The sequence below is a fragment of the Psychrobacter sp. Marseille-P5312 genome, from assembly GCF_900291405.1.
In the GTDB taxonomy this organism is placed as follows: Bacteria; Pseudomonadota; Gammaproteobacteria; order Pseudomonadales; family Moraxellaceae; genus Psychrobacter; species Psychrobacter celer.
Genome location: NZ_OLML01000001.1, coordinates 2,074,411 through 2,997,156 on the forward strand (window position 1 = coordinate 2,074,411; position 922,746 = coordinate 2,997,156).

745 protein-coding genes, 3 tRNA genes, 1 other RNA gene, 23 pseudogenes and 3 riboswitches (1 of these 775 only partly in view) are annotated in these 922,746 nt (G+C 46.5%); of the genes and pseudogenes, 416 read left to right on the top strand and 356 right to left on the bottom strand.

The features are described 5' to 3' along the window. Nucleotides 1-583: 583 nt before the first annotated feature. From uvrB to C6W44_RS08985, 4 genes are all read left to right on the top strand, one after another. Entirely contained in the window at nt 584-2,695 is a 2,112-nt protein-coding gene (uvrB, locus tag C6W44_RS08975; protein ID WP_105245070.1) for an excinuclease ABC subunit UvrB, read from the top strand. A 243-nt stretch (nt 2,696-2,938) separates the two neighbouring features. Next, on the top strand, nt 2,939-3,193 hold the full coding sequence (locus C6W44_RS13600; protein ID WP_227526402.1) for a hypothetical protein: 255 nt from the start codon (nt 2,939-2,941) through the stop codon (nt 3,191-3,193). A gap of 9 nt (nt 3,194-3,202) precedes the next feature. Beyond that, complete coding sequence (locus tag C6W44_RS08980) at nt 3,203-3,991, top strand: pyridoxal phosphate-dependent aminotransferase (protein WP_227526403.1); 789 nt, start codon at nt 3,203-3,205, stop codon at nt 3,989-3,991. 293 nt (nt 3,992-4,284) lie between these two features. Continuing rightward, entirely contained in the window at nt 4,285-4,659 is a 375-nt protein-coding gene (locus tag C6W44_RS08985; RefSeq protein ID WP_075101559.1) for a hypothetical protein, read from the top strand. Between the two features lie 265 nt (nt 4,660-4,924). Here C6W44_RS08985 and C6W44_RS08990 read toward each other — a convergent pair whose 3' ends face one another. The 3 genes from C6W44_RS08990 to C6W44_RS09000 all read right to left on the bottom strand — a co-directional run bounded on the left by C6W44_RS08990 (nt 4,925) and on the right by C6W44_RS09000 (nt 7,975). Then, complete coding sequence (locus C6W44_RS08990) at nt 4,925-6,622, bottom strand: alkaline phosphatase D family protein (protein ID WP_105245071.1); 1,698 nt, start codon at nt 6,620-6,622, stop codon at nt 4,925-4,927. Nucleotides 6,623-6,805: 183 nt separating this feature from the next. After that, nucleotides 6,806-7,213 carry a hypothetical protein gene (locus C6W44_RS08995; RefSeq protein WP_105245072.1) on the bottom strand — a complete coding sequence of 136 codons (408 nt, stop codon included), beginning with the start codon at nt 7,211-7,213 and terminating at the stop codon, nt 6,806-6,808. Nucleotides 7,214-7,459: 246 nt separating this feature from the next. Continuing rightward, complete coding sequence (locus tag C6W44_RS09000; RefSeq protein ID WP_105245073.1) at nt 7,460-7,975, bottom strand: hypothetical protein; 516 nt, start codon at nt 7,973-7,975, stop codon at nt 7,460-7,462. Between the two features lie 343 nt (nt 7,976-8,318). Here C6W44_RS09000 and recJ point away from each other — a divergent pair, with 343 nt between their 5' ends. Further along, complete coding sequence (gene recJ / locus C6W44_RS09005) at nt 8,319-10,070, top strand: single-stranded-DNA-specific exonuclease RecJ (protein WP_105245074.1); 1,752 nt, start codon at nt 8,319-8,321, stop codon at nt 10,068-10,070. 70 nt (nt 10,071-10,140) lie between these two features. Here recJ and C6W44_RS09010 read toward each other — a convergent pair whose 3' ends face one another. The 8 genes from C6W44_RS09010 to C6W44_RS09050 form a co-directional block, all read right to left on the bottom strand. Then, on the bottom strand, nt 10,141-10,806 hold the full coding sequence (locus tag C6W44_RS09010; protein ID WP_105245075.1) for a trimeric intracellular cation channel family protein: 666 nt from the start codon (nt 10,804-10,806) through the stop codon (nt 10,141-10,143). 241 nt (nt 10,807-11,047) lie between these two features. After that, nucleotides 11,048-11,683 (bottom strand): trimeric intracellular cation channel family protein, encoded by a 636-nt coding sequence (locus C6W44_RS09015; protein WP_105245076.1) that lies wholly within the window; start codon nt 11,681-11,683, stop codon nt 11,048-11,050. Between the two features lie 105 nt (nt 11,684-11,788). Continuing rightward, the gene (locus C6W44_RS09020; protein ID WP_105245077.1) at nt 11,789-12,949 is read right to left on the bottom strand and encodes a multidrug resistance efflux transporter family protein; all 1,161 of its coding nucleotides are present in this window, start codon (nt 12,947-12,949) and stop codon (nt 11,789-11,791) included. Between the two features lie 142 nt (nt 12,950-13,091). Continuing rightward, nucleotides 13,092-13,823, bottom strand: coding sequence for a 7-carboxy-7-deazaguanine synthase QueE (gene queE / locus C6W44_RS09025; RefSeq protein ID WP_105245078.1), 732 nt, complete (start codon nt 13,821-13,823; stop codon nt 13,092-13,094). Between the two features lie 469 nt (nt 13,824-14,292). Continuing rightward, entirely contained in the window at nt 14,293-15,114 is an 822-nt protein-coding gene (dapD, locus tag C6W44_RS09030; RefSeq protein ID WP_105245079.1) for a 2,3,4,5-tetrahydropyridine-2,6-dicarboxylate N-succinyltransferase, read from the bottom strand. A gap of 101 nt (nt 15,115-15,215) precedes the next feature. Next, complete coding sequence (locus tag C6W44_RS09035) at nt 15,216-16,175, bottom strand: alpha/beta fold hydrolase (protein ID WP_105245080.1); 960 nt, start codon at nt 16,173-16,175, stop codon at nt 15,216-15,218. Nucleotides 16,176-16,288: 113 nt separating this feature from the next. Continuing rightward, on the bottom strand, nt 16,289-17,869 hold the full coding sequence (locus C6W44_RS09040; protein WP_227526404.1) for an amidohydrolase: 1,581 nt from the start codon (nt 17,867-17,869) through the stop codon (nt 16,289-16,291). Nucleotides 17,870-18,115: 246 nt separating this feature from the next. Continuing rightward, nucleotides 18,116-18,349 carry a hypothetical protein gene (locus tag C6W44_RS09050; protein WP_227526405.1) on the bottom strand — a complete coding sequence of 78 codons (234 nt, stop codon included), beginning with the start codon at nt 18,347-18,349 and terminating at the stop codon, nt 18,116-18,118. Nucleotides 18,350-18,896: 547 nt separating this feature from the next. On the opposite strand from C6W44_RS09050, the gene C6W44_RS09055 reads away from it, so the two are divergent. The 3 genes from C6W44_RS09055 to C6W44_RS09065 are packed head-to-tail and all read left to right on the top strand — an operon-like array spanning nt 18,897 to nt 22,471. Continuing rightward, nucleotides 18,897-19,910, top strand: a complete 1,014-nt coding sequence (locus tag C6W44_RS09055) for a TAXI family TRAP transporter solute-binding subunit (RefSeq protein WP_105245082.1) — start codon at nt 18,897-18,899, stop codon at nt 19,908-19,910. Then, a complete protein-coding gene (locus tag C6W44_RS09060) occupies nt 19,891-20,415 on the top strand; it encodes a DUF1850 domain-containing protein (RefSeq protein ID WP_105245083.1) in 525 nt (174 codons plus the stop codon). Before C6W44_RS09055 ends, C6W44_RS09060 begins: the two co-directional genes overlap by 20 nt. Beyond that, nucleotides 20,387-22,471 (top strand): TRAP transporter permease, encoded by a 2,085-nt coding sequence (locus tag C6W44_RS09065; protein WP_199774472.1) that lies wholly within the window; start codon nt 20,387-20,389, stop codon nt 22,469-22,471. The genes C6W44_RS09060 and C6W44_RS09065 overlap by 29 nt, the downstream gene beginning before the upstream one ends. 300 nt (nt 22,472-22,771) lie before the next feature. Here the strand turns inward: C6W44_RS09065 and lipA are convergent, their stop codons facing one another. Together lipA and C6W44_RS09075 are read right to left on the bottom strand one after the other, a co-directional pair. Next, nucleotides 22,772-23,815 (bottom strand): lipoyl synthase, encoded by a 1,044-nt coding sequence (gene lipA / locus C6W44_RS09070; RefSeq protein ID WP_105245084.1) that lies wholly within the window; start codon nt 23,813-23,815, stop codon nt 22,772-22,774. Nucleotides 23,816-23,932: 117 nt separating this feature from the next. Continuing rightward, on the bottom strand, nt 23,933-24,343 hold the full coding sequence (locus tag C6W44_RS09075) for a carboxymuconolactone decarboxylase family protein (protein WP_105245085.1): 411 nt from the start codon (nt 24,341-24,343) through the stop codon (nt 23,933-23,935). A 588-nt stretch (nt 24,344-24,931) separates the two neighbouring features. On the opposite strand from C6W44_RS09075, the gene acnB reads away from it, so the two are divergent. The 3 genes from acnB (at nt 24,932) to C6W44_RS09090 (ending at nt 28,795) form a co-directional block, all read left to right on the top strand. After that, nucleotides 24,932-27,535 carry a bifunctional aconitate hydratase 2/2-methylisocitrate dehydratase gene (gene acnB, locus C6W44_RS09080; RefSeq protein ID WP_105245086.1) on the top strand — a complete coding sequence of 868 codons (2,604 nt, stop codon included), beginning with the start codon at nt 24,932-24,934 and terminating at the stop codon, nt 27,533-27,535. Between the two features lie 196 nt (nt 27,536-27,731). Continuing rightward, a complete protein-coding gene (locus C6W44_RS09085; RefSeq protein ID WP_227526406.1) occupies nt 27,732-28,172 on the top strand; it encodes a DUF805 domain-containing protein in 441 nt (146 codons plus the stop codon). A 176-nt stretch (nt 28,173-28,348) separates the two neighbouring features. Next, entirely contained in the window at nt 28,349-28,795 is a 447-nt protein-coding gene (locus C6W44_RS09090; RefSeq protein ID WP_192995658.1) for a PACE efflux transporter, read from the top strand. 97 nt (nt 28,796-28,892) lie between these two features. Here the strand turns inward: C6W44_RS09090 and C6W44_RS09095 are convergent, their stop codons facing one another. Beyond that, entirely contained in the window at nt 28,893-29,690 is a 798-nt protein-coding gene (locus C6W44_RS09095) for an enoyl-CoA hydratase/isomerase family protein (protein ID WP_105245087.1), read from the bottom strand. 392 nt (nt 29,691-30,082) lie between these two features. Between C6W44_RS09095 and C6W44_RS09100 the strand changes: the two genes are divergently transcribed. After that, nucleotides 30,083-30,895 (top strand): alpha/beta fold hydrolase, encoded by an 813-nt coding sequence (locus tag C6W44_RS09100; RefSeq protein ID WP_105245088.1) that lies wholly within the window; start codon nt 30,083-30,085, stop codon nt 30,893-30,895. A gap of 138 nt (nt 30,896-31,033) precedes the next feature. On the opposite strand, the gene C6W44_RS09105 is transcribed toward C6W44_RS09100, so the two are convergent. The 4 genes from C6W44_RS09105 to C6W44_RS09120 form a co-directional block, all read right to left on the bottom strand. Continuing rightward, entirely contained in the window at nt 31,034-32,110 is a 1,077-nt protein-coding gene (locus C6W44_RS09105; RefSeq protein ID WP_105245089.1) for an HpcH/HpaI aldolase/citrate lyase family protein, read from the bottom strand. Nucleotides 32,111-32,481: 371 nt separating this feature from the next. Beyond that, nucleotides 32,482-33,669 (bottom strand): cysteine protease StiP domain-containing protein, encoded by a 1,188-nt coding sequence (locus C6W44_RS09110; RefSeq protein WP_105245090.1) that lies wholly within the window; start codon nt 33,667-33,669, stop codon nt 32,482-32,484. A gap of 53 nt (nt 33,670-33,722) precedes the next feature. Further along, on the bottom strand, nt 33,723-34,541 hold the full coding sequence (locus tag C6W44_RS09115; protein ID WP_105245091.1) for an HAD hydrolase family protein: 819 nt from the start codon (nt 34,539-34,541) through the stop codon (nt 33,723-33,725). Beyond that, nucleotides 34,538-35,785, bottom strand: coding sequence for a phosphoribosyltransferase domain-containing protein (locus tag C6W44_RS09120; protein ID WP_105245092.1), 1,248 nt, complete (start codon nt 35,783-35,785; stop codon nt 34,538-34,540). The genes C6W44_RS09115 and C6W44_RS09120 overlap by 4 nt, the downstream gene beginning before the upstream one ends. Before the next feature lie 439 nt (nt 35,786-36,224). On the opposite strand from C6W44_RS09120, the gene C6W44_RS09125 reads away from it, so the two are divergent. Further along, nucleotides 36,225-36,479, top strand: coding sequence for a hypothetical protein (locus C6W44_RS09125; protein ID WP_105245093.1), 255 nt, complete (start codon nt 36,225-36,227; stop codon nt 36,477-36,479). Nucleotides 36,480-36,544: 65 nt separating this feature from the next. Here C6W44_RS09125 and C6W44_RS09130 read toward each other — a convergent pair whose 3' ends face one another. After that, nucleotides 36,545-37,669, bottom strand: a complete 1,125-nt coding sequence (locus C6W44_RS09130; RefSeq protein ID WP_105245094.1) for an ATP-grasp domain-containing protein — start codon at nt 37,667-37,669, stop codon at nt 36,545-36,547. 448 nt (nt 37,670-38,117) lie between these two features. On the opposite strand from C6W44_RS09130, the gene C6W44_RS09135 reads away from it, so the two are divergent. Then, nucleotides 38,118-39,365, top strand: coding sequence for a TerD family protein (locus C6W44_RS09135; RefSeq protein ID WP_105245095.1), 1,248 nt, complete (start codon nt 38,118-38,120; stop codon nt 39,363-39,365). A 131-nt stretch (nt 39,366-39,496) separates the two neighbouring features. On the opposite strand, the gene C6W44_RS09140 is transcribed toward C6W44_RS09135, so the two are convergent. The 3 genes from C6W44_RS09140 to C6W44_RS09150 all read right to left on the bottom strand — a co-directional run bounded on the left by C6W44_RS09140 (nt 39,497) and on the right by C6W44_RS09150 (nt 41,731). Further along, complete coding sequence (locus C6W44_RS09140; protein ID WP_075101067.1) at nt 39,497-40,105, bottom strand: TerD family protein; 609 nt, start codon at nt 40,103-40,105, stop codon at nt 39,497-39,499. A 46-nt stretch (nt 40,106-40,151) separates the two neighbouring features. Then, nucleotides 40,152-40,904: a TIGR00266 family protein gene (locus C6W44_RS09145; protein ID WP_075101068.1), complete on the bottom strand. Its 753-nt coding sequence runs from the start codon at nt 40,902-40,904 to the stop codon at nt 40,152-40,154. A gap of 251 nt (nt 40,905-41,155) precedes the next feature. Then, entirely contained in the window at nt 41,156-41,731 is a 576-nt protein-coding gene (locus tag C6W44_RS09150; RefSeq protein ID WP_105245096.1) for a TerD family protein, read from the bottom strand. 313 nt (nt 41,732-42,044) lie between these two features. Between C6W44_RS09150 and C6W44_RS09155 the strand changes: the two genes are divergently transcribed. Continuing rightward, complete coding sequence (locus C6W44_RS09155; RefSeq protein ID WP_105245097.1) at nt 42,045-42,704, top strand: 7-cyano-7-deazaguanine/7-aminomethyl-7-deazaguanine transporter; 660 nt, start codon at nt 42,045-42,047, stop codon at nt 42,702-42,704. A 206-nt stretch (nt 42,705-42,910) separates the two neighbouring features. Here C6W44_RS09155 and C6W44_RS09160 read toward each other — a convergent pair whose 3' ends face one another. From C6W44_RS09160 to queC, 8 genes are all read right to left on the bottom strand, one after another. Further along, nucleotides 42,911-43,972, bottom strand: a complete 1,062-nt coding sequence (locus C6W44_RS09160) for a DUF475 domain-containing protein (RefSeq protein WP_105245098.1) — start codon at nt 43,970-43,972, stop codon at nt 42,911-42,913. Nucleotides 43,973-44,207: 235 nt separating this feature from the next. Further along, nucleotides 44,208-44,783 (bottom strand): TerD family protein, encoded by a 576-nt coding sequence (locus C6W44_RS09165; protein WP_105245099.1) that lies wholly within the window; start codon nt 44,781-44,783, stop codon nt 44,208-44,210. Between the two features lie 258 nt (nt 44,784-45,041). After that, nucleotides 45,042-47,339 (bottom strand): bifunctional 23S rRNA (guanine(2069)-N(7))-methyltransferase RlmK/23S rRNA (guanine(2445)-N(2))-methyltransferase RlmL, encoded by a 2,298-nt coding sequence (gene rlmKL, locus C6W44_RS09170; protein ID WP_105245100.1) that lies wholly within the window; start codon nt 47,337-47,339, stop codon nt 45,042-45,044. 127 nt (nt 47,340-47,466) lie between these two features. Next, on the bottom strand, nt 47,467-48,663 hold the full coding sequence (locus C6W44_RS09175; RefSeq protein WP_227526407.1) for a mechanosensitive ion channel family protein: 1,197 nt from the start codon (nt 48,661-48,663) through the stop codon (nt 47,467-47,469). A gap of 158 nt (nt 48,664-48,821) precedes the next feature. Beyond that, nucleotides 48,822-50,318: a dihydrolipoyl dehydrogenase gene (locus tag C6W44_RS09180; protein WP_105245102.1), complete on the bottom strand. Its 1,497-nt coding sequence runs from the start codon at nt 50,316-50,318 to the stop codon at nt 48,822-48,824. A gap of 79 nt (nt 50,319-50,397) precedes the next feature. Next, nucleotides 50,398-50,895 (bottom strand): peroxiredoxin, encoded by a 498-nt coding sequence (locus C6W44_RS09185; RefSeq protein ID WP_105245103.1) that lies wholly within the window; start codon nt 50,893-50,895, stop codon nt 50,398-50,400. A 343-nt stretch (nt 50,896-51,238) separates the two neighbouring features. Next, on the bottom strand, nt 51,239-51,568 hold the full coding sequence (locus C6W44_RS09190) for a hypothetical protein (RefSeq protein ID WP_105245104.1): 330 nt from the start codon (nt 51,566-51,568) through the stop codon (nt 51,239-51,241). A 249-nt stretch (nt 51,569-51,817) separates the two neighbouring features. Then, complete coding sequence (queC, locus tag C6W44_RS09195; RefSeq protein WP_105245105.1) at nt 51,818-52,594, bottom strand: 7-cyano-7-deazaguanine synthase QueC; 777 nt, start codon at nt 52,592-52,594, stop codon at nt 51,818-51,820. Nucleotides 52,595-52,979: 385 nt separating this feature from the next. On the opposite strand from queC, the gene ttcA reads away from it, so the two are divergent. Next, a complete protein-coding gene (gene ttcA / locus C6W44_RS09200; RefSeq protein WP_105245106.1) occupies nt 52,980-54,113 on the top strand; it encodes a tRNA 2-thiocytidine(32) synthetase TtcA in 1,134 nt (377 codons plus the stop codon). 105 nt (nt 54,114-54,218) lie between these two features. Here ttcA and C6W44_RS09205 read toward each other — a convergent pair whose 3' ends face one another. From C6W44_RS09205 to ccoN, 6 genes are all read right to left on the bottom strand, one after another. Beyond that, a complete protein-coding gene (locus C6W44_RS09205) occupies nt 54,219-54,800 on the bottom strand; it encodes a FixH family protein (RefSeq protein WP_105245107.1) in 582 nt (193 codons plus the stop codon). Between the two features lie 306 nt (nt 54,801-55,106). Beyond that, nucleotides 55,107-56,519, bottom strand: coding sequence for a cytochrome c oxidase accessory protein CcoG (gene ccoG / locus C6W44_RS09210; RefSeq protein WP_105245108.1), 1,413 nt, complete (start codon nt 56,517-56,519; stop codon nt 55,107-55,109). Between the two features lie 509 nt (nt 56,520-57,028). Next, nucleotides 57,029-58,174, bottom strand: a complete 1,146-nt coding sequence (gene ccoP, locus C6W44_RS09215) for a cytochrome-c oxidase, cbb3-type subunit III (protein WP_105245109.1) — start codon at nt 58,172-58,174, stop codon at nt 57,029-57,031. Continuing rightward, complete coding sequence (locus C6W44_RS09220) at nt 58,171-58,353, bottom strand: CcoQ/FixQ family Cbb3-type cytochrome c oxidase assembly chaperone (protein ID WP_075101084.1); 183 nt, start codon at nt 58,351-58,353, stop codon at nt 58,171-58,173. Before C6W44_RS09220 ends, ccoP begins: the two co-directional genes overlap by 4 nt. Beyond that, complete coding sequence (gene ccoO / locus C6W44_RS09225) at nt 58,353-58,991, bottom strand: cytochrome-c oxidase, cbb3-type subunit II (RefSeq protein WP_105245110.1); 639 nt, start codon at nt 58,989-58,991, stop codon at nt 58,353-58,355. Before ccoO ends, C6W44_RS09220 begins: the two co-directional genes overlap by 1 nt. A 9-nt stretch (nt 58,992-59,000) precedes the next feature. Then, a complete protein-coding gene (gene ccoN, locus C6W44_RS09230; RefSeq protein ID WP_105245111.1) occupies nt 59,001-60,482 on the bottom strand; it encodes a cytochrome-c oxidase, cbb3-type subunit I in 1,482 nt (493 codons plus the stop codon). A gap of 895 nt (nt 60,483-61,377) precedes the next feature. Between ccoN and C6W44_RS09235 the strand changes: the two genes are divergently transcribed. Next, entirely contained in the window at nt 61,378-61,767 is a 390-nt protein-coding gene (locus C6W44_RS09235; RefSeq protein ID WP_105245112.1) for an SCP2 sterol-binding domain-containing protein, read from the top strand. Nucleotides 61,768-61,947: 180 nt separating this feature from the next. Here C6W44_RS09235 and C6W44_RS09240 read toward each other — a convergent pair whose 3' ends face one another. Next, entirely contained in the window at nt 61,948-62,919 is a 972-nt protein-coding gene (locus C6W44_RS09240) for a hypothetical protein (RefSeq protein WP_105245113.1), read from the bottom strand. Between the two features lie 455 nt (nt 62,920-63,374). Between C6W44_RS09240 and C6W44_RS09245 the strand changes: the two genes are divergently transcribed. The 3 genes from C6W44_RS09245 (at nt 63,375) to C6W44_RS09255 (ending at nt 65,784) form a co-directional block, all read left to right on the top strand. Next, a complete protein-coding gene (locus tag C6W44_RS09245) occupies nt 63,375-64,610 on the top strand; it encodes a lipoprotein-releasing ABC transporter permease subunit (RefSeq protein WP_105245114.1) in 1,236 nt (411 codons plus the stop codon). A gap of 64 nt (nt 64,611-64,674) precedes the next feature. Continuing rightward, nucleotides 64,675-65,355, top strand: a complete 681-nt coding sequence (gene lolD, locus C6W44_RS09250) for a lipoprotein-releasing ABC transporter ATP-binding protein LolD (protein WP_105245115.1) — start codon at nt 64,675-64,677, stop codon at nt 65,353-65,355. A 108-nt stretch (nt 65,356-65,463) separates the two neighbouring features. Next, a complete protein-coding gene (locus tag C6W44_RS09255) occupies nt 65,464-65,784 on the top strand; it encodes a hypothetical protein (protein WP_227526408.1) in 321 nt (106 codons plus the stop codon). An 82-nt stretch (nt 65,785-65,866) separates the two neighbouring features. Here C6W44_RS09255 and C6W44_RS09260 read toward each other — a convergent pair whose 3' ends face one another. Further along, a complete protein-coding gene (locus C6W44_RS09260) occupies nt 65,867-66,448 on the bottom strand; it encodes a DUF2062 domain-containing protein (RefSeq protein ID WP_227526409.1) in 582 nt (193 codons plus the stop codon). A gap of 387 nt (nt 66,449-66,835) precedes the next feature. On the opposite strand from C6W44_RS09260, the pseudogene C6W44_RS09265 reads away from it, so the two are divergent. The 4 genes and pseudogenes from C6W44_RS09265 to C6W44_RS09280 all read left to right on the top strand — a co-directional run bounded on the left by C6W44_RS09265 (nt 66,836) and on the right by C6W44_RS09280 (nt 73,073). After that, a pseudogene (locus C6W44_RS09265) lies at nt 66,836-69,676 on the top strand (ComEC/Rec2 family competence protein). A 242-nt stretch (nt 69,677-69,918) separates the two neighbouring features. Next, nucleotides 69,919-70,974 carry a signal peptide peptidase SppA gene (gene sppA, locus C6W44_RS09270; RefSeq protein WP_105245118.1) on the top strand — a complete coding sequence of 352 codons (1,056 nt, stop codon included), beginning with the start codon at nt 69,919-69,921 and terminating at the stop codon, nt 70,972-70,974. 181 nt (nt 70,975-71,155) lie between these two features. Continuing rightward, the gene (locus C6W44_RS09275; RefSeq protein WP_105245119.1) at nt 71,156-72,106 is read left to right on the top strand and encodes an alpha/beta fold hydrolase; all 951 of its coding nucleotides are present in this window, start codon (nt 71,156-71,158) and stop codon (nt 72,104-72,106) included. A gap of 172 nt (nt 72,107-72,278) precedes the next feature. Further along, nucleotides 72,279-73,073 (top strand): CPBP family intramembrane glutamic endopeptidase, encoded by a 795-nt coding sequence (locus C6W44_RS09280; protein ID WP_105245120.1) that lies wholly within the window; start codon nt 72,279-72,281, stop codon nt 73,071-73,073. Between the two features lie 89 nt (nt 73,074-73,162). Here C6W44_RS09280 and dusA read toward each other — a convergent pair whose 3' ends face one another. The 3 genes from dusA to C6W44_RS09295 form a co-directional block, all read right to left on the bottom strand. After that, nucleotides 73,163-74,134, bottom strand: a complete 972-nt coding sequence (dusA, locus tag C6W44_RS09285) for a tRNA dihydrouridine(20/20a) synthase DusA (protein ID WP_105245121.1) — start codon at nt 74,132-74,134, stop codon at nt 73,163-73,165. 183 nt (nt 74,135-74,317) lie between these two features. After that, entirely contained in the window at nt 74,318-75,571 is a 1,254-nt protein-coding gene (locus C6W44_RS09290) for an MFS transporter (protein WP_227526410.1), read from the bottom strand. A 249-nt stretch (nt 75,572-75,820) separates the two neighbouring features. After that, nucleotides 75,821-77,440 (bottom strand): phospholipase D family protein, encoded by a 1,620-nt coding sequence (locus tag C6W44_RS09295; RefSeq protein WP_105245123.1) that lies wholly within the window; start codon nt 77,438-77,440, stop codon nt 75,821-75,823. A gap of 532 nt (nt 77,441-77,972) precedes the next feature. On the opposite strand from C6W44_RS09295, the gene C6W44_RS09300 reads away from it, so the two are divergent. The 4 genes from C6W44_RS09300 to C6W44_RS09315 all read left to right on the top strand — a co-directional run bounded on the left by C6W44_RS09300 (nt 77,973) and on the right by C6W44_RS09315 (nt 81,925). Beyond that, nucleotides 77,973-79,262 (top strand): O-succinylhomoserine sulfhydrylase, encoded by a 1,290-nt coding sequence (locus C6W44_RS09300; protein ID WP_105245124.1) that lies wholly within the window; start codon nt 77,973-77,975, stop codon nt 79,260-79,262. A gap of 94 nt (nt 79,263-79,356) precedes the next feature. Beyond that, the gene (locus C6W44_RS09305) at nt 79,357-79,686 is read left to right on the top strand and encodes a YbaB/EbfC family nucleoid-associated protein (RefSeq protein WP_075101100.1); all 330 of its coding nucleotides are present in this window, start codon (nt 79,357-79,359) and stop codon (nt 79,684-79,686) included. 183 nt (nt 79,687-79,869) lie between these two features. Then, nucleotides 79,870-80,463, top strand: coding sequence for a recombination mediator RecR (gene recR / locus C6W44_RS09310; protein ID WP_105246608.1), 594 nt, complete (start codon nt 79,870-79,872; stop codon nt 80,461-80,463). A 148-nt stretch (nt 80,464-80,611) separates the two neighbouring features. Continuing rightward, a complete protein-coding gene (locus C6W44_RS09315; protein WP_227526411.1) occupies nt 80,612-81,925 on the top strand; it encodes a ribonuclease D in 1,314 nt (437 codons plus the stop codon). A 55-nt stretch (nt 81,926-81,980) separates the two neighbouring features. Here the strand turns inward: C6W44_RS09315 and C6W44_RS09320 are convergent, their stop codons facing one another. The 5 genes from C6W44_RS09320 to gcvT all read right to left on the bottom strand — a co-directional run bounded on the left by C6W44_RS09320 (nt 81,981) and on the right by gcvT (nt 88,615). Next, on the bottom strand, nt 81,981-82,655 hold the full coding sequence (locus tag C6W44_RS09320; RefSeq protein ID WP_105245125.1) for an esterase/lipase family protein: 675 nt from the start codon (nt 82,653-82,655) through the stop codon (nt 81,981-81,983). Between the two features lie 161 nt (nt 82,656-82,816). Then, entirely contained in the window at nt 82,817-85,714 is a 2,898-nt protein-coding gene (gene gcvP, locus C6W44_RS09325) for an aminomethyl-transferring glycine dehydrogenase (protein ID WP_105245126.1), read from the bottom strand. A 70-nt stretch (nt 85,715-85,784) separates the two neighbouring features. Further along, a complete protein-coding gene (locus tag C6W44_RS09330) occupies nt 85,785-86,543 on the bottom strand; it encodes a nitroreductase family protein (RefSeq protein ID WP_105245127.1) in 759 nt (252 codons plus the stop codon). A gap of 439 nt (nt 86,544-86,982) precedes the next feature. Continuing rightward, on the bottom strand, nt 86,983-87,363 hold the full coding sequence (gene gcvH / locus C6W44_RS09335; RefSeq protein WP_075101105.1) for a glycine cleavage system protein GcvH: 381 nt from the start codon (nt 87,361-87,363) through the stop codon (nt 86,983-86,985). Between the two features lie 67 nt (nt 87,364-87,430). Further along, nucleotides 87,431-88,615: a glycine cleavage system aminomethyltransferase GcvT gene (gene gcvT, locus C6W44_RS09340; RefSeq protein WP_105245128.1), complete on the bottom strand. Its 1,185-nt coding sequence runs from the start codon at nt 88,613-88,615 to the stop codon at nt 87,431-87,433. A 178-nt stretch (nt 88,616-88,793) separates the two neighbouring features. Continuing rightward, nucleotides 88,794-88,951: riboswitch (glycine riboswitch) on the bottom strand. Between the two features lie 50 nt (nt 88,952-89,001). After that, nucleotides 89,002-89,180: riboswitch (glycine riboswitch) on the bottom strand. Nucleotides 89,181-89,428: 248 nt separating this feature from the next. Between gcvT and C6W44_RS09345 the strand changes: the two genes are divergently transcribed. From C6W44_RS09345 to C6W44_RS09365, 5 genes are all read left to right on the top strand, one after another. Then, nucleotides 89,429-89,749 carry a YcgL domain-containing protein gene (locus C6W44_RS09345; RefSeq protein ID WP_105245129.1) on the top strand — a complete coding sequence of 107 codons (321 nt, stop codon included), beginning with the start codon at nt 89,429-89,431 and terminating at the stop codon, nt 89,747-89,749. A 250-nt stretch (nt 89,750-89,999) separates the two neighbouring features. Continuing rightward, a complete protein-coding gene (locus tag C6W44_RS09350) occupies nt 90,000-90,650 on the top strand; it encodes a hypothetical protein (protein WP_227526412.1) in 651 nt (216 codons plus the stop codon). Between the two features lie 311 nt (nt 90,651-90,961). Then, complete coding sequence (locus C6W44_RS09355) at nt 90,962-91,816, top strand: AAA family ATPase (protein WP_105245130.1); 855 nt, start codon at nt 90,962-90,964, stop codon at nt 91,814-91,816. A gap of 92 nt (nt 91,817-91,908) precedes the next feature. After that, entirely contained in the window at nt 91,909-93,132 is a 1,224-nt protein-coding gene (locus C6W44_RS09360; RefSeq protein WP_105246613.1) for a vWA domain-containing protein, read from the top strand. A 344-nt stretch (nt 93,133-93,476) separates the two neighbouring features. Then, nucleotides 93,477-94,685: a globin domain-containing protein gene (locus C6W44_RS09365; RefSeq protein WP_105245131.1), complete on the top strand. Its 1,209-nt coding sequence runs from the start codon at nt 93,477-93,479 to the stop codon at nt 94,683-94,685. Between the two features lie 187 nt (nt 94,686-94,872). Here C6W44_RS09365 and C6W44_RS09370 read toward each other — a convergent pair whose 3' ends face one another. From C6W44_RS09370 to C6W44_RS09380, 3 genes are all read right to left on the bottom strand, one after another. Continuing rightward, nucleotides 94,873-95,685 carry a phosphodiester glycosidase family protein gene (locus tag C6W44_RS09370; RefSeq protein WP_105245132.1) on the bottom strand — a complete coding sequence of 271 codons (813 nt, stop codon included), beginning with the start codon at nt 95,683-95,685 and terminating at the stop codon, nt 94,873-94,875. A gap of 57 nt (nt 95,686-95,742) precedes the next feature. Further along, nucleotides 95,743-97,545, bottom strand: a complete 1,803-nt coding sequence (locus C6W44_RS09375; protein WP_105245133.1) for an FMN-binding glutamate synthase family protein — start codon at nt 97,543-97,545, stop codon at nt 95,743-95,745. 242 nt (nt 97,546-97,787) lie between these two features. Beyond that, the gene (locus tag C6W44_RS09380; RefSeq protein ID WP_105245134.1) at nt 97,788-98,615 is read right to left on the bottom strand and encodes an IclR family transcriptional regulator; all 828 of its coding nucleotides are present in this window, start codon (nt 98,613-98,615) and stop codon (nt 97,788-97,790) included. A gap of 188 nt (nt 98,616-98,803) precedes the next feature. Between C6W44_RS09380 and C6W44_RS09385 the strand changes: the two genes are divergently transcribed. Together C6W44_RS09385 and C6W44_RS09390 are read left to right on the top strand one after the other, a co-directional pair. Continuing rightward, nucleotides 98,804-99,988: an acyl-CoA dehydrogenase gene (locus tag C6W44_RS09385; RefSeq protein ID WP_075101114.1), complete on the top strand. Its 1,185-nt coding sequence runs from the start codon at nt 98,804-98,806 to the stop codon at nt 99,986-99,988. Nucleotides 99,989-100,170: 182 nt separating this feature from the next. After that, nucleotides 100,171-101,370, top strand: a complete 1,200-nt coding sequence (locus C6W44_RS09390; RefSeq protein ID WP_413772321.1) for a CaiB/BaiF CoA transferase family protein — start codon at nt 100,171-100,173, stop codon at nt 101,368-101,370. A gap of 45 nt (nt 101,371-101,415) precedes the next feature. Here C6W44_RS09390 and C6W44_RS09395 read toward each other — a convergent pair whose 3' ends face one another. Next, a complete protein-coding gene (locus tag C6W44_RS09395) occupies nt 101,416-102,186 on the bottom strand; it encodes an IclR family transcriptional regulator (RefSeq protein WP_105245136.1) in 771 nt (256 codons plus the stop codon). A 284-nt stretch (nt 102,187-102,470) separates the two neighbouring features. Here C6W44_RS09395 and C6W44_RS09400 point away from each other — a divergent pair, with 284 nt between their 5' ends. From C6W44_RS09400 to C6W44_RS09410, 3 genes are all read left to right on the top strand, one after another. Continuing rightward, nucleotides 102,471-103,946 (top strand): NAD-dependent succinate-semialdehyde dehydrogenase, encoded by a 1,476-nt coding sequence (locus C6W44_RS09400; RefSeq protein ID WP_105245137.1) that lies wholly within the window; start codon nt 102,471-102,473, stop codon nt 103,944-103,946. A 179-nt stretch (nt 103,947-104,125) separates the two neighbouring features. Beyond that, the gene (gene gabT, locus C6W44_RS09405; protein ID WP_105245138.1) at nt 104,126-105,388 is read left to right on the top strand and encodes a 4-aminobutyrate--2-oxoglutarate transaminase; all 1,263 of its coding nucleotides are present in this window, start codon (nt 104,126-104,128) and stop codon (nt 105,386-105,388) included. 344 nt (nt 105,389-105,732) lie between these two features. Then, nucleotides 105,733-107,175 (top strand): APC family permease, encoded by a 1,443-nt coding sequence (locus tag C6W44_RS09410; RefSeq protein WP_105245139.1) that lies wholly within the window; start codon nt 105,733-105,735, stop codon nt 107,173-107,175. Nucleotides 107,176-107,304: 129 nt separating this feature from the next. Here C6W44_RS09410 and C6W44_RS09415 read toward each other — a convergent pair whose 3' ends face one another. The 3 genes from C6W44_RS09415 to C6W44_RS13660 all read right to left on the bottom strand — a co-directional run bounded on the left by C6W44_RS09415 (nt 107,305) and on the right by C6W44_RS13660 (nt 109,379). Further along, nucleotides 107,305-108,678: an NAD-dependent succinate-semialdehyde dehydrogenase gene (locus C6W44_RS09415; RefSeq protein ID WP_105245140.1), complete on the bottom strand. Its 1,374-nt coding sequence runs from the start codon at nt 108,676-108,678 to the stop codon at nt 107,305-107,307. Between the two features lie 65 nt (nt 108,679-108,743). After that, nucleotides 108,744-108,995, bottom strand: coding sequence for an agmatine deiminase family protein (locus C6W44_RS13655; protein WP_264755635.1), 252 nt, complete (start codon nt 108,993-108,995; stop codon nt 108,744-108,746). A 15-nt stretch (nt 108,996-109,010) separates the two neighbouring features. Beyond that, nucleotides 109,011-109,379 carry an agmatine deiminase family protein gene (locus C6W44_RS13660; protein WP_264755614.1) on the bottom strand — a complete coding sequence of 123 codons (369 nt, stop codon included), beginning with the start codon at nt 109,377-109,379 and terminating at the stop codon, nt 109,011-109,013. 78 nt (nt 109,380-109,457) lie between these two features. Between C6W44_RS13660 and C6W44_RS09425 the strand changes: the two genes are divergently transcribed. Beyond that, a complete protein-coding gene (locus tag C6W44_RS09425; RefSeq protein ID WP_227526413.1) occupies nt 109,458-109,994 on the top strand; it encodes a gamma-glutamyl-gamma-aminobutyrate hydrolase family protein in 537 nt (178 codons plus the stop codon). A 9-nt stretch (nt 109,995-110,003) separates the two neighbouring features. Here C6W44_RS09425 and C6W44_RS13405 read toward each other — a convergent pair whose 3' ends face one another. After that, on the bottom strand, nt 110,004-110,225 hold the full coding sequence (locus C6W44_RS13405) for a hypothetical protein (RefSeq protein ID WP_158676708.1): 222 nt from the start codon (nt 110,223-110,225) through the stop codon (nt 110,004-110,006). 4 nt (nt 110,226-110,229) lie between these two features. Between C6W44_RS13405 and C6W44_RS09430 the strand changes: the two genes are divergently transcribed. Further along, nucleotides 110,230-110,547, top strand: coding sequence for a helix-turn-helix domain-containing protein (locus C6W44_RS09430; RefSeq protein ID WP_227526478.1), 318 nt, complete (start codon nt 110,230-110,232; stop codon nt 110,545-110,547). Nucleotides 110,548-110,559: 12 nt separating this feature from the next. Next, nucleotides 110,560-110,697: pseudogene (locus C6W44_RS13715) on the top strand (cupin domain-containing protein); the annotation flags it as partial. Between the two features lie 211 nt (nt 110,698-110,908). Here C6W44_RS13715 and C6W44_RS09440 read toward each other — a convergent pair. The 7 genes from C6W44_RS09440 to carA all read right to left on the bottom strand — a co-directional run bounded on the left by C6W44_RS09440 (nt 110,909) and on the right by carA (nt 121,612). Continuing rightward, a complete protein-coding gene (locus C6W44_RS09440; RefSeq protein ID WP_227526479.1) occupies nt 110,909-112,306 on the bottom strand; it encodes a glycosyltransferase in 1,398 nt (465 codons plus the stop codon). A gap of 97 nt (nt 112,307-112,403) precedes the next feature. Next, a complete protein-coding gene (locus tag C6W44_RS09445) occupies nt 112,404-113,276 on the bottom strand; it encodes a TIGR03915 family putative DNA repair protein (protein ID WP_105245141.1) in 873 nt (290 codons plus the stop codon). Nucleotides 113,277-113,288: 12 nt separating this feature from the next. After that, nucleotides 113,289-114,557, bottom strand: a complete 1,269-nt coding sequence (locus tag C6W44_RS09450) for a putative DNA modification/repair radical SAM protein (protein ID WP_105245142.1) — start codon at nt 114,555-114,557, stop codon at nt 113,289-113,291. A 206-nt stretch (nt 114,558-114,763) separates the two neighbouring features. Then, nucleotides 114,764-115,648, bottom strand: a complete 885-nt coding sequence (locus C6W44_RS09455; protein WP_227526414.1) for a hypothetical protein — start codon at nt 115,646-115,648, stop codon at nt 114,764-114,766. A 411-nt stretch (nt 115,649-116,059) separates the two neighbouring features. Beyond that, nucleotides 116,060-116,539 carry a transcription elongation factor GreA gene (gene greA, locus C6W44_RS09460; protein WP_105245143.1) on the bottom strand — a complete coding sequence of 160 codons (480 nt, stop codon included), beginning with the start codon at nt 116,537-116,539 and terminating at the stop codon, nt 116,060-116,062. Nucleotides 116,540-116,948: 409 nt separating this feature from the next. After that, nucleotides 116,949-120,212, bottom strand: coding sequence for a carbamoyl-phosphate synthase large subunit (carB, locus tag C6W44_RS09470; protein WP_105245145.1), 3,264 nt, complete (start codon nt 120,210-120,212; stop codon nt 116,949-116,951). Between the two features lie 167 nt (nt 120,213-120,379). Beyond that, nucleotides 120,380-121,612: a glutamine-hydrolyzing carbamoyl-phosphate synthase small subunit gene (carA, locus tag C6W44_RS09475; protein WP_105245146.1), complete on the bottom strand. Its 1,233-nt coding sequence runs from the start codon at nt 121,610-121,612 to the stop codon at nt 120,380-120,382. A 448-nt stretch (nt 121,613-122,060) separates the two neighbouring features. Between carA and C6W44_RS09480 the strand changes: the two genes are divergently transcribed. Together C6W44_RS09480 and C6W44_RS09485 are read left to right on the top strand one after the other, a co-directional pair. Further along, nucleotides 122,061-122,597, top strand: a complete 537-nt coding sequence (locus tag C6W44_RS09480) for a gamma carbonic anhydrase family protein (protein WP_100749255.1) — start codon at nt 122,061-122,063, stop codon at nt 122,595-122,597. 169 nt (nt 122,598-122,766) lie between these two features. Then, a pseudogene (locus C6W44_RS09485) lies at nt 122,767-123,863 on the top strand (RNA-guided endonuclease InsQ/TnpB family protein). 68 nt (nt 123,864-123,931) lie between these two features. Here C6W44_RS09485 and C6W44_RS09490 read toward each other — a convergent pair. Beyond that, entirely contained in the window at nt 123,932-124,354 is a 423-nt protein-coding gene (locus tag C6W44_RS09490) for a hypothetical protein (protein WP_158676709.1), read from the bottom strand. 164 nt (nt 124,355-124,518) lie between these two features. Between C6W44_RS09490 and C6W44_RS09495 the strand changes: the two genes are divergently transcribed. From C6W44_RS09495 to C6W44_RS09550, 12 genes and pseudogenes are all read left to right on the top strand, one after another. Next, a complete protein-coding gene (locus tag C6W44_RS09495; protein ID WP_105245149.1) occupies nt 124,519-125,226 on the top strand; it encodes an HAD family hydrolase in 708 nt (235 codons plus the stop codon). Nucleotides 125,227-125,329: 103 nt separating this feature from the next. Next, nucleotides 125,330-126,425 (top strand): peptide chain release factor 2 gene (gene prfB, locus C6W44_RS09500; protein ID WP_105245150.1). Its coding sequence is split into 2 segments (ribosomal slippage): nt 125,330-125,401 and nt 125,403-126,425, totalling 1,095 coding nucleotides; the frame shifts between segments, so codons are not numbered across the junction. A gap of 43 nt (nt 126,426-126,468) precedes the next feature. Next, a complete protein-coding gene (locus C6W44_RS09505; RefSeq protein WP_105245151.1) occupies nt 126,469-126,753 on the top strand; it encodes a pyrimidine/purine nucleoside phosphorylase in 285 nt (94 codons plus the stop codon). A 190-nt stretch (nt 126,754-126,943) separates the two neighbouring features. Continuing rightward, nucleotides 126,944-128,104, top strand: a complete 1,161-nt coding sequence (locus C6W44_RS09510; RefSeq protein WP_105245152.1) for a DNA topoisomerase IB — start codon at nt 126,944-126,946, stop codon at nt 128,102-128,104. Between the two features lie 466 nt (nt 128,105-128,570). Further along, complete coding sequence (locus tag C6W44_RS09515; RefSeq protein WP_105245154.1) at nt 128,571-130,268, top strand: AMP-binding protein; 1,698 nt, start codon at nt 128,571-128,573, stop codon at nt 130,266-130,268. Between the two features lie 179 nt (nt 130,269-130,447). Then, a complete protein-coding gene (locus C6W44_RS09520) occupies nt 130,448-131,224 on the top strand; it encodes an SDR family NAD(P)-dependent oxidoreductase (protein ID WP_105245156.1) in 777 nt (258 codons plus the stop codon). A gap of 99 nt (nt 131,225-131,323) precedes the next feature. Beyond that, nucleotides 131,324-131,893, top strand: a complete 570-nt coding sequence (locus C6W44_RS09525; protein WP_227526415.1) for a L,D-transpeptidase family protein — start codon at nt 131,324-131,326, stop codon at nt 131,891-131,893. 250 nt (nt 131,894-132,143) lie between these two features. Next, on the top strand, nt 132,144-134,741 hold the full coding sequence (gene clpB / locus C6W44_RS09530; protein WP_105245158.1) for an ATP-dependent chaperone ClpB: 2,598 nt from the start codon (nt 132,144-132,146) through the stop codon (nt 134,739-134,741). Nucleotides 134,742-134,909: 168 nt separating this feature from the next. After that, entirely contained in the window at nt 134,910-136,172 is a 1,263-nt protein-coding gene (locus C6W44_RS09535; protein ID WP_264755616.1) for a PQQ-dependent sugar dehydrogenase, read from the top strand. A gap of 189 nt (nt 136,173-136,361) precedes the next feature. Beyond that, nucleotides 136,362-137,539 (top strand): annotated as a pseudogene (locus C6W44_RS09540) (BCCT family transporter); the annotation flags it as partial. Between the two features lie 196 nt (nt 137,540-137,735). Continuing rightward, entirely contained in the window at nt 137,736-139,364 is a 1,629-nt protein-coding gene (locus tag C6W44_RS09545) for a BCCT family transporter (protein WP_105245160.1), read from the top strand. A gap of 306 nt (nt 139,365-139,670) precedes the next feature. Continuing rightward, nucleotides 139,671-141,324, top strand: a pseudogene (locus tag C6W44_RS09550) (BCCT family transporter). 191 nt (nt 141,325-141,515) lie between these two features. Here C6W44_RS09550 and C6W44_RS09555 read toward each other — a convergent pair. The 3 genes from C6W44_RS09555 to metK form a co-directional block, all read right to left on the bottom strand. After that, on the bottom strand, nt 141,516-141,869 hold the full coding sequence (locus C6W44_RS09555) for a hypothetical protein (RefSeq protein WP_227526416.1): 354 nt from the start codon (nt 141,867-141,869) through the stop codon (nt 141,516-141,518). Nucleotides 141,870-142,073: 204 nt separating this feature from the next. Further along, nucleotides 142,074-142,370 carry a DUF3144 domain-containing protein gene (locus C6W44_RS09560; protein ID WP_075101243.1) on the bottom strand — a complete coding sequence of 99 codons (297 nt, stop codon included), beginning with the start codon at nt 142,368-142,370 and terminating at the stop codon, nt 142,074-142,076. A 144-nt stretch (nt 142,371-142,514) separates the two neighbouring features. Further along, a complete protein-coding gene (gene metK / locus C6W44_RS09565) occupies nt 142,515-143,681 on the bottom strand; it encodes a methionine adenosyltransferase (RefSeq protein ID WP_105245162.1) in 1,167 nt (388 codons plus the stop codon). A 193-nt stretch (nt 143,682-143,874) separates the two neighbouring features. Between metK and C6W44_RS13665 the strand changes: the two genes are divergently transcribed. Next, nucleotides 143,875-144,006 (top strand): hypothetical protein, encoded by a 132-nt coding sequence (locus tag C6W44_RS13665; protein WP_264755617.1) that lies wholly within the window; start codon nt 143,875-143,877, stop codon nt 144,004-144,006. Between the two features lie 60 nt (nt 144,007-144,066). Here C6W44_RS13665 and C6W44_RS09570 read toward each other — a convergent pair whose 3' ends face one another. The 6 genes from C6W44_RS09570 to dnaQ all read right to left on the bottom strand — a co-directional run bounded on the left by C6W44_RS09570 (nt 144,067) and on the right by dnaQ (nt 151,252). Then, nucleotides 144,067-144,663, bottom strand: coding sequence for a DJ-1/PfpI family protein (locus tag C6W44_RS09570; protein ID WP_105245165.1), 597 nt, complete (start codon nt 144,661-144,663; stop codon nt 144,067-144,069). 79 nt (nt 144,664-144,742) lie between these two features. Continuing rightward, a complete protein-coding gene (gene nth / locus C6W44_RS09575) occupies nt 144,743-145,438 on the bottom strand; it encodes an endonuclease III (protein ID WP_105245167.1) in 696 nt (231 codons plus the stop codon). A 52-nt stretch (nt 145,439-145,490) separates the two neighbouring features. Continuing rightward, nucleotides 145,491-146,333, bottom strand: a complete 843-nt coding sequence (locus C6W44_RS09580; RefSeq protein ID WP_105245169.1) for an RnfABCDGE type electron transport complex subunit B — start codon at nt 146,331-146,333, stop codon at nt 145,491-145,493. A 368-nt stretch (nt 146,334-146,701) separates the two neighbouring features. After that, nucleotides 146,702-147,652, bottom strand: coding sequence for an NAD(+) diphosphatase (gene nudC / locus C6W44_RS09590; protein WP_105245173.1), 951 nt, complete (start codon nt 147,650-147,652; stop codon nt 146,702-146,704). A gap of 165 nt (nt 147,653-147,817) precedes the next feature. After that, nucleotides 147,818-149,500 (bottom strand): hypothetical protein, encoded by a 1,683-nt coding sequence (locus tag C6W44_RS09595; RefSeq protein WP_105245176.1) that lies wholly within the window; start codon nt 149,498-149,500, stop codon nt 147,818-147,820. A gap of 162 nt (nt 149,501-149,662) precedes the next feature. Then, nucleotides 149,663-151,252 (bottom strand): DNA polymerase III subunit epsilon, encoded by a 1,590-nt coding sequence (gene dnaQ, locus C6W44_RS09600; RefSeq protein WP_105245178.1) that lies wholly within the window; start codon nt 151,250-151,252, stop codon nt 149,663-149,665. A gap of 468 nt (nt 151,253-151,720) precedes the next feature. Between dnaQ and C6W44_RS09605 the strand changes: the two genes are divergently transcribed. Next, nucleotides 151,721-152,272, top strand: a complete 552-nt coding sequence (locus tag C6W44_RS09605; protein ID WP_199774474.1) for a hypothetical protein — start codon at nt 151,721-151,723, stop codon at nt 152,270-152,272. A 156-nt stretch (nt 152,273-152,428) separates the two neighbouring features. Continuing rightward, on the top strand, nt 152,429-152,734 hold the full coding sequence (locus tag C6W44_RS09610; protein WP_105245181.1) for a hypothetical protein: 306 nt from the start codon (nt 152,429-152,431) through the stop codon (nt 152,732-152,734). A 235-nt stretch (nt 152,735-152,969) separates the two neighbouring features. Here C6W44_RS09610 and C6W44_RS09615 read toward each other — a convergent pair whose 3' ends face one another. From C6W44_RS09615 to C6W44_RS09625, 3 genes are all read right to left on the bottom strand, one after another. Continuing rightward, the gene (locus tag C6W44_RS09615; protein ID WP_093071385.1) at nt 152,970-154,124 is read right to left on the bottom strand and encodes an RNA-guided endonuclease InsQ/TnpB family protein; all 1,155 of its coding nucleotides are present in this window, start codon (nt 154,122-154,124) and stop codon (nt 152,970-152,972) included. Beyond that, on the bottom strand, nt 154,121-154,732 hold the full coding sequence (locus tag C6W44_RS09620) for an IS607 family transposase (protein ID WP_105243882.1): 612 nt from the start codon (nt 154,730-154,732) through the stop codon (nt 154,121-154,123). Before C6W44_RS09620 ends, C6W44_RS09615 begins: the two co-directional genes overlap by 4 nt. 310 nt (nt 154,733-155,042) lie before the next feature. Further along, complete coding sequence (locus tag C6W44_RS09625) at nt 155,043-155,507, bottom strand: YkvA family protein (protein WP_105245183.1); 465 nt, start codon at nt 155,505-155,507, stop codon at nt 155,043-155,045. Nucleotides 155,508-155,944: 437 nt separating this feature from the next. On the opposite strand from C6W44_RS09625, the gene C6W44_RS09630 reads away from it, so the two are divergent. Next, nucleotides 155,945-157,174, top strand: coding sequence for an LD-carboxypeptidase (locus C6W44_RS09630; RefSeq protein WP_105245185.1), 1,230 nt, complete (start codon nt 155,945-155,947; stop codon nt 157,172-157,174). Nucleotides 157,175-157,200: 26 nt separating this feature from the next. Here the strand turns inward: C6W44_RS09630 and C6W44_RS09635 are convergent, their stop codons facing one another. Then, nucleotides 157,201-158,223, bottom strand: a complete 1,023-nt coding sequence (locus C6W44_RS09635; protein ID WP_105245187.1) for a GlxA family transcriptional regulator — start codon at nt 158,221-158,223, stop codon at nt 157,201-157,203. 201 nt (nt 158,224-158,424) lie between these two features. Between C6W44_RS09635 and C6W44_RS09640 the strand changes: the two genes are divergently transcribed. The 4 genes from C6W44_RS09640 to C6W44_RS09655 all read left to right on the top strand — a co-directional run bounded on the left by C6W44_RS09640 (nt 158,425) and on the right by C6W44_RS09655 (nt 163,019). Beyond that, nucleotides 158,425-160,230: an acyl-CoA dehydrogenase gene (locus C6W44_RS09640; protein WP_105245189.1), complete on the top strand. Its 1,806-nt coding sequence runs from the start codon at nt 158,425-158,427 to the stop codon at nt 160,228-160,230. Between the two features lie 56 nt (nt 160,231-160,286). Next, entirely contained in the window at nt 160,287-161,306 is a 1,020-nt protein-coding gene (locus C6W44_RS09645; RefSeq protein WP_105245191.1) for an NADP-dependent oxidoreductase, read from the top strand. A 3-nt stretch (nt 161,307-161,309) separates the two neighbouring features. Continuing rightward, on the top strand, nt 161,310-162,092 hold the full coding sequence (locus C6W44_RS09650) for an SDR family NAD(P)-dependent oxidoreductase (RefSeq protein ID WP_105245193.1): 783 nt from the start codon (nt 161,310-161,312) through the stop codon (nt 162,090-162,092). A gap of 162 nt (nt 162,093-162,254) precedes the next feature. Then, nucleotides 162,255-163,019 (top strand): SDR family oxidoreductase, encoded by a 765-nt coding sequence (locus C6W44_RS09655; RefSeq protein WP_264755618.1) that lies wholly within the window; start codon nt 162,255-162,257, stop codon nt 163,017-163,019. 192 nt (nt 163,020-163,211) lie between these two features. Here the strand turns inward: C6W44_RS09655 and C6W44_RS09660 are convergent, their stop codons facing one another. Beyond that, nucleotides 163,212-164,408, bottom strand: a complete 1,197-nt coding sequence (locus tag C6W44_RS09660) for an aromatic amino acid transaminase (RefSeq protein WP_105245197.1) — start codon at nt 164,406-164,408, stop codon at nt 163,212-163,214. Between the two features lie 125 nt (nt 164,409-164,533). Between C6W44_RS09660 and C6W44_RS09665 the strand changes: the two genes are divergently transcribed. Then, nucleotides 164,534-165,391 (top strand): HpcH/HpaI aldolase/citrate lyase family protein, encoded by an 858-nt coding sequence (locus C6W44_RS09665; RefSeq protein WP_105245199.1) that lies wholly within the window; start codon nt 164,534-164,536, stop codon nt 165,389-165,391. An 83-nt stretch (nt 165,392-165,474) separates the two neighbouring features. Here the strand turns inward: C6W44_RS09665 and C6W44_RS09670 are convergent, their stop codons facing one another. The 3 genes from C6W44_RS09670 to C6W44_RS09680 form a co-directional block, all read right to left on the bottom strand. Further along, nucleotides 165,475-166,059 carry a TetR/AcrR family transcriptional regulator gene (locus tag C6W44_RS09670; protein ID WP_105245201.1) on the bottom strand — a complete coding sequence of 195 codons (585 nt, stop codon included), beginning with the start codon at nt 166,057-166,059 and terminating at the stop codon, nt 165,475-165,477. A gap of 426 nt (nt 166,060-166,485) precedes the next feature. After that, nucleotides 166,486-167,748, bottom strand: a complete 1,263-nt coding sequence (locus tag C6W44_RS09675; protein ID WP_105245203.1) for a YbfB/YjiJ family MFS transporter — start codon at nt 167,746-167,748, stop codon at nt 166,486-166,488. A gap of 331 nt (nt 167,749-168,079) precedes the next feature. Beyond that, nucleotides 168,080-169,279 carry a sugar transporter gene (locus C6W44_RS09680; protein WP_105245205.1) on the bottom strand — a complete coding sequence of 400 codons (1,200 nt, stop codon included), beginning with the start codon at nt 169,277-169,279 and terminating at the stop codon, nt 168,080-168,082. 339 nt (nt 169,280-169,618) lie between these two features. On the opposite strand from C6W44_RS09680, the gene C6W44_RS09685 reads away from it, so the two are divergent. The 9 genes from C6W44_RS09685 (at nt 169,619) to C6W44_RS09720 (ending at nt 176,769) form a co-directional block, all read left to right on the top strand. Further along, nucleotides 169,619-170,323: a hypothetical protein gene (locus tag C6W44_RS09685; RefSeq protein ID WP_105245207.1), complete on the top strand. Its 705-nt coding sequence runs from the start codon at nt 169,619-169,621 to the stop codon at nt 170,321-170,323. 730 nt (nt 170,324-171,053) lie between these two features. Then, nucleotides 171,054-171,968, top strand: a complete 915-nt coding sequence (locus C6W44_RS09690) for a hypothetical protein (RefSeq protein ID WP_105245209.1) — start codon at nt 171,054-171,056, stop codon at nt 171,966-171,968. A 65-nt stretch (nt 171,969-172,033) separates the two neighbouring features. After that, a complete protein-coding gene (locus C6W44_RS09695; RefSeq protein ID WP_105245211.1) occupies nt 172,034-172,618 on the top strand; it encodes an alpha/beta hydrolase in 585 nt (194 codons plus the stop codon). Nucleotides 172,619-172,958: 340 nt separating this feature from the next. Then, nucleotides 172,959-173,594 (top strand): hypothetical protein, encoded by a 636-nt coding sequence (locus C6W44_RS09700; RefSeq protein ID WP_105245213.1) that lies wholly within the window; start codon nt 172,959-172,961, stop codon nt 173,592-173,594. A 41-nt stretch (nt 173,595-173,635) separates the two neighbouring features. Beyond that, on the top strand, nt 173,636-173,890 hold the full coding sequence (locus C6W44_RS13670) for a hypothetical protein (protein ID WP_199774475.1): 255 nt from the start codon (nt 173,636-173,638) through the stop codon (nt 173,888-173,890). Continuing rightward, nucleotides 173,890-174,150 (top strand): hypothetical protein, encoded by a 261-nt coding sequence (locus tag C6W44_RS09705; protein WP_199774476.1) that lies wholly within the window; start codon nt 173,890-173,892, stop codon nt 174,148-174,150. Before C6W44_RS13670 ends, C6W44_RS09705 begins: the two co-directional genes overlap by 1 nt. 188 nt (nt 174,151-174,338) lie before the next feature. After that, on the top strand, nt 174,339-175,454 hold the full coding sequence (locus tag C6W44_RS09710) for a CaiB/BaiF CoA transferase family protein (RefSeq protein ID WP_105245215.1): 1,116 nt from the start codon (nt 174,339-174,341) through the stop codon (nt 175,452-175,454). 97 nt (nt 175,455-175,551) lie between these two features. After that, entirely contained in the window at nt 175,552-175,827 is a 276-nt protein-coding gene (locus C6W44_RS09715; protein ID WP_105245217.1) for a TIGR00366 family protein, read from the top strand. 291 nt (nt 175,828-176,118) lie between these two features. Continuing rightward, nucleotides 176,119-176,769, top strand: coding sequence for a glutathione S-transferase (locus C6W44_RS09720; RefSeq protein WP_264755619.1), 651 nt, complete (start codon nt 176,119-176,121; stop codon nt 176,767-176,769). A 40-nt stretch (nt 176,770-176,809) separates the two neighbouring features. Here C6W44_RS09720 and C6W44_RS09725 read toward each other — a convergent pair whose 3' ends face one another. Beyond that, entirely contained in the window at nt 176,810-178,033 is a 1,224-nt protein-coding gene (locus C6W44_RS09725; protein ID WP_105245221.1) for a siderophore-interacting protein, read from the bottom strand. A gap of 253 nt (nt 178,034-178,286) precedes the next feature. Between C6W44_RS09725 and C6W44_RS09730 the strand changes: the two are divergent. After that, a pseudogene (locus C6W44_RS09730) lies at nt 178,287-178,475 on the top strand (LysR family transcriptional regulator); the annotation flags it as partial. A gap of 172 nt (nt 178,476-178,647) precedes the next feature. Next, entirely contained in the window at nt 178,648-179,484 is an 837-nt protein-coding gene (locus C6W44_RS09735) for a hypothetical protein (protein ID WP_158676710.1), read from the top strand. A 307-nt stretch (nt 179,485-179,791) separates the two neighbouring features. On the opposite strand, the gene C6W44_RS09740 is transcribed toward C6W44_RS09735, so the two are convergent. Then, on the bottom strand, nt 179,792-185,506 hold the full coding sequence (locus tag C6W44_RS09740) for a UvrD-helicase domain-containing protein (protein ID WP_105245225.1): 5,715 nt from the start codon (nt 185,504-185,506) through the stop codon (nt 179,792-179,794). An 835-nt stretch (nt 185,507-186,341) separates the two neighbouring features. Between C6W44_RS09740 and C6W44_RS13410 the strand changes: the two genes are divergently transcribed. Continuing rightward, on the top strand, nt 186,342-186,620 hold the full coding sequence (locus C6W44_RS13410; protein ID WP_158676711.1) for a hypothetical protein: 279 nt from the start codon (nt 186,342-186,344) through the stop codon (nt 186,618-186,620). Nucleotides 186,621-186,820: 200 nt separating this feature from the next. Beyond that, nucleotides 186,821-187,363: a hypothetical protein gene (locus C6W44_RS09750; protein WP_105245229.1), complete on the top strand. Its 543-nt coding sequence runs from the start codon at nt 186,821-186,823 to the stop codon at nt 187,361-187,363. Here C6W44_RS09750 and C6W44_RS09755 read toward each other — a convergent pair. Further along, a protein-coding gene (locus C6W44_RS09755; protein WP_105244334.1) for an IS3 family transposase occupies nt 187,360-188,543 on the bottom strand; the annotation gives its coding sequence in 2 pieces (ribosomal slippage) (nt 187,360-188,270 and nt 188,270-188,543; 1,185 coding nt in all). The two genes, C6W44_RS09750 and C6W44_RS09755, sit on opposite strands and share 4 nt — an antisense overlap. A gap of 256 nt (nt 188,544-188,799) precedes the next feature. Here C6W44_RS09755 and C6W44_RS09760 point away from each other — a divergent pair. The 7 genes from C6W44_RS09760 to C6W44_RS09790 all read left to right on the top strand — a co-directional run bounded on the left by C6W44_RS09760 (nt 188,800) and on the right by C6W44_RS09790 (nt 195,583). Beyond that, complete coding sequence (locus C6W44_RS09760; RefSeq protein ID WP_105244335.1) at nt 188,800-189,792, top strand: IS110 family transposase; 993 nt, start codon at nt 188,800-188,802, stop codon at nt 189,790-189,792. Then, on the top strand, nt 189,785-190,279 hold the full coding sequence (locus tag C6W44_RS09765) for a DUF4010 domain-containing protein (protein ID WP_264755620.1): 495 nt from the start codon (nt 189,785-189,787) through the stop codon (nt 190,277-190,279). Before C6W44_RS09760 ends, C6W44_RS09765 begins: the two co-directional genes overlap by 8 nt. 361 nt (nt 190,280-190,640) lie before the next feature. Then, entirely contained in the window at nt 190,641-191,660 is a 1,020-nt protein-coding gene (locus C6W44_RS09770) for a WG repeat-containing protein (protein WP_105245231.1), read from the top strand. 51 nt (nt 191,661-191,711) lie between these two features. Continuing rightward, the gene (locus tag C6W44_RS09775) at nt 191,712-192,233 is read left to right on the top strand and encodes a hypothetical protein (protein WP_143507134.1); all 522 of its coding nucleotides are present in this window, start codon (nt 191,712-191,714) and stop codon (nt 192,231-192,233) included. A 203-nt stretch (nt 192,234-192,436) separates the two neighbouring features. Further along, nucleotides 192,437-194,077 (top strand): WG repeat-containing protein, encoded by a 1,641-nt coding sequence (locus tag C6W44_RS09780; RefSeq protein ID WP_158676712.1) that lies wholly within the window; start codon nt 192,437-192,439, stop codon nt 194,075-194,077. 64 nt (nt 194,078-194,141) lie between these two features. Further along, nucleotides 194,142-194,750 (top strand): hypothetical protein, encoded by a 609-nt coding sequence (locus tag C6W44_RS09785; protein ID WP_105245235.1) that lies wholly within the window; start codon nt 194,142-194,144, stop codon nt 194,748-194,750. Between the two features lie 143 nt (nt 194,751-194,893). Then, complete coding sequence (locus C6W44_RS09790) at nt 194,894-195,583, top strand: hypothetical protein (protein WP_105245237.1); 690 nt, start codon at nt 194,894-194,896, stop codon at nt 195,581-195,583. Nucleotides 195,584-195,999: 416 nt separating this feature from the next. Here the strand turns inward: C6W44_RS09790 and C6W44_RS09800 are convergent, their stop codons facing one another. The 3 genes from C6W44_RS09800 to C6W44_RS09810 are packed head-to-tail and all read right to left on the bottom strand — an operon-like array spanning nt 196,000 to nt 197,766. After that, complete coding sequence (locus C6W44_RS09800) at nt 196,000-196,293, bottom strand: hypothetical protein (RefSeq protein ID WP_105245241.1); 294 nt, start codon at nt 196,291-196,293, stop codon at nt 196,000-196,002. Further along, nucleotides 196,290-197,534 carry a site-specific integrase gene (locus C6W44_RS09805; protein WP_105245243.1) on the bottom strand — a complete coding sequence of 415 codons (1,245 nt, stop codon included), beginning with the start codon at nt 197,532-197,534 and terminating at the stop codon, nt 196,290-196,292. Before C6W44_RS09805 ends, C6W44_RS09800 begins: the two co-directional genes overlap by 4 nt. A 16-nt stretch (nt 197,535-197,550) precedes the next feature. Beyond that, complete coding sequence (locus C6W44_RS09810; RefSeq protein ID WP_011513303.1) at nt 197,551-197,766, bottom strand: hypothetical protein; 216 nt, start codon at nt 197,764-197,766, stop codon at nt 197,551-197,553. 195 nt (nt 197,767-197,961) lie between these two features. On the opposite strand from C6W44_RS09810, the gene C6W44_RS09815 reads away from it, so the two are divergent. Next, nucleotides 197,962-198,186 (top strand): helix-turn-helix domain-containing protein, encoded by a 225-nt coding sequence (locus tag C6W44_RS09815; protein ID WP_105245245.1) that lies wholly within the window; start codon nt 197,962-197,964, stop codon nt 198,184-198,186. Between the two features lie 428 nt (nt 198,187-198,614). On the opposite strand, the gene C6W44_RS09820 is transcribed toward C6W44_RS09815, so the two are convergent. Continuing rightward, a tRNA-Gly gene (locus tag C6W44_RS09820) sits at nt 198,615-198,689 on the bottom strand. A 282-nt stretch (nt 198,690-198,971) separates the two neighbouring features. Here C6W44_RS09820 and C6W44_RS09825 point away from each other — a divergent pair. After that, nucleotides 198,972-200,642, top strand: coding sequence for an alpha-keto acid decarboxylase family protein (locus tag C6W44_RS09825; RefSeq protein ID WP_105245247.1), 1,671 nt, complete (start codon nt 198,972-198,974; stop codon nt 200,640-200,642). A 444-nt stretch (nt 200,643-201,086) separates the two neighbouring features. Further along, on the top strand, nt 201,087-202,877 hold the full coding sequence (locus C6W44_RS09830; RefSeq protein ID WP_105245249.1) for a potassium/proton antiporter: 1,791 nt from the start codon (nt 201,087-201,089) through the stop codon (nt 202,875-202,877). Here C6W44_RS09830 and C6W44_RS09835 read toward each other — a convergent pair. Beyond that, the gene (locus C6W44_RS09835) at nt 202,874-203,791 is read right to left on the bottom strand and encodes a LysR family transcriptional regulator (RefSeq protein ID WP_105245251.1); all 918 of its coding nucleotides are present in this window, start codon (nt 203,789-203,791) and stop codon (nt 202,874-202,876) included. The genes C6W44_RS09830 and C6W44_RS09835 overlap by 4 nt on opposite strands. Before the next feature lie 185 nt (nt 203,792-203,976). Here C6W44_RS09835 and speB point away from each other — a divergent pair, with 185 nt between their 5' ends. From speB to C6W44_RS09855, 4 genes are all read left to right on the top strand, one after another. Next, complete coding sequence (speB, locus tag C6W44_RS09840) at nt 203,977-204,945, top strand: agmatinase (protein WP_105245253.1); 969 nt, start codon at nt 203,977-203,979, stop codon at nt 204,943-204,945. A gap of 85 nt (nt 204,946-205,030) precedes the next feature. Then, nucleotides 205,031-206,734 carry a 5-guanidino-2-oxopentanoate decarboxylase gene (locus tag C6W44_RS09845; RefSeq protein WP_105245256.1) on the top strand — a complete coding sequence of 568 codons (1,704 nt, stop codon included), beginning with the start codon at nt 205,031-205,033 and terminating at the stop codon, nt 206,732-206,734. A 136-nt stretch (nt 206,735-206,870) separates the two neighbouring features. Further along, entirely contained in the window at nt 206,871-208,277 is a 1,407-nt protein-coding gene (locus C6W44_RS09850; protein WP_105245258.1) for a YjiH family protein, read from the top strand. Nucleotides 208,278-208,367: 90 nt separating this feature from the next. Further along, nucleotides 208,368-209,867 (top strand): aldehyde dehydrogenase family protein, encoded by a 1,500-nt coding sequence (locus C6W44_RS09855; protein WP_105245260.1) that lies wholly within the window; start codon nt 208,368-208,370, stop codon nt 209,865-209,867. A gap of 123 nt (nt 209,868-209,990) precedes the next feature. On the opposite strand, the gene C6W44_RS09860 is transcribed toward C6W44_RS09855, so the two are convergent. Beyond that, complete coding sequence (locus C6W44_RS09860) at nt 209,991-210,524, bottom strand: DUF2058 domain-containing protein (RefSeq protein ID WP_105245262.1); 534 nt, start codon at nt 210,522-210,524, stop codon at nt 209,991-209,993. Between the two features lie 241 nt (nt 210,525-210,765). Here C6W44_RS09860 and C6W44_RS09865 point away from each other — a divergent pair, with 241 nt between their 5' ends. Together C6W44_RS09865 and C6W44_RS09870 are read left to right on the top strand one after the other, a co-directional pair. Beyond that, a complete protein-coding gene (locus C6W44_RS09865) occupies nt 210,766-211,629 on the top strand; it encodes a universal stress protein (protein WP_105245264.1) in 864 nt (287 codons plus the stop codon). A 43-nt stretch (nt 211,630-211,672) separates the two neighbouring features. Then, a pseudogene (locus tag C6W44_RS09870) lies at nt 211,673-212,047 on the top strand (cupin domain-containing protein); the annotation flags it as partial. Here the strand turns inward: C6W44_RS09870 and C6W44_RS09875 are convergent. After that, on the bottom strand, nt 212,023-212,214 hold the full coding sequence (locus C6W44_RS09875) for a chlorhexidine efflux transporter (protein WP_264755621.1): 192 nt from the start codon (nt 212,212-212,214) through the stop codon (nt 212,023-212,025). The pseudogene C6W44_RS09870 and the gene C6W44_RS09875 overlap by 25 nt on opposite strands. On the opposite strand from C6W44_RS09875, the gene C6W44_RS09880 reads away from it, so the two are divergent. Continuing rightward, nucleotides 212,205-212,615, top strand: a complete 411-nt coding sequence (locus C6W44_RS09880) for a LysR substrate-binding domain-containing protein (protein ID WP_105245271.1) — start codon at nt 212,205-212,207, stop codon at nt 212,613-212,615. The genes C6W44_RS09875 and C6W44_RS09880 overlap by 10 nt on opposite strands. 43 nt (nt 212,616-212,658) lie before the next feature. On the opposite strand, the gene C6W44_RS09885 is transcribed toward C6W44_RS09880, so the two are convergent. Then, nucleotides 212,659-213,120, bottom strand: a complete 462-nt coding sequence (locus C6W44_RS09885; protein ID WP_105245273.1) for a hemerythrin domain-containing protein — start codon at nt 213,118-213,120, stop codon at nt 212,659-212,661. A gap of 299 nt (nt 213,121-213,419) precedes the next feature. On the opposite strand from C6W44_RS09885, the gene C6W44_RS09890 reads away from it, so the two are divergent. From C6W44_RS09890 to C6W44_RS09915, 6 genes are all read left to right on the top strand, one after another. After that, complete coding sequence (locus C6W44_RS09890) at nt 213,420-214,346, top strand: bestrophin family protein (RefSeq protein ID WP_105245275.1); 927 nt, start codon at nt 213,420-213,422, stop codon at nt 214,344-214,346. A gap of 253 nt (nt 214,347-214,599) precedes the next feature. Beyond that, complete coding sequence (locus tag C6W44_RS09895) at nt 214,600-215,364, top strand: ABC transporter ATP-binding protein (RefSeq protein WP_105245277.1); 765 nt, start codon at nt 214,600-214,602, stop codon at nt 215,362-215,364. 262 nt (nt 215,365-215,626) lie between these two features. Next, a complete protein-coding gene (locus tag C6W44_RS09900) occupies nt 215,627-216,523 on the top strand; it encodes an ABC transporter substrate-binding protein (protein ID WP_227526417.1) in 897 nt (298 codons plus the stop codon). Continuing rightward, complete coding sequence (gene fhuB, locus C6W44_RS09905) at nt 216,520-218,601, top strand: Fe(3+)-hydroxamate ABC transporter permease FhuB (protein WP_105245279.1); 2,082 nt, start codon at nt 216,520-216,522, stop codon at nt 218,599-218,601. The genes C6W44_RS09900 and fhuB overlap by 4 nt, the downstream gene beginning before the upstream one ends. A gap of 388 nt (nt 218,602-218,989) precedes the next feature. After that, nucleotides 218,990-219,601 carry an IS607 family transposase gene (locus tag C6W44_RS09910; RefSeq protein WP_105243882.1) on the top strand — a complete coding sequence of 204 codons (612 nt, stop codon included), beginning with the start codon at nt 218,990-218,992 and terminating at the stop codon, nt 219,599-219,601. Continuing rightward, nucleotides 219,598-220,752, top strand: coding sequence for an RNA-guided endonuclease InsQ/TnpB family protein (locus C6W44_RS09915; RefSeq protein WP_100749529.1), 1,155 nt, complete (start codon nt 219,598-219,600; stop codon nt 220,750-220,752). Before C6W44_RS09910 ends, C6W44_RS09915 begins: the two co-directional genes overlap by 4 nt. A gap of 268 nt (nt 220,753-221,020) precedes the next feature. On the opposite strand, the pseudogene C6W44_RS09920 reads toward C6W44_RS09915, so the two are convergent. Continuing rightward, nucleotides 221,021-221,409, bottom strand: a pseudogene (locus C6W44_RS09920) (IS5 family transposase); the annotation flags it as partial. 301 nt (nt 221,410-221,710) lie between these two features. Here C6W44_RS09920 and C6W44_RS09925 point away from each other — a divergent pair. The 10 genes from C6W44_RS09925 (at nt 221,711) to C6W44_RS09970 (ending at nt 231,400) form a co-directional block, all read left to right on the top strand. Then, the gene (locus C6W44_RS09925; protein ID WP_105245283.1) at nt 221,711-222,382 is read left to right on the top strand and encodes a 2Fe-2S iron-sulfur cluster-binding protein; all 672 of its coding nucleotides are present in this window, start codon (nt 221,711-221,713) and stop codon (nt 222,380-222,382) included. Then, a complete protein-coding gene (locus C6W44_RS09930) occupies nt 222,379-223,371 on the top strand; it encodes an FAD binding domain-containing protein (RefSeq protein WP_105245285.1) in 993 nt (330 codons plus the stop codon). The genes C6W44_RS09925 and C6W44_RS09930 overlap by 4 nt, the downstream gene beginning before the upstream one ends. A gap of 2 nt (nt 223,372-223,373) precedes the next feature. Further along, entirely contained in the window at nt 223,374-225,887 is a 2,514-nt protein-coding gene (locus tag C6W44_RS09935; protein WP_105245287.1) for a xanthine dehydrogenase family protein molybdopterin-binding subunit, read from the top strand. Nucleotides 225,888-226,001: 114 nt separating this feature from the next. Further along, entirely contained in the window at nt 226,002-227,243 is a 1,242-nt protein-coding gene (locus C6W44_RS09940; RefSeq protein WP_105245289.1) for an XdhC family protein, read from the top strand. Further along, nucleotides 227,236-227,943 (top strand): nucleotidyltransferase family protein, encoded by a 708-nt coding sequence (locus C6W44_RS09945; protein ID WP_105245292.1) that lies wholly within the window; start codon nt 227,236-227,238, stop codon nt 227,941-227,943. Before C6W44_RS09940 ends, C6W44_RS09945 begins: the two co-directional genes overlap by 8 nt. Before the next feature lie 143 nt (nt 227,944-228,086). After that, nucleotides 228,087-229,184: a GTP 3',8-cyclase MoaA gene (gene moaA, locus C6W44_RS09950; RefSeq protein ID WP_105245294.1), complete on the top strand. Its 1,098-nt coding sequence runs from the start codon at nt 228,087-228,089 to the stop codon at nt 229,182-229,184. A gap of 95 nt (nt 229,185-229,279) precedes the next feature. Then, complete coding sequence (moaB, locus tag C6W44_RS09955) at nt 229,280-229,810, top strand: molybdenum cofactor biosynthesis protein B (RefSeq protein ID WP_105245296.1); 531 nt, start codon at nt 229,280-229,282, stop codon at nt 229,808-229,810. A gap of 52 nt (nt 229,811-229,862) precedes the next feature. After that, a complete protein-coding gene (moaC, locus tag C6W44_RS09960) occupies nt 229,863-230,402 on the top strand; it encodes a cyclic pyranopterin monophosphate synthase MoaC (protein ID WP_105245298.1) in 540 nt (179 codons plus the stop codon). A 98-nt stretch (nt 230,403-230,500) separates the two neighbouring features. After that, entirely contained in the window at nt 230,501-230,767 is a 267-nt protein-coding gene (locus C6W44_RS09965; protein ID WP_227526418.1) for a MoaD/ThiS family protein, read from the top strand. 102 nt (nt 230,768-230,869) lie between these two features. Beyond that, nucleotides 230,870-231,400 carry a molybdenum cofactor biosynthesis protein MoaE gene (locus C6W44_RS09970; RefSeq protein ID WP_105245300.1) on the top strand — a complete coding sequence of 177 codons (531 nt, stop codon included), beginning with the start codon at nt 230,870-230,872 and terminating at the stop codon, nt 231,398-231,400. 42 nt (nt 231,401-231,442) lie between these two features. On the opposite strand, the pseudogene C6W44_RS09975 reads toward C6W44_RS09970, so the two are convergent. After that, nucleotides 231,443-232,100, bottom strand: a pseudogene (locus C6W44_RS09975) (IS1595 family transposase). Between the two features lie 458 nt (nt 232,101-232,558). On the opposite strand from C6W44_RS09975, the gene C6W44_RS09980 reads away from it, so the two are divergent. The 4 genes from C6W44_RS09980 (at nt 232,559) to C6W44_RS13735 (ending at nt 236,888) form a co-directional block, all read left to right on the top strand. Then, on the top strand, nt 232,559-233,101 hold the full coding sequence (locus C6W44_RS09980) for a hypothetical protein (RefSeq protein WP_058023649.1): 543 nt from the start codon (nt 232,559-232,561) through the stop codon (nt 233,099-233,101). A gap of 90 nt (nt 233,102-233,191) precedes the next feature. Beyond that, nucleotides 233,192-234,754, top strand: coding sequence for a Dyp-type peroxidase (locus C6W44_RS09985; protein ID WP_105245302.1), 1,563 nt, complete (start codon nt 233,192-233,194; stop codon nt 234,752-234,754). A gap of 66 nt (nt 234,755-234,820) precedes the next feature. Continuing rightward, nucleotides 234,821-235,969 carry a catalase family protein gene (locus tag C6W44_RS09990; protein WP_105245304.1) on the top strand — a complete coding sequence of 383 codons (1,149 nt, stop codon included), beginning with the start codon at nt 234,821-234,823 and terminating at the stop codon, nt 235,967-235,969. Between the two features lie 610 nt (nt 235,970-236,579). Further along, a complete protein-coding gene (locus tag C6W44_RS13735) occupies nt 236,580-236,888 on the top strand; it encodes a transposase (RefSeq protein WP_105245307.1) in 309 nt (102 codons plus the stop codon). Between the two features lie 307 nt (nt 236,889-237,195). On the opposite strand, the gene C6W44_RS10000 is transcribed toward C6W44_RS13735, so the two are convergent. The 13 genes from C6W44_RS10000 to C6W44_RS10060 form a co-directional block, all read right to left on the bottom strand. Further along, the gene (locus C6W44_RS10000) at nt 237,196-237,894 is read right to left on the bottom strand and encodes a HupE/UreJ family protein (protein WP_105245310.1); all 699 of its coding nucleotides are present in this window, start codon (nt 237,892-237,894) and stop codon (nt 237,196-237,198) included. 176 nt (nt 237,895-238,070) lie between these two features. Continuing rightward, nucleotides 238,071-238,724: an urease accessory protein UreG gene (gene ureG, locus C6W44_RS10005; RefSeq protein ID WP_105245312.1), complete on the bottom strand. Its 654-nt coding sequence runs from the start codon at nt 238,722-238,724 to the stop codon at nt 238,071-238,073. Nucleotides 238,725-238,826: 102 nt separating this feature from the next. Next, on the bottom strand, nt 238,827-239,654 hold the full coding sequence (locus C6W44_RS10010) for an urease accessory protein UreF (RefSeq protein ID WP_105245314.1): 828 nt from the start codon (nt 239,652-239,654) through the stop codon (nt 238,827-238,829). Then, nucleotides 239,647-240,261, bottom strand: a complete 615-nt coding sequence (gene ureE / locus C6W44_RS10015) for an urease accessory protein UreE (protein WP_025643652.1) — start codon at nt 240,259-240,261, stop codon at nt 239,647-239,649. The genes C6W44_RS10010 and ureE overlap by 8 nt, the downstream gene beginning before the upstream one ends. An 81-nt stretch (nt 240,262-240,342) precedes the next feature. Beyond that, a complete protein-coding gene (ureC, locus tag C6W44_RS10020; protein ID WP_105245316.1) occupies nt 240,343-242,487 on the bottom strand; it encodes an urease subunit alpha in 2,145 nt (714 codons plus the stop codon). A 32-nt stretch (nt 242,488-242,519) separates the two neighbouring features. Further along, nucleotides 242,520-242,822, bottom strand: coding sequence for an urease subunit gamma (gene ureA / locus C6W44_RS10025; RefSeq protein WP_025643648.1), 303 nt, complete (start codon nt 242,820-242,822; stop codon nt 242,520-242,522). Between the two features lie 157 nt (nt 242,823-242,979). After that, nucleotides 242,980-243,969, bottom strand: coding sequence for an urease accessory protein UreD (locus C6W44_RS10030; protein ID WP_105245318.1), 990 nt, complete (start codon nt 243,967-243,969; stop codon nt 242,980-242,982). A gap of 72 nt (nt 243,970-244,041) precedes the next feature. Then, complete coding sequence (gene urtE / locus C6W44_RS10035; RefSeq protein ID WP_105245320.1) at nt 244,042-244,740, bottom strand: urea ABC transporter ATP-binding subunit UrtE; 699 nt, start codon at nt 244,738-244,740, stop codon at nt 244,042-244,044. A gap of 46 nt (nt 244,741-244,786) precedes the next feature. After that, nucleotides 244,787-245,614, bottom strand: coding sequence for an urea ABC transporter ATP-binding protein UrtD (gene urtD, locus C6W44_RS10040; protein ID WP_199774518.1), 828 nt, complete (start codon nt 245,612-245,614; stop codon nt 244,787-244,789). A gap of 73 nt (nt 245,615-245,687) precedes the next feature. Next, the gene (gene urtC, locus C6W44_RS10045) at nt 245,688-246,767 is read right to left on the bottom strand and encodes an urea ABC transporter permease subunit UrtC (protein ID WP_105245324.1); all 1,080 of its coding nucleotides are present in this window, start codon (nt 246,765-246,767) and stop codon (nt 245,688-245,690) included. 10 nt (nt 246,768-246,777) lie between these two features. Next, complete coding sequence (urtB, locus tag C6W44_RS10050) at nt 246,778-248,583, bottom strand: urea ABC transporter permease subunit UrtB (protein WP_105245326.1); 1,806 nt, start codon at nt 248,581-248,583, stop codon at nt 246,778-246,780. A gap of 121 nt (nt 248,584-248,704) precedes the next feature. Then, nucleotides 248,705-250,054 (bottom strand): urea ABC transporter substrate-binding protein, encoded by a 1,350-nt coding sequence (urtA, locus tag C6W44_RS10055; protein ID WP_105245328.1) that lies wholly within the window; start codon nt 250,052-250,054, stop codon nt 248,705-248,707. A 560-nt stretch (nt 250,055-250,614) separates the two neighbouring features. After that, nucleotides 250,615-251,595, bottom strand: a complete 981-nt coding sequence (locus C6W44_RS10060; RefSeq protein ID WP_105245331.1) for a GlxA family transcriptional regulator — start codon at nt 251,593-251,595, stop codon at nt 250,615-250,617. A 227-nt stretch (nt 251,596-251,822) separates the two neighbouring features. On the opposite strand from C6W44_RS10060, the gene C6W44_RS10065 reads away from it, so the two are divergent. The 5 genes and pseudogenes from C6W44_RS10065 to C6W44_RS10085 all read left to right on the top strand — a co-directional run. Next, nucleotides 251,823-253,079, top strand: a complete 1,257-nt coding sequence (locus C6W44_RS10065) for a M24 family metallopeptidase (RefSeq protein ID WP_105246628.1) — start codon at nt 251,823-251,825, stop codon at nt 253,077-253,079. A gap of 280 nt (nt 253,080-253,359) precedes the next feature. After that, complete coding sequence (locus C6W44_RS10070) at nt 253,360-254,823, top strand: sodium:solute symporter family protein (RefSeq protein ID WP_105245333.1); 1,464 nt, start codon at nt 253,360-253,362, stop codon at nt 254,821-254,823. A 223-nt stretch (nt 254,824-255,046) separates the two neighbouring features. Next, on the top strand, nt 255,047-256,000 hold the full coding sequence (locus C6W44_RS10075; RefSeq protein ID WP_227526419.1) for a DMT family transporter: 954 nt from the start codon (nt 255,047-255,049) through the stop codon (nt 255,998-256,000). 95 nt (nt 256,001-256,095) lie between these two features. Continuing rightward, a pseudogene (locus C6W44_RS10080) lies at nt 256,096-256,263 on the top strand (transposase); the annotation flags it as partial. Further along, nucleotides 256,259-256,894, top strand: a pseudogene (locus C6W44_RS10085) (IS3 family transposase); the annotation flags it as partial. The pseudogenes C6W44_RS10080 and C6W44_RS10085, both read left to right, overlap by 5 nt. Nucleotides 256,895-257,436: 542 nt before the next feature. Here C6W44_RS10085 and C6W44_RS10090 read toward each other — a convergent pair. The 4 genes from C6W44_RS10090 to C6W44_RS10105 all read right to left on the bottom strand — a co-directional run bounded on the left by C6W44_RS10090 (nt 257,437) and on the right by C6W44_RS10105 (nt 261,669). Beyond that, complete coding sequence (locus C6W44_RS10090) at nt 257,437-258,213, bottom strand: DUF6615 family protein (protein WP_158676713.1); 777 nt, start codon at nt 258,211-258,213, stop codon at nt 257,437-257,439. 115 nt (nt 258,214-258,328) lie between these two features. Beyond that, complete coding sequence (locus C6W44_RS10095; RefSeq protein ID WP_105245337.1) at nt 258,329-259,708, bottom strand: phospholipase D-like domain-containing protein; 1,380 nt, start codon at nt 259,706-259,708, stop codon at nt 258,329-258,331. A gap of 34 nt (nt 259,709-259,742) precedes the next feature. Next, nucleotides 259,743-261,368, bottom strand: a complete 1,626-nt coding sequence (locus C6W44_RS10100) for a leucine-rich repeat domain-containing protein (RefSeq protein ID WP_105245339.1) — start codon at nt 261,366-261,368, stop codon at nt 259,743-259,745. Nucleotides 261,369-261,450: 82 nt separating this feature from the next. Then, the gene (locus C6W44_RS10105) at nt 261,451-261,669 is read right to left on the bottom strand and encodes a M48 family metallopeptidase (protein ID WP_264755623.1); all 219 of its coding nucleotides are present in this window, start codon (nt 261,667-261,669) and stop codon (nt 261,451-261,453) included. A 647-nt stretch (nt 261,670-262,316) separates the two neighbouring features. Here C6W44_RS10105 and C6W44_RS10110 point away from each other — a divergent pair. The 10 genes from C6W44_RS10110 to brxL all read left to right on the top strand — a co-directional run bounded on the left by C6W44_RS10110 (nt 262,317) and on the right by brxL (nt 284,458). Next, nucleotides 262,317-263,096, top strand: coding sequence for a hypothetical protein (locus tag C6W44_RS10110; RefSeq protein WP_075101223.1), 780 nt, complete (start codon nt 262,317-262,319; stop codon nt 263,094-263,096). Nucleotides 263,097-263,148: 52 nt separating this feature from the next. Next, nucleotides 263,149-263,634, top strand: coding sequence for a DUF1788 domain-containing protein (locus C6W44_RS10115; RefSeq protein WP_199774477.1), 486 nt, complete (start codon nt 263,149-263,151; stop codon nt 263,632-263,634). A 45-nt stretch (nt 263,635-263,679) separates the two neighbouring features. Continuing rightward, a complete protein-coding gene (gene brxC / locus C6W44_RS10120) occupies nt 263,680-267,174 on the top strand; it encodes a BREX system P-loop protein BrxC (RefSeq protein WP_199774478.1) in 3,495 nt (1,164 codons plus the stop codon). A 56-nt stretch (nt 267,175-267,230) separates the two neighbouring features. Continuing rightward, nucleotides 267,231-270,665 (top strand): Eco57I restriction-modification methylase domain-containing protein, encoded by a 3,435-nt coding sequence (locus C6W44_RS10125; protein ID WP_199774479.1) that lies wholly within the window; start codon nt 267,231-267,233, stop codon nt 270,663-270,665. Between the two features lie 82 nt (nt 270,666-270,747). Next, a complete protein-coding gene (locus tag C6W44_RS10130) occupies nt 270,748-274,209 on the top strand; it encodes an Eco57I restriction-modification methylase domain-containing protein (RefSeq protein WP_105245341.1) in 3,462 nt (1,153 codons plus the stop codon). Next, complete coding sequence (locus C6W44_RS10135) at nt 274,209-277,019, top strand: TrlF family AAA-like ATPase (protein WP_105245343.1); 2,811 nt, start codon at nt 274,209-274,211, stop codon at nt 277,017-277,019. Before C6W44_RS10130 ends, C6W44_RS10135 begins: the two co-directional genes overlap by 1 nt. A gap of 264 nt (nt 277,020-277,283) precedes the next feature. Continuing rightward, complete coding sequence (locus tag C6W44_RS10140; RefSeq protein ID WP_105245345.1) at nt 277,284-278,252, top strand: hypothetical protein; 969 nt, start codon at nt 277,284-277,286, stop codon at nt 278,250-278,252. Continuing rightward, entirely contained in the window at nt 278,249-280,048 is a 1,800-nt protein-coding gene (locus C6W44_RS10145) for a DUF262 domain-containing protein (RefSeq protein WP_105245347.1), read from the top strand. The genes C6W44_RS10140 and C6W44_RS10145 overlap by 4 nt, the downstream gene beginning before the upstream one ends. Nucleotides 280,049-280,090: 42 nt before the next feature. Beyond that, the gene (gene pglZ / locus C6W44_RS10150) at nt 280,091-282,409 is read left to right on the top strand and encodes a BREX-1 system phosphatase PglZ type B (protein WP_105245349.1); all 2,319 of its coding nucleotides are present in this window, start codon (nt 280,091-280,093) and stop codon (nt 282,407-282,409) included. Then, nucleotides 282,410-284,458 (top strand): protease Lon-related BREX system protein BrxL, encoded by a 2,049-nt coding sequence (gene brxL / locus C6W44_RS10155; protein WP_105245351.1) that lies wholly within the window; start codon nt 282,410-282,412, stop codon nt 284,456-284,458. A gap of 677 nt (nt 284,459-285,135) precedes the next feature. On the opposite strand, the gene C6W44_RS10165 is transcribed toward brxL, so the two are convergent. Both C6W44_RS10165 and C6W44_RS10170 read right to left on the bottom strand, forming a co-directional pair. Beyond that, nucleotides 285,136-286,335 carry an IS256 family transposase gene (locus C6W44_RS10165; RefSeq protein ID WP_105245353.1) on the bottom strand — a complete coding sequence of 400 codons (1,200 nt, stop codon included), beginning with the start codon at nt 286,333-286,335 and terminating at the stop codon, nt 285,136-285,138. 227 nt (nt 286,336-286,562) lie between these two features. Further along, nucleotides 286,563-286,889, bottom strand: coding sequence for a hypothetical protein (locus C6W44_RS10170; protein ID WP_105245356.1), 327 nt, complete (start codon nt 286,887-286,889; stop codon nt 286,563-286,565). 251 nt (nt 286,890-287,140) lie between these two features. Here C6W44_RS10170 and C6W44_RS10175 point away from each other — a divergent pair, with 251 nt between their 5' ends. The 4 genes from C6W44_RS10175 to C6W44_RS10190 all read left to right on the top strand — a co-directional run bounded on the left by C6W44_RS10175 (nt 287,141) and on the right by C6W44_RS10190 (nt 293,637). Next, complete coding sequence (locus tag C6W44_RS10175; protein WP_105245358.1) at nt 287,141-287,359, top strand: helix-turn-helix domain-containing protein; 219 nt, start codon at nt 287,141-287,143, stop codon at nt 287,357-287,359. A gap of 255 nt (nt 287,360-287,614) precedes the next feature. After that, nucleotides 287,615-288,178: a hypothetical protein gene (locus tag C6W44_RS10180; protein ID WP_093071417.1), complete on the top strand. Its 564-nt coding sequence runs from the start codon at nt 287,615-287,617 to the stop codon at nt 288,176-288,178. Then, nucleotides 288,171-290,480, top strand: coding sequence for a hypothetical protein (locus C6W44_RS10185; RefSeq protein WP_105245360.1), 2,310 nt, complete (start codon nt 288,171-288,173; stop codon nt 290,478-290,480). The genes C6W44_RS10180 and C6W44_RS10185 overlap by 8 nt, the downstream gene beginning before the upstream one ends. A gap of 496 nt (nt 290,481-290,976) precedes the next feature. After that, complete coding sequence (locus C6W44_RS10190) at nt 290,977-293,637, top strand: site-specific integrase (protein ID WP_158676714.1); 2,661 nt, start codon at nt 290,977-290,979, stop codon at nt 293,635-293,637. A 133-nt stretch (nt 293,638-293,770) separates the two neighbouring features. Here C6W44_RS10190 and C6W44_RS10195 read toward each other — a convergent pair whose 3' ends face one another. The 22 genes and pseudogenes from C6W44_RS10195 to C6W44_RS10305 form a co-directional block, all read right to left on the bottom strand. After that, nucleotides 293,771-294,064 (bottom strand): addiction module antidote protein, encoded by a 294-nt coding sequence (locus C6W44_RS10195; protein WP_178377926.1) that lies wholly within the window; start codon nt 294,062-294,064, stop codon nt 293,771-293,773. Continuing rightward, nucleotides 294,054-294,383, bottom strand: coding sequence for a type II toxin-antitoxin system RelE/ParE family toxin (locus C6W44_RS10200; RefSeq protein ID WP_075101003.1), 330 nt, complete (start codon nt 294,381-294,383; stop codon nt 294,054-294,056). Before C6W44_RS10200 ends, C6W44_RS10195 begins: the two co-directional genes overlap by 11 nt. Nucleotides 294,384-294,777: 394 nt before the next feature. Next, nucleotides 294,778-296,358 carry a DUF3987 domain-containing protein gene (locus C6W44_RS10205; RefSeq protein WP_083608506.1) on the bottom strand — a complete coding sequence of 527 codons (1,581 nt, stop codon included), beginning with the start codon at nt 296,356-296,358 and terminating at the stop codon, nt 294,778-294,780. Next, a complete protein-coding gene (locus C6W44_RS10210; RefSeq protein ID WP_075101001.1) occupies nt 296,315-296,587 on the bottom strand; it encodes a helix-turn-helix transcriptional regulator in 273 nt (90 codons plus the stop codon). Before C6W44_RS10210 ends, C6W44_RS10205 begins: the two co-directional genes overlap by 44 nt. A 118-nt stretch (nt 296,588-296,705) precedes the next feature. Continuing rightward, nucleotides 296,706-297,392, bottom strand: a complete 687-nt coding sequence (locus C6W44_RS10215; protein ID WP_105245364.1) for a hypothetical protein — start codon at nt 297,390-297,392, stop codon at nt 296,706-296,708. 17 nt (nt 297,393-297,409) lie between these two features. After that, nucleotides 297,410-297,793, bottom strand: a pseudogene (locus C6W44_RS10220) (transposase family protein); the annotation flags it as partial. An 8-nt stretch (nt 297,794-297,801) separates the two neighbouring features. Further along, complete coding sequence (locus C6W44_RS10225) at nt 297,802-298,242, bottom strand: transposase family protein (RefSeq protein ID WP_105243994.1); 441 nt, start codon at nt 298,240-298,242, stop codon at nt 297,802-297,804. A 46-nt stretch (nt 298,243-298,288) separates the two neighbouring features. Continuing rightward, nucleotides 298,289-298,657, bottom strand: coding sequence for a hypothetical protein (locus tag C6W44_RS10230; protein ID WP_105245366.1), 369 nt, complete (start codon nt 298,655-298,657; stop codon nt 298,289-298,291). After that, nucleotides 298,650-299,849 (bottom strand): tyrosine-type recombinase/integrase, encoded by a 1,200-nt coding sequence (locus tag C6W44_RS10235; RefSeq protein ID WP_075100999.1) that lies wholly within the window; start codon nt 299,847-299,849, stop codon nt 298,650-298,652. The genes C6W44_RS10230 and C6W44_RS10235 overlap by 8 nt, the downstream gene beginning before the upstream one ends. A 456-nt stretch (nt 299,850-300,305) precedes the next feature. Beyond that, nucleotides 300,306-300,578 carry a helix-turn-helix domain-containing protein gene (locus C6W44_RS10245; protein WP_158676715.1) on the bottom strand — a complete coding sequence of 91 codons (273 nt, stop codon included), beginning with the start codon at nt 300,576-300,578 and terminating at the stop codon, nt 300,306-300,308. A 148-nt stretch (nt 300,579-300,726) separates the two neighbouring features. Next, entirely contained in the window at nt 300,727-301,002 is a 276-nt protein-coding gene (locus C6W44_RS10250) for a hypothetical protein (RefSeq protein WP_105245372.1), read from the bottom strand. 32 nt (nt 301,003-301,034) lie between these two features. After that, nucleotides 301,035-301,538 carry a DNA N-6-adenine-methyltransferase gene (locus C6W44_RS10255; RefSeq protein ID WP_105245374.1) on the bottom strand — a complete coding sequence of 168 codons (504 nt, stop codon included), beginning with the start codon at nt 301,536-301,538 and terminating at the stop codon, nt 301,035-301,037. An 11-nt stretch (nt 301,539-301,549) separates the two neighbouring features. Beyond that, the gene (locus tag C6W44_RS10260; RefSeq protein ID WP_105245376.1) at nt 301,550-302,308 is read right to left on the bottom strand and encodes an exonuclease domain-containing protein; all 759 of its coding nucleotides are present in this window, start codon (nt 302,306-302,308) and stop codon (nt 301,550-301,552) included. Continuing rightward, nucleotides 302,305-302,841 (bottom strand): hypothetical protein, encoded by a 537-nt coding sequence (locus C6W44_RS10265; protein ID WP_105245378.1) that lies wholly within the window; start codon nt 302,839-302,841, stop codon nt 302,305-302,307. Before C6W44_RS10265 ends, C6W44_RS10260 begins: the two co-directional genes overlap by 4 nt. Then, nucleotides 302,834-303,433 (bottom strand): hypothetical protein, encoded by a 600-nt coding sequence (locus C6W44_RS10270; RefSeq protein ID WP_105245380.1) that lies wholly within the window; start codon nt 303,431-303,433, stop codon nt 302,834-302,836. The genes C6W44_RS10265 and C6W44_RS10270 overlap by 8 nt, the downstream gene beginning before the upstream one ends. A 32-nt stretch (nt 303,434-303,465) precedes the next feature. Beyond that, nucleotides 303,466-303,810, bottom strand: a complete 345-nt coding sequence (locus tag C6W44_RS10275; RefSeq protein WP_105245382.1) for a hypothetical protein — start codon at nt 303,808-303,810, stop codon at nt 303,466-303,468. Between the two features lie 147 nt (nt 303,811-303,957). After that, entirely contained in the window at nt 303,958-304,782 is an 825-nt protein-coding gene (locus C6W44_RS10280) for a hypothetical protein (RefSeq protein WP_105245384.1), read from the bottom strand. Between the two features lie 22 nt (nt 304,783-304,804). Next, entirely contained in the window at nt 304,805-305,464 is a 660-nt protein-coding gene (locus C6W44_RS10285; RefSeq protein WP_105245386.1) for an ATP-binding protein, read from the bottom strand. Further along, nucleotides 305,464-305,646 (bottom strand): hypothetical protein, encoded by a 183-nt coding sequence (locus C6W44_RS10290; protein WP_105245388.1) that lies wholly within the window; start codon nt 305,644-305,646, stop codon nt 305,464-305,466. The genes C6W44_RS10285 and C6W44_RS10290 overlap by 1 nt, the downstream gene beginning before the upstream one ends. After that, entirely contained in the window at nt 305,643-305,924 is a 282-nt protein-coding gene (locus tag C6W44_RS10295) for a hypothetical protein (RefSeq protein ID WP_105245390.1), read from the bottom strand. Before C6W44_RS10295 ends, C6W44_RS10290 begins: the two co-directional genes overlap by 4 nt. A 56-nt stretch (nt 305,925-305,980) precedes the next feature. Continuing rightward, a complete protein-coding gene (locus C6W44_RS13415; protein WP_158676716.1) occupies nt 305,981-306,139 on the bottom strand; it encodes a hypothetical protein in 159 nt (52 codons plus the stop codon). Nucleotides 306,140-306,356: 217 nt separating this feature from the next. Continuing rightward, on the bottom strand, nt 306,357-307,049 hold the full coding sequence (locus tag C6W44_RS10305) for a S24 family peptidase (RefSeq protein WP_105245395.1): 693 nt from the start codon (nt 307,047-307,049) through the stop codon (nt 306,357-306,359). Between the two features lie 148 nt (nt 307,050-307,197). On the opposite strand from C6W44_RS10305, the gene C6W44_RS10310 reads away from it, so the two are divergent. From C6W44_RS10310 to C6W44_RS10500, 39 genes are all read left to right on the top strand, one after another. Continuing rightward, a complete protein-coding gene (locus C6W44_RS10310; protein ID WP_105245398.1) occupies nt 307,198-307,449 on the top strand; it encodes a hypothetical protein in 252 nt (83 codons plus the stop codon). 24 nt (nt 307,450-307,473) lie between these two features. Further along, complete coding sequence (locus C6W44_RS10315; protein ID WP_105245400.1) at nt 307,474-308,115, top strand: hypothetical protein; 642 nt, start codon at nt 307,474-307,476, stop codon at nt 308,113-308,115. Then, nucleotides 308,112-309,038 carry a hypothetical protein gene (locus tag C6W44_RS10320; protein WP_105245402.1) on the top strand — a complete coding sequence of 309 codons (927 nt, stop codon included), beginning with the start codon at nt 308,112-308,114 and terminating at the stop codon, nt 309,036-309,038. The genes C6W44_RS10315 and C6W44_RS10320 overlap by 4 nt, the downstream gene beginning before the upstream one ends. Nucleotides 309,039-309,112: 74 nt before the next feature. Continuing rightward, entirely contained in the window at nt 309,113-309,595 is a 483-nt protein-coding gene (locus C6W44_RS10325) for an HNH endonuclease (protein ID WP_199774480.1), read from the top strand. Beyond that, entirely contained in the window at nt 309,592-310,629 is a 1,038-nt protein-coding gene (locus tag C6W44_RS10330) for a hypothetical protein (RefSeq protein ID WP_158676717.1), read from the top strand. Before C6W44_RS10325 ends, C6W44_RS10330 begins: the two co-directional genes overlap by 4 nt. 6 nt (nt 310,630-310,635) lie before the next feature. Next, entirely contained in the window at nt 310,636-311,529 is an 894-nt protein-coding gene (locus C6W44_RS10335; protein ID WP_105245406.1) for an ATP-binding protein, read from the top strand. Next, a complete protein-coding gene (locus tag C6W44_RS10340) occupies nt 311,526-312,374 on the top strand; it encodes a DNA adenine methylase (RefSeq protein ID WP_105245408.1) in 849 nt (282 codons plus the stop codon). The genes C6W44_RS10335 and C6W44_RS10340 overlap by 4 nt, the downstream gene beginning before the upstream one ends. Further along, nucleotides 312,371-312,640, top strand: a complete 270-nt coding sequence (locus C6W44_RS10345; protein WP_105245410.1) for a hypothetical protein — start codon at nt 312,371-312,373, stop codon at nt 312,638-312,640. The genes C6W44_RS10340 and C6W44_RS10345 overlap by 4 nt, the downstream gene beginning before the upstream one ends. Beyond that, nucleotides 312,637-312,882 carry a hypothetical protein gene (locus C6W44_RS10350; RefSeq protein WP_105245412.1) on the top strand — a complete coding sequence of 82 codons (246 nt, stop codon included), beginning with the start codon at nt 312,637-312,639 and terminating at the stop codon, nt 312,880-312,882. Before C6W44_RS10345 ends, C6W44_RS10350 begins: the two co-directional genes overlap by 4 nt. Beyond that, nucleotides 312,879-313,187 (top strand): hypothetical protein, encoded by a 309-nt coding sequence (locus C6W44_RS10355; protein WP_105245414.1) that lies wholly within the window; start codon nt 312,879-312,881, stop codon nt 313,185-313,187. The genes C6W44_RS10350 and C6W44_RS10355 overlap by 4 nt, the downstream gene beginning before the upstream one ends. Nucleotides 313,188-313,210: 23 nt before the next feature. Then, nucleotides 313,211-313,735: a hypothetical protein gene (locus C6W44_RS10360; protein WP_105245416.1), complete on the top strand. Its 525-nt coding sequence runs from the start codon at nt 313,211-313,213 to the stop codon at nt 313,733-313,735. Between the two features lie 213 nt (nt 313,736-313,948). After that, nucleotides 313,949-314,395 (top strand): hypothetical protein, encoded by a 447-nt coding sequence (locus C6W44_RS10365; RefSeq protein ID WP_105245418.1) that lies wholly within the window; start codon nt 313,949-313,951, stop codon nt 314,393-314,395. 35 nt (nt 314,396-314,430) lie between these two features. Beyond that, nucleotides 314,431-314,778, top strand: a complete 348-nt coding sequence (locus C6W44_RS10370; RefSeq protein WP_158676718.1) for a hypothetical protein — start codon at nt 314,431-314,433, stop codon at nt 314,776-314,778. Between the two features lie 253 nt (nt 314,779-315,031). Beyond that, entirely contained in the window at nt 315,032-315,322 is a 291-nt protein-coding gene (locus C6W44_RS10375) for a hypothetical protein (RefSeq protein WP_158676719.1), read from the top strand. Beyond that, nucleotides 315,322-316,113, top strand: a complete 792-nt coding sequence (locus C6W44_RS10380) for a hypothetical protein (RefSeq protein ID WP_105245425.1) — start codon at nt 315,322-315,324, stop codon at nt 316,111-316,113. The genes C6W44_RS10375 and C6W44_RS10380 overlap by 1 nt, the downstream gene beginning before the upstream one ends. Further along, nucleotides 316,110-316,508 (top strand): hypothetical protein, encoded by a 399-nt coding sequence (locus C6W44_RS10385; protein ID WP_105245427.1) that lies wholly within the window; start codon nt 316,110-316,112, stop codon nt 316,506-316,508. Before C6W44_RS10380 ends, C6W44_RS10385 begins: the two co-directional genes overlap by 4 nt. A gap of 46 nt (nt 316,509-316,554) precedes the next feature. Continuing rightward, the gene (locus C6W44_RS10390; protein WP_158676720.1) at nt 316,555-317,373 is read left to right on the top strand and encodes a hypothetical protein; all 819 of its coding nucleotides are present in this window, start codon (nt 316,555-316,557) and stop codon (nt 317,371-317,373) included. Between the two features lie 84 nt (nt 317,374-317,457). Next, a complete protein-coding gene (locus tag C6W44_RS10395; RefSeq protein WP_105245431.1) occupies nt 317,458-318,126 on the top strand; it encodes an HGGxSTG domain-containing protein in 669 nt (222 codons plus the stop codon). After that, entirely contained in the window at nt 318,089-319,591 is a 1,503-nt protein-coding gene (locus C6W44_RS10400; RefSeq protein WP_227526420.1) for a terminase large subunit domain-containing protein, read from the top strand. The genes C6W44_RS10395 and C6W44_RS10400 overlap by 38 nt, the downstream gene beginning before the upstream one ends. Before the next feature lie 54 nt (nt 319,592-319,645). Then, on the top strand, nt 319,646-319,825 hold the full coding sequence (locus C6W44_RS10405) for a hypothetical protein (protein ID WP_105245433.1): 180 nt from the start codon (nt 319,646-319,648) through the stop codon (nt 319,823-319,825). Beyond that, entirely contained in the window at nt 319,816-320,253 is a 438-nt protein-coding gene (locus C6W44_RS10410; RefSeq protein WP_105245436.1) for a hypothetical protein, read from the top strand. Before C6W44_RS10405 ends, C6W44_RS10410 begins: the two co-directional genes overlap by 10 nt. Continuing rightward, nucleotides 320,250-322,628 carry a hypothetical protein gene (locus C6W44_RS10415; RefSeq protein ID WP_105245438.1) on the top strand — a complete coding sequence of 793 codons (2,379 nt, stop codon included), beginning with the start codon at nt 320,250-320,252 and terminating at the stop codon, nt 322,626-322,628. The genes C6W44_RS10410 and C6W44_RS10415 overlap by 4 nt, the downstream gene beginning before the upstream one ends. Before the next feature lie 11 nt (nt 322,629-322,639). Further along, nucleotides 322,640-323,593 carry a hypothetical protein gene (locus tag C6W44_RS10420; protein ID WP_105245440.1) on the top strand — a complete coding sequence of 318 codons (954 nt, stop codon included), beginning with the start codon at nt 322,640-322,642 and terminating at the stop codon, nt 323,591-323,593. A 222-nt stretch (nt 323,594-323,815) separates the two neighbouring features. Then, nucleotides 323,816-324,946: a N4-gp56 family major capsid protein gene (locus tag C6W44_RS10430; RefSeq protein ID WP_105245445.1), complete on the top strand. Its 1,131-nt coding sequence runs from the start codon at nt 323,816-323,818 to the stop codon at nt 324,944-324,946. A 106-nt stretch (nt 324,947-325,052) separates the two neighbouring features. Then, nucleotides 325,053-325,505 carry a hypothetical protein gene (locus C6W44_RS10435; protein WP_105245447.1) on the top strand — a complete coding sequence of 151 codons (453 nt, stop codon included), beginning with the start codon at nt 325,053-325,055 and terminating at the stop codon, nt 325,503-325,505. Between the two features lie 85 nt (nt 325,506-325,590). After that, a complete protein-coding gene (locus C6W44_RS10440) occupies nt 325,591-326,151 on the top strand; it encodes a hypothetical protein (RefSeq protein ID WP_105245450.1) in 561 nt (186 codons plus the stop codon). A 44-nt stretch (nt 326,152-326,195) separates the two neighbouring features. Next, on the top strand, nt 326,196-326,840 hold the full coding sequence (locus C6W44_RS10445) for a DUF6682 family protein (RefSeq protein ID WP_105245452.1): 645 nt from the start codon (nt 326,196-326,198) through the stop codon (nt 326,838-326,840). A 10-nt stretch (nt 326,841-326,850) separates the two neighbouring features. Continuing rightward, entirely contained in the window at nt 326,851-327,474 is a 624-nt protein-coding gene (locus tag C6W44_RS10450; RefSeq protein WP_105245454.1) for a hypothetical protein, read from the top strand. Between the two features lie 87 nt (nt 327,475-327,561). Beyond that, nucleotides 327,562-328,098: a hypothetical protein gene (locus tag C6W44_RS10455; protein ID WP_105245456.1), complete on the top strand. Its 537-nt coding sequence runs from the start codon at nt 327,562-327,564 to the stop codon at nt 328,096-328,098. Then, entirely contained in the window at nt 328,079-328,372 is a 294-nt protein-coding gene (locus C6W44_RS10460; protein ID WP_105245458.1) for a hypothetical protein, read from the top strand. Before C6W44_RS10455 ends, C6W44_RS10460 begins: the two co-directional genes overlap by 20 nt. A gap of 58 nt (nt 328,373-328,430) precedes the next feature. Next, nucleotides 328,431-329,012 (top strand): M15 family metallopeptidase, encoded by a 582-nt coding sequence (locus C6W44_RS13675; RefSeq protein ID WP_264755624.1) that lies wholly within the window; start codon nt 328,431-328,433, stop codon nt 329,010-329,012. Nucleotides 329,013-329,032: 20 nt separating this feature from the next. Then, on the top strand, nt 329,033-330,916 hold the full coding sequence (locus C6W44_RS10470; RefSeq protein WP_105245460.1) for a hypothetical protein: 1,884 nt from the start codon (nt 329,033-329,035) through the stop codon (nt 330,914-330,916). Between the two features lie 8 nt (nt 330,917-330,924). Beyond that, nucleotides 330,925-333,729 carry a hypothetical protein gene (locus C6W44_RS10475; protein ID WP_105245462.1) on the top strand — a complete coding sequence of 935 codons (2,805 nt, stop codon included), beginning with the start codon at nt 330,925-330,927 and terminating at the stop codon, nt 333,727-333,729. Nucleotides 333,730-333,732: 3 nt separating this feature from the next. Continuing rightward, complete coding sequence (locus tag C6W44_RS10480; RefSeq protein ID WP_105245464.1) at nt 333,733-333,915, top strand: hypothetical protein; 183 nt, start codon at nt 333,733-333,735, stop codon at nt 333,913-333,915. A 175-nt stretch (nt 333,916-334,090) separates the two neighbouring features. After that, nucleotides 334,091-334,822: a hypothetical protein gene (locus C6W44_RS10485; RefSeq protein ID WP_105245466.1), complete on the top strand. Its 732-nt coding sequence runs from the start codon at nt 334,091-334,093 to the stop codon at nt 334,820-334,822. Nucleotides 334,823-334,834: 12 nt separating this feature from the next. After that, a complete protein-coding gene (locus tag C6W44_RS10490) occupies nt 334,835-336,748 on the top strand; it encodes a transglycosylase SLT domain-containing protein (protein WP_105245469.1) in 1,914 nt (637 codons plus the stop codon). A 7-nt stretch (nt 336,749-336,755) separates the two neighbouring features. Continuing rightward, nucleotides 336,756-351,143 (top strand): PLxRFG domain-containing protein, encoded by a 14,388-nt coding sequence (locus C6W44_RS10495; RefSeq protein WP_105245471.1) that lies wholly within the window; start codon nt 336,756-336,758, stop codon nt 351,141-351,143. Continuing rightward, nucleotides 351,118-351,318, top strand: a complete 201-nt coding sequence (locus C6W44_RS13420; protein WP_158676721.1) for a hypothetical protein — start codon at nt 351,118-351,120, stop codon at nt 351,316-351,318. Before C6W44_RS10495 ends, C6W44_RS13420 begins: the two co-directional genes overlap by 26 nt. A 129-nt stretch (nt 351,319-351,447) precedes the next feature. After that, nucleotides 351,448-351,837, top strand: coding sequence for a hypothetical protein (locus C6W44_RS10500; protein ID WP_105245473.1), 390 nt, complete (start codon nt 351,448-351,450; stop codon nt 351,835-351,837). A 206-nt stretch (nt 351,838-352,043) separates the two neighbouring features. On the opposite strand, the gene C6W44_RS10505 is transcribed toward C6W44_RS10500, so the two are convergent. From C6W44_RS10505 to C6W44_RS10540, 8 genes are all read right to left on the bottom strand, one after another. Continuing rightward, nucleotides 352,044-353,300, bottom strand: a complete 1,257-nt coding sequence (locus tag C6W44_RS10505) for a tyrosine-type recombinase/integrase (RefSeq protein ID WP_105245475.1) — start codon at nt 353,298-353,300, stop codon at nt 352,044-352,046. A 171-nt stretch (nt 353,301-353,471) separates the two neighbouring features. Beyond that, nucleotides 353,472-353,548 (bottom strand) — tRNA-Ile (locus C6W44_RS10510). Nucleotides 353,549-353,644: 96 nt separating this feature from the next. After that, nucleotides 353,645-354,457: a pteridine reductase gene (locus C6W44_RS10515; RefSeq protein ID WP_105245477.1), complete on the bottom strand. Its 813-nt coding sequence runs from the start codon at nt 354,455-354,457 to the stop codon at nt 353,645-353,647. Between the two features lie 98 nt (nt 354,458-354,555). Further along, on the bottom strand, nt 354,556-355,743 hold the full coding sequence (locus tag C6W44_RS10520; protein ID WP_105245479.1) for a tRNA nucleotidyltransferase: 1,188 nt from the start codon (nt 355,741-355,743) through the stop codon (nt 354,556-354,558). A 212-nt stretch (nt 355,744-355,955) separates the two neighbouring features. Beyond that, complete coding sequence (locus C6W44_RS10525) at nt 355,956-358,277, bottom strand: NADP-dependent malic enzyme (protein WP_105245481.1); 2,322 nt, start codon at nt 358,275-358,277, stop codon at nt 355,956-355,958. A 381-nt stretch (nt 358,278-358,658) separates the two neighbouring features. Next, nucleotides 358,659-360,125: a protein adenylyltransferase SelO gene (locus C6W44_RS10530; RefSeq protein WP_105245483.1), complete on the bottom strand. Its 1,467-nt coding sequence runs from the start codon at nt 360,123-360,125 to the stop codon at nt 358,659-358,661. 121 nt (nt 360,126-360,246) lie between these two features. Beyond that, a complete protein-coding gene (locus C6W44_RS10535; protein ID WP_199774521.1) occupies nt 360,247-361,425 on the bottom strand; it encodes an acyl-CoA desaturase in 1,179 nt (392 codons plus the stop codon). Between the two features lie 469 nt (nt 361,426-361,894). Beyond that, entirely contained in the window at nt 361,895-362,656 is a 762-nt protein-coding gene (locus C6W44_RS10540; protein ID WP_227526421.1) for a glycerophosphodiester phosphodiesterase, read from the bottom strand. A gap of 347 nt (nt 362,657-363,003) precedes the next feature. Here C6W44_RS10540 and C6W44_RS10545 point away from each other — a divergent pair, with 347 nt between their 5' ends. After that, nucleotides 363,004-363,969 carry a hypothetical protein gene (locus C6W44_RS10545; protein ID WP_105245488.1) on the top strand — a complete coding sequence of 322 codons (966 nt, stop codon included), beginning with the start codon at nt 363,004-363,006 and terminating at the stop codon, nt 363,967-363,969. A gap of 105 nt (nt 363,970-364,074) precedes the next feature. Here C6W44_RS10545 and C6W44_RS10550 read toward each other — a convergent pair whose 3' ends face one another. Continuing rightward, nucleotides 364,075-364,686 (bottom strand): cob(I)yrinic acid a,c-diamide adenosyltransferase, encoded by a 612-nt coding sequence (locus tag C6W44_RS10550; protein ID WP_105245490.1) that lies wholly within the window; start codon nt 364,684-364,686, stop codon nt 364,075-364,077. Between the two features lie 198 nt (nt 364,687-364,884). On the opposite strand from C6W44_RS10550, the gene cysS reads away from it, so the two are divergent. The 7 genes from cysS (at nt 364,885) to C6W44_RS10585 (ending at nt 375,864) form a co-directional block, all read left to right on the top strand. After that, complete coding sequence (cysS, locus tag C6W44_RS10555) at nt 364,885-366,345, top strand: cysteine--tRNA ligase (protein ID WP_105245492.1); 1,461 nt, start codon at nt 364,885-364,887, stop codon at nt 366,343-366,345. Nucleotides 366,346-366,664: 319 nt separating this feature from the next. Next, complete coding sequence (locus tag C6W44_RS10560) at nt 366,665-368,626, top strand: mechanosensitive ion channel family protein (protein WP_227526422.1); 1,962 nt, start codon at nt 366,665-366,667, stop codon at nt 368,624-368,626. 438 nt (nt 368,627-369,064) lie between these two features. Continuing rightward, nucleotides 369,065-370,537: an IMP dehydrogenase gene (guaB, locus tag C6W44_RS10565; RefSeq protein WP_105245496.1), complete on the top strand. Its 1,473-nt coding sequence runs from the start codon at nt 369,065-369,067 to the stop codon at nt 370,535-370,537. 238 nt (nt 370,538-370,775) lie between these two features. Further along, nucleotides 370,776-372,146 (top strand): phosphoglucosamine mutase, encoded by a 1,371-nt coding sequence (glmM, locus tag C6W44_RS10570; RefSeq protein ID WP_105245498.1) that lies wholly within the window; start codon nt 370,776-370,778, stop codon nt 372,144-372,146. A 79-nt stretch (nt 372,147-372,225) separates the two neighbouring features. Further along, entirely contained in the window at nt 372,226-372,870 is a 645-nt protein-coding gene (gene pdxH, locus C6W44_RS10575) for a pyridoxamine 5'-phosphate oxidase (protein WP_199774522.1), read from the top strand. A 414-nt stretch (nt 372,871-373,284) separates the two neighbouring features. Further along, nucleotides 373,285-374,400, top strand: coding sequence for an alanine racemase (locus C6W44_RS10580; protein ID WP_105245502.1), 1,116 nt, complete (start codon nt 373,285-373,287; stop codon nt 374,398-374,400). 123 nt (nt 374,401-374,523) lie between these two features. After that, nucleotides 374,524-375,864 carry a D-arabinono-1,4-lactone oxidase gene (locus tag C6W44_RS10585; RefSeq protein ID WP_105245504.1) on the top strand — a complete coding sequence of 447 codons (1,341 nt, stop codon included), beginning with the start codon at nt 374,524-374,526 and terminating at the stop codon, nt 375,862-375,864. A 131-nt stretch (nt 375,865-375,995) separates the two neighbouring features. On the opposite strand, the gene C6W44_RS10590 is transcribed toward C6W44_RS10585, so the two are convergent. From C6W44_RS10590 to C6W44_RS10610, 5 genes are all read right to left on the bottom strand, one after another. Then, on the bottom strand, nt 375,996-376,628 hold the full coding sequence (locus C6W44_RS10590; protein WP_105245506.1) for a glutathione S-transferase family protein: 633 nt from the start codon (nt 376,626-376,628) through the stop codon (nt 375,996-375,998). 66 nt (nt 376,629-376,694) lie between these two features. Next, a complete protein-coding gene (locus C6W44_RS10595) occupies nt 376,695-377,372 on the bottom strand; it encodes a type 1 glutamine amidotransferase domain-containing protein (protein WP_105245508.1) in 678 nt (225 codons plus the stop codon). Nucleotides 377,373-377,541: 169 nt separating this feature from the next. Next, nucleotides 377,542-378,591: an NADP-dependent oxidoreductase gene (locus C6W44_RS10600; RefSeq protein ID WP_105245510.1), complete on the bottom strand. Its 1,050-nt coding sequence runs from the start codon at nt 378,589-378,591 to the stop codon at nt 377,542-377,544. A gap of 100 nt (nt 378,592-378,691) precedes the next feature. Beyond that, nucleotides 378,692-379,909, bottom strand: a complete 1,218-nt coding sequence (locus C6W44_RS10605; RefSeq protein WP_105245513.1) for an iron-containing alcohol dehydrogenase — start codon at nt 379,907-379,909, stop codon at nt 378,692-378,694. Between the two features lie 230 nt (nt 379,910-380,139). Continuing rightward, the gene (locus tag C6W44_RS10610) at nt 380,140-380,757 is read right to left on the bottom strand and encodes a TetR/AcrR family transcriptional regulator (RefSeq protein WP_105245515.1); all 618 of its coding nucleotides are present in this window, start codon (nt 380,755-380,757) and stop codon (nt 380,140-380,142) included. 308 nt (nt 380,758-381,065) lie between these two features. Between C6W44_RS10610 and C6W44_RS10615 the strand changes: the two genes are divergently transcribed. Continuing rightward, complete coding sequence (locus tag C6W44_RS10615) at nt 381,066-382,562, top strand: aldehyde dehydrogenase family protein (protein WP_105245517.1); 1,497 nt, start codon at nt 381,066-381,068, stop codon at nt 382,560-382,562. A gap of 117 nt (nt 382,563-382,679) precedes the next feature. Here C6W44_RS10615 and C6W44_RS10620 read toward each other — a convergent pair whose 3' ends face one another. Beyond that, a complete protein-coding gene (locus tag C6W44_RS10620) occupies nt 382,680-382,910 on the bottom strand; it encodes a hypothetical protein (RefSeq protein WP_100749732.1) in 231 nt (76 codons plus the stop codon). 226 nt (nt 382,911-383,136) lie between these two features. On the opposite strand from C6W44_RS10620, the gene C6W44_RS10625 reads away from it, so the two are divergent. The 3 genes from C6W44_RS10625 (at nt 383,137) to C6W44_RS10635 (ending at nt 385,667) form a co-directional block, all read left to right on the top strand. Then, a complete protein-coding gene (locus C6W44_RS10625; RefSeq protein WP_105245519.1) occupies nt 383,137-384,366 on the top strand; it encodes an NnrS family protein in 1,230 nt (409 codons plus the stop codon). 27 nt (nt 384,367-384,393) lie between these two features. Next, nucleotides 384,394-384,924 (top strand): Rrf2 family transcriptional regulator, encoded by a 531-nt coding sequence (locus tag C6W44_RS10630; protein ID WP_105245521.1) that lies wholly within the window; start codon nt 384,394-384,396, stop codon nt 384,922-384,924. Nucleotides 384,925-385,223: 299 nt separating this feature from the next. Then, nucleotides 385,224-385,667: an SRPBCC family protein gene (locus C6W44_RS10635; RefSeq protein ID WP_058024525.1), complete on the top strand. Its 444-nt coding sequence runs from the start codon at nt 385,224-385,226 to the stop codon at nt 385,665-385,667. Between the two features lie 46 nt (nt 385,668-385,713). On the opposite strand, the gene C6W44_RS10640 is transcribed toward C6W44_RS10635, so the two are convergent. The 3 genes from C6W44_RS10640 to C6W44_RS10650 all read right to left on the bottom strand — a co-directional run bounded on the left by C6W44_RS10640 (nt 385,714) and on the right by C6W44_RS10650 (nt 387,785). Beyond that, nucleotides 385,714-386,025 carry a DUF1244 domain-containing protein gene (locus tag C6W44_RS10640; RefSeq protein ID WP_105245522.1) on the bottom strand — a complete coding sequence of 104 codons (312 nt, stop codon included), beginning with the start codon at nt 386,023-386,025 and terminating at the stop codon, nt 385,714-385,716. Between the two features lie 63 nt (nt 386,026-386,088). Beyond that, the gene (locus C6W44_RS10645; protein ID WP_105245524.1) at nt 386,089-386,832 is read right to left on the bottom strand and encodes a hypothetical protein; all 744 of its coding nucleotides are present in this window, start codon (nt 386,830-386,832) and stop codon (nt 386,089-386,091) included. Between the two features lie 179 nt (nt 386,833-387,011). After that, the gene (locus C6W44_RS10650; protein WP_105245526.1) at nt 387,012-387,785 is read right to left on the bottom strand and encodes a hypothetical protein; all 774 of its coding nucleotides are present in this window, start codon (nt 387,783-387,785) and stop codon (nt 387,012-387,014) included. A 231-nt stretch (nt 387,786-388,016) separates the two neighbouring features. On the opposite strand from C6W44_RS10650, the gene C6W44_RS10655 reads away from it, so the two are divergent. Together C6W44_RS10655 and C6W44_RS10660 are read left to right on the top strand one after the other, a co-directional pair. After that, entirely contained in the window at nt 388,017-388,628 is a 612-nt protein-coding gene (locus C6W44_RS10655) for an IS607 family transposase (protein WP_105243882.1), read from the top strand. After that, nucleotides 388,625-389,779: an RNA-guided endonuclease InsQ/TnpB family protein gene (locus tag C6W44_RS10660; protein WP_105245528.1), complete on the top strand. Its 1,155-nt coding sequence runs from the start codon at nt 388,625-388,627 to the stop codon at nt 389,777-389,779. Before C6W44_RS10655 ends, C6W44_RS10660 begins: the two co-directional genes overlap by 4 nt. A 194-nt stretch (nt 389,780-389,973) precedes the next feature. On the opposite strand, the gene C6W44_RS10665 is transcribed toward C6W44_RS10660, so the two are convergent. Next, a complete protein-coding gene (locus tag C6W44_RS10665) occupies nt 389,974-390,921 on the bottom strand; it encodes a dienelactone hydrolase family protein (protein ID WP_105245530.1) in 948 nt (315 codons plus the stop codon). 641 nt (nt 390,922-391,562) lie between these two features. Between C6W44_RS10665 and C6W44_RS10670 the strand changes: the two genes are divergently transcribed. The 8 genes from C6W44_RS10670 to mmsB all read left to right on the top strand — a co-directional run bounded on the left by C6W44_RS10670 (nt 391,563) and on the right by mmsB (nt 403,343). Further along, a complete protein-coding gene (locus tag C6W44_RS10670) occupies nt 391,563-392,702 on the top strand; it encodes an MFS transporter (RefSeq protein WP_264755637.1) in 1,140 nt (379 codons plus the stop codon). A 311-nt stretch (nt 392,703-393,013) separates the two neighbouring features. Then, nucleotides 393,014-394,684: a fatty acid--CoA ligase gene (locus tag C6W44_RS10675; RefSeq protein WP_105245532.1), complete on the top strand. Its 1,671-nt coding sequence runs from the start codon at nt 393,014-393,016 to the stop codon at nt 394,682-394,684. 231 nt (nt 394,685-394,915) lie between these two features. Further along, entirely contained in the window at nt 394,916-396,955 is a 2,040-nt protein-coding gene (locus C6W44_RS10680; protein WP_227526423.1) for a propionate--CoA ligase, read from the top strand. A gap of 313 nt (nt 396,956-397,268) precedes the next feature. Further along, the gene (locus tag C6W44_RS10685; RefSeq protein ID WP_105245534.1) at nt 397,269-398,753 is read left to right on the top strand and encodes a CoA-acylating methylmalonate-semialdehyde dehydrogenase; all 1,485 of its coding nucleotides are present in this window, start codon (nt 397,269-397,271) and stop codon (nt 398,751-398,753) included. A 207-nt stretch (nt 398,754-398,960) separates the two neighbouring features. Continuing rightward, on the top strand, nt 398,961-400,121 hold the full coding sequence (locus C6W44_RS10690; protein WP_105245536.1) for an acyl-CoA dehydrogenase family protein: 1,161 nt from the start codon (nt 398,961-398,963) through the stop codon (nt 400,119-400,121). 66 nt (nt 400,122-400,187) lie between these two features. Next, entirely contained in the window at nt 400,188-400,970 is a 783-nt protein-coding gene (locus C6W44_RS10695) for an enoyl-CoA hydratase (protein ID WP_105245538.1), read from the top strand. A gap of 61 nt (nt 400,971-401,031) precedes the next feature. Continuing rightward, complete coding sequence (locus tag C6W44_RS10700) at nt 401,032-402,297, top strand: enoyl-CoA hydratase/isomerase family protein (RefSeq protein WP_105245540.1); 1,266 nt, start codon at nt 401,032-401,034, stop codon at nt 402,295-402,297. Nucleotides 402,298-402,389: 92 nt separating this feature from the next. Further along, nucleotides 402,390-403,343, top strand: coding sequence for a 3-hydroxyisobutyrate dehydrogenase (mmsB, locus tag C6W44_RS10705; protein ID WP_105245542.1), 954 nt, complete (start codon nt 402,390-402,392; stop codon nt 403,341-403,343). A 152-nt stretch (nt 403,344-403,495) separates the two neighbouring features. Here mmsB and C6W44_RS10710 read toward each other — a convergent pair whose 3' ends face one another. After that, on the bottom strand, nt 403,496-404,254 hold the full coding sequence (locus C6W44_RS10710) for an IclR family transcriptional regulator (protein ID WP_105245544.1): 759 nt from the start codon (nt 404,252-404,254) through the stop codon (nt 403,496-403,498). Between the two features lie 604 nt (nt 404,255-404,858). Between C6W44_RS10710 and C6W44_RS10715 the strand changes: the two genes are divergently transcribed. Next, entirely contained in the window at nt 404,859-405,740 is an 882-nt protein-coding gene (locus tag C6W44_RS10715) for a hypothetical protein (protein ID WP_105245546.1), read from the top strand. 420 nt (nt 405,741-406,160) lie between these two features. Here the strand turns inward: C6W44_RS10715 and C6W44_RS10720 are convergent, their stop codons facing one another. From C6W44_RS10720 to C6W44_RS10730, 3 genes are all read right to left on the bottom strand, one after another. Continuing rightward, nucleotides 406,161-406,928, bottom strand: coding sequence for a 4'-phosphopantetheinyl transferase family protein (locus tag C6W44_RS10720; protein WP_105245548.1), 768 nt, complete (start codon nt 406,926-406,928; stop codon nt 406,161-406,163). 116 nt (nt 406,929-407,044) lie between these two features. Further along, on the bottom strand, nt 407,045-407,563 hold the full coding sequence (pal, locus tag C6W44_RS10725) for a peptidoglycan-associated lipoprotein Pal (protein WP_105245550.1): 519 nt from the start codon (nt 407,561-407,563) through the stop codon (nt 407,045-407,047). A gap of 204 nt (nt 407,564-407,767) precedes the next feature. Next, complete coding sequence (locus tag C6W44_RS10730; RefSeq protein WP_105245552.1) at nt 407,768-408,448, bottom strand: DUF6231 family protein; 681 nt, start codon at nt 408,446-408,448, stop codon at nt 407,768-407,770. A gap of 517 nt (nt 408,449-408,965) precedes the next feature. Between C6W44_RS10730 and pepN the strand changes: the two genes are divergently transcribed. Beyond that, on the top strand, nt 408,966-411,608 hold the full coding sequence (pepN, locus tag C6W44_RS10735; protein ID WP_105245554.1) for an aminopeptidase N: 2,643 nt from the start codon (nt 408,966-408,968) through the stop codon (nt 411,606-411,608). 261 nt (nt 411,609-411,869) lie between these two features. Here the strand turns inward: pepN and C6W44_RS10740 are convergent, their stop codons facing one another. Continuing rightward, nucleotides 411,870-412,952 carry a 3-deoxy-7-phosphoheptulonate synthase gene (locus C6W44_RS10740; protein ID WP_105245556.1) on the bottom strand — a complete coding sequence of 361 codons (1,083 nt, stop codon included), beginning with the start codon at nt 412,950-412,952 and terminating at the stop codon, nt 411,870-411,872. A 326-nt stretch (nt 412,953-413,278) separates the two neighbouring features. On the opposite strand from C6W44_RS10740, the gene lpxB reads away from it, so the two are divergent. The 7 genes from lpxB to C6W44_RS10775 all read left to right on the top strand — a co-directional run bounded on the left by lpxB (nt 413,279) and on the right by C6W44_RS10775 (nt 423,608). Beyond that, complete coding sequence (gene lpxB / locus C6W44_RS10745) at nt 413,279-414,610, top strand: lipid-A-disaccharide synthase (protein WP_105245558.1); 1,332 nt, start codon at nt 413,279-413,281, stop codon at nt 414,608-414,610. Nucleotides 414,611-414,772: 162 nt separating this feature from the next. After that, nucleotides 414,773-415,624 carry a ribonuclease HII gene (locus C6W44_RS10750; RefSeq protein WP_105245560.1) on the top strand — a complete coding sequence of 284 codons (852 nt, stop codon included), beginning with the start codon at nt 414,773-414,775 and terminating at the stop codon, nt 415,622-415,624. Nucleotides 415,625-415,881: 257 nt separating this feature from the next. After that, complete coding sequence (locus tag C6W44_RS10755; protein ID WP_001029679.1) at nt 415,882-416,703, top strand: TnsA endonuclease N-terminal domain-containing protein; 822 nt, start codon at nt 415,882-415,884, stop codon at nt 416,701-416,703. Beyond that, a complete protein-coding gene (locus C6W44_RS10760) occupies nt 416,690-418,798 on the top strand; it encodes a DDE-type integrase/transposase/recombinase (protein ID WP_000267723.1) in 2,109 nt (702 codons plus the stop codon). The genes C6W44_RS10755 and C6W44_RS10760 overlap by 14 nt, the downstream gene beginning before the upstream one ends. After that, nucleotides 418,795-420,462 (top strand): AAA family ATPase, encoded by a 1,668-nt coding sequence (locus C6W44_RS10765; RefSeq protein ID WP_001276994.1) that lies wholly within the window; start codon nt 418,795-418,797, stop codon nt 420,460-420,462. Before C6W44_RS10760 ends, C6W44_RS10765 begins: the two co-directional genes overlap by 4 nt. A 2-nt stretch (nt 420,463-420,464) precedes the next feature. Further along, nucleotides 420,465-421,991: a TnsD family Tn7-like transposition protein gene (locus C6W44_RS10770; RefSeq protein ID WP_001243518.1), complete on the top strand. Its 1,527-nt coding sequence runs from the start codon at nt 420,465-420,467 to the stop codon at nt 421,989-421,991. Next, nucleotides 421,992-423,608 carry a Tn7-like element transposition protein TnsE gene (locus tag C6W44_RS10775; protein ID WP_000251879.1) on the top strand — a complete coding sequence of 539 codons (1,617 nt, stop codon included), beginning with the start codon at nt 421,992-421,994 and terminating at the stop codon, nt 423,606-423,608. Nucleotides 423,609-423,663: 55 nt separating this feature from the next. On the opposite strand, the pseudogene C6W44_RS13680 reads toward C6W44_RS10775, so the two are convergent. The 6 genes and pseudogenes from C6W44_RS13680 to sat2 form a co-directional block, all read right to left on the bottom strand. Further along, nucleotides 423,664-423,816: pseudogene (locus C6W44_RS13680) on the bottom strand (IS256 family transposase); the annotation flags it as partial. A gap of 22 nt (nt 423,817-423,838) precedes the next feature. Beyond that, nucleotides 423,839-424,216, bottom strand: coding sequence for a hypothetical protein (locus C6W44_RS10785; RefSeq protein ID WP_001271300.1), 378 nt, complete (start codon nt 424,214-424,216; stop codon nt 423,839-423,841). A gap of 409 nt (nt 424,217-424,625) precedes the next feature. After that, entirely contained in the window at nt 424,626-424,997 is a 372-nt protein-coding gene (locus C6W44_RS10795; RefSeq protein WP_000119696.1) for a hypothetical protein, read from the bottom strand. Between the two features lie 60 nt (nt 424,998-425,057). After that, entirely contained in the window at nt 425,058-425,555 is a 498-nt protein-coding gene (locus C6W44_RS10800) for a hypothetical protein (RefSeq protein WP_001444089.1), read from the bottom strand. A 28-nt stretch (nt 425,556-425,583) separates the two neighbouring features. Further along, a pseudogene (gene aadA1, locus C6W44_RS10805) lies at nt 425,584-426,419 on the bottom strand (ANT(3'')-Ia family aminoglycoside nucleotidyltransferase AadA1). Nucleotides 426,420-426,476: 57 nt separating this feature from the next. Beyond that, complete coding sequence (sat2, locus tag C6W44_RS10810; protein ID WP_000704156.1) at nt 426,477-427,001, bottom strand: streptothricin N-acetyltransferase Sat2; 525 nt, start codon at nt 426,999-427,001, stop codon at nt 426,477-426,479. 322 nt (nt 427,002-427,323) lie between these two features. Here sat2 and intI2 point away from each other — a divergent pair. Continuing rightward, nucleotides 427,324-428,301 (top strand): annotated as a pseudogene (gene intI2 / locus C6W44_RS13610) (class 2 integron integrase IntI2). Between the two features lie 187 nt (nt 428,302-428,488). On the opposite strand, the gene C6W44_RS10825 reads toward intI2, so the two are convergent. Then, the gene (locus tag C6W44_RS10825) at nt 428,489-428,728 is read right to left on the bottom strand and encodes a BrxA family protein (protein ID WP_001353740.1); all 240 of its coding nucleotides are present in this window, start codon (nt 428,726-428,728) and stop codon (nt 428,489-428,491) included. A gap of 746 nt (nt 428,729-429,474) precedes the next feature. Further along, nucleotides 429,475-430,140, bottom strand: a complete 666-nt coding sequence (locus tag C6W44_RS10830) for a DUF924 family protein (protein ID WP_105245562.1) — start codon at nt 430,138-430,140, stop codon at nt 429,475-429,477. 90 nt (nt 430,141-430,230) lie between these two features. Between C6W44_RS10830 and C6W44_RS10835 the strand changes: the two genes are divergently transcribed. Further along, nucleotides 430,231-431,448, top strand: coding sequence for a carboxynorspermidine decarboxylase (locus tag C6W44_RS10835; protein ID WP_105245564.1), 1,218 nt, complete (start codon nt 430,231-430,233; stop codon nt 431,446-431,448). A gap of 282 nt (nt 431,449-431,730) precedes the next feature. Then, the gene (locus C6W44_RS10840) at nt 431,731-433,002 is read left to right on the top strand and encodes a saccharopine dehydrogenase family protein (RefSeq protein WP_105245566.1); all 1,272 of its coding nucleotides are present in this window, start codon (nt 431,731-431,733) and stop codon (nt 433,000-433,002) included. A gap of 125 nt (nt 433,003-433,127) precedes the next feature. Here C6W44_RS10840 and htpX read toward each other — a convergent pair whose 3' ends face one another. Continuing rightward, a complete protein-coding gene (gene htpX, locus C6W44_RS10845; protein WP_100749713.1) occupies nt 433,128-434,042 on the bottom strand; it encodes a protease HtpX in 915 nt (304 codons plus the stop codon). A 115-nt stretch (nt 434,043-434,157) separates the two neighbouring features. Then, complete coding sequence (locus tag C6W44_RS10850) at nt 434,158-434,502, bottom strand: transposase (RefSeq protein WP_319830003.1); 345 nt, start codon at nt 434,500-434,502, stop codon at nt 434,158-434,160. Here C6W44_RS10850 and C6W44_RS10855 point away from each other — a divergent pair. From C6W44_RS10855 to radA, 12 genes are all read left to right on the top strand, one after another. Beyond that, on the top strand, nt 434,480-435,724 hold the full coding sequence (locus C6W44_RS10855) for an RNA-guided endonuclease TnpB family protein (RefSeq protein WP_105245568.1): 1,245 nt from the start codon (nt 434,480-434,482) through the stop codon (nt 435,722-435,724). The genes C6W44_RS10850 and C6W44_RS10855 overlap by 23 nt on opposite strands. A gap of 185 nt (nt 435,725-435,909) precedes the next feature. Further along, nucleotides 435,910-436,524: a 6-pyruvoyl trahydropterin synthase family protein gene (locus C6W44_RS10860; RefSeq protein WP_105245570.1), complete on the top strand. Its 615-nt coding sequence runs from the start codon at nt 435,910-435,912 to the stop codon at nt 436,522-436,524. After that, the gene (gene tsaE, locus C6W44_RS10865) at nt 436,514-437,044 is read left to right on the top strand and encodes a tRNA (adenosine(37)-N6)-threonylcarbamoyltransferase complex ATPase subunit type 1 TsaE (protein ID WP_100749711.1); all 531 of its coding nucleotides are present in this window, start codon (nt 436,514-436,516) and stop codon (nt 437,042-437,044) included. Before C6W44_RS10860 ends, tsaE begins: the two co-directional genes overlap by 11 nt. Nucleotides 437,045-437,089: 45 nt before the next feature. Beyond that, entirely contained in the window at nt 437,090-439,018 is a 1,929-nt protein-coding gene (gene mutL / locus C6W44_RS10870) for a DNA mismatch repair endonuclease MutL (RefSeq protein ID WP_105245572.1), read from the top strand. A 172-nt stretch (nt 439,019-439,190) separates the two neighbouring features. Beyond that, complete coding sequence (gene miaA / locus C6W44_RS10875; RefSeq protein ID WP_105245574.1) at nt 439,191-440,342, top strand: tRNA (adenosine(37)-N6)-dimethylallyltransferase MiaA; 1,152 nt, start codon at nt 439,191-439,193, stop codon at nt 440,340-440,342. 370 nt (nt 440,343-440,712) lie between these two features. Further along, entirely contained in the window at nt 440,713-441,207 is a 495-nt protein-coding gene (hfq, locus tag C6W44_RS10880) for an RNA chaperone Hfq (protein WP_105245576.1), read from the top strand. Between the two features lie 224 nt (nt 441,208-441,431). Beyond that, nucleotides 441,432-442,424 carry a KpsF/GutQ family sugar-phosphate isomerase gene (locus C6W44_RS10885; RefSeq protein WP_100749708.1) on the top strand — a complete coding sequence of 331 codons (993 nt, stop codon included), beginning with the start codon at nt 441,432-441,434 and terminating at the stop codon, nt 442,422-442,424. Nucleotides 442,425-442,544: 120 nt separating this feature from the next. Next, nucleotides 442,545-443,111 (top strand): KdsC family phosphatase, encoded by a 567-nt coding sequence (locus C6W44_RS10890; protein WP_100749707.1) that lies wholly within the window; start codon nt 442,545-442,547, stop codon nt 443,109-443,111. Further along, a complete protein-coding gene (lptC, locus tag C6W44_RS10895) occupies nt 443,108-443,689 on the top strand; it encodes an LPS export ABC transporter periplasmic protein LptC (protein ID WP_075100951.1) in 582 nt (193 codons plus the stop codon). Before C6W44_RS10890 ends, lptC begins: the two co-directional genes overlap by 4 nt. A 78-nt stretch (nt 443,690-443,767) precedes the next feature. After that, the gene (gene lptA, locus C6W44_RS10900; RefSeq protein WP_100749759.1) at nt 443,768-444,295 is read left to right on the top strand and encodes a lipopolysaccharide transport periplasmic protein LptA; all 528 of its coding nucleotides are present in this window, start codon (nt 443,768-443,770) and stop codon (nt 444,293-444,295) included. 54 nt (nt 444,296-444,349) lie between these two features. Beyond that, nucleotides 444,350-445,129 carry an LPS export ABC transporter ATP-binding protein gene (gene lptB / locus C6W44_RS10905; RefSeq protein WP_100749706.1) on the top strand — a complete coding sequence of 260 codons (780 nt, stop codon included), beginning with the start codon at nt 444,350-444,352 and terminating at the stop codon, nt 445,127-445,129. A 93-nt stretch (nt 445,130-445,222) separates the two neighbouring features. After that, on the top strand, nt 445,223-446,662 hold the full coding sequence (radA, locus tag C6W44_RS10910) for a DNA repair protein RadA (protein WP_105245578.1): 1,440 nt from the start codon (nt 445,223-445,225) through the stop codon (nt 446,660-446,662). Nucleotides 446,663-446,773: 111 nt separating this feature from the next. On the opposite strand, the gene C6W44_RS10915 is transcribed toward radA, so the two are convergent. After that, a complete protein-coding gene (locus C6W44_RS10915; RefSeq protein WP_075100948.1) occupies nt 446,774-447,388 on the bottom strand; it encodes a septal ring lytic transglycosylase RlpA family protein in 615 nt (204 codons plus the stop codon). A 611-nt stretch (nt 447,389-447,999) separates the two neighbouring features. Continuing rightward, nucleotides 448,000-449,142, bottom strand: coding sequence for a rod shape-determining protein RodA (gene rodA / locus C6W44_RS10920; RefSeq protein WP_105245580.1), 1,143 nt, complete (start codon nt 449,140-449,142; stop codon nt 448,000-448,002). Nucleotides 449,143-449,397: 255 nt separating this feature from the next. Here rodA and C6W44_RS10925 point away from each other — a divergent pair, with 255 nt between their 5' ends. Beyond that, complete coding sequence (locus tag C6W44_RS10925) at nt 449,398-450,345, top strand: D-Ala-D-Ala carboxypeptidase family metallohydrolase (RefSeq protein WP_105245582.1); 948 nt, start codon at nt 449,398-449,400, stop codon at nt 450,343-450,345. 187 nt (nt 450,346-450,532) lie between these two features. Further along, on the top strand, nt 450,533-451,120 hold the full coding sequence (locus tag C6W44_RS10930; RefSeq protein ID WP_105245584.1) for a hypothetical protein: 588 nt from the start codon (nt 450,533-450,535) through the stop codon (nt 451,118-451,120). A 114-nt stretch (nt 451,121-451,234) separates the two neighbouring features. On the opposite strand, the gene C6W44_RS10935 is transcribed toward C6W44_RS10930, so the two are convergent. From C6W44_RS10935 to C6W44_RS13425, 3 genes are all read right to left on the bottom strand, one after another. Further along, nucleotides 451,235-452,761, bottom strand: coding sequence for a M16 family metallopeptidase (locus C6W44_RS10935; RefSeq protein ID WP_227526424.1), 1,527 nt, complete (start codon nt 452,759-452,761; stop codon nt 451,235-451,237). Between the two features lie 47 nt (nt 452,762-452,808). Continuing rightward, on the bottom strand, nt 452,809-454,371 hold the full coding sequence (locus C6W44_RS10940; protein WP_105245589.1) for a M16 family metallopeptidase: 1,563 nt from the start codon (nt 454,369-454,371) through the stop codon (nt 452,809-452,811). Between the two features lie 88 nt (nt 454,372-454,459). After that, the gene (locus tag C6W44_RS13425; protein WP_158676722.1) at nt 454,460-454,621 is read right to left on the bottom strand and encodes a hypothetical protein; all 162 of its coding nucleotides are present in this window, start codon (nt 454,619-454,621) and stop codon (nt 454,460-454,462) included. A gap of 725 nt (nt 454,622-455,346) precedes the next feature. On the opposite strand from C6W44_RS13425, the gene ftsY reads away from it, so the two are divergent. Beyond that, a complete protein-coding gene (ftsY, locus tag C6W44_RS10945) occupies nt 455,347-456,402 on the top strand; it encodes a signal recognition particle-docking protein FtsY (protein ID WP_105246648.1) in 1,056 nt (351 codons plus the stop codon). An 83-nt stretch (nt 456,403-456,485) separates the two neighbouring features. Beyond that, nucleotides 456,486-457,058 (top strand): methylated-DNA--[protein]-cysteine S-methyltransferase, encoded by a 573-nt coding sequence (locus C6W44_RS10950; protein WP_105245591.1) that lies wholly within the window; start codon nt 456,486-456,488, stop codon nt 457,056-457,058. 115 nt (nt 457,059-457,173) lie between these two features. Here the strand turns inward: C6W44_RS10950 and C6W44_RS10955 are convergent, their stop codons facing one another. After that, on the bottom strand, nt 457,174-457,923 hold the full coding sequence (locus tag C6W44_RS10955) for a YebC/PmpR family DNA-binding transcriptional regulator (protein ID WP_105245593.1): 750 nt from the start codon (nt 457,921-457,923) through the stop codon (nt 457,174-457,176). 333 nt (nt 457,924-458,256) lie between these two features. On the opposite strand from C6W44_RS10955, the gene C6W44_RS10960 reads away from it, so the two are divergent. Next, complete coding sequence (locus C6W44_RS10960) at nt 458,257-459,087, top strand: ion transporter (protein WP_105245595.1); 831 nt, start codon at nt 458,257-458,259, stop codon at nt 459,085-459,087. Here C6W44_RS10960 and C6W44_RS10965 read toward each other — a convergent pair. Together C6W44_RS10965 and aroQ are read right to left on the bottom strand one after the other, a co-directional pair. Beyond that, nucleotides 459,084-460,394, bottom strand: coding sequence for an ABC1 kinase family protein (locus tag C6W44_RS10965; RefSeq protein WP_105245597.1), 1,311 nt, complete (start codon nt 460,392-460,394; stop codon nt 459,084-459,086). The two genes, C6W44_RS10960 and C6W44_RS10965, sit on opposite strands and share 4 nt — an antisense overlap. Before the next feature lie 140 nt (nt 460,395-460,534). Continuing rightward, on the bottom strand, nt 460,535-461,062 hold the full coding sequence (gene aroQ / locus C6W44_RS10970; RefSeq protein WP_105245599.1) for a type II 3-dehydroquinate dehydratase: 528 nt from the start codon (nt 461,060-461,062) through the stop codon (nt 460,535-460,537). A gap of 339 nt (nt 461,063-461,401) precedes the next feature. Between aroQ and C6W44_RS10975 the strand changes: the two genes are divergently transcribed. Then, nucleotides 461,402-461,617 (top strand): cold-shock protein, encoded by a 216-nt coding sequence (locus C6W44_RS10975; protein WP_075100936.1) that lies wholly within the window; start codon nt 461,402-461,404, stop codon nt 461,615-461,617. 265 nt (nt 461,618-461,882) lie between these two features. Next, nucleotides 461,883-463,037: a DEAD/DEAH box helicase gene (locus C6W44_RS10980; protein ID WP_105245601.1), complete on the top strand. Its 1,155-nt coding sequence runs from the start codon at nt 461,883-461,885 to the stop codon at nt 463,035-463,037. A 207-nt stretch (nt 463,038-463,244) separates the two neighbouring features. Here the strand turns inward: C6W44_RS10980 and C6W44_RS10985 are convergent, their stop codons facing one another. Beyond that, nucleotides 463,245-464,123: a sulfite exporter TauE/SafE family protein gene (locus C6W44_RS10985; protein ID WP_105245603.1), complete on the bottom strand. Its 879-nt coding sequence runs from the start codon at nt 464,121-464,123 to the stop codon at nt 463,245-463,247. A gap of 112 nt (nt 464,124-464,235) precedes the next feature. Further along, entirely contained in the window at nt 464,236-464,481 is a 246-nt protein-coding gene (gene ccoS, locus C6W44_RS10990; protein WP_105245605.1) for a cbb3-type cytochrome oxidase assembly protein CcoS, read from the bottom strand. A 301-nt stretch (nt 464,482-464,782) separates the two neighbouring features. Here ccoS and C6W44_RS10995 point away from each other — a divergent pair, with 301 nt between their 5' ends. Next, nucleotides 464,783-465,859: an RNA-guided endonuclease InsQ/TnpB family protein gene (locus tag C6W44_RS10995; RefSeq protein WP_105245608.1), complete on the top strand. Its 1,077-nt coding sequence runs from the start codon at nt 464,783-464,785 to the stop codon at nt 465,857-465,859. A gap of 70 nt (nt 465,860-465,929) precedes the next feature. Here C6W44_RS10995 and C6W44_RS11000 read toward each other — a convergent pair whose 3' ends face one another. From C6W44_RS11000 to ilvA, 5 genes are all read right to left on the bottom strand, one after another. After that, nucleotides 465,930-466,763, bottom strand: a complete 834-nt coding sequence (locus tag C6W44_RS11000; protein ID WP_227526425.1) for a YdcF family protein — start codon at nt 466,761-466,763, stop codon at nt 465,930-465,932. Continuing rightward, complete coding sequence (murB, locus tag C6W44_RS11005) at nt 466,747-467,892, bottom strand: UDP-N-acetylmuramate dehydrogenase (protein ID WP_105245610.1); 1,146 nt, start codon at nt 467,890-467,892, stop codon at nt 466,747-466,749. The genes C6W44_RS11000 and murB overlap by 17 nt, the downstream gene beginning before the upstream one ends. Before the next feature lie 93 nt (nt 467,893-467,985). Then, nucleotides 467,986-468,483 (bottom strand): low molecular weight protein-tyrosine-phosphatase, encoded by a 498-nt coding sequence (locus tag C6W44_RS11010; RefSeq protein ID WP_105245611.1) that lies wholly within the window; start codon nt 468,481-468,483, stop codon nt 467,986-467,988. Nucleotides 468,484-468,690: 207 nt separating this feature from the next. Beyond that, complete coding sequence (locus C6W44_RS11015) at nt 468,691-469,134, bottom strand: RNA-binding S4 domain-containing protein (RefSeq protein ID WP_105245613.1); 444 nt, start codon at nt 469,132-469,134, stop codon at nt 468,691-468,693. A gap of 256 nt (nt 469,135-469,390) precedes the next feature. Continuing rightward, complete coding sequence (gene ilvA / locus C6W44_RS11020) at nt 469,391-470,944, bottom strand: threonine ammonia-lyase, biosynthetic (RefSeq protein WP_105245615.1); 1,554 nt, start codon at nt 470,942-470,944, stop codon at nt 469,391-469,393. Nucleotides 470,945-471,200: 256 nt separating this feature from the next. Here ilvA and C6W44_RS11025 point away from each other — a divergent pair, with 256 nt between their 5' ends. The 5 genes from C6W44_RS11025 (at nt 471,201) to rpiA (ending at nt 474,918) form a co-directional block, all read left to right on the top strand. Then, nucleotides 471,201-471,563 (top strand): ArsR/SmtB family transcription factor, encoded by a 363-nt coding sequence (locus C6W44_RS11025; RefSeq protein ID WP_105245617.1) that lies wholly within the window; start codon nt 471,201-471,203, stop codon nt 471,561-471,563. 43 nt (nt 471,564-471,606) lie between these two features. Beyond that, nucleotides 471,607-472,017 (top strand): arsenate reductase (glutaredoxin), encoded by a 411-nt coding sequence (arsC, locus tag C6W44_RS11030; RefSeq protein ID WP_105245619.1) that lies wholly within the window; start codon nt 471,607-471,609, stop codon nt 472,015-472,017. Beyond that, nucleotides 472,001-472,759 carry an arsenical resistance protein ArsH gene (arsH, locus tag C6W44_RS11035; protein ID WP_105245622.1) on the top strand — a complete coding sequence of 253 codons (759 nt, stop codon included), beginning with the start codon at nt 472,001-472,003 and terminating at the stop codon, nt 472,757-472,759. Before arsC ends, arsH begins: the two co-directional genes overlap by 17 nt. A 43-nt stretch (nt 472,760-472,802) precedes the next feature. Continuing rightward, nucleotides 472,803-474,113 carry an arsenic transporter gene (locus tag C6W44_RS11040; RefSeq protein WP_105245624.1) on the top strand — a complete coding sequence of 437 codons (1,311 nt, stop codon included), beginning with the start codon at nt 472,803-472,805 and terminating at the stop codon, nt 474,111-474,113. 145 nt (nt 474,114-474,258) lie between these two features. Then, nucleotides 474,259-474,918 (top strand): ribose-5-phosphate isomerase RpiA, encoded by a 660-nt coding sequence (gene rpiA, locus C6W44_RS11045; RefSeq protein ID WP_105245626.1) that lies wholly within the window; start codon nt 474,259-474,261, stop codon nt 474,916-474,918. Between the two features lie 136 nt (nt 474,919-475,054). On the opposite strand, the gene argF is transcribed toward rpiA, so the two are convergent. The 4 genes from argF to dnaB all read right to left on the bottom strand — a co-directional run bounded on the left by argF (nt 475,055) and on the right by dnaB (nt 480,132). Continuing rightward, nucleotides 475,055-475,978 carry an ornithine carbamoyltransferase gene (gene argF, locus C6W44_RS11050; RefSeq protein WP_105245628.1) on the bottom strand — a complete coding sequence of 308 codons (924 nt, stop codon included), beginning with the start codon at nt 475,976-475,978 and terminating at the stop codon, nt 475,055-475,057. Nucleotides 475,979-476,249: 271 nt separating this feature from the next. Further along, nucleotides 476,250-477,359 (bottom strand): alanine racemase, encoded by a 1,110-nt coding sequence (gene alr, locus C6W44_RS11055; protein WP_105245630.1) that lies wholly within the window; start codon nt 477,357-477,359, stop codon nt 476,250-476,252. A gap of 101 nt (nt 477,360-477,460) precedes the next feature. After that, a complete protein-coding gene (locus C6W44_RS11060) occupies nt 477,461-478,537 on the bottom strand; it encodes an RNA-guided endonuclease InsQ/TnpB family protein (RefSeq protein WP_105245632.1) in 1,077 nt (358 codons plus the stop codon). Nucleotides 478,538-478,728: 191 nt separating this feature from the next. Beyond that, nucleotides 478,729-480,132: a replicative DNA helicase gene (gene dnaB / locus C6W44_RS11065; RefSeq protein WP_105245634.1), complete on the bottom strand. Its 1,404-nt coding sequence runs from the start codon at nt 480,130-480,132 to the stop codon at nt 478,729-478,731. A 359-nt stretch (nt 480,133-480,491) separates the two neighbouring features. On the opposite strand from dnaB, the gene pdxA reads away from it, so the two are divergent. Beyond that, a complete protein-coding gene (pdxA, locus tag C6W44_RS11070; RefSeq protein WP_105245637.1) occupies nt 480,492-481,586 on the top strand; it encodes a 4-hydroxythreonine-4-phosphate dehydrogenase PdxA in 1,095 nt (364 codons plus the stop codon). Nucleotides 481,587-481,725: 139 nt separating this feature from the next. Here pdxA and C6W44_RS11075 read toward each other — a convergent pair. Beyond that, nucleotides 481,726-481,830, bottom strand: a pseudogene (locus C6W44_RS11075) (IS1 family transposase); the annotation flags it as partial. A 76-nt stretch (nt 481,831-481,906) separates the two neighbouring features. Between C6W44_RS11075 and C6W44_RS11080 the strand changes: the two are divergent. The 3 genes from C6W44_RS11080 (at nt 481,907) to C6W44_RS11090 (ending at nt 485,114) form a co-directional block, all read left to right on the top strand. Next, nucleotides 481,907-482,740, top strand: coding sequence for a cation transporter (locus C6W44_RS11080; RefSeq protein ID WP_025644116.1), 834 nt, complete (start codon nt 481,907-481,909; stop codon nt 482,738-482,740). Nucleotides 482,741-483,361: 621 nt separating this feature from the next. After that, on the top strand, nt 483,362-484,225 hold the full coding sequence (gene rsmA, locus C6W44_RS11085) for a 16S rRNA (adenine(1518)-N(6)/adenine(1519)-N(6))-dimethyltransferase RsmA (RefSeq protein WP_105245639.1): 864 nt from the start codon (nt 483,362-483,364) through the stop codon (nt 484,223-484,225). 52 nt (nt 484,226-484,277) lie between these two features. After that, nucleotides 484,278-485,114 (top strand): symmetrical bis(5'-nucleosyl)-tetraphosphatase, encoded by an 837-nt coding sequence (locus tag C6W44_RS11090; protein WP_105245641.1) that lies wholly within the window; start codon nt 484,278-484,280, stop codon nt 485,112-485,114. An 80-nt stretch (nt 485,115-485,194) separates the two neighbouring features. Here C6W44_RS11090 and C6W44_RS11095 read toward each other — a convergent pair whose 3' ends face one another. Then, the gene (locus C6W44_RS11095) at nt 485,195-485,527 is read right to left on the bottom strand and encodes a YnfA family protein (protein WP_105245643.1); all 333 of its coding nucleotides are present in this window, start codon (nt 485,525-485,527) and stop codon (nt 485,195-485,197) included. 54 nt (nt 485,528-485,581) lie between these two features. Next, nucleotides 485,582-485,992, bottom strand: coding sequence for a Cd(II)/Pb(II)-responsive transcriptional regulator (gene cadR, locus C6W44_RS11100; RefSeq protein WP_105246652.1), 411 nt, complete (start codon nt 485,990-485,992; stop codon nt 485,582-485,584). 180 nt (nt 485,993-486,172) lie between these two features. Here cadR and C6W44_RS11105 point away from each other — a divergent pair, with 180 nt between their 5' ends. Next, the gene (locus tag C6W44_RS11105) at nt 486,173-488,314 is read left to right on the top strand and encodes a heavy metal translocating P-type ATPase (protein WP_105245645.1); all 2,142 of its coding nucleotides are present in this window, start codon (nt 486,173-486,175) and stop codon (nt 488,312-488,314) included. Nucleotides 488,315-488,345: 31 nt separating this feature from the next. Next, nucleotides 488,346-489,422 (top strand): RNA-guided endonuclease InsQ/TnpB family protein, encoded by a 1,077-nt coding sequence (locus C6W44_RS11110; RefSeq protein WP_105245647.1) that lies wholly within the window; start codon nt 488,346-488,348, stop codon nt 489,420-489,422. A gap of 415 nt (nt 489,423-489,837) precedes the next feature. On the opposite strand, the gene C6W44_RS11115 is transcribed toward C6W44_RS11110, so the two are convergent. From C6W44_RS11115 to C6W44_RS11150, 8 genes are all read right to left on the bottom strand, one after another. Next, nucleotides 489,838-492,303, bottom strand: a complete 2,466-nt coding sequence (locus C6W44_RS11115) for a site-specific recombinase (RefSeq protein WP_105245649.1) — start codon at nt 492,301-492,303, stop codon at nt 489,838-489,840. 370 nt (nt 492,304-492,673) lie between these two features. Then, nucleotides 492,674-494,458, bottom strand: a complete 1,785-nt coding sequence (locus C6W44_RS11120; RefSeq protein WP_105245651.1) for an acyl-CoA dehydrogenase C-terminal domain-containing protein — start codon at nt 494,456-494,458, stop codon at nt 492,674-492,676. Between the two features lie 268 nt (nt 494,459-494,726). Continuing rightward, the gene (locus tag C6W44_RS11125) at nt 494,727-496,520 is read right to left on the bottom strand and encodes an acyl-CoA dehydrogenase C-terminal domain-containing protein (protein ID WP_100749676.1); all 1,794 of its coding nucleotides are present in this window, start codon (nt 496,518-496,520) and stop codon (nt 494,727-494,729) included. Nucleotides 496,521-496,907: 387 nt separating this feature from the next. Next, complete coding sequence (locus tag C6W44_RS11130) at nt 496,908-498,635, bottom strand: putative bifunctional diguanylate cyclase/phosphodiesterase (RefSeq protein WP_227526426.1); 1,728 nt, start codon at nt 498,633-498,635, stop codon at nt 496,908-496,910. Nucleotides 498,636-498,695: 60 nt separating this feature from the next. Then, complete coding sequence (locus C6W44_RS11135) at nt 498,696-499,550, bottom strand: 16S rRNA (uracil(1498)-N(3))-methyltransferase (RefSeq protein WP_105245653.1); 855 nt, start codon at nt 499,548-499,550, stop codon at nt 498,696-498,698. A gap of 157 nt (nt 499,551-499,707) precedes the next feature. Then, on the bottom strand, nt 499,708-500,556 hold the full coding sequence (locus C6W44_RS11140) for a methylenetetrahydrofolate reductase (RefSeq protein WP_105245655.1): 849 nt from the start codon (nt 500,554-500,556) through the stop codon (nt 499,708-499,710). 11 nt (nt 500,557-500,567) lie between these two features. Next, complete coding sequence (gene ahcY / locus C6W44_RS11145) at nt 500,568-501,992, bottom strand: adenosylhomocysteinase (protein WP_105245657.1); 1,425 nt, start codon at nt 501,990-501,992, stop codon at nt 500,568-500,570. Nucleotides 501,993-502,307: 315 nt separating this feature from the next. Next, nucleotides 502,308-504,281, bottom strand: coding sequence for a TonB-dependent receptor plug domain-containing protein (locus C6W44_RS11150; protein ID WP_105245659.1), 1,974 nt, complete (start codon nt 504,279-504,281; stop codon nt 502,308-502,310). A 415-nt stretch (nt 504,282-504,696) separates the two neighbouring features. Here C6W44_RS11150 and C6W44_RS11155 point away from each other — a divergent pair, with 415 nt between their 5' ends. After that, the gene (locus tag C6W44_RS11155) at nt 504,697-506,628 is read left to right on the top strand and encodes a mechanosensitive ion channel family protein (protein WP_105246656.1); all 1,932 of its coding nucleotides are present in this window, start codon (nt 504,697-504,699) and stop codon (nt 506,626-506,628) included. Between the two features lie 100 nt (nt 506,629-506,728). Here the strand turns inward: C6W44_RS11155 and C6W44_RS11160 are convergent, their stop codons facing one another. The 5 genes from C6W44_RS11160 to C6W44_RS11180 form a co-directional block, all read right to left on the bottom strand. Next, nucleotides 506,729-507,361 (bottom strand): DNA-3-methyladenine glycosylase family protein, encoded by a 633-nt coding sequence (locus C6W44_RS11160; RefSeq protein WP_105245661.1) that lies wholly within the window; start codon nt 507,359-507,361, stop codon nt 506,729-506,731. 132 nt (nt 507,362-507,493) lie between these two features. Further along, the gene (locus C6W44_RS11165; protein WP_105245664.1) at nt 507,494-508,225 is read right to left on the bottom strand and encodes a Smr/MutS family protein; all 732 of its coding nucleotides are present in this window, start codon (nt 508,223-508,225) and stop codon (nt 507,494-507,496) included. A gap of 70 nt (nt 508,226-508,295) precedes the next feature. Next, complete coding sequence (trpC, locus tag C6W44_RS11170; RefSeq protein ID WP_105245666.1) at nt 508,296-509,165, bottom strand: indole-3-glycerol phosphate synthase TrpC; 870 nt, start codon at nt 509,163-509,165, stop codon at nt 508,296-508,298. A gap of 66 nt (nt 509,166-509,231) precedes the next feature. Next, the gene (gene trpD, locus C6W44_RS11175) at nt 509,232-510,353 is read right to left on the bottom strand and encodes an anthranilate phosphoribosyltransferase (protein ID WP_105245668.1); all 1,122 of its coding nucleotides are present in this window, start codon (nt 510,351-510,353) and stop codon (nt 509,232-509,234) included. 127 nt (nt 510,354-510,480) lie between these two features. Further along, on the bottom strand, nt 510,481-511,104 hold the full coding sequence (locus tag C6W44_RS11180) for an anthranilate synthase component II (protein WP_105245670.1): 624 nt from the start codon (nt 511,102-511,104) through the stop codon (nt 510,481-510,483). 453 nt (nt 511,105-511,557) lie between these two features. Between C6W44_RS11180 and C6W44_RS11185 the strand changes: the two genes are divergently transcribed. The 3 genes from C6W44_RS11185 (at nt 511,558) to C6W44_RS11195 (ending at nt 514,370) form a co-directional block, all read left to right on the top strand. Continuing rightward, nucleotides 511,558-511,746 (top strand): hypothetical protein, encoded by a 189-nt coding sequence (locus C6W44_RS11185; RefSeq protein ID WP_105245672.1) that lies wholly within the window; start codon nt 511,558-511,560, stop codon nt 511,744-511,746. A 181-nt stretch (nt 511,747-511,927) separates the two neighbouring features. Continuing rightward, entirely contained in the window at nt 511,928-513,337 is a 1,410-nt protein-coding gene (glnA, locus tag C6W44_RS11190) for a type I glutamate--ammonia ligase (RefSeq protein WP_105245674.1), read from the top strand. Nucleotides 513,338-513,536: 199 nt separating this feature from the next. Further along, entirely contained in the window at nt 513,537-514,370 is an 834-nt protein-coding gene (locus tag C6W44_RS11195) for a DUF4124 domain-containing protein (RefSeq protein WP_105245677.1), read from the top strand. Between the two features lie 127 nt (nt 514,371-514,497). On the opposite strand, the gene C6W44_RS11200 is transcribed toward C6W44_RS11195, so the two are convergent. Beyond that, nucleotides 514,498-515,214: an SIMPL domain-containing protein gene (locus C6W44_RS11200; protein WP_105245680.1), complete on the bottom strand. Its 717-nt coding sequence runs from the start codon at nt 515,212-515,214 to the stop codon at nt 514,498-514,500. Nucleotides 515,215-515,465: 251 nt separating this feature from the next. Here C6W44_RS11200 and ffs point away from each other — a divergent pair. The 5 genes from ffs to serC all read left to right on the top strand — a co-directional run bounded on the left by ffs (nt 515,466) and on the right by serC (nt 521,575). Further along, nucleotides 515,466-515,562: signal recognition particle sRNA small type (gene ffs, locus C6W44_RS11205), an RNA gene on the top strand. A 261-nt stretch (nt 515,563-515,823) separates the two neighbouring features. Beyond that, entirely contained in the window at nt 515,824-516,420 is a 597-nt protein-coding gene (locus C6W44_RS11210) for a LemA family protein (RefSeq protein ID WP_105245682.1), read from the top strand. 47 nt (nt 516,421-516,467) lie between these two features. After that, a complete protein-coding gene (locus C6W44_RS11215; protein WP_105245684.1) occupies nt 516,468-519,404 on the top strand; it encodes a M48 family metalloprotease in 2,937 nt (978 codons plus the stop codon). A gap of 41 nt (nt 519,405-519,445) precedes the next feature. After that, entirely contained in the window at nt 519,446-520,282 is an 837-nt protein-coding gene (locus C6W44_RS11220; RefSeq protein ID WP_105245686.1) for a hypothetical protein, read from the top strand. Nucleotides 520,283-520,423: 141 nt separating this feature from the next. Next, a complete protein-coding gene (serC, locus tag C6W44_RS11225) occupies nt 520,424-521,575 on the top strand; it encodes a 3-phosphoserine/phosphohydroxythreonine transaminase (RefSeq protein WP_105245688.1) in 1,152 nt (383 codons plus the stop codon). A 340-nt stretch (nt 521,576-521,915) separates the two neighbouring features. On the opposite strand, the gene C6W44_RS11230 is transcribed toward serC, so the two are convergent. Both C6W44_RS11230 and C6W44_RS11235 read right to left on the bottom strand, forming a co-directional pair. Further along, complete coding sequence (locus C6W44_RS11230) at nt 521,916-523,127, bottom strand: glycosyl transferase (protein WP_105245690.1); 1,212 nt, start codon at nt 523,125-523,127, stop codon at nt 521,916-521,918. Between the two features lie 297 nt (nt 523,128-523,424). Next, a complete protein-coding gene (locus tag C6W44_RS11235; protein ID WP_105245692.1) occupies nt 523,425-524,366 on the bottom strand; it encodes an HAD-IIB family hydrolase in 942 nt (313 codons plus the stop codon). Nucleotides 524,367-524,930: 564 nt separating this feature from the next. Here C6W44_RS11235 and C6W44_RS11240 point away from each other — a divergent pair. Then, a pseudogene (locus C6W44_RS11240) lies at nt 524,931-525,813 on the top strand (IS982 family transposase). A 99-nt stretch (nt 525,814-525,912) separates the two neighbouring features. Here C6W44_RS11240 and C6W44_RS11245 read toward each other — a convergent pair. Continuing rightward, on the bottom strand, nt 525,913-526,446 hold the full coding sequence (locus C6W44_RS11245; RefSeq protein WP_105245694.1) for a potassium channel family protein: 534 nt from the start codon (nt 526,444-526,446) through the stop codon (nt 525,913-525,915). Between the two features lie 157 nt (nt 526,447-526,603). Beyond that, nucleotides 526,604-527,485 (bottom strand): IS982-like element IS1599 family transposase, encoded by an 882-nt coding sequence (locus C6W44_RS11250; protein ID WP_105245696.1) that lies wholly within the window; start codon nt 527,483-527,485, stop codon nt 526,604-526,606. A 346-nt stretch (nt 527,486-527,831) separates the two neighbouring features. Here C6W44_RS11250 and C6W44_RS11255 point away from each other — a divergent pair, with 346 nt between their 5' ends. The 6 genes from C6W44_RS11255 (at nt 527,832) to C6W44_RS11280 (ending at nt 536,272) form a co-directional block, all read left to right on the top strand. Further along, entirely contained in the window at nt 527,832-529,664 is a 1,833-nt protein-coding gene (locus C6W44_RS11255; protein WP_105246658.1) for an extracellular solute-binding protein, read from the top strand. Nucleotides 529,665-529,773: 109 nt separating this feature from the next. Beyond that, nucleotides 529,774-530,553, top strand: coding sequence for a hydroxyacylglutathione hydrolase (gloB, locus tag C6W44_RS11260; RefSeq protein WP_105245698.1), 780 nt, complete (start codon nt 529,774-529,776; stop codon nt 530,551-530,553). A 20-nt stretch (nt 530,554-530,573) separates the two neighbouring features. Continuing rightward, nucleotides 530,574-531,644, top strand: a complete 1,071-nt coding sequence (yejB, locus tag C6W44_RS11265) for a microcin C ABC transporter permease YejB (RefSeq protein WP_105245699.1) — start codon at nt 530,574-530,576, stop codon at nt 531,642-531,644. Between the two features lie 47 nt (nt 531,645-531,691). After that, nucleotides 531,692-532,723 (top strand): ABC transporter permease, encoded by a 1,032-nt coding sequence (locus tag C6W44_RS11270; RefSeq protein WP_413772341.1) that lies wholly within the window; start codon nt 531,692-531,694, stop codon nt 532,721-532,723. A gap of 16 nt (nt 532,724-532,739) precedes the next feature. Next, nucleotides 532,740-534,422, top strand: coding sequence for a dipeptide ABC transporter ATP-binding protein (locus tag C6W44_RS11275; protein WP_105246660.1), 1,683 nt, complete (start codon nt 532,740-532,742; stop codon nt 534,420-534,422). A gap of 539 nt (nt 534,423-534,961) precedes the next feature. Continuing rightward, nucleotides 534,962-536,272 carry an iron-containing alcohol dehydrogenase gene (locus C6W44_RS11280; RefSeq protein WP_105245704.1) on the top strand — a complete coding sequence of 437 codons (1,311 nt, stop codon included), beginning with the start codon at nt 534,962-534,964 and terminating at the stop codon, nt 536,270-536,272. A gap of 170 nt (nt 536,273-536,442) precedes the next feature. Here C6W44_RS11280 and folE read toward each other — a convergent pair whose 3' ends face one another. Beyond that, nucleotides 536,443-537,039 (bottom strand): GTP cyclohydrolase I FolE, encoded by a 597-nt coding sequence (folE, locus tag C6W44_RS11285; protein WP_172953095.1) that lies wholly within the window; start codon nt 537,037-537,039, stop codon nt 536,443-536,445. A gap of 339 nt (nt 537,040-537,378) precedes the next feature. Between folE and C6W44_RS11290 the strand changes: the two genes are divergently transcribed. Together C6W44_RS11290 and C6W44_RS11295 are read left to right on the top strand one after the other, a co-directional pair. Then, nucleotides 537,379-538,185 carry an enoyl-ACP reductase gene (locus C6W44_RS11290; protein WP_105245706.1) on the top strand — a complete coding sequence of 269 codons (807 nt, stop codon included), beginning with the start codon at nt 537,379-537,381 and terminating at the stop codon, nt 538,183-538,185. A gap of 127 nt (nt 538,186-538,312) precedes the next feature. Then, entirely contained in the window at nt 538,313-538,981 is a 669-nt protein-coding gene (locus C6W44_RS11295; protein ID WP_075100886.1) for a YoaK family protein, read from the top strand. Between the two features lie 187 nt (nt 538,982-539,168). Here C6W44_RS11295 and C6W44_RS13515 read toward each other — a convergent pair whose 3' ends face one another. Next, complete coding sequence (locus tag C6W44_RS13515) at nt 539,169-539,333, bottom strand: hypothetical protein (protein WP_199774483.1); 165 nt, start codon at nt 539,331-539,333, stop codon at nt 539,169-539,171. 422 nt (nt 539,334-539,755) lie between these two features. On the opposite strand from C6W44_RS13515, the gene C6W44_RS11300 reads away from it, so the two are divergent. The 3 genes from C6W44_RS11300 (at nt 539,756) to hrpA (ending at nt 546,214) form a co-directional block, all read left to right on the top strand. Next, nucleotides 539,756-541,177 (top strand): SLC13 family permease, encoded by a 1,422-nt coding sequence (locus C6W44_RS11300; protein ID WP_105245708.1) that lies wholly within the window; start codon nt 539,756-539,758, stop codon nt 541,175-541,177. A 354-nt stretch (nt 541,178-541,531) separates the two neighbouring features. Then, the gene (locus C6W44_RS11305; RefSeq protein ID WP_158676723.1) at nt 541,532-541,846 is read left to right on the top strand and encodes a hypothetical protein; all 315 of its coding nucleotides are present in this window, start codon (nt 541,532-541,534) and stop codon (nt 541,844-541,846) included. 234 nt (nt 541,847-542,080) lie between these two features. Next, nucleotides 542,081-546,214 (top strand): ATP-dependent RNA helicase HrpA, encoded by a 4,134-nt coding sequence (gene hrpA, locus C6W44_RS11310; protein WP_105246662.1) that lies wholly within the window; start codon nt 542,081-542,083, stop codon nt 546,212-546,214. Between the two features lie 250 nt (nt 546,215-546,464). On the opposite strand, the gene C6W44_RS11315 is transcribed toward hrpA, so the two are convergent. The 5 genes from C6W44_RS11315 to C6W44_RS11335 form a co-directional block, all read right to left on the bottom strand. Further along, nucleotides 546,465-546,836, bottom strand: a complete 372-nt coding sequence (locus tag C6W44_RS11315) for an MliC family protein (protein ID WP_105245713.1) — start codon at nt 546,834-546,836, stop codon at nt 546,465-546,467. A 176-nt stretch (nt 546,837-547,012) separates the two neighbouring features. After that, nucleotides 547,013-547,864: a DMT family transporter gene (locus C6W44_RS11320; protein ID WP_264755625.1), complete on the bottom strand. Its 852-nt coding sequence runs from the start codon at nt 547,862-547,864 to the stop codon at nt 547,013-547,015. Between the two features lie 374 nt (nt 547,865-548,238). Beyond that, nucleotides 548,239-548,763, bottom strand: a complete 525-nt coding sequence (locus C6W44_RS11325) for a TIGR00645 family protein (RefSeq protein ID WP_025644264.1) — start codon at nt 548,761-548,763, stop codon at nt 548,239-548,241. Between the two features lie 21 nt (nt 548,764-548,784). Continuing rightward, entirely contained in the window at nt 548,785-550,347 is a 1,563-nt protein-coding gene (gene creD / locus C6W44_RS11330; RefSeq protein WP_105245717.1) for a cell envelope integrity protein CreD, read from the bottom strand. A 195-nt stretch (nt 550,348-550,542) separates the two neighbouring features. Continuing rightward, nucleotides 550,543-550,803 carry a hypothetical protein gene (locus C6W44_RS11335; protein WP_105245719.1) on the bottom strand — a complete coding sequence of 87 codons (261 nt, stop codon included), beginning with the start codon at nt 550,801-550,803 and terminating at the stop codon, nt 550,543-550,545. 76 nt (nt 550,804-550,879) lie between these two features. Here C6W44_RS11335 and C6W44_RS11340 point away from each other — a divergent pair, with 76 nt between their 5' ends. Beyond that, nucleotides 550,880-551,563: a DUF421 domain-containing protein gene (locus C6W44_RS11340; protein WP_105245721.1), complete on the top strand. Its 684-nt coding sequence runs from the start codon at nt 550,880-550,882 to the stop codon at nt 551,561-551,563. Nucleotides 551,564-551,606: 43 nt separating this feature from the next. Here the strand turns inward: C6W44_RS11340 and C6W44_RS11345 are convergent, their stop codons facing one another. Continuing rightward, nucleotides 551,607-552,206 carry an AAA family ATPase gene (locus C6W44_RS11345; RefSeq protein ID WP_105245723.1) on the bottom strand — a complete coding sequence of 200 codons (600 nt, stop codon included), beginning with the start codon at nt 552,204-552,206 and terminating at the stop codon, nt 551,607-551,609. Further along, nucleotides 552,157-552,900 carry a nicotinamide riboside transporter PnuC gene (gene pnuC, locus C6W44_RS11350; RefSeq protein ID WP_105245725.1) on the bottom strand — a complete coding sequence of 248 codons (744 nt, stop codon included), beginning with the start codon at nt 552,898-552,900 and terminating at the stop codon, nt 552,157-552,159. Before pnuC ends, C6W44_RS11345 begins: the two co-directional genes overlap by 50 nt. 286 nt (nt 552,901-553,186) lie before the next feature. Between pnuC and C6W44_RS11355 the strand changes: the two genes are divergently transcribed. The 6 genes from C6W44_RS11355 to C6W44_RS11380 all read left to right on the top strand — a co-directional run bounded on the left by C6W44_RS11355 (nt 553,187) and on the right by C6W44_RS11380 (nt 562,041). After that, nucleotides 553,187-554,332, top strand: a complete 1,146-nt coding sequence (locus C6W44_RS11355; RefSeq protein ID WP_105245727.1) for a beta-ketoacyl-ACP synthase III — start codon at nt 553,187-553,189, stop codon at nt 554,330-554,332. Nucleotides 554,333-554,599: 267 nt separating this feature from the next. Beyond that, a complete protein-coding gene (gene prfA / locus C6W44_RS11360; RefSeq protein WP_105245729.1) occupies nt 554,600-555,691 on the top strand; it encodes a peptide chain release factor 1 in 1,092 nt (363 codons plus the stop codon). 113 nt (nt 555,692-555,804) lie between these two features. Further along, nucleotides 555,805-557,343, top strand: coding sequence for a lysine--tRNA ligase (lysS, locus tag C6W44_RS11365; RefSeq protein ID WP_105245731.1), 1,539 nt, complete (start codon nt 555,805-555,807; stop codon nt 557,341-557,343). Between the two features lie 183 nt (nt 557,344-557,526). Next, nucleotides 557,527-558,786 carry a hypothetical protein gene (locus C6W44_RS11370; RefSeq protein ID WP_105245733.1) on the top strand — a complete coding sequence of 420 codons (1,260 nt, stop codon included), beginning with the start codon at nt 557,527-557,529 and terminating at the stop codon, nt 558,784-558,786. A 69-nt stretch (nt 558,787-558,855) separates the two neighbouring features. Continuing rightward, nucleotides 558,856-560,907, top strand: a complete 2,052-nt coding sequence (gene dnaX, locus C6W44_RS11375; protein ID WP_105245735.1) for a DNA polymerase III subunit gamma/tau — start codon at nt 558,856-558,858, stop codon at nt 560,905-560,907. 234 nt (nt 560,908-561,141) lie between these two features. After that, nucleotides 561,142-562,041: a LysR family transcriptional regulator gene (locus C6W44_RS11380; protein WP_105245737.1), complete on the top strand. Its 900-nt coding sequence runs from the start codon at nt 561,142-561,144 to the stop codon at nt 562,039-562,041. Between the two features lie 313 nt (nt 562,042-562,354). Here the strand turns inward: C6W44_RS11380 and C6W44_RS11385 are convergent, their stop codons facing one another. Both C6W44_RS11385 and C6W44_RS11390 read right to left on the bottom strand, forming a co-directional pair. Next, on the bottom strand, nt 562,355-563,536 hold the full coding sequence (locus tag C6W44_RS11385) for an aspartate aminotransferase family protein (protein ID WP_105245739.1): 1,182 nt from the start codon (nt 563,534-563,536) through the stop codon (nt 562,355-562,357). Between the two features lie 42 nt (nt 563,537-563,578). Further along, the gene (locus tag C6W44_RS11390) at nt 563,579-563,794 is read right to left on the bottom strand and encodes a DNA gyrase inhibitor YacG (RefSeq protein WP_105245741.1); all 216 of its coding nucleotides are present in this window, start codon (nt 563,792-563,794) and stop codon (nt 563,579-563,581) included. A gap of 356 nt (nt 563,795-564,150) precedes the next feature. On the opposite strand from C6W44_RS11390, the gene C6W44_RS11395 reads away from it, so the two are divergent. Continuing rightward, complete coding sequence (locus C6W44_RS11395) at nt 564,151-564,828, top strand: DUF938 domain-containing protein (RefSeq protein WP_105245743.1); 678 nt, start codon at nt 564,151-564,153, stop codon at nt 564,826-564,828. Between the two features lie 162 nt (nt 564,829-564,990). On the opposite strand, the gene C6W44_RS11400 is transcribed toward C6W44_RS11395, so the two are convergent. Further along, nucleotides 564,991-566,385, bottom strand: coding sequence for an ABC1 kinase family protein (locus C6W44_RS11400; RefSeq protein ID WP_105245745.1), 1,395 nt, complete (start codon nt 566,383-566,385; stop codon nt 564,991-564,993). 286 nt (nt 566,386-566,671) lie between these two features. Further along, nucleotides 566,672-568,009, bottom strand: a complete 1,338-nt coding sequence (purD, locus tag C6W44_RS11405) for a phosphoribosylamine--glycine ligase (protein WP_105246664.1) — start codon at nt 568,007-568,009, stop codon at nt 566,672-566,674. Between the two features lie 440 nt (nt 568,010-568,449). Between purD and C6W44_RS11410 the strand changes: the two genes are divergently transcribed. Beyond that, nucleotides 568,450-573,315, top strand: coding sequence for an NAD-glutamate dehydrogenase (locus C6W44_RS11410; protein ID WP_105245747.1), 4,866 nt, complete (start codon nt 568,450-568,452; stop codon nt 573,313-573,315). A gap of 183 nt (nt 573,316-573,498) precedes the next feature. Here C6W44_RS11410 and C6W44_RS11415 read toward each other — a convergent pair whose 3' ends face one another. From C6W44_RS11415 to C6W44_RS11440, 6 genes are all read right to left on the bottom strand, one after another. After that, nucleotides 573,499-577,428, bottom strand: a complete 3,930-nt coding sequence (locus C6W44_RS11415; RefSeq protein ID WP_105245749.1) for an AAA family ATPase — start codon at nt 577,426-577,428, stop codon at nt 573,499-573,501. 64 nt (nt 577,429-577,492) lie between these two features. Next, a complete protein-coding gene (locus C6W44_RS11420; RefSeq protein ID WP_105245751.1) occupies nt 577,493-579,085 on the bottom strand; it encodes an exonuclease SbcCD subunit D C-terminal domain-containing protein in 1,593 nt (530 codons plus the stop codon). Nucleotides 579,086-579,279: 194 nt separating this feature from the next. Then, entirely contained in the window at nt 579,280-580,989 is a 1,710-nt protein-coding gene (gene cobA / locus C6W44_RS11425) for a uroporphyrinogen-III C-methyltransferase (RefSeq protein ID WP_105245753.1), read from the bottom strand. Nucleotides 580,990-581,240: 251 nt separating this feature from the next. Next, complete coding sequence (locus C6W44_RS11430) at nt 581,241-581,879, bottom strand: phosphoadenosine phosphosulfate reductase family protein (RefSeq protein WP_105245756.1); 639 nt, start codon at nt 581,877-581,879, stop codon at nt 581,241-581,243. 66 nt (nt 581,880-581,945) lie between these two features. Then, a complete protein-coding gene (locus C6W44_RS11435; protein WP_105245758.1) occupies nt 581,946-582,542 on the bottom strand; it encodes a DUF934 domain-containing protein in 597 nt (198 codons plus the stop codon). Further along, nucleotides 582,535-584,220: a nitrite/sulfite reductase gene (locus C6W44_RS11440; RefSeq protein ID WP_105245760.1), complete on the bottom strand. Its 1,686-nt coding sequence runs from the start codon at nt 584,218-584,220 to the stop codon at nt 582,535-582,537. The genes C6W44_RS11435 and C6W44_RS11440 overlap by 8 nt, the downstream gene beginning before the upstream one ends. Before the next feature lie 234 nt (nt 584,221-584,454). Between C6W44_RS11440 and C6W44_RS11445 the strand changes: the two are divergent. Next, nucleotides 584,455-585,168 (top strand): annotated as a pseudogene (locus tag C6W44_RS11445) (hypothetical protein). A 109-nt stretch (nt 585,169-585,277) separates the two neighbouring features. On the opposite strand, the gene C6W44_RS11450 reads toward C6W44_RS11445, so the two are convergent. Beyond that, nucleotides 585,278-585,793 (bottom strand): hypothetical protein, encoded by a 516-nt coding sequence (locus tag C6W44_RS11450; protein WP_105245762.1) that lies wholly within the window; start codon nt 585,791-585,793, stop codon nt 585,278-585,280. Nucleotides 585,794-586,077: 284 nt separating this feature from the next. Here C6W44_RS11450 and C6W44_RS11455 point away from each other — a divergent pair, with 284 nt between their 5' ends. From C6W44_RS11455 to C6W44_RS11470, 4 genes and pseudogenes are all read left to right on the top strand, one after another. Continuing rightward, complete coding sequence (locus C6W44_RS11455) at nt 586,078-587,175, top strand: sulfate ABC transporter substrate-binding protein (protein ID WP_105245764.1); 1,098 nt, start codon at nt 586,078-586,080, stop codon at nt 587,173-587,175. Nucleotides 587,176-587,380: 205 nt separating this feature from the next. After that, nucleotides 587,381-588,265 (top strand): sulfate ABC transporter permease subunit CysT, encoded by an 885-nt coding sequence (cysT, locus tag C6W44_RS11460; protein ID WP_199774484.1) that lies wholly within the window; start codon nt 587,381-587,383, stop codon nt 588,263-588,265. Between the two features lies 1 nt (nt 588,266). Then, nucleotides 588,267-589,232, top strand: a complete 966-nt coding sequence (gene cysW / locus C6W44_RS11465; RefSeq protein ID WP_105245766.1) for a sulfate ABC transporter permease subunit CysW — start codon at nt 588,267-588,269, stop codon at nt 589,230-589,232. 94 nt (nt 589,233-589,326) lie between these two features. Continuing rightward, a pseudogene (locus tag C6W44_RS11470) lies at nt 589,327-590,046 on the top strand (sulfate/molybdate ABC transporter ATP-binding protein); the annotation flags it as partial. Nucleotides 590,047-590,169: 123 nt separating this feature from the next. Here C6W44_RS11470 and C6W44_RS11475 read toward each other — a convergent pair. Further along, nucleotides 590,170-590,487, bottom strand: a complete 318-nt coding sequence (locus C6W44_RS11475; protein WP_100749628.1) for an ArsR/SmtB family transcription factor — start codon at nt 590,485-590,487, stop codon at nt 590,170-590,172. Nucleotides 590,488-590,771: 284 nt separating this feature from the next. Here C6W44_RS11475 and C6W44_RS11480 point away from each other — a divergent pair, with 284 nt between their 5' ends. The 3 genes from C6W44_RS11480 to bfr (C6W44_RS11490) all read left to right on the top strand — a co-directional run bounded on the left by C6W44_RS11480 (nt 590,772) and on the right by bfr (C6W44_RS11490) (nt 592,340). Then, entirely contained in the window at nt 590,772-590,963 is a 192-nt protein-coding gene (locus tag C6W44_RS11480) for a (2Fe-2S)-binding protein (RefSeq protein WP_068405488.1), read from the top strand. Between the two features lie 332 nt (nt 590,964-591,295). After that, complete coding sequence (gene bfr, locus C6W44_RS11485) at nt 591,296-591,784, top strand: bacterioferritin (protein ID WP_105245770.1); 489 nt, start codon at nt 591,296-591,298, stop codon at nt 591,782-591,784. 73 nt (nt 591,785-591,857) lie between these two features. Beyond that, nucleotides 591,858-592,340, top strand: a complete 483-nt coding sequence (bfr, locus tag C6W44_RS11490; protein ID WP_100749626.1) for a bacterioferritin — start codon at nt 591,858-591,860, stop codon at nt 592,338-592,340. Between the two features lie 167 nt (nt 592,341-592,507). Here the strand turns inward: bfr (C6W44_RS11490) and C6W44_RS11495 are convergent, their stop codons facing one another. Next, nucleotides 592,508-593,884, bottom strand: coding sequence for a DHA2 family efflux MFS transporter permease subunit (locus C6W44_RS11495; RefSeq protein ID WP_105245772.1), 1,377 nt, complete (start codon nt 593,882-593,884; stop codon nt 592,508-592,510). Between the two features lie 504 nt (nt 593,885-594,388). Here C6W44_RS11495 and yghU point away from each other — a divergent pair. From yghU to C6W44_RS11545, 9 genes are all read left to right on the top strand, one after another. Beyond that, nucleotides 594,389-595,252, top strand: a complete 864-nt coding sequence (gene yghU / locus C6W44_RS11500; protein ID WP_105245774.1) for a glutathione-dependent disulfide-bond oxidoreductase — start codon at nt 594,389-594,391, stop codon at nt 595,250-595,252. 539 nt (nt 595,253-595,791) lie between these two features. Then, nucleotides 595,792-596,898: a DUF1176 domain-containing protein gene (locus C6W44_RS11505; RefSeq protein WP_105245776.1), complete on the top strand. Its 1,107-nt coding sequence runs from the start codon at nt 595,792-595,794 to the stop codon at nt 596,896-596,898. Between the two features lie 496 nt (nt 596,899-597,394). Next, nucleotides 597,395-598,987 carry a DEAD/DEAH box helicase gene (locus C6W44_RS11510; protein ID WP_105245778.1) on the top strand — a complete coding sequence of 531 codons (1,593 nt, stop codon included), beginning with the start codon at nt 597,395-597,397 and terminating at the stop codon, nt 598,985-598,987. A 262-nt stretch (nt 598,988-599,249) separates the two neighbouring features. Continuing rightward, the gene (locus tag C6W44_RS11515) at nt 599,250-600,494 is read left to right on the top strand and encodes a DUF819 domain-containing protein (protein WP_105245780.1); all 1,245 of its coding nucleotides are present in this window, start codon (nt 599,250-599,252) and stop codon (nt 600,492-600,494) included. 210 nt (nt 600,495-600,704) lie between these two features. Continuing rightward, nucleotides 600,705-603,263, top strand: coding sequence for an excinuclease ABC subunit UvrA (gene uvrA, locus C6W44_RS11520; protein WP_105245782.1), 2,559 nt, complete (start codon nt 600,705-600,707; stop codon nt 603,261-603,263). 56 nt (nt 603,264-603,319) lie between these two features. Continuing rightward, nucleotides 603,320-604,063, top strand: a complete 744-nt coding sequence (locus C6W44_RS11525; protein ID WP_105245785.1) for a zinc-dependent peptidase — start codon at nt 603,320-603,322, stop codon at nt 604,061-604,063. 375 nt (nt 604,064-604,438) lie between these two features. Next, nucleotides 604,439-606,202, top strand: a complete 1,764-nt coding sequence (locus C6W44_RS11535; protein ID WP_105245789.1) for a hydantoinase B/oxoprolinase family protein — start codon at nt 604,439-604,441, stop codon at nt 606,200-606,202. Nucleotides 606,203-606,268: 66 nt separating this feature from the next. Further along, nucleotides 606,269-608,350 carry a hydantoinase/oxoprolinase family protein gene (locus C6W44_RS11540; protein WP_105245791.1) on the top strand — a complete coding sequence of 694 codons (2,082 nt, stop codon included), beginning with the start codon at nt 606,269-606,271 and terminating at the stop codon, nt 608,348-608,350. Between the two features lie 185 nt (nt 608,351-608,535). After that, on the top strand, nt 608,536-609,606 hold the full coding sequence (locus C6W44_RS11545; protein WP_105245793.1) for a helix-turn-helix transcriptional regulator: 1,071 nt from the start codon (nt 608,536-608,538) through the stop codon (nt 609,604-609,606). Nucleotides 609,607-609,777: 171 nt separating this feature from the next. Here the strand turns inward: C6W44_RS11545 and C6W44_RS11550 are convergent, their stop codons facing one another. Then, entirely contained in the window at nt 609,778-610,434 is a 657-nt protein-coding gene (locus C6W44_RS11550) for a hypothetical protein (protein ID WP_227526428.1), read from the bottom strand. A gap of 154 nt (nt 610,435-610,588) precedes the next feature. Between C6W44_RS11550 and C6W44_RS11555 the strand changes: the two genes are divergently transcribed. After that, nucleotides 610,589-611,089 carry a hypothetical protein gene (locus tag C6W44_RS11555; protein ID WP_227526429.1) on the top strand — a complete coding sequence of 167 codons (501 nt, stop codon included), beginning with the start codon at nt 610,589-610,591 and terminating at the stop codon, nt 611,087-611,089. Between the two features lie 190 nt (nt 611,090-611,279). Here the strand turns inward: C6W44_RS11555 and C6W44_RS11560 are convergent, their stop codons facing one another. Continuing rightward, nucleotides 611,280-612,200: a LysR family transcriptional regulator gene (locus tag C6W44_RS11560; RefSeq protein ID WP_105245795.1), complete on the bottom strand. Its 921-nt coding sequence runs from the start codon at nt 612,198-612,200 to the stop codon at nt 611,280-611,282. A gap of 197 nt (nt 612,201-612,397) precedes the next feature. Here C6W44_RS11560 and C6W44_RS11565 point away from each other — a divergent pair, with 197 nt between their 5' ends. The 7 genes and pseudogenes from C6W44_RS11565 to C6W44_RS11595 all read left to right on the top strand — a co-directional run bounded on the left by C6W44_RS11565 (nt 612,398) and on the right by C6W44_RS11595 (nt 620,464). After that, nucleotides 612,398-612,550 (top strand): glutathione S-transferase N-terminal domain-containing protein, encoded by a 153-nt coding sequence (locus C6W44_RS11565; RefSeq protein WP_199774485.1) that lies wholly within the window; start codon nt 612,398-612,400, stop codon nt 612,548-612,550. 66 nt (nt 612,551-612,616) lie between these two features. Beyond that, a protein-coding gene (locus tag C6W44_RS11570) for an IS3 family transposase (protein ID WP_413772322.1) occupies nt 612,617-613,692 on the top strand; the annotation gives its coding sequence in 2 pieces (ribosomal slippage) (nt 612,617-612,863 and nt 612,863-613,692; 1,077 coding nt in all). Nucleotides 613,693-613,757: 65 nt separating this feature from the next. Then, nucleotides 613,758-614,267: a glutathione binding-like protein gene (locus C6W44_RS11575; RefSeq protein ID WP_199774486.1), complete on the top strand. Its 510-nt coding sequence runs from the start codon at nt 613,758-613,760 to the stop codon at nt 614,265-614,267. A gap of 40 nt (nt 614,268-614,307) precedes the next feature. Next, complete coding sequence (locus C6W44_RS11580) at nt 614,308-615,435, top strand: zinc-binding dehydrogenase (protein WP_105245797.1); 1,128 nt, start codon at nt 614,308-614,310, stop codon at nt 615,433-615,435. Between the two features lie 359 nt (nt 615,436-615,794). Then, nucleotides 615,795-616,553, top strand: a complete 759-nt coding sequence (truC, locus tag C6W44_RS11585; RefSeq protein WP_105245799.1) for a tRNA pseudouridine(65) synthase TruC — start codon at nt 615,795-615,797, stop codon at nt 616,551-616,553. Nucleotides 616,554-617,308: 755 nt separating this feature from the next. Then, on the top strand, nt 617,309-619,069 hold the full coding sequence (locus C6W44_RS11590) for a hypothetical protein (RefSeq protein WP_105245801.1): 1,761 nt from the start codon (nt 617,309-617,311) through the stop codon (nt 619,067-619,069). 188 nt (nt 619,070-619,257) lie between these two features. Next, a pseudogene (locus tag C6W44_RS11595) lies at nt 619,258-620,464 on the top strand (IS3 family transposase). On the opposite strand, the pseudogene C6W44_RS13740 reads toward C6W44_RS11595, so the two are convergent. The 3 genes and pseudogenes from C6W44_RS13740 to C6W44_RS11605 form a co-directional block, all read right to left on the bottom strand. Continuing rightward, nucleotides 620,452-620,676: pseudogene (locus C6W44_RS13740) on the bottom strand (transposase); the annotation flags it as partial. The pseudogenes C6W44_RS11595 and C6W44_RS13740 overlap by 13 nt on opposite strands. 18 nt (nt 620,677-620,694) lie before the next feature. Further along, on the bottom strand, nt 620,695-621,048 hold the full coding sequence (locus C6W44_RS11600; protein ID WP_105245803.1) for a helix-turn-helix domain-containing protein: 354 nt from the start codon (nt 621,046-621,048) through the stop codon (nt 620,695-620,697). A gap of 290 nt (nt 621,049-621,338) precedes the next feature. Further along, nucleotides 621,339-622,358: a hypothetical protein gene (locus C6W44_RS11605; RefSeq protein WP_105245805.1), complete on the bottom strand. Its 1,020-nt coding sequence runs from the start codon at nt 622,356-622,358 to the stop codon at nt 621,339-621,341. A 261-nt stretch (nt 622,359-622,619) separates the two neighbouring features. Here C6W44_RS11605 and C6W44_RS11610 point away from each other — a divergent pair, with 261 nt between their 5' ends. The 10 genes from C6W44_RS11610 (at nt 622,620) to C6W44_RS11655 (ending at nt 635,405) form a co-directional block, all read left to right on the top strand. Then, the gene (locus C6W44_RS11610) at nt 622,620-623,675 is read left to right on the top strand and encodes a LysR family transcriptional regulator (protein WP_105245807.1); all 1,056 of its coding nucleotides are present in this window, start codon (nt 622,620-622,622) and stop codon (nt 623,673-623,675) included. Between the two features lie 277 nt (nt 623,676-623,952). Continuing rightward, nucleotides 623,953-625,260: an NRAMP family divalent metal transporter gene (locus C6W44_RS11615; RefSeq protein ID WP_105245809.1), complete on the top strand. Its 1,308-nt coding sequence runs from the start codon at nt 623,953-623,955 to the stop codon at nt 625,258-625,260. A gap of 428 nt (nt 625,261-625,688) precedes the next feature. Beyond that, a complete protein-coding gene (gene prpB, locus C6W44_RS11620) occupies nt 625,689-626,582 on the top strand; it encodes a methylisocitrate lyase (protein WP_105245810.1) in 894 nt (297 codons plus the stop codon). A 112-nt stretch (nt 626,583-626,694) separates the two neighbouring features. Beyond that, on the top strand, nt 626,695-627,825 hold the full coding sequence (prpC, locus tag C6W44_RS11625; RefSeq protein WP_105245812.1) for a 2-methylcitrate synthase: 1,131 nt from the start codon (nt 626,695-626,697) through the stop codon (nt 627,823-627,825). 99 nt (nt 627,826-627,924) lie between these two features. Continuing rightward, nucleotides 627,925-630,570, top strand: a complete 2,646-nt coding sequence (acnD, locus tag C6W44_RS11630) for a Fe/S-dependent 2-methylisocitrate dehydratase AcnD (RefSeq protein ID WP_105246671.1) — start codon at nt 627,925-627,927, stop codon at nt 630,568-630,570. 142 nt (nt 630,571-630,712) lie between these two features. Further along, the gene (locus C6W44_RS11635; RefSeq protein ID WP_025646995.1) at nt 630,713-631,024 is read left to right on the top strand and encodes a type II toxin-antitoxin system Phd/YefM family antitoxin; all 312 of its coding nucleotides are present in this window, start codon (nt 630,713-630,715) and stop codon (nt 631,022-631,024) included. Nucleotides 631,025-631,044: 20 nt separating this feature from the next. After that, on the top strand, nt 631,045-631,305 hold the full coding sequence (locus C6W44_RS11640) for a Txe/YoeB family addiction module toxin (RefSeq protein WP_025646994.1): 261 nt from the start codon (nt 631,045-631,047) through the stop codon (nt 631,303-631,305). Nucleotides 631,306-631,494: 189 nt separating this feature from the next. After that, nucleotides 631,495-632,730 (top strand): 2-methylaconitate cis-trans isomerase PrpF, encoded by a 1,236-nt coding sequence (prpF, locus tag C6W44_RS11645; RefSeq protein ID WP_105245815.1) that lies wholly within the window; start codon nt 631,495-631,497, stop codon nt 632,728-632,730. A 44-nt stretch (nt 632,731-632,774) separates the two neighbouring features. Beyond that, nucleotides 632,775-634,628 carry an ABC transporter ATP-binding protein gene (locus C6W44_RS11650; RefSeq protein ID WP_105245817.1) on the top strand — a complete coding sequence of 618 codons (1,854 nt, stop codon included), beginning with the start codon at nt 632,775-632,777 and terminating at the stop codon, nt 634,626-634,628. A gap of 156 nt (nt 634,629-634,784) precedes the next feature. Then, nucleotides 634,785-635,405: a GNAT family N-acetyltransferase gene (locus C6W44_RS11655; RefSeq protein ID WP_105245819.1), complete on the top strand. Its 621-nt coding sequence runs from the start codon at nt 634,785-634,787 to the stop codon at nt 635,403-635,405. 102 nt (nt 635,406-635,507) lie between these two features. Here the strand turns inward: C6W44_RS11655 and C6W44_RS11660 are convergent, their stop codons facing one another. Beyond that, nucleotides 635,508-636,284, bottom strand: a complete 777-nt coding sequence (locus C6W44_RS11660; protein WP_105245822.1) for an SDR family oxidoreductase — start codon at nt 636,282-636,284, stop codon at nt 635,508-635,510. Between the two features lie 258 nt (nt 636,285-636,542). Here C6W44_RS11660 and C6W44_RS11665 point away from each other — a divergent pair, with 258 nt between their 5' ends. Further along, complete coding sequence (locus C6W44_RS11665) at nt 636,543-637,910, top strand: DUF2868 domain-containing protein (protein ID WP_105245824.1); 1,368 nt, start codon at nt 636,543-636,545, stop codon at nt 637,908-637,910. A 171-nt stretch (nt 637,911-638,081) separates the two neighbouring features. After that, nucleotides 638,082-639,590: a DUF3482 domain-containing protein gene (locus C6W44_RS11670; protein ID WP_227526486.1), complete on the top strand. Its 1,509-nt coding sequence runs from the start codon at nt 638,082-638,084 to the stop codon at nt 639,588-639,590. Nucleotides 639,591-639,594: 4 nt separating this feature from the next. Here C6W44_RS11670 and C6W44_RS11675 read toward each other — a convergent pair whose 3' ends face one another. The 3 genes from C6W44_RS11675 to C6W44_RS11685 form a co-directional block, all read right to left on the bottom strand. After that, complete coding sequence (locus C6W44_RS11675; RefSeq protein ID WP_105245828.1) at nt 639,595-640,632, bottom strand: ArsA family ATPase; 1,038 nt, start codon at nt 640,630-640,632, stop codon at nt 639,595-639,597. A 52-nt stretch (nt 640,633-640,684) separates the two neighbouring features. Then, complete coding sequence (locus C6W44_RS11680; RefSeq protein ID WP_105245831.1) at nt 640,685-640,996, bottom strand: cory-CC-star protein; 312 nt, start codon at nt 640,994-640,996, stop codon at nt 640,685-640,687. A gap of 115 nt (nt 640,997-641,111) precedes the next feature. Continuing rightward, nucleotides 641,112-642,794 carry a carbon starvation protein A gene (locus tag C6W44_RS11685; protein ID WP_105245833.1) on the bottom strand — a complete coding sequence of 561 codons (1,683 nt, stop codon included), beginning with the start codon at nt 642,792-642,794 and terminating at the stop codon, nt 641,112-641,114. Between the two features lie 302 nt (nt 642,795-643,096). On the opposite strand from C6W44_RS11685, the gene C6W44_RS11690 reads away from it, so the two are divergent. Both C6W44_RS11690 and C6W44_RS11695 read left to right on the top strand, forming a co-directional pair. Beyond that, complete coding sequence (locus C6W44_RS11690) at nt 643,097-643,765, top strand: hypothetical protein (protein ID WP_105245835.1); 669 nt, start codon at nt 643,097-643,099, stop codon at nt 643,763-643,765. 90 nt (nt 643,766-643,855) lie between these two features. Next, a complete protein-coding gene (locus C6W44_RS11695) occupies nt 643,856-644,416 on the top strand; it encodes a hypoxanthine-guanine phosphoribosyltransferase (RefSeq protein ID WP_105245837.1) in 561 nt (186 codons plus the stop codon). Nucleotides 644,417-644,493: 77 nt separating this feature from the next. Here the strand turns inward: C6W44_RS11695 and recD are convergent, their stop codons facing one another. The 3 genes from recD to C6W44_RS11710 form a co-directional block, all read right to left on the bottom strand. Further along, nucleotides 644,494-646,707 (bottom strand): exodeoxyribonuclease V subunit alpha, encoded by a 2,214-nt coding sequence (recD, locus tag C6W44_RS11700; RefSeq protein WP_105245839.1) that lies wholly within the window; start codon nt 646,705-646,707, stop codon nt 644,494-644,496. Between the two features lie 102 nt (nt 646,708-646,809). Beyond that, nucleotides 646,810-651,399 carry a UvrD-helicase domain-containing protein gene (locus tag C6W44_RS11705; RefSeq protein ID WP_105245841.1) on the bottom strand — a complete coding sequence of 1,530 codons (4,590 nt, stop codon included), beginning with the start codon at nt 651,397-651,399 and terminating at the stop codon, nt 646,810-646,812. An 82-nt stretch (nt 651,400-651,481) separates the two neighbouring features. Next, on the bottom strand, nt 651,482-655,972 hold the full coding sequence (locus C6W44_RS11710) for an exodeoxyribonuclease V subunit gamma (RefSeq protein WP_105245843.1): 4,491 nt from the start codon (nt 655,970-655,972) through the stop codon (nt 651,482-651,484). 375 nt (nt 655,973-656,347) lie between these two features. Between C6W44_RS11710 and C6W44_RS11715 the strand changes: the two genes are divergently transcribed. From C6W44_RS11715 to C6W44_RS11725, 3 genes are all read left to right on the top strand, one after another. Next, entirely contained in the window at nt 656,348-656,893 is a 546-nt protein-coding gene (locus C6W44_RS11715; protein ID WP_105245845.1) for a hypothetical protein, read from the top strand. 260 nt (nt 656,894-657,153) lie between these two features. Continuing rightward, nucleotides 657,154-657,957 (top strand): hypothetical protein, encoded by an 804-nt coding sequence (locus tag C6W44_RS11720; RefSeq protein ID WP_105245847.1) that lies wholly within the window; start codon nt 657,154-657,156, stop codon nt 657,955-657,957. Between the two features lie 71 nt (nt 657,958-658,028). Continuing rightward, nucleotides 658,029-658,104 (top strand) — tRNA-Arg (locus C6W44_RS11725). Between the two features lie 185 nt (nt 658,105-658,289). Here the strand turns inward: C6W44_RS11725 and C6W44_RS11730 are convergent. The 8 genes from C6W44_RS11730 to C6W44_RS11765 all read right to left on the bottom strand — a co-directional run bounded on the left by C6W44_RS11730 (nt 658,290) and on the right by C6W44_RS11765 (nt 665,836). Further along, nucleotides 658,290-658,700 (bottom strand): type II toxin-antitoxin system HicB family antitoxin, encoded by a 411-nt coding sequence (locus tag C6W44_RS11730; RefSeq protein ID WP_105245849.1) that lies wholly within the window; start codon nt 658,698-658,700, stop codon nt 658,290-658,292. 148 nt (nt 658,701-658,848) lie between these two features. Continuing rightward, a complete protein-coding gene (locus tag C6W44_RS11735; protein ID WP_105245851.1) occupies nt 658,849-659,085 on the bottom strand; it encodes a hypothetical protein in 237 nt (78 codons plus the stop codon). Nucleotides 659,086-659,206: 121 nt separating this feature from the next. After that, nucleotides 659,207-660,094, bottom strand: a complete 888-nt coding sequence (locus C6W44_RS11740; RefSeq protein WP_105245853.1) for an ABC transporter ATP-binding protein — start codon at nt 660,092-660,094, stop codon at nt 659,207-659,209. Between the two features lie 277 nt (nt 660,095-660,371). Continuing rightward, the gene (locus C6W44_RS11745; protein WP_105245856.1) at nt 660,372-661,511 is read right to left on the bottom strand and encodes a M14-type cytosolic carboxypeptidase; all 1,140 of its coding nucleotides are present in this window, start codon (nt 661,509-661,511) and stop codon (nt 660,372-660,374) included. 198 nt (nt 661,512-661,709) lie between these two features. Then, a complete protein-coding gene (locus C6W44_RS11750) occupies nt 661,710-662,594 on the bottom strand; it encodes an ABC transporter ATP-binding protein (RefSeq protein ID WP_227526430.1) in 885 nt (294 codons plus the stop codon). A 15-nt stretch (nt 662,595-662,609) separates the two neighbouring features. Beyond that, nucleotides 662,610-663,596: a FecCD family ABC transporter permease gene (locus tag C6W44_RS11755; RefSeq protein ID WP_105245858.1), complete on the bottom strand. Its 987-nt coding sequence runs from the start codon at nt 663,594-663,596 to the stop codon at nt 662,610-662,612. 69 nt (nt 663,597-663,665) lie between these two features. Continuing rightward, nucleotides 663,666-664,523, bottom strand: a complete 858-nt coding sequence (locus tag C6W44_RS11760; protein ID WP_227526431.1) for a heme/hemin ABC transporter substrate-binding protein — start codon at nt 664,521-664,523, stop codon at nt 663,666-663,668. 179 nt (nt 664,524-664,702) lie between these two features. Then, nucleotides 664,703-665,836: a ChuX/HutX family heme-like substrate-binding protein gene (locus C6W44_RS11765; RefSeq protein WP_105245860.1), complete on the bottom strand. Its 1,134-nt coding sequence runs from the start codon at nt 665,834-665,836 to the stop codon at nt 664,703-664,705. Nucleotides 665,837-666,272: 436 nt separating this feature from the next. Between C6W44_RS11765 and C6W44_RS11770 the strand changes: the two genes are divergently transcribed. The 4 genes from C6W44_RS11770 (at nt 666,273) to C6W44_RS11785 (ending at nt 674,313) form a co-directional block, all read left to right on the top strand. Further along, nucleotides 666,273-668,450 (top strand): TonB-dependent receptor plug domain-containing protein, encoded by a 2,178-nt coding sequence (locus tag C6W44_RS11770; RefSeq protein WP_105245862.1) that lies wholly within the window; start codon nt 666,273-666,275, stop codon nt 668,448-668,450. 113 nt (nt 668,451-668,563) lie between these two features. Continuing rightward, on the top strand, nt 668,564-669,826 hold the full coding sequence (locus tag C6W44_RS11775; RefSeq protein WP_227526432.1) for an HmuY family protein: 1,263 nt from the start codon (nt 668,564-668,566) through the stop codon (nt 669,824-669,826). A 190-nt stretch (nt 669,827-670,016) separates the two neighbouring features. Further along, on the top strand, nt 670,017-671,771 hold the full coding sequence (locus tag C6W44_RS11780; RefSeq protein ID WP_105245864.1) for a multidrug ABC transporter permease/ATP-binding protein: 1,755 nt from the start codon (nt 670,017-670,019) through the stop codon (nt 671,769-671,771). A 286-nt stretch (nt 671,772-672,057) separates the two neighbouring features. Then, nucleotides 672,058-674,313 carry a TonB-dependent siderophore receptor gene (locus C6W44_RS11785; protein WP_105245866.1) on the top strand — a complete coding sequence of 752 codons (2,256 nt, stop codon included), beginning with the start codon at nt 672,058-672,060 and terminating at the stop codon, nt 674,311-674,313. 81 nt (nt 674,314-674,394) lie between these two features. Here C6W44_RS11785 and C6W44_RS11790 read toward each other — a convergent pair whose 3' ends face one another. From C6W44_RS11790 to hppD, 6 genes are all read right to left on the bottom strand, one after another. Continuing rightward, on the bottom strand, nt 674,395-675,771 hold the full coding sequence (locus C6W44_RS11790) for an MBL fold metallo-hydrolase (RefSeq protein ID WP_105245868.1): 1,377 nt from the start codon (nt 675,769-675,771) through the stop codon (nt 674,395-674,397). A gap of 393 nt (nt 675,772-676,164) precedes the next feature. Continuing rightward, entirely contained in the window at nt 676,165-677,283 is a 1,119-nt protein-coding gene (locus C6W44_RS11795) for an RNA-guided endonuclease TnpB family protein (RefSeq protein ID WP_105245870.1), read from the bottom strand. Nucleotides 677,284-677,438: 155 nt separating this feature from the next. Continuing rightward, nucleotides 677,439-678,845, bottom strand: a complete 1,407-nt coding sequence (nhaC, locus tag C6W44_RS11800; RefSeq protein ID WP_105245872.1) for a Na+/H+ antiporter NhaC — start codon at nt 678,843-678,845, stop codon at nt 677,439-677,441. Between the two features lie 90 nt (nt 678,846-678,935). Next, nucleotides 678,936-679,277 carry a 4a-hydroxytetrahydrobiopterin dehydratase gene (locus C6W44_RS11805; protein WP_105245874.1) on the bottom strand — a complete coding sequence of 114 codons (342 nt, stop codon included), beginning with the start codon at nt 679,275-679,277 and terminating at the stop codon, nt 678,936-678,938. 62 nt (nt 679,278-679,339) lie between these two features. Beyond that, nucleotides 679,340-680,323 carry a phenylalanine 4-monooxygenase gene (gene phhA, locus C6W44_RS11810; protein ID WP_227526433.1) on the bottom strand — a complete coding sequence of 328 codons (984 nt, stop codon included), beginning with the start codon at nt 680,321-680,323 and terminating at the stop codon, nt 679,340-679,342. A 220-nt stretch (nt 680,324-680,543) separates the two neighbouring features. Then, nucleotides 680,544-681,644 carry a 4-hydroxyphenylpyruvate dioxygenase gene (gene hppD / locus C6W44_RS11815; RefSeq protein WP_105245876.1) on the bottom strand — a complete coding sequence of 367 codons (1,101 nt, stop codon included), beginning with the start codon at nt 681,642-681,644 and terminating at the stop codon, nt 680,544-680,546. Nucleotides 681,645-681,837: 193 nt separating this feature from the next. Here hppD and C6W44_RS11820 point away from each other — a divergent pair, with 193 nt between their 5' ends. From C6W44_RS11820 to C6W44_RS11830, 3 genes are all read left to right on the top strand, one after another. Next, nucleotides 681,838-682,764 carry a LysR family transcriptional regulator gene (locus tag C6W44_RS11820; protein ID WP_105246681.1) on the top strand — a complete coding sequence of 309 codons (927 nt, stop codon included), beginning with the start codon at nt 681,838-681,840 and terminating at the stop codon, nt 682,762-682,764. Between the two features lie 189 nt (nt 682,765-682,953). Then, entirely contained in the window at nt 682,954-684,249 is a 1,296-nt protein-coding gene (fahA, locus tag C6W44_RS11825; protein ID WP_105245878.1) for a fumarylacetoacetase, read from the top strand. A gap of 164 nt (nt 684,250-684,413) precedes the next feature. Continuing rightward, nucleotides 684,414-684,989 carry a VOC family protein gene (locus C6W44_RS11830; RefSeq protein ID WP_105245880.1) on the top strand — a complete coding sequence of 192 codons (576 nt, stop codon included), beginning with the start codon at nt 684,414-684,416 and terminating at the stop codon, nt 684,987-684,989. Nucleotides 684,990-685,042: 53 nt separating this feature from the next. Here the strand turns inward: C6W44_RS11830 and C6W44_RS11835 are convergent, their stop codons facing one another. After that, nucleotides 685,043-685,876: an IclR family transcriptional regulator gene (locus C6W44_RS11835; protein WP_105245881.1), complete on the bottom strand. Its 834-nt coding sequence runs from the start codon at nt 685,874-685,876 to the stop codon at nt 685,043-685,045. A gap of 199 nt (nt 685,877-686,075) precedes the next feature. Here C6W44_RS11835 and maiA point away from each other — a divergent pair, with 199 nt between their 5' ends. Then, entirely contained in the window at nt 686,076-686,723 is a 648-nt protein-coding gene (maiA, locus tag C6W44_RS11840; protein ID WP_198336252.1) for a maleylacetoacetate isomerase, read from the top strand. A 229-nt stretch (nt 686,724-686,952) separates the two neighbouring features. Here maiA and C6W44_RS11845 read toward each other — a convergent pair. From C6W44_RS11845 to C6W44_RS11855, 3 genes and pseudogenes are all read right to left on the bottom strand, one after another. Then, nucleotides 686,953-687,162 (bottom strand): annotated as a pseudogene (locus tag C6W44_RS11845) (IS3 family transposase); the annotation flags it as partial. A gap of 9 nt (nt 687,163-687,171) precedes the next feature. After that, complete coding sequence (locus tag C6W44_RS11850; protein WP_227526434.1) at nt 687,172-687,501, bottom strand: LysR substrate-binding domain-containing protein; 330 nt, start codon at nt 687,499-687,501, stop codon at nt 687,172-687,174. A 6-nt stretch (nt 687,502-687,507) separates the two neighbouring features. Beyond that, a protein-coding gene (locus tag C6W44_RS11855; protein ID WP_105244334.1) for an IS3 family transposase occupies nt 687,508-688,691 on the bottom strand; the annotation gives its coding sequence in 2 pieces (ribosomal slippage) (nt 687,508-688,418 and nt 688,418-688,691; 1,185 coding nt in all). A 256-nt stretch (nt 688,692-688,947) separates the two neighbouring features. On the opposite strand from C6W44_RS11855, the gene C6W44_RS11860 reads away from it, so the two are divergent. Next, on the top strand, nt 688,948-689,940 hold the full coding sequence (locus C6W44_RS11860; protein WP_105244335.1) for an IS110 family transposase: 993 nt from the start codon (nt 688,948-688,950) through the stop codon (nt 689,938-689,940). Nucleotides 689,941-690,073: 133 nt separating this feature from the next. Here C6W44_RS11860 and C6W44_RS11865 read toward each other — a convergent pair whose 3' ends face one another. The 4 genes from C6W44_RS11865 to C6W44_RS11880 form a co-directional block, all read right to left on the bottom strand. Continuing rightward, nucleotides 690,074-690,688, bottom strand: coding sequence for a DedA family protein (locus C6W44_RS11865; protein WP_105245885.1), 615 nt, complete (start codon nt 690,686-690,688; stop codon nt 690,074-690,076). Nucleotides 690,689-690,774: 86 nt separating this feature from the next. Further along, nucleotides 690,775-691,029 (bottom strand): ESPR domain-containing protein, encoded by a 255-nt coding sequence (locus C6W44_RS11870; protein WP_105245887.1) that lies wholly within the window; start codon nt 691,027-691,029, stop codon nt 690,775-690,777. A 368-nt stretch (nt 691,030-691,397) separates the two neighbouring features. Then, nucleotides 691,398-692,957: a sensor histidine kinase gene (locus C6W44_RS11875; RefSeq protein WP_105245889.1), complete on the bottom strand. Its 1,560-nt coding sequence runs from the start codon at nt 692,955-692,957 to the stop codon at nt 691,398-691,400. Continuing rightward, complete coding sequence (locus C6W44_RS11880) at nt 692,957-693,652, bottom strand: response regulator transcription factor (protein ID WP_105245891.1); 696 nt, start codon at nt 693,650-693,652, stop codon at nt 692,957-692,959. The genes C6W44_RS11875 and C6W44_RS11880 overlap by 1 nt, the downstream gene beginning before the upstream one ends. A gap of 214 nt (nt 693,653-693,866) precedes the next feature. On the opposite strand from C6W44_RS11880, the gene C6W44_RS11885 reads away from it, so the two are divergent. Then, nucleotides 693,867-694,427, top strand: a complete 561-nt coding sequence (locus C6W44_RS11885; protein ID WP_227526435.1) for a Spy/CpxP family protein refolding chaperone — start codon at nt 693,867-693,869, stop codon at nt 694,425-694,427. A gap of 91 nt (nt 694,428-694,518) precedes the next feature. Here the strand turns inward: C6W44_RS11885 and C6W44_RS11890 are convergent, their stop codons facing one another. Beyond that, complete coding sequence (locus C6W44_RS11890; protein ID WP_105245895.1) at nt 694,519-696,126, bottom strand: hypothetical protein; 1,608 nt, start codon at nt 696,124-696,126, stop codon at nt 694,519-694,521. Nucleotides 696,127-696,162: 36 nt separating this feature from the next. Next, nucleotides 696,163-698,058, bottom strand: a complete 1,896-nt coding sequence (locus tag C6W44_RS11895; protein ID WP_105245897.1) for a hypothetical protein — start codon at nt 698,056-698,058, stop codon at nt 696,163-696,165. Between the two features lie 158 nt (nt 698,059-698,216). Here C6W44_RS11895 and ggt point away from each other — a divergent pair, with 158 nt between their 5' ends. Further along, on the top strand, nt 698,217-700,145 hold the full coding sequence (gene ggt / locus C6W44_RS11900; protein WP_105245899.1) for a gamma-glutamyltransferase: 1,929 nt from the start codon (nt 698,217-698,219) through the stop codon (nt 700,143-700,145). 1 nt (nt 700,146) lies between these two features. Here ggt and C6W44_RS11905 read toward each other — a convergent pair whose 3' ends face one another. Continuing rightward, nucleotides 700,147-700,971 carry an AraC family transcriptional regulator gene (locus C6W44_RS11905; protein WP_227526436.1) on the bottom strand — a complete coding sequence of 275 codons (825 nt, stop codon included), beginning with the start codon at nt 700,969-700,971 and terminating at the stop codon, nt 700,147-700,149. Nucleotides 700,972-701,346: 375 nt separating this feature from the next. On the opposite strand from C6W44_RS11905, the gene C6W44_RS11910 reads away from it, so the two are divergent. The 9 genes from C6W44_RS11910 (at nt 701,347) to cysE (ending at nt 714,604) form a co-directional block, all read left to right on the top strand. Further along, nucleotides 701,347-702,333 carry a proline racemase family protein gene (locus C6W44_RS11910; protein WP_105245901.1) on the top strand — a complete coding sequence of 329 codons (987 nt, stop codon included), beginning with the start codon at nt 701,347-701,349 and terminating at the stop codon, nt 702,331-702,333. Between the two features lie 115 nt (nt 702,334-702,448). Then, nucleotides 702,449-703,696, top strand: coding sequence for an NAD(P)/FAD-dependent oxidoreductase (locus C6W44_RS11915; protein ID WP_105245903.1), 1,248 nt, complete (start codon nt 702,449-702,451; stop codon nt 703,694-703,696). 91 nt (nt 703,697-703,787) lie between these two features. Beyond that, nucleotides 703,788-704,654 carry a 4-hydroxy-tetrahydrodipicolinate synthase gene (gene dapA, locus C6W44_RS11920; RefSeq protein ID WP_105245905.1) on the top strand — a complete coding sequence of 289 codons (867 nt, stop codon included), beginning with the start codon at nt 703,788-703,790 and terminating at the stop codon, nt 704,652-704,654. A 99-nt stretch (nt 704,655-704,753) separates the two neighbouring features. Next, nucleotides 704,754-706,250 carry an aldehyde dehydrogenase gene (locus tag C6W44_RS11925; RefSeq protein WP_105245907.1) on the top strand — a complete coding sequence of 499 codons (1,497 nt, stop codon included), beginning with the start codon at nt 704,754-704,756 and terminating at the stop codon, nt 706,248-706,250. A 103-nt stretch (nt 706,251-706,353) separates the two neighbouring features. Next, complete coding sequence (locus C6W44_RS11930) at nt 706,354-707,802, top strand: alanine/glycine:cation symporter family protein (RefSeq protein WP_105245909.1); 1,449 nt, start codon at nt 706,354-706,356, stop codon at nt 707,800-707,802. 273 nt (nt 707,803-708,075) lie between these two features. Then, nucleotides 708,076-711,780 carry a DNA polymerase III subunit alpha gene (gene dnaE, locus C6W44_RS11935; protein WP_105245911.1) on the top strand — a complete coding sequence of 1,235 codons (3,705 nt, stop codon included), beginning with the start codon at nt 708,076-708,078 and terminating at the stop codon, nt 711,778-711,780. 221 nt (nt 711,781-712,001) lie between these two features. Next, nucleotides 712,002-712,379: an Hpt domain-containing protein gene (locus tag C6W44_RS11940; RefSeq protein WP_105245913.1), complete on the top strand. Its 378-nt coding sequence runs from the start codon at nt 712,002-712,004 to the stop codon at nt 712,377-712,379. Between the two features lie 42 nt (nt 712,380-712,421). Next, entirely contained in the window at nt 712,422-713,318 is an 897-nt protein-coding gene (locus C6W44_RS11945) for an RNA methyltransferase (protein WP_105246685.1), read from the top strand. Between the two features lie 362 nt (nt 713,319-713,680). After that, a complete protein-coding gene (gene cysE, locus C6W44_RS11950) occupies nt 713,681-714,604 on the top strand; it encodes a serine O-acetyltransferase (RefSeq protein WP_105245915.1) in 924 nt (307 codons plus the stop codon). Between the two features lie 180 nt (nt 714,605-714,784). On the opposite strand, the gene C6W44_RS11955 is transcribed toward cysE, so the two are convergent. The 6 genes from C6W44_RS11955 to pheA all read right to left on the bottom strand — a co-directional run bounded on the left by C6W44_RS11955 (nt 714,785) and on the right by pheA (nt 721,851). Next, nucleotides 714,785-715,348 (bottom strand): 2-amino-4-hydroxy-6-hydroxymethyldihydropteridine diphosphokinase, encoded by a 564-nt coding sequence (locus C6W44_RS11955; protein ID WP_105246687.1) that lies wholly within the window; start codon nt 715,346-715,348, stop codon nt 714,785-714,787. Nucleotides 715,349-715,367: 19 nt separating this feature from the next. Next, the gene (gene folB / locus C6W44_RS11960; protein ID WP_105245917.1) at nt 715,368-715,778 is read right to left on the bottom strand and encodes a dihydroneopterin aldolase; all 411 of its coding nucleotides are present in this window, start codon (nt 715,776-715,778) and stop codon (nt 715,368-715,370) included. A gap of 51 nt (nt 715,779-715,829) precedes the next feature. After that, complete coding sequence (gene rarD / locus C6W44_RS11965) at nt 715,830-716,777, bottom strand: EamA family transporter RarD (protein WP_105245919.1); 948 nt, start codon at nt 716,775-716,777, stop codon at nt 715,830-715,832. 216 nt (nt 716,778-716,993) lie between these two features. Continuing rightward, complete coding sequence (locus C6W44_RS11970; RefSeq protein WP_105245921.1) at nt 716,994-719,306, bottom strand: bifunctional prephenate dehydrogenase/3-phosphoshikimate 1-carboxyvinyltransferase; 2,313 nt, start codon at nt 719,304-719,306, stop codon at nt 716,994-716,996. A gap of 151 nt (nt 719,307-719,457) precedes the next feature. Continuing rightward, nucleotides 719,458-720,600: a histidinol-phosphate transaminase gene (gene hisC / locus C6W44_RS11975; protein WP_105245923.1), complete on the bottom strand. Its 1,143-nt coding sequence runs from the start codon at nt 720,598-720,600 to the stop codon at nt 719,458-719,460. Nucleotides 720,601-720,666: 66 nt separating this feature from the next. Continuing rightward, complete coding sequence (gene pheA / locus C6W44_RS11980) at nt 720,667-721,851, bottom strand: prephenate dehydratase (protein WP_105245925.1); 1,185 nt, start codon at nt 721,849-721,851, stop codon at nt 720,667-720,669. A gap of 570 nt (nt 721,852-722,421) precedes the next feature. Between pheA and C6W44_RS11985 the strand changes: the two genes are divergently transcribed. Both C6W44_RS11985 and C6W44_RS11990 read left to right on the top strand, forming a co-directional pair. Beyond that, nucleotides 722,422-723,363, top strand: coding sequence for a transaldolase (locus C6W44_RS11985; protein WP_105245927.1), 942 nt, complete (start codon nt 722,422-722,424; stop codon nt 723,361-723,363). 96 nt (nt 723,364-723,459) lie between these two features. Next, the gene (locus tag C6W44_RS11990; protein ID WP_105245929.1) at nt 723,460-723,963 is read left to right on the top strand and encodes a hypothetical protein; all 504 of its coding nucleotides are present in this window, start codon (nt 723,460-723,462) and stop codon (nt 723,961-723,963) included. 240 nt (nt 723,964-724,203) lie between these two features. Here C6W44_RS11990 and C6W44_RS11995 read toward each other — a convergent pair whose 3' ends face one another. Continuing rightward, on the bottom strand, nt 724,204-724,770 hold the full coding sequence (locus C6W44_RS11995) for an adenine phosphoribosyltransferase (protein WP_105245931.1): 567 nt from the start codon (nt 724,768-724,770) through the stop codon (nt 724,204-724,206). A 344-nt stretch (nt 724,771-725,114) separates the two neighbouring features. Between C6W44_RS11995 and C6W44_RS12000 the strand changes: the two genes are divergently transcribed. Then, nucleotides 725,115-725,279 (top strand): rubredoxin, encoded by a 165-nt coding sequence (locus tag C6W44_RS12000; RefSeq protein WP_057759803.1) that lies wholly within the window; start codon nt 725,115-725,117, stop codon nt 725,277-725,279. Between the two features lie 26 nt (nt 725,280-725,305). After that, nucleotides 725,306-726,361 (top strand): alpha/beta fold hydrolase, encoded by a 1,056-nt coding sequence (locus tag C6W44_RS12005; RefSeq protein WP_105245933.1) that lies wholly within the window; start codon nt 725,306-725,308, stop codon nt 726,359-726,361. A gap of 152 nt (nt 726,362-726,513) precedes the next feature. Here C6W44_RS12005 and C6W44_RS12010 read toward each other — a convergent pair whose 3' ends face one another. Beyond that, the gene (locus tag C6W44_RS12010) at nt 726,514-727,458 is read right to left on the bottom strand and encodes a WG repeat-containing protein (protein ID WP_227526437.1); all 945 of its coding nucleotides are present in this window, start codon (nt 727,456-727,458) and stop codon (nt 726,514-726,516) included. 249 nt (nt 727,459-727,707) lie between these two features. Here C6W44_RS12010 and C6W44_RS12015 point away from each other — a divergent pair, with 249 nt between their 5' ends. Then, complete coding sequence (locus tag C6W44_RS12015; RefSeq protein ID WP_105246689.1) at nt 727,708-728,640, top strand: DMT family transporter; 933 nt, start codon at nt 727,708-727,710, stop codon at nt 728,638-728,640. A gap of 199 nt (nt 728,641-728,839) precedes the next feature. On the opposite strand, the gene C6W44_RS12020 is transcribed toward C6W44_RS12015, so the two are convergent. From C6W44_RS12020 to C6W44_RS12030, 3 genes are all read right to left on the bottom strand, one after another. Next, the gene (locus C6W44_RS12020) at nt 728,840-729,994 is read right to left on the bottom strand and encodes an RNA-guided endonuclease InsQ/TnpB family protein (protein WP_093071385.1); all 1,155 of its coding nucleotides are present in this window, start codon (nt 729,992-729,994) and stop codon (nt 728,840-728,842) included. After that, nucleotides 729,991-730,602 carry an IS607 family transposase gene (locus C6W44_RS12025; RefSeq protein ID WP_105243882.1) on the bottom strand — a complete coding sequence of 204 codons (612 nt, stop codon included), beginning with the start codon at nt 730,600-730,602 and terminating at the stop codon, nt 729,991-729,993. The genes C6W44_RS12020 and C6W44_RS12025 overlap by 4 nt, the downstream gene beginning before the upstream one ends. 155 nt (nt 730,603-730,757) lie before the next feature. Continuing rightward, a complete protein-coding gene (locus C6W44_RS12030; RefSeq protein ID WP_413772342.1) occupies nt 730,758-732,107 on the bottom strand; it encodes a solute carrier family 23 protein in 1,350 nt (449 codons plus the stop codon). 811 nt (nt 732,108-732,918) lie between these two features. On the opposite strand from C6W44_RS12030, the gene C6W44_RS12035 reads away from it, so the two are divergent. After that, entirely contained in the window at nt 732,919-734,355 is a 1,437-nt protein-coding gene (locus C6W44_RS12035) for an L-serine ammonia-lyase (protein WP_319830006.1), read from the top strand. 428 nt (nt 734,356-734,783) lie between these two features. On the opposite strand, the gene C6W44_RS12040 is transcribed toward C6W44_RS12035, so the two are convergent. The 3 genes from C6W44_RS12040 to xthA all read right to left on the bottom strand — a co-directional run bounded on the left by C6W44_RS12040 (nt 734,784) and on the right by xthA (nt 737,698). Then, nucleotides 734,784-735,182 (bottom strand): DUF4377 domain-containing protein, encoded by a 399-nt coding sequence (locus C6W44_RS12040; protein ID WP_105245941.1) that lies wholly within the window; start codon nt 735,180-735,182, stop codon nt 734,784-734,786. A gap of 393 nt (nt 735,183-735,575) precedes the next feature. Next, a complete protein-coding gene (argJ, locus tag C6W44_RS12045) occupies nt 735,576-736,799 on the bottom strand; it encodes a bifunctional glutamate N-acetyltransferase/amino-acid acetyltransferase ArgJ (RefSeq protein WP_105245943.1) in 1,224 nt (407 codons plus the stop codon). A gap of 74 nt (nt 736,800-736,873) precedes the next feature. Then, a complete protein-coding gene (gene xthA / locus C6W44_RS12050) occupies nt 736,874-737,698 on the bottom strand; it encodes an exodeoxyribonuclease III (protein ID WP_105245945.1) in 825 nt (274 codons plus the stop codon). A 238-nt stretch (nt 737,699-737,936) separates the two neighbouring features. Here xthA and C6W44_RS12060 point away from each other — a divergent pair, with 238 nt between their 5' ends. The 5 genes from C6W44_RS12060 to C6W44_RS12080 all read left to right on the top strand — a co-directional run bounded on the left by C6W44_RS12060 (nt 737,937) and on the right by C6W44_RS12080 (nt 744,737). Beyond that, the gene (locus C6W44_RS12060) at nt 737,937-738,548 is read left to right on the top strand and encodes a thioesterase family protein (protein ID WP_105245950.1); all 612 of its coding nucleotides are present in this window, start codon (nt 737,937-737,939) and stop codon (nt 738,546-738,548) included. Between the two features lie 13 nt (nt 738,549-738,561). Continuing rightward, nucleotides 738,562-739,284: an ATP-binding cassette domain-containing protein gene (locus C6W44_RS12065; RefSeq protein ID WP_158676724.1), complete on the top strand. Its 723-nt coding sequence runs from the start codon at nt 738,562-738,564 to the stop codon at nt 739,282-739,284. Nucleotides 739,285-739,389: 105 nt separating this feature from the next. Continuing rightward, nucleotides 739,390-740,181: an ABC transporter permease gene (locus tag C6W44_RS12070; protein ID WP_105245954.1), complete on the top strand. Its 792-nt coding sequence runs from the start codon at nt 739,390-739,392 to the stop codon at nt 740,179-740,181. A 492-nt stretch (nt 740,182-740,673) separates the two neighbouring features. Next, nucleotides 740,674-742,371 (top strand): AMP-binding protein, encoded by a 1,698-nt coding sequence (locus C6W44_RS12075; RefSeq protein ID WP_105245957.1) that lies wholly within the window; start codon nt 740,674-740,676, stop codon nt 742,369-742,371. Nucleotides 742,372-743,036: 665 nt separating this feature from the next. Beyond that, nucleotides 743,037-744,737: an AMP-binding protein gene (locus tag C6W44_RS12080; RefSeq protein ID WP_105245959.1), complete on the top strand. Its 1,701-nt coding sequence runs from the start codon at nt 743,037-743,039 to the stop codon at nt 744,735-744,737. Between the two features lie 105 nt (nt 744,738-744,842). Here the strand turns inward: C6W44_RS12080 and C6W44_RS12085 are convergent, their stop codons facing one another. Beyond that, nucleotides 744,843-745,187: a transposase gene (locus tag C6W44_RS12085; RefSeq protein WP_319830004.1), complete on the bottom strand. Its 345-nt coding sequence runs from the start codon at nt 745,185-745,187 to the stop codon at nt 744,843-744,845. On the opposite strand from C6W44_RS12085, the gene C6W44_RS12090 reads away from it, so the two are divergent. Further along, entirely contained in the window at nt 745,165-746,409 is a 1,245-nt protein-coding gene (locus C6W44_RS12090) for an RNA-guided endonuclease TnpB family protein (protein WP_105245961.1), read from the top strand. The two genes, C6W44_RS12085 and C6W44_RS12090, sit on opposite strands and share 23 nt — an antisense overlap. A gap of 49 nt (nt 746,410-746,458) precedes the next feature. Here C6W44_RS12090 and C6W44_RS12095 read toward each other — a convergent pair whose 3' ends face one another. From C6W44_RS12095 to sohB, 5 genes are all read right to left on the bottom strand, one after another. Next, on the bottom strand, nt 746,459-747,328 hold the full coding sequence (locus C6W44_RS12095; protein WP_105245963.1) for an SDR family oxidoreductase: 870 nt from the start codon (nt 747,326-747,328) through the stop codon (nt 746,459-746,461). 159 nt (nt 747,329-747,487) lie between these two features. Beyond that, nucleotides 747,488-748,252, bottom strand: a complete 765-nt coding sequence (locus tag C6W44_RS12100; RefSeq protein ID WP_105245965.1) for a histidine phosphatase family protein — start codon at nt 748,250-748,252, stop codon at nt 747,488-747,490. Between the two features lie 56 nt (nt 748,253-748,308). Beyond that, complete coding sequence (locus C6W44_RS12105; protein WP_105245967.1) at nt 748,309-749,592, bottom strand: phosphotransferase family protein; 1,284 nt, start codon at nt 749,590-749,592, stop codon at nt 748,309-748,311. A 159-nt stretch (nt 749,593-749,751) separates the two neighbouring features. Next, entirely contained in the window at nt 749,752-751,002 is a 1,251-nt protein-coding gene (locus tag C6W44_RS12110) for an acyl-CoA dehydrogenase family protein (protein ID WP_199774529.1), read from the bottom strand. Between the two features lie 265 nt (nt 751,003-751,267). After that, complete coding sequence (sohB, locus tag C6W44_RS12115) at nt 751,268-752,242, bottom strand: protease SohB (protein WP_105246692.1); 975 nt, start codon at nt 752,240-752,242, stop codon at nt 751,268-751,270. Between the two features lie 355 nt (nt 752,243-752,597). On the opposite strand from sohB, the gene aspS reads away from it, so the two are divergent. The 7 genes from aspS to C6W44_RS12150 all read left to right on the top strand — a co-directional run bounded on the left by aspS (nt 752,598) and on the right by C6W44_RS12150 (nt 760,578). Then, the gene (gene aspS, locus C6W44_RS12120; RefSeq protein WP_105246695.1) at nt 752,598-754,424 is read left to right on the top strand and encodes an aspartate--tRNA ligase; all 1,827 of its coding nucleotides are present in this window, start codon (nt 752,598-752,600) and stop codon (nt 754,422-754,424) included. Nucleotides 754,425-754,491: 67 nt separating this feature from the next. Continuing rightward, complete coding sequence (locus tag C6W44_RS12125; protein ID WP_105245971.1) at nt 754,492-755,451, top strand: lysophospholipid acyltransferase family protein; 960 nt, start codon at nt 754,492-754,494, stop codon at nt 755,449-755,451. Nucleotides 755,452-755,633: 182 nt separating this feature from the next. Continuing rightward, a complete protein-coding gene (locus tag C6W44_RS12130; protein WP_105245973.1) occupies nt 755,634-756,431 on the top strand; it encodes a glycosyltransferase in 798 nt (265 codons plus the stop codon). Between the two features lie 24 nt (nt 756,432-756,455). Further along, a complete protein-coding gene (locus C6W44_RS12135) occupies nt 756,456-757,439 on the top strand; it encodes a Stealth CR1 domain-containing protein (protein WP_105245975.1) in 984 nt (327 codons plus the stop codon). A gap of 110 nt (nt 757,440-757,549) precedes the next feature. Further along, a complete protein-coding gene (locus tag C6W44_RS12140; protein WP_105245977.1) occupies nt 757,550-758,716 on the top strand; it encodes a nucleotide sugar dehydrogenase in 1,167 nt (388 codons plus the stop codon). Beyond that, the gene (locus tag C6W44_RS12145) at nt 758,716-759,729 is read left to right on the top strand and encodes an NAD-dependent epimerase (RefSeq protein WP_105245979.1); all 1,014 of its coding nucleotides are present in this window, start codon (nt 758,716-758,718) and stop codon (nt 759,727-759,729) included. The genes C6W44_RS12140 and C6W44_RS12145 overlap by 1 nt, the downstream gene beginning before the upstream one ends. A gap of 81 nt (nt 759,730-759,810) precedes the next feature. After that, complete coding sequence (locus C6W44_RS12150; RefSeq protein ID WP_105245981.1) at nt 759,811-760,578, top strand: hypothetical protein; 768 nt, start codon at nt 759,811-759,813, stop codon at nt 760,576-760,578. 2 nt (nt 760,579-760,580) lie between these two features. Here C6W44_RS12150 and C6W44_RS12155 read toward each other — a convergent pair whose 3' ends face one another. From C6W44_RS12155 to glnE, 6 genes are all read right to left on the bottom strand, one after another. Then, nucleotides 760,581-761,705, bottom strand: coding sequence for a glycosyltransferase (locus tag C6W44_RS12155; protein ID WP_105245983.1), 1,125 nt, complete (start codon nt 761,703-761,705; stop codon nt 760,581-760,583). Nucleotides 761,706-761,752: 47 nt separating this feature from the next. Beyond that, nucleotides 761,753-762,847: a glycosyltransferase gene (locus tag C6W44_RS12160; RefSeq protein WP_105245984.1), complete on the bottom strand. Its 1,095-nt coding sequence runs from the start codon at nt 762,845-762,847 to the stop codon at nt 761,753-761,755. 65 nt (nt 762,848-762,912) lie between these two features. Then, nucleotides 762,913-763,779, bottom strand: coding sequence for a glycosyltransferase (locus C6W44_RS12165; RefSeq protein WP_105245986.1), 867 nt, complete (start codon nt 763,777-763,779; stop codon nt 762,913-762,915). A gap of 73 nt (nt 763,780-763,852) precedes the next feature. Continuing rightward, nucleotides 763,853-764,689 carry a glycosyl transferase gene (locus C6W44_RS12170; protein ID WP_105245988.1) on the bottom strand — a complete coding sequence of 279 codons (837 nt, stop codon included), beginning with the start codon at nt 764,687-764,689 and terminating at the stop codon, nt 763,853-763,855. Nucleotides 764,690-764,795: 106 nt separating this feature from the next. Further along, a complete protein-coding gene (locus C6W44_RS12175) occupies nt 764,796-765,725 on the bottom strand; it encodes a branched-chain amino acid transaminase (protein ID WP_105245990.1) in 930 nt (309 codons plus the stop codon). A 193-nt stretch (nt 765,726-765,918) separates the two neighbouring features. After that, entirely contained in the window at nt 765,919-768,789 is a 2,871-nt protein-coding gene (gene glnE / locus C6W44_RS12180) for a bifunctional [glutamate--ammonia ligase]-adenylyl-L-tyrosine phosphorylase/[glutamate--ammonia-ligase] adenylyltransferase (protein WP_227526438.1), read from the bottom strand. 225 nt (nt 768,790-769,014) lie between these two features. Here glnE and tusD point away from each other — a divergent pair, with 225 nt between their 5' ends. The 4 genes from tusD to C6W44_RS12200 all read left to right on the top strand — a co-directional run bounded on the left by tusD (nt 769,015) and on the right by C6W44_RS12200 (nt 770,626). After that, on the top strand, nt 769,015-769,422 hold the full coding sequence (gene tusD, locus C6W44_RS12185) for a sulfurtransferase complex subunit TusD (RefSeq protein ID WP_105245992.1): 408 nt from the start codon (nt 769,015-769,017) through the stop codon (nt 769,420-769,422). A gap of 59 nt (nt 769,423-769,481) precedes the next feature. Further along, nucleotides 769,482-769,805, top strand: coding sequence for a hypothetical protein (locus C6W44_RS12190; RefSeq protein ID WP_105245995.1), 324 nt, complete (start codon nt 769,482-769,484; stop codon nt 769,803-769,805). A 135-nt stretch (nt 769,806-769,940) separates the two neighbouring features. Next, complete coding sequence (locus C6W44_RS12195) at nt 769,941-770,285, top strand: hypothetical protein (RefSeq protein ID WP_105245997.1); 345 nt, start codon at nt 769,941-769,943, stop codon at nt 770,283-770,285. Further along, nucleotides 770,282-770,626 (top strand): TusE/DsrC/DsvC family sulfur relay protein, encoded by a 345-nt coding sequence (locus C6W44_RS12200; protein WP_105245999.1) that lies wholly within the window; start codon nt 770,282-770,284, stop codon nt 770,624-770,626. Before C6W44_RS12195 ends, C6W44_RS12200 begins: the two co-directional genes overlap by 4 nt. A 32-nt stretch (nt 770,627-770,658) precedes the next feature. On the opposite strand, the gene C6W44_RS12205 is transcribed toward C6W44_RS12200, so the two are convergent. Next, nucleotides 770,659-771,210: a tRNA (cytidine(34)-2'-O)-methyltransferase gene (locus C6W44_RS12205; RefSeq protein ID WP_105246001.1), complete on the bottom strand. Its 552-nt coding sequence runs from the start codon at nt 771,208-771,210 to the stop codon at nt 770,659-770,661. A gap of 402 nt (nt 771,211-771,612) precedes the next feature. Between C6W44_RS12205 and C6W44_RS12210 the strand changes: the two genes are divergently transcribed. After that, the gene (locus C6W44_RS12210; protein WP_105246003.1) at nt 771,613-771,753 is read left to right on the top strand and encodes an entericidin A/B family lipoprotein; all 141 of its coding nucleotides are present in this window, start codon (nt 771,613-771,615) and stop codon (nt 771,751-771,753) included. Nucleotides 771,754-771,901: 148 nt separating this feature from the next. Here C6W44_RS12210 and hemW read toward each other — a convergent pair whose 3' ends face one another. After that, nucleotides 771,902-773,152 (bottom strand): radical SAM family heme chaperone HemW, encoded by a 1,251-nt coding sequence (gene hemW / locus C6W44_RS12215; protein WP_199774530.1) that lies wholly within the window; start codon nt 773,150-773,152, stop codon nt 771,902-771,904. A 308-nt stretch (nt 773,153-773,460) separates the two neighbouring features. Here hemW and C6W44_RS12220 point away from each other — a divergent pair, with 308 nt between their 5' ends. From C6W44_RS12220 to accC, 7 genes are all read left to right on the top strand, one after another. Continuing rightward, nucleotides 773,461-773,940: an EVE domain-containing protein gene (locus tag C6W44_RS12220; RefSeq protein ID WP_105246007.1), complete on the top strand. Its 480-nt coding sequence runs from the start codon at nt 773,461-773,463 to the stop codon at nt 773,938-773,940. 156 nt (nt 773,941-774,096) lie between these two features. Next, on the top strand, nt 774,097-775,137 hold the full coding sequence (locus C6W44_RS12225; RefSeq protein ID WP_105246009.1) for a hypothetical protein: 1,041 nt from the start codon (nt 774,097-774,099) through the stop codon (nt 775,135-775,137). A 682-nt stretch (nt 775,138-775,819) separates the two neighbouring features. Continuing rightward, nucleotides 775,820-777,202: an MATE family efflux transporter gene (locus C6W44_RS12230; RefSeq protein WP_105246699.1), complete on the top strand. Its 1,383-nt coding sequence runs from the start codon at nt 775,820-775,822 to the stop codon at nt 777,200-777,202. A 68-nt stretch (nt 777,203-777,270) separates the two neighbouring features. After that, complete coding sequence (locus C6W44_RS12235; protein ID WP_105243882.1) at nt 777,271-777,882, top strand: IS607 family transposase; 612 nt, start codon at nt 777,271-777,273, stop codon at nt 777,880-777,882. After that, nucleotides 777,879-779,033, top strand: coding sequence for an RNA-guided endonuclease InsQ/TnpB family protein (locus C6W44_RS12240; RefSeq protein WP_100749529.1), 1,155 nt, complete (start codon nt 777,879-777,881; stop codon nt 779,031-779,033). The genes C6W44_RS12235 and C6W44_RS12240 overlap by 4 nt, the downstream gene beginning before the upstream one ends. A gap of 419 nt (nt 779,034-779,452) precedes the next feature. Next, the gene (accB, locus tag C6W44_RS12245; protein WP_075102426.1) at nt 779,453-779,881 is read left to right on the top strand and encodes an acetyl-CoA carboxylase biotin carboxyl carrier protein; all 429 of its coding nucleotides are present in this window, start codon (nt 779,453-779,455) and stop codon (nt 779,879-779,881) included. A 179-nt stretch (nt 779,882-780,060) separates the two neighbouring features. Beyond that, nucleotides 780,061-781,422 (top strand): acetyl-CoA carboxylase biotin carboxylase subunit, encoded by a 1,362-nt coding sequence (gene accC, locus C6W44_RS12250; protein WP_105246011.1) that lies wholly within the window; start codon nt 780,061-780,063, stop codon nt 781,420-781,422. A 207-nt stretch (nt 781,423-781,629) separates the two neighbouring features. On the opposite strand, the gene C6W44_RS12255 is transcribed toward accC, so the two are convergent. After that, complete coding sequence (locus C6W44_RS12255) at nt 781,630-782,253, bottom strand: hypothetical protein (protein WP_105246013.1); 624 nt, start codon at nt 782,251-782,253, stop codon at nt 781,630-781,632. Nucleotides 782,254-782,467: 214 nt separating this feature from the next. Continuing rightward, nucleotides 782,468-784,252 carry a 2-isopropylmalate synthase gene (gene leuA, locus C6W44_RS12260; protein WP_105246015.1) on the bottom strand — a complete coding sequence of 595 codons (1,785 nt, stop codon included), beginning with the start codon at nt 784,250-784,252 and terminating at the stop codon, nt 782,468-782,470. Between the two features lie 218 nt (nt 784,253-784,470). Here leuA and C6W44_RS12265 point away from each other — a divergent pair, with 218 nt between their 5' ends. Then, nucleotides 784,471-784,959: an Lrp/AsnC family transcriptional regulator gene (locus C6W44_RS12265; protein WP_100749496.1), complete on the top strand. Its 489-nt coding sequence runs from the start codon at nt 784,471-784,473 to the stop codon at nt 784,957-784,959. A gap of 103 nt (nt 784,960-785,062) precedes the next feature. Here C6W44_RS12265 and C6W44_RS12270 read toward each other — a convergent pair whose 3' ends face one another. The 4 genes from C6W44_RS12270 to C6W44_RS12285 all read right to left on the bottom strand — a co-directional run bounded on the left by C6W44_RS12270 (nt 785,063) and on the right by C6W44_RS12285 (nt 790,075). Further along, nucleotides 785,063-786,382, bottom strand: coding sequence for an ABC1 kinase family protein (locus tag C6W44_RS12270; protein WP_105246017.1), 1,320 nt, complete (start codon nt 786,380-786,382; stop codon nt 785,063-785,065). Between the two features lie 31 nt (nt 786,383-786,413). Continuing rightward, entirely contained in the window at nt 786,414-787,217 is an 804-nt protein-coding gene (locus tag C6W44_RS12275) for a HesA/MoeB/ThiF family protein (RefSeq protein WP_264755626.1), read from the bottom strand. Between the two features lie 47 nt (nt 787,218-787,264). Continuing rightward, nucleotides 787,265-788,146 carry a peptide chain release factor N(5)-glutamine methyltransferase gene (gene prmC / locus C6W44_RS12280; protein WP_105246019.1) on the bottom strand — a complete coding sequence of 294 codons (882 nt, stop codon included), beginning with the start codon at nt 788,144-788,146 and terminating at the stop codon, nt 787,265-787,267. Between the two features lie 96 nt (nt 788,147-788,242). Next, nucleotides 788,243-790,075: an AmpG family muropeptide MFS transporter gene (locus C6W44_RS12285; RefSeq protein WP_105246021.1), complete on the bottom strand. Its 1,833-nt coding sequence runs from the start codon at nt 790,073-790,075 to the stop codon at nt 788,243-788,245. 507 nt (nt 790,076-790,582) lie between these two features. Here C6W44_RS12285 and C6W44_RS12290 point away from each other — a divergent pair. The 6 genes from C6W44_RS12290 (at nt 790,583) to C6W44_RS12310 (ending at nt 797,574) form a co-directional block, all read left to right on the top strand. After that, nucleotides 790,583-791,512, top strand: coding sequence for a LysR substrate-binding domain-containing protein (locus C6W44_RS12290; protein ID WP_105246023.1), 930 nt, complete (start codon nt 790,583-790,585; stop codon nt 791,510-791,512). A 202-nt stretch (nt 791,513-791,714) separates the two neighbouring features. Beyond that, a complete protein-coding gene (locus C6W44_RS12295; RefSeq protein WP_105246025.1) occupies nt 791,715-794,273 on the top strand; it encodes a membrane-bound PQQ-dependent dehydrogenase, glucose/quinate/shikimate family in 2,559 nt (852 codons plus the stop codon). 208 nt (nt 794,274-794,481) lie between these two features. After that, complete coding sequence (locus tag C6W44_RS12300; protein ID WP_105246027.1) at nt 794,482-795,483, top strand: LLM class flavin-dependent oxidoreductase; 1,002 nt, start codon at nt 794,482-794,484, stop codon at nt 795,481-795,483. A 48-nt stretch (nt 795,484-795,531) separates the two neighbouring features. Further along, on the top strand, nt 795,532-795,684 hold the full coding sequence (locus C6W44_RS13435; RefSeq protein WP_158676725.1) for a hypothetical protein: 153 nt from the start codon (nt 795,532-795,534) through the stop codon (nt 795,682-795,684). 127 nt (nt 795,685-795,811) lie between these two features. Continuing rightward, a complete protein-coding gene (locus C6W44_RS12305; RefSeq protein ID WP_105243882.1) occupies nt 795,812-796,423 on the top strand; it encodes an IS607 family transposase in 612 nt (203 codons plus the stop codon). Further along, nucleotides 796,420-797,574: an RNA-guided endonuclease InsQ/TnpB family protein gene (locus tag C6W44_RS12310; RefSeq protein ID WP_105246029.1), complete on the top strand. Its 1,155-nt coding sequence runs from the start codon at nt 796,420-796,422 to the stop codon at nt 797,572-797,574. Before C6W44_RS12305 ends, C6W44_RS12310 begins: the two co-directional genes overlap by 4 nt. Before the next feature lie 226 nt (nt 797,575-797,800). Here C6W44_RS12310 and C6W44_RS12315 read toward each other — a convergent pair whose 3' ends face one another. The 6 genes from C6W44_RS12315 to ispF form a co-directional block, all read right to left on the bottom strand. After that, entirely contained in the window at nt 797,801-798,760 is a 960-nt protein-coding gene (locus tag C6W44_RS12315; protein ID WP_105246703.1) for an AEC family transporter, read from the bottom strand. Between the two features lie 152 nt (nt 798,761-798,912). Continuing rightward, nucleotides 798,913-799,020: a ChaB family protein gene (locus C6W44_RS12320; protein ID WP_158676726.1), complete on the bottom strand. Its 108-nt coding sequence runs from the start codon at nt 799,018-799,020 to the stop codon at nt 798,913-798,915. A gap of 180 nt (nt 799,021-799,200) precedes the next feature. Next, the gene (gene mnmG, locus C6W44_RS12325; RefSeq protein WP_105246031.1) at nt 799,201-801,096 is read right to left on the bottom strand and encodes a tRNA uridine-5-carboxymethylaminomethyl(34) synthesis enzyme MnmG; all 1,896 of its coding nucleotides are present in this window, start codon (nt 801,094-801,096) and stop codon (nt 799,201-799,203) included. Nucleotides 801,097-801,373: 277 nt separating this feature from the next. Further along, nucleotides 801,374-801,901, bottom strand: coding sequence for a hypothetical protein (locus C6W44_RS12330; RefSeq protein ID WP_105246033.1), 528 nt, complete (start codon nt 801,899-801,901; stop codon nt 801,374-801,376). A 183-nt stretch (nt 801,902-802,084) separates the two neighbouring features. Beyond that, nucleotides 802,085-802,435, bottom strand: a complete 351-nt coding sequence (gene grxD / locus C6W44_RS12335; protein WP_075102413.1) for a Grx4 family monothiol glutaredoxin — start codon at nt 802,433-802,435, stop codon at nt 802,085-802,087. Between the two features lie 258 nt (nt 802,436-802,693). Next, nucleotides 802,694-803,191 (bottom strand): 2-C-methyl-D-erythritol 2,4-cyclodiphosphate synthase, encoded by a 498-nt coding sequence (gene ispF, locus C6W44_RS12340; protein WP_105246035.1) that lies wholly within the window; start codon nt 803,189-803,191, stop codon nt 802,694-802,696. Between the two features lie 284 nt (nt 803,192-803,475). Here ispF and mnmA point away from each other — a divergent pair, with 284 nt between their 5' ends. Further along, the gene (gene mnmA / locus C6W44_RS12345) at nt 803,476-804,699 is read left to right on the top strand and encodes a tRNA 2-thiouridine(34) synthase MnmA (RefSeq protein WP_105246037.1); all 1,224 of its coding nucleotides are present in this window, start codon (nt 803,476-803,478) and stop codon (nt 804,697-804,699) included. Between the two features lie 284 nt (nt 804,700-804,983). Next, nucleotides 804,984-806,375, top strand: coding sequence for an adenylosuccinate lyase (purB, locus tag C6W44_RS12350; protein WP_105246039.1), 1,392 nt, complete (start codon nt 804,984-804,986; stop codon nt 806,373-806,375). Nucleotides 806,376-806,538: 163 nt separating this feature from the next. Here the strand turns inward: purB and C6W44_RS12355 are convergent, their stop codons facing one another. Next, nucleotides 806,539-806,733 carry an NF038104 family lipoprotein gene (locus tag C6W44_RS12355; protein WP_100749484.1) on the bottom strand — a complete coding sequence of 65 codons (195 nt, stop codon included), beginning with the start codon at nt 806,731-806,733 and terminating at the stop codon, nt 806,539-806,541. Nucleotides 806,734-806,866: 133 nt separating this feature from the next. Here C6W44_RS12355 and C6W44_RS12360 point away from each other — a divergent pair, with 133 nt between their 5' ends. Further along, nucleotides 806,867-808,039: a cupin domain-containing protein gene (locus C6W44_RS12360; RefSeq protein ID WP_105246041.1), complete on the top strand. Its 1,173-nt coding sequence runs from the start codon at nt 806,867-806,869 to the stop codon at nt 808,037-808,039. 178 nt (nt 808,040-808,217) lie between these two features. Here the strand turns inward: C6W44_RS12360 and C6W44_RS12365 are convergent, their stop codons facing one another. The 3 genes from C6W44_RS12365 to C6W44_RS12375 all read right to left on the bottom strand — a co-directional run bounded on the left by C6W44_RS12365 (nt 808,218) and on the right by C6W44_RS12375 (nt 814,200). Continuing rightward, a complete protein-coding gene (locus tag C6W44_RS12365; RefSeq protein ID WP_105246043.1) occupies nt 808,218-808,910 on the bottom strand; it encodes an aldehyde dehydrogenase family protein in 693 nt (230 codons plus the stop codon). Nucleotides 808,911-808,921: 11 nt separating this feature from the next. Then, entirely contained in the window at nt 808,922-812,146 is a 3,225-nt protein-coding gene (putA, locus tag C6W44_RS12370; RefSeq protein WP_105246045.1) for a bifunctional proline dehydrogenase/L-glutamate gamma-semialdehyde dehydrogenase PutA, read from the bottom strand. 758 nt (nt 812,147-812,904) lie between these two features. Then, nucleotides 812,905-814,200: an NCS2 family permease gene (locus C6W44_RS12375; protein ID WP_105246047.1), complete on the bottom strand. Its 1,296-nt coding sequence runs from the start codon at nt 814,198-814,200 to the stop codon at nt 812,905-812,907. 426 nt (nt 814,201-814,626) lie between these two features. Between C6W44_RS12375 and tolQ the strand changes: the two genes are divergently transcribed. The 4 genes from tolQ to C6W44_RS12395 all read left to right on the top strand — a co-directional run bounded on the left by tolQ (nt 814,627) and on the right by C6W44_RS12395 (nt 818,376). Further along, nucleotides 814,627-815,367, top strand: coding sequence for a protein TolQ (tolQ, locus tag C6W44_RS12380; protein WP_105246049.1), 741 nt, complete (start codon nt 814,627-814,629; stop codon nt 815,365-815,367). A gap of 4 nt (nt 815,368-815,371) precedes the next feature. Then, nucleotides 815,372-815,830: a protein TolR gene (gene tolR / locus C6W44_RS12385; RefSeq protein WP_105246053.1), complete on the top strand. Its 459-nt coding sequence runs from the start codon at nt 815,372-815,374 to the stop codon at nt 815,828-815,830. Between the two features lie 78 nt (nt 815,831-815,908). After that, nucleotides 815,909-816,907, top strand: a complete 999-nt coding sequence (locus tag C6W44_RS12390) for a TonB C-terminal domain-containing protein (RefSeq protein ID WP_227526439.1) — start codon at nt 815,909-815,911, stop codon at nt 816,905-816,907. Between the two features lie 131 nt (nt 816,908-817,038). Further along, nucleotides 817,039-818,376 (top strand): PD40 domain-containing protein, encoded by a 1,338-nt coding sequence (locus C6W44_RS12395; RefSeq protein WP_199774488.1) that lies wholly within the window; start codon nt 817,039-817,041, stop codon nt 818,374-818,376. A gap of 112 nt (nt 818,377-818,488) precedes the next feature. Here the strand turns inward: C6W44_RS12395 and C6W44_RS12400 are convergent, their stop codons facing one another. The 3 genes from C6W44_RS12400 to C6W44_RS12410 form a co-directional block, all read right to left on the bottom strand. Then, the gene (locus tag C6W44_RS12400; RefSeq protein WP_105246057.1) at nt 818,489-819,142 is read right to left on the bottom strand and encodes a c-type cytochrome; all 654 of its coding nucleotides are present in this window, start codon (nt 819,140-819,142) and stop codon (nt 818,489-818,491) included. Between the two features lie 30 nt (nt 819,143-819,172). Then, the gene (locus C6W44_RS12405; RefSeq protein WP_105246059.1) at nt 819,173-820,774 is read right to left on the bottom strand and encodes a flavin monoamine oxidase family protein; all 1,602 of its coding nucleotides are present in this window, start codon (nt 820,772-820,774) and stop codon (nt 819,173-819,175) included. Nucleotides 820,775-821,014: 240 nt separating this feature from the next. Continuing rightward, a complete protein-coding gene (locus C6W44_RS12410) occupies nt 821,015-822,469 on the bottom strand; it encodes a cytochrome c (protein ID WP_105246061.1) in 1,455 nt (484 codons plus the stop codon). Nucleotides 822,470-823,196: 727 nt separating this feature from the next. On the opposite strand from C6W44_RS12410, the gene C6W44_RS13685 reads away from it, so the two are divergent. Continuing rightward, complete coding sequence (locus C6W44_RS13685) at nt 823,197-823,331, top strand: hypothetical protein (protein WP_264755627.1); 135 nt, start codon at nt 823,197-823,199, stop codon at nt 823,329-823,331. A gap of 419 nt (nt 823,332-823,750) precedes the next feature. On the opposite strand, the gene C6W44_RS12415 is transcribed toward C6W44_RS13685, so the two are convergent. From C6W44_RS12415 to C6W44_RS12425, 3 genes are all read right to left on the bottom strand, one after another. After that, on the bottom strand, nt 823,751-824,368 hold the full coding sequence (locus tag C6W44_RS12415; protein ID WP_105246063.1) for a flavodoxin family protein: 618 nt from the start codon (nt 824,366-824,368) through the stop codon (nt 823,751-823,753). An 82-nt stretch (nt 824,369-824,450) separates the two neighbouring features. Further along, entirely contained in the window at nt 824,451-825,407 is a 957-nt protein-coding gene (locus tag C6W44_RS12420) for a polyphenol oxidase family protein (protein ID WP_105246065.1), read from the bottom strand. Between the two features lie 60 nt (nt 825,408-825,467). Continuing rightward, nucleotides 825,468-826,709 carry an RluA family pseudouridine synthase gene (locus C6W44_RS12425; RefSeq protein ID WP_227526440.1) on the bottom strand — a complete coding sequence of 414 codons (1,242 nt, stop codon included), beginning with the start codon at nt 826,707-826,709 and terminating at the stop codon, nt 825,468-825,470. Nucleotides 826,710-827,429: 720 nt separating this feature from the next. On the opposite strand from C6W44_RS12425, the gene C6W44_RS12430 reads away from it, so the two are divergent. From C6W44_RS12430 to yfaE, 16 genes are all read left to right on the top strand, one after another. Beyond that, nucleotides 827,430-828,599: an outer membrane protein assembly factor BamD gene (locus tag C6W44_RS12430; RefSeq protein WP_105246067.1), complete on the top strand. Its 1,170-nt coding sequence runs from the start codon at nt 827,430-827,432 to the stop codon at nt 828,597-828,599. A 155-nt stretch (nt 828,600-828,754) separates the two neighbouring features. Next, entirely contained in the window at nt 828,755-830,902 is a 2,148-nt protein-coding gene (locus tag C6W44_RS12435) for a DNA primase (RefSeq protein ID WP_105246069.1), read from the top strand. A gap of 634 nt (nt 830,903-831,536) precedes the next feature. Continuing rightward, entirely contained in the window at nt 831,537-833,429 is a 1,893-nt protein-coding gene (gene rpoD, locus C6W44_RS12440; RefSeq protein WP_105246071.1) for an RNA polymerase sigma factor RpoD, read from the top strand. Nucleotides 833,430-833,914: 485 nt separating this feature from the next. Further along, a complete protein-coding gene (locus C6W44_RS12445; RefSeq protein ID WP_105246073.1) occupies nt 833,915-834,991 on the top strand; it encodes an RNA-guided endonuclease InsQ/TnpB family protein in 1,077 nt (358 codons plus the stop codon). 209 nt (nt 834,992-835,200) lie between these two features. Next, nucleotides 835,201-835,313: riboswitch (TPP riboswitch) on the top strand. A 124-nt stretch (nt 835,314-835,437) separates the two neighbouring features. Beyond that, nucleotides 835,438-836,085, top strand: coding sequence for a thiaminase II (gene tenA, locus C6W44_RS12450; protein ID WP_105246075.1), 648 nt, complete (start codon nt 835,438-835,440; stop codon nt 836,083-836,085). 126 nt (nt 836,086-836,211) lie between these two features. Beyond that, complete coding sequence (locus tag C6W44_RS12455) at nt 836,212-836,910, top strand: class I SAM-dependent DNA methyltransferase (RefSeq protein WP_105246077.1); 699 nt, start codon at nt 836,212-836,214, stop codon at nt 836,908-836,910. Between the two features lie 81 nt (nt 836,911-836,991). Continuing rightward, on the top strand, nt 836,992-837,369 hold the full coding sequence (locus C6W44_RS12460; protein WP_105246079.1) for a YbeD family protein: 378 nt from the start codon (nt 836,992-836,994) through the stop codon (nt 837,367-837,369). A gap of 534 nt (nt 837,370-837,903) precedes the next feature. Next, complete coding sequence (gene nrdA / locus C6W44_RS12465; RefSeq protein WP_105246081.1) at nt 837,904-840,180, top strand: class 1a ribonucleoside-diphosphate reductase subunit alpha; 2,277 nt, start codon at nt 837,904-837,906, stop codon at nt 840,178-840,180. A gap of 82 nt (nt 840,181-840,262) precedes the next feature. Further along, nucleotides 840,263-840,676 (top strand): hypothetical protein, encoded by a 414-nt coding sequence (locus C6W44_RS12470; RefSeq protein ID WP_105246083.1) that lies wholly within the window; start codon nt 840,263-840,265, stop codon nt 840,674-840,676. Continuing rightward, nucleotides 840,677-840,958 (top strand): right-handed parallel beta-helix repeat-containing protein, encoded by a 282-nt coding sequence (locus C6W44_RS13745; protein ID WP_105246086.1) that lies wholly within the window; start codon nt 840,677-840,679, stop codon nt 840,956-840,958. 188 nt (nt 840,959-841,146) lie between these two features. Next, a complete protein-coding gene (locus C6W44_RS13440) occupies nt 841,147-841,347 on the top strand; it encodes a hypothetical protein (protein WP_158676727.1) in 201 nt (66 codons plus the stop codon). 80 nt (nt 841,348-841,427) lie between these two features. After that, entirely contained in the window at nt 841,428-841,679 is a 252-nt protein-coding gene (locus C6W44_RS12480; RefSeq protein ID WP_105246089.1) for a type II toxin-antitoxin system Phd/YefM family antitoxin, read from the top strand. Beyond that, nucleotides 841,669-841,956, top strand: a complete 288-nt coding sequence (locus C6W44_RS12485) for a type II toxin-antitoxin system RelE family toxin (RefSeq protein ID WP_105246091.1) — start codon at nt 841,669-841,671, stop codon at nt 841,954-841,956. Before C6W44_RS12480 ends, C6W44_RS12485 begins: the two co-directional genes overlap by 11 nt. A gap of 64 nt (nt 841,957-842,020) precedes the next feature. Further along, nucleotides 842,021-842,398, top strand: coding sequence for a hypothetical protein (locus C6W44_RS12490; RefSeq protein ID WP_227526441.1), 378 nt, complete (start codon nt 842,021-842,023; stop codon nt 842,396-842,398). Nucleotides 842,399-842,450: 52 nt separating this feature from the next. Continuing rightward, nucleotides 842,451-843,584, top strand: coding sequence for a class Ia ribonucleoside-diphosphate reductase subunit beta (gene nrdB / locus C6W44_RS12495; RefSeq protein ID WP_105246093.1), 1,134 nt, complete (start codon nt 842,451-842,453; stop codon nt 843,582-843,584). Nucleotides 843,585-843,685: 101 nt separating this feature from the next. Beyond that, on the top strand, nt 843,686-843,952 hold the full coding sequence (gene yfaE, locus C6W44_RS12500) for a class I ribonucleotide reductase maintenance protein YfaE (protein WP_105246095.1): 267 nt from the start codon (nt 843,686-843,688) through the stop codon (nt 843,950-843,952). Nucleotides 843,953-844,043: 91 nt separating this feature from the next. Here yfaE and C6W44_RS12505 read toward each other — a convergent pair whose 3' ends face one another. Next, nucleotides 844,044-845,348 carry a S1C family serine protease gene (locus C6W44_RS12505; RefSeq protein ID WP_105246097.1) on the bottom strand — a complete coding sequence of 435 codons (1,305 nt, stop codon included), beginning with the start codon at nt 845,346-845,348 and terminating at the stop codon, nt 844,044-844,046. A gap of 337 nt (nt 845,349-845,685) precedes the next feature. On the opposite strand from C6W44_RS12505, the gene C6W44_RS12510 reads away from it, so the two are divergent. Beyond that, nucleotides 845,686-846,516 (top strand): Nif3-like dinuclear metal center hexameric protein, encoded by an 831-nt coding sequence (locus tag C6W44_RS12510; protein WP_105246099.1) that lies wholly within the window; start codon nt 845,686-845,688, stop codon nt 846,514-846,516. 983 nt (nt 846,517-847,499) lie between these two features. Further along, complete coding sequence (locus C6W44_RS12515; RefSeq protein WP_105246101.1) at nt 847,500-848,708, top strand: transglycosylase SLT domain-containing protein; 1,209 nt, start codon at nt 847,500-847,502, stop codon at nt 848,706-848,708. A 76-nt stretch (nt 848,709-848,784) separates the two neighbouring features. On the opposite strand, the gene C6W44_RS12520 is transcribed toward C6W44_RS12515, so the two are convergent. The 5 genes from C6W44_RS12520 to C6W44_RS12540 form a co-directional block, all read right to left on the bottom strand. Continuing rightward, the gene (locus tag C6W44_RS12520; protein ID WP_105246103.1) at nt 848,785-851,778 is read right to left on the bottom strand and encodes a LysM peptidoglycan-binding domain-containing protein; all 2,994 of its coding nucleotides are present in this window, start codon (nt 851,776-851,778) and stop codon (nt 848,785-848,787) included. A 267-nt stretch (nt 851,779-852,045) separates the two neighbouring features. After that, entirely contained in the window at nt 852,046-852,540 is a 495-nt protein-coding gene (locus C6W44_RS12525; RefSeq protein ID WP_105246105.1) for a hypothetical protein, read from the bottom strand. Between the two features lie 556 nt (nt 852,541-853,096). Beyond that, nucleotides 853,097-854,251 (bottom strand): RNA-guided endonuclease InsQ/TnpB family protein, encoded by a 1,155-nt coding sequence (locus C6W44_RS12530; RefSeq protein ID WP_100749529.1) that lies wholly within the window; start codon nt 854,249-854,251, stop codon nt 853,097-853,099. After that, entirely contained in the window at nt 854,248-854,859 is a 612-nt protein-coding gene (locus C6W44_RS12535) for an IS607 family transposase (protein ID WP_105243882.1), read from the bottom strand. The genes C6W44_RS12530 and C6W44_RS12535 overlap by 4 nt, the downstream gene beginning before the upstream one ends. 401 nt (nt 854,860-855,260) lie before the next feature. After that, nucleotides 855,261-856,541, bottom strand: coding sequence for a CNNM domain-containing protein (locus C6W44_RS12540; protein WP_227526489.1), 1,281 nt, complete (start codon nt 856,539-856,541; stop codon nt 855,261-855,263). 522 nt (nt 856,542-857,063) lie between these two features. Here C6W44_RS12540 and yajC point away from each other — a divergent pair. The 6 genes from yajC to C6W44_RS12570 all read left to right on the top strand — a co-directional run bounded on the left by yajC (nt 857,064) and on the right by C6W44_RS12570 (nt 863,784). Further along, nucleotides 857,064-857,393, top strand: a complete 330-nt coding sequence (gene yajC / locus C6W44_RS12545; protein ID WP_075102080.1) for a preprotein translocase subunit YajC — start codon at nt 857,064-857,066, stop codon at nt 857,391-857,393. 381 nt (nt 857,394-857,774) lie between these two features. Further along, entirely contained in the window at nt 857,775-859,652 is a 1,878-nt protein-coding gene (secD, locus tag C6W44_RS12550) for a protein translocase subunit SecD (protein WP_105246107.1), read from the top strand. Between the two features lie 9 nt (nt 859,653-859,661). Beyond that, on the top strand, nt 859,662-860,885 hold the full coding sequence (secF, locus tag C6W44_RS12555) for a protein translocase subunit SecF (protein ID WP_105246109.1): 1,224 nt from the start codon (nt 859,662-859,664) through the stop codon (nt 860,883-860,885). A gap of 311 nt (nt 860,886-861,196) precedes the next feature. After that, a complete protein-coding gene (locus C6W44_RS12560; RefSeq protein ID WP_105246111.1) occupies nt 861,197-862,609 on the top strand; it encodes an MATE family efflux transporter in 1,413 nt (470 codons plus the stop codon). A gap of 94 nt (nt 862,610-862,703) precedes the next feature. After that, entirely contained in the window at nt 862,704-863,435 is a 732-nt protein-coding gene (locus C6W44_RS12565; protein ID WP_413772323.1) for an AzlC family ABC transporter permease, read from the top strand. Then, on the top strand, nt 863,425-863,784 hold the full coding sequence (locus C6W44_RS12570) for an AzlD domain-containing protein (protein ID WP_105246113.1): 360 nt from the start codon (nt 863,425-863,427) through the stop codon (nt 863,782-863,784). The genes C6W44_RS12565 and C6W44_RS12570 overlap by 11 nt, the downstream gene beginning before the upstream one ends. A 114-nt stretch (nt 863,785-863,898) precedes the next feature. Here the strand turns inward: C6W44_RS12570 and purF are convergent, their stop codons facing one another. The 11 genes from purF to C6W44_RS12625 all read right to left on the bottom strand — a co-directional run bounded on the left by purF (nt 863,899) and on the right by C6W44_RS12625 (nt 874,632). Beyond that, the gene (gene purF / locus C6W44_RS12575; protein ID WP_105246115.1) at nt 863,899-865,434 is read right to left on the bottom strand and encodes an amidophosphoribosyltransferase; all 1,536 of its coding nucleotides are present in this window, start codon (nt 865,432-865,434) and stop codon (nt 863,899-863,901) included. 275 nt (nt 865,435-865,709) lie between these two features. Next, nucleotides 865,710-866,207 carry a CvpA family protein gene (locus C6W44_RS12580; protein WP_105246117.1) on the bottom strand — a complete coding sequence of 166 codons (498 nt, stop codon included), beginning with the start codon at nt 866,205-866,207 and terminating at the stop codon, nt 865,710-865,712. A 60-nt stretch (nt 866,208-866,267) separates the two neighbouring features. Beyond that, nucleotides 866,268-867,302, bottom strand: a complete 1,035-nt coding sequence (locus C6W44_RS12585; protein WP_075102088.1) for a quinone-dependent dihydroorotate dehydrogenase — start codon at nt 867,300-867,302, stop codon at nt 866,268-866,270. A 119-nt stretch (nt 867,303-867,421) separates the two neighbouring features. Then, a complete protein-coding gene (locus C6W44_RS12590; protein WP_227526442.1) occupies nt 867,422-867,880 on the bottom strand; it encodes a DUF4870 family protein in 459 nt (152 codons plus the stop codon). A gap of 152 nt (nt 867,881-868,032) precedes the next feature. Beyond that, nucleotides 868,033-868,608 (bottom strand): type II secretion system protein GspM, encoded by a 576-nt coding sequence (gene gspM, locus C6W44_RS12595; RefSeq protein ID WP_105246119.1) that lies wholly within the window; start codon nt 868,606-868,608, stop codon nt 868,033-868,035. Between the two features lie 44 nt (nt 868,609-868,652). Further along, nucleotides 868,653-869,888, bottom strand: coding sequence for a type II secretion system protein GspL (gspL, locus tag C6W44_RS12600; protein ID WP_105246121.1), 1,236 nt, complete (start codon nt 869,886-869,888; stop codon nt 868,653-868,655). A 116-nt stretch (nt 869,889-870,004) separates the two neighbouring features. After that, nucleotides 870,005-870,463, bottom strand: a complete 459-nt coding sequence (locus C6W44_RS12605; protein ID WP_105246122.1) for a SixA phosphatase family protein — start codon at nt 870,461-870,463, stop codon at nt 870,005-870,007. A gap of 74 nt (nt 870,464-870,537) precedes the next feature. Beyond that, a complete protein-coding gene (locus C6W44_RS12610) occupies nt 870,538-871,830 on the bottom strand; it encodes an NAD(P)H-dependent glycerol-3-phosphate dehydrogenase (RefSeq protein WP_100749446.1) in 1,293 nt (430 codons plus the stop codon). Between the two features lie 116 nt (nt 871,831-871,946). After that, the gene (locus C6W44_RS12615; protein WP_227526490.1) at nt 871,947-872,531 is read right to left on the bottom strand and encodes a nitroreductase family protein; all 585 of its coding nucleotides are present in this window, start codon (nt 872,529-872,531) and stop codon (nt 871,947-871,949) included. Nucleotides 872,532-872,773: 242 nt separating this feature from the next. Then, complete coding sequence (gene zapE / locus C6W44_RS12620; RefSeq protein WP_105246127.1) at nt 872,774-873,874, bottom strand: cell division protein ZapE; 1,101 nt, start codon at nt 873,872-873,874, stop codon at nt 872,774-872,776. A 101-nt stretch (nt 873,875-873,975) separates the two neighbouring features. Next, nucleotides 873,976-874,632: an alpha/beta hydrolase gene (locus tag C6W44_RS12625; RefSeq protein WP_105246129.1), complete on the bottom strand. Its 657-nt coding sequence runs from the start codon at nt 874,630-874,632 to the stop codon at nt 873,976-873,978. Nucleotides 874,633-874,889: 257 nt separating this feature from the next. Between C6W44_RS12625 and C6W44_RS12630 the strand changes: the two genes are divergently transcribed. The 3 genes from C6W44_RS12630 to xseB all read left to right on the top strand — a co-directional run bounded on the left by C6W44_RS12630 (nt 874,890) and on the right by xseB (nt 877,483). Then, nucleotides 874,890-875,258: a hypothetical protein gene (locus C6W44_RS12630; RefSeq protein ID WP_105246131.1), complete on the top strand. Its 369-nt coding sequence runs from the start codon at nt 874,890-874,892 to the stop codon at nt 875,256-875,258. A gap of 344 nt (nt 875,259-875,602) precedes the next feature. Further along, complete coding sequence (gene xseA / locus C6W44_RS12635; protein ID WP_105246135.1) at nt 875,603-877,165, top strand: exodeoxyribonuclease VII large subunit; 1,563 nt, start codon at nt 875,603-875,605, stop codon at nt 877,163-877,165. A 60-nt stretch (nt 877,166-877,225) separates the two neighbouring features. After that, nucleotides 877,226-877,483 (top strand): exodeoxyribonuclease VII small subunit, encoded by a 258-nt coding sequence (gene xseB, locus C6W44_RS12640; protein WP_105246137.1) that lies wholly within the window; start codon nt 877,226-877,228, stop codon nt 877,481-877,483. A gap of 10 nt (nt 877,484-877,493) precedes the next feature. On the opposite strand, the gene pncB is transcribed toward xseB, so the two are convergent. The 3 genes from pncB to C6W44_RS12655 all read right to left on the bottom strand — a co-directional run bounded on the left by pncB (nt 877,494) and on the right by C6W44_RS12655 (nt 880,850). Next, the gene (gene pncB, locus C6W44_RS12645) at nt 877,494-878,717 is read right to left on the bottom strand and encodes a nicotinate phosphoribosyltransferase (protein WP_105246139.1); all 1,224 of its coding nucleotides are present in this window, start codon (nt 878,715-878,717) and stop codon (nt 877,494-877,496) included. 370 nt (nt 878,718-879,087) lie between these two features. Then, entirely contained in the window at nt 879,088-880,242 is a 1,155-nt protein-coding gene (locus C6W44_RS12650; protein WP_093071385.1) for an RNA-guided endonuclease InsQ/TnpB family protein, read from the bottom strand. After that, nucleotides 880,239-880,850 carry an IS607 family transposase gene (locus tag C6W44_RS12655; RefSeq protein ID WP_105246141.1) on the bottom strand — a complete coding sequence of 204 codons (612 nt, stop codon included), beginning with the start codon at nt 880,848-880,850 and terminating at the stop codon, nt 880,239-880,241. The genes C6W44_RS12650 and C6W44_RS12655 overlap by 4 nt, the downstream gene beginning before the upstream one ends. A 785-nt stretch (nt 880,851-881,635) precedes the next feature. Between C6W44_RS12655 and C6W44_RS12665 the strand changes: the two genes are divergently transcribed. Beyond that, on the top strand, nt 881,636-882,238 hold the full coding sequence (locus C6W44_RS12665) for a hypothetical protein (protein WP_227526443.1): 603 nt from the start codon (nt 881,636-881,638) through the stop codon (nt 882,236-882,238). A gap of 238 nt (nt 882,239-882,476) precedes the next feature. Here the strand turns inward: C6W44_RS12665 and C6W44_RS12670 are convergent, their stop codons facing one another. Continuing rightward, nucleotides 882,477-883,931, bottom strand: coding sequence for a coniferyl aldehyde dehydrogenase (locus C6W44_RS12670; RefSeq protein WP_105246148.1), 1,455 nt, complete (start codon nt 883,929-883,931; stop codon nt 882,477-882,479). A 629-nt stretch (nt 883,932-884,560) separates the two neighbouring features. On the opposite strand from C6W44_RS12670, the gene lipB reads away from it, so the two are divergent. From lipB to C6W44_RS12690, 4 genes are all read left to right on the top strand, one after another. Further along, a complete protein-coding gene (gene lipB / locus C6W44_RS12675) occupies nt 884,561-885,409 on the top strand; it encodes a lipoyl(octanoyl) transferase LipB (RefSeq protein WP_105246150.1) in 849 nt (282 codons plus the stop codon). A gap of 197 nt (nt 885,410-885,606) precedes the next feature. Then, complete coding sequence (locus C6W44_RS12680; RefSeq protein WP_105246152.1) at nt 885,607-886,137, top strand: inorganic diphosphatase; 531 nt, start codon at nt 885,607-885,609, stop codon at nt 886,135-886,137. Between the two features lie 175 nt (nt 886,138-886,312). After that, complete coding sequence (locus tag C6W44_RS12685) at nt 886,313-886,786, top strand: hypothetical protein (RefSeq protein ID WP_105246154.1); 474 nt, start codon at nt 886,313-886,315, stop codon at nt 886,784-886,786. Between the two features lie 98 nt (nt 886,787-886,884). After that, nucleotides 886,885-887,346 carry a hypothetical protein gene (locus tag C6W44_RS12690; protein ID WP_227526444.1) on the top strand — a complete coding sequence of 154 codons (462 nt, stop codon included), beginning with the start codon at nt 886,885-886,887 and terminating at the stop codon, nt 887,344-887,346. Nucleotides 887,347-887,401: 55 nt separating this feature from the next. On the opposite strand, the gene C6W44_RS12695 is transcribed toward C6W44_RS12690, so the two are convergent. The 4 genes from C6W44_RS12695 to C6W44_RS12710 all read right to left on the bottom strand — a co-directional run bounded on the left by C6W44_RS12695 (nt 887,402) and on the right by C6W44_RS12710 (nt 892,427). After that, nucleotides 887,402-888,289, bottom strand: a complete 888-nt coding sequence (locus C6W44_RS12695; RefSeq protein WP_105246158.1) for an SDR family NAD(P)-dependent oxidoreductase — start codon at nt 888,287-888,289, stop codon at nt 887,402-887,404. A gap of 123 nt (nt 888,290-888,412) precedes the next feature. Next, a complete protein-coding gene (gene dusB / locus C6W44_RS12700) occupies nt 888,413-889,459 on the bottom strand; it encodes a tRNA dihydrouridine synthase DusB (RefSeq protein ID WP_227526445.1) in 1,047 nt (348 codons plus the stop codon). A gap of 130 nt (nt 889,460-889,589) precedes the next feature. Then, nucleotides 889,590-891,635 (bottom strand): BCCT family transporter, encoded by a 2,046-nt coding sequence (locus tag C6W44_RS12705; protein ID WP_105246160.1) that lies wholly within the window; start codon nt 891,633-891,635, stop codon nt 889,590-889,592. Between the two features lie 354 nt (nt 891,636-891,989). Beyond that, a complete protein-coding gene (locus C6W44_RS12710) occupies nt 891,990-892,427 on the bottom strand; it encodes an HIT family protein (protein ID WP_075102109.1) in 438 nt (145 codons plus the stop codon). Between the two features lie 223 nt (nt 892,428-892,650). On the opposite strand from C6W44_RS12710, the gene C6W44_RS12715 reads away from it, so the two are divergent. The 4 genes and pseudogenes from C6W44_RS12715 to C6W44_RS12730 all read left to right on the top strand — a co-directional run bounded on the left by C6W44_RS12715 (nt 892,651) and on the right by C6W44_RS12730 (nt 898,353). Then, nucleotides 892,651-893,400 carry a hypothetical protein gene (locus tag C6W44_RS12715; RefSeq protein ID WP_105246163.1) on the top strand — a complete coding sequence of 250 codons (750 nt, stop codon included), beginning with the start codon at nt 892,651-892,653 and terminating at the stop codon, nt 893,398-893,400. A 241-nt stretch (nt 893,401-893,641) separates the two neighbouring features. Next, nucleotides 893,642-894,738 (top strand): annotated as a pseudogene (locus C6W44_RS12720) (RNA-guided endonuclease InsQ/TnpB family protein). 147 nt (nt 894,739-894,885) lie between these two features. Beyond that, nucleotides 894,886-896,796: a dihydroxy-acid dehydratase gene (gene ilvD / locus C6W44_RS12725; protein WP_105246165.1), complete on the top strand. Its 1,911-nt coding sequence runs from the start codon at nt 894,886-894,888 to the stop codon at nt 896,794-896,796. Nucleotides 896,797-897,099: 303 nt separating this feature from the next. Then, nucleotides 897,100-898,353 (top strand): cation:proton antiporter, encoded by a 1,254-nt coding sequence (locus tag C6W44_RS12730; RefSeq protein WP_105246167.1) that lies wholly within the window; start codon nt 897,100-897,102, stop codon nt 898,351-898,353. Between the two features lie 44 nt (nt 898,354-898,397). On the opposite strand, the gene C6W44_RS12735 is transcribed toward C6W44_RS12730, so the two are convergent. The 4 genes from C6W44_RS12735 to C6W44_RS12750 form a co-directional block, all read right to left on the bottom strand. Next, nucleotides 898,398-899,777, bottom strand: a complete 1,380-nt coding sequence (locus C6W44_RS12735) for a serine hydrolase domain-containing protein (RefSeq protein ID WP_105246169.1) — start codon at nt 899,775-899,777, stop codon at nt 898,398-898,400. Nucleotides 899,778-899,986: 209 nt separating this feature from the next. Then, nucleotides 899,987-900,565, bottom strand: a complete 579-nt coding sequence (locus C6W44_RS12740) for a beta-lactamase hydrolase domain-containing protein (RefSeq protein ID WP_105246171.1) — start codon at nt 900,563-900,565, stop codon at nt 899,987-899,989. Nucleotides 900,566-900,692: 127 nt separating this feature from the next. After that, on the bottom strand, nt 900,693-901,607 hold the full coding sequence (locus C6W44_RS12745) for a MaoC family dehydratase (protein ID WP_105246173.1): 915 nt from the start codon (nt 901,605-901,607) through the stop codon (nt 900,693-900,695). 246 nt (nt 901,608-901,853) lie between these two features. After that, entirely contained in the window at nt 901,854-903,254 is a 1,401-nt protein-coding gene (locus C6W44_RS12750) for a 3-oxoacyl-ACP reductase (RefSeq protein WP_105246175.1), read from the bottom strand. A 530-nt stretch (nt 903,255-903,784) separates the two neighbouring features. Between C6W44_RS12750 and C6W44_RS12755 the strand changes: the two genes are divergently transcribed. Both C6W44_RS12755 and ppk2 read left to right on the top strand, forming a co-directional pair. Continuing rightward, the gene (locus C6W44_RS12755) at nt 903,785-905,263 is read left to right on the top strand and encodes an acetyl-CoA C-acetyltransferase (RefSeq protein ID WP_105246177.1); all 1,479 of its coding nucleotides are present in this window, start codon (nt 903,785-903,787) and stop codon (nt 905,261-905,263) included. 239 nt (nt 905,264-905,502) lie between these two features. Continuing rightward, nucleotides 905,503-906,516, top strand: coding sequence for a polyphosphate kinase 2 (ppk2, locus tag C6W44_RS12760; RefSeq protein WP_264755629.1), 1,014 nt, complete (start codon nt 905,503-905,505; stop codon nt 906,514-906,516). A 121-nt stretch (nt 906,517-906,637) separates the two neighbouring features. Here the strand turns inward: ppk2 and C6W44_RS12765 are convergent, their stop codons facing one another. From C6W44_RS12765 to rsmG, 10 genes are all read right to left on the bottom strand, one after another. Further along, on the bottom strand, nt 906,638-906,985 hold the full coding sequence (locus C6W44_RS12765; protein ID WP_105246179.1) for a PilZ domain-containing protein: 348 nt from the start codon (nt 906,983-906,985) through the stop codon (nt 906,638-906,640). A 63-nt stretch (nt 906,986-907,048) separates the two neighbouring features. Continuing rightward, entirely contained in the window at nt 907,049-908,167 is a 1,119-nt protein-coding gene (locus tag C6W44_RS12770) for a DNA polymerase III subunit delta' (RefSeq protein ID WP_105246182.1), read from the bottom strand. A gap of 68 nt (nt 908,168-908,235) precedes the next feature. Beyond that, on the bottom strand, nt 908,236-909,087 hold the full coding sequence (gene kdsB, locus C6W44_RS12775; RefSeq protein ID WP_105246184.1) for a 3-deoxy-manno-octulosonate cytidylyltransferase: 852 nt from the start codon (nt 909,085-909,087) through the stop codon (nt 908,236-908,238). A 102-nt stretch (nt 909,088-909,189) separates the two neighbouring features. Continuing rightward, nucleotides 909,190-910,356 carry a tetraacyldisaccharide 4'-kinase gene (lpxK, locus tag C6W44_RS12780; protein ID WP_105246186.1) on the bottom strand — a complete coding sequence of 389 codons (1,167 nt, stop codon included), beginning with the start codon at nt 910,354-910,356 and terminating at the stop codon, nt 909,190-909,192. Nucleotides 910,357-910,406: 50 nt separating this feature from the next. Further along, nucleotides 910,407-912,194, bottom strand: coding sequence for a lipid A export permease/ATP-binding protein MsbA (gene msbA, locus C6W44_RS12785; protein WP_105246188.1), 1,788 nt, complete (start codon nt 912,192-912,194; stop codon nt 910,407-910,409). A 119-nt stretch (nt 912,195-912,313) separates the two neighbouring features. After that, the gene (locus tag C6W44_RS12790) at nt 912,314-912,745 is read right to left on the bottom strand and encodes an ExbD/TolR family protein (RefSeq protein WP_105246190.1); all 432 of its coding nucleotides are present in this window, start codon (nt 912,743-912,745) and stop codon (nt 912,314-912,316) included. Between the two features lie 78 nt (nt 912,746-912,823). Further along, nucleotides 912,824-913,552, bottom strand: a complete 729-nt coding sequence (locus C6W44_RS12795; RefSeq protein ID WP_226941235.1) for a MotA/TolQ/ExbB proton channel family protein — start codon at nt 913,550-913,552, stop codon at nt 912,824-912,826. A 52-nt stretch (nt 913,553-913,604) separates the two neighbouring features. Beyond that, nucleotides 913,605-914,738 carry a ParB/RepB/Spo0J family partition protein gene (locus C6W44_RS12800; RefSeq protein ID WP_105246192.1) on the bottom strand — a complete coding sequence of 378 codons (1,134 nt, stop codon included), beginning with the start codon at nt 914,736-914,738 and terminating at the stop codon, nt 913,605-913,607. A 117-nt stretch (nt 914,739-914,855) separates the two neighbouring features. Then, nucleotides 914,856-915,635 carry a ParA family protein gene (locus C6W44_RS12805; RefSeq protein ID WP_105246194.1) on the bottom strand — a complete coding sequence of 260 codons (780 nt, stop codon included), beginning with the start codon at nt 915,633-915,635 and terminating at the stop codon, nt 914,856-914,858. A 150-nt stretch (nt 915,636-915,785) separates the two neighbouring features. Further along, a complete protein-coding gene (gene rsmG, locus C6W44_RS12810; protein WP_105246196.1) occupies nt 915,786-916,502 on the bottom strand; it encodes a 16S rRNA (guanine(527)-N(7))-methyltransferase RsmG in 717 nt (238 codons plus the stop codon). Between the two features lie 318 nt (nt 916,503-916,820). Here rsmG and C6W44_RS12815 point away from each other — a divergent pair, with 318 nt between their 5' ends. The 3 genes from C6W44_RS12815 (at nt 916,821) to C6W44_RS12825 (ending at nt 921,648) form a co-directional block, all read left to right on the top strand. Next, complete coding sequence (locus C6W44_RS12815) at nt 916,821-919,571, top strand: ATP-binding protein (protein ID WP_105246198.1); 2,751 nt, start codon at nt 916,821-916,823, stop codon at nt 919,569-919,571. Nucleotides 919,572-919,795: 224 nt separating this feature from the next. Further along, nucleotides 919,796-920,911: a helix-turn-helix transcriptional regulator gene (locus C6W44_RS12820; protein WP_105246200.1), complete on the top strand. Its 1,116-nt coding sequence runs from the start codon at nt 919,796-919,798 to the stop codon at nt 920,909-920,911. An 89-nt stretch (nt 920,912-921,000) separates the two neighbouring features. After that, nucleotides 921,001-921,648 carry a TerD family protein gene (locus C6W44_RS12825; RefSeq protein ID WP_075102129.1) on the top strand — a complete coding sequence of 216 codons (648 nt, stop codon included), beginning with the start codon at nt 921,001-921,003 and terminating at the stop codon, nt 921,646-921,648. Nucleotides 921,649-921,818: 170 nt separating this feature from the next. Here C6W44_RS12825 and C6W44_RS12830 read toward each other — a convergent pair whose 3' ends face one another. Continuing rightward, a protein-coding gene (locus tag C6W44_RS12830; RefSeq protein ID WP_100749413.1) for an ion transporter crosses the window boundary here: on the bottom strand, nt 921,819-922,746 show its 3' portion. Its footprint extends 56 nt past the window's final position; the window shows 928 of its 984 coding nt (coding positions 57-984); the start codon falls outside the window, past its right edge; its stop codon occupies nt 921,819-921,821.

A 922,746-nucleotide genomic window follows, 5' to 3' on the forward strand; every position in this document is an offset into this window, starting at 1 on the left:
ATTGTAAATGAAAAATCATTGGTTTAAGACGGTCTTAAATAGAATACTGAACTTGTTGTTATTGATGTATTCGTGGTCTTGCTGAATGAATCGTTATAAATGATAGCAGTTTGTCACGCAGTTGGAACCGTTAAGCATAGGCTTTATGAAGGGGTCATGTAATGGGTTTGTTAATCATGAAAACCTTTGTAAAGTTTGCAGGCGTTCTGTGAATTTTTATATTCAACTCTATTCAACAAGGGTGACTGACACCGAGATCATGGCAGCAAAATATATCGCCACTTCATCATAGTGTGACTAGGGCGTGTCGTAAGTTCACTCGATAGTTATCTAAATGGGCTAAAAATGGCCAAATTTTGCCAAACATCGTCAAATAGCGGGTTTATATCCCGATATTAACGGTGCTATTTTCCTTGTTTGACCGTAACTTATCTCATTTTTATCATCATTTTTGAAATAACGACACGCCCTAAAAAAGAGCCTTTTGGACGCAAAAAGCTCTAATGGGCAGCGATTGGTTCACCTTTAAAAAAGGCGGATGGGGCCCCATATTGTTATAAACCTTGAGAAGAAGAAAATCAATATGCGAATGCCCGAACCGCGCTCGTCGCGTCAGTTAAATCAATTGGCCTCTCAGCTACAAGGCGAAGCTGAAATCAGTGGTGTCAATGCGTCAGGGACACAGATATCAAGCCGCGCCTTTGAGATGGTGACCGACTTTGAGCCTGCAGGCGATCAGCCACAAGCGATTGAGAAACTGGTCAATGGTGTTAATAAAGGAATGGATGAGCAGCTGCTGCTTGGCGTAACGGGCTCTGGTAAGACTTATACCATGGCTAAGGTGATTAGTGAGTGCCAGCGCCCGACCATTATCATGGCGCATAACAAAACTTTGGCGGCGCAGCTATATGGCGAGTTTAAGTCGTTTTTTCCCAATAACGCCGTTGAGTATTTTGTCAGTTATTATGACTATTATCAGCCCGAGGCGTATGTGGCGGCCAGTGATACCTTTATCGAAAAAGACAGCGCCATCAACGATCATATCGACCAGATGCGTCTGTCGGCAACGCGCGCCCTGCTTGAACGCCGCGATGCTATCATTGTCGCATCCGTCTCTTGTATCTACGGTCTGGGTGATCCTGAGAGTTATCTTAAAATGCTCTTGCACGTCGTCGTCGGTGACAAAATCGATCGTACCGCGACCATCAAACGTCTGGTCGAGATGCAATATACCCGCAACGAGCTGGATTTTGGCCGTGGTACTTATCGTCTGCGCGGTGAGCTACTTGACATCTATCCTGCAGAGTCTGAGCAGCTTGCAGTACGTATTCATCTGTTTGATGATGAGGTAGAAAAAATCACATGGTTTGACCCTTTGACAGGCAAAACCGTGCGCAGCGTACCGCGTATTACTATTTATCCAAAGTCGCATTATGTGACACCGCGTAATCGCCTTGAGGCCGCCAGCGAGACCATTCGTGCTGAGCTTGAGCCGCGCCTTGAGTATTTTCGTGACAACAACAAGCTGGTCGAAGCTCAGCGCCTCAAAGAGCGTACCCAGTATGATCTAGAAATGATTCAGCAGCTCGGTTACTGTAATGGTATTGAGAACTACTCGCAGCACCTCTCTGGTCGACCATGGGGAGAGGCGCCGCCGACGTTGTTTGATTATGTGCCAGAGGATGCGCTGCTGTTTATCGATGAGTCGCATGTGACGGTCTCGCAGATTGGAGCGATGTATAAAGGCGATAGATCACGCAAAGAAAACTTGGTGAACTATGGTTTTCGCCTGCCAAGCGCGATGAATAACCGGCCGATGAAGTTTGAAGAGTGGGAGCGCATCAAGCCCAAGACCATTTATGTTAGTGCGACCCCGGCGCAATACGAGCTTGAGCACAGCGAGCAAGTCGTCGAGCAAGTGGTACGTCCGACGGGGCTGATTGACCCTGAGATTGAGATACGCCCTGTATTGACCCAAGTCGATGATGTGCTCTCAGAGATTACCAAACGCCGTGAGCTTGATGAGCGTGTGCTGATTACCACCTTGACCAAACGCATGGCGGAGGACTTGACCAGCTATCTTCAGGAGTACGATATCAAGGTCGCCTATCTGCACTCAGACATCGATACGGTGGAGCGCATGCAGATTATTCATGAGCTGCGTACGGGTGTCCATGATGTACTCGTCGGCATTAACCTGCTGCGTGAAGGGCTTGATATGCCTGAGGTGTCATTGGTAGCGATATTTGATGCCGACAAAGAAGGGTTTTTGCGCTCTGAGAGATCTTTAATTCAGACCATCGGCCGCGCCGCGCGCCACTTAAATGGTAAGGCAATTCTTTACGCCGATCGTATGACGCCGAGTATGGAAAAGGCGATAGAGGAGACCAATCGTCGCCGCGAAAAGCAGATTGCCTTTAACATAGAGCATAATATCACGCCAAAAGGTGCGCGCCGTAGCATCACCGATAAGATTGATACCGGTGAGAGTATGGATGCCAATGACAATCAAGTGATCCCAGTCAAGAGTAATCTGCCTGATGTTGATATCAGTATCTTGCGTAGCCCTGATTTGCTCGCCAAAGAAATCAAACGTTTAGAGAAGCAGATGCAGCAGCTGTCTCGCGATCTCAAGTTTGAGGAAGCCGCAAAAACGCGTGACAAAGTCTTAGAGCTAAAAGTGCATTTGATCTAATAAATTATTTGTATTGTCATTAACATCCCTTAGTATTTAAATGTTAAAAGGTGAGCTGCATATTTGTAGCTCACCTTTTTTATAATCTGCTAAATATTTGAAAAAATAGGGATTTTTGCCGAATGAAATTAATAACTTATATTTTGGTTTTGGAAAACTTATAATCATACCAAATGCCACTTAATATGAGAAAGGATTAAATTTGATCTTATTCTCCACTGACAGTTAGGCGTATCGTCCATCATGAAAAATAATAAAATGATAGAGTCAAATGCGAACGAAAACTCGCTAGGCATGTCGGATTCTGCCAAAAAAGCCGTTACAGAGTCTTTAAGTGAAGGTTTTCGTTATTCAGATCATGCACGTGCTGCACTCATCAGCAAAGTTGCCAGCATTCACGGCGTGGCAGAAAACCAAATCTCATTGGGCAATGGCTCGACTGAAAATATGCGAGCTACCATTCAGATGCTGCAACATAAAGCATTTATGGAGGGCTGAGAGTTTCAGATGGTAATCCCTGTACCAACGTTTGATTGTGCAGAAATGTATGCAAACTCCATTGGGGCATCCGTAGTCAAGATACCATTAACTGCCGAAAACTATGACTTAGATCTGCAAAGACTGCAAAAAGCGGCCGACGATTTTAACGGTATTAGCTTGTTATATGTTTGTAATCCTAATAACCCAACCGGAACCATTACATCAACGAACCAGCTTAAAACATGGATAGGTAACGCACCAGACAACCATTACTTTTTATTAGATCAGGCTTACTTAGAATACGTGAATGACCCAAGCTTTGAGAGTGGGGTTGAGTGGGTAAAACAAGGATTATCAGACAACCTTATTGTGATTCATACTTTCTCAAAGTTATGTGCCTTGGCTGGTATGCGAGTGGGCTATGCGATTTCTAACCCGCAAACTATTGAAGCTGTCGAAGCATTTATGTCTATGGATAACACCAACTTATCAGGTGCAGTCGCCGCCATTGCGACATTGAATGATGCAGAATTTTTAGAGTTAAGTTTGCGCACGACCAATCAGTCGCGCCAGATGGTTGAAACAGTATTGGACGAGCTTGAACTTCGCTACTTACCATCCCAGACCAATTTTATTTTTCATGAAATCAAAGGTGATTTAAAAACCTACATCGCTAGAATGCGAGACAGTGGCATCAAGGTCGGTCGCGATTTTCCACCTGTCACGGGGTTCAACCGCGTAACGCTGGGCACGCCTGATGAGATGGCAGTATTTATCAAGGTGCTAAAGTCGTTTCGCAAAAAAGGCTGGGTGTGATAAGCCTCTAAACAAGCCGTCCACTTTTACCAACATCAAACGCAGTTTTACATATCCCGCCTTAAAAAACAGCCGTGTCTCTTATAGGATAAAGAAATCAGGCGCGACCTAGCCACCCGATGAAACAAAACCAGTATTGGGCGCTCGTCATAAAAATAAGTATAACGGCAGGGGCAGGCGTGCGACTGTATGGTTGAATCCTATAAAACTGATGCCAGTAGTATTGGCAATATCAGTATTTTTAAAATAAGGACACGCAACAGTAAAAGCTATTAAGAATAAAGGATGGATGTATGTTTGATATCAAGTCATTTTTTAAGCGAGAAGTAGAAAAAAAGCTTATTGATGTGGATGATTATATTTTTATGCCCGAGCGCGTCGAGATGATGCTCGAAGGCGGTCAGTTAAATTGCGTGCTAAACAGTGATGGCCGCGTCGATATTTTTTATAGTAAGCAGGGCGTGACAGAGGTCAGCTCAGCGGCGCGCAAGCATCCCTTTACCGCATTTGAGACCGAGTTACATCACGGTGTTTATGATGATGTGATTCATGATTTGATCAAAGAAGTCGATAAAATCATCGATAGCTCGTCCAAGTATTTTCGCCGCAGTAAAATATTGCCAACGACGGCGGCTTTGCCTAGCAGCTCTGCGGCGACTGATAAGTAATGAGCAGTGAATGCAGCAGATGAGTTGTAAGTTGCTATAAGTATAGAATTGCTAGATATGCTTAAAAACCACAAATAGTAAAAGGGTGCGCCAGCTAACGCACCCTTTTGCTGTTTATATCAAGGCGGCACTGGTATAAATTTTTTTGGCGTGCTGTGTCTGCACCGCTCGATGTTGCATAAAACTCATCCCAGTCTCGCTGTTTCGTTTTTATACTAAAATACTGAACTCACTGTCGTTCAATAGTTCAGTGGGCGCTAAAAATTTACGCCTCGCTCATCGCTGCAGGGTTTGTTGTCGTCTTTTTGACGGATACGGCCTTGTTCGCCGCGGCTAGGGCAGCCACATTGCTGATAGGGCGAGATTGGGCTGCATCAACTAAATGATGGGCGCGTGATTGTGTGACCAATCCTTTGGCAAACTGGGTGCTACTATCACGGACGGTAAGCGTATCGGTATAGTACCATTCACATTGAAACGCCTGCTCGGTGATGTCTAGTAGCATATAGCCGTGGTCGGTTTGGTTGTTAAACTTTTGGTGCGGGTTGACGTCGGGGCCTGTATTTGGCTCAGTAAAGGCTAGTGAAGTGAGGGCGGGGCAAACAAACTCAACCGCCAGCACACCTGCACCAGTTGCTGGATTATAGCTGTCGCTATCAAAAGGATTTTTGGCGACATCAAAGGCAAAAGAGGCGTGATAGTCCCCCGTCAACACGACGGTGTTTTTGATGTCGTTATTGTCAATATAGTCTAATAGGCGATTGCGCGCACTGGCATAGCCGTTCCAGATGTCACCTGAGTTGCTGGCAAAAGCGCCTTTAAAAGGAGACAAAATCACTTGCTGACCCAATATCTGCCATGTAGCGCCGCGGCGTTTGCTCTCAGACATATTCAGATAGAGCCAGTTTTCTTGCTCAAGCCCCAATAGCTGGCGTTCTGGCTCCTGACTGGCGGCCGCATCGAGCTTTTCGCGGCCAAAGATGCGCGTGTCGAGCATGTTTAAATCAAACAATTTACCAAACTCAAAACGCCGATAAATACGTAGCTGGCTGTCAAGCGCATTGCTCTTATCGTCCCGAATGGGCATCCACTCATGATACGCACGGACAGCCGCCATTTTGCGCTCTAAATAGCTGCCTTTGCTGTCGTTATGAAAGCGCGCGCCCCCTTTCCATGAGTTATCAGCGATTTCATGATCGTCCCAAACCGCGATAAAAGGATGCTGGCGATGGCATTCTTGTAGGTCGATATCCGTGCGATAACACGCGTAGCGTTGGCGATAGTCGTTTAAGCTGATGATCTCGTTTTTGGGAAACAATGGGCGCTCTTCTATCAGTGACTGATCGCGATAAAACCCTTCCTTGTATTCATAGATATAATCTCCCAAATGCACCACGGCAGAGATATCGGCTTGTTTGGCGATATGGGCATAGCCATTAAAGTACCCAAAACCATAGTTGGAGCAGGACACCACTGCCAAGCGCACACGCTCTATCTCGCTCGCTGTCATATCAGACGGTGGAATGGTACGGGTACGGCCAGTAGGCGAAAGATAGCCCAAAGCTTCAAAAGCATAATAATATGTGGTATCAGGCTGAAGGGAGGTGGGATCGACTTTGATAGTAAAGTCAGAGGCGGCGGTGGCAATGGCGCGACCTTGGGCGACGATATTGGTCAGATCAGGGTCTGTGGCGACCTTATAGCCGACAGGGATGCTGGTGGCCTCAATACTGCCATCATTGGTGATACGGGTCCACAGTATCACCCTATCTTGTAGTGGGTCGCCACTTGCGACGCCATGTACGAAGGGCTGGGCACCTTGGTAACCCAAGTCATCGACGTCGTCTAGTGCCACCACGGGGCGCTCGTCATCGTCTGATGAGCAGGCGCTCAGCTGTGTCAATAGAGTCCCTGCCACGGTCGCTTGACCGCCTATTTTTATAAAATCACGTCTTTTCATCATTCATCCTTGATCTGATACAAAAGTAAAGTCCATTGACCGATAATCTATCGTAATAGACAGCGTGACGCAATCGTTAACCTGCCTATTGGCGTTATATCTACTGATAAAGGATTTTGATTAATGATAAAGAATTTTGACTAACGGGAGGTATGCTTGAGTAAATCGCATTCCATGACAGTCTGACTATTTCATAAAACTTGCATAGCAGCTCTGCAGTGATTTTGCGACGACTCGGGTAACCAGCTGCGTGCGGTAGCTGGGGTCGATGGCCGCGTTGCCCAGCTCAACGAGGCTAACTTGCTGCGGGGCTTGCTCACTGACGCAGCCACAGACATTGCTTTTTATGGTTTCTTGCTGCGTCTCGGTCATGGCAACGCTAGCGATACGCCACGCATTTTGTTTTTCGATTTGGCTGCGACATTGGTTGTCAATGGCTGCGCGAAACACATTCATACCGATCTCATTGGCGGTACCAATGGCAGTGCCAGCGTCATTATTGACGCTACCTGTGGTGGTACAGCCGCCCAAGGCAAGCGCAGTCAGTAAGGCAGTAGATGCCAGTATTTTTTTTGTAGGCCCGTGTTTTTTCACAGAATACTCCTTGGTATGGTTATAAAAATAATGGTTGTAAAGGCAATGGTTATAAAGACAAACATGGTGCCACGATAGCCCTAAAAAAGCACATAAAAAAACCAGCGAAGGCCATTTATTTTGGTATTCGCTGCGTGTTAAGATCGCGCAGAGCATCAAAGCGAGACTGAAACAAGTCGATCCCAGTCTAGCGAACTGATGCAGCGTATCTTTTTTATTTAGTTCTTTTATTTAGTAATGCCGATATTAGACGTTTTTACCGTGCTGCTTTTGCTGAATGTCTTTGGCCAACTTATAGCATTCGTTGATATGGTCGGTGGCGATTTTCTTAAAAATGGTATAGCCCATCGTTGCAGCCACCAACTGCCCACCCAATGGGATAAATTTGGTCACTTGCTTGGCGGCGATACGACCACCAAAACCTTGAATGGTTTTTTTGACGAGACCGCGCGTCGCTACCAAACCTGCAAAGTCAACCGTACGGTTTCTAATCGCGCTCCAGTGCACTTCGCGTGACTCCAAGTCAATCGCTGATTTACGGTCTTCGATCAAGCCAAAGCGCTCACTGATCTCAGGGATGAGCTGGGTCAACATGCCTGCATCGACTGCCACATCAAAAAACGGCACAGGTACGATGGCGACACCAGCTGAGACTCTGGCACGTTTTTTGACCAAACCCAGACACTCTTGTTTGACTTTATCAAGATCAAGATTGGGATCGATGGTGTTAGGGAGTTTTTCAGCGACTGGTGTGGTTTTCATAAAAGGTCCTTGTACGTTTTTTTAGATAATGGAAAATAGGGTTTTTATATCACTCATGGTGAAAATATATTGATTGACATCTATTTTATGGATTTATCGTTAGCATACAATCATCGCTTTGTAGCAAAATGCAGAAAATTACAGTCACTGTGCACCGTTTTTGTAAATTTAGCCTAAGCCAGAGGTGTGCGCAGACATGGAGCGCAAGCACTGTATGATCTGCTGAAGGCTGACAAAGTGTTTTAAACAAATGTTTTAAGAAGTCAAAAGCAATCGTAAAGAATAAACTTGACCGCTATAAATTGGCATTGTGACCCTGCATGAAAGCCAGTAGAATACCATCATGCTAAATTTAACCCCCCGTTATACCAGCACTCGCATCGACGAGTTGCCCGCCGCTTTGCAACCTCTTGCCGCCCAGTCACCGACGCTTGCCCGACTATACGCTGGTCGCGGCATCACCAATCCTGAGCAGCTGGAGATCAGTCTCTCTGGGCTACTGCCCGCTGAGCAACTGCATGGTGTCACCAAAGCTGTGGATCTGTTAGATGCTGCTATTGATAAAGGTCAGCGGATTTTGATCGTCGGCGACTTTGACTGCGACGGCGCGACCAGCACGGCGCTGATGATGCGCGCGTTGACTCAGATGGGCGCGCAAGTCGACTTCTTAGTGCCGGATCGCTTTAAGTACGGCTATGGCCTAACGCCTGAGATTGTCGAATTAGGAATTGAAACTTATCAGCCTGATTTGATTGTTACCGTTGATAATGGTATCTCCAGTCATGAAGGTGTCGCCCGTGCGCAGGCCGACGGCATTACGGTGATTATCACCGACCATCACTTGACCACCAAAGCGACCCCGCCAGCTGAAGCGGTGGTCAATCCCAATCAGCTCGACTGTCATTTTGCCAGCAAAGCATTGGTGGGGGTTGGCGTGGCATTTTATGTGCTGGGCCGCTTGGCAAAACGACGCCGTACAGCTGGTAAGTCCACTGTACAAGTCAGCCAGTATTTAGATTTGGTGGCGCTTGGCACGATTGCTGATGTTGGCGTACTGGACAAAAACAACCGTATCTTGGTGCATCATGGGCTAACTGCCATTCGTCAAGGGCGCTGCTGTATGGGTATCTTGGCGCTCCTCGAGCAAGCAGGCCGCGATCCAAAGCAGCTGCACGCGCAGGACTTTGGGTTTGTCTTAGGCCCACGTATCAACGCTGCTGGGCGTATGGACAACATGCGTATCGGCATTGAGTGCTTGTTGACCGAAGACTGGCATACCGCGCAGCGTTTGGCGCAAGAGCTAGAACAGCTAAACCGTACGCGCCGTCAGGTAGAAGGCGAGATGCGGGCGCAGGCGGACGATATCGTACAGACGCTAGCAGGCACCGCCAGTAGCACCGATAAGCGCAGTATTATTTTGTATCAAGACGATTGGCACCAAGGCGTCATCGGTATCGTCGCTGGCCGCTTAAAAGAAACGCATTATCTGCCCAGCATTGTCTTTGCGCCAGCAGATACCGAACGTACGGGAGATGACGACGCAATCAAAGGCTCGGCGCGGTCGATTGCAGGCGTGCATATTCGTGATGCCATTGAGCTGGTCGCTGAGCGCTATCCTGACTTGATCAGCCACTTTGGTGGCCATGCGATGGCGGCTGGCTTGACGATCAAGCGTCGTCACTTTGACGGGTTTGTGGCGGCGTTCAATGAGGTCATGGCAGAGATAGATGACAAGGTGTTTGCTGAGCAAAAACTCACCGATGGGCCACTGCAGGCCAGCGACTTTAGCCTATGGTTTGCCGAGCATTTGGCAGATGCCAGTATCTGGGGTCATGGCTTTGCACCGCCGATATTTGATGGGGTGTTTGAGGTATTAATCTTTAAGGTTTTAAAAGACAAGCACTTGAAGCTATCACTGCGTTATCCTGACGTGCAGTATCCGATTGATGCCATTTATTTTAACTTTGATAGCGCGGCGTGGGATTATCGCGCCCAGCAAGTGCATGTATTGTTTGAGCTCGATATCAACGAGTGGAACGGCAAACAAAGCTTACAACTTATGATCAGAGACTTGGCAGTGGTAGCAGCGGCGTAGCGCGTGAAGCGCTTTTACCGCCAGTGCTTTGACTGCTTAGCATTGAGACCCGCGTGCCAGCGCCGTGTGATTAATATCGCCATTCTATGGTCGGAAACTGCCAATCATAACGTATCGCCAGCATACGCAAAATAAAAATCGTACTCATCGCTGAGACGTCAGCCACCCAAGGCATCACGCCGAGATTGTGCAGCGCAAAGTAGAGAATGCCGCCTGCCAATGCCGCGGTGATATAAATCTCTTGCTGCAAAACCAGCGGTATCTCATTGCAGATCATATCGCGGATAATACCGCCGACCACGATGGTAATCACCCCTAGGAGTAACGCCACTGGCACGTTGGCGCCCATACTGTCTGCGACTTTGATGCCGATGAGGGTAAAGGCTGATAAGCCGATGGTGTCTGAGAGTTTGAGAAACGTATCGACGCGTCTGGAGTTTGGATGAAAAAATATCTGCATCACCAGTGAAGACAAGGTAATGACGGTCAAGTAGCTCATATCGACCATCCAAAACAGCGGATGACGGTCTAAAATGACATCACGTACCGTACCGCCACCGATGGCAGTAACAATAGACACCAGTAGACAACCAAAGACATCGAAGTTTTTGTGCTTGGCCAGTATCGTACCTGAGACGCTACAAGCGACGATACCGATCATATCAAACAGATATATCAGCGAGCGCGGATCAAACGTGGTGATCAGAGCAGCAGGGTCTAATGCGATGGTCAACATGCGCAAGTCTCATTAGGTGATGATGGGGCAGCGGGCCGAATCGGTAGAAGAGGATAAAGGCTATCTACAATCAATCTGACAATCTGATATTAATGATAGTGAGTTCAGTATAAAAACGATACAGTGGGACTGGGATGAATTTTACGCAGCATCTGTCGGCGTAGGCACAGCACGCCAGAAAAATTTATACCAGTTCCCCGTTATATTTTATTTAGAATCGACTATAGCCGTTAATCTACCGTCAATCAACTAGGCGAATAGACGGCAGATGCCAGTCAAACCTCAGTGCCAACATCCGAACAGCAAAAATCACAAACAGCATAATAAATTCATTGATGCCAGCATCGACCCCCAAATACTGCAGCAGCAGATAGGTCGTAGAGCCTATGATGCTGGCCGTGATATAAATCTCACGCTGTAGCACAAGCGGTATCTCATTACAGATAATATCACGTAATAGCCCACCGATAATCGCGGTCCAAACCCCCATCATAATCGCAATGATTGGTGACATATCTTGCGTGAGCGCCACCTTAAAACCAATGACACTAAATGCGGCCAAGCCAATAGCATCAAAGAGCTTTAGCGCATTATCAATCTTATGATAAAGGTGAAAAAATATCTGTAAAATAAGCGAGGTCAGCGTGATGACGATTACATAATTGAGATCCGTCATCCAAAACAATGGATGACGATCAAGCGCCATATCACGTAGTGTACCACCGCCGATGGCATTGACCAGCGATACCAAAATACAGCCTGCAATATCAAAGCCTTTGTGCTGCGCCAGCAAGGTTCCCGCGATTGCGCAGGCTATCACCCCTACCATATCCAGTAAGTACAACAAGATATCAGGGAAAATCAAATCATTAACCATCGTTATAGTACCAAGTCGTGACCGTCAAAATGAGATGACTGAGCGCAATAAAGGCTATTGCATTCGTCGTGTAGCAAAAACATCAACGAGACAGCTGTATACGACTTAGCCATCCTTGGCAAAAAATATCAGCCCGATAATGATCAAACCAATACCGAGCAAACCCATCGCTGAAGGTACCGAGTTACCCAGTAATAATATTCCACCGATAAGGGCAAATATCACCTCACTGGCTTGGGTGGCATCGACGCCAGCCACTTCGCTTGAGGTCACCGCCTGACCGCGCGCGTACAAAAATATAGTAGTAGCCGCCACCCCGGCCAACAAAGCCACCAGCAATGTATTAAACACCTGTGTGCTATCGGGCAGCTCGGGTCGCACTATCATGCCCAAAAGCAGCCAAAATGGCAAACTCCCCAGAGTCATTAGCCAAACTTTGTTAAAGGCATTGTGTAGTAAGGTAGTCTCAATCGAGGGGATACGATGGATCAGAGTTTGCAGTAGTGACGGCGCAGGTGCGGCGGCAGGCAGAGCATTTAGAGCGGTGCTGGTGGTACTAGTGTCATATAAAGTAGGCGGCAGATCATAAGCTTCAGAGGTGAGTGGCTCGTCATGGGTGTCGGCAGTGCCAGATACGGCGTGCGACTGATCTGCCAAGTCAGCGGGTAACGCTGGCGTGCGGGAGTTATGAGTGACTTGCCAGACCAACTGATTGCCAATCGGGTAGCTAAAGGCGGCAATAAGGGCGGGCAGTGCGCCATAGAGCAGCATCTGTGCCATAGGGACAGCATGGGCAATATCAGTGTCGGCAAGTGCAGCGGCGTGCAAGCCCTCACTGACATTGACCATCACCACGCCAACAAACACCAAAAGGGCATAAAGGATGAATTTTTTATCAAAACGCTGGCCAAAGACCATCAGCACCAATAAGCTGGTAACGACGGTAAACATAAAGGTCGCCGCGACCACCCAGCCTGCCACATGATCGGCGGCATAGCAGATACCTGCATAAAACAGCCCAAAGCCAATACTGCCTGTGAGGCACCAAAAAACCCAGTGCTGAAAAAAGACCGCTGTCAAAGCTTTGAGGCGCCCCATCCCTTGCTGAAACAAGATGATGCCGGTGATTATCAGCCACATAAAGACATAGCGCAGACTCGCCGACCAAAACCAGTGGCCGCCTGCCGCGCTCATCATCTCATTTAAAATAAATGTCGAGCTAAAAAACGCCCCTGCCAATAAGCCCAGTAGTATTAGCTTGATCATCCTTGTGCACTTATCCTTATTTCCGTGTCGTGTGAGCGATTTATACCGTTTTTCTTGTGCCCTTGATACAGCTATTTAGCTGTTTATGATAACGCCGAGGCGATGCCTATCGTTATTTGCCTTTTTACTGTTTGCCTTTTCTCTATTTACCTTTGGCATCTGCCCAAATGATTTTGTGCAATTGCAGCTGAAAGCGCACGGGCAGGGCATCGGTCAGTATCCATTCAGCAAGCTCGCGGGCAAGCACAGGCACCTCTGGACTGACCGCGTCATCGATATCATCTGCAACAGTAAACATCGGCGAAAACCAAATCGTGCCGACGCGTTTATCCAGCTGATGCTCAATGAGTGTGGCTTTTGCCCAGTCATAGTCAGTGCGGTTCATAATGACAAACTTAATCTGATCATGCTGGGTTAAGTGGTCAAGATTTGACCAAAGGTTTTTAGCAGCTTCGCCTGAGCTTGGGGTTTTGAGATCCATCATTTTGCTGACCGCCGCGGGCACGTCTTTGACACTCAGCGCTCCTGCCGTCTCAAGGGAAATCTCATAGCCATCGCTGAGCAGGCGTTGCATCAGCTCGATGGCATTGGGCTGCGCCAATGGCTCACCGCCCGTCAGACAAATCCGCTTGCACGGATAGGTTTTGATCGTCGCTATGATGGCATCTAATGACTGACGCTCGCCACCTGTAAAGGCATACTCAGTATCGCAGTAGACGCATCTGAGTGGACAGCCGGTTAAGCGGACAAATATGGTCGGTAAGCCTGAGGTCAGCGCCTCACCTTGTAGCGAGTAAAAAATCTCTGTCAAACGCAGACCTGCGCTCGGGTCGGTGACAGGGATGGCGGCGGTGCGTAACGGCGACTGGTTCATAATGGTTTCAAATACGATATAGTTTCAACGACAATTAAGAGCTGATAAGACGATAGGTTGATAAAGCGCTCGGCGATAAGCTTGTGCAAAAAGTCAGGTCGTAGGTGCGGCCGCTTTATGCGAGGATAGCGCAAAAAATCACGGTGAATTATAACGTAACCAATGATATTACGCTGCGGCTAATACATAAAAAATTAAAACATAAAAAAAGATGCTGAAGCCATGCTCCAGCATCTGTATATAAAGCTATTTTACTAGGGCGTGTCCTCATTTTAAAAATGGTGATAAAAATGAGATAAATCGCCGTCAAACAAGGAAGATAGCGCAAGTAATATCGAGATATTAGTCAGCTATTTGACACCGTTTGACCAGATTTAGCTATTTTTAGCCCATTTAGATGGCTATCGATTGAATTGAGGACACGCCCTAAAAACGGTTTGGTATAAAAACCAACGTATACGCGAGCAGATTAGTCTAAGCGTAGCAGCTCATTGACCGCTGTTTTTGCGCGCGTCTGTGCATCGACTTTTTTGACGATGATGGCGGCATAGAGGCTATGGCTGCCGTCTTTTGATGGCAAGCTACCTGGTACGACGACAGAGCCTGCTGGTACGCGGCCGCGATGAATCTCGCCTGTCTCGCGATCATAAATGCGCGTTGATTGACCGATATACACGCCCATGGAGATGACCGCGCCTTCTTCGACGATGACACCTTCGACGATCTCAGAGCGTGCACCGATAAAGCAGTTGTCTTCAATGATGGTCGGGTTGGCTTGTAGTGGCTCAAGCACGCCGCCGATACCCACGCCGCCTGAGAGATGCACGTTTTTGCCGATTTGGGCACATGAGCCGACCGTCGCCCATGTATCAACCATCGCGCCTTGATCCACATAAGCGCCGATATTGACGTATGAGGGCATCAGCACCGCGCCTGCCGCGACATATGAGCCTTTACGAGCGATAGCAGGTGGCACGACACGTACGCCAGCTTCTTTAAACTGCGCTTCGGTCCAGTCAGCAAATTTGGTCGGTACTTTGTCATAAAACTGCACATGGTCGCCAGCGGCTTGTACGTAGTTGTCGTTTAGGCGAAATGACAGTAGTACTGCTTTTTTGGCCCACTGATTGACGACCCATTCGCCATCCTTTTTTTCTGCTACGCGCAGGCTGCCGTTATCTAATTGCTCAAGCACTTGCTCGATGGCATCGCGCACATCTTGCGGCATGGTGCTTGGGCTATATTCGTTGCGGTTTTCAAAGGCTTGTTCGATGGTTTGTTGTAATGACATAAAGGTTCCTAAAGTTAATAAAAGAGAAATCTTATAAAAAAATAAGGGCGTAAATGTGGTGAAAAAACACGTTCGCTGTATTGTCGCTAATTTGACCGCTTTTAGCAAACGTCCGCAGTATTATCTTCTATCCATTCTAGGATATCTTGATAAACGATTTGATGATCTTTTTCATGGAGCGGCTCATGACGCATATTTGGATAAAGCTGGATATCGACGTTGCTAAAGCTTTGCTGGTTTAAGCGGGTGACGATGCGACGAATGCCGCGACCCATATTGCCGATAGGGTCGTCCTCGCCGCTGATAAAGAGCATCGGAAAGTCCTTGGGAATGGTGGCGGCCCAGTGTTTATTCAGCCCCGTTTCCATCAAACAAAACAGCGTCATAAAGCCGTTATTGGTAAAATCAAAGCCTGTCAATGGATCAGCCTCATAGTCTGCGATGGCTTCAGGGTTTTGACTTAACCAAGCAAACTCAGAGTCTGATTGGCGGTTCTTTAGCTTGCTATTGAGGACTTTATTCATGACCGTGGCAAATACAGGATTTGGGGTTTTTGGGGCGACTTTTGCCAAGAGTTTATTGGCAGGTACCAGCATTTTGGTCAAGGGGTTGGCATCTGCACTGCCCATCAAGATAGCACCTGCAAAGCGATGAGCATGATGTTTGAGGACATTGCGGACGATAAAGGAGCCCATTGAGTGCCCCATGACAAAGTGTGGCACCTCCGGATGACGCGCTTGTAGCTGATCTGCCATCACGATGACGTCTTTTAGCAATGACTGCATAGGATGCTCGTCAGCGAAAAAACCTAAGTCCGCTTGGGTTTTGACGGTTTTACCATGGCCTAAATGGTCATAAGTGGCGACGGCGATACCGTGATCGGCCAAAAACTGTGCAAAATCTGCATAGCGGCCACTATGCTCGGCCATACCGTGTACGACGAGTAGGGTGGCCTTGATATGGGTTTGTGTATCGCTTGGCACAAAAAACGTATGATGCAGATGGTGGATATTGTCTGAGGACAAAATATGCTCGTGACTGCTATCGGTGCTACTACTCATAAAAAACTCCTATGATTCGGTAAAATACGGGGCGCATGATTGTCATAAACATAGAGGGCAAATCGCACGATATAAGCTGCCTGATATCGTGCATGGGCCATATCATTTGGCTGCTATTGTACTGGACGCTGATAAATAGTGTTGCCTTCTTTGATGGTTTTTACTACTTTAATATTGCGGATATCGGCTGGTTTTATGGTCAGTGGGTTGTTATCTAAAATCACCAAATCCGCGAGTTTACCAGCAGCCAGTGTGCCTTTGGTGTCTTCTTCAAGATACTGATACGCCGCGTTGCTGGTGATGGCCTTGAGAGCTTGGTACGGCGTGATGCGTTCATCAGCACCGATGACTTGGCCTGTACGTGAGGTGCGATTGACCGCTGTCCAAACAGAAAACAGCGGATCGACTGGCGTGACAGTGTCGTCGGAGTGATTGGTATAAGGGATGCCCATTTTATCAACTGTGGCAAGAGAGCTTAAGGAGTTGGCGCGTTTTTCGCCCAAGTTTTTGATATGGACATCGCCCCAAAAGTAAGCGTGGTTGGTAAAAAATGACGGCACCATATTGTGCTTTTTAAACGCCGCTAGCTGGTCTGGCCGTGCAAACTGCGTATGAATCGGCACGATACGGCGGTCTTTATCAGCGGCTTGCCCCGTTTGTTTGACCGCATATTCGTGCGCTTTGAGGATCATATCAGTGGCCGCGTCACCATTATTATGAATAAATAACTGATTGTCATTTTTATAGGCTTTGACAAACATCTCATTCATCTTCTCTTGGCTGATACTCGGCAAGCCGCGGCAGTCGCTCTCGCAGTTTGGTACAGGCGTCAGATAAGGCTGAGTAAAGTAAGCGGTCTTGCCTTGCGGGGAGCCGTCTTGCGCTGTGGTCACGCCGTACTTGGCGTAGTAGTCTTGGGTTTGATCAAAAAACTGCGCTTGCTTGGGCTCAAGCGTCTTAAGTAGTTGATACATAAGCGGATACATCGCCGTCTCTTGTAGCAGACCATTTGGCTTGTTTGAGCCTTTGACTCGGGCGATATTACCGCCTTCAGGTGACTGGCTATCAGCAGTGATGTCCATAGCAGCCAGCGCACTGGAGTTGGCAACCCCCATATGACCACTGGTGTGCTGCAAATACACTGGGTTATTTGGCAAAACGCTATCAATCTCTTCTTTGGTCGGATGGCGATCCTCAGTGAGCTGAGTCGCATCATAACCCCAGCCAAATATCCACTCGCCATCAGCGATATTATTGTCCTTTTTATAAGCCTTTAACGCTCGCAGCATTTTATCGATATTGTCTATCTTACCAATCGGCGGCGCGCTCAGATCCACCTGTCCCATAGTGTTGGACACCAAGCCAAAATGACTGTGCGGATCGATAAATCCTGGCAGCAGCGTCTGATGTTGCAAATCGACGGTCGCGGCGTTTTTATAGTTGTCTTGCGCGTGTTTTAAGCTGCCAACATAAGCAATCTTACCGTTTTGGGTAACCAATGCTTGCGCCAGTTGCGGCTGGTCGCCCTCCATGGTAATGATATTGCCGTTATAATAGATGGTTGCTTGACTGGTCGCTGCTTGTACCGCCACCGTGCTGTCTTGATTGTCTGCTGTCAGATTTGCTGCACAGCCGATCATGCTCAATAGGCCCATGCCTAATAAGACCGGTCTTATAAATCGATGTGTGCTCATTTTCTTCCCTAGTCTTATCTTTTCTCATGAATGATAGACGTACTGTGCGCTTTGCCAAAAGATACCGATAGAACCAATCTAACTATAATGCCAAATGCGGTCAATATCCTTGGGCGATTTGTTGCTTTTCTATCCTGTGGGAGCCAGTAGCGCCTAGAGCATGCATTAATGCTGATATGGAATAAGCAGCCTTAACGTCCTACAAGTCAATATGGGCTATCTGTGCAATATGTCGTGTGTGCATTGTCATGTCGCAGCCAGCCCATACCGTACCAAGATGATATAACGCATAGCTAGCATTTTTGGCGCATAGATATTGGTGCGGTATGGCACCTCGGACGGCATGAATTTATGACTCTGACCATGACGGGGCAAAAAGGCGACGGTAGTGCCGGTCAGCTCGCCCAATACAATGTCATCAGACGGCTCACCGACAGGCGTCTCAAGTTTAACGCGACGTTTATTGGTCAAGTCTGCCATCTGATACAGGCCACTGCCGCCGATAATGGCGATATCAGCGGTTTGCTTTGTTGCTGAGGTAGTAGGGCGCTCCCTGATGTTTTGCGATAAGTATTTATTGAGAATATAGCACTCTTCTTACGTAGGAATGTCATTACTCTGCATCGCTATCCTTGGGCAGAGAGTCACATAGGGTCCTTTGCAGTTATTGATAGTCATCGTGTCTCTTATATCTGTCATAAAGGTTTACAAAAAAGCGAGGTTTTGTTTAAATGGTTATATATTGAAACATGGTTTCGCATATCAAAACTACGCGTATTGAAGTAGTGTGTAGCAAACCCGCGTGTACTAAAACCGTATGTATCAAAACTACAGTTTTTGTATATAGTTGATCCACTATAAAAGAAATGCAGTAAGACAAGAAAGCATTTTACGCAGTATTTGTTTGCGTTGCCACAGGCAGTTTATTTACCATAAGAATTACTATAGTATTACAGGTCTGTAACGTATCTATTTTTAAAGACTATGCGTTTAGACAAACGTATAAAACATTTCAAGGATGAATGCCATGCTCAACTCTTTAAAATCTCCTTTGCTTTTATCAGCGATGTTAAGTGCTGTTTTAGGCCTAACCGCGTGCTCTTCTCCAAGCTCAGAAAACACAGACAATGCAGCGGCAGAAAGTAGTGCCACTGCAGACGATAAGCTGGACACAAAGTTTGTCACCATCGCCACAGGCGGCGCATCTGGCCCTTATAATATTATTGGTACAGCATTGTCTGAGGTTTATGCCAAAACCTTTGGGGTCAACTCAAAGACGCAGACCACAGGCGCATCAGTTGAAAACGTCAATTTATTAACCCAAGGCAAGGTAGATATGGTATTGGCGCTGAGCGATGTCGTCACCGATGCCGTCGATGGCAAAAATAACTTTGAGCAGCCAATTGACAATATTCAGCAGATCGCTGTGTTATACCCCAATGTCGTGCAAATCGTGACGTCGCAACAGTCGGGTATCAAAAATATCGAAGATTTGCGTGGTAAGCGTATTGCGGTTGGCGATCAAGGTTCAGGCACAGAGGTGAATGCGCGCACCCTATTAGAAGGCTTTGGTATTACTTATGATGATATCACCGTCGACTATTTAGGCTTTGCTGAAGCGGCTGATGGTATGAAGGCTGGCAAAATCGAAGCGGCGTTCTTTAGTAGTGGTCTACCAAACTCGTCATTGATGGAGCTAGAGCAGGGCTTGGATTTGCAGCTGGTCACTATCGATCAAGACAAGTTGAATGAGATCATCGCCACCAAACCGTACTTTAAAACCTTTGAGATACCAGCGGGTACTTACGGCAACGATGCCGCGATACCGACGGCCGCGATTATGAATGCGTTGTTGGTGCGTTCGGATTTATCTGAAGACGATGGTTATAAGCTGACTAAGGCTTTGTTTGATAATTTGGACGGCCTAAAAACCGCGCATCAAGCAGCCAATGATATCAGCTTAGAGTCTGCCAACACTGGTATGGTAGCCCCAATTCATCCTGGCGCTAAAAAGTACTACGATGAGCAAGCAGCCAAGTAAACGTCTATGGTTATTAACTAGCGCGGCACTGATGGCTGCGCTAGTTTTTTTTGTGCTATGGGCCAGCGTATCCCAGCAGCCCGTTGTCGAAATGCAAGTCGATGGCACCACCTGTTATTTTACTGAGCCAAACTTTGAGCTGCGCTGGATCCATTCTGTAGAAAAGCAGTGGTGGGAGGAGCAGTATCAGCGTACAGACGACGGTCTGCTGTTGACCACTACCTATTTTGAAGCGTTTGGTGCAGGTACGCCGTCGACTGAAGCGCTAGCCCCCATACAAAAACCTGGCTATTTGGGTTATCAAATCAACGAAACACTGCCTAGTCTTAATTGGGTAGTGTCTAGATTGACCAAGGGTGAGCTAAATTATGCCGACCATCGGCTTTTGATTCATGAGTGGGCGCCAGATTATTCTGAAGTAACGGTTACGCCCAAGACGTATCATTTAATTGACAGATTACAAAAGGACTTTTGTCATGAACTCGCAAGTGACGGATCACGATAATGTGACCACGATGTCAGCCAATCATGCTGATCTGCCTATCCATGCCAGCACCCATGCTGCTACCAATGTAGATGCCGAGCTTGACGCGCAAGCTCATAATCAGGCCATATTAGAAAAGTATGATCGAGAGTCGATCACCCGTCACATCACTCAAGGCCCAGTCAAGTATTTTATCGCTGGAATTTGCATTTTATATTCTATCTTTCACTTGTATATCACCTTCAACCCAATGCCAGCACTATTGCAGCGCTCTGTACACGTCGGTGTTGGTTTTGCTCTGATATTTCTGATATTTCCAGCCAGTAAAAAAAGTAGCCGCAAGCACGTCGCTTGGTATGACTGGATTTGGTTCTTGCTATCATTGTCTGGCATGGCTTATCTGATATACGAGTATCAAGATATCGTGACCTCACGTGGTGGTATGGCCAATCCGGTCGATGTGATATTTTCTATCATCACCGTCATTTGTGTGTTAGAGGGCAGTCGCCGTATCACCGGTTGGATTTTGCCGATCTTGGCATCGATATTTTTGGCTTATCCATTTGTCAGCCATCTAGATTTTATGCCTGATCGATTGCTCACGCGTCCTTATGATATGGGCGATATCTTTGGTCAGTTGTTTTTAAAAACGGAAGGTCTGTATTCTGTGGCGATTGGCGCGTCGGTGACGTTTATCTTTTTGTTCATCTTATTTGGCGCGTTTTTGGCGCGCTCTGGTATGGGTCAGCTGTTTAATGATTTGGCATTGGCTATTGCTGGGGATAAAAAAGGCGGCCCTGCCAAGGTTGCAGTCATCTCAAGCGGCTTTATGGGCAGTATCAACGGCTCAGCATTATCGAACGTTGTCAGCACCGGCGCGTTTACTATTCCGTTGATGAAAAAAGTCGGCTATCACAAAGACTTTTCGGGAGCAGTAGAAGCCAGCGCGTCAGTTGGTGGGCAGATATTGCCACCGATTATGGGAGCCAGTGCCTTTATCATGGCGGAGACCACAGGGCTACCTTATAGCACCATTGCTTTAGCGGCTTTATTGCCGGCAGTGCTCTACTATCTGGGCGTTATTGCTCAAGTGCATTTTCGTGCGGGTCGCCGCGATCTAAAAGGCATCGCCAAAGAAAACCTGCCCGCCGTCAAAGAAGTATTAAAAGCGCGCGGTCATATGCTACTACCGATTGTGTTTTTGATTTATTTATTGATTGAAAACGTACCCGTCGGCTATGCCGCGGCCTATACCATTGGCTTCACGGTTGCCATTAGTATGCTACGCAAAGAGACCAGAATGGGGTTTTCGGACATTTTGGGTGCACTAGCAGATGGTGCTCGCCAGTCGCTGGCGGTGATGGCGGCCTGTGCGGTGGTCGGGGTGATCATTGGCGTTGTCAGCTTAACCAGCTTTGGGACGGTGATGACATCATCCATCGTGACATTGGGCGCTGGATCGTTATTCTTAACCCTAATATTGACCATGCTTGCCTCTATGGTACTCGGCATGGGGCTACCGTCTATTCCTGCGTATATCATTACCGCAACGATGGCAGCGCCTGCACTAGCAGGTTTTGATATTCCTATTTTATCAGCGCATATGTTTGTGTTTTATTTCGGTATTTTTGCCAATATTACGCCGCCTGTCTGTCTGGCAGCCTTTGCTGGTGCAGGTATATCTGGTGGTGACCCGATGAAGACAGGGTTTTTGTCGTTGAAGCTGGCATTGGCCGGATTTATCGTGCCGTTTATGTTCATCTATAGTCCGACAATGCTGATGATAGATCCCACGGGTCTGGCAGTCACGGCAAAAGACTTTCCGCTGCCGCCTATCCTTGATATCGTGACAGTGGTATTGACATCGGTAACAGGGGTTATTGCTTTAGGGGCGGCGCTAGAGGGCTATTTTAGGGGCGCTATGAGTCCACTCACGCGTGGCATATTGGCCATCGGCGCGTTACTACTGATTTATCCTGAACTGACTACAGGGGTTATAGGTGGGATTATCGTGCTAATTATCGCTGTTTGGAACATAAAAACAGCCAAAAAGCCCACACCGACCTTAACGGTTTAAAGCGTTAGGTATCTATATTAGGGCGTGTCCTCAATTCAATCGATAGCCATCTAAATGGGCTAAAAATGGCTAAATCTGGCCAAACGGTGTCAAATAGCTGACTAATATCTCAATATTATCTGCGCTATTTTCCTTGTTTGACGGCGATTTATCTCATTTTTATCGCCATTTTTAAAATGAGGACACACCCTAAGAGATTGGTTTATTTGTAAAATAAAAAAGGGTGAGTAACAAAATCTGTTACCCACCCTTTTTCTATTAAACTCACAGGGCAACGGTTGCTCAAACCTGATTCAAGCATTAACAACCAAGTTTACCCTCAGCCTCGAGTGCTTTTTTACTACGGATTGGCGCCGGGCAGTCTTCACCGTAGTATTGACGATCGGCAAAGTAGCTGGAGCGTACCATCGGGCCTGCCCAAATGCTAAAGAAGCCAATCTTTTTGCCATAATCCATATAGCGCTGAAACTCGTCTGGATGCACGTAGCGATCAACAGGCGCATGATCCTTACTGGGCTGCAGATACTGACCGATAGTAATCATATCGACATCATGGGCTTTTAAGTCATCAAGCAGCGCATAGACCTCCTCTTCTGTCTCACCAAGACCGACCATAAAGCCGCACTTGGTGGCGATATCAGTACGACGCGCTTTGTACAGTTTAAGCAAGTCGAGTGAGTGCTGATAATCAGAGCCTGGACGGAAGGCTTTGTACAGACGCGGAACCGTCTCGATATTATGGTTAAAGACATCTGGCGGGGTTTCCGTCAATAAATCAAGCGCAATCTCCATACGACCACGGAAATCTGGCACCAATATCTCGATCAAGCAGTTTGGGCTTAGCGCGCGAGATTCGTTCAATACTTCTACAAAATGCCCAGCGCCGCCGTCCTTTAGATCATCGCGGTCGACAGAGGTGATCACCGCATATTTAAGACCCAAGCCTTGAATGGTCTCAGCAGTGTGGCGCGGCTCGTCTTTATCAAGCGCATTTGGACGACCATGACCCACATCACAGAACGGACAGCGACGGGTACAGATATCGCCCATAATCATAAAGGTCGCGGTACCATCGGCAAAGCACTGCGGCAGGTTAGGGCAGGCAGCTTCTTCACAGACGGTATAGAGCTTTTGTTCGCGCAGTGTGGCTTTGATACGTGCGACTTCCGCAGGGGAAGACATCTTGACCCGAATCCAGTCAGGCTTTTTTTTGGCCTCGACCGTTGGGATGACCTTAATGGGAATACGGGCAACTTTATCATAGCCACGTAGCTTTTCGCCTTGCACTGCTTTTTTTGGTTTGGCCTTGGCAGCAGGGACATAGGTTTGTACGGCAGTCGTCATAATCAATGATCTCTTAACCCTTTATAGTATAAGGGTTTATGGAATTATCAGTATGCTTTATAGGTGTCTTTATTATAGCAGATATTGTGCTCAGGGTTTATTATTCAACCCTTTGTGCTATGGCTTTTTATTTAAGTTATCAATATCTATACCCATCTCATTAAATACTTCGATAGCCGCGCGAAAAGCCTCTTGAGTGGCAGGCGCGCCGCAGTAGGGCAAGCTGTGCATCAGTACCTCTCGAATCTCGGCAACGCTCGCCCCGTTATTGATGGCACCGCGAATATGGCCTTTTAGCTCGGTCGGGCTTTTTTGTGCGACCAAAAAGGCGATGGTGATTAAGGAGCGGTATTTGCGCGGTAATACCGAGTCATCCTGCCACGTACTGCCCCAAGCATGCTCGATGATCCAGTCTTGCAGCGGCTGGGTAAAGCCAGTGGCGTTATCTAATGAGCGTTTGACATGTGCTTCGCCCATCACTTCAGTGCGTACTTGTAGGCCGTTTTCATAAGCGGTGTTGTTTGCCATATTGTGGTCGTCTCTGTTGTTTATTGTATAATCAATTGAAAATAAAACTGTTATATAAGTTTAAACGCGCTACTGGTATAAATTTTACTTGCGTGCTGCGTTCCCAGAGGCTGCGCAACCTACGTTTAAAAATAGCATCCCAGTAGCGCTATGACATTTTTAGAGTGCATCGGCTATATGTGGTATGGATATTTTAACTTCTTATCTCTGAGATTTTTTGCCGTGTTTTGTATTTAGGCGTATGCGCAGTTTTTTCAAGTCTGTGTTGCTCTATAAGCGGCCATCTGTACTTTTAAAATCGCGGTTGTTATGTCATTTATGTTGATTATACAGGCAAAAAATGACCTCTAAGACAGCCGGTTATTTTTAGACAGATAAGGGGATAATCAGTCCTCTGATTGATGGTACTATTTTTATAATAAATGTCCAATATGGCCTTATTCTGAGCCTTTTAAAGCCATAGCCATTAACATTTAGAGCGTTTTAAGCTATGATTGCACGGATAATTATTTCATCTAGTACACAGACGTAGGCGGTCATGCTGACTCCCACGTATTGTGCTAACCCCAACTGACGAGGACGACTATTGTGTTAGAAGCTTATCGTAAACATGTCGAAGAACGTGCCGAGCTAGGAACTGTACCGCTACCACTGAATGAAAAGCAAGTAGCAGAATTGGTTGAACTATTAAAAAACCCACCAGCAGGCGAAGAAGCGTTCTTAATGAACCTGCTAGAAAACCGTATTCCTGCTGGCGTTGACCAAGCTGCTTACGTTAAAGCTGCATTTTTGGCTGCTATCTTAAAGGGCGAAACCTCGTCACCACTTATCAGTAAGAAAAAAGCGGTCGAAATCCTAGGTACCATGCAAGGTGGCTACAACGTACAGCCATTGGTCGCCGCGCTTGATGATGAAGAGGTTGCTCAAGAAGCAGCTGATGCACTAAAGAAAACCTTGCTCGTATTTGACGCGTTCAACGATGTCACCGAAAAAGCCGAAGCGGGTAACGCTTTTGCAAAAGAAGTAATTCAGTCTTGGGCTGACGCTGAGTGGTTTTTGAATCGTCCAGAAGTACCAAAAAAATCAACTTATACGACGTTTAAAGTCACAGGCGAGACCAACACTGACGACTTGTCGCCAGCCCAAGACGCATGGAGCCGTCCTGATATCCCATTACATGCGCTTGCTATGCACAAAAACTCTCGTGACGGCATCACTGCTGACGAAGAGGGCGTGCGCGGTCCAATGAAGCTTATTGATGAGCTAAAAGAAAAAGGCCACCCACTTGCGTACGTTGGTGACGTTGTCGGTACCGGCTCTAGCCGTAAGTCTGCGACCAACTCAGTGCTATGGCTGATGGGCGAAGATATTCCGAACGTACCAAACAAACGCGGCGGCGGTCTGGTACTGGGTAACAACATTGCACCGATCTTCTTTAATACTATGGAAGATTCTGGCGCCTTGCCAATCGAAAAAGTGGCGGTTGATAAGCTAAACATGGGCGATGTGTTTGACATCTATCCACATGACGGCAAAATCACCAAGCATGACTCAGACGAGATCATCTCAGAGTTCAAACTAAACTCGCCAACGCTACTTGATGAAGTGCGCGCTGGTGGCCGTATTCCATTGATCGTTGGCCGTGGCCTCACCAACCGTGCGCGTGAGTACATGGGTCTGGGTCATTCAGACGTATTTGCGAAACCAGAAGAGCCAGCCGATACTGGTAAAGGCTTTACCCTTGCACAAAAAATGGTCGGTAAAGCGTGTGGCCTACCAGGCGTACGCCCAGGCATGTACTGTGAGCCAAAAATGACAACCGTTGGTTCTCAGGATACTACAGGTCCAATGACGCGTGATGAGCTAAAAGACTTGGCGTGCCTAGGTTTCCAAGCAGACCTCGTCATGCAGTCATTCTGTCATACGGCCGCTTATCCAAAGCCAGTTGACGTTGAGACTCAGCACACACTACCTGACTTTATCATGAACCGCGGCGGCGTCAGCTTACGTCCAGGTGATGGTATCATTCACTCATGGCTTAACCGTATGCTACTGCCAGATACCGTTGGTACTGGTGGTGACTCGCACACGCGTTTCCCAATGGGTATCTCGTTCCCAGCGGGTTCTGGTCTGGTAGCCTTTGCTGCAGCCACTGGTGTGATGCCACTAGATATGCCTGAGTCTGTGCGTGTCCGCTTCGTCGGTGAGCGTCAGCCTGGTATCACGCTACGTGACCTCGTCCATGCCATCCCTTATCAAGCCATCAAAGAAGGTTACTTGACGGTTGATAAAAAAGGCAAAATCAACGAATTCAACGGTCGTATCCTTGAGATCGAAGGTCTAGAAGATTTGACCGCTGAGCAAGCGTTTGAGCTATCTGATGCCTCAGCTGAGCGTAGTGCTGCTGGTTGTACCATCACGCTATCTGAAGAGTCGGTGACTGAGTACCTAAACTCAAACATCACCCTGCTTAAATGGATGATCTCTGAAGGCTATGGCGATGCACGTACCATCAGCCGCCGTATCGAACAAATGCAAGACTGGCTTGCCAACCCAAGCCTGATGCGTGCTGACGACGATGCAGAATACGCCATCGATATGACCATCGATATGAGCGAGATCAAAGAGCCAATCCTGTGCTGCCCGAACGATCCAGACGATGCAAAAACTTTGGCTGACGTGGCTGGTGACACCATCGATGAAGTATTCATCGGTTCGTGCATGACCAACATCGGTCACTTCCGCGCGGCAGGTAAACTGCTACAAGACGTTCCAGCAGGTAGCCTCAAGACGCGTCTATGGATCGCACCACCAACTAAGATGGATGCCCGTCAGTTGATGGAAGAGGGTTACTACAACGTCTACGCACAAGCTGGCGCTCGTACTGAGATGCCAGGCTGCTCACTATGTATGGGTAACCAAGCACGTATCGCACCGAAGTCTACTGCGGTATCGACGTCGACTCGTAACTTCCCGAACCGTCTCGGTCAAGGCGCGAACGTTTATCTCGCGTCAGCTGAGCTTGCAGCAGTAGCGGCGGTACTGGGTAAACTGCCAACTAACGATGAATACCAGCAGTACGCTGGCATGCTCAACAGCATGGGCGATGAAGTGTATCAATACATGAACTTCGATCGTATGGAAGAGTACACTGAAGAAGCGGATAAGATTAACGTTGCTCAGTTGACTTAATCTTTACAGTGGAATGTTTTTAAGTTTCACCACTTTTGTATAAATAGAATCCCGTATCAAAATGATGCGGGGTTTTTTTATGAAAATAAAATACCTTGAATAGTTTGCAAACTTTTTTTTGGAGTTTATACTTTAGTGAACTAGGCAAACTTTTGGTTGGCGACTTAACTCTTACAGATACATGAAGACAAACCCTATGGAAAATAAAAATATGCTCGATAAAGTAACGCCGCCACCTCTGCCAGATGCTGCGGTGAACAATCATAGTGCCGAAGCAAACTATGGCATACTCGATTGGTTTAAAAAATGTCTTAGAAATTATAGCAACTTCTCTGGTCGTGCTAGACGTAAAGAATATTGGTATTTTGTGTTGGTACAAATGGGTTTGCTTTTTATAGCGATAGTGTTAGATAGCATGATATTTGATGCAGAAACAGGGCTGTTTTATATCGTAGTGGTACTTGGCCTGTTTTTGCCAAGCTTGGCGGTGACGGTGCGCAGGCTGCATGATACCAGTCGCTCAGGATGGTGGTTTTTCATCTCTATTTTACCTTTGATAGGCTCTATCATCCTACTGGTATTTTTGGCGAGTGATACCAAGCCTGAAAGCAATCAATGGGGTCCACCCGCCAAATAAACGCTTCTGACCAAACGGTCGATAAGGGCAGCTGCTGATTTTTTTATTATTTTAGGTATAATATAAGGGCAGGCGGAAACCGTGGCTCTGCACGTTCTTATTTTCTTACTTTGTTATCTCGGGACGGACCGATACTTTGATTATGCACTTATCATTCAGGTGCTTTGGAGTCTTGGTTGATTACTTTATCCCCTCTCAAACGTCGCATCGTCTATGTGACTGTCTTTGAAATCATCGCGATTATCTCATCCACCTATATATTGATGATGCTCAGTGGTAGTGATGCCGCAGAGTCGTTACCAGTGGCGGTGATGGTGTCATTGGCGGCGGTGATTTGGAATTTTTTATACAATACCGTATTTGAAGCATGGGAGCGCCGCCGGCAAGTGGCAGCGCGTACACTGCTGATTCGTAGCGTTCATGCTGTTGGGTTTGAAGGCGGGCTGGTCTTGATTTGCTTGCCATTGTATATGCTTTGGTACGATGTTGGTTTGGTGGCAGCCTTTATGATGGAGGCAGCGTTATTGCTGTATTTCTTGGTATATACTTTTATATTTACCTTGGTATTTGACAAGATATTCACGTTACCACATCACTATAAGCCAGCTGCTACCTCTTCATAAAAGCCCGTGTTATCTCATTTCATCCAAAAAAGGCTGCCTGATGGCAGCCTTTTTGATGATAGTACTTCTCGAGTGTTATCAGAGCCTTCCTAGCGGATTAGCGACCGATATAAACTGGTTTGCGCTTTTCAATAAATGCGGTAACGCCCTCAATGAAATCATCAGTTTTAGCCAATCTTGCTTGTTGGTGTACTTCCATATCAAGCGCTTCATTTAGCCCTGCGTAGGCGTGGGTGTTTAGCATATGTTTCATGCTGGATAATGCCTGAGCTGGCAGGTCGCTTAGACGAGAAGCGAGTTTTGCTACCGCATCATCTAATTCAGCAGGCGCCACAACTTGATTGACCAAGTTTAGCTCAGCCATGTCTTGCGCGCTAATTTTGTCGCCCAGCATCACAAGCTCAGTGGTCTTTGCCGGGCCTACTAGCTGGTTTAGTAAATATACACCGCCTGCATCAGGAACGAGGCCGATGTGGACGAACGCTTGCACGAATTTGGCGTTGTCGGCGGTGATACGAAAGTCACAGGTGAGTGCTAGGTTCATGCCTGCACCGGCCACCGCACCTTCTAATTTAGCAATAATTGGCTTATGAATATGGCGTAGCTTTAAGCTAACTTCGCCTGCGCCTTCGACCATGCCCTTTATTTTGTTTGAGATGACGGTTTTGTCGATACCTTCAGACAGCATTTCTTTGATATCACCGCCGCTAGAAAAGTTACCGCCAGCGCCTTGTAGGACAATCACTCGAACGTCGTCATCAGCGTCGGCTTGCTCAAGGGCGGTCAATACGCTTTTTTTTAGTGGTGTGCTAAAGGCATTGAGACTCTTTGGGTCATTTAGGGTGATGGTGGCGATATGGTTTTCGCTTTGATACTCAACAAGAGAGGATGACATTGGATTTCCTTATATGAATGGTCTTATGACGTTGGCTAATCGTATCGCTAGATGAATCAGAAGATAAATCAGACACATGGCTAGCAAGCTGCTCAATGAAACGGTGGTGTTCTGGTGTGCGATACCTACGCCGCTCGATGCGACAACAAACAACTTATCATCTCGCGGTATCATGTATAGCGATTGACGATATTGGCTTGTAGCGTCCGCCTTTGTAGATGGCGGCGGCATGGAACAGCGGCTTCGATTACTTACTATAGCAGCTTGTTCTGATTATAAAAGCAAGTTTTGTGGGCGCAAAAGACACGGCTATATAAAGGTCAAATATGCTAAACTGTCAATACCCAAAATAAGTCACCAACCTCTCTTATTTATCAGACAAGGAAGTGGTTATGCCAACGATCCATATCAATAACACAGACATTTATTACGAAGACAGCGCGCCAAATGATACGCAAAAACCAGTCATGGTGTTTGCTCATGGATTGTTATGGAATACCCAGATGTATGACAAGCAAGTGGCATACTTCCAAGAGCACTATCGCTGTATTGCTTATGATTTTCGTGGCCAAGGCCAATCGCAGATTACCAAAGACGGCTATGATATGGATAATTTAACTAAAGACACCATTGGCTTACTTGACGCGCTAGATATCGATAAGTGTCATTTTGTTGGCTTATCTATGGGCGGGTTTGTGGCTCAGCGTATCGCCATCAAAGCCCCAGAGCGCTTACTATCACTTATCTTACTGGAGACGTCTGCCGATCCAGAAGACCCGAAAAACGTGCCACAGTATCGCAAGCTGGTTAAGGCCATACGCTGGATGGGTATCAAGCGCGTCAGTAATAAAGTGATGCCGATTATGTTTGGCAGTAGTTTTTTGGCAGACAAGTCGCGCAAGTCTGAGCGTAAAGAGTGGCTTACGATGCTACAAGGCAATCGTAAGGGTGGCGTCATCAAGGCGACGATGGGGGTTATTGAGCGCTCAGGTACTTACGATCAGCTAGGTGCGATTACCACGCCGACCTTGATCGTTGTAGGGGATGAGGATGCGGCAACACCGTATGAAAAGGCCGAGCGTATGCATTTTGCTATCAAAGGCTCAAAGCTTGCGATTGTCAAAGGTGCAGGCCATACCGCCACTGTGGAAGAGCCTGAGCAGGTCAATCGCATCATTGGCCAGTTTTTAGAGTGCTGCGCCTAGTATCGCCTTAGCGTTTGCATTGGTACAACACCCAAAAAGCCGCTATCATAGCTGTGATAGCGGCTTTTTTGATTGATATGTGCGCGCCATTTATCTTGATTTTATCAGTGCATGTACAATAAAGACACGCCCCAATCTCTAGAGGCGAGCGCGATACTCGCTATTGCTATCATCTATCGTGCCAAACACCTCAGCGCGGTTGACGATCTCTGTCGCCCAAGCACGATGCGTGGCAGGCTCGAGCATGGTGTTGTTGTACTTAAATACCGCTTTGGCCTCGCTATGCAGTATCGCTTGTGCTTCATCTAAGGTGCTAAGAGAGACGCAGTACGCCTGCTGCACCAACGCAATTTGGCTTGGGTGTATGACGGTCTTGCCGACTAAACCCAAGCTGACATCGCGGGTCAGCTCTTGCATAAATAGCGTTGGCTGATCTAGATACTCAAAGACGGGCGCTGTCAGATAAAACCCGTGCGGTACAAAGCAGCCGAGTAGCTGATAGGCCAGTGTGCCAATAGGGGTGTCATAGACGATGCTGTTTTTTGGGCGACGTAAGCGCAGCGCAGCAAATAAGTCATTGCCGCCGATACGTAGGGCAAAGACTGGCTGATTAAAGGCTTCTTTAAAGCCGATGGCCAGCTCTTGATTATGCCGCGGATCAAAGAGTGCTGCAGTCTCGAGCGTCGGCATCAACAGCTGGGTACTGCTAATATTTTGACAAGCCAGCCGCCAGTTGGACAAGCTATACATATCCACTTTTGGCAATACAAAACCATCGATAAGGTCGATATGAGCGTAGTCTGCGAGCTGTTGTAGCATCGCTGGGCTGCGCGGACGCACAAAGACCAAGGGGCGTGTCGGCAGCTGGGCGGGCGGCTGGGATTCTAGCGACGCTCGTTTGCAGGGCTGATTGATTGTATCGACATGCTCGGCCCACGTGTTTAGTAAGTCTTGTAAGCGCTCGAGTGCCAGCTCGACATCGCTATGACCGACAGCGTCCTCTAAACAAATGATAATACTATTAATCGTCGGTAGCTTGTCGCGTTTGATGACCTGCCAGATGTCTTGGCGCGTGGCCGGCATATAAAGGCTAGCACCGAGCTGATAAGGGTGATGCGTATGTGGTCTCACCATGGCATGGCGCTCGGTGATGAGGTGGGCATAAGATTGAGTATACGCGTATCGGTTTGATTGGTTTTTGGGGATATCGGACATAATGGGCATCGTAGTTGTGATGAATGAAAGGATAAAACGTTATCATCGTCTCACTCAAAAAAACAATACAGGATGGCTGGTCTATGTTTTTACTTCTCACACGATAGGCTGAGTAAGCAAAAACGTAGACCAGCGTAGCGATGTTATTAGGATAGCGCTTTTTAAAACTGGCTTTAGCGTGTGTCTGCAACGGAACTATGAGGTTAAAAATGAGATATATTTTTGTCCAGCTAGGGTCAGATCAAAGCTCATATCAGTATATTAGCTAAGAATGAGACACCGTTTGGCATAAATATAGCCATTTTTAATCCGTAAATCACGAAAGTTGTCATTGAAGACACGCCCTAGTATAAGCGATATGACTATGTATATTAACAGTCGTCTTTGCTGCGTTGTTTGATAAGAGTGATGGCGTGATAGGGTAGTATTTTATCACCTAATACACTGATATGGATATCTCGCTCGTGACATAAATGTCGTAATAGGAGCGTATCGGGATGATCGGCGCAGGCCAGCAAGATACGCTCAGGGTCTCGGCGTAGTATCGCTCTGGTAGCCTCGGCAATGGTTGGCTTGATGCGATTGCGGTTGGTGATGTGATAATCGGCGGCAATGCTATCGATTAAACCTGCGGTCCGATAGCGTGGCTGCTGATACATTGGCAAGCACTGCATGGGGCGCTGGAGGGTTTGCCGCGCACGATCGATTTGCTCGATGAAGGCAAGGCTGTGATCGATTGCACGCAGCTCCTCATAAAACACGCTGCGGTGTAGCCCTGATTGCGGCTCGGTATACAAACTGCGAGAAATCAGCCCCGACACCGTACTGTTTAATAGTCCCGATGGAATCAGCCAGTCCTCACTGCTTGCTGCCAGCCACGCCACCCCTGCAGGGTCGGCCAACGTCAGTAGGGGGACGACGCCTGCGCCTTGATGAAAAATATTGGCAAAGTACGGCTGATTGGGTTGATTAAAAGGCCGCAAGCTGCGCTCAAGCTCTCGATAAATCGCGCCTTTTCCCGTCCAGCCATCGACAAAGACAATCGGGCTGCTTGGATGCGCGTCCAGTATCATCTGCAGCGCGACAGGGTCAAGCCCGCGATCTCGGATGATACTGATACCATAATGTACACTAGGCAAAGCGTAGCTGCTATCGCTATCTGACCTTTCATCATCTGATAGGGCACGCTGTAATAACACACCAATGGGCAGTCCTGCCCGCACTAAGCTGACCAGTACCAGCGGCTGCTCATTATCCACTGTCTGCCCAAAGATATCGTGCAATGTATAAGCCAAATTAGTAATATCGTTTGCCGTTCTATCTGCGCCCTGCGCTAGTGCTTGCTGATACAACTGCTCATGCATGGCGGTCGGTGCCTGCTCTAGTGTCAGCATATCAGAGTAATGACGCTGGCCACTTTGGATCAGCGCTTCTTTTTGACTGACAGGGATATCGGCGACTGTTTGTTTGTCGACGATGTCGAGTAGTACGGTGACATCAGAGGGCAGGTAGCTGCCTGAGCCGTATTGTGCGAATGTCTGCATGTTGGGATAGGTCATAAAGATAGTTACTTATATAAGCGATTGTCATTATTCACGATATCTACAGGCCGTTAGAGGCTAATACTGTCATGCATCTGACCGTGATTTGGCATGCCATACCAGTCTAGTAGCTGCAAAAACGGCAAATCGGCTAAGCTATCACCAAAGCCAAAGCTTGGCCTGCTGCTCTCTAAGTGCTGCTCTAGCAAGAACTCTACCGCATGACGCTTGTGCACAGCATGCGGCAAAATGGCTAAGTTATTTGCATTGACATGCACATAGAAGTCTTGATCAAAGTTTCGTATCAATTTAGGCAACTGCTCAGCGAGCTGTATCAGAGCTTGATGATTTTTTTGCGCGTGTTTGATAGCAAGATAGATGGTCAGTTCTTTGTTTTCAGTGCCGTTATTAAAATAATCTTTATGCGCGGTAAACTTTAAATGGTTGTTGTCGCTGCTGCTGTGCTGAGTAAATAACTGGCTTAGCTGCCCCAGCTTCTCCTGCAAGGGCGCAAGCTTGCCATACATGCGCTGCTGCCACTGCGTCTCAAGCTTGCCCTCTTGAGTTAAAATAATCGCCCCATGAGTCAATACCTGCCAACTATCAAAGGGCAGTCTCACCCGTTTGATCTCTTTGCGATCGCGGGCAGTGACCACTATCAATTCAGTACTCGCTAATAACCAATTAACAAAGCTTGCTTGTCGCTGACTCATAAAGCTCAGCGGCTCGCCCTGTTTATTGACACTCGCACACACTAAGTTTTCAGATTTAGACGTTGGCAAGTTCCAAGCATCTATTTTGCGCTGCGTCTGAAATAGCGTATCGTCTAAATCCATGAGCGCGTAGGGCTTTATTATATCAGGACTCGCTTGAAAGAAAGAGATAGTCATAGATCTGCCCCTACAACCAATACATTATCTAAACCTTGCCACATACTATCAACGCTATCGCTAGCGGTCTCTACGCATAGCACAATCAAGTCCCAGTCTTTTGGCTCGACGTTATATACAAAGTTGGTCATGCCAAGACCATAATGATCACGAAAGCTTAGCATTGTACCGATCGCGCCGCCAAGAGCAATCGGTGAGCGTGTCAGCGCGCCAAATTTGACGGCAGCTTGCGTTTGGCTTTCTAGCCACTCTGCCAACAAAAACGGCAACCAAACAAACTCATTACTGCCTAATACCAATATGCGCGCAGGCCACTGAGGCTGGCTGGGTGATACCTGCTCGCGAAAGCGTGTAAATACCGTTTGGAAGTGCGCGAAATAACGATCAAACCCCTCTGTACTATCGAGCGTTGGGAAGCGCCCCCAATTGCCGGTGTCACCTAACGGCTGGCTACCAGCTTCGGTGGTATCGACGGCTGGCATCGTGATCGGCTCAGGATTGGGGGCATCTGTCCAAGTCCATGCGCCAGACAATAAGTGATGACGATAAAAATCAATATCAGGCAGGCGGCTAGATATAGCGTCCGCAGTATCCGTGGTTTCTTGCTGTTGATTGAGTGACCAATCAACCAGCGTGGTCAGATGTACTTGCTCTAGCTGACTAAGACCAGCGTGACGTAGGGCAGTGACGACATTGACGCAGGTGTTGCCTGTCGAAGCCTCGTCATCGACCATAATAAGTGTCTTACTAGCAAGTAATTGCGCTTGCGTTGCTTGCTCTGCACTTTGGTAAATCAAGTGCTGGCTGGCGTGACTGTGATCTTCGCTAAAAGTCGTTAGCAGGCAGGCGCTGTCGTTAGGTGCGGCGTCAGCGCTATGCTGGGCGTGACGGGTGGAGTTGAGCAGTAGCGCGTTGGGGTAGCGGGTTTGCAGCGCTTGATGCACGCCTGCCGATAGTCCTACCGCCGTTTCTGCCATACCAACGACCAAAATAGGCTCAGGCAAATGGCTGGGAATCAACGCAGCCAAATCAGTAAAAGCGGTACGCATGGTGCTGGGAGCGATAGGAATATGGCGACCTAAGACTTTTGAGACAAACAAAAATGCGCGCTTAGGATTGATGCGCTGAGCAAAGCCCAATAAATCATTTAATTGATACGCTGCATGGCCGTTATGGCTATTGGTTTGATACGTGAGATCAAGGATACCGCGAGGTAGCTCGATGGTGGTACGCTGCTTTGGCATTCATTTTCCTTTTAGAGTTATTCAAATATACTTAGGTTTATATTTGATTTTTATATAGTCAATTGAAAATAAAACTGTTGTATAAACTTAAACGCGCTACTGGTATAAATTTTACTTGCGTGCTGCGTTCCCAGAGGCTGCGCAAAATTCATCCCAGTAGCGCTATGTTCTTTTTAGAGTGCATCGACTATAGTTGGTTTTCATACTGAAATTTTTACACTCAGGCCTTTTCAACTGTGGTGCCCTTGATGGTGATATGAGCCTTGAGCCGCGTTTTTACAATCAATAAATATAGCCAATCCGGCATCATATTGGCACACTTTATGTCATGTGCGACTGGCATTCATTTTGCGCGGCATCTGTCGGTGTTGGCACAGCACGCAAGAGAAACAAATACCAGTAGGACGGTACTGTTTTAAAATAGGTTAACCATAGCCGCATGATAACTGAAATCAGCGGTCGCCGTTTATGTTTTGTAGACCTCTATGATGACGGGCGGGCGCTGTCATTTTTTGGCTGTTTTTTGACCGTTTTTTTAACCAAAAAGCGAGTTTTCAATATCTCAATCAATTCAATTGAAGGCATGCTTTCAGCAAAAAGGTTTTTAGAATACACTCTAAAAACCTTTTTTTATGCTGCCGCTTTCTTGATGTTGACTATCGGATATGGCTTATTTTGCAAGCAGCGTTTTTAAATCAGCGTCTTTACAGTAATTGTCTTTAAAATAAGGGTCTGCATCAAGGGTAATAAACAACAGTTTTATTTAATTTTGACACTGGTCATCAAAGAGCGAACCTGACAGGGAGTGATTTGCCCGATGACGTCAGCCAGTTTGGGCTTGTCGCTCAGACCCAACCAATAACCAAAACCAATTTGAGTCAAGTCGACAGCGCTGTGCGCCGTATAGCCGATACCACCTGAGGGGCGGCTGTTAATCTCAAGGACACGGTGCTGGCCGTCGCTATCGGCCTTGGTCTGGACGCTAACGATACCATCGCAGCCAAAGGCGCTAATCAATGGAATCACCACTGCCATCACCTCCTGATCGTAGCCGACATGCTGGATTTTTCCTGTCTTATGGCGTGTAACGGCCGCCAGCACCTCACCGTATTCACACACCACGTCGATAGAGTATTCTTGGCCTGATAGATAGGGCATCAGTAGCATAGGGATAGGACGCTCATGCACCATCTGGCTATGGCTATATGCCTGCAAAAACTGCTCGGTGCTGATTTTTTTCTCTTCGGTAAAGTACAGATGCTCAAAGCTGTCATAAAGATCAGCTGCTTCCTTTCCGGTATCAAGCCGCCAAAACCCTTGGGCAAAAATACCTGTGACCGGCTTGACACACAGCGGCTGATCGCCGTATTTATCCAGCAATGCTTCAAGCTCGGCTAGGGTATCAAACCGCCACGCCTCGGCTACAGGAATGTTATGCGCCTGACAGTGCTGCATAAAGGCAAACTTATCATCGATGGACGCTAGGGCGTCGACACTGGTGGCCCCTGTCAGTAGGCGGATGCCAGCCGCCGCAAACGCGTCGCGCTTTGCTTCGTAGTCTATGCTGTTGCGCCCTGTCAAAAGGACTTTGACCTGCTGCTGCTGGGCTTGTTCGAGCACAAACTGCCAGCGCGGCATATCAAGAGGGGGCATTTGCTTAGGAACATCACTTGCGGACGCTAAAGGCTCACGATAGACCGTATCGGCCAGCGAAAAGATTTCAGGTCTATCATGGCGATGTGAAGCAATGATATGCAGTGGCGCGCTCGTTTTGGTTTTTAGAGCTTGCAGGCTAGCGAGCATATCGCGCTGGCTGGATTGACCTTCAGCCAACCAGACGGCTAGGGGCGCTGAGTGAAGAGTAGCGTTTGCAGGGTTGTTCATGGGTCTCTCAGATGCTAAGGGTTAGGGGTAGTATCGTGGTCCGATCGTCACTGTTTCTCAAGCACTTTATTATCAGAGCTTTATTTATCAGAGCTTTATTTATCAGAGCTTTATTTATCAGAGCTTTATGGCATAGGAATAGTGAGCGCACTTTAATATCAGTAGCACTGGGCTTATTTTCAACTGACTGCTACTATAGAGCAATGTGCAGGGCATGTCTTCGATTCACGCGATAACTATCTGAATGGGCTAAAAATGGCCAAATCTTGGCAAGCATCGTTAAATGTCGTCAAATAGCAGGTCAATATCCCGATACTAACGGCGCTATTTTCCTTGTTTGACCGCAATTTATCTCATTTTTATCACTATTTCTGAAATGCAGACACAGCCTAGTATGATCCATTAAGCAATAAAAAATAAGCATTATTACTTATAAGAAGGACAGAATATGAGCCAAAACCAACCGCAACAATTGGTGGCGGGTGCCAACGCGCCATTACCCAATGACCATATCAGTATTCGTATCATAAGCCAAAACGCGGTAGATTGCGCCGCTTATCGCTTAACTAGCGATGGCAAGGTACGCGGTGATGGCGACATGATATTTTATGGTCAGACCCGCAGCGACGACGGCAATGTCAGCTTTCGCGGCCATGACAGCGATGGGTTTTTTGATATCAATTTGCCCGCGCAGCCTGCCAATATCGACAAGATTGCTTTGGCATTCTCTAGCGAGCAAACGCTGGCGCAAATCGGTGATGTGGATATTCAGGTATTGCAGGGCAGCCAAGTATTATTGACCTGCCAGCTAAATAGTACTGGCCGCTCCGAAAAAGCCATTATCTTGGCCGAATGCTACCGCCGGCAGGGCAGTTGGAAGTTTCGTTTTATCGCGCAGGGGTTCAATGGTGGTCTCAAGCCATTATCTGAGCATTTCGGGGTCGAGATTGCTGATGAAGCGCCAGCACCAAGCCAAGCAGCACCTCAAGCACAGACGATCAATGCACAAAAACCCAATCAACCTGCTCAGGCCACCCCGCCGCCGATACCCGCCAGTCCTACGGTAAATTTAAACAAAATCACCTTAACCAAAAATCAGTCCAGCATCAATCTAAAAAAACGCGACAATTTTGGCAAAATCGCGGTCAATCTCAACTGGAACCAGCGGCCAAATGCCGATCAAAAAACGCCCAAAAAAGGGCTATTAGGCGATTTATTTAAGCAGCACAAATCTGGCGGCATCGATTTGGATGTCGGTGCGATGATTCATCTAAAAAATGGCGAAAAAACCCTGATTCAAGCACTGGGCAATCGCTTTGGTAGCTTGCAGTCGGCGCCTTATGTGTGCTTGCGGGCTGATGATAGAACCGGGCAGGTGAGTGACGGTGAATGGCTCGATATCAATGGCCAACAGTGGTCGCAGATTGAGGAGGTGTTTATTTTTGCCTTTATTTATGAGGGTGTGCCAAACTGGGCCCAAACTGATGGGGTGGTGACCATTCACGTGCCAGAGCAGCCACCGATTGAGACTCGTCTGACAGAAGGCACCAGCAACCTGCCTATGTGCGCCATCGCGCGGCTGGTCAATCAGCAAGGCAGCATCAATGTCGAGCGTATCAACCAATATTTTAAAGGTCACCAAGAAATGGATAAGGCCTTTCATTGGGGCTTTAGCTGGAAGCGTGGACGTAAGTAAGACCTAATCCCAATCTTCAAGTATCAGTATTGAAGCATCAGTATTCAAATATCAATCAGCCCGTCTATGATAAATAGACGGGCTGATTTTTTGTAAACAAAAACAGTTATAGTAAATACAAGTAGCACCTATTAAGCATGCGGGGTAATCGCAGGCATCAAGTCATGAAAGGTACGACCAGAGGCAGTCTCGCCGATGGCGTGCATCTTCCACTCGCCGTTATGACGATAGACCTTGGCCATAATCATCGCAGTATGGCCGCCTTGTGCGGATAAATTATAGCGCGCCACCTCAGCGTTGTTGCTGGCGTTGACGATACGGCAAAACGCATTTTCGACGGTCTCAAACGTCTGACCGGTAAAGCTATTGACCGTAAATACCAGTGACGTCACATTGCTTGGGACGCGCGCGAGATCGACGTTGATGACTTCATCGTCGCCGTCACCATCGCCAGTACGATTGTCGCCTGTATGGACGATGCTGCCGTCTTTTGATTTTAGCTGGCTAAACCAAATCGCATCGACGGCTTGTTTGCTGCTATCGAACATGATGCAAGAGGCATCAAGATCGATAGAGTCGCCGCCGCTACCACCGCCAAACAATTTACCCAAAAACCCGCCTTTTTGTGCTTGAGGCCCTTGAGCCACATCCCAGCCGAGGCCCAGTTTGACTTGTGTCAGCTCGCCGCCAGCTTCTTTGCTTAAAGAGATTTTTTGCCCTTTTTGTAGATTAACTGCCATGAGATTGTCCTTATAATAATTGTGAGTAAAAACGAACAGCGCCGCGCTATAAGATATTGTCTAAAAAGCCACCGCCGCCGCCGCGACCGCCTGAGCTGGTGCCTAGGATGCTTTGTAGCCAGCCTTGGTAGCTGTCACGGTTGCGTGAGCAGATGATGACTTTGCCGCTACCTGAGAAGTTTAGCACCATACCTTCGCCGCTGGTGACGGAGTTGATGATATTGCTCATGATGCCTTTTTTCTTACTGGTCGACACCGACAGTTTATAGTCCAAGTTTGAGTCCCAGCAGACCACGTGACCGTTATCAATGATGACGTCTTTGTCTGGTGTCACCTCAATCTCAAACAGCGAGCCAAAACCTGATACCACCACTTGACCTTGGCCTTGGGTCTGCATCACCATAAAGCCGCCGGTATCGCCAAATACTGCGCCGCCAAGGTTGCGCTGAATATTGGCTCTGATATCGACGCCTGTTTGCGCGGCGACAAAAGCTCCATCACTGAGTGTGTATTGCTGCTTGCCGACCTCGATGATTTGCATGTCGCCATCTAGCGTTGGTGCAAGCAGGCAGTCTCCTTCGCCGCCCGTCGCTTCTATCTGCTGCTGAAATAGGGATTCGTCATTGGCAAAGCGGCGCATCAACGACTGCATCAGCCCGCCTTGTAGCTTGCCTTTTAACTCAAGATTGGACTCCATCATGACCATGGCGTTGGCTTCACAATAAATAGAGTCACCCTTTTTTAGATTGCAGTGCAAAAAAGGCTCAATGGTACCGATTAAGCTAAATGTCGCGGCCATAGGGGGCAAATCCTTCTTTTAATCTTTTTGATAGAGGCGATGTCACAGGGGCTGATTTATAAAGCTTTATGCTGAGTAATAAACATAAAGCCATCAAATGTGAAAAATGAGCACACTTGATGGCTTATTTGCTGCCGCAGTCCTATATAGATGGTGACTGCGACGATGGAGGGTTTAACCCTTGATAGATTTAAACCATGATAAGTCTAGATCTTGATAAGTTTAAACCCAGATAAGGTTAAACGATGGCGTTATACATTTACGCCATAAGAAGCCGCTAATGGGCCAAGACCGCCATTAAAGCCTTGTCCAACCGCGCGGAATTTCCAATCGCCGTTGTGGCGATATAGCTCACCGAAGATCATAGCCGTCTCGGTGCTACCGTCTTCTGATAGGTCGTAGCGAGCGATTTCGGCTTGTCCATTATCATTGACCACGCGGATATAAGCGTCGCCCACTTGGCCGAAGTTTTGGTTACGGGCTTGGCCTTCGTAGATGATGGCACAGATGGCGACTTTGCTGACATCCGCTGGGACATTGGCTAGGTTGATTTTGATTTTTTCATCATCGCCGTCGCCTTCGCCAGTACGGTTGTCACCGGTGTGCTCGACCGCGCCGTTGTCTGACTTTAGGTTGTTAAAGAAGATAAAGTCTTGATCGTTACGGACTTTACCCGCTTCATTCAACAAAAAGCCGATGGCGTCTAAGTCAAAATCTTGACCGTCGGTCGCCCGCGGATCCCAGCCAAGACCGACTGTGATGTTGGTCAAGCCTGGCGCTTCTTTTGATAAGTTTACGTTGCCGCCTTTTGTTAAGCTAATAGCCATATAAATATCCTATGAATTAATAATTAAGAGTTTTTGGTGTTATAAGTCAAAAATAGGGCAGTCATGACTATCTGGGCACAAAAGATCAATAAATCGACCTGTACGCCATATCCTGCCTATCGTTACGTCTAACTATACTAAGCGATTGCTGAGTAAGCAAGGCGTATTTTGTGTGACTATACAACATGTATCTTTCTGTCTACAAAAAAGTAAGATTATGACCATATCCATCGTCGTTTCGCTATTTATCTGATTATCATTTATAATAGCGCGCTCAGGTTCCCTCTACCCTGCTGTAAAAAAAGGCCGATTTATGAGTATTAGTACTGTTTTGACAACCCCGATCGAACCCATTCGCTATCGCCGCGCGCTATTTTGGCTGGTCAGCCTGCATATCTTTATCATCGCCAGTAGTAACTACTTAGTGCAGATACCTGTCGAGCTGTTTGGCTTTATTACCACATGGGGCGCTGTTACTTTTCCCTTTATATTCTTGATTACTGACTTGACCGTGCGTATCTTTGGTCAGCATTTAGCCAGACGTATTATCTTTTTTGCGATGATGCCTGCGCTGATGATTTCTTATTATTTTTCTGTGGTGTTTTCAAATGGTCAGTTTATTGGTCATGAGCATCTGCTGGATTTTAATTTATTTGTCTTTCGCATTGTACTGGCCAGTTTTAGTGCTTATGTGGTCGGACAGCTGCTGGATATCCAAGTATTTAATAAACTGCGCCGTTTGAGTATTTGGTGGGTTGCACCGCTCGCATCGACGTTTATCGGCAATTTGGTCGATAGCTTTTGCTTTTTTGCCATCGCTTTTTATAAAAGCCCAGATCCTTTTATGGCGTCGCACTGGATTGAGATTGGTGCGATAGACTATTTGTTTAAGATAGTGATGGGCGTGTGTGTTTTTTTACCGCTCTATGGCGTGGTGTTGGCAAAACTTCAGAAGATGCTGGCAGGGAAGTAAACACCAGCAAAGATAGTGAGCACCTTAATGCCAGTAGGACGGTACTGATTTTAAAATAGATTAACGATATAAGGCTGTGGATATCACGCTAGATAATGAGCGAAGTCTGCAAGCGCACATAAAAAAACAGGTTATACCAATTGCTTGATATAACCTGTCATTTGACCACTTAATGAAATCGAATGCTGACACTAAACACAGCTGCGTTATTCAAGTGCTTGGCGTTTACGGTAGTTGAGTGATGCTACAAAGGCCCAACCAATAAAGGCAATACCGATAAGACCAGTGATCAGCTCTGGCACGTGGAATTTCACCGACAATAGCATGATGATGGCCAAAGCACCGATGGCATAATGCGCGCCGTGCTCTAGATAGACAAACTCATCGAGCGTGCCTTTATCGACTAAGAAAATAGTCATCGAACGGACAAACATCGCACCGATGGCAAGGCCTAGCATGATGACAATCACGTCATTGGTAATGGCAAAGGCGCCAATCACACCATCAAAACTAAACGACGCATCAAGGACTTCTAGGTATAAGAAACCGATGATACCGCCTTTCATGATGGCGCTGGTGGCCTCAGATCCTGAGGTGCCGCCTTCGTGCTCTAGCTCTTCTTCTAAATCGCCCTCGAGCATACCTGATACCACTTGGACACCAAGATAGACAAGAATACCCCAGACGCCTGCGATTAATACCGCCGCTGATTGCTCAGCACTGGCCCACGATACCGCAACCATCAAAACGATCAGCGCCACAAACACGCTCATGGCATCGACTTTGCCCAGCTTTACCAAACGGCTCTCTAACCATTCAAACCAATGCACTTCTTTATCATCAAAGATAAAGTTTAAGAACACCAGCAATAAGAAAATACCACCAAAGGCAGAGATCTCTGCATGGTGTGCCATGAGTCTGGCAGAGTATTCTTCTGGGTTATACAACGCCAGATTGATCACTTCCATCATACCAAGGTCAGCAGTGACGGCAACGATGACGATTGGGAATACCAAACGCATACCAAATACGGCGATTAAAATACCAACCGTTAAAAAGATTTTTTTCCAAAATTCGTCCCAGCCTTTGAGGACTGAAGCGTTGACCACCGCATTATCAAATGATAATGAAATCTCCATGACGGCCAAAATAGCAGTAATAGATAGGGTGGTTATCATACCGCCCATACCGCCGTGTGAATATCCCCACCATGCCGCGATTGCAAGGGCAATAATGGTAAAGATAAAGTCTAAATAAAAATGTCTCATGACACATCCTGTCTGGTTGCGTAAAGCTAAGGTCGGCCTATTATAGGCACAAACTGCAAGAAAGTGGTTATCGCTAACCACTTTTTATGGATAATTTTAAACGAAACCTAAAGTATTGCTAGTCGTTTGCCGATGAAAAATTGTGACTGTTTTGCAACCAAAATTTGTACGTATCATCGTGTCTGACAGTGCGCTATGACTGTCTGATCGCTAGGGTAGAGGGTTATACTCAAAATTAGATATCGACGCCATATTGATGACACATCGCCTGCAAGCCGCCTGAGTAGCCCTGACCGACAGCGCGGAATTTCCATTCGCCATTATGGCGATATACTTCGCCAAATACCATGGCGGTCTCGACCGAGTAGTCTTCTGCTAAGTCAAAGCGAACGACTTCTGTACCTGTTTCTTCATTAACCACACGGATAAAGGCGTTGGCCACTTGACCAAAGTTTTGATTGCGCGCTGCCGCATCATGAATGGTGACTGTGACCACGACTTTGTCGATATCGGCTGGGACTTGGGTGAGGTTTACTTTGATGACTTCATCATCGCCATCGCCTTCGCCTGTACGGTTGTCGCCAGTATGCTCCACTGCGCCATTGTCAGATCTGAGCTGATTGTAGAAAATAAAATCATGATCACCGCGTACTTTGCCCGCGGTATTTAATAAAAATACACTGGCGTCCAGATCAAACTCAGCGCCAGAGGTAGCGCGCTCGTCCCAGCCAAGACCGATGAGCAGTTTGGTTAGGTTTGGGTCAGTTTTGGTAAGCGATAAGTTACCGCCTTTGTTCAGTGATAAAGCCATGGGATTGTCCTTATTATTAGGGGAGGGAGGCGCAGGATAAAAGCACGGGCCATGTCATGGCACATTTGAGTAGATTAAGCCGAGCAAAACCTATGATGGGATTGGTATTTGGACAGCCTGCGCTTTTTCGCCGCGTAGTAGTGCTCTATCATAACAACAAAAAATGGCCCAATCAAAGCCGATTGGGCCATTGTGATATTTGCTACAAAACACTACGAAAGCTGGGCAAACAAGGCGGGTATAGGCCTTTTTTATGCCTTAACGATGACGAATCTCAAAGCTTTGGTGGATGGGTTTTTTGATATTAAAATCGAAGCCGATGGTCTTTGGCGTGATATTGACAATATCGTAGCGCTCGCTTAGCTGCTCATCCAACTCAAAACGGGTGAAGTTATTAGAAAAATACAACACGCCATCAGAAGTTAAGCGGTTCATGGCGCGATTGATAAGGGCAGCATGGTCGCGCTGCACATCAAAGGTGCCTTGGAATTTTTTTGAGTTGGAAAAAGTCGGCGGATCGATAAAGATAATATCAAACTGCTCAGTATTGTCCTTGATCCACTCAAAAATATCGGCAGCGACGAACTGATACTTGCTCCCACTGACATCCAGACCATTTAAGGCAAAGTTTTGCTTGCCCCAGTCGAGATAGTTTTGTGACAGATCCACGCTAGTGACTTTTTTGGCGCCAGCGAGTGCTGCGTGTACACTGGCCGTACAGGTATAAGCAAATAAGTTAAGTACTGACTTGCCGCGACTGTTGGCTTTGATACGGGCGCGCATGTTGCGATGGTCGATAAACAGGCCGGTATCGAGATAGTCGGTAAAGTTGACGTAAAAGTAAGCGCCATCTTCGCGTGCGATATAAAACTTACCGCGCTTTTCGCTACTGCCTTGTTTGCTGTATTGCTCATTACCTGATTGACGGGCGCGGGTTTTGATAAAGACCTGCTCGCGGTTGATATCAAACACCTCACGGATACCCATCAGGGCGAGGTTGAAGCGTTTTTTTGCGGTCTCAGGCGGGATGGTTTTGGGCGGTGCGTATTCTTGCACGTGCGCATAATCACCATACAGGTCAATGGCAACTTTAAAGTCGGGCAAATCAGCGTCATAGACACGAATATTGCTGACATTGTCTTTTTTGGCGAGTTTTTTAAGCTTGGCGAGGTTTTTTTGTAGACGGTTGATAAAGTCTTGCCCGCCCTCTACCGTGATGTCACGCCTCTCAAAACGACTGACCAGATGGCCTATTTGTCCAGCGATAAGGGTCCCATAACGAAAATAAACCGTAATGGCACCGTTGTGACAGCGCAGGGTTTTTGGTTCTTTGATTGGTAAGATATCGACCTGTTCGACACGAGCGGCCAAGATGCCAAGCATTGGATTAATGCCACTACCTGCAAAGCTGTCTTGCAAAATAAGCCCGATTGACTGGTATAAAGGCTTGATAATGTCTTCATCGCCCAAACGCTCGCCATAAGGTGGATTGGTAATGACAAGCGGATTGCTCAAGCGGCCGTCATCGACCAGCGGCTTTAGCACACCGCCTAGTTGATTGAGCGCGCGCGTCTCGATATCAAGCAGCGGCAACAGTTCTTGCAACCCTGCGGCGATCAGGTTTTTTTCTGTGGCGAGTATCGCACCGCTATCAGCATCAAAACCCAAAATCAGCGGCAAGGTGTCTGGCTGCTCTTGAGCAATGGCGAGCGCCTCGCGAAAACGGTTTTGGGCATCCTCAATCATCTGCTGCCAGAGCGCATCATCATGATGTTGCCATTCATAAAATCCGAATTGATTGGCTGCTTTATCGATACCGACAGCATAATCACAATGCATCAAGAGCGCTTCGATAATAAACGTACCTGAGCCGCACATAGGATCGATAAGAGCGTTATAAAAAGGCGCGTTGCCTGCGTCGTTTTTCTTATGCCAACCTGCGCTATAGAGTAGCGCTGCGGCTAGGTTTTCTTTTAAAGGCGCGTCGGTCATGGCCACACGATAGCCGCGGCGATGCAAGCTGGTACCAGATAGGTCTAGATACAGCTCGGCTTGCTTGTCATTGACAGTAGCAAACACAGAAAAATCTGGGTTTTTGCTGTCGACGTTGGGGCGGCTGTCATATACTTCATTGAAGGTATCGGCGATGGCGTCTTTGATACGCAGCATCGCAAACTGCTGACTGACCGCCACGCGCTTATCGACAGACAGACGGATGGCAAAGGTTTGCTCTAAGTCAAACTGCTCAGTCCAGTTGACAGACTTTGCCAAACCATAGAGCTGCTCGGCCACATCATATTCGGTATTGATGTTTTTGCGTTTGATTGGCAGCAGTACCCGTGAGGCCACGCGTGACCAAAGACAGATGGTATACAGATCACGCAAGCCGCCAGTGACGGCCAGACGACCGGTGCTTTTGATATCGCTTTGAATACCAAAGCTGGTCAGCTCAGTCTGTAGCGGCGCTTCGAGCCCATCGGCACAGGTAACGATAAGCTCAAGCGACAACGCTGGCGAAGATGCTGTGGAAGATGCTGGCGAAGTGGTTTCGGTCATACGGATACCTGTGGTCTAAAAGGGTAAATGAGGCACATCAGCAATGGCGATGTTTAACCCGTGATTTTATCATATTTCCAGGTAGGATGGTTTAAAGTGGTGGGTATTGAGCAAGATAGTCGCGGCTTTACTGCTCATTTTTTGTCAGGGGTAGCGGCACTGATGACTGTGATACTACCTGCGTGGTGGTGGCAAAGGGCTTGGTGGCGATAGGATAATCGACGTCCTTTGGCATCAGCAAACGCATATGTGGATAAGGGGTAGAGATGTTGGCAGCATCGAACGCGCGTTTGATGTCCTCTTTGAGACCTTCTTTAATTTTTGGCATACGGGCGACGGCAGCAGGTTTTACCCAAAAACGCACGATAAAGAAAACTCCGTACTCACCAATTTCATCGACTGTCGCCGAAGTCTCAGGACGGCTGAGCACCACATCGGTGTCACTTAGGACTTGTAGGATCTCTTTGCGAGCGGTATCGATATCGTCTTCAAAGGCGATACGCACACGAATATCAAACCGTATAAAGTTTTTGGAGGTTAAATTGGTCACCTCAGAGGAGGCAACATTGGAGTTTGGAATAATGACGGTTATGTTGTCCCGCGTCAAGATATGCGTGGTACGCAGGGCGATGAGTACCACTCGGCCTTCATTTTCATTGATATGAATCCAGTCACCTACTTGAAACGATTGCTCAAGCAAGATGGTGATGCCAGCGATAAAGTTGGCAAGGGTGGACTGAGCGGCAAAGCCTACCGCCAGACCGACGATACCGAGACCGGCGACCAGCGAGACGATATCAAAGCCAAACTGCGCCATGACACTGGCCAGACCCAGCACCAGTAGCAGCACAGACAAGATGTTTTTTAGCAGCTGCTCTATCGAGGCATTCAGACCATAATGCTGCAAGACTTTGTGAATGATCTGCCCAGATGAGGTCCAAAGCACATAATAAATACCTGCCCATGTGCTGGCCTTGGCAGTGGCTTTGATGGTTTCAGGCTCAAAGTATATCTGACTCATAATGGCAATCAAACTTGCCACAATCCAGATATAGCGCAGTACCGAGCGGACAATCTTGGTGCGCCGCTCATTCAAGTGTAGCTTTGTTTTGCTTTGCTTGAGAATATAAATCGCCAACCAATAAAAAAACCCAAGTACCGCAAGTAAGATCAGGATTTTGATGGCAGTACTGGCCAAATAGACCACCTGTGAGGACCAGTCGATTGACTCTTCATCAGCAGAGCCGCCAAGCGCCAAATAAAGGCTAGTATGCAGATCACGAATGATCTCTTGAAAAAAATCGGTAATACTAGCGATTGGCATTTTTTGGTCCATGCAGTGATGAGTACATGTAAAGGTATTAAGTTACCTGAAATTAGGGAGGCAAGCAAACACAAGATACGCCCTGATCGCCTGCAATGCTACCTTTTTTGTCAGGGTTTTTATGAGGGCGTGTCCTTCCTGTAAAACAGTCCAAATCCTTAAAAATTGTCTTCTTGCGTATCGTGGTACTGATAAGGGATTTTCATCTTGTGCTGTACATCGCGTAATGCTGTCCGTAGTCCTTCTAATATCGTAGGGTGATAAAATGGCGTGTCGAGCATGTCTTTGATATTTAAGTCATTGGTAATGGCTGTCGCCAAGATATGACCGATATACTCAGCATCAGGGCCAATCATGCTGGCGCCCAGTATTCTGTCGGTTTTTTTGCAGCCGTAGATATGGAGCAAGCCACAGTTGACTCCCATCACTCGACTACGACCTTGATTGTCAAAACTGACACGGCCGACGACGTACTCTAACTCTGGGTCTTGCTGAATCTCAGGAAGCGACATGCCGACGTTGACGATCTGCGGTGAGCAAAACACGATAGAAAAAGGCAAGGCAGGCGGACGTATATAGGCGTCTTTTTCATTGCCGCAGATCATGTTGCCTGCGCTGTAGCCTTCATCACTAGCAACGTGTAACAAAGGTATGTGTGCATTGGCATCACCCACGATATAGACGTTTAAGTCGCCAATTTGGCCGGTTTTTATACTGAGGTTTTTTGGTCGGTTTTTATCATCAAGCTCGACGCCCAAGTTTTCAATGCCCAGCTGCTTGATGGTATTGCGTCGACCGGTGGCGACCAGTACGTATTCGCCTTGCCACTGGCGCGCTTCGCCAGCACTGTCTTCATAATTGATAAATGCGGTTTGTTCTGGATGGTCTTGCGTATCGGTATGTCGTGTACCGACGTCTTTGATATCGCTACCTAGGTGCATGGTCAGCTCATGACTCAAGCAATCAATGGCTTTATTGTTGATGTCGTCGTCTTTGAGACCGGCCACGCGCTTGACACGATTAAATAGTGTGACCTCGGCGCCCAACCGAGTAAAGGCTTGCGCAAGCTCAAGACCGATGGCACCTGCGCCGACGACGGCCAATGATTTGGGTAAGTCATTGAGCTCAAAGACGGTATCAGAGGTAAGCAGGGTCGCACCCAGCTTATCTGCCCAGCCGTCTGGGATAAACGTCGAGCTGCCAGTGGCGACGATGATGTTTTTGGCGTCGATTAGCTCATTATTGACTTCGATCAGGCCTTGCTGGTTGATATAAGCGCGACCATCGATTTTTTTGTCCTCAGGCCAGCTCTCGACTTGTTTTTTGATATAGCTGGCAAAGTGGCTACGCTCTTCACGGACGCGTTCCATGACCCGTTTGCCATCGATTTGAGCGGTGGCATGCACCCCAAAGTCTGCAGAGTGATTGGCCTCATGGGCGCGGTCTGCAGCAGCAATCAATAGCTTGCTTGGCATACAGCCGACTTGGATACAGGTGGTGGTCCAAAACCCTTCATTGATAATGACGATGTCATCACGGGTTTTGCTGGCTTGTCTAAAGGCATTTTGACCAGCTGTGCCCGCGCCAATCACAGCCACCGATACGGTACGAGTGATTTTTTGCTCGGCACTATCAGCATTAGACGGTTGATTCATAGTATTCTCAAGTGTTAAGAAATGATTATTTAACCTAGATATCACAGGTGATGTCAGTGATTATTATCTTGTCAGCTGGTTAAGGCGTTAATGTTGCTAGCAGACGATCGGTATAGCCTTTGGCACGCAGGTTACGCTGTGCATGGGTAAGGGTGCCATTTTTGTCAAACACAAAGGCAGAGCGTACCAGCCCCAAGGTGATTTTGCCGTACATGTTTTTTTCTTTGATTACATCAAAATACTGGCAAAGCTTTTCGTCAGTATCGCTAATGAGCGGGATGTGTAAGTCATGCTTGGTGATGAATTTTTGATGAGAGTCGATGCTATCGCGTGAGACGCCAACGATATCGTAGCCCAAGTCATCAAACTCGTGGAGGCGCGCGGTAAACTCGGTCGCTTGTGTGGTGCAGCCAGGTGTGTTGTCTTTTGGATAAAAGTATAAAATTAGGCCTTTGTCGGTATGGGCGACCATCTCTTTTAGGCTGATGTCATCATGGATGAAGTGGCCGTCTAGCGCTCTGACGATGGTAACAGGAAAATCAGGTAACTTGATGCTCTCTGTGGTAGGCTTTGCCATGCTAATGTCCTTATGGTGTTATATAGTTAAATGAATGTAAAACTGTTATGGATTTAAACGCGCTACTGGTATAAATTTTACTTGCGTGCTGCGTTCCCAGACGCTGCGCAACCTACATTTAAAAACAGTATCCCAGTAGTTCTATGACATTTTTAGAGTGTATCGACTATAGAGGGTTTGTATAGTATGTATATCGCAAGTATAGCGAGCTTTATCAGCGTTATCATATTCTTATTATAAGCAGATTAGCAAAAATGAATAATCAGTTTTACACTTTGTCTATTTATCCTCAACAAAAAAGACTGGCAATGGCCAGTCTTTTGTACATCGTGCACCCGTTATCTTAAGCAGGTTTTTGTGGCTGCTTGAGGTCTAGACCGACTGTGCATTGCTGTAAGTCTTTTTGCATTTTTTTGACATATGGCAGATTGGAAGGGTCTTTTTTATTCTGTGCGTAGCTTTCGATTTCCCACATTTGACCGATGGTCATGTTGCTACGGACGTCGATGGTGCAATTGCACAGTTTGGTGGCGGTACTTTTGTCAGCGACTTTATATTTGACCGCGCCATTGACGCAGGTATTGATATTGTCTTGCTTGATATCAGCCGCGTTTGCTTGGGGTAACGCAAAGATGGCAGCTAGGGCTAGGGGTAATACTGGCAACAACTTCATAAATATCCTCTTACAGATGGCGTTTGTTTTATAAATTTGGTATGCGTCGCTGTTATCAAGGTACAGCGATATGCGGATGATATCGTCACTTAGGTTTTGTAATTAATGTCTTGCAATCGATGCAATCGCACATACCATAGCAAGGATAGGGCGCAAAATACAATGATGGCATGCTGTGTTAATGCAAGCGAATGTTTCGCAAATGTTGATTGTTGGGCTGCGCGCCTACAAAAACTGCGCTATCTGCGCTTAGGGCTGATAGCGGGTAGGGTCGACGACGCCTGCTTGGGCAAACCCTTGGCGGCGCAGCGCGCAGCTATCACACGTACCGCAAGCCAAGCCGTTGGCATCTGCGCGGTAGCAAGAAATCGTCTGAGCATAATCGACACCCAATGATAGACCAAGCTCGATGGTTTTGGCTTTAGACAGCTGCTGCAGCGGTGTCTGAATCGACAAATGATGACCGGTTACGCCTGCTTTGGTAGCGAGGTTGGCCATGTGTTCAAAGGCCGCGATATACTCAGGGCGACAATCTGGATACCCTGAGTAATCGACGGAGCTGACGCCAATGACGATATGATTGGCATCGGTCACCTCGGCCACGGCCAGCGCATAAGATAAAAAAATCGTATTGCGTGCGGGCACATAAGTATTGGGAATGGCGTCATTATCGACATCATCGTGCTGCTGATTGGGAAATGTGTCGGTAGCGCCATCAGGGATCGTCATACTGTGGTCGGTCAAAGACGAGCCACCCAACTGCGCGATATCGATATCAATGATACGGTGGCTGACCTTGGTAGTTTTGGCGATGGCTTTTGCAGCGACAAGCTCACTGTTGTGGCGTTGTCCGTAGTTAAAACTGACCGCTGTCACCGAGGCGTAGCGCGCCTTGGCCCAATACAAGCAGGTTACCGAATCAAGTCCGCCTGATAGTAGTACGACGGCGTTTTGCTGATGCAAATCTGTGACTGACTCGTCAGCAGCTTGAGAAGAGGAGGCGGGCGGCAAGGTAGCGTGAGTCATAGTGGCGTCTGTTATTGGTTGAGAAATAGTGAGTAGCTTATCAATGGTGATGAGCAAAAGTAAAGACTAACACCATAGTGATGGAGGCTATCTGGCTATTTTAGCAAAAACACCTGCCTGACAGAACCTTCAGGCGTCTTGTTAATGATGCGTGCCTAAAGCTAGCCACCGCTCGCGCCTGTGACAAGTTGCGCGGATAAATTAACGTCATCTTTTCAATCTGTTAGCAAACTTTGATATAATCGCAGCCGTCAGGGCACCTAGGGCTTCCAAAGTATCCAAAGTTTCCAAGATATCTATGTCAGCGCAGGCTCTAACGGATTGCCGATGGATAGATTGCCCTTTATGATAGCCATATAATTTTAGTAAAGATATTGAGTAACTTATGACCGCAGCGACCATATTCACGCCAAACGCCATACCAGAGCTTGTTGATACAGCGGCCGATGCAGGCTTGGGCAATGATGACTTGTACCCTGAGCACGATAGCATAGAAGATGCTGCTGACAATAGCGTGGATGATGACGGTAGCACGTTGGAGCCTACGCAAACAGCGGCGTTTCGCAAACTACAAAAAAAGCTGCGCCGCCAAGTGTCGTGGGCGATTCGTGACTTTAATATGATCGAAGATGGCGATGTGGTGATGGTATGTGTCTCAGGGGGTAAAGACAGCTATACCCTGCTAGACATCTTGCTGCTACTCAAGCGTATCGCGCCGATTCACTTTGATATCGTGGCGGTCAATCTGGACCAAAAGCAGCCAGGTTATCCTGAGGATATTTTGCCCGCTTATCTGAACGAGCAGGGCATCGCTCATTATATCTTAGAAAAAGATACCTATAGTATCGTCAAAAGCGTGGTACCAGAAGGCAAAACTTATTGTTCGGCTTGTTCGCGCTTACGTCGCGGCTCGCTATATGGTTTTGCCAAGCAAATAGGCGCGACCAAAATCGCATTAGGCCATCATCGTGACGATATGCTTGCGACGTTCTTTTTAAACCTCTTTCATGGCGGCGCGCTTAAATCAATGCCACCAAAACTGCTCAGTGATGACAAGCAAAACTTGCTCATTCGTCCACTGGCCTATGTCGAAGAAAAAGACATCATCGAGTATGCCAAGCTCAAAGAGTTCCCCATCATTCCTTGTAACTTATGTGGCAGTCAAACCAATCTACAGCGTGCCATCATCAATGACATGCTACGTGAGTGGGACGATGCCCATCCGCAGCGTTTGGCGTCTATTTTTAAGGCCATACAAAACGTCGCACCATCACAGCTCGCCGACCGTGAGTTGTTTGACTTTGAGACCTTGAGCCTCGATCGTGATAATGAGGAGCGTCTGTTTGAGGGGGATAATATCCAAGCAGGGCAGACTCAGAGCTTGGCCGATATTGGTCTGCCTATCGCGCCTGAGACCCAAACGTTTAATCCTAAGTTTGCCAGCAAACCGCCAGCAGAGAAACCCACAGACAGCCGCTCTACCGCACAGAAGATTCCAACGATTAATCCTGTGATTTAAAGAGAGCCGATTTACTCACACTCGTGTCAGAAAAAAACCAGCGCATTATTGATTAATGGCTGGTTTTTTTTTGGTATTGGCGCCAGTTAAGAGCCAACCCTGTGGTTAGCTTTCTGAAAAGACGGGTAGCGGCTCAAAGCTTACCTCGGAGCGCGGTAGCCGTGCCACATCCTGCATACGCCAGTCATCCTTACCATCATTACTCACTTGTAGATAGTATTTGGCTTTTACAGGATGGATATCGACATGAGCACGGTATTTATTGCCTGCTTCGTGCTGGAGCACCACATCGCGATCTTTTTTGATATCGGTGGCATGAGAGATAGACAGCGCCAGCGTCTCAGGATAGGTGAGAGGTGTGCCGTTTAGGAGCTTGCCCGTCTGTAAGCTTTGCTCAGGATAGTTTAAATAAAACACAATATCGCCATTATCGGCAAACTGCATTTCGCCATGCAAGTCCAAATCATGCGTGAGCTTATCACGAGAGATATCATGGTAGAGGGTCTTGCCATCCATATACCAGTCGTCACGTACCACACTGTCACGGATTTGGTAGGAGTAATACACAAACCAGATGCATGCGATCACGACCAGCGCTGGCATGCCAATCACAAAGATGACGACCATGTAGTTTTTATACCATGGCTGCGTATCTTGATGCTTAAAGTTTGGTGCTGGAGTAGACATAAAATACCTATTAATCAGATAACGGTTTAGCAGATATCATATCATCAGATACCGTAAACGCTATCACTGGATAATCTAATGGCACACTGCTGCCAAGTGACAAATGACTCATCCGCCAATCGCTAACCAAACCAATTGTGAGCGACTAACGGATGAGCGTTATAAAAATAGCCGGACCAAGCACGGCGTCTTGGTACTTTTGAGCGCCGAGCCTTGACTCTCAGCGCTTTGCAGCATAAAAGCTTTTGAATCTGAGCGCTTTCAAATATAAGTGCTTTGAAAAATCAAAGCCTTTAAAGCTCTTGCTTACTGACCTTGAGTGGTAAAAATGTTTTGTTTGCTTACCTGATATTTGCCATCTTCGCTGGTCACTGTCAGCGTCACTGGTGTTTGACCAAATTCGATCACATCTGGATCGCCATAGATGCTCAGTGGCATATCAAAGCTTTCGCCTGCTTCTAACGGTACATCGTTGAAGCGTACGCCTAAGCTCAAGCCCTCTTGTGGCTCAAGGCTTATTTTATAAGTGTGCGCACTTTGAGTTTTGTTGGTCAATTTAACGATATAACTGTTTTCAATCATGCCTTGTTGGTTCAATGACGACAACTGATTACGGTCACGGCGAATATCAATCTCTAACGGTACGCGATCTGTCAATGCATAAACCACACCGCCACAAAGTACCGCAAGCAAGGTTAAATAAGCAAAAAAGCGCGGGCGCAATACACGGCTTGGCTCTTTTTCGACCAATTGACGTTCTGTGGTATAACGAATCAAGCCACGTGGGTAGCCAACTTTATCCATTACATCATTACAAGCATCGACACAGGCGGCACACTGAATACAGGCAACCTGCAACCCATCACGAATATCAATACCCGTCGGGCATACTTGCACGCACATCGTACAGTCAATACAATCGCCTAAATTCTCAGGATGGGTGCCTTTTTTACGGGCGCCGCGAGGTTCACCGCGCTCATAATCATAAGAAACAATCAAGGTATCTTTATCAAACATCACGCTTTGGAAGCGGCCATACGGACAGATTTGAATACACATCTGCTCGCGCATATAGCCTGCATTGACGTAAGTTGAAAAAGCGAAAATAAATATCGATACCCATATCCAAGTTGACCAGTCAGGGAAGGGGATAATACCCCCTAACATTTGCCAACTACCATATAGAGCTGCAGTCCCTGATACATAACTGACAAACGTCATCGCCGTAATCATCGAAAATACAAACCAGATGAAGTAGATTAAGAAACGCTTGAAGACTTTTTTAGCATTCATAGGTTCTTTATCAAACTTGATACGTTTATTGCGATCGCCGATGACTATTTTTTCAACGTATTGGAACATATGCGTCCAGATGGTTTGCGGACAGGCATAACCACACCAAACCCGCCCTGCATATACCGTCACCATAAATAGCGCAAAAGCCGCAATAATCGCAAAGACGGCAAGAAAGTAAAAGTCCTGTGTCAGAAACGTCATACCAAAAATATAATAATGCTGCGACGGCACATCGAACCAGATAGCTTGCCTGCCGTTATACCTTATCCACGGTAAAATCAAAAATAATGCCAATAACGCATACATGCTAATCACGCGGATATTTTGGTAAAATCCGGTGATAAACCTAGGGTGAACGCGTTTTTTATTGGCGTTAAGATCCACCTCAACGACAGGAATTTTATTGGATGGTTGTGCTGACATAAACGTGCCTCTTTAAAAAAAGAATCAGTCTGCTGGCATGATGAACAAATACCTTCAATACCTGGGTATATGGATGTGCGATGTTATCAATGTCAGTAAGTAGCAAGTCTCATACCAAAAAAAGTATCCAAACTTGCTACCAAATGAGCGATTGTAAATAAAGGATTAAGATATGCTTAAATAGATGATTCTATAGTGTTTCTACTCGATTGCTATTTTAGCAGTTTCCCTACTATAAATGGGGTGAGAATGTTAAAAAGCAATACTTATCTGCGACTTATTGATAGACAAAGTGCGTATCACTATTAAGCTTGATAAATATCAAAACCAGTGGTGATAGAGCATAAAAAGTATTAAATCTATCGGCAGTTTGATTTTGCGAGTTGCTCGTAGGCAGAGTTTATTAATAAAACATAAAGCTGATAAATAACTAAAAAGGGAGAACTGCAATCACAGTCCTCCCTTTGTCAAATACTACTTATTTACGATATACAACTGACTAAATGTGCTTAGTTTGCAACTGCCGTTTCAGGTGTGGCTGCTTTTGGTGCAGCGGCAGAAACAGGCTGCGCTTTAGCAGGCTGAGGCGTTCTGTCTGATAGAGAATAAACATACGCAGCAAGCAGCATAATACGCTCATTACCTAGTTTGGTTTCCCACTCTGGCATCACACCGGCACGGCCATAACGGATGGTATCACGGATACTTTCGCGATCGCCGCCATAGAGCCAGATATCGTCTGTCAGGTTTGGCGCACCAGTAGAAATCATACCTTTAGCGTCGTCACCATGACAAAGCACACAGTTGGTCGGCTCGTTAAAGATGACTTCACCTTGTGCCACTTTGGTCTGATCTAGATCATAACCTTGTTGGTTACCAGAGATCGATAGGACATACTCAGAGACTGCACGTACGCCATCTTCACCGATCTGATCACGCCAAGCTGCCATACCACCAACACGACCATTATGTAGCGTCGTTAGAATATGTGAAGCTTCACCGCCATATAACCAGTCATTGTCGGTCAAGTTAGGATAGCCTAGCGCACCTTTCGCATTAGAGCCGTGACAGACAGCACAGTTCTGTAAAAACAAACGGCTACCCACTTTTAATGCATTTGGGTTTTTAGACAGCTTTTCGACATAGGGCGCCAGCTCTGCAACTTTTTGGTCGATCTGAGTTTGCAGGTCAGCTGGCGGGTTGTCGCTACGACGCATGGTCGCTTGCATATCAGCCAATGTTGCTAGCGTCGCTGTTGCACCGCTGGCATCTGCTTTAGCCAAAATGTTTTGCTCAAAGTTATCTGTAAATACTTTGTTGTTGCTCTCAAGCTCACTATATAGCTCGTTTTTAGAGGTCCAAGGCACGGTTTCGCCATCTACTTCTACCGTGGCAAGACCTTCCCATTTCGATGGAAAGATAGCAGGGAAAAATATCCAGTAGGCAACAGCCCAAATAATCGAGCCAAAAAATATCACTAACCACCATTTAGGCAGTGGCTTATCGTATTCTTGAATACCGTCGTAAGTGTGCCCAGTAGTACCGTCTTCTTCTACTTCTGGCTTGTATTTCAACACCATTAGTAAGACGCCGAGGATACCCGCCCAACACATGATACTTAGTATGGTAATCCAAGAACTCCAAAAAAATGTCATCGTTTATCCTTATTGCGCTGCTCTTCAGACAGAGACTTTACATCCTCGTCATCAAGCGCAAGTTGTGCATCTTCTTCGAAGCGTTTTTTGTTTTTTGGCGAATACGCCCACCATGCAACACCTACGAAGGCAACAAAGGCAGAAACGGTCGCAATTGTTTGTAATTCACCAATACCCATTAGCGCTGTCCTTCCATCGCGGTGCCTAGTTGTTGTAAATAGGCAACCAAAGCATCAAGCTCAGTGGCACCAAGAACAGCATCTGGCGCGCCTTCGATGTCTTCTTCAGTGTAAGGCACACCAAAGCGATCGCGGAATAAACGCATTTTAGCTTGAACATTTGCACCGTTTACTTCATTGGTTGCAAGCCATGGGAAACCAGGCATGACTGACTCTGGTACCAATGAACGCGGTGCGATTAAGTGCTGTTTTTGCCAGTCTTCAGAGTAGCGTCCACCAACACGTGCCAAATCAGGTCCAGTACGTTTTGAACCCCATAAGAATGGGTGATCCCACGTTGACTCAGCAGCGCGTGAATACGGTCCATAACGCTCAACCTCGGCACGTAGTGGGCGCACCATTTGGGTATGACAGACGTGACAGCCTTCACGGATATAGATATCGCGACCTTCAAACTCTAGTGCCGTCCACGGCTCCATAGAGGGAAGGGGAGCGTTGACCCCGCCTTCCTCAGGACCCTTGTTATCATAAATCAGTGGTACGATTTCAACTAGCGTTGCAAAGCTAATAGCAATAACGATACCGATGACCAACAAGCCTGTATTTTTTTCGATAATTTCATGCGGTGTACCAGCCATGATCGCTCCTTATACGTTAGCTGTCGATGGTTTTTCGACACTAGGTTCATGATCCGTTGGGTCAGCAATATCGACAGGCTTACCTTCTGGCATTTGCAGTGTTTTATAGCAGTTATATGCCATAACAAACATACCCGATACATACAATAGGCCACCAAAAGCACGACCGATATATGGGAAATGTGAGAACTCAACCGTATCAACGAAGCTGTATACCAACGTACCGTCTGGGTTGGTCGCAAGCCACATCATGCCTTGGCCAATACCTGAAATCCACATAGAGACGATATAGAAGATAGTACCCGCTGTTGCCAACCAGAAATGCGTGGTGATTAAGCTGATTGAGTACATTTTTGGTTTGTTATAGATACGTGGTAACAGTACGTATAGCGAACCAATGGTAATCATACCAACCCAGCCAAGCGCACCTGAGTGTACGTGACCTACAGTCCAGTCAGTGTTATGAGATAAAGCGTTGACGGTCTTAATAGACATCATTGGACCTTCAAACGTCGACATCGCATAGAACGATAATGCCACAATCATAAAGCGAATGATCGGATCGGTACGTAACTTATCCCAACTGCCTGATAGCGTTAGTACACCGTTAATCATACCACCCCAAGATGGTGCAAATAGGATGATTGAGAATACCATTGCTAATGACTGCGTCCAATCTGGAAGCGCTGAATAATGCAAATGGTGACCACCAGCCCACATATATGAAGCAATCAATGCCCAAAAGTGAACTATAGACAAACGGTAAGAATAAATAGGACGACCAATCTGTACTGGAACGAAGTAATACATCATCCCAAGGAAAGCGGCCGTTAAGTAGAAACCTACCGCATTATGTCCGTACCACCACTGCACCATCGCATCAGTTGCACCGCCAAATAACGAATAAGATTTAAACGCACTAACAGGGATAGCCATACTGTTTACGATATGCAGTAGCGCAATGGCAATAATAAACGCGCCAAAGAACCAGTTAGCCACATAGATATGTGAGGTTCTACGTTTGATGAGCGTACCGAAGAAAACGATGGCATAAGAAATCCATACCAACGCAATCAAGATATCGATTGGCCACTCAAGCTCAGCGTATTCTTTAGTAGAGGTCAAACCTAATGGTAGGGTAATAACGGCAGAAACAATCACTGCCTGCCAACCCCAAAAGGTAAACCAAGCTAAGTACGGTGCAAATAGGCGCGTTTTACAGGTACGCTGGACCACATAATAAGAGGTCGCGAACAGGGCAGAGCCACCGAATGCAAAAATAACCGCGTTGGTGTGAAGCGGTCTTAAACGACTAAATGTCAACCATGGAATGTCAAAGTTTAGTGCTGGCCATGCCAACTGAGAAGCAATGAATACACCAATACTCATGCCGACGATGCCCCATATCACGGCCATTATCGTAAAGAATCTTACGACAGTGATTTCGTACTCACGGTCAACTGGGGCGACTGCTGTGTTTTGTAAACTCATTGGATGATTCCTTTACAGCCTGAATTATCAACAGAATTAACTAATTCTGCGCAGCTTCTATATTATAAAGTTATAAAAAATTATAAGCAGAAAATGGCTGCGCTACATGCTGTTTTTTGACTGAGCTTATCATTGATAACTTATCAATTATCAAGGTTACTTTATTAACTATCAAGCTAGGGCTATGCTAATTAACAGCTGTCGCTGATAAGTAGAGGACGGCGATACAAACGCACTGCGCTCACAGCTAGTCGATAGTAGGATTGTTAATAAAGGGTCAGATTTGATAAGACAAAGTGCCTTCTTTGAGCATCAAACATCTATTGAGGCTGAGTATGTATCTTAATTATTACTAAAAGCAGTATGAACGAAGATAGATACTGATATTCAACTGGTGACAAAAAGCTTATGCACCATAAATGTATGCTAGCGGCGGCTGACAAAAAACATCTTTACGTAATGTTTAGTTAAAACTCCCGACTCTGTTTAAGGGTATTGTAACGCAAACCTAATCAAATATCATCAGAACTATGCGCCAAAATACAAACTCTTTGGTAAAAATAGTTATGAACGATATAATCTTTCAGCGTTATACACCTATTTTATACCCAATTTCCCTACTATTCTAGGGGTGAAAAAAGATAGTGCTTTTTGGCGCAAAAAATACAATTAAGCGGTGGTTTTGTAACAATAGCAGCATTTGCGCTATAAATAAGTTTTACTTATCATCGAATCGCACCTTATAATGACGCCTTGTAGTATCGCTAACCAAGTGCTTTATACTGATATTAACGAATATTTTGAACTTTTAAATAGTGGTTAGGCTTAGCCGTATGCTGGCACAAGCCTACCTTCATAAATAACCTCATAAATAATAGGTATTAAGGATAATAATATGGCAGTTTTTTTGACAGACGAATGGTTTGAGCAAGTAGAGCAAATGAGCAATGACGCGGGTGAGTTAAACCTGCCGCCTGCCTTGGCAAATATGGTGGTCAATCTAAAAGTGTCTGATGCTGAGCAAGATATCGAGGCCAATTTTGCCAATGGCCTACTGCACCGCGGTCTAAATGAATCGGCGACAACGACCTTGCTGTTGGATCGTGATATTTTACAATCTATCATCACCGATTTTAATACCAATGAAATCATGGGGGCGTTTATGGCAGGCAAGATTCGTGTCGAAGGCGATATGTCACAATTGATGGCAGTACAAACCGCGCGTCCAAGTGCTGAGCAAAAAGAGCTATATACTCGTATCAAGTCTATGACGACGATGGCGTAGATCTTATATTGAGTGGTTTGTACTCAAGCCATTGATATACAATTCACTCAGATATACAAAAGCCCCTATTTATTTAGGGGCTTTTTATTTGCTCAAACATTCAACTGTCAAAACAGCGGGACAATCATCTGTTTATCGGACTACTGTCTTGTTTCATTAGATTGTATCAATTTAATTTTATCAGCTGGCTTTAGACTGCGCCGACGCTTGCTGGTTTTCTTTATAGATGGCGGCTTGGAGCCAAACGTTTGCTTGCACATAGTCGTGAACAGCAATCGCGGCAGTTTCAGGGGTATTGAGGGCAGCGATACGCACGACGAATGGGTCGGCATCTTGCTCACGCAGGATCACTACATCAAACAACAAAATGGATTTGTCATTAAAAGTCGTTTCTTGCTTACCGAGCACTTGACCTTGGCACCATGCCTCGTCCTCTTGGCCTAAGGTGTCGCCAAATAAATACGCGCACATATGACCAAGGTTGATTTCGACAGGTGCCATCTGCTCTTTGGTCTCAGGTTGCCAGTTGCTGATTTGCTCTTGTAGGTCATCTGGGATTTGGCCGTCATTGGCAGCGACGATGTCATTAAAAGCACGGTGATAACGAATCGATTCTTCATCTTCCACCATCACCACTTCGTTTTGTTCGCTTAGCTGGATTTCGTGCGCCCATGCGCTAAAATTGACAAAATAACTGGTGTCTTGCTGATATAAATGGCGATTGGTGGTATAAAGTTGGTCAAAGGCATAAATGATACTGCCATCAGCCGTGCGTAAGCGCAAAACGGCGTCGTGCGAGTGATCGTTGGCAATGATACGCTCGATTTTACAATGCAGCCCGTATGGGCTATCGACGCAGGGGTAGGCATTGATAAAGCATTCAGGCTTGCCATCTTTCATGGCCAGTACTTGATTGATGTGGCAAGGCTGGTCTTCTGAGAGCAGCAGACAGCTGTCTTTGGCACTGATGTTGTTGTTTAGGCCCTTGGGCATCGCCGCATGTTCGATCATCTTCTGTAGCCACTCTGGGACGTCGTTACTCATATCGTCTGTCAGAATACGCCAATGATCAGCATGGCCGGCTGATTGCTCGTCGCTCAAGGCGACTTTGGTGGGGGACTGGATGTTTTTATATTGGTAGTTGATGGTCATGAGATACTCAAAATTAAGTCAGCGTGGGGTTTGGACCTAAAGTGACGGGCTTATATACCAATATATCATATCAAAATTGGGTGATGATAAGCTGCGACATTTTAGCGAGAGGTCAACAAACCGCAATGAATGAGGGGTTAATGACAATTGTCTTTGGCATATAATATATAGGTATTGCCGCAAGCAATAGCAAGCCCCCTCATAAAAAATAATAACAAAAGTGAGTTTTTTCGCAAAAAAAAATGGGCAGTTTGTGCGAATGACTGGCACATATAAGACAAATTGTGTCAAACTAGCTTCCTTTTGACGGCTGCGTTTGGCTCGTCTGAAACCCTATTTTTGTGTTTGATTTATATGTGGGTATGGTCCGTGTTCTTAGAAAATAGAGCGCGGTACCACCACTTGTTTTTATAACATATATAGAGTCGCACGTAGATAAGATAAAGAGTTTGAATATGTTTCGTCCTTTAGCGTTATTTATCGGCTTACGTTATACCCGCGCAGAGCGTAGTAATCGCTTCATCTCCTTTATATCGCTGATATCCATGATTGGTTTGACGCTTGGCGTTGCGGTATTGATCACAGTGCTTTCGGTGATGAATGGCTTTGATCGTGAGCTCAAGACCCGTATTTTGGGCATGGTACCGCAAGCCACGGTGGTGTCATCAGAGATTATGAGTGACTGGCAGGATCTGGCTTCTCAGATCAAAGAAGATCCTGAGGTCGCAGCAGTTGCGCCATTTATCCAGCTACAGGGGATGCTGACTTCAAACGGCCAAGTCGCGGGTATCATGGTTACAGGTGTCGAGCCTGAATACGAAAAAGACGTCTCTATCATCAATGAGCATATGGTCGAAGGCAGTATTGACACCCTACAAAGCGGCGAGTTTAATATTGTGTTGGGTGAGGAGATGGTGCAATCGCTCGGGCTGCAGCTGGGTGATAAAGTCACGCTGGTCTTGCCAGAAGCCTCTCCGTCGCCTGCTGGCGTGATTCCGCGGTTTAAGCGCTTTACCTTGACGGGGATATTTACCATCAGTCCAGAGGTCGACAGCCTGATGGCGTTTATCCCCATGGGCGATGGCGCCAAACTGCTGCGTCTGCCAGAGGGCGCGCAGGGCGTGCGCATGAAGCTCGATGACATCTTTGCTGCCCCAATGGCAGCAGAAAAAGCGGCGGCCATCGCTCCTGAAAGGCTCTATCCCAGTGACTGGACACAGACGCATGGCAATTTGTTTGGTGCCATCCAGATGGAAAAAGCCATGGTTGGTTTGCTGCTGTTTTTGATCATCTTGGTTGCCGCGTTTAATATCGTCTCAAGCCTTGTGATGCTCGTCACTGACAAAAAAGCCGACATCGCGATTTTAAAGACTTTTGGCGCGTCACCACGTCTGATTACGCAGGTCTTTATGGTACAAGGTGTGGTGATCGGCTTTATCGGTACTATTGCTGGGACGGTATTGGGTATTATATTTGCCTTGACGGTCAGTGATATCTTGGGCTTTATCAATCAAAGCTTTGGGCTAAATCTATTTGATGCCTACTTTATCAATTACTTACCATCGCAGCTGCGTTTGACAGATGTGCTATTGATTACTACGGCCTCGTTTGTACTGAGCTTTTTGGCCACTATTTATCCAGCACGCCGTGCCGCTAAGATACAACCAGCGCAAACGCTGCGTTATGAGTGATAAACTTACCCAACTGTGCACGATATAAAATCAATAGCGATAGCAATAAAATAAAGGAAATACCATGTCTGCCATCTTAGAGGCAAAAAATATCAATAAAATATATGATGAAGGGGCGGTCAGTACGCAGGTATTGACAGGTCTGGATTTGACCGTCAATGCAGGCGAGCGTATCGCCATCGTTGGCACCAGTGGCTCAGGAAAAAGCACGTTGCTTCACTTACTGGGCGGTCTTGATACACCAACCAGTGGTGAGGTTTGGCTACATGGCAAGTTACTCAATAGCATGAATGAGACTGAGCGCGGGGCGATGCGTAATGAGTACTTGGGATTTATTTACCAGTTCCATCACTTGTTGGCAGAGTTTACCGCGGTCGAAAACGTCGCTATGCCGCTACTGATGCGCCCAAAAGTATCGACGACTGATGCTCGAGATCAAGCCATTGCGATACTAAAGAGTGTCGGTTTGGAGCACCGTTTGACGCACAGACCAGGTGAGCTATCAGGCGGTGAGCGTCAGCGAGTGGCGATTGCGCGTGCGCTGGTCACCAAGCCCTCACTGATCTTAGCCGATGAGCCAACGGGTAACTTGGATTATGACAACGCCCAGAGTATATTTGGGTTGTTATCAGAGTTACAAAGCACCATGCAAACGGCGCTACTGATGGTGACTCATGATCGCAGCCTAGCGGCACTGGCAGATCGTCAACTGCTACTGCGTAACGGTCATTGGGAAGCCTACTAACGCCCAAGTAGAGGCACACCCAAGCCAATAATAGACTAGAAGAGCTGATATAAAATTCCAATCACAAGCTGATCACTGACAGCGTTGCTTATAGTTAAAAAGGTGACTATGATGAATAAAGATGACGACCCAATCGCTGCGTTTGGTAGTGCCGAAGAAGGCAATGAGCCGTTGCAGCCGTATATCGATCCGTCGCTGTTTGATACCTTAGATAGACAAGCGCAAATAGAGATACTCACACCAATCTTTGATGCGATCACCATCGCAGGCGTGGACTACGACCTAAAGGTACAAGACAGCGCCACAGGCAAGCGCTATGTACTGCTCAATGATGACAAAGTGATTGAGGTCTTTGTCATGGACAGTAATCTGACCGACAAGGTCAAAAACGCCATCGATGCGCACAAAGCGCGTAAAGGCGAGCTATAGCGCGAAGGGCTTGCATGGGACGGCGAATTAGCAGTATTAGCAGTATTAGCAATAATAGAAGGACGGTATGACAGAGGCCGTATTAGGGTTTATCATAAGGCGGTTGGTCTGAGGCGTCTTGTTGCCGCTTTTGCCAACTAACGACGGTTTTGTAGCGCCAAATAGCCTTGAACGCCAGACCGCAAATAAGACTACTAACCACGGCCAATATCATCAGGCCAAGACAAAAAGCGGTCAGTGATACCGTGCCTTTATAAGTGATAAAGGGGTTGGCACCGTCTGATAATGCCCATAAACTAAAATCAGCAATCATCCGACCGATCAATCGCAGGCTGATCATGGGTACATCAATGATTTTGGCACCGATATAATAGCCTGCATAAAATATCGGTAGGCTGGTCACAGGGTTGGTAATCCAAGTCAGGCCAAGCGCCATAGGGACGTTGGCACGAAAAATAAGCGAGCCGAGTAAGGCCAGCAGCATTTGCCCTGGCAAAGGAAAAAATGCACTGAGTACACCGATATAGACCGCCTTATTTAAGCTATGGCGGTTAAAATGCCATAGACGTGCGTCAGCCAGCTGCGGGGCAAACAGTTTTAAGGTACGGCTTTCTAGGATTTTTTCTGGTGTAGGGAGCAGGTCTTTGAGACGTTTTTGGGGCACAGGATCGCCTTTCATCGTTAACGACAGTCCGCTCAAGCGCATTGATGGACTGAGATAAAGTAGTAATTAATAATAAAAATCAGGCTAAAAGTTTTATTAGAATATAAAGGCTAACAATGTGAGATCATCCTTAGCGCAATATAGGCAATCAGTATAGGGTAATAGTCGTGTAAATGCTATTGCATGACGTGTCAGTCGTGATGGGTTTATGATCAAATCCTCGAGCAAGGAGTGCTGGTGTATTGGTTGGTAGGTGGTTTGATTATCGTCGTGATGATGGGAGTGCTGGCCGTTGCAGATAGCATGCCAAGCGTCTCATCACTGGTTGATATCATTAATCTTTCAGTATTAGCCCTCATACTAGTGATGATGAGCCTTGCGCTTATTATGCTCTCTCGCCTTTATACACCTGCCACTCCAGCCGTGCAATCAACGCCATTTTCTTCTCAGACCTCCTCACAGTCACCTGTTATTGAGTTATCCATTACCAAACGCCTTTTGCTCCTTGTCCGTCATATAGTGGTCGTGATACTGGCAGCGGGGCTAATAGGGGTTAGCGCGTTACAAGCACTGGTCAGTCACCAGCAAGCGGAGTCGAGCAAAATCACTGCGCCACTACGCGTGCAAGCATTGGTGACAATCGAAGGTATCAGCGATAGTGTTTTGGATGCAGCTGCAGACACTGGCTATCGGCAGGTGGCAGTCATCACCCACCTCTCGCCTTTGGTCTCTGAGCTGACACCGCAAGATTTGGATAATATCACCGCCAGCCACTTAACAGATGTACAACCACATACCAATAAAAATAGCCTAAGTATTAAAAGCAATTCAATCAATCTTGATACGCTGCACACCGATAGGCATCGCATATTGCTCAGTGCTTATCCTCAATCTTCGCATCGGCCAGAGACGGCCAAGCAGTTTGCCAATCTCTCTCAGCTAAAACCAGGGGAGACGCGGTGGATGAGCTTGGCGCTGTCTCCACTGGCGACGGCAAAGCAGGCAACCAGTAGCCCCTCTGGCTTTGACAGCTATCGCTGGTTGCGCGGTCGCCATATCGATGGAGTGGCGCGTGTACTGGTGACAGCGACGCAGCCTGTCAGTACTGCTGATACAGATCTGCTTGTAGCATCATCTTCTCTTTCTCATCTGTCGCGCGTGCGTACGTATATCGATCGCGGACGCTGGCAGCTGCGCCAGCATTTTTATCAAGGCTGGCATGTGCTTACTGGCGATGAGCAACAAGCAAAAGCGGTTACGCTCAGCTTGCTGACAGGAGATAGGAGCCTTATCAGTCGCGATACCAAAGAGCTATACCAGCTGGCGGGCATCTCGCATTTACTGGCAATATCAGGCACCCACGTTTTGTTTTTGGCCATTGTGTTGGCAGGTGCAGCGGTGATGATAGTCAATCAGTTATATCCCGCCTTGTATCGTTACGTACCGCGCTGGCAAGTGCGCTGGTGGGTGATGATTGGCGCGGCTTTTGTTTATGCGCTATTTACTGGGTTTGATGTGCCTGCTGCTCGTACCGCCTGGATGCTATTTGCTATAGGACTGATGCGACTGAGCTTATTGCCTGTTAGTACCATGCGGGTATTGCTGGCGCTGGCTGTTCTTATGGCGTGGTGCGATCCTTATGTATTATGGTAGGCAGGCTATTGGTTATCCTTTGTCGCAGTGGCGCTATTACTTAAGTATGAAGACAGATCACATCACCCTCATACATTGGCCAGCACGCAGACAAATACACCATCGTCGCATCAGAATGAGGCTGGCGGCAGGCTATGGCTGCGGCAGGGATGGGGCGTAGCCAAACGTGTCTTCAAGTTACAGTTTTGGTTGTTTATTGCTTTATTGCCCATCACATTGCTACTCTTTGGCAAGGCCTCATTATGGGGTCTTATCATCAATATGTTTGCCATCGGTTTATTCGGCTGGGTCATTGTACCGCTGAATTTATTGGCAGGCTTGATTTATCTGCTATCGCCGACGCTGGCAGATGGTCTATGGTCGTTTGTCACCGCCATTATCCTGAGTTTGCATCAGCTAATCGATTGGTTGACGACATTGCCTGCATTGTCTGCCGCGTGGTTGTACACACCCATCAACATGGCTATCGTGCTAATGATGGTATTGGTGATATTGCCTTGGCTGTTGCCACGAGGGTTCATCAGTCGCGGGTTAGCACTGCCGCCTTTGGTGCTGCTCATGATGACGGTTTATGCCAATCAGCAATCATTGATGGCTGTACCGACGCTTTACTTATTGCCGACTGGCGATCAGTATATAAGCGCCAGTGTGCTGCAATACCCCATGACGGATGACAGTGGGGAGAGTGGTGAAGATGAAGTCAGTTGGTTATTTTTGGCAGATCACAGACCAAGTGATGCACCGACCATGCCAAGTAGGCTTACCGCAGAGGTATTGTCTGCCACTGTGGCGCAGCAGCTGGGTAGCTTATCAATAAAGCGCTTGCACGGTGTCGTTGTACAAAGTAGCAGCGCCGCTTTGAGTCAAAGACAAATCAATGATGATCCGCCAAAGTCCTTGCAGGCTTCTACCTCTGAGTTGTTGCCTCTGACAGTGCTGCAGCTATCGCAGCATTTACCGACTTATCAGTACTGGCAAGCAGGGCGCATCGATCGATGGCCAGCCTTGCAAGCCGCTTATCAAGTCACTCATCCCGCCGCGGCAAAGTCTTCTATTAGTGTGCAGCGCTGTGAGGAGGGCAAAACATGGCAATCGGCCAATAACAAGTTGTCCATCACCGCGATGACAGGTTGGCGTCAGATAGAGGACGCTAGCGTGTGGGACTGTACGATAGCGATCGATCTTAGCGGTATAAAGGGTAGCCGTATGCCGATACAAGTGCTTAGATATAACGCGGCTGCACCGCTCAAATCTTCTACTGCTAGCGTGCAAGCACTTCTTGATCGCTTAGCGACTCAGCCGTCTGACTCATCACCGCCGCAGCGCCATACGCCGCCTGAACGCATCATCTTAAATGCCGATAGCCATGCACGAGTCTGGCAGTTATGGTCGCTGATGTGTACAGATGAGCGCGCAACGTCGGCACAGAGTAGGTGGCTCGGTCACAGCACGTCGTCTGTCACCGCTGATGTACTAGAGCGCCAGCGTGTCGGGGTAATTATCACGCATGATGATAAAATATTGCCAGCCGCACTGCCCTTAGAGACAAGAGATACAAGTATGGCGTCACCCTAATAAAGATGCTGCCATAAAAACAAGGTTTGGCCGATCAGTGTTACAATATGGTGATATTTCACCGTTATACTATATTTTACCGTTATGCTATTGAACCATGCTAAAAATAGCACCATACTTAGCAGCACTATTCACAACTGATATCAATGGATAAAGGCATCATGGGCAAAGTATCGCGGCCCATGTGTGCTTATATGCTGTTTTTTTTATCGTTTTAGATTGTTTCTGACTTAGGAAGTTATATGCCCAATTGGCCACCAGACCCTAACAAACGTCCTGATAATACCCCAAATCAGCCAACGCCAATACAGCAGCCAAGCCAACCAAGCGGGCAAGAATGGCGACTACTAGAAAATACCTTGTTGGCCAGTGTGGTTGAGCAGCGCCGCGCCCGTCGTTGGGGGATTTTCTTTAAGCTATTAACCTTTGGCTATATTTTACTGATATTTTTGACCTTGGGCCGTGGTTGCAGCAGCAAAGCGCCAACCGGGCTCGAAGGTGTCGATACCAGTAAGCCGCATCTGGCTGTGGTCGAGCTACAAGGGGTCATTAGCAGTGGCGATGTGGCCAACGCGTATGACGTCAATGAAGCCCTGACCCGCGCCTTTGAAAACAGCAATGCCAAAGCGGTCGCCTTAGACATCAATTCGCCTGGCGGCTCGCCCGTACAGTCTGATGAGATTTGGCAGACGATGATGGACTTGCGTCAAGAATATCCAGACAAGAAACTCTATGCCGTTATCGGTGATGTCGGTGCCTCAGGCGCTTACTATATCGCGTCTGCTGCTGATGAGATTTATGTCAATCCGTCAAGCCTCGTCGGCTCTATCGGGGTGATTATGCCAAGCTATAATATCGAAGGCTTGATGGATAAGTTTGGTGTCGAAGACCGTACCATCACCGCAGGCGAGTACAAAGATATTTTAAGCTTGTCACGCCCACTGACCGACTATGAAGAAAATCATGTCGAAAAAGTACTGGCCAACACTCATAAGCACTTTATCAACGCTGTAAAAGAAGGCCGCGGTGACCGTCTAAAAAACCCTGAACAAAACAAGCTATTTTCAGGCCTTTTTTGGACAGGTGAGCAGTCCATAGAGCTGGGTTTGGCAGATAAAAAAGGCAGCATCGCCAGCTTAGAGAAGCAGCTAGAGCTAGACAATGTCGTCAACTATAGCCCAACCGATCCGTTCCAGCTCTTTATGGACCGCTTTGCTGTTAAGTTGGGCGCTGGCGTGGGTTCGAGCATCGGCCTTGATGTGTTGCCACAATCAGAGGGTAACGCGCAGATGCGCTAAGTACTGTATGTTTTCATACGATTGTGTATGATGGTTGAGGCTGGGCGTATGCTCAGCCTCATTGGTATGTCACATTCATTATCTGCCATACCAATGACAAATAACGTAAACCATATAAATCATATAAACCACCATATAAACCACATTGTCACATTTGATCAGGATCTGATGAGAGCTTGCTATGAATGATGAAGTCGAATTGCAGACCTTTAGCGCCGCACTGCCCATCTCAAAAATAACCCAGAAGCCTGTGCTGCATTTTGCCCATGCCAATGGTATGCCAAGTGCGGTCTATCAGCCGTTTTTTGAGCATTTATCTGAGTTTTTTACCATTGAGTATATCGCCAGACTGGGCGATACTCCTGGCTATCCGGTGGATAATCATTGGCGCAGCCTGACGCAGCAGGTTATTGATAGCGTAAAAAACGCGTGTGACAAGCATGGCGTGACTCAAGTGGTGGCAGTGGGTCACTCGCTTGGCGCGATGTGTACCTTGCAGGCACTGTACCGCGCGCCTGAGCACTTTGCCCAAGCGGTGCTGATGGATCCGCCATGGATTTATGGCAAAACCAGTCTACTTTGGCATATGGCCAAAACAATAGACAGACTGCCGCTTATGAATAACCGCCTAATGGACGCATTGTCGCCCTCTGGGATATCGAAACGTCGCCGTGATGTTTGGGACAGCCGAGAGGCAGCCTACGAAAAAATGCGTCATAAAGGTTTTTTTAAGAATTTTGATGAGCGCAGCTTTCAGGGCTATATCGAGCATGGATTGCACGAGCGCGCCGATGGCAAGGTGACACTGGCCATCCCCAAAGCCAGTGAGGTGGCGGTGTTTCGTACCAATCCTTCTTGGTATTGGCTGACGCCCAATCGTGGCCTTAAGGTACCTGTGACGTTGATTATCGGCGAGGATAGCTTGTTTTTAAAGCGCCGCTTTCCGCAGCAAGTTCAATCGCGGCTGGGCATTGCGTACCAGACCCATGCAGGCGGTCATATGTTCCCACTTGAGTACCCAGAGTCAGTCGCGCAGCACGTACTATCATTGATTGAGCAGCAATTAAAGCCTAGCGGCGAAAACCAACCACCTACACCGCGACAGATACAGGCTATAGTCGATTCTCAATAAAACAGATACATTATAGGTCAATGTGGCACTGGTATAAATTTTCCTTGCGAGCTGTGCCTGCGCTGCTCGATGCTGCATAAAATTTATCCCAGTCCCACTGTATCATTTTTATACTGAACTCACCATATAGGCTCTCAATAGCTAGGCAGTGTGCTACTTTAAGTGACGATTTATGCAAAAAAACACGACCATCGCCCATCAAACCTCTATCACAAAACAACCGCCGCTGTTTTCGCGTTTGGGCGCGCTTGTGCTGACGGTAGGGGTGGTGATGGCGTTTTTTATCAGTCAGCTATTAGGGGTTTATATCGCTGGCAAGTTGGTATTGCCCACTGGTAAAAGCGCCAGCATGGCTGATATTTTTTATTTTGGCAGTAATGATGGTACGGTCGTCAGCCTCTCTATCCTCATAGGCTGTGTTTTGTTAGTCGCTATGAGCGGTTTGCTGATTGGTATCAGGGGCGGCAACGTACGGCACTATCTGGCACTAACGCCGTTTTCACTCGCAGTCGGCATAGGTATGCTTGGGGTGTTATTGCTGTTTATGATTGGCAGTCAGGCTTTGACGTATGTGTTGGGTGAGACGCCGCTGGTGTTTGTCGATCCGCTGTATCAGTCTGTCAGCTCGGTGTGGCTATTGGTGTTTGCAATGGTGATCGTCGCGCCTGTTTATGAGGAGCTGATATTTCGCGGGCTCCTGTGGTCGGCAATCGCTGAGCAGTTTATAGATACAGATAATTTATCACATTTATCGCCGCGCGGGGCAGTTGTTGCAAGCGTCGTGACCAGTTTGATATTTGCGGTCATTCATGTGCAGTACGGCGTCTATGAGATCAGTACCATTGTGGTATTGGCATTGATATTTTGTTATGCGCGTTTTAAGTCAGGCTCGCTGCTGCTGCCGATACTACTACATATCATCAATAATGGCGCTGCTATGTGGCAGTATCTGGCGCAAGTGCCTTAAGTAGTAATTATTAATTGCTAATTAATGCGCGAAACACCACATTACTTAAGTTCATGTGGTGTCAATCCATGTGGTCTTAATCAGTACGGCTATACATCAGGATTGAGCGCCAACACCTCATCAGCTGCCTGCTTGACATCGTCGAGCGTTAGCTGTGGTTTGCCGCTTAAGGCTTGTCGCCATTTACGCGCGCCCATCAGTCCTTGAAACAAACCCAGATAGTGCCGCGTCATCGTAGGCAGCGCTTCGCCTTTAGCGATTTGTGTTTCTAGATAGGGGAGGAGCTGCGCCAAAATCTCTGAGCGCTTGGGCGTAGGCGCACCCCACAGACAATTGGCCTCTGCCAGCAGGTAAGGGTTGTGATAAAACGCCCGCCCAATCATCACCCCATCGACGTGCTGCAAATGCGCCTCGATATCTTTGATGGTGTCGATACCACCATTGATCTCGATATCGAGCGTAGGGAAGTCTTGTTTGAGGCGGTACACATCGTCATAGCGCAGGGGCGGTATTTCACGGTTTTGTTTGGGGCTCAAGCCTTGTAGCCAAGCGGTACGCGCATGGACAATAAAGCGTGTACAACCAGCCGCTGCTACTGTCTCGACAAAGTCCACCATAAACTCATAACTGTCAAAATCATCAATACCGATACGGTGCTTGACGGTCACAGGAATATCGACCGCAGCCTGCATATGCTTGACCAAGTCAGCAACCGTCTCAGGCTCCGCCATCAGACAAGCGCCTATTTTATTGTGCTGCACACGGTCAGATGGGCAGCCCACATTGATATTGACCTCATCATAGCCATAATACTGGGCAAACTCAGCACACTGCGTCATCTCGCTATTGTCGGCGCCGCCCAGTTGCAACACCAATGGATGCTCAAGCGCATCAAAGCGCAGATGCCGATCGCGATTGCCATGGATGAGTGCACCCGTGCTGATCATCTCAGTATAAAGATAAACATGCGGATTAAACAACCGCGCAAAGTAACGATAATCTGTCGTTGTCCAGTCAATCATAGGGGCAACAGAGAGTCGTTTATTGCTCATATCAACCATAGGGGTGGGGCCTTAATAAAGAATCGTTAAATGTGTAGTAGTGGCTAAATGTATAAGCGTGGTTTGGTTTATGGGGTCTTAAGCGCATAAAAAAAGCGTCATGCAGCTACCATGACACCGTATGTATCATCCATCATCTATAAAGCTAAGACACGACCGAGGCTGCGACCCGTTAGGTCGCGATTAGATTACATGCTCAATCTTTTTAAACTCGGGCAAGTTGTAAAAATAAAGACCCATGATGATGCCGATAAAACCGATAAATGCAACGTAGAGAGCCGGAGAGAAACTCACTAGAGTCGTGGCATAGCCGAGTCCAAAAGGAATCGAGATACCGACGATGCCGTACGTGACATTATAACAAAGTGCCATGCCAGTTAGACGTACATTGGTCGGAAACAGCTGTACCAAGATAGCTGGCATCATGCCAATAATACCTGAGCAAAAGCCTAAGAGGGCGTACATGATTAAGATATAATCGCCACCAGCGTCTAAATGATAAAAGAAAGCAAAAATCATGGCGATAAGTAGCGCGGAGCCTGCGGCAAGAATTTTACCAAAGTTTTGGTAGTTCGATAAAATCCCATAAAAAACACAGCCAAAAATCATAAACACAATGCCCAGGCTGTGTGAAAACCCAAACAAATCCGCATCTAGGTTAAAGCGCAGCTTGATCAAGTCGGGCAGCAAAATGACAACGACGGTGGTGATGCTGGAGATGATTAAGGTCAAAATCATCCCAATAAAGACAGAGTGCTTGCAGTGCTTAGACAGCAGCGTCAAGGGTTTGGCGACATAGTTTGGTGGTTTTGATGCTAGCATGGCCGTAAAAAACGGCGTTTCACGGACCAAGCGCCAGGCCAATAGCGGCAAAAAGCTCAGTATGGCTGCCACAAAAAACGGCAGTCGCCAGCCATAGTCGGCCAATTGCTCAGTGGTCATAACGTTCGACAACCACATAAAAAACGCATTTGAAAACAACACACCCACAAAAAAACTGGCCGTGACATAACTACAAGCAACCGACAAATACTGACGGGGCACGTGCTCGGCCACAAATACCCAAGCCAAGGGCACATACAGGCCAAATGCCATTCCTTGTATGAGCCGCAGCAGGATAAACAAAGCAGGTGATATCAGTCCCCACTGTGCATAGGTCGGCAAACAAGCCATGACTAGCAAACTGATGGCACTGACGAGCATACTGACGAGTAAAGTAAACTTACGCCCTTTGATATCTCCATAGCGCCCCAGCAAAACACCGCCGAATGGACGAGCAAGATAACCGACGGCAAACAGTCCTAACCCTTGTAGCCGAGCAACATTGGGATTGCTATTGACGGGGAACAGCGCCGATGCCACGATATCTGAGATATATAAATAAATCAAAAAATCAAAAAACGCGACGGCGCTACTAAAGCAAATAAACAATACCATGTTTCTATCTTTCGTAGACATCAGGGCATATTGAGAACGATTAGGCATAGTAAATCACGCATCCACACCACAAGCTAATGTGGTCGTTAAGCCGATTATCCTCTAGATAATCCGCATGATAAAAACTGACACCTCCCGATAAAAAAGAGAAGCGTCAAGACAGTAATATTCAGAGTGTTTCGCTTAAGCGTTTCGCTATTTTTAACCCATTGAAATAATTATCGAGTGAATAAAAGCCCCGCCTGAGTACTATAATAACCAATCAATCGGCAACCAAGACATGATGGTCAGCCAGACATGATCGCTCATGTCGACTCGCGGCTCTGAGTCGTACACTACCTTTTCGCCGTTTTCCATGGTGTGCCACTGCAGGCGACCGTTATCTAGCAGCTTTACCTCATAAGCTTGATTGAGCAAGTCATCACTGAGCGCGCCATGCAGCTGTCTTGCCAGCTCGTCGTCGTTGATGATCACGCCCATCTCGGTATTGATATTGGCAGAGCGTGGGTCGACGTTATACGAGCCGATAAACACTTGATAGTCATCAACGGCAAAGGTTTTGGCATGGAGACTGGTTGAGGATTGACTGCGGGCTTTCCATAGCTTGTTTTCACGCTTTTCTTCACCAGCGGTGGATTTGAGCTCATAGATTTTTACGCCTGAGCGCAGCAGCGCTGGCCGCCACTGGCTGTAGCCTGAGTGCACAGCGGTGACATCCGTTGCGTCAAAAGAGTTGGTCAAGATTTTGATATCGATACCAGCATTGGCCAGCTGTACTAAGGTGTTGACGCCGTCTTTGGTCGGGACAAAATAAGATGAGATGATGGTCAGTTTTTTGGTCGGGCTACCGAGCAGGGTACGCAGTTGATGCACCAAATTGGTATCGGCAGGGACGGCCTTGCTCAGCTTACCGACATCATCACTCAAAAACTGCATGTCTGTCCAACGAAACGGCACCCGCTTGCTCACTAAGTCCTCATCTATGGTCGACTCTTCAATCGCTGCTTTATAGACGGTCAAGCTGCTATTGGCATGGTGTTTTTCATCTTGACCAATCTTGTCTAGCGCTGCTAAAAAATCAGTGGCTGCGCCATCGCCAAGGGTCGCGAGCGTCTCGATGTCAAACGACAGCGGCGACGACCAATAGCTGGCAAAACTATTATCAATATCGGCCACGACTTTGCCGATGAGCAAGACATCCAGATCAGCAAACTGGCTATTTTGATCGTTACTCAGGTATTCATTGCCGATATTACGTCCACCGATGATGGTAATCTGCTTGTCAAAGGTCATACTCTTATTGTGCATGCGCCGATTGATTCTAGGCAGGCCTGTGACGTAGTTTAGGGTTTGAAACTTACGGTGCATCAGGGGGTTGATGATGCGTACCGCGATATTTGGATGACTGGCAAAGCGCAATAAATGCTGATCAAATTCAGAATTATTATTAAAATCATCGAGTAGCAAGCGCACGATTACCCCGCGCTCAGCCGCTTCCCACAAGTCTTTGAGCATTAGCTGGCCGGCTTGGTCATTGTGCCAGATATAATACTGGGCATCGATGTTGCGGGTGGCCATACCCGTCAAGATGCTGCGAGAGGCAAAGGCATTGGCTCCAGTGACAATCGGGTGATAGCCTGATAAGTCTGGGTGGATATCGTTTTGTTCGCTGATGGCGGCGACCAAATCTGTTTGCTCAGAGGGTTTGCTGTTTTTTGCTTGATACAGTGCATGGATGCGTGCAGACAGTGCTTGACTCTCGGGCAGGTGCGGCTGCTTGGGTAGGCTCTGACAGGCACTCAGCCCCAATGTCAGTCCGAGGGTTAGGCTCAGTGAGAAGTTGGCTGGATCTATACTAAACATCGACATGACGGATTTACCTTAATGAGCCTGTATTTACGGATTAAGTCGTTTGCTGGGTGTGGTCGGACAGCGACCTTATCGCTACGCTGTCTATGACCACAAAAAATAGAGGTTTTGAAATAATAGCATTGATTAGCAAATCGATAATAGTACTGCGTCAGGTAAAATCTGAGACTAACTCGAAATCGACGCTAAGCTTAGCAGTTGTTGCTATATCTGCCTATTATAAATACGTTATTTTTGTTAAATGGCTCAGCATATTGCAGCGTCTCTCCCAAAGTAATAGTGGGTCTGGGGTACGCGCTCGTGTGCCGCTGGGCTGAGTATGCAAAAATACGATTTAGCTGGCCTTTGAAACCAGATGTGTGGAATAAGTTGACATGTTATGATAAGGCGGATGGGTAAGATCGACAAAGATATGCCGTCATTTTACCAATCACCCCTTATCAATTTAAGGCGTGCCCTCATCAGCCCGTGTAGGTGATAATCGACTGAGTGGAGGACACGCCACAGTACTCACCAAGGCAATGGAAGATATATGAGTCAGTCGAACACGCAGGATGATAAAAACTTAAATACACTGGATCCAAACTGGCGCAGCGATGCGCTCGATTTAGGCCTTGATTATGGTATGCAAACCATCGCGGTACGAGCTGGGCACCATCGCACCGATGAAGGCGAGCATTCAGAGGCTATTTTTACCACCAGCTCTTATGTTTATGCGTCGGCCGCCGATGCTGCTGCGCACTTTAACGGTAGCAAAACAGGTAACGTGTACTCACGTCATACCAACCCCAGCGTGCGTACTTTTGAGCGCCGTTTGGCTGCGCTTGAGAATGGCGAGCGCGCGGTAGCCACCGCTTCAGGCATGGGCGCGATTTTGACCATGTGTTTGGCCTACCTAAAAGCAGGCGACCATCTGCTGGCGGCCAATCAGCTATTTGGCTCATCGATTGGGCTGTTTAATAATTACATGACAAAGTTTGGGGTCGAGGTCAGCTATGTCGATTGCTTCGATAATGACGCGTGGGCAAAAGCGGTGCAGCCAAACACCAAAGTGATATATTGCGAAAGCCCAAGTAATCCACTCGCGCAAATTTGTGATATTGGCTATCTAAGCGAGCTGTGCAAAGCCAATGGTATATTACTTGTCGTTGATAATTGCTTTGCGACGCCGGCGCTACAGCGGCCATTAGATTTGGGCGCGGATGTGGTGATTCACTCGGCGACCAAATATCTAGACGGTCAGGGCCGCGTGTTGGGCGGCGCGCTGGTCGGTAGTGATAAGCTGATGCAAGATGCCTTTACCGTGGTGCGCTCAGGCGGTATCAGTATGAGCCCGTTTAACGCGTGGGTCTTTACCAAAGGGCTTGAGACACTAAAGCTGCGTATGCAGGCGCACTGCCAAAACGCCAATCAAGTGGCAGAGTTTTTGGCCAATCACCCCAATGTCAGTACCGTGCATTTTTCAGGCTTAAGCGATCATCCCGCCCACGCGCTTGCCACGCAGCAACATCATATGCAAGGTGGCTACGGCGCTATCATGGGGTTTGAGGTGAAGCCGCAAGCTCGCTCTGATGCGGGTATTAAGGATGCAAAAGCAGCTGCTTGGCATGTGATAGACGCCACTCAAATGCTCTCTATCACCAATAATCTGGGCGATGCCAAAACCACCATCACTCATCCTGCCACCACCACCCATTTTCGCCTGAGCGCTGAGGCGCGCGCAGAAGCGGGTGTCAAAGACAATCTCATTCGTTTGTCGGTTGGGTTGGAGGACGTGGCAGATATCATCAAAGATTTGGCGCGCGGCTTAGACAGTTTGTAAAGATAACGGTATAATCACCGTCAACGCATAAACGTGACGTGATGAAAACCGACGCATTACGATACGTATTTCCATAAAATACCAAGAGGCGATTATGAATATTCAAGCATTGATGCAACAAGCACAAACGATGCAAAAGAAAGTTGAAGCAAACGTTGAAAACGCCAAAAAAGAGCTGGCTAACAAAGAAGTACAAGCAGAAGCGGGCAGTGGTCTGGTCAAAGTCACCATGACTGGTCGTCACGTGGTCAAGCGTTTGACCATCGATCCTAGCTTATTAGAAGACGAGCCAGATATGATCGAAGACCTCATCGCTGCTGCGATCAATGATGCAGTACGTCAAGCCGACGAGCTATATGAGCAAACCATGGCGAGCGCGACCTCAGGCATGGGTCTACCACCAGGTATGCAAGGCTTGTTTTAAATAGCTCAAGGGCAGGCTAAGCAAAGCAAGTATCTGGCATGGTTTTAAAAAAAACATGTGAAATATAAAGCCTTTAGCCGCCAAAAACAGCACGCTGAATACAAAAATGGGGTTGTTATCGACACGATACGACCCCATTTTTATAGCTACGATTTATACATGAAGTTAAAAAAGGAAGACACTTTGCTGACAGCCAAATTTGATCAGCTGGTCAAACAGCTGCGTATCTTGCCAGGCGTGGGACAAAAAAGCGCCCAGCGTATGGCGCTCCATTTGCTGACCAAAAAACGCCCGCAAGGCATGGCGCTCGCGCAAGCGCTGGATGAGGCAATGCGAGATATCGTTGAGTGCCAGCGCTGCCATAGCTTCAGTGATGAGGCGATTTGTCCATTATGCCAAGATCCGAGGCGTGATGATGGGCTGTTGTGTGTGGTCGAAACCGCCGCCGATGTGATGGCGATAGAGCAAACGGCAGGTTACCGTGGTCGTTATTTCGTCTTAGGTGGTCATCTGTCACCACTAGATGGCATCAGTGCTGATGATTTAAACATCGATCAACTGGTGTGGCGAGTCAAACAGGAGCCAGTGGCGGAGCTGATACTGGCGACAGGTACCACGGTCGAAGGCCAGACTACCGCCCACTTTATCAGTGAAGCGGTCAGTCGTCATGTCAGTAAAATTACCCGTTTGGCACAAGGCGTACCGATGGGCGGCGAGCTTGAGTACCTCGATAGTATGACCCTCGGGCAAGCCATGCAAAATCGCTCTTTCTTATAGTATTTTCTATATCAATTTCATAAATTCTCTATAAAAGCCAAGTCTTGTCCATTTTATTTTGCGATATTGTTATAATGGTTTTGATATTCACTTTTATTAAGGCGCGGTTTAGCGTTTTATTTTCTTCTATTTCTGCAGGTATCTGCCCGTGTCCAACCATATCTCAACCGCTGTTAATCCATCCAATCATTCAGAGCCTGCGGCCACCGCTGACGAGCCGGCGACGCCAGTCAATACCGGTGCAGAGTCAGTAAACCTGCCGCCTGAGCCTGACATCGATGCTTTATTAGATATCGCTGAAGACGCCGATGTAACATGGGTACGTGAGCAAGAGGGTTTGGCTGACGTGATAGAGGCGTTGGCGACGTGCGGGCGCGTGGCGTTAGATACAGAATTTATCAAGCGTGATACCTACTATCCGCGTTTGGCTTTGGTGCAGCTCAACACAGGCGATCATATCTATCTATTAGACGCACCGCGACTACAATTGGACGATTTTTGGCAAGCCTTGACAGAGGTAGACGTAGCGATTTGGCATGCTTGCGGCGAAGATTTGGGTATTTTTTATCTGTTGTCTGGCTGTCCACCTCTCACCAATATCTTTGATACGCAAATTGCGCTGTCGTATTTGACGGGTCAATTACAAATGGGTTATCAGCAAGCGCTTGATGACCAGTTAGACATGCATATCGATAAAGAACAAAGCCAGTCTGACTGGCTACAGCGTCCGCTATCGGATGAGCAAGAGCAATATGCGATAGACGACGTGCGGTTTTTGCCCGCGCTTTATCTAAGTCTTGAATACGAGCTAAAAAAGCAAGGTCTCTTTGACTATGTGTGGGAGGATTGTCAGCTATATGCCCGTGATCTCTATGACACGCAGCACATGGCCGATGATGAGATGTATCTAACGATGGCGGATTATCGTTATACCTCTGAGCAGATGGCGATACTACAGGCGGTGGCGACATGGCGCGAGGAGCTGGCGCGGGCGACCAATCAGCCGCGCACCTTTATCATAAAAAAACAAGCGGTACGTGAAATTATCACCGAAAAACCCAGCAACATGCGCGAGCTTGCGCACAAAACCACCATGCACCGCAGCATGCTACGCCTTTATGGTGAGGAGTTGCTCAAAGTGATTAAGGAAGCCAAAAACCTGCATCCTGCTGAGCATCCTGCCTGCTTGTTACCACCATATCGCTCCAAAAACAAAGTCCTATCAAAAGCGGTGCAGCAAGCGATCGAGGCGCACGCAGAAAAAGTCGGTGTGCCTGCTAATGTCTTGATGCGCAAAAAATGGCTGGCGCAGCTCTATGAAATCATTGCCTTTGATAAAGACCCCACCGAGCTGCCAGAAGGGCTACAAGGCTGGCGGCATAAATGGGTGATACAAACCTTGATACCGGTGATTAAAGAGCATAAAACCGAGCTACAGCAAGGGATGGGTATAAAAGCTTAAGACATTCTCATCTATGAGGTTTGGTTGGGCTTAGTGTTTTTAATGTCGAGCATTTTTAGCGTTTAAACTGTCCATGTCGTAAAAAATATTGGGTCTGCTCGGCGACCGCTTTGTCGACCAGCATTCCTGTGTGCGAGACGGGAAGGACGATGTGATCCGCCGCCGCATCGATTTTGGTCTCTGAGACATATACCGTACCATCGTGTAGTAGATGTTCTGCTGATGGTATGTTGTCTGTCTGACGCAGTTTGCGATTATGATACTGTAAAAACAACTGACCCAAACCATAAGGGCGGTTGCCTGCTATCACGCCTAAGGTAATATGCTCCGGTAAGGGCGCGACCGTGCCATCTAGCGCATCGACGTACGAGCGTCCTACTACCGCTGGGGTCAAGCGCCAAATATAATCTGCACAAACACTACCCACATGCGGCGTGCCAAGCGTTACGCAGCGTCCAATTTGCCACTTGGGATACTGAGTGACGAAATCACGAATAATCAAACCGCCCAGACTGTGACCGACCAAATCGATTGGCTGGTCAGGATGGTGGTTTTCTTCTAGCCAGCGATTGAGCCGTGCGCTATTGGTTTTGATGCCATCACGCAGACTACGATAGCCAAATTGATGGGTGTCAAATCCTGCGACTTGCAAGCGTTTGGCCAATGGCCGCATGATCCAAGCGGTTTGATGCAGACCATGGATGAGAATGACGCGGTTTTTTTGGTGCATGCTGACTTCCATTAAAAATGATATCTATTAAAAACGTACGGTTAACAACTTGATGATATGAATAGTATAGCGCTAAATGTCTCAAGCCAAATAAAAACCTCCAAATCAGCTACTGACTTGGAGGTTTGTTTTTATGTTAATTGTTTATACTTAGTTGAAAACTACATATAGTTTTCGATGCTTGGGCAAGAGCACATAAGGTTTTTATCGCCATAAGCGTCATCGACACGTGCCACACTTGGCCAGAACTTATGAGCGCGGATGTACGGCAGTGGGAATGCAGCGGTATCACGGCTATATGGATGCGACCATTCTTCACTGGTAATCATCGCCGCGGTGTGCGGCGCATTGACCAATGGATTGTCTTCTAATGTCCAACCATCTTCGCCAGCTTTGGCCTTCATAGCCTCAGCTTTGATAGATTTAAGTGCACTGATAAAGCGGTCCAATTCCTCGACAGACTCAGACTCAGTTGGCTCAATCATCAACGTACCCGCAACTGGGAAACTCATGGTTGGTGAATGGAAACCATAATCCATCAAGCGCTTGGCGATATCGCTCTCAGTGATGCCAGTTTCTTCCTTCAATGGGCGAATATCGATGATACACTCGTGCGCAACGCGGCCGTTTTTGCCCGTATAAAGAACAGGGTAGTGGTCTTGTAGCTGAGTGGCGACATAGTTGGCATTTAAGAGCGCAAGCTCCGTGGCTTTTAGCAGACCATCGCGGCCCATCATGGTGATATACATCCAAGAGATGGGTAAGATACTCGCTGAGCCATAAGGCGCTGCCGATACCGCTGAGCAGTCTTTTTGCGCGTTGTGTACAGGGCTTAACGTATGGTTGGCCATAAAGGGGGCCAAGTGCGCCTTCATGCCGATAGGGCCCATGCCAGGACCGCCGCCGCCATGCGGGATACAGAAGGTTTTATGCAAGTTCATATGTAGTACGTCAGCACCGACATCAGCAGGCTGCATCATGCCGACCTGCGCGTTCATGTTAGCGCCATCCATATAGACCTGACCGCCATGCTTATGAATCAAGTCACAGATATGACGAATGCCTTCTTCAAACACCCCGTGCGTCGATGGATAAGTAATCATCAACGCACCTAGGCTTGCGCTATGCTCTTCACATTTTGCCGTCAAGTCCTCAATGTCTACGTTACCGTTTTCGTCAGTTTTGACGACGACGACTTTCATGCCCATCATCATGGCCGTTGCAGGGTTGGTGCCGTGCGCCGACTGCGGGATCAGACACACATCACGCTCTGTTTCGCCCAATGATTCATGATAGCGGCGAATGGCAAGTAGGCCTGCGTATTCACCAGAAGCGCCTGAGTTTGGCTGCATCGATACATCGTCAAAGCCGGTGATTGCTTTTAGCTGATCTTGTAAGCTATCGATCATGGCGATATAGCCGGTGACTTGGCTGCGCGGTGCAAAGGGGTGCACGTTGGCAAATTCAGGCCAAGTAATCGGTAGCATCTCACTGGTGGCGTTTAGCTTCATGGTACAGCTGCCAAGTGAAATCATACTGCGGTTCATCGCCAAATCTTTGTCTTCTAGCGACTTTAGGTAGCGCAGCATTTCGTGCTCGGTGTGGTGCGAGTTAAACACCGGGTGGGTCAGGATGTCATCGGTACGCAAGTGCGCGCTATCGAGTGACACGCGGGCTTCTGCTGGCAAGTCATGCGCTTTACTGACAAACAACTGCGTTAGCGCCTTAAAGTCTTGCGCGTCGCTGGTTTCACTAAAGGCCACGCTCAGCTTGGTCGTACCTAGACGCCATAAGTTGTAGCCGATGTTTTCTGCGTTTTCAAAGATTTGGGTGGCCAGCTTTTCTGAGCCGCAATCGATGACCACGGTGTCAAAGAACTGCTCATGCACCACGGTAAGATTGCTGTCAGCCGCAGATTTGATCACATCAGCAAAGGCAGTTGCAAACGCATGGATGCGAGTGGCGATACGTTTGACGCCGCCTGGACCATGATAAACCGCGTACATACCTGCAAGGTTGGCGAGCAATACTTGTGAGGTACAGATGTTTGAGTTGGCTTTTTCGCGGCGGATATGCTGCTCACGTGTCTGCAGTGCCATACGTAGCGCGGTATTGCCTTGCGAATCTTTTGACACACCAATGATACGGCCAGGTGCTGAGCGCTTGGCTTTGTCAGAGAAAGCAAAATAGGCGGCGTGTGGACCACCAAAGCCCATTGGAATGCCAAAGCGCTGGGTACTACCAAGTGCCACATCTGCGCCCATATCGGCTGGTGACTTTAACAACACCAAGCTCATGATGTCGCTGACGACGCTGACGTAGGTTTTGTTTTTCTTAACCGCGGCGATGACGTCGGTTAAGTCTTTTACATCGCCCTCAACACCGACGTATTGGAAAATCGCGCCAAAGTAGTCGCCTGATTTGGCGGTTTCAAAATCACCGACGATGACCTCCCAACCGAAGTACTTGGCACGAGTATTGATGACATCTAGGGTCTGCGGATAGATGCGCTCATCCACAAAAAACTGGTTTGATTTGCTTTTGCTCACGCGCTTTGACATCGCCATCGCTTCTGCTGCGGCCGTCGCTTCATCAAGTAATGACGCGCCTGCCATCTCCAACCCTGTCAAGTCGATACATACTTGTTGGAAGTTAAGCAATGCTTCTAGGCGACCTTGAGCGATTTCTGCTTGATAAGGCGTGTAAGCGGTGTACCAGCCTGGGTTTTCTAGCACGTTACGCTGAATGACTGCAGGCATACGTACTGGCGAGTAGCCTTGACCGATGTAGCTTTTGTTTACCGTGATGTCGTCTGCCATGGTGCGTAGCTTGGCAAGTGCAGCATGCTCACTCATCGCGACTGGTAGATCAAGCGCTTTGTGCAAGCGCACAGGCTCAGGCACGGTATCGTTGATAAAGCTTGCCATATCTTGATAACCAACGGCGCTGAGCAAGTCAGCTTGTTTGGCATCGTTTGAGCCTAAATGACGATAGACAAATTCAGCTTCGTTAAATAATCCTTGGAAGGTATCAAACGTTGGGTTTTGAGAGATAGTCATGACATTCCTTGGTTAAGGGAGTGGTAAAGGAGATGGCTAAAATAACTAATATTAATAACTAATGACGGGTTTAGACGTAATGAACAAATTGAGCTTGATCAAAGCGAAACTGGGTGTTGTAAATACCATTGTCAGCGCGCTCGCCTGCGCCAATCATCATGACGATATGGTGGTCGTCGCTTAAACCTAATAGTCGCTTCATCGCAGGCTCATCAAAGCCGCCCATCGGACAGCTGTCAAAGCCATGTGCACGTAGTGCCAGCATCAGGTTTTGGGCGGCAAGCGCGGTATTGTTGGTGGCCCAGTTTTTGGTGTCTTCAAAGGTGTAGTAAGGCGACTTAATCGGTCCTTTGAGGCGTCTTGCGACCTGAGTTGCACCCCATTTGGCTGCAGAGACGATGTTGGCAGGGCCGCGCAAAAAGTCTAAAGTGACGACTTTGTTGTAGTAGTCTTTTACCTTTTTTGGGACAGGTTTATCAGGGTATTCACGCAATATCTGCTGGGCGTGGTCTTGCCACACGTCAGTACGCGCCACCACTGCAATGAGACGCGCTGAGGTTTTTGCCGCGTTTTGGTTCATGCAGTTTTTTATCGCACGTTTGCGTGTGTCTGCATCATCGATGACATAAAACTCCCACGGCTGCAGATTGCTTGAGTTGGGCGCCAGCATGGCCAGACGCAGACAGTCTGCCAGTACGGCATCTGGTATCGGTGTGTCAGTGAAACGGCGCACCGAACGACGAGACTCCACGACGTCACAAAACGCCTGTAGTGTCGCTGTGCGATCGAGTGTGGCAGTGCCAGTTTTTTTGTCATTGTCAGGTGTCATAAGAGAGTCCATGCTGAGGGTTGAGTGACCCACTTGCGCATCATCAAAGCGGGGCTGGGGCTATAATCGCGAATCGCGTCCGCATCTAACAAGTAAGTCATCGTGATAAATCAGATTATTACCAATCAGGTTGTTTAGGGCGTTGTCTTCAATTCAATCGATAGCCATCTAAATGGGCTAAAAATGGCTAAATCTGGCCAAACGGTGTCAAATAGCTGATTAATATCTCGATATTATCTGCGTTATTTTCCTTGTTTGACGGTGATTTATCTCATTTTTATCGCCATTTTTAAAATGAGGACACACCCTAGCAGTCGTGTTTTTGCCGCTGTGTTTTTCAAAGCGGCTTAAAAACGGCCTAATAGTAGGATAAACAGATACCAGCTGCCGCCAGTATCCGCCGTGTTGCTTATATAAATTTAAACAAAGACTGAGTAGATTACAGCTCGTTTTCGTACTCTTCAGCGGTCATCAATGCTTCGTAATCGGCGATGTTGTCTGGTTTGATTTTAAAGAACCAGCCTTCGCCGTACGGGTCAGAGTTGATGATTTCTGGATCATCTTCTAGTGCTTCGTTGATCGCAACCACTTCACCTGAGATAGGCGCATAGACGTCAGAGGCTGCTTTTACAGACTCGACCACAGAGATTTCGTCGTCGACGGCGAGGATATCGCCAACGTCTGGTAATTCGACAAATACCACGTCGCCGAGTAGGTCTTGAGCATGGTCAGTGATACCAACAGTGATCGTACCGTCTTCTTCTAAACGCAGCCACTCGTGACTGGCGATGTATTTTAGTTCTGCTGGGATGTTGCTCATGGGGTCTCTCCTAAGTGAGGATGGTGAATAAAATAATGGATGTTAATGATAAAGTTTATCAGAGATATCAGTCAAACTGCTGTTTGCCGTTACGGACAAAAGGGAGTTTTACGACGCGCACATCGACGAACTTGCCTTTTCCGCGTAGGTCGACCTGTACGCTATCTTCATCTGATAAGCTGGCAGGCACGCGTGCAATCGCGATCGAATTTTTTAGGCTAGGGGAGAAGGTACCGCTGGTGATGATACCGGTTTGCTCATTGTCTGTGCCTTGGTTGATGGTCACGGTCATGCCCTCACGCAAGACGCCGCGGGTGGTCAGTAGTAAGCCGACTTGTTTCATGGCGGTGTTGTCATCTTTTGCTTGTTGACGCTTACTGACTAAGGCATCACGGCCGACAAACTCACGCTCGTCTTTTAGCGCTAGCGTCCAGCCCATGTTGCACTCATACGGGCTGGTTTCTTCGTCCATGTCATGACCGTAAAGGTTCATGCCCGCTTCCATACGCAAGGTATCACGCGCGCCGAGGCCAGCAGGCTTAATGCCATTAGCTTTTAATAAGTCAAAAAAGGCCGGCGCGTCATCACCGTGCATAATGACCTCAACGCCATCCTCGCCTGTATAACCGGTACGAGCGACAAACCAATCTGTGCCTTCGATATCGGTCAAATCAGCACCGACAAAAGGCTTAAGACCTGCTAACACCTCAGCCCAGCTTGGTTTGGCTTGTGTAAGTTTTTCGACCGCATTGGGGCCTTGTACAGCAATCATGGCCAGCTCTGGGCGCTCGGTGATGCTGATGTCAAAACCTGCTGCGACTTTGTGAAACTGTGCCATGTCTTTATCATGGGTGGCGGCGTTTGAGACGATGCGATATTCGGTGGCGTCTTCATTCATTAGATAGACGATTAGGTCATCGATGACGCCGCCTTGCTCATTGAGCATGCCTGAATACAGCGCTTTGCCGACGGTTTTTAGTTTGGCGACATCATTGGCTAGTAGCTTTTGTAGCCATGCTTTGGCATCTGTGCCTTTGATATCGGCGACGACCATGTGTGAGACGTCAAACATACCGGCATCGGTACGTACCGCTTCATGCTCTTCGATTTGTGAGCCATAATGGATGGGCAGCTCCCAACCAGAAAAATCCACCAGCTTGCCATCGCTATCGACGTGAGACTGATAAAGGGGCGTGCGTTTTGGGGCTGCGGTGTTTGTGCTTGGAGTGCTGGTATTGTGAGTATCGGTCATAACAAATCCTTATGGAACATCAGCCGCATTTGATAATCAGTCATAACTTATCAAAGTAGCAGGGCAGAGGTGCATTATCATAGTGAGTAGCGATATTACAGGGCGCAAGTATCGCAACCAAGGGTGGTACAAAAAATAGAGCAATCAGCCAAACAGACGCCAAACGTCGGTTTAAGCAAAAGCCCTATCTGTCCTGTCACCTGAGATTTTCAATACGGCACATCGTCGTGGTCTCTAGAGCCTTTGCTTTACTCTTGCCATCACGATGCTGTCGCATTTTCTCCCCTTCGGTGGGTAAGGCGTCGTCCGTCCTTACCGCTCTCCAGATTTGTTATGCCTTATGTTTGTAGGCAACGCGTTAGGTGTCGCCGCAAAACAATCATGACATGTGTTTTTCAGTCCTTTTACCTGAGCGATTGGCAGGGTGGATGCGCCTTCGGTGGTCTGTGGATAATGCTCAATAGGACATTACCACGATGGGCTGATACGTATCGTTGCCGGTCTTTTATTTCAATGACCTGATAGCAGATAGGTACGCCTGCAGACTCTCTCCTGAAAAACGTTTTTATTATGAAAGGTTCACCGCGCTTTTACAAGCCATCTGCGCCATTAAAGTCGATAATTTTGGCAAAAAGTCTTTTTTGTCCCAGCGATTGTCAGTAGTAAGGCATGGTGGCAGCGTTATATCGGTGTTTGTTCTCTTGAGTGCGTTGTTAGTTTTTAGTCGGTTTACCATAGCAGAACGTAAAGCGACTACTGATGTTTGCCCGAAATATGCTAACCTATGGCGATAGATTCTGATAGGTTGTTTTTATGCATTGCGATATTTATAAGTTTCCCAAACATGATGATATGTACATCTACATTGCGCGTCCTGATTATCCAGATGATACCGATGAGATTAAAGACTGGCTGGGGGTGTTGCCCAAGGAGTTTCGTGCGGGGCTAGGGCGTAGTCAGTTTGTCATGCATCTGGATTTGGCCGCCACCTCGAAGCTGGCTCGCGTCGATAAAGAAGAGGTGCTGGCAAAGCTCCAAGCACAAGGGTACTTTGTGCAATTGCCGCCACAAGATGTCATGCGCCGCCAAGCAGAGCTACGCGCCCGCGAAGCACAAGATAGTATTTATAACTGATGGCATTCAAAGCTAATGGCACTTAAGGCTAAAGGTATGCAAGACTCAGACGCGTGTCTTTGCCTTTATCGTATATCGTATCGATTGAGGACACATCCTAGGAAGTCATGATAAACTGATCTTCTGTTAAGTGCAGATGTCTATTATATATTTTGTCATATTGAGGACACGCCCTAGTACGGCAAAACTTACCCACTACCACTAGACGCTGCTGGCGCTACTGGTGATAAACGCAGGTAATAAAACACGCATGGACTGGTTAAAAAACATATTGCATCGCTTACCGCTTGAGAGTATCAGTGATATCTTAGGAGAGATTGCTATTTGGTGGGGACAGCTGGTAAAAGATGTCCCACCCGCCGATCTGCCCATGTATGCCTATCTTGGGGGAACGGTGATCGTACTGATATTATGGCTGCTGGTGGCGCGCATGTTGCCGCGTCCACTCGGCGGTATGAGCTGGATGGTGTTGTTTGCCGTATTGCTCGCGCCCGGTACCGCGCTCGATGACCCTAGCGAGATTGCTCCTGCCAGTATCAGTGTGGTGTATGCGATTATGATGAAAGACTACACAAGTGCCATTGCCAATATGTTGCCCATTATGGTGGTGCTGGTGGTGGGCTTGTTTGTTGGGTTTGTCTGGCAGCTGATACGCGGTGCTTTTGAGTCGAGCCTAGACAAAGCGCGGAGCCGCACCGCCGCAGATACGCAGGCGACCATGCAGCTGACCACAGGCAATTATCTGGCCGAAAACACTGATATAACTGAGCATGCGAAGGTTCATGCTCCCGCACCAGTAGCTGAGACTGACGAAACGCTGGATCTCAAAAAGCGCGGTGCCAAAAATGAGGGCATACTGTCTAAACAGGCCAATCCCAACGATACGATAGACAAAGGGTGAAGAGATGGGCGTCAATAGCGGCATGGTTTAATTTGCTCAATGACTATAAGCTCGATAACTATAAACTTAATGACTATAAAGTGACTGAAAAAAAGACACCATGTGTGTCTTTTTTTATGGCTAATCATTATGCGCCATATTTAGGGCGTAAGAAGCGCTGATCGGAAGGATGGCGAACGCATGAGTATTTTGGCAATCCATCAGCCTATGCTACTCTAAATCCATCAGCCTATGCTGCTCTAATTTGTGAGTGCTATTTTATAAAATACTTTATTGATAACGATAACTGAGACTTTACTATGACGACCAAGATGGACAAGACTAACCATACCTTTACCGGCACGCAAAGCTATATCGCCACCGATGATTTACAACTGGCAGTCAATGCAGCGATGACACTACAAAAACCGCTACTGATCAAAGGTGAGCCTGGCACTGGTAAAACACTGCTGGCCGAAGAGGTGGCGCAGAGTTTGGGGATGCCGCTGATTACTTGGCATATCAAGTCAACCACCAAAGCTGAGCAAGGGCTGTATGAGTATGATGCGGTCTCACGCTTGCGCGACTCGCAGCTCGGTGACGACAAGGTGTATGAGATTGGCAATTATATCAAACCCGGTAAGCTTTGGGAGGCTTTTACCAGTCAAGAGCGCAGTGTCCTATTGATTGATGAGATCGACAAAGCCGATATCGAGTTCCCCAATGACTTGCTGCATGAGCTTGATAAAATGTCGTTTTATGTTTATGAGACAGGCGAGACCATCACCGCCGAGCAGCGCCCAGTGGTGATCATCACCTCAAACAACGAAAAAGAGCTGCCCGACGCATTTTTGCGCCGCTGCTTTTTTCACTACATCGATTTCCCTGATGAGCACACCATGCGTCAAATCATTGAGGTGCATTTCCCCAATATCCAAGAAAAACTGGTCAATGATGCGCTGGATATCTTTTATAAGCTGCGCGGTATTCAAGGGCTTAAAAAACCACCATCAACGTCGGAATTGGTCGATTGGTTAACGTTATTGCTTGCCGATGATATGGCGCAACAAGAGCTAGAAGAAAACTTGCGCGGTGAAAAGTCGATCCCGCCGCTATACGGCGCGCTACTCAAAAACGAAGCGGATGTGAGCTTGTTGCAACGTTTTGCCAACATGATGCGTCGTTAGGCGTATGGACTGACAGCGTTATCTGGTGTCATATCGCTGTCAGCATGATGATGCCAATCAAACCTTATCAGCCAATAAGTGATGCGTATTTTATGTTTATCAAATTATTCTACACCCTGCGGACTTACGGCGTGCCAGTCAGCACGCGCGAGCTGCTCGATCTAAACGCTGCGCTCGAGCAGGGGCTGATGATGCAGCCGCATCCTGAAAACCCAACACTGTCTACCTTTGCCAGTCGCGAGGATATGTACCGACTGATTCGCCTCTGTATGGTCAAAGATGAGCGTCATTTTGATAAGTTTGACCGTGCCATGGCTGATTATTTTGAAGGTATCGATAGCCTAGATATCGATGAGCTGATGAGCAAGCTGACAGATATCCCAAAAGAGTGGCTCGATCTCAAGCTAGATCCCAAAAATTTGACCGAAGCGCAGCGGCGTTTGCTCAAAAAATACGGCTCGCTTGAGGAGTTGATGAAGGCACTTGAGGAGCGTCTAAAGGAGCAAAAAGAGCGTCATCAGGGCGGAAGCAAATGGGTTGGCACTGGCGGCACCTCACCGTTTGGCGCTTATGGTGATCATCCTGAAGGGGTGCGCGTCGGCGGTGAGTCGCGTAAACGCAGTGCGGTCAAAGTTTGGGAGCAGCGCAAATATCGTAACCTCGATGACGACAATCAGCTGGGTACGCGTCAGATTCAGATGGCGCTACGCAACCTGCGCCAGTTTGCCCGTACTGGTAGCGCCGACGAGCTCGATATCCATGAGACCATCAAGCGCACGGCCAAAAAAGGCGTACTCGATATTCATATGCAAGCTGAACGCCGCAATCGCGTTAAAGTATTGATGCTGTTCGATGTCGGCGGTAGTATGGACGTCCATGTCGAGGCGCTAGAAAAACTGTTTTCGGCAGCAAAAAATGAATTTAAGACCTTAGAGTTTTTTTATTTTCATAACTGTCTGTATGACTACGTCTGGAAGGACAATAACCGTCGGCACAGTGCCCCGATGCCGACTTTTGAGCTGCTCAATACCTATGGCCGTGAGTATCGCGTCATCTTTGTCGGCGATGCGTCGATGTCACCCTATGAGCTGTTTTCGGTAGGCGGTAGCGTCGAGTATATGAATAACGAAGCGGGGGTGGTATGGCTAAAACGTGTACTTGAGCACTTTGATAAAGTGGCGTGGCTCAACCCAGAAAACCCCGCGTACTGGCAATATACTCAGACCATCGGTGAAATCAAAAAGCTATTTGAGCATAAAATGTATCCGATGACGCTGCATGGGGTTGAAGAAATGACCGACTATATGGCGCGTTGATTTTATAGTAGGGTGTTGATATATATGGTTTTTTAAAGATAGTGAGCGGCTTTCAATGCTGACATTTGTCTTTATAAATCATTAGTATAGCTGGAATTAGTGTTTTTTTATAAGCAGTCATTGATATCATCATGGCTGCTTTTTTTTGCTTAAAAAACGGCTGAATAGCGATAGCGCATTGGTATACGTAATAAAATGTGTTAACATTCATTTAAAATGAATCTTATAAAGTATGTCAGCTAACTATTTAAGTCAAGCAATCTTTAATCACTTTATAAACATTTGTGAAAAGACTCATTTATCAGTAGCAACCTTTTTATATAGCAATCACTAAGAGAGTTATCATGGCTTCACCAAAAACCCTAGAAATCGTCACCGCCACCGTACCTGTACTCGAAGAGCACGGCACCGCCATCACCACGGTGTTTTATAAAAACATGTTTGCTGAGCATCCTGAGCTGCTGGATATCTTTAATGAAACCAATCAAAAGCTTGGGCGTCAGCAGACGGCGCTGGCGATGACAGTGCTGGCGGCAGCAAAGCATCTGGACAAGCTGGCAATGCTACTGCCGCAAGTCACCCAAATCAGCCATAAGCATCGAGCCCTGCAGATTTTACCTGAGCATTATCCTATCGTTGGCAAGCATCTCATCGGCGCGATAAAAGAAGTGCTGGGTGAGGCGGCAACAGATGAGATTATCCATGCTTGGACAGAGGCTTATGATGAGATTGCCTCGGTGTTTATCCAAATCGAGCAAGACATGTATGAGTCTGCGCTGTGGCAAGGCTTTGCGCCATTTACCGTAACACAAAAGACCGCGGTGGCGACGGATATTGCTGCCTTTACCGCGGTGCCCAGCAACGAGTATAAAGACGGCGATACGGCAAACCATCAAGCGATTGACTTGCATAAAATGCGCTTGAGTGCTGGACAATACATCACTGTAAAAACAGAACCCAAAGACAGCGATCACACCGCTTTGCGTCACTATTCTCTGTACTCAGCAAATACCGAAGAGGGCATCAAGTTTGCAGTCAGACGCGACAATCGCAACGCGCATCATGGCTTGGTCTCAAACCATCTGCATGACCACATAAACGTCGGTGATACGATTTTGTTATCTGCCCCTGCTGGCGACTTTGTGCTGGAGCAACACCTGATGACCCAAAATGAGGTACCACTGGTGCTGATGAGCGCAGGCGTAGGGGTGACGCCTGTACTGGCTATGTTGGAGGCGCAGATTATGGCCAATCCAAAGCGGCCGATCATCTGGGTATACGCCTGTCAAAACAAAGCCCATCACGCCTTTGCAGACAAGGTCGAGGCACTGCTAGCGAAAGCTGAAACGGTAGAGAGGCATGTTTTTTACTTTGAGTCAGGACAGCTATTGGACGCCGCATGGCTTGCCAACCTACCTAAGCCTGCGGACATTTATGTCTGTGGCTCAATGCCATTTATGGAGAGTATGATCGATGGGCTCATGACGCTCGATCATGGCGTGGATAGTGTACATTATGAGCCGTTTGGCCCCAAAATGAGTTTGGGTAGCTAATCTTGCATCGACTTTGACCAGTGGCGGCTTGGTCAATAAAATGTTAACGTTCAGCGCAGTCATGGGCGTGTCACATACAAAAGCACCTAAATATTTTTATTATTTAGGTGCTTTTTTGCGTTTGTAGTTTAGGTGTATCCTCATTTAGATGGCTAGCGATTGAATTGAGGATACGCCCTAATAGGGTCTAGTCAGAGCTGTCGACCAGTCCAATCATCACACCCATCTGTTTTTTATCGTGCCGATTGATGCTGGGCGCGTATAGAGCCGAGGCCACGCCGCCATCTAAAAACAAGGCATTCGGGCAGCCCAAGTATTCCTTAAACAAGGTCGCAAATTGATAAAAGGTCACAGGTTCGTCGCTATGGACAAACCGAATGCGGCCATCACGACAAACGCCAGCCCCGTTTCTGATTTTAGCGGATTGGCTTTCGGGGTTAAACTTTGGGTGTATCTGATCATGAATCACCAGCATCGGCCCTGATTGAGTGGCATACCATGGTTGCACTTGCCCGCCGTTTAGCTGCTCGCTGAATGCTTGAGATTCTGTGATCTGCACCTTGCCGTCACGCTCCCACCACAGTACACCATTGGGCAATAAATGAAAATTGCCACCGCCTGACTTTAGGTTTAAAGCGCGCTTTTCTACCCCTTCGATGACAGTATAGCCAATAGGGGCAAAGCGCTCATTATACATGCCAGCATTCATGGCAAAGCTGAGTGTCTGGCCGGCTGGTAGCGCCGCCAACAACTCATCAAAGCTGAGTAAAGGCTGCTTACTATCAGGCTTTTGCCAAAATAGCTGTAGTGCATGCCGCTTATCACCCAGCGCTGACGCCTCAATCGCACAGGCGCTATAAGCAAATGGTGCCTGCTGTATCTGACAGGCCCACTGCGATGAGTCGCTAGCAGCGTCAGTGGCCGCAGGGGCGCAGGCGCTGAGGCTCAGCGCGAGTAGGACCACGCTTGCTAGCGTGGCGAGTGAGGTGGCACTTGGCATCAGTCGGCGGCCTTTATTTGTGAGTACAGGATACCGCAGGTCAGCGGTGATACGCGACTAGTCATGATCAGGCGGTAAGTCGCGAAAGGTATTGTTGACGTTACCGATGAGCATGCTACCATCGATGATGTCCCCGGCGATAGCTGTGGTTTTTTCAGTTGGCGCATTGGTCTCTTTGCCTTTATCACGCGAGTCTTTGTTATAAGCGATAAGGGCGTCGTTGTTGGCCAAGAAGCTATCAGGATTGGCCATCACCCACATCTGATTAAAGACATCGGCACGCGCATTTTGTTCTAGCAAAGCCCCTTGGTCAGCAAAGTAAAAGAACTTTGAGAGAAGTTTGATTTGACCATCATCGAGGCGGCGCGCGATATGATACGGCTGCAATTGGCTTGGGTGCTGCAGACCGACTGCGCCGACGATACTGGCTAGGGACTTGAGTGTGTTTTTATGGAAGTTTGCCACGCGCTCAGCTTTGCTCGGTACATCCAGCGCTTTTTGACGATAAGGGTCTTGCGTTGCCACGCCGACAGGGCAAGTGTTGGTATGGCATGAGCGCGACTGAATACAGCCAACCGCAAACATAAAGCCACGGGCAGAGTTACACCAGTCAGCACCAAGGGCAATCATACGGGCAATATCAAATCCTGAGACAATCTTACCACTGACACCGAGCTTGATTTTGTCACGGATGCCTGCACCGACCAAGGTATTATGCACCAACAAAAACCCTTCGACCATAGGCATACCGACGTTGTCCATAAACTCAACAGGTGCGGCGCCTGTCCCGCCTTCTGCGCCATCGATGACAATAAAATCAGGATAGTTGTCGGTTTCGATCATGGCTTTGACAATCGCCATAAACTGCCAAGGCTGACCCACGCAGAGCTTAAAGCCAACTGGCTTGCCGCCCGATAGTTCACGCAGCTGCTGCCAAAATGCGACCAGCTCACGCGGCGTGCTAAACGCGCTATGTGATGAAGGCGATACGCAGTCTTGACCCATGGGTACTTGGCGGGTTTGGGCAATCTCTGCGGTGATTTTTTCGCTTGGCAAGACGCCGCCTTTACCTGGCTTGGCACCTTGTGAGAGTTTAATTTCGATCATTTTTACTTGGGGATCGACGGCTTTTTCGGCAAAAGACTGTGGGTCAAAGTTGCCATGGTCATCACGGCAGCCAAAATACCCCGTGCCAATCTCCCAAATCAAGTCGCCGCCAAACTTACGGTGATAAGGGCTGATGGCACCTTCTCCCGTATCATGGGTGAACCCGCCCATCTTGGCACCTTGATTAAGTGCCATGGTGGCGTTGGCAGACAAGCTACCAAAACTCATCGCTGAGATATTAAATACCGACATATCGTGTGGCTGCTGACAGCGCTCGCCGCCCACGATGATACGGAAGTCTTTGTTTTCTAAAGGTTGGCTGACCGCTGATTGCAAAAACCACTCTTTGCCTTGCGTATATAGATTGTCCAAAGTACCAAAAGCATTGGTATCGCTGACGTTTTTGGCGCGTTGATACACAAGGGCGCGCTGCTGACGCGAAAACGGCACTTGTTCTTTGTCGTCTTCTAACAAATACTGACGAATCTCAGGACGAAAATCCTCTAGCACATAGCGAATGTGACCTGCCACAGGGTAGTTGCTCAAGATAGAGTGCTTGGACTGAATCAAATCATAAATGCCAAGTGCCACGCCAAAACCACCAAAAAATATGAGCCACCAGTTGACTAGTAATAGCCCCGCCAAAAAAATCAAAATAGCAGCGCCAAAGGTGCTATAGCGCAGCAGCAAGCCCATCAAATAAGGTGAGCTGGTCTTGGGTTCTGGGTTCAAATTGGTACGAGATTGGGGCATAACGACACTCAACAGTGATACATAGATATTAAAAAAGCGATAACAATTCACAGAGATGGCCGACAAAAAACCACTCTGTTATTATCATCGCTATTAGATGTAGATAAAGCGCTCAAACTGCTCGCTTATATTATGCGCCTATGATATCACTGCTGGGTGTTAATTGGGTAACAGAGTGCTAATAACTGGCAGTTTAATGCGTCTCTTTTTTTGGGTGCGCATGTGAACCAATCCTTTGCGTCTCACTCGCCGCGGCCGATCTTGAGCGCCAGTGCTTGTAGTTTTGGTACGATCATCTTTGCATACTCATCAGCATCCCAGTTGGCTCTGGGCACGCTAGCATTTAGCGAATAAGCGTATCGCCCAGTAGCGACGTCAAATACCCCAACCGCGACCGCCAATATATCGGTAGAAAACTCTCCGTCAGACAATGTATAGCCGTGCGCATCATAATGTGCCACAGCGGCATCCAGCGCCGTTTGTGCGTGCTGATAGTCTGTGTCAGACAAATGCGCGTGTAGGTTGTCTTTGATGACAGCTTGCCGAGCTTTGGTGCTGACGGCATAAAACGCGCGTCCAATCGCCGTACGAGCCACAGGCACGGCAGAGCCGACTTGTAGATTGACAGACAGGCGGGCAGGGCTACGACAGCAAGCGTGATAGCGCATCTCTCCTTCGACTTCGGTGGCCAGATTCACCGATACTTCATTGCTACTGGCAAACTGCCGTAGCAGCGGCTCGGCGGTCGCCACCATATCGTGACGACTCCATGCCGTTGCACTCAGGCGCACGGCACTACTGCCTAGCTCATACTGTCCGTGTTCTGTCGTGCGCAAAAACCCAAGGGTGAGAAGCGTATGAATCAGGCGAGTCACCGTGGCTTTTGGTAGATGAGTCATCTGACAAAGCTGCTGATGGCTCAGCTGCTCGTGCTGTTCAAATGCGGCCAGTAGTATCAGCCCGCGGCCAAGCGCGGTGACAAATTGACGGTCATTGTCGTCTTTGCTTTGGATGAGAGCGTTACTCATACGCGTCAGTAAAGAGGGGGCGGCTGTTAAAGAATTAGACATTTTTGCCTCATTTTTTTGATAAAGGTTTACAGCGTGACAAAATTTTGCTTAAATAGTTTTTATTGTGAAACTAAGTTTCGCACAGCGGAATTGAAAAGTCAATAATTGGTTGAGTCCGGTTATCAGCGTTATTACCATCCATTTATTATTACTCATCGATCAGGAAGATCGATATCAAGGAGACCCACATGGCAACATCTACGCGTCCAAGTTTTGATTGGCAAGATCCGTTTTTATTGCGTGACCAACTCACTGACGAAGAACGTATGGTGACAGACAGTGCGCGTCAGTTTTTTCAAAAAGAGCTGATGCCAAATATCATCGACGCCAACCGCAATGAGCATTTTGACCGCAACATCATGCGCCAGATGGGCGAGATGGGGCTGCTGGGTGTCACCATCGAAGGCTATGGCTGTGCAGGTCTGTCGAGCGTCGCTTATGGTTTGATTGCCAAGGAAGTAGAGGCGGTGGACTCAGGCTACCGCTCGGCGATGAGCGTACAGTCAAGCCTTGTCATGCATCCTATCCATGCGTATGGCACAGAGGAGCAAAGAGAGAAGTATCTACCAAAGCTGGCAACGGGCGAGTATGTCGGCTGCTTTGGTTTGACCGAGCCGGATTCAGGCTCAGACCCTGCGTCTATGTCGACGCGAGCGCGTGCGGTTGAGGGCGGCTATGAGCTGACAGGCAATAAAATGTGGATCACCAACAGTCCCATTGCCGATGTGTTTGTCGTTTGGGCAAAAGACGATGCAGGCGACATTCGTGGCTTTATTTTAGACAAAGGCATGAAAGGCTTATCAGCACCAAAAATCGAAGGCAAGTTCTCACTACGTGCTTCAGTGACAGGTGAGATTGTCATGGATAAGGTGTTTGTCCCTGAAGCCAATGCTTTCCCAGATATCCGCGGACTTAAAGGGCCTTTCGGCTGCTTAAACAAAGCCCGTTATGGTATCGCGTGGGGCTCGATGGGCGCAGCTGAGTTTTGCTGGCAAGCGGCGCGTCAGTACACGCTAGATCGTAAGCAGTTTGGTCGTCCACTGGCCGCAACGCAGTTGGTGCAGCTCAAACTTGCCAATATGCAAACAGAGATCGCCCTTGGTTTGCAAGCGGCACTGCGCGTTGGCCGTTTGATGGATGAAGACAACGCTGCCCCTGAGATGATTTCACTGATCAAGCGCAATAACTGCGGTAAAGCGCTAGACATCGCTCGTGTGGCACGTGACATGCATGGCGGCAATGGTATCTCTGATGAGTTCCATATCATTCGCCACGTCATGAACCTAGAGGCGGTCAACACCTACGAAGGCACGCACGATATCCATGCCTTAATCTTGGGGCGTGCGCAAACAGGCTTGCAAGCGTTTTATTAATCAGTACCGCTGATCTTATGTATGTTACTGCTTGGCCTAGTGCTTGCTGAGCAGTGGCGTACATTTTTTAGTTGCGATGCGTCATTTGTTTATCTGGAGCGATAGGTCATGAGATGACGCATCACAATTGTATGTATATAAAAAATAGCGTATACGCGCACACCAAATGATAAGGGATGATTATGACTGAGATGGCAAAAGGGGCATTGCACGGTATCAAGGTGCTCGATTTATCAAGAGTATTGGCAGGTCCTTCTTGTACGCAGGTACTTGCAGATTTGGGTGCTGAGGTCATCAAGGTCGAGCGTCCCAATGTCGGTGATGAGACACGGCACTGGGCACCGCCTAAGTTCAGCGACGGCACATCAGCCTACTACGCCACCATCAATCGTAATAAAAAATCCCTAACGGTCGATATCACCACCGCTGCGGGTCAAACCATCATTAAGCAGTTGGCTGCTGACAGCGATATCGTCGTCGAAAACTTTAAGGTAGGCGGTCTAAAAAAGTACGGCTTAGATTATGACAGTCTCAAGCAGGGTAATCCGCGCTTGATTTATGCATCCTTGACAGGGTTTGGGCAGACAGGGCCTGATGCCAAGCGTCCGGGTTATGACTATATCATTCAAGGGCTATCAGGGCTGATGAGCATCACAGGGCCAAGTGATGGCGAGCCGCACAAAGTCGGGGTGGCGGTGGTGGATCTGTTTGCAGGACTGCAGCTGACCATTGGTATCCAAGCGGCACTACTGGCGCGTCAGCGTACCGGTTTTGGTCAGCATGTCGATGTGGCCCTGTTAGACAGCGCCTTAGCCATGCTGGCAAACGTCGGCATGAATCATTTGGCGTCGAACCAAATACCACCAAGGCTCGGCAACCAGCACCCCAATATCGTCCCCTATCAAGTGTTTGCGGGGGCAGGCGATGCACACTTTGTCTTGGCGTGTGGTAATGACAGTCAGTTTGCCAAGCTCTGCGCGCTACTCGGTGTGGATTGGCATACAGATAGCCGCTATATGACCAACCCTGCCCGTGTGACGCACCGTGACGAGCTATGTGAGGCGCTGGCCGAGAAGTTTGCACAGCAGCCGCGCGCATATTGGTTGGCGGCTTTGGAGCAGGCAGGCATTCCTTGCGGGGCGATCCATAATATCAGCGAAGCTCTAGCCATGCCGCAAGCGCTGGCCCGCGAGATGGTGGTCGATTTTAGCGAGCAAGGCAGTCCTGTGTGCGCGCTTGGTAGCCCGATCAAGCTGTCGGCGTCGCCGGTCAGTTATCGTACGCCGCCGCCGCGCCTGAGCGAACATACCGATAGTACGCTTGCAGAGTTGGGCTATGACAGCGAAATGATCACCAAACTAAAAGCTGATGGGATTGTTTAAGCTAGCCCCTTCTCTTAATTAAGAATAGAAGCAACTAAGTAGCTACTATGCTGAATGCTTCGCTTTAAAGCCCAAACGCTGCTCAATCTGTTCGGCCAGCTCAATCAACACGGTACTGACGTCAGCGCGCTTGGACTCGTACTCTGCTTGCAAAAAACTAACCGCCATGCCAGCGATAGCATGGCCTGAGGCGTTACGGATATAGGTGCCAAGACAATACATGCCCTCACGCAGTTGCCCATCATCAAGTGAGATACGGCTGTCTTTGATGGCGGACAGCTCGGTCGACAAATCAGTAAAGTTATCGACGCCATGCGGCGTGATAGGTTTAGGAAAGCCGCTGGCATAGATGGATTGAATGCTGTCCATCGACAAGGTTGAAAGCATGGCTTTGCCTGTGGCCGAAAACACTGCAGGCACGCGAACACCCGCGCGAAAAGTAAAACCAAGTGGCGCAGGCGCTTCATGACAAGCCAAAAACACCACTTCTCCCAAATCAAGCTTAGACAACGTCACGGTATGCTGGAGCAAGATGGGGTAATGTACGATAAGGTCTTTGAATAACTGAATAACGCCTTGCTGCTGCTCGTATTTACCCGCCCAGTACATCAGATATGAGCCTAAATGAAAGCGGTTGTCGCTGTCTTTATAGATGACGTGCTTGGCAAGTAAGCTTTGCAAAATATTGTGGGTGGAGCTGCGCGGTAGATCCAGCGCCTTAGCAATATGAGCAGCCGTCAGTGGCTGGCTGCTATCGGTGATCAAATCTAGTATTTGAAAGGTTTTGTCCAAGGCAGGAACGGCGGCTGTGCTCATAAGTAACCTATAAAAGTCAGTAAAATGAAGGTGATAAAAAAATAACACCATAAATTATCACGAAAATGATAATAGGGGTTGCAAATGGTTAGGCATCGTTCTTATAATGATGTCTCATATATAGAATGATTGTTCAGTATATTGAACAATAAAGCAGTTATCAATCATTATTTATATAGACTCTTTTTATATAGATCATATAAACCCTGTTATCGACCGTCATTTATGTACCGCGATAGAGTTGTAGTGTTTTCTACACTCTATCACTGACAAGGAGCGTCACAATGTTACAACAGCCACATACGTTACCACTCTCCAACCCAGACTTGCTCAAACAGCAGTGCTTGATTAAAGACGGCTGGCATGTCGCAAGCAGCGAAGAGACGCTGGATGTGAGCAATCCGTTTAATGGCGAGCTTATCGGTACGGTACCAAGCTTGACCACTGAAGATGTCAACGATGCCGTGGCCGCCTCTCACGACGCCCAAATCGCTTGGGCTGCCAAAACTGCACAAGAGCGTGCTACCTTATTGCAAAAGTGGGCTGACCTGATCGATGCCAATAAAGAAGATTTGGCCATCATCATGACCGCAGAGCAAGGCAAGCCCTTGACTGAGTCACGCGGCGAGGTAGGTTATGCCAACAGCTTTATCCGCTGGTTTGCCGAAGAAGGCAAACGCGTCTACGGCGATGTCATTCCTGCCAACCAAGCAAAATTGCGCCATGTCATTTTGAAGCAGCCCGTCGGCGTCTGTGCGGCCATCACCCCTTGGAACTTTCCAGCGGCGATGATTACCCGCAAAGCGGCACCGGCGCTCGCAGCAGGTTGCACCATGATCATCAAGCCTGCAACCGAAACGCCATTTTCGGCGCTAGCCCTTGGAGCATTGGCCGAGCAAGCAGGTATCCCAGCAGGCGTTATCCAAGTGGTGACGGGCAAATCTTCCACCATCGGCGATATTCTCACCGGTGATGCACGCATTCATAAGCTGTCATTTACTGGCTCTACGGAAGTGGGTCGTACCTTGATGGCACAGTGCGCGCCAACCATCAAAAAACTGTCGCTCGAGCTGGGTGGTAATGCCCCATTTATCGTTTTTGATGATGCTGATTTAGAAGCCGCCGCTGATGGCTTAATCGCCTCTAAATATCGCAACGCCGGTCAAACCTGTGTCTGTGCCAACCGCGTCTATGTACAAGAGAGCATCAAAGACAAGTTTCTTGACGTGTTTGTCAAAAAAGTCGCTGAGCTCAACGTCGGCAATGGTATGGACGAAGGCGTGGATATCGGCCCGTTGATCAACAAAAAAGCTTTGGAGAAAGTGCAAGCGCTGCTAAAAGACGCTTTAGACAAAGGCGCGACGCTTATCACTGGCGGCAGCACCAACGGTGCTTCAGAGCTGACTTACAACCCAACCGTCATCACTGATATCAGCGCTGAGATGGATATCGCCTCTGAAGAGATTTTTGGCCCCATCGCCACCATCTTTACCTTTGACGACGAAGCAGATGTCATCCGTCAAGCAAATGACACCATCTACGGCTTGGCCGCTTATTTTTATAGTGGCAGCTATGCGCGCTCATGGCGTGTCACAGAAGGGCTGGAGTACGGCATCATCGGTCATAATACCGGCCTTATCTCCACAGAGGTTGCTCCATTTGGCGGTGTCAAACAATCAGGTTTTGGCCGCGAAGGCTCAAAATACGGCATCGAAGAGTATGTAGTGACCAAGTACTGGTGCTCTGATGTCAGTGACTAATCGCACCTAGCATACGCTGCTTTTTATTTAACCATTTCATTTTAATGCGGCATCGTCGCAGCTCAAGGGACTCAGACGCTCGTCAGAGTGATGCGTCCCATCTATTGTTTGTACTGATCCCATAAACCGCCATGACGCAACTGGCACCTACGCAAAAAAGAAAGAAAAAGGACCTTCTTATGACAATCACCAATCAATCATTACTCGAGCGCCGTAAAGCTATTCTACCAACTGGACTTGGTGTGGCCTTTCCTGTCTTTGCAGAAAAAGCCAAAAACTCAGAAGTTTGGGATGTAGAAGGCAATCGCTATATCGACTTTATCGGCGGTATCTCTGTACTTAACACCGGCCACAGCCACCCCAAAATCACCCAGCGCGTCCATGAGCAGCTAGACAAGTTTACCCATACCGCCGCGCAAATCATGAACTACGAGTGCTATGTCGATCTGGCCGAAAAGCTCTGCGAAAAAGCGCCCATCAGCGGTGACAAAAAAGCCTTGTTTTTGACCACTGGCGCAGAGGCGGTCGAAAACTGCGTCAAGATTGCTCGTGCCAAAACTGGGCGTCCAGGTATTATCTCTTTTGTCGGTGGCTGGCATGGCCGCACCTCCATGTGCATGAGCTTGACAGGTAAAGTATTACCATACAAAAAGAACTTCGGTCCGATGCCAGGCCCTGTGTTTCATGCTTTATTTCCAGCAGAAGAGCTGAACGTCACCGAAGCCCAAGCCCTGCATAGCCTTGAGATGATTTTTCAAGCAGACATCGACCCTAGCGAAGTGGCCGCAATGATCATCGAGCCGGTACAAGGCGAGGGCGGTTTTCACCAAGTGACGCCGTCATTTGCCAAAGCGCTGCGCGAGATTTGTGATGAGCATGGCATCGTTCTTATCTTTGATGAAGTGCAGTGCGGTTTTGCTCGTACAGGCACCTTGTTTGCTGGTGAGCAATTGGGCGTTGAGCCAGATCTTATGACCAGTGCCAAGAGTTTGGCAGGTGGTTATCCTATCTCTGCGGTCATCGGCCGTGCTGATATCATGGATGCACCGCAAGTTGGCGGTTTGGGCGGCACATACTCTGGCAACCCGCTTGCCTGTGTGGCCGCTTTGGCCGTGATGGAAGTCATCGAAGAAGAAAACCTACTGGCGCGTAGTGTAGAGATTGGCGATAAAATCGCAACTTTCTTAAAAGGCTTAAATTTAAGTACTATCGGTCATATCCGCTACAAAGGCGCGATGTTGGCATTTGAATTGATCGATAGTGATGGCAAGCCGGATGCCGCAGCAACTGCTGCTCTAAAAGCCAAAGCCTTTGAGCAAGGCTTGCTGCTTGCCTCTTGCGGTATGTACGGCAATGCCATCCGTGTGATGGTGCCGCTGACAGTCGAAGATGAAGTACTCCAAGAAGGCCTAGATATCATCAAAAATATCTTAACCGCCTAGTTTATGTTTTTAACTCAATCGGTGGTCATCTACCTTGGCTTACGATTGAATCCTGTATGGTGTGATGTACCCTTGTCAATTAAGCGGTGTTCTTGGTTGGCAGCGCTAGGTTTATACAGCAAGATTGCCCATGATGGCACTCGCTTTGAGTACATTTTTTCTAACGGCGTCTTGCAAGTCAAGACGCCGTTGCTGTTTTTGTCGTTTGCCTATTAAGCAAGATGCAAACGACGGCATGGACAAAGAGGGATATATGATAATTATGAAGGGTTCTATCCCGCTAAACAAAAGATAGTGTAACCATCAAAGGTTCACACGGATGACACACAGACAAGGAGTAGGTTATGTCTGAATTAAAAAAATCGTTAGGGACGCTAGATATTATTGCCTTAGCATTCGGTGCTATGGTTGGCTGGGGCTGGGTAGTCTTGGCTGGCGGTTGGATTTTGTCTGCAGGAACGTGGGGCGCAATGCTGGCGTTTTTGATAGGCGGTTTGGCCGTGATACTAATCGGTGTGACGTATGCTGAGCTGGCCGCTTCTATGCCGATTACAGGCGGCGAGCATACTTATACGCATCGAGCGCTGGGGGTAAATATCTCCTTTATCTGCTCATGGAGCATTTTATTTGGGTATTTTTCGGTGGTGGCGTTTGAAGCGGTCGCCCTGCCAACGGTGGTCGAGTATTTTATTCCCAATTACAACCAAGGCTATCTTTGGACCATCGCCGGCTGGGATGTCTATGCCACCTGGGTAGGCGTCGGTATGCTGGGTTCGATTATTGTCACTTGGCTAAATATTCGTGGTATGGAAGTCAGTGCATGGTTCCAAAAAACAGCGGTACTGGGTATTTTATTTGTCGGTACGCTACTGTTTATCGGTGCGGTACTGTTTAATCCTGAAAATACAAACTCTGTACAAGCCCCCGCCTTTATCGCTGGTATCGGCGGTATTATGGCCGTCATCGTGATGGTGCCTTTTATGTTTGTCGGGTTTGATGTCATCCCGCAGGCAGCAGAAGAGATTGACCTGACGCGTCCCAATATTGGCAAGTTTTTGATTGTTTCTATCATTGTGGCGGTGTTGTGGTATGTGGGTATTGCGTGGAGTGTGGGCACCACTTTACCGCTGATACAAGCAGAGAATTCAACGCTTGCGACCGCAGATGCGATGACCAATGCTTGGCAGGGCAAGTGGGCTGGTATCTTATTGGTTATCGGCGGTGTACTGGGTATTTTATCCAGCTGGAATGCCTTTTTGATCGGTGGCAGCCGTCTACTTTATGCCATGTCAAAAGCACATATGTTGCCAGCGTTTTTGGGCAAGCTGCATCCTAAATATAACACACCCGCCAATGCGATCTTATTAATCGGAGGTCTTGCGACGCTTGCGCCATTATTTGGTCGCAAGATGCTGGTATGGATCGTCGATGCAGGCGGTTTTGGGATTGTCATCGCTTATAGCTGTGTAGCGATATCCTTTTTGGTGCTGCGTTACCGCGAGCCTGATATGGTACGTCCATTTAAGATACCTGCAGGTAAGCTGGTCGGTATGGTGACGATTGCGCTGAGCATTGGTCTATTGATGCTATATATGCCAGGCATGCCATCAGCGCTGACCGCAGTTGAGTGGTGGATCTTCCTTGGCTGGACGGTGCTGGGCATTGTGTTATATAGCTATGCACGTATCAAATACCCTGGTATCAGTGAGTCGATCATGGCAGAAGAGTTGCGTCAATTAAAGATCGTCAACCAACTGTGGCTCAAGGACAACCCGCCTAAACGCTAAGATCGGTAAAGAGAGCCGCTCTGAAAATAGAAAGAAAGCTTAAAAACAGAGGGTTTCTCATCGCCCAAAACAGCAGCCTGACAGTTCATGTTAGGCTGCTGTTTTGTCATTGGGCGTGGCCAAGGTGCATTAAGACTTGTCACGAATCAGCTTATGGTTTAAAAACTCAGTGATACCCAGCGTGCCAAGCTCGCGGCCAAACCCTGAGCGTTTGACCCCGCCAAATGGCGTATTTGCCTCGCTACCAGAAGGGGCGTTGATGGTCACCATACCGACGTCTAGCTTGTCGGCGATATCAGCAGCCAAGTCAGCATCTTGCGTCTGAATAGAAGCGCCAAGACCAAATGGCACGTCGTTGGCGATCTGGATAGCATGCTCGATATCACGCGCCTTATAGACGACGGCCACAGGACCAAACAACTCCTCACGGTAGACATCCATCGACTCATCGACATCAGTCAGAACGGCAGGCGTAAACCACGCGCCGGGTTTGTCTTTGATCATCCCGCCCTCGACCAGTACCGTGGCACCGGCTTTGATGGCGCTGTCTAACTGTGCTTGTAAGTTGGTCGCGGCGGCTTTTGAGGACATTGGGCCGATAAAGGTGCGCTCATCAAGGGGGTCTGCCAGTGTCATGTCGCGGACGGCATTGGTAAAGCCCTCAACGAATTTGTCATAGACCGACTCGATGATGATCAGGCGCTTGGCTGCATTACAGGCTTGTCCGGTATTGCCAAACCGCCCTGAGATTGCCCCTTTGACGGCTTGCTCGATATCGGCATCGGCCGCGACGATAAACGCATCTGAGCCGCCAAGCTCTAAGACGACTTTTTTGAGCGCGCCGCCAGCTATTTTGGCAACCGCTTGGCCTGCGCGCTCAGAGCCTGTCAGCGAGACGCCTTGTACGCACTCGTCTTCAATAATAGTGGCGGCTTGCTCGTTGGTGGCAAACACGTTGTTGTAGACGCCCTTAGGCAAGCCTGCGTCCTTTAGAATGTCGACGATGGCTTCTGCGGTTTTGGGGCACTGTGGCGCGTGCTTTAGGATAATGGTGTTGCCCGCCATGAGGTTTGGCGCGGCAAATCGCGCGACCTGATAATGAGGGTAGTTCCACGGCATGATGCCAAGTAACGCCCCGACAGGGTGCTTCTCGACAGAGGCGCGACCGCGATCGACCTCGATGATACTTGGCGCAAGTAGCTGCTCGGCATTATCGGCATAGTAGCGATAAATCTCAGCCACCAAGCCAATCTCACCTTTGGCCTGCGCTACGGGTTTGCCCATCTCTGTGGCGACGATGCGCGCCAGCGTATCTTGGCGCTCAAGATACAGATCAGCGACCTTGTGCAATAAAGCACTGCGCTCGTCAAATGACACTTGACGCCAGTCTTTATAAGCGTTATCGGCTTGCTCAATGGCGTTTTGGATGTCTTGCTCAGAGGCGGCCGGATAAGTGGCTTCTACTTCGCCCGTGGCTGGGTTATTTACTTGATAGTCGCTCATATATATTCCTTAGTTAGCGTTAAAATCCGTTTAGGTTTTTTGCCTAGTCGCTTAAGTTTATCTGTTTAAGCAAGGCATTTGGGTTGCTGCTGGGTAATACAGTGGATATTACCACCACCATAGACAATCTCTTTGGTACGTACGCCTACTAACTGATGCTGCGGAAAGATTTTTTCAAGCTGAGTAATGGCCAAGCTGTCATGGACATCATCATATTGCGGCACGATAATGGCATTATTGCAGATCAAAAAATTGGCATACGAGGCGATACAGACATCGCCTGCATGGCGCGCTTTGGCATCGTCAGATTGTTCAATCTCATAGTCACCGCCCTAAGCATTAAAGGTCCAATCACAAGCGCGCAGCTCACCTTTATCGTTGAGCAAAAACGTCGGCACGATATCACGCGCCCACGCGTCGTTGCTGGGCATAGCGATGACCTCGATATCGGCGGGTAAGCGTGCGCGGCAGGCGAGATAATCAGTAGGACTGACCAATACGCCGACGTCACAAAACTTACGAATCGCCCGTGCGACATCGGCATATGCGGCCTTTGCCGGTGCCGCGTTTTGCCGCCAGTTATCGGCCCTGTATGGCCAGATTATCCAGACTTTTTTTATCGGCGCAAACTCTGCTGGCATAAAAAAGCCGTCTTGCTGCGGCACAGAGTCTGTGATTAATAAATTGGAAGATAATGACATATAAACGTACCTCAGGTTCAGGCAAATCAGTTTGTAATCTTATGACAGTCTTATGAGCCAGTATGCCATTAGCCATGTGTGAGCAATGTGGCGCCGACGCGGTACGGAGCGACGCACCTCGAAGCCAAGCAAGATCTTGGGCGAGATGAGCTGAGTTTTAAGCTGCTCGCCTACGCCGACAAGACAAACATGCCGCTGCTGGCAGTGTGCCGTGGTCTGCAAGAGATGAATGTTCATTTTAAAGGCACACTTCACCCTGATTGGCGCGAGGTAGAAGGGTTTTATGAGCCGCACTTAGAAGACAGCAATCAGCCGCTCGAAGTGCAGTATCAGCCCGTCCATGACGTTATCATCGAGCCTGCAGGTAGGCTGGCGGCGTTTGGCAAAAAATGGCATGTGAACTCCTTGCACAAACAAGCCATCAATAAAGTCGGTGAGCGCTTGTTGGTAGAGGCGCTGGCACCTGATGGCCTAGTCGAGGCGATCAGCTTATCTGAGCATCCATTTATGATTGGTGTGCAGTGGCATCCTGAGTTAAACTATGAAAAAGACAACTTGTCCAAGTTTCTATTCACGGAATTTATTCACTATGCCAGCAAACAACGCACTGAATAACTAAGAAGATCATAGAGATACCAACACCCCTGATGCCAGCTGTGACGCCAGTACCGATACCGATAATGAGGCGAATAACGATGCCGATGCCAGTAAAGGAATCGATAATGAAGGCGATGATAAGGGGGCCGATGACGACAGTGTTTGCAGCGATGATGACGCAGGAGACGATAGTCTGCCGAGCGCCGCGCCCGCCGAGACAGAGGCGTCTGTTGAAGAAGATATCGGCAAAAAAATCAACCAATTACGCTTGGCTAAAGGCTACTCACAGCGCAAGCTGGCCAAGCTGGCAGGGCTGACCAATACCTCTATCAGCTCTATAGAGCGCAACAAAGTTAGCCCAGCGGTCAATACGCTAAAGGCGATTTTGACTGTGCTTGGCTCTGATCTGACCACGTTTTTTAGTGATGAATGGAAAGAGCCAAAAGCCCGTGTGGTGGTCACACCAAAAGACTTGCTAGAGCTGAGTGAGGCGGGTAGTCGGGTGTCGCTAAAACAAGTGTATAACTGCAGCACCACAAAAAACTTGGGGTTTTTGATTGAGACTTATTAGCCTAATAGTTCGACAGAAGAAAAAATCGCCCACGAGGGCGAGGAGATCGGCACGGTTATTGAAGGCAAGATTTTGATCCGTGTCGAAGAGACCACCTATCTGCTCAATCAAGGCGACAGCTATAGTCAGTTCAAAACAAAACTGTCATAAGTTCCAAAGCGCTACTGGGAGGAATTTTTCGCAGCCTCTGTGTATACAGCACGCAAGGAAAATTTATACCAGTAGCGCTATAACATTTTTAAATTGAATCTACTATATGTAATCGATACGATGAAGCCGCATACTTTTATTAACCCAAGCGACAGTATCACCCGTATCGTCAGTGCGCACACGCCGACGACTTACTAAGTCAGCGCTGCTGTCATGGTGGGTTGTTGTTTGATACTGTGTCGTCTGCTGCCTTAGCGCTTGAAGCGTCTGAACGTAAAGTGTCTGAGTCTAAAGTGGTCGGCTCTGACTGTGGCTGTGTCTCTGGTTTCGGCTTGGGCTTTTCTTTACTAAGTTTAATTTTTGTATGGTTATCGATTGGGTCGATTTTTACATAAGTAGACTCAGGGATGGATTTTGCTACTCGCTTAAGGCTTTTATTGATTCGTTTGACCGCTGCGGCGTCCTGTGCCGCTTGCTCCTCAGCCAGTGATGCGTCATACAGTGATTGATAAACCTCAAGAGTCGCCTCAATCATCTCACGCATGGTAAATTTGGTGGTCATCTCAGGGCGCGTGACACTCTCTAGCTGATTGCGAACCGCTTTACAAAGTGCCTTGGCATTGTACTTTTTGACCAGCCCTTGGGGATATAACGGCTGTAATATCTCACTGAATGCCGCTTGATCCCAGCCAATGACGGGGGTGCCTAGGTGAATCGCTTGTAGGGCGTTGATACCAATGGACTCAGGCTCATTGGCGAGCGCCATGACGATATTGGCCGCTGATAGCCACTCGCGCATGTCATTGCGCTTGCTACCCACGTAGGTGATGCGCTCGGCCAGCCCAAGTGTATTGGTACGCTGCCGAAAGTCCTCGTGTACCACGTCACCATCTCTATAATCATCGTCCATGATGATGACATGAATATTGGGAAATTGCTCCTGCAAATTGCCCAAAATATCAATCAGCCACTCTTGACCATATTCATTACCAATGATGGTGGGAAATACCAGCCATTTTTTGTGCTCAAGCTCAGGATACTCGGCAAAGGTGTGCCGTAGCCAATAGACAGATGGATTGTGCCGATAAGGGTAACGGCGGGTGTCGACGCCGCGGTAAATACGTTTGATGACCTTGGGTCCTGCGTCTTCTCGGCGCAGGCCTTTTTTTAGGTAGTTAGTGACACTATCGGAGACAGTAATCATGATGTCGACATCGAGCAGCGCTTGGGAGTATTTATTGATCGGATAAAAGCCGTACATGGTCGACACCAGCTTGGGCATGCGCTTTAGGCGCGCGCGGCGCAAGGCAAGATGTAGTATCCATGCAGGCGTACGCGAATGCAAATGTATCACATCGGGGTCGTATTTTTCGATCAGATGGCGTAGGGCGTTGACGCGCAGCAACGACAGCCACGATTTTTTGTTCATGTGCAGCTGATGATAATGGTTGCCATCACGCTTGAGACGTTTGACCAGATCGTTTTCTTCATCGGCGCTTGAGACGATGATAGAGGTGTGACCGTTTTTGACCAAGGCGCGGCCAAGATGAAAAATACCGCGCTCGGATTCATCATGCTTTAAAGACGATAATAAGCGCATCACTTTCATAGCAGCGAGGGTCACCAAATCAAATATTAAGTTGCTATTGTCAGTTAAAAGTGGCAAAAACTCAACCACGAAGATAAAGGATGGGAACGAAAAAACATTAGCGCCGCTTTTGGATATGCTCGGCATTGGGTAGTATTTGTTTTTCGCTCAAGTATTTCCAGTAGCGCTGCGGTAAGTATTGCCGATGCAGGCGTGGGTTTTTGCGCTCAGTTATATTGACGTTGGTAAAATAGCCTTGCCAAAACTGCTGATAGCGCCGCTCATCTGCGCTATGAATGCTGGCAGGGCGGCGCAGGACGGCATCATCTAGATCAGTGATGGTCTGCAAGGCGGCAGGGCGCGTGGCTGTACTGTTGCTTTTGTCATAATAAATGCCGTAGCCGCGCGTTATATCATAAATCGCCCAATGCTGGTCCTGATAGCGCTGCCGAAAATGCTCACCTATGAGTGGCAACACATTAAAGTCCGGCTCCACGCGGGCGAAGTAAATATCATCGGTGGTGTGCTCAAAGCGCACAAAGGCTTCCATGCGGTGTTTTTCACGGCCGACAGATTTGACCGTTTGCACCAGCTCGAGCACATGCAAATTGCCGACATCCTGCATGATATGGCGATTGGGATAATCGATGGCGTATTTGACCACCCAAAATAATGTTGTGCCGATGTGCTCTTTTTCTGATAAAAACCCCCAAAGCAAGTTGCGCATACCTGAGCGGCCGAGCAGCTGGTTTAGCTTGACTAGCACGCGCTCAGCATGTTCCTCATTAGGCACAACGCTGGTTGCTTGAGCAATCAATGAGGGTACATAACAGTCTTGGGCAATTAATTGTAGTGCTTCATCGTCATGTAATTTATTAGCATAAACATAGAAGACAGCACTTAACCACCCTTCAAAACTTGGCTCATAAAGCACAATACTGGGTGTCAATTGACCAACAGGGTACGCGGTGTTTGGGGCCAGCTCTAGCATATATGCTCCTTTTTAAAATAGTGCTAATTGCCCACTACGCTGATCCTTATATTTGGTCTGTGTTTGCGCCAGCACATATTGGCGGAAGTTCTCACGGGTCAGATGGGCGAGATGCTCGTTTTTACCAGTGGTGGCGATGAAATATTTGGCACGATTGACCGCCGCGCCCATTTTTTTGAGATGATAAAGGGTCAACTGATTAAACTTACGCGCTGTCACAATCTTTTTGGCGGTTTTGGTACCGATACCTGGGATACGTACAATCATCTCGTAGCTTGCCGTTTGGATATTGACAGGGAAATGCTCGCGATGACGGATAGCCCAAGCGAGCTTTGGATCACAGTCTAAATCGAGAAATGGCGACTCAGGCTCCACGATTTCATGCGCGCCAAAACCATAAAAACGCATTAGCCAATCCGCTTGATAAAGGCGGTTTTCACGCACCATGGGCACCGGCGTGCCTATCGCTGGCAGGCGATTGTCAGAGAGCATCGGCACGTACCCTGAGTAGTAGACGCGTTTGAGATCATAAGTTTGATAAAAATGACTCGATAGCTGAATCACTTGTAAGTCTGTCTCGTTACTAGCCCCAACTATCATTTGACTGGTTTGACCAGCTGGTGTGAACTTTGGTGCTTTTTTATGGGTTTTACGGCTTTCACGAATCGTGACGATTTCTTCTTTTACCGTCTGCATCGGCGCTTTTAGCTCGTCGTGAGATTTTTCTGGAGCGAGCAACGCCAGCCCTGATTTGGTAGGAATTTCGATATTGACGCTCAAGCGATCGGCATAAAGCCCCGCTTCTAACAATAGCTCTTTTGACGCGCCGGGGATGGTTTTTAGATGAATATAACCGTTAAAGCGCTCACGAGTACGCAGTATCTTGGCGACCTCGACCAGTCGCTCCATGGTGTAGTCGCCATTTTTAAAGATGCCTGAGCTGAGAAACAGCCCCTCGATATAGTTACGGCGATAAAACTGCATGGTCAAATCCACTACTTCTTCCACCGTAAAAGCGGCGCGCGGGGTGTCATTACTTTTACGTGACGTACAATAAGCACAGTCGTATATACAGTGATTGGTTAGCAGAATTTTGAGCAAGCTGACGCAGCGACCGTCTTCGGTATAGCTGTGGCAAATGCCTGTCTTTGAGGCATCACCGAGGCCACCGCCTTGATTTTTGCGCGTGCCAGCGGAGGAGGAACAAGACACGTCGTATTTAGCGGCGTCCGCTAAAATATTAAGCTTGCCTTGCAATCGTTCATAATTGATGGCTGCCATAAGCGTGATCTACCAAATCATTTATAGGTATGTATTTTAGCAAAATCAGGCTTAAGTCGTTGTATTTATAGGATAATATACAAAACAACACGTCAGATAGTGTCGCAAGATACGTCATAAAAAGGTCTTGCTGACTATAAAACGAACCGGCAAGACCTTTTATCATTTTCAGAGTGATTAAATAACCATACTCTAAAATATAGTCTTTACTGAACCTTTGCTCGTATGACAACGGTCTGAGCAGCATTTGGGCTTAGGTCAGCCAAATTCCACTTAAGACCAGAATAGTTTTCTTTGATGATCACGGTATTGCCAACTTGCTGGATGGTCTGATAGCTGTCGCCGCCAGTGGTGGCCTGCGTGGGTAGCGGGCTATTTAAGGACAGCAATTGCACGCCATTTGGCAGCGACACCATGGCATTGATGTCAGTGACGGGTTGTGTGGTGGTATTGAGATAAGTGGTGTGATATTCAATCACGTCACCAGGGGCGATATGGTTGGCAGGTACAGCTATTTCGCGGCCGTCGCTGTTTTTTAATATCTTCATGACCTTGGTTTGTGCATTGACAATGCCAGGGGTGCTAAAAGTTGGCGTCAATTGCAAGGTATCTACAGAGGTGGATACGATTTGCGTCGTTGCTGATGGTTGGGTTGTTGCTGGCGGGTTTGTCACGACGGTGGTCGTAGGAGCGGTGATGACATCGACGCGGCTGGTTTTTTGGGTCAGCTGCTCGGTGACAGGTACGCTAGTGACCGTGGTGCGGCCTTGGGTCACGACCGTATCGTTGCCACTTTGGTGCACCGTATAGCGTGGCACTGTGGTCACTTGCGTGACCGCATAGGGCATACCGTCTTTCATCGTAATACCGTTGGGCGTTGCCGTAATAGTGGCTGTTTTGCCATCAGCGTACTGCTCAACGACGGTCGTGCTACTGCCAGCAGATGCGTTGATGGTCACTTCAGGCGCAGCATGTACTAAGTTGGCCGCAAGCAATGCGCCGGTAAAAAAAAGAGAAACCGCCATCGCTGCAGATGCTTTTTGGGGGATGGTTTTGTGGGTAGTAACCACAGGTATCGATGTCAAGCTCATAAAAGACTCCTTAAAAAATAACAGTCAATATCACCAATCATAAAGCGGCAAAAGGTAACGGCCTAAACAAAACCCCCGCTAAATGACACGGTAATACATGCCAAATAACGGGGATATCGAGTACTGATAACAGTCAATTATAATCACGCTTTAACTGCGCTATTTAACTATCAAGCCGTCATTATTTTGAATAATAGTGCATCAATGAGCCACTTTACTTGAGATTTGCACGCAAACTTGTCATGATTATGCGGCAAAACAAATTGAGTATAAAAGTGGCATTGTGTAACTGCTATAAAAAAGGCTTCTATAATACCTGCTACTTATTAGGGCATGTTGAGCATTCACAAATAGTCTCTGTCAGTGCTATGGTTGAATTTTCAACACGCCCTAAGCAGATAAAAATGGGCGCTATTGGTCATAGATGACTTTCATGATTTCGTACTCCACCATACCTTTTGGCGTTTCGATACGTACTTCATCACCTTCAAACTTGCCAATCAGACCGCGAGCGATGGGTGAGTTGACAGAGATTTTGCCTGCTTTAAAATCCGCTTCATCGTCACCGACGATTTTGTATTGTTTTTCTTCTTCGGTATCCATGTTTTCGATGACTACGCTCACACCGAATACCACTCGGCCATCGTTTGGCAAGGTCGTCGGGTCAATGACCTGTGCGGCGCCGAGCTTGGCTTCAATGTCGCGAATACGCGCTTCACAAAACCCTTGCTGCTCGCGTGCTGCATGGTATTCAGCGTTTTCTTTTAGATCACCGTGCTCGCGGGCTTCGGCGATGGCGGCGGTAATACGAGGGCGATCGACACTTTTTAGCTGTTTTAGTTCGGCTTCTAGCGCCGCGTGTCCTTGGGGAGTCATGGGGTAACGTTGCATGTTTTTTCCTTAAACCAATAACACCACACCACCTCAGATGAGATGGTGTCTGTGTTGTTGCAATGGGTTTGATATATAAAGAGTTATATTGTATCAAGCATAAAGATACGATGAGCGGTGGCAAACGCAGCGCAGGCTACGACGGGTAGTCCTTACTCATGTCTGACTGGCTCTGCTGATCTTTATACATGGTACGAAAAGGCTAAACAGATCATGGGTCGGCGCATTTACCAACGGGCAGATGCGCGCGTGATCTTACATAATAAAAAGCATAGTCGCAGTTTAGCCACTATGCTTTTTGGGTCTATCTTGGTAAACGTCTTCTCAAGCATTATTGTCGTATCAAAACGCTTGACACGTTTTGTCGCTGCGTTTTATTTGCTTGACGATAATGCTTAATCTACTGAAATTATTGGGCCGCGTCAACCACCTTTGCTTGCTCGTGCAAATCTTGTAGCTTATAGACATCAAATGGCAAGTCGATGGCATAAGATTTACAGACAGCATCCGCTGCACCTAAGGTCGTGACATAAAACACTTTATTCTGTAGCGCGCTGCGGCGGATAGAGAATGAATCCTCTTGCGCCTGCTTGCCCTCGGTCGTATTTATAATAAGGTCGATTTTGCCGTTTTTCAAGGCATCAACGATATGCGGACGACCTTCGGTGACTTTGTTGATCTGAGTGCTGGCAATACCGGCTTCGCTGAGCACCTTTTGCGTGCCCGTCGTTGAGACGATATTAAAGCCAAAATCAGCAAGCTGACGCGCGATAGGGGCGATTTGTGCCTTGTCGCTATCACGAACCGAGATAAAGGCCGTTTTGGTTTCGCCTTCAACAGGCAGGCCTGGCAGGCGCTCGTTACTACCGATAATGGCCTTATAAAACGCTTCGCCAAAGGTTTTACCAACGCCCATGACCTCACCAGTCGATTTCATCTCAGGGCTCAAGATAGGATCGACCCCCGGGAACTTGGCAAACGGGAATACCGCTTCTTTTACTGCGTAAAACGAAGGAACAATCTCGGTAGTAAAGCCTTGATCTTTTAATGAAGTGCCAGCCATACAGCGCGCAGCCACTTGCGCCAATGAGGTGCCAATGCACTTAGAGACAAACGGCACGGTACGAGCGGCACGTGGGTTCACTTCTAGAATGTAAACGGTGTTACCTTTTACCGCGAATTGGACGTTCATTAGGCCGACCACGCCAAGCTCTTTTGCCATCGCTACCGTCTGCGCACGCATGGTATCGCAAAGCTCATCCGATAATGAGTAAGGCGGTAATGAACATGCAGAGTCGCCAGAGTGGACGCCTGCTTGTTCGATATGCTGCATGATACCACCGATCACCACATCAGTGCCGTCACAAACACAGTCGACATCGACTTCGATGGCATCATCTAAAAAGCGGTCTAATAGGACGGGCGCTTCGTTTGATGCTTGTACAGCGGTACGCAAGTAGTGTTTTAGCTCGTCTTCGTTATAGACGATTTCCATTGCGCGGCCACCCAAGACGTATGATGGGCGAACGACTAACGGATAGCCGACGTCTTTGGCTTTCACCAAGCCGTCTTCTAGGCTGGTCGCTAGCGCGTTTGATGGCTGCACGAGGTTTAGCTGCTGAATCATGTGCTGGAAGCGCTCACGGTCTTCAGCGCGGTCGATGGCATCAGGGCTGGTACCGATGATTTTTACGCCAGCAGATTCTAACGCGCGCGCCAGTTTCAATGGTGTCTGTCCGCCAAACTGCACGATGACGCCGTCTGGGTTTTCGATACGGACGATCTCTAGCACATCTTCTAGCGTGATTGGCTCAAAGTAGAGGCGGTCTGAGGTGTCATAATCGGTCGAGACGGTTTCTGGGTTACAGTTGACCATGATGGTTTCATAGCCGTCTTCGCGCATGGCGAGGGCAGCATGGACACAGCAATAGTCAAACTCAATCCCTTGACCGATACGGTTAGGACCACCGCCGATCACCATGATTTTTTTCTTATCGGTTGGGTTGGCCTCGCATTCGCTGTCATAAGTTGAGTACATGTAGGCGGTGCTGGTGGGAAATTCTGCCGCACAGGTATCGACGCGCTTGTAGACTGGATAAATGGCTAAATCCCAGCGTTTTTTGCGTAATTGCTTTTGTGATATGCCGAGCAGCTTGGCCAAACGCAGGTCTGATAAGCCTTTACGCTTAAAGCTACGCATGTTTTCAGCGTTCAAGCCGCCAAAGCCTAAGGTTTTAACCTGTGCTTCAGTTTTGACGATGTCTTCGATTTGTACCAAAAACCATGGGTCAATTTTGGTGTAATTAAAGACGTCATCGACACTCATACCGACGCGGAAGGCATCAGCCAGATAATAAATGCGCTCAGGCGTTGGGATGGTTAGACGGTTGATAATCTCAGAACGCGCTTTGTCAGCTGATACTTTTGTCAAATCGATTTGCTCATCAAAGCCGTCTGAGCCTGTTTCCATGCCGCGCAGGGCTTTTTGCATGGACTCTTGGAAGTTACGGCCGATTGCCATGACTTCACCGACTGACTTCATTTGCGTCGAGAGGATATTGTCCGCTTGTGGGAATTTTTCAAAGTTAAAACGCGGGATTTTGGTGACGACATAGTCAAGCGCCGGCTCAAAGCTAGCTGGCGTTTTGCCGCCTGTGATGTCATTTTGCAATTCGTCTAGGGTATAACCAACGGCTAACTTTGCAGCGATTTTGGCAATCGGAAAACCCGTGGCTTTTGAGGCAAGGGCAGACGAGCGTGATACGCGAGGGTTCATCTCGATGACGACCATACGGCCCGTGTCTGGGTTGATACCGAACTGCACGTTTGAGCCGCCAGTTTCGACGCCAATCTCACGCAGTACCGCAAGCGAGGCATTACGCATGATTTGGTATTCTTTATCGGTCAAAGTCTGTGCAGGCGCGACAGTGATAGAGTCGCCCGTGTGTACGCCCATGGGGTCAAAGTTCTCAATCGCACAAATGATGATGCAGTTGTCGTTTTTGTCACGCACCACTTCCATCTCATACTCTTTCCAGCCGATGAGTGATTCATCGATAAGCAGCTGATGGTTGGGTGATAAATCAAAACCGCGCTCGCAGATTTCGATAAATTCATCGCGGTTGTAGGCGATACCGCCGCCTGAGCCGCCCATGGTGAATGACGGACGAATGATACATGGGTAGCCCATTTTTTCTTGGGTAGCAAAGGCTTCTTCCATGGTTTCAGCGGTTTCGGCGCGTGGGCACTCAAGGCCGATACGCTTCATGGCTTGGTCAAACAGATCACGATCCTCTGCCATCTCAATCGCGTCTTTGGTCGCGCCAATCAGCTCGCAGTTATATTTGGTAAGGATGCCGTGCTTGTCCAAATCCAGCGCGCAGTTCAGCGCCGTTTGGCCGCCCATCGTCGGCAAAATAGCATCGGGGCGCTCTTTGGCGATGATTTGCTCGACTGTTTGCCAAGTAATTGGCTCGATATAGGTGGCATCGGCCATCACAGGGTCGGTCATGATGGTCGCAGGGTTTGAGTTGACCAAGATGACGCGGTAGCCTTCCTCGCGTAGCGCTTTACACGCCTGCGCGCCTGAGTAGTCAAACTCACATGCTTGGCCGATGACGATAGGGCCTGCGCCAATGATAAGAATGCTTTTTATGTCGGTACGTTTTGGCATAGTTAGGGCTACCTTCGTTTGGGTGATATTTTGAGTAATCTATAATATAACGATATTGTCAGTTCAGCTTATCGTGTTTGATATGGTGTAGCTTGAACCACCCTCGGTGCTTCAAGCGTTATATTTATTATTTATGGGTCAATATCCATTATTTAATCTTTGGCCGCTTAAGATTTAGCACCTGCCATCATCTCAGCGAACTTATCAAACAGCGGCGCAGCATCATGCGGGCCAGGGCTGGCCTCTGGGTGACCTTGGAAGCTAAATACTGGCTTGTCGGTCAGCTCAATACCTTGGTTGGTACCATCAAACAGTGAACGGTGAGTCGATTTGACGTTGTCAGGTAGCGTGTCTTCATCGACAGCAAAACCATGGTTTTGACTGGTAATCATCACCGTCCCTGTGGCCAAATCTTGTACAGGATGGTTGGCGCCATGATGACCAGTTTTCATCTTGATGGTGCTAGCGCCGCTGGCCAGACCAATTAGCTGATGGCCTAGGCAGATACCAAAGGTCGGAATATCTGTCTCGGTGATGATGTGACGTACCGCGTCGATAGCATAGTCACAGGCGGCAGGGTCGCCGGGGCCATTGGATAAAAAGATACCGTCTGGATTCATCGCCAGCACGTCTGCAATCGGCGTTTGCGCTGGTACCACCGTCACATGACAGCCGCGGTCGACCAGCATACGCAGGATGTTGGTTTTACTACCGAAGTCATAAGCGACGACGTTGTATTTAGAGTCGATGTGAGTGCCAAGCTGCTTAAAAAAGCCGCCTGTACCGCTATCATGGCTACCGGGTGCATCACGGTTTAGCAGTGTGTCAGACAAATCCCACGTCCCCGCTGTCCATTCGAAGTTTTCTTTAGTGCAGCACTCTTTTGCCAAGTCCATGCCTTTGATACCGGCAAACTCTTGTGCCAGTTTAATGGCTTGTTGCTCGTCATCAGGGGTGATGGTGTTGCCTTCGGCTGGAGTCATGATGCAGCCATGCTGCGCCCCTTGATCACGTAGGATGCGCGTCAGCTTACGGGTGTCGATATCGGCAATCGCGACCGTATCATTGCGCGTGAGGTAATCGGTTAATGATTCGGTATTACGAAAGCTTGAGGTTGCCATAGTGGCATCACGGATAATCAGACCTTCTGCCCATACTTTATGGGTGTTGCCAGATTCGCTGTCTTCACTGTTGGTGCCAGTGTTACCAATGTGCGGGTAGGTCAAAGTGACCAGCTGGCGCGCGTAGCTTGGGTCAGTTAGGATTTCTTGATACCCTGTCATGGCTGTATTAAACACCACCTCACCGACACGATGACCAAGGCTACCGATACTGACACCGCGAAAAATCGTACCGTCTGCTAGTGCCAAAATTGCTTGTATTTCTGCCGATGAATTCAAGGTTTGCCTCCGCTATTATTTGTGAGTTCTGTGACGATGCTTGTGGTTGGCTGTCGGTGTAAAGCCTTTGTTTTTAAGGTATTGGGAATAATAAACCTCAAGAAGAATATAGGCTACACACAAAAGTTGCCCACAAAAAAGCGAGAAGACATTATCGATGGAAACTACAAAACTCACTAGGTAGTGAATAGGTAACTTGCATCATGTCCGCTCGCTTAGGCACAGATTTTGCGCATTATATACAATATAGACGCAGATAGCTAGCTGATTTTTAACACAGTACAAGCGCTGTGGCAAGTTGTCAGAATTAAGTTGGCAAGATGGCGAGCGGCTACGATGAATAGCGCTGGATTTCTACAGTTGTCTTTGCCACAATGAGTCGTAACATCATGAACCGCAACATCGACCAATTAACCGAAGCGTTTTTTTAGTAGGACAAGGAACCGTTATGATTTACCAGTATATAGACAAAACCCCTGAATTTGCTAGCCCCTTTCATGGCTGGGTGGCTGATAGCGCACAAGTGATTGGTGATGTGTATTTGGGCCATCAAGCCAGCGTCTGGTTTGGTGCGGTGATTCGCGGTGACAACGAGCGCATTCATATCGGTGACTATAGTAATGTACAAGAAAACAGCGTCATCCATACCGATGCAGGTATCGAAGTCAAAATAGGTAACTATGTGACGATTGGGCATTTGGCAATGTTGCACGGCTGCGAGATTGGCGATAATAGTTTAATCGGAATCGGTGCGGTGGTGCTCAATCATGCCAAAATCGGTAAAAACTGCATCATCGGTGCCAAAGCCTTAGTCACAGAAGGTAAGGAAATCCCAGACAACTCACTGGTCATGGGCGCACCGGCCAAAGTGGTGAAAACCCTAACGGATGAGCAAGCAGCGATGTTAAAACTATCGGCCATGCACTATAGTGAGCGCTGTCAGAAGTTTAAAACTGGCCTCAAAGAAATAGCCATGCCTGAATGATAAGAAGTAATAAATGGCGGATATGAGTGGCTCATTTTGTCGTTTCTCATTTTATCATCCAGCGCCGTAAAACCACATCCTTCTAAGGCGTGGATATCAGGCGTCAGTCGTTGTCGCACAATATTGTGAACCCCTTGATAACCAAACGCATTGAGATCATAATTATCCCATGAAAACGCTCAAGCTACGCATCAAAGACAAACACGCCACTCAGCTCAATATCTTGGCTGGGTCGGTTAACTTTGTCTGGAATTACGTCAATGAGCTAAGTTTTAAACACCTTAAGCGTACAGGCAAATTCTTTTCAGCCTATGACTTGGCCGCTTATACCAAAGGGGCTGGCGAATATCTAAATCTGCACAGTCAAACCTTGCAAGCGATTAGTGAGGTTCACTCCAAAAGCCGAAAACAGTTTAAAAAAGCCAAACTCAACTGGCGTACCAACAACCCAAAGGCCAAGAGAAGAAGCTTGGGCTGGATTCCTTTTAAAAAGACAGCCGTAAAACACCTATCAACTCGTCAATCAGGCAAGACAAGCCTTAAATCTACCATTCAGCTAAGCCTTGCTAAGGGTAAAAAGCTGACCATTGATCTGTGGGATAGCTATAACCTAGCCCTCTACCGCATCAACACGTGCGAATTGGTACAAGACAATCGTGGTCACTGGTATGCTTGTATTACCGTCAAAGAGTTTCCAAAGATTAAATGTGGCACGGGCCAAGTCGGTATTGATTTAGGCTGCAAGGATTCAGCGGTCAGTAGTGATGGTGATCAGCTACAAATCAAAGTCACGCATCAATACGCAGAAAAACTGGCCACCGCCCAACGTGCTAAAAACAAAAAACGGGTCAAGGCCATTCACGCCAAGATTAAAAACACTCGCCAAGACTTAATCCATAAATTCACATCAAAGCTTGTTAAGTCCAACAGCTTAATCGTTGTTGGTCAAATTAAATCAACATCATTCACTTCATCCAAACTGGCCAAATCCGTCTATGATGCTGGTTGGTTTGAGATTAAGCGGCAACTGGATTATAAATGCGCGAACGCAGGTTGCCACTATATCGAAGTCAATGAAGCGTACAGCACCCAAGTCTGCTCATGTTGCGGCTCTCGCCAAGACAGTCCGAAAGGTAGAGAAGGTCTTGGTATAAGAGAGTGGTTTTGTCGTTCTTGTAAAACGACCCATAACAGAGATGTTAATGGAGCGAAAAACATTCTCGCGGTCGGGCTTGACCGTCTTTAGTAGGAATCCCCTCACTTTAGGGAGGGGAGGAAGTCAACGTCGCTGATATTGTGGTTGCGCATATTTACGTCATGAGCATCATGACCAGCTAAATAACCGCAAAGATAGCAATCCCGATCATCAGACCTCGAAAGATATCATGGCGTATAGAGTAGTCGTCGAGATAAGCGTTATTGCCAGCTTGCTGATTGTGTAAGGCATTGACGCTCTCGGCACCTGCGTTTTTGCCGACAAAAAACCCAATAATGGCACCCAAAACCAGCAGGATGGGCGTAAACAACCAAAAAATATCGCCCGTGCCTAGATTGAATAAAGAGCGAATCACGACGATAGCAAGATCGATAAACAACCCACCAGCGCCATACAGCAAAGCTGTCAAGAGCGCATATAAGCTACGTGCCATCGGAGACTGATAATCCTCTCCTCGTTGCCGCCGCCTAATTTCTTTGATAGAGCGGGCAGGGCGTCTCGGTCGACGAGCGGTGGTGGACTGGGGACTGGGCGTTTTCATAAGGTTCTCTGTTTTTATTATAAAGTTAGCATAATTTTGTTTGCTAAACAGTAGTATTCACCAAATATTACCGAATCATGGAAGATAGGATGTCACCAACTATCACCCAACTTTTAACCCTTCTTTACCAATCATCGTTTTATCAATCACCATAAGGTTTTATTATGCAGGCAGCACAACCGATAGCAAAAGAACTGGCGCTTTTTGATTTGGATCATACTTTGCTCGATGTCGATAGCGATTATCTTTGGGGCGAGTATATCGTCAAGCACAATCTGGTCGATGAAGCCGAATATCGTACGGCCAATCAAAAATTTTATCAGGACTATATCGAAGGCACGCTCGATGCCACTGAGTACAATGAGTTTGTCGCCCAGTTTTTGAGCAGCTTGCCGATGGAGAGGCTACACGCGCTACGCGAAGACTATATTAAGTCTGAGATCGAGCCGCATATCCGCCCAAAAGCGATGGAGGTGCTCTGTCAGCATGTGGAAAAAGGGCATGATGTGGTGATAATCTCCGCGACCAATGATTTTGTGGTGTCTGCCATCGCAAAGCGTTTTGGGGTCGAGGCTGACAATGTATTATCGACGCCGCTTGAGATAAAGGACGCCCGCTATACCGGCAAGCTCACCGACAAGCCAAACTTTAAAGAAGGTAAGATTTATCATCTCGATAAGTGGCTAAATAAGCAGCAGCTCGCTGGCGTTCGATTTGAAAAAACTTATGCGTATTCAGATTCTAAAAATGACATCCCGCTGCTAGAATGGGCGGACGTCGCAGTCTGCGTGTCTCCTGATGACGCGCTGCATGCTCATGCGCTGGCGCATCGTTGGGCGGTCGAAGATTGGTCGATTGAGGCTGGTCAATGAGCCACTACCAGACAGCGCATAATTAATCCATTATTTAACCGCAATCTCATTTAAAATAGCGCCCGAGGGCGACCTTTATTTTTAGCAAAAAACAGGACTATTTATGGAAATCAATCCGTATCAAGAAAAAATCAAAGACTTATCTGAGCGAGGACAGGACCTTCGGAGGTATCTTTGACTTCGATGGTAAGCAAGAGCGCCTAGAAGAAATCAATTTGGAATTAGAAAACCCCGAGCTATGGAATGATCCTGAGCGCGCGACCAAGATTAATAAAGAAAAAAGCCAGCTTGATGGTATCATCAATGTGGTGATATCGCTTGAGACTACCTTAGCAGATGCGTCTGCCATGCTCGAGCTGGCAGTAGAAGCAGAGGACGAGTCACTACTGAGCGATGTGCAAGCAGAGCTCGACGATGCTGAAGAACGTGTGGCAGATTTAGAATTCCGCCGGATGTTTAGCGGCGAGATGGACCCAAATAACTGCTACTTAGACATTCAGTCGGGTAGTGGCGGCACCGAAGCACAAGACTGGGCCGAGATGCTGCTACGGATGTACACGCGTTGGGCGGAGTCGCATGGCTTTAAGGTCGAAGTCATTGAAGTGTCGTCTGGTAGCGTCGCTGGGATTAAATCAGCGACGATCGAGATCAAAGGCGACTATGCGTTTGGCTGGCTGCGTACCGAGATTGGTGTGCATCGCCTAGTGCGTAAGTCACCATTTGATAGTAATAATGGCCGTCATACGTCGTTTGCCGCTGTTTTTGTCTCGCCTGAGATTGACGACAACGTCGAGATTGATATCAATCCGGCCGATCTGCGTATCGATACCTATCGCTCATCGGGCGCGGGTGGACAGCACGTCAACACCACTGACTCTGCGGTGCGTATTACCCATGAGCCAACTGGCGTGGTGGTCACGTGCCAAAACGAGCGTAGCCAGCATGGCAACAAAGCCACTGCCATGAAAATGCTGCGCGCCAAGCTTTATGAGCTTGAGATGCAAAAACGTATGGAAAAACAGCAAGCGGTCGAAGACAATAAGTCTGACGTCGGCTGGGGCAGTCAAATTCGCTCGTATGTGCTCGATGACTCACGTATCAAGGACTTGCGTACTGGCGTTGAGACGTTTAATACCAGCGCGGTACTCGATGGTGATCTCGATCAATTCATCGAAGCCAGCCTTAAAGCAGGACTGTAAGGTTTATCAACACATTTTAAACACCATTACTTAAGGAAAATTTATGCCAAGCGTAAATAGTTATTTTGACGATAAAGTCACGTCGATCGCCTTTCAGACAGCCACTCTGCCAGCGACTGTCGGCGTGATGGAAATTGGGGAGTATGAATTTGGCACCAGTGAATTTGAGACCATGAGTGTGGTGAGCGGCGCATTGACCGTTAAACTGCCAAATAGTAGCGAATGGCAGACCTTTGATGCTGGCGAGTCATTTACCGTTGAAGCCAATCAGAAGTTTGGCGTAAAAGTAGAGGTTGAGACCGCTTATTTATGCACTTATGGTAAATAAAGCTTTTTAGATTTGTCGTCGTCATATTGACACTAGCCATAAAAAACGCCAAGTATTAAATGCTTGGTGTTTTTTATGGTAATTGGACGGCTATTTACACAGTATTACACTTTGCTTGTGGCAAGCAAACAGCAAAAACTGCCGCAATTCATTATGCTAAAGCGTCTATTTTATCAATCGAGTATTTTTTATGGCGAAGTTAGACCAGCAAACAACCCCGCCAGATGTACGCCATGATTATGAACATTTAGCACGCTTGGCAAACCTGCGTTACGTCAGCGACGATGAGCCTGGGTTTACCCGTCGGCGTTGGGGTCGCGGCTTTACCTATCGTGATGCGGCGGGCAAGACGGTAAAAGACAAAGCGCTGCGTCAGCGCTTTGATGCGCTGGTAATACCGCCGATGTGGTCAGAGGTGTGGATATGCCAAGACGAAAAAGGCCATCTGCAATCGACAGGCCGCGATGACAAAGCGCGCAAGCAGTACCTGTATCATCCGGAGTGGAACCGCGTGCGCGAGCACGCCAAGTTTGCCGCGATGATAGGGTTTGCGACCGCGTTGCCCACGCTGCGCGAGCAAGTCGAAAAAGATCTAGAAGCTGCGCCGCTATCTCGCGCCAATGTATTAGCCGCCGTGGTCAAGTTATTGGAAACTACCCTTATTCGCATCGGTAATAGCCGCTACGCAAAGATGAATAAAAGTTATGGCCTGAGTACGCTGCGCAGTAAGCACGTAAGCGAGACAGATAACGGTCTGGCGTTTGATTTTGTCGGCAAAAGTGCCAAAGAGCACCATATCGAGCTGCAAGACGAGCGCTTGATTGAGATCGTGCAAGTCTGTAGTGAGCTGCCAGGGTATCAGATTTTTAAATATTTAGATGAAAATGGCGATAAGCAAGTCGTGGATAGCAGCGATGTCAATGACTACTTGCGCCGTCATCTGTGTGCGGCTACAGAGGCGCACAAACAGCCGAGCAGCGAGGACTTGGAGGGTCTTGCATCGGGCAGATTGTACAGTGCAAAGGACTTTCGTACTTGGATGGCCAGTGTACTGGCAGCGAGCTATCTGTATGATGAGTTGCAGACCTCGGCAGGCCGGACAATCTTAGCCAGCGCGCCTGCTAGCAAGGCGCGTCAGCAGCTGGTTACCGATATGGTGAAGAGCGTGGCCGAAGAGCTTGGCAATACGCCAGCGGTATGCCGTGCTTCTTATATTCATCCGATGCTTATCGAACGGTTTTTGGCAGGTCAGTTTTTTGAAACATACAAACACGCCCGACGCGGTCGTAGCAAAAAGCACCAAAGCTGTGAAGAAAAAGCGCTGTTAAGCTGCCTGTGTACTTGGCAATAACCTGTGGGATTAGCAATGAGAACGTTATGTCGCATAAGCCTGCCATGGCGATGAGATGATAAGTCATATGCAATTGCGCTGAACGGTCATGACTATATATAGTCGATACACTCTAAAAATGTCATAGCGCTACTGGGATGAATTTTATGCAGCCTCTGGGAACGCAGCACGCAAGTAAAATTTATATCAGTAGCGCGTTTAAATTCATAACAGTTTTACATTCAGCTAACTATAGAAATAATAATACCAGCAGAAAAAAAATAATATAAAAATGATACGTTATGTATTGAAATAATAAGTAAAATGCGTTACTAATAGCGTATAGACAATAAAAACCGCCCATAGGATAGGGCGGTTTTACAAGTGAGACAGTGGTGTTTTGATTCATGAGCATTTTTATCCATGATGTCATGCGCCGCTGTTGTCACTTGTCATCAATGACCTGCAAGTGCTAAAGGATTGGCTTATGACTACCTCATTGCCCCCAACGACAACTCACACCGATACGCGCCCACACTACCGCGATTATTATCAAAACTTTAATATCAATAACTTATTGACCGAAATATATGGCGAGCATCTGGACGACCAGCGAAATGCTTACATGGCCTGCTGCGGGCGCCATGTGCGTGATGGGCGGGGTGAGCATCTCGCACTCGTACACGAAGACACAGCAGGCAACGTCACGCGCCTAAGCTTCGCTGAGCTTGATAAGGCCAGTGGCCACGTTGCCAACTTGCTCCAGTCATATGGTGTGCAAGCTGGCGATCAAGTGGCGACCATGCTGCCGCGCACACCTGAACTGCTGACTATTGTATTGGCGACATGGCGTATTGGTGCCGTGTATCAGCCGTTATTTACCGCTTTTGGCTATGAGTCGATCAAATACCGTATGGATAAGGCCAATACCAAAGTGGTATTTACCAACCTTGAGAACCGCGGCAAGTTTGAGGATTTGGCTGAGCAAACCAAAATGGTCTTGGTGGGCGGCAATGAGAGCCAGCAGGACCATGGCTGGGGTGACGATCGTTATGAAGAAGTGGTAGCAGCGCAGCCATCTACGGCGGCGCCTGTGCTCTTGGATACAGATGCGCCATTTTTGCAGATGTTTACCTCTGGGACCGTCGGTAAATCTAAGGGCGTCAGCGTTCCTCTCAGCGCGCTCTCGGCTTTTTATCTATATATGCGTTATGCCATCGATTTGCGCGCCGATGATAATTACTGGAATATGGCCGATCCTGGCTGGGCCTATGGGTTGTATTATGCCATTACAGGGCCGTTGCTGATGGGCATCACCACCCATTTTAATGAGTCAGGATTTGATGCAGAAAACACGCGCGACTTTATGGCGCGTCATAAGATTACCAATTTGGCCTCCTCGCCCACTGCCTTTCGTATGATGAAATCCAGCGGCGTGTTTGAGCAGGCGCATGATGATAGCGATGCCGCGTTATTCCTACGCTGCGCCAACTCGGCAGGCGAGACCCTAAATACTGAGGTCGTCAACTGGGTGGAGACTTATCTAAACTGCAAAGTCTGTGACCAATATGGAAAAACTGAGACGGGAATGACGTGCTGCGAGCACCATGCTTTGATCCATGAGTGTCCTGTCGGCTCAATGGGTATGGCGCTTCCAGGGCATACCCTCGTCGTGTTGGATGATGACATGAATGTCTTGCCTGATGGTGAGCAAGGCCAGCTGGCGGTGGTGGTCAGTCAGTCGCCCGCGTTTTATTTTCGTGGTTATAGCTGGAATGAAAAAGACGCCTTTGTCGGTGATTACTACCTAACAGGCGATGTGGTCGAACGTCATAGTGACGGTAGCTATTGGTTCTCAGGGCGTGATGATGACATCATCATCACCGCAGGCTACCGTGTGGGGCCGACTGATGTCGAAAACACCGTGCTGGAGCATGATGCGGTGGCAGAGTCGGCGGCCGTCGGAGTACCTGATGAAGTGCGCGGTCATACCATCAAGTCGTATGTGGTGCTAAAGGACGGCATCGAAGGCTCAGATGAGCTGGCCAAAGAAATACAAGCCCTGGTACGCAAGCGTCTATCGACACACGCCTATCCGCGTGACGTTGAGTTTGTGGCAGCATTGCCCAAGACCCCAAGTGGCAAGATTCAGCGCTTTTTGCTGCGTAGTTTGTCTGCGGCATAAGCCAAGAAAAACGCGACGATATCAAGACGCGGCCATATTAAGGGCGACTGTACGTCAGTCGCCGCCTTATTGGCCATGTTAGCTTAAGATGAGCAATGCATCATGCACTGTCTCAAATATTTTTCCGTACACTATAAAGACTACATGCAAAGAATACTAGACAAATAAAAGGAAGGATTATGCAAATTGAACAACACAGCTTTTTGGTAACGGGCGGTGCATCAGGCCTTGGCGAAGCCGTGGTACGGGCAATCGTCGCTCAAGGCGGCAAGGTGGTCATCGCCGATTTAAATGAATCGGCAGGACAAGCACTGACTGATGAGCTGGGCGCAAATAGCCGTTTTGTACGCTGTGATATTACCAGCGGCGAGGATGTGCAAGCAGCAGTAGACATCGCCGAACGAGCCTTTAGCGGTCTGCAAGGCTCTATCAACTGTGCGGGCATTGCGGTGGTACAAAAGCTGCTCGATCGTGAAAACCAACCTGCCGATCTAGAGGCGTTTAGCCGCGGGGTTCATATCAATCTCGTGGGGTCTTTTAACGTCGCACGTTTGGTAGCGTCTAGCATCGCTAAGCGTGTGGCAGCTGGCGCTTACGCATCAAACGCAGACAATGGTATTATCATCAATACCGCCTCTATCGCCGCCTTTGACGGACAAGTTGGGCAAGCCAGCTATTCATCATCAAAAGCTGGGGTGGTCGGGCTGACCTTGCCGCTTGCACGCGAGCTGTCGCGCCACGGCATCAGAGTCATGACCATCGCGCCTGGTGTGTTTGCCACACCGATGATGGACACCATTCCCGAAAAGGCGCGCGAACAGTTAAAAGCAGGTGTGCCGTATCCTAAGCGTTTGGGTGCTCCAAACGAGTTTGCCAAATTGGTTACTCATATCATTGATAACGCCTACCTAAACGGCGAAGTGATTCGCCTTGATGGCGCGATTCGTATGGTGTAATCGCGCTTTTAGCGTATTCATACTTTTTGCACATATTTGACACAAATTTTTGTTATTTTATAAAAGCTCATTACTGGTGGATTGTAAAAGGCAAAGACTGTGTCATTTTTTCGTTTATACCCCAAAAAAATCATCCTGCTGTCCTTGGCGATGTTTATTTTGCTCGGCGTTGGCCTGACAGGCTACAAAGCGCTCGCTGCAGCAAATCACTTTGACAAAGGTCATCAAACTGACCTTGCAAATATCAAGATTGACAAAGTCTATGTCGATAAGTCCGAGCGGGTATTAAAGCTGATGAGTCAAGGTGCAGTCATCAAAACTTATCACATTGCTTTAGGGGATAGCCCAGTGGGACATAAGCGCCAAGAAGGCGATGAGCGCACACCGACAGGGAGTTATATTCTTGATTATAAAAACGAAAACTCTAGCTACTATCGCTCCATCCACGTCAGTTATCCTAACGCCGCTGATAAAGCCCAAGCCAAAAAACGCGGGGTCAGTGCGGGTGGTGATATTATGATTCATGGACAAAAAAACGGCCTTGGTCATCTGGCGGCTATTACGCAGCAGCGTGATTGGACGGACGGCTGTATTGCGGTGACTAATGATGAGATGGATGAGATTATGGCATTGGTTGCCATTGATACACCGATCGAAATCGTGGAATAAACTCCTACTTGGCGACCATACGACAATGCGTATAACGGCTTTGTTTTTAAGAATGGGTGTCTTGAAACGCACGGTATAAAACCTTATGAATAAGAATAAGTTTATATCATTGCTAATAGTAAGGTTTTTTATTGTTTTTCGCTTGAAATGACTGTCACTATACCTTATATAGATAGCAACCAAAGGCAAACGGGCTAACCTAATACTTATAAAAGCCTGTTGCCATGATAAATTATCAAAGGATAACAATATGAGATTTGAGAAATTCACCCAAAAGTTGCAATCTGCAATACAAGAAGCGCAAAGCTTAGCGTTAGGACGTGATCACACAGGCATAGACCCTGTGCATCTGCTTGCCGTACTGCTACAAGATGAGTCAAACATCGCGATCTGTCAGCAGGCAGGCGCATCCATTCCGGCGCTAAAAAATGGCGTGGCCAAAGCGCTCGATAATCAAGCAACTATTAGCGACCCAACAGGCGATGTCAATCTAAACCCAAACTCGGTGAAGATTTTGAACTTAGCGGATCGCCAAGCACAAAAAGAAGGCGATGATTTCATTGCCACTGAATGGGTGCTATTGGCACTGGCGGAGCAAGGCGAGACCAAAAAGATATTTGAAAGTGCAGGCGTGACAGCCAGTCAGTTAAAGGCTGTGATCGAAAAATTACGTGGAGACGAAACGGTGGACAATCAAAATGCCGAAGATCAGCGTGATGCGCTAAACAAATACACCATCAACTTAACTGAGCAGGCTGAGCTGGGTAAGCTAGACCCTGTCATTGGCCGTGACGAAGAGATTCGCCGTACCATTCAGGTGCTCTCGCGCCGCACCAAAAATAACCCTGTGCTCATCGGTGAACCGGGTGTCGGTAAGACAGCCATTGTTGAAGGTTTGGCGCAAAAAATCATCCAAAAGGATGTTCCAGAAGGGCTTCGTAATAAAGAAGTATTGTCGTTAGACTTAGGCGCGCTTATTGCGGGGGCAAAATTCCGTGGTGAGTTTGAAGAGCGTCTCAAAGGGGTGCTAAGTGACTTGGCCAAGCAAGAGGGCAATGTCATTTTGTTTATCGATGAGCTGCATACCATGGTCGGCGCGGGTAAGTCAGAGGGCGCGATGGATGCAGGCAATATGCTAAAGCCTGCACTGGCTCGCGGTGAGCTACACTGCGTCGGCGCGACGACGCTAGATGAGTATCGTCAATTTATCGAAAAAGATGCCGCGCTTGAGCGCCGCTTCCAAAAAGTGCTTGTCGATGAGCCAACGGTCGAAGACACCATCGCGATTTTGCGTGGTCTAAAAGAGCGTTATGAGCTGCATCATGGTGTCGATATCCAAGACAGCGCGATTATCGCCGCAGCGCGCATGAGCCATCGTTATATCACCGATCGCAAGCTGCCTGATAAAGCGATTGATTTAATCGATGAAGCAGCCAGTCGCCTGCGCATGGAGATGGACAGTAAGCCTGAAGCACTCGGTAAGCTCGATAGTCGTTTGATTCAGCTAAAAATGCAGCGCGAAGTACTCAAAAAAGAAGAAGATGCCGGCGCACAAGCAGAGCTTAAAGTGCTTGATAGCCAAATCGAGGAGCTAGAAAAAGAGTACGCCGATCTCAATGAGATTTGGCAAGCGGAAAAAGCGCTGGTCAAAGGCTCTCAGCAGCTAAAAGACGAGCTGGACAAAGCGCGTATCGCTTATGACAAAGCCAGCCGCGAAGGCGACTATGAGACCATGAGTAAGCTGCAGTACGAGACGATTCCACAGCTTGAGCGCCGTATCACAGAGTCTGATTTGGCCGAGCAAAAAGAGCTGGCAGGTGATAATGGCGGTGCCAAACTGCTGCGTAATAAAGTCACGGACAACGAGATCGCAGAGGTGGTGGCAGCCGCGACGGGAATTCCTGTCAGCAAAATGCTGCAAGGCGAGCGTGACAAGATGCTGGCGATGGAAGACAAGCTGCATGAGCGTGTCATCGGTCAAGATGAAGCAGTCGAAGCAGTCGCCAACGCTGTGCGCCGTAGCCGAGCTGGGTTGTCTGATCCCAACCGCCCATCGGGTTCGTTCTTATTCTTAGGGCCTACGGGGGTTGGTAAAACTGAGCTGACCAAATCACTGGCCAACTTCTTGTTTGATAGTGAGGATGCCATCATCCGTATCGACATGAGTGAGTATATGGAGAAACACAGCGTCAGCCGCTTAGTGGGTGCGCCTCCAGGCTATGTCGGTTATGAAGAAGGCGGCACCTTGACCGAAGCGGTACGCCGTAAGCCTTATAGCGTGATACTATTTGATGAGGTCGAAAAAGCGCATCCTGATGTGTTTAATATCTTGCTACAAGTGTTAGACGATGGACGTTTGACCGACTCACAAGGCCGCGTGGTCGACTTCAAAAACACGGTGATTGTGATGACCAGTAACTTAGGCTCACACAAAATCCAAGAGATGGTCGGCGAGAGCTATGAAGACATCAAGTCTGAGGTGATGGATTCGGTCGGACAGCATTTCCGCCCAGAGTTTATCAACCGTATCGATGAGATTGTGGTCTTCCATCCGCTTGGTATGTCGCAGATGGCTGGTATTGCTGACATTCAGTTGCAGCGTCTACGTCAGCGTCTCCAAGAGCGTGAGATGGATATCGAGCTGTCAGCTGATGCGATGAACAAACTAGTCGCTGTTGGTTACGATCCGGTGTATGGTGCACGTCCACTAAAACGTGCGATCCAGCAAGAGATCGAAAACCCGCTCTCATTAAAGCTATTGGCAGGTGAATTTGTCGCTGGCGATATAATCAAGGTCGATGTCGACGCAGATGATCAGCTGACTTTTAATAAGCTCAGAATGAGCTAATAGTCATTTTAAATTGAGAGCCAATCTCTAAGTAACACTAACCCTTTATCTGCCATAGTAGATAAAGGGTTTTTTATTGCATAATTTCTGGGCGAAGTTACATGAGGCTTGCTATATTAGAAGACAGATGTTAGCGATAAATAAAAATGAGATTAAAGATATTAAAGGATGAACGCTATGCCAATCGACAGCAAGATGAGTAAAAACAAGAAAGTTAGTTTACCGCTAATGGTAGCCGCTCTACTATTTAGCACTGCGGCCTGCTCAGAATCAGCCACTCCTGTAGCCAATACACAAGACGTTGACATTAGTACTAGCGAGCAAACAGAAGATAGCAAGCCTAGCTTTACTACCCAAGTGATCGCAACCTTTAATGAGCCTTGGGCGATGACTGCACTACCAACGGCGGATAATGAGTCCCCCAAGCTCTTGGTGACTCAAAAGACCGGCGAGCTGTTTGTCGTTGATACTGCCACGGGTAGCAAGACAGCCGTAGCGGGTATACCGGCAGTGGCTTATGGCGGACAGGGCGGTCTGGGTGACGTCATCCTAGCGCCTGATTTTTCTACCTCTAAGCAGATATATCTCAGCTATGCTGAGGCAGGTACAGGCGGCAATAGCGGCAAGTTTGGGGCAAAAGTCATCAAAGCGGCACTAACGGGGCTGGATACTGAGACGCCAAGCTTACAAGCGCTGATGCCTATTTGGGAGCAAGCCCCAAAGGTACGCGGTCAAGGTCACTATAGCCATCGTTTGCTCTTCTCCCCTGATGGTCAGTATCTATATATCAGCTCGGGCGATCGCCAACAAAAAGCCCCCGCGCAGGACATGAGTGGCAACTTGGGAAAAATCATACGGTTACATCCAGATGGCTCTGTGCCAAAGGACAACCCATTTACCGAAGATAAGCACGAGATTGCCAAGCAGTTTTGGTCGATAGGTCATCGCAATGTCCTTGGTATGGTATTTGACGATGCAGGCAGACTTTGGGCGCATGAGATGGGGCCGCGCGGCGGTGATGAGTTTAATTTGATCAAGAAAGGCCGTAACTACGGCTGGCCGGTCGTCTCAAACGGCCGCAATTATAATGGGACTGATATTCCTGATCATGATACGCGGCCTGATTTTGCTGCGCCTCATATCACTTGGACGCCTGTTATCTCACCGTCCTCAATGAGCATTTACGCATCCGGCCGTCATAACGACTTTCCTGCATGGCAAGGGTATGCGCTTATCAGTGGCCTGTCCTCACAAGCGCTGATGGTGGTGCGCCTTGACAGCAACAATGGCAGTGAGAAAGCAGGTGAGCGTTATCGGTACGATATGGGGGAGCGGATGCGTAGTGTGTTGGCTGTCGATGGGCGAGTATGGCTGCTCGAAGACGGCAAGGATGCCAAGCTGTTACAGTTGGTCCGTCGGCAACCTCTTTAATAAAACCAAAATAGAAATATAGTATCAGCTGTGTTTTAGCGGTATTTTTATTGAGTGAAATTTTGTAATTAATTGATAAATAAAGGTTGGTTTGTTAAGGTAAGCTTCTTTAGGAGGTGAGATATTAACGGAACCCCAGTTCGGGATAAGGGCTCAAAAAAAAGATAAAAAAAGAAGTCCGAAGTTGGCATGGTGGCTCTGGCTTTGGCTTACTTTCACTATCGCCGCGGCTTGCCGCTGGCTATCCGCTCGACTCTATATCCTATATTGGGCAAAAGAATCTATGGCGGCTGGGGCCATACTGTCGATGTTTTAGCGGTATTTGGTACGATGTTTGGGGTAGTCACTTCGCTGGGGTTGGGGTGATGCAGATCAACTCAGGCCTCGAAAACCTATTTGGTTTTCCTAATAGTGTCGGTGTGCAGTTTGCCATTATTGCCTTTATCACGCTGCTGGCTTGTGGTTCGCTGATGTTGGGCCTTGATAAGGGTATCAAGCGCTTAAGTGATATCAATATGGGTCTGACAGGCTTGCTACTGGCGTTTATGGTGGTTTTGGGCCCGACACTATTTATCTTTGATAGCTTTTTTGAAAACGTCGGAAACTATTTGGCCGCTATGGTGCCACTGAGCTTTTGGGGCGAGGCGTATAGCAATACCGATTGGCAAAGTAGCTGGACGATTTTTTATTGGGCATGGTGGGTTAGCTGGTCGCCGTTCGTTGGGGTGTTTATCGCACGTATTAGCCGTGGTCGTACCATTCGTGAGTTTACCCTTGGCGTGCTGCTCATTCCCATGACGATTTTGTTTTTTTGGTTTACCACCTTTGGCGGGGTGGCCATCCATATGGAGCTTCTCACTGCCCTTGATCCCGCTTTGGTGAGTCCAGGATTGGTCGACGCGGTAAATGAAGACTTCGGCAGTGCGATTTTTAGACTGATTGAGTACTATCCACTGACCAAGCCAATTACGTTGTTGATCGTCATCATGATTGTCCTGTGGTTTGTGACCTCCTCTGACTCGGCCAGTTTTGTCATCGATATGCTGACTGCTGGTGGTGATACCAATCCGCCCAAGATTCAGCGTTTGTTTTGGGCGACGATGGAAGGTTTAATCGCGGCGATTTTGTTGGCTGCAGGTGGATTGGACGCATTACAAGCCGCTGCCATCGTTGCAGGTCTGCCATTTGCATTGGTCATCTTTGTGATGATGTATTCGTTATGGCGCGGTTTGAGCCGTGATCGCTTGATTTTGTACCGCGCGCAGCAGCAGTATATTACGGATGAGTCTATCGATCGCAATACCGCTAATGAGTTTGTCGATGAAGAGTTACTAAAGGGTCCGCCAAAGATTGTCAAAGGTGACTAGTGTTTATGTGCAGGCTAGCGCCGCAAAAAACAGTGCTAATTCACTGTGTTAAGTCACCTATTAAACAGTCATGCCACAATAGCTCTGAGAATTCAGGGCTATTTTTTTGTATCAAAACTTAACAATTGAGGGTGAGGTTTGATAAATGGGTAACATATTGTTAAGGTAACTCACCCTAACATATTGGATAACTAAGATGAGTGAACTCAAAATAGGTCGCTTAGGGCCTTTTCCGCGAGTAAATAAACCGGTGTTTATTGCGTCTGCAATATTGATTGTGGGGTTTATTATATTCGGCGCTTTGTTTCATGAGCTAGCAGATACGATATTTACTAGTGCACAAAGCTTTATCACCAACCGCTTTGGTTGGATGTTTATTATTTTAATGAACGTGGCCGTGGCGCTGTGTTTGTATTTAATCTTTAGCAAATACGGTGATATCCGCTTAGGTCATCAAACCGAAACCCCGCAATATAGCCTGCCATCTTGGATAGGTATGCTGTTTTCAGCGGGTATCGGTATCGGTATCATGTACTGGGGCACCGCAGAGCCGGTCTATCACTTTATGGCGCCGCCACTGGGTGAGGCCGAAACAGTAGAGGCTGCCAAACAAGCGATGAATATCTCATTTTTGCATTATGGGATACATGCTTGGGCTATTTATGCCATCGTGGCGTTGTCATTGGCTTACTTTCATTTTCGCCGTGGCTTGCCTTTATCGATTCGCTCTAGTCTCTACCCTATATTGGGCCAAAAGATCTATGGCAAGTGGGGACATACGGTCGATACACTAGCGGTCTTTGGTACCATGTTTGGCGTGGTTACTACCTTGGGTTTTGGCGTATTGCAGATTAACTCTGGACTTGAGGGGTTATTTGGTTTACCTAATTCTGTCACCATGCAGGTGATCTTAATTGCCTTTATCACCATACTTGCCTGCGGCTCATTGCTAATGGGCTTGGATAAGGGTATCAAACGCCTAAGTGATACCAATATTGTTTTGACCTTTGTGTTGTTAGGGTTTGCTTTTATCATGGGGCCCACACAGTACATCATGGACAGCTTGGTCGAAAACACCGGCAACTATATACAAAACATCGTCCAGCTCAGCTTTTGGAGTGAGGCCTATAGTAAAGGTGATTGGCAGTCTTCATGGACAATATTTTACTGGGCATGGTGGATCAGCTGGTCACCATTTGTCGGGGTGTTTATCGCGCGTATCTCTCGTGGTCGTACCATTCGTGAGTTTTTGCTCGGCGTGTTATTTATTCCGATGATTATTTTATTTTTCTGGTTCACGACCTTTGGTGGTGTCGCAGTAGACATGGAGCTGATCGGTAACCCTGGGTTTATCGAGGTGGTACAAAACGATTATGGTAGCGCCATCTTTAAGCTGATGGAGTTTTATCCATTTACCAGAGCCACGACGATGTTGATCGTTCTGATGATTGTACTGTGGTTTGTGACCTCATCAGATTCGGCCAGCTTTGTCATTGACATGCTGACTGCTGGCGGCGATACCAATCCGCCTAAGATTCAGCGTTTGTTTTGGGCCATTACGCAAGGTCTGGTAGCAGCTATTTTGTTGGCAGCGGGCGGGCTTGGCGCCTTGCAAGCGGCGGCTATCGTCGCAGGGTTTCCCTTTGCTATCGTGGTATTTGTCATGTTGTATGCCATGATACGTGGGTTCAACCGTGATGAGCTGATACTGTATCGTGCCGAACAGCGCTTTATCACTGATGAGTCGATTGAGCACAATACCGCCAATGAGTTTGCGGATGAAGAGCTACTAGAAGGTCCGCCAGACATCGTTAAGGGTAACTAGGCCTGTCCGCAATTTGGCCGCTAGTTATCTATAATCAGTTCGAAATAAAATCGATACGTTCATATGAACGTATCGGTTTTAAAGTAAATTAACTATACATGGACTAAACATATTTTGATACGCGTTAAGACCCCAGTCTCTTTGGAAGCTGGGGTTTTGTTTTTAGTTTGGTTAGCAAAATAGGGGCAAAAACTCCCTAGCACGGCATCATATTTTATTTATATACAAGGGCATCATAGCAGCGTTAGATTTGATAATTCATCAATGTCTTGATATGGTGGCGCTCTTTTAATTTTGGAAAGATCTATGGATCATGTGAAAGTTGGCCGAGTCGGCCCTTTTCCGCGAGTAAGCAAACCTGTTTTTTTGACCTCAGTCATTTTAATTACACTATTTATTATTTTTGGCGCACTGTTTAATCAGCAAGCAGAAATGGTGTTTAATCAAGCAAAAGCTTTTGTGTCTTTGCGTTTTGGTTGGTTTTTTATTGTCGTGATTAATACCACCTTGTTGATGAGTGTCTATATGATACTTAGTCGATATGGTGATATTCGTTTGGGGCATCAAAATGAGGAGCCTGAATACAAACTGCTCTCGTGGATAGGTATGCTGTTTTCAGCAGGTATCGGTATCGGGCTGCTGTACTGGGGCACTGCTGAGCCGCTATATCATTATATGGCGCCGCCGCTGGGCGAAGGGGAGACAGTCGCTTCAGCTAAGCTTGCGATGAATATCTCGTTTTTACACTACGGTATTCATGTTTGGGCGCTTTATGGCATGGTGGCTCTGGCTTTGGCTTACTTTCACTATCGCCGCGGCTTGCCACTGGCTATCCGCTCGACTCTATATCCTATATTGGGCAAAAGAATCTATGGCGGCTGGGGCCACACAGTCGATACCTTAGCGGTATTTGGTACGATGTTTGGGGTAGTGACAACCTTAGGGCTTGGGGTGCTGCAGATTAACTCTGGTCTTGAGAGCTTGTTTGGTGTTCCGAATAACACCAGTGTCCAGATTGTCTTGATTGCCATCATCACTGTTTTGGCAGGGATGTCGCTGTTTTTAGGCTTAGATAAAGGCATCAAGCGTCTAAGCGATATCAATATCTTTTTGACCATTATCTTACTGAGCTTTGTGATTATCTTAGGGCCCACGCAGTTTATTTTTAATAGCTTTGTAGAAAACATCGGTAACTATGTACATCAAGTGATTCCATTGGGGTTTTGGACAGAGTCCTATGAAGGACAAGAAAACTGGCAGGCTTCTTGGACGATTTTTTATTGGGCATGGTGGATCAGCTGGTCGCCATTTGTGGGTGTGTTTGTCGCGCGTATCTCTCGTGGCCGTACCATTCGTGAGTTCACCTTAGGGGTGTTATTGATTCCAGTGGCCATATTATTGTTGTGGTTTACCGCTTTTGGGGGTTCTGCTGTTCATATGGAGCTACTAGCGGCGGCCAGTCCTGATTTGGTCAGTCCAGGTCTTGTGGAGGCGGTCAGGGCCGATACTGGTAGTGCGATATTTAAGTTGATGGAGTCTTATCCACTGACGTCGATGTTTAATTTACTGATTGTCATGATGATTGTATTGTGGTTTGTTACTTCCTCTGATTCGGCCAGTTTTGTGATAGATATGCTGACCTCAGGCGGTGATACTGATCCTCCAAAAGTTCAGCGTTTGTTTTGGGCAGGTACAGAAGGGGTGGTCGCTGCGGTACTGCTCGCGGCAGGGGGGGTTGATCGCGTTACAAGCCGCGTCTATCGTGTCAGGCTTACCTTTTGCTGTGGTGATTTTGGTCATGATGTATTCGCTATTACGTGGATTAAGCCGAGACCATCTGATTCTCTATCGTCAACAGCAGTGGTTTCTTACCGAAGAGTCAGCCGAGCACAACTCAGCAAATGAGCTGCCTGATGAGGATTTTTTAAAAGATCCGATTGAGCTAAAGCGAGAAGACTGATCTTCGTGCGCGACTATTTGCCTTTTAAGTATATCTTATCGCTTTACAAAATACCCAGCTTAGCACAAGCTGGGTATTTTTATGGCTGCCGTTATTAACAGCCAACAGTGAAGTGCCAGTAGTGAAGTGAGTGGCACGGTGCCTATCGGTATTTTGACAACATCGTCATAACGTCATCATAAAACCGTCGTTTATAAACACTCGCCTTTGACATAGCCTATCGCCTCAGGGGTGCTACAGGCAGAGCAGGCGTTGCCAGCGGTACGGTAGCTTATCAAGTTGCCAGTTTTACTCTTCACACAAACAGGATCGTACTGCGCGGTGCACATGGTTTGTTCAGGGTCAAAGGGTGGGCACTGCGAAAACACACCATCAGGTAGTTGGTGAGAGCGGGTAGGCTGGGCTGGCGTGCTCTCAGGCATTGTTATATCAGGCAAAGAGCTACAGCTTGCTAAGGCCAGTAGTAATGGCAGGCCGAGCATATGTTTGATAAATGGCCGCTTTGTTAGAAAAGTCCAAGCGTTGCTCATGAAGGGGGGCATCATTATATCTCCTTATATAAATGCAATAACGTCCGATTGTGTTACGTGGTAGCGTTGTCTACCGCTTGTTGTCTACCGTTTATAGTAGCGTATTTACCATCAACCATCCAGCCGATAGACCTGCAAAAATATATAGGCAATAAAAAACCCAAACTGATGATTCAGTTTGGGTCTGGTACTTATGATTATGATAAAACCAAGTGATGATTATTCCGCTGGTTGGTCATCTTTATTTAGCTGCACATATTTATCGAAGTTTTGGGCATAATCAGTGAGGTTGTCGCTGAGCATTTGACGATACTGCTTGACATAAAACTCGACGATATCATCTTTTTCTTTGGCAAAATCCTCACCCTTCACAAAGCCAATAGACGCAACTGACGCGCTATAGCGGGCGGCGGCATATAGTAAAGAAGCACCGACTTGGCCGGAATGAGCATTGGGGCCTAGCTGGCTGTTGGCAACCCCGATGATGGCATCAGCACGCTGATAAAACGCCTGCATTTCAGGGGTAATCTCAAGGCTTGCATCAACAGTGTTGTCTTGAGCGTTGTCTGGATTGGTATCTTGAGACATAAGCGACTCCTAATAAGTATCGGTGGTTTTAAATGGATAATATCAATATATCAATGCGACTCAGTCGGGCGATTACAAGCCTGCGTCTGCTTTTAATATCTCAGCTTTATCGGTTTTTTCCCACGTAAAGGCAGTTTCTGAGCCTGGACGGCCAAAGTGACCAAAGGTGGCAGTTTGCTGATACATCGGCTGCAACAAGTTGAGCATACGAGTAATGCCATAAGGACGTAAGTCAAAGTGTGTGCGAATCAGGCGAATGATTTCTTCGTTGCTGATCTTACTGGTGCCAAAAGTGTTGACGGAGATAGAGGTAGGTTCGGCGACACCGATGGCATAGCTGACTTGTACTTCACAGCGATCGGCCAACCCTGCGGCCACGATGTTTTTGGCGACATAACGTACCGCGTAGGCCGCGCTGCGGTCGACTTTTGATGGATCTTTGCCACTAAAGGCACCACCGCCATGACGTGCCATACCACCGTAAGTATCCACGATGATTTTACGCCCTGTTAGCCCTGCATCACCGACAGGCCCACCAATCACAAACTTACCTGTGGGGTTGATATGATAGCGTGTGCCCGCGTGTAGTAGGTCGGCTGGTAGCACTTGCTTGATGATAGATTCCATAACGGCTTCTTGCAGATCTGCTTGCGAGATGCTTGGGTCGTGCTGCGTGGACAATACCACCGCATCGATCGCCACCGGAAGATTGCCGTCGTATTTTAGCGTGACTTGTGCTTTGGCGTCTGGACGCAACCAAGGCAACTCGCCTGCGCGGCGTAGCTCGGATTGACGCTCCATCAGGCGATGAGCAAACTCAATCGGTGCTGGCATCAAGACGTCGGTCTCGTTACTGGCATAACCAAACATCAATCCTTGGTCGCCAGCGCCTTGCTCTTCAGGGCTGCTGCGATCGACACCCTGCGCGATCTCAGGCGACTGTTTACCCAGCATATTGATGACGGCGCAGGTCTCGCCATCAAACCCTAGAGCTGAATGATGATAACCAATACCATTGACCGTATCACGAACGATGCGCTCCACATCGATGTTTGCGGTGGTGGTGACCTCGCCGGCCAATATCACCGCCCCTGTCTTGACCAAGGTCTCACATGCCACACGGGCGTCTAGGTCTTGCTGTAAAATGGCATCAAGAATGGCATCTGAGATTTGATCAGCCATTTTATCTGGGTGGCCTTCGCTCACAGATTCTGAGGTAAATAAGTTGTATTCGCGCATAATTAGATCGCTTAATTGAATCGATAAAGGTAGGAAAAGCGGCACGGTTTAGCGTGGCTTTCATTCATATTGGCCGCGTGATTGCTCAGTTGGCGGATAATGGGTGTTGCTAAATAATTGACAATCAGTATCGGTCGTAATATTTATTAAAATCAGTTTGCCGCCGCATAGCGTTAACCATCGAGCAGTCATTATGGATAGCATAAATGGCGCTAAACCACCCAAAACACAGGCGTATAAACGTGCCACGCTTATCATCTCAACGCTTGTGCAGTCACGCCTGTATCCTCTACTACCGACGGTCACCGTCGTTGTCATCTGTTAGTTCAAAAATAAGGGTATTCTACCGTGAATCGAGGTAAAACTCTAGTGTCAGCCATGGCGGCTAACAATTGTAGAAATCATCGAGGCGGCTGTCTTGTTGCCAGCGGTACTCTGTATAGTTAGCGACTTCTTTTGCGCTATCGCGACCTTGTCTATCAGCAATAAAACCAAGCGCCATATCCATGCCAGCCGTGACACCTGAAGAAGTATAAAACTTGCCATCTACGATCCAGCGCGCCTGCTTTATCCAATCAACCTGATCTGATTGTTCGGTTACCCATTGCCAAGCACGCTTGTTTGACGTGGCTCGTTTATGGTCTAAAATACCTGCCTTCGCCAATAAAGCACTACCCGTACAGACGCTAAGCACCCAGTCGGCGTTATCAGCGAGCGTAGTCAGGGTCTGCAAAAACTTACTATCATTAATAAGTGGACGTGTACCTTTACCGCCGACGACCAATAATATATTCGTTTGATGGTCTAATTCTGCTACTGCGACAGTTTGTAAGGCAACACCGTGATGGTTATGAATGATACCACCTTTCATTGACGCAAACTGAATGCGAAACTCGTTAGGTAAGCTACCAAATAGCTCAATAGGCCCAAATAAGTCTAAAGTTTCGAAGTCGTCAAATACGAGTGCGGTCAAGGTCTGCATTCTGCTTCCTTAAATTAAAGTATTAAGGCGAAGTATTTAGAAAGGAGATGTTTGAAAATCTTTAAGGTGCTCAAAGCCTTTAAAGCTCTACAAATTTGGCTTTGTCTTTAAACATACACTCATCATAAACCGGGCAAGCACCGCATTTTGGTGTGCGTGCTTGGCAAGTATAGCGCCCGTGCAAGATCAGATAATGATGCGCATCAACGATAAAGTCATCGGGTATACGCTCGACCAGTTTGTTTTCGACGATGAGCACCGTTTTACCAGTAGCGAGTCCAGTACGATTGCCGACGCGAAAGATGTGAGTATCGACTGCCATCGTCGGCTGACCAAAGGCAGTGTTGAGCACCACATTGGCGGTTTTACGGCCGACCCCTGCCAGAGACTCTAAGTCTTTGCGGTTATCAGGGACAGTGCTATCAAACTTTTCAATCAGGTCTTGGCAGGTCTTAATGACGTTTTTGGCTTTTGAGTTATACAAGCCGATGTTTTTGATATAAGACTTTAGCCCTTCTTCGCCAAGCGCGAGTATGGCCTCAGGCGTATTGGCCACAGGATATAGTTGCTGGGTGGCGATATTGACACTCACATCCGTTGCTTGTGCGGACAAAATCACGGCAATGAGTAGCTCAAAATTACTGTCGTAATTGAGCTCGGTGACGGGCTCCTTAATCGTCTCGGCCAGCTTTTCAAAAAAAGGCCGCACGTCGCGGTTTGGCATGCGTCTGGAGGGCGGGGTCTCAGCCGTTTTGTGTTTGACCGTTTTACTCATGGTGTTTGACTTTATTTGATATGTTGTTGGGCGTGAATCATCGAATCACTCATTAGCATAATTGTGCCAGCTCGGCTTGTAGTGTCTCAAGCTCGGCTTGTTTTTTGTCATTGGCACGTACCGTAAGCTGCTTTTCTAATTTTTTGATTTTGGTGCGTAATTTGGCCGCAGCTATGGTGTTTTTTGCTTGAGCTTCGCTGATATCAACAGCTTGGCTGGTGGCGTTATTGAGTTTGGCCTCGACCATACTGACTACCGGCTTGGTGTTGCTGCTATCGCTTAGCTGCTCCGCGACGCGGCCTAAATGCGTATGATAACGCTGGCGCAAATCTTCTTGCTCAGCTTGCCGCTCAGCGTCACTAAGCGTACGCTCGATAGTGACCAGATCGATACAGTCAACGGGGCAGGGTGCTAGGCAAAGCTCACAGCCCGTGCACAAGTCGGTAAAGATGGTGTGCATGTGTTTACCAGTACCGACGATGGCATCGACGGGGCAGGCAGGGATACATTTGGTGCAGCCTATACAGTCCTCTTCGCGGATGACAGCCCGCACTTCAGTTGGGCGCTCGGAGCTGGCATCTATCGGCCACTGTGAAGGAGCAGCGGCGGGGGTTTGGCCTTGCTGATAACGCTCTGTATCGACAATTTTTGCGATCGCATCCGTCACGGGCTGGCCGCCAGGCACGCATTTATTATATGGCTCGCCATCTACAACGATGGCGGCCGCGTATGGCAAGCAGCCGTCGGGATGCTCGCACAGGCCGCACTGCGTCTGTGGCAGGCAGGCATCCACCGCTGCAATCTGCGACGAGACATCAGCAGGCAGCGTGTCAATCTGTAGGTCATCAAACAATATGGGCAGATTGATCAGACGGATAGGGGCGTTACTTTGCATGTTATTAAAAACCTTAACACCAGTACAAAAAGGGTGTTGGTATATAGTTGATCTCTCATAACGCTGCTGGCTGGTTTACGAGCGTTTCGCTTGCCTGTTTTCATGAGCGTGGTGAAAGTATGGCTATTGATGGGTGATAAACGACCATCGCTGCGTTCAGGTGGTCATTTTAAATGGATGATAACAAAATCACAATATTGGCGCATCCTCATCAGCGCATCATCCTGGCCAAAAAGTCTTGCTGAGATGGGCGGGCAAGGTTATAGCGCACTGGTCATGGTCAAACCATGGTCAAAGACGCTGGTAGTCATGCGTCATTAGCAAATTGATACATTGGGCTAAATGATGGACTCAATCACCTATGATGGCTAAGCCATGCCTTGCTCACGGAGGATCTGCTCAATCAGCTCATAAGCAATACTGCCTTTCGCAGGTATCTTGGGCAGGCTTGAGAGATCAAAGAAGTCTGCATGTGACAGCTCATCTTCTTGAATCATCAGCTCGCCACCTGCATACGTAGCACGAAATCCGAGCATCAAGTTTGACGGATATGGCCACGGCTGACTACTGACATAACGGATATCTGTCAGGTGAATATTGACTTCTTCATACACCTCGCGCACCACGGCGTGCTCAAGGCTTTCTCCCACTTCAACAAACCCTGCGATCAGGCCATACTGCAGCGGCTGTTTTTGTTGACCGTAGCGATGATGATGCGCCAGTAAAATTTGCATTGCACCTGTTTGCGGGTTGGGGCGGGTAATGGCAGTGATGATGCACGGCTGGACACGCGGGTATTGGCGCAGCTTGCAAGTCGGGCAGACCATCGCTCGCTCACCCAGTCGCGCATGAACGACTGGCGAGGCGCAGCGGCTACAAAACTGCGTGTCAGCTTGCCAGCGCAGCAGCTGTATGGCTTGGCTGAGTTGGTCGCTCAAGGCCATGGGAAGCTGGGTGAGCAGCTGGCGATACGGGATAAAGGCATTACCACTACTTTCAGCGATGAGAGGTAAGGCGATATGATGCGCCGTGGCATACTCATAGGTCATGGCACAGGTTGCGCGCGCAGTAAACGCATGAGTTGGCTTATCAAGCGTAGTATTATTGGCGTTGGCGTTATGACGGTTGTTATCAGCCTGCCAATGACTGGGCGCTAGGCTCTCAAGCAGTGTGACACATCCGAGCTGATAGGCGGGCACTGCTGCATCATCGGTGGCCGCAGCACCAGACGCCAGATAGTCAACGTGCCACGGCCACCACCCCTCAGGCGTTTGACGGCACAATACCGTATCATCACTAAAGATAAAAGCGCAGGTCATATCAGGGTTCCAAACGATAGCGAAAGCAAATAAAAACAAGTCTGTACCTGATGAGATACAGACTTATAAGACAGAAATAACGGTCTATTTTACCTAACCATAAAGCGGAAAAGCACAGCATATGGGCAGTAGGTAATGAGTAGCAGCCAGCTTGTCTTGAATAGGTTAGGCTGCTAGCAGCTGACTTAGGCTTTGCTGTCCGACATCAAGCGCTTGTTTACTCACAGGACGGTTATGTTCAAACCCATCTAAATGGTGATCGACTGCCATGATGACATCTGCAATACATGCCAGCGTACCGTCTTCGATGCGTCTGCCACTCTCGATACGCTGCTCGATATAGTTGGCTAATTGACTGAGCATGCTAGCAGGGGTCGGCAGCTGTAAGAAGCGCACAGCACCGGCCACTTGGCGCATCATCTCAGGGATGTTTTGGATATTTAGCATATCGCGCTCAGGCTCGGCCAGATAATCATTGATAGCTTGCTCTGCATTGGCGATGGCCGTACGGCTTTCTTGTATCAAGGTATCATTGGCTGTATTTAGCTGATGCAAAGAGATGTGAGAGTTGTTCAGCGGTAAGTAAATCGCCCCTGGTGTGTGCATTTCAGCCATGGCGATGGTGGCATTTTCAGCATGCATGAGCGCCAGCAATAGACGATCGAAGTCCTCAGGCGAGGGCGCTTGCCAACGGCCGACCTCCTCGGCTGCGGCGCGCAAACTGTCGGCAGCACTTGACAATCCAAGCAGACGAAGTGCTGAGCCCAAGGTCGCTAATTCTTCTATGATTTTGGCTGTTTGCATCTCAGCGCTATTGACAGAGTCGCCGCGCGCGTAGCTATCGACCTCTTCTTTGATGGTATTGATCTGCGTCTGAATCATAGTGTTTAGCGTATCAGTAAGGGCGCGGTTGGGACCAAATAAAAACCGTCTCATTTGCTCAAGTTGCGGCTCTTCTAGCCGGTTTTGCGCATATTGCTCGCGTAGCTGCTGTGCCGCTTTGTTATCGCGCTGACAAGCAAAGCTGACCAAATCAGCAAAACGTGTATCCATCACAGGCAGATAGCTTTGGAATTGCTGCTCTAGATAAATCAGTGTGTGCTTTTGGCTTAACGTGAGCGGTAGAATGGCCGCGATGTCGGCAGTAGCCGCAGCGGCCGCTTGCCAAAACAAACTGCTGGTCTTGGAGGCAATCAACGCGCAGGCCGCGCCCATGGCATTGAGCTTTTGCTGCGCATCTGCGCTGACAGTGCCATCTTGGTTTAATAAGGCAACGCCAAGACCGCTACGATAAGCATCTGTCAATAGCTCGTTGTTTAAGCCAAGCTCATGCAGTGGTTGGAAGTTTTTTTCTGGACTGGCAATGATGACGCTACTGCTACCAAAGGCTGAAAAGTAGTCAGCGGTGATAGGAGCGTGCTGGCCATGCGCGTTTAGTTTATTGATCACAGGTAACAATAGCGTCGGCTCTACCGACTCTGTCAATAAGACAAACTCGACATAGCGATCTAGTGTCATGATGGCCTCTGACAAGTCCATGATCAAATTGACATCGTTATTGTCGCCGTTATCGTATAGGCGCTGTAAACCATTGACGATGGCGGTGTTTAGCGCCTCAGCACCAACCAAAGAGATGAGTTTGAAAATACGAGACAGCTGCTTTAGGACGATGATGGAGTCTAGCAATAAAGGCGCTTGAGTATTGTCATCATTAAACTCGCTAAGATGGGTCTCGGTATCTTTAAGCGTCACGACAATCTCATCATGCAACAAATGCAGTGAAGGTAAGTTAAAGTCAGTAACACTAAGCGTTGGGGCGGTTAACTTCATTTGCGCAGACTGGTCCATAAGTGTGTTTCCATAACGTACTGATAAGAGTAACGATTGTTCAAATACGAAGTAACAAAGCGTTTGAATGAAAAAGCGTTTATTAGTAATGTTTTAACGCTTAATATAATAATCAAGACTATATTATACAAATATCGGATTAGAAAGTGGTTTTAGTGACCGCTACATATTGTTTTTGAGGGCAGGGAAGTCTTCTGCCAGTGACGCATACCAGTGTTGGCTTGCGCTCTCATCCATAGGCGACTGTAGTAATAGATCTGCCAGCTCCGAAAAATGGGCATGACCGGTCTGTCCGCCGTCGGTTTGTGTGTCTTCTTCGATGGCGAGAGCGACCTGTCCACCGGTCATTGCCAGATAGACCTCGGCCAAGATCTCCGAATCTAGTAATGCCCCGTGAAAAGTACGATCTTGTTTACCGACGTCTAAGCGGCGTACCAACGCATCTAGCGTGTTTTTTTGTCCTGGGTATTGCTGCTTGGCCATCGCCAAAGAGTCAGTGACCTGTATGCGCTCGGCGAAGTCGTGCAAGCCAACTTTGGCAAACTCCATGCTCAAGAAGTTGATATCAAAGGTGGCGTTATGCGCGATGACCTCAGCGCCATCCATAAAATCATACAGTGCTTGTGCGACTTGGTCAAAGGTCGGCTTGTCTGCCAAAAACGCCTCAGAGATACCGTGAATACGAATCACTTCTTCGTCCATCCCGCGCTGTGGATTGATATAGACGTGGAGCTTTTCGCCCGTAAACTTACGGCCGACCAGCTCGACGATACCCACTTCGATGATGCGGTCGCCCTTTAGAGGGTCAAGACCTGTGGTCTCAGTATCCATGATAAGCTGACGATCAGAGTCATGGCGATGGATGGGCTTTGGTAATAGTGGCCTAAAGTGAGGGTTAGCACGACTGGTGTCGCCATCAAACTTGGGCATCTCCTCTGCGCTAGCCATTTGTGTGTCAGCTTGGCTGACTGAGGCGGTGTCAGTATTTGGCATGTGCGTGTTTGGGTGGGCGTCAGTCATGGTTGCTTGCTCTGTTGGTCGCTGAGTGTGGCTAGAGATAATTGGATGGTCAGCAAGGCTACGGGTATCTTGGCTTTGCGAGCTGTCCGCTGGCGTCTCATCTGTATCGTCATCGATCATATCAAACCCTAAGGGGTCAAAGGTTAGCCAATCGTCATGGCGGCGCTGGCTTGCCTCAGCCGTCAAGGGGTCTTTTTTTTTAGGCAATTCAGTTGTCGCTTGTACCTCGCTGCTGGAGGTCACCCCCAGATTGGCCAGCTCGTCGGCTTTTTCGTTGCCAGCATGTCCAGCATGTCCTTTGACCCAGTGCCAATCGACATCGCGCTGTTGACAGAGCGCATCTAGCTGCTGCCAGAGATCTTGGTTGGCGACTGGTTTTTTGCTCGCCGTCTTCCAGCCTCTTTTTTTCCAGCCAGCGATCCAATCAGTGATGCCGTTTTTGACATAGCTTGAGTCTGTCCAAATCTCAAGGGTATGCGCTGGCGGGCTGTGCGTTAAGGCTTGTATCGCGCCCATCAGCTCCATGCGATTGTTGGTGGTTTGTGCTTCGCCGCCATATAGGTCTTGGGTGCGGCCATCACTAAATATCAGGTGCGCGCCCCAACCGCCAGCACCAGGGTTGCCCTTACACGCGCCATCGGTATAGGCAACCGTCGTGTTTGCTTTGGCCGCGAGCGGATCTGCCGCGTGGTCGGTGTGGGTATGAAGCATCGAATGCGGACTGTCTGACATAAAAGCTGAGCAACCTGATAAATGATAACGGCAAGAATAAAAAAAGCGAACGTAGCGCGCGTTTTGGTCGTTTTAGTACAAAACAGCGCTGCGTATTTTGGGTCTGAGTATAGCAAATATCAGCTTACTATGGGTAATTATGGGCGGCGCTGGGGCACAAAATCTTTGCTGAAAATTAGGGCGTGTCCTCAATTCAATCGATAGCCATCTAAATGGGCTAAATCTGGCCAAACGGTGTCAAATAGCTGACGAATATCTCGATATTATCTGCGCTATTTTCCTTGTTTGATGGCGATTTATCTCATTTTTATCACCATTTTTAAAATGAGGACACGCCCTAGATGGTCAGGTTATCTTTTTGGTTTTCTGTTAAAATAAGCCGCGTCACCGCCGGATAACGGTATAAGACGTATTGTCGCCCTTTATTTAATCCGTGCCTCTCACGCATAAATGCAGGATAACGCCCTCATGTTATTACGCTCAGCTAGTTTTTGTAAAAAACTCACCCCTCTGCTGGTTGCCACCGTCGTAAGCAGCGCTATGTTTTTGACCGCGTGTAATGACAACGACACGCTAGATGAGACGGCGTCGGTAGTGCCAGCAGATTTGTCGGTGTTTGAGGGGTGTTATACCGTCAGTCATGATGAGCCTGCCCAAATAAAAATCAGTCAACAAGCGGGCGCGTGGGTCATGCAAATGAAAGAGCCAGCAAGCAGTGGCCGCGTTTGGGACACGCCTGAGCCATTAGAAGCCATCGAAAACAGTGAAGTCCCGCAGTTCTTTTCGATCGATCCTGATAATGTCGATGCGGTCATCGGTCGCCCTGATAGAGTACTGGTCTTGGCACATGCCAAACCCGCTTATGCCAACATCGATCCGCTGCTAGATAGTGAGTATCTGTCCTATATTTACCGCGGCGCCAATACCATCTATCAGGTGGCATGTGATGAGGTCAATACCGATATTTTGGCCAATCCGCATGCCAATATTATCATCGATAATGTCAATGAGAGCCGATAAGCCGATCTTTGAAGAGTCTTTAACGAGGTCTTTTGGGCAGTTAAAAGCGCGCGATGACGGTTAATAGAGGCGCTTACAAACCTCTCAATAATGTGCTCGTCATGTCGCTGTATCATTATGTGTTTTTATTATGAATAGTCAGTTGAGTCAGGTCGTATGAATTTTTTTAGTTATGTGGTGTTGGGCGGGTTTTCTTATGCCGCTGGTTGGGCGGTCAGAACCTATATACTTGATAAAAAGCCCAAATCTGAGCAGCTTTATAACCTCAAGCACCCAACCATTTTAGCCTATCTTGGCAGTTTTTTTATCGTGATGTTGGTGGTTTCTTGGCTGATTGGTCGCTACTTGCTCGGCCATATCGCCATTGATTTGCCTTTTATCATCGTCAATAGCTTGGTGGCGACCTTTGTGTATTCATTTGGCCTAAATCCAGAAAACGCCAATTATGGGGTGCCTGATTGATAGGTCGGTCGTAGTACTGTTTATCATAAGCGGTACCGCTAAGACTAGAGCGTGTCCTCAATCGATAACCGTTCCAAAAATCTTACTCAAACCTATCCAATATTGACTATTAGATAGGTTTGACGTTTTCTTTCTGCTTCATTGTCACGCGCTATTTCTCATTTGAGATTTAGACTGACCACGACTCCACAGACTTTTTTAATTGGCGATGGAACTCACCGTCCAATAAACAGGATTATGCAGCTGTTAAAATAACAGTCGCGTTATTTAAAATATTGATGCTGGCGTTGAGGTCACGGTCATGAGAAACCTGACAGTTAGGGCACAACCACTCACGCATTTTCAATGTTAGCTCATCTTTACCAAGGATATGATTGCAGTTTGAACAGGTTTTTGAGCTTGGGTAGAAGGGTCCGACTGATTTCACAACCTTGCCTTGTTCAGTGGCTTTGTAGATAAGCTGTCGCTTAAACTCAAAGAAACCCAAGTCACTGATAGCTCTTGATAGCCGCCTGTTCTTAACCATACCTTTGACATTCAAATCCTCAATCGCAATCACATCGAACTCATTAACCAGACTTGTTGTGATTTGATGGAGAGAATCTTGCCTAATACACCTGATCTTATAGTGCAAACGAGAGAGCTTGGTTTTCGCTTTTTCTCTGTTTTTACTGCCTTTTTTAGTGCGACTGAGCGCTTTGTTTAGCGTTCTTAGTTTTTTAAGGTTTGCTTGAAGTGGTTTTGGCGCTTTAATTTTAGTGCCGTCTGATAAAACCAGTAAGTCGGTAATACCAAGATCAACACCAACGCTTTTACCTGTCTTTTTAGTAGGAATTACAGCTTTTTGTATTTCAACAGCCACACTAACAAACCACTTACCGCCACGTTTAGAGATGGTGGCTGACATGATCTTGCCGTCAAAACGTAAAGCTTCTTTTAAGCGAACCCAGCCCAAGTTTGGGATACGAATGGATTTACCTTTAATGGCAAATTGGTCGTTGGATAAACTGAATCTATCGTCACGGCCTTTTTTACGAGCGGTTGGGTATTTCGCTAAGCCTTTAAAGAAGTTGTTATAAGCATCACCCAACTGCATGATTGCCGCCTGCGGAGCGCATTTGGTCACTTCCAGCATATAGGGGAATAATTCACGCTTAATGGCGTTCAATTCGCGTCTGAGCTTCGCCTGTGAGGGCTTGTTTAGATTTTTAGTATCAACCTCAACGCCTGCGGCCAAACACGCATCACGGTACGCTTTGTCAAGCGCATACTGCCGCTGCCACTCATGCAAAGCCCAGTTGTAGGCTTTTCTCGCCACGCCACAAGCACGAGCAAGGTGATTTGCCTGTACGTTGTTTGGCTTGAGTTCGATAATGTGTCCACGGATCATAATGCTTTTTTAACCGCCTCTATTAATTGTTGGTTTTTCTTGCTGCAAGAGCCGTATAGCCTCGCTGAAAATACGGTGATAATCTCCAATACATCTTGGGCTAATTCTTGCTCAAAACTCAACTCTTCACCTTGATTGATTATTACCACTTCAACGTCACGAGCCTCACACAACATGAAAACCAGTTCTGCACCAAATCGTAAAAGCCTGTCTTTATGGGTAATTACCAGCCGTTCAACTTTATTGCTCAGTATGTCATCAAGCAGGTTTTTTAAGCCTTTCTTTTTATAATCCATTCCACTACCAAGATCGGTAATCGTCTCAAAAGTCCAGCCTTGCCTGGCACAATAAAGTTCCAAAACTTGAGACTGGAGAAGTAAGTCGTCTTTTTGATCACGACTCGACACACGAGCATAAGCAATGGTTTTTCGGTCTAATTTAGGTGGTGTATTCAAGGAATGCGGTCTGATTTCACTTAAATCATATCGCCTATGCCCGTTTTCGGTTCGCTTGGCGACTAACGTACCATCCTCATCCCAACGTCTTAATGTGGATTGAGCAACCCCGAAATGTTTGGCAGCCTCCCCAATACTAACCAGTTTCCCCATAACTTGCTCTCTATATTATAGATATAATCTATCTATTATAGTAATAAATAGGTAGGTTTGTATATGTTTTATTTAACTGTTTGCAACCCTCTAAATGGGCTAAAAACGGCTAAGTCTGGCAAACGGTATCAAACTCAAATAGCTGACCTCAATATTATCTGCGCTATTTTGCTTGTTTGGCTGCGATTTATCATATTTTTATCAGCATGTTTCAAATGAAGATACGTCTTAATAAAACAGGATCAATGACGCTTACATAGACCCTGTTTTGTTCAGCTAGCTATCAGTCATGATGGCTGGTAGTTGTGATTTATTTATCTTTGCTGGATTGTTCTTTGTCTGACTTTTTGGTGTCTGACTTTTTAAAGGTTGGTTTTGAGTCCTTGTCTGTGTCTACAGATTTGTCTTCGGTAGCCGTTTGTTCATCCTTCCATTTTTTGTATTTCGTTAAATCCTTGTCTATCATTTTAAGACAAAACTTGAGTACCAAAGCGTCATCGATATGACCGATAAAGGGGATAAAGTCAGGAATGATATCGATGGGGTTGAGGACATAAAGCAAGCCAACCACCGCCGCTGAGATGGTCTTATAAGGAATGTTGCGATAATTGCCCTGATAGTAGTCTTTTACTAGGCTCATCAGCAGCAATAAGTCTTTGGCATAGCCTTCAAGGCCTTGGTCTTTTTTGAGTTGGTCGTTTAGTTTGTCTTCTTTGCCTACGATGAGCTTTATACTATCCATCAGGCTTTTATTGTCTTTTTCTTTATCGGCCATACTAAGAGTCCTTATATGAATGTTAGGGTAGATGTTTTTGGCTAATGGTATTTTGATCTATTGTTGTCGTACCCTTTACTATAGCAAGAGTCATGACGTCATCCAAATAAGACGATGAGTGGTTCTGTATCATTTTGTTGACTGTGTGCGCAGCTGAAGATGCCACGTCAAGAGGCCTAAAACCCTGGCGCTAGCCAAGATCTGATGCTAGACAGAACCTGGTGGCTGTAACCTAGTGATTGTAACTTAACGACAGTTTTGAGCTGCGTTATAAGAAAATAGCGGTTTAATAAACCTCTTGCAAAAGTACCGTTTTATTGACCTTCGTTAACGGAGTATCAAAGGCTAGCAATGACTTATGCAAGAGATCTAATAAACTATTACGAAATAAAGTATTGCTGAATACAGTCGTCATCGATGACAATAAAGGTAGCATTATGACTAAGATATCCTTTGCCCTCAATCGTCGCCAGTTCCTGCGTCAAGCTAGCCTCTATGCAGGGGCGGGGCTGCTCGTCACGCGCGCCATGGCGCACTCATCTATACAGGTGAACCGGCCAGAGAGCCACCTGCCGCTGACCAAAGATGATCTACCAACGGCTGTAGAGGAGCGTGCTGCTGAAAAGACAATGGCTGAGAGCTTGCCGGCAAAGCGTCTTTGCATCACACCAAGTATTGAGACGCGGCTGTTTGCCAGCTCCAACGTCGGAGGTAGCCAGCAGCGTAATGCGCGGGCTTTAGAGCGCTTGGCCTGCGCGGGTTTTCAGGTAGATAATCCGGCGATTACCGAGCGGCAGTATTTGCGTTTTGCGGGTACGGACTCGCAGCGCGCCAGTGACTTACAAAACATCGCGACTGGTGCCATTGCCGCCCCCCAATTATTGCTTGGGGTGCGCGGTGGCTACGGTGCTATGCGCCTATTGCCGATGGTGGACTGGCCGACGCTTGGGCGTATTATGAAGGAGCGCGGCACGATACTCGCAGGGTTTAGCGATGTGACCGCCATCCAGTGTGCGCTGTTGGCAAAAGGCGGTATGAGCTCGCTTGCGGCACCGATGCTCTATAGCGAGTTTGGCAAAACCAAGCCTGATGAGGTTAGCTGCCGAGAGTTTGTAGAAGCATTAAGCAATCCTAATTTGACGATTAATATAGCAGATGCGTCGTTAACCAGTGTAAATTTACCCAGTATTCTGACAAATTCTGAGCCAAAAACGCTAACCGGCACTATGTGGGGTGGCAATCTAAGCGTGGTATCGGCGCTGGCAGGTAGTGAGTACTTACCGCGTATTGACGGCGGTATCGTATTTTTAGAAGACGTCGGCGAGCAAGCTTACCGTATCGAGCGTATGCTCTATGATTTGTATTTGGCAGGAGTGTTTAAAGGTCAGCAGGCGATTGTGTTTGGCGCGTTATCGGGTAGTGGTGAGGACAGTTATGACAAGCGTTATGATGTCGCCACCGTGATTCGTCAATTGCATCAGCTGACAGGATTACCGATTTATAGTGGCATGCGCTTTGGTCATATTGGACAAAAACACAGCTTTCCACTTGGCGCGATGTGTCAGATTAGTCCAAATACAGTTGGTGGCTATCAATTGGTATTTAATGATTACCCAACGATTAAAGCTGATGCCATTTATGTCGAAGGGTTATGGCAAAATGTTTAGTGGTTAAAAATATAATAAATAAAAGTCTAAATCGCCAGTCGTGAAAATTTATCTTGATATTCTTTCGGGGTCAGCTCGGTGGCGCGTTTAAACAGCCGCGTAAATGATGAGATATCATCATAGCCGACTTGCTCCGCTAGCGATTTTATTGTCACATCGCCCAATTCCAGTAAGCGCTTTGCCTGCTCAATACGCACTGCTTGAATATATTCAATTGGACGCATGGCGACGGCGGCTTGAAAACGTCTGTTTAAGGTGCGCGGGGTGATATTGACCATGGCGGCCAAATGGCTCACTTGTATCGCTTGCCTAAAATTTTCCTCGATAAATTCTTGTACTTGCTGAACCAGCTGGTCAGCGTGCGGCTTATGCAAAGTCACATTGGTATAGCTGTTTTGATTACCGCGTTTACTATCAATAATCTGGGTTTTTGCCACTTGGGTCGAAATCTCGCGCCCGCAATAACGCTCGATTAATAACAACCCTAAGTCATAAAAAGCGCTACCACCTGCTGCACAAAATATATTGCCTGATTGTTCTTTTGACTGGCTTTTTGATTGAGTGACAAATTGGTTTTCTTGCAAATCAACCAGTGGAAAATCTGCCTTAAACTTACCGGCATAGCCCCAATGGGTTGTCGCGACTTTGCCATCGAGCAAGCCCGCTTTTGCTAAAAAGAACGCGCCGCTACAGTTGCTAGCGATATCGGCTTTGGTATTTGCCAGTCGCTTGATATGTTCAATCAGCTCAGCGTTCTGACTCAGCACTTTATCGATGGAATCGCCAATCGTTGGAATTAATAATAAGTCGCACTCTGTGACTTCCTGAATATCGCAATGCGCTTGCATGATTAAGCGGTTGCTACATCTGATATCAACGCCGCCAAGACTGGCAATTTGCACATTAAATCTTGGTTCTACTTCTTCATTCAAAAAGCGCTGCCAGCTGACACCAGTAAATGAAAATAAATCTAATGCGCCTGTCAAAGCGCTGCCAAGCACGCCATCGAAGCCGATAATAATGACCTTAAAGGGTTTAAAGTAGGGCATAAGTGCTTATTTTCCTATGAAAAGACGTATTTAAAATGTCAGTTTATTAGCAGTTTTTCCCAAATTAGCATATTAATTTTGTCTTATTTGACCATAATTATGTCATAAATGACAATACGGTAAGGCGATAAATTAGATTAATATCAATGCATCACTTATTCATCACCGCTTATTTATCATTATCATAATAGGAAAATGACTATGGCAGCAGATACACTGATCAACGACTTTGAATTACCGTTCCAACTCTACGATGTATTGGGAGTTGAGCATTTAACCGAGCATGCAAAGTTTGTAGAACATAGCCGTGAAACTTTTGATGCGGTACTGGGCACCGCCAATAAAATCGCCACTCAGCTATTCTTACCGCACAACCACGTGGCGGATAAAAACGAGCCGCAGTTTGACGGCAAAAAAGTCAGCATGATAGACGACGTAAAGGTTGCTTTTGATGCCTTTCGCGAGTCGGGCTTTATCGCGGGTCGTTATAGCTTTGACGATGGCGGCATGCAATTACCTGAAACCGTGATGACGGCGGTAGCAGGCTATTTTATGGCAGCCAACCCATCGACCACCGCTTATCCGTTTTTAACCACGGCGGCGATTAATGTCATTTCTCATTTCGCCAGTGATGAGATTAAAAATGCCTTTATGCCGCGTATGCTAACCGGTGAATTCACTGGCACCATGGCATTAACAGAACCACATGCAGGCTCGTCGCTTGCCGATATCAAAACCACTGCCGTGAAACAAGAAGACGGATCATACCGTATCAAAGGCAGCAAGATTTATATCTCAGCAGGCGATCATGAATTGTCTGACAATATTGTGCATTTGGTATTAGCCAAAGTACCGGGCGGCCCTGCTGGCGTCAAAGGCATCTCTTTATTTGCGGTACCCAAGTATCGACTCAATGATGACTTATCAGTCGGCGAGCGTAATGACGTCCATTTAACTGGACTTATTCATAAACTTGGCTATCGCGGCGCAACTTCTACGGCACTGAGTTTTGGCGATGCAGGCGATTGTCACGGCTATCTTATCGGTGAAGAGCATTTTGGCCTGCGCTATATGTTCAAAATGATGAACGAAGCGCGTATCGCAGTTGGCTTTGGTGCGGCGATGATTGGCTATCGCGGTTATCAATATTCGCTCGATTATGCCAAAGACAGAACGCAGGGCAGAATTGCGCCTAATAATAAGCCTGAAGATGCGGCGACGGCAATCATTCAGCATGGTGACGTTAAGCGCATGCTGCTGGCGCAAAAAGCCTATTCCGAAGGTGGGATATCCTTGTGCTTATATGGCTCAAACCTAATCGACCGTATCAATACGTGTGAAGACGCTACGCTAAAAAATGAGCTCTCAGAATTGCTAGATTTGCTCACGCCAGTTCTCAAAGCATGGCCGTCTGAATATGGTCCAAAAGCCAATGATCTAGGCATCCAAGTATTGGGCGGCGCAGGCTATACACGTGAGTATCAAGCCGAGCAGTTTTGGCGTGATAACCGTCTTAATCCCATTCATGAAGGCACAAATGGCGTACAGGCACTAGATTTGTCATTCCGTAAGTTATGGCAAAACAAAGGTCTTGGTATTCAAATTTTAAAACGTGAAATTACTCAAGACTTAGAAAGTATCAGTACACCCGAGACTGCCAAACTTGCCGGTAAATTGATGCCTTATATGGGTCATTTGCATGAAGTATTGGTGCATTTAAGCAAAATTCTACAAACGGAAAAAGCCATGACGCTGACGGGTAATGCGCAGGCCTTGATGAATATCTTTGCCTCTATCGTGGTCAGTTGGATTTGGATTCGCCAAGCGAGTAAAGCGGAACAACTATTAAATGATACGGCCGACGTTGATAAGCAAAACTTCTATCATGGCAAAATCCAAGCGGCAAAATACTTTATCGACTGGGAATTGCCGTTAATCAATCGCGATATTGAGCTGCTAAATAATGACAATGCGGTCTGTACCGATATGCAAGTAGAATGGTTTTAATCAATTTTGCATCGTGTTTGGTATGAATAATAAATACAACGTTAAAGGAATAAATAATGACAGCTGATAACAAACAGATTAATAAACAATGGCGCTTAAAAGCAAGACCTGTGGGCGCACCAGACGCTGATACGTGGGAATATACCGAGACAGAACTGCCGACTATCTCAGATGGTGAGCTGCTGATAAAAATTGAATATATTTCGATGGATCCTGCAATGCGTGGTTGGCTAAACGATGCAAAATCTTATATACCGCCCGTACAGATTGGCGAGGTAATGCGTGCAGGAACGGTGGGTAAAGTCATTGAAAGTAAGCATGAGAAGTTTGCCGTTGGCGATTATGTCGTAGGTCATAACGGCGTGCAGTCGTATGCAGTCAGCGATGGTACAGGTCTACATAAAGTCGATCCAAGCCTTGCGCCATTGTCTTATTACTTGGGCGTGCTCGGTATGCCGGGTATGACGGGCTATTTTGGCTTATTAAAAACCGGCGCACCAAAAGCTGGCGAGACTGTGGTTATTTCTGGCGCTGCGGGCGCGGTTGGTAGCTTAGTTGGGCAAATTGCCAAACTCAAAGGCTGCCGCGTTGTTGGTATCGCTGGTGGTAGTGGAAAATGTAAGTTCTTAGTCGATGAGCTGGGTTTTGATGCTGCTATAGATTATAAAAACGAAAATGTGAAAAAAGGCTTAAAGCAGGCCTGTCCAAACGGCGTCGATGTCTTTTTTGACAACGTCGGTGGCGATATTTTAAATGATGTGCTGACGCAAATTAATCTGCATGCCCGTATCGTAATTTGCGGTGCGATTAGCCAATATAACAACACCACAGAGGTCAAAGGACCATCGAACTATCTGTCATTATTGGTCAATCGTGCACGTATGGAAGGCATCGTCGTCTTTGATAATATCAAAGAGTATCCGACGGCGATGAAAGATATTGCTGGCTGGATTGGGTCAGGCGACATTAAAGTAAAAGACCATATCGTTGAAGGCATCGAGACGTTCCCAGATACCCTGATGATGCTCTTTAAAGGTGAAAATTTCGGCAAACTGGTACTTAAGGTAGAGGGATAAATTATGACATTGAATACAAATGGAATTGCATCAGACGTCACTGGTAAACGAATTTTAATCACCGGCGGCGCGTCTGGCATTGGCGCTGCCAGTGCGCTACTGCTCGCCAGTCGCGGTGCGAAAGTCGTCATTGGCGATTTGGCAGAAGAGATGGGCGCAGGCGTTGCTCAGCAAGGGCAAGACGCGGGCAATAGCATCGTCTTTAAAAAAGTCGATGTGACCAGTGGCGATGAAGTGCGCGCTCTCTTTGCCTTTGCCATGGAAACATTGGGCGGCCTTGATGTGGTGATAAATAATGCCGGTATTGACCATAAACCGGCGCCGATGCATGAGCTAAGTGACGAGGACTTTGATCGTAATATTGCCGTAAATTTAAAAGGCGTCTGGCATTGTATGCGCGCTGCTGTTGCTTGTATGGCGACCAATGGCGGCGGTCATGTAATTAATGTCGCCTCCATTGCTGGTTTGCGCTCTGCGCCATTATTGTCAGCGTATAGCGCCGCAAAACATGGAGTCATGGGACTGACTAAATCCGCTGCTCATGAATACGCCCGCGTCAATATTCGTTTTAACGCCGTTTGTCCAAGCTTTATTGACACCCCTATGGTGCAAAACACCATGGCAAAAATGGACGAGCGCGCCCAGCAAGCGACCATCAAAGCCAGCCCAATGCGCCGTTTAGGCGAAGTTGACGAGGTATCTGGTGCGATTGCTTGGCTGGCGAGTGATGAAAGCAGCTTTATGAATGGTCATGCCTTTACCCTTGATGGTGGTATGTTGGCTTGATAATCAAATAACTGCCAAACCATGACGGCGTTAGCCTCGCTCGATGTATTATGCGTACTATCTATGCTCGGCTGCCTTGTAATGAGTTTGCAGTTTTTTGATCATAACTTATTAAGTATTTCTGATAAAAAACTGAATAGCTATTTCAAAATATAAGGAGTAATGATGAAAGATTTATTTGATTTAACAGGTAAGATTGCTTTGGTTACGGGTGCGAGCCGCGGTATTGGCGAATCTATCGCTCGTCTATTGGCATCTAGAGGCGCGCATGTGATTGTCTCTAGCCGTAAGATTGATGCGTGCCAAGCGGTCGCTGATAGCATTAAAGCTGACGGTCATAATGCCAGCGCTTTTGCTTGTCACGTTGGTGATATGGCGCAGATTGAGGCAATTTTTGAGCATATCAAGAGTGAATTTGGCCGTATTGATATCTTAGTGAATAATGCCGCGGCAAACCCTTATTATGGTCATATTTTAGATACCGATTTAGCCGCTTTTGATAAGACGGTAGAAGTTAACATTCGTGGTTATTTCTTTATGTCGACGGCGGCGGGTAAGATGATGCGCGAGCAGGGCGGCGGGGTGATTTTAAACACCGCTTCGGTCAATGGCTTGGTCGCCGGTGATAAGCAAGGTATCTACTCAATCACCAAGGCGGCGGTGATTAGCATGACTAAAGCCTTTGCCAAAGAATGCGGCCCATTAAACATTCGCGTCAATGCGCTGCTGCCAGGTCTGACCGATACCAAGTTTGCCTCGGCACTAACTACCAATGATAAAGTCTTAAAAATGGCGCTACATGCCATTCCACTAGGACGCGTGGCCGATCCGGACGAGATGGCGGGCACGGTGTTGTACTTAGTGTCTGACGCGTCGAGCTATACCACGGGTGCGACCGTGGTCGTCGATGGCGGTATGCTTGCCTAATTATTTGCTGAGTCACTGATAGCCAGTTGAAAATAATTAGTCATTTGCTTAGCTTTGTCTTAAATAGTAATGAGTGATTGGCCATAACAGCACAGCTTGTACGCAAAGTAAAAAACCGCCCAGAGGTGAGTCTCTAGGCGGTTTTTATTTTTTATACGGTTTATAAATGGCTTAGCGCTTCGCTCAGCTCGTTCAGTCTTTTAGCACTTCTGCCATGGCATTGGCGACATAGTCGACGTTGTTGACGTTTAGGCCTGCCATACACATACGTGAGTTTGAGACGATATAAACCCCAAACTCTGTTTGTAAGCGCTCGATTTGCTTGGGGGTCAATCCTGTGAAGCTAAACATGCCGTTTTGCTTGGTGATGTAGTCAAAATTGCGCGCTGGCACGTTGGCTTCTAGTACGGATTTTAGCTTAAGGCGCATGGCTTTGATGCGGTCACGCATGCCGTAAACCTCGCCGACCCACTGCTGGTGCAACGCTTCGTCGTTCATGACGATATCGACCACGCGGCCACCGTGTGATGGCGGGCTGGTGTAGATACGGCGTACGGCGTAATTGAGCTGACCAAAGACGCGCTCGGCCTCTTCTGCTGTAGGGCATACCACAGATAAGCCGCCCACGCGCTCACCATATAGCGACAAGTTTTTGGAAAATGAGTTGCTCACAAACACAGGTAAACCCAGCGCCACAGCTTTGCGAATAGCATAAGCATCGTGGTCCATATCTTGCCCAAAGCCTTGATAAGCGATGTCCATAAATGCAATTAGCTCATGCTGTTTCATGATGTCCAATAGCTCATCCCACTGGGCATGGGTCAAGTCCATACCAGTTGGGTTGTGGCAGCAAGGATGTAGTAGCACCACATCGTGCTTATTTAACTTTACAATGAAAGCTAGCATCTCATCAAACTTAATGCTGCTGGTGGCAGTATCGTAGTAAGGATAGGTGCCCACCTCGACATCCGAGCCTTCAAAGATGGCAATATGGTTGCTCCACGTCGGATCGCTCACATAGCACTTGGAGGCAGGAAACCATTCATGGATAAATTCAGCGCCGACCTTTAGCGCGCCAGAGCCGCCCAATGTGGCAATGGTAGCGACGCGTTTTTCTTGTAGCACCGCGGCGTCCTGACCAAACAGTAGATTTTGACAGGCGAGGCGATGCCCTGGCAATCCTGCCATCGGCAGATAAGGTCTGGGCGAGATGGGGTCAGCGATTCGTTGCTCGGCGGTTTTTACACACTCAAGTACTGGCAATTTGCTGTCTTCATCATAATAGATGCCGATGCCCAAATTGACTTTGTTTGGGTTGCTATCAGCAACAAATTTATCTACTAGACCTAAGATAGGGTCACCCGCATAATAGTCGACGCGTTCAAACATTTTGATTCTCTACAAATAAGATAAAATAAGGTCTCAAAAGCATAAACTACATTGCCACTGAACTCAATGTTAGAATGAAGGAATAATGACAAAATACGTATCAATATACATTAATGAGGGTTGGAATGACATCACGTACAGACGATACTGCACATACCGGAAACACCCACTATGCCAAAACATGGCTATTTGTACCGGCAACGCGCATGGACAGAGTGGCCAAAGCCTTTGCCAGTGGCGCAGATGCTGTCATTATCGACTTAGAAGATACCGTGGCTCTAGAGGATAAAGCGTCAGCGCGCAAGGCGTTACAAGAATATTATGCTCATGCCGACTATCGGCCCGTGTGGGTGCGTATCAGTCAAGCAGGCAGTGATGAGTTTGCCAAAGACATAAAAGCCTGTGAGCAGATGCCCAATCTCGCTGGCGTCATACTGCCCAAGGCGGCACAGGCCACAGATATTGAATACGTCCATCATTTAACTCGCCTATCTGTCATTGCACTGATAGAAAATGCGCGTGGTCTGTATCAAGTCGATACGATGGCAAAAGCGTCGGGGCTGCGTGCTTTTAGCTATGGATTTTTGGATTTGTGTAATGATTTGAACGTACAGGTAGGAACGCCGGCGGCAGATATTATCGCCAATCAGATTCGCTATCAGCTTATCCTTAGCTCTAAAATCCATCAGTTAGCGCCGCCCATCGATACCGTGTATCCTGATTTTCAGGATGCCAAAGGATTGGCCGCGCGTGTGCAGTTATGGTCGCAGATGGGGATGGCAGGGATGCTCTGTATCCATCCCAAACAAGTGGCCGTGGTACAACACGCGCTGATGCCGACCACTGCCGAGATGGAGTTCGCTCGGCGAGTGGTGACAGAGTACGAGCGCCATGGACAGGCGGTATTTAAGGTCGCGGGCGAGATGGTTGATGCGCCGGTGATTGAGCGCTGTCAGCAGTTATTAAAAATAGCCATTAAATAAAATGCTGATATCACATGGGCCTTGCGTTTAAGTGATGTTAAAAGTTATGTTCAACGCCATGTCAAAAATCTGTCAAAAACATGTCATAAAAAATGCCTAAACATAGTATCAATATACCGCTCAATGGCTTCTGTATCAGGGTTGACCTGTGCATAGGTACGCAAGCCGATGAGCTGGATTTGGAAATAGCGTGCCAGTTCGGCAGGGTCTTGATCACAGCTGATCTCGCCATGGTCGATCGCTAGCTCAAAGGTGTTGACAAAAGAGGCCTCTACCTGCTTTAAGATACTAGTCGCGTGGGTGAGCAATTCTGGACTATCGTTTTGTGTCAGCTCGCCGATGGTTTTGACCACCATGCAGATACCGCTGGGCGCGCCGCCTTTGCTGCAGATGGTGACGCTTCGAATAAAACGCTGTAGGCCTGCGAGCACGGTTTTTTCTTGGGCAATACAGTTGGCAAGATTGGCCGCGCCTTGCTCAGCATAGCGGTTTAAGGCTTCTGTAAACAAGCTGTCTTTGTTGCCAAACGCGGCATAGATGCTGCCAGGGCGCATATCGACGACATCTTGTAGGTTTCGCATCGAGGTGGCGTGATAGCCTTTTTCCCAGTAGAGGTTTTTGGCTTTTTCGATCACCTCATCACGATTGAACTTGGCTTGTGCACTCATGCGGCTCCCCTTAAAAATCTCTGTCTGATTAGGGCGTGTTGAACATTCGCAAATAGGCACTGCTGATCGCTAAAATTGTTCCAGACAAGGCACAAAGCGACGATAATGCAGATGCCTTAGCGAGATTTGTAACGCAGTATGGGGCAATTTTAGCATCAGCCCGCAGGGACAGGACTCTTTTTTGCCGCTTCATCGTTAAAAATAAGCGCTTAGAATGACTAAACTTATTATTTTTAACATCGAATCGCCTAAAAAATAGTCGCTGTCAGTGCCATGGTCGAATGTTCAACACGCCCTAAGTACATCAGCGTATCACTGTATCGTTTTTATACCGAATTGACTCTATATTATTGGTCATTCTTGTCTAAAAAAACGCCATTATTATAAAGTCATTTGCTTTATAAAGCGGCCAAAATTTGGCACAAATTAAAGCGGTTTTTGCGGCTGTAATAATAAAGCCAGTCCAATGGCGACAAAGGCGGCAATACCAGAGACCATATAACTGATGCGAAAGTCGCCCGTCAGCTCTGCAAGATAACCTGCTGCCACGGGTCCAAGCGCTTGACCACCGGAAAAAGCAAATGTCAGCGCCGCAAGCGCACTGGCTGCTGCCGCGGCACCAAAATAATCACCAGCGCAGGCGGCCATAATGACAGGTACGCTCCAGACCACGAAACCAAACAAGATAATCGACAAATATAACCCCAAATGCCAATCCGTCAAACCGACTAACAGATAAGCGATGGCAAGAAAGAAAAATGCCAGCGCGAGCCCGAGGCGACGGCCGATGTGATCAGAGATCCAGCCAAAAAGCATGCCAGAAAAGACGCTCAGTAGACCAATCCATGCCCAAATACCGCCTGCAGCTGCCTCACTGAGCTGATAAGAGCCCACCATACTGGTCACGATAAAGGTCACATAAACCATATAAGTCGCGCCATAGATAGCAAAGATAACGCCCAAATGCGCGAGTAGCTTGAGGTTACTGCGTTCCAGCTTTTTTTTGTTTTTCATGGGCGAAGTGGGTACACGCCCGAAAGGGCTGCACGTGACATCGTCTGGATGATTGCGAATCAACGCAAAAGTAAGGCATGCCACCACAATATCGATTAGCGCAAAAATCAGCCAACCCGTCTGCCAAGACAGTAAGCTAAAAAAGGGCAATAGTTTTGGGACGACAAAGCCCGATAGGATAATACCAAACCCAGGGCCTGCCATCACCAGCCCCAATGCCAGCCCGCGATGCGACGGAAAAAACCAGTGTGACATGACGCTCATCATCGGTAAGACCACGCCGCCGCTGCCAATGCCAGTGAGCACATAAAAAGCGCAAAGCATAGGAAAACTGATGGTAAAAGCCATACCAAGCATAGAGGCTGCGATGACAAAAAGACTGGCCGTACTGGTTAAGCGAGTGCCAAACCTAGGTAGAATAAGCGGACTTAAAAGCACAGCGACAAGATAACCGATCAGGTTGGCAAAACCTAATATACCGCTTTGGGTGTAGCTCAATGCCAAAGACGCCGACATCGACGGCAGCAGCATACCAAAGGCAAATCGCCCCAAACCCAGCCCGCAAAACATCGCTATAGAGCCTATAGCGGCGACAACCCAAGCATAATGTAACCTGCCTAAGCCAAGCGGCGGCGTGCGATTGCGCGGCTCTGATGGCAAGCTGTCCTCACGCATGTTGTTTCTCCGAAAGATCGAAGAAACTGGCGTTTATGTGTCCCATACGCATGATACACAAACCAAATAATACCGCCGTCTGGCGTAAAATATTGCCCATTTTACACTTATCCTTGTGTGGGTAATGCAGTAAAAAAAAGTCCGGTAGCAAAGAGTATAGCTTTGCCTGAACACTCGTTCAATAGAGGTTATAAAAGTTTATGAAAATTGCTGCTTATGAGAATTGCTGCTGTTTATGAAAATTACTAAGCTATGGTGATGATTGGCGTAAAAAACGCCAGACCGTTTAGTAGGCTGGCATTGTATTTGGGTTCGAATCATCTGGCTTTAACTAGCCGAGTCTTTTACTCAGTTCAGGAAAGCGTTTGATCATAAATAGCAGCAGTAGCAGCGCCGCACTAGCAATGGCCGCCCCGACATAGCCCACGCTTGATAGCGACAGATGCGTCACCGCGTATCCACCAAAGAGCGCACCCGTACCGATTCCTAAGTTGATAATACCCGAAAACATCGACATCAGCATGTCTTGGGCATTGACATCGACCATGATGACTTTGGCCTGCATGGAAATGATCAGTAGCATCAGCGCCGCGCCCCATAACAAGGCAATTAGGCTGAGCGCCCAGATCGAGGTCACCACATACAGCAGTACTAGCATAGATAAAAGCATCAGTATGGTCGAGACCAGCATAATCCGCGTGTTAAATCGATCACCCCAACGGCTAAATATGACACTGCCGGCAATACCTGCGACACCGAATAACAATAAAATGACCGTCGCTGAGTTTTCGCCCACTGAGCCGACCTGCCGCATAAACGGCTCAATATAAGAGTAGGCGCTATAGTGAGCGGTAAAGACCAGTAGGATAAGCAAGTACAGGCAGACCAATAGTGGGTTTTTTAGTAGTTCTGGTATTTTTCTAAAAGAGCCTTGAAACATACTGGGCAGGGTCGGTAATAGCTTGGCTTGTAGCACAAACACCACAAAAGCAATCATCCCAATCCCGCCAAACGTTGCGCGCCAGCCAAACCATTGACCAACCAAACGCCCCAACGGCACCCCTAGCACCATCGCCAATGAGGTACCCGTTGCAAGCACGCTTAGTGCTAGTGCTTTTTTGCCTTCTGGTGCTACTCGTATGGCAATCGCCGCGGTGATGGACCAAAATATCGCATGTGATAGCGCGATACCTACGCGGCTGATCAGCAGCACATCAAAGCTCCAAGCAAATACGGACAGTACATGACTGGCAATAAATACTGCAAATAACCCTAGCAGTAAGCTTTTGCGCTCAAAGCGACTGGTCAGTAGCATCAGCGGCAATGACATGACCGCAACGATCCACGCATACAGCGTCAGCATCCAGCCAGTCTCGGCAGTGGTGATAGAAAAATCTTGGGCAATGTCACTGAGTAGGGCGACGGGGACGAATTCTGTGGTATTCATGATAAAGGCACTGATGCCCATCAAAAACACTTGAAAATACTGAGTCCGGCGAGCATCTAAGCTCGCCTCAATGTTGTGTTTCATAAGATCCAATACAAGAAAATGCTAGGGCGCGTCCTCACTCAATGAGCAACAATAATTAAGTAAGAACAATAAGGACACGCTCTAATACGATAAGAATATTAGCCAATAATGGGGTAAAAATGCTGGGTGGTAAACACCTTTGGCAATATAAGAATGGCGAGGCAAGATACCAAGCCCGCGGCATTAGTTAAAGGGCTTTTTTGCTAAGGATTGTTAATTTGATATCGAACGGTTGATATCGCATCGGTCGCGCTCATCTAGACCGTATATCTAAAAACCTCTAAATAAGAGATAATAGCCGCTATAAAACCATCAACTCATACAACAAGGCCGTCCTGCATGACCAAAGAAAACCCTTATCACTTTTTGCCGTTACAACCCACTGGCAGAAACGAGACCGACAACGTAAACACCTATGCTCCTGAAGACATGATAAAAATATACGAGCAGCAGTTTCTCACGCACGTGCCTGAAGACCAGCTAAGCGAGTTTTTGCCCGCACTAAAGCAATTTTATGATATCGATGATAATACGTTGGACATCGCTGCGGTCATCTTTGATGCCATAGCGGATGCAGCGATTATCTATAATCACAAAGTAAAAGCAGGCGGTTATCAGATATTAGGCAGCTTGGTAACAGAGCAGCTGGAGTACGAGCAAGTCGAAGGCAGTAATGAAGGCTCAAACTCAAATGATAGCTCAGACAATCAAGCCTATACCATAGACTGTATGCGTACGTTTTTTATCAATGATATCGAAATACCGTACCACTTTAATCTATTTATCCAAGGCGACGGTTATTCTACCTTGACCGAAAAAAACACCGTGCTAGAAAAAATATACTGGCTGGTCCATGGTGAGTCTGAAGGCGATTTAGGCGATACAGCAACTTCTTTAGCATCTATTAACGAGGCGCTGGCCAGCTTAGGCATCAGAGCGATGGATCTAAACACCATCCATCAGGTGCTCAACTATATAGAAGATCATCTGCTCGATGACGACATGGTAGACACGCTAAATACTCTGATAGATGCCGCTGAGTAGGTCTTGTCTTATGAGTGTGACTCATGACTCACCGTAAATGTGAATACGCGACAGCCGTTGTCGCAGATGATAAAAATACACTGTATTTTTATCAATCTTTATATTATAGTTATAGTTATTGAGTCAGGCAGCAATAATTCTAAAAACCATAACCGGATATGGTTGGTTCACTTTAAAAACGATACAATGCAGCTGGTATGAATTTTGCGCAGCATCTGTCAGCGTAGACACAGCAAGCAAGGAAAAATTATACCAGTTGCCCGTTCATATGAGCGTATCGATTTTATTTAGAACTGACTGTAAACAACAACTGGACAAACAGTGAACCCTCGGGGCGCAATGCCTCACCTTTTAACTGAGTTGTCTTTAATGATGCTATTTTCGTTTTATCTTATCTTCCTTTGCTTATACAAATCCAAAAAAACTTAGTTATTAACACACATAAAACTAAAAAAACGCTCGTGAGTCTGACAAACATGTTGACGATACGACGATAATAGCGAACTGCGTCAAAAAACCCGCTTCATAAAACAACTGCTTTACCAAAGCAATTAATCTACTTCCCTTTATAAATACTAACTGATAGATAAGCGACGTCATTTAATAAAATGGCGAACAGACTCGGCTTGCCGAAAACAAGGATATCGCCAAGTGCTGTCAAACAATAAAACCAGCAATTCGACAAACTATGTAACAAGCAACGCAAAACTAAAATAATAAGGATATGACAATGACAAAGTTAACGTATGAATTTGAGCAAAAACGCGTAGACAATATGCAGTGGGTAGGTCGCTCAAAACTGTCTGGGTTAACGGCATTGGCCAGTGATGAGCAAGGGCGAGTACGAAAAAAACCCTTGTTTTATCTCGAAAGTGTGTCGGTAGACAATTATGTAGATGACATTTACTTTGTGAATAATAGCGATGAGACGCTGAGCTTTGTCGCGCCATTTATGCCCTATCGAAACATAATAGAGGCAGGGGCCAAGCTCGGTGATATCAGTGAGGAAAATCTAAATAAAGTAAAGCTTTATAGTGATGACATGGCGCGTGTGTACACCGATGTACTGCCCATGCAAGGCGTGCGTATCGGTAGCAGTCATATCATTTATGACAGTGATGCGCTGATGCAGTGGCTGATACACCTGCCCTTTAAGGGGGCTAAGACGCATTACGCCATTTGGCGCTTTAACGTGGTGGAGAAAGGCGGTATTGGTGGGTCTTATCCACTACTGTGGGAGGATTTTAGTAAGCCCTCGCACATAGTCAGTGCTGATTGTCTGTTTGAAAAGTCCGAAATGCCGATAGAGGCCAGTGTTTATGAGGAACGCTGTGCGCTGTTTGAGCGGCTGATTGACGCCTTTGGGGTGGCCAATGCCATATTTGTCTTAGCGATTAACGATGTGCTGTATCGTTACTGCGTGGGCTGGAGTGCGCCTTATAGCGAGTCGGATATACAGGCGCAAGACATTGCTCTTAAGCTAAAAAAGCAAAAGCCGAAGGATGCGCAAGCGATAAAAGGTATTATCCAAGCTGTTTATGATTTTTGGTTTAATGAGGGTTTTGCAAAAAATATCTCAATACAGGCTTGTGAGGAGATTTTGGCTTTATACCAAGCGCAAGTCGCTAGCCAAAAAGCAGTTTAATCTAATTTAAATCTATAAGCCAAGCTGTTGAAAAAATTAAATAATTATTAAAAAAGGAGAACGCTATGATGTTTCCTATCGAAAACAATGACACGTTTTTGTTGTTTTTTCATGGTCTCGACTCAAGCAATGAGACCAGCAAATATACCTGTATCACCCGTGAGCCAAAGTATTGCCAAACGGTCAATTACCGAGACAACTTTGCAGAAGTATTTGAGATTTATGATGCCTTGATTTGTGAAAAAATAACACAGTATCCGCGCGTGGTGCTGGCAGGGCATTCACTGGGTGGCTGGTTTGCCAATCATTTCGCTCATCAATACAACTTGCGAGCGTTATTGATTGCGCCTTGTATCTATCCGAGTGAGGTGTTGGCCGATCGTATTCCAAACATCTCTGATAGGAAGCTGTCTTTTCCGACATCAAACACCGAGATGATGCGGGTCATGGTAGAGGTCGACGATGAAAGCTTGGATGTGGCGGTGGCCAGACGAACCTTGGTCAACCTGCCTGAGAGCTGGGCAGTCGATTACTTCGACGGCGGTCATCACCGTATCGCCCGCAGTAGTGATATCTGGTATCACTTGGTTCACCTGTGCGAAGATCCCATCGTTTGGATGGATGACGCAACCTACTATGGAGAGGACTAAAGAGTGGGGGTGAAGGTTAAAGGATGGACTTCATCTAAAAAAAGCAGATATTTAAGGGTAAAATAATTATTCACAAACAGACACACGGTTCCGTATTTATTTACGCTTATCTGATGTGCTATCATCATAAAACGATTTATCGTGGGTTTAACAGTTTTGTATTGCCAATCGCTACTGACGATGATGATGTCAGTTGAATGATGGTGTGCAACCCTTGCAACTTCCAGCACGATATAAAACAACTCTGGTAAAGCGCATGAGCCTGTACTCCGACATCCTCATTTGTGCCTGATTTTATTATTTTTCGTCGGAGTTATAGGAATCTAAGGTGTCCACCATCATGAGCCACTCATCTCATCTTTCTAAATACACTCGTCACTATCGCCCGCAGCACCCGCTTTCTCAGCACATTATTGATCAAATCAACACCTTAGAGATGCGTGCGCCAGATATCATTAGAGCCATGGGCTATCCGTTAGGCCATACCATACCTGCTTGTGAGCGCTTGCGCCATGTCTTGTGTCATCGCCATCTTGGCCTTGATGACAGTTATATGGACAGATACTTTAGTGCTGATGCGTTTTTGGCCACGCTGTTTGAGATACTTGAGCTGCCTTATCAGGCATATGCAGAAGATATCGCCCAGATTAAAGCTCAAGTGGCGCAACACTCTGACTCTTTGCCTCACTACCGCCTACGAGCGCAGGTCGATTTTGCGTTTATTGACGGGGCCAATTGGCTGTCTCGATGGGGGTCGGCGTTGGCAACTGAGGTGCATTTGCCAAGTGGGTTTACGACATTAGATGAGCGCGAGCGCAAGGCGGCGATCAAGCAGAGTATCCGTGAGCATTATCGGCAGTTTGATGGTCATTTACCTTACAATGGGGTGATTCAAGGCTATGAGCTGATGGTGCTGCAGCAAGATGAGGTCATCGAAAAAGTAGCCTATGGACTGCCGACCTCTAGCAGTGTGTAAGAATTTACTCAATAATCTTTAAATGTCGATCAATACCCCTTTTGACGCAGCTAAACAGTATCAAAAAAGGTCAATCGCGTCCTGATGGCTTTGAGCGCACGATCACCAAAAAAGTTGGTATTTTGGGCGCGGGCATTGCTTATGTCACCGCCAAAGCGGGCATCGAGGTGGTACTGCTCGATACCGATCACTGGATTGGCTCAGGCCAGTACGCGCCCCAAGCAGTTTATCGGGCTGAATTTATATCCACCACGCGCACAGCAACCATCACAACAAGAGCTAATTCGATCGCTTGATGTTTATTCAAGCCAATGAGTCGGCTAAATGCTATCAAGAAAATATCGTGCGCTCTGTCGCGGATGCCAATATCGGTGCTATCTTTGGTTGGGGTTTTGTGCCGCATCACGGTGGTACGCTCCAATTTATCAATGCCATGGGGCTAGAGGCGTTTATCACACGCAGTCGTGAGCTTGCTGAGCAATACGGCGAGTGTTTTCAGCCAGCGCAAATAGTGCTCGATATGGCGGCTAAAGGTGAGGTGTTCTCTGATGACTAGGGCGTGTCTTTATTTCAAAAATGGTGATAAAAATGAGATAAATTGCGGCCAAACAAGGAAAATAGCGCCGTTAATATTGAGATATAAACCCGCTATTTGACGATGTTTGGCAAAATTTGGCCATTTTTAGCCCATTTAGATAACTATCGAGTGAATTGAAGACACGCTCTAATGTAACGACTGACTTGATGACTGATTCAATCATAAACTCCATGGCAGACTGCTTACAAGGGCTGCGAGTGGTTGATTTGACGCGTAACCTGCCAGGGCCATTTGCCACGCGCCTGCTGGCCGATTTGGGTGCAACGATCATCAAGATCGAACCCAAAAATGGCGACCCTGCTAGAGCCTTCGGTGAGCTGTTTGCCGCATTAAACCATGGCAAAACTACCGAAAGACACGACTTTCGGGACCCCAAAGGCATTGCGGCTATCAAAGCGCATATCAAAGATGCCGATGTCATGCTCGATAGCTTTCGTCCTGGTGTGTTAGCAGGCATGGGATTGGATGCCAAAACGCTGCATACGCTTAATCCAAAGCTTGTGATGGTATCAATCACTGGCTACGGCGTGACGGCTAAAGAGGCCAATGAGAGCGCTGCGATAGATGCGAGTGCGATCAATCACCCACGAGCCAGTCATGATTGGGCACATAAAGTTGGCCACGATATCAACTTTATGGCGATGAGTGGTGTCCTTGACCAATTAAAAACCGCAAGTGGTGAGCAGGCCATGCCCAATGTACAGTTTGCAGACTTGGCAGGCGGCAGTGATACCGCTGTCATTGCGCTGCTCGCTGCAGTATTTGCCGCGCAGCGTACCGGCAAGGGTCGTCATATCGCGGTCAGTATGACCCACAGCTTATACCAGCATCTGGTCATGCCCAAGGAAACGGGCGCGCTGGTCAAAAGCTTTTCAGGAGACATGCCTGCGCCGCATTTTGATTTTTTGGGCGGGCTATTGCCTTGCTATCGATTGTACAGAACCCTTGATAATCGCTATATGGCGGTTGGCTCATTGGAGCTGAAATTTTGGCAAGGGCTGTGCGAGGCGTTGGCACTGCCAGCACTAAAAGACAGCCATTGGCAGCTTGACGTTATGCCAAACTCCCCTGAGAGCCAAGCAGCAGCGAAGGCTGTGAGTGATGCCTTTGCCAGTCAGACACTCGCCCATTGGCAGCGGCACTTCGCACCCATTGATGTTTGCGTTACCCCAGTGCTTAGCTTACAAGAAGCCAAAGCGCATCCGTTATTTGCCCATCAAGACAAGTACTACTCAACGCCTGGGTGGCAGCTGGTCGAGTGAGACTGTATGCAATGTGTAGCGGTTGAGGAAGATAGACGATAGGCTAGATAAAAATAACAGTGACCAAGGACGTCTTTAAATAAAAAGGAGTTTACTTATGAAAGCAATTACCCGTTTTTCCAATAGCTTGATGGAAAAATACTTACCTGATCCATTCTTGTTTGTGCTGATATTAACCTTAGTAATTTTTGTGATGGGCTTAGGGCTCACTGAGTCATCTCCTATAGAGATGGTCACGTATTGGGGCGATGGGTTTTGGGCACTGCCGGCTTTAGCCATTGCAGGACTCAAAGCCAAAGACATCATGGGTTTTTGTGTCATCGTGCTGATAGTCAGTGGTGTGGTGATTGGGCTGGGTCTATTGTTTTTATAAATGCTGCTTTTATAAATATAGTGAGTTCCGTATAAAAACGATACAGTTTCACGTTGACATATAATGTATCTGTTTTATTTAGAATCCACCATGTCATTTGTATAGACGTTTTCTGCATAAACGTTGTTTGTATAAATAAAGCCAGACCTTGCCTGCTTTAGGGGTGAGGTCTTTTTTATGTTAGTCTAGGGCGTGTCATCGATTAGCACGTATAGTTGCTTGAAAAAAACGGCTAAGCCTTGCAATCTAAATGATGACATACCCAGTGATTTTGATTTTATTGTGAGAAACATGATGAGACCTTCCTTGCCGCTCTTATATTCTTTTCGCCGCTGTCCTTATGCCATGCGTGCTAGGCTTGGCCTTGTGTTTGCAGAGCAGCAAGTGGTGCTGCGCGAGATTGTCCTAAAAGACAAGCCGCCGCAGATGCTAGCGATTAGCCCAAAAGGCACGGTGCCTGTGCTACAGCTTGCTGATGGTACTGTGATTGAAGAGAGCTTTGATATCATGATGTGGGCGCTAGGCCAGCATGATCCAAGCCGCTTGCTTGATGCTCAGACTTTGTTTCAGGCTAATGCCCTAATCGATAAAAATGATAATGAGTTTAAGCATTGGCTGGATCGCTATAAGTATGCGGATCGTCATCCTGAGATGAGCCAAGAAGAGTATCGCCAGCGCGGCGAGGCGTTTTTGCAGATATTGGAGACGCAGCTGACCGATAGCACTTATCTACTCGGAGATGGCATCAGCGTTGCTGATATTGGTATCATGCCCTTTGTCCGTCAGTTCGCCCATGTAAATCGCGAAGTATTTTACCACTTGCCGTATCCACACCTGCAGCGCTGGCTGAAGCATTGGCTGGCGCATCCGCTGTTTTTGCAAGTGATGACGAAGTATCAGCCATGGCAAGAAGGAGACGAGGTGGTGATTTTTCCATCCTAACTCATCTTAGCCTTGTCCAAGCCCAGTCCTAGTCTGGGATTTAGTCATGTCGCCAATATACCTTGACCACCACATCGCTACGCTCAAGCCCCAGTCTTTTTTGTAATAAAGGGCGGAGCGCCTTTGCGGTTTTTGCCTCTAGCGCGCCCCATACTTTGTCGATCTGTAAAGGCTGCTTGGCTAAATAGTCCGCCAGTTGTCTGTCGATCTGCGGCGCGACGTTTTGCCCTACCGAGGCAGGATCCATTATCATAGGCAGTACGGTAAAATGACGGTCGATATGATGTCGGGCACTGTTTTTGCTGCTGTCTTTGGCATCGATGCTCAGTGTAATGTCATCAAAATACTCTTGGTCAGCGGCATCTTGGGTGACACAAATGATCAGCGGCGGCATTGGGTTGTCCCATAGTTCTAATAAACGTGCTGCTGTGGGCATGGAGGTCTCATCGACGATCAGTAGTGTCTGTCCTGTGTGTAAATGCGTCACTTTTTCAGGAAACTCTTGTTTGGTGACCACAGTATCACCTGCCTGCAGTGCCATGGCCCAGTTGCCGCCTGAGGTATCGCCATGCAAAAAAACATCGACCCATGCTCGTACGCCATCAGCGCTCCGCCATGCTTTTCTTAAGGTGTAGTAGACCTGCGCTCGGGCGGGCGGCGCGGTGTTTTTGCTAGGCTGGCTGCTGCTGGCTGTCATCGCGTTATGCGCCAAATCGAACAAATACGCGTAGCCTGCCTCGTTTGTAGGCACGGTATCTGGGCTAGAGCTGTCATGACGATGGCTTTGTGAGTCCATACTAAGCTCAAGACGCAGCATGTTTTCACTGACTTTATAGCTGCGCTCTACGACAAAGACCTGCCGAGTCAGCTTGATGGTTTTTTTGCCCAGTTTTTTATCTGCTCGCTGCCGAAGCAAAATATACTGCTCTTGTAGCTCATCGACTTGCGTGAGGGGGGCGGCAAAACCAATAAAGAAAGACCGTGGTTGCCGGTGGCTGTCTTTGGAGTCGATAGGCCGCGTCGCCAAGGGTTTGGCTTGCAGGCAGATACCTTCTGCATAAATCGCAGTTAATTGCACCTCTGTATGCTCAAGTTCAGCTGACGATAATGGGCTAAATGCCCGCAAAAACCCAAGCAGCTCATCGATGTGTTCTTCATTGATGTGAGCGATGATGCCCGCTATCTCAGGGTCGTTTAGATCGGTATAGAGCTGGGCTTGATCGTCTAAGTCGGGGGTAGTTACAAAAGAGGAGGCGAGGGTCATAGGTATACTCACAAACAACAAATATTCAAAAAATTATTTATATTAAATGTAATGATAATTGTTTTTGTTATCATTTACGAGTTGAAATTTACTAAATTTCTAAAAAGTAGACAGACTGGCAGGTAAAACGATTTATATCGTCTCTTATAACTGGGATAATGTGGTTATAGTCAAATCTAAATAAATCAGATACATGGCTATGTTTATTTTAGAAACCTCTTTTACTGATATTTCGAATGAGAACCCATAAGTTATGAGCACTGATGTTAAGACCCCTTTGGCTTTTAGAAGATACCCATCGACGACCGCTTTGCAGTGTTTTGAGACGGCAGCTCGGCATTTGAGCTTTACCAACGCCGCGCAAGAGATGCACATGACGCAAAGCGTTATCAGTAAGCAAGTCGCGCAATTAGAGGAGATGCTGAACCTGTCGCTGTTATATACATGTTGCTGATCTTGTTGCAAGCCACCAATTACAGCAGGCTAAATTGACTCTACCTTTAGATGTAGTTAACAAGTTGATTGGCACCAGTCGTATGGATCTAAAGCAGCATAATCCACTTGCTTTAGAGAGTAGAGATGACAAGGTTCATCTCAATCAAATCAGACCATACGTGAATCGTAAAATTGAGTGTAAAAAATTAGCCTTTACTCACAAGGTAAAAGCGCCTTATCCAACTAGCCATAATAGCAACACTGTCAAAAAACAGCCTTCAGCCGTATTTGGTAGCTATAGCCGTGAGGTGATAGAAAAGCTGTTATGCGACATAGAAGGTGGGCAAACGCTAGGAGAAGCTAGTAGCTTAAACTTTAGGTATGATGATGCGTTGATGATTTATGAGCGTGCATTGAGCTTGGTAAAAAAAGACGATGGAACGCTTAATCATAAGCTCATCTCTAAAAAACGTAAACAACTCTCTGATCATGTTTTAATCTCGCCAACACCGCTGCATTATCGTGAAGAGCAAGCGCTGGTGTATCAATGCTTTGATAACCTTGAGGCGCTTTATACCTCTAAAACAAGCAGACGTGAAATAAAGCAAATACTGGAGGTGTTTTACGAGAAAACCAATACCTCAAAGAGTGACATTCGTTTTACCTTTAAGCAAAAAAAGCTGTTTTACAGCTATCTAAAAACCATGTGTCAAATTCTACCCAGTAAACATTGGCAGGTAAATATCAGCTGTATTGAGTCTGAGCCTTATATCAATGAGAAGAATAAAAAAGCGTATCGTCCTGTTGTCAATAAGGCTGCTCAGCTTAAACGTATAGAAGAGTTTAGACAAAAAGTCCCTAGTTTTGAAGGCGAGGTTACAAGCACAGGTAACTATAATGGTTATGCACTAACGGTTATTAGTCCGCTTAAGCAGAAAGGCAAGGCAAAGCTGTCTTCGGCTTTGATGAGTTATGTGTTGCATTTTTTGCTTATAGTTGAGGGTTTGAGTGATTGATATGTACCAAGTTTGAATGTACGGGATTTACGGCAGGGGTCATACTTAAACGTAAGATTTAAAGTGGCACCTTATAGAAAACCTCTTAAAGTTATTATTAAATGCTACACGTAAAAAAGCCAGGCAACCTAAGCTGTCTGGCTTTAACGATCAACATTCATTTATTTTATTTGCTTGTTCGCCAAGAAGTATGCCCGCATATTGCACATGTTTGCGCGCTCATGGTTATGATGATGTTAGACTTGATTTGTTTAAATAGCTCTAAAGCATTTCTCTAATAGAAAAAGAGGCTTATTGTTTTAGTCAATCAAACACAGCGCACACTAAAGCGAACATACGGCACAATTAGATAATGACTGCTCTCACTGCCTTGATACCCAGCTTTTTCGTACCAAGAGACATCTTGCTGATAGAATAGGGTAGTGGTAAATCCTGTCATAGCTAAGTGCTGATTACCTTGGCCTTGAGATGAGTACTGCTTAGCAAAGGCTTTCGAAAACTGGGCAATTTGTTGACCTTTAGATGAGTAAAAACCATCGCTTTTTTTATCTTCTTTATAGCAAGCAACGTTAAACAACCCTGTTATATTGTTTCGTGTTTTTGTCCAGCTATTACTACAAAACGTCTCCTCTACAAACTCTCGTCCCGCGTTATTTACTAGATCACACGGCGTTAGCATGAGTTCATCCAAGCGCATAAAGCGATGAAAGGTTAACATGGTAGGCGGATTGATCATAAGTAAGTCAATTCGTTCGCCATGGATAGATAGGGTTTTGGCAAGGGTAGGATGATGCGATTTATGATGTAAAAGCAGACTCAGGGTTTGCTTGGCTCGCGTTAGTGCTACATAAAGGGGCCTGTCATGGCTATGATCGGTTGCAGTAGACGACTGCTCATCAATCACATAGACGTGATCAAACTCCATGCCTTTGGCGCTATGATAAGTGATCAATATAACTTGGGTTTTATCATCATATAAAGTCGCTTCAAGCGTTTGGAGCACCTGCTCATAAGTCACATCTGCCATCTCTTGAGTACGATTGATAATCGCATCCCACGCTTTATCTAATGGATTTAGCTTTTGTTCGCTGCGCCAGCGCTCTAAAAATGTCGCTACATTACCTTCTATCACATCTAACCGTTTGGTACTCAAATGAGTAAACAACGCTTGTCCTATAAAGCTATTGATAGGGGTTACTTGCTCGTTTTCATTGTAGCGCTGACTACTAATACCCAATGCTTCAAGATAATGCTGTATGGCATCAAAATGTGACCATTTGGGGGCAAGCACAGCTATGGTTTGTAATTGTTGTTGAGTATTAGTTCTGCCTTGCTCAATAATAGCTAGACGCTGCTCAATATCAAAAGCTATCCAAGCGGCCATATCAACCCCTTGGGTTTGCTTATAATAGCCATAGCGGATGGGCCTGTCTGGATAAGGCTGTGTGGCCTTGATACTATGCTCAGCTTGTTTCAGACGCTCATTGCTTGGTAAGCTAGACGCGATAAACGCATTGGCAAGATCGACGATGTTATCAGCGCTGCGATAATTGTCTAATAAATAAAATTTTTGCTCAGTATTAACGTGGTAGTTATCGGCAAACTGTTGAATATATTGGATACTGGCACCGCGAAAGGCGTATAAGTTTTGGTCATCATCACCGACTACCATGAGATAACCGCGCTGCTCAAAGTTGCCATCATCAGTATCACTATCAGCGTCTATAGCAATATAGCTATCTTCTGCGTCATTACTATGGTCGTCTTGTGATTGAAGATCCGCTAGTAGCCCGATCATTTCATACTGATACTCATCAATATCTTGGAACTCATCGACCATGATGTATTGAAAATGCTGTGGCCGCTCCTGCAACTGACTGATAGCTTGCTCAATCATCCACTGATAGCGTGCATTATCACGACGTTTTTGTTGATTTTTCTCCTGACCTAGATGCTCAATACGCGCGGCAATCTCATCGAGCGCCGTATCGGGAGCGTCTTTTTCACTAAGTCCAGTAATTTGGCGCGCCAGCCCATGAAAGGTCTGAATGGTAACGTTGATTGCATGATAACCGATCAAAGTGAGCAGGCGCGATCTAAGCTCAGCTACTGCCAAACGGTTATATGCCAAGATCAAAATCTTTTCAGGCTTGATTTCCTCTAGCATAAGTAAGTACGCCACTCTGTGTACCACAACCGTGGTTTTACCAGAGCCAGGGCCGGCGAGGACCATAGCGGCGCGGCTGGTTTCTTTGATAATTCGTTTTTGAGTAGCGCTAAAATAATCAGGTAGGATCTCTTTTACATAATCCTTAATATAAGGTTTATGTACATCAACGCCATTATCAATATAGGTTTTAATTACTTGAGCGAGTGGCTGAGTAAAGTAGTCCTCAATAAGCGCTTGCTGAATGCTTGCCTCTGCTTGTAGCCAAAAGCTGAGCATATGAATACGGGCGCAGCGGTCCTGATAGTGGGTTTGCAAATACTGATAGGCGTTTTCATGATACTTAGTAGTGGGCTTTCGATGTTTCCCGATAAAGAAAATAGCATCTTGACTGTCGTCCAAACGGCTAAGCTCAATCAGTTCCAAGCGCTGTAATTGTTCAAGCTGGGTCAAGATAGTGTCAGGATCGCGCTGTAGCGCTTTGGCAAGAATGTCTAAATTAAAATCTTTACCATCACCGTCTTTTTTGTCCGGTAGGGCAGGTAGCAATTGCTCTTCAAACAAAGGTGTCAACTCGGCTATCAGCACTTTTGCATAATGAGTCCAGCTCAGCCAATCATCGGTTAGCTCTGCATCGATTTGCCATAATTTAGTGTTATTGGTAGACGACACAAACACTTGCGTTGCGCTATGATTGCGCGTTTTTAGGATCCCCAATGCCCGAAACATTGGCAAGATATGACGTTTAGTCGATAGATTGTGGCGCTGCTGAGCTAGCCAATTATCAAGCGCTTTGGTATTGAGTTGGGTCATGCCTTGCGTCTCTAACGCTTCTATCGCTTCAGTGCTACCGAGTGCCCCATAACTGCTATTAAGACACTCTTCCATAGCAGCAATAATTCGGCTTAACCGATTAAATTCGCCTTTTAGATAGCGATGAGTATATTTTAGTCGCACGCGCGCTATCACCTGCCACTGAGCGTGGCCTTGATTGACCAATTCGCGCAGCCCTTTTAACAGCGACTTGACTGAATAACCAAGCGCTAGTGCTAATTCCGGTAAGTGATAGCGGGTCAGGCCAGTATCGTTATTACCGACACTATTACTATTAGAGCTTTTATCTTTGTTGTTTGTGTTTCGATTACTATTTGACTGTGCTGCTGTATTTAAAGAGTCATCGGTAAGCTGCTGTAACTGCCCATAGAGCTTAGCCATACTGGTGTGCTCGCTAGCAGGCGCTTGGCTTGAGAGTTTAATGCTAATCCAAGCCGGTTGCTGGTCTTTTTCAGTCAGTAAGCCATAACGCTCAAGGGCAAGTAGCGCTACCCTAACTTGAGTGTTCAGCTGCTCGTCCTCACCGTCTGGCGCAAGTATCGGCGCAAGTACACTGCTTGGGAACCATTGGTCTTGCATGGGTTTAGTGAGCGCTGGACGTATAGCGGTCCAGCAGTCTCGCAAGGTATTGGTATTGGGTATGCGCGACTGTCGCTCCTGAAAGAACAGGGCTTCGATGTCCTTTTGATCCCAAAGCATATAGGCGCTACCGACCTCATAAGACTTACGCGCCGCCCGGCCAATCTCTTGAATATACGATTCTAAATTATTTGGTGGGCCACTATGAATGACGGTATGAATGCCTTCTTTATCGATACCCATGCCAAAAGCATTGGTACATACCACCACGTCCAGCTCATCATTTTTGAACTTCTCAAGTACACTTTTTTTCTGAACATCACTTAATTTTGAATGATAAGCCGCTGCCGCTAAGCCTTGCTGGGCAAAATCATCAGCGTATTGGTCGCAGGCTTTACGGTTACGCAAATAGACAATAGTCACGCCTTTTTCGGGATGCTCAGGATATTGGCCCTCATACCAAGCTTTGCGCTCATTAACTATTTTATAACTATGCGCTTCGCGCTCATCCTTGCTGACTTCTATAAAATGAGCGCTGATATCATCACGCCAAATCTTTAGGTTTTCAATATCCGTGCCATACTGCACCAAGTCTTTGTTATCGGTCAAAGTGGTAAGCTTATCTACCAGCTCACTTTCTAAATCGTCTTTTACGCGCGCGGAGGCGGTGGCAGTTACCAAGCTAATAGTTGGCGGCACAAATTCTGACAAGTTGCTACTAGGGGTTTTAGATGAATTAGGATTATGCTGATTAGACAAGTCACTTAACATATCCAGCTGGGGTTTGTCTTTATTGGTACTTCGCTGCTCAAGCTGCTGTGTAAAGCGTCTTTGTAGCTCATCGCTATAACAGGCCATCATATGATCGGCGATGCGCAAAAAGTCGGGGCGAAAATCAGTACCCCATTGGCTAAGCGTATGCGCCTCATCTAATACCCAAAATGCTGGCGGGCGGTTCTTCAAAAGTTGCCGAATACTGTGAGTACGTAGGCGCTCGGGACTCATATAAATGATATCGATATCGCCTTGCCAAATACCATCTAAAATCTCTTTTTGGGTATCTATTGATTGACCTGAGGTCAAATAAGCAATACGGCTGGCGTAATCTGGCAAATCGGTATGTAGATTAACCACCTGATCTTCGATTAACGCCTTTAGCGGTGAGATGACTACCGTTAACTGACGCTTATATTTGCTGAGTATCAGAGCAGGTAACTGAAAGGTTAAGCTTTTACCGCCGCCTGTGGGCAATATGCCAAGGGGGATATCTTTATTCATCAGCACCGCTTTGACGATGGATAGCTGTCCTTCTCGCAAACGCTCAAAGCCGAAAAAATGCTGGCATTGCTGGTTGATCCAGTCGGTACTTGGCGCCTGCAAATGCCAAAAAGCCTGCTCAGCTTGATTAAAACTACGGCCGTGAATCGGATGCTTGGTCAGCCATACGGGACGGCGTGCTTGCGGCTTATCAAAATAGCGTAGCCAATTTATAAAAGTAGCGATACCCATATTTTGCCATAGTATTAAGTGCTCCTTATTATCGTGAGTCTTATAGCCCCCATTAGCTGAATGAGCATCGGTAATGCATTGCTCTAATAGGGTGATAAGCGCCGTCTGATTACCAGCGGACAAGTTAGCAGACAGCTCGTTAAAGATAGTATCTATATCAAAGATATTGTCTTTATCGATAGCAAAGTAGCCTTGGTTAGCATTTTGATCGTGATTTTGACTGCTAAGCTGGTTTAAATGCTGAAGCTGCGGTAATAGCTTATGAAAGAGTATTTGCATATTAGCGGGTACAATCTGCCACGCCTGCGCGCAAAGCTCAAATACACAGCGACTCTCTAAGCAGTCAAGAACAGGGTTGTTATAATCGGCATTGGCTTTATAAATTTTGGCTAAAGCATGGCTGGGCTGATGCGGAATAAACAGGCAGCTTAGTATCAAGGTATCCCAAGATTTGGCTTGCCAGCTTTGTAGTGTTTTATGAGTAATATCAAAGTCAGTAACAGGAGTAGTGAACGAATTAGTTGAGCGCCAATACTTATTGTCAGTAGTCGCTAAAGCGTCCATTAATAGTGTAGACAAATGCGGCACATCAAATTCAATAAGGTGATGACCCCCTAAAAATTTAGCTTTTTGTAGTAGATTATAAATAAAATCAGCATACTGCTGGAATTCTTGAGCGTTAAAGTGCCAGTAGAGGTTGTCAACTAAAAAAGCACCATCAATGAGCGCATTGCTTTTAGGATTGATCTCGAGATCCAGCCAAAGAGTTTGAACCTGATCTAATTTTGATAGTAAAAGCGCAGGGTGATCAACGGCTTGCAATTGCTCAATGTTCTTTTTTGCATTGAGACGCAAGTATTCAGGCAAGCTGCTAGGTTTAGATGGTGAAGACAAAGGAGGGGTAGGTTGAATAAAATCTAGTAGGTCTGACATGCTTTTAGCTTCTGAATAATGAATAAAAAACTAGACGATAGTATATAGTTGGCTGTTATTTATAGGGATATTAGCATTAGAAAGTAATCTAAGCTATTGAATTAATCTATAATCTTAAGGTGTTTCTGATTCTCATATGACAATACTATTTTTGTACGCAAAACTTAGCAAGTAGAAGAGTTAGATGAATTGTTCAATCCTAACTATAGAAGGTCAAATACATCTAATGACGGTCCACGGTTCACGGTTGCGGTGTTAGAAATGTAGTGGGCATAAATTCTATTAGTTAGGATAAGTAAGTGTTCGAGGACAGTCACTCTAAGCGCGAGGCGTAGAGCTATATTCGGAGTATGAATTGACATTCAAGTTTTTACACTGCTTAGCACGCACCCGTGATGGGTGCGACAGCCCCTTTTTCTAAATCTTCAAAAAATTGGGTTTGGTTAAATGCCATGGAAGTCTCTTTCGATGAATTACGGGTGTAAATTAGCAGGCTAATGTGCAATTATAGCGCTATCTTAGAAGATTGAAAGGTTTAGTTGCTCTGAATGTGGTGATAGGTTGTCTTATCAGTTGCAATAATAAGACTAGAATTTTATTAATGAGATCTAGTAATGATAGTTAGTGACTATTTTCACGGAGATTCTATTCGTATAGGAATGATCCAGCATGATTGCTATGGAGAAGCATTACGAATCATCGTTGACTTTGCTAGTGCTAAGCATCGTGAAGCTGAAGCCGTGGTTAATGTTCGTACAGAGTTGAGTGATTTACGTGATGAGCTGAATAGTTTTGATCATAGAACTTTGCAGTGGCTGCATGACTGTATGACTGTATGGCAGCAGCGTTTCGTATGGAATATTGTCTTAATGCAGATTTATTTACTTATAGTACGCCAGATCCACACACGCCTGCACAGACGGTGTCATTTTGGCTTGAGTTTTTAAGAAAAGAGCTTGCAAGGGTGTTTTCTCATCACTTAGAGCTACCCCGATTGATACTTACTGCTGCGGCTTATCCAAACCCTGATAAGCGAGGGATGAAGGCAGAGGATGAGATTTATGAGCTTACTAGGCGACTATATCCTGATTTGAAACGCTTTCAGTCTAGATAATTCAAAAGGATTTTCGGTAGTTTGCTAGCTGTACAAATTTATCACTATATTCCTGTTCACCGCGAGTGCGAGGATGAATCGATTTAGTATCAGTCTTAAAAGAAGCAGATTTAGGATTACCTGCCAAAGAGATATGTCGTAAATACAGTAGCATGTAAGTGGACGTTGCGAATTTATCAAACAACATGTAAGGATAAGTCATGGTGCTAAAGCCAATACAAAAGACTCTGGCTAGTTTGACAGAGAAAGAGTGGATCACATCTCTACAGCACCACTATTTAAGTACAGAAGGGCCATATGGCGATTCAGAGATAATTAATTTGGATGTAACTCCAGCGGGCTTAGCAGATGCAATAGGTATGAATGGATACTCCGATGAAGAAATTCAAAATGCATTCATGTCAATCTTTACTAGAAAATCAGTAAGGAGCTTTCTAGGAGAAAAAGTAAACAAGGTTCAAGGAGTAAGAGCATATCATCATTTTCATTTTTTAATATTATCTTGTTTAATCGCTGCTACGACGACCAATGCAGGGGATAGCAATCAATATCGAGAAAGATTAGGCGCTTTACTTGCTGACAATCAAGGTGCTGAGCAAGGTGTAAGCGGCATTAATAGTTTATGGCTGGCTTTAACGAAATGGATAGATAGTCAAATCCAGCAAGGTAAGAGTTATAGAAGAATTATTTTACCTAAAGATATAGGAAATATGACCGTTATTGTAGTGGTCAAATATTTTTAGACAGTACTTAAGAGGTTTTTGTTGAAATAAAGTCTCTCTTTCTCGCTTGGTGTTAAATACTCATTAAAGCTGTGTGGTCTTACACTTTGATAATAGCCCCAAATATAATCATTTACTGCCTGCCGAGCCTCATCAATATTGTCATAGCCGTTTTTTGGCATCCACTCTGTCTTAAAGCTTCTAAAGAACCTCTCTGTAGGTGCATTGTCCCAACAGTTGCCTCGTCGGCTCATACTATGCGACATACCATTGCACTTGGCTACGCATTTAGCATACTCTTCACTGGTATAATGACTGCCTTGATCTGAATGAAACAGCACGCCTTTAGGCTCAAGTCTTATGTGATATGCCATTTTTAGTGCAGATGTGGTCAGCTGAGTATTCGGGCTATCTGACAAGGCAAAACCAACAATACGTCGAGCATATAAATCCATAACGATGGCTAAATAACACCATCCGCCTTTGATACGAATATAAGTAACATCACCTGTCCACACTTGGTTTGGTGCAGTGGGCGCAAACTGACGGTCTAGTATGTTTCCATAAACTTTATGGAATTTTTCACAACGCCTGTACTTATGTGATTTTATCTGTCGACTAATCAACCCCATTTGTGCCATCAGCTTACCTGCTCTGTAGCGTGTGAGTTTAATGTCATGTTGATGCGTGACGATAGCAGATACCGTCCTTGCACCAGCCGAGCCATTTGACTGTTCAAATACTTCTCTGATTAAGGCTTTGAGCCTTATAAGTTCAATGTCTATAGACCTAGATTTAGTACTGTTATAATAGCTACTTCTAACAACCCCAAACAGTTCACATAGCTTGTGTTTGCTAATATGCTTATGATGCTCTGCAAGCTTGGTTATTAGCGATAGACGCTGAGATTGTCTTGGGCTAGCAGAGCAGATGCCTTTTTTAATATATCTCGCTCCATCTTAAGCTGCTTGACCTGTTTTTCAAGCTCTTGTATACGCCGTAATTCAGGCGTTAGGGCTTTGCCTTCTGATGGCATGACACCTTGCTGTTCTTTACGGTATTTATATACCCAATTCTCTAAGGTGGTTTTGCCGATACCTAATGAGTTGGCTACTTCTGGTATCTTCCTGCCTTGATCTTCAACCAGTTTAATGGCTTCTAGCTTAAATTCTTGGCTGTAGCGTCCGCGTTTGGTGGTCATATCTTCTCTCCAGTCTTGGTGATAGTATAACCTTGTATCTTGAATAACCGCTTAATACTGCCAACGAAAGTTGATAAAATAAAGTAATTATTCATGAGCATTGAGAGTATGAGTATAACCTTAGTGCCTAGACACTGTGTAAGAGATTATGCCCAATGCTCATCCCATCATCTTCATATTCTGAATGGTATCCAAGTGCCTCGCCATCTACCAAGGTGTCATGAGTGACACTGCATAGACAAGGGAAGACAATAAGATGACACACTATATCGGCATAGACGTCAGTAAAAACAAGCTAGATATCGCCTGGCTCAAAGCCACTGATAATCTCAAATTTAAAACCAAAGTCTTTAAAAATGATTACAGTGACTACGCTGCTCTTATCAACTGGCTCATTGCTAACATCACTGACGACTTAAGTAATATTCACATCACGGTCGAGGCCACAGGAGTCTATCACGAGAACATCGCCTACTACCTATTTGATAAAGGTCTTAACGTCAGTATTATCAATCCTGCTTATATCAAAAGCTATGCTGCTAGTTTAGGAAGTCGCAACAAGACGGATAAAAAAGACAGTATGTTATTAGCCCGCTACACCTATAGTGCTAAGCCTAAATTATGGACACCGCCGCCAGCAGAGGCGCGTCACCTCAAGTCATTATTGTCGCGCTTAGACGCACTACAAGAAGACTTACAACGTGAGCTGAATCGATTGGAAAAAGCGCAGGCCACAGACACCGCTCCTATCGTTAAAGCTTCTATTGAGCATATGATAGCCTCTTTGCAAGCCGCTATTGTTAAGCTCAATGGTGATATTGATGACCATATCGATCATCATCACAATTTAAAGCAAGATCAGACTCTACTACAAACTATTAAAGGCGTCGGCCCTGTTGTCTCAAAGCAGATGGTGTCGCTGATGCATAATAAGCAGTTTAGTCAAGCGTCACAAATGGCCGCCTTTTTAGGCTTAGTTCCCAAACATAGTGAATCAGGGCTATTTAAAGGCAAGTCTCGCTTAGCAAAGAATGGCTCAAGTGATATCAGAGCCAAACTGTATATGCCAGCGCTAGTCGCCATTAAGCATAATCCTGATATTAAGGCGCAGTATGAGCGACTGCTTGCTAATGGTAAGTGCAAAATGCAGGCTGTCTGTGCAGCGATGCGCAAGCTTGTGCATATCTGTTTCGGTGTGATTAAACATCAGCAGTCTTACCAAGCAAAAGTTGAGCTAATTAGTGCTTGATTTGGCTTTTTTAAGATGGTATCTCTTATCTACTGTCCTATTTCATTATGCCACTACAATGATAGTTTTAATTATTCCTGGGATATGGTTGATGAGAAAAGCTCGATCCGAAGAGAAAGCTAAGTTAACTGATACACCCATGTTTAGTTTAAAAGAGGCAGGTATCATTGTAGTCACACTTACTATTATTCAAGTACTTGTTTATGGTTTAAGTTTATGGCTGGGTGACGCCGGTCTTATCGCAGGAACCGTACTGAGTTCTATGTTTGAGGTGCATGCAGCAATGGCTGCTGTAGTCATGCAAGGGAACCCAACTAACCCTATTTTATTGCTCGCCTTATTATTGGGTTTAGCGACACATGCAATTTCTAAATCAATTAATGCGGCAATTACGGGTGGTTTTCAATACGCACTTGCTTTTGTTCCAATCCAAATTATTCATATGATTGTTTTAATTATCTTGATATATACTATGACAAATAATTAAAAAAACTCAATGAGTAAGGCTCATTCACCCGCTTTAGAAACCGATTTTCGGCCTTGTTGATGGTATAAAAGAATTATAAAAACAACAAGTCATACGAATTAATAGCTACGACCGATAGTTTCGCTTCAAACAAGAGATGCTGTATAAAAAAGCCAGGTAACTTGGGTTGCCTGGCTTTTTTGCATCTATGGCTTTTATCTGAAATATAGCTGAAAGATTAGGCAATAAAGAATATACATATTGATATATAAAGAAAAGTTGATTACTATTGTTGCCTAAATTTAATATCCTTACTAGCAGTGTTGTATAGGCCAGTTTTTATCAATGCTATATCGCTTCCACACCTTAAATCGAGATTGAGATGAAAATATATAATAAAAAAATAGCACTGGCTTTGGGCTTCTGTGGCGTATTTGCGACATTACCTGCTGTAGCTGCATTGCAGAGTTTTGAGGTAGAGAATAACAATGACATTAAATGTGGCTATAAAAATGATAACGGGAAGATTGTTGTATCTGCAAAATATTATAGTTGTGGGGATTTTTCAGAAGGTATGGCTCGTGTCTCATTAATGAAAATGGGCACAGTTAAAGGTTACGATGGCGTTGAGGATTATGAAGACTATTTATACATGCAAGGCTACATCAATGAAGATGGCAAACTGGTCATACCGGTTGAACATCAAGCACCGCTTTTTTATGGCGTGATTATTGACTATCGTGACTTTAAAGAAGGTTTGGTTGCCGTCTACAAAAACGGCAAATATGGCTATATGAATAAAACGGGTAAAATGGTTATACCTTATGCTTACCAAACGGCAGGTGATTTCAGTGACGGTAGAGTAGTCGTCAGCAAAGATGATAAGTATGGCGTCATCGATAAAATAGGTAAGACCGTAGTGCCGTTTAAATTCAATTGGTTAGACGATTACTATGAAGGTCTGGCTAGATATAATACCTCGGTGCAGGGTGACGATGAGGGTAAGATTGGCTTCGTTGACAAGTCTGGCAATATAGCAATCCCTGCTAAATGGGATGAGGCCATGGAATTCTCTGAAGGACTGGCTGCTGTAAAAGTTGGAGCATATAACAACGGCAAATGGGGTGTTATAGATAAGACTGGCAAGGTTGTTGTCTCACCAAAATATGATATGGCTTATATTGAGCCGATGGGAGATGCCGAAGACGTCGATGGTGGTCGCTATGAAGGTGGGAAGTTAGATGTTTATAATCTGAACACTAAAGGCGCTAATGCCTATAACGATGGCTATGACAGTATCACTCGCTATACCTTAGATCGCCAAGGCAAGGTACTCACTAAAAAGACTTATGCAGACTGGAATGAGATGGACGAAGAGCGTTATCCACAAAATTATCAGTGATTCTATAAAGGTTTGTAGAGCCATTTAATCTAAATTGAGAGAAAACTTATTATGTTAAAAAAAACGAGCCTAATGTTCGCGGCATCTTTGGTTATTTTGGGGCTATCTTCTACTTCTAATGCAGCACCTAAAACGAAATACGGTGTGACAGTGGTTGAATGTGACTTTGATTATGAAGATGAAGAGTTTTGTACTGATAGCCGCTTAAAAAGCTACGCAAAGGTGATAAAAGAGCGCAAGCCTAACTTTGATGGTAATAAGATTATTTATATCTTTGAAACAAATGCCACAGGTTATGTGAACAAGAAACCATATCGATTGGTTGTTATTGACCCTGCTAAGAAGAAAGTCATGCCTTTTGGTTATGCCTTATCAGCTGCCAGCGGTAGTGGAGGCAAGGCGGTAGCCGTGAATAATAGAGGCGATACTATGCACTATGATTTTACTCTTAAATCCAACCGCTTTTGTTTCTCGGGCGATATTGATGCTTACAGAAATTCCTACGGCTATCAAGACGGGCCTTTTTGTTTTAAATATGATAAGACTGAGCAAGACTTGGTGAGAGAGTATTAGGTTTATTTTTATATACATCTTATAGATCAGAGGCTGTACGTCAAGTCAGCCTTTGCATACTGCTAAATCTAAAAGTGATAGTTATAGGACTCTAGGAGTTTATAACTTTTACAACTCGAAAATTATCAATCATAATCTTAGAAATGACTATTAGGTATCAACCTAAAATTTCCAAGTATCCCTACTTAACAAGGACCGTTGCATTGAAACCTATTTATCTACCCTTAGTTTTTAGCCTTCTTGCCTTATCAGGATGTAGTGACAAAAAAAATACTGAAGTGACGCCATCGTCAGTCAGTGAAAAAAAGGCAGCCGATACTGCTGAAGTCGAAAGTGATAAAAAAGAGGAAAAGTGCGTTATACCTGATGTAGAGGGCTACGATAAAGTCGGTTGCTTAAGAGACGGTCTTGCAGGGGTGATTAAGCAGAGTAACGATGAATATGATAAAACCAATAGAGTAGGCTATATCGATAAAGACGGACAATTAATTATTCCGTTTGAGTTTGATGCGCTAGTAGCAGGAGAGGGTGGAGAGTTATTAGAGTTTAATGACTTTTCAGAAGGCTTAGCGGCTGTTAGTAAAAATGATCAATATGGCTTTATTGATACCAAGGGCAAAGTTGTTATAGAACCAAAGTACGAGTGGGCAAGCAATTTCTCTGACGGAGTCGCTATCGTGAGTACTGAAGGTCTATATGGTGCGATTGATAAACAGGGTAAAACCGTTATCCCATTTGAATATGAAGCTTTAGCTGATTTTCATGATGGCTTTGCCACAGCTGCTCGTCCAGCTAAAGATCCGGAAGATTATGAAAGTAAATATGGACTAATTAATAAGCAGAATGAGGTGGTCATACCTTTCATGTATGAAAGTATGGGCAACTTAAGTGAGTCGCTCATCGCCGTTAAGAAGGACGGTAAGTGGGGTTATGTTGATACAAAAAATAAAGCGATTATTCCGATAAACTTAGCATATGAAACGGTCAGTGATTTCTCAGATGGCTTGGCTGCTGTCTTTAGTTATGAAGAGAACAGTGACAACCTTAAATACGGCTATATCGATAAGACAGGTAAGCTTGTAATACCAATGCAGTTTACTAAAGTTTATTGGGATGATAGTGAAGGTCTAATAGATTTTAATAACGGTATTGCTGTCGTTAATGATAAAGAGGGTCGAACCTTCTGCATTGATAAAAAGGGTAAGGAAACACAATGTCCAGATGGTAGAGGTGATGTTGATAACCAACTTACTGACGAGGCTGAAGCCTTAGAGGCGAAGAGTAATGGAGCGCCGCAATTCATCGCCATAACCGATTATATTGCCTTAAAGCCTAATGAGAATTGGACGTGGGATAAACTAGCGGCAATACCTGAAGTGGAAAAATGGCAAGAAAAAATCCCAGTCAAAAATGACGATTCTGGAGCCTCAAACTATTCTATTAGTGCCGATTTAAGTGATACCGGTTGGATGGCAGCTTATGGTAGTCAAAATCAGCCAAATATTATCGTCATATCATCAGATCAAAGTGCATTAGAAAGCGAACACCTTGAAGGAGTTTATCATGCTAGTGATCTTTTTAATCAAAAAGACCTAAGTCTTATTCCCTCTAATTGTAATGTTGATTCAATCTTTAGTCAGAAGTTCTATAAGTGGCAAAAGAAAGGATTTCAACCTTTTTATATTTACGATGTCACTATGCTTAATACTTCGAGTGCGCGAGCAGAACTTGGTATAGCAAGAAGCTTAGAAGAGTTTTTTAAACCTGAAAACGAGAATCTAAACTTAGAAGTACGAAGCATAGATGCGAATGATGATGAAGTTACTTGTACCTTTAAGCAATGAGATCTTATAAATGAGCGGTACTCTAACTTCTAAAAGTATAATTAATAAACCAAAGGATTGAAAAATGACTCTTAATCTTAAACTAGCTATCGCGACTATCACTGCTGTGACATTATTGTCAGGCTGCGCTGAAAGCCAGACCTTTGGCCAAGGGGTAAACACCGTGCTCAATAGTACGGTACAAGATATCCAAACGGCTCTGATGGGCACCAGCAATACTACTAACACTACTAAAGGCTCTACCGATCAATTAACCAATCATAGCACTGATTGGACGCCCTATCTGCGTTCAATGCAAGCTGGATGTAAGATACCTGATTTAGGGCAGATACCAAATCAGTATCGATCGTCGATTGGATCTATACAGAGACAAGGTGATCCAAATCGTGAAGGTGAAGATGTGACCATGACTTATAATTTAGTGAATGCCACTGCTTTTGGTTATTCATTACAAAAGATTGAGCAACTGCAAGGCTATGAGTGGGGGCATGTTCGTCTCTACTTTAAAGATAGTAGCTTCACCGCGTTACGCTCACAGTTTAAACCGCCACAAAATGGCAGTTACGATAAGCTCGAGAGAAGCGATGCTAGTGGCTATCAATTTGGGAGTGAAATGGGTGCAGTAGTAATGACGTTTGATATGCAAAATCGCAGCATAACCTGCGCTTATTAGGCAAAGTGTTCGCCAAATGAGCCTTTCTTAATGTCTTTGAGAGAGCTGTTTTAAATGAGAGAGTCTGGGACGTTCAAATAAAGAATATTATTTGAATGATGATTTATAGTAAGACTCTGGTCAATACTAATTGAGAAATAATTATGAATAAATACCTATTGGCATCACTATTTTTGGTACCGACGTTAAGCTTTGCGAGTAATTTTTCTGAAGTTTTTGATACACGCCCAGTGATACCAACCGTCGAAAAAATGCGTAACAATACTTGGACGTGGAAAAACTTTGCTAATTTGCCAAATATGGGAAAACTAGAACGGGATAGCGAAAATAAAAATCGTTATACAATGACGCAAACTATTCGTGAAGATAATCCACAAACTACGATTACTTTTTACGGTAGCAAAGAGCGTCCAGAAGTTGCCGTAATAGAATCTCGTACATGGGGAGCGGGCAATACCCAGAGCTCAAAATTCGTTAGACTGGATAAACTAAAAGGTAATACTCCATTAAAAAGTAACTGCAACTTTAAAAACGTTTCCGTTAGCGAAACTAGCGATGACGGTGAAGGTCGTAGTTATGAAACAGGAGCGTCAGTAGACTTCCAACAAGCTTATCTGATGCCAAAAAATATTGCCTCACTCTCTCCTGCTAAAAATGACTTATATTTAGCCAGCTCACAGATTGAGAGCTATGTGGTAACAAGTACATTTCAAACCCAAGGTTACACTATGTCTATAGTCACTCCTGAAAAAAATAAATTGGGTCAGTTTATTAATAAATATGGCTGGGATACCAATAGCAAAGGCAAAAAGATAACTTGTAATGTAAGTTAATTAATCCCAACGAATGTCGAAACCTTGTATGTATTGAGGTTAAAAAAGCCAGGCAACCTAAGCTGCCTGGCTTTAAAATTTGAACGACTTATCTATGATTATGTTCCCGCCATACAGCATGCTCACATACCTCACAGCACCAACTGTCTTTTGCCCGCATATATGCAATATCTGCTGGTATCTGTAAAGGGCACACATAACCACAGTACTCGCATCGTACATCATCTAAATAAGCGAAACACTCACCGATTGTCTCGAAAAGTACTTGAGTGCTAATCTCATACTTTTCACAGACCGCTTCTACATGTACGATATAATCACTTTCGTTATCATATGACCAGTAATCCTCACAGACTCTTAGATCTCGTGCGTTCTGTGTCATATTCGGCTGAAGTTTTACATTCATCATGTTCTCCTTAGTAGCCGACATAGTCAGAGTGCGGTAATAGCTCATAAAGCTCGCTCTGAAGCTGACAACGCATATCCTCAATCACATAGTCAAGATTCGCATCCAAGCGCTTCTGTACCCATACACGCATCGCCATATCATTATCAAAGCAGCGCTTCACTCCCAAGAAGCGTGCGAGGTTATGACCCGATGAAATATACAACTCACGCATCAATGCATTAGCAATAAGGTTTGCATCTGTACTGATTGCACCATCCCGTTTAAACTCGCTAAACAGCTCTTCATAATTGATAATTGTCATTGTGACGTCTCCTTGTCTGCTTGTGTGCTGGTAACGACTTCTTCATTCTCAGAGCTATTTGATGCACTAGTTAACTTCTCCTTACTCGCTAAGAGCAAGTTATCCATCGCTGAGCCATCCTGACGGGTGATATCAGGCACATAACGGCTATACACCCGAAACAGCATCTCCGTACTACTATGACCCATCTGCCGAGCTATCCACTCAGGGTTCTCACCAGCAGCGAGCCAAAGCGTCGCTGCCGTATGCCGAGTCTGATAAGCACGCCGGTGTTTGAGACCGAGTAGGGCAAGCGTAGGCTTCCATACCCGCCGGTTCACATTACGGTACTCCATCGGATTGCCTTGTGAGTTGCAGAATACAAACTCTGACTTACCATAGGTACGTGCTTTCTGCTCCAATAGGGCGTCATAGACCAACTGCGACATCGCAATATCACGTTGTGAGCCTAACGTCTTAGTCGGGCCCATCTCACCGTTTACTAACGCACCACGGATACTGATTTCACGCCGATCAAAGTTAATGCAGTCCCATTTCAGCCCATCAATCTCACTGGTACGCATCCCGGTAAAGAAGCGAATGGTGTAGTAGGGCTTATAATCTGCACGGACATGCTTTAAAATCAGCCATACCTCACTCAATGTAAACGGGTTTACATCCGGACGAGCTTGCTTGAGATTCTTAATATTTTTATAAGGCATCTCAAACTCATGGCGATCTGACGCTTCTTCTAGTATCATACGAAGAAGTATCATGATCTGGTTGATCCGTGCTACTGACAGGCTTGACTGACCATCTTTACCGTAACGAACTTTGGCGAGAGAGCTACGGAAGGTCAGCAAGTCTGGTTTTTTTATGGCATGTACTGCTTTACCACCAAACTCAGGTAACAAGTACTTATCCAAGATAATCTGCGTCTTTTGCCGATAGCTCGGCCGCCATTCAATCTTCTTCTCCTCATACCAAATCTCTGAAAACTGCCTAAAGGTAGGGTTGCGACTGATACAAGCTTCCGCTCTATCAGCCAGTGCATTCATTTCCTGCGCTCGTTCACTCTTTGGGAAGTAAGTAGCGTAATCAAAGATACCTAGGGTTATTTCAGCTTCCATTTTTTTCAAGACTTGCGCTAATTTTTTACGATTAGCTGGATTGTCTTCTAAACTGGTTTTCTCTCGACAGCGCTTACCTAAGTAGCGGAAGTCTACGACCAGCTTGCCAAACCGTCCTCGCATAGTAGCCATAGTAATTCTCCTTTTATTACTGAAGTGCCATACCGTTGATGGCGCTCATAACTGGCTTACACATATCCTCTTCGATACGCTCCCATACGTACAAAATCTTGCGACCGCCGAAAGGACGAATGTAATGGATGTTTTCAATCAAAACGGTGTCTTTCATTTGATTGCGGATAGTACGTGCGTCGTACTTGATGCGTTCGGCTAACTCATCAGTTGTTAAATAAGTATTGCTCATAGTGTTTACCTCTTTTCAGTTATTAAGTCATTGCATTAAGTGATAGAATAGAAATTATTTTATCAGCCTTAAAAATGCACCTTTGAAGTATCAGCTGTTATTTACCTGCTTAGAGGTAATTAGTAACCGATTTGTGTACTATATTATCTTTTTACCTCAATGTAAAGCATTTTTACCCGAAAAGAGGTATTAATTATGATTGTGTCTAAACTTCCTGTAATTTTGGCAGAGAAAAAGTTGCGTGTAGCAGATGTTGTAAGAGCAACAGGTATGAGTAAATCAACCCTTCATAAGTTATACAATGAAGAGTCATCAAGAATTGACTTCAATACCATCGACCAGTTATGTGAGTTTTTAGATGTGCAGGTGGGTGACTTATTTATTTATAAGCCAAATAATAAAGATAATGAAGAGTCTTGAGGATCTACAAAGTTGAAAGAAATTCTCAGATGAATAATTGGTAGAGCCTTATATATATGACGTTCCAAGGCCTACAATTAAGGTTGGGGTTATTTTTAAAACTTACTTTTTCATGATTTGGTCACGTTTTGGTCACGCTATGAGCTCAACATACAAAAGCAGTAAAAAAGGAAAAGCGATGTTAAGAAAATATTTCTTAGCATCGCTTTTTATAAAGATAAGAATAATAAGTTGGGTTCAATTACGAAATCAGTGTTTATAGCGTGGGCACGAAATGGTCACGTTTTGGTCACGGTGCTGATTTTTGAGCTTTTAATATGTTAGATAAACTTAGCAATTAGACTGAATAGCTCATGCTGAAAAACGCTACAGCCCTTAAAAATCGGACAAAAAAAAGCCTCACTATTAAGTGAGGCTTTTTAAATATTTGGAGCGGGATAAGAGATTCGAACTCTCGACCCCAACCTTGGCAAGGTTGTGCTCTACCACTGAGCTAATCCCGCTGATTCATCGTTTGATTAACTATCATCAGATGATGAAGGCGTATTATACGCAGTTTTTTTGAGGTGTCAACACCCTTGACGAAAAAAAGTAAAAGTTAGCAAGACAGGTATGTCATCTGCTCATAAATGTATGTTATAACGGTTTCTTATAATATGCATTCCAAAAGCTTTGCATTGAAAAATAAGCTGGGATACATTTTATAGTTTGTTTTTATGATGGTTTTCATCATAGATACCTACCAATCATACATACTTATAATGACAGGTCATAAGGATAAGGAAATGAGTCAACAATATACCATCGCAGATTATTTGTTTGATCGCATCGCAGAGGCGGGTGCAAGTGATATATTCGGTGTACCAGGGGATTTTAACCTCACGTTTTTAGACAATATCATCGCCTCTGACAAGCTGCGCTGGGTGGGCAATACCAATGAGCTAAACGCAGGTTATGCCGCTGATGGCTACGCACGTGAGCGTGGTTTTGCGGCCATGGTGACGACTTTTGGCGTAGGCGAGCTGTCAGCGATTAACGCGACCGCAGGCTCTTTTGCTGAGTACGCGCCAGTGCTGCACGTCGTCGGTGCGCCGAGCACAGCGCTGCAAGATGCCAAACGCCGTATTCACCATACGCTTGGAGACGGGGTATTCAATCACTTTATCAAGATGGTAGAGCCTGTGACCGTCGCACGGGCACAGATTACGCCAGAAAACGCCGCCTCAGAGATCGACCGTGTGATCCGCGTGATCCTCAAAAAACACCGCCCAGGCTATCTTCTGTTGTCGCCAGATGTGGCAAAAATGCCGATTTATCCACCGACGACCAAGCTCGATGACAGTCAAGAAGATATCACCAGTCAAGCGGCGCTGGCAGACTTCAAGCAAGCGCTCACCGAGTTTTTGCCCAACAAGACCACCACGCTGATGGCAGATTTGATGGTGCATCGTTTGGGGTTACAAAACCAGCTAAAAGCGTTAATCGCTGAGACCGAGATTCCTTATACTACGCTGTCATGGGGTAAAACACTGCTTGATGAAAACAGCGAGCGCTGGGCGGGTACTTATGCTGGTGTCGCCTCACGTCCTGTGGTAAAAGACGCCGTAGAAAACTGTGAGTGTTTGATTAAAATTGGCGTGCAATATACTGATACGACGACGGCAGGATTTAGCCAAAATATCGATCAAAAAACAGTGGTCGACTTGCACTATGAGCGGGCGTCTATCAGTGGTCGAAACTTTGCTCCGATTGCGCTAAAGGACTCGTTGCAAGTGCTGCATGAAGTGATGACTTCTGGTATCGAAGTTGTACCCAAGCCATTTTGTAAAGAGATGACGCCGCATGAGCAAAACGGCAAAGATGATGAGGCTATTCGTCAAGACGATCTGTGGCATATCATCGCTGATCATTTAGATCATAATAATCTGGTGTTTTCGGATCAAGGCACCTCGTATTTTGGCATCAGTGATGTGCGCTTGCCAGAAGGAGTGACGTCTTATGGCCAGCCGATGTGGGGATCCATTGGTTATACGCTGCCGGCCAGCCTAGGCGCTGCCATTGCTTCGCCAAATAAGCGTAGCGTGCTGCTCATCGGTGATGGTTCAGCCTTACTGACGGTACAAGAAATCGCGGTCATGATTCAAGAGCGTATCAATCCTGTGATTGTGCTGATCAATAATGATGGCTATACCGTTGAACGTGCGATCCATGGCGAAAACCAGCACTACAATGATATTCCTCGTTGTGACTGGCAGATGATGCCAAAAGCCTTTGGTGCTACCGAAGACAACAGCTTACTGCTCAAAGTCACCACGGCAGGTGAGCTAAAAGCCGCGCTCAAGCAAGCGGCTGCTACCACCGATAAGCTGGTGATGCTAGAGGTGATGGCTGATAAGCATGATATTCCGCCGCTATTGGCCGATATCAGTGCGGCGCTAAAACCAAAAAATGACTGATGGCATGGTAATGCTATACGATAGCTGAAGCAGTCATCTGCTCGCTTGTATTTACTCGCTACCTGACCTCACTTGGCATCTGTGCTAAGTGGGGTTTTTTGTGCACTTATCGATACGTGTCGATAGTTAAGATTTATTATCAGGTATGGTGAGCGAGGCGGGTATTCTCATGATAAATTAGACGGTTAACAGAGGATAAGAGAGGCCGTATCATGATTTGGCTAAAAATGCTTATGGATGAATTGAAGGTATGGCTGACTAAAATAAATAGATATGAAAAGTATTTTTTAAAATAGGATTTTTGCTCTCGCTCGTAGATGTTATTCTTAGAGGCGCTTTGAGCATTTTATTTGCAGTATTATCGATCGCGTCACCATCTCGTCAGGTCAGTGCTATCGCACGCGCAACATTTGTCATCACCGATAACCATAGGGCTTAAAATAGATGGATACCTTAAATATCCTATATCTCGTAGGAGCATTGTTGATTTTTGCCAGTATCATGGCAAGTACGTTATCCGCGCGTTTGGGTGTGCCATTATTGTTGTTGTTTTTGATAGTTGGCATGCTGGCAGGCGAGCAAGGTATCTTAGGCATTGAGTTTTCTCAGTATGGTATTGCCAATTTTGTCGGGCAGGCGGCGCTCGCTTGTATCTTGCTCGATGGTGGTCTGCGTACCTCTTTTAAATCATTTCGCGTCGGACTCAAGCCGGCGGTGACGTTGGCCACATGGGGCGTGCTGACGACGGTGATGGTGCTTGGGGTCTTTGTCACTTGGCTGCTTGATGTCGATTGGCGTTTTGGGCTGCTGATGGCCGCTATCGTTGGCTCAACCGATGCCGCCGCAGTATTTTCGCTACTACGTAATGGCGGGGTCAAGCTAAACGACCGCGTACAAGCCACGCTAGAGTTGGAGTCGGGTGCCAACGATCCGCTGGCCATTTTATTGGTGACAGGGCTGATTGCTTTAAATGTCGATCCGGCAGGTCAGACCGTGCTTGGTTTTTTGGGTTTGCTGTTGCAGCAGCTGGGCGTGGGTCTGGGCATGGGACTGTTATTTGGCTACCTGCTAGCGCGTCTGTTGCCAAAAGTGCATCTGGCCGAGGGTATGTATGCCATTTTGATACTGTCCGCGGGCCTTTCGGTCTTTGCTGCGACCAATTTGCTTGGCGGTAGTGGCTTTTTGGCGGTCTATCTGACGGGCGTACTGATCGGCAACCATAAGGTGCGCTCGACTGAGCATGTCATGCGCGTGATGGATAGCTTTGCTTGGTTGTCGCAAGCGGTTTTGTTTGTGGTACTGGGGCTGTTGGTGACGCCATCAAACGTCATCAACGTCTGGCATTATTCGGTGGCGATTGCAGCCTTTATGATACTGGTGGCACGTCCGATTGCGGTCTATACCAGCGTCAAGCCCTTTAAGTTTAAAGACAGAGAGATTGGTTTTATCTCTTGGGTGGGCCTGCGCGGGGCAGTTCCGATTACCCTTGCTATTTTGCCTGTGATGGCTGGCATAGAGGATGCCTTTATGTTGTTTGACATTGCCTTTGGGGTAGTGGTGCTGTCATTGATCCTGCAAGGGACGACGATTCCTTTTATGGCCAATGCATTTCGGGTGCGTATTCCGACCAATAAAGACCCAAAAGAAGAGCATGAAGTTTGGGTGTCAGACAAGGCCAGTATTACCCTGTATGAGTTTGAGGTGCAAGCAGGGGCGTTTGCGATAGGTCGCCATCCGCTCGGTATCTCCAACCGCATCAGCCCAGATGAGATCAGTGTGTTTGCCTTGGTGCGTGGTCAGCAAATCGTCGTGGTCGAGGAGGACACCAAACTCAGATATGGCGATAGCGTCTGGTATGCCATGCGCGGCAACCACGCCAGCAAAATCGCCAAGATTTTCCATGACACGACTTTAGACCGTAAAGCCATCGATGACTTTTATGGTGACTGGCTGCTATCACCTAGTGTCAAGCTTGGTGATTTGCCCTTTTTTACCGACATGGCGACCTCAGAGTCGCTGGCAGACACTCTCAAGTATAAAAACCCAAAAAACACTGAGAGCAAGTGGGAGCAGACCGTCGCTGAGTATGTCGCACAAAGCTTAGAGACCGCGCCTGTGTCGGGGGATACGGTAGAGATCGATGATGTGTGGTCATTGGTGATCAAGGAGGTTGATGACAAAGGCAAGCTCAGAACAATCGGCCTAAAACATGAAGAGCCGGAAAAAGCGCTTTAGTCGTTTGCCGGCTGTGATAGCAGACTCATCATATGCTGCAAAAAATCCGCGACATGCTTATGCAGGTTTTGCCGATATGCCCAGTGATGCTTGACCTCGTAGCTTGCTTCTTCGGGCAATAGTATTTTCATCATTCCTTTCTCTTCATAGCGCTTGGCCAAATCATTGGGCAGATAGCCGACGTGATGACCTGCTAAGATAAGCTGCGCGGTCGCCTCCATATGGTAAGTGGTGGCGCTTAAGGTTTTTGGCCGGATATGATTGATACTCAAGTCGGTAATATAACCGCGTTTTATCCAAGGATGGTTTTGTTCCAACGCCTCAAAACTCAGGCCTTCTGACTCATAAAACAGCTGATGCTCACACCCGCAGCAAACCACTTGTTTCTCAATAAAGGCCGGCTGAAAGGTCAGCAAAGGCGGAAAACTGCCAAAATACCCCACGCCAAGATCACTCTCATTACTCAGCAGCTTATCTAGCATACTCTCAGGGCTTTGCACATCGATAGAAAAGTGTATCAATGGATTATGACGATAGCTGGCCGCCAAACACTGACGTAACGCTTCATAAAAAAACGTCGGCATCTGATCGATAAGGCACAGGCGAATATGGCCGCCGCGTACGGAGTCTAGTTGGCGAATATAATGCAGCTGATGCTGAAAGCTGGCCACCGCCTCGGTGAAGCTCAAACATGCCTCATAGACGGCTGCGCCATCCTCGGTCAGCTTAAACCCTGCGCGCCCGCGATGACAAAGCGTCATCCCCAAACGATCCTCTAAGTGCGTTAAGTGACCACTAATGACAGAAGGCGTCACATTTAAGCGCGACTGCGCTGCGGTTACCCCTTGGCACTCTACAATGGCCATAAAGCTGCGCAAGGTTTTGATGTCTATTTTTATCAGCTCATCTAGCATATATACGCCTCTCCCATATCAAATCCTTGTGATAAATCTTCTAATAATAACGAATAAATCGAAGTTACTACGAAAAACCAGAAGTTTACTTCTGAATTTTACCATGGTCTGTGTTCGGATATTTCGGTATTGTCAAAGCATCTGACAAACTGTCTATGACACCAATCAAAACAAGGATGTGAGTGATGAAATTTAATCAACCATTAAGCGGCAACGATATGCCAAGATTTGGCGGTTTTGCCTCTATGATGCGCCTGCCGACACAAGCAGACGCCAAAGGCTTGGACGCAGCCTTTGTAGGCGTGCCTTTGGACATCGGCGCATCAAACCGTAGCGGTGCCAGACTGGGCCCAAGACAGATTCGTGATGAATCGCGTATGATTCGCCCTTATAACGTCGCCACGCGCGCCGCGCCTTTTGAGTCTTTGCAAGTCGCTGACATTGGCGACGTACCTATCAATACCTTTAACCTGCAAAAAAGCGTCGATATCATCGAAAAATTTTACACCGATAATATCGTCAGTCATGGCGCGATTCCATTAACACTGGGCGGTGATCATACCATTGCCCTGCCTATCCTACGTGCACTTGCCAAAAAACACGGCCCTGTCGGGATGGTGCATATCGATGCTCATGCTGATATCAATGACGAGATGTTTGGCGAAAAAATCGCCCATGGCACGCCGTTTCGCCGTGCTGTCGAAGAAAATCTAATCGATGGCAACCGCGTGGTACAGATTGGCCTGCGCGGCACCGGCTATAGTGCTCAAGAGTTTGATTGGTCAACTCAGCAAGGCTTTCGCGTAGTGCCAGCCGAGGAGTGCTGGTACAAGTCGCTGACACCGCTCATGGCAGAAGTGCGTGAAAAGCTCGGCGATGGCCCTGTCTACTTAAGTTTTGATATCGATGGCATTGATCCTGCGTTTGCACCTGGCACAGGCACGGCTGAAATTGGCGGCTTAACCTCCACCCAAGGCATCGAGATTATTCGCGGTATGCGCGGCCTTGACGTAGTCGGTGGCGATTTGGTCGAAGTGTCACCGCCCTATGACCCGTTTGGTAACACCTCGGTACTCGCAGCAAACTTGCTGTTTGAGATGCTTTGTATCTTGCCAGGTGTGCGCTATGACGATAAGGTCAAAGCGTTATATTAATTGGCCTGTGTTGGGCAGGATGCTACTGCAGGCCAAATAATATTTAGGCCGTAAATACTATTGAAATTTTTAGGATGATCGACTCATGACGCAATCAATGCAAACGCCTTCTTTATCGCCAGACACCTCGTCTCTGACCTGTGGTGAGCTACTCGTGCAGTGGCTGGCGTATTATGGAGTGGAGACCGTATTTGGTATCCCCGGAGTGCACACGGTCGAGCTATATCGTGGCCTGCCGAGTACCAATATTCGCCATGTGACCCCGCGTCACGAGCAAGGTGCAGGCTTTATGGCGGACGGCTATTACCGCGCGTCTGGCAAACTCGGGGTGTGCTTTATCATCACCGGCCCTGGTATGACCAATATCATGACAGCAATGGCGCAAGCGTTGGCAGATTCTATTCCGATGCTGGTGATCTCTAGTGTCAATAAAGTTAAAGACACGGGTAGCGGTGAAGGGCACTTGCATGAGCTGCACGACCAGCAAGGTATGGTCAGTAAGGTTGCGCTTGCAAGCAAAACCATCTGGCAACCTGAATCCTTGCCTAAGGTCATCGCCGAAGCCTTTGCCATGTTTGATGGCGCGCGTCCGGGACCGGTACATATTCAGCTGCCTATCGATGTGATTACCGCTGATGCCAGTCATGTCGCCAAGCCGCCTAACAATGATAATAGTGTAGCAAGTTTGGCGCGACCGCAGGTCACAAGACCGCTGCCCAATCCTGCGCAGCTTGATTTGATCATTGAGCAGCTAAACCGCGCAAAAAATCCAGTGTTGCTTTATGGTGGCGGCTGCGTCGATGTCGATCAGGACGCGCAAAAGCTGGCAGAGCGTATCGATGCGCCGACATTTTTGACCATCAATGCCAAAGGTTTGTTGCCGCCTAGTCATCCGCTGAGTTTGGGGAGCAATCAGTCGTTAGAGGCGGGGCGCGCCGTCATTAGCGAGGCCGATGTGGTATTGGCGATCGGTACCGAGCTTGGTGAGACCGATTATGATGTGTTCTTTAATGGCGAGTTCCAAATCAATGGCACACTCATTCGTATTGACTGCGACGCTCAGCAATTGCAGCGGCCATTTCGAGCGGATATCGCGGTGTTGTCTGATGCGCAAATGGCCATTAGCGGCCTATGCACACGTTTAGAGGATCATCATCTAAATCATCAAGCCGCCGCACGCGTAACCGAAGCAAAGCAGGCGTTGATCAAAGCGATGACACCTGACTTTGCCGGTCAAAACGCCCTGCTTCAGCTGATTCGAGATGAGGTGGAGGATGTCATCTTCGTTGGCGATTCGACGCAGCCTGTCTATAGCGGCAACCTTGGCTTTGAGGCGCGAGCCACGCGTCGATGGTTTAACTCGTCGACGGGGTTTGGCACCTTGGGTTATGGCTTACCTGCCGCCATTGGCGCCATGATTGGCTCAAGTGCGCCCGTTATTAGCCTTATCGGCGATGGCGGCATTCAGTTTACCATTGCCGAGCTCATCTGCGCCGCCGAGCTTGAGCTGCCACTGATCGTCCTACTTTGGAACAATCAAGGATATGGTGAGATTCGCCGCTATATGGAGGAAGGCGGGCTGCCACTGATTGGCGTCAATATCAAAACACCTAATTTTGAGCCATTGGCCACAGGGTTTGGCGCGGGCTACCGCCGAATTACTGATAAGCAGCAGTTATTAGAGGCTTTGCAAACAGACATAAGTGGCAAGCATCCAATGGTTTATGAGGTGGATGAAAGCGATGCGTTTTTGTCAAAAATGAGTCAAGACTTTACCTATTTTGGCTAATCATTTTTTGGTTAATCATTTGCATGGATTAAAAATAACCAACAAAACCGTATCAAGCTGTTTTTTCGCTGAAATGAGGGATCGGGCAGGCAGCAGAAAGGAAAGCTGGCGTCGTCGCCTATCAAGGAGGAATTAAATGACGAACTATATCGATAAGTCGCAGCAGCCGCTATTGGGTAATGATGCTGTCGAACCTACCACTCCACAAGGGGAGCGGTGGCGCGCCTCAATGTGGAAGTTCTTACTGTTTTCTGCGCTGGGTTTGGCGCTGTTTATCATCCCGTTTAAATGGGAGGGTAAGGTCACCATTTTATTGGGCGTGCTGACAGATACTCTGCAGGCCTCACTTGGGGACTACGTGGTGTATGCTGCACTGGCCATCGTGACTTTGTCTTTGGTTGGGGCGCTGGCAGTCAAGCTCGTTAGACCAGAGATTCATGCAGACTCCATGACGGCAAAGCTTTTTGATGTCGATTGGTTTTGGCTCGCCGCGCGGTTTTTTGGGGCGCTGTTTGCCTGGATGATTTATTTACAAGTCGGTCCTGAGTTTATTATCAATCGCAATACTGGCGGGGTGATTTTTGAAGACTTAATTCCCATTTTGATTCCTTTATTCTTCTTTGCCATTTTATCTCTACCTTTTCTCACCGACTTTGGTCTGATGGAGTTTTTGGGGACCTTGGCCAGCAAGGTGTTTGTGAAGTTGTTTAGATTGCCTGGGCGCTCTGCAGTCGATGCCATGTCTTCTTGGTTTGGCGCGGCCTCTATTGGCTTGCTGGTGACTATGCAGGAGTACAATAAAAGCTACTATAGCCAGCGTGAAGCGGCGATTATCGCTACCACTTTTTCGGTGACATCCATTGCCTTTACCTACGTCGTTGCCAAAACCATTGGCGTCGATAATAACTTTATCTTCTTTTATCTGACCATCGCCTTGACAGGGTTTATCGCCGCTATCATTATGCCGCGCATACCGCCATTATCGCTAAAACCAGATACTTATCATTCTGGCAAAAGCATGCTGGATGAAGGCATTCCTGCGCAGTATTCTACTTACCAATGGGCGGTCAATCGTGCCGTCACGCGCGCGCACTCTATGCCAAGTTTGGGTAGCGTGTTTAAGCATAGCCTAAAGAATTTGTTTGATATATATTTTGGTTTGATTCCGGTAATTTTCGCTATCGGTACCATTGGGCTTGGTTTAGCAGAGTACACCCCTGTGTTTGATTGGCTGTCTGCACCGCTTGTGCCGTTGCTTGAATTGTTGCAAATTCCAGAGGCGACTAAAGCTGCGCCGGCGATGATTATGGGCTTTGCTGATATGTACTTGCCAGCCTTGGTCGGCAAAAGCATCGAGAGTGAGATGACACGCTTTATCGTCGGGGCGGCTTCTATTACCCAGATTGTTTATATGTCCGAGGTGGGCGCGCTGATATTAAAATCAAACATTAAGCTGAACGTCTTAGAGCTGTTTATGATTTTTATCTTACGTACGCTGATCAGCTTGGTGGTTATTACCTCAGTGGCGCATCTACTGTATTAGTCGTGATGGCAACCATCATTTGGCATTAAAAAAGCAGCGAATATTTAGTGTAAAGATAGATTTATCAATAATATAAGGTAACTGAGTATCATGGAAACGAACAATTCTTTATCTTTAACAAGAGCCGCCGCTCAGCAAAGCATAAAAAACGAAGTAAGGTTAAACGCGGCCTATATCGATGGTGATTGGGTCATGGTTGAAGCCTCTGAGTCAGTAAGTGATCATGCTTTGTATGACCCAAATACCGGCGAGGTCATCGCAACGACCCGTTTGTGTCATAGCGCACAAGTAGAGATGGCTGTCACGGCTGCCGCTCGCGCTTATCCGTCTTGGTCACAAACCAGCGTGGGCACTCGGGCGCGCTATTTACAGGCGATTGCCGATACGATGGAGCAGCAGTTTGATAAGCTGGTTGCACTGTCGGTATTGAATAACGGCAAGCCGATTGCAGAGGCAACGATAGATGTCGGAGATGCCATCGCCTGTTATCGCTATTATGCCAATCTTATCATCGAGCAGGAAACATGGTCTAAGGTCAGCACCGACGAGACGGGCATCCGCTTATTGAAAACTTACGCGCCTGTTGGTATCTGCGCCCTTATTGTGCCTTGGAATTTTCCGATGGTGACTACCGCCTGGAAGCTGGCACCCGCGCTGGCGGCAGGATGTACCGTTATTCTCAAACCGTCAGAGATGACACTATTGCCAGAGCTGATGCTGGGTAATATATTGTCCGCTATACAGCTGCCAAAAGGCGTGGTCAATATCCTCCCTGGCGCGGCAGAGGTGGGCGCTGCGATGACCAGTCATCCGCTGATTGATAAAGTCTCCTTTACCGGTAGTAATAGCGTCGGCGAAAAAGTGATGCGCCAAGCTGCAGCAGGTATCAAAGACATCAGCCTAGAGCTGGGCGGTAAGTCCGCTATCGTGGTATGTGCAGATGCTGATATCGACTATGCCTGCGATTTGATCATAGGCGGTATCTTTACCAATGCTGGGCAGATTTGTTCAGCAACCTCAAGGCTGCTTGTCCACCAAGACATTGCTGAGTCGTTATTTGCAGTATTAAAAACAAAAACAGAAAGTCTGAAAATAGGTGATGGTTTTGCGGCGGACACGCAAATGGGGCCATTGGTCAGTGCTCAGCAGCTGGCGCAGGTCAAAAAATATATCGATATCGCAACTGAAGAAAACCTGCACTGCCTAACGGGAGGCACCCTCTTAGCGCGTCAAGGATATTTTGCTGCGCCGACCATTTATACCGAGGTACCAGCGACCAGTCGCTTGTGGACAGAGGAGGTGTTTGGGCCTGTGTTGGTGAGTGCGACCTTTGCAGATAACGCGCAGGCGATTGCGCTTGCCAATGACAGTAAATATGCCTTGGCTGCGAGTATTGTCAGCACTGATGAGCATGCAGCGTTAGAGATGGCACGGCACATTCGAGCCGGTCATATTTGGGTCAATGAGCAGCAAATCGTTGTGCCCGAAGCGGGCTGGGGCGGGTTTAAGCAAAGTGGTATCGGCCGAGAATTAGGGACTGATGGCTTATCTGCTTATCAAAAGAGTAAGCATGTTTTGCTACCGTCTTAATTGTCGTTTTGATGACAGTCTTTATGAGTGCTCTTATGTCTCTGTCAAAAAACCCCCTGTATAGAACGCCTATATAGGGGGTTTTGGTTAATGCTTAGTCAGTAGCAATTGAATAACTGCGACCTACCACATCAAGTCATCTGGAATCACGTAAGCGGCATAAGGATCGTCTTCTGCCAACGCGTCTTCGGCAGTATCGTTTGATACCACCATAAAGCCTGTCATCTTAGCATCTATACGGTCAGCTAGTGAGCGTGGTAGCAGGGCATAGCTGTCCTCTAGGCGTGCTATGACCACATGGCCTGCGACGATTTGATCATAGAGCTTTTGGGTGATATAAATCTTTTTGATTTTCGTATCATCCACAAACTGATAAGTAATCTCACCTTGTGTATCAGTGAGCTGATGCTGCTTAATCATCTGAATGATATTGGCTTTTCGTGTTTTTTCTTCTAACGCTCGTTGTTTTTCTTGATTGAGCTTTTGGTCTTTTTCCAGCTTTTTTGCTTGAGCTTCTGCCAGCGCCTTTTTGGCTGCTGCGCTGTCTGAGTCGCCAGTACGTTTGGCATGCTCTGTTTGCTTGCTGATTTTTTTGGCCTTTTTGCTATCGACCAAACCAGCTTTTAATAATTGAGCCTGAAGGGCGTTTTTTGCCATAATTCACTCACCTAAATCCACTCATTGAAACCGCGATATGTCACTTACAACATCCAAGCCCTGTATTGTAGCAAAATTTGCTAAGAGATGGGGTGTGAGTCTGTCAGACGTCGCTGGATGATATAGGCCAAATTGGGTATCATCAAGGCAGTGGCTGAGGTTTTAGCGTTTGGCCATATTAAAGAGCTATATAGCTATAAATAGTGGTATCGGGATAAATAACGATGATTAAGGACAGATTATGACAACATCGCAGCACATTTTGGCTTGTATCGATGGCTCGGCCGTGACCGCATCCGTCTGTGATTATGCCGCATGGTACGCCAATCGAATAAACTTACCCGTTGGTCTGCTGCATGTCAGCGATGTGCCAGCGTCGTTTAGACGTGATCTGTCAGGGGCGATAGGGATTAATAGCCGTGAGTTTTTGTTAGAGGAGCTGGCGCAGTTAGATGAGCAAAGAGCCAAGGTGGTCAATAGCTATAGCAATGCGCTGGTGCAGGATGCCAAAAGCCATATTCGTAATAAGTTTGGTGATCTTGAGGTGCTTATTTATCAAAGACGAGGCAAGTTACTGCCAGCCATTGAGCATTTTGCCACAGCAAACCGCGCCATCGTGATGGGTCGCCGCGGAGAAGATCACAAATATAGCCGCATCAATATTGGTAGTCAGATAGAGACGGTCGCCCGTGCCTCTGATATTCCCGTGGTGATTTGCTCAGAGACGTTTAAAGAGCCGCGCTCGTATATGATTGCGTTTGATGGTAGCAAAACTGCCATAAAGGCGGTACAAATGGTGGCTAAAAGCCCTATGTTAAAAGGTCTCGATAGCCATGTCGTGATGATCGGCAATCATAATGATGCCGCCAAACAAAGCCTAAGCGCGGCCGCTGCCCAATTACAAGAGGCGGGTTTTAGCGTAAAGGCGCATCATTTATCGGCCTCCGATGCGGTCGATGGTCTATTAAAGTTTCAAGTAGACAATGACATCGATATTATGGTGGTGGGCGCATACGGTCATTCAAAACTACAGCAGTTGTTTTTGGGCAGCACCACCACAGAGATCATCGCCAGCACGTTGTCGCCTGTGGTTTTGCTACGTTAGCCATTTGCCTTTTTGGGAAAATACGCAGTTTTTGGACTATGCTATGTTGATTAATGCAGATTTTACTCGCGTCGCCACCTCACTACCCAAGCAGCAGCAATGGGTAAAATCACCGCAAAAGGGGGTAGAACGCATCATGCTCGATCGTGTGGGTGCAGAAAAGGCTCGTGCCACCAGCTTTGTGCGTTATGCCCCTCAGTCTGACTTTCCGCATCACCGCCATCCGGGCGGCGAGGAGATATTTGTAATGGCAGGGACGTTTTCTGCCGATGACAAGCATTATCCAGCAGGCTGGTATTTACGCAATCCGCCAGCCTCAGGTCATAGGCCTTATAGTGATGAGGGAGCGATGATCTTTGTGAAGCTATGGCAAATGCCAGCAGATGAGACACGCTACGTGGCGATCGATACCAATAAAGCGAGCTTACGTCTACGCAGGCACCGTGTTTGGCCGAAATGGGTGATCGGAAAGAGTTTGTCATAAGCCCAATTATAAGAAAACGTATAAAACAAATAAAAGCCCACCAACGACGCATCCATGACAAAAGCATGCCATAAGCTGATATTTAGATACCATGCCACCATGGGCAGATACAGTACCAGTAATCCGCCTTCAAACAACACAACGTACAGCACTCGTATCCGTCGTCAGCTGGCAGGATTTAAAAAGACACCGGCAATTAATCGTCGCCACACGTAATGACAGTAAAGAAAAATCACGTCTACGTGTCGCCGCCGATGTGTGGTGGGTTGAGAGCCAGTGGATCATCATTGAGCTGGTCCAGCGCAATCTAGGGTGGGCGCTGGTACCTGAGCATATCGTGGTTGATGCTCTAAAAGAAGGCTCACTGGTATCGCCAACACTGGATTTTGATAAGCACAGTTGGCCTGTGGCCGTTGAGCTGGTTTGGCATAAAGAAAAGCCTTTGGGCAAGGCGGGGACTTGGTTACAGCAGGCCATCATCGCCTTAGATCGACAAATCTAATCTGTACTGCTAATCAATAGCATACGCTCAAACAGTCTATCGTCTAGCGCGCCTCATCGACACGTTTGACATTATCCGCGCATGCTTGGTAAATCAAATCTAGCGTCTCTGTGGTCAGATAAGTCTCAGCAAGCGGAAATAATATGCGCTCCTCAAAACGAATGTGATCGTACAATAGGGTACCAAGCGCTTTGACGTGCGCTGCGGTGATGGTCTGTTTTTGAGAGGTACAAATTAGCTTAAGTAACAACAGATGCTGTTTGTTAAGTGTCTCTAATGCGGTGGCAACATCAGGGTTGGTATTTTGATAAGGTTTTAGCGCAGTGGCAATCAGATGGTCTTCGATCTGAAAATGGGTGCTCATGTCTTGGATATATGAGGTCAATTTTTGCCAGTGTTTATCGATGTGATGGCGCTCATCGCTACAGTGTTTGGCATGATGAGACAGGTTTAATCCAAGATGATGCTGGCGTGATAGGGGCTGCAATTGGTGGGCGCGTTTCATGACCGAGTACCTCCATGAGTGAATAAAGTGACAGCGCATGCAAGACAATGACGCACTGAGCATAAATATGATGTGTCTTATCAGCGGATCGTTAAATATTCTGTTTTTTAATAACCGTATTCTACTTATGACACAATGAGGCGGCAAAACGCAAAGGGTTTAATGCTAAAATCGCCAGTCAGTCATGACGCAGTAAGCAGCAATGCCTTAATAGACACCCAGTACGTGACCCTGTCTATCATTGTTCAACCCTGTGTTTGATGCCGCGTACACTACTTTTAACACCATAGGACACTGTCATGATCGTTTGGCAAAAACCGAATGCATTTAGAATACTTTTTACTTTGCGCGGCTCCGTTATTCCTCATATCTTTCCACAAGTTTTATTGATTAGCTTACTGAGTACCATCATCTCGGCCATCCAGCACTGGATCCCCAGCTCCTTTTCTTCTTATGGCGCGGCGCCTTTTACTTTACTTGGCATCGCTCTGTCTTTGTTTTTGGGTTTTCGTAACAATGCCAGTTATCAGCGTTGGTGGGAGGGTCGGCATTTATGGGGGCAGTTGGTATATGATGCGCGCAGTTTTACCCGTCAGGTGCTCTCATTTATCGAGGACGATAGCTACGCGGGACGACACATGCAGCAGGAGCTGGTGCGTCTGACTATCGCGTTTACTCATGCGCTCAGGCATCGGCTGCGAAGTACCGCGCCGTGGGAGGATGTTGAGCGTTTTGTGGCGCCTGAGTATCATGCAAGCATGCGTCAAGCGGGCAATTTGCCTGAGTATCTATTGCGCCTGTTAGGCAAAAAACTGGGGCAGGTTCGACGCCAACAGCTCTCCTCTGATCTGATGATACAAAACATGGATGAGCGCGTCACCTCGATGACGATTGTGTTGGCGGCTTGCGAGCGGATTCATAATACGCCACTACCCTTTGCCTATACGCTATTGGTGCATCGTACCACTTATCTGTACTGCTTTATGCTGCCGTTTGGTTTGGCGACGTCCTTAGGCTGGGTGACACCGTTGGTGTGCGGCGTCATTGCTTATACGTTCTTTGGATTGGATGCGCTCAACGAAGAAATCACCGATCCGTTCGGCGTTGCGGCCAATCACTTGCCACTGAGCGCCATCTCACGCACCATCGAGATAAACCTATTAGAAGCTTTGGGAGAGACGGATTTGCCGCCTGAATTGATGTCTCAGGGTGGTTATTTGCAATAATAACACTTGCACGATTGGGGTCATCAAGAGCTGAGCGCTGTATGCATAGCGCTCAGTTTTTTGTTTTGTGGTGACAGAGATTTTTATATCGAATTAACGATAACAGGCAGATTTTTAGTTAATGATAATTGTTTTCGTTATCATTCGCGTGTAAAATCGGCCACAGTGAGCGCGCAAGTGATGCGATAAATATGTGCGTCTATCGCAAAATGACAGGTAGCGCTGAGACATTGATAAGTAAAGAAGAGCCGTTATGTTACGTGTAGAGCAGATGACCATTCGCCGACAAGACAATACTTTGTTAAATGACGTCAGCTTTGAGGTAGGGGCGCGGCAACTGATTGCCTTGATTGGGCACAATGGCTCAGGAAAGTCGACTTTGATTAAAGCCTTGGCAGGCGAGATGGATTGTACGCAAGGCGGTGCGACTTTGGATGAGCGAAGCATTCATGAGTACGGGGATAAAGCACTGGCGCGTAAGATGGCCTATTTGCCACAGCAGCTCCCAGAAGCGGCAGGCTTTAGCGTGCGAGAGCTGGTGATGCTCGGCCGTTATCCTCATCAAAAATGGCTACAAAAACCCAGTCAAGCGGACCATGACAAGGTAAGTGAGGCCATGCGAGTGACACAGGTTGAGCAATTCGCTGATCGCCTTACCAATACATTGTCAGGGGGTGAGCGTGCGCGGGTATGGCTGGCAATGTGTCTGGCGCAAGACACCGATTATCTGCTGTTAGACGAGCCGCTGGCTGCGCTTGATATGCACTATCAGATTGAGGTGATTGAGCTGATACGCCGCTTGGTCGATGAGCGGGGGTTGAGTGTGGTTATCATCATTCACGACATCAATCTGGCCGCGCAGTATGCCGATCGTATCATCGCCCTAAAAGACGGACGCATCTGTCACAACGGCGATGTGCTCAGCACCATGCAGCCCAGCGTTTTACACGATATTTTTAATGTCACCATGCAGCTTATGACGCATCCTGTGACAGGGCGGCCGGTGGCTGTCGCTTAAGCTGTGTTTGCTCTTGTCGCTGCGATTTGCGCGGCGCTTCTGTCGGCGGTATGACGATTGTGTTAATACTCTGCTACTACCGTATCTTTTTTTCTAAAGACCATCTGCTATGTTTGCTCATTTTATATTTGCTCTTTTACGTGCTGCGCCATCGTTACAAGTTAAGCGTGCTTTTTTGTCAGCTTTATCAATCGTCTCGTTTGACTCTCAGTCACGCTCAAAGACAGCAATATCACTGACACTAATAACGTTGGTCATGACCATGAGCGGTTGTGATCACGCGCAACCTGTATCCAAGCTGTCATCTGCCGAGTCCAAACCATCTGCTAATAGCCTTAAAAATGATACCTCACAGCGGGTGGTCAGTCCCGATTGGGGCAATGCTGCAACCCTGACGGCAATGGGCTATCCTCCTGTAGCGACGGGCGATGTACGTCTATGGGACAGATGGGTCGACACGCCTAGTCTGCCACCAGATATTGTCGATTTAGGCGGCCGCTATCAGCCGAATGCCGAGCTGGTCGCACAGTTGCCAATAGATATGGTGATTGATAATCCATTTTATGTGCATGCGCGCCGTTTGTATGGCGATGTACCTACCGAGTCGGTGATGTTTTCGGCCAGTGGCAAGGTGGCGACGTGGGCGGATTATACTGAGCCGACGCGTACATTGGGCAGATTGATTGGGCAACCTACCGCCGCTGAGGCTTATATCAAACAAAGCAAGCAAGACATGGAGCAGGCTGGCGCTCAGCTGCAAGCCCGCTATCCTCACGTAAATAAGTTTGCCGTTGTACAGTTTTCTGATGCCAATAACGTGCGCATGTATGTCAATAACAGTCTGTTTAAGCCTGCATTTGCCGCAATGGGCAAAGAGCTTGTGGTCTTAGGTGAGGGCAATAATTACGGTTTTGTATCTAAGCGGGTCGGTGATTTGGCGGCGCTCGATGATGATGTGTGTTTGCTGATTGTGGATCCATTAAGCCCCATTACCCGCGCTGAGATGAAGGACAGTCTGATCTGGCAGCGCTTGGGCTATGGTCAGACGCGCTGTATAGGAGAACTGACGCCTATTTGGATCTATGGCGGGATGTCATCGTTGGTCAGTTTGGCCAATCAACTATCAACCGTACAACTACAAGGCGGGGCAGCATCATGAGTACGAGCAGCAAGCGCGCCAGCAGCACTTACACAGCGGTAAGTGACACAACACCTAGCAAACCGCAGCAGATGCCGCCCAACCCCGTTAGCACTCATGCGCACTTTGGGCGATTGTGGGTGCTGTTTGCAGTCCTATGTGCTTTGGTCATAGCTAGCAGTTGGGCACTGATTGCGCGTGATTGGCACAGGCCATTGATGGACTTGTTTTTGCCCAGTATGCAGCTGGACATGGGCAGTATGGTGGTACAGATGACTTTGTTGGCCAGCTCATTGGTCGCGTTATTGGCTGGCGGGCTGTTGGGGGCAGTCAGTATTTTATTACAGCAATTGGTCAAAAACCCGCTGGCGTCAGATACCACCCTCGGCGTCGGTGCCGGTGCGCAGCTGGCGATATTGCTGGTGAGTCTATTTATACCGAGTCTGGCAATCTACGGCGGCATGTATGTGGCGTTTGTAGGGGCGCTGATTAGCATGGGTTTGGTGTTTGCGCTGGCGGCCGCCAGTCGTTTTAATGCGCTGATTTTGGTATTGGCAGGCTTGGTGGTCAATATCTTATTGGCCGCATTTGCCAATGTCTTATTGTTGTTTTTTGCTGAGCGTAGTAATGGCACATTGTCATGGGCAGCAGGATTTTTGACGCAAAACAGCTGGCATACTACAGCGCTATTGTCCTGGGCGGCAGTGGGGTTTGTGATGGCTTGCTTACCTCTGCTAAAGCCGCTTGGCATGATGAGCTTGGATGACTGGCAAGCCAAGCGCTTGGGCGTGCCTGTACAAGGTATTCGCGCGCTGGTGGTGCTACTGGTGGCGCTGGTCACAGCGCTGGTGGTCAGCGAAGTGGGTCTGGTGGGTTTTGTAGGCTTGGGCGCAGCAAGCATCGTCAACGCTTTGGGTATTACCGCTATTGGTAAACGATTGCTCGCAGCCTTTGGCTTTGGGGCACTGTTGTTATTACTGACCAATCATGCCGCGCTCCTGCTTGAACCTATCATAGCGATGCCGATTCCTGCAGGGGCGATGACGGGCGTACTGGGTGCACCATTGATTATTTGGCTCATTTTGCGCCAGCGTCATGAGCGGCTCGAGACGGTGTCTGCGCCCATGGTCAATCGCACACAAACCCCTGTGCATCTATGGCGCTGGGTGCTTGGAGTGGTAGGTTTGCTGCTTATCACCTCGCTGGTGGTACAAGATATCAAGGGCTGGACGCTGCTCAGTACGGATTGGGCCATCACTCAGCAATACCGTCTGCCACGCAGCCTCAGTGCGGCTGCGACCGGACTGATGCTGGCGGTGGCGGGGGTGTTGCTGCAAACACTCACGCGTAATCCGATGGCCAGCCCTGAGGTACTCGGTGTCAGCTCAGGCGCTGCACTTGGCGTCATTGGTGGGTTTTTTTGCTTACCGCTGCTGGGGTTGTCAGCAGGTGCAGGTACTCTGCTAGCGGCTGGCCTGATGGGTGCTCTTATAGTACTGTTACTGGTGATTTGGCTGGCGCGGAAAGTCAGCTCAGGTTATCTGCTCTTGGTGGGGGTCGGTATCGCCGCGATGATGGATGGGGTCATGCACATGGTCAAGCTCTCAGGCGACCCGCGGCTTGAGGCGATGCTCAGCTGGCTGTCAGGGACGACCTATAGTGCCCAGCCCCATACCGTTTGGTATTTGATGGGGATAGCGCTGGTTTTGTTTGTACTGAGTTTATTGATTATCAAGCCGCTTAGGGTTTTGGGGTTGGGGGCTAGCATGGCACGCAATCTAGGTGTGGCAGTCAATCCTGTGACGCTCGCGCTTTTGATATTGGTGGCGGCGCTTAGTACGGCAAGTACGCTTGCAGTTGGGCCACTTAGTTTTGTGGGGCTGATGGTGCCCCATGTCGCGACTTCTGTAGGGGCGGTAAAACTGGAGCATCAATTGCCCTTAGCCGCCATTTTGGGCGCTGGTGTGATGGTGTTAGCTGATTGGTTTGGGCGTTATGTGATATTTCCTTATGAGCTGCCAGCAGGTACGATCGCTGCGCTGATTGGCGGGACGTATTTCTTGTGGCTGATTGGCAAAGTGCCGATGACTGCGCGTTAAGAATACAATTAACCTATTTCAAAATAGGTACAGCTCTACTGGCATTCATGAATTTCTGAGGGAAATTGAATTGAAGACACGCCCTAACACTTTTAAATGTCTTTACTGAGCATTTGTTCCATACGTATACTGAGTTATATTTGCCAAAAACTTTACTAAAGTTGTCCAAGTTAACTGTTCCCCGTAAGCACGGGGATTAACCGTACGCTTAGTAGGGTCTTTAGAATATTTCTAGTAGGCATCTGATAATCAGAACTGTATTTAGACAATAAAAAACCCTTACAAGCAAACGCTTGTAAGGGTTGCAAACAGTCAAATAAAACACATACAAACCTACCTATTTATTACTATTATAGATAGATTATATCTATAATATAGAGAGCAAGTTATGGGGAAACTGGTTAGTATTGGGGAGGCTGCCAAACATTTCGGGGTTGCTCAATCCACATTAAGACGTTGGGATGAGGATGGTACGTTAGTCGCCAAGCGAACCGAAAACGGGCATAGGCGATATGATTTAAGTGAAATCAGACCGCATTCCTTGAATACACCACCTAAATTAGACCGAAAAACCATTGCTTATGCTCGTGTGTCGAGTCGTGATCAAAAAGACGACTTACTTCTCCAGTCTCAAGTTTTGGAACTTTATTGTGCCAGGCAAGGCTGGACTTTTGAGACGATTACCGATCTTGGTAGTGGAATGGATTATAAAAAGAAAGGCTTAAAAAACCTGCTTGATGACATACTGAGCAATAAAGTTGAACGGCTGGTAATTACCCATAAAGACAGGCTTTTACGATTTGGTGCAGAACTGGTTTTCATGTTGTGTGAGGCTCGTGACGTTGAAGTGGTAATAATCAATCAAGGTGAAGAGTTGAGTTTTGAGCAAGAATTAGCCCAAGATGTATTGGAGATTATCACCGTATTTTCAGCGAGGCTATACGGCTCTTGCAGCAAGAAAAACCAACAATTAATAGAGGCGGTTAAAAAAGCATTATGATCCGTGGACACATTATCGAACTCAAGCCAAACAACGTACAGGCAAATCACCTTGCTCGTGCTTGTGGCGTGGCGAGAAAAGCCTACAACTGGGCTTTGCATGAGTGGCAGCGGCAGTATGCGCTTGACAAAGCGTACCGTGATGCGTGTTTGGCCGCAGGCGTTGAGGTTGATACTAAAAATCTAAACAAGCCCTCACAGGCGAAGCTCAGACGCGAATTGAACGCCATTAAGCGTGAATTATTCCCCTATATGCTGGAAGTGACCAAATGCGCTCCGCAGGCGGCAATCATGCAGTTGGGTGATGCTTATAACAACTTCTTTAAAGGCTTAGCGAAATACCCAACCGCTCGTAAAAAAGGCCGTGACGATAGATTCAGTTTATCCAACGACCAATTTGCCATTAAAGGTAAATCCATTCGTATCCCAAACTTGGGCTGGGTTCGCTTAAAAGAAGCTTTACGTTTTGACGGCAAGATCATGTCAGCCACCATCTCTAAACGTGGCGGTAAGTGGTTTGTTAGTGTGGCTGTTGAAATACAAAAAGCTGTAATTCCTACTAAAAAGACAGGTAAAAGCGTTGGTGTTGATCTTGGTATTACCGACTTACTGGTTTTATCAGACGGCACTAAAATTAAAGCGCCAAAACCACTTCAAGCAAACCTTAAAAAACTAAGAACGCTAAACAAAGCGCTCAGTCGCACTAAAAAAGGCAGTAAAAACAGAGAAAAAGCGAAAACCAAGCTCTCTCGTTTGCACTATAAGATCAGGTGTATTAGGCAAGATTCTCTCCATCAAATCACAACAAGTCTGGTTAATGAGTTCGATGTGATTGCGATTGAGGATTTGAATGTCAAAGGTATGGTTAAGAACAGGCGGCTATCAAGAGCTATCAGTGACTTGGGTTTCTTTGAGTTTAAGCGACAGCTTATCTACAAAGCCACTGAGCAAGGCAAGGTTGTGAAATCAGTCGGACCCTTCTACCCAAGCTCAAAAACCTGTTCAAACTGCAATCATATCCTTGGTAAAGATGAGCTAATATTGAAAATGCGTGAGTGGTTGTGCCCTAACTGTCAGGTTTCTCATGACCGTGACCTCAACGCCAGCATCAATATTTTAAATAACGCGACTGTTATTTTAACAGCTGCATAATCCTGTTTATTGGACGGTGAGTTCCATCGCCAATTAAAAAAGTCTGTGGAGTCGTGGTCAGTCTAAATCTCAAATGAGAAATAGCGCGTGACAATGAAGCAGAAAGAAAACGTCAAACCTATCTAATAGTCAATACTGGCTAGGTTTGAGTAAGATTTTTGGAACGGTGTCTTGTTTTTCAATATATGGCGGGCCCAGTATCAACCATATTGAAACAATAAGTTTTTGATTTATATATTATTATTTAATAATAATTTTATTTATACCCAACCATTGCCATGATTTTAGTGGTCATACCGCCTCTTGATTTGCCAATTGCCTGATGACAAGCCCCCCTTTTGCGCCTTGTCCATGACGATGTACCTTAACAATAGTGCCATCAATCATGCCATACTCTAAATCTGAGTCATTCAGAGCATTAAATAGCTTGCTGAATCTATCGCTTTTTACCCATCGACGGTAGCGCTTATAAACACTGTTCCAGTTACCAAATTCAGGGGGTAAGTCTCGCCACGGACTACCTGTTCGGACAATCCATAGAACAGCTTCGATAAATAGTCGATTATTTACCGCTGTTCTACCAACATCGGTCTCTTTACCTGAACAATACGGTGCTATCTTTGCCCACTGGGCATCACTTAGGGTTAATCTAGTCATAACACTATGATTATCAATTATTTTCTATATGTCAACAAGCCTAATAATGCCGTTACATAAGTAAACAGTACGCCAAACTGCTATATCCTCGCTCATCGATAAAACCTATTCTACTTTTAGTAAGCCAATAGTAAGGTCTGTGCTTGATGCTGAGAGCTGAATTCATCGCTCTGTTCTACTCTCTTAACGCCAAGAGAGTAACATTTACTACACAGACGACCCAGTCTGCTGCTTCTACTATTTTATGGAGACTTATTAGTTATCCTTAAATTTAGCCATTATCTGCCAGCGGGAAGCCAGCATGAATACCTTGACTCTAAATATCAATAATCAAGATTACTCCTTTGACGATCTTGATCCGCGCACGACAATTCTAGATTTATGTCGTCAACATCTACAAATTACCGGACCCAAAAAAGGCTGTGATCACGGTCAATGCGGCGCTTGCACTATGCTTATCAATGGTGAGCGCATCAACTCGTGCTTGACCCTTGCGGTTATGCATGACGGCGATGAGATTACCACGATTGAGGGCATCGGAATGCCTGAGTCGTTATCAGCCTTGCAACAAGCCTTTAAAGATCATGATGCCTTTCAGTGTGGGTATTGCACGCCAGGGCAGATTTGTTCCGCCACGGCTTTAATAGAAGAGGTGAAACAAAACTGGCCAAGCTATGTGACGACAGATCTCAAAAACCCGAATGGGTTGTTAGTCCAAGAGATCGCTGAGCGCATGAGTGGCAATATTTGTCGCTGTTCTGCTTACCCCAATATCGTGGATGCTATCTCACAAGTGCTTGAGAGCGAAGTGTCAAATAAGCGTACTTCTTCTAGTGAAGAGACGACTACAGGTTCGCTGCAAGACTCAGCAGTGACAGGTATTTGGTCACCGCCGCCTAGTCAGTCCCAACTTGGTAATCAATCAGTAAACCATAATAAAAATGCCAGTAGCACAGCAGGAGGCCGCTCATGAAACGCTTTGAATATATCCGTGCCCTTGAACCGCAGCAAGCGGTAATGTTTGCTACTCCTAAAGAAGCCTCGTTTATCGCAGGCGGTACCAATTTGCTTGATCTCATGAAGTTTGAGATTGAAACGCCAACCAAGCTGGTTGATGTGACACGCTTAGAGCTTGAACAGATTGAAGACACTGCCGATGGCGGCCTACGTATCGGAACCTTAGTAAGCAATAGTGATTTGGCCGCGCATCCTAGTGTGATTGCCAATTATCCGGTATTGTCTCGTGCGATATTAGCAGGGGCGACCGGACAGCTGCGCAATAAAGCGACGACTGGCGGTAACTTCCTGCAGCGTACGCGCTGCTACTACTTTTATCATACCGATAGCCCTTGTAATAAGCGTGAACCGGGTACTGGCTGTCCTGCAATTAACGGTGAGAACCGCCCCCTTGCAATTTTAGGCACAAGTGACACTTGTATTGCTCAGCACCCGTCCGATATGGCGGTCGCTATGCGTTTGCTTGACGCTACTATTGAGACTGCCAAAACCGATGGCTCGACTCGCAAGATTCCAGTAAAAGACTTTTATTGTCTGCCAAAAGACACTCCCCACATCGAAAACGTTTTAGAGTCAGGCGAGCTTATCACGCATGTCGTGCTGCCAGCGCCTATTAAAGGTATACACACTTATGACAAAGTGCGTGACCGCGCCTCTTATGCTTTTGCGCTTGTATCGTGTGCAGCTGTGATAGACGCTGATGATAATGGCAATTTGACGACAGTACGCTTAGCATTTGGCGGTATTGGTACTCAGCCATGGCGCAATGAAGATGTGGAAGATTTGTTGACGGATACGCAGGGCGACGATGACACTATCAAGCAGGCAGCAGATCTGTTGTTAAAAGATGCCAAAGGTGGCGGTCAAAACGATTTTAAAATACCACTAACACGCCGTTTGCTAAAACAGGCCATTAAGCGTGCATTAGCGGGCGAGGGAGCATAATCATGTCATTATTAGATTCAGTACTACCGGCAGAGCCCACTAACAAAGAGAAGATGGATAAGCCGGTTGAGACGTTATTCGACAAAACAGCAAGTAATTTGGTGGGTAAACCAATTAACCGCGTCGAGGGCTCGTTAAAGGTTAGTGGTCAAGCTCATTATTCGGCAGAGATTCAACTAGACAATAAAGTGTATGGTGTCTTGGTTGGCTCAACCGTCGCCAAAGGAAAAGTTGAAAAAATTGATAGCGACTCGATTGCCCATATACCAGGTATTATTAAAGTCGTCACTGACCCTAAGCGCTTCTTACGGAACTCACAGCAAGGCACTGAGACCGAAGCACCGACTCAGGGCGTGAGTGAGATTTTTTATCATGGTGAGCCCATCGCAGTCGTTGTCGCTGAAACTTTTGAAGCGGCGACCGAAGGCGCCAACGCACTTAAAGTCACTTATAAAGACGAAACCGATCAAGCGGCTTTGGATTTTACTAAAGAGCTGCCTAACGCCCACGAGGTAAATGAGAAAAAAGGCTCGGATAAGAATGCTAAGCACGGAGATCCAGAGCAAGGCCTTGCTGATTCGGCGATAACCATTGATAGGTTGTACCATACCCCAAGTCAGAGCAACTCCCCGATGGAACCGCATGTTACGTTGGCTCATTGGGAAGAGGACAAGCTGGTCTTATATACTTCAAACCAGATGATCGCCTCTTGTAAGCAGCAAGTAATGGACGCATTAGATTTGAAGAAAGATCAAGTCGAGCTGATCTCATACTATGTCGGCGGCGGCTTTGGTAGTAAGCTAGGTATCGCACCAGAATCTATTGCTGCCGCTATTGCTTCTAAAGAAGTCGGTCGTCCGGTACTGATTACTATGACGCGCCCGCAAGTGATGGAGGCGACGGTAAGACGCTCAAACACCCGTCAGCGTATTGCTATTGGTTGTAATGAAGAGGGTATTATTAATACCTTTATTCACGATACCACGACCAGCAACTTGCCAGGCGAGGCGTTCTTTGAACCAACAGCACTATCCACTCACTTTTTGTACCGCGGAGAGAATCGCCGCGTCAGCTATCAGATGGTGGATATGAATCACGTATTATCAGGCTCTATGCGTGCTCCTGGTGAAGCGGTGGGTATGATTGCTGTTGAGTGTGCGATGGATGAGCTGGCGACTAAGCTTGAGATGGATCCTATTGAGCTGCGCCGCCGGAACGAACCTGAAGAAGACCCTAGCGAAGAGATGCCGTTTTCCACACGTCAGCTGGTCGCCTGTATGGAAAAAGGCGCTGAAGCATTTGGTTGGGATGAGCATAATCCCAAACCTGCCAGCCGACTAGAAGGCGACTGGTGGATAGGTACCGGTATGTCTGGCACTTCTCGTGGCAATATGCTGAAGCCTTCTGAAGCGCGGGCGATACTACAAGTCGATGACTCAAAAGAGCTTGGCGTCAAAGCCATCATCGAAACCGATATGACAGATATCGGCACTGGCTCTTATACCGTATTTACTCAGGTCGCCGCCGATTTGTTAGGACTACCTATCGATCATATCGAGATGAAACTTGGCGACAGTGATTTACCGCCAGCATCAGGTTCTGGCGGCAGTTTTGGCGCGGCCAGTGCTGGTAGTGGGGTTTATTTGGCTTGTGAGCAGCTACGCAAAATGCTTGCAAAAAAAGTAGGTCTACATGCCGATACGATTCGTATAGATAACGGTCAAATCAAAAAATCAGGTGAGCATCAGCCTAGTAAGGCAGAAGCCGCTATTGGCGCAAGTAGAGAAAAAGTAGCAGATTTTGTCGATAAAAACTTGGTGGAAAAAGGAGTAGTCGATAAAAGCGAGGTAGATAAAGTCTCAGGCTTGGTAGATAAGGCTGTAGACTTGGCAGATAAGGTGTCGGCAAAGACAGGTATGCCGCTTCCTGAATTAAAACCTGCAAATGAGCAATACGACTTTGATGATAATCAGTCCTATGCACTAGCTGATATTATTGCTAAGTTTGACGAGCAAGAAATCAGCGCCAAAGGCCAGATCAAGCCGGGTAAAAATGGCAAAAACCTTCGCCAAGCCTCGTTTGGGGCCAACTTCGCTGAAGTGGCGGTACATAAAGTCACCGGTGAGATTCGCGTCAAGCGTATGACTGGCGTGTATGCAGCAGGACGTATTCTCAACCATAAGCTTGCAACCTCGCAGTGTTATGGCGGTATGGTATTTGGTATAGGTTCTGCTTTGATGGAAGAGGTCATTCATGACAAGCACGATGGGCGCTTATGTAACCATGACCTTGCCGAGTACCATGTGCCGGTCAACGCTGACGTACCGCAGTTGGATGTGATTTTGTTAGAAGAGGATGACCCTTATACCAACCCTATGCATATTAAAGGTATTGGGGAAACCTCTATTTCAGGATCAGCGGCAGCCATTGCCAATGCCATCTATAATGCAGTCGGTGTGCGTGTTTATGATTTTCCAATTACACTGGATAAGCTGCTTGCTGAAATGCCAGAGTAAGGGCGTTATCGAGATATAAAAATCTCTTAGATAAAACCTGCTAAATATTAACATCAACGTTAAGCAGGTTTTATTTATTTCTATCCTTTAAAGTATAAAAAGAAACGCAAAAATATGAATCAAGTCGCAGACATCCTACAGCTCGCCTTTGACGCACGGCAGCAGCACGTTGATGCGGTGCTCGCGACAGTCGTGCGCACTGAAGGCTCAGCTTATCGTAAACCTGGCGCTATGATGCTTATTTGCGAGGATGGTCGCTCAGTAGGTATGATAAGCGGCGGCTGCCTTGAACCGCACATTATTAAACGCGCCTTTTGGCTGACGCGTCATGGCGCAAGCGTGCAGGTCTATCAAACCGGTGATGAGCAAGAAGAAGACTTGGAGGATGAGCTAGAGGAAAAGTTAGATAATGATGCTATAGATTTTGCAGTAGACTTAGAAGACGAGCTGAACTTTGGTTTAGGCTGCAATGGTAAAGTTCATGTGTTATTTGAGCGCTTATCTTCAGCTATGCCGTATTTAGATTTAATTCAGAAAGTTCGTCAAAGTGGAGAGTCTACTACTGTCGCTACTTTAATCCGCTCTAACAGCTCTGAGGTGACCGTTGGTACTAGGGTTCATTTAAACGCCAGTTTTTTAGATGACAATAAAAACTCACAAGAGATACCAGAGCAAACCACAAATTTACCAAAGCCAGTAATCGATGAGTTATCTGCTTATAAAGTGAGTAAAAGACACGCTGATTATCTGGTTTTAAAAAGTCTGGTTGCAAATGACAATAGCTCAAAAAACGCTATACAAACCGAGTGGTTAGTGCAACGTGTGCAACCGCAAATTCGGTTACTTGTTTGCGGAGCAGGCAATGATGTCATGCCGCTAGTAACCATGGCAAAGCTGCAAGATTGGCACGTCACCGTGATCGATAGTCGGCCGCAGTATGCCACTCGCCAGCGTTTCCCGCAGGCTGATGCTGCGTTATACGTGGCTCTTGACGATAGCGAAACTCTACTTAAACTGAGTCAAAATGCAGCGGTAGCACTAATGTCGCATAGCCTCAGCCAAGATCGGGCACGCTTAGCTGTCTTGTTAAAGAATGCCAATCATTGTAATTACATCGGTCAGTTAGGCCCGCGCTATCGTACTGAGCGTTTGATTAAGGAGATTAGCGCAACTTGTGCTGACCCTACCGCCTTGGCAGACGGTATCAATCAGCTGCATTATCCTATCGGTTATAAGCTTGGCGGTGATGGCCCTGAAGCGTTAGCGCTAAGTATCATCGCGCAAATTAGCGCCGTCGTTTATGAGAAAGTTGCGGTTACTAAAGAGTTAGCGCAGCCAAAAGCCAGCTATGAATGACAAGGGTAGCTCATCATTCAACCAAAACAAACCTCCAAATCATGCGGTCATTATTTTAGCCAGCGGATTAAGTCATCGATTAGGTCAGCCAAAGCAGCTTCTAGAAAAACAAGGTAAACCATTAATTAACTATATGACGATGCTTGCTTTGGTGACTCAGCCAAAAGCTGTTATTGTCGTCATTCCTCAGCAAGATACAGCTATTACTGACGTTATCGAAACGGCTGTTAACCGTTTGACAGCGCCAAACTCAAGCATACAAATCGTTAGTAACCCTAATCCACAATTAGGAATGGCAAAGAGCTTATCTTTAGCTATTGATACATTAAAATCTCAGCATGATTTAGCGATGAAGCGCGTATTGATTATGGGCGTGGATCAAGTATTATTAAGCGCTTCTCATTTAGATCAACTGCTAGCACAAGATAATATAGTCGTCGCCAGTCGTTACCCGAATTTGGATGAGAGATTTATTATTGATGATAATAAGCATGATATCGTGGGTGTGCCATTAGTTGTCAGTTATAAAGTACTAAAATCATGGCAATCCTCGCTCAGTGGCGATAGAGGCTTGCGGCAATTTATTAGAGCGCTAGCTTCTGAGAAAGTCACCACGGTGGCTCACTCAAATCTTAGCTATGATATTGATACTCCTAAACAATTAGCTTATGCTCGACAGCAAGGATGGCTTGATTATTGATATAACTGCCTATAGAACAGTAATTATTTGCCGCTTTGTTTAGCTATTGAGTCTAGGGGCTGTTTAGAAATACATAATTTTGACGACAACAGCGCCCGTAATCGCTTATACTCTTTTATGACCCCATTATTGGGAGTACCTTTTTGTATTCACCTGTTTTAAAGCCTGATATTTTTGATCCACAAGCACAGAATAGCTCAGTGTTACCCTCTGTCGACTCTGCTCGTGCCAGTCATTTAGTCGCTGATCATTCGGTGGTTGATAGTAAACCGCTAACCGATGGTTTTTCGCGGCGGCTAACTTATTTACGTCTTTCTATCACTGATTTTTGTAACTTTCGCTGTGAGTATTGCCTGCCAAACGGCTACCAAGGCAAACGCCCCTCCGATGAGCTCAGCGTCGCTGAAATCAAAACTTTGATTCAAGGCTTTGCGCAAGTGGGCACGCAAAAGGTGCGTATCACTGGTGGCGAGCCATCGATCAGACGCGATGTGGTAGAGATTATCGAAACGATCAAGAATACCGCTGGTATCGAGATGGTCGCAATGACTAGCAATGGCTACAAGCTTGGCAAGCACCTAGCCAACTGGCAGGCGGCAGGACTGAACCAGCTCAACATCAGTATGGATAGTTTCGATGCCGATACTTTTCATCAGATGACGGGCTTTAATACCCAGCCCCAGCTGATGCGCGACATGGACACCCTTCTAGCGACTACTGATATTAAGCTCAAAATTAATAGTATCTTAATGGCGGAGACTGCTTTTCAAAACTTAATTGACGCGATGGACTACGTCAAAGACCGTCCTGTGACCTACCGCTTTATCGAGTTTATGCAGACCAGTGACAACAGCGATTTGTTTTTTGCTCAACATGCGCAGTCTGATATGATTACGGATTATCTGCTCGAGCGCGGTTGGCAGTCGCATGATCGCGGTAGCGCTGATGGCCCTGCAATAGAATACAGCCATGCTGACTATCTCGGGCGTATCGGTATGATTGCCCCTTATGCCGCGCACTTTTGTGATAACTGTAATCGTCTTCGCGTGAGTAGCCAAGGCAAAGTGCATCTTTGTCTATTTGATGAAGGTAATTACGATATTCGAGATTATCTAAAAAACGACGATGTGCAAGGTCTAGTCAACACCTTGCATAGCTTTATGCCAATTAAGCCTGAGCATCACCATCTGCATGAGTCTAATAGCGGCATGATGCATAACTTATCGATTATCGGTGGTTAGAGTATGTAGATGGAGCTCTCATAGTAAAACGGCAAACTGTCAAACCGTAAAATAAAATATTTAAACTTATCAAATGATTAGAGTTAGGAATATCTATGTCTAAGCCTGCTGCAGAATTTACCCCGTTGAATATTGCTGTGCTTTGTGTCTCTGACAGTCGTACGCTTGAGGAGGATAGCTCAGGGCAGTACTTAGCTGATAGCTTAGTTGAGGCGGGTCACCACTTAGCTGATCGTCAGCTGATTACTGATGATATTTATCAAATTCGTGCGGTCATTAGTGGCTGGATTGCTGATCCTAATGTGCATGCAGTAATCACCACAGGCGGCACTGGGTTTTTTATCCGTGATAGTATGCCAGAAGCAGTCAGCGTATTGTTTGACAAGTCGATTGACGGTTTTGGCGAGATGTTCCGTTTGCTCTCCAAAGAGGATATCGGTATGTCAACCATTCAGTCGCGCGCTATCGCTGGTATGGCCAATGGCACAGGCATCTTCTGCCTGCCGGGTTCGACCGGTGCTTGCCGTACCGGCTGGAATGATATCTTAAAAGAGCAGTTCGATAACCGTACCCGTCCTTGTAACTTTGTTGCGCACTTTATGCGCGCCAATCCAGGTCACGACTAGCGTTTTGAGACTTATAAAATATAAGTAACCTTTAATGAGTTAAGAAAAATACATGTCTATATCTTCTGATTATAAAAATGCTCCGACTAATACTGCAAACCACTCGCACGCTATCCTATCGCATTTAGACAGCGATGGTGAGATTCATATGGTCGATGTGGGTCACAAAAAAGCTACTACTAGAGAAGCGCATGCTGTTGGTCAGGTGTGTTTTCCAGCGGACATCTATGGTCAAATAAAAGCCGCTGATGGCATGACAAAAAAAGGCAGTATCACCCAAACTGCCCATATCGCAGGTATTATGGCAGCCAAGCGTACTCATGATTTGATTCCGCTTTGTCATCCATTGCCGCTAGATAAGATTGGCTTAAGTTTCGAGTATGACGACAGCTTAAATAGCATCATGGTCAATGCAACGGTGAAAGTCACTCACAAAACTGGGGTGGAGATGGAAGCGCTGACCGCTGTTAGCGTGGCTTGCCTGACCATCTATGACATGACCAAAGCGCTGTCGCATGACATCGTGATTGATGGAGTCAAACTCATGACTAAGACCGGTGGTAAGTCAGATTATAACCATCAAGTAACATAGTCTAAGTGTGATGTTTTATCAAAAATAATTTTAGCGAATAAACGATTTCAAGCAACGCCGCACTTTTCCATGCAGCGCCGCTCTATAGGAGTAGTAAGATGACTGACAATACAAATGATTTGATGAACATCAATGTACTGTATTTTGCCAGTCTTGCGGACGAAGCCAATTGTCAGCAAGAGCAAGTCACGCTTGCCCCTGATACTTCACTCGCTCAGCTATATGAGCAGCTTTGCGATAAGCATCACTTTAGCCGTCCGCAAGCCGATCTGCGTGTGGCGGTAAATGATTACTTTGCCAAATGGGATGACCCGATTAATGATGGCGATAGCGTGGTGTTTATTACCCCTGTGGCAGGCGGCTAGTCGCTAATTATCTGTCGTAGACTACAACTCTAGCCTAGCAAAAATAACACAACTCAAAATAGTCGAACTAAACTAGAACCGATTCATAATCTGAGCATATCAATGACTGGTGAGAATAAAAACAACGAAATAAAAATTGGCGATAAAGAAGACGTACATAGCCAATCGATGCAAATCAAGCGCAGTGCTGATGACGCTTATGCTATCGCTGAGCGTGATGGTTTTGCGCTATTAGATGAAGCTATTGACGAGACGCGCCTTAGAGCCATGCTCGATGACGACAGCTGCGGTGCTTTTGCTTGTTTTGAAGGTCGCGTGCGCAATCACAATAATGCCAGCTGTGTCGAGCGTTTGACTTACTACGGCTATGAGGATTTGGCGATTAACCAAGGTCGGCAAATCATGGATGAGGCTAAAGAAAAATTTGAGATTACCGCTGCGGTTGCCATTCACCGTATCGGCGCATTAGAGATTGGCGATATTGCCGTTTGGATCGGTGTGATCTCCGCCCACCGCTATCCGGCGTTTGATGCTTGCCGCTGGATCCTCGATACCATCAAAGCCGATATTCCCGTTTGGAAGCAAGAATATTATGACAGTGAGTCGCCCAAATGGCTAAGCAACAACGGTTAACTCATGATGACTAATAGATAATGGGGCTGTAGTAGATAAGGATTAAATATCACACCATTTTCTCAGAATTTTCAGCTGATTAGGTGGTGAACCATAGTTGAATCTAAACTCACACTCTTTTAAAAACAAATGGAAGTTCTTCTTATTAATCCCATTATACTTTCTGAGTGTTCGTTTAGACTGGTTCCAAAAGTTCTCAATACCATTGATGTGATTGTTTTTACCGCAAGTAAACTCTTTAGAGTGATTGATTCTGAAATGTTTAAACTCATTCACATCTAATGCATTGTAACTTCGATAGCTATCCGTATAAACAAAGCTGTCAGGCTTGATTTTACGCTTAATAACAGGCATTAGAGTAGTCTGTTTGGTGTCTGCTACGACAATGGTATAAACCTTACCGTTTCGTTTTAGAGTCCCAAATACAGCGGTTTTACCAGCAGCCCCGCGACCTCTTTTACCTTTGCGTACACCGCCAAAGTAACTTTCATCTAATTCGACCTCACCATTAAAAAGTTCATCAGCTTCTAATGAGAGATGGTAATCTATCACAAGTCTTATTTTATGATAAAAAAGTGCAGCAGTGTTAGGCTGAATATTGAGCAAATCTGCGGCTGTTCTAGCAGTCACTTCAGCTGTGAAAAAATTCTAACAGCCTTCGCTGTACTTTTTTACTTAGTTTACAACGGGTTATCTTCATAAAAGTAGTCTAGCATAGTGCTTATCTACTACAGCCCCAAATATTAATAACTATTAATAACTATTAATAACTATTAATAACTATTAATAACTATAAATAATTATAAAAACTCGCAGTATGATTTCAAAGCTTGGTTACCTAGAGTAGCCAAGCTTTTTTAGTATTTAATAACGAGTACAAAAACAGTCATGCTTTTAAAGACTTAATAAGTACGACCAGGATTTATTGCGCCGGTAAGTGTGCCGGTTATCTTTGTAACACTGCTGCAATCTAAAACGTTATTGTTAAACCTATGTTTTGTTTTGTGTGATTAGTCCGCTATTACTTGAGCCTTTTACCGTTTTTGCTATGGTAATAGCTCAACAGCAATCATATAGGAAAGACTTATGAGTAAAAACAATAATAAAGAGCGCATTATCGATAATTCAGAAGATCTGAAAGATAAAATCACTGAGTCTATGGATGCCTTTAAACTACGTGCAGATCTGTTAGTGGCGAATTTAAAAGAGGGCGGCAATGATGGTTATGATCATTCAACCTCTAGCGCCGGCGAGAAAGGTCTAAAGTCAGGCAAAGTATCCGAGCTTACCGTTATCGCACCGCTAAAAGACGGCGGCGCTGCCCGTCTCAAAGAGATTCTAAAAATAGCAGGGGGCAATCTAAAAGGCGCGACAAGGGTCGGCACTTTGCACGATTTGCGCTTCGTCTTTTTAGATAATGATACAAGAGTGCTTTTTTGCACCGCTTATGACGGCGACTGGGATCCTTATATTGATGATTTCGCCACCAAAATTCCTGAACTTATGGATATTTTATTCGGTAATGTCGAGGGCTGGCCGGGTATCAAAGACCCAAGTGTTAAGCAGTTTATTCTTGATCATCAGATTACCGCTGCAGGCTGGTACGTAGGCGTCCCGCATCTGACGGTACAAGATATTCGCCGTCATGAGCGTATTGTTAAAGGCATCAATAAAGCTTTAGATGAAGCGCAAACAAACTAATTTTCTAGACATTGTATTTTTAAGCGCATAAATTTCAGGGCTTTGATACGGTCATACTTTAATAACGATAAAAAATGAATAGGGCGATGTATGAGTAATGATGATAACAAACCTTTAACGGGATTGACCGATAAGTTGCAAGACTTAAAAGATGAGTTTGGCAATCGCATCGAAAACAGTGATTTTGAGACGTGGCTTAAAGGCGTGAAAGAGGAAGTCGGTGACGGTATTGAGATGATGGCTCGTAGGGCGCGCGGGGTCTTTAACCCCAATCTCGTCACCATGCAGCTAAAAGATATTCAATCCATCGTCCTACGTGAGCGTCCCGCCCCATATTTTGGCACGGTAGTAGCACTAAAAATCAATAATGCTGACGTTGGCAAACAAATGCTAGCGAAGGTGTTACCTCATGTAACCGGTAGTGAAGACTGGCACAAAGACATGCAAGCCACGCTGTCTATCGTCATGACTTACGAGGGTCTACAAGCGTTAGGTGTACCGCAGTCATCACTTGATAGCTTTCCTGAGTCTTTTAAAGCAGGTATGGCAGCGCGTGCTGAGCAGTTGCGCGATTTTGATGTTAATGCCCCTGAGAATTGGATGGCACCTTTTGGGGATAAGGGTGATATCCATGTGGGCGCGGCTATTATCGCTGATACCAAAGATAAATGGCAGGCCAAACTTGATGAGCTTCGAGATAATCTTGCCGATCATATCGATGTGGACAATCCTGCTAATGGTGATGTAGAAATCCTAATCGAGCAGGACTTTGGTTCAAATGACAACGTCAAAAACGTCTTTGGTTATCGTGATGGTATCAGTAATCCTGAGATTCAAGGCAGTGGTATTCAGACGCCTTCGAACCATGACGGCGATCCTATTGCCGCAGGGGAGTTTGTGCTCGGTTACGAAGGGGAGGCAGGACTAGTTGCGCCTATGCCGCAGCCTGAAGTCCTAGGCAAGAACGGCTCGTTTATGGTGTTACGTGCTTATCATAGCCATGTTGCTACTTTTAATAAATACCGCAAAGATAATACCGACAGCGAAGAAGAGGCGGAGCTGCTGGGTGCAAAAATGTGGGGACGCTGGCGTTCAGGCGCGCCGCTCGTTTTGTCTCCCGATCATGATGATAAAGCGCTTGGCGATGATCCTAGCCGCAATAATGACTTTGGTTATAAAGACGATCCTTACGGTAAAAAGTGTCCGTTTGGCGCGCATATTAGGCGTATGAACCCACGCGATAGCGAAGATTTTATTTTATCCGATGTACGTATTCACCGTATCGTTAGACGTAGCGTGGGCTTTGGTGAAGTTGTGCCACCCGATGTAATGGAGGATGATGGCAAAGATCGCGGTCTGTTTTTTATCGGTATTAATGCTCATGCTATGGAGACGGTTGAGTTCTTGCAATCACAGTGGATCAACGATGGCAACTTTATGAGCTTAGGCGAAGAAAAAGATCCTATGGTTGGTTTGCACTCTGGTGATAAAGGAGGAAGTGATAAAGACAGCGATGCAGATACCTTTACTGTTCCGGCTGATCCAATTCGCAAACGCTACCATGGTATTGAAACCTTTAATACCTTGCACGGCGGCGAGTACTTTTTTATTCCGAGTTTATCGGCGCTAAAATGGATTAGCGAGCTGTCTTAACTCTCAGTACCATTTGTAATAGTCACCACTTAACAATAATAATCATGAATAAAATTAGGAAATATAATGCTAAAAAAATTATTTAAACCCAAATACGTCCCTTACGATCCAAAATATATCGAATTAAATGCTGAGGACGAAAAAAACATTCGTACTATTACCGACGATATCAAAAGCTATATTGCGCGTAGTGATAAAGCCAGCAATATCGATTATCACACGCGTGATGCCCATGCCAAGGGGTACTGCGCACTAAAAGCCAAGTTTGAGATATTAGATGATATTCCCAAAGAGTACGCGCAAGGTTTGTATGCTAAAGCGGGCATTCATGATGCGGTGATTCGTTTGTCTAACGGTTCATCTCGAGTATTCGCTGATCGCAAGTTGGGCTTTGCTCAAGGTCTCGCGATTAAAATCTTTGACGTACCGGGTAAGAAGCTCGCTCCCGGTGAGGAGGACAGTACGACCTTTGATTATAACTTTATCAATCATCCGGTGTTCTTTTGCAATAGAATTGAGGAGTATACCTATCTCTCAAGACTGTTTTTGGAATTACCTAAATACACGGAGAAGGGCGCGATCGGTAAAGCGCAGTTGGCGTTTAACTGGCTGACCAATTACGGCTCAAGATTACCAACCAAAGAGTCGATCAAAACCTTTAAAGCTATCGGCGGCTTTACGAGGATTGAACCAAAAAATACCTTGTTATACGACTTTCATTCGCAAGGTGTGGTGCGTCATGGTGATTATATGGCAAAGATACGGGCAACGCCAACAGCCGCTTCTGTCAAAAAAGTCACGCGCCGTGATGTCGATGTCGACGCCCGCGAAGAGGCGCTGCGACCGCTTATCGTCGAGGAGATACGCGAACATGATTATCAGTTTGATATCCAGATTCAGCTATGCCGTAATCTCAAAAAGCAGCCGATTGAAGAGATTACGACGCAGTGGCAAGAGTCGGATACGCCCTTTGTCACCGTAGCGCGTTTAACCCTTCCTTGCCAAGACGTACCAGATGACGGTAATTTTGAGATTATGGAGAATCTATCCTTTACCCCATTTCGCTGTCTTGAAGAGAACCGTCCTATCGGAAACTTACAACAGTCACGTCTCAAGGCCTATCAAGTCGCCTCCGAGACTCGCCATAAACTCAACAACGTCAAGCGCCGTGAGCCAAAGAGTTTAAAGGAGACGTTTGCTAAGTCTTTTTTTTAGACTAATCGTTTTGAAGTTTATAGATCAAAAAAAAGCCAGTCGTTATGTGACTGGCTCTTTTGTATCATAAAAATGTGTCTTGTACTAAAAACATCAGATATTTAAGCTTGGCAATATCAAAACCTTACTCTCGTTGTTGTTTGACCCCTCGATAGCAATACAAATGTTTCAACACATTACGGGTTTTGCATAATTTGAGTGACTTGAATTGAGCCTAATTAATTAGATCTAAGTTCTACCTTGGTGTTTTTGGTAAGTACAAAGACGAGTACAGCGCCTATAATAATTATGCTCGCGCTTATAAAACGCAAGCTCAAAGCTCCAGATAAGACCAGCGCGCCGCCCATATAGTAACCTGACCACAAAAGTATTATAAAATAAATCAACTAAACGATTACCACTATAAACAACTAAAGACCACCCTGACGATTATCACTATGAGCGAGCACAGCGTTTTAATTGTAGCCCAACAGGCATCAGCAAAGCCTTAAAGCGTATTGGTGTTAGCAAAAAAAAGACACTTGAGCATCCCAAAGCTTGTCCACTAAAGAGGGCTCACTACCTAAAAAAACTTAACCACTACATCGCTCAAGGCTTTGCTATTGTCTACATGGATGAGAGTGGCTTTGAAAGTGAAACGATGCGTCCTTGTGGTTATGCACCCATTGGTAGCCCCTGCATTGGCAGTTACAACTGGCAAGCCAAAGAGCGAACCAACGTCATTGGTACGCTCTTTGGCAAAATGCTGTTTACACTCGATTGCTTAAAGACCAACATCGATAAAGAGGTTTTCTATCACTGGTGCAAGTTCACGCTGATACCAAAGCTTAAGAAAAAATGTGTGATCGTTATGGATAATGCGACCTTTCATAAGTGCGTTCAAAAGCTGCTTAACAGGCATGGTCACAGGCTTATATAGTCAATTTGAAATAGAATCGATACGCTAATATTACCAGTGCTACTGGTATAAATTTTACTTGCGTTCTGTGTCGTTGCAGCCAGAGGCTGCGCAACCCATATTTTAAAAGCAAGCATCCCAGCAGCACTGTATCGGTTTTATAGTGATTCAACTATACTGGAAACCTAAAAATTTTTTTAGCTAGCATTACCTGCGTGTATTCCGAGAAGTATAGAGTTAAACGCTTTTCTATTTTGATTGATAGTTGGCAAAGATGATCGTCTATACTTAGCAAAGCGTTTAACAAAACTGCTAATGTCTTATAAGACTAAATAAACAACACGCCGCATAGACCAACCACCGCCAGTACACGCTGGATCATCAGGCTGTCTTGCAAGTGAGTATTTAGGTAAGTGACAACGCCTCTACCCACAGTATACAGACCAAGCATGGCAATAATCATACCGATGAAAAAGCCTGTTGTGCTACTGTTAGCGGGCACTTCAATAGCGTGCGCGGCCCCATGGAGCATAGCGAGTGCACCAAAGCCTGCGATGGCTAAGTTATGCCACGTTTTTACCGACGCTTCATTGCTTTGATTGAATTCACGGTTAAAGTAGCGGCTCATCAGTGCCATGGTGAGTAAGACGATAGACAGTACAATGCCGGACTCAATAAACGTACTGTTTAAGCTCATATTTAAGCTTAGGGCAAAACCTGCCACTAAACCTAAGCTTAACGAGACAAAGCCTTTTTTAAAGCTGTGCATTTGCGTCAAGAGCATGCCCATACCGAGCGCTAGTACAAGATGATCCAGCCCCGTCAAAGGGTGCATGATACCTGACAGTACTGAGTTGCCAAAGGCTCCATCAGCTGTCATCACCCCATGCCCAGGGTGAGCAAATACTAGTGTTGGCAGTCCCGTTAACAAAGATGACAGTGCTAGAGTGCGAGTCATTGCCGCCTTATCGATTAGATTTTTAGCTGTCTTATTTTTAGTCATGGTTTTTGAAGCTTGTGTGCTCATGATGTGTCCTTAATGGTTTAATAAGTCGATATAGAGTCGAACCACTATTAAAGTGTTACAGCGTTAGACTCGTTTAGCCTACTACTGTAGTACTTGCACTCGTCTGTCTTGTACCACTTTTAATATTGATTGACTAAAGTCAGGGGTTTGTAGAATATCTATTTATACGCAGCACCTTATGCCGCGCTAATCATGCCTTTATCTAGTATAAAGGTAACGATATCATCGAGACCTTCGCCGGTTTTCATGTTACTAAAGACCACGGGCTTATCGCCGCGCATCTTTTTGGCATCGCGCGCCATCACCTCAAGTGAGGCGCCTACTAAGGGGGCAAGGTCGGTTTTATTGATAATAAGTAAGTCAGATTTCATAATGCCAGGTCCGCCTTTACGAGGGATTTTATCGCCTGCTGAGACGTCGATGACATATAGGGTTAAATCAGATAATTCAGGACTAAAGGTCGCCGCCAAATTATCGCCGCCAGATTCGATAATAATAAGCTCAAGCCCTGCAAATTGGTGTTGTAGTTCAGCGATGGCAGATAAATTGATGGAGGCATCCTCACGGATAGCAGTATGCGGACAGCCGCCCGTTTCGACACCGCGAATACGCTCGGCTGGCATGGCCTCGTGACGCGTTAAGAATTCAGAGTCTTCTTTGGTATAAATGTCGTTGGTCACCACTGCCATATTGACGTGATCACGCAAGCGTTGACACAATCTTAGCGTGAGTGCGGTTTTTCCTGAGCCAACGGGACCGCCAATACCTAATCGTAGAGGAGATAGGCCAGTCTCTGAATGGGTATGGTCGGCTTTGGGTGTAAGTGCCATAAATAAATATCCTCAATAAAGTCGTGAGTAATTAAAAGTTTGGTACAAATAAATAGTGTTTAAGTGAAAATAGCGGTTAAGTAAAATAGTGTGGGTTAGCACTCAAGAGCGAAACAAGCGGCTATATTGTCTTTCATGCTGACATGACAGTATCGCTAAATTCGGCAAGTTAGCTGACATATGCAGCTCTTGATAAAGCAGGTTTAGCTTTAAGATGCTAGTCTCCTCTAGGCTGTTAGCCGCTAACGATAGTTTTTGCACCTGCAAAAAGCTTTGCTGAACGCTAGCTGCTAAGGGCGGTATGCGCTCACTTAATAACTGCTGCAACTGCCAAATGATACGCTGGCCTGCCATTTGTCCAAGTGGTACAGTCTTGACCGCCGCCAGCACCATGTTCTCAATTTGCCCAAAAGCATAGGTAGTCATAGCTTGCGCAGGCTCAAGTTGCCAATACGAGCTGATATGCGCAAATAAGGGTAAAAACCCATGAGCAAGCAGACGATCAGGCACGTCAAGCTCAAGCACATCACCAAGCCAAGCCGATAAAGACAGTGCCAGTTGGCTCGACTCATAGACAAACTCTTTGCTTTCACGGCTGGCGTGGTAATCGGCACCTAAAGCATCAGCAAGGGCGTTATCATCACTCATAAGCGCTGCCATCATAAGCGCCAATAGCGGTAGCTCGTAACGACATAATGCCAGTGCTAGATAGTCGCTCATAAACTCCAAGCTACTGGCCTCGTCACAAATAAGCCCGGACTCAATAGCCGGCTCTATACCTTGTGAATAGGTGTAACTACCGATCGGCAGGTTACTTGACGCCAGCATAAGCAAACGTCCGGTGACGTCTATATCTATAGAGTTTAGCGCAGTTATTGCGTCTACCGCGTTTGCGCTCGATTGCGCCAAGGGCGTATCGTGATTAGTCATAAGCGTTGCCATCACTATGCGAATGTCCGTTATCGCTTTGAGCGCTGTGAGTATGAGCATATGCATAAGCATGGCTGTGATGAGCGTGACTGTGTCCATGGCTATCAGTATGGCTATGCGCATGACCGTGAGCGTGTCCCCCGTGCTCACCTTTATAGGCTCCCGTTTCTGGCTCAAACGCTGCTTGTACCGCTTGAGTATGTAGGCCAAGCTGTCCCAGCATTGCCTCTAACACGTGGTCAGGCTCAAAGTACAGGGCGTCAGGGGTAATCATTAAAGGCACGTGACGGTTACCTAGGTGATAAGCGCCCCTCATAAGATCGAAGCTGTTATCAGCGGTGACTTTGATTAACGCTTGCTTAGCGGCCATCACCTGTATCAATTCGCCTTGATTATTAGCCAGCACACTGCCATTTTTGATGGTTTCTGTGCGCGGTAGGTCAATACCGACGGCTTGTTGCTGCTGCGTTTGCGCTTTAAAGCGGCTACGCTGACGGGTATCGAAATCGAGATATAAAAAGTGTTGTGCCTGTTTTTGATCATCAATAACGGCTTGCTGTTTGGCGCTAAGCGCTGCTGGGTCGAGACGCTGTGTATATATTTTCATAAATTGCTTTATCGTCCGTTTAAATAGGGGAATAGGGGGTTGATGTCTAGTGAGCTGAGTTAGCACTACTATAAAAGCCCTTTAGAATAAAAAGTAACGCTGAGCCATTGGTAAATAGTCAGCAGGCTCACAGGTCAACAGCTCCCCATCAGCATGCACCTCATAAGTCTCTGGATTGACTTCCATAATCGGGCAGTAGCTGTTAAATTTCATATCTTGTTTTCGCATTTGACGAATGTTGTGTACTGCTTTAATGACTTTATTTAGTCCCAACTGCTTATCAACACCTTTTTCTAAGGCAGTGCGCGACATAAAGGTGATACAAGTTTGCGCTACCGTTTTAGGGAAGCTGCCAAACATAGGGCGATAGTGGACAGGCTGCGGGGTAGCAATGGAGGCGTTAGGGTCGCCCATAGGCGCGGCAGCTATCAACCCGCCTTTGATAATGCTGTCCGGTTTTACTCCAAAAAACGCGGGTGACCATAAAATCAGATCCGCCCATTTGCCAACTTCAATAGAGCCGACCTCATCGCTAATGCCGTGGGTAATAGCGGGATTGATGGTGTATTTAGAGAGGTAGCGTTTGATACGAAAGTTATCATTACCGCTATCAAAGTCGGCATGACTTAAGGTGATATGTTCTGAGTACTGCTCCGTTTTGGCTGTTTGGTCAGGTGCTAAGTGACCACGCTGTGTTTTCATTTTATCAGCGGTCTGCCACGTGCGAATAATAACCTCTCCTACGCGCCCCATCGCTTGCGAGTCGCTGCTCATCATGGAGATGGCGCCCATATCTTGCAAAATGTCCTCAGCAGCAATAGTCTCGCGGCGGATACGACTCTCAGCAAAAGCCACATCCTCGGCGATGGCTGGGCTTAAGTGGTGACAGACCATAAGCATGTCGAGGTGTTCATCGATAGTATTGACCGTAAAGGGACGCGTCGGATTGGTTGATGACGGCAAGACATTAGGCTCACCAATGGCCTTTAGGATATCTGGCGCATGACCACCGCCTGCGCCTTCGGTGTGAAAGGTATGGATGCAGCGCTCTTTAAAAGCAGCTAACGTGCTATGCAAATAGCCACTTTCATTTAACGTATCGGTATGGATAGCGACCTGCACATCGTACTCTTCAGCCACACTCAAGCAATTATCAATAGCCTGAGGTGTTGAACCCCAGTCTTCATGCAGTTTTAGACCGATAGCCCCCGCTGCAACTTGTTCGATAATAGGCTCAGGTAAGCTAACGTTACCTTTACCAAGCAGCCCGATATTCATAGGAATAGCATCGCTGGCTTTTAGCATACTTTGAATATGATAAGCGCCTGGCGTACAAGTGGTGGCTAGAGTGCCCTCGGCAGGCCCAGTGCCGCCGCCAAGCATGGTGGTGACTCCAGACATCAAGGCCGTTTCACATTGCTGGGGAGCAATAAAGTGAATGTGACTGTCAATACCACCAGCAGTTAGGATTTTGCCTTCTCCAGCGATAATCTCAGTCGCTGCGCCAATCGGCAGAGTCACATTGGGCTGAATATCAGGGTTGCCGGCTTTGCCAATACCGCTAATGCGACCCTCTTTGATAGCCACGTCGGCCTTATAAATACCGGTATAGTCAACAATCAGAGCATTGGTGATAATGGTGTCGGCTACTTGACTACCAAGCAGCTGTGATTGGCCCATGCCATCACGGATGACCTTGCCGCCGCCAAACTTCACCTCCTCACCGATACTGACGCTACACGTATTAGGACGCTGGTCGATGTGGCTGGTCAAATCATACTCCACTTCAAGCCATAAGTCGGTATCGGCCAAGCGCACTTTGTCGCCTGTGGTCGGGCCAAAGTGCTCGGCATGGATGCGTCTATCCACGCGTTTTTTCGAGGTGTGTGGCGTGCTCTTGATATCGGCCGCTCCCATCACTTTACCTGCAAAACCATAGATGTGCTGACGACCTGCGATGGCAACCAGCTCTACTTCGCGCGCTTGCCCCGGCTCAAAGCGTACCGCAGTCCCGGGTACGATGTTGAGGCGGTAGCCAAGCGTGGGTTCTCGATCAAAGCTTAATGCCTCGTTGACCTCAAAGAAGTGATAATGCGAGCCGATCTGAATGGGACGGTCACCTGTATTGATGACCTCTACGCTTTGCACGCAGCGACCCGCATTTAGGGCAATATCTCCTGCTTTGATTTTATATTCGCCTGCTTTGATCTTTTTATTTTTGCTCATTTTTGTCATCCTTCATTGTTCTATAAGTCTTACTAGACGATAGGATTGTGTACGGTCACAAGTTTGGTGCCATCAGGGAAGGTGGCTTCGACTTGTACATCGTGAATCATCTCAGCAATACCGTCCATGACATCATCAGTTGAGAGATAAGTCGCGCCTTCACTCATTAGCTGCGCTACGGTCTTGCCATCACGGGCGCCTTCCATAAGCAGCATACTGATATAGGCGATGGCTTCTGGATAGTTGAGTTTGACGCCGCGCTCTTTACGACGTTCAGCCACCATACCGGCGGTAAATAGCATGAGTTTGTCTTTTTCGGTAGGGGTTAGTTGCATCGGATTATCCTTAATAGCCTTAATAATGAGTGGTCATGTTATTTGTTTATTTACTTATCATCACTTTTAAAATAGGGACACGCCCTAGTCACATCGCTGTTGATCAATAGAGTCTATTGTCAAAAGCTATCGCTTTAGAATAGGTCAGAGTTAAAAACTAAGTGTCCCAAATTCTTGGTCGATGCGGCTCAAGCGCATACCATTTGCGCCTGATAAGCTCGCGGGCTTGGTAAAAGGCTTCAAAACAAGCTCGTACATCAGACCCTAGGTAGCGACAATTGATGCCTTGATAGTTGTGCGTACAATAAATGGGTAGGGACTGTTTATCGATAAGAATGCGTATCTCGCTGATCGTCTCATCTAAATACTGTCCCAGCTTTAATGGGTTGTTTTGTAGCTCTGCTTCAATGGTATCAATGCTGGGTATGGCCCAAAACGAGCCATGCACATGCTGATTATTTAGCCCGAGTGCTGAGGTAAACCAGCGGGTATCGGCCTGCTGCGCGGTATGCTCTTTGACCAATAACACGTTATCTCGCCATATCTCTAAACGATTGGCATAGTGACCATGAGCAAAAGTCTCTCGGTACGCTTGACGACCAAACACGGCGATATCCCAAGTGAGCAAACTGGCGGTTTGGGTTAAATAAAAGCGGTTAGTAGCGTTAGAGACAGAGTGATCGTAATAAATGCTCTCTTGGGGCAGCCACTCAAGGATAGCGTGGTCATCGAGGTAGGCGCTGATATGTTGTACGGCCTCAACCGTAGCGCTTAATAAGCGCTTATCAAGCAAAGCGCTGCTACTGCTGTCTACAGGCTGAATTGGTTTGCTACATTTTTGTGCTTCGCCATAATGCGCTTGGCGCTGCGCCTGTCGTTGCCCGTACCATTTGCCCGCGCCTGGGGTAGTAATCACCGCGTGACTATTGGTCTCTAGCTTGTACTCCAGTGTTAAGCGGTCATCATCCGCGATACCAGCGGGAGGATATAACACATAGATATGACAAATCCCTGCTTGGTGATCAGGCTCAGGATACAGTGCGCGTTGTACCACCAGTGCCCCAGTATGGGCACGGTGATACAGCCGAGTTTTTGCCGCGTCAGCTGTATGGTCAAAATAAAGATGTAGCGTAGATTGCCAAGTCAAAATAAAATGTTCCTTTTGAGACGTATGCTATTAAAAAAGCGCTTTTAAAAGCATTCTTGAAAAAGTATGCTTTTAGATGGCTACCAATTCTTGAATGCGGTTGTTTGCCATATCCTCTCCTGCGCCCTGAGCGACCACTTGTCCGCGCGAGAGCACGGTGTAGTTATCCGCCAGCTCCTCTGCAAATTCATAGAACTGCTCAACCAGTACAATCGCCATATCCCCTTGATGGCCTAAATTCTTAATGACCCGTCCGATATCCTTGATAATTGAGGGCTGGATGCCTTCGGTAGGCTCATCGAGTATCAGCACGCGCGGCTCTGAGGCCAGTGCGCGTGCGATTGCCAACTGCTGCTGCTGACCCCCTGACAGATCGCCGCCGCGCCGGTGCTTCATCTCATCGAGTACCGGAAAGATGTCGTATAAGTGTCTGGGAACGCGCCCCGCTTTGCTGTGGGAGAACTTGGCCATACCGATCAAAATATTTTCCTCTACCGTCAGTGTTGAGAATATATCGCGCCCTTGGGGCACGTAAGCGAGTCCGGCGCGCACGCGCTGCTCAGGAGTGAGCTTACTGATGTCTGTACCATCGAGGACAACCTGTCCTGACTTGATTGGGAGTATGCCCATCAGACATTTAAGTAAAGTGGTTTTGCCAACGCCGTTACGCCCGAGTATTACACTGCACTCGCCAACCGGCGCAGTAAATGACACGTCACGCAAAATATGACTGCCGCCGTAGTACTGATTGATTGCCTTAACGTCTAGCATAGAGGCTCCTATGTTTAAATGGTTTTAAGCAGTAAAAGTCAAGCCGTTAGCGTCCAAGATAGGACTCAATGACCGCCTCATTTTCTTGCACCTCAGCTAAAGTACCTTCAGCTAAAATAGCCCCTTGGGCAAGTACCGTGACCTTTTCACTAATGGCATCAATAAAGCTCATATCGTGCTCGACGACGATTAAGGTATGATTTTGTTTGAGGCGCAGACATAGCTCAGCGGTGTGCTCGGTTTCAGCGTCCGTCATACCAGCGACTGGCTCATCGAGCAAGATAAGCTTAGGACTTTGCATCAGCAGCATACCAATCTCCAACCACTGCTTTTGCCCATGCGAGAGGAGGCCTGCGGGCAGGCGGGTTTTGTCTGTCAAGCGAATCTGCTCAAGGGTCGCCTCAAGTGTGTTTCGAGTATCGGCATCAAGCTTACGGCGCAAACTGCCCATTACGCGTTTGTCCTTGGGCGCGGCAAGCAGTAAATTATCGAGCACGCTAAAGTTCTCAAACACCGTCGGTTTTTGAAACTTGCGCCCGATACCCGATTCTGCGATTTGTTCTGTTGACATAGTCGCCAGATTATAGGTTTGCCCAAAGAACACGCTACCTTCGGTAGGACGGGTTTTACCGGTTATCACATCCATCAAGGTTGTTTTGCCCGCGCCATTAGGACCGATAATACAGCGCAGCTCTCCTTCTTCGATGTACAAGGACAAGTTGTTCAGCGCCCGAAATGAGTCAAACCAGACGCTCACTTCCTCAAGGTACAGCGCAATACCGTGGCTAAAGTCTGCGCCGCGAGGTTTAGGGTGACTCAAACCGTCGCTATGGTCGTCATCGTAGTCGTATTCATCAAGCGCCTTAGCTGTCATAGCGAGCGACCTCTTAGGCGCTTTATCAGGTAAATTGCTAGACAGCTTAGAGACAAGCGATGTTGATAAATGATTATTGAGCATCAGATTTTTCCTTTTTAAAGCGTCCAAGCAGACCAATAATGCCGTTTGGTAAAAATAGGGTGACAACGACGAACAGACTGCCAAGTATTAATAGCCAGACCTCAGGATAGGCGACGGTAAAGTAAGTCTTGAGCGCATTGACTACGCCTGCGCCTAAGATGGCACCGATAAGATTACCGCGGCCACCAGCAGCGACCCACACGGCCATCTCAATGGAGTTAATCGGGTTCATCTCGCCAGGATTAATGATGCCCACTTGCGGGACGTACAGCGCCCCTGCGATACCAGCGATAACCGCTGATAGCACCCATGCCGATAGCTTGTACCAAAGCGTGCGATACCCTAAGTACTGCAAGCGGTTTTCACTATCGCGAATAGCGCCAAGCACGCGCCCGTAAGGCTGACCCATCAAATAACGCAGGCCAGCATAAGATAGCAGTAGTGCCAGTGCGGTCACAAAACACAAGGTAGCGCGCGTGGAGGCGGCAGTAATGTCGTAGCCCAAAAGAGTGGTAAAACCGGTAAAACCATTGTTGCCACCAAAGCCTGTCTCATTACGAAAGAACAGTAAGGCCGCCGCGTACGTCATAGCTTGGGTAATAATCGAGAAGTACACGCCTTTTATTTTTGAGCGAAAAGCAAAGAAGCCAAAGATAAAGGCAACGATACCTGGCACCAATAGCACCAAAGCGCTCGCCCACCAAAAGTGCTGCGTCCCTGCCCAATACCACGGCAGCTCAGTCCAGCTCAAAAAGCGCATAAAATCAGGGATACCGTCGCCTGCGGTCTCGCGCGTGAGGTACATACCAAAGGCATAACCGCCAAGCGCAAAGTACAGCCCATGCCCTAAGCTCAAAATACCCGCGTACCCCCAGACTAAATCTAGGGCCAGCGCCACCATCGCTAGCGCCATAATCTTACCAATAAGGGTAATCCAGTAAGCGGAAAGGTGAAAAGGAGAGGTGATAGGCAGCAGATGCAGCCACGGTACGATAAGTAATATCAAAAAGCATAAGCCGATAAATACAGCGCTGCGCGGGGTATCAGATAATAATGTGAGGATTCTCATAGCCTTCTCCTTAATCAACAAAACGGCCTTTTAGTGCAAATAAACCTTGTGGCCGCTTCTGAATAAACAGAATCACAAGAACCAGTAATACAATTTTGGCAAGCACCGCGCCAATACCAATCTCAAGCACCGTACCACTGACGCCTAAACCTAAAGAGGCGAGCACTGCGCCCCATACTTGACCGACACCGCCGACGACGACAACTAAGAACGCGTCGATGATATACGTCTGACCTAAGCTGGGTCCGACGTTGCCGACTTGCGCGAGTGCGCAGCCTGCCAATCCTGCCAGCCCCGAGCCAAGCCCAAAGGCCAGCATATCGATGCGCGCAGAGGAGATACCAACCGCGCGTGCCATCTGCCGATTTTGCGTTACCGCGCGTACAAATAGCCCAAAGCGCGTTTTGTTAAGTAAATACACCAATAGCAGCAGAATAATGACCGTAAAGCCGATGATAGCGATGCGGTTATAGGGAAGGGCAAGGCTTGCGGACACTTGATACGCGCCGCTAAGCCATGAGACATTGCTGACCTCAACGTTTTGCGCGCCAAACACCATGCGTATCAGCTGCATCAAAATTAAACTGATACCAAACGTCGCCAGTAGGGTCTCAAGCTCACGCCCGTAGAGCGGACGGATCACGATACGCTCGATGACCATACCGATCACAGCGCTGACCAAAAACGCACTGGGTATCGCGGCGAGTAAGTACCAGCTTGCCATCTCAGGCAGATAGGCTTGAAATAGGTTTTGCACCACATAAGTGGCGTACGCGCCAATCATAATCAGCTCGCCATGTGCCATGTTGATGACGCCAAGCAGCCCAAAGGTAATCGCAAGCCCTAGCGCTGCTAGTAGTAAGATACTGGCAGTACTAAGACCGGTGAACAGATGCCCCGTCCACGTGCTGATCAAGATGCGCTGCTCAATACTTGCTTCAGCCGCCAGCAACGCCGCCTTAAGATTAGGGTCAAGATTGTCGTTTGCCAACGCCTGTTTGACATCGATTAACACTTGCGGGCTATCGCTGTCAGCGAGCACGTCAAGCGCGGCGATTTGGGTAGCCACGTCGCCATCGCGAAAGTCTAGCCTCGCCTGCAAGGTACTAAGCGCGGCGCTCACCTCCGCGTCATCTTCGCGCACGGCTGCTGCGCTGACTATTGCAGGGTCTATTTGTTCGATGTTATCAGCAAGGATACTCACCGCTTGCAAGCGCTGCGCCGGATCGTCTGAATCCAGCTTTACTTTTGCTTGCCCAAACACCAGTGCGGAGCGCAGGGCATTAGTCAATGTTACTTGCGCCAGATCGCTTGGCCATTCGTCCGTCAGATCTCTATCAGGATAGGTAAACAGCTCGTCATCAGCGTTTAGCAAATAAGTTTGCCCACCGTTGCCTTGATACAGCTCATCATTATCAATCAGCTCAACTAACGTATCGAGACTCTCAGCGGAGCCTGGCCACTGACCCAGCATCGCTTGGCGCTGACTAAAGTCTGCAGCCACAAACTGCTCAATGGCATCGCCCTGACTGTTAATTGGACTGGTAACCGCGGCAGGCGTAGTCAAAGACTGCGCATTTTGCGTAAGCAAACTCTTATCATCGCTGGCAAGATTAGAGGTGGTCGCTACTGTATTGGCAGGGGAATGACTATCTACTGCGGTGTCGGCAGCCGAAGCGGGAAGCGGGGTTAATGCGAGCATAAATGCTAAGCAAAGAAGCACAAATGATAGGCTCAGACTAAGACTAACAGCACTAAAGGGCTTGTTAAAGCCGCTAGCCTGCGCGTCATATATAAAAGAGGGATAAGGCGACATAGTGGAATCCTTTTTTATAGTCAACACTCCTCCAACCCCGCCAAGCTAGCCTATAGCTTGGCGGGACTATCAAGGTTTGCTGATATTGATACCAATAAGAAAGTAAAGCTTAGGATAATCCTTACTTAGGAATGTATTGGCTCCACGGTGAAGCTTGGATAACCTCGGGTGTCTTATAGACCACATCAAATTGACCATCGGGGCGAATCTGACCGATCATGACCGGTTTCCACAAGTGATGGTTCTCTGCATCCATCTTTAGCGTATAGCCTGAAGGAGCAGCAAAAGTCTGACCGCCCATACTGATACGGACTTTGTCCACATCTGTGCTACCCGCGTCCTCCACCGCCTGCTTCCACATATTGATACCGACGTAGGTGGCCTCCATAGGGTCGTTAGTGACGACATTGTCGGCATTGGGTAAGTTGTTATCGAGTGCATACTGCTTGTACTTTTTGGTAAAGTCGTTATTGGTCGGGTTTTTGACCGACATAAAGTAGTTCCATGCCGCTAAGTGCCCTTGCAGCGCGCTAGTATCGATACCGCGTAGCTCCTCTTCACCAACTGAGAATGCCATGACTGGAATATCAGCGGCGTCAATACCTTGATTACCAAGCTCGCGATAAAAAGGCACGTTGGAGTCGCCGTTGATGGTTGATATCACTGCCGTCTTTTTGCCCGTAGCAAAGTTTTTGATATTAGAGACGATGGTTTGATAATTGCTAAAACCAAATGGCGTGTACTCTTCCATAATGTCGCTATCGGCAACGCCTTTAGATTGTAAAAAAGCGCGTAGTATCTGGTTGGTGGTACGAGGATAGACATAATCTGTGCCTAATAATACAAAGCGCTCAGCGCTACCGCCTTCAGGACTCATCAAGTATTCAACGGCAGGAATAGCTTGCTGATTGGGCGCAGCACCAGTATAAAAGATGTTTTCGGACTGCTCTTGACCCTCGTACTGCACGGGATAAAACATCAAGCCGTTGAGCTCTTCAACAACGGGCAATACCGACTTACGCGACACTGAGGTCCAGCCCCCAAAGATGACATCTACTTTATCTTGCGTGAGGAGCTGGCGCGCTTTTTCAGCAAATAACGGCCAGTCAGAGGCAGGGTCAACGACGACAGGCTCTAACTGCTTGCCGAGCACCCCGCCGTTGGCATTAATCTCCTCAATCGTCATTAGCGCAGTGTCCTTTAGCGAGGTCTCAGAGATTGCCATCGTCCCTGATAAAGAGTGCAAAATACCGACTTTAATAGTATCGCCATTAGCCGCCGCTGCGCTTTGAGTGGTGGTATCGCTAGCTGTCGTCTCCGAGCTCGTCTCGGCTGGCTTTTGACAGCCAGCAAGGCTCAAACTACCTACAACGGCAAGCGCCACTATAGATAAGCGTGAGGTCAATCGTAAGTCGGTACGAGGGGCGCTGTTCAGTGTGGTAGCGGTAGCAAGGGTCGGCAATAAAGACATAAACTTCTCCAAAAATAATAAAATAGCAACAAGGTGAGTCAATCAATGGCTTTGACTGTTTTACTATTTTTATTACTTCAATATCTATGCCAGCCTTAAATATAGAAAAGTGCACTACTATGGTTCTTTGTTGAGTAAGAAGCCTTCTTTTTTTGCACCAAAATAGACCTATAGGTTCCTATGCACCACGATGGTTTATTAATACTTGTGAATAAAAGCCATTGTTTCTTTAAGGGGCTAAAACTGGGCAGAATAAATGTGTTGGAAGGGTAGAGGGTTCTACTGTCTTGATAAGTCTAAATATCAAAATAAAAGGTTTAAGTTGGTAAAGAAGCGCTGTTGACAGGCTCAGTTAATTGTAATTCGGCAATAAAAAACCCTTATAGATCAAGGCGTATAAGGGGTAATGAGAGTATCCCACATTTTATGTAACTGCCGTTTAGATTAAAGGCTTACTAATACGATCATCAAACAGAGTCATAAAGTGATTTTCTGATGTCTTTAGGGTAGTCAAAGAATACCGTTAAGCCATCCTAGTTACTGCGTCAATAAAAAATAGGTTATATCAGCTGATTCTCTTGCCTGTAATGGCTTGGTGTCATGCCATAGTTTTTTTTGAAGGCGCTAGAGAATGCACTGTTATCGATAAAGCCGCTTGCTAGTACGATTTGGCTAATAGGCAGCGTAGTATGTTTAAGAATATATTTGGCGTGTTCAAGGCGCAATCGCACGTAATACTGTTGCGGTGAACAACTAAAATTTTTGTTAAATATGCGCTGTAATTGTCTACTTGATAATCCAAGATGATGGGCAATATCCTTAATGCTTAAAGGCTCTTCAAGATTGGTTTTCATCAATGCAATAGCATCTATTACATTGGTATAGCTACTGCTCAGTATTTTTGGCTTGGGCATATGCTGTACGTAAGTAGGCTCACGTATAGAGGTAATAATAAACATGTCTTGTATCTTGGAAACGATATGATGACCATGATGCTTATTGATGATATGTAAAGTCATATCCAATGCGCAAGCTCCACCTGAACAAGAATATAGCTGCGGTGCTATTGTAAATATTTGGTCATTAAAAATAACACCTGGATAGCTTTCTTGGGCTACGCTGATGTTCTCCCAATGCAATGAGGCTGCTTGCTGCTCGAGTAAGCCCGCAGCAGCCAATGCTAGCGCTCCTGTACACAAACCGCCAAGTGCAATATCCCGTACTGCCAATCGCTGAATTAAGGTAATGAGCCTACTAGATTCCAAGTAATCTGTTTGGTGTCCTCCGCATACAAATACCAAGTCGCAGGTTAATAAGTAGTCGAGTGGTGCAGTATGACTTAACTTAATACCGTTACTACTACTGGTTTTATTGTCATCGAACCCTGCCACCACCCACGAGTATAAGAGTTGCTCGCTCACATAATTCGCCATGCGAAGTGGCTCAATGATATTGCTGAAAGCGAGCATGGTAAAGCCATTAATCAGTAGAAACCCAATACGCCTAGGCTTGTCTATCATCTTTTCCGTTATCTGAGTCATTTTTTGTCGCCTTCAGAACATACCTAAAGTTCTGGCTAATGTTAAGTTGTTTGTCTATATGTCCGATTATAAACATAAAATGTCGCTTATGAAAAAATACCTTATTAATTTTACCTCTATTATCGAACGTGTTCTCAGTTAATTATTACCTACTTTGGAGACGTTCCATGTCAGCACTAAAAGACCTTACTAGCACGTTATCTTCTACAGATTTTTCTCGAAAATCGATGAATTCATTAAACCTAACCTCTTTAGATGGCTCATTAGATAATCCGCATCTCCCAAGTCTAATCGAAATTAAAAACGGCCAAAAAGTGCAACCGACTTTTAGTCATCAAGAATATGCAAATCGTCATGAGAAACTTCGTGAGTATTTAGATAATCATGGCATTGTGGCGGCGCTTTTCACCTCGATACATAACATCAATTACTACTCTGACTTTATATATTGCTCTTTTGGGCGACCTTATGGACTAGTCGTTACTTCAAAAGAAGTCGTGTCAATCTCTGCCAATATTGATGGTGGACAGCCTTGGCGGCGTACTGTGGGCGACAATAATATTGTTTACACTGATTGGCAGCGTGATAACTATTTCAAAGCCGTTGCTCAACAAATTCCTCATCACGGCCGTGTAGGTATTGAGTTTGATCATTTACCAATGGATCGCTTTGCTAAGCTCAAAGCTATTTTACCCAATGTAGAGTTTGTTGATATTAGCCTAGCATGTATGACCATGAGAATGGTTAAGTCCTCTGAAGAGATAGCGCTAATAACAAAGGGCGCTCAGGTCTGTGATATTGGTGGGGCGGCATTGGTACAGGCTGTTTATGATGGCGTGCCCGAGTACGAAGTTGCCTTGGCATCTACACAAGCGATGGTGAAGGCTATTGGGGAGCAGTTTGGTCAAGTAGAGCTCATGGATACATGGACATGGTTTCAGTCAGGTATTAATACGGATGGTGCCCACAATCCAGTAACCAATCGTCGTGTCCAGTCGGGTGATATATTGAGTCTTAACTGTTTTTCTATGATAGCAGGCTACTATACCGCGCTTGAACGCACATTGTTCTTGGATAAATGTGATGCAGATTCACTACGCTACTGGCAGATAAATTGTGAAGTGCATGAAGCAGGTCTTGAGCTTATAAAACCTGGCTTGCGCTGCTGCGATATCGCACATGAGCTGAATAAAATTTATGCAAAATATGACTTATTAGGAAAACGCAGCTTTGGTTATGGACATTCTTTTGGTGTGCTCAGCCATTATTATGGACGCGAGGCAGGACTTGAGCTACGTGAAGATATTGAAACAGTGCTTGAGCCAGGTATGGTCATCTCTATGGAGCCGATGATTATGATTCCAGAGGGCATGCCGGGTGCTGGCGGTTATCGAGAGCATGACATTTTAGTCATCAATGAGACGGGCGCTGATAATATCACAGGCTTTAAGTACGGCCCTGAGCATAATATTATCGGTCGTTAATGTAGGGGAGTGTCATCAATAAATACTGTCTATATTGAGTGGGCTACCATGAATAAGTTTCTTATTTTAAGCCCACCAACATAGATGATGATGCGCCTCGCACAATGCAATTATTTTCATATTTTACTTATTAAGGAAATAACATTATGGACCTGTTTCTTAACAGCTGGACGTTATTTTGGTTTTTGACCATTAATGTACTGACGCTATTACTGGCAGTGAGTTATTTCTTCGTAGAGCGTCATAACAAGTAATGTAGTAAACGATACGAGGAATCGACATGTTTATTAATTGGATGATATTGTTAGCAGCAATTGCACTTCTCATTGTATTGGCTAGTAAAGCGTCAAAAGTCATGTCAGCAGATGAGGAAAGTGGTTTTTTAGTAGCCGGTCGCTCATTAGGGCCTTTTGTTATAGCAGGTACTGTCGTGGCGACTGGGTTTAGTGGTTGGGGCTTTATGGGTTCACCTGGTGCCGCATACCAATACGGGACGATTGAGCTTTTAGGTAATTTCTTTTTTGCACCAGCCATGGTCGTCGCCGTATTATTCTTTGCGGTTTATTTGCGTAATAGAGCCATGAAGATGGGTAGTAGTACCATTCCTGAATTTATTGTCAACTTGCACTGTAATGATCGAAATTCAATATCTGCTCGCACTTTGCGTATTATCACGTCTTTGGGCATGGTTATATTTTTGACCGTATTTTTGACGGCTCAGATTAGAGCGCTTGGTATGTTGGGTAGTAGCTGGCTCGGCATTTCACCTCTTCTGGCTTCTGCGCTTTTATTGGTGATTATTACTATTTATACCATGGCAGGCGGATTGCTCGCTGTTGCTTGGACTGATACTTTTATGGTGATTGGGATGGCCACTGCTGCCATTTATATAGTGGTTCAGGTGTTCACTGACATTCCTTTAGCAGATATGATGACGCAGCTGAATGCGATAGATCCAAACCTGGTCAATCCAGAGAGTTCTAACCCATATGGTAATGCCAAAGCTTCTGTTTTTCTAGTATTTGTCTATGCGCTTATCTTTAGTACTGCATTGCCTTATATGTCAGTACGTTTTTTGGCGATGAAATCTAATATTAGTATTGCCAAAACAGGCTTTTATACGGCCATTCTAGGGTGTATTTTGAGTTTGGTGCCTATCGTTGGCTTATATGTTCGTATCAAAAACCCAGGTCTGATCAATCCCGATGAAGCAATGCCTTGGTATTTAGCCAATGCTATTCCAAGTGTGGTAGGTAGTGTGATCACTTTGTTTATTATTTTTGCTATGAAGTCTACGGCAAACTCTATCTTGCATACCTTATCAACTGCTGCCTCACATGATTTGCGTTTGGCTATATTTGACAATAAACCTCGCACTGAGGCTGAACTATTGAAACTGAATAGATTGTGGGTCGCTATTGTGGCTGCTATCGCCTTCATTTCTACTTTCTTCTTACCTGAAGCGATGCTTAGCTATCTAGGCATATTCTCTAGCGGTACTTTAATGGCAGCTCTATCTGGTGTACTTTTGGTGACTATCTTTTATAAAGGCTCAACGATGGCTGCTATTGCCTCTATTATCGTCGGTGCTGTTTGCAGTAGTTATCTCTTAACATCAGGTATTGTCGGCTGGGTAGAGGGACCTCTTATCGGATCAGCTGCATCAGCCATCACTTACGTGGTCGTTAGTGTATTGGTTCCTAATAGAGTCAAAGCCATATCAGAAGAAGCTGTCAGCGCTTAGATATAGATACTTATATTTATGAATACTTAACAGAGCCTAAACTAACCGCTGAGTTTATTGACTGATAGTCATAAATTCAGCGGTTTACGTATTCAGTAAGGCTGGCAAGTATGAGTTGTATAGATAAGCTAATGCTGATTAACACTCAGTTATTTTGTACCAATTTTATATTTACTCAATGATATTACGAACATTTTATGTTCAATAATAGAGGTGACTAGTCGTGGAAGTATTGAAAACCAGACCTATAGCGGTTGATGTCAAGCCATGGATTGGCACCATACAAATTGTCATGGCGGCCATATGTTGGGGCACACTTGGTATATTTTCGACTTATCTTAGTCAATTAGGTTTTAGTAGTTGGCAAATTACGATATTGCGTATCATAACGGCAGCTATTATTGCTATAACGATGTTGCCTAAGATCTGGAAACCATTAAGTAGGCTAACACTCGGTCAATGGTTTGGGCTTGGTCTACAATCCCTAATTGGCGTACTGGGTATGACGGTTTGCTACTTATTTGCAGTGCTTCATGTGGGAGCAGGCACAGCAGTCGCATTACTCTATACGGCGCCAGTCTTTAGCTTGATATTCTCGCACCTATTATTAGATGAGCGAATTACTTATAAAGCTGCATTGTTAGCAGTTGTAGCAGTGATTGGCGTTGGTATGACTACGATGGGTGGCTCTACTGAAGGGAATTTGGGTATTGCCGTTGGGCTGCTTTCTGGCGTTTGTTACTCTTTATATGGTGTGCTTGGTAAACGCGCCATGCATCATAAACACTCTGCACCACTTGTCTTTTTTACGTCAATTTTGTTCAGTGGCATTATATTATTGTTCATTCCTACCACGTATACAACTTATTATAAGCTGATACAGCTTCCCGTTATTAGCTGGATATATGTACTGGGCTTATCTTTGGTAGGTACGATTGCACCTTTTGCATTATATATGAAAGCATTAGAAAAACTACCAGCCACACGCGCGTCAGTATTTACTATCTTTGAACCTTTGACCGCGATATTTTTGGCAGTGTTGCTCCTGCATCAAATGTTATCAGGTATTCAATATATAGGCGTTTTTTTGATTTTGCTCGTTGCTTTATTAAATGGGCTAACAAATTCGACCAGTGTACAACTGCAAAGATGGTTTAGAAGACAAAAATTATCGTAATTTAGGGCGTGTTGAACATTGGGTATAAATTGATGGCAAAAAAAATAGCGAACGGTTAATCTTTAAGTTCTCACACAAAAAAGATATCGTTCGCTATGCCTCGCACCATGCTCAAAGATGAACACTGGACAAGACTGAAACCTATATTACTAGAACTTAATATCTATAACAAAGGAAATCTTAGACAAACGGTTGAAGGCGTGCTTTATCGCATGCGTGTTGGCTGTCCTTGGCGCTACTTATCCGAGTATTTTGGCAAGCCTATATATGGTCAGAAGCATCAAAGAGGAACACGGCATTAAATGTCGTCGTCATAAGCGCTTTAAAGTCACCACTGACTCTAATCACGACAAGCTGGTCTATCCAAACGTACTGGATCAGAAGTTTGATGCCAATCGCCCTAACCAAGCATGGGTAAGCGATATTACTTATATCTGGACACATGAGGGTTGGCTGTACTTAGCAGGTGTTAAAGACTTATACACCAAAGAGCTTGTCAGTTACGCTATTAACAAGCGTATGACCGCAGATTTAGTATGCCGTGCACTCAACATAGCGATTAAGAATAAACGACCTACTAAAGGGCTAATCGTTCATTCTGACAGAGGCAGTCAGTACTGTAGCCATGCCTACCACAAGATCATTAAACAGCATCAGTTTACAGGATCTATGAGTGGCAAAGGCAATTGCTTCGACAATGCTCCAATAGAAAGCTTCTGGGGCACTTTAAAGAACGAGCTGGTATATCATCAGGATTATAAGACTAGATTTGCAGCGATCAACGATATTATTAGATACATCGAGCTGTACTACAATCAGACTAGAATTCAAAAGGGTTTGGGCTATAAATCACCAAGACAGGTGTGGTTTGATTATTATCGTCAGGCTGCGTAACTAAAATCTCCCAAGTTTATGTGTACGGATTTGACGGCAGGGGTCAGTATAGTCTACTGAATCTATAAATTTTTTGGTAAGTTTAACCTTCATATATCACCCATGCAGCAGTATATAACCATAGTGTTAGTAGTATCATACTTTAATTACTATAAGGGTCAAAGTATCAAGATAGTATCAAAAAACCAACTAAGTCCATGCGTTCGCATAAATTTTAGACAATAAAAAACCCTTACAAGTCAATGACTGTAAGGGTTTGAATTTGGTGGGCCCAGTATCAACCATATTTAAATCTTAAATTATTGATTTAAATGTATTTATTAAAAAATATTTCTACTTATACCAACGGTTATACCAACAAAAAAATAACGCATATGCTCAGTAACTAATTAATGTAGTGAAGAATCCGATCTAAAATATTATTGTTATCTATTGTTAATATAGCGTCCTCTTATGACTAGAAATATAATAACAGGAAGCAGTGAGATTAATAGAGACAGAAAATATAACTTAAAATAGATATTAAAAGCTAGCAATGGCTTCTAGCGAATATCAACTACGACAACTTTCCTTGGCTCTATTGAACAGTTGTTTTTAATCATGTTCTGAATATTCTGTCTTAACCCTCTATCGCTATCTAATTGCTGTTGAGTGCTCTCAGATATTAGTCTCACGTAATCGGGCAGTATTTCTGTTTTGCTATTTTCAATTTGTTCAGTAAAACTACTCTTGAACGCACTTTTTTTTGAAAGCAACTTCTCAAGTCTATTTGTGATCGTCTGAATAGAAACAGAGTTATTTACATTATCTTGTTTCAAGCTACAAAATAACTGATGAAAGTGAATACATTTCTCTAAAATTTTTGACTTAGATAGCCTTGTTCTGTTTGGTAAGTTCGCAAATCTTTCTATATCAAAAGCACTAGCAATATAGACACCGCAATCTGGCGTCTTAGAGTAAGGGCATAGTGCCGATTGGCTATATAAAATATAAAGTGGAACACGTTTATATTGACTCGCATATCTTAGAAGAGTGTTAATTTGTTGTTTAGTATCGTTTGGATAACTAAAAGCACTACGATAAGACTTATGCTCACTGGATATTTTTTTGGCTTGTATTAATAATGGTAGGCTATAACTATCACCTACAAACCATATTTCCATTTCAAAATCCGCGCCTGTAGTTTTATTTTCTTCAGACTTAGTAAACGACTTAGCAGTAAAGTGAGATTGGCTTCGGTTAGCTAAAGACCATTTCCAAAATAAGTAATCAGTGATGGACTCTTCTCCTGCTAATGGTACATGGGCGGAAAAATCCATCACCTTACTCTCAATTTCTCTATGTATTTGGCAGAGCGACATAATCTAATTACTCTTATATTTGATATTGGCAATCGATGAGCTACGAAGCTATAGATACAACGTCTTATCATCATCAGAATGGTATATCGTCATCAACGGCATATGTATTAGTTTCGAGATAATCAATCTCTTCAATCAGTTGCGCTTTTATATTATCAAAATAGGCGTCCCAGTCATCAATACTATGGATAGTCTGATAATCCTCACTATCTTTAATTATAAAGATTTCTTTCTCGAGTTTTTCTATCTTATATGTGAGCGTTTTGATGATGGCTTTGAGCTGATCGGATTCACTGACGGTTTCGGAGCGAGGCTTGAACATACCTTGCTTCAGCTCAGATAGTACCTCTTTCACTTCTGCGATATCATTCTTTTTATAAGCTTCATTTAGTTTGATAAAGGTCTCTTGTGCGACAACTTTCATATCTTCGCTAACACGATCAGGGTGACAAATTTGACTGGCTTGACGATAAGCTTTTTTTATCTCCAAACGTTGGTCGTCATCTAATTGGTAGATGTTTTTTTCAGATTCAATTTTAAACTGCTCATTATAGTCTGCTTCATCTTGTACTGCTTCTGCGTACTCTTCAGGGTTATCTTGGGTAGATAGTTTGCGTAGTTCCAATAATCGCTTGATGTAACTGCCAAGCTCTTGTGTATGACGATGATGAAACTCTGAGCACAGCTGTTCCAACTCTATTTTTTCATTATCATAGGCATTGAGCTGATGCTCAAGCTGGCGAATTTCTAACTTTAGAGCGCTAATATCAATGTCGCTATAGATCACTAGGGCATGATGGTTCTTAATAAACTGCTCGATAAGGGTTATTGCGGTCTCAAACCTATGCTGTTGTAATGCCTGTGTGATAGCGGCGATGTCTTGCTGAAAAGCATATATTTTTAGTTTATTGCTTTCTCGAGTGATGTCCTCTATGTCTTCTAAAACCACATAGTTTTTTATGATTTCAAGACGCTTGATGATTTTATCGAGCGGTAGCTCTGGAGTATCATCTTGATCCTCAAAATAAGTATTACGAATTTTCTTAAACTGTTTGATGAATTGGTCTGCTAGAACGTCATCACCTTTAGTAATCAGTATATTTTCGTGGTTTTTCTCAGCTTTATAACTCCAGTTATAAGAGCCATTGATTACAGTATCGCTATCAATGATACAAAACTTATTGTGCATAAGGTCTTGCTTACCATCACCAATAAGATAGGCAGCAGACGCTCCGATATTTAATTGGCCGTAATCAATATAACTTTGCTGGTTAATAGGATCGTTTGACAGCATCAGCTGGACAGTAATGCCTTGCTGTGCCTTTTGGAGCATTACATTAAATAAGTTTTGATTGGTGAACCAAGCAACAGCGATATAAATACTGCTCTGTGCTTGTTCAAGCTCAAGAGAGATACGCGCTGCGATATCCTCGAAAATAGCTTCTGTTTGCATATAGAACTGTCCCTAAAGATCTGTACTAATATTTCTAATACTCTATTAAATGAGAAATACTATCAGGTATTGAGATATCTTGATTAAGATAAACATAAATAACTCTCAATTTCTTGAGACTACTCAAGCTTTCGGGTAGTGAGTTAAGCTGATTACCTTGAATATTGAGTGTTTCAAGGCTACTAAGATTGCTTATGCTTTCAGGCAGTGAGTTTAATTGATTATAGCCAATATTAAGTGTTTTAAGACTACTGAGATTGCCTATGTTTTCAGGTAGTGAGTTAAGCTGATCACCTCGAATATTGAGTGTTTCAAGACTACTAAGATTGCTTATGCTTTCGGGTAGTGAGTTCAGCTGATTAGAATCAATATTAAGTGTTTTAAGACTACTGAGATTGCCTATGTTTTCAGGTAGTGATTTCAGCTGATTACCTCGAATATCGAGTGTCTCAAGGCTACTAAGATTGCTTATGCTTTCGGGTAGAGAGTTCAGCTGATTAGAAGCAATATCAAGTGTCTTAAGACTACTAAGATTGCTTATGCTTTCGGGTAGTGAGTTCAGCTGATTACCTCGAATATCGAGTGTCTTAAGGCTACTGAGATTGCCTATGCTTTCAGGTAGAGAGTTCAGTTGATTATAGCGAATATTAAGTGTTTCAAGGCTACTGAGATTGCTTATGCTTTCGGGTAGAGAGTTCAGCTGATTAGAAGCAATATCAAGTGTCTTAAGACTACTAAGATTGGCTATGCTTTCAGGTAGTGAGTTCAACTGATTACGTTGAACATTAAGTTTTTCAAGAATACTAAAATTGCCTATGCTTTCAGACAAAAAGCTAAGTTTAGTACCCATCATATTAAGAAATTTCAAGTGAGTTAGCTTGTATATCTCTTCAGGATTTGTGATTAATCCACAGTTTTCAATTATAAGTTTAGTCAGATTCTTAAGTTGATGGATACACTGAGGTATATTTATCGTGTCTGATGCAACAATAGTGATATCAGTTAATTGTTTTAACTCACAAATTTTGTCAAAAAAATTATTTATACTACACCCATAAGCTGCAAAACTCCTTAAGTTAATAAGCAGTTGAGCATTCTTTATAAAATTAATAGACTCGGCTCCTCGAACGTCAATTTCTTTAAATTTCTGAAGGTGATTGAATTCAACAGGTATATAATTCATTTTATTAGTGACGAAAAATATTTTTTTCAAACGTTCTACTTCATTATTTAAATCACGTATTTTTGTCATCAGTGTTATTGTATCACTAGGGCTAGAAAGACCTCCACACTCTTCATATATTTTTCGCCGCATTTCCATGTCTGCTGCCAGAGTGTTCTCCGCCTCTTCTTTTTCCTGCAAACAGTCATAAAATCTTTTATAGCTACACATGTAAATACGTAAAGACTCTAGCTCTGTTAAATCTGCTTTATTACGAGGAATAATATCGTCCTCAATTTCGAACTTATCTGCCCAGTCCCATATTTCTTGCATCCAGCTCTCATCGACTAGTGCTTGACTAGAGGTTCGTAAAGTTGCTGCTGCTTTTATGATATCAGTCGTTAAGCGGATTTGACTTCTGCGACCCTTGCTGGTCACGAGTCCATTGTTAGTGCGCTTAACTAGAGCATTTGATTCTTGTTCATCTTTTTGAGTCATAGCTTATGTGTCTTATCAATTTTAAGTCTGAAATGATGATATCACAGTTTGTTTTTTTAGCTTATTCAAAGTAACTTCCACTCTAAGTAATCTTTTCTCTCTGCTTCCAATTCTCTTGACCTAAAGGCATGCGATTGAGTAGGTCACGCCTTGATCGCCAGTCAGGCATCTGAGTATCTAGCAGAGCCTTGAATCTATCGTTATGCTGGCGTTCTTTGAAATGTAGTAGCTCATGCACGATAATATATTCTAAGCAGGGTAGGAGGGGTGTCAATTCAAACCCCAATATCAGACACGCCACCTGAGTATTTGTTGTAAGGCTGTAATTCCCTCTAAGCTATATGATAAAAGGCGTAAAAGTAATTTATTGTGTAGGACTATTTTAACTGCTTGTTTCTTTATCCTATTAAAGTTAATAATGCAATACCCTAAAAATCGCCGATATCCTCACCTAAGAAGCAGATCGTATCTAATTTATAATAATGAATAAAGGTTTAAAATTGAGTCGAAATATATGTAATGTACATTCATATTGCTCATAAAATGATAAGCGATGTTAAGTGAATCGCCTGGACAATATGAAAGTGTATTTTACCTGAGCAGCCAGCAACGCCTAATAGATTAAGATTGTTATAGTACTGCTTTTTTAACTCAAAAGATAATATATAGCCAATTGTAATACTCTTTCCATCATAACTGCAGAGTTTCAGGTACGCACCAGCCTTAGAGTCAACGGTTTGAAAGTTGACCACGTAGAAAGATAATCAGCTCATTTGCTACACGTATTCAAGGTTTCAATCTATAACGCAATTTGAATAATGTGGAAAAGACCTAGTGGTTTTATTGATAAAGCGTTATACCAGGGTATAATGACAAACAATTTTAGGGCCATTAACTTACAAAGATGATTGACACAACTTCTTCATTATTCAATGAGAGCTTATAGTTATGACTACAAAAGAAAATCAACAAAAATTTGGCTTTAAATTCGGGCAAAATGGTGCACATTCAGCCCGCACTATGATGTTCTCGGAGCTGACACAGCTATTTGAGGGACAACCAGTAAATGCAAAACCTGACGATTATCGTGATGATATTGAGCAGGCTAACGTTTTACATAAACCTACCAGTAAGTCGCGCACCTTGACTTGGCGACATCTCGTCGATTTGTATGGCATGGATACAGAAATTACACTTTTTCGAATCTTCCGACAATTATGGGAGAGTGATGCTAGCGCACGCCCTTTACTGGCGTGTCAGATGGCATTGACGCGTGATCCTATATTAGAGATGTCCAAAGCCAAAATATTATCTCTGCAGTTAGGTGAACACTTGCCAAGAGAAGATATGGAACAGGCTATTAGTGATCAGTATCCTGACAGGTTCAGTGCAGCGTCGCTCAAATCTCTAGCGCAAAACGTTAACGGCACATGGACAAACGCAGGTTATTTGCACGGACGAAACAAAAAGCATCGAGCTGAGCCTGACGTGAGGCCGGTTAATGTGGCATTTGCTCTATTACTCGGCTATCTACAGGGAGCGACCGGAAATCGGCTGTTTAATACCGAATGGACTAAAATCCTGGGTTGTCGTCAGGAACGTTTGGTCGAGCTGACAAGGCAGGCAAGCTACAGTGGTTTAATTGATTTCAAGCACTCTAGTGAGGTGATGGAAGTGACATTTCCTAACTATTTAAATGAGGAAGAGGAGTCATGGATATATGAGTAATCGATTGAATCGCCTGATTCAAAGCTATTCTAGTTATATTAGTATTCCCTGGATGAGAGGATTGGCAGATGAGCAGCGTGTACTGTTTGCCGTCTACCACAAAGAAGATGAACTAAAGCTACGAGCGCGTACTGAAGAGTTCCGTTTGGCGACTGAAAGCGCAGGACATACTTGGTTAGAGTTGGATATAACGCGCCTGTTTCCTGAATGGATGGCAGAACAAAAATACCGTGAAGACTATTTTGAAGATCCAGAGTTTTTGAAGTCTAAGTATAAGGTATTTACTCGACAGTCTGTGGAGCTGTTAGCAGAGCGTATTCAAAATGAAGCTGATGAAGACACCCTGGTGGCTCTAGTAGGGTGTGGCACATTATTTGGCTTAGCTTCCGTATCGGACTTTGTAAAGCAATTAGCTCTTCATGTACCAGGTCGCTTACTGGTATTGTTTCCAGGAGAGTATATTGATAACACCTATCGATTGCTAGATGCTCGCGATGGCTGGGGTTATCAGGCCACAGCGATTACAGCAGAAAACTAATATATATTAATAATATACCTACCTGTCTTACTTTAGATCAGCGTAATGTTTGCAATGGAGCTTGAAGAAATGTTGAACCGTGAAATTTATCAGTTAGATCCGACGCTGAACCGATTAGAAAACAATGGTGTTGCAGAAGTAAAAGATGATCAGTCTAGTCAAGCTCTTAAAACTTTGCGTTATGAAATACAGACATTCGTCTGTGATGGTGAGTATGAAGCTGGATTAGATAAAATTTTATCTGCCTATCTGACAAACCTAAACAGTGATCATGAGCAGCCAGGAGTCTGGATCTCTGGTTTTTTCGGTTCAGGTAAGTCGCACCTGGCAAAGATGCTTAGAGCTTTTTGGATTAACCAAGAATTCAATGATGGAACTAGAGCAAGGGATATTGCTGATTTGCCATTAGAAATTAAAGATCAATTCAAAGAGCTGAGCAGTGTTGCTAATCGATATGGTGGTCTTCATGCCGCATCTGGAACATTAGGGTCAGGTGCAAATAATAATGTGCGCATGGCACTACTTAATATTATATTCAAATCTGTTGGACTTCCAGAGCAGTACCATCAAGCTCGCTTTGTAATGTGGCTCAAGAAAAAAGGTATTTTTGAGAGTACTAAAGCAAGGGTTGAAGCTGAAGGAGACTACTGGGAAGATGAATTAGAAGATCTTTATGTCTCTCGTAGTATTGCTGGAGCATTGCTGGAAGAAGATAATACGCTAGGCGAAGACTTTAAAGAGGTGCGACAGCTTCTTCGTGAACAGTATCCCATTGCCTCAGATGTTACTAACCAACAGATGGTAGATGCAATTTATGATGCTCTGGCATCGGATGGTAGCTTTCCACTCACTCTGATTGTATTAGATGAGGTACAACAATATATTGGCACTGATGCTGAAAAAGCGCATCAAGTTCAAGAAATGGTTGAGACTTGCTGCAAACATTCTAAATTTAAAAGTAAATTGCTATTTGTTGCCACTGGTCAAAGTGCATTGTCGGGTATGGCAAACTTACAACGTTTGCTTGGGCGCTTCCAGATTCCTGTGCAGTTATCTGACACTGATGTTGAGTCAGTTATCCGCAAAGTTATCTTACAGAAGAAAGCCTCGGTTAAGCCTCAACTAGAGGCAATGTTGCAATCTCATCTAGGAGAAATATCTCGGCAGTTACGAGGTACGAAAATTGAACATCACCGTGAAGACGAGAAAGTGTTACTGGCTGATTATCCATTATTGCCGGTACGCCGGCGTTTTTGGGAAAAGGTCTTACGTATTGTAGATACTACAGGTACAGTTTCTCAGCTACGTAATCAGCTCAAAGTCATTCATGAAGCAGCTCAGGCTACAGCAGACAAGCCGTTAGGTCATGTCGTGCCAGCTGATTTTATCTATGATCAAATCTCAGTGAACCTTTTACAGACAGGTGTAATCTCTAAGGAAATCACAGAAACCATTGGTCGGTTTTCTGCGGGTGATGCTGATGACAAGCTCAAGTCTCGTATACTCGCTTTGGTCTTGTTGATTGGGAAACTGCCTACTGATCCAGCAGCTGATTGTGGTGTAAGAGCCACCGCTGATATGCTTGCGGATTTACTGATAGAAGACTTTAATAACGGCAAGGATGCGATCCGTACGGCCGTGCCTCAGTTACTGAAAGAGTTGACTGAAGAAGGTCTGCTGATGGTTATGGAGACTAGCGTAGGCGCTGAATACCGACTGCAAACGCAAGAAAGTGCCCAGTGGTATGACACTCTACGTCAGGAGGAGGCAGATCTGCGTGGTAATATGCAGCGCGTCGAAAATATACGTGTTGACCTGCTCCATAAATCTATCCGCCAGGACATTAGCAAGATTCGATTGACTCAAGGTAAGTCTAATGAGATGCGTCAGCTGATTGTTAGTTTCGATTTAGAGCTGCCAAGCGATGCCAGTGAAAAAGTCTATGTTTGGATACAGGACGGTTGGAGTCTTGATGAAAAAAGCTTTATATCCGAAGCCCGTCGTCGTCAGCCTAGCGAGCCAACAATATTTGTTTATATCCCTGCGCGTAACCGCTCTGAGTTGACCAATGCAATCATTACAGAGAATGCAGCATTTGCGACACTAGAGAAGCGTGGCATTCCTAATACTGACGCAGGTACGGATGCTCGTAGTGCGATGGAAACTCGCCATCGTGATGCACAAAAGCAAGTCCAAGCTTTATTGAGTGAGATTTTTGCTGGCGTGCAAGTATTGCAAGCCGGTGGTAGTGAAGTTGAAGGTAATAGCATTGCAGAGCGTGTTGAGACGGCTGCTAAAGCATCATTAGTTCGTCTGTATCGTGAGTTTGATGTTGCTGATAATACGGGATGGGGTAAGGTCTATGATCGAGCTCGCAAAGATGGCGGACAGAATGCATTAGAAGCTGTAGGTTACTCTGATGAGCCTGAGCAGCATCCAGTTTGCGCACAGATCAAGCGCTACATAGGGGTATCTAAAAAAGGTAGTGAGATTCGAGATCATTTTTCAGCCGCTCCCTACGGTTGGCCGCAAGATACTATCGACGGCGCTCTATATACCTTGCTGGCTAGTGGTATTTTGATTGCTAAAGGTAGTGGCAGTGACAACCATCCCATCTCTGTAAAAGAATTAGAACGTAAACAAATTGGTCAAACTAATTTTCTACCAGAAAGCATTACTATTCGCCCAGTAGATATGATTCAGATACGCGGATTAATGAATGCTAGTGGCATTGCGTGCCAGCCTGGTGAAGAGGCGACTAAACTAGATTTGCTAATACAGAAAGGTCGAGCGTTGGCAAAAGAAGCGGGTGGTGATGCTCCTTTCCCTGTGCGTCCAAGTTATAGGTTGTTTGATGAAATCGGCCAGCAATCTGGAAACGCTAAGCTTAAATATGTTTTAGATGAACGAGATACTATTAAGCAATCACTCCAGAAATGGGCTGAGACTGCTGATAAGATTCAAAAGAGGCGATCTGATTGGTTCGTGTTAAAAGATTTGTTAGACCAGAGTCAGGGTCTGTCATTCCAAGCTGATATTCAAGCCGAAGTAAGTGCCATCGAAGCCAATCGCTCATTACTAGACGAGCCTAATCCAATTACTAGCCTTAGTAAGCAATTGGTTGATAAGTTACGGGAAGCTGTACAGTATCGTGTGGATAGTTACCTCGAACAGCATGCCAAGAATTTGGCTCAGTTGGAAGCGGATAGCTATTGGCAGCAATTAGATGATACTCAGAAAAATGAGATTCTGAATAGGTTCAAGTTAACAACATTTAATGAGCCGGCTCTAAATAATGCTGATGCCATTCTCGATGCTTTGAATGAGGTTAGTCTCGAGCAATGGAGAGACCGTACAGACGCTCTAGCCAGCAAGTTTGAGAGTGCACGTATGGAGGCGTTACGAAGATTGCAGCCTAAAGTACAGCATATTGCTCTGCAACGAGCGACTTTTGAGACAGAGGAAGACGTCAATACCTGGCTGGCACAAGTTAAAACTCAAATTCTTGATAAACTTAGTGATGGGCCGGTGACCTTCTAATGATGACAACTCGACAACCTCTTGATAAAGCTTTGCGTCGTACGCTAGAGGCAACAGTGATTAAAGCTCGTGATATCGCTGAACTAGCGGCAATTCAAGCACTCAACCGCCTGGGTGTGGGCGATGCAAAACCTGCTGACTATTTAAATGAAGAGCAGCGCAAATTGCGTACTCGTTTACGTGCACGTGGTCGTCAATTAGGCGACATTAAAAAAGACAATGGTCAACAAGGCACTCATAAACTAGTCACCGAAGTAGCCTACGAGCACTGGCACCGTATGCTATTTGCGCGCTTCTTAGAGCAAAATAATCTATTAATGTATGACGAGTACACCTCATTAAGCTTAGATGAGTGCAATGAATTGGCTCAAGACTCTGATACAGCTCGTGATGATTTAGAGCGCCGCTGTGAAAGTGGTTGGGAGCTAGCTGGCGTGCTAGCCTCCAAGATGTTGCCACAGATTTTTCGTATTGATTCCCCAGTGTTTGAGTTGGAATTTTCTCCCGAGCATCAGCGTAGTCTAGAGCAGCTCGTCACAGGGTTATCTTTAGAAACGTTCCAAGCTCAGGATAGCCTTGGCTGGGTCTATCAATTTTGGCAAAGCAAGCGTAAAGATGAAGTAAATAAGTCTGAAGTTAAAATTGGTGCTGATGAACTATCTCCTGTAACACAGCTATTTACCGAACCTTACATGGTTAGCTTTCTATTAGACAATGCGTTGGGCGCTTGGTGGGCTGGCAAGCGACTGACTGAGAGTGACTGGCAACATGCCAGCAGTGAGCAAGAGCTACGCAATAAAGCGGCTATTCCAGGCGTATCACTTGAGTACCTGCGCTTTGTACAAGACGAGCAAACCAAACAGTGGCAGCCAGCTTCAGGCACCTTTGATACTTGGCCAAATGATCTCAGTGAGTTTAAAGCCATAGATCCATGTTGTGGGTCAGGCCACTTTTTAGTGGCTATCTTCCTCATGCTTGTGCCAATGCGTATGCAGCTTGAGAATCTAAGCGAACAACAAGCCATTGATAAAGTGCTAAGTGAAAACTTACATGGGCTTGAGCTAGATCAGCGCTGTGTGGAGTTGGCAGTCTTTGCCTTAGCACTAGAAGCTTGGCGATATAAAAATGGTGGCGGATATCGCAAGCTACCAGAGTTGCATTTGGCCTGTAGCGGTCTGTCTATTACGGCTGCTCGTGATGAATGGAAAGCGCTAAGCCGAAATGCTGGCAAGCAAAACCTAAGCATTGCGCTGGACTGGATGTATCAAACATTCCAGGACGCGCCAGTGTTAGGTAGTCTGATTAACCCACGCCGTAGCGATGCGGCAAAGATTGCCAAATGGGATGAGCTACAGCAACTATTAGGTAATGCATTAGCAAAAGACGAAAACAATGCTCATGACCTTGATGGCAGTTCTAAAACTAGCCTATTAGAAGCTGGCATTGTGGCTCAAGGTTTAGTGAAAGCGGCTGAGCTGTTGAGCAGTCAATATACTTGGGTTATTACTAATGTACCTTACTTGGCGCGTGGTAAACAAGACGATACGTTAAAAGATTACTGCGAAAGATACTACCCTGAAGGTAAGAATGATTTAGCCACAGTATTCTTAGATCGTTGCCTAGAGTTTTGCAACCATGGCGGTACGGCTAGCGTTGTCTCACCCCAGAACTGGTTGTTTCAGAGCTCGTATAAAAATTTCCGAGAGAAGCTTTTACAGAATGACAGCTGGCATTTGATCGCTCGCCTGGGACCGGGTGCATTTGAGACCATTAGTGGTGAGGTTGTAAAAGTCATCTTGCTTAACTTGAGTCGTGGTAATACAGAAAGTCAGTCTACGGGTTTATTGAACGATAGCAGTATGGTTAACTCGATACGTGGCATAGATGTATCAAAGATAGTGTCAGTGACTGAAAAAATAGCAGGGCTAATCGTAGATGATGTTAAAAGTGTTAAACAAGGTAAGCAGTTAAGAAATCCTGACCATTTAGTGACGTTTGAAAATGTTGAAGGTAAAAGATTAGAGCGTCACGGCAAGTGTGTTCAAGGAATTAAAACCGGAGACGATGGTAAGGTACGGCGCTGCTTTTGGGAGGTTGAACATAACAGAGCGAATTGGGTTTATTATCAAAGCACTTTTGAGAGTAAATACCATTTTGCAGGACTCGAATATCTACTTTACTGGGGTGACGATGGTAAGGGTTTGGCTCGCCGTCAAGGTAACCGAGCTTGGGGCAATAAAGGTATAGCAATAAGCCAAATGGCAGCGTTGCCACCGGCACTTTATCTTGGGGAGAAGTATGATAGTAATATGACTGCTATAGTACCTCTTGATTACAGAAATTATAATGCCTTAGTTGCGTATGGATTGTCCGGTAAATTGAGCACAGAAGTTCGAAAAATTGATTCTTCGTTAAAGCCAGCAAATAGCACTTTCGAAAAAGTCCCCTTTGATCTCGATTACTGGGTCAAAGTAGCTGAAGAGCAATATCCTAATGGTTTGCCCCAGCCACACAGTAACGATCCTACCCAGTGGATATTCCATGGTCACCCTTGTGGGTCAGTGGTCTGGAATGAAGAGACTAAGTGGACTACTCATGGCGAATTGCGAGTTGATGATACCGTGCTGCAAGTTGCCGTCGCTCGACTGCTAGGTTATCAATGGCCAGCCGAACTTGATACAGAAATGGAGTTAGCCACAGAGCAGCGTGAGTGGGTGGCACGTAGCCAAGAGCTTAATCAATTAACTGACGATGACGGTATCGTTTGCCTGCCAGCTGTGCGTGGCGAAAAGGCTGCTGATCAGCGCTTAGAATTACTATTGCAAGCAGCCTATGGCGAAGCTTGGACTACACCTCTAAAAAACCGTTTATTGGAAACAGTAGGTGGCAAGTCGCTCAACCAATGGCTACGTGATAAATTCTTTGAGCAACACTGTAAGATGTTTCAACATCGCCCTTTTATTTGGCATATATGGGACGGTTTGAATGACGGCTTTAGCGCCTTGGTTAATTATCATATGTTGGACAAAGCTGGCTTGGAACGACTCATTTATACCTACTTAGGTGATTGGATTCGTACTCAGCAAAGTGGCATGGCTAGCGGTGAAGACGGTGCACAAGAGCGTCTGTCAGCGGCTGAAGCACTGAAGCGCGAGCTAGAAGCTATTCTTGAAGGTGAAGCACCTTACGATATCTTTGTACGTTGGAAGCCATTAGCAGAGCAACCTATCGGCTGGAACCCAGATCTAAATGATGGGGTGCGCCTAAATATCCGATCATTTATGAAAGCTCGAGACGTCGGTAAAAAGGATGCTGGCGTGTTGCGCTCGAAGCCTAACATTCACTGGAAGAAAGATCGTGGTAAAGATGTCGAGTCTGCGCCTTGGTATAGTTTGGGTTTAGGGTATGAAGGCAAGGAGGGTGATCGGATTAATGATCATCATCTGTCTTTAAAACAGAAGCTTGCAGCTCGTAAGGGTTCTAAACAGTGATAAGGCCAGCAAATGAATACTTTGCATACCCTTTATATTTATCAGATGTAGATATAGTTAATATTATCTTGGTGAAATTTTAATGACAACAACTCGACAACCTCTTGATAAAGTTTTACGTCGTACGTTAGAGGCAACAGTGATTAAAGCTCGTGATATTGCTGAACTAGCAGCAACTCAAGCACTCACTCGTTTGAGTGTGGGCGATGCTAAGCCTGCTGATTATTTAAGTGAAGATCAGCGCAAATTGCGAACTCGCCTGCGTGCACGTGGTCGTCAATTAGGCGATATTAAAAAAGACAATGGTCAACAAGGTACTCATAAGCTAGTCACCGAAGTGGCTTATGAACACTGGCACCGTATGTTATTTGCTCGGTTCCTTGAGCAAAACAACTTGCTCATGTACGACGAATACACAGCGCTCACCCTGGCTGATTGCAACGAATTGGTGCAAGACCCAGATACCGCCCGTGATGATTTAGAACGACGCTGTGAAAACGGTTGGGAGCTGGCAGGTGTATTGGCATCGAAAATGCTGCCGCAGATTTTTCGTATAGACTCCCCAGTGTTTGAGTTGGAGTTTTCTCCTGAGCATCAGCGTAGTTTAGAACAACTCGTCACTGGCTTATCTTTAGAAACTTTCCAAGCTCAAGATAGCCTGGGCTGGGTATATCAGTTTTGGCAGAGCAAACGCAAAGAAGAGGTGAATGCGTCTGAAGTGAAGATAGGTGCAGATGAACTGTCACCTGTCACCCAGCTATTTACTGAACCTTACATGGTGAGCTTCTTACTTGATAATGCCTTAGGTGCTTGGTGGGCTGGCAAGCGACTGACTGAGAGTGATTGGCAACATGCCAGCAGTGAGCAAGAGCTACGTGACAAAGCCGCTATACCAGGCGTATCACTTGAGTACCTGCGCTTTGTACAAGACGAGCAAACCAAACAGTGGCAACCTGCTTCTGGCACTTTTGATGCCTGGCCAGATGATCTGAGTGAATTTAAAGCCATAGATCCATGTTGCGGTTCAGGTCACTTTTTAGTAGCCATATTCCTCATGCTTGTACCGATGCGTATGCAACTCGAGGGTTTAACTGAACAACAAGCCATTGATAAGGTATTGAGCGAAAACTTACATGGGTTGGAGTTAGATCAACGCTGTGTGGAGTTGGCTGTCTTTGCCTTAGCACTAGAGGCTTGGCGATATAAAAATAGTGGCGGATATCGCAAGCTGCCAGAATTGAATTTAGCCTGTAGCGGATTATCTATTACCGCTGCCAGAGACGAGTGGAAATTGCTTAGCCGTAATGCTGGCAAGCAAAACCTAAGCATTGCTCTTGATTGGATGTATCAAACCTTCCAAGATGCGCCAGTGTTAGGTAGCCTGATAAACCCGCGCCGTAGTGATGCGGCAAAGATTGCTAAATGGGATGAGTTAGAGCAGTTATTAGGAGAGGCGTTAACAAAAGACCAAAGCAAGGTTCATGACTCTGATAGCAGTGCTCAAACAAATCAATTAGAAGCAGGGATTGTGGCTCAGGGCTTAGCGAAAGCGGCTGAACTCCTGGGTAGTCAATACACTTGGGTTGTTACTAATGTACCCTACCTTGGCAGGGGTAATCAGGACGACACATTAAAAGATTACTGTGAAAGGTATTATGCTGAAGGCAAGAACGACTTAGCAACTGTATTTTTAGAGCGTTGTTTAGAATTCTGTACAGAGGGTGGTACAGCTAGTGTGGTTTTAACGCAGAATTGGTTATTTCTGACTACTTATGAGTTGTTTAGAGAAAAGCTATTACTTAATTACGACTGGAAGTTTATAGTAAAACTAGGTGGTGGTGCTGAAGCTTTTGATTTGGGGCCAGGCAATATAACTAACATTGCTATGGTTTCGATAGAAAATAGCAAAAGTGCTAATCAGCTTATTCGAGGTATTGATACATCCCAATATAAGAATACTTTAGAAAAATCTTTTGCATTAATCTCTAGCAGTATTGATAGTGTGAGCCAGGATAGACAACTTGATAATCCGGACAAAATCATAAAGCTAAAAGAGAGCCAAAACGAGAGGTGGTTTAGTGAGTTTGCTTCATGCTATCAAGGTACATCAACAGGTGATAACCCTAGATTCGTCCGTTATGTTTTTGAGTTTAACGAAAGTATCGATGGATGGCACTACCTCGAAGCAGTACCAAAGGGAATTTTCTTTTATGAAGGTAAAAACTCTATTATAAATTGGGATGGAGTAAATCAGTTTAAAAATTCAGCAGTGCGTGGATGGTCTGCCTTTAGTATTAAAGGAATTTCTATTGCACAGATGAGTGAACTACCTGCCTCTATATTTATTGGCGAAAAATTTGCTAATACCACTCCTGTTATAATTCCAAAAAACCAAAAGAATTTACCTGCGTTATGGGCAATGTGTAATTCAGAAATATTTCCACAAGAGCTTAGAAAAATAAATCAAAAACTCAGTGTAGATAATGGTTATGTTGGTAAAATTCCTTTAGATCTTGATTATTGGACCAAGGTAGCTGAACATCAGTACCCCAACGGACTGCCAAAGCCATATACCAATGATCCTACCCAATGGATATTCCACGGCCATCCTTGCGGCTCAGTGATTTGGGATGAAGAGACTAAGTGGACAGTAGAGGGAGAACTGCGTATAGATGAGTCTGTACTGCAGGTCGCCGTTGCTCGCCTGCTAGGTTATCGTTGGCCTGTGGAATTAGATACAGAAATGGAGTTAGCCGCAGAGCAGCGTGAGTGGGTAGCACGTAGTCAAGAGCTGAACCAATTTACTGACGACGACGGTATCGTCTGCTTGCCAGCAGTTCGTGGTGAAAAATCAGCAGATCAGCGTCTGGAAGCACTATTACAGGCAGCCTATGGCGAAGCCTGGACCACACCTCTAAAAAATCGCTTGCTGGAAACAGTGAAGGGGAAGTCGCTTAACCAATGGCTACGTGATAAATTCTTTGAGCAGCACTGCAAGATGTTCCAACATCGTCCCTTTATTTGGCATATATGGGACGGTCTAAATGACGGTTTTAGCGCCTTGGTCAATTATCATATGCTAGACAAAGCGGGGCTGGAACGACTGATTTATACCTATGTTGGGGATTGGATTCGTACTCAGCAAAGCGGAATGGCTAGCGGCGAAGATGGCGCACAAGAACGTCTCGCTGCCGCTGAAGCACTTAAGCGCGAGCTAGAAGCTATTCTTGAAGGCGAAGCACCTTACGATATCTTTGTACGCTGGAAGCCCTTAGCAGAGCAGTCTATCGGCTGGAATCCTGATCTTAATGACGGGGTACGCTTAAATATACGTCCATTTATGAAGGCTCGAGACGTCGGTAAAAAAGATGCTGGCGTGTTGCGCTGGAAGCCTAATATTCACTGGAAGAAAGACCGTGGTAAGGATGTCGAGTCTGCGCCTTGGTACACCTTAGGTTTAGAGTATGAAGGCAAGGAGGGTGATCGGATTAATGATCATCATTTGACATTGGCTGAAAAGCGCGCGGCGAGGGATAGTCTGTAATGGGTGAAAACTACCAAGGTATGCGCTGGCTAAAATGCGATTTACAAGTACAGACTCCCGAGGATAGTGCGCATTGGGCTGATAGAGAGTTGCGTTTAGGGGAACCAAGAAGACCAAGGGTTGAGGGAGCTTTTTGTGAGAAAAGTATTCAAGAAAAAGCTAGGGCTTTTCTAACACGTTGCCATGAGCTTGAGTTAGATGTGATTGGCATAACTGATCATAACTTCTCACAAAAAACTGATCCAAGAGACTGGTTTTTGACTCATTTGGTTGAACAGAACAAAGGTGTTGCAAAAGAGGTTGGACGCAGCCCATTGGTTATTTTTCCTGGGTTTGAAGTGGATATTGGCTATCATGTTTTATGTTTATTCCCAACTGCTAGAAAACAGAAGCAGTTAGAAGAGTGTAACCGATACCTTACAAAGCTTGGATTATCTGAGTCAGAAAGGTTTTATTCAGGTACGCCTAACTTACTTAGAAAAGATGGTCAAAATGTATCATTGAAAACGCTTGTTAGTTTAGTTCAGGGCGAAATGGGTGGTATTGTTATAGCGGCTCATTCAGACCAAGCTAGCGGTATGTTAGAGCAGTCGATATACCGAGAGGATTTTAAACACCCTGAGTTGTATTGTGTTGAAGTGACTAAGAACCCACCAGCGCAAAAGTATTTAGATATCTTAGAGGGAAGAAATACTGACTGGAAAAGAGACGGGTTTTATCCCGCTTACATAATGTCATCAGATGCAAAATCTCTAAAGACAGAAAGCTGTGGGAAACCAAAGCCTAACAGTCTTGGCTATAGGCATACTTGGATTAAAATGTCCAAACCCTCTATTGAGTCATTACGGCAAGCATTTTTAGATCCTACTTCTCGCATTAAGTTACCTGAGGACGTCACAACCGATAAAAACCCATCCGTTTTAAGTAATTACCCTTATATCAAATCCATTAAAATCGAAGGGGCTGAATTTTTAGATAACCAAGAAATTCACTTTTCACCCAATAAAAACTCTCTAATTGGTGGGCGTGGTAGTGGCAAGTCAACAGTGCTTGAGTATTTGCGTCTTTCCTTGGGTAAGGAAAATAAAGAGCAAGGTAGCAAAGCCGAGCGAGTTAAAAAAACCACTCAAAACCCAGACTTTAAAGCGACAGTCGAATACCGTCAAAAGCACGGTGTGAATTATACGCTTGAGCTTACGTCTGCGGGAACGTCAGTTACAAGTCACGATGCACAAGACCAGGCTATATTATTAAAAGGTTTGCCTGCTCAATTTTTTAGTCAGCAGCAATTGAATAAGATTACTGAGGCAGATGAGAATGGGCAATTAAAAAGTACAGAGCTGCTACTAGAGTTAGTAGACGGCTTCGTTGCTGACGAGTTGAAAGAGTTAAAAGAGAAAGAAGAGATTTTGTTAGGTCAGATCAAGCACAAGCAAAGTCTAAAAATACTACATGATGATAACTCAGAAAAAATCATTAAGTTGAAGCAGGAAATTGAAGGTTTAACGCAACAGTGGCAAGCAAGACAAGATGTACAGGCTGATGCTGAGACCCATAGTCTGCTTAAAAAAGAGCAGACCTATATTGACTCTGTGGCTAGTTTAGTTAATAACGATATTGAACAACTGAAGGTTAAAGCTTTAGAGTTTGATGTGAGTTTTAGTGGCTTTATTCATGATGATACGCCTAATGCGGAGTGGTTTAAAACTCTTGATCAAGAAGTTAAAAAGGCTAACCAAGTATTAAAAGATAGTATTGAAAAGTTAATTGAGCAACATAGGTCAAAGCTTGAAAGTTTTTTTGCAGAAAGTAAGCAATGGTCATCAATTAAAGACCAACTTGATAAAGCAGATAGTATATTTCAAGAGGCTTGCGCATCAAAAGGTATACAGCCAGAAGATATAAAAGAGCTAACATCGTTATCAGCTCAGAAGTCGCAAAAAGAACGAGAAGTTAGTCAGCTCGAAAGAAAAAATAAGGAATATGGTAATGATATTCAGGAACTTGATGTATTAAAGCAAGACTTAGAAACTATTTGGGGGCAGCAGCTTGACCTCAGAAAGCAGGCTGCAGACAAAGCTAACAAGCTAGCTGTTTACGAAGATAGTAAAAGATCTTTCGTGTCCGTGGAGGTCGTTTATCAAGGTAATGAACAGGCTTTTTTAGCTGTATGGGAAGAGTTAAAGCCTTCGACCTATCAGAAAAAGGTTGCAAGACACTGGTCAGATTTAATTTTGCCGGCTTATAACCGCGCTGTTAACCTTGATGAGCCTATCTGGCAATCACTTTACCGTGAAATAGCTCATGATCCTAGTCTATCTGAAGTTAAGGCTGAGTTAGACCTTAAGCCTTCGGATTGGGAGCGTGTTAGCACTATCCGTATTCCTGATTCTATTGATATCACACTTTACCGTTCAGATGGGTCTGCGGCAGGTAAAATATCAGCCAACACCTTATCAGATGGGCAAAGAAATACCGCAGTTCTAGCTTTACTTTTGGCGCAAGATGGAGGGCCATTGATCATCGACCAGCCTGAAGATGAGCTGGATTCAAATTTTGTTTTTAACGAGCTTATTCCAATGATTCGTCGCATGAAAATGAAGCGACAGCTCATATTTGCCACACATAATGCCAACCTACCAGTTAATGGTGATGCAGACTTGCTTTATGCCTTCGAAGCAAAAGATGGTAGAGGAATTTGCAAAGCGCAAGGTGGTTTAGATCGCCAAGATGTGACTGAGGCTGTTCTAGATATTATGGAAGGCAGTGAAAAAGCGTTTACTAGTAGGCGTGAAAAGTATGGATTCTAAAACAAAAGAGATAAGCATAAGAGTGTAAGTCTATTCATTGCCTATCTGTCGAATATACAAGTTGAAGTTTAAATCTGTAACACTTGTACTCGGTAGTTTTGCATTTTTTATTAGCAACACTCCTACCTATCCGCAAGGAATATTATGAAACTTATTGATTTACTGGCCAAAGAAGTACGTGCCAGCACTAACTATAACTAAAGTGTTCAAGTAGCTCCCAGTGTAATTCTTTGGATCAATAAGCAGCAGCAGGGGACTGAATAAATGAAGTGTAATTGGCCAGACTATGATCCATCAGTAGCTTTTTTTCCTGTCGAACTGAAACCTGTATTTATACAATCGTCTCGGCAGAGTGGAGACTTATTTGGTTATCATGCATTGCCGCGTCATTTTGCAGTAGTAGAGAGCGAAAGCGACTATGTTTTTGCGGTAGTGACTGAGAATTATAAATTAGTGACTAACCAGCAAGCATATGAGCTCGCAGCAGAAGCACTTAAGGTAGTCTTTGATTTCACAGCATTGAAGGATATGGCATGTCTAAAAATAATAATGCCTAAAACACGCTCTTTTTGTCACATAGATCTGATACATAAGGAAAGTAGTTTTGAGCCATGGAAAAATGATCAATGGATACCTTTTATCCGTATCACCAACAGCTATAATCGAACGCATAGACTACGTTTTGAGATAGGTTTCTGTCGTCTGAATAACCTTAATGAAGTTATTTTTGAGAGTAAGAGTGTAGAAATTAGCTTTGCTCACACTAAGCAATTGCATGACATTATGCTTCGCTGGCATGAGAATATTGGAGAAATTAAAGAGCTAGAAGTTGAGTTCATTAATCAGCTGAGAAACCTAGAGCGTTTTCATGTTCCTAGGCGCTATATGCTACCACTAGCATGTAAGGTATTTGGGATTAAGCTAAATCCTAAGAAATCTATCAGCTCAAGCAGAATTAACGATTTAATCCTATTTCGTAACGATATAGATCGGCTTACTAATGACTATTTCCATACTCTAGGCGAGCAAGGTTATGCTGCTTTGAATGTATTAATGGATTATGCTATTCGGCCAGTTGGAGTAATGTCTCCTGAAAATAAGATAGATAGATACCAGCGTAAAGCTGGTGATTGGATTAATAATTTTTCACAGCAAATAGAAAGCCGAGAGTTTTCTTTTGAAAAATATCTTAATGAATATATAACAACTTCCAAGATGATTAACGAATTATGATTAAGTCCGTTTATAACTACCCAGTTTCTACCTTGCTTGATATTGAAAGCGATGTAATATACGTTATCCCACGCTATCAACGTGAATATACTTGGAGTCGTATACAGTGGGATGCACTGCTCGATGATTTATTAGATAACGAACTTCATTACTTTTTGGGCTCCATTATCTGTATCAATCAATCTCAGGATGCCCTTGCAGTGCAAGAGCTTGAGCTAGTCGATGGTCAACAACGTATGACGACGGTATCGATTTTATTGGCGGCAATTTATGATGTTTTTAGTAAGCAGCCGAATCTAGTTATGGATCAGCAGATGGAGCTCTATAATCTAAGGCATAAACTGATCTTAAAGAAAATGCCAAATCAACCACGTCTAGTACCTCAAGTACAGAATAATAATCAACAAGATTATTTTTCGGTATTGGATAGTATAGGCATTCTTCAAGATATAGAGATGGCTGCACATGCAGGTAATCGCCGAGTGTTTAAAGCGTACCGGCACTTTCACTCTCGCATTAACCAGTATCTTGAGCACAGTGATAATCCGATTATTAAACTTCAAGAATTATTAGAAAAAGTAAATACAGCAACTTTAGTGAAGATTGAAGTAGCAAGTACTTCTGACGCCTACACTTTATTTGAATCGCTAAATAACCGTGGCGTGCCGCTTACCGCCATCGACCTTATCAAAAATAAGCTACTTGCTGTACTAGAATCTCAAGACAAAGGTAGTATTGATAAACAGTATAATCGTTGGAAAAAAGTGATTGATGCTTTAGGTGACGATTACACAGTACAAGAGCGGTTTTTCCGCCAATACTACAACGCTTTTAAGTCCAGTTTAAAGCAGATAGTCTCTGTACCGGTAGCCACCAAGTCGAATCTGATTAAAATATATGAAAAACTAATAACCCAAGATGCTGAAGGTTTTCTGCAGACAATGATTCGTATGTCTGAATACTATGCGCAAATTGTAAGTTATCGCGCTGTGCCCAATCAGCCTAAATTATCTTCGTTATTACTATCATTAGATCGTATCCAAGGTAGACCAGCATATCTACTACTGTTGGTGCTATTTGAATGTAAGGCTGATCTTAAACTGCAAGACATCCACTTAGAACAAACAGTAGAATTCTTGATTTCCTATTTCGTTCGCCGAAACGCGACTGACTTACCACCAACCCGAGATCTCACTCGTATTTTTATGGATGTGGTTGAGAGTATCATGACATTAAAAGGCGATGAAGTGGTTAAGCATATTCAAACTAGACTCAAAGCCGAAAGCGCTAGTGATGAGCAGTTTGAGAAGAGTCTCAAAGGACCCATTTACGAGGATAATAAAGCAGTCTGTCGTTTCGTTCTATGTGCTTTAGAAGAAAGTCGTATGACTCGTGAGACTCAAGTGGATCTATGGGCGCTTAAAGGTAAAAAGTATGTCTGGACTATTGAACATATTTTTCCTCAAGGCGACAACATACCGATTGACTGGGTAGAAATGATTGCTGATGGAGATACAGAGCTTGCTGAGGAGTATCGTCAAGCTTATGTACACTGCTTGGGGAATTTAACCATCTCTGGTTATAACAGCGCGCTAGGTAATAAAAGTTTTGAAGATAAGAAAAACCGAGTGGATAAGCAAGGGCGTAAAGTTGGCTATAATAATGGACTATATTTAAACGAATCACTAATTGAACAAGACAGTTGGTCTGTTCAAAAGATTGCAGATCGTACTGATAGACTAGTCGCCGAGATAATGGAAAAGTACCTATTAACAGTATCAATTGCCAGTATTTAGTAGTGTTGTAGCAATGCCTGTTTATCTCTTTATGGGAAGATTATGAAAATTATTGATTTACTAGCCAAAGAAGTACGTGCCAGCGCTAACTATAACTCAAATATTCAAGTAGCTCCTGGTGTGATTCTTTGGATTGATAAACAGCGGCAGTGGGAGTCAGCACTACCTTTGTTGCAAGCCGCTATGCCTGAGCTGATCGTTCTAGGAGACTATGCTCCTGAGAAAAAAACAGGTCCTGCTATCTGGATTAAATGTGTTGTTGATGGCGCTCTTTCAGAGGTTGAGCTTCCTACAGATCGCACTCCTATTGTTTACTTGCCAGGCATTGAGCGCCGAGACTTACGAGCCATTGCTACTTGTCCTGAAGCGCTGATGCCTTTAGCTGAACTGCAATACCGTGGTAGCTGGTGGATATATAATAATTCTGGACGTGATTGGACCGTAAATGCTTTTTTGACTTCAGATAACGGTGGGGTGGGTCTTGATGTTGCTAGGGATGACAAAAGCCAGCAAGCGATGTTGCGTGTATTGAATGAGGTTCTTGAAAGTAAGCGTGAAGATCTAGCGAATCGTCGTCTTGAGGCTTCAGACTTTAACAAGCTAGTGTCCAGTGATCCAGTCCGTGATTTACTCAGTTGGATGAACGATGAAAAAGCTTGCCGTGAGCGCTGGGATGAGGCGCGCTGGCAAGCGTTAGTCGGTATTTGTGAAACTGAATATCATTTCAATCCCGAGCAAGATGGCGAGCTGACAGCCGCTGAGCTGTTATGTCAGCGTCAGGGAGTTTGGGAGGGAGTGTGGCAGCGTTATGTTGAATCCTGTCATCATTACCCTTCTTTGCCCGAGCTATTACTAAAGGTTCAGGGTGATCTTGTTGCTGATGGTGCAAGTTACCCAGTTATAAACCAAACTGAAGAGATTGCTTTAGAGAATTCGTTATCTCAGCTACAAACACTTAACTCAGTCGAAATACGTCAAGAGTTAGCTGTACTAGAACAGTATCATGCCGAACGCCGAGATTGGATTTGGTTTAAACTAAATATGGCTCCGCTGGCTGGGGTGCTGAAGTATTTGAGTGGTGTTGCAAGCATAACTCAGCAGGGTTTTTCTGGCACTAACCCTGAAGAAATGGCTACGTTATACCGTGATAAATATTGGCAGGCGGATGACCTAACCCTTAAAGCATTGGCTTATCCTTTGGTGCTCAGTCAGCAAGCTTTAGTAGAAAAACTGCTTGCACTTATCTATACGCCTTGGCTAGATGAAGTTACGCATAACTTCCAAAGCTTAGTAAAAGAGAAAGGCTATCCCGGTACGACTCAACTCAACAAGGCGACAACTGATTATGCTGATGCGGGAGAAGTGGTGTTTTTTGTTGATGGATTGCGCTACGACTTAGCACAGCGTCTTATTGAAAAGTTAAAGCCATTGGGAGAGGTTGGGTTTACCACTAATTGGGCAGCATTGCCTTCAGTGACTGCAACAGCTAAAGCTGCTGTTACGCCAGTATATGATCGTCTAACTGGTAGAGAAACCGACCGTGATTTTGTGCCAAGCTTGCTGGATGATAATAAAAGCTTCTCTGCTTATTACTTAAGGAAATTTCTTAAAGAAAAAGGTTGGCTCTACCTTGAAGAGGGTGACTCAGGAGATCCGGCATTTAATGCATGGGTACAAAGCGGCGATATAGATAAGGAGGGCCATCGAAAAGGTCTTAAACTTGCAGGAAGGGTTGATAGTTTATTGGATGAAATAGTTGAGCGGATTGAAGAACTGCTGGCAGCAGGGTGGCGTAAAATCAGAATTGTAACTGATCATGGTTGGATGCTGACTCCTGAAACTATGCCAAAGGTAGACCTACCTAAACATCTAACAGAAACCAAGTGGGGACGATGTGCAGTAATTAAAGATTCAGTTGCCAGTGGCTATCTGCAAGTAGGTTGGTATTGGAACAGCCAAGTTAGTATTGCTATGGCACCAGGCGTTTCTTGCTTCAAGGCGGGCCTGTATTATGATCATGGCGGCTTGAGTTTACAGGAGTGCCTGACACCAGTGATCGAAATCCTTAATAAACAAAGCTCAGTCAGTAAAGCAACGAGTACCGCAACGCTATCAGAGTTGCGCTGGCTTGGATTACAGTGCAGAGTTCAGGCTGATAGCGACTCTGATGGGGTTGTTGCAGTGCTAAGAATACATGCGGCTAACCCAGACTCTGAGATTAGTAAGCGTAAGCCACTTAAAGAGGGTAAATGCACACTCATGGTAGATGACAAGTATGAAGATACCTCCGCCGTTCTTGTGCTACTAGACGAGCATGGCAATGTGCTAGCAAAAAAACCAACATTAGTAGGAGATGTATAAGTGGAATTAGATGCACTGGATCAAAAGGCTGCGGATTTCTTTGAAGGATACATCGTTCGTAAGGATCTTGTCCGTACATTTGCTCGCCAGTTCCCAGTACCAACTTATGTGGTTGAGTTTATGCTTGGTCGTTATTGCGCATCAACAGATCCAGATGAAATAGAGGAAGGTCTTGAGATTGTCCAGCGTCAGCTGTCTTCAAGAACAGTACGTGCAGGAGAGGAGGAGCTATTCAAAGCACGTGCCTATAAGGATGGATCAGCCAAGCTTATTGATATCGTTAGTGTCAAGTTTATTGAAAAAGAGAATGGTTATCTTGCCAGCTTACCCAGTTTAAATCTTAATAAAGTACGTATACCGGACAAGATTGTTGATGACAATGAGCGTCTTCTGACAGGTGGGTTTTACGCTGAAGTAACGCTTGAATACGACAGTATTATTGCAGAAGAAAAAGGTAATGCTTTTGGTATAGCTGAATTGCGACCCATTCAAATGTCCAAACGTAACGTACTAGATGTGATGACTGAAGCTCGCACAAATTACACGAGTGATGAATGGCGTGATTTCTTAATTCGTTCCATCGGCTTGGAACCAAGTGCTTTATCACAACGGACTAAAGATGCCATCCTACTGCGTATGGTGCCATTCGTTGAGCGTAACTACAATATGGTCGAGTTGGGACCACGTGGTACAGGTAAGAGCCACTTGTTCCAGCAGGTATCACCTTATGCTCATCTCATTTCTGGTGGTAAAGCAACAATCGCTAAGATGTTTGTGAACAATGCTAGTGGGCAGCGTGGTTTGGTCTGTCAGTACGATGTAGTTTGTTTTGATGAAGTCAGCGGAATATCCTTCGATACTAAAGAAGGTGTCAATATCATGAAAGGCTACATGGAGTCGGGTGAGTTTAGCCGAGGTAAAGAAAGCATCCGTGCAGATGGATCATTGGTGTTTGTGGGTAACTTCGATGTGGATGTAGAGCATCAGCAACGTGTGGGCCACTTATTTGGTCCTTTACCTGCTGAGATGCGTGATGATACGGCATGGATGGATCGTATTCATTGCTACCTGCCAGGCTGGGATGTCCCAAAAATGAGTAAAGAGCTAACTACTGACCATTTTGGTTTAGTTAGCGACTTCTTTTCTGAATGCATGACTCGCCTGCGCTTTCAAAGTCGTGTATCTGCTATGCAGAACCGCGTGTATTTAGGTGGTGCGCTCAGTGGCCGTGATAGCAATGCAGTTAATAAAACAGTATCAGGACTGCTAAAGTTAATGTATCCAGATGCTGAGCTTAGCGTATCTGATGAAGACTTGGAATGGGCAATTCGTTTGGGGCTTGAAGTACGCCGCCGGGTGAAGGAGCAACAGAAGCGCGTTGGTGCTGCTGAGTTTCGTAATACCCATTTCAGTTACACTATCGGTGATGATGGAATTGAAAAGTTTGTTGCTACAGCAGAACTGAGAGCTAATAACGAGATAGGTGATGACCCATTAGAACCAGGACAGATTTGGACTATTAGTGAAGGTGGGTCTGAGATTGACGATAACGCTGGTCTGTATCGTATAGAAGTAAACGAAGGGCCTGGCTCTGGAGTGAAGATTCTTAATAATCCAGCACCAGCTGCGTTCAAGGAGTCTTTACGTTACGCTGAACAGAACCTCTATGCGCGCTCCATGCAGCTGATAGGGGATCGTGATCCTAGAGCTCATGAGTTCACAGTACAACTGAGGGCTTTCGATGCAGCTAAAAAAGGCTCTAGGATTGGTGTGGCAGCGTTAGTTGCTATGTGTAGTAGTATACTGAAAAAGTCAGTAAAAGGCGGTCTTATATTGATAGGAGAGATAAATCTGGGTGGCTCTATTGAACCTGTCACCAATGCGGTCAATATTGCCGAACTAGCAGTAGAAAAGGGTGCTAGTGTGCTACTTATGCCTGTTACAGCTAGGCGTCAGCTGTATGACTTGTCAGATGATATGGCTACCAAAATCGATATACAGTTTTATCAAGATGCGCGTGATGCACTGTTGAAAGCTATAGTAGAGTAAACCCTAACATTACTCAAACCACCTGAGTATTTCGTAAAATCTTAAAAGCGCCTCTAAGTAATTTCTGATTTGACTTAGCGGCGTTTTTTTGTACTAGGTTATGCTAAGCACGTCGTTATTTTTTCCACTAAATCTAATAATAACAAACCCTAAAAAATGACGATATTAACACCTAAGCAGTAGAGCTTGCCCAATTTTATATTCTGATAAAAGTCGATATATACTTCATTCTATATACTACACATCCATAGTCCTCGGGTAACCCTCCTAACAATTGATCATGATTATTGAAGCAAACGATAGAATTTAGAATAGTATATAACCTAGAAAACTAATTGGTAGGCAGTTTAATATACTTATCTTAATGATAATCACTGATGAGCGAATGGATATGACAGCGGTTTTAAGTAATGAGGATGAACCTCTTATTGAAACAATAGCCCACGCGTGCGCTATTGCTTTTCAAGGTAATGCCAGCAACGGACTGCAGTAAGACTATTTTTCTTTCTAGATCATTGGTATCAAGAGGATTTAAGGGTGATGGCAGTGACATCAGTACAAGCGCCATTTTGTCTTGCCGTATCGGGTGGCGTTGCTAGCTCTAACAAGTCACAGCACTGCTCAAAGGCAGTTGTCAAAGCAATTTAGAGGGCGTTCAAAACTCTGTGTCAACTAAATTAAAGACGCATCACCGAATCTAATCGACCAGGGAAATAGATAGACAGCTGCATCATCGTCTGTCCCCAATTACGAATCGGCATCGTCCACTTGGCAGAGGCATTTAACATATCAACATACAACAATTTGAGCAAGCTGGTTTCATTCGGGAAAGCGCCTTTGGTTTTAGTAAGTTTACGAAACTGACGATGTACCGCTTCCACCGCATTGGTGGTATAAATAGGCTTTCTCACCGCTTCAGGATACTTAAAATAGGCAAATAGCAAATGCCACTTGTCCCGCCAAGACTTAATCACCGCCGGATACTGATCGCCCCAAACAGCCTCTAAATCATCAAGAGCCAGTTCAGCTGACTCCTTATTAACTGCCTTATAAACAGGCTTTAAATCGCGCATAAAGGCTTTTTGATCACGACTAGCTACATAACGGATACTATTACGGATTTGGTGAATCACACACAGCTGTACTTCTGTATTGGGGAAAATGGCATTGATGGCTTCAGGAAAACCCTTTAGGCCATCCACACAAGCGATGAGAATATCTTGTACGCCACGATTGTGTAAATCTGTGAGCACAGATAGCCAGTAGTTTGCCCCTTCGCTTTCAGAGCAGTACAGACCAATGAGTTCTTTTTTGCCTTCGGTATTAAGTGCCAATAGCGTGTAAATGGCTTTGCTGACATAGCGTCCTTCGTCTTTGACCTTGTAGTGAATCGCATCAAGCCAGACAAACGGATAAACGCTGTCGAGTGGACGAGATTGCCATGCTTTAAGCTGCGGTATCAGCTCATCAGTGATGCTACTGATGGTGGCCTCTGAGACCTCAAGTTGGTAGATCTCAGCAATGTGGTGGCGTATGTCACGGTAACTCATGCCATGAGAAAATAGCGATAGGATGCGGCTGTCGATCTCAGCGGTGAGTTTAGTTTGATGTTTCTTGACCAACACAGGCGCATATTCACCGTTACGATCTCGTGGCGTTTCAAGCTCGAAGCTACCCGCTGCTGATTTGACGGTCTTTTTGCTGTAACCGTTACGACGGTTGCTTGTCGTACTTTGTTCAAGGTGGCTTTGTATTTCGGCATTTAAGGCAGCTTCGGTGAGCTGTTTGATGAGTGGGGCAAGTACCCCGTCACTGCCTGTGATAGGTTTACCTGCTTGAATGCCTTTTAAGGCTTCGTTAAAGTCAAAGTTTTGCATGGTGTCATTCCTTGTTTTTTTACATAGTTTAGGGGAATGACACAGAATTTTGAACACTACCATCAGATGCTATTGAGGGGTTGTTGTCTAATGATGATGCGTTTATTTATTTCAGCTCAAGTATGATTGATGAACCTGATTGCTTTCGTTTAAAGGCGGTTTATGCTGAAGAAAAGCAAAGCCACATATAATAAACATATGGCTTTGACTGCTACTATCAATTGAAGCTAGTTATATTTGCTAATAGAGTCTCCGCGCCACATAGCATGCTCACATACTGCACAAAACCAACTCTCTTTTGCCCGCATATAAGCAATATCGGCAGGTACTTCAATAGGACAGGCGCTTCCGCAATATTCACAGCACACATCATCTAGGCATGCGTAGCATTGGCTTACGGTTTCAAATAACGTATGGGTACTAATGCTATATTTTTGACAAAGCAGATGGACATAATCCACATAACTCATTTTATGGTTATAGGCCCAATAATCCTCACAAACCCGTTTGTCCCAAGCGTTTTGTGTCATGCTCCATTCAATGCTGATGCCCACAACGTACTCCTTTTTAATGACCTGATACCTACGATGAGCATTACCTTTTTTATAGTAATGATATCTATTGAACCAGTCGCACCTATCATCATTAGCCAGCTATTGAGCAGCAAGATAGGTATATGACATAATAAAGCGTTAGTCAGCATAAAATAGTTTTTGACGGAAACTTAGTTATTGCCAACGAGTATTATTCTAGCAGAAAAGTAGTCACTGGCAAGTATTTTTTACTTACCAATAAGGATTTTATTGTGATTTCTTGTAATCTCCCTGTACTTCTAGCAGAAAGACGACTACGGGTGGCCGATCTAGTAAGGATGACAGACATTAGTAAATCAACACTTCATAGGATTTATAACGATGAGACGACTCGTATAGAGTTCGATACGCTAAGCAAATTGTGTGAAGTGTTAGAGGTAACACCATGTGACATACTTAAATACGTGCCTGATGAAAACAGTAAAAGTTAGGTTTTATAAGTAATGCAGCTGAATATGTATATTCACTCTAAACTCTAAAAAATAACGATATCATTACCTGATAAAAAACAATCGTAGCTCTCATAAAGTAATGGCATTGCTATTATTTTTGAGAGCTCTTTTTAATGACTTTGCACTCATTTACAGCCAATATATTTTTTAATAAATATAATTAAATCATCCACTTGTATAATGTTATGTTATAACGTACTATTAATGCAATGATAATTTTTAGAGCAGTTTATCGTGAAAAATAAGACTCTTCGCTCGACTCAAAAGCTGTTAGTTCTGAACTCAAAAAATCTAACCGTTCATCCTGATGCCAGAACTGCTTTTATGGTTTGGCAGCAGCATAGATCGCCTCTGCGTCGACCACAGCTGGCAGGCTTAGATGATTATTATCGACCAGCATTGCGGTTATGTATGCTTGATAGAGACAGTTATCAGTTCTTCAATAACTTTGCACGAATCGATGAGGTAATGAGGTTCGAAGATAGCTGGCGTCAGCCTTGTCTGATTGCGCTTGAAAGTCGTCATGATATTAAGCGGCTGGCGTGGTGCGAGGTTCTCAGTCTATCTAGGTTTGCTGGCGTGAATCATCCGGCTCTGTTTCAAGCCATATATAAAAATGCATCAAAGCAGCTTATCTGTGAGCTGATGGGCGTGCCCCGATTAACCGTTAGTAATTACTGTCATTTTGCAGGTATCAGTCAAAGTAGCTATGAATATCAGCAGTGTAAGGTAGCATGTGATGAGACTTTATTAGGTCTACCTAAAAACATGAACTGGATGAATGGTAGACATGGCTGATACTAAACTGTTCGATGATGTGACTGATAAACGAGTATTGAATAAGCTCATTCCTATAGGCTCGCCACATTATGTGCAAATGCAAGCATTGGTTATTGATATTATCGGTCTGGTGCCAGACGCTGAGATTGATCTACTGTGTTCGGCGCCACGTGCTAATGCTAGTTTTAGGGGCATCGATTGTACTGAAGTGATCCAGCAGATTATCGGGCAAGGTAGAACGGGAGAGTGGGCGGTTACATATATGCTGCTTATATTTTATCAAACGTATGGTACGGTTGATAGCGGTAGTGATGCTTGGCGGTTTATGAGCGGCTACCTCAAAATCATATTTATGATTGCAGCTAGGCACGATAAGCATTTTGCTAAAATTGATAAACTAGGCGTTCGTATTCGTATGGCCCTAAGACCTGCTGATCCACAGCGCAATATCCTTAACCAGCTAATTGGTATTCATGATCAGTGCGATGGCCTATCCTCATGCTTATCTTCTATCAGAAAATATGAGGCAAGCGTCAAACAAGAAGAGGCAACAGGTAAAGCTGCTAATCAGTATCTTGCCAGTAAAGTTGGTCAAATCAGGTTGGCTTATGAGGTAGTCATCAATAATAAAGCTTTTATTAGTAAAACCTATGATAAGAGTTATAGAAAATCGAAACAGTCCCAAAAAGTAATCAATACAACAACGCTCATTGATGGCGAACCATTAGAGAAAAAATTGTTTAGTACGAAACAATCACGCAAGTCAACTAACGTGGCAACTGCTGAAAATATTGCCGATGACGATGAAGTACCATTGCTAGACAATGACTTTAAGCCCATCAAACAAGTTGCTAAATCCTCTGAGCTGCAGCAATGGAAGCTCAAAAGCAGCTATCAACATGCCAGCCGCAATCAGTTTCACTTCCCAACCAACCATCGCCAATTGAGTATCACTGGCTACCAGATGCTATTCTCTGTACTTTGGCATCACTTCCTTAGCGATAATACAGAGTATCAGACTGGTTATGCTGTACTGCTGCTTTCACTATTAAGCGGTATCAGTATCGATAGTGTGATTACTGATTGGCAATGCAATCGCAGTCAGCGTCAGTATTTTGTTTATGACCGTACCCGTAAAGTCAGTAGTATTGCTATCACGATTGATGTGACTACCAATACCCGAAGCCATTTGCTTGCTCACAGGCAAAGCTATGGTAGCGTATTCAAGCGAGCATTACCTGAAGCACTGCAGATCATGTTAGAGGATAAAGTTACTGTTTCACTTGATGATATTAAACTCGCCATTAATGAAGTTAAGAATCAGCTCAACCTGCCAGCTCTGAGTGCTCAACATATCGATTCTGGATTATTTGTAGTGATTAAAAATGGCCTTAGTGAGCCGCTACATGCTGACATCCTCACAGGCGTTGATGTAAGGCACAGCTCACCGCTGTATTACACCAGTATTAAAACATCAAAATTAGAGCATACTTATAAAAATGCAATAGCGCTGCTAACAAAATACTGTAATAACAAGCAAAAAGCGCTATTGATAGATGAGTGTAGTGTGCCAATGAATGGTCAAAAACGCTATATTGGTAGTGATATGGCGCTTGAAATTTTCACGTGCCAGCAGTTCTTTAACCAACTGGCTATGAGCGCTGAGAGCTATAATGGGCGGCTTAATCATAGTATCGAGCGCTATATTGCACAGTTTAATAGCTATAGCACCTGGCTGTGGCATATTATTATGATTCAAACCGGTATCCGTCCGGTTAAACATGCACCAGGGCTGCTTAACCAGTTTGATTTCAAACGACGCATATTATGGGTGTCTGATAAAGAAGAGCGTCACGGTCAGTCTGATGGCAGACTTATTCCGTTAAGCGAGTTTTTAGTCGCTGCCATACAAAACTACATTGATTATATTAAGCAATTTGCTGCTATTTATAATCCAATTTGCCCCGAAACGCCTTATTCCATCGATGCTATTCTGCGATCAGAGCAACCGCTCATTCAAATTTACCAAAAAAATCCAAAGGGTTTTATCGGTATCACGCCAAGTCGCGTCCGATATGAGCTACAAGACTTTTTTAGTCATCAGGATAATTGGCTGCGTCATCAGCTGAGAACTATGCTCACAGGGCGCGTACCTGACTATCTAATTTGCGCGCTTTACGGTCACGAGCATCCTGATCAGGAGTTCATGCACCCGATGTCATCAAGCTCTATCAATCAGCTGCACCAGCTCAGCCCTCATTTAGATGCAATCGCCAACGATCTTCACTTAAAACAAATTGAGGTGCGACTATATGGATAACATTAGTGCTCACAAACTGCGGCAGTTAAATAGAGATGGTGCTAAAAAAAGTGTCAAACGCGCAGCTAAAGCACTGGTTGCAGACTACGTTAATCAAAACCTTATGCAGACACCTTGTGAGCTACAGCATCATTATGAAGCGATCAATGAGCGATTAGAAAAGGAGTTTGATACTGCGCAAAACTTTCAATTAGCGCGGCGCGGGTTCTTAGAGTTTGTTCGTGATTATAATAAAGCTCACCAGGTATACCTTAATGAGCCTGTGGTACCGATACTGGCGACTCGTGAGCGCTTGACCATTAACTATGACTGGTTTGTGAATGGACGCGCTGTAGCAGACAGTAGCGCGACAATGATAGAGGTTTGGCAACGAAAGCGGCGTTTTTCAGTGAATGACTTGGTTGAGGGGCTCCTGTATTGCAGCATCATGTATGGCGGTATTAACGACATTGAGGTGCTAAAAGCGCTCTATGATTGGCTGTTTGGTGAGCGCCGTGTGTATAAAATTGACATGCCAGCGACTGATGAAAAAAGCAGAGTAGAATATTTGGCTATAATACCGCATAGAGTGCGTGATGATAATTATGGAACTACGCTAGATGACAGCGAAAGCTTACACCGTTTTGTTGATTATGTTCCCGATGATATGAGTTTGTGTTTTTTATATGCGCTAAAATACAAGGACTTGAGTAAGGCAGAAATAAAGTCATTTAACACCATCATTAATGATATATCAAAAAGACTGAAACTCACTAATAAAGACATTGCTCGTCCGCAGCACTCACAGCTGATAAGGTATGCTAACTATCACTGGCGGCAGATGGAAGGTAGCAATGTTGATGGTGCACTAGCTGTAGTTAAGCAGGGCGATATAAAAACAACAGGTTTGCCTACTAATAAGCTCATCAGTTATAACAAAGAAGTCATCAATCCAAACCCTGAGCCGCTTACATGGTCTGAGTTGTTTGATGCCAGTTATCAGGCGGTAGACAAATCACAGAACAATCGAGATGCTATAGCTTATCCAAGCTTTAGCAAAAATCTAATTAAAGAGGTGCAAGATGCGCTCAAACTCACCAGAAGCGCTGCTATTTCTACTCTCACAACATTAAAGACAGACGCTAGCCAGCCTAATGCGAGGCGTTTGCTTAGCTGGGCGTTATCGCTACTGGATGATCATAGCATTAGATTAAATACCATCAGTAAATATATCGGCTGCATTGGTCGCGATTGGTTGATGCTGACTATGGATGAGAATATTGGTCAGTGGGAAGGCGACGACTTTGAGGATATCTATGAGCAGATTATTCAAAGTAAAATTAAAGATGGTCGTAAGACGTCTATGTTATGTAAGTCATCGGAGTTTGAAGATGATACGTCTAGTGATATAGATGATGATAAAAATGCGACTGACCAACCGCTATCTTATCTTGATCGTTTAAAAGACAGTCAGAAATTTACTTATGGACGTCTAAAAGCCTTTCACGATCATCAACGTACTCACTTTGATGCTCCTTATGTCTATTTTCCGTGGGGGAGTAATAGGCAAGTAGTGAGAGCAAATATGGTGTCCCCGCATATTTATCATGCGATGAAAGACTATGTGCAGTCATCAAACTTAGAGATTGATCAAAAGCAGCTATGTCTTGTGGTCTTATCGCTCGCTTATCGCACTGGTATGCGAATTAGCGAAATAATAGGTATCAAAGTTACCGACATTGCTGATATCGGTAATCTTAATAGACAGATGATTGAATACCCTAAAATTATCCTCAGACCCAATCGCTATCGCAGACTAAAAAGCAGTAGTGCCAAACGAGTGATACCAATAGATAGCCTTTTTAAAGAGGACGAGTTACAACCGTTCATAACATTCTATTATCAACAAAAAAGGTTAAAGCGCCGTTATTTACTCTCACAAGGGTCAGGTGACCAGCCACTGCCAGCAGTGTTTTTTAGTAATATGATTAAGATAATTTGGGACCGCTTATTAAGCAATCATAGCTTTACTTTTCACAGCTTACGGCATACGGCACTTAGTCAGCTGGCATTGGTGTTGAGCGGCTCGCCACTGGCTCAGGTGATGACAGACTATGATAAAGAGCATAGTGACGCTATCGTTAGCGCTGTGCTTGCTAATAACAAAGAAAAGGGAATGTGGTTTGGGCTAGCTAGTCTTGCCGGGCATTTAACGCCAGACACTACATTTGAGTACTATATTCATACCGCTCATTTGCTGGCTGGCTGGCAAATGAGTCAAGCTAAGCTTGTTATGCCTGTGACCGTATTTGAGATGGTAACAGGTATTAGTTATCAGACAGTGAATAGGCAAGAAGGTAGAGCATATGATGGCAGTACTAAACAGGTTAATCTTGATAAGATGCGTGGCTACTTAATTAACAAAGTTGTGAGCAAAGAGTCTTTGTTTGTCGATAACAGTACATCAGTTAATGTAACTTACCCGCAAAAAATAAAAAATGATGCGGTAGATACTCAGTTATCTATATTTATTCATCCAAAAATATACGATGTGATTGCGCTATTAGAGGAGCTACAGACAGTAAATGTTGATAAACGAGCAGGGCAGTTGGCAGAGGTCGCACTTCGGCATGGTATCGCTATCAGTGATGCTAGAAAAATTTACAATAATGCTTGCCAGCTGTTTACCGATGATAGACTAATTTTAGGTGCGCCTACCGGACATAAGAACCAAGAAGTTTTAGTGACTGCGCTTGATCGTGCGTATCAAACGTCAATTGATGAGCCTGCTAGACTGAAGTCGTTTGTGGAAATATTTAAAGATAAACACAACCTAAATACCTCATCGATTCATTTTGGGATTAAAGAGACCCGGCTTGAGATGCTACAGCAGTTCGTCACAGTAGGTTGTCAGCTGATCGATGCCAGTCATTGGCAGATTAGGGCGCATAGCGAACAAGAAGTACGCGGTGTAAAAAAAGAGCTAGGACTTGATAAAACAATACGTGTGGGTGCACGCAAAAACTTTCATGGCTATGAAGTACGAGTGGTGCAGAAAAAGCGTAAGCGCTCAGATAAGAATCTAGCAATGACGAATGAATATTATAGCTCGTCAGGGGTTTTGAAGTATTTGGGCTGCTTATTGTATATATTAGTTAAAGTTAACGATTATCAATAATAGACCTGTTTCATCTCAGGTAATATTGGAGTATTTGAGCACTTAGTGTTGAGAATAATAAACCACTGGCTACTTGGGACAGTGGCAATATAGGCATTCTCTTATGTATATGAGCTGGTAAATAATTTATGAATTAGGCTGGGCTTTTCGGAGTCAAGGTCACTTGTAGCCCCATACCATCAATAATTTTTAGCATGGTGTCAAAGCGTGGCTTTTCGGACTGCAAGGTCTTGTAAAGACTCTCGCGTCTTATGCCTGTCTTTTGTGCCAGCTCATTCATACCCTTTGCGCGTGCCACATCGTTGAGCGCTTCAATAAAGTCACTAGGCGCACCATCGCTCAGGGCTTCATTCAAGTAAGCATTGATAAGCATTTCATCGGTTAGGTACTCCGCCACATCAAAGCGGCTGATTTTACTATCGGTCATGAGGGTAATCCTTTGTTTCATTCTGTACTTGTTGCCATAGGGTGCAAGCCTTAGCAATATCACTTTGCTGGCTGTCTTTGCTGCCTCCTAACAGTAACAAGTAAACCGTATCGCCCTCTTGGGCATAATAGACGCGATAACCATTGCCCTTGAATATTCGCATCTCATAGATACCGCCTGTATTGGCTAGGGGCTTGTGGTCAACAAAATTGCCGCCTTGCGCTCGTTTAATACGTGCTAAGATGCCAACTTTGCCTAATGGGTCTTTAAGCTTATGCAGCCCGCGCCTAAACGCTTCGGTTTGGTTAATATCAATCATAAAGTTAGATTGTTAGAAAGCTAATAATTAGTTGTAAACTTTCGGATAATAGATAACAAGTTATGATTGTACTGGCTGCGCTTTTTATGGGTCTATATAAGCATCAGGCACAAAAAAACAGACTGTCATGCCTGCCCATTTAGCTTTATACCTAAGAAAAGCTGCTTAAACTGCTTAAATTGGCTATAACGTATGATATGCAAGGGATTAGCTTAAGTTAGGCGTTTGCGTAAGGTTGCTTAAACTGCTTAATCTTGTCTTAAATTGGCTTGTTTTAGGCTGAGTTTAACCAATTTAAGCAAGCTTAAGATTTGGCAGTCCTAACACAAAGCCCCTAACTGTATGGGCTAAGGGCGATTTAAGCAGTTTGAGTAAGATTTCTTAAGCATTAATATTAATCGTATAACTTTGGATTAATGAATATCACTTTACTTCGTCCCTCCATATCTTGCCTAATATGGTTAGCAGACTCTAGTTTGTCTAACTCAATCTGTAATAACTTAGTGTTCTTACGCATGGGGTTGGGCGCATTGTTAGCGATATACGTTCTATTCAGCTTATGCGGATTTTTATTACGCGCTTTATCCACCAGCCAGTTACTTAACTTTTCGCTGTCGTTCAGCTCACCTGTAGGCGTGGCATCGAGGTAGCGCAAGCGCTCACTGGTGGAATACTCAACCAACATAAAGGCGCGTTTTATATCATGAGTGGTTATCACTTTACGCCCCTCAAAGAATACCATCAGTGACGCTATACGGCTGGCATTTTCTGCCATGCGTGACGCATAGGCTTTAAGGTACTGTAAGTCACCGCCGCATGCCTGTCTGTTTTCAATCACCTGTGTATGTTCATAAAAGGTTTGTTCGGCTCGATCGTCTGCCCACTGCATAGTTATACGCTGTGGCTGGCCTTGCGCGCTTGTAGTAGTATTATATGGCGCGGGATCAAGTAGGCTTTGGCAGCGCGTCCAATACTCTATCAAATGGGGGTTGTTGTTTGGGTCATCACGGCGGCGCTGCTTACTCACCCAATCACGCTTACCGCGTAAGTCCTCAGGGCAAGCAATAAGTGCCCGCGCTAAAAACCCTTGCCCATTCATCATGGGATCAGTAAGGGCGGGTTCTAAAATAATACGCTGGCCTTGAAGTAATAGTGTCATGCGAACGTCATAAGCATCGGTGCGCGGTGTGGCGTGGGCGGACCTTTGCGAGCGCACTCGGGATACTTCACCATTACTATATAGCGTGGTCAATGATGATAGCGCGCTGCCTGCTGTGTCCCCTGTCATGGTGTGACCATTAAAAAATTGCCCTGCCTCGTCTGTCGTCCATGACGCATTGGTGATCTGTCCACTGATAAACATATCAAGGATTGGTTCTATTGTGGCCTCATTGAACAAGGCTTTTGGGTTGGCGGGCATTGGCATGTCGTTTAGGTACTTTTTTAAATCAGCGCCTTTTAAGCCTGCCTTGTCCGCCTCCCACGTAGCAAGATCTTTTAAGTATTTCTCATATTGCTGGCTCTCATGCTCTTTGATTTTAAAATGAGTAAGACCCATTGTCTGTGTTTTTCCTGACCCACTTTCGCCCTCAGTAATCAGAATTAGGCTTGTAGGCATATTATGGCCTAGTGGACTGTTTACAAAACGTTGACCTATATGTGCGAGTGCCCCTAAAACACATTGCCCCGCCATCGCAAGTGGTACCTGTGCATAATAGGCCACGGCCTCAATCACCGCCCTTAGAAGGCCCGTAAATGCATTGATCGGATAAGGTGTGGGCGTGCTTAGATCGCTGCTCAATGGCTCAGGGTCAGACCATTGCTCATTTTTTATGCTATTATTAACATGATCACTAGATTGACAGTCGCATGTGAATTTATTGTGGTCGGCAACGCTCATGCTACCAACATGAGCGTTTCTATTTTTTGTTTTATTCATAGCCACTCTCCTGTACGTTATGAACAGGATTACCATGACTTTCTAGCCATTCTAAAACTTCAGAGTTTTTCCATGCCACCATAGTTGGTGATAATCTCACACTAGCAGGAAATCTACCATCACGACTCCATTCATGTAAAGTAGTACGCCCGAATGGTAAAAATGGCAGGATATCTTTAGCCCTACTTAAGCCCTGTGGTGGGAGGTATAAAGTATTCTCTTTACTAGAAGTCCTTGAGTGAGCAGGGAAGGGTGCATTATTCATTATTCATCTCCGTTCAACCCGTAACGCCATGTCACGGTATGAACGGCATGATAGAAGATATTATTAAAGATTTGCCCTAATTAGGGTTTTATAGGTCCTAGTTAGGATTCGATTGATATCACTTACTCTGTTCATGAGCAAGTTTTAACCAGTTTGCTATTGCATCGACACTTAAAGAGTTACCTTGACGCTCAATAGCTGCCTTAATGACTCCATTGCTTTCTTTGGAGGAAGGGAGAGTAAGATCTAACTTTAAGAGCTCGCTAGCTAAAGCGGATATTATTTTTGCAGCATTATTAGCCGTTCTTGGATGTAATTCGTCAGTAGATTTCTTGGAATTTAGCTTATTTTTTAAATCCTCTATTTGAGTATTTTGTTGACTTATAAGTCTATTAGCTTCCTTTATATCATTAGTCAATTTAGGAGTTAAATTAATACTTTCAATTCTATGAAGAAGATGATTTAAATCTTGGCTTGAAAATTTCAATTCGCAAATTTTTTCAAGTTTTATCATTTCCTGATAGTCACTATCAGGCATATGTAATACCCAGCCTAAAACCTCATCCTCTTTCAATGTAGGGGGTAGATTATCCTTATCACGTAATTTATTTTTATGGTCTAATAATATACCTGTATGATCATCTTTATTATAATCAAAAGGATTATTAGATATAAACTTCACATGATAAGATATCGGATTAAGATCATTAATACTAACTTTTAAACCTAAATTATTAAGTATTACATTATTAGGAGAGATACGAAATATACCTTCACTATAGTAGGCAATATTGTTTTTACTCATAAGACCTCTTGCAAAAGTCATAGGTTAAGCTCGGAATTAATGATACCAGCAAACAGCTTCATTCTAAGATCATAGCGCTGACGACGGTTGCGATATTTATGAGCCACGATTTTAAACAACTTTATTAAGCCTATTTTGTGTTCAACCACAATACGGAACTTTGCCAGATAGTGATTGGCCTGTTTGCATATCTCCAATAACTGACCACCACGAGGTTTCTTAAATGGTGTGAAGGTTTGCTTATGTAGATTTGCTATACCCTGATAACCACTGTCTGCTAGATAGTTAGTATTCTCAGGTAACCAATCAGGACAAGTATCTTTATACAGCTTAAAATCGTGGATTGACCCTTTACAGGTTTGCACATCAAGTATCAAGCCGGTTTGCCAATGGACGATAACCTGCGCTTTTAAGGTGTGTTGTTTTTTCTTGCCGCTGTAGTAGTCGCTTTGGTTTTTTTTGGACGCTCAATTGGGGTTTCGGTGGCATCGACAATGACGACTGACCAATTGATGTCCTCATCAACACGACTAGGCAGCTTTTTAGGCAATTCAAACTTGCCAGAGTCAATCAGTGTGTCTTCTACTTTACGAATGATACGGCTAGCAGAAGACTCATGAATACCAAAGTCCATACTGATATGATAAAGCGTGCGGTATTCACGCCAATAAGTCAGGGCTAGTAGTATCTGCTCCTTAAGACTGAGCACACTTGGTCTACCTGATTTGGTCTTAGATGCTTCATGCTCTTGCATGGCATCAAGCATGTCATAAAAGGTGGCTTTATGAATGCCAGTGTAGCGTTTAAAACCAGCGTCACTTTGTTTGAGTAGCTTATCTATGTTTGGCATATCTATTATGTAAGTAGCATTCAATAATATACGTTGTGTCTTACAACTACTTTTGCAAGAGGTCTATATCATACTTATCTACAAAAGTAGTAAGTAGCTTTTTGGTCTGATATATTAATGCATCTATGTTTAACGAACTATCATATCTTTGTGGATTTAAAAGTTCTTTTAACTCTAAATTAAGGATGTCTTCGTTAATAGTAGCGGACAACTTTTTTATAGTATCTTCACGACTCTCTGCGTAGACTGATGTAACACTATTAATTAAACCTTTGTAATGAACATAAGGTGTCAGTATTTGAGCATCGATAAAGCTTTTTATTTTCTGATCATTATTAAGTTTAGGGTCAGATGATTCAGCTAATTTGTTTTTAACTTCATCGAGAGTATAAAATTTTTTTAAATGATCAGACATATTTGTTATCCTTTTCTTGAAAGTTACTTAAGTAGTCCGCCCACTTATTCATCATATCTCGACGATAATCTAAATGTTGAGCACCGTTATATGCTTTACTAATTTTGTTCTCTTGCTCATGGGCGAGTTGTAGCTCTATAGCCTCATGCATATAGCCCTGTTCATGAAGGGTGGTGCTTGCCAGCCCTCGGAAACCATGCCCCGTCATTTTGTATTTATAACCCATCTGATAAAGCGCGTTAATAAAAGCATTTTGACTATAAGGTTTGCGAGTGGATGGGTTATAGAATACATACTGCTCTGAAAAATTCAGCTCTTTAATTTGTTGTAATATATCTATGACCTGTGGTGCAAGAGGCACAATGTGAGGTCTATCCATCTTCATTTTGTCTGCAGGTATACGCCAAATTTTATCCTTCCAGTCGATTTCTGACCATTCCATAAATCTGATCTCATTAGTTCGTACAAAGGTATAGCATAAGAACCATAGACCTAGTTTGACTGGGATATGGCCAGTGTAGTCATTGATATCCTGTAAAAGTTTTGGTAACTCTTTTGACGTAATACGGCTGTGATTTTTAGTCTTATGCGGTTTGATTGCCGCTGATAAATCTGCCGCAGGATTTGACGTTGCTATACCTATGCGAATAGCATGTTTAAATATCTGTCCAACCTCTGCCATAATTCGTCGTGCCATCTCATTAGCGCCACGTGCTTCAACATTCTTACCGATTGTCAAAATGTCGGGTGGGGTAATATCATCAATCAGTTTATGACCAATAATTGGTTTTACATCACGAGTATAGGCTGAATAATTTCGGCTAAATGTACTGGCTGCTAAAAAGGTTCTGCGGTCTGCATACCAAGCCTGAGCAATAGTATCAAAAAGCTTCGAACCATCCTGCTCAGCGCGCTGTTCTTTTTTCTTATCTTTTGGGTTAATACCTTCATTGATCAGCTGCTTTATTTCTAGATTACGCTGGCGTGCCTGCTGTAATGTAATAACTGGATATTTGCCCAAAGTGAGCGATTGCTGTTTACCCTGCCAGCGATAAGCGCTGACCCAGACTTTGTTCCCAGTATGTCTTACCCATAGCTGTAGACCGTCACCATCACTATGCTTGTCAGGGCGGCTAGGGGTACATTTTTCGCTTGGGGCTAACTTATTAATGATAGTATGAGTTAATGGCATGTTGGTATATCTCCGCGTTGGTATAATCTATACCAACAAATATACCAATATTCTATATGGTTCGCCACATACCAAGATATTCGTAAATCTCGCAAAACCCCATAAAAAAAGGCTTGCCGCATCGCTGCGAACAAGCCTGATTCAATATATGGTGGGCCCAGTAGGACTTGAACCTACGACCAAAGGATTATGAGTCTTATACTCGGTTAAAATACATACTAATACATATCAATAAATGGCAATAGATAGCAATAAAAACACTTTTAATTCATACACTTAAGTGAGACATAACGATAAATGGCAATATATAATTATTGTGTAACGATAATTACAGAGTGCCCAAGAAGTTCTCATGGGTACTTTTGCTTGCCAAAAAACAGCCCTACGGCCAGACATGGCCGTAGGGCAGGGCAGGAAAACCGTAACGACCTTCTAAGAAAGATTTGCAGGCCGCCGCTACGCATATTGCGCGGTACACTGGTAGGCCTCGTTGGTTAGGTAGTCGTCCAGATCGCGTTTGTAATAAACGATACACTTGTGGCGCGGCTTAAAAAACGGTATGCCCTTGGTGTTTGTGCAGCGCATTTTTTGCAGTGTTGCGGTGGACACACCAAGGTAGCTGGCCGCGTACTCAGGCGTCAACGGTGTGTCGTCCGGATTGTTAATAACAAACTGCTTCATCTTCATTTTTTCGTCTTCAGTGACGTTTTTCCATAGCTTCTTAGCCATTATCATTCTCCATCAAGCCATATTAAAAGTTACTGATGCCTCAACATCAAATTCAGTGCCGCACTTCGTACAAGTAGCGGTCACAATGTCACCGTCACATACCAAGTCTTCGCAGGTATAACCGCCGCCGCACTCAGGACAATTAGCATCACCCATTGGACGCCTCGTCTAAACATTCACGCGCATTCTTGATGTGAGCGCGTAACTTAATATTTTCGCCAGCTAAATTTTGAATCTTCTGACGTAGTGCGATTAAGTCTTGCTGGTCCTTCTTGCGTGCGACCTCATAATCATGACTGACCGCGCTTTCAATCATGTCGGCAAACTGCTTGGTGCCTGGTAGCAGGGTGTAACTTCCATCGTCTTCTTTGCTTGCCGCCATGAAGCACGCTTTTGCCATTTTTACCAATCTTTCATCATTCATAAAGAAAAGCTCCTATATTAAAATGTTTGCTGTTACTGCTTTTTGTCGGTTATCACTCGCTCAGACAAATCCACATAGCAACCCGCTATCTTCATGTTTTTAAGGTATTCAGCGTTTTCTTTACCGTAAGCCACTAGAACACTTGGCGCTCCGGCTGTACCACCTTTCTCACCTTCTACCGTGTAGAAACTCAGGCGACCTTTGATAAAAAATATCGCGTCGGCTTTTCCCCATACTGAGTTAAAAAACATTCGCGTTTCAGTGCGAGCAAAAACAAGTCCGATTGCATTACCATAGTCGGCACACTTATCTAGCCACTTCTGCGTTTCTTTACCGTAGGGCGGATTGCAGAACACACGCCCTTCCCATTCTTTGTGCAGCCCTTCGTCCTCTATCGTGTAATGTTTCTTGGCGGTATCCCACGGCCTACCAATAGGCGAGCATGGGTCTAAATCAAACTCGCCCAATGCAGCCAGAATATGTGGCGGCGTTAGCCACTCGTCTTTTTGTGCTTCACGCTCAAAACTTACATCCATTTCTGTATTCCTTACACGTTGATATTAATATTTCTGGTTATGGCATCGAGACACGCCTTAACCAGATAAGCGTTGTCATGGTTTTTTATAATCCACTGCAAGTAACTGCGATCAGTGACCGCTACATCTTTGATGGCCTTGCCTTGGTGCTTACCAAACGTAAAAGTAAGCGGTATTCGCGCCTCTTCGCTGGCAAGGTATAACTGTTCCATACTCGTGATATTGCCTAGCTCGCATAAGTGCTCAAGCAGCCATAGCGTAAACGTCACATCGTAACCAGCATTGTGAGCATTGCGGCAATACTGACGCGCCAGATCAGGATTAATCGCGTAGGTGAGTGCGCCTAGTGAGTGACTGTCCAAGTCTGGCAGTAATCGACGCGCCAGCGCTTGCGTGCAAATCGCTTTGTACTGGCTAACATCGACACCAGCATTGGCCGCGACTTGAATGTCGAAATCCACGTTATGGCCGATAATATACGCTTCACCGACTGGCAGATATTGCGGCACCACAAGCTTATGGTTTCGGTAATCCTTTACGTCGTCTGGCGTGATGTGACTGACTGCCATTGCGCCGTAGCTGATTGTGCGGTCAGGACAGCAATTAATGGTGTGGCTAGGTATTCCGTCACCAATATCGCTATACATCATTTCAGCGACAATATAACCATCTTCATGAAAGCGTATGTTTCGATACCCAAGCTGCGTCGCTTCCGCTTCCTTGCTAACATCGGTTGCTTCAAAATCAATTATCATTGCTGGCGTGTTCATGCTTTTTCTTCCTTAACAAATTCTTCCCATAGGTAATCGTAAGAGAACGGCTTAACCAACCCCATAACTGGCTTTGGTTTATCGCGCTCAGCCTTAAGTGCTTCAACGTCAATTTCTTTAGGAAACTTAGACATGTCTTTTTGCGCTCGTACTACAACATACGACTTACTCATAATGACAGCGCCGCTACCGTTACGCGCTGCATCAAACGCCATGTTTGCAGCATCCGGTATGGTGCGCTTATCACCATAGCCTTGATAATCAATCGTGGCACAGTACATCTCACCATCCGCCATACATACATGGCCGGTCACAACAAACTTGCGTGGCGACTCTAGTATCTCTTTGCGCTTGTCAAAGCTCGTCCAATCATCAAAATACTCGGTCCGACTCTTGACTTGATCACCAGTAAGTGAAGCATCGAGGGGTATCTTCATATATCCTTCGTACATTTCAGGCTTACTGGCTTTAACCTGGTTCGCCTTTTTAATTGCCGCCTTCTTACGCTTATCACGGTTTTTAGCCTTAGCCATGCGCTACCTCCAGACTTAACTCATACCAATCCTGCATCGTGTGCAGGTCATTTAAAACACTGACATGCCCAAATATCTCGCGCATAAACCCAATGTCGTGACGGCCATGCCAGTTGTGCGGCATACAAGCGATAGCGGTGTTTTCGCAAAACTCATAAATCAGCGTCGCTATCGTGTAGCTACCAAGTTTTGGGTAGAGTTTTTTGATGACCGATGACATGCAAATAAAATCAAAAGCATCGACCGGCACGCCAGCGTTAGACAATAACTGCATGATCTGCTTTGCGTTGTGGCAGACGATATAATCTGTCTCAACATCGGCCATAACGTCGTTTAAGACGTTCTTGTAGTAGTCAGCGCCGTCCAGCTCTCTGTGGTGAATGCCATACAAGCCCTTTTGCTCGCTTGTGATTGAGCGCCTTACATAACAAAGGCGGTGGCTTTCTTCCCAAGGCTTCTTAGGGTTTGCCTCAATAACGCCCTGACTTGTATCAGTAAACATGATCTGCGACGATGCCACCTGCGTTGCTTGGGCGTACCTGGTTCTGTCAGTCGCCTTGATATCGATAATTGTTGCTGCTTTTGTGTTCATAATGTTTTTTCCGTAGTAGAGAAAATAGGGGCTTAGTGCGTACCGGCCGCCTGATATGGCTCAGGCTTTGTTTTTTGATCTCTAAACTTACTTATCGATTCGTCCATGTGACGGGTTAATTCAGTAATAATCTCAATCATAAGTAGATTGGGTTTTTCAATCGCGCCCTGTTTAAGCAAGTAGTCGAAGTTTTGAGCTATCGCGGTAGCTTGCATCCCCATCATTGCTGAAGCAGTGCCGGCACAGTGAACCAACACCGTTCCCTTTTGATTTACATCGGTCGAAATAACAACCATTGCGTGATTTACATCGTCACCAGTGACTTCATTGAAGCTATTGATCAAATCCTGAGACTCTTTTTCAATATTCTTATTCATAATCATTTTTCCGTAGTAAATTGAATAGGGTGTTTAGGCTGGCAGTTGCCCTTTCAAACTACCTCAGCGTCATAGCCTTGGTGAGCCATCACCTCACCAACTAGCTGATACAAGTCACCTAAACGATTGATGGTTTATTCCAAAAAGTTAAAACTGACCGTCAAAATAGGGGGCAAACGGGATATCGTCATCTACTGGACCACCGCCATTCATAGCAGGGTTGTTGGCTGGCGCGTTGTTTTGGTTTTGATACCCTTGCTGGTTCTGAGTAGCTGCGCCACGCTGATAGCTTACGCTACTGCTCTGCATTGGGTTCCCACCATTCATTTGGTTGTTGAAACCATTTTGCGGCTGTCCATTCATCGCCGCTTCGTTTTCGGCCTTTTCTTTGGACTTGGCGCTATACTTGATCATCGCCTCGGTCACAGTGTTAAAGGCGTCTGGGTTGGCTGGCTGGTTATTGGCCTTTTCAAACGGTAGCTGGCGCGTATCAGCATCAAAGACATTAAACAACTCAGGCGCACCGCGCTTTACTTCATACTTTGTCTTATGAAAGTAGTATCTGTCCGTCAAGAACATGCCAACTTTCTTGCCAGCCAGCTCAGGCGCAACCATACCGCTAACTGTTACGTCTTTTTGCTCGTCATAGTTATATTCTTGGTAAGAGCCTTGCACTTGCGAAAGTGACGGTGTGTTGGTGCAAAGCATCATGGCGTTGATAATGTTTTCACCAGACCAACTTCTGCCTGATTCGTCCGCATAAGGAATCTCGATCATCGTGGTTGATTTGTCCGCGTTCATAATATGGACAGTAAGGTTGTGGACTGCCGGACTCATGCGCGTGTTAGTTTTCCATGCCGCGCTAATGATCTTATAAACATCGCTGGTATCGCCAGTAATGTAGTTTGACTGGCCGACCTTCGCAGCCTTTGATTTGTCCAACTGCCAAACTGATTGTGATTGCTGATTCATGGGTGTTTCTCCTGATTAAAAATTAAGCCTGTTCTGGCTGCTGGTTTGGGTTTTTTGCAATGCCGTAGTATTCGCATATCGCGTCATCTACCGCGTTAAGGTCATTCGGGATAAGCTCAGACTGGAACATATCTTCAGGACTTTTAACGGTGTTAAAGCCATTGTTTTGCGTCATGAAGAAGTGGCCGTCATCACGGAGTGTTGTTTGAAGTACAGTGGACACAAGACCTTCCAGTACAATCTTGTCATCTAAAACCTTACCCATTGTCTTGATGCGCTGGCGTCCATTATCTTCTTGAAGGTGAGCTAGTATGTAAACGCGCTTGTCATTACTAACGTGATTGATTGCAGTATCAAACACGGAAAAAGCGTTGTATGACAAAATGTTATAGCGATCAAAAGCAGCGCCTTTCTCATACTTCTGATTGTTGCCACGTATGTACTCAAGACTCATGATGTATTGAAAGTCGTCAATGACAATAACAGGGGCCTTGCTTCTAACTAGCGCGTCGCAAATCTTAGGGGCGCTATCAGTTGCAAGCTTTTTAAAATCCTTGCCACCACGAAAGGGTAGTGGTTTGTTGACGACATTGATAACACCAGTTTGGCTTGGGTCTAAATGTTTTAGGCTGTAGGACTTGCCTTCGCCACTATTGCCTAGAATTAAAGTCACGATAGCCATCAGCTGCCCTCCCCATCCATCATAAAAATACTGTCAAAGTCAGCAAGCAAGCGGTCACTTACTTTCTTGTCGGTCGGCTGGCGCGTGCTTTCTTTGCAACCGCTGCCAATGCAGGCTGTTAGGCGCAGCTCATCTTCTAGCGCCCACTCCCACTGAGCTTGTGGCTGTTGGTACTCACTCATAACTCTCTCCCATACGCCGCAGCGATTACTTTATTTGCATGAGCCGCTTCCTTAGCCTGCTGGCTCGCTTCGTACTCTTCCCAGCTCATATCGTCCTCGCTGGCAGGATCGGTGTTTTCCTCAAGCCAAAGCTGGTGCTCTAAGTGCGTGCGGTCTTGCGACTCGATGCCAGTATCAATGGCGTTTGCGCCAGTGACGACTATCGCGCTGGCGAGTAGGGCGAACAATGCGAGCTTTGCTGTCAGCTCGGCATTGACTAACTTTAATAATTGTTTCATAATGGGTTCTCCGTAGTAGGTAAGCCCTGATCAGTTGCGTCTGATTGGGGCTTTTTTTATGCCTGATCGTTAAGCGCTTTGATCAGCGCGTCTGCCAAACGCACTGCTTTAACAGCGACCTGGTGAGTAGTGAGACGGTTATCAGTTGCCGCGACTTGCATAGCAGCTATTGCTATTTGATCGCGTCGGCTTAACGGTTCTGATTGATTACTCATAAGATGGTCCTTATGTGGTTGAGGGTAATAAACAAAGCGATTGCTTGCAGGGCGATTGCCGTTTTGATGCACCTATTATGCGCATACGCATTTATAAATGCAAGTATTATTGCATTAAAAAATGCACTATATGCACAAACGCATGACCACAGACACAAAAAAACCACCTGCAATGAGGTGGTTATCAAGTTTTTCTTATTCTTATTTGATATTGCGCTTAGTGACCAGCTCTAAAATACTGTCGGCCTATTATAATTAGGCTTTCGTGATTGTCGGCTGTAATTATCTTGTCCGGGTACTTATCATTAAAGCTATGCAGTCGTAAATTGCCGCCGCCTTCCAAAAAGACCTGTTTAAACATGCGGTCCCCATCTAGCAGCAAGGCATAAACCTGACCGTCTTTTAGTTCTTTGTCGCTGAGTATGACGCCAACTTCATCTTTATCATTGATGTAAGGAGCCATACTATCATTGACAGCGCAGACCAACTTAAAGTCTTCCGGCCTCACGCCTGCCTTAATAAAAAATTCTTCTTCAAAATCCCTGTAGCCCTTTATTTCCTCAAAGCCAAAGTCTTTGTTTCCATCGCCACAGCAGAAAACCACGCTGTAAATCGGTATTGATATCAACTCTCTTCTCCTTTCTTTTACCCGAACATTATTACTGTTAACAATAGGCGTTAACAGACTTTTATTTTCCTCGTTTGTAAGGTCGTTATATCTCAAGTCCGCAACAGACACGCCGAAATAGTCCGCGTACTTCTTTAGGGTTCGGTCACTTGGATTGACCGTGGTTCCGTTCAAAATCCGAGATGTGGTTGTTTGTGGAACGCCAATATCATCTTGAAGCTGGGTGGCGTTCGTCCTTTTGCTGTGCATTAGGTGATCTAGGTTCTTAATAAGAGTGTTCATATAAACCCCAGCGGTTAATTGGCTAATATTTTGTGTTACTTATTTTATGCGTTTACGCATATCTTTAATAGCGTCAATGCAAAAGTGGTTGCTTTAATGCGTAAGCGCATTATAATAAGCGTATCGATATAAAAAAGAGAATCCAATCATGCTACCTCCTCATATCTGCCTAGAAAAGCTAGAAGAGGCTGGTATCAATCAAAAAGATATCAGCTCAAAAGTTGGCGCCAATCAGTCAAGTATCTCTCGCATCCAACGCCAGTTATTCAAGAATTCTGGCTGGCAGACGGTAGAGAGAATTCAAAGTCTTTACCAACACGTCTGTGTAAATAAAGAAAGTATCGATAGTTTCTTGGATTATGAGGAATACATCAAAACCCAAGATATCGAACATGCTTAACCACTACTACTACGGAGTTAAATCATGTCCACAAATCAATTATCACTCGAAAAACAGCGCCAGTCACGCAATATGCAATCAGACATCTTGCACGCAGTTGCAGAGACTAGGCAGGTAAATGTCGCTAAATGCCTTGGCGTAGAGTCAAGTACAGTCGGTCGCTGGCTAGATGCAAAAAACCCAGAAAGCCAAGTTGTGCGCTTTTGCGACATGCTCGCACTTTGCGGCCTAAAGATCGTGCCAGCTAATGCGAAATGCTATGACGCGGCAAAAATCGAAATACTGTTTCGTATATCAAAGGACCATTTTCAGCGTTTAGATGCAGTTGATGACTTCTTTCAAAACGACGCTGGCATGACTGACAGCACTGACGCTCGTTACAGTCGTGCTTGTGCGCTATCAAACGTAAACACCTATCCAAGCCGCTTATCTACAAAGCTTGCCAGCCTTTATGCCGCAATCAAGCGCTCAATAACTGCTAAGAATGATGTTATTAGACCGCCAACATTGGTCGCAAGACAAGCGGCACGCGACGAGATAGAAGAAGAGCGTCAAGCACTCACTGCCGACGAACAGAAGTTTTGGAACCTGTTTTATATCTTTATTCACGCTGTATTGGTACTGGTCGTACTGTCAGCAATTTATAGATTTTGGGGTGAATCATGATCGAAGAAATGCACTTTGCCAATGTTAGCACGCGTGCAAAGCTCATCAAAAAAGAGTGGGCGGCAGCGGTTGCGGAATACTTAGAAGAAGTTGGCGCAACCGACCTCGATGACCCAAACGCACCAAAACGCAAAACACCGCGCACCGACGCACAGCTACGCGAGCTTGAAGGTATTGAGCGTAAAAAAGCCGACGAGCGAGCACAAGCAGAGTACAAAGCGGCAATGGAGCGCTTGAACAACGGCACCGCGGTACTGCGTCAGCCCAAAGAGCGCACGCCGGTAGTGGTCACTAAACCAAAAGGCAAGGAGCTGGCCAAAAAGCCGACCAAGCCGCGCAAAGCGAGAGCTAAAAAGCCAACCAAGGTGGTTTTGACAAAAAACTATCATCAGCTGCGCGAAGCGGCGGTAAATAACCGCATTAAATCCATGCTCAAGATGCTAAACGCTGGCGGGAAAATTGAAATGTTAGTTTCGACAGACCGCAAAAACCATGCGCTTTACTGTTTACAGCGTAAAGACATCGTGCGCCTCAGAGAGCGTGCCAGCGAAGACCTTATCCGCGTTAAAAACATTACTAGCGGGAAAAGCTACTTCGTACTTGATCGTTACCCGCGTTACAGCGCTGATACACCGATCAACATACTAGAGCCAAAAGCATTATTGCGAGCGCTTACGAGCGGCAAGCTGGTGCGCGTTGATAGCATCAAGCAAAACCTTTCGCATGTCTATAAGCACATTACCGAACTGGTCAAGTCTTACGGCTTTAATATCCATTCAATACATGCAGACAACAAGCAAGTGATTGGCTGGATTTTACTAGAGGATGAATCAAAAGAAGCTGCTTATAAAGAGTTTGAAGCTATCGCGGCAGGGATCGGCGCAACCGTCAAGCAGGTAATCGCTGCGGGCAACGGGCAATAAAAAACGCTCATCAATGCGACTTGATGAGCGTTCAACTAACTAAACACGTACTGGATACGCAAGAGGATTATGACATGAGTTATCAAGATATACAACAAGAAGCGCAATCAGGATTCATTTTTCAACAAGGCGAGCTTAGAGAGCCTATAGGCGAACCACAGCACTACGAATGTCAGATTTGTAGCAATGAGGCAAGCGGCAACTTCTACGGTACTGGTTTTATGCTATGCGTCTTGTGTGCTGACTATGTGGCCAATGTTTACACGCATTTGCGTACTGGAAAATATGCCACATGGGATATAGAAGATGAATCGACCGCAGCAAGAAAGGCAAAAAGAAAGGATGTGATTACTCAGTCCTTAAGAACACAAGTTTTTGAACGCGATCAGTACCGCTGCATTAATTGCGATTCCCATAAAAAACTATGTGCCGATCACATTTACCCTGAGTCAAAAGGTGGTGCTACCACACTAGAGAACCTACAAACCCTATGCCAGTCGTGCAATAACTCAAAAGGCACTAAGACGATGGAAGAATGGTTAGGGGGTGCAAAGTGAAATACTCAACTGACATAGTAGAGCAGCTAATGGAGCAATACTTGAGAGTACCCGTAAACCTTCTAAAGATGCAGAAGGTTATTAAAAACCCTAGTGCGTATCTTTGCTTGCAATTTATATGGGCAAAAACGAGCTGGAAGAATAACTCTGACACGATTTCTTATTCTCAGTTTAAAGATGATGATCGTTACGGTACTGGCTTAAGCATTAAAACTATCCAGCGCTCAATCGAAAAATTAGAAGAACTAAAGCTAATTATTGTTAAACCTAGTTTTAACAATATGCACCAATTCTCTATAAATATAGCTGAAATAAATCGTTTGGCTGATGACCAAGCCCAGTCAAAAAGCACACAAGCCAAGTCAAATAGACCTGACTTGGAAGATACAAGCCCAGTCAATTTGTCTATAAGCCAAGTCAATTTGACCTACAAGCATGGTCATTCTGTCTATAAGCCTAGTCAAATTGACCTACACATAACTACTTCTACATTACTACCTTTTAATACTTATACATTAACTACTAGAAAATTATTTAACACAGATAATTCTACGGTTAAAAAACTATCACCAGCAAAACAAGAGCGAGAGATTTTAGTTAAATCGCTTTTTGAAAAATGGCTTGAGTTGTCTGGCCAAAGAATCAAGCCATCCAAAAAACGCCTTAGCCACATCAACGCACGATTGGATGACGACTTCACGGAACAGCAAATCATAGATGCCATGACCTACGTTGCTACCGATAGCTGGCATGTAGCCAACGGTCAAAATCTAATTGAGATTGCTGTTCGGTCAACTGAGCAGTTAGAAAAGAAATTAATCAAGGTGGCTTCACTCGCTAATCAACCACCAGTCAACCACCAGTCAAGCAAGCCACAGCGCTCAACGCCTGATCCTCTTGCAGTCAACGCAAAGTACGACGTACCAAGCGAAATGACCGACGAGCAGAAACGCGCATGGTTCGCAGGTGGCGCAGACAGCAATATGCCAAGCGATATCGCACCAGACAACAGCCACGACTACTACTACGGGTAAATCATCATGAACACAGCATACGAAAACGCATCACTCAGAAACCCTAAGCCCGAATTGCTTGAGCCTACACACACGGCAGGTCGTGGTAACGCGCTAGATAACATCATGAGCCGCATGCCAGCGTTTAATACCGTCCCAGTTACCACAGACTGCCCAAAACATGGCAAGCAGCGCTGGCAGGTCACAGAAGCAGTTGCTAACGCTGGTAACGTGCAGTGCCAAAAGTGCCAATGGGAGCATGACGCGCAGCAAGCCAAGCTACAAGAGCTAAAGGGCGACATGCTTGCCAGCCTAGATATACCAAGCGAGCACATCAACGCTGATTTTAGTCAATGGACGGTAGGCGGTGATGATCAGACTCGCGCACGCATTGCCAAGATCATCAATTTTGCCAAAGGTTACGCAGCAAACTACCGCAAAGGCCATGCCAACATCTTACTCACAGGCAACACAGGCACAGGCAAGACCAAGCTTGCGTGTTTGATTATCAACGAAATCGTGCGTCAGCGCTACTACGCACAGATGACCGTGGCATTTAAGCGCTCAGGTCAGATTCAGCACGAGATAAAAGCCACTTGGGATAAGACCAGCAGTGACAGCGCAGCGAGCTACATTGAGCGTCTGAGCCGTTCTACCGCTTTGATAATTGATGAAGTAGGTGAAGGTGATACGTCAGCAGTGGATAAATGGGCTGATAAAGACCGCGAGCAGTTATCAGCAATCATCGATAGACGATACCAGCTACGCTTGCCAACGATTATCACTACCAACATGACTGATAAAGAATTTTATGACCATATTGGTGATAGAGCGTCAGACCGCTTGAGACAGAACATCGTGCAGATACCCTGCGTGTGGCCCAGCTATCGCGTGTTGACTGGTCGAGTGAGGACGTTATGAGCATCAAGCCTTTAATGCGGTACCACGGCGCGAAATGGCGTTTAGCCCCTTGGATTATCAGCCACTTCCCGCAGCACCATTGTTATGTAGAGCCTTTTGGCGGTAGTGCTGCGGTGCTTATTAGTAAAGAGCCGTCAAGTCGTGAGGTTTATAACGACAAGAATTTTGAGATTGTAAATCTGTTTAACGTCATTCGTGATGACGAAATGCGAACGCAGCTGCTGCGCTTACTTGTTATGACGCCTTATTCACGCACTGAGTTTGAATTTGCAAAAGAAGTTGGTCAATACGATACGCCAGTGATGATCGCGCTTAAATTACTGGTACGTGCTCAAATGGGCTTTGGTAGTGCTGGTGCAACTCGCGGCAATACTGGTTTTAGATTAGACACAGCTCGAGGCGGCACCTCGTTACAGTCGCTTTGGTCAGACTTACCAGCAAACGTACTTAATGTGACCGAGCGCTTACGTAATGTCGTTATCGAAAATACCGACGCTTACAACGTGATTAAGCAACATGACCGCAGCAACACGCTGTTTTATCTTGATCCTCCTTATACGCTAGACACGCGCACAAACAAGGACAGTTACGGAAAGTTTGAAATGCGCGAGTTTGAACATACTCGTTTACTCGAGCTGACTCTAAAATCAAAGGGTATGTTTGTGATTAGTGGTTACGACAATGAGTTATACAACGACACGCTGGCTGGCTGGACTAAATCATCAAGACAGACAGCTATCAGTAGTCGCAATGGTAGCGGTAAGCGCACTGAAGTGCTTTGGATATCGCCTAATTGTGAGCAGCAACAGACAGACCTTTTTGGTTTCGAGGAGATAAGTGCGTGAATTGGAATGATTTAACGGATTTGATTGAGCGTAACGGCGAAACGCAGTTGACGCAAAAGGTTTTTAAGGACGAGCCAGCCAAAATAAAAAGCGCGGTCATGGACTCGCAAGGCAGAGTGTTTTTATTTGAGTGTAATAAGAGTCACTTAACGCCCAATCATCGGTCGTGGGTATCTGATATCGAGACGGGCTTTTACTTCTACGGCGGTGGTTTTGATACTACCGATTGGCAGAACAGCGCGATAGATAGGGAGGTGAGCGCGTGAGTAAGTTTATAGCTAGGCAATCATTAATTTTAAATGATTACGAAAGTCATCGCTCGCTATCGTTTCAGTTTTACGAACGCGGCGTGATTATTAAGAGCAAGCAAGACGAAGTAAATAACAAGGAAAGTGGTGGTAGTCCAAATCATTTCTCATGCTTGATAGCTTCACACCTAAACAACGAGGAAGCTATCAAGCTGCGTGACCGTCTTTTAGCTCGCTATCCCCTTGAGTCTGACAAATGAAAAAATCCCCATCTGACTACACGCCAGGCGAGCGCAAATTTGCTGATCTAGTAGCAGCGCTCAAGGCTGGCAAGCCAAACGCCTACACGTACCGCGTAAATAGCGCGGTTACTAAGGATGGTGATTTTGTAATAGGTCTGACGTACCACAGCGGGCGTCAGATTTACTCAGCAACCGCGATTGAGATAGACGGCGTGAGAGACAACGGCAAATTGTGTGAATGGGATGCAGAGGGTGGGGCGCTAGAATGCGATTTAAGCGCACTTAACATTGATTCGGTACATACGTCGGTCAGGACGATTTAAAACAAGCGTAGGGGTGAAATTGAATGATTTTGATAGGGATAGACACAGGGGTGAGCACTGGTTTTGCGTGGAGTATTAACAGTAAGTTGCAAAGCGTCGATACCGAGTCGATTTTGAGCGCTCAAGATAGAGTGTTAAACATCATTAATTCTACTGATAGCGCTGGCATGGACGTTATTGTCTGTATCGAGGACGTGAGACTGCGTAAGTGGGTGCCAAAAGGCGTGGGCAAGGAGCGCATGCAGGGTGTTGGTTCGGTTAAGCGTGATTGCTCAATATGGCAAGAGTTTTGTGAGCGACACGGCATACGGCATATCTTTGTCGCACCAAAAGCAATACAGACTAAGCTTAGCGAAAAAGATTTTCACATGATTACTAAGTGGCCATACAAGACGTCTGAGCACGCACGAGATGCAGCGATGATGATCGATAAAGTCTATCGGCTATTAAAGCGCAAGCATATCAACATGCCAGCCAAGTTTGAGCCAAAAATTAAGAAACCGCGCAAGCCAGCGCTATACAAAGTTAAAAAGGAGAAGCTGTTGTGATTAATCTAATTGTTTTGGCGTCTCTTTTGTTTGCAGTGGTTTTGATGGTATTGGCCATCGTGTTTTTAGCGGTCGTGTGGTCGGCAAACGGTGGTGATCACTAGCAGAGAATAAAAAAAACCGCCCAGAGCTGGCAGGCAAGGGCGGTTTGGCTGGCAAGTAACACGGCAATGTTATTCGCAAAATCATTATACATTATTTTGGGGATAGCTGATGAGTGATACGATTGATAAAACAGTTGATTTGCTAGAGGTGCAAGGCTGGCTGACTGGGTGGGGAGACTTTTGTAATCGTGAGACAGTAGGTGGTCATCTGGGCTATCAATCGCCGTGTGCGATCATCATGCGCGATAACGTAGAGCAGCAGAGCGCAAGCGTTCGCCCGGTGTTGTGGAATATGGACGATCAGGCGTATTACACACTGATAGACCGCGAATTGGCTGGCATGAGACAGTCAGGTGACAAAGAACTTATGATGTGGGCCAGTCTGATACGACGCTATTACTTGTACGGCATGTCTTATACTCGCTTGAGCAAGTCGGTCGTGAGTGAGTATGAGCATGGCGAGGGCACGACTAAGCGCAGTCATGTGCGAAAGGTGCAGGAGCATTTAGCTAATGCTGAGAAGCATATTTATGAGGCGATATTGGAGTTGAGCTGATGGGTAGGCAAAGACCAGTAGTGAGAAAGCCGTTTATGATCATTGGTGGTCAGAATGATAGTCGAGACGGTGAAATAATCTATCAGGATTGCTTCTATGGTGAGCTAAGACCGATGACGCGCAGTGTGTTCTTGCCTGATCCTGTCACTGAGCTTGATAAAGTGATGGACCTAGGTTTTTTATTGAGGTACGGCACGCCAGAAATAGAACAAAGAGAGTCGGTATATTATGAGTATGAAGCTGATTGTGTTGCTCGATATGGTCCGGGCGTCTCAAAGTATTGGTTTTATCGCTTAGTTGGTGACTTGACTTACAAAGAGCGCTATACGGCAGACCATATATGGCAGCGATTGCATGAATTTTATAAAAGTCTTGATGATTAAGCCTGCTTAGCCCACACGCCAGCCAGCAATTCAACCCCATGCAAACAAACTTCAAGTGTTTTATTGTTAATTTTCATCACAGCGTTAAAAAAACCTTGATTATTGGCACGACTTGAGGTAAGTTTGTGATATCGTGAACGGGTAGGTCGATGGATAAGAGGTTGTGTGTAGCAACCTGCCAGACTTACCGCACTAAACATATTCTAAAAAGCTCATACCTTAATTGGTGTGGGCTTTTTTTGTGGGTGATTTTATGGCTATTGAACAAGTGTCGTTGACTGTTAGTGATAGCTGGACAAAGTTATCAGTCGGTGATTGTGTGATCCAGACGCCTAGCAATCAACAAAAGAGTATTGAGTTTGCTATTAGCGACACTCAGCCGGGCGCTGGCGTGAAAGCTTTTGCTGCTAATTTTGGCGAGCCGACAACCATTGGCGCGTTGGGCAGTAGTGTCTGGGTGCGTAGAAAGGCTGTGAAGCAGACGCCGGGTATTACAGTGAGCGCTTCTAATGCTGATATCGTCGTTGCTAGAGCACCGTTTTAATGAATCGCGTCGGTTTTGGACAAAGCAGCTTTGCGCTTAAAGCTCTTGGCTTTACAAGTAAAGTAAACCCCGATGACGCAATACTCGCCCTGTTTACAGGCGGTAAACAGGGCGTATGGTACGACCCATCAGACAAGTCAACACTGTTTCAAGACGTAGCAGGGACGGTGCCAGTCACGGCTGACGGTGACCCTGTGGCATTGATGTTAGATAAATCAGGCAATAACAACCACGCAACGCAGACTGTGAGTACGTCAAGACCTGTTTATATGACAGATGGTGAGCTTCACTGGTTAGAGTTTGATGGGGTTGATGACAGTCTATCAATACCAGATTATGATATTCCTGATAAAGATAATTATATACTTGCGTTGACTATACGAAGTGTAAGCAGCTCTATTGGAGCACATGAAAGGATTTATTACTATAACAACTCAAATGTAGGTAACATACAAGTAAACATCAACAACTCCCATAAGTTAAGCTTCACCCATGGTGATAGTATCTACGTACCTAACGCCTCGACAAGGGACGCGGTCAAAGATAAAGATTTAGTAGTGGTAACTACCGCAACAAAATTATTTGTTAATGGTGAACAGGCGGTAGCTCCGGACATGGGTGCACCAACACCAGTAGGCGAGGGACACTTTTTAGCAACTAGGGCGGATAAAGAGGTTTACTATAAAGGACGTATCTACTCGTTAATTGCATCAACACCTAATACTGTAGATGACAGAACTACGGTTGATATAACGAATTACTTAATGATTAATGCAGGAATAGTAACATGAGTGACTACAAGCACAGAATGAGCCTAGCCGTACCGCAAGCACTCATGCCACAAGCCAATCAATTAGCGTTAATCGTAGGTGTGTCTGAGCACGATGATAAAACGTTTACATCTGCTAACTGGCAGGACAAAGACGGAAATCTGTACGCTGTCTGCTCAACAGTAATTAAGCCTGTTGTGTTGTCACTTGCTGATGTATCACTTGCAGATAGCCCTCTACAAACTAAAGGTGCTGATTTGTCTTTAGCACAGCAAGCACTAGATAAAGTTGTGAGGTACAAACAGGGCGATAAGGTAAGTTCAGATACGATTATGTGTGCTATTGATTTTGAGCCGTTGCAAGTGTTTAGCGATATGGGGTTAATGACGACCAACAACGAGCTAGTCGAAATATAAACAACAAACAACCATGTTTTTAGGTGGTTTTTTACGGGTGATTTTTATGGCTATTCAGCAAGTTGATTTAAAAGTACCTAACGGCGATACGCCGCGCTCAGCCTTCACAAAGGTTAATGCTAACTTTAGCGACCGAAGCCATGCGGCGAGTCGGTTAGTTGGTATAGACAGCATTGGAAGTTTGCCGCCTGTTGAAATGTTTTCAGAAGCTTTTTATTCACCTTTGAGCGTTACAGGTGTCATGATTGACTCGGAGTACGACGCAAACAATTTTGGCTACGGTCGGCATTACACAAGCGGCAGCACGATAAATGGTGTCGGCTGGGGGTTTATAACAACAGAAGAAACAGCAGGTAACGGAAGGTATCAGACGTATAGGGGTTCTATAAAGTTAGAATTGAAAGTCCGACTCAGACCAAACAATTCAGATGTCTGGACTCCGTGGGCAACAATTTACCACAGTGAAAACACAACAAAAGAAGCAGCTACAGGCTACCTAGTCGCATCAAGCCCTGTTTTAAAAGTGCAACATGATAACTTTGAGAAAGTACATGAAGCCGAGCAATTAGACATTGACGTGCAGCGCGTAGCGACAGGTGTTTATGAAATCACAGGAACGACAGGACTGCGTGATAATGACGGTTGGTATCTCAAGCCACCAAAAGACATTAACGGAAACGTGCTGTGCATCTGTGAAGCGACACAAGACGGCGATGTTATCACGCTCAAGACTTACAAGAAAAAGTTTGATTTTGAAACCGTGTCTATTGTCGCAGATTATGAGCAACCCACAGATATTCCCGAGGGTGCTGAGGTAATGCTACGTTTTAATGATTTGCCGATTGATGACGCGCCAGCCCTATAACCTTACAACCAACCCTTTTGACTCATAAGTATCTGTTTGCTGTGAGTCTTTTTTACATGCGAGGTAAGCTAGAGAGGTATAAGCATGGCAGATAATATTTGCGGTGCTAAGACTCGCTCAGGCAAATCTTGCCAAAACAAGCCGATTGCTGGCAAGAAGCGCTGCCGTTTACATGGTGGATTATCGCCAGGCGCGCCCAAAGGTAACAAAAATCGTCAGACTCACGGTATTTATAGCCGTATCTTTGATGACGCGCAGATAGATGATGCGATTGCGATGCAGGGCAATGTGAGTCGTGAGCTGGCAATCGCTCGCATACAGCTTGCTAATTTGCTTGCTTATCGTAAGACGCAAGAGGACACGCCAGCGCTTGCAGAGATCAAAGACGAAACGCTGGCTGACGAAGAAGATGAAGAGACGGTCAAAAAGGCGCGGGCAAGAGACGCTGCGCGCTGCGGTGAGTATTATGATCCGAACGAAGATGACTACGGCGGGCAAGAGTCAGAGCCGTTAAAGCGTACCCGCGTTTATAAGACACGCGATTGGGCGAGCGAAGAAGCAAGGCTGATTAATCTAATCGCTAAACTTGAGTATCAGATACCTAAGCAAGCAGCGGTCATGTTGGAGCTTGAAACACGGAAGAAGGAGCTTGAGAGAAATCCGGTAGGCGGCGCTAAGACGAAAGACTTAGAGAGCATGACAGACGAGGAGTTAGATGAGTATGCTCTTGGATTGCTCAGCGGAAAGCCTTAAAGCCTTACTGCCAGGTCTTAATGCTGCTAATAAACGGGCGCTTATCGCGGTCATCAAAGAGCGTGAGAAGCGTAAGAACTACAAGCTGTATAGCTTCTTCCCTAACGATGGGCCATTTGCCCGTCATGGCTATACCAAGCACCTATCGTTCTTTAAAGACGGTGCGTTTTACGGTTCACGGCTATTTATGGCGGGCAACCGCGTCGGCAAAACGATTGCTGGCACGTATGAGGACACCTTGCACGCCACCGGTCTTTATCCGGACTGGTGGAAGGGTAAGCGCTTTGATCATCCAACCAAAGGCTGGATTGCTGGCAAGACCAACGAGACAACGCGCGATATTTTGCAGGTTGAGTTGTTTGGTAATGTTATCTACAAAGACGGCGGAAAGAAAAAGACTATAGACGGCACAGGCATTATTCCAATCCACCTGATTGATGAAAAGTCTATCAGGTGGAAGTCTGGCGTCGCTGACTTGATTGATACGGTCAAGGTCAAACATGCCAGCGGCGGGTGGTCGTACATTGGCCTAAAGTCGTATCAACAAGGCCGAGGAAGCTTTGAAGGTACGGCAATGCACTACATCCATTTGGATGAGGAGCCGCCCGAAGAAGTTTATACCGAGTGTCTGACACGTACAGCGACAACACGCGGTCTGATTTACATCACGTTTACGCCACTGATGGGCGTGACACCGATGGTCAAGAACTTCATCGAGAAAGCCGATGAGGGTATTAACAGCGTTACTCGTGCGACGTGGGACGATGCGCCTCACTTAACCGAAGACGATAAGGCTAATTACCTAGCACTATTCCCCAAGCACGAGCATAAAGCCCGTATGCAGGGTATTCCATACGCAGGTAGCGGTCTTATCTACCCAATCGATGAAGATGAAATTATCATCGAGGCGTTTGACGTGCCAGCCCACTGGCCGCGCATTAAAGGCTTGGACTTTGGTTGGGACCACCCAACATCATGTGTCGAGCTGGCATGGGACAGAGATAATGACATTATCTACGTCATTAACGAATACTCAGCAAGAGAGCGTACACCGCAAGAGCACGCGCCGCATATCAATGATAGCGGGTCGTGGCAGCCGGTCGCATGGCCTCACGATGGCTATCAGCACGACAAGGGTAGTGGTAAGACGTTAGCAGAGCAGTACGAGGCTCATGGCGTTAATATGCTTGATGAGCGTGCGACGCATGAGGACGGCAGTAATGGCGTTGAGGCTGGACTCATGGAGATATTGACGCGCATGGAGCAAGGCCGCTTTATGGTCTTTGATCACTGTACCGAGTGGCAGGACGAGAGACGCACGTATCACCGCGACAAGGGCAAGATTGTTAAGCTGTACGATGACTTGATGGACGCCACGCGCTATGCGGTGATGATGCTTAGATATGCTCAGGTTAAGCCTAGAGCTGCTGGCAAGAAGGCCAATAATAATAGAACGGTTATATAACCAAACACCAAAAGCCACCTCATCGAAGGTGGCTTTTTTGTGGGAAAAATAAGCATGACGCATTACCAGATACCCAATAGCGTACTGTTTGGCAGAGCGAAGGCTGGCAAGCACAGCGGAGTGAGTAAAGAGCTGCAAGCCTACAGCTTAGAGACGCTACAGAAGCGTGCGAACAATGGTAATGCGGAAGCTAAGCGGCTCATTAAGCAATTAAAGGACAAGCAATGTCACTAACAATACGATACGGCGTGCCAGCCCCAGCGGTTGTCCGCAAAGGCTATGGCTTGCAAGCGTTTGTCTCAAACGTGTTTTTTGAAGCCGACGAAGGTGCAACCGCTAACGATGCTGCATTGATACTGTGCCGTCGTGCGTTTGGCCTTGGTAAGTCTTATATTGCTGTGCGCCGCAATCAAGCGTACCAGTTGCGCGACAAAGACGGTGCATTCTTGGCAGACACCGCCGAGGACTGCGCTCAATACTTATGGAATGGTCACGCAACAGACCGTGAAAAGCATGTAATCATGGATTGCTTGCTTGAAAACATTGATCAGTTAGTCATGCACAAGCCCGAAGGCGAGGACTTAAACCGCAAGGCGCTTGATAAATATTTTGAGGGTGAAGAGACGTTTACCCACGGATTAATGGATATTGCCAACTCATGAGTAATCAAGCGACACACGGCCTTGCCGATGACTTTAAGCTAACAAAAGACGGTAAGTTTCTTGTGTGGGCGCATGATATGTATGAGTACGAGCGCGAAGCACAAGCAGAAGGCCGAGCACTGCGGGCACGCGATGAGCGCTTTTATGATGGTCATCAATTCAGCGACGAAGAAAAGCAGGTTTATGCAGAGCGCAATCAAAAGCCGCGCACGTACAACGAGATCAAGCCAGCCGTCGATTGGATTATTGGTAGTGAGCGCCGCGCACGTAGCGACTGGAATGTGCTACCGCGTACCGCTGATGATGTCGAGCCAGCCCAATTAAAGACCAAGCTTATTAAGTACATTGACGATATCAACAAAGCCAAGTGGCAGCGCAGCACAGCGTTTGAGGATTGCGTCAAGACTGGTGAAGGCTGGACCCGTATCAGCGTAGAGCCAAACGAAGATGGTGAGCTGATGATTCAGCTTAACTATGAGAACTGGCAAAACGTACTGGTCGATGGTCAATCGGTCAAAGCGGATATGTCTGACAGCCGCTATATGTGGGTATCTAAGATTGTTGATTTAGAAACCTTGCAGGCGTGGTTCCCCGATAAAGAAAGCGAGCTTGAGCTGGACGCTGGCGAGTATCAAGAGCTTGAGGATGACTTGAAGTCTGACCAAACAGGCGATGACGGCAACGACTTGTATAACAATGGCTATCGTGCGCGTGGCTGCGGTGATGCTGCTATTAATGTGGTGCGCTCAGGCTCAATGAGCATCACGGGCGGCTACTACTCATCAACCCGTCGTGCAGTGCGCGTGTGGGAAATGTGGTACCGCAAAACAGAGCGAGTCACGCTACTGGCTAACGCAGGTGGCCTAACAGGTCAGATATTCGACAGCAACAAGCAAGAACATCAAGCAGCATTGCAGTCTGGCGCTAAAAAACGCGAGACAGTACGCGAGCAGATGTATATGGCTATCTACACTGCGACGACTGTACTGTTTCATGGCAAGTCAATCTACAAGCATAACCGCTATCCGTTTGTCCGTCGCTTGGCCTTTATTGACAAGACAACCAAGTCGCCTTATGGCGTGGTACGTCAGATTGTCGATCCGCAGTCGGATTTGAACCAGCGTCGTAACTATGCGCTATATCTCATGGCCACACGTCAAGTGATTGCCGAGGAAGATGCGGTAGATGATAAAGATGAAGCCATCAAAGAGGTTGCTAAGGTCAATGGTTATATCGAAGTTAAGAAAGGCAGACGCTTTGAGATACGCGACAATCAATCGCTGGCAGGTCCTCATGTGCAGTTTGCTGAAATGGACAGCGCTTACTTAAAACAGATCAGCGGTGTAACCAGTGAAAACCGTGGTATGAACCAAAATGCCATGTCTGGTATTGCTATCCAGTCATTGCAAGAACAGGGCACTGTCATCACCACACCTATCATCGACAATCACCAACTGGCCCATCAAATTGAGGGCGAGATTGTATTGTCATTATGCGAGCAGTACATCAACCGTGAGATGCAGTTTAGGGTTACAAGCGATATTAAAAACCCCAGCAAGAAAGACTTTGTGGTGCTTAATGAGTCACCAGAGACGGACATCACTGCAACACAGGCAGACTTTGTTATATCAGAGCGTGATTATCGTCAGACGATGCGTCAAGCACTGTCTGAGCAGCTAATCAACGTCTCAGCACAGATTACGCAAGCCACAGGCAACCCAATGTTAGCGATTGCCTTTATCGAAATGGCAGTTGATTTACAAGATTTGCCCAACAAAGAGCGCTTACTCAGCAAAATTCGCGAAGCCACAGGACTACCACCCCTTGATGAAAACGACGAGCAGAAACAAGCGCGTGAAGAAGCACAAGCGCAAGAGCAAGCGAAACAACAAGCCATGCAAGAGCAAGCGCTTGAGTTGGAGATTGCGAAGAAACAATCGGCAATCAACCTCGACAACTCACGGGCTAATCAGTACAACCGCGAAGGCGAGCGCGAGAAAGCCAATGCGCGCCGCGCTCAAGCTGAAGCAATGGTCAAGTACCTTGAAGCGGCTGGCGTGGTCGTACAAAACGCTGAGCTTAGCAGTATTGCTGATGATCTTATTAACAATATGGACAACATCATGAATGGTACGCAACCGGCCAGCTCGCAACAGCCGGTACAGGGCCAGCCAATAGAGCAAGCGCCAGTGCCGATGCAGGTTAACATGCCAGCACAGCAAGAGCAGACGCAGCCCACACAAGAACAGCTAGTCATGCCAGAGGGTGAGGCACCCGCTGGCGAGAACGGACAAGAACCAATGTCACCAGAAGAAGCCGCCATGATGGAGCAAGCATTAATGCAGCAACAATCAACCGAACAACCCAATCCATAAGGATAATTGATATGACAGTAGATACACACGATGACGACTTTGACATCGACACCACAGAGCTAGACAACCTGCCAGCCGATGAAGTAGATGCTGACGATGACCTTGATGAAGATTTTGGCCTAAGCTACGACGGTTTAACCCAAGCTGAAATCGATGCTATCAATGCTGACACTGATGAAGGTGGCAACAGTGATGAAGATGAAGATACCGAAGCTGATGCTACTGACGATAGCGATGCTGGCGATAACGATACAGCCAACGACGCTGAGACTGACGGCACTGATGACGCTGATACTACTAATCAAGACGATTATCAACAAGAAGCCGCGACGATAGCAGAAAAGCGCGCCGCTATTGATGCAGAGTTTGACGCTAAACTTGCTGAGCTTGAAGCGCTAGGTAAGCAGTACGATGATGGTGATATCTTAGATGGGGCGTACAATACCGCTAAGGTTCGTATTGAGCGCGACTTAAAGCGTATTGAGGCGCGAGAGGCGGAGCTTGTCACAAAAGAAGATGAGATTGCTGAGCGCGAAACCAGTAAGCAAGAGCAGTTTCAAAACGACTTTGCTGTCGCAGTAAACGACTTTATGGCGCGTCCTGAGAACAAACCTTTTGTCGAAGGCAGCCCTGAGTTTGCCGCGCTTGACCAACAGCTAGGCGTCATTGCACAAAGTATGCCGCCTGGCACGCCGTTTGATGTATTGCTAAACAAAGCTCGCGCCGCTGTATCGTCTTATATGGACCTGCCTGATGCTGGCAAGAAAGAGGATAAGCCTGCTGACAAGTCGGTCAAACCAGACCCAGAGACGATGCCTAGTATCTCGAACATGCCAGCGGTCGTTGCTAACAGCAACGATAACGGCAAGTTTGCCCACCTAGACAAGCTTGATGGGCCAGCGCTAGAGCGTGCAATCGCTGATATGAGCGAAGCGCAGCAAAACGAATACCTGCTAAATCAATAGGTTAAAATATATTTATGAATAAGATACGCTATCGAGACTGTAGCATAGGCGATGTTATCGAGGTGACTGGCCCTTGTACGATTGTGGTGGAAAAAAAGAGCGGGCGTTCACCAAGACTAAAAGTGATAACCGATCAAGATAGCGACGTGAGTTTTTTAACGGGTGAACAAGCGCATACGTGCTGTGATACCAAAAATAGTCTGACTAAAGGAGACTAATATCATGGCACAGACTAAAATCAACGACAGCCAAGCTGTCAAAAAATGGGCAGGTGCGTTATTCGGTGCCGCTTTCGTAAAGTCTTTTTACGGTAGCAAGCTGATGGCCTCTACCAAACTGGTGGGCAAAGCCGGTCAAATGGCAAACGCGCCCATTGGTGTTATCAATGACTTAGAAAGCGGCGCAGGTGACAACGTATCATTCGATATGTTTGTTCAACTCAAAGGTCGTGGTACTTATGGTGATGACGTTCTTGAGGGTAACGAGGAAGATTTAACCGCGTTCACGGACGAAGTTAAAATCAACCAAGTTCGACATGGTGTGACGCCTGGTGGCAAGATGAACCAAAAGCGCACTATCAATGACTTACGCGCAATCGCCAAGGTCAAGCTTGAGCGCTGGCACGCGAACCACTTTGATGATGTCGTGATGACAACGCTGGGCGGTGGCCGTGGTCATGCGAAAGACTTGTATATCCCGCTGGGTGCAACGGCGCCTATCCGTGGCACCATGGATTACCAGAAGTACGATGAAGATAGTATTGTCTATGGCGGCTCTGCTACATCAAAGGCCAGTATGACGACTGCTGACACCATGTCTCTTGATCTTATTGATGAGCTGGTACTCAAGTCTAAGCGCGGCGGTAAAGCTGATGGTGAGTTTCGCATGGAGCCACTAGAAGAGTCGGCAGAAGAATACTACATGCTGACGCTATCGCCTGAGCAGATTCATGACTTGCGCAAAGATACTGGCACTGGTGGCTGGCTTGATATCCAAAAAGCGGCGGCTGCTGCTAACGGTTATCAAAACCATATCTTCAAAGGCTCGGCTGGCGAGTACAACAAAGTTCACATTAAAGAGGTGAATAGTGTTGTGACGTACAACGACTTTGGTGCTGGCAACAACGTGAAGGCGCATACAGGCGTATTCATGGGCCGTCAGGCTGCTGTGGTCGCCTTTGGTAGTGCAAGCGATAAGAATATGCGCGCCAACTGGGAAGAGAAAGAAAAAGACTATGGCAACCAGGTTGGTATCTCTGCTGGCATGGTGTACGGCACCAAGCTACCAGCGTTTGATGGTAAAGTTGTCAACTCAATGGCAGCTTATACCGCAGTGAGTAAGTCACGCGCTTAATCTGATACACAAGGTTGGATTTCAAATCCGAGCAAGTTGGTCATGCCAGCTTGCTTTTTTATTATCTATTTTTTCTGTTTAGTATCTCTATAAAGGACACAAGACTATGGCCAAGTTCCAGTCTGAGCGCTATTTGCATAACACGCAGATTCAAAGCTCAATGATTAGCGGTGTGACTAACACACCAACCATTACCCACAAATTCCTTGCCGAAACCACTGTGGCTGTCGGCGATTTTATCCTGATGTGCAAATTACCTGAGCGCTCAGCGATTCTGGGTATTGAAGTGGTGTGTAGTGCACTAGGTGCTGGTATCACTGCCGACGTGGGCGTCATGGATGCCGATGAAACCGATATCGCCGCCAAGTTTATTGCTGATGGCGACCTTGCCGCGCAGAAATGGATTAAGATTAATGACAATGTGATTGAAGGCCGACTAGCTAAAGTAGTAGATCGCCCAACAACTATTGCCATTAAGCTAAAAGGCGCAGGCACGATTCCGAAAGGCTCGTTCATTCACATCACACCGCATTACCGTCACGCCAGCAACGACGAGTAAGCAACTACTGGTAAGTCATTAAAACCCACAACGCAAGTCGCTGTGGGTTTTTCCATTTCATCTACTTATTAAAAGGAGCCATGTCATGGCTGACGACAAAAAGAATAGCGATACTCAAGAGAGTGTTGAGCAGCAATCAACGCCTATTCAATGCCTACTGCGTCGCAAGGGCGGCACCAAGGTCACATTTGGTCACAACCTTGTGAACCAAAAGACTTATCACTTCAAGCCGCTAGACAGTAGCGATGAAAATTCACCGCATGTCTGTAACGTGGACAATGAAGAGCACGCAGACCGACTACTATCAATCCGTGAGTCATATCGCTTGTATCGTGGCGATGCAAGTTATGTCGATAAGATTGAGGTCACTAAAGGCGCGGCTATTGATGAAGATGCGTTTACCAATCGCTTTGATGACATCTTGTCTATCGACTTTGACACCGCTGAAAACGACACGGTAAAAGATTGGGCCAAAGAAACGTTGGAGCTTACCCCGTCACACAGCGCCAAGATTCGCGAAAAAGCCGCCAGTCTCGACGTTGAAGAGAAGAAAGGCGACAACATGAATGAGCTGCTACGCAAAATCGGTAAAGCCATGCAAGAAGAAGAGCGCGCTGCTAACGATCAAGCCAGCAAAGGTAAGTAGTGTAATCACTGCTTGATACAAACCCATATTAGGATGATATCGCTATGTTTAGCAGTCAAGATTTATTAAATGGCGTGCGCATGACGCAGCTAAATGACCCAGAAGCAATCACTTGGTCGGACTCAGCGCTGATTATCGCGCTTAATCAAGCCTTGCTTATGCTCTCGCTTGTGCGTCCTGATGCAACCTCAAAGATTGCGACGCTAGAGCTTGAGGCGGGATCAAGACAGTATATTCCCGCTGATGGCGAGCGTCTGCTACGTGTGGTGCGCAATATCACCGATACGGGCGGTACGGGCCGCGCTGTGCGTTTGGTGCAGCAAGAGGATATGGATAGCATGTCACCGGATTGGCATAACACTAGCGGCACAATCGTCAAAGAGTATATGTTTGACGCAAGGTCGCCTAAGCACTTTTATATCTACCCCACAGTACCCGTAGGCAGCAAGGTAGAGATTGAGTACAGTAGTTACGCTGATAGCGTGACCGAGCTGAATGTTGGTGATGCGCTTCCTGTATCGGCTGTGTTTGCTCAGCCTATCCAAGAGCTTATGCTCTATAAGCTCTTGTCTGGTGATGCTTCAAACGGTGTGTCAGGCACAGATCATTTGCGTGTGGCTCTTGAATTGTTGGGCGTGAAAGACGTGCAAGATGAGCGCGTATCATCTGCCCGTCGCACGTCAATGTAATAGGTGATTTATGGTAGCTCTTGATGAGTTTGTAGATGGTGTAAGTGTTCATTTGGGCAACAACGACGCGAGCAATGTACCAAGACTCGCTGTCGTCTTTGCCGCAAGGCAAGCACTCAAAAGGTTTTGCGATGAAAGCTTTGCTTATGTTGTCAATGCCTTTGATCCGCTGGCAGGTACAAGTCAAGTGCTATCGCCCAACGACTTCCACCTAAGTATTACTGATAGGCGCTGCGAGATTGCCATACCTGATGATACGCACATTATCAAAGTGTGGCAGTTATCCGATGAATGCTGCGACGCGCAAGGGCTGTTAGATAGCATTCATAGCTATCCTAATATTATTAACCTGCCAGCCGATGATAGCAAGACGGATAACGTAGTAGTATCACTGTCTATCAACCAGACAACTGAAAACTGTCCTGATTTTATTTACCAGCGATACTATGACGGTCTGCTGTCAGGGACTATTGCCTACTTGCAACTTATGCCTAATAGAGAATGGTCAGAGCCAAACATGGCGCAAGTGCACATGGCGGCCTTTGATGAAACGATCCGTAAGGCTAAGTCTCATATTAGCAATGGGTTTTTGAAGGGCAGGCCTTCAACATCTATACCCGCTACTTTTGGGTGAACAAAAACAAGCCACCCAAGCGGTGGCTTTTCTGTATCTAATTTATACATCCGCATATGTGGCTGTCTTTGAAAAAAAGGAGCGACTATGCTCGGATTTAATAAAAGCTTGTGCATAAAAAAGCGAGCGCTATTGCTTTTTGCACTAGCTCTAACTGCCATGACAGACGTTATGGCTCGGATTAGTTCCAACAGCACAAGCATCACCGCCGAAACTGTTATCGTCGTTAACCGCTACGGTATGGGCGCGCCGTTCTTGGTGTCCTGGATTCCTATTTGGTTTTTTGCGCTGGCAGGCGGCATTGGCGCTAACTTCATCAAGATACCTGAGATTGATAAACACTTTAGGTTTCTAATGCTCGCTAAGCCGTTTCTTGGTGTGTTCGGCGGTATCTCGCTATGCGTGCTTATCTCAGACGGCAGCGATCCCCCGCAGGTTGCTATGACGGCCTACGCTTTCGTTGCGTCTTTGCTATCAGCTCCGTTGCTGCAAGCATTACTAGCCGCCACCTCAATACCTCGCAATCAAGCCAGCCTATTTAACGCTGTCAATCCATTTAAGTTTAAAGTTGTCGTAGCAGACAGCAAAGAGAAGGAGCGCCACAATGTCCACAATAACGACTAGCGTAGTATTGTGCGCCATTGGTGCGCTGTATGGGATGTTCGTGCTTATCAACCACTTAAAGGTAGCGCGCTGCGATGTATCGACAAGGGTTATCTATGCCTTCCCGATTATTTGCGGCACGCTGGCATGGGCGAGCGCGTCTTATACTTTTTATGTGACCGGTGCGGATAGCCGAATCGATATGCAGCGCATACTAATGATAGTGAGCTGGTGTATGTTGGCAAGACAATACCGGCAAAAATACAAACACTGTAGCGGCCGCAAGCGCAGATAAATGGTTTGAATATCGCCCCATTTTTGGGGCTTTTTTTTGGTCTGATTTTGAGGTGGGAATGAAAGAGTCAACTATCAAAAACCTACAAGCCACGATGAAGCTGCATGGTTTTTATGACGGCTTGGTAGATGGTAATTGGGGCAATCAGTCACATGCAGGTTTTTATGCTATGGCTGAGGCAGCTATACACTGTAAAGCGCATAGTGATGATAATGCGGTAAACAAGGAAGATAAGCCGGTCGAGCCAGCGGGTCAGTACAAGTTGTCAGATAAATCGCTGGCGCGACTTAATGGCCTGCATCCTGATTTGGTCAAAGTCGTTGAGCGTGCCATTGAAATCACAGACATTGATTTTAGCGTAGGCGAAGGTCTGCGCTCAATCACTCGGCAAAAAGAGCTTTACGCTCAAGGCGCTACAAAGACAATGAACAGCCGGCACCTAACCGGCCATGCTGTTGACTTGTTCGCGCTCGACGAGGCCGGCAAGGTTACTTGGGACTGGAAGTATTACCGCCCACTAGCTGATGCTGTGAAGCAAGCTGCCGTGGATGTGGGTGTGTCGCTTGAATGGGGTGGGGATTGGAAAAGTTTTAAGGACGGCCCCCACTACCAGCTACCTTGGGCAAAATACCCTGGATAAGTACAAATAAGGCAATCAGTATGCACATACGTATCAATGATTTTGCTGGCACGCTGCCGAAGTTACACCCAACGAAGCTACCAGATTATGCCGCTCAGTCGTGCCAAAACGTCATGGTTGAGCATGGCGTTTTAACCCCTAGTAATCAAGCTAGTAACAGTTATGCGTCTAACATTGTTGGTGCTGAAAACTTTGTTAGCGCCATGTTTTTTGACCATGACGGTAAAACCTATAAGAAGTTTAGTAATGAGCTTGCAAAGTTTGCCTTCTCACCAGTCCATGACGCTTACCGTCTTTATTGGACGACGGAGGATAAGAAAGCGCCACTGATGTTTAACGATTGGGATGTGGGCGGTGCAAGCGACGAGTACGAGCTTGTGACTGATAATTTTGACTACATTGCAGGCTTGCCAGCGCCCGAAGTTAAAGACACCGTTATAACAGGCATTACACCGCCAGTTGTTGAACAAGAACCCGTCGAAGGTGAAGAGCCTGCTGAGCCTATCACTTATGCGTCAATCACAGACGCTATCAAAGATATGTTCAAAAAGGCAATGGACGGTCAAAACTCGTCAGGCGTTGATAAGAAAGAGGGTGAGATTAGCGATGCAGTGGCAGAGATAATCGCTAACATGCCCGATGATGTGGAAGCGCGTGTCTATGCTTTGACGTATGTTAATCGCTTTGGTGACGAGTCAGCGCCAGGCGTGATTGAAGAGGTCTTATATCTAACCAAAGGCGATGAGCCTATTCTCACCATTCCTTATGCAGAAGGCACGCGCACCAAACTGACAAGAGACTATGGGATAAATGCCATTAGGCTTTATCGGTCAGTCACTAACTCTATTGGTGTCGCACAATTCTTATTTGTCAAAGAATATCTGCTGACCATGACAGGAGATAGTGTCACCCTTATCGATGATATGCCGTATGGGTCCACTCAGATAGGCGAGCCGTTGGTAACAATGAATTATGATCAGCCAAGAGTTGGCATGAAAGGATTGGGTGTTACCAACAGTGGGGTGGGTTACGGTTATGTCGATAAAACAATCTGTTTATCAGAACCATACACCTTGTACGCATGGCCACGGTTTTATGAACTAATTTCGCAGCATACCATTATGGGCTTGGGTCACTACGATAATACGATTGTGGTCGCCACTACAGGTAATCCAATACTGATTAGTGGTAGTGATCCTGAGTCGATGAGCGTTCTTAGTTTACCGCTATATGAAGGCTGTGTATCTCCGCGCAGCATGGTCAATCTCAATCATGGCTGTATGTACGCAAGCGAAAATGGCCTTGTTCTTGTCACTACCAACAGCGCAAAGCTACTCACAGAAAGCGTATTTTCTACGCGCGACTGGCAGGATATTAAACCGTCAAGTATTCACGCGACTGCTTATAAGAATGGTTACTTATTCTTTTGGGATAACGGTGGCGATAAAGGTAGCGGTTATATTGATCTTAATGACGGAAGCAAAGGTGTCTTGTGGTTCGATGAGTATGCGCTAAATACCTTTTTAGATGGCAACTTGGTGCAGATGATCAATAAAGACACCGCAGCAATGGGCGGCATTATTTCTAAGCACACCTCATTCAACCCGGAGTACGGTGAACCCTTTACTAGCAAAACCTTCAAATGGCGCTCAAAGACTTTTAATGTGGACACGCCTAGACGTATGCTTGCCGCGCAGGTGGTCGCTGACAACTATCCGGCAGATGCAATAACATTTAGGGTTTACGCTGATCAGGTTTTATTGCATGAATCTAAAGTTAAGAGCAACAAGCCATTTAGGGTTAAAAATCATAGCGTTAAGCGCGATTTTTCTATTGAGATTGAATCAAGTGTGGCTATTCGTGAAGTGGTGCTGGCTGAAACCATGCGCGATACTATTTTATAGGTGAAGCAATGAGTAGTAAAAAAATATCACTGCCAAGTGTTCCTAAAAATGCAGATCGTGACACGACGGTATTTCTACAGTCGCTTAAAAAGGCAGTAGAAAAAATGTCAGCCGATGAGTTGGTCGGTATCAACAAAGCGGTGCAAAGCTATGTACTGAGATCAAGTAAAAAGATTCGTGCAGACTTGGTTGGCGTGATTGGTGATGAGACGGGTGTGGGGCCTATACTTGATAAAATCAGAGGTCATATTACCGAGTCAGAGCTAAGTAAGGAGTTGGGCACACGTATTGAAAAGATAACCTCAAACGAAAACGCTATCAGTGAGGAGCGCTTGCAGCGCGTGGCTGACGTTCTTGCAGCTAATGAAGCAATAACCCAAGAGCGTCAAGATCGCGAGCAGTCGATTACAGATAGCTCGAATCTATTACAGCAAAACATTGAAGCTGAGGCGCTTGAGCGATTTAACGTGGATGAAGGTTTGCACCAAGACCTAGTGCAAGAGATACAAACGCGCTCAGATGAGACGGGTCAGTTGATTAGCGACTTTAATGGAATCTATGCACAAGTCAATCCTGATATGGCGGGCGATACCGACAAATGGGCGGGCGATGATAGTTACTTTGCAGGAGTTTGGAGCGAGCGCAGCGCCATCATTGAAAAAGACATGGCGATGTCTAAGCGAACCGATGGCTTGTTGTCTAGTATCAATGACAATAAGGCATCAATAACACAGGTAAATAAAACGCTTGTTACTAAAAACGAGGTAGTGGCCTCGCAGATTAATCGCTTAGCCGCGCAGATGGTCGGCGGTTATGATGGAGACGACTTGTCGCAAGTAACATCGGGGCTTATTCATCAAGAACGCACCGCACGAGCCACGGCGGTTGAGGGGCTGGCTGAGCAGGTGAGCCTTCTATCGGCTGGCGTGGGTGAGCAGTTTGATAGCTTTGAGATTTGGCATTTTAATAAAGACAAAGATGGCTGGGTAAACGGCGTCTATGCCAATGGCTGGATCAATGTACGCACTGAAACCATTAATAGTCCAGTAGTAGATATTGATGGCGGCATGTATCGACACGTCAAGCTGCGCATTCAAAAGATAGGTACGCCTACGTGGGATGCGGTACTCACTTACACTGGCGGCAGTCTTAGCGCGCCTGAGCCTGAGTACACCCCAGAAGGTTTTGCAATCGTTAATTTTTATATGGAGTGGACGGGCACTATCACAGGGTTTAGCATCAAGCTTGCCAGCAGCGCTGACAACCTAAACTATTTTAAGATTGACTGGATAGCGGTGGGTAGGCCGTCACCAGGGGCAAGCCATGCCGCACTACTGCGTGAGGAAAAAGCGCGAGCTGATAAAGACAGGGCGCTTGCGCAGTCAATAACCTCATTAGACAGTCAGATAAATGGCGATGGGGTCAGTTCATCATCGTCCATCGTGCAGAAGCTCAACACGACTGCCGGTAAAGCGGACACCACAGCAGAGGATTTATCAAACCTAACATCGACCTTTAATAACGAGGTGATGGGCGCTCAAGGTATTGTGGCGCGCAATGCAGAGACAGCCGCCAGTGCCAGCGCCGCTAACGCCAGTGATATCAGTGGTGTATTCGCGCAGGTCAACCCGCGTATGGCGGGTGATACCGATTGGCTGGCAGGTGACGACTCACCAGAGAGCCTAGTAGGGGTTTGGAGTGAGCGCAGTGCGCGCATGGAGTCAGACCTTGCTACTAGCCAAAAGTTTGACGCAGTACAGGCAGAACTCAACGACAACAAAGCAGCCATATCGAAAGAGTCTAAAACACGAGTCGATGAAATAAAGGCGTTAGCTGAGCAGACGGAAACGATTCGTTCTGATTTTGAAAATAATGCTGGCGTAATGCAGACACAGATCGAGGCGAATGCCACAGCCCACAGCGCCCTAGCCAAGCGCACCGACACCATTCAATCAAGCGTTGGCAAAAATACAGCCTCGGTTAAGACAGCGCAAAGCGCTATAGATGGCATTAACGCTAAGTGGTCGATTAAGACTGATGTGAATGGCGTCGTTGGTGGACTAGCGATTGAGAATGACGGGCGCACAGTTGATTTTATTGTTAGAGCAGGTAGTTTTGCGATACAGGGTCAGAGTGGTAGTAAGAGCGTGCCTTTCGTGTCTTACCCTGATGGCACTATCATTGATGGTGAGGTTATTCCAGCAGGGAACTACCTAGATGATACCTATATTCGTCGTGCGTCTATCGACACGCTAGACATAAAAGGCAATGCAGTAACGGTTCCCGTGTCAGCGTTTACAGAGGGCAGTATAGCAGTAGGTACGTCGTATAAGACAATCCAGAGTCTAGCAGTGCCTTCTGATATGGGGCACACCATGTTGAGCTTTAGCGCTATCTTTAACTTTCCAGGCTATGCTCGCGTGCAAAGCATCTTATGTAGGATTGTGAAGGGTGGCGTCGTCATTGCTGATAATATAGAGGTGTTTTTCAGTGAAGCGAGGTCTGAGACGAGAACCAGTACCTCCTACGATCCAGCCGGACATAATCATAGTGCATCATTCTCAGGTGGCACTTATGGCCCTAATGGTTATCAATCTGTAAGTGGTAATGTCACGGTGAATCACGCCAGCACAGGACCTCACAGCCACCGAGTGGACATCGCCAATGATAATCGTAACGCTGGCACATTCTCTTTGTCTAGGCACGACAGTACAGGTGTTGCAGGTATTTACGAACTACAGATGCGCGTATCAAATGGTGGTACAGCAAACCTATCACAACGATATATCCATGCCATGACCATGCGGAGGTAAGTAATGGCGCACTATGCGGTTTATAAAACAGACACAGGTGAGATAGTAAAGACAGTAGAAGGGCCGTCTTGGTTTATTGAAGAGATGCCGCTAGGTGATGATGAATCGATTATTCCAATTGATAGGCAAGCCAACGATGCGAGCGAGTACGTTAAAAACGGAATGCTTGTTGATAAAGAAGTATGATTGCTACATTAATTTGTTATACTAATTGCATAATAAAAGCAAAACACTTGTAGCATTTAGGCAGTCTTTGCCACCTCACAACAAACAGATACCTAGTCATCAATAGATGGTTGGGTTTTTGTCGTGTCTAAAATTTATCAACATTAAATACATAGTAAATATAAGCGAGGGTGTTATGGGTTTTTTAAGCGGATTGTTGGGCGCGGCAACTGGTTTTTTAACAGGCGGCCCAGCAGGTGCGGTTATTGGTGGTGTCAGTGGCATCATGAGTGATAACGAGAAAGATAAGGCGCAGAAGTCTGCCGACAAAGCTAATGCTGCATCGATAGCGCTACAACAACAGCAACTTGCCAGCGCCAAAAAAAGGGAGGAGGACTACGACGAGTTTTATAAGCCGATTGAAGATAATTACCTAGCCGCCGTCAGGAAGGGTGTAACACCAGACTATGAGCAGGTAACGCAGGACGCTATCGGTGATGTGGAGACGCAGTTTGCCAATTCGGGCGCTGCAAGTCTAAGGAGTATGCAGCGACTAGGGATTAACCCCAATAGTGGGCGCGCTGATGCTATCGGGCGCGACTTATCTTTATCCAAAGCGCTTGCTAAGGTAGGTACTATCAACAACGCACGTCGTCAGGAGTCTAACCGAGCAGAAGATTTAACCTTTGCACGCCAGCAGGACGCCTTAACACTAGGGGTAAATAAACTCAACAACGCGCAAGCCGCCTCATCAAGTGCCGCAACCGCACTATCACAAACCTACGCAGATCGCGCCAAGCAAGCAAGATATGACGGCGCATCTGCCGTTAATCAATGGGCCGATCTTGGCTCAACTGTCTATCAGGCGTGGGATCAGTATAAAAACAAGCCAGCAAAAACGACCGTCGGCACAGGCGTGTGGATGTAATAGGGGATTGATATGAGTAGCTTAACCGGAATTGCGCAGTTTACCAACCGCTTTGCTCAAAACATCATGGGCTATAACCAGGACAAAAAAGACGAGGCTGAGCGTGTAGCGGACAAGCAGTACAACCGCAACCGCCAACAGCAGCAAGACTTACGCGCGCAGCAAAACCATGACGTCAACCTTGAAGGCAAAAAGATAACGCTGAATCAAAACAAGATTAAGAACGATGAGTTTAACGACTCAGTAACCTTTGAAGAAACGCGCAATAAGCTTGCTTACCTAGACGGCATCGGCGCTGACGAGCAGCAAAAAGTTGATGTGTTAGCCAAAGCGGTTAATAGTAACAACAAGCTACCGTACAAGATTGAGTTTGAGCGCGACGCAACCACGGGCAAAATCATTCAGCGACAAGGGCCAGACGGCAAGCCGTTCTATTTTCAAACCATCATCGACAAAGAGACTGGTCAAGAGCTTGGGCGCAAGGGCACAACATTTGAAGAAGCAACCAGTAACTATAACAAGTTGCAAAACGCTGGCGCGATTGAAGATGAAATCAGAGCGGCAGCAGCGGCGCGCGCGGCTAAGGCTCAAGAGATAGAAGATAAGCTAACCCTAAAAAGAGGCGAAGCGGCTATTGATGACGCTAAAGACGCAAGCAAGCAACGGCGCGAACATATCTACAAAGTTGATGAGATGGGCGTCAAGCATGGCTATACCATTGACGAGCTAGGCGTGAAACACGGGTTCTTGATTGACGAGTTAGGCGTGAGACACGCGAACGCCGTGGACCTTGCGAACGTCAACGCGCAAAACAACATAGGCATTAGAACGGCGCAGTCTGATCTTGATGCAGGCGGCACCCCTATTGTTGGTGGGGCGGCATGGGGTAGTTTTGATGCTCTTATCGGCCCTGAGAGTAATGGCCGGCAGCTTAACTCAAAAGGCCAGCCGCTAACGTCATCGGCTGGCGCGATTGGTATTGCACAAGTTATGCCTGAAACCGCTAAGTATGTGGCAAGAAAACACGGAATTGCTTGGGACGCCAATAAGTACAAGACAGACCCTAGCTATAATTACAATCTAGGCAAGCTTTACTATCAAGAGCAATTAGATAAGTATGGGCACCCAGCGCTTGCTTACGCTGCTTATAATGCAGGCCCAGGTGCGGTTGATAAGTGGATTAAGAAAAACCCAGCTATGAGAAACCCTGACGCAATGGGTATGCAGAACTTTATCAACGCCATTCCTTTTAGTGAAACCAAGAACTACGTCGCTAAAATCCACAGACAGTCAAATGGCGTTCAAGTGCAGCGCTCAGTGCCAGCCGTTCCAAAGCTACCAAAAGGCAGTAGCAAGCAGGGCAATTCTGGCAAAGGCATCGTGACCGCGCAAGACTACAACGTCAGTATCGATAAAGGCGTCAATACCGCAATCAAAGACGCCAAGCAACTAGGCATCAAGTCGGACGCTGCAACAACAGCGGCCTTTGCGCGTGCTGGCACGAAACTAAAAGAAATGGGCCGAGCGCAAAACGAACAAGAGTTTTTGGACTTGTATGGCGATGCGTTTGACCTAGTTATCAGTGCAGTGCCAGAGCGCACCCGAAACAAAATGAGCAAGGCGGATAAGAACGCGCTAGGGCATAAGGTACTTTTATCAATGGTAGGGGCGTCGTCTTTGGGCAACCTTAAACAGATTGTTTATAAAATAAACCCTAATGCCAGAGGTGGTGGCAATACCGTGACCGCTGGCGGGTTAACCTTGCCGGGCCAGCAGCCTACTCCGTTAAAACAAACCGCCCAAACGCCGCAGACTAGCAAGCTAAAAGCGCTGTATGCACGCGGCTTGCCAGCGCCGCAGACTGATCCGGCAGCCGCAGAAAGCTTTGATTATATGAACAATTTAAACGATAACATGGACTGGTAGAAACAACATGAGCTTAAACGATAGATTATTTAGTATTGCTAGTTCAGCCGTTGAAAAGCAGCGCAAGACTCGCGATAGCCGCAGTGCAGTATCAAAAGGTTTTGATGTGGCCACTAATAAAAGCTACGTCAATGAAGATAAAAAGGCGGCAGCCAAAGCCTTGCGCGAGTGGGAAAATAAAACTTGGAAGCCTAAAGTTGAGGCCAGGCTCAAGCAAGAGCTAAGAGCGCGTGCACCTCACTTAAAGCCGGGCAGCCCAAAATACAATCAGACTTATGAAAGCCTATTTAATAAAAACTATCAAGACTTGCAGGCCGCCAAAGCGCAAGTACAACAAAAAATTGGTACGCTACGCAAGCCTAATCAAACGCAGCGCGAGCTTGATAACGAGTACCGCACCAATGAGTCTATCCGTAATGATACGGTAGGTACTCAGGCAGCCGCACACGCAGCCCGTGACACAGTATCAGCCGTGGGCGGTGCACTTGCTACTGGTTCATCACGTTTGTTACGCGCACCATTACAGCTTGCCGCTGACGTGGGCGAGAATGACGACGGTGGTATCTTTGACCGTGGCGCAAAAGCGCTAGAAAGCTATGAAGATGATATATCTAATAACGTCTATCAGGCGTATGGCGATATTCAGCAGAACGGCAACTTCTCACAAAAGCTTGCTGTATCAGCCGTTGAGCAGGTGCCGTCACTTGCCGCCAGTTTTGGGGCAGCCGGTGCAGCCGCTAAAAGTGTTCAGGCGGCAGGTGCAGGTGCCAAAGCAACGGCAGCCGCTTCTTATGGTGTGGCTGGTGCGTCCATGTACCCACAAGCTTATCTTGATGGTAGTGATAGCACCAAAGACGAGCTGGAAAATGCAACGTCAGAGCAGCTTGCCAACGCTGAACGCTCGCAAGATATCTACAAAGGTATGTTTGACAAAAACGTCAAAGCTGGCATGAGTGAGGATGAGGCGCACGCGAAAGCGCGTGATCAGACAATCAGCGAGATTGCCGAAGAGTCAGGCGAAAACGTCGGCCTTGCAACATTGGCGCTTAGCATGATGGCGCCAGGCGTCGGCTCATTCACTGCCAACCGAGCCGCAGGCGGTGCGGTGAGCCAGTGGGGTCAAAAGGTGTTCAACAAGCTTGCGGCGCGCGCTGATGCAAGCAAGGCTGGCAAGTATGCAATACCAGCAGCCGTTGGTGTGGGTATTGCTGGTCTTAACGTCGCTGAAGAAGGCGCGCAAGAAGGTTACACCGATTATGTGGCTCAAAAAGCAGCCGTTGATGTGGGCGTAAAAGACAAGATTGACACCGCACAGAACACAGAAGCGGTCCTAATGGGTGGTATTTTAGGCGGTCTGATGGGCGGTGCCACCTATGCCGGTACACGCAATTCAAAGTTTAAGCAGGCACAAGATGAGCTCAAATCCGCGCAGCAAACCTATGCGGAGGTTGCAGGACAAATACCGCAGCTACAAGAGCAGATTCAAACAGTATCACCAAGATCAGAAGAAGGGCAAGCATTAACGGCGCGTGTGGAAGAAGCTCGCAGCACCCTTGATGCTATGGCAGCCGAGGCAGAAAAAGTAGGCATTCCTCGCACGTCGCTAGCACGTCGCGCACCACGCATTGACCCAACCAACAGTTTTGATAGCGATTTTGATGGTCAAGTCGAGGGCGCGACGGAGTTAAGCGAACAAGAATTTGAGAATGCGTTAAACCCAGACGGCACGCCAGCCGCGCCAGTACAACCAGTCGTTGATAGTCAACCTAGCGAACAAGAGCTTGACGCGCAAGATGCGCAGATCGCTGAGCTTATCGCAGAGCAAGCAGCACTTGATGAAGCGATTGAAGATGGTAGTAACGACAAGCCAGTTGAAGAGTCACTAGCAGCAGCGCAAGCGTGGTATGACAACAAGCGCGGTGAGAACAAACAGGGTTTATCAGGAGTTGTGAGCCGAGCAGCCGCCAAGGTGGAAGATGCAGCGTTCGCAGAGCAGCAACAAGCGATTGCAGGTACAGGCGCAACGATTAACGATTACATAGCCGCACAGCGCGCACAGCAGGCGCAGATTGATGCCGAAATTGAGCAGGCAGCAGAAGCCGCTAAAACAGAGCGTGAACGTAAAGCCATCGAGCAAGCAAAGCAACAGCGTGAGATTGAGCGTGCAGAAGCAGAAGCCGCGATTACCAAGCGTGCAGAGCTTGCACAGCCTTATGAGGGTGAGTCGTTTGATACTACCGTTGTCGGTGCTGATGGCACACCTTTTAACTTAGCGCGTTTTTGGGATAGCACCATGCCGGCCGCAGCCAAGGCGAAAGCAATCGCGGATGCGTTTGGCGGGCAGGTTGAGCAGAACGTCGCTAAGGCTGATTGGCAGTCTATGCCAGAGGGCGTGCAAAAAGAGTTGCACCAGTGGATGACTGGACAGCTTGATGCGGTACGTCAAAGACGTGCAGGTGGCGATACTCAAGCGCAGCCTATCAGTGAGCCGCCATTAGCGCCACAATCACAGCAATCAGTAGCACCTACTGCTAGTGGTTTAACCATGCCAGTGCGTGCCGAACAAACACCAGCGGCACCAGTAGAAGCAGAGCCACAAGCAGAGACTGTCACGCCAGTAGCACCAGTAGAGACAGATACAGCCACACAGCTTACCGATGAAAACCCTACTATCAATATTCCGGTGCCGACGCAATCTAAGACTGTAGCACCTAAAGACCGTGAAGGCTTGGCAGAATATTTTGCCAAGAAGCTAGATGCTCAGGGCCGCATTTATTCACAGGAAGAAACCGAAAACGCCATACGTGAGGAAATGAATGTAGAGTTTGACTTTAATAATCCAGTCGCTTATGACGCAATGGAGTCAAGTGAAGCCTATAGTCAGTTTGCTAAAGAGGTTTTAGGCAAGCGCAAGGTTGATATAACAGGCAGAAAGTCAAAACAGACAGGCATAGCTTCTACTGATGATAAAGATATCTACAAGAGTAAGCCCGCCGCCAAAGCTGCTATCAAAAAACAAAAGCTTGATCCTAACAGCGTGACCATTAAACAGGTAAAAGGCGGTGGTTTTGAGATTGTACCGAACGCGCCAGCAAAACCAAGTTATGCACAGGCACAAGAGCAGGCAGCAAACGAGTTAGGCTTGTCGCTTGACGAAAATGGTGAGTATGGCGGCACAGACGCAGAGTTTGAAGCATTTGCTAATCGCGTCGATGAAATACAAGGTCGCTCGTTAAACAACAGTACGCCTACACCAGTGGCAAAAACTAAGCCAGCACCTAACAAAGATGTCGCTATCGGTAAGGACGGAAAGGCTAAGTGGTTCGGTAAGCAGGATAAGGCGCAAGCGTTTATTGACAAGAAAGGTATTAGCGATACGCATGAGGTGGTACAGGCTGGCAAGCGTTTTGAGATACTGCCGAAGGCACAAGCAGCACCTCAAGCCGATGTAGCAAAACCGGAAACAGTGCCCGCCAGCCCAGTAAAACCGCCTCAGTCTTCTGTAGTGAAACCGGAAACAGCACCGGAAAAACAAGATGACTCTAATCGGAAGTTGGTTGTAGGCGATAGAGTTGTAGCGAAAAATAATAATGAATACAAGATCACTGATGTCGAATTTAATAGTAGCGGCGGCGTAGAATCAGTCAGCACGCTTCTTATTCCTGACGCAAGTTCGCCGCTAGCAGGTAAGAAACGCTCACCCCAAAAGCGCAGTATTGCCGAGTTTAATAGTATGTTTGGTTCTGGCGTGGGTGACTTTGAGGTACCGTCCGCGACCAAGAAATCATCAGGCAAAAACATCACTGACGAACAGTTTGCAGAGCTAACCAGCAGTCGTACCACACCTTCTACACCAACTGGTGTGCAGTCAGCGCCAGCCAAACGAGCCGCAGCGAAGAAAGCTAAAAAACAAAGTGATGCGACAGCAGAGCCTAAAAGCCGCTTTGCTGATAACAAGCTATTCACTGAAGATAAAGTAGCAGCGGCACGCGCTCGTCTAAAATCCAAGCTAACACAGGTTAACTCAGGGCTAGACCCCGAAATACTAATGGACGGCATAACGCTGGCAGGCGCGTACATAGAAAGCGGTGTTCGCAAGTTTGCGGATTATGCCAAGATGATGATGGAGGACGTAGGGCCAGAGGTTAAGCCGTATCTACTGTCTTTTTGGAATAGCGCCCGTGACTATCCGGGATTAGATAGCGAGGGCATGACCAGCGAAGCAGATAGCCGCGCTGAGTTTAATAAGTTAATGGCAGAGCCAGTCAGCCCAGCCTTGACCAGCGACGAAAAGGCGGTACAAGAGGTTTTTGGTATGCCGCTATCTAACGTCTCTAATATTGTGTTCAAGAAATCGGAACGCTTAGAGATAAAAGCCAAGCGCACGCGCAATCAAGACGATCAGGCAGCAGCCAACAAAGCCAAGCGTGAAGCAAGGCAAAATATTATGGATGTTGAGCAAGCTGTTATAGATTATGCTAAGCGTAAAATGACATTAGGTCGGTTCTTAGATTCAAAAGCAGGGAGATACCAAGATCTTATTGATGCAGCTTATGAGGATAGAGATAAGCAGGCAGGTTTTACTGGCAACAAAGCATCTGATACTAAACCAGCAAGCGAGCCTGCCAAGACAGAGCAGTCAAAATATCCGCAAACCGTAGGCAGTGGCCCGCAAATGAAAACCTTTATAGGTGAAAATCAGGCGGGTTTACCGCTTTATGAAAATGAAAGTGGTGTACGTGCTATTGAAGAATACGGTATATTCAACAATGAAACGGTATCGATCACCCCTACTGGCATCGAGCAGCAACCAAGAGAAAATCGCTATCTAACCAAAGAAGAACTGGCGGCCAAAACCAAACACCCAGAATCTATCGACGTGGGTGACGACAAGCGCCTATTTGTTGGTGAAAACATGGATGGCGAACCTATCTATGAAGATAAAAACGGTATAAGATCAAAGCCAGAAGGTAACTTTATGGCAAGCGAGCCAGTAGGCATCAATCTAGGTAGCGAAGGTCCTGCCTATGATGTGAGCCGACGCGCTGACAAATTCAAGACGGTAGAAGAATTAAACGAGGATAGTAACGATGACACCGGAACAAGTAATCAAGACGATAGAGCGCGTGCTGAACTCGACAGAATACGCGAGTTTGACCAAGCGGATGAAAAAAGATGGAACGCTGGATCAGCTCAAGCAAAATCTACTAGCGACGTGGATGCAGTCGATGGACGTAGCGACAGATCAGATACTAACCCAAGTGATGCAGATTCAAAATCCGCAGCAGCGAGTCAGCGAGCAGGTGCAAATGATAGCAGCAGCCGAGCAGACAGCGTTGAATCAGATGATAGAACAGCTCAAGCGTCAGATGCGACGCCTACAGTAAAGCCTAAAAACCATGTTATTGACGCCGATCAAACCAGTGGCAAGCTAAGCTGGCAAAAAGTCGCTGAACGCAATGTTGATATTATCGAGCTATTAAAACAACTGGATAGTGAGGGCAGACAGGCCACCAGCGACGAACAAGCGCTATTAGCGCAGTATGCAGGGTGGGGATCAAGCGAGATTGCTAACGGCATATTTCCTAATCCCGATACCGGCAAATATAAGTCCGATAGCTGGCGAGCACTTGGCGAAAAACTAAAATCACTACTCACTGATAGCGAGTACGACACCGCACGCCGTACCACTCAGTACGCCCACTACACACCGCCAGTGTTGGTTAATGGTATTTATAAAGCCTTAGAAGGTTTTGGCTTTAAAGGCGGTCAGGTGCTAGAGCCTGCCAGCGGCATTGGTGTGTTTAACGGCCTAATGCCAAGCAAGCTTGCCAATAGCAGCACCTATGTGGGATTGGAGCTGGACCCAATCACCGGGCGTATCGCACAGCAGCTATATCCTGAGTCTAGCATGAGAATTGATGACTATATCAAAGCCAAACTACCAGACAATCATTTTGATGTGGCGGTAGGCAATCCACCGTTTGCGGGTATTAGCGTTGACTATAAAGGCGCCGGCAAGAACAGCACCAAACAATCAATGCAGCTACACGATTACTTCTTTGCTAAAACGCTGGATAAGCTAAAGCCTGGCGGCGTCATGGCGTTTGTCACCTCAAAAGGCACGATGGACAAAAAGGGTAGCAGCGTCCGTGAGTACCTAGCAGAGCAAGCAGACCTTATCGGCGCTATTCGCTTGCCGCAGACTGCCTTTAAAGAAAATGCAGGCACCGAGGTTGTCACCGATATTATCTTTTTGCGCAAACGTCACGAGGGCGAGCAGCCAAGTGATACCGCATGGGCAAGCGTGAAGTCTATCAAGGCCAGCGGAAAACCTACCGCTATTAATGAATACTTTGTTAATAATCCAGACATGGTATTAGGTGAGCACGCTATTGTCAGTGGCCGGTTTGGTGATACCTATACCGTCACCCCAAACAAAGGCGACTTTGCCAAACAGGTAGATAATGCTATTGCCAAGCTACCTAAAGACGTTTTCAATCCACAGCGCGGCAGCCAAGCAGAAGCAGTCAAGGTGATGGATTTGGATTACGATCCAGCCAGTGCCGCTAACAAAGAGGGTGGCGTTTACCTAAAAGACGGCAAGCTTATGCGTGTGGTTGATGGTGTGGGTAAGCCGCTGACCCAGCGTTACGGCACCAACGGTAAGGCTATCAACCTAAGCGCCAAAGACATTGCCTTTATGACCGACTATGTGGGCGTGCGTGACGCACTTAAACAGGCGCAGCGTGACCAGCTAACAGACAGTGACACATGGGAAGATTCACTCGCTAATCTAAATGAGGTGTACGACGCCTTTGTTAAGAAGCATGGGCGACTAATGGCGCACAGTGTTAGCGAGCGCGAGAACGCTGACGGCACCACCACAGTGACCAAACGCTTTAAAAATAAGCAGCGCTTATTCCTCGATGTTGAAGGCGTGCTGGCAAGCGCGCTTGAGAATGTCATTGATGATGGCAAAGGCACCGTGGTTAAGGGTAGCTTCTTTGAAGGCCGCAGCTTGCGTAAGCCGAAAGCACCTACTATTAAGAGCACACAAGACGCCCTGGTCTATACGCTTGATGAAAAAGGTGTGTTGGATATTGCGCGTATTGCCGCGCTAACAGGCAAGACAGAGCCACAAATCATTGAAGAGTTAGGCGAGCAAATCTACAACGATCCTCAGTCAAAGCAATGGGACTTGGCAGAAACCTACTTATCCGGCAATGTAGTTGATAAACTCAAAAAAGCTGAGATTGCAGCTAAAACCAACAAATCCTATAGCCGTAACGTCGCGGCATTAAAAGCGGTCCAGCCAGCACCTATCGCACCGAACGACATTGCAAGCAATATGGGTGCGGCATGGATCCCAGGCAGTGTGATCAATGAATTTAGTCAGCAGGTGCTAGGCGCCAATGTAACTGCCAAGTATTCTCCGGTAGTTGGGCTATGGGATGTGGGCGGTACCTCAAAGTCATCTGACTACTCAACAGCAGATAGAAGCGCTGTTCAGCTGGTCGAGTCTATCTTAAATAGTAGAAAGATTAGCATATCTCGCAAGTCGCCCGATGGTAGTACCTATATCGACTCAGTGGCAACCGAGCTTGCTAACGAAGTGGCGCGCAAGATTAAGACTGAGTTTAAGAATTGGCTGTGGTCTGATGATACGCGCGCGCAAGAGCTTGCCGACTACTACAACAAGACGTATAACAATATTGTGCCACCTACCTTCAATGGCGACCACTTAACGCTGGCTGGCATGTCAAACAAGATACAACTGCGCGCACCGCAAAAACGCGGTATCTACCGTGTCATTCGTCAGGGTGATGTCTATCTGAATCACGCCGTTGGTGCCGGCAAGACCTTCACGATGATTGCGGCTGCAATGGAAGAGAAGCGCTTAGGGTTGATCAACAAGCCTATGTTTGTGGTACCCAATCACATGCTGGACCAGTTTAGCCAAGAATTTTTAATGCTTTATCCTGCCGCTAATATCATGGTCGCTGATGAGCAGAACTTCCATACCCATAATCGCAAGCAGTTTGTGGCACAAGCAGCCCTAAACACACCAGACGCTATCATCATCACTCATTCAAGTTTTGAGCGTATCGGTGTAAAGCCTGATACTAAAAAAGCCTTTTTAGAAGATAAGATCGCAGAATGGCGCGCGGCTCTTGAACTCACTAAGGCGAGCGACGGTGACAATCGCATATCAGTCAAGCAGCTTGAGCGCAATATAGAGAGCTTAGAACGCAGCCTAGAGGACATACTAAACGCCAAAGAGAAAGACGGTGCGGTATTCTTTGAAGATATGGGCGTCGATAAGCTATACATTGATGAAGCGCACGAGTTTCGCAAGCTAAACTTTGTCACCAAGATGGGTAATATTAAGGGGATTGACCCGGCAGGCTCGCAAAAGGCGATGGATTTAGACTTAAAGCTACAGCTACTCAGAGAGAATAATCCGTCGCGTGCCTTTGTTGGTGCGTCAGGTACGCCAGTCACCAATACGATGGGCGAGCTTTATACTATTCAGCGCTACTTCCAGCCGGACCAGCTAGAGCAAGACGGCCTACATCATTTTGACAGTTGGGCTAACCAGTTTGGTGAAGTGGTTGAGGGCTTAGAGCAGAACGCAGCAGGTAACTATGAAGTCGTGCCGCGCTTTGCAAGATTTGTCAACGTGCCGGAGCTGATGAGCCGTGTGCGCTCATTCATGGACGTATTGACCAGTAATGACTTATCGGATTATGTGACACGTCCTGAAGTAAAAACAGGTGGTCGAGAGGTTGTGGCTATACCAACGCCTGATGGGTTCAAGGAATATCAAGCCAGTCTTGCCGCACGTATCGAAGCCATACGCAAGCGCAGTGGCAAGCCAGAAAAAGGTGACGATATTATCCTAAGCGTTATCGGTGATGGTCGTTTTAGTGCTATCGATATGCGCTTTGTTGACCCAACATTACCTAGCGACCCTAATAGCAAGCTCAATACTGTTATCAGAGATATGGCAGAAGCTTATCACGCTACTGCCGATAATGAGTATATGACTGATGGCGCAGTCGATGATATAAACGGCGGCGCACTAATGATGTTTACCGACATCGGACTTGGTGAGCAGTCAGCAGCCAGTCGCGGCTTTGATATGAAACAGTGGATTACTGACGAGCTTGTACGCTTGGGCGTCGATCCTGATCATATTGCCTTTATGCGTGACAACAAAACCCACGCCAAAAAAGGTAAGTTGTTTGATGATATGCGTCAAGGCCGTAAGCGTATTATGATCGGTGGTAAGGACATGGAGACAGGCGTTAATGCGCAGAAGCGTTTGACGCACTTATTCCACCTTGATGCACCTTGGTTCCCAGCGTCGGTTGAACAACGTGAAGGCCGCATTATTCGCCAGGGCAACCAAAACAAAGAAGTGGTTATCAGAGCTTACGCCACCAAAGGCAGTTATGACAGTACCATGTGGTCAATGGTCGCTCGTAAAGCACGTTTCATTGAGCAAGCCATGCGCGGTGATATGACTGTTCGCAGCATGGACGATGTGAGTGAGGCCAGTGCGTTTGAGCAAGCATCTGCATTGTCGTCAGGCGATCCGCGCTCGTTACAACTGGCAGGACTCAGACAAGATGTTGAGCGCCTAAACCGTCAGCTATCAGGTTTTCAAAACGAGAAGTTTAAAAACCAAAGTCAAGCCAAGCAAGCACGTCAAACACTGGCCAGAGCCGAGCGAGAGTTAGACGCCATTAATAAGCTGCTACCTACTCATAAAACAGTAGAGACAGGCGACGTGATAGGTAAGGTTGGCAGTAAGTCTTTCGATAACCGTACAGAGTTTGGGCAAGCGATTATCGCTGAATACAATAAGTATGCTAAAGACTACCATATTGGCGAGCAGGTACTAGGAACCGTTGCTGGATATGACGTGGTTTACAATGGCGTGATGATGGGCGGTGGTAACTTTTACGCAGATGCCAATATCAATATCCCAAAAGCAGATGATGCCGCCTTATTTGATACTGACAATGTGAAAGATACACGGCCTGATGGTCTGACCACTCGTATCATTAATCGTGTCAACAAGCTGGCTGATTATAAAGCCAAGGTCGAAGCGGTTATCGAGCAGGCGCAGACTGATGCTGCAAATTTTGAGCGTCGTGCTGGCAAGTCGTTTGACGCACAAACAGAGCTTGATGAGAAAACAGCCGAGCTGATAGCGCTTGAAGAAGAGCTTGCAACAGAAGCAGAGTTGCTAAAAGCTGCTAGTGAAGGTAACGGCCTTACCGAAGAAGATCGCGTGCCTGGTACTGAGGAGCCTAAGTTCTCTAAAGCCAACCCAGCCAAAGGATTGACTGGCACCACAGCCAAGCAAGTCATTAGTTTGCTGCAAGATCGTTTCGGTAAAGAAGCAGTCGCCCAGCTTATTAAGGCTGGCAAGCTACGAGTGCGCACGCTCAATGATTTTGTTGATAACAACGGTCGATTGCTTATCCCAAGTGATGCAGAAGGCTTTTACTATGACGGCAAGGTAACGCTGATTGCCGATAACCTAACCCCAGAAACAGTAGTTGCAACATTGCTTCATGAGCTTGGCGGTCATGCTGGTATTCAGTCAATGCTTTCAACCCAAACTTACATGGGGCTTATGGAAAACTTCTATGGCCTAGTGAAGTCCGGTAACAAGTATGCAGTAAGAGCCAAGCAGCGCGCAGAGGCAAGCACACACAGCGCTAGTGAAGCACGCGATGAATATATCCCGTATCTCATCACTGAGTATGCGCAAGCCACTGAGCGCGGTGGTCCACTGGCAGTTATCAAGCGCTTTGTGAATCGCGTTATGGCTGGCGTGCGGGCATGGGTTCGCAATCATACCGGCGTGCAGTTAAAGATGACACCTAATGATATGGTGCAGTTAGCTGAACGCATGGTTAAGCGCTTGGCAGAGCAGAGTATGGATAGCGTGACTATTGCTGGCATGGATAATACCGCAGCAATGCCGCAGTATAGTCAGGAATCCACCAACCAAACAGCCACGCCAGCGTTTAAAAAATGGTTTGGTGATAGCAAGGTGGTAGATGGTAACGGTAAGCCGCTTGTGGTCTATCACGGCACCAATGCTAACTTTAATACGTTCAGCGCATCTGACGTAGGTATTCATGTTGGTACAGAAGATCAGGCTAACAGCCGAGCCGAGCAAAAAGAAGGCGGCGACTTCAAACTAATGCCGCTTTATGTGAAAGCTGAGAACCCATTGCGACTGAAAGACGCTAGATCGTGGAAAGACCCGGAGTGGTATTTACTTGAGTCTGGCATTTCTTCTTACTTGCCAGCATCCTTGCAGCAGAAGATAAGCGATTTTGCTCAAGAGAATAGAGCAGCGAAGGACCTAAATACGCCAGAAGGTCAGAAGAAGGCATACAAAAAGGCTATGGCTATTAATAGCGAAGTTGCTAGGTTCTTAAAGGATGAATTGGGTTATGACAGTATAGTCTATGCAAACACCCACGACGGTACCACGCAAGACAATAAGGTAAAAGCTGATGATTCATGGATAGTTTTTGATCCAGAACAAATCAAATCAGCCACCAATAATATTGGCACGTTTGACGCTAACAATCCTGATATCCGCTTTAGCCGTCGCTATTCAAATTTAGGCATCGACACCAGCCCAACCACCGCGAAAGAAAAAGCGATTGATGCCGCTAAGCAATCAGCAGCTACCGCGCTGTCATCTAAGTTTAACTTGAGTTTGTTGCTGCGTCGTCATCTAGCCACACCGCTACACGTCGGCATGTTAAACCCAAGCTTCAAAAAGTTCTTTGAGAATGTGCAGGCGCGTATTGCTTATGAGAACAACGAAGCAGGACGTATTCAAGAGTATATGCCTGAGATATGGGACACCAGGCTGATGGTGGGCAAACGCAAAGAAGCAATCGATAAGGTCAGTCGTGCTTTGTTTGATGGTACGATGGCAGATGAGGTATGGACGGATAGCGAGCTTGAGACAAGGTTTAATCTTGATGAAAATCAAAAGGATATGTACCGCCGTGCTCGCGCTGCTATTGACTCGTCTGTGAGTCACATGACAGTCGATACACTATCATCATTGGCTAAAGGCACTAAGCTGATAAATATCCATACCATCAATAGATTAAAGCTAGCAGAGCTCGCACCCATTGATCATAAACTAGCATTACAGCAACACATGGTCGATGAGTTGGCAAGACTGGCTCAGTCTGGCAGTATCACGCCAGCCGCAGAGAGACGCCTACAAAACCAATTAGATGAAGTGTTTGATGTGATGGACGGCATCGCGGTCAAGTACGATGACCTTGTTGAAAAAGGCTATGCGCCATTGATGCGTTTTGGACACTATGCCGTTGAGGTGCGTGATAAATCCACAGGCGAGTTGGACTTGTTCGAGCTTTACGAAACCAAAGGCCAACAGCGCAAAGCCATCAAAGAGCTTAAAGAAAAGTATGACGAGAATGATTTTGAGGTCGGTACTGGTACGCTTAACCCCGATGCGTTTAAGCAATTTACCAATAAAGGGCTATCCCCTGAGACGGTACAGCTATTTGCCGCTGAGCTTGGACTTGATAATGACGGTGCCTATCAAGCGTACCTCAAAGTAGCAGTTAGCAACCAAAGCGCACTAAAACGCCTGATTCATCGTAAAAAAGTGCCAGGGTATAGTGAGGACTTGCCAAGAGTCCTATCATCATTCGTCATGAGTAATGCGCGTTACAGCGGTCGCGCCTTATACAATGGCGAGATTGAGAACGCCATACAAAAGATTGAGGACGGTAACTTGCAAGGCGAGGCGCAGAACGTCTTTGCTAACATGGAAAATCCACAAGAAGAGTTTGCAGGCGTGCGCGGATTGCTCTTCCATTACTACATGGGTTTTTCTACTGCATTTATGGCGCTCAACCTTACTCAGCCGCTTACTCAGACCATACCTAAGCTGACCGCTTATGTTGGTGCAGCGCGTGCGCATAGAGACATGACGCAGGCGCTAGGCATTGTCGCTAAGTACGCAGGCAAAGCGACGTTTGAGCTTGGCAAAAAAGTCACAGGCAACGCCACGCCCAACTGGAAGGGTTTTGAGGATCACTTGCCGGCATGGGTGAGACAAGAGGACTACTTGCGCATGACTCGTGAGGGTCATCTTGATCCGCAAAATATCTGGATGATCCGTGGGCTTGAGCGCGGCAAGGCTGGCGTGATTAGCGGTCTATGGGGCAATTTATCGCGTGCCGCTGGTTGGGCCGCTGAGGTGTCAGAGACAATCAACCGTCGTGGCACTATGATAGCCGCCTTTAAAGCCGCTCAGACAATGGGTGATACTGAGCTGAGAGCGAAAGGCTTTAATAGCCGTTATGACTTTGCGGTATCAATCATTCAGCAGACGCAAGGGGTTTACAACAAGGGCAATCGCTCAGGGCTTGCGCGTGGTACTGGTAAGCTTGGGCAGTTTGGGCCGCTGGTTATGGTATTTAAGCAGTTTAGTATTAATTATGCTGAGCAGATGATCCGTCACGGGCGCGATAAAGAAGTTAAATCAATCGCAGTCGCTATGACGTGGCAGTTTTTATTGGCTGGCGCGTTAGGCTTACCATTCACTGATGATTTGCGTGATATTGTAGAGGGCTTGCTATATCGCCTATTTGGACGCGCAACCAACCTTACGGCCTTTTTGCAAGATGAGCTGGGCAAAGAGAACGCAGACGCGCTCATGTATGGACTGCTAAGCGAGAAAACGCGATTTGATATGTATGGTCGCTCCAGCATGGGTAACTTTATCCCTGGCACTGACTTTGCTAGACCGAAAGAGGGCGATTGGGCAGAAGTTATCGGAGCGTCAAGCGGATTCTTTGAAAACTTCTTTACCGCTGGCGATATGATCACGAAAGGCCAGTACAAAGATGCAGCCGTTATAGCAGCACCGCGTTATGTTCGAGATGCGGCAGCAGGTATTGAGATTTGGAACAATGGCGCGTATCGCAACCAAAAAGGCGATAAGGTGATGGATATGGACCGCACTGATGCTGTCATCAAAGGTGCGTTACAGTTCAACCCAGCATCAAATGCACAGCAAGGCCGTGAACGTAGCGAGAAGTACCACATGAAAAACATGGTGCTTGACAAGCAAAATCAGTTTGCTCTACAGTTGACAGAGGCGCTATATCAAGAGGACTACGATAGAGTTGACGAGCTTTATAATGACATGGACGCCTGGAACGAGCGCAACCCTGAACACTTTAATGTAGATATTGATAAGATTGAAGAGTCGGCAGAGCGTCGTTTGGATAAGAAGGACTTTACCAGCGATGATCGTCAGAGACTACCGGAGCAGTTAGATGACTATTTCACCGAAAGAGAATAATTTGCCTGCCAGACAAAGTAAGTTTATAGAATATCCAGTGCGCTTTATCGTGGGCGCAGTGGATATCTATGCGCGACTTGCAGTGATTGCCGTGGTTATTGGTATCGCCTTGTCGATACTTTACACAGTGATCTTCTTGCCGCTGGCATGGTTGTACGGTGTGGCCTATAAATAGCTACACTTAGCTACACTTAGCTAGGTTTAGCTGTTATAATTAATTGTCGGATAGGGTAGCTCCCGAAAGCAAGTGACGCTAACTTGTTTCCGACAACTAACTAATAGCGATTACTGAGCGAGTAATGATATGACTAAGCATAAAGACATATACTTTCAAGACGCAGAAGGCGCTACTACTGCAACTAAAGACGGTGACAAAGTAACACTTGCTTTAAACAACCCACCTTCTTTTTTAAATAAACTGCGCTTTTATACTGTTGTTTTTAACTATGGCAACGAGTGGCAGCAATACTTAACAGAAGATGAAAAAAATGGGTTGTGTTTTGCGAACGGTGATAAGTATCCGATGAGGGTTTACGATAGTTATGAGCAAGCCAAGCAAGTAATGGGCAAGCTGTCAGATGCATCATTCCCAAACGAGGGCGTCTTGCAAGTGTGCTCATTAGAATTAAGTGCAGTCGGAGAGCCTAGCAAGGGTAATCCTGATTTTCTAGGCGGCATCCTTAAGAGTAAGTAGGTAGCATGAAGCAACAGAAGTAATATAATAATTAAACCAAAGACCTCACCTAAGCGTGGGGTTTTTTTATTTGTCTATATTTAGCTACATCGAGGTGTAAAAATGTCTAAAACCTACCCATTAATGTCTAATATGGGTAAAAAATGTCTAAATTTACACCTCAATGTCTAAATTTAGACATAAAAAAGCCCTACAGTTAAACCTTGCTAGTGTATTTTATACAATCTTTCGATAACCTCGTCTTGCGTCATGCCAGCCTCACTGAAGGCAAAGTTTTCAATATCATTCATAGCGGCACGCAGTCTTTTTTGACTGACCTGAATGTACTGTAGAGTAACATCGTCGGACGACTTCGATGCTCTGTGATTCATTAGACGCTTAATGACCGATATATTTAGGTTTAGGATATCACCAATGGTTGAGAAGGTGCGACGCAGATCGTGTGGTGTTATATGAATGCCAGCGATATCGCCAATGTTTTTGTATTGCTTCGATATGTCAGTCAAGTTACCATCGCACTCTTTTAAACGAGAGGGGAATACCCACGGCTCGCCTTGGCTGTAGTGATAACGGTGAGCAAGCATAGCGCACATGACTTTACCTAATGGCACATGCAAAGTGTCACCATTTTTGGTTTCGTGAATGGTCATAGTGCCGTGTTTTAAATCGATATAATCCCATCTGAGGGTATAACCTTCGCTGGCACGTATGCCAGTGCATAAAAATAGCAGCATGATATCGCGTGCGTTGTTGCTATGCGGCTGCATGGTGTGAAAATCTTCGCTTTGAAAATCTAGTAGCACGCGCACATAATTACCCATCGTATCTTCGTTTAGGTACTTGGTGCGTGGCTTAACAGTATTCCATAGTTTTTTGGCTGTCAGTATCTCAACCGGGCTGGGTTTGATAATAGGGGATTCAGTCTTATCTAAAAAACTCAGGCGCGAGAAATTCCACACCGCATTAAGCGCCCGAAAAGTAGCGTTGGCTTGTGATGGGCTGAGCATCGTCAACTCTAAATGCTTTTCGGTGACATTGCTTTGCATGATCTCATTCATCGATCTGTCCATCCACTCGGCAAGCTTGCCAGGTATCTGTCTGTTGTAAGTGGCTATGGTCGCTGGCTTAAGCCCAGGCTTGTGAGTAATGTAATACTCATAAGCTTCGCCAAGCGTTGGGACCACCACATCTTTTGAGTCGTCGCTGAACGGATCCTTACCTTGCATCAAGTCAGCAATAATAGACATGGCTTGTTCGCGCGCATCCTGCAATGTCATGACCGAGCAATCACCGATAGACTTGCGGATCATCTTGCCGCCAATTCGCTTGCTAATCATGTAAGTCTTTGTTGTCTTGTTGGTGCGAACCGCAAAACCATTAACCAACTCGTCTTGGTAAACGTCCGCTTTATCTGAATATTCAAGGCCGTCTATAAACCTCTTTGTAAGCTTAACCCGCGCCATGACAGCCTCCTATGTCGTTAATTTTCTTGGTTATGATATCTGATAAGCGGCGTGATAAGAAGTTCCCATATAGTGCCCATAAGAGTGTTTTTGGCTATTTAAAACACACCAAAACATAAATTTTAGACAATAAAAAACCCTTACAGGTCAATGGCTGTAAGGGTTTGAAGATGGTGGGCCCAGTAGGACTTGAACCTACGACCAAAGGATTATGAGTCCTCTGCTCTAACCAACTGAGCTATGGGCCCTAACGTTAGACGCATAATGATACCTGATTTTTTTTAATTTTCAAGTAAAAGATAGCCTGTCAGACAGATATTATTCAAAATCAGCTATTTTTTTGATCAAACACTACCACCTGCCAAAGTCAAATGGCGTCCACCATCGATGGTGATGATCTCGCCTGTGACATAGCTGGCCTGTGCTAGATACAGCACGCTATGGGCTATCTCATCAGGGCGACCAATACGCTGCATCGGTATAGAGCTGAGAATGTTCTTTTGTTCATCATCATTGAGAGCCTGATCACTATCAGCGTCGGGCAGTATATTGACGCCTGGCGCGACACCATTGACCCGTACGCTAGGTGCCATCTCAAGCGCCAAGGACTGCACCATCATACGATGCGCTGCCTTTGCCATATTATAAGCGCTATAGCCTTTAAATGGCCTATCATGAGCATGGATGTCTAGCAAGCTAATGATGCAGCCGTGCTGAGTTTGCAGATAAGGCAAGAATGCTTGACTGAGTAATAACGGCGCTTTGGCATTGGTCAGAAACAGCTCGTCCCACTGCTGAGTATTAGTGCTACCAAGGGGAGTAGGATAAAAACGCGAGGCGTTATGCACCAATACATCCAACTGACCAAAACAGGATATGATGTTCGCTACAAAGTCGTTTAGGCGCTTAGGCTCATTGACCAGCTTTAAGTCAGCGACGATCATCGCCGCGCTATCAGGACGGCGGCGATTGAGATCGGCAGTGAGCGCCTTTGCTTGCTGCTCACTGTGACGACAGTGGATAATGACTCGGTAGCCTTGAGTATGCGCCGCTTTAATAATAGCGGCTCCGATACGTTTGGCGCTGCCAGTAACGAGCATGACAGGCGCGTCTGCGTTGGCAGTTGCCGACTGAATAGGGATAACGGCTTGATTCATAGTCTATCTGTATTTTTGGTATAAAGGAGTAAAGTCGCAGCAGTACTATATCTTAGGAGTTATATCAGGACGCACTTTGACGGTTCGGTTATCCTCACTTAAGAGGGGTGCTGAGTGTCCAGATGATCTATGCGCGCTTGCCGTAATGCTGCACCAATTTCTGGCCCTCGAAGTCCGGCTTCGATATCCTCCATACCAATCGCGTGAAAACTATTGAGAGCCAGCATCATTTGCCGATGCTGCTTTGCCAACTGAAAAGTATGACTACATACCAACAGCTGTGAGAGCTTCTCAGGTGCTTTATGAGCGCCGCAGGCTTGTATGAGGTCAATTCTTTCAGCGGCATCCAGCTCATTGATAGCGGCTAGGGTAGGGAGCTGCTGGACAAATAAATTGGCAAATTGAGTATGTACTTTGGGCACTTTGACCATGTTGCCAATTTGGTTGATATTTTTTGTCGCAGAGGCAGTCTCAACGCTAGAGTCTGTGTGAGCGTTTGTAAACACATCAGCGCTCAGGCTCGTCATCAGTAGCGCCCAGCGCTGTGATAAATTCAGCTGCATTTGACCAGCAAAATATAGTGCCGTCTGCACCGTCTCTCTTATATGCGTATTATTCCAAGCCCCATGTAATGGCGCAAAATACTCGGTAAGTGCACCGATATCAAACAACTGCTGCCAGTACACATGCGGGGAGAGCTGCATCATCGCGCGGCTCGATTCTTGCCAAATGCGCTCACTACTGAGGTGAGCAAGCTCTCCTGAGTGGACCAGTTGGCGCATCAATGCCAGTGTCTCCTCAGCGATGGTAAAGCCCAAATCATAATAACGCCCATAAAATCGTGCGGTGCGCAGTACCCGTAAAGGGTCTTCACTAAACGCAGGTGAGACATGACGCAAGGTCTTATTCGCAAGATCATCCAATCCGCCGTAGTAGTCAAGCACCTCGCCTGTCAGCGGCGTGTCATCGGTTAGGCTAGTGACTTCTATCGCCATTGCATTGATGGTCAGATCACGGCGCTGCAGGTCTTCTTGCAAAGTAACATCGATGCTGGCATGGATACTAAATCCTTGATAGCCGACGCCTTGTTTGCGCTCAGTACGCGCTAGCGCATACTCTTCATGCGTTTTTGGATGCAAAAACACCGGAAAGTCTGCGCCTACTTGTACAAACCCAGCACTGAGCATCTGTGCTACTGTCGCGCCCACGACGACGTAGTCTTTGTCCTTGATAGGTCGTCCTAGTAGCTGGTCGCGGACGGCTCCGCCAACAAGATAAATCTGCATGATAGCCTCGTATTATCGCGCAAGTTAGGACTGATATGTGCCATCAGTCAATGACAATAAAAAGCCAGCCATCGCACTGAAATGGCGATGGCTGGCTTTAGTATAACAGAGGAGCGCTATCCATAGAGGTTAGCGTCCTTTACGTTGGTACAATATTTGAAATTTGAAGTAACGAGTGAAGGGATGTCGATGCGACAAACATCATCAGCCCGTTATTGGTTTTCGTTCTCCAAATCCTGAGCTTCCGTCACGGCAAGTGCTGTCATGTTGACCACACGGCGCGCAGTTGCTGATGGTGTTAGGATATGGATAGGCTTACTGCTACCCAACAGGATAGGGCCGATAGAAGCGCTATTTGTCGCGGTTTTTAGTAAGTTGAAGGCAATGTTTGCGGCATCTAGCGTTGGCAATATCAGCAGGTTCGCCGCGCCTTTTAGTGGGCTTGATGGCATGTCTTCTAGGCGAATGTTTTCGTTCAACGCCGCATCACCTTGCATCTCACCTTCAAATTCAAAATCGACGTTCATGTCGGTCAAGATTTGATAGACTTTGCGCATTTTCACCGCGCTGTCACGGTTTGAGGTACCGAAGTTTGAGTGTGATACGAGGGCGACACGAGGCGTAATACCGAAGCGACGTAGCTGCTCAACGGCCAAGATGGTCATCTCAGCCAATTGCTCTGCTGTTGGGTCTTCGTGGATATAAGTATCCGCGATAAAGATGTTGCGATTTTGCATCAGTACCGCATTCATCGCATAAAAGTCGCTAACACCTTCTTTTTTGTCAATGACACTTTGGACATAGTCTAAGTGCAATTGATAATGACTAAACGTACCACAAATCATGCCATCTGCATCGCCATTGTCTACCAGTAGCGAGCCAATTAGCGTGGTCTTGCGACGCACATCACGGCGGGCAAGCTCGATACTGACGCCGCGGCGTTTGTTTTTCTCGTAGTATCCTTGCCAGTAGTCTTTGTAGCGTGGATCGTCGTCTTGATTGACGATAGTGATGTTTTCACCATCTTTTAAGCGCAGACCGAGTCTTTTGATATGATCTTCGATGACAGCTGGGCGACCGACCAAGATAGGGTGGGCAAGCGCTTCGTCGACCACAACTTGCACTGCCAGTAGGACGTTGTTGTCTTCACCTTCACAGTAGACGATACGCTTTGGTGCTGCTTTGGCACGCGCAAAGACAGGCTTCATCACAAACGCTGAGTTATAGACAAACTCAGATAGGCTCTGACGATAGGCGTTCATATCAGCGATAGGCAAAGTGGCAACGCCTGAGTCCATGGCGGCTTTGGCAACGGCAGAGGCAATCTCGATGATGAGGTTTGGCTCTAGTGGGCCTGGAATTAAGTAATCACGGCCAAAGCTCTTCATCTGCTCGATGTTTTTAACGTTGCTGGTTGGGGTGGCTTCGACATGTGCCATAGCAGCGATTGCTTTTACACAAGCGATTTTCATCTCTTCGTTGACTGTGGTTGCGCCTACATCTAGAGCGCCGCGGAAGATGTATGGGAAGCAAAGGGCGTTGTTTACTTGGTTTGGATAGTCTGAGCGGCCAGTCGCCATGATGACGTCAGGACGGACAGCATGCGCAAGCTCAGGCATGATTTCAGGGGTTGGGTTGGCAAGGGCAAAGACGATTGGGTCTTTTGCCATACGGCGAACCATATCTTCGGTCAAGGTGCCGGGCATTGATAAGCCCAAGAACATATCGACATCGTCCATGACTTCTTCGATAGACGTCGCGGTGATGTCACGAGCATAGCGCTGTTTGGTTTCGTCTAGATTTTCACGGCTGGTGCTGATGATACCGCGAGAGTCGGATACGATGATGTTGTTTTTATCGACGCCAAGCGCGCAGATGATATCTAGACAAGAGATGGCAGCGGCACCTGCGCCTGAGCACACCACTTTGATTTCTTCGATTTTTTTGCCAGTAAGTAATAAGGCATTGAGCATGGCGGCCGCGACGATGATAGACGTGCCGTGCTGATCGTCATGGAACACCGGAATGTTCATACGCTCGCGCAATTCGCGCTCGATTTTGAAGCATTCTGGGGCTTTGATGTCTTCTAGGTTGATACCACCAAAGGTTGGCTCAAGAGAGGCAACTGCTTCGATAAACTTGTCCGGATCGTTTTGGGCAATCTCGATATCAAAAACATCAATGCCAGCAAACTTTTTGAATAGTACCCCTTTACCTTCCATCACAGGCTTAGACGCCAAAGGCCCGATGTTACCCAGACCTAGGACGGCAGTACCGTTGGTGATGACGCCGACCAAGTTGTTGCGAGCTGTATATTTGGCAGCAAGCTTTGGATCTTTTTCGATTTCAAGACAAGGTACTGCTACCCCTGGCGAATAAGCCAAGGCCAAGTCACGCTGGTTTGCCAACTGTTTGATAGGGGTGACTGAGATTTTACCTGGGCGCGGAAACTCGTGATAGTGCAAGGCAGCTTGTTCAAACTGCTCTTTTTCTGAACTGTGGGTATCCGTATTCAAAGTGGTATCGTCATTCATAATAATTGCCATGGTTGGAATAAATTGGAATAAAGTAAATGGAGATAAAAAAATAACGCCGCCGTCTCAACGCTTATTGAATGATAATAATCAAAGAGAACATCGGCATTAAAAGGGTTATGATCGGCAGTTTAATATCAGGCCAAAAAAGCAATCGAGCGAAAACTGTTATTCTAGCACTATTGGCAATTCACTGCCTAGTCAACTCGGCCCGATTGTGCGAATAATATAATAAAATGATATTCGTTATTTCGCTGGTTGATAATGCCAAAAAACCCCATGACATATCAACCTTAATTTCATAATGTCTCAAAATATTACAGTCTATAAAGACCAAAGACACTGTTTTGTGTGGCCTGAGGTGTTAAATGGCTAAACTAATTATGAAGAACAGCTAATCGGCATTTGCGGCGCATGAGGATCGGGTGGCAGGGTATCGAGCTCTGTTGCGATATCCTGTACCTGATAAGGATGCGCAAGCAAGGTAAAGACGCGATCCACTTCCTCAAACTGACCTTGTTCTGCAGCCGTAATGGCTCTTTGTGCCATGCTATTACGCAGCACATAGACAGGGTTGTGCGCCTGCATGGTCGCCTGTGCCTCTGCGAGTTTTGAAGACTCGATGAGGCTAATATAACGCGCTGACCAATCTTGCCACACTTGCTGCGCCTCAGGGCTTAACTCAGCAGTCATGGTGGTCAATAATTGATGCTCATATGGATAATCCTCTGGCGCCAGCAGGCCAAGCAGCGCCCGAAAGCTGTTGGTGTAGTCGAGTAAGTTGTCTTCTAATAGAGTCAACCACTCAAAAGCCACACTGAGGCTCTCGCTTCGATGTGGCAGTCCAAGCTTTTGACACAGTCCTTGCTGATAGTGCTGCATAAACGTCGCTTCATAAGGCGCTAAGCAATCAGAAAGCGTCTCACGGGTGACGCCGTCCAAACGCATAAAGTGCGGCAACCAAACGTTTAGGTTCCAATGACCAATCGCTGGTTGGTTTTGATAGGCGTAGCGTCCCGTATGATCAGAGTGATTATTGATCCAAGCAGGATTAAAGCGCTCCATAAAACCAAACGGACCGAAATCCAAGGTGCTGCCAGTGATGGATAAGTTATCGGTATTCATCACCCCGTGGGCAAAGCCGATCAATTGCCAGTCAGCAATCATTCGTGCCGTCCGCGCAACGACGGCTTGCAAAAATGCGAGCACAGGTATCTCGCTCTCGCGGCACTCTGGATAATAAGTATCAATCATATAGTCGGTAAACTCACCGAGCAAATCAGGGGCAAAGCTTGCGATCCACTCGACATGACCGAGGCGAATATGGCTGTCTGCCACCCGCATCAGTGCAGCGCCAGCCTCCATGCGTTCGCGGCGCACACGTGTATCAGAAACGACAAAGCCCAAAGCATTTGAGGAAGGGATGCCAAGCTGGGTAAGTGCGTGACCGCATAAATACTCGCGAATGGTACTACGAAGGACCGCGCGCCCATCTCCCATACGCGAGTAGGGCGTCAGACCGATACCTTTGAGATGTAAGTCTTGTCGCTGCTCATTATGATCAATGACTTGCGCCATAAGCAGCCCGCGACCATCGCCCAATTGCCCCGCCCACTGACCAAACTGATGACCAGCATAAGCCATGGCCAAGGGTCTAAACTCGGCAGGCACATATTGTCCGCCTAGGATCTCGACCCAGCGCTCCATTAACTCTTGATCAGTTGACCAGCCTAATTGCTCAGCGACTTGTGAGTTGAAGTGGCCGGCACGCGGGTTGTTAAGAGCGCTTGGCGGCTGCTTATGATATAGACGCGGATCTAATTGGGCATAGCTATTTTGGTAGCGCATAACGGCTTCCTATTTTTTATCGATAAATTGAGCAAAAAAATCCCCCTAACTATAACAGTTAGAGGGTAGGAGAAAAGTAGCAATTTTTTAAATACTAGTTTTAATACTAACTTAGTAAAAACTAAGCGGCTTTTTTGCTAAGACCGATTGAGCGAAAAGCAGTTTTTAGGTTGCTATTATGCTCAAGGATTTTTTGTTCAATCTTTGCATAGTCGTGTTTTAGCTTGTCATCTACTTCATGCAAACGATCAGCATACTCAGTCTTTTTTAGCTCAATGGCTTTGGCTTTTAGCGCTTTCCACTCTTCAACGGTCTGCATAAAGGCATCGTATTCAAGCTTAATACGATCTTGAAAGTTTTTCATCGCATGAGGGATGTCGATGCCACCTGCCATCGCCGTCTCGATCTGCTGCTGGGCTTTTTTAAACTGCATTTGCACTTCAGCATGCTTGATGGTTGTGTCATCGACCGTACGCAGCTCACTGGTCAGACCGATCTTTGATAGCCCTGCGATCAGCCATTTGGTTGGGTCATACTGCCACCATTTGACACCATTACGATAGTCGTATTGGAAGAAGTGATGGTAGTTGTGATAACCCTCACCCCATGTAAATATCGCCAAAAAGAAGTTGTCACGGGCACTGTTGGTATCGGTATACGGGCGCGTACCAAACATATGACACAAGGAGTTGATAAAGAAGGTAAAGTGATGCGTCAATACCAAACGCAGCAAGCCTGCAATGATGAGTGTGCCCCAAACATCCCCTAATAGCCAACCAATCGCAGCGACCATACCGACGTTCATAGCAACCACCCACAAGCCATAATACTTATGCTGGATTTGCAAGACGCGATCTTTGGTCAAGTCGGGGATGTTTTTGTAATCGAACTTACCACTAGGGTAGTTGCGTAGCATCCAGCCAATATGACTGAACCAAAAGCCGCGCTTGGCAGAGTATGGGTCATCCAAACGATCATCGACATGACGATGATGGCTACGGTGCCCAGATACCCAGTCAAATGCTGATCCTTGTACCGCTAGGGTTGCGCCAAACAGTAAAAAGTTTTTGACAATAGGATGGGCTTTATACGCACGGTGCGACAGCAGACGGTGATAGCCTGCGGTAATACTAAGGCCAGTCCATATCATAAAAGCGCCAAACACGCCCCAAACTGGTGCGCTGACGTCGTGAGTAAACAAATACCACGGCGTGATGATCGCAGCCGCAATCGGAGTGGCGACTAAGATAGTGGCTGGAATCCAGTTGATCGGCGCTTTGGTAAACTCAAACTCACGCATGTCGATACTCGCTTCTTGAGACCCTGCAACTGGCGCATCGATATGTGCATAGTTGCGCTTGGCAACTGGCTGCTCACCGAGCAAGCTTTTCGTTTTATTTTCATTAAAGCGTGTGATTTGAGTGCTGGCGGTCTTAACAAGCGTGTCACCAGATTTGATAGCGAAACGTAAGCCTTTAAGCGGTAAGCCAAGTGCTTTTTTTGCAATCATATAACATCCCTAATGGTATTCATTTAAGCGTCTATAGTACCCTAAAAAAACAATAAAGTGAACACTTATGCACTATAAAAATATTGCTAAATAACAACAACTTGTATGGATTATAGAATGGATGGGTCAAAATAGCGATAGACTTATCAGACATGAGGGAGAAGTGTAAGTGTTACAGCAGATATGTACAAGAACCCATGTCTCAGAATTGAGGGAGAGTCAGAACCTACAGATAGAAAGTTAACAGCGCAACCGTAACCTATTGTCGGCCCAATACCTGACTGGGGAAGTCGGTGATGATGACATCAACCTGCCAGTCGATCAGCTGCTGTATGGCGTCGATATCATTGACCGTCCACGCACTCACAGGCAAGTTGTAACGGTGGCTATGAGCGATGATGGCTCGACTCAGCAGCGGATGATGCACGCCCAGCTGTACACAGCCCAACTGCAAAGCAGTATTGGTCGCGGTAGCCAGTGCTTCGGCGGTGCGAATGAGTAAACCTCGCGGTAGGCGTTTTAGCTGCTGATGCCGCTGCAGACGCATATGCAGCTCGGTGTCAAAGCTGGTTAGTACAAGCGGTAAATGAATCAGCGGCGTGTCAATCAGATCGCGCGCCAGCGCTTGGATAAGGGCGGTATAATCGGTGCGCTCATGGGTCTTGATCTCAAGCTCAATGACAGAAAACTCGTGCAACGTCTGGGCGATACTCGCTAGGGTGATAATAGGATGACCAAGCTGTAGGTGTCGTCTGATCTCCGCTAGAGTCAGCTGAGCAATACGTGACTGCTGGCCACACATCCGCGCCAAATCTTCATCGTGAAAAACCACTAAATGACCATCAGCGCTTAGCTGGACATCGAGCTCTACACCAGCCAAACCATGGTTTTTTAGACGCCCGATATGCTGAAATCCAAGTAAGGTGTTTTCTAAGGCTTCACCGCGCGCGCCGCGATGACCGAGTAACAGCGTGTTTTTAAAGTTTATCATTAGATACAGTAACGAGTGTTTTAGGCTCATCATATCGCCTGAGATAGGCGACGTCTAACAACATTTACGACTGCTATCTGAGCAAATGCCGAACCAAAATGAATCAAAATGGTGGGCGCTAGAGTTGACCTTTAATGAATCAAAATGTTCGACACGCCCTATATAAATATGTCATTGTTATGTTTTTGCAACCAAACGCAGGTTTTGTGGCGAATGAAGGACGTTATTTGTATATCCATGGCAGACACTAATGACCATTTCATCTAAACACCGTATAATAATCTGGTTTTAACCGCTGGCAGCTAGGGTTTTGGTTTGAACATCAATCACTGTCCGTCAGTGACGGTACGAATTAGTAAATTGGGAGCAAAATACATATGAGCGTAGCAAATAAGAGTGTGAGCAAGTGGCAAAAAGTGGCTGGTATTGGCGTGGTATGTGGTTTAGCGCTTGTCGGCTGTGATCGCTCAGAAAAAGAAGAGACGACAGAGACCGCTGAGCTGACAGAGCAAGAGGCTGCCGCAGAAAACGCTGCTGCTACCGCGGTCAGCTGTGATGATCCCATGGTGCAAGATCGCCTCAAAACGACACTAAAAAATACGCTCAATCAACAAGCACAGACGCTCGCTGCCAATTATGCAAATGACGCCGAGATCAGCCTTGCAGGCGCTAGCATTGCTGATAAGACCAATGGTGTTGTGATTGATGTACAAAACGCAGCAGTACTACAAGCAGCCAACAGCAATGGCATGACGACGTGTCAGGCGAGCGTCAGTATGACGCTCCCAAGTGAGGATTTGTATCAAGCCAGTCAAGTGCAAGCGGCCAACAATCAGCCAAGCCTGCAATCTCGTCTTGCGCAAAATAACATTCGTATCAATAACAACATGCTCGTGGATGACGCTTTTACCTATGTCGTTGGCGCTCAAGGCGGGCAAGTAAGTACGCGAATCGCAGGTCAGCCCGCGCTTCTCACTGTCGTGGCTGATGTCATGGCAGGCTCTGTGTTTAAGTCGGCGATGGATGCCGCCCGCGCCGAGCGTGAAGCAGAACGCCGCACTGCTGCACAAGACAATGAGCGTCAGTCAGCACCTGTGCGTCAGCCGCGCGCTGCCACACCAGTCGAGCCGATTCGTCCGATCCAGCCTCCTACGCCGCCGACCATCGAGGTGCCAAGTACCAATAACCAAAATGAAAGCGCTGGTACTAGCTCGCCAAGCAGTACAGCAGCCAACAGTGCTGCGACTCCCAGTGAGCCTGCCGCACCTGCGACGCCAAAAGCAGTGCCAAAAGATGACAGCATCGATATGGTCATTATCGAAGATGAAAGCGCTACTTATTAATCCATAAAAATCAGTAATGATAGTGGTTTTTAGAAGAAAGCACCCGCAACGTCTTTACGTTACGGGTTCTTTTTTTGCTTGTATATATCAGATGTCTCGGGCCCGCTACTTATCACTGGCGAAGTTTTGTAACACCTGACTGTCCCAAAGTACCTCAGAGACTTGCTCAGGGTCTGTGCAAAAACGTGCCGCGACAAACAACCAATCAGACAAACGGTTGATTAAGCTGATGGCCGTTGCACGGATTGCTTGCGGGCGCGCTTGCTGTAATAGGACTGCTTGGCGCTCAGCACGGCGACACACACTACGTGCGACATGCAGCTGACTAACCAGCAACGACCCAGTGGGTAAGATAAAGTCTTTTAGTGGCGCTAAGGTAGCGTTCATTGCATCGATTTGCTGCTCTAGCCATTCAATGTGCGTGCTGTTCACGCCTTCATATTCTGGCATGGCAAGCTCGCCACCGATATTAAACAAAAGATGTTGGATAACCGCCAACGCCTCAGAAAGCTCGGACTCGTCCGTCTGCGTCTTAAATACTGATAGAGCGCCTTGCTGCAAGTACGCACGTACCATACCGATGTGTGAGTTTAGCTCATCAATATCACCCATCACGCCAAACAAAATATCAGCTTTGCTCACGCGGCTGCCATCTGCCATGCCGGTGCTACCATCATCGCCGGTACGTGTATATATTTTACTCAAACGGTTGCCCATCTTTATATCCTTAGCGGTTTTTATCGTTCAGTGGTGTTAGTTATGTGCTCATTGTAGTATTTTATGGCGGTTTTCGCTAAGATAATGGGTTAAGTTTTATCGCGCTGCAGAGTTTATGAGTGTCCATGGATCGCTGCGCGTGATTTTTTGTCTGTTTTGTTTGTATTCCACTTAATTTATATCAAAGGCTTTTTAACTATGACCACACCACTTGCCGATGCGATGTCTCAGCTGGCCATTTATGATTCACTGACAGGTAGCAAGCGTCAGTTTGTACCACTCAAAGCAGGACAGGTCGGCATGTATGTGTGCGGGATGACTGTTTATGATTATTGTCATATTGGTCATGCGCGTGTGATGGTGGCCTTTGATATGGCGGTGCGCTGGCTTGCGCAGCTAGGTTATGATGTCAATTATGTCCGTAATATCACCGATATCGATGACAAAATCATCGCTCGCGCGAGTGAAAATGGCGAAGAGATTGGTGTATTGACCCAGCGTTTTATCAATGCAATGCACGAAGATGCGAGCGCTCTAGGCTGCCAGATGCCAAATGCTGAGCCACGCGCGACCGATCATATCGACGAGATGCAGCAGATGATTGGCAACTTGGTCAACAATGACTATGCGTATGCAGGGGATCATGGTGATGTCTATTATGCGGTCGATAGCTTTGCTGATTATGGCAAATTATCTAAGCGTAACTTGGATGATATGCAGGCAGGTTCGCGTGTTGAGGTCGAGACTGACAAGCGCAATCCATTCGACTTTGTCTTATGGAAAGCGGCCAAACCCGATGAGCCGCAGTGGGCGTCGCCTTGGGGACAGGGGCGTCCTGGCTGGCATATAGAATGCTCAGCGATGTCGACCAAATGCCTAGGTGATACCTTTGATATTCATGGCGGTGGTCACGACCTACAGTTCCCGCATCACGAAAACGAAATCGCCCAGTCAGAAGCCGCGACAGGCTGCGAGTACGCGCGTAACTGGATGCATGTTGGCTTTATCAATGTCGATGGCGAAAAGATGTCGAAGTCACTGGGCAACTTCTTTACCATTCGTGATGTGACCGCGAAATACTTACCTGAGACGGTGCGTTTTTTCTTATTATCGAGCCATTATCGCAGTCAAGTAAACTTCTCAGACAGCGCTTTGGATGAAGCGCATAATAGCCTAAGCAGATTATACAACGCGCTAAAATTGGCTGAGCAACAAAAAGGTCAGTCAATCGTAGTCAATGCAGAGCTAGTGGCTAAAGCTTACGATAGTGCTGCTGGACAAGACTTTATCAAAGCCATGAATGATGACTTTAATAGCTCAACGGCGATAAGTGTGTTGTTTGGCTTGGCTCGAGATATCAATAAAGCCGTCAAAGCTGAAGATGTGACGGCAGCATGGCAGTCAGCCCAGCAGCTCAAGGCCTTGGCACAAGTGCTAAATCTCTTGCAGCAGCCTGTACAGCAGTTCTTGCAAGCGGTGACCGGAGAGCAGGCGGATAATGGGCTAGATGATGCTGCTATCGATGCGCTTATCACTGAGCGTCATGATGCTAAAATTAGCAAAAACTTTGCCCGCGCCGATGAGATACGCGAGCAGTTAAAACAGGCGGGTATCGAGCTTGAAGACAGCCGCGCTGGTACCACATGGCGCCGCGCGTAAGCGGATTTGAGCGGACTTATACGACCATACTTGTTTTTTTACATATAAAGTCAGCTTGATGCTGGCTTTTTTTGTACTCAAAATAAATTTAGTCGATCCTAAATAAAGTTGGCATGCAAGATACTATGTGCCACGTGCTAAAGGTGTTTATTGTGCGCGGCGTTGGGACAGCACGCAAGGTAATAAATAAAATATCTATACGCCTTGTACCAAGACCAAACGGTTTTGATACCGCATTTACGGTATTCTTACGCTTGTACGATACGCTTATTTTTTATACAAATTCATACAACTTACGCAACTTACTGGCCGTCGATATATGAATACTTCTCACACGGATGCTGCTGAACATCATCAGACTGACACGGATAGAGTCATACCCTTTATTTGCCATCGCACTATTGGCCATCGGCTGATCAATGACAAGTCGCCGAAGAGCCGGCGCGCTATGATATGGCAAATACTGGTGGTGTTTTTTTTACTGACGCTCGGCGCGGCGATAGAGGCTGTTGCCCAGCCAGATAATTTTGGCGAATACGCCGAGCAGCAGCTAGACTCGATGAGTGATGGCAGCGTCAGTGTTTCTGCGATTGCAGAAGAGGTATTTGACCCCACTGAGCGTAGCGCGGTAGAGCAGGCAGGTGAGTTGCAGGGTGATGCGGGTCTAACGGGCGAATATCATGAGAGCTACTATCTTTTGGATAGACTCAATACCGGCTTGCCGCCGTTATCTAAGCCGCCAAACCTGACCACGCCGCTTGCCACGTTAGAGTTTTTTCAGTCGGCAGTGATGAAACAGCAGTATGACTTGGCCGCTTATGCGCTGAATATGAACCTGATCGACCAAAGGATTCAGCGCAGCCGCGCGCTTGAGCTCTCTAAGCGTTTGGATTTTTTATTGTCCGAAAGAGAGCTGTATGTGTTTGATGATTTGCCAGATCGTCCGGATGGGCTTATTGAGCCGCCGCTGGGTAACAACAGCAGCGTGATGGGCATCGCCAGACGCTCCATTCAGCTTGGCTATATCGACTACCGCGAGCGCCGCGTACCTATCTATTTGCAGCGCGTGAGAGTTGGGGAGGAGGCACCTGTTTGGGTATTTTCCGCACAAACAGTAGGCAACATCGATAACCTATACGCGCAGTACCATCCGGCAGAGTTTGAGCGCTATCTGCCTGCCTGGTTAAAAATACAGTTTTTTAGTATTGCTTTGTGGGAGTTTTTAGCACTCGTTTTGTTTTTTTTGTTGACCATGGGGGCGGGCTGGCTACTGAGTAAGGGCACTGAAAAGCTCATCAGTCGCTACATGGATGATGAAAAGTACAGCAACTACGTCGGCAGTAGTCATGGTGTGGCAGACCTTGTCAGCAAATTGACGGTACCTTTAACCTTTACCATCAGTTTTTCATTGGTGTTTACCTTAGTGTCAGGGGGCTTTCCTTATCTAGATGCGGTGGCCTCATCGACCCGCCCGCTGATTTGGATTGGACTGGTATTTAGCACTTCATGGCTTGGTATTCGGATTATTAACTTTTTTGCCAATCGCTATCAAGACATGCAGATCGAAAATCTGACCGAAGAGCATTTTGATAAAGAGCGTCGTCGCCGCACCTATGTATCGATATTTCGCCGCGTCTTTATCTTTGTCATGATTTTGGGCAGTATCTGGATTGGTCTTAGCGAATTTACCAATATGGAGGGTCTGGGCAAGACACTATTGACCTCAGCTGGTATCGCGGGGGTGGTCATCGGTATTGCTGCGCAGCCTATCTTGGGCAATATCATCGCAGGGGTGCAGGTGGCGGTGACTCAGCCTGTGCGTATTGGCGATACGGTGATGATGGAGGGGGATTGGACGACGATTGAAGATTTGCGTTATACCTATGCGGTGCTAAAGACGTGGGATGAGCGCCGATTGATCGTACCGATGCGCCGCCTGATTACCGAGGTTGTAGAAAACTGGTCTCATACCGAGGTGCATCAGACTTGCGTGGTCTATCTGTACGTGGATTATGGTGCTGATATCGAGGCCATTCGCGAAAAATTTATTTCACTGGTCAAAGATAACGACTTATGGGATGGTGAGACTGAGCCTGAGATGGTCACGGTATCGCTGAGCGAAAACACCATCAAATTAAGAGGTAGCCTAGCCTCTGACGGCCCGATGAATGCCTTTTATCTTGAATGTCAAGTACGTGAACAGATGCTACATTATCTCTATCGTGAGCAAAAATCATATCTACCCGCTGAGCGTTTTATCATGAAGCAACACGAAGCGTGAGGTGCGCCATCTGTGCTCGATACGCCAGTTAATCTCGTGCCGCTGTCTGAGTGATAGAGTAGATGCGCGCCTGTTTGTATGATATTGATCAATTCTACAAAATAAGCTGATAAATAAGCATGCGAGGTGCCTGCGTATTTGTTATAATATGGCGTTATTTTTACGGGATAAACGAGCGATTAAGAGATGAGTCCGCACTGTATTTGTGCAAATTTATCACTCATAAATCAATGGCAATTTTCAAGTACTGGTGTTTGTTTAGTGATAGAGGGTTTTTAGACAAACAACGACTGGCTCATTGTCTATTATCGAAAGCTCTATGATAAAAAGTCTGCAACACATAAGGCTTTGACTATCGTAAAGTCATACTGGTGATCTTGGTTGATTGTCTTATCGCGAAAATCCCACCCATCAAAATAACCACCACTAGGGGTCTGTATGTTGCGAATTGTCGATGAAGCCTTAACCTTTGATGACGTTTTATTATTGCCAGCCTATTCTGAAATCCTACCAAAAACTGCTGATCTGACCACCCGTTTGACCAAAAACATCACGTTGAATTTACCGCTGGTTTCTGCCGCTATGGATACGGTGACTGAGTCTGAAATGGCCATCACTATGGCGCAGCTAGGCGGAATGGGTATCTTGCATAAGAGTATGGATATCGCCAAACAAGCCACGCAAGTACGCCGTGTGAAAAAGTTTGAAGCAGGGACAGTGGTTGACCCTATCACGGTACATCCAGAGATGACCATTGGTGAGCTGTTGCAGTTGACCGAAGACAACAACATCTCAGGCGTGCCTGTCGTCGAAAAAGGCACAGATAGTGTGGTCGGTATCGTCACTCACAGAGACTGGCGCTTTGAAACCAACTTATCACTGCCTGTCAGCAAAATCATGACACCAAAAGATCAGTTGGTCACCGTACACGAAGGCGAGAACAACGAAAACATCAAGCGTTTACTCCATGAGCATCGCATCGAAAAAGTCATCGTTATCGATGATAACTATCGCCTAAAAGGTCTGATCACAGTCAATGACTTTGCCAAAGCCGAAAACAACCCAAATGCGTGTAAAGATGAGCAAGGTCGTCTACGGGTTGGTGCTGCTGTCGGCACCGGCGCAGATACGCAGGCACGTGTCGAAGCTTTGATCGCAGCAGACGTCGATGTTATCGTGGTAGATACTGCGCACGGCCACTCAAAAGGTGTAATCGAAAAAGTCTCGTGGATCAAAAAGCACTATCCTAACGTTCAAGTGATTGGCGGTAATATCGCCACCGGTGACGCAGCCCTTGCATTACGCGATGCAGGTGCAGACGCGGTAAAAGTCGGCATCGGCCCTGGTTCTATCTGTACCACGCGTATCATCGCTGGTATCGGTGTGCCTCAAATCTCAGCAATCGACAATGTCGCAAGCGCCCTACAAGACAGCATTCCTTTGATTGCTGATGGGGGTATCCGCTACTCAGGTGATATGGCAAAAGCCATCGCTGCTGGTGCATCGTGCATCATGGTCGGCTCGCTTATGGCAGGTACCGAGGAGGCACCAGGTGAGGTCGAGTTGTTTCAAGGTCGCTACTACAAAGCCTATCGCGGCATGGGTAGCTTGGGTGCAATGTCAGGCTCAAATGGTTCATCAGACCGTTATTTCCAAGATGCCAAAGACGGCGTAGAAAAACTGGTGCCAGAGGGTATCGAAGGCCGCGTTCCTTATAAAGGCCCAGTAGCAGGCATCGTCAATCAGTTGGTCGGCGGCTTGCGCTCATCAATGGGTTACACAGGCTCTGCGACTATCGAAGATATGCGTAGCAAACCACAGTTTATCAAGGTGACGTCTGCTGGTATGAAAGAGTCGCACGTCCACGATGTGCAAATCACCAAAGAAGCACCAAACTACCGTGTGAACTAATTTGTTGTCCTACCTACTGTAGGTGCTGCGTTTTTGCCAGATTGCACGACTACAGAGACGTTAAGATACAAACAGCCAACAATGCCTCGTTATTGTTGGCTGTTTTTTTTGTAAAATACCAAAATGGATTATAGCCATAGTAATTACAACAACAGTGATTATAATGACAGTAACAATAATAACAGTAGTGCCGATCCCTGAAACGGCCTTTTACTTTTATATGTGAGGAAGATAAATAATGAGCTACTTTGGCACCGATGGTATTCGTGGAAAGTTTGGTGAATCCCCAATCACACCGGATTTTATTTTAAAATTGGGTTATGTGACAGGCAGGGTGCTAATAGAGAATAATACCAATCCATCGCGCAAGCCTAGTGTGGTCATCGGTAAAGACACTCGCCTGTCAGGTTATGTGATAGAAGGGGCGCTACAGTCGGGCTTTAATGCCGCAGGGGTGGATGTCCATATGCTCGGCCCATTGCCGACGCCTGCCATTGCCCATTTGACTCGCAGTTTTAATGCGGATGCCGGTGTGGTCATCTCCGCCTCGCACAATCCTTATTTTGATAATGGCATCAAGTTTTTTTCGGGCGATGGTAAAAAGTTGACCGATGAGATGCAAACGGCCATTAACGATAAGCTCACCGCCATCATGAGTGCCTCTGAAGCAGACAATAACACCATCATGCCTATTGTGGATCCTGCCAAACTTGGCAAAAACAATCGTATCAACGATGCCAAAGGTCGCTATATAGAATTCTGTAAAGGCAGCTTTCCTTATCAGTATGACTTAGGCCATCTTACTGTCGTCGTCGACTGCGCCAACGGAGCGGGTTATAGCGTGGCACCGAGAGTCATGCGCGAGCTGGGTGCCAATGTCATCGCCATCAATCATGCGCCTGATGGTATCAATATCAATGCTAACTGCGGCTCGACCCATCCAGCAGGCTTGCAAAAAGCGGTCGTCGAGCATGGTGCTGATGTCGGGATCGCGCTAGATGGCGATGGTGACCGTATCGTGATGGTCGATGAAACCGGAGCCTTAGTCGATGGTGATGGGATCCTATACGTGCTCGCCACCCAAGGCGCAGACAAAGCTAAGGGCGTGGTCGGTACGTTGATGAGTAATATGGGGCTAGAGCTGGCGCTCAAAACCGCTGAGATTGACTTTGTCCGTGCAAAAGTAGGCGATCGCTACGTGATGCAAGCGCTTGAGGCCAATGGTTGGATACTGGGCGGTGAGCCGTCTGGTCATATTTTATGCTTGGACAAAAGCCGTACAGGCGATGCGATTATCGCAGGTTTGCAGGTGCTGACTGTCATGCAAGCGCGTGGCCGTGCGCTTAGTGACTTGGTCGAAGGGCTTGACGTGCTACCACAAAAACTGGTCAACGTGCGCTTGTCTGAGATGAAAGACCCGTTTGAGTATCCTGAGCTGGTGGCCGCCTTTGATAAAGCGCGTGCGACACTGGCAGGTCGTGGTCGTTTACTCATTCGTCAATCAGGTACAGAGCCGATGATTCGAGTCATGGTTGAGTCTGACGACGAGATAGAATGTGATGTGCTGGCCAATGATCTGGCGGATCAGATCAAGGCGGTATTGGGCTAATTGATTGACGTTAAAGGTTATGATAATCAATCATGATCAGCAGTCACACTGTATATTATATAAAGGAGTTGCCATGAGTATGGATTTTACCGATCAGCGTTTGTCATACGAAAAAGGCGTTTTAGATCAACAGTCAGTCCCCACCTCTCCATTTGAGCTACTCGGTGCATGGATGACTGAGGCGATTGAGCAAAAAGTACAAGAGCCTTATGCCATGAGTCTGGCCACTTGCGGCGCGGATCTTAAACCCAGCGTCCGTATCGTATTGCTGCGTGAGATTACTGAGACAGGGGTGGTGTTTTATACCAATTATGACAGCGCTAAAGGGCAAGATATCAGTGAAAACCCCAACGCTGAAGTGTTGTTTTTCTGGCATGAGCTAGAGCGTCAGATTCGCATCAGTGGCCGAATTGCCAAAATAGACGCGGACAAGTCAGCGGCTTATTTTCAAAAGCGCCCTCACGACAGTCAAGTTGGCGCATGGGTGAGCGAGCCACAAAGCGGAGAAGTGGCTGATCGGGAAGTGATGGAGCAAAAATTTGCGCAGTTACAAAACCGCTATCCCAGTGACAGTCCGGTGCCAACGCCGACGTTTTGGGGCGGTTATGAGATTACTGCTGAACACATCGAGTTTTGGCAGGGGCGCGCCAGCCGTATGCACGACCGTATCGTCTATAGCAAAGACGATAACAACAACTGGCAGACCAAGCGGCTATTACCATAGCTAAGCACGCTTTTTGCAACCACCGACTTCGTCCTTTTGTTGCGCCATTTATTGCTTAATATTCATCATTACCGCAGGAGACCCAAGTTTCGCTTGGGTCTTTTTTTTGTCGGTGTAATCGGTACCATGGCGATACTATTGAGGGTGATGATACAGTTGAGAGAAAAAATAACGGACAAGTGTTTTATTTTATCGCTGAGATGCTTGACGGCGTTATATTCTCGGTTCACACTATGATGCGGATTGATAGAGGTTTGACTCGGTAATTGTAGCTCTATAATTGTTAGGGCGAATACCACTGAGTAGGCGAGTACCATTAAATATTATGCTGTGTCCTCAGTTTAACCATCAATCTAAATTTGAACCTATAAAAGACATAGGATAGTGTCTGCTCGTTGTGACAAGGAAGGCAAAATGGATTTTGTATACATCATTCCACCCGAAAGTCCACAGGCATGGCTCGACATCGATGCGCTCGATCACAATATCGCGCTGGTCAATCAAAAAACCCAAGCCGTCAATCTGCGTCTAGCCACCAAGTCCATACGCTCCATCGATGTTTTACATTATATAAAAGACAGATCACCTCGTTTTATCGGGCTTATGTCCTATGCGGCCGATGAGTCCGTCTATCTGCTCGAAAACGGCTTTGACAATATTCTCTGCGCTTATCCGACCTTAGATACCATCAGCGTGGCAAACACCCTTAAATACACCCAGCAGGGAGCGGTGATGGTCTGGATGGTCGATCGTCCGGAGCATGTGGCGGTATTGGAGCGCGTTGGTATCGAGCACGGCGTCAAAATCGATGTCTGCTTGGATGTCAATATGTCGATGCCACTGCCAAAACTATATTTTGGCACCAAACGCTCGGCACTGATGCACAAAAAAGACATCAAAGCGCTGCTTAAGCACATAAAAAAGTCAGATCATATCAATCTCGTCGCTGCGATGGGTTACGAGGCACAAATTGCAGGCTTGCCCGAGCATTTACCAGGCAAGGCGTTGTTGACACCTGCCATCAAACTACTCAAACAACGCTCCCAAAAGCAAGTCAGTCAGCGCCGCGGTGCCATGGTGAATTGGCTAAAAAAACAAGGCTATGCGTTGCAGCTGGTCAATGGCGGCGGCAGTGGCAGTATGGATTTTACCGCATGTCAGCCTGAGATTACCGAGGTGACAGTAGGCTCAGCCTATTATAAGCCTGCTTACTTTGATTATATGGAGAGCATGCAGGACTTTCGAGCGGCAGCAGGGTTTGTGTTACCGGTAACGCGCCAGCCTGAAAAAGACGTGATCACGTGTCATGGCGGCCGCTTTATCGCTTCAGGCGCCGTAGGCATCGACAAAGCTCCTGTGGTGCATTATCCCGCTGGCCTCACCATACTCAATGACGAGGGGTTTGGTGAGGTGCAAACGCCCATGAAAATGGATAAACGTACCGTGTCAGAGACAAGCCTAAAGATTGGCGATGCGGTTTGTTTGGTGCCGCCATGCCAAAGCTGGCGAGCTCTGCGAGCATTTCAATGAGCTGGTCTGCTATGAAGGCGCTGGTCAGATGCCGCAGGGCACAGCTGAACGCGCTATAAACCATACTTCTATCCGCCGCAAGGATGCGGGGACAACGATGACAACCTACCGAGGAGACGGCAGATGTTTTCATTAAAGCAGTGGCAAGCAAATAACGACTGGCAAAACTGGGTAGGCTATGAGCGAGCACAGCCAGAGCAAAAACTGATGCCCGCCTCGGTAGCAGAGCTGCAAGATATCATCAAGCAGGCAAGAAAAGATAAAAAACGTGTGAGAGTCACGGGCGCGGCGCATTCTTTTAGTGGTTGCGCCAAACCTGAAGAGATTGCTATCAGCTTGCATCATATGCGCGGGCTTATCTCAGTGGATACCGAAGATAAGCTGGCAACGCTACATGCAGGCACGTATCTACATGAGATTGGCGAGGCGCTAAAAGCGCATGGCCTTGCGCTTGAAAACATGGGCGACGTCCAAGCGCAGACCATCGCAGGTGCGGCCAGCACGGCAACCCACGGCACAGGAGTGACTCTTGGTTCTATCGCCGATCAAGTGGTGGGCTGGGAGTGGGTAGATGGGCGCGGCGAGCTGCACCGTCATCAACGCGGCAACCCGCAGACAGACGATTTGGGCAATGCGCTGCATGTCAGCCTCGGCATGCTAGGCATCTTTACCAAGCTGACGCTCAGAGTCGTCGATCTATATGGTTTACAAGAGCGCAATGAAGTCATGGATTTTGCCGATGGTTTGGCAAACTTTCATAAAAACGCCCAGTCGCATCGTCATTTAGAGTGGTTTTTATTTCCTGGCACCAATAAATTACAGCAAAAAACGCTCTCGGTCATTGAGCCAAAACCGATGAGCCACGCGCAAAAGCTCAAAGATACGTTTGACAGCGTGGTGACGCTCAATGGGGCTTTTTATGTGCTGTGTGAGCTTGCGCGCTTGAACCTTGAATGGAGCAAAAAAGTCAGTCAAATATCCGCCAACTCTATTCCCAACACTAGGCGAGAGGGCTACAGTTACGAAGTATTTCCGACCCCGCGCGGCGTAAAATTTAACGAGTCGGAGTATTTTATTAAGCTCTCAGATTTTGATGCTTGTATCACTGAGGTCAACCAAATCTTGCTCAAAGACAATAAACACTCACATTTTCCCATTGAGGTGCGCACCCACAAAGGCGAGACAGGAATGCTTAGCCCAACCCAAGGTGAGGACTGTGCGGTGTTGTCTTTTCACGTTTATAAAGGTATGGACTGTGAGCCACTGTTTAAATGGTTGTATGAGTATATGAAAAAATGGCAGGGTCGCCCGCATTGGGGCAAGGTCAATAAGCTCGGCCATATAGAGCTACAAAACCTTTATCCTAAGCTCAATCGGTTTTTGCAAATACGCCGTGAGTACGACCCAGACAATGTATTTATGAATCGCTGGCTTGAAGATAAGTTTTTAAATCATCGCCTATAGCGTGCCTATTTGTGAATGTTCAACACGCACTGACCAGAACACAAAAAACAGCTCTCTGCAGAGCTGTTTTTTATCCGCTATCCCTATGCTAGGCCACAGCTAGCGTAGGCTAGTCGATAACCAGTAAAAAGCTAACCAATAGACTGATCGTAATTGACCTCTAAGCGCATGCTACGCTGATAGCTATCGAGGCTAGACAGCTGCAACGCATATTGCTCGATATGCGGATAGTCTGCCAGAGCATGACGTTTGGCCAGCATAATCAAGTCAAACGATAGCATGAAATCAGCACCGCTTAGCTTATTGCCAACGATAAAGGATTTATCTTTCACCTCATCGTTTAGGTAGCTGAGCAATCGATGCTTTTCGGTGCTGATATAGCCATCTAAAAACGCATTGTCCTCCACGCCTGCTTTTTTGGTAAAAAGCTCGAGCAGCAGCGGTAACATCAAAGAGCTTTCGGCAAAATGAATCCACTGCAGATAAGTGCCATAATCGCTACTATCGGTCGCAGGGCGCAGGCGCTTGGGCGCAAAACGCTCAATCAGCAGCTCAGTGATAGCGCCTGACTCTGCATATAACTGACCATCCATCTCGATAACCGGAGACTTACCCAGTGGATGGACTGCTTTTAGGCTGTCTGGGGCCAGATGCGTTGTCGTATTACGCTGATGGCTGATGATTTCGTAAGCGACGCCCAGCTCTTCTAATAGCCATAGCGTACGTAATGAGCGTGATTGATTGAGATGATGTAAGCGAATCATGATGCCAGCCTTCTTAGAGAGTCCATTTCCATTATATAAAACACCGAAATATAAATCACCAAACGCTTAACCGTTCAGTTTCATCATTAAGCGTTTTGCTGCTTCTTCTGATGATGCTGGGTTTTGACCCGTAATCAATAAGCCGTCTTCGACGACAAAAGATTCCCAGTCCGCCGCCTTTTTGTAGTGACCGCCATTGGCTTTTAGCATATCCTCTACCAAAAACGGCACCACATCAGTTAGGCCGACGGCGTCTTCTTCAGTATTGGTAAAACCTGTCACCGTCTTGCCTTTGACTAAGTACTCACCATCGACTTTGACGTTTTTGAGAGCAGCAGGGGCATGGCAAACCAAGGCCACAGGCTTGTCTTGCTTGATAAAACTTTCAATCAAGCTGATAGAGTCCTGGTCGACAGCCAAATCCCATAATGGACCATGACCACCTGGATAGAATACGCTGTCGAAATCTTCAGCTTTCATATCCGCAAGTTTTTTGGTATTGGCAAGGTGCTTTTGCGCCTCGCTATCTTCTTTGAAGCGCTTAGTATCTTTGGTTTGAGCGTCTTCGGTATCGCTACTAGGATCAAGCGGCGGCTGACCACCAGCAGGAGAGGCGAGTGTGATGTTGGCACCAGCGTCCAAAAAAGCATAGTAAGGCGCAGCAAATTCTTCTAGCCAAAAGCCTGTTTGTTTACCGGTATCGCCGAGTTTGTCGTGCGAGGTGAGTACCATTAAAATATTCATAATTGTCCTTTTTATGTCTGTAATTTTTAGCCTAAGCTAGGGCGTGTCCTTATTTTACAAAGGGTGCTAAATAAACCGAGCCCTAACATTATTACGGGCTAACACCTAGTTTTCAGTAGCGGTTTTAACCCGTTATGTTGAAAAGTCGTTACTTGATTAGGGACTTGAGTTATTGAACGTCAGCGACTTTGATGACGGTTTTACCAAAGTTTTCACCATTGAGCATTTTGACAAAAGCATCAGGTGCATTGTTTAAGCCGTCAGTGATGTGCTCTTTGGTTTTCACCGCGCCTGATTCTACCCATTTACCCATAGTCTCCAAAAACTCTGGGAAATGATCGCCGTACTCTTCAAAGATAATAAAACCTTTGACTGTCAAGCGTTGTCTTAAAATCAGACCCATCAGCATACCCAAGCGATCTTTACCCTCAGGCAAATCCGTGGCGTTGTACTGTGATACCAGACCACATACAGGGATACGCGCATGGGCGTTGAGTAGGGGCATCACCGCGTCAAATACTTTGCCCCCGACGTTTTCATAATAGATGTCGATACCATCTGGGCAGGCATTTTTTAATTGTTCGGCGAAGTCATCGGCTTTGTGGTCGATACAGACATCAAAACCCAGCTCCCGAACCGCAAACTCACATTTATCCGCGCCGCCTGCGATACCGACCGTACGCAGTCCATACTGATTGCCCACTTGTCCGACGGTGGCACCGACAGGGCCGGTGGCCGCAGCAACGACGAGCGTCTCGCCTTTTTGTGGTTTACCGATATCGGTCAGACCCATATAGCCGGTAAACCCTGGCATACCAAGTACGCCCAGACCGTAAGAGGGGTTTGCCATGTCTTTGTCTAGCTTGACCACGCCTTCACCATTACTGACGCTATAATCCTGCCAGCCTGAATTGGACACGACCAAGTCGCCCGCGGCAAAATTGTCGATATTGGACTCGACCACTTGTGCAACTGTGGCACCCATCATCACATCGCCCACTTCTAGCGGATCGGCATAGCTTTTGGCGTCGCTCATACGTCCGCGCATGTAAGGATCTAATGATAAATAGACGGTGCGCAGTAGCATTTCGTCATCTTTGGGGGCTGGGATATCGCTGGTTGCCATATCAAAGTTTTCAGGTTTTGGCTCGCCAGTTGGGCGACTGGCCAATTTAATTTGACGATTTGTTGTTTGATTTTGTTGGGCATCAAAGCTCATTTTAAGGATCCTTTTTTGTTATTGATTGATGGTTTTAGATCGAGCAGCCAATAAACGAAGCATGGCTGCCGATAGTTATTCACTGATTATGAAAAGACCATTAAGCCGTGCCAGTTAGCGCCCGCTCTAAGATACGACGTGATACCGTTAAGTCATTATCTTTATGCTCACCCAGCTTTACCATATTATGAGCGTCAAGCTGCTGGATGATAGGGTCAATCGCTGACTCATCGAGCGCGGCATCTACGAAGCTGACAGGTAAACCAAGGCTACGGAAAAAGTCCTCGGTATATACAATAGCAGTTTCGATAATGCTGTCATCGTCTTGTTTTGTATCAGTATTGCTGTCGATGGCCCAAACGTTACGAGCGTATTGAAGCAGTTTTTCTTTTTTGCTGTCTTTGAGCTCACGTAGTACTGATGGCAGTAAGATAGTCAGCGTGCGGGCGTGATCGATACCATGTAGCGAGGTCAGTTCATGGCCGATCATATGCGTTGTCCAGTCTTGTGGTACGCCGACGCCGATAAGACCGTTTAGCGCCATGGTCGCTGTCCACATGATGTTTTTGCGAGTTTCGAGGTTTTCTGCATCAGCTTTTACCGCCTGACCTTCTTCGATCAAAATCTTTAACAGGCTCTCAGCAAACGCGTCTTGCACCTTGGCGTTGACAGGGTAGGTGAGATACTGCTCCATCACATGGACAAACGCATCTGCCACCCCGTTCATCACTTGGCGCTCAGGCAAGGTGAGTGTTTTGGTCGGATCTAAAATAGAAAACCTAGGATAGGCAAGCGGGTTGCCAAATGGTAGCTTGGCCTGACGGTCACTGTGATTGACCACGCCGCCTGAGTTCATCTCTGAGCCAGTCGCAGGAATGGTCAATACTGCGCCTAGCGCCACCGCTGAGTCTATATCTTTGCAATAGCTGGTCAGCGCTTCCCATGCCTGATCTCGTGAGACCGTACCATCTTGCGTGGTCAAAGAAGACACAAGGGCGACAAACTTACTGCCATCAATCACTGAGCCACCGCCAACGGCAAGCAAAAAGTCGATGTCATGCTCATTGACCATATCCGCCGCTTTTAGCAGAGTATTGAACTCTGGGTTTGGCTCAATGCCGCCAAACTCAAAGATATCGCGCTGACCGTTGGCTTTGAGCGCTGTTCTGACTTCATCCAAGGTGCCCGTGCGCTCAGCTGAGCCACCGCCATAAGTGATGAGTACGCGAGCATCTTGCGGGACAAGCTCTGATAGTTCTTTGATTTGCCCTTCACCAAAGACGATGCGTACGGGATTGTAGTATTGAAAATTATTCATAAGATTCCTCAGTCAATGTCGTTTGTCTGATAAAAAAGACAGCAAAAATAAAATCACTTATCTTTTACGATGGCGCACATTGTACATCAATTAGACCGGTCGTCTAGAAGTGTTTACAAAAAATACTTATAAATCAGAAATCTTATTTACTCAGCTTACTCAGTATAGGCAGGCTGGCCGTCGGGTGATATCGATATCTACTCAAAAAAAGACGACGATAAGCGGTGGGCTTAGCGTCCCATTTGGGAGGTGGTCATTTGCCATACTTCTGCCAGTGGTGTGTTGGTTTGACTGGTCTTGGCGATTAAGCTGGCACCAAGCCACGCAAAATACCAGCGTTTTGCCATGCTCTCAGCAGCGATATTCTCAGGGCGGGGCACCGACTGATCTGCCCAGCCAGCTTTGATTTGCTCAGTCAGCCAACTAATGATTTGTTGATAGCCAGCGTTTAGGGCAATACGCATCGGCTCAGACAAATCAGCGACCTCGGCACTGAGCTTGACCACAAGGCATTTTTCGTGATCGCAGCCGTTTTGCTGGGTGTCATACCAGTTTTGAAAATAATCATAAAGCTTTTGCTGTGCGTTACTGTGACGACGACCAATGGTATCCAAACGCGTTTTATAGTTAACAAAATAGTGACTGATGATGGCTTCGCCGAAGGCTTCTTTTGACGTAAAGTAATGATAAAACGAACCTTTCGGGACGCCAGCGGTGTCTAGTATTTGTTTGATACCCACGGCGGTAAAGCCTTTTTTGGCAATGAGCTGGTAGCCGACATCGAGCAGGTGAGTTTTAGTATCAGGGGGAATGGTCGTTGCGTTGGCAGACGTTAAGTTGGTAGACATAGGGAGATGTTCTCTTATTATAGGGTTTGAAAGAGTTAAGCTAAACATTGGCTACATCAGTCAGTGATTATATGACGGTGAGTCTTGTAGCCGTCATGCTACGATAGGGGGCTTCCCTTTATTATATATTATACGTTTTATTGATATGTGTTTTGATGCTATCAAGGATAGGCTCGTTACGTTTGTTCAACACAGCAGATGGCCAAATACGTTTCGTCACTATATTGGCCATGGTAGCATTAGACCAGTCGTCTAGCAAGTTGCTATTATTTTTACTACTTTATTATATAAGATAAATAAGGATAATTATGTCAACCAATACCAATAATCAAATCGGCCAAAACCCGTATGAGGATTTTCATCTACAATACATCGCAGGCGAATGGCAAAGCGGCCAAGATGATAGTGTCAATACCGATATCAACCCCTACAGTGGCGATACACTGGTGGAGATTCAGCAGGCCACCAAAGAGCAGCTCGACACCGCCTATCAAGCAGCGCATGCGGCACAAAAGCGCTGGGCGCAGCAAACCCCAGCCGAGCGAGCCGCTGTCTTGTATAAAGTGGTCAATATTTTGGACCAGCGCCAAGAAGAAATCGTAGATTGGCTTATCAAAGAGTCGGGCAGCACCCGTATCAAGGCGATGGTAGAGTTTGGTAGCGCGCGAGCGATTACGCTAGAGGCGGCTACTTTTCCCAATCGTGTCCATGGCCAGATTCGCCCATCCAACACCGCTGGTAAAGAAAACTTTGTATACCGTGAGCCAATCGGTGTCGTGGCGGTGATTAGCCCGTGGAATTTTCCGCTCCATTTGACTCAGCGCTCTATCGCTCCTGCGTTAGCACTGGGTAATGCGGTGGTGCTAAAACCTGCTAGCGATACGCCGATCACTGGTGGCTTGCTGCTCGCCAAGGTTTTTGAAGAGGCAGGCTTGCCAAAAGGCTTGCTGAACGTAGTCGTCGGCGCAGGTAGCGAGATTGGCGATGCTATCGTTACCCATGATATTCCAAGTTTTGTGTCATTTACAGGCTCGACCTCGGTCAGTAAGCATATCGGTGAGTTGGCCAATGGCGGCGATTATATCAAGCAAGTTGCGCTAGAGCTGGGCGGTAACAGCCCGTTTGTGGTCCTAAAAGATGCTGATATCGAGCAAGCAGTAAAAGCGGCCGTCTTTGGTAAGTTTTTACATCAAGGTCAAATCTGTATCGCTATCAACCGCATCATCGTCGAAGATGACATTTATGATGATTTTGTGGCGAGTTTTTTGGCGCATGTTAAGACACTAAATGTCGGCGATCCAAACCAAGAAGATACGGCAGTTGGGCCTATCATCAATGAAAAACAAGTCAAGTCACTAAAAGAAAAAATCGCCAAAGCCCAGCAACAAGGCGCCAAAATGCTATTAAGCGGCGAGATTAAAGGACAACAGGTGGTGCCGCCGCACATCTTCACCGAAGTCACCCGCGAGATGGACTTGTCGCGCAATGAAGTGTTTGGGCCGCTGGTCGGTATCATTCGTGCCAAAGATGAAAAAGATGCGTTGTCCATTGCCAATGACTCGATGTATGGGTTGTCTAGCGCTGTCTTTACAGCAGACATGCAAAAAGGCCTGCGCTTTGCGCGCGATATTCGCGCAGGTATGACACATATCAATGACATCTCGGTCAACGATGAGAGTAATGTACCCTTTGGCGGTGAAAAGAACTCAGGTATCGGCCGCTTTAATGGTGAATGGGTGCTCGAAGAATTTACCAGAACGCACTGGATTTCTATGCAAAACGAGCCGCGTCAGTACCCATTTTAATTGCTTCATGCGCCGTGCTTGCTCAATGAACGCAAAAAAAAGACCGCCATCAGTGCGGTCTTTTTTTTGTTTAGGATAAACGAAAGGTATAATAAGCGAGAGGTATGATAGCTGAGATTAGCGAGAGTGAAAGCCGAGTAACGCTTCAATCTCTTCGACCGTCATTTGTCTGACAAGTGCCTGCTCTTCTACCGATAGACGGTTGGTATGCTCTTTGATCATTGTATAAATGCTACGCGAAATCTCAGAGGTCGTCGCATAGTACATTTGAGGTTGTTCTTTGGTAAGGGTGGTCAAAAATCTGTTGATGATTTTGCGTTTCTCGTCCGCTGCATGTTCTTCAGTCATAATAGTCTCCTAGAAGAGAACTATTTAAGCAGTCGGGGATATGAGAGTCAATAACAGGAGTGTAATGGTCGCTGTCACAATATCTATCACAACCTCTATATCAGTTATGACCTCTGTTATGACAACGGATAAATGACTTTTTAACAATGGTATTGTATAAACAATAACATTCATTTAATATGAATGTTATAGCGCTATCTTTTAACTCTATATTAAGAAAACAGTTATGCACACTATCAATCTACCCAGCAAACCACCAAGCTCACCGCATCCTATTCTCAATCTTAGTTTTCGCGTTTTCTTTAGTGGGGCGGCAGTCTTTGCAGTACTTATCATGACTTTATGGGCGTTCGTTTTTACCGGTCATACTGATATCGACGCGCAGACATTGAATCCGCTGTATTGGCATGGTCATGAGATGATTTATGGTTATGCTTTAGCCGTGGTCGCAGGTTTCTTATTGACCGCTGTGCAGACTTGGACTGGGGTGAAGATGCCTTATGGCTATAAGCTGCTAGCTATTTTTAGCTATTGGTTAATCGCGCGCTTGAGCTGGTTGGCCTTTGGCTTAGGTCTAGATATTGGTGCGGGGCTACTACTATTAGCGGCTATATTCGATATGTTGTTTGTCGCCTCAATGGCGTGGGTAGTGTTTCGAGCAGTACTGCAAGTTAAGCAATACAAGCAAATGGGGATTTTGGCCAAACTTGCGCTACTCACTTTAGGCAACGGACTGTGCTATTGGGGCATTTTTGCTAATGATATGACTGTCACTAAGATAGGGGTGTATTTAGGGTTTTATCTAATTATCGGCTTAGTGTTGACGATTGGCCGGCGCGTGGTACCGTTTTTTATTGAGCGCGGATTGGCCTATGATGGCATTGATGTCAAAGTACGCAATAGCAAATGGCAAGATGTCTTGAGTCTGGTTTTTTTCTTGACTTTTTTTATCACTGATCTATTTTATCCTAACAAATATCTGCTCACTATCACTGCTCTTGGGGTGGCTATAGTCAATCTCATACGTTTAGCCGGTTGGTATCACCCAAAGATCTGGCAAAAGCCTTTACTTTGGTCATTGTATTTAGCGTTTTTTGGCATGTGTTTGAGCTTTATCTTATACGCTTTGCAGCCTTGGCTTGGCTTTAGTCACAGTCTGGCGGTACACGCTTTATCTATCGCTGGCGTTGGTATGATGACACTGGCGATGATGGCGCGAGTATCACTAGGGCATACAGGGCGCAATATTCATCAGCCGCCAAAGATGGTCAATGTGATGTTTGCGCTCATGGTATTAGTATTTGTCAGCCGCGCATTTTTACCCATTATCGCTGTCGAACATTACTTATTATGGGTGATGATTGCGCAAGGCGCTTGGATTAGCTGCTTTGTACTATTTTGCATCAGCTATTTACCGATATTGTCCAAGCCCAGACCAGATGGTTTGTTTGGTTAAATTTGAATTGTTAAGGAGCATTTGCCCATGAAGTTGACGAACTATAGTGATTATGCGCTGCGCTCCTTAATCTATCTAGCCGTAAAGCCTGAGCCACAGGCTTTAGCGAACATCAGTGATATTGCTAATAGCTATGATATCTCGAGAAGCCATCTGACAAAGATTATTCATCAATTAGGTCAATTGGGTTATATAGAGACGATTCGCGGTAAAAATGGCGGTATCAGGCTTGCCCGTGCGCCTGAAAATATCAATTTAGGTATACTCATTAAGCAGATAGAGCCGGACTTTGCGTTGGTTGAGTGCTTTGCGGCAACTGTACCTAAGACTGATGCCACGACGCAACAAGGCTTACCGATAACCTTGATTGATGAAACGGCTGATGAGACAGCTAACAAGGCCTCATCAGTTACAAAGCAAGGCTGCGTCATCAGTCCTGTATGCCGATTAAAGGGGGTGTTTTTTGAAGCCCTTACTGCTTTTGTTAGCGTTTTAGAGGGCTATACTTTAGCTGATATCATTAATAATAAAATTGAATTAAAGGCTTTGTTATCTTAATTCAGTATTCGTGCTAAACATCAGAAGCGATAAAACATCTGGCTCGGATGCATATAAGCAGCGATATCATGTAATAGCGTACTGCTTTGTAGTAAAAGTTGTGCTATAACAATATATAACTAGCCTAAATATAGTCGATGCGCTCTAAAAAGCGCATAGCGCTACTGGGATGAATTTTGCGCAGCCTCTGGGAACGCAGCACGCAAGTAAAATTTATACCAGTAGCGCGTTTAAATTTATATAACAGTTTTATTTTCAACTGACTATAGCTTCTCATTTCCCATAAAAGAGATAATCCGATGTTTAAAATAAAAGTAGAGCGTACCGTAAATAAACCGATTGATGAGGTGTTTGAAGCCATAAGCGATCATGCCAGTTATGGATTATTCAAAGCGGTAGGGACGGCTAAGCTACTAACAAAAGGCGATGACGAGCGTAACGGCGTTGGTGCTTTACGTACCATTCAGACGGGGCCAGTCAAATTTTGGGAGCGAATTACGGCGTTTGAGCGTCCGACTCATATGCAGTACAAGATTGAAAAAGCCAGACCTGTTAAAGTGGATCACCGCAAAGGGAGCATAGATTTAAAAGATTTAGGCGATGGTACTACGCAGGTAACATGGATATCTGAAGGTCGATTAGTGATACCATTACCCCTGATCGGCCGCTTGCTTGATCGCAAGATGCAAAAACAAGGTACGGTAGGATTTAGTAGTATACTCAAATCCATAGAAAGCCGCTAATTTAGCGGCTTCGTCTATTTTAAATTTTGAGCTTTATCTCGTAATCTTATTCTGCTTTGTTCTTAGCCGCTTCAAGCTCATTGAAGCGCGCTAACTGCTCAGGTGTGGCTGGCTGTTGATACTTCTGCTTCCACTCAGAGTAGGGCATACCATAGATCAGCTCACGAGCTTCTTCATAGTCGATGTCGATACCACGTTCCTCGCCAGCCGCTTTATACCACTTGGACAAGCAGTTGCGACAAAAGTCAGCAAGGTTCATCAGCTCGATATTTTGTACATCTTTACGCTCATCTAAATGAGCCAATAAGCGACGAAATGCCGCTGCTTCTAGTTCGATATTGGACTCTAGTTTTGCCATAGTTTTTCCTTATCTTTACTGTGCATCTATAAATGCAGAGGCTTTTATTAAACTTAATCTTCCTTAAGCATTTTCAAGCTTAGGGCGAGCCTTATTTACGGCTTTAAGTAACGCTTTTTCAAACTCGCCTTGTTTAAACTTGACTAAGTAAGAGTGCGCGGCGCAGAAGTTACGTACATCCCAATCGTGCGCTATTTGTGTTGCCCAGTCGCAGTACTCTTTACCTGCATTCGGCTCGTCTTTAAGCGCTTTTTTGGTTGTGGGATGTAGCATCACCTCAGGCAACATTTTTTCAAGCAATTTAGAAGGAGGGCTCATAAAGGTATCATCAACATGCAAGCTTTTACTAGCAGGATGATAGGCTAATAAGGAGCCTGCATGAATCATCTCATTAGGCGAGATGTAATAAACCCCTTGTGACATTGAAAATTCAAGCTCAGGGTAACGCTTAGCGACCACATCACTCTCGACCAAGTCTTCACTCCAGTCCACCTCTGGTACGTGTTTGGCATGGCGACGACTGCCGTAAAAGGTAGCTTGCGGGAAATCTTGTGCCATCTGTGCGCAGTGAACCGTGTGGAATGGATGTACGTTCAGTACCGCTTCGACGTCTTGACCGTTATTAGTCAAGGCCATCACTTTATCGCGCACTTCACCTGTCAGCTTATAGCTGTCTAAGAAGATAAACTTGCCGGACTCTAATTTAATAAGCGAGCACTGAGTACCAATATTGATAACGCTGCCAATGCGAAAGTCGCCGCGAATGTTCCAAAAGCCTGAGCCTAGATCATGTATCTTTTCTGCCATGGTTATTATCCTCAATGATGTTAATAATTTTAATTGTAAACTCTATGATAGTACATCATTTGATAAACAAGTCACTAGTAAATAGTAATGGATTCAAGCCGCTAGTATCGTTGCACAGCTTTTATAACTTGTACCAAGCTTTACAGTTGCCGTAACTGCATATTGATTAGGCCTTTCGATTAAGTCTGGCTAGAGGCCGCTTCTAAATCAGCGCGCGCGTTATCAATTCTCGATAGCAATGCAGCTTCAAACTCACCTTTTGCAAAGACGACTAGACCAGAATGGGCCCCGCAAAAGTTACGCACCTCTCGCCACTCGTGAGCAAGCTTTGTCGCCCAGTCGCAGTATGCTTTGCCAGCGTCAGGCTCATCTTTTAATGCTTTAAGTGTGGTCGCATGTAGGTTGATACCGGCTTGCACATCATTAAACTTCTTTGATGGCGGTATCTCAAAGGTATCGTCGACATAGATGCTTTGACTGGCAGGGTGATAGACGAGAAGCGAGCCTGAATGTACGGAGTCGTCTGGGGCGATGTAATAGATACCTTTTGGTTGTGAAAACTGTAGCTCAGGGTAGCGCTTAGCGACAGCGTCGCTCTCAACTAAATCCGCGCTCCAGTCAACCTCTGGCACTTCTTGATGATGACGGCTGCTGCCGTAAAAGGTGGTGTGTGGAAAATCTTCGGCGACTTTCGCGCAGTGCACCGTGTGAAAAGGATGTACATTGAGCACGGCTTCAATATCTTTACCATTATTGGTCAGCGCCAGCACTTGCTCGCGTACCTCACCAGTTAAAGTATAGCTATCTAGAAAAATAAACTTCCCTGATGCTAGCTTAACGAGCGCTGATTGATTACCGATATCGACCATACCATTTCTGACAAAAGAGCCTCTAATGTTCCAAAACCCAGCGCCTAGGTCATGTATCTGATCTTTTTTAAATTCTTCTGACATATAAGCCTCTATAGTGAATGACGTTCACGAATGTATAAAAGTAGCCTTTTAAGTGGTTTTTTGAATAATTCTTTTTATTCATTCGGGAACCATAATACGCTTAATTAGTTAGACTTATCCCCACGGTAACTTTTGTTGTACAGGGTTGCAAACAGTTAAATAAAATACATACAAACCTACCTATTTATTACCATAATAGATAGATTATATCTATAATATAGAGAGCAAGTTATGGGGAAACTGGTTAGTATTGGGGAGGCTGCCAAACATTTCGGGGTTGCTCAATCCACATTAAGACGTTGGGATGAGGATGGTACGTTAGTCGCCAAGCGAACCGAAAACGGGCATAGGCGATATGATTTAAGTGAAATCAGACCGCATTCCTTGAATACACCACCTAAATTAGACCGAAAAACCATTGCTTATGCTCGTGTGTCGAGTCGTGATCAAAAAGACGACTTACTTCTCCAGTCTCAAGTTTTGGAACTTTATTGTGCCAGGCAAGGCTGGACTTTTGAGACGATTACCGATCTTGGTAGTGGAATGGATTATAAAAAGAAAGGCTTAAAAAACCTGCTTGATGACATACTGAGCAATAAAGTTGAACGGCTGGTAATTACCCATAAAGACAGGCTTTTACGATTTGGTGCAGAACTGGTTTTCATGTTGTGTGAGGCTCGTGACGTTGAAGTGGTAATAATCAATCAAGGTGAAGAGTTGAGTTTTGAGCAAGAATTAGCCCAAGATGTATTGGAGATTATCACCGTATTTTCAGCGAGGCTATACGGCTCTTGCAGCAAGAAAAACCAACAATTAATAGAGGCGGTTAAAAAAGCATTATGATCCGTGGACACATTATCGAACTCAAGCCAAACAACGTACAGGCAAATCACCTTGCTCGTGCTTGTGGCGTGGCGAGAAAAGCCTACAACTGGGCTTTGCATGAGTGGCAGCGGCAGTATGCGCTTGACAAAGCGTACCGTGATGCGTGTTTGGCCGCAGGCGTTGAGGTTGATACTAAAAATCTAAACAAGCCCTCACAGGCGAAGCTCAGACGCGAATTGAACGCCATTAAGCGTGAATTATTCCCCTATATGCTGGAAGTGACCAAATGCGCTCCGCAGGCGGCAATCATGCAGTTGGGTGATGCTTATAACAACTTCTTTAAAGGCTTAGCGAAATACCCAACCGCTCGTAAAAAAGGCCGTGACGATAGATTCAGTTTATCCAACGACCAATTTGCCATTAAAGGTAAATCCATTCGTATCCCAAACTTGGGCTGGGTTCGCTTAAAAGAAGCTTTACGTTTTGACGGCAAGATCATGTCAGCCACCATCTCTAAACGTGGCGGTAAGTGGTTTGTTAGTGTGGCTGTTGAAATACAAAAAGCTGTAATTCCTACTAAAAAGACAGGTAAAAGCGTTGGTGTTGATCTTGGTATTACCGACTTACTGGTTTTATCAGACGGCACTAAAATTAAAGCGCCAAAACCACTTCAAGCAAACCTTAAAAAACTAAGAACGCTAAACAAAGCGCTCAGTCGCACTAAAAAAGGCAGTAAAAACAGAGAAAAAGCGAAAACCAAGCTCTCTCGTTTGCACTATAAGATCAGGTGTATTAGGCAAGAGTCTCTCCATCAAATCACAACAAGTCTGGTTAATGAGTTCGATGTGATTGCGATTGAGGATTTGAATGTCAAAGGTATGGTTAAGAACAGGCGGCTATCAAGAGCTATCAGTGACTTGGGTTTCTTTGAGTTTAAGCGACAGCTTATCTACAAAGCCACTGAGCAAGGCAAGGTTGTGAAATCAGTCGGACCCTTCTACCCAAGCTCAAAAACCTGTTCAAACTGCAATCATATCCTTGGTAAAGATGAGCTAACATTGAAAATGCGTGAGTGGTTGTGCCCTAACTGTCAGGTTTCTCATGACCGTGACCTCAACGCCAGCATCAATATTTTAAATAACGCGACTGTTATTTTAACAGCTGCATAATCCTGTTTATTGGACGGTGAGTTCCATCGCCAATTAAAAAAGTCTGTGGAGTCGTGGTCAGTCTAAATCTCAAATGAGAAATAGCGCGTGACAATGAAGCAGAAAGAAAACGTCAAATCTATCTAATAGTCAATATTGGCTAGGTTTGAGTAAGATTTTTGGAACGGAACATACAAGCCAAGTATGTAAGTCAGTTACGGACAGTCAGCGTAATCATAATTCGATATACGCGGGCTTATGCTATAGTCTTCTCGACCACATAAGAACTGATCAAAGCGGGTATCGCCATTGATATGACGCTGCATCCACGCGATACTAGGCTTGCTTAGTAGCTTTTCATTCAAGCGGTAACTTGGACAGAGATGGCTGGCGTTATTGACCTCAATATTCATCTTAGGCCCTGTCGCTTGTTTATAAAACAAGTTGGTATACTTGTTATTAGCCGCAATAACATCGTACTCACAGGAGATAACAAAAGTCGGCGTTGTTACTTCACCATAGCTTCTATCATGATAAGGGGCGAGTGGCATAATGGCGCGTACGTTGCTACGCGTAGATGCCAGTTTGAGCGCGCCGCCCCCGCCCATGGACCAACCAATTGCCCCTAAGCGATCAGGATCTACTATATTGCCTACTGTATTATCGCTGATTACATAATCTAAAGCGTGGCTTAGCTGCTTAGCGCGGCTATCGGGTCTATCATAAATAGAGTCGGTATTCATTGTAATCACGACAAAGCCCCAAGCAGCTAGGCGGGGTCCCAACCATTTAATCGACGATTCATAAGAGACGTAGCCAGGTATCACAGCAATTGCGCCCAAACGTCCGCAGTTGCCAGCGTTAGTCGGATAGTAAATAGTGCCACCGCCAAAGCTGTCTACTAACTCACGTGGTACTTTTTTGCTAGCAATGTTAAAGGGTCCGTTATTTTTTGTTTGACTTAAATTATCAGCGCTAATTGCACTGTCAGGAATACAAGTGACATCTTGGTTTAGCGATGCTACCGACGCTGAGGTTGGCGTTGGCACTGTCTGTGTCGTTTCTGTTAGTGCAATCTTAGCTGAAGCAGGCGCTGTAGACAGTAGCGCGTAGGTAGCTATTGTGGTTGTAGCTATACTCAAACGCGTTAGGCAATTCATCATAGTAGTTGTCTTTTGATAGTTGTCTTTTAAAAAGTTCAGTGCATGGATTAATAGTCAATCTTAACAAGAGAGTAAGCTGATAAAAGCCGATTTATAGTAGGTTTTAATAGTTAATATGTCAAAGGGAGCGATGTATAAGCTTAGGACTTGTTGGACGTTGTTTTTGCTGGACGTTTAAGAATGTCCATACTCAGATAGAACACCGAGCCACTTGAGAGCCTAGGTGATAAGTATTAATAACATTTTGTGCCCTTAAAACCGATATCGCTCGTGCTATAGTGCTTCATTAATTAACAAGCGCTAAGGGTTAGTAGGTATAGTCGATACACTCTAAAAATGTCATAGCGCTACTGGGATGAATTTTGCGCAGCCTCTGGGAACGCAGCACGCAAGTAAAATTTATACCAGCAGCGCGTTTAAATCCATAACAGTTTTATATTCAGCTAACTATAATTAAAATACCTAGAGCGCTACTTTCTTTTTACTTACGCTTTTTAGCGTCCAATATAGTCAGTACTATTTTGAAACCAATACATCATACAACAAGTCGCAACGTCGCCGACGCTCACCACTCAAATGGCGAGAGAGCATATCACGTAAACACGCCACACCATTCGCCTTCGTGGGTATTAAAGCTGACCATGGGGCTTATCGGCATGTTTGCTTTTTTGCAGGTCTATTCTGTGCAGGCTATCTTGCCAGTGCTTATCACAGATTTTGCTGCCACGGAAGTACAGGCGGGTATGGTGGTTGGCGCGACGGTACTGGCGATTGCAATTATGTCGCCTTTTTTGGGTATGCTGTCTGATGCTGTCGGCCGTAAGGTGTTTATTGTTGGTGCCTTATTGTTTTTGGCGATACCAACGGCGCTTATCGCTCAAAGCCCGAGCATCGGCTGGATGGGGATTTGGCGGTTTTTACAGGGGTTTTCTGTACCCGGTATCACGGTGGTGACGATTGCTTATATCGGCGAGGAGTTTGAGGGGCGTGCGGTCACAGAGCTGATGTCGTTTTATGTATCAGGCTCGGTGCTTGGCGGCTTTATGGGCCGGTTTTTGCTGGGGCATTTGCATGAGCTGATCGGCTGGCGTGCAGGCTATTATGTGATGGCGGCGATGACGCTACTTGGCGCTTTATGGGTTACTAAGATGCTGCCTGCGTCGCGGCAGTTTGTGGCCAATCCAAACTTTCGCTCGGCGATACAGACGCTCGGCGAGCACTTAGCCAATCGTTACGTAGTGACTTCTTGCTTATTGGGCGCTTGCGTGCTGTTTTCGTTGGTTGGCTGTTTTACCTTTATCAATTTGCACCTTGCAGATACGCCTTATGAGCTGAGCACTGGGGCGCTTGCCAATATTTTTGCCGTGTATTTACTGGGGGTGATCATCACGCCGCTTTCTACCACATTGCTGCGCCGCTTTGGCTCAGCGCGTACGGTACGCGTGGCCGTGGTGGTCTCTATGCTTGGCGTACTGCTGACATTGGTCGCGCCGCTTTGGGGCGTGGTGATTGGGCTGGCGGTGATGTCGTCTGGAGTGTTTATTACCCAGTCGGCGACCATCAGTTATATCGCGGTCAATGTCAAAAAAGGCCGCTCTTTGGCGTCGGGTCTATATTATATGGGTTACTATGCAGGCGGCACGCTGGGTGCATGGCTGGGCGGTATCACCTATGCGCGCGGACAGTGGTCGCTGACGGTGTGGCTATTATTGTTTGTGCAGATTTTGGCGTTATTGGTTGCCAGTATTGGGATGATTAAGACCAAGTCACACGCCGCTTAAATCTCTTGTCGAATATCGGCAAAGTAGAATATCGGTAAAGTAGATAGACGAGGTATGCAGCCCTGTGGTTGGTGCTCTTTACCTGAGACCGCTTTACATGGCATGGCTTTTTTCTTACTATTGATCAACAGTATTCATACTTGATATGATTAACCTATTTTAAAATAGGGGCTTATTTAAAGCAGGTGCTTGGCTGACAAAGGTTTGGCATTGACTTTTCAGTAAGAAAAAACAACAACAATCTGGATGTTTCATGCTTTACTTATAAGTATCTGTTATCCACAAAAACGAAAGACAAGGACGTTACATTTATGTCAAATATCTATCACAGTGCACCTGCTGCTTATGACTATCCATTGCTTGTCAAACAGCTTCTTAATCGTGCTAAGACGGTTTCGCTCGAGCAAGAAATCGTGTATGCAGATAAACAGCGCTTTACTTATAGCGAGTTCTTTATCCGTATTAACCGCCTAGCCAATGTCTTAGATAGCCTTAACCTGGACGCAGGGGACGTCATCGCTGTTATGGACTGGGACAGCCACCGCTATCTTGAGTCTTATTTTGCGATTCCGATGTCAGAGTATATCTTACAAACGGTCAATATTCGCCTATCACCAGAAAAAATCCTCTATACCATCAACCACGCCAAGCCCAAAGTGCTGTTGCTCAACTCTGAGTTTGCGCCGTTGGTCAAAGACTATCAGTTTGAAAACTCCAGTATCGAGCATATTATTTGGCTAGATGATAATGGGGTGTCGCACGAGGGCGTGTTTGGCGGCAATCAAAACCGCGTCACAGGAGAGTATGAGGCACTGCTGGCAGCGGCTGATAGTGAATTTGATTTTCCAGATTTTGATGAAGACACCATCGCCACGACTTTTTATACCTCAGGTACGACAGGCGATCCAAAAGGCGTGTTTTTTAGCCATCGTCAACTGGTGCTGCATACGCTCACAGAAGCAGCGACTTTGGGTATGTTGCCCAACAAGCAAGGCGTCAGCTACGGCGACGTCTATATGCCCATGACGCCGATGTTCCATGTACATGCGTGGGGTTTTCCGTTTGCCGCCACCATGGTCGGCCTAAAGCAAGTTTATCCAGGTCGCTATGCCCCCGACAGTCTGCTGGATTTGATAATCAACGAAAAAGTCAGTATCACTCATTGTGTGCCGACGATTTTGCAAATGGTGCTAAAAGAAGCACAAGAACGCGAGGCCAGTTTCAATGGTCTAAAAATGATCATCGGCGGTTCAAGATTGACAGAGGGTCTGGCAAAGGCTGCGTTAGCACAAGGCATTGAGGTCTATACCGGCTACGGTATGTCAGAGACAGCGCCTTTGATTAGCCTAACGGAGTTTAGCCTTGATGAGCCTGAAATGAGCGAAGAAGAGGATGTTGCGCGCCGCTGTATGACCGGTAAGCCAGTACTGATGGTCGATGCGCAGATATGGGGCGAAAACAACCAGCCAGTGGGCACAGGCAAAGACAAGACAGGCGAGCTGGTGCTACGAGCGCCGTGGCTCACCCAAAGCTATCTAAAAAATGATGATGCTGGTAAAGAGCTGTGGGAAAACGGCTATATGCACACTCAAGATATCGCATACATACGCCCTGATGGCTATATCCGTATCACTGATCGTCTAAAAGATGTGATCAAATCAGGCGGTGAGTGGATATCATCATTAGAGATTGAGACGATTTTGTCGCTACATCCAGCGGTGGCTGATGTCTCGGTGATTGGGGTGCGTGATAAGCAGTGGGGCGAGCGTCCGCTGGCGTTGGTTGTCCTAAAACCTGCCTGCCAAGATACTAAAGTCGAAGATATCAAAGCCATCGCAGAAAAAGCAGTCGAGCGTGGTATCATTCCCAAATATGGCGTCCCAAGTCAGTTTAAGTTTGTCGATGATTTGCCAAAGACCTCAGTTGGAAAACACGATAAAAAAGTCATGCGAGAGATGTACGCCGATCAAACAGAGGTTTGATAGACAAAAATGGGCACCCATGATGCCCCTGCCTGTGTTAAAATATCGATGAGAATATAGGCATAATAGTTGACCTTTATCGATTGCTCTGCTACATTTTAAACCGATACATAACGTATCGGTTTTTTTAGTTCTGGTAAGGATGACCAGTACCTCATTTAGACATGTTGTTATGATAATGTCTGATAAGGCCTTATTGCCCCACCTATCGTCACGCTAAGGACAGCTATTATGAGCGACACCATTCAAACTCCTATTGCCAATCAAGAGTCAGCCACCAATATGGCCGACAGCGCCTCTCAATTTGCAGATATCTACCACGCCTCAATTCATGATCGAGAGCAATTTTGGGCGGAGCAAGCAAAGCGTATCTATTGGCACAAAGAGCCTGAGCAAATCCTCGATGACAGCAATCTGCCCTTTGCCAAATGGTATGTCGGCGGCGAAACCAACCTATGCTATAACTGTGTCGATCGTCATCTAGCAGAGCGCGCCGAGCAAGATGCTTTTATTTGGCTGTCTTCTGAGATTAACCAAGAGCTGATAGAGACTTTTCCTGCTATTGTTGATGCGTTCAAGGACTTGGGTAACCATGTCGAGCTATATACCGATTATGCCAAGCGCCGCCTGACCTACAATGACCTTTATAAAGAAGTCAATTATTTTGCCGATGTGCTACAGCGTCATGGTATCGGCAAGGGCGACCGCGTCATCATCTATATGCCGATGATTTTAGAAGCCGCTTATGCCATGCTGGCCTGCGCTCGTATCGGTGCGGTGCACTCGGTGGTATTTGGTGGCTTTGCCGCGCACAACCTCGCCATTCGTATGGATGATGCTGAGGCAAAAATGGTCATCACTGTCGATGCAGGGCTACGCGGCGGTAAAGTGGTCAATTATAAGAGTTTGGTCAATCAAGGTGTGGCGCAAGCAACGGTCAAGCCCGAGCATGTATTGGTGGTCAATCGCGGGGTGCTACCATTTGAGCCGCAAGCCATCGATGTCGACTATGCTGAGCAGCGCCGCATTAGCTGCGAAGCCAATGCCACTGTTGAGCCGGTGTGGCTAGAGTCCAACACACCATCTTATTTGCTTTATACCTCAGGTACGACCGGTACACCCAAGGGTGTGCAGCGCGATACCGGCGGTCATGCAGTCGCCCTGACCACCTCGATGGATTATATCTATGATGGCAAAGCCGGCGAGACCTTTTGGGCGATATCAGATATCGGCTGGGCGGTCGGGCACTCTTATACCATCTATGCGCCATTGCTCGCTGGTATGACCAGTGTGATGTATGAAGGTCTGCCGCATCGCCCAAACCCAGGTATCTGGTGGCGAATCGTCGAGGCCAATAAAGTCAATATCTTATTTACCGCACCGACGGGTGTGCGTATGCTCAAGAAGCAAGATGAGACATGGATGACGCGTTATGATGTCTCAAGCGTCAAGTCGTTTTTCTTAGCAGGCGAGCCACTTGATGAGTCAACAGCCAATTGGCTGACCAAGCATTTAGGCGTTCCGATCTTAGACCACTACTGGCAAACAGAGTCCGGCTGGCCGATTTTGAGCAACACGCCCAAGTTCAATCACAAACCGCACAAGCAAGGCTCACCTGGTTATCCCATGTATGGCTATGATGCTCGCGTTCTCAACGAAGAGACGGGCGAGCCATGCGCAGCAGGCGAAAAAGGATTGCTGGCAATCAGTGCACCACTACCGCCTGGCTGTCTCACCACGGTATGGCGCAACGATGAGCGCTTTATGAGTAGCTATTTTGGCTTGTTTGATGGTCAGCAGTACTCAACCTCAGACTATGCAGTCACTGATGAAGACGGCTATTTTTATATCTTAGGGCGTACCGATGATGTGATCAATGTCGCCGGTCATCGTATCGGTACCCAAGAGGTAGAAGAGGCCATCAGTACCCATCCTGAGATGGCGGAATGCGCGGTCGTCGGTATTGCAGATGAGTTAAAAGGCGAGCTGCCGATTGCTTTTTGTGTGTTAAAAGATCATGAGCAAGTGAAAACGACCGAAAACCGCTTTCGCATTGAGCAGCAGGTCATCGGTGCGGTGGTAAAATCGCTTGGCGGTATCGCAAGGCCGGCAGCTATTTATTTCCCGCAAGCACTGCCAAAGACCCGCTCTGGCAAAATCTTACGCCGCGCTATTCGTGCCTTAGCAGAAAACAAACCCACAGGCGATATGTCGACACTCGATAACCCAACTGCAATCGATGCAGTCAAACAATCTATGCAGGATTATTAGGGCACGCCCGAATCTTCTCTTATGGCGGCTTTCCCAATAAGTCAAAATACAATCTAAATACTAAAAAGCTCATGCTCGCTCATGGGCTTTTTGGTTTTTGATGATAAGAAAATGCAGATAGCCAAAAATCTTAGATAAAAGTTTGATAAAGCCCTTGACCCTAAATTTGTTTTATTGCTATAGTCAATAACGATACAAAATAAATCATTTTAAATTAATTGTTAATCCAATAAAAACTTTTGGTTTTTTATCCCTTTTAAGTATAACTAGACACCTTGACAAGGTCGTCTCGCAGACAAGATAAGGATATCTTATGCACCACGTTCAGCAGCTCATCAATGGTCAGTTTGTAGACTCTACTACCAACGAGTGGATCGATATCACCGATCCTGCTAGCCAAGAGGTCATCGCCAAAGTGCCGCAGACCACGGATGATGAAATTAATCAAGCCGTCGCCGCGGCTCAAACAGCCTTTCAAACATGGCGCAAAACACCCATCACCACGCGCGCACGTATTTTTTTAAAATACCAGCAATTGATTCGCGAGCATATGGATGAGCTGGCAGAGACTTTGACAGCAGAGCAGGGCAAAACTATCGCTGATGCGCGCGGGGATGTGTTCCGCGGTTTAGAAGTGGTCGAGCATGCTGCAGGTATTGCCAACCTACAAATCGGTGATTTTGTCGAAAATGTCGCTTCAGGCGTTGACACTTATAGTATCTGGCAGCCGCTTGGGGTTTGCGCGGGTATCACGCCATTTAACTTCCCAGCGATGATTCCATTATGGATGTTCCCGATGGCGATTGCCACGGGCAACACTTTTATCCTAAAGCCATCTGAGCAAGACCCGATGGTGACCATGCGTTTGGTTGAGCTGGCTATCGAAGCGGGTGTCCCTGAAGGCGTGCTAAACGTCGTACATGGTGGCAAAGCCACAGTTGATGCCATCTGTGATCATCCAGATATCAAAGCGGTATCGTTTGTCGGCTCTAGCGCTGTGGGTAAGCATGTCTATGAGCGTGCCAGCCAATCAGGCAAGCGTGCTCAGTGTATGATGGGCGCAAAAAACCACGGCGTTATCTTGCCAGATGCCAATAAAGAGCAAACGCTCAATCAGCTAGCGGGCGCAGCCTTTGGGGCAGCAGGTCAACGCTGTATGGCGCTATCTGTCGTGGTGCTGGTCGGTGCGGCAGGCGAGTGGATCGATGATATAAAGGCCAAAGCTGAGAGCCTAGTGGTATCTGCTGGTAAAAACGATAAGGATTTGGGGCCACTGATTTCTCCTGCGGCAAAAGCACGCGTTGAGCATCTCATCGGTACAGGGGTAGAAGAAGGGGCGAGCTTGCTGCTTGATGGTCGTGGTATCACGGTTGAAGGGTTTGAAAAAGGCAACTTTGTAGGACCGACTATCTTTGATAATGTCACAAGCGACATGCAAATCTATAAAGAAGAGATCTTTGGCCCTGTGCTGTGTATCATGCGCGCCGATAGCTTAGATGAGGCGATTGAGCTACTCAATGCCAACCCGCATGGCAACGGCACTGCTATCTTTACCCAATCAGGGGCCGCAGCACATAAGTTCCAGCAAGACGTGCAGGTCGGACAGATCGGCATTAACTTGCCAATTCCTGTGCCACTACCGATGTTCTCATTCTCAGGCTCACGTGCCAGTAAACTCGGTGATTTGGGTCCTTATGGCAAACAAGCGGTGCAGTTTTATACCCAAACCAAGACGGTCACAGCGCGCTGGTTTGATGACGAGGCCAGCCGCGGGGTCAATACCACTATTTCGATATAAGGCCTTAGTCTGTGTCATTGCGGTATAGTGTCTATCTTGCTGGTTGTCGCCATGTGTGTTTTTGCCATGCAAGTATGTGTCGATGACGTTATACCGCTGTTATACTGTATGACCGATACGGTATCAATCATACCGTTAACCGACGTTAAAACAGGAACGGCTGACCCATTTTTACTCTATTTGTAATGCATGCACAAGGATGACCCCATGGATTTTTCATTGACCGACGACCAGATCGCCTTTCGTCAAACCGCCAAACAGTTTGCTCAAAAAGAGCTCAAACCAAACGCCGCTGAGTGGGACCGCACCTCACATTTCCCAGTCGATGTCATCAAAAAAACCGGCGAGCTTGGTTTTTTAGGGCTCTATACCAATCCAGAGTATGACGGCCTTGGGCTACCGCGCTTAGACTCCGCCATGGTGTTTGAGGAGCTGGCATGGGGCGATACCGCGGTCGCTGCTTATATGAGTATTCATAATATGGCAGGCTGGATGATCGGTGAGTATGGCAGCGATACTCTGTGTAAAAAATATCTGCCAAAGATGGTCAGTGGTGAGTGGCTTGGCAGTTATTGCTTGACCGAGCCCAATGCCGGCTCGGATGCGGCCTCACTACGTAGTAAAGCCGACAAGCAGGGCGACTATTATGTGTTAAATGGCGAAAAGACCTTTATCTCGGGCGCAGGCGCGACCGATGTCCTGGTCGTCATGGCACGAACAGGCGCCGCCGGACCCAAAGGTATATCGGCGTTTGTCGTCGATGCCCATAGCGATGGCATTGAGTACGGCAAAAACGAGCACAAAATGGGCTGGAAAGCACAGCCCACACGTACCATCAGCTTTAAAAATGTCAAAGTCCCAGCTGAAAATCTAATCGGCGAGGAAGGCCAAGGTTTTCGTATTGCGATGAAAGGCTTGGACGGTGGACGTATCAATATCGGTATCTGTGCGGTCGGTACAGCGCAGTCGGCGCTTGAGACCGCGACCAATTATGTGCAAGAGCGTAGCCAGTTTGGTAGCCCGATTGCCAGTCTGCAGTCGGTGCAATTCAAGCTTGCTGATATGTTGACCCAGACCATTACCGCACGGCAAATGCTGTATCTGGCGGCCAACAAAGTCGACAATCAAGACAGCCAAGCATCGACCTATTGTGCGATGGCAAAGCGTCTGTCTACCGATCTTTGCTTTGATGTGGCCAACCAAGCACTACAACTGCATGGCGGCTATGGCTATCTCAATGAGTATCCGCTTGAGCGTCACGTGCGAGACTTGCGCGTCCATCAGATATTAGAAGGCACCAATGAGATCATGCGCGTGATCGTCTCGCGTCAGCTGATGCATGATGATGCGCTGAGCCAGCTACGCTAATCTTGGTATTCAGTGTTTATGGCGTGTCTTCACTTCAAAAATAGTGATGAAAATAAAGGATTACTTATGACGGATTATGCCAATCTCAACCTAGCTATTGATGGTCACATCGCCACCGTGACACTAAATAATCCACCTGCTCATACGTGGACGATGGATAGTTTGCCCGCGCTCAAGCAGTTGGTGACGGATCTTAATGCCAATGATGAGATATATGCCCTAATCATTCATGGCGATGGTGAAAAGTTCTTTTCAGCAGGGGCGGACCTAAATAATTTCTCAGACGGTGACAAAGGCCGAGCCATCAGCATGGCCATTGCTTTTGGCGAAGCGTTTGAAGCCTTATCTGCTTATCGCGGCGTTAGTATTGCAGTCATCAACGGCTACGCGATGGGCGGCGGGCTTGAGTGCGCGCTGGCCTGTGACATCCGTATCGCAGAAGCACACGCCCAGATGGCACTACCAGAGACAGGTGTGGGATTATTACCTTGTGCTGGTGGTACACAAAATCTGCCGATGCTGGTGGGTGAAGGCTGGGCCAAGCGTATGATATTGTGCGGCGAACGCGTCGATGCCGAGACGGCCTTGCGTATCGGCTTGGTTGAGGAAGTCGTGGACAAAGGCGCAGGACTACAAGCAGCACAAGCGTTGGCAAAAAAAGCTGCCAAACAGTCTCCTGTTGCCGTTAGTTTTTCTAAAGCGCTTATCCAAGCAGCTAGACATAACCCGCCTGCGCAAAACCTCATCCATGAGCGCGAAGCATTTGTAAAGCTGTTTGATACCGAAGATCAGCGCGAAGGCGTGCAAGCATTTTTAGAAAAACGTCAGCCAACTTGGCAAAATAAATAAACGCCTAAGACTGTCTTGATAAAACGCCCTAATATTCATTTTACTTTTTGTAGGTCTTTTTATGACAACCTCAACAGATAACAATAATCAAAACGCTGCTACGCCTGCCGCGCCAGTATTGTTTGATACTGAACAGACAGACTGTGGTCATCTCATTGGTATTATGACGCTTAACACACCAAAATCTCTCAACGCCCTAAGTGTCGAGATGTGTCAATTGTTGGCTGCGCAATTAGAGCAGTGGGAGTGTGACGAGCAAGTAGTGGCGTTGGTGCTCAAGGGCGCAGGCGACAAGGCGTTTTGTGCAGGTGGTGATATTCGCAAGCTATATGACAGCATGTCAGAGTCTGCACCACTACCTAACCCTTATGCGACAGAGTTTTTTGGTCATGAGTACCGTCTCTATCGGCAGATGCATTTTTATTCCAAGCCGCTGATACTCTGGGGCGATGGCATCATTATGGGCGGCGGTATGGGGCTGATGGCAGGGTGTAGTCACCGTGTGGTCACTGAGCGTACGCGCTTTGCTATGCCTGAGGTGACCATTGGGCTGTTCCCTGATGCCTCTGGTAGTTGGTTTTTGCAGCGTATACCCGCCAAGATGGGATTGTTTTTAGGCCTGACTGGGGCGATGTGTAATGGCAACGATGCCATCTTGTCCAATCTAGCTGAGTATGCCGTGAGCAGCGGTGATTATGATGCCATCTTACAACGTCTCAAACAAAGCGATTGGCAGCAAGCCGCTCACCGTACAGACATAAGTCATCAGCATCAGCGCCAGCATAACAGCGCGCACGATATCGTCAGCCGTGCATTAGCGGCGCAGCCTGTCACTGAGTTGCCCGCTAGCAAACTGGCCACCTATTGGCATGCCATTGGACAGTTAATGAATAGCGGCGGATTGAGTGACATTGATGCCATCTTGCAAAGCGACGCGGCGTTGGAGAAGCTAGATACCGACTTTGCGCAAGACAGCTGGACACAGCGCGCTGTTGCCACTTATCGGGCAGGTTGCCCTGTGACAGTGGCGTTGACTTATGCACTGTATCATCGAGTCGCAGACCTATCGCTTGAGCAGGTCTTGTACCTAGAAGCCAATGTCGCTGTACACTGCGCTGCCAACCCTGACTTCAAAGAAGGGGTACGGGCGCTGCTGATTGACAAAGACCGTAACCCCAATTGGTCGCGTGCTTTGGCAGACTGTCTCAGCGCCGATGGACAGGCATACATTTATCAGCATTTCACCAATCCCTATGCGGCAGGCGAGCACCCATTGGAAGGCTGGCTGGGCAGTGAGGCTCTGGGGAGTCAGATTATCAATCACTAACAGTCTACTAAAAATAAGAGCAGATCTGCCTAGGCAGCCGAGCAGGCGCTACTGGCAATAACATAAAAAATCAATCATCAAGGAGTGATGAGATGGGTATGAAGGACACAAATACCAAAAATGCAGCAAAGAGTGCCGCGGCAAAACCAACGATTGCCTTTATTGGTCTTGGTAATATGGGCGCACCGATGGCAGAAAACCTATTGAAGGCAGGCTATCCGCTATCAGTATATGACTTATCTGCAGAAGCATGCGAGCGCCTGAAGCAAGCAGGTGCCAGCGTCGCTACCAGCCCAAAAGAGGCGGCGAGCAATGCGAGCGTTGTGATTAGTATGTTGCCAGCGGGCAAGCACGTTCATTCTGTCTATCTAGGTGAGAATGGATCTGATGGCTTGCTAGCAGAGCTGCCCAAGGGCACACTGGTCATCGATAGTAGTACCATCGCTGCCGCTGACGCCAGATTGGTAGCAGACGCCGCAACTGGTCTTGGTATAGACTTTTTAGATGCGCCCGTCTCTGGCGGTACAGGCGGTGCCATCGCTGGTAGTTTGACCTTCATCGTTGGCGGTAGTGCTGACGCATTTGCCAAAGCGGAGCCGATACTGGCGGTGATGGGCAAAAACATCTTTCATGCAGGCGAGCATGGAGCAGGACAGGTCGCCAAAATTTGTAATAATATGCTCTTAGGTATCTTGATGGCAGGGACGGCAGAGGCCATCAATCTAGGCGTAAAAAACGGCCTCGATGCCAAAGTATTGTCTGACATCATGCTACAAAGCTCTGGGCGCAACTGGACACTGGAGGTTTATAACCCTTATCCTCAGGTGTTAGAAAACGTGCCTTCGAGCAAGGGCTACAAAGGCGGCTTTATGAGTAAGCTGATGCAAAAAGACCTCAATCTTGCCATGCAAACTGCCAAAGATACCGCGGTTGAGACACCGATGGGTGCCAAGGCGACAGAGCTCTACGACGATCACGCGCGCGAAAATGGCGACAAAGATTTTTCTAGTATCATGGGGCGTCATGACCATTCGGTGCTGTCTTAAAGTGCCTAATTCTTGAATTGCCTAGTCTTTGAAATATCTAGTCTTTGAAATATCTGTCTCGAACGCACAAAGCTACTAAAGGCACTCGTCTCAAAGCAAAAAAGGTCTGCGCTATCTGTGATATCGCAGACCTTTTGGTTATAAAATTCTGCTTAGTTTTGTAGCTCATAGACCAAAGCCTGAATATCCTGAGCGGCTGTCTGCAGGCGCGGCACATGCGTCATCAGCTCGTCTAATGACACGCGTATGGTCGGCGCATGCAAGTACAAAGAGGCCAGATAACGTGACTTCTTATCTAATACAGGTACAGACACCGCCACCATCTCCGAGATAAACTCTTCGTTGTCGATACCGACCCCTGTCTCAGCGATTTTATCCAGCTCTTGATTGAGCGCATCGATATCTGTGATGGTGTTTTTGGTAAATTTATCCAAAGGCAAGCCTTTCAATATCTTGTTACGGCTGGTGGTGGAGAGCTGGCTCAGATACAGCTTACCCGTTGCTGTACACCACATCGGAGACTTGACGCCCACAGGCAGATAAATCTGCAAGGGTAGTGAGGTCTGCGCGCGGTTGGTATAGAGCATATTCATATGATAAGGAATCGCAATCCCGCAAGTCTCTTCGATCTCCTCGACCAGCTTATGCAAAACCATCTGCCGCTCATTAAAAAACTGGCGCTGCTGCCACAGCTCAACGCTCAAATTGCGTACTCGCTTGCCAGGTATGATGCCGCCGCCGATATCAACAGTGACAAACCCCTCATCCACCAGATTTTGAATCAAACGATGGATGGTCGGTTTTGGAATGTCCAGCTCTTGCGATAGCTCAAGTGGAGAGAGCGGCTTAGAAGCATAAGACACCGCTTCTATAATCTCTAACACACGGGTAATCGACGATACTTTAGGCATATAAATGGCTCGATAATAATAAAAGAGGAGAAAGCGCAGTCGCTTGCAACGCGTTAATAATTATAACAAAAAATCATAAACCTGAGGCTTTGTAACTGGTTTATTACTGTCTCTAATTTAGCACAATATAACGCTTAGACAAACGTTAGTCGCGATATATCAAGACATTTATGTCATTTATTTTCCTAACTGATTTTTTTGTCCAAAAACACCCCTAGATACGTCAACTCACAAAACACAACAATCTGTAGTAATAAGCTATATAACTGTTATTGAAGCTGAGACGTCATTAAGCGATGATAATGACATATTTTGTAATATCCTTACATGAGTATTAAGTCACTTAAGTCACTTAAAAATCATGTCTACGCTGTTGGATCAGTTTGAGAGCGTTGTGTAACAGAAAGTTGAAGTTTTGCCGGTTGATGTAGCAATTATTACAATACCTATGCAATCTTTACATAATGGCAAATAAAAAGCGCGTCTGTAGGGGTGACTTTTTGAGCCAAAATTGTTTTAATCTGCTCAACAAAATGATGGATTTAAGAAGAACTAAATTATCATTTTTTTTGGGCGAGTTATTCCACACTTTAGGAGAGTATTTATGAAACTTATTAAACTAACAGCAATTTCTGCTGCCGTTTTGGCTTCAACTGCTGCACTAGCGGCTGAGCCAGTTGTCGTTGTTGATGACAACACAGCTGTCGCTTATGAAGCAGAGCCAGTCGCTGTCGCTTATGAAGTAGAACCTGCTTATGCATACAATGCTGATGCTGGTGTGGTACGTAACACCACTGGTGCTGTCGTTGGTGGTACTAAGACTTTCTTCCAAACCGCTATCAACCCAGCTGCTGTCAGTGCTGAAGTTGGTACACTAGGTTATGGTGCCAATATCGCTTGGGGTTTGAATGAAAAAACTGAACTACAAGCCGGTTGGGCAGGTGGTGATGTTGCTGACCTGTTTGGCGGCGACTTTGATGCAAACGACGTAAACTATGATGTAGATGCTGACTTTAGTAACCCATACCTAGGCGTACAATTACGTCCTACTGGTAACTGGTTCACTATGGGCGCGGGTATCATCGTACCGGATAACGATCTCGATGTAACTGCTAACCCAGAAGGCGGCGTATATAAAATTAACGACGTATCATACAACGCAGATGATGTAGGTACTTTACAAGGTACTATGGAACACCGCAACAAGCTAGCGCCTTATGCTACTATCGGTTTCCGTCCTAACATCACTGAAAACTTTGGTCTATTCGGTGAGCTTGGTGCAGCATACATGGGTAAAACAGATGCTACTGTCAGTGCAACCCAAACTGGTACAGTGCGTGTAGAAGATGGTTTCATTGAGGGTGGTACTGTTGTGCCAGGACTAACCCCTAACGACGTTGCAAAACGTGCTGAGCAAGAGCTAGAAGATAAAGACTACTTAGAGTGGATGCCAATCGTAAAAGTTGGTGCAACTTACCGCTTCTAATTTAATCACAGTCTACTGGCTGTTATTAAATAAATAAAAAACGATCCTATTTATTAGGGTCGTTTTTTTGTGCGCTGATTAGGGCGTGTTGAACATTCACAAATAGGCACTGCTGATCGCTAAAATTGTTCCAGACAAGGCGCAAAGCGACGATAATGCAGATGCCTTAGCTAGATTTGCAACGCAGTATGGCGCAATTTTAGCATCAGCCGTAGGGACAGGACTCTTTTTTGCCGCTTCATTGGTAAAAATAGACGCTTAGAGCGACTAAGCTTACTATTTTTACCTTCGAATCGTCTAAAAAATAGTCTCTGTCAGTGCCATGGTTGAGTGTTCAACATGCCCTAATAACAAGTAGTAAGATGACTAGCGATTAAATAGAGGATATGCAATGCTTTAGATGTTGGCTGGATATCCTCATCAAAACACAATTACAATATGCTGCCTAGGAATGATGGCGATACGGTACCCTGTTTTTTTATCCATCACAGTCATCAGATGATGGTCGTCTATCACGCTGTCTATCAAATCCTCAACCAGATAAGCGTAGTCGATACCCAGCCCTTGCGCGAGGGTGTATTGATATACCTTGATATAGCTTTCTTTTATTTGCCATAGCTGCTTTGCGATTGCATCACGCTGCCATGCAGGCAGTCGTTGCAATACTGCTTTTTCTTTACCGGCATAAAAACGCCGAACCACCTGCCAAGCTACCTCATTTGCTTCTATATCGATGCCAGCAGGACGATGCTGGCTGAGAATGACGGCCACCTGATTGTATAGACAGCTCGTTGGTTGAGTGTTGCTATTATCAGTATCGTCTGTATTTTTTGCGCCTGTATGGCTAAAGCATACATAGTATTTGCTACGAGCAAGCTGATAAGGAAAGGCTGACTCATCTAAGGTATCGTCTATCTGTAGCTTGGTGAGTAGCTGTTGTAACAACAGCCTTACGCCTTGCCGCTGTAGTTGGCGCTGCTGCTGCGCCCGATCAGGTGCTGATATGTCTGTAGCCTCACGGCAATACTGCCATTGCTGGGTATCATCTATATGGGTGTTTAGGTCGTATCGGCTTAGATAGGGCGGTTTATTGATACGCTTATGGGCAAGGGCGTTGACACGGGCGGTGGCACACCATGTCGTAGGCCCAAGCCTCACAATATGAGTTTGTGTCAAGTATAAGGGCATAGGTGTAGCCGCAGGTTTTATGTAGAAGTAGGAAGTATAAAGCCCAGCAACGTGATATTGCTGGGCCTTTTTAGTATTACGCTGACGATTGGTAATACGAGCGTATGGGATTTGTCTTAATAAGACAGCTCCGCGCGGCGGTTTTGCGCATAGGCGGCCTCGGTGGTGCCAGCGGCGGCAGGGCGCTCTTCACCGTAGCTGATGATGCGGATATTATTGACCGCGACACCTTGAGCGGCCAGATAGTCACGCGCTGCTTGGGCGCGGCGCTCGCCTAGCGCCATGTTATACTCGCGGCTACCACGCTCATCGGTATGACCAGCAATCACTACGCCAGCGGCTGGGTTTGAGCGTAGCAAGCTTGCGTGTTGATTGAGGACATTGGCCGCTTGTGCGGTGATTTCGCTACTATCGAAGGCAAAGTAAACGACGGCTTGCAGGTTGTCTGCGCCAGTGACGACGGTACTGGCGTTGTCTACGATGACGGCACCATTATAGCCCGTTTGACCGCCTGGGATACCTAGCGGGGCAACCACAACTTCAGAGGTGGCGCGTTTGGTCGCACAGCCTGTAGTGATTGCGACAGCGCTTGACAATACAGCGAGAACTGCAAGCTTAGAAAAACGAATTGACATGGTGAGCTCCTAAAATTTTTAATTAACGTTGTTGTTGTAAACTGCTTCGATAAAACTCAGGCAATTACCATTTATCATATATTCAGTGTTATTTTATGTAAGTAGTATTACTGTAAATAACTCGAGAATTTACAATCAGATATGCTCGTTTTGTTATATATAGCCGTTTTGATAAATGCTCTGATATCGAGACAGAAAAACAAACTACCAGCGGTGCTTGTCCCAGTTTTCAGGGTTTGCCCAGTAGTCGGCATTGAGCCAGTTAGGCAGCTGTTTGTAGTCATACAGATTAAATTGCCACAGTGTCGCTGATCCAAGAGCATGGGCGGCGGCAGGCATCTGGGTCATATCGGCACCTGATAGGTCGGTCTCTTCTGTCAAAGTAGAAGTCTGTAATATATCAAACGGGGTAAATCCGTAGGGTTGTAAGTCGATATTGTGCTCAAGGGCGATGAGTAGATGGGCGGCGTATAGGTCGCGATAGCGCATGAGTAATGGGATATACTGCTGTAGCTGCTCTGCTGATAGCGTCGGCAACCAAAAACACACCAGCTCATACCGCTCAGATACTGGCTGTTGGTTGAGCGCCAGTAAGGTCGATGAGGAAAGTTTGTCAGCGGGCTGTGTGGTATCGCTGGCTTGAAAAGCAGCATGGTTGGTAAGCGCGGTATTTAATAACGCTAGCGTGTTTTTGTCTTCGGTTACCCACAGTAGATCGGGCAGTAGCTCGGGCTTATCGTCAATTTTATGTTTGGTGCTTTTGCTATCTGATTGAGTGTTTGTCTGCGCATCAGTTGCCTGTGCTAGAGTGGGCAATAGCGCATCGATATAAGCTATTAATAAAGGTAGCGTCACCTCTGCGCGACGCGTGGATTGCTTTGTCATATGATAGGCCGTTTCTCAAATGGTAATCGTCAGGGCCTTTATTAAATCATTTTGGTATGCATTATCCAATGAAAAATTGAGGCCTGACGACTAAACTTACTATTTTTACCAAAGCCAGCTATCTGACTGACTTATTTAAATTTGACTATAAACCACGGATTATCAGCGCCACAATCTAGGGAGCTGCTCTTGAAATTTGGTGATTTAGGCCAATGTAGCTAAAAAATAAACAGCTAAACCACGTAAAAAACTTAAAATCTAACACAGGGCTTTTAGGTGTTAAGGTTAGGGCGTGTCTTCAATTCACTCGATAGTTATCTAAATGGGCTAAAAATGGCCAAATTTTGCCAAACATCGTCAAATAGCGGGTTTATATCACGATATTAACGGCGCGATTCTCCTTGTTTGACCGCAATTTATCTCATTTTTATCACCATTTTTGAAATAAAGACACGCCCTAGGAAGCGCTAGGAATTTTAATCACACGTATTTTTTATAAATAACAATAGGAACCCCCATGTCTACTGCTGAAACAGATACCCAAATTATCAACCCTGAAATGCCTGATGTGCCACCGCAAGCACCCAGCAAAATCAATCTAAAAGACTATCAAAAGCCAAGCTTTGCTGTCGAAACGGTCGATTTGGATATCAAGCTATATGAAGACCACGCGCAGGTAGCTAGCACGCTACAGATGGTGCGCCAAAGTGCAGGGGATCTTGTGTTATTTGGTGAGGATTTGGCGCTACTGGCAATCACTATGAACGGCGAGTCATTGCCCTCCGAGCGCTATCAACATAGGGCAGGCAAGCTGACGATAGCAGATGCCCCTGATAACGTTACTTTAGAGATACAAGTGCGCATCTGTCCGCAGACCAACACAGCGCTTGAGGGGCTATATATGGCGGGCAGTGGCGACGATACCATGTTTGTCACTCAGTGCGAGCCTGAGGGGTTTCGTAAGATCACTTTTTATCCAGATCGTCCTGATGTGCTGGCGGTATTTACCACGCGCTTGGAGGCGGATAAACGTTATCCAACGCTGCTGGCCAATGGTAATTTGGTAGAGGCGGGCGACGTCAGTGGTACAGCAGACCGTCATTATGCCATCTGGCATGACCCGACCAACAAGCCAAGCTATTTGTTTGCTTGCGTCATCGCTGATTTGGATGTGCTGACGGATTCATACACCACCAGTGAAGGGCGCGAGGTGACGCTTGAGCTTTATGCCAAGTCTGCCGATATTGATAAGTGTGATGTCGGTATGCAGGCGCTAAAAGATGCCATGCGCTGGGACGAGGTCAACTATGGCCGCGCTTATGATTTAGACCGTTATATGATCGTCGCTGTCAGTCAATTTAATATGGGCGCGATGGAAAATAAAGGCCTAAATATCTTTAATACCGCTTGTGTGCTATCTAGTCCTGAGACGACTACAGATGCGCGCAGTTTTAGTGTCAAATCTATCATCGCCCACGAGTATTTTCATAACTGGACGGGCAACCGCATTACCTGCCGTGATTGGTTTCAGCTGTGTCTAAAAGAAGGCCTTACAGTGTACCGTGATCAGTCGTTTTCTGCCGATCAGCAATCAAGCGCGGTACAGCGTATCGATGATGTGGCCACCTTACGCGCGCATCAGTTTGCTGAGGATGCAGGGCCGCTTGCGCATCCTGTGCGCCCTGAGAGTTTTGTTGAGATTAATAATTTTTATACGACGACTGTCTATGAAAAAGGCGCTGAAATCGTGCGTATGATTGCCAATACGCTAGGGCCAGTCAACTTCCGAAAAGGGACAGATGAGTATTTCCGCCGTTATGATGGGCAAGCGGTGACGGTGGAGGACTTCTTATCTGCGCTCAGTATTACCGATAGCAAGATTGAGGACTTTATCGACTGGTATCGCCAGCCTGGTACGCCTGTGGTGACAGGGCACCAAGACTATGACAGCGACACGCAGACGTTGACCATTACGTTGAGTCAAAAAACTCGCCATGTCGCAGGTTTTGATGCGCCAAAGCCTCTGCCAATACCTGTAGCGACGGCACTGTTTGATCGAAATACTGGCAATATCGTCGCCGAGCGTATGTTGCTGCTTGATCAAGAAACACAAGCCTTCGTCTTTGAAAATGTGACTAGCGAGCCTGTAGTATCGCTATTACGTGACTTTAGTGCCCCTGTGCAGCTCAACTATGCTTATCAAGATGCTGATTTGGCGTTTTTACTTGAGCACGAGACCAATGGTTTTAACCGCTGGCAAGTAACGCAGATGCTGGTCAATCGTATCTTGCTACAAAACAAAGGCGAGAAAAGTAGCCCAGATATTTATCTGCATGCACTGGCGCAGACATTGCCTGTGCTTGCCGCCGAGGATGCGATGCTGGCGGCACGCTTACTGGATATTCCATCGGCGCAGGAGCTGGCTTCTGCCATACCGCAGGACTATGACCCAGAGGCGATCAAAGCGCAGCGTGAAGGTTTATATCAACAGCTGGCTTTGGCATTAAAAGATGAGTGGGCAGAGCTTTATGAGCAGCTACCCATACAGGCGTATCAAGACAGTGCCGATGCTCGCGGCAGACGTGCGCTGCGTAATGTGGTACTCGATATGGCAGTGACCGCCAACGTTGAAGGCGCAGCAGCATGGGCGCAGCAGCAATATGACAATGCCAGCTGTATGACAGAGCGTTTTGGCGCGTTAAAGGTGATGGTCAATCATCAACTGGCAAAAGCTGATGACTATCTAGCAGATTTTTATGAGCGTTTCCAAGACAATGATTTGGTTATTGACTTGTGGTTTAGTGTGCAGGCGTCTGCCGATACGGTCACCCCTGACGCCATCACTGCATTGCTTAACCATAAGGACTTTGATTGGAATACGCCCAACCGTGTCCGCTCGGTCATCGGTGCCTTTGCATCGCAGCCTACCGTACTCTGGACAGCTGATGGACTGGATATCTATACTGGTGTCATCAAAAAGCTGGATACTGCCAATCCAGTATTGGCATCGCGCTTATTACAAGTGCTAGCGCGCTGGAACACTTTGGCTGAGCCGCGCCGTCAGATGGCGCATGAGCAGCTGCTTGATTTACAAAAGCAGGTATCGTCTAAGCATGTACTTGAGAGTTTAGAGAGTGTGCTTGGGTCTACAGGCGAGTAGGATAGGATATAGTCGATGCACTCTAAAAAGCGCATAGCGCTACTGGGATGCTATTTTTAAACGTAGGTTGCGCAGCCTCTGGGAACGCAGCACGCAAGTAAAATTTATACCAGTAGCGCGTTTAAATTTATATAACAGTTTTATTTTCAACTGACTATCATAAAAAGCCCGCCCGATATGCGTATCGGGCGGGCTTTTTTTAGCGTATCACAGTATCAATGCTGGGCGTGTTAGCTAGACGATAGCTCTTTGCATTGATAGTTAGCGATTTGGCAAGACGTCTTTGACCATATCACGCAGCTTGTATAGAGCTGTGACCGTACTGTCCCAATCCAAGCAGCCGTCGGTGATAGATTTGCCATACTCAAGCTGGCTTAAGTCGGCGGTCAGCTTTTGATTGCCGCCTTTAAGGTGACTTTCGATCATCATACCGATGATGGATTTGTTGCCGTTTTGGATTTGTTCGGCGACGTTCGCGATGACCATTGGTTGTAGATATGGGTCTTTACCTGAATTGGCATGGCTTGAGTCAATCATGATTTTGCCATTGGTTTTGCCTTTAGCCAGTGCGTTTTCGGCTTGTGCTACCGCCGTTTCATCATAGTTTGGTTTACCATTACCACCGCGCAATACCACGTGAGCGTAAGGGTTGCCTTTTGATTTGATGATAGAGACTTTGCCATCTGCTGATAGACCTAAGAAACTATGGCCTTCTTTGACCGCTTGCATGGCGTTGACCGCGACTGTCATTCCGCCGTCGGTGCCGTTTTTGAAGCCCACTGGACAAGACAAACCTGAGCTCATCTCACGGTGTGTCTGGCTTTCAGTGGTACGCGCACCAATGGCTGACCAGCTGATCAAATCCTGCATGTATTGCGGCGTATTTGGGTCCAAGGCCTCGGTGGCACACGGCAAGCCTTTTTCGTTGAGATCTAACAAAAGCTTACGCGCCGTACGCAAGCCTTTTTCGATATCAAAGCTGTCATTCATGTCAGGGTCGTTGATCATGCCTTTCCAGCCCACCGTTGTACGGGGTTTTTCAAAATAGACACGCATCACCACAAATATGCTATCTTCGATCTCTTTTGCCAATACCGCCAAACGATCGGCGTATTCGTGAGCGGCTTTAATATCGTGAATAGAGCAAGGGCCGACGACCACAAACAAGCGCTTGTCTTTACCGTCCAAGATATCTTGGATAGTGTTGCGACCTTTTAGGACAGTATTATAAGCTTTGTCTGACAAAGGCAGCTCAGCTTTTAGCTCAGCGGGAGTGATCAAAGGAATGAATTTTTCAATATTCACGTCGTCAATATCTGCATTATGGGTAACTGATGTTGTCATGGTTATATATCGTCTAGCTGATTTATAGGGATATTCATTATGCGGACAAAAGCGCTGGTTGACAAGGGTAATCATATAGTTAATTAACTGATAACTGGAATGAGGAAGCTAAAATCCAGTTATCATTGTGACGCCTGCGTTGGATATAAAAACAGGCGGCGCGTGGTTTTTGTGAGTCAATTTAGCTATTTTGGCCGTCGTTACGTATGATGGCAGCGTCAATGAGCATCGTTATTAGCGTTATCAGGCCTTATGGCAACTGACATGTGTTATATTTTATAATTGTTTTTATCGTACCTTTATCATCTTCATATCGAGAGCTTGTCATGACAGATTTTGCTATCCTTAACCACGCCCTTGGTGTGACGCCAGACGCAACGGTACAGACGCTTGAGAGTCAAAGCACGGCTGAGCTTTTGGTACCTGAGTCAAACGCGGGTCCACTAGTCATCGGTATCGTCGCAGGTGAGGTGTCAGGTGATAGCTTGGGTGCCGACTTTATGCAGCAGATGAACAATCTGCGCGATGATATTGTTTGGGTCGGTGTCGGCGGCGCCAAGATGCAAGCACAAGGATTACAAAGCATCTTTGCATTAGAGCGATTGGCTGTTATGGGGCTGGTTGAGGTCATGGCACAACTGCCAGATTTGCTAAAGGCACGCCGTGAGTTATTAGTAGCGTTTCAAAACGCTGCTATCGACTGGTTTATTGGTATCGATGCACCTGATTTTAATCTGCGGGTCGCAAAAAAACTAAAGCCCAAAGGGGTTTTTTGTGTTCAGTATGTCAGCCCTTCTATTTGGGCATGGCGTGAGTCGCGTATCCATAATATCAAAGCAGCCACCGATTTGGTGCTGTGCTTGTTTCCGTTTGAGTTGCCAGTCTATGAGCGTCATAACCACCCAGCAATCTGTGTCGGTCATCCGCTGTTACGCACCATAGACCAAGGGCTGCTCGCGACACCTATCAATCAGCGCCGCAGTGAGCTGGTCTGGCACAATGATGGTTTACAGCAGTTTTTTATTGATCGTTTTGATGAAGTCAGTCAGCTCATTTGTGTAATGCCAGGGTCGCGGCGCGGGGAGATTACCGCCATCTTGCCTTTGATGCTCGATGGTATTCAAAAATTGATATTACTGGACCCAAAACTGTGTTTTATCATCCCTACTGTGGATCAAAACCATCAATATATCGTGCAGGATGTCATCGATAAACGCTCAGAGCAGCTGCGCGCCGCTATTGTGGTGGTCTACGATGATAGCCAGCCAGCCTTTAGTCAGCAAGCGATGGCAGCAGCCGATGTGGTGATGCTAGCCTCAGGCACCGCGACACTAGAGGCGATGCTGCTTGAGCGACCGATGGTGGTGATTTATCAGTTAAATCAGCTGACCTATCAGATCGCCAAGCGTCTGGTAAAAGTGCCTTATGTGGCGTTGCCCAATATCCTAGCAGATGCCGCGATAGTGCCTGAACTGATACAAGAGCAGGCGAGTGGGGACAATATCTGCCGTACGGTGATGCGTTTATTACAGCCACGCGCCTATGCCGAGCAAATGAGCGATCTGCTTACCACCAAACAGCTATTACAGCAGCAGAGCAACCATGAGCCGGCAAACAGCGTCATCGAGCAATGGTATAAGCAAAACCATCAGCAATAACACATGTCATATGTGCCTTATGGCAGCACTGTTATGACAAAATACTAAAAATCATGCTAAAAACGATACTAAGAACAATGCTAAAAGCCACGCTAAAGACAATGCTAAAGGCAATGTCACCAAGTCCAACTTTCACCCCTCAAAAAAAGATATAGCAGTGTTATGAGTAACCCATCTAGTAGTGCCCAGCCTTTGATACCAATTGATATACGTATTGAGCAAGTCGATATCAAAGGTCAGTATATTCAACTAGCAGCCCCCATCCATTTGTCTGGTCAACTACATGCCTCGGAGCTACAAAGCCAATATGGGAAAACGACAAAGGACGCGGTCTTGCCATTACAGATAGGTGTCGATGAAGCTGGCCGCGGCCCTTTGCTAGGCTCTGTCAATGTCGCCGCGGCGCTACTACCTGCCGCGTGGTCGGGGCTCATAGAAGCGCAGCCGCTAAAGGATACCCCGCTGTCTGTATTGACCGACTCCAAGCAGTTGAGTGAAAAAAAGCGTGACAGGCTCTACCCCTTGGTGCAGCAGTATGCGGCTGGGTATATCATCGCGGAGATACCGGCCGCCGTCATCGACCAAATCAATATTTTGCAGGCGACGATGCTCGGTATGCGTTTGTGTACCGAGGAGCTGCTACAAGCAATTGCCGCCCATTTGACCGCTGTCGGTCATCGCTCTATCGAAGTGCTAATCGATGGCAATCGCTGCCCTGATTTAGACGTTAGTAAGATTGCCAAGGCAGGTATAGCGCCCGCCATGCTCGACTGTCAAGCATGGGTCAAGGGCGATGGCCGTCATACCAGTATCGCCGCGGCCAGTATATTGGCAAAGGTGAGCCGTGATAAGGCCATGTATGACTTAGATGCGCAGTATCCTGAGTATGGCATCGCTAAACACAAAGGCTATCCAACGCGCGCTCATATGGCAGCCGTTGCGACGCTTGGCGTGTTACCAGAGCATAGGCGCAGCTTTGCCCCTATAAGAAGGGCGCTGGAGAGCGAATGTTAAACGCCGACTATGCTTGTTATCGTTAGGGCGTGTTGCACATTCAACCATGGCACTGACAGAGAGTGTTTTTTTAGGCGATTCTAAGGTAATTAATTTACGTTTTGTAAGCTTTAATGAACTTATTGTGGGCGGACAATAAAGTCTTAAACTGAACAAAATAGATCTAAACTATGACAATAAAGTCTTAAACTAGACAGAATAGTTGTAAACTGAAATCAGTCCAGTTATGCTGTGAAAAAGCATACTGGACTTTTGTTATGGCTAAAGCAAACTCTTCATTTTCTGAAGTGCAAATTGCCCGTCGTATTAAAGAGGGGCGTGGCCAAGGGCATGGTAAAGACTATATTCCATGGCTAACAGTACAAGAAGTTCCTTCTTCAGGTCGTTCCCACCGTATTTATTCTCATAAGACGGGACGAGTCCATCATTTGCTATCTGACTTAGAGCTTGCTGTTTTTCTCAGTCTTGAGTGGGAGAGCAGCGTGCTAGATATACGCGAGCAGTTCCCCTTATTACCTAGTGATACCAGGCAGATTGCAATAGATAGTGGTATTAAGCATCCTGTTATTCGTGGTGTAGATCAGGTTATGTCTACTGATTTTTTAGTGGACTGCAAAGATGGTCCTTTTGAGCAGTTTGCTATTCAAGTCAAACCTGCAGCAGCCTTACAAGACGAGCGTACCTTAGAAAAACTAGAACTAGAGCGTCGCTATTGGCAGCAAAAGCAAATTCCTTGGTTCATTTTTACTGATAAAGAAATAAATCCCGTAGTAAAAGAAAATATTGAATGGCTTTATTCAGTGAAAACAGAAGAAGTTTCTGCGGAGCTTTTAGCACAACTATCCCCATTGGCCCATATCCTGCAAGAAAAAGGAGATGAAAACATTATCAATGTCTGTAAGCAGGTTGATATTGCTTATGATTTGGAGTTAGGCAAAACATTGAGTGAGATACGAGCCTTAACCGCAAATGGTTTTATTAAGTTCAATATTTATAAGTCTTTCAGGGCAAATAAGTGTGCAGATCTCTGTATTAGCCAAGTAGTGAATATGGAGGAGTTGCGCTATGTGGCAAATTAATGAGGTTGTGCTATTTGATAATGATCCGTATCGCATTTTGGCTATAGAGGATGGCCAAGTTGTCTGGATGCAAATAAGCGCTGATAAAGGAGTTCCACAAGCTAGGGCTGAGTTGTTGCTAATGCAGTATTTAGATGAAGGCCGCTTAGTTAGAACTGATGACCCTTATGTACATCTTGATTTAGAAGAGCCGTCTGTAGATTCTGTCAGCTTCCAGAAGCGCGAGGAGGATTATCGAAAAATTCTTCCTATTATTAATAGTAAGGATCGTTTCGACCCTAAAGTCAGAAGCGAACTCGTTGAGCATGTGGTCCAAGAACATAAGGTTACTAAGGCTACAGTTTATAAGTTGTTACGCCGTTACTGGCAGCGTGGTCAAACGCCTAATGCATTAATTCCTGACTACAAAAACAGCGGTGCACCAGGGGAAAGACGTTCAGCGACAGGAACAGCAAAGATTGGCCGAGCCAGAGAATATGGTAAGGGTGAAGGAACCAAGGTAACGCCCGAGATTGAACGCCTTTTTAGGTTGACCATAGAAAAGCACCTGTTAAATCAAAAAGGTACAAAGACCACCGTTGCCTATAGACGATTTGTGGACTTGTTTGCTCAGTATTTTCCTCGCATTCCCCAAGAGGATTACCCAACACTACGTCAGTTTCGTTATTTTTATGATCGAGAATACCCTAAAGCTCAGCGCTTAAAGTCTAGAGTTAAAGCAGGGGTATATAAAAAAGACGTACGACCCTTAAGTAGTACAGCCACTTCTCAGGCGTTAGGCCCTGGGAGTCGTTATGAGATTGATGCCACGATTGCTGATATTTATTTAGTGGATCATCATGATCGCCAAAAAATCATAGGAAGACCAACGCTTTACATTGTGATTGATGTGTTTAGTCGGATGATCACGGGCTTTTATATCGGCTTTGAAAATCCGTCTTATGTGGTGGCGATGCAGGCTTTTGTAAATGCTTGCTCTGACAAAACGGCCATTTGTGCCCAGCATGATATTGAGATTAGTAGCTCAGACTGGCCGTGTGTAGGTTTGCCAGATGTGTTGCTAGCGGACCGTGGCGAATTAATGAGTCATCAGGTCGAAGCCTTAGTTTCTAGTTTTAATGTGCGAGTGGAAAGTGCTCCACCTAGACGTGGCGATGCTAAAGGCATAGTGGAAAGCACTTTTAGAACACTACAAGCCGAGTTTAAGTCCTTTGCACCTGGCATTGTAGAGGGCAGTCGGATCAAAAGCCATGGTGAAACAGACTATAGGTTAGATGCATCTCTGTCGGTATTTGAGTTCACACAAATTATTTTGCGTACGATCTTATTCAGAAATAACCATCTGGTGATGGATAAATACGATCGAGATGCTGATTTTCCTACAGATTTACCGTCTATTCCTGTCCAGCTATGGCAATGGGGTATGCAGCATCGTACAGGTAGTTTAAGGGCTGTGGAGCAAGAGCAGTTGCGAGTAGCGTTACTGCCTCGCCGAAAGGTCTCTATTTCTTCATTTGGCGTTAATTTGTGGGGTTTGTATTACTCGGGGTCAGAGATTCTGCGTGAGGGTTGGTTGCAGCGGAGCACTGATATAGCTAGACCTCAACATTTAGAAGCGGCTTATGACCCAGTGCTGGTTGATACGATTTATTTGTTTCCGCAAGTTGGCAGCCGTGTATTTTGGCGCTGTAATCTGACGGAACGTAGTCGGCAGTTTAAAGGTCTCTCATTTTGGGAGGTTTGGGATATACAAGCACAAGAAAAACACAATAAAGCCAATGCGAAGCAGGATGAGTTAACTAAACGCAGGGAGCTTGAGGCGTTTATTCAGCAAACCATTCAGAAAGCGAATAAGTTAACGCCCAGTACTACTGAGCCCAAATCAACACGCATTAAGCAGATTAAAACTAATAAAAAAGAAGCCGTGACCTCGGAGCGTAAAAAACGTGCGGAGCATTTGAAGCCAAGCTCTTCAGGTGATGAGGCTAAAGTTATTCCTTTCAACGCAGTGGAAGCGGATGATCAAGAAGATTACAGCCTACCCACATACGTGCCTGAATTATTTCAGGATCCACCAGAAAAGGATGAGTCATGAGTGCTACCCGGATTCAAGCAGTTTATCGTGATACGGGGGTAGAGGCTTATCGTGATAATCCTTTTATCGAGGCCTTACCACCATTACAAGAGTCAGTGAATAGTGCTGCATCACTGAAATCCTCTTTACAGCTTACTTCCTCTGACTTGCAAAAGTCCCGTGTTATCAGAGCTCATACCATTTGTCGTATTCCAGATGACTATTTTCAGCCATTAGGTACGCATTTGCTACTAAGTGAGCGTATTTCGGTCATGATTCGAGGTGGCTACGTAGGCAGAAATCCTAAAACAGGAGATTTACAAAAGCATTTACAAAATGGTTATGAGCGTGTTCAAACGGGAGAGTTGGAGACATTTCGCTTTGAGGAGGCACGATCTACGGCACAAAGCTTATTGTTAATTGGTTGTTCTGGTAGTGGGAAGACGACCTCTCTTCATCGTATTCTAGCCACGTATCCTCAGGTGATTTACCATCGTGAACTCAATGTAGAGCAGGTGGTGTATTTGAAAATAGACTGCTCGCATAATGGTTCGCTAAAAGAAATCTGCTTGAATTTTTTCAGAGCGTTGGATCGAGCCTTGGGCTCGAACTATGAGCGTCGTTATGGCTTAAAACGTCATGGTATAGAAACCATGTTGGCTTTGATGTCGCAAATAGCCAATGCACATGCTTTAGGGTTGTTGGTTATTGATGAAATTCAGCATTTAAGCCGCTCTCGTTCGGGTGGATCTCAAGAGATGCTGAACTTTTTTGTGACGATGGTGAATATTATTGGCGTACCAGTGATGTTGATTGGTACCCCTAAAGCACGAGAGATTTTTGAGGCTGATTTGCGGTCTGCACGTAGAGGGGCAGGGTTTGGAGCTATATTCTGGGATCCTATACAACAAACGCAACGTGGAAAGCCCAATCAAGAGTGGATCGCTTTTACGGATAATCTTTGGCAATTACAGCTTTTACAACGCAAAGATGCGCTGTTATCGGATGAGGTCCGTGATGTGTGGTATGAGCTAAGCCAAGGAGTGATGGACATTGTAGTAAAACTTTTTGTACTCGCTCAGCTCCGTGCGCTAGCTTTAGGCAATGAGCGTATTACCGCTGGTTTATTGCGGCAAGTGTATCAAGATGAGTTAAAGCCTGTGCACCCCATGCTAGAGGCATTACGCTCGGGTATCCCAGAACGCATTGCTCGTTATTCTGATCTAGTCGTTCCCGAGATTGATAAACGGTTAATCCAACTTCAGCTAGATATCGCAGCGATACAAGAACAAACACCAGAAGAAAAAGCCCTTCAAGAGTTAGATACCGAAGATCAGCGTCATTTATATCTGATGCTGAAAGAGGATTACGATTCAAGCCTGTTAATTCCCACTATTAAAAAAGCGTTTAGCCAGAATCCAACGATGACAAGACAAAAGTTACTGCCTCTTGTTTTGCAGTGGTTGATGGAAGGCGAAACGGTAGTGTCAGAACTAGAAAAGCCCTCCAAGAGTAAAAAGGTTTCGGCTATAAAGGTAGTCAAGCCCAGCGACTGGGATAGCTTGCCTGATACGGATTTACGTTATATCTATTCACAACGCCAACCTGAAAAAACCATGCATGAACGGTTAAAAGGGAAAGGGGTAATAGTGGATATGGCGAGCTTATTTAAACAAGCAGGTTAGCCATGAGAAACTTTCCTGTTCCGTACTCGAATGAGCTGATTTATAGCACTATTGCACGGGCAGGCGTTTATCAAGGGATTGTTAGTCCTAAGCAGCTGTTGGATGAGGTGTATGGCAACCGCAAGGTGGTCGCTACCTTAGGTCTGCCCTCGCATTTAGGTGTGATAGCAAGACATCTACATCAAACAGGACGTTACGCTGTTCAGCAGCTTATTTATGAGCATACCTTATTCCCTTTATATGCTCCGTTTGTAGGCAAGGAGCGCCGAGACGAAGCTATTCGGTTAATGGAGTACCAAGCGCAAGGTGCGGTGCATTTAATGCTAGGAGTCGCTGCTTCTAGAGTTAAGAGCGATAACCGCTTTAGATACTGCCCTGATTGCGTTGCTCTTCAGCTAAATAGGTATGGGGAAGCCTTTTGGCAACGAGATTGGTATTTGCCCGCTTTGCCATATTGTCCAAAACACGGTGCTTTAGTCTTCTTTGATAGAGCTGTAGATGATCACCGACATCAATTTTGGGCTTTGGGTCATACTGAGCTGCTTTCAGACTACCCCAAAGACTCCCTATCTCAATTAACAGCACTAGCTGCTTATATAGCCCCTCTGTTAGATGCTCCACGAGCGCAAGAGCTTTCCCCAAGCCTTGAGCAGTGGACGCTGTTTTATCAGCGCTTAGCGCAGGATCTAGGGCTAACCAAAAGCAAGCACATTCGTCATGACTTGGTGGCGGAGAGAGTGAGGCAGACTTTTAGTGATGAGGCACTAGAGAAACTGGATTTAAAGTTGGCAGAGAACAAGGACACGTGTTGGCTGAAAAGTATATTCCGTAAGCATAGAAAAGCCTTTAGTTATTTACAGCATAGTATTGTGTGGCAAGCCTTATTGCCAAAACTAACGGTTATAGAAGCGCTACAGCAGGCAAGTGCTCTTACTGAGCACTCTATAACGACAAGACCTGTTAGCCAGTCTGTGCAACCTAACTCTGAAGATTTATCTGTTAAGCATAAAGACTGGCAGCAACTAGTGCATAAATACCAAGGAATTAAGGCGGCAAGACAGTCTTTAGAGGGTGGGGTGCTATACGCTTGGCTTTACCGACATGACAGGGATTGGCTAGTTCACTGGAATCAACAGCATCAACAAGAGCGTCTGGCACCCGCCCCTAGAGTTGATTGGAACCAAAGAGATCGAATTGCTGTACGACAACTATTAAGAATCATAAAGCGTCTAGATAGTAGCCTTGATCACCCAAGAGCGACATCGAGCTGGCTGTTAAAGCAAACTCCTAACGGAACCTCTCTTGCAAAAAATCTACAGAAACTGCCTTTGGTAGCGCTTTGCTTAAAGCGTTACTCAGAGAGTGTGGAAGATTATCAAATTAGACGGATTAGCCAAGCTTTTATTAAGCTTAAACAGGAAGATGTTGAGCTTAGGCGCTGGCGATTATTAAGAAGTGCAACGTTATCTAAAGAGCGGATAACTGAGGAAGCACAAAGATTCTTGGAAATGGTTTATGGGGAAGAGTGAGTGGTTAGGCTAGCTACATTTAATGACAATGTGCAGGTTGTACATATTGGTCATTTATTCCGTAACTCGGGTCATAAGGAGTGGCGTATTTTTGTTTGGTTTAATCCAATGCAAGAACGGAAATGGACTCGATTTACTCATTTGCCTTTATTAAGTCGAGCTAAGGTGGTTAACAGTACAACAAAGCAAATAAATAAGGCGGATCGTGTGATTGAGTTTGAAGCATCGGATCTTCAACGAGCCAAAATAATCGATTTTCCTAATCTCTCGTCCTTTGCTTCCGTACGCAACAAGGATGGAGCGCAGAGTTCATTTATTTACGAAGCTGAAACACCATATAGCAAGACTCGTTATCACATCCCACAGTTAGAGCTAGCTCGGTCATTATTTTTAATTAACTCCTATTTCTGTCGAAGCTGTTTGAGCAGTACCGCTTTACAGCAAGAGTTCGACGTTCAGTATGAGGTTGAGCGAGATCATTTAGAGATAAGGATCTTACCCAGTTCATCGTTTCCTAAAGGGGCGTTAGAGCAGTCGGCCGTAGTGCAGCTTTTGGTTTGGTTGTTTTCGGATCAAGATGTTATGGATTCGTATGAAAGTATTTTTAGGCACTATCAACAAAATAGAGAAATTAAGAACGGCGTTGAAAGCTGGTGCTTTAGCTTTGACCCTCCGCCCATGCAGGGTTGGAAATTACATGTAAAAGGACGTTCTTCTAACGAGGATAAGGATTATTTAGTTGAGGAAATAGTAGGTTTAGAAATCAACGCTATGCTTCCTAGCACAACAGCTATTAGCCATGCCTCTTTTCAGGAAAAGGAGGCAGGTGATGGTAGTACGCAGCACATAGCGGTTTCAACAGAGTCAGTTGTTGATGATGAGCATCTACAGTTGGACGATGAGGAAACAGCCAATATAGACACAGACACACGAGTCATAGAGGCTGAGCCGACATGGATAAGTTTTAGTAGACCTAGTCGAATTGAAAAATCTCGCAGGGCAAGAAAAAGTAGCCAAACTATTTTAGAAAAAGAAGAAGCAACAACAAGTGAAAATAGTAATTTGGTTAGTACTGATGAGCCACACTTAGGTGGTGTCCTAGCAGCGGCAGATGTGGGTGGGAAGCAGGATGCAACCAATTACAACTCTATTTTTGCTAATCGATTTGCTGCTTTTGATGAGCTACTTTCAATTCTAAAAACTAAATTTGCATGTCGGGTGCTTTTTGAAGAAACCTTGGTTTTGCCAAAAGTTGGGCGTAGCCGATTACATCTGTGTAAAGATGGCTCACCAAGAGTGATTAAAGCCGTTGGGGTGCAACGTAATGGCAGTGAATTTGTATTGCTAGAGGTGGATGCATCGGATGGGGTGAAAATGCTTTCTACCAAAGTGTTGAGTGGCGTTGATAGCGAAACATGGCGGAATGATTTTGAAAAGATACGGCGTGGAGTGGTGAAGAGCTCATTGAATTGGCCAAATAGTTTGTTTGATCAATTATATGGACAAGACGGGCATAGAGGGGTGAATCATCCAAAGGGGTTGGGGGAGCTGCAAGTATCGAGAGAGGATATGGAAGGGTGGGCTGAGAGAGTGGTTAGAGAGCAATTTACGCATTAAAGGAATGACTGAAAGAGCCTGTAAACCCTTTTGTGTAAGTGCTTTTGCCGGTCAGTTAAAGGTGGCCATTTAAACGGTCACCAAATTCGATCATAAAACGGTTCATGGCCGGCTTCCAGTTGCGGATCGGCATCGTCCATTTCTTGGTCGCCGCCTGGATAGCCAGGTACACCACCTTCATCGCTGATTCGTCCGTAGGGAACACCTTGAGTTCATATTAATGGAATTTTCTACAAATAGCCTCCGTGGTTTTGAGGGGGGATTACAGACGATCCATAGTAGTAATCCAATGAGTTCTTGAGCGCGGCGACATGTTTGGACGCCTTGGCAAAAATTAGAGCCTGCTTGAAGTGCAGGCGAGCACGTGCTTGGACGATTGATCCATTCGCGGTCAAAAACTCAATCTTGGATGACAGCGTGTCAGGAAATCCAATATCGAAGTCCCGCCCCGTGTCAAAGTAGGGCATTTCATGATCAAAGGACGAAGCTTCCCAGGCCACTTCCCTAATATTCCAGCCGCTAGAAACAAGATTTCGTACGACTTCATCAACTTTTTTGCTTTCCAACTTGTCACAAAGTGCATAGGCAAGAGCTTTGGCGGCAGACACGTGCGTTTCCTCTTAAACATAGGTCGAACGGATACCCGAGGCAAAGCGGAGCATTAGTCCCAAAGCATCTCCGGTAGATCCGGAGGCTCCATACTGAAGGCATGGCATCTTGGGCATTGATATTTGAAACTTCTCTCTAGATAGCAGGGATTTCTTGGCCTTGCCTCATGCTGATAGCTTGTAAATATCACACGATCCTTAGCCCCACAAAGTGAGCATACTCCGTAGCTTTCATTTATAGAAATCGTCGTTAGATTGTCGCAGCATGTGCACGTTCCGACTATTTGCTCAGGAAGCATCGCCATACCTTGGCCTAGGTAAAGAAGATCAGACTCGTAGCCACATCGGTGGCAACTGAGCTTGTACGCAATGCCCATCTGGTTGTCTCACCTGAATCGTAACGTCAGAGCTATTCATCCATCCATTCGGCATCAATGTATGCCACTAAGCCGACCAGCTGACCGTTTGGACTGAAGTATGTTGCCTGCACCCCACTTGACATCTCATCAATACCACCGCACTGCGCTAGGCGCCGGTCCCACTTGCCCACAGAAGCGTCAGGATCGGCTGAGTTCCCCAAGACCCTTGTGAGCCATGCCTCCTTTAACTCAACCTCTCGAATGATTGCGTCGGCCAGCTCCTCCGCGTTATCTAGTTCGACATAGTCTGGAATTCGGACGTACGTTCTGAACACAGCTGGATACTTACTTGGGCGATTGTCATACATGACATCAACAATGTACCCGTTTGTGTAACCGTCTCTTGGAGGTTCGTATGACACTAGTGGTTCCCCTCAGCTTGCGACTAGATGTTGAGGCCTAACATTTTATTAGAGAGCAGGCTAGTTGCTTAGATACATGATCTTCAGGCCGTTATCTGTCAGGGCAAGCGAAAATTGGCCATTTATGACGACCAATGCCCCGCAGAAGCTCCCATCTTTGCCGCCATAGACGCCGCGCCCCCCTTTTGGGGTGTAGAACATCCTTTTGCCAGATGTGGAAAAGAAGTTCGTTGTCCCATTGTTGGCAATGACGTAGTAGCCGGCGAAAGTGCGAGACCCATTTGCGCTATATATAAGCCTACGATTTCCGTTGCGACTATTGTCGTAATTGGATGAACTATTATCGTAGTTGCTCTCAGAGTTGTCGTAATTTGATGGACTATTGTCGTAATTGCTTATGGAGTTGTCGTAGTTGCTTGGAGAAATGTCGTAGTTGGATGGGGAGTAGTCATAGGGAAGACGAGCTTCATCCACTAAAACAATTGGCAGGTCAGCAAGTGCCTGCCCCGATGCCATCGCAAGTACGAGGCTTAGAACCACCTTCAACAGATCGCGCATAGTCTTCCCCAGCTCTCTAACGCTTGAGTTAAGCCGCGCCGCGAAGCGGCGTCGGCTTGAACGAATTGTTAGACATTATTTGCCGACTACCTTGGTGATCTCGCCTTTCACGTAGTGAACAAATTCTTCCAACTGATCTGCGCGCGAGGCCAAGCGATCTTCTTGTCCAAGATAAGCCTGCCTAGCTTCAAGTATGACGGGCTGATACTGGGCCGGCAGGCGCTCCATTGCCCAGTCGGCAGCGACATCCTTCGGCGCGATTTTGCCGGTTACTGCGCTGTACCAAATGCGGGACAACGTAAGCACTACATTTCGCTCATCGCCAGCCCAGTCGGGCGGCGAGTTCCATAGCGTTAAGGTTTCATTTAGCGCCTCAAATAGATCCTGTTCAGGAACCGGATCAAAGAGTTCCTCCGCCGCTGGACCTACCAAGGCAACGCTATGTTCTCTTGCTTTTGTCAGCAAGATAGCCAGATCAATGTCGATCGTGGCTGGCTCGAAGATACCTGCAAGAATGTCATTGCGCTGCCATTCTCCAAATTGCAGTTCGCGCTTAGCTGGATAACGCCACGGAATGATGTCGTCGTGCACAACAATGGTGACTTCTACAGCGCGGAGAATCTCGCTCTCTCCAGGGGAAGCCGAAGTTTCCAAAAGGTCGTTGATCAAAGCTCGCCGCGTTGTTTCATCAAGCCTTACGGTCACCGTAACCAGCAAATCAATATCACTGTGTGGCTTCAGGCCGCCATCCACTGCGGAGCCGTACAAATGTACGGCCAGCAACGTCGGTTCGAGATGGCGCTCGATGACGCCAACTACCTCTGATAGTTGAGTCGATACTTCGGCGATCACCGCTTCCCTCATGATGTTTAACTCCTGAATTAAGCCGCGCCGCGAAGCGGTGTCGGCTTGAATGAATTGTTAGGCGTCATCCTGTGCTCCCGAGAACCAGTACCAGTACATCGCTGTTTCGTTCGAGACTTGAGGTCTAGTTTTATACGTGAACAGGTCAATGCCGCCGAGAGTAAAGCCACATTTTGCGTACAAATTGCAGGCAGGTACATTGTTCGTTTGTGTCTCTAATCGTATGCCAAGGAGCTGTCTGCTTAGTGCCCACTTTTTCGCAAATTCGATGAGACTGTGCGCGACTCCTTTGCCTCGGTGCGTGTGCGACACAACAATGTGTTCGATAGAGGCTAGATCGTTCCATGTTGAGTTGAGTTCAATCTTCCCGACAAGCTCTTGGTCGATGAATGCGCCATAGCAAGCAGAGTCTTCATCAGAGTCATCATCCGAGATGTAATCCTTCCGGTAGGGGCTCACACTTCTGGTAGATAGTTCAAAGCCTTGGTCGGATAGGTGCACATCGAACACTTCACGAACAATGAAATGGTTCTCAGCATCCAATGTTTCCGCCACCTGCTCAGGGATCACCGAAATCTTCATATGACGCCTAACATTTTATTAGTAAGCATGCTCGTTTTGTCACCCGCTGATGCTTACCGTTAATTAATATAATCACTTGTATTAAATAGACTTTCTTTAAAAATACAAGACACTCTGTTATTACAAATCGTGCATGCCGTCTATCCTGCTTGCACGATGCACATTATCTCACCCAAAGAACTCATAACATTTTAATTTATTTAGCATTAAATTAAAACTCTACCGGTAAACAAGCATCTCTAGGCGTAAAAAACAGGCACTTTTTTAAATCCCAGCTAGAATAGGCTGTATAGGCAGACAGTTGCAAGACAAGGAGCGTTTTATGTCTAACAGTCCATTTTTAAATTCTATACGCACGGATATGCGACAAAAAGGTTATGCGCTGAAAACTGAAAAAACTTACCTGCACTGGATTAAGCGTTTTATTCTGTTTCACAAAAAACGTCATCCTCAGACCATGGGCAGTGAAGAGGTCAGGCTGTTTTTATCCAGCTTAGCAAACAGCAGACATGTAGCCATAAACACGCAGAAAATCGCTTTAAATGCCCTAGCTTTTTTGTACAACAGGTTTTTACAACAGCCGTTGGGCGATATTGATTATATCCCTGCAAGCAAGCCTAGACGGCTACCCTCTGTTATCTCTGCAAATGAAGTGCAACGCATTTTGCAGGTTATGGATACTCGCAACCAAGTTATTTTTACGCTGCTGTATGGTGCAGGTTTGCGCATTAATGAATGCTTGCGTTTGCGGGTTAAAGATTTTGATTTTGATAATGGCTGCATCACTGTGCATGACGGTAAGGGTGGGAAAAGCAGAAACAGCCTACTGCCCACGCGCCTAATCCCAGCAATAAAATAACTCATTGAGCAAGCGCGGCTTATTCAGCAAGACGACAACTTACAAGGCGTAGGGCCATCGCTGCCTTTTGCTTTAGATCACAAATACCCTTCTGCTTATCGACAAGCGGCGTGGATGTTTGTCTTTCCCTCCAGCACGCTCTGCAACCACCCGTATAACGGCAAATTATGCCGCCATCATCTGCATGACTCCGTTGCGCGAAAGGCATTGAAGGCAGCCGTACAAAAAGCAGGCATCGTTAGCAAGCGTGTCACTTGTCATACATTTCGTCACTCGTTTGCTACGCATCTATTACAAGCGGGGCGTGATATTCGCACTGTGCAAGAACTCTTAGGGCATAACGATGTTAAGACCACGCAAATCTATACGCATGTGTTGGGTCAGCATTTTGCCGGCACCACCAGTCCTGCGGATGGACTGATGCTACTTATCAATCAGTAAAAGTAGATAAATATCTTTATGTAGCCCTGAGTAGCCCCTGATACTTTTTATGGTGAAAAAGATAAACAATCATAGAGGGGATAAATATGAGCCAGTTCTACCATTGTTCAGATAAGTTTAAGCAAGATACTGTCAATCACAGTGACCATTCATGGTCATTACACTTCCTCCAGTTGCCAGACAATGCCTAACATAAAAACGCAAAAGCCCAAAAGTCAGAGCTTAGGTGTTCTAGGCGTTTTCTAAGCGCTGAAGAAATACGTCTTACCGTAGATTGCGTGCGTTTCTGAAGCACATTTTCCTTATACATGGCTTTATCCCAGGCAGCTTCATCAAGCTCTTGGAGTAACAAGCCAGTAATAATGCGACACTCTCGGGTTTGTAGCGAGCCGCTGGTGAGATCGGAGTTATAGCGGAAAGGGGTCATTTGTAATTATTTGTGGGTGGAGGATAGTTAACTTATTATTGTAGTTGGAAGAGGCTGCTTTCCAAACATTAGCACCTCGTAATGCTTGTTACTGTATATTAATTTATGCTCTTAGCGCATGTTAATGGGCTATTACAATGCATAATGTCCACATCAAGATAACTGTGGCTTAACACCTGTACAAGCGAAAAAAATCAATCACCTGTCCGGAAATACGGGATCACTGTAAAGTGTTGGTGAGGCAGTCTAGGAGGGGGATTTAATTTGGGATACTGATGAAAGGATTATGATCAGTTGGATATAGGATCGTACTAAGCTGAGCGGCAGGTTAGCTAGATTAGTTAACCAGATAAGTGAAATCTAGTTCCAAACTATTTTGTCATTTTTAATTTTCGTATTAGCTTACGACGCTACACCCAGTTCCCATCTATTTTGTCACTCTTCCCTAAATAATCCTTAAAAACTCCATTTCCACCCCTCCCAGTTCCCAACTATTTTGTCCGCCCACACTTATTTGATGAGGTATGCTTTTTTATTTTTATCATTGCCAATGACCGATGATTTAAAAAGCTGTGAGATTGCACGCTGGCAAGAGCAAAGTCAGCAGTAAAGCCTTACAGCAGCAGTCGTTTAGTTTTACCACAGGTGAAGTGAACTACTAGGAGATGCTTTGTCGAACGCCGCGCCATAAAAGAAGGGCTGAATCAAATTGCTGATCCAGCCCTTCTTCTAAGCAGCGAAAAGACTTAGAACGATGAGTTTGGTTGTTCTAAAAAGGCTTCTTCTGCCGCTGTCGACTCTCGGTCCAATATGTCGTTACGGTGCGGATAGCGGCCAAACTGCTCGATAATATCTTTATGACGGTGCTCAAAGTCGAGTGTCATCGCGTCGTCTAACTGCTCAAAGAGCGGCAAGTAGCGCTCATGAATCATCAAAGATTCAGAGTGCATAAATGGCATAATCATAAATTTTCGCCACTGCGCGGGGAGGGTATCGAAATATGGTTGTTGAATGGCTTCTTGCGCCAATACCAGTGCCATGCCATCTTGTGCAAAGGCATTGGCTTGCCCGCGGCACAGATTGCGCGAAAACTGATCGAGCACAATAATCTCAGCCAAACGTCCTGCTAGAGCAGTGATGGAGCTGTTGCTATCTACTGCGGCGTTGGCGATACGCCAGGTGACACATTCGCCTTGTTTGGCGGCTTGCCAAATCTTACCAAATTTTTCTCTTATTTTTTGATCAAAGGCATCGTTTTTTTCAAACCAATACGCCTCATTGTCTTTATCAAACCAAAAATCTAAAACCGCCCGCGCATCGGCATCCAGATGCGCTAAATTGATATTTTTTGGTTCAAGCTGAGATAAATTGGCTTGGCTCGCTGCACTGGAATAATCGGTTGATAATGACATAAGATATTCTAATTATAGTGAATTTAGTCTACTATAGCGCAATTATTTATATCTGTCATGATGCCAACCGCAGCGATTAGGTAACCACTTATGAATGTCGAAAACACTGTAATAACCTCTGATTTATCCTCTCTACCTACGCCTTATTATTTGCTCGATGAAACGGCAGTCGTTGCCAATATGCAGATTATCGCACGTCTGTGTGAGTTGTCTGGTGCCAAGGCTTTGCTTGCGCTCAAGTGTTTTGCCACGTGGGGCGTGTTTGATGTGATGCAGCCTTATTTGCATGGTACGACTTCATCGTCACTCAATGAAGTGCGTTTGGGCTATGAGACTTTTGGTAATAACCGTGATGCCAATAACAGTGATAAAAAAGAAACCCATGCCTATAGTGTCGCCTATAGCTTGGATGAAATCGACGAAGTATTAAGCTACGCGGACAAGATTATTTTTAACTCCATCTCGCAGTTGCATGCCTTTAAAGATAAAGCGCATGCACAGGACATTCCAGTTGGGCTACGCTTAAACCCAAAAACCAGTAATTCGTCGTTTATCATCGCTGATCCTGCCCGTCCTTTTAGCCGTCTTGGTGAGCATGACAAAGATAAGATTGCAGCGGTGCTTGGTGATATCACAGGGGTCATGATTCATAACAACTGTGAAAACGATAGCTTTGAGGCGTTTAGCGCAAGCTTGGCTGATATCGAAGACAGGTTTGGTGATGTTTTAGCGCAGCTAGAGTGGGTGAGTTTGGGCGGCGGTATTCACTTTGTCGCACCTAGTTATCCGCTAGAAAAATTAGCCGACAGACTAAAAGGCTTTAGTGAAAAATACGGCGTCCAAGTCTATCTTGAGCCAGGTGAGGCGAGTATTCATGGCGCTGGCACGCTGGTTACGACAGTGCTGGATACCATGCACAATGACAAAAACCTCGCCGTCGTCGATGCCTCGATCGAGGCGCATATGCTTGATTTGCTGATTTATCGCGAGTCTGCGCCAATCACTTCTGTCAATGCAGGGTCAGTGGAGGTAATGCCTGTCGATCAGGCGCAACAAGAGGCTGCTGACAATACTATTATCTATGGACGCTCCTGTTTGGCAGGCGATATCTTTGGCGAGTATGCTTTGGCACATGAGCTGCAAGTGGGCGACACCGTTGCGTTTGGTAATGCGGCAGGCTATACCATGGTTAAGAAAAACTGGTTTAATGGTGTTAATATGCCAGCGATTGTGATTCGACGTCTAGATGGCAGTATTGATGTACAGCGCGAATTTGATTATCAAGATTACAAAGCCAGCTTGTCTTAGTAGCAGGCTTCGTTGTCAAAGTTAAGTTATCAAAAACAAAGACTTAAGGGTAAGGGTTCAAACTTTAAATTCATTGGTTTTTTCTACATTATTTTTATCGACAACCAAATAAAAATTGTTATAATCGCGTCGGACAAAGCGCCTACAAAAAGGGTGGTTTGTTCGACGGGTGCGTGGGTTTTCCTCGGTCTTCCTTTTTAATTCACGCATATCATTCACTCGTTTCTGTCTTGCATAGCCAGTATCGATGGTATCGACAGGGACATAAAGGAGGATTGTTCATTGAACACAAATCAAACCAAAGCTAGTAAAAAAAACGTACTCATCATTGGCGCAGGCGGTGTCGCGCAAGTGGTCGCGCATAAATGTGCGATGCATAACGATGTGCTGGGCGAGATTCACATTGCGTCACGTACCAAAGATAAGTGTGATGCTATCGCTCAAAGCGTCGAGGACAAGGGCAGCTTTAAGCAAGCGGCAGTCTTGCATACCCATCAAGTCGATGCCATGGACAGCCAGGCTGTCGTTGATCTTATCAACGATACCGGTATTCAAATCCTAATCAATGTCGGCTCGGCATTTATCAATATGACGGTGTTAGAAGCTTGTATTGAGACGGGCGCGGCTTATATTGACACCGCTATCCATGAAGATCCACGCAAGATTTGTGAGACGCCGCCATGGTATGACAACTACGAATGGAAGCGTAAGCAGCGCTGTGCCGACAATAATATCACGGCAATCTTGGGTGCAGGGTTTGATCCAGGTATGGTTAATGCCTACGCGCGTCTGGGCTATGACATGATGGATAAAGGTTCAGTGACCGATATCGACATTATCGACATCAATGCGGGTAGCCACGGTAAGTACTTTGCCACCAATTTCGACCCTGAGATTAATTTCCGTGAGTTTACCGGTACGGTGTACTCTTGGCAGGACAGCAAATGGCAGTCGAATAAGATGTTTGAAGTCAAGCGTACCGACGATTTGCCAGTCGTTGGCGAGCAAAACAGCTACTTGAGTGGACATGACGAGATTCATTCTTTATCAGCCAACCTAGACGTGCCAAACATTCGTTTTTGGATGGGCTTTGGCGAGCACTATATCAATGTCTTTACCGTGCTCCAAAACCTAGGTCTATTGTCTGAGCAGCCGGTGATGACCGCTGAAGGCCAAGAAGTGATTCCGCTAAAGGTAGTCAAAGCGGTACTACCAGACCCAAGCTCGCTTGCGCCAAACTATACCGGCAAGACCTGCATCGGTGATAAGGTTAAAGGTAAGATCAATGGCGTCGATACTGAGGTATTTATTTATAATGTCTCAGACCATAAAGACGCCTACAATGAAGTTGGTAGCCAAGGTATCTCTTATACCGCAGGCGTACCACCTGTCGCTGCTGCCATGCTCGTCGCAACTGGCGAATGGGACGCGGGCAAGATGGTCAATGTCGAAGAGCTGGATGCCAAGCCATTTATCAATCTACTCAATAAGATTGGCTTGCCAACCCGTATTCAAGACGCCAATGGTGATAGAGCATTAGAGTTCGATATTTAGTCAGTAAGTTTATGTCATAAAAAAGCCTATCTTTTAAAGATAGGCTTTTTTTATGCTTGATTTTACAAGATAATAGCAGCGCTGATACTGATATCTACTATTATCAGTCGTTTTAGAGCAATGGCTTACGCTTCACTAGGATTGTACTTTCTCAGCGCCGCAATACGATCATCCAGCGTTGGGTGTGAGCGGAAAAGGTTTGCAATACTAAAGCCTGTAGACTGCCCAGACGCGATAGCAAAGGCTTTCATGCTCTCAGGCATCTGGTCTGGACGCTGCTCAGCAGGACGCAGGGCATCCAGTGCGCGGATCATCTTGTCACGGCTGGCAAGTTTGGCGCCCATCTCATCAGCACGAAACTCGCGCAGGCGTGAGAACCACATCACGATGGCAGATGCCAAAAATCCTAGCAAGATATCCATCACAATACTGGTGACAAAGTAGCCAATACCAGGGCCATCGCCTTCATTTTTAAACACAGTGCGATCGACGAAATTACCGATAATACGCGCAAAGAACATCACAAAGGCGTTTATCACCCCTTGAATGAGCGCAAGTGTGACCATATCACCATTGGCCACATGACCAATCTCATGCGCCAATACCGCTTCTACTTCATCTGCAGTCATACTCTGGAGTAGACCCGATGAGACGGCAACCAGCGCTTTATTTTTATTCCAGCCTGTAGCAAACGCATTGGGCTGCGAGTTGTTAAAAATACCCACTTCAGGCATATCGATATTGACCGCGCGCGCTTGTTTGGCGACCGTATCTATCAGCCATTGCTCAGTGGCATTGCTTGGTGCCTCAATGACCACCGTTCCCGTTGATCTTTTTGCCATCCATTTGGAGATAAATAGCGACACCATCGACCCGACCATGCCGTAGACACCGCACATAATGGCTAGGCTGGCATAGTTTATCCCGCCTGCGCTATGTACGCCACCAACCCCAAAAAATCGGGACAAAATCCCAAACACGATGCTAAATACTACGATCACCGCTAAGTTGGTTAATAAAAACAATCCAATACGCATCATGACGCTAACTTCCTCATAAAAATTCGACCACAGTCTTAGGCGCGACCCTGCGACTGCGATAACAGCTAAAAAAAATAGCAGACAATTATCCAGCATTGCCGTAAAACCACCCACTTCAGGGGGTGGCTATAAGGCAACTTAAGTAGTTATGCTTACGCAAAGAAAGCTGTTTAGTGTGGCATATTTTGCTGTTCGATATACTGGCGGATAATTTACCATCTAACGCCACAAGCTCGGCTTCAAACTTGTTGCACACATCAGCAAAGATAGCCTCAAGATCATCAAGAACTTGTTTGGTGAAAACTGCCCGTCGATACTTAGCGACAAAGAGCAACTGCACATGCAAATTAAAAACAACGTGTCTACCACGTCTTAAGTCATTTTCTACTAAGTAGACCAATATGGAATAAAAGAGAATACCAGTATAAACCAACCTCATGAAAACACTCAAGTTACGCATTAAAGACAAACATGCAAACCAGCTAAACAAAATAGCTGGGAGTGTTAACTATGCGTGGAACTATGTTAATGACTTAAGTTACAAACACCTACAAAAGACTGGTAAATTCTTTTCAGCCTACGACCTAAACGAATACACCAAAGGTAGTGGCGAGTATTTAGGCTTACACTCACAAACTCTGCAAGCCATTAACGAAACTCATGCCAAGTCTCGCAAGCAATTTAAAAAAGCCAAACTAAATTGGCGAACCAACCGACCCGATGCCAAACGTAAATCACTGGGCTGGATACCATTTAAAAAGTCAGCAATCAAACATCTGCACACCAGACAAACGGGAAAGAAAGCACTTAAATCAACCATTCAGCTATCGCTCTCTAAAGGTCAAAAGTTCATCATAGATGTATTCGATAGCTACAACCTAAGTCTATATCAAATCAACACGCTTGAGATAGTGCAAGACAGCCGTAATCGTTGGTATGCCTGCATCACCGTTAAAGACTTTCCTAAGCAGATAAGCGGCAAAGGTAGTGTAGGCATAGATTTAGGCTTAAAAGAGTCTGCTACCACCTCACACGGTGACAAGCTGACAACCAAACAGACGCAAAAGTGGGCGAAAAAGCTCGCTGTTGCTCAACGAGCGAAAAACAAACAGCGTGTCAAAGCAATACACGCCAAAATCAAAAATTCAAGGTTAGATGCAATTCATAAATTCACCACCAGGCTTGCTAAGGATAACGCCTTAATTGTGGTTGGTGATGTTAAATCACGTTCATTCACAAATAAGAGAACTAAACTGGCTAAATCAACTTACGATGCAGGATGGTTTGAACTCAAAAGACAACTGGAATATAAATGCAAGTATGCAGGTTGTCAGCTTGAGATAGTGAATGAGAGTTACACTACCCAAACCTGTTCGCACTGCCTTAAAATAAGCGATAGTAGTCCGAAAGGTAGAGCAGGTCTTGGAATCAGAGGATGNCTGGAATATAAATGCAAGTATGCAGGTTGTCAGCTTGAGATAGTGAATGAGAGTTACACTACCCAAACCTGTTCGCACTGCCTTAAAATAAGCGATAGTAGTCCGAAAGGTAGAGCAGGTCTTGGAATAAGAGGGTGGAGGTGTGCTGAGTGTGGCACATGGCATGATAGAGATATTAATGCCGCTAAGAACATCCTTGCGGTCGGGCTTGACCGTCTTGCAGAAGGAATCCCCTCACTTTAGGGAGGGGAGGAAGTCAAAACCTGCTAAATATAATATGGCAGGCAATAATGCATGTATTCGTCAGTGCTTACTTACGGAGTCATCTTGATTTGCTATAATGGGCCACAGGCTGATAAGTTAGCACGGCAAACGATTTATAGTATTCATAGTTAGCATGAAGATGCTTACTTTTTTGGTTGATTATCATGCGTATTCGTAAACTATTTAAATTTGAAAACGCTCATATTGTGCGTAACTGCAGCTCAGAGCGTTGCAAACACTCTATTCATGGTCATAGCTATCAGATTGAGCTGATACTTGAGGCCACGCGTTTGGATCACGGGCAGATGGTCTATGATTTTGGTTTATTAAAATCCTCGATCAAAGACATCATTGACAGCTTTGATCATGCCATTTGTTTTTGGAACAAAGACGATCCTGAGTATATCGCTGCTTGCAAAAAATTCAGCGCGCGCTGGATCAGTCTGCCAGTGTCACCCTCAGCTGAGCAGTTTTCGCGTGTGATATTTTTTTGGGCGCAAGAAATCCTAGCGCAGACGCAAATGCAAAACGGCGAGGCAGACGTCAGTGTGTACTCGGTGATAGCCCACGAAACAGCCACAGGTTACGCTCAGTGCTTTTCTGATGATGTGGCAAACGTACAAATGGGTAAGCTTGTTTTAGAAGACTTTGAGTTTAGTGAGCAAGTACGAAGCGAATGGCATGATCCTGAGCTTTATGCCAAGCTCATCCGCGGTGAGCGCTTTACCAATCCTTCAGCCACCATGCAAGTACAGGCAGATAATCGTGATGTCGAGTAATACAGAAGCAGCCAAAAACACCAAAACGTTGACGCTGCGTACAGAAGATGACACCCAGCGTTTAGCGGCGCAGTTAGCAGCGCTATCGCTAAGTGGTAGTGTGTGGCTGGCAGGTGACTTGGGCGCGGGCAAGACGACCTTGACCCGCTACTGGTTACAAGCGCTTGGTCATGCAGGCGCAGTCAAAAGCCCGACTTATACATTGGTAGAGCCGTATACTATTGCACAAAGCGATGGCTCAATAAAACCGGTCTATCACGCCGATCTTTATAGGCTACAAGATCCAGAAGAGCTGTCTTTTATCGGCTTTGATGAGTATCTAGATGAGCCAAACGCGCTGGTTATTATAGAGTGGGCCAGCCGAGCAGACAGCTACTTGCCGCCGCCCAGCGTATTTATCGACATCACGCAAGCCACCAGCGATGACTGTGATAACGACACAGAGCATCGGCATGTTGAGCTGCGTCTATCCAGAGTAGGGCAGGCGCAAGGCATAGATCTGTCTGCTTTACATATTTAGCTTTTGTCTACTTTGCTTTTTTAATGCCATAACGATACCTTTTAAATGCCAGAGACTCCTCCTCAGACCCGTATCAAAAAACTACCACCGCTGCTGGTCAATCAATTGGCCGCAGGTGAAGTGGTGACGCGCCCGGCTGCCGTGGTAAAGGAGTTGCTAGAAAACGCCATTGATGCTGGCGCAAGCGACATTGAGATACGGGTGACCCAAGGCGGCATGGGCATGATCGAGGTGATAGATAACGGTACTGGCATTCATTCTGATGATATGGTGATGGCGATTACCCGTCATGCGACCAGTAAGATTGCAGATGTGGCCAATTTACAAGGGATTACGACGTTGGGGTTTCGCGGGGAAGCATTGGCTGCGACGGCGGCGGTTTCTCGCTTAACCTTGACCAGTAGCCCTGACGATAGTGGCGTCGGCCGTCAGTTGCAGGTTGCAGGCGTGCTGGCTGATATACCGACGCTCACGCCCGTGGTGCATCATCGTGGGACGACGATTACGGTCAAAGATTTGTACTTTAATGTTCCTGCTCGGCGCAGCAATCTTAAATCTATTGCCACAGAGTTTGGTCATATTGAGGCGATTGTTCGTGATGTGGCTTTGGCTCGCGCAGACGTAGCACTGAGTCTGTTTCATGATAATAAAAAACGACTATTACTCTCATCCAACCCGATGACCTCTCATGGAATGCCAACCGAGCGTAATCAGGCGGCAGATTGGGCGACCAACTGCAGTGCTAATGCCCATCAAAACAGTCCAAACCCGTTATCGTTATCACGGCTAGAGCAAGCATTGGGGGTTGCTTTGACGACCAATGCGCTTGAGATTATGCTTGATCTGTCGGGTCTACTACAGCAGTCTTTCGTGTCCGATGCTGGGATGGGGTGGGTTGATAGAGCCCATGTCCATGGCTGGCTGTGGCCCAGTGTCGAGACACAAGTGGCGTCGGCACAGAGTATGCCAAAGCTGCTCTACGTCAATGGCCGTTTGGTCAAAGAGCCGATTATCAGCAATCAGCTGCGTCAATTGGCTCAAAGCGCGCGGCTGGCAGGTCTGGGTTATGCGCTATATTTTGAGTTGCCAGCCGAGTGGCTCAATATCAATGTACACCCGACCAAACAGCGCATTAAGATCAGTCCTTTAAACAACATCATGGCGCATCTCAATCATGCGGTTCGTGCTAAGCTAAAGCCCATTATGCCTGCGCAGCTGCCAGATGAGCCTACTCACAAAAAAGATAAGCGATCAGCAAATTACAATGCTACCAATAGCCGCTCAGACAATAGGTCAGATGCTGAGCGTTGGCTGTCATCTGCAGTAGCCACCAATAATCATCACAATAGCTCATCACGGTTGCAGTATCCGCAGTCCAGCAGACGAGTCAGTGAATACCAGCAGCCCTATGAGCTATCCAAAAACCCAGATAGCACGGCAACGGTGACGCCAGTAGGCAAGGACCCGACTAAGACGTTGACTAAGACGCCGGGTAAGTCAAGGGATGCCGCACCGCAGGTGGCCTCTACAGAGTATGGGTTAAAAACGTTTTATTTAGACCTCGTCTGTTTAGAGGTCATCGATTTGGACAGCTTGCATAATATCGAGCCTCTCATGGACTCTGCTGCTACAAATATAGATAAAGACACATTTATAGATAAAGATACATTGCCGTGGTTGCTGTTTTATCATCAAGGTCAATGCTCGATTGTCAGTGCCGCCGTATGGCAGTCGCAGCTTAGCTTGCTGTTTGCGCCCAATAGGTGGACGGATAGTACTTATACAGATCAAGCTTGCATTGCCACTGATATCAATCAGCAACTAAGCGAGATAGGGCAGCGGATGTCGATGCCAGATGCGTTGGCATTTAAGGCTGACTTACAGGCTTTGCTAAATAACCATGCCATTTATTCGGTAGCGGGCAGTCAGTTAATCGCATGGATGCTATCAGCCGCCGCGCCGTCAGTATCATAACCATATCACCAGTACTCGTCTTCTATAGCCAACCACTCATCAGCCTTATCATAAAAACCCTACAATAATTATCATATACTCTGCGATTAGTCATTGTGCTTTAGCATGTGTAAGGCAGTTAGTACGGCGTTGGCTCGCAATTTATATAAAAATCATTTATAAAGGTCGTTTTATGCAACTCTCCTCTGATAGCTCGTCTTATCGCTTAAATCCCAATTTGGCGGACAACAGCGTGGTGTGTTTGATGGCGCCTACCGCCAGTGGCAAGACCGCGCTAGCGTATGAGCTATACGATACAGGACGCTATGAGCTAATTTCAGTGGACTCAGCACTGATATATCGTGAGATGAATATCGGAACCGCCAAGCCCACAACAAAGGAGCTGGCGCGTTATCCGCATCATTTGGTCGATATTATCGATCCTGTGCAAAGCTATAGCGTCGCGGAGTTTGTCAGTGATGTGGCGCGGCTGATTGAAGCCTGTCATCAAAACGGCAAAATACCACTACTAGTCGGCGGTACCATGATGTATTACATGGCGCTGCTAGATGGACTCTCACCTGTGCCAGATAGTGATGAGGCAGTACGCCTGCGCGTAGAGCAGTGGCGGCAAGAGGACGGTATCGACGCGCTGTATGGCTATTTGGAAAAGGTGGATCCGATCAGTCATCGGCGTCTCAATGCCACTGACACGCAGCGTATCACTCGCGCGGTCGAGGTGTATCTGCAAACGGATACAGCGATCAGTGACTGGCAGCAGCACCCCAAACAAGCCCTGGCGCACAATACAGACCAACAATGGCATGCGCTGGCCGTCATGCCAGAGCGCTCTTGGTTACATCAGCGCATCGAGCAGCGCTTGGATATCATGTGGCAAGAAGGGCTGGTTGCTGAAGTCCTAAGCCTGCTTGAGCGTCATTCGTTAACGCCTAACATGCCCTCGATGCGCTGCGTTGGCTATCGGCAAGTGTTAGAGTATCTCGTCCAGATTGAGCACCCAGTCTTTGAGTACAGCCACTTAGACAAAGCGCTGTTTTATGATGCTTTTTTAACCCCGTCACCACAAGATCAAGTGGCTGTCTCTACCAGTGAGCGGCAGCGGCTTGCTTGTCAGCAAATGCAAAATAAGGCATTATATGCCACTCGGCAGCTGGCAAAGCGTCAATACACATGGCTACGCAAGCTCACGCAGCTGCCCACCCTGTCTGATACGTGGGTCGATAGCACACACTCGCTTGCCCATCCTAACGATCGACAAGCCGTTCATCCAATCACGCTACAGACATTTGATACCATGGCCCACGTCAGAGATTACTTGTATTAACGCATGTTTTATCAATATGTAAAAAATAATGACAATTAGTTTCAAAATATAATGTAGATAACTGGTATAATTTAAACCTAGTAAACTAGTGGGAATTGGCTAGTTATTGCGGTTTTTATGGGTATTGACTGACCTTTGTTTATAGAAAGTCTTTGTGAAACAAGTGGTTACTTAATTATTCACAATAAAAGCGTATTCACAAGAAAAGCGTATTCGCGATAAAGTAGAATGACTCACATAGCATGCGTGTTTATTTGGATGCGTTTGATAAAAGCGTATCATTGTATCTATCTTCAGCCATTATAATGAAAGCCACACTTAAAATAATTGGCACTCAAAACATAATTATATAATATTTAGGAGAGACTTCATGTCAAAAGGACAAACTTTACAAGATCCGTTCTTGAATTCGCTGCGCAAAGATCGCATTCCTGTCTCTATCTTTTTGGTTAATGGTATCAAGCTGCAAGGTCAAATCGAATCGTTTGATCAATACGTGGTACTGCTCAAAAACACGGTCAGCCAGATGGTTTACAAGCATGCCATCTCGACAGTAGTGCCAGCGCGCAACCCACGTAGCGGTACTACTGGCACGGGTAGTCAAACACAAGGCGTTAGTCCAACTGGTTATCAAGGCGGCGGGTTTGAACGAGGCGGAAACCCTGCGGGTGTCGGCGGTTTTGAAGAGCGTGGGTTTGCTTCGAGTCGTAGCGGTTTTAACCGTAGCGGCTTTGGTCAAGGCCAAGATCGCGGGTTTGAGCGTGGTAGCTTTGGTCAAGATCGTGGGTTTGAGCGCGGTGGATTTGGTCAAGACCGCGGCTTTGAATCGCCCGCAGACGAAGGGTCTCACGACGATAACGGCTAGGCGGCTTAGTACAGGATAAACGCCGTGATGCGATACGACTGATTGAATTAAAACCTGCTTTATAGTGGGTTTTTTTTATATGATTTTTTATGGTTTTACAAGCAATGGAATGGGGCGTTGATACTCTAATACCCGCGCCTCTCAGTACGTTTGAAGATATTATTAATATTGACGATAGTATAGTAAAATAGTGAATTGATTCATGATAACAATAGAGCGGATCCATGAGTAATACCCAAAGCAATCTCACCCACGAGCAATTTATCAGCACTGCTATTGAAGCCATCAATACGGAAATTTCTGCGCTGGCATTGTTGACAGAGCAGATAGATGATCGATTTGCCCAAGCCTGCGATATTATTTTGGCCTGTCAGGGTCGTGTGGTGGTGACGGGGATGGGTAAGTCGGGACTGATCGGGCGCAAGATAGCGGCGACCTTTGCCTCGACTGGTACGCCTGCGTTTTTTATGCACCCAGGCGAGGCAGGGCATGGCGACTTAGGGATGCTGGTCAAAGGTGATGTGCTGCTTGCCATCTCCAACTCTGGCGAGTCAGATGAGATCAAGATGCTACTTCCCGTGGTCAAGCGTCTAGAGATTCCGCTGATCAGTATCAGCCGTGATAAGCGTGGCATGTTGCCCCGTTCAGCGGACATCGTATTGACACTCGGCAAGTCGCAAGAAGCTTGCCCGCTGAATTTAGCGCCGACTTCTAGTACCACAGCGACGTTGGCATTAGGTGATGCGTTGGCAGTGGCGTTGGTACATGCGCGTAATTTTACCTCAGAAGATTTTGCGTTGTCGCATCCAGCAGGCGCGCTTGGTCGTCAGCTACTGACGCGCGTGGAAGACTTGATGCATACCAAGTCTGAAGACTTGCCGCTTATTCATCAGCAATCGCCTTTACAAGATGCCCTCTTTACGATGTCAGCTGGGCGTTTGGGTATGACGGTGGTGATTGATGATAGCGACAGGGTAGTTGGCGTCTTCACTGACGGGGACTTGCGCCGCGGCTTAGAAAAAGGCATCGATTTACAAACACCGATGCATGAGGTGATGGTCAGTAATCCTCGCCGCGTCAGTAAAACCATGCGAGCATCAGATGCGCTAAGCGTGATGAACGAAAACGGCATCAGTCAGCTACTCATCATCGATGAGCAAGACCGTTTAGAGGCTATCATTACCTTGCATGACCTACTAAAGGCTGGTGTAAAATAACTTTTATTGCGAAAAGTACAGTGGGTAAGACAAAGCACCACTAAACAAGAACCAAGCTCATTAGCCGCTAAAGGGCATGCAGTTTAATCACTATCTATAACATAATAAAAGAGAGATATCATGCAAGACTTAATCAAAAAAGCAGGAAGAGTCAAACTTTTGGTGATGGATGTCGATGGTATCTTATCAAACGGTCAAATCATTTATGATGCCAATGGCACCGAGACCAAGGCTTTTTCTGTACAAGATGGCGTCGGCGTCAAGTCGTTGGCGCGCTATGGTATTTTGACCGCCATTATCACAGGGCGCAGTAGTCCTATGGTCGACAAGCGCGCCCGTGAGATGGGTGTAGATTATGTCGTACAAGGTCGTGATGATAAACTGATTGCATTGACTGAGTTATTAGCGATGCTGGATCCTGCGCTCAACATCACAGCAGCAGACTGTGCCTATATGGGCGATGATTTACCGGACATCAAAGCGATGCAGACCGTAGGGTTTGCCGCCACTGTCCCTAATGCTCATGCCGAGGTTATCAAACGCAGCGACATGGTGACGACGCGAGCGGGTGGTACAGGTGCGGTACGCGAGATATGCGATTTGATTTTAAAGGGCCATGGGCACTATCAGGATTTTATAGCGCACTATACACTTGAGCAAACGCAAACTGGGGATGAGGGACTGTGAATACACGTGTATTAATCGTTCTGGCGTTGATTATCGCTGGTATCGCTGGTTGGTTTTTTCAGCAACAAGGCGAGATAACCCCGCCGGTCAGTATGGAAGCGACCGATGTCGACTATGAAGCAACGGACATCAAGGCTGTGCAGACCAACGAGCAAGGCGAGACAGAATACGAGCTGACCGCCGAATCATTGACCCACAACCCTGTGACCAATCTCGATGAGATGTCCGGTATTACCATGAACTGGGAACCATCTGCTGAGCAGCGCTATCGTATTGAGGCTGGGAGTGCCGCTATCAGCCAGCAGACAGGGGAGCTTAGCTTGTCTGGCGGTTTTACCCTCATCAGTGAAGGCAATCCGGATAAAGAGGTCGAGCCTATCAAGGTGACGGGCAGTACGCTAAAGGGCAATACCAAATCAGGACAAGTGTATAGCGAAGCACCTGTGAAAATCGAGCAAGGGGCAAACCGTTTTGAAGCGGCCACTATGACAGCCAATCTCGAGACTGGTGATTATGAATTTGGGCAAGTAGCGGTTGCCTTTACGCCAGCTCAGCGTCAGGACAAGGCACTGTTTTAAAGAGTCCATTTAAAGTGGCTGTTTACAGTACCCAGTTAGCTGCAAGTCCTCCTACCTATTATAAGACGAGTGATGTTTATGAAACCTAAATTTTTGTCTACGCTGCGCGCGCTACCGATGCTCATGCTGGTTGCGCTGCCGCTTTATAGCCACGCTCTGCCATCAGATGCCAACCAGCCGATCAAACTATTGGCAGACAAGGCCACGTATAGCGAGCGTACAGGGGTCACCAGCTATGCAGGCAACGTGATTATTACTCAAGGGACTTTTAAGATGACCGCAGATAATATCACGGTCAACCTATCTCAGCAGCGCAGTATCAACTCAGCGGTGGCGACCGGCCGACCAGCGACGATGCAGCAAATCGTGACACGAGAAAAAGGCCTAGCAAAAGGTCAAGCCAATAAGATTGATTATAATGCCGTCACTGGCATCATCACGCTGACTGGTAATGCCAGACTGGTGCAAAACGGCGCAAGTTTTGCAGGTAATGTCATTCGTTATAGTCTAAAAGCCGGCGATGTTGAGGCCACTGCCGGTGGTAATCAGCGCGTAGAGCTGGTATTTCCGCCCAATGCCAATAGCAGCCAAAGTGGTATACGTTAGACGGCAAAGCAGCTTTTGTCATCGTGCCTGAATTTTGCAAAACATGAGTAAGTTATGAGTGATAATCAAAGTATTGACCCTGTAGTCGCCCCGCAAGCCTCGGTCTCAAGCACCCGACTGTCTATGCAAAACTTGGGTAAGCGCTACGGAAAGCGCTGGGTAGTCAAGGACGTCTCGTTTTCTGTCGAACAAGGACAAGTGGTGGGACTGCTAGGCCCAAACGGTGCTGGTAAAACCACCAGTTTTTATATGGTGGTCGGGCTGGTCAATATGGACAAAGGCCGCGTGACACTCGGTAAGATGGATCTGTCCAAATACGCCATGCATGAGCGTGCGCGGGCAGGTATTGGGTATCTGCCGCAAGAGGCTTCAATATTTCGCAAACTCTCTATCGAAGACAATATTTTGGCGATCTTACAGACGCGGACAGAACTAAGTGCCGCTCAACAGCGCCAAGAGCTTGAAAAACTCATCGGAGAGTTCCATTTAGAGCATGTGCGCAAATCTTTGGGCATGAGCGTCTCTGGTGGTGAGCGCCGCCGCTGTGAGATTGCCCGTGCTCTAGCGGCTGACCCGAAGTTTATTTTGTTAGATGAGCCGTTTGCTGGGGTAGATCCTATCTCTGTCGGCGATATCAAAGACGTGATTTTGACCCTAAAAAATCGCGGTATCGGCGTCCTGATTACTGACCATAATGTGCGAGACACACTGGCCATCTGCGAAAAAGCCTATATCGTCTCAGAAGGTGCCATTATCGCTGAAGGTACATCTTGTGAAGTGCTAGAAAATGAGTTGGTGAAGTCAGTGTACTTGGGTAAAGACTTTCAAGTATAAACCAACCATCTTTCATACTTTTTACCATGGTAGGGGCTAGGTACTCAGTTTATTGGGATTATCAATCAAACACCTAAAATAGGCTCATAAATTATGGCAAAAAATAAGAGCAGTTATGTTTGTCAAAGCTGTGGTGCGCATTTTGGTAAATGGGCAGGGCAGTGTAGCGATTGTAGTGAATGGAATAGTTTGGTCGAAGCCCCAAATGTCAGCATGCCGCATCATAACAAAAGCGCGGCAAAATCTACGGCCAGCCGTGGCACTCCTCGTACGGCAAGTACTGCTGCGACCGGCAATTACTCAGGGACACATAGTGCGGTGATGCCACTCAATGCGGTGAGCGTCACATTGGATACACGCTTGCCGACAGGTATCAGCGAGTTCGATCGCGTGCTAGGTGGCGGCTTGGTCGCAGGCTCAGTGGTGCTGATCGGTGGTGATCCGGGTATCGGCAAGTCAACCATTCTTCTGCAGACAGCGACCAATATGGCGCGCGCCGACTCGTTGGCAGGTAGTGCACTGTACGTGACGGGCGAAGAATCATTGGCTCAGGTCGCTATGCGTGCTAAACGCTTAGAGTTGCCAGCCGATAGATTGCGAGTATTGGCGGAGACCAATGTAGAGACCATCTGTGCCGCATTGACCCAAGAGCAACCGGCGATTGCTATTATTGACTCTATTCAGACCATCTATACCGATGCCATTAGCTCGGCACCGGGCGGTGTCAGTCAGATTCGAGAGTCAGCTGCGATGTTGACCCGTTATGCCAAACAGACAGGTACCGCGTTATTTTTGGTCGGTCATGTGACCAAAGAGGGCACCCTTGCAGGCCCGCGCGTACTTGAGCACATGGTCGATACGGTACTGTACTTTGAGGGGCAGTCAGACTCTCGTTTTCGGATGATTCGCGCAGTCAAAAACCGTTTTGGCGCAGTCAATGAGCTGGGTATCTTTGGTATGACAGATTTAGGCCTCAAAGAAGTGGCGAATCCTTCAGCGATTTTTTTGAGCCGTTACGACAAACCTGTCGCAGGCTCAGTGGTGATGGTCAGCCGCGAAGGCACAAGACCGCTATTGGTCGAGGTGCAGGCATTGGTGGACGATTCACAAGGATCGCCTAGGCGCATGGCATTGGGGTTAGATTTTCAGCGTTTATCGATGCTGCTGGCAGTGATGCATCGTCATGGTGGCATCCATACCAGCGGTCAAGACGTTTATGTCAACGTCGTCGGCGGGGTCAAAGTGATAGAGACAGGCTCTGATCTGGCGGTATTACTTGCGTGCGCGTCAAGTATCAAGGAGCGCGCTTTGCCATCTTCGCTAGCGGTGTTTGGTGAGGTAGGGCTTTCAGGTGAAATCCGTCCCGTACCCAATGGACAAGAACGGCTCAAAGAAGCCATGAAGCATGGCTTTAAGCATGCCATTATTCCTAAGGCCAATGCGCCTGCAAAAGGCGCGGCGCAGTTTAAAGGAATTAACGTCATCGCGGTGGAGCGTCTAGATGATGCCATCGAAAGCGCTTTTGAGTTATGAGGGGAGTCTTGCTCAAGCAGACACTATGAGTGACCTTTAAGATAAAAAAAGCACCTAACTTATTCAAGTTGGGTGCTTTTTTAGCGCTATGCTTTAAATATCAAACCAGTATTAGGGTCCTGCAACGCGCTCGATTGATACGTTACCGACACCTTTATTGGTGATACCTAAACGCTTAGCAGCGCCATAAGATAAGTCTAATACTCGGTTGCCATGGAATGGGCCACGGTCGTTCACCTTAACCACGACACTTTTGCCATTGGTTTTATTGGTTACTTTGACATAGCAGTTCAAAGGTAGAGAACGGTGAGCAGCTGTCAAACCATTCATGTCAAAAGTTTCGCCGCTGGCTGTTTTGCGCCCATGAAACTTACGACCATACCAGGAGGCAAGCCCTGTTTGTTTAAATTTGCTCACAGAGTTAGAAGCCACGGCAGTGAGACGCTCTAATACATCTTCGTCGTTGCTGACTTCTGTGGTATCACTGGCCAGTAGTGAGCTGCTCAGTGCCAACGATGTTGGCTTGCGTGCTGACTTGACCAAGCTTGATGCGCCGTCATGCTGACGGCTAAGCTCACTTAAAACGCGATCGATATGGGCGGCGTTGTCTTGCGAAATCATAGCAAGATTGGTTTTTGCTTCAGCGGCATTTGCATGAGTCGCCGCTGCAGAGCCAGCGAACAACACAGCTGACACAGTCAGTAAACCAGATAAACGCTTATTCATAGATACCTCGATAACTTATATATCAAAACCTAACTCTATTCTTCTGAGGTTTGGATGGAGAGCCGCAGCGCCGGAGTAGTCCAGCGGTATCACACACTCCAAAGCCTTCTCATCACGATATATATTGATGACGACCAAAGGCTTTATAGGTATTAATATATGTTAATTTTATGTCATTATCATAAGTGGTTTTCACACCTAGCTACTTATGAAACGCTCAAAGGATGGTTAACGATACATACTTGATTTAAACGATAATGATCTTAGGAGAAAAGACGATGCCAAATATATAAGGCACATTGCTAACTTAATCAAGGGTTTGAGAAGCGTTCAGTGTAACTTTGTTATCAAACCGTTACTTAAGTAGTGTCTTTGCAAGCCTGCAATCTACAAGTCGCTAACTATACGGCTGAGCTACAACCAAAATATAATTGAATGCAAAGTTTTTTAGCACCTATGTACGGGTTATGTATCATAGCGCAATAAAAAGAGGGTAACGCAATTATTTGTAAAAAACAAGGATTAATATCTATCCGCACCAACCAGTCATGGGTTGGTGCTAGAGGATACTTGAGGGGGAATGTTGGATTATGTGATAGGTAAACGTAGCCTTAGCTTGGTCTGTGCGTATGAATAGACATCAGTAGGCCAAAGCCTGCCATCAAGGTGACAATAGCTGTACCGCCATAACTAATGAATGGCAACGGCACTCCAACCACGGGTAATATGCCGCCAACCATGCCAACGTTGACGAATATATACACAAAAAACGACATGGCGATGGCACCAGCCAGCAGCCGGCTATAGACATCAGGATGCGTAAAAGCGATATATAACGCCCGTGCCAGCAGGCAGCAGTAAATGAACATCAGCAGCAACACACCAAGCAAGCCAAACTCTTCTGAGAATGCAGCAATGATAAAGTCGGTATGACCTTCTGGCAAAAAATGCAGATGTGACTGCGTGCCTTCAAGGTAGCCTTTACCAGTGAGTCCGCCTGAACCGATAGCGGTTTTGGACTGTATGATGTTCCAACCAGCGCCTTGGACATCTGCCTCTGGGTTGAGCAGCGTCATGACACGCGTCCGCTGATAATCGTGCAACAAAAAATTCCATGCAATGGCCACAAAAGGTACGGCAAGAATGGCAGCCGCGGAAATCAGCCGCCAAGATAGACCAGCTAAAAACAACACAAAAATCCCACTGGCCGCGACCAACAATGATGTGCCTAGGTCTGGCTCTTTGGCGATCAACAACACCGGAACCATAATCAAGGCTAAGGTAACGATAATGCTTGCAAAAGAGGGCGGCAGGTCACGCTTGGACAAAAACCAAGCACACATCATCGGCATCCCAAGCTTCATAAACTCTGAGGGCTGCACGCTACCGAACCCTGGTAAATTAATCCAGCGCTGAGCACCCATCCGAACTTCACCAATGATATCAACCAACACCAATAAGATAAGTCCTAAGACATAAAAGATGGGCGTAAAGGTTCGATAAACGCTAGGAGGGATCTGCGCCATGGTAAACATCACAGCAAACGCTACACCATAACTGACCACTTGACGGATGACCATGTCCACGTCTTGACCGGCGGCGCTGTACAAAATCGTCAAGCCAATACAGCAGACCGTCAATAACAAGAGGGTCAGCCAGGGGTCGATATGAATACGTTGCCACAGCGTCGGTGCATGACCTTGGCCTAAATGATGGCTCTGACGTGAAAAACGGTATTGCGGGTTAGAAGACATAGGCAAGTGGGGCTGACAATTGGTATAAAAAATGGGAGAGCCAAAAATAAGACATCAAACCTAACGATGTTGTCTTAGTATCGATAGCCTACCGTATATAAGGTAACACATAAGCAATAAAGTCACGTAATTATAAAACTATTAAGCATAAGTGTTATTTGTAAATTTTTGACCTCTATTTAGAAGCGATAGTTTAGCCTGCTTGCTGAAAATTTGATAGTATCGATAAAACGTTTTTAGCGGCAGTTTCTTGCGATGACTCATACAAAAAAACCTCTCTATAGGCAAATTTATCAGCCTATGCTGGCGCTCATGCTAGGTGCCAGCAGTATCACCACCCACGCCGTTATTATAAGTGACGATAGTGAGCGCCGTATTCAAGTCAGACACGGCAACAGTACGGCAAATGCTTATGTTAATAACAGTGACTCTAATCATAGTCCGGGCGTGACCATGCTCAGCGGCGCGAATGCCGTATCGGGCGACAGTATGCAAAGCTTGATTGCCCAAAAACAGCGTGATTTTGAGTCGAGCTTGTCCATACAAGAAAACAAGCGTGTCAATATCAAGCAGCGTCCACCTAGCTATACGTCCCCCAACAATCGCTATAGCACCGCGCGCAATACTTATGATAATACCTATCGTGATTTTTCTAGTATGGATTTTCATGCATGGCTCAATAGCAACAGCTACCGCGCCCGTCAAGTGGCTGATTATCAGCGTTATCTTAGCGCTCGCGTTGGCGCTCAAAACGTACCGCCTTTGTCGCAGCTACTCACCACAGCACGCAGCTGGAGCAAGTGTGGCTATGAGCCCTACCAGTTGCCACCGCAAGAGCTGTGGGCAAACATCGTACCGACGTTGCGATTATATAGTGAGCTCAAGCATCAAGGTGTACTGCCTGCCACCAGTGAAATACGGTCGGTATATCGCAGCCCTGGGCTCAATGATTGTGCCGGCGGTGCTGCGCGTAGTAAACACATGAATGCAAGTGCCATAGATATTTGGGTGCCAGAATACCAAGACGATCTGTGGCGACTGAGCACCATGCAAGATGGCTTGTGTCAGTTTTGGCACTATCAAGGAGAAGCGCACAACTTTGGGTTGGGGCTATATGCCACAGGGGCGATTCACCTAGATACCGACGGCTACCGAAAATGGGGCTTTAATCATGCCAGCAGTAGCTCATCATGTCGCTATTAGCTCAAGAAAAACGACCGTTTTGCCTAAGGGGGCACAGAGCCTAATAAATTTCGGTCAAAGCCGTTATAATAGTGCTGATACAATAGCGATAAGTGGCGCATGCTTTATTGATTGATCATGCCAGATTTCTGGGTAAATATTATTGGATAAATAAGGTAACAACAGGCGTTTATGACAAGTGGGATTTATGAAAAAGCGGTATATAACCACAGTGGCAACTGCCATGATTGATAAATCGAAGACAGGGTTTTGGCAGTCAAGTAATATATATTTGACGTTTTTTGGTGTCAGTTTTTTATTGCTTTTGGCCGTCAGTGCTTGTAGCTCAGAGAGCTTCTCTAAAAACGGCTCGGCAGGGGCAGACAAAGCAGTTATGAATGACAATAAAGCCAAAGCTGAGCAAAATGCCCAAGAGATTAAAGACAATATCAGAAACTCTTATGCCAGATTGGCCTCTGGTCGCTCTGATGTCTGTCCAAAGCTTATCCAAGAAAAGGTAGGCATTCCGGTAGTCGAGCGTACCGCTGAAGTCATGGTCGGTGATTACTGCGATTATTTTTTGTATGCAAGAGAAGGACAAGTGATTGCTGTGCAGACAGACAATCGTCAGCTAGAAGCTTTGCTTATCGTCCCAACGCTGCATAATTTTGCCAACGGTGATTATCAGGTCGGCTCTTATGATAAGCATGTGATTCGCTTAAGCTATAATGGCGCGACGTATAAGCCTGAAAATCTGGTTTATGATGTTGCCGTTACTGTCTCTGATGTACATTAATAGCGCTCAATCATAGAATCTAAGTCATAAAGCATGAAACATAAAATGCACGATACCACGTGGCATCGTCCATTTTTTACGGCGGTTTGTTTTATCACCGAGAAGTATTTGGCGCTATTTTTTAGCCTGCTTGTCTTTCCAAGGATCTACCTGCCCGACAGTGACAATCAAAAAATCATCAGGCTGCAACGTATCGCGTAGGGTTTGATTGACGTCAGCGAGCTGTACTTGATCGATACGATTGACATAATCGTCTAGGTAGCTGTTTGGTAGTTGATAAAAGTTCATCATTCCCAGCAAACCATTGATGCCTGCATTGCTGGCAAAGCCCATCGGAAAGCTGTTTTTTAAGTTGTCTTTGGTCAGACGTATCTCGTCACTGGTAAGACCATTATCCAAAGTCTCTTGAATAACTGCTAAGCTTGCATCAATGGCTGCGCGCGCTTTGTCATTGCGGGTCGAAAACCCAATTTGATACGGGCCGCGTGTTAGCATCGGGTTCATAGCACCTGAGATACCATAGGTGTAGCCAAGGTTTTGTCTGATTTCAGTCATCAGGCGAGCGTTAAAATCACCCCCTGCCAATACGTCATTACCGATGGCAAAGTTGGTTTGCCGCTGCTGCTCTTTTGGATTGGTCGCGCGTTTGCTACCCAGTTGCCCCATTAGCACCGTGGTTTGTGTGCTGGGAAAGGGTATATGAACATGCTTAGCTTGGGTGAGGGGCTTGGGTTCGGCAAGCTCAGGCGCAGGTTGACCGGAGGGCAGCGTGGTGGTAATGTCCTCGGCCAGTTTTTTTGCTTGCGCCAAGGTGAGGTTGCCCGTGATAGCAAGAGAGGCATTGGCCGCGACCAGATAGCGGTTTTTAAAATCGATAAGCTGCTGTTTGTCTATGTTTGGTACGGTCTCAAGGGTACCAACTGAAGGGTGCGCATAAGGATGATCGCCGTATAGTGCTTGACTAAACGCAATGCTCGCCAGACTGCTTGGGTCTTGTTTTTGCTGCTGTAAGCCGACCAGCAAGCGTGCTTTGTTTCGTGCCAATACTTCATCATTAAAGGCAGGCTCGGTGAGCATCTGTGTCATCAAGTCGGCAGCTGGCAATAAGTGCGCATCATCTGACAAGCTGCGTAGCGAGACAATAAACATATCTTTGTAGGCGCGGCTACTCAGATTGATGCCTAAGGTTTCAACGGCTCGTGTAAACGCTGTTTCATCCAAGCGCTTGGCACCTTGTGTCAGCATGGTGGCGGTCATATTGGCAATGCCAAAACCTTTTTTGCGTATGCTACTATCGCGGGCGCTACCGGCGTTAAAGCGTAGATCGATATCGACGATGGGCAGCGCGGTTGTTTGGACAAAGCGCACGGGCACACCGGCGCTGGTCGTAAATTGCTCAATCGCTGGGACAGTGACGGTCAAAGGCGTAGCATTATCCAAACTGCTGAGCTTAGATAAGGCGGCAATGGGCGCGCTGGTATCGACGATTGCAGTACTGCGATTTTCTTCTGTGGCTGTAGAGTCTGCTTGCGCTGGCATGACCAGTGTGGTCAGGCTCAATAATACCCCGATGCTAAGCGGTGACAGTTTATAGCTGAAGGGTCTTTTGATTACTTGCAATAAATCACTAGTATGGCTCATGGTTTTCTTCTTATTCATTATGTATTTGGCAGGCGACTGATTGAGGCTTATTTATCTGTAGCGTCTTGTTGTCCAAGCTTTTCTTGCACGGACTCTTTTCGCTCAGTCTCTTTGGGCGGTATGATATGCATCGCAGTCAAGTTGTTTTTTACCAGATACTTTTTGCTCGCCGCCTGAATGTCTTGTACTGTAATGTTATCAAGCTTGCTTGGTAGCTCGGCCAGCAGCCGATCGTCGAGCCCGATAGATTGTAGTGAGCCAATCATACGTGCTTGACCCTCCATACTATCTTGTGCGTAGATAAGGCCTGTGACGGTGTTGGTCTTAGCGCGACTGATTTCATCGGTGGCGATGGGGTCGGTTTTTAGTTTTTCTATCTCATCGATAATGGCTTGCTGAGCTTGTGCTAAGCTGACGCCTTCGCGCGGTGTTGCTTGAATCAAAAACAACCCGTCACCGCGATCTAACAGATCATAGGACGTGCCGACTGTGGTCAGTAGACCCTGCTCACGTATCAAGCGGCTCTCTAGACGGGCAGAGAGGCCACCATCTAGGACGTCCTGAGCGAGCGAGAGCGCATAGGCTTGTTTTTCATCGTTTTTATCTACAGTCACAAGGCTTGGGACGTTATAACCCATCAGCAAAACGGGTACTTGTACGGCTTGCTCAGAGTCGACTTTTTGGTAGCCGCGAAAGCCTGGTTGTCTAACGGCTGGGCGTGTGGGTAGATGACTTGGCGTTAGCTGCCCAAAGTAGCGCTGCACCTGCGTCAATACATCTTTTGGCTGTACATCGCCGACGATGACTAACGTGGCGTTGTTTGGTGCATACCATGTTTTGTACCAGTCTTTTAAATCAGGCAGCGTGATAGACGCCAGCTCATCCATGGGGCCGATGACCGACTCGCCCTTTGGACTATCAGGCAGCGCAAGCAAACGAAATGATTCGTAAGCTTTGGCAAGCGGATTGTCATCAGTACGCTGACGGCGCTCCTCCATCACTACCTGATGTTCTTTGGCAAACTCATCTGCATTGAATATAAGGTTTTTCATACGGTCAGCTTCTAGCTCAAGCGCTAGCGGAAAACGGTTGGCTGGGAACAGCTCGTAATAACCGGTGTAGTCGTAGCTGGTAAAGGCATTATTGATCCCGCCAAACTTGGCAATCAAGCGCTCAAAGTCATCGCTTGATACATTGCTTGTGCCTTTAAACATCATATGCTCAAGCAGGTGCGAGATGCCCCCTTTATCGACCGGCTCGTCTGCCGAGCCAACGCGATACCAAACCTGTGTCATCACGACAGGAGCGCGGTGATCTTCTCTAATCACCACTTTTAAACCGTTTTTTAACTGGTACTCATGGCGGCCGGACATGTCCATACTCAAGGCCGATGCACTCTGAGAACGATTAGCGTATTGGGCGCCATTATCGGTATTTTGGCCTGCTTGGCTTTGCGCTTCGCTAAGCGGTGTCGCCGCTGATGAAGGTGGGCTGATAGCACTGGTTTGGCAAGCACTTAGGGTTGTTGCCAACGCCAGCGCACACGCGATGCGTAATGATAGAGCAGATAATGGCGCAGAGGGTACAGACGACAAAAAGGGCAGTGACATGGTAGCTTCTACTTATATAAAATGGCAGCGAATAAACAGGCAAAAAACAATCAATCAGACGTGTGATTCATGGCGAAAAAGCACCCAGTTAGATAGACTTGTGCGCCCCAACCATGACGCTGGCAGTCGGCTTGATTTCTTGAGTCGTGCTACACCCAGTCATCGAGAAGGCGATGCTCGTCAATAATAATGCCGAACCGATGCTGGTGATTTTTTTGCTCAGGCGTTTATGATAAGAAAGTAGTGACATAATTGTTTCCAAAAATAATGATGAAAGATGACTGTGTTTGGATAAGGCAGTCTTTAAATAAGACTCTGTAGAGTAGGCGAAGTCTGAAAGATATAAGGTCGGACTTTTGTGTCCAAACCTTAAGCCAAACTTACTTGGCATCACGCCTGAATCCTCATACCCAAAGCATTTATCGATTGTCCGACATGGTAGAGCAGAGCGCACTTGTAATTATGCTAAACTAGACCAAAATAATCCGCCACGCTGGGATTTGTCGATAGCGAAAACGGATTACATACCAAACCATTTAAAATAATCAAATTATTGATAGCAACAACTTTTAGGGCAAGCTTATGAATAACCCAAATAATAGCAGTCGTGTGGTCATCAATCTAGATGGCGATCTAGACGATTTAGATGACGATGATATTACCTTACCCAGTCTGCCAGCGCAATCGGTGCCCATTATCGATGAGCCTGAACATCAAGAGGATCCTCACACAGCACAAAAGGACACAACTGCGGTTACAAATGGCTCTTCGGCAGATAGTGCAGATAATGTCGCTTTAGGCGCGCCCATCGTGACGCTTGATGAGCAAGGTGACATCAGTCACACATCGACGACGCATACTGAAACGGGTGAGCACGCGGTCGATGATACTAAAGAGAGTGATAATAACACCAGTGATCACGCCGTATCAGCACCGCCGCAGCCTAAGCCAAGTACCGTTTCCACTATCCCGGCCATGCCATTGCAAGAAAAACTAGGCGATAGCCAAAGTGTTAGTGCTACTCGTACGCCTGCAGCCAGTCAGCCTACATCTGAATCAGCAGAGGCGGTAGAAGACAAAAAGGTAGAAGGCAAGAAGAAAGGCAGCTGGTTTAGCCGTATGAAAACGGGGCTAAGTAAGTCACGTAAAAACCTAGCCGAAGGCATGGTCAACATTCTGATCGGCGGCAAGGAGATCGATGACGAGCTGTTAGAAGAGGTCGAAGATCAACTACTGGTCGCCGATATCGGAGTCAATGCCACCAATCGTATCATCAAAAGTCTCACCGAGCAGACCGACCGTGGTGACTTGATTTATGCCCACTCCCTTTATAAAGCGCTACAAAATGAGCTGGTTGATATCTTAACGCCAAAGGTTGCACCGCTGCTTATTGACACCAGTAAAAAGCCCTTTGTTATTTTGGTGGTCGGCGTCAACGGTGTCGGAAAAACCACCACCATTGGTAAGCTTGCCAAGCGCCTACAAGGCGAGGGCAAATCTGTCATGCTCGCGGCAGGTGATACCTTCCGCGCGGCAGCCACCGAGCAGCTACAAATCTGGGGTGAGCGAAACGACATACCAGTCGTGGCCCAGGGTCATGGCTCTGACAGTGCGTCGGTGATTTTTGATGCCATGCAATCGGCTAAAGCCAAAAACATCGATGTGTTAATCGCTGATACGGCTGGGCGCTTGCAAAACAAGACTCATTTGATGGCGGAGCTTGAAAAGGTGGTGCGTGTCATGCGAAAAGCTGATCCTAGCGCGCCGCACGAAGGCATGATCGTTCTCGATGCAGGCACCGGACAAAACGCCATCAATCAGGTCGAGCTGTTTAATAAAGTTGTGCCATTGACTGGGATCACCGTCACCAAACTAGACGGTACGGCCAAAGGCGGAGTGGTCTTTAATATCGCTGAAACGACGGACGTGCCGATTCGCTATATTGGCGTGGGAGAGTCGATTGATGACTTGCGTGCCTTTAGTCCTAAGCAGTTTGTCGCCGCTTTATTTGAAACCGATGACAAAGCGTAGCACTGCTAGCATGATTTGGGTGAACAAGCAAAATAGTGATGACCCAAAACGAGTGAGCGTATCAGTAGGAGCAAGGAGGCATCATGATAGTCACTGAAGCGGCATTTGCATCGCACCGAGTCGCATTGATTGCGAATGGGCATGCGCAGGATACGCCTAGGTTGGTGGAGGTCAACTGGCTGCAAGCAGGGGACAGTTGGCATTCTTCAAAGTCCATTGCTAAGCTAAAAAAACATCATGGTCTTTGTGATAAAGACTTTAGCTTTATCGCAAAAAATAGCCTAAGCAAAACTAAGCCAGCTCAAGCGTTACTTATTGACACCATCACACAGCTCACCGCGTACTTTAGCGGCGCGCGGCAGACCTTTGATTTGCCGCTAGACATGAATCTGGGTACCGAGTTTCAGCAGCGGGTGTGGCAGGCTTTGCAAGGCATCGATTATGGTGAGGCCATCAGCTATGCTGAGCTAGCAAAGCGAGTGGGTAGCCCAAAAGGCTTTCGCGCGGTTGCCAATGCCAATGGCAAAAACCCTTTTAGTATTATCGTTCCATGTCATCGCGTGATTGCAAGCGATGGTAAGCTTGGTGGCTATACAGGTGGATTAGATAAGAAGAAATATCTGCTAGCGCTTGAAGGAGTGAAGTGTAGAACGTAAAGATAAACATAACGTTTGAACTATTGAGTGATTGAACAGAAAAAAGCACCAAGCCATTGTCGGTTTGGTGCTTTTTTCTGGGGGTGTTCTTGCCAGTATTTAGTTATTAAGCTGGCTATCCTTCAAGCTGTGCCATGACGTCAGCAGAGAAGTTAACGTTAGTATAAACTTCTTGGACGTCGTCGATGTCTTCGAGCATGTCGATCATTTTCATGACCTTTTCGGCATCTTCGACGTTATCTATCTCAGCGGTGGTAGAGGGTGACATGGTCACTTCTGCATTGTCAGAGACCAAACCTGCGGCATTGAGCGCGTCTTTGACTTGACCAAAGCTTTCCCACTCGGTAATGACCATCAAGCTCTCGCCATTATTTTCGATATCTAAGGCACCAGCATCCAGCGCCGCCATCATGATCTCGTCCTCTAAGCTTGTATCATTAAAGGTAATCTCGCCGCGCTTGGTAAACAGATAAGCCACTGAGCCTGAGGTACCAAGATTGCCATCATGTTTGGTAAAAGCATGACGGACTTCGCTGACGGTTCGATTGAGGTTGTCGGTCATGGTCTCGACCAATACCGCCACGCCGCCGACGCCATAGCCTTCGTAGCTGACTTCTTCCATGTTTTCGTTATCGCCGCCGCCTGTGCCGCGATCGACAGCGCGATTGATGGTATCGCGGGTCATGTTCACCGATAGACCCTTTTCGATAGCGGCACGTAAGCGAGGGTTTTTATCAGGATCAGGGTCACCTTGTTTGGCCGCTGAGACGATCTCACGAATCACTTTGGTGAATACCTTGCCTCTTACCGCATCCTGACGAGCTTTACGGTGTTTGATGTTTGCCCATTTTGAATGGCCTGCCATATGACATCCTTAAGTTTTGCGTGTTATTGGTTGAGCGAAAAAACGGTGAATAACAACCATTTATTACTACATCATCTGTTTTTATTATATGATTGGTCTGTCTATTCAAGGTAGTAGAACTACTGGCACATGAACGATTTGTATGTCGTTGATAGTGCTTTTTTGTTACACTGTGGCAACTTATAGATTGTATTGATTGCTATAAGTGAGCAATATTATAAACCAGTTTTGTGTCTTTTGACCAACTTGCCCTTATTCTGCGTATTTTAATTCATTGGCAGCCTGTCGCCTTTGGGTTGATAGCGCTACTGACTCTATGATGTTACTGACTCTATGAAGCAACCAACCGCTGAAGCCATTACCCATTTGCGTAACCGCATTCATATTATTATCGAAGGGACTGATACCCGTTTGGGTAAGCTGTTTGATATTGTGTTGTTGATTGCGATTTTGGCGAGTGTGGCGGTGGTCATGCTCGACAGTGTGCTCTATATGCGCTTGCAGTATGGCATATTGTTTTTGTACGCAGAGTGGTTTTTTACCATTTTGTTCACCATTGAGTATGCGCTGAGATTGTTTTCAGCGCCCAATCGTTTGCGCTATGCTTTTAGTTTTTTTGGCATTGTCGATTTATTGTCGGTGTTGCCAAGCTATCTAAGCTTGATGTTTGTCGGTGTCCAGTATCTGCTGGTGATACGTGTGTTGCGTATCTTACGTGTGTTTCGTGTCCTCAATCTCAAGGCCTATATGCAGCAAGCGGGATTTTTGGCCTCAGCGCTGCGCACCAGCCAACAAAAAATTACTGTGTTTTTCTTGTCTTTGGTGCTGTTGGTGACGATTTTCGGCTCGATCATTTATGTGGTCGAGGGGCCAGAGAATGGTTTTACCAGTATTCCGCTGTCCATCTATTGGGCGGTTGTCACCATGACTACGGTCGGCTATGGTGATATGTCGCCCAAAACGCCGCTGGGTCAAGCCATTGCGACCATGGTCATGATTACAGGTTACTCTATTATTGCTGTGCCCACAGGGATTTTTACCTCGGAGCTGGCGCGTAATATGCGCCCGCAGCTCAACCCTGTGACCTGTCCAAACTGTGGTAAGTTTGGGCATGCAGTCGGTGCCGACTTTTGTGATCGCTGCGGGCATGCGCTGCACATTTAGGGCGGGGAGGAAGTCAAATAGTCATCGACGAGCGGTGATAAGTCGATAATCACGCCTAGGTTGACCAAGTTCCAATATTGACCAGATACCGTTCGGTCCAGCATCATGGTCATCGCAGACGGCTGAAATTGACCAAAATACTTTAAGGAAGTGCGCATCTGTGTGATGACTTCATGATGTACTTGACTGTTGCCAAAGTCAAAAGCGCCTTCATGATAAGGCGAAATGGATAAAGGTTTTAGCCCGATAGACAGCCACGTTTCATAAAACTCACCTGGGATGTGTTTGTCATCATCGCGGCGGATATCTAGGGCGATTAGGTCTTGCTCAAGCGCGGTGACATCACCTTTGATGGCATGCTGGGCAAAGCGCTTAAACAGCTGCACCTCACTGTCACTATAGCTACGAATGCCGCCAAAATCATAGGCGATGACGCTACCATCTTCCCGAAAGGCAAAGTTGCCAGGATGTGGGTCGCAGTGCATACGGTATAATTCAAACAGCTGGCCTGCGGTAAAATGAAACAAACGCTTGGCGATTTTTTGCTTGATATCATTATCCCATGTTGCCGCGACACTGAGCGTCTCGCCCATCTCTTCTGTCAGTGTCAAGATTCGCTTGGTTGAGTGGCTGCTGATGACCTTGGGAATAATAATACCCGTATCCTCTGCATGAAACGCCCCAAACACGCGCAGATTGTGCGCTTCTTTAATATAGTCTAGCTCATCGTGCAGGCTTTGGCGTATTTCATGAAAAAGCTGCTCTTGCAACTGTTTGCTCATATTGAGTACGCCGGCGATTTTAAGCGCCATACGCACTTGTTTGAGGTCACTGTCGCAGTTTTCATCGACATTGGGGTATTGAACCTTGACGACGACTCTTTGCCCCGATGGCAACACCGCTTTGTGTACTTGCCCGATGGAAGCGGCCGCAAACGGCGTCTCTTCGAATTCACTAAATAATTCTGCTACTGGTGCTTTTAGCTCGCGCTCAATCTGGGCGCGTATCTGAGTATATGGCATCGGCGGCGCGTCTTTTTGGAGTTTTTCTAGCGCCGTTGCCACCTCAGGTGGAAACACGTCTTTATATTGCGAGGCGATTTGTCCCACTTTCATCACCGCACCTTTCATCTCACCCAAGGTCTCAGCGATTTGAATCCCCACATCTTGCATCAGCTCTGAGCGGGCTTGCAGGCGCTTTTCTTCATCGCTTGATAGGTGTTTAAATGAGTTTTTAGCGGCTTTACCGGCGATGCTTGCTGTCATGCCAGCAAGTTTCATAAAGCGTTTTCCGGAGGTTTTTGCCATTCATATCACCTTGTAGGGGGTTGTGTGCTTATCTGTTATTTTATTATTTTAATCAAGTGATTGCTGTTTGACTAGTGTGCCAAAAGTAACCTTGTATGACGACTTTCTTAGCGAGCGCGTAAAACGCAGGCGTCTTTTAGTCATTGGCTGACCAAATAGGTATGGGTCAACCAGTAGTCAAGGGCCATCTGATACCCTTGCTGTCCCAAACCGCAGATCACACCAACCGCGATATCGCTTAAGTAAGAATGCTGGCGAAAAGGCTCACGCGCATGAATATTGGATAAATGTACCTCGATAAAGGGTTTTTGGGTGGCCAATAGTGCATCACGTAGGGCAACGGAGGTATGGGTAAAGGCGGCAGGGTTGATGATGATCGCATCAACTTGCGCCGCTGGATCGGCAAGCAGTCCGTAGTACTGGATATCGTCCACGAGTTGGCCTTCGTGGTTGGATTGGATGCATATCAGTTCAACGCCATGCTCGGCGGCGCGAGCGATCAAACGTTTTTCAATCTCTGCCAGTGTGGTGTGCCCATATATTTCAGGCTCACGTTTGCCGAGTAAGTTTAGGTTGACGCCGTTGACCAGCAATAATTTATAAGAAAGCGTGTTTGAACGATTGGCCTCAAGAGAGTGGACGGCGGCGACAGAAGGAGTGGTGGACATAGTGGTCTCTTTGGTTATCAAATCGGTTAATCATACCAGCTTAGGTCGCGGGCGATAAAAAAATTACGGCAAAAATCTCTCTTATTAGCAAAAAGCAAGTTAAAAGTCTTTATGTTGCTAAAAACCCGTGCTATGATATTTTTTATGCAACAATTCTTGCAAGTTTGTTGCTATTGCCGTTTGTTACTATCGATAGGATAAGCCTACTCAAAGGCTGAACTTAAAGATAGTGGTTAGAACAGTACTCTTAAGTTTTTGATTTCACAATCTTAGACCCCGTTTATATGCAATGTTGCAAAGGAAGTTGGGGCTAAGCGGACTTTTTTAGGAAGTAATATTATGTCAGCTCGTGAGCAAGGTATCGTTAAGTGGTTTAATGACTCAAAAGGCTTTGGTTTCATTCAACGTGACAGCGGAGAAGACATTTTTGTCCATTTCCGTGCGATTCAAGGTGATGGCTATCGTTCTTTAAAAGATGGCGAAAAGGTTGAGTTCAGTGTGGTAGAAGGTGAAAAAGGCCTTCAGGCTGAAGAAGTCAGAAAAATGGAAGAGTAATCTATCCAGTCATTACGGCGGTTTCGCTATAATGTCTGTACAAACTACTGATATACTACTGAGTCAAGCCCGTCTGGTCTTACCTATGCTAAAAAATCGGCATATTAGGTAAGATACGATGTCGGGCTTGGCTTTTTTGTGCTTACGCGATGCGCTGTATATGGGCTGTCAAATATAGGGTCTTAAGAGGATGGCGAGTGAGTCATTCATCAGCGATTAGCCTCTCATTATTTATAATAAGTTATTTGTCTAAAAGGATATTTTTTTGAGTAATTTCAAGAAGTTTACGGATTTACCGTTATCAAATCCGACCCTACGTGCCGTCAGTGATTTGGGTTTTACCGAGCTGACACCTATTCAAGCAAAGATACTGCCGCATACTTTGGCCAATCAAGACGCAATCGGCCAAGCCCAAACAGGGACAGGGAAGACGGCCACGTTTTTATTGACCATTATGGAAGCGTTGTTAAAACGGCCTTTTGCTAGTGACGAAGAGCGTTATTTGGGAGAGCCACGTGCGGTAGTGATGGCACCGACGCGTGAGCTTGCTCAGCAGATATTTGATGACTGTATTGCCTTGACCAAATACACCTCACTGCATAGCGTCTGTATCATGGGTGGCACCAATTATGAAACCCAGCAGCATGAGCTTGAGCGTCAGTACGTGGATATTTTGGTGGCGACGCCAGGGCGTCTGATTGATCTTGCCAATAAAGGCATGGTGTTTTTGGATCGCGTTGAGGTGTTGGTGCTCGATGAAGCAGACCGTATGCTGGATATGGGGTTTATCCCTGACATCAAGCGGTTGGTCGGGCGCATGCCTGCCAATACTGATCGTCAGAGTCTTCTTTTTTCCGCGACCTTCAACCAAGATGTGATGAACTTGGCGTATCGCTGGCTGCATGAGCCGCAGTTTGTTGAGATCGAGCCTGAGCACAAAACCAGTGAGCTGGTCGATCAGCACTTTTATCTATTGACAGAAGATCAAAAGCTGGCGGCCTTGCAGCGCATTATTAGTGATAGCGATGTCGAAAAAGTTATCGTATTTGCCAATCGCAAAGACCAAGTCAAACGCCTCTATCATAAGCTGCGCCAATCTCATAAAGTCGTCATGCTATCGGGCGATGTGATTCAGCAAAAACGCGAGAAGTATTTGCAGCGTTTTAAAGACGGTCATGCTGCTATTTTGGTCGCCACAGACGTCGCAGGTCGCGGGATTCATGTCGATGATATCAGCCATGTGGTCAACTATACCTTGCCTGATCAACCAGATGATTATGTACACCGTATTGGCCGTACTGGCCGCGCTGGACAGACAGGCATTAGTATTAGCTTTGTCAGCGAAGATGATGCGTTCAATATCCCAGCTTTAGAAAAGCATCTGGATACAAAATTTGCGCTAGAGCAGTGGCAAGAGTAGGACGGTATTTGTTGTCTAGACTCGGGCGTGCCCTTATTTTTAACCCATTTAGGTGACTAGCAATTAAATTAAGGACACGCCTTCATACAAAAAGCCCTTAATCTCAGTAATGAGGTTAAGGGCTTTTGGCTAAAGTGTCTTAGTAAAATACGATGATGTCGAAATCAAGACGCGCCTTAGCTGTCGATACTTTTATATGTATGATGTCTACAAAGACGGCTCATGGTGTGCATGATGACTCATGGCGTCATCACTCATATCGTGCATACTATGATCGACTGTGCTATCCATTGCTGGCGTCATGTCATGATCCATTTGGCTCATATCATGATGGGCTGGGCTGTCTGCATCAGACATCATCGCCGAGTGACTACCATGATCCATTTGCCCATGGCCACCGCCGTGTCCACCGTGCATATTTGCCATGACCATAGGGATAGCAACGACAGCCAAGCCAGACAGCACCATGATTGCGCCATTGAGCTGTCTTAGATGAAAGCGGCCAATTTTTTCACGTAACCAGCCGACCGTCTCATGGGTGGCGACCAGCATCGGCACTGTGCCAAGACCAAAGACAAACATCAACGCTGCACCGCCCAAAGGATTGTGAGCCACCACCGCGATGAGTAGGGCGCCATATACCAAACCGCAAGGCAAAAACCCCCAAAGTAGACCAGCTGTCAATGCACGTGGAAAGGTGTTTAGGGGAAAGACCTTTTGGCGTAGCGGGCTGAGATATTGCCAAAAGCGCATACCAAAGCGCTCAAGCTTATTCAAAAAAGGCGCGCCAAGCATGGTCACACCCACAAAGACCAGCACTGCGCCCAGTAAAATACGTGGCAAGCTATTGCCTTTCATGAGAGGTTCTAACACCGTCGTACCGATAAATCCTGCCAGCAGACCTAACAGTGCATAACTGCTCAGACGGCCAAAATGATAAGTAAAGACAAGAGCGCGGCGCTTGGCTGGGCTAATATCTTTCATCGACAGTCCAAAAGCAGTCACCAGTCCGCCGCACATACCCAAGCAATGCGGTGAGCCAAAAAACCCCATTAGTAATGCCGCAACAAGTAACGCTGTGGTCATAGGGTAACTCCTAAAAATAGTAAAAAGTTGGTCTAGTGATATGACACGGCTGATCGTCAAATAACATCATGTCAAAGGACTACCAGCCGTGTATGACTAACGCCTTAATTGTTCAAATTTGATCGCGGTCTTGTGGTTGCACCGATACGCTATCTGAATCATCAGTCTGCTGATGGGTAGTGGCGCGCTCATGAGTCTGCATGGTTTGGCGGCGCTCTTGCCGATCATCTAAAATGATGCGCTGAGAGGCATTGTCTAAATCCTCAAATTGATTGGATTTGACCGCATAACGCACCGCCCAAATGGCAACCACAAACAGCATCAGACTTAATGGAATTAATAAAAATATACTGAGCATGGTAGATCTCTTTTCTAGCAGTTTCTGCTCTTATTATACACTCATTGACCCTACTAGTGGCTGGACAGCTGCCAACTAATAAGCAAGTATGGTCGAATCCAAATAAATCAAATACTCGGAGATTGGTTGCTTAGAGCTTGGAGACATCGCTATCAAGTCATCCAATGAAACGTGATATCGTTTTTATCATCCATCGCCGTAAAACCACATCCTTCTAGGGCGTGGATATCAGGCGTCACCCATTGTCGCTCAATATTGCGAATACCTTGATACCCAAACCCATTGAGATCATAATTATTCCATGAAAACGCTCAAGCTACGCATCAAAGACAAACACGCCACTCAGCTCAATATCTTGGCTGGAGCAGTTAATTTTGTCTGGAATTACGTCAATGAGCTTAGTTTTAAACATTTACAGCGCACAGGCAGATTCTTTTCAGCTTATGATTTGGCCGCTTATACCAAAGGTAGTGGCGAATATCTAAATCTGCACAGCCAAACCCTACAAGCCATCTCTGAAACCCATGCTAAAAGCCGAAAACAGTTTAAAAAAGCCAAACTCAACTGGCGCACCAACAACCCAAAGGCCAAGAGAAGAAGTTTGGGCTGGATTCCCTTTAAAAAGACCGCCATTAAGCACCTAGCAACCCGTCAATCAGGCAAGAAAAGCCTTAAGTCCACTATCCAACTAAGCCTCGCTAAAAGTAAAAAACTTACTATAGACCTATGGGATAGCTATAATCTCTCGCTCTACAACATCAACACCTGTGAGTTGGTACAAGATGTACGAGGCAGATGGTATGCCTGTATCACCGTCAAAGAGTTTCCAAAGATTAAGTGTGGTACTGGCCAAGTCGGTATTGATTTGGGCTGCAAGGATTCAGCGGTCAGTAGTGATGGTGATCAGCTACAAATCAAAGTCACCAATCAATATGCTGAAAAACTGGCCACCGCCCAAAGAGCTAAAAACAAAAAGCGGGTTAAGGCGATTCACGCCAAGATTAAAAACACCCGCCAAGACTTAATCCATAAATTCACCAATAAATTAGTCAAAGCCAACAGCCTAATCGTTGTTGGAAAGATTAAATCAACATCATTCACTTCATCCAAACTGGCCAAATCCGTCTATGATGCTGGTTGGTTTGAGATTAAGCGGCAACTGGATTACAAATGCGCGAACGCAGGTTGCCACTATATCGAAGTCAATGAAGCGTACAGCACCCAAACCTGCTCAAATTGCGGCTCTCGCCAAGACAGTCCGAAAGGTAGATCAGGTCTTGGTATAAGAGTATGGTTTTGTCGTTCTTGTAAAACGACCCATAACAGAGATGTTAATGGAGCAAAAAACATTCTCGCGGTCGGGCTTGGCCGTCTTTAGTAGGAATCCCCTCACTTTAGGGAGGGGAGGAAGTCAAACTGTAAATGGCATGGCCGCGACCATATGAATGCTATTCTTCTTCTATGGTTTGGTTTTCTATAGTTTGGTTTTCTATGGTTTGTTCTGCTTTGGGCGTTGTCTTGGCCACATGGCCTCTAGGCGTCAGTAGTTGCTGCTCGCTTACATCATTGGCGTGGCGACAATCCATCTGAGGCCTTATCACATCGCGCAAGTAGGCGGCTACTTCATACACTGCACGGCGTGAGTGCGTTAAATTCTGCGCAGGTTTGTGCCAGTCGCGTCTTACCGGCAAAGGGGCGATCAGTGGGGTGCTGTTGATACCATTTAGGGCAAATTGTCTGCGCGCACGCGCCATATGATAGCTATCGGTAATCAGATACACGTGATGCAGCGGGATACGCTTGGCGGTAAAGCGCGCGTTTTCGCAGGTGTTCATGCTGGCATTTTCACTGATCAGACCATCAATACCATGCTCGATGAGCCATTGACCAAGCCAAGGCGCTTCTGCCCCGCTTAACACAATAGGTAAGGGTAAGTCATGATAGGCCGTTGCAGCCGTTCGGGCGCGATTGAGACTGTAGCTGTTGAGAATGATTTGATTGTTATGATCATTGGTCAAGCCGCCTCCCAATACCACATAAGCGGTCGGCGGTGAGCTCATGGCAGCTGATGGCATGTTTGGTAGTGGTAATAAGGAGAGGATATAGACGACGGCTTGAGAAAATAAAGGGGTAAATAAGCTAATCAGTAGCAAAATGATGGACGTGGTGCCCAATAAAAAAGTGATATTAATAATACGAAGCAGCTTTAGCAAACGCTCAGCCATGCGCAGATAATGCCGCCATAAGCGTATCGACCATGATGGTTTAGGCCGCATGCTCATCGTACCCAATCGAGCCATCGGCGTTTATCCATACTGGCTCACGTGATAAACGTATGGCAAATTTTTCGTATACCACTTGGGCAATATGGTGCTGCGCGGTGGCCACATCATTTTGCGTCGCCTGATAAGGCTGGTGGTTGGTCAACACAAGGGCCTGCTGCTGATGCGTCATGATGGGTGCAATGCCGCCGCCTTTAAGTCCTGCTTGCTCGATTAACCAGCCAGCCGCAACTTTTATCATCGCATCTGGCATGGGATAGCCGACAATGTCAGGATAGGTGGTTTGCAGCGCTGTAAACTGCGCTTGAGGAATAATAGGGTTTTGGAAAAAACTGCCACAGTTGGGTAGCTGTTTTGGGTTGGGCAGTTTTTGCTGGCGAATATCGATGATCGCTTGCATCACATGCGCTGGGGTGAGGTGCTGATACCCTTGTGCATCGGCATAACGCTGCGCTACTGTCTGTACATCGCCATAGCTGGCCTGTACTTGGGTTTCATGAAGATGCAAGCGAAAGGTCACCCGGCTGATGAGCCAAGTATTGGGCGTGCGCTTAAAGATACTATCGCGATAGCCAAATTGACACTGTGCCGCTGACAGCTGCTGCCATGTTTGAGTAGGCAGATGATAGGCGCGGACATATAGTAAATGGTCTTCGAGCTGTACGCCGTAAGCACCGATGTTTTGTACAGGAGCCGCCCCTGTTAGACCAGGAATCAAGGCTAGGTTTTCAAGACCGTACCAGCCCTGATGGACGGTATAAGTCACCAGGTCATGCCAGTTCTCGCCCGCCATGACCTCGATATCGATATAACTGTCTGTCTGCGCGACCACGTTGATACCGCGCATCATGGGCTGCAATACAGTGGCATCTAGCTTGGTAGGCAGTAACACGTTACTGCCACCTGAGAGGATTAAGAGAGGGCGCTCTTTAATGGCTGCTGTCTTATCTACCATCAACGCGTCAATCTGCGCTTCGTCATGCAAGGTGATGACTGCATCAGCGCTACAGGCTAAGGCCATGGTGTTATGATGAGACAAATCGACGGCATGACGCAGCAGGGCGTCCGCTGGCGAGTGAGTCTGAGTCGCTAAGTGAGCACTTCGCTCAAGACGTGAAACTAAGGTCATAACGTAGCCTATATGGCAGATAAAGAACAAATAATACGGGGTTTATTATAAAGGATACCACTCATAAAAGTAGCAAAAATATGGACCTTATCGCTAGCATGTTTTCCAGCTTTCAATCCAAGCTTGTGCACTTGATTCAATGCGTTTTATGACTTCCTCAAAGTCCTCAGCATCGCCATGATAAGGATCAGGCACATCATCACCGCCATAAGTGGGATCTTCTTCACTAAACAAAGCCAGTTTTGCTAAGGTCTCTTCAGGCTCATCTATCCCGTCCTTTATCGCTTGCAAATTCGCTAGATTTTGAGTGTCCATAGCCAAAATTAAGTCAAAACTCCGAAAATCATCGGCAGTCACTTGCCGAGCCACTAATTTACTAATGTTATAGCCGTGAGATTTGGCATGGCGCTGCGAGCGTTCATCTGGCGCATGACCGATATGCCAGTCGCCCGTGCCTGCTGAGTCTACCTTTAGGGACAGGCCGGCAATCGCTGCTTGCTGCCGAAAAATCTCTTCGGCCGTGGGCGATCGACAGATATTTCCCAAGCAAACCAATAACACAGAAGATGGGGTACAGGCTTTTATCAGCATACTATGACCTTTTATAACAAAAAAAACATGCCATTAAGACCAGCATAGGGGATGCGGCTTATTAGCATGTCAGTGATTAAATAGTCCCTAGCCTAACGGTTAATACATGAAATGGCAAGGGCGAAGAACACGGTGGCATTTGTGACATTCACAGCACGTTTACCAAGAATACCTAGAGTAGGTAGTCCTTGATGTTTCGGGTTTCGATCATGAGTGTTGTTTGTTTTTAAAGCGCTGCAAATCACGACGCTCTTTTTTGTTGGGTTTATTATCAGGACGGGCAAGGTTGGCAAGCTTACGCTGCTCGGCATAGTATGCTCGGCGTTTTTCGCTCTCCTCGGTCTCTGAATATAGCATCTGTGCCGTCGAGGCGTTTCCGCGCTGAGCACTTAGCGCCTCGACGATGACGGTTTTTTCGGTCATGGCAGTGGCCGAGCCTTGACGAATCTGCAACTCGTCACCGACGGCAATCTCTTTACTGGTCTTTACACGGCTGCCAGCATAATGCACACGCCCGCTCTCAATCGCTTCTTTGGCGAGCGTGCGTGTACGATAAAAGCGCGCCGCCCATAGCCATTTATCGATACGCATGCGTGCTATATCTGACTGGCTATGACTTGGTTGATTATGGTTTTTATTGTGTTTACTCATCAAAACCTCATAGATATCAATAAACTATGATCATAAATGGTGCTTTTTTTATAAATTAAAAGAGCAACTTAGTCTGAGGGTGCAATCGATAACGTCCTAATTGGTCAATCTAATAAAGGATACCATCAGCAGATCATAGCACAGTACAGGATAAAAAACGGCTCGTCTTAATAAAGACAAGCCGTTGAGAGTTATACTGTGCCATAAAGTATTGGTCGTCTAAGCTATGTAAACAATGGTGATTGACACATTCTGCTTATTTTAAAAACAACTGATAGGCGATATTATCATTAATCATAGTGCACTCGTAGCCGATATCTAGCAGGGCGTCTTGCAGTTGACGCGAGTTGCTCATCGAGGCTTGTAGGCCAACCAACACGCGACCCTCAGCGGCGCCATGATTGCGATAATGGAACAAGGTGATATTAAAATCATCGCCAAGCTTTTCTAAGAAAGTCAGCAATGCGCCAGGACGCTCGGGAAATACCACTTTTAGTAGCTGCTCGTTTTCGACATGAGCATGGCCACCGATAAGATGGCGGATGTGTGATTTAGCGATGTCATCGTCGGTCAAATCGTGAGCGGTATAGCCATCATCTGCCAGCTGTTTACTGATGGTGTGTCGCTCTTTTTCGCCTTCTTTTAGCGCGATACCGACGAAAATTGAGGCAGGCTCCATCGAGTCTGGTGATTTTTGACTATCGGCGCGGTAGTTAAACTCAGTAATGTTACGTCCGTGCAAACTACGGCAGAAGTTTAAGAAAGCGCCAGTCTGCTCAGGAATGGTCACACCAAAGATGGCTTCTTTTTTCTCACCGATTTCGGTGCGCTCAGCGATATAACGCAGGCGGTCAAAGTTCATGTTAGCGCCGCAGATGATGCCGACGCAGTTTTTGCCTTGCAAATCATGCGCTTTGATGTATTTTTTCATACCAGCGACCGACAGAGCACCCGCTGGTTCAACGATACTACGGTTTTCTTCAAAGACATCTTTGACCGCTGCGCAGACTTCATCGTTAGTACAAGTCACGACTTCTGGTTCGACGATAGGCCCGGAGCCATCGCTTTTTTGCGTGCGCACCACATCAAAGGGCAGCTCACCGATTTGCGCCACCGCTACGCCATCGACAAACAGACCAACTTGCTCAAGCTTAACGCGCTCATTGGCTTCAAGGGCAGCTTTAAGCGAGGCCGATTGTTCCGCTTCTACAGCGATGACTTTGACATGCGGCGCAACTTCACCTAAAAATGCGGCAACCCCTGAGACTAAGCCGCCGCCGCCAACGGCCACAAACACATAATCCATGTTGCGCCACTGCTGCGTGAGCTCAAGCCCAATGGTGCCTTGACCAGCAATCACCAGCTCATCATCATAAGGCGGGATAAAGGTCAGGCCCTCAGTCTTGGCGCGGTTGATCGCATAGCGGTTGGCCTCGTCGAAGCTGTCGCCGTGCAGATCGACATTGCCACCAAGTGCTCTCACCGCATCGACTTTAATGTCTGGCGTAGTGGTGGGCATGACAATGATGTTGTTAAGATTAAGTGTTTTCGCAGAGTAAGCAACCCCTTGCGCATGGTTGCCTGCTGATGCACAAATCACGCCGCGCGCTTTTTGCTCATCGGACAGCTGGCTAATGCGATTATAAGCGCCGCGCAATTTAAAGGATTTGACAGGCTGCAGGTCTTCGCGCTTAAAGCGAATATCATTAGCAAAACGTTGGGTCAGCTTGGGAGCTGCTTCTAGTGGCGTTTGAATAGCAACGTCATAGACGGTGGCTTGCAAGATGGCTCGTACCCAGTGTGATAGCATAATGACCCCTAAAAATTGTCGATAAAAAGTATAGATAACAATAAAAACGAAATAGATTAGCCTATGCTGATTTTACCTATCTTGCAAGACACAATTGCAGTTTTGTGGTGATTTCATGCTGAGCTGGGCAGGAGTGAATGTTTGGCGGTTAAAAGGTAGTCAGCTTGTTTGGGTATCTGATAGAACAGGGCGGTAATCTGACTGGGTATAAACGAAACTTATTGCATTATTCTGATATGTCTGTATTATTGGACATATGGAAATAACTAACGCTATCGCAAGCTTTGCCGCACTGTCTCAAGACACGCGTCTAAAAGCCTTTAAACTACTGGTCAGTCAAGAGCCTGACGGCCTACCTGCAGGTGAAATAGCCCGTCAGCTATGTGTGCCGCATAACACCATGTCCGCGCATTTAGCCGTGCTGGCGCGAGCAGGGTGGGTAGTGTCAAAACGCCAAAGTCGGCAAATTATCTATCGCGCGTCGTTGTCGCATATGGAGGCGGTCGTGCAGTTTTTATTGCAGGACTGCTGCGCAGGACATCCAGAGCTGTGTGCTTCGCTCATAGATAGCTTAAGCGGCTGTGAGGCTGCTAAATCTGATAAAAAAGACAGTCTGTAAAGCACACCCTAATAACTAGATTCAAAAAATAGGTGAAATCGCTATGAAACCCTTGATTTTTCACAACCCCAACTGCGGTACTTCTCGCAATACCCTTGCCATCATAAAGGCATCAGGTGAGCAGCCAGAAGTGGTGGAGTATCTAAAAAACCCGCCGACTCGTGACGAGTTGGTTGACCTATTGGCAAAGATGAATATCTCGCCAAGAGAGTTATTACGTAGTAAAGAAGCCATCAATGATGAGCTGGGCTTAGACAATCCTGAGTTGTCTGATGACCATATTATCGATGCGATGATCGCGCACCCTATCTTAATCAATCGTCCTATCGTGGTCACGGATAAGGGCGCAGCGTTATGCCGACCTTCAGAGCGGGTGTTTGAATTGTTAGAAAATCCAGTGAGCAGCTTTACTAAAGAAGACGGCGAGACGATTTATCATGACAATAGCCAATAATAATCAGCCTCACGCAGAGGGGTCGTTAAAGTTAGATGACCTGCCTAATATTGATGCCAGTCAATTACAACCGATAGATATTGAGTCATTGATTGCCCCAAATAACCCACGTCATCCACCTAAGATACTGGTGCTATACGGGTCATTACGTGAGCGCTCATTTTCTAGATTAGCGGCTGAGGAGGCAAGTCGGCTGCTGCGTTGGTATGGGTGCGAGGTGCGGATGTTCAATCCATCGGGTCTACCGCTACCAGATGATGCTGACAGCAATCACCCAAAGGTGCAAGAGCTGCGCGAGCTGGCGCAGTGGTCAGAGGGCATGCTGTGGGTGAGTCCAGAGCGTCACGGCAGCATCACCAGCATTATGAAAGCACAAATTGATTGGATACCGCTTGCACTGGGCGGCGTACGCCCCACTCAAGGCAAAACCTTGGCAGTGATGCAAGTGAGCGGTGGCAGTCAAAGCTTTAATACCGTCAATCAGCTGCGCATTCTGGGGCGCTGGATGCGCATGATTACTATCCCCAATCAATCCTCGATTCCAAAGGCTTTTTTAGAATTTAACGACGATAACCGCATGGATATGTCGCCCTTATATCTGCGTCTCGTTGATGTCTGTGAGGAGCTGGTGAAGTTCACTTGGCTCACTCGTGGACGCTCGGCCTATCTGACCGACAGATACTCTGAGCGGGTGGAAAGTGCTGAAGCAGTATCACAGCGCGTCAATCAAAAGTCGCTGTAATCTCTCCTAGTTATAATCAACACGCCGTAAATAAGGTTGTACCATGCTCGCATTCATTATCTTTATCGTGACTTTGGTTTTGGTGATATGGCAGCCTAAAGGTTTGGGCATTGGTTGGAGCGCGCTGGGAGGAGCCTTGGTTGCCTTGGCTTTTGGTGTAGTGCAGTTATCCGATGTCGGTATTGTATGGGACATCGTTTGGGATGCGACTTTTACCTTCGTGGCGCTAATTATCATCTCGCTTATCTTAGACAGAGCGGGATTTTTTGGTTGGGCGGCGCTACATGTGGCGAGACTGGGCAATGGGCAGGGACGGTTGTTGTTTCCCATGATTGTGATATTGGGCGCGTTTATCTCCGCGTTTTTTGCCAATGATGGCGCTGCATTACTTCTAACACCGATTGTCATCGCTATCTTGCTCCGGCTTAAGTTTTCACCGCCATCGGCATTGGCTTTTATCATAGCGACGGGCTTTATCGCTGATACCGCAAGTTTGCCGTTAGTGACTTCTAATCTGGTTAATATCGTCAGCGCCAATTATTTTGATATCAGCTTTGGACGTTATGCGGCGGTCATGGTGCCAGTCAATATTGTCTCTGTCATCGCAACATTAGCAGTGCTGTGGGGAGTCTATGCGCGCCAAATTCCAACACAATATTCCATTGCCAATCTTAGCGCACCTGCATCCGCTATCGAAGATCCGCTGGTGTTTAAAGCCGCCTTTCCGCTACTTGCTTTGTTATTGGTTGCTTATTTTGCCACCGAGCCATTAGGTATTCCTATCTCCTTCGTGACTGGCGTTGCTGCGCTGATGCTGATAGTAATTGCAGGTCGCTGGTGGCAAGGTGGTCGGGGTGCTGTTGTTTCTGTATCTGACGTCGTACGTAACGCGCCTTGGCAAATCGTCTTGTTTTCAATCGGTATGTACTTGGTGGTTTATGGCTTGGGTAACGCAGGACTGACGGCTTATGGTGCTCAAATACTCAACTGGTTAGGGCAGCAAGGCAATATCATCGCCACAGTAGGCACAGGATTTCTTTCAGCGATTGTGGCTTCTATTATGAATAACATGCCATCTACCTTGGTAGGCGCGCTGGCTATCGATAGCGCGCAAGTACCCGCAGCGACTCGTGAGCTGATGATTTATGCCAATGTGATTGGCAATGATCTGGGGCCGAAGTTTACGCCCATTGGCAGTCTTGCGACCTTGTTATGGCTGCATGTCTTAGCAGAAAAGGGCTATAAAATCAGCTGGGGGCAGTATATGAAAATCGGCCTGCTTATTACGCCGCCAGTATTATTAGCGACGCTGTTAGCGTTAGTGTTTTGGTTGCCTCATGTCTCTGGGGTTTAAAAGGCATTTATATGGGTTATCAATTCCGGGTGGAAGACCTCATTATTAGAACTGGTTTTACGCTGACATATCTAATAAGCATCAGTTATAATATGAGCGCCTTTTAACTTTTAAGACAATACGTTTATTCTGTCAAGGATTTATGATGAGTGATCAGCAAGCACAAAAGCAAGCCGCAGCCAAAGCTGCTCTAAGTTATATCGAAGATAACATGATACTTGGCGTAGGGACAGGTAGTACGGTGAACTGCCTGATTGAGCTATTGCCGCAGGTCAAGCTTGCTGGTGCTGTTGCCAGCTCACAGGTGACAGAAGACAAATTGCGTGCTTTGGGTATCGAGATTGTCGATCTAAACTTTGCCGGCCAGCTTGATGTCTATATCGATGGTGCTGATGAGGTTAATGCCCATCTGCAACTAATCAAAGGCGGCGGCGGCGCGCTGACGCGTGAAAAAATCGTCGCTGCAGCGTCTAATAAATTCGTCTGTATGGTCGATGAGAGCAAACGCGTCGATATACTAGGCCGATCGTTTCCTGTACCGATCGAAGTCTTGCCGCAAGCGCGCTCCTATGTGGCGCGTCAGCTAGCACAAATGGGCGGTGAGCCAGTCTACCGTGAGGACTTTGTCACCGATTATGGCAATGTCATTCTCGACACTTATGACTTAGATGTCAGCAATCCTATAGCGCTTGAAAAAGAGCTAAACAATATCGTCGGTGTGGTCTGTAATGGCATCTTTGCCGCCAATCAAGCCGATGTTTTGCTAAAGGCCAGTAGTAATGGGGTTGAAACGATAACGCGTTAATAGGCGTCATTATTTATCGTTAAACTTTTGAAGCTAGAACTTAAAACTAAGAAAAGGCAGACTACTATAAGTAATCTGCCTTTTTGCTATTTGTTTTAAAAAAGATTTGCTTTTAAACAAATCGATTATCGATCAGCTAAACCGATAGTTTAATCTTATCCTTGAGCAAAAACTCCATCAGGGCCTTTTGCGCATGTAAGCGGTTTTCGGCTTCGTCCCAGACCACGGAGCGCGGATCATCAAGCATGTCGTGAGAGATTTCTTCGCCGCGGTGCGCAGGCAAGCAGTGCATAAACACCACGTCAGGGTCGGCTTTATCAAGCAGTGAGGGCGTCACTTGATAGGGTGCAAAGCGGCGCGCGCGAGTGTTTTGCTCAGACTCTTGACCCATACTGGCCCAGACGTCGGTGACGATAAGGTGCGAGTCTTTTGCCGCATCTTGCACATCTTCGACTAGGCTGACGCAATGCGAGAAACGCTCCATCAGCTTAGGGTCAGGCTCAAAGCCGTAAGGCGCGGCCACGCGTAGCTCAAAGCCGAACTGACTCGCCGCTTGCATGTAGGAGGCGCACATATTGTTGCCATCGCCAACCCAAGTGACGATTTTATTTTTGATACTACCGCGATGCTCATAGAAGGTTTGCATGTCGGCGAGCAATTGGCAAGGGTGGAATTCATCGGTCAGCGCATTGATAATCGGCACACTAGAGTACTCAGCAAAAGTCTCGACTTTTTCGTGACCAAAGGTACGAATCATGATGATATCGACCATGCTTGAGATGACGCGTGCAGAGTCCTCTAGCGGCTCACCGCGGCCAAGCTGGGTATCATTGGGTGATAAAAAGATGGCGCTACCGCCAAATTGCCCCATGCCGGTCTCAAACGAGATACGCGTACGAGTAGAGGATTTTTCAAAAATCATGCCAAGCGTACGGCCAACAAAAGGCTGATAGACCTCGCCTGCATGTTGCATCTTACGTAATTCGCTTGCGCGTTTGATAAGGATTTCTAGTTCTTGTTGGGTTAAATCAGATAAAGTCAAAAAATGGCGCAAACTCATAGTAGTCCTAGCAGTCGATCGCAGTCAGTGAAACGTTATCAGTCTTGTGCAGCAGCGCTCAACGCGCACACTGGGGTGACAACAAACTTTTAGTATAGCGCAATTAGGCCCAATGTAAACGGCCAATTTTCTCAAGTCAGCACCCTTTCATATGGCTGCGGTATTACTTGCTATAGAGGCTCGATGCCATCTGTGCGTGTAGACTGGCTAATGACATAAAACCCTTTACCAGTCAGGATGCCAAACCTGTCAGTGATTCAAGTTTAGGTATTTAGTGAGCGGCTATACGGGCTGGGCGCGTGCTCAGGCGACATAATAGCTCATAGCTGATCGTCCCAGCGTGGCTTGCGACTTCATCGACGTGCGGCGCCTCACCCCATAAGATGACTTTGCTGTTTAAGGCGGTGCCTGCTGGCATCGTGCTGGCATCGATAACGATCATATCCATGGCCACGCGTCCAAGCACGGCACAGCGATAGCGCTGCTGATCTGCGGCATTGATGACGGTCACATAAGCGTCACTGCTGATGACGCGAGGGTAGCCGTCACCGTAGCCGATACTGACGAGGGCGGTTTTGGTATCGTGCGGTGCTGACCATAAGCTGCCATAGCCGATGGCATCATTGGCACTGACTGTCTGCAAGGCGATGATTTGGGCGCAAAGCTCCATTGCAGGCTGCAAGTCTAACGTAGCTGCACTTTGGTCGACGACCGGTGAGCTACCATATAAAATAATACCAGGGCGTACCCAGTCATGATGATGCTCTGCAAAATTGACGATACCTGCTGAGTTACACAACGAGCCTTTTACTTCATCGCTGACGGTGTCTTTTAAGGTTTGCAGCATGTCGTTAAAGCGCTGAATTTGTAGCGCATTTAGCGGGTGGCTGCTGTCATCGGCATTGGCAAAATGTGTGGTTAAAATCAGCTGATAGCCGCCTGCATGTAGCCGCGCCGCCGCATCGATAACGCCTTTGGCATCAAACCCTAAGCGATTCATACCGGTATTGTATTTTAGCCAAACCACGCGCGTGGCACTGCTGGCAGGTGGGGTGTTGTCTAGCGCCCACATCAGCTGCGGCTCATGATGAATCACGCAGCTGATATCTTGGGCAATGGTGGTCTGCCATTCATCAGCGGTAAAGGCGCCTTCAATGAGCCCAATGGTTTTATGCCAGCCCAATTGCCGCGCCTCTAGAGCCTCTGCCAAAGTAGCCACACCGATGCCGTCGGCTTGCTGCAGGGCGGGCAGTACCGCCGCCACGCCATGACCATAGGCATTGGACTTGACCATGGCGAGTACTTTAGCATTTGGGGCCAGTTTTTTTACTTGGTATAAGTTATGAGTGAGGGCTTTTGGTTTGATAGTAATGGTACGCATAATGGGCTTCTTTATTGGCAACGTGATTTGATAAATCAACTTGTTTTATGAGCAAATACATCGATTGACTTCCTCCCCTCCCTAAAGTGAGGGGATTCCTACTAAAGACGGCCAAGCCCGACCGCGAGAATGTTTTTTGCTCCATTAACATCTCTGTTATGGGTCGTTTTACAAGAACGACAAAACCATACTCTTATACCAAGCCCTGATCTACCTTTCGGACTGTCTTGGCGGGAGCCGCAACACGAGCAGATTTGGGTGCTGTACGCTTCATTGACTTCAATATAGTGGCAACCTGCGTTCGCGCATTTGTAGTCCAGTTGCCGCTTAATCTCAAACCAACCAGCGTCATAGACGGATTTGGCCAGTTTGGATGAAGTAAATGAGTTTGATTTGATTTTTCCAACAACGATTAGGCTGTTGGCCTTAACAAGCTTTGATGTGAATTTATGGATCAGATCTTGGCGGGTGTTTTTAATCTTGGCGTGAATCGCACGGACCCGCTTTTTGTTTTTAGCTCTTTGGGCAATGGCCAGTTTTTCAGCGTATTGATGCGTGACTTTGATTTGTAGCTGATCACCCTCACTACTGACTGCTGAATCTTTACAGCCCAAATCAATACCGACTTGGCCAGTGCCACATTTAATCTTTGGAAACTCTTTGACGGTGATACAGGCGTACCATCTGCCTCGTGCATCTTGTACCAGCTCACAGGTGTTGATGTTGTAGAGCGAGAGATTATAGCTATCCCACAGATCAATGATTAGTTTTTTGCCTTTAGCAAGGCTTAGCTGAATCGTAGATTTAAGGCTTTTCTTGCCTGATTGACGGGTTAATAGGTGTTTTATGGCTGTCTTTTTAAAAGGAATCCAGCCCAAGCTTCTTTTCTTGGCCTTTGGGTTGTTGGTGCGCCAGTTGAGTTTGGCTTTTTTAAACTGTTTACGGGATTTAGCGTGAACCTCACTAATCGCTTGTAAGGTTTGACTATGCAAGTTTAAATACTCGCCACTGCCTTTGGTATAAGCGGCCAAGTCATAAGCTGAAAAGAATTTGCCTGTGCGCTTAAGATGTTTAAAACTTAGCTCATTAACATAATTCCAGACAAAGTTGACCGACCCAGCCAAGATATTGAGCTGAGTGGCGTGTTTGTCTTTGATGCGTAGCTTGAGCGTTTTCATGGAATAATTATGATCTCAATGCAGTTGGGTATCAAGGTATTCGCCATACTGGGCGACAATGACTGACGCCTGATAAAAAGGGGATGAAGCAATAAAGCCAATGCGATATCAATGGCGCTGATATCGCACTGGCTAGGGTTCGTGATGGTTTGTTTGGGTTTTATTAAATGCTCAATCGTGAGTGTTTGGGGTTACTCATCGTTTTCAAAACTGACACCTTGATAGTACTCAGGCGTTAGGTTGATAAAGCGGGTAAACTGGCCTTCAAAGCCCAAACGTACGGTACCAATGGGCCCGTTACGCTGTTTACCAATGATGATTTCGGCCACGCCTTTGAGGTCTGAGTTTTCATTATAAACCTCATCGCGATAGATGAACATAATCAAATCGGCATCCTGCTCAATTGCCCCTGATTCGCGCAAATCCGACATAATAGGGCGTTTGTTTGGGCGGTTTTCCAGACTACGGTTAAGCTGAGATAAAGCGATGACCGGACACTCAAGCTCACGTGCGAGCGCCTTTAGACTACGAGAGATCTCAGAGATTTCGCCCACACGGTTACCATCGAGGCTAGGGACTTTCATCAGCTGTAGATAATCGACCACAATAGCGCCTAGCTTGCCATCATGGTTTTTGGCGATACGGCGGCAGCGTGAGCGCAGCTCAGAGGGCGGTAGCGCCGTACTGTCATCGATGTACAGATGCTTGGATTGTAGATGCTGAATGGCGTTCATCATTTTCGCCCATTCGTCCTCATTCATTTGGCCTGAGCGCAGGTGCGTTTGGTTGATCGCCCCCCAAGAGGATAGCAGACGCATGACGATAGACTCAGCGGGCATCTCCATAGAAAACACCACCACTGGCAGGTCTTCATTAAACAATACACCTTCTGCCAAGTTCATGGCAAAGGTGGTTTTACCCATAGATGGACGGGCGGCGACGATGATTAAGTCGCCAGATTGTAAGCCTTGCGTTTTATTGTTCAATTCTGCAAAGGGCGTTTGTAAGCCAATCATGCCATCGGGGTTGGATTTTAGCTCTTGAATTTGGTCGATGACATTGGTCAGCACCGAGGTAATACCGACAGGGCCTCGCTGCTCGGCGCGTTTATTATGCTGCTCATTGATGCTAAATATCTTACTCTCGACATTGTCTAAAATATCACTGACCGTTTGGTCTTTTGGATTATATGCCAGTGCCAGCATATCGTTACCAGTGGTAATCAGCTGGCGTAAGGTAGAGAGCTCACGCACGCGCTGCGCATAGGCGGTGAGGTTAAACAAGGTCGCTGGGCTTTGACTCAAAATATCTGCCAAATAGCTGTCGCCGCCTGCACTTTTTAGGAGTTTTTGTGCCTCTAGCCAGTCATGGACCATCACAGTGTCATAAGGCTCGCCAACGGCAGCTAAATGGGCAATCGCATCAAAAATGTATTGATGCCGACCCGCATAAAAGTCGTCTTTGGTGACGATATCGGCAATCTTGTCGTACGCCTCTTCAATACTCATCAAAGAGGCCAGTAGCGCCTTTTCGATATCGATATTATGCGGCGGTGTCTGATTGAGTAAGTCGTCGGATTTATCGTTGTCTGCCATGAGTGCCTAATGTGTCAAGAGTCGGTATAAATATGCTATAAAAAAGGTATGGATGGGTATGTGGTAAGGTTTTTATTTTAGTAATAGTGCAGCAAAATGACGCAACAAAACAAAGGCGACGCACGGTTATGCTAGAGGTACCAAACGTGGTCTCAATGCTTGCTAGTAAATGCTACAATGAAAGGCGAAAGTTTAACACATTCTGCCCTTTTTTCGGACGTTATAAATAATTATCTGTAAAAACACCGTCTTTGATGAGCGAGAATTTTTAAGATTAGACTTAACGAGGAAATCTGATTTTTCTAATAAAAAATAGAATTAAATCAAAGTGTTAATGTAAATATAGGATGGTTTTAACTATGCAAAAAAAATTGCCGCTATTAATCACCACCGGTGAACCTGCTGGTATCGGTATGGATATTGTCTTGCTACTGGCCGATACAGGTAAGCTACAAGACTTTGCGCGTCCTATATGGGTCACTGCCGATCATACCGCGCTGCAAAAGCGTGCTGATATGTTGCTGGCAGCGGGCGTACTACGAAGCTGTCCGCGCTGGCAAACTGTCGATTTAGACATAGCAGCTGATAATTTCTTAGAGCAGATGCCACAGCAAACGCATATGAATACTCATGATGGCCATGCGTTTATTTTGTTAAATACGCCTTGTGCTCAATCCGTCATTTGTGGACAAATTAATACGCGCAATTCGGCCATGGTCGCCCAGCAGTTAGAGATTGCCCATCAATTGGCCACCTACAAAGCCATCGCGGCCATTATCACAGGACCATTACAAAAGTCAGCACTGATCGATGCCGATATCAGATTGCCAGATGGCACCATGTTCAGCGGTCATACTGAGTTTTTTATGCAGCAAAGCGGCTGCGATAAAGTGGTGATGATGCTCGCCAACCAAGCCATGAAAGTGGCGCTTGTCACCACGCATTTGGCCTTAAAGGACATCCCTGCTGCCATCACCGCTAATAATGTACGGCAAACGGTAAAAATCGTCATCGATGATATGCAAGAAAAATTCGGTCTGATGCAGCCACGTATATTGGTCTGCGGTCTAAACCCACATGCAGGTGAGGGTGGACATTTGGGAGTGGAGGAGATGGAGATTATCAATCCCGTATTGCGTGAGTTTATCGCTGCCGGGATTAATATCTCTGAGGCGATGCCAGCGGATACGCTATTTACCCCCAGACACTTAGCAAACTGCGATGCAGTCATTGCCATGTATCACGATCAAGGCCTACCAGTGCTCAAATCGCATGGATTTGGCGATACAGTCAATTTAACCTTGGGGCTGCCTTATATACGCACGTCAGTGGATCATGGCACGGCGTTAGACTTAGCAGGGAGCGGCGGTGCCAGTGCTACCAGTCTGTATCAAGCATTAAATATGGCTAATGAGATGGCAGACAGATCCATTGTTAGTGGAACTATTGTATAAGTTGCTGTCTTATCTAGATTTGTTAGGCATTATGGGATAAGTCTAATGTCAGCTATGTCTATTTATAAATTATCAAGCATGACCTGATATAATTGGTTTCATTATACCGGTCTGTTTTAAGTGGCCTATAAATGGGGTTACAGGGATAAATAGCTAGTTCCCTTGGGGTATAGCTTTTGAAACCATTTTTCTTTATATTGTCACTTAGACAGGCTGGGCATTTGATGTATAGTGTCATTTGCATTTCACTATTTATCAATTTCTCAGCCTGTTTTTTTCCAGCCTACTTTTTGAACCACCACCCGGATATAAATGTAGCTATGAATAAAACAACTTTTAAAATATCGAAGATGGACTGCCCTTCGGAGGAAAACCTAATCCGAATGAAATTAGAGGGCCACTCGAATATTGAACATCTTGAGTTCGACATTCCTAACCGTCAATTAACTGTGTTTCATCATGACAATATAGAAGGGATAGAGACTGCTATTCATGACCTAAAATTAGGAGACACCCTACTCTCGACCGAAACCATTGACCCCTCTGATCCCAACAATAATTTTAAAATTGATGCTGACTCTAGTCACAAAAAAGATGCTGAGCAAAGAAAGCTACTATGGATAGTGCTGGTCATTAACTTTGCTTTCTTTATTATTGAAATGAGCACGGGACTGATTTCTCGTTCGATGGGGTTGGTCGCCGACAGCTTAGATATGTTAGCAGATAGCTTCGTGTACGGAATTAGCTTATTTGCGGTCGGTGGAACGGTCATTAAGAAAAAACGGATTGCTAGAATTGCCGGATATTTTCAAATTACGCTAGCGATTCTTGGTTTTTTAGAAGTACTAAGACGTTTCTTTGGCAATGAGCAGTTACCTGACTTTTCTACCATGATAGTCATATCGATTCTTGCGCTAATTGCAAACTCGATTTGCCTCTATTTACTACAAAAATCGAAAAGCAAAGAAGAAGAAGCCCATATGCAAGCCAGTATGATTTTCACTTCAAACGATGTGATTATCAATTTAGGGGTAATTGTTGCAGGGATTTTGGTTAATTGGTTACACTCTAGTACGCCTGATTTGATTATTGGTAGCATCGTATTTGCTTTAGTTATTCAGGGCGCCTTTAGAATATTGAAGTTGAGTAAGTAGCCAAGCCTAATAACTGAAGCAAATAGCTCAAGTAAGTAGCTTAATTAAACCGCTAAGTGTAAAGTAACTGGGTTTGAAGCAAATAAACATCATAAGGATATGAGACCTCAAGCAATGATTGAGCAAACTTTAAATCTAGTCACCACCAAAGACCATCAGCAAGTTGCCGTTTGGCGAATAATAGATGATGAAGTCTTTGATAAGAATCTGGGAGACCTTCCTAAATTTTGTGTAAGTATTTAATCTAAACGTCAGTTACACAGAATCTGGGATGGTCTCTTCAAGTCCTCACTAGCGCACCGATCATAGATAGAATATCTATGGTAAGTACATCATGAAGTACACTGTGGCTATCTCAGCAAGTTGAAACCTTAATACCATTAGCTCACAGCCAAAGATTCAAGTCCTCACTAGGGTACCGCCCTTATTCACATTATGGTTCTTATGTTAGATGGTTCGAGAACAAAAAGCTGCCGTGTTGATTGTGCTAGATTGTACATGGTTTATAGATAAAATATCTCAAAAACACGCCCTAATTATGAGCTGTGTTATAATTTACTATTATAACACCAGCACATTGCTACCATCTCTCATTTATCTTTTATCCATTAAGACCTTTTTATGTCCAAAACTACTTTTGATGCTCAAAGCCTTGCTTCCAGTCTACGCACTGCCAAACACCAGCCGCGCAAACGTTTCGGTCAAAACTTCTTGCATGATACCAGCGTTATTCGCCAAATCGTCGATAGCATTCGTTTAGAGCGCGACGATAATTTGATTGAGATTGGACCGGGAATGGGCGCTTTGACTGAGCCGCTATTGGCAGAAGTGGATGCGATGACGGTGGTGGAGTTGGATCGTGATTTGGCAGATAGCTTGCGTATCCGTATCGGTGCCAACAGCCATCCGAACTTTACTATCATTAAAGACAATGCCATGCACGTCGATTATCGCGAGCTGTATAGCGCTGAGCGTGGTAAGCTGCGGGTGGTGGGCAACCTTCCTTATAACATCTCCACACCGATACTTTTTCATCTGCTTAGCTTTGCAGATGTTATTCAAGACATGCATTTTATGCTACAAAAAGAAGTGGTTGAGCGTATCACCGCGGATGTCGGTAGCAAGACCTATGGCCGTCTATCGGTCATCATGCAGTATCACTGTGATACCGACTATCTACTGGCAGTGCCACGCGGTGCGTTTAATCCACCACCTAAAGTCACCAGCGCCGTGTTTCGCTTGACCCCGCATATCGACAAGCCAGTGGTGGCAGAAGATGAAGAGTATTTTGCTATCGTCGTTCGTGAGACTTTCAATCATCGCCGGAAGACATTGCGCGCTATCTTTAAAAATTCGACTTTGTTGCCGACGCTAAGCGAAGCGGACTTTGCTGCCTGTGCCATCGATCCGCAAGCCAGACCTGAGACGCTGAGTGTCCAAGACTTTGTCGCGCTAAGCAATCACTCGCGGCATTTGCTTGTATAGCAAGACTACTGTTTGTTGGTTATGATTTTATAGATTGATTTATTGAGGGTTTATGGGGTTTCGTCATCAGTATGTCATCGGCGATTTGCAAGGTTGTTATGCCGCTTATCGTCAATTACTCAACACGTTAGCATTTGACCCGACCCAAGACAAACTGTGGTTTGCAGGTGACTTGGTCGCGCGCGGTGAGGATTCGTTAAGCACGCTGCGCCATGTCAAGTCGCTGTGTGAGCAGGGCGCAGCGGCGACCGTGCTAGGCAATCATGATATCAACTTGATTGCGGTCTGGCGCGGCGCGGCAAAGCTCAAAAATAAAGACAAGACCGCGCCGATTTTTGCTGCTGAAGATTGTGATGAGTTGCTAGAGTGGCTGCGTCATCAGCCAGTATTGGCTTATCCTGATGAATATACGGTATTGGTGCATGCGGGTGTGCCGCCGCATTGGAGCATCGAGGCTGCGTCTGATTACGCGCGGCAGTTAGAAGCGGCGCTGCAAAGCAGTTTGCCGCAGCTGGATGCGCTATTGCCCAACCTATATAGCAAGACAGCTGATAAGTGGCATGCACAGATAAGCGGCTATACTAAGCTGCGTGCGATTGCTAATTACTTCACACGTATGCGCCTATGCAAACAAGATGGCACCTTAGAGTTTGACTTTAGTGCAGGGCTGCAAGAGCCGATGCCTGATGACTTCGCGCCGTGGTTTGAATGGCAAGTACCGCGTACGCGTAAGATACTCTTTGGTCATTGGGCTGCGCTCAAAGCCGAGGTCGATCTGCCACATGCACGTGCGCTAGACGGTGGCTGCGTATGGGGCAATCATCTACTGGCTTATCGTTTGAGCGATGGTAAGGTTGTTACCTCAAGCGCCCACTGCCCGAGCTTGTGACGAGATGATAGTTAATTTCGTTTTGGATGTCTGTTAATAGGCTTGAAGAGAGTAATGGCTGTTTTCAATGGGGTATTGCACTATGTAGTGCGCGGTGCAAACATGATAATAGCCATGCCTAGCAGTGCCACTGATGTGCCTAAGATGTCCCACGCCGTTGGTTGAATACCATCGACAGCCCATAACCATAGAATTGCAATCGTTACATACATACCACCGTAAGCCGCATAAACCCTACCAACGGCGGTTGGATGTAAAGTCAGCAGCCAAACAAAGGCGGTCAAACTAAGGGCGCTGGGAACAAGCAGCCATATTGACTTACCTTCTCTTAGCCATAAATATGGCAAGTAGCAACCTACAATCTCTGCTAGTGCAGTAATGGCAAAAAGCCCGACAGTTTTTAATTCAGACAAAATTATTCCTTTGATTATTTATCATCCAGCGTCTAAACAATACGGCTGATGTCTCTACTGATGACAAGAATTATCAGCAAGGGCATTTAATATCCCACAGGATACTGCGGGTGCGCTAGATAGGCATTTTTTTCGCAAATCCATTAGATGCTGTTTTAACTGCATCAACTCTTCAATACGAACTTCTACCGCCTCAATATGCTCATCCAACAAGGCATCTACATTGCCGCAGTCTCTGTCAGGCTCATCCCAGTATTGTAGTAACACCCGTACTTCATCCAACGTCATATCAAGCGTACGACAGTGCAGGATAAACTGTAGACGCTCGATGTGCGTGTCATTATATAAACGATAGTTGCCTGCACTGCGTGAAGGCTCAGGCAACAATCCTTTCTTTTCATAGTAACGAATGGTTTCTACTGTCGCGCCTGTGCGTTTAGCGAGTTCTCCGATTTTAATCAGCATAACTGCCTCTTGAGCATTAAACATTAAAGTAACTATAAAGTTTAATGGCTAATAAATCAATGTTATGACGTTAAAGAAGAAGCACCTTGACTCTAAAGCCACTATAGGGTTCATAATAGATTTATAAAAAATGCTTATAGCAGCACAAGTTATCAGGACAACGCATTAGGAAAAATAATTATGCAATATCATATCGAAGGTATGGACTGTGCCAGCTGCGTCGGTAAAATCGAAACGGCGCTCGCTCGTATGCCTGACATCTCTGATGTACAGCTTAACTTTGCCACCAAAAAGTTAACGCTAACACTGGCTCCTGATGGAGAGACGCAATTTAGTGATATCGAAAAAACCATTAAGCGCCTCGGGTTTGGTATATCTGCCATAACGGATAAATCAACCGCAGCAAATAGTAGCCGTCAGTCCGCTACAGAGCAGCCACGTTGGTGGCAAAGCGGCAAAGGTAAGCGAGTCATTGGTCTTGGTATGTTGATGAGCGCTGCTTACGCGCTATCAGTGGTTTTTTCTGATTATGGCATGTGGGCATTTGCTGTTGCTGTCATTGTGGGCGTGTCTCCTTTTGCTCGTAAAGCCTTTGCCTTAGCGTCGACCGGCACGCCTTTTTCGATTGAGATGCTGATGTCTATTGCGGCAATTGGTGCGCTTATTATTGGTGAGCCTGCAGAGGCAGCAGCAGTGGTATTCTTATTCTCAGTCGGCGAGCTACTAGAGAGCGTGGCTGCTGATCGCGCGCGTGCTGGCATTAGGGCTTTGGCGTCACTGGTGCCAAAGACTGCGATTTTACTTGACGCACAAGGCGGGCAGCGCGATGTACCGGCGTATTCACTACAAATCGATGATTTGGTGCTGGTACGTCCGGGCGATAAGGTATCTGCTGACGGCATTATTACTCAGGGCGCATCTAGCCTTGATGAATCGCCCATCACCGGCGAGTCTATCCCCGTTGCCAAAACAATAGGCGACAAGGTGTTTGCAGGCGCTATCAATATGGAGGGCGCGCTGCACATACGCGTAGAAAAAACAGCCGCTGACAATATCATTGCACGAATCATTGAGCTAGTGGAGCAGGCACAAGCCTCCAAAGCGCCCACTGCGCGCTTTATTGAAAAGTTTAGCCGCTACTACACGCCAGCAGTGATGGCGATTGCCGCTTTGGTTATCGTTATCCCGCCGTTAGTGATGGGCGGGGAGTGGGCAACTTGGTTATATCGCGGTTTGGCATTATTGCTCATCGCCTGTCCTTGCGCCCTCGTCCTATCCACACCGGCCGCTATCGCCTCGGGTCTGGCTGTTGGGACGCGCCGCGGCCTGCTAATCAAAGGTGGGAGCGCGTTAGAAACCATTGGTCGCGTCAATACGGTTGCTTTTGACAAGACAGGTACGTTAACGGAAGGCAAACCCCGCGTGACCGATGTTGTCACTTTTGCCCAGCAGTATATGGATGCTCAAGATGAAAATGCGATATTAGCGCTGTTTGCCAGTGTTGAGTCCGCCTCTAACCATCCGCTTGCAAAAGCCATCATCGATCACGCCAAAACGGCCAATATTGCCATACCAGTAGCGTCTAAGGCTCACGCGACTGCAGGTAAAGCTGTGCATGCGACGGTAGCTGGGCACTCTTTAACCATCGGCTCTCCTGTATATGCCGCCGACCAAACCTCAATAACCGCCAAACAAAATGCCCAAATCGAAGCGTTACAAAATGAAGGAAAAACGGTGTCGGTACTGTTCGATGAGCAAAGCTGTGAGGTGCTCGGGCTAATCGCGCTACGAGATGAGTTGCGGGACGATGCCAAAGAAGGCGTAGCACAGCTTCATGCAATGGGGGTTTGCTCCATGATGCTGACGGGCGACAACCGCCTTACTGCTCAAGCGCTTGCTAGTCATCTAGATATAGAGTGGCAAGCTGAGCTGTTGCCCGAAGATAAGCTGCGTTTGATAGACGAGATGAAGACTAAAGCCCAAATAGCGATGATTGGTGATGGTATCAATGATGCGCCAGCGTTAGCGACTGCCGATGTCGGTATCGCGATGGGCGGTGGTACTGATGTCGCCATTGAAACGGCTGACGTCGCTTTATTAAAAAGTCGCGTGACCGACGTCGCTCATCTGATTGCATTGTCACGTGCAACCTTATCTAATATTCATCAAAACGTGATTTTTGCGCTGGGCCTCAAAGCAGTGTTTTTAATCACCACGGTACTCGGTATCACTGGTTTATCATCCATCGCCGTAAAACCACGTCCTTCTAGGGCGTGGATATCAGGCGTCAGTCATTGTCGTACAATATTGCGAATGCCTTGATAACCAACTGCATTGAGATCATAATTATTCCATGAAAACGCTCAAGCTACGCATCAAAGACAAACACGCCACTCAGCTCAATATCTTAGCTGGTGCGGTCAACTTTGTCTGGAATTACGTCAATGAGCTAAGTTTTAAACATTTACAGCGCACAGGCAAATTCTTTTCAGCTTATGATTTGGCCGCTTATACCAAAGGTAGTGGCGAGTATTTAAACTTGCACAGCCAAACCTTGCAAGCGATTAGTGAGGTTCACGCTAAATCCCGTAAACAGTTTAAAAAAGCCAAACTCAACTGGCGCACCAACAACCCAAAGGCCAAGAGAAGAAGCTTGGGCTGGATTCCTTTTAAAAACACAGCCATTAAGCACCTAGCAACCCGTCAGTCAGGCAAGAAAAGCCTTAAATCTACGATTCAGCTAAGCCTTGCTAAGGGTGAAAAGCTGACCATTGATCTGTGGGATAGCTACAATTTAGCCCTGTACAGCATCAACACCTGTGAGTTGGTACAAGACAATCGTGGTCACTGGTACGCCTGTGTCACCGTTAAAGACTTTCCAAAAACTAACTGCGGTGATGGCCAAGTCGGTATTGATTTAGGCTGTCAGGATTCAGCAGTCAGTAGTAATGGCGATGTTCTAACCACTAAGCTAACCCATCAATATGCTGAAAAACTGGCCATTGCTCAAAGAGCCAAGAATAAAAAGCGGGTCCGTGCGATTCACGCCAAGATCAAAAATACCCGCCAAGACTTAATCCATAAATTCACCAATAAATTAGTCAAAGCCAACAGCCTAATCGTTGTTGGAAAGATTAAATCAACATCATTCACTTCATCCAAACTGGCCAAATCCGTCTATGATGCTGGTTGGTTTGAGATTAAGCGGCAACTGGATTACAAATGCGCGAACGCAGGTTGCCACTATATCGAAGTCAATGAAGCGTACAGCACCCAAACCTGCTCGTGTTGCGGCTCCCGCCAAGACAGTCCGAAAGGTAGAGAAGGGCTTGGTATAAGAGAGTGGTTTTGTCGTTCTTGTAAAACGACCCATAACAGAGATGTTAATGGAGCGAAAAACATTCTCGCGGTCGGGCTTGGCCGTCTTTAGTAGGAATTCCCTCACTTTAGGGAGGGGAGGAAGTCAAGGATCGCGGTATTGGCTGATACTGGCGCAACCGTGCTGGTTACACTTAATGCTTTACGTTTAATGCGTTTTAAAAACGTCCATTAGCAAGCGCCCTTAACACAACGAGATATTGAATACCTGTAATGCTTAGAGCGTGTCCTTACTTCAATAGATAATCATCTAAATGGGTTAAAGATGGCTAACTCTGGTCAAACGCTGTCAATTAGCTGACTAATAGCTCGATATTCTCTGCGCTGTGTTCGTTGTTTGATGACAATGTTTGATCAAAATATCTAATCACAATGTTTGGCTGCCATTCATCTCATTTTTATCACCATTTTTAAAATAAAGACACGCTCTATATAAACCCGAGTTCGGAATAAGCAAAGTGCCTGTATTAACTGGGCAGTTTTGGTGGCTTTTTGGGTTTTGGCAGTGGCGTTTTGGCCTCGCCTGCAGGCTTGCTATCAGGGGCGCTCATGCTTTGGTCAGCACTATTTTGGTCAGTATGATGGCGCTGGTTTTGCGCGCTACTATCAGCTGACAGATTGTTGGTTTTGCCGTATTGAATATCATTGGCGTACGGTACACTGTTTAGCTCTTCATCGACGAGGCCGTCATCTAAGTCGATGACTTTTTTTGGCGGTGCATGCGGCTGTATATGATCGCCTTTTGGTTGATTGGCGTAGTATATGTCGGTGCTGGTCTGCGCATTTTGTGCCCCTGCCTGTTTGGACTCAGGCAGTATTCTGACATCGGATAGGCGGCGTACCACATAGTTATGCGGTATGGTCTGTCCGCCTTTATGGGGGCTGGTATCATCAAAAATCATATGTCCTTGACTGTCAATTCGAGCGTACTTCATAGGCTTATCACGCGGCCAGATAAAGTCAGAAGGATGGGTGAGCAGGTGACTAAAAAGTTGCTTGGTTAAACGGTTCCACTCCATAAATTTGACTTCTTTGGAGCGCAATGCGACAAACAATGCCAGCGAGAAGCTGACTACAAGGTTCGTCATACCGATGAGCGCAACCCCTAAAATAGAGGTAAGTACAATGGTCCAATCTAGTTGGCTCGACGATAGATTAAATAAGCCATGAGCTAAATCCGCAGAGGCAAAAGCAATGTGGCGGATATCGATAGGTAGGCCGAATATAAAACCTATGGTAGCGGTACTGCCTAGAAATACGCCAAATATAAAGTTGCCCATAATGGCGCCGAGATTGGCTTCGATAAAGCCGCCCAAACGCTGAAGCCAAGCTTTGGGTAATAAGTATTGCAAAAGCTTATGACGCTGAATACGGGCGCCGATTTGGTTGTAAACCGCCAAATTATCATAGTAACCCGCGATAAGACCAGACAAAAATAAATACACACCAGCGATAGCTGCATGGGGAAGCGCCAAGGAGTGAAAGGGGTCAAGATTATGCAGCAAATGTGCGGCTTTATCAGTGTTCACCATTGCTTCGCCCGTATTATGCAGCCAAACGAAAGAGATAGTTAGGGCAACGGGTATGGCCACCATAACATTACCCATGATGGCAACGAACTGTGTTCGTAAGATATCGACTACCAATTCTGATAACTTATTTAACTGATGCGATTTCTTACCAGAACCATCAGATATGGTAGAGGCGATTGCCGCTGCCGTCATAGCGGGCTGCTTGGTGGCGACCGTACCATGGACGATATGAATAAAAACAAAGCCCAAACCATAAATCATACTATTAACAAACGCGCGTCCCATCGGCGCTAAGGCCAATTGATAGGCCAGTATCTTGATGGTAGCCATAAAGGCAATGACAAAACCGCCGATAGAGGCCTTTTTAAACATTTTTTGATAGCCAGCTTTGTCGGTACTGATATAGTGCTCACCGACGCGGCTGGCGTTTTCTGTGACTTTGCGCGATAGCAGTTTGGTATTATTGTCAATCAAATAGCCAATACTATAGCGGCGATTGGCCGTGGTAATCAGCGTCTGCACCAGCTCAATCACCGCATGATCTCGCTTTTGATGATCATCGGTCACAAGCTCGGTCAAGATGCGCATGCGCTGCAGGCTTTGATCAAGGCGCAGCATCATGTTGGTCAGACGAATAGAGATACCTGTTTTATAAATGCGCTTACGTACGGTGGCGACGATGTCTTCGCACTGCTCAAGCATGACCAGCAAGGGCGCTGGGTCTACGGCTTTTTCGGGCGTGATGTCTGTCAGCGTATCTAGCTCGTGGGCTTGGCGATACTGATTGACAAACAGCACGGCTTCTTGGTTTTGGGCGACAAAAGACGCAGAGTAGTTGAGTATCTGAGGATACGACTCCATCAGATCGGGGTGCAAGCCAATGCCGCTAATGCGGTACGATAAGATAATAATGGCGTTTAATATATTGTTTTTGGCGGTAGCGACTAGATCCAGATGCTGCTCATTGACTTTTAATAGCTCGACCAGCGCATCCCACTTGTCGCGCTCGATGTTGGCCAGCCAGCGTTCATCAGAGCGCTTATTAAATAAATAACCCACCAGTTCAACGACGGAGTCTTCTTGCGGCAATAAAGGCAAAAACCGATGCCCAATCAGCCGGCGCAGACTGTTAAAAAATCCTTGATCCGACATGATGCCGGTGTCGGTGTATAGCGCAATTTGTCGATACTCGATAATGAGCTTTAATACAAAGCTGGCCAGCCCATCTGCATACTCTGGATGCTGACGTAGGATATCGATTAGTGATTGAATGTTTTGATTGGCTAGGGCAGGCTCTCTATCACTGACGCGCAGCTCATTTATCAAGCGCTTGAGCACCACCGGATCGGGCACATCACTGAGCGCAGTAATCTGTTGCAAAATGCGTTTTAGTTCTGACACGTTGCGTCCTTTATTATGAGAGGATTTATTATAAGCGGCTTTTATTATTTAAGAGTCATCAAAGTTGCTGGGCGACCAACGAGCAGCACACCATCAGACAAGTATCCTGCGTTATTTTAATCATAACGATAGTTCGGTGGTGAATTATTTTGTTAGCAGTTATTTTTACTAAGGCGTGTCCTTAATACAATCGACAGTCACCTAAATGGACTAAAATGGCTAAATATTATCAAACGGCGTCAAATCACTCACGAATATCTTGATATCCATAGCATAGACCTATAACACAGACCAAATGGTTTGGGCAAAAAAAGGGACAGTCACCTAGCTGTCCCTTTTTTATATCTTTTAATGTGCCAATCGCGACCGATTAGTTGGCAGGCACATCAAAATAATCAAGATCAAAGTTCATCATTGGGTCACTACCAGCTTTGACCATCTGTGCATGCGCATTGATACGTGGCAAGATACGGCCAACGAAATAATCAGCAAGCTTGGCTTTGTTGGTGTAGAACTCACCCTCTTTGCCATTGGCGGCCTCGACCATCAAGGCAAACATATACGAGTAGGCAAGGTAACCAAAGGCATGCATATAGTCAACCGCGCAGCCGTTGATTTCGCTCTTACGCTCGCCGATATTGCTCAGCACTGTGGTGGTCAGCTCTTCGATGGTGTCAGCTGCATCTAGGGTGGCCTGCTTGATGCCATGATCGGCCTGCATGTTGTTGACAAAATCACGAATTTCACCTAAGAAATGGGTGACATATTTGCCGTTGTTTTTTGCCACTTTACGACCGAGTAGGTCAAGCGCTTGAATACCGTTGGTGCCTTCATAGATCTGCGCGATACGAGTATCACGGACGATTTGCTCCATGCCCCATTCGCGGATATAGCCATGACCGCCAAATACTTGCTGGCAATCAACCGTGGCTTCTAGTGCTTTGTCGGTTAAGAAGGCTTTGGCAACTGGCGTCAGTAGGGCAACGCGCGCCGCCGCGGCTTGAGCGGCCTCTGGGTCAGTACTAAACTTTTCTTCGTCAAGGTTTTTGGCGACATACATGGCAAAGCAGCGTGACGCTTCGGTGTTGGCTTTGGCATTTAGCAGCATGCGGCGCACATCAGCATGATGGATGATGGCATCAGCAGGTTTTTCTGGGCTTTGGATTTGGGTGTCACTGCGACCCTGACCACGGTCATTGGCGTATAATGCTGCGTTTTGATAAGCCAGCTCAGAGCCACCAAGGCCTTGTAGACCCATGGTCACACGCTCATAGTTCATCATGATAAACATAGAAGATAAGCCGGTGTTTTCTGCGCCCACCATCCAGCCTTTGGCGTTATCAAAGTTCATCACGCAAGTCGCTGAGGCTTTGATACCCATCTTGTGCTCGATAGAGCCAACCGCCAAGGTGTTGCGCTCACCCAAGCTACCATCTTCATTGACCAAAAATTTTGGCACGACAAACAATGAAATGCCTTTTGAGCCTTCTGGCGCATTGGGGGTTTTTGCCAACACCAAATGAATGATATTGTCAGTGAGGTCATGCTCACCACCAGTGATAAAGATTTTGGTACCAGAGATATTGTAGCTACCATCATCGTTTGGCACGGCTTTGGTTTTGATGATGCCGAGGTCAGTACCTGCATGTGGCTCAGTCAAGCACATGGTGCCCGACCATTCGCCGGCGTACATTTTTTCTAGATAGGTTTGTTTTTGCTCTTCAGACGCCGCCGCGTTGAGGCAAAGCGTCGCGCCAACCGTTAGGTTAGGGTAGAGGGCAAAGGATTGGTTGGCGGTAAATACCATCTCTTCGGTCAGCATGGTAACCATCTTTGGAAAACCTTGACCGCCGTACTCAGCATTACCACTCAAGCCCACCCAGCCTGACTCGGCATACTGCTTATAAGCTTCTTTAAAACCAGTAGGCGTGGTGACAACGCCCTCACCCTCAAAGGTTGCGCCTTCTTCATCACCGCTACGGTTGATAGGCAACAAAACGTTTTTTGACAGTTTTGCCATTTCTTCTAAAATCATATCGACGGTTTCCGTATCGACATGAGCTAGGTTTTCGTTATTTTGCCAAAACTCAGGCGCGTTAAATACATCGTTTAAGATAAAGCGCATGTCATTAAGAGGGGCATTATAAACAGCCATAAACATTCCTTTGGTTCAAATAAATAAAAGTTGGAGCGATGAAAATAAGAAGTGCCAAACGTATGGATTGCTTTTTGAGGTCATCTGTGCGACTCATAATCAAAGCAACGGCTAAGCAAAGTTTAACAAATAAGCTTATGAGTGGGTGTGTTTCTTCGTGAATTATGCGTACACCAAAATATAATTGACCAACAAAATCGGCAACACACCTTGGTATGTTGCCGATATAAGTACAGTGTGCTGTCGTCAAAATACTACAAAAACACTATTAAAACGCAAATTGATCCACATCCATGGTCATATACGGCTCAACACCTGTGCTGATACGCTGTACATGCGTGGTGGTACGCGGCAATAATTTTGCAAAGTAGAATTGCGCGGTTTTGACTTTGGCATCATAGAAAGCTTTTTCGCCAGTACCGTCTGCCAATGCCGTCTGCGCGACCAAGGCCATACGTGCCCATAAGTAAGCTAGGGTCACATAACCGCTAAAGTATAAGTAGTCAACAGCCGCACCGCCAACTGCATCTGGGTTTTCAGTTGCTTGCATACCGATGCGTGCAGTCAAGTCGCCCCATTCTTTGACGTGCTTGGCAAGTGGGCGGATGAACTGACCCATCTCGTCATTGTCTTTGTGCTCTTGGCAGAACGTCTGGATGATGTTGACAAAGTTGGCCAGCATTTTACCTTGTGAGCCCAAGACTTTACGGCCGAGTAGGTCGAGCGCTTGGATTTCTGTGGTGCCTTCGTAGAGGCAAGCGATACGCGTGTCACGGACGTTTTGCTCCATGCCCCACTCACTGATAAAGCCGTGACCGCCATAGACCTGTACGCCATGGTTAGCCGCTTCTAGGCCAGTTTCGGTCAAGAACGCTTTAGCAATCGGCGTCAACAGTGACAGCATTTGGTCAGCAAACTTCAGGTCATCGCCTTCGCCTTTTGCCACAGTATCCGCAAAGTGTGAGAGGTAATAAACCAGCGCACGACCGCCTTCAGCAAAGGCTTTTTCGGTCAACAGCATGTTGCGAACCGCTGGATGAACGATGATTGGGTCAGCGACTTTTTCTGGCGCTTTGGCACCTGATAGTGAGCGCATCGCTAGGCGGTCTTTGGCATAGGTCAATGAGCCTTGGAACGCATATTCTGCTGCGGTCAAGCCTTGAACTGCTGTACCGATACGAGCGACGTTCATAAAGGTAAACATGCACTGTAAACCGCGGTTTTCTGGACCAATCAAGTAGCCTTTTGCACCATCAAAGTTCATCACGCAAGTCGCTGAAGCTTTGATACCCATTTTGTGCTCGATAGAGCCACAGACGACGTTGTTGTTTTCGCCAAGGCTGTTGTCTTCATTGACCAACACTTTAGGTACGATAAACAGTGAGATGCCTTTGGTGCCAGCAGGCGCGCCTGGTAGACGGGCTAGAACGATATGAATGATGTTGTCGGTGAGGTCGTGCTCGCCTGCTGAGATGAAGATTTTTTGACCGGTGATGCTATAAGTACCGTCATCATTTGGCTCAGCTTTGGTACGGATAATACCCAAGTCAGAGCCCGCGTGGGCTTCTGTCAAGCACATGGTGCCTGACCATTCGCCGGTGACCATTTTTTCTAGGTAAGTTTGTTTTTGCTCATCAGTGCCATGGTGCTCGATGGTTTGAATTGCGCCATGCGATAGGCCAGGATACATAGAAAATGACCAGTTAGCCGTACCGATCATCTCATTGATGACCGTTGATAGTGAGAACGGCATGTTTTGACCACCAAATTCTTCTTCAGCTGATAGCGCTGGGAAGCCAAGCTCACAGTACTGCTTATAAGCTTCTTTAAAGCCTGTGGGTGTGGTCACAGTACCGTTGTCAAACTGGCAGCCTTCTGCATCGCCGCTTTGATTCAAAGGTGATAGCTCGTTTTCGGCAAAGCTTGCCGCCATTTCAAATAGGCTGTCCATCAACTCACGATCAGCCTCTTGAAATGCAGGTAACGTTTTGTAGTGGCTTTCACTATCGAGTAGCTCATGCATCACGAATTGAATGTCACGTAAGGGCGCTTTGTATTGCATAACTTCCTGTCCTTTTTAACATGTCAGCAGGCACAGTCTATAGATTACGATAGTCGGTAGGCTCACTACAGTAAGTTGACAAGCACAAATAAATAATAGGCTGCCATACAGATAGACTACGTGCGCGATGACATAAAATGGTATTGAAAAGAATGGTGATTGTCAGAGTCGGTTTGAGACTTAATATATTCCAACAAATTCACTATAAAAGATAGGCGTTCATCGGTGATTATACAAGTTTGGTGACAGGACTGATAAGTCATGAACCTGCCTTGCATCGGTTGTGCAATCAGCGTTAGACGCAAAAGACACAGAGTAATAACCGTATGAAAATACTGATGTTACCGATACGATAAAATCAATCATAGCCGCCGGTATTTGCTTATATTATTTGATGGTTGACTGTTTGATGAGCATGTCGGTGGCGACCTCGGCGGGCACGGGTTTTCCAAACCAATAGCCTTGACCATACTGGCAGCCCATCGCCAGCAACCGATCACGCTGCGCCTCAGTCTCGATTCCTTCGGCGACCACTTGCATATCTAACGCCGCAGCCAAGTCTAAGATGGCTTTGACAATGGCATACTGGGTGCGATCCGACTCAATGTTTGAGATAAAGCTTTTATCGACTTTGATAAAATCAAACGGGTATTCTTGTAAATAACTCAAGGATGCATAGCCGGTGCCAAAGTCGTCTAAGGCAATACAAATACCCAGATCTTTTAGCAGAGCTAGTTGTTTTTTGACATTGTCATGGCGCTGTATCAAAGACGACTCGGTGACTTCGATATGTAGCTGATGGGTCGAGATACCGTGCTCTACCAGCAGGCTACTGACCATCTCAAAAAAATCAGGGTGGCTAAATTCAGCAGCATCTGCGTTGATACAAATATGCTGATGAAGCCCTTGCTGTTGCCATTCAGATAACTGGTTGGCAATCTTGTTAGCCATCTGTGAAAACAGCTCAAACGAGAGCTTATGGGTCAAAATAGCATCGATAAAATGTTTTGGTTTTAGTAGACCGCGAGTGGGATGTTGCCAGCGTACCAACGCTTCAAAGCCGGTAATATGACCCGTCGGCAAGTCGAATTTTGGCTGATAATAGGGAATAAACTGGCCTGCGGTGGTGGCCTCTCTTAACTCAGCCTCTAACTGTAAACTGTCAGCGGTGGCTTCTTCGATCGCCGCATTGTACCAGCAGATATCGTCGCCGCCTTGCTGCTTGACATAATGCAAGGCTTTTTCAGCTTTGGTCAAAAGCCCTGTCAGCTCGGTGTCGTTTTGCGGGAAATAGCTGACACCGACGGAGATATGACAATAGATATTGGCGTCGGTTTTGGTGTCCTTATCGATCGAAAAAGGCCGCTCACACATCTGCATGAGCTTATCTAACTGATGGCGCACCATATTGGCATCATGGCATTCAAATAACAACGCAAAATCATCGCCGCCAAAGTGCGAAAAGCAGCGCAAACAGCCCAATTCTAGCGCCTTGAGACGAGCCACAAAGCTTTTGATTAAATGATTGATACCATCAGGACCCAATAGGCTTGCAAGACTACGATACCGATCGATATTGAGACGGACGATGATCACCTCTTGATAGCTGTCGAGCAGCAAATCACTGGTCTGGCTCAAAAAAACCTTACGGTTGGGCAGGCCGGTCAGCTGATCGTAATTGAGCAGATGGGTCAGCTGCTTTCGGTCTTTGGCCGCAGAAGACATATCACGAATCAGACCGATATAATAAGTCTTGGCCTCTATAGCTACCTTGCGATACGTGATATGGCACTGTAGTATCTCACCATAACGGTTGGCCATCGAAAAATCACTTTCATAAAAGCCGCTACTATCAAGTTGGTTGGTGATTTGCGTCAAAACGCCTCTTTCTTCCTCTGACAAAAAATCAGCGGCATAGACTCCAAGCGGCCGACCCAGCAAAAAAGACTCGCTATAGCCGATGATAAGCTCATAACTGGCATTGATCGACAAATAGCGTAGGTTTTCATCTAAAATGAAAATAGCATCATCGCATTGCTCACACAGTTTGGTCAGCAGTAGCTGCTTGTCGGCAATGGGGATGGGAGCAAAAGTAGTCATCATCGAAATCATCATGGCAAAGGTGGATCATTAGTCGGTTTGTCATCATAACAATGAGCGAGCCGAGTGCTTGTGTTATAAAGTCAGCGCGTGCAAAGTCGCTAAAGCAACCACAGGCGCTGTTTCGGTGCGCAGTACCCTTGCGCCAATTTGCCAAGGTGCAAAGTCTGCATCCGCCGCCCACTTGCACTCCTCATCGCTAAGACCGCCTTCAGGGCCAATGAGCAACTCAATATAAGGCGCCGCTTGTTTTAGTACTGGCAATAACGCCTCTGGCATCGCAGGTTGTCCTACTGCTGGCACGCTAAGCTGCAAGCGTAAATCGGCTGGCTGCTGCAGTGCTTGGTAGTAATGGTCTTGGCTTAGCTCGGCGACCAAAGGACTGACGGCGAGGTGTGGCGCGCTACGCGACGGCTGTGTCAGCCAATCAGTGATAGAGATAGGCGCAAAGATGAGCGGCGGACGGTTGAGGCCACACTGCTCACAGGCCGCTATTGCCACTTGCTGCCAGTGCGCCAGCTTTTTCTCTACTTGCGCAGGTTTTAGATTGACCTCGCCATGATGGCTGGTGAGCAATTGAATCGCCGTCACCCCAAGCTCGGTGGACTTTTGAATGGCATAATCCATACGCTCGCCGCGGCTCATCACCAGACCAATCTGGCTGAGAATAGGCGCCGTACGCTCATCTATGCTGTGAGCCAACACCGCCACCGTGGCGTGTTTTTTACTGATGCTTTGGAGCTGTACGTGATACTCACCGCCAAAACCATCAAACAACACCCCTTCATCGCCGATATTTGCGCGTAGTACACGGCACCAGTGATGAACGATACTGTCGGTCAATTCGATGCTGGCACCAATCGCAACCGTGCTCAATGGCGGGTAAGGTGTGTCCTTAGTATTACTGCTGGCATAAAAAAAACGTCGCACAGTCGGTTCATCCTTTGGTTGAACAATAGTCTGTCTTAGTATCTTAGCAGACTATTGGTGAAGTGAGGAGGGGAGATAAAAACGCGATGACAAAAAAAGCTTGCAACAAAAAACTGGCGCTCCTAAGAACGCCAGTTTTTATTACTATATAAGTAGTCTAAGCGCTAAGGCCCAGTGCTTCAACCAAGCGTTTATTTGGCTCAACTTTGTTCATGCTATAAAAATGCATGGCTGGCACGCCTTCGCTCATTAAGCGCTCACATAAGCGATACACCACATCAAAACCAAACTCGCGAATAGATTTGCTGTCATCGCCAAAATCCGCCAAGCGTTTACGCACATAACGCGGAATATCAGCGCCGCAGCTATCAGCAAAGCGTACTAAATTGCTGGAGTTGGTGATCGGCATGATACCAGCGATTAATGGCTGTGCGACCGTGTCGATACCACGCCTTTCTAACGTATCACGCAAGTACAAGTAGCTATCAGCATTATAAAAAAACTGAGTAATCGCCGCGTTGGCACCTGCTTGGTACTTGTTGACTAAGTTGTCGACATCAAACTCAAAGCTACGCGCTTGCGGATGCATCTCAGGGTAGGCGGCGACCTCGATACGAAAGTGCTCGCCTGAATGCTCACGAATGAACTTGACCAAATCTAATGCAAATGGCAGCTCACCCATACCGATCTGACCTGAGGGCAAATCGCCGCGCAGCGCCACCAGACGCTTGATGCCCAGTGCTTTATAATGATCGAGCAGGCTTGCGATTTCGACCTTATCATCACCGATACACGACATGTGCGGCGCAATATCAGTATCGCCGCGCGCACATAAGGTCTGTACGATGTCTAGCGTACGGCTACGTGTCGAGCCACCCGCACCGTAAGTCACTGAAAAATAGCTTGGTGCCAGTTTGTTTAGTTCGTCATAGGTGTTTAGGAGCTTTTGACCCCCTTGCTCAGTTTTGGCAGGGAAGAACTCAAAAGAAAAAGCAGGCTTGCTCATAATCACGCTCCTTAGTATTTATAAGCGTCAGGCTTAAACGGGCCTTCGACTGGCACACCTAGGTAGTCAGCTTGCTCTTTAGTCAGCTTAGTCAGCGTACCATTAAAGCCAGCTACCATCGCTGCTGCGACTTCTTCGTCGAGTTTTTTCGGTAGTACTTTGACGTACAAGTTGTCCGCGCGTGCATCCATTGGCAAATCAGCGAATTTTTCTTCAAACAAGTACATTTGCGCCAAGACTTGGTTGGCAAACGAGCCGTCCATCACGCGTGACGGGTGACCGGTTGCGTTACCTAGGTTCACTAAGCGACCTTCGGCAAGCAAAATCAGATAGTCGTTTTCGTCATCTGAGCGGAACACTTGATGTACTTGTGGTTTGATCTCAACCCAGCGCCAGTTGTCACGCATAAATTGCGTGTCGATTTCGGTGTCGAAGTGACCGATATTACAGACGACCGCACCAGGCTTTAATGCTGCGAGCATGTGTCTGTCACAGACATGATAGTTACCTGTTGTTGTGACGATCAAATCAGTGTCTGCTAGCAACTGCTTGTTGATGCTGTCTGCGCCGCCGGTGTTGTCGCCATCGATGTACGGAGACAATACTTCATAGCCGTCCATACAGGCCTGCATCGCACAGATAGGATCGACTTCTGAGACACGTACGATCATGCCTTCTTGGCGTAGGCTTTGGGTTGAGCCTTTGCCCACATCACCATAACCAATGACTAACGCGCGGCGACCTGCAAGGAACATATCGGTTGCGCGTTTGATGGCGTCATTTAAGCTATGACGGCAGCCGTATTTGTTGTCATTTTTTGATTTGGTCACCGCGTCGTTGACGTTGATAGCCGGTACTTTTAGCGTGCCTTTGCCTAGCATTTCGATCAAACGATGCACACCTGTGGTGGTCTCTTCTGAGATACCATGGATGCTATCGAGCATCTGTGGGTATTCATTGTGAATCAAAGCAGTAAGGTCGCCGCCATCATCTAAGATCAAGTTGGCATCCCAAAGCTCGCCTGATGCTTCGCCGCCGACATGTACTTGCTGACGGAGGCACCACTCGTACTCTTCTTCAGTTTCGCCTTTCCAAGCAAACACAGGAATGCCAGCCGCCGCGATTGCTGCCGCTGCGTGGTCTTGGGTCGAAAAGATATTACACGAGGTCCAGCGTACTTCTGCACCTAGCGCAACGAGTGTTTCGATAAGCACTGCGGTCTGGATGGTCATATGAATACAGCCGGCGATTTTGGCGCCTTTAAGCGGCTGGTCGGCTTCGTAGCGACGACGTAAACCCATCAGGGCAGGCATTTCGGCTTCAGCTAGGGTGATTTCACGGCGACCGTAATCAGCAAGGCTAATGTCGGCGACTTTATAGTCAGTGAAAGAGGGGTCGATCGTATGGGCAGATGGGGTGGTAGACACTGCGTCCATAATATGCTCCTATCAGTTAATAGATAAAAAGAATAAAAACGCAGGTGCCGTTATTTGCGCTGTTCATAACCAAAAATGGTCATAAACAGTTAACCGAGCCTAACATAATAAATGATTTGCAAAGCAATAAAGCTTAATTGCAGTAATCGATGATTATGGCGCAACACCTCTCGGGAGGTCGTTATTGTAATTGATGAGGATTAATTTGTCACCTATTGGCTGCGGAAAATCGTAAGTGCTTACGTCATAAAAAAAAGGCCATCTATCGATAGCCTTGATTATTTATATATAAGTTCTAATTTTTACCAAATAAGCTTAAAACCAGTTATAGGTGAGTGAGGTGAAGAAGTTAGTACCGTCAGTATTATAACCAAGCGCTGTCACATATTCTTTATTAGTAATATTATTTAAGCGAGCACTCATTGTTAAATTATCTGTCAACTGATAATTGCCACTAATATTAAATAGACCAAAGCTGTCTATGATCTGTGAATCAGCATTGTTTACACTGTAATAATAATGACCTATGTATTCATATTCAGCACGGATATCTAAGCTCGGTAAGTGATAACCTAAGTAGATAAGGCCTTTGTTCTCAGGGCGAATAGGAAGATAGTTACCATTGTAATCAATAGGATTACCAAGATAGTCGACTTTACCAGTGTAATCGCTATCATCTTTAGCTTTTTGATAGTCGTAACTCGCTCCAAATAGGTAATTATCAATCACCCAATCTGAAGTCAATGTTACACCTTTGATTTTGGCTTTGTCAGTATTTATTCTTTGTCCATAAATGTATTCAGGGGTGCTTTTACCATCACTGGCAATAAGGTCGTCGACCTTATTATTGTAACCTGTAATGCGTGTCGATTGCAGTGAAGTATTATATTCAATAAAAGCTTCGTAGTTATCACTAGTTTCTGGTTTTAGATTTGCATTACTACCCCAACTCTTAGGTCCGTATAAGTCATTAAAAGTCGGTATGCGATAGCCTTTAGCGTAACTTGCGCCAATACGAAAATCAGGGCTGATATTATAAGCACCGCCTAAGTTATAAGTAGTTTCGCTGTCAAAGTCTGAATAGTCGTCATATCGTATATTGGCTTGCGCATCGAAGCCATTATATGACAGCAAATAACCCAAAAAACCACTGGTAATTTTACGAACATCGGCATCATATACATTTGACTCCAGTTTTTGCTTCAAATGCTCAGCGCCTAGAGTTACTTTACCGACTGGCAAATTTTGAACGCTTATCAAGCTTATTTGCTGCTGCTTAGTATCATATTGACTGCCATTATTTACATCAGTCTCATAAGTTGTTGATTCGTCGATACTATAGCCATATTGAAGTTTAGTGTTGCTGCTATCGGTAAAATGTTCAAGATATGCGCTAGCAGCTCCACTTTCTTGATCTGAAAATGCATGCTTTAAAGCAGGAGCGCCCGTCATGTAATCATCATAAGAGTCAATATCGGTTGTTGATTTCGAATAAAGACCGCTAATTCCAAATCTTAAACTATCATTAATTTTTTGATTAAGAAATAAACTGTAGTTATCACTCTCAAAGCCATCATCATCAGTCTGACTTGGTAGGTCACGAGGTAAAGTAGCGTTAAACCCGTCTGTTTCGTTGTGACTGGCTGCTAGGCTCAGCGTAGTACCCTTATCATTAGCAAATTGAGCGCTCGCACCATATAAATATTGATCATTTGAGCCGACACCAGCGGTAACTGACATACTGCTTCGATCTATATTGCCGCCTTTAGTGAATACTTGAATGACACCGCCCATCGCATCCGCACCGTAGATGCTAGAACCTGATGCTCCATAGAGAACTTCAATTCGATCAATTTGATCAGCAGGTAGCAAGCTTAACGCGGCGCCGCCCGCACTTAACGAGCTATACCGTATACCATCAATAAGTACTAATATTTGTTTATTATCATAACCGCGCATATAAAAATTTGAGATAGTCCCTGAGCCGCCATTGGTGTAATGACTGAACCCTGGCTGACGTTTTAAAACGTCAAGTGCCGTCTGACCCTGATAACGCTGTAGCTCTTCCTTATCGATCACTCGTGTTTGCGCGACCACATTACTGGCTTTGGTCGGCGTACGCGTCGCTGTCACGACAATTTTATCAAGCTCAACCTGTGGCATCTCACCGTTATCAACGCTGGTTGTCTCAGGGGTCACTGCCATCGCGGTGTTGGCGGCAAGCAAACCAAGCGCGCTTAAAATACTTAGGCGAAGATAGGTACGTGAAGATAGACGTGATAAAAACATGGTCGATTCCAAAGTAATCAAATTAAAAAATATAGAAATAAGAAATAACTATTAAGACGTAAAAGGTGTCAAAAGTTACAAAAAACAGTATATAAGCAAAACTGCGCTCATTATCTACAAAAATTATCCCTTTATAAACCACTTTAACCTAATCTTTCCTCAAGGTAGGTTGAATGACGCTCATGGTCGGAGCGGTAAAGCAAAACGCCTAAATAAATTTGACGGCAGCCATCTACAAAAACATGCAATCAAAAGCACTGTTGTGATAAATAATTGTTATGATAGTAAGGGTTTTATCTGCCCTTTTTGTGCCACTCATCAAGCTAAGAGGTTTGTTTTGTCTATTAAGCACCATCTGAATTTTCGTCAGGCTCCAGATGTATTGTCTACCAGCCTAAAAACCCCGTTTATCACTATGATGCTTTTGCTTATCATGGCGATGAGCGTACTGCTGCCCACAGCGTCCTTTGCTGCAGAAACGACAACGCTTGGCGTAAATGGCACGACTGGCAGTGAAGAGTCGGCAAGCACGCCTATACCAGATTCGTTTGGGCGCGACACGCCGCGCCATACGGTACAAGGGTTTATTAAGGCGCTGGGCGAAAACGACTACCTGCTGGCGAGCAATTATCTTAATTTGTCTAAGTCGGACAATCCCACCACGGTCGTGCGTCAGTTTAAGCAAGCACTAGATGCTGGCGGCCGTTTTCAGCCTGACCTACAAATCAGTAATACACCTGAGGGTAATCTCACGGATCAATTACCACCGAATCAAGAAAACGTCGGGGTCATCAATGTCGGAGAAACAAGCGTCCCGTTGGTGCTTGAGAGAGTGCTGTCTAAGCAAGGCGAACAGTATTGGCAGTTTTCTAGTGAGACGCTCAGCTCGGTACCCGAAGTGATAGAAAACACCGAGCCGACGTTGGTGTCTCGCTATACAGTTGACTCATTGGAAGGCAAAAAGCTGTTTGGCTATCAGATGGCGGACTTAGTGGCGACGCTGACGATGATCGTCAGCAGTTTTGTCTTTACTTATATTTTAGTCTGGCTACTGTATCATCTTCTGCGAATCGCCTATCCGCGAGTACGCGGCGTCCCGCTACCTTTGCCAAATAAAGTGGTACTGCCACTCTCTGTGGTCATTATGGCGCTGATACTGTCTGAGGTGATGGTCTATGCTGGCGTCTCGGTGACGCTGCGAGAGCCGGTCAATCGTTTTGCTGATATCGCCTCGTGGTTGGCGTTGACTTGGTTATTACTGCGCGTCATTGATGCGATATTTACCCGCGCGGTCAATTTAAGCTATAAGAAAAACTATACCGAGCGTGTCTCTATCTTAGGGCTGCTACGAAAAGTCGTCAAAGCGTTGCTGCTCATCTTTGCGGTGATTGTCATCTTTGGTAATTTAGGGTTTGATTTGACCACAGGGATTGCCGCACTAGGGGTTGGTGGTCTGGCATTGGCGCTTGGTGCGCAAAAGACCATCGAAAACCTCGTCGGTAGTGTGGTGGTGGTCGCAGATTCTCCCGTACGCATAGGGGACTATTGTAAATTTGGCACGTATGAAGGCACGGTCATCGATATCGGTATTCGCTCATCACGCGTGCGCACCTTGACGCGTACCATCGTCACTGTGCCAAACGGTGATTTTTCTTCGATGCAAATCGAAAACTTTACCTCGCGTGATATGTTTCGGTTTTTTCATCAGCTGTATATTAAGCGTACCGCTGATATCGATGTGGTCTTTAAGATGGTCAAAGACTTAGATGAGTTTTTAAATGAGCATTATTTGACCAACCAAGAATGGAATCAGGTCCATATCTTAGAGCTGCGCCAAGATAGCTATGTGATTCAGCTGCAAGCCTATATCAACGCCAATAACGTGATGGAGTTTTATGATAAGCAAAACGTCGTGCTCGTTGATATATTAACTCAGGTCAAAAAATACGACGTCGAGCATGCACTGCCTACGCAGCAGCTGATAGTCAATCAAACCGATGTTGCGTCGTCTAAAGCAAACAGCGAGCAAAAATCTGATAATGACGAGTCTGCAAGTAACGCGTCAAAAGATGACGACATGGCTAATAGGACAGATGGTAGCGCCCAGCATGCTCGCGACGACATGGATAAAAAACAAGATAAACATCATGATGATGCCCACAACATAGATCTGGATAAAGACCATAGAGCCAGCAAAGATAAAAAGACTGCCGCGTCACCTGACGCCACGGCGACCAAAAAACAACATAGCATCAAGGCGCTCAGAGAAAAAGGCCGTGCGCTAAAAAAGAGGAAGTTTAAGCACACCAAACGCAAGTTTGGCTTGTCAATATGGAACCAGCCCTAAAAAGACAGCCATATAAGGCGTGGCATTGCTATAGTCGCTATAAAAACTATAATTGTTATAAAAAATATTGTTTGCAATGATGATGGTAAATCATGGGTTCTTAGATAGGTACAGCGGTCTTATTACGCAGCTGCCCGTAATACGACCAAAGCAATAGGCTGGCTGTGCTACGGTAAGGTGACCAATGCTGCGTTAGAGAGTGGAGTCGTTTTGGGGTAGGACGCTCAGGCAAGTCCAGCAGTGTCATGGCGGCAACTTTGATCGCCAAGTCATCAACAGCGAGGATGTCAGCGCGCTGTAAAGAAAACAATAAGTACATCTCAGCCGTCCAGCGCCCGATACCTGTGACGGTGGTTAGGATGTTTATTACTGCCTCATCTGGTAGGGTTTTTAGGCTAGCAAAGTCTATATCATGCGCAACCAAAGAGCGAATATAGCGAATTTTTTGTTTAGATAAACCTTGGGCTCTGAGCGCGTCATCGCTTGCGTGCTGAATCATGCTAGGAGTGGTCAAGCCGGTCTCAAGCAAGCGCTGCCAAATACTGGCTGCCGCAGCGACAGACAACTGCTGGCCGACCATCGCTCGCATCAATTGCATAAAGCCGCCAGTATTGTGCCGCAGACTGGGTAAGCCCACTTGCTCGTAGACCGGCGCAAATCTCGGCTCGATTGCTATCAACGCATCGATATGTGCTGCTAGCTGCTCAGGGGTGTCAAGGGTCTGTATGCTCATCGTTATTTACTCTTATCGAAGTTATAAGGCGCACTATCTTCTAAAAAGCACATCATCCTATATTCTAAAACCACATCATCTATAAAAAAAGACTGCTTGTTGGGCAGTCTTTTTTTTGCTTTGCTTTAAGGTTTATTCACTCGCGCCTTTTGGTTTTTTTAGCAGTACTAGTACCGCACCATTGCCGCCATCTTTTGGCGAGGCCGAGCAAAACGCCAGTACTTCAGGCAGTTGACGGAGCCAGCCATTCACACAGGTTTTTAAGATGGCCTCAGAGCCTTTGCCATGGACGATTTTGACCACAGTTTCGTTGTTGGCTTTGGCTTGGCTGAGTAGTTGGGTCATCGCGGTGCGGGCTTCTTCGATGGTACAGCCATGGATGTCTACGGCATCATACCAGCGCAATTTGCCTTTTTTTAGTTGATCAAATATTTTGTTTTGTAGGGTTGGCTGTTTGTACGATAAGTATGCTTCGCTTGCTACAGGATTGAGCAAAGCTTGCATGTCTGATAAGCCGGCGCTTAGATCGCCGCTTTCACTGCCTTGCGCGGCGGCACGTTTTGATAAAGTCGTGGCATCAGGTTTGCCAGCTCTGGTGTTGGTGACAGGGGAGCGCACGTTTTTGTCTTCGAGCTGAGTGACGCCATGCATTGCTTGCATAAACAGCACTTTGTCGTCGTCGATATGCTCACTGTCTAGTTGTTTGACCGTTTTTTTGACTTGTTTTTGCGTCGGCAGCGATACAGGCTCAGTCGGCTTTTGGTTTTCGCCCTCAGGTGAGTTGGTATCACGGCCTTTACTCAGCTGGCCTTTTAGCTCTTTGAGCTGATCTTGCATTTCTTTAGAAAATAGAGAATTTGACATAACAGTTAAGGTATCGTTGGTTGATGAAAAGGTAGTTGGGTAATGGGTACTGTGGCATTTTTTAGTTACTTTACGCGTCTGCTGCGACGCCTGCAAGTAAGGATTGTAACGCTTGTCCAGGATGCTCGGTTTTCATAAACTGCTCACCGATCAAAAAGTGCTGAATGTCGTTGTTTAGCATCAGGCGAATATCAGCACTGCTATGAATCCCACTTTCAGTCACGATAAGTGGCTGTTGTCCATGGCTGTCGGCGTCAGCGGCCAATGATTTGATTAAGGTGTTTTTTAACTCAAGCGTGGTCTGTAGATCGACAGCGAATGTATTTAAATCGCGATTATTGATGCCATAGATGTTGTGGACACTACGAGGCAGCTGGAGGGCGCGCTCAAGCTCGGTTTTGGTATGGACTTCAATCAACACATCCATACCCAGATCGATACTCAGCGCATGCAGCTGCCGTGCTTGCTCATCATCAAGACACGCCATAATCAGTAAGATACAGTCTGCACCCAGCAAGTAGGATTGATAAATCTGATACACATCGACCATAAAGTCTTTACGCAGTAGCGGCAGTGTGGCAGCATTGGCCGCCGCCTCAAGGTAACTATCTTCTCCCTGAAAGTACTCGCGATCGGTGAGGACAGACAGACAACTGGCACCCGCCTGCTCATATTGCTGGGCGAACAATGCGGGGGCAAAGTTATGATTGATGATGCCTTTAGAAGGCGAGGCTTTTTTAATCTCGGCGATGATACCGATGCCGCTCTCGCTGGTGCTGGCCGCTCGTAGTGACTGAGCAAAGCCGCGCCGCGGCTGCTGATTGGCCAGCACCTTGGCTTTTAAGTCATCTAGAGATAGCGCCTCACGAGCCGCTTTTACCTCAAGGTGTTTGGTCGCAACGATGCGCTGTAATACTGAAGGTATGTCTGTATGGGTCATGCTGGTGTCCGAATATGTCTAAAGGTAAAAGGGCAAAAGTCAGTGGCCGATGGCTGTATGAAAAACTTAAGTGTTTTGCGCCAGCTGCTGAGTATATTGTGCCAAAGACTCAAGCTTGGTCAAGGCATCGCCATTTTGAATGATCTTTTGAGCGCGGCTAACACCATTTGGATAGTTGCTGGCCAGTCCTGCCGTATAAATGGCCGCGCCTGCATTGAGTGCAATCATATCACGAGCTTTGAGCACCGCGCGATCATGAGTGTCTGTACCCGACAGGGCGGCGCGTATCAGCTCCAGACTCTCTTTAGGGGAGTCAACATCCAGACCGATGAGGGTTTGCGATTCGACCCCCGCATCTTCTGGCCTCATCTCAAAGACTGTGACCGTACCATCTTTTAGCTCAGCGACCGTCGTAGAAGTGGCCAAGCTGATTTCATCTAGGCCGTCTTTGGCACCGACCACCATGACGTGACGCGCCCCTAGATTTTTCATCACCTTAGCGATAGGCTCACACAGCGCTGCGGTAAAGACGCCAATGACCAGATTGGGCGCGCCAGCTGGGTTGGTCAATGGCCCCAGGATATTAAATATCGTCCGCGCTTTTAGCTCACGGCGTACGGGGTTGGCATAGCGCATGGCGCTGTGGTGATTGGGCGCAAATAAAAAGCCAATGCCTTGATTTTCTATGCATTGCTTGGCCTGCTCTGGGCTGAGTGTCAAGCTGATCCCTGCTTGTTCAAGCAAATCGGAGCTGCCAGATTTGGTCGACACGCCGCGGTTACCATGTTTGGCCACTTGTGCCCCTGCCGCTGCTGCGACCAAGGCTGAAGCGGTAGAGACGTTAAACAAATTGGCACCATCACCGCCCGTACCGACGATATCGACCAGATAGTGGCAGTCTGCCGGTGTAATGTTGGCTGCTAAGTCACGCATGGCGCTGGCCGATGCGGTAATCTCGTCGATGGACTCGCCTTTCATGCGCAGACCCGTCAAAATCGCACCCATCATGGCATCACTACATCGACCCTGCATGATAATCAGCATGACTTGATACATCTCATCAAAGGTTAGGTCAATGTGCTGAAAGATTCTCGCCAATGCGGTGGTCAGGAGTTTGTGCGTCTGCTCATCAGATAGCTGAGCGATATGATCTGGGGTAGTGGTATCCTCTGTTTTTATTGTGCTCATTGTTCTCTCGCTTAGTATTTTTATAAATAAGGGTTAAAAGGCGTGGGCGTTATAGATTATTTATCATCAGCATTGTCAGTAAATTGGCAAATAAATTGCCGCCAAACAGTCTTAAACTGAACGGAATTTAACCGACTTGCGGTAAGGCATCTGTAGGCAGTACTGCCAAACCATGAGTGTGCAAAAAATTATTGAGCAGCTGATAACCTGCTTGGCTTAGGATGGACTCTGGATGAAACTGCACGCCTTCAATGGCGTAGGCAGTATGACGAACGCCCATGATCTCCTCGATGCTACCATTACTATGTTGTGTCCAAGCAGTCATCTCTAGGCACTCAGGCAAGCTGGCTTGGTCAATCACCAGTGAGTGATAGCGGGTGACTTGCACGGGTGCTGGCAGGCCAAAAAATACGCCTTGGTCGTTATGATATACCGCAGATAGGCGGCCATGCATGACCGCGCCTGCCTTGATGATCTGCGCCCCAAAAGCCTGTCCAATGGCTTGATGGCCAAGACAGATGCCCAAGATAGGTATGACGCCCTTAAAGGCATCGATAACTTGCAAAGAAATACCCGCTTGGTCAGGGGTGCACGGGCCAGGGCCAATTACGATCGCATCTGGTGCGAGGGCTTGGATCTGCTGGAGACTGATCTCATCGTTACGCCAGACGGTGATATCCTGCTGTAGTTCACCGAAGTACTGTACAATATTGTACGTAAAGCTGTCGTAATTATCGATCATCAAAATCATGTGGGTATCAACTTAGTTGGTTTGGCTTTTTTATAAATCTTAGCTTTCTTTATAAGTCTTGCTTTTGTAGATGTAGAACGACAGCTGTAGTCGTTTTTTCCTTTTTTGCTACATGCTTGTTTGCTGCATGGTTGAGCGTGCGCCAGCTTATAGGATTGTTACAGTTTTTATCGTCCGCAGTTATCTTACCACTATTTTGCGTGCTATCAAACGCAGCACGACAGCCAGCAGGTTTATCATGGATTTTCTGTATTACCGATTATAGTTAGTTTTATATAAAAACCCCTTTTTATTGACATAAGGCAATGTATCAAAAATCGACTCACTCTGATATAGTCGATTGAGTTAAAACAGGGCGCAGTGCTGGCCAGACAGGTGATTTGCCCCAAAAAAGAGCATTGAAGAAACAGATTGCACCATTGTATGAGCTAATTTGGTGCATTAAAGACACTAATGGATGCGCCAAATCATCATATGGTGGTGATCGCCCAAGAAGATATTTTTATCACGCATTGGCAAAAACACGCTAAATATCTGTATTTATTTACTATTTGGCTGCCGATGGATTTGCTGCACTGTCATGCGCCAACAGCTTGGCACAGCAGTTGCATCATTATTGTCAGCGGACAGTATGAGGGTTGATGATGAGCTGCTTCTTTATCAGCTACTGCTGTCTATCACTGTTTATTAATAATAATCAGCCAGCATTTGAACAAAGCAACATTGTCAGTCATATGTTGTTAAAATAGCGTTAAAATAGCGTTAAAATAGCGTTAAAACAGTTTATATTGCAAATATCTAATCAACACAACGGAGACTATTTATGTCGGATAAATTACTGGATCTTATCAAATCATCTAATGCTAAATGGGTTGACTTTCGCTTTACCGATACTCGCGGTAAAGAGCAACACATCAGTTTTCCTGCCTCTACCATCGACGAAGAAGTGCTAGAAGACGGCAAAATGTTTGATGGTTCATCTATCGCTGGCTGGAAGGGCATTGAAGCCTCAGATATGATCCTACGTCCTGACCCTGAAACGGCTTTTATCGATCCGTTCTTTGATGCCGTTACAGTCGTCGTGACCTGCGATATCATCGAGCCATCAACGCTACAAGGCTATGATCGTGATCCACGTTCTATTGCTCGCCGCGCAGAAGAGTACTTAAAATCCACTGGTATCGGTGATACTGCTTACTTCGGTCCTGAGCCAGAGTTTTTTGTATTTGACGATGTAAAATGGTCAGTTGATATGTCTGGCGTCAGTCATAAAATTACGGCTGAAGAAGCTGCATGGTCGACTAACGAGACTTATGAGTGGGGCAACATGGCGCATCGTCCACGCGTCAAGGGCGGCTACTTCCCAGTACCACCAATCGACAGCTCGCATGACATGCGTTCTGTGATGTGTGAGCGTATGGAAGAAATCGTTGGCGAAGGCCGCGTTGAAGTTCATCACCACGAAGTGGCGTCTTGCCAGTCTGAAATCGGTGTAGCGTTTAACACGATGGTACGTAAAGCGGATGAGGTTCAGCAGTTGAAATATGTTGTCCATAACGTGGCGCACCAGTTTGGTAAAACAGCGACCTTTATGCCAAAGCCTATCGTTGGTGACAACGGTTCAGGTATGCACGTACATATGTCGATCTCAAAAGATGGCGTAAACACGTTCTCTGGTGATGAGTATGCTGGTCTGTCTGAGACAGCATTGTACTTCATTGGTGGTATCATCAAGCACGCTCGTGCGCTGAATGCGATTACCAACCCATCAACGAACAGCTATAAGCGTCTGGTACCGCATTACGAAGCACCTATCAAGCTTGCGTATTCTGCATCAAACCGCTCAGCGTCTATCCGTATTCCGCACGTGAGCAGTCCAAAAGCAGTACGCGTCGAAGCGCGTTTCCCAGATCCAACGGCCAACCCATACTTAGCATTTGCTGCGCTATTGATGGCAGGTCTTGACGGTATCCAGAACAAGATGCATCCAGGTGAAGCGGCTGACAAGAACTTATATGACTTGCCACCAGAAGAAGAAGCACAAATCCCAACGGTTGCAGAGAGTCTAGATGTTGCACTACAGGCGCTAAAAGACGACCACGAGTTTTTGTTAAAAGGCGATGTGTTCACTAAAGACATGCTAGAAGCGTTTATTGCTTTGAAAGAAGAAGAAGTACAACGTCTGAACGTAACTGTGCATCCTGTTGAGTTTGACATGTACTACAGCTGCTAATCAGCTGCGTACTCAAAACACTGAATTTAAGCTAAATGTAAAATAACATCAAATCACCAGTTAAGCTTGTCTTGGCTGGTGTTTTTTATGCGCGAAAATGAAAAATACGCTACCCGATAAATGAATAAAACATCGCTACTGATTTCATCACGCAAATACCGCATAATAGGAAGTATCAGACTGATTAGGTGGCTTGACCATGACGATATTTATCCTTGCTCATATAAAAAACACTCATATAAAAGACGCTGATGTAACAACCATCGCTCTAAAGTCCAGTACTCTAAAGACCAGAGGCATAAAAGCCAAATGTTTCGGTTTACTGACAGCGCTGACCGTACTTTCAGTGAGTATCACAGTACCTATCGCAGTGCCCACCAGTCACGCAGCAACCATCTATAAAGTAGTCGATGAAAAGACGGGACAAGTCACCTTTACCGATCGGCCACAAAACTATGAACAGCAGACGGACAAAACCGTCAGTCAGACGGCTGTTTCTACTGGTAGAGACACGATTGGTCAGGTGACTGGCGAGGCGACCTCGTCATCTGCGCCTGTGAGCAAGGCCAATAGCACAGATAAGGCGCGCAAGACAGTGAGCTATCAGCTTATGATCGCCGAGCCTAGCGAGACTCGCGCATATCGCCGTCCTGCTCAAAGTATTGAGGTGCGCGTACAGGTGATGCCTGCCTTGCAGGCAGGTGATGGAGTCCGTATTTATCTTGATGGTAGTGAGGTTGCACAAGGGTTAAGTGCTTCTATCGCCACTGTCGATCTTATGCCCGGCGCGCATAATATAAAGGCGGTCATACAAAATGAGAAAGGACGGCTGCTCAAAGAAACAGCCCGTACGGTACATGTGATTCAAAACACTCAAACCCTCCAAAACAATAAAAAAATCGCGCAGCAGCGCTTAGCCTACCAAAATCTACCATGGCATCAAAAACTGCTGTTAAAACTGCGGCAAAAGGATGGCAGTCTACAAACGGTTCAAAATGCACAGCCTAAAACTAATGATGCTTTTACCAAATAAGCGCCATACCCTAATAGCATACAAAAAAGGGCAGTCACTACGATAAGTGGCTGCCCTTGATATCCTTTGATAGTTAGTTAGGTACTTATAAAGTTTTTTACTAACAACTGTCTTTATGGCGCAAAAGCTATTTGGTCAGCTCGATGGTGCCGTTGGCGGTGACAGAGATGGTGCTATTGCCCGATTCAAAACTCTGACTAGGTACTGAGGCATCGGCGGCTTCTGCTTTCATATTCATGCTGCCATACATTGGACGAGGGTAGTTGTTTCCTGTGTTTAGATTGACCGTGACCACACGGTAGCCGCGTGCATTCCAAGCGCGCGTTAGGTTTTTGGCCTGCTGCTGAAAAGCGCGAGACGCTTCGGTCATCAGCTTTTGCTCTAGTGCGTCTTTTTTGCTGTCAGAGACGCCAAAGTTTAGATTATCCATCACTAGCGTTTCTTGCAAATCAGCAATTAGCTGGCTGGTAGCCGCAAAGTCGGTGCTTTTTAGATCGATACTGGCTTGCCCCGTCCAGCCAATGATTTTGTCGTTTTTATCATATCGCGGATAGGTGCGCTGCTGTCCGGTGCTGACCGTCACGCTCGGGTAGCGCTTAGCGATTTTCATGGCATTATTAATAGATGTGTTGAGTGTGGTGGCCAAGGCTTTTGAGGTACTGGCTTGGGCTTTTTTGTACATGCTGGCGCGTACTTCGTCATTTTGCACCTCTTCTTTGACTTCGGTTTGAAAGCTCAGCTGATCATAGCCTGTCGGCTCGGCATGCGCGCTACCCATCATGGCTGTCATTAAACAAGCAGTACCAGAAGCGATGGCCAGTTTATTCAATAGAGCATTTTTCATGGTTATCTCCTAAATCAATGTTAAGGGTATTCATATGAATACTTTCAAAAGGTATTTACAAAGGAAGTTGTGCCTCTTATTTTTAAGTGTTGATATGTGTGCAACTTCATTCACTAAAATAGCAAAATCTGTATAAGTTGCTGTGAGAATTTTGTGAGCTAGGTTACAGACTTATTTTCGATTAAAAAAAACAGTTTTGAGATAGGGGTTGTAATACTAAAAAAATCTTGTATAATCTGCTCTGGTGGCTCCGTTGGTAGCCTCGCAACATTGTACTATGAATCCCGCCAGGACCGGAAGGTAGCAACGGTAGTAGATACAATGTGTGCCGAGGATGTGCTGACGGAGTCGCTTTTTTTTGCCTAAAATTTGATATTGGTCTTTATCATTGTCCAGTCACAGCCTGTTTTGGTTAATACCTATCTCTATGCCTCTCTAGTACATCAAAATTATAAAACATCAAAAGCAGTTTTCGATATTCAGTCCTTTATCATAAAGGGCTTTTTTTTATCTAAAAATTGCCCGATGCTAGCGCTTCATGAATAAATTTAAGATAAAATACAAGGTATTAACGTATCATTAATACTCTAGACACATTGGGATTTGCTTATGAAGATGTTTATTTGGCTACTGATTATATTCATGGTACTACTGGTCGTGTTTGGGGTGTCGATATTTAATAAATTGGTACGCGCGCGCAATCAAGCAAAAAATGGTTTTGCGCAGATAGATGTCCAGCTCAAGCGTCGTCATGACTTGATTCCAAACTTGGTTGAGGCCGCCAAGCGTTATCTGACGCATGAAGAAGAGACCTTAAGCCGTGTGATTAGCGCCCGTAATCACGCCCAAAGCCTACAAGACTCTACGTATCATCAGCCAGAGTCGCTTGAGCATATGGCGTTGTTTGCCAAAGCAGAAGGCATGCTATCTAAAGCTTTGGGGCAACTCTCAGCGGTGGTGGAGGCGTATCCTGAGCTAAAAGCGGATAGCATGATTAAAGAGCTGATGGATGAGCTGACCAATACCGAAAACCGTATAGGCTTTGCCCGTCAGCACTATAACGATAGCGTGATGTTTTATAATAATGACCGTGAGGTGTTTCCAAACAATCTGGTCAGCAGCACTTTTGGATTTCGTCCGCTCAGCCCACTGGTCTTTGCAGATAGAGACGCCATTGCCAAAGCCCCTGTTGTAGATATGACTTGAGATACCAAGTAAAAGCACAAAAAGTGTCGCCAATTTGAGATAAGCGGATGGATTTTTTTGCTCAGCAGCGGATACGCACGCGCCGCAGTCTGTTACTTTATGGGCTGTTTTTTTTGATCGTCTTGGCTCATATAGCAGTGGCTCTCGGAGTTGTGTGGTTGTTGCTGACGATATTTACAGGGGGTATTTACTACTGGGCGTTGGTTTTGGTCATCGTTTGGATCATAGCGAGTTTTGTTGGTGGTAGTTTTGTAGAGTATCGCCGCCTCAGAGCGGGTGGCCGCGCGATTGCTCAACGCGTGGGGGCGGTTCGTTTGTTTGTTGATAGCAGTCAGGATGCGTGGGAGCACAGTCAAGGGGTGGCTCAGCAGCATACTGCGGCCAAAAAAGTTCGCTTTAGTGACCGTCAGATCGCAGTGCGTGATGAGCGAGATTTCCCTCCTGTCTATCGCCGCTACTACGAAATTGCGCAGCAGCTGGCTATTGCATCGGGGCTGGATATGCCGATATTGTACGTGCTGCCTGATGAGCAAGGTATCAATGGTTTTGTCGCTGGCCGCCATAGTCAAGACATGGTATTGGTCGTGACGCAGGGTGCGTTAGACAAGCTCTCTGATGAAGCATTATATGGACTGATCGGCCATGAGTACGGTCATATATTACATGGTGATGCGACATTTAACCTACAGCTGATGGTGGTGCTAGCAGGACTACAGATACTGTATGATTGGAGCGATCCTATCAGTCATAACAGTAATCGCTTGATAAGTGACAATCGCTATGCTGGCTCTATTGATAGCAGCGTTAGTCAAAGCGCTTTGATGCCGCAGCGTAGCATCGACAGTCATGCACGTCGTACCGAGGCGCAGACGGCAAGCTTTACCACGCATCGCGAATGGGTGTCGTACTGGCAATCCCAGTCGCACAAACCGCTATCATTGACGCAGTCTCAGTCGCGCCGGCTGAATCATCCTATCATTGATCGGCAAGCGCCGCGTAGCGTGTGGACACTGCTGTTACATGGGCTGAGCTTTTCGAGTATGGCCTGCGCTCAGTTGATCAAACACAGCTTCAACCGTGAGCGTGAGTTGCTCGCCGATGCCACCAGCGTACAGTTGACCCGTTCGCCGGCGATTATAGAGACTCTAAAAGCCATTCATCAAGACACAGTAGGCTCACGCTTAACCAACATCGCTGATATCAATGGTCTGAGTCATTTTTTCTTTGCCAGTAGCGGCGCGGACTTAGGGGATGTATCGTGGTTTGCTACCCACCCAAGCTTAAGCGAGCGCATGAGTGCCGTCAATGCCAAAGCCTATCATGACTTTGCTGTGCAAGTTGCCCATGAAAAACGCTTAAACCAGCAAAAAATAAAACAGATATATGCGCAGCGTCGCCTAGGTGATTGGGGCGAAGTCCAAGCAAATAGCCTAAGTAAAGATAAAAAACCAATTGTTAATAACCTCCCTGCTACTGCCACCAAAAAAGACAAAAATGCTGAAGAAAACATCAAAGAAAATATCGATGTTTTGCTCAATGAGACTAATAATGCTTTAGAGGCAGAGTCGGCGCTGCCCTTTATCATAAAAGAAGATGTCGTGATTGATGGCCGCTTGCAAGTATCAGCAGAGGATATAGGTGCCTGTCAGCTACTAAAGCCATGGATGGCAAAACCCGATAGCGATTTACCAAAAAAACCATGGATCGATAGCGACGATTTGCATCAGGTTTGCCTGCCGCAGTACGTGCTGGATCACAGTCATCACCCATTGGGCGCGCAAGCTTTGATCGAAGCCATCATGTTATGCCATCAACGGCGCTTGCTGACGACGACGATGAAATATGATTTGCACGACATTTGGGAGGGGGTTATCGGTGATGAAGTATCGCAAAGTAATACGCAACAAGATCAAGGCAAGAAAAACGCAGCATCCAATGTAGATAACAATCATGACAGTCATAACAACCCGCCCATCTTACCGCATACGATAGATGCTAAACTGCTGACAGCAGTGGCCAATTTGGATCGGCGCTTAGACAGTGCGGTGCTGGTTTTTGCGATAAAGCAGCTGCATCATCAAGACTTATCGGCACAGACAATTAACGCACAGCGCCTGCAAAACGAGCGCAGCCATGACCACCACGCCCATCAGCATTATCAGCAGCAACAAAGCAGCCGTACCATGCTCGCTCGCTATCAGTGCGGTTTACTACAGCTGTTTGCTCGCCAGCTGGCAGTGGATTTGACCTTTGACTTTGCTCAGGATATCTCAGCAGACCTTGTGTCTGGCACAGATACACCATTATCAGTATCTGATCAAGTGGCATGCACCAAGCCACAAGAAGTGTCTATCGTGTCATTATGGCAAGCACTACATTTACAGCGGTTATTGCCAACGCTTTTTGCGGTGTTAGATGACAAAAATACCGATAAGCCGTCCGGCTGGCAGACGCTATTGCAGGCGGGTATGGAGGATATAGGCGCGCAGCTTGACCCATCAAGTCAGGTGTTTTCTGGTCTGGATGCCGTGAGGAGGTCGGTGCTGATACTACTGGCGTATCGGCTGTCTAAAAACGCCCATCGCCATAGGCTGCCAGCATGGGAGAGTGCTGCACACTACATTGTGGATGTGAGGCGGCATGCCCGTTTGATTGATATTGACTTAAATGCCGTCAGCGATGCAAATCTACAGTGGCTATTAATGACAGCATCCCACTTAAATAGTAGCCAGCTGTTAGCGGTGGTCTGTATGGTGCCAGTGTATCACGCGGACCATGCTGATACAGCGAGCACTCATAAGGCGGAAGATAATAATTGTGGCAAGAGACAACAGGATAGCGGCCAAATAGATTATAATGAGTATCGACGATGGCTAAGTACATTGCATACTGTCATGTTACACGATACGATAATCAGTCAAGATGAATACGACTGCTTGATGATGCTGGCAGAGCATTGGTTAGGCGTTCGCCAGCTTTTTTAACATCGCCCGCTCTCAATTAAAAAATAAGACAGCAGAACCGCATGAGTGATATCCAAGATCCGCAAATTGTACTACAGCGCCGTGTGCAGCAGCGCCAAATCCTAGCGATGATGGGTATCGATCAGTGGGTGCGGCCAGATGCTGCGACGCTAAGCATGGCTGATATCCCCGCCATTAGCGAAAATCGGTCAAACCTCTCAAGCCCTAGCATCTCTCTTACCTCTTCGCAGCGCAGTCTTGTCAGTAATGTTAGCGACAGCGAAGCAGCGTGGAATACCCAAAGCCCCGTCAATGACCGCCATCTCCACCGCATCGATGATGGCTCGTCAAATCATTTAGACACGAGCGATACGTCTTCTTATCACGATGATGCCTATTTGGGTGGCGAGCATGCTCTACCAACCGTCGCGCAGGTGGTGGCACCACTCGTTGACGCTGTAAAAACAACCACTGCTGCGCCATCAGTGATACATGCATCAGCAGATAAATATGCTGATGAGAGCAACAAAAAGGTGTTGCCGTTTAGTTTACAAGGTGGCCGCTACGGCAACTGGGTCATAATGGTGGACATGCAAACCCTCAGTGGGGACAGCCAAAAACTGTGGCAAAACATCACTCAAGCGTTATCGATGACTTGTGAGACCACGGCGTTTCCGATCTGTGCGGGCATGGATACCGCCGAGCTTGCCAATGCCAGCTTAGCAGGCTATGTTTTTAAGATTGGGCGTAGTGAAGAGGTGCAAGTGGCGGCTTTGACGGCCTTGCCTGACGGGCTGACGCATCCTGCCCTAACTACGCTCCCAACTTTGGATGAGATGCTCGCCGATAGCCGTCTGAAGCGGCAGTTTTGGCAACAGATAGCAAAATCTGTCTCGTAAATAAACATAACTGAGCATTTGAGATAATAAGAAAACTGCCAGACTGACAATGTCTTTAAAAATTTTCCCTAGGCGCTTTAATCGTTAATCAGCTTAGCTGTTAACCAACAATGATGACCTCATCAATTTAGGATAATAACCATGTCTACAACCCCAGAATCCATCCACACATCCAACGCTTCTACCAATCCAAACGCTGCCGCGCATCGTCTGCCAAACTTCTGTGCGGGTCCTGCGACCATGCCCACCACCGTCTTAGAGCATGCACAAAGCGAGCTGCTTGACTGGCAAGGGCGCGGCCTTTCGGTGATGGAGATGAGCCATCGTAGTAAAGACTATGTCGCTATCACAGAAAAGGCTGAGAGCAAGTTACGGGCATTGATGGAGATCCCAAATAACTATAAAGTGCTGTTTTTGCAAGGCGGTGCCAGCTTACAGTTTTCGGCGATTCCTCTGAATTTATTAAATGGTGGGCGTGGTGACTATCTAACGACGGGCGCTTGGTCAGGTAAAGCGGTCAAAGAAGCCAAACGCTATGAAGCATTGGGGTTGGGCGCAGTCAATGAGGTTGCTACTGGCAAAGACAGTAATTTTACTGACGTGCCAGCCCAAAGCGAGTGGAACCTAAGCGACGATGCGGCGTATTTTCACTACTGTGCCAACGAAACCATTCACGGTCTACAGATATTTGAGCCACCACAAGTCGACGCGCCTATTATTGCCGATATGTCTTCTTGCATTTTGTCGCAGCCGATAGATGTGTCAAAGTTTGGCATGATTTACGCCGGCGCCCAAAAAAACATCGGTCCGGCAGGTCTTATCATTGTCATCATCCGTGAAGACTTGCTTGGCCGTGCCAGTGAGTGGTGCCCTATGCTTATGAACTATGAGCACCAAGTCGAAAAAGCGTCGATGTCAAACACCCCAGCGACGTACTCATGGTACTTGGCAGGATTGGTGTTTGATTGGTTAGAGGCGCAGGGCGGCGTGGCTGCGATCGGCAAGATCAACCAGCAAAAAGCCGACTTGCTCTACAAAACCATTGACGACAGCAGTTTTTATAACAACCCCGTTGCCCCTGAGCATCGCTCTATCATGAACGTGCCTTTTACCTTGGCAGACAGCAGTCTGGATAAGGTGTTTTTAGAAGAATCAGAGGCTGCAGGACTATTGAACCTAAAAGGTCACCGCGATGTCGGCGGTATGCGCGCTAGTATTTATAATGCCGTACCGCTTGAGTGGGTACAGCAGCTGGTGGATTTTATGATTGCCTTTGAAAAAAAGCATGCTTAATCAAGCGATCGCTATAGTTCAAACGCTATCACGCAAACACTAAAAGACAAAAAAGACGCCACTTTTATAAGCGGCGTCTTTTTTATGTGCAGGCGTTTTTATTGTCAGTCAAAAAACCGCTAGGCAAACCTACTGTATAACCTGAATTCGGGATAAGCCAGTGCTTAAGTTGTTGATACTATTTGCATAATTACTATCTGACCTTATAAAGTCATGCTTTTGACAGTAGTTTATAGAGAAGCTTGCCTTTAAAGACTTAGCTGGTCTTCAAGAATAATAGAAAATATCAATACTATCAGCAGCTTAATGAATCACTTATCCCGAACTGGGGTTATAACTGTCATTTTGACTCCTCCTTTACCATCGCTCTAAATCTATCGGAGAATTCAGGTAAAACGGAACGCACTGTAATCCACGGAGAGAGGGAGGCCACACCCATTGGATCCTCACAAAACTCAGCTGCAGCTTCTTTGATAGCCTCTTCAAAAGCTTCGACTGCCCTTATCTCATTTTGGCGGTTGTACTCAAGGGCATTTATCTTACTGAGTGCATTGTACTTTGAAATCTCAATACGCGACTGCTGGTAGTATGAAGCAAGGAGTGTTTTAAAAGAGGCTTCTGAAAAAACCACTCCCTCTTGAGCTAAAATTCTAAAAAGCGTTTTAGCTATATCGTTTGCCATCTTGTAAATGCCACCACCTTCACTTTTTGAGCCTAACTCTTGATGTTTATGCTCATAACTCTCCATGATTTCTGTTTGACAGATACGACGGCTTGAGGTGTTGTTATAAACTTCTGAAAGTGTTGAAACCTCAAGCCCCCAAGTAGGAGAAATCGCAATACCACGACCAAGAGAGCGGATAAACGCGAACTCTCCAGAGAGGGCATAACGAAAACTCTGCATATACTCCAAGTAGTGGTTTGAGCCAAAAGTGATCTTGAGGGCTTTTATGAGTGGTGTATAAAAAAGACGGGTCACACGACCGTGGAGCTTGTTTGTAACGCGAGAGTAAAAGCCTTTGTTAAACTCAAAATCAAGTCCTGGGTGTACTATGGGGTAAAAAAGCCGTGCAACAAGCGCTCGTGAGTAGTTTACTATGTCACAATCATGCAGGGCAAAAGCATAGTTATCTTGATCTGTGAGACCATAACCTATCATTGTCCAGACATTACGTCCTTTTCCTGGAGTGTCTAAACCAGGAAAACCCTCATCTGTAAGCTCTTTATATATCTTTTTTATATTTGGACCATCATTCCAAAGCACATCAACATTACACTCCAAAATGCTCATACGTTTCTTTACTTCTAAATACTGCTCTTTAGTTGCACAGTCGAGTCCAAGTATAACTTTATAGAGATACTTCACGTTTTTAAGCTCATCAATAATAGTCTGCATCGCTGGCGTTTCAAACTCTGAGTAGAGAGCGGGAAGCAAAAGCACCATATTTCTGCGTTTTGAAAAGTGCAATAATTCTTCTTCTATGCTTTCTAAGGAGCGATTTCCCACATCTTGTAGTGTTGTTATAACGCCGTTTTGAAAAAAATCTGACATCTTATTCTCCCTTTAGATGTTATCTCATATGACTAGACTGCCATGATTTTTCAAAACCTCGCAGTGACAGCAAGTGTTATTGCGAGCGAAGCGCGGCACTCTAGCCTTCACGGTTACCTTTTATTATTATCGCTACATCTATCATATTTGTGCCACTACAGTCTTATGTTTAGGGGGGTACCATATTTCTTGCTACCTACACCTAAAGTCTTTTCTTTAAGCTAGCCATATTTTGAGACGAATTTTTTTAGCAAAGACGCCTCAAGTACATCGGCAAATATCTCTCTTGCAAGCGCTTTAGAGTCCATCAAATATCTCCAGTATAGAGCTATTCCAACCTTTTGGTCCTGGGTAGTCTGCTTTTTTTATATCTGCGTTTCCTATGGCACTAAAAGAGCCATCATAGAGGGGAACTAATACACCAATATCTGCTTTTTTTATCATAACAAAGTCATTTGCACTATCCCCAAGGGCTATCTTGATACACTTTTGTTTGTAATACTCTTCATACATGTGAGCAAGTGTAAGCATGGCGTTTGCTTTGTCTTGTAGGAGTGAGACAAGGTGGAAAAACCTTCCCCCTTTTACTATATCGAAGCCCTCTTCATTTGCCTCTTTTTTAAGAGCCTCAAGCTCTCTTTCGTCTTGCATCAAAAAAGGCTCACTAAAGTCGCGTTTCATGGCATTTANGAGTGAGACAAGGTGGAAAAACCTTCCCCCTTTTACTATATCGAAGCCCTCTTCATTTGCCTCTTTTTTAAGAGCCTCAAGCTCTCTTTCGTCTTGCATCAAAAAAGGCTCACTAAAGTCGCGTTTCATGGCATTTAGGCTCTCTTCTCTTGGCAAACCTGTATGCTGTATTACTTCATCAACACTCATATCTCCAAAACCTTTTATAGAATAGCTCCGTTTCATGTGTGTGAAAAAAAGTCTCAGTTCTATGTAGGAGTGCGCCTTAGAGAATTTTATCCACTCCTCTTTAAACGCCATCTCTTTTGCAAGTACAGACTCTGAGGGCACAAATATCCCAGCACCATTCTCAACAATAAAAGGCTGCCGCATGCCTAACTCTTTTTGAAGCACTACTACTTCACTAAAGGTTTTGCTCGTTGCGATAATGAGAGGAATTGAGCGATATTTTAAAAGTGCTAAGGCCTCTTTTGCAGGAGCGAAACTATAATCCTGGTGATTGAGTAGTGTTCCATCTAAATCGGTAAATACAAGATATCTCTTTTTCATAGCAGTAAGATACAACACAATTATTTGTCATGGTCGACTTATTTTAGACCACTTCTTAGAGGTTTTTATTGAAATAAACGCAGTCGAAAATCCATAGGATCTCTCATGACATCCAGCACTTTCAGCACTTTAGAACAATCCTGTGAGCAATTACTTTATGGACTAACCACTTGTGTTTATTACAACTTAGATTGGGGGCGGTATAGAATTCAAATTAAAGGCAACTAAATAAAAACACAAGCTAGTATGATCGCAGCCCGTAACTGTCTTTAAGTTAGCCTACAGCCAAAGATTCAAGTCCTCACTAGAGGACCGAACCAGTGAAGGCACCTGATTGATTCGCCATAGGTATAACCAAATAAAACTAAGACCAGTTAAAATTCAAAAAATCAGAGCAAAAAGGGATGAAGGTGTAGGGTTTAAGCAATATTTTTTGATTGCAGGATAGGCGATCACAGATAAAATTATAGATTTTACCCCACTCTCAACTTCGAAAGTGATTGAAAAAAGAAGAGCACCTCACTAATCTATTGTTTTCGACCAAGAATACAATGGAGTTGTGAGATGCCCATAGACGAATTTATCATCAATATCTATTTAATGGTAGAGCAATATTACAAAATAGTCGTCACCAAACCCTTGCGAAGTGCAGGTTACGCGCCAAAGCTAAGTGATCCTGAGGTTATTTGCATGGAGATGGTCGGTGAATTTTTACACCTTGATCAAGACAAACAAATTTGGCAATACTTTACCCAGCATTGGCAAGACTGGTTTCCAGCCATCGGCTCATACCCTAACTTCGCAAAGCACTGCGCCAATCTGTGGCAAGTCAAACAGCAGATACAAGATAAAGTCAGTCAAATTGAAGGCCGTGACAACATTCATTTTATGGATGGCTTTCCGATACCCGTCTGTCATTATGGACGCGCTTATCGGCATAAAAACTATCAAGACTTAGCAGCTTTTAGTTACTGCGCCGCTAAGCAAGAGAGATAACTATGGCTTTGAGGGACATTTGCTTGTTAATTTATCTGGCATGATTAAAGGCTTTACCTTTGCTCTTGCCAATGTTGATGAAAGAGCGGTTGCGCCTGATATTACTGACCATATTTATGGTTTGCTCGGCGCTGATAAAGGGTATATCAGCCCTAGTCTGACATCGTACTACGACGCTCAAGGAGTGGATTTACAAACGCCACTCAGAGCCAACATGAAAGAGGATAGACCCAAACCTGTAGTAAGACGGCTAATGAAAGCTCGCCGTATCGTTGAAACAGTCATTGGTCAGCTATCAGAACGATTTAATATACAAAGAGTGCGAGCAAGAGATTTATGGCATTTGTCTCATCGATTGATTCGTAAGATTCTTTCACACAATCTGTGCTTTGTACTCAACAAAAAACTTGGTAATCCGCCTCTTCAATTTGATTTGCTTATTTCAAGTTGAGAGTGGGGTAATTTATAGCGTAAACAATAAACCATCTATATTTTTATAGATGGTTTTTTTTGTGCTTATGGGTTTTTATACTGATTATTGAATTTCAATTTAACTGTCATTTTTACCACGACTTTTACCGCTACCATTCGCTGTCCATTTGACCACCGATAAGCTGGTTGAAGCCATTAAACCGAGCACTAAGTAGCCAATCAACGCCTGTAAACTTGCAAAAACCCGAGTCATGCCTTGTGGCCGAAAATCACCATAGCCCGTTGAAGTGAAAGTGACGACAGCATAGTAGCAGCACGCCCAAAAATCTTGCGAAATGGGATTGCCTTCGAGCGTGGTGTCGACGATGCCGACTTCGTAATAAAGTGCCGAAAAGGTAAGCAAAAATAAAAAGACATTAAGCGTTGTCATCGCAAGCTCTTTCCATAAATTGCCATCATCGCCATAGATGCGCTGCAAGGTGCTAAAAAGCGACCACATAAAAATCCCGCAAAACAAGAAGGCAAGGCCGATAGTAAATATATCGCGCCACCTATTGTCCGGTAAAAAATGCGTCAGTAAATACCATATACTGCCAGTGAGGATATAAATAAAAAGAGTTCCTCTGGCGGTTGTTATTTTTTCTAGTATCATAAGATTTCATCCATACGCTCAGTATTATGCTTAGTCTTAGGCCCAGTAAATGCTCAAAAATAATTTTAACATTGAGCGTCATCTAACCATAGCAGTAGGGCGCTTCATATAAAAACCCCAGTTCGGGATAAGCCACATTGTAACTCATTGATACTATTTACAATGTTGCTACCTGTCCCTGCTGAGGCATATTTTTGATGGTGGGTTTATAGGGAAACCAGCAATAAGCAATTAAACCTGACAGCAAGTTTGTGATAAACCCCGTGACACTACGATGGCGTGAGTGTTCGATTTGGCACAAGTTTTTAAGCTCTCCAAACACCGTTTCAACCAAAGAGCGATGATTGAGTAGTACCTCATCCATAGGCTCAAGTAATTGGGGTTTCATATTACGCCGAAGTTTGGTTATCAACGTGGTATCACTGTGTTTTGTGAGCCACTCGTTTAGGGCTTTACTGATATAGCCTCTATCCCCAAACACCTTGCCAAACACAGGTGTTGCCATATCCTTAACAGGCACTCTGTCATCCGTATTACCCGCAGTGACTTTAACAGATACAAGCTCGCCCTTATGATTGATAATGGCGTGCAGCTTAAAGCCATAGAACCAGCCCATGCTGCTTTTGCCTCGGGTTGCAAGTCCCTTAAAGACTTTATGACGGTAGATACGCTTGTTATGACAAACTGCTATCTTGGTTAAATCAATATAGCTGATACCCGTACAGTCGCCCATCATGCTTTGCAAGTAGCTGCACAGTGGTATGATACTGCGCGGCACAAGCTCTATAAATCGCGAGTAGCTCGGCAGATTTGGAAACGCCCGTTTCATCATGCCAAGCATGTGATGGTAGTAAAACGCCTTAAACTGTCGATAACGCAGTTGATGAAACAGTACCAAGATGGTCATCATCTCTGCTACACTTATCTGGCATGCTCTTAACCTTTGGTGTCCCGTTGCGATTAAATGAGCGTCAAACTCAGGTTTGAATTGCTGATAAAAGTCGTCAATATGGCAGTATAGTTCGGTTAGGTTGTCCATGTAAGAAGTCCTTTTTGCTTAAGTGGTCTTGGTAAACTTACTTTAGCAACTTCGGACTTCTTTTTTTATCTTTTTTTTGAGCCCTTATTCCGAACTGGGGTTACTGTATACCTAAAACCGTGCCTCTACTGATGTAAACCCACCTCATCGCTGCGCTTTATTATCAAAAAAGCCTCGATCATGACGACATCGATCCAGCAAATCATTAGGTGAAAAAACCTAAGTTTGTTATGATAAAATTTTTCGAGGGCAGAGCTTGGCAGTGGTTTTTACGTGTTATGGCTATAATGCTCACGTTTTTTCGATGATAGGTACGGTAAGTAAAGAGGTCTATTGATACCCCATGATGCCCAAAAAAGCCCTGCCAAAAACCGTTTTGTTTGTTCTGGTCATCGGCTGGCTGCCGATAGCTATGGCAGCGCCTGTCACCACGACAGCGCTTGGTCATAATAGTCCCACTGAATATGCCGACGCCCCATATATGCCCTATGCCAATCCAAATGCGCCCAAAGGCGGCACGCTGTCACTCGATGCGCGCGGCACCTTTAATGCGGCCAACAAATGGATGACCACGGGGGTGGCGATGGTCGGTACCGACTATCTGTACGACACGTTGATGACCGGATCATTAGATGAAGCCTTTACCATGTATCCGCAGCTGGCCAGCAAAGTTACCTACGACCCTGAGGACACCAGCTGGATTATCTATCATATTAACCCTGCGGCACGTTTTTGGGATGGCACAGAGGTCACTAGTGCCGATGTCAAAGCCACTTATGATGCCATATTAAATAAAGGCCCGATGTATATTCGTAGCTATTTGGGAGATATCAAAGACATCCAAATTGTCGATAAGCGGCGAGTCAAGTTTGTCTTTACCTCCGATGATAATAAAGAGATTCTATTAACAGTCGGGCAGTTTCCAGTGTTTGCCAAATCCTCTATCGATACCGACTTTGAAAAAATCAGCCTAACGCCGCTCATGGGCAGTGGGCCTTATAAGCTTGGCCGCGTCGATGCGGGACGCTCGGTGAGCTATGTCCGTGATCCCAATTACTGGGGGCGAGATTTGATGGTCAATCGCGGTCGCTATAACTTTGACAGGATTAAGTTTGTCTATTACCAAAGTGATGAGATTGCCTTTGAAGGGTTTAAGTCTGGACAATATCGCTTTCGCCCAGAAAATAAAGCCTCTAATTGGGCAACCGGTTATCGCTTCCCAGCGGTAAAAGCAGGGCTCATTAAAAAAGAAACCATCAGCAGTCAAAACCCAGTACCTATGCAGGCGCTGGTGATGAATTTGCGCCGGCCATTGTTTCAAGACATTCGCGTGCGCCAAGCACTGAGCGCCGCTTATGATTTTGAATGGATGAATAAGACACTGTTTCATGGGCAGTATGAGCGCCTGCAAAGCTTTTTTCATGGCTCGGAGCTTGCCGCTACGGGCGTGCCATCGCCTACCGAGATGCAGGTGCTAAAACCACTACTGCCGACACTTGAGCCGATTCAGCGCCGTGCAGTACTGGCGAGATGGCAACTTCCCACCAGCGATGCTAGCGGCTTCAATCGCGAAGGGTTATTACAAGCCAGACAGCTATTACTAGATGCGGGTTTTTATTATGACGATATGCAGCTATATCAGCCTAATGGTAAGCGTGCTCGGATTGAGATGCTGATGACGGGCGAGACCATGGGGCGTGTGTTGCTGCCTTATATTCGTAATCTCAAGCGTTTAGGGTTCGATGCGACCTTGCGGCAAGTCGATGGCCCACAATATTACGAGCGAATGCGCCGTTTTGATTATGATATGGTGGTCGATGTATTTGCCCAAAGCTTATCGCCTGGTGCTGAGCAAGTAGGGTTTTGGGGTAGTAGCGCTGCCGATGAGACGGGCAACCGAAACACGGCAGGTATCAAAAACGCGGCGATAGATGAGGTGATAGAGCAATTAGGCGACGCCGAAAGTCGTGACGAGATTGTCTTATATACGCACGTCCTTGATCGTCTGCTACGCGCAGGTCACTATATGGTCCCGCTATATGGCAAATCTAGTACCAATGTTGCCTACTGGAATCAGTATCGCCATAATGGCACACTGCCGACCAATGCAGTCGGAATCGACTACTGGTGGGTGGATAAAGCAGCCGAAGCACGCGTTAATAACTACTTGAAAAAATAAACGATGGCTTGGGCACCCAATATCTAATGTATCGTTTATCAAAAATAGCCATTCTCAATACTTGAATAAAAAGATAAGCAACACCTATAACTACTGGTAAGGATTTGATATGAGTATTCGTATTCACCCGATTAAAGCGTTTAATGACAACTATATCTGGGCGCTCATTAATGAAAATAACAAGCAAGCCATCGTCATTGATCCGGGTCAAGCTGAGCCTGTCGTTGCTTATCTAAAAGACAATGAGCTGGAGCTGACGTCTATCTGGACCACCCACCATCATCATGATCATATCGGCGGTGTGGCAGAGCTACAAGAGTCTTATCCGATGACGCATCTGGTGGCCCATGGCGAGCATACGGTCGATGAAGACCAGACCATCAAGGATGGTAGCACGGTCAGTGCCTGGGGCTGCGCGGCGCAAGTATGGGACGTGTCGGGTCATACGGCAAGTCACGTGGCTTATGTCTTAGATATCGATGGTCAAAAGCATTGTTTTTGCGGAGATACCTTGTTTAGTGCTGGCTGCGGCCGCGTGTTTACAGGAACGATAGAGCAGCTGCATGACAGCTTTAAGCGTTTAAACGGACTGCCAGCCGAGACACTGCTGTATCCAGCGCATGAATATACTGCCAGCAATCTACGCTTTGGTCTCTCTATCGAGCCTGCCAATGAAGCGATGCAGCAAGCATTGGCGCAAGCAGAAGAAAAAACCGCCCAAGGCACCCCAACACTGCCGGTGACCTTAGCGCATGAGCGTGCTGTCAATGTGTTTTTGCGCACACAAGAGCCGAGTGTGATCGCAGGTGTCAAGGCCAAGATGGCGATCGATGATGATAAGTCACTGACGGTATTTGCCGCGCTACGTGAGCTGAAAAACAACTTCTAATTATTTTAGGAAGCTGACATATGGGTCGTTATATCTTAAAAAGATTGCTGCTGATATTACCGACGCTATTTTTGATATTGTTGGCGAACTTTGTGATTGTACAAGCGGCGCCAGGCGGTCCTGTGGAGCAGCAGCTGGCATTGATTGAGCAAGGCGCAAAAGACAATGCGCTCGGCGGCAGTATCGGCGCGGGTAGTGCAGGCGGCAATGATAGTACCTACCAAGGCACGCGCGGCCTATCTGAGGAGATGGTGGCCGCAATCAATGCGCAATATGGCTTTGATAAGTCAGCGCCTGAGCGCTTTTGGCTGATGCTAAAAAACTACGCCCAGTTAGATTTTGGTGAGTCGTTCTTTAAAGGGCAGACGGTGACCGATCTGATTATAGAAAAGCTGCCAGTATCTATCTCGCTTGGGCTGTGGAGTACGCTGCTGATATATATGATTGCCATCCCACTTGGTATCTACAAAGCCATGCATCACGGCTCAGGGATTGATAAAGCCACTGCTATGCTACTCGCCATTGGCCATGCGATACCTGTGTTTGTATTTGCCGTCATACTGTTGGTGTTTTTTGCGGGTGGCAGCTACTGGAATATCTTTCCGCTGCAGGGACTGACCTCCGAGAATTTTGATCAGTTAAGTACCTTGGGTAAAGTGAAAGATTACTTTTGGCATTTGGCACTGCCGCTATTAGCAAGTACCGTTGGCGGTTTTGCCGGCTTGACTTATTTGACCAAGTTTAGCTTTTTAGAAGAGCTGGGTAAGCAATATGTCCTCACCGCACGTGCCAAAGGCTTGGGCGCGCGTCAAGTGTTGTATGGTCATGTGTTTCGTAACGCGATGCTGATTATTATCGCTGGTATCCCCGCGGCCATCGTTGGGATTTTCTTTGCTGGTAATTTTCTTATTGAAATCATCTTTAAACTCGATGGTTTAGGACTGCTTGGCTTTGAGGCCATTCAGCAGCGTGATTATCCAGTGATATTTGGCACGCTGTTTATCTTCACCTTAGTTGGTCTACTATTACAGCTCATCAGTGATTTAAGTTATCACCTCATTGATCCGCGTATTGATTTTGAGGGGCGCTAATGTCAAGTCAACCATTACCTTCAGCGCCTGCAAGTCCGTCTATGACGATGACAAAAAAACGCCGCCTAAATCCTATTTGGCAAGCACGCCTACACCGCTTTCGTCGCAATCGTCTAGGCGTCGTATCGCTCGCTATTTTTGCCCTAATATTTGTCCTTTGTATGGCAGCCAACGTGATTGCCAATGACAAGCCGCTACTGGTGCAGTATCAAGGCGATTACTATTTTCCTGTGCTAAAGGCCTATCCTGAGACGACGTTTGGCGGTGTGTTTGAGACCGAAACCAATTATAAAGACCCTGCGGTGCAAACGTTGATTAATGAGCAAGGCTTTTATGTGATGCCGCCCATTCCTTTTGCCGATCAGACGCCAAATGTTGCGCTGGGTCTGCCTTATCCTGCGCCGCCCAATAGCCAAAACTGGCTGGGTACGGATGATTTGGGTCGTGATGTGCTGGCGCGCATACTTTATGGCATGCGGGTGTCGTTGTTATTTGGTATCGCTTTGACGCTGGCAGGGGCGATGATTGGTATTATTGTCGGTGCGATACAAGGCTATTACGGTGGCTGGGTAGATTTGGCAGGGCAGCGCTTTATGGAAGTGTGGGGCGGGATGCCGCAGCTGTTTATGATTATTATTTTGGTCAGCTTGTTTAGTCCCAGCATCTTTATGCTGTTTGCCATGATGCTGCTATTTGGCTGGATGGGATTGGTCGGTTTGGTACGCGCCGAATTTTTGCGGGCGCGTAACTTTGATTATGTCCGCGCAGCCCGTAACCTTGGGGTGTCGGACAGCCGCATTATGATGAGGCACATCTTGCCTAATGCCTTGGCCTCTAGCTTATCGCAGTTGCCGTTTATCCTAACGGCCAATATCATTGCTTTAACGGCGCTAGACTTTTTAGGGTATGGCTTACCGCCTGGCTCGCCGTCACTTGGTGAGCTGATGGTACAAGGCAAAAACAACCTTGATGCGCCTTGGCTGGCACTATCAGGGTTTTTTAGTCTGACTTTTATCCTATCCTTGCTTATCTTTATTGGCGAAGCGTTGCGTGATGCCTTTGATCCGAGGCGCTCCTAAAATGACAACTGATAAGATGATAAACGCCAATATGATAATTACTACTGAGCAAAGCAGCCTTTTAGGTGACAATCATAGCAATACACAAAACAAGCTCATGCTGGTAGTAGATAAACTGAGTATCGTCACTGACGCAGATATCGTTTTGGTCGATAAGCTAACGTACGAGCTGCGACAAGGGGAGACGCTGGCTATCGTCGGCGAGTCAGGCTCTGGTAAGTCGATCGCCAGTCTTGCACTGTTGGGCTTGCTGCCAAATAGCTTGAGCGTTACTGGTGAAGTGCAGTTAGCAGATGCGGCAGAAATGACGACATTGCCGATAAGCAATCATAAAACACGTGATGCAGCGCTGCGCGCTATCCGTGGTCAGCGCATTGCTATGGTGTTTCAAGAGCCGATGACAGCGTTGAACCCATTACATACGGTTGCTAAGCAAATCGCCGAGTCGTTGCGTCTAAGCGGCGTACCCAAAAAGCACTGGCGAGACAGGAGCATCGCTTTGCTAAGTGATGTCAATATTACTGACCCTGCTGACAAGCTGCATCGCTATCCACATGAGCTGTCAGGTGGCCAACGCCAGCGGGTAATGATCGCCATGGCATTGGCGCAGCAGCCTGATATCTTAATCGCTGATGAGCCGACCACTGCGCTGGATGTCACTCTTCAGCATGAGATTCTTGAGCTGCTAGATAAGCTCAAGCGGCAGCATCAGATGGCGATGATACTCATCAGCCATGATCTTAATTTGGTCAAACGCTATAGCGATAACGTCATCGTCATGTGCCAAGGTCAAACGATTGAGCAGGGGAAAACTGCCGAGGTGTTTAATCAGCCAGCAGCTGACTATACTCGCACCCTTATCGAGCAAGATTTTGGGCAAGCATTAGATCTATTTGAGGATGAAAGTCAGCGGCCAACCGTATTGCAAGTCAGTCATTTACAAGTACAGTTTCCGATTGAAAAAAGTCTGTTTGGCGGCGTCAAGCGCTGGTTTGATGCAGTAAAAAACGTCGATATGACGCTGCAAAAAGGGCAGGCGCTCGGCATCGTTGGCGAGTCCGGCTCTGGCAAAACCACCATTGCCCTTGCGCTGAGCCAATTACTGAGTCATCAAGCACGCATCAGTGGTCAGATTGTGGTGAACGGCCAAGATATCGCGGTATTGTCTAGGAGTGAGCTGCGAAAATTCCGTTCGCAGATTCAGATGGTATTTCAAGACCCCTTTGCCAGTATCAATCCGCGTATGACAGTGATGCAGATAGTTGAAGAAGGGCTGTTGGTACAAGGCGTGGCTAAGGTCGCCCGCCAGCAGGCGGTGATGGATAGTCTGGCGACCGTGCACCTGCCTGCTGAGTTTGCCCAGCGTTATCCGCATGAACTATCAGGCGGTCAGCGTCAGCGGGTAGCGCTTGCTCGTGCGCTTGTGATGCAGCCAAGTCTATTGATACTTGATGAGCCAACGTCTGCACTTGATAGCACCACGCAGGTTACGGTGGTCAACTTGCTACGGGAAATTCAGGAAAAATTGCACATCAGTTACGTGTTTATCAGTCATGATCTAAAGGTTGTGCGCGCTTTATGCCAGCATATTATGGTACTAAAAGAAGGCACGTGCATCGAGTCTGGAGCGACCGAAGCTATTTTTGATAATCCAAAGCATCCGTATGCCAAGCAATTATTGCAGGCGAGTATGCTTTAGTCTAAGCAGTCAGAATAAAATAACTATACGAATTTATAAAATCTGGAACACCATAGATGACAAGTAGGCTCAAAATAAAACCCATTCGAGCGCGTGATACCAATGAATGAGCCAAACAGGTCTTCGACCACGCTTGAGCTATTATTTAACTTGGTCTATGTCATTGCCGTAGCGGCGGCTATGGTTTTTATAGCCGTTTAAGTGAGCATGACTTATCGGGATTTTTGACCTTTTATGGTATTTGGCTAATTATTTTGGCACCTATAGTGATGATTTGGTTTTTTGGACAAGACAACGAGCGCTGGCTAGCTAAGGATAGCGGCTAAGCGCGTTTGCGACAGGTTTGGCCGTGATGGTGTGACAATATGATAACGTAAAAAGCAGAATAACGTGAAAAGTAGAACAAGGCAGTTCACAGTAAATGCGACATCACAAAAACGGCAGTGGTACAATAAATTTAAACAGTCGTTTGCTTGATACAGCAGTGATAGGGTATCTGGCATGGTTTAAAGACATCATAAAAAAGGATTTTTGTACCCATGAAACACCCAAGTCGTCTCTCTCAATTGATCAATACCAATGGTTTACAGCATGCAGGCTATCTGGCGGTCGCCAAGACTCGCGCCAAAGTGCTAAAAGCGTTTTCTTATGTTGTGCCGATTAGAAGACCGATGTTGTTTGTCGGTGAGACCTCATGCGAGGAGCTGTGCGATATGCTGATAAATGAAGGCAACGCTCATGTCTTTATCGTCACAGATGCTGTGCTTAATAAGCTGGGCATTCCTGCCAAAGTCACCGACTATCTGGATGAGAAAAATATCCGCTACCATATCTATGATGGTATCACGCCAGACCCGACGTTTGCTGTGGTCAAAGAAGGATTGCGCCAATCTGTCGCCGCCAAGTGCGATTCGATCATTGCCATCGGCGGCGGTTCGGTCATCGATGCGGCCAAAATGATCGCCATGGCCCAAGGTAATAAATGCCAGCCTGAGCAATTAATCGGACTTTTAAAAGCCAAAAAGCCCTCTGTACCGCTTTATTGTATTCCTACCACTGCTGGTACTGGTTCAGAGGCGACCCTAGGCGCGGTGGTGTCTGATGACAAAACTCACCAAAAAGCGCTGTCGATTGACCCCAGAATGGTACCCCTAGCAGCCGCTATCGATCCTGTGATTATGAAAGGGATGCCTAAGCATATCACTGCGGATACTGGTATTGACGTTTTGACTCATGCTTTAGAGGCGTGGATGAGCGCTAATGCTAGCGTTGAGACCGATTATTATGCCGCTTCTGCCACCAAAGCGGTGATGCAGTATCTGCCAATCGCCTATGAAAATGGGGAAGACCTGCAGGCTCGCGAAGAAATGGGGATAGCTGCACATTATGGCGGTATCGCCTTTAACAAAGCGGGTCTTGGCTATGTCCATGCCATCGCGCACCAGCTAGGGGCGTATTATGGTATTCCTCATGGTCGTGCCAATGCCATCGTCTTGCCTTATGTGCTAGACGTCAATCGTCAAGCAAGCAAAAAAAGACTGGCCAAGCTGGCCAAGCAGACAGGAATGATCAGGCAAGGCAACGCTGGTAATAGTGATGCTGAGATCGCCGATCATCTAATCGCGCAAGTGCGCGACTTGATTGCTAGCTTACACATCGACCCAGCGGTAAAAGGCATGCAAAGCAGTGATTTTGATGACATCGCAAAAGCGGCGGCAAAAGAAGTCAGTGATACTTATGCGGTGCCGACCTATCTGTCACCTGCCGAAATCAAAGACATCTTAACAAGGATCAAACACGCCAGTGAACAGCATAGTGCTGCTGCCAAGACGGCGAATGCGGTCGCTTAGGGCGCTCTTGTTTAAAGCACAGGCTGGCACGGCGACTGGATCGCTCAGATGCAGCCGAGCGTCTAAGGCTGACGAAAAGTGACAAAAAAGGATACTGAACGCAGTATCCTTTTTGGGTTTTGTTTGGGCGTTTATCTGGGTTTAGATGTTAGGCTTGATTGCTTGCGACATTAAAACGCCGGCCGACGCTTGGGCACCGCGTCCAAAAATTCATTACGTGCTTGATTGTCGTGAAGATACTCACCCAGCATGGCGGTACTACGGGTGGTTGACTGTTGTTTGTTGACGCCGCGCATCATCATACACATATGCGAGGCATCCATTACCACAGCTACCCCGCGACACCCTGTCACATCCATGATGGTTTGGGCGACTTGCTCGCTTAGGTTTTCTTGGATCTGCAAGCGGCGAGCAAACATGTCGACGATGCGCGCAAACTTTGACAGACCCAATACATGACCATTTGGTAAATAACCGATATGCGCCACGCCATGAAACGGTAGCATATGATGCTCACACAGCGAGTAAAACTCGATGTTTTGCACCAATACAAGCTCGCGATTGGTCGATGGGAATACCGCGTCATTGACGACTTCTTCTAAGCTTTGATGATAGCCTTGCGTCAAATAAGAAAACGCCTTTGCTGCTCGCGCAGGCGTGTCTAGTAAGCCTGGGCGATTTAAGTCTTCGCCAGTTGAGTCAATCAATTGACGATAAGAGTCGATATTTTCTTTATAATCTGGAGTGATGATGGGGGTATTACTCATAAGTTTGGCAGCCATCCAAAATGTGGGTGTAGCTTAACGCTAAATCCTCAGTTACAAGCACTCGATTACGAGCAAGGGTTGTAAGGGATTTTTATAAAAATTGTGCAAGCTGGGAAGGGCTGTGATTATACTTGAAAATGGCTTAACTTCATACTGCTGTGGCCAGAGTTGCGCGTTTTATCGACATCAGACATCACCATAACATAGAGGATACCAGCATCTGTATCAGTAAGTACAGTTTACGTCTGTTTACTTAAATCAATTCGTGTATAATGAGTCATCTTTTTATCATACTTATAATGAGCATTTATACTCTCGAACGATTCAAAAGGAAATATTATGCTACTGCAAGGACAACGATTTGTCGTAACTGGCATCGCAAGTAAACTCTCTATCGCATGGGCGATCGCAGAAGCGTTGCACCGTGAAGGCGCTTCATTGATTTTGACTTATCCAAATGAGAAAATCAAAAAACGGGTAGATATGGCAGCCGAAGCATTTGAGGCAGACTTGGTGTTAGAGTGTGATGTCGCCTCAGATGATTCTATCGCCGCTTGCTTTGAGCAAATCACCACACATTGGGGCGATGGTATCGATGGCGTCGTACATGCTATTGGCTTTGCGCCAATGGATCAGCTCGATGGCGATTTTGTTAGCGCCACCACTCGTGAGGGCAGTCAAATCGCGCACGATATCTCAAGCTACAGTTTTGTAGCATTGGCCAAAGAGGCGCGGTCGCTACTGGCCATGCGTCATGGCTCGATGCTGACACTGACTTATGAAGGTAGTATCTCAGTATTGCCAAACTATAATGTTATGGGGATGGCCAAGGCAAGCTTGGAGGCCAGTGTGCGTTATCTAGCGACATCGATGGGCGGTGAAGGTATCCGTGTCAACGCTATATCAGCAGGGCCTATCCGTACGCTGGCCGCCAGTGGTATCAAATCTTTTAGAAAGATGCTCGATATCAGCGAAAAAATAGCGCCGCTACAACGCAATATCACCCAAACAGAGGTCGGTAACGCAGCGTTGTTCTTGCTATCACCATGGGCTTCAGGTATCACCGGTGAGATTATGTTTGTGGATGCTGGGTTCAATACCGTGGCCATCAGCGAGCAGCTAATGATGGCTGATGAGTCAAAGTAGCCGCTCAAGATAAGTGCATGAACTGACATATTCAGTGATATTATTTAGCAAAGACAGAAGGCAGCCTATGGGCTGTCTTTTTTGGTTATAATGAAGGCTTTTGGCCCTAAGCCATAAAACGACAAATATGATCACCAAACTACCAAAGTGGATATTATGGGGCGGCGCGATTTTAGCGTTTAGTGCCGGCTGCGTCAATACAGCGGCGCTGATGGGCTTTGCGCGTCTTTCTGTCTCGCACGTCACGGGTAATGTGAGTCTGTTTGCCGCTGCAATCGCTTACATGGATGCTCGTAGTATCTTGTATATCGGGGCGCTGCTACTGTCGTTTTTGGCAGGTGCGATATTAAGCGGTTATGTGATCGGGCAGACGTCCCTAAAGCTTGGGCGACGTTATGGCCGCGCGTTATATATCGAGGCGGCACTACTGCTGCTCAGTTATTGGCTATATCAGCAGCATGACTACTTAGGGCAGCTGGCGGCAGCGATGGCCTGCGGTTTACAAAATGCCATGGTAGCGACTTATAGTGGGGCAGTCATTCGCACGACTCATTTGACAGGTCTTACCTCAGATATGGGTGCGGCCATCGGAAACTGGCTGGCAGGTCGTGCCATCAGCAAGCCTACCTTAGGGTTTCAAGCGATTATCTGGTACTGCTTTTGTGGTGGTAGTGCGCTTGGGGCGTTTTTATTTGCAAAGGTCGGTTATGATGCGCTGTTTGTACCCATTAGCATCGTACTTAGCGCGGCGTTTATTTATAACTATGTTTCAGACCGCTTGCCGGAGAAAAGATAATTAAAATAAAGATAAACTAAAAAAGAGCGTATCTTAAGAAAAATTCTAGGACACGTGCTCATAAAAGAAAGCGCTCATCATTCCAATGAGCGCTTATAGCAAACAATACATAAATGGCGCATTGTCAGTGGCAATGCGCTTATATTAAAACTAGAAACATATTAAACATATTTGAAAAACCAGCGAATTACTTATCGCTTTCTTCGTTATGATCTTCGTGTTCATGCATGCCTTGCATCATGTCTAGAGCAGAGTCGTCGGTACGCTGCTGGTCTTTTTTGTCAAGGCTATCTTGATTGATATCTTTACGAGCCATTTTTGTGGTCGAGTTTGTTTTATTGTCGTCTGTCATGAAATGCTCCTAATAGTTATTGTCAATTTGGTTGAGGACATGGCCTAGTATGAAAGAGCATGGTGGTGTTGTACATATGGTGTGTATGCGTGTTTAGTGACGATGTGTAACTGAAGGTTTGTAACTAAAGACTCATAACTAAAGCGCATGATCCTTGCTACTTGGCAAAACGGTATTTGCTAGCAGCGCCATCGATGACGAAAAATGTTGCTTAGATAAGTAATTGAGTTTAAAGCATTCTTATAAACGAACATTAATACAGGTCAATCAAATGCTTTGTCAGGCGCGTTTTTTACGATATATCTGCTATGATAACAGCCTATTTTTTGCTGATAACCCGCCAGTTATCACAATTTATACTCTCTCTTTGGTTTATCTTTAGGGTCTTTTTTACACTGTCTTTGGATCAATAAGGACATTTTATGTCAAAGCAAAAACTAGACAGCCATCTTCCTGATGATGGCAATGAGTATTTATTTACCGATACCTTTCCGAAGGGGACGGGTAAAGGGCTGATAGTGGTCGCCATCGCCGCCATTATCGCTATGATTATCTATAACGTTTTACCCTTTGAAGTCAATGCCAATAAAGGCCTTGCGCTGCTGTTTTTTATCGGTGTGCTGTGGTTGACAGAGGCGGTACACGTGACTATCACCGCCTTGCTGGTCGTAGTGGTCGGGGCGCTGGTTGGCATACCTGAGTTTGATGCCAAGATTGGCCTACAAAGCTTTGCCAGTCCGACTATTTATTTGTTTTTTGGTGGTTTTGCACTGGCTGCCGCCTTACATGTACAGCAGCTAGACAAGAAAATCGCCCTAAAGATCTTATCGATGTCAGGTGGTAAGCTGAGTACGGCGGTGTTTTTGATATTTGCCGTGACTGCGTTTTTGTCGATGTGGATATCTAATACTGCTACAGCGGCGATGATGCTGCCACTGGCGCTGGGTATTCTCACGCAAGTGGATCGTGAAAAAGACCGCGGCACTTTTGTTTTTGTGCTGCTGGGTATCGCATACTCAGCCAGCCTTGGGGGCTTGGGTACTATCGTGGGCTCGCCGCCTAATGCTATTGCGGCAAAAGCGCTCAACATCGCCTTTGTAGATTGGATGAAGTTTGGTGTGCCCATGATGGTGTTGTTGTTGCCGCTGCTCTTGGGGGCGATGTATGTGTTTTTAAAACCCAACCTCAACCGCACAATCACTGTGCTCGATGAAGCGCCAATCGCGTGGAATAAGCCGCGAGTTGTGACGATTATCGTCTTTATTATCACTGCCTTTAGCTGGATATTTTCTAAAAAAATTGGTGCAGCGCTCGATATCACCGATACCGATGCTATCATTGCTTTGTCAGCGGCCGCCGCGGTGGTCAGTCTGGGTCTGGTATCATGGAAGCAAGTCTCGGACAATACCGATTGGGGTGTGCTCATGCTGTTTGGTGGCGGTATTGCGCTATCGACGATCTTAAAAGTATCGGGCGCATCACTGGTGCTGGGTGAGACGGTGGCAAGTGCGCTGTCTTCTGCGCCGCTGATCTTGGTGATGATTGCGGTGTCAGCCTTTATTATCTTTTTGACTGAGTTTGCCTCAAACACCGCGTCAGCTGCGCTGCTGGTGCCAGTATTTGCGGCGATTGCTGAGCAAATGGGTCTGCCGCATGAGGTGCTGGTGCTGGTCATTGGTATTGGTGCGTCTTGTGCCTTTATGCTGCCTGTTGCGACACCGCCAAACGCCATTGTCTTTGGCACTGGGTTGATCAAACAATCTGAGATGGTCCGCACAGGGGTACTACTCAACATCATTGCCACCGTCGTTATTGGATTGTGGGCGTATTTTTTCTTGATATAGCCTCAAATATGTCCGACTAAGACATACCAGTACAGACAAAACCCGATGTTTCCATGACTATTGGACATCGGGTTTTCGTTTTTATATACGCGGCAGGGCCGGACAACAGTGATAATTGATAAATATTGTATCGTCAGTTCACTATAGAGGTGTTATACAAGGCTGATGTGGTCAAGGCGTTTTTGGAGTAAATTGGTCCAAATATAGCTCATCAAACAGTGGTTCAAATAACGGCTCAAATAATAGCTCAAGTAGTAATAAGCCAAGCAAAGCTACCTGTACCAAAGTCTAATCGCTTATAACTTTATATAGGCGTTATGCAGCCATTCTAACTTAATAAAGAGGTACCATCATATGCCCCTAACTATGTATTATAAAAACGGTATGATTCGTAAAACGCGCTGTCACATCCCTGATGATCTGGTGCCGACACTCTATCAGATTCATGATAATGCCAGCTTTCCGCAATTGACTTGGCTGATTGATAATCTTTATGAAAGCCCGCAGATCGAACCTGCTACCGCGCGAGCATTGGCCGATGAGATGGTAGCGTTTGAGCGCTTGATACTGTCGTTGCACCTGCCTTTTCCTAGAGTACCGTTACAGCGGCTACATACCTTTTTTGCTGGCGCGGCCAGTAGTCGACAGACAGTTTTCACCTCAATATAGTATCAATAATCGGCAAGCGGCAGATTGAGTAAGTTCTTCTGAAGGCTAGGCAAGTACGACAAGCCGCTTGAATCGTACCTGCATAACCCCCATAATCTAAGCACTTTTAAATAATAAATAGCCTAAGCAAATATGCCGAATCAAACTGAAAAATCGCAACAAACTAAACTGCAAACAAACACCCTCTCTCAATTAGATGTCAAAAGTACAGCAGCGCAGGCCGCTACCGGTACGATGAGTCAAGTCGATACTTCTGATCTACCCGTCCTTGCAAAAGACAGCTACTACCTTGGGCGTTTGGAGCGCGAGCTGGCACGAGCCGCTGTGACCAAAAACAAAGCAGCCAATAGCAACGCTCACAAAAATGACTCGCCTAAAGCGGCAGACATTCTGAGCAAAAAACGGGCGCAATACGAAAAAATAAAAACCCGCTCACAGCAAGCGGTGCAAGCGCGTATCGATAGCATCCCAGACAATTTGCCAGCCACCTTAAACCTAGATTTGCCTGTCAGTCAGCGCGCCGATGACATCGTGCAAGCCATCATTGACAACCAAGTCGTCATCGTCGCAGGTGAGACAGGGTCTGGTAAAACCACGCAATTGCCGAAGCTTGCGATGCTGGCAGGTCGCGGCATCACGGGACAAATAGGGCATACCCAACCGCGTAGGCTCGCAGCACGTAGTGTGGCCAACCGTATCGCCGAGGAGCTTGGCGAGAAATTGGGTAATACCGTTAGTTTTAAGATTCGCTTTAACGAACAGGGGTCAGCGCAGTCGATTGTCAAATTGATGACCGATGGTATCTTGCTCGCTGAGCTTGGTCATGACAGGTTTTTGAGTAAATACGATACTATCATCATCGATGAGGCGCATGAGCGTAGTCTAAACATTGACTTTATTATGGGTTATCTAAAAAAACTGCTACCCAAACGCCCTGATTTAAAAGTCATTATTACCTCAGCCACCCTCGATACCAAGCGTTTTAGTGAATACTTTAGCCGTTATGATAGTAAGCTCAAGCGTAATGTCCCTGCGCCGATTTTTAATGTCGAAGGCCGCAGTTACCCGGTTGAGGTACGTTATCGCCCGCTGACTGATGAGCCAGTGGGTAGCTCAGATGACGACAGCTACGATGATTTTGAAGAAAATCTACCGCGTGCGGTGGTTGCTGCTGTTGAAGAGTGCTTTAGCGATGCGCAAAATAAAGGTCATGCCGACCAAGCAGATATATTAATTTTTGCCGCAACCGAAGCTGAGATTCGAGAACTGCAAGATGTACTGGTTCGTCATGGACCTAAGCACACCGAAGTGTTGCCACTGTTTGCACGGCAGACTTATGAAGAGCAGCAGCGTATCTTTCAGCCGTCAGGTCGCGGACGCCGTATTGTGATTGCTACCAACGTTGCCGAGACTGCACTGACCGTACCCGGCATTCGCTACGTGATTGACTTAGGGTTTGCGCGCATATCACGTTACTCTTATCGCTCGCGTGTACAGCGTTTGCCGATCGAAGCGATCTCACAAGCGGCTGCCAATCAGCGTAAAGGTCGCTGTGGCCGTGTCGCGCCGGGCGTTTGTATTCGTCTGTATAGTGAAGAGGACTTTAGCGGTCGCCCTGAGTTTACCGAGCCTGAGATACTACGCACCAACCTTGCATCCGTTATTTTGCAGATGGCGAACCTGCGTTTAGGTAGCGTCGAGAATTTTGAATTTATCGAGCCGCCCGATAGCCGTTTGGTGACTGATGGGCATAAATTACTTGACGAGCTTGGCGCGATTACCGCCAAAAACGACAAAGCTAACCTACCCAAACGTAAACAAACTTTGGATCATCTGCGTCTGACCCGTATCGGGCAAAAGATGGCGCGTATGCCTATCGATCCAAGGCTGGCGCGTATGCTGGTGGCAGGTAGCGACTTTGATTGTATCCGTGAGATGCTCATTGTTGTCGCCGCTCTTGCCGTACAAGATCCGCGCGAGCGCCCCGCCAATAAACGCCAGCAAGCGGATCAAAAGCATGCTGAGTTTCGTCAAGATGACTCTGACTTTTTGTTTTATTTAAGTCTATGGAAAGCGCTGTTTGAAAAAGGCGAAGACGGCAATAAATTATCTGGTAATCAGCGCAAACAGTTTGCCAAAAAACATTATCTGAGCTTCCCGCGCGTGCGTGAATGGAGTCAGACTCATCGGCAGTTGCTGCAGATGGTCACGGATCTTAATCTTGCAGATGATAAAGGCGGTAAAAAAGGGGCGGGTAGTAGTGACCCTACCAGTGTGGAAGATGAGGAAGTCAAAGCGGTCAAATATGCCAATCTGCATCGCGCACTATTGACGGGGCTGCTCTCGACCATCGCGCATAAGACAGAAAATCGCGGTGAGTACTTAGCAGCACGCCAGCAAAAAGCCAAAATATTCCCAGCCAGTACTGTGTTTAAACAAGTACCGCCTTGGGTCATGGCCTTTGAGATGGTTGAGACCTCGCAAGTGTTTATGCGTACTGTTGCCAAGATTGAACCTGAGTGGATCATCTCCGCGGCGGGCAACTTACTGAAGTACCATTATTTTGAGCCGCATTGGTCCAAAAAGACAGGCCGCGTTAAAGCTTACGCGCAGATTAGTTTGTTTGGGCTGATTATTGTTAGTAAGCAGCTGACTAACTATGAGCAGGTCAATTTGGCAGAGTCGCGGGAGATATTTATCCGTGACGGTTTAGTAACGGGTAATTTGGGTCGGCAAGCGCCGTTTTTGCAGCACAATATGGACAAAATCGCCCATGTTGAGCGTATCGAAGACAAATTGCGTCGCCGCGATTTACTCGTCGACGAAGAGGCGCTGTATCAGTTTTATGACAAAAAAATCCCTGAGCATGTCGCTAGTCGCAAAGCCTTTGAGGACTGGCGCGCTGAGGTAGAAAAAAATGATAGTAAATATCTGTTTTTTACCGATGATGACGTGCTCAACAGTCAAGCGCCGACCACAGGCGACTTCCCAGAAGTGTGGAAGCTGGGTGATTTAAAGCTGCCGCTACGTTATGTCTTTGATCCATCAAGTGATGACGATGGCGTGACCATTCGCGTGCCGCTTGTCGCATTGCCGCAGCTTGATGCCATTGAGCTGCTGTGGGGCGTGCCCGGTTGGCGCTATGAGCTGGTATTACAACTACTAAAGTCATTACCAAAAGACATCCGCCGGCAGATCGTACCGATTCCTGACACGGCAGACAGTCTCTTTGATGAGCTACAGCCCGAGGGCGGACAGGGGCTGCTCAAGCAGCTGTGTCAAGCGCTACACCGCCGCGGCATTATGTCGGTGAGCGAAGCGAGCTTTAATCCGGCCAGCATTGATCGTTATTTGCAGCCACAAATCTGTGTGGTCGATGACAAAAACCGCATCATCGAAAAAGGACGCGACCTACAAACGCTACAGATTCGTCATGCTCAAGAGACCCGTCAAGCGGTCAATGAGCAGCAAGGCGCACACACGGACTTCCCTGAGCATTTTGCCTTTAGTAAAAACCATCATAGCGCAGGCGTAGTGATGAAGCAATTTGCTGCCTTGGTCGCAGATGAGGCAGGTGAGGCGGTATCGATTCATCAATACACCGATGTCAATGCCGCACTGCAGGCGCATCGTATCGGGGTTTTGACTTTGATCAAAGGCAAGCTGGGTGCCAAAAGAAAGCAGCTGACCAGTCAAATCGATAAGATATTTAAATTGGCCTTTGCCCCGCTGGGTGATATGGAAGCCCTAAAGACCATTGTGATTGATGCGACACTTGATGCCACGCTTGAGGAGCATTATGTCTTATTTGATCATAGTGAGGATTTGCCTGAGAGCGCCGATGATGTGGCAGTTGAACTGAGCGAAGAGCTGCCTTTTACCACAGAGGAGTATGCAAAGACGCTCGAGGCTGTGGTTAGCAATTTTTTATTGACGGGTCAGAGTGTCATCAAAATCCTCAAAGAAGTCTATACGCGCTGGCAGCGTATTCGTCAGAGCCTATTGATGCTCGATCAAGAAGTGTTTGGCGAGTCCATCGATGATATCGAGGATCAGCTATCGGACTTGTACTTAGCGGATTTTGTTTATCGTATGGACTACAGTCATTGGCAGCAGTATCCGCGCTATCTTGAGGCGCTAGAGATTCGTATCGAACGTCTGGAGCACAACCTCGAGGCTGATCTCGACGGTGTTTATGCGCTCGATGTGCACATGGAGCGACTGGCAAACCGTGCCAGCGATGCGGCCATCAGTGAATATCGCTGGATGGTCGAGGAGTATCGCATTCAACTGTTTGCCCAACCGATGAAAACTCGTATGGCGGTGTCACCTAAGCGTTTGAGTAAAATGTGGGATAAGGTGGGTTAATAAAATGTTAAATAAAGGATAGTGAGTAGGGTGCGTGAGGGGCAACCTATGCGAGCGGCTACTTTATCATCCAGCACCGTAAAGCCACGTCTTTTTAGGGCGTGGATGTCAGGTATCAGTCATTGTCTCCCAATATTGGGATTGTCTTGATTGCGGTTGGTACAATAAAAAAGAGCCAGTAGCTTCACTACTGACTCTCATCATTCATAAGTGTAAAAACACTAGTCAATATATTATTTATAGTCAATAACTATAGTTGGCAGTTTACTTGATACTGTTGACCATTGTCTGAGGTGATGGTCATAATGCCAAAGTCTGCTTTGGTATGCCAGTCATAGGTGGTCTTTGGGTTTACATTGTTTACATAACGTACGCCAGAGCCTGATACTGCTTGCTCTAACGTGATTTTTGCGTCTTGTAGACCTACTTTTGGCAAGGTGACGTTTAGGTTGGCCGCTTGACCATCCGCTGCATAGGCGGCAGTAATCATGCCGTTGTCTTCACAGGTAAATGACTGAACGACTGGTTTGGCAGCAGTGGTTGGGGCAGTGGTAGTCGGAGCGTTGGTTGCACAAGCGGCTAACAAAACGGTAAAAGGAGCAACAGCAAGTAATTTTTTCATAAACGATATTCTTCAAGTTGGTAAGTGAATGTGCGTTGTTATACTGAGCAATATGATACATGTTCGAATGTAATTTCGTGTTATGGTTAGAGTTTACTAAGGTAATTATTTCTGTCTTTTTCGTGATTTGCTAAGTCCTGGTCGGTTAAGTGATTGAGTGATATTTGGTTTTTTGTTTACACTGTTTTTTTATTTAAGATAAATACCAGTACCGCCCCTAAGATGACTATACTGGCGATTATAAAGTTGAGCGTCAGCTGCTCGGATAAAAACACCATGCCTAATATCGCCGCTAGGATAGGGGTGCAGAGCTGCACCACTGCCGCTTGAGTACTTTTTAACAAAGGCATAGCCACATACCACATACAGTAGCCGAGGCCAGAAGTAATCGCGCCTGATATTACTGCTAGCACCACGCCTTGCATACTTATCCCAACCCAATGGCTGATAGCGACTATCAACAAAAAAGGGATAGCGACTAGGCTTCTGATAAAATTAAACCCCGTAGCTCGTAGCGGCGAGAGACAAGCTTTGCCGCGTATACTATAGATGCCCCAAGCTATACCGCTAAGTGCCATAGTCAGAGCGCCTGTAAAAGAAGGTATGGCTGCTGAAGGGAGCATTAAATAGACAAAGCCAATCAGCGCGCAAGCTAACGCAAGCCACTGCAGTACAGTTAATTGCTCCTTTTGGTAAATACTCCAACCTATCATCGTCAGTTGCACAGCAGCAGATAATATGAGCGCCCCAGTGCCGGCATCTAGATCCACATAAGCAAGCGAAAAACAAAGCGCGTAGACCACTAAGCTGACACTACTAAGCCAGCTGCCTTTATCCGCTAAAATAGCAGCAACAGTAGCGTTATTATTGTCAGTGTTAGAGTCGCTGTTAAAAGAAGTCACGGTTTGTGTCTGATGTTTTAGACGATGTGTATGAAGGGTGATGATAATACCTAAACAAATAGCGCCGCTCAGTAGTCGTAAAATCGTAAAGTTCCAAGGATCGATAGCCCCTTCCATCAATGCCATTCGGCATAGTAGAGAATTGGTAGCGAAAGCTACCAGGGCAATAATAGTATAGAAAGTAGCTGTCAAGAGAACCCTTTAGAATTAGAGTATTAGGGCGTGTTGAACATTCAACCATGGCACTGACAGAGACTATTTTTTAGACGATTCGAAGGTAAAAATAGTAAGCTTAGTCGCTCTAAGCGTCTATTTTTACCAATGAAGCGGCAAAAAAGAGTCCTGTCCCTACGGCTGATGCTAAAATTGCGCCATACTGCGTTGCAAATCTAGCTAAGGCATCTGCATTATCGTCGCTTTGCGCCTTGTCTGGAACAATTTTAGCGATCAGCAGTGCCTATTTGTGAATGTTCAACACGCCCTATAAGTAATGACATTGATTAATGCTTTTTGGTGTCGCCTACGATTTTATCCATGAATGCAAACAATAAACCTGAGAGTACAAAAGCCATGTGAATAATCACTTTCCACATGAGCTTATCAGCATCGAGATCACTCATCTTGCTAGATATATCCATAAACGACTTGAGAAGATCAATGGCTGAGATAGCAACTATCGCGCCTATTACTTTTAGCTTTAGACCTGAAAAGTCCACTTTTCCCATCCAGCTTGGACGATCGTCGCTTGTGCCCGTATCGATTTTGGAGACAAAAATCTCATAGCCGCTAAAGATAATAATGAGCAATAAACTAGCTACCAAGGAAATATCAACTAGTACCAAGATATCTACAATAACATCAGATACTGGGGCGTCTACTACATAAGTCATCATTCCTACTAGCTTTTGTACGAACTTAATAAATAGCAAAAAGATACCTATTACTAAGCCTAAATAAAACGGTGTCAATATCCAACGACTATTGAAGATGGTCTTTTCTAAATAAAATTCAATTTTTTTTATCATTGAGGCCTCTTTAGTGTTAAGTCAAGCGATCTTATACCAGTCAATTTTACGGGTCATGATCATAACGCAGGCGAGTAGTATAAAGCAGAAGACCGCACCTAACAGTAAATTTAGATCTTCAGTGGTGAGAATGCCATAAAAGGCGGCGTAGAGACCGGCTAAGATAGCGGTAAAGATGACCGCTCGCTTGACGCCGCCGAGCACATAATAAGTGTACCAACCGATCAGCCCAACGCAGCTACTGCCCGCAATCGCATAAGCCTGCCAAAAAGCAATTTGCTCAGCTAATGGTAATAATAAAACGTAAAAGGTCAATAGCGCGCAGCCTACTAACAAATACTGAATCGGATGGATACGGCTTGATTTAATCACTTCAAATAAAAAGAAAGTGCCAAATGAGATCAAAATTAATAGTAGAGCGTATTTCATGGTACGTTCTGTTTGCAAATAAACATCGTTAGGTTCTGCGAAACTGACCCCAAAGCTATTAAGATGCACGCTATTTAGGTTGCCGTGATTGGTGCTACCTATGCTACCGGCAGCTTCTTGTACGACGACTGCTGCCGCCTCATAATCAGCATGATTGCTACTGTCTAAGCGCGCTCTGCTATCAACGGTGCAGCTATTGTTTGCCGTGCTCAAGCACTGCGATAAATATTGATTATTAGCCACAGTCAGGTACTGGTTTTGCCAATTAGCAGTAAATCCCTCAGCACTAAAGTCTTTATTATTCGGCAAAGCTTTACCTATAAAGTTTGGTGCATGCCAGTTGCTTTGCATACTCAGCTCAAAGTTTGAGCCGGTAGGGACTGTGTTTAGGTTACTAATACCGGCAAGCAGTAAATCAATAGTAATATCAATAGCTTGGTTAGCGTTAATATTACTATTTGCGGTATTAGGCAAAGCCGTAGCATTGGCTTTTAATTGCGTTACGGTATTTTTTGGTAAGGCGACTTCTACGTAGCTTAAGCCGTTGAGCATAGACACGCTGGGATAAGTGGCTTTTAGAGTTTGCTTATCTATTGTGACAGTCGGCAAGGTGGGCACGCCGCGTAAGTCTGATACTGGAATAATGAGCTTAGCTTGCTCCCAGTGCGTGATTGCCTGCTTCGCCGTTGTTATAGTGTCATGCACTGCAGTAGTATCCGGCATATCGGTTTGCACATCGGCAGTCTCAATAGACTCTATAGCTGTCTGCGGCTTATAGCTTTGCTTAAAAGTGATTTCACCATTATAGCTAGTCGCGTGATAGATGCCGCGCTGATAAGTGTTAGTACTGACGTCAAGTTTTTGAGTCGCCAAGCTTTGCGCCGCAAAAACTGTATCTATGGTTGTGAAGGGCGGCGCACATTCATTGGCTTTATTAGCAGCGCTTGTACATTCTGGTGTCGTGGTGACCGGAATGGCGATGAAAGGGGTAATAATCTCTTGCGGGTTGACATGCTGATCGGCGATTTCGCGAACCACGGAGTCAGCATAATACTGTCTTTCAGTAATAACGCTACTGAACATCGTCAGACCAATGGCAAAGAGCACACAGAGGCTAGCGATGACAGTGAGTTTTATAAATAGGGTTTTTTGCATGCGAATGTCCTCAAGCTGATGATTTAACTAGCGACTCAGATAACAAGTCCGTAAAGTTAAATAACAGCGTAGAGAAGCCATGCTAAAAAGCGGTGCAAGAAAGATGGAAAAATTATGAAAATGAATGGAGGCATTGGTATTGGCAGGTTTTGACGTTATTTCAATGACTATCTTTGATAAATAGCCTAAGCAAGATTAGCTTAATTCTTGCAACCATACTGCTACTTGCCGTACTCGCGACATTCTATCGCCACCGATACGCCGAAACCCTTTGTGATAGTCATTAAGCTCATCCTCAAACCGTGCACTAATAGCCTTGCGCTCGAAAGGACTATCACGTAGATCGTCAGCTGTACTGCCGAAAACAAAATCAGCGCGCCTGAGCGCCATCCTACAAAATAAAGAGTTTGCGGCAAATGCAATTAACGCGACTATGGTATAGAAGGTGGATTTCAAAAATAATTCCTATAGTGATTGACGCAAGTTTTGCATAAAATAGAGCGTTATTAAAAATAACAACAAGGAACCATTTATGGATTGGGCGAGTATTTTTATTTATGATACCACGTGGGCATTTGCCCTAGAGATATTGGTACGTGTGGCTGTGATGTTTGTACTGATTATTACGTTCTTGCGCTTTACGGGTAAGCGCGGCGTCCGTCAGTTATCTATATTTGAGCTGACTATCATTTTGTCATTAGGCTCTATCGCTGGCGACCCGATGTTTACTGAGGATTTACCGATCATCCAAGCGGTGCTGATTATGAGTACCGTCATCTTGCTGTATCGCTTGTGTACGTGGGCGATGATGAGGTTTCAGCCGTTTGAAAATTTGCTAGAAGGAAAATCGCTGTATATCGTAGAAGATGGGATGCTGGTGCTCGACAAAATCAAAAAAGGCAAGATGTCGCACGATGAGTTTTTTGCTGAGATGCGTCAGCAGGGTGTGGAGCATCTAGGGCAAGTGCGTACCGGCCTGCTAGAAACCGATGGCAATTTTAGCGTCTTATTATACCCACCTGAGCAAACAGGCTACGGTATGCCGCTTTTTCCTAAGCAGTATCAGCCAGTGGAGCAGGTAGAGTCAGGCGTGCATTATGCTTGCATGTACTGCGGTTATATTGAGCATATCACAAGCCCTAATCAAGTATGCTCGCGCTGTCAGAATAACTGCAAAAACTGGGCAAAAGCGCTCAATAGCCAGATTGTCAGATAAGCCATACCAGTCATTGTTTTTATTAAAATAGCCTAAGCAAAACTTACACACAATCAAAACTGTTTAACCACTCTGCTACCTGCATAACACGAGTCTGCCTATCACCACCAATACGTCTAAATGACTTGTGATGAATACTAAGCTGATCTACAAAGTAGCAGCTAATCTCGTCGCGCTCATGCGGCGCATCACGCAAGTCATCGGCGACCCACGGCGTATCGACCTCAGTCAGTAGTATCAGGTCATAATGATGCGCCAGTGCCGCCTGAGTCAGGGCAAGAGGACAGTCGCCATAGTACCAGTTTGAGTAAACCATCAGCTCAAATAAGCTGGTATCACAGAATACATAACGCTGGCCAGCAGGTAGCTGTGCCGCTTGCATTGCGCGTTTGTTTTCTAACTCAATCTGACCTTGCGCGATAGGCAATAAATCCTCCCACGTACAGGTCAGCTGCTCGTTATCCCATTTGGCTTGTAGGTAAGTGCGCATATACTCTGGTACCCAAGGACTGGCAAAATGCGCCGCCAGATCTCGGCACAACGTGGTCTTGCCAGTGCTTTCAGCGCCCAATACTGCGACATTGATGACGGATTTAGGCGTATGCTGTTTGAGGTTGTTTGCGATAGCGTTGTTGCCATTCATAATAAGCCCAGATTGCGATCAGAGTGAAGACTACGTATTGTAGTGCAGTAAAGGTGAGACCTTTATAAAAGTATAGCGGTACGGAGATGGCATCGGCGACGATCCACAATAGCCAGTGCTCAATTTTGCGTCGTGCCATCAGCCACATCGCCATCAAAAACAGCGCCGTGGTTAGCATGTCGGTGTAGTCGACCCACGTAAATAACTGCAGTCCCAGCACGGTACCCTCAAAGCTAAAGCCATTGTTTATCACGGGGCGGAAGTAATACACCAGTGCCACAAAGGCCATGGTGGCCGCGGCCAGACTCGCTAGTATGGGCAAGTCTTTTGTGCTTAGCCGCTCCACTTGGATGGCGCTCTCAGCCTCCTTGAGCGCGCGGTCTTGCTGGCTGGTAGGGTTGATATGGTCTGAAACGGTGTTGTTTGCTTTGTTTTTTGACCAATTAATCCAGCCGTATAAGCTCATTACGGTATAATAAGCATTGATAAACATATCGCCAAACAGCTGCCACTTCCATAGGAGGTAGACAAATATGGCGGTGCTAATCAGGCCGATGGGGAAAACAAGGATGTTGGTTTTGCTGGCAAGCATGACGCTGGCTACGCCAAATACCACCGCAATCAGCTCTAAAGCGATGAATAGAGCGGAGTAGTCAGCGTATTGTCCAAACAACCAGTTAAAAATCTCTACCATTAGTATTCCTAAATATAAACGCTTTGACTGTTTGCGAGCGCTCAATAGTCGCATATCATGCCCTGAGCCTTGTAATTATAGCGTAGATGCCCACAAATAAAGGCCGTCTTTGCTTATTTTTCGTCACAAATGCATTATTTGTAACAAAGTATTAGAAAAATAATAATATTCAGGCATAATAAAGACTCTGATTTTAAGTTTACAGTTATTCACCGAAAGCAAAACATCCTTATTTTTCACTTTTACGCTTATCCAAGCACTACCGCAGTAGACAAGGAAGCTTATTATGACGACTTGTATCACGGGCACCGGCCTATACGTTCCTCCTTATAGCATCAGCAATGAAGAGCTGGTGGCTTCATTTAACCAGTATGTCGAAAACTACAACAACGAGCATGCCGACGAGATCGCAGCAGAGACTGTGACCGCACTGCAGCCTTCATCAGCTGCATTTATCGAAAAAGTATCTGGCATCAAATCACGCTATGTCATGGAAAAAGATGGCATCCTTGACCCTGAGATCATGGCGCCCGTTATCCCTTATCGTAAGCTTGGCGAAGAGCTATCAGTCATGGCTGAGATGGGCGCCGCCGCACTAAAAGACGCTTTAGCGGATGCAGGGCTGGAGGCTAACGACTTGGACGGTATCATTCTTGCTTGTTCAAACTTTCAACGTACGTATCCGGCAGTCGCCATTGAGATTCAGAACGAAATCGGCATGGTAGGCGGTTTTGCTTATGATATGAACGTTGCTTGTAGTGCCGCGACGTTTGGGTTATCGCAAGCCCACGGCTCTATCATCTCAGGTCTGGCCAAACGCGTAGCTGTGGTCAACGTCGAGATTACCTCAGCGCATTTAAACTGGCGCAACCGTGATAGTCATTTTATCTTTGGTGATGTGGCGACGGCTTCTATCGTCGAAGAGCTAGAGACGCCTAAAGGTTATGAGATTATCAACTCAAAACTGTTTACTCAGTTTTCAACCAACATCAAAAACGAATACGGTTTTATGGATCGCTCCGAGTTTTTGGCGGCGCAGACTGAGATGTATCCTGATATCAAAGAGCCGGTCACGGATAAGCTGTTTTTACAAAACGGTCGCAAAGTGTTCCGTGAGGTCTGTCCAAAGGTATCAGAGATTATCACTGAGCACCTGCATGACAACGAGCTACAAGCAAGCGACATTAAGATGATGTGGCTGCACCAAGCAAATGCCAATATGCTAGATCTTATCTTGCGCACGGTCGTGGGGCGAGATGCGGACAAAGCCATCGTGCCAAGCGTCATCGATGAGTTTGCCAATACCAGCTCAGCCAGTCCGATGATTGTCTTCCATCGCTACAAAGACAAGCTGGCATCAGGTGATTTGGGTGTGATTTGCTCATTTGGCGCAGGTTACTCGATCGGCTCGGTGCTGGTGCGCAAGGTATAAACGACAGCGATACCGCTAGCACGGCGGCTAATAGTTACCGTTACCTGTTGTTCACTACCGACAACAACAAATAGCTAAGAGCAATCTTGGCTATTTTTTTATGTCAGTAGGATATGGTATCAAGCTATTGATTTCTATCACTTCTGCTCGGCCGCACAGGCGGTAATTTATGAGTATAATAGGCAGATTGCTGACAGGTTTTAATTTAAACGGAAAAATTTGCTATAATCACTCTCTTATTCCCCTCATTTGATTAAAAGTCCTTTTATGAAAGAATCCTTACGCCTGCGTTTAGACCAGATGGTAGACCGTTATGAAGAGGTCACCGCCTTATTATCCGATCCTAGTGTCATCAGTGACAATAATAAATTTCGTGAGCTGTCTGTTGAGCATAGTGACTTGATGGACATCACCACGTTATGGCAGAACTATGGGCGTGCAGAAACCGATCAAGCAGATGCTGAGGCGATGCTGGCTGACGCCACTGATCCTGACATGAAAGAGATGCTGATCGATGAGATCGACAGTGCTCGTGAAACCATCGCTGAGATGGAAGAAGCGCTCAACGTCATGATGCTGCCCAAAGACCCGAATGATAAGGTACCAGCGTTTTTGGAGATTCGCGCTGGGACGGGCGGCGATGAAGCGGCGATTTTCTCTGGTGACTTGTTCCGTATGTACCAAAAGTATGCACAAAACCAAGGCTGGACTGTTGAGGTGCTATCGGCAAATGAGGGCGAACACGGCGGCTACAAAGAAATCATCACCCGTGTCTCAGGCACCGGCGTCTATGGACGCCTAAAGTTTGAGTCAGGCGCGCATCGTGTCCAGCGTGTACCAGAAACAGAAAGTCAAGGCCGTGTCCACACCTCCGCGTGTACGGTGGCTGTCATGCCAGAAGTTGAGATTGATGATACAGTAGAGCTCAATCCTGCTGATATCAAGATGGATACGTATCGCTCAAGTGGCGCAGGTGGTCAGCACGTCAACACCACCGACTCAGCGGTGCGCTTGACGCACATACCGACAGGCGTGGTGGCAGAGTGTCAGCAAGAGCGTAGCCAGCACAAAAACCGCGCAAAAGCGATGCAAATGCTGATATCACGCATTCAGCAGGCCAAAGTACAAGCGCAGGTCGATACCGCAGATGAGATGCGTCGTGACCTCGTCGGTAGCGGCGATCGTAGTGAGCGTATCCGCACCTATAACTTCCCGCAAGGGCGTATGACCGACCACCGCATCAACCTAACTCTCTATAAGCTCGATTCAATCATGGAAGGCGATTTAGATGAGCTGCTTGATGCGCTACTGCGTGAGCACCAAGCAGACTTGATGGCCAGTATCGGTGGCGGCGATTAATAGCGGCGCGTCGCAAAGATTGATAAGTACCATCTAAACGGGCAGTATTCTTAGCTGCTCTACTATTATTTTTATGTTTTTTATTTCATTACCTAATCATTTTGAGAAGTATTATGTCAAAGCACAATAATCAAAACCAAGAGCAAGCGCCCACATTAGAAGAATCCAATGAGCTGATTGCCCAACTGCAAGCCAAGCTAGACGCTATCACAGAGTCGGGCAAGCCGGCGTATCCAAACACCTTTAAACGCACAGATTACGCCAAAGATTTGCAAACCGCCTTTGAAGGTATCTCAAAACAAGAAATCGAAGACAACGTCGCAAAAGGCGAAAAAACTCAGGTCAACGTGGCAGGACGCGTCATGTTGAACCGCGGCGCGTTTATTGTCATTCAAGATATGACGGGTCGTATTCAGCTATATGTCGCTCGTAAAGAGTTGGATCCAGAAACACTTGCCACCATCAAATCATTGGATTTGGGTGATATCGTTGGGGTGTCAGGCTATATCGGACGCTCGGGTAAAGGCGACTTATACGTTCATATCGAAGAGTTCACGTTATTGACCAAGTCACTACGCCCGATGCCAAACAAATTCCATGGCCTCGCCGATGTAGAGGCCCGCTATCGCAATCGCCATCTTGACTTAATGACCAATGAGACCACACGCGATACCTTTATGGTTCGCAGTCAAGTGATCAGTGGTATTCGCAAGTTTATGCTGGGTGAGCGTTTTATGGAAGTAGAAACGCCGATGATGCATCCCATTCCAGGTGGCGCAGTGGCGCGTCCATTTGTGACCCATCATAACGCGCTAGATATGCCGTTATATTTACGCATTGCTCCTGAGCTTTATCTAAAGCGCTTAGTGGTCGGTGGTTTTGAGAAAGTGTTTGAGATCAACCGCAGCTTCCGTAATGAAGGGGTATCGACCCGTCATAACCCTGAATTCACCATGATTGAGTTTTATCAAGCCTATGCTGATTATCATGATTTGATGGATTTGACCGAGCGTTTATTTAACGAATTGGCAATGGATATCTTGGGTACCACAGAGCTTACTTATCAAGGAGAAGCCATCAGCCTAAAAGCGCCATTTGTGCGTCTGTCTATGTCTGATGCGATTGCCAAATACGCCGAAAACTTCGACATGTCACGCATCAATGATCGTGACTATCTGGCAGAGTATGTATCAACAACGCTCAAGCAACCAGTAAAAGACGTGTTTGGTGTGGGTAAACTACAAACCATTATCTTTGAAGAAACGGCCGAGCATCAGCTGCGCCAGCCAACCTTTATCACTGAGTACCCAGCTGAGACTTCACCGCTGGCGCGCCGCAGCGATGACAATCCAGAAATCACCGATCGCTTTGAGCTGTTCATCGGTGGCCGCGAATTGGCCAATGGCTTTAGTGAGCTTAACGACCCAGCAGACCAAGCAGAGCGTTTTCACGGTCAGGTCGCCGAAAAAGACGCAGGCGACGACGAAGCCATGCATTTCGATGAAGAATACATCGAAGCCTTGTCTTATGGTTTGCCACCGACTGCCGGTGAGGGTATCGGTATCGACCGTTTGGTGATGCTGTTTACAGATTCGGCGAGTATTCGTGATGTGATCTTGTTTCCGCACATGCGTCGCAAGCTAGAAAGCTAGAAAGCTAGAAAGCTTAATATATGCTGTGCGCTTAGCGGCCAAAAAACAAGCGAAAAGGGCTTTGCTTGCCATCAATCTGTGCTGAGACTAAACTAAACATAAGCAGGTTTTTCTGCTTTTGTAAGTTTTTCTACTTTTGAGGAATAGGCTCAGAATTTTAGAGCGCACATTTATAGGGATATTATGGATACTCAGCAAGCTGCCTCTTCAATTTGGCGACAGATGGTTCAGCAAAGCTTTTTGTCGCTGTATGAAACTGCAAACGATGACTCACCTACCTCTGATCAGTTTCAGGGGTATGATTTTGTCTTCGAGTTCTCTGACGCGCGTATTTATCTGCTGGTCAATGATGTCATGAGGCAAGCAAGTCAGCATGACATTGATAGCAGCCAAGTTCGCGAATGGCGAAAAGAAGTCGTCAATCAGCTGATCAAGCGTCATGCAGCGCTTTATCAAAAAAACGATAAATCTCTGACAAATAGCGATGTGCAGAGGGATAAAGAAGTGTACTTCATCGGTCTGACGTCGCTTGCAGTCCAGCACCATGCTGACCGTGCAGAGGCACAGACTTATGCTATTGGCTATGAGTATGGCAGTCAGTTTTTTGCTGAAGACTGCGTGCTAGATTTGGATGATGAGCAAAGCGTCCTGCAGGTTTTTAGTTATCAAAACTTTATCGATATCTTGCGGCAACTGGTGACGCCAAGTGATTTGACCGCCTTTTTAGACTTTCATCGTCGTCAGTTGACGAGTTTTGAATCCTTTCAAGATGAGTCAACGCTGCTGGCGGAGTTTTTGCAGTCGCCAGATTTTCATCAAAGAGCCGTCGCTGTACAAGAGCAATTGGTCAAGTATGAGCTGATTGACCAGATTGAGCCGCGCTTACTTAAGGCCACAGAGCCTGGGCAGATGGCTTTTGCGGCGGCTCTAATGGCAGAGATCCAAAAAAACACAGGCATGTGGTATAAGCTGTTTAATGATCTGATCAAAGATGCTTATGAGGCGCAGCGCCCGCTACCAAAAGCACAGGTCGATACATTAGTTGATGAATCGATGTATACTTATGCGTGTTTGATAGAAAAAATCCTCGCTTATAGAACCATGGATCAAGACTCACGCTGGAATGGCTATGTCCGCCACGAGCACTCTTATAGGACGTTTGGTCGTCATTATCTGATGGTGTTTTATGCCCAAGATCCTCATGGTTCGCTAAGCGCCGAGCAGGTGCGCGGTGTACATCAAGATCTGTTGGCGGAGCTCAATGCACAAATGCAAGCGCCTGTGATGGAAGATTTGTTTTTGATCGGTGTCGAGTTTAGACCCTGCGAGGACAGCGTAAACACTGAGGTACATTTGGATGCGTTTTATCAAAGTGGTGCGCTCATCGATGCAAACACTAAGCGCTTATACCAGCAGCTGGCACAGCTAAAAGCCCAGTTATAAATCAGGCGGGCTGTTGATCGCTGGGCGGATGCGCTATTTATCTTTGTATTATTCAAATTGGCATTTATTATGACGCAGCAATATCAAGTTTTAGCTCGCAAATATCGCCCAAAAAACTTTCATGAGTTGATTGGACAAACGCACGTCTCGCAAGCATTGATTAATGCGATAGATTATAATCGTCTGCATCACGCCTATCTGTTTACAGGGACGCGCGGGGTGGGTAAGACGACGATTGCGCGTATCTTATCAAAATGTTTGAACTGCGAGACGGGTGTGACGAGCACGCCTTGCGGTGTGTGTGATAACTGTGTGTCCATCGATCAGGGACGTTTTATTGACCTGATTGAGATTGATGCGGCCTCTCGTACCAAAGTCGAAGACACCCGTGAGCTATTGGACAATGTGCCTTATGCGCCAAGCCAAGGGCGCTACAAAGTGTACTTGATTGATGAAGTGCACATGCTATCGACCCATAGTTTTAATGCCTTATTAAAAACACTAGAAGAGCCGCCCGAGCACGTCAAGTTTTTGCTGGCGACCACTGATCCACAAAAACTACCGATCACTATCATCTCACGCTGCTTGCAGTTTGTACTGCGTCCCTTGCCGCAGACGCTACTTAGTGAGCATTTAGCAAATATCTTGACCAAAGAAGATGTGGCTTATACCCAGCCTGCACTTTGGCAATTGGCCAGTGCTGCCAAAGGCTCGGTGCGCGATGCTTTGTCACTGACCGATCAGGCCATCGCTTTTGGTCAAGGTGGGCTTGACGATGCGACTGTTAATGCCATGCTTGGGTTAATTGATTCAGCTGACTTGGTTCGTCTTATCACCGATATCTATAACCATGATAAGCCTGCTGTCGCCGCCCACATTGAGCAGATGCGCACGCAGATGGTCGATGCAACCAGCATGTTTGATGGGCTCGCTGAGCTGTTGCATCAATTGGCTTTGACACAGTTGTTGCCTCAAGTGGCGCTCAACGTTAATGAAGTACAAGCGCAAAATATTCATACCCTAGCGCAGCATATCAGCCCTGATGTGCTGCAGCTGTATTATGAAATCGTTGTGCAAGCGCGTGAAGGGGTCAAGCTTGCCAGTACGCCCATGCAGGCGCTTGAGATGTGTCTACTGCGTCTACTGGCGTTTCGTCCGCTCGCAGCTGATGAGGTACTGACAGAAACCCCTCCTACGCTGCCGCAGCCGCCTAGTGAGGTGAAAGATTCACCGACAGCTTCTACGGCTGAGTATAATGTTTCAGCAGTACCGCTACCAGATGACGATGTAGATTATCAACATGATCTTAATCAGCAATTGCCGTCAGCTGCTTATGATCCTGAACCGATTGCAGAGCCTGAACCGATTGCAGAGCCTGAACCAATTGTAGAGCCTGAACCAATTGCAGAGCCTGAACCAATTGCAGAGCCTGAACCAATTGCAGAGCCTGAACCAATTGCAGAGCCTGAACCAATTGCAGAGCCTGAACCGATTGCAGAGCCTGAACCAATTGTAGAGCCTGAACCAATTGTAGAGCCTGAACCAATTGCAGAGCCTGAACCAATTGCAGAGCCTGAACCAATTGCAGAGCCTGAACCAATTGCAGAGCCTGAACCAATTGCAGAGCCTGAACCAATTGCAGAGCCTGACGGAAATAATTCTCAATTGACTATGACGGCGGATGATCCTCGCACGTTATTGCGTTGTCCACCACAGGAGCTGACTGGCGAGTGGACGCCAGACAAATGGGATTATTGGCTACAGACCGCTCGCGAGGCTGAGAGCTTGGCGCAAGACGAGCTAGCATTGGCGCGTCAGGGCATGATGACTGGGCTGTGTAATGGCAAATCGACCTTTGTGACCAGTGTGGACAGCCGCCATTTACAAGCCACCTTTCAACACTTAGCGGCAAAACTGCAGCAGCAGTTTGAGCAAGCCGAGATCGACCTAAAAATCGACAGCAGTGTCATTCAGTCTGAAGACAAAACCCCAGAGCGCCGTCAACAAAAGCGTATGATGCAAGCAAAGTCACTGGCAGAAACCAAATTGCTTAACACCCCTGTGATGCAGTACCTACTCGAGCGCGGCGAAGGTAAAATGGGTAAGGTTCAGCTATACTAAACAGTCAAATTTTTTTATATTAAAATCGATTAACAGTCTATATGGCTACTAAACACAATTGCTATCCAAAAATATCAAGGTGATGATTGCTATCGCCTTGATATTTTTGTTTTTATTAAGGGTGATGCGTCATTTTAGATAAAAAAGGATGGTATTTAATCACTGTAAGGCACATTAAAATTCGTTATAATAGTTAAGTTATATTAAAAAACCAAATGCAGGTTAGGTGAGAATATGTTGGATAATTTACGCGGTATGGCTGTGTTCGCCAGTGTGGTTGAACATGGCTCCTTTAGTGGCTCAGCCCGTGAGCTTGGTATTACAACCAGTGCAGTCAGTCAGCAAATCCGCTCATTAGAAAACGAGCTGGGTGTGGTGTTATTGCACCGATCTACTCGAAAGCTTAGCTTAACGGAGGCAGGCGAGAGTTTTTATGAAGCGGCAAAAGATGTGGTCAGCGCGGCCGAGCAAGGGCGCATCAAAGTCAATCAATTGCGAGATGAGCTTGCTGGTAGCTTGCGAGTGGCGACCACCCCTGAGCTGGGCGTCAATCATATTTTGCCGGCGCTCTCGACGTGGATGGCCGCCCACGATGACTTGAGCATTACTTATTTGGCAGACAACCATTATATCGACATGATCGACGAGCGCATTGATATTGCGGTTCGTATGAGTCCAACCATCAATGACTCGAGCCTGAGTAGCCATCCATTGACTGATGTACGCCAGTTGTTGGTTGCCTCACCGCAGTATTTGCGTCAGCATGCCAAAATACAAAGCCCAAAAGACCTCAATGATCACCAGCTGATCTGTATCGAAATCATGAAAGACGCCAATCAAATTGATCTGGTTCAGACAGAAACGGGCAAAAAAACCCGCATAAAAATGAACTCTCGTATCTATACCAATAACGTCTTTATGGCGACGACATTGGCCAAAGAAGGCCACGGTCTGGTGCGAATGCTGGAGATGGATGTTAAAAAAGAGCTAGAGAGCGGCGAGTTGGTAGAGGTGTTGACCGGTTATCAGCTGCCAAGCTTTGTGCTATATGCCGTTACTTTAAATCGCGAACAGCAGCCTGCAAAAATAACCCGTTGCCTTGAAGTATTAAAGAAGTATTTTCATGCCAACTAAATAAAGCGCGATGCATCATCAGTGCGATGATGGCTTTAGCATAAAAAAGAGTCTATAGGTTTCGATTATCTATAGGCTCTTTTTTACATGTCACAGTCAATTACTTTAGAGTGTGTCCTCATTTTAAAAATGCCGATAAAAATGAGATAAATCGCCGTCAAACAAGGAAAATAGAGCAGTTAATATCGAGATATTAGTCAGCTATTTGACACCGTTTGGCCAGATTTAGCCCATTTAGATGGCTATCGATTGAATTGAGGACACGCCCTAGTAATCAATAATCACTGCTGGTCTGAGACCGTGTTTTATCGCTTTACCATGAGGTCTTTAATAGCTCAATCAAACGATCAGCGACCTGTGCACTCTCATCACGTCTCATGTTTAGTGGCGGCAATAAGCGTATCACGTGGCCACCGGTGACGTTGATGATAAGCTTTTGCTCATCGCGTGCACGATCCACCAGCTGAGTACAGTCCATGTCCTCAGGTAACACGACACCGATCATCATACCTGCGCCGCGCGCACTGACGCCATACTGTCCTAGTGCATCGACTAGAGTCTCACGGATGAATTGCCCTTCGGTGACGGCATTATTCATGATGTCAGTATTGGCGAGTACATCATAAACACTATGCACCACACGACTTGCCAGCGGCGTACCGCCATAAGTTGAGCCATGGCTGCCCGCGCCAAACAGCCCATTGGCACGGCCACGTACCATACAAGCACCTACAGGAAAGCCATTTCCCAAGCCTTTTGCCGTTGTCAAAACATCAGGGCGGGCATTGCTGTGCTGATAAGCGAAGTATTTGCCAGTACGGCCATTACCGGTTTGTACTTCATCGAGCATAAACAGCCAGTTGTGAGCGTCACATTCAGCCTGTAGTGCTTCTAAATAACCAAAGCCATTTGCGGCGGTATTTAGACCACCTTCTCCTTGAATAGGCTCTACCAAGATAGCGCAAATCTCATCGTGTTTTTGCGCGGCTTGTTTGATGGCTTCAATATCGCCGAAGGGCACACGGATAAAATCCTCATCTAAAGTGTAAAATCCTTCGCGAGCTTTTGGGTTGGCGGTGGCTGACAACGATAGTAATGTGCGGCCATGAAACGACTGTTCCATGACGATGACTTTTGGACGGGCAAAACCTTGCTGGTTGGCGTATAAGCGTGCAAGCTTTAAAGCGGCTTCGTTTGCTTCAGCACCGCTATTGGCAAAAAACACACTGTCCATCTGCGCGGCGGTGCATAGCGCTTCTCCAGCGCGCTCTTGCCAATCGATACCAAATAAGTTGCTGGTATGAACCAAAGTCGCGGCTTGCTGCTGAATGGCGTCTGTCACTTGTGGATGGCAGTGCCCTAGGCCACAAACGGCAATGCCCGTTAGCGCATCTAAATACGGGGTATCGTCTTTGGTATACAGCCAACTGCCTGAACCACGAGTAAAGCTGATTGGTTGACGGTTATAAGTGGGCATCAGGTAAGTTGCAGACATAGTAAACATCCTTAAGATGATAAGTGAGTAAAAAAGCAAGTGTTAGAGTTCGTCAGAAAAAGGCGTGGTTTCTGCAGGTAAGGTGTATTCTTCGTTTGCCCAAGCGCCTAGGTCGATCAGTTTGCATCGACTGCTACAAAATGGCTTGTACTTATTGTCTTGCCAAGCGGTCTGCGTGCCGCAGCGGGGGCAAGGATAAGTCTTGGGAGGCGCACTTGGATTACTTGAATTGGCTGGGTTGGAGGTTGATTGGGTCATAGTCGGTATACATGCATCCTTAAATTTATGATTATCAGCTTGGCAAGCGTATGGATCAGTCATCAGCTGATTGAGGCCAATCTAATGCTACCAACATGCGCCCTCAGTCTGCCGAGTAAACAACAAATAGTAAAAAACGTCTAAATATTTGCCAGACCAAATAGCATGAAGGTATCAGTGCTATTTGTTTGATGGTTATCTATCTCAGTTCTATCGATTTTTTGATAAGAAGACATTCCCAAAACAGGGAGGTGGGAAGCATGACTTGCCAGCGTTATATTACTATTGCCGCGGATTGACTATATAATAGCATGTGGCCGAATAATGGCAAAAGACAAATGCTTTAAGGATAGTAGATGACCGAACATATCGAGCTTACGCATCGACAGCAGCGTGCCTTTCAACCAAACAAGCTCTCAGCACCGCGCAGCTTTTGTATTCCTCCAATCATACAACAAACGACAACCCCTGTGCCCTTACTCTTAGAGATTGGAGCGGGGAAGGGCAAGCATGCGCTCAGCTTTGCCGCCGAGCACCCAGACCAGCACTTGATTGCCATTGAGCGTACGCGCAACAAATTCGATGCTTTTGCAAAACTGGCCGAGCGCCAAGCGCTGCCGAACCTAGATGCGATACATGCTGATGCGATCGCCTGGATTGTCCATGCGATAGAGCCGAATAGTATCGCTAAGATCTTTATTCTGTACCCCAATCCTGAGCAGCATAACCCCAATCAGCAGTGGTTAAACATGCCGTTTTTTGAGTTTTTATTATCACGTTTGCAGGTAGGTGGAGAGATCATATTGGCCACCAATATTGAGAGCTATATGGATAATGCTGAGCAGCAGGCGACGAAAGTATGGTGCTTACCCAATGAGCGCTACAAGGTACCACAAGATAGCCAGCGTACCCACTTCGAAGTGAAGTATCTGGCACGCGGTGAGATATGCTGGGAGCTCTGTATGCGTAAACCTGCCGGCTACAATACCAGATTTGATCAATGGCAAGCGAATCTAAGTACTCATAAAAGTTAAGAATAGCCTAAGTAAAAATAGAGAGCAAAGCTTGCATAAACCTACAAGGCTAAATAAACTATATAAAATAGCCTAAGCAAAAAAAATTAAACAAAATAAAACCGCCTCTAAAAGAAGGCGGTCAAAAAATAACGCATAAACTTAAGCAAAAAATCGCTAAAATTATAAATAAGGCTTTACCAATTTATCAGAATCAGTATAAGCATCTAATACTGTCAAAAATGTATAGGCACCAATAAACTTACGACTGATAAACATAAACTCTTTTGGCGGTAAATTAAATTCAAAAGACTGCATAGCACGGCTAGCCTTTGATGAGAGGCGAGAATGCAGCTTACTATTTGCCCAGATATAGCGGTTGTCAGCATCTAGACATTCCGCTGGAATATCAGGGTTAGTCGCAGGATTGCTAAAGGGTTCGGTGGCCAATAAGAATAGGGCAGCAATATCAGATTTGACCTTTTGACTCATACTATCAAAGAAGTCATAACCTGTCATGGCTCGCATCATAGCCTGATGATCATGGTGATAGCCAGCTTTTAGTAAACCATGGGCGATGGTCAAAAGATGGTTGTCAAACTGACGTATCGCGCCAAAATCTAATAACACCAATTTGTCGATATCGTCTTCGTTTTCACTGACGCGTACCAGATAGTTGCCAAAGTTAGGATCTGTCTGCATCTCGCCCCAAACAAAAACCTCTTTCATCATAATTTCGATAGCGGCTTGACCAATGGCGTTACGGCGCTGATGCGACAACTGTTGCAGCGATGTAGAAACCACTGTGATACCTGGCTCATAGGACATGCACAGCAGACGTTTTTTAGAATACGTGCGATTGATTTTGGGTACGATATAACGTGTATCATCTTTTAGACGCTCATAAAAACGCTCTGTCGTGGCCGCTTCTGCTTCGTAATCTACCTCATGATGGAGTAGGTCGCGTATCTCCTCAAACCAAGCATCAAGCGCTCGCGTTTGCGGCACGATGTTACTAACCTTTAATAACTGTTTAAACAAAGCCAAGTCTGAGTTGATGGCATCGGCGACACCTGGATACTGGACTTTTAGCACGACTTGCTCACCTGTGGCAATAACGGTGGCACGATGTACTTGAGCCAAAGACGCTGTACCGATAGGGGTGGGATCAATCGTCAGCTCGCTTATTTTATCGCCCAACAATGTATGAAGCGTTTGCTCAATCGTTGGCCATGATAGCGTGGCGGTATCATCATTGAGCGTTTGCAGCGCACGCGTAATCTCGGGAGGCAGTATGTGCTCACCATATATTGCGAGCATCTGACCGATTTTGACCACGGAGCCTTTTAGTTTGCCAAGCTCGGTAGCAAGATAGTTTGCTTGTGTCTCCATAAAGGCTTGGTTGCGTGCGGTGCGTGCTTCTTTATTTAAAAACATACCAGACACGCTGTTGCCCGCCCAACGACGCCCAATATTTAAGGAGGTTTTGGCAATCGACATCCGTCGCTCAAACCCTGAGGTTTTTAGGTTATCGATAGAGTGCTTGGTACTAGAGGGTTTAGACGTATCGTGTGCCATAAATATAATCATTCATCCGGTTGCTATTGATTTGTGGGCATAAAACCTACAATACAAGGGACATGCGATGGTCGGTACAAAATTGTATCATAGAAACCGCCTTGGGTTGATGAAGCGATGCGCTCTGATAGCAGTTACTTTGTAAGCTCAGTGCATGAAGCTAGTCATCACAGATGCAACATAAAGAAAATCAGATCTAGCATGACACTAGATCTGATCAGAGTTACGATAATAAGCCAAAACAGTAAATAGGGTAGGCTAAAGTTGGCCCGTATTTATCACCATTTTATGAGCGGCTGTTTTCGCGAGCGATAGCATGATGACCAATATCACGGCGATACTGCGCCCCATCAAAACTAATCGCACCAGTCACTGCCAACGCCGCTTGTTGCGCGTCCGAAATGCTATCTGCCAAGGCAGTCACGCATAGGACGCGGCCACCGTTGGTCACGACTTCTTTTTGATGATTGGCGTTTTGATCTTGCACCTCTGCGTCAGAAAACGCGGTGCCAGCATGGAAGACTTTGACTGAGTTGGCATTGTCGGTATCAAGCTTTGGCAAGCCTGCAATGACATCGCCTTTCGATGAGCTTTCAGGATAGCCTTTAGAGGCAATGACGATACCAAGGGCAGGGCGCGCGTCCCATTTGGCAGCACTCGGCAGCTGACCTGCCAGCCCTTGCGCGACCAAGTCGACCATTGATGACTGCAAGCGCATCAAGATTGGCTGAGTTTCTGGATCACCAAAACGGCAGTTGAACTCGATAACATAAGGGTCGCCTGATTTATCAATCATCAGACCTGCATATAAAAATCCGGTATAAGGATGACCTGCAGCTTTCATGGCATCAACCACAGGCTGAATCACTTTTGCCATCACTTTATCATGCACCGCTTGGGTGACGACGGGGGCAGGAGAATATGCGCCCATGCCACCAGTGTTGAGGCCTGTGTCACCTTCATAGGCGCGTTTGTGATCTTGGCTAGTCGCCATAGGCAAGATGTTGTCACCATCAATCATACAAATAAAGCTGGCTTCTTCGCCCTGCAAAAACTGCTCAATGACCACGCGGCTGCCAGCATCGCCAAACTTGTTGCCTGCCAGCATATCATCGATGGCTTCGTAGGCTTGTTCGATCGTCTCTGCTACGATAACGCCTTTGCCTGCGGCCAGACCGTCTGCTTTGATGACAATCGGCGCGCCTTGCTCATCGATATAAGCTTTGGCAGCAGCGGCATCGGTAAAGCCTTGATAAGCGGCAGTTGGGATGTTGTTTTGCGCCATAAATTCTTTGGCAAAGGTTTTTGAGCCTTCTAGCTGCGCGCAATATGCCGTCGGCCCCCACGCTTTGATACCAGCATCGCGGCAAGCATCGACGATGCCTGAGACCAGCGGTGCCTCGGGCCCAACGATGACCATATCGATGGCGTTGGCTTGACAAAACTCAATCACACCGCTGTGCTCGCCATCGGTGTCATTTAATATGACATTTTGGCATTTAGGCTCTAGAGCAGTACCTGCATTACCTGGTGCGATATAGACATTTTTGACAGTGTCGTCTTTTGCACATTGCCATGCCAGCGCATGCTCGCGGCCACCTGAACCAATCACCAAAATATTCATCATACATTTTGCCCTTAGTATTATTACCTTTAGTATTCGCCGTATTCAGCAAGAAATGTGAATCATTGACGCACTGTTAAATATACTGCCGTATTCTAACAAAAAAAGCGCAGCGATTGCCATGAGTATCCGCCCGCCAGCCTATATTGCACCATCTGAGTCCAAAACCACTGACTGTTTCATTAGTAAAGGTTATCGACATCGCGCTGATTCATGAAATGATGTTGTACGCTTTAGCTGATGCCTGAGGTGCGTTAAACTGCCATAGATTAACGGTGTTAAGTCTGACCGGCTATATGTCTTTTAACAGATACATCAAAAAGAGAAAATCCACACAAATCAGATATAAAAAACGATAGCGTTATGGACAGCAAAATAGCACAGATTAATAAACTAAAATAAATATCAGTATGTTAAATATATAAAAAAGGACAAAGGACATGCCAAACTCTCTGAATATCGCCGAAGAGCGAATCAGCCAGATAAGCGATATCGCCACCAGTTATGTACAAAAGGATAAATCGTCATTCGATCGCTTTATTCATAGCTATTATCAGCCGCTCCATCAAGAGACGGCGAAGGATATCAGCAATGCTGACTTAGCTGGCATGGCACTTCATCACTTTACTTTGCTCAAGGCTTATGATGGCAGCAAGCCGCAATTGTCGGTGCTCAACCCAAAGGCCGAAGAGCAGCATTTTCATAGCTCACATACCGTCATTCAAATCGTCGCCTATGATCGCCCGTTTTTGGTCGATACGATTTTGATGAGTCTAGAGTCCGAAGGTATCGATGTTCATCGCACGTACAACATCATTATCAATGTTGAGCGCGACGCTGAGGGTAATCTCACTCACATTCATAACGCGCATGAAAGCGCCACCTCGCACCTATCGATGATTCATTGCGAAATCGCCTATCAGGACAGTGAAGACTTGGCCGCCCTCCAGCAAATGCTACTAAATAAAATCGACACACTCGATACAGTCGTTGGCGACTGGAAACAAATGCGTGCGCAATTGATGGAAGTCAAAAATGAGCTGGCTTGCAAGCCCTTGCCGGAGGTGTTTTATTCTCAGCAAGAGATTCAGGCGTTTTTAGAATGGATATTGGACGATCATTTTATCTTTTTGGGCTACCGCGAGTATCGTCTGGAGGGCGGGCAAGCCATCGAGGTAGATAGCGTCGATAATAAGGACAACATCAATTCTCATGATAAGCCTGCGGACTTAGATTTGTTTGCGATCGGCAATAGTGGCCTTGGGCTACTGCGCGGCGCGGAGGAAGACAAGCTATCAGAAAGCTTTAGCCAACTGCCCACTGTCCTAAAGCAGCTACTGACCGAGCCGCGCGTCTTGATGCTGTCCAAATCAAGCCGAGTCTCGCCTGTACATCGCCCTGTTTATATGGACTTTTTGGGTATTCATAAGTTCGATGACAGCGGCAAGCTGGTCGGTGAATATCGCTTTATTGGGCTACTGACCTCACAAGCCTATCAGCTTACTGTGCAGCAAATACCGCTACTGCGCGAAAAAGCCAATAAAATCATGGCAATGGCGGATCTACCGCGCGATGGTCACGCCCATCACAAAATGATGCATGTCATCAACACTTTGCCTCGCGATGATCTGTTTCAAGCCAGCGTAGAAGAGCTCTATCCTATCGTCTCTGGCATCAGTCAGCTACAAGACAAAAAAAGCCTGCGTTTATTTAGCCGCGTCGATCATTATCAGCGCTTTGTCTCCTGTTTGGTCTATATCCCGCGCGATAAGTTCAACACTGAGCTGCGTATCAAGGTGCAAAACGTATTAAAAGAAGCTTATGGCGGCACATCATCTGGCTTTACCACGGAATTCAACGAATCGGCCCATGCCCGCGTACACGTCCATGTGCGCACCGTGCCAGGTCAAGTAAAAGAGGTCAATACCGCCGCGCTTGAAGACAAGCTCTCAGCGCTGATGCAATCTTGGAGCGATAATTACCAAAAAATGCTGCTAGATAATGTCGGCGAGCAGCAGGCCAATGCCTTAAACCGCCGTTTTATGAGTCATATCCCAGCTGCGTATCAAGAGCGTTTTGATGCGCGCACTGGTGTGGAGGACATCAAACGCTTGGCGGGCTTGAGTGATGAGCAGCCGATGATTTGGCACCTATACCAATCGACAGGCGACGCTAGTAATCAGCTACACTTAAAGCTCTACGGCCGCGAGCAGCCAGTTATCTTATCAAAAGTATTGCCTATCCTTGAGAACTTTGGGGTGTCGGTGATATCGGCGCAGACATATGAATTTGACTTGCCAGAGCAGCCCATCTGGATGCAAGAGTATGAGCTTATGCTCGAACACGTGGATGCGGTCAATATGCAAGTGGTGCGTGGTCAGTTTGAGGACAGCCTTAAGCAGATTTGGGCAGGGCTGGTCGAGAGTGACTCGTTTAATGAGCTGGTGCTCACGACCAAGCTAGATACCTTTGATGTGGTGGTGCTGCGCGCCTTATCACGCTATATGGTACAAGCTCGTGCGCCGTTCTCTAGTACCTATATTCAGCAAACGGTGGTCAAAAACAGTGATATCAGTGTGGCACTCAGTAGCCTGTTTGATGCGCGCATGAACCCCAAGCATGATGATGAGAATCGTACTAAAAAAACCGCTGAAATCGAAGAGCAGATCTTATCAGCGCTGGCAGATGTCGATAGCCTCGATGAAGACCGTATTTTGCGTTGGTATTTGGATCTCATCAAAGCCATGGTACGTACCAACTTTTATCAAACCGATAGCGAGAGTCAGCGTAAAGATCGCTTGTCGTTTAAGTTTTTGGCAGCCGATATCCCCAATCTGCCCAAACCCAAGCCCATGTTTGAAATATTTGTCTATTCGCCGCGCGTAGAAGCGGTGCATCTGCGCGGCGGTAAAGTGGCACGCGGCGGTCTGCGCTGGTCAGATCGTATGGAAGATTTTCGTACCGAAGTACTCGGCTTGGTCAAAGCGCAGATGGTCAAAAACGCGGTGATCGTTCCTGTCGGCTCCAAAGGTGGTTTTATCGTCAAAACCAAAACCATGGCTGATGGCCGTGATGTCTTCCAAGCAGAAGGGATTGCCTGCTATCAGACATTCCTGCGCGGTATGCTTGATGTCACTGACAATATCGTCGATGGACAGATCGTCCCGCCAGCCAACACCGTGCGTCATGACGAAGATGATCCGTACTTGGTCGTCGCCGCTGACAAAGGCACAGCAAGTTTTTCTGATATTGCAAACAGCTTAGCAAGCGAGTATAACTTTTGGCTCGATGATGCCTTTGCCTCTGGTGGCTCGGTTGGGTATGATCACAAAGCCATGGGTATCACCGCCCGCGGCGGCTGGGAGTCGGTCAAGCGTCACTTCCGTATGCGCGGCATGGATATCCAAAACCGCGATGACTTTACTGTGGTCGGTATCGGTGATATGAGCGGTGATGTATTCGGTAACGGCATGCTCAGATCCACTCATACCAAGCTGGTCGCCGCCTTTAACCATTTGCATATCTTTATCGACCCCAACCCAGACACTGCGACGTCGTTTGCAGAGCGTGAGCGCTTGTTTGAGATGCCGCGCTCGACGTGGGATGATTATGACAAATCGCTTATTAGCCAAGGTGGCGGCGTGTTTTCGCGTACCGATAAGAGCATCCCTATCAGTGCTGAGATGAAAGCGCTGTTTGATATCAGCGAAGATAGCTTGGCACCCAATGAGCTGATCAGCGCATTACTAAAGTCGCCTGTCGATTTAATCTGGAACGGCGGTATCGGTACCTATGTCAAAAGTGAAAACGAGACGCACGCCGATGTCGGCGACCGCGCCAATGATGCTGTTCGGGTCAATGGTGGTGAACTGCGCACGGCGGTCGTCGGTGAGGGCGGCAACTTAGGCTTTACCCAGCAAGGGCGTATCGAGTACGCACAGACGGGCGGGCGCATCTATACCGATGCGATCGACAACTCAGGCGGGGTCAACTGCTCAGACCATGAAGTCAATATCAAAATATTGCTTGGCAAAGTCGTTGAGCAAGGTGATATGACCTTAAAGCAGCGTAATGAGCTGCTAGAGTCCATGACGGATACCGTGGCCGAGCTGGTACTGCGCCAAAACTACCTACAGCCACAGGCGATTGAGCTCAGTCATATCCGTGCAGCCGCCAACTTAAGTGATCATCAGCGGTTTATTCAAATGCTAGAGGGCGAAGGTCGTTTGGACCGCGCTATTGAGTATTTACCATCGGATGAAGAGATTGTTAAACGCCAAAGAGCTGGGGTAGGCCTTACCAATCCTGAGCTGGCAGTCGTCTTAGCGTATGGAAAAATGTGGGTATATGACAACCTGCTATTGTCTGATTTGCCAGATGAGCCATATTTTATCAATGAGCTACGCAAATACTTCCCTGATGAGCTGGCGACGCGTTTCTTTGATGAGATGACCCAGCACCGCTTGCACCGTGAGATCATCAGCACCTACCTGACCAACAGTGTGGTCAACCGGTTGGGTATCGAGGCGCTGTTCCGCCTGTATGAAGAGACGGGGCAGTCACTGGCAACCATCGTGCGCGGTTACGCCATCAGCCGTGATGTCTTTAATATCTCCAAAGCATGGAAAACGCTTGAAGTGTTAGACAATCAAGTGGACGCCACGTTGCTATTAAATCTAGAGCTGCGTCTGCGTGATGCATTAGAGCATGGCGTGGTCTGGTTTATCAATGCCTTTGGTCAGGACTTACAAGTCGCTGATATGATTGGCCGCTTTAGCGACAGTGTGGAAAAACTGACCAAATCTGGCGGGTTTATTGAGCAGCAATTTGCCGAGTATTTGCAAGAAGATGCCACAAGCTTGATGCAAGAAGATTTGGCCGAAAATGATGCGACGATGTTTGCGATGTTGCCATATCACGTGGATGCGCTAGATGCAGCATTGCTCGCTGAGCAATATGATCGCCCTGTCGATGAAATCGCCACATTGTACTTTGAGGCGTATCATGTCTTGCAGCTCGATTGGATGATGGATAATATCGCCACCTTACCACAGCAAGACTATTGGGATCGCCGCGCGCGTCATGCGTTAGTCAATGAGCTGTCACGCAGCTTGCGTATGCTGATGGACGCGATACTCTCAAAACCAGATGCCAAGCAAGCTTTTAGTGAATGGCGCTCGCGTCATCTAGATCAATTGGCAGCGACTGAGGCTGAAATGGATAAGCTTGACGCCATCGATGGTGAGATTGGTTTATCGACATTGTCCGTGCTGATGAGCGAGTTGAGTAGTTTGGTGACAAAATAGGCAATTTGGTAAAGGATGGACACAGCAGTCGCTGCTATCCTTTAGCATTCTTTTAAAAGCCACCGCTGATAATCAGCGGTGGCTTTTTATTGGTTGAACTTAGTTGAGTTCACTCAAGATCAATGATCAGCGTTACTACTCTCAAACCCAATCTTACCTGCCTGCTTATACCTATAGAGTAGCCTATGAGTCTTTTTCGGCGGTTGTTTTTACAACTCGGCGACAGCCTTGACCAGTGATTTGGCTAAAGCCGCCTGAGAGTTTTTCGACCTTGATTTGCGTCAAGATACGATCTTTTAACGCCTGTACGTGGGAGATGATTCCGATCAATTTACCTTCTTGCTGCAAATTGGTTAAAGTGTCGAGTGCGATATCAAGTGAGTCTTCATCAAGCGTACCAAAACCTTCATCCAAAAATAACGAATCGACACGGATATTATGACTGGCCATTTGCGACAGCCCAAGTGCCAGTGCTAGGCTGATGATAAAGCCTTCACCGCCGGAGAGGTTTTTGGTGCTACGAACCTCACCGCCTTGATAGTTGTCAATGACATTCAGCTCAAGCGGGTTGCTGTCGTCGTGAATCAGCAAATAACGGTCACTCATTTTTTGCAATTGCGTATTGGCATGGCCAATCATGACTTCAAACGTTAGGCCTTGGGCAAAGGTACGATACTTTTTGCCATCAGCCGAGCCAATTAACATATGCAGCTGCTGCCATACTTGTAGCTTTTGTCTTTGCTCATCAATGGCGATCAGCTGCGCCGCTTGTGTATTTTTTTGCTGCTCGTTGTCTTTAAGCTTTTGATCAATGGCACCAATTTTTTGGTTTAACTCGTCGATATCTGTTTGTATCTGCTGATATTGGTCAGCAAGGAGCTCTCGGCTTGCATTCGTCATAGGCGCAGCAAGACTTTGCGTCAGTGCTTGCTGCGTACTGTCCAGCTGCAGCTGAGCTTGATGCAGCGCAGTATCAATCGCTACTTTACGTCTATGTAGGGCGTCACGCTCCTCTTTGGGCAAGCGGGCTTTGACAAAAGCGGCTTCATCGACAAAATCGGACGCTGCGAGTAAGTCTGTAAAGATACTTTGCTGAGTGTTCAGTATGGTCGTCGCCGATTGTAGCTCTGTTGCTAGCTGCTGCTCTCTACTCTTTAATTGTTCTAATGCCTGTTGTACGGTATCTAGCTGCCTTTGCGCTACTCTTTGCTTATCTTTAGCAGCATCGACAGCATTGCGTAATTTATTTTCTTCATCATCTGTATCTTTATCTGCAAAAATCTCTGTTCTATCTTGTTTTGATTGTTCGATAGTCTTGACCTTATGAGCAATTAAGCGCTCTAGCTCGTTGAGCGTTGTTTCATCACTGTGCAACTGTGCTTGCTTGGTTTCCATCTGCGCAGTCAGGCTACTTAAGGTGTTGGTCAGCTGCTGTTGGCTGTTTTTTTGCTCATTGAATTGTTGTTTTAACTGACTTAAAGCGCTGCGCTGTTGCCGCAGTTTTTCAATATGATGGTCACATTCTGCGCTGTCTATTACGGTTTGCTTATCAAAACTATGACCCAACTGCGTAAGTGCGTCAGATAAGTCTGCCGTATTGAGCGCTGTGGTTAAGTATGCTTTATGTTGGTCCATGGGATACTTATTTACCAGGGCTGAAATGGTGCTCAGCAGAGGCGTTAATTCTGAGAAATTAGCAGTGATCTTATCTTTTATCCCAACAATTTTTTGTGAGTTAAGCTTAATGTCAGTTGTCAGGTTGTTAATATCATGACTGACCACTTGTTGCTTTTTTTCATCAGCTTCAAGCGCAGTACTGAGCTGTGCAGCAGTTTCAGTTAAATTGTCATATTCGATTACTATGGTTTTAAGAGACTGTTTATGTTCAGTTAGATCGTGTTTGGCGGTATCTAATAAGGATAAGCTAGGCTCTAGGTTCGCAGTAGCCGCATCAATGTTATCGTTTATCTGCGTAAGTGGGTCGATAATTGCTGCGATAGCTTCAGAGTGATTGTTTTTAGCCTCAAATAGCGAGGAAAGGTAAACCTGAACATCACTATGTAAGGTTTTGGCTTGCTGCTGTAGTGGCGCCAGTTGTTGCTGCTGGTTATTCAGCGTCTGTTTTTTGGTGGCATATTCGATATTGTGTTTTGATAAAGCTTGTTCAAGGTTATCAATAACGGTCTCTAGTTCCGCTATTTGCTGCTGTGTTTGTTGCGTCTTAGAGGGTTGGTGTTGGCTGGTATCCTGGTGACTGTGGTCTAATAATGGATGATGCTTACCATAAGGATGCTCAGTGGCGCCGCAAAGCGGGCAGGGCGATCCATTTTCAAGCTCTGCTATGTAGTCTTCAAGCTTAGCGACCTTTTGTAGTAGACTCAGATGCTCTTGCTTCTCTTGCCGCTTGAGTTTGGCATCTTGAATGTCTGATCGATGATCAGCAATGAGTCCTTCTAAGGCTGTTAACTCTTCATTGAGCGTCGGTAGTGAACGTTTGGTATTTTCGATTTGGTGAGCAAGATCGGACAGCTGCTGTAACTTATAGCTGGCTTGTGCAATCTGAGTGTTGATTTGGTCGACTTGCTCTTGCTCATGACGCATACTCGCAAGCGATTGTTTTTCGATAAGTGCCGCTTGCTGCTGTTGTACGCTGGCAAGTTGCTCGCGTTGCTTGGTTATTAATAAACGATCTGAATCTTGTTGCTTAGACAGCTTATCGAAATCAGCTTGTAGCTGGCTGGCTCGATGGTCATACAGAAGTTTATCCGTAGTCAAGCCGACATTATCTTTTAGCAGCGTCTTTAATCGGCCACAGCTGCTATCAAAGGTCGCCATGTCTGTATCGAGGTCGTTTAGCTCTTTATAATCATCAAAATACTTTTCTAGACTGCCAAGCTGAGTCTTCGTCTCTTGCTCTGTTTGGCTGTGTCTGGCTATTTCTTGATGTAATCGTTTCGTATTATTGACTAAGTCGTCTTTACGTTGCTTGTCGTTTGCCAAAGAGTGAAGTTGCTGTTTTATCTCAGCATCCAATTCGCGTGTTTTTGAAATAACAGGCAGAGTAGTTTGCAGATTATCTGTTGCTTGTTTTTCAATGGTAGTGATATCGTTTAAACGGGTCGTAACTTGTGCAAGCACTGCTTGCTGAGATGGAATATTACTGAGTAATTGATGTTGTTCACTGCTAAGCCGATTGACCGTCTCTCGGCTATAGCCAAGCTTATGAAACTGGCTGTCAATCTCTAAAGCTTTACTGGCCAGCTCCAAGCGCTTGGCCTCTGGAGTAAATTCTATCTGTGCATGCTGCGCTGCGGAAAAATCTTTTTGATAACTCGCAAGGCTCTGCTGTAGCTGCTCAACCTGCTCCAGCCACTGCAGCTGCTCACTTACGGTTTTAAAGCGTTGGCGCTGCTTACTTTGTTGCTGGTTAAGCGTCTCAAGCTCTGCTGCCAGTCGTTTTTCATCCTCAGGACTCAGTAAAGATAGGCTGTCCACGCCTGCCTGTAGTTTGCCAAGCGCTTCTTTTTCAGTACGGTGTCTTTCATGGACATTGAGCGATATTTTGGCATAGATGGCAGTGCCGGTGATTTTTTCCAGTATAGCTGCTCTATCACCAATATCCGACTTCAAAAATGCGGCAAAACTGCCTTGAGCCAGCATGATGGAGCGGGTGAACTGATTAAAATCCATACCGATAAGGTCTTGGATATAGGCAGATGTCTTGGACTTTTTTTCTTCTAAAATCTTGCCAGTTTTAACCTCACTGATCTCATGTCTAATCGGTAATAAGTTACCCTTGGCTTTTTTATGCGCGCGGTGCTGGTACCAGTAGCATTGATAACGTGTAGAGTCGATCTCGATGATGACTTCTGCTGAGCATTCACCCGTACCTTGGGTCATGATCTCGTTGGTTGAGCCGGTAATATCGCCCAATCGTGGTGTTTGGCTATAGAGTGCTAAACAAATCGCATCTAAGATGGTGGTCTTGCCAGCGCCTGTTTGCCCAGTAATAGCAAAGATGCCTTCATTCAAAAAAGCAGGATCACTAAAGTCAATGTTCCATTCACCTTTTAGGGAGTTGAGGTTTTTTAGTCGCAGTTCAATCAGTCGCATGAGCAGGTCTTATTTTTAGATAGGTCTATAGAGTGGTTATCAAAGTAGTTGACATGAGCGGCTGTTATTCCGCCTGAGTGTCTTCATGACGCAAGTTATATATAATTTGCTGATAGGCTTCTCGCAGGGCCTTTTTTTGTTCATCTGCGACCTTGTTCAGAAGCAGACAGCGCTCAAACACCTCTTCCTCATCCAAGTCTTGTAGTGTCTCAGAGGTTTGCTGCTGGTTTAGCACTTTATTATAAGTGCGGGTATTTTTTATTTTTAGTACCTCACACCGCAAGCCATCTACCATCGCCTGAATATGCTCACGTAACTCGCTGACCAGCTCGTCACCTGTGTAAATCACTTCGAGCCAAACAGACTCCGTGTCATCTAAAGACTGAGCAGTGCTATCAATTTTCTGTTGGATAGACTGTAGATCACCTGAGACTTGTGCCAGTTTTTGAAATGTGGGAATAGGCAAGGAGGCGATCTGCATCTGACATGATTTGTCAAAATGTAGTCGCTGCGGTGGAAAGGTCATTTTTGATTCAACATCATTTGAATTGGGGTCATCAACCTTGCTTTCTTGCTTTACATGGTGTTCGTCTACATTGCTTTTGTTGCGGCCCTCATTGTCTACTGAATCATCAAAGCCAAACAAATCATCCATAAAACCACTCGTCTGATTGGCTACTTTTTTAGCCGCTTTTTCTACCGATGTTTCAATTGTGGCAACTGTACGGGTGATCTGAGGCGCATTGCTTGCAATGGTACGAGCAGCGGTATTGTTTGACATTGGTTTTTTATCACTAAACTCGTTTTTTACTGCGCCAAACTGTATGAGCAACACCTGTTTTTGCTGGCGCGCCTCACCAAAACCCATGGCAATCGGCGAGCCTGAATAGCGAATGGTCTCACGACCGCCGACCCGCTGCGGCACATGCAAATGCCCAAGGGCGACATAATCAAAACCATCGTCAAACATGTCAGCAGACACCTTACCAAGCGAACCGACATAAAGCTCACGTACGCCGTCATCTTCGGTCGTCGTGCCGCCAGCTGCAAACAGATGACCTGTGGCGATTATCGGAATGTGACGCTGATGGGATTTTATTAATTGGGCTTGCTTAGCTTTGGCGATACTGGCGACGTTATCATAATGGGCGCGAATGCCTTTGATGACATTGGCGTCTTTGCTGTCCATCGACTCGCCAGCGCTGCTACTGCGCACATCACGATCACGCAGATAGGGCACAGCGGCGATGATGCAATGCGGCGCGCCGTCTGTGTCATCTAATACCAAGACCTCATCGTTTAAGTCCTCGCAAGCGGTGCCAATGACATGGACGTTTAGAAACTTAAGCACATGACTTGGTGCATCCAAAAACGTCGGAGAGTCATGATTGCCTGCGACGATGACGATATGCTGGCAACAGGAGCGTGAGACTCGCCCCAAAAACTCATAATACAGCGCTTGCGCTCGGTTGCTTGGTGTCATGGTGTCAAAGATGTCACCAGCGACAATCAGTACATCGACGTGTTGCTCGCTAATGGCGGTTTCAAGCCAACCCAAAAACGCTGCAAACTCATCATAACGCATACGGCCATAGAGCCTGCGCCCTAAGTGCCAATCGGAGGTATGTAAGACAGTTAAAGGTTTTAAATTTTTCATAGGCGCGGCGCAAACGTGGTATCGGCAAGTGGGGGTGTCATTGAGCGGAAGGGTGTTTATAAGCAAGCTGTCATTCTAGCAAGAATTGCTAGGCTTTGCTGTGCCACCCGCGCATAAAAAGCCCTGCCAATAACATATTGACAGGGCTATATTATAGTCCTTTCGAAATCAAGCAAACATTATCCAATCACCAATTACTCCAAACCTTCTTCTTGCTGCGCTGCCAAATTAGCGATCATAGAGAGCGCATGGGCTTGCTGGTCTATCGGCTTTTTTGCATCTTGGTCCGTGATAGCTGTTCCTGCACGTAACCAGTTAGTCTCTGTATCGCCGGTATCTTTATTGTGTGTGTTGTACCACGCCAAATCATCATGCAGCGCCACCACATCTCCCATGATAAGTAAGGCGGGCGTGGGCAGCTGGTTTTGTTCTTGCAGCGCCACGATACTCTCAAGTGTGCCAGTTAATACTTGCTGATTGGGCATGCTGGCATTGGAGACGATGGCAATCGGCGTCTCAGGCGAGCGGCCAGCGTTTATCAAACCTGTCGTCAAACGTGCCAGCGAATGCAGACCCATATAAAACACCACGGTTTCATTGGTATCAAGTAAGTTTTCAAACTTCTCATTGGGCGCACCCGCCTTTAAAAACCCAGTGACAAAACGCACCGACTGCGAATGATCACGGTGGGTAAGGGGGATACCAGCATAGCTGGCAGCGGCATTGGCAGCGGTGATACCTGGTACCACTTGATAAGGAACCTCATGCGCCCGCAAGCTTTCAATCTCTTCGCCGCCACGCCCAAAGATAAAGGGATCGCCGCCTTTTAGACGTACCACACGGCGGCCTTGTTTGGCGCTATTGATGAGCAGCTCGTTGATGCCTAATTGCGCGACCGCATGGTTACTGCGTTTTTTACCGACAAACACTTTATCGGCATCACGGCGGCATAAGTCTAATACTTGCGGAGAAACTAGGGCATCATAGTAGACGATGTCTGCTTGCTGCATCAGACGCAGCGCTTTGAAGGTAAGCAGTTCTGGATCACCGGGGCCTGCACCGACGATATAGACTTCACCGACAGCTGCTTGAGCCTGATTAATATTGTTATGTTGAGTAGTTGTTAACTTATCTGTTGCTACAGGCGCAGAGGCTGATAGTGATTCTGTACTGTGGCTCTGTGAATGCTGGCTAGTCGTCGTAGCAGGGCTATTACTAGGGTTATGGGCATCAGGGTCAACACTATGATTAGCGCTATCTTCAAGAGCAGCTACTGTGCTGTCTAGATCTGCTTTTAGCTGGGCAGTGGCCTCACGCTCATTACCGGCAAACATTAGCTGACTGACTTGACCTTCAAAGGCACGCTCCCAAAACTGCCGACGGCCTGTCAGGGTTGGGATTTTACGTTTTACCTCGCTACGAAATTCACCAGCCAGCTTGGCCAGCTTACCATAACCTTGCGGAATCAGGGTTTCAAGACGTGCACGTAGTAGACGTGCCAGCACCGGCGCTTTGCCATTCGATGAGATGCCGATGACGATGGGATTACGATCGACGATAGCGGGGAAGATAAAGTCACATAAATGCGGGGTATCAACTACATTGACGGGGATGTTGAGCGCGGTGGCATCAGCGTGAATTTGATGATTAAGCGTCTCATCGTCAGTCGCTGCAATGATGACTCGTGCACCTGTCATATAGGATTTATTATAATTTTTATAAATCAGCTCGTGCTTATCGTCTGAGAGCAAGGCTTGTATCTCAGTGCTGATATCTGGCGCTAGAATGGTAATGGCAGCCCCAGCGCGGCTAAGCAAATCTGCCTTACGCAGCGCCACATCGCCACCGCCCACGATCAGCACCTTGCGATTTTCTAGTTTAAAAAATAATGGAAAGGTGTTCATAGCATCACCAATTATGTATTCAATGTCGTAAAATATGCTTCCATTATGAGGTATCAGGCGCTACGTCTCATGCAGTGAATTGGCATTAGCATAGTCGTTTTCGTCATATTTATTATAGTTTTTGATGGAATGTAGAATAGAGAAGGGAAGGGAATAGTGATAAGAGCGCTTGCGACAAAAAGGCTCTCTTACAAGAGTAAAAGAGCCTTTTAAACAGAGCTTTTTAAACGATGGATGACGGTAACGCTTGATTACAACTGCGTATGCAGACCACACTCACGGCTTTCTTCAACTTTGGTTGGATCAAAGTAATCAAACTCGTTAGGCAAATCATGCTCTTCAAGATAGACGTCTAAATCCGCGTCTGTTTTTTCAAATAATGGTGCAACTTTTAACACGCCGTCTTTTGATAAGCTAAGCACATCAAGACCTTGGCGAAATTCCGTTTGATCTTTACGAATGGCGTTAAACCAGACATCAGGTTTTAGCTCATCTAACGCACGGCGAAATGGCTCAAGTTTTACTTGATCAGTGAATTCATCATGCTGCGGATTATCAATGCCTGGGATGCCATTCATGGTTGAATCACGGTGTGCAGCGGTTTGTTTTGGGATATAAGTCACAACGTTGAGATCAAGATCACGAATCAATTTGTTGGCAAATTGATAGGTCGCATCGGTGTTATAACCTGAATCTACCCACAATACCGTGATGTCAGGGCGCTGCTTAGCAACCAAATGCAAAATCGCGGACTCATATGGGCGGAAATTGGTGGTGATAATGGGGTTTTTAGCTTGGCTAAGCGCCCATGCGACGATTTCTTCTGGTGATTTACCTTTTAATTCTTGGTTGGCTTGATCGATATCTAAATTTGGGTGTAATTGGCTCATGATGGACTCCTTAAGGGTGAAAAGTATAAAAATGATTGGTAATAAGTAGGATGGTAAATATTAATATTAAGCACCAGCAAACATCGGCAAGTCGGCGGCATTGCGACCGTCGTAGCTGCTAGCAAGCGCGTTAAATGCTTGGCTGATATCAGAGATAGAGTGCAGGTCATGCGCACTTATCACAAAACTGTCTGCCCCTGCGCGCAGCAAATAAGCGATTTGATCGCGGCCAAACTTGCCAGCCATACGAATCTCGCCTTGATAGCCGATTTGACGTAAGGTTTGGGCAAAGCTAAAACCGCGTCCATCGGTAAAAGCGGGCACGTGAATCACAATCAAATCTTGCTGCAATAAAAACTCTGGTATGCGCGTTAATACTTCGGTGTCGCTATTTGAGGTCACCCAAACGCCCACACGGCTGATATGCTCGGCTAATAACTCACGCACCTGTTGTAACAGTCCACCTGCAATATTGCCGTTAGCATCTAATAAATCAGCAAGCGGTAAAACGACTTCAAGCTTTTCTTGTCTTTGTAGCAGCTCTAGCAGTGATATATCGGTCAGGGTAATACCGTCCGGCAGCTCATCGGTACGAAGTGCAAGCCAGGTATCCGTCTCGCTGATATCGGCGCCATCGCTATTGAACACATGATGATTAGCCATAGACCTTCTCCTTAAAAGGGGCAATGCCGATACGATCGACCAATTCGCCAAAGCCTTCGACGTCATTGTCATTAGTCACGCGCTGCTCTAGGTAGACGTCGATTATCTTTTGTATCGTCGTTGCTACGGCATCGGTTGGTACAGCCTTGCCCAATATCTTACCGAGTTTGGCGTCGTTGCTAGAGTTACCGCCAAGGCTGATTTGATACCAGTATTCACCTTTTTTATCGACCCCAAGGATACCGATATCGCCGGTATGGTGATGGGCGCAGGCATTCATACAGCCAGACATATTGAGGCGAATCTCACCTAAGTCATAAAGGTAGTCGAGATCATCAAACTGCTTTTCGATTTGCTCAGCGATATTGTGGGTTGTGGCATTGGCAAGCGAGCAAAAATCCCAGCCTGGGCAGACGATCATATCGGTTAGGGTGTTGATATTTGGACGGGCCAAATGTAGCGCCGCCAGCTGCTGCCATAGCTCGTACAAGCGATTGGTTTGTACATCGGCAAAGACCAGATTTTGCTGATAAGTGCCGCGCAGCTCGCCAAAGCTATGCTCATCGGCAAGATCGGCGAGGGCGTCCATTTGCGCGGCGCTAATATTCCCTGAAGGCACATATTTACCATCGACCAAACCGGCTTTTAGGGAAATCACCACCGCACGGTAGCCCGCCACTTTATGCGCCACAGTATTTTGTTGATACCAATTAGCAAAGTCTTTATCAGCGTCTAATTGCTGCTGCAAGTCTGACTGTACTTGTAGCGCATCAAAGGTAAGATAATCAGGCTCGGTAAAATAGCTACTGGCTTTGTCAAAGTTTGCATCGGTCAAGGTCAAAGGCCCATCTTTGATATTGGCTTCCCATTCGGCATCGACCAATTTGGCAAACGCCGGTCCGCCCATGCTATCAACCAATATCTTGATACGCGCTTTGAATTTATTGTCGCGGCGTCCATGCAGGTTATAGACGCGCAAAATCGCATCTAAATAGCTAAGCAAATGCTGGCGCGGTAAGAAGGTGTTGATGACTTTACCAATCACCGGCGTACGTCCAAGACCGCCGCCGACAATCACTTCAAAACCAAGCTCGCCTGCGTCATTTTTCTTTAAATGCAGTCCAATATCATGGACTTGCGTCGCTGCTCGATCGTTCGCCGTACCAATCACCGCAATCTTAAATTTACGTGGTAAAAAAGCAAACTCAGGATGAAAGGTTGACCACTGTCGAATAATCTCGCAATAAGGACGCGGATCGGCGATCTCTTCCTTATGAATACCCGCATAAGGGTCGGTGGTGGTATTACGGATACAGTTGCCCGAGGTTTGGATGGAATGCATTTGTACCGACGCCAGCTCCGCCAAAATATCTGGCACTTCTTCAAGTTTTGGCCAGTTCAGCTGCATATTGGTACGGGTGGTAAAGTGGCCGTAACCTTTATCATATTTACGGGTAATCTCAGCCAATTTGCGTAATTGATAGGTTGCCAGCAAGCCGTATGGCACGGCGATACGTAGCATCGGTGCATAGCGCTGGATATACAGCCCGTTTTGTAAACGCAGCGGTAAGTACTGCTCTTCTGGCAGTTCACCTGCCAAAAACCGCTCGGTTTGGTCGCGAAACTGGGCGACTCGCTCTTCTACCAAGGTTTGGTCAGCGTAATTATATTGATACATGACGTAATCTCAATTTTGTTTTAAACATAAATGCGGCGACGAAAATGATTTGCGTGTGATCGCTTGTATTGCCAATCGCAAGGTAAACAATTCAGAGTCACATCATATAAGCTTAAATCTATAAACATAAATTCCTTTAAGACATATCCATATCCAAACACAGCATAAATTTTCATAATCAAAGCTCGGCAGCCTATGCCTATTCGATTTATTCGCTGCTATAAGGTTAAAAACGTGACATCTACTACTACGCCTAACCAGACATCAAAACTTGTGCCGCCACATGGTAGCAAGGAGCTTAAGCCGCTATTGCTAAAAGGTGAGGCGCGCCATCAAGCACTAAAACTTGCCAGCACTTTGCCGACGATTACCCTCAGCTCACGTGAGCGTGGCGATTTGATCATGCTCGGTATTGGCGCTAAATGGTTTTATGAATCAGGCCGACTGGCAAGGGGTGGTCGATGACATGCGTCTGCAAAGCGGTGACAACGCTGGCTTGTTTTGGCCGATTCCGATCACCTTGTCGGCACCGAAAGCGACGGCCGATAGCTTGAGTCAAGGCGATAAAGTAGCACTGGTGGCAAAAGATGGCGAGATTATGGGTATCTTGACGGTAGAAGAGAGCTATACCATTGACAAAGCCCATGTGCGCAGACGATTTTTGACTATGTCGGCAAAGATGATTTGATCACGCAGCCGCTCAAGATTGGCTGGACGTTTTGGTGTAATGCTTGTAGCGCCATGGCGTCTGATAAGACCTGCCCACATGATGCCTCTGAGCACGTCAAAGTCTCAGGCACTAAACTGCGTAAGGCGCTATCAGAAGATCTGGAGGTGCCCGACAACTTTAGCCGTCCAGAAGTGCTAGAGATTTTGCGTAATTACTATGCCGGTATCGCAAAAGACCAACGTGCTGAGGTCAAGTTAACTGGTGCATCTGCGGTATAGAGCAAAATTGATTTTTTGATAAACATCACTCATAAAAAAAGGTGGCAGAATATAAATCTGGCACCTTTTTTATTTGTTGTTAAAGATTGGCAGTTCAAAAGTAATACGTTTAGGTTAGTTCCAAATCGCTTGAAAGCTTCTGATAGTCGCCAACGAGTGAAGCTCCACCCGAACAAAAATAATTCAGCGCGTACTTATCTTGGCTATCAATGGTCAGGATATCATCTTTAAACTGAAAAAACGCCGTGCTGTCATTGACCTTGGTTTGAAAAATCACACCGTGTGCTTTGTCTTGACCCATTAAGCTGGCGGTGCCGTCAAACTGACACGTTGGTTTTTTGATGTCGCTACGTGCACGTACCTTGATATCGATCTGCTCATTGCCCGCCGATCGTACCATCACGCCCACCCAGTCATAGCCTTGGCTGCGGTTTTCATAACCTGCATCGGCATAATCGCCAACTACTGCTTGCACCATAGGCGCAGCGGCTTGCTCAGGCTGAGTGATGGGCGTGTTTGGCATGACGGGTGTCACGTTGTTGCAAGCGCTTAAGCTCAGCATAGTGATGGCGGCTGTCGTCCCTGCTGCCAATACACGAGAAAAACGAGTCAAAGATGCGATCATTTAAGTACCTTTTGAGTAATAAGAGTGGGTAAAGGTTTATCAAAGATAGTAGCGCTTAGCGACCAACTCGTCTATAGCTCAAGCAATACCATAACTTGCTTAACAGTATCTGTTGATGCTTTTATTGTTTCTGTGCTCAGCTGTATTTTATAAACGCTTGATAAGGCTGGTTTTATCCTTTGGTTATTCCCTTTTGATAATAACATACGCATATTCATCATTAAACATAATAAGATGGCGCTGTTAGCATACTTGCATTACCTAACAGCATCTTTGAGGAAAGTATGACATACGCCGCCCCATATCAACAAAAAAGTAAAACTCGTAGCGCTCTCAGCATTGCAGGCATAGCCTTGAGCTTAGGTCTGGCTGGCTGCAGCAATAATGATGCAGTCGACACCACTGCAAACGCTGATGATACGGCGGCTGCAGAAGGTCAAAACATCGAGCTGCTCAACGTCTCTTATGACGTTGCCCGTAATTTTTATAAAGATTACAACCCGCTATTTGTAGAGCACTACCAAAGCGAGCACCCAAATAGCACCATCACCGTCAAACAGTCGCATGGCGGCTCAAGTAAGCAAGCCTTGTCAGTGGCCAATGGCCTACAAGCCGACGTTGCCACTATGAACCAAGGCTCTGATATCGAGCTACTAGAAAAAGAGGGTTTGGTTGAGTCAGACTGGGAGAGCAAATTCCCTGATAATGCCGTGCCTTTTACCAGCACCATCGTGTTTTTGGTGCGTAAAGACAATCCAAAAGGCATCAGTGACTGGGAAGATTTGACTCAAGACGGTCTTGAGATCGTTATGGCCAATCCAAAAGTCACGGGCAATGGTCGTTATGCCTTCTTAGGCGCTTATGGTTATGGTCTGCATGCGTTTAATAACGAAGAGGCGCCAGCCAAAAACTACGTAAAAGAGATGCTCAAAAACGTCAAAGTCTACGAAAACGGTGGCCGTGCAGCAACCACAACCTTTGTGCAGCGCGGTATTGGCGATGTTTTAGTAACCTTTGAAAACGAAGCCAACTTGGCGGCGACTGATTTTGGTGCCGGTCAAGTGGACATCGTCTATCCAAAATACTCGATCAAGTCAGAAAGCCCTGTGGCCATTGTAAAAGCCGTCACAGACAAAAAAGGCACCACTGATGCAGCAAAAGCCTACTTGGACTATTTGTGGAGCGAGCCGGCCCAGCAATTGGCTGCTGATCTATACTTGCGTCCGAGCGTACAAAGCGTACTCGATAAAAACAGTGACAAACTGCCACCGGTTGAGACTTTCCGTCCAAATGATGTTTTTGGTTCATGGGATGAGATCATGGGCACTTACTTTAGCGACAATGGCGTCTTTGATCAATTAGCGATCAACGCACCGCAGTAAACAGTAAGCACTGCAGTAAACAATAGGCAGCGTAGCACCTAGAGCGATACTCTAGTGCAAGAGAAGCCGTGGTAAACAAAAAAAGGACATGGTCATCTACACCATGTCCTTTATACCGTAAGCTCAGCTGACCCAGCATAATTATTATTAAGTAGATTGCTCAATATTTTGTTACGTACCATTCGTTAGGCAATAGGACATCACTATGAGTGCAACCGCTTCATCCGCCCACAAAGCCCCTGCCAAAAAAGGCTGGCTGACCCGTATGCGTCAGCGCAACGTGCTGCCAGGGTTTGGGCTGAGCATGGGTATCACGGTTTTTAGCTTATCGCTACTGGTGGTACTGCCGTTTGCCATGATGGCCTATACCACGACGCAAATGGGCTGGACGGGATTTTGGCAGGCCATCAGCCAACCACAGGTGACGGCTGCGATTAAGCTGAGCTTATGGATGGCGTTTGCAGCGATGCTGACCAATATGGTGTTTGGTACCTTGGTCGCTTGGGTGCTAGTGCGTTATGAGTTTTGGGGCAAATCCTTAATCAATGCCTTGGTGGATCTGCCGTTTGCGCTGCCGACGGCGGTGACGGGTATCTCGCTTGCTACCCTGTACGCGCCCAACGGCCTAATAGGTCAATGGTTTGCCAAGTTTGATATTCAAGTGGCCTTTACACCTTTAGGTATTTGGCTGGCTTTGGTGGTGGTCAGCTTTCCATTTATCGTGCGGGCGGTGCAGCCGGTACTCGCTGAGCTGTCGGTTGAGTTTGAAGAGGCAGCGGCGGTACTGGGTGCCAATCGCTTGACCACGTTTTGCAAGGTGATCTTGCCTGAGATGATGCCAGCCTTACTGATGGGCGCTGGGATGATGTTTGCCCGTGCGACAGGTGAGTATGGCTCGGTGATCTTTATCGCCGGCAACATCCCGATGGAAACTGAGATTTTGCCGCTGATTATCATCAGTAAGCTGGAGCAGTTCGATGTTGGGGGCGCATCAGCCGTGGCACTATTTATGTTGCTGATTTCATTTACCATCTTATTGACCATCAATATCTTACAGTGGAAACTGTCTCGCCGCGTAGGAGCTCGCTGATATGCAGATATCCAATAGCTATGATTACCAAAGCAATCCTGCGACCAAAGACACACCGTGGATACGTCGCACTTTTATCACCATTGCTGTGCTGTTTATGGTGGTGATGCTGGTCGTGCCGCTACTTGCGGTGTTTTATGAAGCCTTTAAAAACGGCTGGCAGCTGTATGTTGCTTCCTTGGTCGATCCTGAGGCCTTACAAGCGATTAAGCTGACCTTGATCACTGCCGGCATCGTGTTACCGATCAATATGGTGATGGGTATTGCGATTGCTTGGCTGGTGACACGTTATCAGTTTAAAGGTAAGCAGCTGGTCACCACCTTGCTTGATTTGCCATTTTCGGTATCACCTGTGGTCGCAGGCCTCATGTTTGTGTTGTTATTTGGTCTCAACTCTACTGTGGGCGGCTGGCTTGAGAGTATGGGTTTTCAGGTGATATATGCGGTACCAGGCATTGTATTGGCGACATTGTTTGTCACCTTCCCATTTGTGGCACGTGAGCTGATACCGCTGATGCAGACGCAAGGCGACAGTGAGGAGCAAGCGGCGCTGACATTGGGTGCGAGTGGTTGGCAGACTTTTTGGCATGTCACCTTGCCCAATATCAAATGGGCGCTGCTTTATGGTTTGATTTTGACCAATGCCCGAGCGATGGGCGAGTTTGGTGCAGTCAGCGTAGTGTCCGGTCATATTCGCGGTGAGACCAATACCATGCCGCTGCTGGTCGAGATTGCTTATAACGATTATAATTTTACCGCCGCTTTTGCCTTATCAAGTCTGCTTGCGGCACTGGCGCTGGTGACACTACTGATTCAGCAGGTCATGACCAAGATGCAAGCGCGCAAATTTGCCAAATCGGCACGTCTCGCGGCTGCGCCTGAGCTACCAGTGAGCGCCAATGCTACCAATGCGGCCGATACCTATAAGACGGCGGCGCAGGCAGCTAAGAGCTCGAGAAATGTGTAAACAACTGACGGCCTATACGAAAGATTGATTACCACAACGCTGTCGCCAGCATAGACGCTGCCACGATGAGCAAAAGTGAATAAGAGACACGATTATGAGTATTGAGATTCGCAACGTTAATAAAAAATTTGGCAGTTTTACCGCCTTAGACAATATCAATATCACCGTACCAACTGGCAAACTAACCACTTTGCTTGGGCCCTCAGGCTGCGGTAAGACCACCTTGCTGCGTATCATCGCAGGTCTTGAATACGCAGATTCTGGGCAGATATTATTTGATGACTTGGATGTGACCAACACCCCGGTACAAAAGCGCCATATCGGCTTTATGTTTCAGCACTATGCGTTGTTTCGCCATAAAAACATCGCCGAAAACGTCGCTTTTGGCTTGACATTATTACCAAAAAACAAGCGTCCTAGCAAAGCCGATATCAATAAGCGTGTAAATGAGCTATTAGAGTTGGTGCAGTTGCCCCAAGTCGCCAACGCCTATCCGCATCAGCTCTCTGGTGGACAGCGTCAGCGGATTGCGCTGGCACGAGCTTTGGCAGTCAAACCCAAGTTATTATTGCTTGATGAACCATTTGGCGCACTCGATGCCAAGGTACGTAAAGAGCTGCGCACGTGGCTAAAAAACATCCACCATGAGCTGGGTATCACCAGCATCATGGTCACTCACGATCAAGAAGAGGCAAGGGCGGTGTCAGATGAGATCGTGGTGATGAACCAAGGACGAGTAGAGCAGGTAGGCACCTCAGAGGCACTGATACACCAGCCGGCCAATGCCTTTGTCAGTGACTTTTTAGATTTGGCTTAATCGGATACGGCAAACACGCCAGTATCTGCACACCAGTTGGTACATAAGCTATAAAACGCCATAAAAAAAGACCTATACAATTATAGGTCTTTTTTTATGGCGTCATGCCCATCTTATCTATTAGGCAAGCTTCATATCTGCATCCAACGATGTCTGCTCATGCGTGATCTCTAAGATCTCCTGACACCACTCTGGCAAATCATCGGCGACCTCGTACCACATCCAAGTCCCGTCGCGCACACAGCTTAAGATGCCCAGTTTTTTTAGGTGATTTAGATGGCGTGAGATGGTTGGCTGCGGCTGATCCAATATCTCAACCAACTCGCCCACACAGCGTGCTTCTTTTTTAAAAAGAATTTGAAATATTTTTAGACGAGTCGGATCAGATAAGACTTTAAACAAATCAATAGGTCGTATCATAAAGTTATTATCAGACATAGCATAATTCCAATAGGGCGTTGTTAATAGGGGGTCAATATAACAGCAGTCTTCAATAAAATCGATTAAAAATTGAGCTAAATTACAGTTCGTCGTTAATTTACTACCTTTGATACTATTCGGTTACATCGATACTTATATTCCGTTACATGAATTTATTTTCAAAATATCTGGCTGCATTTATTTACTGCGTAGTCAAAGATAGGGTGATAAATACAGCAAACACTATTGAAAATGATAATAGTTATCGTTATGATATACCCATCACGTAAAGGAGCCAATCTATGTACGTATGTATCTGTAATGACGTAAAAGACAAGCAAATAAAAGCAGCGATCGCTTCAGGTATCGATACGCTCGAAGGCCTAAAAGACACGCTGGATGTGGCGACTTGTTGTGGCTGCTGTGAGCCTATGGTCAATGATTTTCTAGACGAGCATCATGCCAAGCTTGATGCGCTGGCTTATGCAGTGTAGGGTAGCACCAGAAACTACCCCATTTTTTGTCCTGCGTATACCTCTTGCACCACCATCCTTTCACGCAATTTCTACCTCACGTACTGCCTCTATCTCACATACTGGTTGATGACGCGCTCATCAGCCATGCTAGTTAATTATGATTCTCAATTAGCATCTTATTCTTAGTTCATAACATTACAAGCGCTAGCACCTCTATATGCTACTATATCTATCTGATATTGTAAGAAGTCTGACGGACTTTAATCTTTACTAAGCAGTTTACCAATAACGCTTTTATTATATCCAATATCGTGAATGTAACCTGCGAGACAACAATAGGAGTATGGGTGATGATAGGTAGCCAGAAAGTCATTGATTATTTAAATTTTTTATTGGGCGGCGAGCTTGCTGCGCGTGATCAGTATTTTATTCATTCAGAAATGTATGCTGAATGGCACTACGGCAAGCTATATGACCGCATCCATCATGAAATGGAAGATGAGACATTGCACGCGCAGGCCATTATCCGCCGTATTTTGATGCTTGGCGGCACGCCAAAGATGAGTGTTGATGGGATCAACATCGGTAGCACCGTCCCTGAGATGCTACAGTTTGACCTTGATTTAGAGTATCAAGTACAGCAGCACCTAAAAGACGGTATTGCGCTGTGTGAAGAAGAGCACGACTATGTCACCCGCGAGATGTTGGTCGAGCAGCTCAAAGATACTGAAGAAGATCATGCACATTGGTTAGAGCAGCAGCTGCGCCTTATCGATATGATCGGTCTGCCAAACTATCTACAAAGCCAAATGGCAGAAGTGTCTCCTGATATTGTCTAGTATCGTCACAGCTATATTAAGCTGCAATATTTAGAGCACGTATCATAGATTAAATAGAGTAGGGAGAGAAAATATGAAAGGAGATAAAGAGGTCATTCGCGCCTTAAATAAAGTACTCGGACAGTCATTGATTGCCATCAATCAGTATTTTTTGCATGCGCGTATCGCTCGTCATTGGGGGCTTGAAGCATTAAACGAGCATCTTTATAAACAGTCTATCGCTGAGATGAAGTGGTCGGATGATTTGATTGCGCGTATCTTATTATTAGGCGGTCTGCCAAACTTACAAGATTATGGCAAGATGTTCCTTGCAGAGGACGTGCCTGAGATGATTGAGTGCAACCTGCGTTTAGAAAAGCAAAAATTCACTATTATCACTGAGGCAATTACCCTATGTGAAGAAAAGCGCGATTATGTATCACGCCAGCTATTGGTCACGCTAAAAGATGGTAATGAGGAATATGACGACTGGCTGGAGACTCAAGAAGACTTGATACAAAGTATCGGGGTTGAGCGTTATATTCAGTCACAAATGCATGACGACGACGCACCGTAATTAGCCACTCTTGACTGACACTTGCCAGCTTGTTTTTTGAGTATCTTTTAAGATATATCAAAGGACATGCTGGTATTTTTATATCTATAAGACAGGTGTTTATAATGATAAAGCGCTAAGACAACTATCGATTGCTTGTTGCCTGTGAGACGTACCTAAGATAAGCCCTAATATAAACCGCGACCATCTTCAGGCTTGAGTCTTAAAAAATACAGCCCTGATAAAATGGTCAAAATCCCCAGTATCCAATAAGTCGTTTGAAACGCCGCCAGCGTGTCTAGTCCAAAGCGCTCACGTAATAGGTTGAGCACCGCCGCCCCAAAGGCAATACCAAAGCCAATTGCTAGCTGCTGATTGACTGCCATAAGGCTATTACCGCTACTGGTCTGCACGCCTTCCAAATCACCAATGGTAATGGTGTTCATCGCGCTAAACTGCATAGAGTTACACGCGCCCATCAAGATAAGCAGCGGGATAAACCATAACCAATTATCAGGGTCGTTAAACTGCGCCAATAAGATGATGAGTATACCGATGAGCAGTGTGTTTAACACCAAAACTTTGCGATAGCTAAAGCGCTGGATGATTTTGCTGACCCAAGGCTTGATACCGATGGCACCAATAGCGATAGGCGCAAGCAGCCAGCCTGCCTGCGAGGGCGAATACTCAAACACCACTTGTAATAATAATGGCAGTAAGAACGGCACAGCACTGATGCCCAAACGGGTAAATAAATTGCCCGTGATACCGATACGAAAGGTACGAATATCAAATAGACTCAGTGGAAATAAAGGCGCGGGGCGGCGTTTGGCATGTGCCACATAAGCGCCTAGCAATACGCTGGCGGCCACCGCTAGCAGCAGACCATACATACCGCGGCCTACCTGCGAGCCAAACTCTACGGCGAGAGTAAATCCACATGCCGCAGCGGCAAACAGCCCAAAGCCTAGCCAATCAAGGCGCTGGGTGTCTTCAAACAACGCAGGCACCAGTTTTTTGCCCATAACAAACCCTAAAACACCCATCGGAATATTGATCAAAAATATCCAATGCCAACTGGCATACTGGACGATATAACCGCCCAGCACCGGCCCCACGAGCGGCGCGACCAAGGCCGGTATCACGGCAAAGTTCATGACAGTTAGTAGCTTGTTGCGCGGATAAGACTTGACCAAGATTAGGCGCGCAACAGGCGTCATCATCGCCCCGCCAATCCCTTGTATCACCCGTGAGCCTATCAAAAAATCCAACGTGGGCGAGGCTGCGCACAGTAGCGAGCCAATAGAAAAAATAACAATGGCAGTCAAAAATATACGCCGCGTACCGTATTTGTCCGCCAAAAAGCCACTGATAGGAATAAAAATCGCCAACGTCAGCGCATAACTGATCACCGCCCATTGCATTTTTAGCGGCGACTCGCCGAGAGCTTGTGCCATCTGTGGCAGCGAGGTATTTAAAATAGTCGCGTCTAATATCTGCATAAACAGCGCCACCGCTAACACGTAGGGTAGGTATTTATCTTGCGTTGCGGTTAGCGTTACCATGTGACTCTCATTAGATATTGGGTGTTAATCAGCAAATGATCTGTTTATTCGCGAGCGAAGCAGCCACAGCCGATAAGTGGCACAAGCTGGGTAGTATAAGAAACAGCGGCATATAATAACAGTGAATCAAAGTAACGATAAATAGCAACGATAAACAGTAGCAATAAAAGAAGGCGATAAAAACAAACATCACCGCAGAGAAAACCACCATCAAAAACTGCATCAACTGCATCCAGAGCTGACCACAAACTTAGAACCTAGGCGCTGGTATGGTCACCTGGTATGGTCAAAAAGCGCTTATTTACAAGAGAGGGCTTTAATATCAAGGCAGAGTGTCGTTATAGTAATGACTGATACATCTTAAATAAAAACAGCCGACACCCAATGGATAGGTAATAGGCACTGATAAAACCATTAACCAACTAGCGACTAATACCTCAGTACCAATTACCTCAGTACCAATAAATAATAGGCATCAATAATGATCGATAGTAAGGAGATATGATGAAACAAAACAATCACCATAGCACGCATGCTGATAACAACCGCACAGCAAACGCCGCCTACGTTCCGCCCAAAGTATGGGTGCAAGACAAAGACAATGGCGGCAAGTTTGCCAGTATCAATCGGCCGACCGCTGGCGCGCGCCACGAGCAAGCGCTGCCAGTGGGCGGCGCGCCGTTGCAGCTGTATTCGCTCAACACGCCTAATGGCGTCAAGGTCAACATCCTCTTAGAAGAGCTGGCTGAGCTGGGCGTCAAAGGTGCTGAGTATGATGCGTATAAAATTGATATCTCTAAGGGCGATCAGTTTGGCTCAGGGTTTGTAGACATAAACCCAAACTCAAAGATTCCCGCCTTGGTCGATCGCTCGCATGATGAGGCAGACGAGCCTATCGCTATCTTTGAGTCGGGCGCTATCATGATGTATCTGGCCGAAAAGTTTGGCAAGTTTATTCCGCTATCTTTAGGCAAGGCGCGCGCTGATTGTCTGTCTTGGGTCATGTGGCAGATGGGCAGTGCGCCTTTTTTAGGCGGCGGGTTTGGGCATTTTTACGCATATGCACCTGAGCCTTTAGAGTATCCGATCAACCGCTATACGATGGAGACCAAACGGCAGCTTGATGTGCTAGATAAGCATTTAAAAGACCACAGCTATATGTGCGGTAATGATGACAGCGATTACAACATCGCTGATATGATTATTTGGGCATGGTATGGACAATTGGTGCTTGGCAAGCTCTATGATGCGGCTGAATTCTTACAAGTCGATGAGTATCAGCATGTCAAACGCTGGGCTCAAAATATCGCTGAGCGTCCAGCGGTCAAGCGCGCTGTAGACTTGAGCTTAAAACCTATCAATCAATAACCGTATTTATACCAGTCACACAGAGTATGTCGGCATATCGATTTATGTCAAATTGATTATAGTTAGAACAATAGGGCTGATAAGTGATGACTTATCAGCCCTATTTTCGATTTTTTGATACTTAATATGCTGTTTTAGATATCGCTTGTCATTCTACATTTACATATATTTATATTGTAATAGCAGTATACTTATCTAATTACACAATGGTACATTAGTACAACAGATAGAAACATTAATACGTTAAGATAGCATGTCGCTACATTCATAACAGGTGCGTAGACATCGTTTATTAATTAATGGATAGTGACTATGAAGGATGATACCAAGCCAGGAGGCTTTAGCAACTCCTGCCAAGCTCAGCAGCGGCGTATATTACATACATATATGTATGTTACATAGCAGCGAGCAAGACAGCAGATCAAACCCTGTGGCTGGCGTGACTGTTCTTATGTTATAGTGAGTTGTCTATATCCAAACATTATCTCATTCCTAAAACAATAAAACCTTTTAAAAAAATAACAAAGATACTTTTATTTATGATAAAAAATACCTCATTTTCTCAGTTTATTCATCTTCCTATACCCTTGGTCGCTGCTATCAGTGCTGCTGCCGTTAGTACAGCCAGCATGGCGGCAGGCAGCGGTATCGAGTTTACCAGTCAAGACTGGCAGGTGGCTTGTGATAACACCCGCACTTGCCGGCTGGCAGGCTATCAAGCAGAAAACAACAGTGAGTTTCCAGTCTCGGTGCTACTAGTACGCCGCGCTGGGGCAAATGCAGATGTCGATGGCAAGGTCAAGCTGGGCGGCGCTAAAGAAAGCTCCTCAAAGGCGTTGATGCAGCTTGGCAGCCGTCACCGTATATCACTGATGATCAATGGCAGAGACTATGGCGAGACTCGACCTTTTTCTGCTGCCGCTGGCAACGCTGAGCTGACCGCCACGCAAGTCAATGCGCTATTAGAGGCATTGACCAAAACGAGTAAGATTGAGCTGGTTTTGCGCAACTCCCGCTGGCAGTTGTCGGATAAAGGGGCCAGCGCTGTCATGCTCAAGGCCGATGAATTTCAGAGGCGAGTAGGGACACCGAGCGCTTTTATTAAGGCTGAAGGTGCCGCCAAATCCAATAGCAGTGTCTTGGCGCCCAAGCCTGCGCCAAAGCTAAGGTTTGTCGCTCCCAACCCGAAAGCTGTGCCCAGCGGTCAACGAAAATTCGTCATGAGGTCGTCCCAGCTTGCCGCGCTGATGAAAGAGACCTTAAGAGATGCTGATCGTGACTGCCCAAACTTAGATGATAAGTCGCCATGGCGGGTCAGCCGCTTAAACAACTCTCAATTACTCGCGCAGCATGATTGCTGGGTGAGTGCCTATAATGCAGGCAGTGGCGTTTGGGTCATTAATGACAAAAAACCTTATAAGCCGACCTTGGTGACCACCAGTGCCACCAGCTATGACAAGGGCAAGCTAAGCTCGGTACAAAAAGGCCGCGGCATCGGCGACTGTATCAGTCAGGTTGATTGGCTATGGACGGGCAGGGCATTTGAAAAAAGCCATGAAAGCACCACAGGACTGTGCCGTATGATCGAGGCGGGCGGCGCGTGGCAGCTGCCAACCTATGTCACAGAGGTAAAAATAGGCAAATAATAGGATATTGCAAAAATAGCTACAGATAGTTTTTTATTGTGCTATACTACGTCGCCACGAAAGTTTAGGCTTTTGTGAATTATGAGATTGATAACATCGCCTGCGATTTTGGGTCTAGGATTGACCATGAGTAATTGTTGCCGATGATTTTGTGTACTTAAATAACGTTTTTATCGTTATTTTTGACTCATATCTTATCTACTGAATCATCACTATGGTTTGGATTGGTTGTTGTTTTCGATTATCTGCTTTGGACAAAGCATTGATAATACGCTGACAGCAAGCAAGGATAAGACACTCGGCACTACCACCAAAATACGTCAGACAGCACACATGCATTTATGATAGAAGCTTGGCTTGAATCGCTTAGCTTCTAACGATCGATATCGTTATATGATTCGATGGTAGCTCATAAAGGCGGTGTGGTGAACGGTTATCAGTGGTATGCATCAAGCTTGCTGAATGTACAGCATCTTATACTTACCCAAGGATTCTCATGACTGATATCTTATCTGCCATCGCCGCTGAAAACGGCATCATCGAAAGCACCGATACGCCAAACACTGACACCTCTAAAACTGACGCTACTGCTCAAGCAGCAACAGACGCGGCCTCAGAAGACAAAACAACCTTTAGCGATCTTAATATTGCCAAGCCGATTTTGACCGCGCTTGATCGCATCGGTTATACCAATCCAACACCTATCCAAGAACAAGCCATTCCTTTTGCCCTACAAGGCCGCGACCTATTGTTGTCTGCGCAAACCGGTAGTGGTAAGACCGCCGCTTTTGTTATCCCTGTGCTCGATCGCCTAAGCCGTGCCACCAGCTTTGATAAGCTCACCAAAGCCCTTATCCTAACGCCAACGCGCGAGCTTGCTCAGCAGGTGCATGACAGCGTGCGCACGTACTCAAAAGACATGCGCGGTTTGTTCTGCGTGCCATTGGTCGGCGGCGCGCCTTACAACGGTCAAATCACCGCCCTACGTAAAGGTGTACAGGTCATCGTCGCCACGCCTGGTCGTTTGCTTGACCATATCAAAGCAGGCCGTGTGGATTTATCAAACCTTGAAGTGTTGGTACTAGATGAAGCGGACCGTATGCTTGACATGGGTTTTGCTGATGACATCAGTGATATCTTAAGCGCCGCGCCAACCGATCGTCAGACGATCATGTGTTCAGCCACTTGGGATGGTCCTGTCGGCAAAATCGCTGCCAGCTTCACCAAAAACCCTGAGCGCGTGTCTATCAAGGTAGAGTCAGCACACATCGAAGAAAAAGTGTACTACTGTGATGATTTTGATCACAAAAACAGATTGCTTGATAAAGTGGTTTGCCAACCAGAGATGGATCAAATCATCATCTTTGCGGCGACCAAACGCAGTACAGAAAAACTGGCTAAATCGCTACAAGAGCAAGGCCACAAAGCCAGCTTTTTACATGGAGACTTGCCGCAAAGCAAGCGTAACCGTATCGTGCAAGACTTGCGCAATGGTAAATGCAAAATCCTAGTAGCGACTGACGTTGCTGCCCGTGGTCTTGACGTGCCAGCCATCTCACACGTCATCAACTACGACTTACCGCGTCAAACAGAAGACTACGTGCACCGTATCGGCCGCTGTGGCCGTGCAGGTCGTACAGGTGTCGCCATCAGCCTATGCAGTATGGATGATCGCCCACAGTTAAACGCCATCAACCGCTACTTAGATCGTCAGATGGAAGTGTGCGTCATCGAGGGCATGGAGCCTAAGAAAACCTACGTACCAAGCGAAAACAAAGGACGCGGGCGTGGCCGTGGTCGCGGACGCTCTAACGGTGGTGGTCAAGGCCGTGGCCGCTCAAGCGGTGGTTATGCTGGCAAGTCTACTGGCGGTGGCCGTGGTCGCTCAAACGATCGCGCAGCAACAGGCCAGCGCGCCAGCAATGATAGTGGATACCAAGGTCAAGGTGCTGGCAAGTCACGTGATTCATCAGGTAAGCCAAAAGACCGTTTTGGTGGTAAACCATATCAGGGCAAGCGCGGTGACCGTGCAGCTACAGGCCGTGGCCAAGGTCGTCCAAACGGCGGCAACCGTGGTAAAAACTCGTAATACAGCGCCATAATATTGCTGGCGTTGATGACACTGTGATATATAGCGGTATAAAACTCGCCCAATAACAAAAAAGCCAGATACGTGTTATCTGGCTTTTTTGTGGCTATAGGTAAGGACTAAATGGTGTTGGCCATTTAATAACCACCCATCATCAAACAAATAGGATAAACGCAGGTGAATGCAGGATCCTTGCTTGCACCTATTTTTTGCCTTGTCTATACTGACGGGCTTTGATCAATCGTACACTCGGAGGCCTCTGATGCCCGCCACCTCAAGTTTAGCAATCGATAGCCTGCCATTAGCCTTTGGTATTATCATGGCCATTATCGGTTTGGTGTTTTATACCCAAGGGCTGCCTGGTAAATTTTGGCGACGTTTTTATGCCATACTGCCCGGTATCGTTCTGTGCTGCTTTATACCCGCAACGCTCAACAGCTTAGGGGTTTTTGCAGACGGTGTTGGCTCGCAGATTTATGGCTTTACTGCTACCTACCTGTTGCCAGCCAGCTTGCTACTGATGACTCTGTCGATGGATGTGCCCAAAATACTAGGATTGGGTTGGAAAGCGATTGCCATGTTCTTTGCCGCCAGTATCGCCATTATCATCAGTGGTCCGATCAGCTTAGGCATCGCCAAATGGGTGTCGCCCAGTATGTTTAGTGATGACACCTTGTGGCGCGGGTTTTCGGCGGTCGCAGGAAGCTGGATCGGCGGCGCGGCTAACCAAGCGGCGATGAAGGAGCTATTTGGGGTCAGTGATGACTTGTTTGGCATGATGATTCTGGTCGATACCACCAACGCTTCGCTGTGGTTACTCGCGATACTTATCATGGCCAAACACAGCGATAAAATTGATAAATTGTTAAAAGCTGATAGCAGTAGTATCGACAAAGTCATCACCGCAGTTGAGAGCTATGAGCGCCACCATGCGCGGCCTGCGACTTTAAATGACCTCATGGTGATGTTTGGCCTGTGCTTTGCCATGGTGGGTGTGGCGCACTTTTTGGGCGGGCAAATCGCAGGGTTTTTTGCGCCTTATAGCTGGGCGGTGCAGTACAGCTTTGCCAGTAGCTTCTTTTGGATGGTGGTCATCATTACCATCATAGGGGTGATCTTCTCTTTTACCAAAATTCGCCGGCTTGATCATGTGGGCGCCTCCAAAATCGGTACAGTATTTATCTTTGTACTTATCGCAGCTATCGGCATGCAAATCAATCTAGTCGGTATTGTCTCGCAGTGGCGCCTGCTACTTATCGGTCTGCTATGGATGAGTATTCACGTTGTTATTATATTTGCTGTCGCAAGACTCATTCGTGCGCCGTTCTTCTTTCTGGCTGTGGGCTCCAATGCCAATACAGGCGGCGCGTCATCAGCCCCGATTGTCGCTACCGCCTTTCATCCATCACTCGCACCAGTTGGGGTATTTTTGGGTATTCTTGGTTATGCGGTCGGTACTTTTGGCGGCTATATCAGCACGCAGATGATGCGGCTGGTGGTGGGCTAAGGTTAAAAATATCCCTAGGGACTGGTCAATAAATAGCGCGCTAAGGACATCTTTAGCGCGCTATTTTTATACTCTGTTAAGTATCAAGTTATCGTTTTGTCTATCTATGCTATGAATACGTAAGCCTAGCTCTAGCCTACAGCCAAGGTGTGTTAACTTCTCGTTAATCAAATCTTATAATAATAATGAGTTAAGAGGAAAGACTGCGGTATGGCCAATTACAATAACACAAGCTCCCACGAGCCTTATAGCACTCCCAATCACCAGCGAAACAAGCAACCAAACAGCCACGTTCAAGTCCGAGGCGCACGTGTGCATAATCTAAAAAACGTCGATGTTGATTTGCCACGTGATGCGCTGGTGGTGTTTACGGGTATATCAGGCTCAGGGAAGTCATCGCTGGCGTTTGGGACTTTGTTCGCCGAATCACAGCGGCGTTATCTGGATTCGGTGTCGCCGTATGCAAGGCGTCTGATCGATCAAGTGGACGAGCCAGATGTCGATGCCATAGAAGGCCTGCCTCCCGCAGTCGCCTTACAGCAGCAGCGCGGCACGCCTTCTGTACGCTCCTCCGTTGGTAGTGTCACGACCATATCAAACGGCTTGCGGATGTTGTACTCACGAGCTGGCGAGTACCCAGCAGATCAAGACATGCTCTACGCCGATGCATTCTCGCCCAATACGCCAGAGGGGGCGTGCCCGATGTGTTCGGGTATTGGCCGAGTGTTTGATGTGACCGAAGAGTTGATGGTGCCTGATGGTAGCAAGTCCATTCGTGAGCGGGCGATTGCATCGTGGCCTGGCGCTTGGCAAGGACAAAACCTAAGCCGAATATTAACCACGCTTGGCTATGATATCGATACGCCGTGGCACAAATTGTCCAAAAAGTCTCGCGACTGGATTTTGTTTACCGATGAGACGCCAACGGTCCCGGTCTATCCTGAATATGATATGGCGCAGACGCGTGCTGCGATTGAAAAAGGAGAAAAGCCCAATTATATGGGCACGTATATCAGCGCCAAAAACTTTATCCTAAATGCCTTTACCACCACGCAAAGCCCACGGGTCAAAAAACGGGTCTCGCAGTTTATGCAAATCTCTGTATGCCCAGAGTGCCATGGTAAAAAGCTCAAAAAAGAATCGCTATCAGTAAAGTTTGCAGGGCTGGATATCGGCGAGCTGTCGCAACTTACCTTAACCGATTTGGCATTGACGCTGGAAAAAACAGCGCATGCAAAAATCGAAGATGACACCCCCAATCGTGAAAAAGCCATCGTCGCACAGCGCATTGCTAGCGATATATTAGCGCGTGTTGAAGCACTAACGAGACTGGGCTTGGGTTACTTGTCGCTTGAGCGCACCACGCCAACACTATCGCCTGGTGAGCTACAGCGATTGCGATTAGCAACCCAAATTCGCTCGCAGCTGTTTGGGGTGGTGTATGTGCTTGATGAGCCATCCGCAGGCTTGCATCCTGCCGACACGCAAGCACTACTGGGGGCATTGGATGAGCTCATCGCCGCTGGCAATTCAGTGTTTGTCGTCGAGCATGATGTGAGCGTTATTCGCCATGCCGATTGGGTGGTCGATGTCGGACCCAAGGCGGGCACGCATGGCGGCGAGATTGTCTATAGCGGCCCTGTAGAGGGTTTGCGTCAGGTCACTGAATCAACAACCGCACAATATCTCTTTACCGATAAAGAGACGGCGCACAAAAAACCGCTTAGAAAACCTAACGCTTGGCTAAAGCTTGCTGATATAGAGCGTAACAACATCCAAGGGTTAAGTATTGCGTTTCCGCTAGGGGTGATGACCTGTGTCACTGGCGTATCGGGATCAGGTAAATCAAGCTTGGTCAGTCAGGCGCTAGTTGAGCTGGTTAATGAAGCCTTAGGGAAAGAAGTGGTTACCCAAGCCGCAACTGATGAAGCGGATTTGTTAGATCAGGAGATCGAGACGGTCACTAAAGGCCAAATTATTGCTGGTATGGACAAAGTCAGCCGCCTTATTGATATCAATCAAAAAGCCATTGGTCGTACGCCGCGCTCAAACCTTGCCACCTATACAGGGCTGTTCGATGATGTCCGTAAATTATTTGCGGCAACGGCGGAGGCCAAAGCATGCGGTTATGATGCGGGACGTTTTTCCTTTAACACGCCAAAGGGTCGCTGCCCCAACTGTGAAGGCCTAGGGTTTGTCAGTGTTGAGCTGCTATTTTTGCCGAGTGTTTATGCGCCTTGCCAAGTCTGTCACGGTCAGCGCTATGATAATGACACGCTGGCGATTACTTACCGAGATAAAAACATCGCTGAAGTGCTGGATCTCACGGTAGAATCTGCTTATACGTTTTTTGATGGAGAAGCCTCGATATTACGTGCTTTAGATGCTCTCTTGCAAGTTGGTCTTGGCTACTTGCGTCTGGGGCAGCCAGCGACTGAACTGTCGGGCGGCGAGGCGCAGCGTATCAAGCTTGCCACCGAGCTACAACGTACCCAGCGTGGCGATACGCTTTATATCCTTGATGAGCCGACCACTGGCCTACATCCTGCCGATGTATCGATGCTGATGGCGCAATTAGATGCGCTCGTCGAGGCAGGCAATACCGTCATTATGGTTGAGCACGATATGCAAGTGGCCAGCAATAGCGACTGGATTATCGATATTGGGCCGGGAGCAGGGGATGCAGGCGGGCAAGTCGTTGCTCAAGGTATACCTGAGGATGTGGCAACATCAAAGACCAGCCAAACTGCACCGTTTTTATTGATATAGCGTTAATTGGCGCAGTATTATCATCATTGCATATCGTTTAACGTTAAGGAACAACCATGTTTGGCATGATAAAAGACTGGCGTGAGCAGCGCATACTAGACAATAGTGAGTTTACCAAGGCTGATTGGCGGCAAGCTGCCAAGCGCATTGTGATACTTGATAGACTAAAGGAGGACGAAAGGAGCCGTCTGTTTGAGCTGGCGACGTTATTCTTAGATGAAAAGTCGATTACCGGCGCGCAGGGCTTTGAGATTACTGATAAAGTCAGACTGTCTATTGCCTTGCAAGCTTGCCTACCGATTCTAAATTTAGGGCTGGAATGGTATAAAGGCTGGTCGTCTATTATCATCTATCCTGGCTCATATAAAAGTGAGAGTACCACTGTTGATGAGTTCGGTATCGTTCATGAGGGCCAGCAGCATCGAAGCGGAGAGGCGTGGCAGCGTGGGCCTGTGATACTGTCATGGAAGGATGCCAAGCACTCAGGCGAGCGTGACGGTCACAATGTGGTCATTCATGAGTTTGTGCATAAGCTCGATATGTTAAATGGCCGCGCCAATGGCTTTCCGCCCATGCACCCTGATATGGATCCGGCGCGCTGGACGGAAATTATGAGCCGTGATTTTGAAGACTTTCAAAAGCATCGCAAGTCAGGACTCGATCGCTATGGTGCGACCAATCCAGCGGAGTTTTTTGCGGTGCTTAGCGAAGTGTTTTTTGAGACCCCGCAAAAGCTATTCGATGCGTATCCTGATATTTATGACATTATGGTGAAGTTTTTTCAGCAAACACCGCTGTAGTCTTTATAGCAAAACCGTAAGTCATAGATGTGCTCATCATATCAATATTAATATAAACAGAAAAACACGTATAAAAAGCCATATATCACCTACGATGTATGGCTTTTTTATGTGTGAAATATCTTTCGGATTTTAATGACTCGATAAAATAAAACATGCCTTGGATGATGTTTTTGACAATAAATGTGCACGCACAGTCAAAAACCCTGCACTGTCAGCCAATCTATTTGTCAAAAACCCCGCTATAGTAAAAAGCGTCGTCATTAGGATGGATGACAGCCAGACAAAGAATGAGGTTTTTTTCAGTGTTATAGGCCACATTGGCCGTGCACAGCCGCTCATCTCTTTTATCACTTATCAGACAGGGAGTCTCACATGAGCCACGCTCACACTTCAATTGATCCTATTACCTTGTCCGTCGTACGTGGTGCCCTAGAAACGGCACAGCGTGAGATGACAACCACCTTAGAAAAAACCGCCCGCTCCAGTGTCTTTAACTTAGCTCACGATTACAGCAATGCGTTGTTTGATCACCTGCCTGAGATGATTTTGCAGGGGCAGGATATTCCTATCCATCTAGGCTCGCTTATGCCCGCTATGAAAGCCGTTGCCGAGTATTATGGTGATGACATCCACGAAGGCGATGTCATTTATCACAACGATCCGGTGATGATGGGCAGTCATATTTTAGACTGCTGTATGTACAAGCCTGTCTTTTATCAGGGTGAGCTGGTGTTTTGGACGGTGTGCAAAGGTCACGTTACGGATATCGGCGGCCCAGTGCCTGCAGGCTACAACCCAGATGCTAAAGAAATCTATGCTGAAGGCTTACGTATCCCGCCAATCAAAATCTGGGAGAAGGGCGTCAAACGCCATGATGTCATCAATTTAATTCACAGTAATATGCGCTCTCGTCGCAACCAAGAAGGCGATCTCAATGCCCAGTTTGGCGCTTGTGCGGTCGGTGAGCGCAATATGATTGCGCTGCTAGACAAGTATGGCGTCGAGACCGTACGCGCGGCGATTGAAGAGCTAAAAAATATGGCTGATACTCATATGCGCTCATTGATTTCATCTATCCCAGATGGTCAGTATCATGGCGAGGCGGTGCTAGAGGATTCAGGGCACGGTCTGGGCGACTTGACCATCAGTGCTGATATTGAGATCACAGACAGCGATGTACATATTAAGATTACCAGCCCGCCGCAAGTGCCTTACTTTATTAACTCTTATGCTGGCAATTCAATGTCTGGTGTGCTGCTGGGGCTGATGATGTTTGCGCAAGTAGATCCGCCGTACAATGAAGGGTTGTACCGCTGTGTCACGGTGGACTTGGGCGAGCATGGCACCCTATGTAACGCCAAAGAGCCAGCCCCTCATGTTAACTGTACCACCACGCCGATGGAGACCTTGACCGATGCGGTGCGTATGGCCTTTGAAGACGCTGCCCCAGATCGGGTGATCGCCTCTTGGGGTCACGCCTCTGGGATTAATATCTCAGGCATCGACCCAAAGACAGGCGAGCAGTATGTGACCATGATTTTAGCTTCAATCATCTCTGGTGCTGGCGCGACTCAGCAGATGGACGGCTGGCATGCTTGCGGCCCCTTATGCTGCTTTGGAGCGTTAAGCTCAGGTGATATCGAGCTACTCGAGTATCAGTATCCGATCTTGATTCATAAATATGGGCTGGCAGAAGACAGTGGCGGCGCAGGCGAATATCGCGGCGGCTGTGGCACGGTATGGGAAGTTGAGCCATTGGGCCATGAGATGACGGTAGTCGCCTTTGGTGAAGGCCGCGAGCATCCGACAATGGGTGCGGCTGGCGCTGAGCAAATCTCACCTGAGCTAAAGGTGGGGCGCTTGGAGATCATCCATAAAGACGGTATCACGGACTTGTATAAACAAAACACCGTAAAAGAGATAACACCTGGGCAGCGTGCCCGAAATACTAACCCTGGCGGCGGCGGTTATGGCTGCTCATTTGCCCGTGCAATCCCAGCTGTGGTTAAGGATGTAGAGCATAGAGTTATATCAGTGGCCGCAGCTAAGACCGAGTACGGCGTGGTGATTGATCCACAAACGCTGGCAGTCAATGAAGCCGAAACGGAGGCGCTGCGTCGTCAGCTGACCGCATAGCGCTAAATGGACAAATGACATTACGACACTGAACTGATAATAAATAATTTGAGTTAAGGATAACTGATGAAAAATGATTTTCGAATTGGCGTCGATGCGGGCGGGACGTTTACTGACTTTGTACTGGCCGAAAAAACAGGCGATGTACATCTATTTAAGGCACCATCCACGCCAGAAGATGGCACCTTGGCCATCGCCAATGGACTGCAGCAAATTGCCGACCAGTTTGACCGTCCTATTGAGGATATTATTCAAGCCTGCGATCTATGTATCAACGGTACCACTGTGGCGCTCAACGCCTTGATTCAGATGAAGGGGGTAAAAGTCGGGCTGTTATGCACGGCAGGCCACGAAGACAGTATCGAGATACGCTTAGGGCATAAAGAAGAAGGGCATCGCTATGATGCCAGCTATCCGCCAGCACCGCAGATAGCCACGCGTGACTGCCGACTACCGATACGCGGCCGTATCTTAGCCGATGGTACCGAGCATGAGCCGCTAAATGAGCAGGATGTCCTCGATGCGATCGAAGTTTTAAAGAAAAAAAACGTACAAGCAGTGGCCATCTCTTTTGTGTGGTCTATTCGCAATACCCAACATGAGCAGCGCGCAAAGCAGCTGATCGAGCAGCATATGCCAGGCGTATTTGTCTGCTGTGGCAGCGATGTCTATCCGCAGATCAAAGAATATACCCGTACTTCAACGACGCTGGTCAATGCTTATCTAAGCCCCGTCATGGCCTCTTATGTGCATAAGATTGACGATTATTTTAAAGCGCTCGGGGCAGAGCAGCCCGTTCGCTATTTTCAATCAAACGGCGGGCTAGCAGTCGGTAGTATCATGCGAGAGCGGGCGGTCAATGCTATTAACTCAGGACCAGCGTCAGCGCCGCAGGCAGGTCTGTATATCGCCAGTCCGTTTGGTATTGATAATATCATCACCGTCGATATGGGCGGGACCTCTTTTGATATCACTATGGCAAAGTCAGGCCGCACCAGCCTCAACCGTGATATAGACTTTTTACGCAACCGTATTGGCGTGCCGATGATTCATGTCGAGACCTTGGGCGCAGGTGGCGGCTCTATCGGTCATGTCAATACTTTTGGTATGCTTGAGGTCGGCCCGCAGAGTGCAGGCGCAACCCCTGGGCCGGCGTGTTATGGCAAAGGCGGAGAGCTGCCTACGGTGACCGATGCCAATTTGGTATTGGGTTATCTGCAGCCCAATGCGGTGTTGGGCGGCAGTGTGACCTTAGATAAAGATAAAGCGGTGCAAGCGGTACAGACCCACATCGCTGATCCACTGAAGATTGATTTGGCTCACGCGGCTTTTGGTATCAGCGCCATCGTCAACCAAAACATGTCTAATGCTATTCGCCGTATTACTATTGAAAAAGGCTATGACCCTCGTGACTTTGCCCTTATCTGTGCGGGCGGCGCAGGTGGTATGCATATTATTGCGCTGGCCGAGGAGATGGGTATCGGCACCATCTTAATTCCTAAGATTGCGTCATGCCTGTGCGCCTTTGGTCAAATTATCTCCGATATCAAGTATAACTACTTGGCGACGCAGATGATGATTTTAGCGCCAGAGGCAAATCTTCAAGAGCTAAATGCTACTTTGCAAGGTCTTGAAGAAGAGGGCGTGCAAAAGCTACTAGAAGATGGCTTTACCGATGAGGACATCTCTATTGAGCGTACCATGGAGATGCGCTACGTCGGTCAGGTGCATGAGTGTAATGTGCTGATACCAAACGGCAAGCTCGATGCTGATAGCGTGCAGACTATCTTAGAGTCATTTCACCAGCGTCACAAAGAGTTGTATACCTATGATGAGCGTGATAGTAAGGTCGAGCTGGTCAATATCGAGGTGGCGGTGATTGGCAAAATCAGTAAACCAAATCTGCCGACGCTTGCGCCTCAGCAAGATGATATCAGCCAAGCCCAGATCGGCCGTCGTGATATGCTGTTTGACCAGTCTTATGATTGGATCGACACACCTATATACGATGGTGAGCAGTTCGGAGCTGGCGCAATCGTCACAGGTCCTGCGCTTATTCAAGAGCCAACCACCACCGTAGTCATCAAGGATGGCTGGCAAGCACAGCTGCACGAAACAGGTACCTATAAACTTACCCGTGCTGCATAAAACATAAGGCTAACTTTCTTTTAACGTTCTTTGAGCATTTTTTAACATTAGTAAAGGCATCAAGTATTGAACCCAGCTTAGTACTTGATGCCTTTTTGGCTTTATTTATAATATAAAATAGGATCCTTCATTATTAGCTGCTAGGATAGCAGTACAGTTGTATACTAAATATTGAGTGTTCAAGGATGAATGCAAACCGTCAACCAAATGACCTTTCACGTCAGCATGAGCATACCGGCCCAGTCTCATCGCGTCTGAATCCTCTTGCAAGCACGCTTGATGCCGCTATAGCGCCTTCTTCGTTGCCCATAACCTCTACGTCAGCAGATAGCACCTCTCAATCGCCGCCGAGCCTAGATGCCTTTGAATGGAAACGCACCATTAATGACACCTATTTTGATCTAAACGTGAGCTTTCAGCAGCCCAATAAGTTTTTGGGATTTTTGCAGCATGCCAAGCTGCTCGATATCGGTGTCTCGCATTATCATGCCAATACCGTACACTATGATCGCGGTGTCCAAAGTGCTGATTACGATGACAGTATTTTAATCACGTTTCCGCTGACAGGCGATGTGCGCTTTATTCAAAAAAATCGCTCACTGAGCGCCAAACCTGGCCAGTTTTTTATTGAGCTGTCCAACTTACCTTATGAGTTTTATCATCTGTATGAAGCGTCATTGTATGTAATCAAAGTCCCGTTAACCTTACTGTCAGCACAAATACCTACTATAGAGCGGCAGTTTGCCCGCAGCTTGTCTATCGACGAAGGCGCAGGCAGGTTACTGGTGTTTCAGATGAAGCAAATTTTGACGCTGATTCATCATCAAAAGCTGATTGATTTGGAGATAAAGATACTAGAGCAGCAGCTGCTAAACCTGATGGTCTTGACATTGAGTGCACCCAAAGAGGTGATGATGAGTGAGATGTCAGCGATACAGTCTGTGCATCTCAAACGTATCGAGCATTATGTGAATTTAAATTTAGCAAACCCTGATTTGAGCCCAAACACCGTCGCTGCAGCTTGTCATATTTCTGTTAGATACCTGCACAAACTCTTTGCCAGCCTGCCTTATAGCTTTTCGGAATGGATCAAGATGCTGCGCTTAAAGCAGGCCAATCATATTTTAAAATCAAAGAGCTATGTCACTATTGAAGAAATCGCTCATAGGGTCGGCTATGGCGACCAAAGTTACTTTTCTCGCATTTATAAACAGTATTTTGGTTATCCGCCTCGAGATACGCCCAGCACGGGATAACAAGGTATTGTATTATTAACGCTAAACTGAAATACTTGAAAAATAAGCAATAACACAGTCTTTTATATTTATAAATAAGAATATATAGTATAAAGACAGCAAAAAAGGGCAGGGCATCATGGTTGAGCGTCAACATTCTGCTGTTTTAGCCACTATTTGCGTATAAATGCACTAAACCGTCCACTGGTCAGTGATAATAGCTACCAGATAACGCTTACCTTGATAGTCATCAAACACCAAGCGCAATGCCCGCCAGTCTAAACCGCTGTATTCATCACTACCTTTATAGTAAAACTCAACGACATCAGAGTTTTGATATATTTTATTTAGGTTATTGATGCTATTGCCACTTTTTTGAAACTCATTGATGCTAAGGGTAGCGTCATTAAAGGTTTTGGCCTTTACCCAAGTGTCTAGGTACTCTGGTAGCGGTATGATTAATGGCTCACCAGTGCCGTCACGTTCACCCCAAGTAAAGCGGATTTTGGACTGCTGCAAATACTGAGCATACTGTTCACGGCTAAAGACCTTGTCGGATTCAGGGCGCACATAGGCATACATGGAGAAACGTACACCACGGGTAGGATGAATGTCTTTGGTGATTCTGGCATAGTCGTTATTGGCAAGTGCACGCTGGATGCGTAACGCTTGCTGTTTGAGCGTTTGCTGGCTCATGTCCGTGGTTACGGGGGTGTTGGTGGATTGCGCCGATGTATTTATAGTGGAGTCAGCTGAGGATTGACAGCCTGTTGCTGCCAATACAAAGGCGAACATACCACTTGTCATTATCGAAAAATAAGGGGGCTTTAATGCTGCAAATAGGGTCATATTATGTCCTTATGATAGCCGTTACTGGGAGTATGCAAAGCGACAATTGTTAATTATCTCAACCTGAATGATACGATAAGACAGCACAGCCCTAATATGAGTGTGATGTAATGGTTAATAGCTATTTGTGTAAAAAAATAGGGTAAATTGACCCATGCAGATTATTAAACCATTGATACCCATACTGATATCGCTCGCGACAGGATTTGCGACGTTTGCTCATGCAGCAAGTAATGTTACAAAGAGTAATACGACAACAGGCGCGCAGACATATAACGCGCAAAAACTACAAACCATTCGCCAGATGTATGAGCAAGACATCCGTAATGAAGGGATGGATAATCCAGTCGTCCTGCAACAATACGCCAATACAGCGCTGCAAAACGCCATGCAGTTAGAACAAACATATTTTGAGACAGCGCAAATGTCTTGTCATGTGGGTTACGATGTATTATGGAACTCACAGGATCCTGATTATCAGCAAGACAAGCAGTTTGCTATCACCGATAAAGGGCTGGTTAAAGTCAGCTTGGCACAAGGCGGCGATGTCTATTATGATTTGATTTGTGATAATAAAAATTGCCAAGTGGCAGACGTGATATTAACTGATCAAGGAAAATCGCTGCGTGAGCATTTGCTAAAAGCTTGCCGTTAGTTTGAGAAAAGTATGGTAATGGATTGGTTTGGTGACGGATTGATGATTTGCTGGGAGCATCAATAGAAAGTAACGTAAGTAAAATCGTCGAATCAGTATGTATAAAAGCTTATCGGTAATCTATTAAAAGCATTGGTTTGTTTTCGCATAATGTATATTATGTTAAATAGAATCTATTTGGTGACTTTTTTTACCGCGCATTCGTGACGTTAGTCACTTTTATTCTTTCAACTAAAAAATCTACCGCCGCCTTTACTTTGGGTACTGAGTAGCGCTGTTTTTGATATAACAAATATATGGCCATGTCAGCGTACTGCGTGATGGCCAACGTTTGCTCAAACTTAATCTCTTGTAAGGCGCCTGATTCAAGATACTCAGCCAACGCCCACCGAGTAGACATTAAAATACCTTCACCAGCGCTCGCTTTTTTCGCCAGCCACGACCCATTATTTGATATCGCTACCGCGGGTCCTGAGACATCATGCCATTGACCATCCATATGGCATAACCAAGGCGTTGGCCCTGTTGGTGTCTTAAAATACAGCCCATTATGATTCCTTAGTTCTAGTGTGTTACTTGGCACGCCATGGGTTTTCAAGTAGCGCGGTGACGCGACAGGAATAAAACTATTGTCCATCAGCCGTATCGCAAATACTCGCTCATTTGGCGCGTAGCCACCACGAATAGCGATATCAACATCATCGCGCCCAAGTGTTGACAGCTCGTCACTCAAACTGACATCCAGCACTATTTTTGGATACAATTCGCTAAATTCGTCTAATAAAGGCAGCAGTATCTTTTCCCCAAAACCCACCATCGAGCTGATGCGTAGACGTCCCATTGGCGTTGTTTGGTAGCTACGCACCGTTTCTTTGCTTTGCTCTAGCTGATTTAATACGTGCTGCATATCGTCATAGTAAACCTGCCCTACTTCCGTCAGCTTAACGATCCGAGTCGAATGCGTTAATAGTGTCGCGCCCAAGCTCTTTTCTAAGTCAGACACTCGCCTAGATAGTGAAGATGGCGGCACACCATATACCTTCGCCGCTTTGGTAAAGCTGCCTGTTTCGACCACTTTACTAAAATATCGTATTGCACGCAGTTGATCCAAGTCCTGTCTCCATTCAATAATATTCGATGACTAACATGTCAGTATCAATCATTAAGCATTTTGGCTTTATTATTGTCTTAAAAGCAAGAGTGATTCACAATTTGTGCTATATATAACGGTATTAAAAACAGTAATAATATAGTCAGATTTAGCGTTCATCCTAAAAAACCCATCCATCAATAATAGAAAAATAATTTATGATTACTTTGCACGGTTTCCCCGCAAGCAACTACTACAATATAGTGAAACACGCTCTGTTGTACAAAGCGTTGCCCTTTCAAGAAAACCTTATTTATGCTGGTAGCGATGCGCTGCTGCCCATCAACCCAGTCGGTAAAGTGCCTGTGTAACTATCCCCTAAGCTAACACAGCTCAAACGTAGAATTTCTTATAAAATACCCATAAGGAGTTTTGATATGAGCAAACGAATGACTGAGACGCAAATAGTATCCATATTAAAAGAAGCAGAAGCTGGGATACCTGCTAAAGAGCTGTGCCGTAAATACGGAATTGCTAGCTCGACTTTCTATAAATGGCGTTCCAAGTATGGAGGTATGGAAGCCTCTGATGTCACGCGACTAAAAGAGCTTGAAGAAGAAAACCGTAGGCTTAAACAGATGTATGCTGATTTAAGCCTTAAAGCGCAAATGCAGGAAGATATCATAAAAAAGCTATAGCGCCTGTACCCGAGCGCAAAGTCTGGGCGCAAGAATTACAGGCACAGTATGATGTCAGCATTGCAGTGAGTTGTCAGGTTGTCTGTATGAGTCGAACCGCTTACTACTATAAGCCTAAGCTATCTGATGATAGTGAGATTATTGATGTCTTAAATGAGCTAACAGATAAGCACAATCGTTGGGGTTTCCCTAAGTGTTTTAAGCGTATACGCAAGCTTGGCTATTCTTGGAATCACAAGCGCGTACATCGTGTTTATACCGCGTTAAACTTAAACCTACGCCGTAAGTCTAAAAGACGGCTACCAACACGTCATCCTCAGCCGTTAAGTGTGCCAAACGCATTGGGTCATACTTGGTCTATGGACTTTATGAGCGATAAGCTGCACAACAATATTCGCTTTCGAACCTTTAATGTGATTGATGATTACAACCGTGAAGTATTAGGTATTGATATTGGTACCAGTATGCCCTCACTCCGAGTAATTCGCTACCTTGATCAGTTGGCTGAGTGGCATGGTTACCCTAAGCAAATTCGTGTGGATAACGGCAGTGAGTTTACATCCAGCATATTCACTGATTGGGCATCAGCTCATGGCATCTATATTGATTATATCGAGCCTGGCTGTCCTTATCAGAATGCTTATATTGAACGGTTTAATCGTAGTTACCGCAATGAGGTCTTGGATTGTTATTTATTCAATGATTTAAATGAGGTCAGTCAACTGACTGAGGAATGGATCACGGTTTATAACACCGAAAGACCCCATGATTTACTTAATGATATGACACCTGCTGAGTACAGACAGGTGGCTTAATTATTCTACGATGATGTTGTGTTAAGAATGGGGTATTTACACCTGCTATCACAACGGATGAAGGTATGACGCTCTCGGAGTCGAGCGTCATTTGTGACTTTATAGAAGAGACCTACCCTGCCATACCGCTATATCCTAAATCTGCTACAGAGCGTGCGATTGTGCGGCAAATCATGAAGATAGCAGAGCTGTATTTTGAATTGCCAAGCCGCCGCCTCATTCCTTATGTGTTTTCAGGCACCAACGCCCCTGACGCCGTCAAAGAAGAAGTGCATCAAGTACTCACACGCGGCATCCCTGCTCTCAATCGCTTATGCCAGTTTTCGCCGTGGATTGCCGGTAAAGAGCTCACAATGGCCGACATCTATATGCACTATGTGAATGTCGTGGTCAAAGCCTGTGCCTCAACCCAGTTTGACTGGGACGTGTTGGCAGAGATACCTGGCATGAAAGAATGGAGTGACACCATGAGCCAATCTGATATTGCTCAAAAAATAGAAGCAGACCGCTTGGCCAATATGCCTGAATTTATGACACACGTGAAAGCCCAGATACAGGCGGCGCAGCCTAAATAAGATTATTTAAAATAAATATTAATAATGCAGGAGCAAAATTATGACCGATAAAAATAAGCAACTGGTTTCAACCATCAGTGACGACAACAAACTCACCTTGTCTTTAAAAGATATCGACATGCCGCAGCCCGGTGCCGATGAAGTGGTTGTGCGCATCGAAGCGGCACCATTGAACCCCTCTGACTTTGGGGTCATGTTTAGCGCTGCTGACATGTCAACTGCCGTACAGTCGGGCACCGATGACAGCCCTGTCATTACCGCTGATGTACCCGCGAAATTCATGCCCGCCCTAAAAACACGGGTGAATAAAGACACGCCTGTGGGCAACGAAGGCGCAGGTACGGTTGTCGCAGCAGGTTCTTCGCCAGCAGCGCAAGCTTTGATGGGTAAAGTGGTGGCTGTGATTGGCGGCGGTACGTATCGTAAGTATCACTGTGTCCATGTCAAAAGCTGCCTAGAAATGACAGAAGGCACCACGGCTATGGAGGCGGCCTCATCGTTTGTAAATCCCCTCACCTCACTTGCGATGGTCGAAACCATGCGCGCTGAAGGCCATAAAGCCATCATTCATGCGGCAGCGGCGTCTAGCCTTGGTCAAATGCTCAATCGCCTCTGTATGGCTGATGGGATTGATCTGATCAACATCGTTCGTAAAGAAGCGCAAGAAAAACTGTTGCGTGATATGGGCGCAAAATATGTGGTCAACTCAAGCAGCGAGTCGTTCACAGCGGACTTAACCGCAGCAATTGTCGAGACAGGTGCTACCATCTCGTTTGATCCCGTTGGTGGCGGAAAATTAACCATCGACATCCTAAACTGCATGGAAGCGGCCATTACCCGTGATGTGGAAGAATACAACGTTTATGGCTCAAACACGTTCAAACAAGCATATATTTATGGCGCATTAGACCGTGGCCCGATCACCATCAATCGTAACTTCGGTTTTGCTTGGGGCGTGAATGGGTTTTTATTGTTCAATGCTCTTGGAAAATTGGGTAATGAGACGGTCAAGTCAATGCGTAAGCGGGTTGCAGAAGAAATCACCACCACATTTGCTAGCAGCTATACGCATGAAGTCACGCTAGAAGAAGCGCTACAATTAGAGTCTATCAAAGCTTATGGCAAACAAGCGACTGGTGAAAAGTACTTAATCACGCCTCAGGGTTAATTGTTAGTTAAAGAACAGTTTGAAATAAAAAAAGCAGATATCGATGATATCTGCTTTTTTATTTGCTTGCTGGTAATAGAAGATAGCGTGTCATTAGTAAATTAACCTAACAAAAACGACTAAAGTTATTTACCATGACATCCGTTATGAAAACAAGAAGCAGTCTTTGGAAATTTATTTACGATCGTCAGCCTTTTACTTACATATGGTTGACTCTACTCATCTTTCATTTGTGTACAGGTTTTTTTCTCTAAAAACATAGTGCAAATTTATTATGCCACGACAGGCGCAATAAAAAAGACACATATAAAAGCCAGCAGATATATAATATCCATATTTAAAGTATGGATACGGAAAACATGGATATCGAAAGCGGTATCGCTAACCAAGTAGAAATCATCTATGAGGATGAATTTTTGGTAGCGATTAATAAAGAGGCTGGTCTCTTGGTGCATCGCAGTTGGCTGGACAAAGGCGAGACACGCTTTGCCATGCAACTCACCCGTGATGCGGTAGGTTGCCATGTATTCCCGGTACATCGGTTAGACAAACCTACATCAGGCGTATTGTTGTTTGCCAAGAGCTCTGCTGTGGCGCGCAGCCTTACCGAGGCTTTTACTGAACACAAGGTAACCAAGCAGTATTTAGCTGTGGTGCGCGGCTTTATGCCAGAGCAAGGCACCGTTGATTATGCGTTGAGTTTTAAGCCCGATGCCATTGCCGATAAATTCGCCAATTTAGACAAACCCGCTCAAGAGGCAGTGACCCATTGGCGACGTTTGGCACAGATTGAGCTGCCATTTGCAGTGTCAAAAAAGCATGATACTACCCGCTATAGTTTAATGCGCTTAACCCCCGAGACCGGGCGCAAGCATCAGCTGCGTCGGCACATGAGACATTTATTCCATCACATCGTGGGTGATACCAGCCACGGCGATGGACGGCACAATCGATTTTTTCGTACTCAATATGATTGCGCGCGTATGCTGCTACATGCTCAGACTTTAGCGCTCAGCCATCCAGTCACTGGTGAGCCGTTGTTGCTAACAGCGGAATTAGACGATCAATGGATGCGCATTATGGAAGAGTTTTCTTGGGTAGAGAGCGCTAAAAATTGAATAGCGTAAAATTTAGGGTTTATCTTAGAAACTCACTTCAAAGGAGTTGACATGCTGGTGCTACAGCCAAGTGAATTCAATGTCATACACAGGGATATTTTGATCAAAAATATATACTACAGTACCAACAATCCGATGCACGATCATTAGTGAACTGATGTATGGAAAAAAGAAGTCTATGAGCTGAACTATCTGGCTGAATTTTTTGATCTCAGACCTTTAACAAACACAGAAAAAGAATACGGACTAGGTGGAAACTGCACCCTGTTCGATGCCGTTCGCCATTGGGCGTATTCTGCGATTAGAGAGTATTGAGGGAGTATTTGACCCCAATTAAATCAGTACTTAAACACGCTCAGAACGTGAATATTATGCTTTCAGAGCCGCTCTCTTATTCAGAAATCAAAGCCATTGTAAACAGATAATGGCCTTTTTAATAGGTTTGGTGAAAAGTGATAGCAGATAAGCCCATATTTTTTGTATCGGGTAAACGCTCCTTAGATCACAGTGCTTCTATGTTTCTGGGTATATATTTTTCTTAAACTATTGTTTCCTTTACTGTACGTTACGTTTCTTAGATTGACAATGTGGGCTATTGTTTGCAAAATATTTGGCTTGCTCAATTTATTAGTTTAATTAAAGTGTTTGATGGATTTCTTAAGTTAACATTTCTCCTATCAGGCCTCTGGAAGTACAAGAGACATATTTGGTTAACCTACTCTCTATGAATTACGGTTTTCACATGGAAAATTCTGATGAATATTTATGATCTTTCTGACTATCAGCTTTATAAATTAAAATCTTTGGATCCTAACCTAAGCTCGGATTGGCCTGAAGTGCTTCAATCTATACTACCTGAATTAGATCGAGAGAGTGTTGCCAGTATCTACAACCATATACTTGTGCCTCGAGGTATTTATCTTGACGCTGATAGAAATTTAGCCCATAGGCATCCTATTACGTTAAGAGAAGTCATGGCTAGCACCCATGTTCAGGAGCCTGATCTATTAGCTCTAGTAACAAATATGTCTAACATTATTGCTTCACGCTCTACGTATTATGATGCTTCAAAACTTGCTGATGAAATCGAAGCAATATTTCGTTGTCTGGACAACCTTAATATACAAAATGAATATGAGAATATAAAAAATATACGTGTCGCTTTTTTATATGACTTGGCACAATGGTTAGATACTGTTGAGTTGAAAGTTTCTTCTGGGCTTCGAAAACTTGATTCTTCTATAGTTAAATCTTACTTAAAGGAGGTCTTTATCAAGCAAAAAATACAAGGGCAAGATTTCCGCCAGTGGGATTCTACAGATCTAGATTTTCAAGATCTTACTGATGTACCTGCTTTCATTAGAAATGAGGGAAAAAGTAGAAAGTTTTTTGTTGTAGAAGGACAAGATTATTGGTTTTTAGTTGGAAATTCAGATGTATCTGGAAAGAACCCTTATTCATTTCGGCGCTTTCTTCATGAAGAAACTAGTGGATCGGAGAAATACACTTATCTGACCCATGTTGTTATCAAAAAAAATGAGATGCAAAATTCAGAGTATCTATCTAGTGTGGCTTATGCTATGAGTCGCTTTTATACACTGGATCTCGGGACTCCAGATACACTTCTTAGTTTTATTAAAGAAATCAAGTCTTTGGAAAGTAAGTACTTAAAACCCTTACTCAAAGAACGTTTAGAACAAACTGGCGCTTCTACAGACGCTGTTGTGAATGAGCGTATGTTAAATTATGAAAAGCAAGTTTCTATATTAATACTTCAAAAACTACCCAGAATTCAAGCCACACTTCATAACAAAGTGGATCAAGGCTACCTATTTTATCACTTAGATAAATTAATCAAACAGATGATAGAAAGCGTTCACGATTTTAGATTGCAACCTTTGGTCAGTAACATCAACAGTAGTGGGATTTTGTTAATTAAATTAATGGCGCTAAGAAAATTGCTAACGAAATCTTATGGTTTTATTCTCTCGCAAGATTTAAGTATAGAGGAGCGCACCGATGTTATGACTACACCACTCCTGAAGGTTCAAGAAAAAATAAATGCGACTAAAGTATCTATGAAAGAACTTAGAGACTTAAAAGAAAATCTTAATAATTACTCCCAAGTTAAAAATAATGGAAGCTTTTGGGAAAAAATAGCGTTAGGAAGAAAGCCTAATTACACGCTGAAGGATATTAATAAAGAGAAGTTACTTCTTAAAAAAGATTTTTTTACATCTATAGTTCGTATGGCTAAAATTCAAGAACAAGGTATGGTCTATGTAGAATTAGAATGCGATGAAATGATAGATAGAAATTATAGACATTATGCGTTAGCAGATGGAAAACTAGGAATCACTCGTCTACCGAGGATATTGCAATTACCTGAAGATCCAAGGAAGCTTAAAATCGAATCTATAAGCCAAATAGTAAATTACAATGTTTTTGAAGCTAATCCATTGTGGGATCCTCTAAGTAATAGATATATAACGCATAAAGAGTTGGCAATTACTTAAGTACAGCATGGCTCTATTTAAACACTTAGATCAAGTGCTATTGATAGATAAAAAATTTACTGTCATAGCACTTGATCTAGATAGTTAGTTGAGACCATCCCAGATTCTGTGTAACTGCCATTTTGAGCTATGCTGAAGAAACCGTAGAGATAAACTTGGTAAACTAAGCGTATTGACAGGAGTTTACCATGACCAAGAAAGTAAGAACCTACAGTGACGAATTTAAAGCTGAAGCCGTCAAGAAGATAGCGGATAACAACGGCAATATTTCAGCGACCGCAAAGCAACTTGGCATCGCCATGCAAACGCTATCAAATTGGCATAACAAAGCCAATCAAGGCAAGCTTATTGGCACAGAACAATATGATCCTGATCTTATGAGTGCTCTTCAAGAAATAAAGCAGCTCAAGCGGCAGCTTAAAGTTGCCGAAGAGGAGCGCGAAATACTAAATGAGGAGGGATAAAGCGAAGCACTGCTTCGCCCCGACGCAAGGGGAGAGCTATGCTCGAATGAGGCGACGGCGTACTTCGTGAGAAACAGTTAGTCAGGTACGCCTTTATCAAAGACAACCAGTTCCTCTTTCGCATCACCACTATGTGCCGTGTGTTAAGGGTTAAGCCATCAAGCTATTACGACTGGCTAAGTCGTGATCTCAGCGACCAACAGATACATCGCAACCAGTCTGAATTACTGGTTAAAGCGGCTCACAATGAAACGAAAGAACGTTATGGCGCAGATCGACTGCATGCTCATCTAAGCGAGCAAGGGCATGACATTAGCCTATATATGGTAAGAAGCATCAAAGAGGAACACGGCATTAAATGTCGTCGTCATAAGCGCTTTAAAGTCACCACCGACCCCAATCACAACAAGCTGGTCTATCCAAACGTACTGGATCAGAAGTTTGATGCTAAGCGCCCTAACGAGTCGTGGGTCAGCGACATCACCTATATCTGGACGAATGAGGGTTGGCTGTACTTAGCAGGGGTCAAAGAGCTTGTCGGTTACGCTATTAACAAGCGTATGACCGCAGATTTAGTTTGCAAAGCACTAAATATGGCCATCAAGAATAAACGTCCAAGCAAAGGGCTAATCGTTCATTCAGACAGAGGCAGTATTGCAGTCACGCCTACCACAAGACCATTAAGCAGCATCAATTTATAGGCTCAATGAGCGGCAAAGGCAACTGTTTCGATAACGCTCCGATAGAAAGCTTCTGGGGCACATTAAAGAATGAGCTGGTATATCATCAAGACTATAAAACAAGGTTCACAGCCATCAATGATATTATCAGTTATATGGAGCTGTACTACAATCAGACGAGGATTCAAAAGGGTTTGGGCTATCAATCGCCAAGACAGGTGTGGTTTGATTATTATCGTCAGGCTGCGTAATTAAAATCTCCCAAGTTTATGTGTACGGATTTGACGGCAGGGGTCAAGTTAGTATTCTCAGGTAACCAATCAGGACAAGTATCTTTATACAGCTTAAAATCGTGGATTGACCCTTTACAGGTTTGCACATCGAGTATCAAGCCGGTTTGCCAATGGACGATAACCTGCGCTTTTAAGGTGTGTTGTTTTTTCTTGCCGCTGTAGTAGTCGCTTTGGTTTTTTTTGGACGCTCAATTGGGGTTTCGGTGGCGTCGACAATGACGACTGGGCAGCTTTTTAGGCAATTCAAACTTGCCAGAGTCAATCAGTGTGTCTTCTACTTTACGAATGATACGGCTAGCAGAAGACTCATGAATACCAAAGTCCATACTGATATGATAAAGCGTGCGGTATTCACGCCAATAAGTCAGGGCTAATAGTATTTGTGCTTTAAGACTGAGCACACTTGGTCTGCCTGATTTGGTTTTAGATGCTTCATGCTCTTGCATGGCCTCAAGCATGTCATAAAAGGTGGCTTTATGAATGCCTGTATAGCGTTTAAAATCAGCGTCACTTTGTTTGAGTAGCTTATCTATGTTTGGCATATCTATTATGTAAGTAGCGTTCAATAATATACGTTGTGTCTTACAACTACTTTTGCAAGAGGTCTAATATAAAACCATTAGTTCGTGAACTTACTTTTTTTATATTTGAAAAAATATATTTAAGTTATTGATTTAATTACATGTTTTTATATCAATATTAGTGAACTGAACTCTAGGTAAACATAAGTTAAATAAGGTCTATAAAATACTATATCAGTGATTATATTAGCGCTTACTAGACATTGCCTTGCTAAGCACTGTATGGTCAGTCCACCCTACAAGGAACATCATCAATCATTGGTCTCGCGGTACAAGGTGGTTTGTGATTCATCTTTAAATTCTTCGTAAGTAATCACAGGCTCAGCATCCAACTCAGTATCCAAATCCTCATCCTCGCTGGTTGAGGCAGCATTGTTTTGACTTTCGTCAGCTGGCTGCTCGGTTGTGGCGATTTCGTCTGATTTATCCGAGCTAAGTGCTGCAGCAGAGTCGCTTGACGCTGTATGATCAGCAGTTGCATTGGTGTCTGTCATTGCATCTTGCTCTTGCTGAGTCGCTACAGCTACATCAGGGGTTGTGGCTTCTGTACTTTGTGTAGGGTTGTCTTTTGTATCGCTAGAGAAATAAGTGATGGCGGCATAACCCAGCACGGCCGCTGCCAAAAGTACTGAGCCGATACCGATAATGAGTGTTGATGGTTTGCGTTTACTTGCCAGCGCTTGCTCGTCTTGAGGATCGATACTTTGGCTTTGAGAGTCGGTAATTTGATAGCTGCTAGCCTCAACCTCTGTGCTGGCAGCCGCTTGACGATCCTGTGGTTCATGGTCGTCGATGTGATGCTTTGGCGCTACGCCGCTATCTATTTCTACAATATCTGCGCTAAATACACTGCCCGTCCCTTTATCGGTATCTACCCCACCCTCAGGCGTTGATACACTGTGAGAGGTCGTGCTATCTGGCTCAGAAAAATCCAGCGTAAAATCAAGTTTGTCGTTGTCGCGCTCAGTATCTGGTGCCGCAGCTGTTGGGTCTTTTGGCGGCTGTTTTGGCTGGCTGTCATGCTTATCTTGACTGGCAAACCATTGTAGCTCTTCGTCGGTCAACGGCTCATAAGCAGGCAGATGATGTGCGCTTTTTAGAGGCTCTAGTTTTTTATGAGGCTCAGGGTGCTGCACGCGTTGCAAAAAACGCTTGTAGATATCACCATTGCGCTTGTCTCTGCGATTTTTAGCATTGGCAATCTTTTTTGCCAACTTTGTATCAAGCTTTGCTTCAAGATCAATACTACTGTCACTATTTATATCGTTCATAGAATGATACCGAGCCAGTTATACTATTACCATTAGATAAAGGATGATACAGTTTATTTGCCAAATGTAACAGCACCGTTACGGCCAATATAATTGCCTACTGCTCTATCTTCAAGCACAATTTGTAGGTTTTACCTATTTACCCTTACAGGGCGCGCTTGATTTTTTCAAACGTATGATGGTTCTTTCATCATGTCAGGCGCGTTGCCAACGTTTTAAATACAGTATAAAGACAACAATAGATATAACAGGCACTCAGATATGGATTTAAAACAACTGAAGGCGTTCATTGCGATTGCAGATCTACGCAGCTTTAGCGCAGCGGCAACCGAGACAGGTTTGTCGCAGCCAAGTCTGAGTCGCCTGATCAAACAGCTTGAGACAGAGATGGGGGTGGTGCTCATTGATCGTTACCATCGGCCGTTGCATTTGACAGATGCGGGGGCGTTTTTTTATGAAAAAATCAGTGCCGTACTGACAGAGATTGAGGCAGTCACCAGCATGACTCAGCGCTTATCTATGCCCAGTAGCACACTCAATATCGGCTTTGTGCCATCGGTGCTGTATGGGCTACTACCCGACATTATCGCCACCCTAAAGCAGTCAAATCCTGATATCGATGTCAATCTTAAAGACATCAGCTCTTATCAGCAGATCGATGCCCTAAAATCTGGCGAGATTGACATTGGTTTTGGGCGATTCGCTCACCAAGATCCTTGGATTCAGCAGATACTCCTACGTCATGAGCGCTACGTGGTGGCCTTGCCCAAGGCGCATCCGCTTGCGCAGGTGCGTGCGCAGCGTTTGATCGATTTGGCAAATAACCGCCTGATTTTATACCATCAAACGCATCTACCGATAGCCACCACAGTATCGACAGCTTTTTCGTCATCAAAGCCTAAGTCGCCGGCCTCTTCGCCAATCGATACCGATTCTGCAGCTCAGCAGCATACGTCATTGGACTCTCAAGCGCCGCTAGGACAAAACGAGCCGATCACCGAGCCGCTGCTGCATTTATTTGCCCAATACGGTGTATCACCATTTATGACCACGACAGTGAGTGACTTACAAGTAGCGCTGGGCCTAGTGGCGGCAGGCGAAGGGATCACGCTGGTGCCTGCCAGCCTAAGCACTGTCCGTACCGAGCAGATCAGCTATCAGCGCCTCATTCACGAAAACGCCACCTCCCCTATTTATTTACATACGCTCAAAGACTGCGTTCATCCAAGCATCCCCGACCTACTCACCGCGACGTATCAAGTGTATGAGCAGCGCGGTATCACCTATCGACCACAAAAATTTGCCTCGATGCCTTAAATTATCAGATATCGAACGATTATTATGTTATAAAGAACGGCCAAAAAAATTCGTCCAAACTCTTGATATTTATATGCAATTATGCTAACTATCGAGAATGGGCATGCAAACAATTAGTAATAGTTATTAGAATAATCATTCTCCTGAACAGCTTCGGTGTGCTAAAGTCGATACAATATGAATCGTTTTATTAAAGGTAATAAAATATTCATGACCGTTCATTGGCAGACTGACACAGGTAAGTGATGATTCGCCGTTCAAACATCTCGAGGTATTCATGTCCACACAACCACTCAACAACTCTCGCATTGCAAGCACCGACGCGACCGACAGCGCAACCGATGAGGCGCAGCAGCCTAAGGGCTTTAGCTGGCGTATCTTTGGCCCAGGGATTTTGATGGCGACGGCCGCTATCGGCGGCTCGCATCTGATCTCATCAACGCAGGCTGGCGCGATATATGGCTGGCAGCTTGCGATCATGATTATTTTGGCCAACGTCGTTAAGTATCCGTTTTTTCGCTTTGGTACTGATTATGTCTATGACACAGGTGAGAGTCTGATTGCTGGCTATGCCAAGCGCTCAAAGGTCTATCTTTGGGTGTACTTTATCCTATCTATCTTGTCTGCCGTCATCAGTACCGGCGCTGTGTCACTGATTGCTGCGGTGATATTAGGCTTTATGCTGCCCGCCTCTCTTGGTCTATCGACGATGACGTTATCGTTCATCATTGTGGCTGTATCGTGGTTCTTTTTGATTGCAGGTCACTATAAGGTACTCGATGGCGTGACCAAATGGATCATGATTGCTCTCACGACGGCTACCGTTGCGGCGGTCATCATCGCTGCTGGCAAGCCGACCGTGATGGCGGCTGATTTTGTTGCCGCCTCGCCATGGAATTTAGCGACACTAGGCTTTATTGTGGCGTTGATGGGCTGGATGCCCGCGCCATTAGAGTTTGCTGCCATTACCTCTATGTGGACCTCTGCCAAGGTCAAAACCGATCATACGACCCACCGTCAGGGCTTGCTAGACTTTAATGTCGGTTACTCAGTATCTGCGATTTTGGCGCTGTTTTTCTTATCACTTGGCGTGTTTGTGCAGTACGGCTCAGGACAAGAGATTGAGCTGGTTGGCGGCGCTTATATCAATCAGTTGATCAACATGTACACAGCGACCATCGGTGAGTGGTCGCGGCTGCTGGTCGCCTTCGTCGCCTTTATGTGTATGTTTGGCACCACCATCACCTGTGCCGACGGTTATGGCCGTGCCAATGCAGAGTGCTGGCGTTTGCTCAAAGGTGAAAAGGAAATCAACAAAAAACAAGTCGCGTTTTGGACAACTTATGCCATCGGTGGTGGTTTGGTAATCATTACCTTCTTTACAGGTCAGCTTGGCGCGATGCTCAAGTTTGCTATGATTTCCGCCTTTGTCTCAGCGCCCATCTTTGGCTGGCTCAACTACTCACTGGTGAAAAAGCATAAAAAGCTCTCAGCTGGCATGAATGCTTGGTCGATCGCTGGGCTTATTTTCTTAGCCAGCTTTGCGTTGTTGTTCTTAGCCAACCTAACCGGTATGTTTGGCTAGAGAGCATAAAAGCACCTCTTTCTTGAGCGAATAAGGCTCAAGCCATAAAAGCCCTTTTAGCATTTTTAGTATTGCTATTAGGGCTTTTTTTTGGCGACTAGATAACGCCCCTGCTCCTTTGGTTTGTCAAAGCCTGCCAGCGTAGATGTAATTGTAAATAAATGTAAATAAAACCTCGCCGGTACTTTAATGATTTAAAGGATATAAATAATAAATCAAAGAAATAATGACTTTTTGGATAATGCTATTTGAAATACGAATAGATTTACTTTTATTTCACTGATAAATTAGCAATTATTTATAAACCTAGCTTGGCAGGGTCTTTGCATCGGTAGATATTTGGGTATAATCAAAAACTAATACGATCAACCTCACTTTTTACTTTTTATACTCAGTGTTTTGCATAAAACGATAACAAGGACCACCACATGACTTCTTTATCCGCTGGCGCACGTTTTCGCCAAGCTTTGGCTCAAAAAAACGACCAAAACCAACCCTTACAGATCGTCGGTACTATCAACGCCTATACCGCGATGATGGCGACCCAAGTCGGTCATCAGGCCATCTATCTATCAGGCGGCGGCGTGGCCAATGCGTCTTTTGGCTTACCTGATCTGGGTATGACCAGCCTTGATAATGTGCTAGAGGATGCGCGCCGTATCACCGACGCGGTAGATACGCCGTTATTGGTCGATATCGATACTGGTTTTGGTGGCGCTTTTAATATCGCCCAAACCATCAAAAAAATGGAAAAAGCGGGCGTGGCTGCTGTACATATCGAAGACCAAGTGGCACAAAAACGCTGCGGCCATCGCCCAAACAAAGAAATCGTCAGTATCTCAGAGATGGTCGATCGCCTAAAAGCGGCCTTAGATGCCAAAACCGACCCTGATTTTGTGGTCATGGCGCGCACCGATGCGTTATCGGTCGAAGGGTTGGACGCGGCGGTTGAGCGTGCCGTTGCTTTTGCTGAGGCCGGCGCTGATATGATTTTTGCAGAAGCGTTAACCGACATCGAGATGTATCGCAAGTTTACCGATGTGCTCGATATCCCTGTACTGGCCAACATGACAGAGTTTGGCCAGACGGATCTATACACCACCGATCAGCTATATGGAGTGGGTGTCGATATGGTGCTGTACCCTTTATCTGCTTTTCGCGCGATGAACAAAGCCGCCCTCAATGTCTATCAGCATTTATTAGATGACGGCACACAAGAAAACGTCGTCGATACCATGCAGACCCGCATGGAGCTATATGATTTCTTAAACTATCATGAGTTTGAGCAAACGCTAGACAAACTGTTTGCAGATAATAAGTAAGCACCGATTAATAAGTGTCAATCAATAAGTATCTATAATAAGTGCTTATCACTATGACATCACCATCTTCGTCAATTACCCAAACAAGCCACCTAAAAAAAGGAATTCAACCATGGCAGCACAAAAAGAATTATCAGGCGCAGGCCTACGTGGTCAAGTCGCAGGCAAGACCTCGCTATCGACAGTTGGCAAATCAGGCTCAGGTCTGACCTATCGCGGCTACGATGTCTCTGAGCTGGCGGACAAGTGTATCTTTGAAGAAGTGGCGTATTTGCTACTGTATGGCAAATTGCCCACCCAAAGCGAGCTTGATGCATATCAAGCCAAACTCAAAAAAATGCGCGGCCTACCGCAAGCGCTAAAAGACGTACTCGAGCGCATCCCAGCGGACGCGCACCCTATGGATGTACTGCGTACGGGCTGCTCGATGCTCGGTAACCTTGAGATGGAAACCGACTTTGATCAGCAAAATGATAAAACCGATCGTATGCTGGCGGTGTTCCCATCTATCATCAACTACTGGTATCGCTTTAGCCATGACAACGTGCGTATCGAGACCGAAACGGACGATGCTACTATCGGTGGGCATTTCTTGCATCTACTCAAAGGCGAGAAGCCAAACGAGCTACACGAGCGCGTGATGAATGTCTCATTGATCTTGTACGCTGAGCATGAGTTCAACGCCTCGACCTTTACCGCCCGCGTCTGTGCATCTACGTTATCGGACATTCATTCTTGTGTTACAGGTGCGATCGGCTCACTACGTGGGCATTTGCATGGCGGTGCCAATGAGGCTGCGATGGACATGATCGAAGGCTTTGGCTCACCGGATGAGGCCGAAAAAGAGATGATGGCCATGCTGGCGCGTAAAGATAAAATCATGGGCTTTGGTCATGCGATCTATAGCGAGTCGGATCCGCGTAACGTCGTCATCAAAGGTTGGTCTGAAAAGCTGGCGGCTGACGTCGGTGATGAAGTGCTATACCCAGTATCGGTACGCTGTGAGGAAGTCATGTGGCGCGAGAAAAAACTGTTTTGTAATGCTGACTTTTTTCATGCCTCAGCCTACCACTTCATGGGCATCCCGACCAAGCTGTTTACACCCATCTTTGTCTGTTCACGCTTAACTGGCTGGGCGGCGCACGTGTTTGAGCAGCGCGCCAACAACCGTATCATTCGCCCAAGCGCGGAATATACCGGCGAAGAGCTGCGCCCAGTACCGGACATCGGCGCGCGCGGTTAATTTTCTTAGGTAACAGCGATTTTTAATAACCCTTCTTAGTAAGGATGATCCGTCATGACAGACAACAAACAGCCGTTAACGCAAGTTAATCCGCAAACCATGAACGATAAGTACAAAAAACCCTTGCCCGGTACCCAGTTACATTACTTTGATGTCGAGCAAGCGGTCAATGAGATCGAGCCTGGTGCTTATGCCAAGCTACCTTTTAGCTCAAAGGTATTATGCGAAAACCTCGTGCGCCGCTGCCCACCTGAGGATTTGACCGAGGCATTAGCGCAGCATATCTACCGTAAGCAAGAGGTCGACTTTCCTTGGTATCCTGCCCGCGTGGTATGCCACGATATCTTAGGTCAGACCGCGTTTGTCGATTTGGCAGGCCTACGTGATGCCATCGCCGAAAAAGGTGGTGATCCTGCCAAAGTAAACCCCATCGTACCGACGCAGCTGATCGTTGACCACTCATTAGCCGTAGAGCACGCAGGCTTTGAAGAAGATGCGTTTGAAAAAAACCGTGCCATCGAGGAGCGCCGTAACGAAGACCGTTTTCACTTTATCAACTGGTGCCAGTACGCCTTTGATAACGTCAACGTCGTACCGCCTGGTAATGGCATCATGCACCAAATCAACCTAGAGAAAATGTCGCCTGTCGTACAAGTTGTCGCCGACCAAGACGGCGATGCTATCGCCTTCCCTGACACCCTAGTCGGCACCGACAGCCACACGCCGATGGTCGATGCGCTTGGCGTTATTTCTATCGGTGTCGGCGGCCTAGAAGCCGAAAGCGTGATGCTGGGCAATCCCTCATACATGCGCTTGCCAAACATCGTTGGCGTTGAGCTAACAGGCAAGCTGCAAGAAGGCATTACCGGTACGGATTTAGTACTAGCAATGACGGAATTTTTACGCGAGGAAGGCGTGGTCTCAGCCTACCTAGAGTTTTACGGCGAAGGTGCGCGCAATCTGACTGTTGGCGACCGTGCTTCTATCTCCAATATGACGCCAGAGTACGGCGCAACTGCTGCGATGTTCTCTATCGATGAGCAAACCATTGATTACTTGCGTCTCACCGGACGCTCAGAGCAGCAAATCAAAATCGTTGAAGCTTATGCCAAACAAGTTGGTCTGTGGGCGGATGGCCTAAAAGAGGCTGAGTATGAGCGCGTACTACGCTTTGATTTATCAAAAGTGGTGCGTAACATCGCAGGGCCGTCACGTCCCCACGCTCGCGTATCGACGACCGACCTTGTGGCCGAGGGCATCGCTCATGGCGAAGGGAATAAGTTGCCTGAGCCAAAAGATGGCCAGATGCCAGATGGTGCCGTCATTATCGCTGCGATCACCAGCTGTACCAACACCTCAAACCCGCGCAACATGGTGGCCGCTGGTATCGTCGCCCGTAACGCAGTGGAAAAAGGCCTCATTCGTAAGCCTTGGGTGAAGTCCTCACTAGCCCCTGGCTCAAAAACCGTTAAGCTGTATTTAGAGGAAGCAGGGTTGCTACCTGAGCTACAAAAGCTAGGCTTTGATGTTGTGGCCTTTGCCTGTACCACTTGTAACGGTATGAGCGGCGCGCTGGACCCAGATATCCAGCAAGAAATCATCGATCGCGACTTATTTAGTACCGCTGTGCTATCGGGCAACCGTAACTTTGATGGTCGTATCCATCCGTATGCCAAGCAAGCGTTCCTCGCCTCGCCGCCGCTTGTGGTTGCTTATGCTATCGCAGGCAACATCCGCTTCGATATCGAAAAAGACTCACTGGGCAAAGACCAAGACGGCAACGATGTGTATCTAAAAGATATCTGGTTTGACGATGCGGAGGTCGACGCTATTGTCAAATCAGCGGTCAAGCCTGAGCAGTTTAACCAAGTGTACATCCCGATGTTTGATGAAGCCAAAGCGCAGGCAGGCCGTAATGAAGCGTCGGTCATCGACCCGCAATATGACTGGCGCGAAATGAGTACCTATATTCGCCGTCCACCGTATTGGGAAGGCAAGATGGCGAAGAAAAACACCCTAAAAGGCATGCGTCCGTTGGCCGTACTCGGTGACAACATCACCACCGATCATTTGTCGCCGTCTAATGCCATCATGGGTGATAGCGCCGCTGGCGAGTATCTCGATACCATGGGCTTGCCTGAGGAAGACTACAACTCGTACGCCACCCACCGCGGCGATCACTTGACTGCGCAGCGTGCCACCTTTGCCAACCCGAAGTTGCTTAATGAAATGGTACGCGACGAGGACGGCAACGTCATTCAAGGCTCACTCGCTCGCGTAGAGCCTGAAGGTCAGATCATGCGTATGTGGGAAGCGATTGAGACGTATATGAATCGTGACCAACCGCTGATCATCATCGCAGGCGACGGCTATGGTCAAGGATCAAGCCGTGACTGGGCTGCCAAAGGCGTGCGTCTTGCTGGTGTGGAAGTCGTCGTGGCTGAAGATTTTGAGCGTATCCATCGTCAAAACCTCGTCGGTATGGGTGCTCTCCCCGTACAGTTCAAACAAGGCACCAACCGTGAGACGCTAAACATCGATGGCAGCGAAGTGTTTGATCTCGAAGGTGAGGTATCCGCTGGTGGCGAGATGACGCTAGTGATTCATCGCAAAGACGGCACAGTCGATAAAACGCCTGTTATTTGCCGTTTAGATACCGCTGATGAAGTAAAAATGTACAACTCTGGCGGTATGCTGCAGCGCTTTGCCAAAGAGTTTATCGAAGGCACGCTAGATATTGCGTAAGCGTTAAGGCATAGCGTATAAGTAATAAATAAGCCGATGTTGTATAGAGTGTCTATATGGCATCGGCTTTTTTATAATTATTGATATACTTTTATAAATAGCGTAACATGTACAATAAATAGTACAACTATTGGGGTTTATCATGAGAGTAATTAGTTTTTCAGAAGCGAGAAAGCATTTAAAGTCGGTTTTAGATACCGTCAATGACGATGCCAATGCCACTATAGTGACTCGCCGTGATGCAGATGATGCCGTCGTCATGTCCCTTGATTACTACAACAGCTTGATGGAAACCGTCTATTTATTAAAATCTCCTGCTAATGCAGCTCACTTAGCAAAATCAATTGCGCAGTATCAAGCTGGCAAGACGGCAGTGCGTGATTTAATAGATAATGAAGATGTAGAAGACGCTGATAGTTATTCAAGCGATGAAACCGATGCTGAAGATGCTTAATACTACTGCGAGTAAAAGCTATGAATGAACAGCTAGCATGGACGGATGCCGCTTGGAAAGATTATCTATATTGGCAAACGCAAGATAAAAAAACCCTTAAACGCATCAATAAGTTAATCACAGAGTGTAAACGCAATCCATTTGAGGGCATCGGCAAGCCTGAACCTTTAAAAGAAAATCTATCAGGATTTTGGTCTAGGCGTATCGATGATTCTAACCGTCTAGTATACGCAGTTGATGATAACTATCTGACTATTATTTCTTGTCGCTATCATTATTAACTTTTTAAATCTATCCAAACTTAAAAGATATAACCTGACCTATTTCAATCTCTGTTTGAGCGATTAATAATTGACGTATGAACTCATAAGACAAATCAGGGTTATCTTGCATTATCTGATTAATTTTTGCCGAACTATACTACCAATAAAACTATAAACAAGTCGTAAATATATAAAGGACTCTCAAAAATGACCAAACCAAAATTCGCCCCGCAAATCTCCGTCCCTGCCACCTATATGCGCGGCGGCACGTCAAAAGGCACGTTTTTTAAATTATCCGACTTACCTGAGCGTTGCCAAGTTGCAGGCTCGCCGCGAGATAACTTCTTACTACGTGTTATCGGCAGCCCAGATCCTTACGGCAAGCAAATCGATGGTCTCGGCAATGGCAGCTCTAGCACATCAAAAACGGTTATTTTATCGGCTTCTGATAAATCAGATCATGACGTTAATTATCTATTTGGACAAGTTAATATCGCAAAGCCGATGATTGATTGGGCGGGTAACTGCGGTAACTTAACCGCCGCAGTTGGTGCTTGTGCGATTAATATGGGTATTGTTGACGCGGATAAGGTTTCTAGTAGCATTGATGTCGATGCCGTTAGCGGTATTTGTGAAGTACGTATTTGGCAAGAAAATATTGGCAAGACCATTATTGCTCATGTGCCTGTATACAAAGACGCAGATGGCAAGGTGCAAGTACAAGAAACCGGCGACTTTGAGCTTGATGGCGTGACCTTCCCCGCCGCTGAGGTCAAAATTGAATTTATCGATCCTGTTGATTCTTCTAGTGATATGTTCCCGACTAATAACCTCGTTGATGACTTTGATGTCTCTGGTTGTGGCCTCGATGAAGACAGCGTCAAAGCGACCTTTATCAGCGCCGGTATCCCTACCATCTTTATGAAGGCAGAAGACTTAGGCTTTAGCGGTACAGAATTGCAAGGCGATATTAATAGTAATGATGCACTATTAGCCAAGTTGGAAAAAATACGTGCGCGTGGCGGTGTGGCGATGGGATTGTTTAAAGATGAGAGTGAGGCACAAGCGAGCCAACATATCCCCAAAATTGCGTGGGTAGCACCAGCACAAAGCTATACCGCCTCTAGTGGTAAAGAAGTTAATGCAAATGATATCAATTTAGTGGTACGCGCGATGAGCATGGGACAGCTGCATCATGCGATGATGGGTACCGCAGCGGTCGCCATTGCGGCAGCGGCCACCACGCAAGGGACATTGGTCAATGAGGCGGCTGGCGGTGGCGAGCTGTCCGAGGTGCGTTTTGGTCATCCATCAGGGACGCTACTGGTCGGCGGTAAGACTGACCAAGTCGATGGACGCTGGCAGGCTAAAAAAGTGTCGATGAGCCGATCAGCGCGCCGCATTATGACAGGCGAGGTATTTGTACCAACGGATGCGTTTTGATAGGCTGCAGACTACTGTTAAATAAAGCATAGAGCGACACCTATATGCCAACCTCTCCCCAGTTTCGCCGCGTACCCTTAGATAAAAAGCCGCCAGTCAAAAAGACTGAGCGGCGCGCTTTATTGTGGAATATCCTTAAAAAGCTGGCGGTGTTTGCCGCGCCTTATAAGCTTTTAATCATTGCCACCTTGATTTTAACGGTGCTTGGATCTTTTACCGCGCAGGTCAATGCTTTTGTGTTGCGTTATGCTGTCGATACTTTGACTGAGATTGCCACACTTGCCGAGCCTTGGGAAGCGGGCGTACGTATGCTTGGCATTATCAGTGCGGTACTTTTGACCAAAGAGATACTGTCGATATTTATCTCTTTCGGTCAGCGTTTTTTTGGCGAAAAAATCCGTATTAACTTGTCGCGCGATTTGTCTCAAAAGATTATCGAGCGCATCCTCACCTATCGCATGGCGTTTTATACCAGTAGTGAAAACGATAGCGGTAAACTACAAACTCGTATTGATTATGGGGTTAGTAGCCTAACAAGTTTGGTGCAAAACTTCTTTATCGATATGCTACCGCTGTTTGCCAGTGCCATTGTCTCGCTTATTATTATGTTCTCGACCAACTTTTGGATTGGTCTAGTTGGGCTGTTTATTATTCCGATTTACTTTTTTATTAGTCAAAAACAAGCCAAACGTCTGCAAGGGTTTCGTCGGCAAATGCGCGGCTTTCGCGAAGCCAAAAGCGGACTGGTTATCTCGCTTATCAACTCAATTAGTGTGGTCAAATCCTTTGTCCGCGAGCCTATTGAAGCGCAAAAGCATCTAAAGATTCAAAAAGAGATGACCGATAATCAGCTGCGTATTCGCAGTATTGGCTTTATCTATGACGCGGTGAAAACCTTTATTGAACAAATCGGCGTCGTGGTCATCATCTTGCTGACCTCTTACTTTGTCTTGCAGGGCCAAATGACCATTGGCATGATTTTATTTCACGTTATGCTATTTCAAAACGTCGCCGCCCCTATTCGCCAACTGCACCGTATCTATGATCAGATTAATAATGCTTTAACTTATGCTGAAGGCTTTTTTGATATCTTAGAAGATGATAAGCAAATTGAGAATATCGATGGCATCAGTAGCAAAGATCTAAAGGGCCATATCGAGTTAAAAAACGTCGACTTTACTTATCCCAACGGTACCCAAGCGCTAAAAGATGTCAGCTTTGAGATTCGCCCTAACCGTATCACCGCGCTTGTTGGGCTTAGCGGCGCGGGCAAGAGCACCATTATCAATCTATTGGTCAAATTTTATGCGCCAGATGCTGGCATGATTTGCTTAGATGGTCATAATCTAAAAGACTGCGATACTCATGACTTACGTCAGAATATCGGTCTGGTATTACAAAGTAATCATATCTTCTCAGGCACTATTAGTGAAAACATCCGTTACGGCGATATAAATGCGACTATGGATGACATTATAGTCGCAGCGAAAAAGGCTTCGATTCATGAGCAAGTGATGCAATTAGCAGACGGTTACGAGAGTACGGCCAAATCGCTATCGGGCGGTCAGCAGCAGCGTATTGCGCTGGCACGTATGTTCTTAAAAGATCCACCGATTGTATTTTTGGATGAGCCAACGGCGAGCCTCGATGCCATCGCCAGTCAACAGGTCAAAAAAAGCTTAGATCTTATCAAAAAAGATAGAACGGTAATTATGGTCTCGCATAACATCGCGCAGATCATTGACGCTGATGACTTGGTAGTGATAGAGAACGGTCAAGTGGTTGAGACGGGTACCCATGAAATGCTCTATGATAAAGGCGGTAAGTACTATGAGATCTTTAGCGCCATGTCCGATAGTTTAAATCTAGATAAGATCCGTCAGACGATTCAGGGTTAATGTCTTATAGATTATTGCAAAAAGTGCGTTTTAATAATAATCTAAGCGACGTCGTAGGCTGGTGCTTTTAGCCTAGAACTATAAAATTAAAAGCATTAAAAATGCGCCTTCATTCAAACGCATTATTATCATCTCATTTGCAAAAGCCAAAATATTATGACCACCCAATTTTCTATAAAAACCTTTGATGAGTTAACCTCCGTCGATATCTACCATATTCTAAGAGCGCGCTCGCAGGTTTTTGTGGTGGAGCAAAACTGCGCTTATCAAGATATGGATGAGCTTGACTTTGATTGTCTGCATCTCGTCGCGCATCAAAACGAAGCGCTCGTTGGTTACTGTCGCATTATTCCGCCTGAATACAACAGGCTCAGATCTAACTTGAGCGCCGCCGATACCGATTCGCTTAATACCGCTATGTCAGCTATTGGTCGCGTACTGGTATTATCAGAGCATCGCGGTCAAGGCATAGCAAGGCAAATGATGATTCAAGCTATCGCTCATTGCCGCAAAAAATATGGCAAAAAGCGTCCTATTATTATCTCCGCACAGACTTATTTGCTCAGCTTTTATCAGTCCTTAGGGTTTGTTCCTGAAGGAGATTACTACCTTGAGGATAATATCGAGCATGTAAAGATGGTGCTGCGAGTGGCCAAAAAGAGCAAAGTTAAAAAACCGCCGTCAGGAGGCTCGGGGGTGGTAAGTAAGGTTTTGGGTGTGCTGCTTTTACTCTTTAGCCTGATGTTTGTCGCAGGTCTGATTTATTTGATGACATAAGATAGCCATTTGTTGAATCTAAGCTGTCGAGTATCCTATCGGCCATAAACGTCGCCGATTAATGATTTGACGTTTTTATCAATCACCCGTTTTACCTATCTTTTACCAAGGGATCGACTCACCTGCCCAATCGACAAAACCACCAGATTGAGCAGTGCTCATCGAATCAAGCACGGCGAGTAAACGCGCCGCACTATAGGCAGGCGTGAACAGCTTTTCGTCCGCCACATTGCTCTGAAAAGGTGAAGACAGTTGGGTATCAACTGTACCTGGCTGCATGACCACCACGCAGACATCCTTTAGTGACCGCCTCCATTCAATGCTCAAATTCTTCATACCCATATTTAGCGCCGCTTTACTCATACGGTAGCTGTACCAACCGCCAAGCCTATTATCACTGATACTGCCCACACGCGCCGATATGGTCGCAAAAATGGCAGGGTTGTCCGCACTACGTTCAGATTTTGCGAGTAATGGCTTGATATGCTTGGCAATCAGTAGACTGGCTAAGGCATTAATCTGCATACTCTGCAAAAAAAAGCCCGTCTCCAGTTGTCGTAGCGCTTTTTCTGGTTGATTGTGTGGCGTATGTAATAAGCCGACACAGTTAATCACCCAATCAATATGAGTGGTTTGTTGCTTGATATCAGCAATGGCTTGTTCGATACTATCCTCATCGCTCACATCCATCGATATCCAATACAAATGATCTGCCGCAAAGTCAGGCTGACTTTTGTGATAAGTGGTATATATCTTGGTATGTGCTGTATCAGTATCGCTTTGCTCATTAGCCAGATGTTGCCGCTGCAGGAGTGCTTGCACCATCGCCTGACCGATACCACCGGTGCCACCAATAACCAAATAATTTTTTTGTTTCATAACGCCATCCTTATGGTTATCTGTATTATAGGCTGCTGCTTATCTTCATTTCTCCATTTATTTTGGCGCATTTATTTTACATACACTATGAGAAAACGCTAAAAATAACCGAAGTCACCGCCATACGATATAGGCTACAATAATCACTAATAATCATTGCTGGGTAGAAAGCCCAACTGTACACCGACTTTGTACACTGACTTGCCATCACACAATCAAACTGATGATTGTTGACCAACGCTTTTATACGGATATCTTATGCTATCACCCCAAGACCAACTGACTGAGCTGGTGCGCACGCTTGAGACGCAGCAGCATGTCTTTGCAACCGACCCACTACTTATCACCGAAAAGCTGCAAAGCGAAGATGGCACGCCTATCCAAAAGCTACATCGGCGCGCCAAACGAATCGATAGTAACGGTGCGCTGGCAGGGGTGCTCGGCAAGATTGATGGCCGCATCAAGGGTATCATGATAGTCATGAGTGTGGTGTGGTGCATCTCAGGGTTTCTAGGACTGTTTACCCTACTTCAGACCAATGTGGTTAATTTCTTTTATGTGCTGGTCTGCTTGCTTGGCTTTCATACCATTATGCTCTTAGGCTGGCTTGCGATGACGCTCATCAATCAAGGCAAACAGTCGTCCAATTGGTTTGCCAGTTTTGTCAGTCCCAGCTATCTTATTCGTGGTAAAGACGATGTGACCAAAGCAGCCATTGACTTGTACGAGCGTCAACTACAGCACAGCGGTATGCGCTGGTATTTGGGGCGTTTTAGCCATCAATTATGGCTCGCTACCTTGACGGGTATGCTGCTGGCCATTGTGTTTTTATTGATTGTGCGTCAGTACAGCTTTAGCTGGGAGTCGACCTTACTGTCTGATCAGGCGCTTATCACGTTGACTCAGATACTCGGCTGGCTGCCAAGCTTAGTAGGGTTTGACGTGCCAGACAGTACCGCTATCGCCCAAAGCCGAATGGTGACTGAGGCGATGCCGCTGTCTGCCGCGCGGCAATGGGCGGGGCTGCTGGTAGGAAGCTTGCTGATGTATGGTATCGTACCTAGAGCAATCGCTTGGGCGTTTTGTGCGTTGATGTTTCGCCGCAAAAAAATGCGCCTAGATATTAAGCAGCCTTATTATCAAAAAATTTTGAATTTTTGGCAGCGTCATGTGGTGGATGCTGATGATTTTAAAGAAGCACCCGCTCCTGTCGCGCCAAAAGCGACGGTCAGCGCTGGCAAAAAACTGGTGGCCCTACTCGAGTATCCAGCAAAGCAAGACAACTGGTGGCTTGGGGGTCTTGATGCCGATATTAATGATAATAGTGAGATAGAGGATTTCGGTATCGTTGATGACCGCGATGATATGGAGCGCTTGACAAGCTATCTTGATAAGCACCCAGTGCAAGTATTATTAGGCGTTCATAGTAATGCGCTGCCTGATCGCGGCACCCTGCGCAAACTCGATCGTATCGCAGAGCATGCGGCAGACGGGCTTATTATCCAGCTGCTTGGTGATGGCACTTTGGCAAAAGACTCGGTGCAGACGATAGCAAACCAGGACACTCGCTATCAACAGTGGCAAACCGCGCTTGCGGCGCGAAACATTGGCCTAGTGGACAGTTAGTCACGTTTTTTGGTATTTGCACAAAAGCTCTAGCGTTTATATATATGAATAATACGGAAACATAAAATGGATAATAATAAAACCAATGGTCAGCCCGTCGGCCTATTTGCCGACAAAGCCTTAAAAGACAAGCCTCATGTAGGGTATGTAAAGGCCGCGCCAACAGCATCTATGCAGACCCCCGCCACTGAAGAATCAAACGACTTGACAGCGCACGCTGGCAAAAAAACAACCATCGCCAGTGGCGAAGCGCTGAAACTGGCAGTCGTTGGCCATACCAATACAGGTAAAACCTCTATCCTGCGCACACTATTACGTGATGTTTATTTTGGTGAAGTCAAAAATGAGGCGGCCACCACGCGTCATGTTGAGCAAGCCAAACTCACAGACAGCCAAACCGGTGAAGACTTGGTCATACTATATGATACCCCTGGCCTAGAGGACGCTTCAGGGCTGATGGATTGGCTAGAAGACAATACGGCCAGTCGCCGTGATGGTATTGAGCGTTTGCAGCAGTTTTTGGCCGCAGATATTGCCCAAGGTGGTGATGCCCTAACGAGTAGTGGCGGCAATGACGACTATAGCCAAGAAGCCAAAGTGATTCGGCAGTTGCTGGCAAGCGATATGGCCATTTATGTCGTCGATGCGCGTGAGCCGGTACTCGGTAAATACAAAGACGAGTTGGCTATTTTATCGTGGGCGGCGATACCAGTGATGCCAGTATTTAATTTTACCGATAGTCAGGATGCCAATATCGATGAGTGGCAAACGATGCTGGCAAGACGCAATCTGCATATATCGACGCGCTTTGATTCCGTCGCCTTTGAATTTGAAGACGAGATGCGCCTATGGCAAAATCTTGCCACCATGCTCACTCACTCGGAGATGCTTGAGCAACTGATGACGCGTCGAACAGAGAACTGGGCGCAGCTGTATGATGAAGCCAATATCATCATTGCCGACTTTTTATTAAATGTCGCCGCTTTCGTTTATGAAATCAATGAAGATGATGACCCAATGCCCATACTTGCACAAATGCAAGAAGCCGTGCGACAAAGCGAACGGGCGATGCAGCACAATTTGCTCAATTTATATAAGTTTTATGATAATGCGGTAGCAGCCACCCCACTTGAATTACAAGCCTATCAGCAAGATCCTTTTGACCCTGAGCTGCTCAAAAGCTATGGTATTCGCACCACATCGGGCGCGGCAGCAGGTGCACTATTAGGCTTGGGTATTGATGCGGCGGCCCTTGGCACGACGTTGGGATTGGGCGCTGCCATCGGTGGTATCGCAGGTGGGTTATTGTCTAATACCAGTAGCATCGCTGATAAAATCACTGGCGTAAAGCGCTTATATATCGACCCTGCCACTCTAACCTTACTCGCCACGCGTGCGATAGATTTGCTCACCGCCCTGCGCCATCGCGGTCATGCAGCAACTGATGCCACGCAATTGCTGTATAAAGGGGAAAAAACTAATATTGAGCAAGCGTTAGATGACGACGACCATACCGTCACACCATGGCCGACACACAAACTACCAAGCGAGCTTAAAAAAGCGCGCGGCAAACCGCAGTGGTCATCGCTTAGTAGCGGTAAATCCGAGCAGGCTCAGCTGTTACGTGCCGATATGGCATGGTCGCTGGCGAGCAAATTACAATCACGTGAGTCTGAGTGACCAGCTAGCATGAAGCCTCTAGCAAGGTACTTAATGCATCTGTACCGCGTACGTCTGTTTTTTGCAAATAGATTGGGTATAGCGAATAATTGGGAAAACTGCTTTCAATATCTTGCAGTAGCTGTTGCTGGCGCTCGGCGCGATGCTGCCAAAACGCATCCGCCTGCGTCGGTTTGATCAGTTGATTGACTACTATCGCCGCTGGCGGCAGTTTACTGTCCTCTAATTGTGAGACAGCGCGTTTGGTCTCAGCCAGTGGTAACACGTCGGCGGTCATTACCAAGACAATTGCCGTTTGGCCACGGTCATGCAGCAGTAGGCCTGCTTGACGAAACAGTGCTTTGCGTTTTTCTAGTACTGCTACCGCTTGCTCCCAGCGATCAGATTTTTTTGCAGCAAATGGATTTGGCACATCATGATCGCTGTTTTTTTGACCATCACTACCACGCGTTTGCTTGTGACTGTCTAAATGGTTCGCCACCGAGCGCAGTTTGGCCTGCCGTCGCTGCTGAGCAAGTAACCCATCTGTCCACGCGCCCATCATCTCAGGCAATACCAACAAACGCAATGTATGGCCAGTTGGCGCGGTGTCAAATATTATATGTTCATAACCCGCATCAGCCGCTTCGACTAAATGCTGACACATGGATTCGAGCATCGCTGCTTCTTGGGCGCCGGGTGCTGATTTTGATAGCCTCAGATGCTCACGAATTTTGGGCATCATATCTGGATTGGCATAGGATTTAATCGTACGCTTAACTTGAGAAAAGTGCTCGTCAACGATGACGTCAGGATTTAACTCAATGGCATCTAAATAAGGTGATATTGCTGTTTTTGCGTTATTAAGCTGTGTATCCAACACGTCGCCCAAGCTGTGTGCTGGATCGGTTGAGACAATCAGCGTCTTTTGCTGCTGGCTTGCGTAATAGCTGGCAAGTGCGGCGGCAGTAGTGGTTTTTCCCACACCGCCCTTACCGCCGATAAATATAATCGGTTGTGCTTTTAGTTGTTCTACTAATGTATGTAGAGGATGTAATGCCATATTTTTATCTCATTTCTTATATTATTTTTATTTTTCAATCATGAATAAACGATTAGCAGCAGCCAACATGGTCAAATGGGCATCTATCCATACCCATGCGGGTGTGCCATTCGTGAAAGTTTTCTAAAAATAACGGCTGTAACTCTAAGGTATAAAAGCTGGCAGGATTATCAATGCCTAAGCTTTCAGCAAACATCAGCAGCATAAAGAAATCTTCTTCATCACGGGCAGCACGTGCCATCGTTTGGCGATAAGGTGCATGATAAAACTCATTTAGTCCTGCCACAAACCGTTGCCACCATGGTTGAGTACTCTTTGGTGGTTGGGCGTTTTCTATATCATTTGATGTGTTTTTATTTTCCATAATTCGCTTATACCCTACTTATTTCTTATTGCCTATCATGCCTATGTGATACAAAAAACGCCAGCAATTGCTGCTAGCGTTTTTGAGTTGATAAATATTTAATATGGTTTAGCGTTTAAATGTCACCGCTTTTGCCTTTGTGTATCGACCACTCTTTACGCAGTACCGACAGACTCTCAAACGTCACCAAAATCGTTGCGATCAAGATAATGATGTCCATAATGATCAGTAGCCAATTGCCATCAGTGAAGAAGGTTTTTAGCTGAATTAATAGAGCAAAGACAGTCATAACTAATAAGAAAGTCAGTGGCCCCAAGGTGTACCAAACTGGCTTACCCTTACGCAATAAAATAACCGTAACAATCATCAAGGTTAGGGCTGCCATCAGCTGATTGGTCGTACCAAATAATGGCCAAATAATCATACCACCAGCACCATCGATACCGCCAGCGCCAAAGGCCAATAGCAAACAGCTACCGACGGCAAGCAGGGTTGCAACGAAGCCTTTGTTCAATGCAGGCAAGTTATAAAACTCACCAAACTCTTGGAAAATATAACGTTGCAAACGAACACCTGTGTCCATCGTGGTACCAGCAAACAATGCTGCCATTACCGTAAGCATCGTCTGTGATAGCACGATATCGATACCGACACCAGCGTTTAGAATGGTTGCACCGCCATCAATAAACGCGCCAATAGAGCCGTCGCCAAATTTTTGATAAACCGCTTGCCAGTCTCCAAGGGTCGCAAAACCTGCCGTGGCTGCCAAAATCGCGCCAAGTGCTAGCATACCTTCGCCCAGCGCCCCAAAGTAACCAACAAAACGTGCGTCTTCTTCTTTGTCAATCTGCTTAGAGGTCGTCCCTGTCGCCACCAATCCGTGAAATCCTGAGATTGCACCGCAAGCAATGGTCACAAACAACAATGGCATGAGTGATGGTGTGCCAGCTGGCAGCGCTGTGTTTACTGCTGGCGCGACAATATTTGGCGTACCAATGAAAATCGCGGCGTACAATAGAATCAAGCCAACAAACAACTGCAAGCCATTGATATAATCGCGCGGTTGCAGCAGCATCCACACCGGCAACAATGATGCAATTGCCGCATAAGTAAACAAAATGAGAATCCAAACCGCATTATCAGGCAAGCCAAAGACCGTTTCAGGCAACACAATTGGGAACATAGGGCCAAGATAGATCAGACCGTATAAAGCAGTGACGCCAATGATAGAGACCCAAATCAGATTCATCTTGTAGCGATAGATACACTGACCGATGATAAAGGCCACCACCAATGCGCCCCAAACAGGCAATACAGCAGATGGCGTTTTGATCATCATGTTAGCGATAGCCACACCAAACACCGCATTGACCATCAATAGTAATAAGAAAATAACCACCATCATCAAGCTACGGACACGGGTCCCCATGACCGTACCAGCAATAGAGCCAATCGACTGACCTCGATTGCGCATACTTGCCCAAATGGCCGACATATCATGCACACCCGCCATAAAAATAGTACCGAGCACCACCCAAATGATGGCTGGCACCCAACCCCAAATCACGGCAATGGCAGGACCAATGATCGGCGCCGCTCCAGCGACTGAGGTGAAATGATGTCCCCATAGCACATATTTATTTGTGGGGACATAATCTACCCCATCTTTCATTGTGTGTGCTGGCGTGGGACGGCTGTTATCCAATGCCAAAACTTTAGTGGCAATAAATTTTGAGTAAAATAGGTAGCCGCAAAGCATGGCAGCTACACCGAATAAAAGTACAATAGCACTATTCATCTCATCTCTCCCTAGACAGGTAGTAGGTAGTCTTATAAGTTCAAGCTTTTTAAATCAAAATATGAAAAATATGCTAAATTAGTGTGCAGTGAGTGACTCCTCTCACCTGTCATCGGATAAATCGTCGGAATCTTGCGAGACTAGTATTCATCAGTAAAATCTGGAACTTTACTATTCAGGCACATCGCTAATTAGCATATATTGTGGTGAGCCTTTGCCAAAAATTCTGGTTAAATGGTAACCGATTTCACGATAAATGTAACGTTCATAAGGCATGAAAAATAACAAATAAAGGAAGCGTAATGGCACATTATTTTGGATTCGTTCCTTCAGACAAATTAAAAGCGCTTATTACTGAAGCAGAGCAAGTGGTTGAATCAAATGAGTCAGTAGATTACTACCCTTATCGCGACGCGTTGACTCACCAAACCGCGCGTGACCTTATTGACAACCTACTCGTCGGCTTAGTGGATATTATTCCAAACCCTGAGCGTCAAGCAGCCATGCGCAAAGTGGTCGGCACCGTTGAAAAAGCGACGGACACGCTATTAAACATCCTACTGGGTAAAGAAAACAACGAAGAAGTGCTACCCAGCTTTCATTTTTTAAGAGATCGAGCGACATTTATCGATAATGATGGTATCAAGCGCATTGGTTTTCAGCTGTCTGACAAAGACGCTATGACCATCGACAAAGGCTTTGCAGCGATTACGCCTGAGCATACAGATATGAAAACCTTTAAAACCGCGCTTGAAACCATGAACGAGGAAACGTTGACACACTTTGTCAGCCGCTATGCTGAAACCTTAAAGCTTGGCATGATCAAACGCAAATCTGTGCCCGTTGCCAAAGCGGCCATCGACAAAGGCATGTCTATGGCATTAAACAAGCTATTGCCCGATTTGCCAGATACTTCCTTAAACCGTTTGGCCAATTATTACCGCCCTTTTATTGTAAAAAAGCCAGAATAGCGAATATTATATTTTGATTAAGATTGTAATGTTGGGCAAATTTAGTAAAATTTGCTAAAATAGGCGGCACTTTTATCAAAGGCGCAACCCATGACCCAAATTAGTAACCAAGAAATCGAAAAAACCCTACGCAACTCAGAGTGCCTTATTAGCAGTATCGAAGTTGCCGCAGCTTATGAGCGTCTGGCCGCTCAGCTCAACCTGCACTACGCTGGCCTAAATCCTATCGTCATGGTCGTGATGAACGGTGGATTGATTCCAGCTGGTCAACTACTGACCCATTTGACTTTTTATCATCGTATGCATTATATCCATGCCTCACGCTACCGTGATAACGAAGGTACCAATGAGCTAGACTGGAAATTTAAGCCTGATGTCAGTATCGAAGGTGAGCACGTACTGCTGATCGATGATATTTTTGATGAAGGCATCACTCTAAAAGCCGTCGTAGAACAACTTGGTAAAGAAAAACCGCTGTCTATCGAATGCTGCGTGCTACTAAATAAAGAACATGATCGCAAAGTTGCTGACTTTGATGTGGATTTTGTCGGTATCAACGTTGCAGACCGTTATGTCTATGGCTGTGGCATGGATTTCCATGGTTATCTACGTCACCTGCCAGGTATTTATGCCATTAAAGAAGAAGCGTAAGCGCTTTATTTAAGCGGGCATTTTTAAAAGCATCCTAATCGGATGCTTTTTTTTTGCTTATAGGGTTAGTAGTGACTCTAAAACTGTAAGGCTAACCCTGTATGGCGCTCAGTGGGCGTTTGAACGGCTTTTTCTAGTGCGTGTTTTGTACTATATATGGTCACTTGTTTTTTGGCACGTGTTACAGCGGTGTAAATCAGCTCTTTACTCAGCAGCCTTGCGTGACTATTGTCAAAAGTAATGAGCACATAATCAAACTCTGATCCTTGGGATTTATGAATAGTCATCGCATAAGCGGTGGCGATGACCTCTTCATTGAGCAAATTAACAGCAATCCCCTGCTCTTTATTTTCAAAAAACACCTCGAGACGGCTACGATCATCGCTAGTCTGCAAACAAAAACCAATATCGCCATTAAACAACCCTAACTCATAGTTGTTTTGTAGAATCATGACAGGGCGACCATGAAACCAAGTGTTTTGGCCCAGAGGCAGCTTCAGCTCAGTAAGATGCCACTGTGTAAAATAGTTATTGATGTAATGATCACCCCATTCGCCATTGTGGCCGGCAGTTAATATTCGAAACTGATTGAAGGTGTTCATTAGTGAAGTAATGGTTGTTTTTACCGACTTTGGCATAGATTTTTCTATTGGGTTTTGCAGAAGAGTTTTGATTTTATTTAAGTATGAGTTGTAATGTTTAGTTGCTCTTGATATTTTTTCTTTATTGCTTAGGCTATTTATTATAGCGTTATCATTAGCTGATGAAGTTGGCAAGCTATTGACATTGTTTATATACTCAAAGCTCAGCGCCTCATCATATTTTAACAACTGCCAAATAGCCGGCGTGTCCGTTTCTATTTTATTTATTTGATAAGCAAGTTTACCAATACCAGAGTCAGCGGTAAATCGGCGACTTTCTGTGAGCTCTGCATGAATCGCCTGCAAGCGCGGAATACGGCATAAATCAGCCAATACCGCCCCTGCATCTACCGCAGCCAACTGGTTGGCATCACCCAACAATATCAGTCGCGCCCCAGGCTTTACTGCACTGACAAGGTAGTTTGCCAGCTCCACCCCTAGCATCGATGCTTCATCGACGATAATGATATCCTCGCCAAGTGGATTATTGGCATCATAACGCGGTCTGCCCGTACGTCCGATACCTAGCAAGCGATGAATGGTTTTGGCTTCTTGTAATTGTAGTTCGACATTCGCGGCATCTAACGCGGCTTGCAAAGATTCTTGCATACGCTGTGCCGCTTTACCCGTTGGCGCGGCTAACGCTAGGCTAGCACTGTCTGTACTAAACTTGATTTTTTCATGTGTCGCCCCCCTACTCTCTGTCGCTTGCTGCAATGCCATCACCAGCTGCGCCACGGTATAAGTCTTGCCCGTGCCTGGGCCACCTGTAATGATACTAAAGGCATTTTTATTGGCGATATCAATCGCCTTTATCTGATTTTCGTGAAGGTTGTCAGGTATTGCTATCTTAAGCGGTGTTACTTGTTGGTCTAAAATAGTATTGATACGCGCCGCTAAGTTAAATTCCGCTTGCCACGCTCGGTGTAACCAAAACGTGATTGCTGCGTTTTGTGTATCATCCTCCTTGTTGTTAATGTGCTGATAAACGATAGGTTGGTTATTTTTGCTTAGGCTATTTTTATTTTCATTATGGTTTGCGTTTGCATTAACGTCAGCGAACAAAGTGTGCTCATCGATTAACTTAGCAAAAAACGTTAAGTTACTATTTTTCAATAACTGGTAGAGTGCCGCTACTGCATCAAGCCTTTTAACCAACATCTCTTTTTCATGATTGCTAAGTGCCAGCTGCGCCCATAGCCGGTCTTGCTTAGCAAACAAATTCTCCAGCAACATAAATATTGATGCCTCTGCCGTAATATCAACCTCTGATTGAACCGCTATTTGAGTGTCAATCAAGGCAATCAGCGGCATTGCTAGCATCTCTAACAGCTGCTGTTGCCACTCATATAGTGTCACTGTCTCGCCACGAACCCGACCACTATGCGGCGCTTCATGCTCAGTTTCCTGAATGCTGAGTACAGTATGCCCCTCTTCTAAATGCGCAGCCAACATAGTAAATAGAGCGGTAAATAAGCCGTTATCTGATGCTGAGACTACTTTTGCACTACTGTCCTTAGTCGTTGCATCGGCCTTGCTATAGGCTACATGCGTTTGCTGACGACGTAGCAAAATATAATCGCTAATATTACTGGCCCAGCTTTCTTGTGAGCTGATATCAGCCTTACTTTTATTGTTATTATTACTCATGATGTGTTCTTCTCTATATTTATATAATCAGTTCAATTTAGGGCTTTAAAAAAGTATCCTAGCAGCACTATGTTATCCTTAAGTTTAATAAACTATAGACTGCTAATTTGGTATGCCAAACAACGTGTCTAAAGCCTTAATAAAATCAATGGGTATATTCCACGTCACCAGTCCATAGCGGGCATTGCTTATTGGCTTATCATGCATTGCCTCACTGGCTGTTGAGTCGCCGCCGCTCAGTGTGTTCGCCTCTTTTGCCTTAGTCGCCAACTGAGAGGCTGGATCATATACACCTCGTAAAAAGACATACTCCACCGCGCCCAAATATTTATCTTCATTGCCTATATAATCAGCAATTCGCATCGACAAAAACCGATGCAATGCCACTTGATAAATGGCGGCTTGTAGCCAGTACCCTGCTTTCGACATTGCTCGCTTGAGCGTAGTTTCGTCATAATCGCTTAGGCTATTTCCTAAAAAATTACTTTTATAATCGACGACATAATACTTGCCAGCATGCTCATATACCAAATCGATTTCACCACGTAAATAACGATACAAATGCGCTTTGTTTTGCGGAACCAGATTGATGTGCTTGTCGGTCTCATCTGGTAGGTACTTCTCAAAAAGCTGATTGATATCCTGTGCTTTAAAACGCTCTGATAGCCCCATATTGAACTCTAATTCGGCAAACCTATGACCTGCATCAATAGCATGTAACGGCTGATCAGACGCTAAGAGCGGCGTATGTAGCACCTCTTCTATCCAGTCAATGAGCGCTTCATGCTTACTAGCATCGATCACCTCCGAATCCAATAAATCAGTATTTAATGACGCACTACCACCTTTGTCTTGCGTCTTTGCTTGTAGGCGACGGCTTTGGGCCTCAGCACTGCTATACACCAGCGGCAGCTGATAGCTACTGACAGCCCTATCGATAACCTGTGGCCACTGCGATTTATTGCTAAAATCAATTTTTTCAAATATCTCATGCAAAAACGTACCCGCATTGGCACCTTTGACAAAGGTAAAACGAATATCATCCTCTAACTTGATACTTGCCTGACCGACTTGCGCGGCAGACTCATGACTATCTGGTACATGACCACCCAGTGACGGTGAAACTGACGTTTCGGTGATATTGATATCAACATCAATATCTACCGCATCATCTATACGCTCATCCATCACAGCCATTGTCTGCGCCGACTCATCTAGCTGACGAGCCAAGGCGGTAAAACTGGTCTTGGCCCAACCATAAAAATAATTGATTTTCATAACCTCTGAAAAATCATCATACTGAATAGGCTCGGTTTTGGGCTTAGTCGAGGCAAGCGCGCCATTATTCGTTAATGCGCTTATTGCTGTCACGCAGTTATCACGATAAAACGCATCGACCTTATGCCCTCTAATCATGCCTATCGTGCCTTTGAGCCTATCTGGCAACTCAATATTCTTAGCCGGTACGTCTAGCCAATAGCAGACTGGTCTCAAGCACGCGTTCGTATTACCATGAGCATCTTTCAAGACCACATAAAGCTGCTCACTAGCACGAGTAAAGGCGACGTAGCCCAGGCGACGTAGCTCATCAAAACCTTCTTGGGTTTCAAACTCAGTGTAATAGTCTGCTTTAGTGGCTGAGCCTTGCACGGGTGAGAATCGGCGCTGATTGCCTGTCAGTTGCTGCGCCAACGCTGACTGATTTTGTTGAGAAGCGTCTTGTTGAGTAGCATATTGCTGGCTAGGGTTTTGTTGCGCATTATAGAGATACAACCCATAGTCTTCTTTATTACCTGATTTTCTACTGGCATCGTCCATACCCAGTACATAGACAATGGGAAACTCTAGTCCTTTAGACTTATGAATGGTCATTAGCTGCACGCCAGACTCTGTCGGTAGCGGATATTGCTTAGCCCAATCACTGCTCGGCGCGCTATCTATGTTCTGTCTAAACCACGCTAGCAGCTCATACTCACCCATGCCGACACCATACTGCGCCAAGATATCCATCACATGGCGCAAATCCATAATATAACGCGCGCCTTCTGGATGCGCGGCTAGTGCTTGCCACACGCCTTGCGGCTGTACAGGGCTTTTGTCCAACAAGTAATGCATGGCCGATAATACGCCAAAGTGCTGCCAACGCTGGGCACCTTCTTTTAAATAGCTAATAAAGTCTTGATAGCTTGTCTTATTATCAATGGCTTGTGTATTAGCGCTATTTAAATCTACAACCCCTGACTCATGGTCCGTCATCATGGCTTTGACATCCCTGATGCTCAGGCCATACAAATGACTGGTCAGCACCCGATTGATCATATCGTGACGATACGGGTATAGCATGGCACTTAGCAGCGCTGCCACATCCTCTGCCATGATGGTTTCAAAGATACTGACATCACTGGTGGTCAGGGTCGGCACACCAAGCTTGACAAGCTCGTCTTCGACTTGCTTTAAGTCTTTTTTTGCACGTGCCAGCACACCGATATCGCTCGGTTGAATCGGTTTGCCTTTAAGTGTCTGATGGCTGCTAAGCAAGGTGGCAATATGACGGGCTGTGATTTCAAACTCGTCGTACTCAAGCGCCTTATCATAAGGCAGGTGCAACACACTCACGGGCTGAGCAGAGAGCACGTCATTTACTAAGTCATCTATCGAGTCACTATTTAGGTCGCTGTTTGGCATGTCTGGCTGACGAAACCAAGACAGCTGATTTTCTTGCTTTTCAGCTTTGATGTGCTGGTAATAAATACCACTACCTAACTGTGCTAGCCTATTCTCTTGAGTCACTGGCGCAGGCATACCGAACCAGCAGTTCAATGCGTTAATCACCCCTTTATTCGAACGACGATTAATATCGAGCGTCCATAGGCTGCTTTTTTCAAACTGGGCTTTCATATAATTGTAGTTGGCGACATCACCGCCGCGAAACCCATAAATGGCCTGCTTAGGATCACCAACCAATAGCAAAAATTCATGGTTGGCTTTATCACTCGCCTTATTACCCGTAGCCTGCTTGTCATTGGCCGACGGTTTACGCTTCGGCAGATAGATGCTTTCAATCATAATGGCTTGCTCGCCATTGATGTCTTGCGACTCATCAATCAATGCCACTGGATAATGATGACGAATATAACGTGCCAGCTTCTCTCCTTGCCGACCGGTCAATGCTTGGTTTAAGCGTACCATCTGCAAGCTAAAGGTGGTTTCACCGCGCTCTTCTAAGATAACCGGCAGTCTGTCACGCACCGCCAGTACGATATGGCGATTGAGATTGGCTAACAACATCACAATATGCTGATTTAAACCATCAACCATATCTAAGATAGCCATGAGCTTGCTAATGGTGTCTAATGCGAAAAATGCTTCATGCTCTTTTTCTCTATTCTTATTAAAATTCTTAATTTTACCTTCTTCATTGGGATATCTAGAATCCTGCAATGAGGTAAGAATCTTATTTTCGCGTTCATGTAAATAACTGGTAAACGTCAGCTGATGTTCCGCTATTTTTTGATGCACCTCAATAATGGCATCAAATTGCTTGAATAAATTGGAACCACCATTAAACCCTTGAGACTTTCGATAATCAGGGTTTAAATACGGCTGAATATCTGCCAAATCTAATGTCGCAAACTCATGCAATAGCTGTTCATATAAACCAAAATCAAAATCTGCTAGCCTTACCTCATCAATCGGCGCAGAGATGAAATTCAGTGAGCGCGTCACAAAGCTCTTGTGATCGCCCACCGCCGTCAGCTTGCCTTGCTGATCCATCAATGCATAAAGCTTGGGCTGCTCATGGTACAGTCGGCTTTGAAACTGACGCAATTCATCATGAATGATACTGTCCGTCACTTGCTCGATACTACTGTCGTCAATAATGGCCATGCCTTGCTGGTGGCCTGTCTCGCTACTGTATTCTGTAAGCCACTTTTGTGCCAAGCTATCGAGGGTACCGACAAACAGCTTATCCAAGGTCGTCAACACCAATGCCGTACGGCGAATCGCCTCTGTCATCGGATAGCTATAGACATGATCAAGCAAGTAGCCGACCAGATGCAGATTGATAGGGTCTTGCATGATGTCATCTAAGCGCGCACCTTTTGCCTGCGCGACTAGCCATTTTTCACGAGTTTGTTTTGCTTGTACACGCTTTTTGGCCGCGGGTTTTTTGTCATGGGCTTTATCATAGTCATAGGCAATGTCTTGGTTGAGTTCATCAGCGTCTTTTTCAGCAGTCGCATCCGTGTCTGCGTGCTGACTTACTTGACTATTCTCCTTATCTTTATCGCTGTCTGGCGTCACTTGTAGGATGGATGGATATAAATGCTCTTTATTTGCAGGGTTGGCACTCAGGCTACTCATCCATTGCAGCAGCTGATAAAAATCCACCAAACGATCATGAATGCGCTGACGCATCTCGGCTGCCGCAGCGCGAGTAAAGGTCGTTGCAATGATTTGCTCTGGCGCGCGCCGTGCTTCAATGAGCAAGCGCAGTACGATGCCCGTAAGTGTCCAAGTCTTACCCGTACCGGCTGATGCTTCGATAAGATGCCAGCCTGTCAATGCCACCTCAATCGCTGGTATCACCTCGGCCTTGGGCTCTGCAACATCCAAACCTTGAGAAGAGGATTGGTGCAATTCATCGTCAAAACTCGGTGATATAGGTGTATCAGTGATAAATTCTGTCATAGGGGCGTACACTTTTTATTATTTGTCATACCAAAGGGTAAAAAAACGAACCGTGTTAAATAATAAGTAAACAACTAGCCAGCTAACTATCTAGACCTTGCAGGGCTTTATACATCGGCTCATACAGCGGCTGTGCTAACGTCGTTAAGGCTGCTGATAGGGCTTTAAACGCGTCCTGATCACGCAGTACATATTGCCAAATGGCATGCTGCGAGCAGGTATCATATACCGTGTCTACATGATAGTTAGGTCTTAACCAATCTAAGAAATCTGCGCGTTTTGGCCAATAGCTGCCGCTCTCGTCTTCACTCTCTGCCGTTTTTGCGCACTTATCAAGATAACTGAGCGCATATTCTGGCAATAAGGTAATCGGTACTTGACCGACTAGCTTGCCAAAAATTGCCCATTTTATTAGCTCGGCCAACGCATCTTCATACACAATAGGGCTCAGCTGAAAGGCGGTTATTTTTTCATACCTTTTAACTTGTGAGCTTGGTTTATTAAAACGCCAAATACTCACGCCATCATCTGCTGCGACTTGCTCAGCAGTTGTGCGTCTGGCGACTTGCCAATACAGATGTGACAACCAAAACTTGATTAAATGCTTGGGGCTAGCAGAATTGGGCAGTATATTTAACCACTGCTTGGGGGATTGCTCGGCATAGGACATGCCAGCCTGTAGATTAGCAAGAGGATTATTAGCATCTATCGGTACTGATGTTGGTACTGAGCTTTTTATTTTAACCACTTTAGGTAATAGTTTTAGTAATGACGTATCATCAGCCTCATTACTAACATCAGTTAGCACGGATGCTAGCGCTAGCTGCACGGGATGCTCGATCGTTGGGGTCAGTAGCTGCAAACCACTTATACCATTTCCATCAACTAGCTGGGCATTATCCAAATCATTATCCAAGCCATTAGCAACCAGCTGCTCTTTAAACTCCTGACATTGCTGCTGCAGTTTTTGCTGCTGATTGGGCAAGGTCGTTTGCCGAGCCACGCCTGCTGGCATGATTTTTTGGTACATTAAAATTGGGTGGTCTTGCTTGGCTGTAGTCTCGACATGGTTATTAGCGGCATCGCTCGCCAGTTCATGAATCAAATGCGCTTTGATCTGATAAGTCGTCAGATTGTCTAGGAATAGTGGCTCTTGATTAGCCATCGCTTCCTCGCCTTGTACCACATGCACCTTTTGAGTACGCAAAAACGCCTTGGCAGGATGACGCACTTGATAGGCCAATGCGCCTTCAACGTCTATCTCCTCAATATTGAACACCGTATCAAACATAGCGTCGATATTAATGGTGTCTATACCAGACTCTGCGTCTAGTGATAGCATCTCAGCCAATGCCGCTAAGGCTTGATTGTCTACTTGCCCCAATTGACCTAGAGAGTGTCCAAGCAGTTGAGCGATGGCTTCATACTGGGACTTAGTCGGCAAACCAACCAGCGCTGTCTGCTCATAAGATGCACTATCCTTTAAGGTATGAAACACCGCTTGCCACAGCGGCGCGGGCGGAAATTGGCGTTGTTGCGCAAGCTTGGTTTTGCGCATGGCGGTATGCAAAATAGCATCCAGCGCATCTGTCTTGTCTTTATCGACGCGCTCGCTCTGGTTGGGATGAAGGGTTGAATGAGGCGTAGACGTATCAGATGCTTGCTCAAAAGCATCCGCCTCTTCACTATTTATTTCAAACAAGCTCTCGTGAAACGGCAGTGCCGGATGCTCCGTCACCAGCCATTGCTTAATCAATTTAGGTAAATAACGCTTAAGACTCTCGGTGGTAGAGTCAACACTCTCAGGCAATACGTCTAACGTGTCTAAGGCTTCAAGCGAGTTGACCTGCCACTGCACCTCGCCTTGCAAAAACTGCAACAGCTCACTGACTGGGTTGGCAGGCAGGTGCTCGTGGGTGTCTGTCAGACTTTGACCATTATAAAATATCCAGCACGCACTGCGCGCGCACAGTAGTGCGTCTAAGAACGCACCATTATCGTCATCTTCACTGACTCTATCACCGCGGCGAGCATTGGCAGCTTTCATCAAATCATAGCGATTATCACGGTCACGCCCAGGGAACTCAGATAAATCCATATTGAGCATCACCACCAAATCAAAAGGCACGTTTCTGAGCGCTCCAAATCGACCAAAAGTAATCACTCCAGTCGGCTCAGCACTGACCTGCTGACTCTCAAGCTCCGCCTCGATACTGTCCAGCATAAAGCTCAGCTTAAGCGGCAACTGCTCGACACCTGCCAGCCTGTGTTCTACCTCCCTGTTGGCACTATCACTACTGGCATACTGTCGATAGTGGCGATTGGCCCTCAGGCTTGATTTAAAGCCATTCATGGCATTATAGATGGCGCGCATCGTACGTGTCTGATCGACATCACCGAAGTAGCGATGAATCACTTGTGTCTCAATCTGCGTCAGCCAGTCCTCGGCTTTGAGTTTTTTTGTATGGTCATCACGGCGCGCAGTCAAGCCTGCATAAATACGGCAAAGCGCTTCAACAATCATCGCATCATTTAGGCTCACTTGCGGCAGCGGCAGAGTCATCTCTGGCAAGGCGGTGCTTGGCCAGTCCTCCTGTGCCAAAGGGTATAAGCAATCGCTCAAACTGGCTTCTGGCATCACCAGACCAAGCGTCAATCTATCTAACGCTTGAGCAAAGGTAAATCGGTAATCATAGTCGTGGCTATCTAGGGTTTGTTTAAGATGCCATTCATCAAAACCGCGAATAAAGCCTGCCTCGATCAGCAGATCACAACCACGGCTCATCTGCTCATGGGTTAAGCCGAAGTTTTCATACAGCGGTGGCAGCATCAGCCAATCAAGCACCTCAGCCGCTTCAAAGCGGGCGCTATGACTGCCTAATAACTTATAAAAACCAATAATAGCCTCCCATAGCTGACGAATATCGGCATCAACCACCCCCGTCACCTTTGCTGGCAGGGTTAAACCATCTTGACCTTTACCACTGACAAATATAGAGCTGATTAGCGCATGATGCCGCTCAACATCGGGCAGCAACACGACAATATCGGATATATGGCGTTTTTTCTCACCAGATGCTAAGGGTTCATTGAGCCAGCGCCCAATCATGATACGCAGCACTTCTAGCTGACGCTGTAGGCTATGGCATGAGTGAATGCTGAGGCTATTGTCTTGTGCAGACAGCGCCCACAAACGCTCCTTCTCAAAGCGCTTGTTTGCTAATACTTCATCGTCATACCACGCCGATTCTTGCGGCTTTTGATCAACTTGCTCAAAAGACAGCTCTATTTGCTCACTGACTGCTTGCGAGACTTTGGCTGCGGTCGCTTGCTGGGTAGACTGCTCATCTAGCATCAATACATCATTTTGCAAACGCCTTAATAAGCTTGGGCTGTCTTGCGGCTGTTGCCCACTGTCATCAGAATCAATACCGAACGCATCGCTCAAGCCCTTATTACTATCATCGCCCTCATCAAAGATGTCCTGCCATTCGACGAGTGCGTCTTGGTACTGCTCATTACCCGATAAATTCGCAAGCATCGCAAAAGTATCGCGCGACTGCTTGCCCAAACGCGATAGCAAACTGTGCCCATAATCACGCAAAAACACGCTTTCAGGGTTGATAATTTGCTGACGCTGTAGCCACGACTTGTCCACGATATCCGCCCAAAACAGCTTAGACGGGTTATAGTGTAGTAGCGTAATATCCATGTATTGCGATAAGCGCTGCAAAAAGTCGAGCTCGGTCTGTGGCAATTGCTGAATGGTAAAAATGCGCAGCACTTTGGGCAATTGCGCGCGTTCATTTGCCTTGTTTCCTTTTAAGGCTGACCAAAAGGTATCCTCAAGCGCCACCCGGTGCTGATGCACATCAGCAAACAAATGCGACCATAAGAAACGCTGCGCGATCTCTAGCTCTACATAATGCGCCACCAACCAATCAGGGGTGCCTCGCGCATACTTATCAAAGCGCAAAGACAGAGTATCCTTTTCGGCGATCAGCGCCTCTACAGTCAGCGGTTTATCATGCGACCAGAGATCTAGCCAGTCCTCACGGTGGGTTAAATAGCGGTTAAATACCCTCGCCAAATCACTTGCCAGCTGCCAAATGCGCGCGTCTTGCTGTGCCTTATCCTGCCGCACTTCTTCTTGCGGCTCATCAATCAAAGATGCCAGCAGTGGATAAACGGGATGTTTTTCATCAGCGACAATGGCTTCTTGATAATAAGTCAAATAACCAAACAAGCGCCACTGCATCACCGTTGGTGACAGCACTGCCACCTCAGGTACATTCAATGTGGCCGCATCAGGGTTTTGTTCTAGCAAATAGGCATTGTGACGGCTCAACACATCTTGCATCAATGTCCACTGATACTGACCCCAAAACGTCGTCGTCACTAAGGTGCTGATACCCGCTTGGCTTGCAATAGACTTATCTAGCCAATCACCAAGCACCATGGACGGTACAATGACCACAAACTTCTCAAAGACGGGTTGGTTTTTGGACTTATAGGCAGCTAACAACTGCTCAACCAACAGCTCGGTACGGTGGGACTGAATGATTTTAAACATAAAGGCGATCTAATTGGAGTGATAATAAAATAACGAGGCAACGGATGCATACTAGGTACGATCAGGTACGGTAACGTGCAAACATAGCCTGTCATGGTGCAAAGCATAATAGCAATACTGCCGACGACACTCATCAATTCATGTTTGATGGTCGTTCGCTTGTTACATTTCTGCTAGCATAATAATGTCGATATCAGAATGCATGACAAAGCAGCTTGATAACGATAAAAATCGCAAGATGCGTCACTTGCCGATCAGTGTGCCATTGTTTATGGCGGTTTGCCAGTATATCATCTGCTCAGTAAGACAGCCTGCGACAATAGATGTCGTTAAGTTTTTACCTTAACTCTTTTGTCAACGAGATAAACAACTATTATGCCCCTGCGCCCTATTGATGCCATTTTCGTCCATCCAAAAAAACGGCTGTACATCGTTTATTATCGCGGCGAGCTTTGGCAACTGCCACGTATGCGAATCAACGATAACGCCTGGCAAAACCGAAAGCCTTATACCGACGATAGTAGCGGACTCTACTTGAGCATTCATCAAGCCATCAGCGATCCGATACTGGCACAAAAGCTTCGTACTCTAAACCTCCCCGCCGCCGTCCACGGTAGCTCACTGTCACGTTTTGAAGCATGGTGGCAGGCGCATGGCTTTAAATGGCTCAAAGACAAGCTATCAACAGGTGAGTCGCCGCTTGCCGCTCATCAAGTAAAAACCATTGACAACAAACCCACTTCCCCTTCACACTATCATCCAGCAGCGGCGAGCAAAAATGATGATACCAGCGCGCCCAGCCGCCTAAAAACCAACAGTCCAAGCGGCAACGATTCGGCCATAAATACCGCTGCCACGACGGATATCTTTGCAAACATGCTGGCAGATTTGGCAGAGGAAGTGCTGCATCAGTCGCTTTAGGGATAATATAGTGAGTTCAGTATAAAAACGATACAGTGGGACTGGGATAAATTTTACGCAGCCTCTGTCGGCGCAGGCACAGCACGCAAGGAAAATTTATACCAGTTCCACGTTGACATATAATGTATCTGTTTTATTGAGAATTGACTATAACCTGATAGCAGCTCTTAGGGCGCACTCTGATATCGAAGTCTGATTTTTTGCGTTATCTGAGTACCACCTTGACCATTCACTACCGATTATAAGAAGAGCAGTCATATATGAAAGACTACAAGCTGCTACTGGCTGGGCTAATTTTACTATTGCTCATCGTTTTTATCGCCATTTTTATGTGGCTGTGGATCAGTAACCGTAAAAATATAGACCCCTTGCCGATTATGGCAAGCAATAATGAAGCGTCAGCCATAACGGCAGAGAGTGAAGTAGACGATATATCAACCTCCACCCTGTATGTACAAGCAGAAGAGCGCCTACAAGTGCCTTTGGATGATGTGATTGTCAGCTTTGAGTCTCGCTATCCGCACGTACAAGTTTTGGCCAATTATGTGCCCCCTCATGCGCTCTTGCAATTAGCAGATAGCGACATGGCCGCCGAGCAGCCTACCTCAAACATCGGTACAGACATCATCATCGCCCACGGTAGCTTGACAGCCAAACGCCTTGAGCCTTTGCAAGCCCAGCTAACGCTGATGCAAAATGCGTTTAATAACAAGCAAGCCAGTACCACCTCTCAAGATCAAACGGCAGATACAGAGATGGGGCAAACTGCCACTAAAGCCAAGACAGACAATCAAGAAGCGCGCAGTTTAAATGCATTTAGCTATGCATTAACAGATGAAGAGAGCTTAGACGGGGTGATTTTGTCTGATAATAGCGTTGCCATCAGCTTTCGTAACTTTTTACTATCGAGCGCAGGACAGGATATATTAAAAAAATACGATTATGATAATATCGATGGCTATAAAAACAGCGTAGATGATTTATTTAATCCAACGTCACGCGCCAAACAAGCCTTAGGTGAGAACCCCGTAGACGTCGCCGACGCGCTCAGTAATGGCAAATAAAGATAATCTATCTATTTGTAGATTGCTCATTGCTTTTGGCGCGGCTTTTTTCTACAATGTCTCTCCACAACGCGCCTATAGCTCAACAGGATAGAGCAGTTGCCTCCTAAGCGACCGATCCGAGTTCGAGTCTTGGTGGGCGCGCCAATCATTGTATTTAGACATAACCTCGCATTACCTCAAGCCCTTTAAACCCATGTCATACCTAGTTTTTAGTCTTTGTTAAATAATTGTCATTATCTACTAGCACCTCTACAATGTTGTTAAATAAAAGGGGCTGTTCTAAATAATTTTACTTATCTAGGACAGCCCCTTTTATTAAATAGCCAATATCAATGTGCAAAAAAATTCTTTTCTGCCAATAATGCAATAAAATTACTTCTACTCTTATAACGTTCTTTATTGCTTGCAACTTTCTCATCAATCATATGAATCAGACGACTTGGCAAAGTTACATTGATTTTTTCAGTTTTTCCGAGATAACGATTTACATCGACTGGCGCTAAAGCCCAAGTTACACCTTCGTACTCTGGATTATCCATATAAGCACCGATATCAGAAGGAAGTGGGATTTGTTCTCCGTCTTCTACCAAGCCTTCTAAATGCAGCTCAATAGCTTCAATCGCCATATCAACAGCATCTTGATAGTTATCAGCAGCAGAAAAGCATCCTGGTAAATCAGGTACACGGATACCATGCGCTGTATGACTATCTCCTCTCTCGATTGCGATAGGATAAAACATGGCTAGACTCCTTTATATAGGTTTTATTAATTCAACGGTATAGATTATTTCAAAACAGATTTTTTATTAGTATTTACAAGTTAGCTGTAGTCAAACGTTAGCTTCGTTTACAAACAAAGCTAACTATTGCTAAAGCCACTGGATCATTTCAATCCAGCTTGTTTGAAAATACTATTAACAGTACCTTTCGGAAAAAGCTATTAAGCATTACTTGCTGAAAGCCATCACTACTTGCGATGGCGGTATAATTGTCCAAGCCGATACCATCGCCGACATTTAGTGACAGCGCCAGCATCTTACCTAAGGGTACAAATAAAAAAACGATGAATAAAATCGTCACAAATAGCCAAATGGCTTTTGCTTGGGGTGGGTTACTCAGCCTCATAAACGTCCAAAACAATCAAATGATCAGGTTTTTACTAAATGACATCTATCGTCAGTCTCTCAGTCACCAATACACGTCAGTCTCTCAGTCACCAATACAGTTACTACAGGCTTTTATCAGCTTAGCCTTTTACCGCGTTTTTTGACTGTTGCTTATCATGAGCGGTGAGAGTATGAGAGTCTGTAGGACGGGAGCTAATATCAGCCTCATGATGGCCATAGTTTTGAGTTTGCGTGTATTTGCTCAGCGGGTCGGTTTCAGAGAAACCATCAGCAAATAAGCTTAAGATATTGCGGCGTTTGATATTGAGCTGATTAAGAATGAAGTTGGTGACAAAATCATTGGCAGGGTTGTGTATGATTTCAGCGGGTTCAGAAAATTGCGCCACCTTGCCTTCTGATAGCAGTAGGATACGATCCGATAACGTCATCGCCTCTTCGGGGTCATGGGTGACGATCAAGGTAGTCAGCTGATAGCGTACGGCAATCTCACGAATGCGCGCTTTGACGGTTTCTTTAATTACTCCATCTAGTGCCGATAACGGCTCGTCTAATAACAGTATCTTTGGCTTCATCACCAATGTACGTGCCAGCGCGACACGCTGCTTTTGACCACCAGATAACTGATGAATACGCTTATTTAGATGGGCTTTGATGTCGAGCAAGTCGACCAGTTCATCGACTTCTTGTTGTGTGCTCATATTCGGATTGTTACGCAGACCATATTCGATATTTTGTTTGACACTCAGGTTGGGAAATAACGCATAGTCCTGAAAGACGATATTAAAGCCTCTTTGCCTCATGGAGACGCGGGTAATGTCCTCGCCGTTATAGGCGATGCGGCCGCCATTGATGTCGGTCAACCCCAAAATCATATGCAATAAAGTGGTCTTACCACAGCCAGATGGCCCTAAGATGGACACTATCTCACCCTTATTTATCCTGAGTGAAAGATCCTCAAATATTACCTTGTCCTCATATTTTTTTGTCACTTGTCTCAGCTCTAACATATTCACTCACCTAGTCACTTACTGTCTATTTAAATGACTGTCTATTTAATCGTCATTTATTAAACTACTTGTCTTGTGTAGCTCAGCAGTGTATCGGTCAGTTATGACACTTCGATGAAAAAGCCTTGATAATAATCTCGATAAGGGCAGTATTTACCGCTTTATCATTGTTCTCTTTTTTTGACAAAAAAATAGCGCCCATGTAGGCACTATTTTTAGATAGTAATAACAAGAGATATTGAAGACTCAAACAGTATCGGTGGCTAGATTTTTAAAACTAGCGTAAATCATCGACGACTGCCAACATCGCAACCAACGATGCCTCACCCAGCCTCATAGAACGCTCAGGCGACCAGCCTGTCACTGCATCAGGGCTATTATCATTGTCTTTAAAAGGCATCTCCAACGTATTGGCCAGACAATCGAAATGCTCGGCTACCCAATTGGTAGCGACGGTCATATTTGCGGTGCCTGGTGCGTCGATCTCATAGCCATATTCAGACTGAAAATCTGCGCAAGCAAGCTTTAACACCTCTGAGAATCTATCACGCAAATGTGCCAGACAATCATTATAGCTTGGCGTGCCCTGTGAGCCGGCTAAAAACACATATGGCAACGCTTCATCGCCGTGCACATCATAAAAGAGGTCAACGCCAGTCTCCTCCATCTTATTGATTACATAAAAGACCTCAGGGCTTTTGTCCAAGCTTGGGTTAGACCATTCACGGTTTAAGTTGGTACCAGCAGCATTGGTCCGTAGATGTCCACGCACACTACCATCGGGGTTCATATTTGGCACGATATAGACATCGGCTTTTTCTAATAGCTGCTTGGCAGTGGCATTATCGCTGTCTAGCAACGCATATATCAGCCCCTCAACCAACCACTCTGCCATCGTCTCGCCGGGATGCTGGCGAGCGGTAATCCAAATGCTGCGTTTTTGTGTTTCACTACTGCTATCACCATTACCGATTTTTACTAACGTCAAATCACGCTTATCAAGGGTCTCGCCCAGATGCTCCAACGCTACCAATGGGTGCGTTTGGACAGCCGCCAGCAGGTCTTGATGACGCTCATAACTGTATGGGGCAAAATAGGCAATTTGAATACTGTCATATTCCAAGTCTGCCACTATAGTCAACTTGCCGTCTTTATAAGTGGTAGGCAGACGGAACCAATACTCCCGATCGTAGGAAGCAACTGCTTGGTAGTTCTCCCACCCTGCAACGTATGACGCCTCCCCTGCGTTGACGATATTTAAAGTGTATTTTTCACCTGCCTGACCTGTTAGGCGAAAATTAAACCACTGAAAAAATTCGCCCCCCTCGTCTGGTCGAATCGCCAGTTGAATGTCGTTTTTATTTTGTGTATTGATAATATCGATATTACCTGCATCGAAATTTGCCGTGATGTGCATAATTTATCCTTTATAAGTTTTATGATATTTATCGCTTACTGCTGAACGGCAAGCGCTTTTGACATAAGATTAAGAAACGCCATCAGCCTATTTTAGCAAAAAAAACACCTCAAAACCCTGCAGGCCAAAGCAGGGTTTTGAGGCGTCCATCATCAGTTAATGATTATCGGTCTTTATTGACCATGACTATCTGCCAAATCATACAAACACCATCCCATCTTCGGTCTGATGTGCCTTGATATCGACATCATAGGCAGCGCTGAGTCGTTGACGGGTCATTACCTCAGTAGGCGTGCCTTGGGCAATAACTCTCCCACCGTTTAGTAGTACCACCTCATCGGTATAACGATAGGCATGGGTCAAGTCATGCAGCACTACCAAGATACTTTTGCGCTGCTCATGTACCAGGGTGTGTAAATAATGCAATAAAAAACGCTGATGGCGAATGTCAAGATGGTTGGTCGGCTCATCAAACATCATGATTTTGGTGTCTTGCATCAGAGCCCGCACGATAGCCAAGCGCTGCTTTTCCCCGCCTGACAAGGTTTGCACACGGGCATCGGTTAGATTTGACAGCTCAAAATCTTGCAGCAAGGTTTGCGCGCGATCAACATGGTGACGATTTGGTCGCTGATACCAAGCAAGGTTTGGCGAGACGCCCAATAGCGCATAATCAAGCACCGTAAGCGGCAGCTCAAAACGCTCATGTTGCCCAACCCAAGCGATATGACCATCACGCATCATCTCATCGATAGGCTGGCCTTGAGCCGTGATATACCCCTGTGTTTTTAACGCCACCCCAGTATGCTGACCCAATACTGTATGCAATAATGTGCTTTTACCTGCACCATTGGGCCCGATAAAGGCGACGAGCTTTTGGCTTGGCACGGTTAGTTTGTCTATTTTTAGCAGCACTTTGTCACCATGCGAGATATGAATATCTTGCATCGACAACAGCTCGCTTGCTTTCTTATGACTTGTATTATTATTTTGACTCGGTTGCCCTGTTTGCATTGACCGTACTGGCCGCACGGGTTTTGCTGCCGCAGCGCTGCGTCCATTTTGAAAAAATGAATCAAGCATAGTTACTCCTATCAATTAACGGCGGCTACTGCGCACAAACAGCCAAATAAAGAAGGGGCCACCAAGCAGCGCTAAAACGATGCCAACAGGCACATCCACTGGATAAGCGACATGCCGCGCTGTGCCATCAATGAGCAGCAATAATATCGCCCCAAGCCAGCCCGACCAAATCATCAGCTGCATACGCCCGCCACCAAACAAAATAGCCAGCAGGTTGGGCACCATCATGCCAATAAAGCCGATGACGCCGGCTAAGGACACCGCCGCTCCTGTCAATAATGCCGAGGCAATCACCACCAGACAGCGCACCACTCCCACCTTGATACCCAAGGACTTAGCAGCGGCCTCCCCTAGCATCAACCCATCTAACTGCCGACCTAAGGGTAATAAGATAGCCAGCCCCAAGATCATAGAAATCATCGCATAGCGCAGCGGCACAAACCCCGCCTCCGCCATACTGCCCGACAGCCAATTGGTCGCCGAGCGCAGCACCATATCATCAGACATAAATAAAATCAGACTGACCACGGCCGCACAAAACGCACTGATCACAAACCCTAATATCAGCAGACCCATCTGCCCGCCGCCCAAAAACCGATGACAAGCGAGAATAAACAAACACACCAATACGCTTCCGCTAAAAGCGGCAAGCGGTATGCCAACGCCGCCAAACCCCAACGCCAATACCAGCACCACCCCAAGCGCTGCCCCACCTGACGTACCGATTAGGCTCGGATCGGCTAATGGGTTTTCAAACAATGCCTGCAGCGCCGCCCCGCTGACAGACAACGCCATACCAACCAGCAATGACGTCACCACGCGCGGATAGCGCAGCTGCCAGATAGTATCGTCAAGATGATTGGGGCTTGACCAGTCGCCAAAGCCAATACCAAGGGCCAGCCAAATCAGTAGCAGTGATATGGCCGCCGCCACCAGATAATAAAGGCTGTGCTTGTATTTACTTGATAATACAGAGGTCGGTGCTGTTAGTGTATTTGCCATGGAGAGTATCGTTTTATGTAGATAAAAACTCAGTAAGCATATTTGCTTGATTTAAATTCTTTACTTAGGCTATTTTGCGAGTGCATTTAGCTTTTTTAGCACTTCAGGTGACTGTAAGCCATAACGCAAAAAATCATCGGCTGGCCAAAAATGGACGCCGCCATTTTTACCTGCTGTACTGGCAGCAACCTCAGGACGCTTACTAAATTGACTGACACCGCCAACGACCGCCTCATTATGCTCGGCAATGATAATCACATCAGGCTTGGCGGCCAGCCAGCCTTCTCTCGACAAGGGTTTTAGTCCCGATACGTTGGCGGCATTTATTCCGCCCGCACGGCGGATCAGCTCATCGCCTACTGTGCCCTTGCCAGCGACAATACGGCCATCGTAACTTAGCAGATAGCGCTTACCGGTTTTTGCCATAGGACTCATCCCTGCCTGCCAACGCTTGGCGAGCTGCGACCCGGCAGCTTTTTTATCGACATAACTGCCGATGGACTTGATACTGCTGGCAAAGGTGCTGACTTCTTCTTTGGGTGCGACATTGACGGCTTTGACTTTTAGTCCATTTAGGCGCTGATAGATACTCGCCGGCTGTACCATATAGCTGCCGAGCACCAAGTCAGGCTTGACCGCCAACACCGACTCGGCGGTGATATTACGGTGCATGCCCACAGCGGGCACGCTCTTTAGCGCCGGATTTTTATTGGTAGCATCTTTACCCACCAGCTTATCGGTCGCTCCTAGCGCCACGACCACATCGGCGACATCGGGACTCATGGCGACGATACGCTCATAAGCTTGAGCAGAAAGCGACGGCACGGCCAATATACTAAGGATGGCAGCCGTACTGATAGCACCACGGGTACGTTTTTTATTGATAACTGAGTGCGTGAGTGTTGTTTTTGACAAGGCAGAAGACATACGTATTCCTAATTTACTAACATAAAAAATGACCCTATATATAGCTAGCTCAAAACAAAATGCTTATAAATTCATACTAGTTGCACGTTCATATGAGCGTCTCGATTTTATTTTGAACTGACTATATTTATAAGCCATTAATGTTAAATAATTATCCAAAATTGATTTTTATGATTGATTTATGCGCTCTCTACTTCAGCCATGACTGCTGGTACTGACGCTTCTGTATAGGCATGTTCGCCGACAACATTAGCAACTATTTGCTGCCATTCAGCCAGCTCAGGTGTGCCTTCGAGTCGTTGACCAAACACGCTAAAGACACTCGACCCTTTATTATCAAAGCCCTCAATACAAGTCACGATGCCGTCTTTGGTAGGGCGCCTCACGCACCATACTTGCGCCAAAGCTTTGTCTTTGAGATGCAGGGTAAAGTCATTGTGGTCTTTGTCTAAAATATTAAACCAATCCCCCATGCGTTTAAGCGTCTGCACCGTACCCGTCTGAATTTGCACAAGTCCGCTATTACCGACAAATATCATAATCGGGCATTTGGCATCACGGGCCTGCGTAAATACCGCCTCGACAGCGCTAATATCAAGCTGCTGCGTCATCTGCTCTGGCGCTTGACGGTAGCTGCTGGCACGGTCGATATCGAGATTTTTTAATAATGAATGAAACTGATGCACATCTGTCATTGCTTGCCAGCCTTGTTGGAGCTGCGTGCGTGCGCCTTCATCCAGCGCCTTGTAGCGCCAGTCACTTAGTGGCGTTTGTACCTCTAACGTCAGCGTCTCTGTATTTACCGTCTGCTGCTGCGCCGCAATCAGCGCCTGCCAGCTGGCGATATTCTCATCGCTTAATTCGCGCAGATAGACTTTATCAATCGCCGCTCCCTGACCGTTATAAAACTGAATGCTATAAGACGGTTTGCCTGTGCGACTGGTATCGGTGACCGCCAGCATATGCTGCCACTGCCACATAAAAAACCGTAAATCCAAACCACCAACATTGAGCGCCAATCCCATCTTTTCGCCGAGTTTTAAATTGTGATACGGCGCGGTTTTTTCATGTACGGCCAGATCGTTTCTGACGATACTCTCAACACTGCCAAAGCGTGCAAACTGCTGTAGCACCGCTTTGCACTGATCTCCGATGTACTGACTGTAAGGCGATGCGAGCATCAGCTCAAACTCGCTGACCCCCAATGCCGCCGCCCCTTCTGTCGGAAACAGCATCGGCGTGTTTGCTTTTAGTGCTTGGTACTGTTGCCACAGCTCGGTATTTTTTGTGGTTAAAGATAACGGTTGACTCATGAGGGTCTCCATAAAATAAATAATAAAAAGCCAATCAGCTCGCTATATACGCGCAAAGAGATGTACAGCAAAGAGATAAATGACTGAATAATAATCGCCGCCTTTGGCCAAATCTATCTCACTAAATCAAGCAAAATGGCAGCGCTCCATGTTTGTGCTTATCGTTTTTGTCAGGCGGTATTGAACGGGAATGATTATGGCAACATTTTTTTAGTTTGTAAATATAAACAATTATCATTTACATGTTGATAATTATTATCGTTTGAAATATGATGTCTGGGCTTTGTTACTCGCATTGAGTTTTTAAGTAACAAAACCTTGAAGAATTAAATCACCACTAGCCGCTTATTTTGTTGTTTTGATAAATAATTTTAATAAAACAGAGCGTCAAACCTCTCTGTTTTTTGCTTTCTCTTTTACGAAGGTTGTTTTGTTTATGTCGATGTCCCCGCTTCGCTCTTATTTACCAGATACCCGCTTCTCTACTCGTTTACCACAGTGGCGACAGCGTGATTTGGTCACTAGCATCGCCTTAGCGTTATTTGCATTGGCCCCTGTCAGCGTCCAAGCAGCAGATTTTGTGGACGACACTCCTGAGCTTACCGATGATACTGCCCTACCAAGCGTCCGTCTCGACCCTATCGTGGTGACCGCCACACGCTCTGAGCGTGCCTTAAGCGATGCGCCAGTTGCGATGCAAGTACTGAGCCGCCAAACGCTCGATGACAACCACGCCCATACCTTAAAAGAAGCACTGGCGCTGTTGTCCAATGTTTACTTGCGCGAAGTCCATGGCAAGACAGGCTATGAAGTCAGTATGCAAGGCTTCACCGGCGATCAGGTATTGGTGCTCATCGACGGCTTACCGATTACCGCCAGTACGGGCTCGACGGTGAACTTAAATCAATACATGAATATGGATATCGAGCAAATAGAAGTGGTACAAGGAGCGGCGTCAGCGCAGTTCGGCAGTGCAGCCATGGGCGGGGTGATTAACATCATCACCAAACCTATCGGCGCAGCGACAGGACATATCACCACCGAGATTGCCAGTAATGGTGAACAAAACCCATCAGGTAAACAAATAGACGCCAACAAACGCTATGTCGAAACCAGCGTAGAAGGCGCTTTAGATAAAGATCAGCGTTTTCAGGCGCGCCTATCAGGCTCATATCTAGACAATGATGGCTTGAGCTTGGATCATAAAGCGTGGCCCAGACTCAAAGACGCCAGCGAGCAGTCACAAATCAGCGCACGCCTAAGCTATCGCCCTGATGGCAAAGGCATGTCAAACGATAGCAATAGTAGCGACGATAGCCGCATGGTCAAAAACGCTCAATATTGGCTAGAGGCCAGTCACTATAAAGAAGATGACGTCAGCCGCTTTAATTACTATGTGGCACCGCGCTATTTGGCGCAGCAGCGAGATGAGCACATCAGCAAACAGCGCTTTAGTGTCGGTGCACGCGCTGATATCACGCCACATGCAGACGATCGTAGCAAGACCTATCGATTGTCCGCTCAAGCGCTGTATGAGGACTATCAAAGTGAGTCTAATACCAAAACCCAGCAGACCATCACCAGCGCCCGTGACACCGACATCAGTACCACGCTAGCGCAAGCACAGCTCGACCTACCTGAGTGGGTGCTATCCGGCGATCATATTCATCTTATTCAGGTCGGCGGGCAGCTTCAGCAAGACAAGCTGAGCCAAACGAAAAACCAAGTCAGCGAGCTGATCAGCGATGAGGTCAGCCGTGACGTCGGTGAGCTGTATATACAAGACGACTGGCTAATCGGTGAGAACTGGGAAGTACTGAGCGGGGTTCGCTACCAAAACGATGAAGACTTTGGTGGCCATACAGCGCCAAAAGTATCGCTCAAATACAACCATTTGGACGCCAGCGGCCGCGAGCATATCTTGCGTGGCAGTATTGGCGGTGGTTATCGCGTGCCCAATCTAAAAGAGCGCTACTACGTCTTTGATCATAGCAATTTGGGCTACAAAGTGATGGGCAACCCAAACTTGCAGCCGGAGACCTCAACCAGCTACCAAATCGGCTATCAAGGTCAGCTGAGCGATACACTCAACCTCACCGTCAATGGTTTTTATAATGACGTTGACGATCTGATCCAAACCGACGAGGACAATGCGACCTTTGATGGCAATATCGCTGTTTATAAATATATGAACGTCGATAGCGCCAAAACCTACGGCGGCGATATCGGTATCGACTGGCAAGTGGACGAGCGCACCAAACTACAAGTCAGCTATGCATATCTCAAGACCCACAATAATGTCACCGATACCGAGCTGACCTATAAGCCCAATCACAAAGCCATGCTGGCACTTGACTATCAAATTAACGACAAGTTACAGCTGATTCCGCGCCTCAACTACGAATCCAAACAGCTCGTCAGCACCAGCGCACAGACGTACTCACCGTCTTGGTGGACGCTCGATAGCAAGCTCAATTATGACATGACGGCAAACCTGAGCCTATACGCGGCGATCAATAATATCTTCGATGTACAGCGGGATGTCACCGATGCCAGTGACTATCGCCCGATCGACAATCGTGAATGGCTACTGGGTGCCAGCTACCACTGGTAAGCCCTTGCCTGCACTTATCTTAAAGCAACTTTTGTAAAACAATTGTTTAAAAAACTCTGTCTATAGCGCTGTTTTTATCTTTAGCCAAAACAACAACCATCAAGGAGCCTGACATGACCAAACCCACCCTAGCAATGAGCACCAAGCCGACCAAATTGGCACTACTTTTTAGCAGCAGCCTATTAGCCCTTAGCATGACCGGCTGCGGTGGCAGCAGTGATGGCTCGAGTAGTGGCAATAACGGAAATAGCGATAATGATGGCAGCACACCGCCTGCCAGCAGTGCCAGCTTTAGCGAAACCGCCACATGGCAAGTCACCAACCTAGCACCTGATAGTGCCACTTGTTATGACTTTGATGCCAAAGCTGAAAGCTCATGTGACGGCGATACGTGGGATATTAAGTTTGAAAACCAAGCACGCTCAGTCAAGCTTTGGTCCAATAGTGGCGACTCTGGCGCAGGCATGGGCGGGGTTTTTGGCTTGATCGATTGGTCTGATCTGAGCCGTTATACCAATGCCACCCTTGACCCTGATACAGACCTTGACATCAGCCTGCACTATAACGAAGACCGCAGCGGCGGGGTGTTTACTGCCAAGCCTTGGTTTGAGTACAACTTACAAGGCAAGCATCAGCTATATCCCAACAACCGCGTCTATATGGTCACCACAGACAGTAGTAGCGCCATGACAGACAGCAGCGTCCAGCAGCCGATCTATGCCTTGCAAATCACCAACTACTACAATGATGCTGGAAAATCTGGCTACCCAACCATTCGCTGGATTGATACGGCGCTACCAAATCAGGTACAGACTCAAACCATCAACGCCACCAGCAATGATGATTGGGTATATGTCGACCTAAAAACAGGCCAAAGCAGCACGGACAAAGACAGCACTTGGCAGATCGGCTTTAAGCGTAATGATGTGATTTTAAATGGTGGGGATTCTGGCAGTGGTAAGATTGGCGGTTATCTTGCCGCCACACCAGCAGGATATTATGATGCAAAAGACGAGCCTATTGTCAGTCAATTTATCACCGATGGTAGTGCAGCGACCTTAGCCGACCTTACCAGCACAGCAGACTACGACAAGCCACTAAGCGCCAGAAGCTGGGTGATTGACAGTAAAGGCTCGGATCTCAACCCTGCGTATACTGGCAACTTCCCGAATTTGGATTTTGGCTGGTACACCTACAATGGCATGACCCATCAGCTAAATGCCAAACCACTTGATAGTGCTCAAGGCGCCCTTATCAGATCTGCTGAAGGCAACAGCTATGCGCGTATGCGTTTGGATAAGATCAATTATCCTGATAGCACGGCGACGACGGCGACCTCATGGGAGTTTAAACTAGACATTCAGCCGGCTTCTTAGGCTGTGTTTTTTCACCCAGTCGCAGAGCAAGGAATCGAATAAAAAGCTATTTTTTATAGCTTCTACTTGTCATAGCTTTTATTTATATAGCCTGTATTTGTTTTTTATCAGCGTTCAGCCTTATAAGCATCTATAGGGCGAACGCCAAGCTTCTTTAAAACCCTCAAACACGTATATTTATTGAGTCTTTATGTCCCCTCGCGCTGCCACTTCTTTGTATCATATGGTATGGGCGCACTATCGCCTGCCGTTTTTAAAAGTTGTTTTATTAAACCTGCTCAATGCCGCCGTCAGCGTCGGTATCATCGCGTATATCAATCACACCTTTATCAGCCAGTCTGTCTTTAGTGCTTTATCATGGCAGAGCTTGGGGCGGTTTTCGCTATTGGTGCTGCTATTGCTAACGACCACGTTTTTAGCACAATATACCCTCATACGCTTGGGTCATCGGTTTGTCTATGAGCTACGGACAAAACTGGTCAAACAAATCATCGACACCGCCGTGCCGCAGATAGATAATCTAGGGAGCGCACGCCTACTTGCCAGCCTGTCCTCTGACATTCAGTCTATCACCACCGCGTTTGTGCGCATGCCAGAGCTGGTACAAGGCGTGATTTTATCGGTAGGTGTCGGGCTGTATCTGGGCTGGCTGTCGCTGCCATTGTTATTGATTGTCATGTTCTGGATTGTGATGACGATTTGGATCAGTACTATTTTGGTCAAGCACGTCTATACGCATCTGACAGAGCTACGCGAGATCAATGATGATTTATACCAAGATTATCAGTCCATCATAGAAGGGCGTAAAGAGCTGGCGCTCAACCAACACCGCGCCCAAAGGCTGTATAACGACGACTTTTTGCGGCACGCCAAAGCCTATGAACAGACCGTGACCAAGTCTGACACCTTTCATTTATCGGCAGTAAACTGGTCCAATATCATGATGTTTGCCGCGATTGGTATCATCTTTGCTGTCGCAAGCTCTCTGGGCATCTCCATGACTGTGGCCACGACATTTTCTTTGACGATTTTATTTATGCAGTCCCCGCTCCTACATGCTGTCGGCGCTTATCCCACGCTACAAACTGCCCAAGTGGCTTTAGAAAAAATACAGGCGTTGGCACTTGCTGATTATCAGCCGGATTTTCAAACAGACAGCGCGGCGACAAACTGGCAAACCATCTGTTTTCAGGATATCTGTTATCGCTACCCACACAACACCGATAGCCAAAATGTGACAGCTGTCGACAGCAAGCATGCCGATGATATCTTACAGTCTGTCACGCTAACTTTGCAACGTGGCGATGTGGTGTTTTTGGTAGGGGCAAATGGTAGCGGCAAGTCTACGCTGGCCAAGATCATCACGGGGATTTTTGCCCCGACGACGGGCACCGTAACAGTCGATGGAAAGCTCATTCATTCTCGAAACAGCGATTCACAAAATAGCGACTTACACACTAACAACTTACAAAGTAGCGCCGATTATCGCCAGCTGTTTTCGGCGATTTTTAGCGATCATCATCTGTTTACGCAGCTCATCGGCCCTAAAGGACAAGCGCCTGATCGAGTACTGACGGATACGTGGCTGCATCAGCTCAATCTGCAAGACAAAGTGAGCATCACTGACGACACCCTCTCTACCGATAAGCTGTCACAAGGCCAACGAAAACGACTGGCCATGCTCATCACTGTCGCCGAACAAAAAGACATCCTCCTCCTCGATGAATGGGCCGCAGACCAAGACCCTGCCTTTCGCCGTGTGTTTTATCAAACACTAATACCCAAGCTCAAAACCATGGGCAAAACCTTGTTTATCATTAGTCACGACGACAGCTATTTTGAGCATGCCGATCGATTGCTACTGATGAAAGCAGGCCGACTGATAGAGCTAAACGCTGAAGAACGGCAGCGTGCCAGCATCGACGCCATTGCGATGCTCAAATAAATGACGCGCGCTTGGCACGATACGCACTACTCGCAGTGGTCGATACTTCTATAGTCAATCCGATATGGCGAGATGAAGTGTTTTTTTACGCAGCATCGAGCAGCGCAGGTACAGCACGCAAGAAAACCAACGCTTTATCGAGCAATTTAGATTTGACTATACGGAGTCCTTGAATGCAATTTTTTTAATGATAACAATTATCATTAATGTTATTATTCTCATTGTTGTAAGTATTGTTACAACTTTGTACCCAAAAGCCAACCATTTCAGTTCAAAAGGACATCAGATGCGGTCTCATTTACCCCCTCTATCTATCCGAACCACCCGAAAAAAACACCTGACATTGGCCGTACAGATCGGCCTCTTAATGGGTGTCAGTCACATCGCAGCCGCGCAATCGATTGCGGCCAAGACAATCGACAACTCAGGCAGTGCTGAGTCGTCTACAGGCGCAGAAGTCATCAGCGCAAGTGAAACGACCACTGCTGCGACCTCGATCGCCCCATCGACCACGTTAGAGGCCATTACTGTCTATGCCGATGGCTATCGCAGCACCGGTACCAAGACCGCCTTAGACCCTGAAGATGCGCCCATGAGCTATACCCGTATCGATCAGGAGCTGTTAAAAAAGCGCCAAGCAGATAGTGTCAACGCTGCTTTGCGTTATGAGCCAGGCATAAGCTCGGAGAGCCGCGGCACAGTCTCTATCTTTGATGAGTATAATATCCGCGGTTTTAAGACCTACTCAAATTTTTATGACGGCCTCAGACTGCCCTATGATGGTGCGTGGAATCTGATGCCACAAGTCGATGTCTATGCGACTGAAGCGGTCGAGGTGGTCAAAGGTCCCGCCTCTTCGCTCTACGGTTATGCTGCACCAGGTGGTATGGTCAACCAGATCGCCAAAACCCCAAAGAGCACGCAAGAAACCGAAGTGCAGCTGCGACTTGGCAATCAAAACTTAAAAGAGGTAGCGGTCGATACGACAGGACCAGTCAGCGATGCGCTTAACTATCGCTTGGTGGCATTAAAACGGCAAAAAGACGGTCAAATGCAGACCACCGAAGAAGAGCGATTACTGATTAATCCATCGCTTGAGTGGCAGGCGACTGACGATGTCTCTGTGCTTGCTAACCTCTTCTATCAAGATGATCCAGAGATGGTGCCATCCACTCCACTACCCGCTGTCGGTACGGTCTACAACGCCAGCTATGGCAAATTAGACAGAGACGCCTATGCAGGAGATCAATGGAATCATTTTAGTAAAGAAGTACTGATGCCAAGCATTACGGTAAACTGGGATATCAATGACAATCTCACCTTTAAGCACATCTTACGCTACACCGATGCCGAAGCTGAGCAGCGCAATATGTATAATAGTGGCGGGTTTGTCGATGATAGCGATAAGATCTTAAACCGCGTGGCGTATACCACTGATGAGCGTATGAAAAACTGGACCACAGACAACCAGCTGGCTTATCAATTCGACACTGAAAATACCTCACATAATCTATTGTTCGGTATTGAGTATCAAGAAACCGACAGTAGCGCGACTTACTATGATGCGGGCGCAGCGGGTACGCCAAACCTTGACCTATCTAATCCAGACTTCTCACAAATAAATACGGCTACGCTGCCACTAGATGCCTATCGTCAAGACGAAGACATCGAGCAAAGCCAGCTTGGGCTCTATGTACAAGATGAGATGCAGTGGCAAGATTTGACCGTGGTCGCAGGCTTGCGTCACGATAAGTTTGAGAGTATCACTGAGCAGACCAAAGCCGCACAAGGCGCGGTGTACGATGCACAAACGATCGATAATGATGCCTCAAAAACCAGTGGTCGTCTGGCGGCCATTTATGATTTGGATAATGGTTTATCGCCTTATGCCAGCTATTCGCAGTCGTTTCAGCCTGTCGTTGGTAGCAACTTTATTACCAATGAAGCGTTTAAACCCACCACCGCCGACCAGCTAGAAGCGGGTATCAAATATCTGTCCTCAGATCGCGCGACCAAAGGCACGCTCGCTGTCTTTGATATCACGCAAAAAAACGTCGTGGTCGCAGACGAAATCAACTATAGAAGCCAAACTCAGACCGGTGAGATTGAGTCAAAAGGCTTTGAGATATCAGGCAGTCATATGCTCAATGACTGGGTGGATGTTGCGGCAAGCTACAGCTATACCGACGCTGAGATTACAAAAGATGAATTCAACCCTGATGTGGTCGGCAATACCCCAGCGCAAACAGCTAAGCACAAAGCCACGCTGTGGGCCGACTACTACGCCACAGATAAGCTTACACTGAATGCAGGCGTACGCTACGAAGACGGCATGCAGCTTGATAAACAAAACTCGGATGAGCTACCAAGCGTGACATTGGTCGATATTGGCGGTAATTATCAGATCAACCCAATGCTGGCTGTCGGCGCAAGCATCAATAACTTGTTTGATAAAACCTATGTCGGTGCCTGTTACGATATCAACAACTGCTGGATGGGGCCTGAGCGTCAAATGTCTGTCAGTTTGCAGGCGACATTTTAAGCGTTAATCAAAAAGGCTGGTGCTTTGGTGGAGACTGACCAGAGCACCAATGCTTTATAACTGGCCTGATGACATGCCTTATCACTCAGCAAGGTCTTTGGCATGGCGCCACGCTTCCATCCCGCCCAGATAGATGTCGAGATTATCAAAGCCTTGGCTCGCCAGCCAGCCTGCAGCGACTGTGGCTCGTGCGCCGCTAGCACACATCAACGTATAGTGACGATGCTTATCAAGTACCTGCCAGCGCTCATTGAGATGGCCGACATAGATGTGCTCTGAGCCTTCGATCGCATCGGCGGCGCGCTCATCAGCGTCTCGAACGTCGAGGAGCACCCAGTTTTTTTGGTCGATACCCGTACCATTATCATTCAGACGTTTGTTGACCTCATGGGTGTCAATCATCGGTATCTGCTGCAGACGTTCGCCTTGCTTGGCTGCAGCGACCACACCCACATAGCCGCCCACCACATCATCAAGCGCCACCCGCACCAGATGTGCCATGGCAGTAGCCAACTGCGTTTCATCTGCTGCCACCAACACAATACGCTCGCCTTCACCGACAAACCAACCAACAAAGGCAGGAATCATGCTGACTGGTAAACTCAACGAACCTAGGAAATGGCCAGAAGCGTACGCCATCGTCTCGCGGATATCGATGATATGATCGGCATCAATGTCCTTAAACTGTGACAATGTCAAATTGCGCGGGCGCATGATAGCTGGCGGCGCATCACCGCCTTGCATATTTAAGCGCTCCATCAGTCTAAAATACGGCGGCTGATAGTGGTTTTCATTAATTTTTGCATCAATAAAAGCATCGCGATCTGTGATTTGTAAACGCGGGTTATTTAGCCGCTCATGCCCGACGCTAGAAAACTCACGCTCTGCCATACCTGAGCCGCAGACCGACCCCGCCCCATGAGCCGGATAAATAATCGCCTGATCGCCCAGTGCTAAGATTTTTTGTAGTGAGTCGTAGAGCAGTCCTGCCACCTCTCTACGGCGGCTGGGATAAAAATCCGTACGACCGACATCCCCTACAAACAAGGTATCTCCAGTAAACACACCTACCGCCTTGTCTGGATAAGCGCTGTCAAACACCGCGTACGCTAGGTGATCATCGGTATGGCCTGGTGTCTCGAGCACCCGAATCTCAAGCTGCCCAATCGCGAAACAATCACCCTCATACACCGTCTGCGCATAGACGATAGGCTGCTCTGGGTTTGGACCATGAAAAACCGTCGCCCCTGTCATGTTCGCCAAAATCGGCGCGCCTGAAACCAAATCCTCATTACGATGGGTTTCAAATATATGCGTAATCTCAAGCCCAGCGGCACGTGCTTTTTCTACATAAATCGCACAATCACGGCGCGGATCAATCACCGCCGCTTGACCACCCGACCCCAACAAATAAGATAGATGAGCCAGTCCAGGTGTCTTGATTTTTTCGAGTAGCATCGTTTTGTCCTTTATATTTATCGTTATCGTTATCGTTGATGTTTTATGTCGTTATAATTTATTCAAGCCGGTGCTTACCGCTTATTTAATTGATGATTTTTTATAAGCTGTTTTATGGGCAAGCCGCTCACACCAATATTTATTTAAAAGTTAGCACAGACCAGCGCCACTCCTCAATATACAACAACATATATTAACATAGCCATTATCTGCTTTGGTGCTTAGCGATAGGTAGCGCCGCCCTACTGTGAAAATTTTACTGATAAGAATAGATAGATAAAACCTTACTGATCAAAACAGCACGCTTGACTTCCTCCCCGACCTGAAAGACGGGGATTCCTAGCATCGCTACTAGAACTTCCTAATTCAACGAGAATTACTTATGCAGACTGGCTACACAAGACTTACATTCTCTCCAAAGGCTAACCCCGCAAGTCCTGCGGTTTTGATATTGATGGCAGCATTGATATCACGGTCATGGTCAGCACTGCATTCAGGACAGACCCAACGGCGAGTATCAAGCGCCAAAAACGGTAGTATGTACCCACAACTGGAACAGCGCTTAGAGCTGGGGAAAAACTGGTCTATCTTAGAGATAGAGCGACCCGCCCAATCAGCCTTGTATTCTAGTTGCCGTACAAATTCACCCCAACTGGCATCGCTGATATGCTTAGCCAGCTTAGAGTTTTTGATCATGTTCTTAACGCGAAGGCTTTCGACACAAACAACTTGGTTATCGTTGATTAGTTTGCGAGACAACTTGTGTAAGTTATCTGATCGACAATCGGAGATTTTAGCGTGAATACGAGCTACTTTAAGACGAGCCTTAGCACGATTGGCAGAACCAAGCTTTTTACGGCTCAGTCTCTTTTGTGCACAGGCAAGCTTCTTAGCGTATTTAGCGGTATGGCGGGGATTGTCAACCTTAGAACCAGTATCGGTTACAAACAGGTGTTTTATGCCAACATCAATACCAATGTTGGTATCGGACTTTGGCAGTACTTGATTTTCAAACTCGCACAAGCACGATACAAAATATCGTCCTGCACGGTCTTTGCTAATAGTGATAGTAGTAGGTACGCTTGGCAAGTCTCTCGACCATCTAATACTAAGCGGCTCTTTATTCTTAGCAATATAGATATTGCCGTCTTTGTACTTAAAGGCGCTCTTGGTGAATTCAGCAGATTGCTTGTGCTTCTTAGATTTGAATGTAGGGTATTTAGCTCGACCTTCAAAGAAGTTTTTGAAAGCGGTTTGTTGATGGCGTATAGATTGTTGCAAGGCAACCGAAGACACGTCATTCAAAAAACTGTATTCAGGTTGCTTCTTAAGCTGAGTCAGCTTAGCACTGGCTTGAACATAGCCTGTTTTAGCCTTGCTTTGATAGTATTCGTCAGAACGCCAACGCAAAATAGAGTTATACACAAACCGGACACAACCAAACGTCTGAGCAAGCAATACAGCTTGTTCATCAGTTGGGTAAAATCGGAATTTGTAGGCTCTATGTTTCATTTCTTACATTTTAAAACTATTAATGTAAGAAATAAACTATTATAAGCCGCCTGATATCCACGCCCTAGAAGGACGTGGTTTTACGGCGGGTGAGATAAAAAATCGGCCTGCAAGCAGACCGATTGGGGCATCATTTTTATGTTTTTTATGAAGAGCTATGCAGACGTCTTGGCGCTAGGAGCATCTACGCGGCTGATGGTAATACCGGTAAAACCGAATATCAATGTCAAGAACAGTGACAAATAGCAGAAAAACGCATAGGGCAAATAATCCAGTACAGGAACGCCTAACGCCTGACTGATAAATACCCCGCACACACTCCATGGTACCAGTGGATTGATGACCGTACCTGCATCCTCAATGGTGCGTGATAAATTTTTGGGATGCAGGTTCAAGCGCTCAAAGGTCGGGCGAAACGCTGTTCCTGATAGTAGAATACTCAAATACTGCTCACCGATCAGCACATTGATACTAAGCGCGGACATCGCCGCGGCAAAGATTGCGCGCCCTGCAGTGGTCAAGCTGCCTTTAATCCCTGATAGCAATGCTGGCAAAATACCCAATGCCGTCAGCAATCCACCCAGACTGAGCGCCAGCACCACGATTGCTTGGGTAAAAAACATGCTTTGTACACCGCCGCGCGATATCATCCCTGCCACTTCGCCCAGCTCTAGCGACTCAGCTGGCGTATAGCCTGCAAACAAATAGCCGCCCAATTGCCCGATACTGGGTGAGCTATGAAAATAGGTGACGATAAGGGCGACAAAAATAGTACAGATGATGGTATAAATGGCGTTGACGCGAAACAGGGCCAACCCTACCAACACGATAAAAGGCAGTACCGCATAGTTTTGTACCAAGCCGCTGTCTATCAGCTGGCTTTGTAGTACAGTCACTTGACTTAAGTCCGAACTCACCGTCTGCCCCGAAAAAAACCAAAACAATATCACGGTTAGTATCCATGCAGGGATGGTCGTATACATCATATTGCGAATATGGGCAAACAGATCAATCCCCACCACAGATGAGGCGATGGTACAAGTATCGGACAGCGGCGACATCTTATCACCAAAAAACGCACCCGACACCACCGCACCTGCAGCGATAGCGACGTTGGCATCAAACGCATGGCTCATGCCGATAAAAGCCACCCCAAGAGTCGCCGCGGTCGTCAAGCTACTGCCTAAGGCCACGCCGATAATAGAGGTCAGTACAAACGCTGAAATATAGTAATACTCAGGCGATATCAGCTGAAAACCAAAATACATCAGCGTCGGAATGGCACCAGACATCATCAAGGCGGCGACCATCAGACCGATAAAAAAGAATAAATATATCGCGCCAATACCGCGCATCACGCCAGAGGCCATCTGCGCTTGCATGTCATCGAAGCTAAGGCCTCGAAACAAACCGATGGCCAGTAGGACACAGATAGCGAGTATCAATGAGAGATGAGGCACCCAGCCAAAGCCGATCATGGTGACGCCCATGATAGCGATGACGATGGCAGAGATCATAAATGCCAGTTGAGAAGAGATTTGAGTGAGTATTTTTGGTGGCATCACACATCCTTAGATTGCCAGTGGATTTGGCGTTAGGGTTGGCTTTGGGGTGGCAAGTTTAATCAGTTGCTCTGATTATTACTACCCTGATTATTTACCAAGTAGGCTATCGGTCTTGGCAGCCATGACAAAATCATTGCGATGCAGCCCCTTAATACTGTGTGACCACCAAGTAACCGTGGCCTTCCCCCACTCTACCAATATGCCTGGATGGTGGCCTTCTGCTTCGGCGATATCGGCAAGCTCATTGGCAAATGCCATGGCCGCGACGAAGTTTTTAAACTTATACTGGCGCTGCAACTGCCGGATACCATCGACCTCGATAAGTGACCAATCAGGAATCTGCGTTAATAGCTCGCGCGCTTCAGTCTCATTGACTGTCGGGGCATCGATACGGCAGGCTTCGCAGCTGGCTTGGGATAGTGTCGTCATAATAAACTCCTTTTATTGTCATGATTACGTTTTTACGTGATATACGCCCGTGTTAAAGCAAATCAGCAGTTGGCATCCATGGCATAGCTCGGCTCAAACAAACCCAGTGACATCGCTTGCTTGACCACGCCCATGATATCGCTGTCGACGATATCAAACAGCGTATCCAGCTCATCAATCACATAATAAATAGGCTGGATATGGTCGATACGATAAGGAGTGCGCAGCACATCGAGCAAATCAAACGCCCGATATTCAGGCGTGTCGCTCAGCGCATATAATGTCTCAGACGGTGAACTTAAGATACCGCCACCATAGATTTTGCGGTCTTTTGGGGCATGGCCTACCAGTCCAAACTCGATGGTAAACCAATAGAGGCGCGCCAAAAACCACCGCTCTTCTTTGCTGGCGTTGAGACCTAATTTACCGTAGGTTTCATTAAAAGCGGCAAATGCAGGATGAGTCAGCAGCGGGCAATGGCCAACGATTTCATGAAAGATATCCGGCTCTTCGATATAGTCCATGTCATCCATGCGGCGAATAAAAGTCGCAACAGGAAAACGCCGCTGGGAGAGCAGTTTAAAAAACTTACCAAAGCTAATCAATGCTGGCACAGCAGCCGTTTGCCACCCTGTGGTCGCTTGCAAGACATCATCGATAGTAGCCAATTGCGGAATTTGGGTGATGGGTAGCTGCAGCTTTGTTAGGCCGTCTAAATATGCTGAACAGGCGCGATTGGGGATTTGTTTGGCTTGTCGCTCGAGCAGCGTTTGCCACATGAGGTGCTCATCATCGCTATAGGCAATATGGCCGTCGCTGTCTGGCTGGTGCGAGACGTATGGCTGCTTTTGCGGCGCTTCTAGATGGGAAGCTTCTAGACGAGAAGCTTCTAGACGAGAAGCCGCTAGATGGGCGCTGCTATTAGTGGTATTGGTATCAGTGCTATCGGTAATTGAGCCGTCAGCGGCTTGTTTTTTGCCGAGGTCATTTTTGTGAGTGTTGCTGACAGCGCGTTGATAAGAGCGGGTATGTGAGAGGCGATCCATGCCTGTACTCCTTATATGACGATTGTTTTTTCTATCAGCCCATTGTCCCCTATCTGTTGACCATTCAAACTGGCGCGTCTATCACATCGCCTAATCGGTCAAACAATCTAGCCAGTCAGGCCAGCCAATGCGGATAAGACTAAAAATACGCAAGCCAACTGCTACGTATAATGAAGCAAGTGGACAAGACAAACTCCTTTTGCCTTGCCCGCAGCTATAGCTATAGTGCTTCTGCTTCTGGTTGACCGATAGCGCCGCGGCGCACTTGGTCGCGCTCGATAGATTCAAACAACGCCTTAAAATTACCTTCGCCAAAGCCCTCTGCATAATCGCCTTTACGCTGGATAAATTCAAAAAACACCGGACTGCCTAAGATGGTCTCGGAAAAAATCTGTAGCAGTAAGCGAGGCTCATTGCCCTCAGTCGTGCCATCTAGCAAGATACCGCGCGTTTGCAGCGCCGCGACATCCTCACCATGACCCGGCAGACGCTCACTTAACATGTCGTAATAAGCAGCGTTTGGCGCAGTCATCAGCGGAATGCCTGCCGCTTTGAGCAAATCGATGCTCGCCAGCAAGTCGTCACTGGCTAAGGCAATATGCTGAATGCCTTCGCCATTAAAGTGCATCAAATACTCTTCGATCTGCCCGCCGCCCTGCTTTGATTCTTCATTAAGCGGGATGCGAATTTTGCCATCAGGGGCGGTCATGGCTTTACTAGTAAGACCTGTGTACTCGCCTTTGATATCAAAATAACGGATTTCGCGGAAATTAAAGATACGCTCATAGAAGTTTGCCCAATACGCCATTCGGCCGCGATAGATGTTGTGCGTGAGATGATCGATGACTTTAAAGCCATGACCGGTAGGCTGCCTATCGACGTCAGCAAAAAACTCAAAGTCGACATCATAGATAGACTCACCGTCTTTGTAGCGATCAATTAAATATATCAAAGAGCCACCGATGCCTTTTATCGCAGGCAAGCGCAGCTCCATCACGCCTGTCGGCACCTCGATAGGCTGCGCGCCCATCTCAATGGCCCGCTCATAGGCTTTTTTGGCATCCTTCACCCGAAATCCCATACTACATGCCCCTGCACCATGCTCTTCTACAAAATAGCTGGCGTGGCTTTTTGGCTCACGGTTTAAGATGAGATTGATATCGCCTTGACGATAAAGCGCCACGTCCTTTGAGCGGTGGTTGGCGATGTGGCTAAAGCCTAGCTGCTTAAACAATGCATCGACGGCGTGTGGCTCAGGTGAAGCAAACTCTACAAAATCAAATCCGTTTAGTCCCATTGGGTTTTCAAATAAATCTGCCATGGTCATCATCCTTAATATCAATTACTGCTAAAAATAGTTAGTGCTAAAAATTGGCACTGTCAATCCGTATAAAACCTTAAATCAGCGTAAAAATTTGTCTATATCAATAACGCTTATTGACGATGCATTCATATTAGATTAGCTTTATTTATAAGACTAATTGTTTTTTATGATTTATTTATCAGGTTTACTTATGAATATCAGCATTCGCCAATTGACCGCATTTATCACTGTCGCTGACAATGGTAGCTTTACCCGTGCCAGCGACCAGATGCATCTGACCCAATCTGCCGTGAGTGGCTTGATCAAAGAATTAGAATCCAGCCTCGGCATCGTGTTGTTTGACCGCACCACCCGCCAGCTGTCGTTGTCCGCTGTCGGTCGCCATCTGCTGCCACAAGCGCGGCGGGTACTAAATGAGATGCATCTTTTTGAAAACGAAGCCAGTAGTTTGACCAGCTTGGCACAAGGCCAAGTCAGACTAGCGGTGTCGCAGTTTGCAGCCTCCTCTATGCCTGCTGTCATCGCTCAGTTTTCCCAAACCTATCCTGATATCAGCGTGTCGTTATTAGATTGCTCGGCCGAAAATGTCCTACAACACATCCAAAATATCGAGGTGGACTTAGGCGTCGGTACCGAGCTTGGATTTATGGAGATGGATGATGACATCAGCACCGACTTACTGTACGAATTGCCGTTTTGTGTGGTGATGCCAAAGCAGCATGTGTTGGCACAAAGAAGTGAGATCGTCTGGCAAGACTTGCTAGAGACGCCGCTTATTACCTTGCAAGGGCCATTTATTGAGCAAGTCACCACCGAGCTTGATGAAGCGGTCGCCGCCCATATTCAGCAAGCGCGCTACAAGGTCAATTTTATGTCGACAGCGCTGGAGATGACGCGTCAAGGGTTTGGTATCACGTTGTGCCTACCCTATATGCCAGAGGTAATCGACTGGGTCAGCGCCAATGGCTTACAGATGCGGCCACTTGCTCATCCAGTCAAGACAAGGCGGTTTTTTATCTATCAACGCTCATCACGAGCGCTAGCGCCTGCAACGGTTGCCTTTAAGCAGTTTTTGCAAACGTATTTTTCGCAGCACTTTACCGATCTGCATGGCTAATAGCGCCCCTAAAAGTAAGCGATAATGGGGATAAAAACCCTTGCAATACCTCTGATGATAACTTAGCATAAGACATAAATTATACTATCAGTAATAAATTACGTATTGCGTAATAAGCCTTATATTTCTTATTCACTCACTTTTTATCACCTAACTTTATCCTTTATTTTTTTTAGCAAGGAGCATCTTATGTCAATGATTGACAAAAACCTGACTTCGTTTATCGAGGTTGCCGCCGACTCTGATTTTTCTATTCACAATTTGCCTTATGGTATTTTTAGCGATACCAAGACTCAAGCAGAGGCAGACAACCGCCGTGCTGGCGTGGCAATCGGTGAATACGTACTGGATTTGTCTGTGCTTGAGTCAGCAGGTCTTTTAGATTTAGCAGGCGGGCCGTATTTTAACCAGCCGACCCTAAACGCCTTTATTGACTCAGGCCGAGATAATTGGCAAAAGGCGCGTGCGACGGTTCAAACACTGTTATCTGACGCAGACAGTACCCTACGTGACGACACCGAGCTACAAAAAAAGGCACTGTTTAAGCAAGCGGATGTCACCATGCATCTGCCCGTTCACGTGCCAGGCTTTACCGACTTTTACTCATCTAAAGAGCACGCAACCAACGTCGGTACGATGTTTCGTGATCCAAACAATGCGCTGCTACCCAACTGGACAGAGATGCCAGTCGGTTACAATGGCCGCGCCAGTACGGTCGTCGTCAGTGGTACCGATATCGTGCGCCCCTCTGGGCAGCTAAAACCTAATGCGGATGAGCGCCCTATCTTCTCACCTTGTAAGCGCTTGGATTTTGAGCTAGAGACTGCGTTCATCGTTGGCAAAGGCAACCAGCTTGGTCAGCCTATCGCCGTCGATGAAGCGTTTGAGCATATTTTTGGCATGGTGTTGCTCAATGACTGGTCAGCGCGCGATATCCAAAAATGGGAATACGTGCCTTTAGGGCCATTCAATGCCAAAACCTTTGCTTCTGAGGTCTCGCCTTGGATTGTCACCATGGAGGCGCTTGCCCCTTTTAAAACCTCATGCCCTACCCAAGAGCCAAAACCGCTGGCGTATCTAAACGAGACCGCCACTGATACCAGCTTTGATATAAACCTATCGGTCGAGCTGCTACCCGAAAATGCCGAGAGCGCTACTGTCGTTTGTGAGACAAACTTTAAGTACATGTATTGGTCGATGGCGCAGCAGTTGACACACCACACCATCACCGGCTGCAAGGTAGAAGTCGGGGATATGATGGGCTCAGGGACGATCTCGGGGCCGACACCTGACGCTTATGGCTCAATGCTCGAGATCGCTTGGAACGCGACCAAGCCTGTGACGCTGGCCGGCGGTGAGACGCGCAGCTTTATCGAAGATGGCGACACCGTCATCATGAAAGGCTATAGCGAAAAAGACGGCGTTCGAGTCGGTTTTGGCGAAGTACGCGGTAAAGTCTTGCCTGCCCTAAGCTTTGATTTTTAGCTTTGATTTTGACCACTGATACTGGCTATCACATAGGCGTGCAATGCTAAACAGTTCATCACGCTGCCAAATTTTAGTAAAGCATACGTCCGCTCTGATCAGACCGTTGCTCGAACCATACTGGCAGTATGACGCAGGTCACGCTTTATCAAAAGGATATTGATATGAGCTTTACAATTGAAAAAATCCATCACGTGGCTTATCGCTGCAAGGATGCCAAAGAAACTGTCGAATGGTACAAAAAACATCTAAACATGGACTTTATCTTGGCATTTGCCGAAGATCATGTACCCTCAACCAAGGCCTTCGACCCTTATATGCATGTGTTTTTAGACGCAGGACACGGCAATGTCTTGGCATTTTTTGAAGTACCAAATCAGCCTGAGATGGGCTTTGACCCCAATACGCCAAGCTGGGTACAGCATTTGGCACTGAAGGTAAAAGATCGAGATGCCCTGATGCTGGCAAAAACGCATTTAGAAGACAATGGTATCGAGGTGGTCGGCGTGACCAATCACGGTATCTTTCACTCGATTTATTTCTTTGATCCAAACGGCCACCGCTTGGAGCTCACCTATGACGATGTCACGTCAGAAGAAAAAGTATCGATGATTACCGAAGCGATGAAGCAAGAGATGCTCGATGAGTGGTCACGTACCAAACGCGCACCCGTCCATACGCAGTTTTTGCACAACGAAGAGTTAGAAGAAGTAAAGCAACAACTCCCTATGGGCGAATAAATAGTCGGTGCAGGACTTGAGTATCGAAAAATAATGTTAAGAAAAAAACACCGTTACATCACATCATAACGCTGCGCGATTGCCCGTATCTGCGCGACCAAATCATGTTGCTTATGTACAGGCAGTTGCTCATTGGTCCCGATGACCGTGATGGCATACTCTAAACCGATAGGTGCGTGTTTCTCAGTACTGTGATCGTCTATATGACTTGCCTGTGATGATATCAAAGCAGGCATACTAATGGCGTTGATACCTTTGAGCATATCGCCTGTCACCATGGCATAGCCTTGGGTACGGATATTGGCGCATCGTTCGCTAAACGTCTGACGTTTTTGTGCCATGTCATCATAGGTCTCATGATCACGCCATTCTGCCATCACCAATGGCCAAATAACCGTATCTGACTGATAGCTGGCAAACAGCTGTCCTGTCGCCGAGGTGCTAAGCGGCATCCGTGAGCCCACACGCGTGATGATACTGATGGCGCTATCTGGCTCGACCGACTGGATAATAATAGGCCCTTCGGTAAACCATTTGGCAATCTGTACCCCGCAGTGCAAGGCGTCTTTGATATCATGAGCGATAAGCGTCAGGCGCTCTAGAAGGTTGTTTGGACGGTGGGCTCGGTGGCTTAGCGCGTCGACTCTGTGCCCAAGTCCGTAGCGCCCGTCTGCCAATTGCTGTGCATAGTTTTTTCGAATGAGACTGACCAAATAGCGATGACACTTGGCAGGATGCATTTGCAGCGCTTGAGCAATGTCTTTTAACATCATAGGCTCGCGGCGCTCGATAAGGATATCTAAGACGGACAACCCTGTCTCCAAAGACTGGACGCCATTTTTTTGAGTGGTCGGCGCGCTGTCTATAAGGCTTTTGGCTGCTGGCATAATGGACTCGCTAAAAGGCTGGCTTTATTTAGGCTTAGGCCGTGGAATGAGAAGTACAATTTTATAACACTTACGCCTGATTGTATGCATGTGCAGTTGGAGAGCATGCATATCTTATGCAACGATAATGACGGGACAAGCTATGGTGGCAACGGGGCGTTTGACTCACAACATAACATAATAAAAGGAAGATACCATGATGAAACTTTACGGTTATTTTCGTAGCGGCACATCTTACCGTACACGTATCGCAATGAATCTAAAAGGTCTAGAGTACGATTATCTGGCAGTCAATCTGGCCCAAAACGAGCAGCTAGCTGAGACTTTCAAAACCCTAAACCCACAAGGATTGGTGCCTATTTTACAGGCTGATGACGTATTACTCTATCAAAGCCCTGCCATATTAGAGTGGCTAGAAGAGGTCTATCCTGTGCCGCCTTTATTGCCCAGCGACGCTGCTGGCCGTATGCAAGTACGAGCGCTGAGTGCGATGATTGGCTGCGACATACACCCTATTAATAACCGCCGTATTTTACAATACTTACGCCACGAGCTGTCTGTAGATGAAGCGCAGGTCATGACGTGGTGCAACCGCTGGATCAGCGAAGGCTTTGCAGCTTTAGAAAAACGCTTGGCAGCTGACCATACTCGCGGTAAGTTTTGTTACGGTGACACACCAACCTTTGCAGATTGCTATTTGATACCACAGGTGTCGTCTGCGCGCCGATTTGAGGTGGACCTCACCCCCTACCCAACCATCGTCGCCATTGATGCTCACTGCCGCACCTTAAAAGCCTTTATAGATGCCGAACCGATGCAGCAGCCTGATGCACCACAAGCGATCTAGCTGACCTAATGCCATCACCAGCACCCTATTAAGTGCGATATAGTGAACCACCCCGACTATGTCGGAGTCTGGTTTACTTGAGTCAGGCAGCGATGCCTGAAAGGATTAAATTATAGTTAGCTGAATGTAAAACTGTTATGGATTTAAACGCGCTACTGGTATAAATTTTACTTGCGTGCTGCGTTCCCAGAGGCTGCGCAAAATTCCTCCCAGTAGCGCTATGAGATTTTTAGAGTGTATCGACTATATCATAATACCGCTTTTCAAACTCAAAAGGCGATACATAGCCCAATGCACTGTGTATACGCTTTTTATTGAACCAATCTACTCAATTCAATGTCGCAAGTTGTACATTCGCTAAACATTGCCAACCTGCTTTTAAATATTCAATCACCTCTGTTTTGTATAACCTATGCCCTGTTTCAGGCAAAGCATTATCAAGGCCTGGTTATATATTTTTTCTTATGTTATCAAGCCAAGCTCGCATACTTGGTGTAAGCAAGCGATGACGACGCCAAGCCATGACAAGCTCCCATTTTAACTGAGGTTGGGTTAGTGGCAAGCAGACTAATCCTGTTAAATCCAACTTTTGAGTATAATATTGAGGCAAAAGAGTCACACCCATATCCTGTTTTACCATGTCAAGAAGCAAGTGCCACTGATTGGTTTGGCAAATAATATTAGGTTCAAAACCTAGTGATTGACAGTTTTCTATAATCATTGGAGTAAATGATGAATTGGAGGTAAATAAAATTAGGGGTGCATTTGTAGTGGTCAAATATTTTTAGACAGTACTTAAGAGGTTTTTGTTGAAATAAAGTCTCTCTTTCTCGCTTGGTGTTAAATACTCATTAAAGCTGTGTGGTCTTACACTTTGATAATAGCCCCAAATATAATCATTTACTGCCTGCCGAGCCTCATCAATATTGTCATAGCCGTTTTTTGGCATCCACTCTGTCTTAAAGCTTCTAAAGAACCTCTCTGTAGGTGCATTGTCCCAACAGTTGCCTCGTCGGCTCATACTATGCGACATACCATTGCACTTGGCTACGCATTTAGCATACTCTTCACTGGTATAATGACTGCCTTGATCTGAATGAAACAGCACGCCTTTAGGCTCAAGTCTTATGTGATATGCCATTTTTAGTGCAGATGTGGTCAGCTGAGTATTCGGGCTATCTGACAAGGCAAAACCAACAATACGTCGAGCATATAAATCCATAACGATGGCTAAATAACACCATCCGCCTTTGATACGAATATAAGTAACATCACCTGTCCACACTTGGTTTGGTGCAGTGGGCGCAAACTGACGGTCTAGTATGTTTCCATAAACTTTATGGAATTTTTCACAACGCCTGTACTTATGTGATTTTATCTGTCGACTAATCAACCCCATTTGTGCCATCAGCTTACCTGCTCTGTAGCGTGTGAGTTTAATGTCATGTTGATGCGTGACGATAGCAGATACCGTCCTTGCACCAGCCGAGCCATTTGACTGTTCAAATACTTCTCTGATTAAGGCTTTGAGCCTTATAAGTTCAATGTCTATAGACCTAGATTTAGTACTGTTATAATAGCTACTTCTAACAACCCCAAACAGTTCACATAGCTTGTGTTTGCTAATATGCTTATGATGCTCTGCAAGCTTGGTTATTAGCGATAGACGCTGAGATTGTCTTGGGCTAGCAGAGCAGATGCCTTTTTTAATATATCTCGCTCCATCTTAAGCTGCTTGACCTGTTTTTCAAGCTCTTGTATACGCCGTAATTCAGGCGTTAGGGCTTTGCCTTCTGATGGCATGACACCTTGCTGTTCTTTACGGTATTTATATACCCAATTCTCTAAGGTGGTTTTGCCGATACCTAATGAGTTGGCTACTTCTGGTATCTTCCTGCCTTGATCTTCAACCAGTTTAATGGCTTCTAGCTTAAATTCTTGGCTGTAGCGTCCGCGTTTGGTGGTCATATCTTCTCTCCAGTCTTGGTGATAGTATAACCTTGTATCTTGAATAACCGCTTAATACTGCCAACGAAAGTTGATAAAATAAAGTAATTATTCATGAGCATTGAGAGTATGAGTATAACCTTAGTGCCTAGACACTGTGTAAGAGATTATGCCCAATGCTCATCCCATCATCTTCATATTCTGAATGGTATCCAAGTGCCTCGCCATCTACCAAGGTGTCATGAGTGACACTGCATAGACAAGGGAAGACAATAAGATGACACACTATATCGGCATAGACGTCAGTAAAAACAAGCTAGATATCGCCTGGCTCAAAGCCACTGATAATCTCAAATTTAAAACCAAAGTCTTTAAAAATGATTACAGTGACTACGCTGCTCTTATCAACTGGCTCATTGCTAACATCACTGACGACTTAAGTAATATTCACATCACGGTCGAGGCCACAGGAGTCTATCACGAGAACATCGCCTACTACCTATTTGATAAAGGTCTTAACGTCAGTATTATCAATCCTGCTTATATCAAAAGCTATGCTGCTAGTTTAGGAAGTCGCAACAAGACGGATAAAAAAGACAGTATGTTATTAGCCCGCTACACCTATAGTGCTAAGCCTAAATTATGGACACCGCCGCCAGCAGAGGCGCGTCACCTCAAGTCATTATTGTCGCGCTTAGACGCACTACAAGAAGACTTACAACGTGAGCTGAATCGATTGGAAAAAGCGCAGGCCACAGACACCGCTCCTATCGTTAAAGCTTCTATTGAGCATATGATAGCCTCTTTGCAAGCCGCTATTGTTAAGCTCAATGGTGATATTGATGACCATATCGATCATCATCACAATTTAAAGCAAGATCAGACTCTACTACAAACTATTAAAGGCGTCGGCCCTGTTGTCTCAAAGCAGATGGTGTCGCTGATGCATAATAAGCAGTTTAGTCAAGCGTCACAAATGGCCGCCTTTTTAGGCTTAGTTCCCAAACATAGTGAATCAGGGCTATTTAAAGGCAAGTCTCGCTTAGCAAAGAATGGCTCAAGTGATATCAGAGCCAAACTGTATATGCCAGCGCTAGTCGCCATTAAGCATAATCCTGATATTAAGGCGCAGTATGAGCGACTGCTTGCTAATGGTAAGTGCAAAATGCAGGCTGTCTGTGCAGCGATGCGCAAGCTTGTGCATATCTGTTTCGGTGTGATTAAACATCAGCAGTCTTACCAAGCAAAAGTTGAGCTAATTAGTGCTTGATTTGGCTTTTTTAAGATGGTATCTCTTATCTACTGTCCTATTTCATTATGCCACTACAATGCGCTTAGGGCTGGACGCTATCGACAAGTAAATCAAGGCGTTAGCACTTAGTGATTATCGGTCTTCGCGTTTGTTAGTGTTTATCAGATAAACGCCGCTTTACAAACCAACCGATTATCAGCACCACGATAAGGATGCCAATACCTGTCGAGTAAGGGGCAAGCGTTGATTCAATAACCTCGTAGTTTTGGCCCATATAGTAACCCGCGAGCGTCAGACCTGTCGTCCAAATGCTCGCACCAAGTGCGGAGAGCCCCAAAAACGGTAGCATCGACATATTATTCATACCGGCAGGAATCGAGATAAACGAGCGGATACCAGGCACCATACGACCAAAGAATACCGCTTTTTTACCGTGCTTATCGAACCATTCATTGGTAGCTTTGATATCGTCAGGTTTTACAAAAACAAATTTGCCATATTTTTTGGTTAAGGCTATCAAGCGCTCTTCATTAAACACGCGGCCTAAATAGTACAGCGGTAACGCACCAAGTACCGCGCCAAGCGTCCCTGCTAGTATGGCAAGTATGAGATTAAGCTCACTATTTGAAGCGGCAAACCCAGCAGCAGGCATAATGACCTCGGAAGGAATAGGCGGAAAGACGTTTTCGGCAAACATGGCAAAGATAATGCCAAAGTAGCCAAACTTCGCCGTAATAGAGAGTACCCAGTCACTGATTTGACCCATAAAAAACCTTTAAAATAGAATGGACAATACTGCTGCTAAGCCGAATCTTTAGGCAAAAGATACTAGCTCATCAGTGGTTTTTCAATTTAGAAGGTTTTACGCGCTGTGCAAATTTCGTTAACGTATGTAGTGGCATCGCGACACCAGCAGCCAGCAGCCAGCAGACCGAGTCCTATAGCGCTCACATGCCATTTTTTGACAGAAGTGGTAGCTGTGGTATTAATACGAGCATTGGCACTGACGCTAGATTTAGAAGACTTGCCACGTGCTTTGGCATATTCACCAACGGCGACAAAACAATTTAAAGCTTCATTCCATATGACTTTATAGATGCGGTTCATGATGCGCACTCCCTTACATAATTATTAGAGGCCAACTCATAGTCGGTATGTAGAGAGCGAATACGACAAAATGACACGGCGGTAAGCTTTAATGAGACTTTTTGCGCAAATGTAACCATTCTTAGCGGTTTAAAAACCTAAAAGTTTCATCATGTAAGACTATGTACACTCTTCGGCTATTTACTACCGCTTATCGGAATATATTCATAAAAATGAATATATTCTTTTCATTATCTCTTATTTATATTAAATTACCTCCATTTTTCACAAATTTTCGTTCATTGTTCTGATACCAAGCACACCTTTTCGCAGGTATTCGTTACTTATTAAAAAGGTGTGGCAACCATGTAGATCATTAATGAGACGTTTTATAGTCCAATAGGTAACACAATCTGCACTATCAGCCCTTGGACACCATCAAGACGATTATAAACGTCAATTTGGCCTTTATGTGCCAGCACCACGGCATGGACGATCGCCAGCCCTAGCCCATAGCCGCCAGTGTCGCGGTGACGCGCCGAGTCTAGCCGTACAAAGGGCTGAAAAATACGCTGCAAGTCTTGCTCTGCAACGCCGCCGCCCTCGTCTATGATGCGGATTTGAATGGCAGGTCTTTTGCCATCTATCTTTGCTGGTTTAATCTCAGCCATAACCGTTGAATCAGCTGCTGTGTGCATAAAAGCATTACGAATGACGTTTTCAAGCGCACTATGTAACTGTTCTTGGTTGCCCTTTACCGTCGACTTTAGGGTTGGTGGTTGCCAGTGCCAATGGACGTTTTTGTGCTGAAATTCAAAACAAACATCTTGTCCAATCTCACTAATAATTTCGGAGACATCAACCCAGTCATTTTCTACATTATCAGTGGTGTATTGCTGCATCTGTAGCGACTGGATATGAATGATTTGTTCGATCAGCTCATTCATTCGCGCAGACTCTTTGTCGATACGGTCGAGGTAGCGATTGGCATTGGGGGCAAAATCTCGCGTCAGCTCGGTCGCCACATCAAGGCGCGCTAAGGGCGAGCGCAGCTCATGCGAGATATCACTAAGCATCTGCTTGCGCGCCAGCTCACTCTCAGCCAGCCGCCTTGATAGCTTGGCCACGTCTTTTGCCAATAGACCCAGCTCATCATCGCCCATTTTTGCCAACTGGGTATCCGCCTGATAATCGCCAGCAATCATGCGATGTACCGCATGTTGGACGCGGCGCATACGCTGGGTCAAGGTACGGCTAAGCCAAACACAGACCAAGACACTAAAGAAGATAATTAGCAGCAAACGTACCGAAAAATTATTCCGTTGCAGCGCGACGACATCGGCAAAACGCAGGTGCGGACGCAGCTGTATAATGACAGACTGACCATCTGGCAGCGCGACGGTCTTATCCGCCAGCTCAGGGCGCATCTCGGGGTCTGCTATCGTGCGCTGAGACATCATCGATTGCCAATAAGGATTGCGAGTATTGTTTGGCATACTGGTAGTATCGTCAGAGCGGTGATGATCTAAGGCGGGTACGGCGGGTGCGTTTGGCATGGCAGGCATTGATGGCATCGGATGCATGGGCGCACGCGGCATAACTTGCCTGCCGTCTTGACGGTCCGCTTGGTCTCGATAACGCGGAAAGATAATAGCGCCTTGCCCGTTATAGACTCTGATTTGACTCATCAGCCGCCGATCATCACGGTACATCTGCCTGACTGATGCAAAATCGCCCGCTTGCAACGCGGCAGCCAGCTCATTGCGTTTAATCAACAACTGCTCAATCTGCACTTCCATACGCGCGGTCAGCGCTCTTTCAACCAGTATCCGCTCTACCACGATGGACAAAATAGAGGTGAGTAAGATCGTCAATAGTAGACTCAAAAACAGCCGCCAAAACAGCGTGATTCTGGGTCGAAAGGTAGAAGTATTTGCGGAATGTGTCATTACAGTACCAGCTGATAGCCTTTCCCACGAATCGCTTTGATCGGCTCATCATGAAAAGGTTGGAGTTTTTTGCGCAGGCGTGAGACATGCACATCAAGGCTGCGGTCGAAGGGCTGTAGCTCACGCTGCAACACATGCTCTGATAGCCACGCTTTACTCACCACCTCGCCTTTTTTCTTGAGCAAGGCGAGCAACAAGTCAAACTCGGTGCCTGTCACTTGTAGCTCTGTCCCGTCTATCTGACAGAGTCGCTGGTTTTGATCCAAATGTAATCGGCTCTCAGGTAGCGGCATGTGCTCTAACGTACTATCAGAAGCACTAAGACGAGTGCGTTTTATCACCGCATTGATACGTGCCAACAGCTCACGCGGATTGCAAGGCTTGGTAATATAATCATCCGCGCCAAGCTCAAGCCCAATGATACGATCAATCTCCTCGCCTTTTGCCGTCAGCATAATGACCGGAATATCACTGATGGCCGGCAGTTGCCGCAGCACACTGAGCCCATCGATTTTGGGCATCATGATATCGAGTACCAGCAAATCATAAGCGGTAGCAGTGCTGGTATTCTTGAGTCTTTGCATGACCGCTTCACCATCGTGCACGCAGTCACAATCGATATCATGATTTTGCAAGTATTCTTGTAATAACTGGGTCAACTCTTCGTCATCATCGCCGAGTAGTATGTTTGGCACTGCTGTCTCCTTAAGCCTAAGGTCGCTTTGTTGCCTATATTATCAGGCATGGACTTATCATAACGCCATAAACGTTACCTTTCTTAATACTTCATAAAGTATCGCAACCTTTAACTGTCGTAAGATAGCACCTATCAATCACTTGTCGCACTTATCGCCATACTGGCAAGATAAGGTATTTATTGTTTATTTACTCAAATTATAAAAGGATTGTATGATGAAAAAACTACTTATGGGCACAGTATTGGCCACCTCTAGTGTATTTGCTGTCACCGCCTGCACCAGTGTCAATGCAACGACTGACACCGTACCTGCCACCAGCAAAATGCAAAAGCATCATCAAGGCGGCATGAAAGAAGGTATGCACAAAGGTGGCATGCATAAAGGCGATATGAGGGGCGGCATGCGAGGTCCACTGTCACAGCTAGATTTGAGTGCCACGCAGCAAGCACAAATCAAAGCCATCATGGAGGCCAAACACGGCGACCGTAAAACTGAGCGCGCGCAACACAAAGCAGAACGGGCGCAGATGCATCAACAAATGCAGGCATTGACCACTGCCAGCACGTTGAATACGGCCGCGCTTAACCGCCTAGCGGATCAGCAAGCGGCTAAAGTCAAGCAGCGTTTTATTGAGCATGCTCAGACCCAGCACGCCATCGCGCAAGTGCTAACGCCGGAGCAACGCGCCAAACTTGCCAAACTGCAAAACGAGAGAATGGCAAAAATGACAAAAGGTCAGCATGGCCAACCGCATCAGCATCAAGGCATGTAGTAGTTATTACTGCCCGCTACACCACTCAGAAAAAGCGCATCGTGATAACGGTGCGCTTTTTTGTATAATTCTGATGATAGCTCAATACCTTTTAATCAGTACCGCCCAAACGCTCTTGCGACAGCGGTAGCGCCTTAAATATCATCTTGCCTATCGCCGTGCCATTACCATCGCGATAGTACTGCATCAGCTCGCGACCATACTCGCGCGCATCAACACTATTGTGCGCATTTGGTACTTGTACATCGCTTGGTAAGTTGGGAAATGCAGCGTCTTTTGGACGAATAGCAGAATACTGCTGCATGGCATCCATCACGATGCCTTTATGCTGATTGGTCTCGCTAGGAAACTCACGCCGCAGATGCTGCCAGATGAGACGGCCACGTTTATCAATGCCGTATAGCGTTTGCACGTTTGGCGTCTCTGCACCAGTATCTACTGTACGGCTGGCGACCGTATCATCAGCGGCGTCTATACTGTTTTTGATTATTGTCAGTACTTGCTGTACCAAGGCCTTACTGGTAAAAATGTCAGGCGCTATATCAGAAGCACTATCATTGACAAGCTCTGGATACTGCTCGCTTATCCGCTCATAAAAACCACGCATATACTCTTGATATGACTGCTCGTGACTGGTCGCGCTTTGAGTACGGCGGATCACTTGCTCACTTGCCAGCATTGCGGGCATCTGGTGCGCTGGCAGCTTAGGAGATAGCGCAGTCAAAGACGTGGCCGCGACATACTCAAACTGACTTGCTGGCGCTGCGGCAAATGCGGCATCGAGCGCGGCAAAATGATGGGTGATCACTGCTTTGCCAAAGCCTTTGGGTAACGTGCCATCGTCCAGCGTGACTTTGAGCCATTTGTTTTGCCATGTCGTGCCAAGTTTGTCGTCCAATAGCTTTGAGTTAATCATCGCAAAATTGTCCGCCCATAGATAAATATCACCGTTTTTAAAATCGATATAGACCGGTTGGTTGAGGCTACTTTGATGATTACGCGCTTGGTATTGGGCACTGGCAAGCATGGTCGCTTTGCCCGCCATCGGCTGATACACGCCTTGGGCGTTGATAGACAACGGTTTTAGTAGATAGGCATCGAGTAGCTTTGCTTTTTTGATACCCTGCGCGGTTGGCTGCGCGTCATAATTATCAAACAACTTTTGGTAATCAGCAGGCACACTTACCTCACTGTCGTATTGGCTGTCTTGCCATGCTTGATAGGCATCCGTACAGGCTAGATAGGATTGTTTGATGGTCGCACGCTGAGCGTCATATGTTGTCGCCGATATATCTTGCTTTTGTCCTTCTGCCTGCGCCAATAATGCCGCATAGGCCTCGTCATGCGTATCTTCGCAGTATTGATAGATATCATCAGTAGTGACTGGGTTGTTAGCACCATTGTTGGTAGTGCTTTGAGACGTTATACCGTCAAACTGCTGCTTATTACTAATCTCAAGGTTGCTATGATAACGAAAGGACTGGCGACGCTGCGCTTGTAGCGCGCTTGCGACGGCTGTTTTGGCAGCTACTGAGGTTTGGGTAGCCGTCATGGCATTAGACTGTCCAAGGCTGGTCGATTGACACCCTGTCAATAACGCCGCGCCTGCGACAAGCGCGCTGGCAAATACCGCATGACCATTGATAATAGTAGATGCACGTGGCGGGCGGCTGGTATGAGTTTGCTGGGGTTTTTTCATTTTTTATCCTTAATAGGGAGAGTTAACAAGACAGACCTACTGATCCGCTAGCTTGCTATCGATGCCATACTTGGCCGCATCGTCATACAATGCCTCATCGTTGTCGTTCCAGTCCTCACTATTACCACTGTCATAAACGCCACCCTCTTCATCAGTATTATCAACATCGTAACGATCTTCATCATCATACTCGTAGTCATAGCGTGCATAACGAGCGCTTTGCAGTCTGTCTTTTTGTTGGCGTATCTTCGCAAGCCACGCGTTGCCGTCGATGGCAGGCTTGGCATTTGCCCCAAAAGACTCGGCCAATAAAGGTGTGAGCGCATGGTCGTTAAAGCTGGCTTTATCATAACGCACTTGGTTGAGTACGCTGGTGGTCGCACCCATCAAATCGCTACCGACATTTAGCCGTTGTTGTTTGGCCAGTAGCTGATTTGCGCGATCCAAATAGTAGTAGTTTGTTTGATTAAAGGAGATGGGACCGATCGCTTCAATCAGCTGTAGCAGTGCGCCGACATCCGCGCTTTGATATCCTTTATGGTATAGCTGCGCCTTAGCAAGTGCAGCTTTTAGCATCGCTCCATCAGGATACTGTGACGGATTGGCATCGACATGCTCTTGTAGTGACTGGGTCATATATTTTAGGATTTTGCCGACCAGCTCACCGCCTTGCTTACTACCGATATATAACTTGACGGCATGGCTGGCCCCCACTTCTTTGGCAAATGCGTCATTACGTATATCAACGGCGCTGAAATACTCTGGTGCCAGCTCGGCCATACTCTTCTGTATCGCAGCAAGCGCAGCATCATACAATACCGTAGGCGGCAGCTGCTCGGTGATGCCCTTAGGCAGACCAAAGCTGACCGTATGAGAGGTCATCTCCTGAGGCAGCGGGGTATTTTCAGGACTGGCCAGCGCCACAATCGGCATGATGGCCGATGGGTCTACCGTGATACGACTGTCATTAAAATCCAGTGCAAGCGGTATCTGTATGGATGAGCTAAGCGTTGGGCTGACATAGTCATAACTATAGACGCTACGTAGCTGGCGCTGTTTGGGCCTGAATTGGCTGACGCTATTAAATGTCAAATGCTGATATTGATAGGCGTTAGTCGCAGCGATTTGCTCAGGTGTGCGATGCAACATAGCCAGCATCTGACCGATGACGCCGGTAGTTGGCATCGGTTTGTCATCGCTCGCCACTGGCTGCTGCTTGGCGGCTTGCATGGCTTCATAGCTCTTTAATAATGCCTTGGGTTTGACATCTTGCACGCCCGGTATCAACCCATCGTCTTTAGTATTGGCGCTATACTCATCATCAGCAAACGCTTCATCTGCATCGTCAGCAAAACTCCTGTCAGCAAACTCACTATTATCATCAGCAGCCTCGTCGTCTATCGCTTGCTCTTCTTGATACGCATAAGTTTCGATGATGGTTCTTAGCAGACTGCTCGCGCCAGCATCGATACTGTCTGGATCGATAAAGGGTGCCATATGATAATTGGCCTGCGCGACGGCCACGTGCTCACTGGCGAGATGCTGACGAATGGCAGCAAGCAAACGTGTCTTTGCCTGAGTCTGCGTATTGGGATAGCTCTGCTGGTCAAACAGTTGCTCATAGCGCGCAGAGCTGGCTTGTAGACGGTCAGTAAAGACGCGCCCCTGTGCTTGGTTTACTGCACTGTCTGCGACCTCAAAGTCGATGAGCGCATCTGATACCGCGCCTGAGGAGACGCCAGCGCTTGTCTGACAGCCCATCAATGCCAATGACGTACCACCAAGCAGCAGCGCACAACCGGTCGCCGTCAGTGTACGTGATAAATTTCGATGTTTGTTTTTATGATAAATCGCCACAGGCGCAGTTACCTCATGCAGCTGCGACCTACAACCAGACTGTCGACTGCGATGATTGCTATGAGTAGATGACATAAAAGTCCCTTTATTTAATGGGTAAAATAAGGATAAACGCGTATGATATTTATAACACAAAGCGTTACAATTTAGTAATATTAGCGTGCGTTTCTAGGCAAAAGTCTGTATTGTTTTTATCTATTAAAATTTACCACTCACATAAAAAGGACTTTGCCATGCCAAATCTGTCTGGCCACTCTCAACCACCCATCATCACCACATTAAAATCTGCGATGCTCATTGCTAGCAGTACATTATTGCTATCTGTATCAGCGCATGCACTTGAACCAGTAACACCAACTGATGCTAATGTGATAAATAACACCTCAATCAACACCAGTGCGATCAATCTGGCCATCATGACCGATAATCCGACGGTCTTGTCTGAAATCAAGCGCATCACACCAGCGAAAACCAATACGCTGACACTCACAACCAATAAAACAAAAACCGAGCAAGCTATCTACTCCGAGGACGCCATTCATCATCCCGTCTGGGCCAAAAACGGCATGGTCGCAACTCAAGAAGCACTGGCCTCTGATATTGGCTTACAGATTCTAAAAGACGGTGGCAATGCCGTCGATGCTGGCGTTGCGGTGGGTTTTGCCTTAGCCGTGACACTACCTCGGGCGGGCAACATCGGCGGTGGCGGCTTTATGATGATTTATGATGCCGAGCAAGGCGAAACGGTGGCACTCGATTATCGCGAAAGAGCCCCAAGCAGCGCCTCACGTGATATGTATCTCGATGAGGACGGCAATGCGGTAAGTGATTTGTCTCGCTTTCACGGCTTAGCTGTCGGCGTACCAGGGACAGTCGCAGGACTGCTCAAAGCGCTAGAAGACCATGGCACCATGAGCCGCGAGCAAGTGATGGCACCAGCGATCGCACTTGCTGAAGATGGCATAGAAGTCACCGCTGGCTTGTCGGAGTCACTAGAAGCCTTAAGCGATCGCCTACAAAAGTGGCCCAGTACCAAAAAAGTGTTTTTTAAACCTGACGGCAGCGCGTATCAACCTGGCGAGCGCATGTATCAGCCAGAGCTTGCCCGCTCGCTAAAGCTCATTGCCGCGCAAGGCGCTGATGGCTTTTATAAAGGTGAGACCGCGCGCAGTATTGTCAAAGCGGTCAATGAGGCTGGTGGTAGCATGAGCTTGCAGGATTTGGCCAATTACGAAGCCATCGCTCGTACGCCTGTGATAGGCGACTACCGTGATTATGAGATCGTCTCGATGCCACCGCCCTCCTCTGGTGGTATCCACATCGTGCAGATTTTAAATATTTTAGAAGGCTATCCACTAAAAGACTATGGTCACAATAGCGCGCAAACCATTCACCTAATGGCAGAGGCAATGCAACTGGCGTATGCTGACCGTGCAGAGTATTTAGGCGACTCAGACTTTATCGATGTACCAGCCAGCGGCCTTACTTCTCAAGCCTATGCCGATCAGCTGCGCACCTTAATTGATCCAGACAAGGCCACGCCAGCGAGTACGATTAAAGCCAACAACCCACTACCCTACGAGAGCGACCAAACCACGCATTTCTCTATTGTGGATAAAGACGGCAATGCAATCGCCAATACCTATACGCTGAACTTCTCTTATGGCACCGGTCTGGTTGCAGACGGCACGGGCATATTACTAAACAACGAGATGGACGACTTTTCTGCCAAGCCTGGCACGCCAAATGGCTATGGGCTACTAGGCGGTGAGGCAAATAGCGTAGAAGCCAATAAGCGGCCGCTGTCCTCGATGAGTCCGACGTTGGTATTTAAGGACGATAAGCCTTATATCGTGACTGGCAGCCCCGGCGGTAGCCGCATCATCACCACCGTCACCCAAATCATCTCCAACGTCATCGATCATGATATGAATATCGCTGAAGCCACGCATGCGCCGCGCATCCATGACCAGTGGCTACCGGATGAGATACGAGTAGAAAAAGCACTGAATATCGATACGATCAAAAAGCTAGAATCCATGGGACACACGGTCAGTCCAAAAGCCGCTATGGGCTCAACACAGTCGATTATGATAACGCCAAATGGTGTCTACGGCTCCTCTGATCCGCGTATTGTCGATGCAGCGGTGGTTGGGTATTAAGTTAAGTTTTTGGTGTCAAATACGCGTGGCGGAACTGAGTAGGCGATATGCCTGTGAACTGCTTGAACTGGCGGCTAAAAGCACTGTGATCGCTGTAGCCGCAGTGCAATGATATCTGAGTCACTGACATTTCAGGATTAGCCAATAACTTCACCGCATACTCCAAGCGTAGCTTTTGTACAAACTGCAGCGGCGACATATTGAGTACAGCTTTAAAAGTACGCTCTAGCTGCGACACGCTCAAATTAGCCAGTTCCGCTAGCTGAGCCACATTGATTTTTTGATCGAGGTTAGCTCGTACAAACTGAGCAACTTCAGCCAAGCGAGCGTGTTTACGTAAAACACGCTCATTATCTTCATCGATATCGACCGATATTCCAACCATCGCAACTATTTGTTGGTTGTTATTATAAATAGGCAGCTTATTGGTAATACACCACCCTAATTGACCAGACGCATAACTGTGCAGCTCTAAGTTGTCGACAATCGACTTTCCCTCGCGCAATACCTTCATATCTTGCACCATATAGTCTTTGCCCTGATGATGTGAAAACACCTCTTCTGTGGTGAAGCCTATAATGTCTGCATGCTTATTCAACTGACAACGTTTTAACAGCGTTCTGTTTGCCAGCTGGTAGCGCGCCTGCTCATCTTTTACAAAAAACACTACATTAGTCAAAGTATTCAACAGCGGTAGTAATAATGAGACATTACCAATAAAAGCTTCGCTACTATCGGGATAATAGGCAGTCATATTTTGCTGCAATGACGTGGTAAGCATAGCAAGTGCTGTATCTTCTATTACATCTGTTATTACCTCAGTCATCGTATGTCATCCTTGTCATATCAATTTTACACTCAGCCAAACATTCATAATTTACAGATTATTCTACGTATATCTATAGTTGATTTACTTTAAAACCGATACAGTGCTACTGGCATAAATGTATCGGTTTTATTTCGAACTGACTATTTTACTACCAATTTTTTGGCACAGATTTCTCTAGTGTACACTGAGCCACTATGCAGAAATGCGCATTTATCCATGAAAAAACAGCAAGACGCTCCATTCAAAAACATCCATTCTATATGTAGACCTTAGCAATTGCGGATTAATGGATGACTGCAAGCTATGCTTGCATTAGCTCTATTGCAAAACAATGGAATGTAACTTTTTCAAGGATGAATTAGGGTGCCCGTCATGTCTTCTACATTATTTAACTTTAAAATTATCGACTCACATACGGGCGGTGAGCCTACTCGTATGGTCTATGACGGCTTTCCTGAGCTGGTCGGTGAGACCATGCAAGATAAGCTGCAGTATTTCAAACAAAACTTTGACCATCTGCGCCAAAGTATCATTCTAGAGCCACGCGGCAATGATGTCCTTGTCGGTGCACTACTCCTTCCTGCAACTGATCCTAAAGCCACAGCGGGCATTATCTTTTTCAACAATGCTGGTTATTTAGGTATGTGCGGGCACGGCACGATTGGTGTCGTCGCATCGCTGGCTTATCAACAAAAAATCACGACTGGCACACATTGGTTTGAGACCCCAGTGGGTTTAATCAAAACAACCTTGCATGATGATGGCAGCTGTAGCATCCAAAACGTCCCTTCTTATCGTTATAAAAAACAAGTTGAGGTTCAAGTCCCTGAATTAGGCCTTATCCGTGGCGATATCGCTTGGGGTGGCAACTGGTTCTTTTTAGTCAGTGAGCACGGACAAGATATTCAAGCAAATAATGTCGCAAAACTGACTCAAGTAACCATGCAAATTAAGCAAGCATTAATCACTGCTAACATCTCTGGCGAAAACGGCGGCGAGATTGACCATATCGAGCTGTTTGCCGATAGCAATGATGCTCAAGCAGATAGTAAAAACTTCGTCCTATGCCCAGGTGCGGCGTACGACCGCTCACCTTGCGGTACCGGCACCAGTGCCAAACTGGCCTGCCTTGCTGCTGACGATCTGTTAGCGCCTGGTCAAATCTGGCGCCAACAAAGTGTTGTTGGCAGCGTATTTACCGGCAGCTACCAACATGCCACTGATCTCAACAATACAGAGTCTACAGCCTACCCTGAGCACACGATTATCCCAACCATCTGTGGTCATGCCCATGTCTGCGCCGAGACCACACTAATTGTACAAGAAGACGACCCATTCAAATGGGGCATTTCTTGCTAAACACTTGTTATGTACTTATTAAGAAATTGCTAAAAACTATTAAGCATATGCGAAACCACAGATAGCAATAAATTGGTCAGCCAATGTTTATGCATGAGTATTATCGAGAGATCCTATGAGCACCTCACACTTCGACATTCATATTATTGGTGGCGGCATTATCGGTCTTGCGACTGCGGTGACGTTACAAGCGCGAGGCACCAAGGTCGCATTACTCGACGCCAATGAAGTCGGTCAAGGCGCATCATTAGGTAACGCCGGTCATATCGCTGCCGAGCAGGTCTTTCCGATTGCCGATGCAAGTATGCTGCGCCATATCCCAGCCATGCTCTTTAACCCAGCGGGGCCATTACGTATAGACTGGCGCTATCTGCCGCGCTTAATGCCTTGGGCAATGCAATTACTCATGAACATGCGCCCTGAGCCATTTGAGCGCATTCATCAGGCATTAATGACCCTTAATCAGAGCAGCATTCAAACTTGGCAGGATTTTGCTAATCAGTGGAAACTAAACGATTGGGTACATATTGAAGGCTCCTTATTAACGGTTGAAAAACCCGTTAGCGTGTCGTTATTAACCGCACATGGCAACCGTCTTAACGAGATTGGTGTGGCAAATGAGTTACTAAGTCAAAAAGAGCTGTTGGCGCGTGAGCCTGCCTTACAAGATAACCAGTTGGCGGCGTTATTCTTTCCAAATACCGGTCACATCACCAATCTAAAATCCGTCATGAAACAGCTTCACAGTACCTTTAGACAATTAGGGGGTCATACGATTGAACATTGCCGTGTACTGGATGCAGCCGTGCATCCAGACGGTATTCGTCTAACCACCAGTCAAGGCGATATGACAGCATCTAAGGTCATGCTATCTGCCGGTGCTCATTCAAAAACATTGGCGAGGAAACTCACTGGTGTGACGGTACCGTTAGATACCGAGCGTGGCTATCATCTAATGCTACCGCATGAGCCGCAGCGTTTGCAGATACCCGTATCCAGTATGGATCGGCGCTTTATTATGACACCGATGCAAGAGGGCTTGCGTTTGGCTGGCACTGTGGAATATGCAGGACTTGATGCGCCAGCAAATATGAGGCGAGCTCACATGTTATTGCAACAAGCGCAGCCCATGTTAAAAGCACCATTAAATGCAGCAGACAGTGTGCCTTGGATGGGTTTTCGACCTTCAACAGCGGATTCACTACCCATCATAGATAGGATTGACAAGGTGTTTTTAAACTTCGGGCATCAACATTTGGGCCTAACGCAAGCTGTCGTCAGCGCACGAATGGTCGCGGAGCTATATTTTGATGAGCTCCCTGTGATAGATCCAAAACCATATCGACTTAACCGTTTCAAATAAGCAGTTTATGACTGCCGTGTAGCAAGCAAAAAACCAACCGATTCAATATTGAATCACCATTATTTAAATCACTACTAACAAGGAAAGACTTATGAATATTAATGGAATCTTAGTCCCAATCGTTACCCCATTTGACCATAACGGTAACGTTGATGCGCAAAAACTAACGGCACTGGTCGAAGCCTTTATCGATAAAGGCGTTGCTGGTATCGTCGCTTGCGGCACTACTGGTGAATACTACACGTTTTCGGCAGCTGAGCGTGAGTTGGTATTGACCACTATTGCTGAAGCTGCAAAAAATAAAGTGACCCTTATCGCTGGTATTAACAGCTTATCGACTGATCACTCTATTGAGCTTGCCGCACAAGCAAAAACCTTAGGTTATGACGGTCTCATGCTATCTGCGACGCCTTATAGCTTACCTGAGCAAGATGGCATCATCGCTCACTTTGAAAAAGTGGCCGACGCCAGCGAGTTACCAATCATCATGTACAACTTCCCGGATCGTGTCGGCGTTGCCATTGAATTTGACACTGTTGCTCATCTAGCCAAGCACCCTAACATCGTCGGCGTAAAAGAAAGTAGCGGCGACTTTAGCCATGCGTTACGTATGCTACAAGCTGATTTTGATGACTTTGAAGTGGTCTGTGGCTGCGATGATCAACCCGTTGACTTCTTCTTTTGGGGCGCAAAAAGCTGGATCGCAGGCGCAGCAAACGTCTTTCCAGCCGAACAAGTCGCTCTGTTTGATGCCACCCAGCAAGGCGACTGGGATAAAGCCAAGCAAATCATGAGTGAGATTTATCCTGCCATTCATTCTATGGAGTCTGGCAACTACAACCAAAAGGCCAAAGCGGGATGCTTAAACGGCACTATGGATGTTGGCTCAGTTCGCGTACCACTCACGGACATGCCAGCAGATGAGAAATCAGAGTTTTTAGCATTGCTGTCTAAATAGTACTCAGCTTAGTAAAAGTACTGTTAAGGATAAGCAACGCTAAATTTGAAGCCGTAGTTAAACTGACGGTATCAAATTTAGCAGACAAGGATTAGAAAAATGAGCACTAAAGAACAAATCACTAAAGAGCAAGTATTCGAGCAAGCAAAACAACAAAAACTATGGGCGGGTCACTTAATCGCCGCCGAAAATCTATCAACAGAGACCTTAGACAATTACACGCCTATTGATAACAGCGTCATCGGTCAAATCGCCTCAGGTAACGCCGACGATGTTGACATTGCCGTCAAGGTCGCACGCGATAGCTTTGAGAATGGTGAATGGCGACGTCTAGCACCAGCTGAGCGTAAAGCCATCATGCAGCGCTGGTGTGCGCTCATGCACGAACATAGCGAGGAACTTGCAGCATTAGATTGTGTGGATGCGGGCAAACCCATTACCGAATGCCTAAATACCGATATCCCAGCGACCATTGAGACTTTTGAATGGTACGCCGAAGCCGCTGATAAGGTTTTCGGTAAAGTCGCTCCAACTGGCAGCGCCGCTTTAGCTCTCATCGTACAAGAGCCTATTGGCGTCGTCGGTGCGGTGTTACCTTGGAACTTTCCAGCCCAAATGTACGCTTGGAAAGTCGCCCCTGCTCTCATCGCAGGCAACTCTGTCATTGTCAAACCCGCTGAGCTGACCTCCCTATCCGCCTACCGTTTAACCGAGCTTGCCTACGAAGCTGGCGTGCCAAAAGAAGCCTTACAGCTGGTCTGTGGTCTTGGGGAAAATGTCGGTGCAGCACTCGGTCAGCATATGGATGTGGACATGGTGTCATTCACTGGATCAACAGAAGTCGGACGTCTGTTCTTACAATACGCGGCACAAAGCAACTTAAAGGAAATCGTCTTAGAGTGCGGCGGCAAGAGCCCGCAAGTTGTCTTTGATGACGCTGTACTTGATGACGCCGCCATCAACGACATCTTGTCTGCTGCATTTTGGAACATGAGTGAAAACTGTAGCTGCGGATCACGTTTGATCGTACATAGCAGCCAAAAAGCCGCTTTACTTGAAAAACTTAAAGAAGGTCTAAAAGACTGGAAAGTTGGCTCACCTTATGATCCAAGCACTGCCATTGGTCCAATGATCGAAAAAGCACATTTCGACAAGGTGAGTCATTATCTACAAACCACCAAAGATGAAGGCGCAACGCTTGTTGCAGGAGGCAACATCCATTCAGAATTGGGCAGCGGTTGGTATGTCGAGCCTACTATTTTTGACAATGTCAGTCCCGACATGACTTTGTTTAATGAAGAGGTATTTGGTCCCATCCTTGCCGTCACTAGCTTCGAGACTGAAGAAGAAGCCATTAGTCTTGCCAATCAGTCTAGCTATGGTTTGGCGGCGTCATTTTATACTCAAAACATCAAGCGCGCGTATCGAGTCGCTTCAGCCATCAAAGCGGGCACTGTCTCTATCAATGGCTTTTCAGAAGGCGATATCACAACGCCATTTGGCGGCTATAAACAGTCAGGATTCGGCGGACGTGATAACGGTCTAGAAGCGTTAGAGCAATACACACAGACTAAGACTATTTGGGTGGTCAATTAATAGAGCTTCGCAACACGTACGGTCATATTAACGCGCTTAATGTGACTGTATTTCATATCAAAACAATTGAATTCTTTAGTCAAACTTACAAGGAAGTAAGGTCATGGAAGCAATTATTAACGCCATAGTCGGCTATATCTGGAGTGATGCGTTAGTTTATTTGGCACTCGGTGTCGGTATTTATTTTACAATTATGACCCGCGGTGTACAGTTCCGCCATTTTAAAGAGATGATCAAGTTATTATTTGACAAGCAAACTTCAAATAGAGGTATTAGCTCATTCCAAGCCTTTTGTATGGCGTTGTCGGGTCGTATTGGTGTTGGTAACATTGCTGGGGTTGCCACGGCCATCGCAGCTGGCGGACCTGGAGCTGTATTTTGGATGATTGTGATGGGGCTGCTGGGCGGTGCAAGTGCCTTTATTGAATCCACCCTTGCGCAGGTATACAAAGACGATGTAGATGGTCAGTACCGTGGTGGTTCGCCATTTTATATTGAGCGCGGCCTTAAGATGAAGCCTTTTGCCATTGTCGTTGCTGCCGTCACTTGCCTGTCTTATGGCGTATTGGTTCCTGGCGTTCAAGCCAATACCATCGCTGACTCCTTTCAGACCGCTTTTAATATCCCCTCTTCGGTGACTGGTATAATCATTGTGGCGCTATTGGCCATTATTATATTTGGTGGCGTAAAACGTATTGCCAGCTTTGCTGGTACTGTTGTACCTTTTATGGCGATTGGTTATATTTTAATGATGGTCATCGTCTTAGCCTTTAATGCATCCAACATACCTGCCATGTTTGCCCTTATCTTCAAGAGCGCCTTTGGAATGGACGCTGTCTTTGGCGGCATCGTTGGTACTGCTATTTCTTGGGGCGTACGCCGCGCGGTATTCTCCAACGTCGCCGGTGCTGGCGAGGCGACTTTTAGCTCCGCTGCTGCTGAAGTATCACACCCTGCCAAGCAAGGTTTGGTGCAGGGCTTTTCGATTTATATTGACACCGTTCTCGTCTGTACTGCGACCGCACTGATGATCTTATCTACAGGTATGTACAATGTCATTCCTGCAGAAGGCATGACGTTGGTTGAAAACATGCCAGGTGTGGCCGCTGGTACCGCATTTACACAAGCGGCGGTATCAACCGTATTTAGCCAGTATGGCAGTGGCTTTGTGGCCATTGCTATCTTCCTATTTGCTTTCACCTGCTTGATAGCTTATTACTACATTGCTGAAACTACTCTTGTCTATTTAGATAGCAAGCTGCGTTATCCTGTATTAAAGCCAATACTAAAAATTGTATTTTTGATCATCTGCTTTGCTGGTAGTGTGCAATCAATCGGCATGATGTGGGCACTTGGTGATGTTGGCTTCGGTAGTATGTGTTACTTAAACTTCATTGCTATCCTACTGCTTAGCAAAACCGCATTAAAAGTTCTAAAAGACTACGATGAACAGAAAAAATTAGGACTTGATCCAATGTTTGATCCTAGAAAAGTAGGTATCGAAAACGCAGATTTCTGGATAGAGTATAGTGATAAGTACGGTAAGCGTTAAGTATTGGTAAAAAACCTCGTTTTACTTCCTCTCAAAGCCTTTTATATCAGCATAGTATAAAAGGCTTTTTTCATATCAGCACCTGCCAGCAAAGACAGGCTGTTTCTTATGGCCCCCACCGAAGCTATAGCTGTCAACAGCAAATAATGCTATGATGTCCTGCTCAACTGAGCATTTGCGACAAAGGCTTTTACGGCCTAAACTTCCCATGTAAACCACGCAAAATCCGCTAATAAAACCTATTGTTATTGACCGCACCAATAAGAGTCCTCTATGGCATTTGTACACCTTGGCATTCACAGCGAATACTCCATCACTGATTCTATCGTGCGCATCAAGCCGCTTATTAAAGCGGCGGCAGCTGACAATCAGCGTGCGCTGGCATTGACCGACCTCTCCAATCTGTACGCGACGGTGAAGTTTTATCGCGCTTGTCTTGGTGCTGGCATCAAGCCCATCGTCGGCAGCGAAGTTATCATGGATGATGAAGACACTAGACTGACGCTGCTGGCCATGGACAACGAAGGCTATCAAAACATCACCCGTATTGTCTCGCTTGGCTTTACCGAAGGCCGCGCCGACCCTGACAATCATGGCACCCCTGTCATCAAGCGCCGTCATATCTTAGAGCACGCAGCGGGCGTTATTGTCTTGTTTGGCGAAAAATCAGACGTCGGTCATGCGCTAGTCAGCTCTATGCCAGAAAATGCCGACGTGCTGATCACAGAATGGCAGGCGCATTTTGCTGATCGCTTGTACTTTGCGATCAAGCGCACCAACCGCTCAGGCGAAGACGCTTTTATCAAAGCGGCTATCCACGCTGGTGCCAAGCATCAACTGCCCATTATCGCCCACAATGACGTGCGGTTTTTGGAGCAAGAGGACTTCGATGCTCACGAAGCCCGCGTCTGTATCGCAGGCTCGTACGTACTGGCTGACCCTAACCGTCCGCGCTTATATTCAGATGAGCAGTATCTAAAAACCCAAGACCAAATGGCGCAACTGTTTGCCGATATTCCGCAGGTGGTCGACAATACCATCCGCCTAGCCACCCGCTGTAATGTGACACTAACGCTAGGCATCAACGTGTTGCCTGACTTTCCTGTGCCAGAAGGCGAGACCATTGAGTCTTTTTTTCGGGCAGAATCACAGCGCGGTCTTAATCACCGATTGGACAAGCTGTTTCCTGTGGAAGCGCGTGACGAGAGCTGGAGCGACTTTCGTAAGCAGTACGATGAGCGCCTAGAGTATGAGCTCGATATTATTTTGTCTATGGGGTTCCCAGGTTACTTCTTAATCGTTATGGACTTTATCCGCTGGGCCAAGGCCAATGGCGTCCCTGTGGGGCCAGGTCGCGGCTCTGGTGCCGGCTCTTTGGTTGCGTATGCGCTCAACATTACCGATCTCGACCCCATTCATTACGACCTATTATTCGAGCGCTTCTTAAACCCTGAACGTGTCTCTATGCCCGATTTCGATATTGACTTTTGTATCGAAGGTCGCGACCGTGTCATCGATTATGTGGCGCAAACTTACGGCCGTGAAGCGGTCTCACAAATTATCACCTTTGGTACCATGGCGGCAAAAGCGGTGGTGCGTGATGTGGCGCGGGTACAAAGCAAGTCGTACTTTTTGGCCAATAAAATCTCTAAATTGATTCCTAAAACACCTGGCATCACCTTGTCTCAAGCACTCGAGCAAGAACCGCAGCTCAAAGACTTAATCTCCAATCCTGATAACATGGATTATGAAGATGCCATCGAGATTTGGGAGATGGCGGTCAAATTAGAGGGCGTGTGCCGCAACGTCGGCAAGCATGCCGGTGGTGTCCTCATAGCCCCGCATAAAATCACTGACTTTAGCGCCATTTACTGTGACGATGAGGGTCATCGTGTCAGTCAGTTTGATAAAGACGATGTCGAAGATGTCGGACTAGTGAAGTTTGACTTTTTGGGACTACGTAACTTAACCGTCATTAACGCTGCAGTCGAAAACATCAACCAACGCCGCGCACGCGAAGGCAAAGACGCGCTGGTACTAGAAGATTTACCGTTAGATGACAAAAAAACCTACAAACTCTTACAAGAAGCAAAGACCACGGCTGTCTTTCAGCTAGAGAGTATGGGTATGAAGAAATACTTGGCCAAGCTGCAACCGACCAACATCGAAGACGTCATCGCCATGTGCGCTCTCTACCGCCCAGGGCCACTCGATGCCGGTATGGTAGAGATGTATATCGACCGTAAGCACGGCCGCGAAGAGGTCATTTATGACCATCCCAACCTTGAGCCAATTTTGCAAAACACCAACGGCGTTATTGTCTATCAAGAACAAGTCATGCAAATCTCGCAGGTCATGGCCGGCTACAGTTTGGGCGGCGCGGATATGCTACGCCGCGCCATGGGTAAGAAAAAACCTGAAGAGATGGCCAAACAGCGTGATATTTTTGTCACGGGTGCCACCGCGCAAGGCATCGACGAGGCAACGTCAGGCGGCGTCTTTGACTTGATGGAAAAATTTGCCGGTTATGGCTTCAACCGCTCGCATTCCGCTGCTTATGGCGTGCTCGCTTATCAGACCGCTTATCTCAAGCAGTACTACCCTGCCGAATTTATGGCTGCGGTACTGACATCCGATATGAACAACACCGACAACGTGGTGTTCTTTATCAATGACTGCCGTGAAAACTTCGGATTGACTGTAGACAATCCATCGGTAAACCGCAGTGAATGGCACTTTGTCGCTGATACGCCGACCAATATTATTTATGGTTTAGGCGCGATCAAAGGCGTGGGTGAAGGTGCGGTGGAGTCTATCGTCGATGCGCGCCGCCGCGGTGGGCCGTTTAAAGACTTATATGACTTCTGCCGCCGCGTTGATATCAAAAAAGTCAATAAACGTACGCTTGAGGCATTGGTCAGTGCTGGCTGTTTTGATGATTTTGCCGCGACGTTGCGACCAGACTTACCAAGCGATGCCGCTTATGAGATACGCGGGGCATTGATGAGTCAATTGCCAAGCGCGGTGCAAGCCGCTGAGCAAGACCGCCAAAACAATGAGCTGGGCATGATGGACTTGTTTGGCGAGATGGACGGTGTGGTCGCCGCCCCACCACTCAAAATGACGCCAGAGCTGATCTGGGGCGACAAGCACCGCCTCAAAGCAGAAAAAAACACACTAGGACTGTATCTGACTGGGCACCCGATCAATGAGTACTTGGATGAGCTAAAACGCTACACCTCTGGCGCTCGTCTCGATAAGCTCACAGACACAGGCTATAACGGCAGCTGCTACTTTGCCGGCCTTATTATCGATATTGCCAACTTTGGCAATCGAAATGTCATTACCTTAGATGATGGCACCTCACGACTAGAGGTCAGCTGCTATGCTGAGCGTTTCAATCGCGTCAAAGACCAGTTGAAGGTGGATGAAGTGGTCATTATCAAAGGCAGTATCCGGGAGCGTGATGGGCGATTGTTTGCCCGTCTAGATAATGCCATGAGTATGGTAGATGCGCGTCTGCGTTGGCTCAAAAAAATCAGTATCAAAATCCACGGCAGTGACACGCGCCTACTCTCACGCCTACAGCCGCTACTCAAGTCCGCCCAAGCTGATATCATCCCCGCGCCTAGCTTGACTCAGCAAGATGAACCAGACGATGCAACCTTCAATGGCAGCTATGATCCTGCGATGGGTGGGAGCTTATATGATGAGGATGGCAATGACTTATTGGCGCTAGAGCATGACATGCAACAAGACGCGCTGCAAAATGGCAGCCCTTATACCAATAATGCGCTGAGTAACACTGACGCCTCCATTCATGATAACTGTCTGCCGCTTGGCCTGAGCATTTATGAAGCGTATGGTATCGCCAATGTGGGACTCTCTGAGCATTGGCGTATCTATCCAAATGATGACAACTTGCAACAACTAAAAAGCATGGTGAATGAGGAAAACTTACATTTTCACTATAGCTGACGCTGGGCTTTTAGCCGTGGCCTCCTATAGCGATGTCTACTCTATCCCTTGACGATAGCCGTTTTATTGCTTGAGATTTAACTGATTTAACTGATTTAACTGATTTAACTGATTTAACTGATTTAACTGATTTAACTGATTTAACTGATTTAACTGATTTAACTGATTTAACTGATTTAACTGATTTAACTGATTTAACTGACAATATTGGACCTAATACCATGGATGAGAACCCACATAATAATACCGCCGACCAAACTGTAGAGATCCTCAATGATGAGCAATTTGAAGACATGCGTGACTTGCTCGAAGAGGACTTTGCCGATTTGATTCAAGTGTATCTCACTGACAGCCAGCAGCGCATCCAAAGCCTACGCATCGCGCAACAACAAAACGATAATGCCAATGGTTTCGAGATTGCCCATGCCCTAAAAGGCGCTAGTGCTAATCTGGGGACGACTCAGCTGATGCGCCTTAGTAGTCAACTCCAAGAGCGGTGCCGTGAGCAGCGTATCGGTGAGCAGGCGGCGCTGATCGAGGATATCGCAGCGGCGCTGCAACGCGCTGAGCAAACCATCAAACAGCGCATGGAGCAATAAATGAGCCAAAGCCCTTTATCAGTGACAACGTCGCCATCACCTATGCCAATCAACCATCCAGCAACGAGCGTAGACGACTACTTATCTTGTATTCAGGTCGTCATGGTCAACACCACCTTGCCTGCCAATATCGGCTCAGCGGCACGGGCCATGCATACGATGGGATTGTCACGCTTGACGGTCGTCGACCCCAAACGACCTATCGATGAGACCAGTGTATCACACGCTGCAGGTGGCCATGAGCTGCTGTCAGCGGCTGTGATTGCCCCAACGCTAGAGTCGGCGATCGCTGATTGTCAGCTGGTATTTGCAGCTAGCAGTCGCAGTCGTCATATGCCGCGCCCTGTCGTCACGCCCACACAGGCGGCCAAAATCATTTTTGATTTTATCGATAGTCAATCCACCTATCAGCCTCAGACCACGGCCGAGACCGCACAGGATAATAATACTGGCACCCGCAAACCAAATATTGCGATATTGTTTGGCCGCGAAGACCGTGGTTTGACCAATGAAGAGCTGGCCTATGCCGATTACCATATCCAAATCGATGCCAACCCTGCCTATCCGGTACTTAATGTCGCCTCAGCGGTACAAGTGATTGCCAGTTTTATCTTTGCTTATGCGCAAACCCACACTCAGACAGCGACGAGCCCAGAGGCTGATGCTGACTCTGATAAAGCCGCAGCACGCTCGATGATTGACATGACGTTACGCCAACAGTGGGATGAGCCGGCCATCACTCAGCAGCAGCAAAAGCAGTTGACCGAGCGCATGACAGCGCTGTTGGTGCAGCAGGGTCTGGCAGACAGCGCACATCTAAAATCTTTGCCAGCACGGCTATCGCGGCTCGGCTCACGCTTACAGCTGGATCAAAAAGAGTATCAGCTGTTAAGCGCACTTATCGCCAAGCTTTTAAAAGATAGACCCCAATCATCATAATAAAAGCCACCAGTACAGATTTTTTGGGTTTGGTCGGCCAGCGATAGCCTGCTATTATTAGGGCGTGTTATATTGGATGGCTCAGATTCTAAGTATAGTGAGTTCAGTATAAAAACGATGCAGTGGGACTGGTATAAATTTTACGCAGCATCGAGCAGCGCAGGCACAGCACGACAGCACGCAAGGAAAATTTATACCAGTTCCACGTTGATATATAATGTATCTGTTTTATTTAGAAGCGACTATACATAGAAATAAGTATATAGAATAAGCATCAGGATTAGCACCCAATACTGAACACACCGCCATACTTTACCGACCAATAGACGGACCAACAGACCGATCAACAAATAGGACACTTTATGTCATTGCCAGCCAAATTGCTCAATTCGCTTGCCAGCATCAAAAAAGACCTAAAAGAAGATGTCGATGCGGTATTCAACCGTGATCCTGCCGCTCGCAACAGTCTGGAGGTCATTCTTACCTATCCTGGTATTCATGCGCTTATCTTGCATCGCGGCGCTCATTATCTCTGGAATCACGAACAAAAACTGGCCGCCCGCGTGATTTCTTACAGCTCGCGTATCGTCACTGGTATCGAGATTCACCCTGCAGCCAAAATCGGTAAGCGGTTTTTTATCGACCACGGTGTCGGCGTGGTCATCGGTGAAACTGCAGAGATTGGCAACGATGTCACCTTATACCACGGCGTCACTCTCGGCGGCGTCTCATGGAATAACGGCAAACGCCATCCAACGTTAGAAGACGGCGTGATTGTAGGCGCTGGCGCAAAAGTTTTGGGGCCATTTACTGTCGGTAAAAATGCCAAAATCGGCTCAAATGCGGTGGTGGTCAAACCTGTGCCAGCTGGCGCTACCATGGTCGGCAGCGCGGCGCGCATGATATCCGATCATCATGATGAAAAAGGCAACCCCATCGCCACCAAAGTCCAAGACGCCAAACAACAAGAGAAAGTGGCCCAAGCAGGCGAAGGCGACACCGGCAAAGACCAAGCGCAAAGCACAGCGGCCAAGGCCAAGCGCCGCACTACTTTTCAAGCTTATGGTATCGACCCCTCTTCTCAAGACCCAGTGGCCGAAGCGTTTGCAAAAATGCTTGAGCATATTCAGCAGTCAGAAAATCGCCTAGATCAGCTGCAAACTGCCATGTGTGAGATTGATCCTGATTTTTGCAAAAAGAAGTATGACAAGCTTTGCTTAGAAGATTTAGATGTGATCGGGCGCTCTGACATGGAAGAGCTGACTGACGAAAAAAACAAGTTCTGATAGCTTACCGTAGCCTCTGATACTCTTTTAATATAGTCAATCGCACATAAAACTGGCACAATTGATATCACGTGCTACTGGTATGCATTTTGCGCCGCATCGAGCGGCGTTGGCACAGTACACAAGAAAAATGAATGCCCGTAGGACGGATTTTGGTGCTTGGATAAATTTTAAAGCCTTTTAACCGATAAAACCGCTCTTTGAAATCAATTCTTCAACCCCTGCTGTCTCGTGTGCTTTGAATGGATAACGATCCGCCATTATTATCCATTGTTCTGAATACTCTACTATTTTTGTAGATGTCGATTTATTGCTTAGGCTATTTTGGTTAAGTCCAGTTTGTATCAGTAAAATGTCAATATCCATGGTGACTTGCTTTATAGAGGTTTGCGCTTCTATGAAACGCTGTCGATGGCAATCACTTTCAATGAGCTTAAAAGCCTGCTGCAGCTCCTGCAAACTCATCGCCGTATCCAGAGATAAATACGCACACTGATTGGTATAGTCAGGCTTTGGCTGCTCTTGAGTCGCGGTAAAGTCAGGGTTTTGAAAAGACGTAGAGAGCTGCATACGGCCAAATGTGGCCAGTTTTTCACGCGCATCAGGCAAATAGTAGTCAGCGTGATAGTTGCTACCCAAAGCCAGTACCACTGCTGTCACCTCGTACGCTTGCAGCTGTTCAGGCGTATGTATCTCTAGGCCCGCAAGATTTAAACCAGCCAGACCTTTATGCTTCTCATACATCTTAAAAATTTTAGGCGTCTTATGCATCATGACGTTGACTGGCAGGCTGCTCGCTATGACTGGCTTTTGCAGATCGGGTGATTTGCACCCCAACGGCGTCTGCGTTTTTGATTGCCGTCGGCTTAGCCATGCTCAGCGTGATTTTATGACAAGCGTATTTGGCAAGCAGTTTATCTGCGATTTGCTCAGCCAGATGCTCAAGTAGCTTTGCTTGAATGACTTGGCACCACTCGCTGACATCATCACAAACCGCCTTATAATTTAGCGCATCCTGTACATCATCTGAGGCGGCAGCAGCACTGATATCCGTCTCAAGCGCGATATCGATCTGCAGCGGCTGGGTGATAGCGCGCTCCCATTCATAGACACCGATGACGGCATCTACCGTCAAGCCTCTGACAAATACCACGTCAGACTGAGTATGCAACATGCTTTTATCCTTGTTTACTGGTTTTTTAGGAGTTTTATAGCAGACAGATGATCATGCTTTTTGGCGCAAACGCGCAGCCTTTAGCATCTTACTTGGGCGATGATGCCACAAGTCAATGCTAAACAACAACAGACCAACCCAAATCAAGCCAAAGACGGCCAAACGGTGCAAGTCAAATGGCTCTTTATAGTAAAATACTGCCAAAAAGAAAATAAAAGTCGGCGTCAGGTAATTCATAAAACTTAAAATACTATAAGCCACCAGCTTGGTTGATTTATTAAATAACAATAGCGGTATCAAAGTGATGGGGCCTGCCAGCATCAATAGCCAGATGTTTGATGACAACCAAAAACTGATCTGACTACTCACCACATCGGCCTGCCAAAACCACCACAGGCACATCGGTACCAGCATCGTCGTCTCCACAAACATCGCATCGATGGCGCTCAGCGGTGTTTGCCGCTGAATGGTACCGTATATGCTAAAGCTGAACGCCAGTATCAGCGAAATCCAAGGTAAGCTCCCAATCATCACCACCTGAATAATCACAGACAATAGCGCAAAACCAATTGCCACCCATTGCAGTGTGCGCAAGCGCTCTTTGAACAAAATCATCGAGAGCGCCACCCCTACCAGCGGCCCGATAAAGTAGCCCAAACTGGCCTCAAGTATGCGGTCATGGTTGACCGCCCAAACATAGGTCAGCCAGTTGGTGGCAATAATCAGACCCGATATCAGCGAAAACACAATCCACCTAGGATTTTTCTTTAAAGTGTCTATCCAGCCCCAGCGTTTGGTGACGACTAAGACAAGCAGCAGACAAACAAAGGTCCAGACGATACGGTGCCCGATGATCTCAGTGGCATCGTAGGCGGCCAACTGTTTAAAATATAAAGGAAACCCGCCCCAGATAAAAAAGGCCATAAGCGCTGTGACAATACCACGTCTGGTGGTTTTGATAGGCGTCACGGGTTTTTTGATGACATTTTGAGTGGTCATAAGTCAGTACAACTTAATTTAGAGCAAAGCGTACTGTTGCAGACTGCGCCTGATGATGAGCATATTTAGGCGAGCGGCAAAAGCACAGGGTTACTACAGATAGAATAAAAGTGAAAAAGCAATGCATTGACACTCATAGTAGTATCAATGCATTGCTGACGATAACGGTATTTGAACCCTTATGACGTTTAATAGCTGGTAAAAGTCCTAACGCTATTAGGCGCGGCTATCGTGAACCTCGATAGACATGCCTACTTGATTGGCAAGCTCGGCAAATCCTGGGAAACTGGTATTGACCGTCTCAACGCCTTCGATGGTGATCGGCTTGGATGCGCGCAAGCTTGCAACCGCAAAGCTCATGGCGATACGATGGTCATGATGCGAGGTGATATGTCCGCCGCCAAAAACAGGTTGGCTATTATTTACTTCACTTTGACCTACACCTGCACTACCTTTGCCTTCAATGATCAGACCATCCTCAGTCACTGTACAATCAATACCAAGGGTTTGTAGACCGTCTGCCATCACAGCAATACGATCGGACTCTTTCACGCGCAACTCTTTCGCACCCGTTAGTACTGTACGACCTTGCGCACAGCTAGCAGCGATAAACAGTACTGGGAACTCATCAATCGCCAGTGGTACTAGATACTCTGGAATATCGATACCTTGCAGGTTTGAGCTGCGTATCGTGATATCCGCCACTGGCTCGCCGCCGACATAGGTCTCATTGCTTAGGCTGATATCAGCATTCATCAGCTTTAAGATATCAATGATGCCGGTGCGGGTTGGGTTAATACCCACTTGCGTTAGGGTCAGTTCACTACCTTGACTGATGGCCGCGGCGACCATAAAGAAGGCGGCGGAAGAGATATCCGCAGGCACAGCGATATCGCCACCTGTGAGTGTGCCGCCACCGGTGACACTGATACGGTTGCCTTCTACAATTACTGGATAGCCAAAGGCTGATAGCATACGCTCGGTATGGTCACGGCTGATCTCAGGCTGAGTGACCGTTGTCGTACCCTCGGCCCATAGACCTGCTAGCAGTAAGCAAGACTTCACCTGTGCTGACGCCACTGGCATGTCATACTCTACCCCTTGCAGCGGCTGGCCAACCGTATCACGGCCAGTGATGCTTAGCGGCGCGGTACCATCATGACCCGTGCTTTGAATCACCGCACCCATGTCACGTAACGGTGCTGCCACCCGCTCCATCGGACGCTTGTTTAGACTGGTGTCGCCTGTCAACACACTATCAAATGACTGGGCGGCTAAGATACCGGCTAGCAGGCGCATACTAGTGCCTGAGTTGCCCATATACAGTGGCGTTTTGCTGGGTTTTAGTCCGTGCATACCGACACCATGAATGGTCAATCTGCCTTTATCAGGACCTTCGATGCTTACACCCATGTCACGGAATGCTTGTAAGGTAGCCAGCGCATCCTCCCCTTCCAAAAATCCAGTAACGTTGGTCACACCTGTGGCCAAACTGCCAAGCATGATGCTGCGATGCGAGATAGATTTGTCTCCAGGAACGGTGATGGTGCCAGAGACGGTGTTGCTAGGGGTGATATTATAAGAAGCTGACATAGCAGAGGTATCCGTATAAGGGGTGCTGGCTAACATATGGCCAAAATGTCGCCGTGCGGCTTGCGCGCGGCCCAAAAGCCCCATCAGGGCGGTTGAATCTTTATCAATGATAAGCTGACGCATGGTCTGTAGATAGACGCCGTACTCATCAAGGGCGCTGATAATCGCGCGCTCGTTGGCAAAAAATATATCATGCCACATCTTAGGATCGCTGGCAGCGATACGGGTAAAGTCGCGGAACCCACCAGCGGCATAGCGAAACATATCCAAATTGTCATCATGACTCGCCAATTGCTCGACCAGATTAAACGCCAGTAGGTGCGGTAGATGACTGGTATGCGCCAATATCGCATCGTGATGATCGGCTGCCATCGGCATGACAGTCGCACCCACCGCCTCCCATAACTGCTGCAGCTTTACAATTGCAGAAGGGCTGGTGGTGGCGAGCTCACAGATTATCACGCTGTGGTTGACAAACAAATTGGCGCGTCTGGCATGATACCCTGAATTCTCCGCCCCAGCAATCGGATGCGCGGGTACAAACCCCGTTGGCAGTGCAGCAAATACCGATTTTGCTGCTTCAATGATATTGACCTTGGTACTACAGACATCCGTGATGATACAATCTGTAGCCAGCTGGCCGTTGTCCATTGCAGCTTTGATATCGGTAAATACGGCTTGCACCGCTTGCACCGGTACGGCGATGATAAGTAAGTCGCTACCTGCCACCACGTCAGTCAAGCGCGTGCTACCAGCATCGAGCAAACCATGTTTTATGGCTTCATCCACGCTTGGCAAGTGCCTATCGACAGCAACCAAGCGCTCGCTTAAATAATTGTCTTTTATAGCTTGAGCAAGACTTGCGCCAATCAGCCCAAGACCGATCACGCAAACTTGTTTAAATAATAAAGGGGTTTTATCAAAAGAGGATTGCATAGGATTCTTATTTTTTATCTTTTTTATGGCGACTCACGGCAGCTTGTATTTCACAAATTGGCATTCAGTCGCAAAGGCACGCCTGCATGAGTGCCATGACATTATCGGGATTCAGATGGGCTGGCCCGCCCTCTTTATCAGTTGCCAGTGATCAGTCCTCGGTCAAAATCGAGCGTAGCGTATCTATCAAACGCAGATTGTCTTCAGCCAGACCTACCGTGATACGCAGCCAGTTCGGGAGTCCATAGGCGGCCAAAGGACGTACGATTACTCCCTGCTCTAGCAATGCTTGATGAATAGACATAGCGTTGATGTCTTCCATCTCGACTTCGAATTTTACCATAATAAAATTGGCGTGCGACTTAATAAAACCCAGCCCTAGCGCGTCAAACTGTTTTTCTAACCAGCGCATTTGCTCAGCGTTGCTCAAGCGAGTGGCTTCGATAAAGTCTTGATCGGCAAGTGCAGCGGCGGCGGCGGCCAATGCCACACGGCTGACGTTAAATGGCTGACGGATGCGATTGAGCAGATTTGCGACTGGTACTGAGCTGAGCGCGTAGCCCACGCGTAAACCCGCCAGCCCATAAGCTTTAGAAAACGTACGAACGATAACCACATTGTCAAACTCATCAAGCAGCGCCCTATTATTACTCTCAGGACTATACTCGATATACGCCTCATCGAGTACCACCAGTACCGAAGCTGGCACGCTAGCGACAAACTCACGTAGCTCTTTTTGCCCCAGCTGGGTGCCTGTTGGGTTATTGGGATTGGCAATAAACACAACCTTGGTATTTGGATGGTCGGCGACGGCTTGACGCATGGCCGTTAAGTCATGACCAAACCGCGTCGCTGGCACTTCTATCCCAGTAGCACCTTGTATCTTCGCCAACATCGAATACACCACAAAGGCATACTGACTATACACAATGGTATCGTCACAACTGACAAAGCCACGCGCCAAGAGATCCAATAGATCATTGGAGCCATTACCTAGGGTAATCTGCTCAACATCCACATGATTAAAATCCGCCAGCGCTTGCTTGAGATAATAGCCATTGCCATCAGGATAGCGTGCCAGTTGACCCAGCTGCTCGGTGATTGCCAAGGTCACATGCGGCGAGCAGCCCAGTGGGTTTTCATTGCTGGCCAGCTTTACGACATCAGAAACCCCATACTCGCGTGTCAGCTCCTCGACCGGCTTGCCAGTCTGATAAGGCGTCAGCGCTAAGATACTATCATACGCAGAGGTAAGCGGAGCTAAACTTGATGATGTCGCTTGAGGTGATGCCATGGTTTATCCTTAGAGATGATGACACATCTACTGCTTAGTATGATCCATTTGCGGCCGATGATCAGCTTACAATACCGCTTTGGGGTATGAGCCAAGTATACGCAAGTCTTTTACCAGTGGACGAATATCGGCAATCGCCGCGCTCACGTTTGGCGCATCAATATGACCATTCATATCGATAAAGAACACATAAGCCCATTTATTCGGGCGCTCAGGACGCGTCTCGATACTGGTCATCGATACCCCATGATAAGACAGTGGCTTTAGAATTTCGATCAGCGCCCCTGCTTTGTCGTGTGCCGATACCACGATAGAGGTTTTGTCTTGACCTGATGGCGCAATCGCCTCGTGACCGATAATAAGAAAACGTGTGGTGTTGCTAGGATTGTCTTCTATATTGGTATACAGCTTGTGTAGATCATATTCTGCTGCAGCAACGTCCCCTGCGATAGCGGCAGAATGCCACTCGTTTTTGAGGCGACGCGCCGCCTCTCCGTTGCTCGATACGGCCACACGCTCGACGTTTGGAAAGTTGACATCAAGCCAATGACGGCACTGAGCCAATGACTGCTGGTGCGAATAAATACGGCTGAGACTATCGACCTTGGTGTGCTCAGCGACCAAGAAGTTTTGGTGAATAGGCAGCTCAACTTCACCGATGATTTTTAACGAAGAGGACAAAAAGCCATCTAGCGTGTGATTGACCACCCCTTCTGAAGAGTTTTCAACAGGTACCACGCCATACATCGCTGTGCCCGCTTCGACTTCGCGAAACACATCGGTGATGGTGGTCATCGGCATGGTATCCGCGGCTTTGCCAAAGTGTTTGAGCGCAGCTGCATGGGTAAAGGTACCAACAGGCCCTAAAAAGGCGATGCGCTGCGGTGCTTCTAAGTCCAAGCATACAGACATAATCTCACGAAACAGACGGGCCATTTTTTCGTCAGCGATAGGGCCAGTATTGCGCTCCATGACGGCTTTTAGTACTTGCGCCTCTCGCTCTGGACGATAAAAAATAGGGTTGCTGTCGGTTGCGCCGGCGGCATTATTCGCGAGGTGTTCTTTTTTGACGACAGCCACTTGCTGAGCCAATTTGGCACGATCATTGATCAACGTTTGAATTTTGCAGTCTACTGCATCGATACTTTGACGAATATTGTCCAAAAACGCTTTTTCGGTTGCGGCATCGTTTGTGTCTGTCGTGGTTTGATTGGAGTTATTCATGTGTTGTTCTGGTGACTGCTCACTCATTACCGCCCATCCTTTTTAGATTTTTTACTGTTGAAATTTTTGGCCAGTTTTTAACTATTGGGTCTGACATCATCGGTGTTAATAGCTTGCTATAGCGACATGATAAAACAACAGTCTATCAAGACACCGTCTGCTTTTACTCTTATCCGATTTTGCCATGCCATTTTTTGACTTATCAATAATATCTCAAACTGCTCATACCACTGTCGCATGGCAGGTGGCCGGCTCTACTATAACAAAAACGGCGCGCAGTGCCCACGGGTAATCGTGTGCAATCGCATGTAATGTCGCGCCACTCTTATCAGCTGCCCATATCATCTCGTCCATAGTATAGTCGATTCAAAATAATTGTGGTGCAGCGTCAGCAAATGAGAATGCTGATGTCGTCGATTCAGCTCAGATTGACCTGACTATAGCACAGTTTTGCCCTTGTCTCTTATCGTCCATCACACTATGAGGCAACAGAGGCTCAAAACTATGTTACAGTTTAATGCCAATACCTCATCTTACGACAAAAACAAAACCACCCTGTGATTGATAACATCACGTCACTAAAAAAAAGGATCTCTAATGAGCGCATTACAACAGCTTCGTACCATGACCACCATTGTCGCTGATACTGGCGATCTGGCCGCCATTGCGCGCTTAAAACCCATCGACGCCACTACCAACCCAAGCTTGATCACCAAAGCTCTCATCCACCCTGACAACCAAGGCATGCTGGCAGAGACCATGAGTCGCCATAATGGCGATGTCGATGCGGTTATAGATGCACTGACCGTCCAAGTCGGCTGTGATATTTTGGCACTGATCGAGGGACGAGTATCTACCGAAGTCGACGCGCGCTTGTCTTATGACACCAAAGCGACGATCGATAAGGCCATGGCGTTTATGGAGGCGTATCAAAAGGCAGGAGTCGATCCTAAGCGCGTCTTGATCAAAATGGCCGCCACCTGGCAAGGCATCGAGGCGGCGCGCTACCTCGAAACCCAAGGCATCCATTGTAACTTGACGCTTTTATTCGGTCAGCATCAAGCCATTGCCTGTGCTGATGCTGGCGTGACGCTGATCTCGCCTTTTGTGGGTCGTATTTTAGACTGGCAAAAACGCCAGCAAAACCGCCAAAATGTGCCCGCCTCCGATGATATGGGCGTACAATCGGTCAAGCGGATTTATCAATATTACAAGCAGCACGGCTATGGCACTCAAGTCATGGGCGCAAGCTTCCGCTCTACTGAGCAAATACTGGCGTTGGCAGGCTGTGATTTATTGACCATCGCGCCAAACCTTATCGACGAGCTTGCCGCCATGGACACACAAGTAGAGCGTCAGCTATCGCCCAGTATGTCTATGGCGCTAGATGAGATGACCCGCGTCAGTCTAACTCACGAAGAATTCAGCGCCGCCTACCAACAAGACACCGTGACACAAGACCTGCTACCAAAGGGCATTGATGGCTTTATCACTGCTCGTGATGAGCTGGCCAAGGCACTGGCGGCCATCCGTGAGTAACTTGTCAGGCCGTGACCTGTCATAAAAGATATTTGCCTGCCGATAACAACTTGGCTATTATGGCCTACTTCAAACAACCAGAAGCAAGGCTTAAGTATGAAACGGCTATCAGTGTTATTGGCAGGCAGTGCTTTGGCACTCAGCGCACAAGCAGTGAGTTGGTCAGAGGTGTCCGAGAGTCATTCTGGCTCGGTTTTTAGTGTGGACTTAGATTCTATCGAGCGCTCTGATATTAGCATCATAGATGAAAAGCGTGTCGAAAATATCACCGTCTCAATCCGTCGAACCTACCCCCCACAAGCCAAAAAAAACATAGCAAAAGACAAAGAGGCTGCAAAAGAAGAAAATGCGGAAACAGCGCCTTTTAAAGAAAAACCCATCCATCATAGCGATCAGCAGCTACTGATCTCTTGTAAAGACGCCAGCTACTATCGGCGTGCTTATGTCAATTACGCGGCCAATGACAAAGTCATAAAGTCTTGGCAGTCAGACAAACCCATTTTGACCACAAAAGATTTCAAAATCACCAGCCCTAAGACGATCGGACGCGCCCTCGTAGAATACAGCTGCAAAAACCACGAACAACAAAAAACGGCTTAATTTAGCATGGGCTTTATGCCATGTATCTTAAATAGCTATGTATAGTTAGCTGAATGTAAAACTGTTATGGATTTAAACGCGCTACTGGTATAAATTTTACTTGCGTGCTGCGTTCTCAGAGGCTGCGCAAAATTCATCCCAGTAGCGCCATGACATTTTTAGAGTCTATCGACTATATCTTAAATAGCGATGTTGAAAAAAAGCGCGCTGATTATATCAGCATCAGCGCGCTTTTTGATTTTAGGCTTTTAGTACCGTATAAACGGGTACTGGAAACGCTCCATGCAGCGCCACCAAATCGAGTAATACCAGCACCCCGACCACGGTGTGACCTGCTGAGCGACAAAGCTCGTAAGCGGTGTTCAAGGTGCCACCAGTTGCCAAAATATCATCGACCAACAATACCCGCTCAGGCGGTAGATTGTTTTGCATCTCAAGGGTGTCTTTACCATACTCAAGCGCATAAGCCTTATTGGCCACAGGTGGCGGCAACTTACCAGGCTTACGCAGCAATATCATACCCTTACCCAAGCGCCCTGCTAGCAAGCTGGCAAAGACAAACCCACGCGCCTCGACCGCACCCAAACAATCGACCTCATCCAAACAGCCTTCTGGTAAAGCGGCCAGCAGCGCATCGATGACCGCATCAACGTGACTGCGCAGTAACGGGGTTATGTCATAAAAATCAATGCCGACTTTTGGAAAGTCTGGTACGGTGCGAATGATCTGCCAAAAAGGATGATCAGTATTGAGCACGGCTGATGGCTGGTTTTCGGTATTGGTAGAGGTAGCGGCATTGATGCTCATGAGGACCCTTAGCGTGTATGACTTTAATGATAACTGGTGTGAATTTTTCGGCCGTTATTGTAGCATAATTGACCCAATTAATACGCTAAAGCATCGGCTATTATCAGCCTTGGTCTGCACAAAACCGCGACGCTTGACTTGATAAAAATCTCACAATCTCAATATACAAGTGTAAACTTAACTATAAAAATAACGGTTATATGCTAAACTACGTGCGTTTTTGCTGTCTAAGCGCTGACCGTTATATGGACACTTGCACACTGTCGTGACGCCCAGTCATTAGCCCTTGGTATGACTGGCGCGCTAAAAAACGGTCACACTAGAAATAATCGATAGGACTTTTTATGAAACGTTATGAATGTATTGTCTGCGGCTGGATCTACGACGAAGCACTTGGCTGCCCAGAAGAAGGCATCGCCCCTGGTACCAAATGGGAAGACATCCCTGATGACTGGACATGTCCTGAGTGCGGTGTGGGCAAACTCGATTTTGAGATGCTTGAGCTGTAGTAGACGACCTCTGATTAGGACACTTCATGACACAATCAAATAACATCAATAGCGCCAGATCCCAAGCAAGCCCAGATCCAAGCCTAGATGAGAATGTGAGCCACTATCCTACGCCTGAGTGGCAAAAGTTTGGCGCGCATCAGTGGCATGACTCTGATCTGAGTGACCAGTTGCATCAAGCGATGATCGATATCGGTGATGGTATCGAGCTTTGTGTGGAAGCAGGCGGTAACCCAAACCATCCACCCTTGCTCATGGTCATGGGGCTTGGCTCACAAATGATATTTTGGCCAGAAAACTTTATAAAACGCCTCATTGATGCCGGTTTTTTTGTGATTCGTTTTGACAATCGTGATATTGGCCTATCGTCTAAAGTGCAAATTGACGGCCTACCGCGTATCAGTCAGCTAAAGATGATGATGCGTCTGCAAACAGGGCTCTCTAACAAGAGCGCGCAAGTGGCCTATAATTTGACCGACATGGCCGAAGACACCGCTCGTCTGATTAAGGCGTTGCAGCTGGGTAAAACCCATCTGCTTGGCGCATCTATGGGCGGGATGATTGCCCAAATCGTGGCCGCTCGCTACCCAAGCTTGGTACAGCGAATGGCACTGATGTTTACCACCACCAATCGTGCATTTTTAAGACCACCCAAACCTCGGCAGCTATACACCCTTATCAACCGCCCTGAGAGTCACTCTGAGCGTGATATCGTGCGTCATAGCGTCTGGTTTATGAAGACGGTTGGCACGCCAGGGCATGTCAATGTCCGCATGGTGCGTGAGATTGCCAAGATTCGCTATCAGCGCAGCTTTCATCCGCTCGGGACCGTGCAGCAGCTAAATGCTATTTTGGCATCTGGCTCTATTAGCCGCTATAGCAAACAAGTCAAAGCCCCAACCATTGTGTTACATGGTAGCGCCGATGGCCTCCTGCCAGCATCGCAAGGGCGCGTGGTGGCGAAGACCATCCCCAATGCCAAGTTTTATCTGATTGAGGGCATGGCACACGATATTCCTGAGTATTATCAGCCTTATATGGTGGATCTGATCAGTAATCATCTGTTGGCGCATCGCTCTTAAAGGCTATTTAAAAAGCGCGTACGTCTGAACAAGCGTGTAAGTTTGACTGTCAAAGACAAGCTTGCACGCTTTTTTATGCCTGCTTAAGTTATTTATATTTGCTGAATTTTTTATGCCTACTTAGGTATCGCCATGGGGCAAAAACAAACGGCTCAATCACAGCCAACGCTGCTGCCTGTTTTATCAATACACATTTTATTGCCATTTTTTAGATTACCGATCCATGCTTTGCCATCGACAAACACAAACGAGGGCTTGCCTTGATAAGTATCACTTGCCGACACGCCACTGTCTGCAAACCGAAACGGAATCAACAGCTCACCACCAAGATTGACAAAACCCCAATCTTTATTGATACGTACGCCCGCCATGCCTTCAGAGAAGGGACGCACCTCATCAAATGAGTAGGTAATCATGGTGACATTTTGGTCATCGACAAAGCCCCATTTACCATCTTGCTGACGCGGCTGTAGTGTGGTAAATGGACTGATGGGCGGCGTGGATGGCGACTGACGCGCTTGCGGCGGCTTGTGGTTATTGTCAGCAGGGTCTTTTGCCACATTGCCACTTTTATCCAGCCAACTGATGTTATTGCTTTTACGCACACGGGTGATGCCGCCGCGATAATCAGCCACATCACTAAACGATGACGAAAATGGCACGACGGTTCTGTTGGCGGTATTGATGACGCCATAGTTGCCGTCCTTTTTTACGACGATACGCCCTTCTGATACCGGCCGCGCCCAGCCTTGACGCTCTTTTAGGATATCGTACATAGCAGGCACCACTTCTCGCCCTTTCATATTGAGATATCCGACGTGACCGTTACGCAGTACGGGCAGCAGCCCCTCTGAGAGGTTATCGGCATCGACCTTTTGATAGCGTGATAGATCGACGATGCGCTTGCCTTTGTTGTCAATCAAGGCCACAGGCGCGCCAAAATCTTTGACGGCCAAAAACAAGCCACTGCTGGCGGTACAAGAGACGTTTTTGTAGTAGCTTTTGGGGATTTTACAGCTGGCGGCTTGTGCTTGCGGTATCACCAGTAACGCACTGACAATGCTAATGCCAACGCCAGCCGTACACCGCAACATCATTGTCCAAAGGTTAGATACTACAGGGCGCGGTTTTGATAAAGAACATCGAAACATAATAAACCTAAGCAAATGTCATTCATTGGCATAATTATATACACAGGGGTCGTCGTTTAGATAGCCTTGTCTGCTATCTCATAGAATAATTGTCGCTGAGCCATTTCATTTTGGGGGCAAAACCTCGACAATAGCCTAATCGCTGTAAAATGCTTTTTTACCATCATCCCATTCATATAAGGAGACACTATGGCTATGGCCATCGCCGCATCCCGCTCTGCCCCTATCGGTTTAGTCATAGGCTGTATTATTTTTGGTTTAGGTAGCCTGATCGTCGCTCATGTCGATATCGGTGGTTGGGCGATGTCGTTTTGGCGCTTGGCCATCTCTGGTATCGTTTTTGCCGTATTGGCCAAAATCATGGGACAACGCTTGCCGCGCTCAGGACGCGCAATTTTTTATGCGTTGTTATCAGGGGCGTTTTTAGGATTGGATTTGGCACTTTGGCATGAGAGTATTTATGCGGTCGGCCCTGGTATCTCTACCCTGCTCAATAGCTTACAGGTTTTTTTCTTGGCAGCGATTGGGTTTTTGTATTTCAATGAGCGTCAATCTATCGTACAGCTGATTAGTTTGTTTTTGGCGATGCTCGGTGTGGCGATGATTGGTAGCCCGGAGTTTGCCCATAACAGTGCAGCGACGTGGGGGTTTGTCACTGGTATCGTCTCGGGCGCTATGCTAGCGGCATCGATGACCTTTATCCGTAAGACGCACGATACTGAGCCAACGCCGATATTTATGCTCATGCAGCTGATCAGTATCGGCGGGGTGCTGGCGATGGTTGTGCCAATGTGGGTGTTTGATCAAGGCAGTATCTTGCCCAATACTTGGGCGGAGATTGGTTGGATATTGGTCTATGGTACGGTGATGCAGTGCTTGGCATGGGGACTCATTGCTTACTCTATTCCCAAGCTGTCACTGGCCTTGACGGGGTTACTATTGCTCTCTGAGCCTATCGCCGCTTTGGTGATTGATTATAGCTGGCTAGACAAACCCATCAATACTTTGCAGTGGGCTGGTGCGTTACTCACCATGTTTGCTATTTATTTGGGTTCACTCAAACCAAAGCCACGCGCCCTACGCCGTTATCGTTTTTTTTCGCGGTTTTATAAACGCGACTATAAATAATCTCTGTCTGCTACTTATCATCATCTATTGCTCCGTTCCAAAAATCTTACTCAAACCTAGCCAATATTGACTATTAGATAGGTCTGACGTTTTCTTTCTGCTTCATTGTCACGCGCTATTTCTCATTTGAGATTTAGACTGACCACGACTCCACAGACTTTTTTAATTGGCGATGGAACTCACCGTCCAATAAACAGGATTATGCAGCTGTTAAAATAACAGTCGCGTTATTTAAAATATTGATGCTGGCGTTGAGGTCACGGTCATGAGAAACCTGACAGTTAGGGCACAACCACTCACGCATTTTCAATGTTAGCTCATCTTTACCAAGGATATGATTGCAGTTTGAACAGGTTTTTGAGCTTGGGTAGAAGGGTCCGACTGATTTCACAACCTTGCCTTGCTCAGTGGCTTTGTAGATAAGCTGTCGCTTAAACTCAAAGAAACCCAAGTCACTGATAGCTCTTGATAGCCGCCTGTTCTTAACCATACCTTTGACATTCAAATCCTCAATCGCAATCACATCGAACTCATTAACCAGACTTGTTGTGATTTGATGGAGAGAATCTTGCCTAATACACCTGATCTTATAGTGCAAACGAGAGAGCTTGGTTTTCGCTTTTTCTCTGTTTTTACTGCCTTTTTTAGTGCGACTGAGCGCTTTGTTTAGCGTTCTTAGTTTTTTAAGGTTTGCTTGAAGTGGTTTTGGCGCTTTAATTTTAGTGCCGTCTGATAAAACCAGTAAGTCGGTAATACCAAGATCAACACCAACGCTTTTACCTGTCTTTTTAGTAGGAATTACAGCTTTTTGTATTTCAACAGCCACACTAACAAACCACTTACCGCCACGTTTAGAGATGGTGGCTGACATGATCTTGCCGTCAAAACGTAAAGCTTCTTTTAAGCGAACCCAGCCCAAGTTTGGGATACGAATGGATTTACCTTTAATGGCAAATTGGTCGTTGGATAAACTGAATCTATCGTCACGGCCTTTTTTACGAGCGGTTGGGTATTTCGCTAAGCCTTTAAAGAAGTTGTTATAAGCATCACCCAACTGCATGATTGCCGCCTGCGGAGCGCATTTGGTCACTTCCAGCATATAGGGGAATAATTCACGCTTAATGGCGTTCAATTCGCGTCTGAGCTTCGCCTGTGAGGGCTTGTTTAGATTTTTAGTATCAACCTCAACGCCTGCGGCCAAACACGCATCACGGTACGCTTTGTCAAGCGCATACTGCCGCTGCCACTCATGCAAAGCCCAGTTGTAGGCTTTTCTCGCCACGCCACAAGCACGAGCAAGGTGATTTGCCTGTACGTTGTTTGGCTTGAGTTCGATAATGTGTCCACGGATCATAATGCTTTTTTAACCGCCTCTATTAATTGTTGGTTTTTCTTGCTGCAAGAGCCGTATAGCCTCGCTGAAAATACGGTGATAATCTCCAATACATCTTGGGCTAATTCTTGCTCAAAACTCAACTCTTCACCTTGATTGATTATTACCACTTCAACGTCACGAGCCTCACACAACATGAAAACCAGTTCTGCACCAAATCGTAAAAGCCTGTCTTTATGGGTAATTACCAGCCGTTCAACTTTATTGCTCAGTATGTCATCAAGCAGGTTTTTTAAGCCTTTCTTTTTATAATCCATTCCACTACCAAGATCGGTAATCGTCTCAAAAGTCCAGCCTTGCCTGGCACAATAAAGTTCCAAAACTTGAGACTGGAGAAGTAAGTCGTCTTTTTGATCACGACTCGACACACGAGCATAAGCAATGGTTTTTCGGTCTAATTTAGGTGGTGTATTCAAGGAATGCGGTCTGATTTCACTTAAATCATATCGCCTATGCCCGTTTTCGGTTCGCTTGGCGACTAACGTACCATCCTCATCCCAACGTCTTAATGTGGATTGAGCAACCCCGAAATGTTTGGCAGCCTCCCCAATACTAACCAGTTTCCCCATAACTTGCTCTCTATATTATAGATATAATCTATCTATTATAGTAATAAATAGGTAGGTTTGTATATATTTTATTTGACTGTTTGCAACCCCCTAAGCGCACTACAAAAAACGCCCATACTATAATAGTATGGGCGTTTTTTTGACCAGTATACGGCCTATTTGGCCGCTGCGCTAGTGTCAGCGTTTTTGTCAGAGCCTTTATTAAACAACACATTTAACACGATAGCAGCCAAAGTTGCCGTGCCGATGCCGCCCAAATCAAACCCGCCTAAGTGCAAGCTAAAGTTCCCTGTCCCCATAATGACAGTAACAGCCGCGATAATCAGATTGCTGTTTTTGCTAAAATCGATGTGATTGTCGATCCAAATCTTTGCCCCTGCAATCGCAATCAGGCCAAACACCACGATAGAAGCACCGCCTAATAAGGACGCTGGTATCGTCTGAATAATGGCACCAAACTTTGGCGATAAGCCCAGCAAAATAGCCACCAACCCTGCCACGACAAATATCGTCGTGCTATAGACCTTGGTTACGGCCATGACACCGATGTTTTCGGCATAGGTAGTGACACCAGTGCCACCAAACCCTGCCGAAAACGTCGTGGCCAGCCCATCTGCAAAAAACGCGCGGCCCATATAAGGCGTCACCCGCGCTTTTGTCATACCCTCAACTGCCTTAAAGTGTCCTAAGTTTTCGGCGACTAGGATAAATGCCACCGGCGCGATAAGAATAATGGCGCTCATCTCAAAGCTTGGGGTATGAATCGTTGGTAGCCCAAACCACGATGCGGCGGCGACACCACTAAAATCAATCGCCGTGCCAAAGCCCAAGACATTGGTCATCACAAAATAGGCCACATAAGACAAGATCAAGCCCACCAGCAACAGCAAGCGGCGCAGCATACCACGGGTAAAGACCGCCACCCCACTGATGAGTAATACCGTCAACGTCGCCATCCAAGCATCAAACTGATTGGCCGACACCCCTTGGATGGTCACTGGCGCTAGGTTTAGACCGATAATCATCACAATAGCTCCTGTGACAATGGGCGGCATCAAGCGTTCAATCCAGCCAGTGCCCGTCTTCATCACCAGTAGCCCAATCAGCGCATAGACGATACCACATGCCATGATACCGCCTAAAGCGACACTCAAATTATCATTGAACCCTGCCCCTGCATAAGCGGTCACTGCAATGACAGGTCCGATGAACGCAAAGCTTGAGCCCAGATAACTTGGCATACGCCCGCCTGTGATCATAAAAAACATCACAGTACAGATGCCCGACATCAAGATAGCCAAATTGGGGTCAAATCCCATCAAAAGCGGTGCCAACACCGTCGCCCCAAACATGGCAAAGGTATGCTGCACCCCTAACAAGACGCTTTTTGAAGGCGGTAGATATTCATTGATACCGACAGGATCGCGGTCCAAGTCGCCTTTATAAGGTCGCCATGTCGGAAACCAGCGGCCATTGTCAAAATCTGAATGAAGCGGCTGACTCATGGCTGCTGGGTCGATACCCGCCGCCTCTAAGGCGTTTTGTGCCGGCTTATCTTGAGCGCTTTTTTGGGAAGATGAAGGATGTTCTGTTGGCGATGACATGCGCGCGTCCTATGTGAGCTGGAGTGATGAGGAAAAACAAGGGCGTGTCTCAATTTTAGTCAATAGCTACTTACTTAGCCTAAAAATAAAAACACTTTAATAGAATGATACTATGCAGCAATATTTTGATTTGTAACATCATGATTTATAACACAAATCGACTATTTTGCTTTTTTGCTATTGAGACTTATTCTTTTATATTTCTTGCTAGCAAACCAAAAGTATTATTTGTTATGATGTCTGTGTTTTACCGGATGTGACAGGGTCGATATGTTGCCGATATGTTCAATAGTTAATTCTAAATAAAACAGATACATTATATGTCAACGTAAAACTGGTATAGATTTTCCTTGCGTGCCGTGCCTGTGCTGCTCGATGCTGCGTAAAACTCATCCCAGTCATACTGTGTCGTTTTTATACTGAACTAAATATCTAAGTTGGCGCTGTTCTGCTGTCCATCAGTCTATCAACTACTGACTTACAGGATGTTACACAACCGTTGGCTGGAAGCATAATAACGGAGTTTCTTATTAAATAAAAGTTATTATTCAGCGGCTATTTTTGTTCTTCGACTCCCATACACCCACCACCACTGCGCCATATGCACCGTATATAGGTGATTATCGGTAGTGGCTGGCTATTATATATTGACTCAAAGTGCGTAACGCAGGCTATCTTCTCTGCCCAGTCACTGATGACTTTTTGGTAATTTATTATGATTAGTATTTTTGATTTATTTAAAATCGGTATCGGGCCATCGAGCTCACATACCGTCGGTCCGATGGTCGCTGCCAATCTTTTTTTGACCTCACTGATAAAGCAGGCTGAGTTAACGACTATCCAGCGTATCGAGATTGAGCTTTATGGCTCGTTGGCAGCCACTGGCAAAGGCCATGCCACCGACACAGCCATATTACTTGGCTTACTCGGACATACGCCCAGTACGATTGATACGCGTTTGACCAGTGATTATCTAGCGCCTATTTTTTCAGCCAAACAGTTGGCTATCTCAGGCATGCATACAATTGACTTTGATACATATCGCGATATTCACTGGTATGATGAGACGGTGTTGCCTTATCACCCAAACGCCTTGACTCTGCGCGCGACGCTAGCAGATGATAGCAGCTATCAGCAGACTTACTACTCAGTTGGCGGCGGTTTTGTCATCAATGAAGAAGACGCCACCAACCCAGACGAAGACCATGCCAGCCCTACGATAACTAGTGTGCCGTACCCCTTCAATAGTGCCGCAGAGCTACTAGAGCAATGTCGTCAGCATGAGCTTAGTATCAGCGAGCTGGTGCTGGCCAACGAGTGCCACTTTCGTGATAAAACAGCGGTGTTTGAGTATTTGGATCAGATTTGGGCGGTGATGCAAGACTGCGTCACACAAGGCTGTGACAATGGTGGCATCTTGCCAGGTGGCCTAGATGTCAAACGCCGCGCTAAAGACTTGCACCAACAGCTAGACGCTGAAAAAGACCAGCCGATCGCCAAGACCGACAAGCTCGCTGCCATGGACTGGGTTGATCTGTACGCTCTGGCAGTCAATGAAGAAAACGCCAATGGTGGCAAAGTGGTCACTGCGCCGACCAATGGTGCAGCGGGCATCATCCCAGCGGTGCTACATTATTACCGTGATTTTTTGCCCAACTATAGCCAAGACGGCGTGCGCAAGTTTTTATTAAACGCCACGGCTATCGGCAGCTTAATCAAACAAAACGCCTCCATCTCTGGCGCTGAAGTTGGCTGTCAAGGCGAGGTTGGCTCCGCTTGTGCGATGGCAGGCTCTGCTCTAGCCGAGATCATGGATGGCTCGCCAGCCAAATGCTTAAATGCGGCTGAAATCGGCATCGAGCACAACTTAGGCTTAACCTGCGATCCTATCGGCGGACTGGTACAGGTGCCTTGTATCGAGCGCAATGCCATGGGCGCGGTCAAAGCGATCAATGCGGCGCGTCTGGCCTGCCGCGGCAATGGCCAACATTTCGTCTCGCTAGACAAGGTGATTGAAACCATGAAAGTGACTGGCGCTGACATGCTCGATAAATATAAAGAAACCTCACGTGGCGGGCTGGCAGTGTATGCTGACAATCGTATACCGACGGCCACTCATGGCGTCAGTGTAAAGTACAGCCAGTGTTAGTCGTCATTTATGAGGTCAGCATACTAATAAGATAATCGTGTTGTGTTAAACGTAACAAAAAATGCCTCTGATCAATCAGAGGCATTTTTTAGGATAATAATTAGGGCGTGTTGAACATTCACAAATAGGCACTGCTGATCGCTAAAATTGTTCCAGACAAGGCGCAAAGCGACGATAATGCAGATGCCTTAGCTAGATTTGCAACGCAGTATGGAACAATTTTAGCATCAGCCGTAGGGACAGGACTCTTTTTTGCCGCTCCATTGGTAAAAATAGACGCTTAGAGCGACTAAACTTACTATTTTTACCTTCGAATCGTCTAAAAAATAGTCTCTGTCAGTGCTATGGTTGAATGTTCAACACGCCCTTAAATATCTGTCGTCAGTATGATGGCTGTCTACAATAGTTTTAGTCAGCAGTTAGCGTCATTACTCAGCTGTCTTAGAAATTACTTCATTTAAGATCCAGACCGGTTGTACCACATTTGAGCCTTCAGCAGTTACGGCTTCTTGGCGCACATCGAGTACATAACGATGGTTTGGCTCATAAGTGAAACCTTGGATATTACCATTTAATGTGGTGTAGTTTTTCTGATGGGTTTGACGATACTGCAAGCATTCAGCTTCAACGGTGGTACCATCGGTTGCCGTGAGGTCACAAACAGCTTTTCGTGGTGCAATCTCTACCTCAAAGCTTGGGATATTGACGACTTTAACATTCATTGGCTGCCCCTCAACCACCATGGTACGCTCGCTATCCATCCCCGTGGTAGAGCAACCTGATAGGGCAAATGTGGTCATTAATGCTGCAATGGCTAATTTTTTCATTATTCAATCCTCAGTTATTGGTTATGCGTTTTTATTACTTGTTTTACGTTATTGTTTGGCACATTTTATAACTATCGTCGTATGTCTCACACTTATTAGGTCATGATTACTTGATAGTTTGGTTTAACCGTTTGATGTATTGCTGACTGAAATAAGTATAGGGCGCAGTGCTGCTTCTCCTCTATGACTGCTTTGTAAAGTAACGTCAGCTTTTGCAACTGCTGTTAATAAAGCGTATTAAATCACAGGGTAAATTGCTACTCACCGCGTATTTACTTCGAGCACGTCTCCTCATATTGGCTTAACAAGGCACAAAAAAGCCAGAGCGATACCGTATCGGTCACTCTGGCTGTTACACTGGGCATTAAGATATCAATAAATAGCCGCTATCAGTTAGCTACGATAGTCTGCATTGATTTTGACATAGTCATAAGACAAGTCGCAGGTATAAACGGTATCGCTAGCATCACCGCGTGCCAGATCGATATGAATGGTAATCTCTGGGCGGCTCATCACCGCCTTACCCGCCTCTTCTGTATAATCTGGCGCCACGCCGCCGTTTTGGCAAATCATCACTTCATCAAGATAGACATCGACTTGCTCGGTATCAAGATCTTCAATCCCTGCATAACCCACCGCCGCCAAGATACGACCCCAATTAGCATCGCTGGCAAAAAACGCCGTTTTGACCAATGGAGAGTGCGCGACCGCATAGGCCACATCACAGCATTCTTGTGTGACTTTGCCGCCGGTGACTTTGACCGTCATAAACTTCGTTGCGCCTTCCCCATCTCGTACAATCAACTGCGCCAGACGGACAAACACCTCTGTCAAGGCAGCAAATACCGCTGAGTAATGCGGGTGCTCAGGGCTATCGATCACCTCCGAGCTGGCTGCACCTGTGGCGATCAACACGCAGCAATCGTTGGTCGAGGTATCTCCATCGACTGTGATGCGGTTAAAGGACTGCTCATTGATTTGACCCAGCATCTCTTGTAGCAGGTCGGCTTTGATATTGGCATCGGTCGCCACATAGCCTAGCATGGTTGCCATATTTGGACGTATCATGCCTGAGCCTTTTGAGATACCAGTCACATGATAGCAGCTGCCCGCCACCTCGATTTTTTGGCTCGCAATCTTGGGTATAGTATCAGTGGTACGGATGCCATTTGCCGCGGCCAGCCATTTATCAGCCGCCAAACCAGCAAGCGCCTCATCCAACCCTGCAATGACCGCATCGCTGTTTAGCGGCTCACCAATGACCCCTGTCGAAAACGGCAAGACCGTCTGGGTATCGACGCCAGCTTTAGTGGCCAATGCCGCACATATCTCTTGGGCGCGGCGTTTGCCATCGGCACCCGTCCCAGCATTGGCATTACCAGTGTTGATCACAAGATAGCGTGGACTGTGAGTGTCAAAGTGCTCACGCAGTACGCGTACAGGCGCCGCACAAAAGGTGTTTTTGGTAGTGACAACGGCGCAGCTGGCCGTCTCAGCAATCTCAAGCACCACCAAATCATCACGATCCTTATAACGCACGCCTGCCGCGGTCGCACTTAGTTTGACGCCTTCGATGGGATAAATAGTATCAGGTATTGCAACATTTCCAACAGCCATAGGGGCTTCCTTATTTTACTTATATAGATGGTTTATTCAGACGGTTTGTTTATTTAGGCCATATTTGATTCAAATTATACTTTGCTAAGAGTAAACGCGCTCCAAATTGGCGCGTGGTCAGAAGGCTTTTCCATACCACGAAGCTCATAGCTGATACCCGCATCCACGCAGTGATCGACGAGATCCGAGCTACACAAAATATGGTCGATACGTAGACCACGCTTCGGATCGTCATTAAAGCCGCGACTGCGGTAATCAAACCAGCTATATAGCTCGGTACTCTCTGGATAATGCAGGCGGTACGTATCCGTCAGCTCACGCGACATCAAATCGGCATACCACTCACGCTCTTCTGGCAAAAATGAAGTCTTTCTATTTTTTAGCCAGCGTTTGGCATTTGCTTCCCCAATGCCGATGTCGATATCTTCTGGCGCGATATTCATATCACCCATAATCACCAGTGAGCGACCTTCAGCTTTGAGCGTGTCGATATATGCCATCAAATCGGCATAGTAGGCACGCTTCATAGGGAACTTGGTGGGATGGTCTTGGCTCTCGCCTTGCGGAAAATAGCCATTTAATACATCAATTTCACGGCCTTGCAGCTCATAACGGGCGTGGATAAAGCGTTTTTGGGCATCCACGTCTTCGCCAGGGAACCCCTTTTGGACAAATATCGGCGCAACTTTGGATAACAGAGCCACACCGTAATGCCCTTTTTGGCCAAAGTATTCTACATGATACCCCAAACCCTCGACCGCCGATAAAGGAAATTGATCGTCGTGTACTTTAGTCTCTTGCAATCCCATCACATCAGGATCGATCACCTCTCGCACTGCCTCTAGCTGATGCTGACGGGCACGAATACCATTGATATTAAAACTGACAAAACGGGTCATAAATTATCCTATACTGATTGATGAAAATACGCAGCGATACACTGATGTGACGCATTATGATAGCAGACGTAAATGGGTCTGACTGTTGCACGCCCAGATATCTTAAGCTAGAGTAGTTGCTACTGGTCAGCGGCCATGATACCTCATAATAAATAGCTGACACTTTTTGGGCATGCAACGCAACTTTTGGCACTAAACCATCGCACAGACATCCTGTATCACTATACTGAGTACTCATATGACAACAAGCACGCAAACAACAACAAAAACCGAGCATCACACCCCAAAAACAGCCACCAGCGATAGTATCTCGCCACTATTTGCAAAAGACTATAATGTCTATATTAACCATACCGATGCTGGCGGTATAGTCTACCATGCCAATCATCTGGTGTTTTTTGAAAACTGTCGCCGTGATTGGTTTGCCAAACTCGGTCTCAACGGTTATTTTTTACAGACAGATACAGGCGACGTGCAGCACTTTGTCGTCAGTCAAGCAGACCTACAATACAAACGGGCGATATTGTTGGATGAAGTCATCAGCGTACGTATCGATGACGTCGAGATAAAGCCTGCCAGCATTGTGTTTTATCAAAGTATCCATCGGTATCTGACAGATAGCGCAGCTAGCAGCAACGCCGGGCTATTAAGCCGTGGCAAAATTGTCATCGCCTGCGTGCAAAACCAGCTAAGACCGACACCAAATACTGGTGACAAGGACCATGCAGCCGATACCGCTGCTGCCAACGGCGCCCCCATGCGCCCCATTCGCGTACCTCAAAAGCTGCGGGTGGCCATTGAGCAAGCCGCCGCACGGCAGTCACCAATTCAGACACCAGCTGCTCAATAGACAGCGCCCAGCGATGAGTACCGACAACGACGATACTATCTTGGCATTTGAGCATATCAAGGTGCTGACTCATGGTAGTGATGGACAAAAAAAACGACTGATACAACAAGCCAGTGGCACACTATTAGCAGGACAGGTGACCGTCCTGACGGGTACATCTGGTAGCGGCAAGTCGGTACTACTACGGGTGTTGACAGGGCTTTTGCCCATCAGCGCAGGCACCGTACGGTTAAGACCCACGCACGAGCCACCCCACGCCCGCTTTTGGGGCATACAAGATATCTCACCTACCAAGTGGCGCGCTCAAGTCGCTTTGCTCGCGCAGCACCCTCAGCTGATAGAAGGCAGCGTGCTTGATAATCTGCAGCTGCCTTTTCAGTTGCGGGCGCATCAGCATCTATGCTTTGATAGCGATTGGCATACCGCCCAGCTTGCTTATTTAGGCCGAGGGGGTGATTTTTTGCACAAAGATGCCTATCACTTATCAGGCGGCGAGCGCCAGCTGGTCAACACCTTACGCTTACTACAACTAGAGCCGCGTGTCTTGTTGCTAGACGAACCTACCGCCGCGCTAGATGTCGATACGGCCGCGCAGCTGGTTGCGCTTCTCGTCGACTGGGTACAAAAAAGCAAACAACGCACGGTACTGTGGGTCACGCATGATACCCAAGACATCCTGCCATTGGCAGACCAGCATTGGCATATGCAAGCAGGCGTACTGACTAAAATCAGGTAAATGTAAATTCAATGAACGCATCAAAGGGTACATGTCTGCGTAGGCACAGCGGGCAGTAAAAATAAATGAGTGAGCCAGCATACTTGGCTGACAAAGTGAGCCGCGATGAACACCAGCGACGATATGCAGATATTTCTCACATATGGCGACATTGCGCTCGCCAGCAGCTTAATCCTCATGGTATTGATGGTCTCTTGGCGTTTGCGTCTACATCTGACCAAGACACTATTGATGGCGGCGCTACGTACAGTCGTGCAGCTGAGCTTTATCGGTCTCATCTTAGCGTGGGTATTTGCGCGCGAGCAGTGGTATGAAGTTTTATCCATCTTGACCATAATGACACTGATTGCAGGAAGTGCGGCCAAAAACCGAGTCAAACGCCGCTATAAAGGCTTGTTTATCGATACGTTGCTTGCCGTTAGTGTCTCCGCAGTAATGGTGACAGCCATTGCCATCTTGGTTATTTTAGAAGTGCAGCCATGGTACACACCGCAGTTTGTGATTCCTATTTTGGGTCTGATATTAGGTAACTCACTGACTGCCATCTCATTGACCAGTAACCAGCTGATCAATGCCTTTTATGAGCAGCAAGCGCGTATCGAGATGATGCTCAGCTTATCTGCGACGCCCTTTGAAGCTGTACATGAGCAGATACGAACGGCCATCATCAATGGTATGACACCGACGCTCAACTCTATGTTGGTGGTCGGCGTGGTGAGCTTACCTGGTATGATGACAGGACAGATCTTAGCAGGCGCTGATCCTACCCAAGCCATTCGCTATCAAATAGTCACCATGTTTTTGATCTGTGTGAGTAGCACATTGGGCTGCACCATCAGCGCCCTACTCACTTACCGCCGATTTTTTAATAAAAACCAGCAATTCTCGCTTCCTTGATTGCCAATTGCTGGCTTCTATTAGGGCGTGTCCTCAATTCAACTGATAGTCACCCAATTTACTCCATCAAGCCTCACTTCTTTTCATTATCCGTTCATTGTAATTGTCAATTATATATAGATAACTTCTCTGGTACAGGCTTAATCCACCTCATACTTTATGGCTAATGGTTAAATGAACTGATCAGTATCATATACCGTTGTTGCCTTGGCCGACATTCATGCTACTGTATTTCTGAAGTGTATTATTTTTTTGATGCCTTGGTTTTTATGCTTTAATAATAGCGCATGGTTTTCGCTGTCACTGAAGCAATCGATGATTACCGTGCAACTTACCCTGTCATTCAAAAAACTGAGCAGCCAGTCAATAAATACGGATGTTGACGCACGCAGCGACAAACTAACTCTGTCAGCGCTGGTGTGTTTTATTGACACGGATAAGACTGCTTTGATACACCCTCCTACCCTATTTTGAAATTCAAGGACGCTGACTATGATGCCGAACAAACCTTGGCTTGCCAATTATCCCGATGGTGTACCTAAGACTATCAACCCTGATAGATATAGCAGCATAATGGAGCTGTACGAGGAATGCTTTGACCGCTTTCGTATGCACCCTATGAGTATCTGTATGGGTGTGACTCATACTTATCATGATGTGGATGAAGCCTCGTTGGCCGTCGCCGCATGGCTACAATCTCAGGGACTACCACAAGGCAGTGTGGTGGCACTGATGATGCCAAACGTGCCGCAATATCTGCCCACGATGATTGGTATCTTGCGGGCAGGCTATGTATGCACCCCAGTCAATCCACTCTATACAGGCCGCGAGCTGCGTCATCAGCTCAACGACTCAGGCGCACAAATTATCTTTGTGGTAGACAACTTTGCCCAAGCGCTCGAGCAGGTCATCGGCGAGACCAAAATCAAACGTATTGTCTTATCAAAAATGGGCGATATGATGGGGCTCAAAGGCATCTTGGTCAATACCATCATTCGCCAAGTCAAACGTCTGGTCCCCAAATACAAGCTCAACGACCCAAAGTATCAAGTCACAAAACTCCCTGATGTGCTCAAAAAAGGCAAAAACCTTCCCTTTCAAAAGCCAAAAATGTCACTTGATCAAAAGGCGTTTTTGCAATATACCGGCGGCACGACAGGGTTATCAAAGGGAGCCATATTGTCGCAGCGTAATATCGTGGCGGCGGCGATGCAATCAGAGGCTTGGACCCGCCCTATCACCTCTGAGATCAATGAGGTATATATCAATATGGTCATGGCGCTACCGCTATATCATATCTTTGCCTTTATGCTTAGCTTGCTTGGCATGCGCTCAGGCTACACCTTTATCTTAATACCCAACCCACGCGATATCCCAGGGTTTATCAAAACCTTATCAAAACAGCCATTTCATATCTTGCCTGCGGTCAATACATTATTTAAAGGCTTGCTGGATCATCCAAACTTTAAAGACTTGGATTTTAGCTCGCTACGTATCTCGCAGGCAGGTGGTATGGCGGCGACTGAACAAACCGCCACTCGCTGGCTTGAGACCACTGGCTGTGCGATGATCGAAGGTTGGGGAATGACCGAAGGCGTGGCGGTCGGTACGGCCAACGTCATCACAGATCGTAAGTTTAACGGGACAATTGGTGTGCCCGTCCCTAGCGTCGATGCCATTGTGATTGATGATGAGGGCAAGCGCGTCGGTGTAAACCAGGCAGGCGAGCTGTGCGTCAAAGGCCCCAACGTCACCTCAGGTTATTTGAACAGAGACAGCAGTGATGACTTTACCAGCGATGGTTACTTCCGTACTGGTGATATCGTCAGCATGGACGAAAAAGGCTATTTTAGACTGTTGGACCGTAAAAAAGACATGATTTTGGTCTCTGGTTTTAACGTCTTCCCTAATGAGGTCGAGTCTGTCATGCTTGACTGCGACGGTATCGTTGATTGTGCGGTGATAGGCATCCCTGATGAGCGCCAAGGCGAGGCGGTCAAAATCTATGTGGTGCCTACAGACAACAACGTCACCAAAGAAGTCATCAAAGAATTTGCGCTGGACAACTTAACGGGTTATAAGTGCCCACGTCATATCGAGTTTGTCAGCGAGCTACCAAAGAGCAACGTCGGTAAGGTACTGCGGCAAAAACTGCGCGAAAAACACGACGCAGACCATCCAAGACTGTAAATACGTCATTCATAATAAGAACTTTATCAAAGCTTTATCATAGCGCCTTGCCTTTGCAGGGCGCTTTTATGTCAGCGGCCTTATCTTTAGATCTTTTTATTACTTACTATTGCTTGATGCATGAGTGATGGCTTATCTGTCTCGTTACTATTGACGAATCGCCTTCGCCAGCCACTTATCTCTATGATAAGCGGTCGCGCCAGACAACACCCTCACAACTCATCCCTATTTGATGACCATTTAACTTATTTCACTTGCAACACATCTTATTTGATTAATCAAATTTATATATGTACTAAGAAGTTCTAGTATAATAATATCGACTTAGGTTGTAGTTGTGTTAATGTATTGCCGAAATATGTCACGTGCTATTCTGTTGCTTTAATTAAAGAAAACATTCGTTAAAACAATAGAATATCGTCGTTTTACCATATATATGTTTGGGACTGTCCTAGATAACTAGTTCAAACCCTGTTTAACCCATTCAAACCAGCATTTTTGATCGTTAAACACCATTGTACAAAGGCCACCATATGTTAGCAGTCAGTAATAGATAGGATAGCACTCGGCCATATCGCACTCAGTGATTGAGCGCATATCGTTGACAAGGATGTGACTACTTTCTTATAGAACCTTAACTTATATCAAAATTAAGGACGCTAAATATGACTACAGATAAGCCTTGGCTTGCTCATTATCCAGCAAACGTACCAAAGAGCATCGACCCTGATCAATACGACAGCCTCATCGAGCTATACGAGGAGTGTTTTAACCGCTTTCGTATGCACCCTATGAGTGTCTGTATGGGCGTGACACACACGTATGATGACGTCGACAAAGCCTCATTGGCCGTCGCCGCATGGCTACAGTCGCAGGGAATCCGCAAAGGTAGCGTGGTGGCATTGATGATGCCAAACGTACCGCAGTATTTGCCCACGATGATCGGTATCTTGCGGGCAGGCTACGTATGTACGCCTATCAACCCATTATACACTGGTCGCGAGCTGCGCCATCAGCTCAACGACTCAGGTGCGCAAGTTATCTTTGTGGTAGACAACTTTGCCCAAGCGCTCGAGCAGGTCATCGAAGAGACGGCCATTAGACGTATTGTTTTATCCAAAATGGGCGACATGATGGGGCTTAAGGGTATTTTGGTCAATACCGTTATCCGTCAAGTCAAACGCTTGGTACCTAAGTACAACCTCAATGATCCTAAATATAACGTCACCAAATTCCCTGATGTCCTAAAAAAAGGCAAGAGTCTACCGTTTCAGCCCTCAAAAACCAGTTTAAGCCAAACGGCTATCTTGCAATATACTGGTGGTACCACAGGACTATCAAAAGGTGCCGTGCTCACACAGCGCAATGTGGTGGCAGCCGCCCTACAGTCAGAAGCATGGTATCGTCCGGTCACCTCTGAGATCAATGAAGTGTATATCAATATGGTCATGGCGCTACCGCTGTATCATATCTTTGCCTTTATGCTTAGCTTGCTTGGCATGCGCTCAGGTTATACCTTTATCTTGGTTCCTAATCCGCGCGATATGCCAGGATTTGTCAAAACCTTATCAAAACAGCCTTTCCATATTTTTCCAGCGGTCAATACGCTGTTTAAAGGCTTGCTAGATCAGCCAAACTTTAAAGACTTAGATTTTAGCTCGCTACGTATCTCGCAGGCAGGTGGTATGGCGGCGACCGAACAAACCGCTGCACGCTGGCTGGATGTGACAGGATGCCCGATGATCGAGGGTTGGGGGATGACCGAAGGCGTGGCCGCTGGTACGGCCAATGTCATCACAGATCGTAAGTTCAATGGCACTATTGGTATTCCTGTCCCGAGCGTCGATATTATCGTCGTTGGCGAAAACGGTGAGCGCCTAGGACCCCATCAGGCTGGCGAGATGTGCATCAAAGGCCCAAATGTCACCTCAGGCTACTTTAATAAAGACAACAGTAAAGAGTTTACCAGCGATGGTTACTTCCGTACTGGTGATATCGTTAGTATGGATGAAAAAGGCTACTTTACCCTACTCGATCGCAAAAAAGACATGATTTTGGTCTCTGGTTTTAATGTTTTCCCTAATGAGATTGAGTCTGTCATGCTTGACTGCGACGACATTGTCGACTGTGCGGTGATAGGTATCCCTGATGAGCATCAAGGTGAAGCGGTCAAAATCTATGTGGTGCCTGCGGACAACAATGTCACCAAAGAAGCCATCAAAGAGTTTGCGCTGGACAACTTAACGGGTTACAAATGCCCGCGTCATATTGAGTTTGTCAGCGAGCTGCCAAAGAGTAACGTCGGTAAGGTACTGCGGCAAAAGCTGCGCGAACAGCATCAACTCGACAACCCGCAAACGCTTTAGTCAAAGCGTCTAACACTGCGGATACTGCAGCGTAAAAAGCCCTCTATACAGATATAGAGGGCTTTTTTTGTCTATTTATCCAGCATTGCCGTAAAACCACCCACTTCAGGGGGTGGCTATAAGGCAACTTAAGTAGTTATGCTTACGCAAAGAAAGCTGTTTAGTGTGGCATATTTTGCTGTTCGATATACTGGCGGATAATTTACCATCAAACGCCACAAGCTCGGCTTCAAACTTGTTGCACACATCAGCAAAGATAGCCTCAAGATCATCAAGAACTTGTTTGGTGAAAACTGCCCGTCGATACTTAGCGACAAAGAGCAACTGCACATGCAAATTAAAAACAACGTGTCTACCACGTCTTAAGTCATTTTCTACTAAGTAGACCAATATGGAATAAAAGAGAATACCAGTATAAACTAACCTCATGAAAACACTCAAGTTACGCATTAAAGACAAACATGCAAACCAGCTAAACAAAATAGCTGGGAGTGTTAACTATGCGTGGAACTATGTTAATGACTTAAGTTACAAACACCTAAAGCGAACAGGTAAATTCTTTAGTGCCTACGACCTAAACGAATACACCAAAGGTAGTGGTGAGTATTTAGGCTTGCACTCGCAAACTCTGCAAGCCATAAACGAGACTCACACCAAATCTCGTAAGCAGTTTAAAAAAGCCAAACTAAATTGGCGAACCAACCGACCCGATGCCAAGCGAAAAAGTTTAGGTTGGATTCCATTTAAAAAGTCAGCAATCAAACATCTGCACACCAGACAAACGGGAAAGAAAGCACTTAAATCAACCATTCAGCTATCGCTCTCTAAAGGTCAAAAGTTCATCATAGATGTATTCGATAGCTACAACCTAAGTCTATATCAAATCAACACGCTTGAGATAGTGCAAGACAGCCGTAATCGTTGGTATGCCTGCATCACCGTTAAAGACTTTCCTAAGCAGATAAGCGGCAAAGGTAGTGTAGGCATAGATTTAGGCTTAAAAGAGTCTGCTACCACCTCACACGGTGACAAGCTGACAACCAAACAGACGCAAAAGTGGGCGAAAAAGCTCGCTGTTGCTCAACGAGCGAAAAACAAACAGCGTGTCAAAGCAATACACGCCAAAATCAAAAATTCAAGGTTAGATGCAATTCATAAATTCACCACCAGGCTTGCTAAGGATAACGCCTTAATTGTGGTTGGTGATGTTAAATCACGTTCATTCACAAATAAGAGAACTAAACTGGCTAAATCAACATACGATGCAGGATGGTTTGAACTCAAAAGACAACTGGAATATAAATGCAAGTATGCAGGTTGTCAGCTTGAGATAGTGAATGAGAGTTACACTACCCAAACCTGTTCGCACTGCCTTAAAATAAGCGATAGTAGTCCGAAAGGTAGAGCAGGTCTTGGAATAAGAGGNCAACTGGAATATAAATGCAAGTATGCAGGTTGTCAGCTTGAGATAGTGAATGAGAGTTACACTACCCAAACCTGTTCGCACTGCCTTAAAATAAGCGATAGTAGTCCGAAAGGTAGAGCAGGTCTTGGAATCAGAGGATGGAGGTGTGCTGAGTGTGGCACATGGCATGATAGAGATATTAATGCCGCTAAGAACATCCTTGCGGTCGGGCTTGACCGTCTTGCAGAAGGAATCCCCTCACTTTAGGGAGGGGAGGAAGTCAAATTTTTATTGTATTTGCGTTTTAAGTGAGATGCTAACTGAACTTATTGACCACCTGTAATGGCAGATGCTTCATCGCCTTACCCACCACCGACCACGGCAAGCTTGGTACACAGGCTTCTTCTACCTCAGCCTCAATGGCGGCAACGATGGCTTTGGTGCCCGTTTCGGCATTGACCTCAAACGGCAGCGGTTTGGCGTTTTCATTGATCTCGGTACGCACATAGCCTGGATAAATCGTAGACACCTGAATGGGCAGATTGGTAAGTAGCATATCAGCACGAATACCCTCTGCAAGATGCGCCAGCCCCGCTTTGCTTGCACCATACGCCGTTAGGTGTTTGGGCAAACCACGCATGGCCGACATACTAGAGATCACCACCAAGTGACCGCTGTTTTGTGCGCGAAAGATATTCATAGCCGCTTCACACTGTGCCAGCGCGGATATAAAATTGATCTCGACTGTATGACGGTTGGTTTCAAAACGGCCTTTACCAATACGGCGACTATCTCCCACACCCGCATTGACGACCACACGGTCGATACCATCGAAGTCCGCAGCAAAGGCATCAAACACTGAAAATATCTCGTCATAGTTGCTCACATCCAAAGCGCGATACTCGACCCGAATATCCGGATACTCTGCCACTAGCTCTGAGGTTAAACGCTCTAGGCGATCGGTACGGCGCGCACAAATCGCCAAATTATAACCAAGCTTGGCAAAGAGTCTGGCCATCCCTTCACCCAAGCCTGAGCTGGCTCCTGTGATGAGTACGGTTTTGCCGCGCCCGACTTGTTGTTTGCTGCGTTTTTTTAAATACCGATCCGGGTATAGCGCGCTTAATATCTGCCGCTTGCGCTGCTCGGCGTTTTGTTTGACGACCTTTAAAATATGATTTTGCATAGACAGTCCTTGATATCTTATAATGAAATAGCGCTTATTTTATCATCAGACAAGATAAGCGGATGATACGCGGCGATCATAGAGAATGGCATTCGTCCTTAGCCGCAGCCGCGAGCGCTGTTGTCCTACTATAGCGTATCCATGCCGTCAGATACCAGCTTATCGCCACGTCACAAACCCTTTGCCTGCTGAAAACAGGTGACTATACTCATTTAAAGACAGCAAACGCGTTCGCTCATTTTTAAACGTGATCGCCGTCACCCCAGTATTGACCAGACTTTTATTAATCTGATAAGCCGTTGAGCTGCCCTGCTTTAATAGCTGAGCTGTGATGGCCGCGATCACGCCACCTGAGGTAAAAACCAGCACCGTACTGTCACGATTTAGGCTCATATCTACCACTTTTTGTCGTACCTGCTCGAGCGCCAACTGGGCGCGGTCGTTGAACTGTGGCCAGCTCTCTAGATAGTCATCATCGCACTCGCCGCCATGCCAGCGCTGCATCGCTTGATCAAACAGCTCGGCCAAACGCTTAGATGGGACCTCTGCTTGCGCAATCTCGGCCGCGATTGCCGCACGATTGCCAAAAGCTGGATGAGATTTCATCAAGACGTCTTGATGATTAAACTCATCAAACTGCGGCAAGACATGGCGATCCGTATTGTCTAAGTCAATGGTAGATACGAGCGGCGGCGTTTGGCTTTGATCCCTGCTCGCAAAAGACTGATAGCGCTGCCAAAAGTGCCGCGCTGAGTCTTGCTGCCTGACCAAGCTGCCGGTAAAGATGGCATCGATACGGCGCTGGGTGTTTGCATAATGCTCACCTAACATCTGCGCCTGAATACCGCCCAGCTCTGAGAGCTGATCGTAGTTTGCTTGCCCAAAGGACGCCTGACCATGACGTGCCAGAAGTATGGTGGTCATAAAATGCTGCCTTTTGTTATTAATCCAACGGTATTTGTTAGCGACGTATCAGCGCGTTACTCGTCCACCGATGACGACGTCTGGGTAAAGTAGCTTTTTGGTAAGATACTTTTGACAATTTTTTGTACAGGACTGGGTAGCTGTGCGATGGTATCAGCATCGACGCCCATGTCTGCTAAATGCGGCTGCACGTGACTGGTAAACAACGCCTCGCCCTCATACTGAGCGATCAGCTTTAAGCACTTGGCATGCAAGACATGGACGATGATCCAAAAGTTTTTAAAGGCAGGGTTGGTGGTTTGTTTATGATAATAGCGATAATAAATTTGCTGTACGATACCCGCTAAGCGAAATAACCCAAACACCTCATAAAACGTCCAGTTGTCTATCTGTAGACCCGTACGCTCCAGATAATAATCCACCACTTCCTCACGGGTCATCATGCCCTTTAAATGCGTGGGCTGACGGCGGGACTGCTGCATGATCATGTTATCGTCGGCTTCTATCCAGTAAGCCAAAGCACTGCCCAAATCCATCAACGGATCGCCCAAAGTCGCCATTTCCCAATCGAGCACACCAATGACTTTGGTTGGATCCGTGGCATCTAAGATCACATTATCAAAGCGCCAGTCGTTGTGAATCAAGCAAGTTTTACTATCGGCAGGTGTGTGCTTAGTCAGCCATTGACGCACCAACGCAAAGCTTGGCACATTGGGTGTCTTGGCTTTGACATAGCGCTTATCCCAGCCTGTCACTTGGCGCTCGCAGTAGCCCTCACCGCGGCCAAGCTCGACCAAGTCAGGATGCGCGCTATAGTCTACTTGATGTAGATCAATCAAGGCGTCGATGACATTGGTGCATAATGCGCGCGTTTGCGCTTCATCTAACTCAATCCCTTTGGGCAGATTGGCACGCGGAATGATGCCTTCCATACGCTCCATGACATAAAAATCCGCTCCGATGACTGACTCATCGGTACATAGCGCCACCATATTTGGCACATAAGGGTAAGCGTCTTTTAAGGCTTTTTGTACCGTGTACTCACGCACCATGTCATGCGCCGACTTGGCTTTGGTGCCTTTTGGCGGACGACGTAAGATCAAATCTTGCTCTGCACCCGTGCCTTCATATTGTAGCCGGTACGTCCAGTTTGATGCGCCGCCTGAAAACTGAGTGACTGTTGGCTCGCCTTTTATATCAACGCCCTGCTCGCGTAGCCAGTCGCTGACCGCGTGAGCATCCAGCTCTTCGCCTTCGCGCACTGCGCCGCCTTTATCTAGGACGTTGCTCGGTGACTGGTCATCGTTGTCAGTAGAGTTGGCATGAGTATCAGTAGCCATAAGATGTTCCTTATCATGTGGTCAATTAAAGTAATCATTACGGTAAGGCAGCTGCATTATCGTCGCTTTGCGCCTTGTCTAGCGCCATTTTAGCGATTAGCAGTGCCTATTTGTGAATGTTCAACACGTTATGAATGTGCAACGCGCCCTACTCTTATATTAAGATTTAGCAGGTTTCGACGAGCGGCTAAAACCTTGACGCTTCAGCTCAAGTTTGGCAATCATGGTTTTATGCACTTCATCAGGGCCGTCAGCTAGACGCAGCGCGCGAGCTTGTGCATAAAATGACGGCAACATCGTGTCTTGGCACACACCCATACCGCCATGGATTTGAATCGCCATATCGACCACTTCTTGCAATACTGTGGGTGCGACGACCTTTATCGCAGAGATTTCAGTGAGTGCCGCTTTGGTGCCTTGGGCATCCATTTTTTGCGCCGCGTATAGTGTCAATAAGCGTGCTTGGTCAATCTTAACCCGAGCATCACTGATACGCTCAAAGTTACCGCCCAGCTGGATTAGTGGCTTACCAAAAGCCGTCCGTGCCATGCCACGTTTGACAGCCAGCTCCAACGACTTCTCAGCCGCACCGATACAGCGCATACAGTGATGAATGCGGCCTGGTCCTAAGCGGCCTTGGGCTATCTCAAAGCCCATACCCGGCCCGCCGATAAAGTGACTGGCTGGCACACGCACATCATTAAAGCTGACCTCTCCATGACCATGCGGCGCATCATAATCACCAAATACTTTGAGCATGCGCTCGATTTTGACGCCAGCGGTTTTTGCCGGTACTAGTACCATCGAGTGCTGATGGTGACGGTCTTTATTCTCATCAGGGGTATAGGCCATGACGATTAATACATCGACTGCAGGATCACCCAGACCTGACGACCACCACTTGCTGCCATTGATGACGATTTCGTCACCTTCGACCACCGCCGTCGCTTGCATATTGGTCGCGTCACTGGAGGCCACCTCCGGCTCGGTCATACAAAACACCGAGCGCGTCTTACCTTCTAACAACGGCGTAAGCCACTGGTCTTGCTGCTCTTTTGAGCCATAGCGCCATAACAACTCCATATTGCCGCTGTCAGGTGCATTGCAATTGAATACATAAGGCGCTAGCAAACTACGACCAGTCAGCTCAGCGATCGGCGCATAGTCGGTGACAGACAAGCCAGCACCCAGCTCATCATCTGGCAAAAATAGGTTCCATAATCCAGCGTCACGTGCCTGCTTACGCAAGCTCTCGTATTTTTCGGGCCACTGCCATGTGGTCCAGTCACCATCAGGGTTTTGTGCATGACAATCTTGCCAAAACTGCGCTTCTATTGGCTCGATATGGGTCTCGATGAACGCTTTGACTTTGGCATGCATGGATTGACCATATTCTGTTGCGGTAAACATCAGGGTTTGACTAGACATAGTGACTTCCTTTTCTCTACTTATGGTTAATGACTCTTATAAATTTCACATCGAAATTTTAATAAAACATTATAGTGTACGTACGTATACTCTCTTTTGTCCGCTACATTTATAACACAGTGATTATCAATAAACAGCAAAAAAGGCGCGACCAGCTAGGCCACGCCTTTTACAAAATACAAACACTTCATCAGTCAATCATAAAGCCTGCAGAGCTGAATACTAAACAACCTTTTGATATTTCATGTTATTTTAGGATGTTTAAACGACTGTTTAACTCAAAGCGCGCCAAGGCATCTGGCAGCTTGTCGAGCGCCACATGTAGAGTCGCCTCTGCTGCTTGCGCCAACCCCAGCTTTTCTGCGAGCGTTGGTTTTTGCCTTGAATGCAGGGCATACACCTCACTGTCTTCCATACGTGCCAAGATATAGCTGTCGGAGGTTTGTAGCTCATCGACCAAGTTTAGCGTCAAGGCATCTTCGCCATACCAGTGCTCGCCTGTCGCGACTTTTTCTAAGTCTAGAGCTGGACGGTAGGTGTTGACAAAATGCTTAAACAGCGCATGCGTCTGTTCAAGCTCTTCTTGATACTTGGCGCGGTCTTCGGCGTCGTTTTCTCCAAATACCGTCACGGTACGTTTGTAGTCGCCAGCGGTAAACATCTCATAATCGACATCGTGATTTTTGAGCCATTTATGAAAGTTTGGCAATTGAGAGACCACCCCGATCGAGCCGATCACAGCAAACGGAGCAGCCACCACTTTATCAGCCACACAAGCCATCATATAACCGCCACTCGCCGCGACTTTATCAACACAGACAGTCAGAGTTAGACCGGCATCTTTTAGACGAACCAACTGTGCCGCAGCCAACCCATAACTATGCACCAAGCCGCCGCCCGACTCTAGACGCACCACTACTTCATCACCCTTGTTGGCGGTGCTAATCAGTGTGCTAATCTCTTCACGCAGATGCTTGACGGCTGTGGCCTTGATATCTCCATCAAAGTCCAGCACAAAGACCTGTGGTTTGCTTTCGTTGTTTTTTTTCTTATTTTTTGCCTTTAGCGCTTGTTTGGCTTTTTTTGCCATGGCCTTTTTGAACTGCTTGAGGGCGGCTTTGCCTTGTGTGGCCTCCATCAAATCTTCACGGCGCTGCTTTTGCGCTTCGTTTAGATGGCGTACTTTTAGCTCGATAGGGTTTTTGGGTGGATGAAATAGCATGATGGTCATTTCCTCAAGTCGGTAGATATGTCAGTAGATATAATGATAATGTTGCTGTTATTAATGTGCAGCTGATATGTGCCCGATTGGCCGTATTTTCAAGCACGATGACATTATTTAACGTAGATACTCTGGCAACCGCTAGTTGTATAACAATGCCAGATTAGGCATAATATGCGTTTACACCAAATTACTGCAGCCTGCGCGATGACCATTTGTCTGAATCGCGTATTTGTGCTTTTTTGCACAGTGCCTATTCGCACAGTGCCTAACTGGCGCCATGCCAATGATGGCTGCATTATTATATTTCGAACTGGGCTGACAACTGGATAATTATATTATGACGCAAAGCACTATGACGCATAGCGAATACCGAGACGAATATTGCGGAGCCGTAACCGAAAGCTTACTTGAGCAAACCATCAGTGTCGTAGGCTGGGTACATCGTCGTCGCGATCACGGTGGCGTGATTTTTTTAGACATGCGTGACCGCGCCGGTATCTTGCAGGTCGTCGTCGATCCTGATACGCCAGAGGCATTCGCAACGGCTGATGCAGTACGTCCTGAATATGTGCTAAAAATCACTGGCCGCGTACGCCGCCGTTATGAAGGCACCGAAAACAACAATATGACCAGTGGTCAAGTTGAGCTGTTGGGCAAAGAGATCGAAGTACTGGCCAAATCTGAGACCCCGCCGTTCCCATTGAATGACGAAAATACCACGGTATCAGAAGACTTGCGTCTTAAGTATCGCTATCTAGATATGCGCCGCCCGCACATGCAAGAGCGCATGGTGTTCCGTGCCAAGGCCACCTCAGCGATTCGTCGTTATCTCGACGATCACGGTTTCTTAGATGTTGAAACCCCTATCTTGACTCGTGCTACGCCAGAGGGTGCGCGTGACTATCTGGTGCCTTCACGTACTCGCCCAGGTAACTTTTTTGCTTTGCCGCAATCACCACAGTTATTTAAGCAGCTGCTTATGGTGTCAGGATTTGATCGTTATTATCAAATCGCTAAATGCTTCCGTGATGAAGACTTGCGTGCCGACCGTCAGCCAGAGTTTACCCAAGTAGATATCGAGACTTCTTTCTTAAACGAAGAAGAAATCATGAATATCAATGAAGGCTTGATCAAGCACCTATTTAAAACCATGCTTGATGTCGAGTTTGAAGACTTCCCGCGCATGACTTATGCCGAGGCGATGCGTGACTACGCCTCAGACAAGCCTGACTTACGTATTCCATTAAAATTGGTCGATGTGGCTGATTTGATGAAAGATGTTGATTTTAAAGTCTTTGCTGGTCCTGCAAACGACCCTAAAGGCCGTGTGGCCGCGCTACGTATCCCAGGCGGCGCTTCACTCAGCCGTAAGCAAATCGATGCCTATACCAAGTTTGTCGGTATCTACGGCGCGCGCGGTTTGGCTTATATTAAAGTTAATGATGTAAGCTTGATCAACAACGGCGTCGACAAAGAGTCTGGCCTGCAGTCGCCTATCATCAAAAACATGACTGATGACGTCTTGGTTAGCTTGATCGAGCGTACTGGTGCAGAAGATGGCGACATTATTTTCTTTGGTGCGGACAAAGCCAGTGTGGTAAACGATGCCATAGGTGCTCTACGTCAAAAAATCGGTCTAGACTTAGACATAACCACGTGTGAGTGGGCACCGCTTTGGGTGACCGACTTCCCAATGTTTGAGCAAACTGACGATGGCCGCTGGACCTCTATGCACCATCCATTTACCAAGCCTAAAGGCTCGGTAGATGAGCTAAAAAACAGCCCAGAAACCGCGCTTTCTATCGCTTATGACATGGTACTAAACGGTACTGAAATCGGTGGTGGTAGCTTACGTATCAATACCCTCGAGATGCAGCAAGCTGTATTTGAAGCGCTAGGTATCGATGAGCAAGAAGCCGAAGAGAAATTTAGCTTCTTACTTGACGCCTTAAAATTCGGTGCGCCGCCGCACGGTGGTCTTGCCTTTGGTTTGGATCGTTTGATCATGTTAATGGTAGGTGCAAGCTCTATTCGTGATGTGATTGCTTTCCCGAAAACCAAAACTGCTGACTGCCCATTGACCCAAGCCCCTGCTGAAGTCGATAGCAAGCAGCTACGTGAGCTTGGTATCCGTGTGCGCGAAAAAGCACAAGCCGACAGCAATAGACCTGCTCAGTAAGCCCTCAGATAATGTTTAACTATTCTTTATCTGGCGGACTACAGGATTCATCACTGCGTGAGTGGTCATGAATCCGTACCATATCTTTAAATACGTGCCACTTTCCGTCCTACAGATAGTGGCACGTTTTGTCGCTTGGGTTATCATAAAGATACCCAGCTTGAGCATCATGCGCACCGTCAGTATCAATATGGCGCTGATTGCTGATTCTTTATCAGACCAGCAAAAACAAGCGCTGACCAAAGAGATTATTTATCATCAGTGCTTGACCAGTATCGAGTCGGTCAAAAGCTGGGCGATGCCGCCTGAGTGGAGCATCAAGCAGATACGCGATGTCCACAATAAAGACATTTTGTTAGAAGGTCTTGCCAGTCCAAACGGTATGCTGGCCATTGTCCCGCATCTGGGTACGTGGGAGATGATGAACGCATGGCTCAATCAATTTGGTGCCCCGACTATCATGTATAAACCAGTCAAAGGCGACATCACCAATGACTTTATCTTGCAAGGCCGCTCGCGGTTAAATGCCACGCTGGTACCCACCGATGGTAGCGGGGTCAAGGCTATCTTTAAGACTCTAAAGCAAGGCGGCTTTAGTATTATATTGCCCGACCATGTCCCTGATCCGTCAGGCGGCGTGGTTGTGCCGTTTTTTGGGATTGAGACGTTGACCAGTACGCTGGCCTCCAAGCTTGCCAGTAAAACCAAATGCGCACTGGTCGGCTTATCTTGTATTCGCCGTGATGATGGGCGCGGATTTGATATTTATTGCTATAAGCTTAATGATCCAGCGCTGTATGATCGCGATGCAAAAACAGCAGCGCATGCGCTCAATTTGGCCATGCAGCACATGATTGAGGATAAATGCAGTCATTATATGTGGGGCTATCGGCGCTTTAAGCATATCCCTGAGCTAGACAACCCTTATACGGCTGACAAAAACGCTTTGGCAGACTTTATTTGTAGTAATAACCAACATCGTAAGCGGCTTGATGATGACAGGCAGAACGCTCATCGCACGCCCTGAGTCTTCGCCCGCAACAACCCTATAAAACGATAATACAATCTGTTAAGCAGTGGCAAATACTATAGATAGTGATTATGGTAATATGAATCAGTCGTCATCGTTGACGATACTGCATGGTTGATACAACACGTACCTAAACTTTTATAAATCTACTCTCTACTGAACTTTAATATGAGTGCATTATGGCAACTGACATAACCCAGCCCTTATCAGACACCCTGACACAACCAGATTATACAGCCGAGCAGCGTTATGTCATCTGTATGAAATGGGGTGATAAGTATGGCCCAGAATACGTCAACCGCCTATACAATATGGTGAGCCGCCACCTGACATTGGACTTTCAGATGGTATGTCTGACCGATGACAGTACAGGTATTGACCCTGCCGTAAAATGCTACCCAATACCTGAGCTGGATCTACCTGCGGGCCCTGAGCGCGGCTGGAAAAAACTCACCACCTTTAAGCCTGAGCTGTATGACCTCAAAGGGGTGGCATTATTTTTAGACATCGATATCGTCATCGTTGATAATATCGATGGATTTTTTACCTATCAAGCAGCGCACCCAGACAGCGTCGTTATCATTCGTGATTGGAAAAAACCATGGCGCATGATTGGCAATAGCTCAGTCTATCGTTTCAAAGTGGGACAAAACACCTACCCTGAATTACTGGCAAACTTTGAGCGTAACTTTGAGACCATTCGCACGCAGGTTCGCCATGAGCAGGCTTATCTATCGAACTATCTGCGCGAGCATCATCATTTAGAGTACTGGGATAAAGACTGGTGCGTGAGCTTCAAATACCAATGTATTGCCCCTATTCCATTCAATCTGGTACGTGCCCCGACCCTACCTGAGGGCGCAAAAATCGTCATCTTCCATGGTGAGATTAATCCGCCCGATGCCATCAAAGGCGGCGGCGGCAAATGGTACCGTCATGTAAAACCAAGTCCATGGCTTGAGGAGTATTGGCAGTAGTGGTGCTAGCTAACAGGTGGATATATGAAAAAGTCCGACTCACCAGATATAGACATTGTCATCGCTTGGGTAGATGGTACAGACCCTGTACTTAAACAAAAAAGAGCGGCCTACAAGCCAAGTGGCGCCGTCGCATCAGATGCGATAAGTGCTACCCGCTTCGCAAGTGATGATGAGATATATTACAACATCGCCTCTATCATTAAATATGTGCCCTTCTGCCGTCATATTTATGTGGTCACCGACCAACAAAAACCTGCATTCATTGATGAATTTGCCGAGCAAAATATCTGTGCAGCAGATAAAATACGTATTGTCGATCATAAAGAGATATTTTCGGGTTATGAAGAATACCTACCTACTTTTAATACTCGATCAATTGAGTCGATGATCTGGAATATTCAAGGATTGTCTGATTATTTTATTTACATGAATGATGACTTCTTTTTTAATCAGTCAGTGACGGCTGATGATTTTTTAGACAATGAAAAGCTAATCCTTCATGGTGAGTGGCGTAACAGTGCTGTTTTAAATGCCAAGCTCAATTTTCGAAAATCACGCTTTAAATTTTTTGGCACACCAATACAGCCAAGACATACTATCGCGCAAATGTTAAGTGCTAAAATACTGGGCATGGATCAATTTTTTGAGATTCATCACTATCCTCATATTGTCGATAAAAATATCTTAAAGTCCCATTTGTTGAGTCATCCGCAATTATTGACCGAGCAGATAAAATACAAATTCAGAGATGTCGCCCAAGTTAACCCTATAACGCTAATGAATCATCTAAAAATTCAAAAAGGCGAAGCAAGTTTAAAACCTAACACCTCTATCAACTATCTAAAAAACGAGAGTAGCGTAGAAGATTTTATTCTTGCCTTAGAAGATAAAACTATTAAATATGGTTGTATTCAAAGTTTGGATCTTCTTGAGTCAGATTTATATATAAAAATCAGCCAAGCCATGAGGCACAAATTCTTGGATTATCTGCCTCATTCCGTGTGAGATACCACAAATAATGAGCCTAAATGAATTCAGACTAAGCTTGAACTATAATGATGATCACTCATTCTTGATTTAAACCAATAAAAGCTCAAAAATCACTTGGATATATTATGAAAATAGCAGTCGTCGGTACCGGCTATGTAGGCTTATCAAATGCTATGCTACTAGCGCAGCATCATGACGTTATCGCTGTCGACATTGTCGCTGAAAAGGTAGAATTGCTAAATAATAAGCAATCCCCTATCGAAGACAAAGATATCGAACACTTCTTGGCAAATAAAAAACTAAATTTCAGTGCAACTCTTGATGCAAAGCAAGCCTATGAAGATGCTGATTTTATTATTATAGCAACGCCTACTGATTATGACCCCAAAACCAACTATTTTAATACCTCAAGCGTCGAAACTGTAATTGAGCAGATACTCACCGTTAATCAAAACGCCCTCATCATTATCAAATCGACCGTACCCGTCGGCTTTACGCTCAGTATTAGAGCGCGCTATGGCACTGAGCGTATTATATTTTCTCCTGAATTTCTAAGAGAAGGCCAAGCTTTGCATGACAACCTTTTCCCTTCTAGAATCATAGTCGGAGAACAGTCCAAACGTGCCCAGCAGTTTGCAGACCTACTCATCGAAGGCGCGCAAAAAAAGGATGTTCCATTACTATTTACTAAGCCCACTGAAGCTGAGGCAATCAAACTATTTTCTAACACTTATCTAGCTATGCGCGTGGCCTACTTTAATGAGCTTGACACTTATGCACAGACTTTTGGCTTATCTACTAGGCAAATCATCGAAGGGGTGGGCTTAGATCCACGTATCGGCGATCACTATAACAACCCCTCATTTGGCTACGGCGGCTATTGTCTACCAAAAGATACTAAACAACTATTGGCTAATTATGATGAGGTGCCAAGTAATTTGATAAGAGCCATTGTCGATTCTAATCGCACGCGCAAAGATTTTATTGCGGATAAGATCATTCAAACAAACCCTAAAATCGTTGGCGTTTACCGATTGGTTATGAAGAGTGGGTCTGATAATTTTCGCGCCTCAGCTATTCAAGGTATTATGAAACGTATTAAGGCCAAAGGTATAGAAGTCGTTGTCTACGAGCCTGTATTGAAAGAAGATGATTTCTTTAATTCGCGTGTGATTCAAGACTTAGAAGCCTTTAAATCAATGAGTGATGTCATTGTCGCAAACCGCCTATCTGACGATATAAAAGATGTCGCAGACAAAGTATTCACTCGCGATCTATTTGGGAGCGACTAATGAAAATACTGGTCACTGGTGCGGCAGGTTTCATTGGTTTTCATTTAATCAAGGCGATACTAGAAACAGATCTATCTGCTAGGGATTACTGTATCGTTGGTATCGACAATATCAACGACTATTATGATACAGATCTAAAAGAAGCGCGTTTGAGAATATTAGGTGAGATATCAGATCCAGAAATTTTTACATTTATTAAGTTAGATCTGGCTGATCGTGAAGCCATGTCTGAGCTTTTTGCAACCTATCAATTTGATACGGTTGTTAATTTAGGTGCCCAAGCAGGTGTGCGCTATTCTATCGAAAACCCTAATGCGTATATCGACTCAAATGTGGTTGGCTTTGTTAATATTCTAGAAGGCTGTCGTCACCACGATATTAAGCACTTAATCTACGCAAGCTCTAGCTCTGTTTATGGTATGAATATAAAGCAGCCATTCACGACGTCTGATTGTGTTGATTTCCCTATTAGTCTATATGCCGCCACCAAAAAATCCAACGAGCTTATGGCACATAGCTATAGCCATTTATATAATATTCCTACGACAGGATTAAGGTTCTTCACTGTTTATGGTCCTTACGGTCGACCTGATATGGCATATTTTTCGTTCACAAAGAAAATTCTAGCTGGCGAGCCAATTAATGTATTTAATAATGGTGATATGCAGCGTGACTTTACCTACATTGATGATATCGTCAACGGTATCATTCGCATTATTAATAAAGCACCTTCGCCCCAGCATTCTACTATTACGACTGCAGCTGCCCCCTACAAGATTTACAACATTGGTAATAATCAGCCTGTCACTTTGCGCCGTTTTATTACTGCCATTGAAGATGCTTGTGATAAAAAGGCACAGGAAAACTTATTGCCCATGCAAGCAGGCGACGTACCGATTACTTACGCCGACATAGATGAATTGGTAGATGATATCGGATTCAAACCTGAAACGAGTATCGAAGAAGGTATTAAGCAATTTGTCGATTGGTATAGACAATATTATTCAATTTAAACAAATAACAATGATCTAAGACTTATATCATAGAGATTAAGGCGCTAATATCTTTATATATTTTTAAAGGATTTTGATAACATGGCTACACCTTCAAGTTGGCAGAGAAAATTGATATTGATCTTTCGAAGCGAAAAAAGATTGAATGCGGGTAAGATTATCAAAACCTATAATGATAGAAGCTTTTATGAGATGAAAGCAACAACCATTACTGAATCAATGTGTGATATTGAAGCATTAACTAATGAGCGTAAAAGCACAGATTTAGAAAACCATTTGAATAACTTGAAATACAAATCGCTTGGTGAGTCTGAGCTCTGCTTTTATCACAACACGCTTATTATACTAATGCGCCGTAAGTACAAAATAGATAAAACATTCGCTGAATTTGAAAGACTATGGGAAGCAGAGAGCGACTATTTATTGACACATCTGTCGTTGCGCTGGATTGTCTCTGCTTGCGATACGTTTATTGATCATTCAAACAATACTCATAGAGCAGCTATCTTGATGAATGTCGTAACTCTAATGAATACTTTACGTACTTATGAAACCAAAAACTTTCTGCAGTTATCCACTAATGCTGAATCTATGCCATTGCTAACTGAAAAAACCGATATGCTGTATGCTGGTGATTTGCCTCTGTACGATGGTCTTACTTATTTTCGTATCGGCACCGATGATAGCTTGAGAAATATGCGAAAACGCTATAATAAATTTCAGAAAGTTGATAAATTGGCCACGACCATGTTACTGGCAGTGTTTGAAAAACTGCAGAATAATGACAGTGCTTTTGCTACTCTACGGCAGTTGCACAGAGATGATTGGTCTAAATGGTGGTTGGATTAAGACTATTCTTTGATTTTAGAATCAGATGCGAATGCAATATACTTTTTGGCTATTGTGATGGGTAAAAGCGCCCCATCAAACTCAGAAAAGAATTGCTCTGGATTTTTCATCGCTAAGCTAAGCTTTTCAGAGATAGCATCTACGTCGCTCATCGGCATTAAGTTGTTATCTGGTAATAACTCACTTGGACCTGATGGGCAGTCTGTACTGATAACAGGGGTTCCTAATACAAGAGCTTCGGCAATCACTAAGGCAAAACCTTCCCAATCAGAGGTTAGCACTTTAAATTTAGCATGCTTTATATAAGGGAAAGGGTTCTCCTGAAAACCTAAAAATACTACTTTTTCTTCTAAGTTGAGTTCTACTACCAATTGCTCTATTTCGTCTTTCAGCTTTCCTTTACCTAGCAGTAATAGTGGCATAGACTGATCTGTTCGAGCATATGCTTTTAGCAGCACATCATGACGTTTCGCTTCTTTAAAACTCCCCACATGAACAATATAATCTTGGTACTCAGGAGTAAATGCATCAGCCAACTTCTTGATCCTATCTCTATCAATTGGATTATGAATGGCGATAGTCGGTGTAATATTCCCAAAGCTTTTAATAAAGTCTTTTTGAACGCCATGACTGACACATACACAAGGATGTTTTGAATAGATATTAGTAAAAGCCAACTCTCTCTGATTACTATCTAAGATTCTAAACTTATATGATAATGATATCGTAGTATGTATGACATAGAAAATATTGGGTAGTCGACTATAACTAAAAATACTATGTGCTCGATCAAGATTGGACAAGATAATATCAGGCCTGCCAATGTTTTTTAAAATGTAACGATCGACTACGAACGCAAAAACTTTGTCACGACGTTCTAATTTTGGTATCAGTTTATAACGCTTAAAATCAATAAAGTGGTAGTTTAGTTTTGGATTAAGCTCGTAATCTACACGGGGCTTAAACCGTAAAATATGTACTTCATAACCCAAATCATAAAATCCCTGTCCTAAAGTCAGAACAACACGTTCAGCGCCGCCACCTTGTAGACAGTTAATGACTAAGAGTACTTTCTTTTTATTATTTTTAACTTCTTTTTTTCTTGCTCTAATAACACTATTAATCATTTTAAATTTTCTTAGAAATAGACATTGTGGGTATAAACTATTTGGAACTATTTATTAATAATATTGACTTGTTCAGCAAACTCTACGTATTTTTCTGCTATTTTGGCTGGTAGCAGCGCTTCATCGAATGGCGCATGAAACGCTTGCGGGTTACTCATCGCTTGCTGCATTTTTGCGGCAATGGCATCAACATCGCCCATCGGCATTAAGTTACGTTCTGGTAGTAATTCACTTGGGCCTGATGGACAGTTGGTACTGATAACAGGAGTACCTAGCACAAGAGCTTCGGCAATAACTAAAGCAAAACCCTCCCAGTCAGAGGTCAGTATCTTAAACTGCGCATTTTTGATATAAGGGAAGGGATTATCACGAAACCCTAAAAATATCACTTTGTCTTCTAGGCTTAACTCTGTTACCAGTCGCTCTGTTTCACTTTTATGCTTCCCTTGACCCAAGAGCAGTAAAGGCATAGATTGATCTGTTTTTGCATAAGCATTTACCAATACATCATGACGCTTGGCATCTTTGAAACTACCGACATGGATAATATAGTTTTGGTAGTCAGGGACAAAAGCATCGGCTTGTTGTTGAATACTGTTTTTATCTATTGGATTATGAATGGCAGTGGTTGGCGTAATATGACCAAAGCTCTTAATAAAATCTTTTTGAGCGCCTTCACTGACACACACACAAGGATGCTTGGCATATATATCTATCATTCTTTGCTTTAACTGCTCAGCGTCGTGATTTTTATTAAACTTATAGAGTAGTGATACTGTGTTATGAATAATATAAGTGATATTAGACAGTTTACTATTACTTAGAATACTATCGGCACGATCTAAGTTGGACAGTATGATGTCAGGCTGACCGATATTTTTCGACACGTATTTATCGACAGCACGTGCAAAAATCTGGTCTCGTCTTTGTGCCCCTGGTATAAGTTTATACGGCTTAAACTTAAGTACATGGTAGTTAAGATTCGGACTTAAGTCATACTGTACTAACGGCTTAAATCTTAGAATATGTACTTCATAGCCCAATTCATAAAACCCTTGCCCCAATGTTAATACGACACGTTCCGCACCACCGCCCTGTAGACAATTAATAACGAGTAACACTGTTTTTTTATGCTGCTTCATACACGATAACCTATGGAGTAATTTTTCACCTTCTTAGAAAGGCTTATCATTGCTTCATTAAAAAACTAGCGTTTAAATAGCTTCGAAAAAAATGATTTAGAAGCGTGTGGACGAGTCACCTTATTACCGCTATAACCTTCTTGAGATTTTTTAGGAAAATGACCGAAAGGTTCCACCCTATAACTGTCTAAATCGTATCCAGCAGCAAGTGCTTCGTTATAATATTCATCAAAAACCTCAGATAAATCCTGCCTCGGGTGCGACATTATTTCACCGTCAAACCAGTGCTCGATACCTTCTTCACTGACTCTAGGTAATGAATATTTATGACTGAACTGCGTACCCATATCTGAATAATGCAAAATCCTAATATCTTCTAACGCTAAGTTTTCGCCATCTATACAGTTGTAACTATCCTGATAAGGCTCAATGAGCTGATTATTATTTTTAAATACAGCCATCATTTCTTTATGGCTTTTGGGATCTTTCCTGAGTTTTTTAATTGGTAAGACAATGTTTTTTGCCGCCTTGCAATCCCATACGCATGTACACAACCGAGTCATATCCGCATTAGTCTTAGCAGCTACAACAGACTGTCCTTCAATAGGATGGTGCCACAGCTTTGCCAAATCATCTAAAATAATGACATCAGCGTCCATGTAGATGGCACGACCAGAGTATTGACAGTACTCTGGAATTGCCCAGCGAAAGCCTGAAAAAGGCGTTGACCATTTAGTGGTATTCCAACCCTCTCCAGTCTCAGGATTAGAATACCAATAGCTATTAGGATCGCGTGACAGCTGCATCCATACTATCTCAACGGGTACACTGGTATGTTTATGAATACTATAATCTAATACCATCATCTGCTCTAGATCACAGTTATTTGGGTCACAACCAACAAAGACTTTAATAGTATCTTCTGTATTCATAATTTTATCCGTTCACTGACTAATATTTATCTTTGCTAATGCAATGCGATAATACTCAAATATATAATGGGACCTATTCTTTCCAATATTTCTCAACCCACCCTACTGGCAAGATAAAATGACGCAAGTGACGTAGCGGTCTTTTTAGATTTTTGGGCTCAGATAATCTTTTTAAGTGATCTTTGGCATTGTTAGCAGCATTTTTATTATATCTACCTTCGATCGCATGTGTCGGATATAAGTCGCCAGGGAAAATAACAATTCGAGCACCTTTAGGAATCTTTGGCTCTTTGATGTAGTTAAGTGGGAACGGTTGACGACATTTGCGTCTAAAGTGCGCAACCCATGCTTTTGGAAACAGCTTGACACCGCCTGGCGCATTACGAGTCACAAAGCGCTGCTCAAAACGATATTTGTCCGCGATACCTTGTGGATCAGCTTTGAATTTTTCTTGTAGTGAGACAAGCGACCCTACCTGAAAGCGGAAGCAAGAAGTCTGGCCGAGGCGCTCTAGCGGGTTACTTGGGTTATAAGATAAAATAACATCGTCCGGCTCGCCGTATTCAAAGAAAGGATCGAGGCTATCTACTATAATCACATCCAAATCCACGAACAGTACCGTACCTGTCAAATCACCTAGCTTTTCACCCCACAAACGTGATTTTGGCCACTTGCCAAGTGTGTTGGTTGGCATGGTGACATCTAATTGTGGCAATTCTTGACATTCGATTTCTGGACGTATATCGGTGGTATCATCGGTAAAACAGACGAAACGAAACGGTGGCGTAATATTGCGAGATACCATGCCATACAATTTATTGGCGTAATCAGCCCCGTACTTTGTACCCCATTTAATACAAATAATTTGTTTGATATTTTTATTATCTGCTGTACTAGAATCTATTGGCATGGATTGCTCACTTTAATCTTAAGAATAAATATGATGGCTATATTAGCATAAAAAAAAGACTGAACAATTATGTTCAGCCTTTTTGGTCTTTAAACTAACGACTTTATTAGTCAATAAAGCTTAACCAATCCATATACTGCTCATTGCGACCATGTACCACATCGAAGTACAAGCTTTGTAGCTTCTCAGTCAGCGGACCACGGCCACCATTACCGATAGTACGGTCATCGTATTCACGAATCGGGGTGACCTCAGCAGCGGTACCTGTCATAAAGATCTCGTCAGCTAGATAGAACTCATCACGAGTGATACGGCGCTCAACAACTTTGATACCGAGATCAGCGGCAAACTGAATGATCGTACGACGGGTGATACCGTCAAGCGCGCCGCCGCCCAGATCTGGCGTATGTAGCACACCGTCTTTGACCAAAAACAAGTTTTCGCCTGCGCCTTGGCAGACATAACCTTGTGGATCCATTAGGATGGCTTCGTCATAGCCATTGCGGGTGACTTCTTGGTTGGCCATGATAGAGACAGGATAGTTGCTCGAGGCTTTGGCTTTACACATGGTCACATTGGTCATGTGGTGGGTAAATGATGAGGTTTTGACACGGATACCGTTTTTGATGCCTTCTTCACCAAGATAGGCGCCCCAGTGCCATGCTGCGACCATGGCATTGATACTGTTATCACGTGATGATAGGCCAAGTTTTTCTGCCCCAACCCAAATCAGCGGACGGATATACGCCTCTGCCAAGTTGTTTTGTTTGACCACGTCTTTCTGGGCTTGCTCAAGTGCCGCTGCGTCAAAAGGCACATTCATCTGAAAAATCTTCGCTGAGCCCATCAAGCGCTCAGTGTGCTCTTTTAGGCGAAAAATCGCTGTACGGTTGTCAGCAGTTTGGTAAGCGCGAACCCCTTCAAATACTGCCATGCCATAATGTAGGCTATGGGTCAGTACGTGGACGCTGGCATCGGGCTGCTCGATCATCGTGCCATTCATCCAAAGCTTACCTTCTTGTGTTGCCATATTCATTTTATAGTCCTTATGCTAGCGCTGACGTCTAACTTTTTTAAGTAAGTAGGTTTTGTTTAACAGTGATTATCAACCGTATATGATACCACCACCGCATCTATTTTATGGTAAAAAATGCATTTTGGTTGTGAAAATCGGTTTAAGAAAACCAATTATCAATTTTTTATAAGTAGTTTGTACATTGTCTCAATGCTCAAGGCGTATCCTCGGCATCATCCACCCCCATCAAGTGCTGCCACTGATCTTGCACCAGTGCGCGCGTCTCCTTCCATAGCGATTCATCGACCAATAGCGACTGCTCGGATAGTGCCAACTGATGGGTGGCCGCGCGTATTCTGAGATAAGCATCGGTCAAGTCTTGGCAAACTTGCTGATCCCAGATACCAAGCAAGGCCATTTCTTCAAATATACGGACATTGTCGCTCCATTTAGTCAGGCTTGGATGATCATGCGAATAGGCCAATACCGCAAATTGTGCCAAAAACTCAATATCGATGATCCCGCCGGCGTCTTGTTTCAGATGAAACTTGCCCGCTTGCTGCTGCCACTGACTGGTGCCCAGATGTTTTTGCATCTTGATACGCATACTGGTGACTTCCGTGCGCACCTGCTCTATCGTGCGCGGTAGTGATAGCACCTCTCGGCGAATCTCACAAAAGCGCGCCGTCACTCGCTTATCACCGCATATCGCCCGCGCTCGCACCAGCGCTTGGTGCTCCCACGACCATGCTTTGTCCATCTGATAAGTCTCAAACGCATGACAGGAGACCACCATCATGCCAGCATTACCTGAGGGGCGCAGGCGCATGTCGATCTCATAAGCGCGGCCGTCTCGGGTTTGGGTATTTAAGTAGTTCATTAGTTTTTGTACCAAGCGCGCCGCAAACTTCATGCCGCTCACGGATTTTTCGCCCGTGGTCATGCCCTGCTCTTTTATCTTGTGCAAAAACACCAAATCCAAATCTGACGAATAGGACAGCTCTAGTCCGCCAAGTTTGCCATAACCGATAATGGCAAAGCCGCAGTCCGCCTCGGTCACAGGATCACCATCTTGGCCGATGGGATAACCATAGCGCTTGACAATCTCGGCAAAAGCGCGCTCCAGCGCCGCCTCTAGCACCACAGCGGCGATATAGGTCAACGAGTCTGACACCTTCATAATTGGGCGCTCAGCCAATACATCACTGGCAGCGACTGCCAATACTTGGTTTTTTTTGAACAGTCGCAATACGCTCAGTAGCTTTTCTTCGTCATTGGGCTCGACGCGCAATAACTGTTGCCGCAAAATATCATGTAGCTCAAGCTTGTCTGGCAGGTGACGATAGCGCTGCTGCAAAAAAGTATCGAGTAGCACCGGATACTGCGCCAGCTCTTTGGCAATCCAAGGGCTGGCTGAGAGCATTGGAATCAGCTCAATGGTGGCGTTGGGGTTTTCGGCGATCATCACCAAATAGATAGAGCGGCGGCAAATCGCCTCGAGTAAGGAGATGAGCCGCGGCAGTGCGGTGTTTGCCAGTTGCTGCTGCTCTTGATGAGCAAGCAAGGCATGGACAATGACCGGATAAGCATCATCCAAACGCTCACGAGCTTCATCGCTCAGATTGGCGACCATTTTTGACTGCCAAAAGCCTTGTAGCAGCTCACGATTATCTTCTGTCAACACCTCATTTAAACGGGCGATTTGCGCATCTAGCTGCTCCGGCTCAAGGTCGGTATCTTCGTGGTCGGGTATCTGCCGCTCGGTGACCATACGCTCAAAGGGTACATTGACATTGTGCCGATGATGGTTGAGCGTACTTAGTAACCCTTCCCAATTAGCAAAACCAAGGGTAATCGCCAGATTGTGCTGCCACTGCCGATCATGAGGCAGACGCTGGGTCTGCTGGTCATTGATTGCCTGAATGCCATGCTCGAGTCGGCGCAAAAACCGATAGGCTGCTTGTAGCTGCTCGTAGGTACTACGCTCTAAATACTCAAGCGTGTACAATGCCTGCATCGCTTGCAGGCAGGATTTGATCTGTAGCTGTGGGTGCCTGCCGCCATAGATAAGCTGAAACGCCTGAACGATAAACTCGATATCTCTGATACCGCCTGCACCAAGCTTGATATTGTCCAAATCCTCGCGCTGAACCACTTGGTTTTGAATCAAAGACTTCATCTCTCTGAGCGCCGAAAACGCACTATAATCCACATAATAGCGAAAGACAAAGGGTTTGATGAGCGCTTGTATCTGCTCATAAAATGGCGGCTCTATATGACCGACCACACGAGCCTTGAGCCAAGCAAAACGCTCCCACGCACGCCCGTGTAATGAAAAGTATTTTTGTAACGCAGACAAATGAATGGCCAAGTCGCTGCCATCACCCCATGGACGCAGGCGCATATCGACACGAAACACAAAGCCATCTGCGGTATTATTATCAAGCAATTTAATGATGCCTTGACCAAGCCTTGTCATAAAGCGCTTATTGTCTATGCTGCGTGTGCCCTTGGTTTTGTCGCCATTGGTCTCACCGCGCGCTTGATGGACAAAGATAAGGTCGATATCACTGGATAAATTCAGCTCATGCGCGCCAAGTTTTCCCATGGCCATAATCGCCATGTCGTCTGTTTGTACTTGACCCTGCGCATTGATAAAAGTCGGCTCGCCGTACTTTTTGATCAGATGCTGGTAGGTATAATTCTTGGCAAAAGAGATACAGCCGTCTGCAAACTCCGACAGCTCATCGGTCAATTGCTCAAGCGCTATCATGTGCAGCGCGTCTTGCCAAATCCAGCGCATCATCAGCAAAGTGCGCAGATGGCGAAGACCACTCATCACTTTGGCCTCATCAGCGAGTTGGTAGTTTTCATCCAACGTATAGTCTTGGATCAAGTCATCGATTTGCTGGCGTGTGAGGGTTTGATCCAGCGGATAGCTACGCAAAAACGTCTGACAAGAGACTGTCCGACTCTCCCAAATCTGATAAGCAAACTCACTGGCAGTGCGTAATATCTGCAGCTGCTCTGCGGTCGGCTGATAGTCTATACCATGGGTCGAGCGTGAAGACATAGCAGGTAACATAGAAAAAGAAACTCCTTACATAGAGTGATAAGACTACGTGAACCTAGCCCATAAGTTTATTATTTTTTATTACGAAGCAGTCACCAGCTCCCATCACGACACCTAATATGACTATATCTGGTAAACTTGGTAGAAAACCCCATTCATTCACAGTGATCCTATCTGCTTTTGGCCGCTTTATGGTAGCATAAACCACTTTAGCACAAATGATAGATAAGACCTCCTATGACCACCACGACCCCTTTGCTGTTAGTGACGGCTGATCCCAGCCATCCTCTCGCCCATTTAGCCCTACGTTATGCTCGTGCCTATCTCAGCGCGCGCCCAGCAGATGACAGCAGTCATACCTTAAACGTGTTTTTTTATGGCGACGGCGCACATACGGCCAATCGCTTGCGCTGGCAATCGGCAGACCAGCTTGATATGACCAAAGCATGGCAAAATCTGGCAGAGCAGTATCAGCTGTCGCTACCGGTCTGCGTCAGTACCGCACTCGGTCGTGGTATTAGTGATACCGATAACAGCGCCCGCCATCAGCTAAGCGGGGATAATCTGGCCGCAGGATTTACCTTGGTCGGTCTAAGTGAGCTGGCAATGATGATGCAGGCTGATGGCCGGTTGATACAGTTTTGATCACCTCAAGCGATATAAGCTCAGCCCAACTCATCAGCACATTTAAGTAGGAGATTTCTATGAAATTATTGATTAAGCTGCATACGCCGACCGAAATGGCCAGCTATGAAGGCTGCGCGTTGGCACTAACGCTGGCGACCTTTGGCCATGATGTGCAGCTGTATCTAGATGCGCCTGTCTTTGGCTTGCTAATGCAGCCAGAGTCACGTTTGCACGGGATGATACAATCGCTTGAGCTCTATGACATGCCAGCGGCGTGGCTGCCTGACGATGTCTTTAGCGGCTGGGTCACAGGTATGCTGCCTACTGATCTGGCCTCACAGCTGATATTGGTTCCAGAAGTGATACCTGCAGCAGACTTCGAGCAAATCTTAACCTTTTGATGACTCAACCCTTTGTCAAAATCTGTACAAGCTCACACAACTATATCAAAACCACCATCCATTTGGCGTTTGTGCTTACCGATAACGCATAGGTATCGATAGACGCAAGCGGCTGGATATAATTTGGACATTATCATGGCAACTTTATATCAATTACATAGCAGCATGGATACGCTAAGACGCTGCACAGACGAGATGTCTCGCACTTGGCAGCGCGGTGATAGCATCTTGTTATTGGGGACGACGGCTGCATTTATCGACTGGCTCAATGCTTATTTGGCTGACAAAGACATAGACGGGATCGCGGCTATGTATGCGCTGAGCGATGATATCTCGCAGCTTACGACCAGCGCCGTTGAGCAATTACAGCTAGATACCAAACTCAGTGCAATACTAAGCGATCAACAATGGGTCGCACTGACAGGAAGCATCGATAGCAATCATGCTAAATTTGATAAAGTGGTGACCATTGCCCTATGAACGATAATACAACCCATGCCGCACAGCCCGCTATTGAATTGGATGAAGACGGCCATCTATGTGACCACACCATTTGGACGCCTGCCATCGCCCAGCAGCTAGCCGATACCTTAGAGGTACAGCTAGCAGAGGAGCACTTGCAGGTTTTGCTGCAGGTACGCGCGTTTTTTGCCAAATTCAACCACCCACCAGCCACCCGTCCACTGATCAAATGGCTACAAAAAACCCTGCCCGAGTACGACATCAGCAACCAAAAGCTACAGCAGCTGTTTAACACAGGACTGGTGGCGCGCCATGTCAATCGCTTGGCAGGCTTGCCCAAACCGCCGAACTGTTTATAGTTTGTATTTGATAGCAGCCATGGCCAGTAGCACTATTTTGGATCATACACCATCAAGCTCTCATAGCCGATACTGCGCCCTTCATCGCCTACAAACCCCTGCTGACGCCAAATTTCGTACAAGCATATCGCCACACTATTGGACAAATTAAGACTGCGCGAGTCCGCCAGCATCGGCAAGCGCAGCCAATGAGCCGCGCCAATGTCCTCTCGGATATCATCTGCCAGACCAGCCGTCTCTGAGCCAAAGACCAACGCGATGTTTGGCATCTGGCCAGTCTCATTATCCGGTCGTTTGCCAAAATCATAGTCATAAAAAGGCTGGCTCAGCTTGGTAGTCAGAGCAGTAATGGTATGACAATCCGCCGCTTGTAGCGCACGTCTGGCAGCTGGCCAATCATCGTGAACCTGCATATGCGTGTACTCATGATAATCCAGTCCTGCACGGCGCAGTTTTTTATCATCAAGCTCAAACCCTAATGGCCTAACCAAATGCAGCTGCGCGCCTGTATTGGCACATAAACGAATGATATTGCCGGTATTACTGGGCATTTTGGGGGCTACCAGCACAATATGAATGGTCATACAAACTCCGTGAGTGGTCTAAATTTTATACAGTCAGTCTGATATAAAAACGATACAGTAAGATGAAAAGCTGTTTTTCTTAGACTTAAGCAGCGCAGGCACAGCACCCAAGAAAACCAACGTTTTATTGATCGCATTGAGCGGCTTGATCGCCATATATCCGATTTATTTGAATTCGGCTATAGATAACATCAGTAAGTAATCATAAGTTACAGTTTACTGCCAATAATTACATTTTGATACTGTGCATGGTTTTTAACTTTCACTATGATGTCTGTAACGGATAGCAAGACAGTGTCTACATTTCGCTCTGCTATCTAGCAGCCCTACAGTAAGCCTTGGTACCATACTAAGTGTTACTGTCATTACTTATAACAATCGATTTATCTTGAGGATATTATTATGAAAAAAGTAATCATCGCATCTTTGACTGCTATGTTTGTTTTAACTGGTTGCAACACCTTTAAAGGTCTTGGCCAAGACGTTGAAAGCGCAGGCAACGCTGTAACTGACGGCGCACAAGAAGTTCAAAACAAAATCTAATAATTGGTTTTTAGATTTTCGAAGGGCTTATCATTGATTTGATAAGCCTTTTTTTGACTCTGTATTTTTTCATACATTATATCTCATTGGTAACGTTCTATTTTTTACTTTAATAGATTGCGCAACCTGTCATTTTACAAATCTCATTTTATAAAAACGCGCGCAATATTTGATTAAGATAGCGCCGACCTAATGCCGTCGTTTGTAGTTTTTCAGTCGACTCAGTTAACAAGCCTTTAGCTACTAACCTCTCTACCGAATCAGCGATGTCCTTATAACTCATTCCTGTACGCGCCTCAAATAACTGCCATGTTACCCCATCATGTAGTCTGAGCGCATTGAGCATAAACTCACTGATCAGCTCATCAGGCGCAATGGCCTGCCAACCGACCATCTTTGGGGCCCTCAAGCTAGTATCATCGGTACTGACACGGTGATAATCCATATAGTCTTTTGGCAAGCGCGATTTACTAAAACGATAGATACCAGACTGCGCACGTAACCCGTTGTTTGTGTCAAATGCTGCATGATCTAGGGCATCACTTGCAATGGTGACTTTGCCATGAGCACCCGCGCCAATCGCTAAGTAATCACCAAACTGCCAATAGTTCACATTGTGTTGGCATGGCTTATCACACGAGCCTGCCCAAGCAGATACTTCATAATTGGTGTAGCCAAGCTGCTGCAATAGCGCCTGACCCGCCTCTTCAATATCGGCCAGATTGTCCTCGTTTGGCAATATAGGCTGGCTACGATAAAATACCGTATTTGGCTCAATCGTCAGCTGATACCAAGACAGATGTGTCGCCCCCGCTTCATGCGACATCTGAATATCAGCCAATGCTTCTTGATAAGTCTGCTGCGGCAACCCATGCATCAAATCCACATTGACCCGCTCAAACCCAGCCAGCCGAGCTGCACGGATCGCGGACAGCGCCTGCGCAGGATCATGAATACGCCCAAGCGTTGTCAGCTTATCAGCGGCAAAGCTTTGCACACCGATAGACAAGCGATTGATACCCACGTCTAGATACTGAACAAAGGGCGCATGCTCGAGCGTCCCTGGGTTGGCCTCCATCGTCACTTCGATATCAGCAGCAAAACAAAATATGTCTTTTAGCCCTGTAAACAGTCGCTGATAGTGAGCGATTGGTAATAATGACGGTGTACCACCGCCGATAAAAATCGAACTGACCGCTCGACCTTGGGTTAATGGCTGCTGCATTGCAGCATCTAATAACAGCGCATCGACATACTCATCATACATAGACAGCTGCGTATCCGCTGGCAGCTCGTGTGAATTAAAATCACAATAAGGGCATTTTTTTACGCACCACGGAATATGAATGTAGAGCGCCAATGGGATCTCGCCCACCTCCAGCCTACCTGCATTAGACATCGTCTTATGGTCGCGGCTATCATTAGATAAATTAACTGCTTGGGTGTTTGACATAACAAAGGTATCTATTAAAAAAAAGCTATTCAAAAACGAATAACCAACAATGCGAAAAATAACGTGCGGCGATGATGAGCAAAAAGCAGCACTAGGATAACGACTACACAGTATAAAGAAAAGCGCAGGATGATAAAATCATACTGACAGCCATTTACAGGAGCAGATATTGGCATAAATGACTGTATAGCGACTATATATTGAGCGCGTAATGATCAAAAGCAACCACTCAATAATAACAAAAGGAGAATACGATGGCCTATTGGCTCATGAAATCCAACCCTACCTTTTTTGGCATCGATGATTTACAGCGTCTAGGTACGGAGCACTGGGATGGCGTGCGCAATTACCGTGCACGCAACTTTATGCGCGACGATATGCAAGTCGGTGACAAGGTGTTTTTTTATCACTCCAGCGCCAAGCCTTCTGGAGTTGCTGGTATCATGACCATCAGTAAGGCGGGCTACCCTGACCCCAGCCAATTCCATCCTGAGCATCGTCACTATGACCCCATCGCCACTGAAGATCAGCCGCGCTGGTATATGGTAGACGTCACTTTTGAGCAAGCCTTCACCGACGTTTTGCCTTTATCAGCGCTTAAACCCCTGCCTGCGCTAGAGGACTCATTATTACTCAAAAAAGGCTGTGAGCAGCTGACGGTGATTCCTTTGACGCCCAAACACTGGTACGCTATTTTAGACATGGCCGAAACATCAATGTTACTGTCCGATTGACCTCGGTTGACTGTGTAACGATTGGGTAAGAAATCTGCTAGCATCTATGCACATTTATCTGTGCGTTTGCTACTTAAATTCTGCTATATTACAAATGTCGCAATACCTTCTTTTTTTATGGCTAAGTCACTGCCAACTCATCATCAGGACGCATTTATGAGCGCACCCAAATTATTATTATCAGCATTAACGTTAAGCATGGCTAGTCTGGCCCTCAGCGCCTGCGGCAGTGATGGTGACAAAGTCAAAGAGGAATATGATCGTATTGAGGATCAGGTAAAAGACGAATATGATCACATAGAAGACAAAGTCAAAGAAAAGTATAAAAAAGTAGAAGACAAACTGAGCGATGACGAAAAAAGCATGGCTGAGATTTTGGAGTCCGTGTTTTTGCCAGAAGAGTCGCTAGACAACTTCTTAGACAAGCTCACCCCAGAGGGCGGCCTCGGCGGCTTGTATGTCGGACACTTCGTTGAAATTGAGGACGGCGATGATAGTGATATCGATATCGGCGCTGTTTATTTTGACATCAGCAAAGACGGTGTAGGCAGCGTCGACGGTAGTTTTAGCTACCAGCAACAAGCTTGTCAAGAAAACAATACACTGGGCATCAACTCTGCAATCAAAGTAGACAACTATATCGCAGGCAAAGTGACCGGCAGCCTCGATACGCTAGCGTTTTTGGATGTGAAGTATGTCAATGACCTGGGCATTGAGACACCGAACCTATTTACCACCTTTGCAGGTAGCTTTGAGAAAAAACAAGCGGGTACCCCGTGGCAAGGCAGCTTTGAGTATCAGGACGGTCTGGGCGGACAAACGCTAACCAGTAGCGAGAAAAACTGCAATGTCACTTATACCATCAGCGACCGCTCTAACTTTAAGACCTACCCACTTGATTACCGCCTAGGTGAGCTGAATGTAGATGTCAGCGGCAATGGCAGTCAAAAAGTCGCGACATGGCAAAACCCGCGAAACACACAATATATACTGGTCAGCCAAATCGATATCAACAAAGCAGAGACTGGCGCGAACGGCTATGTACAAAATCTGGTATTGTCCGCTGGTGAGACGACCTTTTCTCCGCTTATCCCAGCTAGCTCGACCAACTACGCTATCGTTGTACAAGCCTTTGACGCGGCAAACGATCTGATCGGCTATCAAGCGGTGGTGCAAGACTTGCCTGAATCATTATAGATAAGCGCAGCACAGCCTTTCTGTCTTGGCTCAAGCTTTGTAGCCTATGTCTCATAACCTATGACTTATAGTCTATAACTTGTGACTCATGGGCGACTACGCTCCGGTGGTGTTTTTACAGTCATATATGACGCGTTAAAACGTTGACATCGAGGGGCAGCTTCTTTACCATCTTATCTGATGATGACCTGTCAATTCCCCTAGTGAATTGACGGGTTATTTTTATTTTGGTGTCTAGACTTTTATTTCATCCTGAGGGCGTGTCTTTATTTCAAAAATGGTGATAAAAATGAGATAAATTGCGGCCAAACAAGGAAAATAGCGCCGTTAATATTGAGATATAAACCCGCTATTTGACGATGTTTGGCAAAATTTGGCCATTTTTAGCCCATTTAGATAACTATCGAGTGAATTGAAGACACGCTCTAGTCTATATGCGCTTGTTCATATGAATTATCGGCATCATCATCTTATTCCATTTTCAAAGAGTGCAATATATAGCTTATGGCAGTCTGCCAGTACGCTTTTTAGAGCAACACGCCAATCGCCGTACGATACTTGCTGGCTTTAGTTTTTATGATTGAACGCTTTGAAAATGGTGTGGCTGTTTCCCTATTCATTTGTTGATGGCACGTTTTACGCCTCAACGATCATTATCGTCAAGAATAAAAAGTTGCTCACTATGGTTTTCCCATTATCTTTTAGAGATTTTAGAAGCTACAGCTTACGCTTGGGCGTGCTGGCACTTCCTATTTTGATTACCCAGTTTTGTCAGGCGGCGCTGGGTGTGGTAGATGCAATCATGGCAGGTCAGGTCTCAGCGCTTGATTTGGCGGCCGTGGCTGTCGGCTCTGGTATCTGGCTGCCGCTGTTTTTATTGGCCACTGGCATCTTGATTGCCACCACGCCTCTGATCGGTGAGGCCATCGGACAAAACGCACACAGTAAAGTACCTCATATCACCCAGCAGTCTTTGTGGACTGCTGGGGTTATCGGTATTGTTGGCTTCATAATTGTGAATTTGGCACCCAATATTCTTGGTATCATGGGCGTACCAGCAAACATCCAGCCGATAGCGACACAGTACCTACATGGTGTATCGTTTGGGTTTCCTGCGCTGGCCGTTTATGCTGTCCTTCGCAGCTACTGCGAAGCATTGGGTCGGCCTGAGCCGGTAACCATGATCAGCATCATTGGTCTGTTAGCGGACATCCCACTTAACTATATCTTCATTCATGGTTTGTTTGGGATGCCTGAGATGGGCGGTGCAGGCTGCGGTGTGGCCACAGCTTTGGTACTATGGATAAACGTGCTACTGCTTGCTACCTATACCAGCTTTACCAAACGGCAACAATTTGCCAGTACCCGCTTTTTTTATGGTTTTGCTAGTCCTAACCGTCAGCAAATCAAAAAACTGCTAAAACTTGGCATTCCTATTGGTATTTCTATCTTTTTTGAGGCGAGCCTCTTTAGTTTGGGCGCGCTTGTCATCAGTCCGCTCGGCGAGCTGGCGACCGCATCGCATCAAGTCGCACTGGCGGTGACCTCTCAGCTGTTTATGATACCGATATCGGTCGCGATGGCACTGACCATCATGATATCCAATCGTTTTGGCGAAAAAAACCTGCTGGCACTGCGTCAAGTACAGGCAACGGGGCTGACCTGGACGATACTCATTGCCCTCACATGTATGCTAGGGGTTTGGCTATTTCGACCACAGCTGGCAGCAGCCTTTACCGACAACCCTGCGGTCATCGCTCAGTCTATGCATTTGCTGGTATTTGCTCTTGGTTATCAGCTGTTTGACGGCTGGCAGGTCAATGTCGCGGGGATATTGCGCGGTATGCAGGACACTACTGTACCGATGTGGGTGACGTTGTTTTGTTATTGGGTGGTGGCATTGCCGCTGGGGATTTATTTGGTACGTTTCACCGATGTCGGCGCCCAAGGGTTTTGGATGGCACTGATTACGGGGCTGTTTTTATCCTCTATCTTGTTGACGCTGCGTTTGCGTTATCAACAAAGACGTCTAACGGCGCTTTGGGGGTTGCAAACAGTCAAATAAAACATATACAAACCTACCTATTTATCACTATAATAGATAGATTATATCTATAATATAGAGAGCAAGTTATGGGAAAACTGGTTAGTATTGGGGAGGCTGCCAAACATTTCGGGGTTGCTCAATCCACATTAAGACGTTGGGATGAGGATGGTACGTTAGTCGCCAAGCGAACCGAAAACGGGCATAGGCGATATGATTTAAGTGAAATCAGACCGCATTCCTTGAATACACCACCTAAATTAGACCGAAAAACCATTGCTTATGCTCGTGTGTCGAGTCGTGATCAAAAAGACGACTTACTTCTCCAGTCTCAAGTTTTGGAACTTTATTGTGCCAGGCAAGGCTGGACTTTTGAGACGATTACCGATCTTGGTAGTGGAATGGATTATAAAAAGAAAGGCTTAAAAAACCTGCTTGATGACATACTGAGCAATAAAGTTGAACGGCTGGTAATTACCCATAAAGACAGGCTTTTACGATTTGGTGCAGAACTGGTTTTCATGTTGTGTGAGGCTCGTGACGTTGAAGTGGTAATAATCAATCAAGGTGAAGAGTTGAGTTTTGAGCAAGAATTAGCCCAAGATGTATTGGAGATTATCACCGTATTTTCAGCGAGGCTATACGGCTCTTGCAGCAAGAAAAACCAACAATTAATAGAGGCGGTTAAAAAAGCATTATGATCCGTGGACACATTATCGAACTCAAGCCAAACAACGTACAGGCAAATCACCTTGCTCGTGCTTGTGGCGTGGCGAGAAAAGCCTACAACTGGGCTTTGCATGAGTGGCAGCGGCAGTATGCGCTTGACAAAGCGTACCGTGATGCGTGTTTGGCCGCAGGCGTTGAGGTTGATACTAAAAATCTAAACAAGCCCTCACAGGCGAAGCTCAGACGCGAATTGAACGCCATTAAGCGTGAATTATTCCCCTATATGCTGGAAGTGACCAAATGCGCTCCGCAGGCGGCAATCATGCAGTTGGGTGATGCTTATAACAACTTCTTTAAAGGCTTAGCGAAATACCCAACCGCTCGTAAAAAAGGCCGTGACGATAGATTCAGTTTATCCAACGACCAATTTGCCATTAAAGGTAAATCCATTCGTATCCCAAACTTGGGCTGGGTTCGCTTAAAAGAAGCTTTACGTTTTGACGGCAAGATCATGTCAGCCACCATCTCTAAACGTGGCGGTAAGTGGTTTGTTAGTGTGGCTGTTGAAATACAAAAAGCTGTAATTCCTACTAAAAAGACAGGTAAAAGCGTTGGTGTTGATCTTGGTATTACCGACTTACTGGTTTTATCAGACGGCACTAAAATTAAAGCGCCAAAACCACTTCAAGCAAACCTTAAAAAACTAAGAACGCTAAACAAAGCGCTCAGTCGCACTAAAAAAGGCAGTAAAAACAGAGAAAAAGCGAAAACCAAGCTCTCTCGTTTGCACTATAAGATCAGGTGTATTAGGCAAGATTCTCTCCATCAAATCACAACAAGTCTGGTTAATGAGTTCGATGTGATTGCGATTGAGGATTTGAATGTCAAAGGCATGGTTAAGAACAGGCGGCTATCAAGAGCTATCAGTGACTTGGGTTTCTTTGAGTTTAAGCGACAGCTTATCTACAAAGCCACTGAGCAAGGCAAGGTTGTGAAATCAGTCGGACCCTTCTACCCAAGCTCAAAAACCTGTTCAAACTGCAATCATATCCTTGGTAAAGATGAGCTAATATTGAAAATGCGTGAGTGGTTGTGCCCTAACTGTCAGGTTTCTCATGACCGTGACCTCAACGCCAGCATCAATATTTTAAATAACGCGACTGTTATTTTAACAGCTGCATAATCCTGTTTATTGGACGGTGAGTTCCATCGCCAATTAAAAAAGTCTGTGGAGTCGTGGTCAGTCTAAATCTCAAATGAGAAATAGCGCGTGACAATGAAGCAGAAAGAAAACGTCAAACCTATCTAATAGTCAATATTGGCTAGGTTTGAGTAAGATTTTTGGAGCGGTTAGGACCATCATACAAACGTGCGACCGAACGCAGCACGATGTACAAGCAGCTTGGCTTAAAAACCATATCGATAATGATAAATCGTAGTGGGTTTCTTACTAAAACAGCTAGATTACGTCAAAATATGTAAAAATTCTCAGTTAACAACTGTACATTGATTGCTCATTGGCCTGAATCTAGGTATCATTAGCAATCAAACAATATTTAGTTACACTATTTCTCGAATTTAGTACAAGGCAAGATAAAAACTATGGATATTGAAAAAATACGCACCCTCATCGCCCTCATGGAAGAAAGTGAACTGGTCAATCTAGAAATCAGCTCTGATGACGAACACATCAGTCTCACTCGTCACTATGATGCCCCTGTACCGACCATGATGGCCGCTCCTACTGCTGGCGCAGCACCAGTGGCTGCAGATACAAAACCAGCAGCAAAGGCAGGTAGCGTTGAGACATCGCCAATGGTTGGCGTTTTTTATTCTGCCCCAAGCCCCAATGATCCACCGTTTGTTAAGGTCGGCCAAAAAGTACAAGCGGGCGACACGCTTGGTATTATCGAAGCGATGAAAATCATGAACCCTCTTGAGGCCACCCAAAGCGGTGTCATTGACGAGATTTTGGTAGATAACTCTGAAGTTGTGCAGTTTGGTCAACCTGTCATACGCTATAAAGCGTAACGATATTTGCCTCACTTTACTTCATACTGATTGAGTCTTTAGCACTTTATTTTGGCACCTTATACCGTTTCACGTTGTTGTAAGCTGTCACTACCTACCGATGCCGAATATAAATATCAAATGCCGAAGCTCCCCATCAAGGCTCAATCAATGTCTGCCGCGTCAAAAAGGATGACCCCATGATAAAAAAACTGCTCATTGCCAATAGAGGTGAAATCGCCCTACGTATCGTCCGAGCCTGTAAGGCGTTAGGTATCGAGACCGTCGGCGTCTACTCCACCGCAGATGCCAATCTTATGCATCTGCGCTTTGTTGACGAAGCTATCTGTATCGGCAAACCCAATGCCAACCAAAGCTACCTCGATATCAATACGATCTTGACGGCAGCAGAAATAACAGGTGCTGACGCCATCCATCCAGGCTACGGTTTTTTATCTGAAAATGCTGAATTTGCCGAACAAGTAGAAGAAGCAGGACTGACCTTCGTCGGTCCCAATGCCGATCATATCCGCCTAATGGGCAACAAAGTCTCGGCGATTAATGCCATGAAAAAAGCAGGCGTGCCAACCGTCCCAGGCTCTGTGGGCGCAGTTACCTTGCACAATGCCGAAGAGCAAGCCCGCAATATCGGCTTTCCTCTTTTGATCAAAGCTGCCGCTGGTGGTGGTGGTCGCGGCATGCGCGTGGTCGAGCGTTTTGATGAGCTGATTGGACAAGTACAAGCCGCCAAACAAGAAGCGGAGCTGTGGTTCGGTGATGACACCGTCTATATGGAGCGCTATCTACAAAACCCGCGCCACGTAGAGATACAAGTATTAGGGGATGGTAATGGTAACGCCATTCACCTCTATGACCGTGATTGCTCACTACAGCGCCGTCACCAAAAAGTACTAGAAGAAGCCCCTGCCCCTGATATCCCAGACGATGTGCGCGAGCCTATCTTAAAAGCCTGCGTAAGAGCATGCGAGCTGGTCAAATATCGCGGCGCGGGCACCTTTGAGTTTTTGTTCGAAAACAACGAGTTTTTCTTTATTGAGATGAACACGCGCGTGCAAGTAGAGCACCCTGTGACTGAGATGATCACCGGTATCGATGTGGTCGTCGAACAGCTCAAAATCGCAGCCGGTTATGGTCTGTCTTATCGTCAGAGCGAGATCGAAGCACAAGGTCATGCGATTGAGTGCCGTATCAATGCCGAGGACGCCGCTACTTTTGTCCCTTGTCCAGGCACCATCTCTCAGCTGTTTACACCAAGCGGTGCAGGTGTGCGTTTTGATTCACACCTCTACCCTGGCTATGAAATACCGACCTATTATGACTCACTCATTGGCAAGCTGATTTGCCATGGTCAAACGCGCCAACAAGCGGTGTCCAAGACCCTGCATGCGCTTGATGAGCTCGTCATTGAAGGCATCAAAACCAATATACCGCTGCATCGCGATGTGATTTTGGCGGATGACAATTTTGTCCATGAAGCCCAAAACATTCACTACTTAGAAAGAGAGCTTTTGACGCCCAACCATGCCAAAGCCGACTCATAATTTAGTCTGCTGTATGACTCAATAAAAAACCGCCAATCCACGATTGGCGGTTTTTTTGACCAAATAAGACATATACAGATAAAGGCAAGGCTACTGATATCAGTTTTATTGGCCCGCTATGTCTACGCCGCTCGATGCTGCGCAAACCCCTTCTAGCAGCGCGATATCAGTTTTTAGGGATTTAAACATATCAGCCTTTATGAGAGCTTACGGCAGGATTCTATGAAAATTCATAAAACATTCGTTACCCTCAGGATCCGCACACCACTGCATTTGGTTGCCATCATGGTACAAAAACGCAATGAGTGTCTCATCGGTCTGATCAATTTGATTGCCTGAGCAGTCTACTTCGTTATTGTCATAAACAGTCTTGAGGGCGATAATAGGCAGCCCTTCCTCGCGGTGGGTCACCAAGTAACGTCCGTACGTCCACTCCTTACCACTTACCGCCCACATCTCATTATCCGCACCAAAGTTATACAACTCACGGCATTGATTAGACTTCGCGGTTGAGGCGAGTAAGTTTTGATCGGTATTTGGCTCAGTCTGTAGGATGCGCTCCTCGCTTTGTGTGAGTATCCCGCCTGCTACGGCACCCTCCTTAATCTTCGGCTCACTATTCGCTGACGCCAATCTCTCTTTTCGGGCCGCTTGCCGCGCTTGCGCGTCTTTGGTCATCGTGATACTACTGTCCAATTCTATCTCCCACTGCCCCGCGATAGCAGGACTGATATGGGTCGTGATGGTCGGTTTGGTCACGACTTCACCATTGGCAGGCAACGAGGCCAAAATAGAAGCCAAAGTAAATGAAGCAAATGATATAGGTTCCATGATTAACCTTTGATTTATTGTTTTATAGTAGGTGCTATATACATTAGCGTAAGTCTTAGACACCAAAAACACAAGTAACTTTATGCTATTAGTCGTAACGCCACCAGTGCTGCCTGTGCCTCACACAAAACAACGCCATAGCGCCGCTTGCATGATGCAAAACGCTATGACGTTATAATAACCAATAGTAGGGCTATATCACCCGCTGTCAGGTTTAGGCAGCGACCGCACCGACTGCCTGAGCAAAGGCCGATAGCGCGCCTTTTAGCATCGCCGATACCGTACTGCTGCACGTACCGATACCAGAGTACACCTCACCATCGACATTTAACTGAATGTAAGCGGCGGCATTGGCGTTGGTTTTATTATCTCGATTGGTATCATCATCGATGCCATGACCACTATTATGCTGCGGGTTGATTGCATGCTCAGCATAATTGATGATGTGCAATGACTTTCCTGTATGTTGGGCCAGACCATTGATAAAGGACGACAGCGGCCCATTACCAGTACCATCGATGTCGATAATATCGCCATTCATCTGCACTTGACCATTAAAGTAGACCTCGCCGCCTTTATTATTGACACTATAGTCTAATAGCTCAAAGCTGCCTTTCTGCAGATAGGTGTCTTCAAAGGTTTGCAAGATTTCGTCGTTTTGCAATTCGCGCGCCACGTGTTCGGCTTGTTTTTGTACCACACCGCTAAAGTCAATCTGCATCCAGCGCGGCAAATTAAAGCCGTAGTTACGCTGCAAGATATAAGCGACGCCGCCTTTACCCGATTGGCTGTTGATACGGACGACATCTTGGTAGCTACGACCAATATGCGCAGGATCAATTGGCAGATAGGCCACATCCCAAATATCGTCCGTCTCGTCTTGATGTCTTTCATTATAATCGAGCGATTTTTTGATGGCGTCTTGGTGCGAGCCACTAAAGGCGGTAAACACCAGCTCACCGACATACGGGTGACGCGGATGCAGTGGCAAGTTATTACACTCGCTCACCACCTGTACGATTTCGCTCATGTTGCTAAAATCAAGCTCAGGATCGACACCTTGGCTAAATAAGTTCATGGCCATGACCATGACATCCATGTTACCTGTGCGCTCGCCATTTCCGAGCAACGTGCCCTCGATACGATCGGCACCCGCCAAGACACCGAGCTCTGCGGCTGCCACCGCACAGCCGCGATCATTGTGCGTATGCAAACTGACCGTCACATACTCTCTGTGGGTGAGATGGCGACAAAAATACTCAACCTGATCGGCAAAGACATTGGGCATAGAGGCCTCAACCGTGGCGGGTAAGTTTAAAATCACTTCCTGCCCATTTTGGGGTTGCCATACTTCACAGACAGCATCGCAGACTTCCACCGCATATTCAGTCTCTGTCTGGCTAAAGCTCTCAGGAGAATACTGAAAGACCCATTCGGTTTCAGGATATTTGGCTGCATAATCTACCAACAGATTGGCCCCAGCGATTGCTATCTCTTTGATCTCGGCTTTGTCTTTACCATAGACTTTTTCGCGTTGGACACGGCTCGTTGAGTTATAAACGTGGACAATCGCCCGCTTAGCGCCCTTCAACGACTCAAAGGTACGAGCGATCAAATGCTCACGCGCCTGTACCAATACTTGTAAGGTGACATCATCAGGCACATGGTTTTCTTCGATAAGTTTGCGGGCAAAATCAAACTCAACCTGCGCAGCCGATGGAAAGCCGATTTCGATCTCTTTAAAACCGACGGCAACCAAAGTCTTAAAAAAGCGCATTTTTTGCTCGATGGTCATCGGATCAATCAGTGCTTGGTTACCATCACGCAGATCCACGCTTGCCCAGATTGGTGCTTTGTCGATTGTTTTGCTCGGCCATGTGCGATCTGGCAGCGCAGGAGCAAACGCAAATGGACGATACTTTTTATAATCAAAAGCAGTATTTTTTGGGGTGATTTTGGCAGCTGTACTTGTCGCCGTGCGTGTGGCTTGGTCAGACATAATCAATCCTTAGATGATATCAAGGGTTACGGGTTTTACAGGATGGTTGATGATTGGATTTATGTTTATCATACGAGATAACGACTTTTTATGCCATCATAATATCAAAGTTTGTCAGCCGAAAATCAGCTTTCTTTTGTCTTATTTGGTGCTATTTTGGTGAAAAACTCTGCATTTATCAATATAATTAGTACATTTCACTAATAAGATGGATATTTATGTCAAACAGCTATATTGATAAAGGGTTTTCTGTAGAGATTGACGAGACCGACAGAGCGCTATTACGCTTGCTGCAGACGCAAGCGCGCATGAGTATCACGGAGCTGGCAGAGCAGGTCAATCTCTCGGCGACGCCATGCGCGCGCCGCATCAAGCGCTTAGAAGACACTGGCATCATCACCGGCTACCACACACAAACAGACGCGCAAAAGCTCGGCTACCCGCTTGCCGTCTTTATCGCCATCAGCATGGATCGTCATACTGCCGAGCGTTTTGAGATATTTGAGTCAAAAATTCAAAGCTTTGATGAAGTGGTGAGCTGTAGTATCGTCACCGGTCGCACAGAGGACTATCTGATTAAGGTGCGGGTACGCGATATGGCGCATTATGAGGAGTTTTTATTGCATCGCCTCAATCGTATCGAGGGTGTCGCCCAAGTACATACAAGCTTTGAGCTGCGAGAAGTGTTTAGCCGCAATGTGGTTTGACGGCTATATTAGGGCGTGGCGCGCTGGCGACTTGGCTCTAACCAAGGACACGCCCTAGGTATAATAGGTGCAATAGAGACAACAGATACAATCATTTGTGATTTTAGTTCACCGTCTGGCCCAGCATCTGTACCCGCTGATCGCTAAACATGTCCATATCGGGCGCAAGCGTACGCATAAAACGATCAAAATACAGCATCTGCTTGGTCAATAAGGCAAAGTCCCGCGGGAAGTGAATACCATGACGTTTGCCAACTTCCACGATCTCTAGCATCATCTGGTTGAGCTCGTCAGCTTGCTCTTTACTATTAAATGGCACACCGCTGGTAAAAGCTTTGTCCTCTGCCATGATGGTCTGCATCATGCGCTGCAAGTCATCGCCCAGTGCGGCGACATCCACCTGATGGCTCTCGTGCGTCATTTCCATATCGACCATATGACGTGCCATCGCTTGATAGTCACTGTCTTGCATGGCCTGCATCATTCCCATACAAGCGCGCCAGCTCTCAGCTTTGAGCCTACCCACGATTCCAAAGTCTAAAAAGCCAATGCGTCCATCGGTCAGCAGCATCAAATTACCCGCATGCAAATCTGCATGGAAACTATTACACAGCATCAAACTGGCAAACCAGGTGTTTAAGGTATCCGCCATCACCTGTGCAGGGTCGGCACAGTACTGACGCATCAGCACTTCATCGACCATTGACACCCCATACAATCGGCTCATGGTCAACACGCGCTTGGTGGTCAGCGCCTCATATACTTTGGGCGCGACCACGCGAGTATTGCCAGATACCGCTAAAAACTGCTGAAAATCTCGAATGTTTTGCGCTTCAGCGATAAAATCCGTCTCGGCCAGCATACGCAACCGAATCTCATCGATGATCGGTGCGATACTGGCAAACTTCATCGATGGCATCAGCAGCTCAAGCAGCTTGGTAACTCCATACAATACGCCCAAATCCGTCTGCATGATGGTCTCGACACCAGGTTTTTGTACCTTGAGCACCACCTCATCACCATTATGTAGTCGCGCAGCATGCACTTGAGCGATAGACGCCGACGCCAGCGGTGTCGGGTCGATATGCGCAAACTTATCCTCAAGCGTCATGCCATCCGTTGCCAGCTCTTCATTTAATACCTGCTCGATATAGGTGTACGACAATGGCGTGGTTTGATCCAAGCAGCTCTGAAACGCCTTGACATACTCACGCGGAAACAACGACGGCGTGCTGGCGATAAACTGGCCTATCTTGATATAGGTAGTACCAAGCTGCTCAAAGGTTTCTTTTAACAGCCTCGCGTCTGGCTTTTCACCTTTGGCGACTCTGAGCGCCGAGAGACCTGCCACACTTGCAGTTTGACGAACCCGATTGACGACATTGAAAGTGTGTTTTAATAAATGCGGACGATGAATTTTCATAAAAAATAACTTATACCACGATCGATTGAGTTTAGGCATGGGCGCAGACAGGGCACGCTGGGTCTGGACGATAGCCCATCAGCCGCTGCTGCATCTGGCTACCATCCCATATCAGTAGCTTATTTGTCAGTGGATTTTTGGTTAATCCTAGATATTGCAGCGCCGCATTAGCTTGTAGGTTACCCATAATCGCGGTCGTACTTGCCAGCACACCCGAGTTGGCACAGTTTCGCTCATCTGCCTCTGCATCGATGAGCACCGAGCCAAAGACACAATGATAGCAGCCTGTCTGCCGATGCGGCTCATACAAGGCCAGCTGCCCTTGCATAGCGATCGCTGAGGCAGACAATAACGGAAGCTGATAGCGCACACTGATACGATTAATCATATCGCGGGTAGCAAAATTGTCCGTACAGTCCAATAATAAATCAGGCTTACCAGATGCCATGCCCAGTAGCTCATAGGCATTGTCTTCGCTCAGCCTTGCCACTGACCCACGCGCCTTTATCAACGGATTGATTTTTTCTAACATCTGCGCGGCTGTCAGAGCTTTGGCTTTGCCGATGTCACTAGGTAAAAACAGCGTCTGCCGCTGCAGATTGCTGGCCTCAATCACATCATCATCAATCAAATGGATTTGTCCAAGCCCCGCCCGTACCAGCGTTTCAGAAGCCGGACACCCAAGGCCACCGGCTCCTATCATAACGACGCGCGCTGATTTTAAACGTAACTGAGCATCGACATCCCAGCCCTCTAGCAGTATCTGCCGCGCATAACGCATCAGTTCGCTATCTGATAGCGGCTGTGTCTCTGTCGCCTGCGTCATACCTTTCATCACACTCTTTCACCACGATTTGTTAGAAAAAACATCTAAAAAGCCCTTTATGCCAGATGCCCCAGCGTCACCCGATCGTTTCCGCCATAGTCTTGCACCGTCTGTATCGCGCCAAAGCCATGGGACGAGAGTATCTGACGCACCGCTTCACCTTGATCAAATCCGTGTTCTAGCGCCAGTAGCCCTCCTGCACGCAGGTATTTAGGTGCCAGCTGCGTGATATGCTCGATATCAGCCAGACCATGATTGGGCGCACTAAGAGCGCTCATTGGCTCGGCTCTCAAGTGTGCCAAGTGCGCATCTTCCTCATCGATATAAGGCGGGTTTGAGACAATCACATCAAACATCCTGTCGGTCGGCAGCGACTCATACCAACTGCTCTGGATAAAATCAATCTCCCCCACTTCATTGATCAGCGCATTATACTTAGCAACCTCTAGCGCTTCAGGCGAGACATCGAGCGCAACAGTATGCCAATGAGCATATCGCAAGTGGTGCTTTAGCTCATGCGCCAAACTGATCGCAATACAGCCTGAGCCAGTGCCTAAATCCAAAAGATATTTTGGTGTAGGATGCTCGTCATTTATCGGCTGCAATTGTATCCATTGTAGCACTTGCTCGACCAATACCTCGGTGTCGGGCCGAGGAATGAGGGTATGCTCATTGACAGTAAAGCTAAGCGACCAAAACGCTTGTTGACCAGTCAGATATGCCAATGGGGTACCAGCCTGCAGTTTTTCGATACCTGTATAAAACTGCGCAAGCTCACTTTCTGTCAGCTGATACTCTTCGTCAGTGATCAAAAACAAGGACGGTTTATCAATGACCGCCAGCAGCCAATCTGTAAACCAAAACGAAGGCAAACGGCTATTGTCAGCCTCATCCGATAGCTGGCGAATGTACTGTTTTAGATGTTTAATACTAGACATGACTACCGTTTATATTCTTCATATATATTCTCAAACGCCGATATTAGGGTTTTCCTTGGTCAATGAAGGCCGCCCGCACCATGATCATCATTGTCATTAAGGGTTATCATCGTCATTATCATAAATATCATCATTATCACCGATGACGATGTGTTTATCGACAAAATAAATCAGCGCCAAAATTGGAATACCGATGGCAAAGGTAAAAATAAAGAAAAACGGATAACCCATGCTATCGACGATAGAGCCAGAATAGCCGCCCATCACCTTAGGAATCAAGGTCATCAATGAGGAAAAAATCGCATACTGCACAGCCGTAAAACGTATGGACGTCAAAGCAGACAAAAAAGCGATAAACACAGCACTGGCCAGCCCTGCCGCCAAATTATCAAATATCACCGCCATATACATGATAGGCAGGCTGCCTGGATTATACGTCAAAACCACAAACAATAAATTGGTCACACATGCCAAGATGGCACCAATCATCATGGCATGCATGATACGAAATCGCTGCGCTAACAGTCCACCCAAAAAGCCACCAGCGATGGCCATAATCACCCCAACCAGTTTTACTGCATTGGCGATGTCAGTTTTGCTAAAGCCCATGTCTTGGTAAAACACATTGGATATGACCCCAGCGACGATATCAGAGATACGATATAAGCCGATCAACGCCAGTAGCAAAAGCGCTTTCATACCATAGCGTCTAAAAAAATCAACAATCGGCTCAATCCATGTCGCCATGGCAATTTGTTTGTTGACTAGCCCCGCCTGCACCAGCGCAAAGCCTGCTACTAAAGCGACCGCCAAGCTCATCAATAAATGCAGCGTCTCACTAACAAAGCTGACAAACACCCCGTCAAACGCCGGCAAGAGCTGCCCTATCAATACATAGGCGGCGATAAATGCCACGACAGCAAAGACAAACAATAATACCAGTCTGACATAGTCTTCACGCGTCTCGGCCACCAGCGGTGCTTTATTGATGATTTTTGGCTGATTGATAATAAAGTACAGCAACAGCAAAGGCGCGCAAGCAACCAATGCCAAAAAGTAAAACTTGATACTGGGCAGAGCGACCTGCGGTATCAATGCCACAGGAGCATCGATCGCCAAGTTAATCAGCATATTGAGTAAATAAACCACACCAAACAACAGCCCTGGAATGAGCAGCAACGCTGAATAAATCAAAAAAACCTTTAAATTGCGATGTTGTTTGTTGCTTTGCAATATCTCAGCGGTCGGCTCATAGCTGGCAAACGTCGTCAAGATACCTAATGTCATGACCCCTGCCATAATATAATAGGTATTGCGCCATGCTTCATAACTATAAAAAGCCTCCGTCGAGCCAAAATAGTCCGCCAAGTACAGCGCACCTGCCCCGGCGACAATCATACCGATACGGTAGCCTGACACATAAATAGAAGACAAAATCGACTGCATAGACGGCGGTGCCAGCTCAATACGATAGGCATCAATGACGATATCTTGGGTGGCTGACGAAAAACCCAGCAACACCGCCGCACCTGCCATATAAATCAGCACATCTTCACTGACAGGATTGACGGTCGCCATCAAAAAGATCGCCAATACGATAAGCAGCTGCGACACCACCATCCAGCTGCGACGCCGTCCCAGCCACTTGGTCAAAAAAGGCACCGGCAGCGCATCAATCAAAGGCGCCCAAATAAACTTAAACGAGTAACCAAGTGCCGCCCAGCTAAACATCGTCACCACGCTGCGATCTATACCCGCTTCTCTTAGCCATAACGACAGACTAGAAAATATCAGCAAAATAGGAATACCGGCTGAAAACCCCAAAAACAGCATCACGATGACACGCGAGTCCAAATAAGCCTTGGCGGCCTCGCCCCATGATTTTTTTGCACTCGGTTGATTGGGTGGCACAGATTTGACAGCAGACATAATAACTCACCAGCACTTAGGACAGATAACACACCATCATACAGCACCACACGCGCATTGGGCTTTATGACGATAGTCGTAATAACAAAATTGAATTATGGTACTTGAGAACGCTGACCTTGACTAGATATTTTTGTATGGGCTGGCAAGTAAATCGAATATTGAGGCTTTATGTTGTTCCTTTATTAATTACTGTATCCCTTTACCGCTTCTACCTTACTTTATTGTTAATCATATTTCTTATTCAACGCCCTATCTTGCTTCTTTAAACAGTCCTTTATCGCAAATACGGTATGACAGCTAATAAAGCTGAATGTGACGAAAATTTATATATTTCAACCTATGTTTACAGCTTATATTCATAATTATTATAATTTGATAGCTATTTATTATATACAAGAATAATAACTTTGTTTTACACTAGGCCGTATTCGTACGTTTTCATTTTTATATACAAGCATTTTATATACAGGCAGGGTCTGTGTATTTATACAATAGGATTTAGTTATGGCAATCGACGTAGTGGTCAATCAGCGACATCTACAAATTCAGCTCAAACAGTTGGAAACGGTGTGGCACACGGTGATTAATGGCTATAACTTAAGCCAGGCTGCGACCGTACTACACACCAGTCAATCGAGCTTATCCAAACATATTGCCGCGCTCGAAAACCAGCTCAAGACCGAAGTGTTTATCCGTCAAGGCAAACGGCTGACTGGGCTGACGGCGCTGGGTACGGCGCTGATGCCGCATATTGAGTCTATCTTTGCTGAAATCCGCACCATCGAAAACCTAAGTCTGGATTTTAATAATCCAAATATCGGTACTTTGACAATTGCCACCACGCACACGCAAGCCAGATACGTACTGCCAAAAGTGGTCAAAGAGTTCAAAGAGCGATTTCCAAAAGTCAACTTAATCTTGCAGCAAGCGGATCCTGAGACCATCGCGCAGATGGTCATTCGTGGGCAGGCCGATATTGGTATTGCAACGGAGTCATTGCTCCATAATAACTACCTACGCTGTTATCGTTATTATGACTGGACACACCGCGTCATCGTACCAAGCGATCATGAGCTTGCAGGCTTAGAGTCCATTGATCTGCCGACGCTGGCCAGCTATCCGATTGTGACTTACCATGGTGGCTTTACCGGTCGCGGCGCTATCGACAAGACCTTTAACAATGCTGGTCTTGAGCCTGATATCGTTTTGGCCGCGCTCGATGCCGACGTGATTAGCACTTACGTGGGTCTGGGGCTGGGCATTGGGATCATCGCCGAGATGGCGTTTGAGCCCAGTCACTATCAAAACCTAACCGCCATCCCCGTCGATCATTTTGGACGGTTTACCAGTTGGATGGCTGTACGCGATGATGCTGAGATTCGCCAATACGGTCGTGCCTTTATGAAGCTTTGTCAGAAACAATTCGACAACTAAACAAAGCGGCTAGAGCGTCTGTCCTACCTTACACCACCTTTACCGAGCTTATGCATAAGTGATAAAATACAGTCTCAAAAGTTATTCAACGTTTGATTTCTTTTTTATTTCTGCATGTATTGCTGGGCGCCTAGACATTGATTTGTACTGAGTGTCGACCACTGCATGTCCATTTGCTTCTATGTAACAGGTGATACCGCTCATGGAAAAACTCGTAGCGATCATTATGGCAGTTTTTGCCGCCCCTTTGCTTATTGGCGGCGCTTATCTGCTCTCTTTAGGCGGTAGTCCTTACTATCTTTTTGCTGGCGTTATGATGTTAACGACAGCATTTTTATTGTTCAAAAAACACTGGAGCGCTTACGGGGTGTACGCGATATTTATCGTTGTGACACTAGTATGGTCGCTTTGGGAATCTGGATTTTACTGGTGGGCGCTGGCAACTCGCTTGGGTTTCCCACTAATATTTGGTTTATTAATGCTTTTACCGTGGGTCTCTAAGAAGATGCACGGGAAACACGCTCAAGTAACAACCACAAACAACGTTAAGAAAAGCCCGCTTTATTATTGGGGACTAATGGCCAGTGTGGTTGTGGGCGCACTGCTCTCTTTCGGTAGTATGGCCAATAATGCCACCGACAAATTGGGCGAGCTCGATTTAACTGCCAAAGATGACGGCGATCAAAATGCCACTTCTACCAACCTTGGCGACCCATTATCAAATGGCGAGCAAACACCAGATGGTGAGTGGAGCGCCTATGGCCGTACTAACTATGGCCAACGCTATTCTCCTTTGACTCAAATCAACACAGAGAATGTCAAAGATTTGGAGCTGGCGTGGCAAATCCAAACAGGCGATATCAAAGGTCCTAATGATGTTGGCGAAACCACTTATCAAGCAACCCCACTAAAGATCGGCAACGCTCTTTATATGTGTACGCCGCATAACTGGGTGCTGGCATTAGATGCCGACTCTGGTGAGACTCTATGGAAGTTCGATCCTAAGGTTGGCGAAAACCTCCAGCGTCAGCATCAAACTTGCCGCGGTGTCTCTTATTACGCTGGTCAAGCTGGTACAAACAGCACTACGCCAGCAGCTAATGCTAATACCGAGACAGCTAGCGATAGCGCCGTCAGTGACACCACTGATAATAACGTAGTAGCGGCTAATAAACCGGCTGCGACTGGCGATACATTGGTGCAAAAAATTGCTGGGAATACCTTTGAAAATCCCTCCAAGCAATGCAATGCCAAGATATTTATCCCAACCTCTGATGCCAAGCTATATGCCCTCGATCCAAAAACGGGACAACGCTGTCAAGAGTTTGGTGAAGATGGCGCATTAGATTTGATGCACAACATGCCGTTCCAGCAAGCAGGCTACTATTACTCAACATCTGCCCCAGTGGTTGCAGGTGGCGTTATTATTGTCGCTGGTGCTGTTAACGACAACTACGATGTAAACTCACCCTCTGGTGTGATCCGTGCTTATGACGTGAATACTGGCGAGCTTATGTGGAACTGGGATTCAGGTGATCCTGACAACATAGCCCCTTTTGATGTCAATGATCCAACTCAAGTCTATCGCACCAGCTCGCCAAACTCATGGTCGACTGCCAGTGCTGATGAAGAGCTTGGTTTGGCCTACTTCCCAATGGGCAATCGCACGCCCGATCAGCTCGGTAGCTATCGTAATGCTGCTGAAGAAAAGTATGCAACCTCTGTGGTCGCACTAGATCTGAAAACTGGTGAAGCGCGCTGGGTACAGCAGTTTGTCCATCATGATCTTTGGGATATGGATACGCCTGCGCAGCCAACATTGCTTGACTTAAATACCGCTGATGGTGTCCAGCCTGCATTGGTGGTACCGACTAAACAAGGCGATGTTTATGTCTTGAACCGTGCCACAGGCGAGCCTATTGTGCCTATCAAAGAGCGTGATGCACCGCAAGGCTACCTCATTGCTGGTGAACATGCTGCTCCGACGCAACCTTATTCTGGTTTGAGCTTTGAGCCTGAGAAACTGACTGAAAAAGATATGTGGGGCGCAAGTCTCATCGATCAGATGATGTGCCGTATTGAGTTCAACAAACTCAACTACGACGGTCGCTACACGCCACCATCAACCAACGGTACGTTAGTCTATCCTGGTAACTTTGGTACCTTTAACTGGGGCGGAATCGCTGTTGATCCTGAAAATGGCGTGATGTTCGGTATGCCAACTTACCTTGCCTTTACCTCAAAACTCATCCCTAAAGACACACTTGGCGATGTTGAGACCAATAAAGGTGAACAAGGTGTGAATGCCAACGAAGGCGCAGACTATGCGGTAGAAATGGGACCATTCTTATCACCACTTGGTGTACCTTGCCAGCAGCCACCATGGGGCACTATCGCAGGTGCTGATCTGGCCACAGGCGAGATTGCTTATCAGCGCAAGAACGGTACCGTACAGGACTTATCTCCTATTCCAATCAAGTTTGAATTGGGGGTACCTGGTATTGGTGGACCTATCATCACTAAAGGTGGCGTCGCATTCTTGTCAGCAGCAACAGAAAACAACTTCCGTGCTTATGATCTAAAGAATGGCGATGTCCTATGGAATGTACGTATTCCAGCAGGTGGTCAGGCTACACCTATGACCTACTTGAACTCTAAAGGTGAGCAAATGGTCGTGTTGGTTGCTGGTGGACATGGTTCAGTAGGTACGAAGATCGGTGATTATGTGGTCGCTTATAAGCTTGGCAATCAAGCCAAATAAGTGATTTGAATAACTTACCATTTACATAATGTCATTTCAAAAAAGCAGGTAACTTAGGTTGCCTGCTTTTTTATGTGCGACTGGTTTTGTTATCTACTCACTAATGGCGCTTTGTTATGATTTATTGCTACTCTGTAACACCGCTTGAAATCGATAGTGGTGACAAACATATCAAGAGAAAATAATTAATCACTCTACTGGATAATTTATGAATAACAAAATCCCTTTATCGTTTTTGGATCTCGCCCCCGTACCCGAAGGTAAAACCGTCGCTGACGGTATCGCCCAAACCGTGGCAACCGCTCAGCAAGCAGAAAAAGTCGGTCTCAACCGCTACTGGATGGCAGAGCATCACAACATGCCAGGTATCGCTAGTGCAGCGACCTCGGTGCTACTCTCACATATCGGTAGCCAGACCAGCCGTATCCGTATCGGTGCAGGCGGTGTGATGCTGCCCAACCATGCCCCGCTGGTTATCGCTGAACAGTTTGGCACCTTACAAGCGCTTTATGGCGATCGAATTGATCTCGGTTTGGGCCGCGCCCCTGGTACTGATGGCGCGACGTTTCAGGCGCTGCGTCGCCAGATGAAAGATGCTGAGCGCTTTCCGCAGGATGTACAAGAGCTGATGTACTTTTTGGGCAATGATACAGATGGCAGTCCAGTACAGGCATTCCCCGGTGCCAAATCAGGCATTCCTATCTGGATATTAGGCTCTTCTCTATTTGGTGCGACCTTAGCCGCGCATTTAGGACTGCCCTATGTGTTTGCCTCACATTTTGCACCGCAAATGCTCGGACAAGCCATTGATACTTACCGTGAGCAGTTCAAGCCGTCTGCCTATTTAGATAAGCCTTATGTCATGCTGGCGGCAAATCTATTACTCGCTGATGATGACGAAACTGCTCAGTATCATTTTACCTCAGCACAGCAGAGCTTTGTACGTTTGCGCCGAGGCGAAACGGGACAAATGCCCAAACCCACTCATGATATGGATAGTATCTGGAGTGAGGCTGAAAAAATGATGGTGGATAATGCGCTGTCAGTATCGTTTATTGGCTCGGTTGAGACAGTCAAACCAAAGCTTGCGCAGTTTTTGGCACAATATGAGCCAGATGAGCTAATCGTCACGGCCAACATCTATGATCAAGCAGCGCGTTTGCGTTCACTTGAACTTACACCTGAGCTAAATTTGTTTACTTTACAATAAGATAGGACGCTTGCATAATTATTGATAAACCACTATGAGATCATACTTATGGAACCCTCTGCTTTTATTGGTTCATCGATATTTTTGTACATTGCAGCATTTATTGCCGTGATGGTCGTTGGCGGTTATCTGACGTATCGCACCAGCCCCAAACGTAAGCAACGTCGAGAAGAAAAGCGTAACCGAGACAATATAAATTGACATTACCCCCCCTCCTTTTTTTCAAAATAGAAAAAAAGGGGTTGCAAACAGTCAAATAAAATATATACAAACCTACCTATTTATTACTATAATAGATAGATTATATCTATAATATAGAGAGCAAGTTATGGGGAAACTGGTTAGTATTGGGGAGGCTGCCAAACATTTCGGGGTTGCTCAATCCACATTAAGACGTTGGGATGAGGATGGTACGTTAGTCGCCAAGCGAACCGAAAACGGGCATAGGCGATATGATTTAAGTGAAATCAGACCGCATTCCTTGAATACACCACCTAAATTAGACCGAAAAACCATTGCTTATGCTCGTGTGTCGAGTCGTGATCAAAAAGACGACTTACTTCTCCAGTCTCAAGTTTTGGAACTTTATTGTGCCAGGCAAGGCTGGACTTTTGAGACGATTACCGATCTTGGTAGTGGAATGGATTATAAAAAGAAAGGCTTAAAAAACCTGCTTGATGACATACTGAGCAATAAAGTTGAACGGCTGGTAATTACCCATAAAGACAGGCTTTTACGATTTGGTGCAGAACTGGTTTTCATGTTGTGTGAGGCTCGTGACGTTGAAGTGGTAATAATCAATCAAGGTGAAGAATTGAGTTTTGAGCAAGAATTAGCCCAAGATGTATTGGAGATTATCACCGTATTTTCAGCGAGGCTATACGGCTCTTGCAGCAAGAAAAACCAACAATTAATAGAGGCGGTTAAAAAAGCATTATGATCCGTGGACACATTATCGAACTCAAGCCAAACAACGTACAGGCAAATCACCTTGCTCGTGCTTGTGGCGTGGCGAGAAAAGCCTACAACTGGGCTTTGCATGAGTGGCAGCGGCAGTATGCGCTTGACAAAGCGTACCGTGATGCGTGTTTGGCCGCAGGCGTTGAGGTTGATACTAAAAATCTAAACAAGCCCTCACAGGCGAAGCTCAGACGCGAATTGAACGCCATTAAGCGTGAATTATTCCCCTATATGCTGGAAGTGACCAAATGCGCTCCGCAGGCGGCAATCATGCAGTTGGGTGATGCTTATAACAACTTCTTTAAAGGCTTAGCGAAATACCCAACCGCTCGTAAAAAAGGCCGTGACGATAGATTCAGTTTATCCAACGACCAATTTGCCATTAAAGGTAAATCCATTCGTATCCCAAACTTGGGCTGGGTTCGCTTAAAAGAAGCTTTACGTTTTGACGGCAAGATCATGTCAGCCACCATCTCTAAACGTGGCGGTAAGTGGTTTGTTAGTGTGGCTGTTGAAATACAAAAAGCTGTAATTCCTACTAAAAAGACAGGTAAAAGCGTTGGTGTTGATCTTGGTATTACCGACTTACTGGTTTTATCAGACGGCACTAAAATTAAAGCGCCAAAACCACTTCAAGCAAACCTTAAAAAACTAAGAACGCTAAACAAAGCGCTCAGTCGCACTAAAAAAGGCAGTAAAAACAGAGAAAAAGCGAAAACCAAGCTCTCTCGTTTGCACTATAAGATCAGGTGTATTAGGCAAGATTCTCTCCATCAAATCACAACAAGTCTGGTTAATAAGTTCGATGTGATTGCGATTGAGGATTTGAATGTCAAAGGTATGGTTAAGAACAGGCGGCTATCAAGAGCTATCAGTGACTTGGGTTTCTTTGAGTTTAAGCGACAGCTTATCTACAAAGCCACTGAGCAAGGCAAGGTTGTGAAATCAGTCGGACCCTTCTACCCAAGCTCAAAAACCTGTTCAAACTGCAATCATATCCTTGGTAAAGATGAGCTAACATTGAAAATGCGTGAGTGGTTGTGCCCTAACTGTCAGGTTTCTCATGACCGTGACCTCAACGCCAGCATCAATATTTTAAATAACGCGACTGTTATTTTAACAGCTGCATAATCCTGTTTATTGGACGGTGAGTTCCATCGCCAATTAAAAAAGTCTGTGGAGTCGTGGTCAGTCTAAATCTCAAATGAGAAATAGCGCGTGACAATGAAGCAGAAAGAAAACGTCAAACCTATCTAATAGTCAATATTGGCTAGGTTTGAGTAAGATTTTTGGAACGGGTTTTTAGTATTACAACGACTATTTGACGCTATGTCCAACAAAGCACTGACTATATAAGCTACATCAGACCAAGCGCACGTAAGGCGGCCGCACCAAACGCCATGCCAAACATACCAACCACCGTTGTAAACGCCAAGATATTGGCCGCCAATATGTCATTACCCCCCATCGCTTTTGCCATGACATAACTGGCCGCTGCGGCTGGTGATGCCACCATCAAGAATAACACGCCCATATGGACGCCTGATAAACCAAATGCCAAGCCAATCGCAATGGCGACGATGGGTGCAATCACAATCCGACCAATACTTGCCTGCATAGATAACCCTGAGGCACTCAGCATCGATTTCAAATCAATACTAGCACCAGCGCAAATCAGTGCTAGCGGCAATGCAACCGCTGCTAATAGATCACCCGTTGTATGAATGACGCCTGTAAGCGGTGGCAATGGCAATGCCTTATAAGCGAATGCTGATAGCAATGCCAAAATAAGTGGGTTGGTAAAAACTTTTTTGAGGATCATCGTGCTGCGGCTAATCAATGTGTCATCCACACTTTTGGAGACACGGCTGAGCGTAATAACAGCGAGGATATTAAACAATATAGTCACCACACCCATATAAACAGCGCCGATACTCAAGCCGCGCTCACCATAGGCGTTTGCCACAGTCGCTAAGCCAATGATTGCCATATTGCTACGAAAGACGCCTTGGACAAAAACCCCTTGATCGATGGGCCGACTGACAAAACGCTTGGCATAGAGCTCTGCACCGACAAACAAAATAAAGGTCACGACAACACCTGCCCCGATCAGCGTGATTTGCTTAGCATAGTCCACTTCACTGTCGACCACACTAAAAAAAAGCAAACACGGCAAGCAGTAATTAAACACAAAGCTTGAGGCCTGATCGATAAAAACCTGACTGGCCTCACCGCGCCTTTGCATAAAAAACCCCAACCCCATCAGCGCTAAGTTAGGTAAGACAATGGTAATCGCAAAAATGATGGCTTCTATCATAAAAAACTCAAAAAACACCATAGACGCACAGCAGCACGTTTGCCGCCATGCCTCTATATCAGGTAATAAGGTGACTAGAAAATCAGATAAACGCCTAATCTAGCATAAAATCGGCTGACATTTGGTCTATCGCAATGCAGCTATAGTCAATTCTACATAAAACTTGCACTATTAAATGCCGCAAGAAATATCTCTTGTCCGTGTTTGGGTAGATGATCTTTTACTGCCGCTGGCAGCTCTGATAAGGTATTGTAAGGCATAATCGCACTCCTTTTTGTCATTAATTGGCTTAATTGCCGATACAGTATTCTACCTGCTATTTTTGCTGTCGCCAAAAACCGCCAAGCCCTTAGCAACAAAAAACCCATAATGACAAATCATTATGGGTGTCAGGGCGAGCCTCTTGCCGTCTTATATTGAATGACAAATCTGTGCCATCATCAAACGCTAAGCGTCGCCTGTGCTTTTTTTTGTTTTTTGACCGTCATAGCCAGCAGCTGAACCGCCGCCGGCGTCACACCGCTGATGCGACCAGCTTGACCCAGCGTCGCAGGCCGTACTTGCGATAGCTTTTGTACGATCTCATTTGATAAGCCTGAGACCACACTATAATCAAAATCCATCGGTAATGCCGTACTCTCCAAACGCTTCATTTGCTCAATCTCTTCGGATTGACGGTCGATATAGCCGGCGTATTTGACCGAGATTTCTATCTGCTCGCCTACTTGCTCATCGACTTGCGAGTCAGTCATCGCAGCAATATCCGCAAAGTGAATCTGCGGACGTTTTAGTAAGTCAAACGCCGTGGCTTCTTTGGATAAGACCTCACCGGTTTGCTCAGTAAGTTTTTTTCCAAGGGCATTAGCAGGCGTGGCCCACATGTCTTTTAGACGAGCAGATTCGGTGGCGATGGCATCCATTTTGTCTTGATATGCTTGCCAGCGAGCGTCATCAACCAAACCGAGCTTGCGGCCCGTCTCGGTCAAGCGCTGATCGGCATTGTCCTCACGCAAGAGCAAACGATATTCAGCACGGCTGGTAAACATACGATACGGCTCTTTGGTGCCGTGGGTGATGAGATCGTCGACAAGTACGCCCAAATACGCCTCGTCACGGCGCGGTGTCCACGTCTCAAACTCACTATTATTGGTGGTGACGAGTGCCGCGTTAGTACCAGCCAGCAGCCCCTGCACGCCCGCTTCTTCATAACCTGTGGTACCGTTGATTTGCCCTGCAAAGTACAAGCGATCAATGGATTTGGTCTCAAGCGTGGGCTTTAGGCTTTGTGGATTGAAGTAGTCGTATTCGATGGCATACCCTGGACGGGTGATGTGTGCATTCTCAAGCCCTTTCATACTATGAATAAAGTCTAACTGCACATCGAAAGGCAAGCTGGTGGAGATACCATTTGGATACAACTCATGTGTGGTCAGGCCTTCAGGCTCGATGAAGATTTGATGACTGTCTTTATCCGCAAAACGATGAATTTTGTCTTCGATAGACGGGCAATAACGCGGGCCTACGCCTTCGATTTTGCCAGAAAACATCGGCGAGCGATCAAGGTTTTCGCGGATGATGTCATGGGTACGCGCATTTGTGTGGGTGATATAGCAATTGACTTGCTCAGGATGCATAGAGACATCACCCATATAGCTCATTATGGGTAGCGGTGTATCACCCGGCTGTACCGTCATGACGCTAAAATCCACCGTACGCGCATCGATACGCGCAGGCGTGCCTGTCTTTAGGCGGCCGACTGGCAGTTTGAGCTCACGCAAGCGGTCAGCCAGCTTGATAGAAGGCTGGTCTCCTGCGCGGCCACCTTTTGCGTTTTCAAGTCCGATATGAATGACACCGCCCAAGAACGTCCCTGACGTCAGAACGACTGTTTCTGTCTTGAAAACAATACCTGTCGAGGTAACCACCGCTGTCGCACGGCCATTTTCTACTAAGATATCATCGGCCGCTTGTTGAAATAAGTCAAGATTGGGCTGGTTCTCAAGCGTATGACGAATGGCAGCTTTGTACAAGATACGATCCGCTTGTGCGCGCGTGGCACGTACAGCAGCACCCTTACGGCTATTTAACACCCGAAACTGGATACCCGCCTTGTCGGTTGCCAATGCCATCGCACCACCTAACGCATCTATCTCACGTACTAGATGCGACTTGCCAATACCGCCAATCGCGGGGTTACAGCTCATTTGTCCGAGCGTCTCAATATTATGGGTGAGTAGCAAGGTCTGCGCGCCCATACGTGCGGCTGCCAGCGCAGCTTCTGTGCCAGCATGACCACCACCGATCACTATCACGTCGTAATGTTTTGGGTATTGCATGTATGCCTCACTTGACTCATAACGCGGCCCTCGCTCACTACTTTTTTGTCACGTAGCAAACGCCCAGCCCACAAACGTCAGTCGAATTAAAATCGAAGAAAAAATAAAAAGAGACAACGGCTCAGATAAGCCGCTGATCAGGGAGTAGATGACCCATTATTATAACAATTTTTTGATATGTAAAAAATGCTCAAACAAAAACTATTTATAGCAAATAACTGAGGAAGCCAAAGTAAATAATTACCGCTTACTTACTCATAAAGCCGTATAAATGCCATTACTCTATGCTATTACCAGGGCTTAATGGCACGATACGATCTTTTTGACTACTGCCAAGCATATGGCGACTGCCATAGCCTTCTGGATTGATTTGCAAATACGCGTTCATTTGTCCAATCGCCTCACCATCGTTGCTGGCCAAGATAGTCTCTTTGATATGATCGACAGGCGGTAACGGCAAATTTTTGAGTAAGGCCAAACGCTGCGTATTGTCGCCTTTATTGACGACCAACTCAATCAGCTGGCGCGCATCGATGGGCAAATCAGGCGTGTTTTGTGCCAACAAGGCCAGGTGATAAGCACCTGCTGCGTCTTGATCGGCCACGATACGCTGCTCAATAGCGATATAAGTCGCTTCAGTGGCGCCGCCTGCCACACTGAGCTGATGGATACACTTAAGTGCCGAGTGTGGCTCATTATTCGCCATATCGATCAGACGCTGCGACTCAGCTTTTAAATGCTCGCGGCGCTTTTCAATAGCGGCTTGCTCATTTTGCGGTGCGGTGCTTTTTTCAGGATGATTCATAAGTATCTCTTATTATTAAAATGGCGTTTATCCTAAGCCCTATATAGGGCCAAAACCGCTAAAAACAATGCAAAATGCCGCATCACGCCCACAAAAAACCCGAGCCGTGCGTAGGCAGACTCGGGTCTTGGACAGATGTTGTGCCGTTACAGAGACCTTAGCGGCCACATCTTCATACAGATATTACGCTGCAGGGCTGTTGGCTTCAACCAATGGCTTAAGCTCACCTGATTGATACATCTCTAAAATAATATCTGAGCCGCCCATCAGCTCGCCATTGATCCATAACTGCGGAAACGTAGGCCAGTTGGCAATCTTAGGCAAGGTCGCACGAATCTCTGGGTTTTCTAAAATATTCACAAAGGCAAATGGACGGCCGATTTGCGTCAAGACTTCGATCGAACGTGCAGAAAAGCCGCACTGCGGAAATTGTGGCGTGCCTTTCATATAGATAAGGACTTTGTTGTCACGGATCTGATCACGAATCAGTTGTTCGACATCGTTTGCAGCGGTGTTTGGGGTTTGCTCACTCATAAAAGGCTCCTATTGATAAAGCGGTTTATTAAAAAGGTATGTGGGGTAACGATATTGCCAATTATTCATTCGATAAACAAATAGATAAACAAAGAAATAAAGGCTATGGCTGATACATGGGGCGATGGTCCGTATATTACAAGCATGGCTTGCTAGCGTTTGATCCATCGCCTAAACATTGTCCGTCCTCATAAAAGAAGTGCCAATATTATATCCCTCATCATTGTATCACCCGTCATCACACCCATCACAGCCACGCTACCGAGGCTCAGCAGCGAGCAATAATACCACGGCACTGGACATGATGCCCTCTTGACGGCCGGTAAAACCCAGTTTTTCTGTGGTCGTGGCTTTTATGCTGACATTACTGATATCGGTTTGCAAATCACTGGCGATGTTGGCGCGCATCGCTTGATTGTGCGGCGCAAGTTTTGGTCGCTCGCACATGACGGTGATATCGACATTGCCCACTTTGTATCCTGCATCGACTATTTTGCTATAGACATAACGTAGCAGCACTCTTGAATCAAGGCCGGCATGCGCGGCATCAGTATCAGGGAAGTGCTGCCCGATATCGCCCAGCGCCAATGCGCCCAGTAGCGCGTCAGCAAGTGCGTGTAGCACCACATCACCGTCAGAGTGCGCCAGCAAACTGTGAGTATGCTCAATCGGCACGCCCGCTAGTATGACATATTGTTGCTGTTCACCATTATTATGAAACGCATGAACGTCGATACCTTGACCAATTTTTATCATTATTATTCCAAATACAAAACAGAAGATTAAAATAATTCAAAACCACTATCTAAATTTTTAAAGTGACTTTGCCAGCAACAAGATGCCATAGCTCGCCACCAGTTTCAATTAACTGGTATAATACGATGCTTAATTTTAACATAATACCCCGTTCAAAAGATGAGACAGCAGCAACATTGACTGCATTTGCCACGCTGATTGGTTTTGGTGATTGTCTGTATTTTGCTGCCCTCTTTGATATTGAATCACGTATAAGAATCACGTATAAATAGTTGAGCCGTCTTATGTCAGCCACCGCCTACCCCTCCACTTCTGTCTCTCATGCTTTTAGCGCCCAGCGTCTTTTGACGCTTGCCGACATCGACAATCCTAGCAGTAAGCATGTGATTGTCGGTATGTCAGGCGGTGTCGACTCTTCGGTATCTGCCGTTCTTTTGCAGCAAGCAGGCTTTGTGGTAGAAGGGCTGTTTATGAAAAACTGGGAAGAAGATGACGGCACCGAATACTGCACAGCCATGGACGATCTTGCCGACGCGCAAGCGGTCTGTGACAAAATCGGTATCAAGCTGCACACCGCAAACTTTGCGATGGAATACTGGGACCGTGTGTTTGAGCATTTTTTGGCTGAATACAAAGCCGGACGCACGCCTAACCCTGATATTTTATGCAATAAAGAAATCAAATTTAAGGCGTTTTTGGACTATGCGCTGACGCTTGGGGCTGATTATATCGCCACCGGTCACTATACGCGCCGCAGTGTTAATTACAAAAATGTCGAAGGCATGGAGGTGGCGCAGCTACTGCGCGGCCTTGATAACAATAAAGACCAAAGTTACTTCTTGCATGCGGTCGGCGGTGACAAAATCGCGCAGACCTTGTTCCCTGTGGGTGAGCTAGAAAAACCTGAAGTACGCCGCATCGCCGAAGAGCACGATCTGGCGACGGCCAAAAAGAAAGACTCAACGGGCATTTGCTTTATCGGTGAGCGCCGTTTTAAGGACTTTTTGCAGCAATACTTACCTGCGCAAAAAGGCGATATCGTCACCGACGATGGCCATATCATCGGTACGCATGATGGGCTGATGTACTATACTTTAGGTCAGCGCGGCGGCATCGGTATCGGCGGAGTCAAAGACCGCCCTGAGGAACCTTGGTTTGTACTGGCAAAAGATTTGGCCAAAAACCGTCTAATCGTCGGTCAAGGCCACGAGCATCCGATGCTGATGAGCAATGAGCTGCAAGCGTACAAACTCGACTGGGTCGATGGTCTTGCGCCAAAAGATAGCTTTAGCGCTGAGGGCTTACGCTGCATGGCAAAAACGCGTTATCGCCAGCCAGATCAGGCCTGCCGTGTGTTTGCGACAAATACTGACGGTAGCGAGGTGCGCGTGGTCTTTGATGAGCCGCAGCGCGCAGTGACGCCGGGTCAGTCTGCGGTGTTTTATATCGATGAGGTTTGTTTGGGTGGCGGCGTGATTGCATCGATTGATGCGCCTTGTGGTTTTTAGGTAGCGTTTAATTTTTGACAAGCGGCAGTAGCAACCGTTACTGCTCCGCTTGTCATGTCGTCCGTTCGCGTTTGGATTATGATCCTCAATCGTTTTTGACTCCTCTCTCTATTCAATTTCTCCCAAATCTATTGACGTTGATATCTGTCTTTGACGTACTATTAATTCGTGGGAAATATCGCTGACACTCCCTTTTTTGCATCAGTTTTTGCTATAATTGCGCCACCAAAATTTACTGCTGTCGTAAGCAGTCATTCACTTTCTGTTCATTCAAAGGCGATACCATGACCCCACTTACCGCTCTTTCCCCAATTGATGGCCGTTATGCTTCAAAAGCTGACAGCTTACGTCCTTATCTTTCTGAGTTTGGTCTTATTAAAGCGCGTGTCACCGTTGAGATCCGCTGGTTACAGTCGTTAGCAGATAATGATGCCATCGGTGAATTATCAACGTTTGATACAGATACCAATGCCTTTTTGAATAGTATCGTTGATGATTTTAGTGAAAGTGACGCGCAGGCGATTAAAGCTATTGAGGCGACGACTAATCACGACGTCAAAGCGGTTGAGTACTTTATCAAAGATAAGTTTCGCGGCAATCAGCAGCTAGAAGACAGCTTGGAGTTTATCCATTTTGCTTGTACCAGTGAAGATATTAACAATTTGTCTTATGCGCTTATGCTCAAAGACAGCCGCGAGCTTGTGGTTGCTAAAATGCAGCAAGTGACCGATAGCATCGTTGACTTGGCGATTACTCACGCTGATCAGCCCATGCTGTCACGCACGCACGGTCAAACTGCTAGCCCAACGACGCTAGGTAAAGAGATGGCCAATGTCGCTTATCGCTTAGCTCGTCAAATTAAGCAAATCGGTCAGGTTGAGCTACTCGGTAAAATCAATGGCGCAGTCGGTAACTACAATGCTCACCTATCAGCCTATCCAGAAGTCGACTGGCAAAGTCATGCTGAGCAGTTTATCAATCAAAGCTTAGAGCTGACGTTTAATCCTTATACGACTCAAATTGAGCCACATGATTATATCGCTGAATTGTTTGATGCAGTCAAACGTTTTAATACTATATTAATCGATTTTAACCGTGACATTTGGCAATATATTAGCTTAGGCTATTTTAAGCAGCGCCTAAAAGACGGCGAAGTCGGTTCATCTACCATGCCGCACAAGGTCAACCCGATTGACTTTGAAAACTCAGAAGGCAACTTGGGCGTGGCCAATGCCATGCTAGCGCACTTAGGGGAAAAGCTGCCTATCTCGCGTATGCAGCGTGATTTGTCAGATTCTACCGTCCTGCGTAATATCGGTGTCGGCCTGGCGCAAAGTATGATTGCTTATGATGCGTGCCTAAAAGGTGTAGGCAAATTAGAAGTCAATCCTCAGCGTTTAAATGATGACTTGGAGCAAGCGCAAGAGGTACTTGCCGAGCCGATCCAAACGGTCATGCGCCGTTACCGTGTCGAAAACCCATACGAGAAGCTCAAAGCCTTGACTCGCGGTAATGCCATGACTCGCGAAGCCATGCTCACCTTTGTAGAGAGCGATGAGTTGGCTGCTGTCTCAGATAGCGACAAAGCAAGCCTGCGCGAGCTGACGCCAGCTACTTATACGGGTAACGCTGCTGAGCAAGCACGCGCTATTCAAGACTGGATAGCAAAGCTTTAAAGTTTGCTAAGGTGAATTGAATACCTTAAAGCAATAGAGATAAGGCACAATTGCCTCATCTCTATTTGTTCAAACTGGCTATACATTCGCCTAAGTCTATACAAAATAACCTTACTTTGCATGCTATGATGATCTTAAAAACTCATAGGTGATAAGTAAGGTTTTATTTTTTATCCTTTTTATCATCATCGTCATCACTGTCGCCTGGTATGATAGCCTTGCCGACCGCGACCGTGCCTTTGACTACGCCTTTGGTGGTTTTATAAGCAACTTTGGCAGGTACAGTGACAATTTTGTGGACACAAGCTTGTAGGACAAATACGCTGGCGATAATGACGATGAAATGCAACTTTTTCATAAACTTCCTATAATTTTAAGATAAGCCGATAGTCTTTGTATTAAGCTATCGAAAAGTCATCATAAACGATTAAAACTCTCCTATAAAGTCATCCTGACTACTAATTTTTCCTAATTTTTATATGGATTTACCAATGAGCGCTATACCCCTTTGTTTACCTGATAATATGACCCCTGAGCAATTCTTAAACGAGTATTGGCAAAAAAAGCCATTGCTGATCAAGCAAGGTCTGCCGCAACTAATCGGTATGTTTGAGCCAGAAGATATGCTCGGCCTAGCGCTTGAAGAAGAGGCCTCTGCCCGCCTGCTCACTCAAGCGGCAACTAAGCCTGTCGATGAGCCGCAGTGGCAACTTAAAAAAAGCCCCTTAAGCCAAACCGACTTTGACAACCTGCCAGCGCAGTGGACAGTCCTTGTGCAAAACCTTGAGCAATGGTCGCCTGAGCTTGGGCAATTGTGGCAAGCGTTTGACTATATTCCACAGTGGCAGCGTGATGACATTATGGTCTCTTACGCGCCTAAAGGCGGCTCGGTCGGCAAGCACTATGATGATTATGATGTGTTTTTGGCGCAAGGCTATGGCTCTCGCCGTTGGCAGCTAGGTAAATACTGTGATAAGAATACGGAGTTTGTCGCAGATGAGCCGATAAGACTGTTTGATGATATGGGCGACATTATCTTTGATGAGATATTAGAAGCGGGTGACGTGCTTTATGTGCCGCCCAAACTCTCGCATTTCGGCGTGGCGCAAGATGATTGTCTGACTTTTTCTTTTGGCTGCCGTCGTCCAAATTTGATGCAAATTATCGATAGCTTAGCGGATATCGCCACCAACGATAGCGATTTGTTTATTCCGCTGCTATTGCCGCAAGCACTACAGGCATCTGGCGCATTGCAATCAGAGAGTATCAGTGCGATCAAAGAGCAGCTCTTGCACATGCTACAGTCTGAGCGTGGTGACGATATCATTCGTCAGGCAGTATCTGAGGTCGTCAGCAAGCGTCAATATGACGCGCTGGTACCTGAGGAGACTCTAACGACCGATGAGCTCATGCAAGCCATAACGGAAGGCGCGACCTTGCAAGCAGATTACAGCAATCGGCTGCTCTATCATAAAGATGCCGGTGAACTCACCCTGTACGCTAATGGTCAACGCTTAGATGGTCTAGATACTATTGCCAAACAGACATTGCAGCGCTTGGCAGATGGTGAAGCTTTGCAGGCGGATGATGTTGCAGACATCGATCCCGATGACTTAATGGAGTGGCTGGAGAACGGCTGGGTTTGGCTTGATTATGCTGAGTAACTGCTCATTGTTTTGTACAAGTTATCTTGTATAGGCCATCTCAGTCTGTCTTCAATAAAAAAACCGATACCTGAGCTTTCAGATATCGGTTTTTATTATTACTGTTGGTTTTATCCTGCGCACTCACCGCTCAGCATCATCTATCTATATGACCTAAGCCGCGATGCAAGAAACAACCCTAGTCGGTACCAAGCTCAAGCAAGCTGGCATTACCACCAATCGCGGTGGTATTGATGGTTTTGACGCGCTCAGTGACAAACCGATGTAGATAGTCAGGCGTGAGCATCTCTGACATGCCGTCCATATCGGTCACACTAATGACTTGCGTCAAGATACCATCGGTGTTGGCCAGCTCTTGGCTGATGGCCTGCACTTCACTATTACTGCCTGCCACTGCGACCTGCGCGAGGCGATCGATGTATAACAGTGTGATGGTTTGTGAGTCGTTGGCGACGCTTAAGACATCATCGCTTACTCCTATCTCATAAAGCACTTTTGCCGCTTCATCGCACATCTCCGCCTGACTTGGGCAGTGTAGTATCACTTCGTTACCCGTCAGCAGGGCGGCGATTAGCTGACCAAGCACTGCCATCGTACGCGCTGACTCACTACCGATGACCATGGTTTTGCCACGAGCCGTCATGTACAGATCATTGGACTCTCCTGTCGCGCCTGTCATACGGTGCACTTCATCTAAGCTTGGCGCAGCGCTCAACAAATGATTGAATAAGCGCTTGGCTTTATTGGCATCGCCTGTCAGCAAGGCCAACCGAGGAATGGCTGCTTGCAGATAAGCGGCGCGATTGATCGCGCCAAGTAATCGCCAAGACTCACAAACTTGGGCATGATTTTTTTTAAATTCAGTCGCCATCTTGCTACTCCTTATGCGATTGCTGATTGCGTGGATGTTGAAGGTTGATTGTCGCTATCTAATTTCATCAGGCGCGCCACATAATGCGGGCCACCTGCTTTGGGGCCAGTACCTGAGAGGCCACAGCCACCAAATGGCTGGACGTTGACCACCGCGCCGATTTGGTTGCGGTTGATATACGTATTACCCACCAGCACGCGACGCTCGATATGCTCGGCGGTGTTTTCGATACGGCTATGAATACCCAATGTCAGACCAAAGCCGGTGCTATTGATAGCATCGATCAGCTTGTTTAGATCACGTGCTTGATAACGCAAAACGTGTAAAATAGGACCGAAGTGCTCACCGCCTATCACATCAATGCTTTTTACTTCTATCGCTGTCGGTAAGACAAAGGTCGATTTTTCTTGACTGACGACTGAGCTGACACTCATGGGCGTCTGTGCCAAGATCGTCGCGGTTGGCTCAGCACGCATGCGCTCGATATGCGTTTCTAGGCCATTTTTGGCATCGGCATCGATTACCGGACCGACATCCGTGGCGGCGTACAGCGGATTGCCGACCGACAGCTCCGCCATATTGCCTTGCAGCAGCTCAATCAAATCATCAGCCATCTCTTCTTGTACACACAAGATACGGCATGCTGAGCAGCGCTGACCCGCTGAGCCAAAGGCAGATAGCACAGCGTCTTTGACCACTTGCTCAGGCAAGGCGGTTGAGTCAACGATCATCGCATTTTGTCCGCCTGTTTCGGCGATTAGTATTGGTAGCTCACCACTGCTTTGTGCATGACTGTTTAAGCTTTGGTTGATACGCTGGGCGGTCTGGGTAGAGCCTGTAAATATCACACCTGCGATATTGTCAGCGGCCGTCAATGCACCGCCTACCTCACCTGCGCCTATTACCAACTGCAACGCTTCTACCGGCACCCCTGCTTGATACATCAGTTGTGCACCAAAATGCGCAATCAGGCTGGTCTGCTCAGCAGGTTTAGCGACCACGGTATTGCCTGCGGCCAGCGCCGCCACGATTTGACCGGTATAGATGGCCAGCGGAAAGTTCCAAGGACTGATACAAACAAAGGTACCACGTGCTTTATACACTTGACGTGCAGGCTTACCAGACAAGTCTGTAAACTCGTGCACCACCTCATCTAGGCGCTCTGCTTCATCCGCATAAAAACGGCAAAAATCGACCGCCTCTTTGATCTCATCGATACTGTCTTGCATGGTTTTGCCCGCTTCTACTTGGCACAGTGCCATGAGCTCAGCGTAGTTTTCTTCATACAAATCAGCAATCTTACGTAGTATGGCTGCGCGCTTGGCCGCTGACTGCGCTTGCCATGCTGCTTGTCCTGCCCCGGCCGCTAGGGTCGCTTGTTGTGCCAGATCAGTATTGGCATAAACCACTTCACCAGCGATCACGTCGTGATTCCAAGGCGCGCGTACTGTGTGCGCTTCAAGCTTGTTGACTTGACCATCCACTTTATACTCATCAATCGCCGCGCCATTGATGATAGAAGTCGCTGACCATGTCTTGTGCAAGTGGCTATCAATTGCCGCTTTAAACGGTAGCCACTGCGACTCTACAAAGATATTGGGGCCAAAGCTGGCGCGGCGCTCGCCATAGATATCTAATGGCAAAGGAATCTCTGGATTGTGCAATGTTGCGTTGACCAGCAGCTTATCAAAAGGGTGCACGGTCAGCTTATCAATCGGATAAGACTTGTCTAGTAGCTGATGGACAAACGAGCTGTTGGCACCGTTTTCGAGCAAACGACGTACCAAGTATGGTAGCAAGTCTTTATGAGCACCGACTGGCGCATAGATACGCACCGGAATCTGATAGGCTTGCAAGATATGATCATAAAGCGCATCGCCCATGCCGTGTAGACGCTGAAACTCAAAGTCTCGATGCGCACTCATGGTCATGACTGATGCTAGCGTATGCGCATTGTGCGTCGCAAACTGCGGCCAAATCAGCCCACGCAGATGATCTGATAACAAGAAGCGCGCGCACGCCAGATAAGCCGTGTCGGTGCCTTCTTTTCGTGTCCAGACAGGATAACCTGCCAGCCCTTTTTGCTGAGCCAATTTGATCTCCGTATCCCAGTACGCGCCTTTGACCAAACGTACTGGAATGCGATCACCCATTTCTGCCGCTAACTGCGCCAGCCATGCCAAAACCGCAATCGCGCGCTTTGAGTAGCCCTGCACCACCAACCCTAAGCCATCCCAGCCGGCAGTCAAATTGTCACGATACAAAGACTCAAACAGTTTTAGCGAAATCTCAAGGCGATCCGCTTCTTCGGCATCGATACTGATATCGACATTGACAGCGCGCGCCGCTTCGATCAGTAGCAAACAGCGCTGGCGCAGTAGTCCCATCACTTGCGCTTCTTGCGTGGCCTCATAGCGTGGATGCAGCGCCGACAGCTTGATAGATACTGACGGTTTTGGCATACCCTCAGCCACTTTGATATCTGCGGTGGCTTTGATGGCGTGCAGATAATCATTAAAGTACTTTTCAGCATCTTTATGCGTGATGGCCGCCTCACCCAGCATATCAAATGAATAGGTATAGCCTTTATTGCGATACGGCTGACTGTTTTTATTGGCGCCCTCGATGGTTTCCCCCAATACAAACTGATGCCCCATGATGCGCATGGCTTTTTGCATGGCACTACGAATCACCGGCTCGCCCATTTTTTTGGTCATACGATCCAAAAACCCTGTGGCCGTGGTGTTGCTATCGATACTCACGACGCGGCCGGTCATCATCATGCCCCATGTCGAGGCATTGACCATAAAACCATTGTCATTTTTGATGTGTTTTTTCCAGTCAGCCACGCTCATCTTGTCATGGATCAAAGCATCAGCCGTATAATTGTCTGGTACGCGAATCAAGGCTTCAGCCAAGCTCATGAGCAAGATACCTTCTTGGGTATCAAGGCTATACTCAAGCAATAATGAGTCGACCATTTTGACGGCTTTGCCATCATTGCGTACATGCTCGACCAGCTGGCGTGTTTGCTCAGCAGCGTCGTCACGCTCTTTGTCGCTGGGCTTAGCAAGTGGCAACAGCTCTGACAACCAGCGCTCTTCATCCACACAATATAAAGGTGAGATACACGCGTATAGTGCTTTTGACGACTGGGTAATATACTCTGGCGCTAGCAAATCGACAGGCTTAAATAAAATCGGCTCTTGCGGGGTAAACTGGTCTACTGGGTTCATAACAACTCCATAACTATCGTTTAAAAACCATCATAAATGGGGCTTTAGGAAGTCTGATCGTCTTGTATCACCGCTAATGACAGCGGTTAAATAAATAGCAATCACAATATATGCATGCAGCGATAATCAAAAGACCAAACGGCACCATCACAAAACGAGAAAATCCAGCATAGGCTGGAAACGGTTAAGTAGGTCGTTCGAGTGTTAAACGGGCTACGTTAACAATACAAAGGCAACAACGAAAAGTTAAGCGGCATTAGTGCCTTCTTCTTGTTAGTAGTGAAAGGAGTGCGATGAGCAGGTTTTGCGATAGCGATATCAAACATCGACGTGTCAAATATGGCGAATCCCTGTCATCTAAGATAATGCAAATTCACTGTAAGAAAAACCTCTACGGCGTTGATTGAGGTGATGCGCTTAACGTCGCTATAATATCATGAAAAAAATTTTCCAACTAACGATATCGCGTATTTTTGACAATTAATATCTTACTAAAAAACAATCAGTTACTAGCACATTTGCCATCATGACTCCTGAGTTATATTTTTGTGTTTACTATTGTGTGTTAATTGTTTTTCTAATCAAATACTTGGACGCGCCACTTGCTAAAACCTGCACCCTAAAAACCCTCTACTGCACCCACATAAAAAAACCCTTTTTATCCATATCAGATAAAGAGGGTTTTTACGGATTACAACGCAATATTGAGCCGTTATATCAAGCGTATTTGTATCAAACGTATTGATAACGCCAAATACTTATAGCAGTACCAGCTTGGCAAGCAAAATAGCCGTCAACACCCATACAGGGATGCTAATTTCTGAAAACTTACCCGTCATCAGCTTGACAGCAGTAAAGGTGATAAACCCAAGCGCGATACCATCAGCGATAGAGTACGTCAGCGGTGTGAGTAACAGGACTACCGCCACTGGTGCCGCTTCGGTTAAGTCTTCCCAGTTGATGTCTTTTAGCGTAAACAACATCAATACTGAGACATAAAAAATTGCGCCAGCAGTCGCGTATGCAGGAATCATCCCAGCAAGGGGTGCAAAGAAAATACTCAGCACAAACATCACGCCCACGGTCACTGCCATCAGACCTGTACGGCCACCTGAGGCCACACCTGAGGCGCTCTCGATATAACTGGTCGTCGATGATGTACCTAGCATAGCGCCTGCGACTGTCGCTGTTGAGTCAGCAAGCAGCGCCTTGTCCATGTTAGGGATATTACCGTCTTTATCGACCAGACCTGCCTTGTTGGCGATGCCCACCAGACTGCCTGCAGTATCAAACAAATCGACAAATAAGAAAGCAAAAATCACACTGATCATACCGATATCAAAGGCACCTGCGATATCGAGTTTCATAAAGGTTGGTGCGACAGATGGCGGCGTCGACATGATGCCTGTAAACTGTGTATGCCCTGTGAGCAAACTGATCAGAGTAATCGCCAAGATACCAATCGTCACCGCACCTGGGACTTTTTTGTAGACCAAGCCGATAATAATAAAAAAGCCCAGCGCCGCCATCATCGGTGCAAACGCGGTCATATCGCCTAGCATCACTAGTGTCGCATCACGGCCAACGATGATGCCTGAGCTTTGTAAGGCAATAAAGGCCAAAAACGCACCAATACCCGCCACGATGCCTTGCTTGAGGCTGGCTGGAATGGCATTGATGATCCACTCGCGAATCTTAAATAGGCTTAAGAGAATAAACAAACAACCTGATAAGAAAACAGCGCCTAACGCGGTTTCCCACGCATAGCCCATCCCTAAAACGACGCCATAGGTAAAAAAGGCGTTTAAGCCCATACCAGGAGCCAATGCCACAGGCAATCGGGCATAGATACCCATGATAAAGCAGCCTAATGCCGCTGCCAAACAGGTAGCAACAAACACCGCCCCTTTGTCCATACCAGCTTCTGCCAATACGTTGGGGTTGACAAAGATGATATAAGCCATCGTCAAAAAGGTGGTTATACCAGCGAGGATTTCCGTTTTGACCGTGGTGTTTTCACCGTTGATCCCAAAATAGCGTTCAATTGCATTCATAAGTGTCGCGCCCAGCTTGCTAAGGTATGGCCTTATTTAAACATCAAAATATATAAATAGACCGTATCTTAGAGAAAGAACAAATTTATTGGTGCCTAAAATAAATATGACGTCAGCAAATAGATTGCGACGTCATTATCAAAACGGCAACGGTAACAAAGTGCAACATTTTAGAGAAATTGGCGTACAAATTCAATCATTACCCGTGCCTGATGGGTGCAAACAGCTGTTTTCGCTTTATTCATGACTGTTTTGTGGTTTAGGTCATGTGATAAGTCACCAAATCAATCGAAAATAACAACGTATCATTTGTACCGGTTTTATTTACTGTTTAACACTTTAATAAATGACCTTTTTTTCATTTCACAGTACACTACACTAGGACTTGTCCTACCAGTTGTTATTCATCACTCATGAGTCAAATACATGCCTGAATCATTAAACATTATCGACCTTATTACCCAAGCCAGTTTGCTGGTACAAATCGTCATGGCGTTGTTGTTATTGGCCTCGCTACTTAGCTGGGTGATTATTTTTCGTATGAGTGCACGGCTGGGTACTGCCAAAAACTTCGATCAACAATTTGAGACTTGGTTTTGGTCGGGTGAAGACTTGGCCAAGCTCTATCAAGGCGTACAAGGCTCCCCTGATCGGCAAGGGCTTGAGCAGATTTTTTATGTTGGGTTTTCTGAATATTTAAGAATGCATAAAAAACGCCAACCCAAAGACGACATCATCGATGGTGTGGAGCGCAAGCTACGTGTCGGATTGGGTCGTCAGCAGTTATTACTAGAGTCAGGACTGACCACGCTTGCCAGTATTGGCTCAGTGGCGCCTTATATTGGACTGTTTGGGACGGTTTGGGGCATTATGAATGCGTTTTTGGGGCTATCACAAACTGAACAAGCTACCCTCGCTGCGGTCGCTCCTGGGATTGCTGAAGCACTGATCGCCACTGCTATGGGTCTATTTGCTGCGATTCCTGCTGTACTGGCCTACAACCATTTCACCGCCAAGTCTGGCCGTCTGTATGAGTCGCGCGCGCTGTTTTGTGATGAAATGACTGGTATGCTCCAGCGTGAGACCAGCGCTGAGCGCAGCACAAACCGCGAAAACAACCCAAGCTCAGAGGCACCATCGAGCGCCAGCCAGGTGCAAGGACGCTAAGTATATGAGACACAGCCCCTATCGCCGTGAAAAAAAACCCCTAAATGCAGAGATGAATGTCGTTCCTTATATCGACGTCATGCTGGTACTACTGGTGATATTTATGGTGACCGCGCCGCTGCTCATCACTGGTGTCGATGTGGATCTGCCCAAAGAGCAGACCAACACCATGAGCCAAAGTCAGCTACCAATCATTGTGTCTCTAACGGCGAGCGGCGAGCTATTTATCAGCTATGAAAACAACATTGACATGCCGATTAGTGAGCCTGAGCTGATCAATACGCTGTCCAATCTTCAAACACAAAACAGCAATACTGGCAAGCCACCGGTACAAGTGATGATCAATGCCGATCAAAACAATCAGTATGGCGCTATCATGACATTGATGGCCAGCCTACAACAAGCAGGGATCGAAAAAGTCGGACTACTCACTGGTGCGCCTTTACCGACCCCATCGCTGTGATTGTCTCGCTATTTGTGCTAATACAGTGCCAAGCAATGATACAGCAAACCATAGCAAACAATCTGATATACCACGCTCATGAGTAATCACACCATGCATAATGCCCCTGTCGTTTATGTGCCCACCGAGCCTGAAGGCAACGGGCTCACCTTACCTATGCTGCTGAGCTTGCTCGCACATGGGCTGGTGCTGGGCATCTTGATATACGCGTATCAACATACCGATGTAGAGACAGCAGGTAGTATCGAGACGGTCATGGTCTCGCCAGAGCAGCTCGCTGAGATGCAAGGACAGATATTGGCCAACCGAGCTGCCGCTGCAGAGGCCATGCAAACCGACAGTAGTACAAACGGTATATCCAGCACCTTGCCCCCTCAGACATTTGATAGCGGCTCTACCAGCCAAAGCACTGACCAACCGAATGCGCAGCGAGCACCTGTATTCACACGCTCTGACGATCCTGCGAGTGCACCAATTCTCATGAGTGAGACGCAGCACCAACGTCTGCTTGAACAAAATCAAGAATATGAACGCCGTATGGCAGAGTGGGCAGCCAAGCTTGATGAAGCCGTATTAGAAGAACACGAAGCAGTTGAACAAGATAAAAAAAAGCAGCTGATAGAGGAACAAAGGCGGCTGGATGAGTTTCATCAAAAACAAAACAACCCACCCAAGATTACTCGTCCTACACCTACCGACCGAAACCTAAAAATTGATACTAGTGGTTCTGGTAGCGCAGGTAAAACCTTTGACTTATCAGAAGGTCAATCAACGGCTGATAGCAAGCCTGCTAGTACCCGTAGTAGCGCTTCGGCTTCTGCGGATGATTTTAAGAACAGCATAGCCGCTAAAATTCAGAGAAATTTAAAAGCACCGCTTGAAACCCAAGGTATTACTGCTAAAGTAGCTTTAAGATTAGATAATCAAGGTAACGTATTATCCGCCAAAGCTACTGGCGCTAATAGCGCTGTTAATGATGCTGCAGAAAAAGCCGCTTTTGCCGCAAGCCCTCTACCTATTGATTTGACTAACCCTGCCAGCTTTGCGGCTTTAACTATCAACGTTATGGTTCAATAGATTGTTATGGTTCAATAGATTAAGGTAAAAAGTATTTGAGGGCTAGTGTCAAAGAGGGCGACATTAGAGCTTTCTGACGTTTATCTCATACCGCCGATTATTTTAAAATTTTTAACTTAGGGTATTCACCTATGAAACCATTATCTTTAAAGCTACCAACCTCAAAGGTCACCACTTTCTCCGCGTTAAACCTCGCTTCGGCTTCGCTATTGGTTACGCCATTGCTGTTTGCTCCTTTATATTCTGCTACTGCTGCGCCTATGGAGATCGATGTCACGGTGGTTGCGCCAAGACAACAAAACCAAGTCGCGTTTGTACCCTTTGCAGGAGACTCGGTACTATCGCCGATTATTCTCAATGACTTGAGCAAAACAGAGCTAAAAGTCACCAGCAAAGACTTGCCGCAGCAGCCGCATAGTAGCAGCGAGCTGGCAGGTAGCTTGCCGGTCTGGCAAAGCATGGGTATTCCTTATTTGGTAGTGGGCAGTACTCGCAGCAATCGCGGTAAAGTCATCACAGAGTATGAGGTCATCGATGTCAAATCAGGTCGGGTGCTACAAGGCAAGCAAAGCCTCAGCGCTGACAACAACAAAGACAGCATGCGCTATGCCGGTCACGTCATCGCTGATAAGGTGTATGAGCTGATCACCGGTACGCCAGGCGACTTCTCAGGACGCATCGCCTATATCGAAGAAGTCGGCACCGGCAAACAAAAAGTCTCACGCCTAAAAGTGATGGATGCCGATGGCGAAAACGCCAAGACCATCACCGAAGTGGCAGGCTCTATCTTCTCGCCTGCTTGGTCTCCTGATGGCAACCGTATCGCCTATGCTATCCAACGCGACCAGTCTTATCCAGTGATTTATATCCAAAACGTGAGTGGCGGCGGTGCCAGCGCACTTACTCCATTTAAAGGCAGCAATCTTAGCCCGTCGTTTTCGCCTGATGGTAGCAAGATACTGTTTTCTAGCAGCTTTGAAGGTAGCGCGCATATCTATGAAATGAGTACCAGCGGCGGCCAGCCCAAAAGACTGACCAACTGGCCAAGCAGCGAGGTACAGCCAAGCTACGCCCCAGATGGCAAATCGTTTGTGTTTGTCAGTGACCGTGCAGGCTTTAATAAGCCGCAGATTTATCGCTATGAGTTTGGCTCAGGGCGCACGACCAAAGTCTCAAACAGTAGCTACGCCACCAGTCCGCAGTTCAGTCATGATGGCACTCAGATCGCCTTTTTGAGTGGGCGAGCCGCAGCGGTGATGAATAGCAATGGCGCGGTGACAGCTAATTTAGGCAATACGGGCATTGATGAAGCGCCAAGCTTTTCGCCAAATGGTAAGCGTGTGGTATATGCCGCTACCCAAGGTGGCAAAGGAGTGCTAATCATCAAGTCCCTAAATGGCGGTGAGTCCTTTGGTAAGTCTGGTCAAGGCGTGATACGCTCGCCCGTTTGGTCAGCCAGCCCACAATAGACTCTCATATCATCAATCCGAGATAAAAACGATGCGGCGACTTTATCTTGGCGACCACAGCATCCACAAAAAACGCCTGATAGTTAATCAGGCGTTTTTGTATGCCAGCGAGCTACTCGCTTGGATCATGGCCTGGTGGATTGGCGTGTCTTAATTTGGCAACATCGGCGGCGGTCACCGTATCGGTAAACCCATTAAGATCGCTGACCACATATTGCGTGACAGCAGCCATTTGCTCATCGTCCATCATCATATGAAAAGACGGCATACCGCGAAAGCCATTAATCAAGATATCGATAATATAATATTTTGACTGCATCTTGCTGTTGTTCGCCAGCGGCGGATAATACCCTGCCCCGTACGCGCCTTGACCTTCGTGCATATGACAGCCTGCACAGGAGTCGTGGTATAGCTTTTTGCCATCGGTGGTGACAAAAGCATTGGTGCCCTCAAACTTTGCCTCCCATTTGCTAAGGCTGGCATCTTGCGCCATACTTGGCAACGAGCTGTCATCGACGACGTTGATCTGCGGGGCTTTTAGCTCGTCGCGACTCATATAGACACCGCCCCAACTGCCCGTATTACGGCTGGCTTGATAATCTGGAGCAAGGTCAGCTTCTTGTACACTGGCCACCGTCTCCACATCATCTGCTTGCTGGCTACAGCCCATTACCACCGCGCCACTCATCACACTCAGCAAAATCACAGGCAGCATTTTTGATGTTGTATTCTCCCTGATTGTTTTTTTTACGATTGCATTGTCCATGATAGCCTCTGAATTTTATTGTTATCAATATTAACCAAGCATTTTTGCTTTTTTATGCAGGCGATTGGCGGCGTCTATGCCAGATAAAATAGCGCCTTCTTGCCATGCTGGTATATGAGAGCAATGCTCGCCAGTTAAGACGATACGATTGTCTATGCTGCACAGCGTATCGTAGTGCTGTTTGCGGCTAGATTCGCTCCAGATACCATAACAGCCCAAAGTCCACGGAATGCGATGCCAGACCACTGATGTCCCAGCACGAAACTCTTTGGGATACTGTGGGTGGATGTACTTACCATAAGCCAGTGCGACGTTGATACGCTCCTGCGGCGTTAGGGTATTAAATTTATAAGAAGTAGCGCCAAAACCATACGCCCCTAATAAAACGCCTGTACCGTCCTTAAACATATCCTCAGAGGGATAAGCGATTTGGGTAATTGGCATATTGGTATAGGTTAAGCCGCCATAGATCCACTCATCCTCTTCCCAAAAACGGCGCTTAAATTCTAAACCGACTTTATAAGAAGTATCATAAGGCACTGCTGCCATCGCCTGCTTCATAGGCTTTGAAACATTGATATCAAGCTGGGTCAAAACAGTCAGAGGAATATTGCAGACACACCAGTCCGCCCGTACCGTCTTCACCGTCCCTTCTGGGTTATTGCTATCTACATAGCTGACCGTCACGCCCGTCTCATCTTGGTGAATCTTAGTGACCTTGGCATTAAACTCGATCATATCGCGGCACTCACGCGTAAAGGCATCGCCTATCTTACCCATGCCACCTACTGGCTGAAACATTGTGGGCTGATGCGCATACGTCATATGATTGCTATAAATATCAGACCACATGCCTGAGTCTAGTATCTCACTCATCGGTAATGGTTTTGAGGGTGTCTCTGTCGGCATAAGCCCGCCCCCTGGCAAGACGCTATAACCGCGGTGTTTGCTGGTGGCATTGCTCGCGCGATAACGATAGTCTTTGTCCAAAACGCCCCAACCTTTTAAGCCCTCTAGTAGCTTTTCTTTATCTTCGGTATTGACTGAGCGATCCAGGCCGCCGACGTTGACCACCTTGGACATCAGCTCTGCGATATTGCCTTGAATATCGTTTTTGACATCCCCTAGGCGCTGAGGGACACCGCCGAAGTGATTGGTCCGATGCAAATAAGCTCGATCATTGGTTTGGATAAACGGCTGCATTTCTACGCCAAATTTTTTGCAGTAATGAAACACTGCATAATGATGGCTCGGTAATCGCCAAGGCCCACCATTAAAATAATTGCCTTCCTCAAAGTCGCATGTCACTTCCGCACCGCCAAGCTCGGTATATCTATCTCCGCTATTTAGCGTCCAGCTACGCCCGCCGCCGCGGTTTTGAAACTCCAAAACCTTGACATTATAGCCTGCCTGACGCAGCTCATAAGCGGCCGTCAGACCACCCAAACCTGCCCCAAGGACGATAATACTAGCGCCCGGAGGTGCCCCTTCAAGCTCCATGGACTCTTGAAATGTCGACTCAGAGGCAAACCCTAGCGTAGTCATCGCCTGATACATCGCCGTTGCTCCGGCTGTTTTACCGATCATGGAGAGCAATTGGCGCCGTGTTGGGGATTGGAGCATGTCTTTCATAATCATATCCTTAAAGTTGGTGCATGACGGTTCGCTTGTGGTTTTTTGCTCTGTGTGGCACCGCCAGTTTGAGTATTCATAGGCTATTTTCCTATAAAGCTATCAGCTTGGTAGCAGACTGATGGTTCTGCTATAAGATACTCAGCGTGTGCGCGGCCGTCTGCCCTATTATTATTTGTGATTGGTTTTGCTAAATAGTCTGGCGTTACTTAGTAGCATCCATGACAAAAGACAGCAAGGTTACGACTGGCGTCTTTTGCGCATGATGGCTCGTATTATGAAGATGATGAGCAAAATCGCCACAATGATGCCAATAATCGCCAGCAAACCTGCGTATTTTATTAAAAACGGCTGCTCATTCCCTGCTGACGCAATACGTTCGACATCAGCAGCACTGATATCGCTGTCTGTCAGTCCGCCGAAGTTTACGCGCACATAATTGGCGATACTGGCAATTTGTTCACTATCGAGCTGGTCGGCAAACCCAGGCATAATCGGTGAGGTATTAGTGCTGCCGACTACCCCATGCAAGATGATATTGACAAGCGCGTCAGGGTTGTCACGGCGAATACTGCTCAGACCGACGATAGGAGAATACTGGGCATCCGGTTGACCATAACCATTGACACCATGGCAGCTACCACATGTCGCTAGGTACAAAGACTCAGGCGAATTACTGCTATTGCCCGCATCTGCTTTGGCCTGAGCCAGATAGTCTTTTTGTGCCAAAAGATCATGAGTGATTGAGTCATTGATAGGGGTTGGCAAGCGTACCACATCGACAGCTGATACTTTGTCATCTGTCTGCACCGCTGGGATGGCTTTTAGATAAGAGGCGATCGCGCTTAAATCTTCGTGTGTGAGGTACTGCGTACTATGAGCCACGGCCTCACCCATCGGGCCGCCAGCATACGCCCGCTGATCCAGCTCCCCTGTCCGTAGATAGGTGATGATATCCTGCTCACTCCAACTGCCGATACCGCTTGACTCGTCAGGGGTGATATTGGGTGCATACCAATGCCCGAGCTGGGCACCAGATAGGTATTTTTCTTTATCAAACCCCATGGTACTGTTACGCGGCGTATGACAAGTACCGCAATGCTCGAGATTATTGACCAAATACTCACCGCGCTGCTGCGTTGGGCTCAGGCCTTCACGGTTTTCGGTCGATGGCACGTTTAAGAAGTTCCAGCCCAACATTAGGGCACGGATATTAAAGGGAAACGGCAAATCAGTCTTTTGTTTGGGCGCTTCATCGACAGCGGGCACCGTTTGTAAATACGCAAATAGTGCCTTGATGTCTTCGTCCTTCATACCATGATAAGAGGGATATGGCATGGCAGGATAGAGCATATGCGTAGGAGCACGGCCTTTTTGCAAAGCATTTTTTAGGTCTTTTTCGGTATAATCACCGATGCCATAACGTTTTGAAGGGGTGATATTGGTAGAGTAAATATCTCCCATGGGAGTCTCTATGGCGGTCCCGCCTGTATAGTCCTCGCCGTGACAGGCCATACAGTCAGCCGCCCGTGCGATATAAGCGCCGCGATTGACCAGCTCGCTATTGGCGGGGCTGACATTGGGTAAGCTGGCATTTGGTAGGGTGGCATCGGCAACGTTACTGCCTTGCGCCATGACGGTACCAGAGGTCATACCGATGACGAGCATCGATAACATCATAGAAAATGGCTTCATAATATCCTCTTATAGCTGGCATCTAGTTTTAATGATTTGATATTTTTAATTTACTAAGATGTTTTCATTATTGTTATCTTTTAATATTGGCTTCCTGACGTATCTTAAAAATCCATTTTTCCAGCATATGACTTATCAAATAATTTTTGACCAGATAATACATCTGCATTGACCATCACTTATTTGACACTGTATGTCTTATTTAAAGCAGCAGATAACACACTCATGGCCACTATATTGCGCTTATTTATTATCTTTTACTCACTAATGACCGGTCTAAATCAGCGTTATAAATGGTTACTCGATACTCTCTACTCCCTTACTAATGTAAAGCTATTTTTCTACTATTGCTTGCGTAGTAACTTATTATCCCCATTTTTTTACAAAAGTTAAAAAACTACCTGAGCCGACTCGCTTATATTTTTAATAATATACAAAAGCATATTTTATAAAACAGTTTAGAAATATAACAATCAAAAATAATGGCTTACCTTAAACATTCATCTTTATATTTTATTAAAACGCGCCATAATCTTGTATAATACTAAAACACTGGCGTTGTTTTTTACTTTGGCCTTCCTTTACTGTACATAATAGATACATTGCTGGATGCTGTATCGCCTATCAGACCTGTCATACAGTTATATCGCTTACTTATATTTTTCTATGTTTATATGATTTGCGCCGACTTGTTTTTAGTTGGCAGAGCCCTTTTTGAGATTTTATTATGAAGTCACTATTTGCTTTATTGAGCACGATGATGCTGCTATCAGGCTGCCAGTCGTTTCAGTTTGTCGAAAGTCCTATTCCTGTCGCCTCTGCGCCTACCACTCTGCACGCTCACGTTCATGAGGCCAGATAAAAACCTCTATAGTCGATTGGGTATAAAACCAAAAAAAGCAGACAACATTGGCTGTCTGCTTTTTGGATACTATAGTCAGTTCGAAATAAAATCGATACGCTCATATGCGCGTGCAACTGGTACAAATTTTCCTTGCTTGCTGTGTCTACGCTGAAAGATGCGGCGCAAAATTCATACCAGCTGCACTGTATCGGTTTTAAAGTAAATTAACTATATTTAAGTTAAGAGAGAATAATCACTGATGCTCAAACCATCCTCAAACCGACATAATCAGCTTAAAACAACATTGTTAGAAATGTAGGATGCGCCGCCTCTGTGGGAGCAGCACGTACACAAAACTTATACCAGTAGCGCCTTGTCACCTTTAGAATAAATCGACTATATGAAATAAACGGCCATATGATATGGCAAAGCTGATACTAGGGTCTACTATCGGCTGGCTGATGTTTGATAATGGTCTTAGCCAAATGATTGCCAAACCAAATCGCGGTATCGATATCGCCAGGTCCTGGCGTCGTTTCAGGCGGCCCATCAAGCGACTGGGTCATCAAGCCCAAAAAGCTCGACAAACGGTTGAGGTCTGTCGCTTCGTGCCCCGTTGGCATTAGCGGCAAGCCAATCCAGTTCATACCATGCTGCATCGCATACAAGGATATCTGCTGTAAGACTGCGAGCTTATCCCCGCTTAAACCGCCTGAATTGGCAAAAGCGGCAGCCCATTTGCCCTCCCATTTTCGGTGGTACCAGCGCTTTGATGTCTCGTCCATAAAAGTTTTGAACTCAGCGGTGACACTGCCCATATAGACTGCACTGCCAAATACCAACAAATCTGCCTGATCGACAAACGCCCAATCGATGTCGTGCACATCAATCGCGCGTGCCTGATCGGTGGGCAACTGAGTACGCGCACCTTGTACGATCGCTTCTGCGACGCGCTTGGTATGACCATAGTTACTATGATAAATAACCGCCATCGTTACGTTAGGCGGGCTTTGGGGATCGGCAGCTGATGCAGAGGCTTCGGTTGATGTGTTCATACAAACTCTATAATGATAAATAAAAATAAAAAAACGAAAATAAATAAAAGCCAAATCAGTGACCAATCAAACGACGTATCGTCTATGACATCTCGCCGCCCGTATGGCTCACAGCGCCACGCACGATAATCAGTGCCATCCGCCCAGTCGCAGGCTGCTGCAAGTGGGTTTGCCGACGATAAGAATAATAGTGCGAGTCGGCATAGCTGCAGCTAATCGGCGCTTTGTTTGCTAGCTTCACGCCCGCATGGCTGAGCTGGTCGGCGGCTATCTTAGGCAAATCTAGTGTAATCTTATCTTTACAGGCAGCAGAATCGGTGGTTTGATGCGCCGCTGACGTGGCCACATACAACTGATCAAAACGCTCCGTACTGCTTAGGGTATGCGCAGGTAATGCCTGACTGTCTCGGCATCCTGCCAGTAGCTTGTCTCGCACGCGGCTGTCTGCTTCGTAGTTGGCTTGGCTGATACACACCCCTATCCACGCCTGAATTTCTCCTGCCTGCGTAAAGCGCTGCACCGCCGCTGGAATGACACCGCCCGCCAGCCCTTGCCAACCAGCATGAATCGCGGCAATCTGACCACTAGCAGGTTGGTACAGTACCACAGGCACACAGTCAGCGGTCATGATAGCCAGCCCTAACCCTGTTTGTTGACTGACCATGGCGTCCGCTGCCGCGGGCTGCATACTTAGCGGACAAGCATCGACATCATAAATATGCTTGCCATGAACCTGATCGACCCAATGCAAACGCTTAATATAGCGGCCTTGGGCGCGGTCAGTCGCTAAAGCGTCAACTGGCCTGAGCTGCTCGTTGATGGCCGCCAATACGCGCATGCGGTTGCCTAGTACCCTAACTGCATGATCATTGACATGCAGGCCTAAATTCAGCGCACCGTAGTTTGCCTGAGCGGTTGATTGCTGGCTTTGATATAAATCACTACTAATATCTGTATCTGTCTCAAGGCAAGCGGCCGTTTGAAAGACCACCACATCATCAATGTGTGCCAGCACTGTCATTGGCAGGTTTTTTGTCATAGCAGCTTCCTGTCTCATAGCACGAATTAACGACAGCTCGCGTTAACGATAGTATGACGGTTACTCGTCATCGTAACCATCACTTAATACCGAAATAAGCGTTTGCATGTCTTCTGGCAGCGGTGTGGTGACTTCGATATCCTCGCCTGTGGTCGGATGGACAAACCCTAACGCATAGGCGTGCAACGCCTGACGCGGAAAGCTGCTGATCGCTTGACGCTGGGCATCGCTTAAACCTGCGCGTAATTGACGACGCCCGCCATAGACACGGTCACCAACTATCGGATAAGTAATATGGCTCAAATGCACACGTATTTGGTGAGTACGACCCGTCTCCAAACCGACGTCTAATAGACAGTAGTTTTCATTCAGCGGGGTCACCTCTAACAAATGAGTGACTGCCTCACGCCCTGCTGTCATCACAGTCATTTTTGTACGCTGATTACGGTGGCGACCGATTGGCGCATCGATACGGCGATGACGTAGCAGGCTTGCCGCATCTCCTGCGACTACGCACTGATAATGACGATAGACAGACTTGTCTTTTAATTGTTCCATCAAGGCCATTTGGGCGGGTTTGGTTTTTCCTATCAGTAGTAGTCCTGAGGTGTCTTTATCGATACGGTGCACCAGACCTGCACGCGGCAGATGGTGCTGCTGCGGATAATGATACAGTAACGCATTGACCAAGGTGCCCGTCTGATTGCCCGCGCCAGGGTGGACGACCATACCGACAGGCTTGTCAATCACCAGCACATCATCGTCTTCGTAGACGACATCGATGGCGATATTCTCTGGTTGATCTTCGCTGTGCTGCTGCAAAGTCGTGGACAGATGCAGCACATCTTCAGCTTTGACACGTACTTTGGGTTTTTGGACTTGGCCATTGTGTAGCAGGCTACCATCACTGATCCAGCCTTGTAATTGCACTCGCGAAAAATCCGTAAAGACTTGCGAAGCCAGCTTATCAATACGCAGACCAGCCTCGTCTTCTGTGACAGTATGGATCACATTCACCACGGCTTGGTCAGCGGCTGGCGCATCATCATCCTCACTATCGTCAATGACATCACCTTCGTCGCTTTCATCGCCCTCTTCATACGCAAGTATCTCGCTATCTTCGGGCGCGGCCTCTTCTGCTGCTACACTATCATGTAGCGGCTCATTGAGTGTCATCTGCGTGTCATCAGTTGGCTTACTATCATTCAAAACATCATTTGGCATCGGGTTTGGTGACTCTTGCGCTGTTGAATCAGTCATGAGCGAGTGATTCGATATTGGATGGGTGGAAGGGTTTGTCATAGCATCATCATTCATCATATAGTCATACCGCTGACATGGGCCAATAAGTCGATTTTGTCAGGCGGTCTTTATCTGCTTTCTTTGTTTACTGTGGACATACTTTGGCTCAGATATCCTGATAAAACCCTATATTAACTGCTTGTTACAAGCTATCATTCGTTCAAAATAATATGTCATTTTTAAAGTGTATCGACTATCACCAAAGCACTGCCCTCACAAAAAAAAGCAAAAATAATATCATCATAGTGTATCATGCTCAGCGCCTAAGCCCTATAGATGCAGTACAGTATCTGTCAGATTTTGCGCCTCATAGCTCAGTCAGTAATATCGCTTAACTCTCTGAAATATAACATGGCTGTAATTTACTGTATATTTGTCATCGTCAGGGGCATTGCTTATCGCTCGCTAAGGCCGCTCATGCTAAACTGCAAAAATCATCGAGGGTCTGCTATATTGTCAGTGTCAATCAGGCGCAGCACAAGCACGCAGCCGCCAAAATATGGCATGTATGGTGATGGGCATAAAGATAAACCATAGACGAAGCACAAGTTATTATATAAAGTAAGCCATATTTTGCTGTATGCTATGGGGCTGTCTTTTGATATTGGCATGCTCAATAACAGACCATGAGCCGGTGCCTAAGCATCGTTTTTTATTATTAACCTTTTATATAGCATGGTAGCGCCGCTACTATTATGCGTCCTGTGTCGGAGAAAAAGTATGCAAGCTGTTGGCAATACGTTTATCAAACTGTCCTCAATCACCCTACTGGCGCTGAGCGTAAACCTTGTGGGTTGTCAGACCTTTAAAAATCTGACTGGCGGCAAAGACGTCGACGCGGTAGAAACGGCAGAGAAATCCGAGCAAGCTTACTATAACGATGCGATTACTCAGATTGATAAAGGACGCTATACCCAAGCGATCGAAGATTTGACCAATTTGCGCACTTTTTATCCCACCGGTCAGTATGCAGAGCAAGCGCTGCTCGACATGATGTATGCCCAATACGAAAGCGGCAAATATGAGATGGCGGCGGCCAGTGCTGAGCAGTTTATTCGTCTATATCCTTCTAACCCACAGGTCAGTTACGCTTACTATGTGCGCGGCGTTGCCAATATGCAAGGCTCATCTGAGGGTCTTAAACTGTTTAAGCTCAATCAAGCCGAACGTGATACAGCCTACTTCCGTCTGGCCTTTGCCAATTTTCAAGAGCTTATCAACAAATACCCAAACAGCCCATATACGCCAGATGCTGCGCAGCGCATGACGTTTATTTATAATCAATTTGCCGAAAGTGAGATGAGTGCAGCCAGATGGTATATCGAGCGCGAAGCCTATGTGGCAGCAGCCAACCGTGCCAAATGGGTGTTTCAATACTACCCACTCAGCGAATCTATCCCAGAAGCCATCGCTGTCCTTGCTTATAGCTATGACAAGCTTGGCATGACGGACTTGGCAAATGAATATAAGACGCTGTTGCAGATCAACTACCCCACGTGGCTGACCCGTGATGGCCGCGTGAAGCTAAGTACCAAACGCGACCGTAGCTGGTTTAATAAGCTTACCTTTGGTCAGCTTGGACGCTCAGGCATGAAAGACACCTCGGTGGCGACAGGTGAGTACAATGGCGCAACCAAAACCCAAATAGTGCGCAATGCTCAGCAGCTCAGATTGCCCGCGAACAACACGGCAAATACCAATACAGCGCCAAGCAGCGCATCGACTAGCAGCGCGCCTACCCGTAATCGCGGTATCAATATAGGTCTGGGCTTGCCTGAAGCTGAAACGGAGCGCGTGACCGATCAAGCCAGTACAGGCTCTACCGCCAGAGAAGCAAACGTCGATCCGCAAAACACCAATCCGGTACGCCGTACGACACCCGTAGAATAGGCGGTTTTTTAGCCCACAGTTTCTGACATCATAAAATAAGGTCAACACATTGTTGGCCTTATTTTTCTGTTTTTGTATGATAGCCAGACGCACATAAACGCATATAGACACATATATCCATCAAAACCACTGACCTATGGTAAACTGTTTTTTGTATGAGCATCCCTAACCATATCCTTGAGCAACTAAACAGCCAAGCTGATTTGATCAGCATCATTGGTCGTCATACCACGCTCAAACGTGCAGGTAATGAGTATAAAGGCTGCTGCCCCTTTCATGGCGAAAAATCGCCGTCGTTTTATGTCAATCCACAAAAAAACATTTATCACTGCTTTGGCTGTGGTGTCGGCGGCAATGCCATCAGTTTTTTGCGTGATTATGAAAACCTTACCTTTATTGAAGCGGTCAATGAGCTATCTAAACAAACGGGCATTGAAGTCCCGCAAGAAGAACAGCGAAATGTGAGCTATCAGCGCACCAAGCAGCCGCCTACTACTAAATCAGCGGCGCGGCCAATTAGCAAGTCACAAGCTGATAGTCCCTCATCACCACATAGGTCTTTTGATAATCAAGAGCAAACAAATCATACCCACTATGCCGAACAGCCGGCCTACGATAGCCATGGCTATGACGATTACCCACCCTTAGCCGCCTATGACTTGGCCCCTTATGCAGCAGAGGACTATGGCTCAGACTACCCAAACGACGCCAGCTACCCGCCCGCTTGGCTAAGCGACTCAGATAGTGGTATGGGTTTTGATAGTGTCAACAGTATCAATGACGGGGCGCTTGATCAAGAAGGCAACTTGTACGATCTGCTCGAACAAATCCAGCAGTTTTATCAGCACAATCTGACCACGCATCCGCATGCCAAGCACTATTTTTTGTCACGCGGTATCACAGAGGATACATTTGAGACCTTCGGTCTTGGCTACGCGCCCTTTGGCTGGCAGCACCTTGAGCATCAGTTTCCGCAGGATATCGAAGGCCTAAAAGCCCTAGGACTGGTGCGGCAATCTGAGTCTGGCCGCGACTACGACTTACTACGTGATCGGGTGATTTTTCCAATTCGAGACAACCAAGGGCGCACCATCGGCTTTGGCGGTCGAGCGCTCGATGACGAGGTAAAACCCAAATACATCAACTCCTCAGACTCGCCTGTATTCCATAAGCAGCATGTGCTGTATGGTTACTATGAATCTCGCCAGCAGCGCGCCGACAGCTGGCTGGTGGTCGAAGGCTATATGGATGTCATAGCTCTCTACCAAGCGGGCATCTATGGCGCGGTGGCGTCCATGGGCACCGCCATTAATGAAAGCCAGATATCGCGATTACTAACGCTCAACCCGACCCTCACCCTGAGCTTCGATGGCGATAGCGCAGGACAAAAAGCGGCTTGGCGCACCCTTGAAGTGGCACTGCCGGTACTCAGTGACGACAAAGAGCTGCGCTTTTTGACCCTGCCCAATGGCCATGATCCTGATACCTTTATCAAGGCTCAGGGCAGCGATGCCATGCGCGAGCAAATCGTAAACGCCATGCCATTGTCGCAGTATATTTTTGCCTATCTCAGTGAGCGCCACGACTTATCCTTGGCAGAAGGCAAAGCCAAGCTGATGTCGCAAGTGCGCTCATTGACCGCGGCTTTGCCCAAAGGCAGTAGCTTTCGTTACTTGCTAAACAACGATATTTACCAAAAGCTTGGCGGCAGACGCAACCAAAACAAAGACGCCAAAGATGCGCTGCTAGATTTTGATGGTGAGATGACCATCAGCCAGCAGTTGCAGCTGTGTTTTTTGTTTCAGCCGCGGGCGTTGCTCGATGACCCAATAGAGTCGATTTGGCGGCAGGCAGGTATTCATGATTTGCAGCTACCTGCCCATATCAGACAAAAAACCTCAGCCGATACCTTGCGGCCTTTGGCGTGGCAAGACTTGCAAGATAACGAATTGCTGGATATCGTCAGCACCATCACGCGCTGCTTAAAGTACTTGCCTGCAGATGTAAACGCGGCTGCTCATTTTGTCATGTCCAATGTTCAGCCCGGCACGCAAGAAAACCTAAGCCGTAGCTGGAGCGGTTTTTATCGCGCCTTGACGGCGCGCAATATCTTAAGCCTCGATGGTCTCATTGAAGAGCTGGTCAGCCAGCTACTTGAGCGCAGCATGAAGAAAAAAATACAAGATTTGATAAAAAACCCTGACCATATCAAGCTGGCGATTGTCCGTAAGCAGACCCAACTGCTAAATGACTGGCTACGCGCGCAGCAAGCAGAGCAGTCAGCACAGATGACCACGGTCTAGGGTCGATTGATGTATGGGGGATGACAGTTTTGAAAATGTTACTTTTAAAAATAATGCCTTTAAAAATGCCTTTTTAAAATAATAATTAGACCTGCTAAAAACCGCTGGTTTTTATTAAAAAAGCACATCCCCTTTAAAAGTATGGCCGCCGCCCCCACTACTAGTGATTATGCCAAATAGCCTGCGCACGACTTGATGAGCGGCTAAATAAAAAGACCGCAAATAATCAGTAAAAAACCGTTGGTCACCATCACTACCTCGTGCTTGATGACTGCGGTCTGTGGTAAACTGTGGCGCTGCGTATTGACAGCCTTGTTTGCTCTCTGCTGATTGGCAGATGTCTTTAGATAGATTTTAGGGCGCGTCCTCATTTTTTAGCCCATTTGTGTGACTATCGACTGAATTGAGGGTATGTCCTAATACCGATATTGCGTCTTGTTTTAGTACTTGATGTTTTTTAAGTTTTTAGCAAAATTATTGTAGTGTTTTGAGCCTTTATTCATATCCACTCATTTTTGATATTATTGACAACCTCTACGCCATATTTTGATCAATCGATTGATAAGATCAACGCGCCCCAAGAGCGATAGCGAGTCACAATATAAAAATGTCCGATGCAAGTAAGCGAGTATTTATGAAAGATAAGTCAGTTTCTCAGTCCACATCTCAACTGGCCACCTTAATCCAAATGGGTAAAGAGCAGGGGTATCTAACCTATGCTGAGGTGAATGACCAACTGCCAGACTCTATTACCGAAAGCGATCAGATCGAAGATATTGTGCAAATGCTGACAGACGTTGGTATCAAAATCTTCGAATCTGCGCCTGATGCCGATGACATCTTGATGAATGATGACTCAAGTGATGATGACATGGCAGCGGACGAAGCAGCGGCTGTACTCGCCTCTGTTGAGACTGAGCCTGGTCGCACCACGGACCCTGTGCGTATGTATATGCGCGAGATGGGCACGGTCGATCTGTTGACCCGCGAAGGCGAGATTGCCATCGCCAAGCGTATCGAAGAAGGTATTCGTGACGTGCAGCATGCCATGGCTTACTGGCCGGGTACGGTGCAGTTCGTCCTTGACGAGTATCAAAAAGTACAAGATGGTGAAAAGAAACTGTCCGATGTCATCACAGGTTTCTTAGACCCTGAAACTGAAGAAGACAAAATTACCGCTCAAGAAGCCAAAGAAGAAAAAGAAACCCCACCCGTTATCAAAGCCAAGGTCAATGCCAAGGCAGCCGCGCTTGACGATGAGGACGACGAAGACGAAGACGACGTGGAAGAGGAAGCGGAAGAAGAAACCAGCGGCCTTGATCCAGAAGAAGTCCGTCTGCGCCTAGAAGAGATCGAGCACTTATTTATCAAAGCCAAACAAGCCTTGCTTGATTATGGCCGTGGTAGTGTCGAAGCAGATGCTGCCTATGCGCTATTGGCAGAGCGTTTTATGATGCTCAAGCTCAATAACCGCCTATCAGATCAAGTCATGGCCATCATGCACGATGTCTATGACGATGTGCGTAAGCAAGAGCGTCAAATCATGCGTTTGGTGATTCGCCGTGGTCGTATGCCGCGTGACGAGTTCCGTAAGACCTTCCCTAGCAACGAAACCAACGTCGATTGGCTCATTGAGCGTATCAAAGGTAAGCCTGCATTTGCCGGCACCCTAGAAAAAGTCGCCGACGATGTGATTTTATTGCAGCGCCGCATTCGTGACTACGAGCAGCAGCTCGACATGAAAATCCACGATATGAAAGACGTCGCCCGCCGTATGGCCGTCGGTGAAGCAAAAGCACGCCGCGCCAAAAAAGAAATGGTCGAGGCCAACCTACGTCTGGTCATCTCTATCGCCAAAAAATACACCAACCGTGGTCTACAATTCTTGGATCTCATCCAAGAAGGTAATATCGGTCTGATGAAGGCGGTCGATAAGTTTGAATATCGCCGCGGTTATAAGTTTTCGACCTATGCGACATGGTGGATTCGTCAGGCGATTACCCGCTCTATCGCTGACCAAGCGCGCACCATCCGTATCCCTGTGCACATGATTGAGACCATCAACAAGATAAACCGTGTCTCACGTCAGCTGCTACAGGAGATGGGACGCGAGCCGACGCCTGAGGAATTAGGCGAACGTCTCGAGATGGACGAAGTCAAAGTCCGTAAAGTGCTCAAAATTGCCAAAGAACCGATCTCGATGGAGACGCCTATCGGTGATGACGAAGACTCGCACCTAGGTGACTTTATCGAAGATGGTACCATCTCAAGCCCTGTTGACGATGCCACAGCAGCTGGCCTACAAGAAGCCACGCGTGATGTATTGGGCAATCTCACCGAACGTGAAGCGCGCGTGTTAAAAATGCGCTTTGGTATCGATATGCCAACCGATCATACACTAGAGGAAGTCGGCAAGCAGTTCGATGTCACCCGTGAGCGTATCCGTCAGATCGAGGCAAAAGCCCTGCGTAAACTGCGCCACCCTTCGCGCTCTGAGCATCTGCGCTCTTTTTTAGAGAACGACTAAGTTATCAGGGATATACGGAGTCTAGATAATAGATTTCGAGTATTTGCTAACACTAAACTTGCTAACATAAAAAAGCTGAGTATATCTCAGCTTTTTTTGTGTCTATTCATTGTATCGGTTTAGGAGTGTTGGACATCAGACAGCTTTTGCCTATTCATCAATAAACCGTCTTTGTACCTCATCATCTATCCTCTCAAAAGCATTTCATTCAAAAAATCATTGCCTTTATGCATTATTGAGCGTATAACCACCTAGCACAGCTAGCGCTGTATACCGATGCGTATCTGGGCGTGATCGATAGCTTAAGTGTGGAGCTGCTGTATGCAGAAGGACGGTATGAGCGGCGTTTTAAAGCCATGCTCATGCTTTATCATCTAACGCCGTAAAACCACGTCCTTCTAGGGCGTGGATATCAGGCGTCAGCCATTGTCGCCTAGTATGGTGAACCCCTTGATAACCAACTGCATTGAGATCATAATTATTCCATGAAAACGCTCAAGCTACGCATCAAAGACAAACATACTGCTCAGCTCAATATCTTGGCTGGGGCGGTTAACTTTGTCTGGAATTACGTCAATGAGCTAAGTTTTAAACATTTACAGCGCACAGGCAAATTCTTTTCAGCCTATGACTTGGCCGCTTATACCAAAGGTAGTGGCGAGTATTTAAACTTGCACAGCCAAACGCTACAAGCCATCTCTGAAACCCATGCCAAAAGCCGAAAACAGTTTAAAAAAGCCAAACTCAACTGGCGTACCAACAACCCAAAAGCCAAGAAAAGAAGCTTGGGCTGGATTCCTTTTAAAAAGACCGCGATTAAGCATATCAGTACACGTCAAAGCGGTAAAAAGTCTTTAAAAAGCACCTTGCAATTTAGCTTAGCTAATCGTCAAAAGCTGATCATTGATGTATGGGACAGCTACAATTTAGCCCTGTACAGCATCAATACTTGTGAGTTGGTGCAAGACGCACGAGGCAGATGGTATGCCTGTATCACCGTCAAAGAATTTCCAAAGATTAAGTGTGGTACTGGCCAAGTTGGTATTGATTTAGGCTGTAAGGATTCAGCAGTCAGTAGTGATGGTGATGTTCTAACCACTAAGCTGACCCATCAATACGCTGAAAAACTGGCCATTGCTCAAAGAGCCAAGAATAAAAAACGGGTCAAGGCCATTCACGCCAAGATTAAAAACACCCGTCAAGACTTAATCCATAAATTCACATCAAAGCTTGTTAAAGCCAACAGCTTAATCGTTGTTGGTCAAATTAAATCAACATCATTCACTTCATCCAAACTGGCCAAATCCGTCTATGACGCTGGTTGGTTTGAAATTAAACGGCAACTGGACTACAAATGCGCGAACGCAGGTTGCCACTATATCGAAGTCAATGAAGCGTACAGCACCCAAACCTGCTCGTGTTGCGGCTCCCGCCAAGACAGTCCGAAAGGTAGATCAGGTCTTGGTATAAGAGCATGGTTTTGTCGTTCTTGTAAAACGACCCATCAACGTGACGTTAATGGAGCAAAAAACATTCTCGCGGTCGGGCTTGGCCGTCTTTAGTAGGAATTCCCTCACTCACTTTAGGAAGGGGAGGAAGTCAACACACTGCTATTAAACAGCTGACAAAAAAATAGATTTTTAAATCTAGGTCACTTTTATATATGGTTATTTGCGCATCACTTGCTAATGGTGGCTCTTCTCGCCTATCATAGAGCGGATTTACTTTAAACGCTATTTTATCGTTATTATTAAAAAATAAACCTTAAAAACAAACCTTGTCGGGGTGCTTTGATTTTTTTGTCGTCAATCAAAATCATGGCTGAGAGTTACCCGCGAACCTGATGCAGTTAGCACTGACGTAGGAAACAAGCGTGCCGATATATATAAGTCACATTGACGCCACAACTTGCCAATCTATGTTATTTAGACTGGCAAACGAGTCATGTCTTTTCACCTATGCGCCCTACGCTTTGCTTACTGGTATTTTATAAAGGTAAGTAAAAACCATGAACTACCAAACACTACGTCACCGCTGCCCCACGTGGGATGACTATATTCAGCATGACTTTGTCAAACAATTGGCCGACGGCACCCTCGCCCCTGATAGCTTTCGCCACTACCTTGTCCAAGACTACCTATACTTAATTCACTATGCTCGCGTGATGGCGCTGAGCGTGTATAAGAGCGCCACACTGGCACAGATGCGCGTCGGTCAAGCAGGGCTAAACGCCATGCTCGATATGGAGATCGGCATGTATCTAGACTTTTGCCGTCTTTGGGATATCCCTTTGCACGAGGTCGAGCACGCACCTGAATCTGCTGTTACCATCGCCTATAGCCGCTATATATTAGACGCTGCCATGTCAGGCTCTTTGGCAGCGCTGTATGCCGCGATTGCGCCTTGTCTGATGGGTTACGGAGAGATTGGCAAGCGCATTAAACAAGCTGGATTTATCGCCGGTAACCCTTATCAGCCTTGGATTGATGTCTTTTCTAGCGATGACTTTCAGGCCATTACCGCGCAAAACGAAGCACAGATTGACCTGCTATTGGCAGATGCCAGCACAGCACAGGCCGATAAGTTCCAGCGCTTATTTGACACCGCCGTGCGGATGGAAGTCAGCTTCTGGCAGCAGGCGTTGGACTTGTCTTAGACTGTATTTTTTATAGTAGGGTTCACCGACTTTAAATCAGCGATAGTCCTACTCGCATCGTATTTTATACATTCATTTTATTTAAAATTGATGATAAAACAACAACCACCCTCAAGGAGAGATTTTATGGCAGCATTTGATGAGCACGCCAGCGCATACGACAGCTGGTTTTTGGACAACCAAAACTTACTGGCCAGCGAGCTAAAGCTAGTGGCGCATTTTTTGGATAAGGACAATGAGATACTGTCTATCGGCTGCGGTAGTGGTCTGTTTGAGATGCTACTCGCCAAGGATTATGACATCCACATCAAACACGGCATCGAGCCGTCAACAGATATGGCAAAAATCGCTGAAAAACGCGGCTTGCTAGTAGATGTCAGCCCTGCCGAAACCAGTGAGATTGCGCCCAATAAATTTGACATCATTATGTTTAACGGCAGTGTCAGCTATATCAGCGACTTGGACTTATGTATCAAAAAAGCCTTTGACGCGCTAAAGACTGGCGGCAAACTTATCCTCATTGACGTCCCAAAAGAAAGCGGCTTTGCCAGTCTTTATAATCTGGCCAGTGCGGTAGATAGCTGGGCGCATCCCCTGCTCGCACACATCTCCCCTGCCAACCCCTATCCTATCGAGCTGGTCCGCTCTGCCAATTGGCGCACCTCTGATGAAAAAATCAAACTGATGCAGGCCAATGGCTTTACCGACTTGCAATACGCGCAGACCCTACTGACCCACCCTATGTATGCCAATGACCAAGTGCAAGAGGTCATCGAAGGGTATGATCGCGGTGATTATGTGGCTATTTGTGGGTATAAAAAGTAGCTGTGGCCAAAGACACTTGAATAATACCAGCTGCGCCATCATAAACAGCACAATGTATTTTTATAACAGCGAGGCAACATTATGAGTGACGACCCAAAAGATAACGGCCAAAACCCGACTGCTCACCGAGCGGTCAATGTCACTAACCTAACCCCTAATGACGGTGTGCTAAAAGGCAAAAAAACCGATATCCAAAACCCAGAGCTGTGGGACTTTCCGATGAACTACCCGATGAGCATCATCGGTCATGAAGGCGAGCATGAGACCTTACTGAACGAAGTCAAGCTTATCCTCGGTAGTCAGTTCCCTGATTTTGATTTGGCCTCGATAGATGTCAAACCCTCAAAAACAGGCCGCTTTCACTCAGCACGCGTCAATCTGTATCTGACCGAAGCTGAGCAAGTAAACACGCTGTATGCTGCTCTTGATAGCGCCAAGACTGTCCGCATGGTGTTGTAGGGCTTTTTGTCACGATAAGCGCTGCTAACCGACGAGCTGATGGACTTTTAAAAAAACCAGTCCGTTTTTCGTCTAAATCGTCACTCATATGAGTGGCGATTTTTTATGGTCTGCTGTACAATCTGCGTCCGCATCGTGCAGCTGCAAAACAAGGCTATAGATCAATTTTTTGGGCGGCAATAAAAAGTAAATGTCTACCACATTTTTACAAAAAAAATTATCCACGAGGCTATTCGCCCCTAACCCTTATGCCATCACCCTTTGCCCAAATTGGCGGCATCGGCAACCTCTTAGCAACATAGATTGCCACTAAAATCAATATAGCATTTTCAAAAATTTCCCGCTATATTGTGCCTACCTACTAACAAATACGCTATATGTAGTGCTCAGTGAATTTTTAATTTACTACGAGCAGCGGTAGAGTTTTGCCTAAAGAAACATCCTACCACCACAAGACAGCTATAGCGTCATAAAGCATGCCAGCGAGCTATTTCCGCTTTGCATCACAATAAGCAATCAACTTAAGAGGGCAACATGACACACATCGACAAGATCAAAGTGACCAAACGTGACGGACGATTAGAGCTTATTGATTTGGATAAAATTCATAAGGTGATCGAATGGGCCGCGCACGATTTAGATAATGTGTCTGTCTCACAAGTTGAGCTAAAGTCGCATATTCAGTTTTATGAAGGCATCAAAACCCGTGACATTCACGAAACCATCATCAAGTCTGCCGCAGATTTGATCTCTGAAGAGACGCCTGATTATCAGTATCTGGCCGCGCGCCTTGCTATCTTTCACTTGCGTAAGATTGCGTATAACAAATTTACCCCGCCGCACCTATTTGATCATGTGACGACTCTGACAGAGGCAGGCAAATACGATGAGCATATCCTAGCCGACTATAGCCGCGCAGAATTTGATGAGTTAAACGAGTACATCGACCACTGGCGCGATATGAATCTTGCCTATGCCGCGGTAGAGCAAATGGCAGGCAAGTACCTCGTACAAGATCGCGTCACCAAGCGCGTTTATGAAAGCCCGCAGTTTTTGTATATGCTGGTCGGTATGTGCCTGTTTGCCAACTACGACAAGGCCAGCCGCTTAAGCTATGTCAAACGCTTTTATGATGCGACCTCACAGTTTAAGATTTCCCTACCGACGCCTATCATGTCGGGTGTACGTACGCCATCGCGTCAGTTTAGCTCGTGCGTACTTATCGAATGCGGCGATAGCCTAGACTCTATCAACGCCACCACCAGCGCCATCGTGCGTTATGTGTCACAGCGCGCTGGTATCGGCATCAACGCTGGTCGTATTCGCGCCCTTGGCAGCCCTATTCGCGGCGGTGAAGCGCAGCATACTGGCTGTATCCCATTCTACAAATTATTCCAAACTGCGGTGAAGTGTTGCTCACAAGGCGGCGTACGCGGCGGTGCTGCAACGCTGTTTTACCCACTATGGCATCTAGAAGTTGAGTCGTTACTCGTCCTCAAAAACAACCGCGGCGTCGAAGACAACCGCGTCCGTCATATGGACTATGGCGTGCAAATCAACAAAACGCTATACACTCGCCTGATCAAAGGCCAAGACATCTCGCTGTTTTCGCCCTCGGATGTCCCAGGCTTGTATGATGCGTTTTTTGAAGATCAGGACAAATTTGAAGCGCTATACACCCAGTATGAGCAAGACCCAAACATTCGTAGCCGCCAGATCCCAGCCTCTGAGCTGTTTAGTCTGATGATGCAAGAGCGCGCCAGCACTGGCCGTATCTATATCCAAAACGTCGATCATTGCAACACCCATAGCCCGTTTGACGCGACCGTCGCACCGATTCGCCAGTCAAACCTATGTATGGAGATTGCCTTACCGACCAAACCACTTGACAACATCAATGACGAGACTGGCGAGATCGCCCTATGTACCCTATCAGCGGTCAATTTAGGTAAAGTCGAGAGCGTCAGCGATATCGAAGAGCCAGCAGAGCTGATCGTCCGTGCACTAGACGCCCTACTCGACTATCAAGACTATCCAGTCAAAGCCGCTGAAAACGGCAGTATGCGTCGCCGTACCTTAGGTGTGGGCGTGATCAACTATGCGTACTACTTGGCCAAAAATGGCGTGCGCTACTCAGATGACTCAGCATTGGGCCTGACACATCAAACCTTTGAAGCACTACAGTACTATCTGCTCAAAGCCTCAAACAAATTGGCCAAAGAGCAAGGCGCCTGCCCTGCCTTTAACGAGACCACGTACTCGCAAGGTATCTTGCCGATTGATACCTATAAAAAAGATTTGGATAACATCTGCCAAGAGCCGCTACATCTCGATTGGGAAACGCTACGTAGGGAGATCACCGAGCATGGCCTGCGCAACTCCACGCTAACGGCCTTGATGCCGTCTGAGACCTCAAGTCAGATCGCCAACGCCACCAACGGTATCGAGCCACCACGCGGTCTGGTGTCTATCAAAGCCTCAAAAGACGGTATCCTCAAGCAAGTGGTACCTGAGATTGACAAGTTAAAAGGTCAGTACGAGCTGCTATGGCAAATGCCAAACAATGATGGCTATATCAAGCTAGTCGCTATCATGCAAAAGTTCGTCGATCAAAGTATCTCGGCCAACACCAACTACGATCCGGTGCGTTATGAAGGTGGTCGTGTTCCAATGAAGATATTGCTTAAGGATTTGCTCAACGCATATAAATTAGGCGTTAAGACGTTGTATTATCACAACACTCGTGATGGTGCCAATGATGCCCAAGCGGATATGGAAGATGATTGTGCTGGCGGTGCATGTAAGATTTAGAATGATTTGAATTATAAGTAGCGTGGATATGATAAAGCCAAATTCACGTTACTATTACCTTTTAGAAAATTAGGAAATAGTTATGTCTATAGGTATAGAAATAATTGGCGGCGGAAATAATAAATTTAATAGAACTTCAATTAACGTCAATGGCGATGATAGTAGAGGTATCATCATAAACAACTCTTCTGATAATGAATTTGAAGATACTCAAATTTTCTTAGGAAGTTCAATAGAAAAACTCAAGAAGATGCAGAATGATATTGCTAACATTCAAGATGATTCTATAAATTCAGAAACAGGTAATAAGTTTCAGGACGATATCCTTAGTGCATTATCTGACTTAACTCGTCTAAACGAAGAAACTAATGTTAGCGAGAGTACTCTGACTAAAATTTCCTCACAGTTAAGTAATTGGATTACCATTAAAAATGAATTAACAGTGCAATTAACCCCATATATGTTTTTCATAAACACCTTGTTATCAGGAGGTTAAATGATCGGAATCCTTATACAAGGGGGAAGTAATAACTCCATTATTAACTGCACATTTGAAGGGTTAGGAACTGCTATACAAGCTACTAACACACATAACTTAAAAATAGATACAGCAAACGTAGTTAACTGTGAAAAAGGTATAGGCTTAAATAACTGTTGGGATTCTAAGCTCAACGATGTAACTATAGATCAACCATTAGTTAAAAATTCAAAATCTAACAATAGATTCAAACTCACTAAACTAACAAGTTTAATTAAGTATTATATGATACATGCTTGATGCTTGAGCATGGCAGAAGGAAACGTAGGTTGCATATAAATGCAGCTATCTTCACCAGTTATTTATAGCACGTAGGTTGGGTTCACGAAGGAAACCCAACGGTTTGAGTCTTTGTTAGGTCTCGTGCCTCGACACCAACCTACTCTAAAGCATAGAAAGTTGTAGGGTGCGCCCAAACAGAAGAGTCGTTGAGAAGAAAGAAAGCCGCCCTAACAAGGCTCCTTAGCCGCGACTATAGCGGTATCCTGCTGACGACGATGGCGATGCAGTCTGTGGCTGAACGTAGTATCGAGACAACAGGAATGCGGTCAGACACAATAGACTGCACGCCAGCGGCAAAGCAGATACAAGCGGTAGGCGGGATTGGCTACCTCAAATATTTAATTTAACACAGTGACAAATAAGACCTAATTTTCGTGCTAAAATTAGACCTGTATTTAGAGCCATAATTTTAGCGGGAGAATAAATCATGCAACCGATATTTGCGACACAGACAGCCAGTATCTCAGAGCTTAAGACCAACCCTTCAGCACTCATTAAACAGTCGGATGGTGAATCTGTGGCTATTTTAAACCACAATAAACCCGTGGCTTACTTAGTTTCCACAGACATGTACGAGCGTATGATGGAAGCGATGGACGATATGGCACTTAGCCAAACCGCTAATGCTCGCATGAATGACGGGCAGACACCGATAAAGGTTACGCTCGATGACTTATAGTCTTGAGTTTCATCCTTTAGCATTAAAAGAATGGAAAAAGCTAGCGCCCAGTATTCAGCAGCAGTTTAAAAAAAAGCTGCAGCAGCGATTATCAAACCCACGAGTACCTGCGTCAAAACTCTCAGGGCATCCAGATACCTATAAAATCAAATTGCGTACTGTAGGCTATCGTTTGGTATATAGCGTCAAAGATGACGTTGTGGTGGTCTATGTGCTGGCTGTCGGCAAAAGAGAAAACAACAAGGTGTATGAAAACCTTTCAGTACGCCAGCCATAGCTTAAGTATAATCAAAAAAACCCTTTAACTTTACCGCTATAATCGCAACACATAAAGAATAAAAATGACGGAGGTCATAGACGTGCAATATACCGCAATCATCAAAGACGGTGGGCTTTTTATCCCAAACGTGTTTTCTGACCTAAACGATGGTAGCTCGCATATCGTACAAATAGACGTTGACATCGCCGAGGTACGACAGCAGCTAAGCGAGCACGCCGGCACAATCGAGACCAAAACGCCCAAAAAACCTGCCAAAAGAGCCAATAAAAAGGCTGAGCAAAAACCGCCCAAAAGCACCGACGACGACGGCATAAGTACCCGACGCAAAAGCGCAATCGACGAGCTAGATGCCCTAGATGATGCAGAGCTAAGCGAGATACTCAAAGCCTATATGAATGACGGACAAACCCCAGAACAAATATCGCTAGAAAACTTATAAAACAATCAACTCCATATAAACCAACAACCGTATTACTGATAAAGGTAGAACAATGACGTACTCGATTTTTTCTCAAACGCCAAACAATGCGCTGACAGAGCCGATGTTTTTTGGTCAGCCAGTCAACGTGGCGCGTTATGACCAGCAAAAACACCCAATCTTTGAGCAATTGATCGAAAAACAGCTGTCGTTTTTTTGGCGTCCAGAGGAAGTCGATGTGTCACGCGACCGTATCGACTTTAACAACCTCTCCTCACACGAGCAGCATATATTTTTGAGCAACCTCAAGTATCAGACCCTACTCGACTCTATCCAAGGCCGCAGCCCAAACGTGGTGCTACTCCCGCTGGTGTCTATCCCTGAGCTGGAGACTTGGATCGAGACGTGGTCATTCTCCGAAACCATTCACTCGCGCAGCTACACGCATATCATTCGTAATATCGTTAATGATCCGGGCGTTATCTTTGATGACATCATGCAAAACGAGCATATCCTAGAGCGCGCCTCTGACATCGCAGGCTACTATGATGAGCTGTATCGTAACTCGCAGCTGTATAGCCTATACGGTGCCGGTACGCATAAGGTCAATGGCGAAGAGATCAGTGTTGATTTGCGCTCATTAAAAAAGCAGCTCTATCTATGCATCATGGCGGTCAACGTGCTTGAGGCGATTCGTTTTTATGTGTCATTTGCCTGCTCGTTTGCCTTTGCTGAGCGCAAATTGATGGAAGGCAACGCTAAGATCATCAAACTGATCGCGCGTGATGAGGCGCTGCATTTGACGGGTACTCAGCACATGATCAATCTGATGCGTAATGGTCGCGACGATCCTGAGATGGTCGAGATTGCTGAAGCCTGTTATGAGGAAAGTATCGAGATTTTCCGGAAGGCTGCCGAGCAAGAAAAACAATGGGCAGGTTATCTGTTTAAAGATGGCTCGATGATCGGTCTAAACAAAGACATTCTTTGTCAGTATATCGAATACATCACCAACCTGCGCATGGAAGCGGTCGGCTTGCCAGCGGCGTTCCCAAATTCAAAATCCAACCCTATACCATGGATTAATACGTGGCTGTCGTCTGACAACGTACAAGTGGCACCGCAAGAGACAGAGATTAGCTCATACTTGGTCGGTCAGATCGACTCTGATCTATCAGACAGCGACTTTGATGACTTTGAGCTGTAATTTTAGATGTTATTAGCGCGTCGATGACATATCGCTGTCATACAGGCGCGCTATCATCAAGGCAAAAAACACCAATAAAATGACCATCAGGAGCTTGGGCAATGACGTGGGTAGTGACCAGTAAAAAACGGTTTTATCTGCATGATGATGAAAGCCTACTCGATGGCCTGCTACGCACAGGGCACGATATCAGCTATCAGTGCCGCGAAGGCTACTGCGGTAGCTGCCGCGTCAAGCGTATCTCAAGCTCACACAGCGTCGACTATCCATTTGAGCCGCTGGCGATGATAGATGAGGATGAGATCCTACCTTGCTGCTGTCGTGTACAAGGGGTCATTCATATCAATCATGAGCCCGTGATTAAATAAAGACGGCTCACTTTAAAACCAAAAGCCACAAAAAAGCGCGCTACCTCAAAAGGCAGCGCGCTTTTTTGTGGCAGTTACCGACCTCTATACCCTACTCAAACAGCTTAAGTAGCTCCTCACGCATACGATCACGCTCTGCCTCTGACATCATCGGTACCTCTTCATCTGGTAAGTATGGCTGACCGGAACCGCCAAGCGTTTCGTCATGAATGATGACGGGACGCGGGGTTGGCTCTTGTACCGGACGCTCCTCTAATACGATTTTTACCTGCGCGTTTTTGCCTTGGCGTAGTATCTGGGCATTGAGCTCAGTATTGGGCGGCTTACGGGCCACATACTGAATCAAGGTATTGGCATCGGTCATCTCGACACCATCGATGGTCAAGATAATATCGCCCACTCGTAGGCCACTCTTAGCAGCAGGACTGCCTTCGATGACGTTTAGCACTTCCACGCCCGTTGAGGTCTCAAGCTGCGTTGGGTCACGTAGCTGTGACTGAATCTCGATACCCAGCCAGCCACGACTGACCTTACCATCTTTGATTAAGGCATTCATCACCTGCTCGACAAGGGCGGTCGGAATAGCAAAGCCGATGCCCATCGAGCCGCCAGAGCGGGAGAATATCACAGTATTGATACCGACCAGCTCTCCATGCGCATCGACAAGCGCACCGCCTGAGTTACCAGGGTTGATCGCCGCATCAGTCTGAATAAAGTCCTCAAACTTATTGACCCCAAGACCAGTACGCCCAGTGGCGGAGATAATCCCTTGCGTTACCGTTTGGCCGACACCGAACGGGTTGCCAATGGCCAAGGCCAAATCGCCGACGCGGATAGGATCCTCGCGAAAACCAAGCGGCGTCAGTCCAGTCATATCGACTTTAATCACCGCCAAATCACTATCAGGATCGGTACCGATGATCTTGGCGCGGCTCTTACGCCCGTCATTAAACGCGACGGTGATTTCATCGGCTTTTTCGATGACATGGGCGTTGGTCACGATATAGCCGTCTTCTGAGACAATCACCCCAGAGCCTAAGTTGGTAGAGCCTTGATCCTGCGATGGCCCGCCGTGAAACTCAAAAAAACGGCGCAAGACAGGGTCATTCATGTATGGATGCTCGGCCATGGTCTGCGTGGTATAGATATTGACGACCGACTGTGACGCGCGGGCGACGGCATTATGATAAGAGGAGATTGGTGCAGGCGTATCAGCGACAGGAGCCGATGCTTGCTGCTCAGCAGGTGGCGTCCTCGGTGGCTCCCATGTCGCCTCTGATGTCGTTTTCGTACTCATGAACAACCAGATAAACGCTGCCAATACTAGCAGCAATAAGATCCAAGGAAGCCACTTTAACACAGACGCCTTGTTATTGGTGTTCGGGGATGGCGACATATAAAAACCTCTATAATTTTGATGCACACAAACAATAAAAAAAACAATGATAAATAAGACAGGGACAAATCGCAGGCCAGTTACTACTGGCCTACTATGAGCAATAGCATAGCAAATATCAGCAGCAAAACGCTATCGCTCAAGTAGCCCGGTGTATCGTCAGTTCTAAAGCTGACCCACCATAGGCAAATTATAACTGCCCATTCTACCGAATAGTAACGCATCGTGTACCATTTCAGTTATTGGCCTTATCTACTCTTTGGCACTGTCATGCTAAAATGCAGATTATTTGCCTCACTGGCCAATCAAATAACGCAAATAACGACAAGGAACCACCATGACCGCTCACGATACCCCGCCCTCTGCCGATATGACGATTACTGCCCAAGCGCTGACTGAGTTTTGTGATGACTATCTGTCTGCCAGCGCATTTAAAGACTATGCGCCAAATGGCCTACAAGTCGATGGCGGCCGGCCTATCAGACGCATCGTGACTGGGGTGACGGCTTGCGAGGCACTCATCGATGCTGCCATCGCCGAGGACGCCGATGCGATTATGGTCCATCATGGGTATTTTTGGAAAGGCGAACCGATGACCATCACTGGCATGAAAGGCCAGCGTATTCGTAAATTGATGCAACACGGAATCTCGCTGATTGGCTATCACTTACCGCTCGATGCTCATCCAAAAATCGGTAATAATGCTAAGCTCGCCGAGATATTAGGGCTGACCATCACAGAGGCGCTATACCCTCATGAGTCGCATCCCGTCGGCAATATTGCCACGTGCCCGCCGCAAAGCGCCGAAAGCCTAACTCAGACCATCACGCAAGCTCTAGGACGCATACCGCTACATATCTCAGGTCATTATCAGTATTTAGCAGATGAAGCCGCAGATACAGCAGCCCCAAAACTGTTAAAACGTATCGGCATCTGTACTGGCGGCGCGCAAGATATGATCGAGCAAGCCGCAGCCATGGGCTGTGATGCTTATATCTCAGGCGAGATATCAGAGCGCACGACCCATAGCGCCCGTGAGCTTGGGATTGATTATTTTGCATGTGGCCATCACGCGACAGAGCGCGCAGGGATTCAAGCCCTCGGAGACATCGTCGCTCAACAATTTGGTCTGTCTGTGCGTTTTATCGATATCGATAACCCCGCTTAGAGTCAGCATCAACCCAGCACAAGTAAAGCTTAACACCAATACTCTTGGTTTACGATATTGAAAATTCGATACGTCAGTGATGGTTATTTGACGGTTATCTAACGATAAAACTTAGTCATTTTTTGGCTTTCTATCCCATAACACAGCCAAATTTGACCGTTTATAAGCAAATTGTTAAGTTTTATCGCTAATTTCTTAACTCTACTTGAATAATAAAACCAGTAACCGCATATTACTACCTGTAACAAAGAACGTTTTGTCATGAAACTTCCCATTATTACAGCTTCCGGTTATGGCACCAAGATAGATAACAAATAGATAATGGACAGCCATTTAGCGTTATTATTTATCTATGAATTGAGTTTTACGAGACTTAAGTTTTGCGAGATTTACGCACGGCTTATTATCTTGGTGTTGCGATGGTGGTTTGATGTTTTTTGTCAGTCGGCGTTATGACTGGATAAGAACGAATAACCCTGTATCGCTGAACAGCAAATATGATCGGCGGTTTACTCTACCCTAAACGATATAGAGAGTAAGCCGCTGCTGATATTAGCGTAGTGCATTGACCTTATCATTGAGACGCATGGTTTGGCGCCGCTTTGATACGGGTATCTACGTGTTTGTTTCAATAATTTAATCATGACCTTACCTGTGTTTGTTAGGGAGTCGTTACGTTCAGTCTTATCTATTGTCGATGAAGAAATCATCTGATTTATCGCCTTCTGGGATTTTTGCGTCTGTTTTTTGCAGGCATGGCTTTTTTGATAAGCTTTTTTTGACAATAGATACTTGGCTGTGACAGCGCTGCACGTGTTTATAGAAAACTCATACGCGGCACGACTTTTTAATAAACAAACTGAGCGCACATGACAGTTGTTTAACCGTGTCCCTTAGTTGAAATGCAACCTCGGTATATGTGCTATTGGCATACACAAGCGAGCATTTACGGTAAGTAGGATGGCTAAAATCAGGAGACATCCATGCAGCGTATTACTTATCGTGTGAAAGTATCAGCGCAAGGGGCCAAACGCCGTATTTCTTATCTGCTGCGTCCATCTAAGCGCCTACCAAACACCAAAAGTAACATCGTTTCATCCGTTACCCCTACTACTTCAAATCGGTTTGCCAAGACCAAAAAACTGGCGCAAGTGTCTAGTATCGCCCTGCTCTCGCTACCTGCTGAGAGCCTAACGACGATGCAGGCAAGCGTACCGGCCTATGACCATGTCATGCTAGACAATACCCTGACCGTCGCTGCTGTCCCAGGAAATAGCACGTATTTTGCGACCGATGGGTTTCAGCATGGTTTTGGGTTTGACTTGGTACGTACTTATGCTGACGAGCTCGGTGTCGATATCGACCTAAAAGCCTACGCCAGCGAAGAAGCAGCCTTACATGCTCTAAAATCTGGTGAGGCGGACATGGCATTGACTACCGCCAGTACTCAACTAAAAAGCCAGCTAAATTTGTCATCCATCAACGTCAGCTGCGGCTATGATGCCAGTTTGACCAAAAACGGCCTACATCCAAAGGTCAGTTGGTCGTTTAATGCCCCTGATGATCCATTGTCACAAAAAGCCAGTTATTTTTTATGCGATAGTATTAAGCTAAAAAACACCCAAAAGCTGGCCGCGTTTTATAATCAAACCCTACTAAAAGACGCTTATAGTCAAGATCACTTTAAAAAAACACTGACAGAGAGGCTGCCTGATTATCAGTCGTCTTTTGAGGAGCAAGCACGTAACTACAATCATGATTGGGAGCTGTTGGTTGCGATGGGCTATCAAGAGTCACATCTGGATGCCAATGCGGTCTCGCCCACCGGCGTACGCGGCCTGATGATGCTTACCAACAATACCGCCAAAGCGATGGGCGTATCAGACCGTGTGGACCCGTATCAAAGCATCGGCGGCGGCGCGCGTTATTTAGAACAAATGAAAGATGAGTTCTCTGATGTGCCAAAGTCTGATCGAATTTGGTTTGCACTAGCAGGGTACAATATGGGTCCAAATGCGGTCAAAAGCATTCAGCGTAAACTGCGCGCGCAAGGCATCGATGATAAGAGCTGGGCCAACGTCTATGCCTATCTCGCAGAACACAGAGCTTCTAACAGCCGCTATGGTCAAGCGATGCACTATGTCAGCAATATCAGAAGCTATCTTGAAACCATTAAGACGCAAACTGTCTAATGACATGACACTCAAAAAACGCAAAAGCGGCTCTTATGATAAGAGCCGCTTTTTTGTGTGATGACTATATACGCTATTAACGATTGGGTACCGTCAAACGCTGACCACGCTGTAGCATGGTGTCGGCTGCGATATTATTCATATCTGCCAACTCTTGGGTCGACACTCCGTATTTACGCGCCAGCCCGATGAGACTATCTCCTGAGCCTACGGTATAGCTGACGGTTGCTTTTGGTACTTTTAGCGTCTGTCCGCGTTGCAGTTGAGCATTGGTTGCCAAATCATTGGTCGCCGCCAGATCTTCTACCGATACACCAAACTCTCTAGCAAGCGCAATCAAGCCATCGCCTGACTTGACCTTGTAGTTTTCGGTATTGCCCAGCTTTTTGCCACTGCTGACTGTACTGGTTGAGGTATTGCTCGTCGCATTGCTGCTTTGGCTGCTGGCACGAGAGCCCACTGGGCTACCGCTAGCAGGAATCGTAATGGTACGGCCTAGTATCAAGTTTGAGTTGGTCTTTAGGTTATTGGCGGCAGCCAAGTCACTCAGACCGATATTGTAACGTCTTGCCACGCCCGTTAGGGTATCACCGGATTTGACCTTATAACTGACCGCTTTATCATTTAGCTGACGATCGACGATATCTTTGGGCGCAGGCACTTTAATCGTTTGACCACGTTGCAGGCGAGCTTTGGCATCAAAGTTACTGTTTACCGCTGCCAGCTCTGCTGGACTGACGCCGATACTGTTGGCAATACCAATTAAAGTCTCACCTGATTTTACCTTATAACTGGTGGTTGCCACTGAGCTTGCACGACTCTGCGCTCTACTGCTGCTAGTACGAGAGGCCGCGTCTATGTCCGCGCTGGCAGGTACTTTTAAGGTTTGCCCGACATATAGAGAGTCTGTGCTGTTAAGACCGTTGAGACTGGCCAAAGTAGCGGTTGGCACGTTGAACTGACGCGCTAAAGCGATCAGACCATCACCCGGTTTGACCTTGTAGTTTTTGGTTGCAGTGCTTGATTTTTTTGATCTGGTAGAGGGCGCCGCTGGTGTTGTAGCAGGTGCTTTCACTTTGCCAGGTACCAGCCATAGCTTTTGACCTCTGAGTAAATCCGCGCGACTACTTAGGTTGTTGTAACTGGCCAACTGCGTGACCGATAGACCAAAACGGTTGGCCGTACCGATCAGCGTATCACCCGCTTGTACCACATAGCTTTCTGGCTGGTTGGCCGCTGTGCTGCTCGCACTGCTCAGAGGCTCAATGGGCTTGGCATTGTATAGATACAAGGTGCTGCCAGACAGCAACTTGGCGCTGGCATCTATTTGGTTCCATTCGGCGATATCGCGCCAGCTCACGCCAGCTCGACTGGCAATATTGGACAGTGTATCACCACGTTTTACCGTATAGGTACTACGTGTGCCTTGTGGCTTTGGCTTGCTGACTGGCGTTTTTGCAAAGCTCAGTTTTTTTTCATCGCCTGTCGCCTCCAAGATAGACTGCTGCGTCTGCACCGCCGATAAGTTGATGTTGCCATCGGCGTTGATGACATTGGTCTCAGGCGTGCTACTGCGTATCTGCTTGGCAATAAAATCACGTTCTTCTTTGCTCAAAGGCGGCTCTTGAACGATGGTATTGTTTTGAGTGATTTTTGCAGACGTGGTCGGTAGGCTGTTGCTGCTTTTTAGCTCAGCATTGATTTTATTGGTCTCGGCGGTGGTCAACGGCGGCTCAGTATGTACAGCGGCGGTGTTGCTATAGACCGAGCTGCTCGTCTGTGTCGTTGTAGGCGAGATATAGCTCGTCGTCTGCTGCGGCACACTGGCGCTAGCGGCATAGTCTGCCAATGCGCTGCCAGTAGATGGCAAAGCAGAACTGGTATAAGGCTTACTGTTATAGCTTGATGAGCTTGAGCTGCTAGTGGTGGTGCTGTTATTACTGGCAGTCAACACATTACCCATGCCATTACCACGCAGCGAGCTGAGCTTGGCGTCTAGGTTGAGGCTCACATCATTAGGGATAATCACCCGCTGTGGGCCTGAGGCATCGACACGCCCTGAGGTGAGCGCGGTATTGAGTCTTTCGAGCTCATCATAACTGACGCCTGTGATTTGTGATACTTCCGATAAACTGACACCATAATTGACAGGCACACTGCGAAAATGCTGACGGTTGGCGATAGCTGGTAGATAGACACCGTACTGCTCAGGCTTGGCAACGATTTCGGCCACTGCTAAAAAGCGCGGCACGTAGTTCATGGTTTCGGTGGGCAGTCTAAGTGACCAGTAATCCGTGGGCAGACCACGAGCCGCATTAGCATCGATGGCTTTTTGCACACGACCGGGCCCTGCATTATAAGCGGCTAACGCCAGCTCCCAACTGCCAAACTGGTTGTGCAATGCGGTCAGAAAGTCATAGGCAGCGCGCGTCGACTCAATGACGTCACGGCGACCATCATAAGTGCTGCTTTGATTTAACCCATAAATACGGCCCGTACTAGGAATAAACTGCCATAAGCCAGCTGCTGCGGCACTACTGGTCCCACTTGGGTCATAAGAGCTTTCGATCACAGGCAATAGCGCCAGCTCGGTCGGGATATTACGGCGCTCTGCTTCTCGCACTGTGTGATAAATATAACGACTGGCACGCGCAGTCAAACGGTTTAGATACTCTTGTCGACTGGTAAACCAGCTTTTTTGTGCTTCGATACGCTGGTTATAAATTGGCTGTCCGCCGTTCATACGGTAGCCGGCACGCAAACGATTCCACAAATCACCGTATTGCTGAATGGCAAGTTTGTTGCCTTCTACCATGGTCATGTCTGTCGCTTCTAACAAATCCGCTAACTCGTCTAAGCTTTCAGCATCAAGATAAGCGGTAGAGTAATCCGTGGTGGCAGTTTTTGCTGCTTGCTTACCAGCACGCTTGGTAACCGTCGCCGAGGTATTGGTCGCGCCTTTGTTTTTTACCGGCGAGGTATTGCTACAAGCACTGATGAGTAACGTCGATACCGCAAGCGTCAATGGTAACGCAATAAATGAGCGAGAGTTTGAGAGCACAGTAGACATGATATTGGAGGTTTCCTAACGACAAGAAGTAATGAGATAAGTTGCTTGATAGTATAGTCTGCAATGTAAAGCAAAGACCGGTCTGATGTAAAGACCTTAAGCAAAAGTTACGGTCGCTCTTTTTTGTGACTTTTATGAATATAAGCATATATATAAACAAAACCTTATAAGGAATGGTTATATATCATGGATGAGCTGTATTTATTCACCATTTTATTAATGGTCTTAATTAGCTACTCTTAATCAGATACTTTTAATGAAATACTCTTAATTAATAGTCACTTGTGAGACCGCACGCAATAAGACAGCATTGCCCGTCGAGAGCGTCAAGGTCACCCGCGAGGTGGTGACAAACGAGACCTGCTGACCATCTTTTACCCAGCTTTCATTGGTGATCACATTGGCTTTGGCCTGTCCGCCTGTGATGACGATGTTATCGACAGAGATATCGTAGCGATAATTGGAGGTGTCGTTCCAGCTGTTTTGCAGCAGTTTTAGATAAGCTTCTTTGTCCAGACTGGTTGATTTTCCTTTTCTAGATAAAGAAATCAGCGCATCATCAGAGACCAAACGTGCAACTTGGTTGATGTTCTGGCTGTTCGCTGATGACTTCATGGCAGCGGCGTAGTTTTTTACTAGCGCTTCGGTCATGGTCGCCGCCTGCGCATTGATCGTGATGGTGCTTGCAGCAGCAACGATAGCAGCCACACTGGTAATTTTTATCATCAGAGCCAAAAGCCCGTTTCCCCATACTCGTTTCATGATAATCCTTAGCGATATTATCGGCGTTATGGTCATACATTTTCTATTTATCTATGTATTGATGTAGAGACCACAAGCGCATTTATCGTTTGACTAAATAGGCCACCTATACTGAGTATAGGTATTGACGCCTTAATATTGACTTTACGAGCCATTTTGGTAATTCTTTTAGTCCAATCACGGCAGACTCGTATCATAGTGTGAGACTATCATTCAATTCTCACAGCCATGTGACACCCTGTGTAATTATTGCGAACATCTTTGACTTCCTCCCCTCCCTAAAGTGAGGGGATTCCTACAACTAGACGGTCAAGCCCGACCGCAAATCTTAGAGGTGGCTACCGCCTTGCAATTCACACCTTGCATCTAAGATTCTTATTTCAAACTAACCGTTCCAAAAATCTTACTCAAACCTAGCCAATATTGACTATTAGATAGGTTTGACGTTTTCTTTCTGCTTCATTGTCACGCGCTATTTCTCATTTGAGATTTAGACTGACCACGACTCCACAGACTTTTTTAATTGGCGATGGAACTCACCGTCCAATAAACAGGATTATGCAGCTGTTAAAATAACAGTCGCGTTATTTAAAATATTGATGCTGGCGTTGAGGTCACGGTCATGAGAAACCTGACAGTTAGGGCACAACCACTCACGCATTTTCAATATTAGCTCATCTTTACCAAGGATATGATTGCAGTTTGAACAGGTTTTTGAGCTTGGGTAGAAGGGTCCGACTGATTTCACAACCTTGCCTTGCTCAGTGGCTTTGTAGATAAGCTGTCGCTTAAACTCAAAGAAACCCAAGTCACTGATAGCTCTTGATAGCCGCCTGTTCTTAACCATACCTTTGACATTCAAATCCTCAATCGCAATCACATCGAACTCATTAACCAGACTTGTTGTGATTTGATGGAGAGAATCTTGCCTAATACACCTGATCTTATAGTGCAAACGAGAGAGCTTGGTTTTCGCTTTTTCTCTGTTTTTACTGCCTTTTTTAGTGCGACTGAGCGCTTTGTTTAGCGTTCTTAGTTTTTTAAGGTTTGCTTGAAGTGGTTTTGGCGCTTTAATTTTAGTGCCGTCTGATAAAACCAGTAAGTCGGTAATACCAAGATCAACACCAACGCTTTTACCTGTCTTTTTAGTAGGAATTACAGCTTTTTGTATTTCAACAGCCACACTAACAAACCACTTACCGCCACGTTTAGAGATGGTGGCTGACATGATCTTGCCGTCAAAACGTAAAGCTTCTTTTAAGCGAACCCAGCCCAAGTTTGGGATACGAATGGATTTACCTTTAATGGCAAATTGGTCGTTGGATAAACTGAATCTATCGTCACGGCCTTTTTTACGAGCGGTTGGGTATTTCGCTAAGCCTTTAAAGAAGTTGTTATAAGCATCACCCAACTGCATGATTGCCGCCTGCGGAGCGCATTTGGTCACTTCCAGCATATAGGGGAATAATTCACGCTTAATGGCGTTCAATTCGCGTCTGAGCTTCGCCTGTGAGGGCTTGTTTAGATTTTTAGTATCAACCTCAACGCCTGCGGCCAAACACGCATCACGGTACGCTTTGTCAAGCGCATACTGCCGCTGCCACTCATGCAAAGCCCAGTTGTAGGCTTTTCTCGCCACGCCACAAGCACGAGCAAGGTGATTTGCCTGTACGTTGTTTGGCTTGAGTTCGATAATGTGTCCACGGATCATAATGCTTTTTTAACCGCCTCTATTAATTGTTGGTTTTTCTTGCTGCAAGAGCCGTATAGCCTCGCTGAAAATACGGTGATAATCTCCAATACATCTTGGGCTAATTCTTGCTCAAAACTCAACTCTTCACCTTGATTGATTATTACCACTTCAACGTCACGAGCCTCACACAACATGAAAACCAGTTCTGCACCAAATCGTAAAAGCCTGTCTTTATGGGTAATTACCAGCCGTTCAACTTTATTGCTCAGTATGTCATCAAGCAGGTTTTTTAAGCCTTTCTTTTTATAATCCATTCCACTACCAAGATCGGTAATCGTCTCAAAAGTCCAGCCTTGCCTGGCACAATAAAGTTCCAAAACTTGAGACTGGAGAAGTAAGTCGTCTTTTTGATCACGACTCGACACACGAGCATAAGCAATGGTTTTTCGGTCTAATTTAGGTGGTGTATTCAAGGAATGCGGTCTGATTTCACTTAAATCATATCGCCTATGTCCGTTTTCGGTTCGCTTGGCGACTAACGTACCATCCTCATCCCAACGTCTTAATGTGGATTGAGCAACCCCGAAATGTTTGGCAGCCTCCCCAATACTAACCAGTTTCCCCATAACTTGCTCTCTATATTATAGATATAATCTATCTATAATAGTAATAAATAGGTAGGTTTGTATATGTTTTATTTAACTGTTTTCAACCCTACCGTTAAGATTGTCTGTTGACACGAGCTAGTTTGAGAGTGTGTGTGGAACACCATCTACCAGTTAAGACACTGCGTACTCGCAATTTATACTTGTCTTAGCTGTTTTTTGTAGATGGTTTAATTTAATGGCTGATTGACTGTAGCAACTTTGTCGCCTTATATCCACCCCCTGAAGTGGGTGGTTTTACGGCAACTGATGATAACGATAGACTATCTTGAAGTATACCGTCATATCAAGCCTCACTGATTATCACAGTAAGGCTTGATAGTGACGGAAACTCAGAGCAGTGTAATCAGTCACGCTTAGCGTTATGACTTGGTTTCTGAGCCATTGTCTTCAGACTGTTCATCATCACTGAGCTTCATACCGAGCCGCTCTACACGTCTGTCCATCATTTGCCGTGCCAGCGCTTGCATGTCCTCGACGCGGTCTATCTCATCGACAATCTCCAGCCCGAGCAAGGTCTCAAACACATCCTCCAACGTCACCAAGCCTTTGACCTCACCATACTCACCCACAGTAATGGCAATGTGGACACGGTTTTTTAGCATCAGCTCTAGCAAGTCAAACAGCTTCATCTTTGAGAATACAAAGGTGATCTCTCGTTTAAACTGGGTCAACGGTTTGTGCATGGCGTGGTTGACTTTGGCCAGCAGCATATCTGTTTTTAGCACAAAACCGGTAATATTGTCCAAATCACCATCATAAATCGGCAAACGCGAAAACGTCAGCTTAGGGCGATCCACCAGCAGCTCAGCCACGGTTTTATTTTCTTCAAAAGCGAGCATCACTGAGCGCGGCGTCATGATATCCTCAACCTTGATAGCACCAAAGGCCAGCAAGTTACGGATAATGCGCGACTCTAGCGGGTCTATCTGACCTGACTCCTCACCGATACTGGCCAAAGCGGCAAACTCACGACGGCTAAAGGTTTGCGGCTCTTTGCCGCGCACCAGCAGTTTGGTGAGGCGCTCTGATATCCAAATCAGTGGATACAGCAGTAAGATAATACCGCGGACAAAATAAGCCACCAGACCGCTAAGCTGACGCCAATACAGCGTGCCTAAAGTCTTGGGAATGATTTCAGACAAAAACAAAATCGCCAGCGTCATAATCGCCGAAAACAGTCCAAACCAAGCACTACCAAAGACGATAGTCGCTTGGGCACCAGCGCCGATAGAGCCAAGCGTGTGCGCCACTGTGTTTAATGTCAAAATAGCGGCCAGCGACTGATCGATATTATCAACTTTTAGGCTTTTAAGCATTTCCGCTTTTTTGGGGTTGCTTTCTTGTACGTCCGCGATAAACGACGGCGTCATACTCAGCAAAACAGACTCGGCCAACGAACATGCAAAAGACACGCCGATGGCCAGTACGACAAAAAATATCAGCAGCATCACACTCAGCACTGTTGGTGCAGCCGCCGCGTCAGCCGCCCAAGCCAGCTGCGGTAGTAGCAAGATGGCAGGAAACGGCAGCATCGCGAGTAACGGCCGACCAAAACCAGTAGGACGACACATCTTTGGGGGAGGTTCTGCTGACTCATCTTGACGACAAGCCCGCGGACGACTTAAACGAGGTACAAACATAAAAGAGGTGGACAAATTAGGTAACCTAAACAGAAAAGAAGAAAAAGATAATATCATGGGTACGCGCCGCCGAGCATCTACCGCATAAAAACTGGTTAATACTCGATAAACAGGCACTCATCGATGCCCACCACCTTGCCTAACAGCTTGTCTTATAGGCAACTAATAACCCAGTCAGTCAACAACCAACATCTAGCTGCTGCGCGTGACATTTTATAAGGACAGCTTACCAGCCCTACCCTCTGGATATCGTGTGGCGGCAATTATTGCCATTTGATAGTAGCATTGATGATAATATTTCACAATAAGCCGCGCTTTTTAAGTGCGATTTTTTAGGTACGCCGTTTATAGCCGGAGTTTTATGTTTCGTCATACGGGTTTTTGGCTAGCATTTGATGCGATCAATCGCCCGATATACCAGAGAAAACACACCCAGCTTATGATTAACAGTTACCAAGTCTGGGATTTTTTGTTACTATGCGTCTAATTTTATTATTGTCTACGACTTACTGAGAGTAAATTATGTTGCTATTTATCCAAGCCGCCCATGCGGCCCCAGAAACTGCAGGCGCTGCGTCAATATTTGGCCAGATCTTATTGCCTGTCGCTTTTTTTGCGATTTTTTATTTTTTGGTCATTCGCCCGCAGTCTAAGCGTACCAAAGAGCATCGTGCTATGGTCAATGCCCTTAGTGTCGGCAATGAGATTATCTTTGCCGGTGGTCTGATGGGCCGTATCAAAGACATCGAGGGCGACTATGCTGTCGTCAGCTTGAACAACAACACAGATGTAAAGATACAGCGCGCCTCTGTCATCTCAGTATTGCCTGCTGGCACTATCGAGAGCGTATAATTATCAGCCGTGCTGTATTTATGATCGTGCGCTTGTCGCACTGATAAATACGTACGTGCCTAAAAAATGACCGTACCTTGTCTACGGTCGTTTTTCGCTATAAAGTAGCAAAACCTTGCATTTTATAATGCCAAAGACGGCGATAAGTTGTCAGCTTTATGTTATCGATAATCTTTCGATAACAGATATTTTGGATGACGGCGCAAAGCGTCATCTGTATTATTTGCTTTATTGTTTTATGCTTTATTATCATCGCGGATGATCGCAATGGTACATGACAACGACTGCCAAATACGGCACTCGGCCATTGCTATCGCTAACTTCCCATCTGCTAACTTGTGGCCTACGTCGCCAGTCGTTTATCAACCTAAAGAAGTGATTATGCAATATCCCGCTTGGAAATACTTACTTATCGCCGTCGTGCTTATCATTGCCGGTCTGTATGCTGCCCCCAATCTCTACCCTGACGAACCTGCCGTACAGATTACCAGTGCTGCCGCAGGTACTCAGCTGTCTGAAGGTATTTTGACCGAGTCACAAAGACTCCTTACTGAGGCAGGTCTGGACAGTCATGATGGTACGTTTGAGGGCAACAGTGCGCTGGTACGCCTAAAAAACCCAGTCGATCAGCTCAAGGCGCAAGAAGTATTGCGTCAAAATCTGGGCGAGGACTATGTCGTGGCGCTCAACTTAGCACAGACCACGCCAGAGTGGCTACGTAGCATCGGCGCAAAACCGATGAAACTTGGTCTGGATTTGCGCGGCGGTGTGCGCTTTGTCCTCGAAGTCGATATGGATAAGGCTCTCGAGCAGCGCTTAAGTAGTGCGAGCCGTGATATGCGCCGTGAGCTACGTGCTGAACGAGTGGCGGTCAAGGGCATCAAAACTGAAAACCAAAGCGTCGTACTGCATTTTGCTGATACGGACGCGCGTAACCGTGCTCAAAACATCCTACAAGGCTCAATGGGCAATACCTTTAGTTTGCAGTCTTCGATTGATGAGCAAGGCCCAGCGCTAATCTTGGCATACAATGACGCCACCCTTGATGAGATCAACAGCTACGCGGTCAATCAAAACCTCACGACCCTACGTAATCGTATTGCAGAGCTGGGCGTGACTGAAGCCCTCGTACAATCACAAGGCGCTAGCCGTATCGTGGTAGAGCTACCTGGCGTACAGGACACAGCCGAGGCCAAACGTGTCCTTGGACGTACGGCAAACCTTGAGTTTCGCATGGTCGCTGAAGACGCTGACACCTACACAGGCGGCATTCCACCAGCAGGCACTGAGGCTTTTCCCTTTGAGACGCTCGATGGCCCTCCAGTACTGCTAGAGCGTCAAGCCATCGTCACAGGTGATAAAGTCACCAATGCACAGACAGGCGTCGACGAAAATGGCTCGCCAGAAGTGAGCATCACGCTAGACAGTGCTGGTGGTAAGCTAATGCAAAATGCCACCCGTACTGCTGTTGGCAAACAGATGGCGGTTTTGTTTATCGAAAACAAACAAAGAATCACCTATGAAGAAGACCCAGAGACTGGCGAGACCGTCGAAGTACGCACGCCTTACGCTGAGACAAAGGTCATCAACCGCGCCAATATTCAAGCGGTACTTGGCTCATCTTTCCGCATCACGGGGCTAGATAGTAGTGCTGAAGCAGCTGAACTGGCACTGTTACTACGCTCAGGTGCTTTAGCGGCTCCGATGTATTTCGTCGAAGAGCGCACCATTGGCCCATCACTCGGTCAAGAAAACATCGAAAAAGGCTTATTTTCGACGCAGGTCGGTTATTTGCTGGTCTTTGCCTTTATGATTGTTTTTTATCGCCTCTTTGGTGTCATCGCCAACGTGGCTCTAGCGGTAAACGTCATTATTATCATCGCTATTATGTCGATTTTAGGCTCATCGCTTACCCTACCAGGCATTGCAGGTATCGTTTTGACCATCGGTATGGCGGTCGATGCCAACGTCCTGATTTTTGAGCGCATACGCGAAGAGCTGGCCAACGGCGTACGGCCAAAATCCGCTATTGTGGCAGGATTTGATCGCGCCTTTAGTAGTATTTTTGATGCCAACCTCACCACATTGTTGGTGGCGTTTATCTTGTTTGCCATCGGTACAGGCCCGATCAAAGGCTTTGCAATTACCTTAGCTATCGGTATTGTCAGCTCACTATTTACCGCCATCATGGTGACACGTGCGTTGGTACAAATTGCTTATGGTAAGCGTAAATCTATCAAACGTTTGAGCATCGGTTAGGAGAACACTATGGCGATCGATAAGAACAACCCTTTAGAACAAAACAATCCAGATCGAAATGGTTCAGGCGGCTCAAACACAGACGCTAGCAGCACACGCCGTCGCAAAAAACCACGCCGTGATGGCAAAGGCAGCAACAACCAAGCCAAATCAAAAAAAGCACGCCGCGGCAATAGCGGTGATAACGCCGCACAAACGCTCAGCACCCAAGCCATCGATCCAAATCTGGATATAGGTGATGCAGAGGACTATGCAGCAGCGCAAGCAGAAGGCGGCATCAAAGCGATAGGCGATCAGCGCATCATTCCATTTATGAAGATAGAAAAACCAATGGCGCTTTTATCGCTCTTGATGGTCATTGGTAGTATCATTGCAATTGCGGTCAATGGCCTAAACCTAGGCCTTGACTTTACCGGGGGCGTCTCAGCAGACGTACGCTATGAGCAACCTGTCGAGCAAGCAGAGGTCGTACAGGCTTTAGCCGATGGTGGCTTTGATGATGCTGTGGTACAGTATCTGGGTACTCGAGAAGAATTGCTGGTACGCCTACCGCCGCAGTCTGATAATGTCGATGGACTAAATGCCAGCTTGACCCAAGCATTGACACTGCCCGATAATGCTGCTGATATCAGTAACGTCAATATCATCGGTAGCCAAGTGGGCAACGAAGTGTATTTAAACTCCGTCATGGCATTGGCACTGGCGCTGGTTTGTATGCTCGGTTATGTGGCCCTACGTTTCCAATTTAAGCTATCATTGGGAGCGGTGCTTTCGCTGTTTCATGACGCCATCGTTACTATTGGTGTCTTTGCCCTATTCGGCTTTCCATTTGATTTGACGGTGTTGGCTGCTATTTTGGCCTTGATCGGTTACTCATTGAACGATACGATTGTCGTCTATGACCGCATTCGCGAAAACTTCCGCCGCGTCCGTGGTATCTCACCGCGACAGACCATTGACCTGTCTTTGACAGAGACATTGCGCCGTACGATTATGACCATCTCAACCGTGTTACTTGTGGTATTGGCCATGATGTTCTTAGGCGGTGATGGACTATACTGGTTCTCAGTAGCGCTATTTATTGGTCTACTGGCTGGTACGTATTCATCGACTTACATCGCAAGCTCAATCCCACTGCGTATGGGACTGTCACGTGACGATTTTATTGTAAAAGTAAAGCCTGAGTTTGAAGAAGAAATCGTGACGTTTAACGATCCAAAAATGTACGAATAAGGCCGTATTTGGCCATGATGGCATTCTCTCTCTTATCTCATGGCCAACTGACAACATAAACACAAAATTCGTATCTTTAACACAATAATAGCGTGTAAAAATAAGCACCTGACTCACCAACTGTGAGTCTAGGTGCTTTTGTGTTTTTGCTGCGTTTACGGACTACTGACCACAATCAGGTCAATATAAGACAGCCTCAGCCAGCAAAAAGACGTATGTCTATTACGTATCATCATATTGTATGTTGATTTCATTTAGCGTCGCCTACGACAGCGCACTGTCTTTAACAAAGGGCATAAAACGGGTCAAAAATGTCAGTTACCGCCTCCTCTGCTAACGCCTTACCACCGATTGATACCCGCTACGCGCGCATCATCGCAATTGCGCTGCCAGTTTTGCTAGCAAATCTGGCCATGCCGCTACAAAGCGTGATCGATACGGCCATCGTCGGCAATATGAATGATACTGCTAAGCTTGCAGGTATGGGGCTTGCGATACAATTGCTGTCTTTACTGCTGGTTAGTTTTAACTTTTTGCAATATGCATCGTCTGGACTATCCGCGCAAGCTCTGGGGCAACTGGACGTAGCAAGCAAAGATAAAAACACGCTTGATTATCATGCTATTACTCCTTTATTGTCCATCTTACAGCGTGCTTTATTATTAGCCACGGCCATCGGCTTGGTATTGCTGCTGGCAAAGCCTTGGCTGATAGATTTTGGTCTACAGGCACTATCGGCCAATCCTGAAAGTGGCCGCGCGGCCAAGACGTATTTGGATGTGCGTTTTTGGGGTGTCATCGCCGAGCTGATGAACTTTGCTTTTATTGGCTGGTTTGCAGGGCAAGGCAAAACCCGTTATATGCTGTATCAGCAGGGCTTTATTGCCATACTCAACATTATCCTAACGCTGTTTTTTGTCTTTGGGTTACAGATGGAGCTGGTCGGTGTGGCACTGGGCACCACCATTGCGTTTTGGTCAGGTGTATTATTGGCTTTATGGCTGAGCTGCCGGCACCTAAAGATATCTTGGCGGACCTTGATTTGTGCTGACAGCCAGCACTTTACTAAAGAGAAAATGCTTAGGCTATTTTCACTGAATAAAGACATCTTTATACGTACGCTGATTCTAACGTTAAGCTTTGCTTGGATTACCCGTCTATCTGCTCAAAGTGGCGATGTTATATTGGCGGCCAATGCCATATTATTACAAGTATTGAGCATATCTGCCTTTGCCTTAGATGGCGTCGCTGTATCAGCTGAGACGCTGAGCGGACAGGCAGCTGGGCGACGCGACTGGGTAAGCTTTCGCGTCGTTATCAAGCGCACTGGGATCGTCAGTTACACGCTGGCTATCTTATTAAGCGCGGTTTGGTGGCTGGCCATGCCTATCTACCTGCCATTTATGACCAATATCGAGGCGGTGTTTCGCTTAACTGACCAATATCACTGGTATGCAGTGCTCTTACCCTTAGTCGGTGTGGGCGCATATTGGCTGGATGGCATATTTTTTGGTCTGACTGCTGGTAAGGTGATTCGGAATGCCGCGCTTATCTTAGCGGCTGTCTTTTTTCCGCTAAGCTGGCTACTCTATCAGCAGTGGGATATGACTGGTATTTGGCTCAGCGTCTGGAGCCTATTGCTACTCAGACTTATCATTTTAATAGGTTTTTTATACCGCGCTCATCAGACAGGCGATTATGAAAAGCTCCAAATAGACGCGTAAGGCGGTATTTGCTCCGATGTTGATATCGTCAGTTCGATATAAAAATGTTATAGCAAGTTAATAAAAAAAGTCAGTAAGAAAATTAGGATGTCAAGTGACTACTCAATCAAAATCATTACATCAGCAGCATAGGGCCCACTATAACTGGGCCGAGGGATTTAAAAAAAGTTTGCCTGTGGCAATGGGTTATCTGCCAGCGGGGATAGCCTTTGGTGTGCTCGCGCAGGTGGCGGGCATCCCTATATGGGCGACCATTATGCTCAGTGTCGTACTCTATGCAGGCGCCGCTCAGTACGCCTGCTTGCCCATGCTAAGTGCCGGCCTACCGATTGGCAATATGGCAACCAATATTGCCGCAATTAACCTGCGTCATGTGTTTTATGGGATGCCATTGCTCCACTCTCTCCCGCAGAATAAAATCGCCAAAACCTACTGTTTGTTTGCCTTGACCGACGAGACATTTTCGATGATGACCAGCCTACCTCAGGAGTCAAGGCGGTCGCTCATTTTACCCATTAGTCTGTTTAACCAAGGCTGGTGGGTGTTGGCGAGCGCGATCGGCGTGATGATCGGCAGCACCCTTAGTGATATGGTGCCGCATTTAGATTTTGCGCTGGTCTGTCTGTTTGCGATATTGGCCTATGAGCAGTTTCAGAGCATCAAACGCTATTTTCCTATTGGCATTGCCATTGTTGCGTTACTGATTGCCTCACTATTTACCAGCAACTGGTTATTATTGGTGGCCATTTTTATTTGTATGTTGATGATTTTGGCACGTGGTTTTTGGGTACAGCGCGGTACAAAAGGAGACGCTCATGAGCAGTAGTTATCTGATTTTGGCCACCTTTGCAATGGCTGCAGTGACCTTTGTGACGCGTGCACTCCCCACTTTGATACCAAAAAAGCTGCTGGACACGCCGTGGCTACACCGTTTAAACGAAAGCCTGCCCTTATCAGTGATGGTGCTGCTTATCCTCACTAGCCTTTCTTATCAAAACTTATCAGTAACCACCGGTATGCATAGCGCAGAGCTACATTTGCTGATGGCACAGATTGGCGCGCTACTGTTGGTGCTACTGATTTATCATATCAGCCGTCAGTTATTGGTCAGTATGGTCGTTGGTATCGCTGCCATTAATGGGCTGCTATGGCTGTTTACTCAGTTTTTGGGCTAACAGTTTTATAGCAGCACCGCTTTATCTTATCTTTATCTTGTAATGAAAAAGGCTGAACTCTGATAAGAGTCCAGCCTTTTTATTAGATACTATGAGCGGCTGCTCAGTGAGACATTATAGCTCTTCGACGCCCATCATATCGACTGGCGTATCGGCGACGATTTGCACGCCTTTTTTACCTATTTTGGCAGTGTCGCTGCGCTGCTCTTGTAGATGATCAAGATAGGCTTCGTTGATTTGACCTGTGATGTAGCAGCCATTAAACACGGCACAATCAAACCCTTCTACTTTGCTGTACTTGGTGTCCTTGACCGCGTCAATCAAATCATCTAAATCTTGGAAAATCAAACGATCAGCACCGATGATATCACGCACTTCCTCTACCGTATGGCCAGAGGCGATCAGCTCGCTACGCACCGGCATATCGATACCATACACGTTTGGATACTTGACTGGCGGCGCGGCACTAGCAAAAAACACTTTGTTGGCACCAGCATCACGCGCCATCTGGATGATCTCGTGACAAGTCGTACCACGGACGATAGAGTCATCTACCAACAGTACGTTTTTGCCCTTAAACTCAAGCGGTACTGCACTGAGCTTTTGACGGACAGATTTTTTGCGCTGCTGCTGACCTGGCATAATAAAGGTACGCCCGATATAGCGGTTTTTCATAAACCCTTCACGGTACTTGACGTTCATCTTTAGCGCCAGCTCCATCGCAGAGGTGCGCGAGGTGTCTGGAATAGGAATCACCACGTCGATATCGTGATCGTCGCCCCACTCTGCAAGGATTTTGTCTGCCAGTTTTTCGCCCATGCGTAAGCGTGATTTGTAAACTGAAATGTTGTCCATAATAGAGTCTGGACGGGCAAAGTAAACATACTCAAAGATACAAGGCGTGTATTCTTTTTGCTCAACACATTGATGGGTATGCAGATTGTGATCCAAATCGATAAAAATTGCTTCGCCTGGTTTGACATCACGAATAATGCTAAAGCCTGACCCTGTCAATGCCACAGACTCAGATGCCACCATGTATTCGGTGCCGCCGTTGGGTGCCATGCGCTTACCAAAAATCAGCGGACGAATACCGTTTGGATCACGAAACGCCAATAAGCCGTGACCTGTGATCAAAGCGACCACGCCATAAGCGCCTTCGCAGCGGCTATATACCGCTTTTACCGCTTCAAAAATATCGTCAGCACTTGGGTTGGTTTTGCCCAAGTTTTGCATCTCATGCGCTAGTACGTTGAGCAGGACCTCAGAGTCAGAGTCAGTATTTAGATGGCGACGATCTTCGATGTACAGCTCTTTTGCCAAAATCTCAGCATTGGTTAAATTACCATTGTGTGCCAAGGTGATGCCATAAGGCGAGTTGACATAAAATGGCTGAGCTTCTGCGCTGCTAGAGGTGCCCGCTGTTGGATAGCGTACGTGGCCGATACCAAATTTGCCGACCAGCTTTATCATATGACGGTTCATAAACACATCACGGACCATGCCGTTTTCTTTACGCAGATAGAGTCGTCCATCTTGCAACGTCACAATACCTGCTGCATCTTGCCCGCGATGCTGTAGCATCGTCAAGCCATCATAAAGAATCTGATTGACTGGCTCATGAGCTGCAACCCCAACGACTCCACACATAGTTTTATCCTATTTTGACCCATACATTAGTACTACAATGACGACGAGACTGTAGAGCGGCCTGTTTAGCAGCCAGCATCGCCTTGCCATCTACCTGATGATATCTCTTACTACACTGATGTGTTATTTGTCAAAAACGTCCGCCATCGACTCTAGAATGTCGATTGCCCGTTTATGAGCTGTAATTGCTATCAAATCATTTTTTATCAAGGAAAAATACGAAGATAATGTCATAAAATTTGGTCTAACCAAAATTGGCCGATGATATCGAGCGCTTAAGATTGATTGACCTGATCCCACGCCATGCCCAGTACGTCTGACACCAAGGCTTTACCCATCGGTGCATAAGGCAATAGCTCTGGCGCGAGGACGGACGTTTGCCACTGCGGCAGTTGTACCAGCAGAGGCGCGCTGACACTCAGCACCACCAAGACCATCAGTACGTTTTTTGCCGCACCGAGTACGCCGCCTGCCATTTTATCCAACACACCCAAACGCAGCGTCTGCAGGACACCGGAGAAGACAAAAGCAACCAAGTGCATAATGGCCAAAATAACAATCACCACCAATAAAAACGCCATGGCCATCTGCAAAACAGGGTTTTGTACCACACCCACCAGCTGCGGAGCAATCGAACCTGCCAACCGAGTGGCGGCGATAAGGGCGACAAACCAGCCCAGCAAACCCACTGCTGTCTTAATCAGCCCTACCTGAAAGCCGCGCCACAGTCCAACCAAGACGACGATAGCAATCACGATATCCAAACCACTCATGTCCTATGCCTCATTGGTTTTATCATTTGTATGGTGAGAGAGTGCCGCTGATGACATGCTTTAGCTTTCCATGGCGTCATAATAGCCGCCGATCGCCTGAATACAAGACTGTACCAGACCAGGCCCACGATAGATAAGTCCAGTATATAGCTGTATCATATCGGCCCCTGCTTCGATTTTTTTGACCGCTTTGGCACCGCTATCGATACCGCCAACCCCAATCAGTGCCACCTTGCCCTCTAGCTGATCTGAGAACTGCTGCAATATCTGGGTACTGGTATGACTCACCGGACGACCTGATAGCCCGCCTGCTTGGTCGCCATCTCGCAGATCCTCAACCCCGACTCGGCTCAGCGTGGTATTGGTTGCGATTAGACCGTCAATCTCAAAGTCTATTAATTGCTGCGATATATAGTCAACTTGTAATGGCTCTAAATCTGGAGCGACCTTTAGCACCAATGGCACATAAAAGCCATATTCGCTAGCCAACTGACTGTGGCGGTTTTTGATCGTATGCAGCAGCTGCGTCAGTGCTTCCCCACTTTGCAAATCGCGTAAGTTTTTGGTGTTGGGCGAGGAGATATTGACCGTAATATAAGAGGCATGCGGATAGACACGCTCAAGACAGTATACATAGTCATCGGCCGCCTGCTCTACAGGGGTGTCGGCGTTTTTGCCGATATTAATTCCGATATTGCCTTTGTATTTACACCGCTTAACGTTTTCTATCAGATAATCAACGCCCTGATTATTAAACCCCATACGATTGATAATCGCATCGGCTTGTTTGATTCGAAAGAGTCTGGGTTTCTCATTGCCCGCCTGCGCTCGAGGCGTGACGGTCCCGACCTCAATAAAGCCAAAACCCAGCTCCGCCAGCGCATCGATATAATCGCCGTTTTTGTCCAGTCCAGCAGCCAATCCTACAGGATTGGAAAACTGCAACCCCATACAGTCAGTGGGCTGCATTAACTGACCATAGGCCAACCCCAATACACGCGCTCTGTGCGCTTTGTCCAATAAAGACAGTGTCATCTCATGGGCGTGCTCAGGATCCATATTAAACAAAAAAGGGCGAAGTAAGGCATAAGACATAATGGTGGCAGACCCTGCTCGAAAGTTATGGTGAATGAAAAGTGCGAATAAGATCAAGCGCTGCGATTATATCAGCTTAACAGAAATAAGAGCAAAGTTTCATGGGCTAAATTTTTATATTAAGGCACAGGGCGATTGTCTGTGAGTGCAATCCAACCTCTGATGATTCGGTAGAGATGCCAAATAAAAGTAAACAGCATTATTAGCAAGCCAACCCCTGCCAGTAGTACCGAACCGATGGCCATGTTGTTGCTACTATCGGTCAACATACTCACCCCAAATCCACCGAGCGCAAAGGCAATAATAACAATGCCCAAGACGAACCAAACAATACTGTACCAAAAGGTCTTGATTTGCCAATCAAAATGAGTAGCAAGCCATGAGCCATCGGCATCATGACGCTTAGCATAGTTCATCACGATCGGCACAATCCACAACAGACCTGCAGTAAAATAACTGACCACATAGAGCAGATAAGTGATGTGATTGTAAGTGATTAAGGAGCGGCGTTTGTCGCTATTCATAGTATTCTTCGCCTGATTGCTATCGTTATTGTTATTTATAGGATAATTGGCCATTGTACGCATCCATATCTGACAGTGACTGATACTTAGTTCATTGTGTCAAACAAAGGGGTTTTCAATGGTGCATCTATCAATAGCCTGCCGTAGATGATTCAGTGGCTAATGACTCTGTAGCGTGAGCGCCGTGATTGACGCTCATAGATGACTCACTGAGCGATGGTCGCTTGTACTTGTATCAGCTGACTGGTCAAATCTTGTTGCATCGATAGCTGAGTAAACTGCCAACCTTGCTGCTGCAGCTTGGCAAGTGCGCCACTTACCACCGCTTGACTGGCATGATCAAAGCTGAGCTGTACCGCATCGCCCGCCGCGACGACTTGCGCGTTGGCAATGCCTGAGTGATCAAGTAGCGTACTGATGCGGCTGGCAGGTGGCATGGCCGCTGCGCCGTCTGCAGCGGCAGATGCAGTGAGCGCCTGACTGTCGATATTGCTTGCCTGAGCACGCAGCCAAAAATAATCGGCCACTTGCGCTTGATAGGCGTTTTTACTGTCTGTTGCTGCTTGATGCATACTATAGCCACCATAACCGCCCACAAACACCAATAAAAACACAGACAGTACCGTTAGCGCTAGCTGATCGCGTGATGGCAAGGCATGCCAGCGCGACGATAATGTGTTTCGGTAATGACTAAAACGCTCCAATAAAGCATTGTCCTTTATTGGCTTACTCGGCTCAGCAATACTGTTGCGGCTCTTGGCACGGCGCTGTAAACGTTTCATTTTCTACCTTTTGCTGATTTTGCGATAAGTAAGAAAGACTTAGACTATGAGGCCGCTTGCAAGTCCACACTCTCTGCGACCGCTACTGTGATCTGACCACTGAACTGCCCTTGCTCAGTGCTATTAACCTGAGCCAGCTTTGCATCGATGCCTTGGGCGACCAAGGTGCTGGTAAACTGGTCAAGACTACCACGATCAGGAGCAATCAAGGTAAAACTCAGCGCAGAGGGCTGCATCACCAAAGCCTGCGCATGCAATGAAGACTGCTTTATCAAGGGTGATAGCCGTGCCAGTGTCGCCATATGAGACGCCTGTGCTTGACTGTCATGGCGCAGTTTTGGTTGCAGCTGTATTTGTAGCTTGTTGCGACTGCTCAGTGGCTCGTTGGCAAACCAAGAATTATACTGATTTGCAATCTCAGCTTTGGTCGCAGTGGCTGCCTGCTGGTACTGATACCACTGCACGCCATCGGTTGCTATTTGTAGCACTAGCGCTGCCAACGCCACTATCATCGCCACCCGTAAATACGGCGATAGCTGAGAATCTGCGGATTTTACAAAGAAATTTAGTGCATGGCGCTCAGGGTTTTCAAGTGGTACTGGGGAGGCAGATAACGGCGTTAGCAGCAGTTGATGATCAGCGATAAGTTCAGCGGTGTGGGCAAACCAATCAGACCGAGCGTCCAGCTCGTCTTGCTGCTCCATAGCGGCGATAGGCGGCAAAAGGCTCACCTCGCTTAAGTGCGGAAAACGCTCAAAAATCAGCGGTAAATAACTGATCGCCATGCCCTGCCATACAGACTGGCGCAGCAAAGTGGTTTGCTCGTCTTGATAAAGCGTGATTTGCTGACCGGCCTGCTCCGTTGGCGCAGGTAATAACAAAAAATCAGGCAATAGTGCGATAAGGCTCATGCCAGCCAACTGCGCGCTTTGTTGCCATGAGTCGATATCGCTCTGCGCCAAGGCATACAATTGATGACGCTCAGCGTGACTGATCTGGCGAACGGCCAACTGCTCCACAGGAGTCAAGGACATCTCTTCAAACAAATACTGCTTGCCACTATTGCCCAGCTGCTTGAGCTGGGCAGTATTTAGCTCAGTATCTACCTGCAATACATGACTGGATGGAAAGTACAGGCAGACCGCATTTTTTCCATTAGCTTTATAACTCCCATACCGCTCTTGTAGCTGCTGCCACCCCTCAACGCTTTGCCAGTGTTGAAGGTCTTCATGCCAGACAGCCAGTGGGCTATGCTGCGCCCGTAACCAAACATGTATCACTAAGCGTGTCCTTAATCATTAAAGCATTTATCAAAGGTAGGTGGCGTTATTGTGTAGACAACTGCTACTGGGTGACGACCATAATCACGGGCAAAACACGTATCACATCAAACAAGCTAATAAGGCTGCTTCGGTACAAAGCGATCCGTTTCCCGCGCCATGCCAGCCATCACAAAGTCCATCTCAAACACTCGTGCTTCTGCCAAGGCAAACGACTCAGGATACTCCCCTATCAGCAGCCCTGCGATGTGAGCGACGATTGACATATGACACACCACAACCAAGCACTCGGCTTCAATATGACCAAGGTCGATCAAGGCTTGATGCGCATCATCTGCTGGCGTAATGTTATCTAGTATGACAAAGGGCACCGTTGGCGCACAGGCTTGAAACGCGGCCAAGGTTTGCTGCGCTCTATCATAAGGACTCACGATAAATTGATCTGGCTGATAGCGCGTCATCACGAACTCTGCCGTTTGCGCCGCCTGCTCTCTACCCAGATCTGTCAGTTGACGCGCGCTGTCTGGCCACGTGTCGTTCTCTGCTTGACCATGACGTACCAATATAATTTTCATAAGCTTCCTTAATACCGCCTAAGCATTGCATATCTACTGCGAGCTTTTAACAAGTCGGCTTTTTATTTGGCGTATTATTTGTCTTTATCACTGTCCTTGTCAGCGGTTTTGCTGGCTGAGCTTTTCATATGTGCTGTCAGCGCTGCATTGCTATGATCATGCGCCATCACAAACTCGACATCGCTACGAAACCCAGCTTCCATCAGATGCAAAGCCACACCCAAGGCGGCCTTGTCTTCATAAATGACGGCGTATAGGGCATGAGTGATGGGCATATAGATGCCCTCGCGGGTGGCTTTTTCGTGCACTTGCTGGATGGTATTGACCCCTTCCGCGGTCTGACCCAGCTTTTTGACTGCTGCATCGATATTCATACCACGACCAAGCATATTACCGATACGAAAGTTGCGACTGAGCTCTGAGTTACAGGTTGCGTATAAATCGCCAACACCTGACAGGCCTAAGAAGGTCAATGGGTTGGCCCCCGCCTCGACCCCGAAACGGCTCATCTCAGCCAAAGCGCGAGTCAATATCATGGCCTTGGTGTTTTCGCCGACTTCATAGGCCGCCGCCATACCCATAGCAATCGCATAAATGTTTTTGAGCGCGCCGCCCAGCTCTACGCCTTTGACATCATCACTGGCAAATACCCGAAAAAACGCACTATGCAGCGCGGCTTGCACCGCATGACGCAGCGGCTCAGACTCACTCGCAATCACCGTAGCAGAGGGCATGTTTTTCATGATTTCTATGGCCAGATTGGGCCCTGACATCACGCCAAAATTCACCTCTGGCAACTCTTCTTTGATGATGTCACTCATCAAGGCAAACGTGTCTTTTTCCATACCTTTGGTCAAAGAAACAATGGATTGCCCACTGATAAAAGGCGCGATGTTTTTTAGTGTCTCACGAAAGGCCAAACCAGGCACCGCGATAAAAACAATGTCTTTGTCTTTGACTGCAGCGGCCAAGTCATGACTGTATTTTAAGCGATCATCAAGCTTATGTCCTGGCAAATATTTTTTATTGGTTTGGGTTTTTGCCATCGCCTTAACAGTGCGCTTATTGCGCACCCAAAGCGTGGTATCACAGCCATTCCGCGCCGCGAGGTTTGCCATGGCAGTACCAAAACTGCCGCCGCCCAAAAACGCCAAACGTAGCTTGGTCGGATTGCTATGGATTTTGGCCATGTTTTTTGCAACGGCAGACTCTACCGCACTGGGATTGAGCTTTTTACGGCCCAGACCTGATTTGGTGGCGCGCTCGATGATGCCTGCCAGCAGACTGTTTTGTTTGTCAGAGCTTTGCTTATCCGTGTCATTATGCTCGTTATTGGTGTCTTTATTACTGTCGTTAGGGCTAGTCATGTTCTGGTATCCGTGTTGACTGACTTATTATAAGTAGCATTATCGTGATTAAAAACCAAGATGCCGACCGTATTTATTGTATATTGTGGGCATCTAAACCAAAGCGCCTGTAAACCTTATGACTCAAAACGTATGAGCGGTTCAATGTCAATAGGCTTGCGTGTAGGCTCGTCCTTAGGACTGGTGCCAGTATAAACAAAAGCCGTAATATAATCATCTGCCCCCACGCCAAAGTATGCCTTGACCGCAGGCTCATTACAGAGTAAGCCTGTCCGCCATACCGTACTAAAGCCTTGTGCCTTTAGAGCCAGTAGCATATTTTGGACAGCGGCGCCTGTGCTGAGCAGCTGCTCAAAAGGCGGCACTTTTTTGTGTGCTTGCATGTTGGTCACGACCGTTATGATAACAGGTGCACGTAGCGGCATGGTATGAGTTTTTTTGATGGTTTTTTCGGTCAGCACTTCACCTTGTTGTGCAGCCTGTGCCTTTGCGGCGCTCACCAATGCCGCGCCCAACTGACGACGCGCCTCACCTTCGGTGACGATAAACCGCCACGGTTGCAGCGTTTTGTGGTCAGGCGCTGTGGCCGCACAGGCGATTGCTGCTTCTATCTGAGCACGGGTAGGTGCAGGCGTGTCTAGATTGCCCATGCTGCGCCTCGAGCCAATCCAGCCGATCATCGCTTCACTATTGACTGGCATCTCATCCGTGTCGATACTTTGTATAGACTGCTTTTTATTATTTTTATCAGAGGTAGTCATTATCGCTCCTTATTTATTTTGTGGTCACAGACGGGTTGCGTCAAGCTTTGATAATCCTTGAAGCTATTTTTACTCAAAACGACTAAAAACCATTGCATGCGCACACTGATATCATGCCTTTGTGATACCTTTAACACACCCTTGCCCTCAACAGCTATTACTGTACTTAACAGCCATTGCCGCTACGCAGCCTCTTCGGTGCGATGCTCCGTACGCAGGTAGTCTTCTGATTGCATCTCAAGCAAACGCGAACGTGTACGTTCAATCTCAAAAGCCAGTTTTTCTCCCTGATAGAGCTCAAGAATAGACTGCTCAGCACGCACCAGTAGCTTGACACGGCGATCATAAAACTCATCGACCAGATAAATAAAGCGCCGCGTTGGATCACGTAAATCATCGTCTAAGGCTGGCACCACATCGACCAACACCGTACTAAACTGTTTGGCGATTTCGATAAAATCTGCAGCAGAGCGCGGCTCCATACACAAGTGTCTAAAGTCACAAAACAAGATATCTTCGGTACGGGCGTTGACCTTAATCGAGCGGCCATTGATGACGATGGGCTCTTTGCTGATTTTTTGGTTGTTAGACAGGCTGGCAAAACGGTTGGCCAGCCAGTGATGATTGGCCTTGGTCAATGGCGACTCATACAGCTCAGCTTGCTGCAGTACCCGCAAACGATAGTCGATGCCTGAGTCGATATTCATCACCGTAGTATGGTGCTCGACCTCAGCGATCGCAGGCAAAAACCGGTCACGGTGCAGGCCATCTTTATACAGACCTGCTGGCTCGATATTGGAGGTGGCGACCAACGTCACGCCACGATTAAACAGCATGGTAAACAAATCGCCTAAGATCATGGCATCAGAGACGTTGGAGACAAAAAACTCATCAAAACAAATCACCACCGCTTCTTTGTAAATAATATCAGCGACTTTTTCGAGTGGATCACTTTGACCTTGGAGCGCGTTAAGCTCTTGGTGCACGCGCTGCATGAAATGATGAAAGTGCTGCCGCATCTTGCGCTCGATGGTCAATGAGTCATAAAACATGTCCATCATCCACGTCTTACCGCGGCCTACCCCGCCCCACATATACAGACCCTTTGGGGCAGCAGGCTTGGATTTCAAAAAGCTAAAAAAGCGCTTTTTTTGTGGCACGCTGTCATTGAGCTGGTGATACAGCTCATCGAGGTAGCTCATGGCCTGATATTGCTGTTCATCTCGCGTAAACTCACCTGTGCTGATGGCTTGCTCGTAGCGTTGCAACGGGGATAAACTCATAATGCGACTCATTGTTTAATAAAAATTATTTAATAAAATCAAATGGTTGTATTTTTACGATTGTATATAGCTGAGGCGGCGCTCATAGCAATCGATCCTAGCTATCGTCCAGAAAAACTGTGGTGCTCAAGCAGTTTTTTTAATTCAGACAAACGCCCATGAAAAAAGTGCCCCGCCCCATCGACCACACTGACGGCGATACCCAGACGATCCGCAAATGCTTGCATCTTAGCAGGGTCAATTACCTCATCAGCATTACCATAAATCTCAAAGGTCTTATCAGCAGGTAAGTCGATATCACTGCTGTCGTTTTTTTCTACCGATGGCGCGATAAGCGCGATATTTATAAGCTCAAAATCGCTCACGTCCCAGATATGTGAGGCCTCAAGCACTTGTTCGGCAACGCGCGCGGTGACATACCCGCCAAAGGAAAAACCGCCCAACCACAGCTTGCGCGCGCCGGTTTGCTCAGCGATCCATTGTAGCACGGTCATCGCATCGACGACTTCGCCATCGGCATAATCATGCTCGCCTGTGGACTGACCGACACCGCGAAAATTAAACCGCACCACATGCATGCCACTATCGCGGGCAAAGCGGTACATGGTCGTGACCACTTTGTTATTCATCGTCCCATCAAACAAAGGGTTGGGGTGACAAAGCAGCGCCACCGTATCGGTATTGGGATCGTTAGGGTTGTCTTGTTGCCAGAGCGCATCGACCTCGAGCACGCCAGCAGGAGCAGGAATCAGGTGCATATTATTACTTACTTAATTAAGAATGAATATCTCAATTATCCTAGATATGGTTTATATTTCAAGTGATTTGCTGTACAGACACCCTAGTAACTGCCTAAATGCCTACAAGTAAGACAACGGTAAGAGCGCACACAATAACTACCTAGACACCAAAGCGCCGAATGGGTTAGATTCATACTGATTGTGTAGTGGTGACTGGCAAAGCGTCAGTGCCATTTATCATTACAATACTCAACATCTAAATTGAGGAATACATTATGATTACTATGAATAAAACCGCCGCTTTTGGTACCACATTGGCCGCCGCACTTGCTTTGAGCGCCTGCCAAAGCACCCCGTCATCACCGGTCATTCAACGCGCCAACGCTACCTACGAAACCACGGGTATCGCCGATACAAAAGTCAAAGCACAACAAAACGCCATCGATAGCGCTCAAAAAACGTGCCGCAGCAAGCAAGTAATTATCATTGAGGACACAGTCAACTACAATGGTATCTTGGATGAGCGCACAGGCCGTATGGTTGGACAAGCTGGCGCGGTGCTCGGTAGTATCTTTGGTACCGGTTCACCAGATTTATCGCGTGATGACGACTATGAATACACCATCAGCTTTCGCTGCCAATAATTCACTGCCAATAACGTGATGGTGCGTAAACACAGCCGCTAGCCACTCGCCAGCCCTTCTGTTTGTCACAGCATTTATGCAGCAGATCGGTTGGCTTCTCTTTTTGTGACTGCGCTTTTGAGGTAAACTATCATCAGCTCAAAACCTCAAGCGATACACGCAGCGCTATTTCGCGGATTGTCAACTTGCCTTGCTCTCTGATTGATAGGGTCGGTTGTTTTTTTGCCGCGTTTTTTGCCGCATTGCTTTTTACAATATGATCTCTTTGGTTTTGATAGCAACCATTTCATACCTTTCTGTCCCACTTTATACTTTTATGTCTTAGTCGGCTTTGGTCTCCTATTATGCGCAAACCCAATCTCTCAAATATCAAACAAGCCAAAGTCCTAGCCCCTGCCAAAGACTTGGCGACGTTAGAAGCTGAGCTTGCTGAGCAAGAAAACAGCCTAGAAGTCAGTTTAGAAGACACGGTGCTGCGTTTAAGTGACTACTTGTCGGCGGTAGAGATGGTGGTAAAAGAAACCTTTAACCATCGCGTGTGGGTGAAGGCTGAGATTCGCAACTTATCGAGCAAAGGTGGGCATTATTATTTTGAGTTGGCCGAAAAAGATGACGATGGTAAGGTCGTGGCCAGCTGCCGCGGCAACCTCTGGCGCTTTAAGGCCGCCCGCGTTTTGGCGAAGTTTGAGCGCGCAACGGGCATGCCGCTTGAGCGCGATCTGACTGTACTGCTCAAAGTATCGGCAGGTTTTCATGCGCAGTATGGCTTTTCGCTCACGATCGAGGATATCGATCCAAGCTACACGTTAGGCGATTTGGCGCGGCAGTATGCTGAGATGGTCGACCGCTTAACGGGCGAAGGACTCCTGCACCTCAATCAGCAGCTACCGACACCGTTTGATATCGAGCATGTGCTGGTCATCGCCCCCGAAAAAGCCGCAGGATTGGGCGACTTTCAGGCCGATGCAGACCGCTTAGCCAGTACCGGTGCTTGTCAGTTTCATTACCATCATGCCACCTTTCAGGGTAATCATGCGCCAAGCGAGATTCGTCAAGCCATCGTCAGCGCTCAGCAGCAATTCCAAGATACCTATAAGCGTTTGCCAGATTTATTAGTAATTATCCGCGGCGGCGGTGCGGTGGGCGATTTGGCTTACTTAAATGACTATGAGCTGGCAGCATTGGTGGCTGAGCAGCCTATTCCTGTGTGGGTCGGCATCGGTCATGAGCGGGATAAAGTCATTCTAGATGAGGTGGCGCATACTAGCTTTGATACGCCATCAAAAGTCATCGCAGCGATTATCAGTCATCTGGCTCAGCTCATTACCCAAACGCTGCAATACCAAGCACAAATCAAACAAGCGGCCACACAGCAGCTCACGATGGCTGAGCAAAAAACGTCACGACAATTGAGCCATATCCAATCGCACACCATCGGTCAGCTGACCGCACTGCGAAAAGACAGTGATTATGCGTGGCGTAGCATTCAGCAAAGCGCCCAGCGCCAAGTTAAGCAAGCCGCCAGACTCACCAGCAATCTGCGCGCGCAGACTCAATCCTTGGCTTATCAGCAATTAGCAGCCGCTTCTACTTATAGTCAAAACTACCAAAAAACAGTGATACAAACCGCCCAGCTGCGCGTCATACAAGCGCAGCGTAACAGCGAGCATCTGCGTGACATTGTCCTGTTACACCGTCCTTCTCGTGTGCTCAAGCAAGGCTATACCATGCTCACTGATGCCAAAGACAAACACATTCTGACCAGCAGCACGCAGCTTTATCCTGAGCAAAACATTCATATCGTCTTAAAAGATGGTAAAGCACAGGCACAGATTGTTGAGATTAAAGACAATCACAAGAGGACAGAATCTGCTAATACGCTAACCGAATCAGACAACAACGTTTAAAAACTAATTACTTAAACCCTATTATCTACCAAAACCATTACCAGAGCTTAGGAAAACCTTATGACTACCCCGACTCGCCGACGCAAAAAAGCCGCCCCAAAAACCTTTAAGGCGGCTTACGATATTTTAAAAACCAATGCCGAGCAGCTACAGCAGCAAGATGAACCCGATATCGACAACCTTATGACCACGGTCGAAGAGTCAATCGCGGCGTATCGTGTCTGCGAAACCCGCATCAATGCCGTACAGCAAGCGCTAGATGCGGCGTTTGCTGAAGAAGGTCGCACAGAGAGTAGTGATCAAAACAGCAACCGCTAGTGGCGCTTTATTATGGCGTATCCACCTCAAACACTTGGCGAAGATAGGCAAGATAGGTGTCATTATTAATCATGGTCTTGCCTGGGCTGTCAGACAATTTTGCCACAGGCTGACCGTTACACTCGACCAGCTTTAGCACGATATTGATTGGGGTGATGCCCATGTCATTGGTCAAGTTGGTGCCGATGCCAAAGCTGGTTTTGATACGGTCTTTAAAATACTGATGCAGCTCCCACGCTTTGTCCAAATCCAAACCATCACTAAAAGTCAAAATCTTAGTCTTAGGGTTTATCTTGAGCTTTTTATAATGCGCGATGGCCTTGTCACCCCACACATAGGGGTCGCCGCTGTCGTGACGCAAGCCATCAAACAGCTTGGCAAAATACAAGTCAAAATCACGCAAAAACGCATCCATACCGACGACATCTGTCAGCGCGATTCCTAAGTCGCCGCGATACTCATGGACCCACGCTTCCAGCGCCGCTTTTTGTGAATCGCGCAAACGCACATCCAATGCCTGAAATGCCTGCATAAACTCGTGCGCCATCGTACCGATCGGCGTCATTCCCAGTTTTTTTGCTAGATAAACGTTTGAGGTGCCGCCAACTATCTTTGGGGCAGCCTTGTGTAGGATCTCCACCACATGCGCTTGCCAAGATTTGCTAAAGCGGCGACGCGTACCAAAATCAGCCACGATAAAAGGCGGTGTATCGGGGCTATAGCTGCTTTGTTCGGCTGCATAATGATGCAGTAGCTCAACTTTGGCGTCTAGCCGGCGCTGGCCTTCTGCCAAGACTTGAGCGTCTGATAAGGCACTAAAATACAATTCATTGACAATGGCCAAAACAAACACTTCAAAAAACATTGCCTGTATCATCGGTCCTTCGATATCGATGCACAGTCTGTCTTTTTCATCGGTGCTGACAGTGATAAAACGGCGCTTGAGCTTAAACAGCTCGAGATAATCGACGAAGTCTGAACGAATAAAGCGCAAACCGCGCAGATATTCTAATTCATCTTCCGAAAACCGTAACTCGCACAGACTATCTAGTTGCTGCTCTAGAGCGTCTTTGATATCGGCTAAGGGATAGACAGTATCCTTATTATTGCGGCAACGAAAGCGATAAACCCCATGCGTCTGTGGAAACTGATGCAGCATGGCTTGGAGCATGGTGAATTTGTACAAATCGTTATCAAGTAACGAGGTAATAATAGGTGCATAGGTAACGGTCATACTATGGCCTTAAAAACACAAAAATAAAAAATAACGTCACCTAATACTCAAAGCGACACAGTATATAATATGATAAATAACCAGATATGGCGCACAAACAGCACGTTTGCAGCGCGCATTCATCAGTCGTCAGTCGTCAAGTATAACGAAATTTGCTGCTTTTTTCAGAGTTCCTGCTTTCTTGGTACTTTTATTAAGGCGTGCCGCTCCAAAAATCTTACTCAAACCTAGCCAGTATTGACTATTAGATAGGTTTAACGTTTTCTTTCTGCTTCATTGTCACGCGCTATTTCTCATTTGAGATTTAGACTGACCACGACTCCACAGACTTTTTTAATTGGCGATGGAACTCACCGTCCAATAAACAGGATTATGCAGCTGTTAAAATAACAGTCGCGTTATTTAAAATATTGATGCTGGCGTTGAGGTCACGGTCATGAGAAACCTGACAGTTAGGGCACAACCACTCACGCATTTTCAATGTTAGCTCATCTTTACCAAGGATATGATTGCAGTTTGAACAGGTTTTTGAGCTTGGGTAGAAGGGTCCGACTGATTTCACAACCTTGCCTTGCTCAGTGGCTTTGTAGATAAGCTGTCGCTTAAACTCAAAGAAACCCAAGTCACTGATAGCTCTTGATAGCCGCCTGTTCTTAACCATACCTTTGACATTCAAATCCTCAATCGCAATCACATCGAACTCATTAACCAGACTTGTTGTGATTTGATGGAGAGAATCTTGCCTAATACACCTGATCTTATAGTGCAAACGAGAGAGCTTGGTTTTCGCTTTTTCTCTGTTTTTACTGCCTTTTTTAGTGCGACTGAGCGCTTTGTTTAGCGTTCTTAGTTTTTTAAGGTTTGCTTGAAGTGGTTTTGGCGCTTTAATTTTAGTGCCGTCTGATAAAACCAGTAAGTCGGTAATACCAAGATCAACACCAACGCTTTTACCTGTCTTTTTAGTAGGAATTACAGCTTTTTGTATTTCAACAGCCACACTAACAAACCACTTACCGCCACGTTTAGAGATGGTGGCTGACATGATCTTGCCGTCAAAACGTAAAGCTTCTTTTAAGCGAACCCAGCCCAAGTTTGGGATACGAATGGATTTACCTTTAATGGCAAATTGGTCGTTGGATAAACTGAATCTATCGTCACGGCCTTTTTTACGAGCGGTTGGGTATTTCGCTAAGCCTTTAAAGAAGTTGTTATAAGCATCACCCAACTGCATGATTGCCGCCTGCGGAGCGCATTTGGTCACTTCCAGCATATAGGGGAATAATTCACGCTTAATGGCGTTCAATTCGCGTCTGAGCTTCGCCTGTGAGGGCTTGTTTAGATTTTTAGTATCAACCTCAACGCCTGCGGCCAAACACGCATCACGGTACGCTTTGTCAAGCGCATACTGCCGCTGCCACTCATGCAAAGCCCAGTTGTAGGCTTTTCTCGCCACGCCACAAGCACGAGCAAGGTGATTTGCCTGTACGTTGTTTGGCTTGAGTTCGATAATGTGTCCACGGATCATAATGCTTTTTTAACCGCCTCTATTAATTGTTGGTTTTTCTTGCTGCGAGAGCCGTATAGCCTCGCTGAAAATACGGTGATAATCTCCAATACATCTTGGGCTAATTCTTGCTCAAAACTCAACTCTTCACCTTGATTGATTATTACCACTTCAACGTCACGAGCCTCACACAACATGAAAACCAGTTCTGCACCAAATCGTAAAAGCCTGTCTTTATGGGTAATTACCAGCCGTTCAACTTTATTGCTCAGTATGTCATCAAGCAGGTTTTTTAAGCCTTTCTTTTTATAATCCATTCCACTACCAAGATCGGTAATCGTCTCAAAAGTCCAGCCTTGCCTGGCACAATAAAGTTCCAAAACTTGAGACTGGAGAAGTAAGTCGTCTTTTTGATCACGACTCGACACACGAGCATAAGCAATGGTTTTTCGGTCTAATTTAGGTGGTGTATTCAAGGAATGCGGTCTGATTTCACTTAAATCATATCGCCTATGTCCGTTTTCGGTTCGCTTGGCGACTAACGTACCATCCTCATCCCAACGTCTTAATGTGGATTGAGCAACCCCGAAATGTTTGGCAGCCTCCCCAATACTAACCAGTTTCCCCATAACTTGCTCTCTATATTATAGATATAATCTATCTATTATAGTAATAAATAGGTAGGTTTGTATATGTTTTATTTAACTGTTTGCAACCCTAGAGATAAACTGACCACTCTCCCATGTCAGCGCGCCAAATTTGACAGATGATTGGCAGGCCGCCGAGGCTGCCACGGGCAGGAGTAATGTACTCATACAGAGTAAACTTAACGCAATCCATTGGCGCATGCTCAGTCCTATTGATGATGGGTGCCGCTCGCCTATACCTACACGTAAGTATGAACGAATCTCTTGCGTCAGTAGCACGCATGAGCGATTGGTTTAAATGATAGGTTGCCGTTGTTTAGAGGTACTACAAAGTGTAGCGACTTCTCACAGAGATGACAAATGCTTATTGGTGTAATGGACATTTTTCATGCTGGCGTATGGTCTAACGCTATATACTGTCTATATTTGCAAGGAATCAACGCCATGAATCAAAAAACTGCCCTTTTTGTCGTGATAAACACACCAAGAAGAATGGACGCAAGCTTGGCAAACAGCAGTATCAATGTCTCGCTTGCAGACGGCAGTTTTTAGGTGGAAAAAGACTCAATAACCAGACCCTTTGGACCGAATACACCCAAGGGAAACAGACCTACAAACAACTGGCTGACAAGTATAGCTGTAGTCTTAAAACCATTCAAAGACGCTTAGACAAAGTCAGTACCCAGTATCAAGTTAAACGACCGAATACTGCTAACATCATCATGGATACCACTTACTTCGGTCGTAAGTTCGGTTTAATGGTTTTTATGGACAATACCACTAAAGCCGTTCTTTACTACGCGATAGTCAGTCATGAAACCAACAGTGCCTACAAGCAAGAAATTGATCATCTAGCATCGTTAGGCGTTGATGTACAAAGCATTACCTGTGATGGTAGACGAGGACTGCGTACGTTATTTACCTACACCCCTTGCCAGATGTGCCAGTTCCATCAGGTACAAATAGTAACTCGCTATCTCACTCGTCGACCTAAGAACAGTGCCAGTATCGAGCTTAGACGGCTCACTTTAGACTTAACTAAGCTTGATAAAGCTGACTTCATAGAGCACTTAGATTATTGGTTGTTAACTCATGAAGACTATCTTAATGAGCGTAGTACCAATGACGATAACAGTAGAACGTGGTACACGCATAAGCGTCTTAGAAGTGCTTATCGCAGCCTCAGAACCAATAGCGATTGGCTATTCACTTATCAAGAATATGGGCATTTAGATATACCAAATACCACCAATTCTCTTGAAGGGTTATTCAGTGAGTTAAAGCGACAATTACACAGTCATCACGGTCTAAGTGAGCAGCGTAAGTTACAGTTTATTAAAGACTTTTTAGGGTCAAAGTCACTCAAATAGCATGAATTATGTCCATTAGCGACTACCTTCTACTTTTTAGCATGAATTTTGTCCATTACACCTGCTTATTGTTCACCACCCATGCGCGGCCTACCGCTATTTGGCCAAAAAAAAGCACCTACCTAGGTAGATGCATAAGTATGCTTAAAACGTGTCGCCATAAGGCTATATTAGGCATGGCTACACTGAGCATGATTATATCGGACACAGTGACTTACAAGGCAACTGTGTTTGAGTGCTACTTTAAAAATAGAGCCATGGCTTTTTTAAACAGTCCACCATAAGGCGGTAGTAGTAAATTCATGCCGTTGAGCTTGGCCTGTACAAACACAGGCTTCATGTGACTAAGACGCTCAAATCCTGCCTTACCATGATAAGCACCGGTGCCCGAATCACCAACGCCGCCAAAGGGTAAGTCGTGCTGCGCCACGTGCATGAGGACCTCGTTGACACACAGACCACCTGAAACCGTACGATTACGCACTTGCTCTATATCGCCTTGATGTTCGCCAAATACATACAAAGCCAGCGGACGCGGGCGCGAATTGACCAAGTGAATGGCATCATCTAGCGTTTCGTAGTGTATCAAAGGCAAAATCGGCGCAAAAATCTCATTGTCCATGACCTCACTGTCTAACGCAGGCTCCCGAACGATCACAGGCGGCATCAGGCGTGTTTCGCTGTTGGCCTCAATCGAGGTCAGCGCATACACCTGCTCGCTTGGTAGCGCGTTCAAATAGCCTTTTACGCGCTCAAACTGCGCGCCATTGATGATGCGCGAGTAGTCAGGATTGTGCTCAATATCAGGATAGTGCTTATCCATCCAGTCTTTTGCCGCTTGGATAAATGACTCATGATAACGACGGGGAATCAGCACATAATCAGGGGCGATACAGGTTTGACCAGCATTTAGTGTCTTGCCCATCATCACGCGATTGACCGCCGATTCCAAATTGGCATCATCCAAGACGATCACCGGCGACTTACCACCCAGCTCTAACGTCACTGGCGTCAGATTGGGGGCGGCGGCGGCCATGACTTTTTTGCCGACTGCTGTCGAGCCAGTATACAGCAGATGATCAAACGGCAGCTCACTAAAAGCCACCGCGATATCGACTTCTCCCAGCACCACACATATCATGTCGGAGGAAAAATAACGAGCCACAGCATCGGCGAACGTCTGCGCAAACTTTGGTGCCGCCTCACTCATTTTAATCATGATTCTATTGCCAGCAGCGAGCGCATCTATCATCGGGCCTACGGCCAAAAACAGCGGATAGTTCCAAGGCACCATGATGCCGACCACCCCTAACGGCTGCGGCTGGATTTCGTTGTGGGCTGGCATATACAGTGTCGAGATCGGCGCACGCTGAGGCTTCATCCATTTTTTGCCGTGTTTTTTGGCATGACTAATCCCTGTAAAACTCGGGAACAACTCAGCAAACTGCGTCTCAGACTCACTACGATAGCCAAAGTCAGCGCTGATGGCACTGGCAAAGCTGGCTTGGTTGTCGCTGAGCATCATCTCAAGGTTATCCAGCTGCGTCTCACGCGTGGCCCAGTCGTTTATCGGCTGCGTACGGCTCAGCGCTTGTAGATGCTCAAATTGCGCTCGCATCTCTTCGGCGGTTTGTGCGATACTAGAGGCTTGGTGCGGCATATGCTCATTGATATTTTGGGTATTGTCTGTCATGTCTCTTCCTTGTTATATGCGTTGGGACTGATATACTTTTTTGGGCGAGCGGCGCTGTATTTTTAGCGCACATCCTGCCTGTCTTCGTTTTTAGCAGACCCAACCAAAATCCGTCATAAAAAACAGTCGTAAAATTGTATCCCTTACGCTTTTAGACACTCCGACGGGCACTTTAATGTAGCGCATCGACTGAGCAATGAATAGCATTTTAAACTGACTAGTGCGTTTTTTAATAGAGCAAAAGTCATCGCTTACGCCGCGGCCAAACTTTTTAATTTCCAAATTTTTATTTGGGCGGTATCTAATAAGCAGATAAGTTTGGGCGACACTGCCAAAAACTGCTACACTTTAGGCAACTGACCTACTTGGACGTGTCCTCATTTTAAAAATGGCAATAAAAATGAGATGAATTGCCGCCAAACACTGTAGGGCGTGTTGAATATTCAACACGTCCTAATCAAACAACGAAAATAGCCCAGATAATATCGAGATATTCATTAGCTATTTGATACTGTTTGGTGAAATTTAGCCATTTTTAACTCATTTAGATGGCTATCTATTGAAGAGGACACGCCCTTGCCTTCATACCTTTTGCCAATTCTATATATCTACCATACGTTGTGACTGCCATGCAAAACGCCATACAACCCCTGAGTGACACGCTGATCAGTAAGTCTTTGTCCGCGGCCGATTATGTCCCTACCTTGGATGCGATGCTCGCGCGCACGCTGACACGTATTGAGTTAAAAAAAACCAAACAGCAGCGCACGCCCGATGAGCTGTGGATCGTCGATCACAATGATGTCTATACCTTAGGACAAGCGGGTAAAGAAGAGCACATTTTGCAGCGTACAGACACCCCAGTTATCAAAACCGATCGCGGTGGTCAAGTGACTTGGCATGGTCATGGGCAATTGGTGCTGTATTGGTTATTTGATTTAGAGAGCTTGGGCTGGAGTGTGCGCAATTTAGTCTCACACGCTGAGCAAGCCATCGAAGATGTGATCAATGACTGCTTACAAAGCCATACAGCTGGTGATACGCGCATTCGTGCCCAAGCGCGCCGCGATGCGCCAGGCGTCTATCTCTATGCCGATACCAGCGCAGAGCATGACGACAGCCCTACCGATCAAGGCATTGTATCGACTGAGATCCAGCCATCGTCCATCATGTTAGGTAAAATGGCGTCATTAGGCTTTAAGATTAAGCATGGTTTTAGTTACCACGGTATCGCTATTAATTTAACTTGTGATTTATCCGCGTTTAATGCCATCAACCCATGTGGCTATGCTGGCATGCAAATGCTTAGGCTGGCTGATTTTATCAACATGGCATCCTCCCTAAAGACACAAAGCGCAGGGCAAGCCCGCGAATCCTTGAGCTATGAGAGCGTCACACAAAAACTCATCGACAATATCGCTCAGCGCCATGCAGGACAGATAGCACTGCGCGCGTTGGCGCCCAAACCAAGTCGCTAAAGCTTGTGGCCTTTGAGTCTTTTTTTGCATAATATCTTGCACGCTTAGACTTAAATATTTTGAGAAAAATTGTCGCAAACTTGCTATAATCGCTGGCGGTACAGACAGCTGTCACACCTATATGACAGCTCAGCTCAACCTTTGAGCTTTTCTTATTGTATTTAGACATTTAAAACAAAAGCAAATCGGAGTATTTTATGGCAGATTTTAATAAAATTTTGGACGCAGGCGACGTAGACGGCGGCATCATCAACGTGGTAGTAGAAATCCCTACCGGTAGCAGCCATAAAATCGAATGGAACCGCGAATTGGCCGTGTTTGAGCTGGATCGTATCGATCCACAAATCTTTGCCAAGCCTTGTAACTACGGCTTTATCCCGCAAACGCTAGACGAAGATGGCGACGAGTTGGATGCGCTGATCATCACAGAGCAGCCACTGCCGACTGGTGTTTTCTTAAAAGCCAAAGTCATCGGCGTGATGAAGTTTGTGGATGATGGCGAAGTCGATGACAAAATCGTCGTCGTACCAGCGGATGACCGTGATACCGGCAATGCATACAACAGCTTAGAAGACCTACCTAAACAGCTGATCAACCAGCTACAGTTCCACTTCAGCCACTATAAAGACCTGAAAAAAGCGGGCACCACTGTGGTTGAATCATGGGGCGACGTGGCTGAAGCCAAAGAAGTTATCAAAGAGTCTATCCAGCGCTGGAAAGACCTATAAGCCGCCTTAGACCCAGATAATCTCACTGCGATATACCGCTGTCATAACAATGATGGCGGTATTTTTTTGTTTATCCACTGCTCAAATGCCGCTCACCGCTTGAATGGTGCTTGGTTAAAATGGTTATAATAACTCATGCTTACAAGCTATATGCTTATCGACAATAAGGAACACCATGTTTAACCCCGACCCAAGCTCAAAGCCAGTCAATCCAAAACTGCCAAAAGATGTGATCATGATGGTTGAAAAAAACAACCTCGTCATGGCCATCAAGACATTGGCGCAAGATGAAAATATCAGTATGGATGAAGCCAAGGTGCGAATAGACGCTTATGAAACCGCGTTAAAAGTAAAGCAGCAACAAAAACTCAATACCATCGCAAACAAACAAGGCATCTCTAATCATGCCATTAGCTTTGATCGAGAGCAAGAAACAAAAGAAGAGCTAGAATCTGGCAAACTGATCAAAACACGCGTCAAAACCACCAAGCAGACTCAAAGTTTTAAAGACCTACAACAAGGGGTTGATAGCCAGCTAAATAACTTGGGATACAAAAAACCCTTAATGCCATATTGGACAAAACGTTTATTGCTGATTGTGGTGATTATGGCAGGATTGTTTTGGATATTATGGCGAGTGTTTGGTTAAGGCGAGATCGCGGGTTTTATTGGGATATATCCTTTACCAGCTGCGCTTAACAAAATACGTGGTAGTACAAACGCTAACAAATTCTTACCTTCAGCCCCGTGAAAACAAAAAAACTGTCTGGTATTTTGGCTTGTTATAGTGAGTTCAGTATAAAAACGATACCGCAGGACTGGGATGAATTTTACGCAAGGTTTGATCTTAACGGCAATAAGGATATTAAAATGAAAACATCTATAGCGGAAAAATCGCTTAAAAATAAATTATGGATAGTATGTTGGGTGAGTCTCTTGGGTCTTGGTGCTTGCAGCAATGAGACCCAAAAGCCAGATGATAACAATAATAATATAGAATCTAGCGAAATGACGCCTGTGCAAACAGCGAGCGAAGAGAAAGACCAGGCTCCTACTCCTAACTCTACAGAAGATGAGGAAGGTGCGGGAGGTACAGCCTACTATTCTAGCAGTGGCAGTGTAGAAAATGACCAAAAAGCTGATGATACGGTGACGGTCAATGAAAACAACCCCAACTTAGATAAGGCATCCGCAGATGGGGTGCAATAAGTAAGGATCAAGCCTCTGTAGGGAGCCTTTCTGCACTCCCTACTGAGCGCTTATACTAGTGATGCTCACCAGGCAGTATTTTTGCAAAAATACGCTGCGCTAAATTCGGCTTACTATCGGTCGTCTGGGCAGCCGTCGAGCTCGGGAAGATACGATAACCAATAGACTGTACCCCCACGTTAAATGCAGGTACCAACGAGTAGCTTGCAGACGCAAATCTACCCATGTTGCTGGCGATACTGTTTGGTTTATGGACGATCGCTTTGGCTACCATCATCGCCGCCTCATCAGGCATCAATGCTGGCATATAACGATATAGCTTGGTCGGTGCAATCATCGGCGTGCGCACCAGTGGCATAAAAATGTTGGTGACTTTGATATTATCGCCTTTGACCTCTGCTGCCAGACAGCGACTAAACGCATCAAGCGCTGATTTTGAGGCAACATAAGCGGCAAAACGCGGACTGTTTGCCAGTACGCCAATGGAGGAGATATTGACAATTTGCCCCTTCTTTCTGCCAATCATCGTCGGAAGTAGTCCCAAAACAATCTTTACCGCACCAAAGTAATTGACATCCATTGTGCGCTCAAAGTCATGAAAACGGTTGACAGATTCATGCACTGAACGGCGAATCGAGCGCCCCGCATTATTGACCAACACATCGACATGACCAAAATCAGCAAGAATCCGTTTGCTGACGTCTTCGATATCATCCATATCGGTCAAATCACATGGATAATAACTGGCCCTGCCACCGAGTGTTTCGATATTGTCCGCGACAATTTTTAGCTTGTCTTTGGTACGTGCCAACAAAATCACATGAGCGCCGCACTCACTGAGCAAAAAAGCAGTACGCTCGCCGATACCACTTGAGGCACCCGTGATTATGATATGCTTACCTTTAACCGCTTTGGCGATTGCTTTTTTTGAAGGGTTGGCCATAAAAAGTCCTTTTTGTTTGTTTTATGTTCTTTTGTAGGATAGCAAAAAATATGGCCTGAGGTGAATAAATCGTCAGTACAAACATCGCGATTGATGATTATTTTTATTTACCCGCCCTAGTGACTACTGATGCGTACACAGAAAATTCTCGACCACACGAAACTGTCCTGCGGTACTCTCTTCGCCATACATCGCTTGACGAAAGGCATTAGAATTTGGGATGCCCGTGGTGTACCACGCAATATGCTTACGCGCAATACGGCAGCCTGAGTATTCGCCATAAAAATCATACAGCTCTTGTAGATGCGCGAGCACAATCTCTTTAATCTCGCGAACACTTGGTGCTGGTAGCCGCTCACCTGTCCGCAAAAAATGACCAATATCACGAAACAGCCACGGCTGACCTTGAGCGGCGCGCCCTATCATCACGGCATCACAGCCTGTCATCTCGTAGACATATTGGGCTTTTTCAGGGCTATCGATATCGCCATTGGCAATGACAGGGATACCGATACTGTCTTTGACTTCGCGTATCAGCTCATAACGCGCCGTACCTGTATACATGTCCTCACGCGTCCGCCCATGAATCGCAATCGCTGCGATACCAGCTTGCTCAGCACGGCGTGCCACTCGCAAGATATTTTCGCGGCCATTTTCATAACCCAGTCGCGTCTTTAGGGTGACGGGAGCATCGACTGCACCTACTGCCGCATCGAGCAGACGCGCCACCAAATCTTCGTCTTGCAGCAAGGCTGAGCCTGCCAGCTTACGGCAGACTTTTTTGGCAGGACAGCCCATATTGATATCAATAATCTGCGCGCCATTGTCAATCTGATAACGCGCCGCTTCAGCCAATTTATCAGGCTCAGCCCCTGCTATTTGTGCCGAGATGGGCGCAATCTCACCATCGAAATTGGCACGGTACAAAGACTTTTTGCTAGCATAAAGCGCGGTATCGGCGATGATCATCTCACTGACAGCATGCCCTGCGCCAAAAGATTTGCACAGTCTACGAAAAGGGTTATCCGTCACGCCGGCCATAGGTGCTACCATCAAACGGTTTTCGATACTCAGACCACCGATATCAAGCGGCTGTAATAAGGGATGCTGAGCGGCAACTGGTGCTGAAGAATCAGCCATCACAGGATTCGCAGAAGTATTTATAGACATAAAAAACGGCTTGATTTGCATAGAAAACAAGCCGTTATTCTAAGGGTTCGTACGCATATTGCAAGCCATTCACGTCAATCCTTTACCGCTATGACCTCCAATACGCCTTCCAAATAAGCAATGCGCTCGCTTACTTATCAAACACACTACCCTGCTCTAGGGTAATATCATCATCGTGTTCCTGCATACGCCAAGGCAAAATATCGGGCGAGACATTGACGAAATACAGATATTTTTCAAACTGATCGATGATATCGTTGATTACCGACTCTGGCTGATAACCATATAAGTCATAGGTTTGGCCACCGCGGCGCAGATAGACCTCGGCACGGTGATGGTGCTCTTGGGGCAGATTACCTGCCATATCTTCAGTATAATAGTCAGGAACCTCATGCTCTGATAGGCGCACCTCGTACCAAAACTCGACATTATCACCGCGTCTTAGCTCTAGTACCGCTCGATTGTTTACCTCATCATAGTTAACCTCAGGCAACCAGCCTGTCTCGGCAAATTTTTCTGCAACCTCCTGCATCGATGACATCACCGTGCCCTTGATATAGCCGAGCACCTTTTCGCGCGTTGGCTGATTGGTAATATAATCAATACGATCACGCCATGCGTCTAATTTGAGCAGATGCGGTGGTAGATGGTTGTCAGTGGCCAGACTTTGATTACGATGCCCCTCGATACGTAGCGCACGCCACATACCAAATGTCGAAATTAAGATAATCACTGCAAAAGGCAAGGCACTGACGATAGCCGCTGTCTGCAGGGCGCTTAGGCCACCTGCGATCAGCAGCACCGCTGCTACAGCACCTTCTGTAACTACCCAAAATGAGCGCTGCCACCACGGCGTATCACTACGACCACCAGCGGCGAGCGAGTCGATGACCAATGACCCTGAGTCCGATGACGTCACAAAAAAAGTAATAATCAGTAGGACGGTCAATGACGAGACAATTTGAGTAAAGGGTAAGTTTTCTAGCAACTTAAATAAAGCAATGGCTTGGTTGTTTTGTACCTCGCCGATCAGCGCCTCATAACCATCGACCATAATCATATGCAGCGCGGTATCCCCAAATACCGAAAACCAAAAGAAGGTAAACAGCGTTGGGACAAGCATCACGCCCAGCACAAACTCACGAATGGTACGGCCGCGACTGATTTTGGCGATAAATAGTCCGACAAAAGGCGCCCACGCGATCGTCCATGCAAAGATAAATAGCGTCCAGCTACCGATCCAATCACTCGATTGATAAGCTTGTAGGCTAAAGGTGCGCTCAACGATATTGCCCAAATAACTGCCTGTATTTTCCATAAAGGCATTTAGGATAAATATCGACGGCCCAACCACAAACACAAACAGCATCAAAGCCGTGGCCAGCACCATGTTTAAGATAGACAGGCGTTTGACGCCCTTATCCATCCCAGCCAGTACAGACACCAGTGCTGCGGTGGTCACCAGCGCAATGATGATGACTTGTACGGTGGTGCTCACTGGAATCATATCGGGTAATAAGTAATTCAAGCCTGCATTAATCTGAGCCACAGACAGACCTAAACTGGTGGCGATACCAAACATGGTACCCAAAATCGCAAACACATCCACCGTATGTCCGATAGGCCCATGGATTTTGTCACCGATTAAGGGATAGAGGGTGGAGCGCACCGACAGCGGTAAGCCGTGCCGAAAGGAAAAATACGCCAATGACAACCCCACGACGCCGTATATCGCCCAAATATGAAACCCCCAATGAAAATAGGCAATCTGCATCGCCTCCTTGGCCGCCTCAATCGTCTGCGGCTCTGAGAGTGGTGGACTGGCAAAATGTAAGACCGGCTCGGCGACACCATAAAAGAGCAAGGCAATGCCGTAACCTGCCGAAAACAGCATAGCAAACCATTCGAGAAACTGATATTCAGCTTCTGCATGGTCAGGGCCTAACTTGATGCTGCCATAAGGCGAAAACGCCAACACGATGACAAACATCAAAAATATGGCAACTGCCAGCATATAAAACCAGCCGAACGTCTCGGTGGTAAATGCCAGAACGGTACTAAACAGCTCACCGGCCGCCTCTGGATTGATAGCAGTGCCAATCACCAATAGCAGCATGATGGCCGCCGCTGGGACAAAAACTGGCAACAAAATAGTGGAGCGAGGTAATTTACTCATAGAAGTGATATCCTCAAAAAGTGACAAAACCGATCAACCGTGCTTGTTAAAATATTTTTTGCATAAAATGTCTGTCTGATAAATGTTTGATACTACATTTTTGACTTCTGACTTCTGACTTCTGACATTGTCTGCTTATAGGCACTGGTTTGATGCATGGGTTCTAAAGACGAAACTGCTTAACCAACAGTCAGCCATTATGATATTTATCACACTCTTTTGAAAAACCCCAGACAATCTCTGTCCTTGTAACACTACTTTAACGATTGTTACATGACTATTACCAAGCAAAAAAGGCAGCTTGTTAGCCGCCTTTAATATATAAAATATATCTGTTTGTCTACAATGACAATATTATCCTGCAATAACTGCGGCAAGCTGTTGCGCCAGATCTGCCAGCTCGCCTTGATCTGCTTGGGTGACGGCATGACGGCCTAGCTCATGAATACTTGATGGAATCAGATGGACATGATAATGAAACACTGTCTGCCCAGCTTGCGAACCATTTAGCTGCATTTGGATGATACCTTCGCGCTCAAACACTTGACGCTGCGCTTGCATGACTTTTTTGGCAGTCATCAGTACCGCTGCCGCATATTCTGGCTCTAGATCAGCCAAATCGATTGCTTTTTGTTTGGGAATGACCAGTACGTGGCCTTTTGCTTGTGGCATGATATCCATAAAGGCAAGGGTTTTATCGTCTTCAAAAACCTTGTGATATGGAATCTCACCCTTTAGCATTTTTGCAAAGATGTTATTGTCGTCATACTGAACGTGGTTGTTTTGATTCATTGTTATTCCTTTATTCATTGGCCAGTGTGGTGAGTGAATGACTCGGAAGCTTTGCTCACAACAAGTGTTATATAGTGGACGAAATATCGCCTGAGTACAAGCCGCTTACTGACTTGTCAATCAAAGCTCCCATACCGATATGCGCCGACTCGCTCAGCAATTTATTGGCGATTCATAGACTTTAAATGTTATATTAACCCTCTACTTTAATGATGCTATATTTATGGATTCGCCTACCTTGCCGACGCCCTTATCAAACGACAACCTAAACGACCATTTAGCTGCCAGATCTGCTGCAGAAACGCGTACTGAGCATCCAGCGCAGAGCCTGCCGCCTAATAGCGTGATTTTGGCCGAGGCGCTGACCGATAGCAGCATTCATTGGCAAATACACAACTGTAAAGTCAGCAAAAAAACAGTGACGCAGGAGTTGCCGCTGCCTTTTTTATATCATTACGACAGCTTAGACGATGCCATCAAGCAAGCCAACCCGCTCACGCCTGCCCTACTGGCTCAGTTTAATAGGCCGATGAGTGCCAGTGAGGCCGCGCAGCTCATCGGGATTGAGGCCGCGCTCATCAGCAGTCCTTGGCATATCAAGGTCATCGGCTCACTGGTGGTGTTTAGCGAGGCGCTGCAGTTAGCTGTGCGTCTGCACTGGACCAATACGGGCAAAGACACCGAGCAGATCTATACCAAAGAAGCGATGGATGCGCTGAGCACCGCCTTAAAAGACTGGCAGTTTTTTGGCCGCGTCGATGTGCTCTACAAAAACGACAAACAAACGCTTGTCTCTGTTTTAGAGGATGCTGACTCACAAGCGGCGACAAACGAGCGGATACTACCCATCGCCGCCAGCGCTGAGTATCAGCTGTTGCCAGCGCCTCACGCTCTAGAGGTTATCGCCCGACTAGAAGCGGATAAAACCGATCTGCCTTGGTTTGACAAAGCCATCTTAGAGCGCTTAGCATAAATTGTCGTGTTGGGCAGCCTTATGGTTTCTTGTGGTTTGTCATTGATGCGCTTGCAGGACGGCACATTGCTATTAGAATAAGATCTTATCGATACGATGAATCCACGTGATCATGGCATATTTTTATCATCTAACGCCGTAAAACCACATCCTTCTAGGGCGTAGATATCAGGCATCAGCCATTGTCGCCTAGTATGGTGAACCCCTTGATAACCAAACCCATTGAGATCATAATTATTCCATGGAAACACTCAAGCTACGCATCAAAGACAAACACGCCACTCAGCTCAATATCTTAGCTGGGGCGGTTAACTTTGTCTGGAATTACGTCAATGAGCTTAGTTTTAAACATTTACAGAGTACAGGCAAATTCTTTTCAGCCTATGATTTGGCCGCTTATACCAAAGGCAGTGGCGAGTATCTAAATCTGCACAGCCAAACCCTACAAGCCATCTCTGAAACCCATGCCAAAAGCCGTAAACAGTTTAAAAAAACCAAACTAAACTGGCGCACCAACAACCCAAAGACCAAGAGAAGAAGTTTGGGCTGGATTCCTTTTAAAAAGACCGCGATTAAGCATATCAATACGCGCCAAAGCGGTAAAAAGTCTCTAAAAAGCACCCTGCAATTTAGCTTAGCTAACCGTCAAAAGCTGATCATTGATCTGTGGGATAGCTACAATTTAGCCCTGTACAGCATCAATACTTGTGAGTTGGTGCAAGACGCACGAGGCAGATGGTATGCCTGTATCACCGTCAAAGAATTTCCAAAGATTAAGTGTGGTACTGGCCAAGTCGGTATTGATCTAGTCTGTCAGGATTCAGCAGTCAGTAGTGAGGGTGATCAGCTACAAATCAAAGTCACCCATCAATATGCTGAAAAACTGGCCATTGCCCAAAGAGCCAAGAATAAAAAGCGGGTCCGTGCGATACACGCCAAGATTAAAAACACCCGCCAAGACTTAATCCATAAATTCACATCAAAGCTTGTTAAGGCCAACAGCCTAATCGTTGTTGGAAAAATCAAATCAACATCATTCACTTCATGCAAACTGGCCAAATCCGTCTATGATGCTGGTTGGTTTGAGATTAAGCGGCAACTGGATTATAAATGCGCGAACGCAGGTTGCCACTATATCGAAGTCAATGAAGCGTACAGCACCCAAACCTGATCAAATTGCGGCTCTCGCCAAGACAGCCCGAAAGGTAGATCAGGTCTTGGTATAAGAGAATGGTTTTGTCGTTCTTGTAAAACGACCCATAACAGAAATGTTAATGGAGCAAAAAACATTCTCGCGGTCGGGCTTGACCGTCTTTAGTAGGAATCCCCTCCGTTTAGGAAGGGGAGGAAGTCAACATTCATATCTAATGGTATGGTCATGACCTAGTATTATTCATTGGTCGTTATTTAGTATAAAAAGCACACTATCATCACAGCTTAGGCTGCACTTTTTTATAAACTTCGCCTATTTGTAAGGAAAATCACATGGATTATCGCTCAAAAACCTCTACCGGTGGTCGCAACATGGCAGGTGCTCGCGCACTGTGGCGTGCAACTGGCATGACTGATGGCGACTTTGGTAAACCAATCATTGCCATTGCCAACTCATTTACTCAGTTTGTACCCGGTCACGTACACCTAAAGGATTTGGGTCAGATGGTCGCACGTGAAATCGAAAGAGTGGGCGGTGTGGCAAAGGAGTTTAATACCATTGCGGTCGACGATGGTATCGCTATGGGCCATAGCGGCATGCTGTACTCATTACCCAGCCGCGATCTGATCGCTGACTCAGTGGAGTACATGGTCAACGCCCACTGCGCCGATGCCTTGGTATGTATCTCTAACTGTGACAAAATCACCCCAGGTATGTTGATGGCCGCGATGCGTCTTAATATTCCTGTAGTGTTCGTCTCTGGTGGGCCTATGGAGGCTGGTAAAGTCATAGCCAGTACGGTGGCTCATAGTCATAACAATGATGGTGGCAGCGATGTCCATACCACTGATAGTAAAGGCAACGCCATTCGCAAGCTCGACTTGGTCGATGCCATGATGGATGCCGCTGATGACACCATCAGTGACGAAGACGTTTTGGCTATCGAAAGCTCTGCCTGCCCGACGTGCGGCTCATGCTCTGGTATGTTTACTGCCAACTCCATGAACTGCTTGACCGAAGCACTGGGACTATCATTGCCAGGCAATGGCTCGCTGCTTGCCACTCACGCGCTGCGCCGCGAGTTGTTTTTAGAAGCGGGCCGCACGATTGTCTCATTGGCCAAACGCCGCTATGAGCAAGACGACGAATCTGTCTTGCCGCGCTCTATCGCCACCAAAGCTGCGTTTGAAAACGCCATGAGCCTCGATATCGCCATGGGCGGCTCGACCAACACCATTTTACATTTACTGGCCGCCGCCAACGAAGCGGAAGTGGATTTTAAAATGGCGGACATCGACCGCCTAAGCCGCGGTGTACCTTGCCTATCTAAAGTCGCGCCTGCTTCACAAAAGTACCATATGGAAGACGTCCACCGTGCAGGCGGCGTGATGGCACTACTCGCCGAGCTTGATCGAGCAGACCTATTGACCACCGACATACCGACCATCCATAGTGCCACGATGAAAGAAGCCATCGACAAATGGGATATCATGAACCCTGACAACACCGAAGCACGGGCGCTATATATTGCAGCACCGGGCGGTGTACGTACCACTCAAGCGTTTTCGCAGGCGAAAGAGTGGCCAAACCTCGATGTCAATCGCGAGTCAGGCTGTATCCGTAGTGTCAAACACGCTTACTCAACAGATGGCGGCCTTGCGGTGCTTTATGGCAACATCGCCGAGCGTGGATGTGTGGTCAAAACCGCAGGTGTTGATGAGAGTATTTTAACCTTTACAGGTCGCGCACGTATTTTTGAGTCACAAGACGCAGCCGTCGCAGCCATATTGGCAGATGAGATCGTCGCAGGTGATGTGGTCATCATTCGCTATGAAGGACCAAAAGGTGGCCCTGGTATGCAGGAGATGCTATACCCTACTACGTATCTTAAGTCTAAAGGCTTGGGCAAAGAGTGTGCGCTGCTGACTGACGGCCGCTTCTCTGGTGGCACCTCTGGCCTCTCTATTGGTCACGCCAGCCCAGAAGCGGCGGAAGGCGGCGCGATTGGCTTGATTATGGAAGGCGACACCATTCATATCGATATCCCAAATCGCACCATCAACATGCAAGTCAGTGATGCCGAGTTAGCGGCGCGCCGCGAAGAAATGGAAGCACGTGGCCGTGATGCGTGGAAGCCTGTCAGCCGTGAGCGTTATGTGACGCCAGCCTTACGCGCTTATGCGGCCATGACCACCAGTGCAGATACGGGGGCGATACGCGACGTGAGTCAAGTTGAACGCTAACCACATCCCTACTCTCTAAAACCTCAAGCTGTTGAGAAAAGCCTGCATCGTGCAGGCTTTTTTTTCACAAAAAAACAACGCAGCACGCGTTTTGATAACGATTTTTTGCGGTAATAATATATTTTTGCCGTCATGATAAGACTGACTCAGAGTAGCCGCGCTGACGACTTCGAACAAACTATCAGTCAGATAACTGAGGTGAGCTGGTTATCGACTAGGTCGTCATACATTAAATATTTTCAAATAGTTATCGATAAGAATTTTTATAACATATTTTTATAACATAGTCGCGTGCACCCCTTTATGATTGAAAACTATAACGTCTTCTTATTGGTCTGCGGTATCGCCTTTTTGTTTGGGGCGCTGTTTCCTATCGTGTTTAAACGCACCCCGATCTCATTGCCGATGCTGCAGGTAAGCTTTGGGTTACTCATAGGTTATTGGTGGACGACGTTATCGTTTTTGGATCCGATTGACAATGGCCTTATCATCGAAAAACTCACAGAAATCGTGGTCTTGGTATCACTGGTTGGCGCGGGTATCAAGATTGATACCGAGCTTTCTTGGCGGCTGTGGCGACCGACGATCAGGCTGCTGCTCATCACCATGCCGATTGGTATTTTTGCCATGGCAGCGTTGGGCTACTATGCTTTTGGTTTGAGTTTGGGGGCGGCGATTTTGTTAGGTGCGGTGTTGGCACCGACCGATCCTGTCTTGGCGTCTAGCATTCAGGTCGGCCCACCAAACACTGGCGGTGAGGACACACCGCGCTTTACCTTGACCTCAGAAGCAGGGTTGAATGACGGATTGGCGTTTCCATTTGTTTATTTGGCCATCAAGGTGGCAGAAGCGTTGAGCGCAGGTCAGCGTTTCGATGGCGAGATGCTCTGGTCATGGTTTACTCATGATGTTTTGTGGAAGATAGGCGCAGGATTGATGGTGGGTATCGTCGTTGGCAAAGCCATGGCCAAGCTTGTGTTTTCTAAATACAGTCAAGAAACGCCCATCTCGCAAGGCTATGTGGTGATCGCTCTGACGCTGGTCGCTTATGGACTGGCCGAGTATGTAGAGAGCTATGGTTTTATCGCTGTGTTTGTCGCAGCCTTTGCCTTTCGCCGCTCAGAGCACCAGCACAATTACCATCAAAAACTCCATGATTTCGCTGAGCAGTCAGAAGGCTTACTCATGTCGCTGGTACTGGTAGTGTTTGGGATGCTGCTTGGTCAAGGCTTACAGTCAGGCATCGAGCTGACATGGCGAGTCTACATCGTCAGCTTTGTGTTTTTACTTCTGATACGTCCTATCGGCGGGTTTATCGCCTTATCGGGGCTAGGCCTACCTCATTCCGAAAAATACGCAATCTCAGCCTTGGGCATTCGCGGTATCGGCACCTTGTATTACTTATCCTATGCGCTCAACCACGGCTACTTTGCAGACGATGATGCGCTCAAGTTATGGGTGGTCTGCTCTATTGTAATTTTGATATCTATCTTTATGCATGGCTTGAGTGCGCCAAAGCTGCTCAAAATAACACCCAATAAGCCGCCTTCGACATAAGCATTATCGAACATGTTAGCAATTTATACACTAGCTACGTGTGGCTAAGGCGCTATCAACGCGAGCACTGCTTCGGTCAAAGCAAACTGACGAACGTCATTGAGCATCGTAGTATCGAAGTTATGAATAAAAGCAAACGACAATTGCCGTGATGGATCACACCACGCCACTGAGCCGTTGTAGCCCATGTGACCAAAACCCGCCGCAGTATCAGCACAGACACTAAACAGACGATGATAACCCAAGCGCCAATACATAGGCGCTGGCATGACTGCGTCTAACCCTGTGACTTCGGGCGTGGATAACTGCTCAAAAGTAGCGCGATCGATTAGCTTCTGACCTTGCCATACCCCGCCATTGGCAAGCATGGCATATATCGTCGCCAGCGCCTGAGCCGACGCGACCCCATTAGCGGCAGGAATGACGGCTTGTAGCGTTTGTCGTTGATAGTAATCAATAGGCTGTTTGCCGGCTGGGATAAGCGCTGATTTGTAGTTTTTTAGATTGAGGTGGCTGGTATCAAAATACAGACCACTGATACCTGCAGTGGTTAACGCCGGCTGGCGGTGATGTCCTTTATCCGTCCCAGAAGCAGCTACAGAGCGCTGCATCTGCAAGGCTTGCTGCTGCCAACACGCCGCGCTTGGTAGATGGTTATAGACAGATAAGGTATTTGCCGAGTCTGGTTTTAATGTGGGTTTTTGTCGTTTTTGCCGCAGCTTAGAGGTTGCCGTCTCGTCTGCATCAAAGTCTTTGGCCAGCTTGGCGACAAGGTCGACTTTATCATCTGGTACCCCAAAATAGCAGCTATCGGCAATCCCTAATGGCGTCGTCAAATAATGGCTAAGCGCTTGCGCAAGCGGCATCTTGGTGACGATTTCTACCAAGCCGCCCAGCACCCAGCCGTAGATGAGCGCACTATAAGCGGAGTCGTAAGCGTCGGCTTGATCAGGTTGAGTCATGGTCATGTCGGCGACTTTTTTGCGCATATATGACCAGTCTAGTACCGCCTCGCTATCTGCCCCAATACTGGTAATTGCAAAGAGATCAGCTTGGTGCGACATCACCTGCCGTAGCGTAATATGCGCTTTGCCATTAGCCGCAAATGCCGGCCAATACTGGGCAATGGGGACGTCATAAGCGAGTAGCTGTTTGGAGACCAATACATGAACCAAAGCCGCGAGCACCCCTTTACCGGTCGAAAAGTTAATCGCTAGGGTTTGCGGTTGCCATGCCATCTCTGGACGCGCCAAGCCCACACTGGCACGAGCGATACACTCGCCTGCCTGATAGACCACTAGCGCCCCGCCAGCTGGCGCATCATCAAGCTGCAAGCTGGTCAGCAATTGCTGTAGACGCTGCTGCAGGGTGGTATTTATTTGAGTGTCATCGTGTTTGTCGGTTTTGTTCATTGTCTCAGTCATGGCAGCCTTACTCTATTATCATAAAAAGGCCACCGTCTGGTCGCCTTTTGTTCTATTAGCCGATTACTCTAGGGCGTGTCTTTATTTCAAAAATGGTGATAAAAGTGAGATAAATTGCGGTCAAACAGATGTTTGGCAAAATTAGGCCATTTTTAGCCCATTTAGATACCTATCGAGTGAATTGAAGACACGCTCTAGTCTTCGTCTTATTAGCGCGGGACCAACAAACGATTATACACCTCATCTTCTAGCTTGCTCAGACCGTGACTACGTCCCCGTGCCATGGCTGTATCCATTTTTCGGCCGCGCAACCAGCCGGCGCGCAGTGCCGTCACCGCGCCCACTCTATTACCAGAGCCACAGTGTAGGGCTACCTTTTTGCCGTGATACTGGCGCAGGATGTTATCAAACGCCAATACTTTTAGCTGCTTTAAATCAGCAGCGCCGCTGATAGGCAGCTGCTCATAATACATGCCTGCGCGCTTGACGGCGGCAGCTTCATCGAAGCTCAGCTCGTCATCAGGCTGCAAGTTGATGACCAGCTCGACGCCAGCCTTTGCCAATGCATCAACTTTTTGTTCATCCAGAGCGCCGCATACGATGGTATTGGCATCAGGACGAAAATAAGGCTCAAAGAGGGTCGAAAGCTCGATGCCATTGTCCACATTGTCCGCATCAGCTGTGGCGCTGTCGTCTGCCGCAGCATCATTGGCAGCAGCGGTATTAGTTACTGCGACATCATTGATTTGGTCTGAATTTGGGGTGGTTACTGTAGTATGTGAGGTCATAATAATAAAAAGATTCGTTAGTCTGTCTACGTAGGATATATAAAGACAAACGCGCTTTAGTGCTTAAACGCGTTTGATCCGTTCGCCATCACTTTCGATAGCAGTTACGCGAGAGCCCCAGCTGTATTTACTTAGCGGTCTTGAGTGTTACCAAACCCGCTAGATGAGGCTTGTCGTTTTTGGCGCTAAATAGACCAAACTCACAACTATCATCCGTGTTTTGTAGCTGTGATACCGGCTCGGCAATCAGCTCTACTTCAGCAGGCAAAAAGATAGGGAGTTTAAAGGACACATCGACAGTACAGGCATCAGGCAGCTCATCCATCAGCGCGAGACATTTGGCTTTCGACCACATACCATGAGCGATCGCTTTTGGAAAACCAAAGGCCCGTGCCGATAGTGGATGCAAGTGAATGAGGTTAAAATCCCCTGAGACAAACGCATAACGACGGCCAATATCTTCTGGTACTTCAAAAACACTGTGGGTCCCATTGTCATCGATAGTCGGTTTTACGGTAACTGGGCGCGGTTTGCTTTTTTTGTCTTTACTGCTGCTGGGTTTTTTGCCACGCGATAGATAGGTTGATGTCCCCTCCCACACCACCTCGTCTTTTGATTTGACTGTCGTGACAAAATCAAACTGTTGACCTTGGGCATGGTCGCGCAGATTATCAAAAGTCACAGACATCGCCACTGTTTCACGCTCACCGATAGGACGATACTGCGTCACACTGTTGTCTACGTGTACGAGACCGAGCATCGCAAAGGGAAACGGCTCTTTGACCATCATGTTCATTTGCAGCGTCTGCGACAACACAGAAAAATAAGTAATAGGCACTTTGCCATTATCTGCAAAACCACAAATCTTACGATAATCGTCTAAATTTTCTTGATCAATATGGAGGTCATCGACGTAGTAAGTCGCTTGTGGTAACTGATCTTTACTGACTTTGCCACTGTTGCCGATAGGCAATAAACTTTTGACGATATTGGCATAAGTTGTATGCGCTTTTGGCAACGCATCATAGTGTTTGTCTGACATAAATAAATCCTAAGTAGGGCTGGAGCAAACCTTTTGGGGCATTGTTATCATGAATTCTACGTTTTTATCATAAAAAAGCCACCCTTGGGCAGCTTTATTACAATTTATCAGCAATTTTTTCGTAAGCATATGTTAGGCAATCAAGAAAAAATCTCACATTACGATGTGAGCACCGCTTTATTCTTTAGCGACACTTACCTTATTTACTTTTGCCACAGCTTAGCTATCCACGGACAATTGCTTGTCCTAAGCACCCAGTAAGCTTTGACCACAAACGCGAACGATGTTGCCATTTAGGCCACCCGATGCAGGAGAGGCAAACCAAGCGATGGTCTCGGCCACGTCTACTGGCAGACCGCCTTGGCTCATGGAGTTCATGCGGCGACCTGCCTCACGAATAGCAAAAGGGATGGCCTCTGTCATTTGCGTCTCAATAAAGCCTGGTGCCACAGCGTTGATGGTCATACCCTTGGCATTGTCTTGTAACTGTTTGGCGGTAGCATTGACCAGTCCGATGACGCCTGCTTTAGAAGTGGCATAGTTGGTTTGTCCCATGTTGCCTGCGATGCCTGAGATAGATGACACACATACGATACGTGCGTTGTCTTTTAATACATCGTTTTCTAATAGATAGCGATTGAGTCGTGCGATGCTAGCTAGGTTGATATCGATGACCATATCCCACTTTTTTTCATCCATTTTTGCCAACGTCTTATCGCGCGTGACCCCAGCATTGTGAATGATTGAATCAAGCCCACCGCGCTTTTGTGCCGCCTCTGCAATTTGCTTGCCTGCATCCTCGCTGGTGATATCGACTGTCAGCACAGAGCCGCTGATTTCGCTTGCGACTTTTTGTAGATCTGCCTGCTGCTGAGGTACATCTAGGCAGATAACGTGAGCGCCTTCGCGAGCCAATACACGCGCGATTGCTTCACCGATACCGCGGCTGGCACCTGTCACCAGCATGGTTTTGCCACCTAAAGGCTGTGTCCAGTCGACATCCACAGTGTCGCCTTTACTGACACGTACCACTTGGCCTGACACATACGCTGAGCGCGCTGAGGTAAAGAAACGCAGCGTTGAATCAAGATTTTGCTCAGCACCTTCTTCGACGTAGATCAACTGGGCGGTGATACCGCGCTTAAACTCTTTACCAACAGACTTCACAAAACCCTCAAGCGCACGCTGCGCCAAGGCAGCTTCGATGTCTGTGAGGTTTTCTGGCGTACGACCAATGATGATGACACGGCCTGATTTTTCGACACGGCGCGCCACTGTATGAAAAAATGCGTATACTGCTTTTAGCTGATCGGCGTTACTGATATTACTGGCATCAAATAGCAATACTTTAAACTTATCATCGCCGCCCGTATTGGCTTTTGCGTCTACACCAGCATCAGCCAGCGCATCTTTGATATCGTCGCTACTATTGACGTATACATCTGCATGGACCTCTGATAAGATGCGGGCCACTGCAGCGCTTACGCTTTTGTCGTCGCCATCAGCGCGACCAACCAACACACTGCCACGCACCAAAGGCTCACCGCTCTCAAAACGATCTAACGTCACTGGCAGTGGTAAACCTAAATTTTTGGCCACTTTTTTGCCAATAGACGACTGAACAAAATCACCATAACGGTCTGACATAATATAATCCCTATAATAAATGGTTAAAATAATTAAAAATGCAATACGCCTATTATATAGACTCACCGGACGCATCGTTATTGATATTTAGTAAATGCATTAAAATCTGGCTTAACTATACACTTCCGCTATAAACAAGTCCAAAAACTGACAAAGTCTACAACAATCTGTAAACAAGCCAGTATACAAGATGGCAACTTTTTTTCGCGTCACCGTGCCTGATACTGTGTTAAAATCAGACCCATAAGTTATGGCAAATGCAATTATCGATAACAATATATTATCAAATGCATTATTATGCAATGGTAATAATCGAGACGCCTGAGTTTACAAAAATAGTCTGGGTTTTCAAGCCGCTCTTTTGCTTTTAAAACCCTGACCAAGCGGCGACAAATAAGCGTCACATCGTTTGCCAAAGACATACATTACGCTGGTAAAAACGTCTTATCATAGATGACCATAGTAAGTAATAAATAATGGCCAGCAGCCACCTTTTTTCTTTTGTACCCATACTCTTTAAGGATAATATTATGAGTAATAAAAACAGTCAGCCTGATAGTCCAGTCGTTGAAAGCACTGTCGTAAAGTCTACCGATAGCAGCAGCAATAACAGCAAAAAAGACACTACAACCAAAGGCACTGACAGCAAAAAAACCACTGAAGGCACTGCCGCAGCCGTCGGCAAAACAGCAGCGGCTACCCAATCAAAAAAGGCCAAACCAGCCTCAAACCTAAACCGCGTCGCAATCTTGGGCGGCAACCGTATTCCCTTTGCCCGCTCAAATGGCACTTATGCTGACGTCAGCAATACGGACATGCTAACCGCTGCATTAGATGGTTTGGTCGAGCGTTATAACCTACAAGACGAAATCATCGGAGAGGTTGTCTCTGGTGCAGTCATGAAGCTGAGCCGCGACATCAACTTAACGCGTGAAGCGACGCTAAATACAGCCCTAAACCCTCATACGCCAGCATATGACATCTCACAAGCCTGTGGTACTGGCTTACAAGCGACCCTTGCCTCTGCCAACAAAATCGCCCTTGGTTTGATTGACTCAGCCATCACAGGCGGTGTCGACACCACCTCTGATGCACCTATCGCTATCGGTGATGGTCTGCGCAAAGTCCTTATCAAACTCGGTGCGGCAAAAGACAACAAGCAACGTCTAAAAGCACTAATGGGTCTAAACCCTAAAGATTTGATCGACACCCCACAAAACGGTGAGCCACGTACCGGCCTATCAATGGGTGAGCACCAAGCCATCACCACGCTTGAGTGGAATATCAGCCGCGAAGCCCAAGACGAGCTGGCGTTTAACAGCCACAAAAACCTAGCACGTGCTTATGACGAAGGCTTCTTTGACGACCTTATCACGCCATATAAAGGCTTGACTCGTGACAACAACTTGCGCCCCGACACCACGCTCGAAAAGTTGGGCAAGCTAAAGCCAGTATTTGGTAAAAAGAACGCCAACCCAACCATGACAGCGGCCAACTCTACCCCCCTCACTGATGGCGCCTCTTGTGTCCTACTCGGTACGGATGAGTGGGCAAAAGAACACGGTCTCAAGCCATTGGCGTACATCGCGCACCAAGAAACAGCGGCTGTTGATTTCATCGGCAAGTCAGGTACTACTGAAGGCTTGCTAATGGCACCTGCCTATGCGGTACCGCGTATGCTTGAGCGTGCTGGCCTAACGCTGCAAGACTTCGACTTTTATGAAATCCACGAAGCGTTTGCATCACAAGTGCTCTCAACGCTTGCAGCATGGGAAGATGAGACATTCTGTCAAGAACGTCTGGGTCTTGATGCGCCACTTGGCTCCATCGATCGTAGCAAGCTAAACGTAAATGGCTCATCATTGGCAGCAGGCCATCCATTTGCAGCGACAGGCGGCCGTATCCTAGCCACTGCAGCTAAGCTACTGGATCAAAAAGGCTCAGGCCGCGCCCTGATCTCTATCTGTGCAGCAGGTGGTCAAGGCGTCACGTGTATCCTAGAAAAATAATATCGCCATTGTCTGTTTAGCAGACAGATAGCTTCGGTTTTCTAAAACACCCATTAATCACGCGATTAATGGGTGTTTTTTTGTGCATACAATCGGCCAATAAAACCAATGACCGCTGCCTTATCAAAGACCACTTCACACAATAATCAAACGCACCTACCGCCTAGTCCCACTGCCAGATGTGCTAAAATAAAGGCCACAACAAACAAAATCATAATAATATTTGGCAGGAGCTTTTTATGAGTAAAATTCCTTCGGCGATTGACCCAAAACTCTTAACCATACAAGAGCGTCAAAATCTTAGCCCACCCGAGCAAAACAGCTTTATCAGTCGGATGAACAAGGAAGTGTTTGATGATGAGCTGCGCCGCAAAATGCACGAAGACCTTATCGACACCTATGATGAAGAGCTAGAAAACGAAATAGATGATTATGTGCGTGATTTTCGTTTTGATGGGCGGGAGATGAGCGAGCAAGGAAGGCTGGATCGCCGACTGTACTTTCAGGAGCTGGTGCGCCTGCAGCGCGAGCTTATCAAGCTACAAGACTGGGTGGTCGATCGCGGCGAGCGTATCGTTGTGATATTTGAAGGACGCGACTCGGCGGGCAAAGGCGGCGCGATCAAGCGCATCACCCAGCGCCTAAACCCACGGGTATGCCGCGTCGCTGCTCTGCCCGCACCGACAGAGCGTGAGCAGTCGCAGTGGTACTTTCAGCGTTATGTCGCTCACTTGCCAGCGGCTGGCGAGATCGTCTTGTTTGATCGCAGCTGGTACAACCGCGTCGGGGTTGAGCGCGTCATGGGGTTTTGTACCGATGCTCAGTATGAGGAGTTTTTTCAGTCGGTGCCTGAGTTTGAACGCATGCTCGTGCGCTCGGGTATTCGCTTGGTCAAATACTGGTTTTCGATCACCGATGACGAGCAGCATTCACGCTTTATGAGCCGTATTCATGACCCATTAAAACAGTGGAAGCTCTCCCCAATGGATTTGGAGTCGCGGCGACGCTGGGAGGACTACACCAAAGCCAAAGAAACCATGTTTGAGCGCACTCATATTCCTGAAGCGCCGTGGTGGGTAGTAGAAGGCAATAACAAAAAACGCGCGCGTCTTAATTGTATCGCCCATCTGCTCGAGCAAATCCCTTATAAAGAAGTACCGCGTGATGAGGTCGAGCTACCAGAGCGCAAACGCGATGATGAATATTACCGCGAGCCTATCCCAGATGATATGTACGTGCCGCCGCGTTATTAACGGCTTACGATTATCTTGCCCTACTCTGTCTCAAACAAAAAGGCCGCGGTATCTTAAATGAGATACCACGGCCTTTTTATACGCCTAGCATAGCATGCCAGTCATCACCATAACGCGTCAGCTACATGGTATAAGTAGACTGCAAACTGTCGATTTTGCCAGCCAATAAACGCTCTACTTCGTTTTGGATTCTTTGCCCTGCGATATCGGTGCCGATTTGTACCGCAAAACCGGCTGGCCGGCCGCTTTGGCTTTTAGAGTTGATCCATACCACCTTACCATTCATCGGTAAACGCTCGCTGGAATTTGGCAACGTGATGGCAATAAACACTTCATCGCCCAACTGCTGTGGACGATCAGACGGTACAAATAACGCTCCATTGGTCACAAAAGATAAGTAGCTGGCATATAGCGTTTCGATGTCTTCAATATGGCAGGTTAAGACCCCGCCGCGTCTTGGCATGGCCATAGTCAGCTTCCTTTAGTCATTGGATTAAATTTTTATGAGTGAGCGCTCGTTTTAAATATTGGTTTATAAACGCGCCAATTCTTGCATCAGCTTATCATAGGCAAATTTTTCTTGCACATTTTGTTGTAGCGCAACTTTGCTTTGCTGCAAGCGATGAAAAAAATCCTCTATAGCACTGTCGTCAGGGTTACTGCCATCAGCCTGATCGCTCGTAAGCACTGTCCAATTGATGTCTTGCTGTAGTACTGCTAGACCTAAACAGACGCGGCGTATGTCGAGCAGCATCAGCTCAGAGAGCTGAATAAATTCTATAATACTAAGCTGTGATTGCCAATAGTCACTAGCCGCCACGCTACTACGTTTGCCACTTCGCAGCGCCAGCCAAGTCGTCAGCCACAAGGCACGCTTGCTATACCATGGGGCGTTGGCCAAGGCGATCGCAGCGAGCGGCGCGCCGTTAGCCAGCTGTATAAGCTGGCGAAGCGCGGCTGGGCTCACGGCTTCACGGTTGACCGTCGCCCCAAGTGCCTGCGTTACATAATCCATGGCGACTGCAGGCTCAATCGTCTGTAACGCCAACTGCTGGACGCGGCTTTTGATCGTGGGTAACAGTTGGGCTGGACTGTCGCTAATCAAAAACAAATGTACCTGCGCTTGCGGCTCCTCCAAGGTCTTGAGCAGCGCGTTGGCGGCAGCGACCGTCATTTGCTCTGCATGGTCTAATACACAGATGCGCAGGCCTTGGCCGCCTTGATAAATAAAGGGCTGTAGCGCGCGGATGTCATCTACTTTTATTTTTAAGGCGCTATTGCTTGTGGTCTTGGTGTTTTTTTTACCGGCTTTTTCTTTAGCTTCTATATTATCGATACTGACTGGCATACTGATAAGTGGCAGCGTCTGCAAGCTTGGATGTGTACCAGATCTGAGCCACTGACAGCTATCGCACGTGGCACACGCCCCTTGCGGATGGGTTGCACGCTCACGGCATAACAGCCACGCCACCAGACGCCAAACAAAAGCACGTTTGCCCATGCCTTGCATGCCTGCAGCCAGTAAAGCATGCGGCAAAGTCTGCTGCCGAGTGACGCGGTCAGTGAGCTGTGACCATAATGCCTGCTGCCATGGCAATAATGGCGCAAAGTAAATATCATCTGCAGTCTTTGATGCACCTATATTTTCCATTGTATGACCTATGGCTCCAGCTTTATAAAATGACTTGAAAGCTTAATGGTAGTTTTGCTTAGGCTATTTTAGTTAGTGGTGCTGTTCGGGCTCTGAAAGTCGGTGAATGCCATTGCATTGAGGCGATCCAAGTCCTCTTGGGTATCGACCCCAGCCGGCAGATGACACGCTGCGGTCGCGATAGCAATATGGCCACCGTTTTCTAGTACGCGCAGTTGTTCCAGACTCTCTAAGGTCTCAAGCGGGGTCTGTGGCCAATGTACAAACTGCTGTAGTAAGCTCACGCGGTACGCATAAAGCCCCAAATGCCGATAAGCGTTTTTGGGTGGTTGCTTGTTTGGCTCGTCTGCCAATACCACATCACGGTCACAAGGAATAGGCGCGCGGCTAAAATATAGCGCGCGCTGCAGCGCATTGGTATATTGACTGACGACCTTGACCACTGAAGGACGCAAAAAAGTCTCATAATCATCGATCGGCTCACACAAGGTGGCCATGACGCTGGCTTTATCCGCGACCAATAGATCCTTTACTTGTTCTAATAATAAAGGCGGCACCAGCGGCTCATCGCCTTGCATGTTGATGACGATATCCTGATCGGCCCAGCCTTTGATGGCTGCAACTTCCGCTAAGCGATCTGTACCCGAAGCATGCTCGCGGCTGGTCATCACCACCTCAAACCCTGCGTCCATACACACCTGAGCAATGCGCTCATCATCAGTTGCGATACACATGTCATCAGCAAAATGTGCCGCTTGCGCCTTTTCAGCGACCCACAAAATCATCGGCTTGCCATGAATAGCTAATAACGGCTTGCCAGGTAGTCGAGTACTCTTAAAGCGGGCAGGAATCACAATGTGAGTTTTGGCGGCAGCCATAGACGCAGTAGCAGGGTCAATGACAGACTCAATGTTAGACATGGTTACTTCCTTAGCAGATTTGATGTGACGTACCGTCTTATATATTTTTGATAATGGCTATCTTTGATAATGACTGTTTTTAGAGCCGCTTTATTTTTTTGTTTATTTTAGCGCCTGATGAGGCTTGATATCGATATCCAGTCTCTGTAATTGCTCTGTCAATAAGCGGTAGCAATCATCAGAGAGCACGGCGGTGACTGGCAATACCCAGAGCCTACTCACCAGCGCTTGGTAGTCATCATCTAGCGCATTATCAGCCATGGCTTTTGAGAGTAATGCTTTGATTTTTACAGCGTCTTTTGTGGTAACGACAATAGGATGCTGACGATACTGTAGCAGCTCCGCCAAAGTAAAATCATAATGATCTGGATAAGGATGAGCGATAACCTCAAAGCCTAAATCTGTGAGCGTCTCAAAAAAACGCTGCGGATAGCCGATGCCGCTGACTGCATGTACTTGACTGCCTGTCTTTGGCGCTGCCGGATGATCTTGCTGCTCACTTGTCTGTATATCGGCCTTCGCAGCGTTTTGTTTTTGGGTATTCGCCAATGCAGGTGCCCATAAAGGCTGCATGCTGTCCGCTTGCATATACATAAGCAGGCGCTGGTTCGGCTGCTTTTGCTTGCTTGCGTTCTCGGCGGCTGGACTTATCTGTTGCTTGCTATGATACACAACAGTGGCACCCTTAAGCCGAGACAATGGTTCACGTAAAAACCCTGTCGGTAGTAGCTGCTTATTACCAAAACCGCGAGCGATGTCCACGACGATCCACTCTATATCACGCTGCAGTGCATAATGCTGCAAGCCATCATCAGCAATGATCAGTTGCAAGTCTGGATGAGCGGCCAATAACGTGGTGATCGCTTGCTGCCGATTGGGACTGACTGCCATCGGTGCGCCTGTCATATTGACGATCAAACACGGCTCATCGCCGACCACGCTAGGGGTGCTGCTGGCATCGACCAGCGCTGGCATCTGGCTGGTATCGCCGCCATAGCCGCGACTAATCACCCCCACCTTGATACGATGTACCGCTTGTAGATAGCTCACCAACTCAATAATCAGCGGCGTCTTGCCACTACCGCCCACACTGATATTACCGATGACCATGACAGGTATGGGCGCTCGATAGCTGGCAAACACCCCCCATCGATAAGCCTGACGACGCAGCGTGATGATGAGACCATATAGCCAACTAATAGGCAACAGCAGCCATAGCCAAGCGGCTTTGCGTTGCCATGCACGCGTCACTGTCGTCTCAATACTCAAGGCTGGTTGCTCACTTATTCGTTGATTTGAAGCTTTATACGCACTGACGGCTACTCAAAATCGCGGGCATACATCTGGGCATAATGACCTTGCTTTTGCATCAGCTCATCATGGGTGCCCAGCTCTACAAGCTGACCACCATCCAAGACTGCGATACGATCGGCGGACTCAATGGTCGTCAATCGATGAGCAATGACCAATGTCGTCCGGTCTTTCATAACATTATCAAGTGCCTGCTGGATATAGTACTCTGACTCATTGTCCAGCGCGCTGGTCGCCTCATCTAGTATAAGAATCGGTGCATCTTTTAGCAGTGCCCGAGCGATAGACAAACGCTGACGCTGACCACCTGACAGCTGCAGACCTTCAGCGCCGATTTCGCTTTGATAGCCATTTGGCAGCTTCATAATAAAATCATGAGCAAACGCATCTTTGGCTGCTTTTTCTACCTCTGCTTGGCTTTTATTGGCCAAACTGCCATAAGCGATGTTATTAAAAACAGTGGTATTAAATAGCACCACCTGCTGATTGACCATCGCAATCTGCGCACGCAGACTCTCAAGCTTGATATCCTCAATCGGCCGTCCATCCAAGGTAATCTGCCCCGAGGAGGTCGGCAAGGTACGCGTCAACAAATTGACCAATGAAGACTTACCAGCGCCGCTGCGCCCTACCAAGGCTACCGTCTCCCCTGCTCGCACATCCAGCGTAAAGTCGCGCAGCGCTACGGTCGAATCGGGATACACCAAACTGATATTGTCCAGAGATATCTCCCCAGACAACGCTGGGCTGACCGTGCCGGTGTCTTTTTCTTCTGGCTCATCAAGTAGCGCAAAGATGGACTCACCCGCGGCAATGCCTTTTTGCAGTTTTTGATTGACATCGGTCAGGGATCGAACCGGCTTACTGAGCAGTCCTGCCGCGGCGATATACGAGATAAACTCACCGGCAGAGATATTATCGATTACCGATGGTCTAAGGGCCAGCCAAACCACCACCGACATCGCCATGGCCATCAGCAGCTGTACCGCTGGGGTATTGATACTGTTGGTCACGACGACCTTCATACCTTGGCGCAGGTTCTTTTTGGAGGTTTTATCAAAACGCTCGGCTTCGTAAGCTTGACCGCCGTAGTTTTTGACCACCTGATAGCCACCGATGACTTCATTGGTGATATGGCTGACATCCCCCATGGTTTCTTGGATGCCTTTTGACAACTTGAGATAACGCTTGGATGCGATGCGAATCAGCCATAATATGGGCGGCAACACTACAAACAAAATCAAGGTCAAACGCCAATTACTATAGAGCAAAAATCCAATCAGACCAATCACAGTCAAACCATCTCGCAACACCGTTTTCATCGAGTCGGTACTGGCAGCGGTGACTTGCTCGACGTCAAATATCAGCTTTGAGGAGATAGTGCCTGCCGGATTGGCCAAATAAAACGCACTCGGCAAACGCAGCAGCTTATTAAACACCTCCACACGCAGCTCATACACCAAGTTGCGCGACACCAATGCGGAGTAATAGTTACCCAAAAAGCTACCCACACCGCGAACAAAGAACAGACCAATAATAAGCAGTGGAAACAAATCTTGCTTACTTTGGTCATTTTGATTGATGGCATCAGTGATGTATTGCAGCAGTTTGGCAATCCAAATCTCGGTTGCCGCATTGATCGCAAACCCCACAACCGTCAGCAGCAACGCCCACCAGTACGGTTTAAGATAACGTAGCAGCCGCAGCAATGTCTGGTATTTTGGCGTACCTGAGGGCGCAGCCGACTGTTTTTTTGCAGACGGTTCTGTAGCGTTTGATGAATAAGCTTGGCTCATAAAAGCCTCAATTTGGGTGTCATAACATGAATGGACTGCATCTATACTGCACCTTCAAGAACTGCGGCTTCACAGAACTACAGCTTTACAGATAAGTGCGGCATCGAGCACGCCATATATTATTGCGGTAACGATTGGCCAAGCGGCACAACCGTACTGATATTTAGGTTCAAAAACCCCATTTTGCCAGCGACATCCATCACACGCACGACTGATTGATGCGTGGCATTGGCATCTGCCGCGATGACAAAGAGCATCTCACGATTGCTGCCGGCTTCTTGCTGAAGCATACTGGTCAGCTCCGCTTCATTGCTGCTCGCAAGTGTGATGCCATTGACAAGGTAGCTACCATCTTCTTGCACTGCCACTTCGATGGTATTGTTCTGCTCTGTCAGCGCCACCCCTTCTGCCTCAGGGAGAATGATGTTTAAACGGCTAAAATGATTGAACGAGGTGGCCAGCAATAAAAACACGATTAGGAATAATAAACAATCAATCATCGGTGTCAGATTGATTTCAAGGGGCTCGACCGTCGGTTTTCTAAAGCGCATACCATTCTCTTTAATTGACTCAATACCACACTTGGTAGAATACTGATAACGTAGAATACTGATAACCACTGACGCAGATTATGAGGTCATGGCTGCTTCAGCATTGACCTCCCCATGCATAGCAGGCGCTGAGTCTGCCGCGCCCTCTACTGCAGCAGAAGGAAACTGACGCATATCCGCCAAGTTACTATCTGCTAGCAGGTGATAGTCGTATAGCTCTTGAATCATCAAGCCCGCTTGGGTCTCAAACTGTGCATTGATATCAATGATACGGCGCTGAAAATAGCGATAGGCCACCAATGCAGGGATGGCCACAATCATCCCTGCAGCTGTGGTTATCAGCGCTTGTGATACCCCAGCGGCTAGCATCGTCGGGTCTTGCATCGCGCCATCAGTAATTGCCAAAAACGATGAAATAATACCCAGTACAGTACCCAATAGCCCAAGCAGTGGGGCAATCGCGCCGATGGTGCCGAGCATGTTGATGTTTTTTTCTAACTGATGGATTTGCACACTGGCACGGTTTTGCATGTGCATGGTCATCGATTCTAGCCCATACTGGCGATAGAGCAGCCCTGTCGCTAGGATATCGCCTAATGGGGTTTTTTCTTTAACGTTCATCAGCTGAGTGCGGCCGATATCACCGTTTTCACGCAAGCGTGTGATTAGCTGTTCACGCAGTCTGCTTGGAACGATTTTGTTAAACTGTAAGGTATGACTGCGCTCGATAATGATGACCAATGCCAAAATTGAGCACAATACAATCGGCGTCATCAACCAACCACCTGCCTTTACCAACTCCCACATATTACTTCTCTTTTATGTTTTTTTTAAATAGTTGTTATAAAGATGGCGCTTGTTAAGCCTGCGCTTCTATCTGTTTGATCAAAGCGACCAGCTGGTCTTGACTATGAAAAAATATCTCGACACTGCCCTGCCCGTCTTTTTTGTGCTTAAGCTTTACTTCAGCGCCGAGCATATCTGTCAGGCGCTGGGTTAGACGCTCGACGTCACGTGATTGCACTTGCTCAGCACGGCTGACTTTTGGCGCAGGCTGGAGGATAGATTTTACCAGTTTCTCAGCTTCGCGTACCGTCATGCCGCCATCGATGATCTTTTGGGCGATGATCGGCTGCTGCTCAGAAGAGAGCGCCAACAGGGTACGCGCGTGCCCCATATCAAGCGCATTGTTGGCCAAATGATCTTTGACCGTGTCATGCAGCTGGTTGAGACGCAGCAAGTTTGACACAGTGGTACGCGCCTTACCGACTACCTCAGCGATCATCGCATGGCTCATACCAAACTCGGTATGAAAGCGCTGCAGTGCAGCGGCTTGTTCAATCACGGATAAGTCTTCACGCTGGATATTTTCAATCAATGCTAGCGCAATCGCCAGCTCATCAGACAAAGCGCGTTCAATCGCTGGAATGACTGGCTTACCTGCTATCTTGGCCGCACGCCAGCGCCGCTCACCTGCGATGATTTCGTGCGTGACAAAATCCTCACTCTTATCCTCACTGGCCAGTAGTGGGCGAATCACGATAGGCTGCATGACGCCATGCTGCTCGATAGACGACGCCAACTCTGCCAGCGCCGTTTCACTCATATCACGGCGCGGCTGGTATTTACCCGCTTGCAGGCGTTTGACATCGATCTGTACCAAGCTGATTTGATCTTCAAGCGCACTGTTGTCTGTACCTGTGGTACGCGGTTTGGCCGCTGCCTTGTTTGTAGCCCGTGATTTTCGGCCACTGCTATCAGGCGCGCGCGTTTGGGTTTTAGCAGCATCGGTACGCTCAGAGCGAGTCGCGACACTAGGCGCTTTTGCGTTCGTGTTTGATGGCGAGGTATCTGACGTGTCAACGGGCGCAGCATTGCCACGCGCAGCCATATCGTCTTGCAAGGCAGAGGCGGTAATTTGCTTTTCTTTTTTGATTGACCCTAATAAGGCGTCTAAGCCTCGATTGGCCGCCAACCCTCTCTTTTTCGCCATGATTACCTATCCTCTAACACTAAAATAAAAGCCCATTTTTTACAAATGCGGCTTACTCATTACTTATAAATACGATAGTTACTGCTTATCTACTCTAACGCTGGCCACGCCGCGTTTTTAAGCGCTTTGCTTAATCACTTCAGCGGCCAGTTTTTGGTAAGCGCGCGACCCTTTTGACCACCTCTCATACGCAATCACCGGCAGACCATGAGCAGGTGCTTCTGCCAGACGAATGTTTCTGGGGATATGGGTTTTGTACATGATATCGCCAAAATGCGCCTCAAGCTCGGCTGAGACATCGCGTGCGAGTGTGTTACGTGCATCATATAGGGTTCTTACGACGCCGCGTATATAGAGATTTGGATTGAGCTCAGTTAAACGCTCAATAGTCTGCGACAAGTCAGCCAGCCCTTCTAGCGCATAGTATTCGCATTGCATTGGAATAATCACGCCGTCAGTTGCCACCAAAGCATTGATTGTCAATAAATTTAAACTCGGCGCGCAATCGATAATCACATAATCATAAGCCGGTGTGTTGGTAGCGGCTTGCTGCTCTACCAGCGCCGCCATGGCATTTTTAAACAGCTCATGACTGTCTGTTTTGTTCATCAAAGTGATGTCCATACCTGCCAAATCTCGGTTGGCACCAATCACATCAAACCCAGCAGGACTGGAGACAATCGCATCAGTCAGCGAGACGCCATCGAGCAGCACATCAGCGATGGTCAAGGACAGCTCGTTTTTATCGACACCTGTACCACTGGTCGCATTGCCTTGTGGGTCTAGGTCAATCAGCAGGACACGCTTGCGCTTAGCAGCCAAGCTGGCGGTCAAATTTACCGCCGTCGTGGTTTTACCCACGCCGCCTTTTTGATTGGCAATTGCTATGATTTCCATACACTCACTCAATTTTAATAGGATCTATTACGGTTATTCTCTTTTTTACTGACGCTTGCAATCACAACACCCTGCAACCTTGAGACTCATCAATATATGCTATTTGGATATCAAGGTAAACGATGTTTCACGACCACACGGGCTCATAGCTTAGACATTTTTAGCAGACAATTCAATCAAATGACGACTATCATGTAAACGCGGCACTGTTAACTTTATGGTGTCGATACGCCAGTCATGCTCGAGCGCTTGCAGCTCTTCATCGCTTGGCACTTTGCCCTTCATCGCGCACAATCGTCCCTCTGCGGCCAGTCTTGGCTGTGCCACGTGAACAAAATCAATCAGGCTGGCAAAAGCACGCGAGGTCACCACCTCATAACTGGCCTCGTGCGCCTCGATACGAGAAGCAATAGGCTGCATATTATGTAGGCCAAGCTCACTACTGATTTGTTTGATAAAGCGAATTTTTTTCTGATTGCTGTCCAAGGCTGTGCAAGCGCGCTCAGGCTGGCAAATCGCGATAATAACGGCTGGCAGCCCTGCCCCTGTACCGATATCTAACAGTGACCCTGACGGCAAATGCGGTATAATAGCCAAACAATCAAGCACATGCTTGATCAGTGCTTCTTTGGGATCAGTGATGGCGGTGAGATTATACGCCTTATTCCACAATAAAAGCTGATCTAAGTACAATAATAGCGTGCGCTGCTGCGTCTCACTCAAAGACAAACCCAGCTCATTGATCGCTTGTGCCAACGTATCGGCCAGTGCTGGCAGCTGTGTGCCAAGTTTAACAAATCCGGTCGGATCGATAGCGGCATGATCCAAGCTGGTAGATGATGAGGTTTTTTTGGCAGAAGCTGACATAAGGCGCATTATCCAGTTTTGACATGTGAACCGTTTATTTTATCACGCACTCCGCGTATTGAATAGTTGCAGATTGCCCCAATGTGAGACATCTTATACTATCTGCGCAGTCTTTGAGGCGTTATTGTTCTTTAATCATAGCAAACCGCTGAGTATTTACTGCTATCATACGCAGCAAAGACCGCAGCTTTATGATGAAATATACTAAAAAACCAATCGCTCATTTTTAAAGGCCGCATCCCAGACACCGATAATCAAACCACCTCATAGCAACACTTCCCAATCATCAAAAACGCGACCAAACAAGACACTAATGATATGGTAACACCCTCGATTCAGCTGACCGACCCAGCAATAGACACCACCAAAGAACAGACAAAACACGCAAAAAAGGTAACACAGCTGCATCCACGTTTTTTAGAAGTGAAGCAGCACTGCCACCTAAGCGCCGCGCAATTGAAGCGCTACAGCGATCCTACGGCACTGCCAAGCGACACCCGAACTGCCCCTGATTTGGACGTGGGCTTTGGCCAGCAGCGAGCGCTAAAAGCATTGCAAACCGCCCTAGACATCAAGGCCAGTGGCTATCATGTGTTTGCCGCGGGCGAAAACGGTTTGGGCAAACGTACGGTCATCAGCCGTTTACTGACTCGCATCGCTGCCGATGCGCCAACGCCTGATGACTGGGTCTATGTGCATAATTTCGCTGATCCTCGTACGCCGCAAGCATTATCCCTACCTGCTGGACAAGCAGAGATATTGCAGCAGCAGGTGAGTCAATTGTGGCAGCAAGCCAAAAAACGCCTCAGTCAGCGTTTTCGCAGTGATCAATACCAAAGCAAAATAGAAGCCATCAAAAACGCCACCCATCAAAAAGAAAGCCAGGCTTATGATGTGCTCAATGCCGAAGGCAAGCAATACGACTTGGCTTTGACGTTTCGCTCGTTTGATAACAAAGCGGTGTTTGTCCATCCAAGTCAGCTCGCCGCCGATACCGCCGCTGAGCACACTCCCGCCAGCCCTAGGTCAGATAATCCGTACGCCGCAGCCAAGCCCAATGAGACGGCGCATCGTCGTGGCAAGCAAGACGAGATGCTCTCTGGCGATGACGAGTACGAAGCCGAGCTCGACAACTTCGTACAAAAAAACCACATGCAAAAGCGCCTAAGTCAGCTCACCATCGCACTAGAGCAACTAGAAGACGAAGCCAATGACGCCATCGAGACACTGCATCGTGACATTGCACGCCGTGCTCTACAGCCATTATTTGCCCCAGTTTATCAGCAGTTTGCAGCTCAGCCACAAGTCGTCGACTACCTAAAAGCCGTATCTGCAGATATGGTCACGCATGCCGAGCGCATCGTCAATGGCGATGATGAAGAGTTTGTCACAGCAGCGCTGGCCACCACTCCCAGTCGTTATGCGGTCAATGTCATCGTCAGTCACGCGCCAGACAGTGGTGCACCTGTGGTCTTTGAGGATTTGCCGACGCATCTAAACCTATTGGGACATGTCGAGCAAATCACCCAGTTGGGCACAGTCACCACTGACGTCAGTATGATTCGAGCGGGCGCTCTACACCGTGCCAATGGCGGTTACCTGTTGTTGGAGGCCAGTCATTTACTTGAGCATCCTTATGCTTGGCAAGGCCTTAAACGCGCTCTGCAATCACGCAAAATCAAACTCTCTAGCCTTGAGCAAATGCTGACTTTAACGGGTAGCTTATCGCTTGCGCCGTCACCCATTGACCTTGAGGTCAAGGTGATTTTGCTGGGCGAAGCTGACCTATATTACGAGCTTTTGGAGCTTGAGCCTGAGTTTGATGCCGTCTTTAAGGTGCGCGCCGACTTCCACGACGATGTGACGCGCAGCCCTGAGCACGAGTTGGCATTGGTGGCAAAAATGGCTGATATCATCGATCATGCTAGCCTTTGTCCATTCGATCGCAATGCACAGGCGGCGCTGCTTGAGCATTTGAGCTTACAAGCCGAAGACCAAGACCGCTTAAGCTTACACAGCGACTTGTTGATCAAACTGCTGCACGAATCTGATCGCCATGCGCGCTTAGATGGCCAGCATATCGTTGATGCCCATCACGTCATGCAAGCCATTGAGGATATGGACGAGCGCTCAGGGTATCTGCGCGACTTATACTGGGATGAGCTAAAAAACGGCCAGCAGCTCATTCAAACCCAAGGTCATGCGGTCGGGCAAGTCAACGCCCTGACCGTGGTCAGCTATGCCGATAGCGAGTTTGGCATGCCAGCACGCCTCACCGCCGTCATTCAACCCAACATCGGCGCAGGTGAGATTCTCGATATCGAGCGCGATGTGGATTTGGGCGGTAGTCTACATGCTAAGGGCATGCTGATTATGACCAGCTATTTGCGGGCGCTGTTTAGTCAACACCACGCCCTTAACTTTAGTGCCTCACTTGCTTTTGAGCAAAGCTACGCGCAGATCGATGGCGACAGCGCCACGGTCAGCGAAGGCTGCGCGCTGCTCTCAGCCTTAGCAGATGTGCCAATCGATCAGTCCTTAGCCATTACTGGCTCCATGAACCAATTAGGTGAGGTACAAGCTGTCGGTGGCATCAACGCTAAAATCGCTGGATTTTTTGATGCTTGCCACGAGCAAGAACTGACAGGTCAGCAAGGCGTGGTCATCCCTGTTGCCAACGTCCAGCAGCTGATGCTGCGCGACGACATCATCGCTGCAGTCAAAGCTGGTAAATTTCATATCTATGGGGTGCAGAGCCTAAGTGAAGCGTTGACACTGATGACAGGACTGCCTGTCGACACCATGAATAAAAAAGGCCGCTATCGTAAAGACACGTTGTTTGGCAAAGTATTAAATCGCTTACTGCTGTGGGACGAAAACCAAAACGTCGATGATGATATTGAGGATAAAGACGTCAAGCAAACCGGCCAAAAAAAGCGCAAGGCAAAAAAGAAAAAAGACAAGAAAAAAAGACGTCAACATCAAGAAGAGAAAGATGAAAAAGGTAATGACGACTCAAGCGCGGATATCACGACAGCTGATGAGTCGCCTGATATCTCCCAGCCCTGATGGTGACAGGCATCAGAGCATGGGCTGACGACCTGCTACCGTCGTTTACCATGCGTTGCTCATCAATGATAGACACAACATAGCTGTCAAGATAGACGTCAAGCTGCTTTTCTGCCATGATAACCGGCGACGGATTCATTAAAATACCAGCGTTAAAATATTAGCATTAAAATATCCATATCGATTGCGACATTGATTTGTGACTTCATAAAGGTTATCTCTGAATGACTGTACATCATACCCTCACAGATGAGCGAATAGACGAGCAGCGCACGAGCACCGATGCCCCTGCTGCAGAGACTCATCATAATAATCGTCATGGCGCGGCAACCACGGCGCGGCAGTGGCAAGTACTCTCACAGCTACAGCGCAATCGCTGGGTGGGAACGACGCACATTTACGAGCAGCTCAAACTTGCAGGGTTTGACATCAGTCTGCGCACCGTACAGCGCGACCTAAACGCCTTGTCCAAACGCTTTCCCATCGAAAAAAACAACGCCAACCCGCAAGGCTGGCGCTGGCGTGACGATGCCCCGCTACACAGCCTACCGCATATGAATCTATCACAAGCGGTGGCTTTTAATATGGTAGAGGCCAATCTCACCCAGCTATTACCGCCCGTGATTTTAGACGAGCTGTTTCCTTGGTTTGATTTAGCAAGACGACAACTAAAAAACAGTAAAGTCACGCACTCTTGGATCGACCGAGTACGCATTGAGCCTGCTACTCAGCCCTTAATCGCCCCGCACATTGACCTCGAGAGCAAAGACAATCTGTATCACGCGCTTTTTTATCAATTGCAGGTCAAAGCCTGCTACACCCGTAGCAACAAAAATGAGGCCAGCGAATATACGCTAAACCCCATTGCCATCATTCAGCGCGGCGTGATTATCTATTTACTAGCGACCCGTACCGATGACCCAGAAGCCATCATTCGCACCTTTGCTCTGCACCGGTTTGATAGCGTTGAGATTTTAGAGAGTCCGGCACAAACGCCAGAGGATTTTCAGCTTGATACCTATTTGGAGGCAGGCAGTATGGGCTTTAGTCATCCGTTGTTTGTCGAGCTGCCTGAGCGTGGCAAAAACACGGCCATTGAGCTACAATTCACCAAACAAGCTGGAAAGAGTCTGACAGAAAGTAAGCTTAGTGACGATCAAGTCGTTACCGTCAATGATGACGACACCCTAACCATCAAAGCCACGGTCAACCTAACCTCACAGCTGGTTTGGTGGTTACGCGGCTTTGGTAGTGGCCTACTCGATGCTCATCCTGAGCTGCTATATCGAGCCGTCTTGGATAACAGTGCCAATAACGCCACTGATAATAAGCCTGATTAACTGGTGTTATTTTGTCTTAAGCGTTACAGACTCAAACTACGATAACATCCTCGAACCATTGCAACTCGAACCATTGTAAAAGGAATACTATGTCGACCACGACCCCATCGCCACTACTTTCCGACAGCTTAAGAGGACTAGGCTTAGATGCGGGGACTTTGTTTTTTGCGCTAAACTACGAATTTACCAGAATTGAGCCAAAGGGACTGCTAAAACGTTTTAAAAAAAACCAAGGCGCGATAGATATCGACATCGCGTGCGCGTTATACGATGACAATTGCACCATCAGCGATATCGTTTGGTTTAAGCAGCTGCGAGACAAAGCGGAGTCGGTACGCCATCAAGGCGATAGCTTAAATGGCAAAGATCGCGGTGAGCAGGCCATGTATTTGGCACCGCTTGATCAAGAGCAGATCAGACTGTATTTAGACAAAATTCCTGCGCATATCACCCATATCGCCATGATGGCCAACTCTTATCACGGCCATCCTTTTTCTCGAGTCAAAAAAGGCGAGATACACCTGAGTGATGATGAAGGCAATCGCTGTTTTGAAGTCAATCTCAAACAGCTGCCACGCGACTGCCAAACACTTTGGGTCGCTCATTTGCGCCGAGAAGTAGATGACTGGCATCTAACTTTGCAAAACTTACCACTGGCAGCAGAGGATTTGGCCACAGCCGCGCAGCAAGTCGCCTATGAACTGGCGCGCGCCCTTCCTATCCCTCAAGGCCTATAAAAAGCCTATAAAGAGAAATCAGCCACAGCGTTTGACTGCAGCCATTAAAACCAGAAAATGAGACCATAAAAATGAAATCGCAGGAATGAAGCTGTCGAAATAAAGCTGTAAAAACCTCTCAAACACAAAACGGATAAAAAAGACTAGGGCGTGTTGAGTAGTGCACTGCTCTATAACGGCTCGCCGCAGTGCGGGCAGTAATTCTTTTGCCGCCTTTTCACCTCTCTTTCGCGGCGCTCAAGCTCTTGCTCACGCAGTACTTGTAAAACGATATTTTGCGCCTGCTCCTTATCCAGCCCGAGCTCACGGCGAATCTTGTCAATCATCATCTGGTTTTGCACCAAATCAAAATCACTGTCAATCAGTTGCTCACGAAAATGCTGCTCTAACTCCTCGCGGCGCTGAGCCAGCTCATTGGCCAAACCAGTCGCCAAAATACCAGCTGGCAATGCCGCCAGACCCACACCCAATATGGTAATGACGGCACCCAATATCTTGCCTGCATTGGTGATCGGTGTGACATCACCATAGCCGACAGTCGTCAGCGTCACCACCGCCCACCACATCGCCTTCGGTATCGACTCAAACTCATCTGGCTGTGCGTGATTTTCGACCAAATAAATCCCGCTAGAGGCGGTGACAATCATGATAATCAATATAAAGATAACCGCTTGAAACGAGCCTTTTTCTTTACTAATGACCACCAGCAAGATACGCATAGAGGCAAAGTAGCGGGTGAGTTTCAGAATCCGAAATAGACGCAAGATACGCAAGAAGCGTAAGTCAATAGAGACAAAGAAGTTTAAAAAGGCAGGGACGATTGCAATCAAATCGATCATCGCCGACGGGCTTTTGAGCCACTCCCAGCGCTGACGCCAAGTGGTATTATCTGGTTTGGCTTCGGCCACACTCCACAGACGCAACAAATACTCGATAGAAAAAATAACGATAGAGAAATTTTCAAACCAAATAAAATAGTCTTGATAAGGGTAATACCAGTTGTCTACAGACTCGGCAATCACAGCGGCGACATTGGTCATGATCAAAAAAATCAGGAAGTAGTCCACATAACGGCTAAACCGAGTGTCATGCTCATCG

Excerpts from the sequence above, each read along its gene's own strand:
- C6W44_RS09510 (WP_105245152.1), top strand. The coding sequence starts at position 126,944 with ATGGCGAAGTTAGACCAGCAAACAACCCCGCCAGATGTACGCCATGAT.
- C6W44_RS11600 (WP_105245803.1), bottom strand. The coding sequence starts at position 621,048 with ATGCCAAACATAGATAAGCTACTCAAACAAAGTGACGCTGATTTTAAA.
- C6W44_RS10750 (WP_105245560.1), top strand. The coding sequence starts at position 414,773 with ATGAGTAACCCATCTAGTAGTGCCCAGCCTTTGATACCAATTGATATA.
- creD (WP_105245717.1), bottom strand. The coding sequence starts at position 550,347 with ATGCAAAAAACCCTATTTATAAAACTCACTGTCATCGCTAGCCTCTGT.
- C6W44_RS11420 (WP_105245751.1), bottom strand. The coding sequence starts at position 579,085 with ATGAAAAATTTAAAACCTTTAACTGTCTTACATACCTCCGATTGGCAC.
- C6W44_RS09750 (WP_105245229.1), top strand. The coding sequence starts at position 186,821 with ATGGTGCTAAAGCCAATACAAAAGACTCTGGCTAGTTTGACAGAGAAA.
- C6W44_RS13435 (WP_158676725.1), top strand. The coding sequence starts at position 795,532 with ATGGAACCCTCTGCTTTTATTGGTTCATCGATATTTTTGTACATTGCA.
- C6W44_RS11180 (WP_105245670.1), bottom strand. The coding sequence starts at position 511,104 with ATGATTTTGATGATCGATAATTACGACAGCTTTACGTACAATATTGTA.
- C6W44_RS12410 (WP_105246061.1), bottom strand. The coding sequence starts at position 822,469 with ATGAAGCCATTTTCTATGATGTTATCGATGCTCGTCATCGGTATGACC.
- C6W44_RS12670 (WP_105246148.1), bottom strand. The coding sequence starts at position 883,931 with ATGACAGACAATACCCAAAATATCAATGAGCATATGCCGCACCAAGCC.
- C6W44_RS11780 (WP_105245864.1), top strand. The coding sequence starts at position 670,017 with ATGTCCCCTCGCGCTGCCACTTCTTTGTATCATATGGTATGGGCGCAC.
- C6W44_RS09885 (WP_105245273.1), bottom strand. The coding sequence starts at position 213,120 with ATGAAACGCGCCCACCAATTGCAGCCCCTATCACGCCAGCATCATCTT.
- C6W44_RS11760 (WP_227526431.1), bottom strand. The coding sequence starts at position 664,523 with ATGTCTTCTGCCTTGTCAAAAACAACACTCACGCACTCAGTTATCAAT.
- C6W44_RS10580 (WP_105245502.1), top strand. The coding sequence starts at position 373,285 with ATGGATTTTGTATACATCATTCCACCCGAAAGTCCACAGGCATGGCTC.
- C6W44_RS12755 (WP_105246177.1), top strand. The coding sequence starts at position 903,785 with ATGAGTAATAAAAACAGTCAGCCTGATAGTCCAGTCGTTGAAAGCACT.
- C6W44_RS12525 (WP_105246105.1), bottom strand. The coding sequence starts at position 852,540 with ATGAAACGAGTATGGGGAAACGGGCTTTTGGCTCTGATGATAAAAATT.
- C6W44_RS12175 (WP_105245990.1), bottom strand. The coding sequence starts at position 765,725 with ATGAATATGGCAACACAAGAAGGTAAGCTTTGGATGAATGGCACGATG.
- C6W44_RS09380 (WP_105245134.1), bottom strand. The coding sequence starts at position 98,615 with ATGTCTAATTCTTTAACAGCCGCCCCCTCTTTACTGACGCGTATGAGT.
- C6W44_RS12415 (WP_105246063.1), bottom strand. The coding sequence starts at position 824,368 with ATGAACACATCAACCGAAGCCTCTGCATCAGCTGCCGATCCCCAAAGC.
- C6W44_RS10680 (WP_227526423.1), top strand. The coding sequence starts at position 394,916 with ATGAGCGACACCATTCAAACTCCTATTGCCAATCAAGAGTCAGCCACC.
- C6W44_RS09635 (WP_105245187.1), bottom strand. The coding sequence starts at position 158,223 with ATGCCCTACTTTAAACCCTTTAAGGTCATTATTATCGGCTTCGATGGC.
- C6W44_RS11835 (WP_105245881.1), bottom strand. The coding sequence starts at position 685,876 with ATGCCAGCAGCCAAAAGCCTTATAGACAGCGCGCCGACCACTCAAAAA.
- C6W44_RS10360 (WP_105245416.1), top strand. The coding sequence starts at position 313,211 with ATGATTTTGATAGGGATAGACACAGGGGTGAGCACTGGTTTTGCGTGG.
- zapE (WP_105246127.1), bottom strand. The coding sequence starts at position 873,874 with ATGAGTTTATCCCCGTTGCAACGCTACGAGCAAGCCATCAGCACAGGT.
- C6W44_RS10390 (WP_158676720.1), top strand. The coding sequence starts at position 316,555 with ATGGCTATTCAGCAAGTTGATTTAAAAGTACCTAACGGCGATACGCCG.
- C6W44_RS09860 (WP_105245262.1), bottom strand. The coding sequence starts at position 210,524 with ATGGCAAAAAACGCCCTTCAGGCTCAATTATTAAAAGCTGGTTTGGTC.
- C6W44_RS10355 (WP_105245414.1), top strand. The coding sequence starts at position 312,879 with ATGAAAAAATCCCCATCTGACTACACGCCAGGCGAGCGCAAATTTGCT.
- lipB (WP_105246150.1), top strand. The coding sequence starts at position 884,561 with ATGCAAAACGCCATACAACCCCTGAGTGACACGCTGATCAGTAAGTCT.
- C6W44_RS12420 (WP_105246065.1), bottom strand. The coding sequence starts at position 825,407 with ATGACAAAAAACCTGCCAATGACAGTGCTGGCACACATTGATGATGTG.
- C6W44_RS10515 (WP_105245477.1), bottom strand. The coding sequence starts at position 354,457 with ATGAATCAAGCCGTTATCCCTATTCAGTCGGCAACTGCCAACGCAGAC.
- C6W44_RS13410 (WP_158676711.1), top strand. The coding sequence starts at position 186,342 with ATGGCAGCAGCGTTTCGTATGGAATATTGTCTTAATGCAGATTTATTT.
- C6W44_RS09715 (WP_105245217.1), top strand. The coding sequence starts at position 175,552 with ATGAAAGCAATTACCCGTTTTTCCAATAGCTTGATGGAAAAATACTTA.
- C6W44_RS09480 (WP_100749255.1), top strand. The coding sequence starts at position 122,061 with ATGATTTACCAGTATATAGACAAAACCCCTGAATTTGCTAGCCCCTTT.
- C6W44_RS12270 (WP_105246017.1), bottom strand. The coding sequence starts at position 786,382 with ATGAAAATTCATCGTCCGCATTTATTAAAACACACTTTCAATGTCGTC.
- C6W44_RS09290 (WP_227526410.1), bottom strand. The coding sequence starts at position 75,571 with ATGGTATTGTTTATTTGCTTTAGTAGCGCCGTCGCGTTTTTTGATTTT.
- C6W44_RS10950 (WP_105245591.1), top strand. The coding sequence starts at position 456,486 with ATGATAGTCACTGAAGCGGCATTTGCATCGCACCGAGTCGCATTGATT.
- C6W44_RS11105 (WP_105245645.1), top strand. The coding sequence starts at position 486,173 with ATGCAATATCATATCGAAGGTATGGACTGTGCCAGCTGCGTCGGTAAA.
- C6W44_RS08980 (WP_227526403.1), top strand. The coding sequence starts at position 3,203 with ATGGTAATCCCTGTACCAACGTTTGATTGTGCAGAAATGTATGCAAAC.
- pglZ (WP_105245349.1), top strand. The coding sequence starts at position 280,091 with ATGAAAATTATTGATTTACTAGCCAAAGAAGTACGTGCCAGCGCTAAC.
- C6W44_RS10320 (WP_105245402.1), top strand. The coding sequence starts at position 308,112 with ATGATCGAAGAAATGCACTTTGCCAATGTTAGCACGCGTGCAAAGCTC.
- C6W44_RS11665 (WP_105245824.1), top strand. The coding sequence starts at position 636,543 with ATGCTATCACCCCAAGACCAACTGACTGAGCTGGTGCGCACGCTTGAG.
- pheA (WP_105245925.1), bottom strand. The coding sequence starts at position 721,851 with ATGAGTGAGCAGTCACCAGAACAACACATGAATAACTCCAATCAAACC.
- C6W44_RS11275 (WP_105246660.1), top strand. The coding sequence starts at position 532,740 with ATGATAAACGCCAATATGATAATTACTACTGAGCAAAGCAGCCTTTTA.
- C6W44_RS10335 (WP_105245406.1), top strand. The coding sequence starts at position 310,636 with ATGAACACAGCATACGAAAACGCATCACTCAGAAACCCTAAGCCCGAA.
- C6W44_RS09625 (WP_105245183.1), bottom strand. The coding sequence starts at position 155,507 with ATGGCCGATAAAGAAAAAGACAATAAAAGCCTGATGGATAGTATAAAG.
- uvrB (WP_105245070.1), top strand. The coding sequence starts at position 584 with ATGCGAATGCCCGAACCGCGCTCGTCGCGTCAGTTAAATCAATTGGCC.
- C6W44_RS12480 (WP_105246089.1), top strand. The coding sequence starts at position 841,428 with ATGCAACCGATATTTGCGACACAGACAGCCAGTATCTCAGAGCTTAAG.
- dusA (WP_105245121.1), bottom strand. The coding sequence starts at position 74,134 with ATGGTTGATATGAGCAATAAACGACTCTCTGTTGCCCCTATGATTGAC.
- C6W44_RS10070 (WP_105245333.1), top strand. The coding sequence starts at position 253,360 with ATGTTTATTAATTGGATGATATTGTTAGCAGCAATTGCACTTCTCATT.
- C6W44_RS10400 (WP_227526420.1), top strand. The coding sequence starts at position 318,089 with ATGAGTATGCTCTTGGATTGCTCAGCGGAAAGCCTTAAAGCCTTACTG.
- pepN (WP_105245554.1), top strand. The coding sequence starts at position 408,966 with ATGTCTACTGCTGAAACAGATACCCAAATTATCAACCCTGAAATGCCT.
- C6W44_RS11245 (WP_105245694.1), bottom strand. The coding sequence starts at position 526,446 with ATGATACTAGAAAAAATAACAACCGCCAGAGGAACTCTTTTTATTTAT.
- C6W44_RS11355 (WP_105245727.1), top strand. The coding sequence starts at position 553,187 with ATGACGACTTGTATCACGGGCACCGGCCTATACGTTCCTCCTTATAGC.
- C6W44_RS12020 (WP_093071385.1), bottom strand. The coding sequence starts at position 729,994 with ATGATCCGTGGACACATTATCGAACTCAAGCCAAACAACGTACAGGCA.
- C6W44_RS13415 (WP_158676716.1), bottom strand. The coding sequence starts at position 306,139 with ATGAGTAATCAATCAGAACCGTTAAGCCGACGCGATCAAATAGCAATA.
- C6W44_RS10740 (WP_105245556.1), bottom strand. The coding sequence starts at position 412,952 with ATGACAACATCAGTTACCCATAATGCAGATATTGACGACGTGAATATT.
- C6W44_RS10000 (WP_105245310.1), bottom strand. The coding sequence starts at position 237,894 with ATGAGCACACAAGCTTCAAAAACCATGACTAAAAATAAGACAGCTAAA.
- C6W44_RS09720 (WP_264755619.1), top strand. The coding sequence starts at position 176,119 with ATGATGAGACCTTCCTTGCCGCTCTTATATTCTTTTCGCCGCTGTCCT.
- C6W44_RS09855 (WP_105245260.1), top strand. The coding sequence starts at position 208,368 with ATGGAAACGAACAATTCTTTATCTTTAACAAGAGCCGCCGCTCAGCAA.
- C6W44_RS09620 (WP_105243882.1), bottom strand. The coding sequence starts at position 154,732 with ATGGGGAAACTGGTTAGTATTGGGGAGGCTGCCAAACATTTCGGGGTT.
- ccoG (WP_105245108.1), bottom strand. The coding sequence starts at position 56,519 with ATGTCAGCACAACCATCCAATAAAATTCCTGTCGTTGAGGTGGATCTT.
- C6W44_RS09660 (WP_105245197.1), bottom strand. The coding sequence starts at position 164,408 with ATGTTTGAACGCGTCGACTATTATGCGGGTGACCCTATCTTAGGTCTA.
- speB (WP_105245253.1), top strand. The coding sequence starts at position 203,977 with ATGAAATTTAATCAACCATTAAGCGGCAACGATATGCCAAGATTTGGC.
- C6W44_RS10915 (WP_075100948.1), bottom strand. The coding sequence starts at position 447,388 with ATGAATAAGCGTTTATCTGGTTTACTGACTGTGTCAGCTGTGTTGTTC.
- C6W44_RS09190 (WP_105245104.1), bottom strand. The coding sequence starts at position 51,568 with ATGAAGTTGTTGCCAGTATTACCCCTAGCCCTAGCTGCCATCTTTGCG.
- C6W44_RS10295 (WP_105245390.1), bottom strand. The coding sequence starts at position 305,924 with ATGAAACAATTATTAAAGTTAGTCAATGCCGAGCTGACAGCAAAGCTC.
- C6W44_RS11430 (WP_105245756.1), bottom strand. The coding sequence starts at position 581,879 with ATGAGCCAATTACACCCAAATTTAGATATCGATCAAGCCAACCAAGAA.
- ureE (WP_025643652.1), bottom strand. The coding sequence starts at position 240,261 with ATGAAAATATATACACAGCGTCTCGACCCAGCAGCGCTTAGCGCCAAA.
- C6W44_RS11390 (WP_105245741.1), bottom strand. The coding sequence starts at position 563,794 with ATGACCCAATCAACCTCCAACCCAGCCAATTCAAGTAATCCAAGTGCG.
- cadR (WP_105246652.1), bottom strand. The coding sequence starts at position 485,992 with ATGCTGATTAAAATCGGAGAACTCGCTAAACGCACAGGCGCGACAGTA.
- hppD (WP_105245876.1), bottom strand. The coding sequence starts at position 681,644 with ATGGCAGATTTATTTGAAAACCCAATGGGACTAAACGGATTTGATTTT.
- C6W44_RS12225 (WP_105246009.1), top strand. The coding sequence starts at position 774,097 with ATGAGCGCACCCAAATTATTATTATCAGCATTAACGTTAAGCATGGCT.
- C6W44_RS10065 (WP_105246628.1), top strand. The coding sequence starts at position 251,823 with ATGAATTCATTAAACCTAACCTCTTTAGATGGCTCATTAGATAATCCG.
- C6W44_RS10710 (WP_105245544.1), bottom strand. The coding sequence starts at position 404,254 with ATGCCTAAAGTATCGTCGATTACCCGTGTGTTAGAGATTATAGAAGCG.
- C6W44_RS12005 (WP_105245933.1), top strand. The coding sequence starts at position 725,306 with ATGACACAATCAAATAACATCAATAGCGCCAGATCCCAAGCAAGCCCA.
- C6W44_RS11155 (WP_105246656.1), top strand. The coding sequence starts at position 504,697 with ATGATGCTTTTGCTTATCATGGCGATGAGCGTACTGCTGCCCACAGCG.
- C6W44_RS10835 (WP_105245564.1), top strand. The coding sequence starts at position 430,231 with ATGAATGTCGAAAACACTGTAATAACCTCTGATTTATCCTCTCTACCT.
- C6W44_RS11945 (WP_105246685.1), top strand. The coding sequence starts at position 712,422 with ATGCCAATCAACCATCCAGCAACGAGCGTAGACGACTACTTATCTTGT.
- C6W44_RS12315 (WP_105246703.1), bottom strand. The coding sequence starts at position 798,760 with ATGATAGAAGCCATCATTTTTGCGATTACCATTGTCTTACCTAACTTA.
- C6W44_RS09365 (WP_105245131.1), top strand. The coding sequence starts at position 93,477 with ATGGCTTCACCAAAAACCCTAGAAATCGTCACCGCCACCGTACCTGTA.
- rlmKL (WP_105245100.1), bottom strand. The coding sequence starts at position 47,339 with ATGACCGAAACCACTTCGCCAGCATCTTCCACAGCATCTTCGCCAGCG.
- C6W44_RS10315 (WP_105245400.1), top strand. The coding sequence starts at position 307,474 with ATGTCCACAAATCAATTATCACTCGAAAAACAGCGCCAGTCACGCAAT.
- ureA (WP_025643648.1), bottom strand. The coding sequence starts at position 242,822 with ATGCAACTAACCCCTACCGAAAAAGACAAACTCATGCTATTTACCGCC.
- cysE (WP_105245915.1), top strand. The coding sequence starts at position 713,681 with ATGTCATTGCCAGCCAAATTGCTCAATTCGCTTGCCAGCATCAAAAAA.
- C6W44_RS09630 (WP_105245185.1), top strand. The coding sequence starts at position 155,945 with ATGACTAAGATATCCTTTGCCCTCAATCGTCGCCAGTTCCTGCGTCAA.
- serC (WP_105245688.1), top strand. The coding sequence starts at position 520,424 with ATGTCTACAACCCCAGAATCCATCCACACATCCAACGCTTCTACCAAT.
- C6W44_RS11735 (WP_105245851.1), bottom strand. The coding sequence starts at position 659,085 with ATGAGGCTGAGTAACCCACCCCAAGCAAAAGCCATTTGGCTATTTGTG.
- C6W44_RS11655 (WP_105245819.1), top strand. The coding sequence starts at position 634,785 with ATGACCACCCAATTTTCTATAAAAACCTTTGATGAGTTAACCTCCGTC.
- C6W44_RS10600 (WP_105245510.1), bottom strand. The coding sequence starts at position 378,591 with ATGAGCTTTGATGCCCAACAAAATCAAACAACAAATCGTCAAATTAAA.
- C6W44_RS11195 (WP_105245677.1), top strand. The coding sequence starts at position 513,537 with ATGACGATATTTATCCTTGCTCATATAAAAAACACTCATATAAAAGAC.
- C6W44_RS09520 (WP_105245156.1), top strand. The coding sequence starts at position 130,448 with ATGCAAATTGAACAACACAGCTTTTTGGTAACGGGCGGTGCATCAGGC.
- C6W44_RS09900 (WP_227526417.1), top strand. The coding sequence starts at position 215,627 with ATGAGCGGTTGTGATCACGCGCAACCTGTATCCAAGCTGTCATCTGCC.
- C6W44_RS09165 (WP_105245099.1), bottom strand. The coding sequence starts at position 44,783 with ATGGCTTTATCACTGAACAAAGGCGGTAACTTATCGCTTACCAAAACT.
- C6W44_RS11650 (WP_105245817.1), top strand. The coding sequence starts at position 632,775 with ATGCCAACCTCTCCCCAGTTTCGCCGCGTACCCTTAGATAAAAAGCCG.
- lpxB (WP_105245558.1), top strand. The coding sequence starts at position 413,279 with ATGACAGATTTTGCTATCCTTAACCACGCCCTTGGTGTGACGCCAGAC.
- C6W44_RS09665 (WP_105245199.1), top strand. The coding sequence starts at position 164,534 with ATGACATCACGTACAGACGATACTGCACATACCGGAAACACCCACTAT.
- C6W44_RS13600 (WP_227526402.1), top strand. The coding sequence starts at position 2,939 with ATGAAAAATAATAAAATGATAGAGTCAAATGCGAACGAAAACTCGCTA.
- C6W44_RS09395 (WP_105245136.1), bottom strand. The coding sequence starts at position 102,186 with ATGAGCACAGCCGCCGTTCCTGCCTTGGACAAAACCTTTCAAATACTA.
- dnaX (WP_105245735.1), top strand. The coding sequence starts at position 558,856 with ATGACGCAGCAATATCAAGTTTTAGCTCGCAAATATCGCCCAAAAAAC.
- C6W44_RS11790 (WP_105245868.1), bottom strand. The coding sequence starts at position 675,771 with ATGCTACTCGAAAAAATCAAGACACCTGGACTGGCTCATCTATCTTAT.
- prfA (WP_105245729.1), top strand. The coding sequence starts at position 554,600 with ATGAAAGAATCCTTACGCCTGCGTTTAGACCAGATGGTAGACCGTTAT.
- C6W44_RS12505 (WP_105246097.1), bottom strand. The coding sequence starts at position 845,348 with ATGTCGCCATCCCCGAACACCAATAACAAGGCGTCTGTGTTAAAGTGG.
- C6W44_RS12080 (WP_105245959.1), top strand. The coding sequence starts at position 743,037 with ATGACTACAGATAAGCCTTGGCTTGCTCATTATCCAGCAAACGTACCA.
- C6W44_RS11895 (WP_105245897.1), bottom strand. The coding sequence starts at position 698,058 with ATGTCATCTACTCATAGCAATCATCGCAGTCGACAGTCTGGTTGTAGG.
- C6W44_RS11770 (WP_105245862.1), top strand. The coding sequence starts at position 666,273 with ATGTCGATGTCCCCGCTTCGCTCTTATTTACCAGATACCCGCTTCTCT.
- C6W44_RS11325 (WP_025644264.1), bottom strand. The coding sequence starts at position 548,763 with ATGATAAAAAAAATTGAATTTTATTTAGAAAAGACCATCTTCAATAGT.
- C6W44_RS10955 (WP_105245593.1), bottom strand. The coding sequence starts at position 457,923 with ATGGCAGGCCATTCAAAATGGGCAAACATCAAACACCGTAAAGCTCGT.
- C6W44_RS13425 (WP_158676722.1), bottom strand. The coding sequence starts at position 454,621 with ATGTCACTACTTTCTTATCATAAACGCCTGAGCAAAAAAATCACCAGC.
- C6W44_RS12070 (WP_105245954.1), top strand. The coding sequence starts at position 739,390 with ATGAACACCAGCGACGATATGCAGATATTTCTCACATATGGCGACATT.
- ccoS (WP_105245605.1), bottom strand. The coding sequence starts at position 464,481 with ATGCTCAGTATATTTTTATTAATTCCATTAAGTCTGATGCTGTTTGTG.
- C6W44_RS10450 (WP_105245454.1), top strand. The coding sequence starts at position 326,851 with ATGGTAGCTCTTGATGAGTTTGTAGATGGTGTAAGTGTTCATTTGGGC.
- C6W44_RS10585 (WP_105245504.1), top strand. The coding sequence starts at position 374,524 with ATGTTTTCATTAAAGCAGTGGCAAGCAAATAACGACTGGCAAAACTGG.
- C6W44_RS12510 (WP_105246099.1), top strand. The coding sequence starts at position 845,686 with ATGACCGCTCACGATACCCCGCCCTCTGCCGATATGACGATTACTGCC.
- cysT (WP_199774484.1), top strand. The coding sequence starts at position 587,381 with ATGAGTGCAACCGCTTCATCCGCCCACAAAGCCCCTGCCAAAAAAGGC.
- C6W44_RS10755 (WP_001029679.1), top strand. The coding sequence starts at position 415,882 with ATGGCTAAAGCAAACTCTTCATTTTCTGAAGTGCAAATTGCCCGTCGT.
- C6W44_RS10530 (WP_105245483.1), bottom strand. The coding sequence starts at position 360,125 with ATGCGCTACCAAAATAGCTATGCCCAATTAGATCCGCGTCTATATCAT.
- C6W44_RS09160 (WP_105245098.1), bottom strand. The coding sequence starts at position 43,972 with ATGAGACATTTTTATTTAGACTTTATCTTTACCATTATTGCCCTTGCA.
- C6W44_RS10960 (WP_105245595.1), top strand. The coding sequence starts at position 458,257 with ATGAAGCAACCAACCGCTGAAGCCATTACCCATTTGCGTAACCGCATT.
- C6W44_RS10620 (WP_100749732.1), bottom strand. The coding sequence starts at position 382,910 with ATGACTGAAGAACATGCAGCGGACGAGAAACGCAAAATCATCAACAGA.
- C6W44_RS11110 (WP_105245647.1), top strand. The coding sequence starts at position 488,346 with ATGAAAACGCTCAAGCTACGCATCAAAGACAAACACGCCACTCAGCTC.
- C6W44_RS12430 (WP_105246067.1), top strand. The coding sequence starts at position 827,430 with ATGCAAGCTGTTGGCAATACGTTTATCAAACTGTCCTCAATCACCCTA.
- C6W44_RS11785 (WP_105245866.1), top strand. The coding sequence starts at position 672,058 with ATGCGGTCTCATTTACCCCCTCTATCTATCCGAACCACCCGAAAAAAA.
- C6W44_RS12705 (WP_105246160.1), bottom strand. The coding sequence starts at position 891,635 with ATGAGTAAATTACCTCGCTCCACTATTTTGTTGCCAGTTTTTGTCCCA.
- C6W44_RS12655 (WP_105246141.1), bottom strand. The coding sequence starts at position 880,850 with ATGGGGAAACTGGTTAGTATTGGGGAGGCTGCCAAACATTTCGGGGTT.
- trpD (WP_105245668.1), bottom strand. The coding sequence starts at position 510,353 with ATGAGCACAATAAAAACAGAGGATACCACTACCCCAGATCATATCGCT.
- C6W44_RS12580 (WP_105246117.1), bottom strand. The coding sequence starts at position 866,207 with ATGAGTGGTTTGGATATCGTGATTGCTATCGTCGTCTTGGTTGGACTG.
- hfq (WP_105245576.1), top strand. The coding sequence starts at position 440,713 with ATGTCAAAAGGACAAACTTTACAAGATCCGTTCTTGAATTCGCTGCGC.
- C6W44_RS11715 (WP_105245845.1), top strand. The coding sequence starts at position 656,348 with ATGCCCCTGCGCCCTATTGATGCCATTTTCGTCCATCCAAAAAAACGG.
- C6W44_RS09330 (WP_105245127.1), bottom strand. The coding sequence starts at position 86,543 with ATGACACCTGACAATGACAAAAAAACTGGCACTGCCACACTCGATCGC.
- C6W44_RS10625 (WP_105245519.1), top strand. The coding sequence starts at position 383,137 with ATGCACACTATCAATCTACCCAGCAAACCACCAAGCTCACCGCATCCT.
- C6W44_RS11255 (WP_105246658.1), top strand. The coding sequence starts at position 527,832 with ATGCCCAAAAAAGCCCTGCCAAAAACCGTTTTGTTTGTTCTGGTCATC.
- C6W44_RS10850 (WP_319830003.1), bottom strand. The coding sequence starts at position 434,502 with ATGCGTAACTTGAGTGTTTTCATGAGGTTGGTTTATACTGGTATTCTC.
- C6W44_RS11705 (WP_105245841.1), bottom strand. The coding sequence starts at position 651,399 with ATGACAGAATTTATCACTGATACACCTATATCACCGAGTTTTGACGAT.
- ggt (WP_105245899.1), top strand. The coding sequence starts at position 698,217 with ATGCCAAATCTGTCTGGCCACTCTCAACCACCCATCATCACCACATTA.
- C6W44_RS11215 (WP_105245684.1), top strand. The coding sequence starts at position 516,468 with ATGGATTTTTTTGCTCAGCAGCGGATACGCACGCGCCGCAGTCTGTTA.
- C6W44_RS09790 (WP_105245237.1), top strand. The coding sequence starts at position 194,894 with ATGAATAAATACCTATTGGCATCACTATTTTTGGTACCGACGTTAAGC.
- ureC (WP_105245316.1), bottom strand. The coding sequence starts at position 242,487 with ATGAGCAAAAATAAAAAGATCAAAGCAGGCGAATATAAAATCAAAGCA.
- rsmA (WP_105245639.1), top strand. The coding sequence starts at position 483,362 with ATGTCCAAAACTACTTTTGATGCTCAAAGCCTTGCTTCCAGTCTACGC.
- folE (WP_172953095.1), bottom strand. The coding sequence starts at position 537,039 with ATGAGTAATACCCCCATCATCACTCCAGATTATAAAGAAAATATCGAC.
- xthA (WP_105245945.1), bottom strand. The coding sequence starts at position 737,698 with ATGACCCGTTTTGTCAGTTTTAATATCAATGGTATTCGTGCCCGTCAG.
- C6W44_RS09085 (WP_227526406.1), top strand. The coding sequence starts at position 27,732 with ATGGAAAATAAAAATATGCTCGATAAAGTAACGCCGCCACCTCTGCCA.
- aspS (WP_105246695.1), top strand. The coding sequence starts at position 752,598 with ATGACGCATAGCGAATACCGAGACGAATATTGCGGAGCCGTAACCGAA.
- C6W44_RS11660 (WP_105245822.1), bottom strand. The coding sequence starts at position 636,284 with ATGAAACAAAAAAATTATTTGGTTATTGGTGGCACCGGTGGTATCGGT.
- C6W44_RS11940 (WP_105245913.1), top strand. The coding sequence starts at position 712,002 with ATGGATGAGAACCCACATAATAATACCGCCGACCAAACTGTAGAGATC.
- C6W44_RS12540 (WP_227526489.1), bottom strand. The coding sequence starts at position 856,541 with ATGTTTGTACCTCGTTTAAGTCGTCCGCGGGCTTGTCGTCAAGATGAG.
- purD (WP_105246664.1), bottom strand. The coding sequence starts at position 568,009 with ATGAATATTTTGGTGATTGGTTCAGGTGGCCGCGAGCATGCGCTGGCA.
- accB (WP_075102426.1), top strand. The coding sequence starts at position 779,453 with ATGGATATTGAAAAAATACGCACCCTCATCGCCCTCATGGAAGAAAGT.
- C6W44_RS12195 (WP_105245997.1), top strand. The coding sequence starts at position 769,941 with ATGGCAACTTTATATCAATTACATAGCAGCATGGATACGCTAAGACGC.
- lptB (WP_100749706.1), top strand. The coding sequence starts at position 444,350 with ATGAGTGATAATCAAAGTATTGACCCTGTAGTCGCCCCGCAAGCCTCG.
- C6W44_RS09175 (WP_227526407.1), bottom strand. The coding sequence starts at position 48,663 with ATGCCAATCGCTAGTATTACCGATTTTTTTCAAGAGATCATTCGTGAT.
- C6W44_RS11720 (WP_105245847.1), top strand. The coding sequence starts at position 657,154 with ATGAAAGACTACAAGCTGCTACTGGCTGGGCTAATTTTACTATTGCTC.
- C6W44_RS10940 (WP_105245589.1), bottom strand. The coding sequence starts at position 454,371 with ATGTCACTGCCCTTTTTGTCGTCTGTACCCTCTGCGCCATTATCTGCT.
- urtC (WP_105245324.1), bottom strand. The coding sequence starts at position 246,767 with ATGAGAATCCTCACATTATTATCTGATACCCCGCGCAGCGCTGTATTT.
- C6W44_RS10455 (WP_105245456.1), top strand. The coding sequence starts at position 327,562 with ATGCTCGGATTTAATAAAAGCTTGTGCATAAAAAAGCGAGCGCTATTG.
- fahA (WP_105245878.1), top strand. The coding sequence starts at position 682,954 with ATGTCAATGATTGACAAAAACCTGACTTCGTTTATCGAGGTTGCCGCC.
- C6W44_RS11415 (WP_105245749.1), bottom strand. The coding sequence starts at position 577,428 with ATGCGACTGATTGAACTGCGACTAAAAAACCTCAACTCCCTAAAAGGT.
- C6W44_RS12610 (WP_100749446.1), bottom strand. The coding sequence starts at position 871,830 with ATGACTAGCCCTAACGACAGTAATAAAGACACCAATAACGAGCATAAT.
- C6W44_RS10205 (WP_083608506.1), bottom strand. The coding sequence starts at position 296,358 with ATGGTAATCCTGTTCATAACGTACAGGAGAGTGGCTATGAATAAAACA.
- C6W44_RS09945 (WP_105245292.1), top strand. The coding sequence starts at position 227,236 with ATGAATGACAAGGGTAGCTCATCATTCAACCAAAACAAACCTCCAAAT.
- C6W44_RS11865 (WP_105245885.1), bottom strand. The coding sequence starts at position 690,688 with ATGGGTCAAATCAGTGACTGGGTACTCTCTATTACGGCGAAGTTTGGC.
- C6W44_RS09610 (WP_105245181.1), top strand. The coding sequence starts at position 152,429 with ATGAATTTTTTTAGTTATGTGGTGTTGGGCGGGTTTTCTTATGCCGCT.
- recD (WP_105245839.1), bottom strand. The coding sequence starts at position 646,707 with ATGAGTAATAATAACAATAAAAGTAAGGCTGATATCAGCTCACAAGAA.
- C6W44_RS09740 (WP_105245225.1), bottom strand. The coding sequence starts at position 185,506 with ATGTCAGACCTACTAGATTTTATTCAACCTACCCCTCCTTTGTCTTCA.
- dnaB (WP_105245634.1), bottom strand. The coding sequence starts at position 480,132 with ATGGCAGACAACGATAAATCCGACGACTTACTCAATCAGACACCGCCG.
- C6W44_RS10760 (WP_000267723.1), top strand. The coding sequence starts at position 416,690 with ATGTGGCAAATTAATGAGGTTGTGCTATTTGATAATGATCCGTATCGC.
- C6W44_RS11220 (WP_105245686.1), top strand. The coding sequence starts at position 519,446 with ATGAGTGATATCCAAGATCCGCAAATTGTACTACAGCGCCGTGTGCAG.
- C6W44_RS11820 (WP_105246681.1), top strand. The coding sequence starts at position 681,838 with ATGAATATCAGCATTCGCCAATTGACCGCATTTATCACTGTCGCTGAC.
- C6W44_RS09345 (WP_105245129.1), top strand. The coding sequence starts at position 89,429 with ATGCATTGCGATATTTATAAGTTTCCCAAACATGATGATATGTACATC.
- recJ (WP_105245074.1), top strand. The coding sequence starts at position 8,319 with ATGCTAAATTTAACCCCCCGTTATACCAGCACTCGCATCGACGAGTTG.
- C6W44_RS12715 (WP_105246163.1), top strand. The coding sequence starts at position 892,651 with ATGGATTCGCCTACCTTGCCGACGCCCTTATCAAACGACAACCTAAAC.
- C6W44_RS11985 (WP_105245927.1), top strand. The coding sequence starts at position 722,422 with ATGAGCGCATTACAACAGCTTCGTACCATGACCACCATTGTCGCTGAT.
- hrpA (WP_105246662.1), top strand. The coding sequence starts at position 542,081 with ATGAGTCAAGTCGATACTTCTGATCTACCCGTCCTTGCAAAAGACAGC.
- C6W44_RS12300 (WP_105246027.1), top strand. The coding sequence starts at position 794,482 with ATGAATAACAAAATCCCTTTATCGTTTTTGGATCTCGCCCCCGTACCC.
- C6W44_RS12710 (WP_075102109.1), bottom strand. The coding sequence starts at position 892,427 with ATGAATCAAAACAACCACGTTCAGTATGACGACAATAACATCTTTGCA.
- mutL (WP_105245572.1), top strand. The coding sequence starts at position 437,090 with ATGCCAGAGACTCCTCCTCAGACCCGTATCAAAAAACTACCACCGCTG.
- C6W44_RS09095 (WP_105245087.1), bottom strand. The coding sequence starts at position 29,690 with ATGTCATCCTCTCTTGTTGAGTATCAAAGCGAAAACCATATCGCCACC.
- C6W44_RS10640 (WP_105245522.1), bottom strand. The coding sequence starts at position 386,025 with ATGGCAAAACTAGAGTCCAATATCGAACTAGAAGCAGCGGCATTTCGT.
- lysS (WP_105245731.1), top strand. The coding sequence starts at position 555,805 with ATGTCAAAGCACAATAATCAAAACCAAGAGCAAGCGCCCACATTAGAA.
- C6W44_RS10250 (WP_105245372.1), bottom strand. The coding sequence starts at position 301,002 with ATGAATGATGAAAGATTGGTAAAAATGGCAAAAGCGTGCTTCATGGCG.
- C6W44_RS13660 (WP_264755614.1), bottom strand. The coding sequence starts at position 109,379 with ATGTCATTATCTTCCAATTTATTAATCACAGACTCTGTGCCGCAGCAA.
- mmsB (WP_105245542.1), top strand. The coding sequence starts at position 402,390 with ATGGGTATGAAGGACACAAATACCAAAAATGCAGCAAAGAGTGCCGCG.
- fhuB (WP_105245279.1), top strand. The coding sequence starts at position 216,520 with ATGAGTACGAGCAGCAAGCGCGCCAGCAGCACTTACACAGCGGTAAGT.
- tolR (WP_105246053.1), top strand. The coding sequence starts at position 815,372 with ATGAGACACAGCCCCTATCGCCGTGAAAAAAAACCCCTAAATGCAGAG.
- C6W44_RS09020 (WP_105245077.1), bottom strand. The coding sequence starts at position 12,949 with ATGATCAAGCTAATACTACTGGGCTTATTGGCAGGGGCGTTTTTTAGC.
- C6W44_RS09545 (WP_105245160.1), top strand. The coding sequence starts at position 137,736 with ATGAGTGAACTCAAAATAGGTCGCTTAGGGCCTTTTCCGCGAGTAAAT.
- queC (WP_105245105.1), bottom strand. The coding sequence starts at position 52,594 with ATGACTCACGCTACCTTGCCGCCCGCCTCCTCTTCTCAAGCTGCTGAC.
- C6W44_RS12100 (WP_105245965.1), bottom strand. The coding sequence starts at position 748,252 with ATGACCACCATACTTCTGGCACGTCATGGTCAGGCGTCCTTTGGGCAA.
- urtA (WP_105245328.1), bottom strand. The coding sequence starts at position 250,054 with ATGTCTTTATTGCCGACCCTTGCTACCGCTACCACACTGAACAGCGCC.
- C6W44_RS09970 (WP_105245300.1), top strand. The coding sequence starts at position 230,870 with ATGACTGGTGAGAATAAAAACAACGAAATAAAAATTGGCGATAAAGAA.
- C6W44_RS10165 (WP_105245353.1), bottom strand. The coding sequence starts at position 286,335 with ATGCAAAACTTTGACTTTAACGAAGCCTTAAAAGGCATTCAAGCAGGT.
- C6W44_RS11575 (WP_199774486.1), top strand. The coding sequence starts at position 613,758 with ATGACGCTCTCGGAGTCGAGCGTCATTTGTGACTTTATAGAAGAGACC.
- C6W44_RS12255 (WP_105246013.1), bottom strand. The coding sequence starts at position 782,253 with ATGGAACCTATATCATTTGCTTCATTTACTTTGGCTTCTATTTTGGCC.
- C6W44_RS11270 (WP_413772341.1), top strand. The coding sequence starts at position 531,692 with ATGACAAAAAAACGCCGCCTAAATCCTATTTGGCAAGCACGCCTACAC.
- C6W44_RS09710 (WP_105245215.1), top strand. The coding sequence starts at position 174,339 with ATGACTGATTCAATCATAAACTCCATGGCAGACTGCTTACAAGGGCTG.
- C6W44_RS11010 (WP_105245611.1), bottom strand. The coding sequence starts at position 468,483 with ATGCTGATAAAAGCCTGTACCCCATCTTCTGTGTTATTGGTTTGCTTG.
- C6W44_RS09640 (WP_105245189.1), top strand. The coding sequence starts at position 158,425 with ATGGCAGCAGATACACTGATCAACGACTTTGAATTACCGTTCCAACTC.
- C6W44_RS09865 (WP_105245264.1), top strand. The coding sequence starts at position 210,766 with ATGACAACATCGCAGCACATTTTGGCTTGTATCGATGGCTCGGCCGTG.
- C6W44_RS12485 (WP_105246091.1), top strand. The coding sequence starts at position 841,669 with ATGACTTATAGTCTTGAGTTTCATCCTTTAGCATTAAAAGAATGGAAA.
- C6W44_RS12190 (WP_105245995.1), top strand. The coding sequence starts at position 769,482 with ATGAAATTATTGATTAAGCTGCATACGCCGACCGAAATGGCCAGCTAT.
- C6W44_RS11805 (WP_105245874.1), bottom strand. The coding sequence starts at position 679,277 with ATGACGACACTATCCCAAGCCAGCTGCGAAGCCTGCCGTATCGATGCC.
- C6W44_RS12235 (WP_105243882.1), top strand. The coding sequence starts at position 777,271 with ATGGGAAAACTGGTTAGTATTGGGGAGGCTGCCAAACATTTCGGGGTT.
- C6W44_RS11710 (WP_105245843.1), bottom strand. The coding sequence starts at position 655,972 with ATGTTTAAAATCATTCAGTCCCACCGTACCGAGCTGTTGGTTGAGCAG.
- C6W44_RS11280 (WP_105245704.1), top strand. The coding sequence starts at position 534,962 with ATGAAACACCCAAGTCGTCTCTCTCAATTGATCAATACCAATGGTTTA.
- pnuC (WP_105245725.1), bottom strand. The coding sequence starts at position 552,900 with ATGGTAGAGATTTTTAACTGGTTGTTTGGACAATACGCTGACTACTCC.
- C6W44_RS12490 (WP_227526441.1), top strand. The coding sequence starts at position 842,021 with ATGACGGAGGTCATAGACGTGCAATATACCGCAATCATCAAAGACGGT.
- dnaQ (WP_105245178.1), bottom strand. The coding sequence starts at position 151,252 with ATGTCAGACAGTCCGCATTCGATGCTTCATACCCACACCGACCACGCG.
- C6W44_RS10560 (WP_227526422.1), top strand. The coding sequence starts at position 366,665 with ATGAATACTTCTCACACGGATGCTGCTGAACATCATCAGACTGACACG.
- C6W44_RS10305 (WP_105245395.1), bottom strand. The coding sequence starts at position 307,049 with ATGAACACTCTTATTAAGAACCTAGATCACCTAATGCACAGCAAAAGG.
- C6W44_RS10255 (WP_105245374.1), bottom strand. The coding sequence starts at position 301,538 with ATGGATGTAAGTTTTGAGCGTGAAGCACAAAAAGACGAGTGGCTAACG.
- C6W44_RS13675 (WP_264755624.1), top strand. The coding sequence starts at position 328,431 with ATGAAAGAGTCAACTATCAAAAACCTACAAGCCACGATGAAGCTGCAT.
- C6W44_RS12230 (WP_105246699.1), top strand. The coding sequence starts at position 775,820 with ATGGTTTTCCCATTATCTTTTAGAGATTTTAGAAGCTACAGCTTACGC.
- C6W44_RS12570 (WP_105246113.1), top strand. The coding sequence starts at position 863,425 with ATGAGCAGTAGTTATCTGATTTTGGCCACCTTTGCAATGGCTGCAGTG.
- C6W44_RS11730 (WP_105245849.1), bottom strand. The coding sequence starts at position 658,700 with ATGTTTTATCCTATCGCAATCGAGAGAGGAGATAGTCATACAGCGCAT.
- C6W44_RS09800 (WP_105245241.1), bottom strand. The coding sequence starts at position 196,293 with ATGACAATTATCAATTATGAAGAGCTGTTTAGCGAGTTTAAACGGGAT.
- C6W44_RS10930 (WP_105245584.1), top strand. The coding sequence starts at position 450,533 with ATGAAAAAGCGGTATATAACCACAGTGGCAACTGCCATGATTGATAAA.
- C6W44_RS09595 (WP_105245176.1), bottom strand. The coding sequence starts at position 149,500 with ATGGACCAGTCTGCGCAAATGAAGTTAACCGCCCCAACGCTTAGTGTT.
- C6W44_RS09140 (WP_075101067.1), bottom strand. The coding sequence starts at position 40,105 with ATGGCAGTTAATCTACAAAAAGGGCAAAAAATCTCTTTAAGCAAAGAA.
- C6W44_RS12295 (WP_105246025.1), top strand. The coding sequence starts at position 791,715 with ATGGAAAAACTCGTAGCGATCATTATGGCAGTTTTTGCCGCCCCTTTG.
- C6W44_RS11435 (WP_105245758.1), bottom strand. The coding sequence starts at position 582,542 with ATGGCTAATCATCATGTGTTCAATAGCGATGGCGCCGATATCAGCGAG.
- C6W44_RS12265 (WP_100749496.1), top strand. The coding sequence starts at position 784,471 with ATGTCAAACAGCTATATTGATAAAGGGTTTTCTGTAGAGATTGACGAG.
- cysS (WP_105245492.1), top strand. The coding sequence starts at position 364,885 with ATGACCACACCACTTGCCGATGCGATGTCTCAGCTGGCCATTTATGAT.
- C6W44_RS11410 (WP_105245747.1), top strand. The coding sequence starts at position 568,450 with ATGCCAAACTCTCTGAATATCGCCGAAGAGCGAATCAGCCAGATAAGC.
- C6W44_RS10310 (WP_105245398.1), top strand. The coding sequence starts at position 307,198 with ATGCTACCTCCTCATATCTGCCTAGAAAAGCTAGAAGAGGCTGGTATC.
- C6W44_RS09760 (WP_105244335.1), top strand. The coding sequence starts at position 188,800 with ATGACACACTATATCGGCATAGACGTCAGTAAAAACAAGCTAGATATC.
- C6W44_RS12435 (WP_105246069.1), top strand. The coding sequence starts at position 828,755 with ATGAGCATCCCTAACCATATCCTTGAGCAACTAAACAGCCAAGCTGAT.
- C6W44_RS10655 (WP_105243882.1), top strand. The coding sequence starts at position 388,017 with ATGGGGAAACTGGTTAGTATTGGGGAGGCTGCCAAACATTTCGGGGTT.
- C6W44_RS09655 (WP_264755618.1), top strand. The coding sequence starts at position 162,255 with ATGATGAAAGATTTATTTGATTTAACAGGTAAGATTGCTTTGGTTACG.
- C6W44_RS09490 (WP_158676709.1), bottom strand. The coding sequence starts at position 124,354 with ATGAAAACGCCCAGTCCCCAGTCCACCACCGCTCGTCGACCGAGACGC.
- C6W44_RS11380 (WP_105245737.1), top strand. The coding sequence starts at position 561,142 with ATGTTGGATAATTTACGCGGTATGGCTGTGTTCGCCAGTGTGGTTGAA.
- C6W44_RS10135 (WP_105245343.1), top strand. The coding sequence starts at position 274,209 with ATGGGTGAAAACTACCAAGGTATGCGCTGGCTAAAATGCGATTTACAA.
- C6W44_RS09605 (WP_199774474.1), top strand. The coding sequence starts at position 151,721 with ATGTTATTACGCTCAGCTAGTTTTTGTAAAAAACTCACCCCTCTGCTG.
- C6W44_RS09355 (WP_105245130.1), top strand. The coding sequence starts at position 90,962 with ATGGACAAGACTAACCATACCTTTACCGGCACGCAAAGCTATATCGCC.
- C6W44_RS11160 (WP_105245661.1), bottom strand. The coding sequence starts at position 507,361 with ATGAGCATACAGACCCTTGACACCCCTGAGCAGCTAGCAGCACATATC.
- C6W44_RS09645 (WP_105245191.1), top strand. The coding sequence starts at position 160,287 with ATGACAGCTGATAACAAACAGATTAATAAACAATGGCGCTTAAAAGCA.
- C6W44_RS09410 (WP_105245139.1), top strand. The coding sequence starts at position 105,733 with ATGTCTGAATTAAAAAAATCGTTAGGGACGCTAGATATTATTGCCTTA.
- C6W44_RS12135 (WP_105245975.1), top strand. The coding sequence starts at position 756,456 with ATGAAAAAGTCCGACTCACCAGATATAGACATTGTCATCGCTTGGGTA.
- C6W44_RS10095 (WP_105245337.1), bottom strand. The coding sequence starts at position 259,708 with ATGCAAACAGAAGCTATTTTCGAGGATATCGCAGCGCGTATCTCTCTT.
- C6W44_RS11885 (WP_227526435.1), top strand. The coding sequence starts at position 693,867 with ATGATGAAAAAACTACTTATGGGCACAGTATTGGCCACCTCTAGTGTA.
- C6W44_RS09370 (WP_105245132.1), bottom strand. The coding sequence starts at position 95,685 with ATGCCAAGTGCCACCTCACTCGCCACGCTAGCAAGCGTGGTCCTACTC.
- C6W44_RS10545 (WP_105245488.1), top strand. The coding sequence starts at position 363,004 with ATGAGCGTAGCAAATAAGAGTGTGAGCAAGTGGCAAAAAGTGGCTGGT.
- clpB (WP_105245158.1), top strand. The coding sequence starts at position 132,144 with ATGAGATTTGAGAAATTCACCCAAAAGTTGCAATCTGCAATACAAGAA.
- C6W44_RS11345 (WP_105245723.1), bottom strand. The coding sequence starts at position 552,206 with ATGAATGGCAACAACGCTATCGCAAACAACCTCAAACAGCATACGCCT.
- C6W44_RS12165 (WP_105245986.1), bottom strand. The coding sequence starts at position 763,779 with ATGAATACAGAAGATACTATTAAAGTCTTTGTTGGTTGTGACCCAAAT.
- cobA (WP_105245753.1), bottom strand. The coding sequence starts at position 580,989 with ATGAACACCTTTCCATTATTTTTTAAACTAGAAAATCGCAAGGTGCTG.
- C6W44_RS10830 (WP_105245562.1), bottom strand. The coding sequence starts at position 430,140 with ATGTCATTATCAACCGATTATTCCAGTGCAGCGAGCCAAGCCAATTTA.
- C6W44_RS12745 (WP_105246173.1), bottom strand. The coding sequence starts at position 901,607 with ATGTCAGACAAACACTATGATGCGTTGCCAAAAGCGCATACAACTTAT.
- nrdA (WP_105246081.1), top strand. The coding sequence starts at position 837,904 with ATGACACACATCGACAAGATCAAAGTGACCAAACGTGACGGACGATTA.
- C6W44_RS11640 (WP_025646994.1), top strand. The coding sequence starts at position 631,045 with ATGAATGAACAGCTAGCATGGACGGATGCCGCTTGGAAAGATTATCTA.
- argF (WP_105245628.1), bottom strand. The coding sequence starts at position 475,978 with ATGAGTTTGCGCCATTTTTTGACTTTATCTGATTTAACCCAACAAGAA.
- dapA (WP_105245905.1), top strand. The coding sequence starts at position 703,788 with ATGAATATTAATGGAATCTTAGTCCCAATCGTTACCCCATTTGACCAT.
- C6W44_RS10110 (WP_075101223.1), top strand. The coding sequence starts at position 262,317 with ATGACTACAAAAGAAAATCAACAAAAATTTGGCTTTAAATTCGGGCAA.
- C6W44_RS12320 (WP_158676726.1), bottom strand. The coding sequence starts at position 799,020 with ATGCCTTACAATACCTTATCAGAGCTGCCAGCGGCAGTAAAAGATCAT.
- nudC (WP_105245173.1), bottom strand. The coding sequence starts at position 147,652 with ATGACCTGCGCTTTTATCTTTAGTGATGATACGGTATTGTGCCGTCAA.
- C6W44_RS12400 (WP_105246057.1), bottom strand. The coding sequence starts at position 819,142 with ATGGACAATGCAATCGTAAAAAAAACAATCAGGGAGAATACAACATCA.
- C6W44_RS09910 (WP_105243882.1), top strand. The coding sequence starts at position 218,990 with ATGGGGAAACTGGTTAGTATTGGGGAGGCTGCCAAACATTTCGGGGTT.
- C6W44_RS09685 (WP_105245207.1), top strand. The coding sequence starts at position 169,619 with ATGACCAAAGAAAACCCTTATCACTTTTTGCCGTTACAACCCACTGGC.
- C6W44_RS12105 (WP_105245967.1), bottom strand. The coding sequence starts at position 749,592 with ATGGCTACTGATACTCATGCCAACTCTACTGACAACGATGACCAGTCA.
- C6W44_RS10975 (WP_075100936.1), top strand. The coding sequence starts at position 461,402 with ATGTCAGCTCGTGAGCAAGGTATCGTTAAGTGGTTTAATGACTCAAAA.
- C6W44_RS11140 (WP_105245655.1), bottom strand. The coding sequence starts at position 500,556 with ATGAGCAAGCCTGCTTTTTCTTTTGAGTTCTTCCCTGCCAAAACTGAG.
- C6W44_RS11555 (WP_227526429.1), top strand. The coding sequence starts at position 610,589 with ATGCAGATTATTAAACCATTGATACCCATACTGATATCGCTCGCGACA.
- rsmG (WP_105246196.1), bottom strand. The coding sequence starts at position 916,502 with ATGTCAGCTTCTGCCAAAAAAACCTCATCATCTACCAGCTTGGATCAT.
- moaC (WP_105245298.1), top strand. The coding sequence starts at position 229,863 with ATGTCTATATCTTCTGATTATAAAAATGCTCCGACTAATACTGCAAAC.
- C6W44_RS10490 (WP_105245469.1), top strand. The coding sequence starts at position 334,835 with ATGAGTAGCTTAACCGGAATTGCGCAGTTTACCAACCGCTTTGCTCAA.
- ftsY (WP_105246648.1), top strand. The coding sequence starts at position 455,347 with ATGCCATTGCAAGAAAAACTAGGCGATAGCCAAAGTGTTAGTGCTACT.
- leuA (WP_105246015.1), bottom strand. The coding sequence starts at position 784,252 with ATGTCTGACCAAGCCACACGCACGGCGACAAGTACAGCTGCCAAAATC.
- hisC (WP_105245923.1), bottom strand. The coding sequence starts at position 720,600 with ATGGCATCACCTCAAGCGACATCATCAAGTTTAGCTCCGCTTACCTCT.
- C6W44_RS09440 (WP_227526479.1), bottom strand. The coding sequence starts at position 112,306 with ATGAAAGTGATGCGCTTATTATCGTCTTTAAAGCATGATGAATCCGAG.
- aroQ (WP_105245599.1), bottom strand. The coding sequence starts at position 461,062 with ATGTCCACCACTCCTTCTGTCGCCGCCGTCCACTCTCTTGAGGCCAAT.
- C6W44_RS10630 (WP_105245521.1), top strand. The coding sequence starts at position 384,394 with ATGAAGTTGACGAACTATAGTGATTATGCGCTGCGCTCCTTAATCTAT.
- C6W44_RS11475 (WP_100749628.1), bottom strand. The coding sequence starts at position 590,487 with ATGTCTGATAATAACTTTATGATACGACCTATTGATTTGTTTAAAGTC.
- C6W44_RS10550 (WP_105245490.1), bottom strand. The coding sequence starts at position 364,686 with ATGGGCAACCGTTTGAGTAAAATATATACACGTACCGGCGATGATGGT.
- C6W44_RS12160 (WP_105245984.1), bottom strand. The coding sequence starts at position 762,847 with ATGAAGCAGCATAAAAAAACAGTGTTACTCGTTATTAATTGTCTACAG.
- guaB (WP_105245496.1), top strand. The coding sequence starts at position 369,065 with ATGTTGCGAATTGTCGATGAAGCCTTAACCTTTGATGACGTTTTATTA.
- C6W44_RS09375 (WP_105245133.1), bottom strand. The coding sequence starts at position 97,545 with ATGCCCCAATCTCGTACCAATTTGAACCCAGAACCCAAGACCAGCTCA.
- C6W44_RS12805 (WP_105246194.1), bottom strand. The coding sequence starts at position 915,635 with ATGGAAATCATAGCAATTGCCAATCAAAAAGGCGGCGTGGGTAAAACC.
- C6W44_RS12650 (WP_093071385.1), bottom strand. The coding sequence starts at position 880,242 with ATGATCCGTGGACACATTATCGAACTCAAGCCAAACAACGTACAGGCA.
- C6W44_RS12155 (WP_105245983.1), bottom strand. The coding sequence starts at position 761,705 with ATGATTAATAGTGTTATTAGAGCAAGAAAAAAAGAAGTTAAAAATAAT.
- C6W44_RS11580 (WP_105245797.1), top strand. The coding sequence starts at position 614,308 with ATGACCGATAAAAATAAGCAACTGGTTTCAACCATCAGTGACGACAAC.
- C6W44_RS09065 (WP_199774472.1), top strand. The coding sequence starts at position 20,387 with ATGAACTCGCAAGTGACGGATCACGATAATGTGACCACGATGTCAGCC.
- greA (WP_105245143.1), bottom strand. The coding sequence starts at position 116,539 with ATGCAACGTTACCCCATGACTCCCCAAGGACACGCGGCGCTAGAAGCC.
- C6W44_RS12615 (WP_227526490.1), bottom strand. The coding sequence starts at position 872,531 with ATGCCAGTCAATAGTGAAGCGATGATCGGCTGGATTGGCTCGAGGCGC.
- C6W44_RS12685 (WP_105246154.1), top strand. The coding sequence starts at position 886,313 with ATGTTTAACCCCGACCCAAGCTCAAAGCCAGTCAATCCAAAACTGCCA.
- C6W44_RS12680 (WP_105246152.1), top strand. The coding sequence starts at position 885,607 with ATGGCAGATTTTAATAAAATTTTGGACGCAGGCGACGTAGACGGCGGC.
- xseA (WP_105246135.1), top strand. The coding sequence starts at position 875,603 with ATGCGCAAACCCAATCTCTCAAATATCAAACAAGCCAAAGTCCTAGCC.
- C6W44_RS11210 (WP_105245682.1), top strand. The coding sequence starts at position 515,824 with ATGAAGATGTTTATTTGGCTACTGATTATATTCATGGTACTACTGGTC.
- C6W44_RS11480 (WP_068405488.1), top strand. The coding sequence starts at position 590,772 with ATGTACGTATGTATCTGTAATGACGTAAAAGACAAGCAAATAAAAGCA.
- C6W44_RS09450 (WP_105245142.1), bottom strand. The coding sequence starts at position 114,557 with ATGGCAGCCATCAATTATGAACGATTGCAAGGCAAGCTTAATATTTTA.
- C6W44_RS12390 (WP_227526439.1), top strand. The coding sequence starts at position 815,909 with ATGAGTAATCACACCATGCATAATGCCCCTGTCGTTTATGTGCCCACC.
- C6W44_RS10605 (WP_105245513.1), bottom strand. The coding sequence starts at position 379,909 with ATGAATAATTTTCAATACTACAATCCCGTACGCATCGTCTTTGGTGAA.
- urtE (WP_105245320.1), bottom strand. The coding sequence starts at position 244,740 with ATGCTAGACGTTAAGGCAATCAATCAGTACTACGGCGGCAGTCATATT.
- C6W44_RS09130 (WP_105245094.1), bottom strand. The coding sequence starts at position 37,669 with ATGAACAACCCTGCAAACGCTACTCTTCACTCAGCGCCCCTAGCCGTC.
- C6W44_RS12735 (WP_105246169.1), bottom strand. The coding sequence starts at position 899,777 with ATGACTGAGACAATGAACAAAACCGACAAACACGATGACACTCAAATA.
- grxD (WP_075102413.1), bottom strand. The coding sequence starts at position 802,435 with ATGAGTGAGCAAACCCCAAACACCGCTGCAAACGATGTCGAACAACTG.
- C6W44_RS11015 (WP_105245613.1), bottom strand. The coding sequence starts at position 469,134 with ATGAGTAAACACAATAAAAACCATAATCAACCAAGTCATAGCCAGTCA.
- C6W44_RS12125 (WP_105245971.1), top strand. The coding sequence starts at position 754,492 with ATGAATCCGTACCATATCTTTAAATACGTGCCACTTTCCGTCCTACAG.
- C6W44_RS10325 (WP_199774480.1), top strand. The coding sequence starts at position 309,113 with ATGAGTTATCAAGATATACAACAAGAAGCGCAATCAGGATTCATTTTT.
- C6W44_RS09875 (WP_264755621.1), bottom strand. The coding sequence starts at position 212,214 with ATGGTGGCATGGTATCTAAATATCAGCTTATGGCATGCTTTTGTCATG.
- C6W44_RS10800 (WP_001444089.1), bottom strand. The coding sequence starts at position 425,555 with ATGCGCGATCTGTTGAAGGTGGTTCTAAGCCTCGTACTTGCGATGGCA.
- C6W44_RS10290 (WP_105245388.1), bottom strand. The coding sequence starts at position 305,646 with ATGAGTGAGTACCAACAGCCACAAGCTCAGTGGGAGTGGGCGCTAGAA.
- C6W44_RS11890 (WP_105245895.1), bottom strand. The coding sequence starts at position 696,126 with ATGAAAAAACCCCAGCAAACTCATACCAGCCGCCCGCCACGTGCATCT.
- C6W44_RS11060 (WP_105245632.1), bottom strand. The coding sequence starts at position 478,537 with ATGAAAACGCTCAAGCTACGCATCAAAGACAAACACGCCACTCAGCTC.
- C6W44_RS09495 (WP_105245149.1), top strand. The coding sequence starts at position 124,519 with ATGCAGGCAGCACAACCGATAGCAAAAGAACTGGCGCTTTTTGATTTG.
- C6W44_RS12460 (WP_105246079.1), top strand. The coding sequence starts at position 836,992 with ATGAGTGACGACCCAAAAGATAACGGCCAAAACCCGACTGCTCACCGA.
- mnmA (WP_105246037.1), top strand. The coding sequence starts at position 803,476 with ATGTCAGCCACCGCCTACCCCTCCACTTCTGTCTCTCATGCTTTTAGC.
- putA (WP_105246045.1), bottom strand. The coding sequence starts at position 812,146 with ATGAACCCAGTAGACCAGTTTACCCCGCAAGAGCCGATTTTATTTAAG.
- C6W44_RS10715 (WP_105245546.1), top strand. The coding sequence starts at position 404,859 with ATGAAACTTATTAAACTAACAGCAATTTCTGCTGCCGTTTTGGCTTCA.
- trpC (WP_105245666.1), bottom strand. The coding sequence starts at position 509,165 with ATGACCCATACAGACATACCTTCAGTATTACAGCGCATCGTTGCGACC.
- C6W44_RS12405 (WP_105246059.1), bottom strand. The coding sequence starts at position 820,774 with ATGAAAGACATGCTCCAATCCCCAACACGGCGCCAATTGCTCTCCATG.
- C6W44_RS09180 (WP_105245102.1), bottom strand. The coding sequence starts at position 50,318 with ATGAATCAACCGTCTAATGCTGATAGTGCCGAGCAAAAAATCACTCGT.
- C6W44_RS12730 (WP_105246167.1), top strand. The coding sequence starts at position 897,100 with ATGATTGAAAACTATAACGTCTTCTTATTGGTCTGCGGTATCGCCTTT.
- C6W44_RS09280 (WP_105245120.1), top strand. The coding sequence starts at position 72,279 with ATGCAAAAAAACACGACCATCGCCCATCAAACCTCTATCACAAAACAA.
- C6W44_RS11635 (WP_025646995.1), top strand. The coding sequence starts at position 630,713 with ATGAGAGTAATTAGTTTTTCAGAAGCGAGAAAGCATTTAAAGTCGGTT.
- C6W44_RS09415 (WP_105245140.1), bottom strand. The coding sequence starts at position 108,678 with ATGAGCGACTATCAAGTAAATAACCCAGCCACGGGCGAAGTAGAAGCC.
- C6W44_RS10410 (WP_105245436.1), top strand. The coding sequence starts at position 319,816 with ATGTCACTAACAATACGATACGGCGTGCCAGCCCCAGCGGTTGTCCGC.
- C6W44_RS11755 (WP_105245858.1), bottom strand. The coding sequence starts at position 663,596 with ATGGCAAATACACTAACAGCACCGACCTCTGTATTATCAAGTAAATAC.
- C6W44_RS11540 (WP_105245791.1), top strand. The coding sequence starts at position 606,269 with ATGAAAAATGATTTTCGAATTGGCGTCGATGCGGGCGGGACGTTTACT.
- htpX (WP_100749713.1), bottom strand. The coding sequence starts at position 434,042 with ATGATGCGTATTGGATTGTTTTTATTAACCAACTTAGCGGTGATCGTA.
- C6W44_RS12140 (WP_105245977.1), top strand. The coding sequence starts at position 757,550 with ATGAAAATAGCAGTCGTCGGTACCGGCTATGTAGGCTTATCAAATGCT.
- murB (WP_105245610.1), bottom strand. The coding sequence starts at position 467,892 with ATGACCTTAGTTTCACGTCTTGAGCGAAGTGCTCACTTAGCGACTCAG.
- gcvT (WP_105245128.1), bottom strand. The coding sequence starts at position 88,615 with ATGACCGATACTCACAATACCAGCACTCCAAGCACAAACACCGCAGCC.
- ttcA (WP_105245106.1), top strand. The coding sequence starts at position 52,980 with ATGACCGCAGCGACCATATTCACGCCAAACGCCATACCAGAGCTTGTT.
- C6W44_RS10495 (WP_105245471.1), top strand. The coding sequence starts at position 336,756 with ATGAGCTTAAACGATAGATTATTTAGTATTGCTAGTTCAGCCGTTGAA.
- C6W44_RS12625 (WP_105246129.1), bottom strand. The coding sequence starts at position 874,632 with ATGCACCTGATTCCTGCTCCTGCTGGCGTGCTCGAGGTCGATGCGCTC.
- C6W44_RS09830 (WP_105245249.1), top strand. The coding sequence starts at position 201,087 with ATGGATACCTTAAATATCCTATATCTCGTAGGAGCATTGTTGATTTTT.
- C6W44_RS09360 (WP_105246613.1), top strand. The coding sequence starts at position 91,909 with ATGTTTATCAAATTATTCTACACCCTGCGGACTTACGGCGTGCCAGTC.
- C6W44_RS10825 (WP_001353740.1), bottom strand. The coding sequence starts at position 428,728 with ATGACCCCTTTCCGCTATAACTCCGATCTCACCAGCGGCTCGCTACAA.
- C6W44_RS11165 (WP_105245664.1), bottom strand. The coding sequence starts at position 508,225 with ATGTCAAATTCTCTATTTTCTAAAGAAATGCAAGATCAGCTCAAAGAG.
- C6W44_RS09695 (WP_105245211.1), top strand. The coding sequence starts at position 172,034 with ATGATGTTTCCTATCGAAAACAATGACACGTTTTTGTTGTTTTTTCAT.
- C6W44_RS12305 (WP_105243882.1), top strand. The coding sequence starts at position 795,812 with ATGGGGAAACTGGTTAGTATTGGGGAGGCTGCCAAACATTTCGGGGTT.
- C6W44_RS11670 (WP_227526486.1), top strand. The coding sequence starts at position 638,082 with ATGCAGACCCCCGCCACTGAAGAATCAAACGACTTGACAGCGCACGCT.
- C6W44_RS10995 (WP_105245608.1), top strand. The coding sequence starts at position 464,783 with ATGAAAACGCTCAAGCTACGCATCAAAGACAAACACGCCACTCAGCTC.
- yajC (WP_075102080.1), top strand. The coding sequence starts at position 857,064 with ATGTTGCTATTTATCCAAGCCGCCCATGCGGCCCCAGAAACTGCAGGC.
- C6W44_RS10485 (WP_105245466.1), top strand. The coding sequence starts at position 334,091 with ATGGGTTTTTTAAGCGGATTGTTGGGCGCGGCAACTGGTTTTTTAACA.
- secD (WP_105246107.1), top strand. The coding sequence starts at position 857,775 with ATGCAATATCCCGCTTGGAAATACTTACTTATCGCCGTCGTGCTTATC.
- C6W44_RS10965 (WP_105245597.1), bottom strand. The coding sequence starts at position 460,394 with ATGGCAAAAACCTCCGGAAAACGCTTTATGAAACTTGCTGGCATGACA.
- C6W44_RS12795 (WP_226941235.1), bottom strand. The coding sequence starts at position 913,552 with ATGTGGGAGTTGGTAAAGGCAGGTGGTTGGTTGATGACGCCGATTGTA.
- C6W44_RS09615 (WP_093071385.1), bottom strand. The coding sequence starts at position 154,124 with ATGATCCGTGGACACATTATCGAACTCAAGCCAAACAACGTACAGGCA.
- C6W44_RS12445 (WP_105246073.1), top strand. The coding sequence starts at position 833,915 with ATGAAAACGCTCAAGCTACGCATCAAAGACAAACATACTGCTCAGCTC.
- C6W44_RS13735 (WP_105245307.1), top strand. The coding sequence starts at position 236,580 with ATGGATGAGAGTGGCTTTGAAAGTGAAACGATGCGTCCTTGTGGTTAT.
- ccoP (WP_105245109.1), bottom strand. The coding sequence starts at position 58,174 with ATGACATTTTTTTGGAGTTCTTGGATTACCATACTAAGTATCATGTGT.
- C6W44_RS12000 (WP_057759803.1), top strand. The coding sequence starts at position 725,115 with ATGAAACGTTATGAATGTATTGTCTGCGGCTGGATCTACGACGAAGCA.
- tusD (WP_105245992.1), top strand. The coding sequence starts at position 769,015 with ATGACCACCACGACCCCTTTGCTGTTAGTGACGGCTGATCCCAGCCAT.
- uvrA (WP_105245782.1), top strand. The coding sequence starts at position 600,705 with ATGGCCAATTACAATAACACAAGCTCCCACGAGCCTTATAGCACTCCC.
- C6W44_RS10140 (WP_105245345.1), top strand. The coding sequence starts at position 277,284 with ATGAAGTGTAATTGGCCAGACTATGATCCATCAGTAGCTTTTTTTCCT.
- C6W44_RS09810 (WP_011513303.1), bottom strand. The coding sequence starts at position 197,766 with ATGAGCAATACTTATTTAACAACTGATGAGTTAGCCGAACGCATCAAG.
- C6W44_RS10925 (WP_105245582.1), top strand. The coding sequence starts at position 449,398 with ATGACTCATACAAAAAAACCTCTCTATAGGCAAATTTATCAGCCTATG.
- C6W44_RS10200 (WP_075101003.1), bottom strand. The coding sequence starts at position 294,383 with ATGATTGATATTAACCAAACCGAAGCGTTTAGGCGCGGGCTGCATAAG.
- C6W44_RS10445 (WP_105245452.1), top strand. The coding sequence starts at position 326,196 with ATGTTTAGCAGTCAAGATTTATTAAATGGCGTGCGCATGACGCAGCTA.
- truC (WP_105245799.1), top strand. The coding sequence starts at position 615,795 with ATGGATATCGAAAGCGGTATCGCTAACCAAGTAGAAATCATCTATGAG.
- C6W44_RS12025 (WP_105243882.1), bottom strand. The coding sequence starts at position 730,602 with ATGGGGAAACTGGTTAGTATTGGGGAGGCTGCCAAACATTTCGGGGTT.
- ilvD (WP_105246165.1), top strand. The coding sequence starts at position 894,886 with ATGGATTATCGCTCAAAAACCTCTACCGGTGGTCGCAACATGGCAGGT.
- C6W44_RS09535 (WP_264755616.1), top strand. The coding sequence starts at position 134,910 with ATGAACGCTATGCCAATCGACAGCAAGATGAGTAAAAACAAGAAAGTT.
- C6W44_RS10475 (WP_105245462.1), top strand. The coding sequence starts at position 330,925 with ATGAGTAGTAAAAAAATATCACTGCCAAGTGTTCCTAAAAATGCAGAT.
- C6W44_RS10145 (WP_105245347.1), top strand. The coding sequence starts at position 278,249 with ATGATTAAGTCCGTTTATAACTACCCAGTTTCTACCTTGCTTGATATT.
- hemW (WP_199774530.1), bottom strand. The coding sequence starts at position 773,152 with ATGTCTAATGCAGGTAGGCTGGAGGTGGGCGAGATCCCATTGGCGCTC.
- purF (WP_105246115.1), bottom strand. The coding sequence starts at position 865,434 with ATGTGTGGAGTCGTTGGGGTTGCAGCTCATGAGCCAGTCAATCAGATT.
- C6W44_RS12695 (WP_105246158.1), bottom strand. The coding sequence starts at position 888,289 with ATGGCCAACCCTTCAAAAAAAGCAATCGCCAAAGCGGTTAAAGGTAAG.
- glmM (WP_105245498.1), top strand. The coding sequence starts at position 370,776 with ATGAGCTACTTTGGCACCGATGGTATTCGTGGAAAGTTTGGTGAATCC.
- C6W44_RS10435 (WP_105245447.1), top strand. The coding sequence starts at position 325,053 with ATGGCCAAGTTCCAGTCTGAGCGCTATTTGCATAACACGCAGATTCAA.
- C6W44_RS10260 (WP_105245376.1), bottom strand. The coding sequence starts at position 302,308 with ATGAACACGCCAGCAATGATAATTGATTTTGAAGCAACCGATGTTAGC.
- C6W44_RS12520 (WP_105246103.1), bottom strand. The coding sequence starts at position 851,778 with ATGTCTACTGTGCTCTCAAACTCTCGCTCATTTATTGCGTTACCATTG.
- C6W44_RS09570 (WP_105245165.1), bottom strand. The coding sequence starts at position 144,663 with ATGCAGACCTTGACCGCACTCGTATTTGACGACTTCGAAACTTTAGAC.
- carB (WP_105245145.1), bottom strand. The coding sequence starts at position 120,212 with ATGCCAAAACGTACCGACATAAAAAGCATTCTTATCATTGGCGCAGGC.
- C6W44_RS09275 (WP_105245119.1), top strand. The coding sequence starts at position 71,156 with ATGAATGATGAAGTCGAATTGCAGACCTTTAGCGCCGCACTGCCCATC.
- C6W44_RS12110 (WP_199774529.1), bottom strand. The coding sequence starts at position 751,002 with ATGTTTACCGCAACAGAATATGGTCAATCCATGCATGCCAAAGTCAAA.
- pal (WP_105245550.1), bottom strand. The coding sequence starts at position 407,563 with ATGTCAATTCGTTTTTCTAAGCTTGCAGTTCTCGCTGTATTGTCAAGC.
- C6W44_RS09980 (WP_058023649.1), top strand. The coding sequence starts at position 232,559 with ATGGATGCCTTTAAACTACGTGCAGATCTGTTAGTGGCGAATTTAAAA.
- C6W44_RS10365 (WP_105245418.1), top strand. The coding sequence starts at position 313,949 with ATGAGTGATACGATTGATAAAACAGTTGATTTGCTAGAGGTGCAAGGC.
- C6W44_RS10590 (WP_105245506.1), bottom strand. The coding sequence starts at position 376,628 with ATGATTCGCTTACATCATCTCAATCAATCACGCTCATTACGTACGCTA.
- C6W44_RS12095 (WP_105245963.1), bottom strand. The coding sequence starts at position 747,328 with ATGCAAAATCATATTTTAAAGGTCGTCAAACAAAACGCCGAGCAGCGC.
- C6W44_RS13420 (WP_158676721.1), top strand. The coding sequence starts at position 351,118 with ATGACTATTTCACCGAAAGAGAATAATTTGCCTGCCAGACAAAGTAAG.
- C6W44_RS11995 (WP_105245931.1), bottom strand. The coding sequence starts at position 724,770 with ATGAGCATCAATGCCGCTACCTCTACCAATACCGAAAACCAGCCATCA.
- C6W44_RS09385 (WP_075101114.1), top strand. The coding sequence starts at position 98,804 with ATGGCAACATCTACGCGTCCAAGTTTTGATTGGCAAGATCCGTTTTTA.
- C6W44_RS09985 (WP_105245302.1), top strand. The coding sequence starts at position 233,192 with ATGAGTAATGATGATAACAAACCTTTAACGGGATTGACCGATAAGTTG.
- bfr (WP_105245770.1), top strand. The coding sequence starts at position 591,296 with ATGATAGGTAGCCAGAAAGTCATTGATTATTTAAATTTTTTATTGGGC.
- C6W44_RS09990 (WP_105245304.1), top strand. The coding sequence starts at position 234,821 with ATGCTAAAAAAATTATTTAAACCCAAATACGTCCCTTACGATCCAAAA.
- C6W44_RS12800 (WP_105246192.1), bottom strand. The coding sequence starts at position 914,738 with ATGGCGAAAAAGAGAGGGTTGGCGGCCAATCGAGGCTTAGACGCCTTA.
- C6W44_RS10685 (WP_105245534.1), top strand. The coding sequence starts at position 397,269 with ATGCACCACGTTCAGCAGCTCATCAATGGTCAGTTTGTAGACTCTACT.
- C6W44_RS12220 (WP_105246007.1), top strand. The coding sequence starts at position 773,461 with ATGGCCTATTGGCTCATGAAATCCAACCCTACCTTTTTTGGCATCGAT.
- C6W44_RS12470 (WP_105246083.1), top strand. The coding sequence starts at position 840,263 with ATGTCTATAGGTATAGAAATAATTGGCGGCGGAAATAATAAATTTAAT.
- C6W44_RS11040 (WP_105245624.1), top strand. The coding sequence starts at position 472,803 with ATGCTCGCATTCATTATCTTTATCGTGACTTTGGTTTTGGTGATATGG.
- C6W44_RS10700 (WP_105245540.1), top strand. The coding sequence starts at position 401,032 with ATGACAACCTCAACAGATAACAATAATCAAAACGCTGCTACGCCTGCC.
- C6W44_RS12030 (WP_413772342.1), bottom strand. The coding sequence starts at position 732,107 with ATGAGTCAGCCGCTTCATTCAGATTTTGACAATGGCCGCTGGTTTCCG.
- C6W44_RS09815 (WP_105245245.1), top strand. The coding sequence starts at position 197,962 with ATGATTGTGTCTAAACTTCCTGTAATTTTGGCAGAGAAAAAGTTGCGT.
- acnD (WP_105246671.1), top strand. The coding sequence starts at position 627,925 with ATGAACGATAAGTACAAAAAACCCTTGCCCGGTACCCAGTTACATTAC.
- xseB (WP_105246137.1), top strand. The coding sequence starts at position 877,226 with ATGACTACCCCGACTCGCCGACGCAAAAAAGCCGCCCCAAAAACCTTT.
- C6W44_RS10415 (WP_105245438.1), top strand. The coding sequence starts at position 320,250 with ATGAGTAATCAAGCGACACACGGCCTTGCCGATGACTTTAAGCTAACA.
- C6W44_RS11385 (WP_105245739.1), bottom strand. The coding sequence starts at position 563,536 with ATGTCTGCAACTTACCTGATGCCCACTTATAACCGTCAACCAATCAGC.
- C6W44_RS09770 (WP_105245231.1), top strand. The coding sequence starts at position 190,641 with ATGAAAATATATAATAAAAAAATAGCACTGGCTTTGGGCTTCTGTGGC.
- C6W44_RS09675 (WP_105245203.1), bottom strand. The coding sequence starts at position 167,748 with ATGCGTGAGGACAGCTTGCCATCAGAGCCGCGCAATCGCACGCCGCCG.
- rpiA (WP_105245626.1), top strand. The coding sequence starts at position 474,259 with ATGAGTGATCAGCAAGCACAAAAGCAAGCCGCAGCCAAAGCTGCTCTA.
- C6W44_RS12200 (WP_105245999.1), top strand. The coding sequence starts at position 770,282 with ATGAACGATAATACAACCCATGCCGCACAGCCCGCTATTGAATTGGAT.
- C6W44_RS09850 (WP_105245258.1), top strand. The coding sequence starts at position 206,871 with ATGACGAACTATATCGATAAGTCGCAGCAGCCGCTATTGGGTAATGAT.
- gcvH (WP_075101105.1), bottom strand. The coding sequence starts at position 87,363 with ATGAGCAACATCCCAGCAGAACTAAAATACATCGCCAGTCACGAGTGG.
- C6W44_RS11765 (WP_105245860.1), bottom strand. The coding sequence starts at position 665,836 with ATGAGTCAACCGTTATCTTTAACCACAAAAAATACCGAGCTGTGGCAA.
- C6W44_RS11440 (WP_105245760.1), bottom strand. The coding sequence starts at position 584,220 with ATGTATCAATATAATTACGCTGACCAAACCTTGGTAGAAGAGCGAGTC.
- C6W44_RS11795 (WP_105245870.1), bottom strand. The coding sequence starts at position 677,283 with ATGAAACATAGAGCCTACAAATTCCGATTTTACCCAACTGATGAACAA.
- C6W44_RS12740 (WP_105246171.1), bottom strand. The coding sequence starts at position 900,565 with ATGACCTCACATACTACAGTAACCACCCCAAATTCAGACCAAATCAAT.
- C6W44_RS11910 (WP_105245901.1), top strand. The coding sequence starts at position 701,347 with ATGTCTTCTACATTATTTAACTTTAAAATTATCGACTCACATACGGGC.
- C6W44_RS10385 (WP_105245427.1), top strand. The coding sequence starts at position 316,110 with ATGAGTGACTACAAGCACAGAATGAGCCTAGCCGTACCGCAAGCACTC.
- C6W44_RS10985 (WP_105245603.1), bottom strand. The coding sequence starts at position 464,123 with ATGACCACAGCGTTACTTGTTGCGGCATTACTAATGGGGTTTTTTGGC.
- C6W44_RS09515 (WP_105245154.1), top strand. The coding sequence starts at position 128,571 with ATGACTACCTCATTGCCCCCAACGACAACTCACACCGATACGCGCCCA.
- nrdB (WP_105246093.1), top strand. The coding sequence starts at position 842,451 with ATGACGTACTCGATTTTTTCTCAAACGCCAAACAATGCGCTGACAGAG.
- C6W44_RS12330 (WP_105246033.1), bottom strand. The coding sequence starts at position 801,901 with ATGAATCATCCTGAAAAAAGCACCGCACCGCAAAATGAGCAAGCCGCT.
- C6W44_RS09835 (WP_105245251.1), bottom strand. The coding sequence starts at position 203,791 with ATGCTAGATGAGCTGATAAAAATAGACATCAAAACCTTGCGCAGCTTT.
- C6W44_RS10500 (WP_105245473.1), top strand. The coding sequence starts at position 351,448 with ATGACTAAGCATAAAGACATATACTTTCAAGACGCAGAAGGCGCTACT.
- C6W44_RS11905 (WP_227526436.1), bottom strand. The coding sequence starts at position 700,971 with ATGACTGAGGTAATAACAGATGTAATAGAAGATACAGCACTTGCTATG.
- alr (WP_105245630.1), bottom strand. The coding sequence starts at position 477,359 with ATGCGTACCATTACTATCAAACCAAAAGCCCTCACTCATAACTTATAC.
- C6W44_RS10885 (WP_100749708.1), top strand. The coding sequence starts at position 441,432 with ATGAGTAATACCCAAAGCAATCTCACCCACGAGCAATTTATCAGCACT.
- C6W44_RS09915 (WP_100749529.1), top strand. The coding sequence starts at position 219,598 with ATGATCCGTGGACACATTATCGAACTCAAGCCAAACAACGTACAGGCA.
- C6W44_RS09055 (WP_105245082.1), top strand. The coding sequence starts at position 18,897 with ATGCTCAACTCTTTAAAATCTCCTTTGCTTTTATCAGCGATGTTAAGT.
- C6W44_RS09940 (WP_105245289.1), top strand. The coding sequence starts at position 226,002 with ATGAATCAAGTCGCAGACATCCTACAGCTCGCCTTTGACGCACGGCAG.
- C6W44_RS10610 (WP_105245515.1), bottom strand. The coding sequence starts at position 380,757 with ATGTCTACCAACTTAACGTCTGCCAACGCAACGACCATTCCCCCTGAT.
- C6W44_RS10480 (WP_105245464.1), top strand. The coding sequence starts at position 333,733 with ATGGCGCACTATGCGGTTTATAAAACAGACACAGGTGAGATAGTAAAG.
- C6W44_RS09775 (WP_143507134.1), top strand. The coding sequence starts at position 191,712 with ATGTTAAAAAAAACGAGCCTAATGTTCGCGGCATCTTTGGTTATTTTG.
- C6W44_RS09935 (WP_105245287.1), top strand. The coding sequence starts at position 223,374 with ATGTCATTATTAGATTCAGTACTACCGGCAGAGCCCACTAACAAAGAG.
- prpC (WP_105245812.1), top strand. The coding sequence starts at position 626,695 with ATGGCAGCACAAAAAGAATTATCAGGCGCAGGCCTACGTGGTCAAGTC.
- C6W44_RS10670 (WP_264755637.1), top strand. The coding sequence starts at position 391,563 with ATGGGGCTTATCGGCATGTTTGCTTTTTTGCAGGTCTATTCTGTGCAG.
- C6W44_RS10060 (WP_105245331.1), bottom strand. The coding sequence starts at position 251,595 with ATGACTCAGATAACGGAAAAGATGATAGACAAGCCTAGGCGTATTGGG.
- C6W44_RS10115 (WP_199774477.1), top strand. The coding sequence starts at position 263,149 with ATGAGAGGATTGGCAGATGAGCAGCGTGTACTGTTTGCCGTCTACCAC.
- C6W44_RS11450 (WP_105245762.1), bottom strand. The coding sequence starts at position 585,793 with ATGATCGCATCTTTGACTCGTTTTTCTCGTGTATTGGCAGCAGGGACG.
- C6W44_RS09100 (WP_105245088.1), top strand. The coding sequence starts at position 30,083 with ATGCCAACGATCCATATCAATAACACAGACATTTATTACGAAGACAGC.
- C6W44_RS09010 (WP_105245075.1), bottom strand. The coding sequence starts at position 10,806 with ATGTTGACCATCGCATTAGACCCTGCTGCTCTGATCACCACGTTTGAT.
- C6W44_RS10460 (WP_105245458.1), top strand. The coding sequence starts at position 328,079 with ATGTCCACAATAACGACTAGCGTAGTATTGTGCGCCATTGGTGCGCTG.
- C6W44_RS12425 (WP_227526440.1), bottom strand. The coding sequence starts at position 826,709 with ATGACAAACCCTTCCACCCATCCAATATCGAATCACTCGCTCATGACT.
- lptA (WP_100749759.1), top strand. The coding sequence starts at position 443,768 with ATGAAACCTAAATTTTTGTCTACGCTGCGCGCGCTACCGATGCTCATG.
- dnaE (WP_105245911.1), top strand. The coding sequence starts at position 708,076 with ATGGCATTTGTACACCTTGGCATTCACAGCGAATACTCCATCACTGAT.
- prpF (WP_105245815.1), top strand. The coding sequence starts at position 631,495 with ATGACCAAACCAAAATTCGCCCCGCAAATCTCCGTCCCTGCCACCTAT.
- C6W44_RS09890 (WP_105245275.1), top strand. The coding sequence starts at position 213,420 with ATGATCGTTTGGCAAAAACCGAATGCATTTAGAATACTTTTTACTTTG.
- C6W44_RS10650 (WP_105245526.1), bottom strand. The coding sequence starts at position 387,785 with ATGTCAGAAGAATTTAAAAAAGATCAGATACATGACCTAGGCGCTGGG.
- C6W44_RS09825 (WP_105245247.1), top strand. The coding sequence starts at position 198,972 with ATGAGTCAACAATATACCATCGCAGATTATTTGTTTGATCGCATCGCA.
- C6W44_RS11300 (WP_105245708.1), top strand. The coding sequence starts at position 539,756 with ATGTCAAAGCAAAAACTAGACAGCCATCTTCCTGATGATGGCAATGAG.
- C6W44_RS13515 (WP_199774483.1), bottom strand. The coding sequence starts at position 539,333 with ATGACAGACGACAATAAAACAAACTCGACCACAAAAATGGCTCGTAAA.
- rpoD (WP_105246071.1), top strand. The coding sequence starts at position 831,537 with ATGAAAGATAAGTCAGTTTCTCAGTCCACATCTCAACTGGCCACCTTA.
- C6W44_RS11680 (WP_105245831.1), bottom strand. The coding sequence starts at position 640,996 with ATGGAAAATAAAAACACATCAAATGATATAGAAAACGCCCAACCACCA.
- C6W44_RS12790 (WP_105246190.1), bottom strand. The coding sequence starts at position 912,745 with ATGCGCTTTAGAAAACCGACGGTCGAGCCCCTTGAAATCAATCTGACA.
- C6W44_RS10280 (WP_105245384.1), bottom strand. The coding sequence starts at position 304,782 with ATGAATCAGCAATCACAATCAGTTTGGCAGTTGGACAAATCAAAGGCT.
- gabT (WP_105245138.1), top strand. The coding sequence starts at position 104,126 with ATGACAATCACCAATCAATCATTACTCGAGCGCCGTAAAGCTATTCTA.
- glnA (WP_105245674.1), top strand. The coding sequence starts at position 511,928 with ATGTCGGATAAATTACTGGATCTTATCAAATCATCTAATGCTAAATGG.
- C6W44_RS09115 (WP_105245091.1), bottom strand. The coding sequence starts at position 34,541 with ATGACTATCTCTTTCTTTCAAGCGAGTCCTGATATAATAAAGCCCTAC.
- C6W44_RS09805 (WP_105245243.1), bottom strand. The coding sequence starts at position 197,534 with ATGGCTACTATGCGAGGACGGTTTGGCAAGCTGGTCGTAGACTTCCGC.
- C6W44_RS10525 (WP_105245481.1), bottom strand. The coding sequence starts at position 358,277 with ATGAATGACGATACCACTTTGAATACGGATACCCACAGTTCAGAAAAA.
- C6W44_RS09705 (WP_199774476.1), top strand. The coding sequence starts at position 173,890 with ATGTTTATTCAAGCCAATGAGTCGGCTAAATGCTATCAAGAAAATATC.
- rarD (WP_105245919.1), bottom strand. The coding sequence starts at position 716,777 with ATGACCACTCAAAATGTCATCAAAAAACCCGTGACGCCTATCAAAACC.
- C6W44_RS12765 (WP_105246179.1), bottom strand. The coding sequence starts at position 906,985 with ATGGCCATGCCAAGACGCGGCGGGGTCTTAACCTGCCATATTGAAGAC.
- C6W44_RS08990 (WP_105245071.1), bottom strand. The coding sequence starts at position 6,622 with ATGATGAAAAGACGTGATTTTATAAAAATAGGCGGTCAAGCGACCGTG.
- C6W44_RS12065 (WP_158676724.1), top strand. The coding sequence starts at position 738,562 with ATGAGTACCGACAACGACGATACTATCTTGGCATTTGAGCATATCAAG.
- ccoO (WP_105245110.1), bottom strand. The coding sequence starts at position 58,991 with ATGGCTGGTACACCGCATGAAATTATCGAAAAAAATACAGGCTTGTTG.
- C6W44_RS12820 (WP_105246200.1), top strand. The coding sequence starts at position 919,796 with ATGACTGTACATCATACCCTCACAGATGAGCGAATAGACGAGCAGCGC.
- C6W44_RS10340 (WP_105245408.1), top strand. The coding sequence starts at position 311,526 with ATGAGCATCAAGCCTTTAATGCGGTACCACGGCGCGAAATGGCGTTTA.
- C6W44_RS10535 (WP_199774521.1), bottom strand. The coding sequence starts at position 361,425 with ATGCGTGAGTTTGAGTTTACCAAAGCGCCGATCAACTGGATTCCAGCC.
- C6W44_RS11505 (WP_105245776.1), top strand. The coding sequence starts at position 595,792 with ATGATAAAAAATACCTCATTTTCTCAGTTTATTCATCTTCCTATACCC.
- C6W44_RS11970 (WP_105245921.1), bottom strand. The coding sequence starts at position 719,306 with ATGCAATCCTCTTTTGATAAAACCCCTTTATTATTTAAACAAGTTTGC.
- C6W44_RS10470 (WP_105245460.1), top strand. The coding sequence starts at position 329,033 with ATGCACATACGTATCAATGATTTTGCTGGCACGCTGCCGAAGTTACAC.
- C6W44_RS09075 (WP_105245085.1), bottom strand. The coding sequence starts at position 24,343 with ATGGCAAACAACACCGCTTATGAAAACGGCCTACAAGTACGCACTGAA.
- C6W44_RS10185 (WP_105245360.1), top strand. The coding sequence starts at position 288,171 with ATGGCTGATACTAAACTGTTCGATGATGTGACTGATAAACGAGTATTG.
- secF (WP_105246109.1), top strand. The coding sequence starts at position 859,662 with ATGGCGATCGATAAGAACAACCCTTTAGAACAAAACAATCCAGATCGA.
- C6W44_RS10890 (WP_100749707.1), top strand. The coding sequence starts at position 442,545 with ATGCAAGACTTAATCAAAAAAGCAGGAAGAGTCAAACTTTTGGTGATG.
- C6W44_RS11120 (WP_105245651.1), bottom strand. The coding sequence starts at position 494,458 with ATGGCTGTTTATAATGCCCCTCTTAATGACATGCGCTTTATCTTAAAC.
- C6W44_RS11000 (WP_227526425.1), bottom strand. The coding sequence starts at position 466,763 with ATGAGCATGCGGCCTAAACCATCATGGTCGATACGCTTATGGCGGCAT.
- C6W44_RS12585 (WP_075102088.1), bottom strand. The coding sequence starts at position 867,302 with ATGTCTTATGCCTTACTTCGCCCTTTTTTGTTTAATATGGATCCTGAG.
- maiA (WP_198336252.1), top strand. The coding sequence starts at position 686,076 with ATGAAACTTTACGGTTATTTTCGTAGCGGCACATCTTACCGTACACGT.
- accC (WP_105246011.1), top strand. The coding sequence starts at position 780,061 with ATGATAAAAAAACTGCTCATTGCCAATAGAGGTGAAATCGCCCTACGT.
- C6W44_RS10540 (WP_227526421.1), bottom strand. The coding sequence starts at position 362,656 with ATGAGCCTAAAACACTCGTTACTGTATCTAATGATAAACTTTAAAAAC.
- nth (WP_105245167.1), bottom strand. The coding sequence starts at position 145,438 with ATGAGTAAAACGGTCAAACACAAAACGGCTGAGACCCCGCCCTCCAGA.
- C6W44_RS09235 (WP_105245112.1), top strand. The coding sequence starts at position 61,378 with ATGGCAGTTTTTTTGACAGACGAATGGTTTGAGCAAGTAGAGCAAATG.
- yfaE (WP_105246095.1), top strand. The coding sequence starts at position 843,686 with ATGACGTGGGTAGTGACCAGTAAAAAACGGTTTTATCTGCATGATGAT.
- C6W44_RS09185 (WP_105245103.1), bottom strand. The coding sequence starts at position 50,895 with ATGGCAAAGCCTACCACAGAGAGCATCAAGTTACCTGATTTTCCTGTT.
- C6W44_RS11150 (WP_105245659.1), bottom strand. The coding sequence starts at position 504,281 with ATGTTTTTATCACGTCTATCTTCACGTACCTATCTTCGCCTAAGTATT.
- C6W44_RS12290 (WP_105246023.1), top strand. The coding sequence starts at position 790,583 with ATGGCAATCGACGTAGTGGTCAATCAGCGACATCTACAAATTCAGCTC.
- C6W44_RS11290 (WP_105245706.1), top strand. The coding sequence starts at position 537,379 with ATGCTACTGCAAGGACAACGATTTGTCGTAACTGGCATCGCAAGTAAA.
- C6W44_RS10675 (WP_105245532.1), top strand. The coding sequence starts at position 393,014 with ATGTCAAATATCTATCACAGTGCACCTGCTGCTTATGACTATCCATTG.
- C6W44_RS12365 (WP_105246043.1), bottom strand. The coding sequence starts at position 808,910 with ATGGCGACTGAATTTAAAAAAAATCATGCCCAAGTTTGTGAGTCTTGG.
- gloB (WP_105245698.1), top strand. The coding sequence starts at position 529,774 with ATGAGTATTCGTATTCACCCGATTAAAGCGTTTAATGACAACTATATC.
- C6W44_RS11400 (WP_105245745.1), bottom strand. The coding sequence starts at position 566,385 with ATGGCACACGATACGTCTAAACCCTCTAGTACCAAGCACTCTATCGAT.
- C6W44_RS10265 (WP_105245378.1), bottom strand. The coding sequence starts at position 302,841 with ATGGCTAAGGCTAAAAACCGTGATAAGCGTAAGAAGGCGGCAATTAAA.
- C6W44_RS10275 (WP_105245382.1), bottom strand. The coding sequence starts at position 303,810 with ATGAATAAGAATATTGAAAAAGAGTCTCAGGATTTGATCAATAGCTTC.
- prmC (WP_105246019.1), bottom strand. The coding sequence starts at position 788,146 with ATGTCTAGTATTAAACATCTAAAACAGTACATTCGCCAGCTATCGGAT.
- tsaE (WP_100749711.1), top strand. The coding sequence starts at position 436,514 with ATGTCGAGTAATACAGAAGCAGCCAAAAACACCAAAACGTTGACGCTG.
- C6W44_RS10660 (WP_105245528.1), top strand. The coding sequence starts at position 388,625 with ATGATCCGTGGACACATTATCGAACTCAAGCCAAACAACGTACAGGCA.
- C6W44_RS11495 (WP_105245772.1), bottom strand. The coding sequence starts at position 593,884 with ATGGTAACGCTAACCGCAACGCAAGATAAATACCTACCCTACGTGTTA.
- C6W44_RS09390 (WP_413772321.1), top strand. The coding sequence starts at position 100,171 with ATGACTGAGATGGCAAAAGGGGCATTGCACGGTATCAAGGTGCTCGAT.
- C6W44_RS09845 (WP_105245256.1), top strand. The coding sequence starts at position 205,031 with ATGACGCAATCAATGCAAACGCCTTCTTTATCGCCAGACACCTCGTCT.
- sat2 (WP_000704156.1), bottom strand. The coding sequence starts at position 427,001 with ATGAAGATTTCGGTGATCCCTGAGCAGGTGGCGGAAACATTGGATGCT.
- C6W44_RS09725 (WP_105245221.1), bottom strand. The coding sequence starts at position 178,033 with ATGACCCTCGCCTCCTCTTTTGTAACTACCCCCGACTTAGACGATCAA.
- folB (WP_105245917.1), bottom strand. The coding sequence starts at position 715,778 with ATGTTGCATACTCAGTCTGACGTGGTATTTGTCAGAGGCTTGACGGTA.
- C6W44_RS09125 (WP_105245093.1), top strand. The coding sequence starts at position 36,225 with ATGATAACTGAAATCAGCGGTCGCCGTTTATGTTTTGTAGACCTCTAT.
- pdxH (WP_199774522.1), top strand. The coding sequence starts at position 372,226 with ATGGATTTTACCGATCAGCGTTTGTCATACGAAAAAGGCGTTTTAGAT.
- C6W44_RS12770 (WP_105246182.1), bottom strand. The coding sequence starts at position 908,167 with ATGGAAAATATAGGTGCATCAAAGACTGCAGATGATATTTACTTTGCG.
- C6W44_RS11545 (WP_105245793.1), top strand. The coding sequence starts at position 608,536 with ATGAATGCAAACCGTCAACCAAATGACCTTTCACGTCAGCATGAGCAT.
- C6W44_RS10370 (WP_158676718.1), top strand. The coding sequence starts at position 314,431 with ATGATCATTGGTGGTCAGAATGATAGTCGAGACGGTGAAATAATCTAT.
- C6W44_RS11395 (WP_105245743.1), top strand. The coding sequence starts at position 564,151 with ATGACCGAACATATCGAGCTTACGCATCGACAGCAGCGTGCCTTTCAA.
- C6W44_RS10100 (WP_105245339.1), bottom strand. The coding sequence starts at position 261,368 with ATGACTCAAAAAGATGAACAAGAATCAAATGCTCTAGTTAAGCGCACT.
- C6W44_RS08985 (WP_075101559.1), top strand. The coding sequence starts at position 4,285 with ATGTTTGATATCAAGTCATTTTTTAAGCGAGAAGTAGAAAAAAAGCTT.
- C6W44_RS11750 (WP_227526430.1), bottom strand. The coding sequence starts at position 662,594 with ATGCTTGATTCATTTTTTCAAAATGGACGCAGCGCTGCGGCAGCAAAA.
- C6W44_RS11870 (WP_105245887.1), bottom strand. The coding sequence starts at position 691,029 with ATGAACCGCATCTATAAAGTCATATGGAATGAAGCTTTAAATTGTTTT.
- C6W44_RS09680 (WP_105245205.1), bottom strand. The coding sequence starts at position 169,279 with ATGAAACACAACATTGAGGCGAGCTTAGATGCTCGCCGGACTCAGTAT.
- dusB (WP_227526445.1), bottom strand. The coding sequence starts at position 889,459 with ATGTCTATAAATACTTCTGCGAATCCTGTGATGGCTGATTCTTCAGCA.
- C6W44_RS11615 (WP_105245809.1), top strand. The coding sequence starts at position 623,953 with ATGTCCACACAACCACTCAACAACTCTCGCATTGCAAGCACCGACGCG.
- glnE (WP_227526438.1), bottom strand. The coding sequence starts at position 768,789 with ATGTTACCTGCTATGTCTTCACGCTCGACCCATGGTATAGACTATCAG.
- C6W44_RS10505 (WP_105245475.1), bottom strand. The coding sequence starts at position 353,300 with ATGGCGCGGGTTAAGCTTACAAAGAGGTTTATAGACGGCCTTGAATAT.
- C6W44_RS09120 (WP_105245092.1), bottom strand. The coding sequence starts at position 35,785 with ATGCCAAAGCAGCGTACCACCATCGAGCTACCTCGCGGTATCCTTGAT.
- rodA (WP_105245580.1), bottom strand. The coding sequence starts at position 449,142 with ATGTCTTCTAACCCGCAATACCGTTTTTCACGTCAGAGCCATCATTTA.
- gcvP (WP_105245126.1), bottom strand. The coding sequence starts at position 85,714 with ATGACTATCTCTCAAAACCCAACGTTTGATACCTTCCAAGGATTATTT.
- argJ (WP_105245943.1), bottom strand. The coding sequence starts at position 736,799 with ATGGCTGTTGGAAATGTTGCAATACCTGATACTATTTATCCCATCGAA.
- C6W44_RS10695 (WP_105245538.1), top strand. The coding sequence starts at position 400,188 with ATGACGGATTATGCCAATCTCAACCTAGCTATTGATGGTCACATCGCC.
- pdxA (WP_105245637.1), top strand. The coding sequence starts at position 480,492 with ATGCAAAAAAAATTGCCGCTATTAATCACCACCGGTGAACCTGCTGGT.
- C6W44_RS10235 (WP_075100999.1), bottom strand. The coding sequence starts at position 299,849 with ATGCCATTAACTCATACTATCATTAATAAGTTAGCCCCAAGCGAAAAA.
- C6W44_RS11370 (WP_105245733.1), top strand. The coding sequence starts at position 557,527 with ATGGATACTCAGCAAGCTGCCTCTTCAATTTGGCGACAGATGGTTCAG.
- C6W44_RS09880 (WP_105245271.1), top strand. The coding sequence starts at position 212,205 with ATGCCACCATGGGCAGATACAGTACCAGTAATCCGCCTTCAAACAACA.
- C6W44_RS10245 (WP_158676715.1), bottom strand. The coding sequence starts at position 300,578 with ATGGCTAAGAAGCTATGGAAAAACGTCACTGAAGACGAAAAAATGAAG.
- C6W44_RS11340 (WP_105245721.1), top strand. The coding sequence starts at position 550,880 with ATGGATTGGGCGAGTATTTTTATTTATGATACCACGTGGGCATTTGCC.
- dapD (WP_105245079.1), bottom strand. The coding sequence starts at position 15,114 with ATGTCATTACAACAAACCATCGAACAAGCCTTTGAAAACCGCAACGAA.
- C6W44_RS10270 (WP_105245380.1), bottom strand. The coding sequence starts at position 303,433 with ATGAACACAAAAGCAGCAACAATTATCGATATCAAGGCGACTGACAGA.
- ilvA (WP_105245615.1), bottom strand. The coding sequence starts at position 470,944 with ATGCTATCACACTGGGTACGAGCCATCTTGCAAGCCACCGTCTATGAC.
- C6W44_RS12665 (WP_227526443.1), top strand. The coding sequence starts at position 881,636 with ATGGACAATACCACTAAAGCCGTTCTTTACTACGCGATAGTCAGTCAT.
- C6W44_RS10730 (WP_105245552.1), bottom strand. The coding sequence starts at position 408,448 with ATGACAAAGCAATCCACGCGTCGCGCAGAGGTGACGCTACCTTTATTA.
- C6W44_RS09000 (WP_105245073.1), bottom strand. The coding sequence starts at position 7,975 with ATGAAAACCACACCAGTCGCTGAAAAACTCCCTAACACCATCGATCCC.
- C6W44_RS09220 (WP_075101084.1), bottom strand. The coding sequence starts at position 58,353 with ATGGGTATTGGTGAATTACAAACAATTGCGACCGTTTCTGCCTTTGTT.
- lolD (WP_105245115.1), top strand. The coding sequence starts at position 64,675 with ATGTCTGCCATCTTAGAGGCAAAAAATATCAATAAAATATATGATGAA.
- C6W44_RS10420 (WP_105245440.1), top strand. The coding sequence starts at position 322,640 with ATGACAGTAGATACACACGATGACGACTTTGACATCGACACCACAGAG.
- C6W44_RS09035 (WP_105245080.1), bottom strand. The coding sequence starts at position 16,175 with ATGAGTAGTAGCACCGATAGCAGTCACGAGCATATTTTGTCCTCAGAC.
- C6W44_RS10935 (WP_227526424.1), bottom strand. The coding sequence starts at position 452,761 with ATGAGCCATACTAGTGATTTATTGCAAGTAATCAAAAGACCCTTCAGC.
- C6W44_RS09445 (WP_105245141.1), bottom strand. The coding sequence starts at position 113,276 with ATGCTAGAGCTGGCCCCAAACACCGCGTACCCTGTTGGTCAATTGACA.
- C6W44_RS12150 (WP_105245981.1), top strand. The coding sequence starts at position 759,811 with ATGGCTACACCTTCAAGTTGGCAGAGAAAATTGATATTGATCTTTCGA.
- C6W44_RS11590 (WP_105245801.1), top strand. The coding sequence starts at position 617,309 with ATGAATATTTATGATCTTTCTGACTATCAGCTTTATAAATTAAAATCT.
- ccoN (WP_105245111.1), bottom strand. The coding sequence starts at position 60,482 with ATGAGTTTACAAAACACAGCAGTCGCCCCAGTTGACCGTGAGTACGAA.
- C6W44_RS10380 (WP_105245425.1), top strand. The coding sequence starts at position 315,322 with ATGAATCGCGTCGGTTTTGGACAAAGCAGCTTTGCGCTTAAAGCTCTT.
- C6W44_RS11315 (WP_105245713.1), bottom strand. The coding sequence starts at position 546,836 with ATGAAAAAATTACTTGCTGTTGCTCCTTTTACCGTTTTGTTAGCCGCT.
- C6W44_RS11830 (WP_105245880.1), top strand. The coding sequence starts at position 684,414 with ATGAGCTTTACAATTGAAAAAATCCATCACGTGGCTTATCGCTGCAAG.
- C6W44_RS10770 (WP_001243518.1), top strand. The coding sequence starts at position 420,465 with ATGAGAAACTTTCCTGTTCCGTACTCGAATGAGCTGATTTATAGCACT.
- tenA (WP_105246075.1), top strand. The coding sequence starts at position 835,438 with ATGAACTACCAAACACTACGTCACCGCTGCCCCACGTGGGATGACTAT.
- C6W44_RS12205 (WP_105246001.1), bottom strand. The coding sequence starts at position 771,210 with ATGACCATTCATATTGTGCTGGTAGCCCCCAAAATGCCCAGTAATACC.
- arsH (WP_105245622.1), top strand. The coding sequence starts at position 472,001 with ATGACAATAGCCAATAATAATCAGCCTCACGCAGAGGGGTCGTTAAAG.
- C6W44_RS09105 (WP_105245089.1), bottom strand. The coding sequence starts at position 32,110 with ATGTCCGATATCCCCAAAAACCAATCAAACCGATACGCGTATACTCAA.
- mnmG (WP_105246031.1), bottom strand. The coding sequence starts at position 801,096 with ATGCAATACCCAAAACATTACGACGTGATAGTGATCGGTGGTGGTCAT.
- C6W44_RS10520 (WP_105245479.1), bottom strand. The coding sequence starts at position 355,743 with ATGCAGATTTATCTTGTTGGCGGAGCCGTCCGCGACCAGCTACTAGGA.
- C6W44_RS12815 (WP_105246198.1), top strand. The coding sequence starts at position 916,821 with ATGGTAACACCCTCGATTCAGCTGACCGACCCAGCAATAGACACCACC.
- C6W44_RS11695 (WP_105245837.1), top strand. The coding sequence starts at position 643,856 with ATGACCCAAATTAGTAACCAAGAAATCGAAAAAACCCTACGCAACTCA.
- C6W44_RS10430 (WP_105245445.1), top strand. The coding sequence starts at position 323,816 with ATGGCACAGACTAAAATCAACGACAGCCAAGCTGTCAAAAAATGGGCA.
- prpB (WP_105245810.1), top strand. The coding sequence starts at position 625,689 with ATGACTTCTTTATCCGCTGGCGCACGTTTTCGCCAAGCTTTGGCTCAA.
- C6W44_RS10215 (WP_105245364.1), bottom strand. The coding sequence starts at position 297,392 with ATGAGTAAAAACAATATTGCCTACTATAGTGAAGGTATATTTCGTATC.
- C6W44_RS09580 (WP_105245169.1), bottom strand. The coding sequence starts at position 146,333 with ATGCAAAGTAACGCCCCTATCCGTCTGATCAATCTGCCCATATTGTTT.
- C6W44_RS11925 (WP_105245907.1), top strand. The coding sequence starts at position 704,754 with ATGAGCACTAAAGAACAAATCACTAAAGAGCAAGTATTCGAGCAAGCA.
- C6W44_RS11860 (WP_105244335.1), top strand. The coding sequence starts at position 688,948 with ATGACACACTATATCGGCATAGACGTCAGTAAAAACAAGCTAGATATC.
- C6W44_RS09145 (WP_075101068.1), bottom strand. The coding sequence starts at position 40,904 with ATGGCCGCGACATTTAGCTTAATCGGTACCATTGAGCCTTTTTTGCAC.
- C6W44_RS11675 (WP_105245828.1), bottom strand. The coding sequence starts at position 640,632 with ATGGCATTACATCCTCTACATACATTAGTAGAACAACTAAAAGCACAA.
- C6W44_RS12040 (WP_105245941.1), bottom strand. The coding sequence starts at position 735,182 with ATGAAAAAATTAGCCATTGCAGCATTAATGACCACATTTGCCCTATCA.
- C6W44_RS09930 (WP_105245285.1), top strand. The coding sequence starts at position 222,379 with ATGAAACGCTTTGAATATATCCGTGCCCTTGAACCGCAGCAAGCGGTA.
- C6W44_RS12285 (WP_105246021.1), bottom strand. The coding sequence starts at position 790,075 with ATGTCTGCTGTCAAATCTGTGCCACCCAATCAACCGAGTGCAAAAAAA.
- C6W44_RS10210 (WP_075101001.1), bottom strand. The coding sequence starts at position 296,587 with ATGAATAATGCACCCTTCCCTGCTCACTCAAGGACTTCTAGTAAAGAG.
- C6W44_RS09925 (WP_105245283.1), top strand. The coding sequence starts at position 221,711 with ATGAATACCTTGACTCTAAATATCAATAATCAAGATTACTCCTTTGAC.
- C6W44_RS09295 (WP_105245123.1), bottom strand. The coding sequence starts at position 77,440 with ATGTCGATGTTTAGTATAGATCCAGCCAACTTCTCACTGAGCCTAACC.
- C6W44_RS09150 (WP_105245096.1), bottom strand. The coding sequence starts at position 41,731 with ATGGCTATTAGCTTAACAAAAGGCGGCAACGTAAACTTATCAAAAGAA.
- C6W44_RS09700 (WP_105245213.1), top strand. The coding sequence starts at position 172,959 with ATGAGCCACTCATCTCATCTTTCTAAATACACTCGTCACTATCGCCCG.
- C6W44_RS11930 (WP_105245909.1), top strand. The coding sequence starts at position 706,354 with ATGGAAGCAATTATTAACGCCATAGTCGGCTATATCTGGAGTGATGCG.
- brxC (WP_199774478.1), top strand. The coding sequence starts at position 263,680 with ATGTTTGCAATGGAGCTTGAAGAAATGTTGAACCGTGAAATTTATCAG.
- C6W44_RS12075 (WP_105245957.1), top strand. The coding sequence starts at position 740,674 with ATGATGCCGAACAAACCTTGGCTTGCCAATTATCCCGATGGTGTACCT.
- C6W44_RS09555 (WP_227526416.1), bottom strand. The coding sequence starts at position 141,869 with ATGATGCCCCCCTTCATGAGCAACGCTTGGACTTTTCTAACAAAGCGG.
- msbA (WP_105246188.1), bottom strand. The coding sequence starts at position 912,194 with ATGAGCCAAGCTTATTCATCAAACGCTACAGAACCGTCTGCAAAAAAA.
- C6W44_RS12560 (WP_105246111.1), top strand. The coding sequence starts at position 861,197 with ATGTCAGTTACCGCCTCCTCTGCTAACGCCTTACCACCGATTGATACC.
- moaB (WP_105245296.1), top strand. The coding sequence starts at position 229,280 with ATGTCTAAGCCTGCTGCAGAATTTACCCCGTTGAATATTGCTGTGCTT.
- C6W44_RS11610 (WP_105245807.1), top strand. The coding sequence starts at position 622,620 with ATGGATTTAAAACAACTGAAGGCGTTCATTGCGATTGCAGATCTACGC.
- C6W44_RS12750 (WP_105246175.1), bottom strand. The coding sequence starts at position 903,254 with ATGTCAGACCGTTATGGTGATTTTGTTCAGTCGTCTATTGGCAAAAAA.
- C6W44_RS10010 (WP_105245314.1), bottom strand. The coding sequence starts at position 239,654 with ATGACTAATCACGATACGCCCTTGGCGCAATCGAGCGCAAACGCGGTA.
- C6W44_RS12825 (WP_075102129.1), top strand. The coding sequence starts at position 921,001 with ATGTCGACCACGACCCCATCGCCACTACTTTCCGACAGCTTAAGAGGA.
- C6W44_RS09895 (WP_105245277.1), top strand. The coding sequence starts at position 214,600 with ATGTTACGTGTAGAGCAGATGACCATTCGCCGACAAGACAATACTTTG.
- ureG (WP_105245312.1), bottom strand. The coding sequence starts at position 238,724 with ATGGCACTTACACCCAAAGCCGACCATACCCATTCAGAGACTGGCCTA.
- metK (WP_105245162.1), bottom strand. The coding sequence starts at position 143,681 with ATGCGCGAATACAACTTATTTACCTCAGAATCTGTGAGCGAAGGCCAC.
- cysW (WP_105245766.1), top strand. The coding sequence starts at position 588,267 with ATGCAGATATCCAATAGCTATGATTACCAAAGCAATCCTGCGACCAAA.
- C6W44_RS11565 (WP_199774485.1), top strand. The coding sequence starts at position 612,398 with ATGATTACTTTGCACGGTTTCCCCGCAAGCAACTACTACAATATAGTG.
- C6W44_RS12310 (WP_105246029.1), top strand. The coding sequence starts at position 796,420 with ATGATCCGTGGACACATTATCGAACTCAAGCCAAACAACGTACAGGCA.
- C6W44_RS10395 (WP_105245431.1), top strand. The coding sequence starts at position 317,458 with ATGGCAGATAATATTTGCGGTGCTAAGACTCGCTCAGGCAAATCTTGC.
- C6W44_RS11525 (WP_105245785.1), top strand. The coding sequence starts at position 603,320 with ATGTTTGGCATGATAAAAGACTGGCGTGAGCAGCGCATACTAGACAAT.
- ppk2 (WP_264755629.1), top strand. The coding sequence starts at position 905,503 with ATGAGTAAAATTCCTTCGGCGATTGACCCAAAACTCTTAACCATACAA.
- C6W44_RS10645 (WP_105245524.1), bottom strand. The coding sequence starts at position 386,832 with ATGGCAGAAAAGATACATGATCTAGGCTCAGGCTTTTGGAACATTCGC.
- ispF (WP_105246035.1), bottom strand. The coding sequence starts at position 803,191 with ATGATAAAAATTGGTCAAGGTATCGACGTTCATGCGTTTCATAATAAT.
- C6W44_RS10665 (WP_105245530.1), bottom strand. The coding sequence starts at position 390,921 with ATGATGAATTGCCTAACGCGTTTGAGTATAGCTACAACCACAATAGCT.
- C6W44_RS11775 (WP_227526432.1), top strand. The coding sequence starts at position 668,564 with ATGACCAAACCCACCCTAGCAATGAGCACCAAGCCGACCAAATTGGCA.
- C6W44_RS11690 (WP_105245835.1), top strand. The coding sequence starts at position 643,097 with ATGGCACATTATTTTGGATTCGTTCCTTCAGACAAATTAAAAGCGCTT.
- C6W44_RS13665 (WP_264755617.1), top strand. The coding sequence starts at position 143,875 with ATGGATAGCATAAATGGCGCTAAACCACCCAAAACACAGGCGTATAAA.
- C6W44_RS09560 (WP_075101243.1), bottom strand. The coding sequence starts at position 142,370 with ATGCAGGCGTTTTATCAGCGTGCTGATGCCATCATCGGGGTTGCCAAC.
- C6W44_RS12010 (WP_227526437.1), bottom strand. The coding sequence starts at position 727,458 with ATGATGTTGCGGTGTACGGCTGGCGTTGGCATTAGCATTGTCAGTGCG.
- C6W44_RS09965 (WP_227526418.1), top strand. The coding sequence starts at position 230,501 with ATGACTGACAATACAAATGATTTGATGAACATCAATGTACTGTATTTT.
- C6W44_RS09690 (WP_105245209.1), top strand. The coding sequence starts at position 171,054 with ATGACAAAGTTAACGTATGAATTTGAGCAAAAACGCGTAGACAATATG.
- C6W44_RS10765 (WP_001276994.1), top strand. The coding sequence starts at position 418,795 with ATGAGTGCTACCCGGATTCAAGCAGTTTATCGTGATACGGGGGTAGAG.
- C6W44_RS10130 (WP_105245341.1), top strand. The coding sequence starts at position 270,748 with ATGACAACAACTCGACAACCTCTTGATAAAGTTTTACGTCGTACGTTA.
- C6W44_RS12605 (WP_105246122.1), bottom strand. The coding sequence starts at position 870,463 with ATGAAAATTATATTGGTACGTCATGGTCAAGCAGAGAACGACACGTGG.
- C6W44_RS09255 (WP_227526408.1), top strand. The coding sequence starts at position 65,464 with ATGATGAATAAAGATGACGACCCAATCGCTGCGTTTGGTAGTGCCGAA.
- C6W44_RS09650 (WP_105245193.1), top strand. The coding sequence starts at position 161,310 with ATGACATTGAATACAAATGGAATTGCATCAGACGTCACTGGTAAACGA.
- urtB (WP_105245326.1), bottom strand. The coding sequence starts at position 248,583 with ATGTCGCCTTATCCCTCTTTTATATATGACGCGCAGGCTAGCGGCTTT.
- C6W44_RS12535 (WP_105243882.1), bottom strand. The coding sequence starts at position 854,859 with ATGGGGAAACTGGTTAGTATTGGGGAGGCTGCCAAACATTTCGGGGTT.
- C6W44_RS10230 (WP_105245366.1), bottom strand. The coding sequence starts at position 298,657 with ATGTCTGATCATTTAAAAAAATTTTATACTCTCGATGAAGTTAAAAAC.
- C6W44_RS12355 (WP_100749484.1), bottom strand. The coding sequence starts at position 806,733 with ATGAAAAAGTTGCATTTCATCGTCATTATCGCCAGCGTATTTGTCCTA.
- C6W44_RS09305 (WP_075101100.1), top strand. The coding sequence starts at position 79,357 with ATGAATATTCAAGCATTGATGCAACAAGCACAAACGATGCAAAAGAAA.
- pncB (WP_105246139.1), bottom strand. The coding sequence starts at position 878,717 with ATGACCGTTACCTATGCACCTATTATTACCTCGTTACTTGATAACGAT.
- C6W44_RS09670 (WP_105245201.1), bottom strand. The coding sequence starts at position 166,059 with ATGAGTGCACAAGCCAAGTTCAATCGTGATGAGGTGATCGAAAAAGCC.
- C6W44_RS12375 (WP_105246047.1), bottom strand. The coding sequence starts at position 814,200 with ATGAATGCAATTGAACGCTATTTTGGGATCAACGGTGAAAACACCACG.
- C6W44_RS11915 (WP_105245903.1), top strand. The coding sequence starts at position 702,449 with ATGAGCACCTCACACTTCGACATTCATATTATTGGTGGCGGCATTATC.
- yejB (WP_105245699.1), top strand. The coding sequence starts at position 530,574 with ATGGGTCGTTATATCTTAAAAAGATTGCTGCTGATATTACCGACGCTA.
- C6W44_RS11295 (WP_075100886.1), top strand. The coding sequence starts at position 538,313 with ATGATCACCAAACTACCAAAGTGGATATTATGGGGCGGCGCGATTTTA.
- C6W44_RS09505 (WP_105245151.1), top strand. The coding sequence starts at position 126,469 with ATGCCAAGCGTAAATAGTTATTTTGACGATAAAGTCACGTCGATCGCC.
- C6W44_RS11510 (WP_105245778.1), top strand. The coding sequence starts at position 597,395 with ATGACTGATATCTTATCTGCCATCGCCGCTGAAAACGGCATCATCGAA.
- C6W44_RS11250 (WP_105245696.1), bottom strand. The coding sequence starts at position 527,485 with ATGGACAACCTAACCGAACTATACTGCCATATTGACGACTTTTATCAG.
- sppA (WP_105245118.1), top strand. The coding sequence starts at position 69,919 with ATGCCCAATTGGCCACCAGACCCTAACAAACGTCCTGATAATACCCCA.
- C6W44_RS09320 (WP_105245125.1), bottom strand. The coding sequence starts at position 82,655 with ATGCACCAAAAAAACCGCGTCATTCTCATCCATGGTCTGCATCAAACC.
- miaA (WP_105245574.1), top strand. The coding sequence starts at position 439,191 with ATGCAACTCTCCTCTGATAGCTCGTCTTATCGCTTAAATCCCAATTTG.
- C6W44_RS11320 (WP_264755625.1), bottom strand. The coding sequence starts at position 547,864 with ATGGCATTGATGGAAGGGGCTATCGATCCTTGGAACTTTACGATTTTA.
- C6W44_RS09245 (WP_105245114.1), top strand. The coding sequence starts at position 63,375 with ATGTTTCGTCCTTTAGCGTTATTTATCGGCTTACGTTATACCCGCGCA.
- C6W44_RS11125 (WP_100749676.1), bottom strand. The coding sequence starts at position 496,520 with ATGCAATACAAAGCGCCCTTACGTGACATTCAATTCGTGATGCATGAG.
- C6W44_RS10375 (WP_158676719.1), top strand. The coding sequence starts at position 315,032 with ATGGCTATTGAACAAGTGTCGTTGACTGTTAGTGATAGCTGGACAAAG.
- lipA (WP_105245084.1), bottom strand. The coding sequence starts at position 23,815 with ATGACGACTGCCGTACAAACCTATGTCCCTGCTGCCAAGGCCAAACCA.
- queE (WP_105245078.1), bottom strand. The coding sequence starts at position 13,823 with ATGAACCAGTCGCCGTTACGCACCGCCGCCATCCCTGTCACCGACCCG.
- C6W44_RS11955 (WP_105246687.1), bottom strand. The coding sequence starts at position 715,348 with ATGTATGAGAAGCATAAAGGTCTGGCTGGTTTAAATCTTGCGGGCCTA.
- C6W44_RS10195 (WP_178377926.1), bottom strand. The coding sequence starts at position 294,064 with ATGACCGATAGTAAAATCAGCCGCTTTGATGTGGCGGAGTACCTAACC.
- C6W44_RS11515 (WP_105245780.1), top strand. The coding sequence starts at position 599,250 with ATGCCCGCCACCTCAAGTTTAGCAATCGATAGCCTGCCATTAGCCTTT.
- C6W44_RS12130 (WP_105245973.1), top strand. The coding sequence starts at position 755,634 with ATGGCAACTGACATAACCCAGCCCTTATCAGACACCCTGACACAACCA.
- C6W44_RS11080 (WP_025644116.1), top strand. The coding sequence starts at position 481,907 with ATGAATAAAACAACTTTTAAAATATCGAAGATGGACTGCCCTTCGGAG.
- C6W44_RS09400 (WP_105245137.1), top strand. The coding sequence starts at position 102,471 with ATGTTACAACAGCCACATACGTTACCACTCTCCAACCCAGACTTGCTC.
- C6W44_RS12530 (WP_100749529.1), bottom strand. The coding sequence starts at position 854,251 with ATGATCCGTGGACACATTATCGAACTCAAGCCAAACAACGTACAGGCA.
- C6W44_RS10090 (WP_158676713.1), bottom strand. The coding sequence starts at position 258,213 with ATGGATTTTTCCGCCCATGTACCATTAGCAGGAGAAGAGTCCATCACT.
- C6W44_RS11200 (WP_105245680.1), bottom strand. The coding sequence starts at position 515,214 with ATGAAAAATGCTCTATTGAATAAACTGGCCATCGCTTCTGGTACTGCT.
- C6W44_RS10595 (WP_105245508.1), bottom strand. The coding sequence starts at position 377,372 with ATGAATATTTTAATGGTACTCACCTCGCACGACAAACTCGGCGATACC.
- C6W44_RS11740 (WP_105245853.1), bottom strand. The coding sequence starts at position 660,094 with ATGTTAGAGCTGAGACAAGTGACAAAAAAATATGAGGACAAGGTAATA.
- C6W44_RS09350 (WP_227526412.1), top strand. The coding sequence starts at position 90,000 with ATGGACTGGTTAAAAAACATATTGCATCGCTTACCGCTTGAGAGTATC.
- C6W44_RS12275 (WP_264755626.1), bottom strand. The coding sequence starts at position 787,217 with ATGAAAGGTATGACGCAGGCGACAGAGACACAGCCGCTATCAGATAGC.
- C6W44_RS09040 (WP_227526404.1), bottom strand. The coding sequence starts at position 17,869 with ATGAGCACACATCGATTTATAAGACCGGTCTTATTAGGCATGGGCCTA.
- kdsB (WP_105246184.1), bottom strand. The coding sequence starts at position 909,087 with ATGTCTAACATTGAGTCTGTCATTGACCCTGCTACTGCGTCTATGGCT.
- C6W44_RS12590 (WP_227526442.1), bottom strand. The coding sequence starts at position 867,880 with ATGGCCAATTATCCTATAAATAACAATAACGATAGCAATCAGGCGAAG.
- radA (WP_105245578.1), top strand. The coding sequence starts at position 445,223 with ATGGCAAAAAATAAGAGCAGTTATGTTTGTCAAAGCTGTGGTGCGCAT.
- C6W44_RS09050 (WP_227526405.1), bottom strand. The coding sequence starts at position 18,349 with ATGGCAGACTTGACCAATAAACGTCGCGTTAAACTTGAGACGCCTGTC.
- C6W44_RS11875 (WP_105245889.1), bottom strand. The coding sequence starts at position 692,957 with ATGACACATTCCGCAAATACTTCTACCTTTCGACCCAGAATCACGCTG.
- C6W44_RS12630 (WP_105246131.1), top strand. The coding sequence starts at position 874,890 with ATGATTACTATGAATAAAACCGCCGCTTTTGGTACCACATTGGCCGCC.
- C6W44_RS12395 (WP_199774488.1), top strand. The coding sequence starts at position 817,039 with ATGAAACCATTATCTTTAAAGCTACCAACCTCAAAGGTCACCACTTTC.
- C6W44_RS11990 (WP_105245929.1), top strand. The coding sequence starts at position 723,460 with ATGAAACGGCTATCAGTGTTATTGGCAGGCAGTGCTTTGGCACTCAGC.
- C6W44_RS10860 (WP_105245570.1), top strand. The coding sequence starts at position 435,910 with ATGCGTATTCGTAAACTATTTAAATTTGAAAACGCTCATATTGTGCGT.
- C6W44_RS10405 (WP_105245433.1), top strand. The coding sequence starts at position 319,646 with ATGACGCATTACCAGATACCCAATAGCGTACTGTTTGGCAGAGCGAAG.
- C6W44_RS11685 (WP_105245833.1), bottom strand. The coding sequence starts at position 642,794 with ATGAATAGTGCTATTGTACTTTTATTCGGTGTAGCTGCCATGCTTTGC.
- C6W44_RS10285 (WP_105245386.1), bottom strand. The coding sequence starts at position 305,464 with ATGGCTATCGTGACTTTAATTCTAGGCAATAGTGGCGAAGGCAAGTCC.
- C6W44_RS11090 (WP_105245641.1), top strand. The coding sequence starts at position 484,278 with ATGGGGTTTCGTCATCAGTATGTCATCGGCGATTTGCAAGGTTGTTAT.
- gspM (WP_105246119.1), bottom strand. The coding sequence starts at position 868,608 with ATGAAACGTTTACAGCGCCGTGCCAAGAGCCGCAACAGTATTGCTGAG.
- C6W44_RS12240 (WP_100749529.1), top strand. The coding sequence starts at position 777,879 with ATGATCCGTGGACACATTATCGAACTCAAGCCAAACAACGTACAGGCA.
- C6W44_RS11305 (WP_158676723.1), top strand. The coding sequence starts at position 541,532 with ATGCCCCTAACTATGTATTATAAAAACGGTATGATTCGTAAAACGCGC.
- C6W44_RS09240 (WP_105245113.1), bottom strand. The coding sequence starts at position 62,919 with ATGACCATCAACTACCAATATAAAAACATCCAGTCCCCCACCAAAGTC.
- C6W44_RS12015 (WP_105246689.1), top strand. The coding sequence starts at position 727,708 with ATGGCCATCGCCGCATCCCGCTCTGCCCCTATCGGTTTAGTCATAGGC.
- sohB (WP_105246692.1), bottom strand. The coding sequence starts at position 752,242 with ATGCTATTTCATCCACCCAAAAACCCTATCGAGCTAAAAGTACGCCAT.
- C6W44_RS12210 (WP_105246003.1), top strand. The coding sequence starts at position 771,613 with ATGAAAAAAGTAATCATCGCATCTTTGACTGCTATGTTTGTTTTAACT.
- C6W44_RS12145 (WP_105245979.1), top strand. The coding sequence starts at position 758,716 with ATGAAAATACTGGTCACTGGTGCGGCAGGTTTCATTGGTTTTCATTTA.
- C6W44_RS09785 (WP_105245235.1), top strand. The coding sequence starts at position 194,142 with ATGACTCTTAATCTTAAACTAGCTATCGCGACTATCACTGCTGTGACA.
- C6W44_RS11535 (WP_105245789.1), top strand. The coding sequence starts at position 604,439 with ATGAGCCACGCTCACACTTCAATTGATCCTATTACCTTGTCCGTCGTA.
- bfr (WP_100749626.1), top strand. The coding sequence starts at position 591,858 with ATGAAAGGAGATAAAGAGGTCATTCGCGCCTTAAATAAAGTACTCGGA.
- C6W44_RS13745 (WP_105246086.1), top strand. The coding sequence starts at position 840,677 with ATGATCGGAATCCTTATACAAGGGGGAAGTAATAACTCCATTATTAAC.
- C6W44_RS10720 (WP_105245548.1), bottom strand. The coding sequence starts at position 406,928 with ATGCCCTTATACTTGACACAAACTCATATTGTGAGGCTTGGGCCTACG.
- C6W44_RS12060 (WP_105245950.1), top strand. The coding sequence starts at position 737,937 with ATGACAACAAGCACGCAAACAACAACAAAAACCGAGCATCACACCCCA.
- C6W44_RS11605 (WP_105245805.1), bottom strand. The coding sequence starts at position 622,358 with ATGAACGATATAAATAGTGACAGTAGTATTGATCTTGAAGCAAAGCTT.
- C6W44_RS10635 (WP_058024525.1), top strand. The coding sequence starts at position 385,224 with ATGTTTAAAATAAAAGTAGAGCGTACCGTAAATAAACCGATTGATGAG.
- C6W44_RS10440 (WP_105245450.1), top strand. The coding sequence starts at position 325,591 with ATGGCTGACGACAAAAAGAATAGCGATACTCAAGAGAGTGTTGAGCAG.
- C6W44_RS12360 (WP_105246041.1), top strand. The coding sequence starts at position 806,867 with ATGAGCGCTATACCCCTTTGTTTACCTGATAATATGACCCCTGAGCAA.
- C6W44_RS09205 (WP_105245107.1), bottom strand. The coding sequence starts at position 54,800 with ATGTCTACTCCAGCACCAAACTTTAAGCATCAAGATACGCAGCCATGG.
- yghU (WP_105245774.1), top strand. The coding sequence starts at position 594,389 with ATGAAACAAAACAATCACCATAGCACGCATGCTGATAACAACCGCACA.
- C6W44_RS12455 (WP_105246077.1), top strand. The coding sequence starts at position 836,212 with ATGGCAGCATTTGATGAGCACGCCAGCGCATACGACAGCTGGTTTTTG.
- nhaC (WP_105245872.1), bottom strand. The coding sequence starts at position 678,845 with ATGCCACCAAAAATACTCACTCAAATCTCTTCTCAACTGGCATTTATG.
- C6W44_RS09455 (WP_227526414.1), bottom strand. The coding sequence starts at position 115,648 with ATGAGCTTGACATCGATACCTGTGGTTACTACCCACAAAACCATCCCC.
- C6W44_RS11550 (WP_227526428.1), bottom strand. The coding sequence starts at position 610,434 with ATGACCCTATTTGCAGCATTAAAGCCCCCTTATTTTTCGATAATGACA.
- C6W44_RS11745 (WP_105245856.1), bottom strand. The coding sequence starts at position 661,511 with ATGCACATCACGGCAAATTTCGATGCAGGTAATATCGATATTATCAAT.
- C6W44_RS12515 (WP_105246101.1), top strand. The coding sequence starts at position 847,500 with ATGCAGCGTATTACTTATCGTGTGAAAGTATCAGCGCAAGGGGCCAAA.
- C6W44_RS13685 (WP_264755627.1), top strand. The coding sequence starts at position 823,197 with ATGAAGTCACTATTTGCTTTATTGAGCACGATGATGCTGCTATCAGGC.
- C6W44_RS09155 (WP_105245097.1), top strand. The coding sequence starts at position 42,045 with ATGAGTATTAGTACTGTTTTGACAACCCCGATCGAACCCATTCGCTAT.
- C6W44_RS10615 (WP_105245517.1), top strand. The coding sequence starts at position 381,066 with ATGTCAACCAATACCAATAATCAAATCGGCCAAAACCCGTATGAGGAT.
- C6W44_RS11130 (WP_227526426.1), bottom strand. The coding sequence starts at position 498,635 with ATGATGATTTCGATGATGACTACTTTTGCTCCCATCCCCATTGCCGAC.
- urtD (WP_199774518.1), bottom strand. The coding sequence starts at position 245,614 with ATGACAGCTAAGGCGCTTGATGAATACGACTACGATGACGACCATAGC.
- C6W44_RS11230 (WP_105245690.1), bottom strand. The coding sequence starts at position 523,127 with ATGTCAGATTTTTTTCAAAACGGCGTTATAACAACACTACAAGATGTG.
- C6W44_RS11025 (WP_105245617.1), top strand. The coding sequence starts at position 471,201 with ATGGAAATAACTAACGCTATCGCAAGCTTTGCCGCACTGTCTCAAGAC.
- C6W44_RS10225 (WP_105243994.1), bottom strand. The coding sequence starts at position 298,242 with ATGCCAAACATAGATAAGCTACTCAAACAAAGTGACGCTGGTTTTAAA.
- ahcY (WP_105245657.1), bottom strand. The coding sequence starts at position 501,992 with ATGGACGCAGTGTCTACCACCCCATCTGCCCATACGATCGACCCCTCT.
- C6W44_RS12085 (WP_319830004.1), bottom strand. The coding sequence starts at position 745,187 with ATGCGTAACTTGAGTGTTTTCATGAGGTTAGTTTATACTGGTATTCTC.
- C6W44_RS09300 (WP_105245124.1), top strand. The coding sequence starts at position 77,973 with ATGAGTCAGTCGAACACGCAGGATGATAAAAACTTAAATACACTGGAT.
- C6W44_RS11185 (WP_105245672.1), top strand. The coding sequence starts at position 511,558 with ATGGATGCGCCAAATCATCATATGGTGGTGATCGCCCAAGAAGATATT.
- C6W44_RS09110 (WP_105245090.1), bottom strand. The coding sequence starts at position 33,669 with ATGACCTATCCCAACATGCAGACATTCGCACAATACGGCTCAGGCAGC.
- tolQ (WP_105246049.1), top strand. The coding sequence starts at position 814,627 with ATGCCTGAATCATTAAACATTATCGACCTTATTACCCAAGCCAGTTTG.
- C6W44_RS09060 (WP_105245083.1), top strand. The coding sequence starts at position 19,891 with ATGAGCAAGCAGCCAAGTAAACGTCTATGGTTATTAACTAGCGCGGCA.
- purB (WP_105246039.1), top strand. The coding sequence starts at position 804,984 with ATGACCCCACTTACCGCTCTTTCCCCAATTGATGGCCGTTATGCTTCA.
- phhA (WP_227526433.1), bottom strand. The coding sequence starts at position 680,323 with ATGGATCGCCTCTCACATACCCGCTCTTATCAACGCGCTGTCAGCAAC.
- C6W44_RS09015 (WP_105245076.1), bottom strand. The coding sequence starts at position 11,683 with ATGGTTAATGATTTGATTTTCCCTGATATCTTGTTGTACTTACTGGAT.
- arsC (WP_105245619.1), top strand. The coding sequence starts at position 471,607 with ATGAAACCCTTGATTTTTCACAACCCCAACTGCGGTACTTCTCGCAAT.
- C6W44_RS09135 (WP_105245095.1), top strand. The coding sequence starts at position 38,118 with ATGAGCCAAAACCAACCGCAACAATTGGTGGCGGGTGCCAACGCGCCA.
- C6W44_RS11455 (WP_105245764.1), top strand. The coding sequence starts at position 586,078 with ATGACATACGCCGCCCCATATCAACAAAAAAGTAAAACTCGTAGCGCT.
- C6W44_RS10690 (WP_105245536.1), top strand. The coding sequence starts at position 398,961 with ATGGATTTTTCATTGACCGACGACCAGATCGCCTTTCGTCAAACCGCC.
- C6W44_RS12170 (WP_105245988.1), bottom strand. The coding sequence starts at position 764,689 with ATGCCAATAGATTCTAGTACAGCAGATAATAAAAATATCAAACAAATT.